This window comes from Polymorphospora sp. A560 (genome assembly GCF_045781765.1).
Taxonomy (GTDB): domain Bacteria; phylum Actinomycetota; class Actinomycetes; order Mycobacteriales; family Micromonosporaceae; genus Polymorphospora; species Polymorphospora lycopeni.
Genome location: NZ_CP122282.1, coordinates 4,187,179 through 5,109,924 on the forward strand (window position 1 = coordinate 4,187,179; position 922,746 = coordinate 5,109,924).

784 protein-coding genes, 1 tRNA gene, 12 pseudogenes, 1 CRISPR repeat array and 2 riboswitches (2 of these 800 cut by a window edge) are annotated in these 922,746 nt (G+C 72.7%); of the genes and pseudogenes, 357 read left to right on the top strand and 440 right to left on the bottom strand.

The features are described 5' to 3' along the window. From QCD66_RS18650 to QCD66_RS18680, 7 genes are all read right to left on the bottom strand, one after another. Positions 1-303 carry the start of a MerR family transcriptional regulator gene (locus QCD66_RS18650; protein ID WP_375736329.1) on the bottom strand. It extends 405 nt beyond the left edge of the window, so 303 of the gene's 708 nt are visible here — the first part of the coding sequence; it begins with the start codon at positions 301-303; its stop codon lies beyond the left edge, outside the window. A gap of 127 nt (positions 304-430) precedes the next feature. Beyond that, a complete protein-coding gene (locus tag QCD66_RS18655; RefSeq protein ID WP_212818098.1) occupies positions 431-880 on the bottom strand; it encodes an FHA domain-containing protein in 450 nt (149 codons plus the stop codon). A gap of 203 nt (positions 881-1,083) precedes the next feature. After that, entirely contained in the window at positions 1,084-1,461 is a 378-nt protein-coding gene (gcvH, locus tag QCD66_RS18660; protein WP_364223105.1) for a glycine cleavage system protein GcvH, read from the bottom strand. A gap of 68 nt (positions 1,462-1,529) precedes the next feature. After that, entirely contained in the window at positions 1,530-2,684 is a 1,155-nt protein-coding gene (locus QCD66_RS18665) for a DUF881 domain-containing protein (RefSeq protein ID WP_407566694.1), read from the bottom strand. Positions 2,685-2,694: 10 nt separating this feature from the next. Continuing rightward, positions 2,695-3,027: a small basic family protein gene (locus tag QCD66_RS18670; RefSeq protein WP_357542122.1), complete on the bottom strand. Its 333-nt coding sequence runs from the start codon at positions 3,025-3,027 to the stop codon at positions 2,695-2,697. Continuing rightward, positions 3,027-4,019, bottom strand: coding sequence for a DUF881 domain-containing protein (locus QCD66_RS18675; protein ID WP_364223101.1), 993 nt, complete (start codon positions 4,017-4,019; stop codon positions 3,027-3,029). Before QCD66_RS18675 ends, QCD66_RS18670 begins: the two co-directional genes overlap by 1 nt. Continuing rightward, positions 4,016-4,615: a CDP-alcohol phosphatidyltransferase family protein gene (locus QCD66_RS18680; protein WP_364223098.1), complete on the bottom strand. Its 600-nt coding sequence runs from the start codon at positions 4,613-4,615 to the stop codon at positions 4,016-4,018. The genes QCD66_RS18675 and QCD66_RS18680 overlap by 4 nt, the downstream gene beginning before the upstream one ends. 384 nt (positions 4,616-4,999) lie before the next feature. Between QCD66_RS18680 and QCD66_RS18685 the strand changes: the two genes are divergently transcribed. Next, a complete protein-coding gene (locus tag QCD66_RS18685; protein WP_364223095.1) occupies positions 5,000-5,392 on the top strand; it encodes an SCO5389 family protein in 393 nt (130 codons plus the stop codon). Positions 5,393-5,513: 121 nt separating this feature from the next. Here the strand turns inward: QCD66_RS18685 and QCD66_RS18690 are convergent, their stop codons facing one another. Further along, positions 5,514-6,290, bottom strand: coding sequence for an SAM-dependent methyltransferase (locus QCD66_RS18690; RefSeq protein WP_375737014.1), 777 nt, complete (start codon positions 6,288-6,290; stop codon positions 5,514-5,516). 390 nt (positions 6,291-6,680) lie between these two features. On the opposite strand from QCD66_RS18690, the gene QCD66_RS18695 reads away from it, so the two are divergent. The 7 genes from QCD66_RS18695 to QCD66_RS18725 all read left to right on the top strand — a co-directional run bounded on the left by QCD66_RS18695 (position 6,681) and on the right by QCD66_RS18725 (position 12,979). Then, positions 6,681-7,397: a response regulator transcription factor gene (locus QCD66_RS18695; RefSeq protein WP_357542132.1), complete on the top strand. Its 717-nt coding sequence runs from the start codon at positions 6,681-6,683 to the stop codon at positions 7,395-7,397. A 71-nt stretch (positions 7,398-7,468) separates the two neighbouring features. After that, on the top strand, positions 7,469-8,491 hold the full coding sequence (locus tag QCD66_RS18700; RefSeq protein WP_407566695.1) for a hypothetical protein: 1,023 nt from the start codon (positions 7,469-7,471) through the stop codon (positions 8,489-8,491). Next, positions 8,488-9,702 carry a glycosyltransferase gene (locus tag QCD66_RS18705; RefSeq protein WP_364223085.1) on the top strand — a complete coding sequence of 405 codons (1,215 nt, stop codon included), beginning with the start codon at positions 8,488-8,490 and terminating at the stop codon, positions 9,700-9,702. The genes QCD66_RS18700 and QCD66_RS18705 overlap by 4 nt, the downstream gene beginning before the upstream one ends. Before the next feature lie 109 nt (positions 9,703-9,811). Beyond that, complete coding sequence (locus tag QCD66_RS18710) at positions 9,812-10,351, top strand: hypothetical protein (protein WP_375737011.1); 540 nt, start codon at positions 9,812-9,814, stop codon at positions 10,349-10,351. Beyond that, positions 10,344-11,471 carry a phosphotransferase family protein gene (locus QCD66_RS18715; protein ID WP_407566696.1) on the top strand — a complete coding sequence of 376 codons (1,128 nt, stop codon included), beginning with the start codon at positions 10,344-10,346 and terminating at the stop codon, positions 11,469-11,471. The genes QCD66_RS18710 and QCD66_RS18715 overlap by 8 nt, the downstream gene beginning before the upstream one ends. Positions 11,472-11,885: 414 nt before the next feature. Then, a complete protein-coding gene (locus tag QCD66_RS18720; protein ID WP_407566697.1) occupies positions 11,886-12,308 on the top strand; it encodes an ATP-binding protein in 423 nt (140 codons plus the stop codon). Next, on the top strand, positions 12,305-12,979 hold the full coding sequence (locus QCD66_RS18725) for a response regulator transcription factor (protein WP_364223073.1): 675 nt from the start codon (positions 12,305-12,307) through the stop codon (positions 12,977-12,979). The genes QCD66_RS18720 and QCD66_RS18725 overlap by 4 nt, the downstream gene beginning before the upstream one ends. An 87-nt stretch (positions 12,980-13,066) precedes the next feature. Here the strand turns inward: QCD66_RS18725 and QCD66_RS18730 are convergent, their stop codons facing one another. The 6 genes from QCD66_RS18730 to QCD66_RS18755 form a co-directional block, all read right to left on the bottom strand. Further along, the gene (locus QCD66_RS18730) at positions 13,067-14,641 is read right to left on the bottom strand and encodes a hypothetical protein (protein WP_375737223.1); all 1,575 of its coding nucleotides are present in this window, start codon (positions 14,639-14,641) and stop codon (positions 13,067-13,069) included. 2 nt (positions 14,642-14,643) lie between these two features. After that, the gene (locus QCD66_RS18735) at positions 14,644-14,940 is read right to left on the bottom strand and encodes a YciI family protein (protein WP_364223067.1); all 297 of its coding nucleotides are present in this window, start codon (positions 14,938-14,940) and stop codon (positions 14,644-14,646) included. Then, positions 14,937-16,262, bottom strand: coding sequence for a hypothetical protein (locus QCD66_RS18740; protein WP_357542152.1), 1,326 nt, complete (start codon positions 16,260-16,262; stop codon positions 14,937-14,939). The genes QCD66_RS18735 and QCD66_RS18740 overlap by 4 nt, the downstream gene beginning before the upstream one ends. Positions 16,263-16,321: 59 nt before the next feature. After that, a complete protein-coding gene (locus QCD66_RS18745) occupies positions 16,322-17,029 on the bottom strand; it encodes an SDR family NAD(P)-dependent oxidoreductase (protein ID WP_407566698.1) in 708 nt (235 codons plus the stop codon). Between the two features lie 109 nt (positions 17,030-17,138). After that, positions 17,139-18,116: a transketolase C-terminal domain-containing protein gene (locus tag QCD66_RS18750; RefSeq protein WP_364223058.1), complete on the bottom strand. Its 978-nt coding sequence runs from the start codon at positions 18,114-18,116 to the stop codon at positions 17,139-17,141. Continuing rightward, positions 18,109-19,044 carry a thiamine pyrophosphate-dependent dehydrogenase E1 component subunit alpha gene (locus tag QCD66_RS18755; RefSeq protein WP_375737117.1) on the bottom strand — a complete coding sequence of 312 codons (936 nt, stop codon included), beginning with the start codon at positions 19,042-19,044 and terminating at the stop codon, positions 18,109-18,111. The genes QCD66_RS18750 and QCD66_RS18755 overlap by 8 nt, the downstream gene beginning before the upstream one ends. Before the next feature lie 181 nt (positions 19,045-19,225). Between QCD66_RS18755 and QCD66_RS18760 the strand changes: the two genes are divergently transcribed. Next, entirely contained in the window at positions 19,226-20,356 is a 1,131-nt protein-coding gene (locus QCD66_RS18760) for a mandelate racemase/muconate lactonizing enzyme family protein (RefSeq protein ID WP_375737116.1), read from the top strand. 44 nt (positions 20,357-20,400) lie between these two features. Here the strand turns inward: QCD66_RS18760 and QCD66_RS18765 are convergent, their stop codons facing one another. The 12 genes from QCD66_RS18765 to QCD66_RS18820 all read right to left on the bottom strand — a co-directional run bounded on the left by QCD66_RS18765 (position 20,401) and on the right by QCD66_RS18820 (position 32,046). After that, the gene (locus tag QCD66_RS18765) at positions 20,401-20,814 is read right to left on the bottom strand and encodes a hypothetical protein (RefSeq protein WP_375737115.1); all 414 of its coding nucleotides are present in this window, start codon (positions 20,812-20,814) and stop codon (positions 20,401-20,403) included. A gap of 434 nt (positions 20,815-21,248) precedes the next feature. Next, positions 21,249-22,256 carry an amidohydrolase family protein gene (locus QCD66_RS18770; protein ID WP_375737114.1) on the bottom strand — a complete coding sequence of 336 codons (1,008 nt, stop codon included), beginning with the start codon at positions 22,254-22,256 and terminating at the stop codon, positions 21,249-21,251. Beyond that, the gene (locus QCD66_RS18775) at positions 22,256-22,780 is read right to left on the bottom strand and encodes a 3-hydroxyanthranilate 3,4-dioxygenase (RefSeq protein WP_375737113.1); all 525 of its coding nucleotides are present in this window, start codon (positions 22,778-22,780) and stop codon (positions 22,256-22,258) included. Before QCD66_RS18775 ends, QCD66_RS18770 begins: the two co-directional genes overlap by 1 nt. Then, positions 22,777-23,232: a RidA family protein gene (locus QCD66_RS18780; RefSeq protein ID WP_407566699.1), complete on the bottom strand. Its 456-nt coding sequence runs from the start codon at positions 23,230-23,232 to the stop codon at positions 22,777-22,779. Before QCD66_RS18780 ends, QCD66_RS18775 begins: the two co-directional genes overlap by 4 nt. Positions 23,233-23,302: 70 nt before the next feature. Next, positions 23,303-24,070, bottom strand: coding sequence for a 2-keto-4-pentenoate hydratase (locus QCD66_RS18785; RefSeq protein WP_375737111.1), 768 nt, complete (start codon positions 24,068-24,070; stop codon positions 23,303-23,305). Then, complete coding sequence (gene dmpG / locus QCD66_RS18790) at positions 24,067-25,086, bottom strand: 4-hydroxy-2-oxovalerate aldolase (protein ID WP_407566700.1); 1,020 nt, start codon at positions 25,084-25,086, stop codon at positions 24,067-24,069. Before dmpG (QCD66_RS18790) ends, QCD66_RS18785 begins: the two co-directional genes overlap by 4 nt. Then, positions 25,083-26,018, bottom strand: coding sequence for an acetaldehyde dehydrogenase (acetylating) (locus tag QCD66_RS18795; protein WP_375736185.1), 936 nt, complete (start codon positions 26,016-26,018; stop codon positions 25,083-25,085). Before QCD66_RS18795 ends, dmpG (QCD66_RS18790) begins: the two co-directional genes overlap by 4 nt. 73 nt (positions 26,019-26,091) lie before the next feature. Beyond that, a complete protein-coding gene (locus tag QCD66_RS18800; protein WP_375736186.1) occupies positions 26,092-26,880 on the bottom strand; it encodes a 2-keto-4-pentenoate hydratase in 789 nt (262 codons plus the stop codon). Then, positions 26,877-28,382, bottom strand: a complete 1,506-nt coding sequence (locus QCD66_RS18805) for a 2-hydroxymuconic semialdehyde dehydrogenase (RefSeq protein WP_375736187.1) — start codon at positions 28,380-28,382, stop codon at positions 26,877-26,879. The genes QCD66_RS18800 and QCD66_RS18805 overlap by 4 nt, the downstream gene beginning before the upstream one ends. Further along, complete coding sequence (locus QCD66_RS18810; RefSeq protein WP_375736188.1) at positions 28,379-29,761, bottom strand: FAD-dependent oxidoreductase; 1,383 nt, start codon at positions 29,759-29,761, stop codon at positions 28,379-28,381. The genes QCD66_RS18805 and QCD66_RS18810 overlap by 4 nt, the downstream gene beginning before the upstream one ends. Further along, positions 29,754-31,037, bottom strand: coding sequence for a kynureninase (gene kynU / locus QCD66_RS18815; RefSeq protein ID WP_375736189.1), 1,284 nt, complete (start codon positions 31,035-31,037; stop codon positions 29,754-29,756). The genes QCD66_RS18810 and kynU overlap by 8 nt, the downstream gene beginning before the upstream one ends. 88 nt (positions 31,038-31,125) lie before the next feature. After that, positions 31,126-32,046 (bottom strand): tryptophan 2,3-dioxygenase, encoded by a 921-nt coding sequence (locus QCD66_RS18820; RefSeq protein WP_375736190.1) that lies wholly within the window; start codon positions 32,044-32,046, stop codon positions 31,126-31,128. Positions 32,047-32,192: 146 nt separating this feature from the next. On the opposite strand from QCD66_RS18820, the gene QCD66_RS18825 reads away from it, so the two are divergent. From QCD66_RS18825 to QCD66_RS18835, 3 genes are all read left to right on the top strand, one after another. Beyond that, positions 32,193-32,642, top strand: a complete 450-nt coding sequence (locus QCD66_RS18825) for an Lrp/AsnC family transcriptional regulator (protein ID WP_364206096.1) — start codon at positions 32,193-32,195, stop codon at positions 32,640-32,642. A 271-nt stretch (positions 32,643-32,913) separates the two neighbouring features. Next, entirely contained in the window at positions 32,914-34,233 is a 1,320-nt protein-coding gene (locus QCD66_RS18830) for a condensation domain-containing protein (protein ID WP_375736191.1), read from the top strand. A gap of 239 nt (positions 34,234-34,472) precedes the next feature. Next, complete coding sequence (locus tag QCD66_RS18835) at positions 34,473-35,090, top strand: cupin domain-containing protein (protein WP_357537179.1); 618 nt, start codon at positions 34,473-34,475, stop codon at positions 35,088-35,090. Positions 35,091-35,129: 39 nt separating this feature from the next. Here the strand turns inward: QCD66_RS18835 and QCD66_RS18840 are convergent, their stop codons facing one another. The 19 genes from QCD66_RS18840 to QCD66_RS18930 form a co-directional block, all read right to left on the bottom strand. Continuing rightward, a complete protein-coding gene (locus QCD66_RS18840; protein ID WP_375736192.1) occupies positions 35,130-36,368 on the bottom strand; it encodes an alpha/beta hydrolase in 1,239 nt (412 codons plus the stop codon). Then, positions 36,365-37,414, bottom strand: coding sequence for an LLM class flavin-dependent oxidoreductase (locus QCD66_RS18845; protein WP_375736193.1), 1,050 nt, complete (start codon positions 37,412-37,414; stop codon positions 36,365-36,367). The genes QCD66_RS18840 and QCD66_RS18845 overlap by 4 nt, the downstream gene beginning before the upstream one ends. A 135-nt stretch (positions 37,415-37,549) precedes the next feature. Further along, a complete protein-coding gene (locus tag QCD66_RS18850) occupies positions 37,550-37,888 on the bottom strand; it encodes a TIGR04076 family protein (RefSeq protein ID WP_357537184.1) in 339 nt (112 codons plus the stop codon). Positions 37,889-37,890: 2 nt separating this feature from the next. Further along, complete coding sequence (locus QCD66_RS18855) at positions 37,891-38,886, bottom strand: NADPH:quinone oxidoreductase family protein (RefSeq protein ID WP_375736194.1); 996 nt, start codon at positions 38,884-38,886, stop codon at positions 37,891-37,893. After that, on the bottom strand, positions 38,883-39,302 hold the full coding sequence (locus QCD66_RS18860) for a nuclear transport factor 2 family protein (protein WP_375736195.1): 420 nt from the start codon (positions 39,300-39,302) through the stop codon (positions 38,883-38,885). Before QCD66_RS18860 ends, QCD66_RS18855 begins: the two co-directional genes overlap by 4 nt. Next, positions 39,299-40,561 (bottom strand): amidohydrolase family protein, encoded by a 1,263-nt coding sequence (locus QCD66_RS18865; protein WP_375736196.1) that lies wholly within the window; start codon positions 40,559-40,561, stop codon positions 39,299-39,301. The genes QCD66_RS18860 and QCD66_RS18865 overlap by 4 nt, the downstream gene beginning before the upstream one ends. Beyond that, on the bottom strand, positions 40,558-42,267 hold the full coding sequence (locus QCD66_RS18870) for a hydantoinase B/oxoprolinase family protein (RefSeq protein ID WP_375736197.1): 1,710 nt from the start codon (positions 42,265-42,267) through the stop codon (positions 40,558-40,560). The genes QCD66_RS18865 and QCD66_RS18870 overlap by 4 nt, the downstream gene beginning before the upstream one ends. Then, positions 42,260-43,945 carry a hydantoinase B/oxoprolinase family protein gene (locus QCD66_RS18875; RefSeq protein ID WP_407566701.1) on the bottom strand — a complete coding sequence of 562 codons (1,686 nt, stop codon included), beginning with the start codon at positions 43,943-43,945 and terminating at the stop codon, positions 42,260-42,262. The genes QCD66_RS18870 and QCD66_RS18875 overlap by 8 nt, the downstream gene beginning before the upstream one ends. After that, the gene (locus QCD66_RS18880) at positions 43,942-45,996 is read right to left on the bottom strand and encodes a hydantoinase/oxoprolinase family protein (protein WP_364206122.1); all 2,055 of its coding nucleotides are present in this window, start codon (positions 45,994-45,996) and stop codon (positions 43,942-43,944) included. Before QCD66_RS18880 ends, QCD66_RS18875 begins: the two co-directional genes overlap by 4 nt. Beyond that, a complete protein-coding gene (locus tag QCD66_RS18885; RefSeq protein ID WP_407566702.1) occupies positions 45,989-48,181 on the bottom strand; it encodes a dipeptide ABC transporter ATP-binding protein in 2,193 nt (730 codons plus the stop codon). Before QCD66_RS18885 ends, QCD66_RS18880 begins: the two co-directional genes overlap by 8 nt. Positions 48,182-48,183: 2 nt before the next feature. Then, complete coding sequence (locus QCD66_RS18890) at positions 48,184-49,077, bottom strand: ABC transporter permease (protein WP_357537199.1); 894 nt, start codon at positions 49,075-49,077, stop codon at positions 48,184-48,186. Further along, positions 49,077-50,087 carry an ABC transporter permease gene (locus tag QCD66_RS18895; RefSeq protein ID WP_357537200.1) on the bottom strand — a complete coding sequence of 337 codons (1,011 nt, stop codon included), beginning with the start codon at positions 50,085-50,087 and terminating at the stop codon, positions 49,077-49,079. The genes QCD66_RS18890 and QCD66_RS18895 overlap by 1 nt, the downstream gene beginning before the upstream one ends. Before the next feature lie 11 nt (positions 50,088-50,098). Next, on the bottom strand, positions 50,099-51,697 hold the full coding sequence (locus QCD66_RS18900) for an ABC transporter substrate-binding protein (RefSeq protein ID WP_364206129.1): 1,599 nt from the start codon (positions 51,695-51,697) through the stop codon (positions 50,099-50,101). A gap of 325 nt (positions 51,698-52,022) precedes the next feature. Beyond that, positions 52,023-52,433: an L-rhamnose mutarotase gene (locus QCD66_RS18905; RefSeq protein ID WP_375736300.1), complete on the bottom strand. Its 411-nt coding sequence runs from the start codon at positions 52,431-52,433 to the stop codon at positions 52,023-52,025. 4 nt (positions 52,434-52,437) lie between these two features. Continuing rightward, a complete protein-coding gene (locus QCD66_RS18910; protein ID WP_364206135.1) occupies positions 52,438-53,271 on the bottom strand; it encodes a carbohydrate ABC transporter permease in 834 nt (277 codons plus the stop codon). A 70-nt stretch (positions 53,272-53,341) separates the two neighbouring features. Further along, positions 53,342-54,301, bottom strand: coding sequence for a carbohydrate ABC transporter permease (locus tag QCD66_RS18915; RefSeq protein ID WP_375736301.1), 960 nt, complete (start codon positions 54,299-54,301; stop codon positions 53,342-53,344). A gap of 56 nt (positions 54,302-54,357) precedes the next feature. Then, positions 54,358-55,653 carry an extracellular solute-binding protein gene (locus QCD66_RS18920; RefSeq protein ID WP_364206141.1) on the bottom strand — a complete coding sequence of 432 codons (1,296 nt, stop codon included), beginning with the start codon at positions 55,651-55,653 and terminating at the stop codon, positions 54,358-54,360. A gap of 26 nt (positions 55,654-55,679) precedes the next feature. After that, positions 55,680-56,663: a Gfo/Idh/MocA family protein gene (locus QCD66_RS18925; RefSeq protein ID WP_375736302.1), complete on the bottom strand. Its 984-nt coding sequence runs from the start codon at positions 56,661-56,663 to the stop codon at positions 55,680-55,682. Then, complete coding sequence (locus tag QCD66_RS18930; RefSeq protein ID WP_375736303.1) at positions 56,660-57,922, bottom strand: M20 family metallopeptidase; 1,263 nt, start codon at positions 57,920-57,922, stop codon at positions 56,660-56,662. Before QCD66_RS18930 ends, QCD66_RS18925 begins: the two co-directional genes overlap by 4 nt. A gap of 111 nt (positions 57,923-58,033) precedes the next feature. Here QCD66_RS18930 and QCD66_RS18935 point away from each other — a divergent pair, with 111 nt between their 5' ends. Beyond that, positions 58,034-58,888: an amidohydrolase family protein gene (locus QCD66_RS18935; RefSeq protein ID WP_375736304.1), complete on the top strand. Its 855-nt coding sequence runs from the start codon at positions 58,034-58,036 to the stop codon at positions 58,886-58,888. On the opposite strand, the gene QCD66_RS18940 is transcribed toward QCD66_RS18935, so the two are convergent. Then, the gene (locus QCD66_RS18940) at positions 58,874-59,998 is read right to left on the bottom strand and encodes an acetate kinase (RefSeq protein WP_375736305.1); all 1,125 of its coding nucleotides are present in this window, start codon (positions 59,996-59,998) and stop codon (positions 58,874-58,876) included. The two genes, QCD66_RS18935 and QCD66_RS18940, sit on opposite strands and share 15 nt — an antisense overlap. 133 nt (positions 59,999-60,131) lie before the next feature. Between QCD66_RS18940 and QCD66_RS18945 the strand changes: the two genes are divergently transcribed. The 4 genes from QCD66_RS18945 (at position 60,132) to cydB (ending at position 64,636) form a co-directional block, all read left to right on the top strand. Further along, entirely contained in the window at positions 60,132-60,761 is a 630-nt protein-coding gene (locus tag QCD66_RS18945) for an NADPH-dependent F420 reductase (RefSeq protein WP_375736306.1), read from the top strand. A 353-nt stretch (positions 60,762-61,114) separates the two neighbouring features. After that, the gene (locus tag QCD66_RS18950) at positions 61,115-62,089 is read left to right on the top strand and encodes a pirin family protein (RefSeq protein WP_364207579.1); all 975 of its coding nucleotides are present in this window, start codon (positions 61,115-61,117) and stop codon (positions 62,087-62,089) included. A gap of 109 nt (positions 62,090-62,198) precedes the next feature. Next, a complete protein-coding gene (locus QCD66_RS18955; RefSeq protein WP_407566703.1) occupies positions 62,199-63,623 on the top strand; it encodes a cytochrome ubiquinol oxidase subunit I in 1,425 nt (474 codons plus the stop codon). 14 nt (positions 63,624-63,637) lie between these two features. After that, positions 63,638-64,636, top strand: a complete 999-nt coding sequence (gene cydB, locus QCD66_RS18960; RefSeq protein ID WP_375736307.1) for a cytochrome d ubiquinol oxidase subunit II — start codon at positions 63,638-63,640, stop codon at positions 64,634-64,636. Between the two features lie 142 nt (positions 64,637-64,778). On the opposite strand, the gene QCD66_RS18965 is transcribed toward cydB, so the two are convergent. Both QCD66_RS18965 and QCD66_RS18970 read right to left on the bottom strand, forming a co-directional pair. Then, positions 64,779-66,167: a PQQ-binding-like beta-propeller repeat protein gene (locus tag QCD66_RS18965; protein ID WP_375736308.1), complete on the bottom strand. Its 1,389-nt coding sequence runs from the start codon at positions 66,165-66,167 to the stop codon at positions 64,779-64,781. Between the two features lie 67 nt (positions 66,168-66,234). After that, on the bottom strand, positions 66,235-67,659 hold the full coding sequence (locus QCD66_RS18970) for a PQQ-binding-like beta-propeller repeat protein (protein WP_375736309.1): 1,425 nt from the start codon (positions 67,657-67,659) through the stop codon (positions 66,235-66,237). Positions 67,660-68,112: 453 nt separating this feature from the next. On the opposite strand from QCD66_RS18970, the gene QCD66_RS18975 reads away from it, so the two are divergent. Next, complete coding sequence (locus tag QCD66_RS18975) at positions 68,113-68,847, top strand: lytic polysaccharide monooxygenase (RefSeq protein WP_375737362.1); 735 nt, start codon at positions 68,113-68,115, stop codon at positions 68,845-68,847. Between the two features lie 59 nt (positions 68,848-68,906). Next, positions 68,907-69,521: a DUF305 domain-containing protein gene (locus tag QCD66_RS18980; RefSeq protein ID WP_407566704.1), complete on the top strand. Its 615-nt coding sequence runs from the start codon at positions 68,907-68,909 to the stop codon at positions 69,519-69,521. A gap of 56 nt (positions 69,522-69,577) precedes the next feature. Here the strand turns inward: QCD66_RS18980 and QCD66_RS18985 are convergent, their stop codons facing one another. Then, positions 69,578-70,114, bottom strand: coding sequence for a hypothetical protein (locus QCD66_RS18985; RefSeq protein ID WP_375736679.1), 537 nt, complete (start codon positions 70,112-70,114; stop codon positions 69,578-69,580). A gap of 263 nt (positions 70,115-70,377) precedes the next feature. On the opposite strand from QCD66_RS18985, the gene QCD66_RS18990 reads away from it, so the two are divergent. The 3 genes from QCD66_RS18990 to QCD66_RS19000 all read left to right on the top strand — a co-directional run bounded on the left by QCD66_RS18990 (position 70,378) and on the right by QCD66_RS19000 (position 74,324). Next, positions 70,378-72,411: a family 10 glycosylhydrolase gene (locus QCD66_RS18990; RefSeq protein WP_375736680.1), complete on the top strand. Its 2,034-nt coding sequence runs from the start codon at positions 70,378-70,380 to the stop codon at positions 72,409-72,411. Positions 72,412-72,457: 46 nt separating this feature from the next. Continuing rightward, complete coding sequence (locus QCD66_RS18995; protein WP_364206179.1) at positions 72,458-73,540, top strand: N-acetylmuramoyl-L-alanine amidase; 1,083 nt, start codon at positions 72,458-72,460, stop codon at positions 73,538-73,540. A 178-nt stretch (positions 73,541-73,718) separates the two neighbouring features. Beyond that, complete coding sequence (locus QCD66_RS19000; protein ID WP_375736681.1) at positions 73,719-74,324, top strand: DUF4328 domain-containing protein; 606 nt, start codon at positions 73,719-73,721, stop codon at positions 74,322-74,324. Positions 74,325-74,418: 94 nt separating this feature from the next. Here QCD66_RS19000 and QCD66_RS19005 read toward each other — a convergent pair whose 3' ends face one another. Next, positions 74,419-74,775, bottom strand: a complete 357-nt coding sequence (locus QCD66_RS19005) for a metalloregulator ArsR/SmtB family transcription factor (protein WP_364206185.1) — start codon at positions 74,773-74,775, stop codon at positions 74,419-74,421. A 53-nt stretch (positions 74,776-74,828) separates the two neighbouring features. Between QCD66_RS19005 and QCD66_RS19010 the strand changes: the two genes are divergently transcribed. The 8 genes from QCD66_RS19010 (at position 74,829) to QCD66_RS19045 (ending at position 82,172) form a co-directional block, all read left to right on the top strand. Then, positions 74,829-75,950 (top strand): cation diffusion facilitator family transporter, encoded by a 1,122-nt coding sequence (locus QCD66_RS19010; RefSeq protein ID WP_375736682.1) that lies wholly within the window; start codon positions 74,829-74,831, stop codon positions 75,948-75,950. Positions 75,951-76,048: 98 nt separating this feature from the next. Next, on the top strand, positions 76,049-77,050 hold the full coding sequence (locus QCD66_RS19015) for an Acg family FMN-binding oxidoreductase (RefSeq protein ID WP_375736683.1): 1,002 nt from the start codon (positions 76,049-76,051) through the stop codon (positions 77,048-77,050). Positions 77,051-77,056: 6 nt separating this feature from the next. Next, the gene (locus QCD66_RS19020) at positions 77,057-78,025 is read left to right on the top strand and encodes an Acg family FMN-binding oxidoreductase (protein WP_364206194.1); all 969 of its coding nucleotides are present in this window, start codon (positions 77,057-77,059) and stop codon (positions 78,023-78,025) included. 174 nt (positions 78,026-78,199) lie between these two features. Further along, positions 78,200-78,664, top strand: coding sequence for an Rrf2 family transcriptional regulator (locus tag QCD66_RS19025; RefSeq protein ID WP_364206196.1), 465 nt, complete (start codon positions 78,200-78,202; stop codon positions 78,662-78,664). Then, a complete protein-coding gene (locus QCD66_RS19030) occupies positions 78,661-79,719 on the top strand; it encodes an ABC transporter substrate-binding protein (RefSeq protein ID WP_364206199.1) in 1,059 nt (352 codons plus the stop codon). The genes QCD66_RS19025 and QCD66_RS19030 overlap by 4 nt, the downstream gene beginning before the upstream one ends. Next, positions 79,716-80,507 carry an ABC transporter ATP-binding protein gene (locus QCD66_RS19035; protein ID WP_375736684.1) on the top strand — a complete coding sequence of 264 codons (792 nt, stop codon included), beginning with the start codon at positions 79,716-79,718 and terminating at the stop codon, positions 80,505-80,507. The genes QCD66_RS19030 and QCD66_RS19035 overlap by 4 nt, the downstream gene beginning before the upstream one ends. Then, positions 80,497-81,402: an ABC transporter permease gene (locus QCD66_RS19040; RefSeq protein WP_375736685.1), complete on the top strand. Its 906-nt coding sequence runs from the start codon at positions 80,497-80,499 to the stop codon at positions 81,400-81,402. The genes QCD66_RS19035 and QCD66_RS19040 overlap by 11 nt, the downstream gene beginning before the upstream one ends. Next, a complete protein-coding gene (locus QCD66_RS19045; protein WP_364206205.1) occupies positions 81,399-82,172 on the top strand; it encodes a TSUP family transporter in 774 nt (257 codons plus the stop codon). The genes QCD66_RS19040 and QCD66_RS19045 overlap by 4 nt, the downstream gene beginning before the upstream one ends. 143 nt (positions 82,173-82,315) lie before the next feature. Here QCD66_RS19045 and QCD66_RS19050 read toward each other — a convergent pair. The 11 genes and pseudogenes from QCD66_RS19050 to QCD66_RS19100 form a co-directional block, all read right to left on the bottom strand. Next, a pseudogene (locus QCD66_RS19050) lies at positions 82,316-82,738 on the bottom strand (TetR/AcrR family transcriptional regulator); the annotation flags it as partial. Between the two features lie 80 nt (positions 82,739-82,818). Continuing rightward, positions 82,819-82,888, bottom strand: a tRNA-Pro gene (locus QCD66_RS19055). 272 nt (positions 82,889-83,160) lie between these two features. Next, entirely contained in the window at positions 83,161-83,919 is a 759-nt protein-coding gene (locus QCD66_RS19060; RefSeq protein WP_375736686.1) for an SDR family oxidoreductase, read from the bottom strand. Beyond that, positions 83,916-84,779, bottom strand: a complete 864-nt coding sequence (locus QCD66_RS19065) for an enoyl-CoA hydratase/isomerase family protein (protein ID WP_407566705.1) — start codon at positions 84,777-84,779, stop codon at positions 83,916-83,918. Before QCD66_RS19065 ends, QCD66_RS19060 begins: the two co-directional genes overlap by 4 nt. Then, positions 84,776-86,581 carry an AMP-binding protein gene (locus tag QCD66_RS19070; RefSeq protein ID WP_407566706.1) on the bottom strand — a complete coding sequence of 602 codons (1,806 nt, stop codon included), beginning with the start codon at positions 86,579-86,581 and terminating at the stop codon, positions 84,776-84,778. The genes QCD66_RS19065 and QCD66_RS19070 overlap by 4 nt, the downstream gene beginning before the upstream one ends. Positions 86,582-86,616: 35 nt before the next feature. After that, on the bottom strand, positions 86,617-88,617 hold the full coding sequence (locus QCD66_RS19075) for a CocE/NonD family hydrolase (protein WP_375737204.1): 2,001 nt from the start codon (positions 88,615-88,617) through the stop codon (positions 86,617-86,619). Between the two features lie 2 nt (positions 88,618-88,619). Continuing rightward, positions 88,620-89,474 carry an ABC transporter ATP-binding protein gene (locus QCD66_RS19080; protein WP_364206223.1) on the bottom strand — a complete coding sequence of 285 codons (855 nt, stop codon included), beginning with the start codon at positions 89,472-89,474 and terminating at the stop codon, positions 88,620-88,622. Beyond that, the gene (locus QCD66_RS19085; RefSeq protein WP_407566707.1) at positions 89,471-90,391 is read right to left on the bottom strand and encodes an ABC transporter ATP-binding protein; all 921 of its coding nucleotides are present in this window, start codon (positions 90,389-90,391) and stop codon (positions 89,471-89,473) included. The genes QCD66_RS19080 and QCD66_RS19085 overlap by 4 nt, the downstream gene beginning before the upstream one ends. Next, positions 90,310-91,476 (bottom strand): ABC transporter permease, encoded by a 1,167-nt coding sequence (locus QCD66_RS19090; RefSeq protein ID WP_407566708.1) that lies wholly within the window; start codon positions 91,474-91,476, stop codon positions 90,310-90,312. Before QCD66_RS19090 ends, QCD66_RS19085 begins: the two co-directional genes overlap by 82 nt. After that, positions 91,473-92,441, bottom strand: coding sequence for an ABC transporter permease (locus QCD66_RS19095; protein ID WP_375736919.1), 969 nt, complete (start codon positions 92,439-92,441; stop codon positions 91,473-91,475). Before QCD66_RS19095 ends, QCD66_RS19090 begins: the two co-directional genes overlap by 4 nt. Next, positions 92,438-94,066, bottom strand: a complete 1,629-nt coding sequence (locus tag QCD66_RS19100) for an ABC transporter substrate-binding protein (RefSeq protein WP_375736920.1) — start codon at positions 94,064-94,066, stop codon at positions 92,438-92,440. Before QCD66_RS19100 ends, QCD66_RS19095 begins: the two co-directional genes overlap by 4 nt. A 359-nt stretch (positions 94,067-94,425) precedes the next feature. On the opposite strand from QCD66_RS19100, the gene QCD66_RS19105 reads away from it, so the two are divergent. Beyond that, entirely contained in the window at positions 94,426-95,421 is a 996-nt protein-coding gene (locus QCD66_RS19105) for a LacI family DNA-binding transcriptional regulator (protein ID WP_364206235.1), read from the top strand. A gap of 123 nt (positions 95,422-95,544) precedes the next feature. Here QCD66_RS19105 and QCD66_RS19110 read toward each other — a convergent pair whose 3' ends face one another. The 8 genes from QCD66_RS19110 to QCD66_RS19145 all read right to left on the bottom strand — a co-directional run bounded on the left by QCD66_RS19110 (position 95,545) and on the right by QCD66_RS19145 (position 104,473). Then, on the bottom strand, positions 95,545-96,339 hold the full coding sequence (locus QCD66_RS19110; protein ID WP_375736921.1) for an SDR family NAD(P)-dependent oxidoreductase: 795 nt from the start codon (positions 96,337-96,339) through the stop codon (positions 95,545-95,547). Then, positions 96,336-97,121, bottom strand: coding sequence for a CatB-related O-acetyltransferase (locus QCD66_RS19115; protein ID WP_364206240.1), 786 nt, complete (start codon positions 97,119-97,121; stop codon positions 96,336-96,338). The genes QCD66_RS19110 and QCD66_RS19115 overlap by 4 nt, the downstream gene beginning before the upstream one ends. A gap of 4 nt (positions 97,122-97,125) precedes the next feature. Continuing rightward, positions 97,126-98,151, bottom strand: a complete 1,026-nt coding sequence (locus tag QCD66_RS19120) for a ketoacyl-ACP synthase III (protein ID WP_364206243.1) — start codon at positions 98,149-98,151, stop codon at positions 97,126-97,128. A gap of 46 nt (positions 98,152-98,197) precedes the next feature. Then, positions 98,198-99,073 carry an enoyl-CoA hydratase/isomerase family protein gene (locus tag QCD66_RS19125; protein ID WP_375736922.1) on the bottom strand — a complete coding sequence of 292 codons (876 nt, stop codon included), beginning with the start codon at positions 99,071-99,073 and terminating at the stop codon, positions 98,198-98,200. Positions 99,074-99,293: 220 nt separating this feature from the next. After that, positions 99,294-100,001, bottom strand: a complete 708-nt coding sequence (locus QCD66_RS19130; RefSeq protein WP_375736923.1) for a LuxR C-terminal-related transcriptional regulator — start codon at positions 99,999-100,001, stop codon at positions 99,294-99,296. A 202-nt stretch (positions 100,002-100,203) separates the two neighbouring features. Continuing rightward, a complete protein-coding gene (locus QCD66_RS19135; RefSeq protein WP_407566709.1) occupies positions 100,204-101,445 on the bottom strand; it encodes an MFS transporter in 1,242 nt (413 codons plus the stop codon). A 214-nt stretch (positions 101,446-101,659) separates the two neighbouring features. Next, positions 101,660-102,505, bottom strand: coding sequence for a mechanosensitive ion channel family protein (locus QCD66_RS19140; RefSeq protein WP_375737075.1), 846 nt, complete (start codon positions 102,503-102,505; stop codon positions 101,660-101,662). 180 nt (positions 102,506-102,685) lie between these two features. After that, on the bottom strand, positions 102,686-104,473 hold the full coding sequence (locus tag QCD66_RS19145; RefSeq protein WP_375737076.1) for a carbohydrate-binding module family 20 domain-containing protein: 1,788 nt from the start codon (positions 104,471-104,473) through the stop codon (positions 102,686-102,688). A 371-nt stretch (positions 104,474-104,844) separates the two neighbouring features. Here QCD66_RS19145 and QCD66_RS19150 point away from each other — a divergent pair, with 371 nt between their 5' ends. Continuing rightward, a complete protein-coding gene (locus QCD66_RS19150) occupies positions 104,845-105,135 on the top strand; it encodes a hypothetical protein (RefSeq protein ID WP_375737077.1) in 291 nt (96 codons plus the stop codon). Positions 105,136-105,225: 90 nt separating this feature from the next. Here the strand turns inward: QCD66_RS19150 and QCD66_RS19155 are convergent, their stop codons facing one another. Next, a complete protein-coding gene (locus tag QCD66_RS19155; RefSeq protein ID WP_375737078.1) occupies positions 105,226-107,373 on the bottom strand; it encodes a hypothetical protein in 2,148 nt (715 codons plus the stop codon). Positions 107,374-107,661: 288 nt separating this feature from the next. Beyond that, positions 107,662-108,606 carry a serine/threonine-protein kinase gene (locus QCD66_RS19160; protein ID WP_375737079.1) on the bottom strand — a complete coding sequence of 315 codons (945 nt, stop codon included), beginning with the start codon at positions 108,604-108,606 and terminating at the stop codon, positions 107,662-107,664. A 378-nt stretch (positions 108,607-108,984) separates the two neighbouring features. On the opposite strand from QCD66_RS19160, the gene QCD66_RS19165 reads away from it, so the two are divergent. Then, positions 108,985-109,182 (top strand): ferredoxin, encoded by a 198-nt coding sequence (locus QCD66_RS19165; protein ID WP_357537293.1) that lies wholly within the window; start codon positions 108,985-108,987, stop codon positions 109,180-109,182. Positions 109,183-109,383: 201 nt separating this feature from the next. Beyond that, a complete protein-coding gene (locus QCD66_RS19170; protein WP_375737354.1) occupies positions 109,384-110,265 on the top strand; it encodes a universal stress protein in 882 nt (293 codons plus the stop codon). Between the two features lie 168 nt (positions 110,266-110,433). Here the strand turns inward: QCD66_RS19170 and QCD66_RS19175 are convergent, their stop codons facing one another. Next, entirely contained in the window at positions 110,434-111,087 is a 654-nt protein-coding gene (locus QCD66_RS19175) for a CBS domain-containing protein (protein WP_375736833.1), read from the bottom strand. 207 nt (positions 111,088-111,294) lie between these two features. Between QCD66_RS19175 and QCD66_RS19180 the strand changes: the two genes are divergently transcribed. Continuing rightward, positions 111,295-112,182 carry a universal stress protein gene (locus QCD66_RS19180; protein WP_375736834.1) on the top strand — a complete coding sequence of 296 codons (888 nt, stop codon included), beginning with the start codon at positions 111,295-111,297 and terminating at the stop codon, positions 112,180-112,182. Between the two features lie 264 nt (positions 112,183-112,446). Here QCD66_RS19180 and QCD66_RS19185 read toward each other — a convergent pair whose 3' ends face one another. The 3 genes from QCD66_RS19185 to QCD66_RS19195 are packed head-to-tail and all read right to left on the bottom strand — an operon-like array spanning position 112,447 to position 115,411. Then, positions 112,447-113,199 carry a hypothetical protein gene (locus tag QCD66_RS19185; protein ID WP_364206278.1) on the bottom strand — a complete coding sequence of 251 codons (753 nt, stop codon included), beginning with the start codon at positions 113,197-113,199 and terminating at the stop codon, positions 112,447-112,449. After that, positions 113,196-114,179 (bottom strand): aldo/keto reductase, encoded by a 984-nt coding sequence (locus QCD66_RS19190; protein WP_364206281.1) that lies wholly within the window; start codon positions 114,177-114,179, stop codon positions 113,196-113,198. Before QCD66_RS19190 ends, QCD66_RS19185 begins: the two co-directional genes overlap by 4 nt. Positions 114,180-114,232: 53 nt before the next feature. After that, the gene (locus QCD66_RS19195; protein WP_375736835.1) at positions 114,233-115,411 is read right to left on the bottom strand and encodes an argininosuccinate synthase domain-containing protein; all 1,179 of its coding nucleotides are present in this window, start codon (positions 115,409-115,411) and stop codon (positions 114,233-114,235) included. A gap of 211 nt (positions 115,412-115,622) precedes the next feature. Between QCD66_RS19195 and QCD66_RS19200 the strand changes: the two genes are divergently transcribed. Both QCD66_RS19200 and QCD66_RS19205 read left to right on the top strand, forming a co-directional pair. After that, on the top strand, positions 115,623-118,745 hold the full coding sequence (locus QCD66_RS19200; protein ID WP_407566710.1) for a non-ribosomal peptide synthetase: 3,123 nt from the start codon (positions 115,623-115,625) through the stop codon (positions 118,743-118,745). A 70-nt stretch (positions 118,746-118,815) separates the two neighbouring features. Next, the gene (locus QCD66_RS19205) at positions 118,816-119,439 is read left to right on the top strand and encodes a LysE family translocator (protein ID WP_364206290.1); all 624 of its coding nucleotides are present in this window, start codon (positions 118,816-118,818) and stop codon (positions 119,437-119,439) included. Between the two features lie 9 nt (positions 119,440-119,448). Here the strand turns inward: QCD66_RS19205 and QCD66_RS19210 are convergent, their stop codons facing one another. Further along, positions 119,449-120,219 carry an enoyl-CoA hydratase/isomerase family protein gene (locus tag QCD66_RS19210; RefSeq protein WP_357537308.1) on the bottom strand — a complete coding sequence of 257 codons (771 nt, stop codon included), beginning with the start codon at positions 120,217-120,219 and terminating at the stop codon, positions 119,449-119,451. 173 nt (positions 120,220-120,392) lie between these two features. On the opposite strand from QCD66_RS19210, the gene QCD66_RS19215 reads away from it, so the two are divergent. Both QCD66_RS19215 and QCD66_RS19220 read left to right on the top strand, forming a co-directional pair. After that, positions 120,393-121,565 carry a glycosyltransferase family 4 protein gene (locus QCD66_RS19215; RefSeq protein WP_375736836.1) on the top strand — a complete coding sequence of 391 codons (1,173 nt, stop codon included), beginning with the start codon at positions 120,393-120,395 and terminating at the stop codon, positions 121,563-121,565. Then, a complete protein-coding gene (locus QCD66_RS19220) occupies positions 121,558-122,733 on the top strand; it encodes a glycosyltransferase family 9 protein (protein WP_407566711.1) in 1,176 nt (391 codons plus the stop codon). The genes QCD66_RS19215 and QCD66_RS19220 overlap by 8 nt, the downstream gene beginning before the upstream one ends. On the opposite strand, the gene QCD66_RS19225 is transcribed toward QCD66_RS19220, so the two are convergent. Further along, the gene (locus QCD66_RS19225; RefSeq protein WP_375735388.1) at positions 122,643-123,290 is read right to left on the bottom strand and encodes a hypothetical protein; all 648 of its coding nucleotides are present in this window, start codon (positions 123,288-123,290) and stop codon (positions 122,643-122,645) included. The genes QCD66_RS19220 and QCD66_RS19225 overlap by 91 nt on opposite strands. A 50-nt stretch (positions 123,291-123,340) precedes the next feature. After that, positions 123,341-124,111, bottom strand: coding sequence for a TetR/AcrR family transcriptional regulator (locus QCD66_RS19230; RefSeq protein WP_364206303.1), 771 nt, complete (start codon positions 124,109-124,111; stop codon positions 123,341-123,343). 105 nt (positions 124,112-124,216) lie between these two features. Here QCD66_RS19230 and QCD66_RS19235 point away from each other — a divergent pair, with 105 nt between their 5' ends. Together QCD66_RS19235 and QCD66_RS19240 are read left to right on the top strand one after the other, a co-directional pair. Further along, positions 124,217-125,224 (top strand): ATP-binding cassette domain-containing protein, encoded by a 1,008-nt coding sequence (locus QCD66_RS19235; protein ID WP_375735387.1) that lies wholly within the window; start codon positions 124,217-124,219, stop codon positions 125,222-125,224. Beyond that, complete coding sequence (locus tag QCD66_RS19240) at positions 125,221-125,997, top strand: ABC transporter permease (RefSeq protein ID WP_375735386.1); 777 nt, start codon at positions 125,221-125,223, stop codon at positions 125,995-125,997. The genes QCD66_RS19235 and QCD66_RS19240 overlap by 4 nt, the downstream gene beginning before the upstream one ends. Before the next feature lie 22 nt (positions 125,998-126,019). Here the strand turns inward: QCD66_RS19240 and QCD66_RS19245 are convergent, their stop codons facing one another. Then, the gene (locus tag QCD66_RS19245) at positions 126,020-126,625 is read right to left on the bottom strand and encodes a hypothetical protein (RefSeq protein WP_375735385.1); all 606 of its coding nucleotides are present in this window, start codon (positions 126,623-126,625) and stop codon (positions 126,020-126,022) included. A 35-nt stretch (positions 126,626-126,660) separates the two neighbouring features. On the opposite strand from QCD66_RS19245, the gene QCD66_RS19250 reads away from it, so the two are divergent. Both QCD66_RS19250 and QCD66_RS19255 read left to right on the top strand, forming a co-directional pair. Next, a complete protein-coding gene (locus QCD66_RS19250) occupies positions 126,661-127,353 on the top strand; it encodes a response regulator transcription factor (RefSeq protein ID WP_364206315.1) in 693 nt (230 codons plus the stop codon). Further along, the gene (locus QCD66_RS19255; protein ID WP_375735384.1) at positions 127,350-128,699 is read left to right on the top strand and encodes an ATP-binding protein; all 1,350 of its coding nucleotides are present in this window, start codon (positions 127,350-127,352) and stop codon (positions 128,697-128,699) included. Before QCD66_RS19250 ends, QCD66_RS19255 begins: the two co-directional genes overlap by 4 nt. On the opposite strand, the gene QCD66_RS19260 is transcribed toward QCD66_RS19255, so the two are convergent. From QCD66_RS19260 to QCD66_RS19270, 3 genes are all read right to left on the bottom strand, one after another. Continuing rightward, complete coding sequence (locus QCD66_RS19260; protein ID WP_357537327.1) at positions 128,693-129,139, bottom strand: response regulator; 447 nt, start codon at positions 129,137-129,139, stop codon at positions 128,693-128,695. The two genes, QCD66_RS19255 and QCD66_RS19260, sit on opposite strands and share 7 nt — an antisense overlap. Positions 129,140-129,152: 13 nt before the next feature. Continuing rightward, the gene (locus QCD66_RS19265) at positions 129,153-129,464 is read right to left on the bottom strand and encodes an STAS domain-containing protein (protein WP_357537329.1); all 312 of its coding nucleotides are present in this window, start codon (positions 129,462-129,464) and stop codon (positions 129,153-129,155) included. Positions 129,465-129,584: 120 nt separating this feature from the next. Continuing rightward, positions 129,585-130,451, bottom strand: coding sequence for an ATP-grasp domain-containing protein (locus tag QCD66_RS19270; protein ID WP_375735383.1), 867 nt, complete (start codon positions 130,449-130,451; stop codon positions 129,585-129,587). A 462-nt stretch (positions 130,452-130,913) separates the two neighbouring features. Here QCD66_RS19270 and QCD66_RS19275 point away from each other — a divergent pair, with 462 nt between their 5' ends. Further along, on the top strand, positions 130,914-135,212 hold the full coding sequence (locus QCD66_RS19275; RefSeq protein ID WP_375735382.1) for a discoidin domain-containing protein: 4,299 nt from the start codon (positions 130,914-130,916) through the stop codon (positions 135,210-135,212). A gap of 66 nt (positions 135,213-135,278) precedes the next feature. Here the strand turns inward: QCD66_RS19275 and QCD66_RS19280 are convergent, their stop codons facing one another. From QCD66_RS19280 to QCD66_RS19290, 3 genes are all read right to left on the bottom strand, one after another. Further along, the gene (locus QCD66_RS19280; RefSeq protein WP_375735381.1) at positions 135,279-136,241 is read right to left on the bottom strand and encodes a quinone oxidoreductase; all 963 of its coding nucleotides are present in this window, start codon (positions 136,239-136,241) and stop codon (positions 135,279-135,281) included. A gap of 47 nt (positions 136,242-136,288) precedes the next feature. Continuing rightward, positions 136,289-137,032, bottom strand: coding sequence for a GNAT family N-acetyltransferase (locus QCD66_RS19285; protein ID WP_364206331.1), 744 nt, complete (start codon positions 137,030-137,032; stop codon positions 136,289-136,291). Positions 137,033-137,125: 93 nt separating this feature from the next. Further along, positions 137,126-138,349, bottom strand: coding sequence for a biotin carboxylase (locus tag QCD66_RS19290; protein WP_375735380.1), 1,224 nt, complete (start codon positions 138,347-138,349; stop codon positions 137,126-137,128). A 490-nt stretch (positions 138,350-138,839) separates the two neighbouring features. On the opposite strand from QCD66_RS19290, the gene QCD66_RS19295 reads away from it, so the two are divergent. The 4 genes from QCD66_RS19295 (at position 138,840) to QCD66_RS19310 (ending at position 143,082) form a co-directional block, all read left to right on the top strand. After that, positions 138,840-139,586 carry a VWA domain-containing protein gene (locus QCD66_RS19295; RefSeq protein ID WP_375735379.1) on the top strand — a complete coding sequence of 249 codons (747 nt, stop codon included), beginning with the start codon at positions 138,840-138,842 and terminating at the stop codon, positions 139,584-139,586. 153 nt (positions 139,587-139,739) lie between these two features. Continuing rightward, positions 139,740-140,582 carry a peptidoglycan DD-metalloendopeptidase family protein gene (locus tag QCD66_RS19300; protein ID WP_364206339.1) on the top strand — a complete coding sequence of 281 codons (843 nt, stop codon included), beginning with the start codon at positions 139,740-139,742 and terminating at the stop codon, positions 140,580-140,582. 96 nt (positions 140,583-140,678) lie between these two features. Beyond that, positions 140,679-141,494 (top strand): SGNH/GDSL hydrolase family protein, encoded by an 816-nt coding sequence (locus QCD66_RS19305; protein ID WP_364206341.1) that lies wholly within the window; start codon positions 140,679-140,681, stop codon positions 141,492-141,494. A 175-nt stretch (positions 141,495-141,669) separates the two neighbouring features. After that, a complete protein-coding gene (locus QCD66_RS19310) occupies positions 141,670-143,082 on the top strand; it encodes a glycosyl hydrolase family 18 protein (protein WP_364206343.1) in 1,413 nt (470 codons plus the stop codon). Between the two features lie 1,042 nt (positions 143,083-144,124). Here QCD66_RS19310 and QCD66_RS19315 read toward each other — a convergent pair. Continuing rightward, entirely contained in the window at positions 144,125-146,002 is a 1,878-nt protein-coding gene (locus tag QCD66_RS19315; RefSeq protein WP_375735378.1) for an ABC transporter ATP-binding protein, read from the bottom strand. A gap of 72 nt (positions 146,003-146,074) precedes the next feature. Between QCD66_RS19315 and QCD66_RS19320 the strand changes: the two genes are divergently transcribed. After that, on the top strand, positions 146,075-146,683 hold the full coding sequence (locus QCD66_RS19320; RefSeq protein WP_375735377.1) for a TetR/AcrR family transcriptional regulator: 609 nt from the start codon (positions 146,075-146,077) through the stop codon (positions 146,681-146,683). Between the two features lie 12 nt (positions 146,684-146,695). Here the strand turns inward: QCD66_RS19320 and QCD66_RS19325 are convergent, their stop codons facing one another. From QCD66_RS19325 to QCD66_RS19335, 3 genes are all read right to left on the bottom strand, one after another. Continuing rightward, on the bottom strand, positions 146,696-147,610 hold the full coding sequence (locus QCD66_RS19325) for a class I SAM-dependent methyltransferase (RefSeq protein WP_375735376.1): 915 nt from the start codon (positions 147,608-147,610) through the stop codon (positions 146,696-146,698). A gap of 35 nt (positions 147,611-147,645) precedes the next feature. Next, entirely contained in the window at positions 147,646-148,707 is a 1,062-nt protein-coding gene (locus QCD66_RS19330; RefSeq protein ID WP_375735375.1) for a LacI family DNA-binding transcriptional regulator, read from the bottom strand. A gap of 124 nt (positions 148,708-148,831) precedes the next feature. After that, positions 148,832-152,305: a discoidin domain-containing protein gene (locus tag QCD66_RS19335; RefSeq protein ID WP_407566712.1), complete on the bottom strand. Its 3,474-nt coding sequence runs from the start codon at positions 152,303-152,305 to the stop codon at positions 148,832-148,834. A gap of 272 nt (positions 152,306-152,577) precedes the next feature. Here QCD66_RS19335 and QCD66_RS19340 point away from each other — a divergent pair, with 272 nt between their 5' ends. Then, positions 152,578-153,981: a GH1 family beta-glucosidase gene (locus QCD66_RS19340; protein ID WP_375735373.1), complete on the top strand. Its 1,404-nt coding sequence runs from the start codon at positions 152,578-152,580 to the stop codon at positions 153,979-153,981. Between the two features lie 89 nt (positions 153,982-154,070). Here the strand turns inward: QCD66_RS19340 and QCD66_RS19345 are convergent, their stop codons facing one another. The 6 genes from QCD66_RS19345 to QCD66_RS19370 form a co-directional block, all read right to left on the bottom strand. Further along, a complete protein-coding gene (locus QCD66_RS19345) occupies positions 154,071-155,003 on the bottom strand; it encodes a VOC family protein (protein WP_375735372.1) in 933 nt (310 codons plus the stop codon). 388 nt (positions 155,004-155,391) lie between these two features. Further along, positions 155,392-156,246 (bottom strand): S1 family peptidase, encoded by an 855-nt coding sequence (locus QCD66_RS19350; protein WP_375735371.1) that lies wholly within the window; start codon positions 156,244-156,246, stop codon positions 155,392-155,394. An 83-nt stretch (positions 156,247-156,329) separates the two neighbouring features. Further along, positions 156,330-156,866, bottom strand: coding sequence for a hypothetical protein (locus QCD66_RS19355; protein WP_375735370.1), 537 nt, complete (start codon positions 156,864-156,866; stop codon positions 156,330-156,332). 25 nt (positions 156,867-156,891) lie between these two features. Further along, entirely contained in the window at positions 156,892-157,599 is a 708-nt protein-coding gene (locus QCD66_RS19360; RefSeq protein ID WP_375735369.1) for an RraA family protein, read from the bottom strand. A 14-nt stretch (positions 157,600-157,613) separates the two neighbouring features. Beyond that, entirely contained in the window at positions 157,614-158,525 is a 912-nt protein-coding gene (locus QCD66_RS19365; protein ID WP_375735368.1) for a GNAT family N-acetyltransferase, read from the bottom strand. Between the two features lie 87 nt (positions 158,526-158,612). Further along, positions 158,613-161,255 carry a discoidin domain-containing protein gene (locus QCD66_RS19370; protein ID WP_407566713.1) on the bottom strand — a complete coding sequence of 881 codons (2,643 nt, stop codon included), beginning with the start codon at positions 161,253-161,255 and terminating at the stop codon, positions 158,613-158,615. 256 nt (positions 161,256-161,511) lie between these two features. Between QCD66_RS19370 and QCD66_RS19375 the strand changes: the two genes are divergently transcribed. Further along, positions 161,512-162,096 (top strand): DUF305 domain-containing protein, encoded by a 585-nt coding sequence (locus QCD66_RS19375; protein WP_364206367.1) that lies wholly within the window; start codon positions 161,512-161,514, stop codon positions 162,094-162,096. Positions 162,097-162,225: 129 nt separating this feature from the next. Here the strand turns inward: QCD66_RS19375 and QCD66_RS19380 are convergent, their stop codons facing one another. The 6 genes from QCD66_RS19380 to QCD66_RS19405 form a co-directional block, all read right to left on the bottom strand. Continuing rightward, positions 162,226-163,641: a DUF1996 domain-containing protein gene (locus QCD66_RS19380; RefSeq protein ID WP_375736605.1), complete on the bottom strand. Its 1,416-nt coding sequence runs from the start codon at positions 163,639-163,641 to the stop codon at positions 162,226-162,228. 259 nt (positions 163,642-163,900) lie between these two features. Further along, on the bottom strand, positions 163,901-165,403 hold the full coding sequence (locus QCD66_RS19385; protein WP_364206371.1) for an FtsX-like permease family protein: 1,503 nt from the start codon (positions 165,401-165,403) through the stop codon (positions 163,901-163,903). After that, positions 165,400-166,098, bottom strand: a complete 699-nt coding sequence (locus tag QCD66_RS19390) for an ABC transporter ATP-binding protein (RefSeq protein WP_364206373.1) — start codon at positions 166,096-166,098, stop codon at positions 165,400-165,402. Before QCD66_RS19390 ends, QCD66_RS19385 begins: the two co-directional genes overlap by 4 nt. Continuing rightward, entirely contained in the window at positions 166,095-166,631 is a 537-nt protein-coding gene (locus QCD66_RS19395) for a PadR family transcriptional regulator (protein WP_375736606.1), read from the bottom strand. The genes QCD66_RS19390 and QCD66_RS19395 overlap by 4 nt, the downstream gene beginning before the upstream one ends. Before the next feature lie 72 nt (positions 166,632-166,703). Then, positions 166,704-167,852, bottom strand: coding sequence for an acyl-CoA dehydrogenase family protein (locus QCD66_RS19400; protein WP_375736607.1), 1,149 nt, complete (start codon positions 167,850-167,852; stop codon positions 166,704-166,706). Continuing rightward, complete coding sequence (locus QCD66_RS19405; RefSeq protein ID WP_364206377.1) at positions 167,849-169,537, bottom strand: AMP-binding protein; 1,689 nt, start codon at positions 169,535-169,537, stop codon at positions 167,849-167,851. The genes QCD66_RS19400 and QCD66_RS19405 overlap by 4 nt, the downstream gene beginning before the upstream one ends. A 290-nt stretch (positions 169,538-169,827) precedes the next feature. Here QCD66_RS19405 and QCD66_RS19410 point away from each other — a divergent pair, with 290 nt between their 5' ends. Genes QCD66_RS19410 through QCD66_RS19440 form a run of 7 tightly spaced genes read left to right on the top strand, consistent with a single transcriptional unit; the run spans position 169,828 to position 176,781 of the window. After that, positions 169,828-171,117, top strand: a complete 1,290-nt coding sequence (locus QCD66_RS19410; protein ID WP_364206379.1) for an aminotransferase class I/II-fold pyridoxal phosphate-dependent enzyme — start codon at positions 169,828-169,830, stop codon at positions 171,115-171,117. A gap of 12 nt (positions 171,118-171,129) precedes the next feature. After that, the gene (locus tag QCD66_RS19415; protein ID WP_375736608.1) at positions 171,130-171,984 is read left to right on the top strand and encodes a family 3 encapsulin nanocompartment shell protein; all 855 of its coding nucleotides are present in this window, start codon (positions 171,130-171,132) and stop codon (positions 171,982-171,984) included. Next, entirely contained in the window at positions 171,981-172,946 is a 966-nt protein-coding gene (locus tag QCD66_RS19420) for a sulfotransferase (protein ID WP_364206383.1), read from the top strand. Before QCD66_RS19415 ends, QCD66_RS19420 begins: the two co-directional genes overlap by 4 nt. Further along, entirely contained in the window at positions 172,931-173,701 is a 771-nt protein-coding gene (locus QCD66_RS19425) for an SDR family oxidoreductase (RefSeq protein WP_364206385.1), read from the top strand. Before QCD66_RS19420 ends, QCD66_RS19425 begins: the two co-directional genes overlap by 16 nt. Next, the gene (locus tag QCD66_RS19430) at positions 173,698-174,858 is read left to right on the top strand and encodes an MFS transporter (protein WP_364206387.1); all 1,161 of its coding nucleotides are present in this window, start codon (positions 173,698-173,700) and stop codon (positions 174,856-174,858) included. Before QCD66_RS19425 ends, QCD66_RS19430 begins: the two co-directional genes overlap by 4 nt. Before the next feature lie 9 nt (positions 174,859-174,867). Continuing rightward, positions 174,868-176,049, top strand: coding sequence for an MFS transporter (locus QCD66_RS19435; protein ID WP_364206389.1), 1,182 nt, complete (start codon positions 174,868-174,870; stop codon positions 176,047-176,049). A 45-nt stretch (positions 176,050-176,094) separates the two neighbouring features. Next, positions 176,095-176,781: a S1 family peptidase gene (locus QCD66_RS19440; RefSeq protein WP_375736609.1), complete on the top strand. Its 687-nt coding sequence runs from the start codon at positions 176,095-176,097 to the stop codon at positions 176,779-176,781. A gap of 13 nt (positions 176,782-176,794) precedes the next feature. Here QCD66_RS19440 and QCD66_RS19445 read toward each other — a convergent pair whose 3' ends face one another. The 3 genes from QCD66_RS19445 to QCD66_RS19455 all read right to left on the bottom strand — a co-directional run bounded on the left by QCD66_RS19445 (position 176,795) and on the right by QCD66_RS19455 (position 179,684). After that, positions 176,795-177,418 carry an ArsR/SmtB family transcription factor gene (locus QCD66_RS19445; RefSeq protein ID WP_375736610.1) on the bottom strand — a complete coding sequence of 208 codons (624 nt, stop codon included), beginning with the start codon at positions 177,416-177,418 and terminating at the stop codon, positions 176,795-176,797. Between the two features lie 572 nt (positions 177,419-177,990). Then, positions 177,991-178,773, bottom strand: coding sequence for a helix-turn-helix domain-containing protein (locus QCD66_RS19450; protein ID WP_375736945.1), 783 nt, complete (start codon positions 178,771-178,773; stop codon positions 177,991-177,993). Next, positions 178,770-179,684 (bottom strand): helix-turn-helix domain-containing protein, encoded by a 915-nt coding sequence (locus QCD66_RS19455; protein WP_375736944.1) that lies wholly within the window; start codon positions 179,682-179,684, stop codon positions 178,770-178,772. Before QCD66_RS19455 ends, QCD66_RS19450 begins: the two co-directional genes overlap by 4 nt. Positions 179,685-179,888: 204 nt before the next feature. Here QCD66_RS19455 and QCD66_RS19460 point away from each other — a divergent pair, with 204 nt between their 5' ends. The 3 genes from QCD66_RS19460 to QCD66_RS19470 all read left to right on the top strand — a co-directional run bounded on the left by QCD66_RS19460 (position 179,889) and on the right by QCD66_RS19470 (position 184,489). Beyond that, on the top strand, positions 179,889-180,326 hold the full coding sequence (locus QCD66_RS19460) for a DoxX family protein (protein WP_364206400.1): 438 nt from the start codon (positions 179,889-179,891) through the stop codon (positions 180,324-180,326). 139 nt (positions 180,327-180,465) lie between these two features. After that, positions 180,466-180,558, top strand: a riboswitch (ZMP/ZTP riboswitch). Positions 180,559-180,574: 16 nt separating this feature from the next. Continuing rightward, the gene (locus QCD66_RS19465; protein ID WP_375736943.1) at positions 180,575-182,014 is read left to right on the top strand and encodes a glycine hydroxymethyltransferase; all 1,440 of its coding nucleotides are present in this window, start codon (positions 180,575-180,577) and stop codon (positions 182,012-182,014) included. 504 nt (positions 182,015-182,518) lie between these two features. After that, on the top strand, positions 182,519-184,489 hold the full coding sequence (locus QCD66_RS19470) for a glycosyl hydrolase family 28-related protein (protein WP_375736942.1): 1,971 nt from the start codon (positions 182,519-182,521) through the stop codon (positions 184,487-184,489). Between the two features lie 58 nt (positions 184,490-184,547). Here the strand turns inward: QCD66_RS19470 and QCD66_RS19475 are convergent, their stop codons facing one another. Beyond that, the gene (locus QCD66_RS19475; RefSeq protein ID WP_375736941.1) at positions 184,548-185,891 is read right to left on the bottom strand and encodes an FAD-dependent oxidoreductase; all 1,344 of its coding nucleotides are present in this window, start codon (positions 185,889-185,891) and stop codon (positions 184,548-184,550) included. Positions 185,892-186,097: 206 nt separating this feature from the next. On the opposite strand from QCD66_RS19475, the gene QCD66_RS19480 reads away from it, so the two are divergent. Beyond that, positions 186,098-186,742 (top strand): hypothetical protein, encoded by a 645-nt coding sequence (locus tag QCD66_RS19480; protein WP_375736940.1) that lies wholly within the window; start codon positions 186,098-186,100, stop codon positions 186,740-186,742. 57 nt (positions 186,743-186,799) lie between these two features. Here QCD66_RS19480 and QCD66_RS19485 read toward each other — a convergent pair whose 3' ends face one another. Beyond that, positions 186,800-187,249 (bottom strand): hypothetical protein, encoded by a 450-nt coding sequence (locus QCD66_RS19485; protein WP_407566714.1) that lies wholly within the window; start codon positions 187,247-187,249, stop codon positions 186,800-186,802. A gap of 15 nt (positions 187,250-187,264) precedes the next feature. On the opposite strand from QCD66_RS19485, the gene QCD66_RS19490 reads away from it, so the two are divergent. Beyond that, positions 187,265-188,065, top strand: coding sequence for a hypothetical protein (locus QCD66_RS19490; protein WP_407566715.1), 801 nt, complete (start codon positions 187,265-187,267; stop codon positions 188,063-188,065). A 160-nt stretch (positions 188,066-188,225) separates the two neighbouring features. Here the strand turns inward: QCD66_RS19490 and QCD66_RS19495 are convergent, their stop codons facing one another. Further along, a complete protein-coding gene (locus tag QCD66_RS19495) occupies positions 188,226-189,452 on the bottom strand; it encodes a HEAT repeat domain-containing protein (protein ID WP_375735266.1) in 1,227 nt (408 codons plus the stop codon). A 271-nt stretch (positions 189,453-189,723) separates the two neighbouring features. Between QCD66_RS19495 and QCD66_RS19500 the strand changes: the two genes are divergently transcribed. The 3 genes from QCD66_RS19500 (at position 189,724) to QCD66_RS19510 (ending at position 192,875) form a co-directional block, all read left to right on the top strand. After that, complete coding sequence (locus QCD66_RS19500) at positions 189,724-190,179, top strand: PRC-barrel domain containing protein (protein ID WP_364206414.1); 456 nt, start codon at positions 189,724-189,726, stop codon at positions 190,177-190,179. 59 nt (positions 190,180-190,238) lie between these two features. Then, complete coding sequence (locus QCD66_RS19505) at positions 190,239-191,168, top strand: LLM class F420-dependent oxidoreductase (RefSeq protein WP_375735265.1); 930 nt, start codon at positions 190,239-190,241, stop codon at positions 191,166-191,168. Between the two features lie 93 nt (positions 191,169-191,261). Then, the gene (locus QCD66_RS19510; RefSeq protein WP_407566716.1) at positions 191,262-192,875 is read left to right on the top strand and encodes a right-handed parallel beta-helix repeat-containing protein; all 1,614 of its coding nucleotides are present in this window, start codon (positions 191,262-191,264) and stop codon (positions 192,873-192,875) included. A gap of 51 nt (positions 192,876-192,926) precedes the next feature. On the opposite strand, the gene QCD66_RS19515 is transcribed toward QCD66_RS19510, so the two are convergent. Then, positions 192,927-193,913 carry a permease prefix domain 1-containing protein gene (locus tag QCD66_RS19515; protein WP_375735263.1) on the bottom strand — a complete coding sequence of 329 codons (987 nt, stop codon included), beginning with the start codon at positions 193,911-193,913 and terminating at the stop codon, positions 192,927-192,929. Positions 193,914-193,984: 71 nt separating this feature from the next. Then, positions 193,985-194,314, bottom strand: coding sequence for a PadR family transcriptional regulator (locus QCD66_RS19520; RefSeq protein WP_364206420.1), 330 nt, complete (start codon positions 194,312-194,314; stop codon positions 193,985-193,987). Between the two features lie 166 nt (positions 194,315-194,480). On the opposite strand from QCD66_RS19520, the gene QCD66_RS19525 reads away from it, so the two are divergent. Beyond that, entirely contained in the window at positions 194,481-197,636 is a 3,156-nt protein-coding gene (locus tag QCD66_RS19525) for a hypothetical protein (protein ID WP_375735262.1), read from the top strand. A 206-nt stretch (positions 197,637-197,842) separates the two neighbouring features. Here QCD66_RS19525 and QCD66_RS19530 read toward each other — a convergent pair whose 3' ends face one another. The 20 genes from QCD66_RS19530 to QCD66_RS19625 form a co-directional block, all read right to left on the bottom strand. Continuing rightward, the gene (locus QCD66_RS19530) at positions 197,843-198,655 is read right to left on the bottom strand and encodes an FCD domain-containing protein (protein ID WP_364206424.1); all 813 of its coding nucleotides are present in this window, start codon (positions 198,653-198,655) and stop codon (positions 197,843-197,845) included. 13 nt (positions 198,656-198,668) lie between these two features. Continuing rightward, positions 198,669-199,646 (bottom strand): hypothetical protein, encoded by a 978-nt coding sequence (locus QCD66_RS19535; RefSeq protein WP_357537425.1) that lies wholly within the window; start codon positions 199,644-199,646, stop codon positions 198,669-198,671. Beyond that, positions 199,643-200,803 (bottom strand): acyl-CoA dehydrogenase family protein, encoded by a 1,161-nt coding sequence (locus QCD66_RS19540; RefSeq protein ID WP_375735261.1) that lies wholly within the window; start codon positions 200,801-200,803, stop codon positions 199,643-199,645. The genes QCD66_RS19535 and QCD66_RS19540 overlap by 4 nt, the downstream gene beginning before the upstream one ends. Next, positions 200,803-201,660, bottom strand: a complete 858-nt coding sequence (locus QCD66_RS19545; RefSeq protein ID WP_364206429.1) for a MaoC family dehydratase N-terminal domain-containing protein — start codon at positions 201,658-201,660, stop codon at positions 200,803-200,805. The genes QCD66_RS19540 and QCD66_RS19545 overlap by 1 nt, the downstream gene beginning before the upstream one ends. Continuing rightward, positions 201,653-202,168 (bottom strand): Zn-ribbon domain-containing OB-fold protein, encoded by a 516-nt coding sequence (locus QCD66_RS19550; RefSeq protein ID WP_375735260.1) that lies wholly within the window; start codon positions 202,166-202,168, stop codon positions 201,653-201,655. The genes QCD66_RS19545 and QCD66_RS19550 overlap by 8 nt, the downstream gene beginning before the upstream one ends. Further along, positions 202,165-203,355 carry a thiolase C-terminal domain-containing protein gene (locus tag QCD66_RS19555; RefSeq protein ID WP_364206433.1) on the bottom strand — a complete coding sequence of 397 codons (1,191 nt, stop codon included), beginning with the start codon at positions 203,353-203,355 and terminating at the stop codon, positions 202,165-202,167. The genes QCD66_RS19550 and QCD66_RS19555 overlap by 4 nt, the downstream gene beginning before the upstream one ends. Then, positions 203,355-204,254, bottom strand: coding sequence for an SDR family NAD(P)-dependent oxidoreductase (locus tag QCD66_RS19560; RefSeq protein ID WP_357537435.1), 900 nt, complete (start codon positions 204,252-204,254; stop codon positions 203,355-203,357). The genes QCD66_RS19555 and QCD66_RS19560 overlap by 1 nt, the downstream gene beginning before the upstream one ends. Continuing rightward, positions 204,251-205,435, bottom strand: a complete 1,185-nt coding sequence (locus QCD66_RS19565; RefSeq protein ID WP_364206435.1) for an acetyl-CoA acetyltransferase — start codon at positions 205,433-205,435, stop codon at positions 204,251-204,253. Before QCD66_RS19565 ends, QCD66_RS19560 begins: the two co-directional genes overlap by 4 nt. Beyond that, entirely contained in the window at positions 205,428-206,801 is a 1,374-nt protein-coding gene (locus QCD66_RS19570) for an OB-fold domain-containing protein (protein ID WP_375735259.1), read from the bottom strand. Before QCD66_RS19570 ends, QCD66_RS19565 begins: the two co-directional genes overlap by 8 nt. Continuing rightward, positions 206,798-207,994, bottom strand: coding sequence for a CaiB/BaiF CoA transferase family protein (locus QCD66_RS19575; RefSeq protein WP_375735258.1), 1,197 nt, complete (start codon positions 207,992-207,994; stop codon positions 206,798-206,800). Before QCD66_RS19575 ends, QCD66_RS19570 begins: the two co-directional genes overlap by 4 nt. Beyond that, positions 207,991-208,782, bottom strand: a complete 792-nt coding sequence (locus QCD66_RS19580) for an enoyl-CoA hydratase-related protein (RefSeq protein ID WP_375735257.1) — start codon at positions 208,780-208,782, stop codon at positions 207,991-207,993. The genes QCD66_RS19575 and QCD66_RS19580 overlap by 4 nt, the downstream gene beginning before the upstream one ends. After that, positions 208,783-209,574 carry an enoyl-CoA hydratase/isomerase family protein gene (locus QCD66_RS19585; RefSeq protein WP_375735256.1) on the bottom strand — a complete coding sequence of 264 codons (792 nt, stop codon included), beginning with the start codon at positions 209,572-209,574 and terminating at the stop codon, positions 208,783-208,785. Continuing rightward, positions 209,571-210,464 (bottom strand): MaoC/PaaZ C-terminal domain-containing protein, encoded by an 894-nt coding sequence (locus QCD66_RS19590; RefSeq protein WP_375735255.1) that lies wholly within the window; start codon positions 210,462-210,464, stop codon positions 209,571-209,573. The genes QCD66_RS19585 and QCD66_RS19590 overlap by 4 nt, the downstream gene beginning before the upstream one ends. Positions 210,465-210,470: 6 nt before the next feature. Then, entirely contained in the window at positions 210,471-211,373 is a 903-nt protein-coding gene (locus tag QCD66_RS19595; RefSeq protein ID WP_375735254.1) for an SDR family NAD(P)-dependent oxidoreductase, read from the bottom strand. Then, positions 211,370-212,569, bottom strand: a complete 1,200-nt coding sequence (locus QCD66_RS19600; RefSeq protein WP_375735253.1) for an acyl-CoA dehydrogenase family protein — start codon at positions 212,567-212,569, stop codon at positions 211,370-211,372. The genes QCD66_RS19595 and QCD66_RS19600 overlap by 4 nt, the downstream gene beginning before the upstream one ends. 87 nt (positions 212,570-212,656) lie before the next feature. Further along, positions 212,657-213,754: an ABC transporter substrate-binding protein gene (locus tag QCD66_RS19605; protein WP_375735252.1), complete on the bottom strand. Its 1,098-nt coding sequence runs from the start codon at positions 213,752-213,754 to the stop codon at positions 212,657-212,659. Positions 213,755-213,845: 91 nt separating this feature from the next. Then, on the bottom strand, positions 213,846-214,688 hold the full coding sequence (locus QCD66_RS19610; protein WP_375735251.1) for an ABC transporter permease: 843 nt from the start codon (positions 214,686-214,688) through the stop codon (positions 213,846-213,848). After that, positions 214,685-215,509, bottom strand: coding sequence for an ABC transporter ATP-binding protein (locus tag QCD66_RS19615; RefSeq protein WP_357537456.1), 825 nt, complete (start codon positions 215,507-215,509; stop codon positions 214,685-214,687). The genes QCD66_RS19610 and QCD66_RS19615 overlap by 4 nt, the downstream gene beginning before the upstream one ends. 23 nt (positions 215,510-215,532) lie before the next feature. Continuing rightward, positions 215,533-216,435, bottom strand: a complete 903-nt coding sequence (locus tag QCD66_RS19620) for a CoA-binding protein (protein ID WP_364206456.1) — start codon at positions 216,433-216,435, stop codon at positions 215,533-215,535. Continuing rightward, positions 216,419-217,561, bottom strand: coding sequence for an ATP-grasp domain-containing protein (locus tag QCD66_RS19625; protein ID WP_375735250.1), 1,143 nt, complete (start codon positions 217,559-217,561; stop codon positions 216,419-216,421). The genes QCD66_RS19620 and QCD66_RS19625 overlap by 17 nt, the downstream gene beginning before the upstream one ends. A 151-nt stretch (positions 217,562-217,712) precedes the next feature. Here QCD66_RS19625 and QCD66_RS19630 point away from each other — a divergent pair, with 151 nt between their 5' ends. The 4 genes from QCD66_RS19630 to QCD66_RS19645 are packed head-to-tail and all read left to right on the top strand — an operon-like array spanning position 217,713 to position 221,461. Further along, on the top strand, positions 217,713-218,471 hold the full coding sequence (locus tag QCD66_RS19630; RefSeq protein WP_375735249.1) for an SDR family NAD(P)-dependent oxidoreductase: 759 nt from the start codon (positions 217,713-217,715) through the stop codon (positions 218,469-218,471). A 59-nt stretch (positions 218,472-218,530) separates the two neighbouring features. Then, positions 218,531-219,277, top strand: a complete 747-nt coding sequence (locus tag QCD66_RS19635; protein WP_375735248.1) for an enoyl-CoA hydratase — start codon at positions 218,531-218,533, stop codon at positions 219,275-219,277. Beyond that, entirely contained in the window at positions 219,274-220,449 is a 1,176-nt protein-coding gene (locus QCD66_RS19640) for an acyl-CoA dehydrogenase family protein (RefSeq protein ID WP_375735247.1), read from the top strand. Before QCD66_RS19635 ends, QCD66_RS19640 begins: the two co-directional genes overlap by 4 nt. 10 nt (positions 220,450-220,459) lie before the next feature. Continuing rightward, complete coding sequence (locus QCD66_RS19645; RefSeq protein WP_375735246.1) at positions 220,460-221,461, top strand: acyl-CoA dehydrogenase family protein; 1,002 nt, start codon at positions 220,460-220,462, stop codon at positions 221,459-221,461. A gap of 43 nt (positions 221,462-221,504) precedes the next feature. Here the strand turns inward: QCD66_RS19645 and QCD66_RS19650 are convergent, their stop codons facing one another. Continuing rightward, positions 221,505-222,650 carry a glutathione-independent formaldehyde dehydrogenase gene (locus tag QCD66_RS19650; protein WP_375735245.1) on the bottom strand — a complete coding sequence of 382 codons (1,146 nt, stop codon included), beginning with the start codon at positions 222,648-222,650 and terminating at the stop codon, positions 221,505-221,507. A 142-nt stretch (positions 222,651-222,792) separates the two neighbouring features. Here QCD66_RS19650 and QCD66_RS19655 point away from each other — a divergent pair, with 142 nt between their 5' ends. The 3 genes from QCD66_RS19655 to QCD66_RS19665 all read left to right on the top strand — a co-directional run bounded on the left by QCD66_RS19655 (position 222,793) and on the right by QCD66_RS19665 (position 225,224). Continuing rightward, positions 222,793-223,317, top strand: a complete 525-nt coding sequence (locus QCD66_RS19655) for a DinB family protein (RefSeq protein ID WP_375735244.1) — start codon at positions 222,793-222,795, stop codon at positions 223,315-223,317. 66 nt (positions 223,318-223,383) lie between these two features. Then, the gene (locus tag QCD66_RS19660) at positions 223,384-223,821 is read left to right on the top strand and encodes an NUDIX hydrolase (protein WP_375735243.1); all 438 of its coding nucleotides are present in this window, start codon (positions 223,384-223,386) and stop codon (positions 223,819-223,821) included. A gap of 203 nt (positions 223,822-224,024) precedes the next feature. Beyond that, positions 224,025-225,224: a glycoside hydrolase family 64 protein gene (locus QCD66_RS19665; RefSeq protein WP_364206474.1), complete on the top strand. Its 1,200-nt coding sequence runs from the start codon at positions 224,025-224,027 to the stop codon at positions 225,222-225,224. Between the two features lie 111 nt (positions 225,225-225,335). Here the strand turns inward: QCD66_RS19665 and QCD66_RS19670 are convergent, their stop codons facing one another. After that, positions 225,336-226,355 (bottom strand): LacI family DNA-binding transcriptional regulator, encoded by a 1,020-nt coding sequence (locus QCD66_RS19670; protein WP_364206476.1) that lies wholly within the window; start codon positions 226,353-226,355, stop codon positions 225,336-225,338. Between the two features lie 249 nt (positions 226,356-226,604). Between QCD66_RS19670 and QCD66_RS19675 the strand changes: the two genes are divergently transcribed. From QCD66_RS19675 to QCD66_RS19685, 3 genes are read left to right on the top strand one after another with little or no spacing between them, the layout of a single operon-like run. Next, complete coding sequence (locus QCD66_RS19675; protein ID WP_357537477.1) at positions 226,605-227,624, top strand: ABC transporter substrate-binding protein; 1,020 nt, start codon at positions 226,605-226,607, stop codon at positions 227,622-227,624. Next, entirely contained in the window at positions 227,621-228,442 is an 822-nt protein-coding gene (locus QCD66_RS19680; protein ID WP_364206478.1) for an ABC transporter permease subunit, read from the top strand. Before QCD66_RS19675 ends, QCD66_RS19680 begins: the two co-directional genes overlap by 4 nt. Next, a complete protein-coding gene (locus QCD66_RS19685; RefSeq protein WP_375735242.1) occupies positions 228,439-229,239 on the top strand; it encodes an ABC transporter ATP-binding protein in 801 nt (266 codons plus the stop codon). The genes QCD66_RS19680 and QCD66_RS19685 overlap by 4 nt, the downstream gene beginning before the upstream one ends. Before the next feature lie 11 nt (positions 229,240-229,250). Here QCD66_RS19685 and QCD66_RS19690 read toward each other — a convergent pair whose 3' ends face one another. Next, the gene (locus QCD66_RS19690) at positions 229,251-230,495 is read right to left on the bottom strand and encodes an IS110 family transposase (RefSeq protein ID WP_407566717.1); all 1,245 of its coding nucleotides are present in this window, start codon (positions 230,493-230,495) and stop codon (positions 229,251-229,253) included. 470 nt (positions 230,496-230,965) lie between these two features. Here QCD66_RS19690 and QCD66_RS19695 point away from each other — a divergent pair, with 470 nt between their 5' ends. Both QCD66_RS19695 and QCD66_RS19700 read left to right on the top strand, forming a co-directional pair. Then, a complete protein-coding gene (locus tag QCD66_RS19695; RefSeq protein WP_375736709.1) occupies positions 230,966-231,835 on the top strand; it encodes an ABC transporter permease in 870 nt (289 codons plus the stop codon). Continuing rightward, positions 231,832-232,860, top strand: coding sequence for an amidohydrolase family protein (locus QCD66_RS19700; RefSeq protein ID WP_375736703.1), 1,029 nt, complete (start codon positions 231,832-231,834; stop codon positions 232,858-232,860). The genes QCD66_RS19695 and QCD66_RS19700 overlap by 4 nt, the downstream gene beginning before the upstream one ends. Before the next feature lie 97 nt (positions 232,861-232,957). Here the strand turns inward: QCD66_RS19700 and QCD66_RS19705 are convergent, their stop codons facing one another. Continuing rightward, complete coding sequence (locus QCD66_RS19705) at positions 232,958-233,476, bottom strand: GNAT family N-acetyltransferase (protein ID WP_375736704.1); 519 nt, start codon at positions 233,474-233,476, stop codon at positions 232,958-232,960. A 112-nt stretch (positions 233,477-233,588) separates the two neighbouring features. Here QCD66_RS19705 and QCD66_RS19710 point away from each other — a divergent pair, with 112 nt between their 5' ends. Both QCD66_RS19710 and QCD66_RS19715 read left to right on the top strand, forming a co-directional pair. Continuing rightward, complete coding sequence (locus tag QCD66_RS19710) at positions 233,589-234,062, top strand: hypothetical protein (RefSeq protein WP_364206484.1); 474 nt, start codon at positions 233,589-233,591, stop codon at positions 234,060-234,062. Then, entirely contained in the window at positions 234,059-234,634 is a 576-nt protein-coding gene (locus QCD66_RS19715) for a hypothetical protein (protein WP_364206486.1), read from the top strand. The genes QCD66_RS19710 and QCD66_RS19715 overlap by 4 nt, the downstream gene beginning before the upstream one ends. A gap of 115 nt (positions 234,635-234,749) precedes the next feature. Here the strand turns inward: QCD66_RS19715 and QCD66_RS19720 are convergent, their stop codons facing one another. Both QCD66_RS19720 and QCD66_RS19725 read right to left on the bottom strand, forming a co-directional pair. Continuing rightward, the gene (locus tag QCD66_RS19720; protein WP_375736705.1) at positions 234,750-236,972 is read right to left on the bottom strand and encodes a choice-of-anchor J domain-containing protein; all 2,223 of its coding nucleotides are present in this window, start codon (positions 236,970-236,972) and stop codon (positions 234,750-234,752) included. Between the two features lie 129 nt (positions 236,973-237,101). Next, on the bottom strand, positions 237,102-237,827 hold the full coding sequence (locus QCD66_RS19725) for a DUF998 domain-containing protein (protein ID WP_364206490.1): 726 nt from the start codon (positions 237,825-237,827) through the stop codon (positions 237,102-237,104). A gap of 134 nt (positions 237,828-237,961) precedes the next feature. Between QCD66_RS19725 and QCD66_RS19730 the strand changes: the two genes are divergently transcribed. Then, the gene (locus QCD66_RS19730; protein ID WP_375736706.1) at positions 237,962-239,677 is read left to right on the top strand and encodes an Hsp70 family protein; all 1,716 of its coding nucleotides are present in this window, start codon (positions 237,962-237,964) and stop codon (positions 239,675-239,677) included. Between the two features lie 79 nt (positions 239,678-239,756). Here QCD66_RS19730 and QCD66_RS19735 read toward each other — a convergent pair whose 3' ends face one another. After that, positions 239,757-240,725: an aldo/keto reductase gene (locus tag QCD66_RS19735; RefSeq protein WP_364206494.1), complete on the bottom strand. Its 969-nt coding sequence runs from the start codon at positions 240,723-240,725 to the stop codon at positions 239,757-239,759. Positions 240,726-240,821: 96 nt separating this feature from the next. On the opposite strand from QCD66_RS19735, the gene QCD66_RS19740 reads away from it, so the two are divergent. From QCD66_RS19740 to QCD66_RS19760, 5 genes are all read left to right on the top strand, one after another. Then, positions 240,822-241,379: a helix-turn-helix domain-containing protein gene (locus tag QCD66_RS19740; RefSeq protein WP_357537493.1), complete on the top strand. Its 558-nt coding sequence runs from the start codon at positions 240,822-240,824 to the stop codon at positions 241,377-241,379. Further along, positions 241,372-242,211, top strand: coding sequence for an SRPBCC family protein (locus tag QCD66_RS19745; protein WP_364206496.1), 840 nt, complete (start codon positions 241,372-241,374; stop codon positions 242,209-242,211). Before QCD66_RS19740 ends, QCD66_RS19745 begins: the two co-directional genes overlap by 8 nt. Before the next feature lie 147 nt (positions 242,212-242,358). Beyond that, complete coding sequence (locus QCD66_RS19750) at positions 242,359-243,714, top strand: DEAD/DEAH box helicase (protein ID WP_375736707.1); 1,356 nt, start codon at positions 242,359-242,361, stop codon at positions 243,712-243,714. 120 nt (positions 243,715-243,834) lie between these two features. Continuing rightward, positions 243,835-244,587, top strand: a complete 753-nt coding sequence (locus QCD66_RS19755) for a GNAT family N-acyltransferase (protein WP_364206500.1) — start codon at positions 243,835-243,837, stop codon at positions 244,585-244,587. Continuing rightward, positions 244,584-245,396, top strand: coding sequence for a lysophospholipid acyltransferase family protein (locus tag QCD66_RS19760; protein WP_407566718.1), 813 nt, complete (start codon positions 244,584-244,586; stop codon positions 245,394-245,396). Before QCD66_RS19755 ends, QCD66_RS19760 begins: the two co-directional genes overlap by 4 nt. Positions 245,397-245,563: 167 nt before the next feature. Here QCD66_RS19760 and QCD66_RS19765 read toward each other — a convergent pair whose 3' ends face one another. The 6 genes from QCD66_RS19765 to QCD66_RS19790 all read right to left on the bottom strand — a co-directional run bounded on the left by QCD66_RS19765 (position 245,564) and on the right by QCD66_RS19790 (position 252,940). After that, a complete protein-coding gene (locus QCD66_RS19765) occupies positions 245,564-246,268 on the bottom strand; it encodes a carbonic anhydrase (RefSeq protein ID WP_375736728.1) in 705 nt (234 codons plus the stop codon). A gap of 320 nt (positions 246,269-246,588) precedes the next feature. Next, positions 246,589-247,140, bottom strand: coding sequence for an RNA 2'-phosphotransferase (locus tag QCD66_RS19770; RefSeq protein WP_375736727.1), 552 nt, complete (start codon positions 247,138-247,140; stop codon positions 246,589-246,591). Between the two features lie 86 nt (positions 247,141-247,226). Beyond that, entirely contained in the window at positions 247,227-248,369 is a 1,143-nt protein-coding gene (locus QCD66_RS19775) for a DUF5925 domain-containing protein (RefSeq protein WP_375736726.1), read from the bottom strand. 62 nt (positions 248,370-248,431) lie between these two features. Further along, entirely contained in the window at positions 248,432-249,745 is a 1,314-nt protein-coding gene (locus QCD66_RS19780) for a low temperature requirement protein A (RefSeq protein WP_364206510.1), read from the bottom strand. Between the two features lie 136 nt (positions 249,746-249,881). Then, positions 249,882-251,681: a glycoside hydrolase family 15 protein gene (locus tag QCD66_RS19785; protein WP_375736729.1), complete on the bottom strand. Its 1,800-nt coding sequence runs from the start codon at positions 251,679-251,681 to the stop codon at positions 249,882-249,884. Next, positions 251,678-252,940 carry a glycosyltransferase gene (locus tag QCD66_RS19790; RefSeq protein WP_375736725.1) on the bottom strand — a complete coding sequence of 421 codons (1,263 nt, stop codon included), beginning with the start codon at positions 252,938-252,940 and terminating at the stop codon, positions 251,678-251,680. Before QCD66_RS19790 ends, QCD66_RS19785 begins: the two co-directional genes overlap by 4 nt. A 96-nt stretch (positions 252,941-253,036) precedes the next feature. Here QCD66_RS19790 and QCD66_RS19795 point away from each other — a divergent pair, with 96 nt between their 5' ends. The 3 genes from QCD66_RS19795 to QCD66_RS19805 are packed head-to-tail and all read left to right on the top strand — an operon-like array spanning position 253,037 to position 256,784. After that, positions 253,037-254,806, top strand: a complete 1,770-nt coding sequence (locus tag QCD66_RS19795) for a glycoside hydrolase family 3 protein (protein WP_407566719.1) — start codon at positions 253,037-253,039, stop codon at positions 254,804-254,806. Positions 254,807-254,865: 59 nt separating this feature from the next. Continuing rightward, positions 254,866-255,471 (top strand): helix-turn-helix domain-containing protein, encoded by a 606-nt coding sequence (locus tag QCD66_RS19800; RefSeq protein ID WP_364206518.1) that lies wholly within the window; start codon positions 254,866-254,868, stop codon positions 255,469-255,471. Then, entirely contained in the window at positions 255,468-256,784 is a 1,317-nt protein-coding gene (locus QCD66_RS19805; RefSeq protein WP_407566720.1) for an MFS transporter, read from the top strand. The genes QCD66_RS19800 and QCD66_RS19805 overlap by 4 nt, the downstream gene beginning before the upstream one ends. 129 nt (positions 256,785-256,913) lie before the next feature. On the opposite strand, the gene QCD66_RS19810 is transcribed toward QCD66_RS19805, so the two are convergent. After that, entirely contained in the window at positions 256,914-257,411 is a 498-nt protein-coding gene (locus QCD66_RS19810) for a winged helix-turn-helix transcriptional regulator (protein WP_375736721.1), read from the bottom strand. Between the two features lie 90 nt (positions 257,412-257,501). Between QCD66_RS19810 and QCD66_RS19815 the strand changes: the two genes are divergently transcribed. The 9 genes from QCD66_RS19815 (at position 257,502) to QCD66_RS19855 (ending at position 265,262) form a co-directional block, all read left to right on the top strand. Next, positions 257,502-257,753, top strand: coding sequence for a hypothetical protein (locus QCD66_RS19815; protein ID WP_375736720.1), 252 nt, complete (start codon positions 257,502-257,504; stop codon positions 257,751-257,753). Then, complete coding sequence (locus tag QCD66_RS19820) at positions 257,717-258,043, top strand: dihydrofolate reductase family protein (RefSeq protein WP_375736719.1); 327 nt, start codon at positions 257,717-257,719, stop codon at positions 258,041-258,043. The genes QCD66_RS19815 and QCD66_RS19820 overlap by 37 nt, the downstream gene beginning before the upstream one ends. Before the next feature lie 104 nt (positions 258,044-258,147). Then, positions 258,148-259,059, top strand: a complete 912-nt coding sequence (locus QCD66_RS19825) for a MurR/RpiR family transcriptional regulator (protein WP_364206526.1) — start codon at positions 258,148-258,150, stop codon at positions 259,057-259,059. Continuing rightward, positions 259,059-259,811 carry a sugar isomerase domain-containing protein gene (locus QCD66_RS19830; protein ID WP_375736718.1) on the top strand — a complete coding sequence of 251 codons (753 nt, stop codon included), beginning with the start codon at positions 259,059-259,061 and terminating at the stop codon, positions 259,809-259,811. Before QCD66_RS19825 ends, QCD66_RS19830 begins: the two co-directional genes overlap by 1 nt. Positions 259,812-260,075: 264 nt before the next feature. Further along, a complete protein-coding gene (ngcE, locus tag QCD66_RS19835) occupies positions 260,076-261,497 on the top strand; it encodes an N-acetylglucosamine/diacetylchitobiose ABC transporter substrate-binding protein (protein ID WP_375736663.1) in 1,422 nt (473 codons plus the stop codon). A gap of 6 nt (positions 261,498-261,503) precedes the next feature. After that, positions 261,504-262,430 carry a sugar ABC transporter permease gene (locus QCD66_RS19840; RefSeq protein ID WP_364206532.1) on the top strand — a complete coding sequence of 309 codons (927 nt, stop codon included), beginning with the start codon at positions 261,504-261,506 and terminating at the stop codon, positions 262,428-262,430. Continuing rightward, positions 262,427-263,323: a carbohydrate ABC transporter permease gene (locus tag QCD66_RS19845; protein WP_364206534.1), complete on the top strand. Its 897-nt coding sequence runs from the start codon at positions 262,427-262,429 to the stop codon at positions 263,321-263,323. The genes QCD66_RS19840 and QCD66_RS19845 overlap by 4 nt, the downstream gene beginning before the upstream one ends. Before the next feature lie 78 nt (positions 263,324-263,401). Then, positions 263,402-264,583: a carbohydrate-binding protein gene (locus QCD66_RS19850; protein ID WP_375736664.1), complete on the top strand. Its 1,182-nt coding sequence runs from the start codon at positions 263,402-263,404 to the stop codon at positions 264,581-264,583. Between the two features lie 151 nt (positions 264,584-264,734). Beyond that, entirely contained in the window at positions 264,735-265,262 is a 528-nt protein-coding gene (locus QCD66_RS19855; protein ID WP_357540203.1) for an NAD(P)H-dependent oxidoreductase, read from the top strand. A 137-nt stretch (positions 265,263-265,399) separates the two neighbouring features. Here QCD66_RS19855 and QCD66_RS19860 read toward each other — a convergent pair whose 3' ends face one another. The 6 genes from QCD66_RS19860 to QCD66_RS19885 form a co-directional block, all read right to left on the bottom strand. Further along, a complete protein-coding gene (locus QCD66_RS19860) occupies positions 265,400-265,987 on the bottom strand; it encodes a GNAT family N-acetyltransferase (RefSeq protein WP_375736665.1) in 588 nt (195 codons plus the stop codon). A gap of 36 nt (positions 265,988-266,023) precedes the next feature. Beyond that, complete coding sequence (locus tag QCD66_RS19865; protein WP_375736666.1) at positions 266,024-266,602, bottom strand: helix-turn-helix domain-containing protein; 579 nt, start codon at positions 266,600-266,602, stop codon at positions 266,024-266,026. Then, a complete protein-coding gene (locus QCD66_RS19870; protein WP_357540197.1) occupies positions 266,599-267,210 on the bottom strand; it encodes a GNAT family N-acetyltransferase in 612 nt (203 codons plus the stop codon). Before QCD66_RS19870 ends, QCD66_RS19865 begins: the two co-directional genes overlap by 4 nt. 40 nt (positions 267,211-267,250) lie before the next feature. Continuing rightward, the gene (locus QCD66_RS19875) at positions 267,251-268,759 is read right to left on the bottom strand and encodes an APC family permease (protein WP_375736667.1); all 1,509 of its coding nucleotides are present in this window, start codon (positions 268,757-268,759) and stop codon (positions 267,251-267,253) included. A 22-nt stretch (positions 268,760-268,781) separates the two neighbouring features. Further along, positions 268,782-269,480: a GPP34 family phosphoprotein gene (locus tag QCD66_RS19880; RefSeq protein ID WP_357540193.1), complete on the bottom strand. Its 699-nt coding sequence runs from the start codon at positions 269,478-269,480 to the stop codon at positions 268,782-268,784. A 215-nt stretch (positions 269,481-269,695) separates the two neighbouring features. Beyond that, complete coding sequence (locus tag QCD66_RS19885; RefSeq protein ID WP_375736668.1) at positions 269,696-269,821, bottom strand: hypothetical protein; 126 nt, start codon at positions 269,819-269,821, stop codon at positions 269,696-269,698. A gap of 269 nt (positions 269,822-270,090) precedes the next feature. Between QCD66_RS19885 and QCD66_RS19890 the strand changes: the two genes are divergently transcribed. Further along, the gene (locus QCD66_RS19890) at positions 270,091-270,738 is read left to right on the top strand and encodes a hypothetical protein (RefSeq protein ID WP_375736669.1); all 648 of its coding nucleotides are present in this window, start codon (positions 270,091-270,093) and stop codon (positions 270,736-270,738) included. A 42-nt stretch (positions 270,739-270,780) separates the two neighbouring features. On the opposite strand, the gene QCD66_RS19895 is transcribed toward QCD66_RS19890, so the two are convergent. The 5 genes from QCD66_RS19895 to QCD66_RS19915 form a co-directional block, all read right to left on the bottom strand. Beyond that, the gene (locus tag QCD66_RS19895) at positions 270,781-271,092 is read right to left on the bottom strand and encodes a hypothetical protein (protein ID WP_364206548.1); all 312 of its coding nucleotides are present in this window, start codon (positions 271,090-271,092) and stop codon (positions 270,781-270,783) included. Between the two features lie 73 nt (positions 271,093-271,165). Continuing rightward, positions 271,166-272,191: a TerC/Alx family metal homeostasis membrane protein gene (locus QCD66_RS19900; protein WP_364206550.1), complete on the bottom strand. Its 1,026-nt coding sequence runs from the start codon at positions 272,189-272,191 to the stop codon at positions 271,166-271,168. Between the two features lie 268 nt (positions 272,192-272,459). Beyond that, positions 272,460-273,986: an N-acetylmuramoyl-L-alanine amidase gene (locus QCD66_RS19905; protein ID WP_364206552.1), complete on the bottom strand. Its 1,527-nt coding sequence runs from the start codon at positions 273,984-273,986 to the stop codon at positions 272,460-272,462. Beyond that, positions 273,986-274,144 (bottom strand): hypothetical protein, encoded by a 159-nt coding sequence (locus tag QCD66_RS19910; protein ID WP_375736671.1) that lies wholly within the window; start codon positions 274,142-274,144, stop codon positions 273,986-273,988. Before QCD66_RS19910 ends, QCD66_RS19905 begins: the two co-directional genes overlap by 1 nt. Before the next feature lie 188 nt (positions 274,145-274,332). Next, the gene (locus tag QCD66_RS19915; RefSeq protein WP_357540178.1) at positions 274,333-274,875 is read right to left on the bottom strand and encodes a carboxymuconolactone decarboxylase family protein; all 543 of its coding nucleotides are present in this window, start codon (positions 274,873-274,875) and stop codon (positions 274,333-274,335) included. 190 nt (positions 274,876-275,065) lie between these two features. Between QCD66_RS19915 and QCD66_RS19920 the strand changes: the two genes are divergently transcribed. Genes QCD66_RS19920 through QCD66_RS19935 form a run of 4 tightly spaced genes read left to right on the top strand, consistent with a single transcriptional unit; the run spans position 275,066 to position 279,529 of the window. Continuing rightward, a complete protein-coding gene (locus QCD66_RS19920) occupies positions 275,066-275,641 on the top strand; it encodes a copper chaperone PCu(A)C (protein ID WP_375736672.1) in 576 nt (191 codons plus the stop codon). Further along, positions 275,642-276,859 carry a Dyp-type peroxidase gene (locus QCD66_RS19925; RefSeq protein ID WP_407566721.1) on the top strand — a complete coding sequence of 406 codons (1,218 nt, stop codon included), beginning with the start codon at positions 275,642-275,644 and terminating at the stop codon, positions 276,857-276,859. It abuts the gene before it with no gap. A gap of 19 nt (positions 276,860-276,878) precedes the next feature. Further along, positions 276,879-277,478 carry a copper resistance CopC family protein gene (locus QCD66_RS19930; protein WP_364206560.1) on the top strand — a complete coding sequence of 200 codons (600 nt, stop codon included), beginning with the start codon at positions 276,879-276,881 and terminating at the stop codon, positions 277,476-277,478. Next, entirely contained in the window at positions 277,475-279,529 is a 2,055-nt protein-coding gene (locus QCD66_RS19935) for a cytochrome c oxidase assembly protein (protein WP_407566722.1), read from the top strand. Before QCD66_RS19930 ends, QCD66_RS19935 begins: the two co-directional genes overlap by 4 nt. 204 nt (positions 279,530-279,733) lie before the next feature. Here QCD66_RS19935 and QCD66_RS19940 read toward each other — a convergent pair whose 3' ends face one another. Further along, positions 279,734-280,525 carry a zf-HC2 domain-containing protein gene (locus QCD66_RS19940; protein WP_375735808.1) on the bottom strand — a complete coding sequence of 264 codons (792 nt, stop codon included), beginning with the start codon at positions 280,523-280,525 and terminating at the stop codon, positions 279,734-279,736. Positions 280,526-280,610: 85 nt separating this feature from the next. Here QCD66_RS19940 and QCD66_RS19945 point away from each other — a divergent pair, with 85 nt between their 5' ends. Then, positions 280,611-281,195 carry a sigma-70 family RNA polymerase sigma factor gene (locus QCD66_RS19945; RefSeq protein ID WP_364206562.1) on the top strand — a complete coding sequence of 195 codons (585 nt, stop codon included), beginning with the start codon at positions 280,611-280,613 and terminating at the stop codon, positions 281,193-281,195. Between the two features lie 42 nt (positions 281,196-281,237). Here the strand turns inward: QCD66_RS19945 and QCD66_RS19950 are convergent, their stop codons facing one another. Together QCD66_RS19950 and QCD66_RS19955 are read right to left on the bottom strand one after the other, a co-directional pair. Next, positions 281,238-282,233 (bottom strand): ribonucleotide-diphosphate reductase subunit beta, encoded by a 996-nt coding sequence (locus QCD66_RS19950; protein WP_375735807.1) that lies wholly within the window; start codon positions 282,231-282,233, stop codon positions 281,238-281,240. 20 nt (positions 282,234-282,253) lie between these two features. Continuing rightward, positions 282,254-284,668: a ribonucleoside-diphosphate reductase subunit alpha gene (locus tag QCD66_RS19955; RefSeq protein ID WP_375735806.1), complete on the bottom strand. Its 2,415-nt coding sequence runs from the start codon at positions 284,666-284,668 to the stop codon at positions 282,254-282,256. Positions 284,669-284,796: 128 nt separating this feature from the next. After that, positions 284,797-285,030: riboswitch (cobalamin riboswitch) on the bottom strand. A gap of 117 nt (positions 285,031-285,147) precedes the next feature. Between QCD66_RS19955 and QCD66_RS19960 the strand changes: the two genes are divergently transcribed. The 3 genes from QCD66_RS19960 (at position 285,148) to QCD66_RS19970 (ending at position 290,027) form a co-directional block, all read left to right on the top strand. Further along, positions 285,148-286,266, top strand: a complete 1,119-nt coding sequence (locus tag QCD66_RS19960) for a hypothetical protein (protein ID WP_375735805.1) — start codon at positions 285,148-285,150, stop codon at positions 286,264-286,266. Positions 286,267-286,462: 196 nt separating this feature from the next. Continuing rightward, a complete protein-coding gene (locus tag QCD66_RS19965; protein WP_375735804.1) occupies positions 286,463-288,640 on the top strand; it encodes a discoidin domain-containing protein in 2,178 nt (725 codons plus the stop codon). An 88-nt stretch (positions 288,641-288,728) separates the two neighbouring features. Continuing rightward, a complete protein-coding gene (locus tag QCD66_RS19970; RefSeq protein ID WP_407566723.1) occupies positions 288,729-290,027 on the top strand; it encodes a DUF1996 domain-containing protein in 1,299 nt (432 codons plus the stop codon). A 271-nt stretch (positions 290,028-290,298) separates the two neighbouring features. Here the strand turns inward: QCD66_RS19970 and QCD66_RS19975 are convergent, their stop codons facing one another. Next, positions 290,299-291,345: a LacI family DNA-binding transcriptional regulator gene (locus QCD66_RS19975; RefSeq protein WP_364206572.1), complete on the bottom strand. Its 1,047-nt coding sequence runs from the start codon at positions 291,343-291,345 to the stop codon at positions 290,299-290,301. Between the two features lie 323 nt (positions 291,346-291,668). On the opposite strand from QCD66_RS19975, the gene QCD66_RS19980 reads away from it, so the two are divergent. Next, a complete protein-coding gene (locus QCD66_RS19980; protein ID WP_375735802.1) occupies positions 291,669-292,532 on the top strand; it encodes a hypothetical protein in 864 nt (287 codons plus the stop codon). A 47-nt stretch (positions 292,533-292,579) separates the two neighbouring features. On the opposite strand, the gene QCD66_RS19985 is transcribed toward QCD66_RS19980, so the two are convergent. Continuing rightward, a complete protein-coding gene (locus QCD66_RS19985) occupies positions 292,580-294,469 on the bottom strand; it encodes a hypothetical protein (protein WP_364206576.1) in 1,890 nt (629 codons plus the stop codon). A gap of 375 nt (positions 294,470-294,844) precedes the next feature. Here QCD66_RS19985 and QCD66_RS19990 point away from each other — a divergent pair, with 375 nt between their 5' ends. The 3 genes from QCD66_RS19990 (at position 294,845) to QCD66_RS20000 (ending at position 297,698) form a co-directional block, all read left to right on the top strand. After that, positions 294,845-295,948, top strand: coding sequence for a sensor histidine kinase (locus QCD66_RS19990; protein WP_375735801.1), 1,104 nt, complete (start codon positions 294,845-294,847; stop codon positions 295,946-295,948). Beyond that, the gene (locus QCD66_RS19995; RefSeq protein WP_357544412.1) at positions 295,945-296,652 is read left to right on the top strand and encodes a response regulator transcription factor; all 708 of its coding nucleotides are present in this window, start codon (positions 295,945-295,947) and stop codon (positions 296,650-296,652) included. Before QCD66_RS19990 ends, QCD66_RS19995 begins: the two co-directional genes overlap by 4 nt. Before the next feature lie 77 nt (positions 296,653-296,729). After that, a complete protein-coding gene (locus QCD66_RS20000) occupies positions 296,730-297,698 on the top strand; it encodes an aldo/keto reductase (protein WP_375735800.1) in 969 nt (322 codons plus the stop codon). Positions 297,699-297,851: 153 nt separating this feature from the next. On the opposite strand, the gene QCD66_RS20005 is transcribed toward QCD66_RS20000, so the two are convergent. The 7 genes from QCD66_RS20005 to QCD66_RS20035 are packed head-to-tail and all read right to left on the bottom strand — an operon-like array spanning position 297,852 to position 305,012. Next, complete coding sequence (locus QCD66_RS20005) at positions 297,852-299,009, bottom strand: glycosyltransferase family 4 protein (RefSeq protein ID WP_375735799.1); 1,158 nt, start codon at positions 299,007-299,009, stop codon at positions 297,852-297,854. A gap of 20 nt (positions 299,010-299,029) precedes the next feature. Beyond that, positions 299,030-300,238, bottom strand: coding sequence for an endonuclease/exonuclease/phosphatase family protein (locus QCD66_RS20010; protein WP_375735798.1), 1,209 nt, complete (start codon positions 300,236-300,238; stop codon positions 299,030-299,032). Further along, positions 300,235-300,882 carry a class I SAM-dependent methyltransferase gene (locus QCD66_RS20015; protein WP_364206588.1) on the bottom strand — a complete coding sequence of 216 codons (648 nt, stop codon included), beginning with the start codon at positions 300,880-300,882 and terminating at the stop codon, positions 300,235-300,237. The genes QCD66_RS20010 and QCD66_RS20015 overlap by 4 nt, the downstream gene beginning before the upstream one ends. After that, positions 300,882-301,547, bottom strand: a complete 666-nt coding sequence (locus QCD66_RS20020; protein WP_364206590.1) for a class I SAM-dependent methyltransferase — start codon at positions 301,545-301,547, stop codon at positions 300,882-300,884. The genes QCD66_RS20015 and QCD66_RS20020 overlap by 1 nt, the downstream gene beginning before the upstream one ends. Continuing rightward, on the bottom strand, positions 301,544-302,557 hold the full coding sequence (locus QCD66_RS20025) for a UbiA prenyltransferase family protein (protein WP_364206592.1): 1,014 nt from the start codon (positions 302,555-302,557) through the stop codon (positions 301,544-301,546). Before QCD66_RS20025 ends, QCD66_RS20020 begins: the two co-directional genes overlap by 4 nt. Positions 302,558-302,592: 35 nt before the next feature. Further along, positions 302,593-303,651, bottom strand: coding sequence for an NAD-dependent epimerase/dehydratase family protein (locus QCD66_RS20030; protein WP_364206594.1), 1,059 nt, complete (start codon positions 303,649-303,651; stop codon positions 302,593-302,595). Then, positions 303,645-305,012, bottom strand: a complete 1,368-nt coding sequence (locus tag QCD66_RS20035; RefSeq protein ID WP_375735797.1) for an aspartate aminotransferase family protein — start codon at positions 305,010-305,012, stop codon at positions 303,645-303,647. The genes QCD66_RS20030 and QCD66_RS20035 overlap by 7 nt, the downstream gene beginning before the upstream one ends. Before the next feature lie 314 nt (positions 305,013-305,326). Here QCD66_RS20035 and QCD66_RS20040 point away from each other — a divergent pair, with 314 nt between their 5' ends. Next, the gene (locus QCD66_RS20040) at positions 305,327-306,673 is read left to right on the top strand and encodes a glycosyltransferase family 4 protein (RefSeq protein WP_375735796.1); all 1,347 of its coding nucleotides are present in this window, start codon (positions 305,327-305,329) and stop codon (positions 306,671-306,673) included. Next, positions 306,670-307,674 carry a lysylphosphatidylglycerol synthase domain-containing protein gene (locus QCD66_RS20045; protein ID WP_407566724.1) on the top strand — a complete coding sequence of 335 codons (1,005 nt, stop codon included), beginning with the start codon at positions 306,670-306,672 and terminating at the stop codon, positions 307,672-307,674. The genes QCD66_RS20040 and QCD66_RS20045 overlap by 4 nt, the downstream gene beginning before the upstream one ends. A gap of 12 nt (positions 307,675-307,686) precedes the next feature. Here QCD66_RS20045 and QCD66_RS20050 read toward each other — a convergent pair whose 3' ends face one another. After that, the gene (locus QCD66_RS20050) at positions 307,687-308,445 is read right to left on the bottom strand and encodes an alpha/beta fold hydrolase (protein WP_364206600.1); all 759 of its coding nucleotides are present in this window, start codon (positions 308,443-308,445) and stop codon (positions 307,687-307,689) included. A gap of 219 nt (positions 308,446-308,664) precedes the next feature. Then, on the bottom strand, positions 308,665-309,087 hold the full coding sequence (locus QCD66_RS20055; protein ID WP_407566725.1) for a hypothetical protein: 423 nt from the start codon (positions 309,085-309,087) through the stop codon (positions 308,665-308,667). 435 nt (positions 309,088-309,522) lie between these two features. On the opposite strand from QCD66_RS20055, the gene QCD66_RS20060 reads away from it, so the two are divergent. The 9 genes and pseudogenes from QCD66_RS20060 to QCD66_RS20100 all read left to right on the top strand — a co-directional run bounded on the left by QCD66_RS20060 (position 309,523) and on the right by QCD66_RS20100 (position 320,311). Continuing rightward, entirely contained in the window at positions 309,523-310,170 is a 648-nt protein-coding gene (locus QCD66_RS20060) for a hypothetical protein (protein ID WP_407566726.1), read from the top strand. Positions 310,171-310,251: 81 nt separating this feature from the next. Continuing rightward, on the top strand, positions 310,252-311,931 hold the full coding sequence (locus QCD66_RS20065) for a right-handed parallel beta-helix repeat-containing protein (RefSeq protein ID WP_375737145.1): 1,680 nt from the start codon (positions 310,252-310,254) through the stop codon (positions 311,929-311,931). 119 nt (positions 311,932-312,050) lie between these two features. Beyond that, positions 312,051-313,598, top strand: a complete 1,548-nt coding sequence (locus tag QCD66_RS20070) for a glycosyltransferase family 39 protein (RefSeq protein WP_375737144.1) — start codon at positions 312,051-312,053, stop codon at positions 313,596-313,598. Next, positions 313,595-315,220: a glycosyltransferase family 2 protein gene (locus tag QCD66_RS20075; RefSeq protein WP_407566727.1), complete on the top strand. Its 1,626-nt coding sequence runs from the start codon at positions 313,595-313,597 to the stop codon at positions 315,218-315,220. Before QCD66_RS20070 ends, QCD66_RS20075 begins: the two co-directional genes overlap by 4 nt. Beyond that, positions 315,217-316,212 carry a glycoside hydrolase family 26 protein gene (locus QCD66_RS20080; protein ID WP_375737142.1) on the top strand — a complete coding sequence of 332 codons (996 nt, stop codon included), beginning with the start codon at positions 315,217-315,219 and terminating at the stop codon, positions 316,210-316,212. The genes QCD66_RS20075 and QCD66_RS20080 overlap by 4 nt, the downstream gene beginning before the upstream one ends. A gap of 181 nt (positions 316,213-316,393) precedes the next feature. Next, positions 316,394-317,647 carry a type VII secretion protein EccE gene (locus QCD66_RS20085; RefSeq protein WP_407566728.1) on the top strand — a complete coding sequence of 418 codons (1,254 nt, stop codon included), beginning with the start codon at positions 316,394-316,396 and terminating at the stop codon, positions 317,645-317,647. After that, positions 317,644-318,663 (top strand): hypothetical protein, encoded by a 1,020-nt coding sequence (locus QCD66_RS20090; RefSeq protein WP_407566729.1) that lies wholly within the window; start codon positions 317,644-317,646, stop codon positions 318,661-318,663. The genes QCD66_RS20085 and QCD66_RS20090 overlap by 4 nt, the downstream gene beginning before the upstream one ends. A 195-nt stretch (positions 318,664-318,858) precedes the next feature. Beyond that, positions 318,859-319,821: pseudogene (locus QCD66_RS20095) on the top strand (DUF6244 family protein); the annotation flags it as partial. Between the two features lie 88 nt (positions 319,822-319,909). Next, positions 319,910-320,311, top strand: coding sequence for a hypothetical protein (locus QCD66_RS20100; RefSeq protein WP_375737152.1), 402 nt, complete (start codon positions 319,910-319,912; stop codon positions 320,309-320,311). A gap of 18 nt (positions 320,312-320,329) precedes the next feature. On the opposite strand, the gene eccCa is transcribed toward QCD66_RS20100, so the two are convergent. Beyond that, a complete protein-coding gene (eccCa, locus tag QCD66_RS20105) occupies positions 320,330-324,280 on the bottom strand; it encodes a type VII secretion protein EccCa (protein ID WP_375737150.1) in 3,951 nt (1,316 codons plus the stop codon). Between the two features lie 278 nt (positions 324,281-324,558). On the opposite strand from eccCa, the pseudogene QCD66_RS20110 reads away from it, so the two are divergent. The 3 genes and pseudogenes from QCD66_RS20110 to eccB form a co-directional block, all read left to right on the top strand. Beyond that, positions 324,559-324,669 (top strand): annotated as a pseudogene (locus tag QCD66_RS20110) (EsaB/YukD family protein); the annotation flags it as partial. Positions 324,670-324,928: 259 nt separating this feature from the next. Beyond that, a complete protein-coding gene (eccD, locus tag QCD66_RS20115; protein ID WP_407566730.1) occupies positions 324,929-325,885 on the top strand; it encodes a type VII secretion integral membrane protein EccD in 957 nt (318 codons plus the stop codon). A gap of 7 nt (positions 325,886-325,892) precedes the next feature. After that, positions 325,893-327,278 (top strand): type VII secretion protein EccB, encoded by a 1,386-nt coding sequence (gene eccB, locus QCD66_RS20120; protein ID WP_407566731.1) that lies wholly within the window; start codon positions 325,893-325,895, stop codon positions 327,276-327,278. A 39-nt stretch (positions 327,279-327,317) separates the two neighbouring features. Here eccB and aroA read toward each other — a convergent pair whose 3' ends face one another. The 4 genes from aroA to QCD66_RS20140 form a co-directional block, all read right to left on the bottom strand. After that, on the bottom strand, positions 327,318-328,595 hold the full coding sequence (gene aroA / locus QCD66_RS20125) for a 3-phosphoshikimate 1-carboxyvinyltransferase (RefSeq protein WP_375736847.1): 1,278 nt from the start codon (positions 328,593-328,595) through the stop codon (positions 327,318-327,320). 80 nt (positions 328,596-328,675) lie between these two features. Further along, positions 328,676-329,971 (bottom strand): S8 family serine peptidase, encoded by a 1,296-nt coding sequence (locus QCD66_RS20130; RefSeq protein ID WP_407566732.1) that lies wholly within the window; start codon positions 329,969-329,971, stop codon positions 328,676-328,678. Positions 329,972-329,983: 12 nt separating this feature from the next. Further along, the gene (locus QCD66_RS20135; protein ID WP_375736845.1) at positions 329,984-330,910 is read right to left on the bottom strand and encodes an SseB family protein; all 927 of its coding nucleotides are present in this window, start codon (positions 330,908-330,910) and stop codon (positions 329,984-329,986) included. Continuing rightward, positions 330,907-331,890 (bottom strand): SMI1/KNR4 family protein, encoded by a 984-nt coding sequence (locus QCD66_RS20140; RefSeq protein ID WP_375736844.1) that lies wholly within the window; start codon positions 331,888-331,890, stop codon positions 330,907-330,909. Before QCD66_RS20140 ends, QCD66_RS20135 begins: the two co-directional genes overlap by 4 nt. 113 nt (positions 331,891-332,003) lie before the next feature. On the opposite strand from QCD66_RS20140, the gene QCD66_RS20145 reads away from it, so the two are divergent. Then, entirely contained in the window at positions 332,004-332,393 is a 390-nt protein-coding gene (locus tag QCD66_RS20145; RefSeq protein WP_375736843.1) for a hypothetical protein, read from the top strand. On the opposite strand, the gene QCD66_RS20150 is transcribed toward QCD66_RS20145, so the two are convergent. From QCD66_RS20150 to QCD66_RS20160, 3 genes are read right to left on the bottom strand one after another with little or no spacing between them, the layout of a single operon-like run. After that, positions 332,387-332,944: a hypothetical protein gene (locus QCD66_RS20150; protein WP_375736842.1), complete on the bottom strand. Its 558-nt coding sequence runs from the start codon at positions 332,942-332,944 to the stop codon at positions 332,387-332,389. The two genes, QCD66_RS20145 and QCD66_RS20150, sit on opposite strands and share 7 nt — an antisense overlap. Continuing rightward, complete coding sequence (locus QCD66_RS20155; protein WP_375736841.1) at positions 332,941-333,480, bottom strand: hypothetical protein; 540 nt, start codon at positions 333,478-333,480, stop codon at positions 332,941-332,943. Before QCD66_RS20155 ends, QCD66_RS20150 begins: the two co-directional genes overlap by 4 nt. 5 nt (positions 333,481-333,485) lie before the next feature. Beyond that, complete coding sequence (locus QCD66_RS20160) at positions 333,486-333,710, bottom strand: hypothetical protein (RefSeq protein ID WP_364206636.1); 225 nt, start codon at positions 333,708-333,710, stop codon at positions 333,486-333,488. 206 nt (positions 333,711-333,916) lie between these two features. On the opposite strand from QCD66_RS20160, the gene QCD66_RS20165 reads away from it, so the two are divergent. After that, positions 333,917-334,279 (top strand): hypothetical protein, encoded by a 363-nt coding sequence (locus QCD66_RS20165; protein ID WP_375736840.1) that lies wholly within the window; start codon positions 333,917-333,919, stop codon positions 334,277-334,279. 34 nt (positions 334,280-334,313) lie between these two features. Here QCD66_RS20165 and QCD66_RS20170 read toward each other — a convergent pair whose 3' ends face one another. From QCD66_RS20170 to QCD66_RS20205, 8 genes are all read right to left on the bottom strand, one after another. Then, entirely contained in the window at positions 334,314-335,045 is a 732-nt protein-coding gene (locus tag QCD66_RS20170; protein WP_375736839.1) for a hypothetical protein, read from the bottom strand. A 61-nt stretch (positions 335,046-335,106) separates the two neighbouring features. Beyond that, positions 335,107-335,544 (bottom strand): hypothetical protein, encoded by a 438-nt coding sequence (locus tag QCD66_RS20175; protein ID WP_364206642.1) that lies wholly within the window; start codon positions 335,542-335,544, stop codon positions 335,107-335,109. Beyond that, a complete protein-coding gene (locus QCD66_RS20180) occupies positions 335,541-342,182 on the bottom strand; it encodes a glycosyltransferase (protein WP_407567253.1) in 6,642 nt (2,213 codons plus the stop codon). Before QCD66_RS20180 ends, QCD66_RS20175 begins: the two co-directional genes overlap by 4 nt. 1,084 nt (positions 342,183-343,266) lie before the next feature. Then, positions 343,267-345,867 carry a hypothetical protein gene (locus tag QCD66_RS20185; protein WP_407566733.1) on the bottom strand — a complete coding sequence of 867 codons (2,601 nt, stop codon included), beginning with the start codon at positions 345,865-345,867 and terminating at the stop codon, positions 343,267-343,269. 37 nt (positions 345,868-345,904) lie between these two features. Continuing rightward, positions 345,905-346,273: a hypothetical protein gene (locus QCD66_RS20190; protein WP_364206646.1), complete on the bottom strand. Its 369-nt coding sequence runs from the start codon at positions 346,271-346,273 to the stop codon at positions 345,905-345,907. Further along, positions 346,266-346,670, bottom strand: coding sequence for a YbaB/EbfC family nucleoid-associated protein (locus QCD66_RS20195; RefSeq protein WP_364206648.1), 405 nt, complete (start codon positions 346,668-346,670; stop codon positions 346,266-346,268). The genes QCD66_RS20190 and QCD66_RS20195 overlap by 8 nt, the downstream gene beginning before the upstream one ends. 89 nt (positions 346,671-346,759) lie before the next feature. Further along, positions 346,760-347,071: a WXG100 family type VII secretion target gene (locus QCD66_RS20200; RefSeq protein WP_357541734.1), complete on the bottom strand. Its 312-nt coding sequence runs from the start codon at positions 347,069-347,071 to the stop codon at positions 346,760-346,762. A 46-nt stretch (positions 347,072-347,117) separates the two neighbouring features. Next, positions 347,118-347,477 (bottom strand): WXG100 family type VII secretion target, encoded by a 360-nt coding sequence (locus QCD66_RS20205; protein WP_246567731.1) that lies wholly within the window; start codon positions 347,475-347,477, stop codon positions 347,118-347,120. Positions 347,478-347,774: 297 nt separating this feature from the next. Between QCD66_RS20205 and QCD66_RS20210 the strand changes: the two genes are divergently transcribed. Then, entirely contained in the window at positions 347,775-348,824 is a 1,050-nt protein-coding gene (locus QCD66_RS20210; RefSeq protein ID WP_375734941.1) for a hypothetical protein, read from the top strand. A gap of 30 nt (positions 348,825-348,854) precedes the next feature. Next, the gene (locus QCD66_RS20215; RefSeq protein WP_375734942.1) at positions 348,855-350,825 is read left to right on the top strand and encodes a hypothetical protein; all 1,971 of its coding nucleotides are present in this window, start codon (positions 348,855-348,857) and stop codon (positions 350,823-350,825) included. 81 nt (positions 350,826-350,906) lie between these two features. On the opposite strand, the gene htpG is transcribed toward QCD66_RS20215, so the two are convergent. Continuing rightward, entirely contained in the window at positions 350,907-352,844 is a 1,938-nt protein-coding gene (gene htpG / locus QCD66_RS20220; protein WP_364206655.1) for a molecular chaperone HtpG, read from the bottom strand. A 249-nt stretch (positions 352,845-353,093) separates the two neighbouring features. Between htpG and QCD66_RS20225 the strand changes: the two genes are divergently transcribed. Beyond that, positions 353,094-353,846, top strand: a complete 753-nt coding sequence (locus QCD66_RS20225; protein WP_375734943.1) for a helix-turn-helix domain-containing protein — start codon at positions 353,094-353,096, stop codon at positions 353,844-353,846. 46 nt (positions 353,847-353,892) lie between these two features. Continuing rightward, the gene (locus QCD66_RS20230) at positions 353,893-354,267 is read left to right on the top strand and encodes a hypothetical protein (RefSeq protein ID WP_375734944.1); all 375 of its coding nucleotides are present in this window, start codon (positions 353,893-353,895) and stop codon (positions 354,265-354,267) included. A 311-nt stretch (positions 354,268-354,578) separates the two neighbouring features. Here the strand turns inward: QCD66_RS20230 and QCD66_RS20235 are convergent, their stop codons facing one another. The 4 genes from QCD66_RS20235 to QCD66_RS20250 form a co-directional block, all read right to left on the bottom strand. Further along, positions 354,579-360,101, bottom strand: coding sequence for an amino acid adenylation domain-containing protein (locus tag QCD66_RS20235; RefSeq protein ID WP_375734945.1), 5,523 nt, complete (start codon positions 360,099-360,101; stop codon positions 354,579-354,581). Further along, entirely contained in the window at positions 360,098-363,253 is a 3,156-nt protein-coding gene (locus QCD66_RS20240) for an amino acid adenylation domain-containing protein (protein WP_375734946.1), read from the bottom strand. The genes QCD66_RS20235 and QCD66_RS20240 overlap by 4 nt, the downstream gene beginning before the upstream one ends. A 106-nt stretch (positions 363,254-363,359) precedes the next feature. Next, positions 363,360-364,805 carry a condensation domain-containing protein gene (locus tag QCD66_RS20245; protein ID WP_375734947.1) on the bottom strand — a complete coding sequence of 482 codons (1,446 nt, stop codon included), beginning with the start codon at positions 364,803-364,805 and terminating at the stop codon, positions 363,360-363,362. A gap of 162 nt (positions 364,806-364,967) precedes the next feature. Then, on the bottom strand, positions 364,968-365,909 hold the full coding sequence (locus QCD66_RS20250) for an EamA family transporter (protein ID WP_375734948.1): 942 nt from the start codon (positions 365,907-365,909) through the stop codon (positions 364,968-364,970). Positions 365,910-365,947: 38 nt separating this feature from the next. Between QCD66_RS20250 and QCD66_RS20255 the strand changes: the two genes are divergently transcribed. The 5 genes from QCD66_RS20255 (at position 365,948) to QCD66_RS20275 (ending at position 370,208) form a co-directional block, all read left to right on the top strand. Then, positions 365,948-366,448 carry a MarR family transcriptional regulator gene (locus QCD66_RS20255; protein WP_364206671.1) on the top strand — a complete coding sequence of 167 codons (501 nt, stop codon included), beginning with the start codon at positions 365,948-365,950 and terminating at the stop codon, positions 366,446-366,448. A 470-nt stretch (positions 366,449-366,918) separates the two neighbouring features. After that, entirely contained in the window at positions 366,919-367,920 is a 1,002-nt protein-coding gene (locus QCD66_RS20260; RefSeq protein WP_375734949.1) for an amino acid ABC transporter permease, read from the top strand. Between the two features lie 17 nt (positions 367,921-367,937). Then, entirely contained in the window at positions 367,938-368,690 is a 753-nt protein-coding gene (locus tag QCD66_RS20265) for an amino acid ABC transporter ATP-binding protein (protein ID WP_364207592.1), read from the top strand. A 29-nt stretch (positions 368,691-368,719) separates the two neighbouring features. Next, entirely contained in the window at positions 368,720-369,694 is a 975-nt protein-coding gene (locus tag QCD66_RS20270; RefSeq protein WP_364206675.1) for an ABC transporter substrate-binding protein, read from the top strand. Position 369,695: 1 nt separating this feature from the next. Further along, positions 369,696-370,208: a GNAT family N-acetyltransferase gene (locus QCD66_RS20275; protein ID WP_364206677.1), complete on the top strand. Its 513-nt coding sequence runs from the start codon at positions 369,696-369,698 to the stop codon at positions 370,206-370,208. Between the two features lie 39 nt (positions 370,209-370,247). On the opposite strand, the gene QCD66_RS20280 is transcribed toward QCD66_RS20275, so the two are convergent. Then, positions 370,248-370,829: a hypothetical protein gene (locus QCD66_RS20280; protein WP_375734950.1), complete on the bottom strand. Its 582-nt coding sequence runs from the start codon at positions 370,827-370,829 to the stop codon at positions 370,248-370,250. 52 nt (positions 370,830-370,881) lie between these two features. Here QCD66_RS20280 and QCD66_RS20285 point away from each other — a divergent pair, with 52 nt between their 5' ends. Beyond that, positions 370,882-371,790 (top strand): SDR family oxidoreductase, encoded by a 909-nt coding sequence (locus tag QCD66_RS20285; protein WP_375734951.1) that lies wholly within the window; start codon positions 370,882-370,884, stop codon positions 371,788-371,790. 12 nt (positions 371,791-371,802) lie between these two features. Here QCD66_RS20285 and QCD66_RS20290 read toward each other — a convergent pair whose 3' ends face one another. Together QCD66_RS20290 and QCD66_RS20295 are read right to left on the bottom strand one after the other, a co-directional pair. Further along, positions 371,803-372,405, bottom strand: a complete 603-nt coding sequence (locus QCD66_RS20290) for a sugar O-acetyltransferase (protein WP_375734952.1) — start codon at positions 372,403-372,405, stop codon at positions 371,803-371,805. 28 nt (positions 372,406-372,433) lie between these two features. Continuing rightward, positions 372,434-373,597, bottom strand: coding sequence for a maltose acetyltransferase domain-containing protein (locus tag QCD66_RS20295; protein WP_375734953.1), 1,164 nt, complete (start codon positions 373,595-373,597; stop codon positions 372,434-372,436). 154 nt (positions 373,598-373,751) lie between these two features. Here QCD66_RS20295 and QCD66_RS20300 point away from each other — a divergent pair. Both QCD66_RS20300 and QCD66_RS20305 read left to right on the top strand, forming a co-directional pair. Continuing rightward, a pseudogene (locus tag QCD66_RS20300) lies at positions 373,752-373,919 on the top strand (MerR family DNA-binding transcriptional regulator); the annotation flags it as partial. 231 nt (positions 373,920-374,150) lie between these two features. Further along, on the top strand, positions 374,151-374,735 hold the full coding sequence (locus QCD66_RS20305) for a cob(I)yrinic acid a,c-diamide adenosyltransferase (protein WP_364207594.1): 585 nt from the start codon (positions 374,151-374,153) through the stop codon (positions 374,733-374,735). Positions 374,736-374,749: 14 nt separating this feature from the next. Here the strand turns inward: QCD66_RS20305 and QCD66_RS20310 are convergent, their stop codons facing one another. The 8 genes from QCD66_RS20310 to QCD66_RS20345 form a co-directional block, all read right to left on the bottom strand. Then, positions 374,750-376,219 (bottom strand): FGGY-family carbohydrate kinase, encoded by a 1,470-nt coding sequence (locus QCD66_RS20310; protein WP_375734954.1) that lies wholly within the window; start codon positions 376,217-376,219, stop codon positions 374,750-374,752. Beyond that, positions 376,209-376,730 (bottom strand): PPC domain-containing DNA-binding protein, encoded by a 522-nt coding sequence (locus QCD66_RS20315; RefSeq protein WP_357541693.1) that lies wholly within the window; start codon positions 376,728-376,730, stop codon positions 376,209-376,211. The genes QCD66_RS20310 and QCD66_RS20315 overlap by 11 nt, the downstream gene beginning before the upstream one ends. Before the next feature lie 20 nt (positions 376,731-376,750). Further along, positions 376,751-377,623: a carbohydrate ABC transporter permease gene (locus QCD66_RS20320; RefSeq protein WP_375734955.1), complete on the bottom strand. Its 873-nt coding sequence runs from the start codon at positions 377,621-377,623 to the stop codon at positions 376,751-376,753. 4 nt (positions 377,624-377,627) lie between these two features. After that, entirely contained in the window at positions 377,628-378,575 is a 948-nt protein-coding gene (locus tag QCD66_RS20325; protein ID WP_364206690.1) for a sugar ABC transporter permease, read from the bottom strand. A gap of 65 nt (positions 378,576-378,640) precedes the next feature. Then, on the bottom strand, positions 378,641-379,981 hold the full coding sequence (locus QCD66_RS20330) for an extracellular solute-binding protein (RefSeq protein WP_375734956.1): 1,341 nt from the start codon (positions 379,979-379,981) through the stop codon (positions 378,641-378,643). After that, positions 379,978-380,817: a cyclase family protein gene (locus tag QCD66_RS20335; RefSeq protein WP_375734957.1), complete on the bottom strand. Its 840-nt coding sequence runs from the start codon at positions 380,815-380,817 to the stop codon at positions 379,978-379,980. The genes QCD66_RS20330 and QCD66_RS20335 overlap by 4 nt, the downstream gene beginning before the upstream one ends. Next, positions 380,814-381,635: a cyclase family protein gene (locus QCD66_RS20340; RefSeq protein WP_357541684.1), complete on the bottom strand. Its 822-nt coding sequence runs from the start codon at positions 381,633-381,635 to the stop codon at positions 380,814-380,816. Before QCD66_RS20340 ends, QCD66_RS20335 begins: the two co-directional genes overlap by 4 nt. Before the next feature lie 208 nt (positions 381,636-381,843). Beyond that, the gene (locus tag QCD66_RS20345; protein ID WP_375734958.1) at positions 381,844-382,581 is read right to left on the bottom strand and encodes a GntR family transcriptional regulator; all 738 of its coding nucleotides are present in this window, start codon (positions 382,579-382,581) and stop codon (positions 381,844-381,846) included. A gap of 328 nt (positions 382,582-382,909) precedes the next feature. Here QCD66_RS20345 and QCD66_RS20350 point away from each other — a divergent pair, with 328 nt between their 5' ends. From QCD66_RS20350 to QCD66_RS20365, 4 genes are all read left to right on the top strand, one after another. Beyond that, positions 382,910-385,672 carry a poly(A) polymerase gene (locus tag QCD66_RS20350; RefSeq protein WP_375734959.1) on the top strand — a complete coding sequence of 921 codons (2,763 nt, stop codon included), beginning with the start codon at positions 382,910-382,912 and terminating at the stop codon, positions 385,670-385,672. A 70-nt stretch (positions 385,673-385,742) separates the two neighbouring features. Continuing rightward, the gene (locus QCD66_RS20355) at positions 385,743-386,747 is read left to right on the top strand and encodes a DUF6244 family protein (RefSeq protein ID WP_375734960.1); all 1,005 of its coding nucleotides are present in this window, start codon (positions 385,743-385,745) and stop codon (positions 386,745-386,747) included. 11 nt (positions 386,748-386,758) lie between these two features. Then, on the top strand, positions 386,759-386,983 hold the full coding sequence (locus tag QCD66_RS20360) for a hypothetical protein (RefSeq protein ID WP_375734961.1): 225 nt from the start codon (positions 386,759-386,761) through the stop codon (positions 386,981-386,983). A 175-nt stretch (positions 386,984-387,158) separates the two neighbouring features. Further along, positions 387,159-387,854, top strand: a complete 696-nt coding sequence (locus QCD66_RS20365) for a vancomycin high temperature exclusion protein (RefSeq protein ID WP_375734962.1) — start codon at positions 387,159-387,161, stop codon at positions 387,852-387,854. A gap of 9 nt (positions 387,855-387,863) precedes the next feature. Here the strand turns inward: QCD66_RS20365 and meaB are convergent, their stop codons facing one another. The 7 genes from meaB to QCD66_RS20400 all read right to left on the bottom strand — a co-directional run bounded on the left by meaB (position 387,864) and on the right by QCD66_RS20400 (position 396,749). Then, complete coding sequence (gene meaB, locus QCD66_RS20370; protein ID WP_375734963.1) at positions 387,864-388,856, bottom strand: methylmalonyl Co-A mutase-associated GTPase MeaB; 993 nt, start codon at positions 388,854-388,856, stop codon at positions 387,864-387,866. Beyond that, the gene (gene scpA / locus QCD66_RS20375) at positions 388,853-391,054 is read right to left on the bottom strand and encodes a methylmalonyl-CoA mutase (protein WP_364206706.1); all 2,202 of its coding nucleotides are present in this window, start codon (positions 391,052-391,054) and stop codon (positions 388,853-388,855) included. Before scpA ends, meaB begins: the two co-directional genes overlap by 4 nt. Then, on the bottom strand, positions 391,051-392,913 hold the full coding sequence (locus QCD66_RS20380; RefSeq protein WP_375734964.1) for a methylmalonyl-CoA mutase family protein: 1,863 nt from the start codon (positions 392,911-392,913) through the stop codon (positions 391,051-391,053). The genes scpA and QCD66_RS20380 overlap by 4 nt, the downstream gene beginning before the upstream one ends. 141 nt (positions 392,914-393,054) lie before the next feature. Continuing rightward, positions 393,055-393,468, bottom strand: coding sequence for a DUF2809 domain-containing protein (locus QCD66_RS20385; RefSeq protein ID WP_407566734.1), 414 nt, complete (start codon positions 393,466-393,468; stop codon positions 393,055-393,057). A 59-nt stretch (positions 393,469-393,527) separates the two neighbouring features. Beyond that, positions 393,528-394,565 carry an SDR family oxidoreductase gene (locus QCD66_RS20390; protein ID WP_375734966.1) on the bottom strand — a complete coding sequence of 346 codons (1,038 nt, stop codon included), beginning with the start codon at positions 394,563-394,565 and terminating at the stop codon, positions 393,528-393,530. Between the two features lie 7 nt (positions 394,566-394,572). Continuing rightward, positions 394,573-394,947: a hypothetical protein gene (locus QCD66_RS20395; protein WP_407567254.1), complete on the bottom strand. Its 375-nt coding sequence runs from the start codon at positions 394,945-394,947 to the stop codon at positions 394,573-394,575. A gap of 35 nt (positions 394,948-394,982) precedes the next feature. Then, complete coding sequence (locus QCD66_RS20400) at positions 394,983-396,749, bottom strand: thiamine pyrophosphate-dependent enzyme (RefSeq protein WP_364206716.1); 1,767 nt, start codon at positions 396,747-396,749, stop codon at positions 394,983-394,985. A 130-nt stretch (positions 396,750-396,879) separates the two neighbouring features. On the opposite strand from QCD66_RS20400, the gene QCD66_RS20405 reads away from it, so the two are divergent. Genes QCD66_RS20405 through QCD66_RS20415 form a run of 3 tightly spaced genes read left to right on the top strand, consistent with a single transcriptional unit; the run spans position 396,880 to position 399,656 of the window. After that, positions 396,880-398,094: a D-arabinono-1,4-lactone oxidase gene (locus QCD66_RS20405; RefSeq protein WP_375735929.1), complete on the top strand. Its 1,215-nt coding sequence runs from the start codon at positions 396,880-396,882 to the stop codon at positions 398,092-398,094. Further along, positions 398,094-398,468 (top strand): sensory rhodopsin transducer, encoded by a 375-nt coding sequence (locus tag QCD66_RS20410; protein ID WP_357541654.1) that lies wholly within the window; start codon positions 398,094-398,096, stop codon positions 398,466-398,468. The genes QCD66_RS20405 and QCD66_RS20410 overlap by 1 nt, the downstream gene beginning before the upstream one ends. A gap of 42 nt (positions 398,469-398,510) precedes the next feature. Next, entirely contained in the window at positions 398,511-399,656 is a 1,146-nt protein-coding gene (locus QCD66_RS20415; protein WP_375735928.1) for an FUSC family protein, read from the top strand. A 12-nt stretch (positions 399,657-399,668) separates the two neighbouring features. On the opposite strand, the gene QCD66_RS20420 is transcribed toward QCD66_RS20415, so the two are convergent. Together QCD66_RS20420 and QCD66_RS20425 are read right to left on the bottom strand one after the other, a co-directional pair. Next, the gene (locus QCD66_RS20420; protein WP_407566735.1) at positions 399,669-400,901 is read right to left on the bottom strand and encodes a low temperature requirement protein A; all 1,233 of its coding nucleotides are present in this window, start codon (positions 400,899-400,901) and stop codon (positions 399,669-399,671) included. A 128-nt stretch (positions 400,902-401,029) separates the two neighbouring features. Beyond that, entirely contained in the window at positions 401,030-401,674 is a 645-nt protein-coding gene (locus QCD66_RS20425; protein ID WP_375735927.1) for a LysE family translocator, read from the bottom strand. A 132-nt stretch (positions 401,675-401,806) separates the two neighbouring features. Between QCD66_RS20425 and QCD66_RS20430 the strand changes: the two genes are divergently transcribed. Beyond that, a complete protein-coding gene (locus tag QCD66_RS20430; RefSeq protein ID WP_364206728.1) occupies positions 401,807-402,475 on the top strand; it encodes a TetR/AcrR family transcriptional regulator in 669 nt (222 codons plus the stop codon). A gap of 13 nt (positions 402,476-402,488) precedes the next feature. On the opposite strand, the gene QCD66_RS20435 is transcribed toward QCD66_RS20430, so the two are convergent. Then, on the bottom strand, positions 402,489-404,456 hold the full coding sequence (locus QCD66_RS20435) for a beta-galactosidase (protein ID WP_375735926.1): 1,968 nt from the start codon (positions 404,454-404,456) through the stop codon (positions 402,489-402,491). A gap of 51 nt (positions 404,457-404,507) precedes the next feature. On the opposite strand from QCD66_RS20435, the gene QCD66_RS20440 reads away from it, so the two are divergent. Continuing rightward, positions 404,508-406,802 (top strand): glycosyl hydrolase family 95 catalytic domain-containing protein, encoded by a 2,295-nt coding sequence (locus tag QCD66_RS20440; RefSeq protein WP_375735925.1) that lies wholly within the window; start codon positions 404,508-404,510, stop codon positions 406,800-406,802. 58 nt (positions 406,803-406,860) lie between these two features. Continuing rightward, on the top strand, positions 406,861-409,209 hold the full coding sequence (locus QCD66_RS20445) for a TIM-barrel domain-containing protein (RefSeq protein WP_375735924.1): 2,349 nt from the start codon (positions 406,861-406,863) through the stop codon (positions 409,207-409,209). 72 nt (positions 409,210-409,281) lie between these two features. Here the strand turns inward: QCD66_RS20445 and QCD66_RS20450 are convergent, their stop codons facing one another. The 3 genes from QCD66_RS20450 to QCD66_RS20460 are packed head-to-tail and all read right to left on the bottom strand — an operon-like array spanning position 409,282 to position 412,954. After that, entirely contained in the window at positions 409,282-410,223 is a 942-nt protein-coding gene (locus QCD66_RS20450) for a carbohydrate ABC transporter permease (RefSeq protein ID WP_364206736.1), read from the bottom strand. After that, positions 410,220-411,284: an ABC transporter permease subunit gene (locus tag QCD66_RS20455; protein WP_364206738.1), complete on the bottom strand. Its 1,065-nt coding sequence runs from the start codon at positions 411,282-411,284 to the stop codon at positions 410,220-410,222. The genes QCD66_RS20450 and QCD66_RS20455 overlap by 4 nt, the downstream gene beginning before the upstream one ends. Then, entirely contained in the window at positions 411,281-412,954 is a 1,674-nt protein-coding gene (locus QCD66_RS20460; RefSeq protein ID WP_364206740.1) for an extracellular solute-binding protein, read from the bottom strand. Before QCD66_RS20460 ends, QCD66_RS20455 begins: the two co-directional genes overlap by 4 nt. A 208-nt stretch (positions 412,955-413,162) precedes the next feature. Here QCD66_RS20460 and QCD66_RS20465 point away from each other — a divergent pair, with 208 nt between their 5' ends. The 3 genes from QCD66_RS20465 (at position 413,163) to QCD66_RS20475 (ending at position 418,487) form a co-directional block, all read left to right on the top strand. Next, complete coding sequence (locus QCD66_RS20465; protein WP_364206742.1) at positions 413,163-414,377, top strand: ROK family transcriptional regulator; 1,215 nt, start codon at positions 413,163-413,165, stop codon at positions 414,375-414,377. A gap of 166 nt (positions 414,378-414,543) precedes the next feature. Continuing rightward, complete coding sequence (locus QCD66_RS20470; RefSeq protein ID WP_375735922.1) at positions 414,544-417,429, top strand: glycoside hydrolase family 3 C-terminal domain-containing protein; 2,886 nt, start codon at positions 414,544-414,546, stop codon at positions 417,427-417,429. Beyond that, the gene (locus tag QCD66_RS20475; protein ID WP_375735921.1) at positions 417,426-418,487 is read left to right on the top strand and encodes a LacI family DNA-binding transcriptional regulator; all 1,062 of its coding nucleotides are present in this window, start codon (positions 417,426-417,428) and stop codon (positions 418,485-418,487) included. The genes QCD66_RS20470 and QCD66_RS20475 overlap by 4 nt, the downstream gene beginning before the upstream one ends. 76 nt (positions 418,488-418,563) lie before the next feature. On the opposite strand, the gene QCD66_RS20480 is transcribed toward QCD66_RS20475, so the two are convergent. Next, the gene (locus QCD66_RS20480) at positions 418,564-419,946 is read right to left on the bottom strand and encodes a M23 family metallopeptidase (RefSeq protein ID WP_407566736.1); all 1,383 of its coding nucleotides are present in this window, start codon (positions 419,944-419,946) and stop codon (positions 418,564-418,566) included. Positions 419,947-420,276: 330 nt separating this feature from the next. Here QCD66_RS20480 and QCD66_RS20485 point away from each other — a divergent pair, with 330 nt between their 5' ends. After that, on the top strand, positions 420,277-421,524 hold the full coding sequence (locus QCD66_RS20485; protein WP_407566737.1) for an MFS transporter: 1,248 nt from the start codon (positions 420,277-420,279) through the stop codon (positions 421,522-421,524). A 15-nt stretch (positions 421,525-421,539) separates the two neighbouring features. Here QCD66_RS20485 and QCD66_RS20490 read toward each other — a convergent pair whose 3' ends face one another. Genes QCD66_RS20490 through coxB form a run of 9 tightly spaced genes read right to left on the bottom strand, consistent with a single transcriptional unit; the run spans position 421,540 to position 430,109 of the window. Beyond that, the gene (locus QCD66_RS20490) at positions 421,540-423,255 is read right to left on the bottom strand and encodes a cytochrome bc complex cytochrome b subunit (protein WP_407566738.1); all 1,716 of its coding nucleotides are present in this window, start codon (positions 423,253-423,255) and stop codon (positions 421,540-421,542) included. Continuing rightward, on the bottom strand, positions 423,252-424,082 hold the full coding sequence (locus tag QCD66_RS20495; protein WP_375737279.1) for a ubiquinol-cytochrome c reductase iron-sulfur subunit: 831 nt from the start codon (positions 424,080-424,082) through the stop codon (positions 423,252-423,254). The genes QCD66_RS20490 and QCD66_RS20495 overlap by 4 nt, the downstream gene beginning before the upstream one ends. Beyond that, positions 424,079-424,963 carry a c-type cytochrome gene (locus tag QCD66_RS20500; protein WP_375737278.1) on the bottom strand — a complete coding sequence of 295 codons (885 nt, stop codon included), beginning with the start codon at positions 424,961-424,963 and terminating at the stop codon, positions 424,079-424,081. The genes QCD66_RS20495 and QCD66_RS20500 overlap by 4 nt, the downstream gene beginning before the upstream one ends. Before the next feature lie 3 nt (positions 424,964-424,966). Continuing rightward, a complete protein-coding gene (locus QCD66_RS20505) occupies positions 424,967-425,350 on the bottom strand; it encodes a c-type cytochrome (protein WP_357544013.1) in 384 nt (127 codons plus the stop codon). Continuing rightward, positions 425,347-426,228, bottom strand: coding sequence for a cytochrome c oxidase assembly protein (locus QCD66_RS20510; RefSeq protein WP_407566739.1), 882 nt, complete (start codon positions 426,226-426,228; stop codon positions 425,347-425,349). The genes QCD66_RS20505 and QCD66_RS20510 overlap by 4 nt, the downstream gene beginning before the upstream one ends. Continuing rightward, the gene (locus QCD66_RS20515) at positions 426,219-426,614 is read right to left on the bottom strand and encodes a hypothetical protein (protein ID WP_357544011.1); all 396 of its coding nucleotides are present in this window, start codon (positions 426,612-426,614) and stop codon (positions 426,219-426,221) included. Before QCD66_RS20515 ends, QCD66_RS20510 begins: the two co-directional genes overlap by 10 nt. Continuing rightward, a complete protein-coding gene (locus QCD66_RS20520; protein ID WP_375737154.1) occupies positions 426,614-427,234 on the bottom strand; it encodes a heme-copper oxidase subunit III in 621 nt (206 codons plus the stop codon). Before QCD66_RS20520 ends, QCD66_RS20515 begins: the two co-directional genes overlap by 1 nt. Then, positions 427,231-429,138 carry a cytochrome c oxidase subunit I gene (gene ctaD / locus QCD66_RS20525; RefSeq protein WP_375737155.1) on the bottom strand — a complete coding sequence of 636 codons (1,908 nt, stop codon included), beginning with the start codon at positions 429,136-429,138 and terminating at the stop codon, positions 427,231-427,233. Before ctaD ends, QCD66_RS20520 begins: the two co-directional genes overlap by 4 nt. Before the next feature lie 11 nt (positions 429,139-429,149). Beyond that, positions 429,150-430,109: a cytochrome c oxidase subunit II gene (gene coxB / locus QCD66_RS20530; protein ID WP_407566740.1), complete on the bottom strand. Its 960-nt coding sequence runs from the start codon at positions 430,107-430,109 to the stop codon at positions 429,150-429,152. 231 nt (positions 430,110-430,340) lie between these two features. On the opposite strand from coxB, the gene ccsA reads away from it, so the two are divergent. The 5 genes from ccsA to QCD66_RS20555 are packed head-to-tail and all read left to right on the top strand — an operon-like array spanning position 430,341 to position 434,862. Continuing rightward, a complete protein-coding gene (gene ccsA / locus QCD66_RS20535) occupies positions 430,341-431,072 on the top strand; it encodes a cytochrome c biogenesis protein CcsA (RefSeq protein WP_375737157.1) in 732 nt (243 codons plus the stop codon). Continuing rightward, positions 431,069-431,491 carry a cytochrome c maturation protein CcmE gene (locus QCD66_RS20540; RefSeq protein WP_364206767.1) on the top strand — a complete coding sequence of 141 codons (423 nt, stop codon included), beginning with the start codon at positions 431,069-431,071 and terminating at the stop codon, positions 431,489-431,491. The genes ccsA and QCD66_RS20540 overlap by 4 nt, the downstream gene beginning before the upstream one ends. After that, positions 431,481-433,424: a heme lyase CcmF/NrfE family subunit gene (locus tag QCD66_RS20545; RefSeq protein ID WP_407566741.1), complete on the top strand. Its 1,944-nt coding sequence runs from the start codon at positions 431,481-431,483 to the stop codon at positions 433,422-433,424. Before QCD66_RS20540 ends, QCD66_RS20545 begins: the two co-directional genes overlap by 11 nt. Further along, on the top strand, positions 433,421-433,984 hold the full coding sequence (locus QCD66_RS20550) for a TlpA family protein disulfide reductase (protein WP_375732786.1): 564 nt from the start codon (positions 433,421-433,423) through the stop codon (positions 433,982-433,984). The genes QCD66_RS20545 and QCD66_RS20550 overlap by 4 nt, the downstream gene beginning before the upstream one ends. Beyond that, on the top strand, positions 433,981-434,862 hold the full coding sequence (locus QCD66_RS20555) for a cytochrome c-type biogenesis protein CcmH (RefSeq protein WP_375732787.1): 882 nt from the start codon (positions 433,981-433,983) through the stop codon (positions 434,860-434,862). The genes QCD66_RS20550 and QCD66_RS20555 overlap by 4 nt, the downstream gene beginning before the upstream one ends. A 6-nt stretch (positions 434,863-434,868) precedes the next feature. On the opposite strand, the gene map is transcribed toward QCD66_RS20555, so the two are convergent. Beyond that, positions 434,869-435,690 carry a type I methionyl aminopeptidase gene (gene map, locus QCD66_RS20560; protein ID WP_375732788.1) on the bottom strand — a complete coding sequence of 274 codons (822 nt, stop codon included), beginning with the start codon at positions 435,688-435,690 and terminating at the stop codon, positions 434,869-434,871. A 100-nt stretch (positions 435,691-435,790) separates the two neighbouring features. Here map and QCD66_RS20565 point away from each other — a divergent pair, with 100 nt between their 5' ends. The 8 genes from QCD66_RS20565 to QCD66_RS20600 all read left to right on the top strand — a co-directional run bounded on the left by QCD66_RS20565 (position 435,791) and on the right by QCD66_RS20600 (position 442,400). Continuing rightward, positions 435,791-436,057, top strand: a complete 267-nt coding sequence (locus tag QCD66_RS20565; RefSeq protein ID WP_357544000.1) for a helix-turn-helix transcriptional regulator — start codon at positions 435,791-435,793, stop codon at positions 436,055-436,057. 152 nt (positions 436,058-436,209) lie between these two features. After that, positions 436,210-436,590, top strand: a complete 381-nt coding sequence (locus QCD66_RS20570) for a VOC family protein (RefSeq protein WP_375732789.1) — start codon at positions 436,210-436,212, stop codon at positions 436,588-436,590. Positions 436,591-437,270: 680 nt separating this feature from the next. Beyond that, a complete protein-coding gene (locus tag QCD66_RS20575; protein ID WP_375732790.1) occupies positions 437,271-438,437 on the top strand; it encodes a glycosyltransferase in 1,167 nt (388 codons plus the stop codon). Then, the gene (locus QCD66_RS20580; RefSeq protein ID WP_364206782.1) at positions 438,434-439,753 is read left to right on the top strand and encodes an aromatic ring-hydroxylating dioxygenase subunit alpha; all 1,320 of its coding nucleotides are present in this window, start codon (positions 438,434-438,436) and stop codon (positions 439,751-439,753) included. The genes QCD66_RS20575 and QCD66_RS20580 overlap by 4 nt, the downstream gene beginning before the upstream one ends. Beyond that, positions 439,750-440,262, top strand: a complete 513-nt coding sequence (locus QCD66_RS20585; RefSeq protein WP_375732791.1) for an aromatic-ring-hydroxylating dioxygenase subunit beta — start codon at positions 439,750-439,752, stop codon at positions 440,260-440,262. Before QCD66_RS20580 ends, QCD66_RS20585 begins: the two co-directional genes overlap by 4 nt. A 7-nt stretch (positions 440,263-440,269) precedes the next feature. Further along, positions 440,270-441,478: an MFS transporter gene (locus QCD66_RS20590; protein ID WP_375732792.1), complete on the top strand. Its 1,209-nt coding sequence runs from the start codon at positions 440,270-440,272 to the stop codon at positions 441,476-441,478. Positions 441,479-441,481: 3 nt separating this feature from the next. Continuing rightward, a complete protein-coding gene (locus QCD66_RS20595; protein ID WP_357543994.1) occupies positions 441,482-441,874 on the top strand; it encodes a carboxymuconolactone decarboxylase family protein in 393 nt (130 codons plus the stop codon). Then, complete coding sequence (locus QCD66_RS20600; protein WP_375732793.1) at positions 441,864-442,400, top strand: hypothetical protein; 537 nt, start codon at positions 441,864-441,866, stop codon at positions 442,398-442,400. The genes QCD66_RS20595 and QCD66_RS20600 overlap by 11 nt, the downstream gene beginning before the upstream one ends. Here the strand turns inward: QCD66_RS20600 and QCD66_RS20605 are convergent. The 8 genes from QCD66_RS20605 to QCD66_RS20640 all read right to left on the bottom strand — a co-directional run bounded on the left by QCD66_RS20605 (position 442,343) and on the right by QCD66_RS20640 (position 451,778). Continuing rightward, the gene (locus QCD66_RS20605; RefSeq protein WP_364206790.1) at positions 442,343-442,999 is read right to left on the bottom strand and encodes an NAD(P)H-dependent oxidoreductase; all 657 of its coding nucleotides are present in this window, start codon (positions 442,997-442,999) and stop codon (positions 442,343-442,345) included. The two genes, QCD66_RS20600 and QCD66_RS20605, sit on opposite strands and share 58 nt — an antisense overlap. 310 nt (positions 443,000-443,309) lie before the next feature. After that, the gene (locus QCD66_RS20610; RefSeq protein WP_375732794.1) at positions 443,310-445,025 is read right to left on the bottom strand and encodes an ABC transporter ATP-binding protein; all 1,716 of its coding nucleotides are present in this window, start codon (positions 445,023-445,025) and stop codon (positions 443,310-443,312) included. Next, on the bottom strand, positions 445,022-446,755 hold the full coding sequence (locus tag QCD66_RS20615) for an ABC transporter transmembrane domain-containing protein (RefSeq protein WP_375732795.1): 1,734 nt from the start codon (positions 446,753-446,755) through the stop codon (positions 445,022-445,024). Before QCD66_RS20615 ends, QCD66_RS20610 begins: the two co-directional genes overlap by 4 nt. A 120-nt stretch (positions 446,756-446,875) precedes the next feature. Continuing rightward, a complete protein-coding gene (locus QCD66_RS20620; RefSeq protein ID WP_375732796.1) occupies positions 446,876-447,892 on the bottom strand; it encodes an ABC transporter substrate-binding protein in 1,017 nt (338 codons plus the stop codon). 34 nt (positions 447,893-447,926) lie between these two features. Beyond that, positions 447,927-448,700, bottom strand: a complete 774-nt coding sequence (locus tag QCD66_RS20625; RefSeq protein ID WP_375732867.1) for an ABC transporter ATP-binding protein — start codon at positions 448,698-448,700, stop codon at positions 447,927-447,929. Between the two features lie 88 nt (positions 448,701-448,788). Then, on the bottom strand, positions 448,789-449,859 hold the full coding sequence (locus QCD66_RS20630) for a FecCD family ABC transporter permease (RefSeq protein ID WP_375732797.1): 1,071 nt from the start codon (positions 449,857-449,859) through the stop codon (positions 448,789-448,791). A 20-nt stretch (positions 449,860-449,879) separates the two neighbouring features. After that, on the bottom strand, positions 449,880-450,917 hold the full coding sequence (locus tag QCD66_RS20635; protein ID WP_375732798.1) for a FecCD family ABC transporter permease: 1,038 nt from the start codon (positions 450,915-450,917) through the stop codon (positions 449,880-449,882). Positions 450,918-451,001: 84 nt separating this feature from the next. Then, on the bottom strand, positions 451,002-451,778 hold the full coding sequence (locus QCD66_RS20640) for a helix-turn-helix domain-containing protein (RefSeq protein WP_375732799.1): 777 nt from the start codon (positions 451,776-451,778) through the stop codon (positions 451,002-451,004). 171 nt (positions 451,779-451,949) lie between these two features. On the opposite strand from QCD66_RS20640, the gene QCD66_RS20645 reads away from it, so the two are divergent. Then, a complete protein-coding gene (locus tag QCD66_RS20645; protein ID WP_375732800.1) occupies positions 451,950-453,665 on the top strand; it encodes a cation:proton antiporter in 1,716 nt (571 codons plus the stop codon). A gap of 9 nt (positions 453,666-453,674) precedes the next feature. Here QCD66_RS20645 and QCD66_RS20650 read toward each other — a convergent pair whose 3' ends face one another. Both QCD66_RS20650 and QCD66_RS20655 read right to left on the bottom strand, forming a co-directional pair. Further along, the gene (locus QCD66_RS20650; protein ID WP_357538944.1) at positions 453,675-454,793 is read right to left on the bottom strand and encodes a DUF4185 domain-containing protein; all 1,119 of its coding nucleotides are present in this window, start codon (positions 454,791-454,793) and stop codon (positions 453,675-453,677) included. 67 nt (positions 454,794-454,860) lie between these two features. Next, the gene (locus tag QCD66_RS20655; RefSeq protein ID WP_364206810.1) at positions 454,861-455,934 is read right to left on the bottom strand and encodes an alkene reductase; all 1,074 of its coding nucleotides are present in this window, start codon (positions 455,932-455,934) and stop codon (positions 454,861-454,863) included. A gap of 122 nt (positions 455,935-456,056) precedes the next feature. Here QCD66_RS20655 and QCD66_RS20660 point away from each other — a divergent pair, with 122 nt between their 5' ends. Beyond that, positions 456,057-456,464: a MerR family transcriptional regulator gene (locus QCD66_RS20660; RefSeq protein WP_375732801.1), complete on the top strand. Its 408-nt coding sequence runs from the start codon at positions 456,057-456,059 to the stop codon at positions 456,462-456,464. A gap of 113 nt (positions 456,465-456,577) precedes the next feature. Here QCD66_RS20660 and QCD66_RS20665 read toward each other — a convergent pair whose 3' ends face one another. After that, a complete protein-coding gene (locus QCD66_RS20665) occupies positions 456,578-456,784 on the bottom strand; it encodes a hypothetical protein (protein WP_375732802.1) in 207 nt (68 codons plus the stop codon). A 77-nt stretch (positions 456,785-456,861) separates the two neighbouring features. Between QCD66_RS20665 and QCD66_RS20670 the strand changes: the two genes are divergently transcribed. From QCD66_RS20670 to QCD66_RS20690, 5 genes are all read left to right on the top strand, one after another. Beyond that, positions 456,862-457,263 carry a hypothetical protein gene (locus tag QCD66_RS20670; protein WP_375732803.1) on the top strand — a complete coding sequence of 134 codons (402 nt, stop codon included), beginning with the start codon at positions 456,862-456,864 and terminating at the stop codon, positions 457,261-457,263. Between the two features lie 126 nt (positions 457,264-457,389). Next, positions 457,390-459,018 carry an ABC-F family ATP-binding cassette domain-containing protein gene (locus QCD66_RS20675; RefSeq protein ID WP_375732804.1) on the top strand — a complete coding sequence of 543 codons (1,629 nt, stop codon included), beginning with the start codon at positions 457,390-457,392 and terminating at the stop codon, positions 459,016-459,018. 48 nt (positions 459,019-459,066) lie between these two features. After that, positions 459,067-460,041, top strand: coding sequence for a bile acid:sodium symporter (locus tag QCD66_RS20680; RefSeq protein WP_375732805.1), 975 nt, complete (start codon positions 459,067-459,069; stop codon positions 460,039-460,041). A gap of 116 nt (positions 460,042-460,157) precedes the next feature. Then, positions 460,158-461,177, top strand: coding sequence for a hypothetical protein (locus QCD66_RS20685; RefSeq protein WP_375732806.1), 1,020 nt, complete (start codon positions 460,158-460,160; stop codon positions 461,175-461,177). Positions 461,178-461,194: 17 nt separating this feature from the next. Beyond that, positions 461,195-462,835: a substrate-binding domain-containing protein gene (locus QCD66_RS20690; RefSeq protein ID WP_375732807.1), complete on the top strand. Its 1,641-nt coding sequence runs from the start codon at positions 461,195-461,197 to the stop codon at positions 462,833-462,835. Between the two features lie 222 nt (positions 462,836-463,057). Here the strand turns inward: QCD66_RS20690 and yidD are convergent, their stop codons facing one another. After that, positions 463,058-463,453 (bottom strand): membrane protein insertion efficiency factor YidD, encoded by a 396-nt coding sequence (gene yidD / locus QCD66_RS20695; RefSeq protein WP_375732808.1) that lies wholly within the window; start codon positions 463,451-463,453, stop codon positions 463,058-463,060. A gap of 133 nt (positions 463,454-463,586) precedes the next feature. Here yidD and QCD66_RS20700 point away from each other — a divergent pair, with 133 nt between their 5' ends. The 4 genes and pseudogenes from QCD66_RS20700 to QCD66_RS20715 form a co-directional block, all read left to right on the top strand. After that, positions 463,587-464,855 (top strand): sensor histidine kinase, encoded by a 1,269-nt coding sequence (locus QCD66_RS20700; protein WP_375732809.1) that lies wholly within the window; start codon positions 463,587-463,589, stop codon positions 464,853-464,855. Beyond that, complete coding sequence (locus tag QCD66_RS20705; RefSeq protein WP_364206829.1) at positions 464,852-465,517, top strand: response regulator transcription factor; 666 nt, start codon at positions 464,852-464,854, stop codon at positions 465,515-465,517. Before QCD66_RS20700 ends, QCD66_RS20705 begins: the two co-directional genes overlap by 4 nt. A 108-nt stretch (positions 465,518-465,625) precedes the next feature. Next, positions 465,626-466,573 carry an alpha/beta hydrolase gene (locus QCD66_RS20710; RefSeq protein ID WP_375732810.1) on the top strand — a complete coding sequence of 316 codons (948 nt, stop codon included), beginning with the start codon at positions 465,626-465,628 and terminating at the stop codon, positions 466,571-466,573. Beyond that, a pseudogene (locus QCD66_RS20715) lies at positions 466,570-467,577 on the top strand (acyltransferase family protein); the annotation flags it as partial. The gene QCD66_RS20710 and the pseudogene QCD66_RS20715, both read left to right, overlap by 4 nt. Before the next feature lie 201 nt (positions 467,578-467,778). Here QCD66_RS20715 and QCD66_RS20720 read toward each other — a convergent pair. Both QCD66_RS20720 and QCD66_RS20725 read right to left on the bottom strand, forming a co-directional pair. Next, on the bottom strand, positions 467,779-469,413 hold the full coding sequence (locus QCD66_RS20720; RefSeq protein ID WP_375732811.1) for an ABC transporter permease: 1,635 nt from the start codon (positions 469,411-469,413) through the stop codon (positions 467,779-467,781). Further along, positions 469,410-470,324 (bottom strand): ATP-binding cassette domain-containing protein, encoded by a 915-nt coding sequence (locus tag QCD66_RS20725; protein WP_375732812.1) that lies wholly within the window; start codon positions 470,322-470,324, stop codon positions 469,410-469,412. Before QCD66_RS20725 ends, QCD66_RS20720 begins: the two co-directional genes overlap by 4 nt. A gap of 83 nt (positions 470,325-470,407) precedes the next feature. Here QCD66_RS20725 and QCD66_RS20730 point away from each other — a divergent pair, with 83 nt between their 5' ends. The 3 genes from QCD66_RS20730 (at position 470,408) to QCD66_RS20740 (ending at position 472,062) form a co-directional block, all read left to right on the top strand. Next, a complete protein-coding gene (locus tag QCD66_RS20730; RefSeq protein WP_375732813.1) occupies positions 470,408-471,133 on the top strand; it encodes a TetR family transcriptional regulator in 726 nt (241 codons plus the stop codon). Positions 471,134-471,223: 90 nt separating this feature from the next. Further along, positions 471,224-471,574, top strand: a complete 351-nt coding sequence (locus QCD66_RS20735) for a helix-turn-helix domain-containing protein (RefSeq protein ID WP_357538958.1) — start codon at positions 471,224-471,226, stop codon at positions 471,572-471,574. Beyond that, positions 471,571-472,062, top strand: a complete 492-nt coding sequence (locus tag QCD66_RS20740) for an SRPBCC domain-containing protein (RefSeq protein ID WP_375732814.1) — start codon at positions 471,571-471,573, stop codon at positions 472,060-472,062. The genes QCD66_RS20735 and QCD66_RS20740 overlap by 4 nt, the downstream gene beginning before the upstream one ends. 14 nt (positions 472,063-472,076) lie before the next feature. On the opposite strand, the gene QCD66_RS20745 is transcribed toward QCD66_RS20740, so the two are convergent. Then, entirely contained in the window at positions 472,077-474,035 is a 1,959-nt protein-coding gene (locus tag QCD66_RS20745) for a BTAD domain-containing putative transcriptional regulator (protein WP_375732815.1), read from the bottom strand. Positions 474,036-474,142: 107 nt separating this feature from the next. Here QCD66_RS20745 and QCD66_RS20750 point away from each other — a divergent pair, with 107 nt between their 5' ends. After that, positions 474,143-475,021, top strand: coding sequence for an alpha/beta fold hydrolase (locus QCD66_RS20750; protein ID WP_375732816.1), 879 nt, complete (start codon positions 474,143-474,145; stop codon positions 475,019-475,021). A gap of 47 nt (positions 475,022-475,068) precedes the next feature. On the opposite strand, the gene QCD66_RS20755 is transcribed toward QCD66_RS20750, so the two are convergent. Next, the gene (locus QCD66_RS20755) at positions 475,069-476,895 is read right to left on the bottom strand and encodes a right-handed parallel beta-helix repeat-containing protein (protein ID WP_375732817.1); all 1,827 of its coding nucleotides are present in this window, start codon (positions 476,893-476,895) and stop codon (positions 475,069-475,071) included. Between the two features lie 353 nt (positions 476,896-477,248). On the opposite strand from QCD66_RS20755, the gene QCD66_RS20760 reads away from it, so the two are divergent. The 4 genes from QCD66_RS20760 (at position 477,249) to QCD66_RS20775 (ending at position 479,516) form a co-directional block, all read left to right on the top strand. Continuing rightward, positions 477,249-478,610 (top strand): pectate lyase, encoded by a 1,362-nt coding sequence (locus QCD66_RS20760; protein WP_375732818.1) that lies wholly within the window; start codon positions 477,249-477,251, stop codon positions 478,608-478,610. Positions 478,611-478,715: 105 nt separating this feature from the next. After that, complete coding sequence (locus tag QCD66_RS20765) at positions 478,716-479,039, top strand: nucleoside deaminase (protein ID WP_375732819.1); 324 nt, start codon at positions 478,716-478,718, stop codon at positions 479,037-479,039. A gap of 39 nt (positions 479,040-479,078) precedes the next feature. Then, on the top strand, positions 479,079-479,243 hold the full coding sequence (locus QCD66_RS20770) for a hypothetical protein (RefSeq protein ID WP_375732820.1): 165 nt from the start codon (positions 479,079-479,081) through the stop codon (positions 479,241-479,243). Between the two features lie 54 nt (positions 479,244-479,297). Then, positions 479,298-479,516, top strand: a complete 219-nt coding sequence (locus QCD66_RS20775) for a hypothetical protein (RefSeq protein ID WP_357538965.1) — start codon at positions 479,298-479,300, stop codon at positions 479,514-479,516. Between the two features lie 84 nt (positions 479,517-479,600). Here the strand turns inward: QCD66_RS20775 and QCD66_RS20780 are convergent, their stop codons facing one another. The 5 genes from QCD66_RS20780 to QCD66_RS20800 all read right to left on the bottom strand — a co-directional run bounded on the left by QCD66_RS20780 (position 479,601) and on the right by QCD66_RS20800 (position 484,383). Then, positions 479,601-479,900, bottom strand: coding sequence for a hypothetical protein (locus QCD66_RS20780; RefSeq protein ID WP_375732821.1), 300 nt, complete (start codon positions 479,898-479,900; stop codon positions 479,601-479,603). A 150-nt stretch (positions 479,901-480,050) separates the two neighbouring features. Next, entirely contained in the window at positions 480,051-481,118 is a 1,068-nt protein-coding gene (locus QCD66_RS20785) for a LacI family DNA-binding transcriptional regulator (protein ID WP_375732822.1), read from the bottom strand. 101 nt (positions 481,119-481,219) lie between these two features. Continuing rightward, positions 481,220-482,050 carry a carbohydrate ABC transporter permease gene (locus QCD66_RS20790; RefSeq protein WP_364206853.1) on the bottom strand — a complete coding sequence of 277 codons (831 nt, stop codon included), beginning with the start codon at positions 482,048-482,050 and terminating at the stop codon, positions 481,220-481,222. Beyond that, on the bottom strand, positions 482,047-483,042 hold the full coding sequence (locus QCD66_RS20795; protein ID WP_375732823.1) for a carbohydrate ABC transporter permease: 996 nt from the start codon (positions 483,040-483,042) through the stop codon (positions 482,047-482,049). Before QCD66_RS20795 ends, QCD66_RS20790 begins: the two co-directional genes overlap by 4 nt. Before the next feature lie 57 nt (positions 483,043-483,099). Then, positions 483,100-484,383 (bottom strand): extracellular solute-binding protein, encoded by a 1,284-nt coding sequence (locus QCD66_RS20800; protein ID WP_375732824.1) that lies wholly within the window; start codon positions 484,381-484,383, stop codon positions 483,100-483,102. 260 nt (positions 484,384-484,643) lie between these two features. Between QCD66_RS20800 and QCD66_RS20805 the strand changes: the two genes are divergently transcribed. Then, positions 484,644-486,269: a glycoside hydrolase family 43 protein gene (locus tag QCD66_RS20805; RefSeq protein ID WP_364206859.1), complete on the top strand. Its 1,626-nt coding sequence runs from the start codon at positions 484,644-484,646 to the stop codon at positions 486,267-486,269. Positions 486,270-486,320: 51 nt separating this feature from the next. On the opposite strand, the gene QCD66_RS20810 is transcribed toward QCD66_RS20805, so the two are convergent. The 3 genes from QCD66_RS20810 to QCD66_RS20820 all read right to left on the bottom strand — a co-directional run bounded on the left by QCD66_RS20810 (position 486,321) and on the right by QCD66_RS20820 (position 488,976). After that, positions 486,321-487,496: a zinc-dependent alcohol dehydrogenase gene (locus QCD66_RS20810; protein WP_364206861.1), complete on the bottom strand. Its 1,176-nt coding sequence runs from the start codon at positions 487,494-487,496 to the stop codon at positions 486,321-486,323. Between the two features lie 17 nt (positions 487,497-487,513). Next, positions 487,514-488,467 carry an SRPBCC family protein gene (locus QCD66_RS20815; protein ID WP_407566742.1) on the bottom strand — a complete coding sequence of 318 codons (954 nt, stop codon included), beginning with the start codon at positions 488,465-488,467 and terminating at the stop codon, positions 487,514-487,516. Positions 488,468-488,574: 107 nt separating this feature from the next. Beyond that, entirely contained in the window at positions 488,575-488,976 is a 402-nt protein-coding gene (locus QCD66_RS20820) for a S8 family serine peptidase (RefSeq protein WP_375732826.1), read from the bottom strand. Between the two features lie 448 nt (positions 488,977-489,424). Here QCD66_RS20820 and QCD66_RS20825 point away from each other — a divergent pair, with 448 nt between their 5' ends. From QCD66_RS20825 to QCD66_RS20910, 18 genes are all read left to right on the top strand, one after another. Next, the gene (locus tag QCD66_RS20825; RefSeq protein WP_375732827.1) at positions 489,425-491,449 is read left to right on the top strand and encodes an FAD-dependent oxidoreductase; all 2,025 of its coding nucleotides are present in this window, start codon (positions 489,425-489,427) and stop codon (positions 491,447-491,449) included. Positions 491,450-491,537: 88 nt separating this feature from the next. Next, positions 491,538-492,611: a class I SAM-dependent methyltransferase gene (locus QCD66_RS20830; RefSeq protein ID WP_375732828.1), complete on the top strand. Its 1,074-nt coding sequence runs from the start codon at positions 491,538-491,540 to the stop codon at positions 492,609-492,611. Then, on the top strand, positions 492,611-492,922 hold the full coding sequence (locus QCD66_RS20835) for a hypothetical protein (protein WP_364206869.1): 312 nt from the start codon (positions 492,611-492,613) through the stop codon (positions 492,920-492,922). Before QCD66_RS20830 ends, QCD66_RS20835 begins: the two co-directional genes overlap by 1 nt. Next, positions 492,922-493,317, top strand: a complete 396-nt coding sequence (locus QCD66_RS20840) for a nuclear transport factor 2 family protein (RefSeq protein WP_357516219.1) — start codon at positions 492,922-492,924, stop codon at positions 493,315-493,317. Before QCD66_RS20835 ends, QCD66_RS20840 begins: the two co-directional genes overlap by 1 nt. Positions 493,318-493,331: 14 nt before the next feature. Then, on the top strand, positions 493,332-494,444 hold the full coding sequence (locus tag QCD66_RS20845; protein ID WP_375732829.1) for an ABC transporter substrate-binding protein: 1,113 nt from the start codon (positions 493,332-493,334) through the stop codon (positions 494,442-494,444). Between the two features lie 26 nt (positions 494,445-494,470). Beyond that, positions 494,471-495,295: an ABC transporter ATP-binding protein gene (locus tag QCD66_RS20850; protein ID WP_357538979.1), complete on the top strand. Its 825-nt coding sequence runs from the start codon at positions 494,471-494,473 to the stop codon at positions 495,293-495,295. A gap of 30 nt (positions 495,296-495,325) precedes the next feature. Further along, positions 495,326-496,174, top strand: coding sequence for an ABC transporter permease (locus QCD66_RS20855; protein WP_375732830.1), 849 nt, complete (start codon positions 495,326-495,328; stop codon positions 496,172-496,174). Continuing rightward, on the top strand, positions 496,171-496,929 hold the full coding sequence (locus QCD66_RS20860; protein ID WP_364206876.1) for an SDR family NAD(P)-dependent oxidoreductase: 759 nt from the start codon (positions 496,171-496,173) through the stop codon (positions 496,927-496,929). The genes QCD66_RS20855 and QCD66_RS20860 overlap by 4 nt, the downstream gene beginning before the upstream one ends. Before the next feature lie 24 nt (positions 496,930-496,953). Next, positions 496,954-498,315 carry a M20/M25/M40 family metallo-hydrolase gene (locus tag QCD66_RS20865; RefSeq protein ID WP_375732831.1) on the top strand — a complete coding sequence of 454 codons (1,362 nt, stop codon included), beginning with the start codon at positions 496,954-496,956 and terminating at the stop codon, positions 498,313-498,315. A 70-nt stretch (positions 498,316-498,385) separates the two neighbouring features. Then, positions 498,386-499,201 carry an alpha/beta fold hydrolase gene (locus tag QCD66_RS20870; protein ID WP_375732832.1) on the top strand — a complete coding sequence of 272 codons (816 nt, stop codon included), beginning with the start codon at positions 498,386-498,388 and terminating at the stop codon, positions 499,199-499,201. A gap of 144 nt (positions 499,202-499,345) precedes the next feature. Then, a complete protein-coding gene (locus tag QCD66_RS20875; protein WP_375732833.1) occupies positions 499,346-499,786 on the top strand; it encodes an Ohr family peroxiredoxin in 441 nt (146 codons plus the stop codon). Positions 499,787-499,846: 60 nt separating this feature from the next. Continuing rightward, complete coding sequence (locus QCD66_RS20880) at positions 499,847-500,752, top strand: EamA family transporter (RefSeq protein ID WP_407566743.1); 906 nt, start codon at positions 499,847-499,849, stop codon at positions 500,750-500,752. A gap of 49 nt (positions 500,753-500,801) precedes the next feature. Beyond that, positions 500,802-501,662 carry an IclR family transcriptional regulator gene (locus tag QCD66_RS20885; protein WP_364206886.1) on the top strand — a complete coding sequence of 287 codons (861 nt, stop codon included), beginning with the start codon at positions 500,802-500,804 and terminating at the stop codon, positions 501,660-501,662. An 81-nt stretch (positions 501,663-501,743) separates the two neighbouring features. Continuing rightward, positions 501,744-502,958, top strand: a complete 1,215-nt coding sequence (locus QCD66_RS20890) for a CaiB/BaiF CoA transferase family protein (RefSeq protein WP_375732835.1) — start codon at positions 501,744-501,746, stop codon at positions 502,956-502,958. 106 nt (positions 502,959-503,064) lie between these two features. Beyond that, positions 503,065-503,910, top strand: a complete 846-nt coding sequence (locus tag QCD66_RS20895; RefSeq protein WP_364206890.1) for a cyclase family protein — start codon at positions 503,065-503,067, stop codon at positions 503,908-503,910. Further along, positions 503,903-505,333 carry an MmgE/PrpD family protein gene (locus tag QCD66_RS20900; protein ID WP_375732836.1) on the top strand — a complete coding sequence of 477 codons (1,431 nt, stop codon included), beginning with the start codon at positions 503,903-503,905 and terminating at the stop codon, positions 505,331-505,333. The genes QCD66_RS20895 and QCD66_RS20900 overlap by 8 nt, the downstream gene beginning before the upstream one ends. Beyond that, positions 505,330-506,790: a dihydroorotase family protein gene (locus tag QCD66_RS20905; protein WP_364206894.1), complete on the top strand. Its 1,461-nt coding sequence runs from the start codon at positions 505,330-505,332 to the stop codon at positions 506,788-506,790. The genes QCD66_RS20900 and QCD66_RS20905 overlap by 4 nt, the downstream gene beginning before the upstream one ends. 5 nt (positions 506,791-506,795) lie before the next feature. After that, complete coding sequence (locus QCD66_RS20910; RefSeq protein WP_375732837.1) at positions 506,796-507,662, top strand: HpcH/HpaI aldolase/citrate lyase family protein; 867 nt, start codon at positions 506,796-506,798, stop codon at positions 507,660-507,662. Positions 507,663-507,786: 124 nt separating this feature from the next. On the opposite strand, the gene QCD66_RS20915 is transcribed toward QCD66_RS20910, so the two are convergent. Both QCD66_RS20915 and QCD66_RS20920 read right to left on the bottom strand, forming a co-directional pair. Continuing rightward, the gene (locus QCD66_RS20915) at positions 507,787-508,848 is read right to left on the bottom strand and encodes a LacI family DNA-binding transcriptional regulator (protein WP_375732838.1); all 1,062 of its coding nucleotides are present in this window, start codon (positions 508,846-508,848) and stop codon (positions 507,787-507,789) included. Positions 508,849-508,865: 17 nt separating this feature from the next. Continuing rightward, positions 508,866-510,422 carry an FAD-dependent oxidoreductase gene (locus QCD66_RS20920; RefSeq protein ID WP_375732839.1) on the bottom strand — a complete coding sequence of 519 codons (1,557 nt, stop codon included), beginning with the start codon at positions 510,420-510,422 and terminating at the stop codon, positions 508,866-508,868. Positions 510,423-510,678: 256 nt separating this feature from the next. Here QCD66_RS20920 and QCD66_RS20925 point away from each other — a divergent pair, with 256 nt between their 5' ends. The 8 genes from QCD66_RS20925 (at position 510,679) to QCD66_RS20960 (ending at position 523,798) form a co-directional block, all read left to right on the top strand. Then, the gene (locus tag QCD66_RS20925; protein ID WP_364206902.1) at positions 510,679-512,367 is read left to right on the top strand and encodes an FAD-dependent oxidoreductase; all 1,689 of its coding nucleotides are present in this window, start codon (positions 510,679-510,681) and stop codon (positions 512,365-512,367) included. A gap of 34 nt (positions 512,368-512,401) precedes the next feature. Continuing rightward, entirely contained in the window at positions 512,402-513,931 is a 1,530-nt protein-coding gene (locus QCD66_RS20930) for an FAD-dependent oxidoreductase (RefSeq protein ID WP_375732840.1), read from the top strand. A 6-nt stretch (positions 513,932-513,937) separates the two neighbouring features. Continuing rightward, positions 513,938-517,414, top strand: a complete 3,477-nt coding sequence (locus tag QCD66_RS20935) for a hypothetical protein (protein ID WP_375732841.1) — start codon at positions 513,938-513,940, stop codon at positions 517,412-517,414. Further along, complete coding sequence (locus QCD66_RS20940) at positions 517,407-519,017, top strand: extracellular solute-binding protein (protein ID WP_375732842.1); 1,611 nt, start codon at positions 517,407-517,409, stop codon at positions 519,015-519,017. Before QCD66_RS20935 ends, QCD66_RS20940 begins: the two co-directional genes overlap by 8 nt. Before the next feature lie 8 nt (positions 519,018-519,025). Further along, positions 519,026-519,967: an ABC transporter permease subunit gene (locus tag QCD66_RS20945; protein WP_364206910.1), complete on the top strand. Its 942-nt coding sequence runs from the start codon at positions 519,026-519,028 to the stop codon at positions 519,965-519,967. Beyond that, on the top strand, positions 519,964-520,911 hold the full coding sequence (locus tag QCD66_RS20950; protein ID WP_375732843.1) for a carbohydrate ABC transporter permease: 948 nt from the start codon (positions 519,964-519,966) through the stop codon (positions 520,909-520,911). Before QCD66_RS20945 ends, QCD66_RS20950 begins: the two co-directional genes overlap by 4 nt. A gap of 94 nt (positions 520,912-521,005) precedes the next feature. Beyond that, entirely contained in the window at positions 521,006-523,090 is a 2,085-nt protein-coding gene (locus tag QCD66_RS20955; RefSeq protein WP_375732844.1) for a hypothetical protein, read from the top strand. Between the two features lie 378 nt (positions 523,091-523,468). Further along, entirely contained in the window at positions 523,469-523,798 is a 330-nt protein-coding gene (locus tag QCD66_RS20960; protein ID WP_375732845.1) for a TraR/DksA family transcriptional regulator, read from the top strand. Between the two features lie 79 nt (positions 523,799-523,877). Here the strand turns inward: QCD66_RS20960 and QCD66_RS20965 are convergent, their stop codons facing one another. The 4 genes from QCD66_RS20965 to QCD66_RS20980 form a co-directional block, all read right to left on the bottom strand. Beyond that, a complete protein-coding gene (locus tag QCD66_RS20965) occupies positions 523,878-524,570 on the bottom strand; it encodes an ABC transporter permease (protein WP_375732846.1) in 693 nt (230 codons plus the stop codon). Then, positions 524,567-525,472 (bottom strand): ABC transporter ATP-binding protein, encoded by a 906-nt coding sequence (locus tag QCD66_RS20970; protein WP_364206920.1) that lies wholly within the window; start codon positions 525,470-525,472, stop codon positions 524,567-524,569. Before QCD66_RS20970 ends, QCD66_RS20965 begins: the two co-directional genes overlap by 4 nt. Next, positions 525,469-525,828 carry a GntR family transcriptional regulator gene (locus tag QCD66_RS20975; protein ID WP_375732847.1) on the bottom strand — a complete coding sequence of 120 codons (360 nt, stop codon included), beginning with the start codon at positions 525,826-525,828 and terminating at the stop codon, positions 525,469-525,471. The genes QCD66_RS20970 and QCD66_RS20975 overlap by 4 nt, the downstream gene beginning before the upstream one ends. 107 nt (positions 525,829-525,935) lie before the next feature. After that, entirely contained in the window at positions 525,936-526,928 is a 993-nt protein-coding gene (locus tag QCD66_RS20980; protein ID WP_375732848.1) for an ArsR/SmtB family transcription factor, read from the bottom strand. Positions 526,929-526,988: 60 nt separating this feature from the next. Between QCD66_RS20980 and QCD66_RS20985 the strand changes: the two genes are divergently transcribed. The 3 genes from QCD66_RS20985 to QCD66_RS20995 all read left to right on the top strand — a co-directional run bounded on the left by QCD66_RS20985 (position 526,989) and on the right by QCD66_RS20995 (position 529,442). Further along, positions 526,989-528,191 carry an MFS transporter gene (locus tag QCD66_RS20985; protein ID WP_375732849.1) on the top strand — a complete coding sequence of 401 codons (1,203 nt, stop codon included), beginning with the start codon at positions 526,989-526,991 and terminating at the stop codon, positions 528,189-528,191. 76 nt (positions 528,192-528,267) lie between these two features. Then, on the top strand, positions 528,268-528,678 hold the full coding sequence (locus QCD66_RS20990) for a hypothetical protein (RefSeq protein WP_364206928.1): 411 nt from the start codon (positions 528,268-528,270) through the stop codon (positions 528,676-528,678). Positions 528,679-528,905: 227 nt separating this feature from the next. Next, complete coding sequence (locus QCD66_RS20995) at positions 528,906-529,442, top strand: hypothetical protein (RefSeq protein ID WP_375732868.1); 537 nt, start codon at positions 528,906-528,908, stop codon at positions 529,440-529,442. A 227-nt stretch (positions 529,443-529,669) separates the two neighbouring features. Here the strand turns inward: QCD66_RS20995 and QCD66_RS21000 are convergent, their stop codons facing one another. Then, a complete protein-coding gene (locus tag QCD66_RS21000) occupies positions 529,670-530,347 on the bottom strand; it encodes an HAD family hydrolase (protein ID WP_375732850.1) in 678 nt (225 codons plus the stop codon). 118 nt (positions 530,348-530,465) lie between these two features. Continuing rightward, the gene (locus tag QCD66_RS21005; RefSeq protein WP_375732851.1) at positions 530,466-530,810 is read right to left on the bottom strand and encodes a YybH family protein; all 345 of its coding nucleotides are present in this window, start codon (positions 530,808-530,810) and stop codon (positions 530,466-530,468) included. 122 nt (positions 530,811-530,932) lie between these two features. On the opposite strand from QCD66_RS21005, the gene QCD66_RS21010 reads away from it, so the two are divergent. After that, complete coding sequence (locus tag QCD66_RS21010) at positions 530,933-531,817, top strand: LysR family transcriptional regulator (RefSeq protein ID WP_375732852.1); 885 nt, start codon at positions 530,933-530,935, stop codon at positions 531,815-531,817. 101 nt (positions 531,818-531,918) lie between these two features. Here QCD66_RS21010 and QCD66_RS21015 read toward each other — a convergent pair whose 3' ends face one another. Together QCD66_RS21015 and QCD66_RS21020 are read right to left on the bottom strand one after the other, a co-directional pair. Beyond that, positions 531,919-532,593, bottom strand: coding sequence for a cytidylate kinase family protein (locus QCD66_RS21015; protein WP_375732853.1), 675 nt, complete (start codon positions 532,591-532,593; stop codon positions 531,919-531,921). A 443-nt stretch (positions 532,594-533,036) separates the two neighbouring features. Next, positions 533,037-534,008, bottom strand: a complete 972-nt coding sequence (locus QCD66_RS21020) for an EamA family transporter (protein ID WP_357539015.1) — start codon at positions 534,006-534,008, stop codon at positions 533,037-533,039. Between the two features lie 79 nt (positions 534,009-534,087). On the opposite strand from QCD66_RS21020, the gene QCD66_RS21025 reads away from it, so the two are divergent. Next, positions 534,088-534,636 (top strand): CGNR zinc finger domain-containing protein, encoded by a 549-nt coding sequence (locus tag QCD66_RS21025; RefSeq protein WP_364206942.1) that lies wholly within the window; start codon positions 534,088-534,090, stop codon positions 534,634-534,636. Positions 534,637-534,729: 93 nt separating this feature from the next. Here the strand turns inward: QCD66_RS21025 and QCD66_RS21030 are convergent, their stop codons facing one another. After that, positions 534,730-535,161 carry a hypothetical protein gene (locus QCD66_RS21030; RefSeq protein WP_364206944.1) on the bottom strand — a complete coding sequence of 144 codons (432 nt, stop codon included), beginning with the start codon at positions 535,159-535,161 and terminating at the stop codon, positions 534,730-534,732. A gap of 188 nt (positions 535,162-535,349) precedes the next feature. Here QCD66_RS21030 and QCD66_RS21035 point away from each other — a divergent pair, with 188 nt between their 5' ends. Beyond that, positions 535,350-536,567, top strand: a complete 1,218-nt coding sequence (locus QCD66_RS21035; RefSeq protein WP_375732854.1) for an MFS transporter — start codon at positions 535,350-535,352, stop codon at positions 536,565-536,567. Positions 536,568-536,587: 20 nt separating this feature from the next. Here QCD66_RS21035 and QCD66_RS21040 read toward each other — a convergent pair whose 3' ends face one another. Then, positions 536,588-537,313, bottom strand: coding sequence for a TetR/AcrR family transcriptional regulator C-terminal domain-containing protein (locus QCD66_RS21040; RefSeq protein WP_407566744.1), 726 nt, complete (start codon positions 537,311-537,313; stop codon positions 536,588-536,590). Positions 537,314-537,391: 78 nt separating this feature from the next. Here QCD66_RS21040 and QCD66_RS21045 point away from each other — a divergent pair, with 78 nt between their 5' ends. Then, positions 537,392-537,619, top strand: coding sequence for a hypothetical protein (locus QCD66_RS21045; RefSeq protein ID WP_364206950.1), 228 nt, complete (start codon positions 537,392-537,394; stop codon positions 537,617-537,619). Between the two features lie 54 nt (positions 537,620-537,673). Here the strand turns inward: QCD66_RS21045 and QCD66_RS21050 are convergent, their stop codons facing one another. The 9 genes from QCD66_RS21050 to QCD66_RS21090 all read right to left on the bottom strand — a co-directional run bounded on the left by QCD66_RS21050 (position 537,674) and on the right by QCD66_RS21090 (position 547,163). Next, the gene (locus QCD66_RS21050) at positions 537,674-538,369 is read right to left on the bottom strand and encodes a response regulator (protein WP_375732856.1); all 696 of its coding nucleotides are present in this window, start codon (positions 538,367-538,369) and stop codon (positions 537,674-537,676) included. Then, the gene (locus tag QCD66_RS21055; protein ID WP_375732857.1) at positions 538,366-540,921 is read right to left on the bottom strand and encodes a DUF4118 domain-containing protein; all 2,556 of its coding nucleotides are present in this window, start codon (positions 540,919-540,921) and stop codon (positions 538,366-538,368) included. Before QCD66_RS21055 ends, QCD66_RS21050 begins: the two co-directional genes overlap by 4 nt. 89 nt (positions 540,922-541,010) lie before the next feature. Further along, on the bottom strand, positions 541,011-541,892 hold the full coding sequence (locus tag QCD66_RS21060; protein WP_375732858.1) for a potassium-transporting ATPase subunit C: 882 nt from the start codon (positions 541,890-541,892) through the stop codon (positions 541,011-541,013). After that, positions 541,892-544,114 (bottom strand): potassium-transporting ATPase subunit KdpB, encoded by a 2,223-nt coding sequence (gene kdpB / locus QCD66_RS21065; protein ID WP_375732859.1) that lies wholly within the window; start codon positions 544,112-544,114, stop codon positions 541,892-541,894. Before kdpB ends, QCD66_RS21060 begins: the two co-directional genes overlap by 1 nt. 20 nt (positions 544,115-544,134) lie before the next feature. Beyond that, positions 544,135-545,790, bottom strand: coding sequence for a potassium-transporting ATPase subunit KdpA (kdpA, locus tag QCD66_RS21070; protein WP_375732860.1), 1,656 nt, complete (start codon positions 545,788-545,790; stop codon positions 544,135-544,137). Continuing rightward, the gene (gene kdpF, locus QCD66_RS21075) at positions 545,790-545,879 is read right to left on the bottom strand and encodes a K(+)-transporting ATPase subunit F (protein ID WP_212817665.1); all 90 of its coding nucleotides are present in this window, start codon (positions 545,877-545,879) and stop codon (positions 545,790-545,792) included. The genes kdpA and kdpF overlap by 1 nt, the downstream gene beginning before the upstream one ends. Next, positions 545,876-546,037: a hypothetical protein gene (locus QCD66_RS21080; RefSeq protein WP_375732861.1), complete on the bottom strand. Its 162-nt coding sequence runs from the start codon at positions 546,035-546,037 to the stop codon at positions 545,876-545,878. Before QCD66_RS21080 ends, kdpF begins: the two co-directional genes overlap by 4 nt. Positions 546,038-546,132: 95 nt before the next feature. Beyond that, positions 546,133-546,948, bottom strand: coding sequence for a CPBP family intramembrane glutamic endopeptidase (locus tag QCD66_RS21085; protein ID WP_375732862.1), 816 nt, complete (start codon positions 546,946-546,948; stop codon positions 546,133-546,135). Between the two features lie 89 nt (positions 546,949-547,037). Further along, on the bottom strand, positions 547,038-547,163 hold the full coding sequence (locus QCD66_RS21090; protein WP_375732863.1) for a hypothetical protein: 126 nt from the start codon (positions 547,161-547,163) through the stop codon (positions 547,038-547,040). 27 nt (positions 547,164-547,190) lie between these two features. Here QCD66_RS21090 and QCD66_RS21095 point away from each other — a divergent pair, with 27 nt between their 5' ends. Beyond that, complete coding sequence (locus tag QCD66_RS21095) at positions 547,191-550,283, top strand: FAD-binding and (Fe-S)-binding domain-containing protein (protein ID WP_375732864.1); 3,093 nt, start codon at positions 547,191-547,193, stop codon at positions 550,281-550,283. Between the two features lie 26 nt (positions 550,284-550,309). Continuing rightward, positions 550,310-551,362: an enolase C-terminal domain-like protein gene (locus QCD66_RS21100; protein WP_375732865.1), complete on the top strand. Its 1,053-nt coding sequence runs from the start codon at positions 550,310-550,312 to the stop codon at positions 551,360-551,362. A gap of 10 nt (positions 551,363-551,372) precedes the next feature. Here QCD66_RS21100 and QCD66_RS21105 read toward each other — a convergent pair whose 3' ends face one another. Continuing rightward, entirely contained in the window at positions 551,373-553,142 is a 1,770-nt protein-coding gene (locus tag QCD66_RS21105) for a glycoside hydrolase family 15 protein (RefSeq protein WP_375732866.1), read from the bottom strand. A gap of 435 nt (positions 553,143-553,577) precedes the next feature. Between QCD66_RS21105 and QCD66_RS21110 the strand changes: the two genes are divergently transcribed. Beyond that, positions 553,578-554,759 carry a divalent metal cation transporter gene (locus QCD66_RS21110; RefSeq protein WP_364206971.1) on the top strand — a complete coding sequence of 394 codons (1,182 nt, stop codon included), beginning with the start codon at positions 553,578-553,580 and terminating at the stop codon, positions 554,757-554,759. Positions 554,760-554,774: 15 nt separating this feature from the next. Here the strand turns inward: QCD66_RS21110 and QCD66_RS21115 are convergent, their stop codons facing one another. From QCD66_RS21115 to QCD66_RS21125, 3 genes and pseudogenes are all read right to left on the bottom strand, one after another. Then, positions 554,775-555,974: an MGDG synthase family glycosyltransferase gene (locus tag QCD66_RS21115; RefSeq protein WP_375732869.1), complete on the bottom strand. Its 1,200-nt coding sequence runs from the start codon at positions 555,972-555,974 to the stop codon at positions 554,775-554,777. Between the two features lie 45 nt (positions 555,975-556,019). After that, positions 556,020-556,783, bottom strand: a pseudogene (locus tag QCD66_RS21120) (polysaccharide deacetylase family protein). A 49-nt stretch (positions 556,784-556,832) separates the two neighbouring features. After that, positions 556,833-557,438, bottom strand: coding sequence for a DedA family protein (locus QCD66_RS21125; RefSeq protein WP_375736658.1), 606 nt, complete (start codon positions 557,436-557,438; stop codon positions 556,833-556,835). A 280-nt stretch (positions 557,439-557,718) separates the two neighbouring features. Between QCD66_RS21125 and QCD66_RS21130 the strand changes: the two genes are divergently transcribed. Genes QCD66_RS21130 through QCD66_RS21145 form a run of 4 tightly spaced genes read left to right on the top strand, consistent with a single transcriptional unit; the run spans position 557,719 to position 561,284 of the window. Then, the gene (locus tag QCD66_RS21130) at positions 557,719-558,627 is read left to right on the top strand and encodes an ABC transporter ATP-binding protein (protein WP_375736657.1); all 909 of its coding nucleotides are present in this window, start codon (positions 557,719-557,721) and stop codon (positions 558,625-558,627) included. Positions 558,628-558,636: 9 nt separating this feature from the next. After that, on the top strand, positions 558,637-559,377 hold the full coding sequence (locus tag QCD66_RS21135; RefSeq protein WP_375736656.1) for an ABC transporter permease: 741 nt from the start codon (positions 558,637-558,639) through the stop codon (positions 559,375-559,377). A gap of 3 nt (positions 559,378-559,380) precedes the next feature. Then, positions 559,381-560,658 (top strand): sensor histidine kinase, encoded by a 1,278-nt coding sequence (locus QCD66_RS21140; RefSeq protein WP_375736655.1) that lies wholly within the window; start codon positions 559,381-559,383, stop codon positions 560,656-560,658. Continuing rightward, positions 560,655-561,284 (top strand): response regulator, encoded by a 630-nt coding sequence (locus QCD66_RS21145; RefSeq protein WP_375736654.1) that lies wholly within the window; start codon positions 560,655-560,657, stop codon positions 561,282-561,284. The genes QCD66_RS21140 and QCD66_RS21145 overlap by 4 nt, the downstream gene beginning before the upstream one ends. A 34-nt stretch (positions 561,285-561,318) precedes the next feature. On the opposite strand, the gene QCD66_RS21150 is transcribed toward QCD66_RS21145, so the two are convergent. Together QCD66_RS21150 and QCD66_RS21155 are read right to left on the bottom strand one after the other, a co-directional pair. Continuing rightward, positions 561,319-562,935: a glycosyltransferase 87 family protein gene (locus QCD66_RS21150; protein ID WP_407566745.1), complete on the bottom strand. Its 1,617-nt coding sequence runs from the start codon at positions 562,933-562,935 to the stop codon at positions 561,319-561,321. Positions 562,936-563,440: 505 nt separating this feature from the next. After that, positions 563,441-563,958: direct repeats of the CRISPR family, unit length 29 nt; unit sequence CTGTTCCCCGCGCACGCGGGGGTGATCCC. 294 nt (positions 563,959-564,252) lie between these two features. Next, the gene (locus tag QCD66_RS21155) at positions 564,253-565,197 is read right to left on the bottom strand and encodes an NAD(P)H-binding protein (protein WP_375736652.1); all 945 of its coding nucleotides are present in this window, start codon (positions 565,195-565,197) and stop codon (positions 564,253-564,255) included. A gap of 106 nt (positions 565,198-565,303) precedes the next feature. On the opposite strand from QCD66_RS21155, the gene QCD66_RS21160 reads away from it, so the two are divergent. Next, complete coding sequence (locus QCD66_RS21160) at positions 565,304-566,092, top strand: alpha/beta fold hydrolase (RefSeq protein WP_407566746.1); 789 nt, start codon at positions 565,304-565,306, stop codon at positions 566,090-566,092. Positions 566,093-566,173: 81 nt separating this feature from the next. Then, positions 566,174-566,962 carry a phosphotransferase enzyme family protein gene (locus QCD66_RS21165; RefSeq protein WP_375736651.1) on the top strand — a complete coding sequence of 263 codons (789 nt, stop codon included), beginning with the start codon at positions 566,174-566,176 and terminating at the stop codon, positions 566,960-566,962. Here the strand turns inward: QCD66_RS21165 and QCD66_RS21170 are convergent. Next, on the bottom strand, positions 566,935-567,744 hold the full coding sequence (locus tag QCD66_RS21170; RefSeq protein ID WP_375736650.1) for an inositol monophosphatase family protein: 810 nt from the start codon (positions 567,742-567,744) through the stop codon (positions 566,935-566,937). The genes QCD66_RS21165 and QCD66_RS21170 overlap by 28 nt on opposite strands. A gap of 126 nt (positions 567,745-567,870) precedes the next feature. Between QCD66_RS21170 and QCD66_RS21175 the strand changes: the two genes are divergently transcribed. After that, on the top strand, positions 567,871-568,338 hold the full coding sequence (locus QCD66_RS21175; RefSeq protein WP_375736649.1) for a hypothetical protein: 468 nt from the start codon (positions 567,871-567,873) through the stop codon (positions 568,336-568,338). Then, the gene (locus QCD66_RS21180) at positions 568,331-569,248 is read left to right on the top strand and encodes an alpha/beta fold hydrolase (RefSeq protein ID WP_375736648.1); all 918 of its coding nucleotides are present in this window, start codon (positions 568,331-568,333) and stop codon (positions 569,246-569,248) included. The genes QCD66_RS21175 and QCD66_RS21180 overlap by 8 nt, the downstream gene beginning before the upstream one ends. 43 nt (positions 569,249-569,291) lie before the next feature. Here QCD66_RS21180 and QCD66_RS21185 read toward each other — a convergent pair whose 3' ends face one another. Beyond that, positions 569,292-570,125, bottom strand: a complete 834-nt coding sequence (locus QCD66_RS21185) for a phosphate ABC transporter ATP-binding protein (protein WP_375736647.1) — start codon at positions 570,123-570,125, stop codon at positions 569,292-569,294. A 257-nt stretch (positions 570,126-570,382) separates the two neighbouring features. Here QCD66_RS21185 and QCD66_RS21190 point away from each other — a divergent pair, with 257 nt between their 5' ends. Next, entirely contained in the window at positions 570,383-571,423 is a 1,041-nt protein-coding gene (locus QCD66_RS21190; protein ID WP_364207003.1) for a substrate-binding domain-containing protein, read from the top strand. Between the two features lie 58 nt (positions 571,424-571,481). Here QCD66_RS21190 and QCD66_RS21195 read toward each other — a convergent pair whose 3' ends face one another. The 12 genes from QCD66_RS21195 to QCD66_RS21250 form a co-directional block, all read right to left on the bottom strand. Then, the gene (locus QCD66_RS21195; protein WP_364207005.1) at positions 571,482-572,345 is read right to left on the bottom strand and encodes a sortase domain-bontaining protein; all 864 of its coding nucleotides are present in this window, start codon (positions 572,343-572,345) and stop codon (positions 571,482-571,484) included. A 71-nt stretch (positions 572,346-572,416) separates the two neighbouring features. Then, on the bottom strand, positions 572,417-574,909 hold the full coding sequence (locus QCD66_RS21200; protein ID WP_407566747.1) for a hypothetical protein: 2,493 nt from the start codon (positions 574,907-574,909) through the stop codon (positions 572,417-572,419). Next, on the bottom strand, positions 574,906-576,513 hold the full coding sequence (locus QCD66_RS21205) for a phosphate ABC transporter substrate-binding protein PstS (RefSeq protein ID WP_407566748.1): 1,608 nt from the start codon (positions 576,511-576,513) through the stop codon (positions 574,906-574,908). Before QCD66_RS21205 ends, QCD66_RS21200 begins: the two co-directional genes overlap by 4 nt. A gap of 25 nt (positions 576,514-576,538) precedes the next feature. Continuing rightward, the gene (gene pstA, locus QCD66_RS21210) at positions 576,539-577,702 is read right to left on the bottom strand and encodes a phosphate ABC transporter permease PstA (RefSeq protein ID WP_375736628.1); all 1,164 of its coding nucleotides are present in this window, start codon (positions 577,700-577,702) and stop codon (positions 576,539-576,541) included. 21 nt (positions 577,703-577,723) lie between these two features. Beyond that, a complete protein-coding gene (gene pstC / locus QCD66_RS21215; protein WP_364207013.1) occupies positions 577,724-578,734 on the bottom strand; it encodes a phosphate ABC transporter permease subunit PstC in 1,011 nt (336 codons plus the stop codon). Between the two features lie 20 nt (positions 578,735-578,754). Next, the gene (locus QCD66_RS21220) at positions 578,755-579,558 is read right to left on the bottom strand and encodes an LPXTG cell wall anchor domain-containing protein (RefSeq protein WP_375736627.1); all 804 of its coding nucleotides are present in this window, start codon (positions 579,556-579,558) and stop codon (positions 578,755-578,757) included. A gap of 160 nt (positions 579,559-579,718) precedes the next feature. Next, positions 579,719-580,078: a DUF1508 domain-containing protein gene (locus QCD66_RS21225; RefSeq protein ID WP_364207017.1), complete on the bottom strand. Its 360-nt coding sequence runs from the start codon at positions 580,076-580,078 to the stop codon at positions 579,719-579,721. Positions 580,079-580,557: 479 nt separating this feature from the next. Further along, the gene (locus tag QCD66_RS21230; protein ID WP_407566749.1) at positions 580,558-581,349 is read right to left on the bottom strand and encodes an MBL fold metallo-hydrolase; all 792 of its coding nucleotides are present in this window, start codon (positions 581,347-581,349) and stop codon (positions 580,558-580,560) included. A gap of 77 nt (positions 581,350-581,426) precedes the next feature. Beyond that, the gene (locus QCD66_RS21235) at positions 581,427-582,251 is read right to left on the bottom strand and encodes an alpha/beta hydrolase (protein WP_375736625.1); all 825 of its coding nucleotides are present in this window, start codon (positions 582,249-582,251) and stop codon (positions 581,427-581,429) included. Positions 582,252-582,279: 28 nt separating this feature from the next. Then, positions 582,280-583,182 carry an alpha/beta fold hydrolase gene (locus tag QCD66_RS21240; RefSeq protein ID WP_375736630.1) on the bottom strand — a complete coding sequence of 301 codons (903 nt, stop codon included), beginning with the start codon at positions 583,180-583,182 and terminating at the stop codon, positions 582,280-582,282. After that, positions 583,179-584,006, bottom strand: a complete 828-nt coding sequence (locus tag QCD66_RS21245) for an alpha/beta fold hydrolase (RefSeq protein WP_375736624.1) — start codon at positions 584,004-584,006, stop codon at positions 583,179-583,181. The genes QCD66_RS21240 and QCD66_RS21245 overlap by 4 nt, the downstream gene beginning before the upstream one ends. 263 nt (positions 584,007-584,269) lie before the next feature. Continuing rightward, positions 584,270-586,513 carry a helix-turn-helix domain-containing protein gene (locus QCD66_RS21250; protein ID WP_375736623.1) on the bottom strand — a complete coding sequence of 748 codons (2,244 nt, stop codon included), beginning with the start codon at positions 586,511-586,513 and terminating at the stop codon, positions 584,270-584,272. Positions 586,514-586,750: 237 nt separating this feature from the next. On the opposite strand from QCD66_RS21250, the gene QCD66_RS21255 reads away from it, so the two are divergent. From QCD66_RS21255 to QCD66_RS21275, 5 genes are all read left to right on the top strand, one after another. Continuing rightward, a complete protein-coding gene (locus QCD66_RS21255; protein WP_375736622.1) occupies positions 586,751-587,503 on the top strand; it encodes a cellulose binding domain-containing protein in 753 nt (250 codons plus the stop codon). Positions 587,504-587,612: 109 nt separating this feature from the next. Continuing rightward, positions 587,613-587,795, top strand: a complete 183-nt coding sequence (locus QCD66_RS21260) for a hypothetical protein (RefSeq protein ID WP_375736621.1) — start codon at positions 587,613-587,615, stop codon at positions 587,793-587,795. After that, positions 587,792-588,016: a cupin domain-containing protein gene (locus tag QCD66_RS21265; RefSeq protein WP_375736620.1), complete on the top strand. Its 225-nt coding sequence runs from the start codon at positions 587,792-587,794 to the stop codon at positions 588,014-588,016. Before QCD66_RS21260 ends, QCD66_RS21265 begins: the two co-directional genes overlap by 4 nt. Positions 588,017-588,122: 106 nt before the next feature. Then, positions 588,123-588,719 (top strand): TetR/AcrR family transcriptional regulator, encoded by a 597-nt coding sequence (locus QCD66_RS21270; RefSeq protein WP_375736619.1) that lies wholly within the window; start codon positions 588,123-588,125, stop codon positions 588,717-588,719. 6 nt (positions 588,720-588,725) lie between these two features. Beyond that, a complete protein-coding gene (locus tag QCD66_RS21275) occupies positions 588,726-590,900 on the top strand; it encodes an MMPL family transporter (RefSeq protein ID WP_375736618.1) in 2,175 nt (724 codons plus the stop codon). 62 nt (positions 590,901-590,962) lie between these two features. Here QCD66_RS21275 and QCD66_RS21280 read toward each other — a convergent pair whose 3' ends face one another. The 7 genes from QCD66_RS21280 to QCD66_RS21310 all read right to left on the bottom strand — a co-directional run bounded on the left by QCD66_RS21280 (position 590,963) and on the right by QCD66_RS21310 (position 597,931). Then, positions 590,963-591,586: a class I SAM-dependent methyltransferase gene (locus QCD66_RS21280; protein WP_407566750.1), complete on the bottom strand. Its 624-nt coding sequence runs from the start codon at positions 591,584-591,586 to the stop codon at positions 590,963-590,965. Positions 591,587-591,659: 73 nt separating this feature from the next. After that, the gene (locus QCD66_RS21285; RefSeq protein ID WP_375737001.1) at positions 591,660-592,649 is read right to left on the bottom strand and encodes an NAD(P)/FAD-dependent oxidoreductase; all 990 of its coding nucleotides are present in this window, start codon (positions 592,647-592,649) and stop codon (positions 591,660-591,662) included. A 110-nt stretch (positions 592,650-592,759) separates the two neighbouring features. After that, the gene (locus QCD66_RS21290; RefSeq protein WP_375737002.1) at positions 592,760-594,235 is read right to left on the bottom strand and encodes an RICIN domain-containing protein; all 1,476 of its coding nucleotides are present in this window, start codon (positions 594,233-594,235) and stop codon (positions 592,760-592,762) included. A 35-nt stretch (positions 594,236-594,270) separates the two neighbouring features. Then, positions 594,271-595,734: a pectinesterase family protein gene (locus QCD66_RS21295; RefSeq protein WP_407566751.1), complete on the bottom strand. Its 1,464-nt coding sequence runs from the start codon at positions 595,732-595,734 to the stop codon at positions 594,271-594,273. 241 nt (positions 595,735-595,975) lie between these two features. After that, a complete protein-coding gene (locus QCD66_RS21300; protein WP_375737004.1) occupies positions 595,976-596,677 on the bottom strand; it encodes a GH12 family glycosyl hydrolase domain-containing protein in 702 nt (233 codons plus the stop codon). A 67-nt stretch (positions 596,678-596,744) separates the two neighbouring features. Then, positions 596,745-597,362 (bottom strand): GNAT family N-acetyltransferase, encoded by a 618-nt coding sequence (locus QCD66_RS21305; RefSeq protein WP_375737005.1) that lies wholly within the window; start codon positions 597,360-597,362, stop codon positions 596,745-596,747. An 8-nt stretch (positions 597,363-597,370) separates the two neighbouring features. Continuing rightward, positions 597,371-597,931: a DUF664 domain-containing protein gene (locus QCD66_RS21310; protein ID WP_375737006.1), complete on the bottom strand. Its 561-nt coding sequence runs from the start codon at positions 597,929-597,931 to the stop codon at positions 597,371-597,373. A 55-nt stretch (positions 597,932-597,986) separates the two neighbouring features. On the opposite strand from QCD66_RS21310, the gene QCD66_RS21315 reads away from it, so the two are divergent. Next, positions 597,987-598,952 (top strand): helix-turn-helix transcriptional regulator, encoded by a 966-nt coding sequence (locus tag QCD66_RS21315; protein WP_375737007.1) that lies wholly within the window; start codon positions 597,987-597,989, stop codon positions 598,950-598,952. Positions 598,953-599,021: 69 nt separating this feature from the next. Here QCD66_RS21315 and QCD66_RS21320 read toward each other — a convergent pair whose 3' ends face one another. Continuing rightward, positions 599,022-599,546 carry a hypothetical protein gene (locus QCD66_RS21320; RefSeq protein WP_375737008.1) on the bottom strand — a complete coding sequence of 175 codons (525 nt, stop codon included), beginning with the start codon at positions 599,544-599,546 and terminating at the stop codon, positions 599,022-599,024. Next, positions 599,546-599,953, bottom strand: a complete 408-nt coding sequence (locus QCD66_RS21325) for a hypothetical protein (RefSeq protein WP_407566752.1) — start codon at positions 599,951-599,953, stop codon at positions 599,546-599,548. Before QCD66_RS21325 ends, QCD66_RS21320 begins: the two co-directional genes overlap by 1 nt. 105 nt (positions 599,954-600,058) lie before the next feature. Here QCD66_RS21325 and QCD66_RS21330 point away from each other — a divergent pair, with 105 nt between their 5' ends. Then, a complete protein-coding gene (locus QCD66_RS21330; protein WP_407566753.1) occupies positions 600,059-601,759 on the top strand; it encodes an IS1634 family transposase in 1,701 nt (566 codons plus the stop codon). A gap of 278 nt (positions 601,760-602,037) precedes the next feature. Continuing rightward, a complete protein-coding gene (locus QCD66_RS21335) occupies positions 602,038-603,570 on the top strand; it encodes an ISL3 family transposase (protein ID WP_407566754.1) in 1,533 nt (510 codons plus the stop codon). Between the two features lie 89 nt (positions 603,571-603,659). Here the strand turns inward: QCD66_RS21335 and QCD66_RS21340 are convergent. The 6 genes and pseudogenes from QCD66_RS21340 to QCD66_RS21365 form a co-directional block, all read right to left on the bottom strand. After that, positions 603,660-603,812, bottom strand: a pseudogene (locus QCD66_RS21340) (IS256 family transposase); the annotation flags it as partial. Between the two features lie 944 nt (positions 603,813-604,756). After that, positions 604,757-611,623, bottom strand: coding sequence for a polymorphic toxin-type HINT domain-containing protein (locus QCD66_RS21345; RefSeq protein ID WP_375737019.1), 6,867 nt, complete (start codon positions 611,621-611,623; stop codon positions 604,757-604,759). 90 nt (positions 611,624-611,713) lie between these two features. After that, the gene (locus QCD66_RS21350; RefSeq protein WP_407566755.1) at positions 611,714-615,010 is read right to left on the bottom strand and encodes a DNRLRE domain-containing protein; all 3,297 of its coding nucleotides are present in this window, start codon (positions 615,008-615,010) and stop codon (positions 611,714-611,716) included. 1,015 nt (positions 615,011-616,025) lie between these two features. Then, a complete protein-coding gene (locus tag QCD66_RS21355; RefSeq protein WP_375736992.1) occupies positions 616,026-616,313 on the bottom strand; it encodes a hypothetical protein in 288 nt (95 codons plus the stop codon). A 35-nt stretch (positions 616,314-616,348) separates the two neighbouring features. Continuing rightward, a complete protein-coding gene (locus QCD66_RS21360; RefSeq protein WP_375736993.1) occupies positions 616,349-617,023 on the bottom strand; it encodes a response regulator in 675 nt (224 codons plus the stop codon). Between the two features lie 7 nt (positions 617,024-617,030). Next, a complete protein-coding gene (locus QCD66_RS21365) occupies positions 617,031-618,167 on the bottom strand; it encodes a sensor histidine kinase (protein ID WP_375736994.1) in 1,137 nt (378 codons plus the stop codon). Positions 618,168-618,341: 174 nt separating this feature from the next. Between QCD66_RS21365 and QCD66_RS21370 the strand changes: the two genes are divergently transcribed. After that, a complete protein-coding gene (locus QCD66_RS21370) occupies positions 618,342-619,019 on the top strand; it encodes a DUF2306 domain-containing protein (protein WP_375736995.1) in 678 nt (225 codons plus the stop codon). Between the two features lie 810 nt (positions 619,020-619,829). Here QCD66_RS21370 and QCD66_RS21375 read toward each other — a convergent pair. Then, positions 619,830-620,225, bottom strand: coding sequence for a hypothetical protein (locus tag QCD66_RS21375; RefSeq protein ID WP_117672512.1), 396 nt, complete (start codon positions 620,223-620,225; stop codon positions 619,830-619,832). 31 nt (positions 620,226-620,256) lie between these two features. Then, entirely contained in the window at positions 620,257-622,266 is a 2,010-nt protein-coding gene (locus QCD66_RS21380) for a hypothetical protein (RefSeq protein ID WP_407566756.1), read from the bottom strand. A 690-nt stretch (positions 622,267-622,956) separates the two neighbouring features. On the opposite strand from QCD66_RS21380, the gene QCD66_RS21385 reads away from it, so the two are divergent. The 4 genes from QCD66_RS21385 to QCD66_RS21400 all read left to right on the top strand — a co-directional run bounded on the left by QCD66_RS21385 (position 622,957) and on the right by QCD66_RS21400 (position 627,214). Beyond that, positions 622,957-623,475: a hypothetical protein gene (locus QCD66_RS21385; protein WP_375736996.1), complete on the top strand. Its 519-nt coding sequence runs from the start codon at positions 622,957-622,959 to the stop codon at positions 623,473-623,475. A 411-nt stretch (positions 623,476-623,886) separates the two neighbouring features. Next, the gene (locus tag QCD66_RS21390; protein ID WP_407566753.1) at positions 623,887-625,587 is read left to right on the top strand and encodes an IS1634 family transposase; all 1,701 of its coding nucleotides are present in this window, start codon (positions 623,887-623,889) and stop codon (positions 625,585-625,587) included. Positions 625,588-625,784: 197 nt separating this feature from the next. After that, positions 625,785-626,003: a hypothetical protein gene (locus QCD66_RS21395; RefSeq protein ID WP_364207083.1), complete on the top strand. Its 219-nt coding sequence runs from the start codon at positions 625,785-625,787 to the stop codon at positions 626,001-626,003. 644 nt (positions 626,004-626,647) lie between these two features. Next, positions 626,648-627,214: an SUKH-4 family immunity protein gene (locus QCD66_RS21400; protein ID WP_375735655.1), complete on the top strand. Its 567-nt coding sequence runs from the start codon at positions 626,648-626,650 to the stop codon at positions 627,212-627,214. Positions 627,215-627,269: 55 nt separating this feature from the next. On the opposite strand, the gene QCD66_RS21405 is transcribed toward QCD66_RS21400, so the two are convergent. After that, positions 627,270-627,455, bottom strand: a complete 186-nt coding sequence (locus QCD66_RS21405; RefSeq protein ID WP_364207087.1) for a hypothetical protein — start codon at positions 627,453-627,455, stop codon at positions 627,270-627,272. Positions 627,456-627,820: 365 nt separating this feature from the next. Here QCD66_RS21405 and QCD66_RS21410 point away from each other — a divergent pair, with 365 nt between their 5' ends. From QCD66_RS21410 to QCD66_RS21425, 4 genes are all read left to right on the top strand, one after another. After that, on the top strand, positions 627,821-628,417 hold the full coding sequence (locus tag QCD66_RS21410; RefSeq protein WP_375735656.1) for a TetR/AcrR family transcriptional regulator: 597 nt from the start codon (positions 627,821-627,823) through the stop codon (positions 628,415-628,417). After that, the gene (locus QCD66_RS21415) at positions 628,414-629,964 is read left to right on the top strand and encodes an MFS transporter (protein WP_375735657.1); all 1,551 of its coding nucleotides are present in this window, start codon (positions 628,414-628,416) and stop codon (positions 629,962-629,964) included. Before QCD66_RS21410 ends, QCD66_RS21415 begins: the two co-directional genes overlap by 4 nt. A gap of 83 nt (positions 629,965-630,047) precedes the next feature. Beyond that, positions 630,048-630,800: a MerR family transcriptional regulator gene (locus QCD66_RS21420; protein ID WP_375735680.1), complete on the top strand. Its 753-nt coding sequence runs from the start codon at positions 630,048-630,050 to the stop codon at positions 630,798-630,800. Beyond that, positions 630,797-633,274, top strand: coding sequence for a PEP/pyruvate-binding domain-containing protein (locus tag QCD66_RS21425; RefSeq protein WP_375735658.1), 2,478 nt, complete (start codon positions 630,797-630,799; stop codon positions 633,272-633,274). Before QCD66_RS21420 ends, QCD66_RS21425 begins: the two co-directional genes overlap by 4 nt. A gap of 21 nt (positions 633,275-633,295) precedes the next feature. Here QCD66_RS21425 and QCD66_RS21430 read toward each other — a convergent pair whose 3' ends face one another. Next, positions 633,296-634,546 (bottom strand): citrate synthase, encoded by a 1,251-nt coding sequence (locus tag QCD66_RS21430; protein WP_375735659.1) that lies wholly within the window; start codon positions 634,544-634,546, stop codon positions 633,296-633,298. Positions 634,547-634,614: 68 nt separating this feature from the next. On the opposite strand from QCD66_RS21430, the gene QCD66_RS21435 reads away from it, so the two are divergent. Beyond that, positions 634,615-635,721, top strand: coding sequence for a citrate synthase 2 (locus tag QCD66_RS21435; protein WP_364207099.1), 1,107 nt, complete (start codon positions 634,615-634,617; stop codon positions 635,719-635,721). Positions 635,722-635,860: 139 nt separating this feature from the next. On the opposite strand, the gene QCD66_RS21440 is transcribed toward QCD66_RS21435, so the two are convergent. Next, positions 635,861-636,784 (bottom strand): NmrA family NAD(P)-binding protein, encoded by a 924-nt coding sequence (locus tag QCD66_RS21440; protein ID WP_375735660.1) that lies wholly within the window; start codon positions 636,782-636,784, stop codon positions 635,861-635,863. Positions 636,785-636,877: 93 nt separating this feature from the next. Here QCD66_RS21440 and QCD66_RS21445 point away from each other — a divergent pair, with 93 nt between their 5' ends. Continuing rightward, positions 636,878-637,465, top strand: a complete 588-nt coding sequence (locus tag QCD66_RS21445) for a TetR/AcrR family transcriptional regulator (RefSeq protein ID WP_375735661.1) — start codon at positions 636,878-636,880, stop codon at positions 637,463-637,465. A 92-nt stretch (positions 637,466-637,557) separates the two neighbouring features. On the opposite strand, the gene QCD66_RS21450 is transcribed toward QCD66_RS21445, so the two are convergent. Then, positions 637,558-638,451, bottom strand: a complete 894-nt coding sequence (locus QCD66_RS21450) for a LysR family transcriptional regulator ArgP (protein WP_375735662.1) — start codon at positions 638,449-638,451, stop codon at positions 637,558-637,560. A gap of 72 nt (positions 638,452-638,523) precedes the next feature. On the opposite strand from QCD66_RS21450, the gene QCD66_RS21455 reads away from it, so the two are divergent. Further along, a complete protein-coding gene (locus QCD66_RS21455) occupies positions 638,524-639,120 on the top strand; it encodes a LysE family transporter (protein ID WP_357537106.1) in 597 nt (198 codons plus the stop codon). A 15-nt stretch (positions 639,121-639,135) separates the two neighbouring features. On the opposite strand, the gene soxR is transcribed toward QCD66_RS21455, so the two are convergent. Further along, positions 639,136-639,585 (bottom strand): redox-sensitive transcriptional activator SoxR, encoded by a 450-nt coding sequence (gene soxR, locus QCD66_RS21460; RefSeq protein WP_375735663.1) that lies wholly within the window; start codon positions 639,583-639,585, stop codon positions 639,136-639,138. 177 nt (positions 639,586-639,762) lie between these two features. Here soxR and QCD66_RS21465 point away from each other — a divergent pair, with 177 nt between their 5' ends. Both QCD66_RS21465 and QCD66_RS21470 read left to right on the top strand, forming a co-directional pair. Next, positions 639,763-640,701, top strand: coding sequence for an NADP-dependent oxidoreductase (locus QCD66_RS21465; protein ID WP_375735664.1), 939 nt, complete (start codon positions 639,763-639,765; stop codon positions 640,699-640,701). Positions 640,702-640,782: 81 nt separating this feature from the next. Continuing rightward, positions 640,783-641,121 carry an Imm51 family immunity protein gene (locus tag QCD66_RS21470; RefSeq protein WP_375735665.1) on the top strand — a complete coding sequence of 113 codons (339 nt, stop codon included), beginning with the start codon at positions 640,783-640,785 and terminating at the stop codon, positions 641,119-641,121. A gap of 53 nt (positions 641,122-641,174) precedes the next feature. Here QCD66_RS21470 and QCD66_RS21475 read toward each other — a convergent pair whose 3' ends face one another. The 6 genes from QCD66_RS21475 to QCD66_RS21500 all read right to left on the bottom strand — a co-directional run bounded on the left by QCD66_RS21475 (position 641,175) and on the right by QCD66_RS21500 (position 648,011). Continuing rightward, positions 641,175-642,233: a cobalamin-independent methionine synthase II family protein gene (locus tag QCD66_RS21475; RefSeq protein ID WP_375735666.1), complete on the bottom strand. Its 1,059-nt coding sequence runs from the start codon at positions 642,231-642,233 to the stop codon at positions 641,175-641,177. Between the two features lie 140 nt (positions 642,234-642,373). Further along, positions 642,374-643,306 carry a proline dehydrogenase family protein gene (locus QCD66_RS21480; RefSeq protein WP_375735667.1) on the bottom strand — a complete coding sequence of 311 codons (933 nt, stop codon included), beginning with the start codon at positions 643,304-643,306 and terminating at the stop codon, positions 642,374-642,376. Between the two features lie 16 nt (positions 643,307-643,322). After that, positions 643,323-644,687 carry an amidohydrolase family protein gene (locus QCD66_RS21485; RefSeq protein WP_375735668.1) on the bottom strand — a complete coding sequence of 455 codons (1,365 nt, stop codon included), beginning with the start codon at positions 644,685-644,687 and terminating at the stop codon, positions 643,323-643,325. Next, positions 644,684-645,373, bottom strand: a complete 690-nt coding sequence (locus tag QCD66_RS21490) for a cytidylyltransferase domain-containing protein (RefSeq protein WP_364207121.1) — start codon at positions 645,371-645,373, stop codon at positions 644,684-644,686. The genes QCD66_RS21485 and QCD66_RS21490 overlap by 4 nt, the downstream gene beginning before the upstream one ends. Continuing rightward, on the bottom strand, positions 645,370-646,101 hold the full coding sequence (locus tag QCD66_RS21495; protein ID WP_375735669.1) for a PIG-L deacetylase family protein: 732 nt from the start codon (positions 646,099-646,101) through the stop codon (positions 645,370-645,372). Before QCD66_RS21495 ends, QCD66_RS21490 begins: the two co-directional genes overlap by 4 nt. A gap of 101 nt (positions 646,102-646,202) precedes the next feature. Beyond that, entirely contained in the window at positions 646,203-648,011 is a 1,809-nt protein-coding gene (locus QCD66_RS21500; RefSeq protein WP_375735670.1) for a class I adenylate-forming enzyme family protein, read from the bottom strand. 369 nt (positions 648,012-648,380) lie between these two features. Between QCD66_RS21500 and QCD66_RS21505 the strand changes: the two genes are divergently transcribed. Both QCD66_RS21505 and QCD66_RS21510 read left to right on the top strand, forming a co-directional pair. Beyond that, positions 648,381-649,982, top strand: coding sequence for a thiamine pyrophosphate-dependent enzyme (locus QCD66_RS21505; RefSeq protein ID WP_375735671.1), 1,602 nt, complete (start codon positions 648,381-648,383; stop codon positions 649,980-649,982). Between the two features lie 59 nt (positions 649,983-650,041). Beyond that, entirely contained in the window at positions 650,042-651,214 is a 1,173-nt protein-coding gene (locus QCD66_RS21510) for a pyridoxal phosphate-dependent aminotransferase (protein WP_375735672.1), read from the top strand. A gap of 58 nt (positions 651,215-651,272) precedes the next feature. Here QCD66_RS21510 and dapA read toward each other — a convergent pair whose 3' ends face one another. From dapA to QCD66_RS21540, 6 genes are read right to left on the bottom strand one after another with little or no spacing between them, the layout of a single operon-like run. Further along, entirely contained in the window at positions 651,273-652,157 is an 885-nt protein-coding gene (gene dapA / locus QCD66_RS21515) for a 4-hydroxy-tetrahydrodipicolinate synthase (protein ID WP_375735673.1), read from the bottom strand. A gap of 33 nt (positions 652,158-652,190) precedes the next feature. Further along, the gene (locus tag QCD66_RS21520; protein WP_375735674.1) at positions 652,191-653,099 is read right to left on the bottom strand and encodes a hypothetical protein; all 909 of its coding nucleotides are present in this window, start codon (positions 653,097-653,099) and stop codon (positions 652,191-652,193) included. A 48-nt stretch (positions 653,100-653,147) separates the two neighbouring features. Then, the gene (locus QCD66_RS21525) at positions 653,148-654,458 is read right to left on the bottom strand and encodes a type III PLP-dependent enzyme (protein ID WP_375735675.1); all 1,311 of its coding nucleotides are present in this window, start codon (positions 654,456-654,458) and stop codon (positions 653,148-653,150) included. Continuing rightward, positions 654,455-655,993 (bottom strand): class I adenylate-forming enzyme family protein, encoded by a 1,539-nt coding sequence (locus QCD66_RS21530; protein WP_375735676.1) that lies wholly within the window; start codon positions 655,991-655,993, stop codon positions 654,455-654,457. Before QCD66_RS21530 ends, QCD66_RS21525 begins: the two co-directional genes overlap by 4 nt. Then, positions 655,986-656,780, bottom strand: a complete 795-nt coding sequence (locus tag QCD66_RS21535) for an alpha/beta fold hydrolase (protein ID WP_375735677.1) — start codon at positions 656,778-656,780, stop codon at positions 655,986-655,988. The genes QCD66_RS21530 and QCD66_RS21535 overlap by 8 nt, the downstream gene beginning before the upstream one ends. Continuing rightward, complete coding sequence (locus tag QCD66_RS21540; RefSeq protein WP_357537071.1) at positions 656,780-657,037, bottom strand: phosphopantetheine-binding protein; 258 nt, start codon at positions 657,035-657,037, stop codon at positions 656,780-656,782. The genes QCD66_RS21535 and QCD66_RS21540 overlap by 1 nt, the downstream gene beginning before the upstream one ends. 286 nt (positions 657,038-657,323) lie before the next feature. On the opposite strand from QCD66_RS21540, the gene QCD66_RS21545 reads away from it, so the two are divergent. The 3 genes from QCD66_RS21545 to QCD66_RS21555 are packed head-to-tail and all read left to right on the top strand — an operon-like array spanning position 657,324 to position 659,738. Next, entirely contained in the window at positions 657,324-657,641 is a 318-nt protein-coding gene (locus QCD66_RS21545) for a phosphopantetheine-binding protein (RefSeq protein ID WP_375735678.1), read from the top strand. A gap of 4 nt (positions 657,642-657,645) precedes the next feature. Next, positions 657,646-658,581 carry a hypothetical protein gene (locus QCD66_RS21550; RefSeq protein ID WP_407566757.1) on the top strand — a complete coding sequence of 312 codons (936 nt, stop codon included), beginning with the start codon at positions 657,646-657,648 and terminating at the stop codon, positions 658,579-658,581. Continuing rightward, positions 658,578-659,738, top strand: a complete 1,161-nt coding sequence (locus tag QCD66_RS21555) for an acyl-CoA dehydrogenase family protein (RefSeq protein ID WP_407566758.1) — start codon at positions 658,578-658,580, stop codon at positions 659,736-659,738. The genes QCD66_RS21550 and QCD66_RS21555 overlap by 4 nt, the downstream gene beginning before the upstream one ends. Before the next feature lie 9 nt (positions 659,739-659,747). Here QCD66_RS21555 and QCD66_RS21560 read toward each other — a convergent pair whose 3' ends face one another. The 4 genes from QCD66_RS21560 to QCD66_RS21575 all read right to left on the bottom strand — a co-directional run bounded on the left by QCD66_RS21560 (position 659,748) and on the right by QCD66_RS21575 (position 665,651). Further along, positions 659,748-661,517, bottom strand: a complete 1,770-nt coding sequence (locus tag QCD66_RS21560; RefSeq protein ID WP_375734900.1) for a flavin-containing monooxygenase — start codon at positions 661,515-661,517, stop codon at positions 659,748-659,750. A gap of 72 nt (positions 661,518-661,589) precedes the next feature. After that, positions 661,590-662,894: a serine hydroxymethyltransferase gene (glyA, locus tag QCD66_RS21565; RefSeq protein ID WP_375734901.1), complete on the bottom strand. Its 1,305-nt coding sequence runs from the start codon at positions 662,892-662,894 to the stop codon at positions 661,590-661,592. 300 nt (positions 662,895-663,194) lie between these two features. Next, entirely contained in the window at positions 663,195-663,704 is a 510-nt protein-coding gene (locus QCD66_RS21570) for a DinB family protein (protein ID WP_375734902.1), read from the bottom strand. 207 nt (positions 663,705-663,911) lie between these two features. Next, a complete protein-coding gene (locus QCD66_RS21575) occupies positions 663,912-665,651 on the bottom strand; it encodes a condensation domain-containing protein (protein WP_375734903.1) in 1,740 nt (579 codons plus the stop codon). Between the two features lie 346 nt (positions 665,652-665,997). Here QCD66_RS21575 and QCD66_RS21580 point away from each other — a divergent pair, with 346 nt between their 5' ends. After that, complete coding sequence (locus QCD66_RS21580) at positions 665,998-667,899, top strand: ABC transporter ATP-binding protein (protein ID WP_375734904.1); 1,902 nt, start codon at positions 665,998-666,000, stop codon at positions 667,897-667,899. Continuing rightward, positions 667,899-669,683 (top strand): ABC transporter ATP-binding protein, encoded by a 1,785-nt coding sequence (locus QCD66_RS21585; RefSeq protein ID WP_375734905.1) that lies wholly within the window; start codon positions 667,899-667,901, stop codon positions 669,681-669,683. Before QCD66_RS21580 ends, QCD66_RS21585 begins: the two co-directional genes overlap by 1 nt. A 15-nt stretch (positions 669,684-669,698) precedes the next feature. Here the strand turns inward: QCD66_RS21585 and QCD66_RS21590 are convergent, their stop codons facing one another. From QCD66_RS21590 to QCD66_RS21635, 10 genes are read right to left on the bottom strand one after another with little or no spacing between them, the layout of a single operon-like run. After that, the gene (locus tag QCD66_RS21590) at positions 669,699-671,330 is read right to left on the bottom strand and encodes an FAD-dependent oxidoreductase (protein ID WP_375734906.1); all 1,632 of its coding nucleotides are present in this window, start codon (positions 671,328-671,330) and stop codon (positions 669,699-669,701) included. Further along, positions 671,330-672,037, bottom strand: a complete 708-nt coding sequence (locus QCD66_RS21595) for a GntR family transcriptional regulator (RefSeq protein ID WP_375734907.1) — start codon at positions 672,035-672,037, stop codon at positions 671,330-671,332. The genes QCD66_RS21590 and QCD66_RS21595 overlap by 1 nt, the downstream gene beginning before the upstream one ends. Beyond that, positions 672,037-672,723, bottom strand: coding sequence for an N-acetylmannosamine-6-phosphate 2-epimerase (locus QCD66_RS21600; RefSeq protein ID WP_375734908.1), 687 nt, complete (start codon positions 672,721-672,723; stop codon positions 672,037-672,039). The genes QCD66_RS21595 and QCD66_RS21600 overlap by 1 nt, the downstream gene beginning before the upstream one ends. Next, positions 672,720-673,724, bottom strand: coding sequence for an N-acetylglucosamine kinase (locus QCD66_RS21605; protein ID WP_407566759.1), 1,005 nt, complete (start codon positions 673,722-673,724; stop codon positions 672,720-672,722). Before QCD66_RS21605 ends, QCD66_RS21600 begins: the two co-directional genes overlap by 4 nt. Further along, complete coding sequence (locus tag QCD66_RS21610; protein WP_375734910.1) at positions 673,724-674,746, bottom strand: ABC transporter ATP-binding protein; 1,023 nt, start codon at positions 674,744-674,746, stop codon at positions 673,724-673,726. The genes QCD66_RS21605 and QCD66_RS21610 overlap by 1 nt, the downstream gene beginning before the upstream one ends. Then, entirely contained in the window at positions 674,718-675,743 is a 1,026-nt protein-coding gene (locus QCD66_RS21615) for an ABC transporter ATP-binding protein (protein ID WP_375734911.1), read from the bottom strand. Before QCD66_RS21615 ends, QCD66_RS21610 begins: the two co-directional genes overlap by 29 nt. A gap of 46 nt (positions 675,744-675,789) precedes the next feature. Further along, positions 675,790-677,304, bottom strand: coding sequence for an ABC transporter substrate-binding protein (locus QCD66_RS21620; RefSeq protein ID WP_375734912.1), 1,515 nt, complete (start codon positions 677,302-677,304; stop codon positions 675,790-675,792). 21 nt (positions 677,305-677,325) lie between these two features. Then, positions 677,326-678,258, bottom strand: a complete 933-nt coding sequence (locus QCD66_RS21625; protein ID WP_375734913.1) for an ABC transporter permease — start codon at positions 678,256-678,258, stop codon at positions 677,326-677,328. A 13-nt stretch (positions 678,259-678,271) separates the two neighbouring features. After that, positions 678,272-679,195, bottom strand: a complete 924-nt coding sequence (locus QCD66_RS21630) for an ABC transporter permease (RefSeq protein WP_375734914.1) — start codon at positions 679,193-679,195, stop codon at positions 678,272-678,274. Between the two features lie 10 nt (positions 679,196-679,205). Continuing rightward, positions 679,206-680,195 carry a Gfo/Idh/MocA family oxidoreductase gene (locus QCD66_RS21635; protein ID WP_364207174.1) on the bottom strand — a complete coding sequence of 330 codons (990 nt, stop codon included), beginning with the start codon at positions 680,193-680,195 and terminating at the stop codon, positions 679,206-679,208. Between the two features lie 188 nt (positions 680,196-680,383). Between QCD66_RS21635 and QCD66_RS21640 the strand changes: the two genes are divergently transcribed. Continuing rightward, positions 680,384-680,737 (top strand): hypothetical protein, encoded by a 354-nt coding sequence (locus QCD66_RS21640; RefSeq protein ID WP_375734915.1) that lies wholly within the window; start codon positions 680,384-680,386, stop codon positions 680,735-680,737. Positions 680,738-680,774: 37 nt separating this feature from the next. Here the strand turns inward: QCD66_RS21640 and QCD66_RS21645 are convergent, their stop codons facing one another. The 3 genes from QCD66_RS21645 to QCD66_RS21655 form a co-directional block, all read right to left on the bottom strand. Further along, positions 680,775-681,269 carry a hypothetical protein gene (locus QCD66_RS21645; RefSeq protein WP_375734916.1) on the bottom strand — a complete coding sequence of 165 codons (495 nt, stop codon included), beginning with the start codon at positions 681,267-681,269 and terminating at the stop codon, positions 680,775-680,777. A gap of 93 nt (positions 681,270-681,362) precedes the next feature. Further along, positions 681,363-682,127, bottom strand: a complete 765-nt coding sequence (locus QCD66_RS21650; RefSeq protein ID WP_375734917.1) for a TIGR03089 family protein — start codon at positions 682,125-682,127, stop codon at positions 681,363-681,365. Between the two features lie 59 nt (positions 682,128-682,186). Then, the gene (locus QCD66_RS21655) at positions 682,187-683,269 is read right to left on the bottom strand and encodes a hypothetical protein (RefSeq protein WP_375734918.1); all 1,083 of its coding nucleotides are present in this window, start codon (positions 683,267-683,269) and stop codon (positions 682,187-682,189) included. Positions 683,270-683,409: 140 nt separating this feature from the next. Between QCD66_RS21655 and QCD66_RS21660 the strand changes: the two genes are divergently transcribed. From QCD66_RS21660 to QCD66_RS21670, 3 genes are all read left to right on the top strand, one after another. After that, positions 683,410-684,435, top strand: coding sequence for a suppressor of fused domain protein (locus tag QCD66_RS21660; RefSeq protein ID WP_375734919.1), 1,026 nt, complete (start codon positions 683,410-683,412; stop codon positions 684,433-684,435). Between the two features lie 110 nt (positions 684,436-684,545). Next, a complete protein-coding gene (locus QCD66_RS21665) occupies positions 684,546-685,832 on the top strand; it encodes a VWA domain-containing protein (RefSeq protein WP_375734920.1) in 1,287 nt (428 codons plus the stop codon). Then, on the top strand, positions 685,829-686,605 hold the full coding sequence (locus QCD66_RS21670; RefSeq protein WP_375734921.1) for a peptidase: 777 nt from the start codon (positions 685,829-685,831) through the stop codon (positions 686,603-686,605). The genes QCD66_RS21665 and QCD66_RS21670 overlap by 4 nt, the downstream gene beginning before the upstream one ends. A gap of 50 nt (positions 686,606-686,655) precedes the next feature. On the opposite strand, the gene QCD66_RS21675 is transcribed toward QCD66_RS21670, so the two are convergent. The 3 genes from QCD66_RS21675 to QCD66_RS21685 form a co-directional block, all read right to left on the bottom strand. Beyond that, positions 686,656-687,750 carry a hypothetical protein gene (locus QCD66_RS21675; RefSeq protein WP_375734922.1) on the bottom strand — a complete coding sequence of 365 codons (1,095 nt, stop codon included), beginning with the start codon at positions 687,748-687,750 and terminating at the stop codon, positions 686,656-686,658. 102 nt (positions 687,751-687,852) lie between these two features. Further along, on the bottom strand, positions 687,853-688,515 hold the full coding sequence (prfH, locus tag QCD66_RS21680) for a peptide chain release factor H (protein WP_375734923.1): 663 nt from the start codon (positions 688,513-688,515) through the stop codon (positions 687,853-687,855). Further along, positions 688,512-689,687 carry an RNA ligase RtcB family protein gene (locus QCD66_RS21685; protein WP_375734924.1) on the bottom strand — a complete coding sequence of 392 codons (1,176 nt, stop codon included), beginning with the start codon at positions 689,685-689,687 and terminating at the stop codon, positions 688,512-688,514. Before QCD66_RS21685 ends, prfH begins: the two co-directional genes overlap by 4 nt. 567 nt (positions 689,688-690,254) lie before the next feature. Between QCD66_RS21685 and QCD66_RS21690 the strand changes: the two genes are divergently transcribed. The 10 genes and pseudogenes from QCD66_RS21690 (at position 690,255) to QCD66_RS21735 (ending at position 695,808) form a co-directional block, all read left to right on the top strand. After that, positions 690,255-690,896 carry a hypothetical protein gene (locus QCD66_RS21690; protein ID WP_364207193.1) on the top strand — a complete coding sequence of 214 codons (642 nt, stop codon included), beginning with the start codon at positions 690,255-690,257 and terminating at the stop codon, positions 690,894-690,896. Positions 690,897-690,901: 5 nt separating this feature from the next. Next, on the top strand, positions 690,902-691,969 hold the full coding sequence (locus QCD66_RS21695) for an SRPBCC family protein (RefSeq protein ID WP_375734925.1): 1,068 nt from the start codon (positions 690,902-690,904) through the stop codon (positions 691,967-691,969). Between the two features lie 12 nt (positions 691,970-691,981). Continuing rightward, positions 691,982-692,182, top strand: a pseudogene (gene gvpJ, locus QCD66_RS21700) (gas vesicle protein GvpJ); the annotation flags it as partial. 182 nt (positions 692,183-692,364) lie between these two features. Beyond that, entirely contained in the window at positions 692,365-693,144 is a 780-nt protein-coding gene (locus QCD66_RS21705; protein WP_375734939.1) for a GvpL/GvpF family gas vesicle protein, read from the top strand. Positions 693,145-693,148: 4 nt separating this feature from the next. Next, entirely contained in the window at positions 693,149-693,364 is a 216-nt protein-coding gene (locus tag QCD66_RS21710) for a gas vesicle protein GvpG (protein WP_364207197.1), read from the top strand. Between the two features lie 25 nt (positions 693,365-693,389). After that, positions 693,390-693,854, top strand: a complete 465-nt coding sequence (gene gvpO, locus QCD66_RS21715; RefSeq protein ID WP_364207199.1) for a gas vesicle protein GvpO — start codon at positions 693,390-693,392, stop codon at positions 693,852-693,854. Between the two features lie 7 nt (positions 693,855-693,861). Continuing rightward, the gene (locus tag QCD66_RS21720) at positions 693,862-694,212 is read left to right on the top strand and encodes a gas vesicle protein (protein WP_357537000.1); all 351 of its coding nucleotides are present in this window, start codon (positions 693,862-693,864) and stop codon (positions 694,210-694,212) included. After that, positions 694,209-694,988, top strand: coding sequence for a GvpL/GvpF family gas vesicle protein (locus QCD66_RS21725; protein WP_375734926.1), 780 nt, complete (start codon positions 694,209-694,211; stop codon positions 694,986-694,988). Before QCD66_RS21720 ends, QCD66_RS21725 begins: the two co-directional genes overlap by 4 nt. Next, positions 694,985-695,296 (top strand): gas vesicle protein, encoded by a 312-nt coding sequence (locus QCD66_RS21730; RefSeq protein ID WP_375734927.1) that lies wholly within the window; start codon positions 694,985-694,987, stop codon positions 695,294-695,296. Before QCD66_RS21725 ends, QCD66_RS21730 begins: the two co-directional genes overlap by 4 nt. A gap of 248 nt (positions 695,297-695,544) precedes the next feature. Continuing rightward, positions 695,545-695,808: a gas vesicle protein K gene (locus QCD66_RS21735; protein WP_375734928.1), complete on the top strand. Its 264-nt coding sequence runs from the start codon at positions 695,545-695,547 to the stop codon at positions 695,806-695,808. Positions 695,809-695,827: 19 nt separating this feature from the next. Here QCD66_RS21735 and QCD66_RS21740 read toward each other — a convergent pair whose 3' ends face one another. Then, a complete protein-coding gene (locus QCD66_RS21740) occupies positions 695,828-696,391 on the bottom strand; it encodes a dihydrofolate reductase family protein (protein ID WP_375734929.1) in 564 nt (187 codons plus the stop codon). Between the two features lie 23 nt (positions 696,392-696,414). After that, entirely contained in the window at positions 696,415-696,981 is a 567-nt protein-coding gene (locus QCD66_RS21745; RefSeq protein WP_375734930.1) for a pyridoxamine 5'-phosphate oxidase family protein, read from the bottom strand. Positions 696,982-697,085: 104 nt separating this feature from the next. On the opposite strand from QCD66_RS21745, the pseudogene QCD66_RS21750 reads away from it, so the two are divergent. From QCD66_RS21750 to QCD66_RS21760, 3 genes and pseudogenes are all read left to right on the top strand, one after another. Further along, positions 697,086-697,925: pseudogene (locus QCD66_RS21750) on the top strand (LysR family transcriptional regulator); the annotation flags it as partial. 180 nt (positions 697,926-698,105) lie between these two features. Then, the gene (locus QCD66_RS21755; protein ID WP_375734940.1) at positions 698,106-699,107 is read left to right on the top strand and encodes an RNA polymerase subunit sigma-70; all 1,002 of its coding nucleotides are present in this window, start codon (positions 698,106-698,108) and stop codon (positions 699,105-699,107) included. A gap of 135 nt (positions 699,108-699,242) precedes the next feature. Then, on the top strand, positions 699,243-699,710 hold the full coding sequence (locus tag QCD66_RS21760) for a DUF6069 family protein (RefSeq protein WP_375734931.1): 468 nt from the start codon (positions 699,243-699,245) through the stop codon (positions 699,708-699,710). A gap of 2 nt (positions 699,711-699,712) precedes the next feature. On the opposite strand, the gene QCD66_RS21765 is transcribed toward QCD66_RS21760, so the two are convergent. The 5 genes from QCD66_RS21765 to QCD66_RS21785 are packed head-to-tail and all read right to left on the bottom strand — an operon-like array spanning position 699,713 to position 704,876. Further along, positions 699,713-701,278 (bottom strand): long-chain fatty acid--CoA ligase, encoded by a 1,566-nt coding sequence (locus tag QCD66_RS21765; RefSeq protein ID WP_375734932.1) that lies wholly within the window; start codon positions 701,276-701,278, stop codon positions 699,713-699,715. Continuing rightward, complete coding sequence (locus tag QCD66_RS21770) at positions 701,275-701,742, bottom strand: MaoC family dehydratase (RefSeq protein WP_357536986.1); 468 nt, start codon at positions 701,740-701,742, stop codon at positions 701,275-701,277. Before QCD66_RS21770 ends, QCD66_RS21765 begins: the two co-directional genes overlap by 4 nt. Then, positions 701,739-702,911, bottom strand: coding sequence for an acyl-CoA dehydrogenase family protein (locus QCD66_RS21775; protein ID WP_375734933.1), 1,173 nt, complete (start codon positions 702,909-702,911; stop codon positions 701,739-701,741). Before QCD66_RS21775 ends, QCD66_RS21770 begins: the two co-directional genes overlap by 4 nt. A 34-nt stretch (positions 702,912-702,945) precedes the next feature. Further along, on the bottom strand, positions 702,946-703,704 hold the full coding sequence (gene fabG / locus QCD66_RS21780; protein ID WP_375734934.1) for a 3-oxoacyl-ACP reductase FabG: 759 nt from the start codon (positions 703,702-703,704) through the stop codon (positions 702,946-702,948). Between the two features lie 20 nt (positions 703,705-703,724). Continuing rightward, on the bottom strand, positions 703,725-704,876 hold the full coding sequence (locus tag QCD66_RS21785) for an acyl-CoA dehydrogenase family protein (RefSeq protein ID WP_375734935.1): 1,152 nt from the start codon (positions 704,874-704,876) through the stop codon (positions 703,725-703,727). 89 nt (positions 704,877-704,965) lie between these two features. Here QCD66_RS21785 and QCD66_RS21790 point away from each other — a divergent pair, with 89 nt between their 5' ends. The 3 genes from QCD66_RS21790 (at position 704,966) to QCD66_RS21800 (ending at position 708,187) form a co-directional block, all read left to right on the top strand. Continuing rightward, a complete protein-coding gene (locus QCD66_RS21790) occupies positions 704,966-705,604 on the top strand; it encodes a TetR family transcriptional regulator (RefSeq protein ID WP_364207221.1) in 639 nt (212 codons plus the stop codon). A 91-nt stretch (positions 705,605-705,695) separates the two neighbouring features. Then, on the top strand, positions 705,696-707,114 hold the full coding sequence (locus QCD66_RS21795; protein WP_375734936.1) for an aldehyde dehydrogenase family protein: 1,419 nt from the start codon (positions 705,696-705,698) through the stop codon (positions 707,112-707,114). Beyond that, entirely contained in the window at positions 707,111-708,187 is a 1,077-nt protein-coding gene (locus QCD66_RS21800; RefSeq protein WP_375734937.1) for an alcohol dehydrogenase catalytic domain-containing protein, read from the top strand. The genes QCD66_RS21795 and QCD66_RS21800 overlap by 4 nt, the downstream gene beginning before the upstream one ends. Positions 708,188-708,195: 8 nt before the next feature. Here QCD66_RS21800 and QCD66_RS21805 read toward each other — a convergent pair whose 3' ends face one another. Both QCD66_RS21805 and QCD66_RS21810 read right to left on the bottom strand, forming a co-directional pair. Next, the gene (locus tag QCD66_RS21805; protein ID WP_407566760.1) at positions 708,196-711,102 is read right to left on the bottom strand and encodes an AAA family ATPase; all 2,907 of its coding nucleotides are present in this window, start codon (positions 711,100-711,102) and stop codon (positions 708,196-708,198) included. A 135-nt stretch (positions 711,103-711,237) separates the two neighbouring features. After that, entirely contained in the window at positions 711,238-711,822 is a 585-nt protein-coding gene (locus QCD66_RS21810) for a TetR/AcrR family transcriptional regulator (RefSeq protein WP_375732782.1), read from the bottom strand. Positions 711,823-711,883: 61 nt separating this feature from the next. On the opposite strand from QCD66_RS21810, the gene QCD66_RS21815 reads away from it, so the two are divergent. Next, the gene (locus QCD66_RS21815; RefSeq protein WP_375732781.1) at positions 711,884-712,606 is read left to right on the top strand and encodes a lysostaphin resistance A-like protein; all 723 of its coding nucleotides are present in this window, start codon (positions 711,884-711,886) and stop codon (positions 712,604-712,606) included. 88 nt (positions 712,607-712,694) lie between these two features. Then, positions 712,695-713,729, top strand: coding sequence for a hypothetical protein (locus QCD66_RS21820; protein WP_375732780.1), 1,035 nt, complete (start codon positions 712,695-712,697; stop codon positions 713,727-713,729). Positions 713,730-713,742: 13 nt separating this feature from the next. Here the strand turns inward: QCD66_RS21820 and QCD66_RS21825 are convergent, their stop codons facing one another. From QCD66_RS21825 to QCD66_RS21845, 5 genes are all read right to left on the bottom strand, one after another. Then, entirely contained in the window at positions 713,743-714,348 is a 606-nt protein-coding gene (locus QCD66_RS21825) for a TetR/AcrR family transcriptional regulator (protein WP_375732779.1), read from the bottom strand. A 52-nt stretch (positions 714,349-714,400) separates the two neighbouring features. Continuing rightward, positions 714,401-715,615 (bottom strand): acyl-CoA dehydrogenase family protein, encoded by a 1,215-nt coding sequence (locus QCD66_RS21830; RefSeq protein ID WP_375732778.1) that lies wholly within the window; start codon positions 715,613-715,615, stop codon positions 714,401-714,403. A 70-nt stretch (positions 715,616-715,685) separates the two neighbouring features. Further along, complete coding sequence (locus tag QCD66_RS21835) at positions 715,686-716,708, bottom strand: phosphotransferase family protein (protein WP_375732777.1); 1,023 nt, start codon at positions 716,706-716,708, stop codon at positions 715,686-715,688. 47 nt (positions 716,709-716,755) lie between these two features. Beyond that, positions 716,756-717,604 carry an SDR family NAD(P)-dependent oxidoreductase gene (locus QCD66_RS21840; RefSeq protein WP_375732776.1) on the bottom strand — a complete coding sequence of 283 codons (849 nt, stop codon included), beginning with the start codon at positions 717,602-717,604 and terminating at the stop codon, positions 716,756-716,758. Next, on the bottom strand, positions 717,601-718,386 hold the full coding sequence (locus QCD66_RS21845; protein ID WP_357536961.1) for an SDR family oxidoreductase: 786 nt from the start codon (positions 718,384-718,386) through the stop codon (positions 717,601-717,603). The genes QCD66_RS21840 and QCD66_RS21845 overlap by 4 nt, the downstream gene beginning before the upstream one ends. 134 nt (positions 718,387-718,520) lie before the next feature. On the opposite strand from QCD66_RS21845, the gene QCD66_RS21850 reads away from it, so the two are divergent. After that, on the top strand, positions 718,521-719,744 hold the full coding sequence (locus QCD66_RS21850; protein WP_407566761.1) for an acetyl-CoA C-acetyltransferase: 1,224 nt from the start codon (positions 718,521-718,523) through the stop codon (positions 719,742-719,744). 58 nt (positions 719,745-719,802) lie between these two features. Here the strand turns inward: QCD66_RS21850 and QCD66_RS21855 are convergent, their stop codons facing one another. The 8 genes from QCD66_RS21855 to QCD66_RS21890 form a co-directional block, all read right to left on the bottom strand. Then, the gene (locus QCD66_RS21855; RefSeq protein ID WP_375732775.1) at positions 719,803-721,083 is read right to left on the bottom strand and encodes an ABC transporter substrate-binding protein; all 1,281 of its coding nucleotides are present in this window, start codon (positions 721,081-721,083) and stop codon (positions 719,803-719,805) included. Positions 721,084-721,175: 92 nt separating this feature from the next. Then, positions 721,176-722,270 carry a branched-chain amino acid ABC transporter permease gene (locus QCD66_RS21860; RefSeq protein ID WP_375732774.1) on the bottom strand — a complete coding sequence of 365 codons (1,095 nt, stop codon included), beginning with the start codon at positions 722,268-722,270 and terminating at the stop codon, positions 721,176-721,178. After that, complete coding sequence (locus QCD66_RS21865; protein ID WP_364207242.1) at positions 722,267-723,145, bottom strand: branched-chain amino acid ABC transporter permease; 879 nt, start codon at positions 723,143-723,145, stop codon at positions 722,267-722,269. Before QCD66_RS21865 ends, QCD66_RS21860 begins: the two co-directional genes overlap by 4 nt. A 12-nt stretch (positions 723,146-723,157) precedes the next feature. Continuing rightward, positions 723,158-723,889 carry an ABC transporter ATP-binding protein gene (locus tag QCD66_RS21870; RefSeq protein ID WP_375732773.1) on the bottom strand — a complete coding sequence of 244 codons (732 nt, stop codon included), beginning with the start codon at positions 723,887-723,889 and terminating at the stop codon, positions 723,158-723,160. Further along, entirely contained in the window at positions 723,886-724,794 is a 909-nt protein-coding gene (locus QCD66_RS21875; RefSeq protein ID WP_375732772.1) for an ABC transporter ATP-binding protein, read from the bottom strand. Before QCD66_RS21875 ends, QCD66_RS21870 begins: the two co-directional genes overlap by 4 nt. A gap of 128 nt (positions 724,795-724,922) precedes the next feature. After that, a complete protein-coding gene (locus tag QCD66_RS21880; RefSeq protein WP_375732771.1) occupies positions 724,923-726,029 on the bottom strand; it encodes an acyl-CoA dehydrogenase family protein in 1,107 nt (368 codons plus the stop codon). After that, positions 726,026-727,225: an acyl-CoA dehydrogenase family protein gene (locus QCD66_RS21885; protein WP_364207250.1), complete on the bottom strand. Its 1,200-nt coding sequence runs from the start codon at positions 727,223-727,225 to the stop codon at positions 726,026-726,028. Before QCD66_RS21885 ends, QCD66_RS21880 begins: the two co-directional genes overlap by 4 nt. 161 nt (positions 727,226-727,386) lie before the next feature. Further along, the gene (locus tag QCD66_RS21890) at positions 727,387-728,283 is read right to left on the bottom strand and encodes an alpha/beta hydrolase family protein (protein WP_375732770.1); all 897 of its coding nucleotides are present in this window, start codon (positions 728,281-728,283) and stop codon (positions 727,387-727,389) included. A gap of 265 nt (positions 728,284-728,548) precedes the next feature. On the opposite strand from QCD66_RS21890, the gene QCD66_RS21895 reads away from it, so the two are divergent. Continuing rightward, positions 728,549-729,481, top strand: a complete 933-nt coding sequence (locus QCD66_RS21895; protein ID WP_364207254.1) for an ion transporter — start codon at positions 728,549-728,551, stop codon at positions 729,479-729,481. A 65-nt stretch (positions 729,482-729,546) separates the two neighbouring features. On the opposite strand, the gene QCD66_RS21900 is transcribed toward QCD66_RS21895, so the two are convergent. Continuing rightward, on the bottom strand, positions 729,547-730,752 hold the full coding sequence (locus tag QCD66_RS21900; protein WP_375732769.1) for a hypothetical protein: 1,206 nt from the start codon (positions 730,750-730,752) through the stop codon (positions 729,547-729,549). A gap of 360 nt (positions 730,753-731,112) precedes the next feature. Here QCD66_RS21900 and QCD66_RS21905 point away from each other — a divergent pair, with 360 nt between their 5' ends. Beyond that, complete coding sequence (locus QCD66_RS21905) at positions 731,113-734,049, top strand: helix-turn-helix transcriptional regulator (RefSeq protein WP_375732768.1); 2,937 nt, start codon at positions 731,113-731,115, stop codon at positions 734,047-734,049. 35 nt (positions 734,050-734,084) lie between these two features. Here QCD66_RS21905 and QCD66_RS21910 read toward each other — a convergent pair whose 3' ends face one another. The 8 genes from QCD66_RS21910 to araB all read right to left on the bottom strand — a co-directional run bounded on the left by QCD66_RS21910 (position 734,085) and on the right by araB (position 744,093). Then, the gene (locus tag QCD66_RS21910) at positions 734,085-735,071 is read right to left on the bottom strand and encodes a LacI family DNA-binding transcriptional regulator (protein ID WP_364207260.1); all 987 of its coding nucleotides are present in this window, start codon (positions 735,069-735,071) and stop codon (positions 734,085-734,087) included. Between the two features lie 280 nt (positions 735,072-735,351). Then, positions 735,352-736,854: an L-arabinose isomerase gene (araA, locus tag QCD66_RS21915; RefSeq protein ID WP_375732767.1), complete on the bottom strand. Its 1,503-nt coding sequence runs from the start codon at positions 736,852-736,854 to the stop codon at positions 735,352-735,354. A gap of 26 nt (positions 736,855-736,880) precedes the next feature. Continuing rightward, on the bottom strand, positions 736,881-737,870 hold the full coding sequence (gene yjfF / locus QCD66_RS21920; protein WP_357536936.1) for a galactofuranose ABC transporter, permease protein YjfF: 990 nt from the start codon (positions 737,868-737,870) through the stop codon (positions 736,881-736,883). Further along, on the bottom strand, positions 737,867-738,934 hold the full coding sequence (locus QCD66_RS21925; protein WP_375732766.1) for an ABC transporter permease: 1,068 nt from the start codon (positions 738,932-738,934) through the stop codon (positions 737,867-737,869). The genes yjfF and QCD66_RS21925 overlap by 4 nt, the downstream gene beginning before the upstream one ends. Beyond that, entirely contained in the window at positions 738,931-740,472 is a 1,542-nt protein-coding gene (locus QCD66_RS21930) for a sugar ABC transporter ATP-binding protein (RefSeq protein WP_375732765.1), read from the bottom strand. Before QCD66_RS21930 ends, QCD66_RS21925 begins: the two co-directional genes overlap by 4 nt. Positions 740,473-740,584: 112 nt before the next feature. Next, positions 740,585-741,586 (bottom strand): ABC transporter substrate-binding protein, encoded by a 1,002-nt coding sequence (locus QCD66_RS21935; protein WP_407566762.1) that lies wholly within the window; start codon positions 741,584-741,586, stop codon positions 740,585-740,587. A 135-nt stretch (positions 741,587-741,721) separates the two neighbouring features. Continuing rightward, positions 741,722-742,414 carry an L-ribulose-5-phosphate 4-epimerase gene (locus QCD66_RS21940; RefSeq protein WP_357536927.1) on the bottom strand — a complete coding sequence of 231 codons (693 nt, stop codon included), beginning with the start codon at positions 742,412-742,414 and terminating at the stop codon, positions 741,722-741,724. Further along, a complete protein-coding gene (gene araB, locus QCD66_RS21945; protein ID WP_375732763.1) occupies positions 742,411-744,093 on the bottom strand; it encodes a ribulokinase in 1,683 nt (560 codons plus the stop codon). The genes QCD66_RS21940 and araB overlap by 4 nt, the downstream gene beginning before the upstream one ends. Positions 744,094-744,436: 343 nt before the next feature. Between araB and QCD66_RS21950 the strand changes: the two genes are divergently transcribed. Further along, on the top strand, positions 744,437-745,108 hold the full coding sequence (locus tag QCD66_RS21950; RefSeq protein WP_364207274.1) for an NADPH-dependent F420 reductase: 672 nt from the start codon (positions 744,437-744,439) through the stop codon (positions 745,106-745,108). Positions 745,109-745,148: 40 nt separating this feature from the next. On the opposite strand, the gene QCD66_RS21955 is transcribed toward QCD66_RS21950, so the two are convergent. Then, positions 745,149-745,760: a M23 family metallopeptidase gene (locus QCD66_RS21955; protein ID WP_375732762.1), complete on the bottom strand. Its 612-nt coding sequence runs from the start codon at positions 745,758-745,760 to the stop codon at positions 745,149-745,151. A gap of 163 nt (positions 745,761-745,923) precedes the next feature. Between QCD66_RS21955 and mltG the strand changes: the two genes are divergently transcribed. The 7 genes from mltG (at position 745,924) to QCD66_RS21990 (ending at position 753,058) form a co-directional block, all read left to right on the top strand. Beyond that, positions 745,924-747,069: an endolytic transglycosylase MltG gene (gene mltG, locus QCD66_RS21960; protein ID WP_375732761.1), complete on the top strand. Its 1,146-nt coding sequence runs from the start codon at positions 745,924-745,926 to the stop codon at positions 747,067-747,069. Positions 747,070-747,440: 371 nt separating this feature from the next. After that, entirely contained in the window at positions 747,441-748,211 is a 771-nt protein-coding gene (locus QCD66_RS21965) for a cutinase family protein (protein WP_364207280.1), read from the top strand. A 211-nt stretch (positions 748,212-748,422) separates the two neighbouring features. Beyond that, on the top strand, positions 748,423-748,710 hold the full coding sequence (locus tag QCD66_RS21970) for a hypothetical protein (protein WP_375732760.1): 288 nt from the start codon (positions 748,423-748,425) through the stop codon (positions 748,708-748,710). A 561-nt stretch (positions 748,711-749,271) separates the two neighbouring features. Continuing rightward, complete coding sequence (locus QCD66_RS21975) at positions 749,272-750,219, top strand: helix-turn-helix domain-containing protein (RefSeq protein WP_375732759.1); 948 nt, start codon at positions 749,272-749,274, stop codon at positions 750,217-750,219. A gap of 46 nt (positions 750,220-750,265) precedes the next feature. Then, positions 750,266-751,450: a HEAT repeat domain-containing protein gene (locus QCD66_RS21980; RefSeq protein WP_375732758.1), complete on the top strand. Its 1,185-nt coding sequence runs from the start codon at positions 750,266-750,268 to the stop codon at positions 751,448-751,450. A 127-nt stretch (positions 751,451-751,577) separates the two neighbouring features. Then, on the top strand, positions 751,578-752,117 hold the full coding sequence (locus QCD66_RS21985; RefSeq protein WP_364207288.1) for a DUF1349 domain-containing protein: 540 nt from the start codon (positions 751,578-751,580) through the stop codon (positions 752,115-752,117). A 182-nt stretch (positions 752,118-752,299) separates the two neighbouring features. Further along, on the top strand, positions 752,300-753,058 hold the full coding sequence (locus tag QCD66_RS21990) for a DUF4184 family protein (RefSeq protein WP_375732757.1): 759 nt from the start codon (positions 752,300-752,302) through the stop codon (positions 753,056-753,058). Between the two features lie 10 nt (positions 753,059-753,068). Here the strand turns inward: QCD66_RS21990 and QCD66_RS21995 are convergent, their stop codons facing one another. Next, the gene (locus QCD66_RS21995) at positions 753,069-754,430 is read right to left on the bottom strand and encodes a hypothetical protein (RefSeq protein ID WP_375732756.1); all 1,362 of its coding nucleotides are present in this window, start codon (positions 754,428-754,430) and stop codon (positions 753,069-753,071) included. Positions 754,431-754,580: 150 nt separating this feature from the next. Between QCD66_RS21995 and QCD66_RS22000 the strand changes: the two genes are divergently transcribed. Further along, positions 754,581-755,072 carry a MaoC family dehydratase gene (locus QCD66_RS22000; RefSeq protein WP_364207294.1) on the top strand — a complete coding sequence of 164 codons (492 nt, stop codon included), beginning with the start codon at positions 754,581-754,583 and terminating at the stop codon, positions 755,070-755,072. Between the two features lie 3 nt (positions 755,073-755,075). Here QCD66_RS22000 and QCD66_RS22005 read toward each other — a convergent pair whose 3' ends face one another. The 6 genes from QCD66_RS22005 to QCD66_RS22030 all read right to left on the bottom strand — a co-directional run bounded on the left by QCD66_RS22005 (position 755,076) and on the right by QCD66_RS22030 (position 761,021). Further along, positions 755,076-756,032, bottom strand: coding sequence for an ornithine cyclodeaminase family protein (locus tag QCD66_RS22005; protein WP_375732755.1), 957 nt, complete (start codon positions 756,030-756,032; stop codon positions 755,076-755,078). Continuing rightward, positions 756,029-756,889: an aldolase/citrate lyase family protein gene (locus QCD66_RS22010; protein WP_364207298.1), complete on the bottom strand. Its 861-nt coding sequence runs from the start codon at positions 756,887-756,889 to the stop codon at positions 756,029-756,031. Before QCD66_RS22010 ends, QCD66_RS22005 begins: the two co-directional genes overlap by 4 nt. A 58-nt stretch (positions 756,890-756,947) precedes the next feature. Continuing rightward, positions 756,948-758,201, bottom strand: coding sequence for an aminotransferase class I/II-fold pyridoxal phosphate-dependent enzyme (locus tag QCD66_RS22015; RefSeq protein ID WP_364207300.1), 1,254 nt, complete (start codon positions 758,199-758,201; stop codon positions 756,948-756,950). After that, positions 758,198-759,007, bottom strand: a complete 810-nt coding sequence (locus tag QCD66_RS22020; protein WP_364207611.1) for a cupin-like domain-containing protein — start codon at positions 759,005-759,007, stop codon at positions 758,198-758,200. The genes QCD66_RS22015 and QCD66_RS22020 overlap by 4 nt, the downstream gene beginning before the upstream one ends. Positions 759,008-759,069: 62 nt before the next feature. Then, entirely contained in the window at positions 759,070-760,095 is a 1,026-nt protein-coding gene (dmpG, locus tag QCD66_RS22025) for a 4-hydroxy-2-oxovalerate aldolase (RefSeq protein WP_407566763.1), read from the bottom strand. Next, positions 760,092-761,021, bottom strand: a complete 930-nt coding sequence (locus tag QCD66_RS22030; protein ID WP_375732754.1) for an acetaldehyde dehydrogenase (acetylating) — start codon at positions 761,019-761,021, stop codon at positions 760,092-760,094. The genes dmpG (QCD66_RS22025) and QCD66_RS22030 overlap by 4 nt, the downstream gene beginning before the upstream one ends. Positions 761,022-762,051: 1,030 nt before the next feature. On the opposite strand from QCD66_RS22030, the gene QCD66_RS22035 reads away from it, so the two are divergent. Both QCD66_RS22035 and QCD66_RS22040 read left to right on the top strand, forming a co-directional pair. Further along, positions 762,052-763,395 carry an MFS transporter gene (locus tag QCD66_RS22035; protein ID WP_375732753.1) on the top strand — a complete coding sequence of 448 codons (1,344 nt, stop codon included), beginning with the start codon at positions 762,052-762,054 and terminating at the stop codon, positions 763,393-763,395. Between the two features lie 4 nt (positions 763,396-763,399). Then, the gene (locus tag QCD66_RS22040) at positions 763,400-764,785 is read left to right on the top strand and encodes a hypothetical protein (RefSeq protein WP_364207308.1); all 1,386 of its coding nucleotides are present in this window, start codon (positions 763,400-763,402) and stop codon (positions 764,783-764,785) included. A gap of 63 nt (positions 764,786-764,848) precedes the next feature. On the opposite strand, the gene QCD66_RS22045 is transcribed toward QCD66_RS22040, so the two are convergent. Both QCD66_RS22045 and QCD66_RS22050 read right to left on the bottom strand, forming a co-directional pair. Beyond that, a complete protein-coding gene (locus tag QCD66_RS22045; protein WP_375732752.1) occupies positions 764,849-766,354 on the bottom strand; it encodes an aminopeptidase P family protein in 1,506 nt (501 codons plus the stop codon). A 97-nt stretch (positions 766,355-766,451) separates the two neighbouring features. Further along, positions 766,452-767,654, bottom strand: coding sequence for a cytochrome P450 (locus tag QCD66_RS22050; RefSeq protein ID WP_375732751.1), 1,203 nt, complete (start codon positions 767,652-767,654; stop codon positions 766,452-766,454). 692 nt (positions 767,655-768,346) lie between these two features. Between QCD66_RS22050 and QCD66_RS22055 the strand changes: the two genes are divergently transcribed. From QCD66_RS22055 to QCD66_RS22065, 3 genes are all read left to right on the top strand, one after another. Then, positions 768,347-771,445 (top strand): beta-L-arabinofuranosidase domain-containing protein, encoded by a 3,099-nt coding sequence (locus QCD66_RS22055; protein ID WP_375732750.1) that lies wholly within the window; start codon positions 768,347-768,349, stop codon positions 771,443-771,445. A 105-nt stretch (positions 771,446-771,550) separates the two neighbouring features. Continuing rightward, entirely contained in the window at positions 771,551-772,057 is a 507-nt protein-coding gene (locus tag QCD66_RS22060; RefSeq protein WP_364207316.1) for a hypothetical protein, read from the top strand. 40 nt (positions 772,058-772,097) lie between these two features. Beyond that, the gene (locus tag QCD66_RS22065; protein WP_375732749.1) at positions 772,098-772,916 is read left to right on the top strand and encodes a MerR family transcriptional regulator; all 819 of its coding nucleotides are present in this window, start codon (positions 772,098-772,100) and stop codon (positions 772,914-772,916) included. A 27-nt stretch (positions 772,917-772,943) separates the two neighbouring features. On the opposite strand, the gene QCD66_RS22070 is transcribed toward QCD66_RS22065, so the two are convergent. Beyond that, positions 772,944-773,345, bottom strand: coding sequence for a peptidase inhibitor family I36 protein (locus tag QCD66_RS22070; protein ID WP_364207320.1), 402 nt, complete (start codon positions 773,343-773,345; stop codon positions 772,944-772,946). A 326-nt stretch (positions 773,346-773,671) separates the two neighbouring features. Here QCD66_RS22070 and QCD66_RS22075 point away from each other — a divergent pair, with 326 nt between their 5' ends. After that, positions 773,672-774,751 carry a M14 family zinc carboxypeptidase gene (locus QCD66_RS22075; protein WP_375732748.1) on the top strand — a complete coding sequence of 360 codons (1,080 nt, stop codon included), beginning with the start codon at positions 773,672-773,674 and terminating at the stop codon, positions 774,749-774,751. A 99-nt stretch (positions 774,752-774,850) separates the two neighbouring features. Here QCD66_RS22075 and QCD66_RS22080 read toward each other — a convergent pair whose 3' ends face one another. Both QCD66_RS22080 and QCD66_RS22085 read right to left on the bottom strand, forming a co-directional pair. Next, positions 774,851-775,831, bottom strand: a complete 981-nt coding sequence (locus QCD66_RS22080; protein WP_375732747.1) for a hypothetical protein — start codon at positions 775,829-775,831, stop codon at positions 774,851-774,853. A 770-nt stretch (positions 775,832-776,601) separates the two neighbouring features. Further along, complete coding sequence (locus QCD66_RS22085) at positions 776,602-778,050, bottom strand: hypothetical protein (RefSeq protein ID WP_375732746.1); 1,449 nt, start codon at positions 778,048-778,050, stop codon at positions 776,602-776,604. A 244-nt stretch (positions 778,051-778,294) separates the two neighbouring features. Here QCD66_RS22085 and QCD66_RS22090 point away from each other — a divergent pair, with 244 nt between their 5' ends. The 5 genes from QCD66_RS22090 (at position 778,295) to QCD66_RS22110 (ending at position 782,009) form a co-directional block, all read left to right on the top strand. Further along, entirely contained in the window at positions 778,295-778,945 is a 651-nt protein-coding gene (locus QCD66_RS22090; RefSeq protein WP_357536875.1) for a glycosyltransferase family 2 protein, read from the top strand. A 65-nt stretch (positions 778,946-779,010) separates the two neighbouring features. Then, a complete protein-coding gene (locus QCD66_RS22095; RefSeq protein ID WP_375732784.1) occupies positions 779,011-779,751 on the top strand; it encodes a DUF2064 domain-containing protein in 741 nt (246 codons plus the stop codon). Continuing rightward, positions 779,748-780,389: a class I SAM-dependent methyltransferase gene (locus QCD66_RS22100; protein WP_375732745.1), complete on the top strand. Its 642-nt coding sequence runs from the start codon at positions 779,748-779,750 to the stop codon at positions 780,387-780,389. Before QCD66_RS22095 ends, QCD66_RS22100 begins: the two co-directional genes overlap by 4 nt. Positions 780,390-780,402: 13 nt before the next feature. Further along, positions 780,403-781,545, top strand: a complete 1,143-nt coding sequence (locus tag QCD66_RS22105; RefSeq protein WP_375732744.1) for a molybdopterin-dependent oxidoreductase — start codon at positions 780,403-780,405, stop codon at positions 781,543-781,545. Beyond that, complete coding sequence (locus QCD66_RS22110) at positions 781,542-782,009, top strand: hypothetical protein (RefSeq protein WP_375732743.1); 468 nt, start codon at positions 781,542-781,544, stop codon at positions 782,007-782,009. The genes QCD66_RS22105 and QCD66_RS22110 overlap by 4 nt, the downstream gene beginning before the upstream one ends. Here QCD66_RS22110 and QCD66_RS22115 read toward each other — a convergent pair. Together QCD66_RS22115 and QCD66_RS22120 are read right to left on the bottom strand one after the other, a co-directional pair. After that, positions 781,994-782,302 (bottom strand): AzlD domain-containing protein, encoded by a 309-nt coding sequence (locus QCD66_RS22115; RefSeq protein WP_357536869.1) that lies wholly within the window; start codon positions 782,300-782,302, stop codon positions 781,994-781,996. The two genes, QCD66_RS22110 and QCD66_RS22115, sit on opposite strands and share 16 nt — an antisense overlap. Next, positions 782,299-783,027, bottom strand: coding sequence for an AzlC family ABC transporter permease (locus tag QCD66_RS22120; RefSeq protein ID WP_357536867.1), 729 nt, complete (start codon positions 783,025-783,027; stop codon positions 782,299-782,301). Before QCD66_RS22120 ends, QCD66_RS22115 begins: the two co-directional genes overlap by 4 nt. 712 nt (positions 783,028-783,739) lie before the next feature. On the opposite strand from QCD66_RS22120, the gene QCD66_RS22125 reads away from it, so the two are divergent. From QCD66_RS22125 to QCD66_RS22170, 10 genes are all read left to right on the top strand, one after another. Next, positions 783,740-783,943 (top strand): MbtH family protein, encoded by a 204-nt coding sequence (locus QCD66_RS22125; protein WP_357536865.1) that lies wholly within the window; start codon positions 783,740-783,742, stop codon positions 783,941-783,943. Positions 783,944-783,967: 24 nt separating this feature from the next. Continuing rightward, a complete protein-coding gene (locus QCD66_RS22130) occupies positions 783,968-787,267 on the top strand; it encodes an amino acid adenylation domain-containing protein (RefSeq protein ID WP_375732742.1) in 3,300 nt (1,099 codons plus the stop codon). Positions 787,268-787,286: 19 nt separating this feature from the next. Next, positions 787,287-789,875 (top strand): amino acid adenylation domain-containing protein, encoded by a 2,589-nt coding sequence (locus tag QCD66_RS22135; RefSeq protein WP_375732741.1) that lies wholly within the window; start codon positions 787,287-787,289, stop codon positions 789,873-789,875. 16 nt (positions 789,876-789,891) lie between these two features. Then, on the top strand, positions 789,892-797,082 hold the full coding sequence (locus QCD66_RS22140) for an amino acid adenylation domain-containing protein (RefSeq protein WP_375732740.1): 7,191 nt from the start codon (positions 789,892-789,894) through the stop codon (positions 797,080-797,082). Then, positions 797,082-798,239: an acyl-CoA dehydrogenase family protein gene (locus QCD66_RS22145; RefSeq protein ID WP_375732739.1), complete on the top strand. Its 1,158-nt coding sequence runs from the start codon at positions 797,082-797,084 to the stop codon at positions 798,237-798,239. The genes QCD66_RS22140 and QCD66_RS22145 overlap by 1 nt, the downstream gene beginning before the upstream one ends. Beyond that, on the top strand, positions 798,236-799,342 hold the full coding sequence (locus QCD66_RS22150) for an acyl-CoA dehydrogenase family protein (RefSeq protein ID WP_375732738.1): 1,107 nt from the start codon (positions 798,236-798,238) through the stop codon (positions 799,340-799,342). The genes QCD66_RS22145 and QCD66_RS22150 overlap by 4 nt, the downstream gene beginning before the upstream one ends. Before the next feature lie 14 nt (positions 799,343-799,356). Next, positions 799,357-800,676, top strand: coding sequence for an MFS transporter (locus QCD66_RS22155; protein WP_375732737.1), 1,320 nt, complete (start codon positions 799,357-799,359; stop codon positions 800,674-800,676). Between the two features lie 50 nt (positions 800,677-800,726). Further along, entirely contained in the window at positions 800,727-801,788 is a 1,062-nt protein-coding gene (locus QCD66_RS22160; RefSeq protein ID WP_364212033.1) for a winged helix DNA-binding domain-containing protein, read from the top strand. Positions 801,789-801,838: 50 nt separating this feature from the next. Then, entirely contained in the window at positions 801,839-802,351 is a 513-nt protein-coding gene (locus QCD66_RS22165) for an NUDIX domain-containing protein (RefSeq protein WP_364212036.1), read from the top strand. A 299-nt stretch (positions 802,352-802,650) separates the two neighbouring features. After that, complete coding sequence (locus tag QCD66_RS22170) at positions 802,651-805,551, top strand: BTAD domain-containing putative transcriptional regulator (protein WP_375732736.1); 2,901 nt, start codon at positions 802,651-802,653, stop codon at positions 805,549-805,551. Here the strand turns inward: QCD66_RS22170 and surE are convergent. From surE to QCD66_RS22220, 10 genes are all read right to left on the bottom strand, one after another. Next, positions 805,529-806,356 carry a 5'/3'-nucleotidase SurE gene (gene surE, locus QCD66_RS22175; RefSeq protein WP_375732735.1) on the bottom strand — a complete coding sequence of 276 codons (828 nt, stop codon included), beginning with the start codon at positions 806,354-806,356 and terminating at the stop codon, positions 805,529-805,531. The genes QCD66_RS22170 and surE overlap by 23 nt on opposite strands. Positions 806,357-806,365: 9 nt before the next feature. Then, entirely contained in the window at positions 806,366-807,292 is a 927-nt protein-coding gene (locus tag QCD66_RS22180) for a 1-phosphofructokinase family hexose kinase (protein WP_375732734.1), read from the bottom strand. A gap of 49 nt (positions 807,293-807,341) precedes the next feature. Further along, entirely contained in the window at positions 807,342-808,262 is a 921-nt protein-coding gene (locus QCD66_RS22185) for a PfkB family carbohydrate kinase (protein ID WP_375732733.1), read from the bottom strand. 84 nt (positions 808,263-808,346) lie between these two features. Beyond that, the gene (locus QCD66_RS22190; RefSeq protein WP_364212051.1) at positions 808,347-808,928 is read right to left on the bottom strand and encodes a DNA starvation/stationary phase protection protein; all 582 of its coding nucleotides are present in this window, start codon (positions 808,926-808,928) and stop codon (positions 808,347-808,349) included. Positions 808,929-809,263: 335 nt separating this feature from the next. Then, a complete protein-coding gene (locus QCD66_RS22195) occupies positions 809,264-811,306 on the bottom strand; it encodes a glycogen debranching N-terminal domain-containing protein (protein WP_375732732.1) in 2,043 nt (680 codons plus the stop codon). Continuing rightward, positions 811,303-811,692 (bottom strand): SCP2 sterol-binding domain-containing protein, encoded by a 390-nt coding sequence (locus tag QCD66_RS22200; RefSeq protein ID WP_375732731.1) that lies wholly within the window; start codon positions 811,690-811,692, stop codon positions 811,303-811,305. Before QCD66_RS22200 ends, QCD66_RS22195 begins: the two co-directional genes overlap by 4 nt. Before the next feature lie 109 nt (positions 811,693-811,801). Beyond that, a complete protein-coding gene (locus QCD66_RS22205; RefSeq protein ID WP_364212059.1) occupies positions 811,802-812,914 on the bottom strand; it encodes an LLM class flavin-dependent oxidoreductase in 1,113 nt (370 codons plus the stop codon). A 64-nt stretch (positions 812,915-812,978) separates the two neighbouring features. Beyond that, on the bottom strand, positions 812,979-814,346 hold the full coding sequence (locus QCD66_RS22210; RefSeq protein WP_375732730.1) for an NtaA/DmoA family FMN-dependent monooxygenase: 1,368 nt from the start codon (positions 814,344-814,346) through the stop codon (positions 812,979-812,981). A gap of 38 nt (positions 814,347-814,384) precedes the next feature. Beyond that, positions 814,385-815,557 carry an LLM class flavin-dependent oxidoreductase gene (locus QCD66_RS22215; RefSeq protein WP_375732729.1) on the bottom strand — a complete coding sequence of 391 codons (1,173 nt, stop codon included), beginning with the start codon at positions 815,555-815,557 and terminating at the stop codon, positions 814,385-814,387. A gap of 168 nt (positions 815,558-815,725) precedes the next feature. Continuing rightward, positions 815,726-816,262 carry an adenylate kinase gene (locus QCD66_RS22220; protein WP_375732728.1) on the bottom strand — a complete coding sequence of 179 codons (537 nt, stop codon included), beginning with the start codon at positions 816,260-816,262 and terminating at the stop codon, positions 815,726-815,728. A gap of 97 nt (positions 816,263-816,359) precedes the next feature. Between QCD66_RS22220 and QCD66_RS22225 the strand changes: the two genes are divergently transcribed. Then, positions 816,360-817,796, top strand: a complete 1,437-nt coding sequence (locus tag QCD66_RS22225) for an MFS transporter (RefSeq protein WP_375732727.1) — start codon at positions 816,360-816,362, stop codon at positions 817,794-817,796. A 41-nt stretch (positions 817,797-817,837) separates the two neighbouring features. Next, the gene (locus QCD66_RS22230; protein WP_364212073.1) at positions 817,838-818,251 is read left to right on the top strand and encodes a VOC family protein; all 414 of its coding nucleotides are present in this window, start codon (positions 817,838-817,840) and stop codon (positions 818,249-818,251) included. A gap of 15 nt (positions 818,252-818,266) precedes the next feature. Here the strand turns inward: QCD66_RS22230 and QCD66_RS22235 are convergent, their stop codons facing one another. The 3 genes from QCD66_RS22235 to QCD66_RS22245 all read right to left on the bottom strand — a co-directional run bounded on the left by QCD66_RS22235 (position 818,267) and on the right by QCD66_RS22245 (position 829,306). Beyond that, positions 818,267-818,926 (bottom strand): response regulator transcription factor, encoded by a 660-nt coding sequence (locus QCD66_RS22235; RefSeq protein ID WP_375732726.1) that lies wholly within the window; start codon positions 818,924-818,926, stop codon positions 818,267-818,269. After that, the gene (locus tag QCD66_RS22240) at positions 818,911-820,260 is read right to left on the bottom strand and encodes a sensor histidine kinase (RefSeq protein ID WP_407566764.1); all 1,350 of its coding nucleotides are present in this window, start codon (positions 820,258-820,260) and stop codon (positions 818,911-818,913) included. Before QCD66_RS22240 ends, QCD66_RS22235 begins: the two co-directional genes overlap by 16 nt. A gap of 409 nt (positions 820,261-820,669) precedes the next feature. After that, entirely contained in the window at positions 820,670-829,306 is an 8,637-nt protein-coding gene (locus tag QCD66_RS22245) for a right-handed parallel beta-helix repeat-containing protein (RefSeq protein ID WP_375732724.1), read from the bottom strand. A 196-nt stretch (positions 829,307-829,502) separates the two neighbouring features. On the opposite strand from QCD66_RS22245, the gene QCD66_RS22250 reads away from it, so the two are divergent. Continuing rightward, a complete protein-coding gene (locus QCD66_RS22250; RefSeq protein ID WP_364212084.1) occupies positions 829,503-830,150 on the top strand; it encodes a response regulator transcription factor in 648 nt (215 codons plus the stop codon). Between the two features lie 30 nt (positions 830,151-830,180). Here QCD66_RS22250 and QCD66_RS22255 read toward each other — a convergent pair whose 3' ends face one another. Beyond that, positions 830,181-830,831, bottom strand: a complete 651-nt coding sequence (locus tag QCD66_RS22255) for a response regulator transcription factor (RefSeq protein ID WP_364212087.1) — start codon at positions 830,829-830,831, stop codon at positions 830,181-830,183. Beyond that, positions 830,828-831,961 (bottom strand): sensor histidine kinase, encoded by a 1,134-nt coding sequence (locus QCD66_RS22260; RefSeq protein ID WP_375732723.1) that lies wholly within the window; start codon positions 831,959-831,961, stop codon positions 830,828-830,830. Before QCD66_RS22260 ends, QCD66_RS22255 begins: the two co-directional genes overlap by 4 nt. Before the next feature lie 145 nt (positions 831,962-832,106). On the opposite strand from QCD66_RS22260, the gene QCD66_RS22265 reads away from it, so the two are divergent. Beyond that, positions 832,107-833,156, top strand: a complete 1,050-nt coding sequence (locus tag QCD66_RS22265; RefSeq protein ID WP_364212093.1) for a DUF418 domain-containing protein — start codon at positions 832,107-832,109, stop codon at positions 833,154-833,156. A 24-nt stretch (positions 833,157-833,180) separates the two neighbouring features. Here QCD66_RS22265 and QCD66_RS22270 read toward each other — a convergent pair whose 3' ends face one another. Together QCD66_RS22270 and QCD66_RS22275 are read right to left on the bottom strand one after the other, a co-directional pair. Beyond that, positions 833,181-834,194, bottom strand: a complete 1,014-nt coding sequence (locus QCD66_RS22270; protein WP_375732722.1) for a hypothetical protein — start codon at positions 834,192-834,194, stop codon at positions 833,181-833,183. Then, positions 834,191-834,538 carry a PadR family transcriptional regulator gene (locus tag QCD66_RS22275; RefSeq protein WP_375732721.1) on the bottom strand — a complete coding sequence of 116 codons (348 nt, stop codon included), beginning with the start codon at positions 834,536-834,538 and terminating at the stop codon, positions 834,191-834,193. Before QCD66_RS22275 ends, QCD66_RS22270 begins: the two co-directional genes overlap by 4 nt. Positions 834,539-834,757: 219 nt before the next feature. On the opposite strand from QCD66_RS22275, the gene QCD66_RS22280 reads away from it, so the two are divergent. From QCD66_RS22280 to QCD66_RS22315, 8 genes are all read left to right on the top strand, one after another. Then, positions 834,758-834,886: a hypothetical protein gene (locus tag QCD66_RS22280; protein WP_375732720.1), complete on the top strand. Its 129-nt coding sequence runs from the start codon at positions 834,758-834,760 to the stop codon at positions 834,884-834,886. Between the two features lie 92 nt (positions 834,887-834,978). After that, complete coding sequence (locus QCD66_RS22285; RefSeq protein WP_375732719.1) at positions 834,979-835,209, top strand: DUF6229 family protein; 231 nt, start codon at positions 834,979-834,981, stop codon at positions 835,207-835,209. Positions 835,210-835,301: 92 nt separating this feature from the next. Continuing rightward, entirely contained in the window at positions 835,302-835,490 is a 189-nt protein-coding gene (locus tag QCD66_RS22290; RefSeq protein WP_375732718.1) for a DUF6229 family protein, read from the top strand. A 228-nt stretch (positions 835,491-835,718) separates the two neighbouring features. Then, complete coding sequence (locus QCD66_RS22295) at positions 835,719-835,943, top strand: DUF6229 family protein (RefSeq protein WP_375732717.1); 225 nt, start codon at positions 835,719-835,721, stop codon at positions 835,941-835,943. 257 nt (positions 835,944-836,200) lie between these two features. Next, positions 836,201-836,416 carry a DUF6229 family protein gene (locus QCD66_RS22300; protein WP_212819812.1) on the top strand — a complete coding sequence of 72 codons (216 nt, stop codon included), beginning with the start codon at positions 836,201-836,203 and terminating at the stop codon, positions 836,414-836,416. Between the two features lie 4 nt (positions 836,417-836,420). Then, entirely contained in the window at positions 836,421-839,300 is a 2,880-nt protein-coding gene (locus QCD66_RS22305) for a type 2 lanthipeptide synthetase LanM family protein (RefSeq protein WP_375732716.1), read from the top strand. Continuing rightward, entirely contained in the window at positions 839,297-840,757 is a 1,461-nt protein-coding gene (locus QCD66_RS22310) for an FAD-binding oxidoreductase (protein ID WP_375732715.1), read from the top strand. The genes QCD66_RS22305 and QCD66_RS22310 overlap by 4 nt, the downstream gene beginning before the upstream one ends. Further along, positions 840,745-842,727 carry an ABC transporter ATP-binding protein gene (locus QCD66_RS22315; RefSeq protein ID WP_375732714.1) on the top strand — a complete coding sequence of 661 codons (1,983 nt, stop codon included), beginning with the start codon at positions 840,745-840,747 and terminating at the stop codon, positions 842,725-842,727. Before QCD66_RS22310 ends, QCD66_RS22315 begins: the two co-directional genes overlap by 13 nt. Before the next feature lie 19 nt (positions 842,728-842,746). Here QCD66_RS22315 and QCD66_RS22320 read toward each other — a convergent pair whose 3' ends face one another. From QCD66_RS22320 to QCD66_RS22340, 5 genes and pseudogenes are all read right to left on the bottom strand, one after another. After that, positions 842,747-843,931 carry an AI-2E family transporter gene (locus QCD66_RS22320; protein ID WP_357539721.1) on the bottom strand — a complete coding sequence of 395 codons (1,185 nt, stop codon included), beginning with the start codon at positions 843,929-843,931 and terminating at the stop codon, positions 842,747-842,749. A gap of 49 nt (positions 843,932-843,980) precedes the next feature. Continuing rightward, positions 843,981-844,715, bottom strand: a complete 735-nt coding sequence (locus QCD66_RS22325; RefSeq protein ID WP_375732713.1) for a LuxR C-terminal-related transcriptional regulator — start codon at positions 844,713-844,715, stop codon at positions 843,981-843,983. A gap of 29 nt (positions 844,716-844,744) precedes the next feature. Beyond that, on the bottom strand, positions 844,745-846,124 hold the full coding sequence (tnpB, locus tag QCD66_RS22330; RefSeq protein ID WP_407566765.1) for an IS607 family element RNA-guided endonuclease TnpB: 1,380 nt from the start codon (positions 846,122-846,124) through the stop codon (positions 844,745-844,747). Next, a complete protein-coding gene (locus QCD66_RS22335) occupies positions 846,121-846,687 on the bottom strand; it encodes an IS607 family transposase (protein ID WP_375735692.1) in 567 nt (188 codons plus the stop codon). Before QCD66_RS22335 ends, tnpB begins: the two co-directional genes overlap by 4 nt. 681 nt (positions 846,688-847,368) lie before the next feature. Further along, positions 847,369-847,830, bottom strand: a pseudogene (locus QCD66_RS22340) (ATP-binding protein); the annotation flags it as partial. 240 nt (positions 847,831-848,070) lie between these two features. On the opposite strand from QCD66_RS22340, the gene QCD66_RS22345 reads away from it, so the two are divergent. The 3 genes from QCD66_RS22345 to QCD66_RS22355 all read left to right on the top strand — a co-directional run bounded on the left by QCD66_RS22345 (position 848,071) and on the right by QCD66_RS22355 (position 851,856). Further along, on the top strand, positions 848,071-849,399 hold the full coding sequence (locus tag QCD66_RS22345) for an NAD(P)/FAD-dependent oxidoreductase (protein WP_375735693.1): 1,329 nt from the start codon (positions 848,071-848,073) through the stop codon (positions 849,397-849,399). A 16-nt stretch (positions 849,400-849,415) separates the two neighbouring features. Next, positions 849,416-850,969 (top strand): aminotransferase class I/II-fold pyridoxal phosphate-dependent enzyme, encoded by a 1,554-nt coding sequence (locus QCD66_RS22350; protein ID WP_364212130.1) that lies wholly within the window; start codon positions 849,416-849,418, stop codon positions 850,967-850,969. 167 nt (positions 850,970-851,136) lie between these two features. Next, positions 851,137-851,856, top strand: coding sequence for an aspartate/glutamate racemase family protein (locus QCD66_RS22355; RefSeq protein ID WP_364212133.1), 720 nt, complete (start codon positions 851,137-851,139; stop codon positions 851,854-851,856). A gap of 10 nt (positions 851,857-851,866) precedes the next feature. On the opposite strand, the gene QCD66_RS22360 is transcribed toward QCD66_RS22355, so the two are convergent. From QCD66_RS22360 to QCD66_RS22375, 4 genes are all read right to left on the bottom strand, one after another. After that, entirely contained in the window at positions 851,867-852,883 is a 1,017-nt protein-coding gene (locus tag QCD66_RS22360; RefSeq protein ID WP_364212136.1) for a LacI family DNA-binding transcriptional regulator, read from the bottom strand. A 73-nt stretch (positions 852,884-852,956) separates the two neighbouring features. Beyond that, complete coding sequence (locus QCD66_RS22365; RefSeq protein WP_407566766.1) at positions 852,957-856,256, bottom strand: discoidin domain-containing protein; 3,300 nt, start codon at positions 856,254-856,256, stop codon at positions 852,957-852,959. Positions 856,257-856,340: 84 nt separating this feature from the next. After that, the gene (locus tag QCD66_RS22370; protein WP_375735683.1) at positions 856,341-857,807 is read right to left on the bottom strand and encodes a glycoside hydrolase family 43 protein; all 1,467 of its coding nucleotides are present in this window, start codon (positions 857,805-857,807) and stop codon (positions 856,341-856,343) included. Between the two features lie 89 nt (positions 857,808-857,896). Beyond that, positions 857,897-859,213: a cellulose-binding protein gene (locus QCD66_RS22375; RefSeq protein ID WP_357539733.1), complete on the bottom strand. Its 1,317-nt coding sequence runs from the start codon at positions 859,211-859,213 to the stop codon at positions 857,897-857,899. Positions 859,214-859,603: 390 nt separating this feature from the next. Here QCD66_RS22375 and QCD66_RS22380 point away from each other — a divergent pair, with 390 nt between their 5' ends. Next, positions 859,604-860,629 (top strand): LacI family DNA-binding transcriptional regulator, encoded by a 1,026-nt coding sequence (locus QCD66_RS22380; protein WP_375735684.1) that lies wholly within the window; start codon positions 859,604-859,606, stop codon positions 860,627-860,629. A 50-nt stretch (positions 860,630-860,679) separates the two neighbouring features. Then, positions 860,680-860,865, top strand: coding sequence for a DUF6767 domain-containing protein (locus QCD66_RS22385; protein ID WP_364212149.1), 186 nt, complete (start codon positions 860,680-860,682; stop codon positions 860,863-860,865). 105 nt (positions 860,866-860,970) lie between these two features. Here QCD66_RS22385 and QCD66_RS22390 read toward each other — a convergent pair whose 3' ends face one another. After that, positions 860,971-862,239: a hypothetical protein gene (locus QCD66_RS22390; RefSeq protein WP_375735685.1), complete on the bottom strand. Its 1,269-nt coding sequence runs from the start codon at positions 862,237-862,239 to the stop codon at positions 860,971-860,973. Positions 862,240-862,362: 123 nt separating this feature from the next. On the opposite strand from QCD66_RS22390, the gene QCD66_RS22395 reads away from it, so the two are divergent. From QCD66_RS22395 to QCD66_RS22410, 4 genes are read left to right on the top strand one after another with little or no spacing between them, the layout of a single operon-like run. Further along, on the top strand, positions 862,363-863,493 hold the full coding sequence (locus tag QCD66_RS22395; RefSeq protein WP_375735686.1) for a FecCD family ABC transporter permease: 1,131 nt from the start codon (positions 862,363-862,365) through the stop codon (positions 863,491-863,493). Between the two features lies 1 nt (position 863,494). Continuing rightward, a complete protein-coding gene (locus tag QCD66_RS22400) occupies positions 863,495-864,280 on the top strand; it encodes an ABC transporter ATP-binding protein (RefSeq protein ID WP_375735687.1) in 786 nt (261 codons plus the stop codon). Then, positions 864,277-865,266 carry an ABC transporter substrate-binding protein gene (locus tag QCD66_RS22405; RefSeq protein WP_364212161.1) on the top strand — a complete coding sequence of 330 codons (990 nt, stop codon included), beginning with the start codon at positions 864,277-864,279 and terminating at the stop codon, positions 865,264-865,266. Before QCD66_RS22400 ends, QCD66_RS22405 begins: the two co-directional genes overlap by 4 nt. 6 nt (positions 865,267-865,272) lie before the next feature. Continuing rightward, a complete protein-coding gene (locus QCD66_RS22410) occupies positions 865,273-866,466 on the top strand; it encodes an MFS transporter (protein ID WP_375735688.1) in 1,194 nt (397 codons plus the stop codon). Between the two features lie 73 nt (positions 866,467-866,539). Here the strand turns inward: QCD66_RS22410 and QCD66_RS22415 are convergent, their stop codons facing one another. Together QCD66_RS22415 and QCD66_RS22420 are read right to left on the bottom strand one after the other, a co-directional pair. Beyond that, positions 866,540-868,999, bottom strand: coding sequence for a M14 family zinc carboxypeptidase (locus QCD66_RS22415; RefSeq protein ID WP_375735689.1), 2,460 nt, complete (start codon positions 868,997-868,999; stop codon positions 866,540-866,542). Between the two features lie 122 nt (positions 869,000-869,121). After that, the gene (locus QCD66_RS22420; protein ID WP_357518584.1) at positions 869,122-869,196 is read right to left on the bottom strand and encodes a putative leader peptide; all 75 of its coding nucleotides are present in this window, start codon (positions 869,194-869,196) and stop codon (positions 869,122-869,124) included. A 314-nt stretch (positions 869,197-869,510) separates the two neighbouring features. Between QCD66_RS22420 and QCD66_RS22425 the strand changes: the two genes are divergently transcribed. Then, a complete protein-coding gene (locus QCD66_RS22425; protein ID WP_375735690.1) occupies positions 869,511-872,492 on the top strand; it encodes a BTAD domain-containing putative transcriptional regulator in 2,982 nt (993 codons plus the stop codon). Between the two features lie 57 nt (positions 872,493-872,549). Here QCD66_RS22425 and QCD66_RS22430 read toward each other — a convergent pair whose 3' ends face one another. From QCD66_RS22430 to QCD66_RS22440, 3 genes are all read right to left on the bottom strand, one after another. Continuing rightward, positions 872,550-878,147 carry an RHS repeat-associated core domain-containing protein gene (locus QCD66_RS22430; RefSeq protein ID WP_407566767.1) on the bottom strand — a complete coding sequence of 1,866 codons (5,598 nt, stop codon included), beginning with the start codon at positions 878,145-878,147 and terminating at the stop codon, positions 872,550-872,552. 32 nt (positions 878,148-878,179) lie between these two features. Then, positions 878,180-881,668 carry a LamG-like jellyroll fold domain-containing protein gene (locus tag QCD66_RS22435; RefSeq protein ID WP_375737160.1) on the bottom strand — a complete coding sequence of 1,163 codons (3,489 nt, stop codon included), beginning with the start codon at positions 881,666-881,668 and terminating at the stop codon, positions 878,180-878,182. A 191-nt stretch (positions 881,669-881,859) separates the two neighbouring features. Further along, entirely contained in the window at positions 881,860-882,201 is a 342-nt protein-coding gene (locus QCD66_RS22440) for a MerR family transcriptional regulator (protein ID WP_357539760.1), read from the bottom strand. 54 nt (positions 882,202-882,255) lie between these two features. On the opposite strand from QCD66_RS22440, the gene QCD66_RS22445 reads away from it, so the two are divergent. Both QCD66_RS22445 and QCD66_RS22450 read left to right on the top strand, forming a co-directional pair. Then, on the top strand, positions 882,256-883,359 hold the full coding sequence (locus QCD66_RS22445; protein ID WP_407566768.1) for a 12-oxophytodienoate reductase: 1,104 nt from the start codon (positions 882,256-882,258) through the stop codon (positions 883,357-883,359). 188 nt (positions 883,360-883,547) lie between these two features. Then, complete coding sequence (locus tag QCD66_RS22450) at positions 883,548-883,841, top strand: DUF2795 domain-containing protein (RefSeq protein ID WP_364212182.1); 294 nt, start codon at positions 883,548-883,550, stop codon at positions 883,839-883,841. A gap of 198 nt (positions 883,842-884,039) precedes the next feature. On the opposite strand, the gene QCD66_RS22455 is transcribed toward QCD66_RS22450, so the two are convergent. After that, positions 884,040-884,486, bottom strand: a complete 447-nt coding sequence (locus tag QCD66_RS22455; protein WP_364212184.1) for a GNAT family N-acetyltransferase — start codon at positions 884,484-884,486, stop codon at positions 884,040-884,042. A 655-nt stretch (positions 884,487-885,141) separates the two neighbouring features. Here QCD66_RS22455 and QCD66_RS22460 point away from each other — a divergent pair. Continuing rightward, on the top strand, positions 885,142-885,930 hold the full coding sequence (locus QCD66_RS22460) for an NAD-dependent epimerase/dehydratase family protein (RefSeq protein WP_375733151.1): 789 nt from the start codon (positions 885,142-885,144) through the stop codon (positions 885,928-885,930). Positions 885,931-886,718: 788 nt separating this feature from the next. Further along, a pseudogene (locus tag QCD66_RS22465) lies at positions 886,719-887,051 on the top strand (response regulator transcription factor); the annotation flags it as partial. A gap of 52 nt (positions 887,052-887,103) precedes the next feature. Here QCD66_RS22465 and QCD66_RS22470 read toward each other — a convergent pair. The 8 genes and pseudogenes from QCD66_RS22470 to QCD66_RS22505 all read right to left on the bottom strand — a co-directional run. Then, positions 887,104-888,270 carry an alkaline phosphatase PhoX gene (locus QCD66_RS22470; protein WP_407566769.1) on the bottom strand — a complete coding sequence of 389 codons (1,167 nt, stop codon included), beginning with the start codon at positions 888,268-888,270 and terminating at the stop codon, positions 887,104-887,106. A 217-nt stretch (positions 888,271-888,487) separates the two neighbouring features. Then, positions 888,488-891,076, bottom strand: a complete 2,589-nt coding sequence (locus QCD66_RS22475) for a M64 family metallopeptidase (RefSeq protein ID WP_375733150.1) — start codon at positions 891,074-891,076, stop codon at positions 888,488-888,490. A 127-nt stretch (positions 891,077-891,203) separates the two neighbouring features. Beyond that, on the bottom strand, positions 891,204-893,324 hold the full coding sequence (locus QCD66_RS22480) for a Xaa-Pro dipeptidyl-peptidase (protein WP_375733149.1): 2,121 nt from the start codon (positions 893,322-893,324) through the stop codon (positions 891,204-891,206). A gap of 451 nt (positions 893,325-893,775) precedes the next feature. Beyond that, entirely contained in the window at positions 893,776-895,299 is a 1,524-nt protein-coding gene (locus tag QCD66_RS22485; RefSeq protein WP_375733148.1) for a PQQ-dependent sugar dehydrogenase, read from the bottom strand. 162 nt (positions 895,300-895,461) lie between these two features. Further along, positions 895,462-895,740 carry a DUF3817 domain-containing protein gene (locus QCD66_RS22490; RefSeq protein WP_375733147.1) on the bottom strand — a complete coding sequence of 93 codons (279 nt, stop codon included), beginning with the start codon at positions 895,738-895,740 and terminating at the stop codon, positions 895,462-895,464. After that, the gene (locus tag QCD66_RS22495) at positions 895,737-896,207 is read right to left on the bottom strand and encodes a hypothetical protein (protein ID WP_375733146.1); all 471 of its coding nucleotides are present in this window, start codon (positions 896,205-896,207) and stop codon (positions 895,737-895,739) included. The genes QCD66_RS22490 and QCD66_RS22495 overlap by 4 nt, the downstream gene beginning before the upstream one ends. A gap of 20 nt (positions 896,208-896,227) precedes the next feature. After that, positions 896,228-896,656: a MarR family winged helix-turn-helix transcriptional regulator gene (locus QCD66_RS22500; protein ID WP_375733145.1), complete on the bottom strand. Its 429-nt coding sequence runs from the start codon at positions 896,654-896,656 to the stop codon at positions 896,228-896,230. A 138-nt stretch (positions 896,657-896,794) separates the two neighbouring features. Beyond that, positions 896,795-897,514, bottom strand: a pseudogene (locus tag QCD66_RS22505) (MerR family transcriptional regulator); the annotation flags it as partial. A gap of 230 nt (positions 897,515-897,744) precedes the next feature. Between QCD66_RS22505 and QCD66_RS22510 the strand changes: the two are divergent. Genes QCD66_RS22510 through QCD66_RS22520 form a run of 3 tightly spaced genes read left to right on the top strand, consistent with a single transcriptional unit; the run spans position 897,745 to position 899,914 of the window. After that, entirely contained in the window at positions 897,745-898,437 is a 693-nt protein-coding gene (locus QCD66_RS22510; protein WP_375733144.1) for a CBS domain-containing protein, read from the top strand. Between the two features lie 41 nt (positions 898,438-898,478). Beyond that, a complete protein-coding gene (locus tag QCD66_RS22515; RefSeq protein ID WP_375733143.1) occupies positions 898,479-899,057 on the top strand; it encodes a dienelactone hydrolase family protein in 579 nt (192 codons plus the stop codon). 44 nt (positions 899,058-899,101) lie between these two features. Beyond that, positions 899,102-899,914: a hypothetical protein gene (locus QCD66_RS22520; protein WP_375733142.1), complete on the top strand. Its 813-nt coding sequence runs from the start codon at positions 899,102-899,104 to the stop codon at positions 899,912-899,914. 25 nt (positions 899,915-899,939) lie between these two features. Here QCD66_RS22520 and QCD66_RS22525 read toward each other — a convergent pair whose 3' ends face one another. Beyond that, positions 899,940-900,695: a TetR/AcrR family transcriptional regulator C-terminal domain-containing protein gene (locus tag QCD66_RS22525; RefSeq protein ID WP_375733141.1), complete on the bottom strand. Its 756-nt coding sequence runs from the start codon at positions 900,693-900,695 to the stop codon at positions 899,940-899,942. Between the two features lie 62 nt (positions 900,696-900,757). Between QCD66_RS22525 and QCD66_RS22530 the strand changes: the two genes are divergently transcribed. Both QCD66_RS22530 and QCD66_RS22535 read left to right on the top strand, forming a co-directional pair. Further along, complete coding sequence (locus QCD66_RS22530; RefSeq protein ID WP_375733140.1) at positions 900,758-901,690, top strand: ATP-binding cassette domain-containing protein; 933 nt, start codon at positions 900,758-900,760, stop codon at positions 901,688-901,690. Then, the gene (locus QCD66_RS22535; RefSeq protein ID WP_364212228.1) at positions 901,687-902,454 is read left to right on the top strand and encodes an ABC transporter permease; all 768 of its coding nucleotides are present in this window, start codon (positions 901,687-901,689) and stop codon (positions 902,452-902,454) included. The genes QCD66_RS22530 and QCD66_RS22535 overlap by 4 nt, the downstream gene beginning before the upstream one ends. Positions 902,455-902,464: 10 nt before the next feature. On the opposite strand, the gene QCD66_RS22540 is transcribed toward QCD66_RS22535, so the two are convergent. Continuing rightward, positions 902,465-903,415, bottom strand: coding sequence for a DMT family transporter (locus QCD66_RS22540; RefSeq protein ID WP_375733139.1), 951 nt, complete (start codon positions 903,413-903,415; stop codon positions 902,465-902,467). Positions 903,416-903,481: 66 nt separating this feature from the next. Here QCD66_RS22540 and QCD66_RS22545 point away from each other — a divergent pair, with 66 nt between their 5' ends. The 9 genes from QCD66_RS22545 to QCD66_RS22585 all read left to right on the top strand — a co-directional run bounded on the left by QCD66_RS22545 (position 903,482) and on the right by QCD66_RS22585 (position 913,090). Next, positions 903,482-904,366, top strand: coding sequence for a LysR substrate-binding domain-containing protein (locus QCD66_RS22545; RefSeq protein ID WP_375733138.1), 885 nt, complete (start codon positions 903,482-903,484; stop codon positions 904,364-904,366). A gap of 121 nt (positions 904,367-904,487) precedes the next feature. Further along, entirely contained in the window at positions 904,488-904,817 is a 330-nt protein-coding gene (locus QCD66_RS22550; RefSeq protein WP_364212237.1) for a hypothetical protein, read from the top strand. Between the two features lie 174 nt (positions 904,818-904,991). Then, positions 904,992-905,498: a hypothetical protein gene (locus tag QCD66_RS22555; protein ID WP_375733137.1), complete on the top strand. Its 507-nt coding sequence runs from the start codon at positions 904,992-904,994 to the stop codon at positions 905,496-905,498. Then, positions 905,498-906,895: a hypothetical protein gene (locus QCD66_RS22560; protein ID WP_375733136.1), complete on the top strand. Its 1,398-nt coding sequence runs from the start codon at positions 905,498-905,500 to the stop codon at positions 906,893-906,895. The genes QCD66_RS22555 and QCD66_RS22560 overlap by 1 nt, the downstream gene beginning before the upstream one ends. Further along, on the top strand, positions 906,892-908,280 hold the full coding sequence (locus QCD66_RS22565; protein ID WP_375733135.1) for a VWA domain-containing protein: 1,389 nt from the start codon (positions 906,892-906,894) through the stop codon (positions 908,278-908,280). Before QCD66_RS22560 ends, QCD66_RS22565 begins: the two co-directional genes overlap by 4 nt. Before the next feature lie 13 nt (positions 908,281-908,293). Beyond that, positions 908,294-909,406 carry an AAA family ATPase gene (locus QCD66_RS22570; protein WP_357539815.1) on the top strand — a complete coding sequence of 371 codons (1,113 nt, stop codon included), beginning with the start codon at positions 908,294-908,296 and terminating at the stop codon, positions 909,404-909,406. Beyond that, positions 909,403-912,213: a DUF5682 family protein gene (locus QCD66_RS22575; protein ID WP_375733134.1), complete on the top strand. Its 2,811-nt coding sequence runs from the start codon at positions 909,403-909,405 to the stop codon at positions 912,211-912,213. The genes QCD66_RS22570 and QCD66_RS22575 overlap by 4 nt, the downstream gene beginning before the upstream one ends. A 59-nt stretch (positions 912,214-912,272) precedes the next feature. Further along, positions 912,273-912,482: a hypothetical protein gene (locus tag QCD66_RS22580; RefSeq protein WP_375733133.1), complete on the top strand. Its 210-nt coding sequence runs from the start codon at positions 912,273-912,275 to the stop codon at positions 912,480-912,482. Between the two features lie 11 nt (positions 912,483-912,493). Further along, positions 912,494-913,090: a hypothetical protein gene (locus QCD66_RS22585; RefSeq protein WP_375733132.1), complete on the top strand. Its 597-nt coding sequence runs from the start codon at positions 912,494-912,496 to the stop codon at positions 913,088-913,090. Between the two features lie 8 nt (positions 913,091-913,098). Here QCD66_RS22585 and QCD66_RS22590 read toward each other — a convergent pair whose 3' ends face one another. From QCD66_RS22590 to QCD66_RS22625, 8 genes are all read right to left on the bottom strand, one after another. Continuing rightward, positions 913,099-913,650: a GNAT family N-acetyltransferase gene (locus QCD66_RS22590; RefSeq protein WP_375733131.1), complete on the bottom strand. Its 552-nt coding sequence runs from the start codon at positions 913,648-913,650 to the stop codon at positions 913,099-913,101. 65 nt (positions 913,651-913,715) lie between these two features. Continuing rightward, a complete protein-coding gene (locus tag QCD66_RS22595) occupies positions 913,716-914,480 on the bottom strand; it encodes an SDR family oxidoreductase (RefSeq protein WP_364212261.1) in 765 nt (254 codons plus the stop codon). 18 nt (positions 914,481-914,498) lie between these two features. Next, on the bottom strand, positions 914,499-915,341 hold the full coding sequence (locus QCD66_RS22600) for a fumarylacetoacetate hydrolase family protein (RefSeq protein WP_375733130.1): 843 nt from the start codon (positions 915,339-915,341) through the stop codon (positions 914,499-914,501). 25 nt (positions 915,342-915,366) lie between these two features. Next, the gene (locus tag QCD66_RS22605; RefSeq protein WP_375733129.1) at positions 915,367-916,344 is read right to left on the bottom strand and encodes an aldo/keto reductase; all 978 of its coding nucleotides are present in this window, start codon (positions 916,342-916,344) and stop codon (positions 915,367-915,369) included. 208 nt (positions 916,345-916,552) lie between these two features. Beyond that, the gene (locus QCD66_RS22610) at positions 916,553-917,956 is read right to left on the bottom strand and encodes an endo-1,4-beta-xylanase (protein ID WP_375733128.1); all 1,404 of its coding nucleotides are present in this window, start codon (positions 917,954-917,956) and stop codon (positions 916,553-916,555) included. Positions 917,957-918,467: 511 nt separating this feature from the next. Next, positions 918,468-919,925, bottom strand: coding sequence for a PepSY-associated TM helix domain-containing protein (locus QCD66_RS22615; RefSeq protein WP_375733127.1), 1,458 nt, complete (start codon positions 919,923-919,925; stop codon positions 918,468-918,470). Between the two features lie 161 nt (positions 919,926-920,086). Next, positions 920,087-921,217, bottom strand: coding sequence for a Gfo/Idh/MocA family protein (locus QCD66_RS22620; protein WP_375733126.1), 1,131 nt, complete (start codon positions 921,215-921,217; stop codon positions 920,087-920,089). Then, entirely contained in the window at positions 921,214-921,957 is a 744-nt protein-coding gene (locus QCD66_RS22625; protein WP_357539833.1) for a sugar phosphate isomerase/epimerase, read from the bottom strand. The genes QCD66_RS22620 and QCD66_RS22625 overlap by 4 nt, the downstream gene beginning before the upstream one ends. Positions 921,958-922,228: 271 nt before the next feature. Here QCD66_RS22625 and QCD66_RS22630 point away from each other — a divergent pair, with 271 nt between their 5' ends. Further along, on the top strand, positions 922,229-922,746 hold the beginning of the coding sequence (locus QCD66_RS22630; protein ID WP_375733125.1) for a serine hydrolase domain-containing protein. Its footprint extends 1,033 nt past the window's final position; the window shows 518 of its 1,551 coding nt (coding positions 1-518); its start codon is at positions 922,229-922,231; its stop codon lies off the right edge, out of view.

The window sequence follows — 922,746 nt, forward strand, 5'->3', positions numbered from 1 at the left end:
CCCCGGCACCTCACCGGTCGGGCCGACCGCCACCAGCGCCGGCCGGGGCCGCTCCGTCGGCTCGGCGTCCTCACGCTCCCGCTGCGCCAACTGCTCCCGGATCACCCGCAGCGGGAGATACTGGTCACGCTGGGCGGTCAGCACGAACCGCAGCCGCGCGACATCGTCCCAGCTGTACTTGCGGTAGCCGGCCGGGGTGCGCTGCGGCTCCACCAGCCCCTCGGCCTCCAGGAACCGCAACTTCGAGATCGTCGTGTCGGGAAACTCCACCCGTAGCTGCGCCAGGACCTCGCCGATGCTCATCAGCGGCTGCGCCCGCGGCGCAGGGTGAGATGCCGCCACCGCACGTTCGTTCACGCCATCACCTCACTCCCCGGACCGGTGACCGGCACCCGCCCGGACCACCGGAAAGCACGCTCGCTGCGCCGCGTCACCCCCGGCCGGCCTCCTCCGGGCGCGGACCCGCGATGAACACCAGACGGAACTTGCCGACCTGCACCTCGTCACCGTTGCTGAGCGTCGCCGCCTCGACCCGCTCCCGGTTGACGTACGTCCCGTTGAGGCTGCCCACGTCCCGGACGGTGAACGTGCCACCGTCACGGTGGAACTCGGCGTGGCGCCGCGACACGGTGACGTCGTCGAGGAAGATGTCACTGTCGGGATGCCGGCCACTGGTCGTCACGTCGTGGTCGAGCAGGAACCGGGCACCCGCGTTCGGACCGCGGCGGACCACCAGCAGCGCCATGCCCGGCGGCAACGACCCGGACATCCGGCTCGGAACCACGTCGGCGTCAGGCCCCTCGAGCACTTCGTCGAGGGAACCAAGGTTCAGCGTCGACGTGACGTCGAGCGGCGGAAACTCGTCGTCTGGGCGCGTCATGCGGACCACCTCACGGATCTGTCTCGGTCGGCGTCTGGTGTGCCGGGAGCACCCGCTGGGGGATGCCACCGACCCAGCGGACAGCTATCCCGTGCCCGGGAATGCGTTCCGCAACGCGCAACTATCGGTTCTCGGTCGACTGAGCGAGCGTAGCCAGCCCGGAAATGCAGGGCAACCAGACGCGCGGGGAGCGCGAACCCGGCTCAGCTCTCGGTCAGCTCCCGGTAGGCGGCCGCGGTCAGCAGCCCGTCGACCGCCGACGGGTCGTCGAGCGCGATCTCGACCAGCCACCCGTCGCCGTACGGATCCGTGTTGATCGCCTCGGGGTTCTCGGCGAGCCGCTCGTTGCGGGCCACCACCCGCCCCGACAGCGGGGCGTAGATCTCCGACACGCTCTTGGTCGACTCGACCTCGCCGAACGACTCGCCGGCCGCCACCGTCGCACCCTCCTCCGGCAGCTGGACGAAGACGATGTCGCCGAGCGCCTCCTGCGCGAAGTGGGTGATGCCCACCCGGACGGTGCCGTCCGCACCGGCCACCCACTCGTGCTCGGCGGTGTAACGCAACTCGTCAGGGATCACGGATCGTCCTTCGTGGTCGAACGGGCAGGTCTGCCGCGCCGGGGCCGGCACGGGTCGCGCCCGGCCGCTCAGGTGCCGGGGCGCGCGTACTGCAGGTCGGTCTGTTCAGACAAGGCGGCCACGTCGACCACCTCGTGTTCCTGGACGGTCACGTTACCGCCGTCGCCGGTGACCGACGCGACCACCCCGCCGGGAATGTTGAGTGCCGTCAGCATCGTCTGCGGGTCACCGATCACGGTGATCGTGTGGGGTCCGGGCAACCGCCGGCCGTCGACGTCGATCCGCCCGTCGGCCTCCACGAAGTACGTCGACGCCACGATCCGCACCGACGCCCCGTCGCCGCCGGTGATCTGCATCGCCTCGGCGCCGGCACCGCGCAGTTCCTGCACCGCGTCGAGGATCGCCGACGCCTTGACCGGCCGGCCGCCGGCGGAGAACTGGATCGACAGGCCGGGGCCGCGCGCGGGCAGGGTACCGGCGAGGATGCCGAGGTCGTCGCCGCGCCGGGTGGCCTCCTCGAGCGCGGCCTCGCGGCCGGCCGCGCCGGAACTCAGCTGCCGCTGGCTCTCCTCCAGCGCGGCGATCTCCTGCCGCAGCCGCTCCTCGCTGTTCTCCAGGTCCGACAGGATGCGGACCAGGTCCTCCTGCCGGGCGGCGGTCAGGCCCGAGTCGGTCGAGTTGTTCTTGAGCTGGACGGCCATCGTGAAGCCCAGCAGCAGCAGCAGCACGGCGATCGTGGCCCCGGCCGAACTGATCCCGCGCTTCGGCGCCCCGTCGCCGGACGGTCCGGCAACGGCGCCCGGACCGCCGGCCGGCGGCTCCCCGCCCACCGGCCGGTCACCGCCCGGCGCGTCGCCGGCACCGGCCGGGCCGGAACCGGGCGGTTCCGAACCGGGCGCGGCCGAACCTGTGGCGCCGGTTTCGGCCGGATCGGCGGCCGGTGCCGCCGGGGGCCGCTCGTCCGGGTCGCCCGCGCCGCCGCCGGCCGGCGCACCCGTGGCCAGGATGGGCGTACCCGCCGCCGGCCGCAGCGGGACGGTCGGCTCGTCGGCCGCCGGGTCGCCGGCATCGCTCGCCCGGGCGGCCGGGGGCCGCGCCCCGGACGGTCCGGTGCCGGGCGGCGGGGTGGCCGCGCCGGTACGCAACGGCACGGTGGGCTCGTCGGACGGCCCCGAACCGCGCGGGGACAGCCAGCCGGATCCGGTGTAGGGATGGTCGGTCATCGCTTCCAACCTACGCCCGGAAGAGGTGTCGCCGGATCGCCGCCACGTTGCCGAAGATCCGTACGCCGAGCACGACCACGACCCCGGTCGACAACTGGCCGCCGACGCCCAACTGGTCCCCGAGGTAGACGATCACGCCGGCGACCAGCACGTTGGAGATGAACGAGATCACGAACTGCTTGTCGTCGAAGATCCCGTCGAGCCGGGCCCGGATGCCGCCGAACACCGCGTCGAGCGCCGCGACCACCGCGATCGGCAGGTACGGCTGCAGCGCGGGGGGCACCGTCGGGTCGAGTATCAGGCCGAGCAGCACCCCGGCGATCAGGGCGAGTACAGCGATCATCAACCGCCTCCGGGGGCGCTGGTGGACGGCCCCGCCCCGGACGGCGACGGGGTGCCGGCGGGCTGCCCGGTGCTGCCGGACGGCCCGGGTGAGACCGGTGTCGGACTCACCGACGGAGAGGGTACGGCGTGCCGCAGCCGGGGCTCACCGGCCGCCGGCAGGTCCAGGTCGTCGACCCGGCGTACCTCGAACGACATGCCGTGGTCGGCGGCGACGGCACGCAGCAGGCGGGCCGCGCCGCTGGCGTTGAACCTGCGGTCCATGTCCCGTGGCCCGATCGCGGAGACCTCGTACGGGCCGGTGACCGGGCGGAAGTCGACCAGGATGGCGCTGCCGGCCGCCCGGATCGTCGACGTCGCCGTCAGCCGCTGCCCGTTGATCGACACCGCCTCGGCACCGGCCCCCCACAGGGCGTTGGCGATGTCCTGGAGGTCCCGGTCGAGCACCCGGCCGAGGTTGGCCCCACCGGCACCGGTCACCGCGTCGACCGCGGCGGGGCCGTCGGCGACCCGTACGACGACGCCGTCCCCGCGCACCCGGGCCAGGCCGGTCACCGCCTCGAGTTCGCGCAGGCGGGCCGCGTCCCGGTCGTCGAGGGCGGCGGCGCGCTGCCGGGCCACCTCGGCGCGCAGCGACTCGGCCCGCCGCTGGAGTTCGGCGGTGTCCGCCTCGCTCTGCCTGATCTGTCCGACCAGGCCGGCGCGGGCCTGGCTGCGGCTGGGCTCCTCGTGCATCGTCTGCCGGTAGGCGACGCTGAGCAGCACCCCGACGACGAGCATGGTGGCGACCATCGCCGCCCGGCGGGTGTTGCGCCGCCAGCCGGTCACCGGCCCGACCTCGGCGCGGCGGGCCGCCGCGTCGGCGTACCCGGGATCGAGCGGGGTGCGGAACAACTGGGTCAGGAAGTCGGGGGCGTAGGTCCGCGGCTGCTCGGCCCCGCCGCCGTCGGGCTCACGACCGTCGGGTTCCTTGCCCGGTTCCCGGTCGGTCATCGCCCGCCGCCGTCCGCGCGGGCGGCGCGGACCAGGCCGGCGGCCTGGACGACGTAGAGCGCGCCGGCGATCCAGTAGAGGACCAGGCCCCACCAGGCCAGCCCCCAGCCGATCGCGTACGCGGCCGTCGCGGCGGCCGGCACGGTGGCCGCGAGGAGCAGCACCGGGAAGGCGGCGAGGAGCAGGAACGTGGCGGTCTTGCCGACGTAGTGCACCGGCGGCGGGCCGTAGCCGTACCGGCGCAGCACCAGCAGGCAGCCGCCGAGCAGGACCTCGCGGGCCAGCAGCGCGGCGGCGAACTGCCAGGGCACCACCTCGCGCACGGTGAAGGCGACGAGGACGGCCAGGATGTAGAGCCGGTCGGCGAACGGGTCGAGCACCTCGCCGAGCCGGCTGACCTGCCGCAGCCGGCGGGCGACGAAGCCGTCGACCCAGTCGGTGGTGCCGCCGATCGCGAGCACCACGAGCGCGGCCACGTCGGCGCGGGGCACCAGGAACAGGTAGAGGAAGAGCGGTACGCCGAGCAGGCGGACGAAGCTGATCAGGTTGGGGACGGTCAGCACGCGGTGGGTGGTGACGGCCGGCGGACGCGGCACCGTGGCTCCTCCCCCGTCCCGCCCGCACGCCGCGGTCGGGTGTACGCACCGAACCCGCCGGCACCGGGCCCGCCTCCGGGCGCCCTCTGGACTTGGGTGGTGACGGGCCTGGATGACGGCTGCCTCTGGACGGCGGTGGCGGTGATGCCGTCAGCGTCGCCGTCCGTCCTGATCAGTTGCGCAGCCACTATAACCGACCCCTCTCCGGCTGCCGGGTACGCCGCGACGCGGCGGTGCCGGGGTGCGGTACGTCACTCCCCGTAGGGCATCCTAGGACAATAGGCCACTCACTATCGAGCGAAGGAATTGACGTGAGTGACAGTCACGTGATGTTCTCGATCGGCTACCCAAAGCCAGCAGGATGCGCGTCACCCGAGGAGGACCATGTCGCTCACCGTTCCCACCACACTGCTGGAGGCCGCCGAGTACGGCGAGGTCGACGACGAGGCGTTCATCGAGTGCGTCCGCACCTCCCTCCCGTATGCCTGGGAGACCGTCAGCCGGGTGGTCGCCGAACTGCGCGCCGACGACGCGGACTACGCCGACAACGTCGTCCCGCCGCCCGGCGAGGCCGAGCGCGGCCAACTGCTGCGCGCCCTGGCCAGCGACGCCATCCGCACCGGCCTCGAACGGCACTTCCAGGTCAAGCTGGCCTTCCAGAACTGCCACCGGGTCGCCGCGTTCCGGCCGTCGGCCGCCTACGGCCCCACCTACCAGCGGTTCGTCTCGCCCCGCGGGCAACTGCTCAACCAGACGCCCGAGCTGCGCGACTGCTGACCGCCCGGCGGGCCTCCACCCGCCGGGCGCCACCTCCAGGCGGGTCGAACCCACCCGCGGCGCTCTCCAGGCCGGATCGAACCCGCCTGACGGCGCCCCTGCGGGCCGGTCGAACCCGCCCCTACTTCACCGCGACGCCGCCGTGGAAGGCGTCCGGGACGTCCTCCGGCGGGCCGTCCGGGCGCCAGAGGGCGACCGGGGCGATCCCGTCGGCGGTCGGCCGCCACCGGCCGAGCAGGTCGGGGAACGCGGCCGGATCACGCATGTGGAACCCCTCCCCCATCAGCGCCAGCGCCTGCGGATGGCCGGCCAGTTCCATGCCGTCGAAGTCGAACGCGAGCCGGCTGCCGGCCGGGACGGCGGCGTACAGGTCGTCGAGGGTCCGGGCCAGCGTGGCGTCGTCGAGGAACGCGGCGAGCCCGAGGAACACCACTCCCACCGGCGCCCGGCCCCACGCGGGCACGTACCGGCCCAGCAGCGCCGGGTCGATCGTCGACAGGTCCGTCGCGTCGCCGTACGTGTAGGCCGCCCGGTCGCTGCCGGCCAGGATCCGCTGCCCGAGCGCGATCGTGACCGGGTCGATGTCGGTGTAGAGGACCGATGCGGCCGGGGCGACCTCGTGCACGTTGCCCCGGGTCGGCACGCCGGCCCCGAAGACGAGGAAGCTGTCGACGCCGGCGGCGCCCAGGTGCCGGACGGTACGACCGAGAAAGCCGCGCAGCGACCGGAAGATCTCGGCGCAGGGCCCGTACGCCCCCTCGAAGGCACGGGCGGCCGCCACGTCGACCGGGAAGTGGTCGGTGCCGCCGAGCCAGTGGTCGATCATCCGGGCGGTGCTGGGCACCTGCGGCGCGGCCGCGGGATCGGCGCCCGCTCCCGCCGTGGTCAGGTCGGACATTGCCACGCCTCCGTCCACGGCGACGCGGGCGACCGGCCGGCGGTCGACGGTGGACCGCGCCGCCACGCCCGACAGGTTAGCCGCCCGGCGGAGCGCCGTGGGACCCGCGCCGGTCGAAGTGGACGGTCGCCGGGGCCGGGCCGGCGTGGCCGACGACGCGCCGCCGGCCACGCCCTCCGCACCGGACTGCGGAACACCGCCGTACGACGGCGGTCGTGGTGCCGGCCGCGGGATGCCAGGGACGACCGCACGGTCCACGCGGTCAATGTAACGACGTGGACCGAACTGGATGACACGGTTCATGCGTTTTGCGTAGGCCCGTTCTCGTACATCGATGTCGCTTCGGCGCATTCGCCAGCGGAACGCGCACGAAAGGAGTACGCCATTGACATGGGCGTCATTCCTGTGCACGTCTCCACCGACCTGCCGCGGATGCGGCGGGCGGCCCCGGATGTCGGCGACATCTCCGTCCTGCTCGCCGACGACCACGCGCTGTTCGCCGAGGCGCTGCAGACCCGGCTGTCCCGCGAGCCGGACCTGCGTCCGGTCCGGGTCGCGTACAACGCGGAGCAGGTGCGGGCCCGGATCTCCCGGGACCACCCGGCCGTACTCGTGCTCGACATGGCCTTCAGCAACGACAGCGCGGTCGCGCTGGCCGGCTTCGCCCGGGAAGCCTCCCCGACCACCCGGGTCGTGATGCTGACCGGCGTCGACGCGCCGAACTCGGTGGTGTCGGCGCTGCAGGGCGGCGTACGCGCCTGGCTGCCCAAGACCGTCAAGCCCGAGCAACTCGTCCGGGCCATCCGGGGGGTCACCCGCGGCGAGGCGTGGGTGCCGCCGGACGTGCTCGGCCAGGTGCTCAACACCCTGGTCGGTCTCGAACCGCAGCAGGCCGACCCGCTGGCCGTGCTGACCCCGCGCGAGCGCGAGGTGCTGCAGGCCATGGTCGACGGGTTCAGCCGCGTGCAGATCGCCGCCCGGCTGCACCTGTCCACCAACACCGTGCGTACCCACACCCAGAACATGCTCTCCAAGCTCGGCGTGCACTCGACGCTGGAGTCGGTCGCCCTGGCGCTGCGCAGCGGCATGCGGGCCACCGACCACTGAATCCCGCCAGCACCGCCCGCCGACCGGACCGCGCCGGCCGGCCGTCCTCCCCACCGGAAGGGAATCCATCGATGCTGTTCAGATCGGGTGGCGAGATCGTCGGGGTCGAACCCGGGCCGGCGTGGGTACGCCGGCTCGTCGGCCGTACCGTCGGCCTGGTGGCCCCGCCCGGCCCGGCCGCGCCCACGGTACGGCTGCGGGTGCAGCCGAACCGGTCGGCCTTCGACGTCCGCGGCCTGCGCCGGGTCGGCGACGACGCGTGGTCCGACGGCGAGCGGACCGTCCTGCGCGACGCCGCCGGCTCCGGCTTCGACCTGACCGTGGTGGCCGGCGACGAACTCGAGGTCGTCGCCCGCTACCGGCCCCGGCCGGCGGCCCGGCTGGCCAACCGGCTGTACGGCGACGCCGCGCGCCGGCTCGCCGCCGCCGTCCTGCTCGACTACCCCGTGCTGTGGCGGGCCGGCTGGCGCGGGCGGGTGCCGCTGCTCGCCACCGTCGTACGCGGTCCGGCCGGCACGCCGATGCTGGTCGGCGCCGGCGAGCTGGGCCGGTCCCGGATCGTCGCGACCGCGCTGACCACCGGACCGGTCACCTCCCCCGAACTGTGCGTCGCCGACGACGAGCGCTGCTTCGGCCTGGCCGAAGCGCACCCGGCCGCCGGGGCCGGCGCCGGCCTGGACGACGGATCCGCCGGTCGGTGGCTGCCGGACCGGCGGCCGGCGACCGCGCTGCGGGTCGCCGAACTGGCCCCCGACCGGGTCGTGGTGGTCGAGGAGGCGCTGTGGACCACGATCGAGGAGGCCAAGGCCGACGAGGCGGCCCGGGCGCTGGTCGCCACCACCTACGCCGCCCCGCGCCTCGCCGGCTACTGGGGATTCGCCGCCACGCTGGCGTCGGCGACCGGACGTGGGCCGGCCCAGCCGGCCGTCGCCGACATCGCGCAGGCGCACGCCCAGCGGCTGCCCTGCCTGCGGATCGGCCTGCGCCGCGGCGGCCGGATGTCGATGTCGGAACTGTGTGCCGCCGGCACCGCCGCCCGGTCCGGGCTGCCCCGGGCCGCCGGAGCCGGTGTGCCGGCCGGGGCGGGCCGGTGACGCGGTGCCGGCTGCGGGTCGCCCTGATGATCACCCGGCTGGCCGACGGGGCCGGCGGGGTCACCCTGCGCGGTGCGCTCGCGCTCGACCCCGCCCGCTACGAGATCACCCTCGTCGCCGGCGGTCGCACGCCCGGTGACGACCCGGGCGGTGACGACGTCCTGTTCGGAGCCGAGGCGGTCAAGGAGGTGCCGCCCGGCGACCTGCTGGGGCAGGCGTACACGGCGGGTTTCGACGTGGCCCGGGTGCCGGCCCTGGTGCCCGGGGTCGCGCCGCGCGCCGACCGGACGGCGCTGGCGGCGCTGACCCGGATCATCACCGACGGCGGCTACGACGTCGTACACACGCACACCGCGAAGGCGGGCGCGCTCGGCCGGGCCGCCGCCGACCGGGCCGGCACGCCCCGTGTCGTGCACACCTTCCACGGCCTGCCGTTCCACCCGTTCCAGGCCGGCTGGCGCCGACGGGCGCACCTGGCCGCCGAACGCTGGCTGGCCCGGCGTACGCACGCGTTCCTCGCGGTCGGCCCGGCGGTCGCCGCCTCGGCGATCCGGCACGGGGTGGCCGCCCCGGACCGGATCCGCACCATCATGCCCGCCGTGGAACCGGTGTGGCGGGCGCCCGGCAGCACCGCCCGGGGGCTGGCCCGGCTCGCGCTCGGCGTACCGCCCGGCGTCCGGGTCGTCGGCACCGTCGGGCGGGTCGGCAGGCAGAAGGCACCCGACGACTGGATCGACGCGCTGGCCGCGCTCGGCGGCGACGACGTGTGGGGGGTGTGGGTCGGCGACGGGCCGGGCCGCGGGCGGCTGCTCGACCGGGCGCGGGCCCGCGGGGTCGCCGCGCGCTTCCGCCTGCTCGGGCACCGCGACGACGTCGCCGACCTGCTGCCCGCCTTCGACGTCTTCGCCCTCGCCAGCCGGCACGAGGGGCTGCCGTGCACGGTCATCGAGGCGATCGGGGCCGGGCTGCCGGTCGCGGCGACCGCCGTGGACGCCGTACCCGACGTGGTCGTGCCGGGCGAGACCGGCCTGCTGGTGCCGCCGGGGCGGCCCCGGGAACTGGCCCGCGCGGTCCGGCACCTGCTCGACCGGCCGGCGGAGGCGGCGCGGATGGCGATCCGGGCCCGGGAGCGGATCGGCGACCGGTTCACGCCGCGGGCGCTGGGGCGGGTGCTGGACCACACGTACCGGGACGGGCGGCCGTGGCGGTGACCGGCGGGTGGGCCGGGTGACGGGATGGGGATTCGAGTGACGGTGACGGGCTCGGTGGGCTCCGAGTGACGGCGATGGGCTCCGACTGATGGCGATGGGAGATGTCCGGGTGAGGTACTGCGACCAGCGGTGGCGGCTGTTGCTGCCGCCGGGGACCGTGGTGGTCGACGCCGGCCGGCGCGACCTTGCACTGCGCGAACTGCGGGAACTGCCGCCCGGTACGCCGGTGGCGTTGCTGGGCCGGCGGCTACGGCCGCTCGCCCGGCGGGCCGGGGTACGGCCACAGGTCGAGTACGTGGCGCTGCCGTCGCTGGCCGCCCCGCTGGCGGTGACACAGGTGACGGTGCCGGCGCTGCGCTGGACGGCGCGGATGCTGACCGTGCCGAGCGGGGTGACGCTGTGGCACGCCCCGATGTGGGCGGCCGTACGGCTGGTCCGCGCCGCACCCGGCCTGCTGCGGTTCGCCCCGACCGGTGACCGCCTCCTGGTAGGCGCAACCCATACCCCCACGCGTCCCGCGCGTCCCGCCGGCCTCGTTGATCAAGGGGATGTACCGGACAAACCAGGTCGTGATCATGACAACAACTCCTTGATCAACGAGAAGGGCGGCAGGAAGAGCGGCGAGAAGGGGGGTGGGCGTCGTGACTGAACTGGCGCGGCATCCGGAGCCGCGGTTACTGGGCGGGATGGAGCTGTCGCGGCTGCTGGACCGGCCCGGGGTGTCGGTGGTGCTGACCGGCGGCCGGTCGGCGGACTCCGACGCGGTGTTCGTGATCCACGACAGGATCGGCCCGGACCTGGTGCTGCGGGCGCCGACCACGGCGGCGGCCCAGGACGGCATCCAGCGGGAGGGCCGGCTGCTCGCCGCGCTGCGCGACCGCCCGCTGGGCCGGGTCGCCGGCAGCGTGCCGGAGGCGGTGGGTTTCCTGCCGGTGGACGGGCGGCCGGCGCTGCTGACGACGGCGGTGCCGGGTACGCCGATGGCCGCCGGCTTCCACGGCTGGCGGCACACGGCCCGACCCAGGGCGGTACGCGCCGACTTCGCCGCCGCCAAGGAGTGGCTGGCCGACCTGCGGGAGGCGACGGCGGGGCGGCCGGCTCCGGTGACCCTGCTGTGGGACGCGCTGGACGAGTGCGAGGACCGGTTCCCGGCGCTGGGCCGGCGACTGCGTGACCGGCTCGGCCCGACGGCCGACCGGCTGGCCGGGCACCGTACGCCACGCACCGTGGTGCACGGCGAGTTCTGGTTCGGCAACCTGCTGCTGACCGACGGGCGGGTCACCGGCGTGGTCGAGTGGAAGGCGGCGGAACTCTCCGGCGAGCCGCTGCGGGACGTGGCCCGGTTCGCGGTCAGCTACGCACTGTGCCTGGACCGACACGTCCGGCCGGGCCGGCGGGTGCCGGGCCATCCGGGGCTGGTCGCCGACCGGTGGGGGGCCGGGCTGGCGTACGCCTTCGCCGGCGGCGGCTGGTTCGCGGACCTGGTGCGCGACTACCTCGGCGACGCCCTGCACCGGCTGCGCCTGCCGCCGGAGCTGTGGCGTGACGTGCTGGTCGCGGGGGTGGCGGACGTGGCGGCGACGACGGCCGACTTCGACTCGGCCCGTGACCACTGGACCCTGCTGTCGCGGATCACCCGCGACAGCGGGCCGGCCGCGCCCGCGCCCCGGGGACCGGAGCGCGCCGCGGGGCGCGCCCGGCGGCGCCGGGCGCCGGCCGTACGTAGCCGGGATACGACGAATGACGGACAAGGTCGCCGCTTTGGGTAGTCGCAGCATCACCGCTTGTAGCGTTACGTCTGGTAACGAACCCACACGGAGAGGGTCAACCGTGGACCAGGAGAGGACGCCGGCGGGTGGCGGCCGACCGGACGGCGAGGTGACCGGCGGCACGACGGGCCGGCCGGAGGCGGTGGGACCGGCCGCCGGCCGGGTGCCGGCACCGCGCGCGGCCGCGGCACGACGGCGGGCCGCGGCGGCGGACGCCGGGCGCCGGCAGCTCAGCCACGACATCCACCACCAGATCGGCACGATCTCGCTGCTCGCCACGCTGCTCGGCGAGGCCGCCGACGTCGGCCCGCACAGCCGCGCCCGGGCCGGGCTGATCCTGCGCGAGGTCGAGCGCCTCGACCGGCTGCAACGCGCCTACGACGACTGCCCGCCGGCCGAGGGCCGGCCGCACCGGTGCGGCTGGACCTCGTCGCCGCCGAGGTGGTCGAGGCGATCGCCCCGGCCACCACGACCCGGGTACGGGTGCGGGCGCGGGAGCTGTCGGCGTACGCCGACCGGCTGGCGTACTGGCGGGTGCTGCGCAACGTGGTGCAGAACGCCGTACGGGCCGCCGGGCCGCGCGGCCTGGTCGAGGTGACCCTGGCGGTCGAGGACGGCTGGGCGGTGACCCGGGTCGACGACGACGGCCCCGGCCTGAACGCGGCGGCCGCCCGCACCGGCGGGCTGGGCCTGTCGATCGTGCGGGACCTGACCGCCGGCTGGGGCGGCGGCGTACGGATCGAATCCGGCCCGCTCGGCGGCGGCCGGGTCGTGCTGCTCACCCCGGTCCACGCGGCGGCCACCCGGGAGAACAACCGGGAAGGGGCGGTCCGATGATCCGGGTACTGGTCTGCGACGACCACACCGTGTTCGCCGAGTCGCTCGCCGAACTGCTGACCGCCGCCCGGATGCGGATCACGGCGGTCACCGGGCACCCCGACCGCGCGTTGGCCGTGCTGCGCCGGGAGGCGGTCGACATCTGCCTGCTCGACGTGACGTTCGGCCGCGAGTCGGTGCTGCCCCGGCTGGCCGAGTTCCGCCGGGTCGCCCCCGGCGCCCGGATCGTGCTGCTGACCGGGCGGGTCGACGCCGACCTGCTCGCCGCCGCCCGGGAGGCGCAGGTGCGCGGCGTCGCCGACAAGCGCCAGCCGGCCCGGGAGATCACCGCCCTGCTGCACCGGGTGTACAACGGCGAGACGGTCTTTCCCGCGGAGCCGACGCCGGTGCCGGTGCCCCGGGCGGCCAACCACGACCGGGCGCAGGAGGCCCGGCGGATGGCGGCGTTCCTGACCCCGCGCGAGCGGCAGACGCTGCGGGCGCTGGTCGGCGGGCACGACACCCGCAAGCTGGCCCGCACGCTCGGGGTGGCGCCGGCGACGGCCCGCTGCCACATCCAGCAGGTGCTGACCAAGATGGGCGCGCACTCGCGCCTGGAGGCGGCGACGACGGCGGTCCGGTTCGGCCTGGTCAGCCCGGAGACCGGCGACTGGCTCCTCCCCCGCTGCTGAGCCCGCCCCGTCCCCGCGATCTTGCGGTTGTCTCCTCCATTCGTCCCTTCTGGGAGGCGACAAGTGCAAGATCGCGGGGAGAGACCGTCAGTGGTACGGGGTCAGGGCGTGGGCGAAGCGGGCGGTGCGTTCGGCGAGCCAGAGCCAGCGGCGCTGCACCTCGCCGGTCGTCGACGCCACCACGTCCAGCGCCTCGCCGCGTACCCGGGAAAGGTCCCCGGCCGTGGCGGTCGGGTCGTCGAGCAGGGCCGCCCCGGCCCGGAACGCCTCGGCCTGGTCGGCGCCGCCGAGCCGGGGCACGACCTCGGCCCGCCAGAAGTCGTCCCAGGCCAGGTCGGGGTTCCAGGTGAACCGGGCGTACGCCAGGTAGCTGATCTCGTTCGTCGGGTGGTAGGCGGACGGCTCGGCGAAGATGGTCAGCCCGCGCATCCCGGCCGCGCCGCCGCGGGCGGCCATGTCGGCGTACATGTCGGCGACCAGCGAGTGCCGCTGCCGGTTCCACTGCGAGCCGCCGTGGGTGCGCAGCACGTTGGTGGTGTGCGGCAGCGCGGCGACGTGCCCGGCGGTAAGCCGGTCGCGGTGGTCGTACCAGAAGCCGCGGTTGACGCAGTACTGGTAGGCGACGTCGTCGGGCAGGTCGGCCAGCGGCTTCTGGGCGTCGAGGTCGAAGATGTTGTCCCAGTAGACCTCGACCAGGTGCCGCAGCGGCACCCCGGCCGGGCCGGTCCGCCGGGCGGTCTCCAGCAGCGTCGGGTAGACCGCCCGCATCGCCTCGTACGACCACGAGGTGCGCTCGCCGCCGGTGCGGGCGGCGCACCGCTCGCAGGCGCAGCTGCCGTAGTCGCCGGTCTCGAAGTTGATCCCGCCGACCGGCAGCGTGTCGAGCAGCCAGTCGATGGCGTCGCGGTGCCAGGCCAGGTTGTCCGGGTGCGACGGGCAGGCGGCCATCATGTATTCGCTGGCCGGGAAGTGCAGGTCGCCGAACTCGTCGATGTCGAAGCCGACCTTCTGCGGCAGGACGGCCGACAGTTCGGGACGCCGCCGCAGGTGGGTGGCGAGGTTGAACCGGTGCCGGCCGTCGAAGTAGATGCCGCCGTACGCGTTGACGCCGATCCCAGCGATGATCCGCACCCCGCGCGCGTTGGCGTATTCGCACAGGTCGCGGGCGGCGTCGACGCCGCCGTGCGCGTCGCGCAGCAGCCCGTAGACGACGATGCCGCCGATCCGTTCCCGGCTGCAGAAGTCGACCAGCCGGCGGTAGTCCTCGCCGAACGCGTCGGCGCCCTTGCCGTACGGGTTCAGCGCCCCGATCTCCTGCTGGCCGAGCTGCCGCTCGTCCCAGTTGGTCGAGTGGTCCCAGGTCCACAGGGTGCGCAGCGGCAGCCCCGGCTCGTCGGCGTGGACGCCGACCGGCAGCCCGGCCGGGGTGATCCGGGCGGCGAGTTCGCGGGCGGCGTGGACCAGGCCGGCGAACGGGTCACCGGTCAGCACCACGTCGCCGGTCTCCGGTACGTCGATCCGGAAGGCCCCCTCGGCCAGCGCCGGGTCGGCGACGAGCCGTACCGTCAGCGGGTCGGGCCCCGCCGCGCGCAGCAGCTCGGCCGCGTACGGGGCGTGTTCGGCACCCACGACCTGGATGCCGTTGACGGGCCGGACTGTCACTGCTACCTCCCGATGGTGTCCACGGTCGCCGCCAGGTACGGCACGACCTCGATCGACGTCCACACGCCGTGCGCCCGGTAGGGGTCGCGGGAAAGGACCGCGCGGGCCGCCGCCTCGTCGGGTGCGCGCAGCACCAGCACCGAGGCGGACAGGTCGGCCAGCGCCCCGGCGACGAGCGCGGTGCCGTCGGCGAGCAGTTCCCGCACGTACGCCAGGTGGGCCGCCCGGTGCGGCTCGCGCCGGGTCGCCGCGTCGGCGGCGAACGTCGCGGTGGCCAGGAAGCACGGGTCGAACCTCACGACGCGTCGCCGTCCAGGGCGCTGACCAGCCGCTGCAGCTGCACCTTGTAGACGGTCTGCGGGCGGCCGGCGCCGGTGCTGACGTGCACGCCGGCCTCCTCGGCGAAGCCGGCGGCGCGCAGCGCGTTGAGCAGCCGGCGGGCGGAGCGGGCCTCCACCCCGTACGCGTCGGCGAGGCCGCGGGCGGTCACCTGGGCGGGGTCCATCTGGTGCAGGGCGTCGAGCAGCCGCCGCGTCGACAGTGGACCGAGGCCGAGCTGTTCGGAGACGCGCAGCACGCCGGGCGCGGTCTCCCGCAGCCGGCGCGGTACGGCGGCGTCACCGGACGAGTACACCTCGCCGTCGGGGAAGACGACCTGGACGTGCCCGTCCTGGCGGCCGAGGGCGAGGGCCTTGCGGGCGTTGTCCTCGGCGGCGGCGATGGTGGTGCCGGCGCCGAAGCCGACGGTGTGCGGCAGGTCGACGTTGCGCAGGGCGAGCAGCGAGGCGTGCCCGGCCCGCTGGCGGGCGATGGCGCCCTCGATGGTGCCGCGGGTGGTGGTGATGACGAAGGTGCTGTCGTCGACGGTGGTGAGCCGGCCGCGCATCCGCTGGGCGTGTTCGAGCAGTGCCTCGCGCAGCCGCAGCCGCTGCCGCTCGACCTGGTAGGGGTCGCGCTGCCGGCCGGGCGGCGCGGACACCTCGATCATCATGACGGCGATCTGGGTGGCCCGGGACTGGCGTACCTCGGCGGCCAGCCAGGCCCGGCGCAGCGCGTCGCGGACCGCGGCCCGGGTGTGCTCGACGCGCCAGACCGGCACCCCGGCGGCGGCCAGTTCCCGGTGCACGGCGCCGAGGCAGGTCAGGCACGCCTGCACGGCGCCGGACTCGTAGCGTTCCCGGTGGTAGGCGGTGATCTCGTCGAGGCCGGAGAAGAGCAGCCCGTTGGCGTCGGCGATCGGCCGGATCTCGGTCGGCGGCTCGACGTCGATGTCGTGGAACGTCTCCCGTACGGTCGCCGCCTCGATCGTGTCGACGCTGACCCGGGGCAGCCGGCCGGCCCCGGCGATGAGCATCCGGGACAGGGTGCGGTAGAGGTCGATGCCGCCGTGCGGGACGAAGTCGATCTCGGCGCGCAGGTTCCCGTTGGCGGCCGCGAACGCGTACGGGATCCGGCCGGTGAACAGCAGCACCTGGCACAGGTCGTCGAGTTCGCGGGCCAGCTCCGGGGCCTGCTCGGGGTCGGTGTAGGCGCGGGCGGTCACCTCGCCGGCGCGCCCCTCCGCCTCGGCGACCGCCAGCACGAGTCGAATCGAGTCCTCCGGACCGATTATCCCGATCAAGGTCCCTGCCCTTCCGTCGTACGCCTGCTCCGGGGCCGCCGCGACACGGCCGCCCCGGCTCAGCTCGTGTAGACCGTGCCGTCGAGCGCGTCGGCCGCCGGCGCGGCGAGCAGCGTGAGCACCGCGGCGACGTCCTCGGGACGGCCCAGCCCGGCCCGGACCCGCGCCACCCCCGCCGCGTCGGCGCCGTTGCGCGCCGCCTCGTCGAGTGACCGGCGCATCAGCGGGGTGTCGATGTCGCCCGGACACAGGGTGTGCACCCGGATGCCGCGTGGCCGCAACTGCCGGGCGAGGGTCAGGGCCAGGCCGTGCAGCCCTCCCTTGCTCGCGCCGTAGGGTACCGACCCGGATCCGGTCACGATGCCCGCCTTCGATGCCACGAAGACCAGTACGCCGCCGCCGGCCGCCTCGAGGTGCCCGGTGGCGTGCTTGGCGACCAGGAACGGGCCGGTGAGGTTGGCGGCGATGACCCGCGCCCACAGGTCGGCGGTCACCTCGCGTACGTCGAGCCCCTGGCCGCGCATGATCCCGGCGACGTGCAGCACGGTGTCGATTCCGCGCAGGTCGGCGGCGGCCCGGTCCAGGGTGGCCGCGACCGCCGCCTCGTCGGTGATGTCGAGTTGGTACCCGTACGCCCCCGGGCCGGCCTGCGCGGCGGCGGCGCGGGCGCCGTCGCCGTCGAGGTCGAGGACCGCGACGGCGGCGCCGGCGGCCGCGGCCGCGCGGGTGGTGGCGAGACCGATCCCGGACGCGCCGCCGACGACCACGACCCGCCGCCCGGCGAGCAGCCCGGCGCCGTTCCCGGCCGTCCCCGGCCGGGTCCGGCGTCGGCGGCGTTCGGGTCGCCGCCGGCCGGGCCGGGTCCGGTCGCGGTGGTCACGCCAGGGTCCGGCGGACCGCGTCGACCACGGCCGCCGCCTCCGGCACCACCGCGGCCTGCAACGACGGCGCGGCCGGCATCGGTACGTCCGGAGCCGCGACCCGGCGCACCGGGGCCCGCAGGTCGGCGAAGCACTCGTCGGCGGCGCGGGCGGCGATCTCGGCGCCGAAGCCGCCGGTCAGGTTCGCCTCGTGCGCCACGACGAGCCGGCCGGTGCGGCCGACCGACGCGGCGACGGTGTCGAAGTCGAGCGGGTTGAGCCAGCGCAGGTCGACGACCTCGACCTCGATCCCCTCGGCGGCGAGCTGGTTCGCCGCCTCGACGGCGACCGGGACCAGCCGCGACCAGGCGACCACGGTCGCGTCGGTGCCGGGGCGGACCACCCTCGCGCCGCCGACCGGCTCGACCGGCGCGTCGAGGCGGACCTCGCCCCGGGTCGGGTAGAGCATCCGGGCCTCGGCGACCACCACCGGGTCGTCGCTGGTCACGGCGGTACGCAACATCTGGTACGCGTCGTCGGCCGTCGCCGGCAGCGCGACCCGCAGTCCCGGGGTGTGCGCGAGGTACGCCTCGATCGACTGCGAGTGCTGGGCGCAGGCGCCCGGCGAGTAGCCCTGCTGCATCCGGATCACCAGCGGCGCGGTCCACCGGCCGCCACTGGAGTAGCGGGTGTTGGCGATCTGGTTGACGATCTGGTCCATCGCGACGAACGCGAAGTCGGCGTACATGATCTCGGCGATCGGCCGCAGGCCGGTCATGGCGCTGCCGAGCGCCATGCCGAGGAACCCGGTCTCGGAGATCGGGGTGTCGAAGATGCGGCGGTCGCCGAACCGCTTGTGCAGCCCCTTGGTGGCGCCGAACGGCCCGCCGGGCAGGGCGACGTCCTCACCGAAGTAGACGGTGTCGTCGCGGCTGTCGAGCGCCCAGGCCAGGGCGTGGTTGACGGCCTGGATGTAGCGCAGCGACTCAGGCATAGAGGTGCTCCTTCACGGTCGCCGGGTCGGGGAAGGCGATGGCGCGGGCGGCGGCGACGGCGGCCTCGACCTCGGCGGCCACCTCGGCGTCGATGGCGTCGAGCGTGGCGGTCAGCGCGGCGTCGGCGGCGTTGCGGATCCGGACCAACGGCTCCCGGGTACGGGCGTCGGCGATCTCGCCGGCCGGCCGGTAGTGCTGGGCGTCGCCGCTGTAGTGGCCGACCAGCCGCTCGGTCATCGCCTCCACGATGGAGGGTCCGTCGCCGACGCGGGCCCGCTCGACGGCGGTCGCCACGGCGGCGGCCACCGCGTCCGGGTCGTTGCCGTCGACGACGGTGCCCGGGATGCCGTAGCCGGCGGCCCGCTCGGCGAGCTGCTTGACCCGGACCATGTCGTCGATGCGGGACATCTCCGAGTAGACGTTGTTCTCCACGACCAGGATCAGCGGCAGGTCGAGTACGGCGGCGAGGTTGAGCGCCTCGTGCACGTTGCCCTGGTTCATCGCACCGTCGCCGATGGACGCCACCGACACGTCACCGGTGCCCTGGTGGCGGGCGGTCAGCGCGGCCCCGGCCGCGACCGGCACACCGGCGCCGACGATCGAGTTCTCGCCGACGAAGCGCCGGGAGACGTCCGACAGGTACGGCGACGCGGCACGGCCGCCGCACAGCGCGGAGTCGCGTCCCATGATCTCGGCGAACAGGGCGGCCATGTCGACGCCGCGGGCCAGCGCCCAGCCGTGGCCGCGGTAGGTGGCCGACACGTAGTCGCCGTCGCGCAGGACCCGGGCGGCCCCGACCGGGATCGCCTCCTGGCCGTTGCACAGGTGGATCGAGCCCGGAACCTCGCCCTCGTCCTTGAGCGTCATCAGCCGCTCCTCGAACCGGCGGATCCGCGCCATCGACCGGTAGTCGTCCGCCAGACCCATCACACCCCCTGGGATCGTATGAGCCGTAATGCGGCTCGTTCGTTGGGGAGCCTAGACCACGCCGCGAAGCTATGGAAGAGTGCAGGTGCAAGGTTGTGGCCGTTATTGGACTTAAATTGCCGGCCACGGTGCGGGCGCTCTCCCGGGCGCCGCGCCGGCCCCGGCGGCACAGGGAGCGATGATGCGGATCACCGAGGTCGAGTCGGTCGTACTGGGCGACGCCCACTTCGTCACCGTGCACACCGACACCGGACTCGTCGGCGTCGGCCAGTCCGCCTGCTGGGGCTACCCGACCGCCGTACACGCCGTCGTCGAGACGTTCCGGCCACACCTGGTCGGCGCCGACCCGGCCCGCATCGAACACCACTGGCAGCACCTCTACCGGATGGGCCCGTTCCGCGGCGCGGTCCTCGGCGGCGCCGTCTCCGCCATCGACATCGCCCTGTGGGACATCAAGGGCAAAGCCCTCGGCGTACCCGTCTTCGACCTGCTCGGCGGCCGCTACCGCGACAAGGTACGGCTGCACCTGCTGCTGCCCGGCACCGGCGCCGAAACCCTCGCCGCCCAGGCCGCCGCCGCCGTCGCCGACGGCTTCGCCGCCGTCAAGTTCGACCCGCTGCCGGCCAACTACGGCGACCTGTCACAGGCCCGGCTCGTCGCCGAAACGGCGAAGACCACCGCCGCCGTACGCGACACCGTCGGCCCGGACGTCGACATCCTCATCGAACTCCACCGCAAGCTCACCCCGCTCCAGGCGGCGGCGGTCATCCCCGCCCTGGCCCCGCACCACCCGCTGATGGTCGAGGACGCCATCCAGATCGACAGCGTCAGCAGCCAGGCCGAGGTGGCCCGGCGCGCCCTCGGGGTGCCGAGCGCGAACGGGGAGCGGCTGCACACCATCTGGGAGTTCAAGGAACTGCTCGCCCAGGGCGGCGCCCAGTACGTACGCCCCGACGTCGGGCTCGCCGGCGGGCTCAGCCACGGCCGGAAGATCGCCGCGCTGGCCGAGGCGCATCATGCGGCGGTGGTGACGCACAACTGCCTCGGGCCGCTGCTGACCATGGCGTCGGTGCACCTCGACGTGGCGATCCCGAACTTCGTCACCCAGGAGTACTCGCCGCTCGACGACGAGCTTGCCGAGGGGCCGGCGCGAGCCTGCGTACGCCGCGAGGGTGGTTACCTGCCGGTGCCAGAGGAACCGGGGCTCGGGGTCACCCTGGATCTGGCCGGCGCGCAGCCGCAGGACCTGACCGGACGGCCGCTGACCCGCATCCCGCTACGCTCTGATGGCTCCATCGCGTACGCCGTCTGACGCTGTCCCGCCATCTCGGCAGCCCGAACGGGCGGCCGCCCCGGTCAACGCAGGATTCTGGAGACGACCTCGTCCACCGACTGGACCTTGGGGAACGACCCCACACCGGGCTCGCCGGTCTCCTCGACGTCGATCATCCATTCCTCGTGTTCGACCTTTTTCCAGGTGGACCCGCGCTCGATCCGGAACCCGAGCTGCTTGATCGCCCAGGTGACACGCCTGTCGGTCGGCTCGGTGACCTCGCGGTTGGTGAACCGGTAGCCGTACTCCGAGACCCACTCGTCGCCCACGTAGCAGTCGATACGGACCTGTGGCCGTTTGTCCCTGCCGATGAACGCGAATCCCGCCGTATAGGTGTACGGCTCCTTGGCCCCACCGAGGTCCCAGTCCTCGTCGTCGTCCCGGGGCGGGGCCGTCGGGGCCGGCTGGACCGGCGGCTTCGCTCGCTGCACGGGCACGGCCGTCCGTGGTTGCGGCGCACCGACCGGGGCTCCCAGCAGGTGCCCGTGCGGACCGAGCCGCTGACGGATGGCCGAGGTCAAGCCGTCCGGTCCCGTTTCGTCGTTCCTGATCCACCAGTTCGCGTCGGTGAGTCCGAGGAGGACCAGTCTGAGCTCGCGGGGCATGGCCGCCGCCCGCTGGTGCCGCCGGAGCCACGCCGATCGGAGATCGTTCGCCCGCCGGATCTGATCGGGGGTCCCACGGGCTATCGCCGGCAGGTCGGCCATCTCGTCGCTCCTCGCGCCGGACATGTGCCTCGTCGTCGATCACCCTACTACGCGGTGAGTCCGCATAGGACAGTTCCACTGGCGCCGGGCCGGGTCCAGGCCCCCTCTCGGACCCGGCCCGCGGGTTCGGCTCCGGACAGCAGGACCGGCCGGGGCGCGGACGACTAGGGGCGGTGGCCGAGGAAGCGCAACGCGTTGCCGGAGAGGATGGCGTCGCGCTGGTCGTCGGTCAGGAAGTCGGACCTGCGGACCACGTCACCGACCGGGCGCTCCCCCAGCGGGTACGGGTAGTCGCTGCCGAGCACCACCTGGCTGGCGCCGAGCGTGTCGACGAGCAGCCGCAGGGCGGCCGGCTCGAACACCACGCTGTCGACCAGGAAGCGGTTCACGTAGTGGCTCGGCGGGTGTTCGGACTTTCCGCGTACGAGGTCGCCGCGGCGGTGCCAGGCGTTGTCGGCGCGACCGAGCCAGAACGGGAAGCTGCCGCCGCCGTGGGCGAAGCACAGTTTCAGGGTGTCCGGCACCCGGTCGAAGACGCCGCCGAGGATGAGCGCGAGGATCGACAGGTGGGTTTCGGCGGGCATGCCGGTCAGCCAGCGGGCCATCCACCGGTCGAGGCGGGGACCGCCGGGCATGTCCCAGGGGTGCACGAACACCGGGGCGCCGACCGAGGCGCAGTGCTGGAGGAAGGTGACGACGCCCTCGTCGTCGAGGTCGCGGTCACCGACGTGGTTGCCGATCTCGACACCGGCGTGGCCGGCGGCGAGGCAGCGGTCGACCTCCGCGCAGGCGGCGTCCGGATCCTGGAGCGGCACCTGGCAGAACGGCACCAGCCGGCCGCCGCCGGCCGAGGTGAGTTCGAGGGTCAGGTCGTTGAAGATCCGGGCGACCTTGGCGGCCTGGCCGGCCGGGCGCTCGTACGAGAAGAAGACCGGTGTCGGCGATACCACCTGCACGTCGACCCCGTCGGTGTCCATGTCGGACAGTCGGGTCGGGGCGTCCCATGCCTGCGGGCCGACCGGCCGGAACTCCGTCTCCCCCACCATGATCATGGCGGCGCGTTCGGAGTCGATCCGCAGCCAGGGCCAGCCGGAGCCGCCGCACGCGGCGGACAGGTCCGGCCAGCCCTTCGGCACCAGGTGGGAGTGCAGGTCGACGACGGGGCCGGCCATCAGCCCTTACCCGGGTGCAGCGCGCCGCACCGGTCGCAGGTCCGGGCCTTCTCGTCGGCGTAGAACGCCTGGAAGACCGGCGGCAGGTCGGCGACGATGTCACGTACCTGGAGTTCCACGTCGTGGACCTTGTTGCCGCAGTCGAGGCAGTACCACTGGAAGCGCTCCAGCGTGCCCTCCTCGCGGACCCGCTCGATGACGACGCCGATCGAGCCGGCCTCGGGCCGCTGCGGCGAGTGCGGGACGTTGCTCGGCAGCACCCACATCTGCCCTTCGCGGATGTGCACCGTACGCGGCCCGTCCTCGGTCATCAGATTCACGTGCATGTTGCCCTTGACCTGGTAGAAGAACTCCTCGTACGGGTCGACGTGGAAGTCGGTGCGCTGGTTGGGTCCGCCGACGACCTGCACGATGAAGTCGGCGCCGGTGGGGAACATCTGCTTGTTGTTGACCGGCGGCTTCAGCAGGTGCTGGTTCTCGTCGATCCAGCCGGGAAAGCTCACCGGCTCGGCGATCTCGGTCATGCGCGGGCTCCTTCCGGAAGTACGGCCACTGCCTGGATCTCGATGAGCAGGTGCGGGTGCGGGAGTTGGTGTACGGCGACGGTGGTGCGGGTGGGTCCGGTCTCGTCGAAGTGTTCGGCGTAGATCTCGTTGTAGCCGCCGAAGTCGTTCATGTTGACCAGGTAGGTGGTGATCTGGACGAGGTCGGTCAGGTCGGCGCCGACGGAGTGCAGGATGTCGCGGATGTTCTCGATGACGGCCCGGGTCTGGACGCGGATGTCGAGGTCGGTGGTGCCCATCGGGTCGACGGAGGCGCCGGCGATGGTGTTGTCCGGCCGCCGGCTGGACGTGCCGGAGACGAAGACCGTGTCGCCGGCGACCCGGACGTGCGGGAACCGGCCGCGCGGTGTGGCCTTGCCGGCCACGACCCCGCCGGCCTTGGCGCCGTTGTCCGGTGCGCTCCCGGCGGTCACGGCGTCACCTCGCTGCGCTCGGCACCGCCGTGTCGAAAACTGAGCCTCATGGTTCCCTCACTCCGCTCGGTCACGGCGTCACCTTCAGCGACGCGGTGCCGAGCGATTCCACAACGGCGCGGACGTGGGCACCGGGCTTGAGCGGCACGGCGGCCGTCGCCGCGCCGGCCAGGAACACCCATCCGGTACGCAGCTGCACGCCGTACCGGCCGGCGAGCCGGACGCCTTCGGTCAGGGCGCGGCGGGGGTCGCCGAGGATGGCGGCGGTGGAACCGGTCTGGACCACCCGGCCGTCGACCTCGAGGAGTACGCCGAGGTTGTCGATGCCGGCCGGGACCGGCTGCCACGGGCCGATGGTGTACGCGGCGGCGGAGGTGTTGTCGGCGATGACGTCGGGCAGGGAGAACGTGAAGTCACGGTAGCGGGAGTCGATGACCTCCAGCGCGGGCGCGACCGCGCGGACCGCCGAGGCGAAGTCGGCGAGGGGTTCGCCGGGTTCGGGGAGGCGGTCGAGCAGGAACGCGACCTCGGGTTCGACCCGCGGGTGGATGAGGCCACCCACGGTTACGGTGCCGCCGTCGTCGACGCGCATGGCGTCGGTGAGCCGGCCCCAGATGACCTCGTCGACGCCGACCTGTGCCATCTTGGCCCGGCTGGTCAGGCCCATCTTCAGCCCGACCAGGGTCTCGCCCCGGGCGAGGCGGTGGCCGACCAGGGCTTCCTGGACGGCGTACGCGGTGTCGACGTCGATGCCGGCATCGGCGGCGAGCTGCGGGATCGCGGTCGCGGTCCGCGCGGCGTTGTCGAGTCGTTCGGCGATGGTGGCGAGGTCGGTCACGGCTTGCCCTCCCCGCCGCCACCGACCAGGTCGAGGGCGACGTCCACGATCATGTCCTCCTGCCCACCGACCATGCGACGGCGGCCGAGCTCGACCAGGATCGACCGCACGTCGACCCCGTACCGGTCCGACGCCCGCTCCGCATGCCGCAGGAAACTCGAATACACCCCGGCATAGCCCAGCGTCAGGGTTTCCCGGTCCACGCGCACCGGCCGGTCCTGCAACGGCCGGACCAGGTCCTCGGCGGCATCCATCAACGCGAACACGTCACAACCGTGCTCCCAACCGTGCAACTCCGCGACCGCGACGAACACCTCCAGCGGCGCGTTCCCGGCCCCGGCACCGTGCCCGGCAAGGGACGCGTCGACGCGGGTGGTGCCGTGCTCGACCGCGACGACACTGTTCGCCACCCCCAACGACAGGTTGTGGTGAGCGTGGATCCCGACCTGCGTACCCGGGTCGAGGACCTGCCGATACGCGTCCACCCGCTCCGCGACGTCACGCATCAGCAGCCGACCACCCGAATCCGTGACATACACACAGTGCGCCCCGTACGACTCCATCAGCTTCGCCTGCTGCGCGAGACCCTTCGGGTCGTTCATGTGCGACATCATCAGGAACCCGGACACGTCCATACCGTTCTCACGCGCCCACCCGATGTGCTGCGCGGAGATGTCCGCCTCCGTACAGTGCGTCGCGATCCGCACACTGGTCACCCCGAGATCGCGGGCGGCCTTCAAATCGGCGATCGTGCCGATCCCGGGCAGCAGCAACGTCGTCAGCTTCGCGTTCGTCACCGCCTCGGCGGCAGCGGCGATCCAGTCCGCGTCCGACGCCGCACCATGCCCGTAATTGACGCTGGAGCCGGCCAGACCGTCACCGTGCGCGACCTCGATCGCCGCCACACCCGCACTGTCGAGGGCGGCCGCGATCGACCGGACCTGGTCCACGGTGAACTGATGCCGGACCGCGTGCATCCCGTCCCGCAACGTCACATCCTGGATATACAGGTTCACGCCGCCACTCCCCGCTCGGCCCGCAACGCCACCATCCGCTCCGCCGTCCGCAACGCCGCCGACGTCATGATGTCCAGATTCCCGGCATACGCCGGCAGATAGTGCCCCGCCCCGGACACCTCCAGGAACACCGACACCTGCACCCCGGCGAACGACGTTCCAAGAGCCGGCACGTAGGCGTCGACCTCATCGAACTGCACGGTCTGCTTCAACCGGTAACCCGGCACGTATTCCGCGACCGTGGCGACCATCGCCTCGACGGAGGCCGCGATCGCATCCCGGTCCACATTCCGGTCGGGGCACAGGCAGTAGACCGTGTCGCGCATCAACAGCGGCGGATCAGCCGGATTCAACACGATGATCGCCTTACCCGCCCGCGCCCCACCGACGACCTCGATCGCCCGCGCCGTCGTCTCGGTGAACTCGTCGATATTCGCCCGCGTCCCCGGACCCGCCGACCTCGACGCGATCGACGCCACGATCTCCGCATACGCCACCGGCGTCACCCGACCGACCGCCGCCACGACAGGCACGGTCGCCTGACCACCACACGTCACCATGTTCACGTTCGGCTCGCCCAGATGCTCATCCAGATTCACCGGCGGCACCACATACGGCCCGACCGCCGCCGGCGTCAGATCCACCACCAGACGACCGCGCTCCCGCAACAACTCCGCGTGCCGCTTGTGCGCACCCGCCGACGTCGCGTCAAACACCACCTCCACATCGGCGAACTCCGGCATCGCCAACAAGCCGTCGATGCCCTCGGCCGTGGTCGCCACACCAAGCCGCCGCGCCCGCGCCAGACCGTCGGAGTCCGGGTCGATACCGACCATCGCCACCATCCGCAACGACTCCGACAACCGCAACACCTTGATCATCAGATCGGTACCGATGTTCCCCGACCCGATCACCGCCACACCCGTGGTCATGACGTCTCCTCGCTTAGTCCACGGCCGGCACAGCCCACAACGGGCCAGCCGATCCGGTCACCCCGTCCGCCCATCACGACCCTCCCGAGAAGCAGACCCGCACCGAACCCACGCCGGATATCCGCGCCTCGTACGCGGCGCCTGCGGTGACCGACACCATCGGGCCGAGCGCCCCGGACAACACCACATCGCCAGCACTCAGAGGGCTACCCGCGACGGCGAGCGTCTGCGCCAACCAGGCGACCGCGTGCACGGGGTTACCGAGGCAGGCGGCGCCAGCGCCGACCGAGACCGGCTCACCAGCGTGTTCGAGCACCATGCCCGCCACCCGAAGGTCGACGTCCGACAGACGGCAGGGCTGGTTACCCAGCACGAACAGACCCGAGGATGCGTTGTCCGCGACCGTGTCCACGATCGAGATGTCCCAACCCGCGATCCGCGAATCCACGATCTCGACCGCCGGAAGAATGTGATCCGTCGCCCGAACCACATCCGCGACCGTCACCCGCTCGAACGGCAGATCCGCACCGAGGACGAACGCGACCTCCGCCTCCACCCTCGGTTGGATCAACCCGCCGAGGTCGACCTCGGCGCCGTCCGGGACCGCCATGTCAGCGAACAACACCCCGAAATCCGGCTGGAACACCCCGAACGCCTGCTGCACCGCCGGCGACGTCAAACCGATCTTCGCCCCGACCCGACGCCGACCAGCCGCCAACCAGTCGGCGACCTGCGCCTGCTGAACGGCATACGCGGCATCGACATCGCCGAGCGGCAGAACCGCCTCCCGCAACGGAGGCACGGGAGTCCCGGTCTCGTAAGCGCCCCGCAGCAGCGCCGCAGCATCATCCACAAAGGTCATGACAGATCCACACACACGTTCGTCAGCTCCGAGTAGAAGTCCAGGGAATGCGTCCCACCCTCACGACCCACACCAGACGCCTTCACCCCACCGAACGGCGTCCGCAGATCCCGCAGGAACCACGTGTTCACCCACACGATCCCCGCCTCCAAACGCGCACCAGCCCGATGCGCCCGACCCACATCCCGCGTCCACACCGTCCCCGCAAGCCCGTACTCACTGTCATTGGCCAGAGCGAACGCCTCGTCCTCGTCATCGAACGGCGCCACATGACACACCGGCCCGAACACCTCCTCACGGTTCACCCGCGCATCCGGGCCGAGACCGGTCAACACCGTCGGCCGCACATACGCGCCACCATCACGGCCATCCCCGAACTCCGGCACCCCACCACCAGCCAGGACCGTCGCACCCTCAGTACGGGCCAGGTCGTAGTAACCGAGGACCTTCTCCCGATGCTTGTGCGAAATCAACGGCATGTTCACCGTCACCTCGTCCGCCGGCCAGCCGAAGCTCAACTCATCCGCCCGCTTCGCCAACCGGGCCACGAACTCCTCGAACACCGGCCGCTGCACATACAACCGCTCCGTACACAGACACACCTGACCACCGTTGGTGAACGACGACCGCACCGAACCCTCCACCGCCGCATCCAGGTCAGCGTCCGCGAAGACAAGGCCGGCGTTCTTACCGCCCAACTCGAACGACACCGCCTTCACCCCATCAGCAGCCGCCCGCATGATCGCCCCACCAGTAGCCGACTCACCCGTGAACGTGATCGCATCCACCCCCGGATGCCGGGTCAAAAACTCCCCCGCCGACCCCGGCCCGAACCCATGCACCACATTGAAAACACCATCAGGCACCCCCGCCGCCGCCATCACCTCGGCCAACAACGTCGCCGACGACGGCGTCTCCTCCGACGGCTTCACCACCACCGCATTCCCACACGCCAGAGCCGGCGCCACCTTCCACGTCAGCAACAACAGCGGCAGATTCCACGGCACGATCACCGCCACCACACCCACCGGCTTACGCACCGCGTAATTCAGTGCCCGACCACCGGACGGGGTCACCGTCGTAAAAGACTCCGTCGGCGTGGTGGAAACGATCTCCGCGAACGCCCGGAAGTTCGCCGCACCACGGGGAATGTCCAGACTCCGCGCCTGCGAAATCGACTTACCCGTATCACCAACCTCCGCCGCCACCAGATCATCGAACCGACGCTCCAACTCGTCGGCGACCCGATACAACACCGCTGCCCGCTCCCGCTCACCCATCCGACCCCACGACCCCCGCAACGCCGACCGCGCCGCACCCACCGCCGCATCCACCGTGGACTGATCAGCCTCGGCGACCTCGAAGATGGTCTGGCCGGTGACCGGGGAGATCTTCGGGAACCGGTTGCCGGTGTCGACGAACTCGCCGCCGACGTAGTTGCGCAGCAGGCCGGGCGAGCCGGACGGCCGTCCCGACATCAGTTCGGGATGCCAGAGGTTCATGCCTCCCCCTCTCCGGTGCCGGGCCGCCGGCGCCGGCTGGTGCCGCCGTTGCCGGTGGCCCGCTTGGTGGCGATGCCCAGAGCTCCGATCAGGAGCGCCGCCGCACCGGCCACCGCCGCGCCGAGCACCCGGTGCTGGGTGCGGACCCGTCGCCGCACCTGGGCGTACGGCGTGGTGGAGAACGAGACCATCTCGTAGCGGGAGACGTAGCGGCCGGGCAGGGCCTTCTCCAGGGCGTGTTCGACCTTGCGCCCGTACTGGAAGACCGGTGAGGCGACCTTGTCCCGCATCTCGACGAAGTTGGCGAGTGCCATCTGGGCGATCGCCTCGGTGTCGTCGCGCCGGCGCTCGTCGAACAGCGGCAGTGCGCGGGCCCAGTCGTCGCCGGTGTCGTCGAGGCAGCGGTCGAGCACGACGACGTCCTCGAAGGCGCAGTTGGCGCCCTGGCCGTAGAACGGGACGATGGCGTGCGCCGCGTCGCCGAGCAGTGCGACCCGGCCGTTGGCGTGCCAGGGGCCGCACCGTACGGTGCCGAGCAGGCCGACCGGGTTGTGCTGGTAGTCGTCGACCAGGTTCGGGGCGATCGGCGGCAGGTCCGGGTAGTGGGTGGCGAAGTGCCGTTCGATGGCTGCCGGGCTGGACAGCGACGCGAAGCTGCCGGTGCCGCCGGTGGGCCAGAACAGGGTGCAGGTGAACGACCGGTCCGGGTTGGGCAGGGCGATCATCATCGAGGTGCCGCGCGGCCAGATGTGCAGCGCGCCCGGGTCGAGGGCGAAGTCGCCGTCGACCGGCGGGATGGTGAGTTCCTTGTAGCCGTAGTCGAGGAAGTCGAGGCTCTCGGTGAGCAGGTCGTGGGCGAGCAGTTGGCCACGTACGGCGGAACCGGCGCCGTCGGTGCCGATCACGACGTCGGCGTCGGCGTGGGCTTCGCCGTCCGGGGTCTGGTAGGTCATCGCGCCGGTCGCCGGGTCGAGGCCGACGAGCCGGTGCGAGAAGACGATCTCGACGCCGTCGGCGGCCTGCGCGGCGTCGAGGAGGGCGTTGTTGAGCGCGCCACGGCTGATCGAGTTGATGGCGCGGTCGCCGCCGGCGCTGTAGAGCTGGAGGTCGAGCGGCCCGGCGATCGGGTGGATCATGCGGCCGCGCATCGGGAGCGCGTCGGCCATCACCTGCTTGTCGAGGTCGATGCGGCGCAGCGCGTCGAGTCCGCGCTCGGAGAGCGCCAGGTTGATCGAGCGCCCGCGTTCGGCGGTGCCGCTGCGCGGGTCGGGGCGCCGCTCGTAGACGGTGACCCGGTGGCCGCGCCGGGCCAGGTAGCAGGCGAGCAGGCAGCCGGCCAGTCCCGCGCCGACGACCGCGACCCGCGATCGACTAGTCACGTCCCAACTCCTTCACCGTCGCGGCGAGAGCCTGCGCGGCCCGCCAACAGTCGTGGTACGTCGAGTAGAGCGGCACCGGCGCGAACCGTACGACGTCGGGTTCGCGGGCGTCGGCGATCACGCCGTGTTCGTGCCGGAGCCGCCGGGTCAGGTCGGAGGCGCTGCCGTCGCCGATGCGTACCGACAGTTGGCAGCCGCGCCGGGCCGGGTCGCGCGGGGTGATCACGGTGAGCGGCCGGTTCGCGGTGACCTCGTCGAGCAGTTCCTCGAGGTAGCCGGTGAGGCGCAGGCTGCGTTCGCGCAGGGCGGGCATGCCGACCCGGTCGAAGATCTCCAGCGAGGTGCGTACCGGACCCATCGCGTAGATCGGCGGGTTGGAGATCTGCCAGGCGTCGGCGGTCGCCGGCGGGCGGGACACCGGGGTCATCTCGAACCGGGTCGCCGGCTCGGTGCTCCACCAGCCCTCGAACCGGGGCAGGTCGGCGCCGTGGTGGCGTTCGTGGACGAACGCGCCGGCGAGCGCGCCCGGGCCGGAGTTCAGGTATTTGTAGGAGCACCAGGCGGCGAAGTCGACGCCCCAGTCGTGCAGCTTCAGCGGCACGTTGCCGGCGGCGTGCGCGAGGTCCCAGCCGACGACGGCACCGGCGGCCCGGCCGGCGGCCGTGATCGTCTCGATGTCCATCAAATCGCCGGTGAGGTAGTTGACGCCGCCGAGCAGCACCAGTGCCACCCGGTCGCCCTCGTCGCGCAGGTAGGCCAGCACGTCCTCGGTGCGCAGGTTCTCCTCGCCGGGGCGCGGACGCAGCCGTACGACGGTCTTGTCGGGGTCGAGGCCGTGGAACACGGCCTGGCTGCGCACGGCGTAGCTGTCGGACGGGAAGGCGGTGTCCTCGATGACGATCCGGGTGCGGATGCCCGAGGGGCGGTAGAACGAGACCATCAGCAGGTGCAGGTTGACGGTCAGCGAGTTCATCACGACCGCCTCGGACGGCAGGGCGCCGACCAGCCGGGCCGCGGTCCCGGTCAGGAACTCGTGGTACGGCAGCCACGGCCGGCCGGCCTCGAGGTGCCCCTCCACGCCGAGCCGGGCCCAGTCGCCGAGATCGTCGAGCAGATCGGGGACGGTCGCGCGCGGTTGCAGGCCGAGCGAGTTGCCGGCGAAGTAGGCGACCTCGGCGTAGCGGCCGCCGTCGGCGGGTGGGACGTGGAACAGTTCGCGGTGGCCGGGGTCGGCGGCGTCACGCCGGTAGGCGTCTTCCTCACTACGCTGTCTCATGACGTCCACTCGCTACGCTCGCGGCCGCCATGAGACCGCCTGAGCCGACTGATTCGCTCACTGCGCTCGCTCATGTTTCTGTCTCCGGTCACATGGAGGTCCGGGCGGACCAGATCTCGGGGAAGACCACGCGGGCCATGCTGCGCTGCAACCATGTCACGCCGGCCGAGCCGCCGCTGCCGACCTTGGCGCCCATGGTGCGCTGGACGGCCTTGAGGTGCCGGTAGCGCCAGTCACCGAACTGTTCGGCGACCTCGGTCAGCGCTTCGCCGAGCATCCGCAGGTGGTTGTCGGGGGTGTTCTGCTCGTAGACGCGTACCCAGGCCTGTTCGACGGCCGGGTGCGCCTCGTGCTCCTGCGCGGTGTCCCGATCAAGGAGTGCCTGCGGGATCGCGTGCCCGCGGCGGGCGAGTACGGCGATGACGTCGTCCCAGAGGCTCGGGGCCTCGAGGGTCTCGACGAGTTCGGCGTACACCTCGGCCTGCCGGCGGAACGGGCGGACCAGTGACGGGGTCTTCAGGCCGAGCAGGAACTCCAGGTGCCGGTACATCGCCGACTGGAAGCCGGAGCCCTCGCCGAGCAGGTCGCGGAAGCGGTTGAAGTCGGCGGGCGTCATCCAGCGCAGCGTCTGCCAGGAGGCGTTGAGTCCCTCGAGGTGCAGGGCGGCGCGGCGCAGCGGGGCGAGCGCGCCCCAGACGTCGTCGGCGCGCAGCAGCCGCTGGGTCTCGAGCAGCTCGAAGCGGGTGAGGCCGAAGTAGAGCTCCATGATCTGGCTGACCATGAGGAAGGACATCTCGCCCGGGTCCTTGCTCAACGTCTGCTGGAGGCTGTGCAGGGTGCTGGCATGCACGTACGCGTCGTACGGCACGCGGTCGGTGAACTCGACCGTCGGCTCGCCGGCGTTGGCCGCGGCGCGCCGCTCGCGTTCGTCGGCAGTCGCCGGCCGTACGGCCGGGGCGGACGGGTCGGTCGGGCGTACGTCCGGCTCGGCCAGTTCGGTGCTCTTCATGCGCTGCGTCCCTCCCTCGCGCTGAGTTACCCCATGATCTCCTTGATCGGGGTGAATCTTGAAGACCGGATGAACGGTGTTCACGCTGCTAGACCTCTGGATCAGGAGCTAGATTGAGGTACTGACTTAACGAAGGAAAAGTGAACGTGGACGAGATGGATTGGGCGCTCCTCGGGGAGCTGCAGCGCGATGCCCGGCTCTCCTTCAGCGAGCTGTCACGCAGGGTGCACCTGTCGCCGCCGGCGGTGGCCGAGCGGATCCGCCGGCTGGAGGAGTCCGGGGTGATCGGCGGCTACCACGCGCACGTCGACCTGCCCCGGGCCGGCTGGTCGGTGGTGGCCATGATCCGGATGTCCTGCTACGGGGCGCACTGCATCCTGCGCGACCCGGAGGTGGCGACGTGGCCGGAGATCCTGGAGATCCACCGGATCACCGGCGACGCGTGCAGCCTGTTGAAGGTGGCGGCCGGTTCGATGGAGCACTTCGAGCGGGTGATCGACCGGTTGGCCCCGTACGGCCAGCCGTCGAGCACGATGGTGCTGTCGACGCCGCTCGGCTGGCGCCCGGTGACCCGGGCCGACCGGCCGGAGTCCTGAGACGTACGACGACGGCGGCCCACGTCGCGCCCGGTGCCCCTTTCCGGGGCGCCCGCTACGGCTGTGGCTCGCCGCTGACGGTCACCTCGACGGCGACGACGCCGCCCGCCGCGTCGAGCACCTTTCGGAGCGTTGCCACAGTTCCGCGAGGAGGCCGGCCCTGTTGTCTACATTGTTCGGCAGCCGGGCAGCCACCCGGTGGTCCCTTGCGCAGCGAACCGGACCGGCATCCGCTGACCAGCCTTTCCCGAGACCGGCGAGGTGAGTGCACATGTCCGTTACCGACGTCGACCGGTACGTCGACGCGAACCCGTTCGGCGACGCCGCGTTCCCGGTCACCCCCGCCCAGGCCGTCTTCCTCGACGAGATCACGCCGCCGTCCGGTCCCGACCACGCCGACCACGTCCTCCACGTGGAGCTGACCCGGCGGATCGCGCCGGCGCGGGTGGCCACGGCGGTCCGGCGGACGATGCTGCGGCACGACGGTCTCCGGCTGCGCCTGGCCCACGACGGCTCGCGGTGGTGGCAGACCTGCGCCGATCCGGGCGACCCCCCGTTCGAGAGCCACGACCTGTCCGGTGTCGGCGACGACGAGGTGGAGTCGGCCGTGGCGGCGGTCGCGGCCGGCGCCCGGACCTCCCACACCGCCCCGGTACGCGTCGAGCACCTGCGGCTGGGCGGCGGTCGCCGGGACCGGATGCTCGTCATCTGCAATCCGCTGGTCGTCGACGAACTGTCCCTGGCGCTGGTGTTGGACGACCTCCAGGGGTGGCTGGACGGCAACGGGCCGGCGGCACCCACCACGCCGTACCAGATCTGGGCGGCGGCCCTGGACCGGTACGCGTCGGAGGCGGCACTGGCCGAGCAGGTCCCGTTCTGGCTGGCCCAGCGGCGGCGCGAGTCGGTACCGGTCGACCGGTCGGAGGGGGCCGGCTCGACCGGACCACGGGCGGTGCTCACCACGACACTGTCCGGGGCGGCGACCGGCGCCGCGGCACGGGCCGCCGGCTCGGCCGGGCTCGATCTCGCCGATCTGCTGCTGGCCGCCGTGGCCGCGACGGTGGCGCGCTGGCAGGGCGGTGCACACTGCACGCTCGCGGTGGCGTCGCCGGGCCGGCGGTCTCCGGCACCGGGGATCGACGTCAGCCGGACGATCGGCCGGTTCGAGTTCCGCTACCCGCTGCGCCTGCACGTCGACCCGGGCCTGACCGGCCTGTCGGCGGCGGCCGAGGTGCGCCGCCAGGTGGCGGCCGTACCGCTCGACGGTCTCGGGCACGGCCTGCTGCTGCGTACCCGGGGCGACGAACGGCTGGCCGACGTCGCCGCGCCGCAGGTCAGCTTCAGCTATCTGGCGGGATCCGACGCGACCCGCCCGGCGGGCCTGCTGGTGCCGGTCGCCGGGTCGGCCGGACCGGAGCCCGCGCCGGCCGGTGGTCGGCCGTACCTGCTGGATGTCACGGCGGGATTCGCCGACGGCGCCGTCCGGTTCGCGATCCACCACGACCCGGCCGTCCACGACGCGTCGACGGTCGGGCGGCTGCTCGACGAGATCGGGGCACGGCTGCGCGGCGAGGCCGTCGAGGCGGGCTGACGCCACGGGGGTGGTCGGCCACCGGGGACGCTCCACCGCCGACCGGCGGGCCGGTGGCGCCGGGTGTCGCCACGACCCGGCCGGCAGGGGTGTCCCGTGCCGGCCGCCGGCCGGATCCGGATGACCGGAGGGTCGGTTGTGACCGACTCGGCCATACCCTCACGCAGGTCAAGTTCGATAGGATCGAACAAGACTAGCCCGGGCTGCCCCCGCCCGCGCCGGCCTTTCCAGGAGGACCCGTGCACACATCGGAACGCCACACCCGGCAGGACGACGCCCGACCGGATCTGGTCGGCGCACGGATGCGGCGGTTCCGCACCGAACGGGGCCTGACCCTGCGCGGCCTGGCCGCCCGGTCCGGCCTGTCGATCGGCTTCCTGTCGCAGGTCGAGCGGGGTGTCTCATCGATCGGGCTGACCGCGCTGAACAGTGTGGCGGCCGCCCTCGACCGGCCGGTCGCGGAGTTCTTCGACGACGGTCCGGCCCCCGCCGAGGAGGTGCCGTCGGCCCGGCTGCCCACCCATTTCACGCTGACCCGGGCGGCGAGCGGCGCCACCGAATACGTCTCCGGCCAGCAGACCTACCGGATGCTGTCGGACCGGGGCCCCAACCTGGTGCTGGAGCCGATGCTGGTGCACATAGCGCCCGGTGGCCGGCGGGACGAGGCGTACGGGCACGGTGGTGAGGAGTTCGCCTACGTGGTCAGCGGCGAGCTGCTCTACGAGGTCGACGGGGTGGAGCACCGGCTGCACCCGGGGGACAGCCTGCATCTGCGGTCGAACGCGCCGCACCGGCTCTACAACGACACCGACAAGGTGACAACGGTCGTCTCGGTGGTCACGCCGCGGCTGTTCTGATCGCCGTGTTCACTCACACGTAACAGGGCGGGAGCGCTCCTACGGGTTCAGGCGGCGGTCGAGTTCGGCCGCCGCGGCCCGCCACACGTAGGCACCCGGGTCGATGACCGAGAAGTGGTCGCCGGGGTGTTCGAGGTGGACCACCTCGTCGCCGGCGGCCCGCGCGGAGGCGACGTACCGGCGGTTGAAGTCGCGCAGGTCGAGGTCGTCGGCGTGGCCCTGGACGACGAGTTGCGGCACGCCGATCGGCAGCCGGGCCATCGGGTCGGCGGCGGCGTAGACCGCCGGCAGGTCGTCGTGCCGGCCGCCGAGCGCGCCGGCGACGGCGCCCGAGCCGATGTCGCGGCGGTCGCCCTCGGCGAGGTCGAGCACCCCGGCCAGCGAGACGACCAGCGCGGGGCGCCGGGTGTCGGCGGCGACCCGCAGCGCGAGTTGGGCGCCGGCCGAGTGTCCGATGACCGCGATCCGGTCGAGGTCGACCCTAAAGTTCAAGTCGAGGTTTAGGTTGAGGTCGAGGTTGAGGGTTGGCTCCCCGGCGTGGCCGGTCGCGGCCAGCCGGTCGAGGTCGGCCAGCGCGTCGAGGCCGGCGGCGACGTCGGCGGCGGTGGTGTCCCAGCCGTGCCGGTCCGGGCGGCGGTACTCCAGGTTCCACACCGCGTAGCCACGGCCGGCGAGGGCGATGGCGAGCGCGTCCATCAGGTCGGCGCCCCAGACGGACCGCCAGAAGCCGCCGTGCAGCAGCACCGCGACCGGTGCCGGCCCGGCACCCGTCGCCGACGGACCGCCCGAACCGGAGGCCGGCCCGGCGCCCGCCGGCAGTCGCAGGTCGCCCCACTGCTCGGGGTGCGGACCGTACGCGATCCGGATCGCCGGGTCGCGCCGCCGGTACACCGCGTGCCGGACCGCCCAGCCCAGGCCCCAGACGCCCCGGCCCCACAGGTGCGCCGAGCCGGCGGCGACCGGTGCCGGCCCGGTCACGGCCAGGTCGAACCAGACCGTACGGGCCGCGTGCGGTCCCTCGACGGCCATGAGCGCCCGTACGGCGGGATCGGGGCCGGGCAGTACGACGAGGACCGTCGACGGGTCGCGGCCGACGCTGCCGAGCGCGCGGCGCAGCCCGGCGGCGTCCGGGACGGTCAGGAAGCGGCCGGCGACGCCCAGCGTGGTGAACTCGCCCTCGGCGACCTCGGTGAGCAGGTCCCGGTCGGCGACCAGGCCGGCCACCGCGACGACCAGCACGTACGGCGGGGCCGGCTGGTTGGCCGACGGCCCGGTCACGACCCGCTCCCCGGCCCGGTCGCGGCCGGGCGGACCGGCGCCGGTTCGCGGCGCAGCAGCGGCAGCACGGCCGAGCCGAGCAGGGCCACGCCCCGGTCGTCGGTCAGACCGTGCGGGGTGCCGAACTCGACCCGCCGCACCCCGGCGTCGATCAGGGTCTGCGCCTGCGCGGCGACCTGCTCCGGGGTGCCGGAGAAGGCGAAGAGGTCGAGCAGGTCGTCGGGGATCAGCCGGCCGGCCTCGGTGTCGGCGCCGGCGTCGACCAGCTCCTTGACCCGGGCCAGCAGGTCGGCGGGGATCTCCACGGTCGGGTCGAGGTCGGCGACGACGGCCAGGTACATCGCGACCTCGGTGCGCGCCTTCGCCCGGGCGGCGGCGCCGTCGGTGTCGACGACGGTGACCGCGCCGAGCACGATGCCGACGTCGTCGACGGAGCGGCCGGCCGCCTCGGCGCCGGTGCGTACCCGGTCGCGGATGACCGACACCATCGCCGGGTTGGCGCTGCCGCCGACCTTGATCTCGCCGGCGATCCGGCCGGCGAGGGCGGCGCCGCGCGGGCCCCAGGCGCCGAGCAGCAGCGGCGGGTCGGGGCGGTGCACCGCGTACCGCAGGGCGGTGCCGGGGGCGAGCCGGAAGACCCGGCCCTCGAAGCCGGTGGTGTCGCCGCCGAGCAGCCGGTAGACGACCTGCGCGGCCTCCTCCAGGGCGGCCAGCGGGCGGGGCTGGTCGATGCCGACGGCGCCGAGCCAGGTGCCGCGGGCCAGGCCCAGGTAGGCCCGCCCGTGCGAGGCCAGGTCGAGCGCGGCGGCCTGGCCGGCGATCTCGTACGGCGCCATCGAGTACGGGTTGAGGCAGGCGGTGCCGAGCCGGACCCGGGTGGTGGCCGCCGCCATCTCCAGCAGCGGGAAGATCGGTGGCTGGTACATCAGGTCACCGAAGACGGTGAGTACGTCGAAGCCGTCCTCCTCGGCGCGGCGGGCCAGCCGGGCGTAGTCGCCGGCCCGCTTGTCGCTCTGCAGGCCGAGCCCGATCTCGACGGGTGCCACGGGGTTCCTCCTTGGTGGACGGCGGCCGGACGGCGGTCCGCCGGGACGCTGCGGGTGGCCGGACGGCCGGCGGGACGTTGCGGCGCGGCCGGACGGCCGGCGGGGTTCAGGCCGGTGGGGTCCGGCCGGCGGGGATCAGGTCAGGTCGGCGGAGTTCATCCGGCGCCGGCAGGTCCGCTCGACCCGCATGATCAGCCGCTCTTCCGGGTCGGGGCAGGCGAAGAGCGAGTCCTGGGCGAGCCAGTCGCCGGGCGGCACGTCGCGCTGCTTGGCGGCCAGGAACGGCAGCACCGACGCGAGGGCGTACACGCAGAAGTGCTTGCCCTCGGGCAGCTTGAGGTGTGCGCTGTCGGTCAGGTCGAAGTGGTCGCCGACGTCCATGCCGCACACCGAGCGGCCCTCGATCCGGTCGACGGTGACCCGCAGGTCGTAGATGTCCATGTCGCCCTCGGTGGGCGTCCCGTCCTCGGTCATGGTCAGCTCCCTCCTACCTGGACAATGATTTTGCCGACGGTACGCCCGGCGGCAAGGTCGGACAGCGCCCGCGGCGCCTCGTGCAGTGGCACGACCCGGGTCACCGGTGGCCGGACCGCGCCGGCCGCGTGCAGGTCGAAGAGCTGGGCGTACGCGTCGCGGACCGCGTCGGGGCGCCGCCACGGGTACGTCGACCCCCACGACAGGCCGATGACGGTGGTGTTCGCGGCGGTCAGCCGCATCGGGTCGACCGGCGGCGGTGGCCCGCCGGCGGCGCCGATCACCACGATCCGCCCCTCGAACGCCAGGCAGTCGAGCGACCGGGTGAAGACGTCGCCGCCGACCGGGTCGAGTACGACGTCGACCCCGGTCCCCCGGGTCGCCTCCCGGACCTGTTCGACGAAGTCGGTGGCGTGGTAGTCGATGGCGAGGCTGGCACCGTTCTCCCGGCAGCGGGCGACCTTCTCCGGGCCGCCGGCGGTGCAGATCACCCGGGCCCGCCGGGCGACGGCGAGCTGGGTGGCGGCGATGCCGACCCCGCCGGCACCGGCGTGCACCAGCACCAGGTCGCCGGCGCGTACCCCGGCGCGTTCGAGGGCGAACCACGCCGTCTGGTACGTCACCGGCAGGGCGGCGGCCTCGACCGGGCCGATCCCGGCCGGCCGGGGCACGGTCAGGCCGGCCTCGACGGTGACCCGGTCGCCGAGCGCGCCGTGCGGCAGGGCCGGGCAGGCGAGCACGTCCTGGCCGAGCAGGTGGTCGGCGCCGGGGCCGGCGGCGACGACCCGGCCGGCGACCTCGACGCCCGGGGTGACGGGCGGGTCGGGGCGGACCGGATAGGTGCCCCGGCACAGCATCACGTCGAGGAAGTTGAGGCCGACGGTGTCCACGGCCAGGGTCACCTCGCCGGGGCCGGGCGGCGGGTCGTCGGGCACCTCCGCGACGGTGAGCACGTCGGCGGGCTCACCGTCACGGTGGGCGACCAGTCGTCGGATCATGCCGTGGCCGGCACGAGCAGTTCGGAGTGGTGGTGCACGATGCGCCAGCCGTCGGCGGTGCGCCGCAGCACGTCGGTGACCCGGCTGTGCTGGGCGGAGCCGTCCTTCGGTTCGGCGACCAGCACGTAGCGGGCGACGGCGGTGTCGTCCCAGACGTCGACACGCAGGTCGGTGGCGGCCAGGACGGCGAGGTTCGGGCGGGCGCCGGCGGCGTCGCGCCGGTCGCGGTACGAGTCGAGTTCGGCGCGGGTCCGCAGCGGCCCGGGCAGGTGGGTCTCCCAGGTGGTCACGTCGGCGTGCAGGTGGCTGTCGAAGCGCCGCCGGTCGCCGGCGAGGAACGCGTCGTACAGGTCGTCGATGCCGGCCCGGATCAGGTCGGCGTCGGCCCCGCCGCGGTCTTCGGTTTCGGTGCTCACTGTGCGCTCCATCCCGACCGGTCGTCGCGGACGACGCGGCCACCCTTCATGACCCAGCGGATGCCGCGGAACGCCGACGTCTCGGCGGTCGGGTCGGCGTCCATCGCGACCAGGTCGGCGTACTTGCCGGTCTCCACTGTGCCGAGGTCGGCCTCGGCGCCGAGCCAGCGGATCGGGCCGAGGGTGCCGGCGTACAGCGCGTGGGCCGGGCCGATGCCGCCCTCGGACATGTATTCGAGTTCGCGTACCGAGGCGTTGGTTCCCTCGAAGTGCCAGAACGGCGGCATGTCGCTGCCGAGCAGCACCTCGACGCCGGCTTCCAGCGCCATCGCGTAGCTCTCCAGGTGTCGTGGTCCGGCGCCGAGCGACCGGCACTGCATCCACTCCGGTACGCCGAGTTCGTCGAAGAACTCCTTGCAGCGGGTGACCAGCAGGGTCGGCACCAGGGCGGTGCCGCGCTCGGCCATCCGGGCGACGACCTCGGGGGTGAGCTGGTAGCCGTGCTCGACGCAGTCGAGGCCCAGTTCGACGGCCTCGGCGATGACCGGCGCCGGCCCGGCGTGGGCGGTGACCCGCCGGCCCCAGGCGTGCGCGGTGTCGATGACGGCGCGCAGCTCGTCGGTGAACAGCTGCCGGGTGTGGATCGACTCGTGCTCGCCGGCGATGCCGCCGGAGATCATCACCTTGATCAGGTCGGCGCCGGCCTTGACCTGGCTGCGTACGCCGCGCCGGAAGCCGTCCGCGCCGTCGCACTCCATGGTGTCGCCGCTCTCGTGGCCGTGGCCGCCGGTGCAGACCAGGGCCCGGCCGGCGGTGAAGATCCGGGGGCCGACGACCCGGCCGGCGGCGATCGCGCGGCGCAGGGCGAAGTCGGCGTGGTCCTTCTCGGCCACGCAACGGACCGTCGTCACTCCGCACAGGAGGGTGCGGCGGGCGCCGTCGGCCATGTAGAACGCCAGCTCGTGCGGGCTCATCCCCTTGACCCCGTCGCCGCCGCTGCCGGGCAGCGACAGCGACAGGTGGGTATGCATGTTGGTCAGGCCCGGCGTGACGTACGCGCCGTCGAGGTCGACGCGCGCGAACCCGCCCTGCTCGCCGGCCTGGGCGAGCACCTCGTCGCGCGGGCCGACGGCGGCGATCCGGTCGTCGCGTACCCAGACGGCCGCGTCGGGCAGCGGGCCGACGCCGTCGACGATCCGGCCGTCGACGACGGTGCAGTTGACCAGTACGGTCGACGCCGCACCACTACTTTCGCTCATGGGTAGTCCTCGAATCCGTAGATCTGGCGGGCGGCGGCGGGGGTGACGTAGCCCTCGGCGATGTCGGCGCGGATGGCGGCCGGGTCGCGGTCGCGGGGGTCGCCGTGGCCGCCCCCACCGGCGGTGAGCAGCGTGATCCGGTCCCCCACCTCGACCCGGGTCCGCTTCGTCGACACCCGCGCCTCCCGGTCCGTACCGGGAAAGACGACCACCTGGTTCGGGTCCGGCTCGTGGCCGCCGGCAAGCGCCCACGGCCGGCTGCGGGTCTTCTTGATCACCGACAGGAACTCGCCCGGCGTCACGAACCGGATGTCACGCCGCAGGCCCGCGCCACCGCGGAACCGGCCCGCCCCGCCGGAGTCGGCGCGGATCTCGACCCGTTCGAAGAACATCCCGGTCTTGGCTTCGAGGACCTCGACCGGGGTGTTGCGGGCCTGGGTCTGGCACAGGTGGTTGACCGGGCCGATGCCGTCATGGTCGGGGCTGGCGCCCCAGCCGACCGCGTCGTTGTTGCTGACCGCGAACATCTGCCCGGTGTCGGGGTGGATACCGACCATCATGAACCCGGGCACGTCACCGCCGGACGACGCCGGCAGCCGGTCCGGCATGCCCTGGGCGAGGGCCTTGTAGATGAGTTCGAGGGCGACGGTGCCGGTCCACTGGGTGAACGTCGCCGCCGGGTAGACGGCGTGGAACAGGGTGCCGGGCTCGGCGCGTACCGAAAGGGCGGCGAAGTGGCCGGCGTTGGTCTGCTCGGTCGGGGTGGTCACCGCCTTGAACGCGACCCGGGCGGTCGCGATCGTCGCGCCGAGCGGCAGGTTCACCGGGCCGGGTACGGCCGGCGACGAGCCGGCGAAGTCGACGGTGAACCGGCCGTCGGCGACGGTCACGGTGACCTGCATCCGGATCGGCTCGTCGCTGATGCCGTCGTCGTCGAGCCAGTCGACGGCGGTCCACGAGCCCTGCGGCAGGGCGGCGACCGCCTCGGCGGTGGACGCCTCGGCGGCCGCGACGACGGTGTCGACGACCGCGTCGACGGTCTCGCGCCCGTAGCGGGTGTAGACGTCGATCAGCCGGCGCTCGCCGGTGCGCAGCGCCGCGACCTGGGCGTGCAGGTCGCCGATGACCAGGTCCGGCATCCGGGAGTTGAACCGGATCAGTTCCACGATCTCGTGGGCCGGCTCGCCGCGGCGGAAGACCTTGGTGCCCGGGAAGATGATGCCTTCCTGGTGCATGTCGGTGGAGTCCAGCACGTAGCCGGGGTCCTTGGCGCCGAGGTCCATCCAGTGCGCGCGTACGCAGAGGAAGCCGATCAGCGTGCCGTCGCCGTCCGGGTCGGGCAGGAACACCGGCGAGAACAGGGTCGCGTCGTACGAGTGCGCCGCGTTCCAGTACGGGTAGTTGAGCAGCACCACGTCGCCGGGTTCGAGGTTGTCGACCCCGACGTACTCGACGCCCTTGCCGATCGAGTAGTCGTTGGCGCCGAGGAACCGGCTCAGGCCGGTCGACTCGGCGACCAGGCGCAGGTCGGCGTCGTAGATGGAGATGCCGAAGTCGTAGACCTCGTAGATGACCGGGTTGAAGGCGGTGCGGACCAGGGCGGCCCGCATCTCCTCGGCGGCCGACACGAGATAGCTGCGGACCACCTCGACGGTGGCGCCGTCCGGCGGTGTCGTCGCGGTCCGACCGGCCCCGGGTTCACCCATCGGTCACCCCGTAGACGTCACGGGCGGCGGCCGGGCTGACGTAGCCCTCGGCGACGTCGAGGCGTACGGCGTCGGGGTCGCGGTCGCGGGGGTCGCCGTGCCCGCCCCCGCCGGCGGTGAGCAGCGTGATCCGGTCCCCCACCTCGACCCGGGTCCGCTTCGTCGAAACCCGCGCCTCCCGGTCCGTACCCGGGAAGACGACCACCTGGTTCGGGTCCGGCTCGTGGCCACCGGAAAGCGCCCACGGCCGGCTGCGGGTCTTCTTGATCACCGACAGGAACTCGCCCGGCGTCACGAACCGGATGTCACGCCGCAGGCCCGCGCCACCGCGGAACCGGCCCGCCCCGCCGGAGTCGGCGCGGAACTCCATCCGTTCGAAGAACATCCCGGTACGGGCCTCGAGGACCTCGATCGGGGTGATCCGGCCGGTGCTGCCGGAGACGTGGGTGGCGGCGTTCATGCCGTCGTGGTCGGTGGTGGCGCCCCAGCCGACCGGGTCGTTGTTGCTGACCGCGAACATCTGCCCGGTGTCGGGATGGATGCCGACCATCATGAACCCGGGTACGTCACCGCCGGACGACGCCGGCAGCAGTTCCGGCATGCCCTGGGCGAGCGCCTTGAGGATCAGCTCGACCGCGACGATGCCGGTCCACAGGGTGAACGTCGGCTGCGGGTAGACGGCGTGGAAGAGGGTGCCGGGCTCGGCGAGCACCTTCAGCGGGGCGACCGTGCCGGCGTTCGACGGCTGGTCCGGCGAGGTCAGCGACTTCAGGATCACCTTGCAGATCGCCTCGGTGGCGCCGTACGGCATGTTGATCGGGCCGGCGGTCGCCGGCGCGGAGCCGGCGAAGTCGACGGTGAACTCGCCGTCGGCGATGGTGACGGTGACCCGCATCTTCACCGGGTCCTCGGTGATGCCGTCGTCGTCGACCCAGTCCTCGGCGGTCCAGGTGCCCTGCGGCAGCGCGGCCAGGGCGGCCCGGCTGCGGGCCTCGCCGTCGGCGATCATCGCGTCGATGGCGGCGTCGACGGTGGGCCGGCCGAACTTGGCCAGGATCTCCAGGTAGCGGCGTTCGCCGGTACGCAGCGCGGCGATCTGGGCGTGCAGGTCGCCGAGGACCTCGGCCGGCATCCGGGAGTTGAACCGGATCAGCTCGTGGATCTCGTGGACCGGCACCCCCTTCGACACCACCTTGGTGCCCGGGAAGATCAGGCCCTCCTGGTGCATGTCGGTGGAGTCCAGGACGTAGCCGGGGTCCTTGGCGCCGAGGTCCATCCAGTGCGCGCGTACGCAGAGGAAGCCGACGAGGGTGCCGTCGGCGTCCGGGTCGGCCGGGTCGGGCTGGAACACCGGCGAGAACAGGGTCGCGTCGGAGGCGTGCGCCGCGTTCCAGTACGGGAAGTTGAGCAGCACCACGTCACCGCGGTGCAGGTTGTCGAGGCCGACGTACTCGACGCCCTTGCGCAGCGAGAAGTCGTTGGCGCCGAGGAAGAAGGTGAGCCCGGTCGCCTCGGCGACCAGCCGCAGGCCGGCGTCGTACATCGACATGCCGAAGTCGTGGACCTCGTAGATGACCGGGTTGAACGAGGTGCGGATCAGGGTGGCCCGCATCTCCTCGGCCGCCGACAGCAGGTAGCTGCGGACGACCTCGACCGTGGCTCCGTCCAGGGTGGTCATGCGCCAGCCTCCTCGAGGGTCACCAGCAGGTAGCCGTGCGGGTCGACCTCGACGCGCTGTCCACTGGGGACGACGGTGGTCGAGGTGCCCTCGTCGACCAGCGCCGGCCCGGAGAAGACGTCGCCGGGCTGGAGCAGCGAGCGGTCGTAGACGGCGAACGGAACGACCTCGCGGGTGCCGAAGTCGTACGCGTCGCGCGGGGCGAGCAGCGCCCGGGTCGGGTCGCCGTCGCCGGCCGGCGCGGTCGCCAGCTCCGGGCGACGGGTCCGGCCGATGCCGCGTACCCGCAGGTTGAGGATCTGGAGCCGGTTGTCCATCGCGTGGCCGTAGCGGGCCCGGTGCAGTTCCTCGAACGAGGCGCGGACCGCGTCGGGGTCGAGGTCGTGGCCGACGGTCACCATCAGGCTGTGCTCCTGGCCGAGGTAGCGCAGCTCGAACTGCCGCTCCAGGAGCGCGTCGTTCTCGCCCACCCCCTGGGTGCGCAGCGAGGCGAGGGCCTCGGCCTCCACGCTCTTGAACAGCGCCTCGATCTGGTCCAGGTCGGCGTCGTCGAGGGTGGCCATGACCGTACGGGCGAAGTCGTCGACGATGTCGGCGGACAGCATGCCCCAGGCGGAGAAGCCGGACGGGGCGAACGGCACGACCACCTCGCGGATGCCCATCTCGCGGGCCAGCAGCGGGGCGAGCAGCGGGCCGGCGCCGCCGAAGGCGAGCAGTGAGAAGACCCTCGGGTCGTGGCCGCGCTCGACGGTGATCTGCCGGACCGCGCCGACGGTCTTGGCCAGCAGCACGTCGTAGATGCCGGCGGCGGCCGCCTCGACGGACAGGCCGAGCGGTTCGGCGACCTGCTCGCGGACCGCGTCGCGGGCGGCGTCGTCGGCCAGGCCCATGGTGCCGGCGAGGAAGCGCGCCGGGTCGACGAAGCCGAGGACGACCGAGGCGTCGGTGACGGTCGGCTTCGTGCCGCCGCGGCCGTAGCAGACCGGGCCGGGGTCGGCGCCGGCGCTGTGCGGGCCGACCTTGAGCAGGCCACGGTCGAGCCAGGCGATGGAGCCGCCGCCGGCGCCGATGGTCCGGATGTCGTACGTCGGGATCAGCAGCGGGAAGTGTTCGAGCTGCGCCTCGTACGCGGCGACGGCCGAGCCGCGCTCGATGACGCAGGCGTCCAGCGACGTGCCGCCGATGTCGAAGGTGAGCAGGTTGTCGCGGCCGAGTTCGTTCGCCAGGTAGGCGGCGCCGACGATGCCGCCGGCCGGGCCGGACAGCACGGTGTGCGTCGGCGAGGTCTTGGCGACGGTCGACGTCATCGAGCCGCCGCCGGAGCGCATGATGAGGAACCGGCCGGCGAAGCCACGGGCGGCCAGGCCGCTCTCCAGCTCGTCGACGTACCGCTCGAAGATCGGCCGGATGTACGCCTCGAGCACGGTGGTGCTGGTCCGCTCGTACTCGCGGTACTCGCGGACGATGTCGGTCGACAGCGACAGGCTGACGTCCGGGTACTCGCGCCGGATGATCTCGGCGGCGGCGCGCTCGTGGGTCGGGTCGAGGAACGAGTGCAGGAAGCAGATCGCGATCGACTTCACGCCCTGCGCCTCGACCAGCTCGCGGGCGGCGGCGCGCACGCTGTCCGGGTCGAGTTCGGTGACGACCCGGCCCTTGTGGTCCAGCCGGCCGGTGACCCCGGCGGTGTAGCGGCGCTGGACCAGGCTCTCCGGGCGCTGGTACTTGAAGTCGTACATGTGGTCCGACGGCACGTTGCCGCGGCCGATGAGGAAGATGTCGCGGAAGCCGTCGTTGGTGATGATGCCGGTGGCGCCGCCGCGGCGTTCGAGGACGGCGTTGAGGCCGAGCGTGGTGCCGTGGATGAACAGCTCCACCTGGGACAGGTCGGTGCCCAGCGCGGTGACCGCGTCGAGCACACCCTCCCACGGCCGCGCGGGCGTGGTCGACGCCTTGCGGAAGCGCACCCGGTTGGTGCGGGTGTCCAACTCCATCGCGTCGACGAAGGTGCCGCCGATGTCGACGGCGAGCCGGATGTGCGGTTCAGACACGGATGTCACTACCTTTCAGCAGGGCGGGGATCTCCGGTACCCGCCAGCAGGCGGCCCGGCTCGCGCCGTACGGCTGGAGTTCCTGGTCGTCGGAGCGGCACCGGTCGGTGACGAACGGGCAGCGGGCGGCCAACGGGCACCCGGTGGCGGCGTCGGCCTCCTCCAGGTCGCGGGTCAGCTCGACCCGCGGCCCGCCGAAGCCGGTGCCCAGGCTGGGGGCACTTGCCAGCAGCGCCCGGGTGTACGGGTGTTTCGGGTTGTCGAAGACCTCGTCGACCGGCCCCTCCTCGACCACCCGGCCGAGGTAGAGCACGACGACGCGGTCGGAGAAGCCGCGTACGGTGGCCAGGTCGTGCGAGATGAAGACCGAGCCGCGCGACGAGTCGGCGGCGACGTCGGCGATCACCTTGAGGATCTGGGCCTGCACGGTCACGTCGAGCGCCGAGGTGGGCTCGTCGAAGACGATCAGTTCGGGGCGGCCGACCAGCGCCCGGGCGATGCCGATCCGCTGGGCCTGCCCGCCGGAGAGTTCGTGCGGCTGCCGCTGGAGGATGGACCGGTCGAGTTCCATCCGGTCGAGCACGGCCCCGACCCGCTGCGCGCGTTCGGCCGCCGGTACGCCGAGGGCCCGCAGCGGTTCGGCGATCGAGTCGCCGACGGTGCGGCGCGGGCTGAGCGAACCGATCGGGTCCTGGAACACCATCTGGGCCCGGGTCCGCAGCTGCCGCAGCTTACGGCCGCGCAGGCCGGCGTAGCGCTGGCCGGCGACCTCGACGCTGCCGCTGGCCGGGTCGACCAGGCCGAGCATGAGCTTGGCCAGGGTGCTCTTGCCGCAGCCGCTCTCGCCGACGACGCCGAGGGTCTCGCCGGCGGCGACGGTCAGGCTGACGCCGCGCAGCGCGTGGTGGCCGCCGCGGCCGAAGCGGCTGCGGTAGACCACGTGCGCGTCGTCGATCGCCAGGACGGGCGTGCCGGCCGCCGGCGTCGCGGCACCGGCGGCCCGGTCCTTGGTGAGAGCGCCCGCCGGCCCGACCGGGCCGGTGCCTGGCACGGTCGGGCCGGCCGGCGCGGCTTCGGCGGTGGTGCTGGTCGGGTCGGCCGCCGCGGTCTTGGCGGTGGCGGGCAGGGTCGGGTCGGCCGCCGCGGTCTTGGCGGTGGCGGGCAGGGTCGGGTCGGCCGCCGCGGTCTTGGCGGTGGCGCGCAGGGTCGAAGCGGCAGCGGTCATCGGGCCGCTCTGCGGGTGGAAGCAGGCCAGCGTCCAGTCGCCCGAGCCGTGCGGGACCGGCATGGTCGGCGGGCGGCGCTGCCCGCAGGTGTCGGAGGCGTGCGCGCAGCGGGGCGCGAACGGGCAGTCGTCCGGCGCGGCCCGCATCAGCGGCATCGCCCCGGCGGTCGCGACGACCGGCCGGCCGTCGATGTCGGGCACCGAGGCGAGCAGGGCGCGGGTGTAGGGGTGGGACGGTTCGCGCAGCACCTGGTCGGCGGGGCCGCTCTCGACGACGGTGCCGGCGTAGAGCACCACCACCCGGTCGCAGACCGCGGCGATGGAGGCCAGGTCGTGCGAGATGAGCAGTACGCCGCGCCGGTCGGCGTCGGCGGCCAGCCGGAACTGGCGCAGGATCTCCCGGGTCAGGGTCACGTCGAGGCCGGTGGTCGGCTCGTCGGCGATCAGCAGGCCGGGCGCGCAGCCGGTGGCCAGGCTGATCATCACCCGCTGGGCCATGCCGCCGGACAGTTCGTGCGGGTACGCGTCGAGCCGCCGGGCCGGGTTGCGGATCCCGACCTGTTCGAAGAGTTCGCGGGCGGCCTCCCGGGCCCGTTTCGGGTCCATCGCCTGGTGGGTGGTGAGCCGGTCGGTGAGCTGCCGGCCGACGGTGCGGGTGGCGATGAGCGCCCCGCGCGGGTTCTGGAAGCACAGCGCCGCGCCGTGGCCGCGGTGGGTGCGCAGTGCCTCGTCGTCCATCCGCAGCACGTCGGCGCCGTCGAAGTGGACCGCGCCGGTGGCGTCCGCGCCGCCGGGCAGCAGGCCGACGACGGAGCGGGCGACCATGCTCTTGCCACCGCCGCTCTCGCCGACCAGGCCGACCACCTCGCCGGCGTCGACGCGCAGGTTGACGTTGCTCAGGGCGGCGACCTCGCGGCCGCGCCGGCGGATCACCACCGACAGGTTCTCGATCGAGAGCATGGCTATCTCCGCTTCGCGTCGGCGCGTTCCTGCAGCCCCTCGCCGAGGAGGCTGAAGCCGAGCACGCAGATGAGCAGGAAGAGTCCGGGCGGCACCGAGGTCCACCAGCGTCCGGCGACGACGTCGGGGTTGCCGAGGCTGATCATGGCGCCCCACTCGGCGGTGGGGATGCTGACGCCGAGGCCGAGGAAGGACAGGCCGGCCAGGGTCAGCATGGCCCAGCCGCAGTTCAGCGGTGCGATGACGCGTACCGGGGTGAGGCTGTTGGGCAGGACGTGCCGCCACAGCACGCCGAACGTCGACGAGCCGGAGGTCACCGAGGCGTCGATGAACGGCAGCTCGCGTACGGAGCGGGCCTCGGCGCGGACCAGGCGGGCGTACGCGGGCGCGTTCACCAGGGCGATGGTGATGATCAGGTTGACCGTGCCGTTGCCGAGCAGGGCGGCCACGGCCAGGGCCAGGATGAAGGTCGGGAACGCCTGGAAGATGTCGACCAGCCGCATCAGCACGTCGTCGACCCAGCCGCCGAGATAGCCGGCGACCAGGCCGACGATCGTGCCGACCACGACCGCGAGGGCGACGGCCGCCACCGCGATGCCGAGGTCGAGGCGGCCGGCGTAGAGCAGCCGGCTCCAGATGTCCATGCCGTTGCTGTCGGTGCCGAGCAGGTGGCTGCCGCCCGGCGCGGCGAGGTTGGCGGCCGGATCGATCTCCTCCGGGCCCCAGTTGGCGAGCAGCGGGGCGAAGATCGCGGCGAGCGTGACCACGGTCAGGATGGTCGCGCCGACCACGATCAGCACGTTGGCGAACCGGCCGCCCCGGACCCCGCGGCCCTTGACCGGGGCCGCGGTGTCCGCGGATTCGCCGGGACCGCCGGCGGCGCGCAGATCAACCATCAGATCTTCACTCTCGGGTCGAGGATCGCGTGCACCACGTCGGCGATGAGGAACACCAGCACGTAGGCCAGGGCGATGATCACCACGGACGCCTGGACGACCGGGTAGTCGCGGTAGAGCAGGCCGCGCAGCGCCCACTGGCCGAAGCCCTGCCAGGAGTAGACGTATTCGACGAGCACGGTCGAGCCGATCGCGGTGCCGAAGACCAGGGCGGCCAGCGACGGCACCCGGACCATCGTCGCCCGGGTCAGGTAGCCGCGCAGCAGCGTTCGGGGACGCAGCCCGTGGGCGCCGGCGGCGACGTACGCCTCGGAGTGCAGCACCTCCAGCGCCGACGCCCGTACGCTGCGCAGCAGCGGCGCGACGATGACGATGGCCAGCGTGGCGACCGGCAGGGCCAGGTGCGCCGCGGCCGAGCCGAACGCCGGCCAGTTCGCCGTCAGCACCGCGTCGACCAGGTCGGCTCCGGTGATCGGGGTCAGGTTGGTGTCCGGGTCGACCCGGCCGCTGGGGGCCGGGAACCAGCCGAGCACGCTGTAGCCGACCAGGATCAGCACCAGGCCGAGCCAGAACTCCGGCATCGAGTTGCCGATCAGGGCGAAGATCCGGATGCTGTGGTCGCCGACCCGGTCGGCGCGGCGGGCCGACCAGATCCCGAGTACGACGGCGACGACCAGCGCCAGCGACACCGAGAAGACGACGAGTTCGAGCGTCGGCCCGATCCGCACCGCGACCTCGGCGGTGACCGACCCGCCGCTCTGGATCGAGGTGCCGAAGTCACCGGTCACCAGCCCGCCGAGGTAGTCCAGGAACTGCTTCCACATCGGCTGGTCGAGCCCGAACCGTTCCCGGGCCGCCGCGGCGTCCTCCTCGGTGGCGTTCGGGCCGAGGATGGTCCGGATCGGGTCGCCGGGCAGCACCCGCACCAGGAGGAAGGTCAGGACGACCACCCCGAGCAGCACCGGGATGAGCTGGAGCAGCCGCCTGCCGACGAAACGAAGGATCCGCATGGGTACCGGGATCAGGCCGAGGTGCTGAGGTAGCGCAGGCGGGCGAGGCCGTCCATCGGCTGGACCCAGCCGGCCACCTCCTCGCGTACCGGCAGGTTGAAGTTGGGCTGGCAGACGATCACCCACGGCACGTCGGCGGCGAGGATCTGCTGGACCCGGGTCCACAGCGCCCGGCGGCCGTTCTCGTCGACGGTGGTGTGCGACTGCTCGTAGATCTGCTCGATCTCCGGGTTGGTGTAGTTGGAGTAGTTGAGGTTGGCGCCGGAGACGAAGCTGGTGGCCAGCATGTACTCGACGTCGTTGACCCAGAGCTGGCCCGAGGTGATCTGCAGCGGGATGTTCTTCTGCTGCCGCCGCTCGGCGAGCGTGGCCGGGTCGAGCGGGGTGAGCTTCAGTTCGATGCCGGCCTTGCGTGCCTCGGACTGCACCAGTACGGCGAGCTGCTGCTGGGTGTCGTTGTCGGTCTGGAAGACCAGCTCCGAGCTGATCGAGGTCTGGCCGGCGGCGGCCAGCGCGGCCTTGGCCGCCTCGATGTCGTACTTGTAGGGGTAGCCGCTCGGGTCGTAGCCGGGCATGTCCAGCGGCACCAGGCTGCTGGTCGGCCGGGCGTCGCCGCCGTAGACGTTGGCGATGATCTGCTCGTACGGCACCGCCTGGGCCAGCGCCTTGCGGACGTTGACGTCGTTGAACGGCGCGGTGGTGACCGACATCTGGATCGCGACCTGCTCGTTGCTGGGCGCGGAGAGGACCTTGATGCCGTCGGCGTTCTTCAGGTCGGCGATGTCGCGGCGGCTGATGCCGAGCGCGATGTCGATGTCACCGTTCTGGAGCTGCAGCCGCTGGTTGGCGGCGGCCGGGACGACCGAGATCCGGATGGTGCCGGTCTGCGCCGGGTCCGGGCCCGGGTAGCCCTTGTTGGCCTCCAGCACGATCTCCTGGCCCTGGGTGGCCTTGGTGACGTTGAAGTAGCCGCCGGTCGGGGCGTTCTTGGCAAACCACTCCTGGGCCCACGGGTCGGCGTCGGTGGCGTGCTTCTTGGCCTCGACCGAGTCGAAGACGTACAGCGAGATCGCCTGGATCTGCGGGGTGAGCGCGCTCGGGAACGCCTGGGCGAACTCGACGGTGTGGTCGTCGACGACCCGGACCTGGTCGGGCTCGGTGAGACCGATGGTCCGGTAGACGCCGGCGACGTTGGCCTTGGCGGCGAACGCCCGGTCCTTGGACCACTTGACGTCGGCGGCGGTCATCTCGTTGCCGCTGGCGAACTTGACGCCCTTGCGCAGCTTCAGGGTCCAGGTCTTCTGGTCGGCGCTGGGCTCGAACGACTCGGCGAAGGTCGGCATCACGTTGGTGGTGTCGAGGATCTTCGAGCCGCTGACCTCGGTCACGCCGTAGTCGACCAGGTAGGGGTAGACGTTCTTGTAGAGCATGAGCGCGGTCGGGTCGAACCCGACGAAGTCCTGGTCCCAGCTGCTGAGGTAGCTGGAGACCGCGATCCGCAGGGTGGACGCGGCCGGGTCGGCGGACCGGCCGGACGAGCCGGACTGGGAGCCTGCGGCGCAGGCGCCGGTGGTCAGCAGGAGGGCGACGCTACCCCCGAGCTGCAGCACCGACCGACGGGAGAGTGCGGGCGATCCGGGTCCGAACGGACGCGCTGATCCGGCCATGGGAAGTCCTCCAAGAACCACGACGAGGCGGACCGCGGACGACGCGCCCACCTGCTGGTGTTCTATCAGGCTGCAAGAATGTGAACAAGGGTGAAACCACTGTTCACCCCGAGAATCGTCCCCCTGGCCAGGAACAGAGCTAAACAGGGGATGGTCAGATGCGCAGGTTGTTCACCAGATTTCACACGCGAGATACAAGAGGCTGTTCACAGCGAGGCGACCACGCCCGGGCGGCGGGTCGCGGTCGGGCCGACGGGCGGGCGGCCGGTCAGGCCGGGTGGCCGGCGTGCCGGAACACCCGGGGCGCCCACAGCGGCTCCCCCTCGGCGTCGGCGATCTCGGCGAACAGGCCGGCCAGCGACGCGGTCCAGCGCGCCTGCACGGCGGAGCCGGCGGTGAGGGTACGCGCCCGGTCGAACCCGTCCCGGGTACGCAGCACGCAGATCACCAGGGTGTCGCGGCGGAAGATGGAGTAGTCGTACATGCCGGCCTCGTCGAGCAGCCGGGACAGCTCCGGCCAGACTTCGGCGTGCCGGCGGTCGTACTCGGGGCCGGCGCCGTCGCGCAGCCGGTAGAGGTAGCAGAACTGCTCGCCCGGGGCCGGGTCCGGTCGTCCGACGCCGGGACGCGCCCGGCCGGCCCCGGACTCCGGGGCCGGCCGCGTAGGCTCGCTGGTCACGGGTTCACTTGCCGGAGCCGGCGAGTGCCCCGGAGACGAGCTGCCGCTGGAACACCAGGTAGATGATCAGCACCGGCAGCAGCGCGACGATGAGGCCGGCGCTGACCAGCGGCACCGACACGTCGTACTGGCCCGTGAGCAGCGAGACCCCGACCATCAGGGTCTTCCGGTCCGACCCGCCCATGATGACCAGGGGCAGCAGCAGGTCGTTCCACATCCAGACGAAGTTGAAGATGCCAAGCGCCGACAGCGCCGGTGCCGCGATCGGCGTCAGCAGCCGGAACAGGATCGTGAAGTGGCCGGCCCCGTCGACCCGGGCCGCCTCGATCAGCTCGTCGGGCACCTGCTGGAAGTAGCCGGCGAGTTGGTACGTCCCCAGCGGCAGGCCGAACGCGGCGAACGCCAGGATCAGCCCCTGGTACTGGCCGGACATCCCGAGGTCGAGCACGGTCTGGTAGAGCGGGTAGATGATCGCCTGGCTCGGGATGGTCAGCGTGACGATGATCAGCAGGAAGACCAGCTTGCCGCCCCGGAACCGCAGCTTGGTGACCGCGTACGCGGCCAGCAGGGCGGCCAGCACCGACAGCACCAGCCCGCCCAGCGTCGCGATCAGCGAGTTGAGCAGCAGCCGGGGCATGTTCATCCGGTTGAACGCCTCGACGTAGTTGCCGAACGTGACCGACGTCGGCAGGCCGAGCGGGTCCTGCGCGAACCCGCCCTGGGTCTTCAGCGAGCTGACGATGGTGAACAGCAGCGGATAGATCGCCGCCACCGCCACCACGACGAGCACGAAGGTGAGCAGGTAGCGCCCCGCCCGTACGGCCGAACGCCTGGTCATGGTCCGACCTCGCTCCGCTCGGCCGGCCATGACCCTGACCCGCGCCGACTGATTCCCTCGCTGCGCTCGGTCATGCTTTGCGCGTCCCTTCCTTGAACATGTGCCGCACGCTGAACACCGAGATCAGGGCGACGAAGACGAACAGCGCCACGCCGATCGCCGAGCCGTAGCCACGGTCGAGGAACTGGAACGTGGTCAGGAAGACCAGATACTCCGGCAGCATGGTGGCGTCGCCGGGCCCGCCCTGGGTCAGCGCGTAGATCAGCGGGAACAGCCAGATCAGCACGCCGGACGCGCACAGCACGGTCCAGTACGCCACGGTCGGGCGCAGCATCGGCACGACCACCGAGACCAGCCGCCGCCAGAAGCCGGCCCCGTCGAGGTACGCGGCCTCCAGCACCTCGCCGGGGATGGTGGCCAGCCCGGCCAGGTACGTCATCACGCCGAGCCCGAAGAAGCTCCACAGGGCGACCGCCACCAGCGAGAACAGCGCGCTGTAGCGGCCGTTGAGCCACTCGGTCGCCAGCGGGTCGAGCCCGACCGCGCGCAGCCCGGCGTTGAGCGGGCCGTCCGGGGCCAGGATCTGCCGGAACATGATGCCGACGACGATCGGCGCGATCGTGTACGGGATGAAGTAGACCGCCCGGAACAGCTTCCAGCCCGGGGTGCGCTGGTGGATCAGCAGGGCCAGCACCAGCGGCAGCACCACCCACACCGGCAGGGTCGCCACCACCATCAGCGCGTTGCGGAAGCTGGTGAGGACCATCGGATCGTCGAGCATCCGCGTGTAGTTGTCGGCACCGGCGAACGAGGTGCCGTCGAATCCGCTGGACGACTCCAGGCTGGTCGCCACGCCCCGGCCGAGCGGCACGAACTTGAACGTGACGGCGAGCGCCACCGCCGGGAAGACCAGGGCGGCGGCGAGCCACCACTGGCGTACCCGGGCGGTCCGGATCGCGGCCCGGCCGGACGGGCCGGGCGTCGCGGTGGTCGGGTCGGTCTTCGCCACCGGTGCGGTGGAGATCGACATCTTCTTCCCTCCGATCGGCGCCGGGCGGGGCGGCGGGACCGCCCCGCCCGGCGGGATCACCTGCCCTGCCGCTTGGTCGGGCTGCGTTCGAGGGCCTGCTGCATCTGCTCGGCCCACTTGTCGACGGTCAACTGGCCGAGCGTGACCTGCTGCCAGCCGCGGGCCAGCGCGTCGGTCTCCGGGCCGGAGAGCATCACGCCGGCGTGCAGCGTGGGCTGGGCGACGAACTCCTGGATCTTCAGGAAGGACGGGGAGGTCGGCAGCAGCGCCTTGTCGACGGTGCTGTTCAGCGGCTGGCCCTTGCCGTAGCGGACCCACAGCTCGCCGTTCTCCTTGCCGGCGAGCCAGCTGATGAACTCCAGGCCGGCCTGCTTCTTCTCGCTCCACTTGGTGACGCCGTAGACGGCGCCCTCGATGCCGGAGAACTTCTGCGCCAGCGGCGCGTCGGGGTTGATCACCGGCCAGCGGGTGACGCCGAGGTTGTCGTCGCCGAGGGCCTTGCCGAACGCCTCCCAGTTGACGGCGTCGGAGATGATCGTGCCGGCGAAGGCGGCGTCGCCGCGCTGGAAGATGTCGGCGCCGTCGGGCAGCATCGTGATCGACGGGGCGTTGCTGTTCGTCCAGCCGCTGGTGGTGATCTCGGCGAGCTTCTCCAGGCTGGAGACCAGCTTCGGGTCGGTCCACGACAGCGTGCCGGCGAGCAGGCCGCGGATGTCGTCCTCGGTCAGGTAGTTGCGGGCGATCTCCGGGAAGTCCCAGTACGCCGGGAACGTGCCGGACAGGCCGAGGGCGAGGCAGGTCTTGCCGGACTTCTTGACCGCGTCGCAGGCGGCGGCGAAGTCGGCCCACGTCGCCGGCGGGTTCTCCGGGTCGAGGCCGGCGGCGGTCAGCACCGACTTGTTGTAGTAGAGGACGTTGCCCTGGTAGGAGAACGGCACCCCGTAGCAGGGCTTGCTGGTGTCGAAGCCCTCGCAGGCGCCGCTGTAGGTGACGAGGTCCTTGTTGATCTCGGCGGCCCGCTCGCCGAGCGGCTCGTACGCCCCGCGCCGGTCGAACAGTTCGAGGCCGGCGTTGTTGGCCATCACGTCCGGGCCGGACTGCGAGGTGATGTACGGACCCTGCACCTCGGGGTAGCGGTCGAACGGCACCGCCTCCATGTCCAGCCTGATGTCCGGGTGGCCGGCCTCGAACGCGGTCTTGACCTGTGCCCAGTACTCGGTGCCGCCCGGCTCCCAGGTCAGCACCTTGAGGGTGACCGGACCGTCGGCGGCGTCGTCGCCACCGCACGCGGTCAGCAGCGTGGCGGCTGCCAGACCGGCGGCGAGCGCGCCCGCTATCTTGCGTCGCAACATCGGTTGAAGCTCCTGTCGAGGGTGGTTCAGGAAGTGATCCGGCGGGTCTCGCCGCCGGCGGTGGCGCTGTCGACCATGGCGGCGGCCACCCGCACCACGTGCAGCCCGTCGGCCAGCGGAACCACCGCCGTCGGGTGCGCGCCGGTGACCCGGGCCAGGAAGTGCCGCAGTTCGGCAGCGAGCGCCCCACCGCCTCCGGACGGGGAGAGCAGCCAGTCGGGCGCCTGCGCCTGCTCGGCCTGGACGAGCAGGGTGGGTTGGGCGAGGTCGACGTGACCGACCCCGCCGGTGCCGTACACCTCGACCAGGTCCGAGGTGTGGTTGGAAGCGTCTTCGGGGAGCAGGTAGCTGTTGCGGATCGACGACACGACGCCGTTGGCGTGCCGCAGTTCCGCGAAGACCAGGACCGGTGCTTCGGCCCCGGTACGGGTACGGGCGGTGGCCCGCACCTCGACCACGGGCGCGCCGGCGTACCAGAGCGCGAGGTCGACGTCGTGGACGGCGGTGAGCAGGGCGGGGTGTTCGCCCGGGAAGAGCCGGCTCAGGGTGCGGGGCCGGTCGCGGCGCGACGAGACCGCGAGGACGTCGCCGAGCCGCCCGGCGCGTACGGCGTCGTGCAGCGCCCGGTGCGGGGCGCTGAAGCGCAGGATGTGGCCGGGCTGGCAGAGGACGCCGGTCGACCCGGCGACGGCGACGATCGCCTCGGCGTCGGCGACGGTGGTGGCCAGCGGCTTCTCGACCAGCACCGGTACGCCGGCGGTCAGCAGCGCGGTCGCCACGGCCCGGTGGGTCGGGCCGGGGGTGCAGACCGAGGCGGCGGCGACCGGACCGGCGGCGAGCAGCTCGTCGACGGTGGCGTGGGTGTGCGGTACGCCGTGCTCGGCGGCGAGCCGTTCCCGGGCGGCGCGGTCCGGATCGACCAGGGCGGCGACCGGCACGTCCAGCGAGCGGTACGCCGCCACGTGCCGGGCGCCGAAGGCGCCGGCGCCGACGACCGCGACCGGGTTCACGCGCCCACCGCCGGGACCGGGCCGGTGGCACCGGCGTCGGCGGCACCGCCGCCCCGGCCGTCCTCTGCCGGCGGGCCGGCCTGCGAGTCGGCGGCGCTCAGGGCGCCGGCGAGCACGGCGCGGGTGAGCCGGTCCAGGGCGGTGACCCCGGTGTGGAGGCACCGTTCGTCGACGTCGAACTCGGCGGAGTGCAGCGGGGCGCCGCCGGCCGCGCCGCGCACCCCGAGCTTGACGTAGAGGCTCGGGCCGAGCGCGCCGAGCAGCGCGAAGTCGTCGGTGGTCAGTGGCGGTTCGGCGAGGTCGGCGACCTCGACGTGGCCGGGCAGTTCGCGGTGCGCGAGGGCCACCAGTTCGGGGGTGTTGCGGATCGCCGGCATCTCGTTGGCCCAGGTGAACTCGATGCCGAGGTCGAAGGCGGCGGCCTGCTGGCGGGCCACCCGCTCGACGACCTCCTTGAGGCGGGCCCGGACGGCCGGGTCGTGGGTGCGCAGCGTCCCGGTCGCCTCGGCCCGGTCGGCGACCAGGCTCTGGGTCCGGCCGCCGGCGATCGTGCCGACGTTGAAGGCGACCAGGTCGTGCGGGTCGCGGGACCGGGCGACGGCGGCGTGCAGGCTGCTGACCAGGGTGGTCAGGCCGAGGATGGCGTCGCGTCCGCGGGCCGGGGTGGCGGCGTGCGCCGGCCGGCCGCGCAGCAGCACCCGGAAGGCGTCCTTGGCGGCCATCGCCGTCTCGCGGTCGACGCCGACCGTGCCGGCCGGCAGCTCCGGCCAGCAGTGCAGTCCGAGTACGGCGTCGAACCGGGGGCGGCCGAACGGCTCCTCCGCCAGCACCAGGGCGGCGCCGGACTCCTCGCCGAACGGGATCTCCTCGGCCGGCTGGAACAGCACGGTCAGCGAGCCGCGCGGCGGCGGGTCGGCGGCGAAGCGGCGGGCGACGCCGACCGCCACGGTCATGTGCACGTCGTGTCCGCAGGCGTGGCAGACGCCGGGGTGGACCGAGGCGTACGGGACGTCCTTGGCGTCCTGGACGGGATAGGCATCCATATCGGCCCGAAGCAAGACTGCCGGCCCCGGAGCGATGCCCGGAAGGTGCACGACGAGACCCGTACGCGCCACCTCGGTCCGGATCTCGCCCAGACCGGCCATCCGGTCGGCCAGCACCTTGGCCGTCCCGTGCTCGGTAAACCGCAGCTCGGGGTACTGGTGCAGATGCCGGCGCAGCTCGACAAGCCGGTCAATCCCGTCGCCAACCAACTCCACGTGTCGCGCCCCTCGCTCTCGCCGGTAATCCGGCCCTAATTAAGACAGAACTTAGGTGAGTGGGTGTGTGGCGTCAATAACCAGTTCAGGATTCGGCTAGGGTTGCCGGCCATGACCGCCAGCGACGCGCACATCCACCTCTTCGCCGGGGGCTATCCCGGCCGTTACGGACACTCCCCCGCCGGGGGCGACGAACTCGCCGCGTACCTGCGGCTGCGGGAGGCCCACGACATCGACCGGGCGCTCGTGGTCGGCTACGAGGGTGGGCCACGGTTCGTCGGCAACAACGACCACCTCGCCGCGCTGGCCGCCCGGCAGCCGTGGATCGCGCCGGTCGCCTACGTACCACCCGCCGGACCGTCCACTGTCGACGAGCTACGGGCCCGGCTCGGGCAGGGCTTCGTGGGGCTGTCGGCCTACCTGCCAGGCCCCGCCGAGGCGGCCGCCCTCGCCGGCTGGCCCGCCGGGACCGCCGCCACGCTCAACGCCGCCGCGGCGGTGGTCAGCCTCAACGCCACCCCCGCCGCGGCCACCGGCCTCGCCGACGCCGTGGCCCGGCTCGACGGCTGCACCGTGCTGTTCAGCCACCTCGGCCTGCCCGGCCCGCATCCCGAACCGCCGTCCGTCGACCGGGCCGCCGAAATCCTCGCCCCGCTGCGCGCGCTGGCCGGCCTCCCGCACGTCGGGGTCAAGATCTCCGGCCTGTACGCGGTCAGCGACCCGTCGCACGCCTGGCCACACGCCGCGGCGGCACCGTTCGTCCGGGTACTGCTCGACACGTTCGGCCCCGGGCGGCTCTACTGGGGGTCCGACTTCGCGCCCAGCCTCGACGCGGTGTCGTTCCCGCAGACCCTCGACCTGCCCGCCCTGGCCGGCCTCTCCCCCGCCAAGCGCGACGCCGTGTACGGCGGCAACCTCGTCCGCGCCCTGGACCGGGTGATTCTCCCGGACTCACACCCGCGCTAGCGTGCCGGCGGCCTCGCGGGCCAGCTCGAACTCCTCGCGCGGCCGCACCACCAGCACCGGCACCGCCGCCCCGGGCACGCTGACCGGCCCGTCGTCGTCGCGGTTCCCGCCGGTCGGCGGCACCACACCGAGCAGGCGCAGGCCGGCACAGACGTCGTGGCGCACCTCCGGCTGGTCCCAGCCGATCTCGCCGGTGAAGACCACCGCGTCCAGCCGGTCCAGGCTGGTCGCGGCGGCCGCCATCTCGCGGCGTACCCGATGGTCGAAGGTGTCCATCGCCAGCGCGGCGGCCGGGTCGCCGGGCGCCGCCGCGACCAGGTCGCGGGTGTCGCCGGACCGGCCGCCGGACAGGCCGAGCAGCCCGGACCGGTGGTAAAGGCCGTCGAACACCTCGTCGTACGTCAGCCGCCCGTCGAGCAGCCACAACAGCATGCCGGGGTCGACGGCGCCGCTGCGCTTGCTCATCGGCACCCCGTCGAGCGGGGTGAAGCCCATCGACGTGTCGACGCTGCGCCCGCCGCGTACGGCGCACACCGACGCCCCGCCGCCCAGGTGCGCCAGGAGCAGGTGCAGGTCGGCGACCGGCCGGCCGAGCAGTTCGCCGGCCCGCCGGGTCGCGTACGCGTACGACAGGCCGTGGAAGCCGTACCGGCGCAACCCGAACCGCTCCCGCCAGCGGGCCGGCACCGGGTACGTCCGCGCCGGCTCCGGCAGCCCGGCGTGGAACGCCGAGTCCGGGCAGACCAGGTGCGGCACGTCCGGCAGTAGCCGCCGCAACTGGTCGAGCAGGGCCAGCGCCGGCGGCAGGTGCAGCGGCGCGAGCGCGGCCACGTCGTCCAGCGCACGGCGCAGCCCGTCGTCGACGACGGTGGGCCGGAAGACGAGTTCCCCGCCGTGCACGAGCCGGTGCGCGACCATGTCCGGGGCGGGCCGGCCGGCGACGAAGTCCCGCACCGCCGCCTCGGCGTCGGCCGGCGGGGTGGACCGGTCCAGCCGGGCGCCGACACCGTCGCCGCCGGGGCCGCCTGTTCCGCCGTCGCCAGCGGTGACGTCGACGTATGCCAGGTGCAGGCTGGACGATCCGGCGTTCACGGTGAGCACGACGGTCATTGACCGCGCGTACCCGGTCGGCCCCGGCCCATGCCCGGCCGTCCGCTGCCCGGGGCGGACGGCCGGCGAGCGGCCGGGTTTGGTGCGGGGTGGCACGGGAAGTCGACCGTTCCGCGGACGGAGGGAGCGGATCGTGCAGATCAGCGTCATCGGCACCGGCCACATCGGCGGCACCCTGGCCCGGCATTTCGCGTCGGCCGAACACCACGTCGCGGTCGCCCACTCCGGCGACCCGGCCGAACTCGACCCGCTCCTCGCCGACCTGCGCGGGTGCGGCGAGGCGGTCAGCCCGGCCGAGGCGGCCCGGATCGGCGAGGTCGTCGTCGTCTCGGTGCCGTTCCGCGCGTACGCCGACCTGCCGACCGGCGGACTGGCCGGCAAGACGGTCATCGACACCACGAACTACATGCCGGACCGCGACGGCCACATCGCGGAACTGGACGAGGACCGCATCACCTCCAGCGAGATGGTGCAGGCACACCTACGGGACGCGCACGTGGTCAAGGCGTTCAACACGATGCGCTGGGACCACCTGCGCGACTACCACCACGAGGCCGGGGCGCAGGTGCGCTACGGGATCCCGTTGGCCGGCGACGACGTCCAGGCCAAACGCTGCGTACAGCAGCTGATCGAGGAGATCGGCTTCGCGCCGGTCGACTCCGGCGACCTGGCCACCGGCGGCCGCAAGCAGCAACCCGGCTCCCCGGCCTTCCTCGCCGACCAGACGGCGGACCAACTCCAGGCCACCCTCTCCGCCCTCTGACCCGCCCGCCCCGCCCCAAGATCCGCGTGATCAGGGATCTCGACGGGCGTGTCGCCGGCGTGGCGAGGTGCGAACTCCCTGATCACGGCGATCTAGGACGACGCCGGCGCTCCCCTCCGGGCGGGTACCGTTGTCGAGGGATACCGCGAATTCGGCGTAAGAACAGTGAATTCGCTGTGGGGCCGAACAGTTACTGGCCCGCCGGCGGGCTGCCGGCGCGACGGGTGACGGTCGCGGTGGTGCGACACGGACGGGCGGGCCAGCGACACGGACGGGCGGGGTGCGGTCGTACAGTCGGGGTCGTGACCGAACCACGCGAGCCGGAACGCACCGTCCTCACCGGGGCCACGACGGTGGCCGCACAACCCACCGGCCCGGCGGACACCGCCGAGCCGACCAGCGTGCTGCTGCCCGGGCACGACGTGCCGCTGGGCCGCTACACGACGGTGCGCCGGCTGCTCCCGCAGCGGCAGCGGAGGATGATCGGCGCCTGGTGCTTCGTCGACCACTTCGGGCCGGACGACGTCGCCGGCCGGCCGGGGATGCAGGTGCCACCGCATCCGCACACCGGGCTACAGACGGTGAGCTGGCTCGTCGAGGGCGAGATCCTGCACCGGGACAGCCTCGGCAGCCTCCAGACGATCCTGCCGGGGCAACTGAACCTGATGACGGCCGGTCACGGCATCGCGCACTCCGAGGAGTCGCCGGCCGCCCATCCGCCGTCGATGCACGGCCTGCAACTGTGGGTGGCGCTGCCGGACAGCGCCCGGCACGGCGCGGCCGACTTCGCCCACCACCCGTCGGTACCGGGGTGGCGGGAGGACGGCGTGGAGATGTCGGTGGTGGTGGGGACGCTGGCCGGGGTGTCGTCGCCCGCGGTGACATACACGCCGCTGGTCGGCGCGCAGATCACCTTCGACGCCGGGTCAGGCGGCCGGGTCGGCCTGCCGTTGGAGCCGGATTTCGAGTACGCGGCCGTGGTGATGTCCGGCACCGCGCGCGTCGCCGGCGCCGAGTTGACGCCCGGTGACCTGCTTCACCTGGGCCGGGGTCGCCGCGACCTGACCGTGACCGCCGACGCGCCGGGCGCCGACGGCCCGACGCGGTTGTTCCTGCTCGGCGGCGAGCCGTTCGACGAGCCGCTGGTCATGTGGTGGAACTTCGTCGGCCGCTCGCACGAGGAGATCGTGGCGGCCCGCGACGACTGGGCCGCCGGGCGGCGCTTCGGCACCGTCCACGGATACGCCGGCGACCCGCTGCCCGCGCCGGAGATGCCGACCACCCGGCTCAAGGCCCGTGACCGGCACGGGCGCACACCGGGGGCCTGAGTCCCCTGGGTGGGTGACCTTCGGCCCTGCCGGGTGACCGCCCGCCGCGCGGACGATCGCTGAGGATCGCCGGCAGGTGGCCGGTCGCGCGACGAGGGGTTTCGAAGGCATGGACGCGTTGGACGTGGCCCGCTGGCAGTTCGGGGTCACCACGGTCTACCACTTCCTGTTCGTGCCGCTGACCATCGGACTCGGTCCGCTGGTCGCGGTGCTCCAGACGATGTGGCTGCGCACCGGCAACGAGCGCTACCTCAAGCTCACCAAGTTCTACGGCAAGCTCTTCCTGATCAACTTCGCGATGGGGATCGTCACCGGCATCGTGCAGGAGTTCCAGTTCGGGATGAACTGGAGCGACTACTCCCGCTTCGTCGGCGACATCTTCGGCGCCCCCCTCGCGATCGAGGCACTACTCGCGTTCTTCCTCGAATCCACCTTCCTCGGCCTGTGGATCTTCGGCTGGGACCGGCTGCCGAAACGCGTACACCTGGCCACGATCTGGGCGGCGGCGATCGGGAGTGTGCTGAGCGCGTACTTCATCCTGGCCGCGAACTCGTTCATGCAGAACCCGGTCGGCTACCGGATCGACCCGGAGAGCGGGCGGGCCGAACTCACCGACTTCGTGGCGGTGCTGACCAACAAGGTCGCGCTGATCACCTTCCCGCACACGATCGCCGGGGCGTTCCTGGTCGCCGGGTCGCTGATCGTCAGCGTGTCGCTGTGGCACGTGATGCGCCGGGGGGTGACCGACGAGACGCCGGCGCACCGGTTCGCGACGAGGTTCGGCGCGGTCGTCACGCTGGTCGCCACCGCGGCCGTACTGGTCACCGGCGACATCCAAAGCAAGATCATGACGCAGGTGCAGCCGATGAAGATGGCCGCCGCCGAAGGTCTCTACGACACCGAGTCGCCGGCCGCCTTCTCGGTGCTCACCGTCGGCAGCCTGGACGGTGGGCGCGAGGTGTTCGCGCTGAAGATCCCGTACCTGCTCTCCTGGCTGTCCACCGGCGACGTCGACGGCGAGGTCCACGGCATCAACGACCTCCAGGCGCAGTACGCCGCGCAGTACGGGCCCGGCGACTACGCGCCGATGATCCCGGTCGCGTACTGGAGCTTCCGCCTCATGATCGGCTTCGGGCTCGCGGCGGCACTGGTCGCGCTGCTGGTGCTCTGGGCGCAGCGGCGCGGGCGTACCCCGTCGTCGAAGTGGCTGCTGCGGGCCGGCCTGGTCCTGCCGCTGCTGCCGCTGGCCGCCAACGCCTTCGGCTGGATCTTCACCGAGATGGGCCGCCAGCCGTGGATCGTGTTCGGCGAGATGCTGACCCGGGACGGGGTGTCCCGCAGCGTGTCGCTGACCGAGGTGCTGACCTCGTTCACCGCGTTCACCCTGATCTACGCGATCCTCGCCGTCGTCGAGGTCCGGCTGCTGCTGACGTACGCCAGGCGCGGGCTGCCGGCGGTCGCGCCGCCGCCCGACGACGACCACGACGGCGACCGTGACGCCGACGAGGACCGCCCGCTCGCCTTCGCCTACTGACCCCGGAGCATCCCGTGGAACTGTCCACCTTCTGGTTCCTGCTGATCGCCGTCCTGTTCACCGGCTACTTCGTCCTGGAGGGCTTCGACTTCGGGGTCGGCGTGCTGCTGCGCGTGCTCGGCCGCGACGACCGGGAGCGCCGCGTCCTGATCAACACGATCGGCCCGGTCTGGGACGGCAACGAGGTGTGGCTGATCACCGCCGGCGGCGCCATGTTCGCCGCGTTCCCGGAGTGGTACGCGACCCTGTTCTCCGGCTTCTACCTGCCGCTGCTGCTGATCCTGCTCGCGCTGATCGTGCGCGGGGTCGCGTTCGAATACCGGCACGGCCGCGACCACGCCGGCTGGAAGGACCGCTGGGACTGGGCGATCACGATCGGCTCGGTGGCGCCGGCGGTGCTGTGGGGCGTCGCGTTCGCGAACATCTTCCGGGGCGTGCCGCTGACCGCCGACCACGAGTACGCCGGCGGGCTGCTCACCCTGCTCAACCCGTACGGGCTGCTCGGCGGGGCGACGTTCCTCGCGGTCTTCGTCACGCACGGTGCGCTGTTCCTGGCGCTGAAGACCGCCGGCGACATCCGCGAGCGGGCGAACCGGCTGGCCGGACGGGCCGGCCTGGTGGCGGTGCTGCTCGCCGGCACGTTCCTGGTCTGGTCGCTGGTGCTGCGGGCCAACCCGGCCGCCGTCGTGCTCGCGGTGCTCGCCGCCGTCGCCCTGGTCGCCGGCCTGGCCGCCAACCGGGTACGCCGGGAGGGCTGGGCCTTCGCCGGTACGGCGACCGCGATCGCGCTGACCGTGGCGACCCTGTTCACCGCCCTGTTCCCGGAGGTGATGCCGTCCACACTGGACCCGGCCGGGACGCTGACCACGGCGAACGCGTCGTCGACGCCGTACACGCTGACCATCATGACCTGGGTGGCGGCGGTCTTCACCCCGATCGTGCTCCTCTACCAGGGCTGGACGTACTGGGTCTTCCGCAAGCGCCTGGACACCACCCACATCCCCACCCACTGACGGCAAGGCCGCTTGAGCCGCCCCAAGATCCGCGTGATCAGGGAGTACGTCGGGCGTGTCGTCGGCGAGTCGCCCGCGAAACCCCCTGCTCACGCGGATCTTGGCGAGGCGAAGCCGCCCGTCGACCAAGGAACGGGGCGGGTCAGCGGTAGGTCCAGACGCGGAGCCCGTTCTCGGTCCGGCAGGCGATGTGGGTGGCCGACGACTGGCAGCCGGTGGCCGGGTGCGGCACCGTCCCGAGCACCCGGATCCGCGTCGCCCCCGGTTCGAGGACGGCGAACCAGGCCCGGTCCAGCCGCCGGTCGAGCCGGGTCAGGACGAGCCGCGACTCGTCGCCGGGGACGACCGGCTCCGGCCAGTCCGACAGGTCGACCAGCGGCCGGCCGGAGTACGGATCCACCGTGTGGTCGAGTTCTCCCTCGCGTGGACCGAGCCGGAGCAGGTGCCCGCCCCGGCTGTCGAGATGGCCGTTGGCGACGACCTCGCCGAGCGGGCGGCCACTGCCGGCGTCGATCAGCAGGCTCCGGCCCGCCATCGCGACACAGACCACGGCACCGCAGCCGTACGCCGCTCCGCGCCCGGGCAGCGTTGCGCGCCAGACCGTTTCCAGCGTGCCGGCGGCATACGCGGTCACCTCCGACGACTCGGTCTGTGCCAGGACCAGGTCGCCGGCGACCCCCAGCCAGCCCGTCGCCCCGTCCACGGCGCCGGCGCGGGAGTGCCGTACCGCGCCGGTCCGCGCGTCGCGTACCTCGAGGACGCCGTCGCGTGTCAGCACCGCCACCGACGGCGGCTCACCCGGCAGCAACTCCCCGGCGGTGACCGGTCCGGTGGCCCACAGCTCGGTGCCGGTGTCCAGATCGAACGCCCGCACCGACACCCCGTCGACCTGCACGCTGAACCGCGGGGCTTCGCCGGGCCGGACGGCGGTCACGTGCAGGATCTCTCCGGTGGCGCCGCTGACGACCCGGACGGTGGCGTCCGAGGCCGGGTCACCGGAAGCGAAACTCCAGACCGGCTCGCGGACCAGGCCGACGTTTCCAGCCTCGCCACCGGTGACGTGGTGCGGCACCGACGCCCGGAGCCGACCGCTGGCGGTGTCGAGGACGAACGTCCGGTCCTCGGTGTGGACCAGCAGACGCTCTCCGGCGATCGAAAGCGCCGCCTCACCCTCGGGGCCGAGGGCACGGATCTCGACGCCGATCGGGGTGGTCCAGAGATCGGCGCCACGGGTCAGGTCGTACGCGGTGACGGTGCGCCGCGACGACCGCGCCGTCGGCGGGTGGACGACGTAGAGCCGGTCACCGACGAGCAGTTCCTGTTGCCAGATCGAGGTCGGTGGTGCCGCGACCTCGACCAGGGCCGGCCCGGGCGGTGGTGCCGACCCACCGACCGCGAGCACGAGCGCGACGACGAGCGCGGTGACCGCCGTACGCAGGTGTCTGGCCAGCGCCGGGCGGGACGGTGCGGGCTCGGCCGGCGGTTCGTGGGTGCGTACCCCGAGGTCGATCACTACCGGTCCGGCGCTCATCCGCTCCCCCTCCGCCGACGACGTGGGCAGCCTAGAACGCGGGCCGGGCGCGCGGTGCCCCGGCGGGTCAGCGGTAGCGCCAGGCGCGTAGTTCGTCGGTGCGGGTCCGGCAGACGATGTGGGTACGCGACGACTGGCAGCCGTACGACCGGTGCGCGACCACCCCGAGCGGGCGGACGGCGGTCGCGCCGGGATCGAGTACGGCGAACCACAGCCGCCGCGGCCCGCCGGCGAACCTGGTCAGCACGGCCGGCGAGTCGTCGAGGGCCACGGCCATCTTCGGCCAGGCCGACAGGCTGACCAGGCGCTCTCCGGTGGCCGGGTCGACGGTGTGGTCCACGAAGCCCTCGCCGAGCGAGGCGAGCGCGATCAGGTGCCCGCCCCGGCTGGTCAGGTGCCCGTCGAGCGCCACCCGGCCGAGCAGCACCCCGGTCATCGGGTCGAGCAGCGACGTCTGGACCTCGCTGCGGACGCAGATCCGGGTGCCGCAGACCAGGGCCCATTCCTCGTCCGGCCGCACCGGCGTACGCCAGACGGGTTCCAGGGTGTCGGCGTCGTACGCGTCGACGGCCGGCGAGGTGTCGCGGACCAGGACCAGACCGCCGGCGCCGACGGCGCTGGTCGCCGGGCGGCCGGGCTCGGCGGGTCGCCGGTGCCGTGCCGCCCCGGTACGCGCGTCGCGCAGCTCGATCCCGCCGTCCATCGTCACCACGGCGACGGTCGGCGTGGCCGCCCCGGCCAGGAGCACCCCGGACCGGACGAGGTCGGCGGTCCACAGCTCGGCGCCGTCGGCGAGGTCGAAGGCGCGCACGGACATGCCGGCCGGCGGTACCGCGATCACCATGCCGGTGGCCGGGTCGAGCTGGAACCGTCGGGGTTCGTCGGGCGATGGCACCGAACCGGTCACCGGGTCGGTCGCCGGGTCGACCCGGGCGACGACGGCCCGCCGGTCGGCGGGAGCCCGGGTGGACGACCAGACCGGCTGGCTGCTCAGCCCCACCCCGCCGCCCCTGACGTCGGTGATCTGGTGCGGCACCGACCACCGGGTACGGCCATTGGCGGCGTCGACCGCGGACGTGCCGTCGTTGATGTGGACGAGCAGTTGATCGCCGACCGGCTGGAGCTGTGCCGCCGGCCGCGGATAGTCGGTGACGCGGACCTCCGGCCCGACCGGGGCGCTCCACAGTGGCGTGTCGCGGTCGAGGTCGTGCGCGCTCAGGACCAGCCGCGCACCGCCGGGCTCGGGGGCGAGGGTGTAGAGCCGGTCGCCGAACAGGAAGTGCTGGTGCGCGCCCGCGGTCGGCAGCACGGCCACCTCCGCGAGGACGGGGGCGGGCGGTGGGCCCGATCCACCGGTGGCGAGCACGAGCGCGACGGCGAGCGCCGTCACGACCGTACGCAGATGTCGGAGCAGCACCGGGCGGGGCGGCTCGGGCTCGGCCGGGAGTTCGTGGTCACGCGTCCCGAGGTCGATCACAGTTCCGCTGCTCATCCCGCCCTCCGCCTTCCGATCCGCAGCCTAGCCGCGCCGTACCCACCCGCGCCGCCCCTCCGTCCGTCCGCCCCGCCCTCCCCGGGCGGTCCGCCCGTCCCGCCCTCCCCGGCCCGCCCGGGCGGGGCGGGCGGGGCGGGCGGGGCGTCCACGGCCGCCCCGGCGCGGGCGTCGATCCAGGGGAAACCGTGCCCGTTCTGACCGCTTTGCCGCACGACAACTCCTTGATCAACGAGAAGAGCCCCGCGACCCACGGAGCAGCGCAGCGGCGGCAAACAGAAATGGGTATTTACTGTTAAGATTGTTTACTTTATGTTGTGATGCATGGCGATCGATAGCCGGTTGGGTGACGCATTCCGGCCGAACGGCTCTCGACACCCCTTGGAAGCCCTCCCGGCGCGTCGGCCACCGCGCCGAGGAGGGTCCGTACCCCCGCGGAGAAGGAGTTCGTCCATGCGAAGACTGATCGCACTACCGATCCTGGTGGTGGGCACCGTGCTCACCTCACTGGCGATCGCCGCGCCGGCCCAGGCGCACGGCTACATCTCCTCGCCACCGAGCCGTCAGGCCCAGTGCGCGCAGGGGATCGTCACGAACTGCGGCGACATCCAGTGGGAGCCGCAGAGCGTCGAGGGCCCGAAGGGCCTGCGGAGTTGCAGCGGCGGCAACGCCCGCTTCTCCGTACTCGACAACGACAGCAAGGGCTGGCGGGTCACCAACGTCAGCGGTACGACCACGTTCAACTGGGTCATCACCGCCCGGCACGCCACCAGCACCTGGGAGTACTACATCGGCAACACCCGGGTGGCCCAGTTCAACGACGGCGGCCGGCAGCCCGGTCCGACCGTGACGCACCAGGTCAACCTGAGCGGCTTCTCCGGCCGGCAGAAGCTGCTCGCCGTCTGGAACGTCGCGGACACCCCGATGGCGTTCTACGTCTGCGTCGACCTCCAGATCGGTGGCGGCACCGGCAACCCGCCGCCGACCACGCCGCCGCCGACCAACCCGCCGCCGACCACCGGCCCCACCAACCCGCCGCAGACCGGCGGCACCTGGCGGGCCGGCACCGCCTACCGCGTCGGCGACCAGGTGACCTACAACGGCGTCACCTACCGCTGCCGGCAGGCGCACACCGCCATCGCCGGCTGGGAGCCGCCGCACGTGGCCGCCCTCTGGCAGCAGGTCTGACACCGACCGGGTGGGTCCCCGCGGACCCACCCGGTTCGCCGGTCCGGAAGGAGACACCGATGTACGCGCTGGCGCGAGGAACCGCCGCCCTCGCGGCGCTGCTGCTGCTCGCCGGCTGCGCGGGCACCGCGGCCCCGGCCGGCCGGCCCGCCGCCCCGCCACCGCCGGCCGCGCCGGCCACGGAGTCAGCCACGCACGCGCCGAACACCGGGCCGCACAACGCGGCCGACGTCATGTTCCTGCAGATGCTTGTCACCCACCACGAGCAGGGCCTGACCGTGGTACGGCTCGCCGCCGACCGGGCGACCCGGGACGAGGTACGCACCCTCGCCGCGGCCATCGAGGTGACCCAGGCCGCCGAGGTGGAGACGATGCGGTCGTGGCTGCGCGGCTGGGGCGAGGCGACGGAGGCGGATCCGGCCGAGCATCTGCACGCCGACCACGGCGGCCTGCCGCTGACCAGCGAGGACCTAATCGGAGCGCTGGACACCGTCTCCGGCGCGGAGTTCGAGAAGCGGTTCCTCAACCTGCTGATCGGTCACCAGCACAACGCGGTCGAGATGGCCCGCAACCAGACCAAGTACGGGACCAACCCGGAGGCCCGCCAGTTGGCCGAGCGGGTCGACCTGTCGCGTACGGCACAGATCCAGCAGATGCTGGCGTACCTGGACTGAACCGTCGCGGGTGCCTCCCCGGCCGGGGAGGCACCCGCGGGCGATCGTGAACCGGGTCAGGCCACGACGGCGGCCGGCGGCGGGGCCGGGAAGCCGTAGCGGGCGGCGAGGTCCGGGTCGTCCGGGTCGATCTGCCGTACGCCCTCGTCGGCGAGCCGCTTGTTGACCTCGTCCAGGTGCTCGCGGACCAGCCGGGCCTCCTCGTCGGTGACCTTGCCCCGATGCGGCTTGCCGGCGTGTTCGAGGGTGCCGTAGTCGATCCGCTCGGTCCGGCGGGTCGTCTTCGCCGGCCGGACCCGCTCGGCGGTCCGCAGCAGTTGCGCCATCTGGGTGTCGGTCGCCAGCTCGTCGAACTCGCTCGCGGTCAGTACGACCCGGCGCGGCTCGCTGCCATCGGGACCGTCGTGGATCTCGACGACGGCGACGTCGAGGGCCGCGTCGTCGATGCTCTCGATCTCGACCGGTCGGGCGTCCAACCGCACGGGTCCGGCGACCAGGTCGGGATGCTCCAGGACGACGAGTGACACCACCCGGTCGCCGGGCGGGATGACCTCGCCACTGAAGTCGGAGACATGAACCGTCTTCTTACCCATGCGAAAGAACTTCTCCTGTCGAACGCTGCGGTCAGGACCGGAGACGAAGCTACCCGACAGGTGTGCGAACGCGTCGGCAGGTCCGGCCGGGCCGGTGTGTCGCACCGGCATCCCGCGATCTTGCACTTGTCGCCCGACAAATCCGATGAAGGGAGGAGATATCTGCAAGATCGGGGGGCGGTGGTGCGGCGGCGGGCAGGCGCCGAAACTTTGTCATGGAAAAGTCTTGCCAACAACAGGGGCGATGATGAAGATTTCCTCCCATGCGGACGAATCGAGAATCATCGTTCCGACTCGCGGCCGCCGTACTGGCCGCCGTCATGCTCCCGACCGTGCTCGGCCCGGCGGCACCGGCCGGCGCGGGCCAGGGTGCCACCACCGCGGGGACCGTCGTCGCGGCCGCCTGCGCCACCGACCCCGCCACCCCCAAGCGGCAGTTCCGCGCGATGTGGATCTCCAGCGTCGCCAACATCGACTGGCCCAGCCGCACCGGGCTGTCGGTCGCCGCCCAGCAGGCCGAGTTCCGGTCCTGGCTCGACCTGGCCCAGCAGCGGAAGATGAACGCCGTCGTCGTGCAGGTCCGACCCACCGCCGACGCCTTCTGGCCGTCGACCCTCGAACCCTGGTCGCAGTACCTGACCGGCACCCAGGGCGGCAACCCCGGCTACGACCCGCTGGCCTTCATGGTCGCCGAGGCACACGCCCGCAACATCGAGTTCCACGCCTGGTTCAACCCGTACCGGGTCGCCACCCACGCCGACCCGTCCCGGCTGGTCGCCAGCCACCCGGCCCGCCGCAACCCGAGCTGGGTCTTCGCCTACAACGGCCAGCTCTACTACAACCCCGGCATCCCCGCCGTCCGCGCGTTCGTCCAGGACGCCATGATGGACGCCGTCAACCGGTACGACATCGACGCGGTGCACTGGGACGACTACTTCTACCCGTACCCGTCGGGCAGCACCCAGATCCCCGACCAGGCCACCTACGCCCAGCACGGGTCCGGCTTCGCCAACATCGGCGACTGGCGGCGCAACAACGTCGACCGGCTGGTGCAGGAGATGAGCCAGAAGATCCGGGCCGCCAAGCCGTGGGTCAAGTTCGGCATCAGCCCGTTCGGCATCTGGCGCAACGCCTCGACCGACCCGCTCGGCTCACCCACCTCCGGCCTCCAGTCGTACGACGCCATCTACGCCGACACCCGGCGCTGGGTGAAGCAGAACTGGATCGACTACGTCGCGCCGCAGGTCTACTGGCACATCGGGTTCGCCACCGCCGACTACGCCAGACTCGTGCCCTGGTGGTCGAACGTCGTCGCCGGCACCAACGTGCAGCTGGTCATCGGGCAGGCCACCTACCGGGTCGGCGCGTCCGGGCAGGACGCGGCCTGGCAGAACGCCGCCGAACTCACCAACCACCTCACCCTCAACCGCGCCCACCCGCAGGTCGTCGGCGACATCCACTTCAGCGCCAAGGACGTCCGCGCCAACCGGCTCGGCGGCATGGACCGGGTCGCGAACGACCACTACCGGCGGCCCGCGCTGGTGCCGGTCGCCGCCGGTCGCGGCGGCGCCGCCCCGCCCGCGCCGACCATCACCGCCGCCACCCGGGTGAGCAACGGTGTCTCGCTGACCTTCCAGCGCGGCGGCACCACCACCCCGGCCGCGTACGCGGTCTACCGGGTCGACGGCAGCACGACCGACCCGTGCGACCTGGCCGACGGCGGCAACCTGCTGGCCACCGTACGCGCCGGCGGCACCACCGGTACGTACACCGACACCACCGCGGCGGCCGGCGGCACGTACACGTACGTCGTGACCGCGCTCGACCGGCGCCACCACGAGAGCGCGGCCAGCGCCGGCCGGGTGGTGAACCCGGGCAGCGGCGGCGCGTTCACCGTCACCGTCGACAACGCCACCGCCGGCCGGTTCACCGCCAGCGGCAACTGGGGCACGTCGAGCTTCTCGGCCCAGCGGCACGGCGCCAACTACCGGTTCGCGAACCCGGTCGCGGCCAGCGACCCGGCCTGGTTCTCGGCCAACCTGCCCAGCGCCGGCAGCTACCGGGTCGAGGTCTGGTACCCGGCCGACCCCGGCTACAACAGCGCCACCCCGTACCTGGTCGCCACCACGACCGGCAACCAGTCGGTGACCGTCGACCAGCGCACCGGCGGCGGCCAGTGGCGCAGCCTCGGCACGTTCAGCCTCGCCGCCGGTGACCGCAACGTCGTCGGGGTCAGCCGCTGGACCACCGGCACCGGCTACGTCGTCGCCGACGCCGTACGCATCACCAAGGTCTGATCCCCCACCCCCACCCCCACCCCCACCCCCACGGCAAGGAGAATCGATGTCCCTTCCCCCGCTGTCCCGGCGTGCCATGATGCGCGGCGCGGTGCTGGTCGGTGTCGGTGCCGCCACCGGCGGCCTGCACACCCTGACCTCGAGCCCGGCCCACGCCGCCGTCGCCCGCCCGACGATGCACGGCACCGCCTCCTGGGGCGCCCGGGCGCCGCGTACGCCGGTCAGTCTCATCAGCGGCCGGCCGAACAAGGTGATCATCCACCACACCGCGACCGCCAACCAGACCGACTACTCGCTGGCCCGCGCCCAGTCGCTGGCCCGCGCGGTGCAGAACTTCCACATGGACAGCAACGGCTGGATCGACAGCGGGCAGCAGTTCACCGTCAGCCGGGGCGGGCACATCATGGAGGGCCGGCACCGCAGCATCGAGACACTCAACGGTGGTAGCAGCTTCGTCTTCGGCACCCACGCCGGGGCGCAGAACAACCAGTCGATCGGCATCGAGAACGAGGGGACGTACATGACGGTCGGCCCGACGACCGCCCTGTACAACTCGCTGGTCAACCTGGTCGCCTACACCTGCCAGCAGTACTCGATCCCGGCCAGCCAGATCTACGGCCACCGCGACTTCATGGCGACCGCCTGCCCCGGCGACGTGCTCTACGCCCGGCTGCCGCAGCTGCGCGCCGACGTGGCGGCGCGGCTGTCCGGTGGGAGCGGCGGGTTCACCGCGATCGTCGACAACACCACCGCCGGCCGGTTCACCGCCAGCGGCAACTGGGGCACGTCGAGCTTCTCCACCCAGCGGCACGGCACCGACTACCGCTTCGCCGACCCGGTGCTGGCCAGCGACACCGCCTGGTTCAAGGTCAACATCCCCAGCGCCGGGACGTACCAGGTCGACGCCTGGTGGGCGGCGAACGCCGGCTACAACAGCTCCACGCCGTACATCGTGGCCACCAGCGGCGGCAACCAGACGATCCGGATGAACCAGCAGATCAACGGCGGCCAGTGGCGCAACCTGGGCAGCTTCCACCTGAACGCCGGCGACTACAACGTGGTCGGGGTCAGCCGCTGGACGTCGGCGGCCGGCTACGTCATCGCCGACGCCGTCCGCATCCGCAACTGACCCGCTTCATCCCGCGATCTTGCACTCGTCTCCTCCATTCGCCGGTTTTGCCCGGCGACAAGTGCAAGGTCGCGGGAGGGTCGGCGGGGTGTCCGGTATCCGATCCACCCGGGCGACGGCGGGTGGGCGTGCCTAGCGTGCGGTACGCACGACCACGCCGTCCGAAGTGGAGCACCCGATGACCGCCGCCGTCCCGAACGTCGGACCCGCCGCCCCGCGCGCCCGCCCGCCACGGATCCTCGGCCGGTTCGCCCTGGCGTCCGGGGTGGCGTTCACGGTGTCGATGGTCGCGGGAGCCGCGTTCACGCTGTTGCCCGAGCCGCACCTGCACGGGAATCTCGTAAACGACTTCCTCGACAACCCGCCCCCGCGGCGGCTCGCGATGGCGCTCCTGGCCGTGGCGACGGTCGGTGTCGTGTCCGCTGGGCCCGCCGCGGTCGTGCTGCACCTGGTCTGGGCGTACCGGCTGCACCGGTACGTCGACGCGGTGCGCGGCGCGGATCCCCGCCTGCCGGCCTGGACCACACCGCTCGGCTGGCTCGTCCCGGTGGCGAACCTGGTGCTGGGTCCGTCGGCCCTGGCCCGGGTCGCCGCGCGGGCGTCGGGAACCCGTCTTCCGGCGGTGCTGGTCTGGGCCTGGTGGGCCGGTTTCGGGGCCGCGGCACTGTTGTTCGCCTTCGGCCGGGGCGCCGCCGCCGGCCCGCTGATCCTGCTCCACCTCGTCGCCGGCGGCCTTTTCGTCGCCATGCACCTCGCCCTGTCCCGGCACACCGCCGGCCGGTGACGTCAGGCTTCACCATCCTCGTGATCAGGGACGGCGTACCTCGACACACCGGCGACACACCGGAACAGGTCCCTGATCACGGGGATCTTGGTGGTCAGTCGTGTTCGGGGTGGTTGGCCAGCTGGTGGTCGGCCTGGAAGAGGGCTTCGGCGATCACCGCCCGTACGTGGCCGCCCCGGGTCCGGTAGAGCACCCGGCGGCCGTCACGGCGGGACGCCACCAGGCCGGCCAGGCGCAGTTTCGCCAGATGCTGCGAAACCGCCGGCCGGGCGACCCCCAGCGCCGCGGTGAGCGTGGCGACGTCGTGTTCGCCCTGGCGTAGCCGCCACATCAGGCGCAGCCGGGTCGGGTCGGCGAGCATCCGGAAGGCGGTGGCCGCCGCCTCGAACTGGGCATCCGTGGGGTCCTGATGCCCATCGTTGGCAGTTGCCGCGTTGTCGCGTGCGTACATGAGCACATATGGTGTCACGGTCGCCAGACGGGTACGACGCCGGGAGGCACCCGATGCACCACGACCACACCCACGCACCGGACCACCGGACCGGCCCGGACCACCACGGCGACCCCGCCCCACACGGCGACCACAAGCACGACCACGACCGGCACGGCGAGCACCACCGGCACGGCGACCACGGCCACGAGCACGATCACGGCGGGTGGTGGGCGCGGGTCCGGCACGCGGCGACCCCGCACAGCCACGACTCCGGCGACGTCGTCGACCCGGCGCTCGCCGCCAGCCGGCGCGGGATGCGGGTGCTCTGGTGGTCGTTCGCGGCCCTGATGGTGACCGCGCTGGCCCAGGTCGCCGTCGTGATCCCGACCGCCTCGGTGGCCCTGCTCGGCGACACCGTGCACAACTTCGCCGACGCGCTGACCGCCGTACCGCTGGCGATCGCGTTCCTGCTCGGCCGCCGGGTGGCGACCCGGCGGTTCACGTACGGGCTGGGCCGGGCCGAGGACCTGGCCGGCCTGTTCGTGGTGCTGGTCATCGCCGGGTCGGCGGTCTACGCCGGCTGGGAGGCGGTCGACCGCCTGCTCGACCCGCGACCGGTGCGCTATCCCGGCTGGGTGGCCCTCGCCGGCCTCGTCGGCTTCGTCGGCAACGAGCTGGTGGCCCGGTGGCGGATCCGGGTCGGCCGGGAGATCGGGTCGGCGGCGCTGGTCGCGGACGGGTTGCACGCGCGTACCGACGGGTTCACGTCGCTGGCCGTACTCCTCGGGGCCGGCGGCGTCGCGGTCGGCTGGTGGTGGGCCGACCCGGTCGTCGGGCTGGGGATCACCGCGGCGATCGTGGCGGTGCTCTGGTCCGCGGTCCGCGAGGTCGCCGGCCGGCTGCTCGACGGCGTCGACCCGGCGGTGACGGCGGCCGCGGAACGGGCCGTCACCGCCACCCCCGGCGTGGTACGCCTCGACGGGCTGCGGCTGCGCTGGATCGGCCACACGCTGCGGGCCGAGGTGGAGGTCGCCGTCGACGGCGGCCTGCGGGTCGCGGCGGCACACCGGATCGCGCACGACGTCGAGCACGCGCTGACGCACGCCGTACCGCGGTTGACGGCCGCGACCGTGCACCCGCACCCGGCCGGCGCCGATCACCCGGACCGGCTCGCCCTCACCGGGAGTAACTGAACGGGGCCGGGAGGTACGACGAGGAAAGGTCTTCCGGCCCTGCCGGGAAGCGGCCGCCGGCGCGATGGTGGAGGCACGTCCACCCGCAGGAGGCCACGATGTTCGAGCCTGTCGACCTTCCCGGCAGCGCCACCGCACAGGTGCTCGCCACCGCGGCGTGGCACGCCCTGCGCGCCCCGTCGGCGCTGAACACCCAGCCCTGGCGGTGGCGGGCGGCGGCCCGGACGCTGGAACTGCGCGCCGACCCCGGCCGGCGGCTCGGCACGACCGACCGGGACGGCCGGCTGCTGCACCTGGCGTGCGGTGCCGCCCTGCACCACGCGTACGTCGCGCTGCTCGCCGACGGCTGGCAGGTGCGGATCGCGCTGCGGCCGGACCCGGCCGGCGACCCGGAGCTGCTGGCCCGGATCACCCTGATCGGCCGGGGTATGCCGGGCGCGACCGCGACCGCGCTGCGGGACGCGATCGGCCGCCGGCGCACCGACCGCCGGGCGTTCGCCGACACCCCGGTCCCGGCCGTCCTGCTCGACCGGCTGCGCCGGACGGTCGAACTGCACGGGACCTACCTGCACCTGGTCCGGCCCGACCAGTTGCCGATGCTGGCCATCGCGACCGCCAGCGCGGCCGCCGACGAGCTGGCCGACCCGGACTACCGCGCCGAGCTGATCCGGTGGACCACCCGGCCGGCGGGCAGCGGCGACGGTGTGCCGGCGGCGTCGGCGGTCCGGCAGGCGCCGCGCCGGGTCCCGGTACGCGACCACACGATCGGCCATCACCCGGCCGGGCTCGACGTCGGCGCGGGCACCGACCGGGGCGCGTCGTACGGGATCCTCTTCGGCAGCACCGACGAGCCGGAGGCGTGGCTGCGGGCCGGCGAGGCGCTGTCGGCGCTGCTGCTGACCGCCACCGACGCGGGTCTGGCCGCGGCGGTCCTCAGCGACCCGGTCGAGCGGGAGTGGCCCCGGCACCTGCTGGGCGAACTGCTTTCCGCGGTCGGTACGCCGTACCTGGCGGTCCGGATCGGGCTGCCGGTCGAGGCGGCACCGCTGCCGGCCACGCCGCGCCGCGATCCGGCCGACGTCATCGAGATCAGCGGGTAGGCGGCCGTGCCGGATACGACCTACACCGGTGCGGACCTGCGGGCGGCGGCGGCCGCCGCGATCCGGGCGCCGTCGATGCACAACACCCAGCCGTGGCGGTTCCGGCTGTGCGACGGGGCGATCGAACTGCTCCTCGATCCGGCGCGGCGGCTGCCGGTCGGTGACCCGACCGGTTGGGCGGCCCGGATCGGGTGCGGGGCCGCGCTGTTCAACCTGCGGCTCGCGCTGGCGGTGGCGGGTCGTCCCGGCACGGTGCGGCTGCGGCCGTACCCGGCGCAGCCACTGGTCGTGGCCCGGGTGGTGGCCGGCCCGCCACGCCCGCCGACCGTCGCCGAACAGGCGCTGTTCGCCGCTGTCCCGCGCCGGCACAGCAACCGGGCCCCGTTCTGGCCGGTGCCGGTCTCGCCCCGGCAGCGCTGGAAGCTGGTCGAGGCGGCCCGGGCCGAGAACGCCCAGCTGGAACTGCTCGTCGGGGCCGCGCCGGTCGGCGCGCTGGCCGAGATCGCGCACACCGCCAACCGGGTGCTCACGGCCGCGCCCGGCTACACGGCCGAGGTGCGGAACTGGACCCGGTACGCCGACGCCGACGACGGGGTTCCGGTCGGTTCCGGCGGGCCGGCCACCGAGCCGCAGGACCTGCTGCCCGGCCGCCCGTTCGGGGTGCGGACCCGCGCGCCGGGCCGCGACTTCGAGCCCGAGCCGGTGGTGGCGGTGCTCGGCTCGCCCCGGGACACCGCGACCGACCAGATCGCCGCCGGCGCGGCGCTGCAACGGGTGCTGCTGACCGCCACCGACGCCGGGCTGGCCGTGTCGATGCTGTCCCAGCCGATCGAGGTGCCCGGTGCCCGCGAGCAGCTACGGCTGGCGCTCGGCGGGCGGGTCGGCGTACCGCAGATGGTGCTGCGGGTCGGGTACGGCCAGCCGGGCTGGCCGACCCCGCGGCGCGGCGTCGACGAGGTCGTCGACGAGCGGTAGCGGTCACCCTCGGCCGGGCCGGCCGTCCCACCATTTGAACGCCTTCTTGACCCGATCACCCACCCAGTCCACTGTTCCTATCAATCAAGTAGGGAAAACAGGGATTGGACCGGCGATGCGATGTCAGCGCTAGCCATGGCGGTGCGGGCATCGCGCAAGAAGGAGCCCAGCGCCGTGCATGTCTCGGCCCGCAGCGACTACGCCCTACGGGCGATGCTCTCCGTGGCCGCCGCCCCGGAACACCTGGCCAAGGCCGCGGACCTCGCGGCCGACCAGGCCATCCCGCTGAGCTTCCTGCAGGGCATCCTGCTCGACCTGCGTCGGGCCGGACTCCTGCACAGCCAGCGCGGGGTCGACGGCGGCTACACACTGGCCCGGCCGTCCACGGCGATCTCGGTCGGCGACGTGCTGCGCGCCGTCGGCGGCACGCTCACCACCGTGCGCGGTCTGCCGGCCGAGAGCGCCACGTACCACGGGGTCGCGGCCCGCCTCGGCGGTGTCTGGCTCGCGGTCAACGGCGCGATCGAGGCGATCGTCGACCGCACCAGCCTCGCCGACCTGCTCACCGGACGTTCCGTACCCGCTCCCCCGGCGGGCACGACACCCCCCGTACCAATGACGAAACAGGAGATGGAATGACTCCGCGCAGCATTCGCCTGCTCGCCGCGACCGCGGCCGCGATACTGGCGACCACCGCCCTCGCGGCCTGCGGCGGCGACTCGGAGGGGTCCGGTGCCGCCGCCACCAAGCTGCGGCTGGGCTACTTCCCCAACATCACCCACGCGCCGGCGCTGGTGGGGGTACAGAACGGGATCTTCGCCGAGAAGCTCGGCGACACCACATTGGAGACGACCACCTTCAACGCCGGCCCGTCGGCGATCGAGGCGCTCTTCTCCGGCGCCATCGACGCCACCTACATCGGCCCGAACCCGGCCATCAACGGCTGGGCCCAGTCCAAGGGCAGCGCGCTGCACGTCATCGCCGGCACCACCTCCGGCGGCGCGGCCCTGGTCGTCAAGCCCGAGATCACCAGCGTGCAGGACCTGCGCGGCAAGAAGATCGCCACGCCGCAGCTCGGCAACACCCAGGACGTGGCGCTGCGCTACTGGCTCAAGCAGCAGGGGCTCAACGCCGACACCCAGGGCGGCGGCGACGTCTCGATCCTGCCGACCCCCAACTCGGAGATCATCACCGGGTACGGCAGCGGCGCGCTCGACGGCGCCTGGGTGCCCGAACCGCACCTGAGCCGGCTGATCATCGAACACGGGGCGAAGGTGCTCAAGGACGAGAAGGAGGAGTGGCCCGGCGGCGAGTTCGTCACCACCCACCTGATCGTCAGCAAGAAGTTCCTCGACGCCAACCCCGAGACGGTCAAGAAGCTCCTCGAGGGCCACATCGCCGCGGTCGACTACGTCAACACCAACCGCGACGCCGCCGCGACCGCCGCCAACGAGCACCTCAAGGCCCTGTCCGGCAGCGCGCTCAAGGACGACATCCTGGCCGCGTCGTTCGCCAACCTGACGTTCACCGTCGACCCGATCGCCCCCTCGCTGTACGGCAGCGCCAAGCACGCCGAGGAGGTCGGGCTGCTCGACCCGGTCGACCTGGCCGGGATCTACCACCTCGGCCCGCTCAACGAACTGCTCAAGGCGGGCGGCAAGCCCGAGGTCAGCGGAGAGGGAACAGCTTCGTGAGTCTGGTCGACCAGACCGCCGTGGGGACGGACGGCCGCCACACCGACGTGGCCGTCCGTCTCGACGGTGTGTCCAAGGCATACGGTCGGGGCCGCTCCGCGCTGCTCGCGCTGGACCGGGTCTCCCTCGACGTACGGCGTGGCGAGTTCGTCTGCCTGCTCGGCGCCTCCGGATGTGGCAAGAGCACGCTGCTGTCACTGGTCGCCGGGCTCGACGCGGCCTCCGGCGGAAGCATCGACACCGGCGGCCACCGGGTGTCGCTGATGTTCCAGGAACCGGCCCTGTTCCCCTGGCTGACCGTGGCGAAGAACGTCGAGATCGCCATGCGGCTGCGCGGCGTCGGCCGCGACGAGCGCCGCCGCCGGGCCGAGGAACTGCTGGAGACGGTGCGGCTGTCCGGCTTCGCCCGCAAGCGGCCGCACGAACTCTCCGGCGGCATGCGGCAGCGGGTCGCGCTCGCCCGGGCCCTGGCCCAGGACGCCGACGTCCTGCTGATGGACGAGCCGTTCGGCGCGCTGGACGCGATGACCCGCGACATCCTGCACGACGAACTGGAACGGATCTGGCGGGAACGGTCGCTGACCGTCCTGTTCGTCACCCACAACGTCCGCGAGGCCGTACGGCTCGGCGACCGAGTCATCCTGCTCAGCAGCCGGCCCGGCCGGATCATCGAGGACTTCCCGGTCGACCAGCCCCGACCGCGCCGCATCGACTCCGCCGAGGTGGCCGAACTCGCGGCGACGATCACCGACCGGCTGCGTACGGAGGTGTCCCGCCATGCCCACTGAGTCCCGTACGGAACTGGCGAAGCCGCCGGCCGCCCGGACCGCCACCACCGACGAGGTCGCCGGGCTCGACGCCCTCGAACTCGGACCGGCCAGCAAGGAGGGCCGGGCGGCCCGGCTCGGCCGCCGGGTCTGGGACTCGCTGTGGCCCAAGCTCCTGGCCGTCGCGCTGGTCATCGCCGGCTGGCAGATCGTCTACCTCACCGAGTGGAAGCCGCCGTTCGCGCTGCCCGACCCGCTGACCGTCTTCGCGGAGATGGGGGAGCTGATCCCGACCGCCGAGTTCGCCCGGGCCATCGGCATCACCATGCAGCGGGCCGTGATCGGCTTCCTGATCGCGGTCGTGATCGGCACCCTGATCGGCGCGGCGGTGGCCCGGTTCCGGCCGCTGCGGGCCGCGATCGGCTCGCTGATCACCGGCCTGCAGACCATGCCGTCGATCATCTGGTTCCCGTTCGCGATCCTGCTCTTCCAGATCAGCGAGACGACGATCATGTTCGTGGTCATCATCGGCGCCACCCCGTCGATCGCCAACGGCCTGATCAGCGGCATCGACTACGTGCCGCGGGTCTGGTTGCGGGTCGGCAAGGTGCTCGGCATGCGCGGGCTCAACCTCTACCGGTTCCTGATCCTGCCGGCGTCGCTGCCGTCGTTCGTCAGCGGGCTCAAGCAGGGCTGGGCGTTCGCCTGGCGCAGCCTGATGGCCGGTGAGCTGCTGGTCATCGTCGCCGGGCAGGGGTCGATCGGCGTACTCATGCAGGGCGCCCGGGAGTTCAACAACGCGCCCCGGCTGCTCTCCTGGATCATCGTGGTGCTGGTCATCGGCATCCTGGTCGACATCGCGTTCAACGCGTTCGACAACGCGCTGCGCCGGCGCTGGGGCCTGACCCAGAGTTGAGCCCCTACGAGTTGGTCGCGGCGGTGGGGCTGGGTGCCCTCGCCGCCGCGGTCGGCACCCCGACCGGGGTCTCCGGAGGACTGCTCCTGCTGCCGGTGCTGCTGACCGTTTTCGGGCTCGGCGGCACCGTCGCCAGCGCCACCAACCTGCTGTTCAACGTCGTCTCGACCCCCGTCGGCATCCTCCGGCAACCCCGGATCGACCGGACGCTGACGCGACTCCTCGTCGGCGCCGCGACACCCGCCGCGGTCGCCGGGGCGCTGGTCAACGTCTTCCTGCTCGGCGACTCCCCCGCCTTCCGGGTGCTGGTCGCCGTGCTGCTCGTCGCCGTCGGCGGCAGCCTGCTCGCGCGCCGCCGTCCGGCCCGGCCGTCCGATGTGGAGCTGTCGCCGGTGGTACGGCGGGCACTGCTGCTCACCGGCGTGGCCAGCGGGCTCCTCGGCGGCTTCTACGGGCTCGGCGGCGCGGTGCTGGCCGCGCCCGCCGCACTGCTGCTCACCGGCTGGCCGGTCGCCCGCGTCGCCGGCGCCGCCCTGGTCACCACGCTGACCGTGTCGGTGACCGGGCTGGTCACGTACGCCACGCTCGACATCGCCGGGCAGACCACGGTCGACACCCCGCACTGGCCGCTCGGCCTGGCGCTGGGCACCGGCGGCCTGGTCGGCGGCTGGCTCGCCGCCCGGTACGGCGGACGGCTGCCCGACCGGCTGCTGCGCCGTACGCTCGCCGTCCTGGTCACGCTCGGCGCCCTGCGCCTGGTCTTCGGCTGACGGCGGTCGGCTCGGGTCGGATCGGGTCGAGGGGCGTGGGGCCGACCGGCAGGTTTTCGCGGCGGGCGAGGAGCCCGGAGATGGTCACTGCCACGGTTTGGCGGAGCAGGTCGGTGAAGTCGGCGCGCATGGCCGCCACGGCGGGGTCCGCGGCGTAGGGCGGCGGGCATGGCTTGGGGTGGCTGGCTGTAGGGCCAGGCCGCGCCGGCAACGAGGGTGGTCGTCGCGACGAGTCGGATGGCGTCTTGCGTGCCGAATTCTGGCAGGTAGCGCAGGGCGAGCCGGGCCTGTGCCTCGACCGTGCGTCGTGAAGCCCGTTTGTGGCGCAGGGCGACCTCGGCGGAGACGTTGTGATCGAGCACACTGGCGTGCGCACTGGTCAGATCGCAGAGCACAGGCCGCTGCGCGAGAGACTCGGCCAGGACAACGGCGAGCCGATCGCCACGCTCACGCGGGGTCCCGCCACCGGACTCCAGCGTGCGATCAAGGTAGGCCAGCCAGTCCTGCTGCTCGGCGTCAAGCAGCTCGAGCAGCACCTCCTCGCGGGACTCGAAGTAGCGCAGCACGTTGGACTTGGCCAGCCCGACACGACGGCTCAGCTTGTAGCAGGCTCGCAAGCCTCTGACCTGCGAGAACCCTCACGCTGTCGGGACGGCCGGATTCGAACCGACGACCCCTGGACCCCGGGTCGCAGCCCGTGACCGGCGTCGGCCCCGGCGGCAAGGACCTCCTTGCCGCCAGGCGGTCCAGGCGGCCGGCCGGGGGCGGGTACCGCTGTCGCGGTTCACAGCGAATTCGGCGTATCCACAGCGAATTCGCTGTGGACCGAAACAGCAACACCGCCCGGACGGCCCCGCGCCCGGGTTCGCCGGCCGTCGCGCCCTCGCCCACGGCCGTCGTGATCGTCTGCGGTTCAGGCGCTCCCGGAGCGGCGTGTCGGGCGCCTGAACCGCAGACGATCGAGAACGGACCGGTAGACCCGCGCGCGTCAGCGCAGGCTGGAGCCGATGCTGATGCCGCCGTCGACATCGAGGACCACGCCGGTGACGAACGCCGCCTCCTCCGCGCACAGGTACGCGGCCGCCGCCGCGATCTCCGCCGGTCGGCCGATCCGCCGGGCCGGCACCCGGCCGGCGAGTTTGTCGCGGGCGCGGGCGTCCATCGCGGCGAGCATCGGCGTGTCGATCAGCCCGGGGGCGATGACGTTGGAGGTGACGCCGTGACCGGCGCCCTCCAGCGCGATCGTACGGGCCAGGCCGACCACGCCGGCCTTGGCGGCGGCGTAGTTCACCTGGCCGAAGTTGCCGCGCCAGGACATCGACGACAGGGACAGTATGCGGCCGTACCCGCGCTGTTTCATGTGGCCGAAGACGGCCCGGCCGCAGTGGAAGGCGCCGCGCAGGTTGACGTCGACCACGGTCGTCCAGTCGTCGTCGGTCATGAACTCCAGTCGGCTGTCGCGGAACACCCCGGCGTTGTTGACCAGGACGTCGACCTGACCGAAGTCGTCCAGCGTGGACCCGAACCAGGTCCGGACCGCGGCGGCGTCGGTGACGTCGACCGCCGACGGCACGACGGTGGCGCCGGTGGAGTCGGCGATGGCGGCGGCGGCCTCCTTGACCGTGCCGGCGTTGCGGTCGCCGAGGGCGAGGTCCGCGCCCTCGGCGGCCAGCCGTTCGGCGATCGCCCGGCCCAGGCCCTGGCCGGCGCCGGTCACCATGGCCACCCGGCCGGTGTAGCGGTTCATCGGCGTCCCTCTCCCGTTGCCGCGCCCAGGAACCGGTCCAGCGCGGCCGTCATGTCGGTGGCCGCCCAGTGCGCGCCGAACGCGTCCAGCTCGGCGGCCAGCGCCGGACCGGCCGGCAGGTCGCGTACGTCGTACAGCAGGTTCTTGAACCCGGTCTGGGCCGGGCCGGCGGCGCGGGCCAGCCGCCCGGCGGTGGCCGCGACCAGTTCGTCGAAGCGGTCCGCCGGTGCCACCGCGTGCACGAACCCGGAGGCGGTGAACGCCTCGGCCGGCAGCAGCCCGCCGGTGAGCGCCAGCCACCGGGCCAGCGGCTCGCCTACCCGGCGCGGCAGCCGGACGCTGGAACCGGCGGCCGGCAGCAGCCCGTTTCGGACGTGGCCGTCGCCGATCAGGGTGCCCTCACGGGCGACCACGACGTCGCAGACGAGCGCGAGTTCGAGGCCGCCGGCGACGACGTGCCCGTGTACGGCGGCGACGACCGGCTTGCCGACGCGTTCGATCCGGTCGAGGCAGGCGGACACCCGCCCGAGGAAGTCGAGCGGGTCGGCGCCGGTGGCCGCGACCGACCGCAGGTGGCGCAGGTCGGCACCGGCACAGAAGCTGGTGCCGGTGCCGGCCAGCACGACGACGGCGGTGTCCGGGTCGGTGGCCGCGGCGGCGACCGCGGCGTCCAGCGCGGACAGCAGGGCGGGGTCGATGGCGTTGCGCCGCCGCGGCCGGTTGAGCCGCAGCCAGCGGACCTCGCCCCGCTGCTCGACCAGCACCGGCGCCCCCGGGTCGCCGGTGCCGCCCACCGGACCCGGGTCGCCGGTGCCGGCCGCCGGCCGGTCCGCGGTGGTGAGGGTACGGTCGGCGGTCATCCGGCGTCCCCGGCGGCGGGCGCGGCGGCGGCGATGGCGGACGCGGCGGTGGGAGGCACGGCGGGCCGGGGTACGGCGCCGTCCGTGACCGGCGGGCCACCGGCGGGTCCCGCCGCGACGGCGTCGAGTTCGGCGCGGCGGCGGGCGCGCAGGACGAACCGCTGGATCTTGCCGCTCGGTGTCTTCGGCAGCGCGTCGACGAAGTGGACGGTGCGCGGGTAGGCGTGCGCGGCGAACCGGGTCTTGACCCACCGCTGGAGTTCCCCGGCCAGGTCGGCCGACGCCCGCGCCGGGTCGCGCAGCACGACGTACGACTCCAGCACCTCGCCACGGACCTGGTCGGGTACGGCGACGACGGCGCACTCGACCACCGCCGGGTGGGTGCACAGCACCGACTCGACGTCGAACGGGCCGATCCGGTAGCCGGCCATGATGATGACGTCGTCGTCGCGGGCCGAGAAGTGGAAGTAGCCGTCGTCGTCGACGCTGCCGGTGTCGCCGGTCAGGTACCAGCGGCCGTCGGCGGTGAACTTCTCCCCCGTCGCCGCGGCGAACCGCGGGTCGGTCCCGGCCGTCCCGGCGGTGCCGTCGGCCGGTACGCCGTACCCGGTGAACCAGGCCAGCGGGCTCGCGGCCCGGTCGATCGCGATCCGGCCAAGCACGCCCGGCGGGGCCACGTCGTCGCGGTCCGGCCACAGTACGGCGGCCGACCAGCCCGGCATCGGGTGTCCCATCGAGCCCGGTCGTGGCGGCCGGCGCAGCAGCGGATGGTGGTGGTTGTTGATCAGCATCCCGGCCTCGGTCTGGCCGTAGTGGTCGTACACCAGCACGCCGAGGGCGTCGCGCGCCCAGGTGTTGACGTCCGGGGTCAGCGGCTCGCCGGCGCTGGACGCGCAGCGCAGCCGCAGCCCGTCCGGGACCGGCAGGTCCGCCGCCCGCAGCGCCCGGTAGACCGTCGGCGCGGCGGTCAGGTTGGTGACCCCGAACCGGTCCAGCACCTGCCAGGTCGCCGCCGGCGAGAACCCGCCGCGCAGCAGCACGCTGGGCACGCCGAGGGTGAACGAGCCGAGGATGCCGAAGTACAGGCCGTACGCCCAGCCGGGGTCGGCCGCGCACCAGTAGACGTCGCCGGGGCGGACGTCGAGCCCGAACTCGGCGTACGCCCGGAAGCCGGCCAGGGCCACCGTCGGCACCACGACGCTCTTCGGCCGGCCGGTGGTGCCCGAGGTGTAGATGTGGATGATCGGCGCGGCGCCGCCGAGCGCGGCGGCCGGCCGGGCGGGGCGCTTCGCGGCGAGCAGGTCGGCGAAGTCGAGGTCGGGTGCGGCGGCCCCGCCGACGACGACGGTGCGCCACGGCGGGTCGGCCGGTACGCCGTCGCCGGGAGCGAGCTTGGTCCGCTGGTCGGCGTCGCAGACCAGCACCTTCGCCCGGCTGTCGGCGAGCCGGTCGAGGATCGCCGGGGCGGCGAAGGCGGTGAACAGCGGCACGTGGACCGCGCCGAGCCGCCAGATGCCGAGCAGCGTCACCAGGTATTCGACGCTCTTGCCGAGCAGGGTGGCGACCCGGTCGCCGGGGCCGACGCCGAGGCCGGCCAGGGCGGCGGCGCACCGCTCGGAGCGCTCGCGCAACTCGCCGTAGGTGAGCACGGTGTGGGACAGGTCGGGCTCGACGACGGTGTACGCGACCGCGTCGGCGGGATGGTCGTCGCAGAGCAGCGCGGCGACGCTGGCGCCCGGGTCGCCGTACCGGGCCAGCAGGTCGTGGACGTGGGCGGTCAACCGGTCCGGGGTGGCTGTCATCGGACTTCCTCTCGGTCGCAGTTCCAGGGTTCGGGTCAGGCGGTCCAGCGGCGGGCGAACGTCTCGACGCCGTCGACGGTGACCCGGCCGGTCGCGTCGGCCGAGTCGGCGGTGACGTGCACCCCGACCTCGACGACGACGGTCTCGCCGGTGCTCATCCGGGCGGTCGCGGTCGATGTCGCCCGGACCTGGGCCGCCGCCGGGTGGTCCCGCTGGGCGCTGGCGGCGATCGTGCTGCACACCTCCAGGACGTGCTGGCGCTGCGGGGCGTACGCGGCGACGTCCTCGCCGACGGTGACGGTGACGCCGTCGCGGATGAGGTCGCGGGTGACGTCCCAGCGCGGGGTGCCGCGCAGGTGCAGGGACGCGGTGCCGGCCGGCGGCGGTCCCGGTACCGGCGGGGTCACCGGCGTGCCCTCGGTCTCCGACACCACCGGCAGCGCCAGCGTGAGCCGGGTGAGCCGGGTCCGCGTCGGGGCGCCCGGCCAGTGCCGGGGGAAGTCGGTCCCGCCGACCACGACCCGCAGCCGGTGCCCGGCCGGCAGCCGGTACGCGGTCGGCACCAGGACGACCCGGACCGGTCCGCCGGCCGGTGCCGGGCCGGCGTCACCGGCCGGACCGGGCGGGGTACCGGCGCGGCCGGCGGTGATCAGCGTGGACCGGCCGTCGGGGTCGACGTCGGTCAGCTTCACCACCAGGTCGCCGGCGGCGCCGGCGACCTCGACGGTGACCACCGGCCGGCCGGCGACCAGCACCGGGGCGGTGAGCGGGTCACCGGTGAAGGCGAGGGCGCGCAGGTCGTCGTCGTGCTGGTCCAGCGGCAGGCCGAAGCCGGTGGTCGGGACGCCCCACAGCCCGCTGAGCGCCCCGACGGTCGGATCGGGCCGGACCGTGCCGAGGACCGGGGCGCCGGGGTCGTGGCCGGTGTCGGTGGCCGGGCCGAGGCCGCCGCCGGGGGTGCCGGCCAGGGCCAGTTCCTTCGCCGGCGGCGGCCACGACTCGTACGCCCGCCACGCCGACCGCCCGGCGGGGCCGTCGGTGACAGAGCTGTCGGTGGCAGGGTCGTGGGCCGCCGGATCCGGCCGGCCCTGCACGAAGACGGTCGCCGCCGGTTCGTCACCGGTCCCCGCGTCGACGCCGCGCAGCCACCGGTCCCACCAGCGCAGCGCCAGCGTGTGGAAGTCGACCGGTTCGAACGGCGACTCGTGCGGCGGGGTGTGCATCCACGGGCCGGCCAGCAGCTTCTTCGGGCCCGGCAACTGTTCGAAGGCGCGGATCGAGCCGTCGCAGAACAGGTCGCGCCAGCCGGCGACGCAGAACGCCGGCACCTCGACCGCCGCCGGGTCGACCGCCCGCTCCCGCCACACCGGGTCGCCGGGTCCGTGCCGGTGCAGGTCCAGCAGGTAGGGCTCGGCGTGTTCCAGCCGGCGCCGCCAGCGCCGCTGCTCGTCGACGGTGTCGTGGCCGTGCAGCGGCGGCAGCAACTGGCTGAGCAGGGTGCTCAGGCCCCACATGCCGAGCGAGCCGAGGCAGCCGCGGGCGCCGTGCGGGTGGACGAAGTCGTACTCGGGGTCGATCATCCCGAGCACCGGGATGATCGCCTTCAGCGCCGGGGGGCGGCGGGCCGCCGTACGCAGCGACATCACCGCGCCGTACGAGACGCCCCACATGCCGACCGTGCCGTCGCACCAGGGCTGGGCGGCGGCCCACCCGACGGCGCGTACACCGTCGTCGGCCTCGGCCGGGTCGAAGGGTGGGCGGGGCTCGCCGTCGGAGGAGCCGGTGCCGCGGAAGTCGACGAGCAGGCTGGCGTAGCCGCGCTCGGCGAACCAGTGGTAGGAGGCCCAGCCGCCGATGCCGCCGAGCCCGTCCTTGCGGTACGGCAGCACCGAGACCAGGGCGGGGACCGGACCGGCGCCGTCGGGCAGGAACAGGTCTCCGGCGAGGGTCACCGCCGGGTCGTCGGTCGGGATGCGTACGTCGCGTACGACCCGTACGCCGTAGCGGGCGGACGGCTCACGGTCGCTGTCGGTCATGGTCATTCGCTCCGTCCGGTGCCTGGCTTGTCGAGGGAGGTGCCGTCCGCCGGGCCGGTCCGGGCGCCGGTGAGGGTGGGTACGGCGGCGAACAGCCGCCCGGCGTACGGGTGGGTGGGCCGGTCGATGACGGCGGCGGCCGGCCCGGACTCGACGACCCGGCCGAGATACATCACGGCGACCCGGTCGGCCAGGTAGCGCACCGCCTGGATGTCGTGCGAGACGAGCAGGATGCCGAGCCCGTGGTCGCGTCGCAGGTCGGCGAGGAGGTCGAGGAGTTGGGCGCGCAGCGACACGTCGAGCGCGGAGGTGGGTTCGTCGGCGAGCAGGAACGCCGGTCCGAGGGCGAGCGCGCGGGCGACCGCGACCCGCTGCCGCTGCCCACCGGAGATCTCGGCGGGCCGCCGGTCGAGGACGGTACGGGGCAGTTGCACGGTGTCGAGCAGTTCGCCGACCCGTCGCCGCCGGTCGGTGTGGTCGCCGCGGCGCTGGATCCGCAGCGGGTCCTCGATGATCGCGCCGACGGTCAGTCGCGGGTTCATCGACGACGCCGGGTCCTGGAAGACCAGCCCGACGGTCCGGGCGAGCAGCGCGCGGCGCTGCCGGGCCGGCATGGTCCACAGCCGCTGCCCGGCGAGGGTGACGTCGCCGGTGGTGGGCCGGTGCAGCCCGGCGAGCACCTTCGTCAGGGTGGTCTTGCCGGAGCCGGACTCGCCGACGACGCCGAGCACCTCGCCGGGGCGTACCCGCAGGTGGACGTCGCGCAGGGCGGTGACCCGGCCGCCCCGGCCGCGGAACTCGACACCGACCCCGTCGACGCCGAGCGGGCCGGCGACCGGGGTCCCGGTGGCGTTCACCGGGCCTCACCTCCGCTGGTCACGGCGACCGGTCGCGGGCCGGCCGGCAGCCCGGCCGGGTGGTGGCAGGCGAAGCCCCGCTCGCCGTCGCCGGCCCATCCCGGTGCGGTGTCCCGGCAGCGGGCGGTCGCGTACGGGCACCGGCCGCTGAACCGGCAACCGGCCGGCCAGCGCCCGGGCTGCGGTACGGCGCCGCCGAGCGGCCGGTCGGCGCGGATGCCGCGTTCCAGGCTGGTGATGGCGGTGGTGAGCGCCGCGAGGTAGCGGTGCCGGGGGTCGGCGAGCACCGGGGCGACCGGGCCGACCTCGACGACCTCGCCGGCGTACATGACGTTGACCCGGCTGGTGAGCTGGGCGACGAACGCCAGGTCGTGCGAGACGAGCAGCATCGACAGGCCACGGCCGGCGGTCAGTTCCCGCAGCAGGCCGGCGATCTCGGCCTGGAGGGTGACGTCGAGGGCGGTGGTCGGTTCGTCGGCGAGCAGCAGGGCCGGGTCGCCGGCGAGGGCCATGGCGATCAGCACCCGTTGCCGCTGGCCGCCGGAGAGCTGGTGCGGGTAGGCCGGCAGCGTCCGGGCCGGGTCGAGGTGGACTCTCCTCAGCAGGTCGGCCGGGCGGTGCCGGCCGCTGCGCCGGCAGACCTGGCGGAGCTGGGTGCCGACCCGCATGGCGGGGTTGAGCGCCGACAGCGCGTCCTGGTAGACCATCGCGAGGCCGGTGCCGAGCAGCCTGCGGCGTTCCCGGGCCGGCATCGTGGTCAGTTCCCGGCCGGCGAAGCGGATCGAGCCGGTGACCGTCGCGCCGGGCGGGAGCAGCCCCATGACGGCGAGCGTGGTCAGCGACTTGCCGGAGCCGGACTCGCCGACCAGGCCGACGCTCTCGCCCTCGTGGACGTCGAAGGAGACGCCGGACAGCACCTCGGCGCCACCGTTCGCGGCCGGGAAGCGGATGCCGAGGTCGCGTACGGCCAGTAGCGGCTCGCCGCGGCGGGCCGGTACGGCGGCCCGCGGTCCGGCCGGGGCCGCCGGCCCGGCACCCCCGGGTGTGGACGGACGGCGGGACCGGGCCGGTGCGCCGCCCGGTCCGGCGGCGACCGCGCCGCCGGCGCGGGCCGCCTCCCCGGCGCGGCGGTGCCGAGCGCGGCGGCCAGGCCGTCGGCCAGCACCGACAGGGCGAGTACGGCGACCAGGGTGGCCAGGCCGGCGAAGGTGGTCACCCACCAACCGCCGGAGGCCATCAGGTCACGGCCGTCGTTGACGACGTTGCCCCAGGACGGGGTCGGTGGCTGCACGCTGAGGCCGAGGAACGACAGCGACGCCTCGGTGAGCACGGCGGTGCCGGCCAGCGAGCTGGTGAAGACCAGGACCGGGCCGGCGACGTTGCGGGCGACGTGGTGGGCGAGCAGCCAGGCCGGGCCGGCGCCCATGAAGCGCCCGACGAGGACGTAGTCCTTGCCGTACTCGGCGACGACGGCGGCCCGGACGACCCGGGCGACGGCCGGGGCGAACAGCAGGCCGAGTACGACGACGGTGGTGGGCAGGCCCGGGCTGAGCAGGGCGGCCAGTGCCACGGCGAGCACGATGCCGGGGAAGGTGACCAGCAGGTCGAGCAGCCATTCCAGGACCCGGCGCAGCGGTCCGGGGGCGAGCGCGGCGGCGGCGCCGACGAGCGTGCCGGCGGCGAGCGCGAGCAGCGGGGTGACCAGGCCGGCGACGACCGAGACCCGGGTGCCGTGGATGATCCGGGAGAGCACGTCGCGGCCGTACACGTCGGTGCCGAACCAGTGCGCGGCGTCCGGCGGGGCGGCCAGCGGGCCGACCAGGTTGCGGGTCGCCGGGTACGGGGCGACCGCCGGTCCGAGGACCGCGAGCAGCACCAGGCCGGCGACGACGAACGCGGCGACCCGGGCACCGGTCGGCAGCCGCCGCCAGAGGCCGGTGGTCGGGGCGGCGAGCAGCCGCCGCATGCGGCCGGACAGCTTGCGGGCGGAGAGTGGCGTCATGTCCGGGTCCTCGGGTCGATGAGCATCGCGACGACGTCGGTGCACAGGTTGACGGCCAGGAAGACGGCGATGGTGACCAGCGCGACGATCCGGGTGACCGCGAAGTCGCCGTCGATCGCGGCGTTGACCAGGAGCTGGCCCATGCCGGGCAGGGCGTAGACGACCTCGACCAGCACGGCGCCGGCGAGCAGGTAGCCGACGTAGAGGCCGAAGACGGTCAGCGGGGTGACCAGCGCGTTGGGCAGCAGGTTGCGCCACAGCACCCGGGTGCGGGACAGGCCGGCGCCCAGCGCGGTGCGTACGTAGTCCTGGTCGAGCTGGTCGGCGACGGAGGCGCGGACCACCCGGACCAGGATGCCGGCGACGCCGAGGGCGAGGGTGACGGCCGGCAGCAGCAGGGTCGACAGCCACGGCCACAGGCCGGCGCTGACCGGCTGGTAGCCACCGGCGGGCAGCCAGCGCAGGTCGATCGCGAACGTGTCGATGGCGAGCAGGCCGACCCAGAACACCGGGGCGGCGAGCCCGACGGCGGACGCGGCGGTGATCAGCCGGTCCGGCCAGCGGCCCCGGTACACCGCGGCGGTGATCCCGAGCCCGAGGGCGAGTACGGCGGTGACGGCGGCGGCCACCAGGGTCAGCGACGCGGTCACCGGGAACGCCTGGGCGACCAGGTCGCCGATCGGCTGGCCGCTGCGGGCGGAGGTGCCGAGGTCGCCGGCGGACAGGTCGCGGACGAAGTCGACGTACCGCTGCGGCAGCGACCGGTCGAGCCCGTACTCGTGGCGCAGCCGGGCCAGGTCCTCGTCGGACAGGCCGGCGGCCTGGAAGCCGAACCGGGCCAGGACGGGGTCGCCGGGGGCCAGGTCGACCAGGGCGAAGAGCAGGACGGATGCGCCGACCAGCAGCAGGGCGCCGGAGGCGGCCCGCCGGGCGACGGCGGTCAGCGCGCGTGCCGTGCCGCTCATGCCCGCCATGCCCGGCGCAGGTCGAGGTGTTCCCAGCGCTGGGCGCCCAGGCCGGCGACCGCCCCGGTGTCGACCACGTTGGGCACCGACAGGAAGTGCATCGGGTACGTCGGCACCTCGTCGGCGAGCAGTTGCTGGAGTTGGGCGTAGCGGGCCGGGGCCTGGTCGGCGGGCAGGGCCGGGGCGGTGTCGAGCAGTTCGGCGAAGCGGTCGGCGGCCGGGCCGGACCAGCGCAGGAACTTGTCGCGGAAGGCGCCGGGGGCGTAGAAGGAACTGAGCGCGCCGGGTACGTCGAAGGACTGGCCGACCGGGTTGCCACTGCTGATCACCGCGTCGAAGTCGCCGCCGCCGAGGATCTTGCCGGCGAGCGTGGTGCCGGCCTCGATGCGCAGGTCGACGTCGAGGCCGAGGTCCTGCCAGTTCTGCCGGATGACGGTGGCGGTCTGCTGCATGTAGCCGGTCTGCTGCGCCTGCAACACGACCTTCAGCCCGGCGGGTACGCCGGCGGCGGCCAGCAGCGAGCGGGCGGTGTCGGGGTCGCGGTCGAAGACGGCGGTGGGGCGGGCGTGGTCGGGGTGCCAGTCGGGCAGCACCGAGGTGGCGAAGGCGGCGTTGCCGGCGTACGCGATCCGCGTGATCGAGTCGTGGTCGATCGCGTAGTGCAGGGCCTGCCGGACCCGGGGGTCGGTGAACGGGGCCTTGGCGCAGTTGAAGGTGAGGAAGACCGCGGCCGGGGTGGGGGCCATGACCACCTCGAAGCCGCTGCCGCGCAGCAGTTCGAGGTCCCGGAACGGCGGGCTCTGCGCGACGTCGACCTGCCGGGCCCGCAGCGCGGAGGCGCGGGCGGTGTCGTCGACCAGGACCCGCCAGCTGATCGTGTCGAACCAGCCGCCGCTGGGGCCGGTGTAGCCGGCGAAGCGGCGCAGTTCGACGCTCTGGTTCTCGCGGTAGCTGACGAACTCGTACGGCCCGCTGCCGACCGGCCGGGTGCCGAACTCGGCCCCCTGGGCCTCGACCAGCGCCTTCGGCACGATGCCGAGGGCGGGCAGGGCGAGCCGGCGGGCGAAGACGTCGGCGTTGACCGGGTGGGCGGTGGTGATCTCGATGGTGTCGGCGGCGACGACGCGGACGCCGGTGACGAAGCCGAGCAGTTGGCTGTAGAAGGAGACCTGGCCGTCGGGCGGGGCCGCCACCCGCTGGACGGAGAAGGCGACGTCGTCGGCGGTCATCGCGGTGCCGTCGTGGAATCCGGTGGTCCGGAAGGTGACCTGCCAGGTCGTCGGCGTGGTCCGGGTGGGTGGGCCGGTGGCGAGGACCGGCCGGACGGCCAGTTCGGGCGAGGTCTCGTCGACCTCGTAGAGCGAGTCGAAGAGGTGCCGGGTGACGCCGATGGCGTCGGAGGCGTTCTGCGGGTCGAAGGTGGTGAAGGGGGCGAGCCCGCCGACGACGGCGGCGCCGCCGGTGCGGGGGGTGCCGGTCGCCGGACCGCCGGTGCCGCCGGCACCGGATCCGGTGCAGCCGGTGAGCAGGGCGCCGGACGCGGCGGCGCCCAGATATAGCAGGCGCCGCCGGGACAGGCCCGGAAGGTACGGCGCGGGGGTTATGTGAAGACGCTGTTGGGTCATGGCGACCTCCATCCCGAGAGGTAGTTCGCGGGATCGACCTCGACGGAACTACTACGATCGAAGGACTTCGAGCGTGTCGTGGAGGTTACGCCGGAGTTACTCAGACCGTCAAGAGTCCGGGCCGACGCCGGATGATCAGGGCAATTCACCTGAAAATCGGGCGGTTAGCTGCGAAGACCGCTCCCGCACGTCCGTCCGGAGACGTACGCCGGGCGGGCTAACGCCGCCGGCCGGGATCGTCGAAGCGTCGAGTAGAGTGACTGTCGAAGAACTTCGACGGGCGAGGGCTTCGACAGACGGCGGCCTCGTGACCCGACAGCTTCGACGGACGACGGCTTCGAAGAGACGAGGAGACCGGCTTGGCGGCGAGCACGATCTACGACGTGGCCCGGCGGGCGGGCGTGAGCATCTCCACCGTCTCGCTCGCCTTCAACAACCCGGTACGGGTCACCCAGTCCACATTGGACCGAGTGCTCGCCGCCGCCGACGAGTTGTCGTACCTGCCCAAGACGGAGGCGGTCACCCGGGCCCGGCGCGGGGTCGGCCGGATCGGGGTGATGGCCCCGTTCACGTCGTACCCGTCGTTCGCCCGGCGGCTCAACGGCGTCCTGCGCGCCACCCGCGACCTGCCCTGGGAGATCGTCGTCTACGACCAGGGCTCGGCGGCGGCCACCTCACCGACGCTGTCCACCATCCCGCTGACCCGCCGCCTCGACGGGCTGGTCATCATGTCGCTGCCGGTCGACCCCAAGGTCGCGCACCGGCTGGTCGAGCAGAAGCTGCCCACGGTGCTGGTCGACCTCGAACATCCCAGCTTCAGCAGCGTCGCCATCGCCGACGCCGAGGGCGGCCGGATCGTCGCCGAGCACCTGCACGCCCGCGGCCACACCCGGCTCGGCTGCGTCACCGAACGCAAGAAGGGCCAACGGGCCACCCTGCCGCAGGAGGCCCGGCTCGACACGTTCCGCAGCACCCTCGCCGGGTTCGGCACCCCACTGCCGGACAGTCTGGTCCGCCGGGTCGACTACGGCGTGGAGCCGGCCCGCCGGGCCGCGCACGAACTCCTCGACCTGCCGGAGCCGCCGACGGCGATCTTCGCCCACGACGACCTGATCGCCGTCGGGGTGCTCAAGGCGGCCCGGGAACGTGACCTCCGGGTGCCCGGCGACCTCGCCGTCGTCGGCTTCGACGACAGCGACGTCGCCGAGCCGCTCGGCCTGACCACGGTCCGGCAGCCGCTGGAGGAGAGCGGAACGATCGCCGTCCAGACGCTGCTCGACCAACTGTCCGATCCCGACCGCAGCATGCGGCACATCGTGCTGCGCCTCACGCTCGTCGAGCGCGACACGACGTGAGCCGGCGGCCGGCGGTCGCGGGCGGGCAGTTCCGCACGTTCGCGGGCGGCTGCCCGCGCGGTCGCGGGACCGGCGGCCCCGCGCGGGAACGTACCGCTCCCGCGCGGGGGGTGCCCGGGCCGGTCAGCCCAGTCCGTAGCCGCCGTCGACCGCGAGCACCTGGCCGGTCAGGTAGCCGCAGGCGTCGCCGGCGAGGAAGAGGAACGCCGCCGCCAGTTCGTCGGCCCGGCCGAACCGGGCCACCGGCGTGCGGCCCACGACCTGCTCGCGCAGGCGCTGCGAGGTGTGGAACGCGGCACCGAGCCCGGTGTCGAAGAAGCCCGGCGCGACCGCGTTGACCAGGATGCCGTCACCGGCCCAGTCGGCGGCCAACGCCCGGGTCAGCCCCTCCAGGCCGGCCTTCGACGCCGCGTACGCGCTCAGCCCGCGCCGCGGGGTGGCCGCCATGACCGAGGTGGTGAACACCAGCCGGCCGTGGCCGGAGCGGGCCAGGTGCGGGTACGCCGCCCGCGCCGTGACGAACCCGCCGGTCAGGTTGACCGCCAGCACGTCGTGCCACGCCTCGATCGGCAGGTGGTGCGCCCGGCGGGCGACCGGCGAGATGCCGGCGTTGACGACGACCGAGTCGATCCGTCCGAAGTGGCCGGCCACGGCGTCGACCGCCCCGGCCAGCGAGTCCGGTTCGCCGACGTCGCACGCGGCGGCGAAGACGTCGGCGCCGTCGGCGGTGAGCGTGCCGGTCAGGTCGTCGAGCGCGTCGCGGCTGCGGGCCAGCAGGCCGACCCGGGCCCCGTGGTCGGCGAAGACCCGGGCGAGGTCGCGGCCGACGCCCCGGCTGGCGCCGGTCACCACCACCACCCGGTCGGCGACCGCCCCGGCGGGCGGGGCGACGACCGGCTGGCCGGTGCCGGCGGTCACCGCGCGCCGCCGTCGGTCGCACGGCCGGGCAGGGACCGGGCCCGTTCCTCCAGCGCGGTCAGGGTGTCGGCCGTCAGCGGCCGCTGGAACAGGTCGATGTTGGCCTTCAGGAACGGCGGTGGCCAGTCCCACCAGCGCAGCGCGACCAGCCGTCCGGCCAGGTCGTCGGGGAACCGGGCGCGCAGCCGGCGGGCCGGCACCCCGGCCACGATCTCGTAGTCGGCGACGTCGCGGGTGACGACCGCGCCGGCCGCGACGATCGCGCCGTGCCCGATGCGTACGCCGGCGCGTACCACCGCGCCCGCGCCGATCCAGGCGTCGGCGCCGACCTCGGTGCCCGGAACCTCGGGCCACTCCCCGGTGCAGAAGCCGAACTCGGCGTTGACCGGGAAGACGTGGCTGGTCGGCAGCTCCGGCCAGTGCGGCAGGGCGCCGACGGTCACCTTCTCGGCGATGCCGGCGTACGGGCCGACCCGGACCTTGAACAGCGAGGTGAACGGGCCGACGATCGCGTACCGGGCGACGTGGCTGTGCCGTAGCAGGGCGTGCTCCATCACCAGGCCGTTGCGCTCCACGGTGGACTCGTCGAGCTTGACCTGGTTGAGGCTGATGGTGGCGCCCCGGGCGCGGGCGCGCAGCACGCCGAGGATGTTGCGCGGCGCGAACGGGCGCGGCCACCGGTTGATCGTGCGGGGCATCCGGCCGGACAGGTCGTGGGCGACCGGCGGGGCGGGCGGCGGCTGGGTGGCGCCCTGTTCGGCGCCGAGGGCGGACGTGGTCACTGGCTCACCTCACACAGTTCGAACGGAGGACCGCCGGGTCGGCGGCCCAGTCGAGGGCGACGCCGCCCCAGGTCATCCCGCCGCCGAAGGCGACCATGAGCAGCTTGGCGGCGGCGCCGAGCCGTCCGGCGCGTACCGCGTCGTCGAGGGTGACCGGGACGGAGGCGGCGCCGGTGTTGCCGTACCGCTCGACGGTGCGGTGCAGCACCCCGGGCCGCAGTCCGAGTTCGCGCGACCAGTCGGTGAGCATCATGCCGTTGGCCTGGTGGGCGGCGATCAGGTCGACCTGGTCGAGTTCGAGCGAGGCCGCCTTGAGCAGCTGGCCGACCAGGGCCGGGAAGACCTGGTTGGCCAGTCGCCGGACGTCGCCGCCGCGCATCGCGAAGTAGTGGTCGCCGGCCTCGACCGTCTGCGCGCTCGCCGGCCGGCGGCTGCCCCCGGCCGGGATCTGGACCAGGTCGGCCAGGGTGCCGTCGGTGCCCAGCGTGGTCGCCCGGATCCCGCTCCCGCCGCTGGTGTCCCGGCCGAGGACGACCGCGCCGGCCCCGTCGCCGAAGAGCACCGCGGTACGCCGGTCGGTGTAGTCCAGCACCCGCGAGTAGGTGTCGGCGCCGACCACCAGCGCGGTCCGGGCCCAGCCCTCGCTGTTCAGCATCGAGTGGGCGACGACGAGGGCGTACACGAAGCCGCTGCACACCGCGTCGACGTCGAACGCCACCGCCTGGCGGGCGCCGAGGTTGGCCTGCACGGTGCTGGCGGTGGCCGGCATCGGCCGGTCCGGTGTGGAGGTGGCCAGCACGATCAGGTCGAGGTCGGCCGGGTCGAGCCGGGCGGTCCGCAGCGCCCGCCGGGCCGCCCGGGTGGCCAGGTCGGAGGTGGCCTCGTCGTCGGCGGCCACCCGGCGTTCCCGGATGCCGGTCTTGTCCACTATCCAGTTCTCCGGTACGCCGACCCGGCGGGCCAGTTCCTCGCTGCCGAGGACGCGCCGGGGCAGGTACGATCCGGTTCCGATCACGGTCGAGGTCGACATGGGGTCTCCTTGCGGTCGGGCCGTCGGGCCGGGCGGACGCGCGGGGTCAGTCATCGGCGCGGAACGCCGGTCGGCGCCGCTCACGGAAGGCGCGCAGTCCCTCGGACACGTCGTCGGAGCCGAGGTGGCGCAGGAAGAGGCGGCGTTCCCAGGACATCGCGTCCGGCCGGGGCTCGTGGTCGGCGGTCCAGACCATCTTCTTGACCACGGCGAGCGCGTCCGCGCTGTGGCCGGCCAGCCGGTCGACCAGGGCGTCCACCCGCGACTCCAGGTCGGCCGGTGGCACCGCGACGCTGACCAGCCCCCAGTCGGCCGCCTCCCGCCCGGTGAGCAGGTCGGCGGTGAGCAGCAGGTAGTTGCCGCGGGCCTTGGGCAGGGTCCGGGCCAGCCGTACCGAGCCGCCGGCGGCGGGGGCCAGCCCGTATTCCAGGTGGCGGTCGCCGATCCGGGCGTCGGTGGCGGCGACGGAGATGTCGCAGGCGAGCAGGATCTCGCAGCCGCCGGCGACGGCGTGCCCCTCGACGACCGCGACCGAGACGAACCGGGCGGTCTCCAGCCGGCGCAGCACGAGGGCGAGCCGCACCATGAAGGTCTCGACCCGGTGCGGGTCGACGCTCATCTCCTCCAGGACGCGCAGGTCGGCGCCGGCGCAGAACGTGCCGGCGGCGCCGCGCAGCACCAGGGCCCGGGCGCCGGTCGCGTCGGCGAGGTCGATGGCGCGTTCGAGTCCTTCGATCACGGCGAGGTCGATGGCGTTGCGGCGGGCCGGACGGTTGATCGTCGCCCGGACCACGTACGGCTCGACGGCCGTCAGGACCGCCGGCGCCGGGTCCGCGCCGGGGGCCGGGGTGGGTGGGGGCGGGGCGTCCGGTCCGGCTACGGTACGGGTCGCGACCGACCCGGCTACGCGGGAAACTGACATGCAACAGCCCCTTCCAATTGATCGAGGAATTCCATCGATCGTGGATTCGATCGACCGGACTCAACCTATGACCGTTGCCCCGGGTCGGGAAGGAGCCGTGCGACGAATTGTCATTCCATCGGCAGACGGAATGCCGGCTACCGCATTCCGACCATCGGAGAAAAACGACCGGCCGCGAACATTCCAGAAACGCTCAGGCCACCGCGCCGAAACGAACTGTTCACACCAGCCCGTTGCGGTGGGCGAACGCCGCCAATTGGGTGCGGTCGCGCAGCTTGAGCTTGGTCAGCACCCGCGAGACGTGGGTCTTGACCGTGGCCCGGCCGAGCAGCAGCTCGGTGGCGATCTCGGCGTTGGAGCGGCCGAGCGCGATCAGCCGGATCACGCCGCGCTCGCGCGGGGTCAGGCCGGCCACCTGCGGGTCGCGGCGGGGCGTGTCGGCCGCGGCGACCCGCCGGTAGGCGGCCAGCAGGTGGCGGGCGGCCCGCGGCGACCACCAGGCGTCCCCCGCCGCCACGGCCTTGACCCCGGCCATCAGCAGTGCGGTCTCGTCGTCCTCCAGCAGGTAGCCGCGGACCCCGGCGCGGGCGGCCCGGTCGACGTCGGCGTCGTCGGCCGTGTCGGCGAGCATCACCACGCCGGGACCGTCGCCGCGCACGAGGTCGGCGGCGACGGCGATGCCGTCGCGGTCGCGCAGTTGCAGGTCGACCAGGATGACGTCGACGCCGGCCGGGACCGGCCGGCCGGCGTCGTGACCGGCCGTCAGCACGAAGTCGGGAGCCGCCTCGAACAGCGCACGGATGGCGTCCCGGATGATCGGCCGGTCGACCAGCAGCAGCAGCCGGATCGTGCCGGTCGCACCCGGGGGCCCCGTCGGATTCGAGCCGGGATCCACGCGGATGCCGCAGGTTTCCTCGACCACTTTCACATTCCACAACCTTTTCGGGGTGTCGCGATCTCCGGAAGATCGCCCTTTTCGGAGTGTCGTGGTGTGCCCGTAGTGTCCTGGTAGAAGCGCTTCCACCATAGCCCTTCGATTGGGGCCACGCCACCTCGCCCCAGTTCCAGAGCGGAGCCCCGGAACCTCATGTTCACAATTTGCTATCGGCGCTGATCGAAACAGCGAACTGCTACCGTATCCGGCCGGCCCGGCGCCGCAGCACCGTGTACCCGAGCGCGACGAGCCCGAGCAGGAGGGTCCCCACCGCCGTCAGCAACAGGGTCGACCGCGCGCCGACGAGCGCGGTCAGCGGCCCACCGGCCAGCACCCCGAGCGGCACCGCGACGACGGTCACCGCGCCGTTCGCGGCGAGCACGGGCGACAGCGACTCCGGTGGCGTGACGCGCTGGAAGAGTGCCATCGAGGTCGACAGGTACGGCCCCCAGGACAGCCCGGCCAGCGCGAAGCCGGCCAGTGCCACCGGTGGCGGGGCGCCGAGCCCGAGCGGGAGCAGGGTCAGCCCGAAGCAGACCACGATACCGACCGTCAGCGGCCACAGCGGCCACCGGCGCAGGTAGCCGGTGACCAGCCCGCCGGCCACCGCGCCGGCGCCGAACGCGGTGTAGTGGGCGGCGAGGTCGCCGGCCGAGCCGCCCAGGTCCTGGCTGACGTGCAACGGCAGGGCGACCTGGATCGGGCCGTACAGCGCGAAGAAGCCGAACGACAGCAGCAGCAGCCCGAGCAGCCGGGGATCCGACCGGATGGTCCGCCAGCCGGACGCCCCGGCGGGGGCCGGCTCGGGGCGCGGCACCGCCGGCGCGTCCGGCACGCCGGCACCGACCGGCGCCGGGCTCGCCCGTCCGGCGGCGATCGCCCAGCGGTACGTCAGCGCGAGCACCGCGAAGGTGAGCGCGTCGACGGCGAGTACGCCGACCGCGCCGATCCCGCCGATGAGCGCGGCGCCGACCGGCGGCCCGAGCACGATGGCGAGTTCGGCGAGCGTGGTGAGCACGGCGTTCGCGGCCAGGTGGTGCCGTGCCGGCAGCACCTGCGCGAGCAGCGTGTAGCGGCCGGCCGTACCCCACGAGTGCAGCAGCGCGGAGAGCGCGAGCAGCGCGACGAACACCCCGATGCTCAGCGCGCCGAGCAGGTGGGCGACCGGGATGGCGCCGAGCGCCCCGGCCCGCAGGACGGCGTCCCAGCCGGCGAGGCGCGCTCCCCCGTGCCGGCGCAGCCACCGGCCGAAGAGCACCGCCCCGGCGGCGGCCGGCAGTGTGTACGCGGCCACCGCGACCGCGACCCAGGTGCCCCGGCGGTCGGCGGGGGCCAGTTCGAGGGCCAGCCAGGGCACCGCGACGACGGCCATCCCGTCGCCGAGCGACGAGAGCGCGAAACCCGGCAGGATCCGGCGCAGGACGGGATGGGTGAACACCGGCCGGTAGGGGGAGCCGGAAGGGGACAATAAGATCGATAATCGTCTATTCATTGCTTTACTGGACAGGCCCGGGACCGGGCCTGTCAACACCACCGCCCCGCCGAGTCTCGCAGCGGTACGTGTCCACCCGGTTACACAGACCGGTCGGGTGGCGCGGGATCGCGCCACCCGACCGGGTTACCGCCCCGACCCCACTGGGCCGGGGTGCGGCTCACTGCCGCCCGGCCGGCTGGGAATGCGGCCGCCGCACCCCGTCGCCGGAACGGTGACCGTCGCCCCCGCCGGCGGACGCGCCGGCCGGCTCGGGCTGCCGCATGTCGCCACGGCCCTGCTGGGCGCCGCCCTGTTGCGCACCACCCTGCTGTGCGCCGCCGCGGCCGGCCTCCTGCTCGGTCTTCTGCAGCGCCCGCTCCAGGCGGGTCTGCATGGGCCGGATCAGTCCGCCGCCGACGCCGACCACGATCACACCGCCGACGGTGGCCAGCACCGCGACCAGCACCGGGGTCGTGACGGTGGTCGCCACCCCGATCTGGTTGAGCGCGGCGATCACACCGAGCGCGACGATGAACCAGCCGGCCACGTCCGACAGGACGCGGCCGTACGACAGCCCGCCCAGCGCGCTGGACAGCAGGTCGCGTACGGCGCTGGCGATGGCCGACGCCACGACGATGATGATCACGGCGACGGCCGCGCGTGGCAGCCAGCCGACGATGTTGTTGATCAGGCTGCTGACCGGGTTCGGGCCCCAGACCCCGAACGCCAGTTGCAGCGTGAACAGCACACCGGCGTAGAAGACGAGCTTGGCCACGATGTCCGAGGCGTCGTACTTGCTGCGTTCCAGCGCCCGCTTGATGCCGCCACGCTCGACGGCCCGGTCGAAGCCGACCCGCTCCAGGATGCCGTTCACGGCCCTGGCCAGCAGCCGGGCGATGATCCACCCGATGACCAGGATGGCGATGAAGGCGATCGCCCGCGGGACGAATCGCACGATGTCGCCGACCGCGTTGTTCACGTCGGTGCGGATGTCCACCTGGGGTATGGCTAGTTGATCACGCATAGGTCCTCCCTGCGGCCGATCCGCCGGCACGCCCGAGGACCGCCGGCTCCGGTGCCGCGCCGGGCGGTACGCCGCCCCGTGTCACGCGGCCGATCCCGCGTCGAGTCCCCGGCGCCTCACCCGGTAAACGCGGTCGCCGGCCGGGTCCGCACCCGACCGGCGACCAGAGTGACGTGGGGGTCAGTTGCGCCAGGTGTCGTTCAGGTTCACCCGGCCCGACGCCGGGACGGTGGCGGTACGGTTGCCGCCGCTCTCCCAGGTGACCCCGCCGCCCTGTTTGCGGATGTACTTGTACTGGAAGTTGGTGCCGGCGGGCAGGTCGACGTCGCGCCGCCACACCGGGTAGGTCGCCGACGACAGCGGCAGCGCCGCAGCCGGGTTCCAGTTGCCCAGGCCGGGCACGTTGCCGACGACGAAGATGTCCTGCCCCCAGGAGGTGGTCGCGTTCACCGCGAACGACGCGCCGCTGCCGCCCGCCGGCGGCGGGGTGGTCGGGTTCGGGTTCGGCTGTCCGGTCGCGCCGACGTACAGCGCCACCGCGTCGTTGGCCGGGACGCTGGCGGTGAACTGGCCGGACGAGTTGACCGTGTACGTCGTGCCCGTGCAGCCGCCGCCCGGGGTCGGGTCGCCGTGCTGGACGTCGCAGTAGGTGCCGGCCGGCAGCGAGGTCTGGAACGTACGGGTCAGCGTGCCGCCCTCGGCGTTGATCGCGACGTACGCCCGGTTGCCGCGCCCGAACGCGATCTGGTCGTTTCCGTTGTCCCACCAGTTGGTGACGGCCGCGTCGCCGGCGGCGTTGCGGAAGCCGACCATGTTGGCGAGCTGCCGCCACTTGTGCTGGCACTTCCAGCCGTCGGCGTAGCAGGCGTTGACCGTGCCGCCGTTCGGCGGGCCGGCGTCGCGGTCGGTGAACTCGTAGCCGGAGTGCACGTGCGGCGACCCGTACGGCCAGGCGAGCATGAAGACGCCGGCCAGCGTGTACTGCGCGCCGTTCTTGTAGCTCAGCGTGTCGCCGCCGCGCTCGGTGTCGTGGTTGTCGACGAAGACCCCGGCCTGGTTGCCCGGCAGGTAGCCCCAGCCCTCGCCGAAGTTGTCGAGGTGGGCGAGCCGTTCGTTCTGGAACACCCGCTTGAGGTCACGGGCGTACCGGAACTCCTGTACGTCACCGTTGCCCAGGTATTCGCTGGGGCTGACCGCCTCGCCGGCGCCGTGGATCGCCTCCTGCACCCAGTAGGCGTTCGGGTTGGACATCCGGGACCTGATCGCGGCGAGGTCGCCGGCCGCCATGTGCTTGGCGGCGTCGATCCGGAACCCGTCGACGCCGAGCGACAGCAGGTCGTTGAGGTAGCCGGCGATCCGGCCGCGGACGTAGTCGCTGCCGGTGTCCAGGTCGGACAACCCGACCAGCTCGCAGTTCTGCACGTCGTACCGGTCGCGGTAGTTGTTGATCGCGGTCCGGCAGGAGTGGAAGTCCTGGACCTGGTAGACGCCGGGGTAGTTGTACTTGGTGTAGGCGGTGCCGCCGGTGCCGGTGCCCGAGCCGGCGCTCATGTGGTTGACGACCGCGTCGACGATGACCTTGACGCCGGCGTCCCGGCAGGCGGCGACCATGTTGGCGAAGGCGGCCCGGTCGCCGAGCCGGCCGGCGATGCGGTAACTGACCGGCTGGTACGACGTCCACCACTGGTGGCCCTGGATGTGCTCCTGGGGCGGGGACACCTGGACGTAGCCGTAGCCCTTGGGGCCGAGGGTCTCCCGGCACTCGCGGGCGATCGAGTCGAACCGCCATTCGAAGAGGACGGCGGTGACCTTCTTGTCGCCGGGGGCGGCCGCCCGGGCGGGCGGCCCGGTGACCGCGCCGGTGACGGCGAGGCCGGTGGTGAGGGCGAGGGCGGCCACGGCGAGGGCGGCGCCGAGCCGGGAGGTGCGGGGGCGGGCCCGGTCGCGGACACGCGGGGCTGCGATCACGGCGGTTCTCCTCGGGGACGGGAGTTCGAGGGATACGCGGGCCACATTTCAGCAAGGAGACTGAAACTTGCTGGAAATGCTTGCCGGGAAAGGTAGACATCGACCGCCACCTAAGTCAAGAGGAGCCCTCCCCACAGGCCGCACAGCAGGGCGAACACCAGCAGATCGACCTCGCCCGGATATGGGAGCGCGCCCGCAAGATGCGACATCACGGCACTATCACCCACCGCGCTACTGCAAACTCCGCAAGTACTTGCAGAGCTTGATCACATGCGGTCGCCAGCCGATCCCAAGGAGTGAGCGCTTATCGACAGGTTTGTTAACTGATATTTGGATGAGTGCACCGCACCCGCACGACACCGGAGGACCGCATGTTCCGACGTACCCTCGCCCTTGCCGCCGCCACCGTCCTCGGCACGGCCGGCGCGCTCGCCGCCGCCGCCCCGGCCCAGGCCTACATCCCCAGCAACTGCTCCGCGGTGGTCATCGGGTGGCACGCCCACGCCCACTGCACCTGGTCCGGCAACATCCCGTGGAAGCTCCAGGGCCAGTGCGCCGACGGGACCTGGGTGACCAGCCCGACGACCTTCGGCACCGGCTACGCCGACGTCTTCTGCTGGTCGGCGCAGAGCGGCGACGTCCGCAACCTCACCCTGGTCTGACCCGGGCCGACCGGCCGCGGCGACGGCGGCCGGACACGACGAGACCGGCGGGCCGCGACACGCGCGACCCGCCGGAGCGTACGGTTCAGGTCAGCCGGCGGCGACCTGGCTGGTGCCGCCCTCGTTGTGGCCGAGGACGATCTGCGGGTTGGTCATGAAGGCGACCCGCCCGGTGTTCGGGTCGATCACCTTGATCCGCCGCAACTGGCAGTGACCCGGAGTGATGTTGATCTTTCCGCCCGACGCCACGTCGCCGATCTTCTGGAGCCGGTTGTCGTAGAGGTCGTAGTACCAGGCCTCCAGCTTGTACCAACCGGTGTTGTTGAACTCGATGCTCTTGACCAGCGGGTACGCGGTGGAGCGGTACACGGTGACGTTCGCCGTCGCGGTGCGGCCGTCGGCGGCGTACGCGGTCAGGGTGTAGAGCACGTTGCCGTCGTGGCTGCCGCCGGAGACCGAGCCCTCCCAGATCCCCGGCCCGGACTGGGTCCGGTCGGCCAGCGTGGTGGCGCCCCGCTTGACCACGACCCGGGTCGCCCCGGTGGTCTTCCAGTTCAGGGTGACCTCGGTGGGGGCACACGCCTGCACCGCCCCGACCGACGAGGTGAAGCCGTTGACGACAGGCCCCCCGGTGGTCCAGGCGACCGTCTCGAGGGCGCGCGTCCCGTCGTGCCCCGCCTTCCGCGGCGCCATCGCGATCCGGTAGTCGGTCGACGACGCCAGGTTCGTGATCGTGTACGTCATCTCGCCGGTGCCCGGGTTCGCCGGAAGCGTGATGATCTGCGGCAGGATCTGGTCGCTCGGCCGGCCCCAGCCGAAGACGTAGTGGTCCTCCCCCTCGGCGTTGTCGGTCCACCGCACCGTGATCGTGGTGTCGGTGCGGCCGACCACGGTCAGCCCGGTCGCTTCGGGCAGGGCCGGGTGCTTGGTGGTGGCGCAGACCTCCGCCGCCGCCTCGGTCAGCTCGTTGAACGCGATGACCCGGTAGCAGTAACGGGTGTTCGGGGTCAGGCCGGTGTCGGTCAGCGAGCGGGCCGCGTCGGTACGCCGCCAGATCTCCACCCACGGCCCGCCGGCCACCGAGCGCTCCACCCGGTACCCGTCCTCGCTGGTCGAGTTGTCGGTCCAGCCCACCCGGATGGAGTCGGAGTAGACGTCCCACTCGTCGAAGGGCTCGATCGTCGGGGCGGCGACCGGCGCCGGCACCGAGTAGTTCCGGCAGCCGAGCTGCGTGTTGGTGGTGCCGTGCGAGCGGTTGAGCGCGTACGCGCAGACGGTGTGCGGCCCGGGCGTCATGTTCGCCGGCAGGTCGGTCACGTCGTACCCGTGGGTCGGGCCGTACTCGCCCGGCAGGTCGGGCCGGTGGCCGTTCGCGGTCACCGACCGGACGAAGACCCCGCTGTCGTAGATGTGCACCTCGGTCGGCGTCTGCGGCTCGTCGGGATCGGCCGACCAGCCGCGCACCCGCAGGGTGTTCCCGGTCCGGGTCACCTCGTCGAGCGCACCGGTCGGGTCGTGCCGCACAGTGTACGTACGGCAGCCGAGCTCGGTGTTCACCGTGCCCGCGCCGACGTTGATGGCGTAGACGCAGACGTTGTGCTCGCCGTCGCCCGGCCGTTCCGGGACGGTGACCGCGAATCCGTGGCCGGTGCCGTAGCCGGGGTAGCCGGCGGGCGGCGCCGACAGCGGCTGGTCGGCCCGGCCGGTGGTGGCGAAGACACCGTCCTGGTAGACGTGCAGGTCGACCGCGCCGACGGTGTCCCCGTCGATCGCCCAGCCGTGCAGGACCAGGTTGGTGCCGGACCGCTCGATCCGGTCGAAGGAGCCGACCGGATCGACGGCGACGGCCAGGTTGACGCAGCCGATCAGCTTGCTGGTCCCCGCGCCGTTGTTGATCGCCTTGGCGCAGACGGTGCCGCCGGCGCGTGCCGGCACGGTGCCGGAGAAGTTGCCGCCGCTCGTGGTCAGGGTGGCGACCTTGGTGCCGCCGATGGTGATGTCCACCCGGACGGCGCCCCCGTCGGGGTCGGTCGCCCAGCCGGTGACCGACACGCCGGCCGGTACCCGGGTCGCCCCGGTCAGGTTGCCCTCCGGGTCGTGCGAGCCGGGCCCGTCGCAGATCGGCGGCGGATCCGGCACGTCACAGTCGGGGCGGGCGTACGCAGGGTTCGCCTGCGCCACCAGCCCCACGCTCGCGACCAGTACCGCCAGGATGGCGGCATGGATACGTCGTTTCAACGCTGTTCCTCTCTCGTGGAGAGGGCGGCACCCCCCAGCGCCGCCCGGGCACCCGCAATGTCCACTTAGGACGTTCGGCGGGTCCGGAAAGAAGGTCGCACGGCCGGTGGACGGTCCGCGACTGAAATCGGCTCCTCGACAGTTCGCGCGCCGCAACCCGACTGTCGGGTCGGTGACGGCACCGCCGGCCCACCCGGGCCGGCTCGACCGGGTAAGCCGAGATGGCGGGGCCTCCGGACACCCGGACCGGGCGCCGCCGACCACCCGGAAAACGCCTTGCGCCCCGCGTCAGGCGCGGTGGCGACCCACGTGCCCCGGTACCGTCACGGCGTCGGTCGGCTCGGCCGCGGCCCGACTGTTCCACGGCGAGACCCGCCCCGGCAGGGCCGTCGGCTCCACCGTCGGCACGTACACACGGGCGTCGACCACGTCACCGAGCAGCAGCGCGGCGACGAAACTGCTCGGCCGTGCCACCGGGTCTGCGGCCAGGCACTCGAAGCACAGGTCGGCGACCTCCGGCGGCAGGCCGTCGATATGCGGCAGCGGCTCGGGCTCGCGGTACCGCTCCAGCCGCCACATCTCGGGATCGACCGGCCACGGCAGCCGGCCGGCCAGGCAGAGGTAGAGCAGGACGCCGATGGCGTACATGTCGCTCGACGGCGCCGGCGGGGCCCCGCCGAACCGCTCCGGCGGCAGGAAGGCCGGGGTGCCGAGCAGCATGCCGTCGAGTCGCGGATCGGACTCGCCGGCCGACGCCGCGATGCCGAAGTCGAGGACCTTCACACCGGTCGGGGTGAGCATCACGTTGGACGGTTTCACGTCCTGATGCACGATGCCGTGCAGGTGCGCGGCGGCCAGCGCCGCACTCACCTGTGCGCAGACCCGCACCGCGAAGCGCCACGGCAGCGACCCACCGGCGAGCCGGTCGGCCAGCGTCTCCCCCTCGACCAGTTCCATCACGATGTACGGCGCCCGCGCGCCCGGGTACGGCGTCGACAGGCCGAAGTCGTGGACGCCGGTCACGTTGGGATGGGCCAGCCGCGCCGCCGACCGGGCCTCCGCCCGGACCCGCTCGACGGGATCCACACCGGTGCCGTCGTCGCGGTCGCCGGGCGCGATGAGCTTGACCGCGACCGGCCGGTCGAGCACCTCGTCGTGTCCGCGCCAGACCTCCGACATCCCGCCGACACCGATGCGCTGCCGTAACTGGTACCGCCCGCCCAACGTCCGCATCCGGTCCCACCCCGCCTTCCTGCCCGGCGACACGGCCGCCGTCGAAGCCCCTACCCTGGGCGCACGCAGGGCAAACCGGTTCGACTCGATCTTGCGGCGGGCGGCCGGACCGGCGCGGGGGCCCGGTCCAACGTGTACCCGCGCCCCGGCCGTCGGCGGCCGGACGGGCTGCGGCCGGACGGGCTGCGGCCGGACGGGCTGCGGCCGGACGGGCTGCGGCCGGACGGGCTGCGGCCGGACGCGCGGCCACCGGCACTCGCGGCCCCTGGCACTCGCGGCCCCTGGCGCCGGGCCGCCACTGAAGTACGATGCGTGTTGTTCGGCGTGCACCCGGTCACGGCCCGCCGGTCGGAGTGGGCCCCGCTGGTAGGAGTGGGCATGGCAAAGGTCACTGTGGACGTTGACGGTTGCATCGGCGCCGGCCAGTGCGCGTTCCTGGCGCCGGAGGTGTTCGACCAGGACCAGATGGGCATCGTTCGCCTGCTGCGGGAGGAACCCGACGGGTCGCAGCTCGACGACGCCCGCGAGGCGGCCACGACCTGCCCCTCCGGATCGATCTCCATCTCCGACGACTGACCCGCTCCCCCCTCCCCTCCCCCTCTCCCCTTTCCCGGCGATCTTGCGGTTGTCTCCCCCTTTCGTTGTGATTTGTCGGGCGGCAAGTGCAAGATCGCGGAGCGTGGGACCGCGGGCGGACGGAGGAGTGGCGGGGAAAGCCGCACGTCGGGGGCGTAGGCCACGCAGGATGGGGGTATCCGGGCGGCGGAGGAGGTAACCGTGGCGGAACGTCCGATCCTGGTCGGATACGACCATTCCCCCGGCAGCGAGGCGGCGCTCGGCTGGGCGCTCGACGAGGCCGCACGGACCGGCCGGTCCGTGCTGGTCGCCCACGCCTCGGAGTGGCTCACGATCAGCCCGCCGGTGATCATCGGGGCCCAGCCGTGGCCCGACGAACGGGCCCGCGAAGCCGCCCAGCAGGCGCTCGACGCGGCCGTGGCCGCGGCCAGCGAACGCCGCGACGGCGTGGTCGTCCGCGGCGTACTGGCCGACGGGCCGCCGAACCAACGGCTGACCGAGCTGACCCGCGACGCCGCGCTGGCCGTCCTCGGCAACCGGGGACACGGCGGTTTCAGCGGGCTGCTCCTCGGCTCGACCTCGGTCTCGGTGACCGCCCACGCCCACTGCCCGGTGATCGTCGTACGCCCCGACGAGCCGGGGGTCGCCACCGGTGACGTCGTCGTCGGGGTCGACGGGTCCGCGTGCTCGGTGACGGCGCTGGACTTCGCCTTCGACACCGCCGCCGAACGGGACGCCCCGCTGCTCGTGGTCGGTGCCTGGAACATCCCGTCGGTGCCGTGGCGGCCGCCGGGTGTCGACGTCGAACAAATGGCCGCCACCGAGCGGCGGTCCCTCGAACAACTGGTCGAGGAGCGCCGGCACCGGCACCCGGCGGTGGCCGTACGCACCGAGGTCGTCGCCGACTCCCCCGCGCACGCGCTGATGCAGGCCAGTGCCGGGGCGCGACTGCTGGTGGTCGGGTCACGGGGGCGCGGCGGGCTGCGCGGGCTGCTGCTCGGCTCGGTGAGCCAGCAGATGCTGCACCACGCCCGGTGCCCGGTCGCGGTCGTACACGAGCGGCAGCCCGAGCCGGCCGCCTGAGCCGCCGGCCCGGCGACCGGGCAGAGCGGCCGCCGGGCCGGCCCGGCCGGTTCGGCTGAGGGTGGGGGCCGGCCCGGCCGGTTCGGCTGAGGGCTGCGGGCGGCCGGAACGGCTCGACCGGCGGGTACGTCGGCGTGACCAGCGCGGCCGGCGGACAGGCCGGCCGGCTCAGCCGGTGGCCGGTGTCGCCGCCGTGCCGGGCGCGGGCGCCGGGGCGGCGTGCAGCCGGTCGACGACGCGTACGACGCCACCGACCTGGCCGGCCAGCCGCACGGCATGCACCGCGCTGGCCCGCCTCGGCACCGGGCCGGCCAGCGTCACCACCCCGTCGCGCACCTCGACCCGTACGTCGGGCAGGGCGAGGATGCGGTGCAGCACCTCGCGCACCACGTCGACGCGGATGTCCTCGTCGGGGCGCAGGTGCACCCGCAGCAGGTCGCCGCGGGTCACGATGCCGACCAGCCGGCCGAGGTCGTCGACCACCGGCAGCCGGCGGACCCGCTCGCGGTCCATCCGGCGGGCGGCGTCGACCAGCGTGGTGTCGCCGTACGTGGTGACCGCGGGGGCGGTCATGAGGTCGCGGGCGGTGAGCGCGCCGGCGGGCTTGCGGCGGCCCCGCCAGGGCCGGCGCAGGCCGGCACCGGCCCGGTGCAGCAGATCACTTTCGGACACCACGCCGACGACCCGCCGATCCAGGTCGACCACTGGCACGCCGCTGACCCGGCGACCCGCCACCGCGTCGACGATCCGCCGGTAGCCGGCCTCCTCCGCCACCGCGACCACGTCGGTGGTCATCACGTCCCGCACCTGCCAGGTTCGCATCCCGATCTCCCCGGTCCCGTGGCCCGGCCCCTTTGCCGGCCACCGCCCGACTTTACGCAGGTGACGGGCCGGTGCCCCAGGGCCGGCGGTCCGCGGGAGGTCGGGACCTGCGCCCGGACCGGCCGGGCCGTACGCCTCTGCCCCGCCGGCCGGCCCGGGGCGTCTGATGGAGGTGACCACGGAAGGCCCGCCGGGTAGGAGGCAGTGATGGAGATCCGACCGATCGTCGTCGGCTACGACGGCTCCCCCGGTGCGGGGGTAGCGCTGCGGTGGGCGCTGGACGAGGCGGCCCGGACCGGCGCGCCGGTCCACCCCACGTACGCGTTCGAGCCGTTCGGCGCCTCCGCGCCGCTGGCACCGGCGCCGCTGCTGTGGCCCGACGACACCGCGCGCAAGGAGATCGCGTCGATGCTGGACGAGGCGGTCGCGGCCGCCGCGGCCAGCCATCCGACGGTCACCGTACGGGCCGGCACCGTCGACGGGCCGCCGAGCGTACGGCTGCAGGAGCTGTCCCGGCGGGCCGGGCTGGTGGTGCTGGGCAGCCGTGGGCACGGCGGCTTCGGCGGCCTGCTGGTCGGCTCGACCACGGTCTCGGTGACCGCCCACGCGCACTGCCCGGTGGTGGTCGTCCGCGGCACCGCCCCCCGCGCCGGCGGGCACGTGGTGACCGGCGTCGACGGCTCACCGTGCTCGGTGCTGGCGCTCGGCTACGCGTTCGCGCAGGCGGCCGGACGGGACGTACCGCTGCACGTGGTGCGGGCCTGGAAGCCGCCGGCGGCGGAGGCGCCCCCGGTCGCCTTCGACCCCGAGGCGGTCGGCGCCCTGGAGCGGGCCGAGTTGCGCGACCTGCTGGTCGGCTGGCAGGACCGCTGGCCCGAGGTGCGGGTGACCAGCGAGGTGGTCGCCGACGCCCCCGGCCGGACGCTGATCGACGCGACCCGGCACGCCCAGCTGGTCGTGGTCGGCTCGCGCGGCCGGGGCGGCTTCCGCGGGCTGCTGATGGGTTCGGTCAGCCAGCAGCTCCTGCACCACAGCCACTGCCCGGTGGCGGTCGTACGCGAACTGCCCGGCGGGCGGGCGATGGACGACCTGTGACGGGTGGGCGGCGCCGGGTTGCCGACCGGCGCCCCGCCCCGGCCCGACCGCACGGCCAGGTCGGGCCCTGGTGATCGTTGGCCGCCGCGCGGTCCGACTCCCCCGGCGACCCCGGCGGCCAGCGATCACCCCGCGACGGGGCCGGACGGATCGGCGGGTCGGGCGGATCCTCCGGCACCCGCGAGGCACCCCACGGACCGGTGACCGGTCGGTGGGGTGCCTCGTGCGACGCCGGCCCGCGGGGAGACGGGCCGGCGGTACGGGTCAGGAGCCGGCGGGCTGCCCGGCGGCGGCACGCGGCGGCAGCCGGTGCTCGTGGAGCCGCTCGTAGAACGGCCGGTGGTGGGCGGCGAGCGCGGCCAGCCGGGGGTCGTTGTCGACGCGTACGGCGTGCGCGGTGCTCTGGCTGGTGAAGCCGGTGCTGCGTTCGACGTCCTGGTGCCAGTCGCGGGTGCGGTCCCACTCCTTGCGTGGGGCCGGCTCCCACCGCAGGGCGGCCGGGTCGAACGGCAGGCCGGTGCGGGCGCAGAACGCGGCGACGACGCCCTCCGGGTCGGCGACGAGGTCGTCGCCGTCGATGACGACCGGGGCCTCGCCCAGCGGCAGGCGCACCGCCTCGAAGATCTCGTGCAGCCGCTCGAAGCCGATCTCGTCGAGGTCGACCGACTTGTTCATCGCGTAGTGCGAGGCGACGACGGCGGCCGGGTCACGGATCATGAACGTGTTGACGAGGTGGGTGTGCAGCCGGGGGTCGGCGAGCACGGCCGGGTAGCGGTAGTCGGTGGTCTCCTTGACGAAGACCCGCTTGCCGGAGGTGGCGGCGAGGTCGAGCAGCAGGTCGAGCACCTCGGTCTCGGAGGTGGCCGGGGTGCCGCCGATGTCGACCGTGCCGAGGGCGGCCAGGTTGGACAGCGGCTCGTGCACGACGACGAGGTCACCGCGTTCGATGATCATGCGCAGGAAGGCGGTCGACCTGGTGCGGGGTGCCGCCCAGAGGGCGATGACGGGGTCGGTCACTGCGACCACTCCGTCGGTTCGCGGTCCCAGCGGTGCTGGCGCATGGTGGCCATGAGCTGGTCGTCGAGCGGCGCCGCGCCGCTGGTGGCAAGGTTGGCGCGGACGTGACGCAGGCTGCGCATGCCCGGGATGACGGTGCTCACCGTCGGGTGCTGGAGGATGAAGCGCAGCGCGAGTTCGGGCATGGTCCAGCCGTCGGGTACGTCCTTGGCGAGCGCCTCGGCGCGGGCCACGCTGGCGGCCAGGTTCTCCGGTACGAAGTAGCTGTTGCGCCAGTCGCCCTCGGGCCAGGTGCTGTCGAGAGTCAGGGTGCCGGTGAGCGTGCCCTCGTCGAAGGGCACCCGGGCGATCACCGCGATGTCGAGTTCGTCGCAGACGCCGAAGAGCTCGTCCTCGGGCGCCTGATCGAAGATGTTGTAGATGACCTGGACGGCGTCGATCAGCCCGGTGCGCAGGGCCTTGACCACGTTGGTCGGCTCCCACCGGTTGATGCTGATCCCGATCCCTTCCACCAGGCCCTGGTCGCGCAGGTCGGCGACGGCCTTCTGCCAACTGGGGTCGTCGGCCCAGGCGTCCTCCCAGACGTGGAACTGGAGCAGGTCGATCCGCTCGACGCCGAGGTTGGCGAGGCTCTTGTGGACGTATTCGTGGATGTGGTCGGACGGGAAGACGTCCTCGAGGCGGGACTCGCGGGTGGACGGCCAGCGCCGGTCCTTCGGCGGGATCTTGGTGGCGACGTAGAGCCGGCGGTCGGGTTCCGCCCGCAGGAGGTCGCCGAGAAGTTCCTCGCTGTGGCCCCGCCCGTAGATCCAGGCGGTGTCGAAGAAGTTGCAGCCGAGTTCGACGGCCGCGCGCAGGGCGGCGTTGCCGGTCTCGTCGTCGGCGCCGCTCCAGCCGCCCTCGCCGCCGGCGATCCCCCACATCCCGTAGCCGACCTCGCCGACCGACCAGCCGAGCCGCCCGAACCTGCGGTAACGCATGCATCGCCTCCGTGCCGTGGAAGTGTTTCCGGGGGTCGCCCGGTGAGAGGTTGTCAGGCGGCGGCCGGGGCGAGGTTCCGCCACTGGTGGCCGCCGGTGCCGAACCGGGTCTGCCGGTCGGCGTCGCCGCCGGGGGTGTGCACCCCGGCCGCGGTGACGGCACCGCCGCGCAGGGTCAGCTCGACGGTGGCGCTGACCGATCCGGTCAGCGCGTCGAGGGCGGCCCGGGCCGCGGCGGCGACCGGGTCGCGGTAGCGGGCCTCGTAGACCGCGGCGCCGAGGGCGCCGGCGAGCTGCTCGTAGAGGGTGCGGGAGTAGGGGTCGAGGGTGACCTCGAGCGCCTTGTGCCAGGCGACGTCGAGCACCTCCAGGCCGGGAGCCTCGTAGACGCCGCGGCAGCGGGTGCCGATGATGCGGCGCTCGACGACGTCGCGCAGCCAGCTCCCGTGCGTCGCGCCGAGGGTGTTGGCGGCGGTCAGCACGGCGACCGGGTCGGGCCCCTGGCCGTCGACGTCGGTGACCCGGCCGGCCTCGATGGTGACCGTGACGGATCCGCCGTCGGCCGGCGCGTCGGCGGGCCAGGCGCTCCAGCGCGGGGCGAGGGTCTTCGGGGCGACCGGGGTGGCGAGGTCTTCGAGCTCGGTCGACTCGTGCGAGGCGCCGGCCAGGTTGGCGTCGGTGGAGCGGTCGGCGTCGCTGCCGGGGTCGAGCCACAGGCCGGCGCCGGTGACGGCGGCGTACATGGCGGCGCGGTTCGGGAACCGGGCCAGCGCGGCCGGGTCGATCCAGGGCGCGTAGACGCCGAGGTCGGGGGCGAGCCGGGCGCCGTAGCGGGCGAAGCGGCGCTGGTCGTTGCCGCCGCCGACGCAGCCGTGGGCGAGCACGGTGCGGCCGTCGGCCCGCAGCACGGGTGCGAGCCGCTCGACCAGGACCAGCCGGGACGCGCCGGTGGTGTTCCAGTAGCCGCCGTCGTGGCGGGCCTGGTAGCGCAGCAGGTCGAGGCCGAGTTCGGCCATCGCCGGGCGCAGGTCGACGAGGGTGGCCGGAAGGCCGGCGCCGCGCAGCGAGTCGACGAGGGCGGCGAGGTCGTCCGGACCGCCCTGGCCGATGTCGGCGACGTAGTGATGGGCGTCGACGCCCCGCTCGCGCAGCCAGAGCCCGAGCGCGAGGCTGGACAGCCCTCCGCCCTGGACGACGCCCACCCGCTGGGCGGCGAGATCCTCGATGATCACAGCCGGACGCCTCCGCACTTCGAGCTGACAAATAGGACACGCGTCAGGGCGTGCCGGAATCACTGCTGCGCCACGCTAACAGCGCCATAGCCGGATGTCAATATTGCAATCAACATAGATACATATCTACTGTTCGAAGGTCCGCGCCGCCCATCATCAGCGATAGCACGTGCCACCTAGAGGACATTTAACAATAGCCGAGGTATGAGGCATGGATGTTCATTTGCCCGATACGCCTTACGAGGGCGTACTGCGCTCGGGAATTGGCACAAAACGCGACTTCCCCGGCCACCTGACCGTCCTTGACCTGTTCGAACAGCAGGTCACCACGAATCCCGACCGGATCGCGGTCCGCTACCGGGACCTACAACTGACCTTCCGTGAAATTAACAACATTGCCAACCTATATTCACAACGACTGGACCGAATCAGCGTTCGCCACGGCGACCTCGTCCCACTGTTCATCGCCGACGGACCCGACTTCGTCGCCGGTCTACTCGCGACAGTCAAACTCGGCGCAGCATTCGTTCCAATCGATCCAGGTTGGCCGATAGAACGGCTCGAGGTCATCTTTTCGCAGTTGGCCCCCCGGGCCGTACTGGCGGTCCCGCCGACCCTCGACCCGCTGCGCGCGCTCGACCTCGGCGACCGGACCGTCCTGCTCGACCACGAGGGCGTCACCCCGGCCGGCGAGCCGCTGCGCACCCTCGACGCCGAGCGGCCGGACGTGCCCCGCCCCGCCCCGCACGACCTGATCTACGGCTATTTCACCTCAGGTTCCACCGGCACCCCGAAATGCGCGCTGAACCGGCACCGCGGTCTGGTCAACCGGCTCACCGCGATGTCCGGCCACTTCGGCGACGGCCGGGAACAGATCGTCCTGCAGAACAGCCGGCCCACCTTCGACTCCTCGATGTGGCAGATCCTGTGGCCGATGGTCACCGGCGGCACCGTCGTCCTGCCCGACCGCGACGGCATCCTCGACCTCGAGGGCACCTGCCGCACCATCGGCCGCTACGGCGTCACCATCACCGACTTCGTACCGTCGGTGCTCAGCGCGCTGGTCACGCTGATCGAGGTCCGCCCCGACCTGCGGGCCGAACTCGCCCCGCTGCGCCGGATGCTGGTCGGCGGCGAGGCGGCCACCCTGCCCGTACTGAGCCGCCTCCAGCAGCTCGTGCCGCACCTGCGGATCACCAACACGTACGGTCCGACCGAGTGCTCGATCGGGTCGGTCTTCCACGACATCGGACCGGACCACGATCCGGTCCCGCTCGGCCGGCCGATCCCCAACACCGCCGCCGTCGTCCTCGACGACCAGCTCCGCCCGGTCGCCCCCGGCGTCAGCGGCGAGATCTGGATCGGCGGCGAGTGCGTCGGCGCCGGCTACCTGCGCGACCCGGCCCGTACCGACCAGGTCTTCGTGCCCAACCCGTTCCCCCAGATCACCGGGCCGCTGATCTACCGCACCGGCGACCTCGGCCACGTCACCGCGGACGGCCTGCTGATGTTCGGCGGCCGGCGCGACGACCAGGTCAAGATCGGCGGGGTACGGGTCGAGCTGGCCGAGATCGAGCGGGCGCTACGCGAGCACGAGACGGTCCGCGACGCGGTCGTGGTGGCCCGTGGCGACCAGGACAGCCGGGCCCTGGTCGCGTACGTGACCCTGCGCGCCGGCGAGCCCCCGGTCGACACCGCCGAACTGCTGCTCAGCGCCGGCAAGCACCTGCCTGCCGAGACCGTCCCGAAACGACTCACCATCCTCGACCGGATGCCGCTGACCCCCAACGGCAAGGTGGACCGGCGCGCGCTGTCGCTACGGGCCGACGCGGACACCGAGGCGCCCGACCTGCCGTACACCCCGCCCGGGTCGCCCGAGGAGGAACTGGTCGCCGCGGTCTGGCGCGAGGTGCTGGGCCGCGACCGGGTGTCGGTCACCGAACGGTTCGCCGACCAGGGCGGCACCTCCCTGCTCACGCACCGGCTCGGCGCGCTGCTGGGCGTACGGCTCGGCCGGCCCGTCGCGATCGCCGACCTGCTCGCCGCCGACACCGTCCGGGCCCAGGCCGAACTCGTCGCCGGCGGGGCACCGGTCCGCGCGCAACTGGACCCGGCCGCGCTGGCCCGCGACGCGCTGCCCGACCCGCCGCCGGCCACCGGCCTGCCCAGGCCGCCGGACCGGTCGCGGCGGCTGCTGGTCACCGGGGTGACCGGGTTCGTCGGCGCGCACCTGCTCGCCGACCTGCTCGGCCGGCCCGACGTCGACCTGACCTGCCTGGTCCGCGCCCGCGACGACGAGGCGGCCCGGCACCGGCTGACCGCCGCGCTGCGTGACTACGGGCTGTTCGACGCGCTCGCCCACGCCGAGAAGGCGTTCGCCGAGGACCGGCTGCGGGTGCTCGCCGGCGACCTGGCCACGCCCGGGCTCGGCCTGGCGCCGGAGGCGTTCGACCGGATCGCCGAGCGGACCGACGGCATCGTCCACGCCGGCGCGCTGGTCAACTTCCTGCACGACTACGCCGACCACCGGGCCCCCAACGTGCTCGGCACGCGGGAGCTGCTGCGGCTGGCGGCCCGCGGGCGGGGCTGCCGGGTGCACGCGGTGTCGACGTTCTCCGCGCTCGCCGCCGGGCACGTTCCGGACGCCGCCGGCCGGTTCGACGAGGACCAGGCACCGGTGCCGGAACTGCTGCCGTCCGACGGCTACAGCCAGTCCAAGTACGTGATGGAGCAACTGCTGGACAACGCCCGGGCGCAGGGGCTGGACTCGGTCGTCTACCGGCTGGGCGAGGTCTGGCCGTCGCGGCGCACCGGGGTGGCCAACCCGGCGTCACTGGCCCAGTCGCTGGTCTACGCGTGTGCCCGTACCGGGATCGTCTTCCCGACCTCGGCGGTGATCGACCACCTGCCGGCCGACCTGATCGGCCGCTTCCTGGCCGAGGCCGCCTGCGGCCGGCGGCCCGGCGGCGACCGGGTCCACCTGCTGCGGCCGGTGTCGCTGCGCTTCGGCGACCTCTTCGACCGGCTGGTCGAACGCACCGGCGCCCGGTGGGGCGGCTACGCGCTGTTCCACGAGCGGCTGACCGATCTGGTCGAGCGGCACGGCGCCGACCAGCGGCTGGTCCGGGTGGCCATGCTGCTGCCCGCGCCGGACGGCGACGGCGACGAGACGCCGGCCGCCGTGGACACACTTTTCACCGACAGTTCGGGTAGGTTCACGGTGCGCCGGGCCGACGACCACGCCGCCACCGGCGTCACGCTGCTCACCGGTTCGCCGCTGGACGATCTCACCGCGTTCGTCGAGGGGCTGGCCGACGAGGTGATACATCGATAACATCACCCGCCGGCCGCCGGCACAGCGCCGCGCGTCCGCCCGACCCGCCCAGTGAAACGGTGTTCAACTCATGCCCATCGACCCCGGGGTCCTGGCAATCTTCGTCGTCGCCATCGTCGTCATCTGCCTGACCCCGGGGCCGGACATGATCTACGTGCTGGCGCACGCGATCAGTCAGGGGCCGATGGCCGGGGTCGTCGCGTCGGCGGGCATGGCGGTCGGCATGCTCGTGCACACCCTCGCCGTCACCCTGGGGCTGGCCACCCTGATGGCGGCGGCACCCGTGCTCTTCGACATCATCAAATGGGCCGGCGCGGCCTACCTGGTCTACATCGGAATCAGGTCCTGGATCGACAGCGGCAAGCCCCCGGTGGTGGGTGACCGCCCCCGGGTCCCGCTGCGTACGGTGCTCTGGCGGGCCACCGTCACCAACCTGCTCAACCCCAAGATCGTGCTGTTCTACCTGGCGTTCCTGCCCCAGTTCGTCGACCGCGAGCGGGGCGGCACCGGCGTGCAGCTGCTGGTGCTCGGCCTGCTGTTCGTCATCGTCGGCTTCGTCATCGACGCGCTGATCGCGCTGGTCGCCGGCAAGGCGAGCGCGTTCCTGCTGCGCCGCAGGCAGGTCGACAAGCTGCTCAACCGCATCGCCGGCACGGTCTTCCTCGCGCTGGCCGCCCGGCTGGTCATCACCTGAGGCCGGCCGTCACCCGGCCGCCCGCCGGTGGGTCACCACCTCGTGGCCGTTCTCACCGGCGGGCAGCAGCGCCAGGCTGAGCGCGCCCAGGTAGGAGTCGGCCGCCGACGCCTCGAAGCGCGGACCGGCCAGCCGCGCCGCCCGCTTGATCATGGAACGGCCCACCGGCGACACCCCGAGCAGCCGGTCGGTCAGCACCGCCGCCGTCACCGCCAGCCGCTCGGCCGGCACCACCTCGGTCACCAGGTCGTAGCGCAGCATCCCGGCCGGCTCGATCCGGTCGCCGAGCAGCAGCCAGCGCTTGGCCCGGTCGGCACCGACCAGGTCGGCGAGGATCGCCATCCCGCTCCACGTGAGCGGGGCGCCGAAGGTCACCTCCGGGAAGGTGAAGAAGCAGGTGTCGGCGGCGACCCGCAGGTCGCTGGCCAGCCCGAGCACCGCCCCCGCCCCGCTCGCCGGCCCGTTGAAGGCCGTCACCGTCGTCTGCTCCAGGCGGAACCACCGCTCCACCAGCTCGGCGGTGCGCCGCTGCACGTGCATCGTGGTGGCCACGTCCAGCGTCGCCAGCGCGTCGAGGTCGGTGCCGCCGCAGAACTCGGTGCCGGCGCCGGTGAGCACCACCACCTCCACCCGGGAGTCCCGGCCCAGTTCGTGCAACACCTCCTCGAAGCGACCGAGCATCGCCAGATCGAAGCTGTTGCGGCGCGCGGGACGGTTGAGGATGACGCTGGCCAGCCTCCCGTCACGTCGCAGTGTCACCGAGTCGTCCGGTCCGTTCACGTGGTCTCCGAGGTCCGTTGGTGCGCGGCCCACCCAGGCTGCCGCGTCGCCAACGTACGCCAGTACATCGAGTAGCGCGACCACCGAGGCGGCCCTGTCGGAGGTTCGGCGCGTCCCCGGGGTGGTTTGCCGGGCCCCGGTACGGGAAGCCGGCGCCGGTGGACGGGGGTGGCGTGCGACCGGTCCGGGTGGCGATGGTGTGCGGGGCGGGCGACCCGACCCTCGACGGGGTCGCCGACTACACCCGCCGGCTCGAGGTGGCCCTGCGCGAGGTCGACGTGCACGTGTCGCGGGTGTCCGTCGCACCGGGCCGGGCCGGGGGCTGGCTCGGCGCCGTACGGGGGGCCGCGAGGAGTGTCCGCCGGCTGGCCCCGGATCTGGTGCACGTGCAGTTCGCCCCGTCGGCGTTCCGGTTCTCCGGCCGCCCCGGCCTGCTGCTGCCGCCGCTGCTCCCCCGTTCGGTCCCGCTGGTGACGACCCTGCACGAGTACGGCTCGTGGGCGGCGCCGTCGTGGCTGCCCGACCGGGTGTGGCGGCGGCTGGAGCGCGCCGCCCGGGTCGACCGGGAGAGCGGGCGGCTGGTGCCCGGCAGCGAGCTGGTGCTGGTCACCAACGACGCGCACGCGGCGGTGGTGACCGAGCGGACCGGCCGCCGCCCGCTGCGGGTGCCGGTGCCGGCGAACGTCGACGACCACGGTGCGGCGACCGGTGCCCGGCGCCGGTTCCGCCGCCGGCTGGGGCTTCCCGCCGACACCGTACTGCTGGTGTTCTTCGGGTTCGTGCATCCGGTCAAGGGGGTGCGCTACCTGCTGGAGGCGCTGCCCCGGCTGCGGGCCCGGCATCCGGCGCTGCACCTGGCGGTGGTCGGCGGCTTCACGTCGCGGGCGTTGCCGGAGCCGCAGGCCGACGCCTTCCGGGCCGAGTTGGCCGGGATCGCGGCCGCGCACGGCGTCGGCGACGCGGTCACGTTCACCGGCTACCTGCCGGCGCCGGAGGTGTCGGAGGCGCTGCACGCGGCGGACGGCGCCGTACTGCCGTTCTGCGAGGGGGTGACGACCAAGAGCGGGGCGCTGGTGGCGGCGCTGGCGCACGGGCTGCCGACGGCGGTCACCACGGCGCCGGCGGGTGACCCGGACCTGGTCGACGGCGTGACGGTGGCGGTTATCGACCGGCGGCGGGACGCGGCCGCGGTGGCCCGCGCCACCGACCGGCTGCTGTCCGATCCGGCGCTGCGCGGGCGGCTGGCCCGCGCCGGGCGGCTGGTGGCGACCCGCCGTTCCTGGCCGGGCATCGCCGCGGCGCACCGGGCCGCGTACGAGCGTCTGCTGGGGGTCGGCGATGACTGAGCCGTACCGGGAGATCCTGGTCGTCGACCTGCTCGGCGGGCTCGGCGACCTGGTGATGCTGCTCCCGGCGGTGCACGCCCTGGCCCGGCGGCATCCGGCGGCGGCGCTGCGGGTGCTGACCCACGAACCGGGCGGCGACCTGCTGCGCGGCGACCCGGCGGTCACCGAAGTGATCACTATCGGTCAGGGGCACTCCGGGGCCGAGCGGGCCGCGGTGGTCGACGCGCTGGCGCTGCACCGGCCCGACCTGGCGGTGACGACCACCCGGTACGACGCCATCCCCGCCCTGCTCGAGGACGGTGCCGGGCGGGCGGTGACCGACCTGTGGCGCCGGCCGCCGCCGGACCAGCCGGTCGGCGAGCGCTACCTGCGGATCCTGTACGCCGAGGGGCTGATCGACGCCGCCGACGTCGGTGCCCGCCCCCGCCTGCGGCTACGCCCCGAGGAACTCGACGCCGGCGAGCTGATGATGGCGTCGTGGCTGCCCCGGGAGAACCGCCGGCCGCCGGTGCTGCTCGTGGTCGACGCCGGGATGGGGGTCAAGCGCTGGCCGCGGCGGCACTGGCAGGCACTGGTGCGGCTGCTGCGCCACGACGGTTACCCGGTGCTCGCGGTCGGCGGCCCGGACGGCCGGCCGCCGCCGTGCCCGCTGCTGCCCCGGACCGGCCTGCGCCGGCTGGCCGCGCTGTTCGCCGCCGCCGGCCGGCGCGGCGGGGTGGTCGTCGGCGCCGACACCGGACCGGTGCGGGTGGCGGCAGCGGCCGGGGCCGGCACGGTGGCCCTGTTCGGCCCGACCGACGCCCGCCGGTACGGCCTGGCCGCCGCCGCCCCGGTGGCGGCCGGCACGGGGGCGCCGGCCAACCCCGCGCGAACCGGCCCGGCGTCGCCCGGCGGCCTGTCGGTCGACCTGCAGGGCCGGCCGGACTGCCCGCACCGGCAGCCGACCACGATCAGCGAGCAGAGCTGCTGGTGGACCGCGGACTGCCCGCTGTCGCCGGCCGGGCCGGCGTGCATGGCCGACATCGACCCCGGCACGGTCGCCGCCGCGGTCCGCCGGGCGGCCGGGCCGGACCGGGGTCAGGCCCGGCCCGGCCGTCCGGCGGACTCGGTCTCCCAGGGCACCGGGCGCAGGTGGCTCGCCCCGATCAGCCGGCAGTGGTTCCAGTAGTCGTCGTCGGTCGCGTCCATGTCGTCGAGCAGGAGGCGGGCCGGCGGGAACGGCCGGGCCGGGCCGAGCTGGGCCAGATCGGCCAGCCGGTCCCGGTCGGCGGTGGCGTCGCCCGACCCGTCGAGGCTGGCCAGTGCCAGCCGGAGCTTGTCGTAGTAGCCCTCCTCGTCGCCCTCGAGGACGGCGATCTCCTCCAGCTCGATGGTGACGTGGTCGCCCTCGCCGGCCCGTACGCCGGCACCGAGCAGCGCGGCGTATGCCGCCAGCGGCTCGCCGAACAGCCGTTCCAACACCGGCACCGCCGCGTCGAGCTGGGTCAGGGCCCGCTCGACCGGGGCGACCGGCGCGGTGGCCACCACCTTCTCGGTGTGCCTGCCCTCGGTCACCTCGAAGGTCTCGGTCCGCAGGTCGGCGGCGCGGAACATGGCCAGCCACAGCAACGGTACGCAGTTGACGTCGGCGGCCACGGTGTTCAGCTTCGGGTCGTAGTCGGACTTGGCGAAGGCGGGATAGATGCTCGGGTAGGTGCTCACGCACAGGTATGACCGGTTCGACACGCCGGCCAGGCTAGCGGTGCGGGTGCGACACGGCGGCCGCAGCGCCGCCCTCAGCCGGCGGCCGGCTCGCGCTCGCGGGCGTCGACCAGGGCGGCGATGCCGTCGAGGATGCGCTGGAGGCCGAACTCCGACTCCTCGTCGGAGTATCCCCCGGCGTCGTCGAAGCTTCCGGCGGTGGTGATCCGGGACAGTTCCGGATACCGCCGCGCGTCGACGAGCAGGCGCAGCATCTGCCCGTACGACGGGGGCGGGCCGCCCTCCTGCGCGGCGGCGGCGGTCGCCGCCCGGACGAGGTCGATCCGCAGTTGCGCCTCGTTACGTACGAAGCCGCTGAGCAGTTGCATGACGGCGACCCGTTCGTAGTCCTCCAGTCGGGTCGGGGCGAGGATCTGCAGGCCGCTCTCCAGCCAGGACAGTTGGACCGGGCCGAGCGGCGGGCCGCTGATCGGGACCTGCAGGAACCACGGGTGCTGCTCGTATCCGGCCATGAGCGCCCGCGCCCAGCCGGCGAGGCCGGCCCGCCAGCCCTGTTCGGCCGGTGGCGGTGCGGGCGGCGATCCCATCGCGGTCTCGGCCATCAGGGCGAGCAGTTCGTCCTTGCTGGCGACGTACCGGTAGAGCGACATCGTGGTGAACCCGACCTCTTCGGCGACCCGGCTCATCGACACCGCCGCGAGTCCCTCGCGGTCGGCGATCTCGACGGCGGCGGCCACGATGCGCTCCAGGCTGAGCCCGGGTTTGGGACCGCGGCGGGGCCGCTCGCGCCGCCCCCAGAGCAGTTCGAGGGTCGGCGGCAGCTCGGTCATGGCGTTGTCGTCCATCGTCACCCGCGTCGGTCGGTCGGCACTTGACCCCCATCCTAAAACTGCGTATAACCTACACAGATACGTGTACGACATACACAGTTTCGCTCCTGAGAGGTTGCCATGACCGACGACCCGATCATCCGGGCCAGCGGGATCACGAAGTCCTTCGGAAAGTTCACCGCGCTTCGCGGCGTCGACCTCGCCGTCGCCCGGGGCAGCATCCACGCCCTGCTCGGCCCCAACGGGGCGGGCAAGACGACGATGGTCCGGATCCTGAGCACCCTGCTGCGCCCCGACGGCGGCGACGCGACCGTCGCCGGCCACGACCTGCTGCGCCACCCCGACCGGGTACGCGCCTCGATCAGCCTCACCGGCCAGTACGCCGCCGTCGACGAACTGCTCACCGGCGAGGAGAACCTGGTGATGATGGGCCGGCTCGGGCGCCTCGGCGGCCGGGCCGCCCGGCGGCGCGCCGTCGAACTGCTGGAACGCTTCGACCTCACCGACGCCCGGCGGCGGATCGTCCGCACCTACTCCGGCGGGATGCGCCGCCGGCTCGACCTCGCCGCGAGCCTGGTCACCGAACCGCCGCTGATCTTCCTCGACGAGCCGACCACCGGCCTCGACCCGCGCAGCCGCCAGGCGATGTGGGACATGGTCCGCGAACTCGCCGCCACCGCCGTCACCGTGCTGCTGACCACCCAGTACCTGGAGGAGGCCGACCGGCTCGCCGACCGGATCACTCTGGTCGACGGCGGCCGGGTGATCGCCGAGGGCACCGCCGAACAGCTCAAGGCGCAGGTCGGTGACGAGCGGGTGGAGCTGCGGCTGGCCGGCCTGGACGACTTCGACCGGGCCGTACGCGACCTCGGCGACCGGGCCGTACGCCCCGACCGCGACAGCCGCACCGTGAGCGTGCCCACCGACGGCACCGCCGCCCAACTCCGCGCCCTGCTCGACACGATGGCGGCCCGGGACGTCGCCGTCACCCGGGTGGAACTGCACCGCCCGACCCTCGACGACGCGTTCCTGGCCCTGACCGGCACCGCCACCGCCGGGCCGACCCCCGCCACCGCCCCGGCCCGGACCGGCGGCGGCGCATCCACCGCCGTGAAGGAGAACCGATGAGCACCCACGCCCGCCTCTACTGGGCGGCCAGCGACTCGCTGGTCATGATCGGGCGCAGCCTGCGGCACACCGTACGCAGTGTCGACACGCTGCTGCTCGGCGCGTTCCTGCCGACCATGCTGATGCTGATGTTCGTGCACATCTTCGGCGGCGCGATCGACACCGGCACCGCCTACGTCACGTACGTGGTGCCCGGGGTGATCCTGCTCTGCGCCGGCTACGGGTCGGCCAACACCGCGGTCGCCGTCGCGGCCGACATGGTCAACGGCATCGTCGACCGGTTCCGGTCGCTGCCCATCCTCAGCTCCTCGGTGCTGACCGGCCACGTCGTCGCCAGCGTCACCCGCAACCTGTTCGCCACCGTGCTGGTGCTGGCGGTGGCGTTCGCGTCCGGCTTCCGGCCCACCGCCGGGCCGCTGGAATGGCTGGCCGCGATCGGGCTGCTGGTGCTGTTCATGCTCGCGATGTCCTGGGTGTCGGTCTTCCTCGGCATGCTCGCCGGCTCGGTCGAGTCGGCCAGCGCGTTCACCTTCGTGGTGCTCTTCCTGCCGTACCTGAGCAGCGGCTTCGTGCCGACCGACACGATGCCGGGGTTCCTGCGCGGGTTCGCCGAGCACCAGCCGATCACGCCGATGATCGAGGCGATCCGGGGGCTGCTGACCGACGTACCGGTCGACAACCCGGTCCCGGCGGCGGTCGCCTGGTTCGGCGGCCTCCTGGTGGTCGGCTACGCCGCGTCCAGCGTCCTCTTCCGACACCGCCGGCCCCGGTAGCCGGCCCGGTAGCCGGACCGGCTCAGGCGTTGTCGGAGACCTCGGCGTACGGTCGGTCGTTCCACCAGATGGCGTCGACGGTGTGGATGCGGTCGCTGGTCCAGAACCGGACGACCAGCCGGTCCGGCTGCCCCTGGAGGGTGTCCATCGTGTACCCCGGACGCGGCGTGGCCGAGACCAGGTGCACCCGCCTGGGCGTCATCCGGATCGTGGTCGTGCCGCCGGGCACGTCGAACTGGCGCAGGTAGGACGTGCTCCCGTCGCGCTCGGTGATCACCGTCCAGCCGTCCACGGTGGCCGCGGGCGCGGTGGTACGCACCACCGTCGGCTCCGGCGACCGGGAGCCGGACGGGCGCGGCGTCGGGGTGCCCGGACCGGTCGCGGTGGGGGTGGCCGGTCCGGGCGACGCGGTGCCGGTCGGCGGCGTGACCGGCACCGGCGGCGTCGGGGTGGGCGGCGCGGTCACCCCGTCGCCGGCACCGCGCAGCGCGGCGCCGGTCTCGACCTCGACCCGGTCGGGTACGGCGGTCCGCAGCACCGGTTGGAGGCCGAGCCAGACCAGCCCGGCGCTGAGCGCGGTGGCCGTCGCCCACGCCGCGAACCGGCCCACCGCCCGCCATCCACCCATGCCGCCCATCTTGTCAACGTCGGTACGGTGCCACCATGCCCCTCGTGCTCCTGGTCGAAGACGACCCGGCGATCCGGCGCGCGCTGACCCACGCGCTGTCCGAGGCCGGTTACGCGGTCTGCCCGGTGGACAGTGCCCTCGCGGCGCTGCGTGAGGTGACCGCCCGGCCACCGGCGGTCGTCATCCTCGACCTGGGACTGCCCGACATGGACGGTGCCGACGCCCTCGTCATGATCCGGGCGGTCAGCGACGTGCCGATCATCGTGGCGACGGCCCGGCGCGGCGAGAACGACGTGATCAGGCTGCTCAACGCCGGCGCCGACGACTACGTGACCAAGCCGTTCTCGGCCGCGCACGTGCAGGCCCGGATCGCGGCGGTGCTGCGCCGGGGCCGGCCGGTGCCGGCCGGGTCGGAGCTGCCGCCGCCGGTCGAGGTGGGGCCGCTGCGGCTGGACCCGAACACCCGCACCGCGACCCTGCACGGGCAGCCGCTGCCGCTGGCCCGCAAGGAGTTCGACCTGCTGACGTACCTCGGCGAGCGGGCCGGCCGGGTGGTGCCGCGCGACGAGTTGTTCGTCAACGTGTGGCGGCAGCCGTTCGTCGGCGGCGACCAGACCCTCGACGCGCACATCTCGCTGCTGCGCCGCAAGCTGGGCGAGACGGCGGCGCAGCCCCGGCTGCTGCGCACCGTACGTGGCGTGGGGATCATGCTCGTCGGTCCGTCGTGAGGTCGGCGCTGGTCCGCGGCGCGCTCGCGGCGACGTCGATGGTGGCGCTGGCGTTCCTGCTGCCGCTGGCCCTGCTGGCGCAGCAGATCGCACACGACCGGGCGCTGGCCGACGCCCGGCAGCAGGCCACCGCGATCGTCGCCGCGATCGCGGTCACCGACGACCGGGCGGTGCTGGCCCGCGCCGCCGCCACGACCGCCGCCGGCGCCGACGACCGGCTGGTCCTGCACCTGCCGGACCAGCAACCGGTCGGCACGCCCCGGGCCGCGACCGCCGACGTGGCCCTGGTCCGCGACCGCCGCCACCCGGTGACCGCGCACGTCCCGGGCGGGCTCGCCTACCTGCAGCCGACGGCGCTCGACGGCGGCCGGACCGCGGTCGTCGAGGTGTTCGTGCCGACGGCCGACCTGCGGCGCGGGGTCGGCACGGCGTGGCTGGCGATGGCCGGGCTGGCCGCGGTCCTGGTGGCCGGATCGGTGGCGCTCGCCGACCGGCTCGGCGCCCGGGTCGTGACCGCGGCCCGCGAACTGTCCGGCGCCGCCCGCCGGTTCGGCGCCGAGGACCTGACCACCCGGGTACGCCCCGCGGGCCCGGTCGAGCTGGCCGAGGCGGGTACGGCGTTCAACACGATGGCGGACCGGATCGTGTCGCTGGTCGACGCCGAACGGGAGCGGGCGGCCGACCTGTCGCACCGGCTGCGTACACCGTTGACCGCGTTGCGGCTGGACGCCGACGCGCTACCGCCCGGCGGGGCGGCCGACCGGGTACGCGAGTCGGTCGACGCGCTCGACGCGGAGATCGACGCGATCATCCTCAGCGCCCGCCGGCCGCCGCCCGGCGCGGAACCGGAGGTGACCGACCTGACCGAGGTGCTGGCCGACCGGCTGGCGTTCTGGACGGTGCCGGCGACCCACCAGCGCCGGCGGTGGGAGGTGCGGGGCGGGTCCGAGCCGGTGTGGCTGGCGGCCGGCCGGGCCGACGTCATCGGCGCGGTCGACGCCCTGCTCGGCAACGTCTTCCGGCACACCGCCGCCGGCACGCCGTTCCGGATCACGCTGACCCGCGACGCGCTCACCGTCGAGGACGGCGGGCCGGGGATCGCCGACTCGGCGTCGGCCGTACGGCGCGGGGTCAGCGGGGCCCGGTCGACCGGGCTGGGGCTGGACATCGTGCGCCGGGTCGCCGCCGAGGCGGGCGGGCGGCTGGTCATCGACCGTGGTGACGTGCTGGGTGGGGCGCGGGTGGAGATGTCGTACCGCCCGGTTGCCGCGCCCCCGGCGGACGGCCGGGGGCGGCGGTTCCGCCGGGGTCGGCCGGAGCCGGCGCGCGGCGCGCCGGGTCACTGACGCCGGGGCAGCACCACGATCCGGCCGAAGAACTGGTCGATGTGCCGTACGACCTCGTTGAACTCGTCGAGGTCGATCGGCTTGGTGACGTAGGCGTTGGCCTGGAGCGTGTAGCTGCCGAGGATGTCGTTGTCGGCGCTGGACGTGGTGAGCACGACGATCGGGATGGTCCGAAGGCTCTCGTCGCTCTTGACCTGGGTCAGCACCTGACGGCCGTCCATCCGGGGCATGTTGAGGTCCAGCAGGATCATGTCCGGCCGCTGGGCGTCGTGGTGGCGGCCCTCGCGGCGCAGGAACTCCATGGCCTCCTCGCCGTCGCCGACGATGTCGATGGTCTTGTCGATACCGGAGTCCGCCAGCGCCTCCTCGATCATCAGCACGTCGCCGGCGTCGTCGTCGACGACGAGAATCCGGACGGGGGTGGCGGGGGCTTCGACCATCGTTGCTACCTGCCTAGTGTTCGTAGTTGAGGACCTCGACCAGCCCGGTGACCCGCAGGACCCGCTCGACCGGACCGGTGAAGCCGGTCAGCCGCAGCCAGCCGCCACGTGCGGCGCACTCGTTGTCGCCCCGGACGAAGCTGGCCATGCCGGCGGAGTCGCAGAACGCCAACCCCTCCAGATCGAGAAGGATGTGGTGCCGACCGTCGCCCAGCAGTTCGTCGACACCGGAGTTGAGCACGGGCACGGTGGCCATGTCCAGTTCGCCGGACAGGCGCAGTACGGCCGTGCCGTCGGACTCACCGCGCGTGATGGCCAGCGTCAAGACCGCTCTCCCTCGTCCCGATAGTTGCTGTGGGGCAAGCGTACGCGCCGCCGACCACCGCATCGACGGGCGGTCGGCCTGCCGTACGCCCGGGTGGCCGGTGGCCCGGTTCGACGCCGGCTAGCGGGCGGCGGGCCGCAGGGCGGCGAGCAGGTCGGCCGGGTCGGTGCCGGCCGGGCGGTCGCTGACCTGGCCGTCGCCGAGTTCGACGACCCGCCACCGGCCGTCGTCGCGCAGGACCAGGTCGGCTGTGACGAACGGCAGCCGGAGGGCGGCGACCAGCGGCGCGACCTCGGACAGGTCGACGTCCGCCGGCACCGGCCGGCCCGGGGTGTCCGGGTGGGCGGTGACCAGCGCCGGCCGCCCGTCGACCCACCAGGTGCGCACCTCGGCCGAGACGAACCGCTCGAAGCGGCGCAGCACCAGCCCGCCGACGAACTCGTCGTCGCGCAGTTCCAGGAACCGGGACGCGACCCGCCACGCGGCGTCGGCGTCGGCGACGTCGGCGATGTAGGCCGCCTCGTCGAAGTGGTGCTTCATCGACTTGGTGTAGTCGCGCAGCACCGCCGGACCGGACCCGAACGCGGCGCGGGCCCGGTCGAAGCCGGCCCGGTCGGCGCCGGTGGTCCAGACCGAGTACGGCGTGACGTCGGCCAGGTCGGCGTACCAGCCGGGCAACTCGTGTGCCCGGCGGTACTGCTCCGGCGTGGTGCGCAGGGCGATGTCCCGCTCGCGCAGCACGGCGGCGAGGGCGGCGTACCGTCCGGCGCGCAGCATCCAGCCCCGGTAGAAGGCGGCGCCGGTCGCGGTGGTGCGGGCCACGGTACGGACGGGCGCCGGCCCTTCGGGGTCGGCGGGCCGGGCCAGCGCGTCGTGGTCGACGAGGACGACGTCGAAGCCCAGGTCGCGGGCTGCCGCCGCCTCGGCGGCGAAGTGTTCGTCGGGTCGGCGCGGGCGCATCGGGTCGGCGGGCAGCAGCAGGATCACCGGCACATCGTGCCGCAGGAAGGCCACCGGGCCGGGCCGGCGGGACTTCGATCGTGACGTATCACCATGAATCGCCGCCACGGTCCGGCCAGGACTACATCCATCGACTTCAACCGTTGACGCGACCGTCGCGCGTCTGAAACATTTGGCCGACCCTCCGCAAAATTGCGGCAAGGACATGTTTGACATCGAACTTCTGTCCGCAACTTCTGGACAGGCTCACCATCCATGTTCACGTCCGTTCAGGACCGTCACCGGGAGGCCCGCGATGACGAACCCGCCGCGCGACCGGGGCCCACCGTGGGCACCGCCCCCGACACCACGTGGCACTCCCCCGGCCGCCACGATCCGCGCCACGGCGAACCGCATCAGACGGTCGGCCCGACCGGCGACGCCCGGCCACCACCCGACCAGGTCCCGGCTCCTCGCACACCCCCGAGACCATGAGAGCTTGAGGAACGAATGAGAAGGAAACATGCAGCGTGGCGGCTGATCGCGGCGGCGCTCGCGACCGGGCTCGCCGTGTCGGCGGCACCGGCCCTGCCGGCCGCGGCGGCCGGCGGCCCCAACCTGGCGGCGGGAAAGGCGGCCACGGCCAGCAGTTCCAACGCCGAGCACACCGCCAACCGGATCAACGACGGTAACCCGGGCACCTACTGGGAGAGCGCCAACAACGCCTTCCCGCAGTGGGCCCAGATCGACCTGGGCACCAGCACCGGCATCGACCAGGTGGTGCTCAAGCTCCCGGCGGGGTGGGAGAGCCGGACGCAGACCCTGGCCGTGCAGGGCAGCCCGGACGGGACCAGCTTCGCCACCATCGTCGGCTCGACCGGGTACGCCTTCACCCCCGCCAACGGCAACACGGTGACGATCGACTTCCCGGCGACCAGCACCCGCTTCGTACGGCTGCACGTCACCGCCAACACCGGGTGGCCGGCCGCGCAGATCGCCGAACTGGAGGTCTACGGCGCCACCACCGGCGGCAGCGGCAACCTGGCCCAGGGCCGGCCGCTGACATCGAGCAGCAGCAACGCGCCGTACGGGCCGGGCAACGCCGGTGACGGCAACCAGGCCAGCTACTGGGAGAGCGCGAACAACGCCTTCCCGCAGTGGCTCCGCGTCGACCTCGGCGCCGCCGTCGCCGTCAACCGGGCCGTGCTCAAGCTGCCGGCCGGCTGGGAGACCCGCACCCAGACGCTGAGCGTGCAGGGCAGCACCGACGGCAGCACCTTCAGCACCGTGTCCGCGTCGGCCGGGCGGGTCTTCAACCCGGCGGCCAACAACACCGTGACAATCGACTTCAACACCACCACGGTGCGCTACCTGCGGGTGCACGTGACGGCCAACAACGTGTGGCCGGCCGCGCAACTGTCGGAGTTCGAGGTCTACGGCCCGACGACCGGGGACACCCAGCCGCCGTCCGCCCCGACGAACCTCGCCTTCACCCAGCCGGCCACCGGCCAGATCCGGCTGGCCTGGAACGCCGCCACCGACAACGTCGGCGTCACCGGCTACGACATCTACGCCAACGGCACCCTGCGCACCAGCGTCGCCGGCAACGTACTGACCTACACCGACAACCAGCCGGCCAGCGCGACGGTCTCGTACTATGTACGGGCCAAGGACGCCGCCGGCAACCAGTCGACGAACAGCAACACCGTCACCCGTACCGGGTCGACCGGGGACACGCAGGCGCCGACCGCGCCGACGAACCTCGCCTACACCCAGCCCGCCACCGGACAGATCCGGCTCACCTGGAACGCCGCCACCGACAACGTCGGCGTCACCGGCTACGACATCTACGCCAACGGCAGCCTGCGTGGCAGTGTGGCCGGCAACGTGCTGGCGTACACCGACAACCAGCCCGCCAGCGCCACCGTCTCCTACCACGTACGGGCCAAGGACGCCGCCGGCAACCAGTCGGCCAACAGCAACACCGTCACCCGCACCGGCAGCAACCCGCCCGGGTCGAACCTGGCGGTCGGCAAGCCGATCACCGCGTCGTCCACCGTGCACGTGTTCAACGCCGCCAACGCCAACGACGACGACGTGAACACCTACTGGGAGGGTGCCCCCGGCGCCTACCCGAGCACGCTGACCGTCTCGCTCGGCGCCAACGCCAGCATCACCGCGGTCGTGCTCAAGCTCAGCCCGTCCACGGCGTGGGGCACCCGGACCCAGACGTTGCAGGTGCTGGGCCGGGAGCAGAGCTCCTCGTCGTTCACCAGCCTGGTCGCGTCGGCGCCGTACACCTTCAACCCGGCGTCGAGCAACATCGTGACGATCCCGGTCTCGGCCACCGCCGCCGACGTCCGGCTCCAGTTCACCGCGAACAGCGGGTCGTCGAACGGTCAGGTCGCCGAGTTGCAGGTGATCGGCACACCGGCGCCGAACCCGGACCTGACGATCACCGGCATCACGGCCTCGCCGGCGTCGCCGGTCGAGACCGACGCGGTGACGCTGTCCGCCACCGTCCGCAACGCGGGCACCGCGGCGGCCGGCGCCACGAACGTCAACTTCTACCTGGGTACGACCCGGGTCGGCACCGCCGCGGTCGGCGGGCTCGCCGCCGGGGCACAGACCACCGTGACGGCCAACATCGGCGCCCGCAACGCCGGCACGTACCAGGTCGTCGGCCGGGTCGACGAGGCCAACACGATCGTCGAGCAGAACGACGCGAACAACGAGTTCACCAGCCCGACGCCGCTGACGGTCCGGCCGGTCGACAGCTCCGACCTGGTCGCCGGCGCGGTGACCTGGTCACCGGGCACCCCGTCGGCCGGCAACACGGTCAACTTCTCGGTGACGATCAGGAACCAGGGCACGGTCGCCTCGACCGGCGGCGCGCACGGCATCACGCTGACCGTGCTCAACGACGCCGGCACCGCCGTACGCACCCTCACCGGCTCGTACACCGGCACGATCGCCGCCGGTGCCACCACCGCGCCGGTGAACCTGGGCACCTGGACGGCGGCCAACGGCCGGCACACCGTCCGGGTGGTGCTCGCCGCCGACGGCAACGAACTGCCGGTCAAGCGGGAGAACAACACCAGCGAGCAGGCCCTGTTCGTCGGCCGCGGCGCCAACCTCCCGTACGACATGTACGAGGCGGAGGACGGCACGGTCGGCGGCGGCGCGCAGATCGTCGGCCCGAACCGGACCATCGGCGACATCGCCGGCGAGGCGTCCGGCCGGCGCGCGGTGACGCTGAACAGCACCGGCTCCTACGTGCAGTGGACCACCAGGGCGGCGACGAACACCCTGGTCGCCCGGGTCTCGATCCCGGACGCGCCCGGCGGCGGCGGGATCAACTCGACGCTGAACATCTACGTCAACGGCACCTTCCACAAGGCGCTCAACGTGACCTCGAAGTACTCGTGGCTCTACGGCAACGAGGCGGCCCCGGGCAACTCCCCCGGTGCCGGCGGCCCGCGCCACATCTACGACGAGGCCAACGTGATGCTGAACTCGACGATCCCGGCCGGCAGCACCATCCGCCTGCAGAAGGACCCGGCGAACAGCACCACGTACGCCGTCGACTTCGTCAACACCGAGCTGGTGTCGCCGCGGGCCAACCCGAACCCGGCCCGGTACGCGGTGCCGACCGGCTTCACCCACTCCGACGTGCAGAACGCCCTGGACCGGGTGCGGATGGACACCACCGGCAACCTCGAGGGCGTCTACCTGCCGGCGGGCACGTACGAGACCGCGCAGAAGTTCCAGATCTACGGCAAGCCGGTCAAGGTCGTCGGCGCGGGCATCTGGTACACGAGGTTCCAGACGCCGACCAGCCAGGAGAACACCGACGCCGGCTTCGGGGTGCAGTCCTCGGCCAGCGGGTCGTCCTTCTCGCACCTGGCGTTCTTCGGCAACTACGTGTCGCGTATCGACGGGCCCGGCAAGGTCTGGGGCGAGTTGAAGGACGTCGACAACATGACGATCGACAACGTCTGGGTCGAGCACACCGTGTGCGCGTACTGGGGCGTGAGCGTCAGCGGCCTGACCATCAAGGACAGCCGGTTCCGCAACACGTTCGCCGACGCGGTCAACCTGACCAACGGCAGCACCAACAACACCATCACCAACTCCGAGGGCCGGGGCAACGGCGACGACGCGTTCGCGCTGTTCTCCGCCGTCGACCAGGGCGGTGGGGGCGCCAACAACGGCAACGTGTTCGAGAACCTGAACGCCACCCTGACCTGGCGGGCCGCCGGCGTCGCGGTGTACGGCGGTTACAACAACACGTTCCGCAACCTCTACATCGCGGACATGCTGACGTACTCCGGGCTGACCATCAGCTCGCTGGACTTCGGGTACGCGTTCGTCGGGTTCGGGCCTGGTCTGACCCACTTCCAGAACATCTCGCTGATCCGGGCGGGTGGCCATTTCTGGGGTCAGCAGACCTTCGGCGCGATCTGGATGTTCTCCGCTTCGAAGGAGTTCCGCGGCATCCGGGTCTCCGATGTGGACATCGTCGATCCGACGTACTCCGGCATCATGTTCCAGACCAAGTACAACGGCAGCCAGCCGGAGAACCCGATCACCGACACCGTGCTGACCAACATCTCCATCTCCGGGGCGCAGAAGAGCGGTGACGCGTTCGACGCCAAGTCCGGGTTCGGCCTGTGGGCCAACGAGATGCCCGAACCGGGTCAGGGGCCGGCGGTCGGCTCGGTGACCTTCAACAACCTGCGGTTCAGCAACAACCACACCAACATCAGGAACACCACGAGCACGTTCACCATCAACATCAACCCGTAACCGCGCGGTCGATGGGTGCCGCCGGGAGGACGCCCCTCCCGGCGGCACCGTCGTGTCCGGGCCCGGCTACGGGATCAGCAGGAGCTTGCCGGTGGTCCGGCGGGACTCGAGGTCGGTGTGGGCGCGGGCCGCCTCGGTCAGCGGGTAGCGGCCGCCGATCGTGATCCGCAGCGACCCGTCCGCGATCCGCCGGAACAGGTCGTCGGTCCGGGTGACGAGTTCGTCGCGGGTCGCCACGAAACTGCCCAGCGTCGGGCGGGTCACGTAGAGCGATCCGCCGGCGGCGAGGCGGGACAGGTCGAACGGCGGCACCGGGCCGCTGGACTGGCCGTACAGGACCAGCGTGCCGCGCCGGCGCAGGCTGGCCAGGCTCGCGTCGAAGGTGGCCTGCCCGACGCTGTCGTAGACGGCCGGGACGCCCGCTCCCCCGGTCAGCTCCCGAACCCGGTCGGGGAACTCGTCGTACCCGACGGTCCACTCGGCGCCCGCGTCGGCGGCCAGCCGGCGCTTGTCCTCGGTGGACGCCGTGGCGACGACCCGGCCGCCGAGCGCGGTGGCGAGCTGGGTGAGCAGCAGCCCGACGCCACCGGCGGCGGCGTGCACCAGCACGATGTCGCCGGGCCGCGGCGGGTAGGCGTCGAAGACCAGGTAGTGGGCGGTCAGCCCCTGCAGCAGGGCGGCGGCGGCGACCTCGTCGTCGACACCGTCCGGGACCGGTACGACCCGGTCGGCCGGGGCGAGCGCGTACCCGGCGTAGGCGCCGGCGAAGTCGGCTCCGGCGACCCGGTCACCGACCGCGGGTGTGGTCACGCCGGCACCGACCGCGACGACCGTACCGGCGCCCTCGCTGCCCGGGGTGAACGGAAGCGGCATCGGGTAGAGCCCGGTGCGGTGGTAGACCTCGATGTAGTTGACGCCGACGGCGGCGAGCCGGACAAGCACCTCACCAGGGCCCGGCTCGGGCGGGTCGAGGCGCTGCGGGGTCAGCACCCCGGCGTCACCGGTCCGCGAGACCCGGATCACGTCCATCGTCACTCCCTCCGCCACGACCGCCCGCAATCGTAGGCCGGGCCGGCTCAGCCGGGCGGTGCGGGACCGTCGTCCGGCCGGGTCAACAGGTGGAAGGTCATCGTGCCGCGCAGCCGGAAGCCGAGGTGCTCGTAGAGCCGGACCGCGCCCGTGTTGCTGGCGGCGGCGTGCAGGAACGGCACCTCGCCACGGGCGCGGATGCCGGCCGCGACCGCCCGCACCAGCCGGGTCGCCAACCCCGCGCCACGGTGGTCCGGGTCGGTGCAGACGGCGCTGATCTCCGTCCAGCCGGGCAGCCGCATCCGTTCGCCGGCCATCGCCACCAGCCTGCCGCCGCGGCGGATGCCGAGGTAGCGGCCGGTCTCGACGGTCCGGGCCAGGAACGGGCCGGGCTTGGTCCGGGCCACCAGCGCCAGCATCTCCGGTACGTCGTCGACGCCGAGTGCCACCGCTTCCGGCTCCTCGGCGGTGGCCAGGGCCACGTCGACCAGTTGCACGCCGAGTTCGCGGGCGATCTCCCAGCCGGCCGGTACGACCGCGTCGACACTGGGCAGCAGGACGCGCACGCCGGGGGCGAGCAGGGCCGCCAGGTCGGCCCAGGCGGCGGGGTCGCGGGCGTCGGCGAGGCCGACGAACGGCGTGATCTCGGCCGGGTAGGCCGCCGCCCGGCCGTGCGCCGTGGCCAGCGGGGCGTGCGGGCCGGTCAGCGCCGACCACACCGGGTTGTCCAGCGGATGGACACCGTCGGCGCCGGACGCCGCCCCGTCGACCAGGACGCCGGGACCGCTCACCGGACACCCGCCGGCCGGTCGGTGCGGGTGACGCCGTTCGCTCGCATCAGTGGTGCTCCTGTCGCGGTGCCGCCGGTCGGCTCCGGCCGTCGATCACCGTACCGCGATCTTCACCAGCCCGGCGGCCTGACCCGCGAGGTCCCAGGCGTCGTCGGCACCGGGACCGGTGGTGACGACGTATCCGACCCGGTTCCCGGCCGGCCGGGCCGGGCCGATCCGCCGGCCGTACGTGGCGTCGACGACCAGCCCGTGTACGCCGGCCAGCCCGCCGGCGTCGGTGGCGCCGATCACCTCGCGGACGGTGCCCGGATCGGCGGTCAGGTAGCGGATGGCGGCGCCGCGCGTGGCGTCGCGGGGCGGCGTCGGGCGGTTGCCCGCCATGAGTTCGAGGTAGTGGGCGGTCAGCGGGCTCTCGTAGGCGAGTTCGAGCAGTTCCATGATCCGGTCGCCGGGGATGCGGGCGGCGCAGCCGAGCAGGGCCGGCCCCTGGTCGGTGAGGATCCAGTCGCCGTGCAGGATCCCGTACCCCAGCCCGGCCGCCTCGACCAGGCGCCGCATCGACGTCGTCAGCCGGTCCCGCTGGGCCGAGCCGCGCGGGCCGGGCACCTGGTGGCCGATCTCGGCCGGATGCCCACCCGGCTGGCGGTGCCGGTCGGTGACGGCGGTGAAGACGATCTCGCCGTCGTGGACCAGGCACTGGACGCCGACCCCGGCGCCGGTCAGCCGCTGCTCGACCAGGTAGCGGGTCCGGCGCCGGCCGTTCCCCGGCGGCACGGCGGTGGTCGTCTCGTGCCAGGCGGCGGCCGGGTCGGCGGCCGGGTCGAAGTACGTGACGCCGACCCGGTCGGCCGCCGCGGCGGGCTTGAGCACGAACCCGTCGCCGCCGAGTTCGGCGCAGACCGCGCGGAGGTCGGTGGCGGGGGTGACCTCGGCCCACGCCGGCTGGCACAGTCCCGCCTCGACGGCCGTCTCGCGCAACGCGATCTTGTCGCGGAACACGGTGGCGGCCCGCAGGCCGGCCCCGGGCAGGCTCAGGAACCGGGCCACCCCGGCGGCGGCGAGCACCCCGGCCTCGGTGCCGGGCACCACCCGGTCGACGGCGGCATCGGGCGCGAAGGCGGTCAGCGCGGACAGGACGGTCTCGGTCTCCAGCCGGCGCACCGGCACCACGGCCGCGACGGCGGCGTGGTCGGCGGGCGCCCGGTAGAGGCCGCGGCGGGCGATGGTCTGCGGCGTCTCCACCAGCAGCACAGAGCGGGGCGGATGGTGATGGTCGCGCAGCAGTTGCGGGGCGTGCCCGATGAGGAGGGTGGTCATCCGGCGACCCCGGTGCCTGCAGCCGGCCGGCGTTTCGGATCGGGCCGCCGGGCCGCTGCGGCGTGCTGGATGCGAGCAGGCATGACGAAACCTCCACAGCTCGCCCGGGGAGGGCGATGGTCGGCGGATACCGCTTGGTCGGTGACCGGTCGGACGCATTCGCGGCAAGCATTCGGCGTCGCAGATGGTACCGAGCCGATAACCGCTCTGGGAAGCGCTCAGACCAGACTCCGATGCAATTTCACGACCCTCATGCCAGATACATACACATTGACAGGACATAATGTAAACATTGTTAGGTGGGAATCTCTGCGGTTAACGACAGACGAATCCACGATCACTCGCAGACATTCACCGTCGGCAATTGACCAGATTGGACGGACATGCGCCGGGCGGACCCGGGCGACCGACACGCCGGACGGCCGGGTGGCCGCGGTCGCACCGGCCCTCGCGCATGATGGGCGGACCGCAGCCGCCCCCGGAGGACAGCATGCCGATCGACCACGACAAGACCACGAGCGGACCGGCGATCAGCCTCGACAAGTTCCAGGCCGCCGCCCCGGCCCTGGTCGACCTCTACAAGAGCGCGCGGGTGAGCCTGGACAAGTTCCGGCTCACCGGCCAGCGGGCCGCCGTCTACCTGGTCATCGACCACTCGGGGTCGATGCGCCCGTACTTCCGCGACGGCTCGGTGCAGGGGCTCGCCGAACAGGTCCTCGCCCTCGCCGCCCACTTCGACGACGACGGCTCGGTGCCGGTCGTCTTCTTCGACACCGTGGCGCACCGGCCGGTCGAGGTGTCGGTGGGCGACCACGCCGGCGCCGTCGACCGGATCCGGGCCGGCATCGGCCCGATGGGCCGGACCGACTATGCCGCCGCGATGCAGGCGGTGATCGCGCACTACCAGGCGTCGGGCAGCCGGGCACCGGCGTTCGTGGTCTTCCAGACCGACGGATCGCCGACGTCGCGCACGGCCGCCACCCGTACGCTGTGCGACGCCGCCCGGCTCCCGATCTTCTGGCAGTTCATCGGCTTCGGTGACGACGAGTTCACGTTCCTGCGCCGGCTCGACGACCTGCCGGTGCCGGGGAAGCGGATCGTCGACAACGCCGGGTTCTTCGCCGCCGGCACCGAGCCGCGGTCGATCCCCGCCGGCTCACTCTACGACCAGCTGATGGGCGAGTTCCCGCAGTGGCTGGTGTCGGCCCGCGCCGCGGGCGTACTCCCCACGACCTGACCGCCCGGAGCGCTCCCACCGGATATCCAGCCGATCGGGGGCGACCAAAGGGTTGATCCACACTCATACATATCGATAGGGTTAGCGCTCGTTCAGGGCTGGCGCAGCCCTGGTTGGCCGTGACGGGGAGGCCACGACCGACAGGAGCGCAGCATGGCCGGACCGACCCCCGGATTCAGCCGACGCACCCTCTTCCGGGGCACGGCCGCGGGCATCGCCGTCGTCGGCGGTGGCCTGGCCGTCGCCACCCCGGCGCACGCCTCGAACTTCTACAACCCGTTCGCCGGCCGGCCGATCTCCGATGGCTGGCAGGCGCACCTCAACCGCGGGTCGCTGGGCGGCATCGACTACCCGATGCCGGTCGGCACCAACCTGCCCGCCTGCGGTGGTGGCTCGATACAGAACATCCCGAACAACGGCACCGGCGGGCACACCGTCACGATCCACCATCCCAACGGCTACCGCAGCCAGTACATGCACCTGTCGGCCTTCGTCCTCGGCAACGGCGCGGTGGTGGGTGCCGGCGTGGTCGTCGGACGCTCCGGCGGCGCCGCCGGGGCGCCCGGGTCGGGGTCATCGACCGGACCGCACGTGCACTGGCACATGATCAACCCGAGCGGCCAGCGGATCAACCCGCTCGACTATCTGGCCGGGCTCGGCGGCGGTGGCCGGCTGCCGAAGACGTCGACCGCCCAGGACGGCATCCCCGGCACCATCTTCTGGAAGCGGGCGCAGAACTGGCTGCGGATCGAGGCCGGCTACACCGGGCCGATCGACGGCGTACCGGGCGTCAACACGTACGCCGCCATGCAGCGCGAACTGCGTGACCATCACGGCTACACCGGACCGATCGACGGCGTACCCGGGCCCAACACCTGGGCGGCACTGCAGCGCCTGGCCGCGCGCTACGGCTACACCGGCCCGATCGACGGGGTGATGGGACCGAACTCCTGGCGCGGCGTGGCGCGGTTCCTCAACGAGGACCGCTGGGACTGACCTCAATGGAATATCCCAAATGGGATGCTTCCCAATCCATCGGTCAAATGCTATGAAATAACCACCGCCGTCCCCCACCCAGACCAGGAGAAACACATGGCCCGTACCCGCACCGCCACACTGCTCGCCGGTCTCGTGGCCGGCGCCGTCGTCGCGCTCGGACTGGCGACCCCCGCCCAGGCCGCCGGCGAGCACTACGTCTCCCTCGGCGACTCGTACGCCTCCGGCGTCGGTGCCGGCAGCTACACCGCCGAGAGCGGCGGCTGCAAGCGCAGCCTCAACGCGTTCCCCCAACTCTGGGCCAACACGAACGCCCCCGCCTCGTACCGCTCGGTCGCCTGCTCCGGCGCCAAGACCGGCGACGTCGTCAACAACCAACTCTCCGCGCTCAGCGCGACCACCACGCTGGTCAGCGTGGTCATCGGCGGCAACGACGTCGGGTTCGCCAACATCATGACGACCTGCGCGCTGGCCGGCACCAACGCCTGCCTCGCCGCGGTGACCAACGCGGAGAACCTGGCCCGCACCTCACTGCCGGGCTGGCTCGACAACGTCTACAACGGAATCAAGAACCGGGCCCCGAACGCCGACGTGGTGGTGCTCGGCTACCCGACCTTCTACCAGCTCGGCACCCCGATCTGCCTCGGCCTGAGCGAGCAGTCCCGCGCGAAGATCAACTCGGGCATCAACCTGGCCAACGACATCATCTCGGCGGCGGCCGCCCGGCACGGCTTCACCTTCGGCGACGTACGGCCGCGCTTCATCGGCCACCAGCTGTGCAGTGGCGACAAGTGGCTGCACGCGGTCAACTTCGCCGACATCGGCGTCTCCTACCACCCGACCGCCAACGGGCAGTCCGGCGGCTACCTGCCGGTCTTCCGGAGCGCCGCGACCCTCGCCGCGAAGAGCTGACGATCCACCACCGCAGGGGCGCCGGCCACCGGTCGGCGCCCCTTTCGCGCGCCCGGCACACATTGACTTCAATAGTTAACTTTCCTAATATTTCTGGCATCAATCGAGTACGACCGATGCGGCGATCGGCGTACGCCCAGCCAGTTCCCTCTTCCCGTCCCTGAAGGGATCGCCGATGTCCGGATCCACGCACCCAGGCGGCGCCGCCCCACACCGGCCGCGCCCGTCCCGTACCCGACTCCTGGCCGGCGCGGTCGCGCTGCTGACGGCCGCCACCGGCGCACTCACCGCGCTGGCCCCGGCCGCCCCCGCCGAAGCCGTCGTCCTCCCCAACGGCTTCAAGAGCGTCGGCTACATGCCGTCCTGGGCCGGCAACGTCAACAGCGTGCAGTACGGCAAACTCACCCACATCAACTACGCGTTCGTCCTCCCCAACGCCAACGGCACCCTGCGGCCGGTGGAGAACCCGTCGAAGCTGACCCAACTGGTGTCGCTCGGCCGCGCCAACAACGTCAAGGTGTCGATCGCCATCGGCGGCTGGAACAACGGCGACGACTCCGCCTTCGAAGCCCTCGCCAGCAGCGCCGGCACCCGCACCACCTTCGTCAACAGCGTCGTGAGCTTCGTCAACCAGTACGGCCTCGACGGCGTCGACATGGACTGGGAGTATCCCGACCCCGGCACCTCGGCCAACAACTTCACACTGCTCATGCAGCAGCTCAGCAACGCGCTGCGCCCCCAGGGCAAACTCCTGACCGCCGCCGTCGTCTCCGAGGGCGGCACCGCCAACGGCGTACAGCCCGCCGTCTTCGGCTACGTCGACTGGCTCAACATCATGGCGTACGACGGCGGCAGCCCACACGCCAACTACGACTGGTCGATCAACAGCGTCAACTTCTGGAAGTCCCGCGGCCTCCCGGCCGGCAAGGCCGTCCTCGGCGTGCCGTTCTACAGCCGCCCCGGCTACCACACCTACGCCAGCCTCGTCGCGATGGACCCGGCCAACGCCAACCGCGACTGCACCACCGTCAACGGCGCCCAGCAGTGCTACAACGGCCTGCCGACGATCCGCCGCAAGACCCAGTGGGCCCTGGCCAACGCCGGCGGCATGATGAACTGGGAACTGTCCCAGGACACCAACAACTCGACGTCGCTGGTCAGCGCCATCTACGAAACCATCATGGGCGGCAACCCGCCCGGCGGCCGGACCGGCCAGATCACCGGCATCGCCGGCAAGTGCGTCGACGTCGCCTCCGCCGCCACCGCCAACGGCACCGCCATCCAGCTCTGGACCTGCAACGGCACCAACGCGCAACGCTGGACCGTCGGCACCGACGGCACCCTGCGGGCGCTGAGCAAGTGCGCCGACGTCGCCAGCGGCTCCACCGCCAACGGCGCGCTCGTCCAACTCTGGGACTGCAACGGCACCGGTGCGCAGGTCTGGCAGGCCCAGTCCAACGGCACCCTGCGCAACCCGCAGTCCAACAAGTGCCTGGACGCCTCCAACAACAGCTCCGCCGACGGCACCCGCCTGCAGATCTGGGACTGCTTCGCCGGCGCCAACCAACGCTGGGTGTTGCCAAGCTGACCTTGCTGGCCCCCTCGGCTGAGCCTGCTGGCCCGGCTGAGCTGGCTGACCCCGGCTGAGCTGGCCGGCCCCGCCCCCCGGCGGGGCCGGCTCGCTCCAAGTTGGCTGGTCCCGCCTCCGACAGGGCTGCATCGCTCCGAGTTGGCTGGTCCCCGCCCGGAGTTGGCCGACCCGCCCCCGGCGGGGCCGGCTCGCTCCGCCTGATGCACCTTCGCTCTGCGGGCATGACGGCTTCGCCGCGTGTTCCCGGGCTCCAGACGGTGCGGCGGCGCTCGGTCGACTCGCGACTGTGGCGCGGTCTACCGCGGTCCGCCGCTTGCTCCGCCGATCGTGGCCGTTGGTAGCGCCCTGGCCTGATCGTCAGGTGTCAGGCTGGTCGGGATCGTCGTGCCATCTGTTGATCTGGGCGGGAGAGACCTTATCTCGGACGGGTAAGGTCCCTGCTGCTCAGATCAGCATTCTTCCTGCCGTGCGGTCCCTCGGCCGGGCCGTCGAACGAGGGCCGATGTGGGTGCGCGCTGCGTCGTTCGTTGTGATCTGGGCGCCAGCCACCTAATCGGCGACGGATAAGGTGGCTGGCGCCCAGATCAATCTGTCGACGGCGCCGGGTCGCGCCCTCCACACCCCACCCGAACCGGAGACGGCCACCGCGCTGCGCCGGGCCAGATCGGCGCGCGGGTGGTGGCGTGCGCGCACCAGGGCCGCAGGGCGCGGTGGTGGTGGCGCGGGCGGGGAGCCGCGGGTGCAGCACCAGGACCGCCCGGCGCAGCAAGCGGCGGACGGCCCTGGACCGCGCCGGCGCCCCAGGTCGCGAGTCGACCGAGCGCCGCCGCACCGTCTGGAACCCGAGGACCGCGCCGCGAAGCCGTCATGCCCGCAGCGAGCGCGAAGACAGCGCGTTCAGGCGGAGCGACCCGGCCGAACGGAGCGAAGACCAGCCAACTCCGAACGAGGCACAGCCAACTCCGAGCGAGCGGGCCCAGCTGGACGCAGGACCAGCCAACTTGGAGCGAACCAACCCCGCCGGAGGCGGGGCCGGCCATCAAGCCAGGGCGGGGTCGGGATGAATGACGGGGTCGGCGACGGGTGTGATGCGTTCCGCGGGGACGTGGGCCGGTGGCTTGCCGCCGTCGGCGGCGATCCGCAGGGCCTCGATGAGCTGGCGGTAGAGGTCGTCGGTGGCGTACAGCTCGGCGTGGGTGCCCCGGGCCCGGATCTGCCCGCCCTCCATGACCGCGATCTGGTCGGCGTCGAGCACGGTGGACAGCCGGTGGGCGATGGTGACGACGGCGCCGGTCGCGGCCCGTTCCTGGATGCACCGGTGCAGTGCCGCCTCGGTCAGGCCGTCGACCTGGGCGGTCGCCTCGTCGAGCAGGAGCACGTCCGGGGTGCGCAGGATGGCCCGGGCCAGGGCGATGCGTTGCCGCTGGCCGCCGGAGACCTGGCTGGTGGTCAGGTCGGTGTCGAGGCCGTCGTCGAGCGCGGCGACCTTCTCGTCGAGTTGCACGGCGGCCAGTACGGCGCGCAGTTCGTCGTCGCTGGCGTCGGGGTGGGTGAAGAGCAGGTTGTCGCGGATGGTGCCGGGCACGACCGGGGTTTCCTGTTCGACGTACGCGAGCCGGGCCCGGATCTCGTCGTTGGTGTAGCTGGCGTACGGCCGGCCGTCGAGCTGGATTTCGCCGTGCTCCGGTTCGAGGAAGCGCAGCAGGAGGGAGAACAGGGTGGTCTTGCCGGCGCCGGAGGGGCCGACGATCGCGATGTGGCCGCGTCGTGGCACCTCGAGCGTGACGTCGCGGACGACGTGCGGGCTGTCGGGGCCGTACCGGGCGGAGACGCCCCGGAGGGCGAGCACGGGCCCGTCGGGGCGGGCGGGTTCGGCGGCGGCCGGGCCGGCGGGCCGGACCGGGTCGCGGTGTTCGAGTTCGATCGCCTCGATCTCGCGGATGCGGGCGGCGGCGGCGATGCCGGCCTGGAGCGCGGTGACGTTCTGGGTCAGTTCGGTGATCGGGCCCATGAGCTGGAAGGCGTAGAGGAGGAACGCGATCAGGCTGGAGATCTCCAGCAGGCCGAGTTCGGCGCGCCAGGCTCCGATGCCGAGGATCACGATGATCGACAGTTGGATGCCGGTCCAGGCGATGGTCCAGACCTGGGCCGTACGCCGGGCGGCGCGGACGGCGTGGCTGGCGGACTCCCGGGCGGTGGTGATGATCTTGTCGCCCTGGCGGGCCTCGGCGCGGCTGGCCTTGACCGTACGGATGGCGCGCAGGGCTCCCTCGAGCGCGCCGCCGAGCTTGCCGACCGACTCCTGCGCCTGCTCCTGGGCCTTGGCGATCGAGGGCATGAGGGTGGCCATGATGATGCCGACGACGATGACGGCGGCGATGGTGCAGCCGAGCAGGACCAGGTCGAGCACGCCCATCAGGACGAGGGTGCCGACCAGGGCCAGGGCGCCGTTGACCAGGCCGACGATGCTGCTGGACGCCTCGTGCAGCAGCCCGGTGTCGGAGGTGACCCGGGTGACGAGTTCACCGGTCGGGCGCCGGGTGAGGGCACCGATCCGGGCGGCGAAGTAGCGCCGGACGATCGAGGTGCGGGCGTCGAGCACGACCCGTTCGGCGAGCGTGCCGAGCAGGATCCACTGCCAGAGCGAGATGGCGGCGCCGACCACGACGAGGACCAGCAGCACGCTGATCGGGCCGGTCATCGACGCGGAGGCGCCGAGGGAGTCGAGGACCCACTTGGTGACCATCGGGGTGGCCAGGCCGGCGGCGTTGGCGATCAGGCCGAGCACCAGGCCGAGCAGCAGCACCCGCCAGTGCGGGGCGACGAACGAGGCGAGCAGCCGCAGCCGGGGGAACCGGCCGCCGGCGTCGGGTGGTGCGGTCGGAGCTGACGGTACGGGAGGCGCGGTATCAGTCACTGCCCAACTGGAACACAGATGTTCCACTACGGTCAAGTGGATTACCGGATAGGAACGTTATACGCTCATCACGTGAGTGATCAGCAGCAGTCCGCCACCCGCGCCCGCACCCGGCAGGCGATCATCGACGCCGCGATCGGGCTGCTCGCGCAGGACCGCGCGGCAACCCTCGGTGAGATCGCCACCGCCGCCGGCGTGGGCCGGACGACGCTGCACCGCTACTTCGCCGACCGCGCCGAACTGATCGCGGCGATCGACGCCGAGGGCGAACTCCGGCTCGAACAGGCGATCACCCGGGCCCGTCTCGACCAGGGCACCGGCGCCGAGGCGCTGCTCCGGCTCTGCCAGGAGTACTTCGAACTCGGCGACCTGCTCTCGCTGGTGTTCGACGAACTGCAGGGGACGGCAGAGGTGCCCTGCCCCGGGCCTGACGAGCCGGCTACGGGCGCCGGCGGGTCCGAGCCGGCCGGTCAGTGCACCCCGGCGCTCGAGGCCGCCGTACGGCGGGGCCAGCACGACGGATCGATCGATCCCGGCCTGCCGGCGTACTGGCTGGAGAGCATCCTGTGGGCGCATCTCTACACCGCGTGGAGCGTGACGACGCAGGGCAACCTGGCGCGGTACGAGGTGCTGCGGCTGACCCTGCGCACCTTCGAGGGAGCACTCGCCGGCCCGCGCTGACCGGTGGCGCCCCTACCCCGGCCGGTCGGCGGCCGCCACCCAGTACGTCTGCTTGTGCCCACGCGCCTCCATCGCGGCGGCCAGGTCGTCGGCGTCGGCGCGCAGTTCCCGGCGGGCGACCTCGTAGCGGTTGCCGTTGTCGTCCTGGCGCCACACGATCCACCGGCCGCGCCGGTCACCGTCGCGCGACCCGGCGGACCGGCGGGCGACGACGATGAACTCCCCGTCGCCGGCGCCCACCGGCTGCCGCTCCCAGCCGCCGTGGACGCGTTCTACCACCAGCCCGGCCGCCTCCAGTGTGGACCGCAGCTCGTCCTCGGTCCGGAACCGCAGCGTCGCGGTGCTCCGCAGCACGGCGTCCGGCAGGGTGTAGTGCCGGGTGAAGCTGACCACCCCGTCTCGTACGGCGGTGACCTCGGTCCAGATCCCGACCCGGGAACCGTCGGGCAGCGACACCCGGCGGCGGGAGTCGACCGGGTTCCACCGCTCCCACTCCCGGGCCGCCGGGTCGCGCGAGTCGAAGAGCAGCCGCCCGCCCGGGACCAGCGCCCCGGCCACGGCCCCGATGGTGTCCCGCCACTGCGCGTCGGTGACGAGGAACTGCGCGACGTGGCTGGTCATGACCGCGACGTCGAACGCCCGCCGGGGCAGGACGGCGGCCGTACCCTCGATCCAGGTCACCCGGTCGGCGCCCGGCTTGGCCCGGGCGGCGGCCAGGGACGCGTGGGCCGGGTCGACCCCGGTGACGCGGTGGCCGGCGGCGGCGAGGCGGAGTGCCAGCCGGCCGGTCCCGCAGCCGAGGTCGAGCACCCGCAGCGGTGCCGGGCCGCCGACCTCGGCGAGGAAGAAGTCGTCGTCGCGCCCCCACGGGCACTCCGCGTCGTAGACCACGACCAGCCGCGGATCGGTGAACTCCGCGTGCCGCATCCCCGGATGCTAGCCGCCGGAGCGGGCGGCGGACGCTAGGCGGAGCCGCGGACGACCAGGGTCGGCTCGAAGATGGCCGAGGTGACCCGCAGGTCGGGGTCGTCGACGCGGGCCAGCAGCAGCCGGGCGCCCTGCGCGGCCATGTCCTCCAGCGGGTGCCGGATGGTGGTCAGCGGCGGCCGGGCGGCCAGCGCGGCGCTGCTGTCGTCGAAGCCGACCACGGCGATGTCGTCGGGCACCCGCAGGTCGGCCTCGCGCAGCGCGGCGAGCGCCCCGGTGGCCATCAGGTCGTTGGCGACGAAGACGCCGTCGAGGCCGGGGTTCCCGGCGAGGAGTTGGCGCATTGCCTGCTCGCCGCTGTCGTGGGTGAAGTTGCCGGCGACCGACGGGATGTAGGCGTGGCCGTGGCGGGCGAGGGCCTGCCGGAAGCCGGTGCTGCGGTCGTGGCTGGCGGGTACGTCGACCGGGCCGGAGATCATGCCGATCCGCTGGCAGCCGCGGGCGACCAGGTGGCCGGCGGCGAGCGCGCCGCCGGCGTCGTTGGCGAGGTCGACGTAGCTGAGCGGCATCGGCCGGGCCGGACGGCCGATCATGACGGCGGCGACACCGGCGTCGGCGAGCAACCGTGGCAGGGTGTCCTCGGCGTACATGGACAGCAGCACGGCGCCGTCTAGCTGGCCCTGGCGCAGGTCGCCGACGAGCCGGGCGTGGGCGTCGGGGGTGCCGACCATCAGCAGGGCGAGCTGGATCCCCTTAGGACGCAGCACGCTCATCAGGCCGCCGACGACCCGGCCGAAGTAGGGGTCGGCGAAGAACCGGCTCATGAACGGGTCGTCGTCGTGGGTCTCGGAGTCGGAGACGACCAGTGCGACGGTGCCGGTGCGCCGGGTGACCAGGGACCGGGCGGCGCGGTTGGGTACGTACCCGGTCTGGGCGACGGCGTTCCAGACGACCTCGTGCAGTTGCGGGTCGACGTTGCGGATGCCGTTGATGACCCGGGAGACGGTGGCCCGCGAGACGCCGGCGACGGCGGCGACGTCCTCGAGGGTGGGCAGGCGCTGTCCGGGCGTGGCGTTACTCGTCCCCCCACTGCTCATGGCGGCATTTATAGCACGCGGTAAGGAGAGCGCTCTCCTACGTCATCGCCCGGCCGGTTGAACCGCCGCGCCGCACGTCTCCGGCCCGCCCGGCGCGGGCGGACCGGAGACGGAGACGTGGACCTCAGCGGTAGACGCCGAACTCCCACAGCGAGTAGCCGTACGTCGTGGCGCGTTCGGTGCCGTTGACCCGCACGTACCGGCCGGAGCCGGTGACGTTCAGGCTGTCGAACCCGCCGTTGCCGGACGTCGTGCCGTAGACGGTGGTCCAGGTGCTGCCGTCGTTCGACGTCTGGACCTGGTACGCCCTGGCGTACGCGCCCTCCCACGCGAGCTGCACGTGGTTGAAGCTGGTGACCGCGCCGAGGTCGACCTGCAACCACGCGGTCGGCACCCACTCGCTGGCCCACCGGGTGTTGTGGTCGCCGTCGACGGCGTACGCCGGCAGTTGCGGGCCGTTGGTCCCGGTCGGCTGGTACGACGACGCGGTGACCGGCCGGCCGCGGGCCACGTTGGTGCCCGGCGGGGTCGGCGGCACCACCCGGAACGACCGTTGCTCGATGCCGACGTTGCCGTGGCCGTCGTACGCGTAGACGTAGACCTTCCACACGCCGAGCTGCTCGGGTGCGCGGACCCGGAACTGGCCGTCGCCGGTCTGGGTGAACGTGACGTTGGAGAAGCCGCGGTTGCCGGTCACGTGCTTGTCGCTGAACATCAGGTTGTAGCGGATCAGGTCGGCCTGCGGGTCGGTGGCGTTCACCGAGACGGTGAACTCTCCCCCGGCCGGCACCGCGGTCTGCGAGCCGACCGTCATGCTCGTGATCTCCGGTGGCGTGTTGGCCGAGGTCTGTCCACTGTAGGCGCGCTTGAGCGAGTGGTAGCCGTGCCGGCGCCAGCCGCCGGTCGTCACGTTGAGCCAGACGCCGCCGAAGTCGTTCTCCAGTCCGTAGTGGAACTCGGTGGCACCGAGCGCCACGCCGGGGTGCGACTTCACGGCGTTCCAGCTCGCCGTGTACATGTCCCGCTTCTGCAGGTCGGTCGGCTCGGTCGGCACGCCGTTGACGTCGTTCGGCACCTCCCACTCGCCGTCCGGCCCGGCCTCGGTCACGATGTACGGCTTGGTGTGGCCGCCGGCGATCCAGTCCGGCTTCACGGTCCCGATCGCCCCGTACGAGTTGACCGCCAGCAGGTTCAGCGCCGGCGAGTGCGCCTTGTAGTACGTCCACGCGTGGGTGTAGGCGTCGGTGGAGGTGACCGGGTGGTTCGGGTCGGCCGCCTGGATGGCCAGCGTGACCTCGTTGACGAACCGCGCGTACGCGACCCGGCGCGCCTCGACCTCGGCGGCCGACAGCCCGTGGTCCTGCATGGTGAGGATGACCTCGTTGCCGACGTCCCACATCAGCACGCCCTGGCGGCCCTTGAGCGCGTTGACCCGGGCCACGATCTCGTTCTTCACCGACGTCTTGTACGCGGTGTCGTTGACGTAGTCGGCCCCCTGGTTGAGCCAGTGCCCGACGATGACCTTGATGCCGTGCCGGGCGGCGGTGTCGAGCAGCGCCGGGGTCTGCGCGTCGTCGACGCCCCAGGTGCGGATCGTGTTGACGCCCATGTTCGCCAGGTCGCGCAGGTAGCCGTCGCCGGCGTTCTGCGGCGGCCCCCAGGTCAACCCCTTGACCTCGTACGGCGCGCCGTTGACCTGGAGCTGCCAGTTGCCCTGGCCGCCGGTGACCCGTACGACGCTCGGTCCGGCCGGCACCGGCGGGTCGGTCATCGCCGGCGCGGTGGTGCCGGTGGCGCGGGCGACCGAGACGGAGTCGATGCTCAGGATGCCGCCGGAGGTGGTGTCCGGGGTGGGCACCGTGAACCCGGCGACGCCGCTCGGGTAGAGGCCGCCGATCGCCAGGTCGAACCGCAGGTAGAAGCCATGGTGTACGGCCGCCTGCCAGGCGGCGACGCCGACCTGGCTCTGCCGGACGACCCAGGTCTGCCGGCCGTCGAGGTAGAAGCGGATCTCCTCGTCGGTCTTGGTCCGGTCGATCACCTGGCTGTACTCGCGGTATCCGGTCTGGCAGCCGGAGCAGGTGGCCAGGCCGCTGGTCCGTCCGTCGTACTCGTTGCAGACCCCGCCGGGGGCGGTGCCGCAGTGCAGGGTCTGGGAGAGTTGGTTGCGGCCGTTGACGCCGCTGAGGATGTCGGTCTCGCCGATCGTCGGCCAGTTGTTGAAGTTGCCCCGGAACGCCGCGCCGGTGGCCCGGAACGCCGGCCAGTAGCCGAGTTGGTTGGCGACGTCCGGCTGCTTCACGACGGCGCTGAACTTCAGCATTTCGCCGCGTTGCGGGGTGAAGTCGGCGCGTTGCGTCTCGATCCGGCCGGAGGTCCAGTTGCCGGCGCCGTCGCGGATGGCGCGGATGTTGAGCCGGCCGCCGCCGTCGAGGTAGACGTTGTTCGTCGACGCGGTCGCGGTCTCGACCGAGCCGGTGCCCCAGTTGGCGGCCCCGCCGGGGTACTGGGTGCCGGTGCGCAGCAGCCAGTTGGCGGCCGACGGCGAGGTGCCGGCGGCGCCGGTGAAGTCGTCGCTCCAGACGGTCTGCCAGTTGCCGGGCGGGTCGGTCGGGCCGGGGCCGGTGCCGCCGGTGGCGAAGACCCGGAACTCCCACAGTGAATAGCCGTATCCGGTGCCCCGCGCGGTGCCGTACATGCGGATGTAGCGGCCGCTCCCTGACACGTTCAGGGTCTGGGTGCCGCCGGTGCCGGTGGTGGTGGAGTAGATGCTCGTCCAGGTGTTGCCGTCGTTCGAGGTCTGGATCTGGAAGGCGCGGCCGTACGCCCCCTCCCACGCGAGAACGACCTGGCAGATGGTGCGGGTCTGGCCGAGGTCGACGCGCAGCCACTGCGGGTCGGCGTACTGGCTCGACCAGCGGGTGCCGGTGTTGCCGTCGACCGCGGCACCGGCCTGGGTGTCACCGGCCTCCGCCGAGGAGGCCGTGGCCGGCCGCCCCTGCGCGACGTTGGTGGTCCCGCACGCGCCCGGGGTCGGCGTCGGGGTCGGGGTCGGGCCGCCGCCGAGCGTGCCGTACACCTCGAACTCGTAAAGCGAGTAGCCGTACCCCGACGACCGCACCGTGCCGTACATCCGCACATACCGACCCGTGCCGCTGACATCAAGCGACTGCACACCACCCACACCCGACGTCGTCGAGTAGATCGACGTCCAGGTGGTGCCGTCATCCGACGTCTGAACCTGGAACGACCGCGCGAACGCACCCTCCCACCGCAACACCACCCGCGACACCGACGCCACACCACCCAGATCAACCCGAACCCACTGCGGATCAGCCCACACCGAACCCCACCGCGAACCCGGATCACCATCGAACGCATTCGACGCCGCCAGATCCACACCCTGCACCGACGACGCCAACGCCGGCCGATCCAACGACAACAACGTATCCGCGGCGACCGCGCGCGGCGGCGCGACCAGCGCGTAGACGGCCGCGACCGCGAGGGCGACGACCGGGATCAGGGCCCGCCACCCGCGGGGCAGGGACGGTGACCGGGCCTGGCGTGGCCAGGTGGTATGCGGGGATGCCGGTTTCACGGGGGTACTCCTGCCTGTGCGACGACGCGGGCGGGGAGGCGGCGACCGGAGTCGGAGAGCGCTCTCCATAGTTGCAGGAAGTGTTACGCCCACTTTTCAGGCATGTCAAGAGCATCGATGTACGCGACCGCCCGCCCTCGCGGGCGCCGGCCGGCCCGGAACGCCTCCTTGACACGGGTTCCGTCCGCCCGGCAATCTGGAGGCTGGCTGGAGAGCGCTCTCCCACCCGGCCCGCCCAAGGCTCCGTCGGACAAGGAAAGTGGTGTGATCGGATGAGCACGCTGGCGGTGCCGGCGGCACAGGCTGCCGAGCTGCGGTTCCCGCCCGGGTTCTGGTGGGGTGCGGCGACCGCCGCCTACCAGATCGAGGGCGCGGTGGCCGCCGACGGCCGTACCCCGTCCATCTGGGACACGTTCGCCGCCACCCCCGGCCGCACCGACCGCGGCGACACCGGGGAACGCGCCGCCGACCACTACCACCGATACCCCGAGGACATCGGCCTGATGACCCGAATCGGGCTGGCGGCCTACCGGTTCTCCATCGCCTGGCCCCGGGTCCGGGCGGCCGGCGGCGGGATCAACCCGGCCGGCCTCGACTTCTACGAACGCCTGGTCGACGCCCTGCTCGCCGCCGGCATCCGCCCGGTCGCCACGCTCTACCACTGGGACCTGCCGCAGGAACTCGAGGACACCGGCGGCTGGACCAACCGCGACACCGCCGGCCGGTTCGCCGACTACGCCGCCGCCGTCGCCGGCCGGCTCGGCGACCGGGTGTCGATGTGGAACACGCTCAACGAGCCCTGGTGCTCGGCGTTCCTCGGCTACGGCTCCGGTGGCCACGCCCCCGGCCGGCGGGGTCACCGGCAGGCGCTGACCGCCGCGCACCACCTGCTGCTCGCCCACGGACGCGCCGTCCAGGCCCTGCGGGCCGCCGCCCCCGGGTCCCAGGTCTCGATCGCGCTCAACGCCGGTGCCGTCCGCCCGGTCAGCGACGCGCCCGCCGACCTCGACGCCGCCCGGCGGATCGACGGCCTGCTCAACCGGCTCTTCCTCGACCCGATCTTCCGGGGCGGCTATCCCGCCGACATCCAGGCCGACACCGCGACACTCACCGACTGGTCGTACGTCCACGACGGCGATCTCGCCGTCATCGCCGCCCCGGTCGACGCGCTGGGCGTCAACTACTACCAGCCCGACCTGGTCGGGGCCGCCCCCGCCGGCCGGGTCGACGCCGGCACGCCGTACCCGACCGGCGAGGACGTCGCGTTCCACCCCACGCCCGGGCCGACCACCGGCATGGGCTGGTCGATCGACCCGACCGGGCTGCGCGACCTGCTGCTGCGGTTCCGGCGCGACTACGGCGACCTGCCGGTGTACGTCACCGAGAACGGCGCCTCGTTCCCCGACGAGGTCGGCCCGGACGGCCGGGTCGCCGACCCGGACCGCGTCGCCTACCTGCGCGCACACCTGGCCGCCGCGCACGAGGCGATCGCCGCCGGCGTCGACCTGCGCGGCTACTTCGTCTGGTCGCTGCTGGACAACTTCGAATGGGCGTACGGCTACAGCAAGCGGTTCGGCATCGTCCACGTCGACTACGACACCCAGGTACGGACGCTGAAGGACAGCGCCCACTGGTACCGGGACGTGATCGCGGCCGGCGGTCTCCCCCACCGGTAGGCGGGCGGCTTCGCAGGGTGCCGTGAAAGGGCGAGCGGCACCCGCCCGGTGGCCCGGCCGCTTCCCACGGCGGCCGGGCCACCCACCGGTCAGCCGGCCACGCTGACCGTCACCCGGGTGCCCCACGGATCGTGGACGACGACGGACCCGTCGCCGCGCTCGTACGCGAGCCCGGCGCCGGTCAGCCGCCGCTCCAGCGCGTCGAGTTCGCCGCTCCCGGCGACGTGGACGGCCACCGACCCGAGCCCGAGCGAGTCCGGCCGGGTGCCGGCCCCGGCCGACGACCAGGTGTTGACCGCCAGATGGTGGTGGTATCCGTCGGCGGCGAGGAACAGCGCGCCGTCGCTGCGGGCGGTGACGGCGAAGCCGAGGGTGTCGGCGTAGAAGGATTCGGCCTGTGCCAGGTCGCCGCCGCGCAGGTGGACGTGCCCCATCGTCACGGCGCCCGCGTCCGGCCCGGTGGCGGCCCGGCCCCGGTGCTCGGCGACGAACGCGTTCGGGTCGATGGCGGCACTGCCCATGACCACGAGCCCGTCCTGCCAGCGCCACTGCTCGCGCGGCCGGTCGACGTAGAGTTCGACGCCGTTGCCCTCCGGGTCGGCGAAGTAGAACGCCTGGCTGACGCGGTGGTCGGAGGCGCCCTGGAAGGCGGTGGGCGCCACCCGGGCGGTACGCAGGAGGGCCTCGGCGAGGGCCGCCTCGTCCGCGAAGAGGAACGCCGAGTGGTAGAGGCCGGCCTGCCCGGGGTCGTCGGCGGGCGCCTCCGCGGCGACGAGCCGCAGCAGCCGGCTCCCGTCGACGCCGAGGATCACCTCCCGGTCGTCCTGGCTGACCACGCTGAGCCCGACGCCCTCGGTGTAGAACCCGCGCAGCGCGTCGAGGTCGGCGGTACGCAGTTCCACCGGCCCCATCCGGGTGCCGGCGCCGAGCGCGCTCACCGGTGGCCGCGTGCCCTCGTCGGCGGCGCCGGGGCGGGTGAGGTGCCACCCGAGCGCGGCCACGACGCCGATCACCACGAGCACGGCGGCACCGGAGATCCAGGACCGTTTCCGGTCGCGTCGGCGGGGTCGGCGGGCGGCGGAGGTTCTGGCCGGCGGACGGCGGGTGGCTTTGGGCACGGGGTGTGATCCCTTCGTCGCGGCAGGGCGTCGGGCGGCGGCGCGCGACCCGCGCCTGTAGTTGAGCGTACAACTAAGTCGCGGGAACACGATCACGACGAGGGGCGTCCGCCCGGCTACGCGGCCAGCGCCTCACCCTTGAAGACCCAGCGGCGATGCCAGCGCAGGTGGTCGGCGGCCGGCATCCGGATCCCCGGCCGGGCGCCGAGCGGGACGCCGTGCAGGTCGCACACGGCCTTGCGCCGCCCCGGTCCGGGCGGACCGGGGCGGCGGGACCGGGGCGGCGGTGCGGTCAGGGGACGGTCACGCCGTACGCGGCGAGGACCTCCAGGATCGGCTGGTAGTAGGTGGTGCCACCGGAGATGCAGTTCCCGCTGCCGCCGGAGAGGATGCCGAGCAGCTTGCCGGTGGCCGGGTCGTAGAGCGGCCCGCCGCTGTCGCCCGGCTCGGCGCAGATGTTGGTGCGGATCAGTCCGTACACCGAGCCCTGGGCGTAGTGCACGGTCACGTTCAGGCCGGTGACCGTCCCGCACCGGACCCCGGTCGTGGAGCCGCTGCGGCACACGCGCTGGCCGACGTAGGCGCCGCCGGCCCCGGTGAGGGTGAGCTGCCCCGGGTAGGTGTGGACGGCGCTCGGATGCGGCACGGCGGTGTTGGTGTAGCGGACCAGACCGTAGTCGTCGACCGGGAAGCTGCTCCCGACACGGGTGCCGAGTTGGGGCATCGGATCGCCGGCCGCGTACCAGGTGCTGCCGGCCGCGGTGCAGTGTCCGGCGGTCACGAAGTAGGCCACGCCGCCGCGGCTGACGTTCGCGCCGAGCGAGCACCGCCCGGCCGGGGGTGTGTAGATGGCTTCCCCGCCGGCGATGAGGGTGGTGAGGCGGCCGGGCTCGTGGCGTACGACGGCGCCGGCCCGGCCGGCGGCCGCCCGCAGCACGGCGAGCCGCGCGGCACCGACCGTGTCGTCGACGGTGAGGGTCATCCGCCCGGTGGCGGGATCGAGGAGCCAGGCCGTGCCGGCGGTGCGCACCTCGGCGAGGATCGCCGTGGCGCGGGCCGGATCGGGTGCGGTCGGTCTGGCGTGGGCCGCGGTCGGGACGGCGAGCAGCACCACCGTGAGAAGGGCGAGGATCGGGAGACGGCGCATACGGACCTCCGACTGATCGATGCAGGTGGATGCAATACAGCATCCACCTCCATCGATCAGCTTTCAAACACCCGCCGCACCGGTCAGAGCATCGATTCGTAACGATCACCGCGGTCGCTGACCGGCCGGTATGCCTCGTCGGCCGCGGCGGCGTGCAGCGCCTCGAGCAGGCCGTCGGCCTCCGGAAGATCGAGCGCGGCACGCAACCGGGCCCGGTCGGCGTCGAGGTCGGGCAGGTCCTCGCGGATCTCGTCGTCGGCCTCCGCCAGCCAGGCCCGCAGCTTCCGGCCGCCGTCCTCGCCGACGGGGACGCCGAGCGCGTCGTGGATGCTGGGAAGCCCGACGACCAGGGCGAGCGCGTCGCGCAGGCCGGCCGCGACGAGGCCACCCTGCCCCTCGGAGCCGGCGTAGACCACCGGCCGCCGATCGCCGGTGCCGGCGAGCAGGAGCGCCCCGCCCGAGGCGTCACCGGCGACCATCTCGAGCGGGGCGCCGTTCGGCAGGCGCACCGGCTCGGGTGGACCGTTCTCCACCCGGCCGGTGTCGAAGTCGAAGCGGGCCAGCAGTTCGGCGATCCAGGGGGTGTCGCGGATCACGCCGAGCAGTTCGTCGTCGCGCACCCCGGCACCATAGCGGCCGGGTGCGTCATTCCTCGATGGCGCCGCCGACGGCGCGCAGGTGGTCGCGGAACGTCCGGGTCGGCGTCTCCCGGCGGTCGGCGAGGTAGTCGGCGAACCGTACCTGCTCGCGCAGCGACACCCCGGCCCGGATCCGGTCGGCCTGGCGGCGTTCGGTGTCCCGGATCTTCTCGGCCAGGGCAAGGACGTCGCCGGCACTGCTGGCCGGCACGAACAGCACCCCGTCGTCGTCGCCGAGGACGAGGTCGGCACCGTCGACCGTCCACTCGCCGACCGTCGCGGACTTCAGGGCGTCGTACGGCCGGTCGTCGAGCCGTTGCGGGCCGGTCGGGGTCGTGCCGACGCTGAAGACGGGCAGCCCGATCGCCCGGATGTCGACGGTGTCGCGGTGCAGCCCCCAGATGACGACGCCGGACAGGCCGGCGCTCGCGGCCTCCAGCACCACCAGGTCGCCGACGCAGCTCTCGTCGAGCCGGCCGCCGTTGTCGACCACGAGGACGTCACCGGTCGCGGCGCTCTCGAACGCCTCGAGGAAGATGTCGACGCTGCCGGCGTGCCGGGTCGGCAGCACCCGTCCGGCCACCCGGCTGCCGGGGTCGACGGCCCGCACGGCGGCCGGCGCGCACCGTACCGGGACCTGGGCCCGGATGCAGGCGTCGGCGACGTGCGCGGTGGTCAGGGTCGCGAACCGGCGCTGGAGTTCCTGGTGGTCCATGCCACCCGCTCCTTTCAGAGGGTCTTCTCGAACCAGTGGTCGGCGTACGGCTCGTCGTTGTACGCGTCGATCTCGCGGTATCCAGCCGCCTTGTAGAGGCCGACCGCCTCCACCAGGGCACGGTGGGTGTCGAGCCGGACCGTACGCACCCCGGCCGCGGCGGCGTGGGCCTCCAGTTCGGCGATGAGGCGACGACCGAGTCCCAGCCCCCGTACGGCGGGTGACACCCACATGTGCTTCAGTTCGGCGTACCCGTCGGGCCCGGGCGGCACGGTGCCGGGCGGCCCCAGGCGCAGCCGGAACGCGCCGCAGCCGACCGGCTCGTCGTGCAGGGTGGCGACGAGCAGCAGCCCGGCCGGTGGGGTGATCTGGGTGTGGTCGGCGGTGCGGCTGACGCCGGGGTCGAAGCCCTCCTCGAAGCGGCCGGCGAGTTCGGCGAAGAACGCCTGGAGGCAGTGCCGCACGGCCGGGTGGCCGGGGTCGACGGGGTCGATGCGGACCATGGAGGCGGTGAGCAGGCGCTCGACATCGGCCATGGCGGTGACGAGGCGGTCGCGCTGGTGCTCGTTGAGCGGCTGGAGTATCGAGGCGGCGAGTTCGTCGGAGCGCCGGTCCAGTTCGGCCAGTTCGGTCCGGCCGTCGGCGGTGAGCCGGACCTCGCGTACGCGGCCGTCGGCGTCGGCCGCCTCGACGACGACCAGCCCGTCGGCCTGTAGTGCGCGCAGCAGCCGGCTGAGGTAGCCGGAATCGAGGTCGAGGCGGGCGCGCAGGTCGCGTACCTCGCTGGCGCCGGTGCCGATCTCCCAGAGCAGCCGGGCCTGGCCGAGCGGCCGGTCGCGGGAGAGAAAGGCGTCGTCGAGGGCGCCGACGCGTTGGGTGACGGTCCGGTTGAAGCGCCGGACCTGTTCGATCCACTCAGCGTGCATTCTCTGACTCTAGTCAGAGAATGTCGGCCGGATCAACGGTGTCCGCCCGGGACCGCGTCACGGTCCCGGGCGGACGATCGGGTACGGCTACGGATAGTTGGTCAGGTAGACCGTGGGTGTCGTCGAGTTCGCCGTCGGGCCGGTGTCGTTGATGATCCGGTTGATGGTGCCCACGCCACCCAGCGACACGGTCACCATGTTGGTGAAGCGGACGCCGGGCCGGTTGGGCACCTCGAAGGCACGGTCGGCCACGATGGACGCGTCGGAGGTGAAGACGCAGTAGCTGCCGAGGCCCCACGCCTGGTGGGTGTCGACGGTGTCGGCCACCTTGTACGCGGCGTAGCCGCGCGACGAACCGTTCATCCAGGCCGCCTGGTTCGGCGGGTCGTACGGCATCTCGTTCTGGTAGAAGTAGGTCCGGCCACGGTTGCCGTTCCAGATGGTCTGGTACTTCTGGTAGTGCTCGACGAAGAGGCCGTACATGGTGACGTCGTCACCGTTGACGATCAGTCCGGTGTCGGCGGTGTTGACGGTCCAGCCGACGCCCGCGCCGTGGTCGGCCCGCCACAGCCACAGGTGGTCGCCGATCACGTCGTCGCTGTTGATGGTCAGCGTGGTCGTGGCCCGGCCGACGCCCGGGCCGCCGATCCGGAAGAAGACGTCGTGCAGCGAGATCGGGTTCGCCGAGTTGTCGGCGGACGAGCCGGGCGGCCCGACCTCCATCAGCATCGGCGAGTTGACCTGGTCGGCCTCGAACATGATGCCGGCCACCTTGACCCCGCCGACGTCGGCGACCTTCATCGGCACGACGCCGCCCTGCGGCTGCAGGGTGGCCAGGCCGAGTCCGAGTACGACGGTGTCGGCGCGGTTGATCTGGATGGTCTGGTCGACCCGGTGCACGCCGGGGGTGAAGAGCAGGTTCTTCCCCTGGGCCAGGGCCGCGTTCACGGTCGCCGCGGCGGTGCCGGGCCGGACGATGAAGAACTGGCTCAGCGAGATGGACGTACCGACCGGGGTCTTGCCGTACCAGCTCGTGCCCTGCGAGTTGGTACGCAGCCCCGGCACGAAGACCCGGTACTCACCGGTGCCGTCGACGTAGAGGAACGGCTTCTCCCGTACGACCGGGGTCTGGTTGATCACGGTGTGCGAGGGGTTCGGGAAGTGCGGCGGCGGGGCGCCGGTGACCCCGGTGAAGACCATGTTCCAGACCGATCCGGTCCAGGCGCCGAACTCGCTGTTGCGGGAGAACCACTGCTGCTGCGAGCCGGAGACCACCAGGCCGTCGATCTTGGTGTCGGCCATCAGGCCACCGCTCGACCAGCCGTCGCCGCCGTTCCAGAGCTGGATCTGGTTCTGGCTGCCGCGCAGGTGCATCCGCCGGTACGGCGCCGCCTGCGACACCGCCCACCGCTCGACCTGCACATTGGACGGCAGGGTCACCGACAGGTTCTCGGCGGCCCGCCAGAAGTTCTGGGTCGCGTTGCCGCCGAACCAGTCCGCCTCGACGCGTACGTGGCCGTTGAGGTTGACATCGTCGGGTGAGAAGCCGAGGCCGGCGACCTGGGTGAAGAAGCCGAGGTTGACGTCGGCGGTGTAGTTGCCGGGCTTGAACAGCACCGCGTAGCGCTGCGGCCCGAACTGGTTGGTCTCCTGGCCGGTGAAGATCGTGTCGAGCCGGCTCTGGATGGTCGACGTCGGCGTCGACGGGTCGAACACGAACGTGTTGGGGCCGAAGTTGGGGTTGCGCGGGTCGGTCGGCTCGACCGGATCACCGCCACCGCCTGTCGTGAACACCCTGAACTCCCACAGTGAATAGCCGTATCCGGTGCCCCGCGCGGTGCCGTACATCCGAACGTAACGCCCGGAACCGGTCACGTTCAACGTCTGCGTACCGCCGGCACCGGTCGTCGTGGAATAGATGCTCGTCCAGGTGTTGCCGTCATTCGACGTCTGGATCTGGAAGGCCCGGCCGTACGCCCCCTCCCACGCGAGAACGACCTGGCAGATGGTGCGGGTCTGGCCGAGGTCGACGCGCAGCCACTGCGGGTCGGTGAACTGGCTCGACCAGCGGGTGCCGGTGTTGCCGTCCACCGCCGCCGACGCGGCCATGCCGGCGCTCTCGGCGGACGAGGCGGTGGCGGGGCGGCCCTGGGCGGCGTTCGTCGTGCCGCACGCGCCGGGAGTCGGGGTCGGGGTCGGGCCGCCGCCGAGCGTGCCGTACACCTCGAACTCGTACAACGAATACCCGTACCCCGACGACCGCACCGTGCCATACATCCGCACATACCGACCCGTGCCGCTGACATCAAGCGACTGCACACCACCCACACCCGACGTCGTCGAGTAGATCGACGTCCAGGTGGTGCCGTCATCCGACGTCTGAACCTGGAACGACCGCGCGAACGCACCCTCCCACCGCAACACCACCCGCGACACCGACGCCACACCACCCAGATCAACCCGAACCCACTGCGGATCAGCCCACACCGAACCCCACCGCGAACCCGGATCACCATCGAACGCATTCGACGCCGCCAGATCCACACCCTGCACCGACGACGCCAACGCCGGCCGATCCAACGACAACAACGTATCCGCGGCACTGGCCGCGGTGACCGAGCCGACGACGCCGACCGCGGCCAGCACGGCGGCAAGGGCCGCCGCCAGCACGGCACCGGAGCGTCGGCGGCGGCGTCGGGCATTGGGTACGGGGAGTGCTCCTGTTCTCATGTCTTCCTACCTGTCGTGACGAGGGGCATCCGGTCGGGATCCGCCGGACGGGGACGGGAACAAGATTGGAGAGCGCTCTCCAACAGAACCCGAGTGTTGCGCCGGACCACGGCCCACGTCAATACGTGTCCGACCTTCCGGCCGCGCTCTCCCAGGTCGGCGCCGGCCGCGCCCCGGACATTGACACCCGTCGCCAAGACTCGGAGACTGGCGGGCGAGAGCGCTCTCCCATCAGCGCACCGAGAAGGTGATCGTGATGCACCGGTCGACCACTCCCCCCGTCGTCGCGGTCGCCTGCCTGGCCGCGCTGCTCGCCGGCGGCTGCGCCACGACGAACGGCGGCGCACCCGGCGCGGACCCCGGACCGCCCGCCGCGGCCACGCCCTCGACCAGCTTCAACGGCACCGACCTCGCCTGGGTGCAACTGATGATCCCGATGAACGAGCGGACCCTGCCGCTGCTCGAACTGGCCGTCGCCCGGGGCACCGATCCGGACCTGCGCCGGCTCGCCGGTGAGATCCACGCCGCCCACCTGGCCGAGCTGACCCGGCTGCGGCACCTGCGTACCCTCGCCGGGCTGGACGGGACCAACCCGCACGAGGGTCATGACATGCCGGGCATGGTGACCGCCGTGCAGCTCGACGCCCTACGGGCCGCCACCGGCGCCGAGTTCGACCGGCTGTTCCACGACCGCCTGCGCGAACACGTCGACCAGTCGGCCCGGGTCTCGCGCGGCGAGCAGGAGTCCGGCGCCGACGCCGCGACCGTCGCGCTGGCCGGGGAGATGACCCGGGCCCGCACCACCTACCTCACCCGCCTGGACCAGCTCACCGCTCCCTGACCCACCCCGCAGCGCGCCGCGCGCGCCCGGCGCGCCCCCGCGCAAGATCCGCGTGATCAGGGAGTTTGCGGCCCGGCACGCCGGCGACACGCCGGACCTACTCCCTGATCACGCGGATCATCGAGAGAGTTACGGGAGTTCGTAGTCCTCGTTCAGGGCGGCGCCGGCCTGCGGGTTGTACAGGTCGAAACCACGGGCGTCGCACTGGAGGCCGCCGCGGATGCAGTGGTTGACCAGGGCGGCCAGGGTCGGGGGCTCCCAGGCGTTGAAGAAGTCGTAGTGGAACGAGTAGCCGCGTCCACTCGACAGCCGCACCTGGGACATGTCCCCGCTGACCGGGAACGCCATCTTGAACTCGATCATCGGCACGGCAACCGGGTGGCTGGTCGGGCAGATCCCGTTGACCGGGTAGGCCATGTGGCTCTTGTGGTCAGGGGTGTCCAGCCAGCGCCCGTCCCAGCAGCTCGGCGACTGGTAGCGCACGTTGAGCTGGGTGCCGGGCGGGCACCACGCCGGGAAGTCCGCGTTGTCGTAGCTGTCCCCGCACTCCCAGCCCTCGACCGAGCCGGCGATGAAGTCGGCGGCGGTGGCGGTCGGGCTGCCGACGACGTACCGCAGGCCGGGCGGGAACGGCCGGACGCTGGTGTAGTCGATGACCCCGGACTTGTAGTAGATGACCTGGTGGCCGGCGGGTGAGATGAGCTGGTTGCCGTTGTACATGGTCGGCATCCAGTAGCCGGACCGGTCCGCCGGCACCCGGCACGAGGTGCCGCCGGCCTGGAGCGACGCCAGCGTGCTGTAGGCGTTGGTCGTCGGGCTGCCCATGAAGGTGTGGTAGTGCGAGGCACCCGCCAGGTTGGGGAAGACGATCGGGTCGTCCGGCAGGTGATGGGTCGGGGCGCAGTTCGCCTGGAACTCGCGGTGCTCCTTGTTCGGCGGGCGGTGCGTCGACGGCACCACGCCGGTCACCGGCGGGTTGGCCGGCACGTACCCGTTGCCGGGCGGTGGGGTGGTCGGCGGGGCGCCACCCGTCGTACCGAAGACCCGGAACTCCCACAGGGAGTAGCCGTGCATGGTGCCCCGGGCGGTGCCGAGCAGCCGTACGTAGCGGCCGGTGCCGGTGACGTCCAGGGTCTGGTTGCCGCCGGTACCGGTCGTGGTCGAGTAGATCGTGCTCCAGGTGAACGTGTCGTCGGAGGTCTGGATCTGGTACGCCGTCGCGTACGCGGCCTCCCACTGCAACTCGACCCGGGTGATCGTGGACCGGGTGCCGAGGTCGACGCGGATCCACTGCGGATCGGCGGCGGCGCTGGACCAGCGGGTGTGGACGTCGGCGTCGAACGCCGCCGAGGCGGGGGTTCCGGCGCCCTGGTTGGACGAGGATGCGGCCGGGCGCCCGTGGGAGAGCAGGGCGGCCGCGGCGTCGGCGGAGTTGAGCGGGCCGGCGACGAGTGCCGAGGCGACGAGCGCGGTGACGGCCAGCGGCGCGACGAGCCGCCTGAGCCCTGGATACCGCGGGCGTGCCGCGATGGGGGTGGATGACATCAGATCTCCTGCGGGGTGTGATGGGAGGCGATGTGTTTGGAGAGCGCTCTCCAAAGAAGGTTACGCCCATGTTGCGAGACGTCAATACATCGATCTCTGCCGTATCCGCACCGATTCGCGGCGATGGGCCAGGGGTGCGTGGTGATCGTTAGTCGTTCCGCCGGCACAGGTACGGCGTGTCGAGCTGCCGGACAGCTGATGATCACGGGTTCCCTGGCGGTTTGCCGAGGAAGGACCCCCGAGCGAGAACCGGGGCGGGTCAGCCGACGCGCAACTCCTCGACAGCCGTACTCGCCCGCAGGAAGAGCAGCCCGACCGCGGTCATGAACAGCACCGTCGCCACCCCGCCGGCACCGAACACGAGCAGGTGGTCCCACAGCACCGGAATCGCGCGCACGGACTCCTCGGACCGGGCGCACACGCCGTCGACACAGCCCTCCATCCGGACGACGCCGACCTCGGTCGCGATCCCGCGGGGCAGCAGCGCGCCGACGACCAGCGCGAGCCCGACCGCCGGTACGGCCGGGGCCGCCACCTGCCAGACGATCGAGGCGGCCAGGGTCCGGCGGGGCACACCGGTGGCGACGAGCATGGCGTAGGCGCGGCGCCGGGCCACGATGCTCTCGGCGAGCGCGACGAGCAGGCCACCGGCCGCGATCACCACCCCCACCCCGACAGCCAGGTCGACCAGGTCGAGGGTTCGGGAGTAGAAGTCCGAGCCGCTCGGGTCGTACGGGTAGCCCTGCGCGGCGGCGTCCGCCCGGCTGGCCTCCTCCTGCACGTCGCGGCCGGTGGTGATCCAGGCCCGCACGCCGGCCGCGCCGCCGGCGAAGAGCATGCAGGCCAGTAGCGCGGCCAGGGTACGGCTGCCGGTCCACGGGTCGGCGACGAGCCGCCGCGCGGCGAGCAGCGTCGCCGGTCCCCGGCCGATCCGGAGCAGCAGCCGCCCGGCGGTGTACGAGAGCCATCCGGTCCCGAGAATCACGCCGGCGGCGGCGAAGAGTGCGCCGAGGAAGAGCGCCAGGGGTGCCAGCCAGTTCGGCACGTCCTGCTCGGCGAGCCAGCGGCTCAGCGGCATCAGGGTGACGAACGGGGCGGCGCCGACCGCGATGAGGATGCCGGGCCAGGGCGCGGGTGCGCCGGTACGCCCCGACCGCCGGACGACCCCGAGCGGGCCGACCACGACCCGGCGCATCAGCAGTGCGGTGACCAGGGCGGCGAGCAACGGCAGCCCCACCACGGTGGCGACGACCCCGGGCCCGGCGGGCAGCACGTCGGTCGGCAGCGGCAGCTGCCCCCGCCTGTCCGGTCGGTGCAGCAGTTCGTGGCCGGCGAGGAACACGCCGAGCCCGGCGAGGGTGCCGAGCAGGGCTGCGATCCCGGTCTCGGCGACCGCGACCAGCACCGCCTGCCGGGGCGAGGCACCGGCCAGCCGGAAGCCGGCCAGCCGCCGCTCACGGGCCGGCGCACCCACCCGGAAGCACTGCCCGGCAAGGGCCAGGATCGGGATGGTCAGCAGCACCAGGGCCAGCGCGGTGCCGCCCCGTAGCCCGGGCTCGCGCAGCAACGCGTTGGAATACTGCGTCGACAGCCGCGCACCGGTCTCGTCGGCCACCGCGAGGGGCGTCGAGATCGCCAGGACGTTCAGCGCGGCAAGTACGGCGAGCGTCGCGAGCAGCATGCTGACGGCGGTGAGCACGACCCGCATGAGGTCCGTACGGGTGCCGGCCAGGGAGAGCCGGAGCAGGACCGACGGCCTCATCGCGGGTACCGGACGGACGTGGCCAGGCCGAGGCCGGTCGGGTCGATGCCGCCGTCGCGCATGGTCACCTCCCGGGTGGCGTAGCCGGCCACCTGGACGTCGTGGGTGACCAGGACGACCGTCGTGCGCTGCTCGCGGGCGAGCCGGACCAGTTGGATGAGCACCTGCTCGCCGGTGAGCGAGTCGAGGGCACCGGTGGGTTCGTCGGCGAAGAGCACCCGTGGCTCGGTGACCAGGGCACGGGCGACCGCGCACCGTTGCTGCTGGCCGCCGGACATCTCGCCGGGCCGGGTGTCGGCCAGGTCGGCGACGCCGAGCCGGTCGAGCCAGGTGAGCGCGGCGACGCGGGCCTCGCGCCGGCCGGTGCCGGCGAACAGCAGTGGCAGGGCCACGTTCTCGGCGGCGGTCAGTTCGGCGACGAGCTGACCGAACTGGAAGAGCACGCCGAACTCGGTACGGCGCAGCCGGGAGCGGGTCGCCTCGGGCAGGGCGTCGACGCGCTGGTCGCGGTAGCGGATCTCGCCGGCGTCGGGGCGCAGGATTCCGGCCAGACAGTGCAGCAGCGTGGACTTGCCACACCCGCTCGGCCCGGTCACCGCCACGATCTCACCCTCGTCGACGTCGACGCTCACGCCGCGCAGAGCGGGTGTGTGCCCGTACGACTTGACCACTCCTCGTGCCCGCAGGAAAGTCATCCCCGTATCTCCCGGTGCAGTTCGGTGACGCGGTCGAGGGTGTTCTGCACCCAGCGCAGGTCCGCGTCGAGATGGACGATCGCGTAGTCGGCGGCGACGACCTCGCCGAGGCTCGCCCCGGGATCGGTCTTGAGCGCGGTGAGTTCGCGCAGCCGGTCGACGTGCGCCTGGCGCTGGGCGACCAGGTAGGCCCGCGCCCGGTCGGCGCCGGAGACCAGGATCGCGACGACGACCTTGACGAACAGGGCGCCGGTGACGAACGGCGCCGGCCGCTCGACGGTGGCGAGCCAGTCGGACAGCGCGACCTCGCCGCCCTCGGTCAGCCGGTACGACGTGCGGTCGGGTCCACCGTCGCGGTCCTGGCCGGCCGGTTCGACGAGGCCGTCACGTTCGAGCCGGCCGAGGGTGGCGTAGACCTGGCCGTAGGCCACCGGTTTGACCCGGGGCAGCCGTTCGTCGTGGGACCGCTTCAGCTCGTATCCGTGCTGCGGGCCCCCGGCGAGCAGGCCCAGCAGCACGTGTGCCGTCGACATGCGGGCCACTATTCACTGAATGAATAGCGGACGTCAAGCGCGGGCCAGCGGCCGGCGGGTGTGGTCGGCGGGTCAGGGCGCGCTGTCGCGGCCGAGCAGCAGGCGGGCGACCACGAGCTTGGTGACCTGGGCCGTGCCGTCGCCGATCTCCAGCCCCATCACGTCGCGCATCCGCTGGCCGAGCGGGCTCTCGTCGCCCCAGCCGTGCTGGCCGAAGGTGAGCAGCGCCTGGTGGGCCGCCTCGAACGCGGCACGGGGCGCCCACCACTTGGCCATGTTGGCGGCCAGCCGGTGGTCCTGCCCGGCGTCCTTGCGCCACAGTGCCTCGTACGCCAGCAGCCGGGCGGCGTGCAGGTAGGTGGCGTGTTCGACCAGCGGGAACGACAGGCCCTGGAACCGGCCGATCGGCTGGCCGAAGGCGTGCCGCTCGCGGGCGTGGTCGAACGCCTCGTCGAGGGAGGCGGAGGCGGCGCCGACGCAGATCAGGCTGATCAGGGCGCGGGAGTAGTCGAAGCCGCGCATCACCTGCACGAAGCCGAGGCCGGGGCCGGCCACGACGTCGTCGGCGTCGACCGGCAGGGCGTCGAAGGTGAGTTCGGCCCGGCCGGCCGAGCGGTTGCCGACGTCGGTTGTCGTACGCCGGGCGACGTGGGCGTCGTCGAGCCTGGCGTAGAAGGCGGTGATGCCGTGCGGGCCGGCCGCGCCGGTGCGGGCGAAGACCAGGCCGTGGGTGGCGTAGCCGCCGAGCATGATGGAGCTCTTGACGCCGGACAGCCGCCAGCCCTTGTCGCCGTCGGGTTCGGCGCGCATCTCGACGGCGGCGGCGTCGGTGCCGTGGTCGGGTTCGGTCAGGCACAGGGCGACGATCGCCGAGCCGTCGGCGATCGGGGACAGCCAGCGGTCGCGCTGGGCCTGGTCGCCGTTGGCGGCCAGCACGTCGGCGATGAGGGCGGCGTTCAGCGCCGGGTAGCAGGCGTTGAAGTCGGCGCGGGCCAACTCCTCCAGGGCGACGCCGGTGCTGACCGCGTCGCGGCCGAGCCCGCCGTACCCGGTGGCGATCCGCAGCCCGAGCAGGCCGGCGCCGGCCAGGTCGGCGTAGAGGCCGGGGCGGGGGGCGCCGCGGGCGTCGGCGGCCTGGTAGTCGGGTGCGACGTGGGTGGCGGCGAAGGCCCGGATCCGGGCGCGCAACTCTTCCTGCTCGGGGGTGAGGTCGAAGTTCACGCGGCCACCGCCGGTCCGTCCGGGGCGCCGTCGGCCCGGGCCGGGCCGGCCGCGTACCGTCCACTGAGGATGAACTTCTGGATTTTGCCGGACGGGGTGCGCGGCAGGGCGTCGACGACCTCGACCCGTTCCGGCCAGTACTGCCGGGCCATGTCCAGCGCGCCGAGGTGTGCCTGGAGGTCGGCCACGGTCAGCGGCGCGTCGGCGACCAGGACCGCGCAGGCGCGTTCGCCGAGCCGCTCGTCGGGATAGCCGATCAGGGCCACGTCGCGTACGGCCGGGTGGCGCAGCAGGGCCGCCTCGACCTCGACCACCGGGATCTTCTCGCCGCCGCGGGAGATGACGTCCTTGACCCGGCCGGCGATGCGGATGCCGCCGTGGCCGTCGTCGCGGGCCAGGTCGCCGGTGTCGAACCACCCGTCGGCGTCCACACACGACTCGTACAGTTCGGGGCGCCGGTAGTAGCCCAGGCACTGGTTGGCGCCGCGGACGAGCAACCGGCCGGTCTGCCCGGCGGGCACCGGGTCGCCGGCGTCGTCGGCGATGCGGACCTCCATCCACGGCGGCGGCGAGCCGTCGCTGCGGGTGGCCAGGTCGGGCGGGTCGGCGGGCCGGGTGATGGTGACCGTGCCGTTCTCGGTCATCCCCCACAGCGCGTAGACCCGGGTGCCGAGCACCTCCGCGGCCCGTTCGGCGACGACCGGGGCGATCGGGGCGCTGCCGCAGGCGAAACTGCGCAGCGACGAAAGGTCGCGCGGCGCGCGGCGCTGGGCGTCGATCAGGTCGACCAGGAAGGTCGGCGCGCCCATCGAGAAGGTGACCCGCCGCTCCTCGATCACCCGCAGCATCAGGTCTGGCCGCCAGGCGTCGAGTTGCACGGCGGTGGCGCCAAGGGTGAGCGGCATGAGGAAGCAGTAGGCGAATCCGGCCTGGTGGGTCAGGGGCGAGCCCATCGCGATCACGTCGTCGCCGGTCAGGCCGAGTGCCTCGTATTCGGTGCGGACCAGGGCGTGCAGCGTGTTGTGGGTGTGCATCACGCCCTTGGGCTCGCCGGTGGTGCCGGAGGTGAACATGATCTGGGCGAGGTCGTCCGGGAGAGCCTCCGGGTGGTCGGCGTCGGCCGGCAGGTCGGCGCGCAGGAAGGCGGCGGCGAAGTCGACCACCGCGGGGTCGCCGCCGGTCCCGGGCGGGGTGGCGGGGGCGTCGAGCAGCACCCGGTGGCGCAGGCCCGGTACGGCCCGGGCCACCTCGGCGGCCAGGTCGGCGTACGAGAAGTCGCGCAGCCGGGCGGGAGCGACGTAGACGGGGCTGCCGGTGAGGCCGACCATGTGCTCGACCTCGCGGCGCCGCATGATCGGGATGACCGGGTTGACGACCGCGCCGAGCCGGAAGGTGGCCAGGCACAGGGCGACGAACTGCCAGGAGTTGGGCATCTGGAGGGTGACGACGTCGCCGGGGCCGACGCCGAGGTCGCGCAGTGCGGCGGCGAACCGGCCGGTGTGGGCGAGCAGTTCGGCGTAGGTGACGGTCTCGGTGGGTGCCCCGTCGGCGTGGTAGCAGACGACGGCCGGCTTGTCGGGGTGGCGGCGGGCGCCGTCGCGCAGGTCGTCGAGGATGGTCCGGTCGCGCCACCAGCCGGCCGCCCGGTAGGCCGGCGGGCTGTGGTCGGGCAGGGGGGTCGTCATCGGGGGTCGCCTCCTGACGTGGAGCGTCGGCGGTGCCACCTCGCGGCGGTGGGGGTGTCGCCAGTGGACCGCCCGCCCATCCTGACCAACACAGCGTGATCAAGCAAGAGCTGACCGCGATCAAGGACTTTCGCAAAAAAGATTGCCTGCAACGACCAGCATCAATGCAAGATCTGCAATCAACAGGAAACTTGCGGACTGGCAATTGTTAACGACCCCGCGTAACGTCGCCGAGCGTATCCCGCCCACCACGCGGAGCAGGGCCCGACTCTGACCAGGAGAAGGTTCCGATGTTGACCCACGGCGACAGCGCCACCAGTCCCCCGACCATCGGTCCGCCCGGCCCACCGGCCGTCCTCGGCGGCACCCCCATCCGGACCCGCCCCTGGCCGACGTACGACAAGGGCGACGTCTGGATCAGCGAGGCCGACGAGCAGGCGGCCATCGGCGCCATCCGCGAGCGGCGCTACTTCCGCTACGACACCCGCCCGCACGCCGAGACCCACACCGGACGGTTCGAACAGGGCCTGTGCGACTACTTCGGCGTACGGCACGCACTGGCCTGCGCCAGCGGCACCACGGCGATCGCGCTGGGCCTGCTCGGCCTGGGCCTGCCGGCCGGCTCCCCCGTCGCCTGCCCGGCGTTCACCTTCGCCGCCACGCCCAGCGCGATCCTGCTCGCCGGCCACCGGCCGGTCGTCGTGGAGTGCGACGAGGACCTGCACCTCGACCTCGATGACCTGCGCCGGGCGCTCGCCGAGGGGGTCGCCGCCATCGTCGTGGTGCACATGCGCGGCTTCGCCGGCGACATGCCCGCCATCTGCGCCCTGGCCGCCGAATACGGCGTACCCGTGATCGAGGACGCGGTGCCCGCGCTCGGCGCCGCGCTCGACGGCCGTCCACTGGGGACGTTCGGCCGGGCCGGTGCCTTCTCCACCCAGTCCGACAAGGCCCTCAACACCGGCGAGGGCGGCTTCCTGCTCACCGACGACCCGGAACTCTACGCCCGCGCGGTGGTGTTCAGCGGGGCGTACGAGGGGCGGCTGGCCCGGCACTTCGGCGGCGACCGCCCGCCCGTCGACGACCTGGCCCACCCCATCTTCGGCGTACGGATGGACGAGATCCGGGCCGCCCTGGCCGGCGCGCTGCTCACCGGGCTGCCCGCCAAGCTCACCGCCCACCACCGCAACTACGCCCACGTGGCCGCCGGCCTGGCCGACCTGCCCGGGGTGGCGCTGCGCCGGCCGGTGGCCCCGGGCGCCTACCTCGGCGAGGCGCTGGTCTTCCGGCTGCCGGGCGCCACCGCGGCCCAGTCCGCGTGGTTCGCCGCCGCGATCCGCGCCGAGGGGATCGACGCCCGCGCCCTGGCCGACCCGGGCGACACCAACGTACGGGTCTTCTGGAACTGGCGGTTCCTGGTCGGCCCCGACCCGGCCGCCGCCCGGGCCCGCTGGCCCAGGACCGCCCGGCACCTCGACGAGGCCATCGACATCCCGCTGTCGGCCAACCTCACCGCCGACGACTGCGACCAGCTCGTCGCGGCGGTGACCCGGGTGCTGCCCGCCCTCCCGCCCGGCTGAACGGGGACCACGATGCGCTATCTGCTCGCCGACCCGAACCTGACCCACCGCGGCCCCGGTGAGGAGCTCGCCCGCGCCGTCGCCGCCGACCGGGGCGGGCCGGTCACCGTCCGGCTCGCGGTGTCGCTGCCGACCACGTTCCCGCTGGCCGCGCACCGGCCGCGCTACACCGTACGGCACCTGCTGAAGACCGCGACCGTCGTCGACGAGACCGTACGGTTCGTCGCCGAACCCCCGGCCCCGGACGGCCCGCAGTCGTCCGGGGACCGCTACGGCGCCACCCCGGAGGCCCGGTTCCGCCCGCGGCTGGCGCAGACGAAGCTGACCGAACTCGCCGCCGCTGTGCCGCTGCCGGCCGGCCTGACCGACGATCCCGCCCTGCTCGCCGCCTTCGTCGACCACCGGGTCGTGGTGCGGTTGTGCACGGTGGAGAACGAGGTCTTCCTGCACGGCAGCGCCGACGGCGCGATCACCGGCCTGCTCCACCTGCCGGGGCTGCGCCGCCGGGCGGCGCCCGGACCGCTGGGTGCCGAGGTGGTCCGGGCCGCCGCGCGGGTGGAGGAGATGGGCGGCTCCTGCGACGGGATCGTGGTGCACCCCGACCGCTACTGGGAGCTGGTCCACGACGGGCTGCTCGGCCGCCTCGCCGAGGCCGGCGTACGGGTCAGCCGCACCCGGATGATCGCGCCCGACCTGATGCTGTTCGGCGACTTCCGGGCCGCCGTGACCCTGGTCGAGCCGGGCGTGTCGACGCTGTCGCTGCGGCCCGGCGCCGGGCCGGACGGCGCCGACCTGGTGACCGCCGCGCTGCCGGTCGGGCTGGCCGTGCACCTGCCACAGCACTTCCTGCTGCTGGAGCGGCAGTGACGGCGGCCGGGCCGCCCCGGGTCCTGTACGTCACCGGCTGGTGCCGCAGCGGTTCGACCGTGCTCGGCAACCTGCTCGGCGAGCTCACCGGTGTGGTGCACGTCGGCGAGCTGCACTACCTGTGGCGCAACGGCGTGCTGCGGCAGGGCACCAACACCTCCTGCGGCTGCGGGGAACAGGTCGCCGACTGCCCACTGTGGAGCAAGGTGCTGGCCACCGTCGCCACCCCCGATCCGGCGCGGGTCGCCCGCCGGATGCTCGACGTCCAGCGCGGCTACCTGCGTACCCGGCACACCGGCGCCCGGCTGCGCGAGTCGGTCGCGCACCGGACCGCGCCGGCCGACGGCGCGCCGGCGGTGACCGCCGCCCTCGACCGGATGGTGGGCTGCTACCGGGCGATCACCGCCCAGACCGGCGCCCGGCTCGTCGTCGACGGCTCGAAATACCCGGCCGAGGCCGCCGCCCTGCTCCGCCGCGAGGACCTCGACCTGCGGATCCTGCACCTGATCCGCGACCCGCGGGCCAGCGCACACTCCTGGCGGCGGCCCAAGGCGTACATTCCGGCGATGGGCGTCACCCGCAGCACCGGCTACTGGACCGCCGCGAACGTCGCCTCCGACCGGATCGGCCGGGCCGCCCCCGACCGCTACCTGCGGCTGCGCTACGAGGACTTCACCCGCGACCCGCGGGCCGCGCTGGCCCGGGTGCTGGCCCTGGCCGGGCTGCCCGACCCGCCGCCGGTGACCGCCGACGGCGAGGCGGTGCTCGGCGTCAACCACACCGTCACCGGCAACCCCGACCGGCTGGTGCACGGGCCGGTGCGGATCCGGCCCGACGACGGCTGGAAGGCGCGGCTGCCGGCCGGGCCGGGGCTGCTCGCCACCCTGATCGCCAGTCCGGTGCTGAGCCGGTACGGCTACCCCTTCCGCCGCCAGGGAGGCCACCCATGGATCTCGGAATAGCCGGCCGGGTCGCGCTGGTCGCCGGCGCCACCAGCGGGCTCGGCCGGGCCGCCGCCCACGCCCTGGCCGCCGAGGGCTGCGCCCTGTCGATCTGCGCCCGCGACCCCGACCGGCTGGCCGCCACCGCGGCGGAACTGACCGCCGCCGGGGCCGGCAAGGTCGGCGCGTACGCCGTCGACATCGGCGACGAGGCCGCCGTCGCCGGCTGGGTTGCGGCCACCGCCCGCGACTTCGGCGCGGTGCACATCGTGGTCAGCAACGGCGGCGGCCCACCGCCCGGCCCCGTCGACGCGTTCGGTCTCGACGGCTACCGCACCGCGGTGGAGACGGCGCTGCTGCCGCACATCGGGCTCGCCCTGGCCGCCCTGCCGCACCTGCGGGCCGCCGGCTGGGGCCGGATCCTGCTGGTCGCCTCGGAGACCGTCCGCCAGCCGATCCCGCACTACGGCCTGTCCAGCACCGTACGGCCCGGCCTGCTCGGCTTCGCCCGCTCGCTGGTCACCTCGCTCGGCCCCGGCGGGATCACCGTCAACGTGCTGGCGCCGGGCTACCACGACACACCGGGGCTACGGCGCCAGTTCGGCGCCGACGCCGACGCCCGGCTCGCCGACATCGGCGCCGGCATCCCGCTCGGCCGGGTCGGCGACGCCGCCGACTTCGGCGCCGTCGTCGCCTTCCTCGCCGGGCGGCCGGCCGCTTTCGTCACCGGCACCTGCCTGCTGGTCGACGGCGGCGCGACCCGGGGAATCGGGTGACCGCCGTACCGACCACCGGGCCGCGCTGGGGCGTCGTCGTCGGCGGGCTGCTGGTCACCCTGCTGATCGTCTTCGTCGCGTTCGGCGCCGTGGTGCCGGTGCTCCCGCCGCTGGTGCTCGACCGGCTCGCCGGCTCGCAGTTCACCGTCGGGCTGGCGTTCGCGCTGTCCGGCATCGCCGCGCTGCTCGGCCGCCCGTACGCCGGCCGGCTGGCCCAGCGCCACGGCAGCCGTCCGGTGATGGTCGCCGGCTGCGTCCTCGCCGCCCTGGTCGGCGCCGCCTACGCGGTGCCGGCCGGACTGCCCGGGCTGCTGGCCACCCGGGTGCTGATGGGGCTGGCCGAGGCGGTCGTCTTCACCGCCGGCTCGGTGTGGGTGGTAGCGCTCGCCCCGGCGCACCGCCGCGCCGAGATCGTCGGCTACTACGGGCTGGCGATGTGGGGCGGCTGGACCCTCGGCCCGATGGTCGGGCACCTGCTGCGTACCGGGGTCGGCTACCCGGCGGTGTGGACCCTGGCCGCGCTGGCGCCGCTGGCCGCCGTCGCGGTCGTCGCCGCCCTGCCCGGTACGGTGCCCGGCGAGGCCGGGCCGGCCCGGCTGCTCCCCCGGCCGGTCGTCCTGCCCGGGACCGCACTGGCCCTGTCGGCGTTCGGGTACGCCGCGCTCACCGGCTTCGTCGCCCTGCACCTGGCCGACCGGGGCATCGGCCACGGCGCGGTGCTGCTCAGCCTCTTCGGCGCCGCGTACGTGCTGGTCCGGCTGGTCTTCGGCCGGCTGCCGGACCGGGTCGGGCCGCGCCCCGTCGTCGTCTTCTGCGGGCTCGCCGAGGCGGCCGGCCTGCTGCTGATCGCCCTCGCCCCGACGTTCTGGGTCGCCGCGGTCGGCGCGCTGGTCATGGGCGGCGGGTTCACGCTGCTCTATCCGGCGCTCGCGCTGCTGGTGATCCGCCGGTCGGCGGAGCGGGACCGGGGTACGGCGCTCGGCGCGTACACCTCGTTCTGGGACCTGGGGCTCGGGGTCGCCGGCCTCGTCACCGGCGCGGTCGCGCTGATCGGGTACGGCTGGGTGTTCGTGCTGGCCGCCGGGCTGGCCGCGACCGCGGCGGCGATCGGGGCGTTCGCCACAGCGATGCGCGCGCCCGCGCCGCAGCGGGTATAACCGGGAGCCGTGTCGTCAGAGATCAGCTCCATCCTGCGCACGATCGCGCTGCCGGTCCTGCTGCCCACCGCGCTGTACGGGGTCGGGGTCGGCGCGATCACCCCGGTGATCGTGTTCAGCGCCCGCGACCTGGGCGCGTCGATCGGTGTCGCCGGGCTGGTCGCCGCGCTGCTCGGGGTCAGCCAGGTGGTCGGCAACCTGCCGTCCGGGCGGATCATCACCCGGATCGGTGAGCGGTCGGCGATGATCTGGGCCGCGGTGGTGTCGGTGGCCGGTGCGCTGGCCTGCGCGCTGGCGCCGGCGCTGTGGGTGTTGACCGCCGGGGTCGTCGTGATCGGCGTGGCGGGTTCGGTGTGGGGGCTGGCCCGGCAGACCTACCTGTCCGAGACGGTGCCGTACGTGGCGCGGGCCCGGGCCATGTCGACCCTCGGCGGGGCCAACCGGATCGGCTACTTCCTCGGCCCGTTCGTCGGGGCCGCGGTGATGGGGTGGACCGGCACCGACGGGGCGTACTGGGTGTTCGTCGTCGCGGTCGCCGCCGCCGGCGCGGCGGTGCTGACGCTGCCCGACGTCGGCACCGGGCGGGTGCCCGGCGGCCCGCCGGACGCCGGACTGCTGGCGATCCTGCGCACCAGCCTGCCGCTGCTGCGCACCCTGGGCGTGGCGGCGGTCCTGGTCGGCGCGGTCCGTGGGGCCCGCCAGGTGGCGTTGCCGCTGTGGGCCGACCACCTCGGTCTGGATCCGACGACGGCGAGCCTGATCTACGGCGCGGCCGCGGCGATGGACATGCTGCTGTTCTACCCGGCCGGCAAGGTGATGGACACGTACGGGCGGCGCTGGATCGGCGTGCCGTCGATGCTCGTCCTCGGCGTCACCCATCTGGCGTTGCCGCTGACCTCGACGGTGCCGACGCTGACCGTGGTGGCGTTGCTGATGGGTCTCGGCAACGGCATCGGCAGCGGGGTGATGATGACGATCGGCGCCGACATCGCACCGGCGGAGCACCGCGCCACCTTCCTCGGCGCATGGCGGCTCTGCAACGACCTCGGCGGCAGCGCCGGGCCGCTGCTGGTCGGCGTGCTCGGTACGCTCGGCGCGCTCGGCGCGGGGATCGCCGGGATGGGCCTGGTCGGCTTCGCCGGTGCCGCGGCCCTCCACCGCTGGACGCCACGGCACCGGCCCCGAACCTGACCCGCCGGGTGGAGACATCGAGGATCGTCGCTTAGCCTGGTTGGCATGGCCCGCCGACTCCCGCGCATCCTCGCCGCCGCCCTGCTCGCCGCCGGCCTGTCGGCCGCCGTTCCGCCGGCGACCGCCGCGTCGGCGGCCACCGCCGGGGCGGCACCACCGACCACGCTGAGCGGCCAGATCCGCGGCGGCGACACGCTGATCGGCGCGGGCGGCCGCTGCGTCGTCGGCTTCACCGTGCCCGACGGTTTCCTGGCCAGCAGCGTCTGCGGGCCGGCCGGCACGACCATCACCACCACCGGCGGGGTGGCCGTCGGCCAGATCGTCGCCTCAGCCTACCCGCAGGTCGGCTACGTCCTCGTCGACCTGAACCCGGGCTGGGTGCCGGTCGGCCAGGTACGGGTGGCCGGCGGGGCCGTCGCGGTGAAGGGCGCGAACCCCGCACCGGTCGGCGCGCTCGTCTGCCGCTCCGGGCCGACCTCCGGCTGGCGGTGCGGCCCGGTCACCGGACTCAACCAGACGGTCAACTTCCCCGGCGGCGCCGTCCCCGGGCTGACCCGGGCGAACATCTGCGCCGAGGCGGGCGAGGTCGGCACGCCCTACCTGACGGCGAGCGGGCAGGCGCAGGGCGTCCACGTCGGCGGGTCGGGCACCTGCCCGGCCGCCGGGACCAGCTACTTCCTGCCGGTCCGGCCGGCCCTGGCCGCGTACGGCGTCGCGCTGCTGACCTCCTGACCGCGCGCCTTTCCTAGCTCTCCTCGCCGGCGCGGGTGTCGACGCCGTCCGGCACGGCCGGCCGGAGGCTGGGGTGCAGGGCGAGGACGAGGCGGTGCTCGCGCCCGCCCTCGGCGTCGCGCGCGTGGTATTTGGCGAGCAGGTGGGTGACGGCCCCGGTCAACTCCTCGGCGAAGGCGGCCCGGTCGGCGGCCGAGGCGAACCGGACCTCGCTGTCGATGGCGAAGGTCGCCAGCCGCTTCTTCGCCGCGGCGGCTCCGGTGATCAGTTCGCCGACCTCGCGCACCAGCCGGGCGGCGAGGGCGAGCATCCACTGCGCGGAGAGCCGGTCGGGGGCCCGGCCGGGATCGGGCGCGACGGCCGCCAGCGCGGTCGGCGAGATCACGTAGGACGCGGCGGTCGCCCGCATCACCCGCTCGGTGCAGTTGCCCTTGCGGCGTTCCTCGACCAGCTCGATCAGGCCGTGCCGCTCCAGCGCCCGCAGATGGTAGTTGACCTTCTGCCGGGTAAGCCCGACGTGCGGCGCCAGGCTGCTGGCCGAGCCGGGCTCGGCCAGCGCGGCCAGCAGGCGGGCCCGGACCGGGTCCAACGACACCTCGGCGGCGGCCGGGTCGGCGATCACTGCGACGTCGAACATGGCACCACCGTCCCACCGACAAATCTTGTCGTCAAGAACACGAACCGGTTCGGCAAAGCCTGACGTACGGATCAGCGGGAAGATCGGATCGTACGGCCGACGACGCCCCGCCCACGCTGGGCGCCCCGTGCGTCGGGCGCCCAGCGCGAGCGTCGTGCTCCCACGGCCGCGCGGGCGGGCGGCCGGCGTCCGCCACGGCGTGCCGGCCACCCCGCTCGCCCGCCGGTACGCGCCCGCCGCCCCCCGTCACGCCCCCTGCGGGGCGTGCTGCGGCGTGCGCTCTCGCGGGACCCCGCCGGACGCCGAACCGGCGCCGACCTCGGCGGGTCTGCACGGGGCGTCCCACCGCGTGACGAGACACCCGGGGGACGCAAACGGGCGGCCGGTCGCCTGACGTACGACCGTCGCCCGCAGCAAAGGGGTTTTGCACCACAGGACACCGCAAGACGAACGTCTCACTGCAAGTGCTCCCACGGCGACCCAAAGTGTCCGATGCGACGATCCATTGGAGCCAGCACCAACCACTGGTAGAAACAGCATTTCGCGTACGGCGCCGTCGGCGTGGTCGCGGTTCAGGCCGGGCCGGACACCGGCAGGCAGAACGCGAGCCGCAGCCCCGGGGCGTACGACGCCAACTGCGCCACGGTCACCTCGTAGGTCCGCAACTGCCCCGAGGGCGTACGCACCTGCCACCGCTTGCCGACCGGGTCGGCGGCGACGCCGGCGCCGGCCCACAGCAGCCGGGCCCGCTCGCTGACCCGGCACAGCCGCTCCATCACCGGGTCGGTCAGCCCGGCGGCCGGATACGCCGCCTGCGCCAGCCGGTAGCGGGCGACGAACTCCTCGGTCTCCCGCTCCCAGCCGACGATCGACCGGCCCACCCGGCTGAACAGCCACGCGCCCAGGTTGGCCCCGGGTACGACGTAGGGCGACACCGGCGCCATCGCCGCGTTGACGACCACCACCGTCCAGTACCGGTCGAAGACCATGGCGGGCGCCGCGCTCGCGTCGACCAGCCGTTGCAGCACCGCCCGGTCGAGCAGCGTCGGCGGATCGGTGACCGGGTTGAGCAGGCTGTTGAGGTAGGCCTGCTGCTGGGGATCGAGTCGCAGCGCCCGTACGATCCCCTCGGCCAGCCGCGGCCCGGGCACCCGTACGCCCTGTTCGACGAGCTGGTAGGCGCGCGGGGTGCAGCCGGCGAGCCGGGCCACCTCCACCTGGGTCAGCCAGTTTCCCCTCGACCGTGGACCGGGCGGCAGGCCCAGCCCGGCCCGGTCGGTGGTCCGGCGGAGCCGGCGCAGCCAGTGCCCCAGCCGGGGATCGACGGCCGGCGGCCCGACCTCGGAAAGCGTCATCGCCCACCCCCGGACGGCCCGCACGCGGAGCAGGCGTCGCGGGAGAGCGGGCCGGCGGGCTCCTCACCCTCGGGCAGCAGGAACACGAGCAGCCGCCGCTCGTCGTCCGGGCGGCCGGGGGCGAGCGTCGTCATCTCGACCCGTACGTGGTGTCCGGCGTCGCCGGCCCGGGCCGGATCGGTGTGCCCGGGGCGGCGCAGGGCGCGGGTACGGCCCGGCCGCCGGGGGTGGATCCCGGCCCCGTCCCGCCAGGCCCGGTCGACGAGCGGGCTCTGCGCGCGCAGGCCGGAGACCAGCGACCGCAGCGCCGGATCGTCCGGCCAGCGGGCCCACGCGGCCCGCAGGTCGTCGAGAAGGTCGGCGGCGAAGTCGCACTCCCAGTCGACCATCGCGTGCCGGGCGTGCGGGTCGCAGAACAACCACCGGGCGAAGTTGCGCCGGTCCGGCTCGAGGCGGTCGAAGTCGACGAGCCACCGCGCGACCGCGCGGTTCGCGGCGAGCACCCGCCACGCCACGTCGGTCACCAGCGCCGGATGGGGATTGAGCTGGTCGGCGAGCCGGGTCAGCACGGGATCGGCGGCGGTGGCGTAGCGCTGGGCGGGCGGGGCCGAGCGGGTCGCCAGCATCCACAGGACGTGCCGCTCGTCCGGGTCGAGCCGCAGCGCGGTGGCGACGGCCTGGAGAAGCTGCGCCGACGGCGAGCGCAGCCGGCCCTGCTCGAGCTGGCTGATGATGCGGGCGGAGTAGCCGGTCGCCTCGGCGAGGTCGTCCTGGCTCAGCCCCGGCCGGCCGCCGACCCGGGGCAGCAGGCCGGCGTCGGGCCGGTCGAGCCGCAGCCGGCGGGCCCGGAGAAATGATCTGAGCAGTTCGACCCGGTCCTGGTCGGCCCCGCTGACCGGCGCACTCGCCACCTCATTCACCACCACAGGCCGGGGCCGGCGTCAGCCCATGAACACGTGCTCGCGTCGCCACGCAAAGTGTGCCCGATGGGACGGTCGTGCGGGGGGCGGTGCCGGCCGGGCAATATATCGATAGATATTTACGTCCCGGACACGGAGGAGGCAGGTGGACAGGCCATCCTGCTCTTCACGGTCCGCCTCACGAAAGGGTCACGAATGACGTCAAACCGCATCGCAGCGCCCGTGTGGTCGCTGTTCCGCGCCGTGGTCGGCCTGCTCTTCGCCTGCCACGGGGCCGCCACCGTGCTCGGCCTCTTCGGCGGGGCCCGGGGCACCGGGCAGGCCGTCGAGGTGGGCGCCTGGCCCGCCTGGTGGGCCGGCCTGATCCAGCTCGTCTGCGGGCTGCTGGTGCTCGTCGGGTTCGCCACCCGGCCGGCCGCCGTGCTCAGCTCGGGTTCGATGGCGTACGCCTACTTCGTCGTACACCAGCCGACCAACCTGTTCCCCATCGAGAACGGCGGCGTCACCTCCGCCCTCTACGCGTGGGCGTTCCTGGTCATCGCCGTACTCGGTGCCGGGCCGTGGTCCCTGGACGCGCTGCTGAGCCGGCGCGGCAACCGGGCCGGGGCACAACCCGTACCGGCCAACGGCTGACCACCCCACACCGGCCGGGCCTGACCAACCCGGCCGTACCCCCCGGCCCCCGACAGCCACCGGACCCCCGCCCACGGGCGGCGGCCCCGACACCCCGCCGGACACCGCGACGGCCCCCGACCACGATTCGGTAAGGTCTTCCCTGGGCCGTGACTGGCGCGCTGGGATGGGCACAAACCATCGGGGAGCGGCCCCGTCACCACGACGAATGCCGAGCGCCTGGGCCCTCAACCGCAACCGGAGGTGCCATGTCGTCGCTCAACGCCGAGTCCACCGCCTACCGCAGCGCCCTGGACGTCGTCCGCACGGTCGAGCCCCGGGTCGCCGACGCGATCGCCGCCGAACTCGCCGACCAGCGGGCGTCCCTCAAACTCATCGCCAGCGAGAACTACGCCTCCCCCGCCGTCCTGCTCGCCATGGGCAACTGGTTCAGCGACAAGTACGCCGAGGGCACCATCGGCCGCCGCTTCTACGCCGGCTGCCGCAACGTCGACACCGTCGAGGCGATCGCCGCCGAACACGCCCGTGAACTGTTCGGCGCCCCGCACGCGTACGTGCAGCCGCACTCCGGCATCGACGCCAACCTGGTCGCGTTCTGGGCGATCCTCGCCGACCGGGTCGAGGCACCGGCCCTGCGCAAGGCCCAGGTCCGGCAGGTCAACGACCTGACCGAGGAGGACTGGTTCGCGCTGCGCCGCGAGCTGGGCAACCAGCGCATGCTCGGCATGTCGCTCGACGCCGGCGGCCACCTCACCCACGGCTTCCGCCCGAACATCTCCGGCAAGATGTTCGACCAGCGCAGCTACGGCACCGACCCGGCCACCGGGCTCATCGACTACGCCGCCCTGCGGCAGACCGCCAAGGAGTTCAAGCCGCTGGTCCTCGTCGGCGGCTACTCGGCCTACCCGCGCAAGGTCAACTTCCGCATCCTGCGGGAGATCGCCGACGAGGTCGGCGCCACCTTCATGGTTGACATGGCCCACTTCGCCGGACTGGTCGCCGGCAAGGTCTTCACCGGCGACTTCGACCCGGTGCCGCAGGCCCACATCGTCACCACCACCACCCACAAGTCGCTGCGCGGCCCGCGCGGCGGCCTGGTGCTCTGCCAGCCCGAACTCGCCGACCAGGTCGACCGCGGCTGCCCGATGGTGCTCGGCGGCCCGCTGCCGCACGTCATGGCGGCGAAGGCGGTCGCGCTCGCCGAGGCCCGCCAGCCCGCCTTCGCCGACTACGCCCAGCGGATCGTCGACAACGCCCAGGCCCTCGCCGAGGGCCTGCTGCGCCGGGGCGTACGGCTGGTCACCGGCGGCACCGACAACCACCTCGTGCTCATCGACACGACCGGCTTCGGGCTCACCGGCCGGCAGGCCGAGCAGGCGCTGCTCGACGCCGGCATCGTCACCAACCGCAACTCGATCCCGCAGGACCCGAACGGCGCCTGGTACACCTCCGGCATCCGGATCGGCACCCCGGCCCTGACCACGCGTGGGCTCGGCACCGCCCAGATGGACGAGACCGCCGACCTGATCAACACCGTGCTCGGCCAGACCAAGCCGGGCGTCGGCCCGGACGGCGCGCCCTCCAAGGCGAAGTACGTCCTCGACCCCGCCGTCGCCGACCGGATCGCCAAGCAGGCCGACGAACTGCTCGCCGGGTTCCCGCTCTACCCCTCGGTCGACCTCGGCTGAGCCCGACCCCGACCTGATCCGCCCGGTTCGGCCCGCCCGAGCCGGGCGGAGCTCTTTCCGCCGGCTGTCCCTGCCCGGCGGCTGTCTGCTGCCCGGCGGCCGCCTCTGGCCCGGCGGCACTCTCTGGCCCGGCGGCCGCTGCCGGGTGGGCCGCGCCGCCCCGGGTATCGCTGTCGCGGCCCACAGCGAATTCGCTGTTTCCACACCGACTTCGCTGTGGGCCGGCGCACCTACACCGCCCACACCCGCGCGCCCACCGCCCACATCCGCGCGCCGGCCGGCCGACCGGCCCGCCCCGCCCGGCGGCCCTTCGACCGGACAGGTCAGCGGGTCGAGCTGCGAGCGTCCCGTTCTTGCACGGCGAAGCCAGGAACTTTCACTGTCCGATCGGGTCTTGTCTGACGTTGCGTCGAGATTTAACGTCATCGCAACCACCGCCGCCGATCGGCGCCGCCCGTCCCCCAGTGCGCGCCGGCCGGCCCCGCGAGAATCGAGTCGCCATCGATGTCTGACCAGCATTCGCAACACCCCCGCCGGCCCGCCCGGCGGCGCCGGATCCGGGCCGTCGTGGCCGGATCGTTCGTGGTCGCGCTCGGCGCCGGCACGCTGGGCGCGCACCCCGCGCTGGCCACCGCCGACCCGCCCGGCCCGGCCGGCGTCGAGACCGTCGCCGGGCTGCCACCGCACCTGACCGCCGGCCGCGGCGCCACCGTGCCGTTCGTCGAGCAGGAGGCGGAGAACGCCGCCACCACCGGGGAGATCATCGGCCCGGACCGCAACGCCTACACGCTGCCGTCGGAGGCGTCCGGGCGCCGGGCGGTCAAGCTCGACGCCCCCGGTGAGTGGGTGGAGTTCACCCTGACCCGCGACACCAACTCGCTCAACGTCCGGTACGCCGTCCCGGACGCCGAACAGGGCGGCGGCATCACCGGCCCGCTGGACGTCTACCTCAACAACCAGCGCCGGCACACGATCACGCTGACGTCGGAGTTCTCCTGGCTCTACAGCACGTACCCGTTCTCGAACGACCCGAGGGCGGTCCCGCCGGACGACTGGTGGATTCCGGAGCCGCGCCCGGTCAAGACCCCGTTCCGGCCGCACCACTTCTACGCCGAGCAGCGGCTCCTGCTCGGCAAGACCCTGCACGCCGGGCAGAAGATCAAGCTGAAGCTGCCGCACGACTCGACGCTGCCGTGGGCGGTGATCGACCTGGTCGACTTCGAGATGGTCGCCAAGCCGAAGAAGATGCCGCGCGGGGCGCTGTCGGTGGTCGACTTCGGCGCCGACCCGACCGGCGTACGGGAATCCGCCGACGCGTTCGACGCCGCGGTGGCCGCCGGCCGGGCGAGCGGCCGTACGGTGTTCATCCCGCAGGGGACGTACCAGGTGAACCGGCACGTCGTCGTCGACGACGTGACCGTCACCGGGGCCGGCAACTGGCACAGCGTCGTACGCGGCGACGGCGTCGGGTTCTACGGGAAGTGGGCCGCCGACGGCGGCAGCCACGACGTGCACCTGTCCGACTTCGCGATCATCGGCAACATCCGGGAACGCCGCGACGACCTCCAGGTCAACGGGATCGGCGGGGCGCTCGGCGGCGGGTCCACCGTGGAGCGGCTCTACATCCAGCGGACCAAGGTCGGGATGTGGTTCGACGGCCCGTTCCACGGGCTCACCGTGCGGGACAACATGATCGTCGACCAGATGGCCGACGGGCTGAACCTGCGGCGCGGCATCTCCGGCGTGCGGGTCACCAACAACTTCCTGCGCAACCTCGGCGACGACGGGCTGGCCATGTGGTCGCACTTCGTCAAGAACCCGGACGGGACCCCGGAGACGTCGGAGGAGGCCGACCAGGACCACGACAACGTCTACGACCACAACACCGTCATCGCCCCGGTGCTGGCCAACGGAATCGCGATCTACGGCGGCCGGGACAACGTGGTGTCCGACAACGTCGTCGCCGAGACCGTGCGCGAGGGCGGCGGCCTGCACGCCGGCTACCGGCACGGGTCGACCCGGTTCTCCGGCACGCTCACGTTCGCCCGCAATACCACCGTACGGGCCGGCGTGCTCGACCTGAACTGGAACTTCGGCGTGGGGGCGCTGTGGTTCTACTCGCTGGACGGTCCGATGGACGCCCGGATCGACGTTGTCGACAACTCGTTCCTGGACAGCACCTACTCGGCGATCATGGCGGTGAAGGGGCATCCGGAGGCGCACTCGGTCAGCAACATCCACGTCGACGGGGCCTGCATCGACGGCGCCGGCACGTACGCGCTGCAACTCCAGGTAGCCGGCGCGGGCAGCTTCACCGGCGTGGAGGCCCGCAACCTCGGCGTCGGGGGCACCTGGCGCGGCGACCCGTTCGAGATCACCGACGGCGGCGGCAACTCCGGCTGGCAGAACGACATCCGCTGGAACTGGCCGATGGACACCGCGCGACCGGTCGCCCCGCCGACCAACTGCGCGTGACAGCACCGGCCGGTCCGTCCCCGGGGACGGACCGGCCGGTCCGGGCCGGCGGTGGCGTTCAGGCGACCGGCACGGTCGGGCGGCGCCGGCCGGCCCGTAGCACCCGCCAGACCGTACGCGGCGCGAGCAGCCGGGTCGGCGGGTCGATCAGGTTCAGCACCCGCAGGAACGCCGCCCCCAGCTCCGGGTCGGCGACCGCCCCGGCGTGCACCCGTTCCACGTACGCGTTGACGAACCGCACCTTCGGCGTACGCCGACCGGGCACCGCCGGGAAGCGCAGGTCGGTGCCGACCGAGATCGCCCACGGGCCGTCGACGACCCTGGCGGCGCCCTGGAAGAACCGTCGGGCGAGCCGGGTGCCGCCGGCGGCGAGCAGGTCGCGCAGCAACAGCGCCTCGAGCGCGGCGACCGTCATCCCCTGCCCGTAGATCGGGTTGAAGCTGCACAGCGCGTCGCCGATGACCAGGTAGCCGTCGGGAAACCGGCGCAGCCGTTCGTAGCGGCGGCGCAGGCTGGCCGGGAAGCGCATCCGGACCGGCGGGGACGCCGGAACCGCCGACCGGAGCAGGGCGCCGATCTGCGGGGCGGCGAGGGTCTCGGCGTAGCGGACCAGGTCCTCGTCGTCGTGCGGCGGTTCCTCGCCGAGCATGCCGCAGATGGCGACGGCGAACCTGTCCCCCTCCTGCACGGCGACGATACCGCCGCGCGGCAGCGCGGGGGTGGCGTTGGTCAGCGCGCCGAGCAGCCCCTCCAACTGGTCGGGTTCGCGGCGGTAGGTGCGGGTGACGTAGGTGACGTCGACCCGTACCCGCTCCTCGGGAGCGGGCGCGTAGCCCAGCCGGTCGAGCCAGACCGGGCTGCGGGAGCCGCGCCCGCCGGCGTCGACGACCAGGTCGGCGTCGATCGTGGACTCCGGCGCGTCGGCGGTACGTGCCCGTACCCGCACCCCGGTGACCCGGCGGGCGTCCGGCGTCGCGGTGGGGCCGATCACCTCGGTGTCCGGCAGCAGGGTCACGTTGGACAGTGCGCGGACCCGGGTCCGGACGACGTGTTCGAGCAGCGGACGGCTCACCCCGAACGCGGTCATCTGCGACGGAGCGCGGCGCATCCGGAACCCGTCGTTGTACCAGTGGACGTCGTCCTGGAGGTCGACCATGGCACCGCCGAGCGCGGCGACCTCTTCGGACAGTCCGGGGAAGAGTTCCTCGAGCACTTCCCGGCCCCGGGCGAGCAGGACGTGCAGTTGCCGGCCCTGCGGTACGCCCCGGCGGGCGGCCGAGGCGTCGGGCAGCGGGTCACGGTCGACGACGGTGACGTGGGCGTACGTCTCACTGAGAGCGCGGGCGGCCAGCAGGCCCGCGATGCTGGCGCCGACCACGACGGCCCGCTCCGCGTGTGTCATGGCGGGAGCCTACGGGCGCCGGGGCCGCGGATCGACCGAACATGTTCCCCGGCCGCCAGACCCCGTAGCAAAATACACCTATTGCCGGGAATGTCGCCCTGCTACGTCGACCGCTGTATGTCCCGCGCGAGTCAATTCCTTCTCCGAAATCCAGGCCCTTCCGGAAGTAATGTCCGAAACGAAGCGGCCCGGCCAAGGAGGCACCGATGAATGGTTCTCGATCAACCCTGCGGATCACAATAGGCGCTGCCATCGCCACCGGCGCGATCGCCTTTTCCGGCCCCGCCTGGGCGGAAATCAACTATCCGCCCTCGGGCTCCACACGCGCCGTCGAGCACCCGGAGGTCAGCGGCCACGCCACGCCCGGAAGCACCGTCACCGTCTACGCCAAGCAGGCCAGCGACCAGGTCTTCGGCTGCTCGGTGCTGGTGCCCGCCAGCAGCGAGTGGGCCTGCACCTTCATGAACCCGATCCCGCCCGGCACCTGGCGCTTCGACGCCCTCGAGGTGCACCCCGACCACTCCGCGACCAGCTCGTCGGTCGCCGGCATCGTCATCACGCCACCCGATCCCAACCAGCCCGACCAGCCGACGCCGGCCGTCGAGGAGGACCGGCCGACCCCCGGGGAGGCGGACCCATGGGCGGAGGAGTCGCAGTGGGAGGGCGACCCCTGGGCCGACGAGGCGACCGAGGCACCGCAGGACCAGACCCCGAGCGCGTCGACCAAGAGCCTGCCGGCCACCGGCACCGGAATGGGGGTCACGCCCTTCCTGCTGGCCGGTACGGCACTGCTCGGAACCGGGGTGGCGACGCTGATCTGGGTCGGGCGACGGCGTACGGAACAGGGCTGACCAATCCGCCCGTACCGTCCATTCGCGATGCCGCCGGATGGAATTGACTTGGCCTGACTAAAATCGATCCGACCAGGTGGAAATCGACTCGGCCGGGAAATCGATCCGGCCAGGCGAAAATTGAAATGCGTGCGTGACCGCGGATTCCGATTGCGGAAACTGTTTCCCCACCCGTCCGGAACGGTCCACCGGCACCACCCGCCGGGATCCGGTGATGCGGCCGGCCCCCGCTCCGGGGATAATCCCGGCAGCCGGAAGAGGGGTGGGACGGGTGGACGTCATCGAGAACGGCCCGCCGGAGCCGAGATGGACACCGCCGGGCTGGCTCGCCACGATCGCCGTGACGCTGGTGGCGGCGGTGATCGTGGCCGGCTTCCTCGGCCTGCGCGGCTCCGGCCCGGACACACCGGCCGCTTCCGGCCCGGACACGCCGGGCGCCGCCGGGCCCGCCGCCGCGAGCCCCGGCCCGGCCACGGCATCAGCCGGGACCACCGCCCCGGCGGCCACACCCCGGGCCGTGCCGTGCCCCGTCGACCTCGCCGGGCCGGCCACCACCGCCGGCCCCCGGTCGCCGCGCTCGCCATCGGTGCCCCCGGCACCCCGCCGGGGCACGGCCTCGAACGCTGCGTCCTGGACGCGCAGGACGGCCCGTGGACCGCGGTCGTCCGTCGTACCTCCGGCGTGCTCGGCCGGGGCGGCGCGGTCGTGACGTACCCGGTCGACCGCGCCCCGACCCCGGCCCGGACCGTGCCGGTCGGCGGGGTCGACGCCGACGCCGGCCCCGGCTGGCTGGTGTGGCCGCTCGGCGACCGGCACGCGCGGATCCGCGGCGACCTGCCCGAGGCGGACCTCGCCCGGATCGCGGCGGCCACCACGGCCACCGGCGGCCGGCCGGTGGTGACCGCGCCGGCCGGGTTCCGGGTCGTCCACACCGGACCGTACGCGTCGCCGACCATCCGGCAGGTCCGCTACGGCGCGGCCACCCTGGACGAGCAGGCGGCGCTCGGCAGCGGCCTGGTCGTCGTCGGCCTGCGCACCGGCGGCGGGCTCGAGGACCAGATGTACGTGACGAACACGGTGGACGCCGGCCTGGTCGCGGGCCGGCCGGCGCGGGTGTTCACCGGACTGCTCGGCGGCAACGCGGCCATCGCCTGGGAACCGGCTCCGGGCCTGGTCGGCTACGTCCTCTACAGCGGCGCCAACTGGGACGACGCCGCCACGGCCGCGCTGCGCCGGCTGGCGGAGCGCACCGTCCCGCTCGACCGCGACGCATGGCGGTCCACCGAGCAGTCCGCCATCGACGGCCACGACCTCACCCCCTGACCGCCCCCACATCCACCCGCGCGATCCCCACCCCGCGCGACCGCCACCCGCGCTGATCAAGGGGATGTCCCGGGCATTCCACCCCGGGACGGCCACGACTAGCCCTTGATCAGCGCGGCGGCCCAGCGCGGGCGCGGCGGCCCAGGGCGGACGGGGTGGGTCAGGATGCGGTGTAGGTCTTCAGGGCCTCGAGTTGGTCGGGGAGGCCGTAGGCGCGGACCACCTCGTTCAGGTTGACGTAGGTGGTGCCAGGCTGGCCGCCGTGCCAGGCGAAGTCGGCCGCGGCCAGACCGGCGACCGCCCGCCGCTGCCGGTCGGTCAACCCGCCGAACGGGGTGCCGGGCGCCACCCGCCCGTCCGGGAACACGGCGCCGAGCAGCGCCGACACCAGCGGTACGGCCGGGTAGGGCGCGGTGGTCGGCAGCACGGTCAGCACCGCGTCGACGGCCCGGTCGACGTGCTGCGTGGGTTGGGCGAGGGCGAGCGCGGCGTAGCCCGGCAGGTTGCCGTCGAGGAACGGCAGCCGGTTGCGACGGGTCGTCGCCTCGGCGGTCATCGTCTCGACCAGCACCGCCACCACCCGGTCGCTGTCGGCCGCGCCGAGCCGGGCGGCGGCGATCGCGGCGGCGGCGCGTACGACCGGGGCCGGGTCGTCCAGGGCCGCCACCACGTCGGCGGCGGCGGGGCCGGCCAGCAGCCCGTACGCGATCAGGGCGGTGCCCCGGACCACCGGTGAGGTGTCCTCGCGGATCCGGTCCAGCAGCGCCGGGCCCAGCGTCGCGGAGTCCTCGGGGAACCAGCCGAGCAGGTAGGCGCAGGCGGTGCGGACGTCGGCGTCGGCGTCGCCGAGCAGCGGCAGCAGGTGGGGCAGGTCGGCGCGGACGGCGTCGTAGGCGTCGACCGCCCACTGCTGGTTGGCGGTGACGAGTTGCGGGTCGAACAGCGACGCCTCGAACTCGCGGGAGGTGCGTTCGCTCTCGTCGGCGGCGGCCTCGACCCAGGCGGCGACCCTGGCCCGTTCGGTCTCCGGGTCGGTGGCGCGCAGCCGGTCGAGTTCGGCCCGGTGTTCGAGGATCGGCAGGCCGTCGGGCAGCCACGACTCGTCGTAGCCGATCGCGATGCTCGCCAGCAGGCTGAGGATCTCGTCCCGGCCGGTGGTGGCCGGGTCGGCGGCGAGTCCGGTGAGGAACGGCACCGCGTACGCCGTCGCCTGGTAGCGCGATCCCTGGTGGAAGATGTTGCCGTACAGGGCGTGCAGGGACTTGTCCACTTCGGATGGATCGGTGGCCGCCAGCGCCCGCAGCTGGTCGGGGACGTCACCGGCGGGGCCGTAGGCGTGTTCGAGCCCGGTCCAGTCGATCTCGTCGAGTGCCTTCAGGTCCTTCATGCGCGCCTCCCCCGTCGGGCCGATCCGCCGACGAGAGCGTAGTGCCCGATGCCCCGCCGACGGGTCAGGGGTCACGGCGTGGCGGCGGGTTCCCGGCGAAGCGGCGTGGCGGCGGGTCCGGTCGGGTGTCGCGGCGCCGGACCAGGTCGAGATCACGGCGCCGGACCGGGCCGGTGGGCGGTGCCGGACCGGTCCGGACCCACCCGGCCGGCATGATCGGGGCGGCGGGCGGGTAGGACGCGGGGAACGACGAGCCGATCCGGAGGCGACCATGCAGCCGTTCATCTTCGATCCGTGGCTGTGGCGCGACCAGGCCATCCTCGCCGGCGGCTACCGCGGCGCGGCGGCGGACGAGGGGCCGACCGAGCAGCGCCGTGAGGCGGAGACCGACGAGGGCGGGCCGGGGACCGAGGTCGACCTGGTCGGCTACGAGGTGGAGGCGACCGACGGCGGCATCGGCTCGGTCGAGGAGGCACCGCCGGACGCCGGGCACCTGATCGTCGACACCGGGCCGTGGATCTTCGGCCGGCGGGTGATGCTGCCGGTCGGCACCGTGAACCACGTCGACCACCTGAACCGGACCGTGTATCTAGACCGGACCAGGGACCAGGTGAAGGAGGCCCCCCAGTTCGACCCCGACACCGGTAAGGCCGTCGACTTCCGCAAGCAGGTCGGCGACTACTACACGGCCAGCTACCGCGACGGTGGGCCGGTCGGCGGAGGATGACCGGTCACCGTCGCGGCGCGTGCGGGGCGGCGTCCCGGCCCGGTTCGTATGCTCGCCGTATGGAACTGCGGATCTTCACCGAACCTCAGCAGGGTGCCTCCTACGACCAGCTGCTCGCCGTCGCCCGGCTCGCCGAGGACGCCGGGTACGGCGCCTTCTTCCGCTCCGACCACTACATGATGATGGGCGACGCCGACGGCCTGCCCGGCCCGACCGACGCCTGGGTGACGCTCGCCGGGCTGGCCCGCGACACCAGCCGGATCCGGCTCGGGACGCTGATGACCGCGGCGACGTTCCGGCTGCCGGGGCCGCTGGCGATCGCGGTCGCGCAGGTCGACCGGATGAGCGGTGGCCGGGTCGAGTTCGGGATCGGCAGCGGGTGGTTCGAGACCGAGCACACCGCGTACGGCATCCCGTTCCCGCCCCTTCGGGAGCGGTTCGACCGGTTGGAGGAGCAGCTCGCGATCATCACCGGGCTGTGGGACACGCCGGTCGGGCACACGTTCGACTTCAGCGGTAAGTACTACCAGTTGTCGGACTCCCCCGCCCTGCCGAAGCCGGCGCAGTCGCCGCGCCCGCCGGTGCTGCTCGGCGGCCACGGCGCGAAGCGCACCCCGCAGTTGACCGCCCGGTACGCCGACGAGTTCAACGTGCCGTTCGCCGGTGTCGACGACACCCGGACGCGGTTCGAGCGGGTCCGGGCCGCCTGCGCCGAGGGCAGCCGAGATCCGGGCAGCCTGCGGCTGTCGAACGCGCTGGTGCTGTGCTGCGGGCGTACGGACGAGGAGGTGAACCGGCGCGCGGCGGCGATCGGCCGGGAACCGGACGAGTTGCGCGCCAACGGGCTGGCCGGCTCGCCGGCCGAGATCGTGGAGAAGATCGGCCGGTACGCCGAGGTCGGCACCGAGCGGGTCTACCTGCAGGTGCTGGACCTCGACGACCTGGCCCACATCGAGCTGGTCGCCGCCGAGGTGGCGCCGCAGTTGTGACGGCGCCCGGGGTGCCGGCGCGGGTCGCCGGCACCCCGCAGGTGTGCGTTCCGGGTCGCCGGGAACTCCCCGGGTCGCCCCCGGCGGCGACGGGTGACGGGAGGGCGCACGATCGACGTTCCGCTGACGTACGACGCCCACGAGCGGGGGCTGACCGGTGACGGGGTCACCAACGACCAGCCCGCGTTCGCGCGCGCCGTGGACGAGTTGGGCGCCGGGTACGCCGCCGACGGGCGGCCGCGGGTGCTGCGCTGCCCGCCGGGGGTCTATTCGATCCGCGACGCCGGCACGGTGTGGCGAAGTGGCGTGTCGCTGATCGGCGCCGGGATCGGGCTGACCCGGTTCGTGCTGGCCAATCCCGGCAACCGCGCCGACCCGACGCCGCTGGCGTTCTTCACCACGCTGTGGCACGGCGCCGGGCGCGGCAACCCGATCGTCGACTGCACGTTCGCCGGTTTCGAGATCGACGGCACCGGCGTGGAGCTGTCCGAGTACGACGTACAGGCCAAGGGCCTGGGGTTGCAGTACGTGCTGCGCGGCCGCTTCCGTGACCTGTACATCCACGGCACGGCGGCGACCGGGCTCGGCTGCGATTTTCTCCAGGACTGCGTGATCGACGGGGTGATCGCGATCGACTGCGGCCGGCTCGACATCCACCACGAGAAGGGTGGCGCGGGCATCGGTGTCGGGATCGGCGGGTGGGGTGACGTCGAGCGGTTGACGATCACCAACTGCACCACCGTCGGCAACGGCCAGAGCGGCATCTTCTTCGAGCTCCAGGACGCGGCCTGGGACCGGCCGCGCGGCATCCACGTGTCGGGCTGCCACGCCGAGGGCAACCGGTTCGGCATCTCCGACTGGGGCGCCGACGGGCTGCTGCTCTCCGGCTGCACCCTGGTCGGCAACGCGGAGGCCGGATTCGACGTCTCCGGGGAGGGCACCGTCGGCGTCGGCGGCCGGGGCGGGATCGTCAGCGACTGTCTCATCGACGGCAACACCCTCGACGGGGTCAGCATCGGCAACACGCCCGGCCCGTACACGGTGCGCGGCAACCGGATCAGCGGCAACGGCCGGCACGGCTACCGCGAACACAACCTGTCCCGCTCGATCGGGCCGGCGGGCGGCATCGTCATCGACGGCAACGACATCTGGGCCAACGGCCTGGACGGGATCCGGTTCGACTGCGCGCTCACCGACGCGGTGGTGACGAACAACCGGATACGTCACAACGGGATGCAGACCGCGCCGGCCGGTGCCGGCTCGGGGGCCACGGTGACGTACGGGCCGGCGTCGCTGACCGACACGGCGGCCCACTGGCCGGTCGACGGCCACCGGGGCAAGACGGTGACCGCCGGTTCGGTGACCGCGTTCGTCGCCGCCAACTCGGCGACGACGCTCGTCCTGGCCCGGCCGCACGGGGCCCGCCACGGGTGGCACGGCCCCGTGCCGGCGGCCGGTACCGCGTACCGGCTGCCCGACCCGCCGACGGTCCGGGCCGGCATCGCCGTCGCCGCGCCGCTGGTGCGGTCGACGGTCAGCCGGAACCGGATCTGGGACGACCCGGCGCACGCCACCCAGACGCACGGCCTGTGGGTGACCGGGGCCGGCACCCGGTCGGCCGGCCGGATGTGGGACAACGACCTCACCGGCAACTCCGTCGCGCCGACGCGCGCGGACGACCCGCCCGGGGACGGGCACCACGGCTGAACGCGCCGGCGGCCGGCCGCGTGGTGCGGCCGGCCGCCGCGGGTGTCCGGGTCAGCCGGCGTCGCGCGCCGCGCGGCGCCACTTGACCACGTCGTCGACGATCGACCAGAGCACCGTGGCCGCGATGATGACGGCGGTGACCTGGTAGACCACGTTCCAGTCGCCGGTCGCCGCGGTGACGTCGAGCCGGTCGAAGAACCGGGTGTCGACGAGTTCGCCGCGCAGCAGCAGGACCAGGGCGGCCGTCCAGCCGACCACGTTGAGCGCGGCGCCGGCGAGCACGAGCGTCCCGGTCGGGCGCCCGGCCCGGTAGCGGGCGACGGCGAGGGCGACGGACACGGCCAGCAGGACGAACAGCGCCGGGATCCAGAAGCCCCACAGCTCCGGCCGCAGGAACGGCACCGGGTCACCGGCGTCGTCCCGGACGAAGCCGACCTGCTGCTGCCAGATGACGACGAAGGCGAACAGGACGGTGCCGACGATCATGACGACGAGTTCGGCGACGCCGGTCGTACGCCGGGCGACGTCCGGCAGCATGTCCAGCGACCAGGACGGGACGCCCTTGGCACCGGCCGGCCGGGCGTTCTTCGCCCCGCTGCGTTCGAGGACGACGAAGACGAGCGTGGTCCAGAAGGTCAGGTGCACGCCGATGGCGAGCACCGACGTGACGACCGTGCCGACGATCCGCTGCGGTGGCATCCCGTCGAGCAGGTCGACGGCGACGGCCGCGATCGCGCCGATCGGCAGCACGATCAGCAGGAGCGTCTTGAGCAGGCGCAGCCAGGTGAAGTAGTAGGCGGGCCCGAGCAGGAAGGTGGGCCGGTCGAGGTAGCGGGCGGCGAGGTGGGCGGGATCGCCGAGGTCCTCGAGGGTCGCGCGCTCGGCGGTCGGCGGGGTCTCGCCGGCCTCGACGCGTCCGTCGACGGCGTCGGCGATGGACGCGCGCAGCTCGCGCTCGAGGTCGTCGCGCTCGGCGGTCGGCACGGAGTGCAGCGCGGCCGCGATGTATCGGTCGGTGAGGGTGTTGGTGTCGGTCATGACGATCCTCTTCGGCGGGGTGTGGTCGCGGGTCGCGCGGCCGCGCGGCGGTCGGGTCGGGTGTTGTGGCGTCATACCTGCAGGGCGTCGATCGAGGCGCGCAGGGCGTCCCAGTCGGCGCGCAGCGTCTCGGCGACGCGGCGGCCGTCGTCGCTGACCCGGTAGTACTTGCGGGGACGGGGTTCGTCGGTGTTCCACAGGCTGGTGAGCAGGCCCTGCTTCTCGAGCCGGCGCAGCAACGGATAAAGGGTGTTGGCGTCGACGGCGAACCCGGCCTCGTTGAGGCGTTCGAGCAGGCCGTAGCCGTAGCCGGGGGTTTCCAGGAGCACCAGGCAGGCGAGCACGACGGTGCCGCGTCGCAGCTCTTGCAGGTGTCCGGCCGTTACTTCGTCCATGCCCAACACGATACTGTGCGACACACACCATTGCAACAGGCTGACGTATTGGTCGCTGGAAGGACATCGTGATCATCCGTACCAGTGACTTTTAACCGGGTTTCCAGTGCCGGACGGCACCCTGAGCCGATCCGGATCCAGCGTGATCCGTCGAAAGATTGGGGGAATCCGCGTGTCAACATCCTTGTCCGCCGGCACCGCCGCACACGATCCGCCGGACCTGCGGCCACCGACCAGAGCCTCAAGGCGCCGGTGGTGGCAGCGGGCCGTCACCACCGGCGCCGTCGTCACCGCCCTCGTCACCGGCAGCGCCTCCGTCGCCCACGGCTCCACCGTCGCCTGGGACGAGGCCGACCTGCGCGACAAGCTCTTCGCGGTCCAGCTCAGCAACCACGGTGGTGACCCGGCCAGCATCCGGCACATGGTGGTGTCGGCGGCGGTGCTCGACTGGCGGGCGGCGAACCCGGACGCCACCACCGAGCAGATCACGGCGCTGATCGACCAGCTCGACGCCGCGGTCACCGCACGGCACGACCGCATCGCCACCATCGGGTCGAGCTACGGCCTCATGGTCAACGGCGTCGACGCGGTGCTCGCCGTAGCGGCCATGTCGAAGATCGCCACCCCGCAGGTCTCGAAGGTGGTGGCCAGCACCTGGGGCGCCGGCCTCGACGCCCAGGCCCTCCAGCGGCACCAGGTGAGCGGCTCCTACCAGAACTACGCCTACCTGAACCACCTCTACGAGGAGCAGAACCGGGTCTTCATCGAGACCGCCCGGACCGGCCGGACCGACAGCGCCCTCGGGGACGCCTGGGACGCGCGGATCGGCGCGGCCGCCGGAGTGGCCGTCGACGACGACGTCGAGACGCTGGCCGCCAAGGTGCCCGGCCTCGACCTCGCCGAACTCGAGTCGGCCCGCAACAACCCGGTGGAGTACGAGGCCCGGGCCAACGCCCAGCTCAAGAACCAGCTCGACGCCCTGGCGGCCGCGACCGACGACGCCACCAAGAAGGCGGCCGCGGAGGCGGCGAAGAACCCGCCGACCGCCCCCACCGACGATGAGCGGGCCAAGCGGGAACTCGCCCTCGCCGAGGCCGCGGCCAAGGAACGCAAAGCGGTCATCGACGACCTCGGCAAGGGCATCGAGGCCCTGGCCCATCTGATCGGCTTCAAGGACAAGGCCATCGCCCAGAAGGTCGCCGCGGTCGGCAAGGCCGGCGTGACGATCGCCACCGCGATCAGCGAGTACATTCCCAAGATCGTGGGCAAGGGCGTCGTCGGGGCGCTGACGTCACTGAGCACCATGGCCCTGACCGGCAACATCCTCGGCGCGGTGGTGTCGCTGACCGGGGTGTTCCTTCCCGGGCCGGACCCGACCACGCTCATCCTCGAGGAGGTCGCCCGGGTCCGGCAGGACATCACCGAGCTGCGTGACCAGATGAACACGCGGTTCGACCGCATCGAGAAGGCGCTGGTCGCCATCCACGAGGACATCGTGACGCAGCTCGGCCGGATGCAGGGCGACATCGAGGAGATCCGCCGGCAGCTCACCGACATCCAGAACACCCTGCTGTCGCTGGACGCGAAGATGGACGCGGCCGCCAACTCGACCCACCTCGCGCTGAGCCAGGTCATCCTGCAGGACTTCGGTGTCACGGGCGTGCAGAATCTGCGCTACGAACAGCGGACCGGGCGGGAGCTGCAATACGAGAAGTACTGGGACGCCCTGACGACGTTCTACTACTACGGCGAGAACAACGCCCGCATGTCCCCGCTCACCCTGACCCAGCTCGAGTCGGGGCCGGCCGCCGCGAACCTGCGCAACACGCTGCTGAACTACTCCACCCACGGATCTCTCTACCTGCTGGCGGATCTGGCCCGCAACAAGGGGTGGGCACCGGGGCTCCCCCTCCCCCGGGTGGACACCGTCCACCAGGGCGTACCGAACGCCGGAATGTGGCTGTCCGCGGCCCGGGCCTTCAACGGCATGGCACACCAGAGCGAGGAGTTCAGCCGGACCACCCCCGACGTCAGGAACCTCCTCGCGGCGCTCAGCGGCCGGGGCACCGAGATCACGGGTGTGGTCCGGTCGTTCAGCAATCCGCAGGACGGCAAGACCAACGAGCTCTACACCAACCTCATCAAGGAGTACCGGACCGCGCTCGACGGGGTCAGCCGCGAGCTGGCCGCGCTGCGGGCCACCGCCGGCGACAACAAGGTCGACCCGTTCGGCCCGGGCGACCAGGCGCCGCCGGACCGGATCACCACCGTGGCCGTGCCGAGGGTGCTGCCCTGCTCGGGGACCGGCCCCAGCGTGCCGACCCCGGAGGGCGCCCTGCTCCAGGGGCTGCCGCACGCCTACCACACCGCGTACAGCATGCTGCCGGAGGAGGACCGCCCGATCCTGACTGCCTGCTACGACGCCTCGTACGTCAACCACGAGTGGTACGAGACGCAGATGGAGACGGGTTTCACCGCCGACATCGACCTGACGATCCGGGTACGGACCAAGGAGCGGTGGCCGGGAGCGGCCTGGCAGGACGTCCGGACCGTGCAGTACACCGGCCCCGCCGGCAAGGTCGAGTTCACCAACAACCGGACCGGCCACCACAGCAAGGTCGAACCGAACCAGATGGTCTACAACAAGTGGTCGACCATGAAGTCGCAGGTGGAGCGGAGCACCCGGCTCGCCACCGTGTCCGGCGCCCAGGACGCGACCTGGCTCTCGGTCGTCGGCCTGCTGCACGGCAAGCAGAAGGTCTACTACCAGAACGTGGTGACCGCCCTCGCCGACCCGACCAGCGACCTGGCCAAGGCGGCCGACAAGCTCAACGAGCGGCTGATGCTCCTCCAGGCGTACACCGAGGCCGGGTTCCCGAAGGCGCTGCGCACCAACGACCGGCTCAACGGGCTGCTCTTCGGTGAGGAGCACCTCCCGGGCAAGTTCCTGCTCGGAAGCACCGGGTCGGACCACCTGATGTCGACGTTCCTGGGCGCGCTCAAGAAGTACGACCGGTGCCCCGACGGCGGGGTGCCGTGCACGCCCTGGATCGACCCGCGGCCGGACACCATCCCCCAGTACGGCGCGAACTGCCCCACCGGGCCGCTGCCCGCGACCCTCGCCGGTGACCCGGTCGGCAACTGCATCGCGACGCAGGGCTACCTGCGGACCGACGCGCTCGCCCAGGAATACCAGCGGCAGTCGACGTACCTCGCCACCGGCGTGTACGTCGAGGGCCTTCCGGAGATCGAGGAAGGTCTCGTCCACCTGAACGTGGTCGGACGGCTCACCGGACACGTGACCAGCGACAAGCCCACCCGCCGATAGGCAACCCCACAGGTGCGGCCCCCGCCGGTCCGGGCGGGGGCCGTACGGACCGGCCACCGTGGATCCTCCTCCCGCGGTGGCCGGTCCCTCTTTCCGTGACCGACCCGCCCGACCGGCGCCACGACGGACCGGTCGGCCAGGCACCGACACGGACGGGCCGGCGGGCGGTGGTCCGCTCGCCGGCCCGGTGGTCGTGGGCGCCGGTGTCAGTCGCCCAGGTCACCGCCGTCACCGAGGCCGCCGTTGGCCGTCCGCCACTCCCGCAGCCAGCGCTCCCGGGGCACGATCGGCTGGTCCAGCCGGTTGTGCCGCTGCATCATCTCCTCGAAGCTCTCCACGTGCTTGAGCATCGCCCGGCCGGCCCGCTGCTGGTCGCCGTCGGCGATGAAGGTGGCGATCGCCTTGTGCGCCGCGTTGGCCTCCCCGACGTCGTCGGCCGTGATGTCCTCGACGTCCAGGTGCAGCCGCAGCAGGTCGTACGGCACCAGCAGCAGCACCCGCATCAGCTCGTTACCGGCCGACTCGGCGACCAGTTCGTGGAACGCGATCTCGTTGGAGTAGCCGGAGTGCGGATCGTGGTCGGCCAGCCGCAGCAACCGGTCCCGCTGCTCGTCGGTGGCGTGGACCGCCGCGAGCGACGCCGCCGTCGGCTCCACCGCCTTGCGGAAGACGAACAGGTCCCGCAGCGGCGCCTCGGAGAGAGTGAGGAACGGTGCCAGCGACCGGCTGAGCCGGGACAGGTCGGGCCGTTGGACCGTCACCCCGCCCTGCGGCCCGCGCTTGATCGCGATCAGGCCCTCGGCCTCCAGCAGCCGCAGCGCCTCGCGCACCGTCGCCCGCCCCAGCCCGCTGTCGCTGACCAGCTGTGCCTCGGACGGCAGGACACTGCCCGCCGGCAGCGCGTGCCCGAGGATGTGCGCCCGAATGTCGGCCGCGAGCATGACCGACGCCTTGGGCGGGCGCCGGTCACGCTTGAGGCGTACGCCGGCGTCCGGCCCGCGGTGCGGGCCGGGCGCCACCGATGCGCGCCGCTCAGGAGGCACTGCGGCGGGTGAAGAAGAGAGCACTTCCGAAGCTCCTGCTCTGGACCGCGTATTTTTCGCCCGCGTACTCGATCGTCCCGCGGGTCTCGCCCGGACCATAGAACCCGGTGAACTTGGCGTCGCGGTCGGGGTCGACGAAATAGTCTCGCATCATAAGCCGGTGCGGCGACCGGATCACCTCCAGCTCGGCCCGGCCGCCGTCGCCCTCGGCCCGCAGCCGGAACCGCATCGGGTGGTCGATGTCCTCGAAGCCGGGCAGCTTCGCGGTCTCCAGGATGTCCACTTCGACGTCTCCAAAATCGACCAGGTCCTTACCGTCCACCGTGAAGGTCAGCGTCTCCAGCTGGACCGTGCCGTCGTCGCGCCACACCTTGTAGAACAGCGGAACGCTGAGACCTCCGGTGGAGGCCGCCGGGATGCTCTCCCAGATGCCCCGGGCCACCCCCGGCGCCCAGAACCGGCCGCGCCGGCGCTCCAGGTAGCCCGAGCCGGTCACCTCGCGGGCCCGGTCGCCCCGGGTCACCGTGCCGGTGGTGCTGAACTGGGGCACGTAGTGCCAGGTGATGCCGCGCAGGTTCGGCAGCGCCTCGAACGCCGGCATCCGGGCCGACATCCGCAGGGTCAACGATACCCGCTCACCATTGTGGACGCCTTCGACATGGATTTCGTAGTCCGGATACGTACCCCGGATGTACTGGTCGCCGAAGGCGACGTCGACGCCGTCGCGGGACGCCTTCAGGGTGCCGACCGGCAGGTGCAGCGACGTGAGGTCGACCACCTCGTCGCCGACGTACAGGGTGGCGATCCACGCCTCGTCGAGGGAACCCAGCGCCGGCCAGAAGTAGAACGACCAGGACACGCCGTCGGAGTCGACGAGGTCGGCGTGGGCGCACCACCACTGCATCTTCGGGCTGTAGTACTGGCCCTCGAGTTCGGCGGTGAGCTGGGTCGGGGTGAGGATGCTCATGGCGTTCCTTTCGTCACGGGAGCGGGGACAGGGTCGGGACCGAAGCCGGCGTGCCGGAGGAACCGCTCGCGGTGGTGGCCGGCGTCGCCGAACAGCAGGCTGGCCGCCCGCGCCCGGCGCAGGTAGAGGTGCGAGTCGTGTTCCCAGGTGAAGCCCATGCCGCCGTGGATGTGCAGGGCGGCATCGGCGATGAACAGGTAGGCGTCGCCGGCCAGGGCCTTGGCCGTGCTGGCGGCCGACGCCGCCCGGGGATCGCCGGTCCGGACGGCCCAGACGGCGAACAGCACCGCCGAACGGGCCAGTTCGAGTTCGGCGAGCATGTCGGCGCAGAGGTGCTTGACCGCCTGGAACGAGCCGATCGGCCGGCCGAACTGGTGCCGCTGCCCGGCGTACTCCACCGCGTTCTCCAGGCAGGCCCGGGCACCGCCGACCATCTCGGCGGCGAGCAGCGCGTACGCGTGGTCGGCCAGGGTGTCCAGGGCGGCCCGGACCGCCTCCCCCTCGGCGAGCAGGACGCCGTGGGTGTCGGTGAAGGTCACCGTGGCGTACCGGGTGGTCAGGTCCAGCCCCTTGACGGTCCGCCGGTCCAGCCCGGCGGCGGCACCGGTCACGGCGACCAGCGCCGGGCGGTCGTCGTGCCGGGCCGTGACCAGGAGCAGGTCCGCGTCCGCGCCGTACGGCACGAGCGTCCTGGTTCCGGTCAGGGTGACCGTTCCGGCGCCGGCCGGGGCGGCGCGGACGCCGGGGCCGTCGTCGACCCATCCGGTGCCCGGCCCCCACAGCGCGACGGTGCCGGTCAGGTCCCCGGTGGCGACCCGGGCGAGCAGGTCGGCCGCCGCCGGCTCGGCGTCGGCGAGCGCGGCGAGCAGGGTGGCGGCCAGCACGGTGGAGGCGACGTAGGGGGTGCCGACCAGCCGGGCGCCCATCTCCTCCTGCACGATCGCCAGTTCCTCCACGCCGAAGCCCTGGCCGCCGTGGTGTTCCGGTACGTGGAGGCCGTGCAGCCCGAGGTCGGCCATCCGGCGCCACAGGTCGGTGTCGGGGCCGTCGCCCCGCTCGGCGCGTACCCGGGTCTTCGCCAGCGGGGCGCGGTCGTCGAGGAAGGCGGCGACCACGTCCCGCCACGCCTCCTGGTCGGTCGAGTAGGCGAAGTCCATCACGCACCGCCCTGTGGTCCGGGGTACGCGCGTACCCGTACGGTCTGTTCGCCGGCCGGTCCGGTCAGGCCCAGCTCGATTCCCCCGCCCCGGTCGTCGGTCGCCGGCAGCGGGTCACGGTGCCGCCGGTACGTCACGTCGGGCCAGGTCTGCCCGGTGAACCGGATCGCCACGGCGGAAAGCGGCCGGGGACGCAGGACCCGGGCCGCCTCGGCGGCGAGGATCCCGCCGGGCAGCAGGCCCATCGCGAAGACCCCCGGAAACCCGAGCCGGACGGCGTGGCCCTCGTCGTGGTGTACGGGGTTGAAGTCGCCGGCGGCACCGGCGTAGCGCACGATGTCGGTCCGGGACAGCCGGAGCGTGTCCGGGTCGGCGGCGGCCGGGTCGGCGGGCGCCGGCGGCCCGTCGGCGGCCGCCCGGGTGACGGTGCTGCTGCCACCGGTCGCCGGCGCCTCCGGCTGGATCAGGACCACCCGGCCGCGCTGCACCTCGGCCCCGGCCTCGTCGCACCAGATCGTGGTGCCGGTGGCCAGCACCATCTCCCCGCCCCGCCGGCCCCGTCGGACGGTGCGGTCGTCCAGCCGTACCGTCCCGGTCAGGGTCTCCCCGGTCCGGAGCGGGCGCCGGTAGGTCCAGGACAGCTCGCCGAGCAGCACCCGCGGCTGGTCCAGGCCCGCCGCCGCGATGATCAGCTCGTTCGGCGAGCCGCCGGCCGGCGTGTGGTGCGCGGCGACGACGGTGAACGTCGGCGGGACGGTCCCGGGGTCGGCGCGCAGCGCCCGGGCCAGCTCGCGGACCTTGATCCGGTCGACCGGCAGGGTGAGGGTGCCCAGGGGCCGGGTCGTGGGGTCAGTCATCGCCGGACCCAACCGCCGGTGCACCGTCCGCCGGCTCCGCGGGGACGGCCGGGTCCGCCGGGAGAGCGGGGTCCGCCGGGACGAAGACCGGGAGCAGCCAGTCGCCGGAGGCCCGCCAGTCGACCCTGACCCGCAGCCCGACGGTGATCGCGTCCGGGTCGACCTCGACCACATTGGACATCATCCGGAAGCCCTCGTCGAGGTCGATCCAGGCGACGCAGTACGGCACCCGGTCGGCGAAGCGCGGATCGCGGCTGTTGCGGACCACCGAGTAGGTGTAGACCTCGCCCAGCCCGGCGGAGTCGTGCCAGGTCAGCGCCGCCGACAGGCAGCCGGGGCAGTGCCGGCGCGGGAAGAAGACCACGGCGGCGCACGCGTCGCAGGTCTGGTACGTCAGCCGCCGCTGCCGGGCGGCCGCCCAGAACGGCGCGGTGTCCCGGTCGAGGACCGCCGGCAGCAGCCCGGCGGCGAAGGACGGTGGATCGGTGGGGGTCGTCCGGTCACTCATGGCCGCTCACTTCCGAGGATCACGGTGCCGCCGGCGTGCCGGCTGCCGAGCATGCCGCCGTTGCCGTGGGCGACGGCGAGCCGGGCGCCGGGAACCTGGGCGGTGGATTCGCCGCGCAGTTGCCGGGTCGCCTCGATCAGCAGGAACAGCCCGCGCATGCCGGGGTGGTTGGAGTAGAGGCCGCCCCCGTCGGTGTTCAGTGCCGGGCCGCCGGGCCGGTCGAACCGCAGCCGGCCGCCCTCGACGTAGGCACCGCCCTCGCCCTTGGCGCAGAAGCCGAGGTCCTCCAGGACCGTCAGCACGGTGACGGTGAACGAGTCGTAGATCATCGCCACGTCGATGTCGGCGGGGGTCACCCCCGCCTCGGCGAACGCGATCGGCCCGGACCGGGCGGCGGCGGTTCGGCAGATGTCGCCGCCGTTGGTGGTGTACTTGACCGCCTCGCCGCTGCCGAGCACCCAGACCGGGGGTTTGCGGGTCGCCGCCGCCACCCGGTCGGAGGCGAGCACGACCGCTCCCGCGCCGTCGGAGACCATGCAGCACTCCAGCTTGCGCAGCGGGTCGGCGACCACCGGAGAGGCGAGCACGTCGTCGACGGTCAGCGGGCCGGTGTGCCGGAAGCCGAGCGCCTTCATCGCGGCGACCGCGTCCGGGTTGCGTACGGCGTGGTGCCGGGTGGCGACGGCGATCTCGGCGAGCTGGGCCGGCGTGGTGCCGTACTCGTGCATGTGCCGGGTGGCGACCATGGCGTAGTTGGCGATGAGGGTGGCCCCCCACGGCGCCTCCATGTTCTCGCCGGGGTTGTCGTCGCCGTAGCTCGGCGGGGCGCCGGTGCCGATCCGTACGGCCGCGCTGCGGTTGGTCGCACCGTACGTGATCAGCGCGACCTCGCACTTGCCGGCCAGGATGGCGCTGCGGGCGTGTGCGACGTGGAACTCGAACGAGGCGCCGCCGACCATGGTGGTGTCGACGACCGTCGGTGCCAGCCCGAGGTATTCGGCCATGGCCAGCCGGCTGGTCAGGCCGCCGTCCAGGGCGCTGAACAGCCCGTCCACATCGGATGGTTTCAGGCCGGCGTCGCGCAGCGCCGCGGCCGCCGCGATCGCCTGCAACTGCATGGCGCTGGTCGACGGGCTGAGCCGGTCGGGGTGCTCGTGGATCCCGACGACGGCGGCTCCGCGGGCCATCAGGCGACCTGCGTGTCGAAGATGCCCCGGCGTTCCAGGGCGGGCCGGAAGACGCGTTCCATCGCCTCGCCGGCCTCGGCGACGCTCCACGGGCGGGTGCCGACGATCTCGCGGCTCACCTCGTGGCCGGTGTAGAGGATCAGCCGGTAGCCGCGGATGCCGACGGTCTGCCCGTTGAGCCAGGCCCGGTCCGGCTGCGCCAGGTAGACCACGCCGGGCGCCACGTTGGCCGGTGCCATCTCGTCGTCGTGCCGGATGCCGACCTGCGCGGCCCGGTCGCCGGGCACCGCCTCGGTCATCCGGGTCGCCGCGCCCGGCGACACCGCGATCGAGGTGACGCCGTAGCGCTTGAGCGCGTTGCCGCACGACAGGGTGAGGCCGAGGATGCCCATCTTGGCCGCCGCGTAGTTGGGCTGGCCGGGGGCGCCGAAGAGGCCGGCCCCGGAGATGAGGTTGAGCAGCCGGTAGTCCCCGCCGCGGTGCTGCCGCCACCAGCGGGAGGCGTGGTGGGTGGTGTTGAAGGTGCCCTTCAGGTGGACCCGGATCACCGCGTCCCACTCGTCCTCGGCCAGGTTGAAGATCATCCGGTCCCGGACGATGCCGGCCGCGTTGATCAGGACGTCGATCCGGCCGAACTCGTCGACGGCGGTGTCGATGATGCCCGCCGCCTGGTCGAAGTCACCGACGTCGGCGAAGCTCGCCACCGCCGTGCCGCCGGCCGCGGTGATCTCGTCGATCACCGTGTTCGCCGGGGCCGCGTCCGAGGTGGTGCCGGCCAGGTCGGCACCGATGTCGTTGACCACGACCGCGAAGCCGGCCGCCGCCAGTGCCTTGGCGATCTCGGCGCCGATGCCACCGCCGGCCCCGGTCACCACCGCCACCCGTCGGGTCTCGCTCACGACAGTTCACTCCCTACGATGCCGATGAAGGACACACACTTTCCGGGCCGCCCGCCGAGGTTGTGGGTCAGGCCGAGGGTCGGGTTGTCGAGTTGCCGCCGGCCCGCCTCGCCGCGCATCTGCAGCCAGCACTCCAGCAGCATCCGCAGCCCGCTGGCCCCGACCGGGTGCCCGAACGCCTTGAGCCCGCCGTCGACGTTGACCGGCAGCCGGCCGGTGCGGTCGAACGCGCCGTCCAGCACGTCCCGCCACGCCTGCCCGCGTTCGGAGAAGCCCAGGTCCTCCATCAGGACCAGTTCGGTCGGGGTGAAGCAGTCGTGCACCTCGGCCAGCGAGATCTGGTTACGCGGGTCGGTGACACCGGCCTGCCGGTACGCGTCCTGCGCGCAGCGCACCACCTCGGGAAAGCTGGTGAAGGAGACCCGGTCGTCGAGCGCCCCGTCGCCCCGGCCGCTGGCCACGGCGAGCGCTTTGACGTACAGCGGCCGGTCGGTGTAGCGGTGGGCGTCCTCGGCGCGGACGATCAGCGCGGCGGCGGCGCCGTCGGCGACCCCGGAGCAGTCGTAGACGCCGAGGGCTCCGGCGACCAGCGGGGCCCGGTTCACCGTCTCGGCCGACACCGGCGTCCGGAACTGGGCCCTGGGGTTCAGCGCCCCGTTGGCGTGGTTCTTCACCGCGATGTGGGTGAGCACCTCGCGCATGGTGGCGTCGTCGACGCCGTACGCGGCGGCGTAGGCCGGAACCAGGTAGGAGAAGGCGGCCGGCGCCGAACTCTCCACCGCCGAACCGTCGTCGGGCGGATCCCGGCGGACCAGGCCGGAGAAGCCGGAGTCCTTCAGCTTCTCCACGCCGACGGCCATCACCACGTCGTACGCCCCGGACGCGACGGCGTAGCAGGCGTTGCGGAACGCCTCCGAGCCGGTGGCGCACAGGTTCTCCACCCGGGTCACCGGCCGGTAGTCGGTCTTGAGCGCGGTCGACAGGGTGAGCCCGGCGTAGCCGGAGTCCATCGTGCCGAGCCAGTACGCGTCGACGTCGGGGCCGGTGACCCCGGCCGAGGCCAGGCACTCGGTTGCCGCGTCGACCAGCAGGTCACCGGCGGACGACTCCCACCGCTCGCCGAAGCGGGTGCAGCCCATGCCGACGATCGCGACCCGGTCCCGCAAACCTCTGCTAGTCACCGGTCTCCTCCTCCAGGCTCGCCTTCCACGCGTAGTTGTGCACCCCACCGCTCGCGTGCCGGCGCCGGAACACCATCCGCACCCGGCCCCCCACCCGCAGCCGGTCGGGGTCCGGGTCGGCCAGTTCCATCTCCAGCCGGCCGCCGTCGTCGAAGTCGACGACCGTGGCGACCACCGGCGGGTTCAGGCTGAACGCGAGCCGGTCGACGCTGAAGGTGCGGATCGACGCGCCGGCCTCGCTGAGCGGCACCGGGGTGGCGCCGTCCACCGCGCCGCAGCGCACGCAGACCCGCTGCGGCGGGGCCTGGACCGCGTCGCAGGAGCCGCACCGCGAAGCGGCCAGGCCGAACTTCCAGCGGCTGTTGCGGGCGCTCGCCGGGCCGCTGGCGACGGCCGGGTCGGGCCGGCGCGGACCGGCCCGGTCCAGCAGCCCTCGCCAGGCCAGGTAGTCGAGGTAGCGGACGGGGCGGGCCGCCGCGAGCTGCCGGTCGACCGTCGGGGTGGCCCGGGCGGCGGGAAGCCGGTCGGTGCAGCGCAGCACGAGGGCGTCGCAGCCGTCGGCCAGGACGAGCAGCAGGATCGTCTGCCCCGGTTCGGCCCGGTCGAGGGTGGCGGCCAGGCGGACCAGCGGGTCGGCGGCGCCGGCGTGCCCGACCCCGGCCAGGTCGCGGACCGGGCCGTACGGGGCGAGCCGCTTCGCCGCCGTACGGGCCGTCCGGGGCCCGGGCGAGGAGATCACCACGTGGTCGACCGAGGCGGTGGTGAGCCGGGCCAGGACCCGGTCCAGCAGCGGCAGGTAGCGCTCGACGGCGAACCGCTCCTCCCACTGGTTGGCGAACGGCGTGCCCGGTGCCCGCCAGTGGTCCAGGAACTCCTCGGTGACCGTGGCCCGCTCGACCACCCGTACCGCGGCCTGTTCGGCCGGGCCGAGGAGCACCGCCGCGGCGGCGTCGCCACGGTCCAGTTCGTCGGTGCCGCCGGGGCGGCCGACGGTGACGTCGGCGGCCAGCAGCAGGGTGCCGGGCGCGGCCGTGCCGAGCAGCCCGGGGACCGACCGGTAGGAGCCGCCGAGGTCGTACGCGGGTACGTCGTCGGGCAGGGCGAGCGCGGCGTGCGCGGCGCTGGCGTTGTTCTTGCCCGCGTACGGCGGGTTGGTGGTGCTGACGACGACCGTGGCGGGTGTGCCGCCGAGCCGGCGCACCAGGCGGCCCGCCTCGACGGCCATGGTCAGCGCGTCCTCGTCGAAGGCCGCCACCCGCCGCTCGCCCCGGCCGCCGGGGGTGCCGGTGCGGGCCGCCGCGACGTCGGACGCGGTCAGCCGGTGCCGGGGCAGGTAGGCCGCGTAGGCCACGATCCCGGCGTTCACGCCGTCGTCTCCGCCGCCGGGGCCAGCCAGTCCCGCAGCACCGCGTCGGTGTCCTGGCCGGGGCGTTCGGCCGGCAACCGGTCGGCGACCGGAGCGACCGGCGGGCCGCCCCCGGCTTCGGCGACGGCCCGCCACGGGGCGCCGGGCGCCACCATCTGTCGTCCGGCCAGCTCCCAGGAGGAGAAGAAGTTCCGGTGCGCGAGTTGCGGATGTTCCACCAGCGCCGGTACGTCGTTGACCCGCGCGCAGGCCAGCCCGTGCCGGGCCAGGGTGTCGACCAGTTCGCCCTGGTCCCGGTCGGCGAGGAGCGGCCGGAGCTGTTCGTTGAGCCGGTCGCGGTTCTCCACCCGCATCGGCGCGGTGGCGAACTCGGGCCGGTCGCGCAGGTCCGGCCGGCCGAGCAGGGTGCAGAACACGGCCCAGTGCGCCTCGGTGAGGATCGCGATCGCGACCGGCCCGGTCCGGGTCGGGTAGATCTCGTACGGGGCGAGCAGCGGGTGCGCGGTGCCCAGCGGCTGCGGCACCACACCGGATATGCCGTGGCTGAACACGTTGAACGCCATCACCGAGGCGGCGACGTCGAGCATGGCGACGTCGATGTGCCGGCCCCGGCCGTGCCGTTCGCGGTCGCGGACGGCGCAGACCACGGAGAACGCGGCCACCATCGCGGCCATGATGTCGACCACCGGTACGCCGACCTTGGCGAGCTGGTCGGGCCCCTCCCCGGTGACCGACATCAGCCCGCCCTCGGCCTGGATCAGCAGGTCGTACGCCCGTCGGTCGCGGTACGGCCCCGACGTGCCGAAGCCGCTGACCGAGCAGTAGACCAGGGCCGGGTCGGCCTCGCTCAGCGTCGCGTAGTCCAGCCCGAGCCGGTCCAGGCTGCCCGGGGAGAAGTTCTCCACGACCACGTCGGCCCGGGCGGCCAGGCCGCGGGCGGTGGCCAGCCCGTCGGGGGTCTTCAGGTCCAGCACGACCGACCGCTTGTTGCGGTTGACGGCGAGGAAGTGCGGGCTCAGCCCCTGCAGGTCGTTGCGGGTCCAGGCGCGGACGTGGTCGCCGACGCCGGGCGGTTCGACCTTGACCACGTCGGCGCCCATGTCGGCGAGCATCATGGTGCCGTAGGGCGCGGCCCAGGCGTGCTCGAAGGAAAGTACCCGGACCCCTTCGAGCGGGCGATCTGTCGTCGTCACGGTGCACTCCGGTAGGGCGAGAAGTCGGGTTGCCGTTTCTGGGCGTACGCGGTGGTCGCCTCGCGCTGCTCCGGCGAGCCGAAGAACCCGGCGAGGGAGTCGACCATCAGCGGCAGGTACGCGTCGGAGAGGACGTCGTCGACGTTGACGCCGAGTTTCAGCGCCCGCAGCACGGTCGGGCTCTTGGCGAGCAGGTCCCGGCACATCGCGTCGACGGCGGCGTCCAACTGGTCGTCCGGCACCACCTTGTTGACCAGGCCGATCTCCCGGGCCTGGTCGGCGGTGTAGGTGTCGCAGAGGAACAGGATCTCCCGGGCCCGCTTCTCCCCCACCAGCCGCGGCAGCAGCCTCGTGTTGAAGATCGGTGCGCCGCCGACCCGGGCCCCGACCTGCCCGAACCGGGCCGACGCGGAGGCGATCGTCAGGTCGCAGAAGCAGTGCAGTTCGTGGCCGCCGCCGATGCACCAGCCCTGCACCGCGGCGATGACCGGCTTGCCGCAGCGGCGGACCGCGGCGAACAGGTCCCGCAGGCTGCCGGCCAGCCGCAGCCAGCCGGCCCGGTCCAGGGCCGACACCATCACCTTCTGGTCGCCGCCGACGCAGAAGGCCCGCTCGCCGGCGCCGCGCAGCACCACCACGCCCACGGTCGGGTCGGCGTCGGCGCGGGTGAACGCGTCGGTCAGTTCCTCGATGGTCTCCGTCCGCAGGGCGTTGAGCACCTCGGGACGGTTGATCGTGATCGTGGTCGTACCGCCGTCGTGGCCGACCAGGATGTCGGTGTACGTCATTCAGTGCCCCTCGAAGACGGGTGTGCGGTGTTCGGCGAACGCGGCCCGGCCTTCGGCGAAGTCCCGCGAGCCGAGGCAGACCCGCTGCCCCCAGCTCTCGAACTCCAGCGCCCCGGCCAGGTCGCCGCCGTCGGCCCGTTGCACGGCGCGTTTGGTGAACGACAGCGCCAGCGCGGGTCCGGCGGCGAGCCGGCCGGCGAACTCCGTCACCGATTCGTCGAGCCGGTCGTCGGGGACCACCCGGTCGGCCAGCCCGATCTCCACCGCCCGCGCCGCGTCGACCCGGGTGCCGAACATCAGGATCTCCAGCGCCCGGGACCGGCCGACGAGCGCCGGCAGCGTGTACGTCAAACCGCCGTCGGGCATCAGTCCCCGCCGTACGAACGCGGGCTCGAACCGGGCCGACTCGGCGACGACGCGGAAGTCGGCGGCGGTCGCCAGGGACATGCCGCCGCCGGCGGCGACCCCGTTCACCGCGGCGACGACCGGCTTGGGGATGTCCCACACCGCCCGGACGAAGCTGCCCAGCGGCTGCTGGAGCCGGGTCGGGTCGGCGCCGGTGGTGACCGCGTCGATGCGTTCGCCGAGGTCGGCGCCGGAGCAGAAGCCGCGGCCCGTACCGGTGAGCACCACCACCCGCACCGCCGGGTCGGCGCTGGCCCGCCGGCACAGCTCGGGCAGTTCGACGTCGGCCATCACCGAGGTGAGCGCGTTGAGCCGGTCCGGCCGGTCGAGGCGGATCCGGGCGATCCCGTCGGCGACGGTGTAGTGCATATGCCGGTAGCCGGTCATGCCGTCGCCCCGACGGTCTCGGCGGCGCCGGCCAGGACGGCCAGGCCGCCGTCGATGACGGTCAGGTCCCGGTCCAGGCTGACGCACCGGAAGGCGACGTTCCCGTCCTCCAGCCACAGGTGGGTGCGGACCGTCTCACCGGGCAGCATCGGCGCGGAGAACCGCCCGGAGAGCCCGACCAGCCGCCCGGCCTCGTAGTCGAGGACGCTGCGCAGGATCGCGTGGGCGGCCACGCCGAGCGTGCACAGCCCGTGCAGGATCGGCCGTTCGAAGCCGGCCTCCCGGGCCACCCTGGGGTCGACGTGCAGCGGGTTGCGGTCGCCGCTGAGCCGGTAGATCAACCCGGCGCGCGGCGAGGTCGGCAGGTCGCACCAGGTGGTGGCCGGCCGGTCGGGTACGGCGGCACGGGGCCGGGCCGGTCCGGGCGGGCCACCGAACCCGCCGTCGTTGCGGCAGACCAGGGTGGAGGAGAGCGTGCACAGCGGCTCGCCGGTGTCCCGCCGGCTCACCCGGCGTTCCCAGTAGACCAGGGCGGGCCGCCCGGGGCCCTTGTCGATCACGTCGGTGACCCGGGTGTGGCAGACGATGTCGTCACGGGGCCGCAGCGGCTGGTGGATGCGCAGGTCCTGTTCGCCGTGCACCACCCGGATCCAGTCGATGCCGGTGGCCGGGTCGCTGTACCAGGGACCGGGGTGGCCGAGCACCAGGGCCAGGGTCGGGAAGGCGACCATGCCCTCCTCGTAGAGGAAGCGGAGTTGCTGTTCGTCGGTCGGGTCCGTGCCGAGCCCGACGCCGAGCGCGTAGAGGATCGCGTCACGTTCGTCGTACGACTGCTCGATGACCGGGAACTGCCAGCCCAGGAGCGTGTCGAGGTCGATGGTCATGGTCATCCCGTCCTAGATCGGATCCCAGGAGAAGACGTCGCCCGAGCGCTCCAGTGGGGTGAAGCCGGTGCGGAACGACGGCACCAGGCGCTCGCGGAGCGATTCGACGTCCCACCCGTCGCCGTGGTGGATGGACCGGATCGGGCGGGGCTGGCTCATCAGGAAGATCTCGTTGCGCCGTACCACGAAGACCTGGCCGGTCACGTCGGCGGCGTCGGCGCTGAGCAGGAAGTGCACCAGCGGGGCGACCATCTCGGCGCGCATCTCGCGGAACTTCGCCACCCGGGCCCGCTGCTCCGGCGTCTCCTCGGGCAGGGTGCCGATGAGCCGGCTCCAGGCGAACGGCGCGATGGCGTTGGAGCGTACGCCGAAGCGGGCCATGTCCAGCGCGATCGACCGGGACAGCCCGACGATGCCCAACTTCGCCGCCGAGTAGTTGGCCTGGCCGAAGTTGCCGATCAGCCCGGCGGTGGACGTCATGTGCACGAACGCGCCCGAGCCCTGTTCGCGGAACCGTTCGGCGGCGGCCCGGCTGATGTTGAACGAGCCCTTGAGGTGGACCCGGATGACGTCGTCCCACTCCTGTTCGCTCATCCGGTGGAAGATCCGGTCGCGCAGGAAGCCGGCGCAGTTGACCACCGCGTCCAGCCGCCCGTACGTGCTGATCGCCTGGTCGACGGCGGCCCGGGCGGCCGCCCAGTCGCCCACGTCGGCGCCGTTGAGGACCGCCTCGCCGCCGGCGGCGACTATCTCGTCCACTGTGGAGGACGCTGGTGTGTCGTCGTTGCCGCCGCCGGCCGCGTCGGTGCCGAGGTCGTTGACCACGACCCGGGCCCCGGCGGCGGCCAGTTCGACCGCGACGCCCCGGCCGATGCCCCGGCCGGCTCCGGTCACGAGTACCACGGAGTCCTTCATGACGTCCTCGCATCCTTGGTCACACGCGGCTCCCGGGGCAGGCCGAGCACACGTTCGCTGATGATGTCCCGCTGGATCTCGTCGCTCCCGCCGGCGATCCGGCGGGCGGTGGCGTCCAGGAAGGCGTGCTGCCACCTGCCGCCGTCGAGGGCCTCCGGGCCGTCGAGCAGACCGTCGGCGCCCTGCAACGACAGGGAGAGGCGGCCGACCCGGTTGACGAGCGCGGCGCCGAGCAGCTTGCCCACCGAGCCCTCGGCCCCCGGTGCACGACCCCGGGCAATGGAGGTCGTGACCCGGTTGCTGAGCAGTTCCAGGGCCTGGGCCCGCATCCAGATCTCGGCGACCTGCTGTCGGACGTCGGCGCGGCCGGCGGCCGGCTCGCCGTCGATCCGGGCCGCGCGGACGAGTTCCAGGAAGGCGTCGACGTCGACCCGGCGCCGCACGACCAGCCCCTCGCGTTCGTGGGCGAGGGTCAGCCGGGCGATCCGCCAGCCGTCCCCGGGCGCGCCGAGCAGTTCCGAGTCCGGCACGTACACCTCGTCGAGGAACACCTCGTTGAAGTGCTCGGCGCCGGTGATCTGCCGGATCGGCCGGACGGTGATGCCGGGGCTGCGCATGTCCAGCAGCAGGTAGCTCATGCCGGCGTGCTTGGGGGCGGCCGGATCGGTGCGGACCAGCAGCAGTCCCCAGTCGGCGTAGTGCGCGCCGGAGTTCCACACCTTCTGCCCGGTGACCACCCAGCCGTCGCCGGCACGGACCGCCCGGGTGGTCACCCCGGCCAGGTCGGAGCCGGCCGCCGGCTCGCTGAACAGCTGGCACCACACGGCGCGGCCGTCGAGCATCGGCGGGAGGTGCCGGGCCCGCTGTTCGTCGGTGCCGGCGTCGATGATGGTGGGGCCGGCCAGCATGGTGGAGACGATGAACGTCTCCTCGGGCACGTCGAACCGGGCCGCCTCCTGGTCCCAGACGATCTGGTCGATCAGCGGCCGACCCGCCCCGCCGAAGGGCCGGGGCCAGGTCAGGCCGGCCCAGCCGGCCTCGAACTTGGTCCGTTGCCAGGCCCGGCCGCGGGCCACCGCCGCGTCGTCGTCGGCCCGGTCGACGCTGGCCGGGGTACGGGGTGCCGCGTGCGCGGCGAGCCAGGCGCGGGCCCGGGCCCGCAGCTCGGCCTGGGCGGGCGCGTCATCGAGATTCATGGTTCCCCTGTGGTGTCGGGCGGGTCGGTGGTCGTCGGGGCGTCCGGCCGCAGCGGTGGCGCGGGTCCGCTCCGGCCGGACGACGACCTAGAAGCCGACCTCGCTGACCAGCGCCTTGGCGTCGGTGAGCAGGTCCGCCGGCACGATCTGCGCCGCCGGGTCGAGACTCTGTGCCTCCGGTACGCCCGCGGCGTCGTGCTCGATCATGAAAGTGATGTCCTCGGCCGAGATCGGGTGCTCCAGCGGGCCGATGATCACCTTGTACGCGTCCGGCCACATGACGTCGAAGATCGACGCATCGATGGTGTTGAGCCGTTCCTTGGCCAGTTGCTTGGCCCTGTCCGGGTCGGCCTTCATCGCCTCGGCGGTGGCCTGCAACGCCGCCATGACCCGCACGACGCTCTCCCGGTCGGAGTCGAGGAAGCTCTTGCTGACCACGGTGGCGCCCTGCACGATCGTCTCGCCACCGGAGGCCGGCAGGTCGGTGCCCTTGATGAACATGACACCCTCACCCCGCTGCACCGAGGTCTCCTGGAACGGCGACGGGGCCATGTAGGCGTCGACCGAGCCGCGGGTCAGCGCGGTCGGCATGGTGTTGACGGCGATGTAGGTGTTGGTGACCTTGCCGCCGACGGACGACATGGCGTCGTCGAAGACCCGGGTCAGTACGCCGTTCGCCGAGGCCTGTGCCATCGTCGCGCCGTTGAGCAGGCGCAGCCGGTCCTCGACCGACTTCGACTCCCAGCCCGGGTTACGGTCGGCGAACGCCTTGGAGACGGTGACGTTGGTGAGGAAGCCGGTGGACTGCTTGTAGGCGTACACCATCTGCTTGCCCTGAGCGGTGGTGAGCAGGGCGTCGGTACGCCCGACGAACGCGACCTGCGCGGAGTTCGAGGCCAGCGCGGCGATCGCCACCGACGACGACTCGGCGGTCACGAACCGGGCGTCGATCCCGTACTTCTCCAGGTAACCGCCGTCGCGCGCGGCGAAGACGAGCTGGTGGGCGAGACTGGTCGACGAGATCGTGAAGGTCATGTCGAGCTTCTTGAGGCTGCCGTCCGGGCCGGCCGCCTCGTCGGAGCCGCAGGCGGCGAGGCCGCCGGCGCCGAGCAGTACGGCCGCGGCCAGGGCGACGGCCCGGAGTCGACGGGATCTGGCGGGAACGGTGGTTGTCGTGTGTGTCATGGAGCGGCCTCCCGGGCGACGCTTCGGTCGCCTGAGTGATGGTGAGACAGATCGGTGCCCCCGTGCGCCGCCCGCGGATCGCGGGTGGCGCTCAGCTCCCCTCGTTCCAGTGCAGGAGCTTGTGTTCGGCGAGACGGAGCGCCTGGGTCAGCGCCGTCGCGACGACCATGAGGATCACCAGTCCGGCGAAGACGCCGGCGGTGTTGAACTCGTTCGTCGCGTTTTTGATCATGAATCCGATGCCCTCGGTGGCCGCGATGAACTCACCCACCACGGCCCCGATGAGCGCGTACGGCAGGGAGATCTTGAAGCCGGAGAAGACCCAGACCGCGGAGGTCGGGATGACGATCTTGCGGAAGACGGCGAGCTTGCCGCCGCCCATCAGGTAGCCCATCTCCAGCAGCGACCGGTCGACGCTCTTGGCGCCCTGGAAGGTGGTGAAGAAGACCAGGAAGAACACCAGCACCGCGGCCAGGACGACCTTCGGCAGCAGGTCGATGCCGAACCACAGGACGAACAGCGGCGCCAGCGCGATCTTCGGCAGCGTGTACAGCGCCAGCACGAACGGCTCGCAGATCCGGCCGAGCGTCCGGAACCAACCGAACAGGAAGCCGGTCAGCGCCCCGATCAACGCCCCCGGAACGAAGCCGAGCACCGTGACCAGCAGCGTGGCCCGCAGGCCGCTCCACAGTTCGTCGGTGCGCGCCCAGGTGGTCAGCTGCTCCCAGACCGCCGACGGGCTGGAGACCCAGAACTCCCACCCGAAGGCACGGGACAGCACCTCCCACAGGGTCAGACCGGTCGCCACGATCACGACCTGGATCAGCAGGATCAGCCGGGAGCGCCGCCGGGCGTTGCGCTTGACCCGGGTCTCCACCGCCGCGATCTCGGCCTCCAGGCCGCCGGTACGCCGGGCCTCGGTGACGGTCGTCATGAACGGACCTCCTCGCTCGGCTGGTCGAGCGCCTTCCACAGCCGCGACAGCAGGCCGGCGAACTCGGGAGACTCGTGCGCGGTGATCGCGCTGCGCGGCCGGCCGAGGTGGACCTCCGCCGTCATCTTGACCACGCCGGGCCGGGCACTGATCACCACGACCCGGTCCGCCAGGCTGATCGCCTCGGCCAGGTCGTGGGTGACGAAGACGAAGGTGCTCTTCGTCTCCCGCCAGATCCGCAACAGCTCGTCCTGCATCACCATGCGCAGCTGCGCGTCCAGGCTCGCGAACGGCTCGTCCATCAGGTAGGTGTCCGGCGCGTAGACCATCGTGCGGGCCAGCGACGCCCGCTTGAGCATTCCGCCGGAGAGCTGGCCGGGATAGCTGTTCTCGAACCCGCGCAGGCCCACCTGCTCGATGACCGCACCGGCCCGACGCTTCGCCTCGGCCGCCGTCACCCCCCGGAACTCCAGCGGCAGCATCACGTTCTTCTCGACGGTCCGCCAGGGCAGCAACTGGTCCTTCTGGGTGACGTAGCCGACCTGCCGGTTCGGGCCGCGGACCTGCCGGCCCCGGTACTCGACCCGGCCCACCGTCGGCGTCATCAGGCCGGCGGCCATGTTGAGCAGGGTGGACTTGCCGCAGCCGCTGGGCCCGACGATGGCCAGGAACTCGCCCTCGTACACGTCGAGGGTGACGCCGGCCAGCGCCCGGGTCCCGGTCGGGAAGACGATGCCGATGTCCTGGAACGAGATGTGCACGTCATCGCCGCTCCGCGCGGAGCCGCGCGCAGCCGCGTCGGACGCGGTCGTTGTATGCATGGGAATGTCGTCACCTCCGGTCGTCACTGCTGGTTCCTCGGAACTCCGGCTGCCCGCAGCAGGCCGGGGATGTCGTCGACGGACGTGGCCACGTACGCCCCGGCGGCGCGCAGCACGTCGCGTTTCGCGGCGGCGCGGGTGTCCGGTCCCTCCAGGAAGGCGCCGGCGTGGCCGAAGACGCTGCCCCGCTCGTGGTCGTCGAGGAAGTCGCCGGCGATCAGCGCGACGACGGGTTTGCCGAACCGGCCGGCGGCGATCGCGTCGGCCACCTGGTGCTCCAGTGCGGGGCCGGCCTCGCCGTACATCACCACGGCGTCGGTGCCGGGATCGGCCTCGCACAGCTCGATCAGGTCGGCGAAGGACTGTCCGACGACCGCGTCACCGCCGATCGCGACCGCGGTCGACACCCCGTAGCCCGCCTGGCTGACCAGGTAGGCCAGGTCGTGGGTGAAGCCGCCGGAGCGGGACAGCACGGCGACCCGACCGGGGCTCATCAGCCAGGTGGCGTGGCCGAGGAAGCCGACCTTGGCCTGGCCCGGGGTGATGATGCCGCTGGTGTTGGGCCCGATCAGCCGGACCCCGGCCGCGCGGGCCGCGGCCAGCCCGGCCACGTTGTCGTGCAGCGGGATGCCCTCGGTGACCACGTGCACCCACGCCGGACCGACGGCCAGGATGTCGTCGAGCGCAGACCGGTAGACCCGGGGCGGCAGGTAGGCGATCACCGCGTCGATCCGGTGGTCGGCGGCGGCCTCGGCGCAACTGTCGTAGACCGGCACCCCGGCGACCCGCTGGCCGCGCCGGCCCGGCGCGACCCCGCACACGATCCGGGTGCCGTACGCGAGGTTCCGCTCGGTGTCCGCGCGGGCCCGTCCCCCGGTGATGCCGACGACACAGACCCTGGTTTCGGCGTCAAGCAGGATTCCCATCGCCCCTCCTCGCCACGATCCGGTCGGCCAGCAGCGCGACCGCACTGTCCACGGCGGTGTCCCGGCCGACGGCGACGCAGTGCGGGAGGGCGCTCATGATCCGCGCCGCGTCCGCCTCGTCCGGGCCGGCCATCCGGGCGACGATCACCGGTCGCTCGTCGTCGGGGCGGTCCCGCAGCGGCGCCAGCGCCGCCACCATCGCCTCGGCGAACCCGGTCACCGAGATGCTGGAGGTGATCCCGGTGACGATGAGGATGCCCTCCGGCCGCAGCGCGAGCACTTCACCGGCGACGGCGCCCAGCAGTTCGGTGGTGGCGCTGCCGCCGGAGACGTCGGAGAAGTTGGCCGGGCGCAGGCCGTGCCGGCGCAGCGCGTCGTGCACGATGGCGAGCACCCCGCCGCCGGCGCTGATCAGCCCGACGGTGCCGTCCAGCCGCCCGAACCGGACCTCGGTGCCGCCGGGCAGGCTGCGCGCCAGCTCCCGCAGGCGCCGGTCGGCCTCGTCGGGTACGCCGACCTCGACCGCCCCGGCCGGGGCCGGCACGTCCGGATCGAGGGCGGCCTTCGCGTCGAGCACGATGGCGCCGGCCGGGCCGACGCGTACCGGGTTGAGTTCGACCAGCTTCGCCCGCAGGTCCAGGAACTCCTCGACGAGCGCCCGGGCGACCGGGCGCAGCGGTTCGGGCAGCGCCGCCAGGCCGCCGGGGTCGGCCATGGCGAACGGGATCCGCCGGGGCGCGGCCCGCCCCTCGACACCCGAGCCGCCCGGGCCGAACAGCAGCACCGGCACCCCGTGCGCGTAGTCGAAGCCGGCCGCGAGGTAGTACTCGGTGCCGTCCGGGGCGAGCTCTTCGACCAGGACCCGGTCGACCCGGTGACCGGCCACGGTGGAGCCGAGCATCGCCCTGGCGGCGGTCGCCGCCTCCCCCGGGTCCGCGGCCCGGACGACGAGCCCGCGGCGGGCCCGGTCGGTCAGCGGCACCAGGGCCTTGACCATGGTCGGGCCGGGAAGGCGGCCGGCGAGAGCCTCGACGTCGTCCGTCGCACCGATGACCGTGTGCTCGGGGACCCGTACCCGGCGCGTCGAGAGCCGGGCCTTGAGGGCTTCCTCGGTCAGCGCATGCACCACGCCTCCATCGGGTCGGGGTCGAGTCCGGGCAGCTCAGGGGGCTTCTGGAGCGGCTTGGGCCGTACGGACTAGTGATGTGACGGCAATCATGCGCCTAATATGCCTAAGACGCAAGATGCACCTAACAAAGACTTCAAGGCGGTGTGACGTGGACGCAACAAACGCACGGGTGGTGGTGACCGGGGGCTCCTCCGGCATCGGTAGGGCCGTCGCGCGGCGGCTGCACGACGCGGGAAGTCGGGTGGCCGTCCTCGACCTGCCGTCGAGCGCGCCGCCACCGGCAGCCGGCGGGCCCACCTTCGTACCGGTCGACGTCACCGACCCGGATTCGGTACGGGCCGCGACCGGCGCCGCCCGGCAGGCACTCGGCGGCATCGACGCCCTGGTGAGCTGCGCGGGCGTCGCCACACCCACCCCGGTCCGGCGATCCGACGGGCAACTCCATCCGCTGGACCGCTTCCGCTCGGTCGTCGCCGTCAACCTGGTCGGGCTCTACGACGTGCTGCGCCACTGCGTCGACGCGATGGCCGACAACGAGCCCGGCCCCGACGGCGAACGCGGCGTCATCGTCAACATCAGTTCCATCGCCGCGTTCGACGGCCAGATCGGACAGTCCGCGTACGCGGCGACCAAGGGCGCCATCGCCTCGATGACCCTGCCCCTGGCCCGGGAACTGGGCGCCCTCGGCATCCGGGTACTCAGCCTCTGTCCGGGCATAGTGGACACCCCGATGCTCGCCGGGATGCCGGAACCGTTGCGGGAACGGCTGACCGCCCTGCCGGTCTTTCCCCGCCGGCTGGCCGACCCGGCCGAGATCGCCGAGTTCGTGCTGACCTGCCTGGAGATCCGGCTGCTCAACGGCGAGGTGGTACGCCTCGACGCGGCGACCCGGATGCCGCCCCGCTGACCCCGGCCGGCGCCCCCGCCGACCCCCCGCCCCCCATCCGCCGACCGCAGGAGACCGCCATGCCCGAGGTCCAGACCTCCGTCACCGACGGGGTCGCCACGATCACCCTCAACCGACCGGACCGCCGCAACGCGCTGACCCACGAACTGGTCGACGAGTTCGTCGCGGCGATCGACACCGTCGAGGCCGACCCCGCCACCCGCGCCATCGTCGTCACCGGCGCCGGCAGCGCCTTCTGCGCCGGCGCCGACCTCGGCGCGCTGCACGGGGCGGACGAGGCGACCCTGCGCGGCATCTACGCCAGCTTCCTGCGGGTCAGCCGGATCACGCTACCCACCATCGCCGCCGTCAACGGGCCGGCCGTCGGCGCCGGCATGAACCTGGCGCTGGCCTGCGACGTACGGGTCGCCGCCGGGTCGGCGCGCTTCGACGCCCGGTTCCTGCGGGTCGGGCTGCACCCCGGTGGCGGTCACGGCTGGCTGCTGCGGCGCGCCGTCGGCCCCTCGGCCGCCGCCGCCATCGTGCTGTTCGGCGAGGTCCTCGACGGCGCCCGCGCCGAAGCGGTCGGCCTGGCCTGGCGCTGCGTCGCCGATGCGGAGGTGGTCGCGTACTCGACCGCCCTGGCGGCCCGGCTGGCCGGCACCCACCGGGAACTGCTGACCCGGACGAAGGCCACGCTCGCCGGCACGGCCGCCGTACGGGACCACGCCGAGGCCGTGGAACTCGAACTCGGCCAGCAGCTGTGGTCCCTCGGGCAGAGCCGGTTCGCCACCGGAAGCGCCGGAAGCGCCGGGAGCGCCGCGTGACCACGCCCCTCGACGAACTGTGGCGGCCCGTCGCACCACCCGACGAGCACGAGGCCGCGGCGATCCGCGCGGAACGCGTCCGGGTCCGCGAGTTCCTCGCCGGCTCCCTCGACCGGGGACTCTTCGCGCCGCGATGTGACAGCTGGCTCGGCGGCTTCTCCCCCGAGTTCTCGAAGGCCCTGGCCGTACGCGGCTGGATCGGGATGACCTGGCCCCGCCGGTACGGCGGGCGGGCGGCGTCGAACCTGCTGCGCCAGGCGGTCGTCGAGGAACTGCTCGCCGCCGGGGCGCCGGTGGCCGCCCACTGGTTCGCCGACCGGCAGGTCGGCCCCGGGCTGCTGCGCTACGGCTCCGAGGAGCAACGGGACCAGCTGCTGCCCGCCATGGCCCGGGGCGAGCTGTACGTCGCCATCGGGATGAGCGAACCGGACAGCGGCTCGGACCTCGCCTCGGTACGGACCCGGGCCCGGCAGGTGGCCGGCGGCTGGCGGGTCACCGGCACGAAGGTCTGGACGAGCCACGCCCACCGGTCGCACCTGATGCTCACGCTGGTCCGCACCGCCGCCCCGGACCCGGGGTCCCGGCACGCCGGGTTCAGCCAGCTCCTGGTCGACCTGTCCGCGCCCGGCGTCACCGTCAACCCGATCCCGTACCTCGACGGGGGCCACCACTTCAACGAGGTCGTCCTCGACGACGTCTTCGTCTCCGACGGCATGGTGGTCGGCACCCCCGGGCAGGGCTGGACGCAGGTGACCGCCGAGCTGGCCCACGAACGCAGCGGACCCGAGCGCTACCTGTCCACGTTCCCGCTGCTGGAACGGATGAGCGCGGCGCTGGCCGGCGGCGGCGACGAGGTGGGCGGCGTGCTCGGGCGCGCGTACGCCCGGCTGTGGGTACTGCGCCAGATGTCGACCGGGGTGGCCCGCTCGATCGACGCCGGGACGGCGTCGTCGCTGGTCACCGCGCTGGTCAAGGACATGGGGACCCGGTTGGAGAACGAGATCGTCGACGAGGCCCGGCGGTGGCGCCCGAGCGCTCCGGCGCCCGACGCCCCGGACGGGTACGACCGGCTACTCGCGCAGGCCCAGTTGCACGCTCCGGGCTTCACCCTGCGCGGCGGGACCAGCGAGATCCTGCGTGGGCTGGTGGCCCGCGCGATCGGCATGCGATAGCGAGGAAACCATGGAAGAGCTGCACCAGCTGATCGGGCGGATCTGCCTCGACCACGACAACGACGAGGACGGTCTCTGGCGGACGCTGACCGAAACCGGACTCGACCGGGCGGGCATCCCGGAGCGGTTCGGCGGCACCGGCGGCGATCCCGCCGACGCCCTCGCGGTGGCCGCCGCGCTGGCCGAACACGGCGCGGCCACGCCCGTGGCCGACCAGTCCGTCCTCGCCGGCTGGCTGGCCGCCCGCGCCGGCATCCGGCTGCCGGCGGGGCTGGTCGTCGTCGCCGGTGACGCGGACCTACGGTCCGAGAACGGTCGGATCCACGGCACGGCGCGGCGGGTGCCGTGGGCGTCGCGGGCCGGGCATCTGCTCGTCCCGATGGCCACCGCGCCGGACCGGACCGCGGTGGCCCTCGTCCGCGTCGAGCAGGTCCGGGTGCGTCCCGGCCGGAACCTCGCCGACGAGCCCCGCGACGACGTCGAGTTCGTCGCGGTCGTACCGGACGAGAGCCGGACCGTCGCGGTGCCGGCGCACGACATCCTCCTGCACCGGGCGGCGCTCGTCCGCGCCGTGCAGATCGCCGGCTCGCTGCGGGCGGTGCTGCGGATGACCCTGCGCTACAGCACCGACCGGGTCCAGTTCGGCCGGCGGCTGTCCCAGCTGGACGTGGTCCGGCAGCAGGTCGCGCTGATGGCCGGTGAGGTCGCCGCGACCTCGGCCGCCGTCGGGGCGGCCATCGACCAGCTGCTGCTCGCCGACGACACCGGCGCGACGCGGTTCGCCGTGGCCGCGGCGAAGGTGCAGGCCGGGACGGCGGCGACCGCGGTGGCCCGCGCGGCACACCAGGTGCACGGCGCGATCGGCGTCACCCGCGAGTACCCGCTGCACCGGCACACCCGCCGGCTGTGGGCCTGGCGGGACGAGTCCGGCGGCGAGGAGTTCTGGGCCCGCCGGCTGTCGGCCCTGGTGCACGGCGCCGACCGGCCCCTGTGGGAGACCCTGGTCGGCTAGCGGAGCTGGCCGCCGGACGGCGGCCAGCTCCGTGCCGTACGGGTCAGCCGGTCATCTCGGGCTTGAGGACGACCTTGGTGTAGCCGTCGACGCGCCGGTCGAACTTGTCGTACGCGTCCGGTGCCTCGGTCAGCGGCAGCTCGTGCGACACCACGATCGACGGGGTCGCCCGGCCACTGATGATCATGTCCCGCAGGTGCCGGTTGTAGCGCATCACCGGGCACTGCCCGGTCCCGATCCGCTGGCCCTTCGAGAACATCTTCCCGAAGTTGAAGCCGATCCGGCCGTGCTTGGCACCCTCGTCCACGGCCCCCGGGTCCTCGGGCACGTAGACGCCGATCACGCCGATGCCGCCGGTGCTGCGTACGACGTCGACCAGGTTGTCGAGCACCCGTGCCGGCTGCTCGCCCTCCTTGCCGTGGGCCTGGTAGCCGACGGCGTCCACGCCCCGGTCGACACCCCGCCCATGGGTGGCGTCGACGATCTGCTCGACCGGGTCGGCGACGGTGAAGTCGATCCGGGTCGCGCCGAGCTTCTCGGCCAGCGCGAGCCGGTCGTTCTCCTTGTCGACCACGAAGACCTGGGTGGCACCGCGCAGCATCGCGCTGTGCGCGGCGAGCAGCCCGACCGGGCCGCCGCCGAAGACCGCGACGGTGTCGCCGGGTTCCATGCCGGCCAGTTCGGTGCCGTGGTAGCCGGTCGGGAAGATGTCGGAGAGCATGGTGAAGTCGTTCTCCTGCTCGTCGCCCTGCGGCAGTTCGAGCAGGTTGAAGTCGGCGTGCGGGACCCGCAGGTACTCGGCCTGGCCACCGTCGTACGGGCCCATGTCGGCGTAGCCGTAGGCGGCGCCGTCCCGCCCCGGTATGGGATTCATCCGCAGGCAGTACGACGTCCAGCCGGTCAGGCAGTTGCGGCAGTACCCGCACGCGATGTTGAACGGTACGGAGACCCGGTCGCCGACCCTGACCCGGTCGATGCCGCTGCCGACCTCGGTGACGATGCCCATGTTCTCGTGCCCGAGGATCTTGCCCTGCTCGACGTTCGTCCGCCCCTCGTACATGTGCAGGTCGGATCCGCAGATGTTGGTCGAGGTGACCTTGATGATCGCGTCGGTGTCCTTCTTGATCTTCGGATCGGGTACGTCCTGCACCGCCACCGAACGCGGTCCCTCGTAAACCACTGCCTTCACGTCGTTCACCCCCTGCGTCGCTTCCTCTTCACATAAGGTGTGCCCGCTGAAACCGCGTTGAACCGTCCCCGGCCGGCGTCCCCCGGGCGGCGGCACGGAAATGCGATCGAGCGCGAACCTGCCCGGGTGCGAGGATCGGCGGATGCCGGCATCCCGCACCGACCTGCTCCGTTGGCAGTTCGACCTGACCTGGTCGCTGCTCGAATACCACCTGGAGCGGCTGGAGCCGGACGACCACCTCTGGGTGCCGGCCGGCATCCACTGGACCGTACGTCCGGACGCCGACGGGCGGTGGGTGCCGGACTGGGCGGAGTCCGAGCCGGAGCCGGTCCCGGTGCCCACGATCGCCTGGACCACCTGGCATCTCGGCTGGTGGTGGACGGTGACGATCGACCACGCCCGGGGTCGTACGCCAAAGGACCGCACCGAGGTCCGGTGGCCCGGCGACGGCGCCGCGGCGGTGGCGTGGCTGCGCGACCTGCGCACCGAGTGGCTGGCGGTGCTCGACCGGCTCACCGACGCCGACCTCGACCGGCCCGCCCCGTTCCCGTGGCCGGCCGGCTCCGGGCTCACCGTCGCCCACATGGTGGGCTGGGCCAACGCGGAACTGATGAAGAACGTCGCCGAGATCGGCCAGCTCCGCCTGCTGCGCGCCGCCCGCGGCTGACGGGTGCCCGGTGTGCAGATCTGACGCCCGGATCACCGAGGCGGTTCGCGAGAAATGGAGTTGGCGATGCGACGTACCCCGTCGGTTTCCTGTGCGTTCGTGTGTCACGACGGCGCCGGGCGGCTGCTGCTGGCCCGGCGCGGGCCGGGCGCCCGCGACGAGCCCGGCACCTGGGACACCGGCGCCGGGGCGCTGGAGTTCGGCGAGAGCTTCGAGGACGCGGTCACCCGCGAGGTGCGCGAGGAGTACGCCGCCGACCCGCTGGAGATCACCCTGCTCGGCGTACGCAACGTGCTGCGCGACGACCCGCCGTCGCACTGGGTCGCGGTGGTCTTCGCGGTACGCGTCGACCCGGCACGGGTCGAGATCGGCGAGCCGCACAAGTTCGACCGGCTCGACTGGTTCGCCCCCGACGACCTGCCGCGGCCGGCCCACTCCCAGCTCATGGCCACCCTGGCGCTGCTGCCCGACCGGCTGCCGCCGGCACCCCCACCGGCCGGGTGACGCCGCGTCGCCATGCGACGCCGTAACGCGAGGGTAATTTTTAGGACCCCTATCTATTGACATGGGTCGCTTGCCGGGTAAGGGTGGATTCGAGCGAGAGAGCGCTCTCAGGCAGGCCATATCAGGCCAGGAAGGAGCATTTCGTTCGGGGCATGAGTGTGCCCAGAGCGCGGCCGGAGGCCGCAAGCGTAAGGAGTTGATACATGCGTACAGGACGGAAACTGCTCCACCGACTGGCCGTGGTCGCGGCCGCCGCGTCCACCGCCGTCGCGCTCGGCGGGGCGGCACCGGCGTCCGCCCTACCGCCGGACCACCTGCCGCTCCACGTCACCAACAACTCGGGCCGCGGCGAGCAGATCCACCTCTACGTCCTCGGGGTCAACCTGGCCACCGGCCGGCTCGGATACGTCGACGCCGGCGGCACCTTCACCGCCTGGTCGGGCGGGTCGCTGCCGCCGAGCCCGGCACCCGACGTCGCGATCGCCGGCCCGGCCGGCGGCGGCACCACCATCCTGCAGATCCCGCGCGGCCTGTCCGGCCGGGTCTACATGTCGTTCGGCGAGAAGCTGAAGTTCTTCCTCAGCCCGGACGGGCTCGTGCAGCCGGCGCCATGGGCGTCCGGCGACCCCAACCACGGCATCCTGTTCGACTGGAGCGAGTTCACCTACAACGACGACGGGCTGTGGCTCAACAGCTCGCAGGTCGACATGTTCAGCGTGCCGCACTCGGTCGGGGTCACCGGCGCCGACGGCGGCAGCAGCACCGCCGGCGATCTGGTCGCGGGCGGCCGCGACGGCATCTTCGACGCGCTGGCCGGCCAGCCCGGCGACTGGGGCCGGCTGATCCACACCCGCGCCGACGGCACCCGGCTGCGTGTGCTGTCACCGCACAAGGGCATCGACACCGCCGTCTTCAGCGACACCTACCTCGACGGCTACATCGCGCAGGCGTGGGACACCTACCGGGACACCACGCTGACCGTGGTGCCGTTCCAGCACGAGCCGGACAAGAGGTTCCACGGCCGCACCGACGGCGCGGGGGTACTGCGGTTCACCGACGGCGGCGGCGCCGAGGTGGCCTCGTTCCAGCGACCGACCACAAAGGACGTGTTCGGCTGTGACGGCCGGCTGCACGCCCCGAACGACCACGTGGTGGGGCCGATCGCGCGTACGCTGTGCGCCGCGCTGCACCGCTCCACGCTCGGGTTCGCGCACACCCAGCCGACGTACGACCCGACCGGCTTCTACACCCGGGACGTCACCGACCACTACTCGCGGGTCGTCCACGAGCACATGGTCGACGGCCGGGCGTACGGCTTCGCCTTCGACGACGTCGGCGGCTTCGAGTCCCTGGTCCACAACGGCTCCCCGGTCGCGGCCCGCATCACCCTGACCGCCTTCTGATCCCTCCCCGCCCGCCCCGCCCCACCCTCCCCGCGATCTTGCACTTGTCTCCCTTTTTGCTCGGGTTTGTCGGGCGACAAGTGCAAGATCGCGGGGGCAGGGGCGGCGGGGTCAGGGGCGGCGGGCCGTTGTTTCGCGGGGGACCAGGCGGTGTGGGAGGACCACGGGCGGTCCCGGCTCGGGGGCGGGGCCGGCGGTGCCGGCGTCGATCACCCGCCGGGCGGCCATCGCGCCCAACTCGTACAGCGGCAGGCTGACCGTGGTCAGGCCGACGAACCGGGCCACCGGCAGGTCGTCGATGCCGGCGACGGAGACCTGCCCGGGTACGTCGATCCGGGCCTGCCGCAGGGCGTTGAGCGCGCCGACGGCGGCCTCGTCGTTGGCGGCGACGATCGCGTCGGGCAGGTCCCGGCTGGCCAGCACCCGCAGCGCCGCCGCGTGGCCGGCCTCGAAGTCGAAACCGCCCTCGACGCATTCCGCGAGGTCGCGCAGACCGGCCTCGGTCATCCGGTCGAGGAACCCGGCGCGCCGCTGCTCGGTGGCGACCATGCCGGCCGGCCCCTCGACGAAGACGATCCGCCGGTGCCCCTGGGACACCAGGTGGTCGGTGAGGTCGTACGCGGCGGCACGGTTGTCGGCGGTGATGACCGGGCAGTCGATGTCGCGCTCGGTCAGCGAGATCGACAGCACGCCCCGCTCGCGCGCCGCCGCGACCGCCTTCGCCAGCTCCGGCGTCCGCGGGTCGTCGACGTAGCCGCTACCGGCGAAGATCACCCCGGCCGCCCGGTAGTCACGCATGGTCTGCAGCCGGGTTATCTCCGAACTCGTCCGCCGGTCGGCGTTGGACAGCATCGTGACGTATCCGGCCCGGGTCGACATGTCGTCGACGCCGCGCGCGATCACCGAGAAGTACGGGTTGACGATGTCGCTGACGATCACCCCGATGAGCCGGCTGGTGCGGGTGACCAGCGCCTGGGCCAGGGCACTCGGTGAGTAGCCGAGGCGCTCGGCGGCGGCCAGGACCCGCGAGCGGGTGTCGGCGGAGACCGGGTGGGTGGCGCCGTTGAGCACCCGGGAGGCGGTGGCGACGGAGACGCCGGCCTCCCGGCTCACGTCGGCGAGCGAGGCCATCGCACCCTCACTTCGGTTCGGAGAACGTTTGCCGTTACTTTGCCACACCCGACCACACCGAAGCCACCCCGACACCGGCCGCCCTTGCCCACACTCCCGATCGGTCCGGAAAACCGCAGGTGGCGGCCCGGCTCAGGTAACGGGCTGATGTCAGACTCTTGACGGCGGTGTTAGGTGGGCCACTAGCATGCGGAAACGGCAAACGCTTTCCACTCACGTTGAGTGACCAGAGGAAGAGCAGGCACCCCCATGAGCCACCGAAGCCTCTCGACACGAACCGCCCGGGCCACCCGCCGCACCCTGGCCGCGGTCACCGCCGCCCTGCTGACCGCCGCCGTCGCCGCCTGCGGTGGTGGCGGTGGCGCCACCACCAACGCCGACGGCACGCTGACCTTCTCGGTCGCCCTGATCGAGCCCGACATCACCACCGTCCCGATCCTGGCCGCGCTCGACGCCGTACGGCAGGAGGGGCACCAGGTCAAGGTCGTCGAACTCGCCGAACCGGAGCTGGCCATCGAGGGCCTGGCCAAGGGCGACTACGCGTTCTCCGCCGAGGCGACCAGCCCGGCCCTGATCGCCATCCAGCAGGGGGCCCCGATCCGGATCATCGCCGACGTGGTCGGCAACCAGTGGGCCGTCTACGGCACGACCGGCGTCAACACCTGCGACGACCTGGCCGGCCGGCCGTTCGGCATCTTCAGCGAGGGCGCGGTCGCCACCGCCATGGCGAAGGACTGGGTACGCGGCACCTGCGCCGCCGGCAAGGAACCGCGCTACCTGACCATCGGCGGTTCCGACGTACGCGCACAGGCGCTGCTCGCCGGCGAGATCGACGCGACACCGCTGGAGATCACCGACGCGGTGACCCTGGAGGCATCGGGCAAGACCGGCTTCACCCGGATCGCCGACTTCGCCACCAGCCTGCCCGACCTGCACCCGCAGACCGTCTACGCCAACGCGGACTTCATCGGCGACCACCGCGAGGTGACCCAGCTCTTCGTCGACGCCCTGGTCGCCGAACACCGCAAGATCAACGAGAACCCGCAGTACCTGGTCGACCTGGTCACCAAACACCTTCCGGACACCAAGGACCCGAACGTCGCCCAGATCGCGCAGCGCTACGTCGACGGCGGGCTCTTCGACGCGGCGGCGCTGACCGACACCAACGTGCAGGGCACCATCGACTTCTTCGTCCGGGCCGGCGTACTCAAGGACGGCATGACCGCCGCCGACGCCGCCGACCTGTCGTTCGTCAAGGCGACCTCGTGAGCACCCTCGCCGGCCCGCTGCCGCCACGCCGGCGGGGGCTCCTGCGCCGGATCGCCGACTCCGACCGGCCGTACCAGATCCTGACCTTCGTCGTGTTCGCCGTCGTCTGGGAGGTCTACGCGCGACAGTGGGGCGGACTGCTGATCCCCACCTTCGGCGAGACCGTCGCCGCCACCTTCGAACTGCTCGGCGACCCCGAACTGTGGCACGCGCTGTACGTCAGCAACCAGGCGCTGGCGATCGGCTTCGGGATCGCGGTCGTGGTCGGCGTACCGGTCGGGATCGTGCTCGGCCGGTTCCCGACCCTGGAGCGGTTCAGCGACGTCTACCTCAACATCCTGCTGGTCACCCCGATGGCGGCGATCATCCCGCTGCTGGTGATGTCGGTCGGCTTCGGGCTGACCTCGCGGGTCATCCTGGTCACCGTCTTCTCGATCGTGATGGTGATCGTCAACAGCCGGACCGGGGTGCGCGGCGTCGACCCCGGGCTGATCGAGATGGCCCGCTCGTTCGGCGCCTCCGAGCGCCAGATCTGGCGGGAGATCCTGCTCCCCGGCGCCCTGCCCGCCATCATGACCGGAATCCGGCTCGGCCTCGGCCGCGCCGTCACCGGCATGGTCATCGTCGAACTGCTCATGGTCTCGGTCGCCCTCGGCGGCCTGATCCTCGAATACCGCGGGCTGTTCATGGCCCCGCTGCTCTACGGCACGATCGTGATCATCCTGGCCGAGGCGCTGCTGCTCATCTCCGTCGCCCGGTGGTGCGAGCGCAAGCTCACCCCGTGGGCCAGGACCAACTCCGCGAAGGACCCCCGATGATCGAAATCAGCGGCCTGCACAAGAGTTTCGTCGGCCAGGACGGCAGCACGGTCAACGCCCTGGACGACGTCAACCTCACCGTCAACGAGAACGAGTTCCTCACCGTGCTCGGTCCGAGCGGGTGCGGCAAGACCACCCTGCTCAAGGCGATCGCCGGGCTGATCGGTTGGGACAGCGGCGACATCGTCATCGACGGGCAGCCGGTGCGCGGCCCCGGCCCGGACCGCAGCATGGTGTTCCAGAACTTCGCGCTGATGCCCTGGGCCACGGTTCTCGACAACGTCGCGTTCGGGATGCGGATGCGCGGCGTCGGCAAGGCCGAACGCGAGGAGCGGGCCCGTACGCTGATCAAGACTGTCGGGCTGTCCGGCTTCGAGACCAAGCGGCCCGGCGAACTGTCCGGCGGCATGCAGCAGCGGGTCGGCATCGCCCGGGCCCTCGCCGTATGCCCCAAGGTCCTGCTGATGGACGAGCCGTTCGGTGCCGTCGACGAGCAGACCCGGCGGCTGTTGCAGGAGGAACTGCTCGGCATCTGGGAGGGCCAGCAGCTCACCGTCGTCTTCATCACGCACAGCATGGAGGAGGCGGTGCTGCTCGGCGACCGGGTGGTGTTGATGAGTGCCCGGCCGGGCCGGATCGCCGAGATCGTGCCGGTGCCGATGGCCCGCCCCCGCTCGCACGACATCGGCGCGGTCGGCCGCTCCCCCGAGTACGTGCAGATCACCGCGTACCTGTGGGACCGGCTGCGGGACATGCACGAGGAGCACCGCGACGTCCGCGCCGGGGTGACGGCGTGAGTTGCCCTGTGTCAAGCCGCCACTTGATGATCTTGTGTGAGCAGGTGTTGGAGGGCTCGGTGGCGGTCCGGGTCGTAGGGGGTGTTGGTGGTCCAGCACTTCCAGATGATGTCCAGCCAGGCGCGGGCCAGGATGCGGACCGCGTGGGGGTGGTCGTGGCCGCGGGCGCGGGCTTGGGTGTAGAGGTTGGCTGCCCAGGGGTTGGCGTGGCGGCTGTCGCCGGCGAAGTCGCAGACGGCGTCGCGCAGTTGTTTGTCCACGGCCCAGCGGAAGGCCACGATGCGGACTTTGCCGGATTCGCGGGTCGAGGGTGCGACGCCGGCGAGGCAGGCCAGGGACGCTGGGGTGGGGAACCGGCCGCGGGCGTCGCCGATCTCGGCGAGCAGCCGGGCGGCGCGGACGGTGCCGGAGCGGGGCAGGCTGGTGAAGATGTCCCGGTCGGGGTGCAGGTCGAGGGCAGCGGTGATCTGCTGGTTGAGGGTGTCGATCTGGGGCACGATGGCGGCCAGGGTGGCGAGGTAGGCGCGGGTGATGCCGGCCAGGGTCTGTCCGTGGTCACCGGTGGCGCCGCGAGGCGCGGCGTTGGTGCGGGCGTGCAGCACGGCTGGGTGGGCGCGGCCGCAGTAGCTCACGCTCTTCAGCCAGGCGGCCAGGCGCTTGGGCGACAGCCAGTCCAGGGCGTCCTGGGTGGTGAACCGGGTCAGGAACTGCCGGCTGATCGACGAGTCGATCTCGTTGAACAGCTGGACGGTGGCCGGCAGCGCTGTGGTCAGGTGAGCGCGCAGCTGGTTGGCGACCGCGATGCGGTGGGCGACCAGGTCTTTGCGAGCGCGGCACAGCTTACGCAGCCCGGTGGTTGTCTCGCTGTCCAGCACGAGCGGGGTCAGCCGGCGTCGGTCGGTGCGTACCGTGTCGGCCAGGACATGGGCGTCGAACCGGTCGTCCTTGTTCCCGGCCGAGCCGTAACGTCGGCGCAGTGCTTTGACCTGCGAGGGTGGGATCACGTACACGGTCGTGTCTGCGGCCAGCAACGCATCTACGATCGGCCCGTCCGGGCGTTCGATGCCGACCGCGTCCACCCGATGCCGGTCGAGCAGGTCGATCAGCCGTCTCAGGCCAGTCTTGGTGTATTTCAGCGTCAGCCGCTCCAACGGCTCACCGTCGGCGTCGACCACGCAGACCGCGTAGTCGTCCTTGGCCCAGTCCACCCCGGCCGAGTTCCCTCGCGCCGGCGCGGCGGTGTCGGTCACACTCATGGTTGCCTCTCCGCTGCGCTACCAGTGGGGAAGCACCTGGTGGTTTCGGGACACCACTGCCGGTCGCTCATTGAGCGGCGCTCGATGGCGCATAGCCCTGTTGCCAGTCGGGGTGTCCCGGGCCGCCGGGCCTCGCAGAACTCACGCTGGACCTCGAAGGTCGAGCGAGCTGGGCGATGGCCCGACGGTCACCGGTGCACTCGAACCAACATCAGCTCGAGTGAGACAAGGGTGCACCAATGAGCGAGCGCAGCGAGCGAACCATCAGGTTCAGTACCGGACACGACGGCGCCGAGCGAAGCGAGGTGACAGCGTGAGCGAGCGCAGCGAGCGAACCATCAGGCTCAGTGCCGGACACGACGGCGCCGAGCGAAGCGAGGTGACAGCGTGAGCGAGCGCAGCGAGCGAACCATCAGGCTCAGTGCCGGACACGACGGCGCCGAGCGAAGCGAGGTGACGGCGTGAGCACGATGGTGGGTGGGCGGCAACTGACCTCGGCCGGGGCGCCCGGGCTGCTGTCGCCGCGGCGGCTGCCGGCCGGGGTGATCAGCCTGGCCGTCGGTGCGGTCGTCTGGGAGATCGCCGGGCGGATCGTCGACCAGCCGTTCCTGCCGCCGCTGAGCGCCGTGGTCGCCCGGCTGGCGGACATGGTCGGCAGCGGGATGATCGTCAGCAGTCTCGGGGCCAGCCTGACCAACCTCGCCCTCGGCTTCGGGATCTCGCTGGCGCTGGGGCTGGTCGTCGGGGTGGCGATGGGCCGCTACCGCAAGGTCGAGGCGGCGCTCGGCGTCTACGTCTACGCGCTGCTGACCGCGCCGTCGCTGGTCTTCGCGCCGATCTTCTTCTCGCTGCTGGGTGACGGCCGCGGGTCGATCGTCGGGGTCGTGGTGATGTACTCCGCGTTCATCATGATCATCAACACCGCGTCGGCGATCCAGACGGTTCCCGGCCACCTGGTCGAGATGGCCCGCTCCTACGGAGCGAGCGAGCGCCAGGTGCTGTTGCAGATCATGCTGCCCGCCGCCGCCCCGCTGATCATGGCCGGGGTCCGGCTCGGCGTCGGCCGGGCCGTCGTCGGCATGATCAACGGCGAGATGTTCATCTCCGTCATCGGCCTCGGCCGGATCGTCACCCAGGCCGGCGGCCGCTTCGACGGCGCCGGGGTGCTCGCCATCCTGCTGGTCATCATCGCCGTCGCGCTCGGCGCGGTCGCCCTGGTGCAGGCCGTCGACCGCCGGCTCACCCGCTGGCTGCCGACCACGTCGCGGCCTGCCACCACGTCCCGCCGGCCGGCACCGGCCGGGGGGCGGCCCCGCAAGACCTCCGGAGGAACCCCGTGAAACTCGACGCCTACAGCCACATCCTGCCGGCCCGCTACTTCGAGCGGATGCGCGAACTCGTCGTCGACGCCGGCGCGCTGCGCCGCTGGCTGGAACTGCCGGCCCTGCACGACGTCGAGGCCCGGCTGCGGATGATGGACGAGTTCGGCGCCGACTACCAGCAGATCCTCACCCTCTCGTCGCCGCCGATCGAACTGCTCGCCGGGCCGGCCGACTCCCCCGCGCTGGCCCGACTGGCCAACGAGTCGATGCGGGAGCTGTGCGACCGCTATCCGGACCGGTTCCCCGCGTTCGTCGCCTCGCTGCCGATGAACAACCCGGACGCCGCGCTGGACGAACTCGCCTTCGCCATCGATCAGCTCGGCGCCCGGGGCGTACAGGTCTTCACCAACGTCAACGGCCGGCCGCTGGACGATCCGCCGCTGCGGCCGATCTTCACCGAGATGGCCCGCCGCGACCTGCCGATCTGGATGCACCCGACCCGCGGCGCCGGCACCGCCGACTACGCCAGCGAGGACTCGTCGCGGTTCGAGATCTGGTGGGCGCTGGGCTGGCCGTACGAGACGAGTGCGGCGATGGCCCGGCTGGTCTTCTCCGGCATCATGGTCGAGAACCCCGACCTGAAGATCATCACGCACCACATGGGGGCGATGATCCCGTTCCTGGAGGGGCGGGTCGGGCTCGGCTGGAGCGACCAGCTCGGCAGCCGTACACCCGGGGGTTACGCCGCGCTCCGGGAGCGGATGCCGCTGCGGCCGGTCGACTACTTCCGCCGGTTCTACGCCGACACGGCGTTGTCCGGGTCGTTGATCGGCACCCGGTGCGGGCTGGACTTCTTCGGCGCCGAACGGGTCCTCTTCGGCACCGACTGCCCCTTCGACCCGGAGGGCGGCCCGATGTACATCCGGGAGACGATCAAGGTCATCGACGCGCTGGGGCTGACCGAGGAGGACCGGGACCGGATCTACCACGGGAACGTGCTGCGGCTGATGCGGCTGCCGCTGCCGGCCCCCGCCGCGGGCTGACCCACCGACCCCTCGCGATCTTGCGCTTGTCCACCCCGTCCGCCTTCAACGGGCCGCAAGTGCAAGATCGCGAGGCCATTTCCGGCGGCCGCCCCGGTCAGCGGTGGTTCACCAGCTCCCGGCGCATGCACACCCGCGGCCACCGGTCCAGCCCGTGGCCGGCCTCCCGCCGCCGGATCTCCCGCAGTCCCGGCGTCCACCGCTCCTCGTCCAGCACCCGGAACCCGCACCGCAGGTAGTACGGCGCGTTCCAGGGCACCTCGGCGAACGTGGTCAGGGTCAGCGCCGGCACCCCGTCGGCCGCCGCCCGCCGCGCCACGTCCTCCAGCAGCGCGCGGCCGATCCCGCGCCGCGCGTGGTCGGGACGCACCGACACCTGCTCGACATGGACGTTGTCGTCGAGCGGATCGGTGAGCAGGTATGCCACCGGCCGGTCGGCCGGGTCGACCGCCACCCGGGCCCGGCCGGCCCGCCGGTAGGCCGCCAGGACCGCCACCGGCGGTGGCTCGTCGTCGGCGATCTCCGGCATCCCGACCTCGCGGAAGCAGGCGCCGGCCACCCGCTCGATGTCCCGCAGGATCTCCAACTCGTCCACGCCGACCGTCCGGATACGCACCGCGCCATTCTCGGCGCACCGGCCCGGACCGGCCCACCGGTTTTCGGCCCGTCGGCGACCCGCCCGTACCCGGTGGTCGTTTGCCCCGGTCACGCCGGGGAAGCCAGAGAGCATGTGGTCAGGACTCCTCTCCGGCGCGGCCGCCGGTGCCGCCGGCACCACGGCCCTCGACGCCGTCACCTACCTCGACATGGCCCAACGCGGCCGCCCCGCGAGCAGCACCCCGCAGCGGACGGTCGAAGCCATCACCGGACGGCTGAAGGTCGACGTCCCCGGCGACGGCGACACCCGGCAGAACCGGCTCACCGGCCTCGGCGCCCTGTCCGGCATCGGGACCGGCGTCGCGGTCGGTGCCGCCTTCGGTGCCCTGCGCGCCGTCGGGTTCCGCCCGCACCCGCTGCTCGCGTCGGTGGTCATCGGGCTGGCCGCGATGGCCGCCAGCGACGTACCGATGGCCGGGCTCAAGGTCAGTGACCCGCGCACCTGGTCGGCCGGCTCGTGGCTGAGCGACATCATCCCGCACCTGGCGTACGGCGCCGTCACCAGCGCCGTGCTCGCCGCCACGGACCGGCGGAGCCGGCGGTGAGACGCACCCGACCGGTGGCCGGACCGGCCCGCCGGATCCGCACCCACGGCCGGCACATTTCCGGCGGCCATCTCCGCCGCGACGGCCACCGGCGCCGCAACGGCCACCGGGCCGGGGCGGGGACGGCGTGGCGGGCGGTGGTGCTGGGCGCGGCGACCGGCGGGCGCAGCATGACCGGGCTGGCCGGCATCACGCTCAGCGCCCGACCCCCGGTCGCCAGACCGCTGCGGATCCTGGCCACCCTCGCCGCCGCCGGTGAACTCGCCGCCGACAAGAGTCCCCGGACGCCGAGTCGACTCGCCCCGGCCCCGCTGGCCGGGCGGCTCGCCACCGGTGCCGTGGCCGCCACCGCGCTCGCCCGGCGTGACGGCACCCGGCCGCTACTGCCGGTCCTGCTCGCCTGTGCCGGGGTCGTCGCCGCCAGCATGGTGGGGGTCCGCTTTCGGGCGTACGCGAGCCGGCGCGGTCATCCGACCCTGGCCGCGCTCGCCGAGGACCTGGTGACGGTCGGCCTGGCCACGACAGCGGTCCGGCACACCGGGCCGGCGCGGTTCGCCGCACTCCGTCGCTAGCGGGCCGGCGGGCGCGCCGCTGACGGGTATCGCGGGTCCGTCCTCCGGAAAGGACTACGGGCACCCGCCGCCGCAAGCGACGACGGGTGCCCGCAACCTTGTCAGCGGGTCAGGCTCAGAAAGCCTGGCCCCCCGGCTGCACGACGCCGTTCACCGTGAGCTGGTACGGCGCGTACTGGGTGACCTGCTCGGTCGGCTCGTCGTACGCGACGATCGCGACGACCTTCGGGAACGCGCTGAGCAGCAGCAGCTGGGCCCAGCCGACGGAGAAGTTGTCCTTGCCGTCGAACTCGAACTGCCAGGTGAGGTTGAGCTGCTCGTTGATGCCGATCAGCCGCACGTTCCAGTTGTGGACGTCGGTCGGCCGGATCTCGCTCGGCGAGTCGAACGCGGCGAGGCTGGAGCCGTCGCTGACCGTCGTGCCACCGACCGTGACGTCGTCGACGAGCAGACCGCCCTCGTTGACGCCGCCGTCGCTGACGTAGCGGAACCCGACCAGGATCGTCTGACCGGCGTACGCGGACAGGTCGAACGAGTGCGGTTCGAACCCGTTCGTGGTGCCGTTCAGCGACGGGCCGAGCGGGCCGTCGATGGTCTTGTCACCGGCGATGGCCGTGTAGGTGGCGCCACCGTCGGTGGACACGACCACGTAACCGTAGTCGTAGCCCGCCTCCGCGCCGTACTTGGCGAGGAAGCGCAGCGTCGGGTCGGTCGTCGGGACGGCCACCGAGGCGATCGCGCCGACGTCGAGGCTGTTGCCGTTGCCGGACCACAGCACCGAGTTGCCCGGCCGGTCCGGGTCGTTGTCGACCAGGGTCCAGGCCAGCGGGACCGCCGGCAGCGACGGCGAGCCGTTGAACTTCACCGACCGCAGGTCACGGCCGCGCAGGACCTGACCGTTGGCCTTCTGGAGCGGCACGAAGTCCGCGCCGTTCGGAGCCGCGCCCGGGGTGATGTTCGCCGCCGGGTTGGCCAGGTTGACCGTCGAGCGCAGGCTGGGCGAGGTGACCCGGCCCTTCGGCACACCGAGCGACAGCCCGAAGCGCGAGTCGCCGATGATCTTGTCGACCAGGGTCATCGTCTGGTAGTCGTGGATGACCTTGTAGAGGTCGTTCTCGCCCTCGGCGGCCAGGGCCGCCTCGACGCTGGCCAGGCCCTGCAGGTCGCCGTCCTGGTGCAGCCGCGAGATGAACTCCGTGCCGTACCGGTCGTACAGGAACAGCATGAACTGGTAGACGTTGCCGTAGTCGGCGAGCACGGCGCTCGGGTTGCTGCCCTCGTTCCACAGGTTGAGGGAGTTCTCCGGGCCGCCGCAGTCGCGCGGGTTGGTGTTGTTCGGCGTCTGGACCGTGCCGAAGCCCTGGTAGCAGTAGAGGTGACCGTCACCACCCAGGTCGAACACGGTCTTGGTGGCGTCGGTGTAGCCGGTGAGGGTCTGCGCGAAGTCCGACAGCCCCTCGTTGATCATGATGCCCTCGAAGGGGTCCGTGTAGTAGTGGAGCAGGTGCTGCCACTCGTGCGCGAACGTGCCCTCGTAGAGGTTCGGACGGGCCGGCCGGCTGGTGCACACGTCGTCGGTCGGCTCGTTCGGCGGGTTGTCACCGGTGCGGTGCGCCCAGTCGTACGCGTCGATGGTCATGACGTTGCGGTCGAGCAGCTCGTTGAAGTACGACCAGTGGAAGCCGGCGATGTAGGACGACGCGGCCGGGAAGTCGTAGAAGTTGTCGTCCCGGACGTTGTCGATCAGCGCGACGGTCTTGTCGCCGTCACCGGTGTAGTCGCCGCCGTTGCCGTTCGCGTCGGGGCCGAGAACGGCGTTGCTGCCGTCCCGGTCCGGCGGGGTGCTGAAGGCGGCGGTCTCCTTCGGGTACATGTTGTTGTCGAACTCGTCGATCAGCCGCGCGACCTGCGCGTCGGTGACCTCGGTGGACGACGGGATCTGCAGACGGCAGTCGCCGGGCAGGAACGCGAGGTCGTTGGCGACCCAGACCTCGATCTTGTCGCCGACACCGCGCAGGGTGTAGTCCTTGCGGTAGGCGCCACCCTGGACGTCGTCGAGGGCGACCCACTGCCGGACCGTACCGACCGCCGGGGTGCCAGCGGCCTGGGTCTGCGCCCGGTTGCGCGCGCTGGACTTCGGCTGGTATTCCCGCGGCACCTCGATCGCCTTGCCGTCGACCGTCTCGGCCTTGGGGACGAACGAGCGGGTGTCGCTCGGCAGGTTCGTCTTCGGCGCGGCGGGGGGTGCCGCCGCGGCCGGCGCCGTCGCGGCCACGACGGTCAGGAACGGCAGAACCATTACTGTGGCGGCTGCCCCAGCAATACGGCTACGTGCCATGAAACCTCCTTTTTGGGGGTGTGCCATCGCCCATCGACGGGCGCGCGGAGCCCAGCTCACCGGCGTCGATCGACGGGACCGGAGTCACCGTACCGTGTGCGCGCGCCAGGTGTACCTACTGCAATCGGGTTAGCCTCGATCTGTTTTGGACCCCTCGCGCCCCTGGTCCGCCGCCCGCAACACGTCCGGGTCCGCGTCCCGCGCGCGGCGCGCGTCGGCCACCAGCCACGACGCCAGGAGCACGAGCCAGAGCCAATCGACCACGATCATCACCCGCTGCACGACGCCGGTGAGCGCGTCGTCGGTCTCCCACGCCGTGCCGAAGAAACCCATGAGCACCAGACCGGCCACCCCGGACAGCACGCTGTATCCGGCCCGGCCCCGACGGCCCGGCCGCGCGGCGAACCGGCGCGCCGCGACGAAGCAGGCGAGCGGCAGGCTGAGGAACACCACCATGCCGAAGAGGTCGTGCAGGGTGTGGTGCCAACTGAACGTGGCCGGGTCACCGGTCACGGCACCCGGCGGATAGCCGCGCATCGGGTCCATCACGAAGACCCCGGACAGCACCAGGCCGATCCCGAACGTGCCCACGAGGGCCGGCCCCCACCGGGCGCCGGGGCCGGGCCGCCAGTGGCGCCGGAGACCTACCGCGAAGGCCGTCACGAGCAGGCCGGACACGATGAAGTTGGTGATCTGCAGCCAGCCCCGGTCGCCGAGGCTCAGGGCGCTGATCGGGTGGTAGGCGGGGTCGTAGCCGGTCCGGGTCGCTCCGTCGACGGTGGACACCACGACGAACAGCACCGGGCCCGCGATTCCCGCCACCAGCAGCAGTTCCGTCGGACTGTAGCGGCGCATTCGGGCTCCTCGTCACGGGCCGGCGTTTCCGGCGTACGGCCCAGCCTGCGCCGGGCGCGAGCCGGCCGGAAGTGCCGATGGTCATGGCCGGCGTACCGGGACGCGGTGGCGGGGCTGCCGTAGGCTCGGCGGCCGTGGGGGCGTACCGGCTGGCGATCGACCTCGGCTCGTCGAACACCGTCGCCGTGCTCGACGGTGCCGGTGCCGCGCCCCGGCCCCTGCTCTTCGACGGGTCGGAACTGCTGCCGTCGGCGGTTTTCGCCCGCACCGGCACCGACCTGCTGACCGGCCGCGACGCCGAGCGGTTCGGCCGGGTCGACCCGGCGGGGTTCGAGCCGCACCCGAAACGGCGGATCGACGACGGGATGCTCCTGCTCGGCGCGCACCAGGTCGACGTCCGCGACGCGCTCGCGGCGGTCCTGGCCCGGGTACGCGCCGAGGCGGGCCTGCCCAACCGCCGGATCGACACCGTGCTGACCTGCCCGGACGGGTGGGGAGCGGCCCGCCGCCGGGTGCTCGCCGAGGCGGCCGACCGGGCCGGGCTCGGCCCGGTGCGCCTGGTCGGCGAGGCGGTCGCCGCCGCGGCGTACTTCGCCGCCCGGCTGGGACCGCACCCGGCCGGCACGGCGCTCGCGATCGTCGACATCGGCGGCGGCACCACCGATGTCGCGGTGGTGCGGCGCGGCGACGACCTCGAGGTCGTCGCCCGGGCCGGGGCCGACCTCGGCGGCGCAGACATCGACGCCGCCCTCGTCACACACCTGGTCGGCGGGCCGGTCCCGGCCGACGCCGGCGACCGGGTACCGCTGTGGCAGGAGGTCCGGGCGGCCAAGGAGAGCCTGTCGCGCACCAGCCACACCCCGCTGCGGCTGCCCGGCCGGCCGGCGGCGACCCACCTGACCCGCGACGAACTGGAAACGGTCGCCGCCCCGGTCCTGGCCGGGGTCGGCGCGCTCACCGAACGGGTGGTGACGGCGTCGGGGGTGGCGCCGGAGCGGCTCGCCGGGGTGTTCCTCGTCGGTGGCGGCAGCCGGATCCCGCTGGCGGCCCACGTGCTGCACAGCCGGCTCGGCATCGCCCCGACCACCGTCGAACGGCCGGAGACCGCGGTCGTCGAGGGCGCGCTGGTCGCCGTACCGCCCCGGCCCGCGGACCGGATGCCTGCGCCGCCCACGGGCGAGCCGCCGACCGCACCCCCGACGGACCGGGTTCCCGCACCACCAGCGCCGGCACCGCCACCGCCGGCACCACCGGCGCCGGCGGTACGCGCGCGGCACGGGTGGGCCCGCCCGGTGCTGCTGGCCGCCGTCGTGCTCTGCTTCGGGCTGCCGTTCGCCACCGTCTCGTGCGGGCTGCCGGGCGGCTACGGTCGCGCCGAGGCCGGCGGGACCACCACCTACCGGGGCGGCACCCTGGTCACCGGCACGGCTCCGGAGGTGTCGGACGGCCATCTCGCCGCACCGGCGGACCGGCGGCCGGACCGGCTTCCGCCGCAGCTACCACTGCTCGCCGCCGCGCTGGCGGTGATCGGGGCGCTCGTCGTCACGCTCCGCCTCCGGGCCCGGCCGGCGGGGCAGCCCGGCCCGTCACCGGGCCGCCGGCCACGGCCCGACCTGCCGGGCCGGCTCTGCGTCGCCGCCGCCGTCCTGCTCGTCGCCGGCGAGTTGCTGGTGCTGCGCCAGCTCACCGCGCGGGTCGACGCCCTGGGTACGGTGCCGGCCAACCGCGACGCGTCCGACTACGTCGGTGTCGGGATCGGATTCTGGCTGGCCCTGCTCCTGCTCCTGGTGCTGATCGCGGCCGACCTGCGGACGCTGCTGCGCGGGCTCCCGCTCCCCCGCCGCCGCTGACTCCGGCCGGCGGCGGCCAACGGCCCAGCGGCCGCTGGCTCCGGCAGGGACAGCCAGCGGCTGACTCCGGCAGAGGCGGTCAGCGGCGCAGCCGGGCGCGGACCAGGTCCGGTACGGCGGCGAGCCCGGTCACCGGACGGAACGCGCGGGCGGCGGTGGCGAGGGCGGCGTACTCGTCGTCGCGCAGTTCGATGTCGGCGGCGGCGGCGTTGGCCTCCACCTGTTCCACAGAGGACGCGCCGGGGATGGCCACCACGTTGGGGTGCCGGATCAGGTAGGCCAGCGCGATCTGGCTCGGAGTGGCGTCGTGCGCGTCGGCGACCGCCCGCAGCGTGTCGAGCAGCCCCCGGCCACGCTCCAGGTTCTCCGGCAGGAACAGCGGGTTGGCCCGGCGGATCGCGCCCGGCGGCGGGTTGGCGCTGTCGTACCGACCGGAGACGAAGCCCTGCGCCAGCGGGCTGTAGGCGATCACGATCCGGCCGGCCTTCTCCGCGTACGGGATCAGGTCGTCCTCGGCGGCGCGGGCGACGATGCTGTACTGGACCTGGTTCGACAGCACCCGGCCACCCAGCGCCGCCTCGGCGATCCGCCAGCGGCGCAGGTCGTAGTTGCTGACGCCGACCTCGCCGACGAGCCCGACGCCCTGCAGCGTCCGCATCCCCCGCATGATGGTCCGGTCGCTGACCAGCGGGTTCGGCTGGTGCACCTGGTAGAGGTCGATGGTCCGCACGCCGAGCCGGGCCGCGGAGGCGACGGCCCGCTGCTGCACGATCGGCGGTAGCGGCAGCACCGGGAGGAGCTTGGTGGCGACCACGGCCCGGGGCCGCTCGTCGCCCAGGGCGGCGCCGAGGATGCGTTCGCTGCGCCCGAAGCCGTAGACCTCGGCGGTGTCGAAGAGGGTGATGCCGAGGTCGAGCGCCCGGCGGACGATCACCCGCGCGATCTGCTCGTATTCGGGGCCGTAGCCCCACTCCCGGGAACCGAACTGCCAGGTCCCGAGACCGATCTTGGACATGGGTCGGGCGGTGTCGAGTTCAGCGAAGCGCATGTCCGGACGGTACCCGGCTCCGGGCCGCGACGCCCCCGGTCCGGCCGCGACGAACCGATTGACAAAATTTGGTTTTACATACAAACTGATTTTGCCATGAGAGACGTCCTGTACCTGGAGCAGATCGAGCAGGCCGAGACCCTGCTCAAGCCGCAGCGCATCGAGGTGCTGCGGGAACTGGCCGAACCCGGCACCTGCGGCGAAGTCGCGGCCCGGCTGGGCCAGACCCCGCAGCGGGTCTACTACCACGTCAAACGCCTGGTCGACGCCGGACTGGTCGACCAGGTCGCCGAACGCAAGGTCCGGGGCATCCACGAGGGGATCTACCAGGCAAGCGCGCGGACCTACTGGCTGTCCCCGCGCCTGGTCGGCCGGCTCGGCCTGCGCCGCGTGCAGGACGAGTTCAGCCTCGGCTACCTGCTGGACCTGATGGAGGAGGTCCAGGCCGACATCGCCGGCCTCGACCGCACGGCGCCCGAACTGCCGTCGGTCGGGTTGTCCGGCGAGATCCGGGTGCCACCCGAACAGCGCCAACAGTTCCTCAACGACCTGCAGTCCGCGCTGCAGGACCTGTTCACCCGCTACGGCGGAGCCGAAGGCGACGCGTTCAAACTCGCCGTCGCCTGCTATCCCAAGGGAGAAGACCGTGACTGAGCCGATGACCCTGCGCGCCCGGGTCGCCGCCCCGCTCGCCGCCGTCCACACCGCACTGACCGACGCCGGGGCGCTGCGCACCTGGTTCGCCGAGCACGCCGAGGTCGAACTGCCGCACCGCTACGAGTTCTGGGGCCGCCACACCCCCGAGGGCGACGCACCGCACCAGCGGCTGCTGCACGTCGACGACCACAGCCTGCGGCTGGCCTGGGTGCTCGACGGCGAGGAGACCACCCTCGCGATCGACCTGACCGCGGAGTCCGCCGACTCGACCCTGATCACCCTCTCGCAGACCCACTTCGACTTCTCCGACGTGATCACCGGCAAGAGCATCCGCGGCGTCCTGAACACCTTCTGGGCGCTGTCCGTCGCCAACCTGATCGACCACCTCGAGGGCCGGCCGCTCACCCCGCGGGTCGACTTCACCTCCGCCGAACTCCGCGCCGAGGTCGAGATCGACGCGCCGGCAGAGAAGATCTTCGAGTCGTTGACCGACTCGGCGGCGGCCAGCAGCTGGTTCGGCTACCCGATCGAGATCGAGCCGCACGTCGGCGGCCGGTACGCCATGGGCGGCTTCGACGACAACCCCAACCCGGCGAAGATCGTCGACCTCACGCCCGGCCGCCGGCTGACCGTCGACTGGGGCCCGGCCGGGGTGAACACCTGGGAACTGGAGGGCTCCGCCGGCCGGACCCGGCTGACCCTGGTGCAGAGCGGGTTCGACACCGGGCGGCCGCCGTACGCGGGTTGGGCCGGCACCCTGTCCGGCCTGGCCGAACTGCGCCGCTACCACGAGCTGCCGAACTGGCAGCCGGTCTGGCTGGCGGCCTGACCTCCCGCGGCGTATGACGGGGCGGCCGGGCAGGCCGTGTACCGTCGGCGGTGGCGGGCCGACCCGCCACCGCCGACGGTTCGTTCCTGTGACCCCCGAGCAGACCGGGGCCTTCCGGTGGCGTTCCAACAACGGAAGGTTCTGGTATTGACCACGCCTACGCGTGCCCGTAATAACCGTCGGCGTTCACCCGCCGCTGATCGACAGCCGCCGGAGGCCAACCGGCAGACACCGGGTGCCACCCCGCCCTCCCCGGCCCCGACCGCCCCACCGGCCACCTCGTTCGGCGACCTGCCGCTGCACCCGGCGTTGCTGGCCACACTGGCCGGACAGGGGCTGGGCGTGCCGTCGCCGATCCAGGCCGCGGCGCTGCCCGACGCCGTCGCCGGACACGACGTCCTCGGCCGGGCCCGCACCGGCTCCGGCAAGACCCTGGCCTTCGGGCTGGCGCTGCTGACCCGGCTGGCCGGGCAGCGGTCCCAGCCACGCCAGCCGATCGCGCTGGTGCTGGTGCCCACCCGCGAACTCGCCGCGCAGGTCACCACCGCGCTGGAACCGTACGCCCGGGCCGTCAAGCTGCGCACCTGCACCGTCGTGGGCGGACTGTCACTCAACCGGCAGGCCGAGGCGCTGCGGCGGGGCGCGGAGGTCGTCATCGCCACCCCGGGTCGACTGAACGATCTCGTCGAACGCGGTGACTGTCTCCTCGACAAGATCACGGTCAGCGTCCTGGACGAGGCCGACCAGATGGCCGACATGGGGTTCCTGCCACAGGTCAGCAAACTGCTCGCCCGCACCGACCGGGCCGGGCAACGGATGCTCTTCTCGGCCACCCTCGACGGCGACGTCGACAAGCTCGTCCGCCGTTTCCTGACCACCCCGGCCCGGCACTCCGTCGACCTGCCGGCCGCTGTGGTGCCCCGGATGGACCACCACCTGCTGCACATCGAGGCCGCCGACAAGACCTCGACGACCGCGCAGATCGGCGCCCGCGAGGGGCGAGTGATCATGTTCGTCGGGACCAAGCACCGGGCCGACCGGCTGGCCCGGCAACTGCTCGCGAGCGGCGTACCCGCCGCGGCGTTGCACGGCGGCAAGTCACAGCCACAGCGCGCCCGTGCCCTCGAGCAGTTCCGCACCGGGACGATCAACGCCCTGATCGCCACCGACCTGGCAGCCCGCGGCATCCACATCGACGACCTGGACCTGGTCGTCAACGTCGACCCGCCCGGCGACGCCAAGGACTACCTGCACCGGGGAGGCCGGACCGCCCGGGCGGGACGGTCCGGCACCGTCGTCACCCTGGTCCTGCCCGACCAGCACCGGGACACCACCCGGCTGCTCGCCGCCGCCGGGATCGCCGCCCAGTCCTTGCGGGTACGCCCCGGCGACGCCGAACTCGCCCGGATAACCGGTGCCCGCACCCCCTCGGGCGTACCGGTCGTCCCGAAGCCGCAACCCACCGCCGGATCGGCTCCCGGCCGGCGTCGCCGCGGGCGCTGACCTGCTGCGATCCGCTCCACCGGGCGGTGCGCGCGTCCGGCGTGCGCCGTTCACTGAATCGACACCCATGCAGCTCCCCGGCGACACACGGTCGCCGGGGAGCGGCCGTACACATCTTGCATGGAACTGCTCCTGACCAGCCCGGCAACCGCCGGGACCGGCGGGTACACGCTGCTGATCGCCGACGACTCGGCGCAGGTGGCCGCCGCGCAGCGGCTACGCCACGAGGTCTTCGCCGGCGAACTCGGCGCCACCCTGCGGTCCCCCGTCGCCGGGCTCGACGTCGATGAGTTCGACGAGCACTGCGACCACCTCCTGGTCCGCGACGACACCACCGGCGCCGTCGTCGGCACCTACCGGATGCTGCCGCCCGGCCGAACCACCCGCCGGTACGGCGACACCGAGTTCGACCTGTCGTCGCTGGCACCGCTCGCCGACGTACTGGTGGAGACCGGGCGCTCGTGCGTGCACCCGGACCACCGGTCCGGTGCGGTGATCAACCTGATGTGGGCCGGAATCGCCCGCTACCTGCACCTGAGCGGGCGACGCTGGCTCGGCGGCTGCGCCTCGGTGCCGCTCGCCGACGGTGGGGCGACCGCCGCGGCGGTCTGGACCCGGGTCGCCGCGAAACACCTGTCCCCGCCCCTGCTGCGGGTACGCCCCCGCCGGCCGTTGCCGGCCGGCGTCGCGACCTCGGACGGGGACCGGGCCGCGATCCCGCCGCTGCTGCGCGGCTACCTGCGCCTCGGGGCGTGGGTGTGCGGCCCGCCCGCCCACGACCCGGACTTCGACGTCGCCGACTTCTACGTGCTGCTGTCGACCGACCGGATGCACCCGCGTTACCTGCGGCACTTCCTCGGCGGGCAGGGGTGAACCCGCTCTGGCGGCCGTCGTCGCCCTGCGGTCCGGAGTGCCTGCCGCCCGCCGGCGCGCCCCGGGTCGGGACGGTACGGCTCGCCGCGCGCCTCGCGGCGCTGGTCGCCGTGCTGCTCGCCGGCCTTCCGCTGCCACTGCTGCTGCCCATGCTGCCGGGACACCGCCGACACGCGGTCGCCCGGGGCTGGGCCCGCGCGCTGCTGCGGGCGGCCGGCGTACGCCTCGTCGTGCGGGGCCGGCTGCCGCAGCGCCGCGCCCTGCTGGTCGCCAACCACGTGTCGTGGCTGGACGCGCTGGTGGTGCTGGCCGTCGCGCCGGCCCGGATGACGGCCAAGCGGGAGGTACGCGACTGGCCGGTCATCGGTGCCCTGGTCGACGCCGGCGGCACGATCTTCGTCGACCGGGAACGGCCGCGGACGCTGCCGGCGACCGTCGCCGCCGTGCGCTCGGCGCTGGCCGGCGACGCCGTCGTGGCCGTCTTCCCCGAGGGGACCACCTGGTGCGGTCGGAAGGCCGGACGGTTCCGGCCGGCGATGTTCCAGGCCGCGGTCGACACCGGCGCGCCGGTCGTCCCGGTCACCCTCGCCTACCGGCGGTCGTCGGGTACGGCGACGACGGTGGCCGCGTTCCTCGGCGACGACACGCTGTGGGCCTCGGTACGGCGGGTGCTGGCCGCGCCGGACCTGACCGTCACCGCCACCGCGCGGGCCGCCCTGCACCCGGGTGACGCCGCCACCCGGCGCCGGCTGGCCCGGATCGCCGAGGCCGCCGTACGCGCCGACGACCACTGGGTGCTGGCCGCCTGACCCGGGCGGCGGCGGCCGGCCGTGCGGGGCGGCCGGTGGTGCCGCGCGTGGCCCGGCCGGGTCGGGTCGGCTCCGGCCGGGCCTGGTCCTGCCGGCGGAGTGCCGGCAGCCTGCCGGCGGGATGCCGGCCGGCATGGTGGCGCCGCCCGGGCGGCGCCACCGGCCGTTCAGACGAGAGTGACGTGACCGTTGTCGAGGTCGTAGCGGGCGCCGACGACGGCCAGCTGGCCGTGCCGCACCTTCTCCCGGATGATCTCGCTGCGGTCGAGCAGCGCCCGGACCTGGGCGCGCACGTTGGCCTTGACCGCCCGGTCGACGACGTCGCCGGGGCCGCCGACCAGCGGCTCGACGATCGGCCGCAGCGCGTCGACGATGGTGCCGATGTGGCCGGGTGCGTGACCGCCGTGCTCGATGGCCTCGATCGTGGCGGTGATGGCGCCGCACCGCTCGTGGCCGAGCACCATGATCAGCGGCGGCGCGAACTCCTCGACCGCGAACTCGATGCTGCCCAGCAGCAGGTCGTCGACGATGTTGCCGGCCACCCGGTTGTCGAACAGGTCGCCGAGCCCCTGGTCGAACAGGATCTCCGGGGAGACCCGCGAGTCGGCGCAGCCGAGCGTGATCGCGAACGGGTCCTGGCCGTTGGCGAGCTGGCGCAGGTAGGCGACGGACTGGTGCGGGTGCCGGGCGTGGCCGCGGGTGAAGCGCCGGTTGCCGGCCAGCAGGTGGGCGACAGCGGCGGCCGGGGTCGACGGTGCCGGGCCGCCGGCGGACGCGGCGGTCGGGGCGCCGACACCGGCGACGGCGATCGCGCCGGCGGTGAGGCCGCCGGCGGTCAGCAACGTCCTGCGGCGGAGGGTCTCTCGTGACAAGGCGTGTCCTCTCGGCAAAGCGATGGCGAGCCGGCGTCCGGCTCGGTGGGGCTGTGGGTGGAGCCGGCAGGTTTCCGGTCCGCTCCGGGCGACGGTCGCCGGCTGTGTGCGGGGCGTCGCCTTCGGTCGGATCGATCGTGCCCACCGCCGGTCGACGGCGGAACCCCGTTTCACCCCACACGGCCGGCCATCACCGGGCTGACCTCGACCAAGGCGACTCTGTCAGAAGTTTTACAGCAGGCTCACAGTTGACATCCAGCAGACCGGCTCATCCGGATCATCGGCGTGGCGCCACCACACCGCCCGAGGAGGTCGCGACGTCAGCCCGCGCCAAGCACGTCCAGATAGGATGGTGGTACGGCGTCGGTCAGCCAGACGCCGTTCGCGCTGCGAAAGAACTCATGGCCGGCCCGGTGCATCGCCGCCGAATCGACGGTGAGGACCACGACGGCGCCGCGCCGGCGGGCGCCGACCCGGTGGGCGGTGGCCCGGTCGGCGGAAAGGTGCACGTGGTGCCGGCCACCCCGGTCCAGGCCGGTCGCCCGGATCGACTCCAGCGCGGCGGCGCCGGTGCCGTGGAAGAGCCGCTCCGGTGGCACCACCGGGGCGAGGCCCAGTTGCACCGGGACCGAATGCCCCTGGTTGGCCCGGATCCGCTCCACCCCGTCGGGGCCACGCTCCACCGCGAACCGGCGCTTGTCGTTGCCGGCCACCACCAGGTCGAGTTCGTCGCGCCCGATCCGGGTCGCGGCCAGGAACTCGGCGACCGGCACCCAGCCGGCCGCGTCGAGGGTCAGCCCGACCCGCTCCGGGGCGTGCCGCAACAACCGCGACATCCGCTTGCTCAGACTGACGATCCGTTCGTGATCCACGCCGATGAGTGTGGGCGCCGGGGTCGCCGGGTTCCAGGGGTTTTCCGGGCCGGATGCCGGGTCCGGGGCAGGCGCCCCGGACCCGGTCACAGGTACTGGCCGCTGGGCAGCGGCTCCGGCTCCACCGCCACCTGGTAGCCGTCCCGCAGCGCGTACAGCTCGGCCAGCGTCGCGCCGGCCGCCGGCACGCCGGCCGACGTACCCAGCCAGGTCTGCGCCTCGGCGGGCGACAGCGCCGGCACCTCGATCCGGGCCAGGCAGCGCCCCGGTCGTACGACGGCCGGGTGCAGCCGGGCCAGATCCTCGTTGGTGGTGATCGCCACCAGCACCTTGCGGCCCTGGCCGAGCAGGCCGTCGGTGAGGTTGAGCAGCCGGGACAGCGCCTGCCCGGTGGTCTGCTTCGCCTCGCCGCGGATCAGCTCGTCGCAGTCCTCGAGCAGCAGCAGCCGCCACTTGTCGTGCTTGCGGTCGGGGCACGAGCACTCGCGGCCCCCGTTGAGCGCGACCTCCATCAGGTAGGCCGGGCTGTTGAACAGCGCCTCCGGGTCGAGCACGCAGTCGAACTGGCACCAGTCCCGCCACTCGCGGGCCAACGCCCGCAGGACCGTGGTCTTGCCGGTGCCCGGCGGGCCGTGCAGCAGCACCAGCCGGCCGTGTACCGAGTCACGGTCGACCTTGACGAGCCGGTCGAACTCGGCCCGGGCCGGGGCGGCGTAGTTGCCCCGGATGTCCGCCCACGAGCCCACGCTGATCGAGCGCGGGTTGCGCTGCGGGCCGTTCGACGACGCGTACCAGAAGCCCATCGTCACGGCCTCCTCGACCGGTGGCGGCGGCTCCGTCATGCCGTCGGTCGCCCGGGCGAGGATCTCGTCGCCCAGCTCGGCGGTGGTCGCGGTGACCGCGACGTGGGCGGTCCTGCCACGCGGCCAGTGCACCGCGCGCAGCGTCCAGCCGTCCCCGGCGGCGAGCCGGGCGTGCTCGGTGTCGCTGCGGCTGTCCCGTAGCACCCGTACGTCGGGCGGCAGCAGCGTCGCGTCGTCGCGGACGTTGTTCAGGCTCTTCGACGTCGCGTACGGCTGGTGGCCGGCGACGAACGCGGTCAGCCCGAGCGCGTCGATGACGTCGCGCGGGGAATCGGAGTCGTCCACGGTGAGGACGACGGGCAGCAGCGACTCCGGCGCGGGGCCGGGAGCGCCGACTTCGAGCGGGATCTGCCGTGGGATACGCACCCGGACATGATCGCGGCCGGAAGGTGTTGCGGGATACCGCTTTTCCCGCCGGCGCGGGCCGGTCACAGGTGCTTGCGGCGCCACTCGCTCTGGTCGGCCTCGCTGGCCAGTTGTTCGTTCAGCGCGGTTTCCCGGATTCTGGACCGGTGCCGCTCCCGGTGCCGGATCTGGGTCACCGCGACCGTGACGCTGCCCGCCGCCAGGATGCCGAGCGCGATCAGCGCCGGGGGACGCAGCACCACCGTGATGAGCAGCAGGATCCCCACGAACGGCAGGATCAGGCTCGGCCGGAACCCGGGCAGCACCCGCCACGCCATCGCGACCAGGGCCGTCAGATACAGCAGGACGCCGCCGTACAGGACGTCGAGTTCGATGCCGCCGATCCGGTGCTGCCAGCCGGTCGAGGTGTCCGCCGTGATGTCGGTCAGGTACTTCTTGAGGCCGAGGGCGAACAGGATGATCCCGATGATCATCGGCAGGTGCAGGAACGTGTACGCGTCGCGGACCAGCCTCATCCGGGCGCGGCGTTCTCGGGTGCCGTGCAGCACCTGCTCGATGGCGAGCGCCGGTTCGTCGAAGTACGCCCACCACAGCGCCGCGATCACGGCGATGCCGAACACCGCCGCCGCGACCGCCTGCCACGAGACCGGCGCGCTGCCGATGAGGTTGGCGCCGACGCCCAGCGAGATGATCGACTCGCCCAGCGCCACCAACACGATCAGCGCGTGCCGCTCGGCCCAGTGCCCGGCCGAGGTGAGCGTCCACCGGCTGGTGTAGATCTTCGTTCCGAAGCCGTACTCGACGGCGAGCGCGGCCAGCCACAGGCTGAGGCGCACGGCGTACTCGGCATCGCCCGCGAAGAGCCGGGCCGGCACGAACCCGGCGATCCCGATCAGCGTCGCGCTGATCAGGATCGGCGCGGCGAACAGCAGTACTCCGTGCCGTGGCCCGGGCGTCACCCGGTTCACGCCCCACACGATGGCGACCTGCATGGCCCGGACGATGAAGTAGCAGGCGGCGAAGAGCAGCGGCCCGTGCAGCCCGCCCGGCTGGTCGACGAACGCCTCCGAGATGGTGAGCGCCAGCACGAACACGGCGGCCATGTTGATGAACACGATCACCGGGACGATCCCCTGGTCGGCCCGGATCAGGTTGCCCAGTGCCGCCATGCTCGTCCAACACCACCACAGCAGCGCGAGCACCAGCAGGGCGCGCAGCAACCCGAGCAGGCCCAGTTCCTCGCCGGTCAGCTGGGTCACGTTGAGGAACGCGAACACGTAGACCAGGTCGAAGAACAGTTCGAGGCGGGTGACCCGCGATCCCGGCGCGCCGAGCCGGATCCACCGCGACCAGCGGAACTCGCCTTCGGTGCTCACCAGGTCGAGTCTTGCAGCCGGCCAACCTCGCCGGGCGGCAACCGCCAACCCGGGAACGCGGGCCGAGCCGACCGCGTGATCGTCTGCGGTTCAGGCGCGGCACTCACGGCGTGTCGGGTGTCTGAGCCGCAGACGATCAAGCCGGCCGGGGTGCGCCGCCGGCAGCCGACGCCCCGGTCAGGCGCCAGGCGGCATTGATCAGGCCGACGTGCGAGAACGCCTGCGGATGGTTGCCGAGCTGCCGTCCGGTGGCCGGATCGATCTCCTCGGCGAACAGGCCGAGGTCGTTGCCGTGGCCCAGCAGGTCGTCGAAGAGCACGCCGGCCTCGTCCACCCGACCGGCCAGGGCCAGGCACTCGACGAGCCAGAAGCCACAGGCGACGAACGCGGCGGAGTCGCCGTACCAGCGGCGCACCAACGGGCCGTCGGCGAGCCGGTCGCGGACCGCCTCGATGGTGGCGAGCATCCGCGGATCGTCGGCGGGCAGGAACCCGACCAGCGGCAGCAGCAGCACCGAGGCGTCGAGGCGGTCGGAGTCGAAGGCGCCGGCGTACGCCCCGATCCGCTCGCACCAGGCGCGTCGCAGCACGGCCGCGCGGATCTCGTCGCGGGCGGTGGCCCAGCCGGCGGCCCGGCCGGGTACGCCGAGCGCGCCGGCGAGCCGTACGGCCCGGTCGAGGGCCACCCAGCACATCACCTTCGACGAGGTGTAGTGCCGGGGGTGCTCGCGGGACTCCCACATCCCCGAGTCGGGCAGCCGCCAGCTGTCCGCCGCCTGGTCGGCGAGGGAGACGAGCAGTTCGCGGGTGGCGTCGCTCAGCTCGCCGATCCGCTCGCGCAGCAGTTCGGCGGCGAACAGGACCTCGCCGAGGACGTCGAGCTGGCGTTGCTTCCACGCGTCGTTGCCGACCCGGACCGGGCGGCTGGCCCGGTGGCCGGCGAGGTGGTCGAGTTCGTGTTCGGTCAGGTCGCGTTCGCCGGTGACGCCGAACATGATCTGCAGTGGTGCGCCGCCGAGCGGGCCGAACGCGTCGGCGATCCAGTCGAAGAAGCGGCCGGCCTCGTCCGGGCAGGCGGCGACCCACAGCGCCTGCATGGTCAGGCTGACGTCGCGCAGCCAGGCGAAGCGGTAGTCCCAGTTGAGGTCGGCGCCGATCTGCTCGGGCAACGACGTGGTGGCGGCGGCGACCACCGCGCCGCTGCGCTGGAAGGTCAGGCCCTGCAGCACCAGGGCGCTACGGCGTACCTGGGGCAGGTAGCGGCCCTGGTAGCCGCGGTGCAGGGCGGCCCAGGAGTACCACGCCTCCAGGGTGTCGTGCACCGACGGCTCCGGACCGCCGCGGTCGACCGGCTCGTACGTCGGCTCGTAGGCCAGCCGGAACCTGACCCGCTGGCCGGCGGCGACCGGGTAGCGGCCGGCGAGGGTGCCGCCGGTGGCCGTCAGCTCGGAGTCGTCGGTCAGCCGCAGCCCGACCGGTCCGGCCCGCGCCATCCAGGTCCGGCCGTCGCGGTACCACCGGGGCTCGGTCAGGCCGTACTCGAGGCGGGGGGCGACTTCGACGGCGACCGTGACGGTGCCGTCGAGGCCCGCGACGGTGCGCAGCAGGGTGTGCGGGGCGTCGAAGCCGATCTCGTGGCCCCGGCTGCCGGGGTGCAGCGCGAGCGCGTCGGTGACCGCGACCGCGCCGGTGGCGGTCCGCAGCACGGTCCGCAGCACCAGGGAGTCGCCGACGTAGTCCCGGGTCACGGTGTGCGCGTCGACCGGGGCGATCGACCAGTGCCCGGCGTCCGGGTCGAGCAGGCGGCCGAAGACGGCGGGCGAGTCGAAGCGGGGCGGGCCCCACCAGTCGACGGAGCCGTGCGAGCTGACCAGGGCGGCACTGTGGCAGTCGGACAGCAGGCCGTAGTCGCTGATCTCCGGCGGGCCGGCGGTCACCACGTACCGCCGGGTCCGGCCGGGACCGGGGACGCGGCACCCGGCGGCACCGTGCCCCGGACCGGTCCGGTGGGGTGCAGCCGGTCGACGCCGGCCAGCGCGGGCGTGACCGACGTGCACAGGTCGCGCAGGTTGCGGCGGTACGTGCCGTCGGCGCGGATCCGGTCGACGGCGGCGGCGATCAGCACCGGCAGGTCGGGGTGCAGGAACCGGGCGGCGGCGCCGCGTTCGACGGTGGCGCCGCCGTCGAGGGCGATGCCGACGCCGAGTTCGGCGGCGCGCCGGGCGACCAGCGGCTGGTCGCCGAAGAACGGTACGACGACGACCGGCACCCGGGCGAGCAGCGCCTCGTGGAAGCTGTTGCTGCCGCCGTGGGTGACGAAGACGTCGGCCCGGCTGAGGATCCGCTGCTGGTCGACCCGGTCGTGCACGGCCCAGTTCGCCGGATACGTGGGCAGCACCGGCCGGCCGCGGGTGACGAAGACGACGTCGACGTCGCGGGTCCAGCGGGCGGCGAGGCCGGCGACGCAGCGGCGTACACCGTCGCGGGTGGTCGGATCGGCGTGCCACAGGTTGTCCATCACCTCGGTGCCGAACGACAGGTAGACCAGCGGCCGCCCGGCGGGCCGGGCCGGGCGCCGGTGGCCGTCGGAGAGGTAGCCGGCGAACCGGTAGTGGGCCGGCCGGCGGTGGTGGCGGAAGTCGGCGGGCGTCACCGCCGGGTACGACCACAGCAGGTTCGTCGGTGCCGGGATGTGCAGGCTGTTGGAGACGAGTTCGACGTCGCCGGGGGCGACGGTGAGGCCGTACCTCTGCCGCAGGGTGTCCAGCGCGGCGCGGTTGGTGCCCGACGACAGGCATTCGGTGAGGTACCGGCGGTCGGTCATCGGCCCGATCAGCCCGGGTACGGAGGCCCAGTACGGCACCCCGGCCAGCCGGGCGGCGAAGTGGCCCTCCAGCGCGCAGAAGTCGTGCACGACCAGGTCGGGATCGAAGTCGCGGGTGATCGCGAGGCTCTCGTCGAGCAGTTCACAGACCCGGTGCAGGACGTCCGGCGCGGGCGTGTTGAGGAAGTGGCGGGAGCCGTCGAGGGTGTCGGTGAGCCCGGCCAGGTCGCCGAGGTCGGGTGCGGTGGTCTGCCGGTCGACCAGCACCAGCCGGAAGGTGTGCTCGGCCCGGTAGGCGCGGATCATCCGCTTGAGGATGTTGAGATGCCCGTCGTTCGGGATCGTGAAGACCATGATCCGCTTACCCGCCATCGCGCCCCCTAGGCCAGTCGGCGTCGGCGGCGAATGCCCGGTCGGGCGTGCTCCAAACGGGGGACCGCGGCCGGGTGCGCCGGTACGGTGGCGGTGGTGGACGGGCCGCCGTACCGGGACGCGCGGCTGCCGGTGGCGGTGCGCGTCGAGGACCTGCTGCGCCGGATGACGCTGCCGGACAAGGCCGGGCTGCTCTTCCACACCATGGTCGGGATCGGGCCGGGTGGCTCGCTGGCCCCGGCCGACCCGGACGCCGGGCTGCTGTCGGCCGCCGAGATGGTGCGCGACCGGCGGATGAACCATTTCAACCTGCTCGGTACGGCCGCGCCCGCCGACCTGGCCCGCTGGCACAACGGGCTGCAGGACCTGGCCGCCGCGACCCCGTTCGGCATACCGGTCACGGTGTCGTCCGACCCCCGGCACGCGTACTCGGCGAACCCGAACACCGCCGCGCTGGCCGGTGCGTTCTCGGTGTGGCCGGAGCCGCTGGGGATGGCCGCGACCCGGGACGCGGCACTGGTACGCGGGTGGGCGGACGTGGTCCGGCAGGAGTACGCCGCGGTCGGCATCCGGGTCGCCCTGCACCCGCAGGCGGACCTGGCGACCGAACCGCGCTGGCCGCGTACGCTCGGCACCTTCGGCGAGGACGCGGGGCTCGCCGCCGAGCTGGTGCGGGCGTACGTCGGCGGGTTGCAGGGGCCGACGCTCGGGCCGGACGGGGTCGCCGCGATGGTGAAGCACTTCCCCGGCGGCGGTGCCGCCCACGACGGCGAGGACCCGCACTTCCGGTACGGCCGCGAGCAGGTCTATCCCGGCGGTCGGTTCGCCGACCACCTGCGGCCGTTCGTGGCGGCGCTGGACGCCGGCTGCTCGCAGGTGATGCTCGGCTACGGGATGCCGCGCGGGACCGGCTACGCAGAGGTCGGGTTCAGCTTCAACCGGGACGTGGTCGGTGGGCTGCTGCGGCGGCGGATGGGTTTCGGCGGCATCGTCTGCACCGACTGGGGGGTGCTGACCGGGGCGGTGTTCCGGGGGCAGGTCCGGCCGGCGCGGGCCTGGGGGCTTGAGCACCTCTCCCCCGCGCGGCGGGCGCACCGGGTTCTCGACGCCGGCGCCGACCAGATCGGTGGCGAGGCCGTACCGGGGCTGGTCGTCGACCTGGTGCGGGCGGGGCGGGTCGGGGTGGCCCGGCTGGACGCGTCGGTGCGGCGGGTGTTGCGGGAGAAGTTCACCCTCGGGCTTTTCGACCGGCCGTACGTGGACCCGGACCGGGCGGCTGCCGTCGTCGGGTGCGCGCGGTTCCGGGCGGCGGGGCTGGCCGCCCAGCGGGCCTGCGTGACGCTGTTGTCGAACGCGGCCCCGGACCGGGCGGCGCGTCTGCCGTTGCGGCGCGGGCTGCGGGTCTGGTGCGACGGGGTGGCCCCCGAGGTCGTCGCCCGCGACTGGCGGGTGGTGGACCGGCTGGCCGACGCCGACGTGGCGCTCCTTCGCCTGCAGGCACCGTACGACCACCGGCCCGGGCAGTTCGAGGCGTTCTTCCACGCCGGGTCGCTGGAGTTCGCCGCCGGGGAGATGGCGCGGGTGCTGACGATCGCCGAGACCGTACCGACGGTCGTCGACGTCTACCTGGACCGGCCGGCGGTGCTGTCCCGGCTGGCGGCGCGGGTGGCGGCGCTGACGGTGTCGTTCGGGGTGTGCGACGAGGCGCTGACGGACGTGCTGGCCGGGCGGGCGGCGCCGGGTGGGCGGCTGCCGTTCGACCTGCCCCGCTCGTCGGCGGCGGTCCGGGCCGGCCGGCCCGACGTCGCCTTCGACACCGCCGATCCGGTCTTCCGCTTCGGCCACGGCCTGACCTACCAAGATTGACAAGACTTCTTGTACGTCATCTCTTGTACATCATTTCTTGTGGGTCTACGGTGAACCGCATGACCGAACGCAGCGAGGAGGCCGGCGGGCCGTCCGACGACGGCCGGACCGTGCACCTGACCGATCCGCGGGCCATGCGTGCCCTGGCCCACCCGACCCGCCTGCGGCTCCTCGGCGAACTGCGCGGCCGGGGCCCGCAGACCGTCGGCATGCTCAGCGAGATCGTCGACGAGGCGGTCGGCTCGGTCAGCTACCACCTCGGCAAGCTGGCGTCGTTCGGGTTCGTCGAGGAGGTTCCGGAACTCGCCCGCGACCGGCGGGAACGGTGGTGGCGGGCAACCCACGAGCGGACCGCGTGGAAGCCGGTGGAGGTCCTCGACGACCCGGAGCGCCGGGCCGCCCTGGACTCGTTGCGCCGCACCGTCCTGCGCCGCTATGTCGAGGTCCTGGAGCGCTACCTCGAATCCGAGGCGACCCTCGCCCCGGCCTGGGTCGCCGGCGCCACCAGCGGCGACACCCAGCTGCACCTGACCAGCGACGAGCTGACGGAACTCCAGGCCGACCTGAAGGCGCTCGTCGACCGGTGGGAGGCCCGGGGCGCCGCCGGTCGGGCCGGCACCGAAGCGGTCACCCTGATGTTCCACGCGTTCCGGCGGCCGGAATGAAGACCGCCGCGCGCGTCCCGGCGCAACGGACCCCCGACCGGCGGTACGGCCCACTGCTCGGCCTGGTCATCGGCCACGCGGTGTCACTGACCGGCAACATGCTCACCATCATCGCCCTGCCGCTCTACGTGCTCGCCGAGACCGGGTCGGCGGCGGCGACCGGCCTCGTCGGCGCCTTCGCCACCGCACCGATGGTGATCGGCGGCGCCTTCGGCGGGGTGCTGGTCGACCGGATCGGCTACCGCCGGGCCAGCGTCGCCGCCGACCTCGTCTCGGGCGTGACGATCGCCGCCGTACCGCTGCTCGACCGTACGGTCGGCCTGCCGTTCTGGGCACTGCTCGCGCTGGTCTTCGCCACCGGCCTGCTGGACACCCCCGGGCACACCGCCCGGATCGCGCTGCTGCCCGAGGCCGCCGCCGCGGCCGGCATGCCGGTCGAGCGGGCCGTCGCCATGCTCGAGGCGACCAGCCGCGGTGCCCGGCTCGTCGGCGCCCCGGTCGCCGGGCTGCTGGTGGCGGCGTTCGGCGCGCTGACCGTGCTCGCCATCGACGCGGTCACGTTCGCGGTCTCCGCCGCCGTGGTCGCCGTGCTCGTACCGCGCGGGCTGCGGCCGGCCACGGAACCGGCGGCCGACGCCGGGCCGGGTGCCGACGCCCGCCCGGCGGGTTACTGGCGGGAGTTCACCGACGGGGTCCGGTTCCTGCTCCGCGAGCCGCTGCTGCGCCTCATCGTGCTGATGGTGCTGTTCACCAACCTTCTCGACGCCGCGAAGAGCACCGTCCTGCTGCCCGTCGTCGCCGACCGCGAACTCGGTGGGGCGACCGCGTTCGGCCTGCTGGTCGGCGCGATGGGCGGTGGCGCGCTGGCCGGCTCACTGGTCTTCGGCGCGATCGGCCACCGGCTGCCGCGCCGGCCCACGTACGTGGTCGCCTTCCTGATCGCCGGCGCCCCGCCGTTCCTGGCCCTGGCCGCCGGGCTCCCGCTGCCCGCGCTGGTCACGGTCACCGTCGTCGCCGGCTTCGCCGCCGGCGCGATCAACCCGATGATCGGGACGATCGAGCTCGAGCGGGTGCCGGCCGGGATGCGCGCCCGGGTGTACGGCGTCATCGGCGCCGGCTGCTGGGCGGCGATGCCGGTCGGCTCGGTCGGCGCCGGCCTGGCCGTCAACGCCTTCGGTACGACCGCCACCCTGGTCGTCGCCGGCTGCTGTTACCTGCTGCTCTCACTGACGCCGCTGCTCGGCGGCCCGTGGCGGGACATGTCCCGCCCGGCCCCGGCCCGACCGGCTCCCGTCCCGGAACACGTCTCGTGAAACGGTGGCGCTCGTGCCGGTCGCCAGGCGGGGTACTGCTGTTTCGCTCCACAGCGAATTCGGCGTAGCAACAGCGAATTCGCTGTGGAGCGGAACAGCGACCATCCCCGGCCGCCAACCGAGCTGGAGTCAGTTGCCGGCGCGGGCCAGCTCGGCCTGGTAGGCGGCGGTGAGCCGGTCGAACACCGGCTCCACCCCCGCCGGCCGTGGGATGCCCAGGTGGAGTTCGCGCAGCTCGTCCATGAAGTCGTCCCACAGCGACGGTCCGCCGTCGGCGAGCAGCCGGGCGCGTACGGCCAGTTCGGGGCTGACCGGCAGGTGCCGGACGCCCCACGCGCCGAGCTGGGCGAGCACCGGGACGAGCTGGATCGACGGCTCGGTGAGCCGGTAGACGATCTTCTGTTTGTGGCCCGGGTCGGGCGCGCGCGACACCATCCCGAGACCGACGAGCCGGTGCAGCCGGTCGGCGAGGATGTTCGACGCGATGCCCTCGCTGTTGTTCGTCAGCAGCTCGCGGAAGTGCCGGCGGTTGCCGAACATGATGTCGCGGATGACGATCAGCGACCACCGGTCGCCGAAGACCTCCAGCGACAGGTTGATCGGGCAGCCCGACCGGTGCTCCTCCACGGCGCCTCCTTCCCGCAAACCGCTTGCATCCTACAACCGGCACGTCTAGCGTAACCGGTTGTAATCTGCAATCAGTTTGGAAGGTGGATCATGTCTCCTGTCACGACCGACATCGCGATCTCCCTCGACGGTTTCTCGTCCCGCCCCGACCAGTCCCGCGAACACCCGTTCGGCACCGGCGTCGACCTGCACACCTGGATGTTCGAGACCCCGGACGAGAACGCGACCGAGATCGCCGCCGTCACCGGGGCCGGCGCCTACATCATGGGCCGCAACATGTTCGGCCCCCGCCGTACCACGCGCCGGTGTTCGTGCTCGGCCACCAGCCACGCGAGCCGCTGACGATGAAGGGCGGCACCACCTTCACGTTCGTCACCGACGGCATCCACGCCGCGTTCGAACAGGCCAGGGCGGCGGCCGGCGACCGGCGGATCTCCATCGCCGGCGGCGCGGCGACCGTCAACCAGTACCTGACCGCCGGCCTGATCGACGAGCTGCGGCTGCACGTCGTACCCGTCACGCTCGGGCACGGCGACCGGCTCTTCGACGGGGTGCCGCCACTGCGGCTCGAGCAGGTGTCCGCCCGCCAGGCGTCGCTGGTCACCCACCTGACGTACCGCGTCCACCACTGAGCACGGCACCCCCGGCCACCCCCGCCAATCGTTAACAGTATTGACAGAACACCGTCGATGGTCATACTTTTCATCACCAACGAGGTTTGGTGAAAGGAATGCTGATGACCGACAGTGGCCTGCTCGGCCGGATCCGCACCGAGCTACCGACCCTGCCGGTCGCCCTGCAACGGGTCGCCGAGCAGATCCTGATCGCCCCCGAGGAGACGGCCCGCGCCACGATCATCGACCTGGCGGAACGGGCCGGTACCTCCACCGCCACGGTCACCCGGTTCTGCCGGCTCTTCGGCCACCGCGGCTACGCCGAACTGCGGGTCGCGGTGGCCACCGAGACCGGCCGGGCGGCGCAGGCCCGCTGGGACACCGACATCGACCGGGAGATCGGCCCCGACGACCCGCTCGACCACCTGCTCGGCGTCGTCGCCAGCGCCGACGCCCGGGCCATTCAGGAAACCGCCGGCCAGGTCGACCTCGCGGCCGTCGACCGGGTCGCGTCGGCGGTCGCCACCGCCACCCGGGTCGAACTCTTCGGCCTCGGCAGCTCCGGCAACGCCGCCCGGGAGATGGCGTTCCGGCTGGAACGGATCCGGGTGCCGTGCTGGCACCGGCCCGACCCGCACACCGCGCTGACCAACGCGGCCCTGCTCGGCCCCGGCGACGTGGCGATCGGCCTGTCGCACAGTGGCCGTACCCGCGAGGTGATCGAAGTGCTCGCCGAGGCCGCCGACCACGGCGCGCTCACCGTCGCGGTCACCTCGTTCCCCCGCTCGCCGCTGGCCGAGACCGCCGACGTGGTGATGACCACCGCCGTGCAGGAGACCACGTTCCGGTTCGCCGCGCTCTCCGCCCTGCACTCCCAACTGCTGGTCCTCGACCTCATCTACGTCGCGGTGGCCCAGCGGACCTACCAGCGCACCACCGAGGCGTTCGAGGTGACCGCCCGCGCGGTCGACGCCCACCGCCTGCCCGACGAAGCCAATCGCGCCGGCCGCCGGCGCCCCCGATCGGAGGTCTGATGAGCATCAGCGCGCACGGTTACCTCGACGCGGTCACCGCGGCGATCGGCCGGGTCGCCGCCGGCCAGACCGAGGGCGTACGGCGGGCGGCCGACCTGGTCACCGCGGGCCTGCGGGCCGGCGGGGTGCTCCAGGCGTTCGGCTGCGGGCACTCCGAGGCACTGTCGATGGAGATCGCCGGCCGGGCCGGCGGACTGGTGCCGACCAACCGGATCGCCCTTCGCGACCTGGTGCTGTACGGCGGCGCCGACCGGGCCGTACTCGACGACCCGCTGCTCGAACGCGACCCGGCCGTGGCCCGCCGGCTCTACGAACTGTCCCCGGTCAAGCCCGACGACGTCTTCGTCGTCACCTCCAACTCCGGCGTCAACGGCGTCATCGTCGAGTTCGCCCTGCTGCTCAAGGAGCAGGGCCACCGGGTCATCGGGATCACCTCGCTTTCCCACAGCGCCAGGGTCGCCTCCCGGCACCCGTCCGGCCGCCGGCTGGCCGACATCGCCGACGTGGTGCTCGACAACGGCGCCCCGTACGGCGACGCGGCCCTGCCGCTACCCGGTGGCGGCGCCGTCGGCGCGATCTCGTCGATCACCGGGGCGCTGCTGGCCCAGCAGATCGTCTGCGAGGTGGTCGCCCGGCTGCTCGCCGCCGGCGAGACGCCACCGGTCTACCTGTCGGCGAACGTGCCCGGCGGGGACACGCACAACCACGAACTGGAAGCCCGGTACGCCGGACGCATCCGGCGTACCGCCTGACCGGCGCCGCCCGCGCCGCACCTCCACCGGCGCCTACGCGCCGTACCAGAAACGGCGCCCCCGCGCCGTACACAAGGCGGCGCCCGCGCCGCACCCGAACCGGCGCCCGCGCGCCGCGACCCGATCGGCGTCCCGCGCCGGGCCGGAGTCGGCGCCGGCGTGCCGCACCCCGGCGCGCCCGCGCGCCGTACCCAGACCGGCGTCCCCGCGCCGGCTCGCCCCGGCGCCCCGCGCCGCCCGACCGAAGAAAGTCGAGGCACCCCCATGACCGCCTCCCCGTCCCCCGGCCGCCGGCTGACCCGGCGGACCCTGGTCCGCACCGCGGGTGCCGCCGCCCTGGCCACCCCCGCCCTCGCCGGCTGCGTCACGAACAGCGGCGGCGGACCCGCCGCCCCGGCACCGACCGGTGCCCGCGACGCCGGCAACCCGCTCGGCGTACCCGACTCGACCCCGCTGGAGGTGGTGATCTTCAAGGGCGGGTACGGCGACCAGTACGCCATCGACGCCGGCACCGTCTACAAGGAACGGCACCCCGGCGCGACCATCGACCACAAGGGAATCCAGAAGGTCGGCGAGGCGCTGCAGCCCCGGTTCGTCGCCGACACCCCGCCGGACGTGGTCGACAACACCGGCGCCGGCCGCCTCGACCTGGCCACCCTGGTCGCCGCCGGCAAGCTCACCGACCTCGCCGAACTGCTCGACGCCCCGACGCTGGACGACCCGGCCCGCACCGTACGGGACACGCTGCTGCCCGGCGTGACCGGGGACGGCACCTTCGACGGCAAGGTCTACGCGCTCAACTTCACCTACACCGTCTGGGGCCTGTGGTACTCGAAGCCGTTGTTCGAGCGGCACGGCTGGACCTGGCCGGCGACGTGGGACGCGATGCTGGCACTGTGCGGGCAGATCAAGGCCGCCGGCCTCGCCCCCTGGACCTACCAGGGCAAGTACCCGGAGTACATCAACGACCCGCTGCTGTCGATGGCGGCCAAGGCCGGCGGCCCCGACCTGCTGAAGGCGGTCGACAACCTCGAACCGGGCGCGTGGAAGCGGCCGGAGCTGGTCGACGCCGCCACCGCCCTGCACGAGCTGGCCGCCAGGGGCTACCTGCTGTCCGGTTCGGAGGCGCTGTCGCACACCGAGGCGCAGGCCGCCTGGTCGCAGTCCAAGGCCGCGATCATCCCCTGCGGGTCGTGGCTGGAGGCCGAACAGAAGGGCGTCACCCCGGACGGCTTCGACATGGTGATGGGCGCGGTGCCCGCGCTCGGCACCGGTGACCGGGTGCCGGCCGCCGGTCTCCAGGCGGCCAGCAGCGAGTCGTTCGTGGTGCCGAGCCGGGCGAAGAACCCGCGTGGCGGGCTGGAATACCTGCGGATCCTGTTCTCGCAACGGTCGGCGCGCCGGTTCGCCGAACTCAACAGCACCCTGCCGACCGTCGCCGGCGCCACCGACGGGTTGACCGTCAGCAGCGGCCTCGCATCGGTGCGGGAGGCGGTCGCCGCCGCCGGCACGCACACCTTCACCTTCCGGTTCCGGACCTGGTACGCGCCGCTGGCCAAGGCGGTCGACGACGCCACCGGCGAACTCGTGACGGGTCGGGCCACCCCGGCGCAGTGGTCGGACCGGATCCAGCGGGCCGCCGACACGCTCGCCCGGGACACCACCGTCACCAAATACACCCGGTAGCCGGCGATGACGGCCATCCGGCACGGTCGCCACCGGTTCCTCGCCGCGGCCATCCTGCCCGGCCTGGCGCTGTACGCGGTCTTCGTGCTGTCGCCGTACGCGCAGGCGTTCTACCTCGCCCTCACCGACTGGTCCGGGGTCTCCGGTCAGGTCGACTACGTGGGGCTGGCCAACTTCCGGCAACTGCTGTCCGACCCGCTCTTCCTGGCCGCGTTGCGCAACAACGCCCTGATGCTGCTGGTGGTGCCGGCGGCGACGATCGCGCTCGGCCTGCTGCTGGCCACCCTGGTCAACTTCGGCGGCCGGGGCGGCAGCACGATGCTGTCGGCGGTGCGCGGCGGCGAGTTCTACAAGACGGCGTACTTCTTCCCGCAACTGCTGTCGTTGCCGATCATCGCCGTGCTCTGGCAGTTCGTATACCACCCCAACGAGGGGCTGCTCAACGGCGTGCTGCGGGCGGTCGGGCTGGACGCGCTGGCGCGTACCTGGCTCGGTGATCCCCGGCTGGCGCTGTGGGCGGTGATGGCGGTGCTCGTCTGGTCGTCGGTCGGGTTCTACATGGTGCTGTTCTCGGCGGCCATGGAGTCGATCCCCCGCGACGTGCTGGAGGCCGCCGTGCTCGACGGCGCCGGACGGCTCGACACCCTGCGCCGGGTGATCCTGCCGCTGGTCCGCGACAACGTACAGGTCGCCTTCGTCTATCTCGGGGTGCTCGCGCTCGACGGCTTCGCCGTCGTACAGATCATGACGGTCGGGCCGGGCGGGCCGGACGGCTCGACCGAGGTGATCGGGCTCGGCCTCTACCGCAACGCGTTCACCTACGGCAAGTTCGGCTACGCCGCCGCGATGGGCGTCGCGCTGTTCCTCCTCACCCTGGCACTGGCCGTGGTCACCATGCGGGCCGGCCGGCGAGAACCCGTGGAGTTGTCATGACGACCACCGTCGACAGGGTGCGGCCGGACCGGTGGACCGGGCCGGCGCCACAGGGGCGGCGGGCCACGCGCGGCGGTGGCGGCGGGCGCGGGGCGCACCTGTTCCTGCTCGCCTGGGCGGCGGTGGTCACCCTGCCGCTGCTGTGGGCGGTGGTCAGCTCGCTGAAGACCGACCGGGAGATCCTGACCAGTCCGTGGAGCCTGCCGGCCACGCCCCGGCTCGACAACTGGTCGCGGGCCTGGAACCAGGCGTCGATCGGCGACTACCTGCTCAACAGCGCGATCGTCGTCGGCGGTGCGCTGGTCCTGACCATGCTGCTCGGCGCCACCATCTCGTACGCCCTGGCCCGCTACCCGTTCCCGGGCAACCGGATCGTCCACCTGGTCTTCGTCGCCGGGCTGCTCTTCCCGGTGTTCCTGGCCCTGGTTCCGCTGTTCTTCGTGGTCAGGCAGCTCGGGCTGCTCGGCACCTACCACGGGCTGATCCTGGTCTACACCGCGTACGCCCTGCCGTTCACGGTCTTCTTCCTGCACTCGTTCTTCCGTACACTGCCGTCCGCCGTCGCCGAGGCCGCCTTCCTCGACGGCTGCTCGCACTGGGGTGTGTTCTTCCGGGTGATGCTGCCGCTGGCCCGCCCAGGGCTGGTCAGCATCGCGATCTTCAACTTCCTGGGGCTGTGGAACCAGTACCTGCTGCCGCTGGTGCTCAACCCCGACCCCGACCGGTACGTGCTCGCGCAGGGCCTGGCCGCGCTGTCGGTCAGCCAGGGCTACCGCAGTGACTGGAGCGGCCTGTTCGCCGGGCTGACCATCGCGATGGTCCCGGTCCTGGCCGCGTACGTGCTCTTCCAGCGCCAGATCCGCACCGGCCTGACCGCCGGCGCGGTCCGCTGATCCCCGGCGCCACCCGGGTGACCGGCCGGAGCCGTCCGGCCACCCGTACCCCTTTTGTCCCACCGTGAGGAGATTCCGATGTCACGGAGACCCACCGTCCGCACGGTCGCCGCCGCGGCCGCCACCCTGCTGACCGCCGGCACGCTCGCCGGGGTCGCGGCCACCGCGACCGCCGGCACCACCCCGGCCGCCGCCCCGGGCACCGCCGCCACCTGCGGCATCCTGTTCGACGACTTCAACTACTCGTCGGCGTCCGACCCGGCGATCGCCGCCCGCAACTGGACCGTCCGCACCAACGCCGGCGGTCCCGGCGTACCCGGCGCCGCCTGGCCCGCGTCGAACATCTCGTTCCCGACCGACGCCGGCCAGAAGGTCCTGCAACTGACCGCGAAGACCGACGGCACCGCCGCCGGCACCAGCCACGCCGAGTTCTTCCACCAGCGCAAGTTCTACGAGGGCACGTACGCCTCGCGGGTGAAGTTCACCGACGCCCCGGTGTCCGGCCCGGACGGCGACCGGCTGGTCGAGACGTTCTTCACCATCACCCCGCTGGACCGGCCGATGGACCCGAACTACGGGGAGATCGACTTCGAGTACCTGCCGAACGGCGGCTGGGGTGAGCAGGGCCCGATCCTCTACCAGACGACGTGGGAGACGTACCAGAACGAGCCGTGGGTGGCCGACAACACGCACACCGCCCAGCGGACCAGCCACGCCGGCTGGCACGACCTGGTCTTCACGGTCAAGGACGGCCGGGTCAAATACTATGTGGACGGTCAACTGGTGGCCGACCACGGCGACCGCTACTACCCCGAGACCCCGATGTCGATCAACTTCAACCTGTGGTTCATCGACCTGAACGGCCGCAGCACCCCGGGCCTGGCCACCTACGTCCAGCAGGTCGACTACCTCTACTTCATCGCCGACCAGGCCATCACCACGGTTGAGGCGAAGAACCGGGTCAACGCCTACCGCACGGCCGGCACCAGCCACGTCGACACGGTCGGCACCGGCGGGCCGTGCCCGACCTCCTCCCCCACCCCGTCGCCCACCGTCTCCCCGACGGTCTCGCCGACGCCGACCCGGACACCGACGAACCCCCCGGTCGGCTGCGCCGGCGTACCGGCCTGGAACTGGGGCACCGTCTACCTCGAGGGCCAGCGGGTACGCCACAACGGCAGGCTGTGGCAGGCGAACTGGTGGACGCAGGGTTCCGAGCCCGGACTGACCGCCCAGTGGCGTGAGATCGGCCGCTGCTGACCCGTACCGCACGACCGGGGCCCTCCGCACCGGCCCGGGCCCTCCGCGCACCGGCGCGGAGGGCCGTCGCCGAAGAGCACCTTGACCTCAAGCTTGGTTTCAGTTTTAGCCTCGAAGCACCTGCTCACGGCGAATCTGAAGGGCCTCCGGAATGACCATGCCTCCCCTGCGCATCTCGGTGATCGTCGGCAGCACCCGCAACGGCCGCTTCGGGCCGATCGTGGCGAACTGGTTCACCGGTCACGCCGCCCGACGTCCCGACCTGCACGTCGAGATCGTGGACCTGGCCGATCCCCAACCGGTGAGCGCGACCCTCGCCGCCGCCGACGGCTTCGTGGTCGTCACCCCCGAGTACAACCACAGCTACCCGGGGCCGCTGAAGGAGGCCATCGACGCGCACTACAAGGAGTGGCACGCCAAGCCGGTCGCGTTCGTGTCGTACGGCGGGATCTCCGGGGGCCTGCGCGCCGTCGAACACCTGCGCGGCGTCTTCGCCGAACTGCACGCGATGACGGTGCGCGACACGGTCAGCTTCCACCGGATCCAGCAGTGCTTCGACCCACAGGGGCAGCCGGTCGACCGGGCCTCGGTCGACGCCGCCGACGTGCTCCTGAACCGGCTCACCTGGTGGGCCAACGCCCTACGCGAAGCCCGCACCCACACCCCGTACCTGGCCTGACCCCGCCCCGGGCCGGGGCCGGCCCTTGGGGCGCGATCAAGGGGAAGTCGTCCCCTCGGGTGCCCGATTTGCGTGACACATCCCCTTGATCGCGGAGGTGGTGCCGGCGGCTGCGGTCGGTGCGACTACGGGTGGGTTCAGGGTAGGTCCAGGCGGACCACCCAGCGGGTACGGCCGCTGGCGCGGGACGCGGTCGGCCGGACCCGCCGGAAGCCGGCCGCCTCGAACAGGCCGAGGGTGCCGAAGTAGGCGAACGTGTTGTCCAGCCGGCCGCCGTCCGGATCGGCCGGATACCCCTCCAACCCGCAGGCCCCCTCGGCACGGGCCCGGTCGACGGCCGCCGCCAGCAGGGTGTGGGCGATCCCCCGACGGCGGTGACCGGGACGGACGAGGAAACACACCACCGACCACACCGGACGATCGTCGATCTTCGGGATCGTCCGCGAGCGGTTGAGCCGTTCCAGGTCGGCGCGGGGTCCGAGCCCGATCCAGCCGACCGGCTCGCCGCCCGCGTACGCGATCAGCCCGGGCGCCGGCCGCCGGCCGGTCAGGTCGCGCAGCAACCGCTCCCGTTCCTCGTCCGAGCCGCGGGAATAGGCGCCCGAGGACATCCGGAAATAGGTGCACCAGCAGTGCTGCTTCGTCTGCCCCGCGCCGAGCAGGGTCGCCACGTCGTCCCACCGATCGGCGGTCGCCGGGTGGACCTCGACCTTCTCGTCCGGCATCAGCCGATGCTACGTCCGGCGGGCGCCCTTCGCAGGTCAGCCGCCCGGCACCCGGGCCGCCGGGCGCTGCGGCGACCGGTGGTCACCGTCGGGTGCGGGAATCAGGTAGCCGCCCCAGACCAGCTCGACGGGCCCTGCCTCGACCGGCCCGGTCCCGCCCGTACCGCGCCATCCGGACTCGTCCGGGGCGCCACCACGGACGGCGGGCCGGTGCACACCGTCCGACCGGACCGGCTCCGGTGGGGCCGCCACCGGAGGCGACCCCGGCGGGACGGCCGGCCGGGGGCGGGCCGGCGAAACGGCCGGGGGTGCCGGGGCGGGAGCCGGTGGCGGGTCGGGGCACGACTGCCGGAGCTGGGCGAGCACCAGTTCCCGGTGGGCGTCGTAGGCGCGTACGAACTCGTCGCCGGTGCCGAGCACCCGGTCGGCGTACCCCCAGAAGGTCCGCTCCGGCAACGCCCGGCCGATCTCGGCGTTCGCCACCGAACTGCGGCTGTAGGCGAGCCGCCGGGCCAGCTCGACCTGGGTGATCCCGATCCACCGGCGGGCGGCGGCGAGCCGCCGGCCCAGCGCCCGGCGGGTGTCGGCGACCGCGTCGTCGGTCGACACGGTCATCGCAGCCCGCCGGGGTTGCGCCACATCGGCCACATCGGTGGCCCGCCGTCGGGCAGGTGGAACGGGGCGGCACAGGGCCGGTAGCCGTGGCGCAGGTAGAGGTCACGGGCGCCGGGGCTGGTCGCGACCAGGTAGGCGGCGACCCCGGCCCGGTCGAGCAGCGTGTTGCGCCAGGCCAGCAGGGCACCGCCGAGGCCGGCCCGTTGCCGGGTGGGCGCCACGCCGAGATAGGCGAGGTAGTGGTGCGGGGTGGTGGGGTGGTGGTCGGCGAACACCGCGTCGAGCCGCCGGAACCGGTCGGCGTACGGGCCGCAGGCGGTGGTGACGACGCGGTCGTAGCCGCTCAGGTCGGGTGGTCCGCCGACGTACGACTGCCAGATCGCGATCGCGCTGTGGTCGTCGGTGGTCAGCACCGCGCCGTGCCGCAGCACCTCGCCGATCAGGCCGGCGCAGAAGCGTTCGTAGACGGCCCGCCGCTCGACGGGGTCGGGGATCAGCCAGACGCCGTCCGGGCCGTCGAGGAAGGCGTCGACGAGGGTGACGGCGAGCGGACCGATGTCCGCGGTGGTGGCGGTCCGCACGGTCACGGCCGTGGGTGGGTGTCGCATCGGTACGGCTCCTCGCTGGGTCGGTCGGGCTCGGGGCGGTTCAGGCGTGGACAGGGCTGGACCGGGACACGCCGGACGGGGTGGCCGGCACGGCGGTGACGCTGTCCGGGCCGAGCCCGATCGCGGCGTACACCCGTGGTCGGGTGGCCCGCAAGATCAGCGCCCAGCCGGCACCGGCCACGGCCGCCACCGCGTATCCGGCGGGGAGTAGCCACCGCAGCGGCGAGTCCCCCGGCAGATCGAGCAACGCGCCGAAGCCGGCCACGGTGACGACCAGGACGGCGGTGAGTGTCACGGCGGCGACCGCCGGTGCGGTGACGCGGCGCCAGGCGGGCTCGCCGCGCCGGTCGCGGGCGAAGTAGCCGAGCACCGCGAAACTGGTGGCGGCCATCAGGACGAGCACGCCGAGCCCGCCGGTGACGCCGCCGGTGAAGAACACGTGGCGGATCGGGTCGAGGCCGGCGCCGGCGAAGGTCCCGAGGGCGGTCGGGGCCAGGCCGCTCTGCAGCAGCGAGCCGTAGACCGGCGCCCCGGTGAGCCGCCCGGTGCGGCCCAGTACGGCGGGCAGCAGGCCCTCACGGGCGAGCGAGAACGCGTACCGGGCGACCATGTTGTGGAAGGCGAGCAGGGCCGCGAACAGACTGGTCAACAGCAGCAGCCGGCCGAGGTCGACGAGGGCCGCCGGCAGGTGCGGTGCGGCGAGGACGAAGAACAGGTCGGCGTCGTGGGCGCGGGCCGCGGCGACGACGTCCGCCGGGCCGGCGGCGACCGTCATCGCCCAGGTGGACAGGGCGTACAGGCCGGCGATGAGGCCGAGCGCGAGGTAGGTGGCCAGGGCCACGGTGCGGCGCGGGTCGCGGACCTCCTCGGCGAAGACGACGGTGGCCTCGTATCCGACGAATCCGGCGAGGCCACCGACCAGGATCGCGACCGCGGCGGGGTCGGCGAGCCGGGCCGGGGACAGCGCGGTGAGGGTGACGCCGCCGGCGGCCGGGTGGGCGAGCATGACGATGTCGAAGACCACCACCACGGCGAGTTCGAGCAGCAGCAGCGTGGCGAGGACGCGGCCGTTGACCCGGACGGACCGCAGCCCGAGTACGGCGACGAGGATCCAGCCGGCGGCGGCGCACAGCCACCACGGCAGGTACCAGCCCCGGGTGGCGGCGAGATCGGCGGCGACGGCACCGAACGCGCCGTACAGGCTGATCTGCAGGCAGTTGTAGCCGAGCTGGGTGACCAGTGCGGCGCCGACGCCGGGGACCCGGCCGAGGCCGAGGGTGACGTAGGCGTAGAAGCCACCGGCCTGCCGGACGTGCCGGGCCATGGCGACGTAGCCGGCGGAGAAGACGGCGAGCAGCACGCCGACGGTCAGGTAGACGACCGGCACCCCGACGAAGCCGGTGACCGCGAACCCGGTGCCGGCCGAGCCGGCGACCACGGTCAGTGGGGCGGCGGCGGCCAGTACGAACGCGGTCACGGCCGGTACGCCGAGCCGGTTGCGGGCCAGGGCCTGGGTGACCGGGCTGTGCGGGGCTGCCCTCGTCGGCATGTGTGCTCCAGGGGTGGAAGGGTCAGATGCGGTACGCGGCCACCGAGCGGCCGATCGCCGCGTGGGTGAGGCGGGCCAGTTCGGCCATCGGCGGCCAGCCGTGGTCGAGCAGTGCGCGCAGGTTGTCGCGGGCCCGGGCGGGGGCGCCGTCGAGGACCTGGCGGTCGAGGCCGGTGGCCCAGGCCAGCGCGGCCAGGCCCTGGTCGGCGGGGGCGAGCGGGCGGGCGCCGCGCAGCGCCATCGCGAGCCGGGCGGACGGCCAGCCGGCGGTGGTCGGTTCGACCGGCACCCACATGACGGTCCGGGACATGCGGAACCGGGACGTCTCCCGCCGGAGGTGGCCGGCCCGGTGCAGCCGGCCGGCGACCCGGTCCACGACGGCGACCGACAGGTATGCCAGCCAGTTGCCGACCGGGTGGGCGCCGCGTTCGGCGGCGAGCTGGTCGAGGACGGTGTGGGTGAGGCCGTCGGCGGGTGGTTCGGTGCTGACGACGTACACGTCGCCGTGGTGGACGGTGATCCGGCCGGTGTAGAGCAGTTCGGCCAGCAGGGCCGAGGCCAGTCCGTAGGTGGTGGCCCGGGGGTGCAGCAGGGGCCGGCCGAGCAGGTGATGGTGGGCCAGCCGGAAGAGGTCGTCGGCGAGCGGGTGGCGTACGTCGTCGGTTTCCCGGCCGGCCGGGTGCCGGGCAGCCCGGGGCGGCCGGGCGTCGGAGCTTCCCATCGTTCCCCCGTCGAGGTCGCCGGTCGCGCACGGTGCGTCCACCCTGTCCGTTGGCGGGCGTGGGCGGCAGACCGAAGAAGTAGGCGATCCAGGGGGTGTTTCGTTGGTGCCCGGGCGCCACGGCACGGCGCCGGGGTCGCGCTGCTGGCCGGACTGCTCGGCCTGACCGGCGGTGCCTGGTGGATGCTGCACACGTTCTACGAGCAGGACCGGACCTACCTGGCCGGCGTCCAGGTGGTCGACGGCGCGCTGCCGGCGGTGACGGCACGGGCGCCGTACCAGGTGGGGGTGGCGCAGGCCCGGCCGAACCTCGGTGACACCACCGGCGAGATCGCCGGCACCAGCTACCTGCCGGGCGAGGACCGGTTCGCGACCCTGGTGAACCGGCGCGGCTGGCTCGCCGGCTACGAGGTGGCGTTCACCCAGCAGATCCCGTTGCAGGGGCGGGGCGCGACCGACCAGAAGTGCCAGTTCGACCGGGACCGGGCCGCGCGCCGGGTCGCGGGATGGTTCGGTCACAACCTCGGCCGGCAGATCTCCTCGGAGCGCCGGTGGGTGCCCGTCCTATCCGCTGAGCATCGCCGGTTGGCAACGCGAGTCGACCGGGGCGATGGGTTCGTTCGCCGACTGGTTCTTCGGGCGGGTCGGTTGGCAGGTCCCCGACGACCAGGCCAATGCCGGCAACGACTCCGAGTTCACCCTGGCGACGGTGGCCGACCGGCGGCCGGTCTACGTGACCCCGATGACCGGGCGGGGTTCGGCGACCGCGATCTCGGTGGTGTCGGTGGTGCCGGCGCGGCACTCCGGGCTGGGGCTGGCACCGGTCACGGTGCACCGGCTCGATCCGGTGTGGGTGTCGCCGGGCGCGATCGTCGACCGGATCAAGGCCGACTACCAGGACATTCCGAACTGGGTGAACATCAACGTCTACGAGGTGGTGCCGACCGGCGGCGACGGTTGGGCGGCCACCCTGGGCACCGGGCAGAACATCCTCTACCGGGCGTCCGGCACCGGTGACCTCTCCGGGGAGCGGGCGACGTGCCTGCAGCGGGCGGACGGTTCGGAGATCCGCTGCGGCAGTGCCGCCGACCGGGACGGCCGCGGGCCCGGTGGCGCGTACGGCGACGCCGGTGCCCCGGGTGGCGGGGCGCCGTCGGGTGATCTCGGCGGGCTGACCGACGCCGAACTCGCCGACCTGCACCGGCGGGTCGCCGACGAGGTCGCCTGCCGGCTGGCGGCGACCTGCCCGCGGAACTGAGGTCCGGGCCCGCGCCGGTGGCGGGGGCCCGGACCGGAGGCGTCAGCCCCGGGTGACGTACCAGGGGTCGGGTTGCAGGGACCAGGTCGACGACGGGCAGGACACGGACGAGGTCTGGCCCACCGGGACGAAGGGTCCGCTGCGTACGGTCTCGTCGCCCCAGACGCTGACGCAGTGGATCACCACGCGGACCTCGCCGGTCCCGCCGGTGCAGGACGCGTAGCCGGTCCCCAGGTTGGCGTACGTGCTGCAGCCGGTGGGCGCCGCCTGGGCCGCCGCGGCGGGTAGCACCGCGGCGGCGGCCGACAGCAGTGCGACGGTGGCGATTCTGGTCAGTACCGTGCTTGCTCTCATCGTGGCACCTTTCTTCAGAAGGATATTCACCTTAGGAAGAAAATGACCATGAGACAAGCACGAACTTCGATGGCTACCGTGGCGGTCGCGGCTCCTCCTCCGCCCCCTCCTGCGGCGGCGTCTTCGTCACGCGCAGCGCGCCCGGATGGGCCTTGGCCGACGGGTCACGCCGGGTCTTGACCAGGCTGGCGATGGTCGTGACGGCGAGGACCACCACGATGACGCCGAGCGAGAACACGGTCTCGATCTGCGGCACCCAGTCCCAGACGGTGTGCCCCCAGTGCAGCACCAGCTTCACGCCGATGAAGGCCAGCACCACCGACAGCCCGGTGGAGAGGTAGACCAGCCGGTCGAGCAGGCCCTTGACCAGGAAGAACAGCGCCCGCAGGCCGAGCAGCGCGAAGGCGTTGGCGGTGAAGACGATGTACGCCTGCTCGGTCACCCCGAAGACCGCCGGGATGGAGTCGAGGGCGAAGAGCAGGTCGGAGCTGCCGATGGCGATCAGCACGATGAACAGCGGGGTGACCATCCGCCGGCCCTGGTGCCGTACGGTCAGCCGGCCGCCGACGTAGTCGGTGGTCACCGGCAGCACCCGGCGGGTCAGCTTGACCAGGCCATTCTCCTGCACGTCGGGGTCCTCGTCCCGGTGCCGGAAGAGCTGGATCGCGGTCCAGATCAACAGCAGCCCGAAGAGCAGGAACATGAACGTGAAGAGGTTCAGCAGGGTGGCGCCGACCACGATGAAGATCGCCCGCAGGATCAGCGCCATGATGATGCCGAAGGTCAGCACCTTGTGCTGGTGCTCGGCCGGCACGGCGAACGTGGTCATGATGATGACGAAGACGAAGAGGTTGTCGACCGACAGGCTCTTCTCGACCAGGTAACCGGCGAAGTACTCGACGCCGAAGTCGGTGCCGGCCTGGCTCATGAACACCAGGCCGAAGACGATCGCGACGGCGATGTAGAACACCGACCAGGCGGTCGCCTCGCGGAACCCGACCGCGTGCGGTTTCGCCGCGGCGACCGCCAGGTCGAGGGCGAGCAGCCCCACGATCACGCCGATCGTGAGCAGCCACACCCCGGTACTGATCTCAAGCATCTGGCCTACCTCCCGCGACGCGCACTACCCCGGTTGGGCGGACGCCATGCCGAAAGGCGACATCACTCGCAAAGTTGATCACCAAACCCACGGTACGTGCTCAAGCTGGGAATTCCTCGTGGCACGACGGTGGGCACCATATCCGGACAAGCAGGCTTGAGTCCGGTTATCTCTCGTGAAACCCCTCGCACCGTCAGAAGAGGCACGCCGGCCGATCCGGCCCGGCGCCCGGCTCGGCGGGCGCCGGACCCGACGGGTGTACGGGGGTTCAGGCGGCGAGCGAGCCGCCCCAGTTGTCGGTGGCGAGGTGGCCCGCGGCGTCGTGGAAGACCCGGTGTTCGAGGGTGCCGTTGTTGGTCCGGTAGAACACGTGGTGGCCGCCGCCGGTGGTCAGGCCGGCCGGGTCGCCGGCGACCACGCCCCGGGCGCCCCAGTCGTCGCTGCTCGGGTTGATGCCCGGCCACCAGAACCAGTGCGCCAGGTCGCCGTTGGCCCGCCGGCCGAAGATGTGCTGCTGGTCGCGGTGGACGAACGCGTGCGGGTTGCCGGCGAAGGTGCCACCGGCCCACACCCCGCCGTTGAGGGTGCCGGACGGGTCGTCGAAGAAGCGGTGCTGCAGCGCACCGCCGGTGTTGCGGTAGAAGATGTGGTGCTGGGTCGGGGTGGAGAACCCGGTGACGTCGGAGGCGATGCCCGAGGTGATGCCCCAGTTGTCGCTGCTCGGGTTGATGCCGGGCCACCAGAACCAGTGGACGAGGCCGCCGGCGGCGTTGCGGGCGAAGATGTGCTGCTGGTCCTTGTGCACGAACGCGTACGGGTTGCCGACGAACGGTCCCCCGGCCCACACCCCGCCGCTGACCTGGCCGCTGACCAGGTCGAAGAACTTGTGCTCCAGCAGCCCGTCGGGGTTGCGGTAGAAGACGTGCTGCTGGTTGCCGTACGCGAAGCCGGTGGGGTTGGACATCACCCGGCCGACGGCGCCCCAGTTGTCGCGTCCCGGCGCCCCGCCGCCGCTCTGCCACCAGTGTCGCAGCGTGTTGTCGGTGCCGCGGGCGAAGACGTGCTGCTGCCCGTTGTGTACGTAGCCGACCGGCTTGCCGGTCAGTGCGGCGCCGCCCCACTCCGGCCGGATGATGCCGGTCGACGGCGACCAGGAGAGGTTGACCAGCGCCCCGCCGGTGCCGACCGCGACGAAGTGCTGCTGGTCGCCGTAGAGGTAGGCCTGGCCGGCGACCGGGGCGGCGCCACCGCCGGCCATCCGCGCGGCGACGTCGGCGCGCATCGTGTCGAGGTTGATGAACGAAGGGTCGATCTTCCCGGTGGTGCTCGTCTCCCGGTGGCCGCGGGCGTGGCTGGCGTCGCGCCCGAGCCGGCGCAGTACGGCGGCGGTGGCCGCGACCGAGGCGTTGTACTGCGCGGGGGTCATCTGCTGGTTGACCCCGTTGTAGTCGATCTCCCAGCCGATCATGAGGGTGTTGCCGTCGCCGGCCGGGATGGGGCCGCTGCCCCGGCTCGCACCGGCGTGGTTGGCCCGGCCGGCGGAGATCAGGTGGAAGACGCCGTGGTGGTCGACCAGCGCGTGGCACAGCGGGCCGGCGAGGTCGGGCCGGCCGTTGATGCAGATGTTGAGCGCCGGGTGCGGGTTGGTGGGGCTGGAGGTGGCGGCGGTGTGGTGCCACAGCACCCCGATCGGGTCGAAGGCGCCGGGGCGCATCCGGGCCCGCCAGTCGCCGTGTTCGACGACCTGGACGCCGGCCCCGCGCAGCACGTCGGCGAGCCAGGGGACGGTGGCCATCAGGCTGTCTCGATCAGGTCGGCGACGCACTCCACGGCGCGGGGGCGGGCCTGCGCCGGCCGGCCGGTCAGGCCGACGGCGGCGGCGGTCGCGGCGATCAGGGCCGACGCGCCGAGCAGGATGCGGCGCGGCAGCCGGATGGTGCGGGCAGTGTCCATGGTGCTCCTTCAGGTGGGCACGCTGCCGCCCGCACGGCCGGCTGTCCGGCACACCGGCGGGATCCCCGCACGCCGCCGACCACCGCCGCGTCGTCGCGGCACCCGGAGCCGGGTTGGCCGGGCGAAAATATCCTCCAATGATGTTGGTCAATTAGACAAGTACCTGCATGGGTGTACTTCGATCGAGGTCAGGAGCTGTAGCCGAACTCGGCGATCCGCTCCGCGGTCCGCAGGTAGGCGGCCGGATCGGCGGCCGGCTCCGTGCCCAGGCCGTCGACGTAGCGGTTGAACATGCAGAACGCCGCCGCGATCAGCACCGTGTCGTGGATCTCCAGGTCGGTCGCGCCCTCCGCGCGAGCCGCCGCCACCAGGTCGGCGGTCACCTTCCGGCCGCTCTCCTGCACCGCGCCGGCGATGCGCAGCAGCGCCCGCAGCTTCTCGCTGACCGGCGCCGAGTCCAGGTCGGCGCGGACCTGGTCGACCAGGGCCATCCCCTCGTCGAGTTGCACCGCGGCGAACGCCGAGTGCGAGGAGCAGCAGAACTCGCACTCGTTGAGCCCGGAGACGTACGCCGCGATCAGCTCCCGCTCCCCCGGGGTCAACGGGTGCTCGCCGCGCAGCAGCACGTTCACGAGATCGTTGAGGGGCTTCGCGGTCTCCGGGCGGTATCGCATCGGTCCGCTGATCCCGGGGTAGCTCCGCTCGTCCACGCCAAGGTCGATGTGTGCCACACGCACCCTCCCGGTCCGGCCCCCGCGAACGGGCGTGACCGACACGCCCGGGCCGATCCGGTACGGCCACGAGGAGCCACCATCGATCATCCACGATGGAGTCTCGCGCGTCACGCCTTGACTTTCCGGCCCGCCGGAACCAGCCGCCGCCGCCGGCCGACCACCAGTGCACACACAGTTTGGAGAAACGATGGCGCGCATCCCCGTACCCACCCGGCGGCCGGGACCGGCGAGCCGGCTGGGCACCGGTATCGCCGTACTCGCCCTGCTGGCCGTCGCCGCCTGCGGCACCGACGACGCGACGGCCGGCGACCCCGAACCGTCGGCCACGCCCACGGCGGCGGCCGCGCTGACCGTGCGCGATCCCTGGGTCAAGGTCGCCGACAGCGGCATGACCTCGGCCTTCGCCACACTGGTCAACGAGTCGGCCACGCCGGTGACCGTGACCGGCGCCACCTCGCCGGTCTCGCCGATGGAACTGCACGAGATGGCGATGCGGGACGGCGAGATGGTCATGCGGGCCAAGCCGGACGGGTTCACCGTGCCGGCCGGCGGCAGTCACGTCCTCGAACCCGGCGGCGACCACCTGATGCTGATGGCGCTCGGCCGGCCGGTCCGCGCCGGCGACGAGGTCGACATCACCCTCACCCTGGCCGACGGCCGGACGGTCGCGTTCACCGCCCTGGCCAAGCCGTTCGCCGGGGCGCAGGAGAGTTACGACCCCGGCCACGGCGGCACCCCGAGCCCCAGCGGGCACGCCGGCTAGATGGGCACCTTCTCCGCGCCGGTCAGCCGGCGGCACCTGCTCGCCGGCGGCGCCTCGCCGCCGGCTGGCGCGGTGGCCGGCGCCACCGTCACCGCCGCCGCCCGCGGCGCACCGGCACCCGCCCCGCCGCTTCCCGCCGACCCCGGTACGGCCGTCGAGCCGTTCCACGGCCCGCACCAGGCGGGGGTCGCCACCAGCCCGCAGGCACACGCCAGCTTCCTCGCGTTCGACCTGCACCCGGGCACCGACCGGGCGGCGCTCGGCCGGCTCATGCGGCTGCTGACCGACGACGCCGTACGGCTCACCCAGGGCCGGCCGGCGCTGGCCGACACCGAGCCCGAACTCGCCGTCCTCCCGGCCCGGCTGACCGTCACCTTCGGGTTCGGGCCGGGGCTGTTCCGGGCGGCCGGGCTCGACGGGCTGCGGCCGCCGTCGGTCGCCCCGCTGCCGGCGTACCCGATCGACCGGCTGGAGGACCGCTGGTCCGGCGGCGACCTGCTGATCCAGCTCTGCGCCGACGACCCGGTCACGGTCGCGCACGCCCAGCGGATGCTGGTCAAGGACACCCGCGCCTTCGGCACGCCGCGCTGGACCCAGCTCGGCTTCCGCCGCGGGCACGGCGTCGAACCGGCCGGCCGTACCCAACGCAACCTGCTCGGCCAGCTCGACGGCACCACCAACCCGGCGCCCGGCGACGCCGGGTTCGACCGGGCGGTCTGGGCGACCGACGGGCCGGACTGGTTCCGTGGCGGCACCACCGTGGTGATCCGCCGGATCCGGCTGGAGCTGGAGACCTGGGACCTGCTCGGGCGCGCCGACAAGGAGTTCGCGGTCGGGCGCCGGCTCGACACCGGTGCCCCGCTGACCGGTACGGCCGAGCACGACGCACCCGACTTCACCGCCACCGACCCGACCGGCTTCACCGTCATCCCGGAGTTCTCGCACGTCGCACGGGCACACGTGGCCGACGAGGGGACGCGGATGCTGCGCCGGCCGTACAACTACGACGGGCAACCCGACGCCGCTGGCCAGGCCGACAGCGGTATGATATTTGCCGCATACCAGGCGGATGTCGCGCGGCAGTTTCTTCCCGTGCAGCAGCGGCTCGCCGAGTCGGACCTGCTCAACGAGTGGACCACCCCGATCGGGTCGGCGGTCTTCGCGATCCCGCCGGGCTGCGACGAAGGCGGCTGGATCGGCCGGCAACTGCTCGGCTGAAGCCGTGAATGGAGTTCCGATGACCACCCACCCGTACCGCGGGCCGCGCCGCACCGTGCTGGCGCGCGTCCTCGCCGCGCTGGCCGCGACCGCCCTGGCCGTGATCGCCACCGCCGCGCTGCCGGCCGCGCCCGCGTGGGCGCACAACCAGCTCACGACGGCCGAGCCGGCGCCGCAGAGCACGCTCGACACCTCGCCGGAACAGGTCGTGCTGGAGTTCGTCGAGCCGCTCAACCCGCGGTACACCGCGATCGTGGTGACCGACGCCGCCGGTATGACCGTGTCCGACGGCCAGCCGGAGATCACCGGCAACCGGGGCGCGGTCACGTTCGCCGCGCCGCTGGCCGGCGGCGCCTACACGGTCGCGTACCGGGTCGTCTCGCTCGACGGACACCCCGTGCAGGGGTCGTACCCGTTCACCGTCGCCGGCCCGGAACCGGCCGCCGACGCGACCGACGCCGTCTCGGCGCCGGCGACGGACGCCCCGGTCGACGCGGCGTCGGTCGTCGACGACGGCGGCGGTTCCGGCACCCTCCTCGCGCTGGCCGGCGCCGGGCTGGCCCTCGTCGTCGCCGTGGTGGCGGCGGGCGTCTGGCGGGCGCGGCGGGCCCGTCCGTGACCACCGAGCTCGCCCCGCCCCGACCGGAGGTCGCCGCGCCACCGGCCGGCGGGCGGCGCTGGCCGACCGTGCTGGCCGGCGGGGCGGCGGCCCTGGCCGCGCTGCTGATCCTGCTGCGGTACGGCGGTGCGGTCGTCGACGAGGCACTGCCGGGGCTGCCGTACCCCGGCCCGCTGACCGCCTGGGGACTGCCGGTCGCCCGGCTCGGCACACAGGTCTCGGCCGTCGCCACGATCGGCCTGCTGCTCGCCGCCGTCGTGCTGTCCCCCCGCTCCGACGGCGGGCTGTCCGCGATCGGCTACCGGCGGCTGCGGCTGGCCGGCTGGACCGCGCTGGCCTGGTGCCTGTGCACGGTCGCCGGTCTCTGCTTCACCCTGTCCGACCTGCTCGGGCAGCCCGTGTCCCGGGCGGTGTCGACGACCTCGCTGTTCAACTTCGCCACCTCGGTCGACCTCGGCAAGGCGCTCGCCGTCTCGGCCGCGCTGGCCGGCACCGTCTTCGTGCTCGGCCGGACCAGCCTGCGACCGGCCGGCGCCGCCGTCGCGCTGGCCGTCGCAGTACTCGCCGTGGTGCCGCCGGTCTTCACCGGGCACGCCGCCGCGGCCAGCGATCACCAGCTCGCGGTCTCCGCCCTGCTGCTGCACGTGGTGCCGGTCACCCTGTGGGCCGGCGGGCTGCTCGCCCTCGCCCTGTCCGGCCGGTCCCGGTCGGCGGACCTGCCGGTCGCCGTACGCCGCTTCTCGCCGCTGGCCGCCTGGTGCGTCACCGCCGTCGCACTGTCCGGCCTGCTCTCCGCCGGGGTACGCCTCGCCGGACCCGGTGACCTCTTCGGCACCCGGTACGGGCAGATCGTCGTGCTCAAGACGCTGCTGCTGCTCGGCCTCGTCGCCGCCGGCTGGTGGCAGCGCCGGGCGGCGCTGCCCGCGCTGCGGCGCGGCGACCGGCGGACCTTCGCCCGGGTCGCGCTCGTCGAGGTGCTGCTCTTCGGCGCGGCGATGGGCGCCGCGGTCGCGCTCGGCCGCACCCCCGCCCCGACCGGCGACGTGCCGGAGGAGGACCTCGCCACCGCCCTGCTCGGCTTCCCGATGCCGCCCGAGATGACCGCCGGCCGGCTGGTCGGCCAGTGGCTGCCCGACCCGCTCTTCATCACCTTCGCCGCTGCCGCCGCCGGCCTCTACGTCGCCGGGGTGTGGCGGCTGCACCGCCGCGGCGACGCCTGGCCGGCGGCCCGCACGGCCGCGTTCCTCGCCGGCTGCGCGGTGATCGTCGCGGCCACCTCCAGCGGGCTCGCCCGCTACGCCCCGGTGCTGTTCTCCATGCACATGACCCAGCACCTGCTGCTGACCATGGTCGCCCCGATCCTGCTGGTGCTGGCCGGCCCGGTCACCCTCGCGCTGCGGGCCCTGCCCCCGTCGGCCGACCCGGCGTGGCCCGGCCCCCGCGAGTGGCTGGTGTCGGTGATGCACTCCCGGTGGGCGGTGACCGTGTCACATCCGCTGGTCGCCCTGCCGATCTACGTCTTCAGCATGTACGTCATGTACTTCACCGGCCTGTTCGACCTGGCGCTGCGCTCGCACGCCATGCACCTGTTCATGGTCGGGCACTTCCTCGCGGCCGGCTATCTCTTCTTCTGGATCGCGATCGGCGTCGACCCCACTCCCCGGCCCCGCCCGACCCCTCCCCTGCGGATGCTGCTGGTGCTGATCAGCATGGTGCTGCACGCCTTCCTCGGCGTCGCGATCATGCAGTCGACCACGCTGCTGGCCCCGGAGTGGTTCACCGCACTGCCCCGGCCGTGGGGGCCGTCACCGCTCGACGACCAGCACACCGCCGGCGGCATCGCGTGGTCGTTCGGCGAGGTGCCGGCGCTGCTGGTCATCCTGGCCCTGCTGCGGCAGTGGATCCGCGCCGACGAACGGGAACAGCGCCGCGTCGACCGGGCCGCCGACCGGGCCGAGGCCGAAGGGGTCGACGACGCGCACGCCGCCTACAACCGGATGCTGGCCGAACTGGCCCGCCGGTCCGGGCGCGACCCCGACCGCCCGGCCTGACGTACGACCGTCAGGCCTGCGGTGCCGCCGTCCAGAAGGTGACGGCCGGGCCGTCCGCGATCTCGACCTGGATCGCACGGCCGGGGTAGCGCTGGGCCAGGACCGCCCGCCAGCAGGCCGCGATGTCCCGGGCGAGGGTCGGCAGCGCATCCTCGTACGACGTCAGGTCGCAGTCGGCGAGTGGCGCCTCGGGCGGGCGTCCGGTCAGGCGGCGCGGCGGGTGTCGGCGGTGACCTGGGCGGACGAGACCGAACGTACGATCCGCAGGCCGGGTGCCGGTTCGGCCGGCTCGGCGACGTCGTCGAAGGTGGCCCGCCAGCGGCCACGGTCCGGGCGGCGCACCGGTGGCGTGGCCGGGTCCGGCAGCACCCGCGACAGGGCCAGCACGACGAGGAAGCCGAGCACGATCAGGCTGTGGCTGAGCACCCGGGTGAACTCGACCCGGCCGCCGATCAGGTCGTCGGTGGTGAGCAGGGTCAGTACGACCACGAACGCGGTCAGGGTGGGCAGGATGCCGGTGGGCCGTACCCGGCGCAGGGCGATCCACGCGAACCCGGCGCCCAGGGCGACGTTCCAGGCCGCCGACTCGTGCCACAGGTGGTTGGCCCCTTCGACGCCGGTTACGCCGTGCAGGTGGCCGGTCGCGGTGAGCCCGCCGATCTGGGCGGCCCCGAGCAGGAACTGGGCCAGCCCGAGCACGCCGAGCACGACCCGCAGCGGCACCGCCGCCGGCCGGCCCGCCCGGGCCAGCAGGTGTCCGAGGGCGGCGCGCGCCGTACGGCGCGCCGGCAGGGCGGCCAGCACCGCGTCGTCGACCTGGAACGTGACCGGCACCGTGCTGGTACGGGTCAGCCGTGTCACCAATGCCGCATTGTCGTACCATTCCCGACACTGCGGACAAATGTCCAAATGTGCGTCAGCTGCCCCCCGCTCGACCGGACCGTCCTCGCCATCCAGGCCGGCTGACAGCGCCTCGCGACACTCATCGCACCCCATCACCCCATAGTCGGACGGCACCGCACGCCGGTTCCATCCGGGGTACACCTGTCCGGAGCGCGGATCAGGGGGCTAGCCTTTCCCCATGCAGACGCCGGACAGCGACGACGAGATCACCCGATGGGCGCTGGCCGCCGGCCGCGGTGACCGGGCCGCCGCGTCGTCGTTCATCCAGGCCACCCAGCAACAGGTGATCCGTTTCCTGGGCCACCTCACCGACGCCTCCGAGGCCGAGGACCTGGCGCAGGAGACCTATCTGCGGGCCATGAGGTCGCTGCCCCGTTTCGCCGGCCGGTCGTCGGCGAAGACCTGGCTGCTGGCGATCGCCCGCCGGGTCGCCGTCGACCACGTCCGGGCGGTCACCGTACGGCCGCGCGTCGCCGCCCTGGAGAACTGGGAGCACGCCGCCGAGGCGACCCTGGCCCGCAGCGCCCCGCACCGGTTCGAGGACGAGATCGTGCTGCGTGACCTGCTCGACGCGCTGCCCGCCGACCGGCGCGAGGCGTTCGTCGCCACCCAGGTCGCCGGGCTGAGCTACGCCGAGGCGGCCGAGGTCTGCGGCTGCCCGGTCGGGACGATCAGGTCGCGGGTCGCCCGGGCCCGGGAAGACCTCGTCACCCTGGTCCAGGAGCGCCGCCGCGACGGCCGCCACCTGCGCGCCTCCGGCTAGCCGTCGCCGGCCGCACCCGGGGGCGCGACCGGCGACGGCTGGCTAGAAGTCGTCGTCGAAGGTGACGGCGCCGGTCACCCCGACCTGATACGCCGACACCCGCCGCTCGAAGAAGTTCGACAGCTCCTGCACGTCCTGCAACTCCATGAACGCGAACGGGTTCGACGAGCCGTAGAGCGGGGCGATGTCGAGCTGGGCCAGCCGCCGGTCGGCGACGTGCTGGAGATACTCGCGCATGTCCGGCAGCGACAGCCCGGACACCCCGCCGTCGAGGAGATCCTCGGCGAACTGCACCTCGCACTCGACCGCCTCGGCGAGCATCCGCCGGACCTGTTCGGCGAGGTCGTCGTCGAACAGATCGGGTTCCTCGCGGCGTACGGTCTCGACCACGTCGAACGCGAACGCCATGTGCATCGACTCGTCGCGGAACACCCAGTTGGTGCCGGAGGCCAGGCCGTTGAGCAGGCCGCGCGAGCGCAGGAAGTAGACGTACGCGAAGGCGCCGTAGAAGAACAGGCCCTCGATGCAGGCGGCGAAGCAGATCAGGTTGAGCAGGAACGCCCGCCGGTCCTCCCGGGTCCGCAGCTCACGCAGCTCGAAGATCGAGTCGATCCAGCGGAAGCAGAACTCGGCCTTGCGCCGGATCGACGGGATGTTCTCGATGGCGGCGAACGCGGCGAACCGCTCCTCGTCGTCGGGCACGTACGTGTCGAGCAGGTTCAGGTAGAACTGGACGTGCACCGCCTCCTCGAATAGCTGCCGGGACAGGTAGAGCCGGCCCTCCGGGGAGTTGACGTGCTGGTAGAGGTTGATCACCAGGTTGTTGGCGACGATCGTGTCGCCGGTGGCGAAGAACGCGACGAGCCGGCTCACCAGGTGCCGTTCGGCCGGCGACAGCTTGGCCAGGTCGGCGAGGTCGGAGTGCAGGTCGACCTCCTCGACGGTCCAGGTGTTCTTGATCGCGTCGCGGTACCGGTCGAAGAAGTGCGGGTAGCGCATCGGTCGCAGGGTCAGGTCCATGCCCGGGTCGAGCAGCATCGGGGTACGGGTTTCGGTGGTCACTGGCAGGCCTCGCAGGACTCGGGGTTCTCCAGGGAGCAGGCGAGCGCCTCGTCGACGGGCGGCACGATCACGGCCGGCGCCGGGATGGCGGCGTCCGGGCGGGTGACCGCGACGGTCGCCTGCTGGATCCGGGTCGCCGGTCGCGACCGCAGGTAGTACGTCGTCTTCAGCCCGGACTTCCAGGCGTAGAGGTACATCGAGCTGAGCTTGCCGATGCTGGGTGCGCTCATGAACAGGTTCAGTGACTGACTCTGGTCGATGTACGGCGACCGCTCGGCGGCGAGGTCGATCAGCGCCCGCTGCGGCAGCTCCCAGGCGGTGCGGAAGAGTTCGCGGACGTCCCCGGGCAGTTCGGCGATGCCCTGCACGGAGCCCTCGGCGCGGCGGATCGCCGCCCGGACCGGCTCGGTCCACAGCCCCCGGGCCTTCAGCTCACCGACGAGCGCGGTGTTGATCTGGAGGAACTCGCCGGACAGCGTCTCGCGCTTGAACAGGTTGGAGACCTGCGGCTCGACGCACTCGTAGCAGCCGGCGATCGAGGCGATGGTGGCCGTCGGGGCGATCGCGACGAGCAGCGAGTTGCGCAGGCCGTAGCGGGAGACGCGCTCGCGAAGCGCGGCCCAGCGGTCGGTCTGGGTCGGGGTGACCCCCCACAGGTCGGGCTGGAGGTCGCCGCGGGCGGCGCGGGTCTGGCCGTACGCCGGGTGCGGGCCGGCGCGCTCGGCGAGGTCGGCGGAGGTCTCCAGGGCGGTCAGGTAGATCTCCTCGGCGATCCGGGTGGACAGTTCCCGGGCGGCGGGCGCGTCGAACGGCAGCCGGAGCGCGAAGAAGACGTCCTGCAGGCCCATGACGCCGAGGCCGACCGGGCGCCAGCGGGGGTTGCTCGCCGCCGCCGCCGGGCTCGGGTAGTAGTTGATGTCGATGACCCGGTCGAGGAAGGTGACCGCGGTGCGTACGGTGGCGCGCAGCTTCGGCCAGTCCATGTCGTCGCCGGCGACGTGGGCGGCCAGGTTGACCGAGCCGAGGTTGCACACGGCGGTCTCGGTGTCGCTGGAGACCTCGATGATCTCGGTGCACAGGTTGGACAGGTGCACCACGTTGCCGGGTTCGGCGGTCTGGTTGCACAGCCGGTTGGCGGCGTCCTTGAAGGTCATCCAGCCGTTGCCGGTCTGGGCGAGGGTGCGCATCATCCGGCCGTACAGGTCGCGGGCCTTGACCTGGCGCACGTGGCGGCCGTCGGCCTCGGCGGCGCGGTAGGCGGCGTCGAACTCCTCGCCCCACAGGTCGGGCAGTTCCGGTACCTCGTCGGGGTCGAAGAGCGACCAGACCCCGTCGGCCTCGACCCGGCGCATGAACTCGTCGGGGATCCAGTTGGCGAGGTTCAGGTTGTGGGTACGGCGGGCGTCCTCGCCGGTGTTGTCGCGCAGCTCGAGGAACTCCTCGATGTCGGGGTGCCACGGTTCGAGGTAGACGCAGGCGGCGCCCTTGCGTCGGCCACCCTGGTTGACCGCGGCGACCGAGGCGTCCAGGGTACGCAGGAACGGGACGATGCCGTTGGACTTGCCGTTGGTGCCCCGGATCAGCGCTCCCCGCGAGCGGACCCGGGACCACGAGATGCCGATCCCGCCGGCGAACTTCGACAGGTGCGCGACCTGGGCGTAGCGCTCGTAGATGGAGCCGAGTTCGTCGCGCGGCGAGTCGACGAGATAGCACGACGACATCTGGGTGTGCCGGGTGCCGGAGTTGAACAGCGTCGGCGAGCTGGGCAGGTAGGCCAGCGACGACATCAGCCGGTAGAAGGCGATCGCCTCGGCCGGGTTGGTGGACAGTCCGCAGGCGACCCGCAGCAGCCAGTACTGCGGGGTCTCCACGACCAGCCGGCTGGTCGGGTGCCGCAGCAGGTAGCGGTCGTAGACGGTGCGCAGTCCGAAGTACTCGAACCGCAGGTGCCCGTCGGGGTCGATGGCGTCGTCGAGCTTGCGGGCGTTGATCCGGACGAACTCGGCGGTCTCGTCGCCGATCAGCCCCTCGGCGTGGCCGAGCCGGATCGCCTGGCTGAACGAGGCGATGCCCTGGCCGCGTACCTCCTTGTCGACGTAGGCGCCGAGCAGCCGGGCGGCGAGACGCGAGTACTGCGGTTCCTCGCCGATCATCTCGGCGGCGATCTGGATCGACAGCCGGTCGAGTTCGGCGGTGGTGGCGCCGTCGTACAGGCCGCTGATCGTCCTGGTCGCGACCCGCAGCGGGTCGACGTCGGCGAGGTCGTCGGCCCACCGGTCGACGGCCCGGACGATCTTGTTGACGTCGACCGGCTCGGTCGAGCCGTTACGTTTGCGCACCTGCATCTGGGTCCGCCTGGCAGCGGGCGCTCCGGCGTCCGCCGGTGCCGGGGCGACCTCGGTGACCGTCACAACACTCTCCTCGCGACTTCGGTCCAGGGGTCCGGATGGCGGCGCGCGGACGACACCGACGGCCCCGCCGGGCCGGCGAGGATCACGATGGCGTCGGCCGTCCCGCGCGGCCTCGGACCACCGCGCACGGGCGTGCGCGGTGTGCTGGCAGGTCTTCGGACTCGTGGGCCGGCGCGGAGTCTCCGCGTTCGCCTACCGGCCGTCGCTTCCCAGGCGGCCCGGCTCGTGGCCGGGTGGCGCCCAGTGCTTCTGACGGCTGTCGTTCCCACTCACCGCTGCGGGGCAGTCCCGGACTCGCACCGGGTTCCCTCTTGCCTCGACCGCCCCGGACGGGCGGCCGAACCAGCTACGGGGGACACCATATATAGGGGACCCGCAAAAGTCACACCCAACATCTAGGCGCGGCGTGTCGCGTGAGACACGAAACGACCGAGCCGGGGGGCGCCCCGGAACCGACCGCGGTGCGGTACGGTCCACGCGTGCGCGCAGGATGGCGACGCGGGTCCGAACCCCCGCCCCCGACCGAGGCCCCACGCCGGTCCGGCATCGTGTCGCCGGCGGGCGCCGTGTCGCTGGCCGGCATCGTGGCCGCCGCCGCGGCAGCGGTCGGCTGGGCGGTCGGGCTGGCGGTGTTGCAGCCGCTCACCGAGCCGAGCGGCCCGGACGCGTACGCGGAGAACAACACCTACTGGGTGCGCGACCTGCGCTTCATGGCCATCGTCGCGGTCATACTCGGGCTGGTCCTGGCCGCTCGTGGGGATCGGCGGGCCACCCGGACCGGTGTCACCGCCGGCCTGCTCTGGATCGGCGCCGACGTGGCGCTGGACCGCTCCGACCTGGCCGGCTGGCCGGCGGCCACCGCGCTGGCGGTGCTCGGTTGCCTGGCCGTGGGCACGGTCGCGGCGACCGGGCGACGGTCCCGCCGTCCCGACCGCCGGGCGCTGGTCGTCGCCGCCGCGGTCGGCGTGGCCCTGACACCGCTGGCGGCGCTCATCGAATCCCCGACCGACACCGAGCCGGCGCTCACGCCGGCCGCGCTCACGGTCAGCGGGACACTGCTCGTGCTGACGGTCGGTTCGGCGCTCGCCGCCGGTGTCCTGACGGCACCGGCCGGTGTCGGCACCGTGGCGGCCGACCGGGCCATCCCGAACCACCTGCTCCGCCGGCTGGCGCCGGCCACGGCCGTGCTGGCGCTCGGCGCGGCCGGTGCGGCCTGGATCCGGCTGGTCGAGCCGTACGAGCGGCTGGGTCCGTCGCTGCTGCTCGGGGTGGTGCTGCTGGCCGGGCTCTCGCTGCTGTCCGCGCGCTGGCCCGCCGGCCGGCCCGCGTGGGACGCGCAGGGCGCGACGATCATCCTCCTGGCCATCGGCTATCCGGTGCTGACGATGTTCTGGCTGTTCCTGCTGATGTTCGGTACGCCGATCGCGACCCTGCCGACCGCGCTCGCCGGCAGTGTCCCGGTCAACTCGGCCGACACCGACTCGCTGTACGCGGCCGTCGGGTCGGCGACCGGGCTGACGATCGGGGTGCTGCTGGTGGCGGCCGACCGTGCCCCGTACGCCACCCGCGACGCGGCCGCGCTGCCCGACGGCTCCTGAAACCACCCCGCCCGGCGCCGGGAACCGGCCGTCAGCATAGTTGATCTTGTCGGGGAGCGCTCCCCGAGCGTTGACTAGGCATTGACATACCTCGAAACACGGTTCAGAGTGTCCGATTAAGAGAGCGCTCTCTCATGCGGTCGTCATCGGTTGGTAACCGGGTCGACACACCACGCCCTGTCGAAGAGGAGCTGCCATGCGTCCCACCCCGCCCCCGACCGGCCGATGGCCCGCCCGCCCCACCTGGCTACGCCTCGGCGCCCTGGGCGCCGCCCTCGTCGCCCTGCTCGGCGGATACGTCGTGGCCACCACAGTGACCGCCAGCGCGGCGGAGATCCTGCTCTCGCAGGGCCGGCCGGTCACCGCGTCGTCGACCGAGTCGATCGCGTTCCCGGCCTCCGCCGCCGTCGACGGCGACAACGGCACCCGCTGGTCCAGCGCCGCCGCCGACCCGCAGTGGCTACGCGTCGACCTCGGCTCACCGGTCGCGGTCAGCCGGGTCGCGCTGCGCTGGGAGACCGCGTACGCCAGCGACTTCACCATCCAACTGTCGACCGACGGCTCCTCCTGGACCACGGCACACACCACCGTCGGCGGCACCGGCGGCGACCAGAGCCTGACCGTGGCCGGCACCGCCCGCTACGTACGGCTGCACACCACGAGGCGGGCCACCGCCTGGGGCGTGTCGCTGTTCGAGTTCCAGGTGTACGGCGGCAGCGCACCCGGCGGCTGCGGCACCACCAACGCCGCCCAGGGCCGCCCGGCACTCGCCTCCTCGGTCGAGTCCGGCGCCTACCCGGCCAGCGCGGCCGTCGACGGCAACACCGGCACCCGCTGGTCCAGCGCCGCCGCCGACCCGCAGTGGCTGCGCGTCGACCTCGGCAGCACCCAGGCGATCTGCGGCGTGACCCTGAACTGGGAGGCGGCGTACGGCGTCGCCTTCACGATCCAGACCTCCGCCGACGGCAACACCTGGACCACCGTCCACACCACGACGAACGGCACCGGCGGCGTGCAGAACCTCACCGTCACCGGGTCGGGGCGGTTCGTCCGGGTGCACGGCACCACCCGGGCCACCCCGTACGGCTACTCGCTGTGGGAGTTCCAGATCCGCACCGGCACCACCGGCACCCCGCCGCCGACCACCCCGCCACCCACGACGCCGCCGCCGACCACTCCCCCGCCGGGCGGCAGCCGGCTGTTGTCGTACCAGAAGCCCGCCGTCGCCTCCTCCGACCAGAGCGACGTCAACTGCTACGAGTGTGTGCCGGCCCGGGCCTTCGACAACGACCCGGCGACCCGCTGGGCGACCAGTTCCACCACCGGCTGGGTCGACCCCGGCTGGATCTACGTCGACCTCGGCGCGACCGCCACCATCACCCAGGTCGTGCTCCAGTGGGACCCGGCCTACGCGACGTCGTACCAGATCCAGGTCTCGCCGAACGCGACCACCTGGACCACGATCTACTCGACGACCAGCGGCCGGGGCTTCAAGGAGACCATCAACACCACCGGCACCGGCCGCTACGTGCGGATGTACGGCACCGCGCGGGCCACCCCGTACGGCTACTCGCTCTACGAGTTCCGGGTGTACGGCACCGGCGGCAACCCGGTCGCCCCGCCACCGATGCCGCCGGACCCGGTCTTCCCGGCGACGCGTCTGGTGTGGAGCGACGAGTTCAACGGTCCGGCCGGCAGCAAGCCCGACCCGACGAAGTGGACGATCGACCCGGGCACCGGCCAGAACAACGAGTTGCAGTACTACACCAACAACGACAACGTGTCGATGGACGGCACCGGCTCGCTGGTGCTGGAGGCCCGGCGGCAGAGCGCCGGCGGGCGCGAGTACACCTCGCACCGGATGAACACCGGCAACAAGTTCCACGTCCAGTACGGCCGCATCGAGGCCCGGGTCAAGGTGCCCAAGGGCAACGGCCTGTGGCCGGCGTTCTGGATGATGGGCGCCGACTTCCTCACCGGCCGGCCGTGGCCGTACAACGGCGAGATCGACATCATGGAGGTGCTCGGCCGCAACACCCTGGAGGGCTACTCGACGCTGCACGCCCCGCAGTACAACGGCGCCGGCGGCTACGGCCTGAAGTATCCGGCACCCGGCGGCGTCGACTTCGCCAACGACTACCACGTGTGGTCGGCCGAGTGGGACAGCCGCGGCATCACCTTCAAGGTCGACGGCCAGACCGTCTTCTACGCCAGCAAGGACACCGTCGAGTCGACCCGCGGCCCGTGGGTCTACGACCACCCCTTCTACATCATCCTCAACCTGGCCGTGGGCGGTGACTTCCCCGGACCGGTCGACGGCACGACGCCGTTCCCGTCCCGGATGTACGTCGACTACGTCCGCGTCTACCAGTGACGGCGGTGGCCGGTGGCCGGACGCGTCCGGCCACCGGCCACCGGATGCACAAGCCCCCTCGTATGCCATCGACGCCAAGGAGGCAACCATGCGACGGGCACCCCGCAAGATCCGGACCAGGAGGGCGGCCGCCACCGGCGCGCTGTTCGTCCTGCTGGCCGGCTACCTGACCGGCACCGCCCTACCGGCCGGCGCCGCCGACACCCTGCTCTCGCAGGGGCGGTCGGCCACCGCGTCGTCGACGGAGAACGGCGGCACGCCCGCCGCCGCGGCCGTCGACGGCGACAACGGCACCCGCTGGTCCAGCGGGTTCGCCGATCCACAGTGGATACGCGTCGACCTCGGCGGGACCGCCACCGTCAACCGGGTGGTCCTGCGCTGGGAGAGCGCGTACGCCCGCGCCTTCACCGTCCAGACCTCCACCGACGCGACCAACTGGACCACCGTCCACACCACCACCAACGGCAACGGCGGGGTCCAGGACCTCGCCGTCTCCGGCACCGGCCGGTACGTCCGCGTCCACACCACCGCCCGCGCCACCCCGTACGGCGTCTCGCTGTGGGAATTCCAGGTGTACGGCACCGGCGGCGGCACCCCACCGCCGAGCACCCCGCCGCCCGGCGGCCCGATCGTCCGCGTCGCCGAGTTCCTCGCCGAGTGCCCGTACAGCCACCGGCTGCCCGACGACCCGATCATCTTCCCCGGACTGCCCGGCGCCTCGCACATGCACAGCTTCTTCGGCAGCCGGGTCACCAACGCCCACACCGACCTCGACGACCTGCTCGGCAGTACCAGCACCTGCTCGCCCAGCATCGACGTGTCGTCGTACTGGGTACCGACCCTGTACGTGGACAACGTGCCGGTGGAACCGACCGGCACCACCTTCTACTACCTCGGTGAGGGCGTACGCGACGACATCATCGCCCGCACCCAGCCGCTGCCGCTGGGCCTGCGGATCGTCGCCGGCAACGCCCGGGCCACCGGTCCCGGCGACAACACCATCGCCCGCTGGTCGTGCCTGCACGCCGGTCACGTCGGGGCGTCGACGAACTTCGTCAACTGCCCGACCGGCACCATGCTGGAGTCCTATCTGGACTTCCCACAGTGCTGGAACGGCCGCGACCTCGACTCGCCCGACCACAAGAGCCACATGGCCTATCCGGTCGCCGGCGCCTGCCCGGCCAGCCACCCGGTCCCGGTGCCGAAACTGCGCCAGGTACTGCGCTATCCGGTCAACGGCGACCCGGCCCGGTTCCGGCTGGCGTCCGGACCCGGCTACACCATGCACGGCGACTTCTTCAACGCCTGGCCGGAGGCGGAGATGGCCCGCCGGGTCAACGACTGCATCCGCCCGATCATCAAGTGCGGGGTGAACGGCCGCCCCTGACCCCGGTCGCCCCAAGCCGCCGCGCCCGTGCCCACGCCGAGGGCACGGGCGCGGCCCTGCCCTGCCCCCGGGACTGCCCGGGGCGGGGGGTGGCCGCCGGCCGCGTTGATCAAGGAGTTGTTGCCAAGATCGCGCCCCAATTTGCGGCATTGATCCCATGATCGCGGGGCGCGGGCGGCTGCGCGGGGGGCAGCGCGCGACGGGGGCGCGGCGCGCAGGGCGGGCGGCGCGCGGGCGGACGACGCGCGGGCGGGACGCGGGTGAGGGCGGGTCAGGTGGAGGCGCGGATCACCAGGGTGGGGTGGAACAGGATCGCGCGGGACAGGCGGCGCGGGTCACGGATCCGGGCCAGCAACAGGCGGGCCATCTCGGCGGCCATCTCCTCCACCGGCTGCCGGATCGTGGTCAGCGCCGGGTGCGCCTCCGCCGCCGCCGAACTGTCGTCGAAGCCGACGACCGCGACGTCGTCGGGCACCCGCCGGCCGAGTTCCCGTAGCACCCGTACCGCGCCCTCGGCCATCAGGTCGTTGGCGACGAACAGGCCGTCGACGTCCGCGTGGGTCGCCAGCAGCCGTCGGGCCGCCGCCTCGCCACCGGCCCGGGTGAAGTCGGCCTCGACGACCGGCGGGTCCGGCTGCCCGTACCCGAGCAGGGCCGCGCGGAAGCCGGCGAGCCGTTCCTGGCCGGCGGTCATGTCCAGCGGCCCGCAGATCGTCGCCAGCCGCCGGCGGCCGCGGCCGACCAGGTGCTCGACGGCCAGGTGGGCGCCGGCCCGCTGGTCGACGTCGACGTAGCTGGCGCGTACCGGCGGACCGGGCCGGGCGGACAGCACGGTCGGGATGTCCAGGTCGTCGAGCAGGCCGGGCATCGGGTCGTCGATGTGACTGCTGACCAGCAGTACGCCGTCGACGTGCCCCTGTCGCAGGTAGCGCAGCACCAGGTGCCGGGCCGGTGGGTCGACCGGGATGACGACGAGGTGGATGTTCTGCGGCAGCAGCACCTCCTGGGCGCCGGCGGTGACCCGGCCGACGTAGGGGTCGGTGAACATCCGGTTGAGGAACGGGGTGCCGCTGGTGCGGTCGGGCTCGGAGATGACGATCGCGACCGAGTCGGTGCGCCGGGTCACCAGCGAGCGGGCGGCGAGGTTGGGGACGTACCCGGTGGCGGCGATGGCCCGCTCGACGGTCTCCCGGATCTCCGGGGCGACGGTCGGCACCGCGTTGATGACCCGGGACACGGTGGACCGGGACACGCCGGCGTAGCGGGCGACCTGCTCCAGGGTGGGCGGGCGGCCGCCGTCCGCGGACACGGTCGACATGTGATCGAGCCTATAGCACCCCGCTCCCCCGAAGATCCGCGTGATCAGGGAGTTCGTGGCACGACACGCCGACGAAACGCGAGACGGAGTCCCTGATCACCGTGATCAAGGGGATGTCGACAGTGCGACAGTCGGGTTGGCGATTCAGATAGATCGATTGGCGTCTTGGCTGCTCGGGTGGCATGGCGGGGGGCGTCGGCACCTGCGGGGGTCTTCTACGTTGGGTCGTGCCCGGGGCTGACCGGGTCGCACCCCACCACCGCCCGGCGTTCGACCGTCTACTTCGGAGCAGCCGGCGACCACGAAGGGAAACCAGGACCAAGATGCAGCACGAGACGACCCAGGGACGCCGCCGGATCATCGCCGGCGCGGTCCTGTCGACCGCCGTACTGATCACGCCGCTGCTCGGCGCGGCACCGGCGGCGGCCGTACCCGGCCTGGACCGGGTCAACTCGGTCGGCCCCCGCAACAGCGACGCCAAGAGCCGGACCGCCTTCTGCGCTCCGGGCGACACCGTGCTCGGCGGCGGTGGCCGGATCGGCGGCGCGGTGCCCGAGCAGGTGGGCATGGACTTCATGCTGCCGCTGGTCGACGGCACCGGATTCTCGGTCACCGGCCGGGAGGACGAGACCGGCACCAACGAAACCTGGTCGGTCACCGCGACGGCGCTGTGCGCCCCCGCACCGGCCGGCTTCGAGGTGGTCTCCGGCACCTCCAGCCCGACGTCGGTCGACGAGGACTGGCTCACCATCCCCTGCCCGCTCGGCAAGGTGGCGCTCGGCGTCGGCGGCGCGGTGATCGGGGCCAGCAACAGCGAGGTGCTGCTGGAGGATCTGCGCATCGACACCGGCAGTGTCACGGTCGCCGGTGCCGAGGACGGCACCGGGTTCGCCGGCAACTGGCAGATCCACGCCCGGGCGATGTGCGCCAACCAGCCGGCCGGCTACGAGCGGCTGCTCGACGACAGCGACTACGACTCCGTCTCCAGCAAGTCGGTGACCGTCACCTGCTCGCCGGGTCGGCAGGTGCACGGGATCGGCGCCGAGATCCTCGGCGGGAACGGACAGGTCCGGTTGACCGCCGCACACGCCCCGGACACCACCTCGGTGACCGCGAGCGCGGTCGAGGACGAGGACGGCTTCAGCGGCAGTTGGAAGGTCCGCGCGTTCGCGATCTGCGCAAGCTGACCGTCGCACGGGGCCGGCGCGGTGTCCACCGCGCCGGCCCCGTCGGGTCAGGCCAGCGGGAACTCGTCGAAGAGCACGACGGCCGAGCCCGGGTCACGGGTGTCGAACCGGTACGACCGCACCACGCCCGCCCCCGAGTCGAGGACCGAGAAGACGGTGATGTCGTTGCTGGCGACGTACGGCAGGGGCTTGCCGGCGGCGTCGGTCAGCGGGGCGACCGTCGGCACGATCGGGGCCAGGCCACCCGGGTCGCCCTGCCGGATGTGGTCGGGGTCCTCGGGCAGGTTGCGGCTGGCGCCGGACGAGACGTCGTACGCGCCGTAGCTGTTGCCGACGTTGGAGGTCTCCAGCCAGTTGACGCCGGCGGCGTTGCGGAACCGGTTCCACAGGTGGGAGTGTCCGTTGTGGACCAGGTGCACGCCGTTGGCGGAGAAGAGCGGCTCCAGGTCGCGCAGGATGTGGTCGTCGGCCAGCGGGTAGTCGTACGTGACGGCGGTGACCTTGCCGGTCAGCGGGTCGCGGGTGACGGTCTGCACCGGGTCGGTGAACGGCGGCGCGGAGTTGTCGCCGAGGCCGTGCCCCGGGTGGTGGTACATGACGACCCGGTACCGGGCCCGCTGCGCCGCCGGCGAGGCGAGCTCGCGCTCCAGCCACTTGTACTGCCGCGAGCCGCGCTTGACCGGCTCGAAGATGAACTGTCCGTAGCCCCACTTCTCCGCGTTCTCCAGGTCGGCCGGCGCCTCCTGGAACTTGCCCCGGGCGGTCGGCGACGCCGAGCGCCAGATCTGGGTGGCGAAGAGGGTGACCAGGTGCACGTCGCCGATCGTCCGGGCCCACCAGCGCTGGCCGCCGTTGGGGCTGCTCGGGTACGGGAACATCTCCTCGTACGTGGTGACGTCCCAGGACTGCTCGGCCAGCCAGGTCGCCTCGTCCACACCGGACGGCCGGCTGTCGCGCCACTTCCGGCGGGCCACCTCGAGCGGCTGCGGGTCGTTGAACTGGCTGTCCAGGCCGGCGGTGTCCGACCAGCGGCCCATCACCTCGTGGTTGCCGATCGCCGGGTAGATCGGGGTGTGCTGGAGCAGCGGCGCGCCGCGCCAGGTGCGACCGTGCAGCGTCTTGCTGGCCCGTCCGGTCAGGCCGGCGAAGAACGCGAGCCCGGTGGTGCTGTCGAACCACTCGCTGGCCCGGTCCGGCACGTTGACCAGGTCACCGGCGACGAGCACGCCGTCGAGGCGTACGCCGACGGTCTCGGCGACCTTCTCCAGGTTGGCCGGGGTCATGTTCTTGAGCTGGTGGTCGCTGGTCAGCAGCAGCTTCACCGCCTGCTTGCGGGGTGCCACCGGGGCCAGCGTGTAGACGGCGGTGACCGTCGCCCGGCCGGCGTGGTCGACCGACACCACCCGGTACGGCGTACGGCCGGCGGGCAGCTTGTCGACCAACGCCAGCTGCCGGTGCACCGGCCGGTCGACGACCGCCGAGAAGCTGCGGCCGGGCACCGCCGAGGCGCTGTCCTCCCGGGTCCGGGTCAGCCGCTTCGTGGTGGCGGTGATCCGCCGCCAGCCGGGGCCGTTGCGGCGGCTGCCGGTGGCGGCGTCCAGGGCCTGCTGGTCGTCGAGGGTGGTCACGCCGGCGCCGACGAGCACCACCTGTGCGGTGCCGGCCTCCTCGGTGTGCCATACGACGTACACGGTGGACGCCTGCGGGTCGAGCAGGTAGGGCTCGCACAGCAGCGGCCGGCCGCCCAGCCGGGGCGCCGGTACGTCGTCGGGGTCCGTGCCGGGGGCCGCCGCCACGGCCGGCGCGGCAGGTACGGCCACCCCGGTCGCCACCGCGGCGCCGCCGGCGAGCGCGCCGAGCACCGTACGGCGGGACAGGCTGCCCGGCGCGGGGTTTTCCGTCGTCGGAAGGGTTTCGTTCGCGGTTGGATCGGTCATGAGGCCGGACCCAACCGGAGCCGGCTGTCCAGGTCCTCCCGGCCAGGTGAACGTGATCCTCCCGTCGGGTGAATCCCCTGGTCACCCCGGCACCGCAGCCGCACGGTCCGGCACCGGGGACGGCCGCGGCGACCGGCGGCGGCAACCCCTGATATCCACCCGTTTCACTGCTTATGCAGCTTCATCAACCACTATTGCGACCCGGCGGGCGTACGTCCGGAAACGCACCCCGCCGACGCGCCGGAAAGCGCTTCACCACAGATACATCGGACCATGCCACCAATGGGACATTCATCGACGCTCGTCAGCACGACTGCTACCGTGTCCCAGAGTGTCAGGCGACGCCGTTCGGCGCCGCCCAAGGAGGTCCGTTTCGTGGTGAAACAATCGGACGCAATCACCCATGTGGACGGGACGGCGATCGCCGTGCACGTTGTCCGGGAATTCCTCCGACGCCTGCCGGCCGGTGACATTTCCGGCCCGATCGCGGGCGGGGCGGCACGGGTGGTGCACGAGGTGCTCCGCGAACTCGGCACCCCGCCGGGCGTCGACGGCGCCGCGGCACCGGCCGGGACGACCGGCGGCGGGACCGTCCCACCCGCCGCCGGCCCCACCAGGAACAGCGCCCGGACCGGCGACGCCCCACCCGACGAGACCGACTATCCCGGCCACCCGGTCGACTACCTGCGGGCCGGCACGCTGCTCTTCGAGGTGGCCCTGCCGATCCTGGCCGCCCGCTGGGCCGGCGGCGACCAGAAACTGCTGGTCAGGGCCAGCACCACCCTGCACCGGGCGGTGACCGAGTGGGCCGCGCTCGCCTCGACCGCCCACGACAGCCTGCTGACCGCGCGCCTGCGCACCTCGCGCCAGGAGGAACGGCGCCGGATCGCCTGCGAGTTGCACGACCGGGTCGGCCACGGCATGGCGCTGGCGCTACAGAACCTGGACCTGCACCGGCGCTATCTCGCCACCGACGCGGACCGGGCGGCGGCCAGGCTGACCAGGGCGATCACCACCATCGGCGAGACCACCCGGACCATCCAGCAACTCTCCTCGGAACTGCGCCGGTCGGTGAGCGACCGCGGAATCGAACACGCCCTGCGGACCTATCTGGACCACCATGTCCCACCACCGGTACGGGTCGACCTGACCGTTTCGGACCGGGTGGACACACTACCGCCCGAAGTCGCCGAGGAACTGTATCTGATTCTCTGCGAAGCCATCCGGAATGCCGTCCGCCACGCGCATCCGGCGACACTTCGAATCCAGCTCGGAATCAACGGAAACCGCGTCGACGCCTCGGTCGCCGACGACGGAAGCGGGTTCGATCAAAAAGCCGCGATCGCCACCTCGTACGGCGGATTACTGTCGATGCGGGACCGGGCCGAATTGCTGCGCGGCCGGTTGCGCCTGTCGAGCATGACCGGCCACGGCACCACCGTCGCCGTCACCGTACCCATGCCCGGGGCGCGGCCGTGAGCGCGCCCGTCGTCGCGGACCCCATCCGCGTCGCGCTCGCCGACGACCACGCCCTGTTCCGGGAGGGAATCCGCGAACTGCTGTCCACCGACGACGGGTTCGTCGTCGTCGGGGAAGCCGCCACCGGTGACCAGGCCGTCGCCGTCGCCGTCGAGCATCGCCCGGACGTCCTGCTGCTCGACGTCGAGATGCCCGGGCCGGGCGCCGCCGCCGTCATCCGGCAGGTGCACCGGACCCGGCCGCAGACCAGAGTCATCGTGCTCACCATGCACGACGACGACGGCCTGATGCGCGAAGTGTTCGAGAGCGGCGCGGCGGCCTACCTGACCAAGGCGATCCTGCTCGACGAACTGCTGGCCGCCGCGCGGTCGGTCTGCCGCGACGCGCAGACGGTGCTGCTGTCGGTCTCCCGGCGGACCCTGGGCCGGTTCGGCGGTCACCCGGCGGGCCCGCCACCGGATCCCGGTGCCGGCGGGCCGGCCGCCGACCGGGCGCCGACCGCCCGCGAACGCGAGATCCTCCGGCTGGTCGCGGCCCGGATGAACAACGCACAGATCGCCGCGCGGCTGGGGGTCACCCAGGCGACCGTGAAACGGCATCTGACGAACATCTACGCCAAACTCGACGCGCGGTCGCGAATGGACGCGGTCCACCGCGCGGCGGCGGCCGGAATCATCACCGCCGATGGCGAGTCAGGTCACTGAAAGTGGTGCCACCGTTGCTATCGTCGGCGCCCGGCGGGGTCAGTTTCCCAGCCTTCCCAATCCCCTGGAGGTTCCACGTGCAGTACCGTCCACTGGGCCGGACCGGCCTGCGGGTTTCCGAGATCGGCTACGGCGCCTGGGGTATCGGCGGCCTCTACTGGGTCGGCGCGCAGGAGCAGGAGTCGTTACGCGCCCTGCACACCGCGATCGAACAGGGCGTCAACTTCATCGACACGGCCCGCGGATACGGCGAGAGCGAGCGCCTGGTCGGTCAGGTCGTGCGCGAGCACCGGGGCGACCCGGTCTACGTGGCGACCAAGGTCCCGCCGGCGAACATGATCTGGCCGGCACCCACCGGGGTCCACCCCGACGAGGCGTTCCCGGGCGCGCACATCCGCGAGAGCCTGGAGACCAGCCTGCGCGCGTCGGGCCTGGAAGCCTTCGACCTGCTTCAGTTCCACGTCTGGCAGGACGAGTGGATCGGGCGCGGCGACTGGCTGGAGACGATCGCGACACTCAAGGAGGAGGGGAAGATCCGCTTCTTCGGAGTGTCCATCAACGACTACCAGCCGGAGAGCGTCCTCGACCTGGTCCGAAGTGGACACGTCGACGCCGTGCAGCTCATCTACAACGTGTTCCACCAGACCCCGGAGGAGAGCTTCCTGCCGGCGTGCGCCGAGCACGGCGTCGGTGTCGTCGTCCGGGTGCCGCTCGACGAGGGCGGCCTCACCGGGCAGATCACCGCGTCGACGACGTTCCCCGCGGACGACTTCCGCAACAACTACTTCGCCGGCGACCGGCCGGCCCAGGTGGAACAGCGGGTCGACGCGCTCGTCGCCGACCTCGGGGTGCCCCGCGACCGGCTCGCCGAACTCGCGCTGCGGTTCGTCCTCGACGCGCCCGAGGTGTCGACGATCATCCCGGGCATGCGCTCGGTCCGCAACGTGCAGCGCAACGTCGCGGTCAGCGACGGCCAGCCGCTGCCGGCGGAGCAGCGGGCGACGCTGGCCAAGCACCGCTGGGAGCGGAACTTCTACCAGCCCTAGCCGGCCGCCTGCCGGCGCGTACCACGCCCTAGCCGGCCGCCTGCCGGCGCGTACCACGCCCTAGCCGGCCGCCTGCCGGCGCATACCACGCCCCAGCCGGCCGCCTGCCGGCGCATACCACGCCCTGACCGCTCCCGCCGGCCGGCGGCCGGGTCAGCCCTGGCCGGTCGCGCCGGCCGGGGTGCGGCCGGCGATGACCGCGCGCAGCGCCGTCTCGTAGGCGTCGACGCAGGATTCCAGGCCGAACAGCTCGTTGGCCTTCTTGCGGCCGAGTTCGCGCGCCTCGGCCGGCAACGCGGCGAGTTCGAGTACGGCCCGGCGCAGCGCGGCCGGATCACGCGGCGGCACCACCCGCCCGAATCCGGTCGCCTGCACCGGGAACCGGCCGCCGGGCAGGTCGGTGGTGACCGACGGGATGCCGGCCATCATCGCCTCGACCTGGACGATGCCGAACGACTCGGCGATCGACGGCAGCGCGAAGACGTCGATGGAGGCGTAGAAGTCGCGGATCCGGTCGCCCTGCAGCAGGCCGAGGAACCGGACCCGTGGGTCGCCGGCCGCCTCGGCGCGCAGCAGCCCGATGTTGCTGCCGCCGGCGACGCCCTCGTAGTCGCCGCCGACCAGCAGCCGGGCGGCCGGGTCGTCGATCGTACGGAAGGCGCGGATCAGGTATTCGATCCCCTTCTCGTCGGCGATCCGGCCCAGGAAGCCGATGTGCGTTCCCGAGCCGTCCCGCAGCGCCGGCCGGCCGCCACCCCGGTCGGCGCAGGGTGCCGGGACGGCCAGCGTCGGCCGGCGGCGCAGCAGCGGCCACAGCCGCGAGCCGCGGGCCTGGTCGTCGCTGTTGACCACGACGAGGGCGGCCCGCCGGATCGCCGCGCCGGCCGAGGCGTCGGCGAGCCGCATGCCGATGTCGTTGACCGGCCCGGCCGGCAGGAACGCGTCGATGTGGTGGGTCGCCACCAGCGGGACCCGGCGGGTCAGCGCCGCGACGGCGACCGCCTCCGGCATCGGCAGGTGGATGTGCAGGACCGCGGACCGGGCGGCCAGCCGGGCCACCAGCGCGGGCAGGCCGGGGCTGAGCACACCCTTGCGGATCCGGGCGAGCACCGGTGCCCGGAACACGTGCACGCCGGCGATGACCTCGTACGGCGGCAGGGACCGGTCGTGCCGGGAGCAGGCGACCGCGATCCGCAGGCCGCGCGCGGCGAGCCCTTCGGCGATCATCCGCGCGGTCTCGGTCAGGCCGCTGACGTACGGCGCGTAGTAGTCGAGCGCGACGGTCACGTCGAACCGGTCGTCCGGCCGCATCACGGGTTTCCTCTCAGGTCTCAGGACTGCGAGACGACGAAGTGCTGGGCGAGGTGGTCGGAGAAGCCCGGGTTGGGCGCGAAGCGGTAGCCGGCGACGTCGAGGTCGTCGGTGGTCAGCAGCCAGTCCAGCCGCCACAGCCGGGGCAGGTTGTAGCTCGCCGTCGGCCAGCTCGACGCCAGCACCGATCCCCCGGCCGGGTCGTGCCGGCGCAGGCCCGGCCCGACGTCGACGAGGCTGCCGACCCAGGGGGTGTTGAAGTCACCGGCGACCACGACCGGGTTCGGGTTGGCGGCGACGTCGGCGCGCAGCGTCGCCAGTTCGGCCTGCCGCAGGTGGTACTGGTCGCGGACGAAGTCGTAGAACTCGCGGCCGAGCGGGCTCAGCTCGCGCCGCAGCGGCACGAACAGGTGCACGTTGTAGATGGACAGCACCCCGTCTCCGAACCGTACGTCGACCCGCTGGGCCTTGTTGCCCCGCCAGTACCAGTCGGTGCCCTCGCCGGGCACCGGCCGGGGGTGGGTGGCGACCACCGGCAGCCTCGAGATGGTGACCAGTTCGCCCTCGACGACGACCTCGTGTCCGGGGAAGGCGGCCCGGATCCGGGCCAGGTCGTCGACCCGGACCGCGTCGTCCTCCCATCGCAGGTATTCCTGGAGCAGGTAGACGTCGGCCCGCTGCTCGCGCAGGTAGGCGAAGAAGGCGTCCGGGTCGTCGTCCATGGTCCAGATGTCGGTGTTCCAGGCCATCACCTTGACCGACGGGGCCGGCGGGGTGGTCCCGGTCGGCTCGCCGCCCAGCACCCGCACGTGCAGGCCGCCGAGCGACAGGCCGGCCACGACGAGGGCGGCCAGCAGCGGCGACAGCCACCGCCGGACCGGCCGGGCCAGCGGCGACACGGCGAGCAACAGCAGGGGTACGACGACCAGCGCGACCGGCGGCGTCGACTCGACGATCAGCCACGGCCACCAGCGACCGGTGAGCAGGACGTGGGCGGCCAGGAAGAGGGTCCACAGTGCGGTGCCGGCGACCACCAGCCGGGTGCCGAGGCACCACCGCCGTCGTACCGGCGAGGCGGCGTCCACCGCCTGGCCGGGCCCGCCGGCGGGGGTGGCGCTGTCAGCCGGGGCGGAATCCGGGCCGGCCCCGGTCGGACCACCGGGCGGGGCCGGGTCCGCGAGGGTGTCCGGCTCCCCCGCCGTCAGCGCACCGGCCCGGTCGTCGTTCACAGTGCCTCCAGTCGCAGACCGGTGTAGAGGCGCACCGGCCGGCCGCCGACCCTCGGCACCGCGATCTCCCGGGCCGGCCGGAAGTGCCGGTCGAGGGCGGGCCGCAACCGCTGCCGACCGTCACCGTACAGGCTGGCATCGACGCGGGTCGTCATCCGCAGGGCCAGGTCCCACAACGGGCTGACGCCGGGCGTCACCATCACCAGCGTGCCGCCGGGGGCGAGCACCCGCCGGATCTCGCGGCAGGCGTCGTCGATGCGTGGCACGCACTCCAGCGTGCTCACCGCCACCACGCAGTCGAAGTGGCCGTCGGCGTACGGCAGGTCCTCGGCGCCGGCCTGGGCCAGGGTCGCGGCGACGCCGTACGCGGCGAGCCGGGTGGTGACCTCGCCGGCGTGCGGGTGGATGTCGACCCCGTGGATCTCGTCGCACCGGCGGGCGAGTTCGGGCAGGAAGACACCGCTGCCGTAGCCGATCTCCAGGATCCGCCGGTGGTGGGTGTCGCCGAGCAGGTCGAGGATCATCCGGAAGCGCAGCCGCTGGACCCGGCCGAGCAGCGGCCGGTAGTTCCAGTCCGGGTGGTCGACCGGACCGGTGAGCAGCAGCGCGGACCGGGGCAGCAGGTGCAGCGGGCGGGTCGCCATCACGCGGCCGTCCCGCCGGCCCGCAACCGCAGGCCGGTGTAGAGCCGCAGCACGCTGCCGCCGAACCGGGGCACCCGGACCTCGCGTTCCGGCCGGAAGTGCCGGTACAGGGCCGGCTGCAGCCGCTGCCGGCGGTCGCCGTACTGGCTGGCTCCCTGGCGGGTGGCGACGGCCAGCACCGGGCTCCACAGGGCGCTGGCTCCGGGCGTGACGACGATCAGCGACCCGCCGGGGGCGAGCACCCGGTCGATCTCGCGGCAGGCGGTGTCGATCGACTCGACGTACTCCAGGGTGCTGACCGCGACGACGCAGTCGAAGAACCGGTCGTCGTACGGCAGTGCCTCCGCGCTGCCCCGGGTCAGCGTGGTCGTGACGCCGTGCTGGGCGAGGCGTCCGGCCACCTCCCCGGTCAGCGGGTGCGCGTCGATGCCGTGCAGTTCCCGGCACCAGCGGGCGAGTTCCGGCTGGAACACGCCGCTGCCGTAGCCGATCTCCAGGATCCGGTCGAACCGGTCGCCGCCGAGCAGGTCGACGACCATCCGGAAGCGCAGCCGCTGGACCCGGCCGAGCACCGGCCGGTAGTTCCAGTCCGGGTGGTCGACCGGACCGGTCGGCTGCACCGCGGAGGCCGGCAGCAGCCGCGGGGTGTGCGGGGGGTGGCTCATCGGCCCTCCAGGAGTTGTCCGGCGAATTCGACCAGCACCGGGAACCGGGCCGCCACCAGGATGACGGCGAGCCCGCCCGCCCAGATCAGCGTGTTGACGACCATGGCGCGGTCGCGCAGCAGCAGGCGTACCGGGTCGCCGCCGCCCTTGCCGACCACCACGACGTGCAGGTGCCGGGCGACCGCGAAGATCGCGCAGGGCAGCGAGACGAGCAGGGAGGCGTCGGTGTAGGGAGCGGCGAACCGGCCGTTCACCAGGTAGAGCAGGAACACGGTCACGGTCAGCGTGGCGTACAGGATGATCAGGTAGTCCAGGTACTGGGTGGTGTAGCCGGCCAGCGACGGCCGGTGGGCGGTGCCGCCGACGGACATCTCGTGCCGTCGCTTGCCGGCGGCGAGCAGCAGGCAGAGGGTGAAGACGCAGGCGAGCAGCCAGACCGAGGCGCGGGCCGGCACCGCCAGATAGCCCTGGACGACCCGGAGCACGAAGCCCGCCGCGACGGCGAAGACGTCGAGCAGTGGCAGGTGCTTGAGCCAGCGGACGTAGGACAGGTTGAGCGCCAAATAGCCGAACAGCGGCCACCAGGACATCGCCGGGCCGACCGCGAGCAGGACCGCGACCAGCACGATCAGGCCGAGCGCGTACGCCCGGGCCGGGCCGACGCCGATGCGTCCGGCGGCGATCGGCCGGTGCCGCTTCACCGGGTGCAGCCGGTCACGGTGCCGGTCGGCGATGTCGTTCCACACGTACACGAACGCCGACAGCAGGGTGAACAGCACGACGGCGAGCCCCATCCGGGCGAGCGCGCCGAGGCCGAGGTGGGGCGCGTCGATCAGGGCCAGCGGGACGACCAGCAGGTTCTTCGGCCACTGGGCGGGGCGGGCCAGGGCGACGAGGTCGCGCAGCAGCCCGGTCCGCACGCCGGTGGTCACGGCGGCGGTCGCGCCGACCGCCGCGGCCGGCACGTCGGGCACCGGCGGCACGGGTTGGCCGAGGTTCGTCGAATACACCGTGACCTCCTCCTGGACGCGGCTCGAAGCGGTGGTCAGAAGAAGACCTTGGCCAGCGAGAGCACACCCTGCCGCCACGGTTCGCGGCTGGTGCGGCCGGCGGGCGCGGCCGGGCCGGTGCCGTCGGCGGTGTCGGCGGCGGCCCGGTCCCGCCACCACCGGTAGGTGGCCAGGATCGCGTCGCGGTTGGAGCGCCGGGACCGGAAGTCGAGCCGCTCGTGGGCCTTGCTGACGCTGACGTACGAGTCGGCGCGCAGCTTGTGCACCAGCCGTCCGTACACAGGGGACAGTCTGGCGCGGCGCAGCAGGTCGAGTACGGCGACCGCGGCGCCGGCCGGGACGGGGACGATCCGCCGGCCGTGCCCGGCCGCGTCGAGCACGGCCTGGAAGTCCTCCCGCAGCGTGCCGAAGTCGGCGGCGGCGATGTTGAAGGTGTCGTTGGCGACCTCGGCGGGCGCGGTCAGCGCGCGGGTCACCGCGTCGACCAGGTCCTCGATCGCGAGCATCTGGATGCGTACGTCGCCCCGGCCGATGACGGGGAAGTTGCGGCCCTCGTCGGCCCACTCGAACAGCATGGCGAACAGTCCGAGCCGGCCGGGTCCGAGGAACGTCTTCGGGCGCAGGATCGGCACGCAGAGCCCGCCGGCCCGGAACTCCTCGGCGACCTCCTCGGCGCCGGCCTTCGCCCGGCTGTAGGCGTCGACCGGGGCCCGGGGGTGCTCCTCGGTGGTCGGTACGACGTCGGGCAGCCCGTACACGGCGGTGGAGGAGATGTGCACGACCCGTTCGAGCCCGGCCGCCACGGCGGCGCCGAGCACCGTACGGGTGCCATCGACGATCACCGACCGGATCTCCGGCTCCGGATAGCTCGGCAGCGCGGCGGCGGTGTGGACGGCGACGTCGACCTCGGCCACCGCCCGGCCCACCGCCCCGGCGTCACGGACGTCGGCGACCGTGTAGCGGACCCCGGGCAGCGGTTCCGCCGGTTCGCGCAGGTCGAGGCTGTGTACGGCGTACCCGTCGGCGTGCAGCCGCTGGACCAGGTTCAGTCCGAGCATGCCGCAGCCGCCGGTCACCAGCACCCGGGTCACCACAGTGTCGACAACCTTTCGCGTACGAACCGGCTCAGCAGCCGGGGCAGCCCGATCGCCAGGGTGGCGTCGAAGCAGTCGAGGAAGTGCTTGACGTCGGCCTCGGTGGCGACCAGCGGCGGTCCGACCACCAGCGGGTTGCGGCCGTTGAGGGTGTAGTAGGCGTAGATGTCGTGGTCGCGGTAGAGGGTGTCGATGACCGCGCCGGTGATGACCTTGGTGGCGAACTGCGGGTCCTTGGCGAATCCCACCGGCAGCAGCCGGGTGACGAGGTCGAGCACCTTGACGTTGTTCTGGAGGAAGACGCCCCACAGCGCGCCGGCACCCTGCACGTCGGCGATCAGGTCGGGATAGTCGGCCCGCAGCCGGCGCAGTCCGGGGGCGAGGATCGCCTCGATCTCGCGGGCCCGGCCCGGGAAGTCCTCCTCCACGGCGACGTTGATCGCCTCGATGGCGGTCGCGGTCTCCTCGCCGAAGCCGTAGTAGGTGGTGCTGGTGCTCTGCAGCAGGGCGTCGTTGAGGTTCTCGTACGCCTTGTGGAAGATCGGGTCGCGGGCCACGTACGCCGAGATCGACGACTTGCCGCCGCCGAACGACTTCGAGGTGGTCAGCACGTCCGGCAGCAGGCCGGGATAGCGCATGAAGTAGAACAGAGTGCCGGTCTTGCCCCAGCCGGTGTAGATCTCGTCGAAGATGAGCACGATGTTGCGCTCGGTGCACAGCTCGCGCAGCCCGCGCAGGAACTCCTCGCTGCACGAGCGCATCGTGGAGGCGCTGAAGGGCTCGACCAGGATCGCGTACACGTCGCACCGGCCGGCGGCGTCGCGGGCGGCGTCCACTTCGGCGCGCAGGGCGGCCAGGTCGCCGTACGGGTAGCTGACCACGCCCGGGATGCCGGGGAACCGGAACGTGTTGCGGGCGGCGGTCAGGCTGCCCGAACCGAGCAGCTTGCCGTGGAAGCTGATGTCGGAGTGCAGCACGGTGTTGCGCCGCCCGCCGTGGTATTTGTACGCGAGCTTCACCGCGCCCTCGACCGCCTCGGCGCCGGAGTTGGGCAGGAACGACTTGTTGAGGTCGCCGGGCAGCACGGCCGCCAGGTTGTGGCCGAGCACCGCCAGGTACGGCGAGAAGATCGTCTTGTGCACCTCCATCCGGCGTTCCTGCTGGAAACGCTGGCGGGCGGCGATGATGCGCGGGTGGTTGTGGCCGTGGTTGAGCACGCCCACTCCCCCGGTGAAGTCGAGGATCCGCCGGCCGTCCCGGGTGTAGATGTAGCTGCCCTCGGCATGGTCGATCAGCTCGCGCCCGAAACCGAACGACGTCATCAGATTGACCTGGCTCGAATTGATGTATTTGCGGTACATGTCCTGCACCTGATCGACGGAGAGCCGATCAGCGGAGTCGAGCCCAATCAAGGACGAGCCCTGTTCACTAGCCATCGACCCTCCACAAAGCGGGTTCCGAATAGCGCGGCATTCGCATCCTAGGTACGCCCGACCGGCCCGCCCAGGTAGCAGTTACCGGCCTACGACCGTCGTACGACCACCGCCCACGAGGCGCGTACGACCTCGACCGAGACAATTCGGCGCGGGGGTTGACATTGTCGACAGTCAACCCCTCAATCAATGGGGCACCGTCGCCACACCCGTCGCGCCCGCATCGTGACCGAGGAGCCACCGTGCCGGTACTGCACCAGGTAACGGTCGTCTGCCACCAGTTCCCGCCGTGGCGGATGGGTGGGCTGGCCGAATACGCCGAACGCTGCCTGCACCACCTGCACCGGCGGCGCGGCGACCTGCGGCTGCGGCTCTACACCATGAACCACCCCGGCGACCAGCCGCGGCACGGCGTCAGCGGCGGGGTGCCGGTGGTCCGGCCCCGGATGCCGCGCTGGCTGGGCCGGCGGCTCTTCGACCCGCACCGGGCGCTGTCCGCCCGCGGGCAGGGCCTGTTCGCCATCGCCCTGATCGCCTTCAACCTCGGGGTGTTCCTCGGGCTGTGCCGGGGCCGCCGGCGCGGTTCGGTGGTCGCGGTCCACGACTGGCAGAGCACCCCCGCCGGCATCCTCGCCGCGACCCTGCTGCGGCTGCCGGTCGTCTACCACGTGCACAACACCGAACAGACGATGGCACCGCAGCCCGACGTCGCCGACCCGCTGCGGATCATCGGGGCCTGCCAGCGGCTGATGGCCGGCCTCGCCGCCCTCGTCGTGGTGCCGACCCCGGAGATGGGCGACCTGCTGGTCCGGCACGGGTTCGCGGCTCACAAGATCCGGGTGGTGCCGCACGGCTACGAGGACCCGCCCGGCACCGACCGGGACGCGCCGGCCGACCGGGCGGCGACCCGGGCCGAACTGCTGGCCGAGGCCGGATTTCCCGCCGACTCGCTGGTCCTCGTCTTCGCCGGCCGGCTCAGCCCGGTCAAGGGCGTACACACCCTGCTGCGGGCACTGCCCGACATCGCCCGCTGGCACCCGGCGGCCCGCCTGTTCCTGCTCGGCACCGGCCTGCCCGGCACCGACCAGGACGCCGTCGTGGACCGGCTGGTCGCCCAGCTCGGCATCGCCGACCGGACCCGGGTCTACCACCGGCACCTGTCCCGCGAGCAGGTCCGCCGGCACTACCTGGCCGCCGACCTGTGCCTGTTCCCGTCCACGTACGAGCCGTTCGGGCTGGTCTCGGTCGAGGCGATGGCGCTGGGCACGCCGGTGCTGCTCGGGTCCGGGTTCTCCGCCACGATCGGCACCGACGGCGTACGTCCCACCGCGCTGCGCCTGACCACCGACCGCCCCGACGAGCTGGCCCGGCTCGCCGGCAACCTGCTCGCCGACGCGGAGTACGCCGCCGAACTCGGCGCGCGGGGCCGCCGGCACGTCGAGCGCTCGTTCGGCTGGTCGGCGTCGGTGGACGCGACGGTCGCCGTCTACGAGGAGGCGGTCACCGCCCGCCGGGCCGGCCGGCCGGTGCCCGCCCCGGGGAAGGCGGGCCGGCCGGCGGTCGCCGACCCGGCCGGGGAGCACCGGTGACCCGCCGCCTCGCCCGGCTCCGGCCGCTGCTCACCGCCGTCCTCGTGGTCGCGATCCTGGCCGGGGTCTGGTGGACCGTACGCGGACAGGACTGGTCGGTCGCCCGCCCGCTGGTGACCGGGCACGCGGTGCCGTACCTGCTCGCCGCCGCCGGGTGCAACATCGTGGCGCTGCTGTGCGCGATGCGGTCGTGGGCGAGCACCCTGGCCGACCTGGGGCACCGGCTGCCCAACCTGGCCGCCGCCCGGATCTACTTCGTCGGGGTGCTGGCCAAGTACGTACCCGGGCGGGTCTGGGTGGTGGTCACCCAGGCCCGGCTGGCCGCGGACGCCGGGGTGCCCGGCACCGCGACGGTGGCCGCCTTCCTGCTCAACGTCGTCGTCATGCTGCTCACCGGACTGGTCGTCGGCGCCCTGGCCGGCCCGGCGGTGCTCGGCGACCGGGGCTGGTGGCTGCTCGCCCCGGCCGCCCTCGTCGTCGCCCTCCTGGCCTGGCCGGGCGTCGTGGGCCGGCTCGCCGCGGTCGGCGCCCGGCTGGTCCGCCGGGACCTGCCGGCCGTCGGCACCGGCACCGCCACCCGGGCCGCCGTCGGCTGGCAACTGGCCTGCTGGCTGGTCTCCGGCCTGCACCTGTGGCTGCTGCTGATGGCGCTCGGCGCGCCGCCGGGTCCGGCGCTGGTCGCCGGCGTCGGCGGGTTCGCCCTGGCCACCGTGCTCAGCACGCTGGTCGTGGTGGTGCCCGACGGGGCGGTGGTCCGCGAGGTGCTCATCGCGGTCGCGCTGGTCGGCCTCCTGCCGGCGACCGGGGCGGGCGCGGCGGCGATCGCGAGCCGGGCGGTCTGCCTGCTCACCGAACTCGCCGTCGCCGGCGCGGTCCTGCTCGGCGCCCGGCTCGCCCGGCGGCGGCACCCCGACCGGCCACCGACGCCACTGCCGGCCACCCCGGTGCCGGTCACGCCGGCCCCGGCCACCGGCGGCCCCGGCACCGCGGCGGGGCGCTGACCCGGGCCGGACTCAGCCGGCGGGCCGGGTCAGCTCGGCGGCGAGCAGGTCGTTGATCTGCGCCGGATGGTCGTTGAGGAAGAAGTGGCCGCCGGTGAAGACCTTCACGTCGCAGTCCGCGGTGGTGTGCCCGGCCCAGTCGCGCGCCTCGTCGATGCTGACCCGGGGGTCCCGGTCGCCGGTCAGCACCGTGACCGGACAGCTCAGGCGCGCCCCGCCGCCGTGCCGGTACGTCTCCACCGCCCGGTAGTCGGCGCGCAGCGCGGGCAGCACGATGCTCAGCACCACCGGGTCGGTCAGCAGCGACTCCTCGGTGCCGCTGAGCCGCTGCACCTCGGCGACGAGTTCGTCGTCGGTGCCGAGGTGGATCGACTCGTCACGGACCCGCGACGGCGCCCGCCGGCCGGACGCGAAGAGCCGGCGCAGGACCACCCCCTGCCGTTCGAGCCGGACCGCGACCTCGAAGGCGATCACGGCGCCCATGCTGTGCCCGAGGAACACCAGCGGCCGGTCGAGGGTGCGCGACAGCACGGCGACGATCGCGTCGGCGAGGTCCCCGATGCTGTCCAGGCACGGTTCGCCGAGGCGGTCCTGCCGGCCCGGATACTGCAACGACAGCACCTCGGCGACCGGCGACAGGGCCTTGGACGTCTGGTGGAACGCGACCGCCGAGCCGCCGGCGTGCGGAAAACAGACCAGCCGGGGTCCCCACGCCGGCCCCGGGTGGAACCGTCGAATCCAGAGCTTCGTGTCCATCGATGGTGCCGTCATCCGCCCGTACTGTCCCTTCGTACCCACGCATCCGCCGCGGCGATTATCCCCGGCCGGTGCCGGGGCCGCCCGGGCACGTCCCGTGGCCGTGCAGCCCGCACCCCGGTGCGGCGGATGCCGGCGGAAGGGTCGGGCGGGACGGATCGGAACGGCGTCGGACCGGGTCGATAGCATCCGACCGGTACAGCGGGGAGGAAAACGAATGCACCACATCGGTCCCTACCGGCTGCTCGGCGCGCTGGCGACCTGCCCGGTCGGCACCGTCTGGGCCGCCTCGGACTCGGCCGGCCGCCGGGTGACACTGGCCGTGCTCGACCCGGCGGTGGCCGGCGACCCACGCTGGCGGGCGGCCTTCGCCGCGACCGCCAACACCCTGTCCCAGGCCGACGACCTGCCGGTGGTCGGCGCCAACCATGTCGCGGCCACGCCCTGGGTCGCCTGCGCGGCCGAGGCCGGCCAGGGCGCGGGAAACATATTCACCGCCCTGGGGCAGCACCTCGTCGCCGCCCCACCGCCCGACCCGGGTCCGGCCGACCAGCCGACCGTGTCGCTGGCCGGCCAGCTTCCCGCGCTACCGGAGCCGCCGGACAGCGGCCCGGAGCCGCCGACCGTCGCACTGGCCGCGCCGGACGCGACCACCACCCGGCCGACCGGACCGGCCGCCCCGGTGAGCGGCCAACCGGCCCAGGTCTCGGCTCCACCCGCTCCCGTGTCGGGCGGTCCCGTCTCCGGAGGTCCCGCGCTGGGAGGTCCCGTCTCCGGGGGTCCCGTGGCGGGCGGCCCGGTCTCCGGGGGTCCGGCGTCGCCGGCCGCCGAACCGCCGAGCTGGCCGCCGGCCGCCGCTCCCCGGCGCAGGCCGCACCGAGCGGGCCGTTCCCGCCGCGCCCGGCCGGCCCGCCTCCGCAGCCGCTCGCCGGCCCGTTCCCGGCGCCGCGCGGCGCTCCCCGGGCCGCCGCCCGTGGCCGGACCACCCCAGCCGGCGCCGGCCGGGTACCCGGCGCCGTACCCGCCGCTCTTCCCACCCGCACCGGCCCGGCCGCGCCGGGGCGCGGCATCCTGGTCACCGTTCTCGTCGCGGTGCTCGCGCTGGCGCTGGGCGCGGCCGGCGGTGCCGCCGCCATGTCGGCCCTCGGCGGCGACGCCGCGCCCGCGCCCGGCGCCAGCCCGACGCCGTCGGTCGACATCGCACTGCCCGGCACGGCGCCGGCCGCGCCCGGCATCGAGCCGCCGGTCGGCGGCGGCTGGCCGGCGGACTTCCCGAGGTTCGGTCCCGCGGACCGCACGCAGCAGGTCACCGACCTGCCCGGGCTCGGCTTCTCGTTCCGGATGCCGGACACCTGGCGGTGCGAACCCGTGGCGTCGACGTCGGGCTTCGCGCACTACTCCTGCGGCACCCCGGCCGGACAGGGGCCGAAGGCCGGCGGCGACCTGATCGTGCGGCACTGCCCGGTCCCCTGCGACGAGGGGCGGCGGACCGAACTGCGTACGGCCGAGGAGGCGTTCGGCCTCCAGTGGATCCGAAGTGGACCGTTCACGACCTGGGCGCAGACCGACCGGGTCGACGACGCACCGCAGTACGGCATGGTCTACCTGAGCTACTGGCGCAGCGTCCCCGAAGGGGTGCTGGACCGGCAACTGGTGCTGCGGATGACCGCCCCGCCGGAGCGGGCCGACGAACTGCGGAAGCTGACCTATTCGATCCGGGATGTAACGTTCACGATCTGACCGGCTCCGCCGCGGCCGTACGGCGGTCCGCGGTGGGCCGGGCGACCCAGACCGACCGTCTCTCACCGAACGAGCGGGGCCATGGCACGCACACTGACCGTCTCTGCCCAACAGCCGGGAGCCTTCCCGTCGATCGCCGACGCGCTGGAGGTGGCCGAGGACAGCGCCGTCATCTCGATCGAGCCCGGCGTCTACGCCGAGTCGCTGCGGATATCGGGCCGGCGGCTTACCCTGGCGGCCCGCGAGCCGGGCACGGTGACCGTCGACGCCACCGGCCACGGCGCCCCCGGGGTGAGCTGCACCGGCGGTGAGGTCACCCTGAGCGGGCTGGTGGTCGCCGCCGGCGACTACCCCGCCGTGCACGCGGCCCGCTGCGAGCTGCGGATCGACGGCTGCGAACTGCGGGCCGGCTACGCGGCCGGCGCCAGCGTCACCGACGGTTCGCGGCTGCGGGCCACCGGGCTGAAGGTCACCAAGGGCCAGTACGGCATCGTCGTCGACGACTCCGGCGGCACCCTGGACCAGTGCGAGGTACGGGGGGTCAGCGACGACGGCATCATCGTCCGGCTCGGCGCCGACCCGACCATCCGTAACAGCACGGTCGCCGACTGCGGCTACCGTGGCGTGTACGTCTACCAGGCCGCCCGGCCGGTGCTCGAACGGTGCGACATCTCCGGCACCGGCGACGCCGGCATCTCGGTGGCGTTGCAGAGCGCGCCGACGATCGCCGAGTGCTGGGTGCACGACACCCGCGGGGTCGGGATCGCGTTCGGCCGTGGCTGCACGGGGCTGGTCGACGGCTGCCGGATCGAGCAGACCGCCGCGCCCGCGATCCGGCTCGACGAGGGGGCGGCCCCGGTGGTCCGCGAACCGGCCGAGCCGGGCGGTGCCGCCCCGATGGCCGGGGCAAAGGCCGGCGACGGCGCGGTCCGGCAGGACGCCGAGAAGATGGACACGCTGCTCGCCGAACTCGACTCGATGATCGGCCTGCCCGGGGTGAAGGCCGAGGTGCGGGCGCTCATCGACGAGTTGCAGGTCAACGAGTGGCGGCGGGACGCCGGGCTGGCGGTCGGCGCGGCCAGCCACCATCTGATCTTCACCGGGGCCCCGGGCACCGGCAAGACGACGGTGGCCCGCGTCTACGGCCAGCTGCTCAAGGCGCTCGGTGTGCTGCCGAACGGGCAGTTCCGCGAGGTGTCCCGGCGGGACCTGGTCGGGCAGTACATCGGCCACACGGCGGAGAAGACGACGTCGGTGTTCGAGGAGGCGCTCGGCGGGGTGCTGTTCATCGACGAGGCGTACACCCTGTCGCGGGCCGGTGGCGCGAACGCCGACTTCGGCCAGGAGGCGATCGACACGCTGGTGAAGCTGATGGAGGACCACCGCGACCGGGTGGCCGTCATCGTGGCCGGTTACACCCACGAGATGAGTGACTTCCTGGACGCGAACTCCGGCCTGGCGTCCCGGTTCGCCAAGACGCTGGAGTTCGAGAACTACACCGCCGACCAGCTCGTCATGATCGTCGACCGGATCGCGCGCAACGACGACTACCTGCTCGCCGACGGCCTGGACGACGGGCTGCTGGAATGGTTCGGGCAGGTCGAGCGGGACCGCAACTTCGGTAACGCCCGCGAGGCGCGCAAGCTGCTCGAGGGCATGCGCAAGGCGCAGTCCGGCCGGCTGCGGGCGCTGGGCCGCCGACCCACCCGCGACGACCTGCGCACCCTCACCCTGGACGACCTGCTCGCCGCGACGAGTTGATCACATTTCACGGGCTCGGCGCCGGTTTGGCGGCATTCGCCTACTAGCCTGTCGAAGATTCGACAGTCCGCCCGTCAACCACGGCGTCGTCCTCCGCGGCCACGTCATCGCTCGAGAAGATGCCTGTCAAAAGCAATGATCTGACCGCGTTCATCCCCCGCCAGACCGCTCCCGTACGCTCCGAACCGCCCGCACAGCCGTGGCGCCCCGGCCCCGACGACGGCCCGCCACCACCCGAGCCGCTCGACGCGCCGTGGCTGAGGGTCGTCGCGTGGGCCGCGCCGATGGTGGTCGTGGCCATACTCTCCCTGATCGGGATCGGCACGCCCGGGCTGTGGGAGGACGAACTCCAGACGTGGGGCATGGTGACCGCGTCGTGGCCCGACTTCCGGTCGGTGCTCGCCGGCACCGACGCCGGGGCGGCGCCCTACTACCTTCTGCTGCGCGTCTGGACCGACCTGGCGGGCACCTCCGACGCCATGCTGCGGCTGCCGTCGGCGCTGGCGATGGTGGGCGCGACCGGACTGGTGGCGGCACTCGGGGTCCGGCTGGGCGGGCTGCGGGTCGGGCTGGCCGCCGGGCTGCTCTTCGCGGTCCTGCCGACCACCTCCCGCTACGCCCAGGAGGCCCGCCCCGACGCGTTCACCGTCCTCGCCGCGGCACTGGCGACGCTGCTGCTGGTCCGCCTGCTCGACCGGCCCCGGATCGGCCGCTACCTCGGCTACCTCGCCGCGCTGGTGCTGCTCGGCCTCGGGCACGTGCTCGGTCTGCTCCTGCTGCTCGCACACGCGGTGATCGCCTGGCGGCTGCGGCCGGACGGCCGTACGGTGGCCGGCTGGGCGCTGACCGCGGTGCTCGCCGTCGTCCTCGTCGGACCGGTCGTCCACTTCGCGAGGCGACAGGCCGGCGGCGACGGCGACTGGATTCCGCCGGTGAGCCTGGCCCGGGTCGCCGAGGCCCCGGCCGTGCTCTTCGGCGACCTCCTCATCGGCGGGGCACTGCTGGCGTGCGCGTTCCTGGCGATGTCGATGCGGGGCCGGGCGGCGGTGGCGACCGCCTGGGCCCTGCTGCCGACCGCCGGCCTGCTCGCCGTCAGCCTGGTCGTCCCGACCTGGCTGCCCCGCTACCTGCTCTTCACCCTGCCGGCCTGGGTGCTGCTGGCCTCGCTGGCGGTACGGCGCACCACGATCGCCCGTGGCGTCGGCGTGGTGCTCGCGATCGGCCTCCTCGGGCTGCCCGGCCACCTCGACATCCGCACCCCGACCGGGCACGGGCAGGGCACCCGGGACATCGCCGCGGTGATGCGGGCGCACGCCGCCCCCGGCGACACCGTCGTCTACGGCCCGACCGAGGGAGGCGACCAGCGACTCGCCCGCGACGCCGTGCTGCGGTACGTACCACCGGGGATCGCGCCGCAGGACCGGCTGGCCCGCACCCGGCCGCGTACCGGCGGCAGCGTCGGCGCGCGGGAGTGCGCGGCGGGCGAGGTGGCCGACTGTCTCGGCCAGCCGGACCGGATCTGGCTGGTCCGCAAGGGCAACCGGGACGACCCGCTGGCCGGGCTCGGTGCCGGGAAGACGGGCGTGCTGGAGTCCGGCTACGTGGTGATGCAGACCTGGCGGGTGCGCGCGTTCACCATCGTCCTGTACGTGAGCAAACCGCGGTGACGGCTCTGCACGACCGGCTGGCGACGCCGGCCCCGGCCACCCCGCCGCCGGCCCGGCGGCGACGGACCACACCGCCGGTGGTGCCGGTCGACCCGGCGCTGCCGCAGCCGCCCTCCCGACGGGAGAAGGCCGCCTACCGCCACCGGCGGCTGCCGTACCTCATGGTCGCCTCGGCGGTCAGCTTCACCGCGCTGACCGTGAGCCAGGTGCTGTTCGTACGGATGTCGCCGTGGCTGCTGCTGCTCCTGCCGCTGATGGCGTTCACCATCGCGTACTACCTCGTCTCGCTGTGCGTCAACCTGTTCACCCCCGACTTCGACCTGGACCGGCACCGCCGGCTGGTGGCGTCGTGGGCGCCGGACGAGCATCCGCCGGTCGACGTGTTCCTGCCGGTGTGCGGCGAGGCGATCGACGTACTGCGCAACACGTGGGAGCACGTGGCCGCGATGGCCCGGCACTATCCCGGGCCGGTCCACGTCTACGTGCTCGACGACTCGGCCACCGCCGAACGCGAGGCGATGGCGCTCGGCTTCGGCTTCGTCTACCAGCGCCGGCCCAACCGGGGGTGGTACAAGAAGGCCGGCAACATGCGGTACGCGTACCAGCGCACCATGGGTGACTTCATCCTCGTGCTCGACGCCGACTTCACCCCGCGTCACGACCTGCTCGACGAACTGATGCCGTACTTCGACGCGTACCCGGACGTGGGCATCGTGCAGTCGCCGCAGTATTTCCGGGTGCACCAGGACCAGGGCTGGCTGGAGCGCGGCGCCGGCGCGGTGCAGGAACTGTTCTACCGGTCGGTGCAGGTGTCTAGGCAGCACCACGAGGCGGCGATCTGCGTCGGCAGTTGCGCGGTGTACCGGCGTACGGCGCTGGACGCGATCGGCGGGTCGACGCTGATCGAGCACTCCGAGGACGTGCACACCGGGTTCGACATGCGCCGCCGGGGCTGGCGGCTGCGGTACGTGCCGGTGCCGCTGGCGACCGGGCTGTGCCCGGCCGACGTCAACTCGTTCTTCACCCAGCAGTACCGGTGGTGCGCCGGGTCGATGAGCCTGCTCGGGTCGACGAAGTTCTGGAACACCCGGATGCCGGTACGCCAGCGCCTGTCGTACCTGTCCGGCTTCTTCTACTACCTGCACACGGCGCTGTTCACCTTCGTCGGCCCGCTGATCCCGATCCTGATGCTGCTGGTGTTCCCGCAGTACGTGAAGCTTTCGAACTACCTGCTGATCGCACCCAGCCTGGTCTACAACGTCGTCGTCTTCCCGTCCTGGCACCGCTGCGCGTACGGCTTCGAGGCCTGGACCACCAAGATGATCTACGGCTGGTCGCACGCAGTCGCGGTCTGGGACCTGCTGCGCGGGCAGAGCATGGGCTGGCAGCCGACCGGTGGTACGGCACGCAAGAACAGGACGGGACGGCTGTGGACCGGTATGGCGGTGTGGACGGCGGGCAGCGGAATCGTGTGGACGCTGGCCGCGGCGTACCAGATGGTCCACACGGACCTGGCGGCGTTCGCACCGGCCTTCCTGGGCGGGGTGTTCTTCCTGACGATCGCGATGCAGGCGCTGCTGGTCGACCCGGCGAAGGACCTGCCGGCGGGCGGTTCGCGGTGAGGTCGCGCCACCTGTTCGTCACCATGGTCCTCTTCGTGGCCCTGGTCTTCGGCTACGCCGCGGTCGCCCCCGACACCCCCGGGCCGCCGCCGGCCGCGTCCACCGGGGCGGCACCGACCGCCGCGGTCGGGCCGGCACCGGCGTACGACGTCAGCCACCTGCGCGAACCACCCGGTCAGTACCTCGGCGTCGCCCTCGCCGGCGCGCCCCGGGACATGGGCAAGGTGGACGGGTTCGCCGACCTCACCGGCCACCGACCCAACATGATCACGATCTACGAGAGCTTCGACGACGAGTTCGCCGCCGCCGAGATCCGCAAGATCTTCCAGTACGGGGCGCTGCCGATCCTGCGCTGGGAGCCGTACAAGGCGAAACTCGCCGACATCGCCGCCGGCCGGCACGACCCGTACATCCGGCGGTTCGCCGCCGAGGTGCGCCGGGTGAATCTCCCGATCGCGCTCACCATCGCCCACGAGATGAACGGGCACTGGTACCCGTGGGGCGCCGACACCAACGACCCCGCCGACTTCGTCGCCGCCTGGCGGCACATCCACGCCCTCTACGCCGAGGCCGGCGCCACGAACGTCATCTGGACCTGGACCCCGAACGTCGTCAACCCGGTGCCGACGGTGCCGCTGGAACCCCTCTACCCCGGCGACGCCTACGTCGACTGGATCGGCATCGACGGCTACTTCACGCACTCCGGCGCCAAGACCTTCGAGGGCCTGTTCGGACCGACGATGCGCGAGGTCGAGGAGTTCACCGACCGGCCGTTCCTCGTCGTCGAGACCGGCTCCGAGCCCGGCGCGATGCGGGAACGGTCCGTACGCGAACTGTTCGAGGCCGTACGCACCGAACCCAAGCTGCTCGGGTTCGTCTACTTCAACCAGAAGGGTTCGGGCGACTGGGTGATCGACCGGGATCAGCGGGCGCTGGCGACGTACCGGCGGGAGGCGGCACGCGGGGACCGGCTGGGCTTCCGGGTACGGTGACCGCGGCGGGCGGCGGGTGATCGTCAGGTGGCGGCCGGTCGACGTGCGGCCCGGCGCCCCGGCGCCCGCCCGACGATCATGGCGCGAAGGGTCCGGAATGCACGGGTGGACCGGTTCCTATGATGGGGGCCGCGCCCTCCGCCCCCGGGGCGGACCGACGACGTGGAGGTTGCAGCCGGACATGACCGCACCGTCACAGTCCGTCCGCGCCGTCGCCCGGGTCGCCCCGGGCGAACCGGCGCCGAGCGGCCCGGCCGAGGTGCCCCGCCCGCGCCGACGCCCCAGCCACCTCGGCCGCGTCCACCTGCTGCAACTGCTGCTCATCGAGGCGGCCGTCGTCGGCACGCTCGCCGCCGCCACCCAGGGCGCGGTGCCGGCCGTGGCGACCGGCGTCGCCGGCGCCGCCGTCGTCGCGGCGACCCTGGCCCGGCGGGGCGGCCGCTGGTGGCTCGAACGCTGGATGATGTCCGTGGCCCAGCGGCGCCGGCGGCGCGGCCGGCCGATCCCGCACGGCGACCCGAGGGTCACCGCGCTACGCCACCTCGCTCCCGGCCTGACCGTGCAGAACGCCTCCGTCGGCGACAGCGCCGACATCGGCGTGGCCCGCGACGACGCCGGCTGGTACGCCTGCGCGGCGGTGTCCACCGGCCGGCGGCGCAAGGACGGCGCGCTGCCGCTCGACCAGCTCGTGGCGGCACTGGCCGAGACCGGGCAGCCGGGTGCCGTCCTCCAGGTCGTCACCCTCACCGTGCCGGCACCGGGCATGGACACCCCGCCCGCCTCGCACGCCGGCCAGTCCTACCGGCAGCTGCTGACCGGTTTCGGGTCGGCCGTCGTGCCGGCGCACCGCGCGGTCTGGATCACCGTACGGCTCGACGCGTGGGCGCTCGCCGAGGCGGTCGTCGACGAGCACGGTACGGCGCTCGACGACGTACCCGAACTGGTCGCCGCGCTGCTGCACCGGGTGACCAAGACGTTGCGCCGGGCCGGGTTCACCGTCCAGCCGCTCGACGACGCCGGCCTGCTCGACGCGCTGGTGCAGTCGTGCGACCTCGAGGGGGCGGCCGCCCCCGGCAACGGCCGCGGCGAACCGCGTGAGGAATGGTCGCGCTGGCACTCCGGCCGGCTGGCGCACCGCACGTTCTGGGTCCGCCGGTGGCCGGCGACCGACCAGATCGGGGCGCTGCTCGACGCGGTGGGCGCCACGCCGTCGGCGCTGACCAGTGCCGCGCTGACGCTGGCCGCCGAGGGCGACGGAGACGGCGTCGACCTGCGCGGCCTGGTCCGGCTGGCCGCGCCGCCCCCCGAACTCGGCCCGGTGTGCCTGGCCGCCGCCCGGGCGGCGGAACTGGCCGGCGCCGACCTGTTCCCGCTCGACGGCGAACACGGCCCGGCGGTGTACGCGTCGGCCCCGACCGGTGGAGGTGCCCGGTGACCGGCCCCCGCGAAGAACGGCATCCGTACCCGGCCGCCGTGCAGGCGGCCCCGGAGCCGGCGATACGGCAGCCGGCGGAGCCCGACGCCGCGGCGGCGTACCCGGTACCCGTGGGGCCGGCGGACCGGCAGGTGGCCGCACCGGCCGGGGCGGACGCCGGAACCGCCGCCGTCGCCGCGCCGGCCGCCGCCGCCCAGGCGGCCGTCGCGGCCGCCACCGTGACCCGGGCCACCGGCCGGGCCGCCGCGGTCGCCGCCGCCGCGCCACCGGCCCCGGCGACGACCGGCACCGTCTACGGCCAGCCGCCGCCCGGCGACCCCCGACGTGGGCCGGCCGGACGCCTGGCCCGGCTGCGGATCGGCTCGCACACGGTGTCCCGGGCCGCCCTGTCCCGGCTGAAGGTCCCGACCGCGACGGCCGGCCTGGTGCTCGGCGTCGACCGCAACCGGATCCCGGTGCCGGTCCGGTTCTTCCGCCCGGAGCCGACCCGGACCGCCCTGGTCGGCGGCACCTGGGCGGCCCAGCTCGTGGTGCTGCGCGCGCTCGCGCTCAGCGCCCGCGTCGTCGTGGTGACCACGGACCCGGCGGCCTGGTACGGCTTCGGCGAGCGGGTCACCGGCCACGACGACCGGTTGCAGGTGCATCCCGGCGGCCAGCCGGAGCTGCCGGCGGGCAATCCGCAGCAGCCGGCCCTGCTGGTCCAGGATCTCGGCCTGGCGGCCACTGCCGCCGCCCCACCTCTCGGCGCCTGGCAGACCCGGCTGACGGTGCTGCGCCGCCTCGACCAGTCCGCGGTCTCCACGGTCCAGGACAGCCAGCTGGTGCTGATGCAGCGCCTCGACGGCCTGGAGGCGCCGCTGGCCGCGTCGACGTTGCGGCTGGCGGCGCACAGCGAGCAGTTCCTCCAGGTGATGGCGCACGACATGGTGGCGGTCATGGGCGACGGCACGAGCCGCTACCTGTGGCTGGCGCAGACCGAGATCGAGCGTCACTTCACCGGCCCGCCGGGCCGCTGACGGCCGCGGGCGACCTCGCGGCCGCCAGACCGGCGCCCCGGCGCCCGCGAGGTCGTTGACGGCGGGCGAGCCACGCTGGGACGATCCGGCGGCGGGTACGCGGCCGGCCCGTGCTGTGCGGCGGCGGCTCACCCGGTTGGAGGCGGTGCCGTGTCGTTCGCCGACGCCGTCGGTGGTCACCTCCACACGCTGTCGATGGGCGTGCGGGCGGCCCGGCGGGAGGCGACGGCGGTCGACCGCCTCGTCGCGCGGATCGTCGTCCGGGCGGACGGGGCCGGTTTCGCGGGCATCGCGGTACGACTGACCTCCGTACGCGAGGCGATCGGGCGCGTGCGCGCCCGGCTGGCCGCCGTCGAAGACGTGCTCGGCCAAGCGTCCCGCTCGGTTGCCGACGTCCCGCGGCAATCCTCCGTCCAGGAGATCGACAGGATGCTCACATCCGTCGTCGTGGCCCTCACGACCGCCGCCGACGGCATCAGCGCGGCCGAAGCAGGGGTCGAAGAATCCGGACGGCTCGTCGTGGCGGCACTGCGGGGTGGTGAACCTGGCCCCGCCCTCTTCCACCTGCGACGGTTGGGGCGAAATCTCGCATCGGCGGGCGGCCTCGCCGACGGGGTCCGAGGTCAGGTCGAGGCGGCACTGGCGCGGGCCCGCCAGGTCGGCGCCGCCGGGCCGCCCGGCGGTGGGGTCGTCCCCGTACCGGCCACCGGGGCAGACTCCGACACGGCCGGACGACAGGTCACCGCCTCCCGTGCCCCGCCGGCCGATCCACTGTCGACGGACGCCCCGAGACCGGTCGGACCCGCCTGGGTGCGGGCCGCCCCTTCGACACTGCCCGACACGGTCCGGGCGGCGGCCGGCCGCCTGGCTCCACGGCCGGCCGGCAGTACCCGACCCACGCAGGGATTGCTCAACGGAGCGCCCGTCACCTCGGGCTCGGGAGACCGGTCGCTCGCTGCGGATCTCGACCACGACCCGCTGCGTGGTCCCCCGGTCACCTTCTACGACCACGCGGAGTCGAAGGCCGCCGCGCACCTGCGCCGGAGCGGCGGCACCGGGGCCGACCTCGCCATCGACAACACCGTCTGCGGTACGAACGAGCGCGACCAGGGCTATCCATGGACCTGTGACAAGATCCTGCCTGCCATCCTTCCGGCGGGAAGCCGACTAGTGTCTGGGTCACCCGCGACGGCGGCGAGACCTGGTGGCACCGTATCTACACCGGCACGGGAGAGAGGATCGTCCGATGACTCTGCTATTGCGCGACTACCACGGCCACTCCTACGAGCTGACCAGCGCGGACGAGGCCGGACGCCGATTCGACGAGCAGATCGAGACGATCATGCCGCACGGCGGGTGCGGACAGACGATCACCATCGGACCGGCCGGAAGCCCGGTCCTGCGTGTCGACATCGACATCGACGCCGACCGGGCGGCGGTGCGCTGGCTGCCGGACGGCAGCCACGCCGTCGCCCTCGACCCCGACCGCCCCATCACCGTCTACGAATCCCCCGACGCCGGTCTGTGCGACATCCCCGCCGACCTCGTACGGCTGGACACCACCGCGGCACGGCAGGTCGTCGTCGACTACGCCGCCACGGGTGACCGCCCCGCGAGCGTGCTCTGGAGGACCACGGACGGCGCCTGACGCCCTGGTCGCTCCGTTTCAGTTCGGGGGGTCGGTCCAGGCGAGCTGGACCAGGCGGGCGCCCTCACGCCGCGTGAAGAGCCAGGACCGGCCGGGCGGGAGCAGTTGCGGCTTCATGTTGCCGAGCAGCGGCCCCTCCTCCTTCGGGCCGGACATCATCAGGCCCGGTGAGGCGAGTTCGCGGATGCGGGCGATGAACGGGTCGAACATGGCCCGGCTGGCGCCACCGATGCGCCTTGTCAGCACGACGTGCAGGCCGACGTCGCGGGCCTGCGGCAGGAACTCCATCAGCGGGGCGAGCGGGTTGACCGCGGCGCCGGCGACCAGGTCGTAGTCGTCGACGAGGACGTAGAGTTCCGGCCCCTTCCACCAGCTCCGGTCGCGCAGCTGTTCGGCGGTGACGTCGGGGCCGGGCAGCCGCTCCTTCATCACCGTCGCCACCTGTTTGATCAGGTCGGCGGTGACCTGCTGCGAGGTGCCGTACCCGAGCATGTTCTCCTCGGGTAGGGCGCCGAGCAGGCTGCGCCGGAAGTCGACCAGCATGATCCGTGCCTCGTGCGGCTGATAGCTGGCGGCGATGCCGCGGCCGAGGCTGCGCAGGAAGGAGCTCTTGCCGGCCTCGATGTCGCCGAACAGGATCGCGTGCGGCTCGGCGTCGAAGTCGAGGAAGACCGGCTGGAGGTCGATCTCGGCGATGCCGATCGGGATCCGGCCGCGCTGCGGTGCGGGCAGGGTGTCGAGGCGCAGCTCGTCGGGGAGCAGCCGCACCGGTGGCGCGCCGGCCCTGGTCCAGCCGGCCCGGACCCGCTTGACCAGGTCGGCGACGGCGTCGGCGAGGTCGTCGACGCGCTGCTGGCCGTCGATGCGGGGCAGGCCGGTGAGGAAGTGCAGCGCGTCCGGGGTGAGGCCGTGGCCGTGGCCCTCGGGGACGTTGACGGCGGCCCGTCGGTTGATCAGGGAGTCGTTGGTGTCGCCGAGCCGCAGTTCGATCTTGGTGCCGAACATGTCGCGGACGGCGGCGCGTACGTCCATCCAGCGGTTGCTGGAGGCGAGGATGTGGACCCCGTACCCGAGGCCCCGGTTGGCCAGTTCGGTGACCAGCGGTTCGAGGTCCTCGTATTCGCCGCGCAGGGTGGGCCAGCCGTCGACGATCAGGAAGAGGTCACCGAACGGGTCCTCGGTGAAGTGGCCGTCGCGCTTGGCCCGCCGGTAGGCGGCGATGCCCTCGACGCCCCGGCTGGCGAACAGCGACTCGCGGGCCTGCATCAGGCCGTAGAGTTCGGCGATCGTACGGCGGACCTTGTTGACGTCGCGGCGGGTGGCGAGGCCGCCGGCGTGCGGCAGGTCGGCCAGCGCGCTGAACGTGCCGCCGCCGAAGTCGAGGAAGTAGAACTGCGCCTCGCGCGGCGTGTGCGTCAGGGCCAGGCTGAGCACGAGCGTACGCAGCAGGTTGCTCTTGCCGCTCTGCTGGGCGCCGACCACCATGACGTTGCCGGCGGCACCGGCCAGGTCGAGCCACATCGGGTCGCGGCGCTGCTCGAACGGCTTGTCGATGAGGCCGGCCATGCCCCGCAGGGCGCCGTGCAGGGCCTGGTCGTCGACGCTCAGACCGCGTTCCGGCGTCGGCCAGATCTGCGGCAGCAACTGGTCGAGGGTCGGCGAGTCGTCGAGCGGCGGCAGCCACACCTGGTGCGCCGGTGGGCCCTGCCCCTCCATCCGGCGCACGAGTACGTCGAGCAGGGTGTCGCCGACGACGGTCTCCTCGACCTCGGCGGGGGCGTCGGCGGGCCGGTCGTCGTGCGGCAGCGGGAGGAACCGGGTGCTGTATTCGCGTACCGGGTCGATGGTGCGCCCGCCGACGACGGGAAGCTGCCCGTCGCGGCGGACGACGCCGGAGACGTACGCGGCCTTGAACCGCACCAGGCCCTCGGTGCCGGCCTTGAGGTAGCCGTGACCGGGCGAGCGCGGCAGTTCGTACGCGTCGGCGACGCCGAGCACGGCCCGGCTCTCCATGGAGGAGAAGGTACGCAGGCTGAGCCGGTAGGACAGGTGGGTCTCCAGGCCGCGTAGCCGGCCCTCCTCCAGCCGCTGCGAGGCGAGCAGCAGGTGGACGCCGAGCGACCGGCCGACCCGGCCGATCTGGACGAACATGTCGATGAAGTCGGGGCGCGCGGTCAGCAGCTCGCTGAACTCGTCGACGATCATCAGCAGGCTGGGCAGCGGCGCCAGCGGGACCCCGGCGGCGCGGGCGCGTTCGTAGTCGCGCTGCGAGGCGTAGTTGCCGGCGCGGCGCAGCAGTTCCTGGCGGCGGGTCAGCTCGCCCTGGATCGCGCCGAGCATCCGGTCGACCAGCGACAGCTCGTCGGCGAGGTTGGTGATGACGGCACTGGTGTGCGGCAGCCGGTCCAGGGCGGTGAAGGTGGCGCCGCCCTTGAAGTCGACCAGCACCAGGTTGAGGATCTCCGAGCTGTGCGTCGCGGCGAGGGCCAGGACCAGGGTGCGCAGCAGTTCGCTCTTGCCGGAGCCGGTGGCGCCGACCAGCAGCCCGTGCGGCCCCATCCCGTCCTGCGCGGACTCCTTGAGGTCGAGTTCGATCGGCCGGCCGTCGGCGCCGACGCCGATCGGGACCCGCAGCCGGTCGCGGTTGGGCCGGCTGGCCCAGAGCTGGGCCAGGTCGAACTCCTGCGGGTCGTCGATGCCGAGCAGGTCGGCGAGGCCGAGATCGGCGACGGCGGACGGCTGGTCGGCGTACGACGACACCGACAGCCGCAGCGGGGCGAGTTCGCGGGCCAGCACCTCGGCCTGGGCCGGGCCGAGCGCGTCGGCGCGGCCGACCTGGGTGCTGCCGTCCATGGTGGTGCCGCTGACGGTGCCGTCGTCGGCGATGTCGAGGACCACCGACGACTCGTCGAGCAGCCGGGGTGGCGGCGTGGACAGGTCGAGGATGGTGACGCCCTGGACCCCGCCCTCGGTCATCAGGTGGTCGGAGCCGGCGGTCGGTACGCCGTCGATGAGCACGACGACGTGCGGCCCCGGCGACTGCCGGGCGGTGGAGGGGTCGAACCGGGGCCGGTTGGCCAGCACGTCGTCGAGCATCGCCTCCAGCGCGGTGACCGCGGTGGCGAAGAGACGTACCGGGCCGACGGCGTCGAGCTTGCTCGGGTGCTGGGCGTGCGGCAGCCACTTCGCCCACTCCCACTGGGCCCGGTTGGCGTCCGGCACGCACAGGCCGATCAGCAGGTCGTCGGGGGCGTGGAAGGCCGCCATCTGGGCCAGCAGCGACCGCACCAGGTCCCGGGTGGCGGCGTCGGATCCGCGCAGGTAGACGTGGGAGAAGTCGCGTACGGCGATGGCGACCGGCAGGTCGGGCACCACCGAGTAGGTGGAGACGAACTTGCGCAGCGCCATCGCGCACAGCGGTTCGAGTTCGTCGACCGGGCGGGTCTGCGGCGGGACGAGCGGGGTGGCGACCTCCTGCGGCCCGAGGCCGATCCGGACGACGCCGAAGTCCGCGTCGCCGCGCCGGCGCTCCCACAACCGGCCGCTGCCGACCGTCGACCACAGCTTGTCCGGGTCGGGGTGCCGGTAGTGGATGGCCTCCCGCTGGGCCCGGATCGTGGCCCGGACCTGGGCCCGCAACTGCGACAGCCGGCGCATGTACTGCCGGCGGGCCTCGACCATCTCCTTCTTGCCCGGCCCGCTCTGCTGGGTGGCCATCATCGCGATCATGCCGAGGATGGAGACGCCGTAAAGGGCACCGACGACGTAGGTGATCGGGCCGCCGCGCTGCATGCCCATCATCAGGCCCATGGCCGCGGCGCCCGCCGCCATCGGCAGGACCATCAGGAGCCGGCCCCACGCCTTGCCACCGGGTGGCGGGATCTCCGGTGGTGGATCGAGGAGCACCTCGCCGCTGGGCAGGGCCGGCGCCGGCCGGCGGGGTGGACGCTTGACGATCGTCGATGCCACCTGCCCTGCCCCCCCAGTCAACCGCGAACCAGCCGCGCCATCCTAACCAGCACCGGCACCCGCACCGTCGGCAGCGGGCGGGTGCTAGGTTGACCGTCCGCGGGTCCGGTCCGCGATCCCGCGCGGGACCGCCCGCCCGGCCGGCGACGACCGGGCGACGGGCAAAGACGCAGGGTGACGGGGAGGTGACCAGCGTGACGGCCCCCGGCGGCCTCAGTCTGGCCAGGGTGACGGTCGCGGCGCCGAAACGGCGCATGGATGTGGCCCTGCCCGACAACATGCTCCTCGCCGAACTCATGCCGCACCTGCTGCGGCATGCCGGCGACGATCTCGGTGACACCGGCGAGCAGCAGGGTGGCTGGGTGCTGCGGCGGGCCACCGGCGCACTCCTGGAGCCGGGCCGCAGCCTGTCCGTGCAGGGCGTACGCGACGGCGAGGTGCTGCACCTGGCCCCCGGCCGCGACGACTGGCCGGAGATGGCGTACGACGACGTCGTCGAGATCATCGCCGGCGGCGCGCGGCGGTCGGGGCGGTCCTGGGGCGGCCTCGCCACCCGCCGCTGCGGCCTGGCGGTCGCCGCCGCGGCGCTCGGCGCCGGCCTGGTCGGGCTGCTCACCGCCGGCCCGGCCGGACAGCTCAGCCGGCGGCGTGGCGCTCGGTGTCGCGGCCCTGCTCGCGGTCGTCGGCGTCCTGCTCTCGCGGGCGTTCTCCGACGCCTCCGCCGGGGCGGTCGTCGCGGCGGCCGGCCTGCCGTACGCGTTCGCCGGCGGCGCGCTGCTGGCCGCCCCGTCCGGTGCCGCGCTGGCCGCCCTCGGTGCGCCGAGCGTGCTGCTCGGCAGTGCCGCGCTCCTGGTCACCGCCGTCGTCGGCTACACCGCGGTCGCCGCCGTACAGCGGCTCTTCATGGCCGGCATCGTGACCGGTCTGGTCGGCGGCCTCGCCGGGCTGCTCTGCCTCGTCGGGCTGTCCGCCGCCGGGGCGGCGGCGGTCGCGCTGACCGTGGCGATCGGGCTGCTGCCGAGCTATCCGCTGATGGCGAGCTGGATGGGCCGGATGCCGATGCCGGAGCTGCCGGGGCGGCCCGAGGAGATCCTCGCCGACCGGCCGGTCCCCCGCCGCTCCGACGTCTTCGCGACGGTGGCCCGGTCGACCGAGTTGCTGACCGGGATGCTGCTGGGCGCGGCCGTCTCCAGCGCGTGCGCGGTGGCGCTCGTGGTCGCCCGCGACGGGACGGTGTCCGGCGTCCTGCTCGCCGTCTGCGCCGGTGGTGCGTTGCTGCTACGGGCCCGGCTCTTCCCGCTGCCGCAGCAGCGGGTGCCGCTCATCGTCGGCGGCCTGACCGCCCTCGCCGCGCTGGTGTTCGGCGGCCTGCTCGGTGCCGGGTCGGCCGGCACCCGGATCGTGCTGCTGGGTGTGGTGATCGCCGCCGCGGCCGTCGCGCTGACCGCCGGCCTGGTCTACAGCCGACGGTCGCCGACCCCGTACGTGGGACGGGCCGCCGACATCGCCGACGTGCTGGCAATCATGGCGCTGATCCCGCTGACCTGCGCGGTCACCGGCCTGTTCGGCGCCATCCGGGCCCTGTTCGCCTCGATCGGCGGGTGACGCCGCGATGCCGTCCCGCCGCGACCAGCTGCACTCCTACCAGTTCATGACCCAGCGGGTCATCTCCGCCTTCGTGATGCGCGAGACCGACCCGGCCCAGTCGCCGCTGCGGCGCGGCATCGGCGCCGTCTTCGGCGGGGTCATGGTCGCGGTGCTGATCGCCGCCGGGGTCGGCATCTACGGGCTGATCACGAAGGTCGGCGGCGACCGGTGGAAGACCGACGGTTCGGTCGTCATCGAGCGCGAGACCGGCGCCACGTTCGTCTTCCTCGACGGGCAACTGCACCCCACCGTCAACTACGCCTCCGCGCTGCTCGCCGCCGGCCGGCCCGGCCAGGCCGCCGCCCGGGTCGCCGCCGCGTCGCTGGCCGGGGTGCCGCGCGGGATCACCGTCGGGATCGTCGGCGCACCCCAGTCGCTGCCGGTGGCCAAGCAGCGGATCGGCCTGCCGTGGACGGTGTGCGCCGTACCGGGCACCAACGACGCCGGCCGGCCGGTCAGCACCGTCGTGCTCGGGGTCGGTGTCGCGCCGACCGGCGGCCGCGGCACCGGCGAGCAGGGGCTGCTCGTCCGCGACGCCGAACTCGGCATGAACTACCTCGTCTGGCAGGGGCACCGGCACCTGATCCAGTCGTCCCGGGTGGTCATCCCGGCCCTGTTCGGGTCGGTCACCGCGACCCCGGTCGGCACCGCCTGGATCAACGCGCTGCCGGCGGGCGCGGACATCGCGCCGGTGCAGGTCCGCGACCGGGGCCGGGCGTCGGCCGCGCTGCCCGGTCGTACGGTCGGTGACATCCTGGTCGCGCAGACCGGTGCCGGGCCGCAGTACTACCTCGTCCTCGGCGACGGCCTCGCCCCGATCACCGCGTTGCAGCGGGCCATCCTCAACGCCGAGTCGGCCGGCGAGCCGGCGCCGATCGCCGTCTCCGAGGCCACCTCCGCGCCGCAGAGCGACCAGCTGCGGCGCCCGTCGGGTGGTGTGCAGCCGCCGCCGGCACCGCCGCAACTGTCGGCGCCGGGGGCCGACCAGTTGTGCGCGGTGACCGGCGAGCCGGACGGCGTACCGGCACTGACCACGGGTGGGGAACTCCCCGGCGTGCGGGCCTCGATCCCGACCGTCGGCGCGGCGCCGGACGGGTCCCGGCTGGCCGACCGGATCCTGGTGCCGTCCGGTCGGGTCGCCGTCGTACGGGTGCTCGGTTCGCCGGCGAGCTACCAGGTGATCACCGACCTCGGCATCCGCTACCCGGTGGTCAGCGACGCCGCGCTACAGATGCTGGGCTATCCGGCGGCCGAGGCGGTCGCGGTACCGGCGGCCCTGGTCAGCCGCATCCCGCAGGGCCCGACCCTGGACCCGCAGGCGGCGATCCGGCCCGCGCTCACCGGCGGCTGACGGCCGGACCACCCGTGCGGTCAGAAACAGCCGGTCCGGTCAGGACAGGCGGCTCAGGTCCGTGAAGAAGCCGGGGTACGTCTTGCCGACGCACGCCGGGTCGGCAATCTCGATCCCGGGCACCCGCAGGCCGACCAGCGACAGGCTCATCGCCATCCGGTGGTCGTCGTACGTGGCGAAGCGGGTCGGCCGGGGCGTCCCGGGCCGGATCGTGAAGCCGTCGTCGTCCTCGACGGCGTCGATGCCGGCACGGCGCAGCTCGGTGACGACCGCGCCGATCCGGTCGGTCTCCTTGCCCCGGATGAAGCCGATCCCGCGCACCCGGGTGGGGGCGTCGGCGAAGACCGCGACCGCGGCCAGGGTCTGCGCGGTATCCGAGATGTCGGCCATGTCCACGTCGATGCCGTGCAGCGGGCCACCACCGGTGACGGTCAACTCGTCCGCGCCACGGTCCACCCGGGCCCCCATCCGCTCCAGCACGTCGGCGAACCCGACGTCGCCCTGCAGGCTCGCGGACCCGAGCCCCCGCACGGTCACCCGGCCACCGGTGATCGCCGCGGCGGCGAGGAAGTAGGAGGCGGCGCTCGCGTCCGGCTCCACGACGTATTCGGTCGGACGGTAGGTGCCCGGCGGCACGGTGAGGTCGCGCACCTCGACGCCGAACGCCGCCATCACCGCGATCGTCATGTCGACGTACGGCACCGACACCAGCGGTGAGGTCAGTTCCACGGTCAGCCCGTCGGCCATCAGCGGTGCGGCCATCAGCAGGCCCGACAGGAACTGGCTCGACAGGTGGCCGGGCACCCGGACCGGTCCGCCCCGGGCCGGCCCGCGCACCGCCGCGGGCAGGAACCCGGGGTGGTCGAGTTCCTCGACGGCGGCGCCGATGTCGCGCAGCGCCTGGAGCACCGGCCCGAACGGCCTGGCCCGCAACTGGGCGGTGCCGTCGACGACGGTGCGGCCGGGGCGCAGGGCCGCCGCCGGCAGGACGAACCTGGAGGTGGTGCCGGACTGGCGGGCGTCGACCGTGGCGGCTCCGGTCGACCCGCGCGGGTCGGTGCCGGTGACGGTGACCGTGTTCGAGTCCTGGTCGGGCACGACCGTGGCGCCGAGCGCGGTGACGGCGTCCATCATGGCCCGGGTGTCGTCGGCGAAGAGCGCACCGTGCAGGGTGCTCGTGCCGGACGCGAGGGCGGCGCACAGCAACGCCCGGTTGGTGATGCTCTTCGAGCCGGGCGGCCGCATGGTGGCAACCGGTGGCGCCGTCAGCGGGGTGATGGGCAGAACGTCCGGAAGACGCTCGGCGGTGGTGGTCATGCGGACAGTATCCCCGGTGGCGGGATGCTCCGGTGATCGTCCGTCGGGGTGCCGGGCGGGAGGGTCCGGCCGGTGGACGGTCACCGCCGGCCGCCGGACGCCCCGTCGAACAGTTGCAGCGGCGGGCCGGGCTCGACCGGCTCGCCGCCGCGCGGGGTCGGTGGGGCCACCGCCGCCCGCCAGGACCGGCGCCGGGCTCGCGGCAGCGCCACCGCCCCGGCCCACACGGCCCCGACGAGCAGCACCGCGACCAGCGCACCGAGCACGGCGACGTTTCGGCTGCGCAGCCACGCGGCGTCGACCACCGGCTCCGACGGGGTCAGGCCGGGCAGTGCGGCGGGGCCGCCGCCGGCCAACTGGTCGTTGACGGCGGCGTACGGGTTGACGATGCCGTGGCCGAACCCGGGGCCGCCGGGGGCCGGTACGGCGGTGCCGAGGATCAGCCGCTCGATCTGCCCGGGGTCGAGCGCGCCGCGCTTGTTGCGGACCAGCGCCGCCGTCGCCGCCACGAAGCCGGTGCCGAGTCCGGTGCCGCTGGCGCCGGTCAGCCCACTGCCCCGCTGCAGGGTCAGGATCTGGTCACCGGGAGCGACGAGGTCGACGTACGGGCCGTGCTGGGAGTTGTCCCAGCGGGCGCCGGTGGGGCCGATCGCGCCGACGCCGAGCACGCCCTCGTAGCCGGCCGGGTACGGGGTCGGGTTCGCCGCGTTGGTGCCGCCCTCGTCACCGGCGGCGGCGACGACCACGATTCCGGCCGCTACGGCCCGGGCCACCGCGGCCCGGACCGCAGGGTCGTCGTCGTACACCGGGATCGGGACCGCGATCACCGCGACGCGCTGGTCGACGGCCCAGGTGATGGCGCGGGCCAGCACCGCGGCCCGGACCTGGGGGCGGCCGAAGCCGGCGTCGTCGACGACGCGTACGGGCAGGATCCGGGCGCCCGGGGCGAGCCCGGCGAAGCCCTGCGAGTCGGTCTGCCGGGCGGCGATCAGCCCGGCGACCTGGGTGCCGAGGCCGAGGCAGTCGTCGTCGGCGCGGCCGCTGCCGGCGACCGCGTCCAGGCCGGCGGCGACCCGGCCGCGCAGTTGCGGGTGGTCGGCGTCGACCCCGGACGACAGTACGGCGACCGTCGTGCCGGCCCCGGTCGTGAACGGCCAGACCCGTTCCGGGGTGAGCGTCAACTGTGCCCAGGGCACCTCGGTGACGGCCTGTCCGGGGTCGGCGCAGTTCTGCGGCGCCCGCGCGGGCGGCGGAACAGCGGCCGGCGCCGGGACAGCGGCCGGCGGCGCGGCCAGGGCCGGTCCGGCGAGGACCGCGCCGGCCAGCACGCCGACCAGACCGGCTCGGCCGGCCCGGTCACCGGGTACGCGAAACACGCGGATCCTCCGTCAACTCGTCGGGTCCTGGTCGGGGAAGAGCAGCATCGCCGGCACCTGGTCGGCCGGCACCGTGACCGACAGGTCGGTGCCGGGGTTGACCAGCAGCAGGTGCTCCTCCGGCCAGACGGTGAGCAGCGACACCAGCGTCACCGTGAGGTAGGGGGGCCGGGCCGGGTGGGCCGCGGTCATCAGCCGCTCGGAGGTGAAGACCTCGACCGCCGGCTCGCCGTCGTGACCGACCACCCGCCACGGGAAGTCGGCGTCGACGACGCGGGCCGGATCGTCGACCGGGCCGGTGGTCGGCAGGTGCACCATCGCGTCGAGCAGCGCCGCGATGAAGGCGACGGCGTCGCCGCGCCCGGCGGCCGCCCGCAGCAGCGCGTCGGTGTCCGGGGTCGGGCCGGGGGTGCCGGCCGTCGCCGCCCCGAAGTCGGCGAGCAGGCCGTCCGGGGTGTCCAGGTGCCGTTCGGCGGAAACGCGGTCGGCGTCGTCCATCTCGGCGAGCGCGTCCTCCTCGGCCACCCCCTGGAGCGCCTCGGCGGCGTCGGGAACGGTCGCCCGGCCGGCCGCGGCCTCCTCGACCGTCTCGACGGCGACGTACGCGTCGAGTGGGGTGCCCGGGTTGACGGCGAGCCGCCACGCCGGCGACGGCCACTTCTCGCGCAGTTCGGTGTAGTCGGTGACGGTGTAGGCGTCGGCGATGCCGGTCACCTGCGGCAGCATCGCCTCCATCGAGGTGAAGACGGGCAGGAAGGTCTGCCCGAAGAGGTCGGCGGTGACGAACGTCTGCGCGCCGGGTTCGTCGCGGGCGGTGGCGCTCTGCGGCAGGTAGAGCGTGGTCTCGGCGACGATCCGGAAGAAGCCGGCCCGGTCGTCGGCGGCGAGGGCCCGCGCCATCTCCCGTTCGCTGTCGTTCGCGGGCTGCCATCCGGTCACGCGGCCGGCCCCCCGGTCAGCGGGCCGCGGCGGGCGGGCGGCAACGCCGTCCCGGTGCCGGGCAGCCGGTGCGGGGCGGCCGCACCGGCACGTATGTCGGATTCGGCGCGACCGGTCAGTGTCGCCGGCGGTTCCCGCAGCGCCTGCCAGAAGGTGGTGAAGTCGTCGGCGCAGCGCCGCAGCAGCCGGGCCGGAGGGTCGCCGTCGGTGTCCCGGTGGTCGTCGTCGTCGAGATACCACACCGAGCCGTCCGCCACCCGGAGCGTGATCAGTCCACCCTGGACGTAGCCGATGGCGAGGTGACCGGGGAGGAGTTCGGCGTCGAGCGAGTTGACGTAGACCAGGTCGTGCAGCCAGTCCGCCCGGGCCACACCCAACATCGGCTGGTCGACGACGAACCCGAACCCCGGGTGTACGGCGGGCCGCACCGGCCAGCCGCCGTTGGTGCCGGCGAGGAACTCGCGGTAGTCGGCGGGCAGCGGGTGCCCGAGGCGCTCCTGCACGACGGCGAGCGCGTCGTCGGCGAGCCGGGCCGACCGGCCGATCCGCGGCGGGCCGCCGGTGGTGCCGGGCACGCCCAGGCCGCGGCGTGGGGCGGTCAGCGTGCTGATCCCGCCCAGGTGCCGGAACGACGCGTGCAGTTCGACCGGCACCAGCGCGACCAGCCGGGTCCGGGCCAGGAAGGCCCAGGTCCAGCCGGCCGGCGTGGCCACCGGTCCGTCCGGTGTCGGCCCGACCGGGCAGAGCGGGTCGCCGGTGCCGGCCAGCACGAGGTTCGCCGTCAGCACCCCGAGCACGCGTGCCTCGTCGAGGCCCACCCCGTCCGGTACGTCGGGCAGCCGCACCACGGCGCGGGCGTACGGCACCCAGTCGGGGAAGCCGTACGGGTCGACCGGCACCCCGGCCCGGTAGCGCACCCGCAGCATCGACGAACCGGGGCGGCGGACCTGGAACGCGTGCCGCGCGCCGGCGATGACCATGCCGCCCCTCCCCTGTCGACCCACCTCGACGGCCGCCGCCGTCCGGACCGCGATCCGGGTGCCGGGCGGCCAGGCCATAGGCTACCGGGCAGGTGGATCAGGGGAGGTCGCCGATGCGCCGTGCCGCAGCGCTTGTCACCGTCGTCCTGCTACTCGGCGGTTGTGGGCTGGTCCGGGAGGAGAAGGTGACGCACACCATCGACTACTCGCTCACGCTGGAGGGCGACGGCGCGCTCTGGGGCATCGAGTTCCACTACCGCGACAACGGCAACCGGATCGAAGAACGGGTCTCGCTGCCGGCCTGGGAGCACCGGGTCGTCGTGGAGAGCCCGCCGGCGCGGGTGGCCGAGGTGATGGGCCAGCCGGAGCTGCGCGAGTTCATGCGCAACCGGCCGGGGCGGCCGGCCACGCCGCGGACGACCTGCACGATCCACGTCGACGGGCGCAAGGTCGCCGAGAACACCGGCACGATCGCGCACTGCCAGGCACTCGTCGGTCAGTGACCGCCGGCGCCGTCCATCTGCCGCAGCACGCGGGCGTAGGCGTCGTGTACGGCGCGTAGCCGGGCGACCGTGAACCGGCCCGGCTCCCGGTCCCGGACCGCCCGGCCCCGCCCGGTCCAGAACGCGTCCGGCGGCACCGCCGGGTCCGTACCGGCGAACTTCAGCACCTCGTCGACGGCGGCCAGCGCCTGGGCGAGCCGGGCCCGGGCCGTCGCCCGGGCGGAGGCCGGCAGGGTGTGCGGGTCGGCGGGTACGGCTTGCGCGTAACGGTCGGCGACCCACAGCCACTCGCCGGCGTCGAGCAGTTGCGACGGGCCGGCGTCGCCGTAGCGCGCCCCGGCCGTCGGCAGCTCGACCTGCGCGGGCAGCCGGAACAGGAACTCGCGTTCGCGGCCGCAGGCGCAGGTGCCGGCGTAGCGGCTGCCGAGGTCGCCGTCGGGCAGCAGGACGACGCTGCTGGCCCGGTCGAACGCGGTCGCCCCGCAGGCACACGGCCGCAGGTCCATGTAGAGGTGCGCCTCGTGGTTGGTGCGCGCCAGCATCGGCGTCATCGGGGCCCGATCCGGTCCAGCGCGTCCCGGTAGGCGTCCCGGACGATCTCCAGCCGGCGCCGCCGGAACCGGCCCGGCTCCTGACGGTAGACGGTGCGGCCACGCTCGGTACGGAACAGGTCGGCGGGTACGGCGTCGGCGCCCGCCGGCACGAACTTGAGGATCTCGACCATGGCGGCCAGTGCGATACCGGTCGACTCGGCGGCCTCGGCCGGGTCGGTCGCCGCCGCGGCGGCCTCGGCGGTCAGGTCGGCGACCAGCAGCCACTCTCCGGGGTCGAGCAGTTCCGACGGCTTCGACCCACCGAAGTGGACGGTGCCGGACCGGGTGCCGGCGGCGTGCTCCGGCAGCGCGAAGAGGTATTCGCGCCCGGTGCCGCAGTCGTCGCAGACCCCGGCGTAGCGCCGGGCAGGGATCCCGTCCACGCTGGTCAGGGTGCTGTCCCAGGTGGTGGAGACGCTCAGGCACCGGTCGCACGGGTGCAGGTCGAGGTAGAGGTGCGCCTCGTCGCGGGTGCGGGCCGCCGGCAGGACCACGGCACTCAGTCCCGGTAGTGGCCGGTCTCGGGGTCGAGCCCCATGACCGCGCGGGACCGGGCCATCAGTTCCCGCTCCGCCTCGGGAGACGGGGTACGGCGGCGGGTCGAATCGGCCCCGTCGGGCGTGAAGTCGGCGTCGTCGACCCCGTGCGCGGCCTGCCACCGGTCGTGGATCCGGGCCAGTTCCTGGAGCCGGCGCCGCCGGGCGGGGTCCATCCGCAACGCCATCGGACCTCCCTGTCGACCGCCTCCGCCGGCCCCGAATTCTAGCCGGTCGGGCCGACACCGGGCCGACCGCACCGGGCCGACCGGACCGGCCACACCGAGACGCCCGGCACTCCTGCCACTCCTGCGGCCGTCGACGTGAGCGGGACACTTATTGTCTCAGTTGGGACGTTACGCCGGTCGTGAGCCCGGCGGCAGGAGGGAACCACATGGTCGCCGACGAATCCACCATCACCCTGCTCGACCACCCGATGGACGCCGAAGGCTGGTCGTCCGAGCGGGTGACGTTGCGGCTGACCGGTGACGGTGCGCTGGCGCTGCGCGTGGACACCGGTGGCCGCGCGGTGCAGCTGCAGTTCGGCGACGACGTCTCGCTCTACCGCCGGGAGTACGCGGTCACCGACGTCGACGCGGTGACCCGGGCGCTGCCCCCGGGCGACCCGCTCGACCGGCTACGCCAGGTCCTCGACGTACGGGACGGTGACGAGGGAACCACGATCATCGACCGCTTCGTGGCCTGGCTGGACCGGCACGGCATCGGCTACGCCGAGACCGAACGCACCGACCTGTGACGGCCGGGACGCCGGTCACCGCGACAGCCCGGCACTAGCCGGCCGGTTCCGGGTCGGGCCGCTCGTGCAGCCAGGGGCGGACCGCCAGGTCGGACTCGACCACCTGGCGGTCCCAGTGGGCGGGGGCATCCGCCGGCAACCGCACCGTCCACCGGTAGATGTCGATGCCCGACACCGCGTGGTGGATCACGTAGTTGTGGCTGTGGAACTCGACCGACGGCGGATCCGGACGCACGACGGGCGGCGCGACCAGCCCGGGGTCCACCTCCGGGTAACGCCGGCGGAACCCGTCCACGTCCCGGATCAGCCAGCCGGCCCGGTAGGCCGTCGTGGCGGCCATCGGCGTCAGGCGCGGCCCGGTGATGTCCGCCGTCGAGCCGAGTTCGGCCAGCAGTTCCGCGTACGCCAGCGGGTCGACCGGCCCGCCGAGCCGCCGTTGCAGGTCACGCAGCACGGCCACGTCGTTGAGCAGGAGCGCCTCCTCGCCGGGCGGCACCAGCAGACCGTAGGTGATGACGAAGTTGTCCATCATCCGGTCGACGACGACCCGGAAGACCGCCTCGACACCCGGGTGAGCGGCGACGGACCAGTCGGCCCGCCGGGCGTAGTAGGTCCACCCCGTGGTCTGCACGGTGACCAGCTCCGGATGCTCGATGTGCCGCACGACCGTCTCGTCCCGCCGCGCGACGTGTCGCTGGACCGCCGCCGCGATCCGCTCCCCCAGCATCCCTGTGGCCTCCAGCCCGTCGGTCGTGTGGGCGGTCATTGTCGCACCGGCCGGCGTTCCCGCCGCGAACCGCACCGGGTCCGGGCCGCCGGGAAGCCGGTCAGTCCCGGCCGAGCGAGGGGTCGGCGGCGGGGCTGCCCGCCCGCCGCAGCTCCTCCTCGAACATCACGTACGTCTCGCGTGACAGTCCGGCGAGCAGTGCCCGTTCCGGCAGCGTGTACGGGCGGTTCTCCCGCTCGACGGTATCGGTGATCGCCCGCCGCGTCTCGTACAGCGCGTAGACCGGTCCCGTCCCCTGCAGGTATCGGGCCCGGGTCTCCTCGCACAGTTCGATGAACTCCTGCTTCGACAATCTGTCGACCTCGCCACCCCGGGCGAAGAGGACCTTGTCGATCAGGTGGTTGGCCGGCTCCCAATCGCCGGTCTCGATCGACATACGCCACGCCGCCATACCGCCGTCCAGCGTGGAGACCATCTTCAACGGCGCCGCGTAGTACTCGTAGTATCCGGGCAACCGCAGCCCAGGCTGGTACGTCACTCTCCGCCCTCTCCCCGTAGCGCCGTTCGCAGCGCCTCCCAGAATAGGCGCTGCTCCTCGCGGAGGATTCCGTCCCTGATCGCGGTCTCAGCCACGCTCAGCACCCGGCCCAGTTCCTCGGCCAGGGCGTCCAGGTCACGCCTGACCTCGTACAACGCGTGCTCCCAGGCTGCCACCTCGTCGAGCGAGGTCAGGTGCAGCCGCAACTCCGCCACGTGGCCGTTGGAGGCCCGGACCGACATCTGCACGTCCCGGTACCCGCTGTCCTGAGGATTCTCGAACCGGTCCTTGAACTTGACGATCCTGACCCCCGGCTCGTCGATCAGCCGGGCCAACGCCTGGTAGAGGTCGTCCAACGACCTGAACTCGATCTTCGCGCCGGCCAGGTCGGTCAGCTTCGACACGTCACCGCGATACTCGCGGATCTTGTCCTCGGCCCGTACCCGGTCCTTGGGGCCGGGTCGCCAGCCCGGCTCACCGCCGGTCTCTGCCGCGATCCGAACGACCATCCCGCGCAGCTCGTCCTGGGCGACCGCCGCCTGCTCGTACATCCGGTCGAGGAACGCGGAGCGGTACTCGGCGTCGCCGATCCGCCGGTGGTCGAATCCGGTCTGGTAGCGGCTGCCGAGCACCTCGACGGCCGCGCTGATCGCCCGCTGCTCGGGGGTGAGCGGCGTCGATTCCGGGACCGGGGTGCCGTCCGCGACGACGGCTTCGGCCCCCCGGGTCCGGATGTCGTCCAGGACCCTTTGCAGCACCTCGATCGCCTGCGGATAGCTCGCCAGGTGCTGCCGGGTCGCCGGTCGGGCGGCCAGGGAGTGGGCCAGTTCCGGCGACGCCCGCAGGATCCGCGCCAGGTCGGAGTGCTCGTCCAGCGCCGGGGCCACCTCGGGCGTGGCGTCGGCCGGCGGTCCGGCATCGGATCGCGGACCCGGCTGGGCCGGCACGGCGGTCTCCCGTACCGGCACCCGGCCGGGTGACACCGGCCGGGACTCGGCCGTGCCCGGCCGGGTGGCGGCCGTCTCGGGTCCGGCCACGGCCGGCGGCCGGTCGACGGTACCGTCGGCCTTGGTTTGCCGGTCGGCGGTCGGCGCCGACCGGTCCGGGGCCGGCCCGGCACCGTCCGCGACATGCCCGCCGCGCTGGTTGGCGCCGGTCGGCGCCGACCGCTCCGCGGCCGGCCCGGCACCGTCCGCGACATGCCCGCCGCGCTGGTTGGCGCCGGTCGGCGCCGACCGCTCCGCGGCCGGCCCGGCACCGTCCGCGACATGCGCCCCACGCGGGCCGGCGCCGTTCGCCGCCCGTTGCTGGGGCGGAGCACCGTCGGCGGCGGGCTCGCCGCGCATCGCCGCGATGAGCCGTTGCGCGGCATTGCCCGGCGGGAACGTCTCGGCCAGGTAGTCGCGCAGGTCCAGGGCCCGGGCCCGGTGCTCGGCCAGGTTCCGCAGCGCCGTGCCGACGTGATCGACCCAGGCCGGCGTCCGCCGCTGGTCGATCTCGTCGAGCACCCGTCGCATCGCGGGCCCGTCCACCACACCGTCCGGGTCCGCGGCGTCGAGCAGAAGTTGCCGCAGCACGTCGACGGTGATGCCGTCGCGTACGGTGGCCGGCTCGCCGAGCCCGGCCGGCACCTGCCCAGGGTCGCCGAAGAAGAGTCCGGCACCGGTGCCCTCGCCGACGACGACCGGTACGCCGGCCCGGGCCGCCTCGCTGGCGACCAGCCCGAAACCCTCGTGGATCGACGGCATCATCACCAGGTCGGCGTCGTAGAGGTCCTGGAGCAGGGCCGCCTGGTCGCGGGTGAACGGCTTGACGACCACCTCGGCACCGGCGAGTTCGGACAGTTGGGCGGCCTGCTCGTCCGCCGCCTTCTGGGTCGGCGCGCCGCGTACGGTCAACCGGACCGGCACGCCCTCCTCGGCCAGCAGCGGCACCAGCCTGGCGGCGAACTCGATGCCCTTGATCGGATCACCGGCCCGCCCCTGCACCGCGATCTCGAAGTGCGTCCGGTCCGCCGGACGCGGCGGCGGATCGCCCTCGATGCGCGGCATGTCGGAGATGATCCGGTGCACGGTCGGCGGCGGCACCTGCGCCTCCGAGCCGAGCCGGCCCGCCTCCAGCCCGAGCAGCGGGCCGACCCCGGCGGCCACGTCCGCGCCGGACATCAGGATCCGCTCGGTGGCCGCGTGGCCGAGCCCTTCGGCGGGGTTGCCGCGCAGTGCGTCGAGCACCTCCGGCGAGGTGTGCAGCACGTGCACGTAACGGGCGCCGGGATACACCTGCTCGACGAGTAGCCGGGCCACCCCGCCGCCGAACCGGGAGTGCCCGACGACGACGTCGACGTGTGCCGGCAGGTTCTGCGGCAGCAGGGTCATCGCGCGGGTGTCCGGCTCACCCTTGGCGTCGAGCACGCCCCAGACGTGGTCGACGCCGACGACGCGTACGCCGGCGGGTTCGGCCGAGGTGACCGAAAGGTCGCCGGAGTCCACGGTGGACACCCGGGCGAAGGTGACGGTGCCGGCGGAGCCGAACGCCTCGGTCAGCTCACGGTTGGCGGTCGGGATGCCGCCACGGCTCGACCACCACTCGGTACAGACGGTCATCACCCGGGTCGCGCCGTCGGACGGCTCGGCGGCGGCGCTGCGCAGCACCACGTCGCGTAGCGAGATCTCCTGCCGCCAGGTGGCCTCGTCGACCCGGGCGACGCCGTCGCCGAGACCGTGGATCGCGTCGTGCAGGCCGGCGGCCCCGTCCGGGCCGAGTACGTGCACCGGCGGGACCCGGTCGGCGCCGAGGCCGGCGAGCTGGGACCGGATCTCCGTGGCGAGTCGCGGGTCGGCGGTCACGATCAGGTCGGCCCGGGCGAGCACCGCCAGGTGCGCGGCGTCCGGCACGGTGTCGACCACCTGCACGATCCGGGCGTGCGGGTACGCGTCCCGGCGCACGTCGGCGATGCCGGCCGTCTCACCGAAGCCGATCACCACGTCGGCGTCGGCGGGCTGCCCGTCCAGCCGCAGCAGCGGGCTGATCGGCCCGGTGACGCCCGGGATCGGGTCGGCGCCGGACACCCGCGCGCCCGGGCCGAGGTCGCGCGACCCCACCCCCGGCGTACGGACGACGACCCGGTCGCCACCGGCGCCGAGTTCGGTCGCCAGCCGGGCCGGCAGATCGCCGCCCCGCCCGCCGTCGTAGGCGATGATCCGCAGGGTACGGGTCGGCGGCGGCCCGCCGTCGGCGCGCAGGGCGGCCCGGCCCGCGTCGCCGAGGTGCGGGCCGATCAGCGCGAAGCGGTCGGCGGCGCCGGGATCGTCGGGGCGCAGCCCGAGGTGGTCGCGCAGCCGGTCCAGTTCGGAGCGGGCGTGCGCCGCCGTCGCGGGGTCGTCGAGCAGGTCGGCGAGCACCTCGACCTCGGCCAGCCGGCCCAGGTCGTGCGGGCTGAGGGTGGCGCCGTCGACGTGTTCGCCAGGGCGCAGGACGTCCGGCACCGACAGGTCGAGACCGGCGTCGGCCCGCTGCCGGATCGCCGCGAGTTCGGCGACCTCATGGGCCACGGCGCGGGCGATCGCATGCTCACCGGCCCGGTCGGACAGCTCGACGCGGTATCCGCCGTCCTCGGGCGGGACCCGGCCGGCGGGCAGGTCCACCCCGTCGGCGTCGACCGGCACGCTGCGGGCGACCGCCCGGTCGGGCAGCCGCTCGGCCGGCACGGTGGTCACCTCGATCGGCGTCGTCCGCAGCGGGTGGCCGACCGGCAGCCGGTGCCGGATCTGGTCGAGGGCGTCGCGGCCGGCCCGGCCGACGGTTTCCGGCTCGGGGGTGTCGCGCAGGTGGCCGTGGAACTGCGAGTCGGGCACCTGCGCGGCGGTGATCGGTCGGACCGGGAGATCGGAGTGCGGTCGTACGGCGGCCGGGTCGCGGGTGAATCGCGGACCCTCGTCGGCGATCGGCTTGACGCCCTTCCAGTCGGCGCCGAGCAACGCCCGCTTGCCGATCCAGGTGGCGTCCCGGCCGTGCTGGTCGTGCCAACCGGCCTGGCTGATGTCGAACGGGGTCGGGTAGCCGTCGCTGCCGAACCGGTGCCCGGCGGCCCGGTCGAGGATCTGCTGCCCCGCGGCCCGCTGCCGGTGGGCGTCGGCCGTCATCTCCTCCGGGCTTGGGCCGGGATAGCGCTGCCGGAGCCGGTCGGCGTCGACGGTGTCGTCGCCGGCCGTCCAGCGGGCGAGCTGGTCCAGGTCGGCGTCGACGTCACGCAGCTCGGACCGCAGCCGGTCCAGTACGGCGTCGGCCCGGTGCTCGGTGTTCGGCGCCCAGTCGTAGCCGGCCCGGGCCCACGCGTAGCCGCCGACGGTGGAGGCGGCGTGGATCTCGATCCGGTCGACACCGGAGTAGTGGTACCACTGCTCCAGGTATCGGTTGAACGCACTCGCGAAGCCCCGGCCCTGCGCGCTCTCGTAGAGCTTGAGCGAGACGTGCTCGGCGTAGAGGCTGCCGTCGTGGTCACGGTGGAACGCGCGTACGACCCGGCCGACGACCCCGCGCTCCGGGTCGACGACGTCGGCCCGGATGGTGACGTCGTTGCGGTAGACGCTGACGCTGTGCTCGTCGGTCAGGTCGAACCGCAGCCGCATGCCGGCGAACTCCCGGCCCTCGAACAGGTCGGCGACGGTCTGCCGGATCGTGTCCGCCCACTTCGTCGCCTCGGCGTCGGTCGTCGGCAGGAGTTCGTCGAGCGACGGCGGCCGGTCGTCGCGCCGCCAGGCCGGGTCGATCCAGACGCCGTCGTTGGTCGCTTCGGTCGACGGCCGCGGATCGGCGCCGAACGGGTCCGGCACCGCTCCGGTTTCGGGTAGCGGGTCCAGCTCAGCCAGCGGATGGCCGAGCCGGGCCACCTCCCGGTCGACGGCGGCGATCTCCTGGCGCAGCCGGGCCTGCTCGTCCGGGTGCCACGACTCGTTCAGCTCGCGCAGCAGGAAACGGCGCTCGCCGAGCCGGGCCCGCGTGTGCGGATCGCCGGCCGGCCGGGTGGCCGGGTCGGTTCCCGGCCCGGTCCGGTACGGGTCGGCGGACGGCCGGGTCAGCGGCTCGGGATGCGGTTCGGTACGGCCGAAGAACCCGCCGATCCGGTTGATGGCCCGGCGCAGCACACCCTGCGGCTGGGCCCGCTCGGCCGTCGCCGTACGTTCCTGCAGCGTCTCGGTGATGCTCTGCACCCAGACCCGGGGCAGGTTCTCGGCCGCCACCCGGTTGTTGACCACGGTCCGGTGCGGGTCGTCGGGCGTACCGGCACGCACCGACGTCTCGGCGACGTTCGGCAGGTCCCGCCCGATCTCGGGACGGAAGTAGTGCGGCCGGCCGTCGGTGCCCTGCACCCGGACCAGCGGCCCCTCCGGCTGGATCCAGGCGACCGAGCCGGCGAAGTCGTCCGGCGACAGCCGTTGGGTGGCGCCCTGGAGCTCGAACACGGAGACGTCCGGTACGTAGCCGGGACGGCCGTCGGGCACGAAACCGGTGCCCTCGATCGGCGCCGCGGCGTGCGTCGGACCGGGCGAGGACCGCTCCTCCTGCACCGGCGGGCCGACCCGATCGCCTCGATCCGGTGGCTCGACCCGGCCGGCGTCGGGTGTGCGGGGCGCGGACCCGTCGGACCGGGACGCGGTGCCGTCGTCGCGCATCGGCGGCCAGCCCTGGTCGGTCTGCTGGCGCTGGATCGCGGCCAGGTCGATGCCGAACTGCTCGACGACCCGGGTGGTGAGCGGTCCGTGGAAGGTTCCCTGGAGCCGTTCCCCCGCGAGCGGATGGGTGCTGTTGGCGATCGCGGTGTCGGCCCGCGCCACCGTCGCCGCCGCGGTCATCTCGGGATAGCGGTCGACGAGGGCACGGCCGGGGGTGTCGCTCTCGCCGGTCCGGTAGTCGGACCGTACCCGCGCCTCGAGTTCCTCCGGCCGGCTCGCCGCCAGGTTCCGGTAGTCGTCGCTGCGGGGCACCCGGGGATCCGCGGACAGGTCGGCCCCGGCGTGGTGACCGGCGAGGCCGCGCAGGAACGCCTGCTGGACGGTGAAGGCGGCCAGCTCACCGTCGAGCCGGATGTCGGCCAGTGCCCGGGTGGTGACGACGTCGGCGTCCGGCAGCGCGCCGGCCGCCGCCTGCACCGCCGGACCGAGCAGCGCCGAGTTCGGCTGCAGCAGATGCATGCCCTCGTGGACCAGTGTGGCGGCGACCGCGCTGATCGGCCGGGGGCCGTCGGCGGAGTGCGGCGCCACGAAGATCAGCCCGGTCTCGGACATGAAGCCGCCCCGGGCCGACCCGGCGATCCAGCCGCGCAGGTCCTCGTCGAGCAGGTGCTCGGGAACGAGGGCCCGGGCCGATTCGGGGTCCTTGGGTACGAGCCGGTCCAGGCTCACGATCGCGTGCTGCTCGAAGCCCGCGCCGAGCACATCACCGATCTTGGCGACCATGATTGCCTGGTCGATGGCGTGGAACCGGTGGGTGGTCGGGTCGACGCTGACCGCCCGGTTCGCCATCTCGACCGAGTTGAGCGGGTCGACGCCGTGCAGGTCGCGCCAGCCGGGATCGGCCAGTTCGCCGTTCCGGTCGAAGTTGCGCCAGTTCGAGTAGCGGTCGCCGTACTCGTCGACCATCCGGCTGAGGTCGCGTACCTCGGTGACCAGGGCCGGCAGGTCGGCCACGCCACGGGTCCGGTCGGCGACCGCCTGCAGGCGGTCGGCCTGGTCGGCGACCGCCTGCAGGTCGGCGATCCGCGCGGCGACGACGGATTCGGGGTAGTTCGCGCGCAGCCGCTCGGTGGCCTGGTCGACGAGTTGGTGGACCTGCGCCGGCAGGTCCGCGCCGTAGCGGGTGAGGTGCTCCGGGAAGTTCACGCTCGGCGTGAGCTCCTCCAGCCGCGTGACCGACGGATCCGGGCCGTCGCGGTCGACGGGAGGCGGCACCGGCTCCTGGTCGGGCCGGCCGGCCGGGCCGACCGCCTCGTCGGCATCCGTACGGACCGGCTCCGGGGTGGTCAGGCGGGTGGCCTCCTCCTGGAGCCGGCTCAGCGTCTCGGCGATCTCGGCGGCGGACTTCGGCTGGACCGCCCCGTCGGGTGTGGTGACCGTGAGCTGCTCGGTGGCCCATCGGACCACCGGCTCCGGCAGCGTGTTGTCGGCCAGGATGGCCCGTACCCGGTCGGGGGTCAGCGGCGGCGGCAGGTCCCGGCCGGCGGGGCCGGCGTCGCGGAAGGTGACCTGGTCCAGCCCGAGCACCGGTACGTCGCCCGGCTGCACGAGGTCGGGAAGCGGCAGCCCGGTGCCGGCCGGGTCGGGGGTGGGTGCCGGCGGCTGGTGCGGCTGAGCCGGCTCCGGCGGCGGCACGTGGTCCGGCGGCGTGCGGTCCGGGGGCGGGGCCTGGTCGGTGGCCTCGTCCGGACGGTGGTCCGGCCCGGGTTCGGGGCGTGCGGACGGCGCGGTCGCGTCCGGCGCTGCGGTCGGGTCGGGCGTCGCCGTGGGGTCGGGCGCCACGGCCGAATCCGGCGCCACGGCCGAATCCGGCGCCGCCGTCGGGTCGGGCGCCACGGTCGAGTCCGGCACCACGGTGGGATCGGGTGACCCGGTCGGGTCCGCCGGCGGGCGTTCCAGGATGCCGTGCAGCTCCTGGTGCAGGGTCCGCCAGCCGGCGGCGAGCTGCCGGTCGACGGCGGCGGCCCGGCCGGCCGGGTCGACCGGCAGGTCACCGGGCAGGACGATGCCGGCCGGACCGGCCTGCGCCCAACGGCCGTCGACGACCGCCAGGTTGGGCCGGACGACGACCGGCTGCCCCGCCGGCAGCGCCGTGTTGACCTGTATCGCCACCTGGACCGCGAGCCCGTCGGGATAGTGCACGGTCAGGGTGCGGCTGTCCGGGTGCCAGGTGGCCCGGTGCGGCTGGTCGGGTGTGTCCGGTCCACGCCCGTCGAGCAGGCCGCCGATGTGCCCGTCGATGCGGTCGGCGACCACGTCCGGCGCGGGGGTGCCGGGCCCGAACGCCACCGGTTCGGCGGGTACGACCTGGAACGGGTCCCGTTGCGCGTCGGCCGGGATCGCCTCCGGCGCGACGATGGGTCCGGCCGGGCCGTGGTCGGGCGCGTCGCCCGGACTGGACGGCCGGTCGCCGGGTCCGTCGGGGGTGGCCGGTGCCGGCGGGGCGGTGTCCACGTGCGACTCGGGCCCGCGCGGCCCGGGTATCGCCGCGGCGTCGCCCCGGTCGGCGGTCGGTTGCGGGGCACCGCGGTCGGTGCCCGGGTCGGCGTCGGACCGGTCCGGCCGGTCGGCGCCCGGGTCGGGGCGGTCCGGGGTCGGGGCGGGACCGGAGCGGTCGGCAACCGGGTCGGGGCCGGGTCGGTGAGGGGCGGGTCGGCGGGTGTCCCGTCGGGGGTCGGGGCGGGGTCGAGGGCGGGCGTCTTCGCGGCCGGCGGCGGACGCTCGATGACGCCGGGGTCCCCGTCGGCGGGCCGGGTCGGTTCCGGCACCCGTGGGCCGCCCCGGTGGCCGGCTGGCGCGGGCCGCCGTCGGGGCCGGGCGGGCGTGGGCCACCGTCGGCGGGGCCGGTCGGGCGCGGTGCGGCGTCACCCGCTCCACGCGGCGCGTCGGCCGGCGGCAACTGCGGCACCCCGGCCGGTACGGATCCATCGGCCGGTTCCGGCGGCGCCGGGGTGAACGTCTCCCGGTCGAGCACGTTGCCCTGCCGGTCGATCGCGCCGGACTCGACCCGTACGCCGTCGGCGTCGACGCGGGCGAACTGCACACCCTTGTCGTTGAACCGTAGTTGGACGCCGGAGTTGCGGTCGACGATGCCGACTTCGCGGGGCAGGGCGAGGGTTTCCTGGCCGATACGCAGGCCGCCGCTGGGGTGGGCGAGTTCGAGGTGGGTCTGCATGCCGTTGAAGACGCCCTCGATGGCGCCGTCGCGGGCGCCGAGCAGCGCCTGGTCGCGTACCTCGGACCAGCTTCCGCCGGCCAGCAGCGTGGTGCCGCCGCCGATGAGGCCGCCCGCGGTGGTGCCGCCGACGACCTGGCCGGGCAGTCCGCCGAACATGGCCGCGCCGAAGAGGCCGCCCTGGACGGTGCCGGTGACGATCTGGCCGACGTCGAGGTCGGTACGGGTGCCCTGCGCGATCTGCATCAGCTGGCCGACCATGTTGCCGCCGCCCATGAAGCCGGCGCCGATCGCGACCCGGGCGCCGACGTACTTGGCGAGTTCGCGGGTGAACGAGACCTCGGCGATCTCGCGGGCGACGTACTGGTTCAGGCTCTGCCGGGAGATCTGTTCGAACGTCTCGTTGACGGCGAGCCGCGCCCCGGTCTGACCGGCGACCGTCTGGGCGCCGAACCTGGTCAGGAGCTGCTGCTCGAACTCCTTGACCAGCTGGGCACGGGTGGCGAGCAGGCCCCGGCCGGCCAGGATCCGGGCCTGGGTGCCGAGCTGGCGCTGGAGTTCGCGTTGTACGGCCCGGTTGGTCGCCTGGCGCAGCCACTGGCCGGCCATCCGGTCGGCGACGGTACGGGCGATGACGTGGCGCGGCAGCATGTTGCGGGCCAGGGTGTTGCTGGTCTGCCGGGCGACGGTGGTCAGCGCGGTCCGCAGCGGGGGCAGCGTGGCGGCCGCCCGGGGGATCGCGGTGACGACCCGGGGCAGCGTCGTACGCGCGAACGTCGGCACGGTCACCCGCAGCACGCTCGGCGAGACGGCCCGTACGACGGTCGGCACGGCGCGGGCGACGGCGAGGTTGACGGCCCGGATCGCGGCCCGGATCGTGATCGCGCTGATCGCGGAGCGGACCAGGGCGGCGGCCGCGGCGAGCGCGCCGCGGAAGGTGGCGATCGCGCCGGCGGCGCCGCCCAGCGACAGCCCGCCGGTGGGGATCGCCGCGACGATGAGCATGATCAGCGAGACGATCAGCATGATCAGGCCGAGCAGCGCCATGAACTTCATCAGCTCGATCTGGAGGCCGAAGCTCTGCACGCCCTGCTGCATCGAGCCGAGGGTGCCGACCATCTGTCCCAGCGACTGGAGGTAGTCGGCCCAGGCCCGGTGGAACTCCATGGCGGCGCCGTCGCCGGCCCAGTTCTGCAGGATGCCGTCGGCGGCGTGCAGCGCCGTCTCGTACGACTCGGCCAGCGACTCGGCGGCGGCCCCCCAGGCGTCGGCGAGTTCGTAGACGTCGACCGCGCTGGACTTGGGGATCTTGCCGATCAGGACCTCGCCGACCGTCGAGTCGATCCCGGGAATCCACTCGATGAGGTCGGCGATCATGTCCATCGCCTCGGCGAAGAACCGGTCGTTATCCGACACCCGGTCCCCCGCGGTGCCCGCCTGGCCGTCCCACCCGTCAGACGCTGGTCGATCCGGCGATGTCGCCGGCGTTGCCGTCGTCGCCCGCGCTGTAGCTCCACATCGCGTTGGTCACGAAGTCACCGAGCGCGACCATCGCCTTGCCGAGTTCGGGGGCGGACGCCTTGATCGCGTCGTTCGCGGGCAGGCTGGTGCCGTCGGACGCCTCGACGGACTTGTGGTAGTGCTCGAGGAACGCGTCGGTGAACTCGTCGCGCGGGAAGGTCTCCGGGCCGCCCTCGAGGTTGGTGATGGTCGACATCGCGGTGGTCATCGTGCTGTCCAGCTGCTCGCCGGAGACCTTGATGTTGTTGGCCAGGCCGATGATGTCGGCGATGCTCGACCGGATGTCGACGTAGTTACTCATCGTCGTCCTTCGTCAGGCGCACGTCGGCGTCATGGCTGCCGATGATCCGGGTCAGGTCGGTGCCGTCGGCGCCCGCGACGTCGCGCAGGTCGCGGGGTACGACGTCGTCGAGGATCGCCCGGCTCTGCGCGGCGGCGTCCTCGACGGCGAGCCTGGTGGTGGCGAGGATCGCCGTGGACAGGGCCTTGGAGTCGGGCCGGCGCAGCACCCGCGGGTCGATGTCGAGTTCGAGCAGGTGGCCGCGGGGTCCGACGACGACCCTGATCATGCCGTCGTCGGACCACGCCGTGCCGGTGACCCGCAGCATCCGCTTCTGGGTTTCGTCCATGCCGGACATCGTGCGCCGGAGGTCCTTGAGCATCCCCTCCAGCGCGCCCCAGTTGGGCCTGTCGGTCACCGCCCCTCCCCAGGGTCAGTAGCGTGCGGCCAGCGGTGACCGGCGGGTGCCCACTGTCGGTACCGTGGGCCGACGCCGGTCACCGACGGTCACATTCCGGCGGCGATCTGCCGGTCGATCGCCTGCATCCGGTCGGCCGAGGCGCCGAGCTTGACGCCGACCCGCGACAGCGCCTCCTTGACCTCGGACGCGCCCTGGTTCCACTGCCGCCGCGCCTCGTCGCAGGCCTCGCCCGCGGGGCCCTGCCAGTCGGCGGCGAAGAGCTGGGTGAACTGCGTGTAGAGATCCTGCAGCGATCCGTCCATCGCACCCTGGTAGGTGCCGATCGCGGTCGCCACGTCGGTGATCTGGCCGAAGTTGTAGGTGATGGTGCCGTCGGCACCGTAGCTCGGACCACTCATCGTGTCGTGCCTTCCCCAGTCGAATAGCCGAAGTATGGAGCGGGTCTCAGCCCCGCAGGACGCTCATCACGGTGCTGCTGCCGGTCTCGGCCGCGGCGGCGCGGATGTCGGCGGCCGCCTCCTCGTCGTTGACGCCGTAGAGCGTCGAGGCGTTGCTCATCTTCCCGGAGAGCTCGTCGAGTGCGTTCAGGATCTTCTTCAGACCCTCGTTGAGCTGGACCGACACGTCCTGCAGGGCGGCGTTCGCCGAACCGCGCATGCCGGCCCCGCCGAGCCCTTCGATCCGCCCGACGAGCTGCGCCATACCGGTCGCCAAGCTCTCCCGGGTCTCCTGGCACTTCTGCGCCATCGCGTCGAGCTGCGCCTGGGTGGCCTGGACCTGGCCCATTCCCGGAGTCGCCGTCATCGTGGTGTCACCCCGCTCCTTTTCACCCGGCTCCCCTGGCGGAGCCAGCCTGTATCGACATATCGGTGCGTCTGGCAGAGATCCGAACGTAGCGTCCTTCGTCCGATCGATCCACCCTGGGTAGCGTACGAGAGGCGGCCAACACGCCGGGTAGGGTGGCTTGCCGGCCGGCACTAGACTCGTTCCGGATCATGGATACCGGTCGGGGACGACCCGGCCGAGGCGCCGGACACCATCGGGCGCGCCGGACGATCGGGCGCCGGACCATCGGGCGCGCCGGACCATTGGGGAGGGTCGGTGGCAGAGGACGGGGGCGGCGGCGTCCACAATCCGTACGGGGAGCAGACCCGGGCCAACACCTCGCGGACCTGGCTCGACGGCCAGGAACCGCTCGACGTCGACATCGACGGCCTGGTCGACTACGGCAAGGACATGAAGACCATCGAGGAGAACCTCAACGGTCTCACCCCCCGGCTGAACCTTCTCGGCTCGCTGCCGGCGAGCGCGTGGACCGGCAACGTCCTGCCCGAGGGCGCGTACGCGATGTCGCAGATGACCGCCAACTACGGCGAGCTGCAGCAGTACCTGCTGTTCCTCGGCACCGCGCTGAACAACATCGGGATGGCCGCCCAGACCGTGGCCGACGCCTACTCCTCGACCGACGGCTGGTCGGCCGCCTCGCTCGACTCGGTGCTGTTCGCGTTCGGCGACTCGCGCGCCGAACGCCCGGCGGGCCTGCCGCCGTGGGTCACCGGCGAGACCTGGTTCGACGCCTACAGCAAGGCCATCCAGGAGGGCACCGGCGAATACACCGCCGGTGAGTCGTTCAACGGCCCGACCGAGATCACCCACAACCCGGACGGCAGCACCACGACCAGCACGGTCGGTTCGGCGGGCACCACCCGCTCGATCACCGAGTTCAACATCCCCGGTGGCGGCACGATGACCACGATCGTCGTCACCGGCGCCAACGGCGAGGTGATCAGCCGCAGTTCGAGCCGGACGAACGGCTACGCGACCGCCGACGGCTACGTCACCACCCAGACGTCGTACGACGGGAACGGCAACGTGACCGGCAGCGAGACCACCACCAGCCGCTACGGGAGCGACGGCAGCCAGTCGACCACGGTCACCCGGAGCAACGCCGACGGGGCGGTGACCTCGACGAACACCGACTCCACCAACGCCGCCGGGGTGCAGACCATCACCAGCGCCGACGGCCAGGGCAACGAGACCCAGCGGGTCGTCATCGGCGAGCAGACCGAGGGTGTCGAGGGCACTCCGGAGTCGCCGGGCGCCGAGGCGCTGGAGGAGATCCAGGACCGCAACTACCTGCCGAGCTGGTAGCGGCACCACCGCGATCCGAGGGGAGACGTCATGGCCGAATACTGGGGCGCCCGGGCCATCTACAGCTCCGGCGGACCCAACGGTGAGGGCACCCGCTACCACCAGCCGGAATCCAACCCCAACCTGTCCTTCACCCCGCCGGCGGGCGACGGCGGCGCCACCATCGAGGTCGTCTACCAGCAGCTCATGGGGCAGCATCCGGAGGACATCTCAGCCCTGGCCGACCAGTGGCACAACGCGTACGCCCTGCTCGCCAGCATCCGTGAGCAGTTGTACAGCCAGAGCCGGACGCTGTACGACGAGACGTGGAAGTCGGCCGAGGCCCGCGACGCGTTCATGAAGATGGGGCCGGGCACCACCCTGGCCTACCTCGACGAGTGGATGGACGCGGCGCTCAACAACGAGACCGCGCTGCGCGCCCAGGTCGGCATCGCCCGCCAGTCCCGGACCGACGTGCAGAATCTCTGGAACGAGTACGAGGCGGCGATCGACGACGCGAAGACCGCCAGCGGCGGCACCGCCTTCATGGAGGGCTTCAAGACCGGCATCACCCTCGGCATCTACGACGGGGACGCCGGGCTGAAGGCCGCCGAGTCCGAGGCCGTCAACGAGACCCAGCAGGAATACAACCGCAAGGCGCAGCAGCTCGCCTACCGGGTCGCCGGCGAGTACTTCGACACGTTCAGCAAGATGAGCGGCGGGCACGGTCCACCCTTCATGCCGCCGAACGCGGTGATGAACGTCGTCGGGCACCCGCCCTGGCGTACTCCCGGGGGTGGCCCGAACCTGGGCGCTCCGCCGCCGCCCGGGGTGCCGCGCATCACCGCCACCCCGCCGGTCGCGCCACCCGCACCGGTGGTGCCGACCGCACTTACCAACAATCCGACGCGGCCGACACCGCCCCGGGCGCCCGACCCCAGCCGGGTCACCGATCCACGGGCCGTGCCGACCCGGCCCGACCAGGCCCGGCCGGTCGCACCGGTCATGCCGGCCGGGTCACCACCGGTCGCCCCGAACCGCACCCCGCCGGCCATGCCGGCACTGCGGCCGCCGGTCGCACCGGGGCTGCCGGGCGGCAACCCCGGCGGGAACCCCGGTGCGAACCCGGGGCAGCTTCCGGCCGGCAGCCCGCCGCCCGGCACCGCCCCGGCGAGCGCTCCACGGCCGGGCGCCGCGCCACCCGCGCTGCCGCCCAATCCGGCCAGCATGCGCAACGGAGTCCTCCAGGGCCGCGGCCCGGGCGGCATCCCGCAACCGCCGGCGCAGCCGGCACTCACGTCGCCGGCCGCCCGCACGCCGGGGGCGGTCCCGCCCGGTGGCCGGCTACCCGGTCGCGACGGCGGCGCCCAGGACGGCACGCAGCTGCGACAGCAGCCGGGCCGGGACAGCCCGTTCGGCCGCCCGCCGGCCGGGCTCGCGCCACCGGTCCTACGCCAGACGCCGACGGCGCAGCCGACGCGCGGCGACCGGATCGGCGGTCCGAACACCCCGGCCCGGCCCGGCACCACCCCGCCGGTTCTCGGGCGTCCGGCGGCGGGTGCCACCCCGCCGCCCGCCACCGGTGACCGGCGCAAGGCGACCGCGCGGGACCGGCGCCGGTCGAACCCGGACGCACAGTGGGTCGGCACCGAGGAGGCCCGGGCCGACACGTCCGAGCCGGTCCTCGACGCGCCCGCGCTGCCGCCGTCCGGCTCGGCGGTGTCCCGGCTCGAAGAGGTACCGACCTCGCTGCGTCGTGCCCCGACCGGTTCGGCCTTCCCGGCCGGCGGCAACCGCGGCGGCACCGTACCGCCGGAGCTGGCCACCCGGCGGACCAGCGCCGACGGGCAGCCGGTCGACGCCGCCCGCGCCCCGGCCGCCGGTGCCGACGGGGAGCGCCGGATCCTGACCGACGAGGACGTGTTCGTGGTCGAGACGCCCGGTGGCGGCGTGCTCGGCAAGGGCCGGGAGGACACGACGACGTACCGGGCGGAACCGAAGACCGCGCTCGGCGGCGGCTGACCGGCCGGTCAGCCACACGCCGGGCGCGGCCGTGTTGCCCGGGCCGGGCCCGGCGCCGTCGCGCCGGGCCCGGGCGACGGGTCAGAGCGCCGTGGTCAGGCGCTCGGAGAGTACGCGGATGAAGCGGGCCGGGTCGCTCAGCTCGCCACCCTCGGCGAGCAGTGCCATGCCGTAGAGCAGTTCGGCGGTCTGCGCCAGGGTGGCCTCGTCCTTGCCCTCGGCGCGGGCCGTACGCAGGCCGGTCACCAGCGGGTGGCTGGGGTTGAGTTCGAGGATCCGCTTGATCCGCGGCACCTCCTGCCCCATCGCCCGGTACATCTTCTCCAGGGTCGGCGTGACGTCGTGCTCGTCACTGACCACACAGGACGGCGAGGTGGTGAGGCGGGACGAGAGCCGAACCTCCTTGACGTCGTCCTGCAGCGTCGTGGTCATCCACGACAGCAGGTCGGCGAACTCCTCCTTGCGCTGCTCCCGCTCGGCCTCGGCGGCCTTCTTCTCCTCGTCGGTGTCGAGGTCGACCTGCCCCTTGGCGATCGACTGGAACCGCTTGCCGTCGAACTCCGGCACCGACTCCACCCACAGCTCGTCGATCGGGTCGGTGAGCAGCAGCACCTCGTAGCCCTTGGCCCGGAACGCCTCCATGTGCGGAGAGTTCTCGATGACCGACCGCGACTCCCCCGTCACGTAGTAGATGTGCTCCTGGCCGTCCTTCATCCGCTCGACGTACTGCCGCAGCGTCGTCGGCTTGTCGGCGTCGTGGGTCGAGGCGACCGAGGTGATCTCCAGGATCGCGTCCCGGTTGTCGACGTCGCTGAGCAGGCCCTCCTTGACGGCCCGGCCGAACTCGCGCCAGAACGTGTCGTAGCGCTCGGCGTCGGAGGTCAGCAGGTCCTTGATCGACGACAGCACCTTCTTGACCAGGCGGCGCCGCATGAGCTGCACCTGGCGGTCCTGCTGCAGGGTTTCCCGCGACACGTTCAGCGACAGGTCCTGGGCGTCGACGACACCCTTGACGAACCGCAGATATTCGGGGACGAGCGGCTCGCAGTCGTCCATGATGAACACCCGCTTGACGTAGAGCTGGACGCCGCGCTTCGCCTCGCGGGTGAAGAGGTCGAGCGGCGCGTGCGACGGGATGAACAGCAGCGCCTGGTATTCGAAGGTGCCCTCGGCCCGCAGGTGGATGATGTCGAGCGGGTCGGTCCAGTCGTGGCTGACGTGCTTGTAGAACTCGTGGTATTCGGACTTCTCGACCTCGTCCTTCGGACGGGCCCAGAGCGCCTTCATCGAGTTGACCGTCTCGGTCGCCGGGGCGGTGATCTCGCCCTCGGCCCCGGTGTCGGTCTCGCCGGCCGGCGGCTGGTCGACCGGCATCCGGATCGGCCAGGCGATGAAGTCCGAGTGCTGCTTGACCAACTGCCGGATCTTCCAGGGCTTCGTGTAGTCGAAGAGCTGGTCCTCCTCGTCGGCCGGCTTGAGGTGCAGGGTGACCGTCGTACCCTGCGGCGCGTCGTCGACCTGCTCGATCGTGTACGTCCCCTCGCCGGTCGACTCCCAGCGGGTCGCCTGCTGCTCGCCGGCCTTGCGGGTCAGCAGGGTGACCTTGTCGGCGACCATGAAGCTGGAGTAGAAGCCGACCCCGAACTGCCCGATCAGGTCCTTCGACGCGGCGGCGTCCTTGGTGTCCTTGAGCTTGCGCAGGAACTCGGCGGTGCCGGACTTGGCGATCGTGCCGACCAGGCTGACCACGTCGTCGCGCGACATGCCGATCCCGTTGTCACGGATGGCGAGCGTACGCCGCTCGGCGTCGATCTCGATGTCGATGTGCAGGTCGGAGGTGTCGACCTGGAGTTCCTTGTCGAGCAGGGCCTGTAGCCGCAGCTTGTCCAGCGCGTCGGACGCGTTGGAGATCAGTTCCCGCAGGAAGGTGTCCTTGTTCGAATAGATCGAATGGACCATCAGGTGCAGGAGCTGGCGCGCCTCAGCTTGAAACTCAAGAGTCTCGGTCTGGGTACTCATCGAATCCTTCTCCGGCGGCGATTTTCGACAGGAGATGCTACCCCAGCGGCCCTCTTCCCCCGCCGTCGTGCGTACCGGTGGAGGAACTTCCCGCGCCGACGGCGGACGCCGGCCCGGTCGGGATCGCGACAGCCGCCGGTTCCGGCTGCCGGAACCGGCGTTTTGGCAGGTGAACGGCGTCTCGGGCAGAGTTGGACCGGCTTCGCGACCAGCCACCCGACGTACCCGACCGATAGGTCTGGAGCGGTCATGTCCAGCCTGCCCACCCCACCCGCCGACGCCCGCACCGAGGTCGCCGAACGCCTCGTCACCCTGATGGAACTCGTCGCCACCGGCGGCACGCCGCACACGCTGGCGAACCTGGTCCACCGGGCGGGTCTGCCGAAGACCACCACCTACCGGCTCCTGCGTACGCTCCAGCGCCTCGACGTCGTCCAGCGGCACGGCACCCGCTACCTGGCCGGGCCCCGGCTGCTCCGCCTGGTCACCACCGTCACCGCCGACGAGCAGGAGCTGCGTCGGGTCCTGATGCCGTACCTGATCGAACTGGCCTACGACACCGACCAGGTCGTCCGGCTGCTCGTCCTGCGCGGCGACGAGGCGGTCGCCGTCGAACGGCTGTTCACCCGGAGGTATGCCGCCGTCATGCGCGGCTACCCCGACCGGTCCCCCGCCCCGGACAGCGTCGGTGGCCAACTCCTGCTGGCCGGTGCGCCGGACCCGGTGGGGTCGGAGGGTCGCGGCCCGGCCGCCGACCCTGGCCCGGACGCGGGTGGCGGGCCGGCCGGGCTGGAGGTGGTCGCCGTGCCGGTGCTCGGTCCGGCCGGCCGGCCGGTCGCCGTCATCGAGATCGCCGGCTTCCCGGACCACTTCCTGCGGCCGCGACTGACCACGGCCGCCCGCCGGGCCGCGAACAACGCCGCCCAGATCCTGCGCCGGCGCCCGCCCCGGCAGTTGCCGGCTACGTCCAGCGCCGCCGTTCCTTCTCGACGTCGTCCATGAACCCGGCCGCCGGGTGCCATGGTTGCGCGGCGGCTAGATTCGGGTGGTGACGATGCCGACCGTACGCGCGATCGATGCGTCGGAGCAGGTCTTCGACGACCCGTCGGAGGTCGCTCTGCACGACCTGCTGGCCGACATGAACCTGAGACAGCGGTTCGTCATCGTCGAGCGGCTCGACCGGGAGCCGGCCGGACACCACTACATGCAGGTCTATCTCAACGACGACCTCAGCTACCAGGTGGAGTACCGGGAGGGCGGCGCGGACCGGCACTTCCAGGCGCAGGTACCCAGGCGGCCCGACGTCATCGGCGTGGAGTCGGTCGCGCGGATCCTCGCCGACTGGGCTTCCGACCGGCCAGGGTGGCGGGACGCGTTGCCGTGGGTTCCGTGGCCGTCAGCAGCGCCCGGGCCGCAGGCGTGACGCCATCAGCTTGGTGACGGGCACCGGTCGGTGTTGGTCTCCACAGCGAATTCGCTGTGGATACGCCGAATTCGCTGTGGAGACCAACAGTGGTACCCCCGCCGCCGCGGGAGTCTCCACCCCGGCCCGCCCGTGACGAGCCGGATGAGCCACGAATTCGATGCCGCGCTGGCCGCGGTCGGACCACGGCTGTGCGAGCTACGCCGCCGCCGCGGGGTCACCCTCACCGCACTGTCGGAGACCACCGACTTCGACACCCACCTCCCGCGAACGCTGCAACGTCAGGGCCCGCTACCGGCCCGGGAGTCCGGTCATACCTTGACCGGCTGGCGCGACTCGGCCGCCGTCACCGCCTCGCCGCCCGCGTCGGCGGCGGTCCGCTCGGCGAAGGTCTGCAGGCCGACCAGGTCGTCCGGTGTCGCGTCGGCGACCTCGTCGTCGAAGCGGGCCAGGCTGCGGATCCGCAACGACACCGCGACGACGACGGCGACGCAGATCCCGAGTACGACGTACAGCAGGCCGGTGCCCCGCCCCTCCCCGACGCCGAGGACCAGGCCGGCGGTGCCGGCGAGCGGACCGCCGTCGGCGAGCAGCGGCTCGAAGATCGGGACGAGGCCCGGGGCGAGCACGGCCTGGCCGAGCGGCATCGTGGACAGCGCGATGACCATGTTGAGGGCGATGACCCGGGCGTGCAGGCGCTGCGGCACCTTGGTCTGGATGATGGTCAGCCAGATGCCGTTGATCACCGACAGCGACAGTGACATGCCCAGTGCGCCGGCGGCGACCATGGCGATGCTGGGTCGCAGGCCGGTGAGCAGGCCGGCTCCGGCGAAGACGAACGTCATCAGGAGCATGCCGCGCATCCGGCGGTGACTCGGGCCGCCCCAGATCGCCATGATGCCGCCGCCGAGCAGGGCGCCGGCGCCACCGGCGAGCGAGACGCGGGCCACCGACTCCAGCGGGGCGAAGGCGAGCACGAGCGGCGACAGCAGCAGGAACATCGGGGCGAGGAAGAGGTTGAAGGCGGCGAAGAAGAGCACCATGGCGCGGAAGTTGCGGTGCCGTACGGTGTAGCGCAGCCCGCCGGTGATCTCGGCGAGCAGGCTCTCCCGGCGCCGTCGGGCCATCGTGCTCGGGAACCGGACGATGAGCAGGACGGTCGTCACGAACGCGTAGCTGACCAGGTCGATCAGCAGGATGCCGCCGAGCCCGATGCTGGCGATGAGGCCGACGGCGACCAGCGGCACGAGGAACTGCGCGACGCCGCCGGCGAGTTGCACCATGCCGTTGGCGTGGCCGAGGTATCGCTTGGGGACGAGCTGCGGTACGGCCGACAGGTAGGCCAGGCGCTGGAAGGTCAATGCGACCGACAGCCAGCCGACGAAGGCGTAGATGTGCCAGGGCACCAGGTTGTCGGTCCAGTAGAGGGCGGCGAAGGTGGCGATGGCCGCGAGCGCGGCGATGTCGCCGGCGAGCATGGCCAGCCGGCGGTCGCTGCGGTCGATGATCGCGCCGGCGATCGGGGCGACGAGGATGCCGGGCACCTGACCGAGTACGGCGAACAGCGCGAACCGGATCAGCGAGCCGGTCTCCAGGTATGTCCACAGTGGTACGGCGAAGCCGGTGAGCGCCGAGCCGGTGGCCGAGACGATCTGGCCGGTGGCGACGGTGAGGAAGCGGCGCATTCCGGGCTGCCGTCCGGTGTCGGCCGGTGCGGCGGCGGTGCGGGAGACGTCGGCCAGTTCCCAGGAGGCGGCCGGCGCGGGTCCGGCCGGCGCGGGCCGCTCGACGGTGCCGGCCGGACCGGCGGTCAGCTCCCGGTCGACGCCGGTGAGGATGCGGGCGAGTTCGCCGGCCCGGAACTTGGCGAAGTAGTGCCCGGCCTCGGCGAGCACGACCAGGGCGGTCGTGCCGGAGAGGAAGTGCCACTCGCGGAAGCGTTCCTCGTGGTATTCGGTGCCGGGGTCGCGGTCGCCGACCACCGAGATGATCGGTGCCCGCAGCGGGGTCACCCGCTTGTGCAGCAGGTCGGTGAAGTAGTCCTCGGCGGCCTCGGCGTCGTGCCGCATAGCCCGGATCAGGAACCGGCGCTGTTCCTCGTCGAGGGCGCCGAGGTCGGCGCCCATGCCCTGCAACCAGTTGGCGTAGACCCGGTCGCCGCGGAACCGTTCCCGCAGCCGTAGCCTGGACAGCCAGCCGGTGAGGCCGCCGACCGGCCGGGCGAACGGGAAGATGCCACCGAGGTAGACGGCGTCGAGTTCGCGGCCGGCCTCCTCCAGCCGGCGGGCGATCTCGACGGCGAGGGCGCCGCCGGGGCCGCAGTGGCCGTAGACGACGAGTGGTCCGGTGACGGTGGCCAGGATCTCGTCGACGCACTTCTGCGCGGTGACGGTGACCGGTTCGATCTCCTCGGCGAGCCCGATGTCGTGGCCGGGTACGGCGACGGCGTAGAGGCTGTGCCCGTCGGGCAGCGCGTCGGCGAGCGGCTGGTAGACGACGGCGTTGGCGCCGCCGTACGGGACGCAGACGTAGGAGCGCAGCCGGGGGCCGGTGGGGCGGCGGGTCAGTTCGTGCAGCAGCCGGCCGGTCGTCGAGGTGTCCTCGCCGGTGGCGAGGGCGGCGAGGGCGCGTACGGTGCGGCAGCGGAAGACGTCCATGACGCTGATCGGCCGGTCGGTGGTCAGTGTGCGGCGCAGCCGGGCGACGACCTGGGTGGCGAGCAGGGAGTGGCCGCCGAGGTCGAAGAAGTCGTCGAGGGCGCCGACCCGTTCGACGCGCAGGACCTCGGCCCAGATCTCGGCGATCGCGGTCTCGACCGGCCCGTCCGGCTCGACGTGTTCGACGGTGGAGACGGCGGCGGCCGGCTCGGGCAGGGCCTTCCGGTCGACCTTGCCGTGTTCCTGCAGCGGCAACCGGTCCAGCCAGACGAACAGGTTGGGGATCATGTATTCCGGCAGGGTCTCGGCGAGCAGCCGGCGCAGGGTGGCGGGGTCGGTGTCGGGCCGGTCGGGTTCGCGCTGGAGGTAGCCGACGAGCCGGTCGTCGCGCAGCGTCGCGACGGCGGCGCCGACGCCGGGGCAGCCGGTCAGGGCGGCTTCGACGTCGCCGAGTTCGACCCGGTAGCCGCGCACCTTGACCTGCCCGTCGCGGCGGCCGAGGAATTCGAGCTGGCCGTCGGGGCGCCAGCGGCCGAGGTCGCCGGTGGCGTACATGCGGGCGCCGGGCTCGGCGGCGTACGGGTCGGCGACGAACCGGGTGGCGGTCAGCCCGGGCTGGTTGAGGTAGCCGCGGGCGAGCCGGTCACCGCCGAGGTGGATCTCGCCGGTGGCGCCGACCGGGACGGGGCGCAGGCGGTCGTCGAGGACGTAGACCCGGGCGTGTGGCAGCGGGGTGCCGATCGGGGTGGCACCGGTCCCGTCGGCGCCGGCGGGAACGGGGTAGGTGGTGACGCCGACGGTGGCCTCGGTCGGGCCGTAGTGGTTGACGACCCGGGCGCCGCCGGTGGCGAGGGAGGCGGCCCAGTCGAGCCGGGACGCCTCGCCGCCGAGGATCAGCGCGCGGGCCGGGACCAGGTCGGCCGGCGGCACCTCGACGGCGAGGGCGGCGAGGTGCGACGGGGTCATCTTCAGGTAGTCGACGCGGTGTTCCCGCAGGTAGGTGGCGAGTTCGTCGCCGGTGCAGCGGCGCGGCACGAGGTGGACGGCGCCGCCGGTCGCCAGGCCGAGGTAGAAGACGGTGACGGCGAAGTCGAACGACAGCGACTGTGGCAGGGCCCAGTTGGCGCCGGGTACGGCTGCGAAGCGTTCGGCGACGTCGGCGAGGTAGTTGCGGACCTGCCGGTGGGCGACGCCGACGCCCTTGGGCCGGCCGGTGGAGCCGGAGGTATAGATGACGTATGCGAGGTCGTCCGGTCCGGCGACCGGTCCGGGGTGGGTCGCCGGCCGGGCGGTGATCTCGTCGCGTACCCGGTCGAGGGCGACGGTGGGTGCGGCGCCGAACAGGTCGGTGAGTTCGGCGGTGGTGAGGACCAGGGCGGGCCGGGCGTCGTCGACCATGGCGGCGAGGCGGGCCGGCGGCAGTTCGGCGTCGAGCGGTACGTAGGCGGCACCGGCACGCAGCACGCCGAGCAGCGCCGAGGCCAGTTCGGCGGACTGTTCGAGGCAGACGCCGACGAGCGCGCCGCGCCCGACGCCCCGGCCGCGCAGCCAGTTGGCGAGCCGGTTGGCGGCGGCGTCGAGGTCGCGGTAGCTGGTGGTCGTGCCGGCGGCGACGATCGCCGGGGCGTCGGGGGTCGCGGTGACGTGCGGGCTGACGACGTCGGCGAGGGTGCCGGCGGCGGCGGGTACGGGCGGCGGGGTGCCGAGGGCGAGCACGGCCGACCGCCGCTCGGCGCTCATCAGGTCCAGTTCGGACAGTAGCGCCTCGGGGTCGCGGGTGGCGTGGGTGAGCAGCCGTACGTACTGGGCGGCGAGCCGGGCGATCGTGGATTCGTCGAACAGGTCGGTGCGGTAGCCGAAGACGGCCCACATGCCGTCGTAGCGTTCGTCGACGTAGAGCGAGAGGTCGTGCTTGGTGCTGGTGATCTGCAGGCCGTAGCGCAGCGCGGTGAGGCCGTCCGGCCAGGTGCCGGCCGGCCCCTCGGAGTTGTGCATGCCGAAGAGGACCTGGAAGATCGGGGACCGGCTGGTGTCGCGTTCGACGTTGAGGTCCTGGACCAGCCGTTCGAACGGCAGTTCCTGGTGGCTGAGGGCCTCCAGGACCCGGTCGCGGGTCTGGTCGAGCAGGTCGGCGAAGGTCGTCGTGGCGCCGATGCCGGCCCGCAGCGACAGCATGTTGACGAAGAGCCCGACCAGGTTCTCCAACTCGGGGCGGATCCGGCCGGCGACCGGTGAGCCGACCGCGAAGTCGCGCTGCCCGGTGGCCCGGTGCAGGAGGGTGTGCAGGCCGGCGAGCAGGGTCATGAACAGGGTCGCCTGGTGTTCGCGGCCGAGGTGGCGCAGCGCCTCGATCAACTCGTCCGGGAAGCGGACCTTGAGGCCGGCGCCGTCGATGCCCATCTCCGGCGGGCGGGGCCGGTCGGTCGGCAGGTCCAGCGGCGGTACGCCGGACAGCGTCCGCCGCCAGTAGGCGAGGTCCGCCTCGCCGGCCGGGCCGTCCAGGCGTTCGCGCTGCCAGGCGGCGTAGTCGGCGTAGCCGATGGGTAGCGGTGGTGGCGCCGGGGACCGGCCGAGCCGGGCGGCGTAGAGGGCGGCCCAGTCGCCGAGCAGGACCGGACGCGACCAGCCGTCGCTGATCGCGTGGTGCATGGCGATGTGCAGCACGTGGTCGTCGGGGCCGATCTCAACGACCATGGCCCGCAGCAGCGGGGCCCGGGTGAGGTCGAACGGGCCGGCGTCCCGGGTGGTCAGGATCCGGGCCCAGCCGAGCACGTCGGGTCCGGCGGCCGGGTCGTGCGGCACGAACCGGAACGGGATCTCCACGGTCGGTGCGATGTGGACGGTCGGCAGGCCGGTGTCCGAGATTGGGAAGCTGGTACGCAGGCTCTCGTGGCGGTCGGCGAGGTCGCCGAGGGCGGCCCGCAGGGCGTCGAGGTGCAGCCGGCCCTGGAGCCGGACGGCGGCCCGCATCACGTACGCGGTCGTGTCCGGGTTGAGCTGCTCCATGAACCAGAGCCGCTCCTGCCCGAACGAGACCGCCGGCGGCTCGCCGTCCGGCCGGCGCGGGATCGCCGCCGGCGCCGTGGCGGTGGCCGCCGCCGCCCGGCGCAGCCGCTGGGCGATCAGGGCCCGGCGTTGCTCGGACAGGCCGCCCGGCCGGGGTGCGGTGACGGTCACCGGGCCACCCCGCCGTCGAGCAGGCTTTCGACCTCGTCGTCGGAGAGCTGTTCGACGTCGGCGACGAGCAGTTCCTCGACGGCGGCGGCGAACGTCTCGGCGGTGGAGTGCAGGAACAGCACCCGGATCGGCACCTCCAGGCCGAGGGCGGCGCCGAGCCGGGCGACGACCCGGGTCGCCAGCAGCGAGTGGCCGCCGATGTCGAAGAAGTCGTCGAGGACGCCGACCTGCTCGCGGCCGAGCACCTCGCCCCAGGTGGCGGTGACCATCTCCTCCAGTTCGGTACGGGGTGCGACGTACTCGCGTACCTCGAGGTCGCCGGCCTCGGCGGCGGGCAGGTTGCGGCGGTCGATCTTGCCGGCGGTGTTCAGCGGCATGGCGTCGAGCACGACGACCTGGCCGGGAACCATGTAGGCGGGCAGCTCCTCGGCCAGGTGGGCGCGCAGCTGCCGGCTGGACGGCTCGGCGCCGGGGGCGGCGGTGACATAGCCGACCAGTCGGGCGTCGTGTCCCTCCCCCGCGGTGACGACGGCGGCCAGGTGCACGTCGGGGTGTCCGCCGAGCCGGGTCTCGACCTCGCCGAGTTCGATGCGGTGGCCGCGGATCTTCACCTGGTGGTCGACCCGGCCGAGGAACTCCAGCTTGCCGCCGCGCAGCCAGCGGACCCGGTCACCGGTGCGGTAGAGGCGGGCGCCGGGTGGCCCGTACGGGTCCGGGACGAACCGTTGCGCGGTCAGTTCCGGCCGGCCCCGGTAGCCGAGCGCGACACCGGCGCCGCCGATCAGCAGTTCGCCGGGTACGCCGACCGGCACCGGCCGCAGTGCCGCGTCGACGACGTAGAGCTGGGTGTTGGCGAGCGGGCCACCGAGGGTGATCTCCGAGGCGGCGTCGGCGATCTCGCCGGCCGTGGACCAGATCGTCGTCTCGGTCGGGCCGTACACGTTGACCAGGCGGCGCACCCGGGGCCGCAGCTCGCGGGCGAGCCGGGGCGGCAGCGCCTCGCCGCCGGTCAGCGCGGTCACCGTCGGCGTGTTGAAGCCGGCGTCGAGCAGCATCCGCCAGCCGGACGGGGTGGCCTGCACGTGGGTGACCGCGTTGTCGTGGGCGATCCGGACGACGGCGACGCCGTCCCGGAGGCTGTCCTCGGGCACGAGGACCAGCCGGGCACCGGTGACCAGCGGCAGGTAGAGCTCCAGGCCGCTGATGTCGAACGACAGCGAGGTGATCCCGAGCCACACGTCGGACGGGCCGCTGCCGAGCGTGTCGCGCATCGACAGCAGCAGGTTGGTCAGCGCGGCGTGCGACACCTCGACGCCCTTGGGCCGGCCGGTGGAGCCGGAGGTGTGCAGGACGTAGGCCAGCGCCTGCGGGTCGTACCGGGGTTCGACGGCGTCGGCCGGCTCGCCCGCGGCCGGGTCGTCGGCGAGGTCGACGACGTGGGCGTACCCGGCGGGGTCGAGGTCGGGAGCCACGCCGCGCCTGGTGACCAGGTGGGTGGCGCCGGCGTCGGCACGCAGCCAGGACAGCCGGGCGGCCGGCAGGTTCGGGTCGAGCGGCAGGTAGGCGGCGCCACAGCGCCAGACGGCCAGCAGGGTGGCGACCAGGTCGGGGCCGCGGTCCAGGCAGATGCCGACGACGGTGCCCGGCCCGGCGCCGAGCCCGGCCAGGTGCCGGGCGGTCCGGTTGGCCCGGGCGTCGAGGTCGCCGTACGTCTGGTCGTCGACGGCCGGCGCGTCCGGGTGCGCGGCCGCCCGGGCGGCGAACAGGCCCGGTACGGTGCCGCTGTAGCGGCGGCGTGGCCCCTGGCCCCAGGCGAGGACCTGGCGTTGCCCGGCGACGTCGTCCATCGGCAGTTCGGACAGCCGCGCGTCCGGGGTGGCGATCATGGCCCGGAGCAGCACCTCGTAGCGTTGCAGGTAGGCGCGCACGGTGTCCGGGGTGAACAGGCCGGTGTCGTAGCGCAGCGACAGGGCCAGCATCTCCGGGCCGATCCAGGCGTCGAGCACCAGGTCGAACAGGACCTGGGTGATGCCGATCGAGAACGGCGCGCCCTTGATCCCGGGCAGGATGTCCATCTCCGGACTGTCCTGGGTGTGCAGGATGAACATCGTCTCGAACAGCGGCGTGCGGCTGACGTCGCGGGCCACGTCGAGTTCGCCGACCAGCCGTTCGAAGAGGATCTGCTGGTGCGCGTACGCCTCCAGGGCGGTGGTGCGGGTGCGGCGCAGCAGTTCGGCGACGGTGGGGTCGCCGGACAGGTCGCCGCGCATGACCAGGGTGTGCACGAAGCAGCCGACGAGCGGTTCGAGTTCGGTGCGGGACCGGCCGGCGCTGGCCGAGCCGACGCTGACGTCGGTCTGTCCGGCGTGCCGGCCGAGCAGCAGCTGCCAGGCGGTGAGCAGCACCATGTACGGGGTGCAGCGCTGGCTGCGGGCCAGCCGCTGCACCTGACCGGCCAGGTCGCCGGCGATCCGGTGGTGCACCCGTTCGGTGCGCGGGGTCTTGAACAGCGGCCGGGGCAGGTCGGTCGGCAGGGTCAGGGCGGGTGCGTCGGCGAGCCGCTCGCGCCAGTAGGCGAGGTCCTGTTCGGTCTTGCCGGGCGGCTGGTCGGCCTGCTCGCGTACGTAGTCGCCCCAGCCGACCGGCAGCGGGGTGAACACCGGCTCGGTGCCGGTGAGCAGGGCGCCGTAGGCGATGCCTAGGTCGGCGATCAGGATCGCCTGGGAGGCGCCGTCGAAGACGACGTGGTGGACGACGATGACCAGCAGGTGGTCGTCGGCGGCGAACCTGAGCAGCGCGGCCCGGATCAGCGGCCCGGCGGCCAGGTCGAACCGGGTGTCGAAGTAGTCCCAGCCGATCTCGCGGGCCCGGTCCTCGCGCAGTTGCTCGGGCTCGGCGGACAGGTCGACGCGTTCGAGGTCGAACTCGCCGGGGTCGGCGATCAGCTGCACCGGGGCGCCGTCGCGTTCGACGAACGTGGCCCGCAGCGCCTCGTGCCGGGTGGTGACCACGGCCAGGGCCCGGGCGAGCAGGTCCGGGTCGAGCGGGCCGTGCAGGCGGCGGGCGAAGGCGACGTTGTTGGGCTGGCCCGGATCGAACCGGTCGAGGAACCACAGTCGTTCCTGCGCTGGCGACAGCGGCAGCTCGATCATCGTTCGCCACACTCCTCGGGTGACTTCTGGCCGGTGGGTGTCCGGCCGGGACGGGCCGGGGTGACCGCCGCGGTGGGTGCCGGTCGCGGTCGGGTGGTGGCCGGCGCTAGAGCCATGGCCACGGCACGTCGTGGAAGGCAGCCTCGACCAGCAGCCGGTCCAGGTCGCGCAGGAAGCGCTCGGCCCGGTCGGGCGGCAGGTGGGCGGTGTCGGCGGTCAGCGCGAGGCCGAGGCCGCCCGGCCGGTCGACGATCTCGATCCGGGTCCGCCAGGTGAACGCGTCGAACGACTCGGTCCAGTCGAACGACGACCCGGCCAGCGCGGCGCGGACCCGGGCCGGGGTGGTGTCGTGGCCGAAGAGGTCGGCGTCGGTGGTGAGCCGGATGTCGTTGAGGTAGCAGTGCGCGTTGATGCCGGTGGCGTACGGGTAGCCGGCCGCCTCGAACGCGGTGCGCATGTCGGCCGGGTCGTAGTACGCCGACCGGTAGGCGTTCATCGCGGCGGACCAGACCCGGGGCAGCAGTTCGGCGAAGGCGGGCCGGTCGGTCAGGTCGACGACGACCATGCCGAGCTGGTTGAGTTTGGCGATCGCCTCGTCGTAGCCGGGCAGCGAACGGTTGCTGACCATGGTGTAGACGCCCACGACGTCGTTGCCGGACCACTTCGCCAGGACCAGCGAGGTGGCGGCGAGGATGACCGTCGAGCTGGTGACCTGGTGCCGGTTGGCGATCATCCGTACGGCGGTGTCGGCGGCCGCCGAGACCAGCACGCCGCGCCGGAACCGGGGCGAGTGCGGCGGGCCGACCGGGGGCAGGGTCTCCTGCGGCAGGCGGCCGTAGCCGGCCACCCAGTGCGTGACCGCCCGCTCGCCGCGCCGGCGGTGTGCGGTGTCGTGCTCGCGGTGGGCGACGTCGACCGACTGCATCCCGGCCGGGGTGTCGATCGATCCGCGTAGCAGCAGCAGCCGCAGGTCGCGCAGGACCAGTTCGGCGGCCCGGAAGTCCACCGTGGTGTGACTGAAGACGATCACGACCTGGCGGACCCGCCCGGCGACCAGGATCAGCGCGATCCGCTGCGGCAGCTCCTCGGCATGGTCGAACGCGGTCGACGCCAGTGTGGCGGCGGTCTCGTCGGCGACCCGGGTGACGTCGGCGGCGCGAGTGTCGGCCCGGACGCCGTCGGCGGCGCGGATGTCGGTCGGGACGCCGTCGGCGGTGGTGTCGGCGGGCACCAGCAGCACCGGTTGGCTGCCCCGGTCGGCGACGACCTGGCGCAGCTCGCCGTCGACCGTACGCAGCCGGGTGCGCAGCGAGCTGTGCCGGGTGAGCAGGGCGCCGACGGCCCGCAGCACGTCCGCCGGGGCACGGCGGGGCACGGCCACCACCCGACGCAGGTTGATCTTCGGCTGGTAGTCGGGCTTGCGCAGGATGGCCATCCAGAGCGCCCGCTGTCCCCAGGTGATCGGCGCGGAGGCGGTCGGGGTGGCGGCGAAGTCGACAGCGGTCCACCCGTGCGTGGTCGGGCCGGTCGGCAGAACCGTACCCTCGATCATCGATACCGCCGATCTTGAATGGACCGTCGACTGTGGTCGGTGCACCGCGACGCACGGCCCGGATGTTTCGACAAGTATCTGTTTGCCGGGACCGGTCTTGACCATCCACAAGAAAGCGCATTCCAATGTCCGTTCGGCCGATCCGATCGACCTTGCGAAGGGTCACGCTGTCGGTGCCGACCGGCGGCGCCGCCCGCCGGGCGCCGGGGTCCCGGGACCGACCCGCCGGCCACGTCCCGGCCGGCCGGTCAGCCGGGCCGCCACCGCCGGCTGCCCGAGGACGATCCCGACCAGCACGAGCGCGATGCCGCCGGCCTGCCGCACGGTGAGCGTCTCGGCGGCGAGCAGGGTGCCGAGCAGCACCCCGGTCACCGGGTTCAGCAGGCCGATCAGCCCCACCGCGGCGGCGCTGAGGTGCCGCAGGCCGGCGAACCAGGCGACGAAGGCGAGCGCGGTGGCGACCACCGTCACGTATCCGAAGGCGAGGACCGCCGCGACGTCGAGGTCCGGCGGCGCCCCCTCCACGGCGACCGCGACCGGCAGCAGGACGGCGCCGCCGGCCACGAGTTGCCACGAGGTCGACGCCAGCACGTCGACCTGACCGCCCCACCGCTTGGCCAGGACGTAGCCGAACGACGACATCACCATCGCCGCCACCGAGGCCAGTACGCCGACGGGGTCGACGGTCGACGTACCGGCGAACAGCATGAGACCGACGCCCGCGATCCCCATTCCGGCGCCGGCCAGGGCGAGCAGGTGCGGGCGTTCGGCGAGCAACGCCCAGGCGATCATCATCATGGCGACCGGCGAGGTGGCCATGACGGTCGACGCGACGCTGGTCGGCAACACCTGTGCGGCCAGGTACACCAGGGCGAAGAAGGCACCCATGTTCAGCGTGCCGAGCACCGCGGACCGCCACCACCACGAGCCGCTCGGCAGCTTCCGGCGTACGGCGAGCAGCAGCAGGCCGGCCGGCAGGGCCCGGATCACCGCCCCGTAGAGCGGCTGGTCGGCGGGCAGGAACTGGTGGGTGACGTAGTAGGTCGTGCCCCAGGCCACCGGCGCGATCGCGGTCACCAGGCTCCACCGGAAATTACCTTCCATGGAAGCAATGTAGCTTCCATGGAAGGTACACTGCGACCATGAGTGAGCAGCGCCTCGACCACGTCGCCCGGATCCAGCGGGAGTGGGCCCGGGAGCGGCCCGACGTCGACGTGGCGCCGCAGGGTGTCATCGGACGCCTGCACCGGCTCGCCGCCCACCTGACCGAGGAACTCTGCGTCGTCTACCACCGGCACGGCCTCGGCGAGGGCGAGTTCGACGTGCTCGCCGCCCTGCGCCGGGCCGGCGAACCGTACGAGCGGGCCCCCGGCGAACTCGCCCGGTTCACGATGGTCACCACCGGGGCGATGACCAAGCGCATCGACCGGCTCGAACGCGACGGCCTGGTCACCCGGCGCCGCAGCGGCAGTGACGGCCGTGGCCGGGTGGTCGCACTGACCCCGGCCGGCCGGCGGCTGATCGACCAGGCGTTCACCGAGCACATGCGCAACGAGCGCCGCCTGCTCGACGCCCTCACCCCGCAGGAGGCGGCCCACCTGGAGGCGCTGCTGACCACCTGGCTCGGACGCGTCGAGCGGTAGCCCGGGCGCCCCGGACAGCGCATTTCCGCGCCGACAATCACCCCGACCTGCGCATTTAACGATGTTCCCATTCCAGCAATCGCCGTAACAGTTCCATCTCCCACTCACCCCATGGAATATAGGGCGACATTCATCCTGGCCAGCACTGTCATCGACCTTGATGACCAGTCCGGATACCAAATCTGAGACACCCATTGACACGGCCCACGTAATTGACAAACATCGAGCCCATGAAGCGCGCGGCAGAGTTTCTCGTCGCCCGGCTCGTCATCGACCTCGTGCGATACGCCGGCGGGCGGTGTCCGCACTGACCGTCGGCGACAGGGCAGTCCGCCGACGCCGCGCCTGAGCCACCGGCGCAAGCGCCGCCCACCCACCACCTCTCCCCTGCCCCGACGGGTCCGGCGCCGCATCGCGCCGTCTCGTGCCGCCCGACCACCGGCCGGCCCGGGGCCTTCCTGGAGGCCACGATGACCGCCCCCGCACCCGCGATCGACCGGCCAGGGCCACCCGAGGCACAGCCCGGGGAGAAGCCGCTGAAGGTGGTGCCGGCCCGCCACCCGTGGCGCTGGGCGGCGACCGCCGTGACGCTGGTGCTGGTCGCCATGGCCGGCAACGCACTCGTCACGAATCCGGCCTGGGACTGGCACTTCGTCGGCCAGTACCTCTTCTACGAGACGGTCCTGCGGTCGGTGGGGGTGACCCTGCGACTGACCGTGCTCGGCATCGTGCTCGGATTCCTGCTCGGCACCGTGATCGCCCTGATGCGGCTGTCCGCGAGCCCGCTGCTGACCACCGTCGCCTGGGGCTACGTGTGGCTGTTCCGCTCCGTACCGCTGATCCTGCAACTCCTCTTCTGGTTCAACCTGGCACTGCTGTACGACCAGATCTCGTTCGGGATCCCGTTCGGCCCGTCGTTCTTCGCCGTCGGCACCATGGACCTGATCGGGCCGATGACCGCCGCGACCCTGGGGCTGGCCCTGCACCAGGCGGCCTACGCGGCCGAGATCGTCCGGTCCGGGTTCCTCTCGGTCGACCAGGGGCAACTGGAGGCTGCCGCCGCGCTCGGCATCCCCCGCGGCCGTCAGGTCCGGCGGATCCTGCTGCCACAGGCGATGCGGAGCATCGTGCCCAACGCCGGCAACGAGATCATCGGCATGGTCAAGGGGACCTCGGTCGTCTACATCATGGCCATCCCGGAACTCTTCTACCAGGTGCAGGTGATCTACGCCCGCAACGGCCGGGTCATCGCGCTGCTGCTGGTCGCGGCGATCTGGTATCTCCTGCTGACCACCGTCCTGTCGATCGTGCAGTACCACGTCGAGCGGCACTACGCCCGCGGCGCGGTACGGACGCTCCCACCCACGCCGCTGCAACGGGTCCGCCGGTTCGCCGGCAACGTCGCGGCGGCCCGGCGGCAACGCCGCGCCGGCCGTGAGCAGTTCGCGGCAGACCTGGCGGGTGAGCGGTGAGCGCCCCGCCACGGCCGATGGTCGAACTGCGCGGCATCCACAAGAGCTTCGGCCCGCTGGAGGTGCTGCGCGGAATCGACCTACGGGTCCGGGCCGGCGAGGTCGTCGTCGTCCTCGGCCCGTCCGGATCCGGCAAGTCCACGCTGCTTCGCTGCGTGAATCACCTCGAGAAGGTCAACCGCGGCTCGGTACGCATCGACGGCGAGCTGATCGGATACCGCCGTACCGGCAACCGGCTGCGGGAACTGAAGGAACGGGAGATCCTGCGCCAGCGCACCCACATCGGGTTCGTCTTCCAGAACTTCAACCTCTTCCCGCACCTGACCGCGTTGGAGAACGTCGCCGAGGCACCGGTGGCGGCGCAGGGCCGGCCCCGGCGGGAGGTGCGCGAACTCGCCGCCGAACTGCTCGACCGGGTCGGCCTGGCCGACCGGGCCGACGCCTACCCGCGCCGGCTGTCCGGCGGGCAGCAGCAGCGGGTCGCGATCGCCCGCGCCCTCGCCCTGCGCCCGAAGGTGCTGCTCTTCGACGAGCCGACCTCGGCCCTGGACCCGGAACTGGTCGGCGAGGTCCTGGAAGTGATGAAGGACCTGGCCCGGGCCGGCACCACGATGGTCGTCGTCACGCACGAGATCGGCTTCGCCCGTGAGGTCGCCGACACCGTCGTCTTCATGGACGGCGGCGTGATCGTCGAACAGGGCCCGCCCGACGAGGTGCTCGACCGACCGAAGCACGAACGGACCCGCTCGTTCCTGGCGAAGGTCCTGTGACCCACCGATCCCCCCTCCAAGGAGTCCGCATGCCCCGCACCCGACCACGCCGGTCCCTGGCCGGCACGCTGGCCCTGGCCACCCTGCTGGCGCTCGCCGCCTGCGGCACCCCGGACGACGAGCCGGTGGCCACCGCCGGGGACCGGCCCGGCTCGACCGTGATCAACACCAGTCCCGAACAGAACCGGGTACGCGGCACGAAGGTCGACGCCGTCGCGGCCAAGGTGCCCGCGGCCATCGCGGCGGACGGCAAACTCAGCGTCGGGATCAGCGCCGGGCAGACCCCGCCGCTGTTCTTCCGGGCCGACGACGACCGCACCCTGATCGGGGTCGAGCCGGACATCGCCCAACTCGTCGCCGACGTACTGGGGCTGGAACTGGACCTTCGCCCCACCTCCTGGGACAACATCTTCCTGGCGGTGCGCTCCGGGCAGAACGAGGTCGGCTTCTCCAACATCACGGTCACCGAGGAACGCAAGGACCTCTACGACTTCGCCACCTACCGGGTCGACTCGCTGGGCTGGGAGGTCCGTGTCGACGGCGGCATCGACCGGATCGAGAAGCCGGCCGACATCGCCGGGCTGAACGTCTCGGTCGGCTCCGGCACCAACCAGGAGGAGGTCCTGTTGCGCTGGGACGAGCAGAACAGGGCCGCCGGCCTCGCCCCGGTGAAGATCACCTACTACCAGAACTCGGCCGACTACCAGCTCGCCCTGCTGTCCGGCCGGATCGACGCGTTCTTCGGGCCGAACCCGTCGGTCGCCTACCACGCGGCCGTCAGCGGAAGGACCAAGGTCGTGGGCATCGTTCCCGGCGGCGGCGAGGTGCCGGCCCAGATCGCGGCGATGACGCAGAAGGGCAACGGGTTCGTCGAGGCGCTGGACGCCGCCCTCGACGCGGTCATCCAGGACGGCACGTACGCGCGGGTGCTGGCCCGGTGGGGGCTCGGCGGCGAGGCGATCCCGGCCGCCGAGATCAATCCGCCCGGGCTGCCGCGGAGCTGACGTGCCGGCCCGGGGACTGACCATCCGCTACACCAGCCCGAACGACCCGGCGGCCCGGCCGCTGCTCGACGAGCTGACCCACGAATACCGCAGCCGGTACGGCCCCAACGAGGAGATGACGCGGTACCCGGCCGGCGACTTCGCCCCGCCGCACGGCGCGTTCCTGCTGCTGGTCACGGCGGACGGCACGGCCGTGGCCGGTGGCGCCTTCCGCCGGCACGACCGCGAGACCGCCGAGATCAAGCGGGTGTGGACCGACTCGGGACACCGCCGCCAGGGCCTGGCCCGCCAGGTGATGCGCGAGCTGGAGGCGGAGGCGGTCCGTCGCGGCTACCGCCGGATCTGGCTCACCACCGGCCCCCGCCAGCCGGAGGCCGAGGCGCTCTACCTGCGCCTGGGCTACCAACCGCGGTACGACGTCGACGCCGACCGGGCGACCCTGCCGTACCTGCCGTTCGAAACCCACCTGCCGCTGTCCACATCGGAGCTGTTCGGGCCGGAGCTGGGCCGGTGACCCCGCGCCGCCGGTGGCCCGCCGAACGTGCGCGACGGGCTACCGGCGGTCCACCCCGGGCTCCGGCGGTGACAGGACGGATCGCAGGAGCTGTTCGAGCCGGGGCCGTACGTGTTCGCCGGCCCGCCCCTGCCCGGCAAATCCCCACCAGGCGAGTTCGCCCTGCCACAACGACACCAGCAGCCGCCCGACCCCCTGGTCCGCACCGGTGTGGCCGGCGACGGCCGCGTCGACGACGGCCGCCAGGCGGTGCAGCCAGGCGAGCCCGCGGGCCCTGGTCTCCGGCCGGCGGAGGTCTTCGCGCAGCAGCACGAGGCCGTCCACGTAGCGATCGGTGTCGTAGTCCTCGCTGAGTTCGACCAGCAGGTCGACGGCCCCGGCCGGGCCGGGTGCCATGGCGGCGACGGCCCCCTCGGTCCGCGCCTCCAGGCGGTCCCAGGCCCGGCCGAGCGCGGCCGTGACCATGGCCTCCTTCGTCCCGAAGCGCTGGACGAGGGTGGCGGGGGAAAGCCCGGACGTGGCCGCGACGGTCGCGAACGACGGTGCCCCGCCATCGCGTTCGATGAGGCCGAGGACGTCGTCCAGGACCCGCTCGTCGGGGACTGATTTGCGGCGTGGCATGACGCCAGCATATAAACGAACGGTCGTTTACAAAAAAGCGGGGAGGCACCACATGACCGACTCTCAGATCGTCGCCCTGGTGGCGGGCGGCACCCGCGGGGCCGGGCGCGGCATCGCCGTCGAACTGGGCGCGGTCGGCGCGCGGGTGTACGTGACCGGGCGCACCACCGCCGCCCAACGGTCGGAGTACGGCCGCGCGGAGACGATCGAGGAGACCGCCGCCCTGGTCGACGAGGCGGGCGGGGTCGGCATCCCGGTCCGGGTCGACCACCTCGTCCCGGCCGAGGTCGCCGCGCTGGTCGACCGGATCCGCACCGAGTCCGGCCGGCTCGACGTCCTGGTCAACGACATCTGGGGCGGCGAATACCTGACGGAGTGGAACACCCCGGTCTGGAAGCACGATCTCGACAAGGGGCTGCGCCAGCTACGGCTCGCGATCGACACCCACCTGATCACCGCGCACCACGCGCTGCCGCTGCTCATCGAGCGGCCCGGCGGCCTGCTCGTCGAGATGACCGACGGCACCGCCGAGTACAACGCCGCCAACTACCGGCTGTCGCCGTTCTACGACCTCGCCAAGACCGCCGTCGGCCGGCTCGGCTGGGCACACGCCAAGGACCTCGCCCCGTACGGCGCCACCGCCGTCGCGCTGACCCCCGGCTGGATGCGGTCGGAGATCATGCTCGACATGTTCGGCGTCGCCGAGGAGAACTGGCGGGACGCCCTCGACCGGGAACCGCACTTCGCCATCTCGGAGACGCCCCGGTTCGTCGGCCGCGCCGTCGCCGCCCTCGCCACCGACCCCGACCGGGCCCGGTGGAACGGGCGGTCGCTGTCCAGCGGTGGGCTCGCCGCCACGTACGGCTTCACCGACCTCGACGGCTCCCGGCCGGACTGCTGGCGGTACATCGTCGAGGTCCAGGACGCCGGGAAACCCGCCGACGTCACCGGCTACCGCTGACCGCCGCCCGCGTCAGCTTGGCCGCGTCGGGTCGGCGACCGGGGCGCCCGGGTCGATCTCGCGTACGACCCGGGCCGGGTTGCCGACCGCGACGACGTTGGCCGGCAGGTCCCGGGTGACGACCGCGCCCGCGCCGACCACGGTGTTCGCGCCGATCGTCACCCCGGGCAGCACGATGGCCCCGCTGCCGAGCCAGGCGTTGTCGCCGATGGTGATCGGCTTGGCGGCCTCCCACTTCTCCCGGCGCGGCGTCGGCTCGACCGGATGGGTGGGCGTCAGAAGCTGGACGTTCGCCCCGATCTGGACGTCGTCACCGATGGTGATCGCGGCGACGTCGAGCGCGACCAGTCCGAAGTTGGCGAAGCAGCGGGCCCCGATGCGGATGTGCCGCCCGTAGTCGACCCGCAGCGGTGGCCGGATCACGGTCTCCTCGCCGATCTCGCCCAGCAGCTCGGTCAGCAGCCGGCGCTGTTCGTCGGACCGCCGCGCCGGGGTCGCGTTGTACGCCTCCGTCAGCTCGGCCGCGCGGTGGAGGAGTTCCGCCAGCTCGGGGTCGTCGGCGAGGTAGAGATCGCCGGCGAGCATCCGCTCCCGCATGGACCGACCGTCAGTCATGCGTACGATCGTACACACCGCCGGCTGTTCACGCCCGGAAACCGGTCCGGTCCGCGTCGGTGATCTCGCGGAGCACCCGGGCCGGGTTGCCGGCGGCGACCACACCGGCCGGGACGGACTTCGTGACCACGCTGCCGGAGCCGACGATCGAGCCGGCCCCGATGGTCACGCCCTGGTTGACCGTGACGTCGCCGCCGATCCACACCCGGTCGCCGATCACGACCGGCTTGGCGTAGCAGGCGCCGGCGGCGCGTTCGGCCGCGTCGATCGCGTGGTTCGAGGTGTAGACGCCGACCCGTGGCCCGAACAGCACGTCGTCGCCGATGGTGATGCCGCCGCCATCCAGCAGGACGCAGTCGAAGTTGGCGTAGAAGTTGTCGCCGATACGGATGTTGAACCCGAACTCGCAGCGGAACGTCGGCTCGAAGTGGCAGTCGCGGCCGACGGCGGCCAGCAGCCGGCGCAGGATCCGTTCGCGGTCGGCCGGCGGCCGGCCGAAGCTGGCGTTGTACTCGTCGGTCAGCAGCACCGTCCGCCGCCGGGCCTCGACCAGTTCCCGCGCGGTGTCGTCGTACATCCGGCCGGAGAGCATCCGGGTCCGGAGCGCCTCCAGCCCCGCCGGCTCCGGCCCGTCCGGCCGCCGCGCCACGGGTGCGGCCGTGATCCGCGCGATGGCGTCGACGGTCAGCGCGCGGTCGGCCGGGGTGGTGTCCAGCGCCCGGTGGATCGTCAGCCCCTCGACGAGCGCGTCCAACTGCCGGGCCGTCGCCGGGTCGAAGTGGCGTTCCAGGATCTCGCGGCTGCGTCCCATCCAGGCCCGGGTCAGCTCCCGGTAGGCGGGCTCGCGGGCGGCGAGGGTGTACAGCTCGTGGGTCAGCACCAGTTCGCGGGGGTTGCCCGGGTCGTCGTGGTGGACGAAGTCGGCGACGGCCGCCCGCGCCTCGTCGGCGTCGCGGGCCGTGGCCAGCCGTTCCTCGAAGCGGGCGCTGACCGTGCCGGCGAACCGGGTGAACGCCTCGCGGAGCAGTTCGCCCATCCCCTCGAAGTGGTAGGTCATCGAGCCGAGCGGGACGTCGGCCCGCCGGGCGACCTTGCGGTGCGAGATGCCGGCGACCCCCTCCTCGGCGATCAGGGCGAGCGCGGCGTCGATGATGCGGTCCCGGCGTTCCGGATCCACCCGTCGTGTCCCCATGCCGGTCAGCCTAGGCGGCCCGGTCCGCGCCGCCCGGACCGTCGATGCGTACGAACGTACGTGTCGGCGGCCGTACCGCCGTCGAACCTGACGTAGCGGCATGTCCGATTCCACCGTTGAACCTGACGTTGCGTCATGTCGTAACTTTCGGCGCATGAGCCGACCGGAACGCCTGTGGTCGGTCGGTGCGCTCGCCCGCGCCGCCGGCGTCACCGTCCGTACCCTGCACCACTACGACCGGACCGGGCTGGTGCCGTGCTCGGGACGCACCGGCAGCGGGCACCGGCGCTACACGGGGGACGACGTCACCCGCCTCTACCGGGTGCTGGCGCTACGCGGGCTCGGCCTGCCGCTGCCCGAGATCGAGGCGGTGCTCGCCGCCGACGACCCGGACTCGCTGCTCACCACCGCCCGGCTGCACCGGGAGCGGATCAGGGAGCAGCTCGCGCACACCCGGCGGCTGCACGGCCGGCTCGACGACGTGATCGACCAGCTCGAACACGACCGGGCCCCGACCACCGACGACCTGCTCGACACCCTGGAGACGATGGCCATGTCCGTACATCTCACCCGCATCTACACCCGCACCGGCGACGACGGCCGGACCCACCTCGCCGACCTGACCCGGGTGCCGAAGACCGACCCACGGGTCGAGGCCGGCGGGGCCGTCGACGAACTGACCGCCGCCGTCGGCGTCGCCGTCGCCACGCCCGGTGACCTCCCCGACGGGTACGCCGGCTGGCTGCGCCAGGTCCAGAACGACCTGTTCGACATCGGCGCCGACGTCAGCCGCCCCGGCGGCGGGCCGGCGGCCGGGCCGGCGCCGGACGACGGACCCCGGGTCGACGGGTCGTACGTCGCATGGCTGGAGGAGATCTGCGACCGGGTCAACGCCGATCTGCCCGCGCTGCGGTCGTTCGTGCTGCCCGGCGGCACGCCGCTGTCGGCGCGGCTGCACGTGTGCCGGACCGTCTGCCGGCGCGCGGAGCGCCGGGCGCTGGCCGTGCCCGACGTGAACCCGGAGGTGACCCGGTATCTCAACCGCCTCTCCGACCTGCTGTTCATCCTCGCCCGGGCCGCCGCCGAGGGGGCGCCGGAAGTGCTCTGGCAGCCCGGCCGCCGGCCCGGCGCCGCCTGACGCCGGCCGGCCGTTCACCCCAGCGCGTGGACGATGTCCCGGGTCGCCGGATACAGGTCGCGGTAGGCCGTGTAGCCGCGCCGGTAGGTGTCGGCGGTGGCCGGATCGGGTTCGACCCGGCCGGCCCACCGGGTCCAGTCCTCGTCGCGGCCGACCAGCCCGACCGCGAGCCCGGCGAGGTACGCGTCGCCGTAGCTGGCCCCGATCGTCTGCTCGGGGACGAGCTGCGGCCGGCCGGTGACGTCGGAGACGATCCGGGTCCACAGCGACCGGGCGCCGCCGCCGACCGCGATGACCCGGTCCGGCGGCGCCAGCGAGCCGGCCATCTCGTCCAGATGGTGCCGCACCGCGTACGCGGTCCCCTCCAACACCGCCCGGTAGAGGTGCCCGCGCCCGTGGTCGAGGGTCAGCCCGGCGACGACACCGCGCGCCCGCTCGTCGAACAGCGGAGTGCGTTCCCCGGCGAAGTACGGCAGCACCACCAGCCCGTCGGCGCCGGCGGGCACGGCGGCGGCCTCGGCGGTCAGCCGTTCGTAGTCGGTGCCGCCGGTCAGCCCGCGCAGCCACTCGACCACCGCGCCGGAGGTGGCCATCCCGCCGGCGACGCAGAAGCTGCCAGGGAAGACCCCGGTCGTCGCCCACATCCTCGGGTGGACCACCGGCGCGGGCACCACCCGGGTGAGGAACATCGTGGTGCCGTACATCAGCATCAGGTCGCCGGGCCGGGTGGCGCCGACGCTGACCGACTCGGCCCAGGCGTCGACGGTGCCGGCGGTGACCGGGATGCCTGCGGGCAGGCCGGTGGCGGCGGCCGCGGCGGCGGTCACCGTGCCGGCGGTCTCGGCCGGCCACAGCAGCCGGGGCAGTTCCAGCCCGGGCGCGATCTCCGTGGCCAGGTCGTCGAGCCACGCCTGCGCGTGCAGGTCGTAGAGCGGGTCGCTCTGGCTCGCCGAGTGGTGGTCGAGGACGTACTCGCCGGTGAGCCGGTGGACCAGGAACGAGCTGGCCATGAAGAACCGGCGGGTACGCGACCAGACGTCGGGCTCGTGCCGCCGGATCCAGGCCAGTTTGGGGCCGACGGCCTGGCTGGTCAGCCGGTTGCCGCCGCGCCGGACGATCTCGTCGGCGCCGATCAGGTCGGTCAGCTCGGCGATCTCGGCGGTGGCCCGGGTGTCGACGCCGTACAGGATCGCCGGGCGCAGCGGCCGCCCGCCGGCGGTCGCCGGCAGGACGCACGGGCCGATGCCGCTGACCGCCACGGCGGCGACCGGTCCGGGCGCCGCCGCGAGCAGGTCCGCCACGACGGCGACGAAGTCGGCCCACCAGACCGCCTCCGGATCGTGCTCGACCCGGCCCGGCCGGGGCCGCGACACGCCGTGCGGGCGGGTCGCGGTGGCCAGCACCGTGCCGGCCGGGTCGGTGAGCACGCCCTTGCTGCTCGACGTGCCGATGTCGACGCCGAGCAGGCAGGGGTCACCGGCCATCGGCGGGTCCGGCGTCGCAGCCGTGCAGGCGGATCTGCGGCAGGCCGGTGACCTCCCGGTCGTACTCGCGGTCGATGCGGATGTCGGTCAGTTCCTGGAGGAAGACCTCGCCCTGGCTCCAGATGGTGGCCCGGAAGACGTGCCCGCCGCGTACGTTGCCGCCGGCCTCGGAGAACAGGGCGTGGCAGTGCGCCCAGAGCTTGCCGTCGAGGGTGGTGACGTTGCCCTGGATGGACAGGATCTCCATCGGGCGCTGGAGCACGACGGTGTCGATCTCGTCGGCGAACTCGTGCTCGCGGTGGATCGGCAGGGTGGTGATGTCGCGCGGGTTGCGCAGGTAGACCTCCTGGATGGTGCCGATCACCGAGAGGATGACGGCGGTGTGCACGCCATGGTCGCGGCAGACCTGCTCGATCGAGTCGGTCAGCTGGGCGCCCGGCTTGATGCTCGCGGCGATCACCCGGCCGTTGCCGGCGGCGCGACTGACGACGCTGGGTACGGTGCTGGTCATGGTGCCTCCCGAGGTGTTGGTCACTTGACGCTGCCCATCGTCATTCCGGTGACGATGTGCCGCTGCGCGGCGAGGGTGAGGACGAAGACGGGCAGCATGATGATCGAGGCGTAGGCCATCATCGGCCCCCAGTCCAGGGACGCCTCGTGGACGAAGTTGAAGACGGCGACCGGCAGGGTGCGGCTGTCGCCGTCGGAGAGGATGAGCGCCATCTTGAAGTCGTTCCAGGAGAAGATGAACGCGAGGATTCCGGCGGTGAGCATGCCGGGCCGGGTCAGCGGCACGGCGATCCGCCAGAACGTCTCCAGCTTCCCGCACCCGTCGACCTGCGCCGCGTCGTAGACCTCCTCGGGCAGGGCGGCGAAGAAGTTCACCATGATGAAGACGGTGAGCGGGAACGTGATGATGACGTGCGACAGGATCAGCGCCGGGTAGGTGCCGACCATCCGCAGCGCGGTGAACGCGACGAAGAACGGCACCAGGTAGGCGACGCCGGGCAGCAGCCGGGCGGTCAGCAGCGACAGCGACAGCTTCGTCTGCCGGTAGCGGGCGATGCTGTACGCCGCCGGCACCCCGATCGCCAGCCCGAGCAGGCTGGAGCAGGCGGCGACGACCAGGCTGTTCGTCATGTAGCGGCCGAACGGGGTGCGGGTCAGTGCCTCCCGGTAGTTGTCCAGGGTGGGCGTGAAGTCGAACCACTTCGGCGGGATCGTGTAGATGTCGACCTGCTGCTTGAACGACGAGGTCAGCATCCAGAAGAACACGAACAGGGCCGGGGCGAGCGCGACGGTGACGGCGACGGCGAGCCCGATCCGGCCGAGGATCGAGCCCCGGCGCCGGGGTTTGGCCGCCGGCTTCGCGGCCGGTCGGTGCGGGGTCAGGGTCTGGGACATCGGTTCACCCCTGGTCGGTACGGGCCCGGAGGCGGGTGAAGACGATCGCGACGACGAAGACCAGCAGGGTCAGCCAGACCAGCAGCATCGACCCGTACCCGAAGTGCAGGTACGACAGGCCCTGCTTGAAGGCGTACAGGTTGAGGGTCTCCGACGCGGTGCCGGGACCGCCGTCGGTAATGACTTTGATGATGTCGAACGTCTTGATGGCGTCGATGAGCCGGAAGAGGGCGGCGACGAGAATGACCGGGCTCAGCAGCGGCAGCGTGACGCTGACGAAGGTGCGGATCGGCCCGGCGCCGTCGACCTTGGCCGCCTCGAACGGTTCCTGCGGCAGGGCGGCCAGCCCGGCCAGCACGATCAGCATCACCAGCGGCGTCCACATCCACGTGTCCACGATGGCCAGTGCCGGGATGACGAGGTTGGCGTCGCTGATCCACAGCAGGGTCGGCCCACCGACGGACTGCACGATGTAGTTGAGGATGCCGATGGTCGGGTCGAACATCATCTTCCAGACGAGGGCGACGGCGGCCGGCGTCGCGATCATCGGGAACATGAAGAAGGTACGGGCCATCCCCCGGCCGGGGAACCGCTGGTGGAACAGCAGCGCCGCCCCGACACCGAGAATGACCTGCAGGCCGACCGAGAGCGTGACGAAGTAGACGGTCCGCCAGATGCTTCCCCAGAACTGGCCGTCGGTCAGCGACCGGGTCAGGTTGTCCAGGCCGACGAACTCCGGTGGGCGCAGCCCGCCGGACCACTCGTGGAAGCTGAGATAGATGGTGTAGCCGATCGGGAACGCCAGCATCGCCACGACGACGATCAGGGCCGGCGCCGGCAGGATGTAGCGGTCGTAGCGGTCCAGGACGTCGAGCAGCCTGCGGCGTGGAGGCGGCTGCGGCGCCTGGGCCTTGCGCGGGGGCCGCGGTGGGCTTTCGGTGAGCTGGGCCATCGGGACCAGGTCCTCCCTTGCGGGGTCCGCGGCCGGAGGCTCGCGCCTCCGGCCGCGGCGGGTGACTAACGCATCGCGTCGAGCAGGCCCTGCAGCTTGTCGTTCTGCTGGTCCGCCGTCCGCTTCAGTTCGCCGCCGGTCTGGCCCTCCAGGCCCTTGTTGGCGACCAGGCCGGCGATCTCACGGGCCTCGACACCGGGGGTCACCGGCGGGTTCATCCGGGCCCGGGCCGTCTCGGTGCTGGTGAGTACGACCTGGGTGAACTCGGGCGTCTTGTCCGCCTGCTTGAACTCCGGCGACTCCCACGCCGAACCGCGCGGGCTGGGCCAGCCGGTGAGCTTCAGGTCGAGGTTCATCTGCTTGCTGGTGGCCCACTGGATGAAGTACCAGGCGGCGTCCCCCTTCTCGGAGAAGGGGTTGATGCCGTAGCCCCAGCCGCCGATGAACGGTGCCGCGTCGCAGTCGGCGCGCGGGACGGTGGTGTAGCCGACGTTGCCGGCCACCCGGGACTTGGTCGGGTCCTCCAGGTCCTTGACGAACAGGTTCACGTCCAGGAACGCGAAGACGTTGCCCTGCGCGAACTGCTGCGACGGTACGGGCCAGTCGAAGCCGGAGATGCCGGGCGGGCCGTACTTGCTGCCGAGTTGGCCGTAGACCTCGTACGCCTTGAGCGCCTCGGGGGTGTTGATCGCCGCCTTGCCGTCGGTGACCCACTCGCCGCAGTGCGCGTACAGGAAGGACGAGAACGGGGTGGTGGTCTGGTACGGGATGCCGCGCAGCGCGAAGCCGTACGTCCGGTTGCCCGGGTCGTGCACCGCCGCGGCGGCCGCCTCCCACTCGGCGAACGTGGTCGGCACCGGCAGCCCGGCCTTCGCCAGCAGGTCCTTGCGGTAGTAGACCAGGTCGGTCTGCATCTCCCACAGGACGGTGACGGTCTGCTCCTCCACCGTCATCGCCTCGCGGATGCCGGCGCCGAAGTCCTCGAAGTCGTACTCCGGGTCGGTGACGCCCGGATTCGTGAGGTACGGGCCGAGGTCGGTGTACCAGCCGTTCTTGGCGAACTGGAGGCCGTCGACCTCGGGGAAGGTCGCCATGACGTCGAAGTCCGAGGCCCGCGAGGTGAGCCGGACCGGCAGGTTCTGCCGGTAGCTGGTGACGTCGGAACCCTCGATCTCGACGGTGATGCCGGTGAGTTCGGTGAACTCGGCGAGTCCGGCGCGCAGGCTCTCCACCTGGCCGGTGTCGGCCACGTAGACCTTGATCGACTGACCGTCGTAGCGCTTCCAGTCGAAGGTGTCACCGGTGTATTCCGGGCCCTGGTTTCCGCCGCCGCCCCCGCCGCAGGCGGTGAGGGCCAGGGTCGCGGCCAGGGCTATCGCCACGTTCCTTGCTATCGAGCGTTTCATGTCTGATCTCCTGACGAGAAGACCGGTTCTGCGGGGGCACCGGTGTCGGCCGAGACCTGGGCGACCACGGTGCAGGGGACCTCGCCGACGCCCTGGACGGGCAGCGGGGCGAGGGTGAGCCGGACCCGGCGCCCGGTGAGGGCACCGCATCCGACGAGGCCGGCGACGGTCCAGGTGGACGCGGTCAGGGCCAGCGTGGCGGCCCAGTCCTGCCGTACCTTCTCCGGCCGGTAGTGGGCGATGTAGGTCTTCGCGGCGTCCGACGGGAACGCGGGCCGCAGCCAGGGCCGCAGCTCGGTCCACTCGGTGCGGGCGTGCTCGCCGCCGGGCCGGTCGAGGTAGACGCAGTCGGTCAGCAGCAGGTCCGAGGAGTTGCGGTCGAGCGCCTCGGCGAGCGCCCGCGCCGCCTCGACGCTCAGGTACGGGCTGTCGAGGTAGAACTCCTCGGTGGTGAACCGGGCCGGGTCGTCGCCCCAGCCGGTGACGAGGACGACCGCGTCACCGGTGCGCAGGTCGGCGCCGGCCAGGGCCGTGGTGACCTGGTCGGCGGAGATCTCGCCGCCCGGCCCGGCCGGGCAGTCGACGACGACCGCCGCCCGGTTGACCAGCCGCTCCGGCGGCAACCGGTCGGTGGTGGCACCCGTCGGCGAGCCGAGCGCCGGCCCGAGCAGCCGGGTGGCGGAGCCGCTGCCCATCGTGATGTGGAAGAGGTTCGCGCCGTTGTACGTCAGCGTCGCGATCTCCTCGGTCCGGTACGGCGCCTCCCACGGAAAGAGGCTGCCGGCCGGCGACTCGGTGGTGATCGGGCGGGTCAGGTTGATGGTTCGCAGGGTCATCGGGCGTCTCCCGCCTCGTCGCCGTCGACGGCCAGTACGGTGCACGGAGCCCCTTCGGCTCCGGCGAGGAAGAGGGGCAGGACGGTGACCCGTACCCGCTTGCCGCGCAGCGCGCCGCAGTTGGCGACGGCCGCGACCGGGGACATCGCGAGGTGCAGGACCACCGACGACCCCCAGTCCGGTGCGCCACCACCGGCGCCGCGCGCCGGCGTGTAGTGCCGCATGTAGATGCGCGCCTGCTGGGAGGGGAACGGTGGGCGGTCCCACGGCTTGCGCGACGCCCACTCGGGGAACATGAAGCCCTCGCCGAGGTTGCCGATGTAGGCGCAGTCGGTGAGCATCAGGTCGCTGCCGCGCTCGGTCATCACCTCGGCGAGCCGCTTGGCGCCGGCCAGCGAGAAGTGTGGACTGGTGGTGGCGTACTCGTCGCCGATGGCGCGGTAGCGCTCGTCGTCGCCCCACCCGGTGCGCAGCAGCACGGCGTCGCCGTCGCGGTAGTCGGGGTCCTTGGCCACGGCGCGGTCGATGTCGTCGGGCTCGATCTCCTCGCCCGCCTGCTTCGGGATGTCGATGACGACGGTCTCGCGGTTGACCAGCGTGCCGTAGTCGAGTTCGTGGATGCGGGGCGCGTCGTCGTCGTAGCAGGCGCCGAGCATGAGCCGGGTGCCGGCCTCGCTGTGGAAGCTCATCTGGTGGGTCGCCACGCCCTGCCGCTCGTGGGTGGTCACCGGCGTGAGCTGGAACGGGGAGTCCCAGGCCCACACGTTGCCGACCGGCATGAACGGGTAGAGCGGCAGCGTCAGGTTGACTGTTCTCATCGGGCCTCGCATCTTTTTCGGGTACGGTCCGACGCCCGGCACGGTCCGGGTCGCCGGCCTGGGGCCGTACGCGGTGGGTCCGGTGTCGGGTCTGTCGGGTCCGTTGTCGGGTCTGTCGGCGCCGGTGTCGGGCGGCGCGGTGTCGAGTCCGGGCCGGCAGTGGGTCCGGGCCGGCAGTGGGTCCGGGCCGGTGTCGGGTCTGGTCCGGTCAGGCGTCGCCGGCGGACTGCGGGAAGCAGAGCCGGGGCTGTTGGGCCGCCCAGCGGCGGCGCTGGTCGGACATCACGCCGCCGACCAGGTAGACGTGGTCGATGACCTGCTCGGAGATGGCCTCGGCGTCGCCGGCGAGGACCACGTCGAGCAGGACCCGGTGCGGTTCCGCGATGTCCTGCACGCCGAGCGTCGGGCCGACCATGTTCAGCCACATCCGGAAGAGCACGTGCTGCTCGTCCCAGGCCTTCATGACCCGGGGCAGCCCGCACGGTTCGCACAGGGCGCGGTGGAAGCGGTAGTCGAGTTCGGCGATGCGGCGGGCGTCGCCGGCCACCGACGCGTCGTGCATCTGGTCGATCAGGTCCTCGAGGCCGGCCACGTCGGACGGCCGCAGGCGTGGGGACGCCTGCTGGTAGGCCAGCGTCTCCAGGACCGTGCGGATCATGTGCAGTTCGTGTACGTCGTCCTCGGTCAACTGGACGACGCGGGTGGTGCGCGCCGACTCCTCGACGAGCAGGCCGTCCCGCTTGAGCAGCCAGATCGCCTCGCGTAGCGGGGCCCGGCTGACGCCGAGTTGCCGGGCCAGCGCCTCCTCCACGATCCGGGTGCCGGGTGGCAGTGTGCCGTCGAGGATCGCCGCCCGCAGGACGTCGTACGTCGACTCGCTCAGCACGACCTTCTGCGGCACCCGGAGCGCGGCGACGGACGAGGCGGGTTCGGCTGACTTGACCATGCGACAACCTTCCGGAGGGTCGTCCGGACTCGGTGAAGTCCGGCGATTTATCGTCGACGGTGTACGGTAGACGGAAACGTAGCCGTAACAAGAATGGCCGTCAAGGGGTCCCGCGAGGACACCTTCGAAGACAAAGCCCCTGGTAGACGCAGCGTGAGCGGGTCCGCGACAGCCAGCCATCCTCCGAGGGGCGACACACGGTCGTAACACGGAAGTGACGGCCGCATCGCTATTCGGTGGCTCCGGACCACGGCCACCCCTACCCTCGGGCGGTGTCCCGGGCCCGGCGACGGACCGCCACGGACGCCCTGCGGGTCGAGGAGGGTCGATGCGTACGAGCGAGGAGATCTACCACCGCGCGCGGTGGGATCCCCGGTTCGACCCGGCCCGGTTCGTCATCGGCGTCAACGCGCGCGGCCGGGAGCCCAAGCGGATCCCCCTGCCGGCCTTCGTGCCCGGCGGTGACATCCCATGGCACCGCGTGCTCTTCGTCGAGGCCGACGGCGAGGTCGTCTGGGACCGCGCGACCGGCCTGGACCGGATCGACGCCTCGGCGGCCGGCCGGGTCCGGGCGCCGCGCCGGCTCCGCGCGCCGCACTTCGTCGCGACCACCCCGCACGCGTGGCACCCGGTCGACGGCTGGGCGCCGGCACCGGAGCAGCCCGCGGCGCCGGCCGCCCGGCTGCGGGTCCTGACCTGGAACACGCTGTGGGACCGCTACGACAGCGACCGGATCGACACAGCGCGCCGGCGCCCGCTGCTGATCGCCGCGCTGGAGCGCGCCGACGCCGACGTCATCGCGCTGCAGGAGGTGGAGCGCGACCTGCTGACCCGGCTTCTCGGCGCCGACTGGGTACGCGCCGGCTACACCCTCGGCACCGACCCGGCCGGCGGCGACATCGACGACGGCGGCGTGCTGCTGCTCAGCCGGCTGCCGGTGCGCGAGGCCGGCCGGCACCTGCTCGGTCCACACAAGACGGTGAGCGCGATCACCGTCGACTGTGGTGACGGGCCGGTCGTCGTGGCCGCCGCGCACCTGAGCAGCGACCGGGCGCAGGACGGTCCGGGGCGCCGCGACGTCGAACTCGCCAGCCTCGCCGAAGCGCTGTCCGCTGTAGAGGGTCAGGTGATCCTGGCCGGCGACTTCAACGACGGGGGCGACACGCCGCAGCGTACGCTCCGGCTGCGCGACACCTGGACCGATGTGCACGGACCCGCCGACCGTACGGTGACCTTCGACCCGGCGGTGAACCCGCTGGCCGCCGTGTCGTCGCTGAGCGGACGGGCGTCGAGACTGGACCGCGTCCTGCTGGGCGCCGGCAACCTCCGGGCGGTCGCCGCCACCCTCGTCGGCGACACCCCGACCGACGGGCTCTTCGCGTCCGACCACTTCGGAGTGTCGGTCGACCTGGCCGCGGAGTGCACGCCGGTCGACGGTGACGTGCTGGACCTGCCGCCGACCGCCCGTACGGCGCTGGCCTGGCTCCCACCCGACGAGCTGTGGCCGGCGATCCAACCGATCCGGGCCGACCACGATCCGCAGGTCGACCGCTGGCCGCCGCACGTCAACCTGCTCTTCGGATTCGTGCCGGAGCCGGCCTTCGAGCAGGCCGCACCGCTGCTGTCGGCCGTCGCCGCGGCGACGCCACCGTTCCCGGTACGGCTGGCCGGGGTGCGGACCTTCGCGCACCGCGACGACGCCACCGTATGGCTGAACCCGGCCGCCGCCGATCCGGCGCCGTGGGCCGCCCTCCACGAGGCGCTGGTGCGACGGTTCCCGCGCTGCCGGGGCCGGGCCGACGGATACACCCCGCACCTCACGCTCGGTCGCGGCCGCGATCCGAACCGGGTCGCGGCCGCCTGCACCGCCCGCCTCGGACCGATGCCGGCACAGGTCGGCGAACTGGTGCTGCTCTCCCGGCGCGGCGACGAGCCGATGCGCCCACGGGCCGTCGTCACGCTCGGCACCGGTGCGGTCCGCTGGCTGCCGGAGCCCACCGCGCCGTCGCCCGCCACGGGCAGCGGGCACCGTCTGGTCACCGCGATCCGGGAGGCGCTGCGCGACGGTGCCGTGCATGTCGCCGGATCACGCCGCCTCGGATGCGCGCTGCCCGGCGCGGACCTGGATCTCGTCGCCGCGCTGCCGGGCAGTCCCGACCTCACGGACCTGCGGGCCCGGCTGGCAGCCGCCCTCCCGCACGCGTCGTCGGTGCGCCCCGTCGTCGGGGCCCGGGTGCCCGGCCTGCGGGCCCACGTCGACGGGCTCGACGTGGACCTCGTCGTGGTCGGCACCGGTCGGGTACCGCCCGCCGAAGCGGTCGACCGCCGGGCCGAACTGGGCGAGGCAGCGGCCACCGCACTCAGCGCGGTGTCCGACGCCGAGGCGGTCCGGCGGGCCGTCGGCACCGACGCGCGCTTCCCGGACCTCGCCCGGGCGGTCAAGGCGTGGGCGAGGGCGGGCGGGCTCGACTCCGCCCCGTTCGGCGGGCTGCCCGGCCTCGCCTGGACGGTGCTCGCCGCCCGGACCGTACTCGACGCCTGTGACCTGCGGGGCGACGAACTCCTCCAGCACTTCTTCGGCACCTGGGCCGCGTGGGACTGGCGCCGGCCGGTCACCCTCGACGGCGGCACCGTGCCGCCGGCGGACGCCGCCGTGACGGTCCTGACCCCGTCCTCCCCGGCCCGTAGCTGCACCGACCAAGTCGGCCCCGGCCTGCGCGACCTGCTGACCGAGGAGCTGTACCGGGCCTGGGAAGGGCACCCGCCGACCCCGTCACACCGGCGGCACGCGAGCTGGGCGGTCGTCACCGTGTCGGCGGTGGCCGGCGAGGCGTTCGAGGTGACGGTCGGCCGGTTCCGGGGCCGGGTACGCGCCCTGCTGACCGCGATCGAGCGGGACGGAACCGTGGACGTCCACGCCTGGCCACGACCGTACGAGGCCGGCCCGGCCCGGCGCCGCTACGCGATCGGGCTGGGCCGCGAGCCGTACGACCCGATCCGGCTGGCCGGGATCACCGCCGGCTGGCTCGACGGCGTGCCCGGCGTACGCGTCGACCCGACCGACGACGGCACCGTCCCGACCCTGCTCTGAGACTCCACAGAGCGGAGGTACGTGCTATCGATAACAGGCCGTGAGTCTCTAACCACACGGGGAGGCCAACGTGTCGCCTGTCGAAGGTATCGGCGACAAACTGCGATCAATGACCGAAGGCATCACCAGGACACTGGAGGCGATCACCGCAGCCGACAACATCGCCGGGCAGATGGTCGAGGATGTGGCACGGTCGGGCTTCACCCACATCGGCCATGGCATTGTCCAGTTGCGGGCGGCGGTACGGGAACTCCAGGCACGGGTCGCCGCCCTCGGCGAGTCGATCAACACGACACGGACGAGGGTCGCTCAGATACCCGATCAGCCATCACCACAAGAGATCATCTCGGTGCTGACCCCGGTACTCGACGCGCTCACTGCAATGCGGAACGGCATCGGTGCGACGATCACCAAGGCCACGGAAGTTCAGTACCTGGCAATCGACCTACTACGCGGCGGCCAGCCCGGTCCGATTCTGGCCTGCCTGGACGCGGTCAAGCAACTCCTGGCGCGAACCGGACAGCGTGGCGATGCGACCAAAGTGCATGCCGAAGCCCTGCTGAGCGAAGCCCGCAAGACCGGTGGCGCGGGACCGACGCAGAGCGACGACACAGGCACAGAGCGACCGCTTCCGGCCCCTGGCCACCGGTCAGCGAACGCACCCCTGCCGTCTCGCTACGACCCCGCCAAAGCCGACGAAATCAGACCGTACGTCGGGCGGGACAAGGCCGTGGGCCGGCTCTACGGATCTGACGGGGAGCCGGTTGGTGACCTGCTCTTCAGCGGCCAGTCCGGGCCGGGCAAAGGCGGTCCCGGCCTGGCCGGCCGGTGGAGACACCTGGAGTCCCTGACCGAACACACCGAAGGGCACGCAGCCGCACTCGTACGTGAGCATGGTATCGAGGATGCTGCGCCCTACTTGAACATGCACCCCTGCCGCAAGCCCGAGGGCTGTCACCGAAACATCGACAAGGCACTCCGACCGGGCTCCCGACTTACGGTGTGGGTGGTCAACGCGGACGGCAGTACCCTGCGACGCAGATATGAAGGCAATGGAGAGGCGCTCGAAAAGTGACAACTCAAGACGTGCAACAGGTACCGGTAGTCGTCGACGATCCTGACACTCTTCAGCGGCTCCGCCGGGCGGCCGACGGGATGAGCACCGCCCGTGCAACCCAGTACGCGATCTCTCTCGGTGTCACTCCCCCGTCCGCCGACCCGGACTGGGAGCTGATGACGCGGTTCGAGGCGGACGGATCGGAAGGGCCGCTCATGTGGGTGCTGGTCTCCGAACCGCTCGGCGACAAGTAGGACGGAACCCTCCCGGCCAGCGCACCCGATGCCCCTGCCCGGCCCGTTGGCCGTACCTGCGCGGAATAGGTCGGTGCGACGGGCCGTGGCGATTCCCGGCGGCCGCTAGCATCATCGGGAAGTCGGGGGCGGAGGTCGTTCTGATGCGTTACGCGGTTCTTGTCGGGCGTCGTCGGTGACCGGGTCGGCCGGTCGGTCGCGCCGCCCGGTCCGCTGGCGTCGCCTCCTCCTACGGCTGGCCCTCGTCGCCGTCGTCGCGGCGATCCTCGCCAGCATCCCCTGGCTGTGGACCACCGTCTCCGCCAACGGGCACGTGTACGACGAGGCGGACGCGCCGGCCGCGGACGTCGTCATCGTCCTGGGCACCGAGGTGGCGACCGACGGCCAGCCGTCGCCACGGCTCGCCGGCCGCCTGCAGACCGCCGCCGCCCTGGTGCATGCCGGCCGGGCCCGCGTCGTCCTCGTGTCCGGCGACGGTGGCGGGGTGTCCGGCGACGAGCCGGCGGCGATGACGTCGTACCTGAGCGGGACGCTCGGGGTCGCGCCGGAGCGGATCGTGGCCGACCCGTCCGGTCTGGACACCTACGACAGTTGTGCCCGGGCCCGCGACGTGTACGGCATCACCCGGGCCCTGATCGTGACCCAGTCGTGGCACCTGCCGCGGGCGGTCACCCTGTGCCGGCACCTCGGCGTCGACGCCGACGGGGTGACCGCACGCTGCGCCGACTGCCCGACCAGCCTGATCGCCGGGAAGACGGTACGCGACTACCTCGCCAGCGGGAAGGCGGCGTGGGACGCGGTACGGCGTCGGCCGCCGGCGGTCGACTCGCCCCCGGACCCGGCGGTCAGCGACGCGCTGCGGGGCGGTTGAGCGGCGGTCTCAGGACCGGCCGGTGAAGGCGGCCAGCAGTCGCTCGGCGGCCAGGGCCGGGGTGAGGGTGCCGTCGAGCACCTCGCGTTCGAGCGCCGGGGCGAGGGCGACGACCTCGGGGTGGCCGCGCAGCCGGTCCATCAGCGCGCCCCGGGCCATCGCCCACATCCAGTCGACCTGCTGGCGGCGGCGGCGCCGGGCGAGTTCCCCGGATTCGGCCAGGGTGTCCTGGTGGCGGACCAGGTGCTCCCACACGCCGGTGAGTCCGGTGCCCTCGCGGGCGCTGCACGTCACCACGGGCGGCCGCCAGGTGCCCTCGGCGACCTGGAGGAGGCGGAGCGCGCCGGACAGTTCGCGGGCGGCCTTGCGGGCGTCGTCGGCGTGTGGGCCGTCGGCCTTGTTGACCGCGACGACGTCGGCCAGTTCCAGGACGCCCTTCTTGATGCCCTGGAGTTGGTCGCCGGTGCGGGCGAGGGTGAGCAGCAGGAACGAGTCGACCATGTCGGCGACCGTGGTCTCGGACTGGCCGACGCCGACGGTCTCGACGAGTACGACGTCGTAGCCGGCCGCCTCGACGACCACCATCGCCTCGCGGGTCGCCTTGGCCACCCCGCCGAGGGTGCCGGCGGTCGGTGACGGCCGGACGAAGGCGTTCGGGTCGACGGCGAGGCGGGCCATCCGGGTCTTGTCGCCGAGGATGCTGCCGCCGGTGCGGGTCGAGGACGGGTCGACGGCGAGCACCGCAACCCGGTGTCCGGCGGCGGTCAGTTCGCTGCCGAGCGCGTCGATGAACGTGGACTTGCCGACGCCGGGCACCCCGGTCACGCCGACCCGGCGGGCCTTGCCGGCGTGCGGGGTCAGCGCGATCAGCAGCCGCTGGGCCAGCGGCTGGTGGTCGGCGCGGCGGGACTCGACCAGGGTGATCGCGCGGGCGATCCAGGCGGTCGATCCGGCGAGGACCCCGTCGGCGTATGCCTGGACGTCGATCGGGCGGGACGTCATGCGGCGGGTTCGGGGTGGCCGAGCCGGCGGCCGAGTTCGGTGAGCAGGTCGAGCGCGGCGTCGGCGATGACGGTCCCCGGCGGAAAGATCGCCGCGGCGCCGGCCGCCCGGAGCGCGTCGAAGTCCTGGGGCGGGACCACCCCGCCGACGATGATCATGATGTCGTCGCGGCCGAGGGCGGCGAGTTCGTCGCGCAGCGCCGGCACCAGGGTCAGGTGGCCGGCGGCCAGCGAGTTGACGCCGACGACGTGGACGTCGGCCTCGACGGCCTGCCGGGCGACCTCGGCCGGGGTGGAGAACAGCGGCCCGACGTCGACGTCGAAGCCGAGGTCGGCGAAGGCGGTGGCGACGACCTTCTGGCCGCGGTCGTGGCCGTCCTGGCCCATCTTGGCGACCAGGATCCGGGGCTGGCGCCCTTCGGCGTCGCCGAACGCGGCGGTGGCCGCCCGGGCCGCCTCGATGTTCCCGGCCCCGCCGGCCTCGTTGCGGTACACCCCGGAAATGGTACGGATCTGGGCGGCGTGCCGGCCGTACACCTTCTCCAGCGCGTCGGAGATCTCGCCGACGGTGGCCTTGGCGCGGGCGGCGTCGATCGCCAGGGCGAGCAGGTTCTGGTCCAGTCCCGGCCCGCGCGTGCCGGCGATCGCGGCGCCCGCGCCCCTGGTCAGCGCGTCCAGGGCGGCGAGGCAGGTATCCTCGTCGCGCTCGGCGCGCAGCCGGCGCAGCTTGTCGAGCTGCCGGGCGCGTACGGCGCTGTTGTCGACCTTGAGCACGTCGATCGCGTCGTCGCCGTCGGGCCGGTAGCGGTTGACCCCGATCACCGGCTGCCGGCCCGAGTCGATGCGGGCCTGGGTGCGGGCGGCGGCCTCCTCGACGCGCAGCTTCGGGATGCCCTCGTCGATGGCGCGGGCCATGCCGCCGGCCGCCTCCACCTCGCTGATGTGTTCCCAGGCCCGGCGGGCGAGGTCGTGGGTGAGCCGTTCGACGTACGCGCTGCCGCCCCACGGGTCGATGACACCGGTGGTGCCGGACTCCTGCTGCAGCAGGAGCTGGGTGTTGCGGGCGATCCGGGCGGAGAAGTCGGTCGGCAGGGCGAGCGCCTCGTCGAGGGCGTTGGTGTGCAGCGACTGGGTGTGGCCCTGGGTGGCGGCCATCGCCTCGACGCAGGTGCGGCCGACGTTGTTGAAGACGTCCTGGGCGGTCAGCGACCAGCCCGAGGTCTGGCAGTGCGTACGCAGGCTCAGCGACTTGGGGTTCTTCGGCCCGAACTCGCGGACCAGCCGGGCCCACAGCAGCCGGGCGGCGCGCAGCTTGGCGACCTCCATGAAGAAGTTCATGCCGATCGCCCAGAAGAACGACAGCCGGGGGGCGAACGCGTCGATGTCGAGGCCGGCCTCGCGGCCGGCCCGCAGGTACTCCACCCCGTCGGCGAGCGTGTACGCCAGCTCCAGGTCGGCGGTCGCGCCGGCCTCCTGGATGTGGTATCCGGAGATGGAGATCGAGTTGTAGCGCGGCATCCGCTGCGAGGTGTACGCGAAGATGTCGGAGATGATCCGCATCGACGGTGCCGGCGGGTAGATGTAGGTGTTGCGGACCATGAACTCCTTGAGGATGTCGTTCTGGATCGTGCCGGACAACCGTTCCGGCGCGACCCCCTGCTCCTCGGCGGCGACGACGTAGAGCGCCAGGACGGGCAGCACGGCGCCGTTCATCGTCATCGACACGCTCATCCGGTCCAGCGGGATGCCGTCGAAGAGCTGGCGCATGTCGTAGATGGAGTCGATGGCGACACCGGCCATGCCGACGTCGCCGGCGACCCGCGGGTGGTCGGAGTCGTAGCCGCGGTGGGTGGGCAGGTCGAAGGCGACCGACAGGCCCTTCTGCCCGCCGGCGAGGTTGCGCCGGTAGAAGGCGTTGGACTCCTCGGCGGTGGAGAAGCCGGCGTACTGGCGGATCGTCCACGGCTGGGTGGCGTACATCGTCGGGTAGGGCCCGCGCAGGTAGGGCGTGATGCCGGGGTAGGTGCGCAGGAAGTCGAGGCCGGCGAGGTCGTCGGCGGTGTAGAGCGGCCGGACGTCGATCCCTTCCGGGGTGTGCCAGACGAGCTGGTCGGCGCCGGCCGCGGCCCGCCAGGCGTCGAGGTCGCCGTCGGTGGTGGGCGGCCCGCCGAGTTCCACCGTCGAGAAGTCGGGGATCATCCGGCCACCTCCAGGTCGCGCAGCAGTTCGGTCAGGACCTCGACGGCGTCGCAGCCGGCGTACAGGTGGCCGGTGACGCCGGGGTAGTCCTTGGGACGGCCGGCGAGCCACACCCGTACGGCGCCGGCGGCGGTGAGCGCGGCGGCGACCGGTCCGGCCGACTCGGCGTAGAGCTTGTCGCTGGAGCAGAGGCAGGCCACGGTGGCGCCGCTCGCGGTGAACTCGGCGGCGAGCGTGGCGGGATCGTCGCCGGTGCCGGTCACCGTGGCGATGCCACCGGCGGCGAGCAGGTTGGCGGCGAAGCCGGTCCGGGCGCTGTGGACGGCCGGTGGCCCGAGCGCGGCGAGGAAGACGGTGGGCCGGTCGCCGGTGGCCGTACGGTGGGCGTCGGCCCGGTCGCGCAGCCGCTCGAACTGTTCGGCGTAGCGGTGCCGGGGCAGCCCGCCGGACGGTGGTGACGGTGCCGGCTCGCGCACCGGGAGCTGTTCGTCCAGGTTGGGGAACTCGCTGACGCCGGTGATCGGGTCGCGCCGGTGGGCGAGGTTGTCGGCGCGTCGCCGCCAGGTCGCGGCCAGCCGGTCGGCGACCAGGCCGCTGTCGAGCGCGGCCGCCATGCCGCCGGCCCGCTCGATCTCGGTGAACCAGTCCCAGGCGGCGCGGGCAAGTTCCTCGGTACGCCGTTCGACGTACCAGGAGCCGCCGGCGGGGTCGACGACCCGGCCGACGTTGGCCTCGTCGAGCAGCAGCGACTGGATGTTGCGGGCGACCCGCCGGGCCAGCGCGTCCGGCAGGCCGAGGGAGAGGTCGAACGGCTGGACGGTCACCGCGCCGGCGCCGCCGACCCCGGCGGCGAAGCAGGCGACGGTGGTGCGCAGCATGTTCACCCACGGGTCGCGGGCGGTCATCATCGCCGCCGAGGTGACGGCGTGCTGCCGCTGCCCGCCGGCGGCCGGCAGGCCGCACACCTGGGCGACCCGGGCCCACAGCCGCCGCGCGGCGCGCAGCTTGGCGATGGTGCCGAACTGGTCGGCGGTGGCGGCGTAGCGGAACTCGAGCTGGTCGAAGGCTTCGGCGAGGCCGAGCCCGCCGTCGGTGAGGGTGCGCAGGTAGGCCAGCCCGGTCGCCACCGCGCAGCCGAGTTCCTCGGCGTCGCTGCCGCCGGCGTCGTGGTAGCCGGTGGCGTCGACGGTGACGGCCCGCAGCCGCGGGAAGTCGGCGGCGCACCGCGCGGCGGCTCCGGCCACCGAGGTCAGCGGCAGCTCGGTGGGCGTACCGGTCGCGGCGCGCAGCCCGAGCGGGTCGAGGCCGAGGTTGCCGGCGACCTCCCCGGCCGGGACACCGCGGGCGTCGAGCAGGTCGAACCAGGCCTCGGTGGCGGCGAGGGACTGCCCTCCCGCGTCGAGGACCACGCCGGCCAGGTCCAGGTGTACGCCGTCGAGCGCGGCCGGGAGCCCGTCGAGCGGGATGCCGCTGTCGCCGAGCACCAGCCAGAGCGAGGTGGCCCCGTTCTCCAGGTCGGCGAGGACGGCGGCGTTCGTCGCCTTCGGATCGGGGTCGGCGTGCCGCTGGCGGACGTCCCAGCCGGTGGCGGCGGCGCCTGCGGTGCGACTGTCGCGGGTGTACGGGAACATCCCGGGCAGGCCGGTCGGCACCGTCTCGGTGTCGGCGGTGTAGAGCGGGGCGATCCGGAGGCCGTCGTACGTGGTGGTCGACAGCAGGTCCTCGACCGTCCCGGGTTCGCTGTCCTCGTCGGCCAGTCCGGCCTTGCGCGCCACCGAGTGGGCCAGCAGTCGCCACTCTTCCAGGGTGGCGGCCGGGAAGTCGGCAGCGAGGCGCATGTCCTCGGGCGGCACCGTCATGCCCGGATGCTACTGGCGACACCGTTCCGGCACCCTGGAGCGGAGCTGAATGTAACGAGCTTCATTCAGGGCCGTCTGGCTGAACGGCCCTTCAGGAGCGCTCCGTGGACGGCTTCCTGGCAAGGAGTGACGACGGACCGGCTAGCCGGCCCGGCCGGCGGTCGCCCCGCGCGCGGCCCGGGACCGGGCCCGCAGCAACCAGTGCAGCGCGACCAGGGGCACCACCCCGACCGGATACCACGCCAGGTCGGTCGGATCGAACTGCACGCCCAGCGCCAGCCGGGCCAGCAGGCTGCGGGCCGACAGGGCGGCCGGGATCCCGGTCAACTGGAAGAACTCGACGAGCCAGCAGAAGCCGACCGCGACCGCGCCGGCCGGCAGCGGACCCAGGCGCGGCCACAGGAACAGCACGCCGGCGTAGACCATCGACGCGTAGAGGGCGGTGCCCGAGTGCTGCTCCAGGGCACCGTCGCTCAGGGCGCGGATGCCGAGGGCGACGACCAGGACGAGGGCGGCGGCGGCGAGCATGAGCAGCCGGACGGATCGCGCGGGCATCGACATCCCGGCGATGCTAGCCGCGGCCGGCCGGCCGGCGGCCGGCACCGGGCCGTGGCTCAGCGGCGGCGCCAGGCGTACGCGCCCAGGACGGCCCCCACCCCGCCGAGCGCGAGGGCCAGCCGCCGGTGCCGGGAGAGCCAGGCCTGCGGGCTGTGCGGGTGGGAACGGTCGTCGAAGGCACCGTGGGCGCCCTGGTCGGGCTGGCCGGGACCGTCCGCCGGCCGCCACAGGTTCGTCGGCCGGTCCGGGTCGGAGGGGCGGTCGGTCTGCTGTGCCCGGTAGCCGGTGCGGGCCAGGTAGTGGTCGAGCAGTCCGGGTACGAGGCGGTTGGCGAGGATGGTGAGCACGGTCGGGGCGCCGACCCAGTACTCGCGGCGGTTCGGCCGGGCGGCGGCGGCGACGATCGCCCGGGCCGCGACCTCGGGCTGGTAGATCGGCGGCACCGGCTGGGCGGGCCGGGGCAGCCGCGACAGCAGCCAGTCGAACTGTGGGGTGTTCACCGCCGGCAGGTGCACCATCGTCACCTTGACGTTGCTGCGGCCGTGCAGCAGTTCGCAGCGCAGCGACTCGGTGAAGCCGGCGACGGCGTGCTTGGCCCCGCAGTACGCCGACTGGAGCGGGATCGACCGGTAGGCCAGCGCCGAGCCGACCTGGACGATCGCGCCCCGGTCGAGCGGGACCATGTGGTCGAGCGCGACCCGGGTGCCGTGTACGTACCCGAGATAGGTGACCTCGGTGGCGCGGCGGAACTCGTCCGGGCTGATCTGGAGGAACGGGGCGAAGACGGCGCTGAACGCGTTGTTGATCCACACGTCGATCGGGCCGAGTTCGGCGGCGATGCGCCGGCCGGCCGCCTCGACCTGCGCGAAGTCGGCCATGTCGGTCTCGATGGGCAGCGCCCGCCCGCCGGCCGCCGCCACCTCGTCGGCGACGGCCCGCAGCCCGCTCTCGCCGCGGGCCAGCAGGGCGATCGCCGTACCCGGTCCGGCGAGCATCCGGGCCGTGGCCCGCCCGACTCCCCCGCTGGCCCCGGTGACCACCACCACCCGCCCGGGGCCGCGTCCCGTGCCGTCGCTTCCGGCCGCTGCGTTCATGCCGGGCTCACCTACCCTCTTTCGCCACCGGCCCGCCGGCGGTCCACAGGTCCAGCATCATCAGGACGACGGCGACCGCGCCGTCGTTGAGCGCGATCCGGCGCTGCGGCCGGTCGACGGCCGCGAGCGCGACCGTGGTCAGGGCGTGCAGCCCGTCGACGCCGGCGCCGACCCCGAACGCGGCGGGCGCCGGGCGCCGGGCGAGCAGCGCCGCCTGGACCAGGTGCCGGGCGCCGAGCACCCGCAGGGTGGCCACGGCCAGCGGGCTCGGCCGGCCGAGCCGGCGCAGGACCGGACGGGGCGCGAGCAGCAGGGTGCCACCCCAGCACATCCGGGTGAGCAGGCTGAGCCGGGGGACGACTCCCCCGCCGACGCGGGCCATGGGACCGCCGGTCGCGGCGGGCCACCGCCGGCCGGTCACGACCGCAGCTCGTTGATCTTGTCGCGGACGACCGTCGCCACGGTGGCGGCCTTGTGCGGCTGGCCGCGCAGGAACGCCTGGGTGAAGTGCTTGGCCTGGTCGTAGCGGACCTTGCCGGGCATCGGCGGCTCGTTGGGGTTGACGTCGCAGTCGACCAGTGCCGGCCCCGGATGCGCCAGCGCGGCCCGGATCGCGTCGGGCAGCGCCCCGGCCTCGGTCACCTTGGCGCCGTACCCGCCGCAGGCGCGGGCCCAGGCGCCGAAGTCGGCCTCCGGCTGCCGGTGCCGTACGGCGTACTCCGGGTAGCCGAGGATGATCTGCTCCCAGAGGATCTGCCCGTACGAGTTGTTGTTGTTGATCACGACCTTGATCGGCAGCTCGTGCCGTACGGCGGTCAGGAACTCCGCCATCAGCATCGCGAAACCGCCGTCGCCGACGAAGGCGATCACCTGCCGCCCCGGGTGGGCGTGCTGGATGGCCACCGCGTACGGCAGCCCCGGCGCCATCGTCGCGAGGTTGCCCGACAGGTAGAACTCCCGGCCGCCGCGGATCGTCCAGTGCCGGGCCGCCCAGGTGGCGATCGTGCCGGAGTCGCAGGTGAGGACCGCGTCGTCGGCGGCGGCCGCGTCGAGGCAGCCGATCAGGTACTGCGGGGCGATCGGGTGCCGGTCCGGGTTCTCCAGCGACTCCATGTCCGACCGCCAGGCGTCCCGTTCCGCCTGGTAGCGGCTGAGGAACGAGCGGTCGGGGCGGTCGCGCAGCTTCGGCAGCAACTGCTTCAGGGCGAGCCGGGCGTCGGCGTTGACGGGTGCCTCCACCGGCACCCGCATGCCGATCAGGCTGGCGTCGACGTCGATCTGCACCGTCCGGGCCTGGCCGGGGGCGGGCAGGTACTTCGCGTACGGGAAGGAGGTGCCGACCATCAGCAGGGTGTCGCACTCCTCCATCAGTTCCTCGCTGGGCCGGGTGCCGAGCAGGCCGAGACCACCGGTGGTCAGCGGGTGGTCGTCGGGCACCACCTGCTTGCCGGACAGCGTCTTCACGATCGGGCTGGCCAGCGCCTCGGCGACGGCGAGCACCTCGTCGCGGGCGTCGCGGGCGCCGATGCCGACCAGCATCGCGACCTTGCGGCCGGCGTTGAGCACCTCGGCGGCGCGGGCCAGGTCGGGCTCGGCGGCCGGCATCGGCGGCCGGGACAGGGTCGACTGGCTCATCGCCGGCTTGCCCGGGCTGACGTGCCGGTACGGGTCCTCGACCGCCGGGGCGACCTGGACGTCGTTGGGAAACGTCAGGTGCGCGACGGTGCGCTTGGCCAGCGCGTTGCGGATCGCGAGGTCGACGACGCCCGGCATCTGCTGCGGGTTGGTGACCATCAGGTTGTACACCGCCACGTCCTGGTACAGCAGTTCGGTGTGCACCTCCTGCTGGTAGCGCGAGCCGAGCACCGACGACTCCTGCATGCCGGTGATCGCCAGCACCGGGACGTGGTCGAGCTTGGCGTCGTACAGGCCGTTGAGCAGGTGGATGGCGCCCGGCCCGGAGGTGGCGACACAGACGCCGAGGCGGCCGGTCGCCTTCGCGTAACCGGTCGCCATGAACGCCGCCGCCTCCTCGTGGTGCACCAGGACGAACCGCAGCTTGTCCTGCTGCCGGCGGAACCCCTCCATCAGGCCGTTGATGCCGTCGCCCGGCAGGCCGAACACGGTGTCGACACCCCAGTCGACCAGCCGCCGGGCCAGGCTCTCGCCAACGATCTCCTGCACGTCGCCTCCCGCCGGCCGAAGTCAGGTCCGGCACCCGGCCGGACGCGCGGCGACTTCCCGCCAGCGCCGCCGGCAAACCCGTCCACCCGACGCCGGGACTAGCCACCGGCACCGTGGGTAGACGCCGACGGTGACACGTCAGTTCGTCAACTGGTCCGGCAGCCTGGCCTTCACGCCGGGCGGGTACGCCGAGCCGGCCGACGAGGAGGCGGTGCGGGATCTGGTCCGGCGCGCCCGCGAGGACCGGACGAAGATCCGCCCGGTCGGCTCGGGGCACTCGTCGAGCCCGCTGGTACGTACCGACGGGACCCTGGTCGGCCTGGACCGGATGGCGGGCGTGATCGGGAACGACCCGGCGGCCGGCCGGGCGACGGTGTGGGCGGGCACCAAGCTGAAGGCGCTCGGCGAGGGGCTGTACGACGCCGGCCTGGCGATGGACAACCTCGGCGACGTCGACTACCAGTCGATCGCCGGGGCGACCGCCACCGGCACGCACGGCACCGGGCTCGGCTTCGGCAACCTGTCCACCCAGGTGGCCGGCGTACGGCTGGTCAGCGGCGGCGGCGAGATCCTGGACATCTCGGCCCGGGACAACCCGGAACTGTTCGCCGCCGCGCGGCTGTCGCTGGGCGCGCTGGGGGTGGTCACCCGGATCACCCTGCACGTGCAGCCGCGCTACGAGCTGCGCCGGCGGGCGTGGTGCGCCCACGTCGACTGGACGCTCGACCACCTGGCCGAACTCCAGCACACCAACCGCAACATGGACTTCTACTGGTATCCGCGCAGCGACCAGACCCAGATCCGGACGATGAACCGGCGGGACCGGGAGCCGGACATCCAACCGTGGGCGGGCCGCGAGCCGGGTCCGGGCGGGTATCCCGCCGAGGGCCAGGTCGGGCCGACCCATCGCACCATCCCCCGGCACCGGGAGCTGCGCTTCGAGGAGATCGAGTACATGCTGCCGTCGGAGGCGTTCCCCGCCTGCTTCGCCGAGGTCCGGCGGCGGATCCGGGACCACCACCGCCGGGTGGCGGCGTGGCGGGTCCTGGTACGCACCATCGCCGCCGACGACATCGCGCTGAGCAACGCCCACGGCCGGGCGACCACCACCATCGCCTGCCTGCAGAACAGCTCGCTGCCCTACGAGGAGTACTTCCGGGACATGGAGGCGGTGTTCCGGCAGTACGGCGGGCGCCCGCACTGGGGCAAGAAGCACTGGCTGGCCGCCGGTGAGCTGCGACCGCTCTACCCGCGCTGGGACGACTTCCAGGCGGCCCGCCGCCGGCTCGACCCGGACGGGGTGTTCCTCACGCCCGACCTGGCCCGGCTGCTGGGAGAGGCGTGATGCCGGACATCGGACGGCGGGTCTGGGTGATCCCGGGCGGACGCATCCCGTTCCCCGCGCACGGGGCCGAGCCGGAGTTTGCCGGCTTCGACCAGCTCTGCGTCCTCAACGCCACCGACGAGACGGCCGAGGTGCGCGTGGACGTCTACTACGAGGACGCCGAGCCGGTCGGGCCGTACCTGATCCCGGTGGGCGCCCGGCGGATCCGGCAGGTCCGGCTCAACGACCTGATCGACCCGGAGGCGATCCGCCTCGACCGGCCGTACGGTTGCCTGGTGCGGTCACCGGTCCCGGTGGTCGTCCAGTTCCTGCGCCAGGACACCCGGCTGCCGGGTGCGCTGGGGCTGGCCACCACCCTGGCCTATCCGGCCTGAGCGTCGACGTTCGGCGTACGGCGGCAGCGGGTAACCGCGCTCATGCCGACTTCCGACTCGTCCGGCCGCCGGACCGGCGGCGTGCGGGCCCGGCTCCGGGCCCGGGCAAAGGGTACGGGCCGCGACAGCTACCGGCGCCTGCAGACGTATCTGATCGTGGCGGTCCAGGCCGGGGTGGCCGCCGCGCTGTCCTGGGTGGTGGCCGCGCAGGTGCTCGGCAACCCGGAACCGACGTTCGCGCCGGCCGCCGCCGTCGGTACGATCGCCGCCGCGCTCGGCAACCGGACCCGCCGCACGGTCGAGCTGATCGCCGGCGTGGTGCTCGGCATCGCCGTCTGTGACCTGCTCATCCTCCTGATCGGCACGGGGGCGTGGCAGACCGGGAGCATCGTCTTCCTGGCCATCACGGCGGCGGCGGTGGTCCGGGGCACGGGGGCGTTGATGACCCAGGCCGGTGGTACGGCGGTGTTGATCGCGACGCTCACCCCGACGGTGGCCGACCTGGAGGTCCCCCGGACCATCAACGCGCTGGTCGGTGGCGCGGTCGGGCTGCTGGTGGTGCTCCTGATCGTCCCGCTCAACCCGCTGCGGACCGTACGGCGCGTCGCCAGCCCGGCACTGGACCTGTTCGCCCGGGAGATGACCCACTCGGCGGAGGCGCTCGCCCTCGGCGACGCGAAACGGGCCGAACGGGTCCTGGAGCGGATGCGGGACGCCGAGCAGGAACTCGGCCGGCTCGGCGAGGTCGTCGCCGCGGCGGACGAGGTGGTCCGGTACTCCCCGGTGCGCTGGCGCCGCCGCCGGACGCTGGCCGCGTACCGGCGGGGTGTCGAGCACATGGACCGGGCGTTCCGGAACAGTCGCGGCCTGGTCCGCCGGATCGGCACCGCGCTGCGGGACAACGAACCGGTGCCACCCGACCTGCCGGCGGCGATCGAGCACTTCGGCGAGGCGGTCCGGCTGCTGCACCGGGAGTTCCTCGACGAGCGGGAACCGCACCGGGCCCGCGAGCGGGTGCTGCGGGCGGCGCGGGAGGCGGGGCGGGCCTGCCGGGAGGAGATCGGCTTCTCGGGTACGGTCGCGGTCTCGCAGCTTCGGACCGCCTGCAACGACCTGCTCCGGGCCACCGGGGTGGGCCGCAACGAGGCCCGGGTGATGATCCGCGAGGCGGCCGCCGGGCAGCGGTAGGCGGGATCGGTCCTAGAGGTGGCCGCCGCGCCACCGGCTGATCTCGGCCTCCGACGCCTCCTCCTCGTGCAGCGCCAACTCCCGGATCCGGTTCCGCTCGGTCACCCCGGTCAGCCGCTGCACCAGCGCCAGGGCCAGGCACGCCGCGACGAGCAGCCCGAGCGCGACGAGGACCGGCATCCGTACGGCCACCACCGCGAGCCCGGCGATCAGCGCCACCGCGACGAGCGTCGAGCGCCGCACCCGGTGGAACGTGCGCAGCGTGGCGGCGACGCCGGCCAGCAGGAAGAGGACCACCCCGCCGTAGAGGGTGGTGACCGCACCGCTGGACCGGTGGTCGCCCGGCGCGGCGACCACCTCGAGGACGACCTTGAGCCCGAGTGCCGTGAACATGATCCCGATGATGATCGCCAGGTGCAGGTAGGTGTAGACGTCGCGGGCGAGCGGGATCCGGACCCGGTCCCGGGTGCCGTGCATGGCCTGCTCGATCGCGAGCGCGAGGGTGTCGAAGTGCAGCCACCACAGGGCGGAGATCAGGCCGATGCCCAGCACACCGGCGATGATCACCGGCACGTTCAGGGTGAGATCGGCGAACCGGCCCGGTCCGAGCCCCAGCCCCAGCACCGATTCACCGAGCGCGATGAGCACGATCAACCCGTGCCGCTCCGCGAAGTGCCCGGCGGAGACGACCGACCACGCGGTGTACGGCAGCAGGATGCCGGCGCCGTACTCCACGACCAGGGCGGTCAGCCACAGCCCGAGCCGGACCCGGGCCGCGAGTTGGCCGTCGTCGAGCCACAGCGGGGTGAACGCGGCGAGCCCGATCAGCCCGGCCGCCACGACCGCCGGCAGGGTCAGCAGCCACAGCCGCCGGCGCGGCTGGTCGGTCGCGCTGAAGACGTACCAGAGCGACCCGACCGTCAGCGCCCGTACGACCAGGTAGCAGGCGGCGAACACCACCGGGCCGGACAGGTCACCGGGGCGGTCGACGAACGCCTGCGGCATGGACAGCGCCAGCACGAAGACGGCGGCCATGGTAGCGAACCCGATCAGCGGCAGGATGCCGTGGTCGGCGCGTACGGCGTTGCCGAGCGCCACGAAGCCGGTCCAGCACCACCACAGCAGCGCGAGCACGACGGCCCCGGCCAGCAGGCCGAACGGGTCGAGGTGCCGCGAGACCAGGCCCGTCACGTTCAGAAAGGCGAAGACGAAGATGAGATCGTAGAAGAGTTCGAGCCTGGTCACCCGTGAGCCCGGAGCCACCGGCAGGAGCCACCGTGACCGGCGGAGGGTCGGCGCTGCGCTCACCGCCCGAGTCTGGCAGGGGGCCGGACCGCGCGCAGCGTTTCCGGGGGCGGGGGCGGGGACGGTGGCTAGGCGCTCGCGCGGGCCGGCGCGTCGATGGCGAGTTTCACGCCGATCGCACCGAGCAGGGTGCCGGTCACCCACCGCTGGAACTTGTTCCAGGAGGGGCGGGTGGCGAGGAAGGCCGCGATGCTCCCGGCGACGATCACGAACATGGCGTTGACGACCAGGCTGACCGTGATCTGCACACTCCCGAGCAGGAACCCCTGCAGCATCACGTTGCCCGCGGCCGGGTCGATGAACTGCGGGATGAGCGCCATGTACATGATGGCGGCCTTGGGGTTGAGCAGGTTGGTCAGCAGCCCCATCCGGAACAGCTTCGCGGGCGGGTCACCGGCCAGCTCCCGGGTCTCGAAAATGGAGGCCCCGCCCGGCCGCAGTGCCTTCCAGGCCAGGTAGAGCAGGTAGGCCGCGCCGGCCACCTTGAGGCCGGTGTAGAGCCAGGGCACGAGGACGAAGACCGCGGCGAGGCCGAGGTTGGCCATCGTCATGTAGACGACGAAGCCGACGATGGTGCCGCCCAGCGAGATCAGTCCGGCCCGGCGGCCCTGGCTGATGCTCCGCGAGACGAGATAGATCATGTTCGGCCCCGGGGTGAGCACCATCCCCAGGGCGACCAGCGCCATTCCCAGCACGGCGGCCCACGACACCACGGCCCGTCCCCCCTCCCGGACCCGCGCGGAGCGCGGCCGTCCAGGCAGACAGTACCGCCGGCGCCGTCCGCCCGCGGCCCCGCACCCACTGCATTACGGGCCGCAATGTAATGGCGCTGGTAAGGTTCGGCCATGGCCGACCGATCCGGTGCCCGGGCCCGCACCGGGCGCCCCCGCGACACCCACATCGACGCCGCCATCCTCGACTCGACCACGGCCCTGCTCGGCGAGGTCGGCTACAAGCACCTGACCATGGGCGAGGTCGCCGCCCGGGCCGGCACGACGAAACCCGCGCTCTACCGGCGCTGGTCGTCGCAGCAGGAGCTGGTCCTCGCCGCGCTCGCCCGCCAGCTCGGCGGGATCGAGCCGGTCGACACCGAGTGCACGCTATGCGACCTGCACGAGTCGATCAGCCTCTTCGTCGACGCGTTCCAGCGGCTGCGCCCCAACGTCCTCGCGCCGCTGCTGGCCGACTGCGCCGGGCACGACGATCTGCGGGACGCCTTCATGGCCACCCTGTTCGAACCGCCGCGGCAGGCCGTACGGCAGACGCTGCGCGCCGCCGTCGCCCGCGGCGACCTGCGCCCCGACCTCAGCCTCGACCTGGCCGTCGACCTGCTGGCGTCGCTGGTGCACTACCGGACCCTCTTCGGCCACGCACCGTTGACGGGCACCGACATCGAGGACGCCGTCGAGACGCTGTTGCGCGGGATCGCCGTCGACTACGACGCCCTGCTCGCCCAAAGCCTCGGGCAGGCCAGCCCGTCGTCCGCGCACGGGCTGCACGAGGCGCACGCCTGAGCCCGCCGCCGGGTCAGCCGGCACGCACCACGACCGCGCCGCCGGCCGGCACCCGTACGGTGCCGTCGACGGTGCCGCCGGTCAGCAGGTCGACGCCGGTCGCGGCCACCTCGTGCGCGGTCGCGGTGTGGTTGAGCACGAAAAGCCACGAGCGGTCACCGGCGCGGCGGGTCACCGCCTCCACCCCGGGCGGCAGGTCGGGCCGTACGGGTTCGACGCCGGCCTCGGCCGCCACCGCGCCCAGCAGGTCGGCGTACGCGTCCGCGGCGAGGCGGGTGGAGACGTACCAGGCCACGCCCGCGCCGACGGGGTGCCGGGTGACGGCCGGACGACCGGCCAGGACTCCGCCGGTGTAGGAGGCGACGACCCGCGCCCCGGTGGCGTGCACGGTCTCGCTCCACAGGTCGCCGGTCGTGCCGTCGGACAGCCGCACCGAGGTGTCCGGGGCCAGCGGGTGGAACTCCTCGACCCGTACGCCGAGCAGGTCGCGCAGCGCACCCGGGTAGCCGCCGGTGCGGACCCGGGCGTGCTCGTCGGCGACCCCGCTGAGGTACGTCACGACGAGGTGCCCGCCCGCCTCGACGAAGGACCGCAGCGCGGCGGCCTGCCGGTCGGCCATCAGGTAGTGGCCGGGCAGCACCACGACGGCGTAGCCGGAGAGGTCGTCGAGTGCCCCCACGACGTCGGCGGTGATGCCCCGGTGCCACAGGGCCCGGTGTGCCCGCCGCGCGTCGTCGAGGTGGTCGAGCCGGGTCGACGGCAGCCCCTGGGCCTGTAGCGCCCAGGCGGACGGCTCGTCGAACACCACGGCCACGCGGGCCTCGACGGCGCCGGCCGCGACCTCGGCGATCCGGTCGAGCTGCCCGCCGAGCCCGACCGCCTCGCGGTAGACCCGGCTGTCCGGGCCGGCGTGCGGGACCAGCGCGGAGTGGAAGAGTTCGGCGCCGCCGCGCGGGGCCCGCCACTGGAAGAACATCGCGCCACGCGAGCCGCGGGCGATGGCGGCGAGGCTGTGGCGGGCCATCCGGCCGGGCTCCTTGGTGTGCATCCGGTCACCGGTGTAGATGAGGTTCGGCGCCGTCTCCATCAGCAGCCAGTCCGGCCGGCCCGGGCTCCGGCGGGCCCAGCCGCGGGCCAGGTCGGCGGCGAACGCCGCCTCCTCCTCCGCGGCGGGGCCGGCGTCGGCCGGATAGTGGTCGATGGCGACCAGGTCGACCTCGGCCGCCCACCGGGCGTGGTCGACCGGCACCCACCCGCCGAGCACGTAGTTGGTGGTGACCGGCACGCCGGGGGTCGCGGCACGCAGCAGGTCGCGCTGTTCGACGTACGCGGCGAGCAACTCGTCGGAGGTGAACCGGCGGAAGTCGAGCACCTGGGTGGGGTTCGGCAGGTACTGGGTGGCGCGGGGTGGCCGGATCTGGGCCCAGTCGGTGTAGTGCTGGCTCCAGAAGGCGGTGGTCCACGCGTCGTTGAGCGTGTCGAGGTCGCCGTAGCGGTGCCGCAGCCAGCGGCGGAACGCCTCGGCGGTGAGGTCGCAGTGGCAGGTGGTGGCGTATTCGTTGTGCACGTGCCACAGGGCGAGCGCGGGGTGGTCGCGGTAGCGGCCGGCGAGGGCGGCGGCGATGCCGCGGGCGGCGGTCCGGTACGCCGGCGCGCTGGCGCAGTAGGTGTCGCGGCTGCCGTGGCTGAGCCGGGTGCCGGCGGCGTCGACCGGCAGCGCCTCGGGGTGGGCGAGGCTGAACCAGGGTGGCGGCGAGGCGGTCGGGGTGGCCAGGGCGACCCGGATCCCGCCGTCGGCGAGCCGGTCGAGGACCCGGTCGAGCCAGCCGAAGTCGTAGCGGCCGGGTGCCGGCTCCAGCCGGGACCAGGAGAAGACCCCGACGGTGACCATGGTGACGCGGGCCCGGCGCATCAGCTCGACGTCCTGTGCCCACACGTCTTCCGGCCACTGCTCGGGGTTGTAGTCGCCCCCGAAGAACATCGCGCTCCCGCACCGTTGTGGTTTGTTTGGAATCCAGCCAAAGTAGAGCCGGTGCGGGCACCTGTCAACGGATCGGCGTCGCGGGCGCCGGCCGACACCTGGGAACACGCGACGGCCACCGGCAACGGCCGGCAGGGCGCCCTGTGCTGGGGCCGGCCGGAGAGCGGCCTGCGGCTGACCGTCTCCCACGAGCGGCTGTTCCTGCCGCTGCACCCGCCGCTCGACCCGCCGGACACCGCCCGGATCCTGCCCCGGCTGCGCGACCTGCTCGACACCGGCCACTACGCCGAGGCCGCCGCGCGGGTGTGCCGGCTCGCCGCCGACGACGAGCCGGCGTACGCCGAGACGGTCTGGATCGACCCGCTGGTCGGTGCCGCGACGCTGACCGTGACGACGCACCGCCCCGGCCCGGTGCGCGACCACCGGCGTACGGTCGACACCGCGACCGGCCTGGTCACCCAGGAGTGGCGCGACGCCGCCGGCGACGTACGGGTGGAGGTTTTCGTGTCCCGGCCGGCGGACGCGGTCGTGGTGCGGCTGTCGGCGACCGGCGGCTTCGCCGGCCAGGTGACGCTGGCCCCGGTCGACGGCGTACCGCCGCGCCCGGTCGAGACCACCGTCGACGGGCTGGAGCTGGCCGCCCGCTTCCCGCACGCCACCTGGCCCGGCGCGCTGACCGGCTACCGGGTCCGCTGCCGGGTGTCCGGGGCCGACGTCGACGGGCCGGTGCTGCGGTCCGACGCCGTGCTCGTCGTCCGTACGCTGCTGCCCGGCGACCCCGACCCGGACCCCGACCCGGCGGTGGACTTCGACGCGCTGCTGGCCGCGCACACCGCCGAGCACGGCGAGTTGATGGGCCGGGTGTGCCTGGACCTGGCCGCCGACCCGGCCGACCGGGCCGCGCCGACCGAGGACCTGCTCGCCGCCCCGGTCGGGCCGGCCCTGGTCGAGCGGCTGTTCGACGCCGGCCGCTACCTGATCGTCAGCAGCAGCGGCACGCTGCCGCCCACCCTCCAGGGGGTCTGGAGCGGCACCTGGACACCGGCGTGGTCCAGCGGCTACACCCTCGACGGGAACCTGCCGGCGGCGGTCGCCGCGCTGCTGCCCACCGGCACCCCGGAACTGATGCTGCCGCTGTTCGACCTGCTCGACGCGGTCCGCGACGACCTGCGCCGCAACGCCCGGCGACTGTACGGCGCCGATGGCCTGCTCACCCCGGTGCACCTGTCGACGCACGGCCGGCAGAACCACTTCGGGCCGGTGTGGTGCCAGACGTTCTGGACCGCCGGGGCGGCCTGGCTGGCCCGGCTGTACGTCGACCACTGGCGCTACACCGGCGACCGGGACTTCCTGGCCCGCCGGGCGTGGCCGTTCCTGCGCGAGACGGCCGCCTTCTACCTGGACTTCGTGCCGGTACGCGACGGCACGGCGCGGTTCACGCCGTCGTACTCGCCGGAGAACGCCCCGGCCAGCACCGGCGCGCAGGCGTGCGTCGACGCGACGATGGATGTGGCGGTGACCCGCGACCTGCTCACCAACCTGCTCGCGGTCGCCGCCGAGTTGGGCGTCGACGACCCGGACGCGTCACGCTGGCGGGAACTGCTCACCGCGCTGCCGCCGTACCGGGTCGCCGACGGCGCGCTCGCCGAGTGGTGCCATCCGGATCTCACCGACCGGCCGGCGCACCGGCACGCCTCGCACCTCTGGCCACTGTGGTACGAACCCGACCCGGCGATCACCGGCGATCCGGTGCTACGGGCCGGCGCGGTGGAGGCCGTCCGCCGCCGGCTGGCCTGGTGGGCGGGCGCGGACTCCGACGAGATGGCGTACGGGCTCACCCAGCTCGGCCTGGCCGCCGCCGCCCTCGGCCTGGCCGACGAGGCGTACGCGTGCGTGGAGCGGATGGCCCGGCTCTACTGGCGGCCGAGCCTGGTGCCGACCCACAACCGGGACGCGCTGTTCAACGTGGACATCGCCGGTGGGCTGCCGGCGGTCGTCGCGGCGATGCTGGTGCGCGGCGCGCACGGGCGGCTCGACCTGCTGCCGGCGCTGCCCGCCGCCTGGCCGCGCGGGCGGGTGACCGGGCTGGCCGTGCGGGGCGCGGTGACCGTACGGGAGTTGCGCTGGGCGCCCGGCACGGTCGAGGCGGTGCTGTGGTCGGCGGGCGGGGCGCGCCTGGTCGTCGGCGCCCCGCCGGGATTGAGATTCGAGGGCGCGCCAGCGCCGCCTGGAAGGGGATTCGAGGGCGCGCCAGCGCCGCCTGGAAGGGGATTCGAGGGCGCGCCAGCGATGGACCTCACGTTGCCGGCGGGAGTATCGGTGCCCTTACGCGCCGTTGACACTTAGTTGCGCTTCAAGAAAAACTATGTGCAGCTAGAGCCGCTGCAACAACTGAGGAGCACGCATGCCGTACCGCCCGCCCCTGGTCCCCCACGAGGTCTTCGTGGCCGACCCGCCCGAGTTGCCGGTACGGCCGCCCGGCGAGCAGGGACTCTCCGCCGTGACCCGCGCGGAGGTGGTGTCGCTCGACGCCACCGGAGCGGTGGTCAAGGCCACCACCTCCGACGGCGGCACCCTGCTGGTCCGGCTCGACGCCGCCGGCGAGGGCGTCGTCCGGGTCCGCCTCAGCGACGACCCGCAGGCCCGCTCCCGCTCCGCCCGCGTCGCGACCCTGGTCACCCCGGGCAGCTACGCCGCCGACGTACGCGGTGTCGACGGCCGCGTCCTGATCGACGCCGGCGGGGTCGTCGCCGAGGTGACCCTCGACCCGTGGCGGCTGCGGTTCCTCGACCGGACCGGCCGGCCGCTCGTCGAGCAGAACGGCGGCGAGCGCGACATCAGCGGACGGCTGCGTACCCTGCCGTTCGGCCGGTCGCTGTCCGGCGGGGCCGTCGTGGCGTACCACGAGAGCTTCACCGCCCAGGCCGACGAACGGTTCGTCGGGCTCGGCGAGAAGTTCACCCCGCTGGACAAGCGTGGCCAGCGCGCGCTGATGTGGAACTTCGACGCCTTCGGCACCGAGTCGGACCGGGCCTACAAGAACGTCCCGCTCTATCTGTCCAATCGCGGCTACGGCATCCTGGTCGACAGCGGGATGCCGGTGGAGTTCGACATCTGCCAGTCGACGCACAGTTGCGTGCAGATCCTCGTACCGGACGACCTGCTCGACTACTACGTCATCGCCGGCCCGACCCCGGCGGAGGTCCTGGACCGCTACGACGGGCTGACCAGCCGGCCGCTGCTGCCGCCGAAGTGGGCGTTCGGCACCTGGATGTCGTCGGGGTTCTTCGCCGACAGCCAGCAGGCGGCGCTGGAGCGGGCCCGGCGGCTGCGCGCCGACGGCATCCCGTGCGACGTGCTGCACCTGGACTGCTACTGGCAGACCGACGGCCACTGGTCCGACCTGGCCTGGGACCGGCAGGCGTTCCCGGACCCGGACGCCATGCTCGCCGAACTGGCCGGGATGGGCTTCCGGGTCTGCCTGTGGATCAACTCGTACCTGAGCCACCTCAGCCCGCTGTTCGCCACCGCCGAGGCGGCCGGCTACCTGTTGCGGCGGCCCGACGGTTCGACGTACGTCGCCGACGTGTGGCACGGGTCGTACCCGGCCTGCGGCATCGTCGACTTCACCAACCCCGAGGCGACCGCCTGGTACCAGGGGCTGCTGCGGCCGCTGCTCGAGCAGGGCGTCGCGGTCTTCAAGACCGACTTCGCCGAGGGGGTGCCGGCCGACGCGGTCGCCGCCAACGGGATGACCGGCACCGAACTGCACAACGTCTACACCCTGCTGTTCAACGACGCCGCCGCGCAGGTCACCCGCGAGGTCGCCGGGCACGGCATGGTCTGGGCCCGCTCGTCGTATCTGGGCGGGCAGCGGCACTCCGCCCAGTGGGGCGGCGACACCAGCGCCACGTACCCGGCGATGGCGAGCACGCTGCGCGGCGGGCTGTCGCACGGCCTGTCCGGGGTGCCGTTCTGGTCGCACGACGCGGGCGGTTTCACCGGTACGCCGACCGACGACCTCTACGTGCGCTGGGCACAGTTCGCGGCGCTGTCGCCGCTGGTCCGCTTCCACGGCACCACCAGCCGGCTGCCGTGGAACTTCCCCGCCCACGCCGCCGCGCTGGCCGTCGAGGCGCTGAAGCTGCGCTACCGGCTGCTGCCGTACCTGTACTCGGCGGCGGTCACCTCGGCCCGCACCGGGGCGCCGATGATGCGGGCGCTGCTGGTCGACGCGCCGGACGACCCGGCGGCCTGGACCGCCGAGCTGGAATACCTGCTCGGCCCGGACCTGCTGGTCGCCCCGATCGTCACCCCGGAGCCCGAGCGGTTCGCCTACCTGCCGGCCGGCGACTGGATCGACTTCGACACCGGCGAGGTGGTCACCGGCGGCCGGCACCACCGGATCCGCGCCGAACTCGACCGCGTCCCGCTCTTCGTCCGGTACGGCGCCCTGGTGCCGACCGTCGCCGTCGCCGAGACGATCCCGGACGGCCCGTTCACCGACATCACCGTGGTGAGCTGGGGCGGTGTGGACAGCCGTACGGTGATCAGCGATGTCGACGGCGACACGACGGTGACCGCGATCCGCGACGGCGACACCCTGACGGTGACGGTCGAGGGCCCGGCGCGGGTACGCCGGATCGCGCTGCCGGCGGTGAGCGGCGCGACGGCGCCCGGGCGGGTGGTGGTCGACGGCGCCGCGGCGCGGCTCTCCGTCACCGACGGCACCCTGGTGGCGGAGCGGCACTGAGCAGAGCCGCGTGGCCCGCGATCACCGATTCGCGGGCCACGCGGCCGGTCCGGCGCCGCCGTCCGTACCCGCTCAGCCCTTGATCGCGCCGATGATGACGCCGCGGGTGAAGTGCCGCTGCACGAACGGGTAGACCAGGGCGATCGGCGCGACCGTCACCACCACCACGGCCATCTTGATGGCCAGGGTCGGCGGCATGCTGACGCCGACCGTGGCGCCGGAGGTCTGCGGTGTCTGCCCGGCCAGGATGAAGCTCTGCAGCACCCGCTGGATCGGGAACTTCTCGTTGTCGTCGATGTAGAGCAGCGCGTTGAACCAGACGTTCCAGTACCCGACGGCGTAGAACAGGCCGACGACCGCGATCACCGCCTTCGACAGCGGCAGCACGATCCGCCACAGGATGCGGAACTCCCCCGCCCCGTCGACCCGGGCGCTGTCGAGCAGTTCACCGGGGATGTTCTGGAAGAACGCCCGCATGACGACGAAGTTGAAGACGTTCAGGGCGGTCGGCAGGATCAGCGCCCAGAGGCTGTCCTTGAGCCCGATGCCGGTGACGACGAGGTAGCTCGGCACCAGCCCCGGGTAGACCAGGAACGTCAGCAGGAAGTAGAAGAGCAGCCCGCGGTGCCCGACCGTGCCGGGCCGGGCCAACCCGTACGCGGCGAGCACGGTCACCACCAGGCTGACCGCGGTGCCGGCGCCGGTGACCAGCGTGCTGATCCACAGCGCCTGGCTGATCTGCCCGCCGGAGAAGATCGTCCGGTAGGCCGACAGGTCGATCTCGCGGGGCACCACGACCAGGCCGCCGGCGGCGTTGATGGTCTCCTGCGAGGAGACGCTGGTGACCAGGACGACCCACATCGGGACGAGGACGGCGAGGACCACGACGGCGAGGACGCCGCCCTTGGCGGTCTGCCCGACGACGCCGGGCTTCTCCTCCCAGGCGGGGCGGGCGTTGCGGCGGCGGCGTGGCGGCCGGGTGGCCGGGGGCACGGTCGGCAGCGTGGCGGTCATTGTTTCGAGTACACCCCCCGTTCGCCGAGCGCGTGGGCGAACTTGTTGGCGGCCAGGATCAGGATCAGCCCGACCACGGCCTTGAAGAGGCCGGCGGCGGCGCCGAAGCCGTAGTCACCGGTGATGATCGAGTGGTGGTAGACGAACGTGTCGAGGACCTCGGCCGCCTGCCGGCCGACCGCGTCGCGTTGCAGCATGAACTGCTCGAAGCCGACCGAGAGCGCGTCGCCGAGCCGCAGGATCAGCAGCAGGACGATGACCGGCCGCAGGCCGGGCAGGGTGATGTGCCAGAGCCGGCGCCAGCGCCCGGCGCCGTCGACCGCGGACGCCTCGTAGAGGTTGGGGTCGATGGTGGACAGCGCGGCGAGGAACACGATGGTGCCCCAGCCGACGTCCTTCCAGACCACCTCGGCGGTGACCAGCACGATGAACGTGTCCGGGTTGGTCATGATCTCCGGCGGGGTGAGCCCGGCCTCGCGCAGTTCCTGCGCGAGCAGGCCGGCGCCGCCGAGCATCTGGACGAAGAACGTCACGACCAGCACCCAGCTGAAGAAGTGCGGCAGGTAGACCACGGTCTGCACGAACATGCGCAGCCGGGTGGACAGGATGCTGTGCAGCACGATCGCCAGCGCGATCGGCAGCGGGAAGAAGAACACCAGCTGGAACGCGGTGATGGTCAGGGTGTTCCAGAGCGCGTCCCAGAACGCCGGGTCGGAGAAGAGCGCGTCGAAGTTCTCCAGCCCGATGAACGGGCTTTGGAACAGCGCCTCCAGGGAGCTGTCACCGAGGTAGGGGTTGTAGTCCTGGAAGGCGACGACGTTGCCGAGGACCGGCAGGTAGTGGAAGACCAGCAGCAGCAGCGCGCCGGGGGCGACCATGACCAGCAGCGGCCAGTCGCGCCGCAGCCGGGCCCGCAGCGGCAGGCGGGGCTGGCGGCGGGACGACCGCTTACGGCCGGCCGGCGCGACGTCGGCCGGCGGGGTGCCGGGTTCGGCGGCCGGCCGGGTGGCCGGCGGCGGTGGCACCGCCGCCGGCGTCCGGCTGACCTGGTCGTTGCTCACTTGCCGTCGGACAGCGCCGTACCGAGCATCTCGCGGGCCTCGTCACCGCCGCCGGCCCGCCATTCGCTGACGACCGCGTCGAGGTCGCTGATCGGCCGGCGGCCCCGGACGATGTCGGTGATCTTGTCCTCGGTGGGTACGGCCGCGGCCTTGTACTTCGCCGGCATCTCGAACTTCAGGCCTTCCCAGGGGTCCTTCTCCAGGTGGCGCACCGTGGTGTTCGAGTAGGTGAGCAGGTCCTGTACGAAGTTCGGGGTCTGCGGGGTCGGCTGGATGACCGGGCTGCGGCCGCTGACGAAGAAGTACTGGTTCTGGATCTCCTTGAAGCCGAGTTCGGTCTTGGCCGGCCCGTCGGCGCTGCGGGTGTGGTGGACGCCCTCGACGCCGTACTCGCGCAGGTCGAACTCCTTGGTGCCGAACGGCGCGGAGCACCAGTTGACCACCCGCAGCAACTCCTCGACGCGGTCCTTGCCGAGTCCCTTCTTGATGAAGGTGTAGGAGATCGGCTCGTCGTTGCCCCAGGCGAGCGGGTCGCCGCCGGTGGCGGAGAACAGCGGCACCGGCTGGATGTCGAAGCCGGGGGTGACCTTCTGCTGCTCGGCCTGCATCGGCTGCCACATGCCGGTGCCGTCCTGCTTGAACAGGATCTTGCCGCTCTGCAGCAGCTGCTTGGCGTCGGCACCCTTGCTGGCGACGATGTCGGGGTGGACCAGGCCGGCCTGGTAGACCTTGGCCATGAACTCGACGGCCTGCCTGTACTCGGCGGTCTCGTACTTGAACTCCGGGGTGCCGTCGGACTTCAGCCGCCAGCCCTCCTTGCTGCCGGGCACCTTGTGGAACATCTGCACCATCGGGAAGATGTCGTCGAACGCCCACACGCCCTTGGCGGGATCGGTGACCTGCCTGCCGATCTCGAAGAGTTCGTCGATGGTCTTCGGCGCCGCCAGGCCGAGCTGGGTGAGCAGGTCGCGGCGGTGGAAGAGCATCCAGGGGAACGGCCCGTCGGTCGGGTTGGGGATCGCCATCAGCCGCTCGTTCCAGCACGCGTGGCGCCAGGCGCCGGTGGGGAACGTGGCCAGCATCGGGTACGCCCCGACCGCGCCGCCCTGCAGGTAGGGGGTCAGGTCCTCGAACAGCGCGCCGACGGCGTCGGCGAACCGGGGCAGCTTGTTGATCTCCCAGCCGGGCACGCAGAGCAGGTCGGGTACGTCCCGGGCGCCGAGGAGGGCGCCGAGCTTCTCGGCGTACGTGTTGCCGTCCTGCACGCTGAAGTCGATCGGCGTGCCGAGTTCGGCGTTGACGGCGGTGAGGTAGGCGTTGTTGGCCCCGCTGGGCGGTGCCGGGCCCCAGGCCGGCATCATCGCGCTGATCTGCTGTCCGCTGGTGCCGGGCTTGTCGGTGATGGCGTCGAAGAGGTTGGCCGGGAACCGGGAGTAGCCGTCCGGCACCGGCCGGGTGCCGACGATGTCGGGTTTGGGGATGTCGAGGGTGAGTGCCCGCTGCTCGGGCAGCAGGCCGGCGAGCCGGTCGAGGTTCTGGGTGGCGCCACCGCCGGCGGACTTCTCACTGCAACCGGTGAGCAGTCCCCCGCCCGCGACGGCCGCGGCGCCCAGGCCGAGCAGGCTCAGGAAGGTCCGGCGGTTGGTTGCGGCGCCCGTGGGTGTCGTCACGGCGCGCTCCTCTCGAAACGGGTCGACGGGGCAGGAACTCCCGCTAGACTTTGTTTGGCTGGTAGCCAAACAAAATAGTCGACGGTCAAGAGGCTCACAAGTGAGCGTGTCGTGGCCCGGACGTCCGCGGGAGAGGTTTCCTGCCGGAGGTGCGGGTGCGGCATAGTGGACGTGCCCCGACCGGGCCGGGGCGGAAGGCGGAGCTGACGTGATCGGGACGCGGGGCGCCGCACAGGCGGCCGACTTGACCGACGTACGGACGACGAACCTCACCGTCGTCCTGCGTTATGTACGTGCACACGCACCCTGTTCCCGCGCGGACATCGCCGCGTCGACCGGGCTGAACAAGGCGACGGTGTCCAGCCTCGTCACCGACCTGCTCGACCGCCGGCTGCTGCGCGAGACCGGCCTGGTGGCCAACCGCATCGGCCGGCCCGCGACGATGCTGACCCTGGAGAGCCGGCCGTACGCCGCCGTCGGCATCGAGGTCGCCGCCGACCACATGACCGCGGTCGCCATCGACCTGGCCGGCGAGCGGCTGCTGTCCTGGCGGCGCGCCTCTCCCCTGACCGGACCGCCCGGCAAGGCGGTGGCCGCGGTCGCGGCGCTGGCCGGTCGGGTCGTCGGGAAGGTGACCGGGCAGGGGCGGCAGATCCTCGGTCTCACCGTCGCCGTACCCGGGCTGGTGGCCGCCGACGACACGGTCCGTTTCGCGCCCCACGTCGGCTGGCCCGAGCTGGACCTGCGGGCCCAGCTCGTCAAGGCACTGCGCCGCCCCGCGTACGACGTGGCGGTGGACAACGACGCCAACCTGGCCGCCCTGGCCGAGCAGCGCGACGGCGGCTACGCCGATATCCCCGACCTGATCCACCTGCTCGGCGGCGTCGGCGTCGGCGCCGGGATCATCGTCGACGGCCGGCCGCTGCGCGGCGGGCACGGCCGGGCCGGGCAGATCGGCCACCTGCAACTCGACCCGGCCGGCCCGGAGTGTGGCTGCGGCCGGCGTGGCTGCCTGGACGCGTACGTCGGGCTGCCGGCCCTGGTCCGCCGGGCGCTGCCGGACACCGGGGCGGACGGCCCGGTCGTCGACTACGCCCCGGAGATCGAGCGGATCGTCGCGCTGGCCGGGGCCGGCGACGCGACCGTGAACGCGGCGCTCGCCGAGGCGGGCCGCCGGCTCGGCCACGCCGTCGCCACCCTGGCCGACCTCCTCGACCCGCGGGTGGTGCTGCTCGGCGGGTCGTTCGTGCCGCTCGCGCCGTGGCTGCTGCCCGCCGCCGAGGCCGAGGTGCGGGCCCGGGTGTCCACCCCGGACGCGTGCCGGGTCGCGGTGTCCACCCTGGGCGCGGGCGCCGCCGCGGTGGGTGGCGCGGCCCGGGCGCTCGACCGGGTGGAGGCCGGGCACCTGCCCGCCGTTCCCTGACATCGGGGATTCGTCCCGGTTCTCTTGACTGGGCCGACGCCCGGTGTCAGCCTCAGAGTGCTCCGTTCGAAACACGGGTGTAACCGCGTGTTCGGCGGAGCACTTTCCGGATCATTGTCGAAGCGCTTCGAATGTTCGACGTTCGCAGGCCGAGGAGAGCACCACCATGGACGACACGGCACCCGGCACCTTCCGAGACCCCGACCTGCCGACGCCGGACCGGGTGGCCGACCTGCTCTCCCGGCTGAGCGGTGCCGAGAAGATCGCCCTGCTGCACCAGAACCAGGCCCCCGTCCCCCGGCTCGGTGTCGGCGGGTTCCGCACCGGCACCGAGGCCCTGCACGGCGTCGCCTGGCTCGGCCCGGCCACCGCCTTCCCGCAGGCCGTCGGCCTGGGCGCCAGCTGGGACCCCGACCTCGTACGCCGGGTCGGCGCGGCGGTCGGCGAGGAGGTGCGCGCCTTCCACCACAAGGACCCCGACGCCGTCGGCCTCAACGTCTGGGCCCCGGTCGTGAACCCGCTACGCGACCCGCGCTGGGGCCGCAACGAGGAGGGATACGCCGAGGACCCGTGGCTGACCGGCCTGCTCGGGACCGCCTACGCGGCCGGGCTGCGCGGCGACCACCCCGTCTACCTGCGTACCGCCCCGACCCTGAAGCACTTCCTCGGCTACAACAACGAGACCGACCGCGAACGCACCTCCAGCGACCTGCCGCCGCGGGTGCTGCACGAGTACGAACTGCCCGCGTTCCGGGCCCCGATCGCGGCCGGGGCGGCGGTCGCCGTGATGGCCTCCTACAACCTGGTCAACGGCCGGCCCGCCCACCTCAGCCCGCTGATCGCCGGTGAACTGCGCACCTGGACGGCCGACGACATCCTCGTCGTCGGCGACGCCGGCGCCGTCACCAACATCGCCGCCAGCCAGAAATACCACCCCGACCATGTCACCGGCTTCGGCGCCGCCCTGCGCGCCGGCATCGACTGCTTCACCGAGGACGACGACCGCAGCGGTCCGACCGTCGAGCGGATCACCGAGGCGCTGGAGCGCGGGCTGATCGACGAGGCCGACGTCGACACCGCCGTCCGGCACATCCTGGCGGTCCGGATGCGGCTCGGCGAGTTCGACCCGCCGGCCGGCAACCCGTACGCCGCCACCACCGCCGACGTCGTCAACTGCACCGACCACCAGCGGCTCGCCCGCGAGTCGGCCCGCCGGGGCACCGTACTGCTGAAGAACCCCGACGGGCTGCTCCCACTGCGTCCACAGCAGGCGGTCGCGGTACTGGGACCGCTCGGCGACACCGTCCTGGCCGACTGGTACAGCGGCACCCTGCCGTACGCGGTCACCGCCCGCGCCGGGCTCGCCGACCGCCTCGGCGCCGACGCCGTACGGTTCGCCGAGGGCGTCGACCGGATCACGCTGTCGACGACCGCCGGACCGGTGCAGGCCGGGCCGGCCGGTGAGCCGCTGCGGGTCGGCGACGGCACCACCGGCACCGAGTTCGACGTGGTCGACTGGGGTGCCGGCACGGTGACGCTGCGGGCCGTCGACAGCGGCCGTTACGTACGCGCCGACGAGACCGGTGCGCTGGTCGACGACCGGCCCGGCCCCGGTGAGTGGATCGTGCGCGAGACGTTCGAACCGGTCCGGTGCGGCACCGGCACGCTGCTGCGCCACGTGGCCGGCGACCGTTACGTGCGCGCCGGTGACGACGGTGCGCTGCGGGCCGACGCGGCGACGCCGGAAGAGGCCACCGCGTTCGTCGTCGACCTGGTCACCGACGGGATCGAGGCGGCCGTCGCGGCCGCCCGCGCCGCCGACGTGGCCGTGGTCGTGCTCGGCAACCATCCGATGGTCGGCGGCCGGGAGACCGAGGACCGCGCCGACCTCGCCCTCCCGCCGACGCAGGAGGCGCTGCTGCGCGCGGTCCACGCCGCCAACCCACGCACCGTGCTCGTGTTGACCAGCAGCTACCCGTACGCGGTCGGCTGGGCGCACGACCACCTGCCGGCCGTGCTGTGGACCGCGCACGGCGGCCAGGAGTACGGGTCGGCGCTGGCCGACGTACTGCTCGGCGGCACCCCGGACGGGGAGCCGGTCGAGCCGACCGGTCGCCTCCCGCAGACCTGGTACCGCTCCGACGCCGACCTGCCCGACCTGCTCGACTACGACATCATCGGCTCGGACGCGACCTACCTCTACTTCCGCGGCACCCCGCTCTACCCGTTCGGGCACGGCCTCGGCTACACCCGGTTCGCGCACCGCGACCTGCGGCTCAGCGCCGACACGGTCGACGCCGACGGGCAGGTCGAGATCAGCGTCGACGTCGTCAACGTCGGCGACCGCCCCGGCGAGGAGGTCGTGCAGTTCTACACCCGGCAGCGGCGGTCCCGGGTGAAGCAGCCGCTGCGTCAACTGCGCGGCTTCCGCCGGGTCCGGCTCGCCCCCGGCGAGCGGGTGACCGTCAGCCTGCCACTGCGCGCCGCCGACCTCGCCTTCTTCGACGTGTCGTCGGGCCGGCCGGTCGTCGAGTCGGCCCGGCACACGGTGGCCGTCGGCCGCTCCTGCGTCGACCTCACCGCGACGGCCACGCTGACCGTGCACGGCGACGTCGTCGCGCCCCGCGACCCGGCGGCGGCGCCGGTACGGGCGGCCGGCCGGGACGGCGAGTACGCGACGGTGCTCACCGACGAGGGGCCGGAGCACGGCGACGCGGCCACCGCCGTACGCGCCGGTGCCTGGCTGGCCTTCGAAGACGTCGAGATCGGGGCCGGGGTCCGGTCCGCCACCCTGCGGGCCGCCGCCCCCGCCGGCGGCGCCCGCGTCGAACTGCGCCTGCGTGACCCGCTGTCCGGTCCCGTCGCCGCGGTGTTCGAGGTGCCCGCCACCGCCACCCGGCACAGCTGGACCGAGGTCACCGCCGCGCTGACCGGGGCGGCCGGTGTCCACGACCTCTACCTCACCCTCGGCGCGCCGGGCGCTACGGTGAGCACGTTGGCGTTCGCCGGGGGCGCCCCGGATCCGGTCGGAAAGGGTACGGGCGCACAGTGACCTCGTCAGATCCCGCCGCCACGGCACCCAAACCCGCCGACCTGGTCACCATCACCGACGTGGCCCGGCACGCCGGGGTCGCCGTCAGCACCGTCTCCTACGTCCTGTCCGGCAAGCGGGCCATCTCCGCCACCACCCGGGAACGGGTGCTGAGCAGCATCAGCGCGCTCGGCTACCACCCGAACGCCGGGGCCCGGGCGCTGGCCAGCCGGCGGGCCAACGTGATCGCGCTGGTGCTGCCGCTGCGCACCGGCATGCACCTGCCGGTGCTGATGCAACTGGTGACGGCGGTGGTCACCGGCGCCCGCGAATTCGATCACGACGTGCTGCTGATGACCGCCGACGAGGGGCCGGCCGGGCTGCGCCGCATCGCCGCCAGCGCGATGGTCGACGGCGTCATCGTGATGGACGTGGAGATGACCGACCCCCGGGTCCCGGTGCTGCGCGAACTGGGCCGGCCCAGCGTCCTGATCGGCTTCCCCGCCGACGCGCGCGGCCTCACCTGCGTCGACCTCGACTTCCACCGGGCCGGCGCGCTGTGCGTCGAGCACCTGGTGCGGCTGGGCCACCGCCGGCTCGCCCTGCTCGGCGCCCCCGGCGTCGTCTACGAACGCGACACCGGCTTCGCCCACCGCACCCGGGCCGGCTTCCTGGAGACCGCCGCCGCCCACGGCGTCGCCGCCGTTGCCCGACCGTGCGAGGAGCACTACCCCGCCGTACGGGAGGCGCTCGTCGACCTGTTCGCCGGCGACCCGGCACTGACCGGGATCGTGGTGCACAACGAGGCGGCGGTCGACCACGTGATGGCGGTCCTGCCGATGCTCGACCGGCGGGTCCCCCGCGACGTGTCGGTGGTCGCGATCTGCCCCGACCAGGTCGCCGAACGCACCCGCCCGGCCCTGGCGTCGGTGCCGATCCCGGCCGAGGAGGTGGGCCGCAACGCGGTGTCGCTGCTCATGCGCAAGCTCGCGGGCACGGCCGTGCCGGACGCGACGCTGCTCGCCCCGGCGCTGACCGCCCGGTCCAGCACCACCGCCGCCGCCGAGCCTCCCGCGTAGCCGGTCCCGCCGGCCGTGGCCGGCCCCGGAGCCGTGCCACGGCCGGCCCGGTGCCGGGCCGGCCGGGCGGGCACGGTCAGATCGTGTAGAGGATCCTCACCCCGTCGAGGGTGGTCGCGGAGACGGCCGAGCCGCCGACGCCGGAGTTGAGGTTGCGCCAGCCGTTGTTGCTCGCCGCCTCGTGCACCATGCCGCCGACGACCGTGTAGACGTGCTTCACCCCACCCACGTTCAACGCCGCCAGCGCGCTCCCGCTCACCCCGCCGATCCCGGAGTTGAGGTTGCGCCAGCCGTTGTTGCTCGCCGCCTCGTGCACCATGCCGCCGACGACCGTGTAGACGTGCTTGACCCCACCCACGTTCAACGCCGCCAGCGCGCTCGCGCTCACGCCGGAGATCCCGGAGTTCAGGTTGCGCCAGCCGTTCGCGCTGGACGCCTCGTGCACCGTCCCGCCGGCGACCGTGTAGACGTACTTGACGCCGTTCACGTTGATCGCGGCGAGCGCGTTGTCGCTGACGCCGGAGATCCCGGTCCACAGGTTGCGCCAGCCGTTGGCGCTGGACGCCTCGTAGACGTTTCCGCCGGCGACGGTGTAGACGTACTTGACGCCGTCGACCGTGATCGCGGCCAGGGCGTTGCCGCTGACGCCGGAGATGCCGGTCCACAGGTTGCGCCAGCCGGTGTTGCTGGCCGCCTCGTAGACGTTGCCGTTGTTGACGGTGTAGATCAGCTTCGTGCCGCCGAGGGTGATGGCGGCGGTCGCCGACCCGGTGACCGAGCCGGCGCTGCCGCTGACCGGCAGGGGCCGCCAGCCGGCGTTGCTGGCCGCCTCCCAGACCTGGCGGGCCGTGCTGCCGCAGTTGTTGCTCGTGACGTTGCGGGGCGCCGAGACGGGGCCGGAGACGTACAGCGGTCCGGTGTGCGGGCTGCCGTCGGAGGTGATGCCGGAGGGGACCCCGTTGAACCACGCCTCGCTGCGGACCCCGTCGCGGATCTGCTCGTAGTGCAGGTGCGGGCCGGTCGAGTTGCCGGTGCTGCCGACCCGGCCGATCCCCTGGCCGGTCGCCACCCACTGGCCGGCGGCGACCGGCGGCCGCTCGATCATGTGCATGTAGCGGGTCTGCCAGCCGCCGCCGTGGTCGATCACGACGTGCCAGCCGGCGCTGCTGCCCCAGCCTGCGAAGGTGACCGTGCCGCCGTACGAGGCGAGGATCGGCCGGCCGCTGCTGCCGCCTCCGGTGAAGGTCATGTCGATGTCGTAGTCGTCGTGGCCGTAGTAGGTGGCGAGCCGCCAGGTCTCACCGCAGGGGAACGGGAGCTGGAAGTGGGGTTGCGGGCCGGCGGCGTGGGCCGGGGTGGCGACGACCGCGGTGGCGGCCACGGCGGCGAGCGCCGACGTGGCGGCGGTGGCGAGGGCCAGGAACGCGGCGGCGAGGGTACGCGCGGGCTTGCTCGTCATGGAGGGGGTCCTTCGGACGGAGCGACAGGGCCAGAGATGGATGTTGATGTTACTGTCGCTCGTCCGGTCTCCGGGACGTCCGGCGTGCCGGGTCGGGCGGGCCACCCGCCGGCCGCCGTAGGGACGGGGTATCGCTGTTTTGCCCCACAGCGAATTCGCTGTGGTTACGCCGAATTCGCTGTGGACCCCGACACCAACCTGCCCCGGGATCCGCGCCCGACGGCGACGTCCGCGCGGAACACCCCGGGCTCAGGTCGGCTCGTCCGGCGTGGACGGTGTCGTGCACACCGCGCTTGACCTCAACCCGGGTTCAGGTACGAAGGTGCACCGGTGACCGCACCCGGCAGGCTCCTCCCCGAGGGCTACCGCACCGTGTTGAGCGACCCCGGATTCCGGCGGCTCGCCACGGCCGCCCTCGTCTCCTTCCTCGGTGACGGCCTGTCCGTCGTGGCGCTGGTCTGGGTGGCACTCACCCTCGCCCCGCCCGGCACCGAGGGGCTGGTCGTCGGAGCGGCCGTCGCGGCGTACGCGCTGCCGGCCGCGGTCGGCGCGGTCCTGCTCGCCCCCTGGCTCAGTCGGCTGGACGCCCGGCGGCTGGTCAGCCTCAGCGCGAGCCTGCGCGCGGTGGCCCTGGGCACCGTCGCGGTCCTGCACCTCGCCGGCGGTCTCGGGGTGGCCGGCTACATCGGGCTGCTCGCCGTCTCGTCCGTACTCGGAGCCTGGGGGAACGCCGGGCTCTACACCATCGTCAGCCGGCTGTTCGACGCCGGCCGCCGGCTGCCCGCCAACTCGCTGGTGAGCACCGCCCAGCAGGTCAGCATCGTCGTCGGCCCGGCGCTGGCGGGCGTACTCGTCGGATTCGTGGACGCCGCCGTCGTACTCGGCCTGGACGCTCTCACGTGGGCTTTCCTCGGCGTCCAGGTCCTGCGGATCAACCTTCCCGACACGGCGGCGGCATCCGGGCGGCCACGGCTTTCCACCGGTTTCCGGCTCCTCGCCCGGCGCCCGCACCTCGCCGGCCTGCTGGCGGTCACCGCGGGGTTCGTCTTCCTCTACGGTCCGGTCGAGGTCGCGCTCCCGCTCTACGTCACCCACGACCTGCACGGGTCCGCCGGCCTGCTCGGCGCGTACTGGGCGGTCTTCGGGGTCGGGGCCATCGTCGGCGGGCTGCTGGGCGGGATGCTGCGTACGACGCGACAGTGGCCGCTGGTCGTCGCCGTCATCGCGGGGTGGGGCCTCACGCTGATCCCGTTCGGCTTCCTCGACGCGGCGGCGCCGACCCTGGCGCTGTTCGCCCTCGGCGGGCTCGCCTACGGCCCGTTCCCCGCCTTCACCCTGGCCCTGTTCCAGAACGCCACCGACCCGGCCGACCTGCCCGCGCTGCTGGCCGCCCGCGGCGCGATCACGATGACCGTCATGCCGGCCGGTGCCGCGGTGGGCGGTCCGCTCGCCGCCGTGCTGGGTGCCGCCGGCACGCTGCTCGTCTCGGGGGTCGCCACGCTGGCGCTCGCCGTGGTCACCGCCGCCGTGCTGGTCGCGGCGGCCCGGCCGGCGAGGCGCCGGGTGGTCCGGGCCTAGCGTCGTGCCGGGCGCTCAGCCGCGCCGGTCGCGGCCCCGCCCGCCGCGCCCGCGGCGTAGCGCCGCCGCCAGCAGGGCGCCCCACGCCACGCGTCTCCCCCACCGGCGCAGCCCGGACCGTACCGGGGCGGGCCGACCGACCGGCCCCGGTCCGGGTACCCGTACCGTCCGCACGCCGGGGTAGGCGGTCCGGGCGGCCGTCGTGGCCGCCGCCTCGGACGTGGCGGCGCGGTTGCCGGTCAGGACGACGCCGCCGTCCGCCGCGTGGTACCGCCACCTCCAGACACCCCGCTCCGGCCACACCTCGACCCGCTCCCCCGGCTCCCGCCCGGTGGCCTTCTCGGCAGGCGCTGACGCGGGCGGTGGCGCGGCCGCCGTACGGCGGCGGGTGGCCGCCCGCCGCAGTTCGGCCCGGGTCAGGTCGCCGAACCCGGCCGCGTCGCCACCGCGCAGCGCCCGCGTGACCAGGTAGGCGACCAGTCCCGCGACCACCGGCAGGACGAGGACCGACACCCGCAGCACCGTCACCACGTCGGCCAGCGGCACCCGCAGCAGCCGGGCGATGATCTCGTCGGCGCCGGCGAGCACCAGCAGCGTGAAGAAGACGATCGCGCCGACGCCGACGCCGAGCCGTACCGGGTGCCGGCGGGGCGGGTCGAGCAACTGGTGCGGCAGTTCGTCGCGGCTGAACCGCCGTTCCAGGAACGGCCAGGCGTACAGGACGGCGAAGGTCAGGCCGCCGAGCACGACGCCGGGGAAGAACGGCGCCGGTACGAGGTGGCCGAAGATCCGGAACTCCACCGGCGGGAAGAGGCGCAGGGCGCCGTCGGCCCAGGCGACGTACCAGTCGGGCTGGGCGGGCGAGGTGGCCTGGGACGGTTCGAAGGGGCCGTACAGCCAGACCGGGTTGATCTGGGCGAGCCCGCCCAGCGCGAACAGCACCGCCAGCACCCAGGCGAAGAGCGCGAGCGTACGCAGGGTGTAGCCGGGCCAGAAGCGGGAGCCGACGACGTTGTGCTCGGTGCGGCCCGGGCCGGGGAACTGGCTGTGCTTCTGCCGCACCAGGATCGCCAGGTGGATCGAGACGAGGGCGACGAGGATGCCGGGGACCAGCAGGACGTGGCTGACGAACATCCGCGGGATCATCTCGTCGGACGGGAACTCGCCGCCGAAGGCGAGGAACGCCGCCCAGGCGCCGACGACCGGGATCGACTCGACCACCGAGTAGATGATCCGCAGTCCGGTGCCGGAGAGCAGGTCGTCCGGCAGCGAGTAGCCGGTGAAGCCGTTGAGCAGGGCGAGCGCGAGCATGGTGACGCCGACCAGCCAGTTGATCTCGCGGGGCCGGCGGAACGCGCCGGTGAAGAAGATGCGCAGCAGGTGCAGCACGATCGCGCCGACGAAGACCAGCGCCGCCCAGTGGTGGGTCTGCCGGACCAGCAGCCCGGCCCGTACGTCGAAGCTCAGCCGCACGGTCGACGCGTACGCGGCCGAGGTGGTGGTGCCGTCGAGCGGGGCGTAGCCGCCCTCGTAGACCCGGTCGGCGGTGCTCGCCTCGAAGAAGAACGTCAGGTAGACGCCGGTGAGGATCAGCGCGACGAACGCGTAGAGGGCGATCTCGCCGAGCATGAACGACCAGTGGTCCGGAAAGACCTTGGCCAGGGCCCGCCGGGCGACCGGTGAGACCCGCAGCCGGTCGTCGAGCCCGCGCACGAACCGGCCGACGATCACGGCCGGCCCCAGTAGCCGGCGCCGGGCGGGGACGTGAAGTCGCCGGTGGCGCGCAGGAAGCCGTCCGGGTCGACCTCGACGGGCAGGCCGGGTAGCGCGCGGGCGGCCGGCCCACTGACCGGGCGGGCGGCGGCGAGCAGGTCGAACGACGACTGGTGGCAGGGGCACAGCACCCGGCCGGTGCCGTTGAGGTAGAGGCGGACCGGGCAGCCGGCGTGGGTGCACAGCATCGAGTAGACGACCAGGCCGTCGAGGTCGCCGGCGGGCGGCGGCCGGGAGAAGCGGCGCGGGTCGAGGCGTACGGCGAACGCCGGCCCGTCACCGGTGTCGACGTGCCCCTCGGGGAAGACGCCGACGATGGTGCCGGCCGGTACGTCGGCGGGGCGCAGCGGCCGCCCGTCGGTGTCGACGAGCCGGACGCCGGCCGCCCACGGGGTGTCGCGCAGCGCCTGCTGCGGCCGGGTCCGGTCGTACGGCAGCAGTGAGCGCAGCGGGAAGAGCGCGGCCGCGCCGATCGCGGTGACCGCGAGGCCGAGCAGGGCGAGCAGCCCGCGCCGGCGGGGCGGACTGTCCGGGGTGGTCAGTGCGGCGGCGGCGAGGACCCGCTCCTGCGGCGGCGGACTGAACGACTCGTGCTCCTCGACGTGGCCGCCGGTCGGGATCAGCCGGCGGGCCCAGATCGCCAGCCCCAGGGCCAGTCCGGTGAAGGCGACGGCGAGGCTGACGCCTTCCCAGCGGGTGTTCCCGCCGAGCGCGTACGTCGTCGCGAAGCCGACCGCGCCCAGGGTGCTGACCAGGAACGCGGCGCCGATCCGGCGGGCGGTCACCGGTCGGCCCTCGTGCCGAGCCAGCGGACGGCGAGCACCAGCAGGCTCAGCCCGATCAGCCAGGCGACCAGGCCCTCGGCGGCCGGCCCGAGCCGGCCCAGCGGGTTGCCGCCGACGTCGAGCCGCTCGCTCTGGAGCAGGCGTACGTAGCTGGTCAGGTCGTCGACCTGCCGGTCGGTGAGCACCTCGGCGGGGAAGGCGGGCATCGGTCCGGGACCGACCCGGACCGCCTCGGCGATCTGCACCGCCGTCGCCTCGTACAGCGGTGGTGCCACCAGCCCGTTGGTCAGGTCGGTGCCGGAGCCGGTGGCGGAGTGGCACGGCGCGCAGTTGGCGGCGAAGATCTGCCGGCCGGCGGCGACGTCGCCCGGTGCGGGGTCCGGGATCCGCGGCCCGCCGCCGCCGAAGCTGGCGACGTGGTCGACCAGGGCGGCGATCTCGGCGGCGGAGAAGACCGGCTCGTGCCGGGTCGGCTGCTGTCGCTCGTCTTTCAGCGGCATCCGGCCGGTGCCCAGCTGGAAGTCGACCGAGGCCGGGCCGACGCCGACCAGCGACGGCCCGCGCTGGGTGCCCTGCCCCTGCACCCCGTGGCAGCTGGCGCAGGTGCGCAGGTACAGGTCGGCGCCGTCGGGTGCCGGGGCACCGGTCGGTGCCGGCGCTCTGGCGCCCGGCGGGACCGCCGCCGGGGCCATCGTGGCCGGCCGGACCGCCGCGGGAGCCGGCGTGATCGCGGCGGGAGCCGGCGTGATCGCGGCGGGAGCCGGCGTGATCGCGGCGGGAGCCGGCGTGCTGGGCGTGATCGCGGCCGGGCCGAGGGCGAGCAGGGCCACCGCCGCCACGGCCAGGGCCCGGCGCCGGTTCCCGCGCTGCGGCATCTCCATCGCTCAGTCCAGGGTGTGCAGGTAGGCGGCGATGTCCTCGGCGTCGATCGGGTCGACGCCGAGGTTCGGCATGGCCGTGCCCGGCTCGACCGACTGCGGGTCGGTGATCCAGCGTTTCAGGTTCTCGGCGCTGTTCGGCAGTTCGCCGGCGATGTACGAGCGGGCGCCGAACCGGGTCAGCGGCGGTCCGACGAGACCGTCCGCCCCGTCGATGCCGGGGATGGTGTGGCAGGAGCCGCAGCCGTACCGGGCGATGAGTTCGGCGCCCCGTTCGGGGTGGCCGCTGTCCGGCCGGGACACCGGTGGCGGCGTCGTACGGCCGCAGCCGGGCACGGCGGCGACGATCGGCAGCACGGCCAGCAGCGGCCACAGGATCCGGTTGTTCAACGGACTGCCCCTTCGGTCGGTGCCCCGGGCACGGCGACCCGGTCGTCGGCCGGCACCGGTGGGTCGCCGTCCGGGCGGGCGAGCCAGCGCAGCAGTCCGGCCAGCGCCGCGACCAGCAGGACGACGTCCATCGGCACCCACATCAGCAGGCCGGCGAGTTGCTGGTCGGCCAGCGGGTCGGCGCCGTACACGGTCGCCGGGTAGACCGGCCGGGTGGCGAAGGTGAGCACGGCGCCGAGTGCGGTGGCCGGCAGCATGGTGGTGACGAGCAGCAGCGTCCCGACCGGGGCCGGCGGCCGGTGCCGGGGCGGGCCGACCACCGGTGTCCAGAGCAGCCACGCCGCGAAGACGAAGCACAGGTGCTCGACGCCGTGCAGGACGGGGTGTTCGAGGGCGGCGACGTACGGGACCGGCAGGTGCCAGACCCACAGCACCAGCAGTTGCCCGGCGCCGGCCAGCGACGCGTACACCACCGGGCGGCGCAGCGACCGGACGGCGGGGGCCGCCCGCCACCGGGCGAGCCGGCGGCGCAGCCGCAGCGGGGTGGCGAGGCTCAGCGGCAGGCCGGCGCCGCCGGCGGCGAGCAGCGGGCCGGCCACCAGCAGCAGCACCATGTGCTGGGTCATGTGCCCGGCGAGCGAGCCGTGGGCGAGGTCGTCGAGCAGCCCGCCCTCGATCGCGAGCACGATCAGGGCGCCGCCGGCGAAGGCCGCGGCCCGCCGGACCGGCACGATCCGGCCGGTGCCGTGCCGGGACCACAGTTCGTGTACGCCGCGGCCGTAGCCGGCGACGGCGAGGCAGACGAGGCTGACGACCAGGGTCGACAGCAGGCCGCCGGCCACGGCGGCGGGCGCGGGGTCCGCGGCGGTCAGTGGCATGACGGCAGCACCAGCACGGCGATCCCGCCGAGCACGATGATGGCGAGGAAGAGCAGGTTGCCCCAGATCCCGAGCAGGGCGAGCATCCGGGCGCGGGCGAACCGCGGGTCGCCGCCGGCCCGGGCCGGCCGGCCGGTGCGGCGCCAGGTCAGTACGGCGGCCAGCAACGCGCCGACGGTGACCAGGGCCGGCACGACCACGGCCAGTCCGATGACGGCCCGCGGTGGGAGGCCGGCGACGCGGTGGATGCCGGCGGCGCAGGTGAGTTCGTCGACGCCCCAGCCGACGAACAGGTGGACCGCCCAGGCGACCGCGCCGCCGAGGACGCCGTACCAGGCGAGCAGTCCGCCGGCGAGGCGGGCGCGGTGACCGGGTGCCGCGCTCATCACAGCCGGGGCGAGAGGTAGATGGTGAACAGGATGCCGAGCCAGACGATGTCGACGAAGTGCCAGTAGATGGCGACGTTGCGGACCCGGTCGTCGCGTCGGGCGTCGAGGCCGCCGCGGGTGGTGGTGAGCGCCCAGGCGATCATCGTCGCGCCGATCAGGACGTGCAGGCCGTGGAAGCCGGTGATCACGTAGAACAGCGACCCGTAGGCGTTGGTGGTGAGGGTGAACTCGGTGAGCAGCTCGGCGTATTCGGTGGCCTGCAACGCCAGGAACGTCAGGCCGAGCAGCATGCTGGCGGTCAGTCCGGCGCGTACCCGCCAGAGCTGGCCGCGGCGCAGGCCGCGTTCGGCCCAGAGCATCGGCAGGCTGCTGGGGACCAGTACGGCGGTCATCACCAGCGGGCGCAGCAGGGCCGGGTCGGGGATGTCCCCCGGCGGCCATTGTGGACCGTATTGGAAGCGCAGGTAGAAGTAGCTGCCGAGCAGGCAGGCGAACAGGGTCGCCTCGGTGGTGACGAACAGCACCATGCCCCACCAGCCGGTGGAGCGGCCGACCGGCAGCTCGGCGCTGAGCGCTTCCGGGCTGGTCGTCGTCGCGATCCCGCCGGGCGGGGTCATGTGCGGGCCTCCGGGCGGCGGCCGGGCCAGAGCCAGGCGGCGACGGTGCCGGCGACGACGGCCACCGCGGCGGCGGCGACCGGATACCAGGCGAAGAGCAGCGAGACGAAGAGGGCGAGCAGGGCGAGGGCGAGGACGAGCGGCTTCACGCTCGCCTCCGGCATCTCCACCGGGCGCTCGTACCGGCCGTCCAGTTCGCTGGTGAGCGGGGTGCGGCGGCCCTCGCTGAGGACGCGGTCCGCGGTCGCGCCCGGCCCGGTCGACTCCGCGGTGCGCGCGTCCCAGGTCGGGTGCAGGCTGTGCACCCGGGGGACCACCGGGAAGTTGTATGCCGGCGGCGGCGAGTCGGTCGACCACTCCAGGGTGTCGCCGCCCCACGGGTCGGGCGGCGCCGGCCGGCCGCGCCGTATCGCGTGCACCACCCCGACCACGACGACCAGGAACCCGACCGCCAGCAGGTACGCCCCGACGGTGCTGACCAGGTTCCAGCCGTCCCAGTCCAGGCCGGCCGGGTACGTGTAGACGCGGCGCGGCATGCCGAAGAGCCCGTACAGGTGCATGGGGAAGAAGGTGATGTGCATGCCGGCGAAGACGAGCCAGAACGCCCAGCGGCCGAGCCGTTCGGCGTACATCCGGCCGGTGATCTTCGGTAGCCAGTGGTAGATGCCGGCGAGGATCGGGAAGACCGCGCCGCCGACGAGGACGTAGTGGAAGTGCGCCACGACGAAGTAGGAGTCGGTGACCTGCTGGTCGAAGGCGGTCAGCGCGAACATGGCGCCGGTGACGCCGCCGAGTACGAAGGTGATGATGAAGCCGATCACGAACAGCAGCGGGGTCCGCAGCACCAGCCGGCCGAGCAGCATGGTGGCCAGCCAGGCGAAGATCTGGATGCCGGACGGGATGGTGATGATGCTGCTGGCGGCGCTGAAGAAGCCGTACGACACCTGGGGCAGTCCGACGGCGAACATGTGGTGCGCCCAGACGCCGAACGAGATGATCGCGATCGCAACGATGGCGAGGACGACCAGCGGGTAGCCGACCACGCCACGGCGGGTGAAGGCGGGCAGGACGGCGGAGACGATGCCCAGGCCGGGCATGACGATGATGTAGACGTCCGGGTGGCCGAAGATCCAGAACAGGTGCTGCCAGAGCAGCACGTTGCCGCCGGCGGCCGGGTCGAAGAAGCCGGCGCCGAAGCGGCGGTCGAGGAAGAGCATGGCGTTGTCGAGGTTCAGCGCCGGCAGCGCGAAGATGACCATGAAGGCGGTGGCCACGATCGCCCAGACGAACAGCGGCAGCCGGTTGAGCGACATGCCGGGGGCGCGCATCTTCAGCGCGGTGACGATGAAGTTGATCGCGCCGGCGGTGGTCGAGACGCCGAGGAAGAGCAGGCCGAGGGCGTAGACGTCGAGGTGCAGGCCGGGGGTCGCCTGCCCGCCGGTCAGCGGCACGTACGCGAACCAGCCGCCGTTGGGGGCGGCGCCGAACGGCAGGCTCGCCCACATGAAGATGCCGGCGAAGAGGAAGACCCAGTAGCCGAAGGCGTTCAGCCTGGGGAAGGCCATGTCCCGCGAGCCGATCATCAGCGGGACGAGGAAGTTGCCGAAGCCGAACAGCATCGGGGTGGCGAACAGGAAGATCATCGCCGTGCCGTGCATGGTGAAGAGCTGGTTGTACTGCTCCGGCGACAGCAGGTCGCCGCCGGGGTTGGCGAGTTGCGTTCGCATCAGCAGGGCGCTGATGCCGGCCAGCGCGAAGAACACGGCGGCGGTCACCAGGTAGCGGCGGCCGATCCGCTTGTGGTCGACGGTGGTGAGGAAGGACCGCAGCGACGGCCGCTCGGCCCAGTTCGCATCGAGGCGGTCGAGGTCCGCCCGGTCGGCGCCCGGCGCCGGTGTGTCCACTATCGACATGGTCAGCCCAGGGACCGCAGGTAGGCGATGAGGTCGGGCAGCCGTGCGGCGTCGACCGGTTGCGGCGGCATCTGGTTGCCGGGCTTGACCGTCTGCGGGTTGGCGATCCAGCCGCCGAGGTGGCCGGCGTCGTTCGGGACGGCGCCGGCGCCGATGCTCCAGCGGGAGCCGACGTCGGACAGGTCGGGACCGACCCGGCCCTGCGCGCCGGTGCCGCGTACGGTGTGGCAGGCCGCGCAGGTGCCCTGGACGAAGGCCTGCTGCCCGCGCCGTTCGGCGTCGGTGCTCGGCGCCCGGGCGGGTGCCGCCAACCGGGCCAGCCGGGCGTCGAACTCGGGCCGGGGCACCGCGATGACCATGAGGGCCATGTGGGCGTGCTGCAACCCGCAGTACTCGGCGCACTGCCCCCGGTACTGCCCGACCCGGTCGGCGTGCAGCCAGGTCTCGCGGGTCTCGCCGGCGATCAGGTCGGTCTTCGGCATCAACTGCGGGACCCAGAAGCTGTGCAGTACGTCGGCGGTGCGCAGCCGGACCCGGACCCGCTCGCCGACCGGGATGTGGATCTCGTTGGCGGTGGCGCCGGCGACGCCCTCGTAGCGCACCTCCCACCACCACTGGTGCCCGGTCACCTCGACCGTCGGGGCGTCGCGGCCGGGGTCGGTGCCGAGTGCGGCGAGGTCGCGCAGGCTGACGCCGTACACGGCGACCAGGATCACCAGCGGCAGTCCGGCACCGGCGATCGTGACGAACCGCAGCGGCTGGCTGTGCCGGACCCGGGTCCGGCCGCCCCGGCGGAAGATCAGCGCCCAGGCGAGCAGCGCCATGACCTCGACGAAGACGACCACGGAGATCCAGAACAGCAGCCACCACAGGCCCTCGACGCGCTGCGCCCCGGCGCCCGCCGGATCGAGTGCCGAGGGCGCCTGCCCCGCACAGCCGGCGAGCGGGACGAGGGTCACCACCGTTGCCGCCCGCCCCGTCCGGCGCCGGCGGTCCGGCCCGGTTCGGGGTCTGCGTGCTGCCTCGGTCGTGTCCACCAGCACGGACAGTAGCCAGTACCGCCACTTTGCGTCCTGATATGGCGGATAAACGGTTTGGCCTAATGAATCGCCCTAAGGTACGAGGCGACGGATCCATCGGGTACCAGTGCCGGGGCGGCGGCGCGGACAGGGAAGATCATGGGAAGGCCCGGCATGAACCTCCTGTCGGACACCGGCCGGGCCGGCCGCCGTACGGCGGTGTGGCTCGCTTGTGGACTCTCCGCCGCCGCGGCGGTGACCGGGATCGTGGTGGCGCCCGTCGACGGGTTGCAGGGACCGGCACAGCGGCTGATGTACCTGCACGTGCCGGCCGCCTGGGTGGCGTACGCCGCGTTCACCGTCGTCCTGCTGGCCGGCGGGGCGTACCTGGTCGGCGGTGACCTGCGGTGGGACCGGTTCGCGCGGTCCGCCGCCGAGATCGGCGTGGTGCTGACGGCCGCCGCGATCGGCACCGGCGCGCTCTGGGGCCAACTGGTGTGGGGCACCTGGTGGGCGTGGGACCCCCGGCTGGTCACCACCGCACTGCTGCTGCTGGCGTACGCCGGCTACCTCGCCCTGCGGCGCCTGCTCGCGGAGCGGGTCGGTGGGCCGGACGGCGCCGACCACCGGGTCGCCCGGCCCGCGGCGTACGCCGGCATCGCCGGCTTCCTGCTGGTGCCGGTCGTGCACTTCTCCGTGGTCTGGTGGCGTTCGCTGCACCAGCCGGCGACGGTGCTCGCCCCGGAACGCCCGCCGATCGACCCGCGGATGGGCGCGGCGCTGCTGCTGGCGGTCGCCGCCGCCACGGCCTGGGCGTTCTGCGTCCTGGTCCACCGGGTGGTCGTGCTGGAACGCCGGCTCGCCGCGCGGCCGGCGGCCGACCGCACGCCGGTCGGCGCCGGATGAACCGGCCGCGGGTCGGCCGGATCGCCGTCGTGGCGGTGCTCCTCGCCGCCGGCGGGCTGCTGGTCACCAGCGCGTTGCAGGACACCCTCACCTACTACCGCACCCCGGGCGAGGTGCTCGACGACCCGGCGGCGGGGCGGCGGCCGACCCGGCTGGGCGGCGAGGTCGTGCCCGGGTCGGTGCGGCACGACGGCGACCTGGTCACGTTCCGGCTCGGCGGCGACGGGCACGAGATCACGGTGACGCAGCGCGGCATGCCTCCGGAGACGTTCCGCGAGGGGCAGGGGGCGATCGTCGAGGGCCGGCTCTCGGCCGGCGGGGTGTTCGAGTCCGACCGGGTGGTCGTGCAGCACGGCAACGAGTACGGCCCCTCCCCCGCGCCGCCGTCCGGGCCGGAGAGGGCCGGCGGTGCTCGCTGAGGCCGGCACCGCAGTCCTCGCCGGCGGGATGCTCGCCGCCACCCTGTCCACCCTGCTCTGGCTGCGCACCGCGCTGTTCGGCGGGTCGAGCCGCCCGGCCCGGTTCGCGACCACGGCGACGCTGGCCGCCGCGGTGGCCGGCTGCGCGCTGCTGGAGTGGGCGCTGCTGCGGCACGACTTCAGCGTGCGGTTCGTCGCCGAGAACGGCGGCTGGGGCGTGCCGCTCTACTACACCGTCACCGGCCTGTGGGCCGGCCTGGAGGGGTCGCTGCTGCTGTGGCTGCTCATCCACTGTGGATACACGTGGTGGCTGTCCCGGTACGCCCACCGCCACCCGCCCCGGCTGCACGCGTACGCGATGGTGGTGGTCAGCGCGGCCGGCACGTTCTTCTTCGCGTTGACGCACTTCGCGGCGAACCCCTTCGGCGAGGTGTTCCCGGTCCCGCCCGACGGTCCCGGCCCGAACCCGCTGCTGCAACAACACCCGGCGATGGGCCTGCACCCGCCGCTGCTCTACGCCGGCTACATCGGCCTGGTGGTGCCGTTCGGGTTCGCGGTCGCGGCGCTGATCACCGGCCGTACGGCGCACGACTGGGCGCGGATCGTCCGGCCGTGGACGCTGTTCGCCTGGGCGGCGCTGACCGCCGGCATCGGGCTCGGCGCCTGGTGGTCGTACACCGTGCTGGGCTGGGGCGGCTACTGGGTGTGGGACCCGGTCGAGAACGCCTCGCTGCTGCCGTGGCTGACCGCGACCGCGTTCCTGCACACCTCGTTCGGGCGGTCCGCCGCCCGCCCCACCTGGAACGTGCTGCTTGCCTGCGCCAGCTTCGCGCTCGTCCTGCTCGGCACGTTCCTGACCCGGTCGGGCGCGGTCGCCAGCGTCCACGCGTTCACCGACTCCCCGCTCGGGCCGATGCTGCTCGGCGCCGTCCTGCTCGCGGTCGTCGTACCGACCGTCCTCTTCGGACTGCGCGGCGGCACCCGGCCGGCGCGCGGCCGCACCGCCGCGCTGTCGACGGGCACGGCGCTGCTGGCGAACGCCGTCATCCTGCTCACCGTCACCGCGATGGTGCTGATCGGCACCGTCTTCCCGCTGCTCTCCGACGCGCTCGGCGGGCCATGGACGGCGGTCGGGCCGGCCTACTACCACCGCACCGCCGTACCGCTGGCCGTCGTGCTGCTGCTGGTGATGGGGGTGGCGCCGGTGCTGCGGTCGGCCGGCCGCGGGACGTACCGGCGGCTGGCGGTGCCGGCCGGGGCGGCGCTGGCCACCGTCGCCGCCGCCGGCACGCTCAGCCGGCCCGGCCTGCCCGCGCTGGCCGCCTTCGCCGCCGCCGCGTTCGTCCTCACCGGGCTCGCCGGCCAGTTTGCGCGACGGGTGCGCCGCCGGCCCCGGGCCGCCGGCCTCGGCGGGCTGCTCGCGCACGCCGGCATCGCCGTCGTCGCGCTCGGGGTGGCCGGCTCGGCCGCCTACAGCGACAGCGTCGAACGCGAGCTGCGGGTCGGCGAGACGCTGCGGCTCGGCGCCACGTCGGTGCGGCTCGTCGAGATCCGGCGCGACGCCGACCCCGGGGTCATGTCGGTCGACGCCCGCCTGCGGCTCGTCACGGCCGCCGGCCACGAGCGCACGGCCAGCCCGACCCTGCGCTACTACCCGGGCCGGGACACCGCCGTCACCGTCCCCGAGGTGGTGTCCGACCCGCTGCGGGACAGCTACGTCACGCTCATCGCGGTCGCCGCCGACAGCACGAGCGCGACCGTGCGGCTCGCCGTCAACCCGCTCGTCGGCCTGCTCTGGGCCGGCGGGCTGCTGACCACGGCCGGGGGCGTGGTGGCGATGGCCGGTGCCGTACGCCGCCGGCCCGGCGTCCGGCGGCCACCGGATCGCCGTACGGCGGTCGACGCCGCCCCCGCCGAACGGACCCCGGTGTGACCGGGCGGGCCCTGGTGTCCCTGCTCCGGCGGCCGGCGCCGGTGCTGGCACTGCTGCTGACCGCCGTACTCGGCATCGTTCTCGCGGTCGGGCTGCACCGGGCGGCGGGCTCGGCACCGGACGCGGCGGCCGGCGCGGCCCCGGGCGCACCCGCCCCCGCGCTGGCCGGCCCGACCCTCGACGGCGGCCATTTCGACCTGGCCGACGCCCGGGGCCGGGTGGTGCTGGTCAACGTCTTCGCCTCGTGGTGCGGGCCGTGCCGGCGCGAGCTGCCGCTGCTGGTCGACGTCTCGCGGCGCTGGTCGGCGCAGGGCGTGCAACTGGTCGGGATCAACGTGAAGGACGGCACCGCGGCCGTACGGGCGCTGCTGGCGGAGACCGGCGCCGAGTCGATGACGGTGCTCCGGGACCCCGACGGCACGCTCGCCGTCGGCTGGGGTGCCCGGGGCGTACCGGAGACGTTCGTGGTGGACCGCGACGGCCGGATCGTCGACCGGCGCCGGGGCGAGGTGACCCGGCAGTGGCTGGAGCAGCGGGTCGGGCCGCTGCTGACCGGATGAACCGGCGCCGCGCCCTCGGCGCCGCGGTCCTGGTGCTGCTGACCGTCGCGGCCGGCGTGGCACTGTTCCGGTCGGCTGCCGCCGGCGACGACCCAGCCCGGTCGATCGCGGCCGGCCTACGGTGCCCGTCGTGCCAGGGCGAGTCCGTCGCCGACTCCAGTTCGCCGGTCGCCGCCGCGATGCGGCAGGTGGTCGCCGACCAGCTCGCGCAGGGACGGAGCCCGGACGAGATCCGGCACTGGTTCACCGAACGTTACGGCGACGACGTGCTCGCCGACCCGCCGCTGAGCGGGCCGGGAGTGCTGCTGTGGGGCGTACCGGCGCTGGTGCTGCTGGGCAGCGGCTACGCGGCCGTACGCACCCTGCGACCGGCCGGGCGCCGGACCGGCGTACCAGTGGGGCCGGCCGGCGGGCCGGGTCGCCGGACCGCCTGGCGGCTCGGTGCCGTCGGCCTGGTCGCCATGGTCGGCGCGGTCGCGTTCGGCGCGGCCCAGGTCGGCCGGCCGGCCGGCGACGGCGGTCCACCGGACCCGGCCGCCGTCGCCGTGCTGCTGGCCCGTGACCTGGAGCAGCAGGGCCGGTACGCCGACGCCGCGCGGATGTACCGGCAGGCGCTGGAGACGCGGCCGGACGTGGACGTCCGGCTGCGGCTGGCCTTCACCCTGGTACGCGCCGGCGCCCCGGCCGACGCCGAGCAGGAGGCCCGGCGGGTGCTGGCCGGCACACCCGACCTGCCCGACGCGCTGCTCGTGCTCGGCCTGGCCCAGCGGGAGACCAGCCCGGACCGGGCACCGGAAACCCTGCGGCGGTTTCTCGACGTCGCGCCCGGCCACCCGGCGGCGGGCGAGGTCCGGCGGCTGCTCGCCCCGGACGGCTGACGGCGGCTATCCCCGGGCCGCCGCCTCGGATGCCGCCGCCTCGGGTGCCGGCACTGCCGCGTCGGCGAGCCGGGTCAGGACGACCGGCCCGTCCTCGGTGATCGCGATGGTGTGTTCGGAGTGGGCCGTACGCGACCCGTCCGCCGACCGGATGGTCCAGCCGTCCGGGTCGTACACGACGCGGTCGGTGGTACGGGCGAACCACGGCTCGATCGAGAAGACCAGCCCGGGCCGGATCCGGTAGCCGCGACCGGCCCGGCCGGTGTTGGAGACGTGCGGTCCCTCGTGCATGGTCCGGCCGACGCCGTGGCCGCCGAACTCGTTGTTGACCGGATAGCCGTAGCGGGCCGCGACCGCGGCGACGGCGGCGGAGACGTCGCCGATGCGGTTGTCCGGCCGCGCGGCGGCGATGCCGGCCTCGAGGGCCTCCTCGGTGGCCCGGATGAGCCGTAGATCCTCGTCGGCCGGGGTGCCGACGACGAGGCTGACGGCGGCGTCGCCGACCCACCCGTCGACCGAGACGGCGAAGTCGATGCTGAGCAGGTCACCGTCGCGCAGCGTGTACTTCTTGGGCAGCCCGTGCAGTACGGCGTCGTTCACCGACAGGCAGACGACGTTCCGGAACGGGCCGTTGCCGAAGGACGGGGCGTAGTCCCAGTAGCAGGAGGTCGCGCCCCGCTCGCGGATCAGCTTGCGGGCGTGGTGTTCGAGGTCCATCAGGTTGACCCCGACGGCGGCCCGGTCACGGAGGTCGGCCAGGGTCTGCGCGACGAACTGTCCCGCCGGACGCATCTGCTCGATCTCCTGCGGGCTCTTTACATGGATCATGAAGCTCTCCTCTGGCGACCTGTCGGTATTATAATACCGAACCATGGTCCGCCCGTGGCACGCAACCGCCCCCTTCGACCCTCAGAGGTACAGTGACGTCGTGGTTCGCAACCCGCTGACACCCGAGCAGATCGAAGCCGGCCGACGGCTCGGCTCACTGCTGCGCCGGGCGCGCGGCGCGGCCGGACTCAACGAGGTCGCCCTCGCCGCCGGGATCTCACCGGAAACCCTGCGCAAGATCGAGACGGGACGGCTGCCGTCGCCGGCGTTCGGCACGATCGCGGCCCTGAGCGAGGTGCTCGGCCTCTCGCTCGACGAGGTCGCGGCCGTGTGGCGCGACCGCTCGCCACTGCGCCTGACCAGCTGACAAGCGTTGGCAATCTCCCCGGACGTCCGGCGGATCGCCCTGATCCACGCTCCGGGCGCGGACATCCACCGGCACAAGAACCCCTGACCTACGGGCAATCGGCACCGCTCCACCGCCTACCGCTCCGGCAGGAAGCAGAGGAAGGAGACCTGGTGATCAACGAGGTGGCGGTCCGTATCGCCCGCCCGTGCACCGACCTCGCGGCCGCGGAGCGCTTCTACGTACACGGCCTCGGCCTTGACCTGCCGCACCGGATCGCCGCGAACGGTCCGGAGGAGCACGACCTCGTCATCCTCGGGTGGCGTCACGCGGCGTGGCATCTGGAGCTGGTCGGTGGCCCCAACCTCACGACGAGGCCGGCACCCACCAGCGAGGATCTGCTCGTGCTCTACCTGGGCGCCCCCGTCGACGAGGCCCTGGTGGCCCGGCTGGAGCAGGCCGGTGGCAGTGTCGTCCCGCAGGGAGCGTACCGGGACCGCTTTGGCGTCACGGTCCGGGATCCGGACGTCGGGCATTGTCTCCCACCACTTTGAAGCCGGCACCCAAACGCCCTTTTCCGCCCACACATACCTTTCGGAAGAAGCGGCCCGGTCGACACTTGGTGTTGCATCAGCCAAGGAGAGGGCATAGTCGATTAACACGGACAAGATGCCGCCAAAGCTGACAGCTCATTGATCATCGGTGATCGACGCTCGTTGCTCTTGACCCATCCCTGGCGGCCTGGATACGGCCTGACCTTGCGACTCTCGGCGTACGCCCTGTCGACCGCTCGGCCTCGAGCCTCGGGCGAGCGTCCACATTGCTTCCTCGCCGGCGCTTGCCCGGTTCGGCCGTAGATCTCTTTGCTGCCAAGGTCTTGACACAGAGAAGTGCTGTTCGCGAGGCGGTCCCGAGCCTGGTCGAAGTTGTGTCGAGCGGAGTGGTGGTAGCTGGCAGGCGCGAGACATTGACAACGATTGCACATCCCGGCAGGCTTTACGAAACTGCCTGGGGGCAGGCGGTGAACCCGACCTGCTCGACGGTGAGTCGATTATTTCGAGCTTGTTTCTAGCAGCCTCGACCGATGTGTCCATCAGCGATGGTGGGGAATACGTAAAGCCTCGTAGCAGTACCCGGACGTCGACGGTCCCCTTTCGCCTACCGGGCGTTTTCGCCTGTCCGGGGGCGAAGTTCTTCGGCCGGGTCGGCTTCTTTTCGATGGATCGGAGATCTGATGCGCGTCGCCCTCCTCACCACGACTCAGCATGGTCACCTGAACCCGTATGTTCCGGTGGTCAATGCGCTCCAAACCGCCGGCAGCGAGGTCGCACTGCTGCTGTTGTCCGCGGACGGTGGCGCGCTCGACGAGCAGCGTCGCCAGGTCCTGGGCAAGGCGCAGGTCCATGCGGTCGGGCAGGTCGAGATGGCGCCGTGGAGCGGCGACCCGGCGAAGATCGGCCCGATGCTCCAGTCGTCGCCGGTGGCGGACCAGACAGCCGCCGCGATCCGTGCGACGGAGCCGGACTTCGTGCTCGTCGATTCGCTGCCGGTCACGGCGTCGGCGATGGTCGGCGCACAGGCGTCCGGCGTGCCGTACGGGATGATCTGGGCCAACCTGGGTGGCGTATGCCCGAGCGAGCATCGACGAGGCCGCTGGCCGTACGACGAGCAGGTCGGCGACTATCTGACCAGGCACGGGGTGTTGTGGTCGACCCGGACCCACTCGGCACGTTCACCGATTCTCAATCTGATGCCGACGATTCCCGCTCTCGTCGGGGACGACGGGGTCACCGACGACGGTGTGCAACTGGTCGGATTGCCGGGTGCGGCGGGGACCCGCGGCGACGAGGTCGCCTTCTCGGGCCTGGATCGGATCGACCCCGACCGCCCGGTGGTGTACGTCTCCTTCGGCACGATCTTCTACCGGCGACCGGACCTGCTGCGCACGGTGATCGCCGGGGCGGCGGCGACCGGTGCGCAGGTGATCGCCGCGGTAGGAGACCTCGCCGAAGAGCTCGCGCTGCCCGACGAAGTGCTCACCGCCCCGTACCTGCCGCAACGTGAGGTGCTCGAGCGCGCCGACGTGTTCGTCACCCATGGCGGATACAACTCCGTGGCGGAGTCGATCCGGGCGGCGACACCGATGCTGGTGATCCCGCTGGCTGTGGATCAGCCCGTCCAGGCCCACTTCGTGGCCAGCGCGGGCTTCGGAACGGCGTTGGAGCCGGCCGGCGTCACCGAGCAGGCGGTCGCTGACGCTGTCACCGATCTGCTCGATCCCGCCCGGGACTACCGGGCCCGGCTGCGCGCCGCGCAGCCGGAGTGCGGCGATTCCGCGGCGCGCACGGCCGAGCTGGTCATCGGCACGGTCGAGACGCTACAGCGAAAGGGAGAGCAGTGACGATCGAACTGCAGCGGCCGGTGGGCGACCCGATCGTGATCGATGATCTCGAGCGTCTCTCGTTCCGGGTGGACCGCCGCGCCTACACCGACGACGACCTGGCCGCACAGGAGATGACCCGGATCTTCGATCGCTGCTGGTTGTACGTCGGGCACGATTCGGAGGTGCCCGGGCCGGGCTCCTACGTGGCACGCGACGTCGGCGGGCGTCCGGTGGTCATGGCACGCGGGTCCGACGGGGTGATCCGGGTGTTCGCGAACAGCTGCACCCACCGCGGCGCCCTGATCTGCTCGCAGCCGGCCGGGCAGGCCAGATCGTTCCGGTGCCCGTACCACGACTGGACGTTCTCCAACCAGGGCGACCTGGTCGGGGTCCCGATCCCCGACGGGTACGGGCCGGGCTTCCGCAAGGCGGACTTCGGCCTGGCGCAGCACCGTAGTGACAGTTACCGGGGTTTCGTGTTCGCCACCTTCGACCCGGAGCAGCCGCGCACCCTGACCGAATACCTGGCGGGCGCGACGGAATACCTCGACCTGATCGACGACCAGTCCGAGGTCGGGATGGAGGTGATCCAAGGCGCGCAACTCCACGGGGCTCGGGCCAACTGGAAGCTCATGATGGAGAACAGCGTCGACATCTACCACTTCCGGGCCCTGCACAAGCGTTACGTCAGCTACATGGAGTCGCTGGGGTCGGTGCCGCCACGACGACGAGGTGGCTTCGGCCGTGCCCTCGGACTGGGCCATGGCGCCAACGAGCTGCCACCGGCGGCAGCCCGCCCGCTCGCCTACTGGACGCCGATGTTCGGCGCCGAGGTCCGGCCGCGGATCGAGGCGACGGCCGCCCGGTTCGTCGACCGGTTCGGCGCCGAACGCGCCGAACGGATCACCGGCACCAATCGTGCGCTGCTGATCTTCCCCAACTTGATGATCATCGACGCGATCGCGATCACGATCCGCAAGATCGACCCGGTCGGCGCGGGCCAGATGGCCATCACCTCGGTCGCCCTGGCCCCCAAGGACGAGGATCCGGACATCCGGGAACTCCGCAAGAGTCACTACCTGACGTTCCTCGGCCCCGCCGGCTTCGCCACCCCCGACGACATCGAGATCGTCGAGTCGTGCCAGCGGGGTTATCTCAACCGCACGGTCCGCTACTCGGATCTGTCACGCGGTATGGACAAGGAGGTCCCGGAGACGACCGACGAGCTTCCCGCCCGCGAGTTCTGGCGGCAGTGGGACCGGTTGATGCACGGCGACGACGGTCACCTCGAGGTCGCCCACCGGGCCGAGATGCAAGGGGCAGAACCCCGATGACCACCGAGCTGACGGTCGACGAAGCGGCCCAGGTGCGGTTGTGGCACCGGGTGAGCCAGTTCCTTTTCCGTGAGGCGCGGCTGCTCGACGAGTGGCGCCTGCGCGAGTGGTACGACGAGATGCTGACCGACGACATCCGCTACTCGGTGCCGGCCACCGACGTCCGTGGCGAGACGGCCGATGCGCTCGGGCTCATCGACGATGATGCCGCCCGGCTACGCCAGCGGATCGAACAGATCCTCAACGGTGAGGTGTGGTGCGAGAACCCCCGGTCGCGGACCAATCGGATGATCAGCAACGTGGAGATCCTGACCGATCGGGGCACGCACCTCGACGTGGCGGCGAATGTCATCGTGTACCGGTTCGGGCACGGGCGCACTGACGCCTACGTCGGAAAATACCGGTTCGAGCTCGTCGTCGAGGGCGGGTCGTTCCGGGTCCGGAGACGGGTCGTGGTGCTCGACCACGAGACGTTGTACGAGCACGCGAAGCTCAGCATCATCCTGTGACCGGACAGTGACGAGGGCCGGCACTGGCAGCGTCCCATCCGTTGCCGCCGCCCAGCCGGGTCTCCCCCGCGAGGTCTACGTCCTCAGTGTCGTCGGTGGCTGCGTCATGCTGGGCCTGGGGCTGGTGCTCCCGGTGCTTCCGGTCTACGCGGCGACGTTCGGGGCCGGGCCCACCCAGATCGGAGTGCTCGTCGCCCTGTTCGCGTTGATGCGGCTGGTCACCAGTCCGTTCTGCGGCCGGCTCGGAGTTCGTTTCGGGGAGCGGCGGGTCCTGGTCGCCGGCCTGCTGCTCTGTGCGGTCTCCTCGGCCCTGACGGCGTTCGCCGCGTCCTACGGGCAACTGCTCGTGTTCCGCGGCCTCGGCGGCGTCGGCTCGGTGCTGTTCTCGGTGTCCGCGCTGGCGACACTCCTGGCGATCGCGCCGGCCGACCAGCGGGGCCGGGCCAGCGCCGTGTTCGAAGCGGGCTTCCTGCTCGGCGGGATCTGCGGACCAGCACTGGGCGGACTCCTCGCGCTGATCGCCCTGTCCGCGCCGTTCCTGGCGTACGCCGTGCTGTTGCTGGCCGCCGCGGGGCTGACACTGGCGGTGCTCCGCACCGGCCGAACCGCCGGCGCGGAGCCCGGCCGTGACGTGGTCCGGCTACCGGTCCTGCTGCGGGACCGACGCTACGTGGTGGCCTGCCTCGCGGCGTTGGCGCAGGGATGGGTCTTGTTCGGGCTGCGCTCCGCACTGGTTCCCACGGTGGTCGTGGCATGGCGATACGACGTGGCGTGGGTCGGGTGGGCGTTCACGATATCCGCCGTCGTTCAGGCACTGCTGATCATGCCCGCCGGCCGGGTCGTCGATCGGGCCGGCCGCCGGTTCGCCATGATCGCCGGCACCGGTGTGGCAGCGGCGGCGATCGCAGCCCTGATGTTCGTGGACAGCTACGCCTGGCTCGTCGTCCTGCTCAGTGTGTACGCGGCGGGATCAGCGCTGCTCAACGCCGCACCGGCCGCGCTGATCGGTGACGTCGTCGCCGGCCGGACCGGCAGTGGCGTCGCCGTCTTCTCGATGTGCACCGATGTCGGCGCCGTGGTCGGACCGGTCGCCGTCGGGCTCATCGCCGAGCGGGTGAGTGTTCCGGCCGCCTTCGGCAGCGGCGCCGTGCTGCTGGTCGTCGCCTTCGTGGCGTCGCGGACGTTGACAACTGTTCGGCCAACACGAAGGAGTTGATCAATGAATCAGCCGTCTGCCCGGCGGGAGCGGGGTGAGGCCATGTTCCAGCAGGTCTTCGGCCGCGAACCGCGCCCGGGTTCCTACCCGGAGTTCCTGCAGATCACCGTCGACCACCTGTTCGGCGAGATCTGGACCCGGCCGCACCTGAGCGTCGAGGAGCGCGAACTGGTCGCGCTGACCGCGGTCGCGCTGGCACGGACCGATTGGGAGTTGCGCGGCCACATCGGTGCCGCCCTGCACCTCGGGATGTCGCGAGAGAAGATCGTCGAAGTCATCATTCAGCTCGCCTACTACGGTGGCTGGCCGGTCACCAACAACGGGCTGCGCGTCGCCCAGGAGGTCTTCGCCGAGTTGGACGGAGCCACCGGGAAGGAGGCGGACCATGACCGGTGACCCGCCTTCCCTCGCCCCCGCCGAAAAGGTCGACCTGTGGCGCCAACGGTTCTTCGAGGCCCAGGCGGCCGCGGAGGAGTTCATCCTCGGAGAGCACGGCGAAGAAGGCCTGGCCGCGTGGATCCAGGCAAACTCCCGCATCACCGCGGAGTTGCTGCAAGCACAACGGCCCGCCGGGGTGTCCGCCACCGATCACTTCATGACCCGGCTGCAGCGTCAGCTGTTGCTGTACGACTCGGCGGTGACCAGTGAGCCCCAGCCCTCGGGCACCGTCCTGCGCAACGCCGACTGTGGGATCCTCCGATACCGCAAACAGGCCGCCCGCGCCGGCGTCGTACTCACCTTCTCGTCACCGTGCCCGTACTGCCAGGAACTCAACACCGCCATCGCCGCCCGCTACGTGGAAACGGACGTCACGGTGTCCTGCGAACAGGCGGGCGACGGGTGCACCTGGCGCGCGGAATCCCCTCACGCGGAAGGAGAGGACACCGCCGGATCACCGCACCGCGGGCGATCCGGCGATTGAAGCACCGGCAGTGCCGTGCGGTCGACGGCCGGCGACCGGCTGACGTCGAGCGTCATGCCGAGTTGCCGGCCCACGGCCACACACAGGTCGAGCGCCGCGGTGCGGGTCAGGTCCTGGTGATCGTTCTGGCTGAAGCACGCCGACGCCACGTTCCTGTTCCGTAGGCGCAGGTACCACGGGAACAACGATGCCAGTGCGGGCTCGGTCAGCATCGTGCGCGAGTGAACGATCGTCCCCACCAGCAGGTTGCCGAACGGGCGTTGCCTGGCGTTCATGAAGCTCTTCAGGCGTTCCTGGAAGATCTTCAACACCGCGGGTACGTTCCCCGCGTAGACCGGCATGGCGAGCAGCATCGCCTGTGCGCCCTCGGCCAGATCGACGACATGCGCGAAGTCGTCGTCGAGCGTGCACCGGCCCACCTCCGGATCAAGGCAGGTGTCCTCGCCTTCGCACATCTCGATGCGATGGTCGATCAACCGAATCCGCTGGATCTCCGCGTCACCGACTTCCCGGACGACGCCGGTGATCGCCGCCTCGAGCAGCGCGTCGGTCAGCGACGGGAGCCGCCTCTGTGTGCAGGACAACGCAATGATCTTCATGCGAAGGGCCTCCCCGGTCCGCTCAGCGTCACCCAAGACCGGCCACCTGACGAAGCCCTCGTGGCCGCAACCGAAGTCAACCTACCCACAATTGAGCATCACCGATACGGGTATCGGTCGCCGGTCATCGTCCCGGCTTCGGCGACGTACATCAGGGACAGTCCGGGGTGCTACGGTGCCGTGTTGGTCTCGGGTAGGGAAGCTTTCAGCGCGGCGTGCAGGACCCGTCGCTGATAGCCCGCATCTATCCGAGTTTGGGGTCCTAGCAACGGGCGAAGACGCAAACCACCGATGGCCCGCCGGCAGCCGGTCAGGGTTTCCAGGCTGCCCAGAGGTGGGCGTACGGGCCACCACGGGCGAGCAGGTCGTCGTGGGTGCCCTCCTCGACGACCCGCCCGTGCTCCATCACCACGACCCGGTCGGCGCGGGCCGCCTGTCCCAACCGGTGTGCGATGACCAATGCGGTCCGGCCGGCGCAGACCCGTTCCGCCGCCCGTTCCAGCACGTCGGCGTGGTGGCTGCCGGACTCGGCGGTGGCCTCGTCGAGGATGACCAGGGACGGCGCGGCGAGGTGGGCCCGGGCCAGGGCGACCTGGGCGCGCTGCTCGTCGTCGAGTTGGGTGTGGCCGGGTCCGATGCGGGTGTCGACGCCGTCGGGAAGTTGCCGCACCCAGCCGTCGGCGCCGACCAGCGCCAGCGCGTCGGTGATCTCCTGGTCGGTGGCCTCGGGCCGGGCGAGGCGGAGGTCTGTCGAGAGTGGACCGGCGAAGACGTGCGGTTCCTGGGCGACCAGGATCACCCGGGGCCGCTGCCCGGCGGGGTCGCGTACGTCGACGGTGCCGGCGGTGGGGGTCAGGGTGCCGGCGACGATGCCGGCGAGGGTGGTCTTCCCGGCTCCGCTGGCGCCGACGAGGGCGACCCGCTCCCCCGCCGCGATCCGCAGGTCGATGCCGTGCAGCACCGGGTTCGCGTCGTACGTGTGGTGCAGGCCGCTGATCTCGACGGTGGCGGGGCCGGCGGGCGGCGGTGCCGGGGTCTGCCGTGCCCGGCCCGGCACGGTGCCCAGGCCGAGGATGCGGGCCAGGCTGGCGATGGCGGACTGGACGTCGTCGACGCTCATGACGACGACGCCGAGCGGTCCGAAGAGGCGGTGGAAGTAGAGGGCGGCGGTGGTGACGGCACCGGCGGTCGTGGTGCCGGCGTCGACGAGGAGGAATCCGGTGGCGATGATCGCGGACAGACCGACGAGTTCGGCGATGTTGAGCCACTTCACCCAGCCGGTGACGAACCACAGTGCGCGCCGGGAGATGTCGCGGGCCCGTTCCGAGGACGCGTCGATCGAGGCGACGAAGCGGGGTTCGGCGCGGTAGGTGCCGATCGTGGCGAGGCCGCTGAGGGTCGACAGGATCGTCTCGGCCCGGTCGGCGAACGCGACGCGTTGTTCGGCGTAGAGCGGGACGGCGCGGGGCAGGTAGCGGCGCAGGGCGAAGACGTACACCGGGATCGTGGCGCAGCCGGCGAGGGCGAGCCACGGGTCGAGGGTGGCGAGTCCGGCGACGGTCAGCAGGATCACGACCGCCGACGACACCCAGACCGCGAGCAGGTTGGTGACGGTTTCGGCGACGATGCCGACGTCGTCGCTGATCCGGCTGAGCAGGTCGCCGCGGCCGGCTTCCTCGATCGTGTCGGTGGGCAGGTGCAGGGCGGCGTCGAGGGCGTCCTCACGTACGGCGGCGAGCAGGAGCTGTCCGGCGCGTACGGTGAGCGCGGCCGCTAGTCCGGTCAGCAGCGCGCCGGCGGCGAGGGCGACCGCGGTCCAGATCAGGAGGCGGACGAGTTCGTCGTACGTGGTTCCGGCCAGGACCCGGTCGACGAGGATGCCGATGATCCGGGCGGGGGCGAGGCCGGCGAGCGCGGCGGCGGCGGTGACGGCCAGGGCGGCGAGCGTGGGGCCGGGGCGGCGCCGGATCTGGCGGAGCAGTCCGGTGCGTACGGTCTTCGCGTCGGCGATGGGCAGCCGGGTCATCGGAGCACCCGTTCACGGTAGTCGGGGTTGGTGCGCAGCAGGTCGTGGTGCCGGCCGGTGGCGGCGACCTGCCCGGCGACGACGAGGACGACCCGGTCGGTGCGGTCCAGCAGGGTGGGGCTGCTGGTGAGCACGACGGTGGTCGTGGGTGAGCCGTTCGCGTGCCGGTGCCGGCGGATGCCGTCGGCGATGCGCTGTTCGGTGACGGAGTCGACGGCGGTGGTGGGCCGGTCGAGGACGAGCAGGTCGGGGGCGGTGTGCAGGGCTCGGGCCAGGGCGAGGCGCTGGCGCTGGCCGCCGGAGAGGTTGGTGCCCCGGTCGCGCAGCGGGGTGTCGGCGGTGGCGGTGACGAACTCGTCGGCGTCCGCGGCCCGCAGGGCGTCACCGAGCCCGTCCAGGCCGGGGCCGGCGCCGAGCCCGTCCAGGCCGGAGCCGGCGGCGAGCCCGTCGGTGTCGGCTCCGGCGCCGAGGGTGAGGTTGTCGTGCAGGGTGCCGGTGAACAGGTCGACCCGGTGGGGTTCGACGTGGACCAGGCGGCGCCGGTCGTCGCGGTCGAGCTTGTCGAGTCGTACGCCGGACAGCTCGGCGGTGAACGGGGTCGGGCCGGTGCCGGGGGTGAGTGCGGCGAGGATGGCGGTGGCGTCGGCGGGGTCGGCGACGACGCCGACGAACTCGCCGGGGGCGGCGGTGAAGGTGCCGGCCGCGGTGAGGGTGAGCGGGCCGGGCCGGGGCGGGGCGGCCGTCGACGTACCGGGTCCGTCTGTTGTGGACTTTTCGGCCAGGACGGCGGCGACGCGTTCGGCGCTGGCCCGGGTGCCGGCCCGGAACTGCAGGTGGGTGCCGAGCATGGCCAGCGGTTCGCTGAGGAACTGGGCGGCGCCGACGGCGGCGACGAGTGCCCCGACGGTGATCTGGCCGTCGACGGCGAGCGCGCCGGCGGCCAGGAGTGCGACGAGCAGGACGAGGCCGCCGGCGAGCAGGGTCGCGGCGCGTTGCAGGGCGAGGGTGTTCCCGGCCCGGATCGCGGCGTGGGCGGCGGTGGTGCTGGCGGCGCGGTAGCGGGTCATGGCGTGGTCGCGGGCGGACAGGCCGTGCAGGACCCGCAGGCCGGCGACGAGGTCGGCGGCGAGCGCCGACGCCTGTGCGGCGGTGTGCTGCTGGTCGTGGCTGCGCCGGGTCATCGTCGGGGAGAGCAGGTTCAGCGCGACGGTGGTGGCGACGGCGACGGTGAGGACGAGTGCGCCCAGGCGTACGTCGATGCCGAACAGGATCGCGCACGACACGATGATCGCGGCCGAGGCGGCGATCAGGCCGCTGGTGTATTCGACGGGTCGGGCGGCGCGGTCGGCATCGGAGGAGGCGATCGAGTGCAGTTCGCCGTCGGGGCGGGTGCGGGCGGGGTCGGACAGGTCGAGCATGCCGCGGCCGAGCCGGCGGCGCAGCCGGTGGGCGCGGTCGAGTACGGCGCCCAGCCCGAGCCGGGCCGCCCAGCGCCAGCAGAGGATGAGGGCGGTGAAGAGTACGGCGAGACCGGCGAGGCTGGCGGCGAGCAGGTCGTGGCGGCCGGTGACGACGGCGGAGTCGATGGCGACACCGATCGCGACCGGGACGAGTGCTTCGCAGGTCTGGTGTCCGCTGAACAGGGCGGCCGAGGCGACGAGGCGGCCACGGTTCTCGCGCCGGGCGTCGGTGACGAGCCGGCGGCCACCGGCACTGGTCTTTCCGCTCACCTGCCCGGCCGACCCGTTCGGCGGTGTCCGGTGGAGGTGAAGGTGGCGATCGTCATCAGTTGTCCCTTGTGTGCGGCGGTCGCGGGCACGCGCCGGGGCGCGCGCCCGCGACCGGGCGGTTCAGCGGTCGAGCTTGGCGACGGCGGCCCGCAACTGCGGTACGACGGCGGCGAGCGCGACCTTCAGGCCGGCGACGGTTCCGGCGGTGGCGCCCTGCATCGCCTCGCCCTCCGGGTCGAGGAACACGGTCCGACCGTCCTTGACGACGTCGAGGGAGGAGATCAGCGGGTCCTGCTGGATGGCGCTGATCGGGTAGCCGATCGTGGTCAGCACGGCGACCTGGGCGTCCATCGCCGGCACCTGCTCGACGGAGACCGGGGCGAAGAAGCCGGAGGCGGGCAGCGCGGCCACCGGCTGGTTGAGGGTGAAGCCGAGGTTGCCGTACATGTCGAAGCGGGCGTCGCCGGGCAGGTTGGCGCCGTACGCGTCGCCGAACTTGGAGCCGGAGACAATGGTGACACCCTGGAAGGTCGGGTTCTCGCCGACGTACTTCGCGAAGGTGGCGTCGAGGTCGGCGATCAGCGCCTGGCCCTGTTCGACCCGGCCGAGGGCCTGGGCGATGAGCGTGGTGTGGGTACGCCAGTCGAGCGCGAAGTCGGGGGTGCCCTTGGGCGCGAACACGGTCGGGGCGATCTGGCTCAGCCGGGCGTACGCCTGGTCGTCGAACGCGCTGCGGGCGTTGAGGATGACGTCGGGTTCGAAGGACTGGATCTGCTCGTAGTTGAGCGTCTCGCCGCCGCGCTCGATGAGGGCCGGGGTCGAGTCGCCGAAGGCGGCGGTGGCCCAGGGGCCGACGCCCTTGTTGGCCTCGCCGTGGTCCTGCCAGTCGTAGATGGCGACCGGCTTGACGCCGAGCGACAGGGCGACCTCGCCGTCGGACCAGCCGAGGGCGACGACCTTGAGGTCGCCGTCGGCCGGCTTCGGGATCTCGACGAGGCCGTAGTTGGTCTCGACCGAGCCGAGCAGTTCGCCGCCGGACGGTCCGCCGTCGTCGCCGGTGGAGCAGGCGCCGGTGGCCAGCAGGACGGCCACCGCGGCGGCGGCCGACCAGCGCGGGAACAGGCGGGAGATGCGCATGGGTTTTCCTTAGTCGTAGTGGTGCGGGTGGGTCTCAGGACTCGGCGATGACGGCGCCGGTGGCCAGCGGGACGACGATCGGGGTGCCGGTCTCCGGGTCGGTGAGGATCCGGGCGCGTACGCCGAAGACCTCCTCGACCAGGCCGGCGGTGACCACCTCGCCCGGTGGTCCCTGGGCGACGACGGCGCCGCCCCTCATGGCGATGAGGTGGCTGGCGTAGCGGGCGGCCTGGTTGAGGTCGTGCAGGACGGCGACCAGGGTGCGGCCCTGCTGGTGCAGGGTCCGGCACAGGTCGAGTACGTCGATCTGGTGGGCGATGTCGAGGAACGTGGTCGGCTCGTCGAGCAGCACGATCGGGGTCTGCTGGGCGAGCACCATGGCGATCCAGACGCGCTGGCGCTGGCCGCCGGAGAGTTCGTCGACCGGCCGGGGGGCGAGCGCGGTCAGCCGGGTCGCCTCCAGCGCGGCCCGGACGGCGGCGTCGTCCTGTGCCGACCAGGAACGGAAGAGGCGCTGGTGCGGGTAGCGGCCGCGGGCCACCAGGTCGACGACGGTGATCGCCTCCGGGGCGGTGGTGCTCTGCGGCAGCAGGCCGACCTTGCGGGCGAGTTCCTTGGTGCCCATGGAGCGTACGTCGGCGCCGTCGAGGAGCACGGTTCCGCGCTGCGGGGCGAGCAGCCGGGCCAGGCTGCGCAGCAGGGTCGACTTGCCGCAGGCGTTGGGGCCGACGATGACCGAGAACGAGTTGGGCGGTACGGCCAGGTCGAGGTCGTCGACGACGACGCGGGCGTCGTAGCCGATCCGCAGGCCGGTGACCTCCAGCCGGCGGGCCTGGTCGGCGGCGCCGGCGGGGGCGGGAGCGGCGGGGGCGGTCCCGGCTTCGGTGGTGACCATGTCAGGCCTTTCGGGTCCGGGCGGCGAGCAGCCAGACGAGGTAGACGCCGCCGAGCACGACGGTGACCACGCCGACGGGAAGCTGGGTGGGCGCGATCACGGTCCGGGCGACGAGGTCGCTGACGGTCAGCAGTACCGCGCCCATCAGGGCCGAGCAGGCCAGCGGGATGTGCGGGGTACGGGTCAGCCGGACCGCGAGTTGCGGGGCGAGCAGGGCGACGAAGGAGATCGGGCCGGCGACGGCGGTCACCACGGCGGTGAAGGTGACCCCGACGAGCAGGAGCCACACCCGCAGCCGGCCGGCGTCGAGGCCACGGCCGATCGCGGCGTCGTCGCCGAGGGGCAGCAGTCCCATCCCGCGTCCGAGCAGGGCGGTCACCGGGGCCAGGAGGAGCAGGGCGAGCGCGACCGGCACCAGTTGCGACCAGGTCGTCGTGTCCAGCGAGCCGGCGCCCCACATCGCCGCCGCGGCGGCCTGTTCGAGACTGAGGGTGATCAGCAGGTACGCGTTGACGGCGGCGAGCAGGGCGCTGACCCCGATGCCGACGACGATCAGGCGGTAGCCCTGCAGGCCCCGACGCATCGCGAGCGCCCACACCAGCAGCCCGGTGCCGAGCCCGCCGAGGAGCGCGCCGACGATGGTGCCGAGGTACGAGCCACCGACCAGGACGCCGCTCAGCAGCGCCCCGGTGTACGCGCCGGTGTTGAAGCCGATGATGTCGGGGCTGCCGAGCGGGTTGCGGGTCAGGGTCTGGAACAGGGCGCCGCTGAGCGCGAGGGCGGCCCCGCCGAGCACCGCCATCAGGACGCGGGGCAACCGCCATTCGACGACGGTGCGCCGTACGGTGGTCTCGCCCTGGCCGGTCAGCGCGGCCCAGATCTGGGCCGGTGACAGTTCGGTCTGCCCGACGGTCAGCGACCAGGCGGCGACGCCGACGGCCACGGCGGCGAGGACCGCGCCGACGGTGAGGACCCGGGTGTCGATCCGCAGCCAGTACGAGTCGCCGAGGGACAGCACCCGGACGCGGCGCGGCCACAGCGGGGGCGGGCCGACGGTGGCCGGCGCGCTCACAGCGCCCTCGCCCGGCCTGCTCACAGTGCCCTTGCCTGCGGGCGCCGGACGAGCCAGATGAGCAGCGGGGCGCCGAGGAAGGCGACGACGATGCCGACCGGTACCTCGTTGGCGAGCAGTACCCGGCCGGCGATGTCGGCGGTGAGCATCAGCACCGGGGCGGTCAGGACGCAGAGCGGGACGACGCGCCGCTGGTCGGGGCCGGCGATCATCCGGACGGCGTGCGGCACCATCAGGCCGACGAACGACAGCGGCCCGACGGCGGCCGTCGCGGCGCCGCAGAGCAGGGCGATCGCGGCGAAGCCGGTGGCGCGTACGACGGCGGTCCGGGCGCCGAGGGACCGGGCGACGTCGTCGCCGAGGGCCAGCGCGTTCAGGCCGGCGGTGAGCATGAGCGCGAGCACGACGCCGATCACCAGGAACGGGGCGACGCCGACGACGACGTCGATCTGGCGGCCCTGCAGCGAGCCGGCCTGCCAGAACCGGATCCGGTCGAAGACGTCGGGGTGGGTGAGCGTGATGCCGTAGCTGAGGCCGGTGAAGACCGCGCCGACGGCGACGCCGGTCAGCACGATCTTGACCGGGTTCGTCCCCTGCCGGCCGGTCGAGCCGACCAGGTACACCAGGACGGAGGTGAGCATCGCGCCGAGCAGGGCGAACCACACGTACCCGGCGATGGAGGTCACGCCGAGGAAGCCGGCCGCGACGGCGACGAAGAAGAAGGCGCCGGAGTTGACGCCGAGGATGCCGGGGTCGGCCAGCGGGTTGCGGGTCAGCGCCTGGGTGACCGCGCCGGCGACGCCGAGTCCGGCGCCGACGAGGACGGCCAGGATCGTGCGGGGTACGCGGTAGTCGCGGACGATGATCCCGGCCGGGGAGTCCGGGTCGACGCCGCGCAGCGCCTGCCAGCTCTGGGCGGCGGTGATGTCGCCGGAGCCGACGAAGAGGCTCAGCGTGACCAGGGCGAGCAGTGCCACGGCGATGCCGGCGAGCACGACGGCGCGACCGCCGCCGCTTCGTACGCGCGGCACGTCGCCCACGACGGCACCAATCGTCACCGGACCTCCAAGCCAGGTTTGCCTTGCCTAACTTAGGATGTCCTGGGGTGCGTCGCAATCCCGGCCCGGTGCCAGCGAATACGGCTAATCAGACAGCATGGCGCGGTACGCCCCCGGGCTACGCCCGACCACGGCGCGGAACGCCTCGATGAAGGAACTCGTCGTGTCGTACCCCACAGCCCCGGCGACGTCCGCCACGGACAACCCCTCGGCCAGCAACTGCTGCGCCCGGTAGACCCGCAGCATCGACCGCCAGCGGGTGAAGGAGACACCGGCCGAGGCGGTGAACGCGCGGGCCAGCGTACGGCTGCTCAGGCCGGCCGACTCGGCCCACTCGCGCAGCGAACGGCGGTCGCCCGGGTCGTCGACCAGCGCCCGGACCAGGTCGCCGATGCGCGGGTCGTCGGGGATCGCCCACCCCCACGACCGGCTCGACGGACGCAGCAGGTCGAACACGACCGCCTCCGCGCGCTGCCGGGCGCCGGTCGTCAGGTCGTCGGCGAGCAGGTGCTCCAACAACCCCTCGAGCAGCGGGGTGACCTCCAGCGCCACCGGCTCCGGCGAGCACACCACCGGCCCCGGCCGGGCGGTGTGCGGGGTGAAGAAGCTGGCGTGGAAGTCCGAGCCGGCCGCCGCCGTACCGGCGTGGACCACACCGGCCGGCATCCACACCCCGATCCCGGCCGGCAGCATCCACACCCGGTGACCGGCCGTCACCGACATCGACCCGCGCCGCACCCACAACAGCTCGTGTACGGGATGGCTGTGCGCCGCCCACTCCATGCTCCGGGACAGCAGGCCACGCTCACCGGCGATGACGAACTCGGCGTGCCGGTCCACGGGCACCGTCGCAGCACTCATCGGGCCATCCTGCACCGGCGGCGCGACCACTCCCCCCACGCCCTCCCCGGGACACACCCGCTGATCAGGGAGTTCCCCACGGATGGTCACATATAGTGCACACGGCGTCCGCCCGGGAGCACGAGCCGTCGCGGGCCGGACGGGCGAGGGAAGGCCGGTGACACCGTGGAGATGGAACTCGCCGTTCTCGGCGTGGCCGCGATCCTGATCATCGTGACGGTGGCGTACTTCGCTCCCCGGATCGGGGTCGCCGCCCCCATCGCCCTGGTCGTCGTCGGCATCGTCTGCAGCTACCTGCCCGGCACGCCCGAGTTCGCCGTCGACCCCGACCTGATCCTGATGGTCGTCCTGCCACCGATCCTCTACTCGGCGGCCGTCAACCTCCCGGCCAGCGACTTCCGGCGCAACTTCAAGGCCATCAGCAGCCTGGCCGTCCTGCTGGTGCTCGTCTCCGCCTTCGCCATCGGGTTCCTGCTGCACCTGCTGCTGCCCGACCTCGGCCTGGCCGCGGCCGTCGCGCTCGGGGCCGTCGTCAGCCCGCCGGACGCGGTGGCGGCCACCTCGATCGGCAAGCGGCTCGGACTGCCGCCCCGCCTGGTCACCGTCCTCGAGGGCGAGGGGCTGGTCAACGACGCGACCGCCCTGGTGATGCTGCGCTCGGCCGTCGCCGCGACCGCCGGGGTGGTGTCGTTCTGGGGCGTACTCGGCGACTTCGTCATCGCCGTCGCCGTCGGCCTGGTCGTCGGCCTGCTCGTCGGGCTGGTCACCGTGCAGGTCCGGGCCCGCGTCGACGAGCCGGTGCTGAACACCGCGATCTCGTTCGCGGTGCCGTTCCTGGCCTTCATCCCGGCCGAGGAACTGCACGCCTCCGGCGTCCTCGCCGTCGTCGTGGCCGGCCTGGTCACCGGGCACCAGAGCGCCCGGCACTTCAGCGCCCAGGCCAGGATCAGCGACCGCACCAACTGGCGCACCATCCAGCTGCTGCTGGAGAACGGCGTCTTCCTGCTGATGGGCTTCGAGATCACCACGATCGTCCACGACGTCGAGGACCAGCACCTGAGCGTCGCCGGGGCCGTCGCCGTCGGCCTCGCCGTGACCGCCGTACTGGTCGTCGTCCGGATCGCGTACGTCGTACCGCTGATCGCCTCGCTGCGCCACGACCAACGGCGGGCCGCCCGCCTCGCGCCGTACCTGAAGAACGCCCTGGCCCGGGTCGACGAACTTCAGCAGCGGACCACCGACGACGACCGGCGGCTACGCCGGCTCACCCGGCGGCTGCGCCGCAAGCAGGCCGACGCCAGCTTCCTGGCCGCCGAGGGACTCGGCTGGCGCGGCGGCGTCGTCATCGGCTGGTCCGGCATGCGCGGCGTGGTCACGCTGGCCGCCGCCCAGTCGCTGCCCGCTGACCTGCCCTACCGGCCGCAGCTCATCCTGATCGCGTTCACCGTCGCCATCGTCACCCTGCTCGGCCAGGGCGGCACCCTGCCCCTGGTGATCCGAAAGCTACGGATCAGAGGCTCGGACGCCGACGCCGACCGGCGCGAACTCGCCAGCCTGATCGACGAGATCACCACCGTCGGCGGCGCCACGCTCGACAACCCCGACCTGCGTCAGGCCAACGGGCAACCCTTCGACCCGAAGGTGGTGGAACGGGTCCGGCACGACAACGCCGCGATCGCCAAGGCCCTCGCCGAACCCCACGACCCGGCCGAACCCGGCCGGCTGCACCAGCGCCGCGAGCTGCGCCGGCTGCTGCTCCAGGCGGCGCAGACGGCGCTGCTCGACGCCCGCGCCTCGGGCGTCTACAGCTCCCGGGCGCTGGAACACGCGCAGATCATCCTCGACAACGAGACGTCCCGCCTCGACACGGCCGGCCCCCGCCACTGACCGCCGGCGTCAGGCCGTGCCGACGAACTGGCTCACGTGGTAGGCGGTGCTGCGCCCGTCCGGGGTCCGGGTCCACTTCGAGACCATCAGGTGCAGGTTGTTGGTGCCGGTCGCCGACCACGGGTGGATGAAGCCGCCGTACAGGGCCGGCTCCTGCCAGTGCGTGACCTGGATCTTCTCCGCGGTCCAGACCCGGTCCGGGCCGGGCGCCGTACGGGTGACGATGTTGCCGGTGGCGCAGTTCAGGTAGGCCATCACCCAGGTGCCGTCGGCGAGCCGGCGCACCGACGGCTCCCCGAACCGGCCGGTCAGGATCGGCGTGCACGGCCGGCCCCAGCCCCAGTCACTGCCGTTCCAGCCCCAGCCCTCGTACGACTCGGGGAAGAACAGCCGGTCCCAGCGCACCCGGCGCAGCATCATCGGGCCGTCCTGGCGCCCCGACCGCACCGAGAAGACGTAGACCCAGTCGCCGTGCCGCTGCATCGTCCACATCTGGAACGGGTCGGTGTTGTTGCCGTTGTTCCACCACTTCAGCGGCGTACGGATGAAGTCGTTGCCGTTGTCGGAGTAGGCCAGTCCGGCGTAGCGGGACTTCCACTGCGGGCCGGCCGGCCCGGCCGAGTGCCAGTTCTCGATGCTCATGTACGAGATCAGCTGCCGGCCGGTCTCGGGGAAGCTGATCCCGTCGTTGGGGATGACGGTCACCTCCCAGAGGCCGTCGATGCCGATCCCGTTGTGGCCGTTGTGCATCAGCTCCGGGGCCCGGCCGTTGCCGGCGACCCGGGCGGCGCTGTCGAAGACGACCCCGCCCGGGGCTCCCGGGTGGATGTTGGAGCGCAGCATGACCGGGGAACGCCAGTCGTTGGGCAGCGGCGGCCCCTCCGGCCACGGGGTGTCGAACGTGTCGCCGAGCAGGTAGCCGATCGAGCCGTTCTCCAGCACGTACGGGATGCCGAGGTCGGTGCCGGCGACCCGCCACCGGCTGTTGGTGTCGAGGTCGGCGCCGGTCAGGCGCTTCTTCCAGGTGGCGGCCTGCGCCCGGCCGGGCAGGGCCAGGGTCGGCACGACGGCCGCGGCCGCTCCGGTCGCGGCGACCTTACCCAGGAACGAACGACGATCGAGCGCCATGACCCCTCCTCGTTGAGATGGATCAATCTATCTCGCTCGATGTATTTTGTCATCGGCGCCGTACGGGTCAGACCGCGTGCCGGTACGCGGGGTAGGTGAGGTATCCGGCGTCGCCGCCGGCGTACCAGGTCGCCGGGTCGTCCGGGGCGATCGGCAGTCCCTGGCGCAGCCGCTCGACGAGGTCGGGGTTGGCGATGAAGGCGCGGCCGAAGCTGATCAGGTCCGCCCCGAGGCCCAGCCAGCGGTCGGCGGCCGCCCGGTCCGTCGGACGCGGCCCCATCGGGAAGGCCGGATTCACCACCAGGGTGCCCGGCCAGGCGGCGCGGAGCCCGAGCAGCACCTCCTCGTCGGTGGTCGCCTCGAGGTGGACGTACGCCAGCCCGAGCGGCGCGAGTTCGGCGAGCAGTGCTCCGTACAGCTCGGGTACGTCGGTTTCCGTCGCGCCCCAGATGCCGGCACCGGGCGACAGCCGGATGCCGGTCCGGTGGCCGCCGACCGCCTCGACGGTCGCGGACACCGCCTCCACCGCGAACCGGATCCGGTTGCCGATCGACCCGCCGTAGCGGTCGGTGCGCAGGTTCGCGTCGGTGGAGAGGAACTGGCCGATGAGGTAGCCGTTCGCGCCGTGCAGTTCCACCCCGTCGAAGCCGGCGTCGACGGCCCGCCGGGCGGCGTCGGCGTAGGAGTGGGCGTGCTCGGACACCTCCGCGGTGGGAAGCGCCCGCGGGACCGGTGCCGGCTTCGGTCCGGTCGGGGTGAACACCTCGCCGACGGCCGGGACCTCGGACGGCCCGACCGGCCGCAGCCCCGTCGTCTCCGGGTGCGACACCCGGCCGCCGTGCATGATCTGGGCGAAGACGCGCCCGCCGTTGGCGTGCACCGCACCGGTGACCTGCCGCCAGGCCGTCACCTGCCCGTCGGTGTGCAGCCCCGGCGTTCCCGGGTTGGACTGCCCGACCAGGCTCGGCTGCACCCCCTCGGTCACGATGAGCCCGGCGGTGGCGCGCTGGGCGTAGTACGTCGCCATCGACGGCGTCGCCAGGCCGCCCGCGGCCGCGCGGACCCGGGTCATCGGGGCCATCACCACCCGGTTGGGCAGGTCCAGTTCGCCGAGTCGGTAGCGGTCGAAAAGAGTCGTCACAGTCCGCACTGCCTTCCAGACGTCTCACGGGAGCACGCCCGCCGACCGGGCGCCCGGCTACGCTAAAACCTGACACTGACGTCAGATGCAAGCGTTGAGACACGGGTTACCGCGGAGGCGGCATGCGGATCGGAGACCTCGCGGCACGGACGGGCGTGAGCGTGCGCTCCCTGCGCTACTACGAGGAGCAGGGCCTGCTCGTCAGCACCCGCAGTCCCAGCGGCCAGCGGCACTACACCGGCGACGAGATCGGGCGGGTGGCCTTCATCCAGCGCCTGTACGCCGCCGGACTCTCCAGCCGGACCATCGCCGAACTGCTGCCCTGCGTCGACTCACCCAGCGAGCAGAACTCCGACGAGGCGTTCGAACGGATGGTGCGGGAACGGGACCGCATCACCGGCCACATCGGGGAACTCACCGAGGCCCGGGACGCCCTCGACCGGCTCATCGAAGCCAACCGCGACCACCGCGCCCGCCTCCCCACCCTCACCCGCCTCCCGCCCCCGCCCCCCGCCCCCACCTCCCGTTGATCAAGGACTAGTTGCGCGACAAGCCCGACAGAGCGGGCACAGTTTGTCCATGATCGACGCCACCCCGCTACCCCCGCCGCCCCTGACGGGCAGGGCGCCAGGGCGGGCGGGGCTCAGAAGGCGAAGGTGGCTACGACGGGTGCGTGGTCGGACTCCGGATACTTCCGGTCGGTGCCGAAGGCGGCGGACTCGTCGTGCAGGATCTCATTGTGGATCTCCGAGCCCCGGTAGTGGGCCAGGAGGTTGCGGGTGACGAGCATGTGGTCGAGCATGTCGCCGCGCCCCTGGTGGAACAGGGTGTAACGGGATGAGGCAGGCACCGTGTGCTCGACCGGGACGAGCACCCGGTTGGTGAGTCCGGGTTGACCTCTACCTCGACTCGATCAGCCAGATCCGGATGGACACCTGGTCACGCGGCCGGGTCACCCTCGTCGGCGACGCCGGCTACTCCCCCGGCCCGGCCGTCGGCGGCGGCACCGCCCTGGCCGTCCTCGGCGGATACGTCCTCGCCAACGAACTCGCGCTCGCCGGCGGCGACCACCACGCCGCCTTCCGCGGCTACGAACAGGTGATGCGGGAGCCGGTCGAGCGCGGCCGTCGGGTCGGGCCGAGCACGCTACGCCAACTCGTGCCCGGCACCCGGTTCGCCGCCCGGACCACACCCCAGCTGATGCGCCTGTTCACCCGCCTCCCGCGCCGGGCGGCCCGCACCCTCTCCGCGCTCCAGGGCGCCGACCGCCGGACCCTGGACGACCACTCGTCGACGAGACAGCCGACCCGATCCGGTGGCCCCGCGTAATTCGGGTTGCGGAACCGGACGGCGGCGACGTACGTTTGCCGCGATGTGAGCCGCTGACACCTTCCCGCGCCCGCGCCCGAGGCACTGCCCGGCGGGCGGAAGATCTCTTCCAGTCGGTGGTGTCCCATGCCTCGAGCAGCCCTGCTCGCCCATGACCTCGTCCGCACCCTCGGCACGCGCCGGGTGCTCGACGGCGTCTCACTGACCGCCGCGCCCGGCCACCGGATCGGGCTGATCGGAGAGAACGGCACCGGCAAGTCGACCCTGTTGCGGCTGCTCGCCGGCACCGACGAGCCCGACACCGGCACCGTCGTACGCCCCGCCGACCTCGGGTTCCTGCACCAGGAGATGCCGTTCCGGGCCGACGCGACGATCGCCGACGTGCTCGACGACGCCCTGCGCGAGGCCCGCGCGGATCTCGCCGAACTCGACCGGCTCACCGCCGCGCTCGCCGACCTCCCGCCGGACTCGCCCGGCTACGCCGACCTGCTCGCCGCGTACGGCGAACGGCTCGACCGGGCGCAGGAACACGACGCCTGGGACGCCGACCGGCGGGCCGAGATCGTCCTCGCCGGGCTCGGCCTCGGCGCGATGGCGCACGACCGTACCCTCGGGTCGCTGTCCGGCGGGCAGCGCGGCCGGCTCGCCCTGGCGGCGCTGCTCGTCCGCCGGCCCGTGGCGCTGCTGCTCGACGAACCCACCAACCATCTCGACGACGACGCCGCGGCGTTCCTCGAGGAGCAGTTGCGCGGCCTGCCCGGGGTGGTCGTGGTGGCCAGCCACGACCGGGCCTTCCTCGACGCCGTCTGCACCGACCTGGTCGACCTCGACCCGGCGCTGGACGGCCCCACCCGGTTCGGCGGCAACTACACCGACTACCAGGCGCACAAGCGGGCCGAACGGGAACGCTGGCAGCGGCGCTTCGCCGAGGAGCAGGAGGAACTCGCCGAGCTGCGGCGCTCCGCCAGTGTGACCGCGCACCAGGTGGCGCCGGGCCGGGCCCGGCGCGACAACGAGAAGATGGGGTTCGGCCACACCACCGGCCGGGTCCAGAACCAGATCTCGCGCCGGGTCCGCAACGCCACCCGCCGCCTCGACGAACTCGAACGCGACCAGGTCCGCAAGCCGCCGGAGCCACTGCGGTTCCGGGCCACCTCGCTCGCCACCGGGTCGGCCGCCGGGCTGCTGGTGTCGCTGCGCGACGTGGAGGTGCCCGGCCGGCTGCGCCTCGACCGCCTGGACGTGTCGGACACCGACCGGGTGCTGGTCACCGGGGCGAACGGGGCGGGCAAGTCGACGCTGCTCGCGGTGCTGGCCGGACACCTGCCGGCCGCCGGCGGGATCCAGCGGCGGTCCGGGCTGAAGGTCGGCCTGCTGGCGCAGGACACCGTCTTCGAGCGGCCGGACCGTTCCGTGCGGGAGACGTACGAGATGACGCTCGGCCCCGCCCGCGCCGAGGCCGTACCGCTGCGGTCGCTCGGTCTGATCCGGCCCCGGGACATCGCCCGCCCGGTCGGTGACCTGTCGGTGGGCCAGCGCCGCCGGCTCGCGCTGGCACTGCTCGTGGCCGACCCGCCCGAACTGCTGCTGCTCGACGAACCCACCAACCACCTGTCGCCCCGGCTCGCCGACGAACTGGAGGAGGCGCTCGGCACCGGTCCCGGCGCCGTCGTGGTCGCCAGCCACGACCGGTGGCTGCGCGCCCGCTGGCCGGGGCGTGAGGTCCGGCTCACCGGACCGGTCACCACCGCCTGACCCGCCGGTCGTCTCCTACAATTGCGGGCCGATCCGAAGGAGACCCGGGTGTCGCGAGCAGCGCAGGGGCTGGTGGCCGGCCTGGAACGGCACCAGGTCGCGGTCTACGTCGGGGCGATCGTGGCCGGTGCCGTGGCGGGCCGGGTCCTGCCCGGAGCCGGACCGGGACTCGAACACGCGATCAACCCGGTGCTGGCGGCCCTGCTGTACGTGACGTTCCTGCAGGTGCCGGTCGCCGACCTGGCCCGGTCGCTGCGGGCCGGCCGGTTCCTGGCGGCCGCGCTGGCCGTCAACTTCGTGGTGGTGCCGCTGGTGGTCGCCGCGATGTTCGCGTTCCTCCCCGCCGACCGGGCCGTACGGCTGGGGGTGCTCCTGGTCCTGCTGACCCCGTGCGTCGACTACGTCATCGTGTTCAGTGGCCTGGCCGGCGGCAGCCGGCAGCGGCTGCTGGCGGCGACGCCGCTGCTGCTGCTCGCCCAGTTGCTGCTGCTGCCCGGCTACCTCTACCTGTTCATGGGGCCGGACCTGGCCGGGATCGTCGAGACGGGGCCGTTCGTCGAGGCGTTCGTCGTGCTGATCGTCGTACCGCTGGCGCTGGCCTGGCTGACCCAGGCATGGGCCGCCCGGCGGCCGGCCGGGCGGCGGTTCGCCGGTGCCGCCGGCACGGCGATGGTGCCGCTGATGGCGGCGACCCTGCTGACCGTGGTCGCCTCGCAGGTCCCCAAGCTCGACGACCGCGTCGCCGACGTCGCCCGGGTCGTGCCGTTCTACGTGGCGTTCCTGGTCGTGATGGCGTTCGCCGGCCTCACCGTCGCCCGGCTGTTCCGGCTGGACGTCCCCGACGGCCGGGCGATCGTGTTCAGCGGCGCGACCCGCAACTCGCTGGTCGTGCTGCCGCTGGCCCTGGCCCTGCCGGACCAGTTCGCGGTCGCGGCCCAGGTGGTCGTCACCCAGACCCTGGTCGAGGTGGTCGGCATGGTGGTCTACGTCCGTACGGTCCCACGCCTGCTGCCGCACCGCTGACCGGGGCGTACCCGCGGTAGCCGCAGGGTTCACCGGTTGTTCGCCGGCCGTCCACCGTGGAGCGGTTGGAGGGCGGCCACCATTCGGCCGTGATGCGGCCTCGGAACATAGTGATCGTGGTTACCGTCCTGGCGGTGCTCGGAGCCGCCGTCGGTTACCTGCTCGCGGGATCCGACCCGGCGACGGTACGCGGTGTCGTCGGCACCGAGAAGGCGACGTTCTTCGCCGACCCACGGGTACGGGAGGCGTTCGAGAAACACGGGCTCCGGCTGGAGATCGACGCGCGCGGTTCCCGGGAGATGGCCACCGCCGACGCGCTGGCCGGCTACGACTTCGGCTTCCCGGCCAGCGCGCAGGCCGCCGACTCCGTCTCCCGGGCCCGGCCGGCCAGCGGCACGTACGAGCCGTTCGGGTCGCCGCTGGCGGTGGCCACGTTCACCTCCATCGTCGACCTGCTCGCGCAGGAGGGCGTCGCCCGGCGCGGCGGGGCCGGGCACTGGGTGCTGGACCTGGCCGCGTACCTCGACCTGGCCGGCCGTGACCTGCGCTGGGACCAGATCGCCGGCAACGTCGCCTACCCGGCCCGGCGGGACGTGCTGGTGACCACGACGCACCCCGGCTATTCCGGTTCGGCGGCCGGATACGCCTGGCTCGCCGCCACCCACCTCGGCCCCGACGGGCTCGACCAGGTGGCGAAGCTCTTCACCGACCAGGGCGGGCTCGAGCGGTCCACCGGAGACCCGTTCGAGAGGTACCTGACCCAGGGCCTGAACTTCGCCCCGCTGGTGCTCGCCTACGAGGCCCAGTACATCGAGGCGGCGACCGCCGGGACGCTGCCGTCGGGCGCCACCCTCATGTACCTCTCCCCCACCCTGCTCAGCACGCACACCGTGGTCGCGTTCACCGAACAGGGCGACGAGGTCGGCCGGCTGCTGGCCACCGACCCGACGCTGCGGTCACTCGCGGCCGAGCACGGCTACCGCACCGGCGACGAGGGCGCCTTCGCCGGCGTGCTCGACCGGCTGGCCGGCGCCGGGACACCGCTGCCCGCGCAGCTTCCCGAAGCCGCCCCCGCACCCGACCCGGCCGCGTTCGAGGCCATGCTCACCACCCTCGACCAGCACCTACGACAGTGACGACAAGGAGGACTCCCGTGCGCCGTACGCCCCGACTGGTGCTGGCCGCCGTGCTGCTCGCACTCGCGACCGCCTGCACCGCCGACCCGGCACCGACCACGCCGGCCAGTGGATCCGAAGACCCGTACCTGCGCGGTTCGGGCACCCTGCGGGTGCTCGCCGGCAGCGAACTGGCCGACCTGCGCCCGATCCTCGACGAGGCGCGGGAGGCGACCGGCGTCACCGTGCAACTCACCGAGATCGGCACCCTCGACGGGATCGAACGGGTCGCCAGCGGCGCGGCCGCGCGCGACCACGACGCGATCTGGTTCTCCAGCAACCGCTACCTCGAACTGCACCCGGACGCCGGCGACAAGATCGGCGTCGACGCCAAGGTGGCGAACTCGCCGGTGGTGCTGGGGCTGCGGACCTCGACGGCGCAACGGCTCGGCTGGGACAAGAACCGTCCGACGTGGAGCGAGATCGCCGCCGCGGCCGGCGAGGGCGAGTTCACGTACGGGATGACCAGCCCGGCGACCTCCAACTCCGGTTACTCGGCCCTGGTCGGGGTGGCCGCCGCCCTGGCCGGCACCGGCCGGGCGCTGACCACCGACGAGATCACCGCGCTGACGCCCCGGTTGCAGTCGTTCTTCACCGGGCACGCCCTGACGTCCGGGTCGTCCGGCTGGCTCGCGGACGCGTACGTGCACCGGCAGACCGCCGGCGTCCCGCTGGGCGGCCTCATCAACTACGAGTCGGTGCTGCTGTCACTCAACGCCGGCGGCCGGCTGGCCGAGCCGCTCACCGTGATCTACCCCGCCGACGGGGTGGTCACCGCCGACTACCCGCTGACCCTGCTCGCCGGCGCTGGCGAGCAGGCCCGGGCCAACCACGCCGCGATCGCCGACTTCCTGCGCCGGCCGTCGACCCAGGCCAAGATCATGGAGCGGACGCACCGCCGGCCGGCCGTCACCGGGATCAGCCTGGCCAGCGACTTCGGCCCCACCGACGGCGGCCTGGTCGAGCTGCCGTTCCCGACCCGCTACGAGGTCGCGAACAAGCTCGTGTCGAGCTTCGGTGACACGCTGCGCAAACCGGCCCGCACCATCTACCTGCTCGACCTGTCCGGGTCGATGCGCGGCAACCGCCTGGAGGGACTGCAGTCCGCCCTGCTCGGGCTCTCCGGCGCGGACACCTCGCTGTCCGGCGAACTGACCCGGTTCAACGGTCGCGAGCAGGTGATCCTCGTGCCGTTCAGCACCACGGTCCAGGAGCCGCGCCGGTTCGACGTACCGTCCGACGACCCGCGGCCGACCCTCGACCGGATCCGCGCCGACGTACAGGGGTTCTCCGCCAACGGCGACACCGCGATCTACGACGCGCTCGCCCGGGGCCTGGAACTGGCCCGCGACCTCGACACGGCCGATCCGGGCCGGTTCACCAGCGTCGTGCTGCTGACCGACGGGGAGCGTACGGTGGGCCGGAGCCTGGACGCGTTCCGGAGCCTGCACGCCGGGCTGCCGGCCACGATCCGGTCGGTGCCGGTCTTCACCCTGCTGTTCGGCGAGGGGAACGTCGGCGAGATGACCGAGATCGCCACGCTGACCGGGGGACGTACGTTCGACGCGCGGACCGGCTCGCTCGGCGCGGTGTTCAAGGAGATCCGCGGCTACCAGTGACCGGTTCCGGCGGACTTCGGCGGGCGGTGTCCGTACGGGGAGGGGCAGGGTCGCTGTCGCCGTCCACAGCGAATTCGGCGTAGGAACAGCGAATTCGCTGTGGACCCCGGCAGTGATACCCGGCCGCCGGACGCTCGGCTTCCGCGCGAGTGCCAGCGCCGCACGCTTTCCCTGATCGACGGGAGTCCCAAACCGGGTTCCCCCGCGCACCCCGCCCGACTGTCAGCGCACCGGGTCGTGGGTGCCGTGCGGTACGCCGGGACGGCAGCGGCGCACCCGTTCGGCGGCCATCCGGCCACCGGCCGCCAGCCCGTACCGCTCCACCGCTGTCAGGCCGTACGCGCCGCAGGTCGGGGTGAAGTGGCACCGCCCCGGCCAGTGCGGCGACAGCCACCGCCGGTAGCCCCGGATCGCCGCCACCCCCGCCCGGTCCACCGCCGGCGCCCGGGTCACCGCCGCCGTCGTCGAACCGAGCATCAGCAGGGTCGAGAACAGCCCGAACCCGCAGCAGTCACAGCAGCCGTCCGGATTCTTGGACTTGTGCTGCCGGTTGAACCTGTCCTGCTGCCGGCGGTTCTCCCTGGCCTGCTCCCAGAAACGCCGGAACCCGCTACTCATGATCCATCAGTACCACAGCCGCGCTCCCTGCCCGCGGGTGACCGGCCGGCGCGGCACCCCCTACCCGGGTATGACCGCCGGTTGGTCCCGTGGTGGCACGACGGCCCGCCACCAGGGCCGTACGCTGCGGATGATGGACGATCCGATCGACGCGCTCCGGGCCGCGCCGCGGGACCTGCGGCGGCTGCTCGTCGGTCCGGACTACCCGCCGTATCGCGCCGAGCCGGCCGGGCGGTGGCGGCGCTTCCGGCCCTACCTGGTGCAGGCCGGGCTGCTCGGCCTGATCGGGCTGACCGTCGCGGCGGCGCAGTACCTTCAGGACGCCAGGGGGCTGCCCGAACCGGCCGCGATCGCGCTCGGCATCGGCGCCACCCTGCCGGCCGGGATCGCCCTGCGGGCGCCGCTCTGGGCCTGGCGGCTCGGCTATCCGATGCTCTTCCTGGGCGCGCTGCACGCCCGCCCGGAAGAGTCCTGGCCGTGGAACCCGGTGCAGATCTTCGGGTTCCTGTTCGTGCTCGTCCTGCTCGCCGTCCGTGCCGACGCCGGCGTCGCCGCCTGGGCCGGACTGCTCACCCTGCTGCCGGTCTACCTGTCGGTCCCGGCGCTGGCCAACGCGCACGGCGTCACGGTTCTCGTCGTCGTGACCCTGGTCGTCGGCGACCAGGTCCGCCGGCGCCGGCAGAGCCAGCGGGCGCTGGTCGAGCAGGCCGAGGTGAGCGAGCTGGAGAAGGCCCGTCGCGCGGTGCTCGAGGAACGGACCCGGATAGCGCGCGAGCTGCACGACGTGGTGGCCCACCACATGTCGATGATCGCGGTGCAGGCGGAGACGGCACCGTACCGGCTGGAGTCGGTGCCCGATCCGGCGCGCGCCGAGTTCGCGGCGATCGCCGGATCGGCCCGCGACGCCCTCACCGACATGCGCCGGCTGCTCGGGGTGCTGCGCAGTGACGCCACCGATCCGCAGACGGCGCCGCAGCCCGGCCTGGTCGACGTACCCGAACTGGTCGAGGCGGCCCGGCGGGCCGGCATGACGGTCACCCTGGAGGGTGATCCGGTGGGTGCCCCGGCGCCACCGGAGGCGGTCGGGTTGACCGCGTACCGGATCGTGCAGGAGGCACTGGCCAACGCCGCCCGGCACGCACCGGGCGCGGCGGTCCGGGTCGCCCTGCTCCCCGGTGTCGGGGAGCTGGCGCTACGGGTCGAGAACGGCCCGTACTCCGGTGTCACCGGGCCGGCCGGGCACGGGCTGACCGGCATGCGCGAGCGGGCCCGGCTGCTCGACGGCAGCTTCCACGCCGGCCCGGTGGACAGCGGCGGCTTCGCGGTCGTCGCGCGGCTGCCGTACGCCGCCGGCCCACGTCCGGGGAGTATCGAGGTGGAAAAGCGGGGGCGGGATCGATGATCCGGGTATTGATCGCGGACGACCAGGCGATGGTCCGGCAGGGCTTCGGCGCCCTGCTCGCCGCCCAGCCCGACCTGCTGGTCGTGGGCGACGCGGCCAACGGCGCCGAGGCGGTCGCCGCCGCCCGCCGGCTGAACCCGGACGTGGTGCTGATGGACGTCCGGATGCCCGTGCTGGACGGCCTCGCCGCGACCCGGCAACTGCTCGGCGACCGGCCCGCCGTGGACCACCCCCGGGTGCTCATCCTGACCACCTTCGACCTGGACGACTACGTCTACGCGGCGCTGCGGGCGGGGGCCAGCGGCTTCCTGCTCAAGGACGCGCCGGCCGCCGAACTGGTGCACGCCGTCCGGGTGGTCGCGGCGGGCGACGCGCTCCTGGCCCCGGCGGTGACCCGGCGGCTGATCGCCGAGTTCGCCGCCCGGCCGGGCCGGGACCGGCCGCGTCCGGTGTCGCTGGCCGGGCTCACCGCCCGGGAGACCGAGGTGCTGCGGCTGATCGCCCGGGGCCGCTCGAACTCGGAGATCGCCGCCGACCTCGTGGTCGCCGAACAGACCGTCAAGACCCATGTCGGGCGGATCCTGGCCAAGCTGAACCTGCGCGACCGCGCCCAGGCGGTGGTGACCGCGTACGAGTCGGGTCTGGTCACCGCCGGCGAGTAGCTCCACGGGTCTACGCCGGGAACGGCCCCGTGGGGTGACGACCGGAGCCGGCCCCGCCCCGCAGTCTTCCGGTCGACGCGGTAGTTCGCGGACCGGAGGGACGGGGCGATGGGTCGAGGACCGACGAGGCGGCGGCTGGCCGCGCACGCGACGACGGTGCTGCTCGGGCTGGGGCTGCTCGGGCCGGCCGCGCAGCCGGTGCGGGCCGGCCCGACGGCGGATCCGTACGCTGCCCCGAGCCCGGCGGCGGCGATGCTGGCCGCGGGCGGCCCGTACGCGGAATGGGCCGCGAGCGGCCGACGGCTTCTCGTCTTCGACCGGCGGGGCGGCGGCCGGGCGGTCGAGGTGGTCGGCGACCTCGCCGGCGCGGACCGGATCGCGGTGCTGGTCCCCGGGGTGTCCAGCACCCTGCGGGACTTCGACCGGGGGCTCGGCGGCGTCGCCCACCGCGCGCCTTCGGTACAGGCCCGGGCGCTGTACGGGCAACTGCGCGCCGCCGATCCCCGGGTCGCGGTGGTCGCCTGGCTCGGCTACGACCCGCCGGACGGCATCGGCTGGGCGGCGGCCCGCCCGGACAGCGCCCGGGACGGTGCCGTCCTGCTCGCCGCCTTCGCCCGGGACCTGGCCGCCCGCCGGCCGGGCGTGGCGATCACCCTGGTCGGCCACAGCTACGGTGCGCTCGTCGTCGGGATGGCCGCCGCCGACCTGCCCTGCCAGGTGACCGACCTGGTCGCGCTCGGCGGTGTCGGGATGGGGGCCGACGACGTGTCCGGCCTGGGCGGCACGGCCCGGATCTGGGCCGCCGAGGCAGCCGGCGACTGGATCCGCCGGCTGCCACCGGTGCGGCTGCTCGGCCTCGGCCACGGTACGCGACCGGCCACGCCCTCGTTCGGCGCCCGTCCGCTGCCGGTCGACGACGGTGCCGGCCACGACGACTACCTCGTCCCGGGCGGTACGACGCTGCGCGCCCTGGCCGATGTCGTCCTGGCCGCACGGGCCACGGACGCACCGGCCACGAACGCGCCGGTCCGGCCCGCGCCGGCCGTCGGCCGATGACGGCTCAACCGGACGGCGGCCGGGACCGGGCGGTCGACGGGGTGCGGGCGTACGCGATCCTCGGGGTGATCGTCGGGCACTGGCTCGTCACCGCGCTGGTGGTGGCCCCCGACGGCACGCTGGGGCACGCCAGCCCACTGGCCGCGATGCCGTGGCTGGCCCCGGCGACCTGGGTGTCGCAGACCCTCGGCCTCTTCTTCTTCACCGGTGGCTACGCCTCGGCCCGGTCGCTGGGCCGGGCCGACGAGCGGGGTGTCGGCCGGCGACGCTGGCTGCTGCTGCGGCTGCGCCGGCTGGCCGTGCCCGCCGCGGTGCTGCTCGCGGCCGGGTGCGGGGCGCTGGTGGCGGCGGCCGCCCTCGGCATGCCGGCGGGCACGCTGCGGACCGTCGCGACACTCGTGGTCAGTCCACTGTGGTTTCTGCTGCCGTTCGCGGTGCTGATCGGCCTGACCGGTCCGCTGCTGGACGCGGTCCGCCGGTTCGGGCCGGCCGCGGTGGCGCTGCCGGCCGTCGCCGTCGTCGCCGCAAGCGACGGGTTCGGGCGGCTCGCCGGTGGTCCACCCGTCGCTGCCGGCCCGGGGATCGTGGCGCTCGCCGCCGACCTCCGGATCCCGCTCGCGGTGCTCGCCGGCTGGCTGGTGCCGTACCTGCTCGGTCTGCTGCTGGCGCGGGGCCGGCTCGCCGGGCGGCGCACGGCCCGAACCCTGACCCTCGGCGGTGCCGCCGCCATGGCCGGTCTGGTGCTGCTGGCCGGCTACCCGGCGAGCGCGGTGGGAGTGCCCGGAGCGGGAGTGTCCAACCTCGCCCCGCCGTCGCTCGTCGCGGTCGCGCTGGCGGTCACCCAGGTGGGGGTGGCCCTGCTGCTGCGCCGCCGGCTAGCCCGGCTGCTGCACCGGCCGCGCTGGTGGCGGCCGGTGCGGCGGCTCAACGTCGCGGCAACCGGAATCTACCTGTGTCACCAGCCGGTGCTGGTCGCGGTTGCCGGGACGGCCGCGCTGCTGGGCAGCGGCGCGACCGTCCCGGGCCTGCTCGGCGATCCGACCGGCCCGGCCTGGATCGGTGCCCGGCTCGGCTGGCTCCCGCTGCTCGCCGCCATCCTGGCCATCCTGGTCCGGCCGGCGGCCCGGAATCACCGCGCGATCCCGGCCGGCACAGCACGGGCGACCGGCGCGTCACCGGGCCGGGTCGCGGCGCCGGAAGGCGCCTCAAAGGGCCAGGTCGCGGCGCCGGAAGGCGACCATCCCGACGGCGAGCAGGCCGGCGGCCACCGCGAGCAGGGCCAGCAGCGGACCGGCGGTCACCTCGTCGACCGGTACGGCGGGCACGTGGCTGAACGGCGAGGCGTTCACGACGGCGGTGGGCAGGTCGAGGACGGCCCCGAACTGTCCGGCCAGCGCGCACAGCGCCAGCGCGGTCCAGGCGATCGCGGCCGACCAGCGGGGCAGCAGCCCGAACCCGGCGACGACGACACCGGCGAGCACGAACACCGCCGGGGCGTGGGCCAGTGCCGCGCCGGTCATCCGGGCCGTCTCGGCCATGACACCGGCAGTGCCGTCGACGGTCGCCGCGTAGGCCAGGCCGATGGTCGCGCCGGTCAGCGCCAACAGCACGAGCACGCCGCCGGCCGCGCACGCGAGGTGGCCGCCGAGCCAGCGGGAGCGGGACACCGCGCCGGCCGCGACCGCCTCCAGCCGGCCGGCGCCCTCCTCGACGTACGCCCGCAGGACGGCCTGTACGGCGTACCCGGCGACCATCAGGGCCACGAACGACATGATCGTGGCGAGGAAGGCGTCGACGAGTCCGCCGGTGCCGCCGAGTTGGGCGATCGCGTCGGCGAGCCCGGCGTTGTCGCCGACCAGGGCGTCGACCTCGTCGGTGACGGCCCCCATCGCCACGCCGAGCACGGCCAGCCCGATCGCCCAGCCCAGCAGCCCGCCCCGGTGCAGGCGCCAGGCGAGGCCGGTGGCCGTACGCAGCCCGGCGCCGGCACGGGCCGGGCCGGGGCGCGGGGCGACGAGTCCGGTACCGGCGTCGCGGCGCTCGACGAGCACGGCGGCGACGGTGCCGGCGAGGAGCCCGAAGACGGCCGGCAACGCCAGCAGGCCGAAGTGGTCGGCGTCGAACGGGCGTACCTGGTTGGCCCAGCCGAGCGGGGAGAGCCACGACGGCCAGGCGCTGGTGACCCCCAGCCCGTCGGCGTCGACGGTGCCGAGGGCGTCGCCGACGGCGCGCAGTCCGAAGGCGACGCCGACCGCCATCGCGGCCGCCGAGTTGGCGGCCCGCGACGTCGAGAAGACCTGGGCGGTCACCGCGGCGACGGCGGCGAAGGCGACGCCGACACCGGCGAGCGCCGCCCCGTAGGCCAGCGCCCCGGAGAGCGGCAGGCCGAGGCCGACCAGGGCCGCCGCGACGCAGGCCCCGATCAGCAGGTCGGCGCCGACGGCGACGGCGAGCGCGGCGGCGAGCGGGGCGTGCCGGCCGACCATCGCCGAACCGGTCAGCTCGAACCGGCCGGTCTCCTCGTTCTGCCGGGTGTGCCGTACGACGGTGAACGTCGTCATCAGGGCGACGAGGACGGCCAGCGAGGTGAACGTCTCGGCGACGACGATCGAGCCGAGGCTGGCGCCGGAAACGGGGCTGTTGAAGGCGCGGGCGACGACGCTGACCGCGGTGGTGCCGGCGTACGCCAGGCGGTCGGACTCGGCCCCGTAGAGGTCGGCGACGCTGGCGGCGACGGCGAACCCGACCGCGGTCACGCCGGCGATCCAGACCGAAAGCGTGATCCGGTCGCGGAGCAGCGCCAGCCGGGCGAGGCGGCCGGTGCCGGCGAGCGCGTTCACCGGGCACCGGCAGGGCTGGTGGCCGGCGCCGGCCGGTCGCCGTAGTGCCGCATGAACAGTTCGTCGAGGCTCGGCGGCGCACTGTTCAGCGAGCGGATGTCGTGGTCGGCGAGGAGCCGTAGGACCGCGCCGAGGTGTTCGGAGTCGACCTCGAGGTGCATGGTGTCGCCGTCGGCGCGCAGGTCGTGCACGCCGGGTACGGCGTCGAGCCGGTCGACCGGGTGGGCGGTGCGTACGGCCACCGACACCCGGGTCAGGTGCCGCAGTTCGGCGAGGGTGCCGGACTCCACGACGCGGCCGGCGCGCACGATGGTCACCCGGTCGCAGAGCGCCTCCACCTCGGCCAGCACGTGGCTGGAGAGCAGGACGGTGGTGCCGCCCGTCCGGACCTGGCGTACGCAGTCCTGGAACACCGCCTCCATCAGCGGGTCGAGGCCGGAGGTCGGTTCGTCGAGCACGAGGAGTTCGACGTCGGACGCGAGGGCGGCGACGATGGCGGTCTTCTGCCGGTTGCCCTTGGAGTAGGTCCGGCACTTCCTGGTCGGGTCGAGTTCGAACCGTTCCAGCAGGTCGTCGCGGCGCCGGTGGTCGAGGCCGCCGCGCAGCGAGCCGAGCAGGTCGATGACCTCGCCGCCGGTGAGGTTGGGCCACAGGTTGACGTCGCCGGGGACGTATGCCAGGCGGCGGTGCAGGGCGACGGCGTCGCGCCACGGGTCGCCGCCGAGGACGGTGACGTCGCCCGAGTCCCGGCGCAGCAGGCCGAGCAGGATGCGGATCGTGGTCGACTTGCCCGCCCCGTTGGGACCGAGGAAGCCGTGCACCTCGCCGGGCTCGACCCGCAGGTCGAAGCCGTCGAGGGCGCGGGTCGATCCGTAGGTCTTCACCAGTTGCGACACCGCGATGGCCGGCATGGCACCTCCGTAATCGTCTGACCGATGGTCAGATAATACTCGGCCTGGATGACCATCGGTCAGGGCGGGACTACGATCGACCGATGGACACCACGGCGCCGGCGACGGACACCCGGTCGCGCATCCTGCGCGCGGCCGCCGCCCTCTTCGTGCGCAAGGGCTACCAGCGCACGTCGCTGCGCGAGATCGCCGACAGCCTGCGGCTGACCAAGGCGGCGATCCTCTACCACTTCCCCACCAAGGAGCACCTCGCCGGCGAACTGGTCGAACCGTTCGTCGCCGACCTGGAGGCGGTGGCCGCGCACGCCGCCAGGCAACCCCCCGGACCGCGCCGGTGGGCGATGATCGAGGGCTGGCTCGACACCCTGCTGAAGCACCGCGAGCCGTTGGGCATGCTCGTCAACGACATCGCGATCCTGAACCGCAACTCGGTCTACCGGCGGATCCTCGCGGTGGCGACGCAGGCCAACGAACTGGTGGCCGGGCCGGACGCCGACCAGCGGGAACGGGTGCGGGCCACCCAGGCGATCGCGATGGTCAGCGACCCGATCGTGTTCTACACCGACGCCGACACGGCGACGCTGCGCGAGGACATGCTCGACGGCGTACACCGGCTGCTGGAGGGCGAGCCCCGGCCGGCGGCGCGGGCGGGGGACCGGACGCGGCGCGGCCGCCCGCCGGCACTGTCGGCGGCCGACATCGCGAGCGCCCGGGCGATGCACGCGACGGGCACGCACACCGTGGACGAGATCGCCGCCAAGTTCGGGGTGGGTCGGGCGACCCTCTACCGGCACCTCAATCGAGACTAATTACGGGACCATTTTCGGGATTTTGAGACGGCAACCCGAGTTCTCGAACCCGCTTGCGCCGCGCACCCGCCGCCACTAACGTACAACCACATGGTTGTAGGTGAGCTGGACGAGGCGGAAGTGGACCGCATCTTCCACGCCCTGGCCGACGCCACCCGCCGCGACATCCTCACCCGGGTGATCCGCGAGGAGCAGTCGGTGTCCGCCCTCGCGCGGAACTACCCGATGAGCTTCGCGGCGGTGCAGAAACACGTGGCGGTACTGGAACGGGCCGCACTCGTCGTCAAGCAGAGACGCGGAAGGGAGCAGGTCGTGCACATCGACGTCACCGCGCTGCGGCGGGCGGCCGAGCTGCTCGACGCGTACGAACGGCTCTGGCGGCACCGCGCCCGGGCAATGGAACAGATCCTGGCCGAAGACCGAGAAGGGGAACAGCCGTGAGCGTGATAAGCATCGACAAGGACGTCCAGGCGTTGACGCTGACGTTCGTCGCCGAGTTCGACGCCGGTGTCGAACGGGTCTGGCGGCTCTGGGAGGACCCGCGCCAGCTCGAGCGGTGGTGGGGCCCACCGACCTGGCCGGCCACCTTCGAGCAGCACGACTTCGTGGTCGGCGGCTGGTCCCGCTACCACATGACCGGCCCCGAGGGTGAGAAGTCCCGCGGCTGGTGGACCATCACCGCCATCGACGCGCCGCACCGGCTCGAGTTCGACGACGGCTTCGCCGGTGAGGACGGCGAACCGGTGGACGACATCGCCCCCACCCACGGCACCGTGACGCTCGAGGCCGTCGGCGACCGGACCCGGATGACCGTCGTCTCGAAGTTCGTCGACGCCGACCAACTGGAGCAGATGGCGGCGATGGGCATGGAAGAGGGCATGCGTCTGGCGATGGGCCAGATCGACGCCATCCTGGCCGAGACCCGCTGAGCGGTCGGCCCGGGTCAGGCCGACGCGACCCGGGCCAACCGGCCCAGCCAGCGGGCCGTGGGGCCGAGGGTCAGCAGCCCGCTTCCCGCGCCCGCGAGCTCGCCGGCGGCCGGTTCGAGGGCGGCGTGGGCGCGGCCGGCGAGTTCCCGGTCGCCGGTGGCGACGGCGGCCTCACCCACGAGGCACCACCGCACCTCGAGCAGGTGGTCCGGCGGCGGCCGCGGCACCGTACGCAACAGCGCCCGGGCCCGGGGCCGGTCGCCCTCGGCCAGCAGCACCAGCGGGCGGACCCACGGCTCGTACGGCCCGTAGTCGAGGCCGGGACCGGTCGGTGCCGGCCGGCCGTGCAGGAGCCGGAGCGAGAGCAGCGCGAGTGGGAGCAGCCCCTGTTCGAGCCCGGGCATGCCCGCCTCGGACAGGAGCCGCGCCGCCTCCCGGTAGGCGGCCGCGACGGTTCCCGGCTCCGCGCCGGTCGCGGCGGCCCGCATGGCGCGGTACCACCGCGTGAAGACGGCCACGAGCGGCGACTCGTGCCGCTCGGCCAGGTGTTCGGCGGCGGCGGCGTGGGTGTCCGCGCCGGCCGGGTCGGCGACCGCCGCCCGGGCCTGGAGCCGTACGAGGTGCCCGAGGATCTCGTACGTGGTCAGGCCGTGGCGGGACGCGACGTCGACGATCTCGGCTCCGATCCCGTCCCGGCGCGCGGCACCGCCCGCCTCGGTGAACGTGTGCAGGAAGACGCCGTTGAGGGCGAACACCAGCAGCGCGGGGTCGCCGAGCTCACGGGCGATCCGCTCGGCCTCCCCGGCGGCCCGGCGGGCGTCCGGGTCGTCCGTACCGCGACTCTCGATAGCGATCGTGGTCAGCAGCCGGGCCCGGACCGGATCGGGGCCGGCCGGACCGAGCGCGGCGAGGGTACGGCGCGCGGCGTCGACCACCTGACGCGCCTGTGCCGCGTCGTCGGACCGGCTCCAGATGGCGGGTACGTCGTACGCCCCGATGATGCGCGCGGTCAGCTCGGGGTCGCCGGCCCGTTCGGCCGCCAGGATCGCGGCCAACCGCTGCTCGCGGGCGGCGACGAGGTTCTCGCCCCCAGTGACCGCGAGGGTCCGCAGCAGGTCGACCGTCGACCGCAGCCCGGTCCGCGACCCGGCCGCGACGGTGCGCTCGTACTGGGCGGTGGCGCGGGCCCAGGGCTGGTCGTGGTCGTGCACCGGCGCCGTGAGCCGGCGGGACCGGTTGAGGACGTCGACCTCGAGGCGCCGCAGGTCGTCGCCCGGGTCGAGGCCGAGCCGGTCGACCAGCGTCTCCCGGGCCCGGCGCAACACCGCCAGCGACTCCCCCTGGCGGCCGTCGCGGTACAGCGCCAGGGCGAGCAGCCACCACGCCCGTTCCCGCCACGGATGCTCGGCGACCAGGGCGTCGAGGTCGGGTACGGCCCCGGCGGCGCGGCCGAGGTCGAGCCACGCCGCCGCCCGCGACTCGACGGCGTGCAGCCGCAGTTCGTCCAGCCGCCCGCGCGCGGCCCGGGCCCAGTGCGGGTCGGGGAACTCCGCGTAGGCGGTCCCCTGCCACCAGCCCAACGCCCGGTCGAGATCGTCGGCCGCCCGCCGCGCGGGTGCCTGCCGGGCCGCCCCGACGGCGTCCTCGAACCGCCAGGCGTCGACGGCGTCGCGAGACGGACACAACGCGTAGCCGTTGCCCCGTGAGACGAGCAGGCGGGACGGCGTACGCGGGGCGCGTTCCGGTTCGAGGGCCCGGCGCAGGGTCGCCACGAAGGTGCGTACGGCCCCCACGGCGCCCGCCGGCGGCTCCGCCCACAGGTCGTCGACCAGCCGGTCGACGGTCACGACCCGCCCCTCGGCGGCGACCAGGCGGCCGAGCACCTCGCGGTGCCGTGGCCCCTTCAGATCCAGCGGGTCGCCGGCCGGGCCGACCGCCCGGACCGGCCCGAGCACCTCGAAGACGACCGTCACCGCGCCATTGTCCGCCTCCCAACGCCCGGTGGTCGTGCTGATCCGTTGCTGATCGGGGCGCGCGACGGTGGTCGGGTCACCTGACCACGGACATCGGAAGGAACACCGTGACCATCACGATCCCAGGCTTCGAGTACCGGCGGGTCCCGGTCGCCCCCGGGGTGTCGCTGAACACCGCCGTCGGCGGCAGCGGCAGCCCCGTCGTCCTGCTGCACGGCTTCCCGCAGACCCACCTCATGTGGCGGCACGTCGCCGCCGCGCTCGCCGCCGACCACACCGTCATCTGCCCGGACCTGCGCGGCTACGGCGACAGCGACAAGCCGGCCGGGGACGACCCGGCGGCGTACGCCAAACGGACCATGGCCGCCGACGTCGTAGCCCTCGCCACCGCGTTGGGGTACGACCGGTTCGCGCTGGCCGGCCACGACCGGGGCGCCCTCGTCGCGTTCCGGGCCGGGCTCGACCACCCGGCGGCGGTGAGCCACCTCGCCTGCCTCGACGTCGTACCCACCCTCGACACGTGGCAGGTGCTGCACGGCGTGTCGGCCTCGGTCGCGTTCCACCTCTACCTGATGGCGCAGCCGGCGGGACTGCCCGAGACGATGATCGCCAACAGCGCCGACGCGTTCTTCGGCCACTTCCTCGACGCGTGGGGCACCGGCTCGGATGCCGTTCCCGCCGACGTCCGCGCGGAGTACCTGCGGGCCAGCGCGGCGGCCGTACCGTCGATCGTGGCCGACTACCGGGCGTCGGCGACCGTCGACATCGACGACGACCGGGCCGACCTCGACGCCGGCAACCGGCTGCGGATGCCGGTCACCGTCGTCCAGCAGGACTGGGGCGCGCAGCTCGGCTACGACGCGGGCGCGGTCTGGCGGGCGTGGGCTCCCGACCTGGAGCACCGGACGACCACCGCCGGTCACTTCATGGCCGAGGAGGCGCCGGACGAGATCGTGAAGGCGATCTCCGACCTGCTCGCCCGCTGAGCCGCACGGTGCCCGGCCGGCGACCACGGTCGCCGGCCGGGCCGAGGTCAGATCCGGGCGCCGACCGCCGCCCCGGAGACCGGGTGCAGGAAGTTCGACGACGGGATCGCGCCGGCCGCCGTACGCGGGCCGGTGATCACCGCCGGGTTGGTGCTGACCAGGCTGGCGTCGTTCCAGGTGCCGCCGATGTTCCACGAGTTGCCGCTGCCGGTCGAGGTCCCCATCGACACCGCCGTCCGGTTGCTCACCGACAGGTTGCCGGTCAGCGTCGACCGCGAGCGCGAGACGTTGAACCCGGTGCCGCCGTTGTCCCAGGCGGTGTTACGCGAGAACGTCATCGACCCGGGGTTGCCGTTGTCGACGAAGCCGCCCTGGGCGTTGTCGAAGGCGATGCTGTTGCGGACGGTGTGCGCGACCGCCGGGTCGTCGGGGTCACCGCCGCCCATCTTGAAGCCGTTGCCGTCGCCGGCGAAGTTCGGGAAGCCCCAGCGGTTGACGCCGTTGCCCCACGCCACCGAGTTCTCGATCAGGATCGGGGACAGGAACTCCCAGGCGTCGAAGCCGTCGTCGACGTTGTTCCACAACCGGGCTCCGCGGACGACGTTGCCGCAGCCGGAGCCTTCCTTGATCGCCAGCCCGTCGGCGCTCTCCCCGTTCTTGCGGGGATCCCGGTTGCCGTAGGCGTCCAGGTTCAGCACCTGGTTGTTGCTGGAGGCGCCCTGGATGTGCAGGCCGGTCTCGTAGTTGTCGCGGGTGACCAGCCGGTCGAAGACGTTGTTGCCGCAGTCCCGGCAGAGGATGCCGTACGGCCCGTTGGCGATCTCCAGGCCGACGAACCGCCAGTACGACGCCTCGATGTGGAACACGCCCCGCTCGGCGTTGGGGATGCTGCCGTTCAGCGGTGCGGGGGTGTGCGGCAACTGCTCGCCGTCGATCAGGACCCGTTCGGTGCCGTACCGGGTGATGGTGATCGGCGCGGACGCGGTGCCGCTCTTGAGGACCTGGATGTTGCTGGTCGGGGCGTAGGTGCCGGCCCGCAGGGCGATCGTCCCGCCCGGGCGGACCAGGTCGACGGCGCGCTGGATGGTGCGCAGCGGCTGCGCGACGGTGCCGGGCGCGGCGTCGTCGCCGTTCGGGGCGACGACGAGCTGGTCACCGGCCGGCGGCGGGGTCGTGGGTGGCGGCGTCGTGGGTGGCGGGGTGGTCGGCGGCGGAGTGGTGGGGGGCGGGGTGGTCGGCGGGGTCGAGCCGCCGGAGTCGACCGTGACGTCGTCGAAGCTGGCGCTGGCGTACGCGGTGACCAGTCCGATGCGGCCGGCGGTGACCAGGCTGTTCGTGGCGCTGCCGACCTGGGTGCCGTCGACGAAGCCGCGGATCGTACTGCCGCTGACCTCGATCCGCAGCGTGTGCCAGGTGCCGGCGGCACCGAAGCCGGTGGCCGAGCCGAGCGACGTGATGGCGCTGCCGTTCACGGCCTGGAGTTCGGCGCGTCCGCTGCCGAGCAGGGCCAGCCGGTACATCCTGGTGGCGCTGCTGGAGCGGGCGGCCAGGGCGGCCAGGCCGCCGGAGCCGTACGAGACCGGTTTGACCCGGGCCTGGACGGTGTAGTCCGTCCAGCCGGTCTGGCCGGCGAACTGCCGGGCGAGCTGGCTGCTGGCGCTGGACTGGTGGAACACCGGGGAGCCGTCGGTGACGACCGCCCAGGTGCCGCCGGATTTCGACCAGCCGCCGCTGTCGCCGTCGTCGAAGTTGTCGGAGTAGACGGTCGCGGCGTGGGCCGTCGAGACCATGGTGACGGCCAGGGCGGTGGCGGTCGCCGCGGCGCCGACGGTGGCGAGTACGCCCCGGCGGCCGGTGGTGCGCTTGTCGGGCACAGGTTCCTCCTGGTCAGGGGATGTCCCTCGATCGGCGCCGTACGCGGAGGCCCGGACTCCGGTGGTGCCAGACGGATCGAGGATGCCAAGAAAGGGCTTTCCCGTCGGTCAGGGTAGGGCGGCGGCGAATGGTCGTCAATGCTTCGACAGCCGCCCCCGACCCCTGCCATGATCCGCAGGGGACATCGATCCACTTGTCTTGACGGAATATGTCGGCGGCGTTACGTTCATCCGGCGGAATGCGCTTTCCCGCAGGTGGTGCGCTCGTGTCGGGGCAACGGCCAATGCACGCCATCCCCCATCACGAGCCTGTCAGGGTTGGTTGACAGGCGCCCGTTTCCCGGAGGTTCACCATGGGTGGTTCCCCCACCTTCCGCCGGCGATTGCGGACAACCGCCCTCGCTGTCGGCAGCGCGGCCGTCGTCACGGTCGCGTCCATCGGATTCACCAACCTGGCCAACGCGGCCACCGTCTTCGACGCCACCTTCGAAAGCGGCAGCACGAGCGAATGGTCGAAGTCCGGCGGCACCTGGAGCGTGGTCAGCGACGGCTCCAGCGTCCTGCGGCAGACCAACGCGGGCAGCGAGAACGCCCGCCAGTTCGCCGGCGACACCGGCTGGACCAACTACACCGTCCAGGCCCGGGTCAAGCCGCTCAGCTTCGGATCGAACGGCCACGTCGGACTGCTGGCCCGCGCGTCGGGCTCGACGAAGTTCTACCGGCTGGCCCTCGTACCCGGTAACCAGGTCCAGTTGCAGGCGGTCAGCGGCAGCTCGGTGACCGTACTCGGCAGCACGACCCAGTCGGTCTCCACCGGCTCCTGGTACACCCTGGCCATCGAGGTGTCCGGCAGCACCATCCGCGGCCGGGTCAACGGCACCCAGTTCGCGTCGGCGTCCAACAGCGCCATCTCGGCCGGCCGGATCGGCCTGCAGACCGTGTACGCCAGCGCGTCGTTCGACGACGTGTCGGTCAACACCGGCGGCGGTACCAACCCGACGCCGACCACGCCCGGCCCGAACCCGACGACCCCGCCGCCGACCACCCCGCCGCCGGGCGCCTGGCCGTCGCCGACCAGCCAGGTCAAGGTCAACGACACCATCCAGGTGCCGAGCAGCGGCCTCGACGGCGGTCTCAAGCGCTACTACGGCATCGGCGACGGCGGCCAGGGCGAGAGCCAGGACCCGATGTTCGTGCTGGCTCCCGGCGCGACCCTGCGCAACGTCATCATCGGCGCGCCCGCCGGTGACGGCGTGCACTGCGAGGGCAACTGCACCCTGATCAACGTCTGGTGGGAGGACGTGGGCGAGGACGCCGCCACCTTCCGCGGCGGCAGCACCTACCTCGTCGACGGCGGTGGCGCCCGCTCCGCCAGCGACAAGGTCTTCCAGCACAACGGCGGCGGTACGCTCACCATCCGCAACTTCCAGGTCGAGAACGCCGGCAAGCTCTACCGGGCGTGCGGTAACTGCAGCACGTCGTACCAGCGGCACGTGGTGATGCAGAACATCACGGCGCGCAGCACGAAGGCGCTCGCCGGTATCAACACCAACTGGGGTGACACGGCCCGCTTCTCCAACATCACTGTCTACGGCAACACCGTCATCTGCGAGAAGTACCGGGGTGTGCCGAAGGGCAGCGAGCCGACCAAGATCGGTGAGGGCGCGGACGGCGTCAACTGCATCTACAACGAATCCGACATCACCCGCCGGTAGACACGGCGACACCAGGCGGCGCGGTCGGTCCCGACCGCGCCGCCGCACCGTGCGCGACGACCTCGGGTACCGTCCCGGCAGGACTGTCCGATCTAGACTCACCCGATGACGCCGGACGAGATGGTCAGGGCCGCGCTGGAGGTCGCCGAGGCGGGTCTGGCCGCCGGCGAACAACCGATCGGGGCCGTGGTCGTCATGGGAGACGAGATCATCGGCCGGGCCTACACGCAGGAGAAGGCCCGTGGGCGCCGGCTCGTGCACGCCGACCTGCTGGCGATGATCGAGGCGGACGAGGCGCTGGGCTGGCGCCGACGGCCGCACCCCCTACGCCTGGCGGTCAATCTCGAACCGTGCGTGATGTGCCTGGGGACGGCCATGGCGCTGCGGGTCGACGAGGTCTACTTCGCGCTGGAGTCCCCGGACGACTAAGGAGTCGCGGTCGCCGCGAACTGGCGCCCGGACCGCGAGTTGGCCTGGTTCTCGGCCCCGAGCATCGTGGGCGGCATCCTCCGCGAGGAGAGCCGGGACCTGTTCCGCCGCTACTGCGCGACCGTGCCGGACAGCGCGCTGCGCCGGTGGATACAGACGCTGGTGGACCCGCCGGGACGAGTTGCCCCGGCACCGGTGGAATGACGCCGGGACTGTGGGGAAGGCGGTGACTGACCGGCACCTCGAGAGGAGCCCGCGATGAGCAGTCACACCGGCAGGAACGCGAACCGTACGGAGTCGGCCCGCGCCCGGCGCCACCCGGGCAGCGGCGCCCGCGGCCGGCAGGGCGCGACCGTGGAGCAGTCCGAGAAGGGCCGCCACCAGCGGACCGCCACCGGCACCGCCTCGACCGAGCGCGACCAGGGGCGGTCCAAGCTCGGGCGGGACGGCCGCGTCCACGGCCAGGGCACCGGGTGACCGGGCGGCCGTCCCGCGCCTCCTGACGCGGGACGGCGTTCCCGTGATCCGGCGCCTCAGGCCGGGCTGACCCGCTTGCGGCCCTCAGACCGGGCTGACCCGCTTGCGGCCGAGCCCGAGCTTGCGGCCGTTGCGCCGGCTCATCCTCGTCCCCTTCACCCCGCGGGTGACCGCGCCGGCGCTGCGCGTCGCGTGCTGGCCGCCACGCTCGGTCCGCAACGGCCGCTTACGGCCGGCCTTGGCCGCCTTGCGCCCCACCAGGACGCCGAGTTGCGCCGCCAGTTCCTCGGCCCGCATCGCGAACGCAACCCGTCGCCGTTTCGTTCCGTTGCGTATCGCGTCGAGCCGTGCGCTGCCGCCGCCCGACTTCGGTCCTCGTCCCATCGAACACCCACCTTTCCCCGGTTGACCGGCAGTCCTGCGACTTCCCACCAGGGCCGCCGGCATTCCCGCCGACCAGCCGGTAGCCCGACCCTGCCGTGATCCGCGATGTCGGGCACGGCGAGGAAGGTCATCCGGCGGCGGGTGCCGTCATCAGACGTGCCCACCGGAGGTCGTCCCGGCAACCGGTCCGGTGGTGGAGCGCGCCTTGCCCGGCGGGGGTGCGGTGCTGTCGCGGATGACAAGTTCGGTGGCGAGTTCGACCCGCGGGCTCTCGATCTTCTCGCGCCGGGCCAGGCGGAGCACCGTACGGGCGGCCAGCAGGCCCATCTCGGCCAGCGGCTGGCGGACCGTGGTGAGCGGGGGCGACGACCAGCGCACCTCGGGCAGGTCGTCGAAGCCGACCACGCTGACGTCGTCGGCGACCCGCAGGCCGCGGCGGCGGATGGCCTCGTAGACGCCGAGGGCCATCTGGTCGCTGGAGGCGAAGATCGCGGTGGGCGGGTCGGGCTGGTCGAGCAGTTCGTTGCCGCTGGTGAAGCCGGCCTCGTGGTAGAAGTTGCCGGGACGGATGAGGTCGTCGTCGATGGGCAGCCCGGCGGCTTCCAGGGCGGCGCGGTAGCCGTCGAGGCGGGCGCGGCTGCACAGCAGTTGCGCGGGGCCGGCGATGAACCCGATCCGGCGGTGGCCGAGCCCGATCAGGTATTCGGTGGCGCGCAGACTGCCGGTCCAGTTGGCGGCGCCGATGGTCGGGGCGCCCTGGGTGGGCAGGCCGGCCGGGTCGACGATGACGACGGGGATGTTGAGCCGGCGCAGTTCGGCCTGGAGCGGTGGCTCCAGCACCGAGGTCACGAAGATGACGCCCTCGGTCGTACGGGCCCGCATGTTGTTCAGCCACTGCTTGGCCGACGAGGTCTTGCGGTGGATGGCGGAGACGACGGTGCCGACGTCGGCGGCGTGCGCCACGTCCTCGACGCCCCGGATGATCTCCACCGCCCACGGGCTGTCGAGGTCGTTGAAGACGAGGTCGATCAGGCCGGAGGTGCTGCGTACGGCGGTGGGCCGGCGCTGGTAGCCGTGGCGGTTGAGCACCTCCTCGACGCGTTCGCGGGTCTGCGGGGAGACGTCGGACCGGCCGTTGATGACCCGGGACACCGTGGGTACCGAGACGCCGGCCTCGCGGGCGATCACGGCGATGGTGACCCTGCGGTTGTCGTCCACTGCGGCTTGCTCCTTCTCGCTGCGCAGGCACGGGTGGGGGCCTGGGGGGCGGTGGCCCCTACCGCACCGTAGGTGAGGTCGGGGCCACCGGTGGTCGGGGGTCAGCCCTTAACGCTACCGGCGAGCCCGGCGACCAGTTGCCGCTCGGCGACCGCGTAGAAGGCCAGGGCGGGCACCATGGACAGGACGACGTACGCCAGCACGCGGGCGGTGTCGTCGGCGTACTGGCCCTGGAACGCCTGCACGCCGACGGGCAGGGTCCACCAGCTCTGGTCGGTGAAGACGACCAGCGGGAGCATGAAGTTGTTCCAGCTCGCCACGATCGCCAGGACCGAGACGGTGGCCAGGGCCGGACGGGCCATCGGCAGCAGGATGCGCCAGAAGAACGCGAACGCGCCGCAGCCGTCGAGGGTCGCCGCCTCCTCCACCTCGCCGGGGATGCCGCGGAAGAACGACCGCAGGATGATGATCGTGACCGGTAGCCCGAACGCGGCCTGGGGCAGGATGACCCCGAGCGGATTGTCGAGCAGCCCCAGGCTGCGCAGCAGGATGAACAGCGGCAGGATCGCGACCGTGAAGGGGAACATCAACCCGGCCGCGAAGAGGGTGAACAGGGCTTCCCGGCCACGGAAGGTGAACCGGGCGAACACGAACGCGGCCATCGCCGAGGCCCCCACGACGACGACCACCGTGGCCAGTGCGATCAGCGTGCTGTTGGCGAGTTGCCGCCAGAAGACCTCGGAGGTGAGGATGCCGAGGTAGTTCTCCGGCACCCACGGGTCGGGCAGGCCGAGGGGGTTGGTGGAGAGCTGCCCGTTGTCCTTGAACCCGCCGAGCACCCCGAACCCTATCGGTACGACGATGAGCGCGCCGATGGCGATCGAGACGACGTGCAGGACGGTTCTCCGCAGGTGAGCCTGGGTCCCGGTCACCGCTGGACCCCCCTCGTGGTGAGTGCGCCCTCAAGGTCGCGGCGCAGGACGAAGCGTTGGTAGAGCAGGGCGAAGACGAGGCTGAGCAGGAACATGACGATGCTGATGGCGCTGGCGTAGCCGACCTCGAAGCGGCGGAAGCCGTACTGGAACATCGTCACGGCGAGGGTTTCGGAGGCGTGGGTCGGGCCGCCGCCGGTGAGGACCCACACCATGTCGAAGAGCTGGATGGTGCCGATGATCGACAGGAAGAGACTGATCCGGATCGTCGGTCCGAGCAGTGGCAGCGTGACGTGCCGGAACACCTGCCATCCGCTGGCCCCGTCGGTGGTGGCGGCCTCGGTCAGTTCCCGGGGTATCCCCTGCCGGCCGGCCAGGTAGAGGATCATGTGGAAGCCGAAGTACTTCCAGGAGATCACGAAGAACACCGCGTAGAGGACGGTGCCGGGGTCGGCGAAGATCGAGCCGCCGAGTTCGGCGGCGCCGAACCAGCCCAGCACGGTGCTGCCCAGGCCCCGGCTGGGTGAGAAGACGAGCGTGAACAGGACCGCCGTGGTCACCTCGGACAGCACGTACGGAGCGAAGAACACCAGCCGGTAGACGGCCCGGCCCCGTAGCGGCTGGTTGAGCAGCAGGGCCAGGGCGAGCGACACCGGCAACTGGATGACGACCGACAGGACGATGAGGACGAGTGCGCGCCGCAGGTCGCCCTGGAAGATCGGGTCGCCGAGGGCGCGGCTGAAGTTGTCCAGGCCGACGAAGTCCTCGGGCAGGTTGAAGCCGTTCCACTTGAACAGGCTGGTGTAGCCGGCGACCAGGATCGGCACGATCACCAGGAGCAGGAACAGCACCAGGGCCGGGGCGAGGAAGAAGAGGATCGTGCCCAGGCGGCGTAGGCCGGGCCGGCGGTCGGGCCGTGGGGCGGCCGTCGGCTTCGGCCGGGCGGGCGTGGCCGCGGTGTCGGGGCGCGGACCGGTCACGGATCGGGTCACCGTGACCGCTCCGCTCGCCGGTCGCCGGGGGTGGCGGGATCGGGAAGGCGGGTCACGTCACTGGTTCTTCGCCACCGTGGTGATGTCCTTGACGACCTGCTCAGGTGTCTTGGACCCGGCGACCAGTTCGGCGACGCTGTCGTTGACCTGCTGGCCGAGCGCGGGCGGGTATGCCTGGTCGAGGTAGAGCTGGAAGCCGGTCGCCGCGGCCAGGCTCGCCGCGACCGCCTTGCCGTTGGGGTCGGCGATCGCGTCCACCGCGTCGCGTACGGTCGGCAGCACCGCGCCGGTGGCCGCGGACTTGCGCTGGTTGCCCGCTTCGAGCAGGGCGCGCAGGAAGTCGACGGTGGCGGACGGGGCGTCGCGTCCCACGGCGAAGCCGTTGCCCCCGCCGAACACGTCGGACACCGTGCCCTTGCCGCCGTCGACGGCCGGGAACGGGAAGAAGCCGAGCTTGTCGCCCAGGCCCTTCTTGTCGGCGGACAGCGATGCCTGCACCGACGGCGCCCACTGGCCCATCAGTTCCATCGCGGCACCACCGTTGACCATGGTGGCCGCCTGGCCGTCCGGTGAGCTGTAGTCGGCGCCGAGGAAGTCCTTCTGGAACGGGGCGAGGTCGACCAGTTCCTTCAAGCGGGTGCCGGCGGCGACGAGGTCGGGGGTGTCGAAGTTGGCGTCGGTGCCGGCCTGCTGCAGGGCGGTCGGGCCGCCGATCCGCATGGCCAGGTAGGACCAGTAGAAGTGGGCCGGCCACTTCTCCTTGCCGGCGAGCGCGATCGGGGTGATCCCGGCGGCCTTGATCCGGCTGACGGCGGCGAGGAATTCGGTCCAGGTGGTCGGTACGGCCGCGACGCCGGCCCGGGTGAAGAGGTCCTTGTTGTACCAGAAGCCGACCATGCCGACGTCGAACGGAATGCCGTAGATCTTGCCGTCGATGGTGAACGGCTCGACCGACACCGGCAGCAGGTTGCCGATCCACGGCTGTACGTCGGCGGTGAGGTCCTTGACCAGGCCGGCCTCGACCTGCTGCCGCAGCACTCCCCCGCCCCACGACTGGAACAGGTCGGGTGGGGATCCGGCCTGCGTGGCGGTGGTGAGCTTGGCCTTGAACGCCTCGTTCTCCAGCGGCTGGATCTCGACCTTCAGGTTGCCCCGGGCCGCCTCGTACTCCCTGGCCATCGCCGCCCAGACGGAGAGCATCGGCTCGGTGTTCTGGATGTGCCACCAGTTGACGGTCTGGGCACCGTCGGGGTCGGTGGCGTCGTCGCTGCAGGCGCCGAGCAGGAGCGCGCCGGCGCTGGCACCGGCGAGGCCCATGAGGGATCTACGGGAGAGGCGCATTGTCTTGATCCGTCCCTTCGGGGGTGGTTGCAGGGCACTCGGATGCCGGCTCAGCACCGGAACATACGGGGAGAATGGCCGAAACTTTCAGGCTGGAGTCAGCAGCTTCCATCGATGACCGGCACGTTACGACGCCGATACAGCACGGGTCAAGGGCTGTCCTGCATAGAACAAGACGGATACCGTGTGCCAAGACCTGAGCGCGACTGATCAAAACTTTCGGAAAGTCGCCGGAAGCGGCACACCTGGAGGGCCGAAACATGTCGACCGACATCGCGGGGGTGGCGACGGCCGCCACGTCGATCCGCAATCCGATCCTGAGCGGCTTCCATCCCGACCCGTCCATCCTGCGGGTGGGCGACGACTACTACCTGGCCACCTCGACCTTCGAGTGGTATCCCGGGGTGCGGGTGCACCACTCGCGCGACCTGGTGCACTGGCGGGCACTGGGCGGCATCATCACCGAGCGGCGCCTGCTCGACCTGCGCGGCGCCGGCGACTCCAACGGCGTATGGGCACCTGATCTGTCCTATGTGGATGGCTTGTTCCACCTGGTGTACAGCGACGTGGCCAGCTTCGCCAGCGGCTACTGGGACCCGCAGAACTACCTCATCACCGCGCCCGACATCGGCGGCCCCTGGTCGGACCCGGTCCGGCTGCACGCCCACGGGTTCGACGCCTCGCTCTTCCACGACGACGACGGCACGAGCTGGCTGCTGGCCCTGAGCGCCGACTGGCGCCCCGGCCGCGACCGCTTCGGCGGCATCGAGATCCAGCGCTACGACCGGGCCGCGCGCCGCCTCGTCGGCCAGGCCCGGCTCATCTTCGCCGGCACCGAGGCCGGTGTCACCGAGGGGCCGCGCCTCTACCGGCACGACGGCTGGTACTACCTGGTCACCGCCGAGGGCGGCACGAGCTGGGAACACCAGGTGACCGTCGCCCGGTCCCGGAACCTGCTCGGGCCGTACCTGACCGACCCGGCCGGCCCGCTGCTGACCTCCGCCGGCCGCCCCCACCTGCGGTTGCAGAAGGCCGGCCACGGCAGCCTGGTGCGCACCCAGAGCGGGCAGTGGTATCTGGCCCACCTCGTCGGGCGGCCGTACAGCCCGCTGGGCAACTGCGTGCTCGGGCGGGAGACCGCGCTCCAGCCCGTCGACTGGCCGGCCGGCGACTGGCCCGCCGTCGCGGGCGGGGTTCCCGCCGACGAGATCGCCGCCCCCGACCTGCCCGCACACCCCTGGCCGGCGGAGCCGGCGAGCGACGACTTCGACGAGCCACGCCTACGCACCGCCTGGTCCACGCTGCGCCGGCCGGCCACCCCGGACTGGGTCGACCTGACCAGCCGCCCCTCCCACCTGCGGATACACGGCGGGCAGTCGCCTGTCGGCCGGCAGGCACCGAGCCTGGTCGCCCGCCGGGTCGGCGCCACGCACTGCTCACTGGAGACGGTGCTGGAGTTCGACCCCGCCGACCACCGGAAACTCGCCGGCGTGACCGGCTACTACAACACCGCCAACTGGTACTACGCCTACCTCACCCGGGCCGACGACGGCCGGCGGGTGCTCGAGGTGCTCAGTTGTGACAGCGGCCGGCTGACCGCCCACCCCGGGCTGCGCGTCGACGCCGACACCGCCGGCCCGGTGGGGCTGCGGGTGACCTTCGACGGTCCGGTGCTGCACTTCGCGTACGACCTCGGTGACGGCTGGGACGAGTTGCCGGCCCGGTTCGACGCCACCACCCTGTCCGACGAGCACGCCGCGATCATGGTCGACGGCGAGCCGGCCGCCTGGGGCTTCACCGGCGCCTTCCTCGGCCTGTGGGTGCAGGACCTGGGCGCCGACGGCGCGTACGCCGACTTCGACCACGCCACCTACCGGGAACACTGAGGCCGGACAGACCCGCCGGGGCCGGTGCGCCCGGCCCCGCGCCACCCTCGGTCACGGCTTCAGGACGACCTTGACGCAGTCCTCCCGCTTGTTCTTGAAGATGTCGTAGCCGTGCGGCGCGTCGTCCAGGCGCATGGTGTGGGTGATGATGGCGCTCGGGTCGATCTCGCCCTTGCGGATGCGGTCCAGCAGCGGGCGCATGTAGCGCTGCACGTGCGCCTGCCCCGACCGCATGGTCAGGGACCGGTTCATGAACGACCCCATCGGGAACTTGTCGATGAAGCCGGTGTACGCGCCGATCGCCGAGATCGTGCCACCGTTGCGGCAGCTCAGCACCGCCTCGCGCAACGCGTGCGGCCGGTCGGTCTCCGCCTTCACCGTCTGTTTGGCCTTGTCGTACGCGTGCAGCGCCGCCGACGCGTGATGGCCCTCCATCCCGACGGCGTCGATGCAGGCGTCCGGCCCCCGGCCGGCGGTCATCTCCCGCAGCGCGTCCATGACGTCGGTGTCCTCGTAGTTGATGGTCTCGGCGCCCGCCCGCTCCCGGGCCAGCCGCAGGCGGTACGGGAACCGGTCGATGACGATGACCCGGCCCGCGCCCAGTAGGAACGCGCTCACGGCGGAGAAGTAGCCGACCGGTCCCGCGCCCCAGACGGCGACGACGTCGCCGCGGCTGATGTCGCACATCTCGGCGGCCATGTAGCCGGTGGGTAGCACGTCGGACAGGAACAGCACCTTCTCGTCCGGCAGGTCGTCCTCGATCTTCAGCGCGCCGACGTCGGCGAAGGGCACCCGCGCGTACTGCGCCTGCCCACCGGCGTAGCCGCCCAGCAGGTGCGAGTAGCCGAAGATGCCGGCGGGTGAGTGCCCCATCGCCAGCTCGGCGACCGCCGCGTTGGGGTTGGAGTTCTCGCACAGCGAGTAGAGGCCGCGTTCGCAGGAGGTGCAGTTCCCGCAGGCGATCGGGAACGCGACGACGACGCGGTCGCCGACGCGCAGTCCGTCGCGTACGCCGTTGCCCAACTCGACGATCTCGCCCATGAACTCGTGGCCGAGTACGTCGCCCTTCCTCATCGCCGGAAGGTAGCCCTGCAACAGGTGCAGGTCGGATCCGCAGATCGCCGTCGAGGTGACGCGTACGACGGCGTCGCGCGGGTTGATGATCCGCGGATCGGGCACGTCCTCGACCGCCACGTTGTTCGGGGCGACCCAGCAGTTCGCTCTCATGTTCCCTCACCTTCCGGTCAACGCGTCGCGAGCGGCTGCGCCGGGCGCTGCATCATCTGTTGTCGCAGGCTGGTCCCCTCCGGGCTGCCGTCGGACCGGGTGATCTCGCCCGTCTCGATGACCTGCTTGAACCGCCGCAGGTCGTCGCAGATCTGCTGGTGCGGGTTCTCACCGAAGAGCTTGGCGATCCGCGCGCCGAACCTGCCACCCGGCGCGGTGAACCCGAGTTCGACCCGTACCTCGGTGCCGCGCCCGCCGCCGGCCGGGACGAAACGTACGCAGCCGGAGTTCGGCAGCCCGCCGCCGGCGACCGAACGCCACATGATCAGCTCGTTGGGGCGGTCGTCGACGACCTCCGCCTCCCAGTCCACGGTCTGCCCGGCCGGCGCCTTCGCCGTCCAGTGCGACCGCCGGTCACCGGTCGTCCGCACCGACTCGAGGTGGTACATGAAGCGCGGCAGGTTCTCGAAGTCGTGCCAGAAGCGGTACGTGTCCTCGACGCCGCGGTTCACCGTCACCGAGGCACGGACGCGGTCACCGGTCGTGCGCCGGGCACCCCGGGTGGTGCGTACGGCCGTGTAGAGGTCGACGGCGGCGATGCCGGCGACCGCCAGCGTCGCGTACGTCAGGCGCTGCCGCCGGTCCCCCTGCCGGTCCCGCATCGCCATGGCGCACGCGGCCAGGTCGACGGCGTCGCCGGCGACCCGCGCCCACATCCCCCACCGGGCCCGGCGCGGGATCAGCAGCGCCGCCGCGGTGCCGAGTTCCCGGGCGCCGGCGATTCGCAGCACGGTCCGCGCCGTCGGGGAGTCGTCGACACCGCAGAGCCGGCTGACCGCCGGCTGCGCGGCGAGGGCGGCGACGCCCAGGCCGAGGCTGAACCAGCCCAGGATGCGTGCCATCGACTGCGGTTCGCGGTCCTCGGATTCCCGCTGGATGCCGAGGGCGTCCGTCACCGAGCGGACGTCCATCGAGTCTCTACCGCCCATTGTTCCTACCGCCCATTCGCCTCTCCTCGGTCCGATGGTGGTGCCGCCGGTCACCGGCGGCGCGGCGCGCATTCCCGCAAATGCGCGGTTCACGCCTGCCGACGCGGGCGGGGTGGCAACCGACGGTCGGGACGGCCGAGTTGACCGTGGCCGGGGTGGCCGTCGGGTTGCCGCTGGGATAGATCACGGCGGCACCGGCGACGTACGGTGCGGCGAACGAGGTGCCGCCCGGTGTACGTCGCGGTGTCGCTGGTCCGCCAGACCGAGGTGATGTCGACGCCGGGGGCGAACAGGTCGAGCGCCGTGCCGTAGTTGGACCAGGTGGGGCGGGTGTCGGTGCGGTTGGTCGCGCCGACGGTGAGAGCCTGGGTAAACCGGGCCGGGGAGGTGTTGGCCGCCGGGACGCCGGAGTTGCCGCAAGGGCGCCGTTTCCGGCCCGGAAAGAACGCCAGAAGCCATCGACAAGTTGGCCGTCGCCGATCAATTGCCATTTCTTACACAGCCCGCTCCATTCGCAATTCCGATGACAAAGAAAATTGAGACAAGGCGATGTGAATTCGAGACCGAAGCCACCCCGCCGACCGGGCCGCGCCCGGAGCGCAGCAACCCGGCACGCCGACACCGTGGACCTCCAGGCCGAACGCCGGTCAGCGGGAGCCGCCACCCCCCTCCGAGATCACCTCCGGCACCGCGGCATCCCGGCCGGCACCCCCGGAACCTGCCGGCATCACGCCCTTGACCAGGGCGAAACATCACGCACGGCAACAACGGTGACAGGCGCCCGCCACCGGGCCGCTACACAAAGTTAAAAATCGACGAACTGTTGACTGGCGATCGGAGCCCGTTCTAGCGTTCCCCTCAATCGAACGGCGTACGGCAGATCGGAACAGGGCCAGCGCCGCTCGGTCAAGCGGGACAGCCTCGAGAGGGGGTCCGGACATGGCCGTCGATGATCTGCACCGGCTCTTCACGCCGGTCCAACTTGGCCGGGTGGCGTTACGCAACCGGGTCTTCGTACCAGGACACACAACCAACTTCGGGCGCGCCAACGAACCCACCCGACGGCACGCCGCCTACCACGCCGAACGGGCCGCCGGCGGGGTCGGCCTGATCGTCACCGAGGCGATCCGCGTCCACCCGACCAGCGCCGGGCGGCACATCAGCCTCGGCAGCTTCGACGACGCGTCGATCCCCGCGTACGCCGCCGTCGCCGACGCCGTACACCAGCACGGGGCGGCGCTGTTCGCCCAGATCATGCACGCCGGGCGGCAGGCCAACGGCGACGCGACCCGCACCGCGGCCTGGTCCGCCTCGCCGCTGCCGTGGGCCACCGGCGCCCACGTGCCGCACGCGATGGGCCGCGCCGACATCGCGGTGGTCGTCGCCGCGTTCGCGGCCGCCGCCCGCCGGATGCGCGAAGCCGGGTACGACGGGCTGGAGGTCCACGCCGGACACGGCCACCTGCTGCAACAGTTCCTCTCCCCGAAGACCAACCTGCGCGACGACGCGTACGGCGGCAGCCCGGCCAACCGGCTGCGGCTGACCCGCGAGGTGCTGACCGCGGTGTTCGCGGCCGCCGGCGACCTGCCCGTCGGCCTGCGGGTCAGCGCCGACGAGTTCCTGCCCGGCGGCCTCGACCCGCACGCCGTGGTGGAGATCGTCGCGACGCTGCGCGCCGAGTTCCCGCTGGCGTTCGTCCACGTCAGCCACTCCGCCTACCACGGCAGCTACTCGCTGGCGACGCAGATGGCCGACATGAGCTTCGGACACGCTCCGTTCCGCCACCACGCGGCACTGTTCAAACGCGAGTTCCCGGACCTGCCGGTGCTCGCCGTCTGCCGGCTCGACAGCCTGCCCGAGGCGGCCGAACTGGTCGCGGACGGCGACGCCGACCTGGTCGGCCTGGCCCGCCCGCACATCGCCGACCCGCACCTGGTGCGCAAGGCGATGGCCGGCCGGCACCACGAGGTCCGCTCCTGCCTGGCCTGCAACCAGGGCTGCATCGGACGGCTGGAGAGCAGCCTGCCGATCTCCTGCGTGGTCAACCCGGAGGTCGGCGCCGAACGCGAATGGGCGGACGCCTGGTCGGACCGGTCCGCCGGCACCGCCCGCCGGGTACTCGTCGTCGGCGGCGGGCCGGCCGGACTGGAGGCGGCGCTGAGCGCCGCCCGCGCCGGCCACCGGGTGACCCTGGCCGAGGCCGGCGACCGGCTCGGCGGCCAGGTCACCCTGGCCGCCCGCGTCCCCGGCCGGGAACGGCTCGGCCTGCTCACCGACGACCTGGCCCGCGCCGTGACGGCCGCCGGCGTCGAGGTACGCCTCGGCGAGCGGATCGACACGGCCGACGTGCTCGCCGGCGATTTCCAGGACGTGATCGTGGCGACCGGCGCCCGCCCGGCGCGCCGCGAGCTGCCCGGCGGCCCGCCGGTGCTCGACCTCGCCACCGCCGTCGCCGACCTGGTCGAGCCGGCCGCGCCGCTCACCGGCGACGTGGTGGTGCTCGACGACGAGGGCACCTGGGCGGCGGCCTCGGTCGCCGAGCAGCTCGCCCGGCTCGGCGCCCGGGTACACCTGGTCTCGCCGACCGCCGGCGTCAGCGCCCGGATCACCACCTACTCCAAACTCGCCCTGCTCGACCGGTTCCGCCAGCTGGGCGTACGACTCCACCTGATGCGTACGGCGCACGCCGCCGGACCGTCCACCGTGGAGCTGATCGACCCGCTCACCGGGGACGCGGAGCCGCTGGCCGGAATCACCGCCGTCGTCGACGCCGGCGCCGCGACCGCCGACGACGACCTCTACCGGGCGCTGGAGTCCCGGCCGGACGGACCACGGGTCCACCTGGTCGGCGACGCCAACGCGCCCCGCACCGCCTTCGAAGCCGTCTACGAGGGACGCCTGGCCGGCGCGTTCCTCGGCCGCCACGACACCGGCCCGGCCCGCCGGGTGCTGCTCGCCCACTGACCGGGGGCGTACCCGCCGGCGGCGCCCGGGCCCGACCCGACTCCGACCGCCGCCATGACCAGACCGACCGACCGACAGGAGACCCGACATGTTCGATGTCGAGGAACGGCTCACCCTGGACGAGCGTTCCGCCGTCGACTTCGTACTGAACCTGCGCAAGCGCTGGGCCGACACCGTCTACCCGGCACTCGCGCAGGAGTACCGTGCCACCGGCGAGCCGGCGGCCACCATCGACGACGCCGGGACCCGGCTGCGTGACCTGCCGCTCTATCCGTGGTTCAGCCACCTGGAGCGGGTGCAGCAGAAGATGCTGTGGAAGCTGGCCGGCGACGCGGTCCTGCGCCGCGCCGACGAGTTGATCGACCAGCTCGACCGGCCGGAGCGGCCGAAGGGCAACCTGGCGCTCGACGCCGGCCTGGACCTGCCGTCCTGGTACACCGACTACGACATCCACATCCAGCCCGGCGGGTTCTTCTCCGACGACCTGTCGGCGTACGTGTACGAGTTCGGCGCCCGGATCGTGATGCTGCGCGACAACGACGGCTACAAGTTCCACACGCTGTTCACCGACACCGCGCTGCCGGACGTACCCGGTGCGACCCGGGTCGTCGACATCGGCTGCGGATTCGGCAAGAGCACCCGTCCGCTGGTCGGCAGGTACCCGGGCGCGGAGGTGATCGGCGTCGACTTCGCCGCCCCCGGGCTGCGGCTGGCGCACGCCGAGGCCGAGGCCGCCGGCCTGGCGATCGACTTCCGGCAGGCCGACGGCCGCGCCACCGGCATCGAGGCGGACAGCTGCGACGTGGTCACCGGGACGATGGTCCTGCACGAGATGCCGGCCGAGGCGATCCGGGAAACCATCGTCGAGGCGGCCCGCCTGCTCAAGCCCGGCGGCGCCCTGCGGTTCCTGGAGTTCCAGCTCACCGGCGACCCGCTGCGCGACGCCACGGTGTACGAGCACGCCGAGCGCAACAACGAACCCTTCTTCCACGCGCTGTTCGGCAGCGACCTGCTGGAGATCTGCGCGCAGGCCGGTCTCACCGACGCCTCCTGGACCCCCTTCGACGAGCGCACCCACGGCGTACGGCCGGAGGGCTGGGGCGACCGGGTCGAGTGGCACTTCCCCTGGGCGGTCCTTTCCGCCACGAAGCCGGAGGCATGATGAGCAGCGAATTCGACTATCTGGGCGACCCGAAGACCAGCAAGCTGTTCGACCTGGTCCTCCAGCTCGCCACCGACCTGCACGTCACCCGCCAGCGGGTGCGGGCGCTGGAGACGCTGCTGGTGCGCGGCGGCCAGCTCGACGCCGACGCCGTCGACGGGTTCGAGCCGACCGGCGCCGAGCGGGTGGCGTTCGACGCCGACCGCGACGGGTTGCAGGCCCGGCTGATCCGCATCCTCACCGAGGACGGGCCGGCCGAGCACCCGCTGCGCAACCAGTGGGAAGCCGCGATCGAGACCCGCGGCCGCTGATGGGCACCGAGGACCCGGCCGGCCTGATCGACCGCTATCTACAGCTCTGCGAGGACCGCGAGCTGACCGAGGCCGGGCGGCTGCTCGCCCCCGGTGCGCTGATCGTCTTTCCGGGCGGCCGGGTCTTCGGTTCGCTGACCGAGATGGCCGCCGCCGCGACCGGACGGTACCGCTGGGTGCGCAAGCACCGCGACCGGTACCTGGTCGGGACCGAGGGCGACCGGATCTGTGTCACCTCGCTCGGGACGCTCTACGGGGAGGGCAACGACGGGGAGCCCTTCGACCGCATCCGCTACGCGGACGTGTTCCTCCTCCAGGACGGGCTGATCACCGAACAGCACGTCTACAACGACCTGGCCGTCGAACGACCGGCCATCGCCGATCCCGACTCGTGACGAGGTATTTCGAGATGAGACATGGAATACGGGTGTTCGTGGGGGCCCTCGCCGCCACCCTCGTACTGACCGGCTGCAACAGCGGCGACTCCGGCAGCGGCGGCGCCGACGGCGCCCCGGCCAAGCTGACCTTCGCCATCGCCTCCGCGGTGATCGGACCGAAGGAGGAGGTGGCCGCGTACGCGGTCGCGCAGGAACTCGGCTACTACGCCGAGGAGAACCTGACGGTGGAGACCATCAACACCGACGGCTCGGTGGCCGCGTTGCAGGCGGTCGCGTCCGGCAGCGCCAGCGTCACCGCCGCCGACAGCGGCTCGGTCCTCGGCGCGGTCGAGAAGAACGTGCCGGTCAAGGCGGTCGGCGGGCTGGTGCAGAACTGGCCCTGGGTGATGGCGGTCAAGCCGGACAGCCCGATCGCCAGCGGCGCCGACCTGCGCGGCAAGAAGATCGGCGTGATCAGCCTGGCGTCCGGCTCCGCACCGTACGCGCGGGCGTACGTCCGGGCCGCCGGCCTCGACCCCGAGAAGGACGTCGAACTGCTCCCGGTCGGGGTCGGCGCGCCGGCCGCGACGGCGCTCAACGGCGGCCAGGTCGACGCGCTGGCGCTCTACACCCAGGCGTACGCGGTCATGGAGAGCACCGGGACCCAACTGAAGTACCTGACCAACCCCGACTCGCTGACCGGCATCCGGTCGCTGTCGTGGGCGGTCAACGCGCGCTCGTTCGACGAGAACAGCGACGCCAACACCCGGTTCCTGCGGGCCTCGTACAAGGCGATGCTCTTCTCGGCGAAGAACCCCGAGGCGGCGATGCGGATCGGCTACAAGGTGTTCCCGCAGATCCTCGGCGGGCAGTCGGTCGAGTCGCGGATCGAGGCCGACACCAAGAGCCTCGTTGCGTGGCTGAAGACGGCCACCCCGGCGACCGGTACGCCGGAGGAGTTCCCGGACTGGGGCGCGATCAGCGACCAGGAATGGAACAAGACCATGGCCTACACCAAGGAGGCCGGTCAGATCACCGGTGACGTCGACCTGGGCGAGGTGTGGGATCCGAGCCTGCTCAGCGGCGCCAACGAGTTCGACAAGGCCGCGGTGCTGCAGCAGGCCGGCAGCTACACCGCGAACTAGCCGACCGACACCCGGAGGGAAACCCGATGGCCTACCGAACCGCGACCCGCCAGTTGCCGACGCCCGCCACGGTCGACGAAAGCTCCTGGATCGAGGTCGACGGCCTGCACAAGCTGTACCAGCCCCGCAAGTCCGAACCGACTCTCGCACTGAGCGACGTCAGTTTCACCGTACGGCGCGGCGAGTTCATCTCGGTCGTCGGGCCCTCCGGGTGCGGCAAGACCACCCTGCTGAAGATCCTGGCCGGGCTGAGCCCGAAGTCCCAGGGCACGGTCCGGATCGCCGGGCAGGAGGTGACCAAACCGCTGCCCCAGGTCGGGATGGTCTTCCAGGCGCCGACCCTGCTGCCCTGGCGGACCATCTTCGACAACGTGATGGTGCCGGCCGAGGTGCAGAAGCTCGACCCGGCCCGGCACCGCAAGCGGGCCCAGGAACTGCTGGAGATGGTGGGCCTGGACGGGTTCGAGCGGAAGTACCCGCACGAACTGAGCGGCGGCATGCAGCAGCGGGCCGGGATCTGCCGGGCCCTGGTGCACGACCCCGCCGTACTGCTGATGGACGAGCCGTTCGGCGCCCTGGACGCGATGACCCGCGAGTACATGAACGTGGAGCTGTTGCGGATCTGGCGGGAGAGCGGGCAGACAGCGGTGCTGGTCACCCACTCGATCCCGGAGGCGGTCTTCCTCTCCGACCGGGTCGTCGTGCTCAGCCCGCGTCCCGGCCGGATCGCCGAGATCATCTCCATCGACCTGGAGCGGCCCCGGGAACTCGGCGTGATGTCCTCGGACCGCGCCGGGGTCTACGTGGAACGCATCCGCCGCCACTTCAACGCCGCCGGCGTTATCGACTGACGGGGTGTCGTCATGGCAACAACGAATCCTGTGAAGGCACCGGACCGCCCGCGTACCGGACCCGTGCCGCCCGCGCCGGAGCCGGCCAAGACCCGGCGGCTCGACCTGCGGGAACGCCCGCAACTCTGGCTCGTCCCGACGGTCTTCGTCGTGGTCGTCCTGCTCTGGGAGTACGGCGTCCAGGTGCTCGGCGTCGACGAGTACGTGCTGCCGCGCCCGACGCAGATCGTCGACGCGCTGTGGCTGCAGCTCACCAACGACCTGTTCTGGGGACACCTGTGGGTGACCACCCAGGAGGCGCTGGTCGGTTTCGCCATCGGGGTGGGTGCCGCGGTCCTGCTGGGCACGTTCATCTCCCAGATCAAGATCGTCGAGGCCACCCTGATGCCGTACATCGTGGCCTTCCAGACGGTGCCGAAGGTCGCGCTGGCGCCGCTGTTCGTGGTCTGGTTCGGCTTCGGCCTGACCAGCAAGATCGTGATGGCCGCGGTGATCTCGTTCTTCCCGATGCTGGTCAACGTGATCGAGGGGCTGCGGGCCGCCGACGCCGACAAGATCCAGATGCTGACCGTGTTCGGCGCCAACAAGATGCAGATCTTCCGGATGGTCCGGCTGCCCAGCGCCCTGCCGTTCATCTTCGCCGGGCTCGACATCGGCATCGTCTTCGCGATCCTCGGCGCGGTCGTCGGTGAGTTCATCGGCGCCAAGGAGGGGCTGGGCTATCTGCTCCTGCAGACCAACTACAACTTCGACATCGCCGGGATGTTCGCGGTGCTGGTCGTGCTGTCGGTGATGGGTCTGCTGGCGCACTTCGTGATCCGGCTGGTTCAGCGCAAGGTCGCGTTCTGGGCCGAGGACACGAAGGTGATCGGGGCGTGAGCGAGCGAACCGGTGACCCGAATCGGTTCGACGGGCGGGTCGCGCTGGTCACCGGCGCGGCCCGGGGCATCGGGGCGCGGATCGCGGCGACCCTGGCCGCACGCGGCGCGGCAGTCGCCCAGGCCGACGTGCTCGACCCGACCGGGTGGCCCGCCGACGAGTTGCCCGGCCCGCACAGCCGGCACGTGGTCGACGTCCGGTCGGCCGCGTCGTGCGCCGACCTGGTGGCCGCCGTACTCGACCGGCACGGGCGGCTCGACCTGCTGGTCAACAATGCCGGCGTGGTCCGCCGTGGGCCGGCCGCCACGATGTCGGAGCAGGACTTCACCGACGTCCTCGACGTCAACCTGACCGGCACGTTCCGGATGTGCCGGGCCGCGTACCCGGCCCTGCGTGCCGGCGGCGGGTCGGTGGTCAACATCGGCTCCACCAACGGACACATCGCGGTACTCGACACGCTCGGCTACTGCGTCAGCAAGGCCGGGGTCATGCACATGGCCCGGGTGCTGGCGCTGGAGTGGGCTCCCGACCGGATCCGGGTCAACGCGGTCGGCCCCACCATCGTCCCCACCGACATGACCAGCGACCTGCGCGACGATCCGGACTATCTGACGGCCAAGCTGGCCACCATCCCGCTCGGCCGGATGGCCGGCGAGCAGGACGTCGCGAACGCCGTCGCGTTCCTGCTCAGTGACGCCGCGGCCATGACGACCGGCCAGACGGTCTTCGTCGACGGCGGCGTCACCATCCACTGACCACACCCCTGCGAAGGAGCAACCATGTCATCGCCGGACACCAGGGCGGTCCTCGACGCGGTCGACGCGCACTTCGACACCTTCGTCGACGAACTGCAACAGTTGTGCCGGATCCGCAGCCGGCGGCAGGAGCCGGAGCAGATGGCGGCCGCCGCCGAGTTCATCGCCGGATCGGTGCGCCGCTGGGGCGGCACCGCCGACATCGTGCCGTGGTCCGACTCGCACCCGTACGTCCTCGGCGAGATCGCCGGTGGACAGCGGGCGCTGCTGCACTTCAACCACTACGACGTGGAGGTCGAGCCGGCCGGCGACGACGCCGACTGGATCAGCCCGCCGTACGCGGCGGAGATCCACGACGGGAAGCTCTACGCCCGCGGCGTCGCTGACGACAAGGGCGCGCTGATGTCCCGGATCCACGCCGCCGCGGCGTGGCGGCTGGCCGGACTGACCCCGCCGGTGACCAGTCGCTACCTGATCGAGGGCAAGCAGTGGCTGCACTCCCCCGGCCTCGGCTCGTTCGTCGAGGCGCACGCCGACCGGCTGACCAGCGACGGCACCCTGTGGGAGAACTCCTGGATCGACGCCAACGGACGGCCGCTGCTGAAGCTCAGCGAGAAGGGCGTGCTCTACCTGCGGCTGTCGGTGCGTACCCTGCCGCGCGACCTGACCAGCCAGAACACGATCCTGCTGGCGTCGGCCACGACCCGGCTGGCGGCCGCGCTGGCCGCGTTGCAGCGCCCCGACGGCACGGTGCTCGTACCCGGGTTCGCCGACGGGGCGCGGCCGGTGACCGACGCCGAACGTGACCTGCTGGCGGAGGTCGCGTTCGACGGCGACTTCCTGCGGGGCCGGGCCGGGGTCACCGGGTTCCTCGGCGGGCTCGACGACCGGCAGGCGGCGGTGGCGATCCGCACCGTGCCGACGCTGACGGTGGCCGGCTTCGAGGGCGGCGACATGCGCGACGACGTGACGCTGGGCATCCCGTCCCTGGCCCGGGCCAAGGTCGAGATCCGGCTGATCGCCGGCCAGGACCCGCAGCGGGTGCTGGACGCGGTGCGCAAGCACCTGGCCGATAGCGGCTTCTCCGACGTCGACGTCGAGGTGATGGCGACCAGCCGGCCGAACCTGACCGACCACCGCGACCCGTTCGTCACCCTGGTAGCCGACGCGGCCCGCCGGGTGTACGGCACCGAGCCGGTGGTCGAGCCGTACACGCAGTGGATCGGCAACCAGGGGGTGCTGGCCGGCCGGCCGATCGTCGGTGTGGGGGTGTCCCGCGCGGACTCCGGTGTGGACGGTCCGAACGAGCAGATCCGGCTCGACGACTACCGGGACGGCATCAGACACGTGGTCGAGGTCATGGCGGCGATGGGAGGGACGGCGTGAGCGAGCGCAGCGAGCGAACCATCAGGCTCGGTTTCGGACACGACGGCGCCGAGCGCAGCGAGGTGACGGCGTGACCAGGTTCAGGGGGAACGGCCGGCGGGGATACGTGGACCTGCCGTGGGGGCAGGTGCACTACCGGCACGGCGGCAAGCCGGACCAGCCGGTGCTGCTGGTGCTGCACCAGTCGCCGCTGTCGTCGGCGACGTACGACGCGGTGCTGGAACCGCTGGCCGAGCGCGGGGTGCGGACGGTCGCCGTCGACACCCCCGGGTTCGGGATGTCGGATCCGCCGCCGCGACCGTGGTCCATTCCGGAGTACGCCGACGCGGTGTGGCAGATCGCCGACGCGCTGGGCCTGACCGCGGTGCATCTGCTCGGCCAGCACACCGGGGCGGTCATCGGGGCGCAGGCGGCGCTGCTGGCGCCCGGCCGGGTGCACCGGCTGATCCTGCAGGGCCTGCCGCTGTACGACGAGGCCGAGCGGAAGTCCAAGGTGGAGTCGTACGCGCCGGGGTACGTGCCGGACCGCGACGGCAGCCACCTGCGGGTGATCTGGGACCGGGTCTACGGGCTGTACCCGCGGCTGACCCCGGCGGAGGCGGACCGGCAGGTGGCGGAGTACCTGATGACCGGGCCGGACTACGCGACCGCGTACCGGGCGGTCTTCGCGCACCGGATGGACACGGACGCGTTGGCGGCGATCCCGACGGTGCTGCTGCACGGCGGCGACGACCTGGTGGACCGGATGACGCCGGTGGTGACGGCGGCGCTGCCGCACGCGCCGCTGGTCACGATCCCCGGCGGTACGGACTTCGTCGCCGACGAGCAGCCGGAGGCGTTCGCCGACGCGGTCGCCGCCCAGGTGCTCGGCGAGGTGGCACCGTGAGCGAGCGCAGCGAGCGAACCATCAGGCACAGGCTCGAACACGGCGACGCCGAGCGCAGCGAGGTGGCACCGTGAGCGAGCGCAGCGAGCGAACCATCAGGCACAGGCTCGAACACGGCGACGCCGAGCGCAGCGAGGTGGCACCGTGAGCGAGCATGCGATCCGGGACACGGTCTACACCGCGTCGGTGCGGGTCTCCGGTGGTCGGGGCGGGAGGGCGGAGTCGCTCACCGGCTCGTTCCGGGCGACGCTGACCCGGCCGGCGGAGCGTGGCCCGGACGCCCCGGGCACCGATCCGGAGGAGTTGTTCGCCGCCGGCTACGCGGCCTGCTTCGACAGCGCGCTCGCGGCGGTCGGCCGGCGGGAGCGGATCACGTTGGGGGCGACCGAGGTCACCGCCTCGGTGTCGCTGGGCACCACCGACGGCGGCGGGTACGCGATCGCCGTACTGCTGGAGGTGAGTGCTCCGTCGTGCCCCCGGGCGGACCTGGAGCGGGCGGTGGCCGCGGCGCACCTGCTGTGCCCGTACTCGAACGCCGTTCGCGGCAACACTCCGGTGACGATCCGGATCGATGGTCAGGACTGAGTACCTTCCGGGCCGGCCACCGCCGTCGGCGGTGGCCGGGACGGGGGACGCGCGGCGTTGGTGACGGGGCTCGCCCTGATCTACACGCTGTGGGGTTCGACCTACCTGGGCAACCGGGTGGCGCTGGAGAGTCTGCCGCCGATGGTGATGACCGCGGGCCGGTTCCTGCTCGCCGCGGTGGTCCTGCTCCTGCTCTCCCGGCTGCGGCGGAACCCGGCGCGGCTCGTGCCGGGCCGGGCCGAGTTCGCGGGTGTGGCGGTGACCGGGATCCTGCTGATCGGGGCCGGCAGCACGCTGCTGGCGGTCGGCCAGCAGTACATCGACTCCGGGCTGGCATCGCTGGTGGTGGCCGCCGTGCCGCTGTGGGTGCTGGGGCTGCGGATCGGTTCGGGTGAGCGGCCGGCGGCGCTGGTGCTGGTCGGGGTGCTGGGCGGGGTGGCCGGGCTGGCCGTGCTGCTGGTCGCGCCGGGCACCGGGATCCACCTGGCCGGCACGTTGACGGTGCTGCTGGGCAGCGGGATCTGGGCGGTCGGCTCGTGGCTGTCGCAGCGGCTGGCGCAGCCGGCGGATCCGATGGTCGGCATCGCCTGGCAGATGCTGGTCGGCGGGCTGGCGGTGGCGCTGGTCGCCGTGCTCTCCGGTGAGCTGGGCCGGCTGCGGCCGGCCGAGGTGACCGGGCGGTCGTGGCTGGCGTGGGGCTATCTGCTGGTGGTCGGCACGGTCGTCGGGTACAGCGTCTACGCCTGGCTGCTGCGCAACGCGCCGTTGCAGCTCGTCGCGACGTACGCGTACGTCAATCCGGTCGTCGCGGTCGGGTTGGGGATGATGGTGCTCGATGAGCGGTTGACCAGCCGACAGGCGCTCGCCGGGGTGTTCGTACTCGCCTCGGTGGCCCTGGTCGTGGCGGTGGAACGTCCCCGGCCTCGGTCGCCCTCGTCGCCCCCTCCACCGGCGGCACCCACCTAGGCTCCGGTTTGCCGGCCTGGCACACATCGGACAGACAGCGAGGATCTCGATGACCATCTCAACTGCCATCGACAGCGAGGACAGCCGTACCCGTTCCGGTCTGGGCCGGGCGCTCGCGGTGATCAACATGATCGCCGAGCGCTCGCCGCAGACGCTGGGCGTGTCGACGATCGCGCGTGAGCTGGAGCTGCCCAAGGCGGTGGCGCACCGGATCCTCAAGGAGCTGGTCGGCGACGGTTTCCTCGGCTTCGACGAGGAGACCAAGCAGTACCGGCTCGGCCCGGGGGCGCTGGCGGTGGGGTTGGCCGCGTTGCGGGCGTTGAACGTGCCGGACATCGCCCGGCGTTACATGGTGCGGCTGGTCCGGGCGACCGGGGAGACGGCGACGCTGTCGATGCGGCAGGGCTGGTCGCGGGTGTACGTCGACCAGGTGCTGTCGCCGCACGAGGTGCGGATGTCGGTGTCGCTGGGGACGAGTCATCCGCTGCACTCGGGTTCGTCGTCGAAGGCGATCCTGGCGGCCCTGCCGGACGCGGAGATCGAGGACTACCTCGACAACCACGGACTGGAGCGGGTGACACCGGCGACGATCACCTCGGTCACCCGGCTGCGCGAGGAGATCGTCCGGATCCGGGAGCAGGGTTTCGCGGTCAGTCTCGGTGAGCGGCAGTCCGGGGCGGGCAGTGTGGCGGCGGCGGTGCGGTATTCGACCGGCCAGGTGTTCGGTTCGTTGTCGCTGTGCGGGCCGCAGGACCGGTTCGATCCGCGGACGTGCGCGGCGCACGGGGCGCTGGTCGCGGAGGCCGCCGCCGAGATCTCGGCCGAGATCGGCTTCCGTACGGCGCCGCGGCAGGCCGGGGCCCGTGACGGGGCGGTTTCGGACCCGCAACCCCTGGTCCTTCGAACGTGAGCGTGTTTAGGATGACGACGATTCTGTTCAGCGGAATGGCGTTTCGCTCAGCCGAACAGACTGACCGTGTGGGAGGTACCCGTGGGTGACGGACCGCTCGAAGGACTCCGGGTTCTCGACATCTCGACGATCCTCGCCGGACCGCTCTGCTGCCAGATCCTCGGCGACTTCGGCGCCGACGTGGTCAAGGTCGAGCACCCGGTGGCCGGCGACAGCATGCGTGGGCACGGCAGCGCCAAGGACGGCCATCCACTGTGGTGGAAGGAGATCTCCCGCAACAAGCGGACGATCGGCCTCAACCTCTCGGCACCCGACGGCGCGGCGCTGCTGCTACGCCTGGCCGAGCGGACCGACGTACTGGTGGAGAACTTCCGGCCGGGCACGCTGGAGCGCTGGGGCATCGGCCCGGCCGAGCTGCACCGGGTCAACCCGCGCCTGGTGATCGTGCGGATCACCGGATTCGGGCAGACCGGGCCGTACGCCGCCCGGGCCGGGTTCGGCACCCTGGCCGAGGCGATGAGCGGCTTCGCCCACCTGACCGGCGCGCCGGACGGGCCGCCGACCCTGCCGGCGTTCGGGCTGGCCGACAGCATCTGCGGGATCGCCGCCTCGTCGGCGGTGATGATGGCGCTGTGGCACCGCGACCGCCCCGGCGCCGGCGACACGACCGGCACCGGGCAGGTCATCGACATGAACCTGCTCGAACCGATCATGACCGCCGTCGGACCCGGCCCGACCGTCTACGACCAGCTCGGCGTCGTCGGCACCCGCAACGGCAACCGGTCGGTCAACAACGCGCCGCGCAACACCTACCGGACCAAGGACGGTGCCTGGGTCGCCATCTCGACCAGCGCGCAGACCATCGCCGAACGGGTGCTGCACCTGGTCGGCCACCCCGAGGTGATCGACGAACCGTGGTTCCGCACCGGCGCCGGGCGGGCCGCGCACGCCGACGAACTCGACGGGTACGTCGGCGCCTGGATCGGCGAGCGGACCCGCGACGAGGTCGCCGACGCCTTCGCCACCGCGGGCGCGGCCGTCGCGCCGGTCTACACCGCCAAGGACATCGTCGAGGACCCGCACGTCCAGGCCACCGAGATGATCACCACGGTGGACGATCCCGACCTCGGCCCGATGCGGATGCACAACGTCATGTGGCGGATGGCGCGGACGCCGGGCCGGATCAGGTTCACCGGCCGGGCGCCCGGCGCCGACACCGAAGCCCTGCTGGTCGACGAGCTCGGGTGTGACCCGTCCGAGATCGCCGACCTCCGCAGCCGTCAGATCGTCGCCTAGCGACGCGGACCCCCTGTCGCGACGCGGCGACAGCCGACCCACCGGTCGCGTGGCGACGGCGGCGATCCAGCCGTCGGCGACGCGACGTACAGAAACGCGAGGAACCGTGACCGCGACCAGCCACACCACCACGACCGACCGCCTGCTCGCCGCCGTCCAGGCCGGGGTCGAGGTCTACGACCTCGGCCGGCGGCTCTTCTTCGGCATGCCGCAGTCGCCGAACCATCCGGCGTTCCTGCTGACCCTGCCCCGCCGGCACGGCGACATGGTGCGCGCCGACGGCGGTTCCGCGGCCAACGACCTGCTCGTGATGGGCACCCACGTCGGCACGCACGTCGACGCGCTGGCCCACGTCTCGCAGGACGGCCGGCTGCACGGCGGCGCCGACGCGTCGGCGGCCGGGGCCGGCGGCCGGTACGTCGAACTCGGCGTACACACGATCGCGCCGATGGTCCGCCGGGGCGTGCTGCTGGACGTACCGGCCGCGCTCGGGCAGGAGTTCAGCCCGGCCGGGTACGAGGTCACCCCGGACGACCTCGACGCGACGGTGGCCCGCCAGGGCACGCCCGTCGGGGCCGGTGACGTGGTGCTGATCCGCACCGGGTGGGGCCGGCACTTCGACGATCCGGACCGGACCAGGTACGTCGGGCACGACTCCGGCGTACCCGGGGTCGGTGCGGACGGCGCCCGGTGGCTCGCCGACCGGCGGGTGCACGCCGCCGGCGCCGACACGATCGCCTTCGAGCGGCTCGCCCCCGGCGCCGGACACAGCGCGCTGCCGGCGCACCGGATCCTGCTGGTCGAGCACGGCATCTACCTGATCGAGGCGATGGACCTCGACGGGATCGCCGCCGCCGGGGTGCACGAGTTCACCTTCGTCATGGCGCCGCTGCCACTGTTCGGCGCCACCGGCTCGCCGGTCCGGCCGCTGGCGGTGGTCTCCCGTGGCTGAGACCCTGGCCCGAAGGCTCGCGGACTTCGCCGCCGGCACCGGCTACGACGCGCTGCCCGAGCCGGTCGTCGACAGCGTCCGCAAGCGGATCCTGGACATCCTCGGCCTGTGCGTCGCGGCCGGCCCGCTGCCGACCAGCCGGGCCGCGCTGGCGTACGTCGCCGAACAGGGCGGGCGCGGGCAGGCCCGGGTGATCGGGCTGGCCGAAGCGGTGCCGGCGCCGCTGGCCGCGTTCGGCAACGGGGTGCTGGCACACTCGCTCGACTACGACGACACCCATCTGCCGTCGGTGCTGCACCCGAGCGCGGCGGTGGTACCGGCCGCGCTGGCCGCCGCCGAACTGGCCGGGGCGTCCGGCCGGGACACCGTCGCGGCGGTCGCGGTCGGCCTGGAGGTCTGCGTACGCCTCGGCATGGCCGGCTACGACCTCAAGGCCGGCAACTCGGTCTTCTTCGAGCACGGGCAGCACGCCACCTCGATCTGCGGGGCGCTCGGCGGCGCGGTCGCCGCGGGCCGGCTGCTCGGGCTCTCCGCCGACGGCATCCTGGACTCGCTCGGCGTCGCCGCGTCGATGGCGTCCGGGCTGATCGAGGCGAACCGCACCGGCGGCACCGTCAAGCGCATCCACTGTGGATGGTCGGCGCACTCGGCGGTGAGCGCCGCGCTGCTGGCCCGGCACGGGATCACCGGCCCACCGACGGTGCTGGAGGGACGGTTCGGCTTCTTCGAGGCGTTCCTGCGCGGCGAGTACGACCCGGCGGCGGTCACCGACGGGCTCGGCACCGACTGGTCGGTGCCCGGGATCTTCTTCAAGCCGTACCCGGCGAACCACTTCACGCACGCGGCGATCGACGCCGCGACGGCGCTGCGCGCCCGGGGACTGGACGTCGACGACATCGAGTCGATCACGCTCGGCGCGCCGACCGCGGTGATCCGCACGATCGGACAGCCGATCGAGGTCAAGCGGGCGCCGGAGACCGGTTACCAGGCGCAGTTCAGCGGCCCGTACGCGGTCGTCGCCGGGCTGCTCGGCGGTGGCGGGCTGGGTGTGGGGCTCGGCGACTTCACCGACGAGCTGGCCCGGGATCCGCGCCGCCGGGCGTTGATGGCCCGGGTCGAGGTGGTACCCGACGAGCGGTGCGACGCCATCTTCCCGAGCCAGTTCCCGGCCGTGCTGCGGGTCCGCACCCGCGACGGCGGGGAATGGGTCGAGGAGGTGCTGACCAACCGTGGCGGCCCGGACCGGCCGCTGTCCGACGCGGAACTGGCGACGAAGTTCCGGGACAACGTCGCGGGCCGGCTGCCCGCCGCGACCGTGGAACTGATCGAAGCGGAGGTCGCCCGGCTCGACCGGGCGGCCGGAATCGACGTACTGATGGCCCTGGCCGCGGGTCCGGTCATCGACCTTGAGGAGACACCATGACGGCGTTCGATCTGTTGCTGCGCAACGTACGGGTGGTCCGGCACGACAGCGCCGAACCCGAGCTGACCGACATCGGCGTGGTCGACGGCCGGATCGCGCGGATCGCGCCCGGGATCGATCCCGCCACCGCGACGTCGGTGGTGGACGGCGGCGGCAAACTCGCCTTCCCCGGCGTCGTCGACGCCCACCAGCACTGGGGGATCTACAACCCGCTGCCGGAGGACACCGCGTCGGAGAGCCGCGCCAGTGCGCAGGGCGGCGTGACGACCGCGCTGAACTACATGCGGACCGGCCAGTACTACCTCAACCGCGGCGGTGCGTACGCCGACTTCTTCCCCGAGGTGCTGGCGGCGGCGGAGGGCCGGTCGTACGTCGACTACGCCTTCCACCTCGCGCCGATGTCGCGCGAACACATCACCGAACTCCCCCACCTGGTCGAGTCCGGGGTCACCTCGTTCAAGATCTTCATGTTCTACGGCAGCCACGGCCTGCACGGCCGCTCCGCCGACCAGAACTCGTTCCTGATGATCCCCGACGGCGAGCGTTACGACTACGCCCACTTCGAGTTCGTCATGCGGGGCGTGCAGGCGGTCCGGGAACGGTTCCCCGACCTCGCCGACCAGATCTCGCTGTCGCTGCACTGCGAGACCGCCGAGATCATGAGCGCGTACACGAAGATGGTCGAGGAGGAGGGCACGCTGTCCGGGTTGGCCGCCTACCACGCCTCCCGGCCGCCGCACTCCGAAGGGCTGGCGGTGTCGATCGCCGCCTACCTGGCGCACGAGACCGGCCTGCCGAACATCAACCTGCTGCACCTGTCGTCGGCGAAGGCGGTCGACGCGGCGCTGCGGATGGCGAAGGCGTTCCCGCACATCGACTTCCGGCGGGAGGTCACCATCGGGCACCTGGTCGCCGACATCACCACCGCACACGGGCTCGGCGGCAAGGTCAACCCGCCGCTGCGGCCACGCGAGGACGTCGAGGCACTGTGGACACACGTACTCGACGGCGAGATCGACTGGGTGGTCAGCGACCACGCCTGCTGCCGCGACGAGCAGAAGTTCGGCGAGCCCCGGGACGACATCTTCGTGGCCAAGTCCGGCTTCGGCGGTGCCGAATACCTGCTGCCCGGCCTGCTCACCGAGGCGGCCCGGCGCGGCCTGTCGCACCAGCGGGTCGCGCAGTTGACGTCGTGGAACCCGGCGCGACGGTTCGGCCTGACCGCCAAGGGCGCGCTCGCCGAGGGCTACGACGCCGACCTCTGCCTGGTCGAGGAGGGCACCCCGTGGGTCGTCCGGGCCCAGGACTCCGAGTCGACGCAGGAGTACACCCCGTTCGAGGGCTTCAAGATGACCGCCCGGGTCACCGACACGTTCCTGCGCGGCCGGCAGGTGCTCGCCGCCGGCCGGGTGGTCGGTGAACCCACCGGCCGGTACGTCTCCCGGTCGGGCCGGTAGCCGCGGTGGACCCGGTCGCCCGCAGCTATCTCTACGTCCCGGCCGACCGGGAGAGGCTGCTCGCCAAGGCGCACGGCCGGGGGGCCGACGCCCTCATCCTCGACCTCGAGGACGCGGTCACCCCGGCGAACAAGGACACGGCCCGGGCTGCCGCCGCCGCGTACCTGGCGGCACCGCCCGACGGCCGGTTCTGGGTACGGATCAACAGCGACCGCGTCGAGCAGGACGTGGCCGCGGTGGCCGGCCCGGCGCTGACCGGGGTCTGGGTGCCGAAGGCGGAACCGGAACTGCTCGCCACCGTCGACGCGGCGCTGTCCGCGGCGGAGCGGCGGCTCGGCCTGGCCGACCGTACGTTCGGTGTGGTCGCCCTGATCGAGACCGCCCGGGGCGTGCTCCGGCTGGAGCAGATCACGTCGGCGCCCCGGGTGCTCCGGCTCGGGCTCGGCGAGGCGGACCTGGCCGGCGAGATCGGCGTCCAGCCGGGACCGGACGGGGCGGAGCTGGCCCCGATCCGGTCCCAGGTGGTCGTCGCGTCGGCCGCGGCCGGGATCACCGCCCCGGTCGGGCCGGTCGAGACGGTGCTGCGTGATCCGGACCGGCTGGCCGGCACCACCCGGGCGCTGCTGCGGCAGGGCTTCCGGGCCCGGACGGCCGTGCATCCCGATCAGCTCGCCACGATCAACGAGGTCTTCACCCCGTCGGCGGCCGAGGTCGCCGCGGCCCGCGAGGTGCTGGACGCGCTGGCCGCCGCGGAGCGGCAGGGAACCGGGATCGCCACCCAGGCCAGTGGCCAGATGCTGGACCGGGCCGTGGTCCGCGCGGCCAGTGAGGTGCTCCGCCGGGCCGTTCCGGACGGACCGGACCGGGGCTGACCGGCGCTGCCGGACGGCGTGGTCCTGCCGCACCATGATCCGCGTGATCAGGGAAATTCCGGCCCGACCCGCCGACGACACGCGCGGCGTACTCCCTGATCACGCGGATCTTGGCTCGCCGCGGTCAGGTCTTCGGCCGGGGTGGGGCGGCGGTGGGCGCCAGGTGGTGCGCGCACGGCAGCAGGACCTGCCGCTCGTGTTCCCCGGTCGGGTCGGCGAGCAGGCCGGCCAGCATGCGCACCGCGCGCCGGCCCATCGCGTTGCGCGGGACCCTGAGCGACGCCCACTGCCCGGGGCTGAACTCGCCGCCCTGGTCGTCGACGAGCAGCACGACGGAGACGTCGGCCGGGATGGTCAGCCCGCGCAGGCCGGCCATCGCGGCGAGCACCCGCAGCAGGCCGACCGACTCGACCAGGATCGCGGTCGCCCCGCCGGCCAGGGCCGCGTCCAGCCACTGGGCGGTCAACTGGTCGGGTTGGACGAAGGCGGGGACGGGCACCGGCAGCCCGAAGCGGTCGAGCGTCGCCGAGAACCCGTCCCACCGGTCGACCTGCGGTTCGTGGCGGATTGCCTCGCCGAGGTAGGCGAAGCCGCGGTGGCCCATCGCCACCAGGTCGTCGACGATCCGGCCGGTCGCCGACCGGTAGTCGCCGCCGACGTAGCACAGGTCGACCTCGGGCACCTCGCGTCGTCCTATGTAGACGTAGGGGTGGCCGTCCTGGGCGAGCTGCACCAGGTCGTCACGGTTGGCGTGGTGGCCGAGCAGTACGCTGCCGGCGGCCTGGCGCAGCGTGCTGACCCCGTCGCGATAGATCCGGCGTACGCCGTCCTCGTCGCGGGACGCGGTGAACAGCACGAGGTTGCAGCCCTCCAGGCCGGCCTGTTCCTCGATGCCCTGCAGGAACTCGAAGTAGTAGTCCCAGGCGCTGGTCGGGAAGATCGGTTCGAAGGTGTGCACGCCGAGCAGGTGGGGTGTGGCCCGACGTTCGGCGCCGTCACGCTGCTGCGGTGCGTTCGTCGGGTAGCGCAGCCGGCGGGCGGCGTTGATGACCCGGCGCTGGGTCTCCGGCGAGATCCGGCTCAGGTCGCCGGAGCCGCGCAGCACCATGGACACAGTGGACTGCGACACGCCCGCCTCGCGGGCGATGTCGGCCTGACGCGAACCGTTCCCCCGTCGCTTCGTCACGCCCTTTTCCCCTCCGGTCATGCCGACGGTGGCCATGTCAACACCGCCCCGCCGCGCAGCAGAGCCTTGCGCAGGGTCTCATAGTCGACGTCCTGCACCGCGACCGATCCGGCCGCCGCCTGCGCCGCCGCGCAGCCGGCCGCCTCCCCCACCATCATGAACACCGGTTCCATCCGTACCGAGGCGAACGCGACGTGCGACGCCGACACCGCCCACGTGACGAGCAGATTGGCACACTCGCCCCGGCGCGGCACGATCGCCCGGTACGGCACCCCGAACGGGACGGTGACCGGGTGCTGCACGTTGCCCTCGTTGCGCGGCTGCCCGTCGACCAGGACCCGCTTGGCGTTGTGCGAGTCCATCACGTACGAGGCGAGGGCGAGCGGGTCGTGCGCGGCCGCCCGGCCGGCGGCGTCGTGCTGGGTGACGACGTAGTCGGCAACCATCCGGCGGGCCTCGCGCACGTAGAGCTGGTGCGGCCAGTGCGAGGTGCCCCGGAACTCGGCCGGTGCGAGCCCGTACTCCCGGGTGGCGGCGCGGATCTTGTCGGGCAGCCGGGGGTCGTTGGCCAGGAAGAACAGCAGACCGGCCTGGTAGCGGACGTGGTCCTGGAAGATCTCCTCGCGGCGGGCGTGGTCGGCCTCCGGCCAGTCGTGGTTGGCGCCGATGTGGTCGGAGGAGAAGGCGCCGTGGTTGTTCATGTCGAACACGCCGGGGCGGACCTCGGTGGTACGGCCGAACAGTTCGTAGCCGCCGGCCTCGACGTAGCGGCGGAGCAGTTCGTAGCGGTCCGGGTCGTAGCCGTCGGGTTCGGGGAACGGCAGCCGCCGCGCCGACGTGGTGACGTGCAGCCGGAAGTTGTACGCCTGCACCCGCCGGTCGCCGTCGCCGACCGCGCCGTACGGGTCGGGGCTGATGCCGGGCAGCAGGCCGCTGGCGGGCCGGCCGGGCTCGACCCAGGGGTCGACGGTGAACTCGAACTGGTGGTTGACGCTGTGCTGGACACCGGCCAGCGGCTCACCGTAGGTGTCGCGGGACTCCCGCCCGACCGTGTGCGACACCCCGGCCGCCGCCATCAGGTCGCCCTCGTACGACGCGTCGACGTAGACCGGTGCCCGGTAGCGGTTGCCGTCGTCGGTGCGCAGTTCGACGATCCGGCCGGCCGCCAGGGTGACGTCGCTCAGGTGCTGGTGGTGGCGGACGGCGACACCGGCCTCGTCGAGCCAGCGGGCGAAGATCTCCTCGGCGACGTGCGCCTCGACACTCCAGTGTGGATCGGCGGCGTGGTAGGCGGCGGCGACGTCGGCGTAGAAGCGGCGGGCGAGGCCGCCGACGGTGTCGGGGCGGCCGACGTCGGTGGTGCCGAGCCCGGCGGCGCTCATCCCGCCGAGGTGGTCGTCGAAGGCGAGCAGCACCACGGAAAGGCCCTCGTGGGCGGCGCGGACGGCGGCGGTGACGCCGCCGGACGTCGCGCCGTAGACGACCAGGTCGGCGCGGACCGGCTCGGCGTGGTCGGCCACGACGGGCGGCGGGAGATGGTGGTGCAGCCCGGGCAGCGCTGGTGCTCGTCTCATGGATTCGGTTTCTAGCACGCCACGACGAAGTTGTGAATTGCTAATAGTTAGTAATACGTCGTTACCGCATCGTCACCAGAATTCCTGGCCAGACATGTCTTGACACCGGAATGACGATCAGATGTAACGTAGCCGCAATCGATCGCCGGCAAATCGACCGGCAAATATTAGCAACCGCCGTACGACCCGGCGCCCGGCCCACCCGGAGCAGCGGACGCGGCGGGCATCCCCGAAGTCGAGCCGAGGAGCGCAGACGATGGGCAGCACACACGAACGACAGACCGACCTTCTGGTGGTCGGCGGCGGACTCGGCGGCGTCGCCGCCGCGCTGACCGCCGCCAGGTTGGGTCTGCGGGTCGTGCTGACCGAGGAGACCGACTGGCTGGGCGGACAACTCACCGCCCAGGCCGTACCGTCCGACGAACACCCCTGGATCGAGTCCGGGCACACCTCGCCCGGATACCACGAACTGCGCACCCGGATCCGGGACTACTACCGGCGCAACTACCCGCTGCGGCCGGAAGCCCTCGACATCGCCACCCTCAACCCGGGCCTCGGCAACGTCAGCCGGCTCTGCCACGAGCCCCGGGTCGGCGTCGCCGTCATCGACGAGCTGCTGGCCGGCTACCGCTCCGCCGGCCGGATCACCGTCCTGCTCGAACACGTCCCGGTCGCCGCCGACACCGACGGCGACCGGATCACCGCGGTCACCCTGGAAAACCGCCGGGCCGGCACCCGGACCACGGTCACCGCGCCGTTCGTCGCCGACGCCACCGAACTCGGCGACCTGCTGGAACTCGCCGGCGTCGAGCACGTCGTCGGCGCCGAGTCGCAGGCCGAGACCGGCGAGCCGTACGCGTCCCCGGTCGCCGACCCGACCGACCAGCAGGCGATCACCTGGTGCTTCCCGCTGGAGTACCGGCCCGGTGAGGAACACGTCGTGGACCGGCCGGCGTCGTACGACCACTGGAAGACCCACGTCGACCCGTTCTGGCCCGGCCCGCAGCTGTCCTGGGAGAAGATCGACATCCACACCATGAAGGGCCGGACCAACCGCATCTTCGAGACCGACCTGGACGCGGTGCACGTACCCGACCTGTGGCACTTCCGGCGGATCCGGGCCCGCAGCCAGTTCGACCCGGCCCTGGTCGACACCGACATCACCCTGGTCAACTGGCCCAACGTCGACTACTGGGAGGCGCCGCTGGTCGGCGCCGGCATCGACGACGAAGCCCGGCGGACCGCGCTGCGCCGCTGCCGCGAACTGTCCCTGTCGTACCTGCACTGGATGCAGACCGAGGCGCCCCGGCCGGACGGCGGACACGGCTATCCCGGCCTGCGGCTACGGCCCGACCTCACCGGCACCGACGACGGCCTGGCCAAGTCCGCCTACATCCGGGAGTCCCGCCGGATCCGGGCCCGGTTCACGGTGCTGGAACAGCACGTGGCCGTCGTCGACCGCCCCGACGGCGAAGGCGCCGTGCAGTTCGCCGACTCGGTCGGCATCGGCCACTACAACATCGACCTGCACCCGAGCACCGCCGGCGTCAACTACGTCAACCTGGAGTGCTACCCGTTCCAGATCCCGCTCGGCGCGCTCGTGCCGGTCCGGGCCCGCAACCTGCTGCCCGCCAACAAGAACATCGGCACCACCCACATCACCAACGGCTGCTACCGGCTGCACCCGGTCGAGTGGAGCATCGGCGAGGCGATCGGCGCGCTGGCCGCGTACTGCGTCAGCGAACGGACCGAACCGCACGCCGTCGCCGACTCGGCGGAGCGTACGGCCGACGTGCAGCGGCTGCTGACCGGCAAGCTCGGCATCCCGGTCGCCTGGCCCGACGACATCCGCCGCACCCGGCCGTCGCAGGCCGTGTCCGGCGCCACCCCGGTCCTCGCCAAGCCGCGCCAGCGCAGCGTCCCGACCATGACCCCGACCTCCTGACCCGCCGCATCGCCCCCGAAAGGACCTCGCGGACATGGCATCCCCCGAACCGACCGTCGACGACGGCTACGACGTCATCATCTACGGCGCCAGCCTCGCCGGGATCATGGCGGCGCTGCGCCTGCGGCTACGCGGCCTGAGCAGCCTGATCCTGGAGCCGACCGGCCACGTCGGCGGCATCGTCGCCGGCGGCCTGGTCAAGTCCGACACCCCCAACGTGCCCGAGGCGCTCGCCGGCCTCACCAAGACCCGGTTCTTCGACGGCATCGGAGCCGAGTACGGCCTCGACGGCCCCGAGTACCGGTTCGAGCCGAAGGTGGCCGAGAAGGTCGCCCGGCACCTGCTCGACGAGGCCAAGGCGACGGTGCTGCTGCACCAGCGGATCCACGGCCCCGACGACGTCGACGTCCAGGGCCGGCGGATCCGGGGCGTACGGACCACGCAGGGCTGGCGCCGGGCCCGGTTCTTCGTCGACGCCTCGTACGAGGGCGACCTGATGGCCGCCGCCGGGGTGCCGTACACGTTCGGCCGCGAACCCCGCGCGAAGTACGACGAGCCGTTCGCCGGCTTCCAGCCGGTGCAGGCTTACCGCAAGCACGGCTTCACCCCGAACACCCTCTACCCGGTCCGGGACGTGCCGGCGATGGCGGCCGGCGAGGGCGACGACAAGACGCAGGCGTACAACTTCCGGGGCGTGCTGTCGACCAACGCCGACCGGATCCCGTTCCCGAAGCCGGACGACTACGACCCGGCCCGCTACACCTACCTGGGTCAACTGCTGCGGCAGCGGAACATCCCCGGCCTGTCGTCGATCGTCACCCACACCGCGCTGCTGCCGAACGGCAAGTATCAGACCAACCAGGCGCTCTACTTCGGCTTCGACCTGCCCGGCGTCAACTGGGACTACCCGGACGGCAGCTGGCGGCGCCGCGAGGAGATCATCGCCGAGCAGGTGGCCTGGCACCAGGGGCAGCTCTACTGGCTGGCCAACGACCCGTCGCTGCCGGAGTCGTTCCGGGCCGACGCGCGGACCTTCGGGCTGCCGCCGGACGAGTTCGTCGACAGCCCGTACGGGCAGGGCTTCCCGCACGCCCTCTACATCCGCGAGGCCCGCCGGATGGTCGGCGCGCACGTGCTCACCCAGCACGACCTGCTCAAGCCCGACAACACCAAGACGCACCCGGTCTGCTGCTGGAAGTACGGCATGGACAGCCACCTCGTCCAGTACTACCCCGAAGGCGACGACACGGTCGTCGGCGAGGGCACGCTCAGCGGCGACGAGACCAACCCACCGGTCGACCTCTACCAGATGCCGGCCGAGGTTCTCTTCCCCGCCCGCGGCGGGATCGAGAACATCACCGTCTCGATCTGCTTCTCGGCCAGCCACGTCGGCTACACCTCGCCCCGGATGGAACCGAACTACGGCATGCTCGGCGAGGCGTGCGGCGAACTCGCCGCCCAGTCGCTGTCGACCAACCGGCCGGTCCAGGAGTACGACTACCCGCAGCTGGCCGCCGCCCTGGTCGAGCACGGCGCCGTGCTGTCCCTGCCGGGGCTGGACTGACCGGCCATGCGCCCGCTGACCCTCGCCGTACCCGGCGAAGACCTGCCGGCGTTCCAGCCGGGACCGCTCAACGCGTCCACCGGCTGGCAGCCGCACCGGATCGAGCTGCCGTTCCGGGTCGGCGACCCGCCCGCCGCCGGCTACCTGCTGCGGCTGGAGTTCGCCGCCGGCCACGGACCCTGCCCCGACCTCGTGATCGAGGTCGACGGCGTGCACCGGGGGTTCTTCCACCCGGCGGTGCGCCGCGACGACCGGTCGGAGACGTACCGGCACGGACCGATCGCCGGCGACGTGCTGCTGGAGGTGCCGCTGCCGGCCGACTGGCTGCCGGCGGGCGAGCACGTGATCGCGGTGACCACGACGGTCGACGCGGCGGCGGCGCTCGGCCCGGTCGAGCCGCCGGCCGGCGAGCGGCGCCGGCACCGGGAGCAGTTCGGCAACCACTTCGGCAGCGGCATCACCTGGCACCGGCTCACCCTCGACGAGGGTGCCGGGCCGGCGACAGCCGGCGTCGACCTCGTCCCGACCCCGCTCTACCTGGACCGTGACGGGAGCCTGCACGAACTGGTCGAGCTGACCGTGTCCGTGCCGGCCGGCACGCCGGCCTGGCCGCGGGCCGCCCGGGTCACCGTCGGCGACCACACGTACGACCTCGACCTGTGCCGCCCCGGCCGGGAGTTCGGGCAGGTACGGGTCAGGTTCGCGGTGCCCGCCTTCGACACCGCGACCGCGACGGTGGCCGTCGACGAAGGCCCGGAGCGGAGCTTCGAACTCCTCGCGGCCCGGCGGTGGACACTGCACCTGGTCCCGCACGTGCACCTCGACGTCGGCTACACCGACGTGCAGGGCAAGGTCCTCGAACTGCACAGCCGCAACCTGGACCGGGCGCTGGACGCGCTCGACCGCGACGGGGGCTTCGCGTTCTCGGTCGACGGGTCACTCGTCGTCGACCAGTACCTGGCGACCCGCTCGCCGGAACGGGCCGAACGGGTGCTGGCCGCGCTGCGTTCCGGCCGGCTGGCGATGAACGCGTTCCACAGCCTGTTCCTGTCCGGGGTCGCCTCGCTGGAGGAGGTCTACCGGGCGGCATACCTGGCCGGCCGGCTGCGGGACCGGCACGGCGTGCCGGTGACGTACGCGAACCTGACCGACGTGCCGTCGTACAGCGCGGCGGTGCCGTCGATGCTGCGGGCGCTGGGCATCGACTCGTTCGTCGGCATCGAGAACCACCACCGGGGCGGCAACGCCGACAGCGACCGGCAGCACCTGGCCAGCCCGGTGCTGTGGGAGGGGGTCGACGGGTCGCGGGTGCTGACCCACTTCTCCGACACGTACTCGCAGCTGCGGTTCATGGTCGGCGACCCGCAGACGGTCGTCGGCGGCGCGCACTCCTTCGGCCGGCTGCTGGCCCGCTACGACCGGCCCGACTACCTGCCGGCGGACCTGGCGGTGATCGGCACGCACGCCGACAACGAGGACCTGGCCGACGGCGACGCCGGCTTCGCCGCCCGCTGGAACGCGGTGTACGCGTACCCGCGGCTACGGGTGTCCACGATGGAGGAATACCTCGCCGCCGTCCGTCCGCTCGCCGACCGGCTGCCGGTGTGGCGCGGCGACGGCGGCAGCTACTGGGAGGACGGCGTCGGCACCGGCGCCACCGTCACCACCGAGCACCGCCGGGTGCAGGCCGAGCTGCCGGCCGCCGAGGCGCTGGCCGCCCTCGTCGGCCTGGTCGACCCGGCCTACCGGCCCAACCGGGCCGCGCTCGACGCCGCCTGGGAGGGGGCACTGTTCGGCTGCGAGCACACCTGGACGTGGGCGCACGGCACCGCGCACCCGCACGGCCACCAGGTCGACGACCAGCTCGACTGGAAGCGGCACCAGGTGCACTCCGCGCACCGGGGCGCGCTGGACGAGGTCCGACGGGCCATGAGCCAGCTCGGTGAACTCGTCACCACGACCGGGCCGACCCTGCTGGTACACAACCCGCTGGCCTGGGCCCGGGACATCGAGGTCGAGGTGGAGACGGTCCGGGCCGATCCGGTCGGACCGGACGGGAATCCGCTGCCGGCCGAGGTGCTGGCCGAGTGCAACGGGCTGCGGACGCTGCGGGTCACCGTGCCGGACGTACCCGGCTTCGGCTACCGGGCCCTGCCGATGGACGCGGCCCGCACGCTGACCCCGGGCGAGGAGGACGGCGCCCCGGCGACCGGCGCCGGACCGGCCGGCGCCGACGACTGGCGACCGGTCCCGCCGGCCCTGGTCACCGACCGGTGGGAGGTCACCCTCGACCCGGCCACCGGCGCGGTCCGCGGGCTGCGGCACCGGGCGACCGGCCGGGACCTGCTCGACCCGGCACACGGCACGCTCGGCCAGGTGCTGTACGTCGTCGACGGCCCGGTGGCGCTGACCCGGGGGGACGGTCACGGTAACGAACATTCGCACCACAGCGGTCAGCCGCACCACCACGACCCGTACCCGCGCAGCACGCTGCTCGGCCGCCGCCCGGACCAGAACCGTCCACAGTTGACCGTCGTACCGGCGGCGATGCGACCGGTCGGGCTGCGCCGCACGTACGACGGCTGGCGGCTGCGGACCGTCGGCGACGCGCCGACCCTGCCCCGGATCGAGGTCGACATCCTGCTGCGCGACACCGACGACCGGGTCGACGTGCTCGTCGACGTCGACAAGGAGCCGGTGCTGGCCAAGGAGTCGGTGTACGTCGCCTTCCCGTTCGCGGCCGCCGAGCCGGTCTTCCGCTACGACCGCCAGCAGGGCTGGATCGACCCGGCGACCGACCACGCCCCGGGCGCCTGCCACGACTGGTTCACCACCGCGTACGGCGTCGTCGTGCAGGACCGGCCGGACGGTCCCGCCGTCGCCTGGACCTCGGCGGACGCCCCGCTGTTCACCGCCGGCGACATCTGGCGCGGCGACTGGCACGAGGAGTTCACCCCGGCCGGCGGCGCCGTCTTCTCCTGGGTGCTCAACAACTACTGGCCGACGAACACGCCGCCGGAACAGGCCGGCCGGCTGACCCTGCGCTACGCGTTCACCCCACTGCCGACCTTCGACCCGGTGGCGGCGGGCCGCTTCGGTCGGGAGGTGCGGGCCGCCGCCACCGTCTCCGAGGTGACCCGGCTCGACAAGTTCGACGTCGGACCGCGCCCGCTCGACCGGCCCGCCGCCCCCCTGCTCGACCTCGGGCTGCCGGAGTCGGTGCACGTCACCGTCGCCCCGGCCCGGTCCGGCGCCGGAATCCTCGTCCGGCTCCAGGACCTGTCCGGCCGGGACAGCCACTTCCCCCTGCGGCATCCGGCCGGACCCGGCGGCCGGGCCGAGCCCTGCCACGCCGACGAGCGCCCCGTCGCGGAACAGACCGCCGACGCCGCCGGCACCGTCCCGGTCACCCTCGGCGCCTGGCAGGTCGTGTCCCTGATCCTGCACCCCCACCACACACCGGAGAGTGACCACGATGCATAACAGTCTGAGCCGGCGCCGGTTCCTGACGATCGCCGGTGGTACGGCGGTCGCGGCGGCCGGGGCCGGCCTGCTTTCCGCCTGCGGCAGTTCGTCCACCCCGAGCACCCCGGACGGCGCCGGTAGCGCGGCGCTGCCCGACTACGTCCCGTCCGAACTGGTCCGCCCGGATCTGCCGCCGACCGCCGAGGGGGTGATGGCCGGCTACTACCAGTTCCCGAGGCAACTGGTCGACGCGTTCGACAGCAAGCCCGGCGAAGGGCTCGGCGACGTCAGCATCCTCACCAACATGTTCAACCCGGTGCCGCCGGCCCTGGGAAGCAACCAGTTCTGGCAGGAGCTGAACAACCGGGTCGGGGCCAACCTCGGCATCACCATGACCCCGTCGGCCGACTACCTCAACAAGCTCTCCACCACCGTCGCCAGCGGCGACCTGCCCGACATCATGCTCATCTCGGCCCGGCTGGCCCGGCGTGCCGACGTACTCACCCGGCTCTGCGCCGACCTGTCGGAGCTGATCGGCGACTCAAACGCCGCGAACTTCCCGTTCCTGGCCAACATCCCCCGCGACTCGTGGCTGTCGACCGCGTACGGCGGCGGCATCTACGCCATCCCGATCTCCCGGGCGATCGTCGGCACGATCATGTTCGCCCGGACCGACCTGATCGCCCAGCGCGGCCTGAACCCCGCCCCGGGCAGCTACGCCGAATTCGTCGCGCTGGCCCAGGGGCTGACCGACGCGCGAAACAACCGGTGGGCGTTCGGCAGCGCCAAGCAGGTCATCGCCTACGTCGGCAACATGCTGCGGGTGCCGAACGTCTGGCGGGAGGAGGGCGGCAAGTTCACCTCCGAGATGGAGACCCCGGAGCGCAGGGAGGCCGTCGCCCGGGTCGCCGAGATGTACAAGGCCGGGCTGTTCCACCCGGACGCGATCGGCGGCCGGCTACAACTGCGGGACCTGCTCGGCAACGGCACCATCGCGCTGAACGCCGAGGGGTACGCCGCCTGGGACATCCTGGCCGACACCCACAAGGTCCAGTTCGGCGGCATCCCCGCCCCCGGCTACGACGGCGGCACCCCCGTACACCGCTCCGGCACCCCGTCGTTCGCGCTGACCGCCTTCCGGAAGACCGACAAGGCGCGGCTGGAGAAGCTGCTGCGGATCTGCGACTGGCTGGCCGCCCCGCTCGGCACCAGCGAGTACATGTTCCGCAAGTTCGGCGTCGAGGGCCGGCACTGGAACTGGCAGGACGGCGTACCGGTCCGCACCGACGCCGGCAACGTCGAGGTCAAGCTGCCGCTGGAGTACGTCAGCGACTCCCCACACATCCTCGGCCCCACCGACCGGGCCCGGGTCGACGCGCAGCGGGCGTACCAGGAGAAGGTCATTCCGAACCTGCTCCGCAACCCGTCCGAGGGCCTCGTCTCGGAGACGTCGGTCGCGAAGTCCGGCGAACTCACGAAGATCATCGACACGGTCGAGCTGGACATCGTCTCCGGCCGCAAGCCGATCAGCGCCTGGGACGAGGCGGTCGCGCAGTGGAAGACGGCCGGCGGGGACCAGATCCGCGCCGAGTACGAGGCGGCCCTGGCCGAGCAGAAGTAGGGGGAGGCATGGCGTCACCCGCATCGGCCGGGAAACGCGCGTCCGGCTGGCAGCGCTTCAAGCGGGACCGTTTCCTGCTGCTGCTCGCGCTGCCCGGCGTCGCCCTGGTGCTGCTGTTCCAGTACGTGCCGATGCTCGGCAACGTCATCGCGTTCAAGGACTACCAGCCGTACCTGACGATCGCGGAGTCGCCGTGGGTCGGGTTCGCCAACTTCGAGGTCATCTTCAACGGTGACCCGGCGTTCCTCAACGCGCTCAAGAACACCCTGATCATCTCGTTCCTCCAGATCGCCGTGGTGTTCCCGATCCCGATCGCGCTCGCCCTGCTGCTCAACAGCCTGCTCAGCGAAAAGATCAAACGGGTCGTCCAGTCGATCCTCTACCTGCCGCACTTCATGTCCTGGGTCATCGTCGTCGCGCTGTTCCAGCACATGCTGGGCAACGCCGGCATCTACAACAACTGGGCCCGCCAGCACGACTTCCCGCAGTTGAACATCATCGGCGACCCCGACCTGTTCTTCGCCCTGATCACCTCGCAGGCGGTCTGGAAGGACGCCGGCTGGGGCACGATCATCTTCCTGGCCGCGATCTCCCGGGTGGACCTGGAACTGTTCGAGGCGGTCGCGGTCGACGGCGGCGGCCGGCTGCGCCAACTCTGGCACGTCACCCTGCCCGCGATCCGCTCGGTCGTCGTGCTGCTGCTCATCCTCAAGCTCGGCGACGTGCTCACCGTCGGCTTCGAACAGATCGTGCTGCAACAGAACCAAGTCGGCCTGGAGACCTCCGAAGTGCTCGACACGTACGTCTACAACTACGGCATCGTCGGCGGCAACTGGGGCGTGTCGGCCGCGGTGGGGCTGGTCAAGGGACTCGTCGGAGCGATCCTCGTGCTGGGCGCGAACAAGGTGGCGCACCTGTTCGGGGAGAGAGGGATCTACTCGAAATGGTGACCGACACCAAACCCCGCCCGAAGCGCTCCTCGCCGCTGCTGCCCGGGGTGGCCCGGCAGCGGCGCCGACGTACGGTCAACGGCGCCCCGGTCCCGAACGTCGCCGTCCGGGGCATCAAGGGCGTCGTGCTCTTCCTGTGCTGCGCGGTGGTGCTGCTCCCCTTCGTCGCCGTCGTCTCGACGTCGCTCGCCGACCAGGAGCAGATCACCGCCGCCGGCGGGTACGTGCTGTGGCCGACCGACCCGTCGTTCGACGCGTACGCGGCGATCTTCCGTGGTGGCGTGGTGACCCGGGCGACGCTGGTCTCGATCGGCATCACCCTGGTCGGCTCGGCACTGTCGGTCGCGGTCGTGGCGCTGCTGGCGTACTCGCTGTCGCGGCCCGGCACCTGGGGACACCGGCCGATCCTGATCATGGTGCTGCTGACCATGCTGTTCAACGCCGGGATGATCCCGAACTACCTGCTGATCAAGGAACTCGGGCTGATCGACTCGTACTGGGCGCTGATCCTGCCCGGTCTCACCTCCGCGTTCCAGGTCATCATCATGCGGGCCTTCTTCATGGAGGTCCCCAAGGAGATCGTCGACGCCGCCCGGATCGACGGCGCCAGCGAACTGCAGATCCTCACCCGCATCATGCTGCCGCTCTCCAAGGCGGTGATCGCGGTCATCGGCCTGTTCAACGCGGTCGCCTACTGGAGCGCGTTCTTCAACGCCGTGCTCTACATCAACTCCACCGAGAAGTGGCCGCTGCAACTGGTGCTGCGCACGTACGTCGTCGACAACACCCAGATCGGCACCGACCTGCCCGGCGAGGTCGTGCCACCGCAGCAGTCGCTGCAGATGGCGATCCTGGTCGTCTCGCTGATCCCGATCTGCATGGTCTACCCGTTCCTCCAACGGCACTTCGCCAAGGGCGTCGTCATCGGCGCCGTCAAGGGCTGACTCCCCCGTTCCGTCCGCCATCCCCCGCACCGTCCCCCATCCCCCGCACCGGCCGGCGCGGCGTCGCCGGCTGCCGTCGAACAGGAGCACCCCCATGGACGAGAGGACCACCGGCAACGCGCGCCGCCGTGCCCTGACCGCCATCGGCCTGGCCGGGCTGGCGGTGGCCGGCTCGCAGGCCGTCGCCACCGCCGCGCAGGCCCGCCCCGGCCGCCGACTCACCCTCACCGGCACCACCGAGAGCGTCGCCGACCTGCGCGGCACCGTCGGCACCGCCGACGGCGACCAGATCCACCTGCTCGGCTACCACGCCAGCACACCCGGCGTCGGCGGCGGCGTCCTCTACTGGGACGCCGACGCGACCGAGGCCGACAACGGCGGCACCGTCTTCGCCGTCACCGGTGTGGCCACCGGCCGCTGGAAGCGCCCGTACGCGACCCGGATCGACCTGGCCTGGTTCGGGTGGACCGGCACCGGAACCGGAAACGACTCGCCGAAGGTGCAGGCCGCGGTCGGCGCGCTGCCGGCCGGCGGCACCATCGAGGCCGGCCCCGGCAAGGTACGCCTGGAGGACACCGTCCAGGTCGTCGGTGTGCCGATCGTCTTCGCCGGTGCCGGGGTCACCGACAACGACGAGTACTCCACCCAGTACGTCGTCGCGACCGGCGCCGACGACGGCTTCCACCTGTCCGGCGTACGCGGCGGCGGCCTGCGCGACCTCCAGGTGCGCGGCGCCGGCCTGACCGGCGGCAGCATCATCATGACCAGCCGCAACGGCACCGACGGCAACTACATGCTGACCTTCGCCAACGTCCGGTTCAAAGACGGGTACAACGGCATCACCCTGCGCGGCGCCAACACCGTACGGTTCGTCAACTGCGTCTGGAACGGCTTCAACGGCCAGCAGGTGATCCTGCTCAACGGCGTCAACAACGACTCCCGCGCCGACCCGGTCGAGTTCGTCCAATGTGGTATCGCCGCCGGCAGCGCCAACCGGAACACCGACAACCTCGTCATCGACGGCCTCGGCGGCTCCATCAAGTTCATCGCGACCGCGATCCTCTTCGGCCGGCACGGCATCTGGATGAAGAACACCCCGGGCGCCTCGATCCCCAAGTTCCTCTACTTCGAGGGCGGCGGCTTCGAGAACGGCCACGGCGTACCCGTCCTGCTGGAGGCCGGCGCCCAGGCCCAGTTCACCAACACCTACATCTCCGCCGACAACGAGGACGACAACGTCCGCATCGGCCCCGGCTTCACCGGCACCGCCACCTTCACCAACAGCGTCATCCGCGGCTGCGGCCGCAACGGCATCGACATCGCCTCGACCCGGATCACGGTCACCGGCTGCCTCATCGGCAACAACGGCCGGACCGCGCACCCGGCCTTCGCCCGTACGGTCACCGGCGCGGCCGCCAACGGCGCCGGCCGGGTACGGATCACCACCGGCGCCGCCCACGGCTGGGAGACCGGCGACCGGATCTCCATCCAGGGCGTCACCGGCACCACCGAGGCGAACGGGAAGTGGGTGATCGAGGTCGTCGACGAGGACACCTTCGACCTGCCCGCCGTCGCGTTCGCGAACGGCTACGCCGGCGGCGGCACCGGCTACCGCCACGGCGCCGGCATCAACATCCGGGACACCGCCAGCCGGGTCGTCATCGTCGGCAACGCCATCGGCGGTCTCGCCGACGGGATCAACCGCCAGGACCACGGCATCGTCAACGCGGCCGCCGACGTGCTGATCAGCGGCAACGACCTGAACGGCAACACCGTCGGCCCGTACCAACTGACCGGCACCCCGACCGCGCAGACCCGGATCACCGGCAACAAGGGCGTCGAGCAGATCGACGGCTGGTTGACCGCCCGGGTGTCCGGTCCGGTGGCCGACGGCCTGTTCGACTTCGGCAATCTGCTCTACCTCGACTCGCAGCGGATCCGGGTGGTCCGGGTGACCCGCGTCGTGGGTTCCGGCACCTGCGACGTCCGGCTGGACGCCGACGGCGCGAGCGCCGGTGGCACCGCCGTCACGGCCACCACCGCCGTGCTGACCACCAGCCTCGTCACCCCGTTCACAGTGGACGGGGTCGGCGGTCCGCGCCGGCTCCGGGCCAGGGTGCTCGGCGCGTCGGGCGTGACCGACCTCGAGGTCCAGTTCGGCTACCAGTTGGTGAGCTGACCGTCGCCCCGCTGGTCGATCAGCGCCGCTCGACCAGCGGGTGCGCCCGCGCCCGGCCCGACTCGCCGAAGAGGACTGAGCCGCGCCACCACCCGAAGCCTGGTTGCTTCCGGTAGCGGGGCCGCCTACGGTGGCCTGATGCATCCGGCCGGGCGTCAGGTGGGCGGTGCCGTCAGCCTCTCGACGGCACGGCCAAACCCCGCGTGCCCGGCTGCCGCGCCCCGGCCGGTCGGGGCGCACGTCCGCACCCCGCGCGGCAACCGGGCCGTGATCCCCGCGCCAACCGGTCGTAGCCCTCCGGTGCCGCTCCTCACCCGACGAACGGCCACCAGGGCGAAGCTATCCAGCTTCGGCCCTTTTCTTTTTGAGGAGCGACCAATGAGTACCGACCTGCACGACGTCTCGGGCCGGGACTGGCTCGGCGACCTGCGAACCAACCTGACCGGCGAGTTCGAGGCACAGACGACCAGGCTCACCCAACTCACCGCCGACACCGGAGATCCGGCGCAGGAACTCACCCGGGCCGCGCTCATCGCCGCCACCCGGCAGAGCCTGGAGCAGATCAGCGCCGCGCTCGGCCGGATCGACGCCGGCACCTACGGCCGCTGTGTCCACTGTGGCAAGCAGATCCCGGCCGAGCGGTTGCAGATCCTGCCGCACGCCCGGTTCTGCGTGCCGTGCCAGGAGAAGCACGGCAGCGCCGGCTGACCCCGGTCCGGGCCGTCGCGTCGCGCGCCGCGGCACGACGGCCCGGATCAGCCCGCTCCACATCAGACCGGACGACGACTCACGGGGTGGCCCGGCGAATGACCGGATAGACGGCGACGGCGAGCAGCAGGGCCAGCAGGGCCGGCCAGCCGAGGATCAGCGCGGTCGCGCCCTGTGCGGCGAACCAGGAGCCGATCGCGTTCCACCAGCCCTGCCAGGTGATCAGGGTCGCCAGCGCGCCGCCGACCAGGATGCCGACCAGGCCCAGGACGAGCAGGCCGCTGGTCCCCCAGCGCTTGAAGACGACCCCGACGGCCGTGCCGAGCATGCCCAGCAGCAGGAACGGGACCGCGTAGCCGAGAAGCTGGAGCACCGGGTTGTCCAGGAACAGGGCCGGGATGCCGAAGAAGCGCAGCTTGACCCCCCAGCCGTCGGTCGCCGCCTCGACGACGCCGAGCAGATAGAGCACCACCGCGTAGAGCAGTGCCTGGGCCGCCAGGAGCAGCAGGTGCGACAGGTAGAAGGCCCGCCGGGTCACGCCGAGCCCGAGCGCGAACGGGAACCACTGGGTCACCGACTGGACCAGGGCGACCAGCACCACCGCGTAGATGCAGATCAGGCCGCCGGTGACCGTCGTCCGCCCCAGGTCACCCATGCTTCCGTAGAAGAAGACGTTGACAGCGAAGGAGGCCGCGAGCATGCCCCACGGCCAGCCGACCATGCTGCGCCAGGTGACGAGTTGGAGTCGGGCGGCCGGCAGGACACGGTTCACAGGGCGTACTCCTTCGCGGTCGGCTCGGTCTTCCCGGCGCCGGTGGTCAGCCGTACGACGAGTTCCTGGAGCGAGACGGTCTCCACGGTGAGACCGAGGGCACGGGCCTGGACCCGCTCCGCCTCGGTCAGCCGCCCCCGTACGGTCACCCGGGCGGTGCCACCGAGCAGGTTGCCGTGCAGCTCGGTACGGCCGACGGTGATCTCGTGCACCGCGGCGACGGGCCCGGAGACGGTGACGACGTCACCGCGCAGGTCGTCGGTGTCCTGGTCGAGCAGGAGCCGGCCGTGGTCGATCAGCAGGACGTGCTCGATCAGGTCGCTGACCTCGTCGATCAGGTGGGTGGACAGGATCACGGTGCGGGGATGCTCGGCGAAGTCGGCCAGCAGGTGGTCGTAGAAGAGTTGGCGGGCGACCGCGTCGAGCCCCAGGTAGGGCTCGTCGAAGAACGTCAGCGGGGCCCGCGAGGCGAGCCCGATGATGACGCCGAGGGCCGAGAGCATGCCCCGGGAGAGCTTCTTGACCATCCGCTGCGGCGGAAGCTGGAACTCCTCCAGCAGGGAGTCGGCGAACCGCTGGTCCCAGTTGGGATGGAGCAGCCGGGCCGCCCGCAGCGCGTGCCCGACCCGCATGCTCTGCGGGTAGGTCTGGCTCTCCTTGACGAAGCAGGTGCGGGCGAGGACCCGGTCGTTCTCGTACGGGTGCTCGCCGAACACGGCGATGTCGCCGGAGGTGGCCATGTTCTGCGCGGTGAGCAACTGCATCAGGGTCGTCTTGCCCGCCCCGTTGCGGCCGAGCAGGCCGTAGATCCGGTTCTCGGTCAGGCTGAAGCTGACCCCGTCCAGCGCGGTCACGCCCCGGTAGCGTTTGGCGAGGTCGGTGACCGTGACGATGGTGTTCACCGCCGCTCCTCCCAGGTGTCGATCATCTTCTTCAGTTCGGTCGGGTCGATGCCGAGCTTGCGGGCCTCGGCGAGCAGCGGCTGGACGTACTGACGGGCGAACTCCTCACGGCGTCGGCCCCGTAGCCGTTCGCGGGCGCCCGGGGCGACGAACATCCCGATCCCTCGTTTCTTGTAGAGCGTTCCGTCGTCGACCAGTTGGTTGACGCCCTTGGCCGCGGTCGCCGGGTTGATCCGGTGGAAGGCGGCCAGTTCGTTCGTCGACGGCACCTGGGTGTCCTCGACCAGCGAGCCGTCGAGTATCGAGTTCTCCAGCAGCTCGGCGATCTGGAGAAAGATCGGCCGACCGTCGTCCATCACCGGCACCGGCCCCCGGGGCCCGACCGGTCCAGGTTCGCTGGTTCATTACTCATGTAACTAACCATGGAGGCAATGAGGCTCCCCTGTCAAGCCGGCGGCACCGGCTACGGCGACGCGGACGGGGTGCGATCGAGAAGGTCGAGCAGCCCCTCACCCCGTCCGGTGAGGCGGTAGACGACCGAGCGGCCGATCCTGACACCGGTGACCACGCCGGCGTCCCGCAGCACCGCCAGATGGCCGCTGACCGTCCCCAGCGAGACACCGAGGGCGTACGCGAGCTGGGTGCTGGTCGCCGCCCGGACCAGCTCGCGCACCACCCGGGCCCGACCGGCGCCGAGCAGCGCCGCGAGCGCGTCGTCCGCCGGCACGTCGACCGGCGCCGCCGGACCGTACGCCGGATAGACCAGCGCGTCGCGGCGCGGCCGCTCGCAGGTCCACCAACCGACGCCGGCGGTCTTCGGCACGAAGAGCAGCCCCTCGTCGCCGATCCACCGGTCCGGGTGCTCCCGGTCGCTGAACCGCAGCCCGTCGGCGCCGACCCAGGTCGACCGCCGGGTCATCGAGCCGACCGCGTGCCGCCACCCGTACGCGGCCAGCAGGCCGGACCGGTGCATGATGTCGCGTTCGAGCAACGCCCGCCGGCGCGGCCAGTCCGGGGCCACGAACCGCCGCCACCCCTCCTCCAGCACCGCGGCGATCCGTTCGGCGAGTCGGTCGCCGGCGAGCCAGGACGTGTCCTGGGGCAGCCAGCTCGCCGCCACGGCGTCGGCCACGGTCGCCCGGGTCTGCGCGTCGGAGAAGGCGGCCACCTCGGCGAGTTCGTCGGCCAGACCCGTACCCGTGCCACCGGGCGGCGGTACCACGACCAGGTCCGGCAGCCACTTGGTCGCCGACACCAGCGACATCAGGCCGGCGGCCACCGGGTCTGCCGCCAGCCAGGCGTGGTAGCCGGGCCGGTGCCGGGTGTGCCAGGCGGCCAGCCACGGGTCCGGGTCGGTGCGGTGCAACATGATCAGGGAGCCGAGCGTTTCGGCGAGCGGCGAGAGGGCGAACCGGGACCGCGACAACGCGGCCGGGGTGAAGCGGAGGAGGGTCATTCGTTGCGCCTTTCGCCGCAGGATTGGTGAGGACGGCCGCCGCCCGGAACGCTGCCGGTCGTGCTCCTCCACTCCCCGTTCCGATCGTTCTACCTCGGCCGTCTCGTGTCGATGCTCGGCAGCGCGATGACCCCGGTCGCCCTCGCGTTCGCGGTCCTCGACGCCTCCGGCGACGCCGGCCATCTCGGCATCGTGCTGGCCTGCCAGATGGTGCCGCACCTCGCCCTGCTGCTCGTCGGCGGTGCGGTCGGCGACCGGTTGCCCCGCCGTACGGTGCTCGTGGTCGCCCACCTCGGCGCCGGCCTCACCCAGGGCCTGGTGGCGCTCGTCCTGTTGACCGGCAACTACCGGCTCTGGCTCGTCGGCGCGCTGGCCTTCGCCGGCGGCGCGCTCAACGCCTTCACCTCGCCCGCCCAGCGCAGCGTCGTGGCGGAACTGGTCGCGCCCGCCGACCTCCAGCGGGCCAACGCGCTGCTGGCCACGACCCGCAGCGCCGTACTGGTGCTCGGCCCGGCGGTCGCCGGCCTGCTCGTGGTCGTCGCCGGCGGTGGCTGGGCCATCGCCGGTGACGCGGCGGGTTTCCTCGCTGCGGCCGCCTTCCTCGCCCGGCTCCCGGCCGCTCCCGCACCCGCCGCTCCCGCACCGGATCGGCGGCCGGGCCTGTGGCGCGACATCCGGGACGGGTGGACGGTCTTCGTCACGATCCCGTGGCTGTGGCCGGTGGCGCTCGCCTACTTTGTGATCAACCTGGTCAACACCGGCCCCTGGCAGATCCTCGGGCCGGCGCTGACCGGGCAGCGCGACGGCGAGGCCGCCTGGGGTGTCGTGCTGAGCCTGCGTGCCGTCGGGCTGTTGCTGATGAGCGCGATCATGTACCGGCTCGTCGTCCGCCACCCCCTGCGCTTCGGCCGGCTCGCCGGCGCCCTCGGCGCCAGTTCGCTGATCGCGCTCGGGCTGGGGCTCGACACGTACTGGCTCGCGGCGTTCGCGTTCCTCGGTGGTGTCGGCTTCGCGGCCTCCGGGATCACCTGGGACACCGCGCTGCAACGGCATGTCGACAAGGCCGCGCTCGCCCGCGTCTCGTCGATCGACGACCTGTTGTCGTTCGCGGCGATCCCGGTCGGCCAGGTGCTGGTCGGTCCGCTGGCGGCACGGTGGGGTGGCACGACCGTGGCGCTGTGGTGCGGAATCGCGTTCGCCGTGGCGGCTCTCGCGCCGCTGGCCGCCCGGCCGGTCCGGAGGCTGGAGAGCGCGACGGTTTAGGCAGCCGTTGCTCTACTACGTTTCCCGCTGCCGGGGCCGGAGCGGCGCGGGTGACACGGCGAGCGACCATGGGAGGGTGACCGACGCCGTATCGGCTTCCTTGACTGCCGTGATCGACCTCATCGATGGATACATGCATCGGGTGCTGAAGGGCGGAGAGGATCCGGTGGGGGTCGTCGAGGAGCTGAAGTCCGCGCTGGTCGAACTGCTCCTCAGGGACGACGTGGGCAATGCCGGCGGGCTGTACGGCATCTACGCGGACCTGTCGGACATCGTCGACGGCTACCCGTTCCACTACGGCGACGGCACCGAGATGATCGCCCAACGGGAGATTCGCGACGCTGCCTGGGACTGGTTGAGCATTCCGCGCAATGCCGACGGCGTGAAGACGTACGTCGACCACTGGGCTGCGAGAATCGCAGCCCTGCCGACGACCGACGGAGGACGGCCGTACCGCGGCAACTCTGGTCGGCTGGAAGGCGAATAGCACCTGGCCGAGCACGCGTCAGACGGCGACGGTGGTGACAAGGCTGCCCCGTCGCGGGCACGGGCAACTGGGATGATGGGCCGATGCTGCATTCGTTCCATCTCGCACTGCTTCCGCCGGCCATGACCATGCGTACACTGCGTCGCCGGCCCCGGGCGGCTGGGCTACGGCACGCCGAATGTCTCGCGCTCATGCGACTCGGCTCCCCGGCGCTGTCGGTGGAACGGATGCAGTTGCGACGCCTCGCGATGTTCGCCGAATGGGACGACGAATCGGCGCTGGAACGGTTCCTCGCAGACGACGATCTAGGGCGACGGCTCAACGACGGCTGGCATGTGCGACTGCAGTACCTGCGACGTTACGGCGAGGTGGCCGCACTCGCCGGCCTGCCGGTGCAGGCGGGCAAGTGGGATCCGGACGAGCCGATCGTGGCCGTCACCCTCGCCCGGCTCAAACTCCCCGAACTCCCCCGCTTTCTGAAATGGGGACGGCCGGTCGAACGCCTGGTCGCCCACCACCCGGGCACCACCTTCGCCACTGCGGCGATACGCCCGCCCCGCACATTCTCCACCTTCACGATCTGGCACAGCGTCCGCGCGATGACCGACATGGTCCACGGCCGCAGCGCCGTCCCACAGGCCCATACACACGCCGTCGCCATGACTGAACAGCATCGCCGGGACTTCCACCACGAATCCGCGTTCATGCGGTTCCGCCCCCTGTCCGAACACGGAACCTGGGAGGGACGCCGCCTTCTCCCCTGACCGATTCGACGACCGCGCTCGATCAGGTGCACGCCCATGCCGCCGACGCGCGCCGTGGGCTGGCGTACACCATCGTCAGCCAGGTGGCACGGGCTGTCCGGTCAGGGTGCGGCTCGGTCACTCCCGCCTTCAGCAGGTACCGCGCGGAATCGTCGCATGGGGACGAGCCCTGGCCTACCGGCTGCGGGCTGCCCACGGAAAACACGGCCGGCCGCCGCCGCATCCGCTCAACGGCGTTGGCCCGCGTGCCCGGCCAGTGCGGCCATGACCGCGTCCAGGGACAGGTCCGCGGCACTGGTAAGTAGCAGGTCCGCAGCCGTGAAGCGGGCGTCGTCCGCATGCGGGTTCGGCACCGCCACGCAGCGCAGCCCGGCCCTGTGCGCCGCCGCCACGCCGTGTGCGGTGTCCTCGAACGCGACCGCCTCCCCCGCCGCCAGCCCGAGCCGCCGCAACGTCAGCAGATACACGGCCGGATCCGGCTTGTGCGCGTCCACCTCCTCGCCGGTCGCCAACACCTCGAACCGCCCCCGCAGCCCGGCCTGATCGAGCATCGCCCCCACATGGGTGACCGGGGAACTGCTCGCCACCGCCAACCGCAGCCCCAACTCCGCGGCCCGGTCCAACCAGCCGACGATGCCCGGCGCCGGCTCCAGCGCCGCGTTCAACTCCGCCCGGTACGCCATCCGCAACGCGTGACTGGACTCGCGGTCGTACGCCGATCCGACCGTCGCGGCAAGCGCGGCATACCGCGGCTCGTTCGCGTCACCGCCATGGTCGGCGAAGAACCCGACCGGATCGAACTCCAGGCCGTGCCGCCGCCACTCCCAACGCCAACTCTCCAGCAGCGTCGTCTCCGTGTCCATCAACAGGCCGTCGAAGTCGAAGATGAGAGCCTTGACCGTCATCGCGGCAGTATCCCAACCCGGTCTCCGCAGCCGGCGGCTGGCGATCGAATCGGTCAACGCCCGGATCCGTCGGACGGTCCGGCACGTGGCCACTTTCCGAACGAGGCAGCCGGGCCGGTCAGCGCTTCGGTGTGATGAACTCGGGCTGGTCGAGCAGGCGTAGCCAACTGCCGTCGGCCTGTCGGCGAACCACCTGCGCTCGGGCTCCGGCGCCGTCCTTGGGCGGGGTGGAGGTGAGCGCGATGTCGCCGCTGATCAGGGTCGGCAGTGGCGGCTCCGGTTCGAAGCGCGGCGCGCTCGCCAAAATCTTCTCCCATAGCGCCCGGATGGCTTCCCGGCCGACCGTCTGTTGGCCCGGCGGGTAGGCCATGACCGCCTTCTCCTCGTAGAGCGCGGCAATGCCGGCCGCGTCCCCGGCGTTGGCGCGCTCTACGAAGAGGCGAGTCAGGTCTTCAGGCTTCATTGCTTTCTCAATAGCTGACATAAGTATCCTTTTTGCATCAAGTCGGGCAACCCTCCTAAGCCTGCACGGTGACGAACTAGAAGTCCAACAGCTTCTACTACTCGTAGCTAGAATTTCTGCTTATGGAACTGAGGCAGCTCGAGTACTTCGTGGCGGTGGCCGAGGAAGCCAACTTCACCCGCGCCGCCGAACGAGTACGGATCAGCCAGTCGGGCGTCAGTGCCCAGATCCGTCAACTCGAGCACGACCTTGGCGCCACTCTTATCGACCGGTCGGGACGCCGCGCGACCCTAACCGCTGCCGGTGCGGTCGTGCTCGAACACGCCAGAGCCGTCCTCTCCTCCGCGCAGGCGCTGCGACGGGCGGTCGACGACGTAAACGGGCTGATCCGCGGCCGGCTCGTGGTGGGCATGGTCACCGCGTGCACGGTCACGCCGTTCTTCGACGCCCTCGCGGCGTTCCACCTCGCGCACCCAGGTGTCGAACTGGTCCTGTTCGAGGACAACTCCGACCGGCTCATCGAGGGGGTACGTACCGGGAGCGCCGATCTGGCCCTCGTGGGCACGGCCGTCGCCACGCCGGACGGTGTCCGGGCCATGCCGATCATCAGCGAGCGGCTCGTCGCGATCGTGGCCGACGGCCATCCGCTGGCGGGGCGCCGCGGGGCCTCCCTGGCCGAGATCGCCGAGTTCCCCATCGTATGCCTGCCACCGGGGACCGGCATCCGGACGGTGTTCGACCAGGCCTGCGCCGACGGTGGGGTGAAGCCCGACATCGCCCTGCAGGCCAGCGCGCCGGGCGCCATCATGGACCTCGCCATGCGTGGCCTCGGGGTCGCGATCCTCAGCGAGTCCATGGCCGTACCGCACCAGGAGCGCCTGTCCGTACTGATGATCGACGACGTCGAGACGCACGCCGTACTGGCCCTGATCTGGCCGACCACGACGAATCCGGCACTGCAGGAACTCGTCCGCTACGGACGCACGGCCTTCGGCGGGGGCACCTGAGCCGACGTCTGGCCACCCGCCGACTGACTCCTCTGTGCCCGCGGCTGACGCGGGTTGGATCGGCCCACAGCGGCTGTAGCGACGCTCCCGGGCCGGTGCGGTCAGTGTGTTTGGGTCGCCCAGACCGGCTGCTGGGGCTCGTCGTTGTGCACGATGATGTCGGCGTGATCGGTCGGGCGGACCGTAGCGAAGTAGAACTGTTGGGAGGGGATGTAACGCTCGCGCCAGCGCCGTTCGACTTCGGCCCGGGATGACACCCGGCGCTCTCGGATCACGGCACGATCCACGGTCTTCTCGAGCGCGGTCGACACGAAGATGCGCAGGTCCCACCGGTCAATCAGTTCCGGACGCATGAGGAAGACGCCGTCGAAGACCAGCACGGCGTCGGCGGGGGCAGTCGTGACCGGCGGGGACAGCGCGGTATCCGCCGTGCGGTCGTAGACCGCGTGCTGGAAGCGTCGATCTCCGCCTGGGCCGAGCGGATCGAGCAGGACCCGGTTCAGCTCGTCGTGGTCGTGAGTGTCGAAGTAGCAGCCCTCGGCCGAGTACTCGCCGCGCGGGTAGCGCTGTGCCCGGGGGAAGAGGAAATCGTCGATCGTGGCGCGGATGACGTCGCGGCCCTGTGTGCGCAAGACGACGGCCAGCTCGTCGGCGAGCGTGGTCTTGCCTGCGGCGGGCGCTCCGTCGACGGCAACCCGCGTCGGGTGTGTGACCATGACGGACCCGACCGCCTCAGCCAGGCGGCCGAGCATCTCGTCGCGGGTGCCCTGGTCCATGTTCTGCTCCGTCCTACCCGCTCGGCCGACACCCGCGGGAAACCCGATGACCGCTTCCGCGCCCCGCGTTCCCTCTGAAAGTCTGTGCCGAACCACGCTCGGTTGATCCTCAGCCCTGACCGAAGAATTATCAGCCGTCTCGCGTCGACCGGCATACACGGATCAAAGGGCGGGCATGGAGCGACCTGGACCTGCCCGGGGCCATTTGATCCGGAATGATGTCCTCATGAGTGGTCCCGTCATCGCCGCTGGACGACGACTCACCTGCGCCGTCATCGCCGCGACAACCGCGGCCATCGCGCTCACCACTCTGCGCGGAAACCGTGGTGCCGTCCTGCCCGGCGAGGGTTCAGCGCGATCGGGGAAGGCGTCCGCGGCGGGCGAGCCTCGCTCTCCGCCAGCTAGCCCACGTTCCGGGCCGACGCCGCCCGGACCCGGTCCGGCTAGCCGGCGGTCATCGCCGGTGCCGGCGTACCGTCGGGGTCCTTCGGGTCTGGGCGCGGCTTCGGCTCGTCGAGGCGGACCAGCGTGACGCCGGTGAGGATCAGTGCCCCGCCGACCAGTTGCACGACCGTCGGCAGTTCGTCGAGCAGGAGCCAGGCGACCAGTACGGCGAAGAGCACCTCGGTCAGCCCGACGAACGACGCCAGCCGGGCGCCGAGCAGCCGCGCCCCGCCGATCCCGGTCGCGTACGCGACGACACCGGCGACCACGGCGAGGCCGAGGATCGGCACGAGCCAACTGGTCGACTGGCCGGCGAACGTGACCGTGCCGAAGTGGGCGTGCATCGGCAGCAGGCCGACGGCGCCGAGCAGCAGCAGGGTGGCCGAGCCGACGGCCATGCCGCCGCTGGCCATCGCCGTCGCGGGCAGGGCGCTGTCGACGCGGGCGCCGAGGACGAAGTAGCCGGCGAGACCGACCGCGGCGAACAGTCCCCACAGCACACCGACCGGGTCGAGGCCGTCGCCGCCACCGGCCAGGTCGAGGACCAGGGCGAGGCCGAGTACGGCCGCGACCGAGCCGCCGACGGTCAGCAGGCGGGGCCGTTGCCCGTGTACGGCCCACATCCAGACGACGACGAGGATGACGCCGAGGTATTCGATCAGCAGTGCGATGCCGACCGGCAGGTAGCGGATCGAGTTGAAGAAGCCGACCTGGGCGGCGGCGACGCCGAGGAGTCCGAAGACGGCGACCATGCCGAGGTTGCGTCGGAGGACACGCCACCTGCCCCGCAGCGCGACGGCGGCCGGCACGGCGAGGATGAGGCCGGCGATACCGACCCGGGTGGCGACGGCGGCCTCGGCGGACCAGCCGGCGTCGATCAATGACCGGGCGAAGGGACCGGAGGTGCTGAACGCGAGCGCGGACAGCAGCGCCAGGCCGAGTCCGAGGCCGGCGGTGCGGCGGGTGTGCATGGCTCACCTTCAGCTCGATGTAATGTGCGAAGCCCCGTTACGCGGATGACGCTAGAGGCGCGACCTGACAGGAGTCAAGGTGTTCTTCACTCATGACACAGAGGTGACCCTGACGGCGACCGCGGCCCTGGTGAACACCGCCGGAGGCGACGGTGAACTGTTGCCCGACCTCGCTGCCCTCGAGGCGTTCTACGCCACCTACCAGTGGACCGGCCGCCCGCCCCGCACCGACGCCGACCTGCGCGCGGTACGGGACCTGCGTCCCCGGCTGCGCCGGCTCTGGGAGGCCGACGAGGACGAGGTGGTGACGATCGTCAACGCCCTGCTCCGCGAGGAGAACGCCCTGCCGCGACTCGTCCGGCACGACGACTGGCCCTACCACCTGCACGCCACGCCGGACGACGCGCCGCTGGCGTCGCGGATGGCGGTCGAGGCCGCCATGGCCCTGGTCGACGTCGTACGCGCCGGCGAACTGGGCCGGCTGCGGATCTGCGCCTTCCCCGACTGCGGCAACGTCCTGGTCGACCTGTCGAAGAACCGGTCCCGCCGCTTCTGCGAGGCCGGTTGCGGAAACCGGGCCGCGGTCAGTGCCTACCGGGCCCGTAAGGCGGCCCGGCGCCGGACCTGAGACAGCGCCGGCCTGCGGCAGCGCCGGCCTGCGGCAGCGCCGGCCTGCGGCAGCGCCGGCCTGAAGCGGCGCGGGCCGGCAACGGTGCGGAACTCAGCCCGCCAGCAACCGCCGGAACTGGGCGTCGTCCGGGTCGACCGGCCGGTCCCCGGCGTCAGCGACGAAGATCGCGACGAAGGTGCTGTCCGGCGCCGCCCCGGCGAGCAGTTCGCGCCACGACCACAGGTTGGGGTGCGGCAGGTGGGTGGCCGCCTCGGCCGGGGCGAGCCGCCCGACCGCCTCGGCCAGCCGTTCCCGGTCGAGCGGGAAGACGCCGGTCGTGGCCACGTAGTCGCAGACCGAGGCGAGCACGACGGCCGACAGGGGTCGTACCTCGCCGACTCCGTTCAGGTGCCCGAACGTCAGCCCGGTGGCGTCCCGGCGGGCCACGGTGAAGGCGGCCGGCAGCACGAACCCCGGTATCCGCTCGGTGAACCGCAGCCGCGCCGCGCGCAGATCGTCGTCGGTGACCCAGGCGTCGGACATCCTCGGGCTCCTCCTGTCGTGTCGACCTCTCCCCCGCGCGACGCGCGCCGGGCGCCTGATCCTGACACGCCGATCGGCCCTCCCGGCGGTGGGCCGCCCGAAGTCGGGGACCGTACGCCCGGGGGGCGGGGGCCGGGCGGGAGCCGTGCGACGATGATCACCGTTCGACGAGGTGGGACGGGGGCACGATGGAGTCGAAATCACTGGGACGTCCGTTCTGGACGTTCTGGGGTGCCGCGTCGCTGGCCAACGTCGGCGACGGCATCCGGCTGGCGGCGTTCCCGCTGCTGGCCGCGTCGCTGACCGACAGCCCGCTGGGGGTGGCGGCGGTGACCGCGTCACAGGCACTGCCGTGGCTGGTCACCGGCCTGCTCGCGGGGTCGCTCGCCGACCGGCGCGGGGCGAAGGCGCTGTTCGTCTGGGCCGACCTGGGGCGGGTACTCGTCCTGGCCACCCTCGTGGTCGCGGTCGCGACGGGTTGGGCGTCGCTGCCGCTCGTCCTGGCCACCGGCTTCCTGCTCGGGGTCGGTGAGACGCTGCGCGACACCGCCGCCCAGACCGCCATCCCCGGCCTGGTGGCCAAGCCGTTGCTGGAGCGGGCCAACGGGCGCTTCGTCGCCGGGGAGATCGTGGGCAACGAGTTCGTCGGACCGCCGGTGGGCGCGGCGCTGTTCGTCGCCGGTGCCGCGCTGCCGTTCGCGGTCAACGGGGCGTCGCTGGCGCTGGCGGTCATGCTCGTGCTGTCCCTGCCGTTGAGCCTGGCCGCCCGTACGGCGGGGACGACGGCGCCGGTGGTGAAGGACGGTGTCCGGGCGGGTCTGCGGTGGCTGGTGCGCCACCGCATGCTGCGTACGCTGACCGCCGTCTGCGCCGCGGTCGCCGCCGCCGACAGTGCCTGGTTCGCGATCCTGGTGCTCTACGCCCGGGAGAACCTCCAGGCCGGTGCGGTCGGTTACGGCGTCCTGCTCGCCACCGGTGCGTTCGGTGGCCTGCTCGGGGCGTTCGTCGCGGAGCGGCTGGTGGGCGGCCGCCGCCATCGTGTCGTGCTGACCTGGTCGCTGCTGGTGACCGCCGGGGTGCCCGCCCTGCTGCTGTTCGTCTCCGATCTCTGGGCCGCCGTGCTCGTCGTCGTGGTCACCAGCGGGTCGTTCGCCGTCCTCAACGTGACCGCCGTCTCCCTGCGCCAGCGTTCCGTTCCCGGCGAACTGCTGGGGCGGGTCACCGCGGCCGGCCGTACGTTGTCGTTCAGCGCCGCCGCGGTGGGGGCGCTTCTCGGCGGTGGCCTGGCCTCGGTGGCCGGTGTCGAGGCGCCGTTCCTGTTCAGCGGTGTCGTCGCGGTCCTCGCCACCGTCGCGTGGTACGTCGTCTCCCGCCCCACCGGCCGTCCGGGCGTAGCGGGAACCTAGCCTGTTGTCGTAGCGGGAACCTAGCCCGCCGGCGGGATCGCGAGAATGGCGTCGACGCCGCGTTCGAACAGCTCGTCGTCGTTCCACCGGCCGTCGTCGAGATGGCCGGAGGCGACGAGGGTGGGATAGGCGGCCGGATCGGTGGCGATGTGTCGCCGGGCCGCGGCCCGCGCGTCGGGGTCGTCGGTCCGGTGCCAGGTGGCCTCGGTCAGTGCCGCGCCGATCACGTAGTTGGCCAGCAGCCGGGTGACGACGGCCAGCCGGGCCCCGGTGAAGCCACCACGGGCCAGCCCGGCCTGCAGGAACTCGGTGCGGGCGAGGACGTTGGGTCCGAGCATCGGCCGCCCGACGAGGCTGGGTGCCCAGGGATGGCGCAGCATGGCCGCCCGCCACCCGGACGTCAGCGCGCGTACGTCTGCCCGCCAGTCGTCGCCGGCGTCGGGGAGCCGTACCTCGCCGAAGATCTGGTCGACGGCCAGGTCGAGGACGTCGTCCCTGGTCTTCACGTGCCAGTAGAGCGCGGTGGAGGTGACCGCGAGGCACTGCGCGAGATGGCGCATCGTCAGCCCGTCGGTGCCCTTCTCGTCGAGGAGGGTCACGGCGGCCTCCACGATGCGCTCCCGGGTCAGCGGTCGGGCGCGGCGGGGGCGGGCCGGCTCGTCGCGGAGCCAGACCGTGCCGGCGTCCGGGGGCCGTCGCCCCTCCCGCCCGCCGTCGGGTGGCCCACCCAATTCGGTCGCGTTCATCCGGGCCACTCTAGTACGTTCCTCAGGTAACTTAACGATGATAAGTCAACTGTTCGCCGTTCAGGAGGGTGCCGGCCGATGCCTCTGATGCGGATACAGATCGACAGCGACAGGTACACGGCGCGTCGGGTGCTGGAGCTGCACCGGGCCGGAAGGATCCACCACGAGTCCAGGAACGCGGCCCGCGACGAGGTCTGGCGGCGTGGCCGTACCCCCGCCGCGGAGCCGGTCTTCATCGGGATCACGAACGGGCGGCCGGTCCGGCTCGTCTACGACGTCGAGGTCCACTCGGACACGACCGCGTGACCGGCCGCGACCCGCGGCCGGCGCCGGAGGTGGCCGCGACGACCTGCCCGGCGGTCAGGGACGGTAGCGGTAGCCCATGCCCGGTTCGGTGATCAGGTGCCGGGGGCGGGCCGGGTCGTCCTCCAGCTTGCGCCGCAGCTGGGCCATGTACTGCCGCAGGTAGTTGGTCTCGTTGTGGTACGCCGGTCCCCACACCTCGTGCAGGAGCTGGCGCTGGCTGACCAGCTTGCCGGGATGGCGCAGGAGCATCTCGAGCATCGCCCACTGGATGGGGGTGAGCCGGACCTCGGTGCCGTCGTCGTGCCGGACCAGGTGGTCGGCGAGGTGGACGGTGTGCGATCCGATCCGGTGGGTCGCGGTGGCCGGCGCGCCCGGATCACCCGGGGGCGGGGCGATCCGGCGGGTGACCGCACGGATCCGGGCGAGGAGTTCGTCGACGCCGAACGGCTTGGTGACGTAGTCGTCGGCACCGGCGTCGAGCGCGGCGACCTTGTCCTGGCTGCCGACCCGGCCGGACAGGACGATGATCGGCACCGCGGTCCAGCCACGCAGCCCCCGGATGACCTCGACGCCGTCGAGATCGGGCAGGCCGAGGTCGAGGACCACCAGGTCGGGCGGGTGACCGGCGGCGGCCCGCAGCGCCCCCGTCCCGCTGTCGGCGACCTCGACGTCGTAGCCGTGGGCCCGCAGGTTGATCCGCAGGGCGCGCAGGATCTGCGGTTCGTCGTCGACGACCAGGACGCGGGTCATCGCGGTGCCCCCGGCGGCTCGCCCGGTACGGGTGCGGCGGGTAGGCGGATCACCATGGTCAGGCCGCCGCCCGGGGTGGTTTCCGGGGTGATGCCGCCCCCCATCGCCATGATCATTCCTCTGGACAGGGCGAGGCCGAGGCCGACCCCGGTGGTGTTGTCACGGTCGCCGAGCCGCTGGAATGGCAGGAAGACATGTTCCCACTCGTCCTCCGGAATGCCCGGGCCGGTGTCGATCACCCGGAGTTCCACCTGACCGGCGTGGGCGCTGGCGGTGACCGCCGGTGGCTGGCCGGGTGGGCTGAACCGAAGGGCGTTGGCGAGGACGTTGACCAGGACCCGTTCCAGGAGGCCGGGGTCGGCCAGGGCCGCGGGCAGGTCGGCGGGGATGTCGGTGGTGACGTCGGCGGCGCCGGGACCGAGTTCGTCCAGCGCCCGGGGTACGGCGTCCTCCAGCCCGATGGCGGTCGCGGTGACACCGAGCACGCCGGCCTGCAGGCGGCTCATGTCGAGCAGGTTGGCGACCAGCCGGTGCAGCCGGTCCAGGGACTCGTCGGCGGTGGCGAGCAGTTCCTCGCGGTCGTCGTCGTCGAACTCGACCTCGTGGCTACGCAGGCTGGACACCGCCGCCTTGGCCGAGGCCAACGGCGTACGCAGATCGTGGCTGACGGCGGCGAGCAGCGCCGTACGCATCCGGTCGGCCTCGGCCAGCGGTCGTGCCGTGGCCGCCTCCTCGGCGAGGCGTTCCTGCCGTAGCGCGACGGCCGCCTGGGCGGCGAACGCCTCGACGACCCGCCGGTCGGCGGCCGCCAGCCGGCGCCCGGAGAGCACGACGGTGAGCCGCTCGTCGACCGGTACCACCGTCTCCCCCGCGTCCGGGGTGCCGGCCGGGGTGTCGCCGACGCTCGCCACGATCCGCCACGCCTGTTCCTCCCGCGCCCGCCCCGGGCGCCCCCCGGCGTCGGCGGCGAGTTCGAGCACGCTGACGGCGCGCAGGGCGAACGTCTCGCGGAGCCGGTCGAGCAGGGCGGGCAGGGGGCGTTCGCCGCGCAGGACGCTGCCGGCGACGGTGGCCAGGGTCTGGGCCTCGGCGGCGGCCCGGGCGGCCTCCCGGGTACGCCGGGCGGCGATGTCGACCACGCCGCTGACCGCGAGGGCGACCCCGACGAAGACGGCCAGGGCGAGCAGGTTGTCGGCCTCGGCGATGGTCAGGGTGTGGTACGGCGAGGTGAAGAAGAAGTTGAGCAGCAGGGATCCGCCGAACGCGGCGACGAGGGCCGGCCACAGCCCGCCGACCAGCGCGACCCCGACGACGGCCGCGAGGAAGATCAGGATGTCGTTGGTCAGGGTGAGGTCGGGCAGCACCGTCAGGATCAGGGTGAGCAGCGGCATCCCGGCACCGGTGAGGGCGAAGCCGAGCAGTTGGCGGCGCCTCGACAGGGCCGCCGGCATCCGGGCCGCCCGCCGGCCCCGGCCCGCCTCGGGGTGGGTCACCAGGTGTACGTCGATCGGCCCGGACAGCGCGGTGGTGGTGACCCCGACCCCCGGGGACAGGAGCTGGGCGAAGCGGCCCCGCCGGCTGGCCCCGAGCACGAGTTGGGTGGCGTTGACGCCACGGGCGAAGTCGAGCAGGGCCGCCGGGATGTCGGTGCCGAGAACCTGGTGGTAGGTGCCGCCGAGGCTTTCGGCCAGGACCCGCTGCCGGGCGAGCTGGGCCGGGTCGGCGCCGGCGAGGCCGTCGTTGCGGGCCACGTGTACGGCCAGCAGGTCGGCGCCCTTGCTCCGGGCGGCGACGCGGGCGGCCCGCCGGATCAGGGTCTCGCCCTCGGGTCCGCCGGTCAGGGCGACGACGACCCGTTCCCGGGCCTCCCAGGTGTCGGAGATCCCGTGCTGGGCGCGGTAGGCGTCGAGTTGGTCGTCGACCTTGTCGGCGAGCCAGAGCAGGGCGAGTTCGCGCAGCGCGGTGAGGTTGCCGACCCGGAAGTAGTTGCCCAGCGCCGCGTCGATCCGGTCCGGGCGGTAGATGTTGCCGTGCGCCATCCGCTGCCGCAACGCCTGCGGGGTCATGTCGACCAGTTCGACCTGCTCGGCCGCGCGCACGATCTCGTCGGGGACGGTTTCGCGCTGGGTCGTACCGGTGATCTGGGCGACGACGTCGTTGACCGACTCCAGGTGCTGGATGTTGACCGTGGACAGGACGGTGATGCCGGCGTCGCACAGCCGCTGGATGTCCTGCCAGCGCTTCTCGTTGGCGGAGCCGGGCACGTTGGTGTGCGCGAGTTCGTCGACGACCGCGACCTCGGGGCGGCGGGCCAGGACGGCGTCGAGGTCCATCTCGGTGAACTCGACCCCGCGGTAGGTGACCGTGCGGCGCGGTACGACCTCCAGGTCGCCGATCATCGCCGCGGTGTGGCGGCGGCCGTGCGTCTCCACCAGGCCGACCACCACGTCGGTGCCGCGCCCGGCCCGCCGCCGCGCCTCCTCGAGCATGGCGTAGGTCTTGCCGACGCCGGGGGCGGCTCCGAGGTAGATGCGCAGTTCTCCCCTGGGCACGTGGCCCATCCTCTCTGTTCGCGCGGCCGTCCCACCGGACCCACGCCGCCAGGCTGTACACGGGCCGGCGGCCCACCCGGCGGTGCCGGTCAGGGGGCGGGATACCGCCGGTCGAGGGCGAGGTTGAGGCGCAGCACGTCGACCACCGGCTCGCCCAGGAAGCCGAGTCCCCGCCCCCGCGTGTGCTCGTCGACCAGGCGTTGGATCCGCGCCGGGTCGACGCCGCGTTCCCGCGCGACCCGGGCCACCTGGATCTCGGCGTACGCGGGCGAGATGTGCGGGTCGAGGCCACTGCCGCTGGCGGTGACGGCGTCGGCGGGTACGGCCGGCTCGTCGGGTGCGTCGCCGCGGACCGGGGTGACGACGCCGCCTTCGGCGACGTAGTCGTGGCCCGGCCGGGCCAGCTCGACCGGCACCCCTTCGTAGCTGGCCAGGAACGGGGTGGCGGGCGCGACCTGGTTGACGCTGACGACCCGGACGACCGGTCCGGTGAACCCGTCGGCGCGGAAGACGGCCAGCACTGCGCCGACGCCGTCGGTGGTGCAGTACGGCCGCCGCCCGTCGACGCCGTCGAGTTCCGCGACGGCCAGGCTGCGGGCGCAGACCTGGGTGAGCAGGCTGGGACCGGAGTCCGCGGGGTCGGTGGCGATGGTGTCGACCACGCTTTCCGGGCCGAGGTTGCTGGCGGCGGTGGCGGTCGGGTCGTAGCCGTCGCCGGCCGCCGAGGGACGGGACTGGAAGTAGCGCGGGACGGGGTCGCCGTCGGCGTCGGTGAACGACTGCCCGATCAGCGCGCTGCCGACGGTCCGCCCGCCCGCGCTGATCAGCGACCCGTCGGCGCGGTCGGCGAGGCCGGGGAGCCGGCCGACGGCGACCAGGGCCAGCGGGTAGGCCAGGCCGAGTAGGACGGTGAGGACCAGGACAGCCCGGAGGGCGGCCAGGTGCCGGGCGAGCCAGTTGGGAAGGCGCATCACGAGATCCCTGGGATGGACTGGACGATCAGGTCGATGAGTTTGATGCCGGCGAACGGCGCGACGAGTCCGCCGAGGCCGTACCGCCAGAGGTTGCGGCGCAGCAGTTCGGATGCGCTGGCCGGCCGGTACCGTACGCCGCGCAGGGCGAGCGGGACCAGGGCGACGATCACGACCGCGTTGAAGATCACCGCGGACAGGATCGCCGACTCGGGGCCGGCCAGTCGCATGATGTTGAGCGCGTCCAGGCTCGGGTAGATGCCGGCGAACATCGCCGGGATGATCGCGAAGTACTTCGCGACGTCGTTGGCGATCGAGAAGGTGGTCAACGCACCTCGGGTTATCAGCAGTTGCTTGCCGATCTCGACGATCTCGATGAGCTTGGTCGGGTCGGAGTCGAGGTCGACCATGTTGCCGGCCTCCTTCGCGGCCGACGTACCGGTGTTCATCGCCACGCCGACATCGGCGCGGGCCAGGGCGGGGGCGTCGTTGGTGCCGTCGCCGGTCATCGCGACCAGCCGCCCGCCCTCCTGTTCCCGGCGGATCAGGGCGAGCTTGTCCTCCGGGGTCGCCTCGGCGAGGAAGTCGTCGACGCCGGCCTCATCGGCGATCGCCTTCGCCGTACGGGGGTTGTCGCCGGTGACCATGACGGTGCGGATGCCCATCCGGCGCATCTCGGCGAACCGGTCCCGCATGCCGGCCTTGACCACGTCCTTGAGGTGGATCACGCCGAGCACCCGGGCCGGCTCGCCATCGACGTGTTCGGCGACGACCAGCGGGGTGCCGCCGGTAGCGCTGATGGCCTCGACGAGGTCGCCGACCTCGCCGGTCGGGTGGCCGCCGTTGTCGCGTACCCACTTCATCACCGCGGCGGCGGCGCCCTTGCGGATCCGGCGGCTCTTGCCGCCGCCGATGTCGAGGCCGCCGCCGGTGTCGACACCGCCGCCAGCGGCGAGGTCGACGCCGCTCATCCGGGTCTGGGCGGTGAACGGTACGAAGGTGGCCCGCGGCACGAGGCCGGGTTCCCGGGCGCGCACCCCGAAGGCGGTCCCGGCCAGCAGCACCACCGACCGGCCCTCCGGGGTCTCGTCGGCCAGGCTGGACAACTGTGCCGCGTCGGCGACGGTCGCCGCGTCGACGCCGCCGACCGGCAGAAACTCGGCGGCCTGCCGGTTGCCGAGGGTGATCGTGCCGGTCTTGTCCAGCAGCAGGGTGTCGACGTCGCCGGCGGCCTCGACGGCACGGCCGCTCATCGCCAGCACGTTGCGCTGGACGAGGCGGTCCATGCCGGCGATGCCGATCGCCGACAGCAGCGCCCCGATGGTGGTCGGGATGAGGCAGACCAGCAGCGCGACCAGCACGATGCCGGTGACGCCGTCGTCGGTGATCGCCGGGGTGTCGGGGGCGGCGGCCTGGTGGCCCTTGGCGAAAATCGCCAGTGGCTGGAGGGTGACCACGGCCAGCAGGAAGATGACGGTGAGCGCGGCCAGCAGGATGTTCAGCGCGATCTCGTTCGGGGTCTTCTGCCGGTCGGCGCCCTCGACCAGGGCGATCATCCGGTCGATGAAGCTCTCCCCGGTCTTCTGGGTGATCTTGACGACGATCCGGTCGGACAGCACCCGGGTGCCTCCGGTCACCGCGCTGCGATCACCGCCGGACTCGCGGATCACGGGTGCGGACTCGCCGGTGATGGCGGACTCGTCGACGCTGGCGATGCCCTCCACCACGTCGCCGTCGCCGGGGATGATCTCCCCCGCCTCGACCAGGACGATGTCGCCCCGCTGGAGCTCGGGTGCGGGCACCGTCTCCTCGCGGTGGCGGCTCGCCGGCTGGCCCGGCCGCCAGCCGACCAGGCGGGTGGCGACGGTGTCCTTCTTCGCCCGCCGCAGGGTCGCCGCCTGGGCCTTGCCGCGCCCCTCGGCGACGGCCTCGGCGAGGTTGGCGAAGACGACGGTCAGCCACAGCCAGCCGGTGACCGCCCAGGCGAACACCGACGGGTCGGTGACGGCGAGGACGGTGGTGAACAGCGCGCCGACCTCGACGACGAGCATCACCGGGTTGCGCCACAGGGTGCGCGGGTCGAGCTTGCGCAGCGCGTCGGGAAGCGACCGGATCAACTGCCCGGGGTCGAGCAGGCCACCGCCGGCCCGGCCCCGGGCGACCGGTGCGCCGGCGGTAGCGGTGGTACCGGCGCCGGGCGGCGCCGGCGTGGTCGTGGTCATGGCCTTTCCTCTCACGATGGTCACAGCCCTTCGGCCAGCGGGCCGAGCGCGAGGGCGGGCAGGAAGGTCAGCGCCACGAGGATCACCGTGACCCCGGCGACCATCCCGACGAACAGCGGCCGGTGGGTCGGCAGGGTGCCCGCGGAGGCCGGGACCGGCCGCTGGCCGGCCAGCGAGCCGGCCAGCGCCAGCACGAGGATGATCGGCAGGAACCGGCCGAGAAGCATGCACAGGCCGAGGGCGGTGTTCCACCACGGCGTGTTCACGGTGATGCCGGCGAACGCGGAGCCGTTGTTGTTGCTCGCCGAGGTGAAGGCGTAGAGCACCTCGGACAGCGCGTGCGGGCCGACGTTGAGTGCCGTCGAGGCGTTGCCGGTGGCGAAGGCGGCGGCGGTGCCGGCGAGGACCAGGGCCGGGGTGACGAGGAAGTAGAGCGAGGCGAGCTTGACCTCCCGCGCGCCGATCTTCTTGCCGACGTACTCCGGGGTGCGGCCGACCATCAGGCCGGCGACGAACACGGTGATCACCGCGAGGACGAGGATGCCGTACAGGCCGGCACCTACGCCGCCGGGCGCGACCTCGCCGAGCATCATGTTGACCAGCGGGACCATGCCGCCCAGTGCGGTGTACGAGTCGTGGAACGAGTTCACCGCGCCGGTCGACGTCAGAGTGGTCGCGGCGGCGAAGGTCGCCGAGTTCGAGATCCCGAACCGGGTCTCCTTGCCCTCCAGCGCCGCCCCGACCGCCTGCGGCACCGTGCCGTGCCCGGTCAGTTCGAAGACGTTGGTCAGCGTGACGCTGGCCAACGCGAGGATCGCCATGACGGCCGCGATCGCGTAGCCCTGCCGGTGCTGGCCGACCATGCGGCCGAAGACCCGGGGCAGGCTGAACGGGATCAGCAGGATCAGGAAGATCTGCAGCCAGTTGGTCCAGGTGGTCGGGTTCTCGAACGGGTGGGCGCTGTTCGCGTTGTAGAAGCCGCCGCCGTTGGTGCCCAGTTCCTTGATGACCTCCTGGCCGGCGACCGGGCCGCCGGGGACGAGCTGGGTGCCGCCGGTCAGGGTGGTCACCTCGGTGCCGGCGGACAGGTTCTGCACCACGCCGCCGAGCATCAGCGCCAGCGCGCCGACGACCGAGACCGGCAGCAGGACGCGCAGGGTGATCCGGGTCAGGTCGACCCAGAAGTTGCCGAGTTCGCCGGTACGGCCGCCGGCGAAACCGCGCAGCAGGGCGACCGCGACCGCCATCCCGACGGCGGCGGAGAGGAAGTTCTGCACCGCCAGGCCGGCCATCTGCACCAGATGGCCCATCGTCGACTCGCCCGAGTACCACTGCCAGTTGGTGTTGGTCACGAACGACACCGCGGTGTTCCACGCCCCGTGGGGTACGACGGGGTCGAAGCCCAGCGACAGCCACAGGTGGTCCTGCAGGCGCTGGAACGCGTACAGGAACAGGATCGACACGGCCGAGAACGCCAGCAGGCCACGGGCGTAGACGCCCCACGTCTGTCCGGCCGTCGCATCGACCCCGACCAGGCGGTAGATGCCCCGCTCGACGCGAGAGTGCCGGGTGCCGGACACCGCGCGGTGGAGGTGGTCGCCGACCGGGCGGTAGGCGAGGACCAGGGCCACCGCCAACGACACCACGAAAATGACGCCGGCCGTTGTCGTGGTCATCAGAAACGCTCCGGAAAGAGCAGTGCGGCGACCAGGAACACCGCCAGTCCGATCGCCAGCACCAGGCCGACGGAGTTGACGACGCTCACAGTTTCTCCACGCCCCGCACCACGAGGGCCAGGGCCGCGAACAGCCCCACCGTCAACAGCACGAACACCACGTCGGACACGCTGACTCCTTTGACCGAACCCTTTTCGCGCCCGTTGCGGGCCGCGCGCGGCCGCCTGTTGCGGGCCGCGCGTGACAACGAATACGCCGCCCGCGATCGGGTGGACAGGGGCCATAACGCGACGATGACGCCAGGGAGACGTTTCTTGACGCCGTTTTCACGGCGCCGTCCGATTACCGGGTCCGGCCGGGCCCCGGAGCCGGGGCCGGTTCGATGTGGTGCCGACGTACGAGCACGACGATCGCCAGGACCACCATGGTGACGATGGCCAGGAGCGAGAGCGGGTAGGGCCGGTCCGGATTCACCTGGCCCGAGATGAGGGAGAAGTCCCACATGGCGTGGATGACGGCCGGCACGGCGATGCCTCCCGACCGGCGCCGGATCAGGTAGAGGAAGTAGCCGGCGACCATGGTCGTCAGGACCTGGACGAAGGCTCCGGCGCCCTCGGTGAGCAGGTTGGCGGCATGGGCCACGGCGAAGATGACCGTGGACCACAGGGCGACCATTCCCTCCCGGAAGCCGTTGGCGCGAAAGACGGTCACGCCCAGCCCGCGAAACATCAGTTCCTCGCCGACGCCGATCAGCGCCGCGGAGAGCAGGAGCGTCAGGGTGAAGGCGGCGCCCTTGCCTGCGAGGGCGGCGTAGTCGGTCACGACGACGGCGCAGGCCGCCATGCCGATGGGCACGACCACGACCCAGCGCTGGACCGGACGGTCGTCCCGCAGGACCGGCGGCCACCAGCGCAGCCACGAGACGACCGCCACCACCAGGACGACCGAGACCGCCTCCGGCAGCGTGATGCCGCGCCACATCTCGTTCAGCGTCCCGGGCGCCGCGTACCTGGTCACCAGGCCACTGGTCAGGGTCAGCGCCAGCCCGTGCAACACGATGAGGTAGGCGACGACCAGGCCGACGAAGGCGAGGACGGACAGGCGTCGCCCCCCGGCCGGCCGGACGGGTTCGCGCCGCGCGGGCCCGCGGGTAGCCATAACCGCAGGGTATTAGCGTTTGGCGCCCTTGACCGCGAGCTTCACGGATCGCCGGGCCGACCGCACGTTCCGGCCGAGAGCAGGCCGTTTCACCGGCCGGTGGGCGGGTACGACGCGGCACCGGTGACGGAGAGGGCGGTCGGCGTGGTGGACCTGGACAGGCTCGGTGACGCGACGGTGGGCAGCACTCCCCCGGACCGGTGGACGACCGCCATCGGCGACACGACCAGCGGGTGCCGACCGTGAGCCCGCAGCCGCTGCCCAGCCCGGTCCTGCGCCCGCCCGGCCCGGGCCGGGACGTCGACCTGACCGCGCTCGCGGCCGACCTGCGCGCCGAGGTCGACGGCGAGGTGCGCTTCGACGCCGGATCGCGCGCCGCGTACTCGACCGACGCCTCCAACTACCGGCAGGTGCCGCTCGGGGTCGTCGTACCCCGCACCGTCGAGGCGGCGGTGGCGGCGGTCGCCGTCTGCCGCCGGCACCACGCGCCGCTGGTCTCCCGGGGCGGCGGCACCGGCCTGGCCGGACAGTCCACCAACACGGCCGTGGTGCTGGACTGGTCGAAGTACTGCCACCGGGTGCTCGAGGTCGACACCGACGCCCGGACCTGCCTGGTGGAGCCGGGCATCGTGCTCGACCAGCTCAACGCCCGGCTGCGGCCGACCGGCCTGGAGTACGGGCCGCGCCCGGCGACGCACGACCACTGCACCATCGGCGGCATGATCGGCAACAACTCGTGCGGCTCGACCGCGCAGCGTACGGGGAAGGTGGTCGACAACGTCGTCGAACTGGAGGTGCTGCTCTACGACGGCACCCGGATGTGGGTCGGCGCGACCGGTGACGCGGAGTACGACCGCATCCAGCGCGACGGCGGCCGGAAGGCGGAGATCTACCGGCAACTGCGCGCACTGTGCGACGAGTACGGGGCCGACATCCGGGCCCGCTATCCGCACATCCCCCGCCGGGTCTCCGGTTACAACCTCGACAGCCTCCTGCCGGAGAAGGACTTCCACGTCGCCCAGGCTCTCGTGGGCTCGGAGAGCACCCTGGTCACCGTCCTGCGGGCCCGGCTGAGACTGGTCCCGGTGGTCAAGGCCAACGCCATCGTGTTCCTCAGCTATCCCGACATCGCCACCGCCGCCGACGACGTACCCCAGGTCCTGGAACACCGGCCGATCGCCCTGGAGGGGATCGACGACAAGCTCGTCGACCTCGAACGACGCAAACACCTGCACCCGCGCGCCCTGCACGACCTGCCCGAGGGCGGTGCCTGGCTGATGGTGCAGCTCGGCGCCGACACGCCGCAGGAGGCGAGGACGGCCGCCGACCGGCTGATCGACGCGATGCGCCGCGACGGCGGGCCGCGGGTGCACGAGTTCGCCGATCCCGTCGACGAGAAGCGGATGTGGGCCGTCCGGGAATCGGCGCTGGGCGCCACCGCGCGGATGCCGGACTCGGACCACACCTGGCCCGGCTGGGAGGACTCCGCGGTCGCCCCGGACCGGCTCGGCGCCTACCTGCGGGGCCTCCAGCGGCTTTTCGAGGAGTACGGCTACCAGGGTGCTTCCCTGTACGGGCACTTCGGGCAGGGGTGTGTGCACACCAGCATCCCGTTCCGGCTGCGCTCCGCCGACGGCGTACGGCGGTTCCGGTCCTTCCTGGAACGCGCCGCCGACCTCGTCGCCTCGCACGGCGGGTCGTTCTCCGGCGAGCACGGCGACGGCCAGGCCCGTGGCGAACTGCTGCCCAGGATGTACGGCGAACGACTGACCCGGGCGTTCGGCCAGCTCAAGGCGATCTTCGACCCGGACGACCGGATGAACCCGGGCAAGATCATGCCCCCGTACCCGCTCGACAGCAACCTGCGGCTCGGCGTCGACTACGACCACGGCGAGGTCGAGACGATGTTCGCCTACCCCGACGACGACGGGAAGTTCGGCGACGCGGTCCTGCGGTGCGTCGGCGTGGGCAAGTGCCGGCGCCACGAGGGCGGGGTGATGTGTCCGTCCTACATGGTCACCCGGGAGGAGGAACACTCCACCCGGGGCCGGGCCCGGCTTCTGTTCGAGATGCTCGACGGCACGGGCCGCGGCGGCACGATCGGTGACGGCTGGCGCTCGACGGCCGTCCGCGACGCCCTCGACCTCTGCCTGGCCTGCAAGGGCTGCCGGGCCGACTGCCCGGTCAACGTCGACATGGCCACCTACAAGGCGGAGTTCCTGTCCCACCACTACGCCGGCCGGTTGCGGCCCCGCTCGCACTACTCGATGGGCTGGCTGCCGGTGGTGGCGGCCGCCGCCGGTCTCGCACCGCGCGCGGTCAACGCCGCCGCGCACGCGCCCGGGCTCGGCCGGCTCGCCAAGCTGGCCGGCGGGATCGACCCGCGCCGGGACATCCCGGTCTTCGCCGCCGAGTCGTTCCAGCGCTGGTTCGCCCGCCGTACGCCGGCCGGGGACGGCTCGCGCGGCGAGGTGGTGCTGTGGCCGGACACCTTCAACAACCGCTTCCACCCCGCCGTCGGCCGGGCGGCGGTCGAGGTGCTGGAGGCGGCCGGCTGGCGGGTGCGGGTGCCCGGCCGTACGGTGTGCTGCGGACTGACCTGGATCTCCACCGGGCAACTCGGGGTCGCCCGGCGGGTGCTGCGGCGCACCGTGGACACGCTGCGCCCGTACCTGCGGGCCGGCACCCGGGTCGTCGGCCTGGAGCCGAGCTGCACCGCGGTGTTCCGCAGCGACGCCCACGAACTCTTCCCGGGCGACGACGACTTCACCCGGCTGCGCGAGCAGACCGTCACCCTCGCCGAGCTGCTGCACGACCACAGCCCGGGCTGGCGGCCGCCGCGGGTGCCGGCCCGCGCCCTGGTGCAGACCCACTGCCATCATCACGCGATCCTCGGCACCGCCGCCGACCGGGCGGTGCTGGCCGCGGTCGGCGTCGACGCCGACCTCCTGGACTCCGGCTGCTGCGGGCTGGCCGGCAACTTCGGCTTCGAGCGCGGGCACTACGAGGTGTCCCAGGCGTGCGCGGAGCGGGTGCTGCTGCCCGCCGTCCGGGGCGCCGCCGCCACCGACGTCATCCTGGCCGACGGATTCAGCTGCCGTACCCAGGTCGAGCAGGGCGCGGCCGGTGGCCGGTCGCCGATCCACCTGGCCGAGCTGCTGCGCGCGGGGCTGCACGACGGGTCCGTACCGGATCCGCCGGAGTCCGGCTGGGGCGACCGGCCCGGGCCGCCGTCCCGGCGGGCCGGGTGGATGGCCGCCGGGCTCGCCGGGCTCGCCGCCGTCGGGCCGGCCGCCGCGCTCGCCGTACGGGCCGCCGCCCGGCGGCGACGGTGATCCGGCTGTCCGCGACGGCGTACCGGGTGCCGACGGACCTCCCGGGCGGGGACGGCACCCTGGCCTGGACCGACACCACCCTCGTCCTGGTCCGGGCCGAGGCCGACGGGCACACCGGCACCGGGTGGACGTACGGGCCGTCCGCCGTCGCGGCCGCGGTGCCGGAGTTGCTCGACCCGGCGCTGACCGACCTGGAGCCGGACGACGTGCCGGCGGTCTGGTCGGCGATGCGCCGGAACCTGCGCAACGCCGGCCGGCCCGGGATCGCGGGGCTCGCCCTGTCCGCCGCCGACTGCGCCGTCTGGGACCTCAAGGCGCGCCGGCACGACCTGCCGCTGGCCCGGCTGCTCGGCACCGCCCGCCGGCGGGTGCCGGTCTACGGCAGCGGCGGTTTCACCACGTACGACGACGAGCAGCAGCAGCGGCAGCTCGCCGGTTGGGTGCACGGGGACGGGATTCCCCGGGTGAAGATCAAGATCGGTGGATCGTGCGGCACCGAGGTGCCCCGGGACCTGGCCCGGATGGCCGCCGCGCGGCGGACCATCGGCGACGACGCCGAGTTGTACGTCGACGCCAACGGCGCGTACCAGCGCAAGCAGGCGATCCGGGTGGCGAGCGCCGCCGCCGACCTGGACGTGCGCTGGTTCGAGGAGCCGGTCAGCTCCGACGACCTGGCCGGTCTCGGGCTGGTCCGCGACCGGGTCGGGCCGGACGTGGCCGCCGGCGAGTACGGCTTCGACCTGGTCTACTTCCACCGGATGGCGCCGTTCGTCGACTGCCTCCAGATCGACGTCACCCGCTGCGGCGGGATCACCGGCTTCCTGCGGGCGGCCGCGGTCGCCGAGGCGGCCGGCCTGGAGGTCTCCGCGCACTGCGCACCGCACCAGCACCTGGCGGTCGCGGCGGCCACCCCGAACCTGCGGCACCTGGAGTGGTTCCACGACCACGTACGCGTCGAGTCGATGCTCTTCGACGGGGCGGGGCCGGCGACCGGCGGCAGCGTCGACGTCGTCCTGGACCGGCCCGGCACCGGGCTGGAGTTCCGCACCGGGCGGGCCGAGGGATACCGGGTGGCCTGAGCGCCGGCCGCTAGCCGCACGGGTCCACCTGGCCAAGCGTCACCGCGGTCTCCAGCATCAGCGCGTGCACGAACCCCTGCGGCAGGTTGCCGCGCAACTGCCGCTGCCGCACGTCGTACTCCTCGGTGTAGAGACCCGGTGGCCCGCACGCGGCCCGGCTGCGCTCGAACCACCGGTTGGCGTCCACCACCTCCCCCGCCTGCCACGCCGCCAGTGCCGCGGTGAACCCGCAGAGCAGGAAGGCCCCCTCGGCGTCACCCAGCGGCCGGCGGTCGGGCCGGAACCGGTAGAGGTAGCCGTCCGACGTCAGCTCCCCCAGCACCGCCTGGCGGGTCCGCTCGGTGCGCGGGTCCCCCGCCGGCAGCGCGCCCCGGATGCCCGGCAGCAGCAGTGCCGCGTCGACCCGCCCGTCGTCGTACGCCCGCTGCCAGTGCCCCTGCGGGGACAGCCCGTGCACCGCGGTGTCGGCGAGGACCCGGTCGGCCAGCGTCGACCACCGGCCCGCCAGCTCCGCCGTCGCCGACCGGGCCGCCGCGCGCAGTCCCGCCACGCAGGTGAGCTTGGAGTGCGTCCACTGGCGTGGCGGCAGTTCCCAGATGCCGGAGTCGGGATCGGTCCAGCGGCCGGCGATGACGTCCACGGCCACCTGCATGGCCCGGTAGGCGTCGGTGTCCAGCCGGTCGTGGCGGTGCGCCGCGGCGAGCACCATGAGCACCTCGCCGAAGACGTCGAGCTGGAACTGCTCGCGGACCCAGTTCCCGGTACGGCCATCGGCGCCCGGATAGCCGGGCAGCTCCGGCAACGACCGCTCGTTCGGCACCGGCCCACCGCACACCGTGTACGCCGGTGCCAACCGGTCCCCGTCGGCGAGGATCCGGTCGGTGACGAAGGCGACGGCGTCGTCGAGCACGTCGTACCGGCCGACCAGGGCGGCGGCCTGTCCGGCGAAGGACTGGTCCCGGATCCAGGCGTACCGGTAGTCGTAGTTGCGGCCGGCCAGCGCCCGCTCGGGCAGCGCGGTGGTGGCGGCGGCGACCATGCCACCGCCGGGGCGCGTCATCCCGCGCAACACGGTGTACGCCAGGGTGGCGTCCCGTTGCGCGGCGCCGGCCAGGGACGGAACCACCGACCGCCAGTGGTGTTCGGTCGTACGCCACAGTTCGCCCGGCTCGGGGCTGGTCCCGGTGAGCGGGGTGGTGGACAGTTCCAGCACGAGGTCGTGCCGGCCGCCGCCCGGCACGACCAGGTCACCGGCGAGGAAGCCCTCGGGCCCCTGGTGGAGATCGCCGCCGCCGGTGAACCGCAGGTGCAGCCCGCCGGTGCGGGCCGTCCACAGGTCGCCGTGCCGGGCCACGTCACGGACCGGTTCCCGGCCGAAGTCGGCACGCGGGTCCAGTGCCACCCGCACCCGCGTCGGCCGGTCCAGCGGGCGGACCTGGCGTAGCAGCACCAGCCGGTCCGCCTCGCCGGGAAAGACGAGTGCCTCCCGGGACTCGACGATGCCGTCCGTGGTGACCCAACGGCTCACCCAGATCAGGGAGTCCGGCTCGTAGTACCCGCCCCACACGAAAGGGTCCGCCGCCGGGGTCACCACGTATCGTCCCGCCCCGCCGAGCAGCGCGCTGAAGACCGCCGGGTCGGACCATCCGGGCGCGCAGAGCCAGCCCACCTCACCCGCCGGCCCCACCAGGGCACCCCGGTGGCCGTCGGCGAGCAGCGCGTAGTCGCGCAGGACGGCCGGCGCCGTCGCGCCCTTCGCGGCACCGTCAACGTGCGACATCCCGGAGCCTCCACCGCGCCCGGGCCCTCCCCGGCCGCCCACGCCACCGTCTGACTGGCCGGAGTTCCCCGGCACGGACCACCGAAACGGGGACGCGGGCCGGAGTCCCCCGGCACCGGTGGCCGGATGGGCCGGAGCGCCGGTGGAAGCGGCGGGGTGGCCCCCGCCCGGTGGCTGTTCCGCCAGACGCCGACCGCTTTTGGCCTGTTCGGTGCTGGTTCGCGGACCGGGTGCTCCGGCCGTCGGCAGACTACGGCCGTACCTCGTACTCCGCGTCCGTACGCCGCCCGGAGGTCATGGGCGGTGGCGGGCCGTGGTTCTCGGCGGCGGCGTCGGGCGGACGTCGGATGGAGCCGAAGGGCGCGGGCCGTGTGGGCAGGTGGTGGCCGGAGACGGCGGCGAGGGCCCGGGTTCCGGGCCCTGGGGCCCGGGCTGGTGTCGGGCGCGGCGGACACCGACCCGACGACGGTGGCGACCCTGGTCGTGGTCGGGGCGGCTTCCGGTTACGGGCTGGCGTGGCTGACGCTGTTGGCGATTCCGGCCCTGGCGGTGGTCCAGGTGCTGGCGACCCGGGTCGGCGCGCTGACCGGGCGCAACCTCCAGCGGGCGGTCCAGGACGGCTACGGCCGGCTGGTGAGTTCGTTGCTGCTGGTGTCCGTGCTGGTGGTCAACGTGGTGACCGTGGGCGCCGACATCGCGGCGGGAGCGGCCGCGATCGGCCTGCTGGTCGGGCTGGAGTCGCGGTGGCTGGTTCCGGTGTTCGCGGTCGCGGTGCTGACATTGTTGTTCCTGGGCGGGTACGACGAGGTCGAGCGGGTCCTGAAGTGGATCATGATCGGCCTGCTCGCCTACGGCGGTGCCGTGGTGCTGGCCCGGCCGGAGTGGTCGGCGGTGGCCCGGGGCAGCCTGCTGCCGCCGATGTCCGTCACCGCGACACACGTCACCGGCGCGCTGGCGATCCTGGGGACCCTGCTGACGACGTACACGTACCTGTGGCAGACGGTCGAACAGGTGGAGGAGAAGGCCGCCGGCAAGTCCCTGCGGATCCGTGAGTTCGACGCCGTGGTCGGCGCGACGCTGGCGTGCGTGATCGGCTGGTCCATCCTGGTGGCCAGCGGGGCCACCCTCGGCGTCCACCACGAGAAGGTCGACACCGCGCAGCAGGCGGCCCAGGCGCTGCGGCCGCTGGCCGGTTCCCTGGCCAGTGAGTTGTTCGCGGTGGGGCTGCTCGCCGCCGCGGTGATCGCGGCCCCGGTCATCATGGCCGCCGGCGGCTACGCGGCGGCGTCCGCGTTCGGCTGGCGGCGCGGCCTGAGCTGCAGCCCACGGCAGGCACCCGGCTTCTACGCGCTGATCGCGGTACAGGCCGTCGTCGGTTCCGTACTGGCGATGGGTGTGGTGAGCCCGATCCGGCTGCTGTTCCTCGCCAGCCTGGTGGCCGGCGTCGTCACGCCGTTCGGATTGGTGCTGCTGGTGCTCTGCGCGGGAAACCCGAGGCTGGTCGGTGAGCGGCCGATCAGCCGGGGGTTGCGCGCCGCCGGCTGGGTCGTCGCCGCCGGCACTGCCGCCGTCTCGCTGCTGTTCCTGGCCCAGCAGTTCCACCTCGTGCGGCTCTGAGTGTCCGACCGGTGTTCAGCCCGGCCGGCCATGACCCGGCGGACCGCCGGGCAGCCGCGTTGCCGCCTCCGACACCACGTCCGCCATCTCGGCTCCCGCCGCCAGGTTCGCGGCCGTCCCCCCGCCGTCGAGCAGCAGGGTCAGGGCCGGCCCGAGGCGCTTCACCGAGTCGACGTACGCGGTCAGTCCGGTCCCCCGCAGCACCGCCGCGCTCGCCCGGCCGTGGCCGGGCAGCGGCCGGTAGGTGACGGTGGGCAGGCCGGACGCGATCGACTCCAGGCAGGTCAGCCCGCCGGCGTTCTCGACGACGACGTCCACCGCCCGCATCAGGGTGGGCATGTCGTCGACCCAGCCCAGGACGTGCCCGGGAAAGCCGAGCATGCGGCGGTAGAGCGATTCGTTGCGGCCGCACAGCACCACCGGCAGCGCGCGGCCGGTCGCCAGCACGTCCGCGGCGGTACGCCGTACGTCGCCGACGCCCCACGCCCCGGCGGCGACCAGCGCGAGCCGGCCGTGTTCCGGTAGCCCGAACCGTTGCCGTGCCTTCACCTGGCTGATCCCCGGTCCCACGCCGAACCGGTCGGAGATGAGCGGGCGTACGACCCGCACGTCGCCGGCCCCGGCCGCCGGGTCCCGGCCGAGCACCCGCTCGTGGACCACGCAGTAGACATCCACGCCGGGGCAGCGCCAGATCGGGTGCGCCACGAAGTCCGTCACGTAGGTGACCACCGGCGCGGCGAGTCCACCCCGCCGGCGCAGCGGGCCGAAGAGCTGGTTGGCGAACGGGAAGGTCGTCACCACCACCCCCGTGTCGGAGGGCAGCCGGCGCCGTACCCGGCTCCACGCCGGCCGAAGCGCACCGCGGATCAGCCTGACCGACGAGGCCGACTCGCCGGTCGCGGCGAACAACGCCTGGTAGCTCCACGGCGCCCAGCGCAGCATGGTGCGGTAGGACTCCCGCACCAGAGCGTGGACGGGGCGGGAGAGCATCGACAGGAAGTTCAGCCGGTCGACCGGAACGCCCCGGGCCGCGAGACGCGCCGCCAGTTCGTCGGCGGCGGCGTCGTGCCCGCCGCCGATGTCGCCGGAGACGATCACGACCCGGCGCCCGGCGCCGCCGGGGCCGACCCCCGCGCCGGCGCGGGCCGGGGTCCACGGACGCGGAGCGAGCCGGGGCGGCGCGGGTCGAGCCAGGTACGCACCCCGCTCCCGCATCACGTCGGCGCGGTTACCCGGCTTCGCCCGGATCATTCCCGCCGGTCACGGAGGGTTTCGGCCCGGCGTCGAGCCGGTCACGGAGGGTTTGGGCCCGTGGTCGAGCCGGTGGTGCCGACGAAGGGGCCCGACGTCGAGCCCGCGTAGCCGGGCCCACTCGACGAGACCGGGCACCGCCCGCAGCGTCGCCCGCCACGATCCCGGCGCCGAGGTGCAGTCCGAGTCGTGCAGCAGCACGGTGCCGCCGGCGCCGAGCGTCCGGATCACGGTTCGCTGGATCGCCGTCGCGTTCCGGCCCGCCTCCCAGTCCCGCCCCCAGGCGGTCCACAGACGTGGCTGGAGCGCCAGGCGACGGCAGGCGGAAAGGGCACCCGCCGTCAGCACCCCGTACGGCGGCCGGTACCACCGCGGCACCGCACCGGTCACCTCGACGATCCGGTCCCTGGTCCGGGCGATCTCCCGGTACGTCGACCACGGGTCCGCCACAGCAGGCAGCGGTGGTCCCACCCGTGGACCGCGACCTCGTGGCCCTGCGCGACGATCTCGCGCCCCAGCCCGGGGTCGGCGTCCAGCATCCGGCCGAGCAGGAAGAACGTCGCCCGTACGTCCATCTCGGCGAGCAGGTGGAGGAACGCGGGGGTGGATTCGCGGTCGGGGCCGTCGTCGAAGGTCAGCGCGATGCCGGTGGGCGCACCGACGCCGGCCAGGTCGGGGAACGCCCGACGGCGCAGCGCGGAGATCGCGGCCAGCGACGGCGCGGCGTGCGCCAGCAGGCCGGCGGCCAGGACGGCGGCCGCGCCGGCCGCCACCCGTGCCGGGCGACCGTCGGCCGGCGCGCACCGGGCGGCGCCGGCCGGATCAGTCGGGGGCACGCCGCGTCGCCACCCGCTGCCGCCAGATCCACAGCGCCACGACCACGGCGACGACGCCGAACAGCACCTCGCCACCGATGCTGAGCCTGCGCTCCAGATAGTGGTAGGAGGCGGCACCGAGGTAGCCCAGGACGCTCACGGCCGCCGCCCAAAGCAGCCCGCCGGTCACGTTGGCGACGGTGAACGGCATCCGCGCCATGCCACCGGCTCCGGCGACCGCCGGCACCACGGTCCGGAGCACCGCCGTCCAGCGGCCCAGCACCACCGCCACCGCGCCCCGGGTACGGATCAGGGCCCGCGCCCGGTCCAGCACCGGCGAGCGGCGTATCCGCTCCGGGGCCCGGGCCAGCAGCCCCGGCCCGTAGCGGCGCCCGAGCAGGTAGCCGACCTGGTCGCCGACGGCGGCGCCGGCCGCCGCGACGACCAGCACCGCCCACAGCGGCAGCCGGCCACCGTGGGCCACCACGCCGCCGAGGAGCACGGCGATCTCGCCGGGCACGACGACGCCCAGCAACGTCGAGGACTCCAGTGCGGGCAGGACGAACACCACCACCAGCACCAGTACGGGTGGCAGCCCGGTGATCGCCGCCATGACCCGGTCCACAGCTCTGTCGCAACCGCCCATCTTCCGCACCCGGCTCCGCGTCGAGTGGTCGCCGGCCGACGGCCGGTCTCCCGCCCCCGAACGTACGCGCCGCACGTCACGCCGGGGACCGGATTCGGCCGCCTCGGGGTCGCCCCGTCCGGCCCGGTACGCCGCCCCACCGATCCGCGCATCAACCAACCGGTTGACCGCGGCACCCATCGCGTTCCCGGCCGGTGCCGGCCACGCGGTCGATTCGGCGCGCGGTGCCGGACGGCACGCTTCGGTCATGGCAATCATCGAGGTAGACAACCTCGTCAAACGCTACGGCGACCACACCGCGGTGAACGGGGTCGGCTTCGCCGCCGAGCAGGGCGAGATCTTCGGCATCCTGGGCCCGAACGGGGCCGGCAAGACCACCACCGTCGAGTGCATCGAGGGACTGCGTACGCCGGACGGCGGCACCATCCGGGTCTGCGGAATCGATCCGCGACAGGACTCCGACGAACTGCGGCAGGTGCTCGGCGCGCAACTGCAGCGCAGCGAACTGCCCGAGAAGCTCAAGGTCGGCGAGGCGATGGAACTGCACAGCTCCTTCTACCGCGCCCCCGCCGACTGGCGGGAGCTGATCGACATCCTGCGCCTCACCGACAAGCTGGGCACCCAGTTCCGCCGGCTGTCCGGCGGGCAGAAGCAGCGGCTGTCGATCGCGCTCGCGCTGGTCGGCAACCCGAGGGTGGCGGTCCTCGACGAACTCACCACCGGCCTCGACCCGCAGGCCCGCCGGGACGCGTGGGATCTCATCGAGAACATCCGCGACCGCGGCGTCACGATCCTGATGGTCACGCACTTCATGGAGGAGGCGGAGCGGCTCTGCGACCGGCTCGCCGTGATCGACTCCGGCCGGCTCGTCGCCCTCGACACCCCGGCCGGGCTGGTGTCGAAGATCGACGACCGGCAGCGGATCCGGTTCCGGCCGTCCGCGCCGCTGGACCACGCGCTGCTGACCGCGTTGCCCGAGGTCACCTCGGTCGAGCGGGCCGGCGGCCAACTCGTCGTGACCGGCACCGGGAACCTGCTGCTCGCCGTCACCACCGTGCTCGCCCGGCACCAGATCGTCGCCGCCGACCTGCGCGTCGAGCAGACCTCGCTCGACGACGCGTTCGTCGCGCTCACCGGCCGCCCCGCAGACCACTGAGGAGACGTCGTGTCCGCCCTGCTCCGCCTCACCGCCACCGAGACCAGGCTGTTCTTCCGCGAGCCGATGAGTGTGGGCTTCGCGCTCGCGTTCCCGCCGCTCCTGCTCGTCATCTTCGGCGCGATCCCGTCGTTCCGGGAGCCCGACCCCGACCTCGGCGGGCTGCGGATCCTCGACCTGTACGCGCCGATCGTCGTCGCGATGGGCATCACCATGTTCGCGATGACCGGCCTGCCCCAGCAGTTCGCCACCTACCGCGAGAAGGGCATCCTGCGGCGGATGCGGACCACCCCGGTCCGGCCGGCGATGATGCTCGGCGCGCAGCTTCTGATGTCCACGCTCCTGTCCGTGGTCACGATGCTGGTCGTGCTGGCCCTCGGCCGGCTGGCGTTCGGCGTGGACCTGCCCCGCCAGATACCCGCCTACCTGGTGGCGTACCTGCTGAGTGTGCTGGCGATGTTCGCCATCGGACTGCTCGTGGCCGCGCTGGCGCCCAGCGGCAGGAGCGCCGGCGCGGCCGGGACGGTGCTGCTCTTCCCGATCATGTTCTTCGCCGGCCTGTGGCTGCCACGGGAGGCGATGAACGACGTGCTGCGCACCATCAGCGATTTCACTCCGCTCGGCGCCGGCGTGCAATCATTGCAGGACGCCACGGCCGGTCACTGGCCGTCACTGCCGCACGTGGCCGTCATGCTGGGATGGGCGATCGTGGCCGGCGGGCTGGCCGCCCGGTACTTCCGCTGGGAGTAGGTCGTGAGCATCGAGGCCGAGCTGCGCGAGGAATTCGACCGGTGGGAACGCCGCGAGTACGCGGTCATCAACGTCCTCCCCTACCTCCTCCTGGCGGCGAGCACCGTCGTCACGCTGCTCCAGCGGATCTGGGGCGCGCAGATGCACCTTCCGGCGGTGCTCGGGCTCACGCTCGCGACCACGATCTGGGTGGTCTGGTTCCACACCCGCCCGCAGTGGCATCAGGACGGCCCGCTGATGGGCCTGTACTACGCGGGCCTGATGGTGCTCGGCGGAAGCCTGGTGGCGCTGGCGCCCTGGTACGGCATCTTCACCTTCGTCGGCTACGTCCACGCCTTCCTGCTGCTGCGGGGCCGCTGGCGATACGTCGGCGTCGCCGCCACGTCGATGGTCCAGGCCGTGTCGTACGTCGGCGGCCTGGACCGCATCCGCGCCGACGGGTGGTGGGAGTGGGTGGTCGTCGCGCTGGTCACCATGGTGCTGGCCGGGGCGTTCTTCCACTTCGCCGACATGGGTCACCAGCGCAACCATCAGCAGCAACGCGCCCTCGTCGAGTTGCACGAGGCCAACGTCAAGCTCGAGGAGGCGATGGCCGAGAACGCGGGCCTGCACGCCCAACTGCTGGTCCAGGCGCGCGAGGCCGGGGTGCTGGACGAGCGGCAGCGGATGGCACGGGAAATCCACGACACCCTGGCCCAAGGGCTCGCCGGCATCATCACCCAACTCCAGGCAGCCGAACAGTCACCGGACGAGCCCGCGGTGTCGCGCCGACACGTCACGAACGCGATCAACCTGGCCCGGGAGAGCCTCACCGAGGCCCGCCGGACCGTCCACGCGGTCGGACCGGCGATGCTCGCCGAGGCCCGGCTACCGGACGCGATCGGCGACGTGACCCGGCGCTGGTCGGAGGCGCACCACATCGACGCGATGCTGACGACCACCGGCGACCCCCGGCCGATGCACGCCGACGTCGAGGTGACGCTGCTGCGGGCCGCGCAGGAGGCACTGACCAACGTGGCCAAGCACGCCAAGGCCAGCCGGGTCGGACTGACCCTGTCGTACATGGAGGACCTGGTGACGCTGGACGTACGCGACGACGGGGTGGGTTTCGAGCCGGACGCCAGGCGGGTCAACGGTTCCACGACCGGAGGTTTCGGGCTCGCCGGTATGCGGCAGCGGGTGCAGCGGCTCGCCGGCCGGCTGGACATCGAGTCGGAGCCGGGCGGCGGCACCGCGATCTCGGCGACCGTACCCGCCATCCCGGCGGGAGCCCGGTCGTGATCTCGCTGTTGATCGTCGACGACCACCCGGTGGTGCGGGACGGGCTGCGGAGCATGTTCAGCGCCGACCCGCGCTTCGAGGTGCTCGGCGAGGCCGGTGACGGCGCGGAGGCCATCGCGGCCGGGGAGCGGCTGCGACCCGACGTGATCCTGATGGACCTGCGGATGCCGAGGACCGACGGCGTCGTCGCCATCAGGGAACTGGCGAAACGCGGCGTCCCGGCGCGGGTGCTGGTGCTCACCACGTACGACACCGACAGCGACGTCCTGCCGGCCATCGAAGCCGGTGCCACCGGCTACCTGCTGAAGGACGCGCCGCGCGAAGAACTGTTCCGCGCGGTGGAGGCGGCGGCGCGGGGGCAGGCGGCGCTCTCCCCCGCCGTCGCGACCCGGCTGATGGGACAGATCCGCCAGCCCGCGTCCGAGCCGCTGTCCCAGCGCGAACTGGAGGTCCTGGAGCTGATCGCCCGGGGCTCGACGAACCGCGAGGCGGCGAAACGGCTGTTCATCAGCGAGGCGACGGTCAAGACACACCTGCTGCACGTGTACGCCAAACTCGGCGTCAACGACCGGGCGGCGGCCGTGGCCGAGGCGTTCTCGCGCGGCTACCTGACGCCGCGGGCCTGACGGGCCGGCGGCCGCCCCACCCGTCGCGGTCCGGTCACCGGCGGGCGAACGCGGCGGCCAACTCGTCGTCGTACGTGGCGAGGGGCCGGCCGTCGGCCGCGTACGCCACGAGCCGGCCGTGGGCCATCGTCGCGGCCCGGAAGGAGAACGTGCGGGATCCGGGGTAGGCGGCGAGCAGCGGGATGACCCGGGGCGCCCCGCCGGGCGCCGAGTAGTACTCCAGGCGGTCCACCTGCCCGGACACCACCCCGTTGACGCGTACCTTCGTCGGCTCGACGGCGGTGCCGAAGGTGACCGGCTCCGGGCCGCCGTACGCGGCGCACTCGGCGGCGCCACGGCAGACGAAGAAGTAGCGGGGATTGGCCACCTCGGCCAGGGAGTAGGCCTTGAAGGTCGGATCGGCTCCGGCCGGCAGCGGCTGTACGGCGAAGAACGCCAGCGTGGCGGTGGCCGCGACGCCGACCCGAAGCCACGCCCGGCCGGCGGTCCCGTGACGGCGTACCCGGGAGGCGGCGACCGCGACGCCACCGAAGCCGGCCAGGCAGAGCACGCAGGCGCCGATCGTACGGGCGTTCTCCAGCAGGAACTGGACCCCCGGTCGGGTCGAGACCGGGCCGAACGCCACGCCGAGCGAGACCACCATCGTCAGCAGCAGGGCGGCCCCGGCGACCCGCCGGGCCACACCGGTCGATCCGATCAAAAGCATCCCGGCCAGTACGGGCCAGATCTGGTGGTGGGTCCAGGAGACCGGCGAGGCGGCCACCGTGGCGCAGCCGACCAGCACCGCGGCGTGCCCGGGGCGCCCGTCGACGGTGAGCTGCCGGGCCCGCCAGAGCGCGACCAGGCAGATGGCGGCGACCAGGGCGGCCCACACGAACGGCAGGGTGGCCGGGGGCAGTCCGATCCGCATCAGCATCCCGTGCACCGACTGGTTGCCCAGCGAGGCCAGGTCGCCGATCCGGGAGGTCTGCGCCACCGTACCGGCCCAGTAGGTCCAACTCTCCCCCGGCAGCACCACGGCGGCGACCGCCGCGCAGGCCAGGAAGGCCGCCGTCGCGCGGGCGGCGTCACGGTAGCGGCGGGCGGCGAGGAAGTACGCCACGAACAGCAGCGGGGTCAGTTTCACCGCGGCGGCCACCCCGACCAGCACCCCGCGCCACCGGGAGGGGACGATCCTCATGCCGTCCATCAGGGCCGCCAGCACGATGAAGATGCTCACCTGCCCGAAACGCAGGTTGCTCTGCACCGGCGCGGAGAGCATCAGCACCGTCGCGGTCGCCGCGACGACCAGCGGCCCGCTGAACCGCCCCGTCGAGGCGCCGGGCGGGGCGGTGGCCAGGACCCGGCCGACCGGCACCGCGACGGCGATCACGGCGGCGACCGTCAGCAGCAGCCAGGTCACCTCCAGCACCGGCGCGGAAAGCACCGCGACCGGCCAGAGCACCAGGGCCGCGAACGGCGGATAGGTGAACGGGCCGCCGTTGGCCGCCTCGTATTCGTAGAGTGGCCGGCCGGCGAGCAGGTCGGCGAGCGCGCCCCGGTAGATGTAGAGGTCGGAGAGATGGTCCGGGCGGCGCAGCACCAGGCCGATGGAAACCGCCGCAACGAGTGCGAACACGGTCCACAGCAGAATCACCCGACGGTCTCGCATCCGCTGAGGATAGAAAGAGCGCTCAAGCCCACAGTCCAGGCTTGGTGCCGCCACCGCGAGCGGGTTGGGTTTTGGCGGTGGGTGGTGTCAGGATGCGTCCGCCCGGCCGAACCGGGCGAGTTCGGCGCGGACGTATCCGACCCGGTCGGGCGCCCGCCCGCCCGCCGGACACGGCGATCTCGTGGGCCAGGTCGTGTGCGGCTTCGAGGCGATGCCCGTTCCAGGAAGACATCAACGTCGCCAACACGCTTTTGAGACGGACCAGAGACCATTTCGCACACGGAAGCCGGCATCACCGGTTCCTCTACAATGCCTCAGCGAAACGCAAACTTCCGACCACCAAGAAGATCACTGCGACGAGCCGGCCCGGTTGAAACGAACCCGTTGACCGGGGCGGTGCACGCTGAGATCGGTCGCCCAGAGCCATGGACTCCAGATGGCAGCGTTGCCAACCAAAAGGAAGAAAAACCGCATAGTTGATCTCTGGAGCACCAGGTCAGGAAGCCTGTTCCCCGCGCACGCGGGGGTGATCCGTGCTCGTCGACATGCCTACTCAGCTCCCCGACCTGTTCCCCGCGCACGCGGGGGTGATCCCAGGGTGTCGAGCTGCCACCGCTCCACCAAACTCTGTTCCCCGCGCACGCGGGGGTGATCCCCCCTCGACCCCCGACATCAAACCGATCGAGACCTGTTCCCCGCGCACGCGGGGGTGATCCCGCCCGGACCAGCCGGGCCGCGTGGCGGGCGGCCCTGTTCCCCGCGTACGCGGGGGTGATCCCCGTGGGACGCGGCGACCGTGATTCACGATGAGCTGTTCCCCGCGCACGCGGGGGTGATCCGTACCAGGGGAAGCCGCCGAACGGGTTGCGAGCCTGTTCCCCGCGCACGCGGGGGTGATCCGAAGTTTGAGGGGCCGCTGGAGCACCCAACGATCTGTTCCCCGCGCACACGGGGGTGATCCCTCACCGAGCGTGTCATGCGGCATACCGAGGGCCTGTTCCCCACACACGCGGGGATGATCTCGGAGAAGGTGCGGACGGTATCGGCTTAGGGCTCGTCCCAGATGGTGAGGGCTGAGCTGGCCTGCTCTTCTTCTCCGCGATGTCGATATGGTGCGGAGCTGGGCTCCGAACGACGCCGACAGCAGAAGGCGGCACCCACCAGATGATCGGGTAGCCGCGGAAAGCCGAGCCGAGGAGGGTGTTTCCGGGACAGCACGCGGCGGCGCACCGGCCCAGGTAGCCGCCGACATGCGAATGCGCCTGTCGGGAACAGGCGCCCCGCTGCCGGCTTCGCGGCCACGGTCACCAACAGCGGTCAACCTCGCGGCGATTCGTGCCCTGCGGCTGCCGTTGGTTCGATGAAGGTTGCGCGCAGCGCCGGGTCAAGTGACCGGCCGGTCGTCGGCTCGATGAACAGTTCGGCGAGCAGGAGGTCGGCGAGGTGGGCCGGGTTGATGCCGGACTGTTTCCGGCCGAGGGCCTGGAACGCACCACCAAGTCGTGCAACGGTCCGGACGGCGGCTGCAGGTAGGCGACCGACCCGGCGGCGTCGGTCGACGGCCCCGGCGATACGGGTGATCATCTCGGACCAGGTGAGGTTCTCGTCACCGACCGGGATGTCCTCACCTCGGCGCTGCTCGAGTGCGTCGACCGCGACATCGGCGACGCTGCGTGCCGAGGCTGCGGCGGTCCCGCCGGCCGGGACGAGCAGGGGTGCGCGAGACCTCGCCCAACGGTCCAGCGGACCGACCCAGTTCGATACCCGGTCGCCGGCCCGCCCGAAGATGAACGGCAGTTCGAGTACGGCGACCGGTAGGCCCGGGCCGGCGGCCGCTCGTCCTTCCCGGGCCTGCTCCAGCCGGCACCGGATGTACGCGTGGTGGGCCGGGAGGCGCCATTGGGGATGCAGCCGATCGTGGTAGGTGTAGTACGAGCCCATGACGACGCCGCAGGTGAGGCCTTGCTCGCGGGCGGCGGTGAACAGACGTACCACCGGGTCGACGATGTCTCGGCGAAGTTTGGGATAGATCGGCTTGCGCAGCAGGCGCTGCTCGTCCGCGCGGGTGGCGTACACGACACCGTCGTGGCCGGCGAGCAACGGTCGCAGCTCGTCTGTCGAGGCAGATCCGAGATCGAGTGGATGATCGACGGTCGGGCCGGCGGTGCGTGCCAGGGTGGTCGCGGCGTGGCCGCGCTCGCGCAGCACGTCCACGACGTGGGAGCCGATCAGGCCGGTTCCACCGACCACAAGAATCCGCATGCCTGGATCGTCCATGCTGGACCTGGTCGCTTGTCAAGCGGCGACTGTCTTCAGGCGTGCTTTGCCAGCCTTGCGGATGCCGGCGGGCCTCGGCTGGAATACCCCGATGGAACGGGTGGAGGTCCGCAACGGAAGTGTGACGCTGTCCTGTCTCGACAGCGGATCGGGCGGCGACCCGGTCGTCTTTCTACACGGCCTGGCCGGCAGTGCCCGGGAGTTGTGGCCGTCGGCGGCCGAGCTGGCGCCGCACCACCGCGTCGTCGCCGTCGACCAGCGCGGGCACGGCCACTCCACCCGCCGCCCCGACGACCTGTCCCGCCGGGCGTACGTCGGCGACGTGGTCCACGTGATCGAGGCGCTGGGCGTCAACCGGCCGGTGGCGCTCGTCGGCCAGTCGATGGGCGGACACACCGCCATGCTGGTCGCAGCGTGGCATCCCGATCTGGTGCGCCGTCTGGTGATGGTCGAGGCCGGTGTCGGGGGCGGCGGCGGGGACCTGCCGGCAAGACTCGGTGCCTGGTTCGCCTCCTGGCCGGTGCCGTTCCGCGACGCGCGGGCGGCGGCGGACTTCCTGGGCACGACCCCGATGTCGCGGTCGTGGATCAGGGATCTGGAGGAGCGTCCCGACGGTCTGTGGCCCCGGTTCGAACCGGATGTCATGCGGGACGCCATCGCGGCGGTCGTCGAGACGGCCCGCTGGCCGGAGTGGGGCAAGGTGACAGCCCCCACCTTGCTGGTGTCCGGCCAGCGGGGCACCGTCCAGCCGGAGGAACTGGCGCGCATGCGCGCTACACGTGCCGACGTCACGCACGTCGTCGTCGCGGATGCCGGTCACGACGTGCACCTCGACCAGCACCGGGCCTGGATCGACGTGCTGCGGGCGTTCGTGGGCTGACCGCGCCCGGACCGGCGGAATCCCGGTCCCGGCGCCGATAACGGATCGCCGCCCGCCGCCCGCGTGGGCCATCATGCCGGGATGTATGCCGACGAGGAGCCGTTGCCGGGAAACGCCACGAGCGGCGTCGTACGCGTCGGTGACACCGTACGGCGTCCGGCCGGGCCGTGGACCGACGCGGTCGACGCCCTGCTGGAACATCTGGCCGCGGTGGGCTTCACCGGGGCGCCCCGGCCGCTTGGACGCGACGAGCGGGGCCGGCAGGTGCTGGAGTACGTCCCCGGTGAGATCGGCGACGCGGCCGGCACCTATCCGACGGCGGAGTTGTCCGCGATCGGCCGGATGCTGGCCGGGTTGCACGAGGCGCTGGCGGGTTTCGTGCCGCCGGCCGGTGCGGTGTGGAACCGGCTGATCCCGCCGGACCGGGAGGAGATGGTCTGCCACAACGACGTGGCGCCGTGGAACCTGGTCCGGTCCGACCGGGGCTGGGTGCTGATCGACTGGGACGCCGCGGCGCCGGGTTCCCGGTCCTGGGACCTCGCGTACGCGGCGCAGAGCATGGCCGGCCTGCGCGCCGACCGGCCGGTGCCGGAGTCCGCGGCCCGGCTGCGGGCGTTCGTCGACGGCTACGGCGCCGACGACGCCGTACGCGCGGGGTTGGCGGATCTGCTGGGGCGCCGTGCCCGGGCCATGTACGACCTGCTGCGGGACGGCGCGGAGCGGCAGGTGCAGCCGTGGGCCAGGATCTGGATTGAGAACGGCCCCTACTGGCTGGCGACCGCGGATCATCTCGACGCGCACCGCGAGGCGTGGCGCTGCGCTGAGCGGTGGTCGCGGTCGCCTCACCGACCGGGTGCTGCCAGGGGCTGACCGTCGAGGAGGGCCAGCAGGGCGGTGTGCGTCTCCTCGTCGGCGGCCACGACGAGCCCGCCCGCGCCGGTGTGGAGCGGCTGTCCGTCGATGCCGGTCACCACGCAGCCGGCGGCCTCACACAGGGCGATGCCGCTGGTGAAGTGCACACTGTCGCGCAGGTCGCCGTCGGTGACGTAGGCGGCCCGCCGGCCGGCCGCGACCCAGGCCACCGCCAGGGTGGTGGAGACCACGCGCGGCCGGAACCGTTCGAGGAACCGCGGGTCGGCGATCAGCCGGCGCGCCCGGAAGGCCGGGTCGTACGGGTCCGGCGAGTCGAGGTTGACGTCCACGAGTCGCGTGCCGGCCGACGGGGTGAGCGGCTCGTCCACGCCGCTGTGGCGTACGCACACGCGGGTGCCGTCGGTCCAGAACACCTCGTCGGCGAACGGGTCGGCGCAGGCCGCCGCCACGGTTCGCGTACCCGCGCGCAGGGCGACGTTCACCGCGACCAGCATGCCGCGCGCCGCGTAGTTCGCGGTTCCGCACAGCGGGTCCACCAGCCACACCCGGCCGGTCGTGCCGGCACCGCCGCGTCCACTCTCCTCGCCCACCACGGTGTCGTCGGGCCGGGCGGCCCGTAGGACGTCGAGGATGGCCTGCTCCGCTTCGAGGTCGGCGGCGGTGGCGAAGTCGCCGCCACCCTTCTCGACGCGCGCCAGCGATGTTCCGTACCTGGAACGCACGACGGCGGCCCCGGCGCGCGCGGCGGTGATGGCCAGGTCCCGGTCGGTCATCGGCATGCGCGCAGGATATGGGCCGGCCGCGGCTGCCGTCCGCCCCGGTCGCGGCGGGTGACCGGGTTGACTACTTGACAGCAACCATCAAGTACTTGACGATGAGCGTCAAGCAATAAAGGAGGTGCCACCTTGCCACCGAGCCAGCAAGAGCTGGTCGAGCAACTCGTCAGGTTGATCGACATCCGCCTGCTCGACCCGCTCGAGATCCTGCTCGACGGCGACGACGCGGTCGCCGCACTGCGGGAAATCGTCCGCTCCCGCGCCAGGTCCTGGGCCACCCAGATGCTCGGCGACGATCACCGGGTCGCCGTCGGGGCGATCGTGCGGGCGATCTCGACGCTCTACCCGGGCGACAGCCCGTTCGACCCGCCCCTGGACTGGTGGCGCAGCCCGCTCGGCCAGGTCGTCGCCGGACGGATGGGCCACCCCACCGCCCAGTCGGTGTCGTACGCGGTGGCCGGCGCCATGCTCGGCATCACCCGGCAGGGCGTCCACGACCTGGTCTCCCGTGGCAAGCTCGCCCGTCACCCGGAGGGCGGCGTGCTTCCCGCCTCCGTCCGCGACCGGCTACTACAGCAGGGAAGCAAGAATGCCTGACACGCTCGTCGGCTCCGGACCCGTACCCATCGCGGCCCGCGACCTCGGTGGACCCGGACGCCCGCTGCTGCTCCTGCACGGCGCGGGCGGCAACCTCGCCCAGATGACGGCCCTCGCCGAGGCGTTGCGGCCGGGACACCGGGTGGTCACCGTCGACCTGCGCGGCCACGGACGGTCCGGGGACGGGCCGTGGCACTGGGACGAGGTCCTGGCCGCCCTGGCCGGCGTCGCCGACAGCCTCGGCCTGGTCCGGCCGGCGGTGGTCGGCCACTCGCTCGGCGGGATGCTGGCCACCCTCTGGACACAGCGCCACCCGGAGTGCCCCGGCGCGGTCAGCCTCGACGGAAACCCCACCCTGGACCGCCTCGACCAACTGTCCGGAATGGATCCGGAGCAGGCGGCGGGCAACCTCGCCAAGCTGCGGGCGGTCTTCGACGCGATGGGCGCGATGCTCGCCGAGCCGCTCGGCGCCGACCAGGTGGCCGCGGCACTGGCCGGGCAGCGCGCGATGGCGCGGCGGTACGGCGCGGACCCGCAAGAGTGGGCGGCGGCGTTCGAACGCAACCTGGTGCCGTGCGACGACGGCCTCAGCCGGCTACGTCCCGGGCCGGAGCTGACCGCCCGGCTGCGCGAGGCGATGTCCTCGCTCGACCTGCTCCCGGCCTACCGGGAGACCCGGTCCCCGCTGCTGCTCGTGCTCGCCACCGAGGATCTGCCCGAACAGCAACCGTTCCACGAGCTGTACGCGGCGTACCGTCGCGGCACCGCCGAACGGCTGGCCACCGTGGACAACCCGGCCCTGCGGGTGGTGCGTCTTTCCGGCGCGAGCCACGCGATGGTCGCCGAGGACCCCGCGCGGATCGCCGCGCTGGTCACCGACTTCCTCGCCACGGCGGCCGCCGTCCGCTGAGCGCGGGGTCGCTCCGACCGGCGGCGCGGCCCGGGATGGCGGGTCAGCCGAAGCGGCCGTTGACGTAGTCGGCGGTGCGGCGGTCCTGCGGGTCGCCGAACATCCGCCCGGTGTCGCCGTGCTCCACGACGTAGCCGGGCCGGCCCTCCTCGGCGAGGAAGAACGCGCACTGCTGGGAGACCCGGGCGGCCTGCTGCATGTTGTGGGTGACGATGACGATCGTGACCTCGGAACGCAGTTCGCCGATGGTCTCCTCGATGCGCCGGGTCGAGGTCGGGTCGAGCGCCGAGCAGGGTTCGTCCATCAGGAGCACGTCGGGGCGTACGGCGAGGGAGCGGGCGATGCACAGCCGCTGCTGCTGCCCACCGGACAGGGCCCCGCCGGGCTGCCGGAGCCGGTCCTTGACCTCGCGCCACAGTCCGGCCCGGGTGAGGCACTCCTCGACGAGCTGGGCCTTCTCGGCCCGTCCGGCACGGATGCCGGTGAGCTTGAGGCCGGCGGTGACGTTGTCGGCGATGGACATGGTGGGAAACGGGTTCGGCTTCTGGAAGACCATCCCGATACGTCGGCGGGTCTCGGTGAGCCGCGGCCCGGGCGCGTAGATGTCCTGCTCGTCGAGAAGGACCTCACCGGCGAGCGAGGCGGACGGCACCAGTTCGTGCATCCGGTTGAGGATGCGCAGGAACGTCGACTTGCCGCAGCCCGAGGGTCCGATCAGGGCGGTGACCACGCCGGCGGGCATGGTCAGCGACACCCGGTCGAGGACCTTGTGGGTGCCGAACCAGGCCGACAGGTCCCGCGTACGCAGGGTCGAGCCGGTGGCGGGGGCGGGGGCGTGGATCCCGTCCAGTTCGAATTCCGTGGTGGCGGCAGTCATCGGCGACTCCTTCGAATCCGAGCGCGGCCGCCGGGGACGTTAACCGTTCCTGGCGACCGGAGGGTGAACGTGGACACTCCTGGAAATGGCCGGGCATCCGGAGCCCTTTTGCCCGATTGGCTGCGCGTTAACGCGGAGGCCGTGTCGCGCGAATTCAGCCGTTGAGTGACGTTGGTGGCACGAAGAGTCACCGACTGGTGGGCTGGGACCCGGCCTCAGATCGAGGCTGATCGAAATCCAGCGGAGGTATCCCGCAGATGCGCAAGACCACCCTGAAGGGTGCCGCGGTGGCGTTCACCGCCGTGGCCCTGTCGCTGGCGCTCGGTGCCGGCAACGCCGCGTACGCCGACCCGCCGTTCACCCCGGACGCCGACGACATCGTCGGCGTGGGCTCGGACACCAGCCAGTTCGTCTTGAACGCCCTGGCCACCTCCTACAACGGGCAGAGCCCCGCCCCGACCAGCCGGCTGGCCTCGTGGGACGCGACCGGTACGCCGAACCCGCTCCAGCCGCAGGCCGGCGCGCCGTCCATCGCCCGCCCGAACGGTTCGACCGCGGGCATCAACGCGCTGACCGCCGCCGCCAACAGCCCCACCAGCAACCCGGAGGACGACTACATCGACTTCGCCCGCTCGTCCAGCCCGCCGGAGAACTACCCGTCGCCGCCGGTTCCGCTGAAGTTCTACCCCTTCGCGCTCGACTCGCTGGCGATCGCGGTCGCCCGGAGCAACGCCGACGGCTCCCCGAACACCAACGCCCCGGCGACCCTCGTCTTCACCGTCGCCCGGCTGGCCGCGATCTACCAGTGCACCGCGACCGCCAACCAGTGGAGCGACTTCGTCCCCGGCGCCTCCACCGCCACCATCCGGCCGCTGCTGCCCCAGCCCGGCTCCGGCACCCGCTCCTACTTCCTCTCCCAGATCGGCCTGACCGAGGCGCAGATCGTGACCAAGAGCGAGAGCCCGGGCAGCTTCTGCGTCAACGACGACCCGCAGGAGCACGACCCGGCCCCGATCAACTCGAACGCCAACGCGATCGCGCCGTTCTCGGTCGGTCGCTACAACACCGACGTCCCGGTGGTCAACGGGCAGAAGATCATCGCCCTGCGCACCAGCACCGGCAACTTCAACCCCAGCCGCCGGCTCTACAACGTGGTCAAGGTCAGCCGGATCGCCACGGTCGGCGCCTTCTTCTCCCCGACCGGCTTCGTCTGCAGCGCCGCCGCTGACGCCATCATCACGGCGAACGGCTTCACGCCGCTGCCGAAGGGCACGTCCGCCGGCAACTGCGGCGTGTGACGAGCACCTGTTCCCGGGGCCGGACGGCGTTGCCGTCCGGCCCCGCTCCATACCCCGCTCAGAGCAGGTTGGGCAGCAGCCGGACGGCGGCCTCGTACACCTGCCAGCCGCAGGCCAGCACGACCGGGGTGCCGACCACCCACGCCTCGACCCGGCCCCAGCGGTGCCGGGCCCAGGTGAGCCCCCCGGCGGCCAGGGCGAGTGCCTGCAACCACAGCACCAGCGGGAACGCGGCCGTCGGGTCCGGCTGGAGCGCCCGCTCGTACGCCGGCACGAGCCGGGGCCGGCCGGCCGGTGCCGGCCAGGGTTCGCCGACGAGTACGGCGTCGACGAAGACGGTGTCGGCGGCGGTCAGCATCCGGGTGGCGTCGGTCGTCACCAGGGTCAGCCGGCCACCGCCGGCCGGCAGCGGGGCCGGCAGCGGATCGCCGTCGCGCCGGACACCCTCGACCCGGTAGGTGACCTCGCCCTGGCCGGTGACGAGATTGACGGCCGCGCCGGGGACGAGGTCCGGCACCCGCCGGAACGGCGCCCCGAAGGTGCCGGCCCGGCCGTAGAGCAGCGACACCCCGGCCTGGCCGGGCAGCGGGGTGTCGCGGCGGTGTCCCGGCCCGGCGAGCAGGTCGGCCGCTGACGTGCCCTCGACCACCACCGCCTCCAGCCCGATCGACGGGGCGGTGAGGACGGCGACCGGCGTGCCGGGCGCGATGGCGCCGCCGATCGGTGCGGTGGCCTGCGCCAGGTCGCCCCGGATCTGGTCGAACAGGTTGTTCTGCGTCCGCTGCTGCTGCAACGGGCTGACCACCAGCAGATAGCCGACGAAGCCGAACACGAGCAGCGCCACCAGCGTCAGCGCGCCCGCCACCGACAACGCGCCCCGACCGGTCCGGACCGGGCCGGCGTCGACCTGCGTACCAGCCATTTCCTGGCTCCTTCGTGACGAGGCCGGCGGCGGCGCGTGGGCCGCCCCCGGCCGGGGAGAAACGGGATCCGCTACCGGACCAGCAGCCGCCGGGCGGTCTGGCCGAGCCGGCGCAGCGGATGGTCCGGCTGGGCGGCCAGCAGCACGAACGGCAGGACGAGCAGGACGAGCAGGCCGGTGCCGAGCACCGCCGGCAGCGCCCACCGGCCGAGCACCGACGTCTCGCCGCGGGTCAGCGCCCGTGGCACGACGGCCGGTGGTCCGGCCGGTGCCGGTGCCGCCGACGTCGGTGCCGGCGTGCCGGACGCCGGCGCCGACGGGGTGCCGGTCGGACCGGGGTCCGTCGACCCGCCGCCGGCACCGGCCGGCGACGACGGCCCAGAGGTGGGTGCCGGCGGCGCCCCCTGCTGCCGGGCGACCGCCTCGGCCAGGGTGCGGGTCTGCCGGCGCAACTCCGGCGGCAGCGGCGCGTAGCCGTCGGGCAGCTGCCCCGGTCCGGTGCCGAGCGTCTGCCGCCGGTCGTCGACCGCCCGGCGCAGGAACTCGGCGTAGTCGGCGGCGACGTCGGCGGCCAGCCCGGCGGCCGGTACCGCCGCGTAGACGGGCAGCGTGCCCGGGTAGGCGCCGGCGGGCAGGTTGGCGTGGTCGACACGCAGCGTGCCGCTCGCCTCGTCACGCACCGTATGCCGCAGCGCTTCCGTCATCGACTCCGGGGTCGGGCCGGCGAACGTACGCCCGCCGTCGGCCGTCCGGCCGGTCTGAAGCTGTGCCGTCGGCAGCCCGTACGCCCGCGCGTACGCGACCGAGGTGACGGCGAGGTAGACCCGGCTCGGGTGGTAGAGGCGGTTCGGCTTGCTCCACACCCAGTTCGGCGCCTCGATCGTGCCCGTGTTGCTGCACTCCTGGTTGAGGCCCTGCGAGTCGGCGATCATGTAGGCGGCGGCCTCCAGGCTGGGCGCGACGTGCTGGCTGGCGGTCAGCGCCGGCAGCGGCCCGCACGGCACGCCCTCCTGCCGCCAGTCGTCGCGCAGCTCGAAGCGGGCCATCGGGAACGGCGTGCCCCGGTAGGCCGGGTTGACGACGGTGCCGTACTCGTCGGGCTGGCCGCCGAGCCACCGCGCCGCCTCCCCGTCGGCGGCGATGTAGCGGGTCAGTTCGTGGTAGGCGTCCGAGTCGTTGGTGATCACCGCGATGCTCTGCGCCACGACCGCGTTGTTGCGGTTGGCCGGCTCCCCGTCGGCGACCGGATAGTCGGGGTTCAGGGCGTGGAACTCCGGGTCGTGGAACAGCGTCTGCGGGTTCTCCCCGACCGCCGGGTGGTCGTGGTTGCCCCAGCCGACGTTCTTGTACGACTGGGTCAGCAGCTTGGCCAGCAGCCGTGGGTTGAGCCGCAGGCCGGCCAGTTCGTACGGGTCTGCGCCCGGCACCTGTACGTCGACCGCGAACGTCACCGCGACCCCGGTGGCCAGCACCGGTGCGTGCACCAGCGGCCGGGGCGAGTTCGTCACCGGCCGGGTGACCAGGGCGGCGTCGGCGGCGTACTCGGTGCCGCTCGGGGTGACGAGCAGGTTGCGGGCCACCTCCTCGCTCTGCCGCACGTGCGCGATCTTCGGGGCGGACGTGTCGACGCACATGTCCTGCCCGAGGCGGCGCATCGCCAGGTCGGCGGTCTCGGCGCCGACGAGGGCGCGTTGGGGTCGTGGGTCGGTGGCGTCGCAGGTCGCGTCCGGCGGCGCGATCGTGATCGGCACGACGAACCGGTTGCGCCAGTTCGACTCCAGCGACCACGCCTGTGCGGTCAGGCTCTCGTTGAAGGTGACGCCCTGGTTCGGGGCGCCGAGCGGGGCGAGGGGCCCGGCCCGGCAGGGTGCGTCGGCGTCGGCGGTGCAGACCAGGTCCATGACCGGCACGACCACGATGGAACACTCGCGGGTCGACGAGCAGCCGAGGCTCGGGGTCGTCACCTCGTCGCGGATCTCGAACCGGACGTCGGACCGGCTGCCGGCGAGGCCGGTCGGCTCGACCAGGGTGGTGCCGGCGAAGGAAGCCGTGCCGAAGTCCGGCGGCACGTCGCCGACCTGCATCCGGTACGGCTCGCCGCGGGTGACCGCCTTGAACGGGTGCACGTATCCGACGGCCTGCCGGGGCGCCGGCTGGAGCGCGTCCCAGTACGACATCCGCGACGCCATGTGGACGATCGGGCGCTGGAAGTAGCAGTCCTCCTGCGCGGGGTCGGCGCCGGCGCACTGCATCACGACGACCGGGTATTCCATCTCGTGGGGCACGCTGGCGTTCTGCGGGACGGTCCAGATCGGCAGGCCGTGGCTGGGCACGAAACCGGACCAGCTCAACCGGATCACCTGCCGGTTGATCAGGTTCTGGTGTGCGGAGACCGAGACGGTCGCGGTCCGGGTCTCCCGGTCGCCGCGCTCGATCTCCCTGGTCAGGGTCCAGGCGGCCGGGGCCGCCGGCTCCGCCGTCGCCGGCCGGCCGAGCAGGCCGGGGGCGACGGCGGCGGCGGCGAGCAGCGCGACCGCGAACGCGGCGCGTCGGGCGGCGCTCACCGCCGGGGCTCCGGCCGGCGGGCCAGCGACCGGGTGACCAGCGCGGGCAGCAGCACCACGAGCAGGACGAGTCCGGCGGCGAGCAGTGGCAGCCACCGGCTGGTGCCGTCCTGCCGGAAGGCGGCCACCTCGGTCGCCGAGCCGACCAGGTCGGTCTCGGACCCGCCGGCCAGGATCGGCTGGCCGGTCTCCGGGTCGACGTCGGCGATGCCGTCGCCGTCGAGGTCGACCGGGGGCGCGCCCGCCGACGGGGACGCCCCGGCGGACGGCACCCCGCCCGACGGCGTGCCGCCGCCGGGCGGCGGGGTCGCCGTACCGGTCGGGCGGGGGCCGCCGCCCGCCGCGCCGCACGGGCCCTGACCCTGCCGGTCGCACTCCGGCGGGTTCGGCGCTTCGCGGGCGAGCTTGTTGACACCGGGGTTACGCGGGTCGAAGGTCGGGTTCGGACAGTTGGCGAAGTCCTTGTCGGTCCGGTCCTCGGCCGAAAGCTTCGCGATCCGGCCGATCTGGTCGAAGCCGGCCTGCACGAGGTTGCGGGGCAGCGGCGAGTAGCCGAGCTGGCCGGCGTTGCGCTGCCCCTCGCAGATCGAGTAATAGGCGTAGTCGGCCAGTGCCCGGGCCCGGCCGGGCGTCATCCGCCGGTCGTTCACGTCGACCGGCAGGATCATGTACGAGTACGACGACAGCGGGTACGCCCGCCGGTCGGAACTGGCGTACACCCCGTCGAGGACCTGGGTGAGGTATTCGCGCGGGTTGCTGCGGTCGGTGTTGATCCGGGCCTCCTGCAACGCGACGGCGACGTTGTGGTCGGTCGGCGCGACGTAGTAGCCGGCCCGGTTGAGCATCTTGGCCACCGGATAGTTCTTGTTGCGGGCGTACGAGAACTCGACGTAGCCGATGGTGCCGTTGCCGGAGCCGGCGGCCACGTAGTTGGCGACGTTGTCGGACCCGCTCTGCGCCACCTGCCGGCCCTTGCGCGGGTAGTACGACGTCAGGCCCTGGCAGCCGCAGTAGTCGCGCCACTGCCGCTGGTGCTGCTTGTCCATCCAGAGCGAGAACTGGGCGGTCGTACCCGAGCCGTCGGAGCGCACCACCGGGACGATGTCGATCGCCGGCAGCGCCCGGCCGTTGTTGTCCCGGGTGATCGCCGGGTCGTTCCACTTGGTGATCCGGTTGGTGAAGATGCCGACGATCGTCTCGCCGGACAGCCGCAGGTCGCGGTAGAGCCGGCCGCCGACCTCGATGTGGTACATGAACGAGGTACCGCCGGCGACGATCGGCATGTAGGCGAACTCCCGCCGGGCCTCCTCGACCACGCCCGTGACCGGGTCCGGCCGGGTCTGGTACGGGATCTCCGAGACGCCGAAGTCGCTCTGGAAGTTGCTGAAGTCGCGGCGCCCCGCCGACGACCCGTTCGCGGTGTAGACGACCCGGTTGCCGGTCGTCTGCACCCCGGTGACCCACTGTTGCAGCGCGTTCGCGCTCCACGTCGAGCCGGTCCCCTCGACCTGCTCGTACGGCACCGCGAAGGCCGGTGCCGCCGGTGTCGTCACCGCGACCAGTATCGCCAGCACCGCGCCGGCCAGCCTGCCGCGCCGCTTCATCGTTGCTCCTCCAGACGGTCGGTGGTCATCGCGTGCCGTCCCGCCGGGCCGCGACCAGGCGGGCCACGACGAAGAGCACGAGCACGAGTACGAGCAGCAGGGCCGCGCCGCCGAACGCCCGGGCGATGTACGTCGGCTCGCCGCTGCGGACCAGCGAGTAGACGAACAGCGGCAGCGAGTTCATCGAGTTGTTCAGCGGGTCGGCGTTGAGGAAGTTGGACGCGCCCGAGGTCAGCAGCACCGGCGAGGTCTCGCCGACGCCGCGGGCGGTGCCCAGGATCAGGGCGGTGGCCAGGCCCGGCCGGGCGGTCGGCAGCACCACGTGCCACACCGTCTGCCACTGCGACGCGCCCAGGGCCAGGCTCGCCTCGCGCAGCCCGCCGGGCACCACGCGGAGTACGACGTCGGCGGCGCGGGCGATGATCGGCAGCATCATCACCGACAGGGCCAGCGCGGCGGCCAGCCCGGAACGCGGGAAGCCGAGGGTCACCTGCAGCACCGTGTAGATGAACAGGCCCGCCACGATCGACGGCAGCGCGGTCATCGCCTCGACGATGGTGCGGACCAGGCGGCTGAACCGGCCGCCGACCTCGGTGATGAACACGGCGGTGGCCACGCCGAGCGGCAGCGTCACGGCGATCGCGATGCTGATCTCGATGAGGGTGCCGACGATCGCGTGCAGCGCGCCGCCGGTGTCGAGCGGGGTCAGCGGGCCGGCGGCCGACAGGTCCTGGGTGTAGAAGTTCAGCTGGACCAGCGCGTCCAGGCCGCGCCAGACGGTGTAGCCGATCACGGTGAGCAGGGCGGCGCCGACGAGGGCCGCCCCGGCGTGCACGACCGCGGCGGCGATCCGGTCGGCGACCACCGGGGCCGGGTGCCGGACCATCGTGACGGCGGCGTACAGCAGCAGGAAGCAGCCGAGCCACAGCAGCAGGAAGCCGATGGTGCCGTCGGTGGGCAGCAGCCCGCGAAACAGCAGCCAGGCCAGGGACAGCCCGCCGACGGCCGAGCCGACCAGGGCCAGTACGTCGTCGAGGGTGCGCGGGCGCAGTTCGCGGCGCGGCTCGGCGGCCGGCGGCTCCGCGGCGGCCGGCGGTGGTTCGGCGCGGACGCTGGTGGTGCCACGCGCCACGGTGCCGTTGCCGGCCGGCGGGGCGGCGGGTGGTGGTGTGGTCGTCTCGGTCGGCACCGGTCGGGCTCGCTCTCTCGGTCAGATCTCGGTCGCGGCGCCGCTGCGGCCACGGCCCACGACGACGGCGGCGACCGTGTTGACGGCCAGCGTGATGAGGAAGAGCACCAGGCCCGCCGCGAGCAGCGCGGACAGTTGACCGGCGTCGGCGTCGCCGAACCGGACCGCGATCAGCGACGAGGTGGTGATGGTGCCGTTCTCCAGGATCCGGATCTTCACGTCGAACGCGGTCGAGATGATGAAGACCACGGCGATCGTCTCGCCCAGCGCCCGGCCCAGGCCGAGCATGGCGCCGCCGATGATCCCGCCCCGGCCGAACGGCAGGACCACCGAGCGGATCACGCCCCACCGGGTGGCGCCCAGTGCCCAGGCCGCTTCCCGTTCGCTCTGCGGGGCCTGCGCGAAGACCTCCCGCATCACCGAGCAGGCGATCGGAAGCACCATCATGGCGACGACGACGCCGGCGACGAACGCCGAGGAGGTGTAACGGCTCTCGGGCCAGATCGCGGCGTGCGGGTCGACCGGGTCGGCGTCCGTTCCGACGGCGAAGAACGGCAGCCAGCTTCCGTACGCGTGCAGCCAGCGGGCGATCCTGATCAGTTCGGGCTGGAGGAACGCCAGTCCGACGAGTCCGTAGACCACACTGGGTACGGCCGCCATCAGGTCCACGGTGGACACCAGCGGCCGGCGCAGCCGGGTCGGGGCGTACTCGGTGATGTAGAGCGCGGTCACCAGCGCCAGCGGGAAGGCGACGGCGATGGCCACCGCGGCGACGAGCCCCGTACCGACCACGACGGCGGCGATACCGAGCACGTTGCGTTCGGGGTTCCAGTCGCTCTCGACGAAGAACCGCCACCCGTAGTTGCGCAGCGTGGGCACCGCCTGCACGGCCAGGAAGACCCCGATCCCGCCCATGATCAACAGCATGAGGACGCCGGCGGCGCGGGCCCCGGCCCGGAAGAGCCGGTCGACCGGTGCGGCACCGGTGCCCGTCGACCGGCGCCGCTCGTCGTCCACCTTCGTGGCGCGCACCACCGCTCCCCCCGTCCCGGTCAGGGCCGTGGCGGGGCGGCGGCGAGTTGCTGCCGGCGGGCCCAGAGCACGGCCGCCGCACCGCCGGCGACGAGCAGCGCCGCGACGTAGAGGAAGCCGCCGAGCCCGATCCCGGTCTTCGGCAGCGAGCCCGGCGGCGGGGTGCCGGTGGGGGTCGGCGTCGGGTCCTCGGTCGACGTCGGGGTCGGCGTCGGGTCGTCCGTCGGCGTCGGGGTGGGCGATCCGGTCGGCGTCGGGGTCGGCGAGGGCGATCCGGTCGGCGACTGCGACGGCGTCGGCGAGGCGGAGTCCGACGGGGTGGCGGTCGGTTCGCCGGTGACGACCTCCCATCCGTCCCCGGTGACACGGATCCGGGCCTCGAGGGTGTCCGGCGAGAAGTTGAACTCGTCGTCGTAGCAGATCAGCTCGAGGACGTAGGCACCGTCGGGCAGGTCGAGGACGCCGCCGGCCTGCGCGAGGTCGGTGAGCGAGCCGTCGACCGTGCCACTCACCGGAGCCTGGTCCAGGCCGGGCCCCGGAACGGAGACCAGGCTGAACGGCGTCACCTCGTCGTTGCGCAGGAAGAGGTCCGCGGCGGTGCCGTAGCCGGTCGGGCAGGGTCCGCTGGCGGTGAAGTCGGCGAACGGTGCCGTCGCGACCTGGCCGGCGGTCGGGTCGAGCGTGATCGTCCCGACCGGCGCCGCCACGGCGGGGCCGACCAGCACCGGTACGGCGACCGCCACCGCCACCCCGACGGCGATCGCGGTGGCACCGAACAGCCGGGCGGTCCGTACGCGCGACGGCGTTGACGCATTGCGAGGCACGATGAGAACTCCTGTCGGAAACCGGCGACCGGTTGCGCGGGATCCCGCGCCGGGAATCGAGCCCAGGAAACTCAGGGCCGGTTACCGGGGTGTCGACGCCCGGTTAACGGACCACAAAGGAAGCGTCACCGCGAAACGGCGGCCACAATTCAAGATCGCATTAGCCGGTGGGTGGGTCCGCCGACCAGAATCGTCCGCGCCGGCCGACGGCCGGGTCGACCTCCGCGTACGGTGCGGCCGCGAGAAAGCGTTCGGTTGCCCGGTGGCAGTCGATTCTGCGTTTGTAGCTGCGGTAGGAGACGGCGGTCACGTCGTCCCCGTTCCCGTACATCCGCCACGTCCAGTCCCGGTCCGGCACGTGGACCACCTCGATCGATGCGGCCGACACCCCGTCGCGTACCGCCCGGATCGCCGTCATCGCGTCCTGAAGTGCGGGGAAGCCGCTCGACGACACCCCGAGGACGCGGTTGTTCGAGGCGACCAGCCGCCAGACGATCACCCCCCGCGAAGTGCGGTACACGCGGAACTGCGCGACCGGCCGGTGACCAGCATCCATACGCGAGCGCTCCGTCCCGCCACGCCGGATCTTCGGGCATGGCCTGATCGCCCACGCCATAGGTCATATTGCGCGGGTCGCCGAAATGCCGGATACACAGGGCGCTTCGCCCCCGGAGACGCATGCTCCAAGTAGGCACTAACCATGAGTGGAGGCACGTGTGAACGGCCGGCGTGCTACGCATGAACGGGAGCATTCGCCGACGTTCACCAGGCGTTGGACGGGGTGGCCGCGCAGCGGTTTCCGGGGCGGCACAATGATCGGCGAAATGGTCGCCCGACGGACGTATTCAATCCTCGGCCAATAACGTCAGACATGGTGCGTCGAGGCAGCTTTCCCGGGCTGGGAAAGCAGCTGGCGGACGCCGGCCTGATATCGCCAGATGGTCGGGACGCGGACCCGTACGGTCACCGCCGCCGGGGTCCGGGCGGCGGTGACCGGGTTCAGACGGTGACGGTGGCCGGGGTGCCGACCGGCAGCCGGCGCAGGCTGCGCCGAATCCCGTCGGGCGCCGTCGCGAAGGCGCCGTCGACGGCGTCACCGTCCTGCCGGAAATGTGCCCAGCCCTCATAGTGGACCGGAACGACGGTCCGCGCCCGGACGAGGCGGCACAGTTCGACACCCTCACGCGCCGTCATCGTGTAGCGCAACGGGCCGGTGACCGGGAACCGTACGGCGCCCAGATGCAGCAGCACGACGCTGACCGCGAAGCGGTCGGCGACCCGCCTCAGGCCGGAGTGGAGCACGGTGTCGCCGGTGATCCACAGGACTCCGTGCCGCTGGCCGGCCCAGCGCAAGGCGAATCCGACCACGCCGCCGACGATCGGGCGGCTCAGCGGCGGGCCGTGCCGGGCCGGGGTGGCGGTTACCTCGATCGTGGGCCGGCCCGGCGCCTCGAGCCGGGTCGCCGCCCAGGGCGCGAGGCCACGGGCGGTGCCGCCGAGCCGGCGGGCGCCGGACGTCGTGGTGACCACGGTGCCGGCCGACGGCAGCAGGGCGCGGCCGGCCCGGTCCAGGTTGTCGCCGTGGTGGTCGTGGGTGAGCAGGACCGCGTCGATCGGCGGCAGTTCGCCGGGCGTGATCGCGGGGTCGGTGAGCTTGCGCGACGACGTGCCCCAGCCGAACCCGTACCGCTCGCCGGCCGGGTCGAAGGTCGGGTCGGTGAGCAGGCGCCACCCGCCGAACTCGATCAGCGCGGTCGGTCCGCCGATGTGGGTGATGCGTACGTCGGTCATGACCTCTGGCTACCTCTCCTGGTGGTCCTGTCGGGACGGGTACGCCGGTGGCCCCCGGAACGACCACCGGCGGGGGTTCAGCGGGCGGTGGTCGGGCTGGCCGGGCGGGCGTGTTCGAGGGCCCAGTTCAGGGCGTAGTCGGCGATCTCCTCCCAGCCGTCCTCGGCGGGCAGCAGGTGGGCCCGGCCGGGGAACTCGACGACCTCGGTGGTGGTGTGGGACTTGTAGTGCCTGGCGTTGGAGCGCTGGATGACCGGCGGCATGATGTGGTCGTTCTCGCCGGCGATGAACAGCAGTGGCGCCCGGTCGTTGTTGTGGTAGTCGACCCAGGTGTCCTGGTGGCCGGGCTGGAAGTTCGCCAGCGCGCTGCCCCAGACGATCGAGCCGGGGGCCGGGATGTGGTAGCGCTCGTACGTGGCCCGTGCCCGCTCCTCGGGGAACGTGTTGGTGAAGGCGTAGCGCCACTGCTTGAAGGTGAGGCCGACGGCCCGGTGCCGGTTGGCCGGGTTCTTCAGCACCGGCAGCAGCGACCTGATCTGGCTCGGCGGCACGACCGCCACGCCCTCGGTGGGGGCGGAGTTGATGGCGACGCCGGCGGCGCCGTACCCGTGGTCGAGCAGGATCTGGGTGAACGCGCCGCCGGCGGAGTGTCCCATCAGGATCGGCGGGGTCGGCAGTTCCTTGATCAGTGCTTCGAGGCGGTCGATGATCTGCGGCACGGTCACCGTCTCGATCGGGGTCGGGTCGGCGTTGAGCGCCTCGACCTCGACGTCGAAGCCGGGGTAGGTGGGGGTGAGGACCCGGTAGCCCTGGCTCTCGTAGCGGGTCTTCCAGTTCTCCCAGGAGCGCGGGGTGACCCAGAAACCGTGGATGAGAAGGATGGTGTCGGGTTTGCCGGTCATGGCGGATCGTCCTTTCGAGGAGGGTGGGTCAGGCGCCGTAGGTGTCGAGGAAGGCGAGCAGGTCGGAGCCGAGCTGCTCCTTGTGGGTGTCGGTGATGCCGTGCGGGGCGCCCGGATAGACCCTGAGTTCGGCGTTGCTGATCCGGGCGGCGGCGGCCTTGCCACCGACCTCGAACGGGACGACCTGGTCGTCGTCGCCGTGGATGACCAGGGTCGGGATGTCGAAGGCGTCGAGGTCGGGGCGGAAGTCGGTGGCGGAGAAGGCGGCGACGCACTCATAGGCGTTGCGGTGGCCGGCCTGCATGCTCTGCAGCCAGAAGGCGTCGCGGATGCCCTGCGAGACGTTCGCGCCGGGCCGGTTGTTGCCGAAGAAGGGGCCGTCGGCGAGGTCCCGGTAGAGCTGGGAGCGGTCGGTGCGGGAGCCGGCACGGATGCCGTCGAAGACCTCGACCGGTACGCCGCCGGGGTTGTCGTCGGTGCGCAGCATGAGCGGCGGTACGGCGGACACGAGGACGGCCTGCGCGACGCGGGCGGTGCCGTGCCGGCCGATGTAGCGGGCGACCTCGCCACCGCCGGTGGAGAAGCCGATCAGGGTGACCTCGCGCAGGTCGAGGGTGTCGATCAGGGTGGCCAGGTCGTCGGCGTAGGTGTCCATCTCGTTGCCGTGCCAGGTCTGGGTGGAGCGGCCGTGGCCGCGCCGGTCGTGGGCGACGACCCGGTAGCCGTTGCCGGCCAGGAAGAGCGCCTGCGCCTCCCAACTGTCGGAGTTCAGCGGCCAGCCGTGGGACAGCACGACCGGGCGGCCGGCGCCCCAGTCCTTGTAGAAGATCTGGGCGCCGTCGGCGGCGGTCACGTAGCTCATCGGGGATTCCCTTCGTTCCGCGCTGGCGGGCCGCCGGTCGACGGCCCGCCGTCCCGTCGAGGCGGTCAGCGGGTCGCGGCGCGGGCGGCCGCCTTGATCAGGTCGGTGGTCGCCTCGGGCTGCGAGATCATCGCGACGTGCGAGGCCCTGACCTCGACCGTGCGGGCACCGGCCCGCCGGGCCATGAACCGCTGGGTCGCCGCCGGGATGAGGTTGTCGTCGCGGGCGACCAGGTACCACGACGGGATGCCGCGCCAGGCGGGCGCGCCGGCCGGCTGCTGGAGGGTGTGGGCGTCACCGGGCCGCTGGGCGGTGGCCATGACAGCGACGGTGGCGGCCGGCAGGTCGCCGGCGAAGATGTCACGGAACAGGGCCGGCTTGACGTACCCGTCGTAGCTGGTGGTGCCGTCGGGCAGCGGGTACGGCCGCAGGTCCAGCGCCTCCTCGGTGAGTTTGGTGCCGGGGAACCTGCCCTGGAGCGCGTAGACCGTCTCGCCCTCGTCCGGGGCGAACGCGGCGACGTACACCAGGGCCTTGACGTTGGGGTTGCCGGTCGCGGCGTTGGTGATGACGACGCCGCCGTAGGAGTGGCCGACCAGGACGACCGGGCCGGGGATGGTCCGCAGGATGCTGGCCAGGTAGGCGGAGTCGGAGTCGACGCCGCGCAGCGGGTTCGCCGGGGCGAGCACGGGGTAGCCGCCGCGTTGCAGCCTGCGGGTCACCTCGGCCCAGCCGGACGCGTCGGCGAACGCGCCGTGCACCAGTACGACGGTCGGCTTCGGATCGGGTCGGTGCCGCGGGCCGGCGGACGCGGCCGGGGCGGCGGCGAGCGCGGTGGCGGCGACGAGCGCCGTGCCGGCGAGCAGCGAGCGGCGGCTGGCGGAGACGGGCATGGCGGTTCTTCCCTTCGGCGGGCACGGCTCCGCCGGGCGGCGGAGGGCGTACGGGGTCGGTCCACGGGGCGACGTGGAAGGAAGGAGCGCTGGTGGTCTGGCGGACACGCGCCGGGGGTCACCCGGCGGTCCACCGCCTGCGGTGTCCGGCCGATCCTCGCGTCGTCGGGCGGATCGGCTCGTACAGACATGCAACCAGCGACGGAAGGCGGGAACCATGCAGAACAATACGCAGAACCGGGGTCTCCACCCCGGGACGGCGTTCAGGCGTCGAGGGCCGCCAGCGCGGATCTCGCCAGCTCGGGCGCACCCTCGCGGGCGCCGCCCTCGTCGAACAGTTCGACCGCGCGGGTGAGGTGCCCGCGCGCCTCGTCGGTCGAGCCGAGTGCGGCGTACGCCCGGCCCAGCGCCAGATGGAGGTGGCCGAGCGGCGTCAGGGCGCCGAACCCGGTGGCGGCGGGCAGCACCGCCGTCGCCTCCTCGATGGCCTCCGGCCAGCGCCGCAGCTCGGCCAGGGCCCTGGCCGTGAACACCCGGGCCACCACCTGGGCCGCGTTCTTCGGTGACGGCGCCACCGGGCGCGTGTCGACCTCGCGCAGAACCGTCCGCAGTTCCGCCAACGCCTCGTCGAACCTGCCGAGCCCGATGAGCGCGAGACCGACCCCGAGGCCCATCTGGACGAACTCGTCATGGTTGCCGGCCGAGTCGGCCAACTCCTGCGCCCGGCGGTACGCCCACAGCGCGCGCCCGTACTCGCCGGCGAACCGCCAGGCGTCGCCCGCGTAGGACAGCGCGTTCGCCTGCTCACCGACGTCGCCGAGCGCTTCCGCGAGTTGGTAGGCGTCCATCGCCAGGGCGGCGCTCTCGTCGTAGCGCCGGCCGCAGACCGCCTGTGCCCAGGCGTGGTAGTTGATGTGGGTGATCTCCTGCCGGCGGTCCGGCAGGCGGGCGGCGGCGGCGGACGACAGCTGGTAGACCTCGGACCAGTGCCCCCAGTGGGTCATGCGGTCCGAATACCAGTGCATCGCCTCGGCCACGTCGACCAACCGCTGGTGCTGCCCGGCCGCCGCCGCGCCGCGCAGTGCGGCCAGCCAGTTGTCCGCCTCGGCCTGCAACCAGCTCTGCGCCTGCTCCGCCGTGCCGAGTGGAACCAGACCGCGCCAGTCGGCCGGTGGGGCGCCGAACCCGGGCTCGAACCACCGCCCGGCCACGATCGCCGTCTCCAGCAACCAGTCGATCATCCGGCGCTCGGTCGCCGCCCGGGTGTCGGCCGGCTCCTCGTTCCGCAGCCGCTTCTCGGCGAACAGCCGGATCAGATCGTGGAACCGGTACCGGTCGAACCCGACGGGCTGCAACAGCCCCAGCTCGACCAGTTCCTCGAGTTGTTCCTCCGCGTCGTGCGGACCGGTCCCGGTGAGCACCGCGCCCAGCGGGGCGGCGAAATCGACGCCGGGCACATGCGCCAGCCGCCGGAACATCGCCCGCGCGGGGCCGGGTAGCTGGGCGTACGACAGCGCGAAGGCCGGCTCCACCCCGAGGTCGCCCACCGAGAGGCTGGCCAGCCTCCGGTCCGCGTCCGACAGCCGCGCCGCCAGGTGCGCCATCGTCCATTCCGGACGACTGACCAGCCGGGTTCCCGCGATCCGCAACGCCAGTGGCAGGTGGCCGCACAACCGGGCCACCACCTCGACGTCCTGCGCCACGGCCCGGTCGGCGAGGTCGCGGACGAGCGTCCGCAGCAGGCCGGCCGATTCCGCCGGCGCCAGCGGCGGCAGCCCGATGCGCAGCACCCCCTCCAGGCCCCCCAGCGCGCGGCGGCTGGTCACCAGCACCAGCCCCGCCCCCGCCCCCGGCATCAACGGGCGCACCTGGGCCTCGTGCGCGGCGTTGTCGAGCACCAGCAGGCAGCGCCGCTGCCGCAGGATGGCCCGTAGTTGGCCGGCCCGTTCCGGCTCGTCGTCGGCGATGGCGCGCGGGTTCACGTCCAACGCCCGCAACAGTCGGGTCAGTGCCTCGCCCGCCGCCATCGGCGCCGCGTCGGTGCCGCGCAGGTCGACGTAGAACTGCCCGTCGGGAAACCGGTCCCGCAACTGCCCGGCGGCGTGGACGGCGAACGCCGTCTTGCCGAGTCCGGGCGGGCCGTGCACGACCGCCACCGGTGTCGGGCCGTCCACGGCTCCGGCCGTCCCGTGCCGGTGCAACAGCCGCAGTTCCGGTGCCCGGCCGACGAACTCGCTCACCCCGCGCGGCAGCTCCCCGCCCCGGGGTCGCCCGACCGTGCTCTCCGACCGCCTCGAACGCGCCAACTCGACCAGATCGGCGCGGTCGCTGTCGTCGAGTCCCAGCGCGTCGGCCAACGCCGACAACGTGCGCGCCTGCGGTGCCCGGCTGCGCCCACGCTCCATGTCGCTGATCGCCCGCCCGCTGACCCCGGAGGTCTCGGACAGCTCCTCGATCGTCATGCCCGCCGACCGCCGCAACTGCCGCAACCGCTGCCCGAACGACAAGACGACCACCATCCTTCGTACAAGCGGAAACGGACATCCACGAATTAGCAGGTGACTTTCTAACAGACCCTTGTGAACGGGCTTTTGCGGTGCTGGACGGCGCTTGTACCAGACATCGACGGATGTCAGAATTCGACTCGGTCGCACCGGGAGCCTGTGCGAGTCGATCCGGCCCGAGGGGGCGAGCGGGGGTCGTCCATCACCCCCTGCCCGGCGCCTCCGATCAGGGAGGTACAGATGATTCACAAGTTCGGCGTGCTCCTGGCCGCCGCCACGGTGGCCGTGACCGGTTGGGCCACGATCGCCGGCGCCACCGTCCCCGCCGGCGCCGCCGTCCCGGCCGCCGCCCCGGCTCCGGCGCAGACCAGCCCGCCGGCCTGTCCGCCGGTGCTCCCGGTCAGCGCAATGGTGACCGCGTCGACCGCGACCAGCCTCACCGTCACCTACTCGATCATGCTCAGCCCGCCGTGCGGATACGACCCGCCGATCACGGTCAGCCTGTTCGCCAGCCGCACCGACGCCGAGCAGTGGCGTGACCCGGTCGCCACGGCGACCTCGGGGCCACAGCGGTACGGCACGGTGACGGTCGGCGGGCTGACCCCCGACACCGAGTACTGGTTCCGGCTCAGCGACGTCGCCGGCCGCCAGGACCGTTACATCGTCGGCGGGCCGGCCCGCACCGCCGCCCAGCCGGCATGCACCGCCACGGCGGCCATTACGTCCGCCTGGGACGGCGGCTTCGTCGCCTCGGTCACCGTACGCAACACCGGCGCCGAACCGATCGACGGCTGGCGGGTCTGGTGGCAGTGGTCCGGCGACGAACGGATCCAGACGGCGTGGAACGCGGTGCCGGACGGTACGGGCACCGGTCCTGCGGTCCGCGACGCCGGCTACAACGCCGCCCTGCCGCCGGGCGGGTCGGCGACGTTCGGCCTGCTCGTGGCGACCAGCGCCGCACCGCCCACCATCGCGCTGTCCTGCGCCCGCTGAACGCACTGCCCCGGGGTCGGGCCGCCTGGGACGCGGCCCGACCCCGGCGGTGTGCGCCCCCGCGGACCGGGTAACCGGGGGCGCCCGCACCGCACCCACGAGGAGGATCATGCAGATCCTGACGAAGCAGCCGACCGTCAAGGGGCCGGCCGAGATGTTCACCGGCGACGTCTGGTTCGACGTGATCGTCAAGGGCGAGGAGCCCTCCCGGGTCCGGGTCAACACGGTCCGGTTCGCCCCGGGCGCGCGTACGCCTGGCACCGGCACGCCGTCGGGCAGACCCTGCACGTGACGGACGGGGTCGGCCTGGTGCAGGCCCGCGGTGGCGCGGTGATCGCCGTACGGCCGGGAGACACCATCCACACCCCGCCCGGCGAATGGCACTGGCACGGTGCCGCACCGGACGCTTTCATGATCCACCTTGCGATCTGGGAAGGTCCGCAGGCCGGTACCGAAACCGAGTGGGGCGCGCCCGTCACCGATGAGGAGTACGGCCAGCCGCGCGAACACTAGCCCGACGACCCGGCAGCGCGATCTAGCCGGATTGCGACATAGGTCACCGACCGATCCGGATGGTTTACCGACCGAATCGGTCGGTAGCCCATGTAGGGTCGCCGGCATGGCACACGTTCACCGCCAGCAGGTCGACGAGGGCATCCTCGACCGCGCGGCGGCGCTGTTCGCCCAGCACGGATACGACCACACGTCGCTGAAGACCGTCGCCGACTCGGTCGGCCTGTCCAAGGCCGGCCTGCTGCACCACTATCCGACCAAGGAAGCGCTCTACGTCGCCACCCAGCAGTCGGTCCGCGCCCAGGGCCAACGGGTGTTCGACCAGGTCGCGGACCTGCCACCCGGCCCGGCCCGCGACCGGCGGGCGCTGGAACTGCTGACCGACGTCGCGCTCGACCGGCCCGGCCTGGTGGCCCAGGCGTTCAGTTCGCTGACCACGCCCCCGTCGGACGGCGAGCCCGACCATCTCGACGACATCGCGACGCTCGTCTTCGCCACGTTCGCCGTCGACGCCGCCCAGCCGTCCGAACGGCTGGTCCGGGTCATAGGCGCGCTGAGCGCGCTGGCCGTACTCAGCCTGTCCGTCAACCGGGCGGCGGGCGAGAAGACCATGTGGCGGCCACACATCCTCGCCACCTGCCTAGACGCGCTCGGTCATCACCGGCGCACCCTTTCGTCCGACCCAACTCAGGTGGAGGCCTGATCCCCGATGGCTCGTCTGTTGTACCGACTCGGCTTCGGCGCGCACCGGCACCGGCTACCCGTGGTCCTGCTGTGGCTGGTGGTCCTGGCCGGCTCGGCCGTGGGCGCGGTGGCGCTGTCCGGAGGCACCTCCAACAGCTTCTCCATTCCCGGTCAGGAGTCCACCACCGCCCTGGACAAGATCCAGGAGGAGTTCGGCGCGCAGGGCGGCGCGTCCGCGCGCGTGGTGGTCAAGGCCCCCGACGGCCAGACCCTCACCACCCCGGACAACGCCCAGGCCCTCGGTGAACTGGTGGCCCAACTGGGCACGCTGCCCGGCGTCGGCTCGGCGACCAACCCGCTCGACCCCGCCGCGCCGACGATCAACGCCCAACAGGACACCGCCTACAGCACGGTGACGTACACCGCCGGGGTCGGCGACGTCACCGAGGAGCAGCGGGACGCGCTGTTCGACGCCGCCGACAACGCCCGGGGCGGCGGACTCACCGTCGAGGTCACCGGTGAGGCCATCCAGACGCCGCCGCACATCGGCGGTGTGGTCGAGGTGATCGGCGTCGTCGTCGCCCTGCTGATCCTCGCGGTGACGTACGGGTCACTCGTCATGGCCGGCATGAACCTGCTGACCGCGGCCGTCGGTGTCGGCATCGGCGCGCTCGGCGTCACCATCGCCACCGGCTTCATGGACCTGCAGTCCACGACCCCGATCCTGGCCACGATGCTCGGCCTGGCCGTCGGCATCGACTACGCCCTGTTCATCATCAACCGCCACCGGCAGGAACTGCGGCGCGGTGCCGACGTCGGCACCGCGATCGGCACCGCCGTCGGCACCGCCGGGTCGGCCGTCGTCACCGCCGGCCTCACCGTGGTCATCGCGCTGACCGGCCTGGCCGTCGCCGGAATCCCGTTCCTGACCCAGATGGGCATCGCCGCCGCCGCGACCATCGTGGTCGCCGTACTCATCGCCATCACCCTCGTCCCGGCGGTGCTGAGCTACCTCGGCCACCGCGCCCTGCCCCGCAAGCAGCGCGAAGCAATCGGGCAGAGCGCCGACGCCCACGAGCGCGGCTTCTACCGCGGCTGGATCGACGGGCTCACCAGGCACCGGGTGCTGGCGTTGCTGCTGACCGTCGCCGCCCTGGGCGTCGTCTCCATCCCGGTGGCGTCGATGCAGACCACGCTCGTGCAGATCCAACCCGAGGGAAGCACCCAGGCCCGCGGCGAACAACTGCTCGCCGACGGGTTCGGCGCCGGCTTCAACGGCCCCCTCGTGGTCCTGTTCGAGGGCGACCAGGCGGTCCAGGCGGCCACCGCGGCCGCCGGCACGATCCCCGGCCTCGACGACGTCGCCGTCGTCACCCCGGCCGTCCCGAACGCCGACGGCACCGCCGCCATGCTCACCGTGATCCCGCAGTCCGGGCCGACCGACGAGGCCACCGAACAGCTCGTCACCGACCTGCGCGACCAACTCGCCGACGTCGACGGTGCCACGGCGTACGTCACCGGCTCCACCGCCGTCAGCCTCGACGTCGCCACCACCCTCGACCGGGCCCTGCCGGTCTACCTGGCCGTCGTCGTCGGCCTGGCGATGATCCTGCTGGTGCTGGTGTTCCGCTCCATCCTGGTGCCGCTCGTCGGGGTGCTCGGCTTCCTGCTGACGATCGGCTCCTCGCTCGGCGCGACCGTCGCGGTGTTCCAGTGGGGCTGGCTGGCCGACGCGGTCAACCTCGACACCACCGGGCCGCTGATCAGCCTCACCCCGATCGTGGTGATCGGCATCCTGTTCGGCCTCGCCATGGACTACCAGGTCTTCCTGGTCTCCCGTATGCACGAGGCGCACAGCCACGGCGCGCTCCCCCGGGCCGCCATCGCCACCGGGTTCCGGCAGGCCGCGCCCGTCGTCGTCGCCGCGGCACTGATCATGTTCTCGGTCTTCGCCGGGTTCGTACCCAGTGGCGACCCGACGATCAAGTCCATCGCCTTCGCGCTGGCGATCGGCATCTTCGTGGACGCCTTCGTCGTCCGCATGGTGCTGGTCCCCGCGGCGCTGGCCCTGCTCGGCAGGAGCGCCTGGTGGCTTCCGGGCTGGCTGCGCTGGCTGCCGACCCTCGACGTCGAGGGTGCGGGCCTGGAGCGCGACCGGCCCCGGGTCGAGGAGAAGGTGGCCGTCGAGGTCGGCCGGTAGTACGGCCGCGAACCGGTCCCCGGGTGCCGCCGGCACCCGGGGACCGGTCGTCTCAGCGCCGTTTACGGGCCCGCAGGACCGCGTCGTGGAGGGTCATCTCGTGGCCGCCGGGGCCGGTCACGGTACGGGTCCTGGCCTCGGCGACGACGACGTCCCACCGCGTCGGGTCGAGGCTCGCCGCGACCTGCCCGGCGGTGACGTGCGACCCCGGGGCCGGGGCGTGCGGGTCGTCGGGCCGCGCCGGCGCTCGGCGCGTGACCGACGACGAGCAGCGTGCCGCCCGGCGCGACCGCCGCCGCCAGCCGGGTGAACAGCGTCTCGCCGGGGGTCGCCGGGTGTACGTAGTGGGCGCAGACCAGATCGAAGTGCTCCTCGGCGGGCACCCATCCGGTCAGGTCGGCGCGTACCCACTCGACCCGGTCGGCGACGTCGGCGCCGAGGTTCCGGGCGTGTTCCCGGGCCCGGTCGAGGGCGGCGGCGGCGATGTCCACCGCGGTGACCCGCCAGCCGCGCGAGGCGAGCCAGATCGCCTCGGCGCCCTCGCCGCAGCCGGCCTCCAGCGCCGTACCGGGTGCGAGGTCGGTGGTCTCGGCCACCAGGTACGGGTTGGGCTCCCGGTGGGGGTGGGACGGGTGGTGGCCGCGGTAGCGGTCTTCCCAGTACGCCCGGTCGAATTGTTCGGACACGACGGATTCCCTTCGATGGTTCGGGGCGGTGGCGACGACCGCCCACGGCGATTCGCCGGACGTGTGCTCCGGATCAGGCCGGGACGGGGTTGCGGTGGGCCTCCACCGCACGCCTGGTCTCCTCGTTGACCAGGTCGGCGTTGACGTGCGCGGCGGCGGTGGCGCCGGCGGCCGCGGCCACGCCGACCTGCGCGGCCAGGTCGGTGACGTTCCCCGCGGCCCACACCCCGGGTACGTCGGTGACGCCGTACTGGTCGGCGGGGACGTACTCGCCCACGCCCGCGGGATGCGCGACGGGCACCAGACCGAGGGCCGTCAGGAAACCGGCGCGGGCCACCATCCGGGTCGCGACCGCCACCACCTCGCGGGCGACGACCGTGCCGTCGGCAAGGCGTACGCCCGCCAGCCGGTCGTCGACGATCTCCAGTCCCGCCACCTCGCCGTCGACCACCCGGATGCCACGGGCCGCCAACTGCTCGGCCTGCTCGTCGGTGAGCGGCGGCATCGTGTGGGTGAAGTACGTGACGTCGGCGCTCCACTGCCGGATCAGCAGCGCCTGGTGCACCGACATCGGGCCGCTGGCCAGCACGCCGATCGCCCGGTCCCGGACCTCCCAGCCGTGGCAGTACGGGCAGTGCATGACGTCGCTCCCCCACCGCTCCCGCAGCCCGGGGACGTCGGGCAGTTCGTCGACGAGGCCGGTCGTCACCAGCAGCCGGCGGGCGCGGGTCGTCCGGCCGTCGGCCAGGGTCACCGTGAACCCGTCGCCGTCGCGGGTCGCGGTGGCGACCTCGCCGGTCACCACGTGGCCACCGTATCCGCGTACCTCCGCCCGGCCGCGTTCCAGCAGTTCGGCCGGTGGCATACCGTCACGGGCCAGCAGCCCGTGTACGCCCTGTGCCGGGGCGTTGCGGGGAGCGCCGGCGTCGATCACCGCCACCGACCGCCGGGCCCGGGCCAGTGTCAGCGCACCGCTCAGTCCCGCGGCGCCCCCGCCGACCACCACCACGTCGTAGCTGTCTGTCAGCTTCTCGGTCACCACGACCACCTCCGCGGCAACCATGACCCGCTACCCACCGTGGCCGCAAGCTTTGTTGCCGCATCGGCAAGCCAGCACGGGTGCGGCCGTGCCGGGTCGGGACCCGGCACGGCCGCGTGGTGTGGTTCCGTCCGTCAGAGGCCGATGTTGGCCTGTGGTCCGGCGTGGGTGCGGAGCAGGTTCGGTACGTCGGCGGCGGGGTGGAGTTGGTAGGAGTAGAAGCTGGACGGGTTGAACGCCGAGCCGCTGCTCTCCCGGCGGCCGCTGCTGTTGACCACGACGTTGCCGCTTTGTCGTAGTTCGGCGCCGGAGTCGCGGTAGTAGGGGTTGGTGACGCGGTCGTAGTAGCTGTTCTCCAGGACCATCTTGGTGCGGCCGCGGGAGTGGTTTCCGGAGCCGCTGTTTTGCAGGTAGTTGTTGTACAGGTGGGCGTAGGCGACGTTGTCGGTGCTGGGGACGCGGACGCGGGTGTCGCGGAACCAGTTGTGGTGGATGGTCATGCGGGCGGTGACGTTTTCGGTCCAGCCGATGCCGAAGGTCTTGTTCGCCTCGGCGATGATGTTCCAGGAGACGGTCAGGTTCGTGGTGTCCTTGCGGCTGTCGATGGCGCCGTCGTTCATCCGGGTGATGTGGTTGTGGTCGATCCAGATCCGGTTGGCGGTGTCCATCTGGATGCCGTCGTAGTCGTAGTCCTTGTCGTCGGGGTCGTCCTCGGCCATGCGGGTGTCGCGGATGGTGAGGTTGCGGATGATGACGTTGCTGGTGCCGGCGCCGATGAAGAAGCCGCCGTTGACGATCTGGCCGTTGCGGGCGACGCCGACGACGGTCTTGTTCGACCGGATCGCGATCTCCTTGCCGTAGGGCTTGACGGTGATCGCGGCGTTGACCCGGATGACGTACGGCTCGCTGGCCGAGGCGTACCGTTCCAGGTCGGCCTGGTTGGTCACGGTGACGGTCGTGCCACCGGCACCGCCGGTGGTGCCGGCCGCGCCGGCGAACCCGTCCGGGGTGTTCGAGTACGGAACACCCGGCGGCGGCGTGGTCGGCGGCGGCGTGCCGCCGGCCGGGTTGAACCGCCACTGCATCCGGGCGATGTCCGCACACGGCTCCTGCACGATCGGGTTGTTCCCCGCCGTCGAGCCATCCCGGTTACTCACACACAGACCACTGGACGCACTACGGATCAGATACCGGTCGGTGGTCGCCGTGGACGCCGTGAACGTCCACGTCTGGTTCGCGCTCGCACCACACGTCCACTGCCACAGTTGCTCACCAGACGTGTTGGACGAGTACGGCACGTCCATACAGCGGCCACTGTTGACATTGATCAGACCGAAGGCACCGTTCTGCGCGCTCACCCGGAACCGCTGGTGCCCGGCAGCGCCGTCACAGGCCACCTGGGTCAGCAACGCCGCGTTACCGGTCCCCGCACCGGCGACCTGCACACACTTACCACTCGACGCACTGGCCAACGTGTAGACACCACTGTTGACCGGGACGGCGGCCGCGGACGGCGACGCCGACAGGACGACGCCGACGACGGCGGCGGGCACGACCGTCAGCACCGCGCCGAGCGCGGCCAGCCTGGACCGCAGAGGGAGCTGCTTCATCATCGCTTTCCTGACTGCTGGGGGGTTGTCGAGGGTCACAGCGGGTTCCACCCGTCGGAGCCGGCGAGGTAGCGCTGCGGCGTGTGGTTGGCCGCCTGCGAGTCGCTCAACTGTGGACGGTTGCTGTTCGTGCCGGCGCCCGGGCCGGTGTTCCGGTACTCGAAGAACCGGGCGTTACGCCAGGAGTTGCCGGACATGTCGGTCCACGGCTGCGCCGTCTTGATGGTCGCGCCCAGCGTCGACTCCCGGTACACGACCTGGCCGTCCGGCCGCCAGGGCCGGCCCAGCGTGGTCACGTTGTTCGCCGTACCGGTGATGGTGGAGCGGTAGAACAGGAAGCCGTACGCCTTGCCGGCCGCCGTGCTCGCGGCGGTGATCGGTCCACCCGTCGACCGCTTCTCGTGGACGGTCGACCGGTCGATGACGATCGTGCCGCCGCCGAAGATGAAGTCGACGGTGCCCTCGACGTACGAGTCGACCATGTACGCCCGCGCACTGTCGTTGACCAGGAAGGTGTCCTGGTCGCCGAGAAGCCGTACCCTGCGCAGCACCGCCCGGTCGGCACCGAGGTTGAGGGCGACGGCCTGGTGGCCGCTGCTGGTCGAGCTCTCGTCGAAGTCGTTGGAGATGGTCAGGTTCTCGGCGACGAAGTTGGCGCCGTCGACGAACATGCTCGCGCTGCCCGAGGTGCCGTGGCTGTTGGCGGAGTTGTGGTAGACCAGCACGACGTTCGACGGCGACGAGCCCAGCCCCTGCAGGGTGATGTGGGGTTTGTTCCTGGGCACCCGGACGACCTCGCGGTAGGTGCCCGGCTTGATGGTGATGGTGACCCGCTGGGTGTTGTTCGTCGGAACCGCGTCGATGGCGGCCTGGACGGTGCGGTACGTGCCGGTGCCGTCCGCGGCCACCGTCGGCCGGCCGGCCGGTGGTGGGGTGGTCGGTGGCGGGGTGCCGCCGGCCGGGTTGAACCGCCACTGCATCCGGGCGATGTCCGCACACGGCTCCTGCACGATCGGGTTGTTCCCCGCCGTCGAACCATCCCGGTTACTCACACACAGACCACTGGACGCACTACGGATCAGAAACCGGTCCGTGGTCGCGGTCGAAGCCGTGAACGTCCACGTCTGGTTGGGCTCAGCGTGGCACCCCCACTGCCAGAGCTGCTCACCCGACGTGCTGGACGAATACGGCACATCCACACAACGACCACTGTTGACATTCTCCATACCAAACGCACCGTTCTGCGCGCTCACCCGGAACCGCTGGTGCCCGGCACCGCCGTCACACGCCACCTGGGTCAACAACGCCCCGTTACCGGTCCCCGCACCGGCGACCTGCACACACTTACCACTCGACGCACTGGCCAACGTGTAGACACCACTGTCCGCCGGGGTGGCGGCGTGGGCGGACACGGCGGCGATCACGCCGCCAACGAGGGTGGTGACGACGGTCGCGGCGAGGATCGCCGCTGTTCGTCGTCTGGGATCGACTGTTCTCACGTGACTGGTTCTCCTTGTCCTGGAGCCGCTGTGGAGTACGTACGACGGGCGGTCGCGCCATCGTCCGGGCAGGCCGGACGGGGCGCGGCGCGACGCCCCTCGAGTTACAGACGGGTTACCGGGTCACGCATAACAAAATCTTCAAGAAATTCTCGGGGCCGTTCGGCGGGGTTCCGGCGGGCCGTGGACAGGCGACGGTGCCGGCGGGCCGCGACGGCCCCGCCGGCACCGGATCGTCCGGTCAGCCGGTGACCGAGAACGCGTTGGTCACGAAGTCCCGGCCCCCGGCCGCCGAGGTTATCTCGTAGCCGAGTTGGACGTCGCCGATGGTCACGTCGCCGAACCAGCCCCGGGTCCGGATCCACTGCGCGACCGCGGTGACGTCGACCGTGCCGGCACTGGTGTTGGCGGTCCGGACGAACGAGTAGACCTGGTTGTGGCCGTTGGAGCCGCGGTAGATGTCCCAGGTGTGCCCGCCGACGGTGGCGGTGGTCTCGAAGGCGCCGAGCGGTCCCACCGGGCCGTACCTGTTCATCCACAGCATGATCTCGTGGGCGTGGTCGGCGGTCCAGATGTCGTACGCGGTGGTGAAGGCGACCCCGCTGGTCGGTACGGTGACGTCGAAGCTGCTGGTGACCGGCCCCAGCTCGCTGACCTTCCGTCCGATGTGGCGGGTGGCGTTCGGGTAGGACTTGATGCCGCCGGTGTTCGGGTGGTCGGCGCGCACCCACCAGTTGGCGGGCGAGTTCGCCGAGATGGTCTGGGTGCCGTGGCCCGATCCCCAGATGTTGTTGTAGAGCGTGTAGCCGCCGCTACTCCAGGTGCCCCAGCGGTCGCTGGACGACCAGACGGCGGCCTGCGCGGGGGTGCCGGTCGGCACGGTCGTCGCGGCGGTCAGCAGCAGCGCGGCGACGCCGGCCGTGACGAGGCGGATGAGACGCATGGACGTACCTCCTCTGCGGTCAGTGTCTCCATCCGCTACCCTATTTAGTTGGGGTTCAAAACTAAATTTAGCGAGGAAAGTCGATGCGCATCACGACCCGCCGTACGGTCGGGTAGCTGACCTGGGCGAACCCGGCATCCTCGAAGACCTGCCGGGCACCCACGTGCAACTCCCCCCAGGTGATCTCCCGCCCCGGCTCGGTGATCATCGGGTACGCCTCCAGGGCCCGGGCACCACGGTCCCGGGCGAAGCCGACCGTCGCCCGGGCCAGGAGATAGGTGAGCCCACGCCCCCGCCACCCCTTGCGGACCACGAAGCAGGTCACCGCCCAGACGTCGGGGTCGTCGCGGTCCTCCGCCCGGCCGCTCCACGGGATACGGGACGTACGCAGCTTCGGGTACGCCGTACGGGGCTCGACGGCGACCCAGCCGACCGGCTCGCCGTCGACGTAGCCGACCAGGCCACTGGTGGTCGTCGCGGCCGGGTCGCCGCAGCCGGTCTGCGCCCGCAGCATCGCGGTCCGCTGCTCCAGCGTCGAGTCCCGCCAGATCCAGCCGGCGACCTTGAACCGCTGGCACTGGCACCGGCCGGCATCCGCGGTGCCGAAGATCGCGACGAGGTCGTCCCACAACGCCTCGTTGGCGGGTACGACGGTCAGCCGGTCGGCCGGTACGGGATCCTGCACAGCCGCCATCATGACTGCGGTGGGTCCTCCCCCACCAGGCCGTCGACGGCTTCACGCAGCAGGTCCGCGTGGCCGACGTGGCGGGCGTACTCGTCGTGCAGGTCGACCAGGAGTCGCCGCAGGTTCGGCGACTCGCCGGAGGCGGTGACGAACCTCGTCGACCGGTCGGGTCCGCCGTCGGCCAGCGCCTTGGCGAGCGCGGCATCCGTCCGCTGCGCGGCACCCTGCCAGAGCGCGTACAACTCCTCGGACGGGTCGTCGGCCGCCGACCGCCACACCCAGTCGGGATCGGCGTCCCAGTCGACCGCGTTCCATGGCGCCCCCATCGGCTCCCCGGTCAGATCCCGGGCGGTGTAGTAGTCCTCGACGAGGGCGAGGTGCTTGATCAGACCGGCCAGGGTCAGCGCGCTCGGCGGGTGCCGGCGGTTCAGTCCGGCCGCGTCCAGACCACCGACCTTCCAGGCGAACTGCGCCCGGGACCGCTCCAGCGCGAACAGGAGCATCTCGGCCTCGCCGGCGGTCATCGACGGCTCGTGGATCCTGGTGTTCAGGACGATCTTCTCGGTCATACCCGGCATGCTAGGGTCGGTTCCGGACGTTCTGCTTCCGGATTGCCGAGGTGTCGTGAAATCCGACGCGAGTCCCACCGCCCGCGCACTGCTCGCCCTCGAACTGCTCCAGAGCAGCCCGGGCATCACCGCGGACCGGCTCGCCGACAAGCTCGGTGTCTCCGAACGGGCCGCCCGGCGCTACGTCGGAATCCTGCGCGAGGCCGGCATCCCGGTCGAGTCCGTGCGCGGCCCGTACGGCGGCTACCGGGTGGGCCGTGGCCTGCGGCTCCCGCCCCTGATGTTCAGCGCCGCCGAAGCGGTCGGCCTGGTCATGGCCGTACTCGACGGGCACCACCACGCCAGCGATCCCGACAATCCGGCCGGCAGCGCCCTCGGCAAGATCGTGCGGGCCCTTCCGGAACCGGTGGCCGCCCAGGTCGAGACCGTCCGTCGCACCGCCGCCCCCGCCCCCGACCGGGCCGCCGCCCGACCCGACCCCGGCGCCACGACCGCGCTGGTGCAGGCCTGCTCGAACCGCCGTCGGGTCCGCCTCGACTACCGGTCGCAGGCCGGCTCGGAATGGGTCGTCGAGGTCGACCCGTGGGCGGTCGTCGTACGCCACGGCCGCTGGTACCTGCTGTGCCGCACCCACCCCGCACACGCCGTACGGACGTACCGGATCGACCGGGTCCGGGCGGTCGAACCGCTCGACGACACCTTCACCCCGCCCGCCGACCTCGACCCGGTCGCCCTTCTCGAGGAGAACCTCGCCGCCGGCTGGGAGTACGAGGTCGAGGTCGTCGTCGACGCACCTGTCGACGACGTGGCACGGTGGCTCCCCCGTTCCATCGGGCTACTCGAGCCGGTCGACGCCGGGACCACCCGCCTGGTCGCCAGCACCAGCAACCCCACCTGGTACGCCGGACAGCTCGCGTCGATCCCGGTGCCGTACCGGATCCTGAACGGCCCCGAACTCCGGCAGGCGTCGCGGACCCTCGGGCAGCGGCTGCTGGCGGCGGCCGGAGAGCCACCGCCCTGACCGCGCCGGAGGGTCGCCACGGTCCGACCGAGGACGGCCGCCGACTCCGAAGGGCGGATTCCTATCGGATCATGGTGCGGGTCGCACCATGATCCGATGGGTCCATTCCAGGTGCCGCGTGACCAGATAGGTGGCTACGGTGCCGATCGTGGGTGGCACCTCGTCGTATTCCACGAACGAACCACCGCCGGCGAACCGGACGGCATACTCCCGGTCTCCCGGGAAGACGTCAGTCACGGTGCCCGTGACCATCGAACCAATCGGGTAGCGCTCCGTCATCGCAGCCCACTCCTCACCAGACCAGTTCGATGCGCGATAGTGCCGCGCGCGCATCCCGGCATCCAGTGGGAAGAGACGGACCTGCCCCGGCCGATGCGAGAGGACCTCGAAGAAGCCCTCCCGGCCGACCGGAGGCCACCCGCGCGGATCCTCGGGCAGGTGCAGGACATCGACGAATCCCTCGGGATGGGCGCCCAGGTCCACGAAGAGCCCGGTGCGACCCGGCCCGAAGGGAACGGCAGCGACCCGGCCACGAACGCGGTCACCACACGGAAATCGACGCCGCGCCGTGGCCAACTCGTCAAGCTTGGACATCACTGCGGAGCCCTCGTCGTTCGGCCGAGTGGTGCCCAGTAGTCCCGTGCCGGGTCGTGCGCGGTCAGCCAGCGTTCCATCGCCTCGACCGACGACCGGTGCGACTCCGAGGCGACCTCGTACCACCTGTGCAGCAGCAGCTCGTGGATCCGGACGGCCCGGACGGCGAAGTCGAGCAGCCACGCGTCCACGGCCCGCACGGCGGCGACCTCCTCGGCCCGCGCGCGCAGCAGTGCGGTGCAGTCGATGTCCGTGGCGATCTGGTACCCGTCGCCGACCGCCACGACGGCGAACTCGATGGTCCGGTCCCCCGGGTCGACGTCGAGCGTCTGGGCGAACCCGAGAATCCCGAGTTCCGCAGTTCGTAGGAACACAAGCATGATCGGGTCGGGGTCGATGCTGGTCACGGGCTCGCAGATGCCTCGGACTGGGCCGGCGGATCCGAAAGTGTAGTAACACGACCTGAGATTCACATCTTGTTCTGCCAGTGGTGATGTGGTTTCTTCGTAGTCATGTATCTGCGGTTCACCTCGCGGACCAACGCCGACGGCAGCGTGGTGCGCTACGTCGCGTTGGCACACAACCGGCGCGTGGACGGCAAGATCAAGCCTGATGTGCTTATGAATCTGGGCCGCGTCGACCGGGTCGACGTCGAAGGGCTGCGCCGGCTCGCCGCGTCGATCGACAAGCACTTCGGCGAAGACGGCGCGGGTGCGGAAGCGGGCCTGGCGGCCGGAGCGGGACCTCTCGACGTCGTCGACGCACGGTCGATCGGGTCGACATGGCTGCTCGACGGGTTGTGGCGGCGCCTCGACGTCGGCGCGGCGGTGCGGGCGGCTGCGGACGCGCGTAGGTTCACCACGAACATGGAACGGGTGCTGTTCGCGCTGGTCGCCAACCGAGCTGTGGCGCCGATGAGCAAGCTGTCGGCCGCCGAGTGGGCCGGGCAGGACACGGTCATCCCGGGCCTGACCGGTATGGACGACGACCACGCGTACCGGGCGATGGACCTGCTCATCGACGCCGATACCTGCGGCCGGGTGCAGGAGGCGGTGTTCTTCGCCGTGGCCAACCTGTTCAACCTTGAAGTCGACCTGTTGTTCTTCGACACCACCAGCACCTACTTCGAACGCGACACCGAAGACGACGGCGACGATGCGTTTCGCCGGTTCGGGCACTCCAAGGACCACCGCTCGGATCTGCCGCAGATCGTCATCGGCCTGGCCGTGACCAAGGAAGGCATCCCGGTGCGGTGCTGGTGCTGGCCCGGCAACAGCAATGACCAGGCCGTGCTGGCCGAGGTTCGCGACGACATGCGCGACTGGAAGCTCGGACGCGTGATCACCGTGGTCGACCGCGGGTTCTCCAGCGCGGACAACCTGGCCTACCTGCGCCGCGCCGGCGGGCACTACATCGCCGGGATGCGCATGCGTGACGGCAACCCCCTCGTCGAGCGGGTCCTGGCCCGCCAGGGCCGCTACCAGCAGGTCAAGGACAACCTGCGCGTCAAGGAAGTACGCATCGACGGATCCGACGTGCGGTTCGTCATCTGCCACAACCCCGACCAGGCGATGCGTGACAAGCAGCACCGCGACGACGCGATCGCCCGCGTCGAAGCCGAACTCGAACGCATCCGTGACCAGCGCGAACGCGACGCCAGACGACCCGTCGCAGACAAGGCCCGTAAGAAGAACGAGGCGGCGCACGCCCGCGCCGAGTGCGCCCTGCGCGACCACCCGACCCTGGGCCGGTGGCTCGTCCAGCAGCCCAACGGACGACTGAAGGTCAACAAGGCCAAGGTCAAGGCCGAGGAACGCCTCGATGGCAAGTACCTCATCGCCACCTCCGACCCGCACATCAGCGCCGAGGACGTCGCGCTGGGCTACAAGAACCTCCTCGAGGCCGAGCGCGGGTTCCGCGACCTGAAGTCGCAACTGCTGCTGCGGCCGGTGTTCCACCGCCTCGAGCACCGCATCCGCGCCCACGTCCTCATCTGCTGGCTGGCCCTGCTGCTGATCCGCGTCGCCGAACGCGCCACCGGCCAGACCTGGCGAAACATCAACCGGCAACTCGGACGAATCAGCCAGGTCACCCTCGCCGGGCCCGCCGGCACCGTCGTGCAGACCACCCCGCTGAGACCCGAACACAAGGCCATCTACCAGGCACTTTCCGTCCAGCCGCCGGCCCGGGTCACCGCCTTCGACCCCCAGTAGCCAAGATCAGATCCTGGCAAGAGGGCGTAGACACACGCCTCTTGTTCGACGCACGTCAATCTTCGCTGCTCCACATCCAGATTCCGATGATCGTTGAACTACAAACTGCGGAACCCGGGAGAATCTCGTCCCCCCTCGGCACCGGCAATCCGTCGCCGGCCGCGTCACTCGGAACGACGTAGTGGACCCAGAACGTCATGTTAGGGAGTGTCAAGTTAACGGCCCTGTCTCACATTCGGTGGTGACGGAGAGTTGTGGGGGTTGTTGACACTCGCGTGATGGATGTCGACGTGCTTGTGCGGACGGTGTTTTCGGGTCTGTCTCCGCTGGTCATAGAGGATGTGGCCGACGAGGGCGAGCGGATCGTGGTGCGGGCACGGACTCCACAAGGGACCGCGGTCTGTCCGGTGTGCGGGGCGTCGTCGGGGCGGGTGCACGGATTTCACCTGCGGACGGTGGCCGACGTGCCGGTCGACGGACGGCGGGTGGTGGTCCGTGTGCGGGTTCGGCGCCTGGTGTGCCCCACGCGGGGCTGCCGGCAGACGTTCCGCGAGCAGATGCCCGGAGTGCTGGAGCGTTACCAGCGGCGCACGATCCGCCTGTCCAGGCACGTCGCGGCGGTGGTCAAGGAGTTGGCGGGCCGGGCGGGGGCACGTCTGCTGGCGGTACTCGCGGTCGGCCTGTCCCGCCACACGGCCCTGCGCGCCCTGCTGCGTATCCCGTTGCCCGCCGGGCGGACGTCCCGGGTGATCGGCGTCGACGACTTCGCTCTGCGCCGGCGGCACCGCTACGCCACCGTGGTGATCGACGCCGAGACACATGAACGGATCGACGTGCTGCCCGACCGCACCGCCGACACCCTCGAAGCCTGGCTACGCGGGCATCCGGGCGTCGAGGTCGTGTGCCGTGACGGCTCCGCTACCTACGCTGAGGCCATCCGTCGCGCCCTGCCCGACGCGGTGCAGGTCGCGGACAGGTGGCACCTGTGGCACAACCTGTGCGAAGCCGCACTGAACGAGGTGAAGGCACACAGCACCTGCTGGGCCGCCGTACTGGACGCACCCATCTACGACGGACCCCGCGCTCGAACCACCCTGGAACGCTGGCACCAGGTCCACCGCCTCCTCGACCAGGGCGTGGGCCTGCTCGAATGCGCCCGCCGCCTGCAACTGGCCCTGAACACCGTCAAACGCTACGCGCGAGCCGACCGGCCCGAACGGATGCTCCGCGTTCCCAAATACCGCGCCAGCCTCGTCGACCCCTACCGCGAACACCTACGCAAACGCCGGACCGAGGACCCCGCCGTCCCCATCGCGCACCTGTTCGAACAGATCAAGGTCCTCGGCTACACCGGCTGCCTGAACCTCCTGCACAAGTACATCAACCAAGGCAGGGCGGACGCCGACCGCAGCCACATCTCCCCACGCCGGCTCGCCCGGATGATCCTCACCCGACCCGACAACCTCAAACCCGAACATCGAAGTCTCCTGGCACGGCTCACCGCCGCCTGCCCCGAGATGACCAAACTGGCCGCCGTTGTCGCAGGCTTCGCCGAACTCCTGACGCCTCACGCAGGAAACGACGACCGGCTCTCGCACTGGATCAACGGCGTCCGTGCGGTCGAACTGCCTCATCTGCATGCCTTCACCCGAGGCCTCGAGCGGGACCGCGACGCGGTGAACGCCGCGCTCACGCTTCCGTACAGCAACGGCCCCACCGAAGGCGTCAACACCAAGACCAAACGGATCGCACGCCAAATGCACGGACGAGCAGGCTTCACCCTGCTCCGCCACCGCATCCTCCTCGGATAGCAGCACGCTCCGTCACCACCGAATGTGAGACAGGGCCGAGGAAACGGCTGATCTTGATTGTTGAGGTGGTCAGTGGTGGGCCGGGTGAGCCGGCCCTCGAAGGCGATCTGGAAGGCGTTCAACGGCGCTTTCCACCGCATGGCCCACCTGCGGCGGCCGGCGCCGGTGGGGTCGAGGCTCATTAACGCCATGTACACGCACTTGAGCGCGGCCTGCTCGGTCGGGAAGTGGCCACGGGCCCTACCAGCAGGTCCTGCACATCCTCGGCACCCCGCCCACCGGCATGCAGGCAAAGGCCATCTGCCTCGCACTCGGCATCGAGCCTTCGCCGAAACACGTGAAAGCACCCGCGCGAAGCTGAAACGCATGGTCAACCGCCAAGCCCTGACCGAAGACGAACCCGGAGTATTCACACTCGCCCAGAAAACGGACCTAATCCTCCGAATCATCCTCTCAGGGACCCTCGCCAGACACCACGAAGGATCTGTGACGGAGGTCTGGCCACGCACCCCTCTCCGGTGCACATCGAGGCGCGATCACTACTTTCCGTCACGAGTTCGACTGAAAGCCGTCCGTCACAACTGCCCCTCAATCGCGAGCCAAGCCTGGACTTCCCGACGAATTTCTGGATTCGTCAAGCGATCGGCAATCCATGGCAGTGCGGACAAAATTCTCTCAACCCCCCTTAGTGCCAACGCTTGAGCATCAGGCTCCTGACTTACAGAGTCGTAGGGAGACCCGACAGGAGCGAAGAAAGATTCATCGGCGGCTAAGTACTGCCCTCTCCTGGATTGAGCTGCTGCCACTGCCTCGTCTCGCGGCAACGGAACATGATCCAGTGCCCAAGCGGCAGACCCGTCAGGTGTCAGCACGACCGGCAACTCACTAACCGGCAAGTCGAGACGGACCGCTGCTGCCGCGAGCCTAAGCAACCAGTACGCCCCCAACGATGCATCAATATCGCGGCGTTCGACAGCAAGAATTGCAGCCACAGCACTGATCTTTAGGTCGGATATCCGTTGAGAGCGATCAACGTTCCTCAGCGGGCTAACGGCCGATTCTACCGACTCGAACAGCGCCTGCCACCACTGAGGTGACGCCCGTCGGGGGAACCGAGCACGCAGCCACTCACCGAGCGAGTCGAGCGGGATCACCCGAAGTTCCTGCAACTCTGATCGCGTTTCCACTATGGAGCCCTTCCGCCGTAATCTCTAATAGCTCTTAGTGGAATCCTCACACCTGCCGCACCAAAGGCGTCCACGCCTCGCTGAATGAACGTGCCAGCACAGCTAGGACACGGGGTATAGTGGCCCGTCATGTTGTCGAACGATGTCACCGCACCGTTCCGGAACGAGATCTGCCCTGCCGCCATAACAGGAGCACCACCCGAAGCTACCGTGTGATGGATACCGCGCCCCGCAGCAACCATATTCAGGTTTCCTCCCTCCCCCACTGTCCAGAGAAAATCCCCGCTTCCCGAGGCTGCGCGCGAGAAGCCAGAAGTACCCGCTGCAACAGGCGAAATGCCCGCAAAATCTGCTTCCATCAGCTCTAGCGACAGATCCCCAGGTCGATTGTTTGGAACTGGCCCGCAGTTGTGGACCAGCACCGGCTGGTCACCGGCGATCACATAGTACGTGTGGATGTCGGCAACGGTGAGGTTGTGTACGGTGGCGATCTTGTCGTAGGCGACGATGTCTATGACGCGAACCCGTGCGCCGTCGGGTGTCAGTAGTTCGTCGCCGGCTCGCAGGTCGATTGCGTCGCGCCAGGCGTCTTGGCTCGCTACCCAGAAGGGGTGGTCTCCGGTCGCGGTGAGGATCTCGTCTCGATCCTGCGTCCCTACGGAGTCAGTGATCACCTTAACGAGGGTCTTGGCACCATCGCCGATGATGAGCGCGGTGACCGGCTTGGTGGCCGTAACGCCGGTTTCGGGGTCCGTGGCGAGAACCTCGTCTCCGATGGCCAAGGCGGCGATCGGCTTCGTTGTTCCGTCGGCCATCAGGACGAGTGTGGTGGGGAGGAAGCTGTTATTGCAGCCGGGGGACTTGATTCCGACTCGGCCTCCTGCGGCGAGTGAGGCGCCGGCAATTGCGCCCTTGGTCCAGCTTTCGGCTGCGCCTTCCCAGTCGCCGTTGGCTACGTGTCCCCAAGTGCCGAGCAGTCCGGCGTATGCGTCGTACACCGCCACGACTGGGCTGATCAGTGCCGTGACGTAGTTGGTTCCGAGGGTGACGGCGGCTTCGGTGGCGAAGTCGGTTATGGACATCCGGCCGTCGAGCACGGCTTTTCCGTTGTTGATGGTTGATGTCCAGCCGTCGACGACGGTGTTGACCGCCGCTACGAAGGGGTCGTAGGTGGATTGTTTGACGCCGGAGTAGATCCCGCTTCCGACCTTCTGCCACCATGTTTTGTTGTTCTTGTTGTTTTTGTTGGTGTCGCCGATGTTCGGCCAGACGGTGACTTCGGTCGGTGGTTCTTTCGGTGCTGGTGTCGGTCCGCCGCCGTCGCGTGACGCGGAGAGGTGCTTCAGTCCGGTGGGGTCGCTGTAGGTTGCCGGGTTGTTGTTGCTGTAGGCGTAGCCGTGCCATTGCTGGGGGTCGGCGTGGTCGATGATGGGGTCGACTGAGATGAAGCGGCCGATGGCGGGGTCGTAGTGGCGGGCGCCGATGTGGGTGAGGCCGGTGTCGTCTTTGGTGCCGCCGACGAAGCCCTTGTCCATGACGGTGGGCCAGGTGCCGCTGGTGGTGCCGCGTTCTTCGCCGAAGGGCAGGGTTCGGCGGCGGCTGGCGTTGAGGGTGTTCTTGTCGACGGTGGCTTCGGCGGTGCCGTGGTGGTCGGCGGCGAGCCAGTTCAGGTTTCCGCTGTTGTCGCGGACCGCGATGGTGCCGGCGGCGCCGCTGTAGTAGCGGGTGGCGGTTGCCGCTGCGGAGTTGTCTTTGCGGACTTCGGTCCCGCCGGGTAGGTAGAGGGTGGCGCCGGTGGGGTCGCGGCGGATGAGTCGGTTGCCGTCGGCGTCGTAGAGGTAGGTGGTGTCGTCGGTGCCTTCGGTGACGGTGTCGAGTTTGCCTTCGTTGTTCCAGGTGAGGGTTTGGGTGCCGGTGGGGCCGGGTCGGCTGGTGGTGTTGCCGGCGGCGTCGTAGGTGTAGGTCTTTGTTGCCGGGTTGGGGCCGGTGGTGGTGATGCTGGTGACGGTGTGTGGTTTCGATCCGGCGGGTCCGCCCGGGGTGGGGTGTTGGTAGGTGTGGACGGTGTTGGTGGTGGCGTGGCGGGTTTCGGTGAGTCGGTTGCCGGTGTCGTCGTAGGTGTAGGAGTGCCAGTAGGGTGCCGGTCCGCCGAGTCCGGCGACGGTGCGGGTGGCGTCGCAGTCGTTGCTGGACGGGGTCCAGGCGTTGGTGAGTCGGCGTAGGTGGTCGTAGGTGTAGCACTGGGTGTCGGCGGCGCCACCAAGCGGCGTGTCGGCGATTTCGGTGAGGTTGCCGGCGTGGTCGTAGGTGTAGGCGAAGTCGAAGACCGGCGGCTTGGCGTGGGGTGTAGCGGTGGAGGTGGTGCGGCGACCGGTTCGCTCGTCGAAGCCGTTGCTGATTACGAGGGGTGTGCTGCTGCCGCCGAGTTGTTGCTCGATGACCTGGCCGAGCTTGTTGTAGGTGACGCCGGTGTAGACGAGGCTATGAGTCGTCGACATCAGGCTGTTCTCCAGGCCGATGTCGTTGTAGAGGTGGGCGAGGTTCTCGCTGGGCAGGCCTGCGGCTGCGGGTAGGCGGCTGGTGGCGAGGGATCCGTTGGGCCGGTAGGTGACGCTGGTCGTGTAGGTGCAGGGGGTGAGGGTGCCGGCGGCGCACAGGCCTGTTTCGGAGGCGGGGATGGTGACGCTGCTGCCGGTGGGTCGGCCGGCTGTGTCGTAGCCGTTGACGCGGGTGGTGTAGGCGTTGGTCGAGCCGGCGGGTTCGTAGCGGATGGATTCGGTGAGCTTGCCGATGCCGTTGGTGAGGGTGTCGTAGACCCATTCGGCGCGTTTGGGGCCGGTGGTGGAGCCGTCTCGTAGGCTGGTAGGCCGGCCGAGGGTGTCGTAGGTGTAGGCGAGGGTGATGTTGCGGGCGTCGGTGCGGGTGACGGGTTGTCCGGCCGCGTCGTAGGTGGTGGTGTTGACGCCCTGGTCGGGGTCTTCCTCGCTGATCTGCCGGCCGAGCTGGTCGTAGGTGTAGCGCCAGGTGTTGCCGGCGGCGTCGGTCATGGCGACCAGTTCGTCGCGGCGGCTGTAGGTGTAGCTGATCGAGGTGTAGGTGCTGGGGTTGGTGCTGCCGGCGTCAGCGCGGTTCTTGTACTGGCGCAGTTCGGTGGTGCGGCCGAGTGCGTCGACGATCGTGGTGGTGGCGGTGCCGCCGTCGGGTGGGGTGACGGTTGCGCGGTCGCCGTGGTGGGCGGTGACGGTGCGCCACTTCTCGGTGAGGGCGATCTTGAAGATGGCATTGGTGAGCCGGCCTGCGCCGTCGTAGACGTTCTCGGTATGCGCGGGTACGACGGAGGCGCCGACGCCGCCGACGAGGATGGGTTCTGGTGCCGTGCCGCTGCTGTCGTAATAGGGGACGGAGGCCCACTCGACCAGGCCGCGGGAGTCGTAGACGGTGTCGGTGATGATTCGCCCGCCGCCGGGTGCCTGGGTCTGGGTCTGCCGCTCGCGGAGCAGTCCGTCGTAGAGGGTGATGGAGGTGGAGTAGGTGGGGCTGACTGACGGGGTGAGCTGTTTGCTGATGACGGCGGTCGGCCGTGTGGTGTGAGGTAGGTAGGTGAACTCGGCGTTCGGGGCGTTGGGGTAGGTGGCCTTCGCCCGGCCGGGGCCCCAGACCTTCAGTAGCCGGCCGAGGCCGTCGTAGGTCATGTCGGTGCGGGACCCGTTTTCGCCGACGATCGTCGCGGGCAGTTTCCAGGCCGGGACCATGGTCGTGGTGGCGGTGTGGCCGGCCGCGTTGGTGACCTTGACGGTCGTGACCGGGCCGCTGGTCGACGGGGTGAACTCGGTGGATGTGACCCGGCCGAGGGCGTCGTAGGCGTCGGTGGCGCGGCCGTTGGCGTCGTACTCGGTGCGGGCGCTGGTCGTCCACAGCGGAATGGTGCCGGACCAGGACGAGATGTTCTCGACCTTGGCGACGATTCCTCGCTCGGGCAGGTCGGTGTCCCAGTCGTTGTTGACGTCGTCGTAGGTGTTTCGCGTCGAGGCGAGCATGTCGCCGGGCAGTGTCGGGGTGGCGGCGCAGTTGACACCGAGGCGCTCGGTGCGCTTGACCCTGTCGAGCATCCAGTTGTTGGCGTTGCGGGCGTACCAGGTCCGGGTGCAGACGTCGTCGCTGGTTGTTGCTTCGTCGCCGAACTCGTCGGTCTGGGTGGGCAGGTTGTCGCTGTTGAAGGTCGTGACGCTTTTTGTCCAGCGGGTGCTGCCGTCGGCGAGCTTGGTGCGGGTACGGGTGGTGCCGGTGTTGACCATCCAGGCGTTCAGCGGCCCGGCGGTCGCGTTCGGGCCCTGCTTCACCGGGGTGTAGATGGTGCCGCTGATCCAGGGGCCGTCGTCTCCGAGCAGGGTCGTCTGCTCGCGCAGCATGCCGGAGTAGGCGTTGTGGTCCTCGATGCCGGTGCCCTGCGAGTCGGTGATCCACACGTCGCGGGTGCCGGAGGGTTGTTTGTCGCCGTCCATTCCGCGCAGGTAGAGGTATTCGGTGGCGGACTGGACTCCGGATTCCAGGCCGGTGCGGACCTGGACTCGGCTGTAGCCGCGGTAGTCGCCCCAGGTGCGTTTCTCCGGTTCGACGAGTTCGGAGTCGTCGTAGCGCCAGGCTGGGGTGTCGAGGTAGTCGTAGTTGGTCTGTTCGTGGGTGAAGCCGCCGGTGTTGTCGTAGACGTCGATTCGGTTCACGACGTATTTGTGGAACCAGTCCAGCGTCGGTTCCTCGCCGGGCGGTCCGTAGTACTGCGGGAAGCACCGTTTGGTGTTGTTGTGCTCGGTGGGCCGGTTGCTGCGGGTGCATTCGGTGGACGAGTAGCTGACGGCGATTTGGGCGCCGCCTTCGGTGGTGATGGTGTTGATCCGGTAGCGGAACAGGTTGGAGCGGCCGTCGTGGGGGCCGTCGACCCGGTTGGCGAGCGGCTCGGAGCCGGGGTCGAACACAGTCTCCGGGTCGGATACCTCGGATCCGCCGGCGGTGGTGACCTTGCCGGTGCGGGTGATGCCGGCAAGCCACATCGGCTCGCCCTCGTTTCCACCGGACTGCAGGTAGGTGTGGCGCAGGCGCCACGACTCGACGTCGTTGTAGGTGTCGCCGCTGCCGGAGTAGACCTGGCTGCGGATCGTGTCGAGTCGCTGGCTGGTCCAGAATGTGGGTGCGGTCTGGGTGGTGCAGGGGGCGGCGGCGCAGTACTGGTCCCAGGGGGTGTCGACCCACGACGCGGCGACCGGGTTCGAGCCTGACCAGCAGTTGGTGACGCAGCGGTCTTCGGTCTCGAAGAGGACCTGGGCGGCGGCACGGGTGGTTGACGGCGCGTCGGTCCGGTTGCCGTACTCGACGCGGGTCAGGTGGCCGCCGCGGTCGTAGGTGGTGCGTTTGTTGACGTCGTCCTCGCGGGCATAGGCGCCGGTTTCCCGCTCGTAGAAGTAGGTCATGGTGTTGCCGTGCGGGTCCACGACGTGGTCGAGGTTCCACCGCCAGGCCTGCGTGCGGCGCGATCCGGGGAAGTTGCCGGCGGTGTAGCCGGGCTCGTTCGGGTGGTTGCCGTACACCGGCACCGTCCACACCGATTTGGTGGCTGTTGAGCCGCTGGAGCCTCCGGGGCCGGTGTTGCGGCCGAAGAAGTACTGGGTGCCGTCGGTCGTGGTGATCTTCCAGTACTCGCCGTCGTCGTCGGTGTTGGCGAAAGAGGTGTTCTTGAGCAGTTCGACCTTCGACCCGTCGTCGCTGACGCCCTTCCACGTGTTGCCCGTCGACTTGACCAGTTCGGTGGCCCGGCCGTTGAGCGACATGGTGGCGTTGCCGTCAGGCTTGCCCCAGCACAGGTCGCCGCCGTGGTAGGAGGTGTTGTTCGGGGTGACGCCGCCGACTGCGGTCTTGTCCGTGTCGCACGGCTTGTACTTGCGTTCGATGTAGCCGGGCCACATCTCCCAGCCGTCACCGATCCACGACCCTTGGGTGTTGGTGCCACCGGTACGGCCGTCGACCGAGCCCGAGGAGTACGACATCTGCAGCGTCGGTTCCGGCCCGCCGACACCGGGCACGACCCGGATCGTGTTGGACCAGGAGAAGTCGCCGGTCTGCTGCGACACCTGCCACTTGCCCGCCGCGGACAGGCTGGTGGCGCTGTAGTCGCCGTTGTCACCCGAGGCGCTCGAGGCCAGCGCCACCGCGGACGCCCCGGTCGCCGACAGCGGCACCACAGCGGACACGGTCGACGACGCCAGGTCGTTGGTGCTGTCCAGCGGCGTACCGTCGGGAAGGGTGACCAGCCGCAACCGGCTGGCCCAAGCGCCGCCGTACGCTCTGGCGAACTTGCTGTAGTCCACCCGCACCGTCACCGCACCGCCGGCGCGCACGTTGTCGGCCCGGCCGATCCGCAGCACGACCCCGGGCACCCCGGCGCGGGCCGCGCTCGCCCGATCCGCGACCTGGACCGTGACCCTGCCGACCGACGCGGACGCCGTGCCGTCGAGGGCGCGCTGGCCGGCCTGGTCCGACACCCCAGAGACCCACACCGGCAGGTCGCCTGCTTTCGCGCCGACGGCATCCGCACCACGGGCGCGGGCAGGCTCGGCAACATCGACGGTCGCGGTGCCGGGTGCGGGCCAGTCGACCCGCGGTGCCTTGCGGACCTCCCGGTCGCCAGCCGTCCACACCGGTCGGACCTTGTGCTTGACAGGGGCCACGGCCACACCTGTGACGTCCTTGCCCTCCGGCGCCCGCCACTGCGAGCCCGGCTCCGCCGAGCTGGGTGTGCCGACCAGCAGGGTGGCGGCCACCCCCACCGCGACGGCGCCACCGAAACGGCGGCTGGCCCGTCCCACGCGCCGCATCACCGCCGCGGTAAACAGCGGCTTACTGCCCACAACGTCCACGAGAATCCTTCCCACTGGTCGAGCCGCAGCGAAGATCAAGGCAGGCGGTCACATGGCCGCGTGAAGCGCAATATCCCAGTCCGCCCACACCAACTGGACGGCGTAGACGTGGTCGAGGTCGCCAACCCACCCGTGCGTGGGGATGCCGTTCCAGGCCCGGCCGATGGCGAAGTCGCCGGTGGCCGACCAGGCGCCGCTGTAGGAGGCCTGTGCGACGGCACCGCCGAAGTCGGGTGGGCCGTTGACATAGATCTTGACCAGGCCGGCGACGGGGTCGTAGACGCCGACGAGGCTGACCCAGTCGCCGGCGACGACGTAGTCCGTGGTGCAGGCGGCGGTTTCGGTGGCGGTGGCCGAGTCGGATCCGGTGAGGGTGAAGCACCAGGCGGTGTCCGGCTCGTTGTCGCCGTTGAGGTCGAGGTCGTTGCGGAAGCCGAGCCGGAACATCGACGTGTTGACGCCGTCCTGGGAGACAGCGGTACGGGACTGTTCGGTGTCGGTGAGCCGGACCCAGGCCGCGACCGTGAAGCCGGCGGGCGCGGTGGTGTTCAGCACCGGCGATGCGGTGGCCAACTCGCCGGTGCCGTCGAGGGTGACAGCGCCCGCGCCGACCCGGCCCGGGCTGGTCCAGGACACGCCGGTGCCACTTAGCGTTGCCGGGCGGGTGTCGGGAACCGAGGCCGCGACACTTCCGGTGTTGTCGTCCAGGTGCCAGTGCCAGGCACCGCTGCTCGGAGCGACCAGGAACCGGTAGATCTTCGGGTCCGAACTCACTCCGACGGAGTTGCGGGACTGTACGGACAGCACGTTGAGGCCGTCACGGGTGGGGGTGACCGACTCGACCGTGGTGGTGCCGACAACCTCACGGACCGACAGGTCGTCCCAGTACACGGTCTTGCCGGAGCCAATGTTGAACCCGTTGTACAGGCGGATGAACGCGTCGGTCGCCGACGACGGGACGGTCATCGCGACCGAGAGCCGCTGCCATCCGTTGGTGATGGAGGCTTTCGGGGAGGCGATCTCGGTGAACGTCGTACCAACGCCGTAGAAGGCGACCAGACGTAGGCCGCGGCTGGCGCCGGTCGCTCCGGACGGGTTCAGGCCCGTCGCGGCGGGAACGTAGACCCAGCCGGAGATTAGGTACCGTTTCCCGGCCTGCATGCCGACGCGCATGCCGCCGTAGTCGCCGCCGACCGTGGCGTAGGTGTCACCGACCGCACCGCCGGGGTTCCCGCCCGACGCCAGTGGGGTGAGCGACAACGAGTCGGTGGAGCCGTGGCCCAGGCTCGTGTTGCGTGCCAGGGCCACGTTGACCGGGTCGAAGCCGGTCACGCCGGTGGAGACCTGCTGCTGGTTGGCCGAAAGCTGTTCGGCCTGCGGGGTACCCGCCGCGACGGTGACGGCGTTGCCGCCGTTGAGTTGGTAGACGTACTCCGTCACGTTGGAAGCGCCGTTCGGCCCGAACGTGAACGTGCCCGCCTGCCCAGGCCCGCCGTTCCAGGTGCCGGCCGACATCTCCGCGTACGGGTTGCCCGAAACGGTCGGCAGGGTCAGGTCGTCGGGAACCACCTCGAACACGAACCAGCCCGAGTAGGCGCCACAGGTCCAACTGTCGCAGGCCCTCACCCGCCACTGGTACGTCCCCGTCGGTAACGCCCCACCCGCCGACGGCACGATCCGCCACCAACGCGCCGACCCGGACGACACACCGGTCACCGTGCTACCGGACGCCGCCAGACGCGTGGTCCCGGCGCTGTTGAACACCTCGTACTCAGCGCGCAGCACCCCGCCGTCAGGGTCGGAGACCGTCGCCCTGATCTGGGGCGTACCCGACCGCACCGCGGCCGGCGAGGCACACGACGTGTAACACGAATCGATCGCCAACCCGGTCGGCGCGTTCGGGGTCCGGTTGTACACCAACTCCACGTACGGAGTGTTCGACGACGCCTCCGAGGAATTGAACTTCTTCCACCCGTCGTGATGGTTCTCGTTCGTAGCCCTCAGACCGACGTTCGCGGTGTGCGACTGGGTGTTGAAGCTGTGCTGGAACGTCTTCTTCACCGATATCTCGACATATCGAGAGGCACAGGTCGACGAGTAGCCCCTGGTCTCATCCGAGGTGCCGTCCAACTCCCGCCACGCCGGCCAACTGTTCCACCGCACCGTGTGGTTCACGAAATCCGTACGCCACGCCTCCCAGCCCGCCTTCGTGCACGACCACGAATGCGTGGGCCACAGGTGCAGGCTTGCCGACACCACCGTCGCCCCCCAGTAGCCGCCAAGATTGTGGAAGCTGAGAAACGACCTGGCCCGGCATGGGCTGGCGCAACCCCGGAGGGCGTCGTTGCTGTAACCCAGCCTCAACTCCTTGGCCTTGGACTCGTCGCTGGAGTACGTGTTCTGCACGAACGCGTCGAATGCCGGGTTCAGGTTGACCGATGGATCGATCGTGACCGGATACTCCACCAGTGGATCGTCGAAGAACGACTCGTCCGGCGTCAGCACCAGATCTGTATCCGACCCGTTCGGCACCATCGACACATCCACGTCCGCCGCATACACGTGGTCCGACAGTTCCGGCGCCACCCGCGCATCCCACATCCGCGCCTGCGACACCACCACCGACGACTGCGACGCCGTCCGCAACCGCAACCCCGCCCCCGAAGCCGACTCCGGCACCGCCCCGTCCCCGGTACGCCACGGCATCGCGATCGACGACATGCTCGCCGCCGCGGCCGCGTTCTTCACCAGGAAGTAGTACTCGTAACCACTCCTACCAACCTCGACCACCAGATCCACACCAGGCTTCACCTCGGCATAGGTCGCCTTCTGCCCATCGAGGACCGGCGCCGGCAACACACCCCGCCACCCCAACTCACTCGCATCGCCCCCGGTGCCCAACTCCACCAGCGAATCCGACTCCACCCCACGCGCACCCGACAACCGCAGATGATGGGCATGCGCCTTTGGCCCCACGCTGCCGTCCGGCTTGACCTCCAACGTCAGATCCACATCGACCCAGTCACCAGACGCGTCACGCGCCCGCACCGGCGCCAGATGCTGCTCCGCCCTAAACGTCCCGTCCGGCAACGCCCACACCCGCGAAATCCCCGACGTCACCGCCGTCACCTCGACCGGCTGACGAGTCCGGTACGCCAACTCCATTGCCGACGCCTCGTCCAGCTCGTCGAGCGGAGTCTGCGACTGGCCCGACGTCTCGGGCGCCGGGACCGGCGGCGCCGCGACCGCAGCAGCCGACGGCAACGACAAACCAGCAACAACAAGGGCCAGGACCACCATCCCGAACGGCCACTTCGGACAACATGACGACAGCCGACCCAGCACCGAGAACCCCCGTGATCGCGGTCAAGACATTCCGCAGCGACGATAGAGATCGACACGAAGTGTGTAAATAGCGATCACAATTCGTGATCACAAATCAGACATCGCCCACCATGACAGCCATCATGATCACTCTCAGACACCTGCACAAATGCCATCAGAAGAACTATTGCCCGATATCCGATTTCGACAGATCACGCGCCGCCGCAGAGCACCGAGTTGCCCCTGCCGGAGCAGGGCAATCAACCTTGACTAGCAACGATCGCAAAAGGTGCGGCCCACCCCGCCACACATTCATCAACTCTCATCGATACTGCGAGTCGGACGGCCGAACTATCCCCAGTCATCGGGTCTGCGATAGCCGACACGTCCGAGCCCCCGGATGGAGCACGAGGCCGACCTCCCACCACAGCCAACGACACAGCGATGCAACCCTGCTAGACAATGCTGGCGACAAGCCCTTCCAACCGCCCCCGAGAGAGTCCTCGAGACGGGGTTCCGTATTCCGCCGAACCCGGAGCACGCTTCCGGCTTCGACAAGAGGTCACAACCTCCATCGCCCCCCGATCAGCACCCCCTTCCCACGGCCAGCGCGAAGACCTCTTCCAAACCGCTCGCCGCCAGCACTGATTCGCCACTCCTGCACCCATCCTGCCCCCAAGGAAACGTTCAGTAGCTCTCCTGCCCCTTACTGACCACTCCCCCACACCTGCCCCTGCCAGGCAGGATAGAGAGCCGTTGAAGTCCTTTCGGAGCCGTTGAGCGCAGTTGTGTCAAGGAACGGTCCGCAACGCTCTGACCAGGAGAAACGCAAACAGCCGCAGGTCGGGCGGAGACGATCCACGCAGGTCAGGCCGGTTGGACGCCGTTCAGCGCCGTTGGAAGCGACCCGCTGCTCCCAATCTGCTCCCTGGTTCCGCTCAGACGGTAGGGATGGCAGGATTCGAACCGGCGACCCCTTGATCCGGATGCTACCGATCCCACGCCCGGCGCTCCGGGCGATGGCCCGGGCCGGCTTTCAGCGGCTTCGAGCGCGGTGTTCGCCGGCGGCGACCCGGACGTCGCGGTGGTCGCGGACCGCCGCGCGTGCCATCCGTGCCAGCGCCGCGAGATCGCCGTCGGCAAGCACGAGTACGTCGTCGAGCACGTCCGGCGGGAGGCACAACTCCTGCGGCCCGTAGCAGTCGTGCCATGCCAGGTCGGCCAGCTCCAGCAGGTCCAGCGCCGCCTCGACCTCCGGCTGACGGAACGACGCGGCGATCCGGGGCAGGCGTTCCCCACGTCGCTGTGCGCTGCCGACCGCCACGTGGCGCCCTCCGATACCTGATCGAGAGTGTCACCCTACTTCGGCGATCCGAGCCCCTTCCTGACCCGGTCGGTCTCGTACGCCCAGATGGCGATCTCGACCCGGTTACGGACGCCGAGCTTGGCCATCAGGCTCGCGATGTGGGACTTGACGGTGCTGAGGCTGATGTGCAGCTCGTCGGCGATCTCGCCGTTGGTGCGACCGCGTGCGACGGCGACGAGGACCTGCTCCTCCCGGTCGGTGAGGGCGTCGACCGGCTGCCTCGGCGGCGCGGCCGGTCCCGCGTCGACGAAGGCCGTGAGCAGTCGGGTCGTGATGCTCGGGGCGATGAGCGCGTCGCCCTCGGCGGCGGCGTGCACGGCCTGGGTGAGCAGGGCCGTACCGGAGTCCTTGAGCAGGAACCCACGCGCACCGGCGCGCAGCGCGGCGTAGACGTACTCGTCGAGGTCGAAGGTGGTGATGACGACCACGGCGAGGGGATCGGCGACCGCGGGCCCGGCGAGGCGGCGGGTCGCCTCGATTCCGTCCACATTGGGCATTCGGATGTCGAAGAGGCACACGTCCGGGCGCAGGTGCCGGGCCAGCTCGACGGCCCGGCCGCCGTCGGCGGCCTCGCCCACGACCTCGATGCCGGGCTGGGCGTCGAGGATCATCGTCAAGCCGGTACGGACGATCTCCTGGTCGTCGGCGACGACCACGCGGATGGCCATGAGGCGATTATGCGGCCGTCGCGCTCCAGGGCAGCACCACGGCCACCGTCCAGCCCCGGTCGAGGTTGGGACCGGCCTCGCAGGTGCCACCGAGGAGGCTCGCGCGCTCCGTCATGCCGACGATGCCGAACCCGCCCGGTCCGGCGGGGCGGGCCGAACCGGTGTCGCCGTCGTCGGTCACGCGCAGGCGTACGGATCCGGCGTCGGCGGCGACCAGGACCTCGATGCGGGTCGCGTGTCGGGCATGTCGTCGCGCGTTGGTCACCGACTCCTGCGCGAGGCGGTAGATGGCGGTGCCGACGGTCGCCGGGATGCCGTCGAGGTCGCCGGCCAGTTCCACGTCGACGATCGGACCGGGCTGGGAACCGTTCGCCAGCCGTACGAGGTCGGGGATGCCCGGGTTGGGTGCCAGGTCCGCCGGTCCGGTCCGGCGCAGCGTGTGCACCATCGTCCGCATCTCGGCGAGGGCGCGGGCCGCCTCGGCCTCGATGACGCGCAGCGCGTCGACGGCGGCGTCCGGCCGGGTCGCCGCCACCGCGATGCCGGCCTGGGCCCGGATCGCCATCGCCGAGACGTGATGGGCCACGGTGTCGTGCAGGTCGCGGGCCAGCCGCTCGCGTTCGAGCAGTTTGGCCTGGTCGAGACCACGGGCCCAGAGCATCGCCCGGTACCGGAACGCGATGGCCAGGGCGAAGGTCGCGAACAGCACGACGAACCCGATGACCATCTCGGTGAGGTCGACGTAACCCAGCGCCGCCGACAGGAAGTTCTTGGCGACGATGAGCGCCGCACCGGCCACCGCCTCCCGACCGGAACCCCACCGGAACAACGCGTACGGCAGGGCCAGCAGGTAGACCATGGTGACCAGGTCGGGCTCGCGGCCGATGAACAGCGGGGTCACGCCGGTGGCGGCGAAGGCGATCGCGACCATCGGCAGCGGCCGGGCGCGGCGCCACAACAACGTCGGCACCAGCGCCAACGTGATGATCACCGCGGCGGCGCGCGCCGGGATGTCCGGCCGCAGGATTCCCTCGAGGACCGTGAGCGATGCGACCACGCCCACGAGCGCCCAGTCCCGCCAGCCCAGCTCGGGCGGGTCGAGGGCTCGGGGCGCGCCCCACACGGAGCGGAGAAGCTCACGCACGTACCCGATCGTACGCAGCGCCCGCCGGCACCGGATTGGCCCAAAGTACGGCTGGTGTCCCGTTCCATCGGCCGGGTCGGATCCGGCCCGCGCTCCGATGAGTTCCTGCGCACCGGCCGGGAGGATCGACGCACGACGACGGGCAACAAGAATCAGGCAACGGGAAGGGCAGCCGTGAACTCCTCCGCCAGATCGAACTGGCTCATCCCCACCGGCCTGCTCGTGCTCGCCGCCGTACCGGTGGTCGCGGGCGGGCTACGACTGACCGAGTTGGCCGGCGGCGGGCAGGTGCTGCCGGACGGCGAACGGATCGGCTCCGCGCCGGTGCCCGTGATACTGCACATCGTCGGTGTCACCGTGTACGGCATCCTCGGCGCCTTCCAGTTCGCGCCCGGCTTCCGGCGCCGGCGCCGGGGCTGGCACCGGGCCGCGGGACGGCTGCTGGTGCCCTGTGGACTGCTCGCCGCGCTGAGTGGACTGTGGCTGACCCTGTTCATGCCGCGCGCGGCCATCGACGGTGACGTGTTGGCGGTCATCCGGGTGGTGGTGAGCGTCGCCATGGCCGGTTGCCTCGTCCTCGGCTTCGTCGCGGTCCGGCGGCGGGACTTCGCCCGGCACCGGGCGTGGATGATCCGCGGCTACGCGATCGGCATGGGCGCGGGCACGCAGGCCTTCACCGCGGCGGCCTGGGTCGCGGTGGCCGGCCCGCTCACGATGTCGGGCAAGACCGGCACCATGACCGCGGCCTGGCTGATCAACGTGGTCGTCGCGGAATGGATCATCCGCCGCCGTCCGGTCACGGCCCTCGGCCGGCCGGCGCCGGCGCCGGCCGGGATCGCCCCGTCGATGTGATCGTCTGCGGTTCAGCACTGCCGGTACGGCGTGTCGAATGCCTGGGCAGCAGACGATCAAGGCGGCACGGACGCCGCACGCGGAAACCGTTGCTCTATCCCCTGAGCTACGGGGGCGCGATGATCCAGACTAGCTAGCAGCGGCTGTCGGCGTACCGCAGGGAGCCGCAGGCGCGATCGACGCCGGCACCGCCACCAGCGGATCACACGACGACCACACGCGCGCGGCCCGAACAGGCGGTCTTCAGCGACGGACACGATCGGTCGAGATCGGTCACGACCGGTCACCGTTGCCGGAGCAGACACCGGGCACACACACAAAGGCCATCGATACCTGTTCACGCCGGCCGGTCTCGTCGAGGTGATGCCCTCCAGATGCGGGGTTGCCCCAAGCCGGCGCCTGGCCGCCCGCCGCTCAACTCCCCCGCGGTCCGCGGGTGGCGCGAGTTGGAGCGGCTTCGGTGAGCGGGCAGCGACGCTTCGGACGGCGCGATATCGGCGGCATCCGCACACGCCCAGCTCGCCCCATCCCGCGAGCAGGTACACCAGCTGGCGGGGGCCACGACCAGAACGCCGCCCACGACAGACGCGCCGCCGCCGATCCAGACCACACGGTCCGTTACCTCCCCGACGCTCTTCGCAAACCGATACGCCCTCTTCTGTCGATGGGAGGGCGTCGCGCTCGCTGTCGTACCGATGTGAGTTCGCCGAGAAGTGGCCGTGGGCGCCGGCCTGGTCGCGCAAGTCTTGCATGGCGACCGTACTTCTCGGCGATGTGCGGGCCTGCTGGCAGACGCTGATTGTCAGCGGGCTACAGGTTGTTGATTCGGGCCAGCAGCTCTGCCTCGGTCAGATTCTCCAGGACCGCGTCCTGCTTGCGGCCCAGGACTGCCAGCAGCTTTTCCTTCTCCAGTTTCTTGGCTGCCGCCGCCTTCGCCGACTGGTCCTCCGCGAGGCGGATGGCGATGACGTGCTTGACGACCTCCAACTTGGTCTCCAAGGTTGCCTTGGCCGGATTGGTCTCGGTGGCCACGAACGACTCGGTGTCGATGGCCTTGAGTTCGGCGTTGACCGCCTTGGCCACGTCATCGAGGCTGAAGCCGGACTTGGCGGTCAGCGGAAGCTCCCACAGCTGTTCCGTGGTCAGCAGTCCCTTGGCCGACGGGTAGCGGAATTTCTCCCGCGTGGCCTTTTCAAAAATGGTCACGATGCCTCTCTCAGATTTTCTGGGTAGGAAATCAGAACTGGATACTGATGAGGTGGCGCCGGCCGTCGGTCATGGTCACCTTGGCGACCACAGAGCTGCGGACCGTGGAGCTGAAGCCGAGGCCAGACAGCTGATCCGGGGACGGCTCGCACTTGGTGCGATCGCCGAGAACCTCGAACACCTTGCGGTGCGGTTGCAGGTCGCCGCGGAGGAACTCGTTGTAGATTCCCCGGGTCGGCTGGTCGTTCACGCACCCTTTCAGGATGAAGAAGTAGTGGCGGTTGCCGACCTCGCCGTCGTCGAAGTAGTTCGGCGAGTACATGATGGTGGACACCGGCACGAACTGTTCGGTGGTGATTCCCCACAGGTTCTTGCCTGCGCTGCCCGGCTGCATGTCCTTACCCGGCCGGAACGCGGTGATCACCTCGTCGGCGACCGTCATCCGGCCCACCTCGACGGTCTCCTTGTGGCCGACCGCCCGCTCGTGGCTGTAATGCTCGATTTTCCCGTTGCTCTCGGTCTCGATCACAAAGCCGACCTCGGTGCTTTCCCGCTTGTTGAACTGGTGCACCTCGATCCGGTACTCGCCGTCGGGGACGTTGTCGGTCCAGGTAACGTTCTCCACCGGCTCGCGCGAGAACGCCCCGCCCGCGTTCATGTCGACGTCCAGCTTGTTGCGTTTCTCCTTGTACCAGATGTGGTCGCCGTTGGGTTCGAACACGTGCAGGTCGAGGTCGTCGTGGTTGAACCAGGACAGGCTCACCCGCAGCTTGCCGGTGACGTTGCCGCCGGCCCGCTTGACCTTCTCCTTGATCGAGTCGGTGACGTTGCCGTTGTAGGACCAGCCGAAATCGTTGTCCCAGGTGAACAGCCGCGGAGCGGCCGGGTGCCGGCCGGTGGTGAGACTGACGAAGTGCGGTTCGTGGCTGTTGGCGACCCACAGGTCGATGGTCGCGGCGCCAGGCAGGATGTCTTTCATGAAGGTGACCACGGGAGTCTCCTCCGGCTTCGCGTCACGAAGGCGCGCACCTGCCGACCTCATGGTGGCCGCCTGCATGAGCAGCCCTTCGATGCCGTCCTTCATTCGCGACTGTGTGTCGTTGTCGACCCATAGCACGTTGGTGACCGACACGTCGGACAGCCGGGCGAACCGTCGCTGCAACGACTCCTCGATGCCCAACTCGTCGATGGTCTTCATGGCAGCCTTGACCATGGCCGGGGTGATCAACGCCGTGGGGCGCTGGTAATTCTGCGGTGCCACCTTCGTCTCGAACGACCGGACCGCCTGCTCCAGGTCGACGCCCGCGGACAGATCCTGGACAAGGGTGCCGATCACCGTGTTGCGGAACCGGGCCGCCGGGTTCATGGCGTTGGCGAAAATGAAGGCCTGTCCGTCGGTCGCCTTCGTCCACCGGTTCTGCAGTGACCGGAACTCGGTCACCGCCCGACGATGCTCCGTGCCGCGGTAGAGGGCGTTGTCGTCGATGAGGTCGACGACGGTGTCCAGAGCGTGCGGGGTCAGCTCGGCCAGGCCACGCCGGAACACCTGTACCGCGGCGTCGAAGGTGCCCCGTGCCGCGCCGACGTCTTTGATGCGATGCCGCTTCTCCACCCGGCCGTGCAGGTGGTGCCACACCTCGACCTGGCCGTCGCGCAGCGTCCGGGTCGTCCTCGTCCCGTACTCCGCCTCAGTGGACCGGAAAATGGTGGACAACGGCAGCGTGCTGACGAATTCGTCCATTGCGGCGGCGACGATGGAGAAGACCGGGTCGGATGCAGACACCCCGGACCAGACGGAGCGAACCTGTCCGTTGTGGATCTCGACGATGTTACCGAAATTCTTGATGAACCCGCGGCAGGTCGAGCAGTCGTACTCGGACCGCTCACGGAACCGGAGATTGGTGCCGGCGGGGAAGGAATCGAGAAAGGTGAGCCAGAGTGAGTCCCGGTCGAGACCGTCACCGACGACGTACAACTCGTCCTTGGACATCGCGGACAGACGTATAGTCACATCCGTCACGAACTGCTGGAAATCACCCACTGTGTCATCCTCCTTGATCACCGGAGATCCTATGGAGTGCCTGCAATCGGAGAAACGCATTTCCGGCTGTCCGCACGGTCACGGACGGGCGCCAGTGGCCGGCGGTCAGTCGACCGGATTCGCGTACGGCGGTAGGGTGCCGAGCCGGCGATCAGCGGTTCCGCCAGTTGGCCGGTGGCTCAGTTGCGCAGATCCCGACTCACGCCGTGGTTGCCTTCCCGGGCACCGGCGGGCCTGGGTGATCGGGGCATGCTCCGCATGATGATTTTCCTCGCCACCAACAACTCCGCCGACTACTGCGAGGAGACCGGCGTCCTCGCGCTCGAACTACGTGCCGAGATCGCGAGGGTCACCTGAGACCTGACCCGAGTAGCGGATCTCGAACATCCTCTCAAGCACGCCAGGCTCACACCGAGGGACCGTGTGAACGCGCGCTTGATCAGGTGCTCGCTCATGCCGCCGATAGTGCGCGTCGGCGCCGAAGCACCCCATCACTCGGCAGCCGTCAGCGGGGTACGTCCAGGTGCGAGGCCGTCCGGTCGCGCCGCTGACCGTACGCGCTGACGACCCTGAGCCGTCACGGTCCGTACCGGTCGGCAAGGCTGGCAGGCATCCTGGACAAGCCGAGAGCAGTAGCGGACTTCCGTGGCGCGTTGGTGGCATAGAATCGCTTGGATATTGGGGGTCTCCTTGCGTCTGTTGCTGGCTTGCCTCGTGGCCATCGTTTCGGTCGGGCTCGTCGCGTTCGGTGGCGTGAGCGCGCTTGCTGGGTTCCTGGACCAGCGCGCGGCGGATCGCGTGTACGTGGTCCAGTTCAAACGCCCCGGCGACGAATGCGGCGGCGCGCGGCAGTTGCACCTCGACGTGACCGACGGAAAGCCGCTGAGCTGCCGACCAGGGTATGCGGGAGTCGTCGGGGGATACGCCAGAAACGACCTGCCCGGCTTCGCCGACGCACAGAACGAGCAGGTGCTGGCCTTGGCCGAAGGGCTCGGCGGCGATGGGCTGTCGGGCGCTGAACAACGCCGGATCCAGGACCGGGTGGATCAGATCCTGGCCACGGTGCCAGCCGCCGAGCGGCCGGACCGCAAGCCGGGCTTGTGGGGCGCGCGCCAGGCCTGGCTAGGGGGTGGGCTGGCAATGGCCGGCGTGGTCGGGTTGGTTGCCCTCTTGCTGCTCGCCATCCGCGCTACCAAGCGGGCACGCTGAGGTGGAGCGGCCTGGGTGGGGCACCAGACCGCGCGGAGCGGCTTCGCCGCGAAGACTGGCAGCTCATGCTGCCCAAGACAGAGATCAGCGTCATGATCACGTATACGGACATGCCGCGATCCGGGCACACGGAGCGTGCCATCGGCAGGTCGGTAACCGTCCGGAACTGCCGAGTTGAGGACGTTGTGGCGAACGAACCAATTAGGAGCAGGCGACAACGGGCGAGCGACCGAAGGTACGGATTCACCCGAGTTCCGCAGTTCGTAGGAACACAAGCATGATCGGGTCGGGGTCGATGCTGGTCACGGGCTCGCAGATGCCTCGGACTGGGCCGGCGGATCCGAAAGTGTAGTAACACGACCTGAGATTCACATCTTGTTCTGCCAGTGGTGATGTGGTTTCTTCGTAGTCATGTATCTGCGGTTCACCTCGCGGACCAACGCCGACGGCAGCGTGGTGCGCTACGTCGCGTTGGCACACAACCGGCGCGTGGACGGCAAGATCAAGCCTGATGTGCTTATGAATCTGGGCCGCGTCGACCGGGTCGACGTCGAAGGGCTGCGCCGGCTCGCCGCGTCGATCGACAAGCACTTCGGCGAAGACGGCGCGGGTGCGGAAGCGGGCCTGGCGGCCGGAGCGGGACCTCTCGACGTCGTCGACGCACGGTCGATCGGGTCGACATGGCTGCTCGACGGGTTGTGGCGGCGCCTCGACGTCGGCGCGGCGGTGCGGGCGGCTGCGGACGCGCGTAGGTTCACCACGAACATGGAACGGGTGCTGTTCGCGCTGGTCGCCAACCGAGCTGTGGCGCCGATGAGCAAGCTGTCGGCCGCCGAGTGGGCCGGGCAGGACACGGTCATCCCGGGCCTGACCGGTATGGACGACGACCACGCGTACCGGGCGATGGACCTGCTCATCGACGCCGATACCTGCGGCCGGGTGCAGGAGGCGGTGTTCTTCGCCGTGGCCAACCTGTTCAACCTTGAAGTCGACCTGTTGTTCTTCGACACCACCAGCACCTACTTCGAACGCGACACCGAAGACGACGGCGACGATGCGTTTCGCCGGTTCGGGCACTCCAAGGACCACCGCTCGGATCTGCCGCAGATCGTCATCGGCCTGGCCGTGACCAAGGAAGGCATCCCGGTGCGGTGCTGGTGCTGGCCCGGCAACAGCAATGACCAGGCCGTGCTGGCCGAGGTTCGCGACGACATGCGCGACTGGAAGCTCGGACGCGTGATCACCGTGGTCGACCGCGGGTTCTCCAGCGCGGACAACCTGGCCTACCTGCGCCGCGCCGGCGGGCACTACATCGCCGGGATGCGCATGCGTGACGGCAACCCCCTCGTCGAGCGGGTCCTGGCCCGCCAGGGCCGCTACCAGCAGGTCAAGGACAACCTGCGCGTCAAGGAAGTACGCATCGACGGATCCGACGTGCGGTTCGTCATCTGCCACAACCCCGACCAGGCGATGCGTGACAAGCAGCACCGCGACGACGCGATCGCCCGCGTCGAAGCCGAACTCGAACGCATCCGTGACCAGCGCGAACGCGACGCCAGACGACCCGTCGCAGACAAGGCCCGTAAGAAGAACGAGGCGGCGCACGCCCGCGCCGAGTGCGCCCTGCGCGACCACCCGACCCTGGGCCGGTGGCTCGTCCAGCAGCCCAACGGACGACTGAAGGTCAACAAGGCCAAGGTCAAGGCCGAGGAACGCCTCGATGGCAAGTACCTCATCGCCACCTCCGACCCGCACATCAGCGCCGAGGACGTCGCGCTGGGCTACAAGAACCTCCTCGAGGCCGAGCGCGGGTTCCGCGACCTGAAGTCGCAACTGCTGCTGCGGCCGGTGTTCCACCGCCTCGAGCACCGCATCCGCGCCCACGTCCTCATCTGCTGGCTGGCCCTGCTGCTGATCCGCGTCGCCGAACGCGCCACCGGCCAGACCTGGCGAAACATCAACCGGCAACTCGGACGAATCAGCCAGGTCACCCTCGCCGGGCCCGCCGGCACCGTCGTGCAGACCACCCCGCTGAGACCCGAACACAAGGCCATCTACCAGGCACTTTCCGTCCAGCCGCCGGCCCGGGTCACCGCCTTCGACCCCCAGTAGCCAAGATCAGATCCTGGCAAGAGGGCGTAGACACACGCCTCTTGTTCGACGCACGTCAATCTTCGCTGCTCCACATCCAGATTCCGATGATCGTTGAACTACAAACTGCGGAACCCGGGATTCAGCGTCTCGTCTGAGCCGGACGGCTTTGCGGCTACGCTGCCGGCCGTCCGGGCTCCTGCTGGTACGGTCGGCGGGTGATCGTCGAGGAGCACTGGTGGAACGGGGAGGCGGCGACACGAGGGCGTCGCGACATCTACATTCGTACCGATGGTCGTCGCTGGGAAGTGCAGGCGCAGATCGGTGGTGCGCACGGCCGTTCAGAGGTGCTGGAGTGCTTCAGCCGTAGCTCGGCGAGCATCCTCGCGAGGGCTTGGCGCGGGGGCAACCCGGCCTGGCGCATGCTGCCTCACTGAGGGTAGTGCCGTCGGGCGTCAGACTGACGGCAGGCACAAGGTCCCTCGACCGAAGGGCCTCGACTGGCGGAGAGCGGGAACCCAACCGCGTTTCAACTTCTGATCCACGATCCTCACCCTCCACTGGGCGTCCGGCATCTCCGAACTCCGCCGTGCCGGAATGTCCGCTCATGCCGCGAGGCGCGCGCAACGCAGCGTGACGAGCCGGGCCAGCGCTCGATATCTGCGACTATCAATGAAAGAGTGCTGCGGCCAAGGCGTTCTGAATCGCTACGGCAGACCTCGCGACTGCATCTCGTCCTCAACCGCTTCCCTGCGGCGCCGCCAGTCCCGCCGAGCCTTGGGGTTACGGCCGGGTGATCTGCTCGATGACTGCTCAAACTCCCGGGCCAGGCTGAACCGACCGATCAACTGCTCGTCGGTAAGGCCCGGCAGCTCACGGTCCCAGGTCTCCAACATCTTCCATCGCGACATGCCGTATGCCCTCCGTCCCTGCCGACGCCATTATTTCAGCGAACGGGATGCAAAGCTGGCATCCGCTTCTGCCGCAAAGCGCTCGTCACCGACGGTGACACCGGGGCCGATCGCTGATGGTTCGAACGTGTTGATCATCGGATGCCTGGCCGCTACACGAACCTGGGTGCATGGAAACCTTGCCCGGACTACGCCTCATCGGCGTGCCTGTTGATGATCTTCCGTTGCCTCCCGCGTTCGACGCGGTCACGGCCTGGGCTGGTGCTGGCCGGGTGGTGCGTGCCACCGAGCTGGACGTGGCGACGTGGCGGCTTCCCGAGCCGCAAAGGGCAGCGCTGGTCTCCTGTGGCGTACCGCTGATCGACGACCTCGTGAGTGCGGTGTCATTCCACGCAGCGCCGACGATCTACCGGTTGGCGAACTCCGACGACCTGGACTGGGTGTACGGTGCCGCACCGGGGACAGGCGAGGTGCGGGCATGGTCGTCGGACGGCAGCACTCAGTTCATCAACTCGACGATCACCCACTGGCTGTGTTCGCTGCACATGGTTGGTAACTGGCTGAACAGCTCGCCCGTCATCAACCGCTGGGACGAAGACGGACAGGCCGAAGAGGAAGCACTCGCGGAGATCGCCGACCTGTTGGACCGGATCAGAGCTCTCGACCCGCCCGCGATCGCGGACGGCGACCATGCAACCCACTTCTGGCCCGCAGTGCTCGACCGGTGGCTCTACTGATCGATGCAGACGTCCTCTTCTGCCGCCGACCGAGCAACGCTGCGCGCCGAGGTCCTCACTGTTCTTCGAAGTTGAACGCGAAGTCGCCGGTCTCGATGCGATCGATGAGTTGACCGACGTCGTTGGCCTGCCTGATCCCGCTGCCCCACCCATTGCTGGTGATGTCGACTAGCAGTACCGGGTCGGGGATGTCGGCCTCATGGGCGTCTCGGTGGTCACCGCGGTCGTAGGCCCAGGTCACCTTCAAACGATCGCCTCCCCGCCTTCAGAGTAGGCACACCAGTGCCCCACCTGCCCGCCACGGCCGCGGGGCCGTGGCGGATCGCGTACGGGTGCGCGTGGGTTGCCCGAACCAATACAGCTCGATGACCTCAATGGCGCGACCGCGTTTCATCGGAGCGGGCACGGAGCGTGCTGGTACAGGAATGCGTGCCATCCGTGGCCAGTGTGCAGCTTGTCGGGCTGCCGCAATGTCGAACATCGGCACACGGAAACCACCGTGCGGTTCTGTCGCGTGACGGCACCAACGCCGACTCACCCTTGACAGTCAGGTACAGATGTACTGGTACGCTCGTACTAGTACATCCGTACCTGACGGGGTGGGAGATGCCTGACGTGGATGTGGGGGCTGGCAGCGCGCCGATCGAGCGGTCGCGGCGCGACCCGGAGGGCCGCCGGCGGGCGATCGTGGAAGCGGCGGCGGCGCTGATCGTGGAGGACGGACTGACCGACCTGACCCACCGGCGGGTGGCCGCCCGGGCCGGGGTCTCACTGAGCGCGACGACGTACTACTTCTCCTCGCTGGAGGAGTTGAGCGAGGAAGCGCTGCGCCTGCTCGCCGACCGGATCGACACCGAGCTGGCGGCCGTCGCCGAGACGCTGGCGGCCCACGGCGGCGACCCGGCCGTGCTGGCCGGGATCCTGCACGGCTACCTGCTGGAGCCGACGCGGGTGCAGGCCGACACCGCGCTCTACCTGGCCGCGACCCAGCGGCCGGCGCTGCGCCCACTGGCGCTGCGCTGGTTCGACGGCCTGGTCGAGGTGCTGTCGAACCACGTCGACGCGGGCACCGCGACGGCGCTGGCGGTCTACGCCGACGGCGTGACCGTGCACGCGATGCTGCACGACGAGATCCTCGACCTCGCCGCGATCACCAGGGCGGTGACGGCGCTGATGCGTCCCGACGACGGGAGCCGGCGATGAGCGCGCCGCAGGACGTCCAGCCGGCCCCGGGCCTGTCGAGGGCGCGCCGGTGGGCCTGCCTGGCCGTGCTGTCGGCCAGCCTGCTGGTGGTCGTCATGGACATGACCGTGCTCAACGTGGCACTGCCCGACCTCGCGGCCGACCTGTCGCCGACGTCCGACCAGCAGTTGTGGATCGTCGACACGTACTCGCTGATCCTCGCCGGTCTGCTGGTGCCGATGAGCGCGCTGGCCGACCGGTGGGGCCGCCGGCTGCTCCTGCTGGGCGGCTTCGCGGTCTTCGGTGCCGCGTCGCTGCTGGTCCTGGCCGCCGACACCCCGAACGCGGTGATCGCGGTACGCGCCCTGCTGGGCGTCGGCGGAGCGATGATCATGCCGACCACGCTGTCGATGATCCGTACGGTGTTCACCGATCCGGGCGAGCGGGCGACCGCGCTCGGGGTGTGGGCGGCGGTGTCGTCGCTGGGCGCCGCGGTGGGGCCGATCGTCGGCGGACTGCTGCTGGAGCACTTCTCGTGGCAGGCGGCGTTCCTGGTCAACGTGCCGCTCATGGTCGCGGCGCTGGTCGCCGGGCGGCTGCTGCTGCCGGAAGCGCGTGACCCGTCCCCGCCCCGCTGGGACGTGGTGGCGACCGTGCTGGCGATCGTGGGCATGGTGTCGCTGGTGTGGGCGATCAAGCAGTTCGCCAAGTACTTCGCCGACGACGGGCTGGCCCAGCCGGCCGCCTGGGCGGCGCTGACCCTGGCGGTGGTGCTGCTCGGCTGGTTCGTGCTGCGCTGCCTGCGCCGGCCGGACCCGCTGCTCGACGTACGGCTGTTCACCCGCGCCCCGTTCACGGCCGGCACGGTCGCGGCGCTGGTGTCGATGTTCGCGATGGCGGCGCTGCTGCTCCTCGTCGCGCAGTGGCTGCAACTGGTCGAGGGCCAGTCGCCGCTGCAGGCCGGGGTGCACCTGCTGCCGATGGCGGCCGGGGCGGTGGTCGCCGCGCCGCTGGCACCCGCCCTGGCCGGGCGCGTCGGCGCCCGTGCCGTCCTCGCCGGCGGGCTGGCCGTGGCCGGCGTCGGTTTCCTCGTGCTCTACGCCGCCGCCGGGCCGCTCAGCTATCCGGCGGTACTCGTCGCCCTGGCGCTGCTCGGCGCCGGCTCGGGGTCGCTGGCGATCGCGTCGGCGATCATCATGTCCGGCACCCCGCAGAGCAAGGCCGGCAACGCCGCCGCGATCGAGGAGACGGCGTACGACCTCGGCAACGTGCTCGGCGTGGCGATCCTGGGCAGCGTCGCCGCCGCGCTCTACCGCGACCGGCTCGCCGGCCTGACCGGGGAGGGCGTCGACGGCTCGCTCGTCGCCGCAGCCCAGGAGTCGCTCGGCGCCGCCCTGCACGTCGCCGCGGAAGCCGGCGTACCGGAACTCGCCGCCCGCGCCCGGGACGCCTTCACCGATTCGCTGGTGCAGATCGGTCTGGTCGGCGGCCTGGCGATGCTCGCCGCCGCGGCCGTCGTCTACATCCTCGTGCCCCGCAGCCTCGACCTGACCAAGCAGCAGCACTGAGCCGGTCACGACACCGACCGCCGGTTCGCCGGTTCGCCGGTTCGCTTGACCTTGCCGCAGCGTCAACGTTTCTACTGGTGGTCATGCGGATCGGCGAACTGGCGGCGCTGGTCGGGGTGTCCACCCGGACCGTGCGGCACTACCACCACCAGGGGCTGCTGCCCGAACCGGGCCGGCGGCTGAACGGATACCGCGAGTACGAACTGCGGGACGCGGTCGTGCTCGCCCGGATCCGCCGGCTGACCGAGCTGGGCCTGTCGCTGGACGAGATCCGCGACGTGCTCGCCGACGACGAGGGCCGCGAGCTGCGGGACGTACTGCTGGAACTGGACGCCGACCTGGCCCGGCAGCAGGCGGAGATCACGACCCGGCGGGACCGGCTGGCGGCGCTGCTGGCCGCGACCGACCTCGGTCCGGACTCGGCGATGTCGCCCGCCCTGGCCGAGGTCCTGGGTGGGCTGCCGGCCGGCGGGTCGCGGTTCGCGGCGTTCGACCGGCAGGTGCTCGGCCTGATCGAGGCCGCCGCCGAACCGGCCCACCGCGACGGGTTCGCCGCGCTGTTCCGGCCGCTCACCGAGCCGGACGCGGTGCGGCGGGGGCACGCGCTCAACACCCGGATGGACGAACTCGCCGACGCCACCCCGGACGACCCGCGGGTCGCCGCGCTCGCCGCCGACCTCGCCGCGCACCTGCCGGACGAGATGGTGACGGCGCTGGTGGACAGTCTCGACGATCCCGACTCCAGCCACTGGCTGGAGGTGACGTCGCGCGAACTGCCGCCCGCACAGCAGGCGGTGATCCGGTCGATGGTCGAGTTGTTGAAGGAGCGGGGATGAACATCGCGGTAGTGGACCTGGCCGGAATCGACACCGGCATGGCGGACCTGGTCGGTGGCAAGGCGGCCGGCCTGGCCCGGATGATCCGCGCCGGTGAGCGGGTGCCCGGCGGGTTCTGCGTCACCACCACGGCGTTGGTCGGCGGGACGCTCCCGGTCGAAGAGATCGAGCGGGCGTACGAGCGGATGGGCGGCGGCGTTGTCGCCGTACGGTCCAGCGCCACCGCCGAGGACCTGCCCGACGCCAGCTTCGCCGGACAGCACGTCACGGTCCTCTCCGTGACCGGGCTGCCGGACCTGCTCGACGCGGTCCGCGCTTGCCTGGACTCGCTGGACTCCGAACGGGTCGCGGCCTACCGCGCGGCGAACGGAGTCGGTGCCGCGCGGATGGCGGTCGTCGTGCAGCGGATGGTCGACGCCGCGGTGGCCGGGGTGCTGTTCACCGCCAACCCGGTCACCGGGAGCCGGTCCGAGATGGTCGTCGACGCGGCGCCGGGGCCGGGTGCCGCCCTGGTCGACGGGGCGGTGGACGCCGATCACTACGTACTGGCGGCCGACGGCCGCCCCGACCGGGCCGACGGCTGCCTCGCCCCGCAGCGGTTGGCCGAACTGTACGCGGCCGGCCGGCGGCTGCGGGACCGGGCCGGGACACCGCAGGACGTCGAGTGGGCCGTGGACCACGACGGGGTGCTCTGGCTGCTCCAGTCCCGGCCGGTCACCACCCTTTTCCCCGTGCCGCCGCAGACCGGCCGGCCCGGTCCCCGCGTCTATCTGGAGCTGGGCGGGCAGTTCCAGGGGGTGCTGCAGCCGTTCACACCGATGGGGGTCGCCGCGCTGCGGGCCGTCGCCGCGGGCATCGGCGGCGGGTCCGGCAAGGAGGGCGGGTCGGGCAAGGAGGGCCGTCCCGGCAAGGACGGCGGGTCGGGGAAGGATGGCGGGTCGGTCGTCGAGATCGGGGGCCGCCTCTACTTCGACCTCACCGACACCGTCCGCCGCCCCGGCGCCGACCGCTGGCTGCCGAAGTTCGTGGAGGCGGACTTCGGCCCCCGGGTGCGGACCGTGGTCGAGCAGGTGCTGGCCGATCCGCGGTTCGCCCCCGACCCGAAGCCGGCCCGCCGGGGCGGCGGAGTCGGGCCGCTGCTGCGCGTCGCCCCGCGTGCCGTCGCCGGCGTCGTACGGGCACTGGCCCGCCCCGCCCCGGCCCGCGACCGGGCGTTGCGCGCGGTCGACGAGTTCCGGCGGGAGTCCGTCGCTCCGCCCGGGCTGGACACGGCCGCGCGGCGGCTGCGTTTCGTCGCGGACGTCGGGCTGCCGACCCGGAAGCTGGAGCGGATGATCTGGCCACTGATGGCCGGCATCCTGGCCGGCGCCGCACCGGCGGCGCTGCTGAAGGGCGTCGCGACCGAGGCCGAGGTCCGCACGGTGCTGGGCGGCATGCCGCACAACATCACCATCGAGATGGACCTGGCGCTGTGGGAGATCGCCGAACGGGCCGGCGGACACCGCGAACTGCTGCTCGGCGTCCCGGCGGCCGAACTGGCCGCCCGCTATCTCGCCGGGGAACTTCCCGACATCGGGCTGGCCGGGTTCCTGGACCGGTTCGGGCACCGCGCCGCCGTCGAGATCGACATCGGGGTGCCGCGCTGGGCCGAGGATCCGGCGCCGGTGTTCGCCGCGATCGCGAACTACCTGCGGATCACCGACCCGGACCAGGCCCCCGACCGCAGGTTCGCGCGGGCGGCGCGCACGGCCACGGCGACGCTCGACGACCTGGCCCGCCGGGTCCGCCGGCGCCGGCCGGTACGCGGCCGGATCGCGGTCTTCCTCCTGCGCCGGGCCCGGCAACTCGGCGGCCTGCGCGAGCTGGGCAAGTTCGCCGGCCTCTACCCGCTGGGCGAGATGCGCCGGCAGGTGCTCCTCGTCGGCGCCGAACTGGCCGGCCAGGGGCTGCTGAAGGAGGCGCAGGACATCATGTTCCTCGACCTCGCCGAGGCGGACGCCGCCGTACACCGGCAGGTCGACCACCGGGAGCTGGTCGCCGCCCGCCGGCTGGCGTACGACCGGGAGCGGCGCCGTACCCACGTCCCGGTCGCCCTGCTCTCCGACGGCACCGACGTCGAGGCGCTGCGTACGGCGAAGCCGGCCGGCGAGGGGACGCTGGCCGGGCTGGCGGCGGCACCGGGCACGGTCACCGGACCGGCCCGGGTGGTGCGGGACCCGGCCGACGCGTACCTCGAACCCGGCGAGATCCTGGTGGCCCCGACCACCGATCCCGGCTGGACCCCGCTGTTCCTGACCGCCGGCGGCCTGGTGACCGAGATCGGTGCGCCGCTGGCGCACGGCCCGACGGTGGCCCGGGAGTACGGCATCCCGGCCGTGATCTGCGTACGGGATGCCACCCGGCTGATCCGTACCGGTCAGGTGATCACGGTCGACGGCGCCACCGGCACGGTCGTCCTGTCCGACGGCGCCTGACGGCGGCCCGCACGGTCCCGGTCAGGCCCGGACGGAGCCGGCTCGGCCGCGGGCCGGTACGTCCTTCGGCAGCCGGCCCGCGTAGCGGCCGCTGGGTCGGAACCGGCTGGGCCGGTCGCCGTACTCCTCCAGGGCGTGGGCGATCCAGCCGGCGGTGCGGGCGACGGCGAAGATCGCCTCCCCGGCGTCGGCGGCCATCCCGTTGAGCAGCGTGAAGGCGGCGAGGGCGAAGTCGACGTTGGGTGCGGTGCCGGAGCGGCGGGTCACCGCGTCGGCCACCCCGGCGACCAGGTCGCGGGTACGCGCGGCCGGGGCCGGGCTCGCCCACAGCAGTTCCAGCAGGGCGGCCGCGCGGGGGTCACCGGCCGGGTAGAGCGGATGCCCGAAGCCGGGGACGCCGCCGCCGGCGCGCAGCCGGTCGGAGACGGTGCCGACCGGGTCGCCGGAGCGTACGGCGTCGGACAGCAACTCGTACGCGAGTCCGCTGGCCGCGCCGTGCAGCGGCCCGTCGAGCGCGGCCAAGCCGGCCCCGACGACCGCGTACGGGTGGGCGCGGGCCGAGGCGGCCACCCGGGCGGCGAGGGTCGACGCGGCGATGTCGTGGTCGGCGAGCAGGACGAGCGCGGTGTTGAGCGTGTCGATCGCGGCGGGGGTGGGCGGGGCGGCGGTGAGCCGGGGCCAGAGCGCGTCGGCGACCGGGAAGCCCACCGGCGGGCCGGTCTCCCTGGCCTGTACCGGTAGTGCCGCCACCATGGTGTCCAGCATCGTGCGGGCGGTCGCGACCACCGCGGCGGGCGTGGTGTCGAAGCGCAGCCGGTCCGCCGCCGCGGCCGCCGCCACGATGATCCGCAGCCGGTCGGTCGGCCGGGCGGCCGGCGGCAGCGGCGCGGTGACCGCCCGGGCGAGGGCTCGCAGTTCGTCGTCGGGCACCAGCGGGACGTGGCGCGGTTCGCCGGTCCACAGCAGGGTGGCCACCGACTCGTACGACTCGGTGCGGGCCAGGACGCGTACGTCGTGACCCCGGTAGTACAGCGCGTCGCCGGTGATCAGGGTGATGCCGGTGTGGATCGCCGGGGCGTCGGGGGCGGGTCCGGGCCGGCGCCGTCCGGCGGCGAAGGTGACGACGTCGGACTCGGCGAACAGACTCTCCTTGCCGTCGCCGTTGCGCCGACTGGCCAGCAGGCCACGGCTGACGTAGGCGTAGACCGTCTCCTTCTTGACGCCCAGCCGGCGAGCGACCTCCTCGGTGGTCAGCAGGCGGTCCGGGCTCATGTGGTCATGCTCCCATATTGACTGAATCAATATTGACAGAGTCGACAGGGCGCCCCGACATTGAAGCGATGCTGACCGTGAAACCTGGACTTGCCGACGTCGTCGCCTTCGACACCGAGATCGCCGAGCCGGACCGTGCGGGCGGATCCCTGCGCTACCGCGGCATCGACATCGAGAAGCTGGTCGGCCACGCCACCTTCGCCGACGTGTGGGGGCTGCTGGTCGACGGCGACTTCGGGCGCGGGCTACCGCCCGCCGAACCGTTCCCGATCCCGGTGCACTCCGGTGACATCCGGGTCGACGTGCAGGCGGCGACCGCCATGGTGGCACCGTACTGGGGGCTGCGGCCGCTGATCGACATCGACGGGGAGCAGGCCCGCGAGGACCTTGCCCGTACCTCGGTGATGATGCTGTCGTTCGTCGCGCAGGCCGCCCGCGGCGCGCGGCTGCCCGCCGTACCGCAGCGGCTGGTCAACGGGGCCCGGACGGTCACCGAACGGTTCATGATCCGATGGCAGGGTGAGCCGGACCCGCGCCAGGTCGAGGCGATCGACCGGTACTGGGTCTGCGCCGCCGAACACGGCATGAACGCCTCGACGTTCACCGCCCGGGTGGTCGCCAGCACCGGCGCGGACGTCGCCGCCTGCCTGTCCGCCGCGGTCGCCTCGATGTCCGGTCCGCTGCACGGCGGCGCCCCGGCCCGGGTGCTCGGGATGATCGAGGACGTGGAGCGGGGCGGCGACGCCCGGGCGTACGTCAAGGGGGTGCTGGACGGTGGCCGCCGCCTGATGGGCTTCGGGCACGCGATCTACCGGGCCGAGGACCCCCGGGCGCGGATCCTGCGGGCGGCGGCGAAGGAACTGGCCGCCCCACGGTTCGAGGTGGCCCTCGCGCTGGAGAACGCCGCCCTCGCCGAGCTGCGGGAACGCAAGCCGGACCGGGTGCTGGAGACCAACGTCGAGTTCTGGGCGGCGGTCGTCCTGGACTTCGCGGGGGTCCCGGCGGATCTGTTCACCCCGCTGTTCACCTGTGCCCGTACGGCCGGGTGGAGCGCGCACATCCTGGAGCAGAAGCGACTCGGCAAGCTGATCCGCCCGTCCGCCGACTACGTCGGCCGGCCCGACCGCGACCCGGCGGACCTGCCCGGCTGGGACGGCGTCCTGTCCCGCCGTTAGGCGCAGTCTGCGACCGCCCCGTGTCCCACCGTTAGGCGCAGTCTGCGACCGCCCCGTGTCCCGCCGTTAGGTTCCGCTGCGTGGCCGCCCCATGCCCGCGGGCATGGGGCGGCGGTCAGCCGGCTCGCCCACCTGAGGGTCAGGCGTCGGCCCGCATGTGTTCCCGCGCCCACGCGTCGAAGCTGGTGAGCGGGATGCCGAGGTCCCTGGCGTAGCGGGGGCGGCCCGGCTGGGGGGCGGCGTTCAGCCACTCGTGCCCGGCGCCCATCGCCGGCATCCCGGCGGCGAACGCCTCCTCCTCGGTCATGTCCGGCGCGGACAGCCGCGTGCCCAGGACACCGGAGAGCACCTCGGCGATCTCCGTCATCGACAGGTGGTCGCTGGCGAACTCCAGCTCGACCCGGTCGAACCGCTCCGGCGCGGCGATCGCCGCGGCGGCCGCCCGGCCGATGTCGTCCACCGCGACCAGGGACAGCCGGGTGTCGGGCTTCAGGACGCTCACCAGGCCGCCCTCGATGCCGCGCGGGAACAGGAACGCCATGGACGGCAGGAAGTTCACCATGAAGAAGCCCGGCTTGAGGATCGTCCAGTGCCGGAAGCCGGCCGCCCGGACCCGGTCCTGGATCGCGCTCTTGGCAGTCATGGTGGGTTCCACCGCGGCCCAGCGGCCTTCGGCCCAGCCCGGGGTCTCGGTGTGCTGACCGGCGCCGGTGACGGACGTGTGCACGAACTGCGGTACGCCGGCCGCCTTGGCGCCCTCGACGAGGTTGACGCCCTGGGCCACCTCCCCGTCGAAGTCGAAGCCCGCCGCGGTGACCGCGGGCGCCTGCACGGAGAAGACGGCGCGGACTGCCTCGGCGGCCCGGATCACCGAATCGCGGTCGTGGAGATCGCCGGTGACCAGTTCGGCGCCGAGCGCCTCGACGGCCCTGGCCCGCTCGGTGGCCGGGTCGCGCACCAGGGCGCGTACGGGAACGCCTGTCGCGCGCAGGGCGCGGACGGTGGCACCGCCCTGTCTGCCGGTGGCGCCGGTGACCAGGACGGGCGCGGAGGCTGTGGACATGATGCTCCTCGACTGCTCGGCAGCTAAGTGGCGGGGTCCGCCGTTTATGTTTCGATACGATATGGCGGACCCCGCCACTTAGCAAGCTCGGAGATGAACGCCATGCCCGACGGCCAGCGCGCCGACGCCCGGCGCAACTACGCGCGCATCCTCGCGGTGGCCGAGAAGGAAGTCGCCGCCCATGGCGCCGCCGCCTCCCTGGAGCAGATCGCCCGCACCGCGGGGGTCGGCTCGGCGACCGTACGTCGGCACTTCCCCACCCGCCGCGCACTGCTGGAGGCGGTATCCCGGAAAAGGATCGAGGCACTGTGCGTCCGCGCCCACGAACTGACCGGCAGGGGCGACAGCCGGGACGCGCTCCTGGGGTGGCTGGACAACGTCCTCACCTACTCCGTCTCGGTCCGCGGACTGGCGGCCGCGCTGGCCTACGACGACCCCGGATCCGACCCGGTGCAGGAGAACGCCTGTTCGGCGGCGCTGGAAGAGGCGGCGGGTCCCCTGCTGCACCGCGCCGCGCAGGACGGCGCGGTGGCGACGGGTGTCACCGTCGCGGACCTGATCACACTGATAGTCGGCATCGTCCTGGCCACGGAGCACCACCCCGACCCCGCCGCCCGGGCGGATCGGCTGTTCCGGCTCGCCGTGACGGGACTGAGCCCAGCCCCGCACCGCCCGCGTTGATCAAGGACTTGTCGCCAAGATCCTGACCTGTTTCGCCCGACACATCCCCTTGATCAACAAGGCGCCGGACGGGGCAACGGCGGGCGGGGCGGTCAGCGTAGGGCGGTCGCCGCGCCGGCCCGTACGGCGGTGGTCAGCGTGGTGAGCACCGTCGACTCCAGCCGCCAGTACTGCCAGTAGAGCGGCACGTCCAGGTGGCGACCGGGGGTGAGGTCGACACACCGACCGGCGGCGATGTCCTCGACGGCGATCCGCTCCGGCACCAGTCCCCAGCCCAGCCCGAGCCGGACCGCCTCCACAAACGCGGCGGCCGCCGGGACGTAGTGGATCGGCGGGTCGAGCGTGCGCTTGGTCAGCGTGCCGAGGAACCGGTGCTGGAGCCGGTCCTTGCGGTTCAGCACGATCATCGGCGCGGTCGCGAAGCCGGCGACCACGTCCGTACCGGCGAAGTGCGCCCGCCGCAACGCGGGCGCGGCCATCGCCAGGTAGCGCATCGCGCCCAGCCGCTCGACCCGGCAGCCCTGCACCGGCACCTGCTGGGCGGTCACGGCCGCCATCGCCGTCCCGGCGCGCAGGATGTCGGCGGTGTGGTCCTGGTCGTCCTGGTGGATGTCGAAGGCGAGCCCGCCCTCGGCCGTCAGCCCGGCCAGGGCCGGCAGGAACCAGGTCGCCAGCGAGTCGGCGTTCACCACGACGGCGACCCGGGTGCGGGTGTGGCCACCGGCGACCGGTCCGCGCGCGGCGTCGAGGGCTTCCCGTTCGAGCAGGGCGGTCTGGCCGGCGAGCCGGACCAGTGCGGTGCCCGCCTCGGTCGGCTCGCACGGCTTGCCGCGCCGGACCAGGACCTGCCCGACCGCCTGCTCCAACGCCTTGATCCGCTGGCTGACCGCGGACGGGGTGACGTGCAACGAGCGGGCGGCGGCCTCGAAGCTGCCCTCGTTGATCACCGCCTGGAAGGTGACGAGTTGGACCGGGTCGAGCGCCATGATTAGCGATTCTAATGCAGGTTGAAAATCTTTAGCTGGAGCAAAGTGACGCCGGCTCCTAGCGTCGTCGGGGTGATCGCCTCGACCATCGCCGGATTCTCCGTAGCCGTCGCACTCATCATGGCCATCGGCGCGCAGAACGCGTTCGTGCTGCGGCAGGGGCTGCGCCGCGAATACGTACTACCGGTGGTGTTCACCTGCGCCGTTTCGGACGCGGCCCTGATCGCCGCCGGCATCGCCGGCCTCGGCGCCGCGATCGCCGACCGGCCCGCCGTCCTCGCGGCCGTCCGCTACGGCGGTGTCGCGTTCCTGCTCGGCTACGCGGTGCTCGCGGCCCGCCGGGCGATCCGGCCCGGCGCGCTGACGCCGGCCGGGCGGCCGGCCGGCACGCTGCGCGCCACGCTGCTGACCTGCCTCGCCTTCACGTACCTCAACCCGCACGTGTACCTGGACACGGTGCTGCTGATCGGCTCGATCTCCCGGCAGCACGCGTATCCGTGGTGGTTCGGCGGCGGTGCGATGCTGGCCAGCGTGGTCTGGTTCGCCGCCCTCGGCTTCGGGGCCGGCCGGCTCGCCGGGGTGCTGGCCCGACCGGCGGCGTGGCGCGTCGTCGACGGCGGCGTCGCCGTGCTGATGGTCGTGCTGGCGGTCACGCTGCTGCTCGGCTGAGCCCGCGACGCCGGCTCAGGGGAACCTGCGGGGGCCGGGGCCCTCGCGGCCGAGCACGTCGCCGGGGTTGGACAGCGGGCAGGACCGCAGCGTCAGGCACCCGCAACCGATGCAGTCGGAGAACTGGTCACGCAACGCGGTCAGTTCGTCGATGCGACGGGTCAGGTCGTCGTGCCACTGCCGGGAGATGGCCGCCCAGTCCCGCTTCGTCGGCAGGCCCTGGTCGGGCAACCGGTCGAGGGCCTCCTTGATGCGCTCCAGCGACACCCCCACCCGCTGGGCGGCCCGAATGAAGGCGATGACGCGCAGCGTGTCGCGACGGTATTCGCGACGGTTACCCGCCGTCCGGCGGCTGCGGATGAGGCCGAGACTCTCGTAGTAGTGCAGCGCCGAGACGGCGACGCCGGCCCGGGCGGCGACCTGGCCGGGCCGCAGCCACACGAGGTCGGCGTCGAGCTGCGGCATCCTCTTCCCCGATCGGTCACCCCGACCCGTCGGCCCTTGCTCTGTCCCGCCCGGTCGGCCCTTGACGTCAAGTGCACTTGACGAAGTTGACTCTACATCAAGTGAACTTGACCAGGAGGGAAGCGTTATGACCAGGTCGAATCCGGTAGGTACGCCAACGTCGGCGGACGGTCCCCGATGAACGCACCGACGATGCGGGCGGCGGCGTTCGACGAGTTCGGGGACGCGGACGTGCTGCGGACGCGCGAGCTGCCCCGCCCGCCGTACGGGCCGACGGAGGTGCTGGTGCGGGTCGCCGTCGCCGGGGTACAGCCGGTCGACGTGGCCGTACGCTCCGGCGCGCTTCCGCCCTGGGCGGACATCACGTTCCCGCAGGTCGTCGGCAACGAGTTCGCCGGCACGGTCGAGGCCGTCGGCGCCGACGTCCACGACTTCGCGGTCGGCGACGAGGTCGCCGGATTCCGGGTGCTCGGCTGCTACGCGGAGTTCGTCGCCGTCCCGGCCACCCAGGTCGTACGCAAGCCGGCCGGGGTCGACTGGCGCGCCGCGGGCACCCTGTCGGCGTCCGGCCAGACGGCGCACACCGCACTGGAGGCGCTGGCCGCGACGGCCGGCGAGACCCTGCTCGTGCATGGTGCCGCCGGCGGGGTCGGCACCATGCTCGTCCAGCTCGCCCGGGCCCGCGGGCTGGCCGTCGTGGGCACGGCCGGCGCGGCCAACCAGGAGTACGTCCGCTCGCTCGGCGCGACCCCGGTCCGCTACGGCGACGGCCAGCTCGACCGTATCCGGGCGGCCGCCCCCGGCGGCATCGACCTCGCGCTCGACGCGGCCGGGCACGGCAACCTGCGTACGACGGTCGAACTCGTCGCCGACCGCGGCCGGATCGGCACCATCGCCGACTTCGACCTCGCCGGGGAACTCGGCTGCCGGCAGCTGCGCAGCGACCGGTCGGCCGCGCGGCTGACGGAACTGCTGGCCAGGTGCGCGGACGGCACGCTGCGGGTCACGATCCGCGCGGCGTACGAACTGGAGCGGGCCGCCGACGCGCACCGCGACGTCGAGACCGGACACGGGTACGGGAAGGTGGCCCTGCTCGTGGGGAACCAGGTGCCGTGACCGCCGGCCGGTCCCCCGGCTGCCGGGATGCCTGACGGGTCACGGTTGCCGGCGCCGGCCGGCACCTGCGAGGCTGCCCGCATGGAACCGATGCGGCTGATCGAGCCGTCCCCCGGCAAGTACTCCCTGCTGCTCGACGCGGGAACCACCGCCGTCGACGACGTGATCGCCGAACTCGGCCACGAACCCAACGGATACTTCTGGGAGGGCGTCGCCCAGCTTCTCGTCAGCACCGAGGCCCCGACGCTGGAAGGGCGTTTCTCGTACGACCCGGAGGGCGGCATGTTCTGCGCCTACGGCACGGACCGGGAGGCTCTGGAGGACCTGGCGAACCGGATGGCGGCGGTCGCCTCGGACGCCGGACGGATCCGGGAGCTGGTCGAGCTGGCGAAGGCGAACGGGTTCGAGTTCGACGACTGAGCCGGCCGGTGCCGGGGTCGACGGATGCCGTTCCGCCGACCCCGGGCCCGGGCTCAGAGTTGCCGCGCCGCCAGCGCCGTCCCCTCGATCCGGGCCCTGATCTTCGCCCAGGCCGTGTCCCGGGACGTCGACACGTCGTCGCCGAACGGCGCGAACCCGCAGTCGTCGCAGGTGCCAAGCCGGTCCGGCGGGATGTGTTCGGCGGCCCGCAGCACCCGGTCGCGGACCAGTTCGGCGGCTTCCACCACCGGGTCGACCGGATCGGTCACCCCGACGAAGATCCGCTGGTCCGGTCGCGAGTGGGCGGCGATCGCCGCCAGCACCCGGTCGGGGTCCGGCTCGCTGGCGAGCTGCACGTAGAACGCGCCGGCGTGCAGCGCGAACAGGTGCGGCAGCAGCTCGGTGTAGTCGACGTCGAGGCTGTGCGTGGAGTCCTGGTCGCCACCGGGGCAGGTGTGCACCCCGATCCGGGCCCGTTCCTCGTCGCTGAAGCGGTCCAGGACCCGGTTGTTCAGCGCGACGAACGCGTCGAGCACCCCCTTGGAGGGGTCGAGCTTGATCGACAGCCGGCCTTCGGTGAAGTCCAGCTGGACCGAGTACGCCCCGGCGTCGAACGCCGACCTGATGTCCGCCTCCGCCTCGTCGACGAGGTCGTCGAGGAACGCCTCCCGGTCGTATCCGTCGATGCCGCCGCCGGGGTACAACAGGCTCAGCGCCGACGGCGCGATCACCGCCTGCTTGACCGGCACCGTGGCGTGCTTGCGCGCGGCCCGCAGGTATTGGCCGGAGCGGACGGCGTAGCGGAACGGGCCGGCGGTGAGCCGGGGCAGCTGGCGGGTGTGTCCGTCGGCGAACGGGATGACCGCCCCGTCGGGCGCCAGGTTGGGCAGGCCCTGCAACGGGTAGGTGGCGAAACTGGGTTTGGACTGTTCGCCGTCGGTGACCACGGGCGAGCCGAGGGCCTCGAGGCGGGCGATGGTGTCGCGTACGGCGTCGTCGTAGAGGGCGTCGAGGGCGGCCGTGTCGATCCGGCCGGCGGCGTGGTCGGCGATGCCGGCGATCAGCCGCTGCGGTCGTGGGATGCTTCCGATGGATTCCGTCGGGAGAATCATGCATGAACGCTAATGCGAGGCTGAACATTCCACAATAGGCAGTCGTGACGCGCACCCGTTCGGCGGCAACCGATTCCGGATCCGCCGACGGCGCCTGACCAGGGTCGGCGACCGGCGCCTACCCGCGCGGACCGGGCCGGCTACCGCCGGGAGGCCAGGGCCCGCAACAGGAACAGGGTGTTCGCCGGCCGCTCGGCGAGCCGGCGGGTGAAGTAGCCGTACCACTGCGGCCCGAAGGGCAGGTAGACGCGTACGCCGTGGCCGGCGGCGGCCAGCCGGCGCTGCTCGCCGTCGCGCACGCCACGCAGCATCTGGTACTCGAAGTCGCCGGCTCCCCGACCGGTCCGTCGGGCCAACTCGGCGGCGATCGCTACCAGCCGTGGATCGTGGGTCGCCACCAGCGGATGTCCGGCGCCGGCGAAGAGGATCCGCAGGCACCGTACGTAGGCCAGGTCGACGTCGGTCCGCCGGTGCAGCGCCACCGCGGCCGGCTCCCGGTAGGCGCCCTTCACCAGCCGGACCCGCGAGCCGGCGTACGCCAGGTCGGCGCAGTCGGCGGGGCTGCGCCGCAGCGCGGCCTGGATCGCGACACCGACCCACGGGAAGTCCCGCCGCAACGCCCGCGTGATCTCCAGCGTGCTGTCGGTGGTGGTGTGGTCCTCCATGTCGAGTGTCACCAGCACGCCCGCCCGGTCGGCGGCGGCGCAGATCAGCCGGGCGTGGTCCAGGGCGCGGGCCGGGCCGTCCGCGCCGTCGAGCAGCCCGAGGGCCGACAGCTTGACCGACAGTTCGCTGCCGGGGCCGGCCAGCCCGCTGTCGGCCAGCCGCCCGGCGAGCGCGACGAAGTCGTCGCGGGTCTGCCCGGCCCGGCCCGGATCGGTGACGTATTCGCCGAGCTGGTTGAACGTCACCCGGAGCCCCGCGGCGACCAGCGTCGCGGCGGCCGCGAGCGCGTCCGCCGTCGTCTCGCCGGCGACGAACCGGGCCACGACGGCGCGGGTCGCCGGCACGGCCTGGACGGCCGCCTTGACCCGGTCCTGGTTGGCGGCGGCGATCAGGGTACGGCGCAGCACGGTGTTCCCTTCCCGGTCAGTGCACCGAGGTCCGCAGGTGGTGCGGGCTACAGACCTCCTCGTCGATCTCGGCGGGTGGGGCCTCGTGCGGCGCGGTGATGTCGGCGCGCAGCGCGTCGAGGTCGAGGAGCCGACCGCGCAGCACCACGGCGTCGATCGCGCGGACGGCGGCGATGTCCGCCAGCGGATCGGCGCCGAGCAGGACGAGGTTCGCGTCCTTGCCCTCGGTGACGGTGCCGAACCGGTCGGCCAGGTCGAAGGCACGGGCGGCGTCGATGGTCGCCATCCGCAGCACCCGGGCCGGTGCGAGGCCCTGTTCGGCGTAGATCGCCAGCTCGCGGTGCAGCGCGTCGCCGGGGAACGTGTACCAGGTGCCCGCGTCGGAGCCGGCGACGACGGTGACGCCCGCGTCGAGCAGCGGCCCCAGGTTGGCGCACGCCTCTTCGTAGGCGCGCGCGTAGTCGTCGATCTGGTCCTTGATCTCGTAGATCGACCGGTGCTGGCGCTGGTACTGCGCGACGCTGTCCGGCGGGGCGGCGGGTGGCAGCGAGATCCGCCAGCGGGGCAGCGACCGCGACTCGTACGAGGCGAGGGTGGGGATCAGGATGGTGCCGGCGTCCGCCATCCGGGCCAGCAGCTCGGGCGGCATCGGGTCGATGACGCCGTGCCCGATGATGTCCGCCCCGCAGCCGACGGCCACCGAGGCGTCGTCGACCGTCGCGATGTGCACCGCCGCCCGGTATCCGCGCCGGTGTGCCTCGTCGATGAGCGCGGCCAGCAGGTCCGGGCTGAGGTTCGGCAGCGTGCCGAAGACGTCGTCGTAGACGATCTTCACGAAATCGGGGTTGGCCGCCGTGATCCGGTCGATCTGCTCGCGTACGTCGTCCATGGTGACCACGACGCTCGCCGCGTCGCCGACCGAGCAGCTGCAGAAGCCACCGGGGGCGTTCAGGCAGCCGTACGAGGTGAGCAGCCACGGCCCGAGGAAGCGGCCCTCGTTCACGTCGTCGCGTACCCGGTCGGCGGCCGAGCCCGGGAAGTGGCCGCCGGCGGTGAAGAAGTCGACGGCCTGGGTCACGCCGTGCACGAGCATCTGCTTGAGGGTGCGGCGGAAGTCGGACTCGACGCCGAGGAAGCCGTTGAAGGCGATGTGCACGTGGCAGTCGAACAGGCCGGGGATCAGGTAGCGGCCGGCGCCGTCGACGACCCGCGCCGACGCCGGTGGCGGGTCGTCCGCGGCGGTCGGCTCGATCCGGGTGATCCGCCCGCCGGCCACCCACACGTCGCGGGCCGGCCGGTGGGCGCCGGCCTCGACGTCGACCACGGTGACGTCGCGTACGACCAGGTCGGGGGCGTCGTCGTACGCCGGGGTGCCGGTCATCGGGCCGCCGCCCGCGCCGGGTCCTGCTCGTGCAGGTAGGCGTAGATCGCCTGGGCCATCCGGAAGTCGTCCTCGGTGTCGATGTCCACCGGCTGGTTGGCCGCGTGGAACCAGTACGGGTTCGCGCCGATCGGGCCGAGCGTGGTGGCGGTGGAGCGGCGCAGGATCGAGAGGGTGAATCCGAGCTGGTAGTGCATCGGCAGGGTCTGCGACGGCCGGTGCCAGGGGCCGAAGCCGAAGCCCATCGGCCGGTGGTCGTGGTCGAGCAGGTACATCTGGCGGGGGTAGACCACGACCAGGGCGTCGTTGTGGTCGCGGGCCTCCCGCCACCGGGCGAGGCATTCGGCGTACTGGTCGAAGAGCGGATCGGTGACGTGACACCACATGATGTCGTCGTCGCCGGGGGTGTCCCGGCAGATCTGGCTCACCACGGACGCGTACGGCGTCTCGTTGCGGGCCAGCTCCGGTGCCCGGGACAGGAAGTTGATGCCGAGCCGCTCGGCGTGCGCGGCGCAGGCGGGCTCCTCGCTGCTGACGTAGATCTGTTCGGCCGGCAGCACGGTCAGCAGTTGGCCGACCTTGATGTCGAGCAGGGAACGGGTGCCGTGGAAGGGACGGAAGTTCTTGTCCGGCACCCGGGTCGAGGACGCCTTGGCCGGGATCACGGCCTTGATCGTGGGGGTCACGGGGCCGCCTCCGCCGTCACGGCTTCGGCACCGGCCGCCGCCTCGGTGATGATCCGCCGGTACGACTCGGCGTAGCGGCAGCCGGCCACCTGCCCGTTGCCGCTGAGCCGGTTGACCACCCAGGCCAGCGCCGCCGTCGGGTCGACGTCGTCGGCGAACTGGCTCTTGTGCCGCTGGATGGCCTCGATTCTGCGGGTCAGGTACGGCGACACGTCGACGTAGAAGTCGGTGTGTTCGTGCCCCGGTATCCACACCTCCTGGACCCGGTGCGGGGTCAGCCCCTCGCTCAGCAGCTCCGGGTATGCGCGCGGGTTGCGGGCGTCCGGGTAGACGGCCGCGAGGGCGGCCTCGCCGGTGGCCAGGTGGTCGGGGTGCGACGCGCCGATCGGGAAGACCAGGGAACGCAGCGGCTGGTGGGTCAGCACCAGTTCGGGCCGGTGGCGGCGGATCTCGCGGGTGAGCGCGCGGCGCAGCGGGACGTCCGGGGTGAGCGATCCGTCCCGCAGCCCCAGGAAGACGACCTCGGTGGCGCCGAGCAGGTCGGCGGCGTCCTGCTGCTCGGCGTAGCGGCGCCGGGTCAGGTCGGCGTCGGACACCGACGGGTCCTCCCCGCCCTGCGAGCCGTCCGTGCAGACGACGTAGACCACCTCGGTGCCCGCGTCGGCGAGCCGGGCGACGGTGCCGCCGAAGCTGTATTCGGCGTCGTCCGGATGCGCGGTGATGACCATGGCGCGACCGAAGTCGCGGGGCAGTGGTAGCAGGATCGTCTCCTTTCGCCGCGGGTGGCTGCCGCGACCCGCTTCCCTTGCGCGTACGACGGCCGGACCGCTCAGCCGACCCGGGTGTCGGACCGGCCCGCCCGGGCCAGCCGGACGAGGTCGTCGATGCTGCCGTCGGTGAGCAGGTCGCCGAGTTCGACGGTGAGGTCGACGTCGCTGAGGCGGGTGGTGAGCGCCAGCGCGAGCGCCGACGTGCCGCCCGCGTCGAGGAACGACAGCCCGGGATCGGGGTCGGCCACCTGCATCACCTCGCCCCAGATCCGCGCGATCCGCTCGTGCAGCGGGTCGCCGGCCACGGTGGCGACCGGGGCGGTGGCGACCGGCGCCGGGGCGGCGTCGGTCAGGTCGTTGCGGACCTGCCGCCGGTCGACCTTGCCGGGCCCGAGGGTGGGAATCCTGGGTACGACCACGACGCGCCGCGGCACGAGGTGGACCGGCGCGTTGTCCCGTACGTGGCGCACCAGGTCCGCCGGCCGCGCCGTGGCACCGGGTCGGAGCACCACCGCGGCGGCCGGCACGGCGCCGAGGATCTCGTCGGGCAGCCCGGTGGCGCAGACGTCGCTCACGTCCGGGTGGCTGGCCAGGATCTTCTCGACGTCGCCGGGGAAGACGTTCTCGCCGCCGCAGACGAACATGTCGTCCATCCGGCCGACGAAGTGGTACCAGCCCTCGTCGTCCACCCGGAAGATGTCGCGGGTGCGCAGCCAGCCGTCGACGTAACGCTCACGCGTGGTGACCTCGTCGAGGATGGTGCCCGCGGAGATGAGATCGCTTTTGATCCACAGTTCGCCTTCCGTGGTCTGCCGGCCCGACTCGTCGAGCAGGCGGGCCTCCACGCCGGCCCATGGCCGGCCGCAACTGTCCGGCGCCTGCTTCTCGCCGGGGGGCTGGCCGAGGCAGGGCGCGCATTCGGTGAGGGCGTAGATGTTCAGGATCTCGGCGGTCGGCACGGCCGCCCGGAGCCGGTCCAGCATGCCGGGCGTGGAGGGGCCGCTGCCCACCCGGATCGAGCGCAGCGCGCTGAGGTCCAGGGCCCGCAGCAGGTCCCGCTCGCGCAGCAGGGCGGCGGCCTGCGACGGGGTGAAGACGACCGTGGCGCAGCGGTGCAGGGCGAGCTTGACGAGGATCTTCGCCGGGTGGAAGGAGTCGGCGACCACGCCCGTCCAGCCGCGCAGCAGTCCCAGCATGACACCGGCGTTCAGGCCGGAGGTGTGGTAGAGCGACGTGGCGACCAGGTAGCGGCCCTCGGCCTCGGTGGCCGCCCCCGCCGACGCGGTGTATCCGCCGCTGCGGTAGCGGGTCAGCAGCCGGAAGTGCTCGTGCGTCTTGAAGATCATCTTGGGCCGGCCGGTGCTGCCCGAGGTCAGGAACGCGACCGCCGGAAACCGGTCCGGGACCTCCACCGGCAGGTCGGCCACGGGGGCGGCGAGCAGTTCGGCGAAACCGCGCGGCCCGGGACCGCCGATGGTGAAGGTGCGCGCCGGCAGCCGGCGCACCGCCGCCGTGGTGACACCGCCGTCGCCGCCGTCGACCACCGCGGCCAGACAGCCGGCGTCGGCCAGGATCGCCTCCGCGGCCGGCGCGGGCAGCCCGGGATCGCACAGCACGGCGGTGAGTCCGGCCCGGACGGTCCCGTAGATCGCCTGCAACAGTTCGGGCCCGGGCCGGGCCGAGATCAGCACCCGGTCCCCCGGAGCCAGCCCGTCCGCCAGGAGCCCGGACGCCACCCGGTGCACGTCGGCGTCGAACTCGGCGTAGGTCACCACCCTGTCGTCGCCGTCGCCGACGAAGACGAACGCGGCCCGGTCGGGCACCGCCTCGACATGGTCACGGAAGAGGAGCACACCGTTCGTCTGCAATCTCACTCCCCTGGTGACGCCGTCGGGCGCCGGTGATCCTATCGCAATCTTCGATACCTTCGGGCCGCCGCCAAACTGCCGGCCGCAAGCCTTACCGGTCAACCCGTTCGGCCGCCTGTCAATCGACAGCGATTGAATTTCAATGACGATTCGGAACCCCGAGCTGACCGATTGACCATTGACATCCATCGTGCGCTGGCGGCCCGCTCATCCACCATGGACCGCGTCGATGCGATGTGCAACACTGCACGCCATGCCAGCCTCTCCGGATCGGACGGACAGTGCCGGGTCCGCCGGATCGCACCACGGATCAGCGGCGGTCGTCGTGACGACCGTGCCGTCTCCGGCGGCGACCACCACGGGCGTCCGGTGCGGGTAGCCGAGCACATCGTCCGCAAGCTGGTCGAGGAGGGCGTGGAAGTCCTCTTCACGGTGCCCGGCGAGCAGATGGACGCCCTCTTCGGCGCCCTGGCGGACACCGACATCCGGGTCATCCACACGCGACACGAGCAGGGCGCCGCCTTCATGGCATACGGCTACGCCCGCTCCACCCGCAAGATCGGCGTCTACACCGTCATCTCCGGCCCCGGCGTGCTCAACTCCACGGCCGCGCTCGCCACCGCATACGCCGGCGACGCCCGCATCCTCTGCCTCGCCAGCGAGATCCCCTCGCCGCTGCTCGGCCGTGGCTACGGCGTACCGCACGAGGTCCCCGACCAGCTCGGGATCCTGCGCCGGCTGACCGGCTGGGCCGAACGCGTCGGCACACCGGCTCAGATCGACGCCGTACTCGGCGAGGCGTTCCACCGGCTGCGGTGGACCCGGCCGCGCCCGGTGGCGGTCGAGGTGCCGACCGACGTGTGGGGGGCCGAGGCCGGCGACCCGCACCGCTGGACCGGGCCGGCCGTCGACCAGCATCCGGACGCCGCCGCCGTCGAGGCCGCCGCCGCGCTGCTCGCCTCCGCGAAGGCCCCACTCATCATGGTCGGCAGCGGGGCGCGTGGGGCCGCCGCCGAGATCCAGCGGCTGGCCGAGCGGCTGCGGTGCCCGGTGACGGCGGACATGGGCGGCCGGGGCATCGTCGGCGACCGCCACGAACTGTCGGTGACGCTTCCGGTGGCCCACCGGCTCTGGGCCGAGACCGACGTCGTCCTGGGCATCGGCACACGGCTGATGCGCCCGCAGGTCGAGTGGGGGTTGGACGACAACCTGCAGATCATCCGGGTCGACCTCGACCCGACCGAGATCGACCGGGTACGCCCGCCCGCGGTCCCGCTCGTCGCCGACGCGACCCTCGCGGTGCGGGCCCTGCTCGACCGGGTCGACGACGCGCCGCAGCGGGAGGACTGGCTGGCCCGGGTGAAGCGGGCCCGTGACGACGTCGAGGCCGAGGCCGCCCGGCTGGTGCCCCAGGTCGACTTCCTGCGGGCGATGCGGGCCGTGCTGCCGGACGACGGCTTCTTCGTCGACGAGCTCACCCAGGTCGGCTACGTCTCCCGGTTCGCCTTCCCGATCTACGCGCACTCGACGTACGTGCCGGTCACCTACCAGGGCGCGCTGGGGTCCGGCTTCGCCACCGCGCTCGGGGTCCAGGCCGCGAATCCGGGGCGGCCGGTCCTGTCGATCTCCGGCGACGGCGGCTTCCTCTACACCGCCGTCGAACTGTCGACCGCCGTGCAGCAGCGGCTGCCGGTCGTCGCGGTCGTCTTCAACGACCGCTCGTACGCCAACGTGAGCCGCTCACAGCTGCGCAGTCTCGGCGCGACGGTCGGCACCGACCTGCACAACCCCGACTTTCCCGCGTTCGCGAAGGCGTTCGGCGCGTACGGCGTCCGGGCGACCACGCCCGACGAGCTGGCGGCCGAGATCTCCGCGGCGTTCGGCCGGCCGGACGCGCCGACGGTGATCGAGGTGCCGGTCGGCGAGATGCCGAGCCCGTGGCCGCTGATCCGCCTGCCGCGGGTCAGGTGAACGCCGATCCCGCACCGGCCGGGAGGCCGTCCGTCCCACGCCGCTTCCGAGGAGTCGACATGGCCCAGGCCACGCCACACACGTTGCCGTTCCGCCCGGCGTTGGCGCACATGCGCAGCCAGCGGATCGTCGAGGTCGCCAAGGTCACCAGCAGCCACCCGGGCGCGATCAGCCTCTGCTTCGGTGAGACGGACCTGCCGACCGCGACGGTCGTACGGGAGGCGGCCGAGCAGGCCATGCGGGAGGGCAAGACCACCTACGCCGACCGGCGCGGCATCGCGCCGCTGCGGGCGGCGATCCAGGAATACCACCACCGCACCCACGGCCTCGACATCGACCTGGACCGGATCTCGGCGACCTCGTCGGGCATGACCTCGATCATGATCGCTCTGCAGTGCCTCGTGGAGCCGGGCGACAACGTCGTGGTGGTCGCGCCGATCTGGCCCAACATCGTGATCGCGATCGAGGCGATGGGGGCCGAGGTCCGCTTCGTCCAGCTCGACGCCGAGCAGGACCGGTGGTCGCTCGACCTGTCCGCGGTCGACGCCTCCTGCGACGAGCGGACCCGGGCGATCTTCGTCGCCTCGCCGGGCAACCCGACCGGCTGGACGATGACCTCCGACGAGCAGCGGGAACTGCTCGACCTGGCCCGGCAGCGCAACACGTGGATCATCTCGGACGAGGTCTACAACCGCCTGGTGTACGACGGCTCGTTCGCCGCGCCCTCCTTCCTCGAGGTGGCCCGCGACGACGACGCCGTATTCGTGGTGCAGAGCTTCTCGAAGACGTGGGCGATGACCGGCTGGCGGCTGGGCTGGCTGGTGCATCCGGCGGCACTCGCCCACCAGGTCGGCAACCTGAGCGCGATCAACAGCACCGGGTCGGCCACGTTCGTGCAGCACGCCGGCGTCGCCGCGATCCGGCAGGGCGAACCGTTCGTCGGCGAGCTGATGGCCCGCTGCCTGGACGGCCGGAACATGGTCGACGACGCCCTCGGCCGGATCGCGCGGGTCTCGGCGCCGCCGGTGCCCGCGTCCTTCTACGCCTTCTTCCGGATCGACGGGGTCGAGGACGATCTCGCGTACGCCAAGGACCTGGTGGCCCGGGCCGGCGTCGGCCTGGCGCCGGGCTCGGCGTTCGGTCCCGGCAACGAGGGCTGGTTCCGGATCTGCTTCGCGCAGGATCCGCAACGGCTGGCCACGGCACTCGACCGGCTCGTCGCCGCCATCTGACACCGGCGCGGACCGCGCCCGGGCGCCACCACCCGGTGGCGCCCGGTGCGAGGGATCGCTAGGCCGCGGCGAGCTGGGCGGTCAGCTCGTCCAGCGTCGCGGCCAACCCGGCCGACACGCGGGTCAGCGGCAGCCGGCACTCCGGGGAACGCAGCAGGCCCTGCCGCCACAGGCAGTACTTCAGCGGCATCGGGTTGGACTCGCCGAACAACGACGGGATCATCGGGCTGATGGTGCCCCAGGCGGTCCGGGCCCGGACCAGCTCCTGCTTCGCGATGGCGTCGGCGACCTCGACGAACGTCCGGGTCGCCAGGTGCGAGGAGGCGAGGATGCCGCCGGCGGCACCGTTGGCGAGGCTGGTGAAGAACATCGGGTCCTCACCGGTGAGGACCGACAGTTCCGACGGCGCCCGGTGCAGCAGGTCGAGGCTCTGCATGAGGTTGCCGGTGGAGTCCTTGACCGCGCGTACGTTGGGCGCGGCCGCCACGATCTCGAACAGCGCGTCGTTGGAGAGGTTGACCCCGGTCCGGTACGGGACGTTGTAGACGATGACCGGCCGTTCGGTCTCACCGGCGACCGCCCGGTAGTGCGCCACCAGGCCGTCCGCCGGCGGACGGTTGTAGTACGGCGTGACGACCAGGTATCCGGCGACGTCCAGCGACTCGTACGAGGCGATGCCGGCGGCGACGTGCCGGGTCGAGTTCCCGCCGACACCGACGTACACCGGGAGGGCGCCCGCCACCGCCTGGATGGTCTCGACCACCACCGCCCGCTGCTCGTCGGGCTCGACGGTCGGGCTCTCGCCGGTGGTGCCCATCATGATCAGACCGGCCAGCCCGAAGCCCGAGTAGTGATCGACCAGCCGCCGCAGCGACTCCAGGTCGACGGCACCGTCGTAGAACGGTGTCACCAGGGGCAGGTACACGCCTTCCAACTTGGTCATCAATCAACCTTCGCTCTTGATCCCGGTCGCCGGTCAGCCGACGACCTCAACGTCTATCAATGCCCACGAATTGGGTCCCGTTGCCGAGAGAGCGAGCCTGGCACCCGGCTCGAACGTGCCGGCCCTGGCGAACAGGGCGCAGTTTACCAACAGGTCGGCCGCGAAGCTGTGTCCGTGATCGGCCACCGGTCCCGGCACCAGTTGGGCCGCCGCGAACCCCGCGGCCCCGGCCAGGAACCGCTGCGACGAGAGCCGGTAGTTGTTGAACAGCGCGTGGGTGTAGTCGCGCGGGCCGAGGCCGGTCACCTCCTTCAGGCCGGCGGCGGCCGAGCGGCCGAGCAGGACCGTCCGGCGCTGCCCGGCGGGGCTGACGTCCGCGGTGCCGCCCTGCGCGTCGGTGCGTACGGCGACGCCGTGCACCCGCAGCGCCGGCCGGGCGGCGGGAGCCTCCCGGGTGGCGAGCACCGCGGCGGCGCCGTCGCTGAGCACCGACAGCGGGCCGGTCATCATCCGGCCCCGGCCGCTGGCCACCCGGTCGGCGGTGACGATCAGGGCCGAGCCCGCCGGGTGGCGGCTCAGCAGCGCGTCGGCGACCTGGACCAGCAGCCCGAGGTTGCCACAGCCGTGCCCGGCCAGGTTGAGCACGACCGTGCCGGGTATGCCCAGCGCGACGGCCAACCGGGCGTTGGTGGACAGCGCGTCCTCGCCCTCCTGCGGCGTCTCGGTGGCGTAGAGGACGAAGTCGGGGCTGGCCCCGGCCGCCGCCAGGGTCTTCGCGCCGACGTCACACGCCATCTCCAGGGACGACGCGGTCGTCTCCCGGTAGTCGCGCAGGCCGTCCTGGCTCAGCCGCTCGTCGTCGCAGCCGGGTTCGCCGAGCCCCGCGACGGGGCGCGGGTCGCCGTGGACGTACGAGATGGACGACAGATGGATGTCCGCCACGGACACCTCCTCTCCGGTTCCGGGCCACGCCCGGGCGGGCCAGCGGTCTCAGTCCCCCGCCGGGACGGGCTCGCGCCGCAGTTCGATACGCGACGCGGAGACGACCCGGCCGCCGGCCACCACGACCTCGGTCGGCACCGGGTGGCTGAGGAAGCCGAGCAGGCTGGCGCTCAGCCCGTACGCGCCCACGTTCGGGATGGCCAGGACGTCGCCCGGGGCGAGCCCCGGCAGGCCGAGCCCGTGGCCGAGCATGTCGAGCGGGGTGCACAGCGGCCCGGCCAGGTCGACCCCGGCGTCGTCGGCCTCCTTCGCCACGGCCTGGATCGGCTGGGCGGAGGTAGGCAGCAGCCGGCGCAGGCCGGACAGGCCGCCGAGGTGGTTGATGCCGGCATCGAGGACGGCGAACCGGCGCCCGTGGCTGTCCTTGACGTCGAGCACCGTGGTCAGCAGGGTGCCGGACGTCCCGACCAGGTGCCGCCCGGTCTCGACGGCGATCCGCGGGTCGCCGTCGCGCCACCCGGCGACCCGGTCGTCGAGTTCGGCGGTGAGGGCGGCGGCCAGCCCGGGGTAGCCGACCCGCTCCCCCGGCCGGGCGTACGGTGCGGCGAAGCCGCCGCCGATGTCCAGGACCTCCAGCGGCAGGCCCTTCTCCCGCAGCCAGGCGGCGGTGCGGATGCTGCCGCACAGCTCGGCGACGAGGGCCTCCTCGGTGGCCGCGTTGGTGATCGAGTAGAAGTGCGCGCCCCGGACGGTCACGGCGGGGCAGCGCGCCGCCGTGTCCAGCAGTGCCGGTACGTCGGCGAGGTCGACGCCGAACTGGCTGGCCGTACCGGTCATCCGCAGTCCGGAGCCGCCGGCCGCGGCCCCGTTGACCCGGACCAGGCAGTCGACCCGGACACCGTGCCCGGTGGCGGCGGTGTCGAGGCGGAGCAGGTCGGTGCGGGACTCGACGGAGAAGACCCGGACCCCCCGGTCGAGCGCGTACGCGAGGGCCCCGGGCGTCTTGCCCGGCCCGGTGTAGAGGCAGTCCGCCGGGTCGGCGCCGGCGGTGAGGGCGACGTCGACCTCGCCGGACGAGGTGATCTCGGGGTGGCAGCCCGCCGACACCAGGGCCGCCACCAGCGCCGGATGCGGGTTCGCCTTCAGCGAGTAGTAGACGCGGGTGCCGGTGGGCAGGCTGGCCGAGAGGTCCCCGAGCGCGCGGGTCACCTCGTCCAGGTCGTAGACGTAGGCCGGGGTGCCGAACCGGCGGGCGAGCGCCGCGTGGTCGGGTGCGGCGACCGTGGTCGGGGCCGCCGGGTGGCCGGCCCGGTCGCCGGCTCCGGTGGCGTCGGCCGGTCGTACGCCGTTCGGGGTCATGCCGGTAGCTCCTCGGTACGCCGCCGCAGGGCGGCCCGGTCGATCTTGCCGTTGCCGGTGACCGGCAGCCGGTCCACCAGGTGGCAGGAGTCGGGGCGGCGGGCCGGGTCGAGCCACTGCCCGAGCTGGCGCAGGACGTCGTCGGCGGTGACCGTGCCGGTGACGTAGACGTCGAGCCGGTCGCCGTCGGCGTCGTGCACCGCCGCGCACTGGCTGACGCCGGGGACCCGGCTGACCGCCGACTCGATCTCGATGAGGCTTACCCGCAGGCCGCGCCGCTTCACGATGTCGTCGCGCCGGCCGGTGAAGTAGAGGTGGCCGTCCGCGTCGAGGTAGCCGTAGTCGCCGGTGTGCAGCCGGCGTTCGCCGGTGCGGGGATCGGCCCGGAACCGGGCGGCGGTCAGTTCGGGCGCCCGCCAGTAGCCGGTCATCACGTGCGGGCCACGGACCACGATCTCGCCGACCTCGCCGGCCGGGGCCGGGGTTCCGGCCTCGGTCAGGATCTGCACCTGGGTGCCGGGCAGCGGCCGACCGACGGAGTTCGGGCGGGTCAGGTCGCCGTCGGGTTCGCCGATGGTGACCCGCTTGCACTCGGTGATGCCGAACATCAGGCAGATCCGCGCGTCCGGGTAGGCCCGCCGCAGCCGGTCGATGGTCTGCGCGGACATCGCCGCGCCGGTGTTGGTGAACAGCCGGACCGGGCTCGGCGCGGGTTGGGGTGCGCCGGGGCGTACGCGTTCGGCGAGCGCGGTGAGGGTGGCCGCGATCGAGGGCACCAGTGGCACCACCGTGGCTCCGGCGGCGCGGATCTGGCGGTCCAGGGTCAGGTCCGGCCCCGAGTCGCTGAAGACGACCGACGCGGTGCTGAGCGCCGCGAGGAACACCTGGTAGAGGCCGTAGTCGAAGGACAGCGGCAGCCGGACGAAGACGACGTCGTCGGCGCGGTAGGCGAGGCGTTCGGCGATGGCCAGCGTCGCGAAGTGGACCTGCGCGTGGCTCGACGTCACCGCCTTCGGCCGCGACGTGCTGCCCGAGGTGTAGATCATGAGGCAGAGGTCGGCGGGAATGGTGTCCGTTTCCGGCTCATCGGCGACGGTGCCGGTGCCGTCCAGGCGCGTCCACAGTTCGGTGACGCCGACGGCGGCCCGGCCGCCGACGCTCGCCCAGCCGTCGGTGTCGCCGTCCTCCAGCACCACCACCGCCGGGTCGGCGTCAGCGACCAGGTCGGCGAGCAGGAACGGCTTGAGGTCGCGGTGCACCGGTACGGCGATCGCCCCGGCCCGCGCCGCGCCGAAGACCATGGCCACCTGCTCGCGGCGGTTCGCCGTACGCAGCAGCACCCGGTCGCCGGGCCGTACGCCCCGCTCGCGCAGCCAGTGGGCGAACCGCCGGCTGTGGTCGGCCAGTTCGGCGTACGACCAGCCGCCCCGCTCGTCGCGTACGGCGGGGGCGTCCGGGCGCCGCCGGGCGGCATCGTCCAGGATGGAGTGCAGCCGTACACCCCAGGGCGCCCCGTCCCGCGTCGGCTCACCCATACTGCGCCATCAGTTCGGTCATCAGGTCGACGAAGTCCTGGTGGTGCTCGACCCGGGTCTGGTGCCCGCCGCGCAGGCAGTGGGTGCTCACGCTGCCGATCTCCTTGGCGTATTCCTCGACGTACTGCCACGGGGTCAGCAGGTCGGCGGAGGACCCCACCAGGTGGACCGGGCAGCGGTAGGTGTCCGGCCCGTCGCGGCCGAGCCGGAAGAAGTCCTCCAGCGCGCCGATCAGCGCGAGCACGGCTTCCGGGCGCCGGCCGTACTGGCCGGCGAACGCCTTCATGGTGACGTCGAAGTGCCGGGTGTGCCGGCAGACGAAGTCCGGGGAGAAGATCTGCAGCAGCACCGTCCGGACGAACAGGTCGGTCTCGCCCTTGGCGATCAGTTCGCTCCAGGTGGCCAGGCGGCGGAGCTGGTATTCGGCCAGCCGGTGCGAACCCACCCCGCCGAGGATGATCGCCCGGAAGTCGACGCCCATCTCCAGGTGCAGGTAGCGGCAGACGTTGCCGCCGAAGGAGTAGCCGTGCACCACGCAGTCGGCGGGATCGACGCCGATGCTGTCGAGGTAGGCGGCGGTGTATCTCGCGTAGTGCGCGATCGTGTTCATGTCCGGGTCGGTCGGCGACGAGCCCTGGTTGGGAAACTCGAAGGTCAGCGTCCGGCAGTGCCGGCCGAGCTGGGCGACCGTGGGGTCCCAGCTGTCCCGGGACTGGAAGTGCCCGTTGATCAACAGCAGCGGGGTGCCCTGGCCGCGTTCCTGATGACGAAGGGTCGTCAGGTCCATCAGCCCGCCGCCCGCAGCCGGGCCACGACCGCCCACAGCCGCTCGGCGCTGGCGAACGTCTCGAAGTTCATCTCGCTGTCCGGGAACGAGATCCCGTAGACGGACTCCAGGTCGATCAGCAACCCCACCATCTCCAGCGAGTCGAGGCCCAGCTCGACCAGGCTCGCGTCCGGCGCCAGCGGGTCATCCGCGGCAAGCAGCTTCAGATGCTTGCGAAGCACCGTGATGAAGGTGTCGTCCCACGCCCGCTCCACCATCGATCTCCCTGCTCGCCCTGTCCCGCCCGGCCACCGACCGGGCGGTCGACCCTACGGCCCCGGTCCACCGGACGGCCCGCGCTTCACCCTACGGTCTGCGGTGATTGACATCGATCGGCTGGTTGACCAGGATCGTGATGCCACCCGGACCATTGCGGACCGCGACAAGCATGCCACAGTGGAATCGACGGGCGTGAACGGAATCGACGGGCGTTGACCGGCTCGACGGGGCGTCGACCCACGACGCCGGTCCGGCCCGGTCCAGCCAGCGAAGGAAGGCCCGCACGTGCAGACAACTGGGGATCCGGCGGCCCCGTCGACCACCGGCGCCGACCAGGGGACCGAGCGGCCCGGCGACTGGCCGTCCGCGTTCGAGGAGGCGGTCGTCGCGATGCTGCCGGAGGTCCCGGGCGGCCACCGGATAGCGCCGGACACCGACCTCGCCGCGCTCGGCCTGGACAGCCTCGGCCGGACCGGGCTGGTGCTGCTCCTGCAGGACGAGTGGGACGTGGAGTTTCCCGACGAGGTCCTGATCGGCAAGAACTTCGAGACCCCGGCGACGCTGTGGGCGGCCGTCTCCCCGTTCCTTCCCGAGGGCCGCTGACCCGGTGCGCCAGCGGCTTCGGCAGGCGCTGTGCCGGGACGGCTACCTGTTCCCCACCGCCGTCGCCGGCCTGTACGGCCGGGACGGGCGTTTCGAGAGCCTGGTGGATGCGGTCGGCTCGGCCGTCTCGGCGATGGCCGCCGAGGTCGGCGCGGCGGTGGTCCGGTATCCGCCGGCGGTCGCCGCCGACGAACTGCACCGGGTCGGCTACCTGCGCTCGTTCCCACACCTGGCCGGCACGATCAGCGTCTGCGCCGACACCACGGGCCGCGAGACGGCGGTCGCCGCCCGGCTGCACCGCGACGGTGCGTGGGAGGAACTGCTGCGGCCGTCGGAGCTGGCACCGTGCCCGGCCGCCTGCTACCCGGTCTACCCCCACCTCGCCGGCCGTGACGTCGGCGGCGGCGAGTGGTACGACACGATGGGCTACTGCTTCCGGCGGGAGCCGAGCGACGACCCCTTCCGGATGCAGCTGTTCCGGATGCACGAGATCGTCTGCGTCGGCGACCGGGCCACGGTCGACCGGTTCCTGGCCCGGGCCCACGACTTCGCCGGGCGGCTGTTCACCGGCTTCGGGCTGACCGTCACGCGGGCGGTCGCCACCGACCCGTTCTTCGGCTCCGGCGGCCGGATGCTCGCCCGCGAGCAGCTCGAACGCGATCTCAAGCAGGAGTACGTCTGCCCGACCGACGACGGCGGCGTCGCGCTGGCCTCGGTCAACGACCACGAGACGCACTTCACCCGCCCGTACGGTGTCACCGGCGGCGACGGGCAGCCGGCGGTCTCGGCGTGCGTGGGGTTCGGGCTGGAACGGGTCGTCCTGGCCGCGTTCCTCCAGCACGGCCCGAGTCCGCGGGACTGGCCGGAGGTCACCCGCCGGGCGTTCGGTGCCGGCCGGCCGGACCGGGCGGCCGACGACGGTGCCGCGGCGGACCGGTGACCGGCGGGCCGCCCGCCGGAGAGGCCGCCCGGCGGGCGGCGGTGGCCCTGCGCCGGCACGCCGACGACGTCGACCGGCAGGGCCGCTTCCCGCGCGAGTCGGTGGCGGCGTTGCGGGCCGAGGGGCTGCTCGCCGCGCTGATCCCCGGCGACCTCGGCGGCGGCGGGCTGACCGTCGCCGAGGTCGCCGACGTCTGCACGATCCTGGGAAAGTCCTGCGCGTCGACGGCGATGATCTTCGCGATGCACCAGATCCAGGTCGCGTGCCTCGTCGCGCACGGCGGGGCGCCCGGCCGCGACTTCCTGCGCCTCGCCGCCGCCGGGCAGTTGCTCGTCGCGTCCGGGACCTCCGAGGACGGGCACGGCGGCGACATCCGCTCCAGCACCGCCGCCGTCGAAGCCGACGGCGACCACGTCCGGCTGCGCAAGCACGTCGGCACCATGTCGTACGGGGAGCAGGCCGACGCCCTGCTGGTCACCGCCCGCCGCGGCCCCGACGCGGCCGGAACCGACCAGGTCCTCGTCCTGTTGCGCCGTACGGACCCACCGGCCGGCGAGTGGACGAAGGTCGAGGCGACCCGGCCGTGGAACGCCCTCGGCCTGCGCGGAACCGCCAGCGTCGGCGCCACCGTCGACGCCCGGGCGGCGGCCGGCGGCGTCCTGCCGGCCGCGTTCGCGGAGATCCTCGCCGCGACCATGTTCCCGGTCAGCCACGTGCTGTGGTCGGCGGTGTGGCTGGGCATCGCCGCCGACGCGCTGGAGACCGCCGGCCGGCACCTGCGCCGGCCGGGCCGTGGGCAACGCGCGCTGCCGCCGGGCTACACCGAGCAGGTCGCGGCCTTCTACGAGTTGGACGGGTTCTGCCGGCGGCAGGCGGCGGCGGTGTCGGTCCGGCCGGGTGGTGGTACGGCCGGACCGTCCGCCGGGCTCCGCGGCGCCGTCGAGCTGAACAGCCTGAAGGTACGCGTGTCCCGTGGGGTGGTGGACATCGTCGTCGGCGCGATGGCCGCGGTCGGGTTGGACGCCTACCTGCTGGACACCGACGTCGCCCTCGGCCGTCAGCTACGGGACGCGATGAGCGCGCCGTTGATGATCCGCAACGACCGCCTGCTGGACAACGTCGGCGACTCGCTGCGGATCCTCAAAACGCTGTTCTGACCCGGTCGGTCAATCCCGGCGGCGGAACTCCAGGCCGTCGAACGTCCCCGCCGCGCGCCACTGCCCGATGAAGCGGAAGAACGCCTGGGCGCCCTGCGGATATCCGACGAAGAACGCCCGCCGGGGGCCGGAGTCCTGGCCCTCGTTGTTGTAGGAGCCGGGCGTGCAGTCGGCCGATCCGACGTTGCTGGTCGAGCCCAGCAGCAGCTCCATCCAGGCGTCCTCGGCCTCGCGGGTCACCTCGACCTCGTCGTGGCCGTGCTCGAGGGCGTGCCGGACGATGCCGGTGATGGTCGTCCCCGACTCGGTCAGGTTGTGCGGGATGTTGGCGATCAGGCGGGCGCCGTGCGAGGGCTGCACGAAGAACGCGTTGGGGAACCCGTGCACGTGGATGCCGTGCAGGGTACGCATCCCCTCGCCCCAGTAGTCCGACAGCCGCCCGTCGCGACCCGTCATATCGAAGCCGCCACGTTCGGTGAACGGGGTGCTGACCTCGAACCCGGTCGCGTAGACGATGCAGTCCACCGGGTGCTCGACACCCCCGGCGACGATCCCGGTCGCGGTGATGCGCTCGACGCCGCGCCCGTCGGTGTCGACCAGGTGGGTGTTGGGCCGGTTGAACGACTGGAGGTATTCGTCGGAGAAGCACGGCCGCTTGCAGAGCTGCCGGTACCACGCCTTGAGCCGCCGCGCCGTCTCCGGGTCGTCGACGACGGTGTCGACCCGGGCGCGGATCTCCTCCATCTTCTCGAAGTCCGCGTCCTCGTACGCGGCGTTGATGCCGTCGCGGGTCAGCTGGGTGCGGGGCAGCTTGCGGATCCGGTCGCGGGCCCGGCGGGCGAGATCGGTCCACGCGTCCATCACCAGGTCCTCGCGCGCGGAACCGGTCTGGTTCGCGGTGAAGTTCTCCAGCCAGCGTTGCTGCCAGCCGGGGGTGGCGATCTCGGCGAACCAGGCCGGGTCGGTGGGCCGGTTGCCGCGTTCGTCCACTGAGGACGGCGTCCGCTGGAAGACGAGGAGTTCGGCGGCGTCGCGGGCCAGGGGCGGCACGCACTGCACGGCGGTGGCGCCGGTGCCGATGACGGCGACGCGCTTGTCCCGCAGCCGGTCCATGGGTGCGCCGAGCGGGTCGCCGCCGGTGTATTCGTAGTCCCAGCGGCTGGTGTGGAAGCTGTGCCCGCCGAACGTCTCCAGCCCCGGGATGCGGGGGATCTTCGGTACGTGCAGCGGCCCGGTCCCGAGTGCGACGAACCGGGCGGTGAACTCGTCGCCCCGGTCCGTACGCACGATCCACCGTGAGTGGTCGCCGTCCCACCGCAGGTCCGTCACCTGGGTGTGGAAGAGCGCGTCGGCGTAGAGGTCGAAGTGCTTGCCGATGCGCCGGCAGTGCTCCAGGATCTCCGGCCCGTGCGCGTACTTCTCCGACGGCATGTAGCCGGTCTCTTCGAGCAGTGGCATGTAGACGAACGAGGCGGTGTCGCACTGCACGCCCGGGTACCGGTTCCAGTACCAGGCGCCGCCGAAGTCGCCGCCCTTCTCGACGATCCGGACCGAATCGACGCCGGCCTGCTTGAGCTGGGCACACGTGGCCAGGCCGGCGAAGCCGCCACCGACGAAGGCGACGGTGACGTGGTCGCGTTTCGGCGGACGTGGCGTGACCGGGGTGAACGGATCCGGGCGGCCGTCTTCCCACCGGCGGTACTGCAGCGGCCCGTCCGGCCGTAGCCGCTTGTCACGCTCCAGCGCGTACCGGCGCTTCAGCGCTTCCTTGTCGGTCATCGGTGGTTCCCCTGTCGACATGAGACATCCGGCCGGTGTCGTGGCGGCGTGGTCGGTCCGGGCTTACCGGTATCAGACCAGTTCCTCGACATCAAGCCCCCACCAGGCGTCGTTCCAGGCGTGGTAGCCGTAGCGGATCTCCGCGGCCCTGGCCCGTACCTGTTCCTCGACAGCGTTCTGCCGGCCGCCGTTGCGCAGCACCCGGGCCACCAGCCCGGCCACCTCCGCGATCACCGGTGGGTCCATGCCGAGGGTGGTGACCGCCGCCGTGCCCAGGCGCAGCCCGCTGGGTCGGCGGGGGCCGCTCGGGTCGTTGGGGATCTGGTTGCCGTTGCTGAGGATGCCGGCCGCCGAGAGCCACTGCGCCGCCACGTCGCCGGTCACCCCGAGAGGGCGTACGTCGGCCAGGCAGGCGTGGTTCTCGGTCCCGTCGGTGACCAGGTCGAAGCCCCACAGCACGAGGTTGTCGGCGAGGCAGCGGCTGTTCTCCACGACCTGCCTGGTGTAGGCCCGGAACGAGTCGGTCAGCGCCTCGCCGAGCGCGGCGGCGATGCCGGCCACGATCCGCACGTTCGTCCCGCCCTGGCAGATGGGGTAGACGGCCCGGTCGACCTTGTCGGCCAGTGCGGCCGTGCTCAGGATGAGTCCGGCGCGGGGACCGCGCAGGGTCTTGTAGGTGGCGGCGGTCATGATGTCGACGTGCGGTGCCGGGCTGGGAATCGCGCCGCCGGCGATGAGCCCGGCCGACTGGGAGATGTCGGCGATGAGGACGGCACCGACCTCGTCGGCGATGTCACGCAGCGCGCGGAAGTCCCACAGCCGGGGATACGAGGTGTCGCCGCAGAAGATGGCGCGGGGCCGCTCCCGGTGGGCGAGGGCGCGGATCACGTCGTGGTCGAGCCGGCCGGTGTCGGGCCGCAGGCCGTACGGGACCACCCGGAACATCCGGCCGATGAGGTGCAGCGAGCCGCCGGTGGAGTAGTGGCCGCCCGCGGCGGTCTGCAGGCCCAGGACCGGGTCGCCGGGCTGGAGTACGGCCAGCGCCGCCGCGAGGTTGGCCATGGTGCCCCGGTAGGGCTGGACGTTGGCGTGCTCGCTGCCGAAGAGGCGGCAGGCGCGCTCGACGGCGAGCCGCTCGATGGCGTCGGACACCGCCTGCCCCTGGTGGTAGCGGCGGCCCGGGTATCCCTCGCAGTGCACCGCTTCGAGCGCGGGGTGCATGGCGGCCCGCACCGCCGGGGTCAGGTAGTTCGCCGCGGCGATCAGGTTGATGGTGGTGGACTGCCGGGTCAGCTCCTCTTCGATCATCCGGGCGATGGTCGCGTCCGCGCCTCGCAGCGCCGAGACGTCGTCGACTCCTGACACAGGCTCACCCACTCAGCCACCGTCCCACTCAATGATGATCTTCATTGCGCATTAACCAATGTAACTCATGTGGACGGCCATCAAATGAGCCGAGGGAGAAGCCGCCGACGGCGAGGTAGACAGCGTCGGCCATCCATATCGGGCAAAACTGGTGACAGTCGGCGGGATCGCTCCCACGCCGGCCAGCGGTCGCATTAACGCGAGCCCGGACACGTCGACAAAGGCGGGCTGTCCGTCCACACAAATTGGATCGGAGATGCCTGGAATCTTGACCGTTCAGCCGATTCCGGGATGAATTGCGGACGGCCGGCGCTACGCCGTCGCCGGTTCCGCCGTGGTCACCCGACCGGTCGACCGCCAGAACATCCAGCCACACAGGAACGGCACGGTCAGGCCGTGCGCGCCGAGGACCGAGCAGACGTGCGTCCGGTGGTCGTTGCCGTGCTGGAGGGCCTCCAGGAGCACCAGCGGCCGCGCCCCGGTGACCTCGGGCCACGGGCCGCGCGGCGGCAACGTGACCTCCATCTCCTCCCGGCGCCGCAGCACGTCGTGCCACCGCTCGCTCTGCCCGGCCCACACCGCGTGCAACTCGGCGAGCGTGAAGGACTCCTCCTCGACCACCGGCACCTCGGCCGCCTCGCCGGTGAGCCGCCGCAGGAGCCGCTGGTCCTCGGCGATGATGTGGGTGATCGTCGGGACGATGGCGCCGTACGTGCCCGGCGTCGAGAGAGCGAGCTGTTCGGGCGTCAACGTCTGGCAATGCTCGATGAGCGCCCGGGTGGCCCAGATGTGATGCTCGAAAAGGATCTCGAAGTCTCCCACCCGGCCATGCTATTCACGGCGCGACGGACGGTGCAAGCACGGCCCTCGATCAGACGGCGCCCGAACCCGGCCCTTTCCGCTCACACCCGGTGCGCAAAACTTGTTTCCGGCCCGAGACCTGGACGAGGAAACCGCCGGCAAACCCGGTTATCGGCAATGGAGCCGTCCGTCGAAATGATTTCGACACGACTAGTGGCGCCTTTCGTCTCATCGGGACACCGGCACCTGGCGCCCGGTGCCGTGGTCGATGACCGGCAGCGCCTCCCACCGCCCCAGGTCCGCGTCCGGGCCCACCGACCCCCGGCACAGGGTGTAGCGGTCGGGCGCGACGACGCCGGGCTCGTCCGGCAGCGCCGCGACCACCCGGCGGTGCAGGTCCGGCAGCGGTTCGGGAGGCGTCGCCCCGTCGACGGCGACGTAGACCTCCAGGTCGACGACCTGCTCCGGGCCGGCCGCCGGTCGGCACGCGACCGTCACCGCGGTGCCGGGCAGCAGGCCGGCGACCAGCCGCCGCACCGCCTCCGGCCGGGTCCAGCCAGCCCGGGTACGGACCCAGTCCGGGCCCCGTACGACCGGCGCGACCCCGCACAGCCTGGTTACGTCGGCGACCGACAACTCCTCGTGCACGGCGGTGCAGACGACCAGCTCCAGGCCACGCAGGAACCGCTCCCCGACCGGCGGGGGCAGGTAGCGCCCGTCGGCCAGCAGGACCAGCCCGCACCGGTCCGGCTCGGGCCGGTTGAAGCTCAGCATGAACTTCATGTCGTGCCGGGGCAGCGATTCGAACCGGCTAACGGTGCTCGCGGCCCGCAGCTCAGCCAGCTCGGCCGGGTCCGGAACCGTGGCCGGCGGCGCCCAGTCGCGGTCGCGGCGCGCGTCGTTGAAGTACGCCGACAGGTCGAAGCGCAGCCCACGGGCGAGCCCGACCTCCGCCTGCCGCGCGACCAGGTCGTCGAGGTGGTACTGGCCGTTGCGGTAGCCGCGTACGGCCGCCGGGAACGCCTGGCGGAAGGCCGCCGACAGCGCGACGTCCTGTCGCGGCAGCACGAACAGGCCGTCCTGCGCGGTGGGCGCCCGCAGGGCACGCAGCCGGGCGTCGAAGCGGTTACCGGTGATCAACTGGAGCACCGCGGCGTCATGACCGGAGTAGGCGGCCAGCCACAGCGCGGTGACCGTCAGCAGCACCGTCGAGATGGAGGTGTTGGAGCGGGCGGCGAGGATCGGCGTCGCGACCGCGACCGCCGGGGACACCATGCGGTAGCGGTGGATCGGCGGGCCGTCGGCCGGCACCGGCGCGAAGTCGAACATGGTCGCGGGCGCGGCGTGCAGCCGGTCCCCCCAGTGCCGAAGGGCGCCCGCGGCCAGTTGCCGGCCGGCCTCCGACCGCTCGAACTCGAACTGTTCCAGCGGCGACCAGGCGGTGTCGGGCTCGGCGGCCGGCGCGGGTTCGGCGCCGAGCAGCACCCGCAGGTCCTCGGCCAGGCTCTCCACCGCCCAGTTGTCGACCGCCACGTGCGAGGCGACCAGGACGACCGCCACGACCTGTTCCGCCGGGGAGAGCACGGCGGCGAACCGGACCGGCCACACCGAGGTCAGGTCGAAGCTGTCGGCGGTCAGCGTCCCGGCGATGTCGGCGGCGTGGGCGGCGGCGTCGGCGCCGTCCGGCAGCGGGTGGAAGGCGACCGCCATCTCACCGGTGCCGGCGATCCGCTGCTCGCCGTCGACGAAGTGCGTACGCAGCGACGAGTGCCGTTCGACGAGGGCGCGTACGGCGTCGAGGAACCGCTCGCCGGTCACCGGGCGGGCCAGCTCGAACGACCGGCTGAGGTTGAACGACGCGGTGGCGTCGCCGAACCACTGCAACGGCTTCCAGATGGCGTACTGGCCCCAGGTCAGCGGGGCGGTGACGGACTCACCGGCGTCGAACGTCAGGTGACGGATCGGCATGGCGCACATGATGTCCCCGGTCGTCGCATCGGCGGGCGTCGTTGATGATCCAGCGGGCCCTGGAGCGTACCGTCGCGCCCGGACCGGGGTCAACGAGTCGCGTCGCCGGCCGTTCCGGCGAGGCGGCACGACGTCCCGGTGATGCGGTATCGTCCGTCCGATAGCCACGCGTCGATCGCGCCGGCCGCCGGCGTGGCACCACGTTCCGGCGAGCGACATCAGAGTGACGTCCCGCAGAAGTGACGTTCCCGAGCGGCGACGCTCCGAAGAGGACGGTGCGCACCGCACGGTGTCGCCGTTCCGGCCGGCGACGGCCACCGCCACCGATCACGTTCTGGAGACGGAATTGCGAAACGACGCCCCAGCCCATCCCCGGCGGCGTGACCGGATCAGGCAGGGGATCGTCCATGCCGGCGCGATCGCCCGGCCCCGGTGGGAGATCGCGAAACTGATCCCGACGGCCGGCTGGCCGCTGACCGTCGCCCTCACCCTGTTCAACGTCGTGTTCGGGCTGCTGCCGGTGGCGTTCGTGGTCGCGACGAGCGTCCTGCTCGGCCAGGTGCCCGCCGCGGTGACCGGCGGCGCCGACTCGGCGGCGTGGGCCGACATGATGCTCGCCTTCTGGATCGCCGCCGCGGCGTTCGTCGGCCAGCAGGTGCTCGCCCCGTTGCAGAGCGCCCTCGGCGAGCTCGTGGCCCGGCGGGTCGACGGCAAGGTGACCCGGATGCTGATGGCGGCCTCGCTGCGCAGCCCGACCGTCGCACCGCTGGAGAACCAGCGGCTGCTCAACGAGCTCGGCGACGCCGGCCGCGAACTCGAACACGGCTTCACCAGCCCCGGCAAGGCGTGCGCCGGACTGCTCGCCCTCGTCGCCCGGTACGTGCAACTCGCCGGCCACGTCGTACTGATCGGGTTGTTCTTCTCGTGGCTGATGGGCGTCGCGGTCGCCGCCGTGGTCATGTTCCTGCGCCACGGACAGCGCGGCGGGCTACGCAGATACTCGCAGGTGGGGCGCGTCATCGCGGCCGACCGCCGGCGCAGCGACTACCTTCGCGACGTGGCCGCCGGCGCACCGGGCGGCAAGGAGATCCGAGTCTTCGGGCTGGCCGGCTGGCTGGCCGACCGCTACCGCGACGGATACATGAAGTGGATCGTGCTGGTCTGGGCCGCCCGGCGCCGGGTCTTCCTCAAACCGCACCTGTGGATGGCCGCCGCCGCCCTTCTGGTCACCGCGGCGCTGCTCGGATCGGTCGGCGCGGAGGCGGCCGGAGCGCTGCCGCTGACGAACCTGGTCGTCACCCTTCAGGCCGTCCTGGCGGCGCTGCGCCTCGGCGAGCAGTACCCGGAGTCCGACGTACCGACCCAGTTCGGGATGAACGCCTACGACGCGGTCCGGACCTTCGACAGCAGCGTCCGGGCGATGACCCCGGCGACCGGCCCGGACGACGGGGACGAGGTCCGGGCCCCGGCCAGCGGCATCCGGTTCGACGGCGTGGGATTCGGCTACCCGGGCGAGAACCGGGCCGTCTTCGACGGGCTGGAGCTGGCCATCCCGGCCGGCCGGTCGACCGCCATCGTCGGTGTCAACGGAGCCGGCAAGACCACCCTCGTCAAGCTCCTCGCCCGGCTGCAGGAACCGACCAAGGGCAGCGTACGCGTCGACGGGGTGGACGTACGCGAGCTGCCGGTCGACGGGTGGCGGCGGCACATCGCCGTCATCTTCCAGGACTACCTGCGCCACGACCTGTCGGCGGCGGAGAACATCGGGTTCGGTGCGGTGGAGCACCTGTCCGACCGGGACGGCATCCGCGCCGCCGCCGACGCGGCCGGCATCCTCGACGCCCTCGACCGCCTGCCCAAGGGGCTGGACAGCCCGCTGGCCCGGCACCTCGACGGCGGCGTGGACCTGTCGGGCGGGCAGTGGCAGCGAGTGGCGATCGCCCGGGCGCTGTTCGCGCTGCGCCACGGCGCCTCGATCCTCGTCCTCGACGAGCCCACCGCCAACCTCGACGTGCGCGCGGAAGCCCAGTTCTACGACGAGTTCGTCCGGCTCACCGAGGGGATGACCACGATCCTCGTGTCACACCGGTTCTCCACCGTCCGGCACGCCGACAACATCGTCGTACTCGAACACGGGCGGGTCGCCGAGCAGGGCTCGCACGACGAGCTCGTACGCCTCGGCGGCCGCTACGCCGAACTGTTCCGGTTGCAGGCGAGCCGGTTCACCGACGACGCGAAGGCGGCCTGATGCGGGACCTGTTCTCCACCGCCCGGCAACTGCTGTCGATCTGCTGGCACCAGAACCGGCGCAAGACGATCGTCGCGGTCACGCTGATGATCGCCGGTGCGGTGGCCGCGCCGCTGACCGCGCTCGGCCTGCGCTGGCTGATCGACGCCGCCCTCGACGGCCGGGTGGCCGACGCCGTGTCCGCCGGTGTCACGGTCGCCGCGCTGGCCGTCGCCGCGCTCACCCTGGGCCACTTCGCCCACATCGCACACTTCGAGCTGTCCGAACTGAACGTGGTCCACATGGACCGGGAGATCATCGCCCTGGCGAACGGGTCGCCCGGGCTGGCCCACCACGAGCGGGCCGACTACGCCGACAAGCTCACCGTGCTCCGCCGCGAGATGCAGCAACTGCGCAGCAGCCTGGAGGCGCTGCTCGCCCTCGCCGGGCTGGCCGTAGCGATGGTGCTCACCGCGGTGCTGCTGGCGATGGTCAACCCGTTCCTGCTCCTGCTTCCGCTGGCCGCCGTACCGCCCCTGGTCACCGGGCGGATCGCCGAGCGGATGGTCGACCGGGCCAAGCTGGCCACGGCCCAGGACGACCGGGTGGCCCAGCGCCTGTTCCAGATCACCACCGACGCCGGACCGGCCAAGGAGCTGCGCGTCTTCCGGCTCCAGCGGGAGGTGCTGGCCCGGCACCGGTCGTTGTGGGACGGCGTCACCCGCCGGCTGTGGCGCTCGCACCAGGCGGCGACCCTGGTGCGGACCGCCGGTCAGCTCTGCTTCGCCGCCGGATACGTCGTCTGCATCCTGCTCGTGGTCCGCGACGCGGCCGCCGGCCGGCGCACGGTCGGCGAGGTTGTGCTGTCGATCGCCCTCGCCGCCCAGGTCAACCAGCAGGTGGCCGCGGCCGTGGCCCAGCTGCAGCAGTTCCAGCAGATCACCAACGCCTTCGTACGCCTGAACGAGATGCGCGAACTGATCGACACGGCCGAACCGGTGGCCGCCGACAGCGAGCCCCCGACCCGGCTCAGCGAGGGCATCCGGCTGCGTGGTGTCGAGTTCGGCTATCCCGGCGCCGCCGCCCCGGTCCTACGGGACGTCGACGTGACCCTGCCGGCCGGCACCTCCGTGGCCATCGTCGGCGAGAACGGGGCCGGCAAGAGCACCCTGGTCAAGCTGCTCTGCGGCTTCTACCAGCCGGTCCGGGGCGAGATCCTCGTCGACGGCGTCGAGCTGCGCCGGATCCCGCTCGAACAGTGGCGGTCCCGGATCGCGGCCGGCTTCCAGGACTTCGTCCGCTTCGAGTTCCTGGCCCGGGAGGCCGTCGGCGTCGGCGACCTGCCCCGGATCACCTCCGGGCCGGCGGTGTCGGCCGCGCTCGGGCGGGCACAGGCGACCGACGTCGTGGACCGGCTCGACCACGGGCTGGAGACACCGCTCGGCAAGACCCTCCCCCAGGGCACCGAACTGTCCGGCGGGCAGTGGCAGAAGCTCGCGCTCGGCCGGGCGCTGATGCGCGAGGAGCCGCTCCTGCTCGTCCTCGACGAGCCCACGTCGGCGCTGGACGCCGCCGCCGAACACGCGCTGTTCGAGCGGTACGCCGCCCAGTCGCGCGAGCTGGCGGCGAAGACCGGGGCCGTCACCGTCTTCGTCTCGCACCGGTTCTCCACCGTCCGGATGGCCGACCTGATCATCGTGGTCGCCGACGGGCGGATCGTGGAGGCCGGCGACCACGCCGCGCTGGTCCGGGCCGGCGGCCTCTACGCGGAGCTGTACGAGCTGCAGGCGGAGGCCTACCGGTGAATCCGGGCGCCCGGCTCAGGTCACCGGGGCGGGAGCGGGCGCACCGGTGACGGTGGCCGGCCAGTGCAGGTCGACGCCGCGCCGGTCCAGTTCGGCCCGGAAGTCCTCGAGCAGCTTCGCGTCGTCGCGTACGGCGTGCGGCGACGTCTGCCGGTCCAGGCAGTAGGCGGCGAGCGCGCCGGCCGCCTCGCCGATCGACCATTCGGCCGGGTGCACCCGGTAGCAGCCGTTGGTGATGTGCGTCGTCCCGATCGCCTTGCCGGCCGCCACCACGTTCGTGACCCGGCTGGGCAGCAGCGCCCCGAGCGGGATCTCGAACGGGTGCGCGGCCACGTCGAGGTAGCCGTCGCCGCCGGTCGTCGGGTGCAGGTCGATCCGGTAGTGGCCGGTGCCGACCGAGTCGTGGTAGTGCACCGCCCCGGCGGCGCCGCGTACCGCGACGGACAGGTCCTGCTCGGTCGGTGTCGTCACCGCCTCGAGCCGGCGGGCCTCGCGGATGTACGGCGCCTGCGCGAAGCCGTCGGCGGTGCCGGTCACGTCGGGCCGCGGCCGCAGCCCGGGGAAGCCGGTGCCGCCGTCCGGCCGGGGCGCCTCGGTCTGCATCCAGTAGAGGAACGCCTGGCTGAACTCCTTCGCCCGCCGGACGTGCCGCTCGGCGTCCGGCACGTCGAACAGCGGCCCGTCCAGGTAGTCGGTCATCGGCCAGTTGACGATCGTGACGTCGCTGCGCAGCAGGCCGGGCCGGAACGCCTGCCGGTCCAGGATCCGCCGGTAGGTCCACAGTTCCGGGGCGAGCAGCGCCTCCTCCATCGACGTCGTCGCCGTCGCCGGTGGGTTCGGGACGAACCGGCCGGTGACCGGCTCGCCGGTGCGCGGATCGGGGTAGGTCCAGCTGAAGAGCCGGCCGGGCCAGCCCGGCGCCGACTGGTCACGCCAGTGGGCGTAGTCGGCCGGCCGGTCCACGGTGTGGTCGCCGTCGACGTGTTCGAGCGCGAAGCAGACGGTGGCCGCCTGCATGTTCAGCGGCGCCGCCTCGCGGGGCGCGCTCGGCTCGCCGGTCTGCGCCTGCGACTCGGTGCCGGTGCGGTGTTCGATGCCGGCCAGGGCCAGCAGCTCGCCGGTCTCGCTCGCCTCCAGCACCAGCCGGGCGCCGATGTGACGTACGGTGCCGTCGGCCAGCCGTACGGCGACGCCGGTCACCGTGTCCCGGTCGGTGTACGCACGCTGGAGCTCTGCCCGGGTGTGGACGGTCAACCGGCCGGCCGCGCACCACGGGGCGGTCATCGCCTGGAGCACGGCCAACGCCGCACGGGGTTCGTGGCACAGCGGGCTCACCCACCCGTTGCCGGGGTTGAGCAGGCCGCCGGCGGGCGGCGAGGCCAGTGGATACCAGTCCCGGTAGTGGCCTCGCACGCCCTGCCGGAAGCGCCGGTAGGTGCGCGTCGAGCCGTGCGTCTCGATCCACCGGTGCTCGTCCGGCGGCACCGCCTGCGAGGTGAGCTGCCCGCCGATCCACTCGTACGGCTCCACGACGACGACCCGGGCGCCGCCCTCGCAGGCGGCGAGCGCCGCGGCGATCCCGCCCACTCCCCCGCCGACGACGAGTACGTCGGTGAACTCCTCGACCGTCGTCGTGCCCGTGCCCATCAGCCGCCCTCGCCTCGTCGTGCCGTCAGTGAGAAGTGGTACCGGTCGCCCCGGTAGAACGAGACCGCGCGTTCGATCGCCCGGCCGCGCCCGTCGTAGCCGATGCGGCGTACCTCGAGCAGGGCCGCCGTCGCCGGGATCTCCAGCAGGTCGCACTGCCGCTGTGTCGGTACGACGGCGGCGATCATCTGCTGGGCGACGGTGACCTGGACGCTGTAGCGGTCCTTCATGGTCTCGTAGAGCCCGCCGCCGAGGTCCTCGACCAGCAGTCCCGGGAACAGGTCGGCGGGCAGGTGCACCTCTTCCAGGCACATCGGCGCCCCGTCGGCCAGCCGCAGCCGCTCGATCCGGTAGAGCAGCGACCCTTCGGGCAGGCCGAGTTCGGTGGCCACGGCGTCGCGGGCGACGACCGCGTCGGCGTCGATCATCTTGCTGCTCGGGATGAGGCCACGGGCCCGCATGTCCTCGCTGAACCCGCTGAGGCTGGTGTCCTTGGCGATACGGGTGTCGGAGACGAAGGTGCCCTGGCCCCGGATGGTGTAGATCAGGCCGGCGTCGAGCAGTTCACGCAGCGCCTGGCGCAGGGTGGTCCGGCTGACGCTGAGTTCCTCGGCGAGGTCCCGCTCGCGGGGCAGCGCCGCGTGCGGCGCCAGGGCCGAGACGCGGTGCCGCAGTTCGGCGCGGATCTGGCTCAGTTTGGTGGTCATCACGGCTCCGCTGTGGGGTGTGGGCAGGCCTGCGCGAACCAGCGCGTGGTGCGGACCGGGTCGGAGATGGCGGTGCCGACGACGACGGCCCACGCGCCCTCGGCGAACGCCGCCGATACCTGGGCACGGGTACGGTACCGCCCCTCCGCGATCACCGGAACGGGACAGTGTCGGGCCAGGGCGCCCACCAGGGCGATGTCCGGCCACTCCGGAACCGGGCCGGTGGTGTAGCCGGACAGCGTCGTGCCGACCAGGTCGGCTCCGGCGTCGACGGCGGCCAGGGCGGCGTCGAGGCTGTCCACGTCGGCCATGAACAGGGCGCCGCCGTTGTGCGCGGCGGCGACGAGGTCGACGAGCTTCTCCCCACCGGGCCGGGGGCGGGCGGTGCCGTCGGCCGCGACGATCTGCGCGCCGGCCGAGGTCAGCGCGGTCACGTCGGCCACGTTCGGGGTGATGTAGACGGAGCTGCCGGGGGTGCTGCGCTTGACCAGGCCGATGACCGGCACACCGAGGTCGACCATGCCGCGTACGTGCGCGATCCCCTGGCCGCGCAGGCCGGCGGCGCCGCCGAGCACGGCCGCGGACGCCATCGCCATCATGTGCGCGGTGTCCACGAACGGGCTGTCGCTGTCCTGGGCCTGGCACGAGACGACCAGCCGTCCACGGATGGCATCGGCCACGTTCATCGGGTTTCAACCTCTTCTACGATGTCGACCTTCTCCAGGTCGACATGGACGGTGAGTGCGGCGAGCGGGGCCGGTACGGCCGACCCGTCGGACAGGGCCAGGGCGCCGGCGAGCGGGTCGCCGGCCGCCGGTACCGGCCGGGCCTGCGGCAGGCCGGCCCGCAGCGCGGCGGTGAACGGCGCGACCAGCAGGTCGCCGGCTCCGAAGAGGCCGCCGGTGCCGGCGACCGGCACCTCGAATTCGACCGGCCCGGTACGGCGTACCGCGCCGATCACCGACTCGGCGAGCAGCCGGCCGGCCCGGTCCCAGATCTGGTGGGCGCCGTCGTGGCCGGCGCGGGCCAGGTCTGCGACGGTGGTGGCGAAGGCGGCGACCTGTTCCGGGGTCGGCGGGCGGTCGCGCCAGCGGGCCGGCAGCTCGCCGACCGGCCCGAAGGCGGCGGTGACGGCCGCCAGCAGCGGGCCGGACCGGCCACGGTCGCGGTCGCGCAGGGCCAGCCGGATGCCGGCCCGGCCGATCCAGTGCCCGGAGCCGCGGTCGCCGAGGTCGGCGCCCCAGCCGTCGGCGCGGGCGACGGTGGCGCCGACGGCGAGCACCACCACGCCGGTGCCGGCGGCGACGACCGCGCCGGGGACCGGCCCGAGCGCACCGAGGTAGGCGGTGACGCTGTCGTCGGCCACCCGCAGTGTCCCGCGCAGGCCCAGCTCGCGCAGCCCGGCCCGGATCGCGTCCACCCGTGGCGGCTGTCCGTTGAGGCCGGTCATCCCGACCCCGACGCTGACCGGTACGTCCGCGACCGGTCCGAGGTCGGCGAGCGCGTCACGTACCGCCGTGACGATGCTGGCGTCGGGGTCGGCGCCCCAGAAGCCGCCGGTGTCGGCGCGGCCGGTACGGGTGCCGTAGCGGGCCAGCGCACGGCAGCCGCCCTGGCCGAGGTCGACCCCGACCCGTACGGCGCCGGACCGGGCCGGTGCGGGGCCGCCCGCGCCGGTGGCGTCCACTACCGCACCGCCTTGTCGAGGGCGGTGTCGCCGGACAGGCTCAGCTCGGCGTAGTGGCAGGCGACCTCGCGGCCGGCGACCATCCGCAGTTCCGGTTCGGTCTCCGCGCACCGGGGCTGGGCGAGCGGGCACCGGGTCCGGAACCGGCAGCCGGACGGCGGCGAGGCGGGCGAGGGGACCTCGCCGGTGAGCACGATCCGTTCGCGGGGCGGTGCCGCCCAGGGCCGGGGCACCGGGGCCGCCGAGATCAGCGCCCGGGTGTACGGGTGTGCGGGCTGGTCGTACACCGCCGCGGCGGGGCCGGTCTCCACGATCCGGCCGAGGTACATCACGGCGAGGTCGTCGCTGATGTGCCGCACCACGGACAGGTCGTGGGCGATGAACAGGTAGCCGAGGCCGAGGTCCTCGCGCAGGTCGGCGAGGAGATTGAGGGTCTGCGCCTGTACGGACACGTCGAGGGCGCTGACCGGCTCGTCGCAGACGACGATGCGGGGTGACAGCGCCAGTGCCCGGGCGATGCCGACCCGCTGGCGCTGTCCGCCGGAGAGCTGGTGCGGGTAGCGGTCGGCGACCTCGGCGGCCAGGCCGACCCGGGCGAGCAGGTCGACGGTCCGGTCCGCCCACTCGTGACGCGGCACGAGGTCGCGGTGCGCCCGCCAGCCCTCGGTGACGATGAACGACACCTTCTTGCGCGGGTTCAGCGACGAGTACGGGTCCTGGTACACCATCTGGATCTCGGCGGTCAGCCGGCGCCGCAGGGCCGCGTCGGCGTGGTCGACGCGCTGGCCGTCGTACCAGATCTCGCCGCCGGCCGGGCGGCGCAGGCCGACGATGGTGCGGGCCAGGGTCGACTTGCCGCAGCCTGACTCGCCGACCAGGCCGAGGGTGCGGCCGGCGGTCACGGTGAGGCTGAGCCGGTCGACGGCGGTGACGTCCGGCCCCCGGTTGAACAGGCCGCCGCCGGCGGGATAGGTGATCCGGAGCTGCCTGACCTCAAGCCGCGCCCTTGACGGTGTCGACACCGGTCATCACCTCCTGCGCGTAGTGGCACGCCGCTTCGTGGCCGGTGGCGACGATCCGCAGTGCCGGCCGGTCGGTGCGGCAGTTCGCCCGGGCGACGGGACAGCGGGGATGGAACGGGCAGCCGGTCGGTGGGTGCAGTGGTGACGGCGGCATGCCCTCGATCGGGGTGAGCCGGGTGCCGGGCCGGTCCGGGGCCGGGACCGAGTTCATCAACCCCCGGGTGTACGGGTGGGCCGGTGCGTCGTACACCTCGCGCAGCGGGCCGGACTCGACGACGGTGCCGGCGTACATGACCGCGACCCGGTCGGCGACGTCGGCGACCACGCCGAGGTCGTGGGTGATCAGGATCATCGCCATGCCGTCGGCCTCGCGCAGTTCCCGCAGCAGGTCCATGATCTGCGCCTGCACGGTCACGTCCAGGGCGGTGGTCGGCTCGTCGGCGATGAGCAGCCTGGGCCGCAGCGCGAGCGCCATCGCGATCACGACCCGTTGCCGCATGCCGCCGGAGAACTGGTGCGGGTAGTCGTGCGCCCGTTTCGCGGCGTTGGGGATGCCGACCCGGTCCAGGCCGGCGACGGCCCGTTGCCACGCCTCCCGGCGGGAGAGGCGCTGCCGGACCCGGAAGAGTTCGGCGATCTGCTGGCCGACCCGGACCACCGGGTTGAGCGCGGTCAGCGAGTCCTGGAAGACCATGGCGATCTCGGTCGCGGACAGTTCCCGGGTACGGCGCACCGGCTTGGCGGAGATCTCCTCACCGGCGTACCGGATGGTGCCGCGTTCGACCCGGGCGCTGTGCCGGGGCAGCAGCGCCATGACGGCGCGTACGGTCACCGACTTGCCGGACCCGGACTCCCCGAGGATCGCCAGTGTCTCGCCCGCGTCGACGTGGAACGAGACGCCGTTGAGCGCCCGGTAGGTGCCCAGCGGGCCGTCGAACGAGACGACGAGGTCGTCGACGGCCAGCAGTGGCTGGCGGGCGGGTGGTGGTGCGACCATCGGGTCCTCCGGGTCCGGGTCGGCGGGATGTGGCGCGGGTGCCGGCTCAGCGCAGCGAGACGCCGGCGAAGTCGGGCAGGTCGTTCGGGGTCGGTGTGAACCCTTCGACGCCCTTGCGCAGCACCACGTTGCCGCTGAGGTCGAGCGGGAAGATGCCGACCGCGTCGTCCCAGACGATCTTGCCGGCCTGGGCGTACAGGTCGGCCCGCTTGTCCTGGTCGAGTTCGGCGCGGGCGGCCAGCAGGATGCGGTCGAGTTCCGGGTTGGCGTAGCCGTTGCGGTTGGCCGTCGACAGGTAGAGCCGGGCCAGGGTGAAGTCGGCGTCACCGGTGATGGTGCTGCCGGTGGTCATCGTGCTGTCCCAGTCGAGCTTGAGCAGCTTGTCCAGCCAGGTGGCCCGCTCGAGCTCCTCGGGCTTGACGACGATGCCGACCTTGGCCCAGTCGCTGATCATCGCGTCGGCGAAGGAGTTGCCGTTGGTGCAGCAGCCGGTGCTCCACATCATCGAGGTGCTGAACCCGTTCGGGTAGCCGGCCTCGGTGAGCAGTTGCTTCGCCTTGGCGGGGTCGTAGGCGTACGGGTTCTGTCCGGCGGCGCCGAAGATGGCCTCCGGCAGCGGTCCGGTGGCGGCGGTGCCTGCCTGGTCGAACAGCGAGTCGTTGATCCGGCCGAAGTCGACGGCGTGCCACATCGCCTGCCGGACCCGGGCGTCGGTGAACGGCTCACGGGAGCTGTTGAACCAGATGTAGTAGTTGGCGTACGTGGGGAACGACTCGACGGTCAGCGCGTCGTTGTCGCGCAGGCCGGTCAGCTGGTCCGGCGGCAGCCCCCAGGTCACATCGATCTCGTTGTTCGAAAGCGCGGTGACGCGGCCGGAGACCTCGGGGATGTAGCGGTACGAGATGGTTTCGAGCTTCGGCTGGTCGCCCCGGTAGTTGTCGTTGCGGGTCAGTTCGACGCTCTGCCCGGCGGTGAACGACGAGACCTTGAACGGTCCGGTGCCGTACGGGGCGTTGAAGAACGCGCTGTCGGCGAGCTTGGCGGCCGGGGCGATCCAGAGCAGGGTGAGGTTACTCAGCACGGTGCCCAGCGCGCTGCTGGTGTGGATGGTCAGGGTGTGCTCGTCGGGGGTGCCGATCTCGTCGACGGTGGCCCACAGCCCGGCCAGCGGCCCCTTGCCGTCGATCAGCGCCTGCAGCGACGCCTTGGCGTCGGCGCTGGTCATCGGGGTGCCGTCGGCGAACGTGACGTCCTTGCGCAACACGAACTGCCAGGTCAGCGGGTCGGGGTTGGTCCAGCTCTCGGCGAGCTTCGGGGCGATCTCGCCGTTCTCGCGTACGACCAGGGTCTCGAAGACCTCCTGGACGACGGTGAGGGTGGGCTGGTCGGCCGAGTTCGCCGCGAACGGGTTCAGCGACACCACCGGGGTCGGGTTCGCCACCCGCAGCGTGGTGGCGCCGGTGCCGTCACCGGTGGAGCTGCCGGAGTCGAAGGAGCAGGCGGTCAGTCCGAGCACGCCGGCGAGGGCCAGCGCGCCGAGGCGGGTGGTCAGAGATCTCATGTCATCCCTTTTCACTGACGGTTACCGGGTGGATAGGTTCGGGTCGGAGCGGTCCCGCAGTTCGTCGCCGAGCACGCCGACGCAGACGACGAAGACGGCCAGGACCAGTCCGGGAATGGTGGCGATCCACCAGGCGCTCGCCAGGTAGTCGCGGCCGTTGGCGATGGTGGTGCCCCAGCTCGGCGTGCCGGGCGGGATGCCCAGCGACAGGAAGCTCAGCGACGCCTCGGCGACGATGACGAATCCGAGTTGGACGGTGGCGATGACCAGCAGCGGGCTGGCGACCGCCGGGAGCACGCAGTGGCGTACGACGTGCCAGGCGCCGGCGCCGAGGGTGCGGGCCGCGTTGGCGAAGTCGCGCGACTTGGTGGCCATGGTCTGTGCCCGGGCGACCCGGGCGAAGATCGGCCAGGTGGTGATGGACAGGGTCAGTACGACGTTGGTGACGCTGGAGCCGAGGACGGCCGCGACGAAGACGGCGAGCAGGATCGACGGGAAGGCGAGCTGGATGTCGGCCAGCCGCATGAGGATCGCGTCGACGATCCCGCCGAGATAGCCGCAGAGGATGCCGATCGCCGCGCCGACGATGCCGGCCAGCAGCAGCGTCGCCGCGCCGACCATGATCGAGACCCGGGCGCCCTGCATGATCTGGGGCAGCAGGTCACGGCCGACCTGGTCGGTGCCGAGCAGCGCCAGGCTGCCGTCGGCGAGCCGGCTGCCCGGTGGCAGCAGCCGGTCGGTGACGGAGGTGGCGATCGGGTCGTACCGGGCGATGACCGGACCGATCACCCCGGCCACCGCGTAGGCCACGATCACCCCGATCGGGATCCACAGGCGCAGCCGGCGGCGGCGCCGGCGCGGGGTGCCGGCCGGCGGCCCGTCGTCGCCGGACTTGTCGACGTCGACGGGTTGGCCCGGTGTCCCGAGCGCCACGGACGCGGGTACGTCGGTCACGTCGGCCACCTCCTCAGACGCTCTCGCGCACGCGCGGGTCCAGCCGCACGTACAGCAGGTCGACGACCAGGTTGATGACGATGAAGATGGCGGCGACGGTGATCACGCACGCCTGCACGACCGAGTAGTCGCGGGCGGCGATGGCGTCGGTCATCAGCCGTCCGACGCCGGGCCAGGCGAAGACCGTCTCGACGATCACGGCACCGCCCAGCAGGCTGCCGAACTCCAGTCCGGCCACGGTGACGACCGGGATCAGCATGTTGCGCATCGCGTGCCAGCCGACGACGCGCGTCTCGGACAGCCCCTTGGCGCGGGCGGTGACGACGTAGTCCTCGTGCAGCACGTCGAGCAGGCCCGACCGGACCAGCCGCAGTACGACGCTGAGCAGCGGCAGCGCCAGCGTGACCGCCGGCATGATCATCGCCGCCGGTGATCCCGCACCGGAGCTGGGCAGCAGGTGCAGGAACCGGGAGAAGATCAGGATCAGCATGATGCCGACCCAGAACGACGGCAGCGACTGGGTGAGCATCGACAGCACCGACACCACCCGGTCGAAGAACCCGTTCGGGCGGGTCGCGGCCAGCGTGCCCAGCGCGAACCCGATGACGATGGCGATGGCGAAGGCGGCCGCCGCGAGTGCGGCCGTCGCCGTCAGGTGGGTGAAGACCAGGTTCGTCGCGCTGTCGTTGAGGCGGAACGACTCGCCGAAGTCGAAGGTGACGGCCCGTTGCAGGAAGCGGACGTACTGCACCACCGGTGACGCGTCCAGGCCGTACTCCCGGCGCAGCGCCTCGACCGCCGCCGGGTCCGCGTCGGGCCCGAGCTGGTTGATCGCCGGGTCGCCGTCGACCTCCCGCATCGCGAAGAACACCACCGTCGCCGCCCCGAAGAGGACGAGCGCCGAGATCGCGAGTCGGCGGATCGCAAACCGCAGCATCGCCGGAACCTCAGCGTCCGGGCGGCGACGCCGGGTCGCCGAGCAGGGCCGCCTCGATGTCCTCGACGACGGCGACCGCGGCCCGGCCCTCCGCGCCGCTGACCGGGGTGGGTCCGCCGGCCAGGGCCGCGTCGACGAAGGCTTCCAGTTCGGTACGCAGGTTGTAGGCGCCGCCGCCGTCACGGCTGGGCCAGAAGTAGGTGTCCTGGAAACTCGCCACGCCGTCGCGGCGGGCGTACATCAGGTCGTTGTGCGAGAGGTTCATCTCGAGGATGCCGTGCTCGCCGACGATCCGCAGGCCGGCGTCGGCCCGCGACGGCCGGGAGTGCGGCAGCGTCCAGTTGTTCTCCATCGTGCCGATCGCGCCGTCGTCGAAGCGGATCGTCGCGTGCACGACGTCGTGGCTGGGCGACAGCACCTTGCGGCCGACGGCACCGGTGACCTCGACGTCCCGGCCGGTCACGAACCGGACCAGGTCGGCGTCGTGGATGCCGAGGAACCAGGCGACCGAGGTACGGTCCCAGATTCCCTGGCCGACGGCCTGCGAGGTGCAGCGCCAGACCTTGACGTGCCAGATGTCGCCGAGTTCGCCGGAGCGTACGACCTCGCGCAGCCGGATCACGCGCGGGTCGAAGCGCAGCACGTGGCCGATCATCAGCGCGTCGGGGTCGGGGCAGCCGGCGATGATCCGGTCGCAGCTCGCCGTGGACAGCGCCATCGGCTTCTCCAGCAGCACCCGCTTGCCGGCGGCGAGGGCAGCGAGGGTCGCGTCCTCGTGCAGGTGGTCGGGGGTGCAGATGCTGACCGCGTCGACGTCGGCGAGCAGGTCGCCGATGTCCTCGACGGCCCGGACCCCGAGGTTGCTCTGTGCCCAGTCGCGGTTACGGGGCGACACGTCGGCGACGGCGACCAGTTCCGCCTGCCGTACGTCGCGCAGCGCGCGGGCGTGCAGCTGTCCCTGGACCCCGATACCGACGACGCCGATCCTGAGGCGGTCCACGCCAGACCTCCAACTGTTGCAAACCAGATGAACGCTAGGTGTGTACCTAGCTGGGGATAGTTCTACACCCAGCTCGGAGTGCAGGGCAAGGGTCCGCGCGCCACAAAATCGCCGGTGACCTGCGGATTCGTCGCAGGCCATCGATGTCCCGCGCGCGCGGCCGCGTCTTCTCGCTTAACGTCCATGCCATGAGCGAAAACCCGATCGCCCGGGACTTCTTCGAGACCTACACGCGGGCCCTGCTGGACCGGGACGCCCGGGCGATCGCGGAGCACTACGCGGTACCCGCGCTGATCGAATTTCCCGACCATCCGGTCGCGGTCTCCGATGCCGCCCAGACCGAGGCGTTCTTCGCCGGCGCGTTCGGCCAGTACGAGGGCGTCACCGATGCCCGGGCCGACGTCCACGTGGTCGCGGCGACCGGGCACAGCCTGTGGGCCGATGTGAGCTGGTCCTACGACGGCGCCCCCGGCGAGCGGAACATGTACCAGCTCGTCGGCACCGGCCAGACCTGGAAGATCGCGGTCCTGACACCCCTGTGACGCGCGATGAGCGCACGCCCGACGACCCCGTTCCGCTTCAGACGACCTCCAGGCTCGTCACCGCCCAGACAGGAAGGTCGAGGTCGCAGGCCGCGGGAACCCGGAGGTTCTCCGGGAGCGACTCCAGATCGAAGATTCCGCCACCCCCGGTATCGACGGTGTCCCCGATCCGGGCCTGCCCGCCTTCCGGGATGCTGATGGTCTCCCCATCCATCGTTGTCCCTTCGGACAACGCGAGCCGGTACTTCAGCGACACCTCGGGCGCGGCCGGCGGCTGAATCACGCAGACGCAGCCGTCCGTCACCACCAGGGTGGCGTCCTTCATGAGGGCTTGCATGTAGGCGCGCTCACCGACGATCGTGACGAAGGCCGCCGCGGGCGGCGCGGCCGGCGCCGTGGTCGGTGACGAGGTCTGCCCCTCAGGCGCCGCGCAGGCGACCGAACCCAGCATCGCCAACACTCCGGACAATCCGAGAAGCCGCCGCACGTAGCTCATAAAACGATCGCCCCCGCCGAGAAAACCGCCATCCATCGAAGACGCCCCGTACGTTGCGTTGCGGCCACGATACGAAACGGCGCGGGACACCCACCACATACGTTCGGTCGCAGGTAGGCGGTCTGCCGACTAGAGCACCTGGGTGATGCCCTCGGCAGCGACGCGGGCGTCGAGGTTCGCGCGGTCGAGGTTGGCGCACAGCACGATCGACGCCCCGGCCGACAGCGGCGCGAGCAGCCACTTGACCGGCTCCTCGTGCCGCGCGATGTCCACCAGAACCCGATCCCCCCGGCGTAGGCCCCACATGGCGGCGAGTTCGCCGGCCAACCGGGCCCACTCCGCATAGCTCGTGCCGTCCGGGCTGGCCGGGTCGTCGCCCCGGATCTCCTGGTACGCCGGCGGGAGGTCCGGGTAGCGACGTACCTCGGCGGCGTAGTCCCGGTAACCGTCGGGCACCTCGGCCAGCGCGGCACCGTCGGCCGCGAGACCGAGCACGAACCGGTGCCGCGCCTCCGGCACCGTCTCCAGCCAGCTGTCCAGCCGACGCCGCGCCACGAACACCGCGTCCAGCGGCTCTTCCGGGCTCGCGTCGAGGAGTGCCAGCCCGGCCGACGCCCAGGGCCGGAACGACACGGTGATGCCGGCGGACCAGGCGCCCAGCAGCACGGCCGCGGTCTGCCAGTGCGCAGGCAGCAGAATGGCAACCCGGTCACCGGCGGTCAGCCGGCAGCCGTCACGCAACATGCTCGCGGTCCGGGCGGCCCAGCCGCCGAGCGCCGCCGCGCTGAGGTCGATCCGCTCGCCGGTCGCACCGTCGAGATAGGTCAGCAGCGGGCGGCCGGCCTCCGGGTCGTCGGCGATCAGCGGGGCGTGGGCGGCGCTCGTCGAGTGCATCCGGCAACTCCCGCGTCGGCGGCCAGTGGTCCCGCCGACCCTACCCCGGGTCGGCTGCCTCAGGCCCGCGAGGTGAAGGCCGCCAGGATGCGGCTGCCGACCGGGTTGCCGGCGTTGTCGAAGCAGATGACGTCGAGTTCGGCGTCGGTGCCGGAGTGCGACCAGGGCTGGGCCAGGTTGCAGTAGTTCGGGCCGGGTCCTTCGGCGACCACCTGCGCGTGGGTCTGTTCGACGCCGAGCTGCGGATAGCGCACGGTGAGGCGGCCGGGCGCGACGGTGCTGATCGTGTTGCCGCCGACGCCGGTGACGCTGTTGTGGTTCGCGTCGTACCGCCAGTGGTGGAAGTAGCCGAACTTCTGCGGCGTGCCGAGCGAGGCGGTCAGGGACCGGCCACGGTGGTAGGAAAGGGTGAAGTCGCTCCAGGTCAACCTGCCCTGGTGGTCGAAACAGCTGACTTCCGCCAGGATGTCGGTTCCCTCGAACATCCAGTTCGTCACCTTGCACCGACGCGGGACCGCCTGGCGTTGCACGGCGGTCACCTGCACGTTCCCGGCGGGGATCGCGGCGGCTCCGACCCGATACAGCCGGACCTGATAGGTGCCGGTCGACGAACGCCCCGCCAGAACCGTGCCCTGGAGCGAGCTGTGCGAGTGCACGACGCGGTTCTCCTGGTCACGGTAGTGCAGGTAGGCGTAAGTGGTGGCGGTGGGCGCGTAGCTGACCCGGTAGGTCCACATGACGGAGAAGGCGGTGTCGGTGAGGACGCCGCCGGGAGCGCGGCACTGCACGAGGACGATCTGGTCCGGCGTCACCTCGTGCCACTGGATGACGGCGCAGTAGTGGCCGGCACTGTTCACCGGGGTCACGTGCGCGATCCCCAGGCTGCTCGACCCGATGCGCGGAAACCTGACCTGGAACACCCCCGCGCTGATCTTGCCGCCCTCGGCCCAGAGATCGGGTGCCGTGGTCTTCCAACTGCCCCACTGGCGGGTGGTGTCCAGCGTGGTCCACGGCGCGACGGTGGGATCGGTGACGAGGGCGAAGCCCCAACTGTTGGCGACGGCGGCCTGTGCCGGGCCGGCAACGCCCGGCACGAGTGCCGCGACCAGCGCTACGACGAGGACGAACGGACGCAACCGCATGACGCCTCCAATCGAGATAGATCGATTGGACGCTAACACCGCGACCAGTGGCGGTCGACACCCGCGATCCTCAGATGGAGAACAGGGCGCCGCCACGCACGGCACGGGGGCGTCGTCCACCGGCGCTACAGTCGGTGATCATGACCGAACCGACCTCCCCCGGCTGGGACGCCATCGACGCCGCTCTCGCCCGCCGCTACCCCGGCGTACGGCCGCTGCACCACGCCTCCGCGCTGCCGTACGCGGCGGGTGGCCGGGACCCGCTCGACGGCATCAGCCTCTACCCGCGCGACGACCACTGGCACCTGGTCAGCTACGGCATGTCCGACCTGCACGAGAAGAGGTCGCCGGACGAGGAGGAGTCCGGGTGGGGCTTCGAGTTCACCATCCGGGTGGCCCGTACCGCCGGTGACGACGAGCCGCCGACCTGGGCGCTGAGCTTCCTGCAGAACCTGGCCCGCAACATGTACGCCCGGGAGGCGGCGTTCGTCCCCGGCAGCCACCTGCAGGTGAACGGGCCGATCTCGACGGCGCGGCCGGACACCGCGATCCGCGCGGTGGCGTTCGCCGAGGACCCCGAACTCGGCACCATCGACACGCCGCACGGAACGGTGCGGTTCCTCCAGGTCGTCGGCCTGACGCCCGAGGAGTACGCGGTCATCGACCGGTGGGACGCACGACGGCTGCTCGACGCGCTGCGCCCGGCGCTGCCGCTGCTGGTCACCGACCTCGACCGGGCCGACCTCACCGCCGACCCCGCCGTCGCCGCCGTCATCGAGGAGGGCGTACGGCGGGACGGCTCCTCCAGGGCGCTCATCCCGGCGAAGAAGGCGAACTGGCGTGTCGAGGACGGCGTCACGACGGTGACCCTCGACGTGGCCGCCGCGGAGCATGCCGGCCGCCTGCTGCCGCTCCGGTTGCCGTACGGCCGCGACCTGACCGTGAACCCCTTCGACAAGGGGGTGAAGTTCGGGCCGGGCGAGGAGTTCACGGCCGCCCCCGGACGCTTCGACCTTCTGGAGATTCGGCTGCCCGCCGAAGCGGCGACCGAGGTCGCCACGGCGCTGCGGTCCGGCGCGGGCACCTACCGGCCGGCCGGAACGACCGGCCTGCAACTCCGCGTCGCCCCGGCCACCCGCCGGTTCACGTTCCCGCCCCCGGCCTGACCGGGCCGCCCGGGAAGGCTGTCGGGGCGGTTCAGCGTACGGCCCGGCGCCACCGGTGGGCGAACCCACCCCGGGATCGCTCTGAAGTGGACACAACCTACACTTCGCCGGTGATCAACAAGAAACGATCAACAATCGTCCTTATCGGACTGTTGGCGGTGACCCTGTTGGGCGGTTCCGCGCCGGCGTTCGCGGAGGAGGAACCACCGGCCGAACCGCCGAAGGTCGAGCTGGTGCTCGACGTCAGCGGATCGATGCGCGCCGCGGACATCGACGGCCGCAGCCGGATCTCCGTGGCCCAGCAGGCGTTCAACGAGGTCGTCGACGCGCTGCCCGACGAGACGCAGCTCGGCATCCGGGTACTCGGCGCCACGTACCCGGGCAACGACAAGGCGAAGGGCTGCCAGGACACCCAGCAGATCGTGCCGGTCGGCCCGGTCGACCGGGCCCAGGCCAAGGCCGCGGTGGCGACGCTGCGACCGACCGGGTTCACCCCGGTCGGGCTGGCCCTGCGCGAGGCCGCCAAGGACCTCGGCACCGGCACGACCGCCCGCCGGATCGTGCTGATCACCGACGGCGAGGACACCTGCGCCCCGCCGGACCCGTGCGAGGTCGCCCGGGAACTGGCCGCCCAGGGGACGAAGCTGGTCGTCGACACGCTCGGCCTGGCCCCGGACGAGAAGGTACGCCGGCAGCTGCTCTGCATCGCCGAGGCGACCGGCGGCACGTACACCGCGGTGCAGCGCGCCGACGAGCTGACCAGCCGGATCAAACAACTCGTCGACCGTGCCAAGGACACCCACACGGCGGCGCCGGCCGTCGTCGCCGGCAAGTCGGCGTGCGACGACGCGCCGCTGCTCGCCCCCGGCGTCTACAGCGACCGGGCGGCGTTCTCGGAGCACCGCTGGTACCGGGTGCCGGTCCTGCCCGACCAGGAACTGCGGGTGTCGGTCAGCATGGCGCTGGACCGGCCGGTCAACCCCGACTACGCGGTGCTGCTGCGGGCCACCGCCACCGACGGGCGGGAACTGGTGCGCGGGGTGGACGCGGGCAGTGGCCGTACCGACGTGGTCTCCGCCGGCCTGCGCTGGTCGGCGGGTGAGGAGCCCACGGACGGGGCGTCCCCGACCCCGGAGGCCGAGAGCACGGTCGCGGCCACCACGGTCTGCCTGGTGGTCAGCAACGCGTTCGCACCACGTCAGGGCACGCAGGCGACGCCGGGTATGCCGGTCGAACTGACCGTCGACGTGGTCGCCTCCTCCCCCGCACCGACCGCACCCGACCTGGGACGCGGCTGGGTGCTGCTGGTGCTGCTGACGCTGGCGGGCCTGCTCACCGGACTGGTCACCGGCCTGCTCACCCGCTGGTGGGTCGCCACCTGGAGGGAGAACCGATGAGCACCCCGACGCTCCGCGCCGCGGCGGCACTGACTGCCGCCGGCCTCGTCCTGCTGGCCGTACCCGTGCCGGCGCAGGCCGCGCCGACGCCGTCGCCCGGCGCCACCCCGGTCACCCGCGCCGGTACGTCGTTCCTGACCGCGACCGGCATCGCCGCCGGGCAGCCGGTCCGGGTGGACGCCGCCACCGGCGACTACCTGTACTGGTCGTTCCCGGCCACCGCCGGCGAACGGCACGAGATCACCGCGACCGTGTCGTTCCCGGAGTCGCGCAGCGGCCCGTCGACCTGGACCGTCGAGGTCTTCGACGGGCTGCGGCGACGGCAGTCCTGCACGGCCGGCGCGCAGACGCCCACCGCCGCCGCGTCCGCCGCCAGCGTGTCGCTCGGCTGCGCGCTGCGTCAGGTACGGTCCTGGGCCGAGCCGTGGTCGGCCGACCCGCTGCCCGGCACGTACTACGTCCGGCTGTCGGTGACCGAGCTGCCGGAGGCCGACCTGGGCCTGCCGGTCGACGTGGAACTGCTGGTCAGCTCCGACGCCAGCGGCTCGCGGGACGACGGCGAGCTGAAGGCCCCGCTGGTGCCGAACACGAAGGCCGGCGCGGTGCTGAACGCCGAACCGGTGGCGCAGCAGGACGAGGAGGACGGCACCGGATACTTCGACTGGCTGCCGGACCTCGGCTCGCGCTGGGTCTGGAGCGCGATCGGCGGCGTGCTGGCCGCCGTCGCGGGCGTGGTCGGCTTCGCCCTGACCCGCCGTCCCCGCCGGCCGTGACCGGCGCCGGTGGCCGCCGTACGGGACGGCGGCCACCGGCCGGTCGCGGGTCAGTCCTTCGAGGTGAAGGTGGACAGGAAGCGCTGGTCGGTCGGCAGGCCCGCGTTGTCGTAGCAGGCCACCCCGACCTCGGCGGTGGGGCCGAAGTGGCTCCACGGCTCGCCGAGATGGCAGTACTCGGACCCGACACCCATGGCCACGACCTGGGCGTGGGTCTGGTTGAGGGCGAGGAGCGGGTAGCGGACCCGGTAGTAGCCGGTCGCGATGGTGTTGATGGTGTTGACGCCCATTCCGCCGCCCGGGTTGTTGTAGTTGGCCTGGCTGACGAACGGGAAGTAGTAGCCGAAGAACCTCGGCGGGGTGAACGAACCGAAGACGGCGCGCTGCCGGTGGTAGGACAGGCTGAAGGCGGTGTCCACCGGCTTCCCGGCCGAGTCGTGGCAGGCGACGTCGGCGGCGATGTCCAGCACGTTGAACGCGTACCAGTCACTGATCTTGCAGCGTCGCGGGGCGCCGCCCTCATCGACGGCGGTCACCTGCACGTTGCCGGCGAGCCCGAGCGCCGAACCGACGCCGGCGAGCTTGACCCGGTATCCCCCGTTCCCCATCGGTCCGATGTCCACCGGCAGACCGGTGGAGTTGTATCCCTGTACGACGGTGGCCGCGGCCGTGCTCCGCAGGTAGGCGTACGTGCCGGTGTTGGGTGGTGCGATCCCGGAGCTGGCGGTCCACAGCACGGCGAAGGGGGTGTCGGCGTGGCCGCCGCCCGGGGCGAAGCACTGCACCTCGACGATCTCGTCGAGGCCGACCTGGAACCATCGCAGCACCGTGCAGTAGTTCCCGTTGGAGTTGATCGGGGTGACGTGCACGACCCCGTCCGAGTTGGAGCCGACCTGCGGGAACCTGACCTGGAACCGGCCGGCGCCGAGCTTGCCGCCCTGGGCCCACCCGGGGAAGCCCGCCTTCCAGGAGCCCCACTGGCGGTTGGTGTCCAGCGTGGTCCAGGCCGGGACGTTCGGGTTGTCGACCAGGGCGAAGCCCCACCGGTCGGCGGTGGCGGCCCGGGCCGGCTCGGCGGTGCCGGGTACGACCGCCGCCAGCGCGGCGACCAGGGCGACGGCGAGGGCGAGTGGACGCAGACGCATTGTCCCTCCTATCGAGCGACATCGATTGGAGTGCCATGCTCGCACCTCGCGGCGCCGGGACGCCCCGAATCCCGCCCCCGGTCAGCATGGTGCCGATTGTGGCTAGTCGCCGCCCGTCCGCCGCACCGCCTTCCGGCGCGGCTGGTCCCGCCCGGACGGCTCCGGCCGCTCGGTCCGGACGGGATCCCCGCGTACCAGCTCGTCGTGGATGCGCCAGCGGGCCACGTCGACGGCCCGCCCCGCCGCCTCGTCGCGCTGCTCCAGACGCTGCCGCAGCAACCGCATGGCGATACCGCGGTTGAGGCCGAACTCCCGCTCGGTGTCGACCACGACGACGATCCCCGACGGCCGGTGGGTCGCCCGTACCGCCGTGCTGGCCTTGTTGCGGTGCTGACCGCCGGGACCGCCGGTGCGGCAGGCGACGACGTCGACGTCCGCCTCGACGAACGTCGTACGTGGCACGTCGACCTCACAGGGCCGCGCGGTGACGTACCAGTTCTTGCGGCCGACGGCCCGGTAGGGGCTGACCGCCTGCCAGCACAGGGTGCCGGTCCACGACGCGGCGAACGCCTCGGCGCCGGCCCCGGAGATCTCGACCAGGACCGACCGGTAGGTGCCGGGCCGCTCACCGGGAACGACCTCGGCCCGTCGCGTGACCAGCCCGTGCCGGACGGCGTCGCCCTCCAGCCGCCGCAGCAGCTCCGCCAGGGCCCAGGCGCACTCGCGCGGGCCGCGTCCGGCCGACATGAGCAGATGGACGCTCACGACCGGCCCCGTCCGCGCCGGTGGTCGCGACGGTCCCGCCGACCGGCGGTGCCGGGCTCGGGCGTCTTGTAGGTGACCAGTGGCACCGTGGTGGCCACCGGCGTGGCCATACCGTGGTCGACGAGGTCGCCGATCACCTGCTCGATGCGCTTGTACGCCGTCGGCGCCTCCTCGAAGAGCAACTGCCGGTCGCCGCAGACCACCAGCGACCCCACCGGCGTACGGCGCAGTTCCTCGACGGTGTGCTTGGCCCGGCCCCGGCGCAGGGCGTCGGCGCGCGACATCTTGCGGCCCGCACCGTGCGCCACCGAATGGTTGGCGTCCGGGCCGGCGTGGGCGGCCACCAGGTAGGAGGGTGTCCCCCGCGTGCCGGCGACGAGCACGTCGCGGCCGTCGCCCGGGGCCGCCCCCTTGCGGTGCAGGTAGCCGCCGTCGCGGACCTCGACCAGGTTGTGGCACTGGTCGACGACCGGCTCGGTCGGTTCGGCGCCCAGGGCGTGGGCGACCCGGGCGGCCAGCAGCCGCCGGTTGAGCGACCCCCACCGTACGGCGGCGTCGTGCATCGCCAGGTAGCCGGCCGGATCGGGGGTCGGGCCGGCGCCGTGGACCTCGGTGTGTGCCCGCAGGATCCGCTCCCCCAGGCCACGGGAACCACTGTGGACGACGAGGACGACGTCGCCCTCGGCGAGCCCGAGCCGGCGCGCGTGCTCCGGCTCGAAGACGGTGCCGACCCGGGCCAGCTCGACGAAGTGGTTGCCCCGGCCGACCGTGCCGAGCCCTTCGACGTGACCCGCGGGCATGTCACCCGCCACGACGGCCCAGGCCGGGTCGTCGGCGTCCCGCTCGGGGTCCAGCGCACGGTCGAGGTCGGGGAAGCGGGCGGCGAGCTTCTCGGGTACGACCCGCTTGAGCCGGAGCGGGAACACGGCGATGCCGCACCCGATGTCGGACCCCACCAGGAACGGGTACAGCACGGTCGACGTCATGGCGGCCCCGATCGGGGCGCCCTTGCCGGGATGCAGGTCCGGCATGCCGGCGACGTGGACCATGCCGTCGAGCGCGGCGACCTGGTGACACTGCGCGACGGCGTCGGACTCGATCCAGCTCGTGGGCGAGGCGAAGACGGTGACGGTGGCCGGGACGGACTCCGGCCGGGGGTGGTGCTGGGACAAGGACGCTCTCTTTTCGGGGAGGCACGGACGGACGGCGGCCCGGCACACGGTGGTGTCGTGGGGCCTCGGAGTGAACGTGGGTGCGGTCCGTCAGAACGTCATGGGCACCACCCTCGCCGAGCCGGTCCGGCCGGGCAACCGGTTTTCGCCGTACGGCGGCGCTCGATGCGGGGACCCGGCAGAGGTCGTCAGACGATGTCGGGTGGCGTCGGTGGGCGGGTGCTGTCGCGGGCGGGTGTGTTCCGCTGGGAATCGATGTCGACGCGGCCGTTCGAATCGCTTTTCCGGAGACCCGTCACACAATTCTTCGACCAGTGTTCGCAATGACTGCTTGATGCATTTCTCACACTCCGTGTTCCGTCTCGATCCGCCTGACTGATTTGTCCGAACAGCCTGCGTGTCAGCTGGCACATACATGGCGTGACCAGCGAAAACCCATGTTTCCGGGGCTCTTCCACGTGGGTAGCAGTGGCCCCGTCGGCACGGTTGCCATCCGGCAACAGCACCACACCGACAGCACGACACCGCAATTCATGGCAGGACATGCGATCGGGAAGAGGTCCGATAGTGATTCAGCAGGGAGCGCGTTTTGCGCTCATTCTCGGGACGGGATATCTCCTCGGCCGGCGCAAGCGACTCGGCGCGGCACTCGTGCTCGGCGCCGCGGCGGCGGCCGGCCGGCTCAGCGCGAACTCCGGCGGCCTGCTCCGGTCGCTCGGCGGTTCCGTCGACGTCGCCAAACTCCTCGACCTGCGCGGGCCGCTGGTGGCCGCCGGCAAGGCGGCGGCGGTCAGTGCGGTGAGCAGCCGGATCGACTCGGTGAGCGACCGGCTGCACGGCCGGGCCGAGGTCCTGCGCGGCGCGGACCGCGTCCTGCGGGACGACCGCGACGAGCCCGACGACGAGCGGGACGACCAGCGCGACGAGGACCTGCGCGCGGACGAGCCCGACGACGAGTCGTACCCGGACGACGAGCCTGACGAGGACGACCGCGACGACGAGCCGGCGCCCCGGTCCGGCAGCGGGTCGCGGGCGGGCCGGCAGGGCGGCGGGCGGGCCCGTCGGCCGGCCGGACCCGACGCCGACGGTGACGGTGAGGACGACGGGGAGGACGACGGCGGGGAGGACGACGCTCCCCGGACCCGGCAGGCCCCACGGTCCTCCCGGTCGAAGACCACCGACGCGCCGGTACGCCGGCGAGGAAGGTGAGCACGATGACCACCCGGAACCCGGGCCTCGGCCAGGGCATCGGCGAAAAGATCTCCGGACGCCTCGCCGACGAGGTGCAGAACCTGGTCAGCGCCGCCGTCGAGCGGCTGGTGTCGGCGGCCGCCGACCGCATGGGCGCGGCCACCGAACGGCTCGTCGACTACGCGGCCAACGGCGGCGGCCCGGGCGTGGTGGCGGCGGCCACCGGCGCGCGGAAGCTGGCCGACGGATCGTCCCCGTTGAAGGCCGGGCTCAGCGCCGGCCTGGCCGGCGCCAAGGAGAAGCTCAAGGAAGCCGTGGGCAAGGCCGGCGCCGGCAAGGGCAAGATCAAGGTGACCAACATCGTCGAGTCGATCGACGTCGGCGTGCCGGTCCGGGTCGCGTACGACCAGTGGACCCGCTACGAGGACTTCTCCAGCTTCATGAAGAAGGTCGAGAACGTCGACCGGGCCAGCGACGAGAAGACCACGTGGAAGGCGCAGGTCTTCTGGTCGCACCGCACCTGGGAGGCCACCGTGGTCGAACAGGTGCCCGACGAGCGCATCGTGTGGCGGTCCACGGGCAAGAAGGGGCACGTCGACGGCGCCGTCAGCTTCCACGAGCTGGCCCCTGACCTGACCCGCATCCTGGTCGTACTCGAATACCACCCGCAGGGCCTGTTCGAGCGCACCGGCAACCTGTGGCGCGCCCAGGGCCGCCGCGCCCGGCTCGAACTGAAGCACTTCGTCCGGCACGTGATGACGCGCACCGTGCTCGACCCCGACGGGGTCGACGGGTGGCGGGGCGAGATCCGCGACGGTCAGGTGGTCCGCGACCACCAGACGGCGCTCGCCGACGAACGGGCCGACGACGAGCACGACGGGCGGGCCGACAAACGCGCCGAGCAGGCCGCCGACGAGCACGACGACCCCGGGGACGAGCCGGACGACCGGGACGACGACCGGGAACCCGACGCCGAGCCGGCACGCGGCCGGTCGCGCGCGGGTGCCGCGACACGCAAGGACCGGGACGACGACACCGGGCGGTCCCGACCGCCCCGGCAGCGCGGCAACCGTGACCGCGCCTGGAGGTGACCGGCGATGACCATGGCCGTACAGGAATCCGGCGGCGGCGGAGTCCAGCGCGGATCCGCCTCGGACCTCGCCGAGGTGGTCGGCACGATCCTGGACAAGGGCGTGGTGATCGACGCACACGTGTCGGTCGGCATCGTCGGGATCAAGCTACTGACCATCGACGCGCGGATCGTGGTCGCCAGCGTCGACACGTACCTCCGCTTCGCGGAGGCGACCAACCGGCTCACCCTCGACGGCTCGCAGGCCGGTCGGGGCCTGCCGGAGGTCGTCCAGGGCCCGAAGGGCAACTTCCTGGACAAGGCCGGCGACGCCCTCGGCGAACTGGTCGGCGGCGGCCGCGACGACAACGACCGCGAGCGCGCTCCGCGCCGCCAGCGACGGGAGGACCGGTGACCATGTCCGTCGACACCCGCGAGGCGGGTCCCGACACGAACGGCTTCTTCATCTACGGCCTGGTGCCCGCCGACGTGGAGCCGACCGGTGACGCCCGGGGCGTGGGCGATCCGGCGGCACCGGTCTCCGTCGTCGTGCACGGCGACGTCGCCGCCCTGGTCAGCGACGTTCCGCTGGACCGGCCGCTGGGTCGTCCCGACGACCTGCGGGCGTACCAGACCCTGCTGGACGGGGTGACGCTGGCCGCGCCGGTGCTGCCCGTACGGTTCGGGACGGTGGCCCGCGACGAGGAAGCCGTAACCGACCTTCTCGCCGACCGGCACGACGACTACCGGCGGGCGCTCGACCGGCTGGAGGGCGTGGCCCAGTACGTCGTCCGGCTGCGGTACGTGGAGCGGGCCGTACTGTCCGAGGTCCTCGCCGGCAACGCGGAGGCGGCGGACCTGCGCGACCGGCTCCAGGGGCAGCCCGCCGAGGCGCTGCGCGACGTCCGGATCCGGCTCGGCGAGGTCATCAACGCCGAGGTCGAGGCCCGGCGGGCCGCCGACACCGAGCAGTTGCTGGCGGAGTTGTCGCCGGTGGCGGTCACCGCCGGCACCCGGCCGCCGACGTCGGAGTTCGACGCCGCGCACCTGGTCTTCCTGGTGGAGACCGAGCGGCAGGCCGAGTTCGAGGACGGGGTGGAGCGGATCGCCGCCGAGCAGGAACAGCGGGCCACGGTCCGGCTGATCGGCCCGCAGGCGCCGTACGACTTCGTCGACCGGTTGCTGGACCGGGGGTGAGCCGGTGTTGGGCCCCATCCTGAGCCTGCCCCTGGCCCCCGTGCACGGTCTCGTCGGACTGGCCAGGGTGCTGCGGGACCAGGCCGAGCAGGAGCTGTACGACCCGGCCACCGTCCAGCGGCAACTCGAGGAACTGTCGGCGGCGGCCGCCGCCGGCGAACTTTCCGACGAGGAACTGGCCACGGCCGAACAGCAGATCATCGACCGGCTGGTCGGCTGACCAACCGGCAACAACGGAGGTAACCATGCCCACCTCGAAAGCGGACCGGTCGGCGACCCGGCGGTCGCGCGGCGAACGCTATCGGGACGAGGCCGACGACGACCGGCTGCGGCACGAGCAGGACGGGGACGGGCCGGCGTACGACGATGACGACGCCGACCCGGACGACACCGATCTCGACGACACCGACCGCGACGACACCGGCCGGCGGGAGTCCCGGTCGGGGCTGCCGGCCAGCCGGGCCGCCCGCGCCGGCCTGGAGTACGTCGCCGAACTGACCGGCAAGGCGCCGATCGGGATCACGTCGCTGGAACGCGGCGAGTCCGGCTGGACGGTCGGCGTCGAGGTGGTCGAGGACCGCCGGGTCCCGTCGTCCGGCGACATCCTCGCGGTGTACGTGGCGGATCTGGACGACGACGGCGAACTGCTCGGCTACCGGCGGGTCCGCCGTTACGCCCGGGGGCGCGGCGATACCGGCGGGGACCGGTGAGCGGACGATGAGCACCCTGCAACCCCGAGGGCAGGATCCGACCAACCTCGCCGACATCCTCGAACGGGTGCTCGACCGTGGTGTGGTGATCGCCGGCGACATCCGGATCAACCTGCTCGACATCGAACTGCTCACCATCAAGCTGCGCCTCGTGGTGGCCTCGGTGGACACCGCCCGGGAGATGGGCATCGACTGGTGGGAACGCGATCCGTTCCTGTCCAGCCGCCCGCGCGGGCCGGAGGTCGGGGCCGCGCCGACCGGGAACGAGATCGAGTCCGACGGTGACCGGCGGGCGGTGGAGGCGGAACCGGTACGCGACGAGGGGCGCCTGGACGCCCGGCGGGAGGAGACCCGATGAGCGAACACGGAACCTGGGTGCACGCGGTCAGCCGGGGCCTGTCCGCCGACCGGCTGGCCGGCATCACCGGGGTCGGTGGGGCGCCGGTACGCGCCGTCGCGACGGCCGGTCTGGTCGCCGTGGTCGCCACCGTGGACCTGGCCGAGTACGGCGAGGAGGCGTTGCGGCGCAACCTCGAGAACCTGGACTGGCTCACCAGCGTCGCCCGCACGCACCACGAGGTCGCCGACGCGGTGGCCCGCCTCGGTCCGGTCGTACCGGCCCGGCTGGCCACCGTCCAGCTCGACGACGCGCGGGTGGCGGCCATGCTGACCGAGCACCACGACGACCTGACCGCCGCCCTCGACCGGGTCGAGGGCCGCATCGAGTGGGGCGTCAAGGCGTACGCCGTGCCGGCTCCGACGGCTCCGGCCGAGCCGGCGGGCGCCGGCGGCGGCGCCGGACGGGCGTACCTGATGCGCAAGCGGGCGCGGATGACGGCGACCGAGACCGCCGAGCGGACGGCCGCGGCCGACGCCGACCGGCTGCACGCCGCGCTCGCCGGGCGGTCCATCGAGGCCGGTCACCACCCGCCGCAGGACGGCCGGCTCAGCGGCCGTCCGGAGTGGATGGTGCTGAACGGCGCCTACCTGGTCGACGCGGACCGGGCGGGCGACTTCGCCGACCTGGTCCGGGAGCTGGCCCCGCGGCATCCCGGGGTCACGGTCGAGCTGACCGGTCCCTGGCCGCCGTACTCGTTCACCGCGACCGACGAGCGGGAGGCGGCGACCCGATGACCGAGATGGTGCCCGGTGGCCCCGGTGGGGCCGCCGACTACCGACCCATCGCGCTGGTGGACCTGCTCGACCGGGTGCTCGGCAAGGGCGTCGTGGTCAGCGGTGAGCTGGCGTTGTCCATCGCCGATGTCGACCTGGTGCACGTGTCGCTGCGGGCGTTGCTCGCGTCGGTACGGGCCAGCGCCGGTGCCGCCGAGGCAACGTCCGGGGCGGCGTCCGGCGGGGACGGCGCCGGGGCGGTCGTCGACGGCGAGGTGGCGGACCCCGTGGACCACGCCACCCGCCCCGACGGGGGGCCGGCATGGTAGACCCGCACCTGGGGGCCGACAGGGTGGACACGCCCCACCCGGGGGCCGACAGGGTAGACACGCCCCACCCGGGGGCCGACAGGGTAGACACGCCCCACCCGGGGGCCGACAGGGTAGACACGCCCCACCCGGGGGCCGACAGGGTAGACACGCCCCACCCGGGGGCCGACAGGGTAGACACGCCCCACCCGGGGGCCGACAGGGTAGAAGAGCCGGACGTTCCGACGGTTCGGCCGCTCGGGCCACGGGTGGACGTCGACCGGGACGGGATCGAGCGTGGCCTCGGCGGCCTGGTGCTGACCATCATCGAGCTGCTGCGGCAGCTCATGGAGCGTCAGGCCCTGCGCCGGATCGACCAGGGCGACCTCACCGAGGAGCAGGTCGAGCGGGTCGGCGCGACGCTGATGGCGCTGGAGGAACAGATGACCGAGCTGCGGGAGCACTTCGGGCTGTCCCCCGAGGACCTCAACCTGGACCTCGGCCCGCTCGGGCCGCTGCTCCCCCGCCAGTGACGGCCGGGCTGCCGCCCGGCTAGGCGTCGTGCCGTACGCCGTACCGCAGGTGGACGACACCGTTGCCGAAGCGGCGCTCGTCGAGCAGTTCGAGGTCGACGCGCACCGGGGGAAAGACCGGATTGCCGCCACCGACGATGACCGGCGCGACGTAGAGCTGGAACTCGTCGACCAGTCCGGCGCGAACCGCCTGCGCCGCGAGGTTGGGCCCGTCGACGGTGATGTCGAGATCGGACTCCGCTTTCAGGGCGCGCACCGCGTCCGGGTCGAACGTCCGCTCGATCCGCGTCCGCGTGCTGGCGACCTCGTTCAGCGTCGTGGAGTAGACGACCTTGTCGGCGGCCTGCCAGGCCCGGGCGTACTCCAGGATGAACGGGGGCGGATCGGCCAGGGTGTGCGCGGTCTCCCAGTAGACCATCGTCTCGTACATCCGGCGGCCGTAGAGGTACGTTCCGAACGAGCGCGACAACTCGTTGACGAACTCGTGCAACTCCTGCTCGGGGAAGCCCCAGTCGAACTTGCCGTCCGGGTCACTCACGTAGCCGTCGAGGGACGTGATCATCGAGTAGATCAGCTTGCCCATGCCGGTTCTCCTTCCGTCGGGGCTCACCTGCCATGCAAGCAGACCGGCCGGTCGGGGGACATCGGTGTGCCGGGATCAGGTGGGGTGACCGCGAGCCGGGCGTCGGTGACGTTGTCGAACCGGGTGTCACCGCCCCGGATGAGTATGAAATGGCTGGCGATGGCGGCCTGGTAGACCCGCAACGGTCCCGCTGGTTCAAGGTCGTCCGGGCCCATCCGGTGACCGGTTGGCAGCCGGGTGTTGAGTACGGCGAGGGCCGCGGCACGGGCATCGTCGGGGACCGGTTCGGCGGTCGCCTCCAGGTAGATCGCCTCCGCTCCGCCGATGGGCGCGTGCGTGTCGAAGACGGTGATCGCCACTTCGGGACGCGCGGCGATGTTGCGGGAGTGCCGGCTGTCGGGTGCGGACACCCACAGGATCCGGTGCTCGCCGTCGGCCGCGTAGAACACCGGGGTGGCCCACGGGCGGCCCTCGCTGTCCGCGGTACCGAGGACGAGGTAGTGGTGCTGCGCGAGCAGGCGCGGCACGGTGGCCCACATCGACGCTCCCCCCACCCGTCGGCTGTTCAGGTCGACCGGTTCGCCTGCCATCACGCCTCCCGTTCGTGCTGTCAGGGTCATCCTGGTCGGCCGGAGGCGGCGCGATCAACAGCGAGAATTTGCATGATTGTTCAGCCGGGCTGAACAATCAGGAGATGGAACGGCAGGACATCGAGGTGTTCCTCGCGCTGGCCCAGGAACTGCATTTCGCTCGCACCGCCCAGCGTCTGCGCGTGGCCCCGGCCTCGATCAGCCAAACGATCAAGAAGATCGAGCGCCGGTTCGGGGCGCCGCTGTTCACCCGAACCACCCGCCGGGTGGACCTCACCCCCCTCGGCCGACAGCTCCTCGACGAACTCGGCCCGGCCTACGCCCAGGTCCAGGCGGCGATCGCGCGGGCGATCGCCGCCGGCCACGGCACCACCGGCGAACTCCACCTCGGCTACATGTCCGCCGCCGTCGCGCGCCACGTCCTGACCCTGGTCGACACCTTCCACACCCGCACGCCCGACTGCCGGGTCACCATCCGCGAGACCGTCCTGGCCGACCTGTGCGGGCCGCTGCGCCACGCCGAAGTCGACCTGTCGGTCCTGCCGCTGCCGGTCACCGAACCGGACCTCACCGTCGGGCCGGTGCTGCTCTCCGAAGCGGCACTGCTCGCCGTCCCCACCGACCACCACCTGGCCCGGCGCGCCCACGTCACACCCGCCGATCTGACCGGACAGAACTTCCTCTTCGCACACGGCCTTCCCGACTACTGGATCGCGCACCATCTCCCCATCGCCTGGCCGACGGCCAGAATCACGTTCCTGCCCGGCTTCCAGGAAATGCTCGCCTACGTCACCTCCGGCCACGGCGTCGCCGTCGTCGGCGCCCAGACCGGGCAGCTCTATCCACGCCCCGGTCTCACCTGCGTACCCATCGCCGGACGCCCCACCTTCGACTACGCGCTGGTCTGGCGCACCGACGACCTCGGCCCCCTCGCGTCGGCCTTCCTCCACCACGCCGCCGGGCCGGCCGTCCACCCACCCACCGCCACCAGTGCCGATCCCGCCGGCGCCGACCCGGCCCCGGCCGGCAGCCCCTGCCCAGCCATGCCGACCGACCCTGGTGATGAGTTGTCGCGCCCGCACCCGTCATACGTACGACGGGACACGACAAGGCGGAGGGATGACGTGATGAGTGCGGACACGCGGCTGGAGGAGCTGGGCGTGAGTGGTCTGGGCGAGGTCGACGAGCCGGCGTTCTCGGGGCTGGCGGAGCGGCACCGGCGGGAGCTGCACGTGCACTGCTACCGGATGCTCGGGTCGTTCGAGGACGCCGAGGACACCGTGCAGGAGACGTTCCTGCGTGCCTGGCGGCGGCGGGAGACCTTCGAGGGGCGGTCGACGTTCCGGGCCTGGCTGTACCGGATCGCCACCAACGCCTGCCTGGACCTGCTCGCCAGGTGCCGCCCGGAGCCCGCGACCGGCGGCGAGGTGCGGTGGCTGCAGCCCTACCCGGACCGGCTGCTCGACGAGCTGCCCGCGGGCGACGCGGACGAGCCGGAGACCGTCGCCGTCGCGCGGGAGACGATCGAGCTGGCCTACCTGGTCGCGGTCCAGCACCTCGCGCCGCGCCCGCGGGCCGTACTGATCCTGCGGGACGTGCTCGGCTGGCCGGCGAAGGACGTCGCGGAACTCCTCGGGGACTCCGTCAACTCCGTGAACAGCGCGCTGCAGCGGGCCCGCGCCGGCATGCGGGAGCACCTGCCCGCCGAGCGGCAGGACTGGACCGACGGCGAGGAGGACGCCGGGACGCGCGAACTGGTGCGCCGCTACACCGACGCCAGCGTGGCCACGGACATCGGCGGGCTCGCCGCACTGCTGCGGGACGACGTCCGTTGCTCGATGCCGCCCACGCCCGGCCTGTACGTCGGCCGCGAAGCGGTGGTAAAGGACTGGGTCGAGAGCGGCTTCGAGGGCATGAAGCACCTGCGCGCCGTCCCTACCTCCGTGAACCGGCAGCCGGCCGTCGCCTTCTACCACTGGCGGAAGCCGGAGGGCGCGTACCTGCCGCTGACGATCGACGTCCTGCGCGTCACGGACGGGGCGATCACCGAGATCGTCACGTTCCACGACGACCAGTTCGCGCGGCTCGGGCTGCCGGAGCGCCTGCCGGCGGACGGCACGGAGTAGTCCCGGTCCGGCGTCCGCGCCCCGCGCGACCCGGCCGTCGCCGGGCGAGGGTGCGCGTCGTCATCCCGGGACCAGGACCGGCACCTGCCGGTCGACACACCCCGTACGCCGGTTACCGAATGGTGGAGGAACAACATGAACAGCATGAATGACACCGGGGTCGTCGCGAGCCCGGCATCGGGCCGGACCAGCCACCCCGGCCGACTCGGCGGGCTCGCCGTCACCGGCTTCATCGCCGCGCTCGTGGCGACAGTGGCCACCACCCTCGCCGCCGCGCTGGCCCGGGCCGTTGGCGTCGACTTCGCAGTCTCCGACAGCGGCGAGACGATCCCGTTGGCCGGGTTCGCCGTCGTGACCGGCTTCTTCTCGGTCGTGGGCATCGTCATCGCCGTCGCTCTTCTTCGTTGGAGCGCCCACCCCGCCCAGCGATTCGTGTGGACGGCGGTGTCGCTGACCGCGATCTCGATGGTCCCGCCCTTCCTCGCCGGGGCGAACACCGCCACCATCGCCGCCCTCCTCGGGCTGCATCTCGTCCCCGCGGCGGTGATGATCCCCACCCTGGCGCGGAGCCTGCGCCCCCGGGGCGGCGAGCGCGGTTCGTGACGTCACCGGTGTTCCGCCGCGAAGGTGCGGCGCAGCTCCCGTTTCAGCACCTTGTGGCTCGGCCCGAGCGGCAGCCGTTCGAGGAACCGGATCCGGCGCGGATACTTGTGCCGGCCGAGCCGCTCGCGGGCCCAGGCGATCAGTTCCTCCGCGTCCGGTGGCGGGTCGGCCGCCGGGTCGGGCACGACCACCGCGCAGATCTCCTCACCGTGCACCGGGTCCGGTACGCCGATCACGGCGACCTGGGCGACCGCCGGGTGCCGGGCGAGCACCTCCTCGACCTCGCGGGGGTAGACGTTGAACCCGCCCCGGATCACCACGTCCTTGGTCCGGTCGACGATGGTGACGAACCCGTCGGCGTCGCGGGTGCCGAGGTCACCGGTGCGGAACCAGCCGTCGACGACCGCTTCCGCGGTCGCCTCCGGACGGCCGAGGTATCCGGCGAAGACGTTGTGCCCGCGGATGACGATCTCGCCCAGCTCACCGACGCCCAGCAGCTCGACGCGATCCGGAACCTCCGGGCGGGCGATCTCGACCTCGACGCCCCAGATCGGATGCCCGACGGTGCCGGCGCGGGTGCCGAAGTGCGGCTGGTTGGTGGTCGCGGTCGGTGCGGTCTCCGACAGGCCGTACCCCTCGAAGATCGTGGTGCCGAAGGCGGTGTTGAAGCGTTCGAGTACGGCGACCGGCAGTGACGCGCCGCCGGAGACGCACAGCCGCGGCCGGGGCAGTTCGTCGCGGCCGGCGGCGGCTTCCAGCAGTGCGATGTACATCGTCGGCACGCCGTGGAAGACGTCCACCCGTTCGCGGACCATCAGGTCCAGCGCGGCGGGGCCGGTGAACCGGGCGAGCAGTACCAGGGTGCCGCCGATGCGGAAGGTGCCGTTCATCGCCACCGTCTGCCCGAAGGTGTGGAACAGCGGCAGGCAGCCGAGCACCACGTCGGTCGGTCGGGCGTCGTTGGCGTCGAAGACGTTCACCATGGCGTTCATCACCAGGTTGAGATGGGTCAGCACGGCGCCCTTCGGCTCGCCGGTGGTGCCGCTGGTGTAGAGGATCACCGCCGGGTCCTCGGCGCCACGGGAGACGTACGACGGCACCGGTTCGAGTCCGGCGCACAGGTCCTCCAGGCGCCGGACCGCCGTCGCGGGACGCTGGGCGGGCACCGGCGCCACCGCGCCGACGGTGACCAGCGGGATGCCGGCCCGTTCGGCGGCCGCCGCGCCCATCGCGAGCTGGCTGCCGTGGCAGACCAGCAGGTCGGCCCGGCTGTCGCGGAGCACGTACGCGGCCTCGTCGGCGGTGAGCAGCAGGTGCACCGGGACCACGACCGCGCCGGCCGCGAGCGCCCCGTAGTAGGCGCGCGGGAAGTCGACCACGTTCGGCGCGAGCAGGGCGACGGTGTCGCCGGGCCGTACGCCCAGTTCGCGCAGGCCGGCCGCGTAGGTGCGGGCCTCGTGCCACAGTCGCGCGTACGTGACCCGGGTGTCGCCGTCGACGACGGCGACCTTCGCGGGGTGCCGCCGGGCGGATTCGGCGAGCACGGTGGCGAGCGAGAGGCTGGTCACGACTCCTCCCCGGCGAGGTAGAGGCGGCTGACCGTCTCGGCCACGCAGACCGGTCTGCCGCCGCCGTCGCTGTCCACGGTGACGGTCTTGACCACCTGGAGCCCACCGGCCGCCTCGGTCACCGCGTCGATCCGGACGCTGGCCCGGATCCGGCCACCGGTGCGCAGCGGGGCCGGGAACCGTACCCGGTTCAGCCCGTAGTTGACCCCCATCCGCACCCCGTCGACCCGGTAGACGTCGCGGACCAGGGCCGGCAGCAGCGAGAGGGTGAGATAGCCGTGGGCGACGGTGCCACGGAACGGTCCGGCGGCGGCCCGTCGCGGGTCGACGTGGATCCACTGGTGGTCGTCGGTGGCGTCGGCGAAGAGGTCGACCCGGTCCTGACCGACCGGGTGCCACCGCCCGGGGCCGAGGATGTCGCCGACCGCGGCGGCGAGTTCGGCGGGCGATCCGAAGGTTCTCACGCGAGGTGCCCTCCGAGCTTGGTGTAGCCGCGCAGCAGGTCGCGGGAGATGATGAGTCGTTGCATCTCGTCGGTGCCCTCGAAGATGCGCAGCAGCCGGGCCTGCCGGTACCAGCGTTCGATCGGCAGTTCCCGGGTGTAGCCCATGCCGCCGTGGATCTGCATCACCCGGTCGACCACCCGGTTGACCATGCCGGCGCCGTAGAGTTTCGCCATCGACGAGGCGTGCCTCGGGTCGAGTCCGGCGTCGACGGTCCAGGCGGCGCGCAGCACCAGCCAGCGGGCCGCCTCCAGTTCGGTCTCGGAGTCGGCGAGCATCCAGGCGATGGCCTGGTTGTCGCCGATGGGCCGGCCGAAGGTGTGCCGGGTGTTCGCGTGGTCGATCGCCATGGCCAGCGCGCGTTCGGCGATGCCGAGCGCGTGCGACGGGATGACGTACCGGCCCTTGCCGATCCACTGCATGGCCAGCGCGAAGCCCTGGCCGACCTCGCCGAGGACGTTGCGGGCCGGTACCCGGACGTCCTCGAAGACCAGCGCGGCCGGGCCGCCCTCCCCCATCGTCTGGATGAACTCCGAGCGCCAGCCCATGTCGCGGTCGACGAGGAAGGCGGTGCTGCCGCCCCGGCGGACGTCGCGGTCGCGGTCGGTGACCGCGATGACGATGGCGAAGTCGGCCTCGTTGCCGCCGGTGATAAAGGTCTTCTCGCCGTCGAGGACCCAGTCGTCGCCGCCGCGGCGGGCGGTGAGGCGGATGTTGGCCGCGTCGGAGCCGGCGCCGGGTTCGGTGATGGCGAAGCAGGAGCGGCGTTCGCCCTCGATGGTCGGCAGCAGGTATTCGCGCTTCTGCTCCTCGTTGGCGTGGAAGAGGATGTTGTCGGCCTCGCCGCCGAACCGGAACGGGACGAAGGTGCGCCCCACCTCGGTCCAGACCAGTGACTGGGTGACGGCCGGCAGGCCCATCCCGCCGTACTCGTCGGGGGTGTCCAGGCCCCAGAAGCCGAACTTGCGGGCCCGCAGCTGCAACTCGCGTAGCTGGCCGGGTTCCAGGCCGGGCAGGTGGGCACGTTCGCGGCGGAGCACCTCCGGCTCCAGCGGCATGATCTCCCGGTTGATGAACTCCCGGGCGGTGTCCCGGATCGCCCGCTCCTCGTCGCTCGGTGCGAAGTCCACGGTCTCCTCCTGGCGTGTTCGTCGGTGCCGGCGGTCAGCGGGCGCCGCCGTTGACGTAGAGGGTCTGGCCGCTGACGTACGACGCGTCGTCGCTGGCCAGGAAGGCGACCACGGCGGCGATCTCCTCCGGTTGGCCAACCCGGCGCAGCGGGGTCAGGTCGGCCACCGTCCGCTGGTGGTCCTCGGGGGTGGCGCCGACCCGGACGGCGGTGGCGGCGGTCATCGCGGTCGCGACGTAGCCGGGAGCGACGGCGTTGACGGTGACGTTGTACGGCCCGAGTTCGATGGCGAGGGTGGCGGTGAGCCCCTGCACCCCGGCCTTGGCCGCGGCGTAGTTGACCTGCCCGCGGTTGCCGAGCGCGGAGCGGCTGCTCAGGTTGACGATCCGGCCGTAGCGCGCGGCGACCATGTGTTTCTGAGCCGCCTGGCAGCAGTGGAACATGCTGGTCAGGTTGGTGTTCAGCACCGCGTTCCACTCGGCGGCCGACATCTTGAACAGCAGGTTGTCGCGGGTGATGCCGGCGTTGTTGACCAGGATGTGCGGGCCGCCGAGTTCGGTGACCACCCGTTGGGTCATCGCCTCGACCGCGTCGGCGTCGGTGACGTCGCAGCCGACGCCAATCGCCCGGCCGCCGGCGGCGGTCAACTCCTCGGCGACGACCTTGCTCCGCCCGGGGTCGAGGTCGACGACCGCGACGGCGGCTCCCTCGGCGGCGAGCCGGCGGGCGGTGGCGGCACCGATCCCCTGGGCGGCGCCGGTGACGATGGCGACCCGGTCGGCGAATCTGTTCACGGGGCTCTCCCTGGTGGTTGTCACTTGAAGGCACTGACGCCGGTGAGCGCCCGCCCGATGAGGAGTTGCTGGATCTGGCTGGTGCCCTCGTAGAGGGTGGCGACGCGGGCGTCGCGCAGGTACTTGCCGACCGGGTACTCGTCGACGTAGCCGTAGCCGCCGAAGACCTGGAGTGCGTTGTTGGCGGCGCGGACGGCGGCCTCGGTGGCGAAGAGTTTGGCCACCGACGACTCGGTGGCGAAGGGCTGTCCACGGTCGATCAGGTCGGCGACCTGCCAGACGAGCAGCCGGGCGGCGGCGGTGTCGACGGCGATCTCGGCGATCAGTTGCTGCACGAGTTGGTGCCCGGCGATCGGTTTGCCGAACTGTTCCCGTTGGGCCGCGTAGCGCAGTGCGGCGTCCAGGCTGCCCTGGGCGATGCCCACGCAGCCGGCGGCGACCGACATCCGGCCCTTGGCCAGGGCGCGCAGCGCCAGGTCGAAGCCGGCGCCGGCGGCGCCGAGCCGGGCGCTGTCGGGCACCCGGACCCGGTCTAGGGCGAGTTCGGCGGTGTCCTGGCCGCGCAGCCCGAGTTTGCCGTGGATCGGGCGGCGGGTCAGGCCGGCGCTGTCGGCGGGGATCAGGAAGGCGGTGATGCCGCGCGGGCCGGGGCCGCCGGTACGGACGAAGAGCAGGATGACGTCGGCGCGGGTGCCGTTGGTGATGAACACCTTGGCCCCGCTGATCAGCCAGTCGTCACCGGCGCGTTCGGCCCGGGTACGCAGTGCGGCGGCGTCGGATCCGACATCGGGTTCGGTGAGCGCGAAGGCGCCGAGCAGGTCGCCGGCGCAGAGTCCGGGCAGCCAGCGGGCCTTCTGCCCGGGTGTGCCGTGGGCGGCGATCGACTTGGCGACCAGGCCGAGGGAGACCGAGACGATGCCGCGTACGGACGGGTCGCCCCGGCCGAGTTCCTCCAGCACCAGGCAGTAGGTCAGGTGGTCGCCGCCGGAGCCGCCGTCCGCCTCGTCGATGGTCAGCCCGAGGAAGCCGAGGTCGCCGAGCTTCCCGACGACGGCCGGGTCGACCTGTTCGGCGCGGTCGGCCGCGGCGGCGTACGGCGCCACCTCACGATCGACGAACTCGGCCGCGAGCTGACGCGCGGCGGCCTGTTCGGGCGAGAGGCTCAGATCCATGGACATTAAACTAGCGCTGCAAGTTTTATCTCGTCCAGACCCGGATGTGGAAGAGTTCCTTGCGCACCCGTTCCGGAGGAGACCGACCGATGCCGCGTCCCAGCAAGGCCCTGCTCAGCCGGGAACGAATCGTGGCCACCGCCGCCCGGCTCATCGACACCGAGGGGCTGACCGGGTTCTCCACCCGCCGGCTCGCCACCGAACTCGGGGTCCGCGGCCCCTCGCTCTACAACCACTTCGCGACCAAGGACGAGATCCTGGACGCGGTCGCCGACGCGATCATCGCCGAGGTGGACGTCTCGTTCTTCCGTACGCACGAATGGCGGACGGCGCTGCGACTCTGGGCGATGTCGTACCGCGAGGCGCTGCTCGCGCACCCGAACATCGTCCCGTACCTCGCCCAGGGGCCGGGCCGGCGGCCGGCGGCGCTACGGATGGCCGACGCCGTCTACGGAGGACTGGTCGACGCGGGCTGGCCGCCGGCGAAGGCCACCCACATCGGCGCGCTGATGCGCTACCTGGTCACCGGCTCCACCCTCGGCTCGTTCGCGAAGGGCTTCATCGAGGATCCGGCGCTCTACGACGGACACCCCCACCTCGGCCAGGCGCACCGGCTCGCCGAACACCAGCGCAGCGTCGACGACGGGGCGTTCGCCCTCGGCCTGGACGCGCTCATCGACGGTCTCTCCAGCGACTACGAGAAACTCGCCCGGCCTATGGATCGGTGAGGCGGCGGGCGCTACAGTCGGAAAACTTGCGGCGCTAGTTATTGCCGCCAGACGGCACCGCTGCCCACTCACCCGAGTGAGAGGTCCACCGATGCAGCTCACCCGTACCGAAATCCACCTCGGCGGTCGTTGGGTGCGGCCGGACGGCACCGGGACGATCCCGGTGGAGAACCCGGCCACCGAGGAGACCATCGCCGAGATCCCGGCGTGCACCGCCACCGACGTCGACCGGGCCGTCGCCGCGGCCCGCGCCGCCTTCGACGGCTGGGCAGACACCGGCCCGGCCGACCGGGCCGCGGCGCTCGACCGGCTGCACGACGCACTCGCCTCCCGCGCCGACGCCCTCGCCGAGACCATCGGCCGCGAACTCGGCAGCCCGCGCAAGTTCGCCGCCCGGGTCCAGGTCGGACTCCCGCTGCGGGTGCTGCGCGGCTACGCCGACCTGGCCCGGCAGCCCGCCCCCGCCGAGACCATCGGCAACTCCCTGGTGCTGCGCGAGCCGGTCGGCGTCGTCGGCGCCATCACCCCGTGGAACTACCCGCTGCACCAGGTGGTCGCCAAGCTCGCCGCCGCCCTCGCCGCCGGCTGCACCGTCGTACTCAAGCCCAGCGAACTGACCCCGCTGGTCGCCTACCAGTTCTTCGACGCGATCGACGAGGCCGGGCTGCCGCCGGGGGTGGTCAACCTGGTCACCGGGACCGGTCCGGTGGTCGGCGCGGCCCTCGCCGGGCACCCGGACGTGGACATGGTCTCCTTCACCGGCTCCACCGCCGTCGGCCGGCAGATCGCCCACCTGGCGGCCGACCGGATCGCCCGGGTCGCGCTCGAACTCGGCGGCAAGTCGGCGAACATCGTCCTCGACGACGCCGACCTCACCACCGCCGTGAAGGCCGGCATCGGCAACTGCCTCGTCAACTCCGGCCAGACCTGCACCGCCTGGACCCGGATGCTCGTGCACCGCACCCGCTACGCGCAAGCCCTCGAACTCGCCGCCGACATCGCCGCCGGATACCGGCTCGGCGATCCCTTCGACCCGGACACCCGGCTCGGACCGCTGGTCTCCGCCACCCAACGCGACCGCGTACGGGCACACATCGCGCACGGCCTCGCCGACGGCGGCCGGCTCGTCACCGGCGGTCCGGACGCACCGGTCCCCGACCGGGGCCACTTCGTCGCGCCGACCGTCATCGCCGACGTCGACCCCGACAGCGCGCTGGCCCAGGAGGAGGTCTTCGGACCGGTCCTGGCGGTCATCCCCTTCGACGACACCGACCAGGCCGTCGCCATCGCGAACAACTCCCGGTACGGGCTCGCCGGCGCGGTCTTCGCCGGCGACGAGGAACGGGCGCTCGCCGTCGCGCGCCGGATCCGCACCGGCTCGGTGGACGTCAACGGCGGCTCCTTCAACCCGCTCGCCCCGTTCGGCGGCTACAAGCAGTCCGGGATCGGCCGCGAACTGGGCGTGTACGGGCTCGCCGAGTTCACCCAGCTCAAGTCGATCCAGAGATGAGGGCGCTGGTCGTCGCCGGGGTCGGCGCGCCGCCCACGGTCACCGACGTCGAACTGCCCGCCCCCGGGCCGGGCGAGGTCCGGGTCCGGGTCCGCGCCGCCGGGGTCTGCCACTCCGACCTGTCGATGACGAACGGGACGGTCACCCCGGCGTACCCGCTCGTGCTCGGGCACGAGGCCGCCGGGCTGGTGACCGAGGTCGGCGCCGGCGTACGCCGGGTCGGTGTCGGCGACCACGTGGTGCTGAACTGGGCACCGCCGTGCCGCGGGTGCTGGCCCTGCCGGCACGACGAACCGTGGCTCTGTGTCGAGGCGGGCACCCCGTCGGTGGCCCGGGGCCGGACCGCCGGGGGCGATCCGTTGCACGTCACCCTCGGCCTCGGCGCGCTCGCCGAGGAGGTGGTGGTCGGCGAACGGGCGGTGATCGCCGTGCCGGCCGGGCTGCCGTTCGAGTCGGCCGCCCTGCTCGGCTGCGCCGTCCTGACCGGGGTCGGTGCCGTCACCCGGACCGCCGCCGTCGCGCCGGGTGAGTCCGTACTGGTTCTCGGGCTCGGCGGGGTGGGCCTGGCCACGGTGATCGCCGCCGCGTCGGCCGGTGCGGGGCCCGTCGTCGCCGCCGACCTCGCCGGGGCCAAGCGTGAGCTGGCGACGGCCGCGGGGGCCACGGACTTCCTGGTCGCCGACGACACCCTCACCAGGCGGGTCCGGACGCTGACCGGTGGGCGCGGGGTCGACCACGCCTTCGAATGCGTCGGCCGGGCCACCACGATCCGCACCGCCTGGCGGGCCGCCCGGCGCGGCGGCCAGGTGACCGTGGTCGGGATGGGCGGCAAGGACGACCTGGTCGAGCTGAGCGCGCTGGAGATCTTCCACTCGGCGCGTACCCTGCGCTCCTCGGTCTACGGTTCGTCGGACCCGGACCGGCACGTGCCGGAGTTGGCCGCCGCAGTGCTCGACGGGTCGCTCGACCTCGGTCCGTTGATCACCGACCGGTGTGGACTGGACGACGCGCCGGCCGCCTTCGCCCGGATGGCCCGGGGCGAGGGCGCCCGCACGGTGGTGCTGTTCGACTGACCACCGGCTCAGCGCAGGGCACGGGCCAGCTCGATCCGGGACCGCAGGCCGAGCCGGTGGAAGATGTTGCGCAGGTGGTGGTCGACGGTCCGGGGGCTCAGGTGCAGGCAGGCGGCCACCTCCCGGTTCGTCGCCCCCTCCCCCACCAGCCGGGCGATCCGCAACTGTTGGGGGGTCAGCGTCCGCACGTCGACCGACGGGCGGACGGCACCACCCGGCGGCCGCAGGTCGCCGACCGGCCGGCGCGCGGTGGCGGTGCGGGCCGGGACCGCCGCGCCCGCCGCCCGCAGTTCCGCCGTCGCCTGCTGTGCCCAGCCGGCGACACCGAGCCGCTGGAACGTCTCCATCGCCCGGCGCAGGTGCTCCCGGGCGTCCCGGGGTCGGCGCGAGCGACGCAACTCCCGGCCGAAGAGCAGTTCCGTACGCGCCCGCTCGAACTCCGCCCCGCCCGCCGCGTGCAGCCGCAGCGCCTGCCGGAACCAGTCCTCGGCCGCCCCGCTGCCCCGGGGGGCCAGCAGTGCGCGGCAGCGGGCCGAGACGGCCCGGCGGGCCGGATTCCCGGTGCCGTCGGCCCAACGGTCGAAGACGGCCGACGCGTGGAGCGCCCGCGCCCGCCGTGCCGCCGTCGCGGGTCCCGCCGGGTCGGCGTGGGCGACCGCTTCGACCAGGTACGGCGTGGCCATCACCTGCACGACGAGTTGGCCCCGGCCGGTGCCGGGTCGGGCCAGGGCGTGCAGCCGGGCGGCGGCGGCCGTCGCCCGGCCCTCGGTCAGGTCGAGCACCGCCAGCGCCCACTGGCTCAGCGCCCAGGGCCGCTGCCCGCCGGCATGAGCGCCCGCGCCGGGCTGGCCGTGCCGCAGTGCCACGGCCCGGTCGCCGCGGATCGCGGCCAGCACCGCGAGCATGCCCCGGTGGATGGCGGCGCAGTTGTCCTGCCCGCTCTCCCCGGCCACCGCCAGCCCTTCCCGGGCCGCCGCCACCGCCGCCGGACCGGTCGGGTCGAGCCAGTAGTGGGCGTAGCTCAGCAGCTCCAACGCCCGGGGCAGGGCCGAGACGTCGCCGGTGGCCCGGGCCCGGGCCACGGCCCGGGAGGCGAGCCGGCCGGCGGCGGCGTCGTCGGCGGCGAGCAGGCCGGCGGCGCTGGCGGCGGTGAGCCCGACGGGGTCGTCCAGCGACGCGGCGAGGTCGACCGCCCGGCGGAGGGCGGCGACCGCGTCGCGGTGGCGGCCCTCGAAGGTCGCGGCGGAGCCGGTGATGTGTTCGTGGGCGACCAGGGCGGCGGCGGTGGCGTCCGGCCGGCACAGCACGGCCGCGCGGCGGGCGATCTCGGCGTACCGGCGGTAGTCGCCGGAGAGGCAGACCGCCTCGCCGGCCTGTAGCAGCGCGCCGAGGGCCGCCCGGGGATCGGTCGGGGCCAGCACCTCGGCCGCGGCCAGCAGCGGTTCCGGTGCGTCACCGGCGACGCCCGTGCGGAGGGCCATCTCGCCGCTCAGCAGCCGGACCCGGGCCCGCACCACCGGGTCCGCGCCGGTGTCGCCGATCCGGAAGAGCAGCCGGCGGGCACGCTGCGGGTCGCCGGCCAGCCAGGCGTACCGGGCCGCGGCGACGAGCCGGAGATCGGCCGCGGCGCCGCGCCCGTCGCCGGTCCGGGCGTCGGTGAGCTGGGCGGCGCGTTCCAGGGCCGCCGAGGCGGTCGCGTAGCCCCCGGCCGGATCGGGTCGGCCGGCGGCCGTACGGAACGGGCCGGCGCCGGGGTCGGGGGCACTGGCGCGGACGTGTGCGGCGGCCCGTTCCAGTTCGGCGGCGAGCGGTTCGTCCGGGCCGTCGGCGGCGGTGGCCAGGTGTACGGCCCGACGCAGTCGCTGGTCGGGTCCGGTGCTGATGGTCCGGGCCAGGAGCAGGTGCGCGGCGCGGCGCCGGGCCAGCGGTGCCTGTTGGTAGGCCAGGGTCCGGAGCAGTCGCTGCGGAAAGCCGACCCGGTGGGCGTCGACGCGGATCAGGCCGGCGAGTTCCGCCGGGGCGAGAGCGGTCAGCCGGGTACCGGAGGCTTCGGCGGCCCGGACCAGGCCGAACTGGTCGAGTGCCTCGTCGGCGGCGGCGAGCAGGAGCAGCCAGCGGGTTTCGGCGGGAAGCCGGCGCAACCGGTCCCGGTAGGACCGGCCGAGCACGCCGTCGGGCGGCAGTGCCGTGGGCGGCGGCTCGTCGCCGTACCGCTGGGCGGGGGTGAGGGTGGTGGCGAGGTCGGTGAGCGCCTGCGGGTTGCCCCGCGCGAGCCGGGCCAGTGCGGCGGCCGTGTCGGCCGGCAGGCCGTCGGGGACCAGGTCGCCGAGCAGGCCCAGACTGTCCGTCTCGTCGAGCGGGGTCAGCCCGAGCGCCGGTACGTCGCAGACCGCCTCCGCCGCGTCGCCGGCGAGCACCATGGCGACCCGGTACGGGCGCAGCCGCCGGGCGGCGAAGGCGAGCACGTCGAGCGACGGTGGGTCGGCGGCGTGCGTGTCGTCGAGGCGGCAGAACAGGGGACGTCCGGTGCCGGCCGTACCGAGCAGGCCGAGGACGGCCCGGCAGAGGACCAGCCGGTCCGGCTCGGGGCAGCCCTCCCCGCCCAGGGCGCGGGTGAGCACGTCGCCCTGCCGGCCGGGCAGCGGCGGGATCCGTCCGGCGAGGGGTTCGAGGAGCCGGTGCAGTACGGCGTACGGCAGGTCGGCCTCGTCGGGCAGCCCTTTGGCGGCGAGGACGGTGAACCCGGCGGGGTGGGCGGCCGCGGTCACGCTGCCGTCGTCGAGCAGTGCGGTCTTGCCCAGGCCGAGTTCGCCGTGCAGCAGCAGGGCGCCGCCGGTGCCGGTGGCCGCCGCGTCGATCAGGTCGGTGATCGTCCGGCGTGCCGCGCTCCGGCCCCGCAGCACAGATTTTTGCACTAGCGATGCATCAATCATATAGTGAGTGTTACCTATTGGTAACGAGATCGGAAGAGGGCGACATTTCGCTCACCTGAGGCACGACGACGGGCCCCTCCGCCTCGACCCTCACACCCCGGACCGGCCCGCCCGCGATCAGGGCGCGAGCCGGGCGAGGTAGCCGTCGACCTGATCGCGGGCGTCGTCCGGCGCGAGAGCGGTGGTGAGCACACGCACGGTGATGCCGTCCATCAACGTGGTCAAGGCGGTGGCCTCGGCCCGCGCGTCCACATGGGAGCCGACGGTGCCGTTCACCTTGCCGGCGGAGAGCAGACGCTCGAGGTTGGCGCGCAACCCGGTCTCACTTTCCGCCAGGATCGCCGCGACCTGCTCGTCGACCAGCGCCTCCGCCGTCAACGCCAGCCAGACGCGCGCCTCGAGGACGCGCTCCTCGTCCAGCGGGAGGAGTTGCCACATCGCCTGCCGGATGACGTCCAGGGTGATCGGGTCGGCCGGGATCGTCCGCGCCCGCCGCACCACCCGGTCCACCAGGTGGTCGATCGCGGCCCGAACCATGCGCTCCCGGGTCGGGAGATAGTGCTGGGCGGTCGCGAGAGCCATCCCGGCCTCCTGCGCGACGGCCCGGACGGTCATCCCCACCGACCCGACCCGCCCCAGCACGACGCAGGCGGCGGCACCGAGATGACGTCGCCGCTCCTCGTGATCCACGACCTTCGGCATGCTGCGATCATAGATGATCGGTCATTTGACCGATATAGGTCAACCACCTAGTCTCGATGTCATGAACAGCTTGTCCCCTGGTCACACCGCTCCGGTACACAACGCCCCGCGCTTCGGCTACGCCGACATGGCCGTGGTGCTCATCGTCGGGATCGGCCTGGCCAACTCGACGGTGGCGGAATTCCTGGCCCGGGGACCGGCCCGGCTGGGCATGTCGGAGATGGCCTCGTCGAGCATCGCGTGGACCCTGATCAACGGCACGCAGCTGGCCGTCGGGCTGGCGGTCGTCCGGCACCGGTTCGGCGCGATCAGAAAGCCCCTCATGCTGGACCGCCCGAAGGGCGGTCAGGTCGGCGCCGCGATCAGCTGGGGGCTGGCCAAGGCGGCCCTGACCCTCGGCCTGCTCCTGGCACTTCCGGCGGCGATCGTCGAAGGTGGCGGAGGTGAGGGCGGCTACCCCGCCGGGAGCCTGCTGGCACAGTTCGTCTTCGCGCTCACCTTCGGCGCGGTCGCCTCCCCCCTGTACGAAGAGGTCCTGTACCGAGGCGTCTTCTACCGTGGGCTGGCCGCACGACTTCCCGCCGTCGCCGCCATCACCCTGTCGGCGGGCTTCTTCGCCGTGGTCCACCTGCCCCGCGTCTTCAACACCATCAGCGCACTGCTGGCCGGACTCCTCTTCGCCTGGCTCCTGCACCGCCACCGCAACCTCTGGGTACCGATCATCGCCCACGCCGTGAGCAACGGGTTCCTGGTCGTGCTGGCCTTCGCCGCCCAGGCCGGCTGAAACCCGGGTCGCCCTGGATCAAGCTCGATACCGTGTACGGATCGACGGGCCCCAAGGAGCCCGGGCCCGAGAGGGATGGATGGAGCGGATGGGGCGGAGAGCGGGAGGGCCGGTCAGCGCCCTGATCACGGTGGCCGTGACGGCGGTGCTGGCGTTGTCCGGGTGTTCGGCCGATCCCACCCCTGTCGAGGCCGTGACCGCGCTCGCCGAGCAGACCCACTCCGGTCAGTTGCGGCTCGTCACCGTACGGCAGGCAACGGCCGACGGGGCCGCCGAGGTCGTCTTCGCACTCGGCGACGACCCCGACGCCGCGGTCGTGGTGAACGTCGGCGCCGCGCCCGACAGCACCGTGGACGAGGAGGATCTGCGGACCGCCGTACGGGCGGCCCGGGAACGGGCGGACCGCTACCGCACCCTGGTGGCGGCCTTTCGACGCTGCGGGTACGCACTGGTCGCCGTCCACGAGATCGGGCAGCCGTCGCACGAGGTGGTCTGGATCGCCGCCGACGACGCCGGCCCGGTGGACCGTACGCCGCTCCGTCTCCAACCGTGCCGGGAGGACTGGCGGTTTCCCCACCAGGACGCCGCCCCCGGCGTCAACCTCGTCGACGCATCCGTGCTCGCCGGCCTGGCGACTCCCGACCCGGAGCTGCCGCCCGTCCTGCGGGTCACCGAGCGGCACCTGGACGCGGCCCTGAAGGAGACGTTCCACCACACCGTCGAGGTCTGGCCGGCGGCGGCCACCACCCCGCCCGCCCACGCCGGCCGCGTCCGCCCCGTCTGGCCGGCGAAGGAGTGGCAGACGATCGCACAGACCCTGCGCGCGTGGATCGACGAATGGCTCGACGAGAGCGGGGTCGCCCACGTCAGCGGCCTTGAGGTCTACGAGCAACGGTGGTTGATTCCCGGTACGTCCCGCGAGATGCGCTACTACGAGGCGGTCTGCACCGAACGGGAGACGTCCTGGCGGTGCGTCGGTCCGATGGTCGGCGTCGCCGCCGTCACCGTCGACCTCGACGACCTCTCGGTATCCGCGCCGCGTCTGATCACCGGCATCAGGCAGTGGCGGGACATCCCCGCCAACCGACCGCTCGAACCCGAACTCGCCGCCGCGGTCGAGTGACGGTCGCGGGCGGTCAGTCGCGGGCGGTCAGCAGGGCGGTGACGGTACGGGCCATCGTCCGGCGGGCCTCGTCGACGCCGAGCCCCAGCCCGTCGCGGAGCATCGACCAGGCCGGCCACATCGTCGCCGCGACCACCGCGTTGAGCAGTTGCCCGCGGCCCCGCCCGGCCGCGGCGAGTTCGACGGCGAACACCTCGCTCACCTCGTCCCGGAGCCGTTCGATGTGCTTGGCCCGGTTACGGCGCAACTGCTCCGAGGTCGGTTCGCGCAACTGCGCGGCCCGCGCCGAGGGGGTGATCAGCTGGAGCAGCCGGGCACGTTGCCGGCAGAAGGCGTCCACCCGCTTGGCCAGCGACAACTCCGCCGGGATCGGCCGGTGGGCGGCCTGCTGCTCGGCGAGCACCCGCTCACCGCTGGCCTCGAACAGGGTCTCCATGTCCTTGAAATTGGTCCAGAGCGCCCGCAGGGAGACCCCGGCCCGCTCGGCGATCCGCTCACCGGTCGGCCGCAGGTCGCCCTCACCGATCAGCGCCAGATGCGCGTCGACGATCGCCGCCCGGGTGCGTTCCGCGCGGGCGGTACGTCCATCCACCCGCACCGGTGCCTCGGTGTCAGTCATCGCCTCGTGCTCCTGCCGACCGTCGAAACCTGCACCCGCAGTGTAGTGGCGGTCAGTCGCCCGCCGGCTGGTGGCGGCGCAGCTCACGCCGGGCCAGCGACCGCCGGTGCACCTCGTCGGGGCCGTCGGCGAGCCGGATGGTCCGGGCCGACGCCCACAGCCGCGCCAGCGGGGTGTCCTGGCTCACCCCGGCCGCGCCGTGTGCCTGGATGGCCCGGTCCACCACCCACTGGGCCGTCTCCGGCACGACGATCTTGATCGCCTGGATCTCGGTGCGGGCGGCCCTGTTGCCCGCGGTGTCCATCAACCAGGCGGTCTTGAGCACCAGCAGCCGGGCCTGCTCGATCCGGACCCGGGCCTCGGCGATCCAGTCCTGGACCACTCCCTGGTCGGCCAGCGGCCCACCGAACGCGTACCGGCCGCTGACCCGGCGGCACATCAGCTCGAGGGCACGTTCGGCCATGCCGATCAGCCGCATGCAGTGGTGCACCCGGCCCGGGCCGAGCCGCGCCTGGGCGATCGCGAACCCGGAGCCCTCCGTGGAGATCAGGTTCCCCACCGGCACCCGTACGTCGACGAAGTCGATCTCGGCATGCCCGCCGTGGTCGGCGTCGTCCCAGCCGAAGGTGTGCATGCCCCGGCGGATGGTGACTCCCGGGGTGTCCCGGGGCACCAGGATCTGACTCTGCTGCCGGTGCCGGGGCGCGTCCGGGTCGGTCTTGCCCATCACGATGAAGACCTGGCAGAGCGGGTTCATCGCCCCGGTGATGAACCACTTGCGGCCGTTGACGACGTACTCGTCGCCGTCGCGTTCGATCCGGGTGGCGATGTTGGTCGCGTCGGACGAGGCGACATCCGGCTCGGTCATCGCGAACGCCGACCGGATCCGCGCGTCGAGCAGCGGCTCCAGCCACCGCTCGCGCTGCGCCGCGGTGCCGAACTCCGCCAGCACCTCCATGTTCCCGGTGTCCGGGGCGGCACAGTTCAGCGCGGCCGGGGCCAGGCCGGGACTGCGTCCGGTGATCTCGGCGAGCGGGGCGTACTGCTGGTTGGTCAGGCCGGCGCCGTACGCGCCGGGAAGGAAGAGGTTCCAGAGCCCGCGCCGGCGGGCCTCGGCGCGCAGTTCGTCGAGGACCGGCGGGTGCGACCAGCCGGAGTGCCGGGCCTGCTCGGCGAAGACCTGTTCGGCCGGATAGATCCGCTCGGCCATGAACTCGAGCAGCCGGGCCCGCAGTTCCTCCGTACGGTCATCGAAATCGAAGTTCATGCCGCCTGCTCGCTTCGCTCGCAGTCGTCATGAACCCACCTGAGCCAACCCATTCGCTCGCCACGCTCGCTCATACCGAACCATCCAAAGTCTCGTGTGCCTGCCGGACCAGCGGCGCGACCTGCGCGCCGATCCCCTCGAAGCCGGGGCCGACCGTCTGCCCCCGTACGTACCGGTAGTGCACGCCCTCGAGGATCACCGCGAGCTTGAAGGCGGCGAAGGCGAGATACCAGCGCAGGCCGCTGGTGTCGCGGCCGGATCGGCGCGCGTAGTGCGCGGCGATCTCGGCCGGGTCGGGGTGACCGGGTACGGCGAGCGCGGGGCGGGTCGGGCCGTCGGCGGCGGGCATCGGCCGGTCGGCGTAGATCAGCATCAGTGCCAGGTCGCTCAGCGGGTCACCGAGGGTCGACATCTCCCAGTCGAGCACCGCGCGGATCCCGCCCTCCGGGCCGATCAGCACGTTGTCCAGCCGGAAGTCGCCGTGCACGATCGTGCCGGCGCCGCCGGCGGGTACGGCCGCGGCCAGCCGCTCGTGCAGGTGGTCGATGCCCGGCACGTCGCGGCCGCGCGAGGCGTCGAGCTGCCGTTTCCAGCGCCGGACCTGCCGGTCGTTGTAGCCCTCCGGGCGGCCGAAGTCGGCCAGCCCCACCTCGGCCGGCGGTAAGGCGTGCAGGTCGGCGAGCACCTCCACCAGGGCGAGCACGAGGGCGCGTACCCGGTCCGGACCGAGCCGTTCCAGCTCGGCGGGGTCCCGGTGGATGACGCCGTCGACGTATGCCATCAGGTAGAAGGGGGCGCCGAGGACCGCCGGGTCCGGGCAGAGGAGCACCGTCGGCGGTACGGGGAAGCCGGGCGGCCCGAGCGCGCTGAGCACCCGGTACTCCCGGGTCATGTCGTGTGCGGTGGCCAGGACGTGCCCGAGTGGTGGGCGGCGCAGCACCCACCGCGACGTCCCGTCGGTCACCGCGTACGTCAGGTTGGACCGGCCACCGACCAGCAGTTCGGCCCGCAGTTGCCCGGCGACCAGGCCCGGGGCATGCTGGGCGAGGTGTTCGCGGAGCCGGTCGAGGTCCAGACCGGGCGGCCCGCTCATGCTGTCGACCCGCTCATGCTGCCCGTCCGCTCATGCTGCCGGCCCGCTCATGACGCCGGCTTGCCGCGCTCGCCCATGACGGCTCCCTCCGCGCCGGGCCGGACGGGGGTGGGCGCCGACTCGTGGCGCTGTTGCAGGCGGTTCATCGCACTCAGCCACCGGTCCGGGTCGCTGGCCCGGTGGAGATAGAAGTCTGCCACCTCGGGGTGCGGCAGCACCAGGAAGCGGTCGTCGGCCATCGCCGCCAGCACCGAGTCGGCGACCTGGTCGGGGGTGAGCGCGCCGTCGTCGAGCAGCGCGCCGCCCATCGGCCCGGAGCGGGCCAGCATCGGGGTGCGTACGCCCTGCGGGCAGAGCGCCTGGACGACGATCCCCCGGTGCTCGTAGCTGGCCCGCAGCCATTCGGCGAAGCCGAGCGCGGCGTGTTTGGTGACCGAGTACGGCGCGTTGCCGAGCATGGTCAGCAGCCCGGCGGCGGAGGCGGTGACCAGGAGCCGGCCCTGCCCGTCGGCGAGCCAGCGGGGCAGCAGCGCGCGGGCGGCGTGGACCTGGGACATGACGTTGACCCGCCAGGCCGTCGTCCAGACCTCGACCGGGGCGTCGGCTCCCCCTTCGGGAGCGATGCCGACGTTGGCGCAGAAGAGGTCCAGGCCGCCGAATTCGGTCCAGACCCGGTCGACGAGCCGGTCGACGAAGTCGGGGTCGGCGGCGTCGCCCGCGACGGCGAGGGCGCCGATCCGGGCGGCGACGGCTTCGGCGGCGGCCGGGTCCAGGTCGTTGACGACGACCCGGGCACCGGCGGCGACGAAGCGTTCGGCGAGGGCGGCCCCGATGCCCGACCCGCCGCCGGTGACCACCACCACCGCGTCGGTGAGGTCGAGGCCGACCGGGGTCATCCGGCGGCCCGGTCGGCGACGGTGAGTCCACCGTCGACGATCAGGGTCTGGCCGGTGATCCAGGCGGCGTCGGGGCCGGCGAGGAAGGCGACGGCGGCGGCGACGTCGGCCGGTTCGCCGAGCCGGCCGAGCGGGTATCCGGCGGCGACCTCGGCCTCGCGCCCCTCGTAGAGGGCGGCGGCGAAGCGGGTCTTCACCACCGCCGGGGCGACCGCGTTGACCCTGATCCGGGGCGCCAGTTCGACGGCGAGCGCGGCGGTGAGCTGGTTGAGCGCGGCCTTGCTGATGCCGTAGAAGGCGATGCCGGCGGCGGGTTTGAACGCGGAGACCGAGGAGAGGTTGACCACGGCACCGCCGTGTTCGCCGAAGCCGGCCGCGCGGGCCTGCTGGACCCAACCGAGCGCGGCGAGCACGTTGACCTCCATGATCTTCCGCGCCGCGCCGAGGTCGAGTTCGGTGAGCGGCCCGTACACCGGGTTGGTGCCGGCGTTGTTGACCAGGATGTCGAGCGGGCCGAAGGTGTCGGTCGTCTCGGCGACGGCCCGCGCCCGGTGTTCGGGGTCGTCGGCCGCACCGGGGACGCCGTGGGCCACCGCCGGGCCGCCGAGGGCGGTCACCGCCTCGGCGAGCGGCGCCGCCTTGCGACCGGTGATCACGACCCGGGCGCCCTCGGCGACGAGGCGTCGGGCGACGGCCAGCCCGATGCCGCGACTGGCGCCGGTCACCAGGGCCACCCGACCGGCGAGGCGACCGTCGACCGGATGCTCAGATTTTGCAGTCACAGTGCTGATTTTAGGAATGCCCGCCCGACCCGTCAATCACCGTGACGATTCCCACCCGGGATTCGATGGACAGCACACTCAAAGTAAGCGCACTCTTGGTGCACATTGATGCTCCGGAGAGGACGCCTGAAGCCATGCCCGAAGCCGTCATCGTCGCCGCCGCCCGCTCCCCGATCGGCCGTGCCAACAAGGGCTCCCTGACCGACGTACGCCCCGACGACCTGGCCGCGACGATCGTGCGGGCCGCCCTGGACGCCGTACCGCAGCTCGATCCACGCCAGATCGACGACCTCATGCTCGGCACCGGGCAACCCGCCGGCGAGCAGGGCTACAACCTGGGCCGGGTCGTCGCCGTCCTGCTCGACCTCGACCACCTGCCCGGCACCACGGTCAACCGCTACTGCTCCTCCTCGCTGCAGACCACCCGCATGGCGTTCCACGCGATCCGGGCCGGCGAGGGGGACGTCTTCGTCTCGGCCGGGGTCGAGGCGGTGTCCCGCTACGCCCGCGGCCGCGGCGACGGGCTGCCGGAGACCACCAACCCGCGCTTCGCCCGGGCGATGGAACGGACCGCGGAGCGGGCCGGGATGCCGGGCGCCGCGCCATGGTGTGACCCCCGCGCGGACGGCGGACTGCCCGACGTCTACGTCGCGATGGGGCAGACCGCGGAGAACGTCGCCCAGCTCCACGGGGTGAGCCGGGCCCGGCAGGACGAGTTCGCGGTCCGCTCGCAGAACCGCGCCGAACAGGCGATCGCCGCCGGCTTCTGGGCCCGCGAGATCACTCCGGTCACCCGCCCGGACGGCACCGTGGTCACCGCCGACGACGGCCCGCGCAAGGGGGTCACCCGGGAGGCGGTCGCCGCGCTGAAGCCGGTCTTCCGCCCCGACGGCACGGTGACCGCCGGCAACTCCTGCCCGCTGAACGACGGCGCGGCGGCGCTGGTGGTCATGTCCGACGTTCGCGCCCGGGAACTGGGCATCGCGCCGCTGGCCCGGATCGTCGCCACCGGGCTGTCCGCGCTGTCCCCGGAAATCATGGGGCTCGGCCCGGTCGAGGCGTCCCGGCAGGCTTTGGCCCGGGCCGGGATGTCCATCTCGGACGTCGACCTGGTGGAGATCAACGAGGCGTTCGCGGTGCAGGTGGTGGCCAGCGCCGACCAACTCGGCATCGACGAGGACCGGCTGAACGTCAACGGCGGGGCGATCGCCGTCGGCCACCCGTTCGGGATGACCGGTGCCCGCATCACCACCACCCTGCTGAACTCGCTGAGCTGGCACGACAGGACCATCGGCCTGGAGACCATGTGCGTCGGCGGCGGCCAGGGCATGGCAATGATCGTCGAGCGGCTGCGCTGAGGCCACGACGCCCGCCGGCCGCCCCGGGTGCGCGGCACCCGGGGGCGGCACCGACGGGTCAGACGGACGGGATCCCGTTCGCGGGCGGGGCCGGCGGCGCCTCCGGGTACTCGTTGACCGGGCCGCCGCCCGAGTCGGTCTCGTAGGTGGGGCCGAAGTAGTCCTGCTTCCCCTGCTCCACCTTGATCATCCGCATGCCGCCGTACCCGGAGTGGTTGTCCTTGGCGAACCGCAGCGGCGCCAGGCCGGGCCCTTTGAAACCGCCCCGCTCGATCGCGTCGATCAGGCCCTGCCGGGTCAGGTCCTCGCCGGCGGCGAGCAGCGCCTGTACGAAGAGGTAGCCGACCGACATGCCGTAGACGATGTTGCCGTCGAACGCCGCGCCGCCGTTGCGCTCATCGTTGATCTTGCGGAAGAGCGTGGTCCACGGGTCGTCGGTGGCGGCGGCCGAGGGCAGGTAGTTCACCCCGAGCATCCCCTCCAGCAGCCCCTTGGCGTCACCGAGCTGGGCGGCGAGCGTGGTGTAGTCACCGCCCACGCCGGAGACCAGCCATGTCGGCGCGAACCCGATCCGGGCCGCGGTGCCGATCGACAGCGCGGTGAACCCCGGCACGGTGGCCAGGACGACGACCTGGCAGCCGCCGGCCTTCAGCTCACCGATCTGCGGCGCGACGTTGGTGTTGCTGGTGACGTACGTCTGCTTGACCGCCACCGCGGTCGCGCCGAGCACCTGTTCCACGCCGGCCAGACTGTCCTGGCCGAAGTCGTCGTCCTGGCCGAAGAAGCAGACCTTCTGCCCGGCGAGGTTGTTCCTGACGTACGTGGCGAGGATCTTGCCCTCGACGGTGTAGTCGGTGTTGAAACCGAAGGTGTACGGGTAGCGGTCCGGCGCGTTCCAGGCCCGGCTGCCGGAGGCGACGAAGAGGTCCGGCACCCGGCTGGTGTTGAGGAAGTCCAGCACGCCGCTGTGCGGCGGGGTGCCGAGCCCGTTGAGGATGGCGAACACCTTGTCCTGCAGCACCAGCTCGCGGACCACCTGCTGGGTGGTCGCCGGGTTGTAGCCGTCGTCCATGATCTTGTAGTTGATCTTCCGGCCGTACACCCCGCCGTTGGCGTTGACGTGGTCGAAGTACGCCTTGGTGGCCGGCGCGATCTTCGAGTAGCCGGCCGAGGCCGGCCCGGTCAGCGGCATGTGCGTGCCGACCAGGATCTCGGTGTCGGTGACACCGGGGACCGCCGCCCGATCCGGGCCGGCCCCGTCACCGCCACAGGCGGCCAGTGCGGTGACCAGTACGGCGCAGGCGGCGATCGCGAATGCGCGGTGCGCGATGCGGTGCATCGTCCGACCTTTCTCGATCCGACGGTGGTCCGCTGGACCGTTGACGAGGGGTGGGTGGTGATGGTGGTGGAACGGGCGCGTGCGCTGTCGGCTCACCGCCCGGTCGGCACCCGCCACCGGGCACCGACGAACCGGCCGGCGCGGCGCAGCAGACCCTGCACACCACCCGGCGCGGCGATCATCACGACGACCAACGTGACTCCGAAGATCGCCAGGGAGAGGTTTCCGTCCAGCCGCTGCGCGACGGCCGGCGGCGGGTCCACCAGATCCGTGATCATGTGGGTCGCCGCCGGAAGCGCCACCAGGAGCAGGGCACCCCACAGCGCGCCGGCCAGGCTGCCGAGCCCACCGATCACGATGGCCATCAGCAGATACAGCGACAGGGTCAGCGAAAAGGCGCCGGGCGAGACGCTCTGCGCCAGCACCGCCAGCAGGCCGCCGCCGAGGCCGGCGCAGCCCGCGCTGACCACGAAGGCCAGCACCTGGGTACGGCCGACGTGGATGCCGGCGAGCCGGGCCGCCACCTCGTCGTCGCGGACCGCCCGCAGGTTGCGGCCGAACCGGCTGCGGGTCAGGTTCGCCAGCAGCACCAGCGTCAGCAGCGCCCCGGTGACGGCGATCCAGGCCTGCCAGCGCTCGTACGGGAAGTAGGGTCCGAGCGCCTCCGGCGCGGGCGCCAGGTGGACCGGCAGCCCCTGCTCGCTGTTGAGGACGCCCCGGAAGGTGGTGGTCAGCGCCGGCACGACGACCGCGACGGCGAGCGTGACCCCGGCCAGGTACGGTCCGCGCAGCCGGGCGGCGGCCGCACCGATCACCGCACCGGCGGCGACCGTCACCACCACCCCGAGAGCGAGTGAGAGGAGCAGGTATCCGCCGCCGGGCCGGCCGGCGTCGGCGAGCGCGTTCTGGGTCAGGGCCACGGTGTAGGCGCCGGTGGCCATCAGTGCCCCGTGGCCGAGGGAGAGCTGACCGTTGAGTCCGGTGAGGACGGTGAGCCCGGCGGTCGCGCACAGGTACGCGGCGACCGTCGCCAGCTGGTAGTTGCGGAACGGCTCCAGTGCCCCGGTGAGGACGAAGAGCCCGACTCCGGCGACGACGGCCAGCAGCAGGTGCCGCAGCAGGGTGGAGCGCGGCAGCGGACCCGCCCGCCGGGTGGTGGGCGTGGTGAGTGGTCGGAGAATGGTCACACCTGCCTCGCTCTGCCGGTGGTGAACAGGCCCGCCGGGCGCAGCAGCAGCACGGTGAGCAGCAGGACCAGGACCGCCAGCGGGGTGGTGTCGCTGCCGACGTACCCGCTGACGTAGGACAGGATCAGCCCGACCACCAGCCCGCCGACGACCGCACCCGGTGGGGAGTCCAGGCCGCCGACCACGGCCGCGGTGAAGGCCGAGACGAAGACCAGGTCCATCGCGTGCGGATGCAGGCCCAGCTCGGTCGGGATGACCAGCAGCCCGGCCAGGGCGCCGACCGCGGCGGCGAGCGCCCAGCCGAGGGTCAGCATCCCGGCCACGTTGACCCCGAGCAGCCGGGAGACCTCGGGGGCGAAGGCCGAGGCGCGCATCCGCAGGCCGACCGGGGTGTAGGTGAACAGCAGGGCGAGACCGGTCACCACCACGGCGACCGCGCCGAAGACGAAGAGGTCGTACCGCGAGAGCAGGGCCAGGTCGCCCAGCGTGAGCGGGTCGCGGGAGAACGGGGTGCCGACCGGCCGGAACTCGTTGCCGTAGAGCATCCCGAGGACCGCGTGCACGAGCAGGATCAGGCCGAGCGCGACGATGACCGCGTTCAGCGGCGCCCGGTGGTCGACGAACCGCATCACGCCGCGTTCGACGGCGGCGCCCAGCAACAGCCCGCCGCCGAGCGCGGCGACGAACCCGAGCCAGTACGAGCCGGTCGCCGCGGTGACGCTGTAGGCGACGTAGCCGGTGGCGACGGCCATCGCCCCCTGGGCGAAGTTGACCACCCGGGCGGCCCGCCAGATCAGCACCAGGGCGAGGGCGAACGCGGCGTAGACCGCGCCCCGGCTGAGGCCGTCGACGGTGAGGAAGACGAAGCGTTCCATCGGCTGGCCCTCCTAGAAGCCCAGGTAGGCGTGCCGGAGGTCGTCGTCCGCACGCAGCCGGGCGGCGTCGGCGGTCACCACCACCTGCCCGAGCGCGAGAACGACGCCGTCGTCGGCGACGGACAGCGCGCCGCGTACGTTCTGCTCGACCAGGAGCACGGTCAGACCGGTCCGGTCACGCAGGTCGCGGAGCAGCGCCATGATCTGGGCGGTGACCTTCGGGGCGAGGCCGAGTGACGGTTCGTCGAGCAGCAACAGCCTGGGGCGGGCGACCAGGGCCCGGCCGAGGGCGAGCATCTGCCGCTCGCCGCCGGAGAGCTGGTGCCCGCTGGCCCGCCGCCGCCGGGCCAACGGCTCGAAGAGTTCGTACACCTCGTCGAGGGCGCGTTTCGCGTCGGCCCGGTCCCGGCGCCAGAGCCCGCCGAGGCGCAGGTTCTCCTCGACGGTCAGCTCGGTGACCACGCCCCGGCCTTCGGGGACGTGGGCCATCCCCCGGCGGACCAGCCGCTCGACCGGGGTCGCGCCGATCTCCTCACCGGACAGGACGATCCGGCCGCCGGTGGGACGGACCAGCCCGGACAGCGTACGCAGCAGCGTGGTCTTTCCGGCCCCGTTGGCACCGAGCACCGCGGTGATGGTGCCGGCGCGGATGGTCAGGTCGATGCCACGCAGGACCGAGGCGGCGCCGTACCCGGCGGTGAGCCCCCGCACCTCGAGCAGCGGAACAGCACCACGCTCGCTCATGCCGCCGCCTCGCTCCGCGCGCCGTCCTTGTCGGACCGGTCCGCGCCGTCCGAACCGGACGGTCCGGACGGTCCGGACGGGTCGGACGGGTCGTCGACGCCCAGGTACGCCTCGGTCACGGCCGGGTCGGCGCGGATCTGGTCCGGGGTGCCGGTGGCGACCACCCGGCCGAAGTCGAGCACCATGATCTGGTCGCAGACCGACATCACCAGGTCCATGTGGTGCTCGACCAGCAGCACGGAGCAGGGTTCGTCGGCGTCACGGTGGCGGCCGGCGCGCCGGGGCAGGCCGCTGACGAGTTCCCCGAGTTCGGCGATCTCCTCGACACCGAGGCCGCCGGCCGGCTCGTCGAGCAGCAGCAGCCGGGGCCGGGCGGCCAGGGCGCGGGCCAGCGCGACCCGTTTGCGTAGCCCGTAGGGCAGGGTCGCCGGTAGCGCGTCGGCGTGGCCGGCGACGCCGAGTTCGTCGAGCAGTTCGAGGGCGTCGGCCCGCAGCCGGCGCTCCTCCCGGTCGCTGCGCCGCAGTCCGAGCAGCGCGGACAGGAATCCGGCCCGGGCGGAGCCGGTGGCGCCGGCCATCACGTTCTCGGCGACGGTGAGGCCGGCGAAGAGCCCGACCCCCTGCAGGGTACGGGCGATGCCGAGCCGGGTGAGCCGGTCGGGGCGCGGGTGCAGCGGCCGCCCGCGCAGGGTCAGTGACCCGGCGGCCGGGCGGACGAAGCCGCAGATCACGTTGAACAGGGTGGTCTTGCCGGCGCCGTTCGGACCGATGACGCCGACGACCTGGCCGGGTGGCACCCGCAGGGAGACGTCGTCGAGGGCGACGAGGCCGCCGAACCGTACGCCGATGCCGTGCAGGGCCAGGCCCTCGCCGGGCACCGGCCGCGCGATCGTGGTGTCGGCCATCGGCCCTCCTCCCCCGCTCACGCCCGTACCGGTCCGGAAACTTTTTGCACTGCCACTGCTTTTTACACTGGCAGTGTACTTTTCATACGGGGCTCGTCAATACCTCGTTACGAAGGGGTGACCCGGGATCACGCCGGCGGCAGGTCGACCAGGCCGGCCAGCGCGGCCCGGTGCCGGTCGGCCGCGCCGAACGCGACGGCGGCCGTCCGGGCCCGCTTCAGGTACAGGTGGGCCGGGTGCTCCCAGCTGAACCCGAGCCCGCCGTGGAGCTGCACGCACTCCTCGGCCAGGCGGACCGCGACCGGTCCGCAGTGCGCCTGGGCCAGCGCCGCCGCCACCCGCGCCTCGGGGTCCGGCCCCGCACCCGGATCGGCCTCGGCGAGCACGCCGACGGCGTACCGGGAGACCGCCCCGGCCTGGGTGACCTCGACCCAGGCGTCGGCGAGCCGGTGCCTGAGCGCCTGGAACTGCCCGATCGGGCGGCCGAACTGGTACCGGGTCCGGAGATGGTCGACCGCCGCCGAGAGGCACCACCGGGCGATCCCGTGCTGCTCGGCGGCGAGCAGGACCGCCCCGGCGGTCAGCCCCCAGTGCACCGCACGGGCCGCCCGGCGTCCGGTCGCGACCCGGTACGCCGGCACCGCGTCGAGGGTGATGTCGGTCAACGCCCGGGTCTGGTCCAGCGACACCACCGGTGACCGGTCGACCCCGGCGCCGGCCGCCTCGACGATCCACAGCGCGTCCACGGTCGGGACCAGCAGCAGGTCGGCACCGCCGGCATCGGCGACGCCGGGTACCGCGCCGGTGAGCCGGCGCCCGTCGGCCGCGACGGCGGGCCCGAGGGCGGGACCGGGCGGGGTGTCGACGGGCAGCACCAGCACCGCCCGGCGGGTGCCGTCCGCGAGCCGGGCGAGCCAGTCCTCCGCGGCACAGGCCAGCAGCGTCTGGGTGGCGACCACCGCGCTCGCCAGGTAGGGCACCGGCGCCACCGCCCGCCCCAGTTCCTCGCAGACGACCGCGTTCTCCCGCAGCCCGCCGCCACCGCCGCCGAGCCGTTCGGGGATCGCCAGCCCGGCCAGCCCCATCTCGACGGCGAGCAGCGACCACAGCGCCGGGTCGTCGGGTCGGCCCTGGTTGGCCAGCACGACCTGCCACGGGCCGCGCTCGGCGAGCATCGCCCGTACGCTGTCCCGCAGGTGCGTCTCCACCTCGTCGTACCGCGGGTCGACGCTCATCGGGGAACGTCCCGCCAGGCGGTGTCCCGGTCGGCACGGGGTCCGGCGGGCAGCCCCAGGACGCGCTCGGCGATGATGTCGCGCAGGATCTCGGAGGTGCCGCCCTCGATGGAGTTGCCCCGGGCACGCAGGTAGCGGTAACCGGGGGTGCGGCCGAGCATGTCGACCCGGTCCGGCCGCCGCATCTCCCATCCGTCGTAGCGCAGCCCGTCCGCGCCGAGCAGGTCGAGTTCCAGGCCGGAGACCGCCTGGGTGAGGGCGGCGTAGGAGAGCTTGACCGCCGACCCCTCCGGGCCCGGGTCCCCGGCGGCGGCCTGTCGCCGCACGAGCATCCCGGTCAGCCGGACCGCCTCGGCCCGGACCCAGAGCCGGACCAACTCGTCGTGCAGCCCGGGAGTACGCCGGTCGGGGCGCTCCCGCCAGGCCCGCGCGAGTACGCCGATCATGCCGTCCTCGCGCGGGGCCGGCCGGCCGCCGATGGCGACCCGTTCGTTCATCAGGGTGGTACGCGCCACCCGCCAGCCCTGACCGACCTCGCCGAGGCGCAGTTCGTCGGGGAGCCGTACGTCGGTCAGGAAGACCTCGTTGAACTCGGCCTCGCCGGTGAGCTGCCGGAGCGGGCGGACCTCCACACCGGGGGCGGTCATGTCGCAGACGAAGTAGGTCAGGCCCTGGTGTTTGGGCAGGTCCGGGTCGGTCCGGGCGAGCAGCAGCCCCCAGCGGGCGCGGTGGGCCATGGAGGTCCAGACCTTCTGCCCGTTGACGATCCAGCCGTCGGTGCCGGTCACGCGGGCCGCGCGGGTGGCCACCGAGGCGAGGTCGGAGCCGGCGCCGGGCTCGCTGAAGAGCTGGCACCAGATCTCCTCGCCGGTCCACAGCGGCCGCAGCAGCCGCTCACGGAGGGCGGGGCCGCCGTGCCGGAGGATGGTCGGCGCGGCCATGCCGAGGCCGATCCCGTTGCGGTGGGGTGCGTTGTCGGGGGCGCCGGCCGCGGCGAACGCCGCGTCGACCAGCGGTTGCAGTTCGCGGGGCGCGTCGAGGCCGCCGAGGCCGGCCGGGTGGTGGATCAGGGCCAGCCCGGCGTCGAACCGGGCCCGGAGAAACCTCGTACGGCCCAGCGTGCCGGGGTCGTGCCCGGCCAGGAACTCGGCCACCAGGCCGGGCAACCGTTCCTTCCACACGCCTACCTCCCGCATGACTAGTTGCACTGAGGGTGCAATATATGACCGACGACCGACCGACGTCCAGCGCCCGGCGCGACCGGCCGGCGGAGGTCGCTCCCCCGCCGGCCGGTCGTCACCGGGCGGTCGCCGGCGGCCGGATCGTGGCCGGCGGCCGGATCGTGGGCCGGCGTCCGCTAGATCGGACAGGTGTTCCGGTACTCCTCGATCGCCAGCCCGCCCGGGCCCGGGCAGAGGAACTGCGTGTACCGCGTGTCGTTGTCCACGAACCGCTTCAGCCACGAGATCATCTGCTTGGCCATCGGGGTGTTGGAGACCTGCGGGAAGAAGTGGCTGGCATTGTTGAGCTCCAGGTACGCCTTCTCCGGCGCCGCCGAGATGCTGGCGTAGAACGGCTCGGAGTGGGTCGCGACCGGGGCCACGCTGTCCGACTCGCCGCCGATGATCAGCGTCGGCACCCGCAGCGTCGACCAGCTCTTCGTGGTGTGCCACGGAGCCAGCGGAATGGCCGCCTTCAGATCCGGACGGCTGCGCGCCGCCGCCAGCGAGCCGCCGCCACCCATCGAGTGACCGGCGACCGCCAGCCGGGAGGCGTCGACCCGGCTGCGCACCGAACTCCGGTTGACCAGGTAGTCGAGGGCGGCGAGCAGTTGCCGGCCCCGGCTGTCCGGCTGGTCGAGCGTGGTGTTGGTCTCGATACCGAAGACCACGAAGCCCTGCGAGGCCAGCCGGGGACCGAGCCAGTCCAGGCTGGACCAGTAGGCGGTGAAGCCGGGCGAGATCGCGACGGCGCCGAACGTGCCGTCGGCGGTCGTGGTCGGGTAGTAGATCACGCCGCCGCCGAAGCCGGTCGCGACCAGTGAGGAGACGTTGACCGACGAGGTCGCGTACGGGCCCCGGGCGGCCTCGACGCTGGCGTTGGTCGGGGCGGGGCCGCGCTCGTACGGGTTGTCGGCGGCCTGCGCCGCCGGGGCGGCGGCGATCGTACCGGCGACCAGGCCGGCGACCATGGTCAGGCCGAGGAGGACGCGGGCCGGTCGGCGGGTCGGGGTGGGACGGGTGGTGGCTGACATGTCACTGCACTCCCTGCCGTGCGGGGATATATCGACATCGGCCAGTTTCTTGCCGGAGGCCGGTCGCCCGCATCGGCGAAACCACCGGTCTCCGCCACCCCGGCCCGCGCACGGCCGGACGCCGGTGCCCGGACCGCCGGTCCGGGCACCGGGCACACCCGCCCCCGGCGGCCCCGACGGCGGTCCTTTGTGGTCGCTCCGGTCGCCGGCCGGCGACCGGTCATGCCCTAAGCTCCACTGCGGTTCAGAGCCGCCGAGGAGATCCATGTCGAGCAGTCCCCGTCCCCCGTCGCATCCGATCTCCGCGGCGTGCGGGGCCCTGGTCGGCGCCTCCTGGTTCAACATCGCCAGCTTCGTGGTGGTCGGCGTCAACGCGGTGGCGCTCGGCCTGGAGACGTACGACGCGGTGGTCGCGGTGGCCGGCTCCGCGCTGCGCTGGATCGAGTACGCCTGCCTGGCCTACTTCGTCCTCGAACTGCTCATCCGGTTCGGGGCACACCTGCCGGCACCCGCCGGCTTCTTCCGGGACGGGTGGAACGTCTTCGACCTGGTGATCGTGACCGCACCCCTGCTTCCGGGCGTACGGGAGAACGTGACGGTGCTGCGGCTGCTGCGCCTGGCGCGGATCGCGCGGGCGTTCCGGCTCTTCCCCAGCCTGCGCGTGATCTTCGTCGGGATCCGGCGCAGCCTGCCCGGCCTGGGCAGCTTCCTGCTGGTCACCGCCCTGCTGCTGTACGGCTACGCGGTGCTCGGCTGGATGCTCTTCGGCACCGCCTATCCCGAGCGGTACGGCACGGTCGGGCAGGCGATGCTGACGCTCTTCCTCCTGCTGTCGCTGGACGGCATCACCGACACTTTGCAGGCCGGCCGCCAGGTGACCGACTGGGCGGTCCTCTACTACGTCTCCTACATGGTCGCCGCCTGCTACCTGCTCACGAACCTGCTCGTCGGCCTGGTGCTGACCGCCCTGCAGGAGGCGCACCAGGACGAACGCGCCGCGGCGCTGCAGAGCCGCCGACCGCCGGCCGGCGACGACCGGCGCGAGCCGTCCGTACAGGAGCAGTTGGCCCAACTGCACGCGATCATCAGCGACCTGGAACGGCGGATGCCGGACCGGTCGCCCGCCCCGGATGCCCCCGCCCCAGCCTGCGATGGAACCTGCGACCAGCCGGTGGCCGACCGCGGCGTTCCGGCGTAGCGCCGCCGGGCGAAACGGTGCCGGGTGGCGACCCTCGCGGGCCGCCACCCGGCGGGGAGGAGGAGCTATCTGCGCCAGGTCCAGGAGTAGTGGACGTCGTAGACGCCGTCGTGGTCGGAGAACCGGAACACACCCGAGGGCAGCGCGTCGTTGATGGTGTTCAGCGTGAACTGCGAGCTGCCGGCCTGCATGAAGACGTCGTCGTTGAACGAGTTGATGATCCAGTTGACCAACTCGACGGCGAAGTAGCCGGCGAGCGCGCCGAGCGCCTGCGCGATCAGCTTGCTGCGCAGGACCGGTTCGAGCACCTGGCCGACCCGCCGTGCGACCTCGGTCTGGACGGTGCCCTTCACCTGCTGCCACACGGTGTTGAGGACGCTGGCGAACCCGCCCGCGTCGACCTCGGTGAGCAGGACCGACGCGGTGTAGACGCCGGGGTAGGTGGTCGGCAGGTCGAACGAGCCGAACGTGAACCCGTTGTTGTAGAAGGTCCAGATGGTGCCGTCGTCGAAGCCCTGCGGGATCTCGTAGGCACCGACCTGGAGCGTGTCACCGCCCGGGGTGACGACCAGGCCGCCGAGGGCGATCTCGTCCGAGCCCCACTCGCCGACGCCGCTACCGGTCTCGTCGACACAGACGACCTTGTTGATCATGAACTTGAGGCCGGTCTTGGGCTTGGGCGCCGGCGGCGGCTCACAGATGCCCAGGTCACGGCAGGGGTCGGGCTCCGGGTCCGGACAGTCCTGGCAGCGGGCGTCCTGCGCGCCGCCGGGCGCCCTGAGGGCCGCCTCGGCGTCGTGGCGGGCCTTGAGCGCCGAGCCGAACCGGGCCGGGTCCACCGGCAGCGGGCTCCGGGCGTAGACGTCGGCGAACCCGCGCCCCGCGTACTCGGCGGGAGCGACCTTGCCGTACCGCCCGAACTGGGTGTCGGCCTTGGTCAGCATCGCCTTCGCGCCGTCGGTGTACGCCTGGCGCCGCTGCGCCGGCATGTCCTGGAACGCGTCCGCGAGCTGCGCCTCGATGCTGCCCGCCGGCCACGAGCGATCGGGATCGGCGGCGGCCACGGCGATCGAGTAACGCATCGCGTCGCTGGCGTCGACGAAGAGCGCGTTCACCATCTCGGTGACGTCGGCCGCGGACGCCGGCGGCGTCGCGGGCTTGGCGACCGCGTGGGTGGCCCCCAGACCGACGGTCATGACGGCGGCGCAGGTGACCGCGGCGGCTCTGCCGAGCCAACCCACGCGCCGCTGTGAGGTGTGAAGAATTGACATGCGACTGATGCTCATCGCTGGCTGCCGCCCTTACATGGGTGCACACCACCCACATTTCTGCGGCCGGATCCGGCCGATCGGCTGGCAACCGGAACGGCTTGCAAGGGCGTCTACGATCGCGAGGACCACAGTCTCACCAACGAGGGGGACCCATGGCACCCAAGCGCCGGTTCCTGGCCGCACTCCTTGCCACGGCCCTGGTCACAGTAGGTTTGGTCGGCAGCGCGGCCACCCGCGGCAGCGCATCGTCCAACCCGGACACGGCGGTCGTCACGGCCGCCGGATACCACCCGCACGGCTGCGGGGGTTGCGGCAACGGGGGAAGCTGACGGGTTCGATCCGGCACCACGCGGAAGTGACGTGAACCCGACTCCACTGACCTCGCCCGTCCTGATCGGACGGGATGCCGAGCTCACCACGATCGCCGAGGCGGCCGGACAGGTCCGCCTCGGTCACGGCCGGGCGCTGTTCGTCACCGGAGAGGCCGGGATCGGCAAGTCCCGGCTCATCCGGGACGCCGGCCGGGCCGTGACCGGGATGACGGTCCTGTCGGGCCGGGCCACCGTGGCCGGCACGTCGATGCCGTTCCGGCCACTGGTCGAGGCACTCAACACCCGCCTGCGGGTCGGCCCGACGCCCACCGGCCCGGAACTCGAACCGTTCCGGCCGGCGCTGTCGCGGCTCTTTCCCGAGTGGCGGGCCGACGGCGCGGCCGGATCCGGCGCGGGCGAGTCCACGCTGGTGCTGGCCGAGGGGGTGCTGCGGCTGCTGGCGGTGCTGGGCCGTGAGCAGCCGCTGCTGCTGCTGCTCGAAGACCTGCACGACGCCGACCCGGAAACCCTCGAGGTGCTCGGCTATCTCACCGCCAACCTGGCGGGGCTGCCCGTACTCGTGCTCGCCTCACTGCGCACCGGGCCGTCACCGGCGCTCGACCTGGCGTACCGGCTCCGGCGCGACCACGACGTGCCGCTGCTGGCACTGTCCGCGCTGACGCCCGCGCAGGTGACCCAGCTGGCGGCACAGTGCCTGCGCACCGATCCCGCCGACCTGCCCGAACGGCTGGCGGACCGGCTGGCCCGCAACTCCGACGGGGTGCCGTTCGTCGTCGAGGAGCTGCTCGCCGGCATGATGGCCAGCGGCGCCCTGCGCCAGCACGACGCCCGCTGGCACAGCGATGACGACCTGGCCGGCCCGGTGCCGGTGACGGTCGTACGCGCCGTCGCCGACCGCGCCGACCGGCTCGGGCCACCGGGGCGCCGCCTGCTCGAGGCCGCCGCGGTGATCGGTGCCCGGTTCCCGCTCCCCGTACTGCACTCGATGCTGGAACAGACCGCCGAGGCGACCGACGAACTGCTGCGCGCCGCGACCGCCGCGCACCTGCTGCGCCCCGACCCGACCGACCCCGACTGGTACGCCTTCCGGCACGCCCTGATCGCCACCGCGCTGCTCGGCGAACTGCCGCACCGCGAACGGTCCCGGCTCGCCGCCACCGCCGCCCGCGCGCTGGCGGCCCGCTATCCGGACCTGCCGGGTGAGCTGTGCCCGCTGGCCGCCGAATTGCGGCTCGCCGCCGGGGACAGCGCCGGTGCGGCGGACCTGCTGGCCCAGGCCGGCGACCGGGCGCTCGCCCAGGGCGCGGCGAACTCGGCGGCGACGCTGCTCGAACGCGCGCACCACCTGTTGCGCAGCTGCGGCGACCGGCCGGGCTCGGTCGCGGTGCTGGAACGCCTGCTCACCGCCCTGGAGGAGATCGGTGAATTCGACCGCGCGCAGGGGCTGGTCAACGCGGTCCTGGCCCTGCCCGACCTGACCACCGCCGAGGCGATCGCGCTGCACTCCCGGCTGGGGTGGATGGCTTTCCACGGTGGCCGCACCGCCGACGCGGAGAGCCGTATCGCGGCGGCCCGCATGCTGCTCGGGCCGGACGCCGGTGCCGCACAGCTCGCCGCCGTCGACGTGGTGCACGCCCACGTGCTCAGCCTCCAGGAGGGGCGTGCCGACGAGGCCGAACGGGTCGCGTTGCGGGCGGCGACCGAGGCCGAGCGGGTCCCCCTGCCCGAGGTCGTCTGCCGGGCCCGGCAGCTACTGGCGCTGATGGCCCGGCGCCGGGGGTTCGCCGAGGCGGACCGGCACCTGCTGGAGGTCCTGCGGGTGGCCGAGGAACACCGGCTGCCGCTGTGGCGGATCAGGGCGTCGATCCGGCTCGCCTCCAACCGCATGATCCAGACCGGCCACAGCGAGCAGCTCCGGCAGGCCCGCGCGGCCGCCTGGGCGATGGGCGCGGTACACACCGGCTACGAGGCCGACGCCAGCCTGGCCATGCACGACGTCTTCTACGGCCGGTACGACGAGGCGCTGCGGGGCGCGGGCGAATGCGCGGCGGCGATGGTCCGCTTCGGCAAGGCCGGCGACCTGCGGTACGCGCTCGCGGTCCAGGCGGCCGCCCACGCGCACCGCGCCGACCGGGCCGGCATGGAGGCGGCGCTGGCCGAGTTCGCCCGCCGCGGCGGCCTGGACTCCTACCACATGCCGATCGTGCACGGGCTCTCCCGCGCCTTCTGCGCCCTGCTGGAGGAGGACCGGCCGGCGGCACGCTCCGAACTGGACGCGGCGCGGGCCTTCGACGAACGACGCGACACCATCTACTACCAATACGGCAGATACGGGCTGGCGCTGCTGCTGGACGTGCTGGCGGGCAGCGCCGGCCGGCGCGAGTACGAGGAGGTCGCCGCGCACCCGGCCGCCGCGCTGCGCTGGAACCGGCAGTTCGTCCACTTCGCGGACGCGGTGCTGCTCGGTGCCACGGGTGCGGCCGGCCCCGCCGCGACGGCGCTGGCCAGGGCGCGCGAGGCGGCGGCGGTCTTCCCGACGGCGCACCGCCTGGGCCTGCGGCTGGTGGCGGAGGCCGCGCTGGAGCACGGCTGGGGTGACCCGGCCAGGTGGCTGCGGGAGGCCGAACTCCATTTCCAGACCATCGGTACGCCCTGGGTCGCCGCCGCCTGCCGGACCCTGATCCGCCGGGCCGGGCAGCGGGCCCCGCAGCGCCGTACCGGGCACGACCTGCTGCCGCCCCGGTTACGGGAGCGGGGGGTGACCGTACGGGAGCACGAGGTGCTGCTCCTGCTCGCCGAACGGCACGGCAACAAGGAGATCGCCCGCCGCCTCTACCTGTCGCACCGCACCGTCGAGAAGCACGTCGCGAGCCTGCTGCGCAAGTTGGATCAACCGCACCGGTCCGCGCTCTGCGACTACGCCGCCGCCATGCCCGCGCCCGGCCATGGAGAGCCAGCCGGGTAGCGCCGACGGCGGGAAGCGATCCGGCGGGCGGCGGCTCAGCCGGGTGGCGGGGCGACGCTGTCGCGGGCGACCAGGGTCGGCGCGATGGTCTGGCGCAGCGCCCCACCGTTGTCGGACTCGATCTGGGTCAGCAGCAACCCGATGCTCGCCCGGGCCACCGCGCCGAAGTCCGGCCGGACGGTGGTCAGCGGTGGGATGAAGTATGCGGCCTCCGGCACGTCGTCGAAGCCGACCACGCTGATCTCGTGCGGCACGCGGCGGCCGTGCTCGTGCAGCGCCCGCAGTACGCCGAGGGCCAGGTGGTCGTTGGCGGTGAAGACCGCGGTGACCTCCGGCATCCGCGCCAGCATCTGCCCGCACCGGTAACCGGCCGCCGCGGACCAGTCCGCCGCGATCAGCGGTGGCACCTCGGCCCCGGCGGCGTGCAGGGCATCCCGCCAGCCCTCGATGCGCCCGACGCTGTCGAACCAGTCGGACGGCCCGGACACGTGCCAGACGGTGCGGTGCCCGGCGTCGAGCAGATGCCGGGTGGCCTGCCGGGCACCGGCCACCTGGTCGACCGTCACCAGCGGCACCGGCCGGTTGGGGTCCCCGTCGATGGTGACCAGCGGAATGTCCTTGGGCAGCCGTTCGAGTGCCTCACCGGCCGACTCCACCGGGGCGATCAGGACGATGCCGGCGACCCGGTGGGCGAGGTGCCGCTCGACCACGGCGGAGATCGACCGGTGGTCGAGATTGCGTACGCTGCCCACGCTGACGGCGAAGCCGGCCTCGGCGGCCTCCTGTTCGAGTGCGGCGAGCAGCGAGGCCGGGCCGTAGAGGGTGGTGTTCTGGGCGACCACGCCGATCACCTGGGAGCGGCCGGTGACGAGCGCGCGGGCCGCCGGGTTGGGCCGGTAGCCGATCTCGGCGATCGCGGCCTGGACGCGCAGCCGGGTCTGCTCGCGGACGTTGGGGTGGCCGTTGAGCACCCGGGACACCGTCTGGTGGGAGACTCCGGCGAGGCGAGCCACGTCCGTCATCGCAGGATCACGCACGGCCATCCACTCCCCGCCTGCCCGTCGGTCGTCGTGGCTCCGTCCACGATGTCCGGAGCGACCCGAGAACCGAAACCCCTCTCGCGGTGTCCACTTCAGCGCTCATCGTCCGGGTGGATAGCGATCACCGTAGTCTACGGCAACCGCCTCCGCCGCAACGGAAAGCACGTCGTCCGTTCGGCGCGTCCGGGCCCGGGACGGCCGGGCCCGGAGACGCGACGGAGGCGCCTCGGGCATGGACGAGGACACCTCCGTCACAGCCCGGTCAGAAGCCCCGGGCGAGCCGGTAGTAGGCCTGGTTCCAGCGGATCTCGTCGGCGAACCGGCGGGGGTCGGTGTTCGCGTCGATGACGACCAGTTCGGTGCGGCTCATCTCGGCGAGGTCCGTCAGTTCTTCGACCCCCACCGCCTGGGACAGCACGGTGTGGTGCGGGGCGCCGGCGGTGATCCACGCCTCGGCCGAGCCGGGCAGGTGCGGGCGGGGCCGCCAGACGGCGCGGGCCACCGGCAGGCGGCGCAGCGGCTGTGGCGGCGCGACGACGTCGACCTCGTTGGCCACCAGTCGGAACCGCTCCCCCATGTCGGCCAGGCCGAGCACCACCGCCGGGCCGGGTGCCGCGTCGAAGACGAGCCGGACCGGGTCCTCCCGGCCGCCGATGCTGAGCGGGTGGATCTCCACGTCCGGTACGCCCGCCGCGATGGTGGGGCACACCTCGAGCATGTGGGCGCCGAGGATCAACTCTTCGCCGGGGGTGAGGTCGTAGGTGTAGTCCTCCATGAACGAGGTGCCGCCCTGGACGCCGGCCGACATCGCCTTGAGGGTGTGGACCAGGACGGAGGTCTTCCAGTCCCCCTCGCCGCCGAAGCCGTAGCCGTCGGCCATCAGCCGTTGCACGGCGATGCCGGGCAGTTGGCGCAGTCCGCCGAGGTCTTCGAAGTTGGTGGTGAACGCCTTGAACCCGCCGGCGTCGAGGAAGGTCCGCAGGCCGATCTCGAGCCGGGCGGCGTAGCGCAGGGAGTCGTGGCGGTCGCCGCCGGGGCGCAGCGCGGCGACCACGCGGTAGGTGTCGTCGTACTCCTTGACGAGGTCGTCGACCTGCGCCTCGGTGACCTCGCCGACGACCTGGACCAGGTCGTTGACGCCGTACGTGTTGACGGAGACGCCGAAGCGCAGTTCGGCCTCGACCTTGTCGCCCTCGGTCACGGCGACGTCGCGCATGTTGTCGCCGAACCGGGCCAGCCGCAGGCTGCGCATCGCCGACCAGCCGAGTGCCGCCCGCGTCCAGGCGCCGACGCGGGTGGCGACGCGCGGGTCGGTGACGTGTCCGGCGACGGTCTTGCGGGCGACGCCGAGTCGGGTCTGGATGAATCCGAACTCGCGGTCGCCGTGGGCGGCCTGGTTCAGGTTCATGAAGTCCATGTCGATCTCGTCCCACGGCAGCAGGACGTTGGCCTGGGTGTGCAGGTGCAGCAGTGGTGTCTGCAACGCGTCGAGGCCGCCGATCCACATCTTGGCCGGCGAGAAGGTGTGCATCCAGGCGATGACCCCGACCGCCCCCTGTACGGCGGCGTCCCGGCAGACCCGCAGGATGTCGGCGCTGGTCGTCAGGACCGGCTTCCAGACCACGCGGGCGGGGATGTCCGGCGAGTCGTCGAGCAGCGCGGCGATCTGCCGGGACTGGTCGGCGACCTGGCGCAGGGTGTCCTCGCCGTACATGGCCTGGCTGCCGGTGAGAAACCAGACCTCGGGTTCAGGGTGGGGTGCCATGGGGTTGCCTTCCGCGAGTGGGGCGATCATTTGAAGCGGATGCCGATGAGGCGTTGCAGGAGGATGAAGGCGAAGAGCAGACCGCCGATCACGATCTTGGTCCACCAGGAGTTGAGGCTGCCGTCGAAGGTGATCAGGGTCTGGATCACGCCCAGGACCAGCACCCCGAGCACGGTGCCGAAGACGTAACCCGACCCACCGGTCAGGACGGTGCCGCCGATGACGACAGCCGCGATCACGTCGAGTTCCATGCCGACGGCGATCAGCGGCGCGCCGGACAGGGTGTAGAACGACAGCAGGATGCCGCCGATCGCCGAGCACAGGCCGCTGATGGTGTAGACGGCGATCCGGGTACGGCCGACCGGCAGCCCCATCAGCAGGGCCGACTGCGGGTTGCCGCCGATCGCGTGGACGTTGCGGCCGAAGCGGGTGTAGGCCAGGACCCAGGCCGCGACGAGCACGACGACGAACGCGATGAGCACGCTGATCGACACGAAGTTGCCACGCGGGTCGCCGATACGCTGCTGGGACATCGTGGTCCAGAAGCCGTCGGTGATCGGGATCGACCGGTCGCTGATGAAGGTGCACATGCCCCGGGCGAAGAACATCCCGGCGAGGGTGACGATGAACGGCTGGATCTCGAAGTAGTGGATGGCGCAGCCCATCAGGAAGCCCAGCGTCGGTCCGATGAGGAGCGCGATCAGCAGCACCGGCAGCGCGGGCAGGCCACCCTCGAGCAGCCACGCCGAGACCATCGCCGTCATCGCCACGACCGAGCCGACCGACAGGTCGATGCCGCCGGTGAGGATCACGAAGGTCATCCCGACCGCGACGACGAGCAGGAACCCGTTGTCGATGAAGATGTTGAAGACGACCTGGACGTTGGAGAAGGCCCGGTACTGGGACACGCCGATGCCGTACATGACCAGGAGCAGGGCCAGGGTGGCCAGGACCGGGATGTGCCGGCGGGGCAGCCGGGGCCGCGGGCGGCCGGTGGTCAGGGTCGAACTGGTCATGCCGGCACCTGCTCCTTCTGCCGCTGCGGGGCCGTCGGCCGGGGCGGGGTGTTGCGACGGCGGGTGAACTTCGCGCGGAACGCCGGGGCCTGGACGAGGCAGACGGCGATGACGACGACCGCCTTGAACAGCAGGGCGGTCTGCGGCGAGATGTTCATGGCGTACACCGACGTGGTCAGGGTCTGGATGATCAGCGCGCCGAGGATCGTCCCGCTGAGGAAGAACCGGCCGCCGGCCAGCGCGGTGCCGCCGATGACGACGGCCAGGATCGCGTCGAGTTCGACCCAGAGGCCGGCGGCGTTGCCGTCGGCGCTGGAGACGTTGGCCGTCATCATGAACCCGGCCACCGCCGCGCAGCCGGCGCTGATCACGTACACCAGGAAGATGATCCGGCCGGAGCGGATGCCGGCGAGGCGGCTGGCCTCGGCGTTGCCGCCGACCGACTCGATGATCATGCCCAGTGCGGTACGGCGGGTGATCACCGCCACCAGCAGGGCCGCCGCCAGCGCGATGAAGATCGCCAGCGGCAGGGTGAGGAGGTGACCGAGCCCGATCGCCCGGTAGTGCCCGGAGTTGACCGTGACGATCTGGCCCTCGGTGATCAGCTGCGCGAGGCCCCGGCCGGCCACCATCAGGATCAGGGTGGCGATGATCGGTTGGATGCCGATGACGGCGACCAGGACTCCGTTCCACGCACCGAGCGCCAGCGCGACCCCGAACGCCAGGGCCAGCGCGGTCAGGACGGTGGCGAGACTGTTCTGGTCGGGCTGGCCGCTGATGTAGACGCAGGCGACGGCGCCGCTGATGGCACAGAGCGAACCGACGGACAGGTCGATGCCGCCGGTCGAGATGACCAGGGTCATGCCCAGCGCGACGAGGATCAGGGGCGCGCTCAACCGCAGGATGTCGATCGGGGTCCCGTAGAGGTGGCCGTCCTTGACCTCGATCGCGAGGAACCCGGGACGGTAGATCGTGTTGGCGGCCAGCATGAGCACGAGTACGGCGGCCGGCCAGAAGAGCCGGTGACCGATCAGCGCCCGGTAGCGGCTGCGTACGTCGTTCATCGGGTCGCCTCCTCCCGCTCGGATCCGCTGGCGATGGTCTGCATGACGCGGTCGGCGTCGACGGTGTCGTCGTTGGTGAGCTGGGCGACCATCTCCCGGTCGCGCATGACCACGACCTTGTGGCTCAGCCGCAGCACCTCCTCCAGTTCGGCGGAGATGAACAGCACGGCCATGCCGCCGTCGGAGAGCTGCACCACCAGCTTCTGGATCTCGGCCTTCGCGCCGATGTCGATGCCCCGGGTGGGTTCGTCGAGGATCAGCAGCCGGGGCTCGGTGATCAGCCACCGGGCCAAAAGCACCTTCTGCTGGTTGCCGCCGGACAGGTTGCGTACCGGCATGTCCGGATCGGCCGGCCGGATGCTCAACGCCCGGACGTACTTGTCGACCAGCTCGTCCTGGCGACGGCGCGGGATCGGCCGGAGCCAGCCGCGCGCGGCCTGCATCGCGAGGATCATGTTCTCGCGGACCGACAGGTCGGCGATGATGCCCTCCGCGCGGCGGTTCTCCGAGCAGAATCCGATGCCGTGGCCGATGGCCTGGACGGGGTTGCGCAGCGCCGCCCGCCGGCCGCTGACGGAGGCGTGGCCGTGGTCGGCGCGGTCGGCGCCGAACAGCAGCCGCGCCGCCTCGGTGCGACCGGAGCCGAGCAGGCCGGCCAGGCCGACCACCTCGCCGGCGTGGATGGTGAGGCTGAACGGCTCGACCGCGCCCTTGCGGCCGAGGTCGACCACCTCCACGAACGGAGTCCCGCTCTCCAGCGCGGCCACGTCGGGGCGCGGCTGTTCCTCCAGCCGTTCGAGGACGTCGAGCTCCTTGCCGATCATCTTCTCGACCAGGGTGAGCTGCGGCAGTTCCGCGGTCGGATACTCGCCGACCAGCCGGCCGTTGCGCAGCACGGTGATGCGGTCGGCGATGCCGTAGACCTGGTCGAGGAAGTGGGTCACGAACAGCAGGGCGATGCCCTCGTCCCGCAACTGGCGCATGATGCGGAACAGTTGCGCGACCTCGCCGGCGTCCAGGCTGGACGTCGGTTCGTCCAGGATCAGCACCCGCGCCTGTACGTCGATCGCCCGGGCGATCGCGACCATCTGCTGCACGGCCAGCGAGTACGTCCCCAGCGGCGCGGTGACGTCGATGTCGATCTCCAGGCGGGCGAGCAGGGCCCGGGCGCGACGGCGGACCTCAGCCCAGCGGACGGCGCCGAAGCGGCGGGGTTCCCGGCCGATGAAGATGTTCTCCGCGACCGACAGGTTGGTGCAGAGGTTGACCTCCTGGTAGACGGTGCTGACCCCGGCCGCGGTCGCCCGCATCGGACCGCTGAAGGCCACCTGCTCCCCGTCGAGGGTGATGGTGCCCTCGTCGATGCCGTAGACGCCGGTCAACACCTTGATCAGGGTCGACTTGCCGGCGCCGTTCTCGCCCATCAGGGCGTGTACCTCGCCCGGGAAGAGCCGGAAGTCGACGTCTTGGAGTGCGCGTACCCCGGGGAAGGTCTTGCTGATCCCGGTCATCGTCAGGACCGGACGGCTATCCGTCATCCCATCAGATCCTCTTCTGGTTGTGCCGGTGCGGAGGGGCCGTACGCCCGGCCGGTCGGGGCCGGGCGGCGCCGGGACCGCCGCCGAAGCGGGCGGCGGTCCCGGACCCCGGTCAGTACTTGCGGTTGGGCAGGGCTTCCTTGGCCTGCTCCTGCGTGAAGGTGGTCTCCTCGGTCTCGATCCGAGGCGGCACCGTCTCACCGGCGTGGACCTTCTTGGCCAGGTCCATCAGCTGTGGGCCGAGCAGCGGGCTGCACTCGGCGATGAAGTTGAACTTGCCGTCCGCCAGGGCCTGCATGCCGTCGCGTACGGCGTCGATGGTGATGATGGTGATGTCCTTGCCGGGCACCTTGCCGGCGGCGGTGATCGCCTCCAGCGCACCCAGGCCCATGTCGTCGTTGTGCGCGAACAGCACGTCGATCTTCGGGTTGGCCTTGAGGAACTGCTCCATGACCTGCTTGCCGCCGGCCCGGGTGAAGTCACCCGACTGCGACGCGACGATCTTCAGCTTGGGGTCGGCCGCGATCGCCTCGGCGAAACCCTTCTTGCGGTCGTTGGCCGGCGCCGACCCGGTCGTGCCCTGCAACTCGACGATGTTGACGTCGCCGGTCGCGTCCTTCTTGTCCTCGATCAGCCACTCGCCGGAAAGCCGGCCTTCCTTGACGAAGTCCGAACCGAGGAAGGTCTTGTACAGCGTCTTGTCGGCCGAGTCGACGGCGCGGTCGGTCAGGATGACCGGGATGTCGGCGTCCCTCGCCTCCTTGAGCACGGTGTCCCAGCCGGACTCCACCACCGGCGAGAAGGCGATCACGTCGACCTTCTGCTGGATGAAGTTGCGGATGGCCTTGATCTGGTTCTCCTGCTTCTGCTGGGCGTCGTCGAACTTCAGCTCGATGCCCGCGGCGGCGGCCGCCTCCTTGACCGAGGTGGTGTTCGCCGTACGCCAGCCGCTCTCCGCGCCGACCTGGGAGAAGCCCAGGACGAGCTTGCCGTCGTCACCGCCGTCGCCGCCGGTGTCGCTGTTGCCGCAGGCGGCCAGGCCGCCGACGAGCAGTACGGCGCCGAGCGCCGCGGCGATGGGGCGGGCCAGTCGGAACCTCTTCGTGCCTCTCATCGGATCTCCTTCCGGGGGTGGTGGATACACCTGTCCGTGCGTGGACCCGGGGGGATGCACGGGCTGGTGCGGTTCAGGTGTGGTCGCAGCCGCACCGCGAGACGGTGCGCCGGCCGAGCCGTGGGTGTCGCCCGGCTAGGTGTTCGTCGGCGACACCGGGCGTTGGCCGTAGACGTTCTGGTAGCGGTCGTAGAGGGCGTCGACGTCGGCCGGATCGATCGGCACCGGCTGCCCGAGCGCGCGGGCCAGGTGCGCCGTACGGGCGACGTCCTCGCACATCACCGCGGCCTTGACGGCCGCGCGGGCGTCCCGGCCGATGGTGAAGACGCCGTGGTTGCGCATGAGCACGGCCGGCGAACGGTGTCCGGTGAGGGTCGAGACGATGCCCTTGCCGATGTCGTCGCCGCCGATCAGCGCGAACGGCCCGATCGGTATCTCCCCGCCGAACTCGTCGGCCTGCGCGGTCAGGTGACAGGGAATCGCCTCGCCACGGGCGGCCCACGCGGTGGCGTACGTGCTGTGGGTGTGGACGACCCCGCCGACCTCCGGCATGGCCCGGTAGACGTAGGCGTGGGCGGCGGTGTCGCTGGACGGGGAGTGGTCGCCTTCGACGACGGCGCCGTCGAGGTCGCAGACGACCATGTTGTCGGCGGAGAGGTCGTCGTAGTCGACGCCGCTCGGTTTGATGACCATGAGGTCCCGGCCCGGTACCCGGGCGGAGACGTTGCCGGCGGTCCAGGCGACCAGCCCGTACCGGGTGAGCTCGGCGTGCAGCCTGGCGACCGTCTCCCGCAGCCGCGCGATCTGCTGTCCTGACTGGACGCTCATACCGCCACCTCCTGGGGGGTCGTGGCCGGTGCCGCCCCGTCGGCGGCGGCGTTACGGATCGCCCTCAGCCGGGACATGACGTCGTTGGCGCCGCGACCGAAGTGGTCGTGCAGCAGCCGGTACTCGGCGTAGAGGGCGTCGTACGCCCGCACGTGGTCGGCCTGCGGCCGGTAGACGTTGCGGTGCACCCGGCCCATCGCCTTCGACGCGGCGTAGACGTCCGGGTAGGCGCCGGCGGCCACCGCGGCGTGGATCGCCGAGCCGAGCGCGGGGCCCTGGGCCGAGCCGATGATGCTCAGCGGCCGGTCGGTGACGTCGGCGTAGATCTGCATCAGCAGCGGGTTGGCGGTCAGGCCGCCGGCCATCACCAGTTCCCGTACCGGCACTCCGGCGTCGGCGAACGCTTCGATGATCATGCGGGTCCCGTACGCCGTCGACTCCAGCAGCGCCCGGTAGACGTCCTGCGGGCGGGTGGCCAGCGTCATCCCGACGATGAGGCCGCTGAGATCGTGGTTGACCAACAGGGAACGGTTGCCGTTCCACCAGTCGAGGGCGACCAGGCCGTGGGCCCCGACCGGCTGGGCCGCCGCGAGTTCCGACAGCCGCTCGTGCGAGGCCACCCCGGCGGGGGCGGCGTGCTCGACGAACCAGCCGAAGATGTCCCCGACACCGCTCTGCCCGGCCTCGTAGCCCCACATGCCGGGGCTCAGCCCGCCCTCGACCACGCCGCACATGCCGGGGACCTCGCCGAGGCCGGTGCCGTTGACGACGTGACAGGTCGAGGTGCCCATGATGGCGACCAGGTGCCCCGGCTCCAGGGCCTGGGCGGAGGCCGCGGTGACGTGGGCGTCGACGTTGCCGACGGCGACCGCGATCCCCTCCGGCAGCCCGGTCCACGCCGCGGCCCGCGCGGTGAGCGAGCCGGCCCGCTCGCCCATCGCCATCAGCGGGCCGTCCAGCTTGCCCACGAAGTCGACGAAGCCGGGGTCGAGCGCCGCCAGGTATTCGGCCGACGGGTACCGGCCGTCCTGCCGGATGCCCTTGTAGCCGGCGGTGCAGATGTTGCGGGTCTCGGTGCCGCAGAGCTGCCAGATGATCCAGTCGGCGGCCTCGACGAAGCGCTCGGCGCGCCGGTAGACCTCCGGGTCCTCGTCGAGGATCTGGAGTCCCTTGGCGAACTGCCACTCGGCCGAGATCTTGCCGCCGTACCGGTTGATCCAGGGCTCGCCCCGCTCGTGGGCCAGCGCGTTGATCCGGTCGGCGTGCGGTTGGGCGGCGTGGTGCTTCCAGAGCTTGACCCAGGAGTGCGGGCGGTCGCGCAGCTCGGGGACCTCGCACAGCGGGGTGCCGTCGGCGAGTGTCGGCAGCACCGTGCAGGCGGTGAAGTCGGTGCCGATGCCGATCACACGGGCCGGATCCACCCCGGCGTCGGCCAGGGCCGCCGGTACGGCGTGCCGCAGTACGCCGACGTAGTCCGCCGGGTCCTGTAGTGCCCAGTCCGGTGGCAGGGGCCGTCCGCCGTCCGGAAGGGCGGCCTCCATGACGCCTCGGGGGTACTCGTAAACGGCGGTGCCCATCTCGGCGCCGTCGCCGACCCGGACCACCAGCGCGCGTCCCGACAGGGTGCCGTAGTCGACACCGACGACATACCGGTCGCCCGGCGCGTCCACATCGCTCATGTCCATCTCCAACCCGTAGACGAAGCTCAGTGTTAGCGCTCACAACGATGGGGTCAAGACACCTTCCGGCAACATCTCCGTAACGGAGACCGGAAGATGCTTGCGCCACCGCGTCGGACACCGAGACCAAACGGCTGCCAACTGGCCGGTAGGAAATGGGAGCCCAGCCGCGCGACCGCCGACGGACGAATCCGAGGGCTTGCCCGACCGCCCGGTAGCCGCTATGTTAGCGATCACAGACCCGGGCAACGCCCGGATACGGCGACAGCCGACCCCCTGTGCCATCGGTCACAGCCGATGCCGCCCCGGAATCCCGGCGCCCGACGGCGGGGTTCGCACGGGCATGACGACAATCGGACTCATCGGCAGTGGACACATCGGCGGCACGCTCGCCCGGCTGGCGGTCGCCGCCGGCCACGACGTGGTGCTCAGCAACTCGCGCGGCCCCGAGACGCTCGCGGAACTCGTCGACGAACTCGGCCCGAAGGCCCGTGCCGGCACTCCTGCCGAGGCGGCCGAGGCCGGCGACATCGTGGTCGTCACCGTGCCCCTGAAGGCATACCGGGACGTCCCGGCCGGACCGCTGGCCGGCAAGGTGGTCGTCGACACCAACAACTACTACCCCGAGCGGGACGGCCGGATCGCCGAACTCGAGGACGGCTCCACCACCACCGGCGAACTGCTTGCGCGGCACCTCACCGACGCCCTGGTGGTCAAGGGCTTCAACAACATCTTCTTCGCGCACCTGGCGTCGCTGGCCCGCCCGGCGGGCGCGGCCGACCGCACGGCGCTGCCAGTCGCCGGTGACGACCCGGCCGCGAAGCGGGCGGTTGCCGAGTTCCTCGACAGCATCGGCTTCGACACCGTCGACATCGGGCCGCTCGCCGAGAACTGGCGCACCCAGCGGGACACCCCGGTCTACGTCACCCCGTACGGCGCCTTCGACGACCCGTCGGGCACCCCCGCCGACGCCCGGACGATCCGCGACGCGGTGGCGGCGGCCACCCGGGCCTGACCCGCGGCGGCGGCCGCCCAAACCCGGGCGGCCGCCGCCGTCAGCAGTTGTTGCTCGTCCGGGTGACCGTGTATTCGCTGTCGTCGTGGGTGATGCCGGACGGCGCCCCGTCGAAGTACGTCTCGACCTTCTGCCAGCCCCGGCGCTGCTCGTAGTGCAGGTGCGGCGCGCCCGAGTTGCCGGTGCTGCCGACCAGCCCGATCTGCTCACCCCGGGCGACCCGCTGACCGACCTCGACCAGCGGCGGTTCGAGCAGGTGGAGATACTGCGTCTCCCACCGGCCACCGTGGTCGATCTTCACCCAGTAACCGCCGCCACGGCCCCGCGGCCCCTGCGGATCCTGCGGCGTACGGCCGCCCAGCGTCCCGTTGACGCCCGCCGCGGTGACCCGGCCGGCGTACGACGCGAGCACCGGTCGCCCCCACGCCTCCCCCTCCATGGGGAACAGGTCGACGTCGTAGTCGTCGTGGCCGGGGTAGGTACCGAGCTGCCACAGCTCTCCACACGCCACCGGAAGCTGGAAGTGCGGTCGCGGCCCCGGCCGTAGCAGCGGCACGGCGACGGCGACGGCGAGGACGGCGCCGAGCGCGAGAAGTAGGAGAAGAAGGCGGCCCCGGCGGGGGCGAAATCTGCCTGGGCGACCGGTCGTCACCGCTCCGAGCATGGCAGACACCGGCAAGGTGCGGTGGTGGATGGGGCGGTATTTTCCTCTCGTACGCTGTCCCGGCGGAATGTCCGGGGTGGGCGCCATCGGGCGTTCACCGGCCGGGGATACCCTGCCGCGCTGGTTCACCGCGAAGCGGAGGCGGACGTACATGATCGATGACCTGGACCTCGCGTACGACGAACGGACCGGGAAGGGCCGGCATCGCCGTCCCGGCGGTCCGGGCAAGATGATCGTCGCCCTGGTGGTCGCCGTGGTCCTCGTCGGCGGGGTCGGCTGGTTCGGCTTCAACATGTTCTTCGCCGCCCCGGACCACAGCGGCGACGGCACCGGCGAGGTGACCGTCGAGGTACGTGCCGGCGAGAGCGCCGCCCAGATCGCCGGCACCCTGGTCGACGCCGGCGTGGTCAAGAGCGCCAAGGCGTTCGTGAACGCCGCCCGCGACGACCCGCGCAGCCAGGGCATCCAGCCCGGCCGCTACACGCTGCGCAGGGAGATGAGGGCCGAGGCGGCGCTGGCGATGCTGCTGGACCTCGACAACAAGATCCTCAACGGGGTGACCGTCCCCGACGGCCGCAGTACCAAACAGACCCTGGACCTGCTCGCCAAGGAAACCGGACTGCCGGTGGAGGACTTCCGGAAGGCGGCGGAGGACCCGGTCGCCCTGGGCGTACCGGACTCGTGGTTCACCCGCAACGACGGCAAGAAGGTGACCCGCTCGGTGGAGGGGTTCCTCTACCCGGACACCTACGAACTCGGCGAGGACGTGACCGCCGAGGGCATCCTGAAGATGATGGTGCAGAACTTCCTCACCGTCACCGGCGAGATGCGGTTCGCCGAACGGGTCGAGGCCGAACGCGGCGGCATCTCCCCGTACGAGGCACTGATCGTCGCCTCGCTCGCCCAGGCCGAGGCGGGGACCACCGAGGACCTCGGCAAGGTCGCCCGGGTCGCCTACAACCGGGCCTACGGCGACTTCCCCTGCGGCTGCCTGGAGATGGACGTCACGGTCAACTACTGGCTGGAGGTCACCGGCAAACCGACCAAGACCTCCGCCGAGATGACCCGGGACGAACTGCTCGGCGTCGACAACCCGTACAGCCGCAAGCTGCGTGGCCTGGTCCCGACCCCGATCAACAACCCGGGCAAGCTGGCACTGGAAGGCGCGATGGACCCGCCACCGGGCGACTGGACCTTCTTCGTCGCGATCGACAAGAGCGGCCGCTCGGCCTTCGCCGACAACTACTCCGACCATCTGAAGAACGAGGCCATCGCCCGCGAGAACGGCGTCCTGTGACCCGGTCCGGCAACCCGATGTGATCCCTTGTGGAGGGTCGTCCCGGCGCCGGTCGCCCCCGGGTGTGGTAGAAGTTGGCGCGGGGACCACCGGGTGGCGAGGAGGGTCGCCCCGACGACCGCGCCAGCATCGTCGCGCTGATCCACCGCGACCACCGGTTCCACCAGGGCCGGCGACGCGGGCGCTGACACCGGAACGAGTCCCGGTGCGAGCCGGGCCGGCCCCGCACCGTCACGCCGGACCGGCCGCCCGGTCGGGCGGCTGACGAGTCCACTGTGCCGGCACCCTTTCATCGACCGAAAGTCAAGTCTGGCGACACCTGAATTGCCGTGTCATCCTGGCGGCCCCACTCCGTCCATAGGAGGCTGCCGATGCGGCAATCACGTCAAGCGGGCCGCCGACCGTCCACCACCGGGCTGCGCCGGGTCGCGACCGCGGCCGGGATGGCGCTGGCCAGCGTGGCAGCCGGCACCGCCGTCGCGGTGCCGGCCCAGGCGGTCAGTTCGTCGGCGACCTGCCCCCGGGTCATCGTCATCGGCGTCCGGGGCACCGACGAGGCCGCGGGCTCCGGCGGAGGGTCGTACGACTACGCCACCGGCGGCTTCGGCAGCCGGCTCAACCTGACCTCCAGCGTGGTCACCGGGACCTCGCTGACGGCGCGCCGCACCGGACTGAAGTATCCGGCGAAGGCCATCGCACCGATCTACCCGATCAGCCAGGGGCAGGGCACGACGAACCTGAAGAACCTGGTCACCTCGCTGGGCACCACCTGCTCGTCGAGCACCCGGTTCGTCCTGGTCGGATACTCGCAGGGCGCGCACGTCATCGGTGACGCGCTCGCCAGCGACTCGGGCAACCGGATCGCCGCGACGTACCGGAACCGCATCGCGGCGGTCGTCTTCTTCGGCGACCCCACCTACCGCGCGGGCGAGCCCTTCAACGCCGGCACCGGCACGAGAAACGGCACCTGGCCGCGAGCCGTGGGTGTGCTGAGCGAGTTCAACAGCCGCCTCCGCTCCTACTGCTACGCCGGCGACAGGTGGTGCCAGAACATCAGCGACCCCAACGACGTCCACGGCACCAGGTACCAGACGTCGGCCGTCCAGACCGCGGCGCAGAGCTTCGTCCTCTCCAAGCTCTGAGCACACTCCTCGCGCTCGTCGAACAGATCCGGACCTGAGGGCCGTCAGACCGTCTCCCGCCGGTCCGAAAGTCAGGGCGTGCGAATCGAGCGAGCCGAGGAAGTCGTCCGGGTCGAACCGCGCACCGGCCGACGCCACCCCGGGCGCGGCACCCTCCCCCGCCAGGATCCGTACGGCCGCCTCGACCACCAGTGGCGCGGTCACCGCGTAGATGTCACGGCCCACCGCGGTCGCCCGCCGCGCCACCCCACCGGTACGCGCGACGACCTCGACGTGGAACGTCTGCGCCGACCGGCCACTCGCGTCGACGGCCACCGGCCCCGACGGGTCGTCGGCACGCAGGTCGTCGACCGCGTTCGACGTCATGTACGTCTCGATGCGCGCCACGTCGACGTGGGTGGGGATCGTGGCGCTGTCGGCCATCGTGAACTCGCCGACCACCGGCCGTACCCCGGTCGTGAACTCGTACGTGGTCCGGGGCGCGGCGCCGTCGCGGTAGTCCAGCCGGCCGCCCTCGTACACGACGCGGCGGCCACCACGGCGCTGCGCCGACACCACCCCGGTCGCCCGCGTTCCGGCGGTGGGGCGCCAACTGCTCAACGCGTACGCGACGACGATCTCCTCGGCGGCGCGGGCGTCGCCGATCGCGGCGGTGGCCAGGAGGTCGCCGAGACCGCCGTAGAACGCGACCGCGGGCACGATCGGGACGGCGGCCCCGGCGTGGCGGGCGAACGTGTCGGTGACGACCTCGATCTCGGCGGTGACGTCGAGGTACGGGATGCCGGCCCGGACCGCGGCCGCGATGACGGGTTCGGCGGTGGCCGCGAACGGCCCGGCACAGTTGATCACCGCGTCGGCGCGTCGCAGCGCCACGTCGAGATCTGTGGTTCGGTCACAGGGAATCGGTGTCAGTCCCCGCCGGCGAAGCTCGGCGAGAACGAACCGCCCGGTACGGCCGGTAGCGCCCGGCACCGCGATGTGTCTGCTCACCCACCGAGCCTCGCGTCGACCGGGCCCGGGCACGAGTGTCCGTAACGCCACGCCCCGTACAGTTTCGGACATGCACCGGGTGGCACTGGCCGTTACCGACGGAACACCGCTGTTCGAACTCGCCGCGGCCTGCGAGGTCTTCGGCATCGACCGTGGGCTCGCCGACCCCTGGTACGACCTCCTGATCTGCGGCGACGACGGCGCCCGGGTCGGCGGCTGGCTGAACGCAGGCATCCGGCGCGGCCTGGACGCCCTGGTCGAGGCCGACACCGTGATCGTCCCGTCGTGCCGCGACGCCGCCGAACCGCCGCCGCCGACCCTCGTCGCCGCCGTCCGCGCCGCGCACGAGGCCGGCGCGCGGATCGCGTCGCTGTGCACCGGCGCCTTCGTCCTCGCCGAGGCCGGCCTGCTCGACGGCCGGCCGGCGACCACCCACTGGGCCCACACCACCCTGATGCGCGACCGGTACCCGGTCGTACGGGTCGATCCGGACGTCCTCTACATCGACGACGGCGACGTGCTCACCTCGGCGGGCAAGGCCGCCGGCATGGACCTGTGCCTGCACCTGGTCCGGCGCGACCACGGCACGGCGGTCGCCAACGCCCTGGCCCGCACCCTGGTCGTGCCCCCGCACCGGCCCGGCGGACAGGCGCAGTACATTCCCGCGGCGGTCGCCCACGGCCGCGACCACGTCCTCGCCGACCTGATGACCTGGGCCCTGGCCCGCCTGGACCGGCCGACGACCGTACGCGAACTCGCCCGGCAGGCCGGGATGAGCCCCCGCAACCTGACCCGGCACTTCACCGCCGTCACCGGGACGAGCCCGCTGCGCTGGCTGCACACACAACGGATCCGCCGCGCCCAGGAACTGCTGGAAACCTCCGACCTCAGCGTCGAGCAGATCGCCGCCCGCACCGAGATGGGCACCGCCACCACGCTGCGCCGCCACTTCAGCGATCAGCTCGGCGTACCGCCGGCCGCCTACCGCCAGACCTTCACCCGCGCGCGCACCGACTGACCGGATCGGGCGAGACACCGACGGTCGGCTGTGGCAGGCTGCCCGGATGATCGACAGGCGTGCGTCGTTGGCAGCCGTGGTCCGGCATGCGGTCGACCTGGAGGCCGACTACGACGACATCGAGCCGACCGTCACCGCGCTGACCGAGTCCGGGGACACCACTCTCGTACCCCTGTTGCACGAAGCCCTCGACCGGTTCCTCGACGAAAGGAACTTCTACGGCCGTGACCTGGTCGCCGGCATCCTCGCCGGCATCCAGGGCGGCGCCGCGCTCCCGGTCCTCCTGCGCGCCGCCGGCCGCGACCTCGGCGACGACCAGGACGGCCTGCGCACCGAGATCATCGACCTTCTGCACGGCGATCCGGACACCGCCCGCCGGACGGGGCTCGAGTTCGCCGGGGCGGACACCGCCGAGCTGCGTCGCGAGGGGCTGTGGGCGCTCGGCTTCCTGACCGACGCGCGGGACACCGAACTGCTGGCCGCCGCCGCGACCGACCCCGACCCGCGGGTCAGGTCCATGGCGATCGGCTCGATCCACGATCCCGCCGGCGACGACCGGGCGTTCCGCACTCTCGTGCTCGCGCTCCGGGACGCTGACGAGCAGGTCCGGACATCGGCGATCAGCCGGCTCGGCGGCACCGGCCGGGTCGACGCCGTCGCCCCGCTGGCCGCGCTCGCCACCGCCGGGGAACCACGGGTACGGTCCCTGGTCGCGTACGCCCTCGGGCAGATCGGCAGCGCCGAGGCGACGCCCGCGCTGCTTCGGCTGCACCGCGACCCCGACCGGCACGTCCGCGACACCGCCCGGAACGCCCTCGGCTCGGTCGGCGGGCCGGCCGCGGTCGACCCGCTGTTGGCGCTCGCCGCCCACCTCGACCCGGAGGTACGGGCCCGGGCCGCCGTCGCGCTCGCGAAGGCCGTCGACTCCGATCCGCGCGTCATCCCCGCGCTGACGACCCTGGCGGAGGACGGCGAGCCGGCGGTGCGGGCGGCCACCGTCGGCGGGCTCGCCGGTGCCGGCAAGCGATCGCCACACCTGGCCACGCTCGTGGTCGGGCTGGCGAACGACCCGGACCCGGCGGTCCGGCAGCGGGTCGCGCTCGCCGTCCGGCACCTCGCGCCCGACGCCGCCGCGGACATCCTCCACCGCTACACCGACGACCCGGACCAGACCGTACGCCGGATCGCCGGTAACCAACTGGAGCACCTGGCCGGCCCCGCCGACCGATGAGCCGCCGCCCACTTCGTCCACTCTGGACGCTGGAGCGTCAGCCGTCGATACTCGATCCTGCCGTGCAGCCCCTCGGATCCCGGCGGTCCGGGAACTCCGCCAGCACGGCCATACCGAGGAGATGGACGTGGACATCGAAAGCCTGACCGGACCGCTCAGCGCGGACGCCGGCACCGACTGGTTCATCGATCCCGCCACCGGGGCCGCGACCGCCAGCGCACCGCTGCGCCTGGTCGCGCCGGACGGGGACTTCCAACTGAGGGCACGCGTACGAGCGCAGCTTCGGGCCACCTTCGACGCCGGGGCGCTCTTCGTGCACGGTGGCCCGGACACGTGGGCGAAGCTGGCCCTGGAACGCTCCCCGGAGGGCGCGGACACCATCGTCACCGTAGTCACCCGTGGTGTCTCCGACGACGCGAACGGCGTCGCCGTCCCGGTGCCGGGCGAGACCTGGCTGCGGGTCTCCCGCGTCGGCGAGGTCTACACCTTCCACCACTCCGCGGACGGGGTCCGCTGGTCGCTGGCCCGCCTCTTCACGCTCGGCCCGGTCGACGGTCACCGGGTCGGGGTGAGCAGCCAGTCCCCGACCGGTGACGGGCTGACCACCTCCTTCACCGACGTCGCGGTGACCTCGTCGACCCTCACCGACCCCCGCGACGGCTCCTGACCACCCGGTACGCGGGCTGGCCGGCACGCCCGTCGCGTTGCTAGGGTCCGCGCGTGGGAGCGATCAGGCCGGTGCACGTACTCGCGCTGTTGTGTCTTGTCGTCGTGGTCGCCGTCGCGGCGGGTCTGATCGCCTTCGCGAGGTCCCGGCGCTAGACCGTCGTCGACGAACGGGAAGATGGCGTGCCGTTCACGGGTAGTCACATCGCGGCCGTGCTGCCGCTGGCGCGGGTGGCGTGGCTGGTGCCGTCCGCCCTGGTGGTCGGGAGCATGGTTCCCGACCTGCCCTACTACCTGCCGCTGCCGGTGTCGGCGACGCTGACCCACTCGGTCGCCGGCGTCCTCGGCGTCGACGTGCTGCTGGGTCTGCTGGCATTCGCCCTGTGGCACGGCCTGCTCGCTCGCTTCCTGACCGCGATCTCACCGGCCCGGTTGCGCGAGCGCCTGGTCCGGCCCGCGACGCCCCGGCCCCGGCCGGTCCGCCTCGCGCCGATGCTTGTCGTCTCGCTGGCGGCCGGCGCGGCGACCCACGTGCTGTGGGACTCGTTCACCCACGACGGGATGTGGGGGGCCACCCACATCGGCTGGCTGGCCGAGCCGCACCTCGGGATGGCCGGCTACCGCTGGGCGCAGTACGCCAGCACGGTGGCCGGTGCCGTCGCCGTGGCGATCTGGCTGTTCCGGTGGTGGCGTACGGCACCGCCCCGGAACGCGACCGGGCAGCGGCCGCCGGCCGGCCGGATGCTCGTGGCGGCGGCCTGGACGGCCATCGGGCTCACCACTGTCATCGGAGCCGCCCTGGCCCTCACCGAGGACGCGACACCGCGGCGAATGGTGTTCCTGGCCGTCACCAACGGCGGCGGCGCCGGACTGGCGGCCGTCATCGTCCTGGCCGCCGGCTACGCCGTGCTGGCCCGACGCGACGGCCCGGCCCCGCGCTGACCCGACCGGGTCAGACCGCCACCACGCAGTTGTCGGAACTGCTGGTGCCCGCCCGGACACTGACGATCCCGGCCGAGCCGTCGCCGTAGAACCGGCAGAACAGGCCGGCGGGGCGGCCGCCGAACAGCAGCGGCCCGAGCACCGGGGCGACCTCGGCGTCGTACGGCTCGTCCGCGTCGTCGGCGATCAGCGTGACCCGGCACGTCTGCGGCACCACGAACTCCTGCACGATGCTGGTGCCGTCGGCCGCCGCGTCGACGGCGGCCTCCCACGCCGCCTGGTCGACGTCGCGCCCGAGGACGACCTGCTTGCCGCTCTCCCCCAGGCCGGCCTTGAGCACCAACTCCTCCCGGTGCTTCACCACGTACGGGAGCAGGTCGACGTCGCGGCCGTCGCGGGTGGTGCCGCGGTCGGTGAGAACCCGGGTCCACGGCAGGTATCTGTCGACGAGGGTCCGCTCGGCCGTGGTCATCCAGGGCCGGCCCTCCGACAGCAGGCCGAGGGTCAGCTTGCTGTGCAGGAACGTCGACGTCTGGGTGCCGACCAGCAGGCAGCCGTGGTCGAGCGCGTCCTGGACCGGGGAGGTGTCGAGGCCGGCGTCGAGCCAGTCCGGGATGGTGAGGTTACGCAGCCCGACGGGATAGCGCAGATGCGGCGCACAGTCCCACGCCTCGACCAGCTCCTCTGGCTCGAAGAACCGCGCGGTCAGCCCGTGGCTGTTGAAGTGTTCGGCCTCGACCTGGAAATAGCGGCTCTCGACGCCGTGCACGCGGGCACTGCCGGCGACGGCGACCCGCGGCGCGACCCCCAGTTCGGCGCACAGCGACCGGAACATGTCGGCGCGTACGGCGAACGGGTCCGGGGAGCCGTAGGGGACGCGCCCCTGTTCGTCGGCGTGCAGGCGGCGCCACACCTCGATGCGGGAGTGCGTCTCGAGTACGCCGCCGAGCGCGCCGCTGACGTTGAACTCCAGGATCCGTGGCCCGTCGGGGCCGACGACGAGGTCCGGCCGTACGACGCTGTCGGCGTACCGTTCCTCGACGAACGGGTCGGACATCCACAGCCGGTCCTCGGTGGGCGGCATCCGGTAGGCGGCGAGCCTGCCTTCGGTGGTGGGCGCGGTTTCCAGGGCGGTACGGCGCAGCAGGTCGAGCAGCGCGGTGGACGCCCGGAACACCTCGGCGTACGAGGCGCGCGGGATGGCCATCGGCGCGGCGGGCAGGACCCGCTGGTAGGGCCAGCCGGTGTCGCGCAGTTCGTGGCGCAGCATCCGGCGGATCGTGTCGGCCGGCGCGGCCGGGGTCAGCCGGTGGCTGCCGAACCACGGGTGCCCGGCCGGCCGGGTAGCGCGCGCGTCGTCGAACGTGGCCATGTGACGCTCCCCGGAGGCTGTGTGCGGGGCCGGTCGGCCCGGCGAGCGGATCCGTTCAGAACGAGCCTGATCCATCCAGGACGATAAGATCAATAGACTAGCATTCATGTGGCGTGGGCCGCGTCGACGCGGGAACCCGGAGGTGTGTGCATGACGCTGCGTCATGTGGGAGGCAACGAATACCGCGAGGAACACGGCGGCGACTACGAGGACTTCGAGCCCGGCATGGTGATCCGGCACTGGCCGGGCCGCACCATCTCCGAGACCGACAACACCTGGCTGACCCTGCTGACCATGAACCAGCATCCGCTGCACTTCGACGAGCACTACGGCAGCGGCACCGACTACGGCCGCGTCCTGGTCAACAGCGGGATCACGCTGTGTCTGGTCGGCGGGATGACGGTGCAGGCGCTGTCGGCGCGGGCGGTGGCGAACCTCGGCTGGGACAAGGTCCGGCTGCGCGACCCGGTGTTCGTCGGCGACACCCTTTACGCGACCAGCCGGATCCTGCACAAGCGGCTGAGCGGGTCGCGGCCCGGTCTGGGCATCGTCACGGTCGAGACGACCGGCGAGAAATCCACCGGTGAGACCGTCATCGTCTTCGAACGGTCGTTCATGGTCCGCCGCCGCGACCACTCCTGAGCCCTATCCGCCGGCCGCCTCGTGCAGCGCCACCGCGGCGGCGGTGTCCTCGATCGCCATCCCGACGGTGCGCAGGACCGAGGTCCGGCCACCGGCCCGGACCTCGCCGGTCACCAGCGCACCCAACTCGCACAGGTCGTCGGGACGGATCAGCCCGGCGGCCAGGGCCGCCCGCACCTCACCGGCGCCGTCACGGGCCGCGGTCCGGTCCTCGACGACGACGACCGCGTCGGCGAGGAGGGCGGGTTCGACCTCGATCGCGTCCGGATGCGTGCCGCCGATGACGTTCACGTGCGCCCCGGACGCCACCCAGTCCGCCGCCAGCACGGGTCTGTCGGCACTGGTCGACGTCGCCGTACAGATGATCGGCGCGTCCCGGACGGCGGCCCGGGCCGTGTCGCAGACCTCGACCCGGACCGGATGGGGTGCGGTGTCGCGGACCTCGTCGGCGAACTCCTCGGCCCGGGACCGGGTCCGGGAAAAGATCCGCACGGCACGGATGCGACGCACCGCCGCGACCGCGCGGACCAGCGAGCGGGCCTGCACCCCGGCACCGATGACGGCGAGATCGTCGGCGTCGTCGGCGGTGCACCAGCGGGTCGCCAGGGCGGCGACCGCGCCGGTGCGGATCGCGGTCAACTCGGCACCGTCCAGCAGTGCGGTGATCTGCCCGGTGGTCAGGTCGGTCAACGCGACGACGCCGTGGATCAGCGGCAGCCCGCGCTCCGGGTTGTCCGGGGTCAGCGTTGTGATCTTGACGCTGCCGACACCGCGCTGCTCCCAGATCGCGGGGCTGACCAGGAGCACCCGCTGCGGACCGTGCTCGAGCACCGTCCGGGCCGGGGACCGGGTCCGGCCGGCGGCCAGGTCGACGAACATCTCCCCCAGTGTGTCGATCACCCGGATCAGGCGGCGGCTGCCCGCCATGCCGGCCGCGGTGACCGTCACCGGGCCGGTCATCCGGCACCGAACCGGGCGGTCCACGCGTCGCCACGGGCCACGGTGTCGCGGGCCATACGGGCGAACGGCGGGCCGACCATGTTCCCGTCGAGTACGGCGATCCCGCCGCCCGCCGCCCCGACGGCCTGGGTCACCCGGCGGGCCAGGCGCAGGTCGTCGGGATTCGGCCGCAGCGCCTGGTTGATGACGGCGAGTTCGCTGGGATGCACCGTCGCCTTGCCGTGGAAGCCGAGGGTCCGGATCCGGGCGGTCTCCTCGGCCAGGACCGCCGGCTCGGTGAGCCGGAAGTTGGCGGTGTCGATGCACGCGATGCCGTAGCGGGCACAGGCCAGCGCCATCGCCTGCCGGGCGGCGAGCATCGCCTCCCAGGTGATCCCGACGCCGAGGGTGGCGGCCAGGTCGGCCGAGCCGAGAACCAGGCCGTCCGCCGCCCGCGCGATCGGGTCGATGTCGACGACCGCCTCCACGGTCTCGACCGTCACGTAGATCTCCGGGTGCGCGTCCGCCGACGCCAGGATCCGGCGGACCACCTCGATCTCGGCCGCGTCGGTCACCATCGTCATCATGACGATCCCGGGCCGTACCCGGGACTCGGTGAGCATGACCAGGTCCTGCACCGCCGCGACACCGCGCAGTTCGTTCATCCGAACCGCGATGTTCGCCGGCTTGGGCGCCTTCTCCAGCGCGTCCCGGCACACGGTGCGCGCGGCCGGCTTCTCCGCCGGCGGCACCGAGTCCTCCAGGTCGATCAGATGGACGTCGGCGTCGTAGTTCCACGCCTTGACGACCCGGTCCAGCGACAGCGCCGGGGTGTAGAGGATGCTCCGCGGAATCCCCACCTCACTGCGCTCGGTCATGCGCCCACCTCGCTCCGCTCGGCGGACCCATGACCAACACTGGATCTGTTGCGCTCGGTCATGGCGCCACCGGCTCGGGCCGGGCGGCGGCCGGCCGGGCGCCGGCCTCGACGAGCACCGCGCACAGCTGCCGGATCTGCTCCTCGGTCTGGCCGGCCCGCAGCATCGCCCTCAGCCCTGCCGTGCCACGGGCGACGATCGGGAAGAAGACCGGCGAGACGTAGAAGCCGGCCGCGAAGACCCGCTGCGCCGCCTCGATCACCGTCTCGTCGCTCATCGGCACCACCCGGATCGGGTATGTGCTGCCGGCCTGTTCGGTCGCCAGCAACGAGTCGAACAGCGCGATGTTGGCGTACAGCCGCTCCTGCAACTCGGTCAGTTCCTCGGTGCGGTGGATCTCCGCGGACGCCATCGCCGCCCCGACCGCGGCGGCGTTCATCTTCTGCGAGTAGCCCAGCGGCCCGGCGAAGCGTTCGATGATCCGCCGCGTCTCCTTCGGATAACCGTCGATCAGGATCGCGGTGCCGCCGGCCCCGAAGCCCTTGCTCAGCGTCGCGACGGTGACGGTGCGCTGGTCCAGCGCCGGCGAGTGCGAGCGGACGTAGCCGATGCCCCGCTCCCCGTACGCCGACAGCGAGTGCGAGTCGTCGTAGAAGACCATCATGTTGTATTTGTCCTGCAGCTCGGCCAGTTCCCGGACCGGGGCGTAGCCGCCGAGGCTGTCCGACCCGTCGACGACGTAGCAGACGCGTTCGTAGGTGCGGCACATGTCCTCGAGGAAGTCGAGGTCGTGGTGGCGGCTGGTGACGACCTCGGTCTCGTCGGCGCAGGCCGGCTTGGCGTTGGCCAGCGACACGTGGGCGTTCTTGTCGAAGACCATCAGGGGCCGCACACCGTTGCCGAGGTGCCCCGACGAGATCAGCGGCAGCAGACCGGTGCTGGCCGCCGCCGTCGAGATCGCGGTGACGACCTCGGCGCCGAACAGTTCGCCCAGCGAGTCCTCCAGTTCGAGCAGCACCGGTGTCTGGACCCGGGTACGCGGGATGCAGTGGTCCAGCACGCCGAAGCGCCGCAGGGAGGCGACCGCCCCGTCGATGACCTTCGGATGGGTGTCCAGGTCCAGGTAGGAGCAGACGGTGAAGTTGACGAACTCGTGCCCGTCGGCGGTACGCAGCACACCGTCGTTCAGGTCGCCGACGATCCCGGCGACCCCGTGCTCCTCGCTCATGTTCCAGAACATGTTCCCGATCCCGACGAGCTTGTCGTTGTTGCGGTACCGGTGGGCGGGCGTGATGGTCTTGCGCTCGCTCATGACGACTGCACCTCGGTGGGCTTGTAGTGGTAGACGCGCGTGAGCTTGCGGTACGCGTAGGTGTAGAGCGCCACGCCGAGCACGTGCGGCCGGCGGAAGATCTTCGCCGACTTCAGCCAGAAGTTGACGTTGACGTTGACCTCGTCCAGCGACTCGGCCTGGTGCCACCAGCCCAGCGGCAGGTAGAGCATCTCGCCGGCCTCCAGGATCAGGTCGCGGCGCTGCGCGAGCTTGGGCACCAGCCTCGGGTAGCGCTGCGTGTCGACGTTGTCCATGTCGAACACCTGCGACTTGTCGCCGAAGCCGCGCAGCACCGACCGCGGGTAGTACTCCCGGGAGCCGGGCGGGGCGATGATGAACCGCTTGCGGCCCTCAAGCGCGATGTTGAAGTTCTCGAACTCGTCGAAGTGACTTTTGGTGAACACGCCGCGGTGGCTGATCCACAGGTTGGCCGCGTACAGCGAGCGGCCGTACCCGAAGAACTTCTCGGCGTCGAACCCGATGACGGCGTTGACGTCGGCGGGGCTGTTGCGGATGTTCGACACGATCCGGTGCCAGGTGTCCGGGCTGGTCATGTACGTCTCGTCGGCGAAGAACTCGCGCAGCCGGATGTCGCGGGTCTCCCAGCGTCCGGGGTGGTTCTTGTCGCTCGGCTCGGTGAAGAGGGTGACCAGCATGTTGCCCAGCCGCTGCGCCACCCCCTCGCGGCCCAGCCCCTGGACGCTGTCCGGCAGCTTGATCACCACCGGGACATCGGCCCGGAACAGGCCGCCGGGGCCGGCGGCGTTGAACTCGTCGAACGACATCCGGGTGACCGGCACTCCCGCCGTCCCGGCTACCGCATCCGATTTCTCCATGTTGCCTGTCCTTACTTCTGAAGGGCCGCCACGCGCCCGGTACGGGCGCTCAGCTCTGCCACCACGTCCACGATCAGGTCCTCCTGGCCGGCGATGGCCTGCCGTCTGCCGAGTTCGAAGAACACGTCGCGCGGGTCGACACCGGCGCGGGCGGACAGCTCGACGACCCGGTGCTTGAACCCGGAGAACACCCCGGCCAGGCCACTGACGATGGTCATCGACGCGGTCACCGGCGGGGCCGGCATGAGTTCACGCTCGGCCAGGTCGGCGGCGTCGAGCAGCGCGTAGAGGTCGATGCCGGTCGAAAAGCCGCTGCGTTCCAGGACCGGCACCAGCACCTCGAGCTGGGTGTTGCCCGCCCCGGCACCGAAGCCGCGGGCGCAGCCGTCGATGATCGAGGCACCGGCCTGGGCGGCGGCGACGGAATTGGCGACCGCCATGCCGAGGTTGTCGTGCCCGTGGAAGATCACCGGCGTGTCGACCGCCGACCCGATCGCCGCGATCCGCACGGTGACGTCCGGGGGCAGGAACCAGCCGGCCGAGTCCATGATCCCCACCGCCTGTGCCCCGTATCCGACGGCCCGCGCGGCGTGCTCGGCCAGTTCCCCGGGGGTGGCCATGTGGCTCATCATCAGCACGCAGTGCGCCTCGGCGCCGGCGTCGCGCAGAACGCCGAGGTGCCGTTCGGCGAGCGACGTCTCGGTGGCGTGCACGCCGATCCGGACGACGTCGGCGCCGCGGGCGATGGCCCGCCGCAGGTCGGTGGAGGTGCCCCAGCCGGGCAGCATGAAGACACCCATCCGGCTGTGCCGCAGGGCCTCGCGGACCGTGGAGAGCATTTCGTCGTCGCCGACCGCGGCGAGTCCGACCTGTAGCGACGAGGCTCCCAGCCCGTTGCCGTGGCCGACCTCGACCACCGGGATGCCGGCCGCGTCGGCGGCCTCGGCGTACCGGCGTATGGCGTCGACCCCGAGCTGGTGACGGACCGCGTGCTGACCGTCGCGCAGGGTCGGGTCGTAGATGAGTACGTCGTTCACCGGTGCGCCTCCGCCCGGACGGTCCGGCCCGTCGCCGCCGCATGCTGCTCGGCGACCATGACGGCGGCGGAGTTGATGATGTCGAGATTGCCGGCGTAGTGGGGCAGGACGTCGCTGTGGGCCAGCACCTGCACGGCGACCGTGACCCGGTCGTCGACGACGGTGCAGGCGGTGACCGCGTAGCCGGGGGCGAAGGAACGCACCCGGGCGGCGGCCTCGTCGACCGTGGCCCGGACCGCCGCCGGATCGGCGCCGGGTATCCGGGCGTGCACGGCCGTACGGAACGTCGCCGGCGGCACGGCCGGGCTGATGTTCAGGATCGCCTTGACGGCCGAGACCCCGGAGTACGTGGTGACGGCGTGCTCGGTGGTCGCCACGTACTCGTCGAGGTTCAGTCTGGTCGCGCGGCCGGCGATGGTGCTGGCCACGGTCGAGACGACCTCGATGTACGTCGCGGGGAACCTGGTCGCCAGCGCGTGCACGATCGGGACGGACGCCTGACCGCCGCAACTGATCAGGTTGACGTTGCGCCCGGTCGCCACCCCGACCCCGGTCACGGTCGGCACCACCATGTGCCCGACCCCGCTGGGCGTCAGGTCGACCACCAGCGTGCCCAGCGGCTCCAGCAGTCGCCAGTGGTGCCGGTGGGAGGCGGCGTTGGTGGCGTCGAAGACGATGTCGAACGGGCGTTCCGCCGCCAGGATGGCGTCGATCCCGGCCGCGCTGGCCGGATAGCCGAACCGCTCGGCGTGCCGCAGCCCCGCCGAGTCCGGGTTGCGGCCGGCGACCAGGCGGCAGTCCAGCGCCCGGGACCGGTCGATCTTGCTGATCAGGTCCTGGCCGATGGCGCCGGTGCCGATGACGGCGACGGTGGCGGGCGCGACGAGGTCCGGTCCGGGGGTGGTCACGTCCGGGGTGAGGCTCACGGCGTGCCTCCGTGGGGCCGGGGTCGGCAGGTCCGCGGATGCCGGGCGAGGGATCGCTGGACACCGGCCGGGTGACGCCCGGCGTCCGGTTCACGGGTTCTCATGTACGTCGTCCTCACCATTCGATCCGCGCCGGCCACTCCTGACCGGCGGCATTCCGGCGGTGGTGGCGCCTGGAGGGGGTCCGGTACCCGTCCATCGGGTGGCCGCCGGGGCCGCCCGTCCAGGTCGGACCGGCAGCGGCGGGCGGCACGGTGATGCGGCGGCTCTCAGACCGCCGACGGGTCGCCGAGAAACGAAAGGTCCGCCGGCTGACGGATCGCGTTGCGACCGGAAACCACCATTCGACAGGGTCCATTCGGCCGCGCGTGCCGCACCGTCAAGCAACAAACGGACATATGACTGATCTCAGAGATTCCCAAGCAGCAATCGAAAGCACTCCCGGATGCATTCATCTCCAGCAATGCTGGACCTCACTGTGACGAAGCGACCGACCGCGAGAACCAACCGCGACCACTATCCGTGACAACCATCCGTGACAATCAACCTCAACAGCCGGCCATCATCGACGGTACCAGATATTTACGGGTATCGGACCTGCGTGTTGGGTCACCCTCGGGACAGTCGAGAGCGGGACACCCGACACCCGGGACTACGCCGGCACTCAGCCGCAAAGCGGCGCCAACCAGCATCGACCAGACTCCCCCCCCCCCCCAGCATTTTGTCGACCGTCACACACCGTCCCGGACGATGCCTATACAAAACCAAAACCCGATCCGTCAACCCGAAGATCTGTTGCCGCACCGCCGGCCGGCGACACTGCGTGACCGATGCCGCCACGATCCTTTCGACTATCCTCATCACACTCGTGCGTACGTGCATTCCGGACGGTGGTCCGGGCAAAGCCGCGACGTACGCACCGCTCGAAAGGGGACACGATGGATCGTCGGCCGTGCCGCGACAGGGCTGGTCAGGGACACCACCCGCCAGGCAGCACCGGACCGGACGGGTCCCGCCCCAGCACCACGCCATGACCAAACTGGCCACCCCCACCGCCGCCGGACGACGCCAGCGGCTGGGCGCCGACTTCTCCAAGCTGTGGTCCGCCGCCGCCGTCTCCGCGATCGGCGACGGCGTCACGATCGCCGCCGGTCCCCTGCTGGCCGCCCAACTCACCGACGACCCCCGCCTCATCGGCGGCGTCTCGGTCGCGTTCACCGCCCCGTTCGTGCTGTTCGGCATCCCCGCCGGCCTGCTCGTCGACCGCGTCGACCTCCGCAAGGCGCTGGTCCGGGTCGACCTCGCCCGGGCCGTCCTGCTCGTCGTGCTCACCGCCGGGATCATCGGAGGTTGGGGCGGGCTGCCGCTGCTCTACGTGTGCATGTTCCTGCTCGGCGTCGGGGAGGTCTTCTGCCGCAACGCCGCACAGGTCCTCGTCCCGTTCGTCGCCCCCGAGTCCGGACTGTCCACCGCCAACGCCCGCATCATGGCCGCCCAGGAGGCCGGAACCGGCTTCGTCGGCCCGCTCTTCGGCGCCCTGCTCTTCGGCGTCGCCGTCGCCCTGCCGTTCGGCGTCGACGCGGCCACGTTCCTGTGCTCGGCCCTGCTCCTCGCCCGGATGCGCCGCACCCGACCGCCCGCCGAACGGCGCGACACCACCGGCGTGCTGGCGCAGATGCTCGCCGGCGCGAAGTGGCTGTGGCGCCACCACCTGCTCCGCAACCTCGCCCTGCTCTCCTGCACGATCAACCTCGCCGGCAGCGCCATGCTCGCCGTACTCGTGGTGCACAGCAGCCAGGTGCTCGAACTGAGCCCGTTCGGGTACGGCGTCATGCTCTCCTGTCAGGCCGTCGGAGCCGTCCTCGCCTCCCGGATCGCCCCCCTGCTGACCAACCGGCTCGGCCGCGAGGGAGCACTCGTCGCCACCGCCACCCTGATCGCCTCCAGCGAAGCCGTGCTGGCCCTCGTGCCCTCGCCGTACGCGGCCGGCATCGCCCTCGCCCTCTTCGCCTGCGGGACGGTGACCTGGAACGTCGTCGTGGTGGTCCTGCGCCAGACCCTGGTCCCCCGGCACCTGCTCGGCCGCGCCAACAGCGTCTACCGGCTGATCGCCTGGGGCGGGCTGCCCGTCGGCGCGGCGGCCGGCGGCATCGTCGCCGCCGAGGCCGGCACCCCCGCCGTCTTCGGCGCCGGCGCGATCGTCATGACGGTCATCGCGGTGATCCTGGTCCGCGGCGCCCGCCGGCGGTGGATCACCACCGTCGTGGAGGCCCGGCAGGACGACGGCCCCGCCCACACCGCCGACGACCGGACACCCGCCGGGCCGGACAGCACCGACACCGGGCCGAACGCGCGCACCACGCCGGAAAGGTAACCCCATGACCGTCACCCGCCCGCCCCACCTGCACCGGTCACCGCTGGGGCACGCCTACGTGGAACACCTCGCCGGAGCCGCGGGCGCGGGCGACCCGACGGCCGCCGCCCGCGAATCCGCCGCCCTCACGCTGGCATACCGGGACCGGTTCCTGGCCGGCCCCGCCTTCCTCGGCGACGCCGAGCGCCGCACCGTCGCCGGTGACCTGCGCACCATCTACGACCTGCTGCGCTCGCTACCGGACCGGATCTTCGGGGGAAGCCTCGCCGCGCTGGCCGAGGCCGTCGGCATGAGCGGCCAGCAGACCGCGCTGATCACCCGCAGTGCCCGCACCGGGTCGCTCGTCCCGCTCGGCCGCGCCGACCTCTACCACGACGGTACGGCGTTCAGCCTGCTCGAATTCAACATCACGAGCGCGCTCGGCGGCTTCGAGAACGCCGACCTCAACCGGGCCATGCTGACCTTCGCCCCACTGCGGGAGTTCGTGACCCGGCACCGGCTGGGCTACCGCGACACGCTGGCCTGCATGGCGCGGACGATGCTCGCCGAATGCGCCACGGCGGTCCCCGCCGGCCGGCCGCCGGTCGTCGCCGTACTGGACACCGTGGACAACTTCGCCGTCATCGGGCCCCGGCTACGGGTGTTCGCCGCGAAGCTCGCCGAACACGGCATCGAGGGAATCGCCTGCCACCCCGGCCAGCTGACCTATCCGAACGGCCGCCCCACCGTCGCGGGCCGGACCGTCGACATCGTCTACCGGTATTTCCTCGCCGAGGACCTCGCCGATCCGGCGTCCGTGGCCGAGCTGGAACCGCTCCTGGCAGCCGCCGACCAGGGGAAGGTCGGCCTGTTCAGCCGGCTGGACGCCGAGATCTACGGCAACAAGGCAACGCTGGCCATGCTCTCCGACGACCGGCACCGTGCCCTGTTCGACGCCGCGGAACTCGCCTGCGTCGACCGCCTCCTGCCCTGGACGCGGTACGTACGTCCACGGACCACCGACCCCGGCGGCAGCGACGTCGACCTGCTCCGCTACGCCGTGGCGCACCGCGACGACCTGGTCCTGAAGCCGACCCTGCTGCACGGCGGCAGCGGGATCGTCGCCGGCTGGCAGGTCGACCCGGCCCGGTGGCAGGCCGACCTCACCGCGGCGATGGACGGCCCGTACGTGCTGCAACGCCGCATCCGCCCGGCGGCCGAACCCTTCCCGGACGGCGCCGGTGGCGCCCAGGACCTCTACCTCAACTGGGGGATCTACCTCGGCGACGTCGACGTCGTCGGCGAGGACGGATACGCCGGATGCTTCGTACGCGGCAGCACCGACCCGGCGGTCGGCGTGGTCAGCCTCGGTGCCGGCGCGGCCGTCGGGTCCGCCTTCCACGAGAGCTGACCGGATCGGGCACCGGCGGCGCGGCCGCGCCGCCGGTGCCCGGCGAATCAGTTCAGGACGTGGTCACTCGTCCGCGCCGGACTGCACCCGGGCGATCCACGCCTCGACGTCGTCGGCCGTGCGCGGCATCGCCGACGACAGGTTTTCGTGGCCGTCCTGCGTGACGAGCACGTTGTCCTCGATCCGGACCCCGATGCCGCGGAACTCCTCCGGCGCCACCAGGTCGTCCGCCTTGAAGTAGAGACCCGGCTCGACGGTGAGGATCATGCCCGGCTTCAGTTCGCCGTCCATGTAGTCCTTACGCAGCAGCATCTGGCAGTCGTGCACGTCCATGCCCAGGTGGTGGGAGGTGCCGTGGACCATCCAGCGCCGATGCCAGCCGCCGTTCTCGGGGTCCAGCGTCTGCTCCAGCGTCACGCCGTCGGGCAGCAGGCCCCACTCGTGCAGCTTGCGGGCGATGACCCGGTTGGCTGCGGCGTGGATGTCGCTGAACTTGTTGCCCGGCTTCACCGCCGCCATCCCGGCTTCCTGCGCCTCCAGGACCGCCTCGTAGATCTTGCGCTGGACCTCGGTGAAGCGGCCGTTGACCGGCAGGGTCCGGGTGATGTCGGCGGTGTAGAGCGAGTCCAGCTCCACCCCGGCGTCGATCAGCATCAGGTCGCCCTCGCGCACCTGCCCCGTGTTCTTCGTCCAGTGGATCGTGTTGGCGTGGTCCCCGGACGCGCAGATCGACTCGTATCCGACACCGTTGCCCTCGTGCCGCGCGTACAGGCCGAAGAGTCCCTCGACCCAACGCTCGCCGCGGCCCTTGCGGACCGCCTCCGGCAGCCCGACGATGATCGACTCGAAGCCCTGGTGGGTGGCGGCGATGGCCCGGCGCATCTCGCCGATCTCCCACTCGTCCTTGCAGATCCGCATTCCGGACAGGAACCGGGCCAGTTCCTCGTCCGCGTCGGTCGGCCCGGAGGCGGACGTCGCCGCCTCGGCACGGACCTCGTCGACCCGGCGGGCCACCTGGTCGTCGGCCGCCCGCACCACCCGTATCTGGACCGCACCGGCGTCCTTGGCCAGCGTGTCCGGCAGCGAGTCGATGTGCCGGGCGCCGACCCCCAACCGGGACTCGATGTCCTGGATCGTCGGACGCGGCCCCACCCAGAACTCGCCGAACCGGGCGTCGGCGAAGAACTCCTCGGTGTCGCGCGCGGCGAGGGGCCGGAAGAACAGGATCGCCTCGTGGCCGCCGCCCTCCGGCTTCGGGTCGAGCACCAGGACACTGTCCGGCTCGCTGTCCGCGCCGAGACCGGTCAGGTAGGCGAACGCGGTGTGTGCCCGGAACGTGTAGTCCGTGTCGTTGCTGCGTACTTTCAGGCCGCCGGCCGGGATGACGAGACGCTCGCCCGGGAACCGCTCGGACACGGCCGCCCGGCGCCGGGCGGCGTGGTCCGCGACCTCGGCGCGCGGTACGGGTTCGGTACTCCGGCTGGCCCACCCGGAAGCGATGAACGCGCGGAACGCGTCGCTGCCCGGGGTGTTCCGGTGGCTGGCCTTCACCTGCTTGTCGCTCGTCATGGTCGATATTCTGCCACGTGGTCGGGTGTTTCCCGATCCGCGACCAGGCCACCCGCACCGACGGTGACGACGCGGACACGGCACCGCCGGGCCGGCGTCAGCCGGGTGGTCCCACCCGGAGCGGCAACACGTTCCGGTGCAGCCGGAAGCCGTGGAGGTCGGCGGGGTCGACCGCGAGACGCAGATCGGGGAGGTGCCGGGCGATCCGCTCGAACATGATCCGGCTCTCCAGCCGGGCCAGGTGGGCGCCGAGGCAGAAGTGGATGCCGTACCCGAAGGCGATGTGCCGCCGGACGTCGGTGCGGTGGATGTCGAACTCGTGCGGCCGGTCGAACACCGCGGGGTCCCGGTTGGCGCCCCACAGCGAGAGCCCCACCCGGTCGAACGCCGGGATCCGCCCGCCGGCCATCTCCACGTCGGCGAAGGCGAACCGTGGCGGCACGATCTCGACCGGCCCGCGGAACCGCAGCGTCTCCTCGACCACCGCCTCCGCCAGCGCCGGATCGTCTCGTACCGCCCGCCACTGGTCGGGGTGGGTCAGCAGCAGACGAAGCCCGTTGACGATGAGGTCGACGGTCGTCTCCTGACCGGCGACGAGCAGCAACTGCACCAGTGCCACCAGTTCGTCGCGGTCGAGCCGGTCTCCCCGGTCCTCGATCGCCACAAGTTGCGAGATCAGGTCGTCGGCGGGGTCGGCCCGGCGCCGGGCCGCCAGCTCGTCGAGGTACGCCCCGAACTCCAGGGTGGCCGCCGGGCCTTCGGCGCTGGCCGACACGATCGCCGCGGACCAGGCGCGGAACCGCGGCCGGTCGACGTCGGGAATGCCGACCAGTTCGGCGATGACGTTGACCGGCACCGGGTCGGCGAGGTCGGCGACCCCGTCGACGTCTCCCCGCTCGCGGGCCCGTGCGACCAGCCGATCGGCGAGGTCACCGATCCACGGCTCCAGCCGGGCCACCATCCGTGCCGTGAAGCCACCGCTGACCAGCCCCCGCAGGCGGGTGTGGTCGGGTGGGTCGAGGTTGATGAGCTGACGGGCCTCGAGTCGCGCCACTTCCGTCAGTTCGTGCGGCGCGGGCCGCCGGCTGCCGGGAAAGTGCCGGTGCACCTCGTGCCCGATCGCCGGATGACGGAGTCCTTCCAGGACATCGGCGTGGCCGGCGATCACCCAGAAGCGGGCGCCGCTGGGGTCGATCTGGAGCACCGGCCCGCCACTGTCCCGTACCCGGTCGTAGAAGGCGTGCGGATCGCGGCGAACCACCGGATCCCACAACTCCGAGATGCCGAACTCGGCGGCCACGTCGCCCCCTCCTGGCAGGACAGTCCACTGTGCACCTCGACGGCCGCGCGCGATGCCGTCGGACGGCACGCCTCCGACGGCCGCGCCGCAGGCCCCGCGGGCCGCGTACGACTTACCGAGCGACAGCATGTGAGCGTTAACATAGTTGGGTTACCGGAATGTGTCAACCGTGAACTCTTACTCGATCGTAGGGATTGACCTGGGTGAAGTTAGCGTTCACACTCTCTGAACACCACAGTTGCCGACGCCGATGAGACGACCCCCGTCACGGCCGCCGCAGGTCTCCTACCGCCACGAATCAGCGCTTGACAGAGAGGCTGGGATGCAATTGCAATAGTATACGCGCAACATCCTCGTCCCGCCCGACGGCGGGAGGCACAAGAACACTCCGGCAGGCCACCGAGTCGCGCCGCACGCGGTACGTCCGACGCCGCACCGGGCCCACCCACCTGAGGAACGGGCGGACCGGCGCCGGAGCAGCGGCACGACAGACCCGCCGACTCACCAAGCCACCGTCCCGACCTGCCCAGCGACACCCGCCCCGCCGTCCGCCGTGGTCACCACCGCCGCCGTCAGGGATGGCCGCCAGCCCCCGGGCCGGACCCACGACAGCCAGTGGATCCGACCGGGCCCGGCGATCGGGCGGCAGGCCGAGCCGTCACACATACCCACCCCTGGAAGGACGATCCTCAGTGGTTCAACCCGAGAAGCTCCCCATCAGTCGTCGTCAGGTTCTACAGGCCTCCGCCATCGGCGCGGCCGCGGTCGCCGCCGCCGGTGCGCTCCCGGCCGCCGCCGCGCAGGCGGCACCGGCGACCGAGGCGGTGACCGGCCCGAACCCGTTGCCCGGGACCCCGCCCGACCTCGGCCCCGGCGGCACCGCCCCGGTCCGGCCGTTCCAGCTGCGTGACGTCTCGCTCGGCGACGGCCTGTTCCAGGAAAAGCGCGACCGCATGAAGAACTACCTCCGGCAGTTCGACGAGCGGCGGTTCCTCGTGCTGTTCAACAACCAGGCCGGCCGGCCGAACCCGCCGGGGGTGTCCACCCCCGGGGGCTGGGAGAACGGCGGGCTGCTCAGCGGTCACTGGGCCGGCCACTTCATGACGGCGCTCGCGCAGAGCTACGCCGACCAGCGTGAGCCGATCTTCAAGAGCAAGCTCGACTGGATGGTCGACGAGCTGGCCGCGTGCCAGGCCGCGATCACCGCCCGGATGGGCACCGGGGGGCCCGGCGGCGAGAACCCGCAGGAGCCGGAGATCGGCCGGGTACCGGGCCGCTTCGGCAGCGCCCTGCGCCTCAACGGCCCCAGCCAGGCCCAGTACGTGACGCTGCCGCAGGAGACGATCAGCCAGCTCACCAACTTCACCATCGCCACCTGGGTGAACCTCGCCTCGGCCCAGGACTGGAGCCGGCTGTTCGACTTCGGCCAGAACAGCACGGTCAACATGTTCCTGACCCCCCGCTCCGGCGCCGCGGGCAACGCCCCGCGGTTCGCCATCACGGTCGGCGGAACCGCCCAGGAACAGCAGATCAACGGTAACGCCGCGCTGCCGACGGGCCAGTGGGTCCACCTGGCCGTCACCCTGTCGCAGAACACCGGCACGCTGTACGTCAACGGCCAGGTCGCCGGCACCAACACCAACATGACGCTGAACCCGGCCAACCTCAGCAACCCGGCCAACCGCTGGATCGGCCGCTCGCAGTACGGCGACCCGTTCCTCGACGCCACCGTCGACGAGTTCCACATCTTCGACCGGGCGCTCAGCCAGCAGGAGGTCCAGTCGCTGCAGGACTCGGCCGCCGGGAGCACCGGGGGCGGGAGCATCGCCTGGTACCGGTTCGAGGAGGAGGGCGGCACCACCCTGCGGGACTCCTCGCCGAACGGTCGCGACGCCGGCGTCGTGGCCGCCGACAGCGGCGGGGCCGACCTGTGGATCCCGACCCACCCCGGTTACCTGGGTGCGATCCCGGAGGACGCGGTGCTGCGGCTCGGGCCGCCCCGCTGGGCCATCTACGGCGGCAACGCCGACACCAACACCTGGGCGCCCTGGTACACCCAGCACAAGATCATGCGCGGCCTGCTCGACGCCTACTACCACACCGACAACGCCAAGGCGCTCGAGGTCGTCGTCAAGATGGCCGACTGGGCCCACCTCGCACTGACCCTCGGGGACAAGAACCACCCCGACTACGAGGGCCCGCTGACCCGGGACAACCTGAACTACATGTGGGACCTCTACATCGCCGGTGAGTTCGGCGGGGCGAACGAGGTGTTCCCCGAGATCGCCCGGATCACCGGCGACCCGAAGCACCTGGCGACCGCCAAGACCTTCGACAACCGGGAGTCGCTGTTCGGCGCCACCGTCGAGAACCGCGACATCCTGGTCACCACGCCGGAGACCCGGCCCGGCCGGCGCCGCCCGGAACGGCTGCACGCCAACACGCACGTGCCGCAGTTCATCGGCTACCTGAGCGTCTACGAGCAGAGCGGCGACCAGGAGTACTTCCAGGCCGCGAAGAACTTCTTCGGCATGGTCATCCCGGACCGCATGTTCGCCCACGGCGGTACGGGTGGCAACTACCCCGGTTCCAACAACAACATCGAGATGTTCCAGAACCGGGGCAACATCGCCAACGCGATCGCCCAGGGTGGCGCGGAGACCTGCACCACGTACAACATGATCAAGCTGGCCCGGAACCTGTTCTTCCACGAGCACGACGCGGCCTACATGGACTACTACGAGCGCGGCCTGCTCAACATGATCCTCGGCTCCCGTTCCGACAGCTCGAGCGTCAGCAACCCGCAGGTCACCTACTTCCAGCCGCTGACACCCGGCACCTCCCGGGGTTACGGCAACACCGGCACCTGCTGCGGCGGTACGGGCATCGAGAACCACACGAAGTACCAGGAGACGATCTACTTCAAGTCCGCCAAGGGCAACACGCTCTGGGTGAACCTCTACGTGCCCTCGACCCTGACCTGGGCGCAGAAGGGCTTCACCATCACGCAGGAGACGAGCTACCCCCGGGACGACCGGGTCAAGCTGACCGTCACCGGCAGCGGCCGGCTCAACCTCAAGCTGCGGGTGCCGGGCTGGACGCGGCGGGGCTTCTTCGTCAACCTCAACGGCGAGCCGGTGAACATCAACCAGAAGTCCGGCCGGTACGTGACCCTGAGCCGGACCTGGACGTCCGGTGACGTCGTCGAGATCCGGATGCCCTTCAGCATCCGGATCGAGCGGGCCCTGGACCGTCCGGACACCCAGGCGATCTTCTGGGGTCCCCTCGTCCTGCAGGTCCTGGGCAACCCGGGCGGCGGGAGCTACCGCGAGCTGTCCCTCTACCGCTACCTCAAGCGGGACGGCGACTACGGCCGCTCGGCCATCACCCACGCGAGCACCACGGCGGCGGGCGACAAGCTCTTCACCACGCACGACTTCACCCTGCGGCCCTACTACATCAGTGACACCCAGGCCGCCTCGACCTACTTCCGGCGGGTCGAGCCGACGATCGTGTTCGGGTCGATCGACACCGGGGTGCCGAACTACAAGCGCAACGACGGCCTCCCGAACTACGACGTCCCGGTGACGGGCATCCCGTCACCGGGCACCGACGGACCGACCTTCCTCGACCTGCTGTGGGACCAGGCACCCTTCCGCAACCACGGCCAGTTCGTATCGAAGGTCACCGAGCTTGCCGAGGCGTTCGTCGCGGCCGGCATCCTCACCGAGGCGCAGAAGACCCTCGTCGTCTCGCACGCGGGTCGCGCCAACAGGGAGCTCGCCCCGTAGACCGTAGGCCCCGCCCCGGAGGGCCGCGGTCGACCGCGGCCCTCCGGGGCACCTCGATCGGCGGCGACTTGACCCTCACGTCACGTGAGGCTCGATGCTGGCGTCATGACCGACACCTTTCCCGCCTTCGACCTCAGCCCCGTCCCGACGCCGGCACTCGACGCGGTGCCGCCGGAGTTGTTCCGCGGCATCTACGGGATGCCGATGTTCGTGACGGTACCGACCGACGACCTGGCGGCGTCGGCCGACTTCTGGGTCCGTGGCCTGGGCTTCTTCGACCTGTTCTCCATTCCCGGCCGGCTCACGCACCTGCGGCGCTGGGCGTTCCAGGACGTCCTGCTGATGGCGGCCGAAAGCGCCGCCGAACCTCCGGCGCTGACCGTGAGCTTCTCGTGCGTGCTGAGCCAGATCGACGAGATCGCGGCCGCGGGCGAGAAGCTTCTGCCCGGTTCGACGACGGGGCCGCGGCACATGCCGTGGAACTCGGTGGAGTTGGAGGTCGTCACGCCGGAGAACACCCGGGTGATCATGACCGCCGCGCGCCCGTACGACCCGGACAGTCCCGAGGCCCAGTTCCTGCGGGACATCGGGATCGAAGCCCCTGCGGCGTGACGCGGCGGGCCCGACCGGACCCGGCTGCCACACTGGTGACGTGACACCTCGACCTGCCGACGGGACCGCGGCGACCGACGGGCTGACCGTCGGCGCCGTGGCCTCCCTCGCGGGCGTCACCGTCCGGACGCTCCACCACTGGGACGCGATCGGGCTCGTCCGCCCGTCCGCACGCACCACCGCCGGCTACCGGCTCTACACGGCCGCCGACGTGGCCCGCATCCACCGGGTGCTCGTCTACCGCGAACTGGACGTACCTCTCGACCGCATCGCGGACCTGCTGGACGCGCCGAGCGGCGACGCCACCGAATCCCTGCGCCGACAGCGCGACCAGCTCCGCGAACGCATCCTGCGGATGGAGCGGATGGTCGCCGCGCTCGACCGCATCGTCGAGGCCCGGAACACCGGCATCCTGCTGAACGCCGAGGAACAGGTCGCCATCTTCGGCGCGCAATGGCGACCCGCCTGGGTAGCGGAGGCGCGCGAGCGCTGGGGCGAGACCGGCCAGTGGGCGCAGTACGCCGAACGCGCCGCCGGGAGGACCGCCGACGACTGGCGGTCGATCACCACGGACGTCGAGGCGCTCAACGCCGACCTGGCCGCCGCCCGGCGCGCCGGGGTCCGGCCCGGAAGCGACGAGGCGAACGTGCTCGCCGAGCGGCACCGGGCGTCGATCGGCGTGTACTTCGACTGCACGCACTCCATGCACGTCTGCCTGGGCCGCAGGTACACGACCGAGCCGGGTTTCGCCGCCTACTACGACGGCTTCGAGCCCGGCCTGGCCGGGTGGCTGCGCGACGTCATCGACGCCAACGCCCGCGCGCACGGCGTCGACCCGGAGTCCGCGACCTGGAGGTGACGGCGGCGGGGCGCGCTTCGGGGGCCGCTACGGGACCCACACGCTTTCCGCCTGGAACGAGCTGAGGTCGGCGATGCCGCTGTTGCCCGCCACCTGGTAAGGGCCGCCGACGCAGTCGTCGCCCGCGAACAGTGCGGCGGCCCCGGAACCGGAGTTGAGCACCGAACGGATCCGGCCGCCGCCGAAGCCGTGGTCCACCAGGCTGACGCAGGCGCCGCCCGGACCGGTCGCGGCCACGGTGAACCGGACACCGGCGTAGCCGGTCTGGTCGAACAGACACACGGTCTTCGGGAACGGGCAGTCACCCGCGGTCACGCCGGCCCGCTCGGTAGGCACCGCGGCCGCGCCGGGGGTGGCGGCGGTGAGCACGGTCGTGGCGGCGAGCACCACGACGGCCAGGACGGACTTCACGCCACTGTGCACTGACACGGGAACCTCCAGGGGGCTGGCGAACAGGCCGGCACGATATTAACAGACTTCGATGCGCCAACCTGGTCACCAGGGGCCCAGACAGCACAGATCCCCTGAAGATCGACAAAGCACCGCGGCCGATGTTGGCCGTTGACGATCATGATCGTCCATTGTTAGATGATCTCCAACGTCCGGGATGCCTGGTCAGCGGGCTCCGGTCGGTCCTGGGTGCCAGTACGGCGACGCCATCACCCCGGCGTTCGCAGACCTGTCATCCGCGACAACCCTCAGAAGGGAACGTCACCGTGTTCAGAACGCGCCGCAATCTCCTCCTGGTAGCCCCGATGTTGCTCGCCACGGCACTCGTGCCCGGCGTCGCCAACGCCGACGGGCCGTTCGTCCCCCCGAACCAGAACACCGTCAACCGCGCGTCGATGCTCAGCGCCGCCGAGGTCGAGAGCACCCTCCACTCACTCGCCGCCCGCAGCAAGGGCGCCCTGCGGGTGGAGGAGATCGGTCGCAGCGGCCAGGGCCGGCCGCTCCAGGTCGCCTACATCGGCACCGGCGAGACCCGGATCTGGATCCAGGGCCGCATCCACGGCAACGAGCCGTACGGCGCGGAAGCCTCCCTGGACTTCCTGAAGACCCTGGTCTCGGGCGGTAAGCACGCCCGCGAGGTCCTTGAGGAGATCACCTTCGCCGTCATCCCGCTGTACAACCCCGACGGCTTCGAGGCGTACCAGCGGCAGGAGCAGGTGCACCGCGTCGACCTCAACCGCGACTGGGGCGTCGACCGGCCGATCTTCGACCAGCTCAACTCGGTCCGCACCTCGCTCGGCCAGCCGCCGCTGTCGGAGAACACCTACAACAACTACACCCGGCACCGCGCCGTCGAGTCGCAGGCGTTCTGGTACGCGTGGGCCGACTTCCTGCCGCACTACATGATCGACCTGCACCACCAGGGCACCTACTACGTCGGTGACACCGACGAGATGACCACCTTCTCGGTCGGCATCTCGCTCGACCCCGGCATGCTCCAGCCGGCCCAGTGGGACGCGGTCCGCCGGATGGGCGTGGTGGCCGCCGACGCCGCCGGCAAGAGCGGCGTGGTCAACGTGACCCGCTACCCGTACATCAACATCCCCGAGGGCGTCACCTCGGCGTCGATGCTCAACGGCCCCGGCCCGCGCGGCGAGTACGCCAACTGGCGGACCAGCGCGATGTTCTTCGAGTCGCGCGGCGGGATCGGCCACAAGAGCAGCGGCTACATCATCAAGCAGAACGTCAACGGCCTGTGGGCGATCACCGACGCGATCGCCGACGGATCGCTGGCCACGGTCGACGCCAACCGTTGGGCCGACATCCCCGCCCGGGGCGCCACGATCCAGACCTGCGACAAGTTCCCGCAGCAGTGTGAGTTCTGATCCACGCGTACCGCGCCGGGACCATCGGCGGCGGTGACCGTCTCCGGACGGCCGCCGCCGGTGGTCCCGGCTTCTCGTTGCGGGAAAGCCGGCCGGGGGTCAGCTCACGGCGGGCGGGTCGGCCAGGACGACCAGCGTCGGCTGGTGCGTACGGATCACGACCGGGGTCGCGCTGGCGAAGTCGGTGCCACCGTGCCAGCGGACCGTGTCACCGCACAGGCACTGGATCTTGACCTGCTGGCCACCGAGGATCTCCATCACCGGGGCGAACACCCACGGGCTGACCCGGTCGGCCACACCGATCGGGTCCTGGGTCACCGCGTTGCGGACCACCAGCCGGCCACCGACCGGGGGCGGCTCCGGAACACTGACCGTGACCAGGGCACCCTGGTCGAGGTGGTGGTAGCCGGGAACCGGCTCGCCGACCGTCGCCGGCACCAGGTCGGCCAGCAGCCGGTTGCCGACGTTACCGCTCCACTGGTACGGACGATGATCCGTACGGAACAGCAGCGGCCACCCGTACGGGCCGAGCCAGTCGATCCGGAACGTACCGTCGGCGGCGATCGGCGCGTAACGCGGATCGACCCGGCCGTACGGGTCGGGGCCGACGATGCCGACGGTGCCCTCCCCCGCCGCCGGGCCCACCCGGCCACTGATGACCGCCCGCCGGTCCAGCCGGATCATCGGTACGGACTTGGCATCGCCGGCGGCGAGCGTGATCCGGCGGGCGCCCTGCTGCGCTCCGGTGCCGCCGGCCGGTCCCACCCACTGCGCGCCGTACCGGCTCCCGGAATCCGGCAGCACGAAGAGGTTGTACGAGCCGGGTTCCGGCACCGTGACGGTCACCTGTCCGGCGACGTCGCTGCGCTGCGGGCAGGTGTCCGGAAGACGGAAGGTCAGCACCGGGACGGCGAAGACGCAGATGTCGCGTACCGGTGCGGTCGTGGCGCCGTCGACGACCTTCGTCCGGATACTCAGGCCGGGCGGGTCGGCGGCGTACGCCGGTGGTCCGACCGCCACGACGGCGACCAGCAGCGGTACGACCAGCGTCGCGAGCCCGCGCAGCTTTGCTCGATCCATCCCGGCTCCTCGATGTCGCGGAGAAGATCCGGGCATCCCACCGTCGCCCGGATCGGTGATCAGGACGCTAGCCGAGCGGCGGCGCCGCGCACAGTGGACGACCGACCGACGGCTCCTCGCCGAACATGTCGACGAGCCGACCGTGCCACCGCTACCCGGCGGGCCGGGTTTCCTGTCGGTGGCCGGCCCTGGTGTTCGGGCACGGCACGGACAGTAGGCGGGACGGCGGCGCAGAAGATGGGCGTCCGCCCCGGGTGCCGGGCGCGCCTGCCGGTGCGCCGGCGGAGGCGCTCGCCGCGCCCGAGTTGCCAAACCTTGATCGGGTCGACGGGCTGGACGGGGAGTTCGACTACCTCCACCTGTTCGTGGGCCGTTTCGCCACTCCGGAGGCCGGCCGCTCCCCGGCCCGATGCGCGCCTGGTCGGCCGCTCCTCACGTGGTACCCGCTCAGCCGGCGGTGCCCGCCCGACGCCCGCCCAGCCGGCCGGTCCCCGCCCGACGCCCGCCCGGCCGGGCGGTGCCCCGCGCGATGCCCGCCCGGCCGGACGTCGCGACAGGTGCGGCCCGGCCATGGCCCGACGGTCACCCAAGCGGAGTGTGCAGCGGGTGGGCAGCGGCCACCTATTGCTGTCGCGCTCCACAGCGAATTCGCTGTTTGTACGCCGAATTCGCTGTGGGCCGCAACAGCAGTACCGCCCCGCCAGCCGCCACATCCCCCGCCAGCCGTGCCCGGGCCGGGGTTCGTTGATCAAGGACCGCGGGCGGCACGGTCACCAGACGGTCAGGACGAGATGGTTGACCGCGAGCGCGGTGACCGCCTGCGCGACCAGCCACCAGCGCCGGTGGCGTGCCGGGAGCAGGGCGGCGCCGGCCATCAGCCAGACGCCGAACGGCAGCCAGATTCGCTCCACCTCGGCCTTGCTCAGCCCGGACAGGTCCGCCGCGACGATCGCGACCACCGCCGCCAGCGGCAGCGCGACCGGGCCGGTCGACAGCCGTCCGAGAAACCGGCGGACGGCACCGGGCGGAGCCGGCCGCGCGTGCCGCGGTGCCCCGGAACCGCCGCCCCGGCCATCCCACCCCGCACCGCCGGGCTCCCCGGGGGCGGCCGGGCCGAGGGCGACGACGGCGCGGCGCAGGATCGGGGCGGTGGCCGGACCGGCCGCCAGTACGAGGGTGGCCAGGTTCGCCCAGACCCAGTAGGCGTACGGCCGTTCCCGGCCGATGCCCTGGTAGTAGCGCTCGACGACGAGCCGGTAGCCGTCGTACCACCAGAAGCCGGCGGCGGCGAAGACGGCGACGACCGCGACCGCGCCGGCCAGGGCGAACAGGGTGGCCCGCAGCCGGCGCGACACCAGGGCCGGGACGAGCGCGATCGGGGCCATCAGGACCAGCCCGTAGGAGAGGAAGACGCCGTAGCCGAGAAGCGCGCCGGCGGCGAGGACGGGGCCGCGTCGCCGACCGGCGACGGCGAGCGCGGCGATGCCGGTGGCGGTCACCCCGGCGAAGATCGCGTCGGCGGACGCGCCGAGCCAGACCGCGCCGGGGAAGAGAACCACGAACGGGAGTACGGCCCGGGCGGCGGGCTCGTCGCCCAGCGCCCGCAGGGTCACCGGTACGGCGACGGCGGTGAGCGCGCCGACCAGGACGCAGAGCAGGGCCGCGGCCGTGCCGCCACCGAGGCCGATCCGGTCGAGGACGACGAAGACGAGCAGCGCGCCGGGCGGGTGCCCGGAGACGTGGGTGTGCCAGGAGTCCGGCTGGAAATCCAGGATGCGGTCGGTGAAGGTGCGCAGCATGACGGGGATGTCGGTGACCCCGGGTACGTCGATGAGATATTCGGCGTCGCCGGTCAGGCGGCTGGTCAGGCCGTCCCGCCACCCGTCGATCATGGCGAGGGAGAGGATCCAGGCGAGCGCGGCGACGTACGCGGTGAGCAGCAGGCGGCGCCAGCCGAGCCGGTCGGCGAGCCGGGGCAGCCAGCCGACGACCGCGGCGGCGACCAGGGGTGCCAGCACGGTACCGATGCCGACGTGCGGGCCGGGGGTGGCGAAGAGCGGGGCGCTGCCGGCGTAGATCGGCACGTGGCGGCGGTTCAGCCACCAGCCGACCGCGATGGCGGCCGCGACCAGGAGCAGCGCGGCGCCGGCCGCGGCGACGTCGGCGCGGAGGCCGTTCCGGGCCGCCCCACCGGTACGGTCCGTCGGCGCCTGGCGCACCCGGTCACGGTAACGGTGCGCCGGGTACGACCGGGCCGGAACCTCCGAAGCGCCGCCCCGGCGTTTAGCCGGCACGGAAACGGCTAACTCGCGCCCATGACCGAGCGGAGCGAGGGAGCCGGCCGGCCCAGCCGATCGTCAGGGCGGCCCGAGCGGAGCGAGGGTCTGCCATGACCGAGCGGAGCGAGGGAATCAACCGGCCCAGCCGATCGTCAGGGCGGCCCGAGCGGAGCGAGGGTCCGCCATGACCGTGGACGTGGTGCTGCCCTGCCTGGACGAGGCGGCGGCCCTGCCGGACGTGCTGCGCCGGATTCCCCGGGGCTACCGGGCGATCGTGGTCGACAACGGTTCCCGGGACGGGTCGCCGGAGGTCGCCGCCCGGGCCGGCGCGACGGTGCTGGTCGAGCCGAGGCGCGGTTACGGCGCCGCGGTGGACGCGGGGCTGCGGGCCGCCGACGCCGATGTCGTCTGCGTGCTCGACGCGGACGGCTCGATCGATCCGGAGGGGTTGTCGATGCTGGTGGACCTGGTGACCGGTGGTGCCGCGGATCTGGCCGTCGGCCGGCGGGTGCCGGTCGGGCGGGGCGCCTGGCCGTGGCACGCCCGGGTCGGGAACGCGATGCTCGCGGCGTTGATGCGGCGGCGGGGGCTGCCGGTGCGTGACATCGGTCCGGTGCGGGCGGCGCGGCGTGGTGACCTGCTGCTGCTGGACGTACGTGACCGGGCGTTCGGCTATCCGCTGGAGCTGCTGGCGCGGGCGGGACGGGCCGGCTGGCGGATCGTGGAGCGGCCGGTGGCGTACCGTCCCCGGGCGGCGGGCACGACCTCGAAGGTTTCCGGTTCGGTGCGGGGCAGCCTGCGGGCGGCCCGCGACATGGCGCGGGTGCTGTGGTGAGCCGGTCGGATCCGCCACCGGCTTCGGGGCACCGGGAGCCGCCGGCCGGGACCGGCGGCCCGGCGGTGCTGCTGGTGGTCGCGAAGGCGCCGGTGCCGGGACGGGTCAAGACGCGGTTGTCCCCGCCGGCGAGCCCGGAGCAGGCGGCGTGGATCGCCGCGGCGGCGCTGCTCGACACCATCGAGGTGGTTTCGGCGCTGCCGGACGTGGTGCCGGTGCTGGCGCTGGAGGGCGAACTGTCCGACGGGGTCGGGTCGGGGCCGATCGTCGGGGCGCTGGACGGCTGGACGGTGCTCGCCCAGCGGGGCAGGGAGCTGTCGGAGCGGCTGGCCGCCGCGCACGCCGACGCCGCGGACCGGTATCCGGGGTCGGCGGTGTTGCAGATCGGCATGGACACCCCGCAGGTGACGGTGGCGATGCTGACCGAGGCGTTGGACCGGCTGTCCGGTGGTGTCCCGGCGGTGCTCGGTCCGGCCCACGACGGCGGCTGGTGGGCGCTCGGCCTGTGCGATCCGGAGCACGCCGAGGTGCTGCGCGGGGTTGCGATGTCGCGGCCGGACACCGCCGACCGGACGCTGGCCGCGCTGCACGGACGGGAGCTGCCGGTCGGCATCCTGCCGAGCCTGTCTGATGTGGACACGATGACGGACGCGGTGGCGGTGGCGGCCGCCGTACCCGACGGCCGGTTCGCGGCGGCGGTGCGCGCGGTCACCGCACCGGAGGTGTCGGCGGCCCCGGTCGGGGCGGTGCCGACCGTACCGGTGGCGGACCGTCCGGCGGCGGCGCCGCGCCTGGCGGCCTGGTGACCGCACGCACCGCCGGCACGGTCGCCGACGGGTACGCGGCCGTGCTCACCGGGCTGCGCTGCGACCGGGTCGACGGCGACGGCCGGCAGACCGTGCTGCCGGTACACCGGTGGCACGGCGCCGCCGAGCCGGTGATGCGCCGGCTCATCGACCGGTGCGCGGGGCCGGTTCTCGACGTCGGCTGCGGGCCGGGTCGGCTCAGTGCCGAGGTGGTGGCCCGGGGCCTGCCGGCGCTGGGTATCGACACGTCGCCGCGGGCGGTCCGGTTGACCCGGGAGCGTGGTGCGGCGGCGCTGTGCCGCAGCGTCTTCGACCGGTTGCCGCACGAGGGGCGCTGGCGGCATGTCCTGCTCGCCGACGGCAACCTCGGTATCGGTGGCGACCCGGTGGCGCTGCTGCGCCGCTGCGCGGGCCTGCTGCGCCGGGGGGGCACGGTGGTGGTCGAGGTCGACGAGCCCGGCAGCGGCCTGTGGCGGGGCTGGTCGCGGCTGCACCACCAGCGCGGTGAGGGCGTGCCGTTCGAGTGGGCGCGGGTCGGCCTGGACGCGCTGCCGGCGCTGGTGGTGGACACGCCGCTGGTGATCGGGGTGGTGCTGTGCGACGAGGACCGCTGGTTCGCCGAGCTGGCCCCGGCGTGACCGGGGTGGGCGCGTGACCGAGCGCGGCGAGGTCACCGGCAGACCTCACCTCCGGCTGCCGCGGGAGGAGGACTTCCGCGCCGAGGGTCACGACGTACGGGTGGCCGCCCGGCTCGGTGTGCTGCTCGGGGTGGCGTTCGGGTTGTGTTTCGTCACCGGTGTGCTCTCGCACGTCGCCCAGCACGGTTCGTGGTGGCCGACCCGGCCGGTGAACCTCTACCGGGTCACACAGGGTGTGCACGTGCTGAGCGGGATCGCGGCCGTGCCACTGCTGCTGGCCAAGCTGTGGAGCGTCTACCCGAGGCTGTTCGTCCGGCCGGTGCTCCGGTCGGTCGGGCACGCGCTGGAGCGGGCGTCGCTGTTCGTGCTGATCGGCGCGGCGTTCTTCCAGCTCGCCACCGGGATGTTCAACAGCGCGCAGTCGTACCCGTGGTTGTTCCGGTTCGTGCCGACGCACTACGCGGTGGCCTGGGTGGCGGTCGGGGCGCTGCTGGTCCATGTCGCGGTGAAGCTGCCGAAGATCCGCGACGGGTTGCGCCGGCAGGTGGGGCGGCCGGCGCCGGGGGTGTCCGGGCTGAGCCGGCGCGGGCTGCTTTCGGCCAGCGGGTTCGCCGCGCTGGCGGCGGTGGTGGCGACGGCCGGGGCGACGGTGCCGTGGCTGTACCGGGTGTCGCCGCTGAGCTGGCGGGCGTCGCGGGGACCGCAGGGGTTGCCGATCAACCGGAGTGCGACCGCGGCCGGGGTGGCGCGGGTCGGCGCCGACTGGCGGTTGGCCGTCGAGTGGCCCGGTGGCCGCCAGGAGCTTTCCCGGGACCAGTTGGCGGCGCTGCCGCAGCACACCGTACGGCTGCCGATCGCGTGTGTGGAGGGGTGGAGCGCGTCGGCGGTGTGGACCGGGGTGGTCGTCGCCGATCTGCTCGCCGCGGTCGGTGCCCCGACCGGCCGGGTGCGGGTGGAGTCGCTGGAGGCCGTGGGGACGTACCGGGAGAGCCTGTTGCTGCCGGACCACGTCCGGGACCGGCTGACCCTGCTCGCGTTGGGGCTCAACGGGGAGGAGCTGAGCCTGGACCACGGCTATCCGTGCCGGATCATCGCCGCGACCCGGCCGGGGGTGTTGCAGACCAAGTGGGTCGCCGTGCTGCGGGTGTTGCCGTGACCGCCGGCCGGGGGCGGCCGGGCGGGGTACGGGTGGCGCTGGCCGCGGTCGGGGCGGCCGTGATGGGGTACGGCGGCTGGCTGCTGGCGCGGGAGATCGAGTGGACGCCGGCGGTGCTGTTGTCCGTGGCGGCGTGGCTGGTGACCGGTCCGCCGGCGCACGACCTGCTGCTGGCGCCGCTGGTGGCGGTCACCGGTGTGCTGGTCGCCCGGCTGCTGCCCCGGCCGTGGCGCACGATGGTGGTGGTCGGCCTGTTCGCCACGGGGACGCTGCTGCTGGTCGGTACGCCGTTGCTGACCCGCCCGTCGGCGGCGCCGCCGAATCCGGGGCTGGACGACCGGGACTACCTCCCGGGTCTGCTGGCGTACCTGGGGGCGGTGTGGGCGCTGCTGTTCGCGGTGACGGCCGGTGTGGCGCTGCGTCGCCGCCGCCGGGCCCGGCGGTCGGCTCAGAACGGCAGTTGACGGGCGAGCGCGGTGGCGATCACCCCGACGAGTACGGCGAGCAGCATCGGTGCCCGCCACGCCCAGGCGGCGGCGGTGGCGGCGAGGCCGACCAGCAGGGTCCAGTCGACGCCGGTCCACTTCGGGCCGAGGACCTCCACGACGATCAGCCCGGCGAGCAGGGCGGGTGCCAGCAGTGCGATGACGTTGCGGGCGGCGGGCGGCAGTTCCCGGTCGCCGAGCAGGGCGGGACCGATCGCCTTGAAGGTGAAGCTCACCGCGGCGACGGCGATGATGGCCAGCCACAGGTTCATGACTGCTTCCCCTTTCCGCGCAGGCCGAGCAGTGCCCCGGCGGTGGATCCGAGCAGTGCGAGGCCGGTCGGAACCACAAGGACCAGGCCGGCGGCGACGACACCGCCGATGGCGGCGGCGAAGCGGCTGGGGCGTGCTCCGCGTAGTTCGTCGAGCAGGAGCAGCAGGAAGAAGGCCGGGAAGATGACGTCGAGGCCGAGGGTTTCCACCAGGCTTTCCGGCGGGGCGAGGGCGACGCCCAGGGCGGTGCCGGCGACCCACGCCGGCCACTGGACGATGGTGGCGCCGATCAGCCGGTAGCGGTCGAAGCGGCCGCCGCCGAGGTGCGCGGCGACCCAGGAGGCGTCGACGACGGCCTGGCCTTCGATGGCCCGGCGCAGCCGGCCGCCGCGCAGGTCACCGGCGACCGCGACCCCCATCGGGATGAACCGCGCGTTGATCAGGGCGGCGGCGGTGACGGCCGCCGGGATGCCGCCGCCGCCGGCTAGGGCGGCGGCGAGCGCGAACTGCGCGGAGCCGGAGAAGACGACCAGTGAGCAGACGATCGGGGCGATCACTCCCCAGCCCTCGGACCGGGCCAGGGCGCCGAAGGTGACGGCGAGCATGAACGCGGCCAGGGCCAGCCCGACGCCGACCCGGAGTCCGGCGACCAGGCGCTGGCGGGGGGTTTCGGATAGTGCCGCCGGACGGGTTCCGCCGGTGTCCGATGCCGGCTCGGATTCCATGAGGCTGGAGACTAACAGTCAGCGGTGGATCACTTGGTCCCTGCCGCGCAACATCTGACCAATGGCGACACATCAATCGATGTCCGTCATCATCGATTGATGTGTCGACGGCTCGCCAAACCCCATCGGACAACGACGCCCGGACCGGGAAAGCGGGCCGGACTTCCGGACCGGAGGATCGCGACAATACCGACCGATCGGCGCCGAAAACGATCATCAATCGTACCGAACTTACAAACCGGTCAACAGGATGTGGCGACGTCACGACATGCGATTCATCGAGGAACATCGACACTCTAAAAATGCTACCGGTCACCCGGAAACCGACACGGTCACCATGAGCAGCGCAGACGTCACCCCACACCGCAACGGCAACAGACAGCCAAGTCGATCAATATTGACAGTGGTCCGAATACCGAGATAGCTTCGCCCGGCAGGGGATTCGACCGGCTGCGCCACGTCACGCAGCAGGTCCCGGTAGAACCGAACACACCACACGGAGGCTCGCCGCCGTCCGGCGTACCGCCGTGCCCGTGATCCGACAGCCAGGTCCCGGCCGCGTCCGCGCCCGCGACCGGCACGGCCGTGGGCGCCCCCGGCCACCGGCCGGGCGGTGCGCACGCCCCACGGTGACCGGCGCGTACGTGGTGGTCGCCGGGACCGCCACGGCCGCGGAGCACGGTCGAGCGGCACCACGTAAGGGAGATCCGAGATGACCGATTCCGACGAGCGGGACGACACCCGGTACGCGGTCGTGGTGAACCACGAGGAGCAGTACTCGATCTGGCCGGAGGGCCGGGAGATCCCCGCCGGTTGGCGGACGGTCGGCGTCACGGGCCCGAAGGACGAATGCCTGGCCCACATCGCGCGGGTGTGGACCGACCTGCGTCCGTTGAGCGCCCGGCGCAACAGCTGAGCACAGGCACGGAAGGGGCACGAGATGACGGCGGGTGTGCGGGACCCGGGCGAGATCAAGCGCGCGTTGCTGGAGATGAAGATCCGGCAGCGGCTGGCGGAGAAGGCGCAGCGGCAACGCATCGTGCCGGTACCGCGCGAGGAGAAGATGGCCGTCTCGGAGCAGCAGCGCTACCTGTGGTTCGTGCAGCAGCTCACGCCGAAGTCCCCGGCCTACAACCAGCCGTTCGCGCTGCGCCTGCGCGGCGCGCTCGACCTGGCCGCGCTGGGCGAGGCGCTACGCGGGCTGGTCGTACGGCACGAGGGGCTGCGCACCCGGTTCGGCAACGACCACGGGGTGCCGTACCAGGTGATCGACCCGGCACCGGACGACTGGCCGCTGACGGTCGTCGACGCCGGGGACCGGTCGGTCCACGAGTGGGTCCAGGAGCAGGCCCGGGTGCCGTTCGACCTGGAGACCGGCCCGATGTTCCGGACGCCGCTGCTGCGGGTCGCGCCCGACGACCACGTGCTGCTCCTGCTGATGCACCACATCGTCATCGACGGCTGGTCGGTCGGCCTGATCACCACCGAACTGGCCGACCGCTACGACGCCGCCGTCACCGGCCGGACCCTCGACCTGCCGGAGCTGGCGATCCAGCCGGCGGACCACGCGGCCTGGCAGCGGCGCTGGCTGGCCGAGGAGGTGGGCGAGAAGCAGCTCGCCTACTGGCGTGAGCAGCTCGAGGGCGCGGAGGATCTCGACTTCCCGCTCGACCGGCCGCCGCCTGCGACACCGACCGGCGCCGGTGCCGACTTCAACACCACGCTGCCGTCCGACGTCGCCAAGGCGACCCGGGCGTTCGCCCGCGACCATGGCGTCGGCCTGCTCGCCGTGCTGTACGCGGCCTACCTGGCGGTGCTGCGGCGCTACAGCGGGCAGGACGACATCGCCATCGGTGGCGTGCTGCACGGCCACACCCGCTCGGAGATCGAGCCGCTGGTCGGCTACTTCGCGAACATGGTGGTGCTGCGCTCCGCCGTCGGCGACAACCCGACCTTCGGCGACCTCGTACGCCGTTGCAACGAGACGGTGCTGGACAGCATCTCCAACCAGGACGTGCCGTTCGGGGCGGTGGTCGACACGCTCAAGCCGGAGCGGGTGGCCGGCCGCAACCCGCTCTTCCAGGTCTGCATCGCGCTCACCGGTGCCACCATGGCGACCCAGTTCCGCCTCGGCGACCTGGCGGTGGAGCGGGTGCCGGTGCACGTCGGCACGTCCCGGTTCGACCTGACGTTCATGCTGTTCGACGGCGCGGACGGCGAACTGCGGCTGTGGGTGGAGCACTCGACCGAGACGATCGACGCCGAGCGGGCGCACCGGCTGGTCGACCACTTCACGACGGTGCTCGCCGAGGCGCTGGCCGACCCGACCGTCCGGGTCGACGACCTGACGCTGCTGCCACGGGCGGAGTTGTCGTCGGTGCTGGCCGACTGGAATCCGGAGCCGCTGGAACGGTCCGCCGCACTGCTGCACGACCTGGTCACCGAGCGCGTCACCGCCCAGCCCGATCACACCGCCATGCGCTTCGAGGGCACCGAACTCACCTACCGCGACCTCGACCACCAAGCCAACCAACTCGCCCACCAACTCGCACACACCGGCGCCCGACCCGGCACCGTCACCGCCCTCCTACTCGACCGCGGACTCCACCTACCCGTCGCCGAACTCGGCATCCTCAAAACCGGCTCCGCCTGGCTCGCCCTCGACCCCCAATACCCCGACGACCGACTCGCCTACCAACTCACCGACGCACACGTCACCACCGTCGTCACCACCACCGACCTCGCCCACCGACTCCCCCACCACATCCACACCATCACCCTCGACACCGACACCCTCGACACCCAACCCACCACACCCCCCACAGTGGACATCCACCCCGAAGACACCGCCTACGTCATCTACACCAGCGGCTCCACCGGACGCCCCAAAGGCGTCATGGTCCCCCACCGCGCCATCGTCAACTTCTGCCGCAACATGCGCGAACTCTTCAAGCTCGGACCCGGCGACCGGGTGCTGCAGTTCTCCAACCCGTCGTTCGACGTCAGCGTCTCGGACTTCTTCACCACCTTCACGACCGGGGCGACCCTGGTCGGTGCGCCCCGGGCCACGCTGCTCGACCCGGACCGGCTGCAGGAACTGATGCGCGACGAGCGGATCACCTTCATCGACATCCCGCCGGCCGTACTGCGGCTGCTCGACCCCGAGCCGCTGGTCGACCTGCGGGCGCTGTTCATCGGCATGGAGCCGTTCCCCGCCGCGCTGGTCAACCGGTGGCGCCGGCCCGGCCGCGAGTTCCACAACGGCTACGGCCCGACCGAGGTCACCGTCACCTGCACCGACTACCTGTGCCCGAGCGACAACCTGGACGCCGCCCCGCCGATCGGCCGGGCGATGGACAACCAGCGCGCCTACGTCCTCGACCGCAACCTGCGCCCGGCACCCATCGGCATACCCGGCGAGCTGTACATGGCCGGTGACGGGCTCGCCCACGGCTACCTCGGCCGCACCGACCTCACCGCCGAAAAATTCCTCCCCGACCCCTTCACCACCCAACCCGGCCAACGCATGTACGCCACCGGCGACGTCGTACGCTGGCGCACCGACGGCAACATCGAATTCGTCGGCCGCGTCGACCGACAAGTCAAGATCCGCGGCCTACGCATCGAACTCGGCGAGATCGAGCACGTGCTCGCCGACCACCCCGGCGTACGGCAGGGCGTGGTGGCCGTGCGCGACCCCGGCACCCCGGACGCCTACCTCGCCGGATACGTCGTACCCGAGACCGGACAGGACGTCGACCTCGACGAGGTACGCCGGTTCCTCTCCGACCGGCTGCCGCTGCACATGGTGCCGTCGGCGCTGCTGACCCTGACCGAGCTGCCGCTCAGCCCGACCGGGAAGGTCGACCACCGGCGGCTGCCCGACCCCACCCCGGATCGCACCGGGTTCGCCGAGCCGGCGACCGACACCCAGCGCCGGCTCGCCGACGTGTGGCGGACCCTGCTCGGCGTGGAGCGGATCGGGGCCGTGGACAGCTTCTTCGGACTGGGCGGCAACTCGCTGCAGGCCACCCAGCTCATCTCCCGCATCCGGGACCGGTTCGAGGTGACGCTGGAGGCCCGGCAGATCTTCACCCATCCGACCCTCGAACAGCTCGCCGCCCAGATCGACGAGGCGGCCCAGCCGCGCCTCGACGCGGCCGAACTCGACGCGCTCGAGGCGGAGATCGCCGGCCTGTCCGAAGAGGAAATCGACAAGTTGCTCGGCGAAGCCGGCTGATCGGCGGATGGAGCGCGACATGACCGACTCGCACGGCCGGCAGCTCGCCTACTGGCGGCAGCGGCTGGCCGACGCGCCCGAGCTGGAGTTCCCGACCGACCGGCCACGGCCGAACCGTCCCACCGGCGCCCGGTCGTGGGCGGCCCGGGAGATCCCGGCCGTCCTCGTCGGTGAGCTGCGGGCCCTGGCCGGTACGCGGCCGTCGTCGTTCGACGCGGCACTGCTGGCCGGCTTCCTGGTCGTGCTCAACCGGCACACCGGGCAGGAGGACCTCGTGGTCGGCTCGACCGGCCCCGGCCCGGTGGTGCTGCGTACCAACCTGGCCGGCGACCTGACCTTCCGGGCGCTGGTGGACCGCTGCCGGGGCACCGTGCTCGACGCCGCCGCGCACCGGGACGTGCCGTTCGGCACCCTGGTCGACGCGCTCGCGCCGGAACACGTGCCCGGCCGTCACCCGCTCTTCCAGGTCGCCTTCGGGGTGGCCGCCGCCCCGCCCGGGACGGCGGCGGGCGACACCGGGCCGGACGGGGCCGCGCCGGACCTCGAGGTCGTGGTCGTCGACGCCGGGGACGGCGGCCTCGGGCTGCACGCCGGATACTCCACCGACCTGTTCGACGGCGACCGGATCACCCGGCTGCTCGACCACGTCATCACCGTCTACGCGCGGGCCGTCGACGCACCCGACGAGCCGGTCGGCGGACTCGACCCGCTGGGCGCCGACGAACGCGCCACCCTGGCGGCGTGGGGCGCCGGACGCGCCGGCTTCCCCGCCGACGAATCCCTCTACCGGCTCTTCGCCGACCAGGTGCGGCGCACCCCGGACAACATCGCCGTCACCGCCGGCGACACCCACCTCACCTACGCCGAACTCGATGCCGCCGCCGGCCGGGTCGCCGCCCGCCTCGCCCGGCTGCGCGTCGGAGCCGGTGACCTGGTCGCGGTCTGCCTGCCGCGGACGGCCGACCTCGTCACCGGCATCCTCGGCATCCTGCGCACCGGGGCGGCGTACGTGCCGGTCGACCCGGACCAGCCGGCCGACCGGATGGCCCACATCCTCGCCGACTCCGGGGTGAAGGCGGTGCTGGCACCGGCCGACTTCGCGCTGCCGGCCGGCGGGCACGTACGGGTGTCCATGGCGGACCTGCCGGACGAGCAGGGACCGGTCGCCGCGGTCGGTGGCACCGACCTCGCCTACCTGATCTACACCTCCGGTTCCACCGGCCGGCCGAAGGCGGTGATGATCCCGCACGGCAACGTCGTACGGCTGATGCGCGCCACCGACGACTGGTACCACTTCGACGACACCGACGTGCACACGCTCTTCCACTCCGCGGCCTTCGACGCCTCCGTCTGGGAACTGTGGGGAGCCCTGCTCTACGGCGGCCGGCTGGTCGTCGTGCCGTACTGGGAGACCCGCTCGCCGGAACGCTTCCACGAGCTGTTGCGCCACGAACGGGTCACCGTGCTCGAGCAGACCCCGGCGGCGTTCCGGCAGCTCGTGGCGGTCGACGAACGGCGCCCGGACGCCGGCGAGCTGGCACTGCGGGTCGTGGTGCTGGTCGGCGAGGCCCTCGACCCGGACTCGGTCCGACGCTGGTTCGACCGGCACGGCGAGGAGCGGCCCCGGGTGGTCAACATGTACGGCATCACCGAGACCACCGTCCACGTCACCTACCAGGTGCTGTCCCGGGAGCTGCTGGCCCGGTGCGCCAGCCCGATCGGGGTCGCCCTCCCCGACATGCCGGTCCGCGTCGTCGACGCCGCCGGCCGGCCGGCGCCGATCGGGGTGTGGGGCGAACTGCTCGTCGGCGGCCCCGCCGTCAGCTACGGCTATCTCGGCCGGCCCGAACTCACCGCGCGGCGGTTCGTACCCGCCGACGGCGACCGGCTCTACCGCAGCGGCGACCTCGTCCGCTGGCTGTCCGACGGCACGCTGGAATACCTCGGCCGGGCCGACCAGCAGGTGAAGATCCGCGGCTTCCGCATCGAGCTCGGCGAGATCGAGACCGCCCTGACCGACCACGCGGGAGTCACCGACGCCGTCGTCGTCGTACGCGGCGAGGCCGACAATCCGCTGCTGGTCGGCTACGTCGTCGGCACCGGATACGACGAGGTGGCGCTACGGGCGCACCTGGCCGCCCGGCTGCCGGCGTACATGGTGCCCGCCCATCTGGTCCGGCTGGACGCCATCCCGCTGACCGGCAACGGCAAGACCGACCGCAAGGCGCTGCCCGAACCCCGGCACGAGATCGGTGCCGGTTTCACGCCGCCGGCCACCGCGACCGAGAAGACGCTGGCCGCGGTCTGGGCCGGCATCCTCGGCACCGACCGGATCACCGCCGACCGGATCGGCGCGCGGGACAACTTCTTCGAGCTGGGCGGCAACTCGCTCCAGGCCACCCAGATCATCTCCCGGGTCCGGGACGCGTTCCAGATCAGCCTCGAAGCCCGGCAGATCTTCACCCATCCGACCCTCGAACGTCTCGCCGGCCAGATCGACGAGGCGGTACGACAGCAGCTCGACGCGGCCGAACTCGACGCGCTCGAGGCGGAGATCGCCGGCCTGTCCGACGCGGAGATCCACAAGTTGCTCGGCGGAGCCGGCTGACCCTCTGGAGCGCGACATGACCACCTCGATCGACCAGAAGCGGCGGGCGCTGCTCGAACTGCGGCTCAAGCAGCGGCGGGCGCTGGAGGCGGAGCAGGAGCGGATCACTCCGGTGCCGCGCGACGGTGGACCGCTTCCGGTCTCGCACCTCCAGGAAGGGCTCTGGTTCCTGCACCAGCTCGACCCGTCCTCGCCGGTCTACCACGTGATCTTCGCGTTGCGGCTACGTGGCGACCTCGACGTCGGCGCGCTGCGCAGGGCGCTGGCCGCCCTGGCCGGGCGGCACGAGGGGCTACGGACCCGGTTCGGCAGTCGCGACGGTGTGCCGTACCAGGTGGTCGACCCGGCGCCGGACGACTGGCCGGTGCCGGTCACCGACCTCGACGAGGCCCGGCTCGGCGGCTGGGTCAACGACCTGGTCCAGGAACCCAGCGACCTGGAGCGCGGCCCGATGCTGCGCACCTGGCTGGCCCGGCTCGCCGACGACGAGCACGTACTGCTGCTGGTGGTGCACCACATCGTCGCCGACGGCTGGTCGGTCGGGCTGCTCACCGCCGAACTGGCCGAACTCTACGACGCCGCGCGCGCCGGACGGGCCGCCGCGCTGCCACCGCTGGCGATCCAGCCCGCCGACCACGCCGCCTGGCAGCGCCGGTGGCTGACCGGTGAACGGCTGGACCGGCAGCTCGACTTCTGGCGGGACAACCTGCGGGACCTGCCGGCGCTGGACTTCCCGACCGACCGGCCGCATCCGGCACAGCCGAAGGGTGCCGGCGCGCTGATGCGCCGGGAACTGCCCGACCGGGTCGCCGCCGCGTCGCGGGAGCTGGCGCTCGGCGAGCAGGCGTCGCTGCTGGCCGTGCTGCTCGCCGGGTTCCTGGTGGTGCTGGAGCGCTACACCGGGCAGGACGACCTGGCGGTCGGCTCGGTCTTCTCCGGGCGTATCCGGTCGCAGACCGAGCCGCTGGTCGGCTACTTCGCGAACGCGCTGGTGCTGCGTACGGACGTCGCCGGCGACCCGACGTTCCGCGAGCTGGTCGGGCGCTGCAACGCCACGGTGCTGGGTGCGACCGCGCACCAGGAGGTGCCGTTCGGGCTGGTCGTCGACGCGTTGAACCCGGATCGCTCGCCGGGCCGCAACCCGCTCTTCCAGATCAGTTTCACGTTGCAGGCGGCCGGGGTCAGCGGCGACTTCCGGCTCGGCGACGTCGCGGTCAGCCCGGTCGACATCGACTGGAACCGGGCCCGGTTCGACATCGCGTTCGCCGTCGTGGAGAAGCCGGGCGGTGGGATCGACGCGCTGGTGGAGTATTCCACCGAACTGTTCGACGCCGACCGGATCGACCGGCTGGTGGAGCACTTCGAGGTGGTCCTGCGCCGGGCGCTGGCCGAGCCGGACACCCGGATCGGCGACCTGCCGGTGACCGGCCACGACGAGCGGCGGCGGATGGTCGAGGAGTGGAATCCGGCGCCGGTGGAGCGGCCCGCCGCGCTGCTGCACGACCTGGTCGCCGAGCGCGTCGCCGAAACACCCGACCGCACCGCCATGCGGTTCGAGGGCACCGAACTCACCTACCGCGACCTCGACCACCAAGCCAACCAACTCGCCCACCAACTCGCACACACCGGCGCCCGCCCCGGCACCGTCACCGCACTACTACTCGACCGCGGACTCCACCTACCCGTCGCCGAACTCGGCATCCTCAAAACCGGCTCCGCCTGGCTCGCCCTCGACCCCCAATACCCCGACGACCGACTCGCCTACCAACTCCACGACGCACACGTCACCACCGTCGTCACCACCACCGACCTCGCCCACCGACTCCCCCACCACATCCACACCATCACCCTCGACACCGACCACACCACCAGCCAACCCACCACACCACCCACAGTGGACATCCACCCCGAAGACACCGCCTACGTCATCTACACCAGCGGCTCCACCGGACGCCCCAAAGGCGTCATGGTCCCCCACCGCGCCATCGTCAACTTCTGCCGCAACATGCGCGAACTCTTCCGACTCGGACCCGACGACCGGGTGCTGCAACTGGCGAACCCCACCTTCGACGTCAGCGTCTCCGACTTCTTCGCCACCCTGTCGGCCGGCGCGACGGTCGTCGGTGCCCCGCGCGGCACGCTGCTCGACCCGGACCGGTTGCAGGAACTGATGCGCGACGAGCGGATCACGTTCGGGGACATCCCGCCGGCCGTACTGCGGCTGCTCGACCCCGGGCCGCTGGTCGACCTGCGGGTGCTGTTCATCGGCATGGAGGCGTACGGGCCGGAACTGGTCAACCGGTGGCAGCGGCCGGGCCTGGAGTTCCACAACGGGTACGGCCCGACCGAGGTCACGGTCACCTGCACCGACTACCGGTGCCCGGACGAGCCGCTGACCGGGCAGCCGCCGATCGGCCGGGCGATGGGCAACCAGCGGGCCTACGTGCTGGACCGGCGCCTGCGGCCGGTGCCGGTCGGGGTGCCCGGCGAGCTGTACATGGCCGGCGACGGGCTCGCCCACGGATACCTCGGCCGCACCGACCTCACCGCAGAAAAATTCCTCCCCGACCCCTTCACCACCCAACCCGGCCAACGCATGTACGCCACCGGCGACGTCGTACGCTGGCGCACCGACGGCAACATCGAATTCGTCGGCCGCGTCGACCGACAAGTCAAGATCCGCGGCCTACGCATCGAGCTGAGCGAGATCGAGCACGCCGTCAACGGGCATCCGGCGATCCGGCAGTGCACGGTCGTGGTCCGTGAACCGGGCACCCCGCAGGCGTTCCTCGCCGCCTACGTCGTACCGGAGGCGGGTCAGGAGCCGCGCGACGAGGAACTGCGCGGCTACCTCGCCGACCGGCTGCCGCTGCACATGGTGCCGGCCACGGTGGTGACACTGGCCGAGCTGCCGCTCACCGCCTCCGGCAAGGTCGACGAGGCCCGGCTGCCGGTGCCCGAACCGGTCCGTGGCGGCCACGACGCCCCGCCGGAGACCGACACCGAGCGGCGGCTCGCCGACATCTGGCAGGGGCTGCTCGACGTCGACGCCGGCGCGGTCGGGGTGCACGACAGCTTCTTCAACCTCGGCGGCAACTCGCTCCAGGCGACCCAGCTCATCTCCCGCATCCGGGACGGGTTCGGGGTCACCGTCGACCCGCGCCAGCTCTTCGTCCACCCGACCCTGGAACAGCTCGGCAAGCTGGTCGACGGCGGCGAGGCCACGGCCCGCGACCGGATCGCCCCGGTGGACCGCGCCGGCCCGCTGCCGGTGTCGCACCAGCAGGAAGGGCTGTGGTTCCTGCACCAGCTCGACCCGGCGTCACCGGTCTACCACATCCCGATCGCGTTGCGGCTGCGCGGCGACCTCGACGTGACCGCGCTACGCGGGGCACTGGCCGGCCTGGTCGGCCGGCACGAGGCGCTGCGGACCCGGTTCGTCGCGCGCGACGGCGTACCACGCCAGGTGATCGACCCGGCGCCGGCCGACTGGCCGTTGCCGGTCACCGGCACCGACCCGGCCGGGCTCGCCGGCTGGGTCGCCGACCAGACCCGGCTCCCCTTCGACCTCGGTACGGGCTCCGGCCTGCGGACCTGCCTGGCCCGGCTGGCCGACGACGACCACGTGCTGCTGGTCGTGCTGCACCACATCATCGCCGACGGCTGGTCGGTCGGGGTCGTCACCGCCGAACTGCCCGCCCTCTACGACGCGGCCCGCACCGGCGGCACCGCCACGCTGGCCACGCTCGCGGTCCAGCCCGCCGACCACGCCGCCTGGCAGCGGCGCACCCTCGACGGGGACCTCCTCGACCAGCAGCTCGGCTACTGGCGGCAGCGCCTCGCCGACCTGCCCGAGCTGGAGTTCCCGACCGACCGGGCCCGGCCGGCCCAGCCGACCGGGGCCGGCGCGCTGGCCGACCGGAGGGTGCCATCGGACCTCGCCGACCGGTTGCGGGACCTGGCCCGCACCGAGCAGACGTCGTTCCTGGCCGTACTACTGGCCGGCTTCCTGGTCGTGCTCAACCGGCACACCGGCCAGGACGACCTCGTGGTCGGCTCGGTGTTCTCCGGGCGGACCCGGTCGGAGATCGAACCCCTCGTCGGCTACTTCGCCAACACCCTGGTGCTGCGCACCGACGTCGCCGGCGACCCGACCTTCCGGGAGCTGGTGCACCGCTGCCGGGACACCGTGCTCGGCGCGACCGCGCACCAGGACGTGCCGTTCGGCACCCTCGTCGACACGCTGCGGCCGGAACGCGTACCGGGCCGCAACCCGCTCTTCCAGGTGTCGTTCACGTTGCAGACCAGCGGTGTCACCGGCGGCGAACTGCGGCTCGGCGACACCGTCGTCGAACCGGTCGGTTTCGACTGGGACCGGGCCCGGTTCGACCTGGCGATCTCCGCCGTCGACCCCGGCGCCGGTCCCGTCGACCTCAACGTCGAATACTCGACCGAGCTGTTCGACGCCGACCGGATCGGCCGCCTACTCGACCACCTCGCCGCCGTCTACGCGCAGGCGGTCGACGCACCCGACGGTCCGGTCGGCGGGCTCGACCCGCTGTCCGCCGCCGAGCACGCGGCGCTGGAGGGCTGGGGGGCGAAGCGGGCCGACTTCCCCGCCGACGAATCCCTCTACCAGCTCTTCGCCGAGCAGGTACGGCGCACGCCCGACAACGTCGCCGTGGTCGCCGGTGACATCCGGCTGACCTACCGGGAGGTCGACCGGCAGGCCGGCCGGGTGGCGGCGAAGCTGGTGGAACTCGGCACCGGGCCGGGCGACCTGGTCGCGGTCTGCCTGCCGCGGACAGCCGACCTCGTCACCGGCATCCTCGGCATCCTGCGCACCGGGGCGGCGTACGTACCGGTCGACCCCGACCAGCCGGCCGAGCGGATGGCCCACATCCTCGCCGACTCCGGCGTCCGGGCGGTGCTGACCCTGCCCGGCACGCAGCTGCCCGCCGGCGACCACCAGCGGGTGTCCGTCGAGGACCTGCCGGACGCGCAGGCGCCGGTCACCCCGGTCACCGGCGCCGACCTCGCCTACCTGATCTACACCTCCGGCTCCACCGGCCGGCCGAAGGCGGTGATGATCCCGCACCGCAACGTCGTACGGCTGCTGCGCGGCACCGAGCACTGGTACCACTTCGGCCCGGACGACGTCTGGACCCTGTTCCACTCGGCGGCGTTCGACGTCTCGGTGTGGGAGCTGTGGGGCTCGCTGCTGCACGGCGGCCGGCTGGTCGTGGTGCCGTACTGGGAGACACGTTCACCGGAGCGGTTCCACGAGTTGCTGCGCCGCGAGCGGGTCACCGTGCTCGGTCAGACCCCGGCCGCGTTCCGGCAACTGGTCGCCGCCGACGAGGAGTGGGGCGGGCCGTCCGACGAGCTGGCGCTGCGTACGGTGATCTTCGCGGGTGAGGCGTTGGACGTCGACTCGGTGCTGCGCTGGTTCGACCGGCACGGCGAGGAGCGACCCCGGCTGGTCAACATGTACGGCATCACCGAGACCACCGTGCACACCACCTACCAGGTGCTGTCCCGGGAACTGCTGGCCCGTTCCGCCAGCCCGATCGGGGTCGCCATCCCCGACCTGCCGCTGCGGGTCGTCGACGCCGCCGGCCGGCCGGCGCCGATCGGGGTGTGGGGCGAACTGCTCGTCGGCGGCCCCGGTGTCGCGTACGGCTATCTCGGCCGGCCCGAGCTGACCGCGCAACGGTTCGTGCCGACCGGGAACGGGCGGTTCTACCGCAGCGGCGACCTGGCGCGCTGGCGGTCCGACGGGACGCTGGAATACCTCGGCCGGGCCGACCAGCAGGTGAAGATCCGTGGCTTCCGGGTCGAGCTCGGCGAGATCGAGACCGTGCTGGCCGGCCACAGGGGAGTCACCGACGCCGTCGTCGTCGTACGCGGCGACGCCCGCAACCCCCGGCTGGTCGCGTACGTCGTCGGGACCGGGTACGACGAGGCGGCGCTGCGGGCCCACCTGGCGGCCCGGCTGCCGGCGTACATGGTGCCGGCGATCCTGGTCCGGCTGGACGCGATCCCGCTGACCGGCAACGGCAAGACCAACCGGAAGGCGCTGCCCGAGCCACGGCACGAGATCGGCGGGGAACACGTCGCGCCGCGCAACCCGGCCGAGCGGGACCTGGCCGGGATCTGGGCCGGGGTGCTGGGCACCGACCGGATCGCCGCCGACCGGATCGGCGTCCGCGACAACTTCTTCGACCTCGGCGGAAACTCGCTGGACCTGGTGCGGCTGGCCGCCGAGGTACGGCGGGTCTTCGACGTCGCCCTCGACCCGCGCAGTCTCTACGCGGCGCCGACGCTGGAGGCGATGGCCGGGACCCTCGGCCCGGCCGGTGCCGGAGCCATCCGCCCGGCCGGTGCGGGGAGCACCGGCCCGGCCAGCCCGCTGGTGCCGATCGTGGCCACCGGCGACCGGCCGCCACTGTTCTTCGTCCACCCGGTCGGCGGCTCGGTCGCCCCGTACGTCCGGCTGGCCGGGCTGCTCGGACCGGACCAGCCGTTCTACGGTCTGGAGGACCCGGCCCTGCACGGCGGCACCCCCGGCACCTCGATCGCCGCGACGGCGGCGGCCTACGTGGCGGCGGTCCAGCGGCAGCAGCCGGCGGGGCCGTACCACCTGGGCGGCTGGTCGCTGGGTGGCGCGGTGGCGCTGGAGATGGCCCACCAGTTGCGGGAGCGGGGGCAGCGGGTGGCGCTGGTCGCCGCCCTGGACACCGGGCTGCCGGACGGGTCGGACGAGCCGGACCACGCCGACCTGCTGGCCTGGTTCGTCCGCGACCTGGCCGGCATCGCCCGCGCGCGGCCGCCGACGGTCGATCCCGGGCAGCTTCGCGGCCGGCCGGAGGCCGAACAGGTCGCGGCGGTGCTCGCCGCCGTCGCCGACCTGGTGCCGGGCGGGCTTGCCGACGAACTCGCCACCCGGGTACGGGTCTTCACCGCCAACTACCGGGCGCTGCTGCGGCACCGGCCGCGGCCGTACCCGGGGCGGGTGCTGCTGCTCAGCGCGGCCGACGAGCCCGCCGACGACCTCGACCGGTGGCGGGCGGTGGCGACCGGCGGCCTGGACCGGCGGACGGTGCCCGGCGACCACTACACGATGTTGCAGCCGCCGAACCTGCCGGAGCTGGCGCGCGTCCTGCGCGCGGGCCTCGACCAGGCCGACCCCGGAGGTGCCGAATGATGCCGTTGTTCACCCCGGAGCAGGACAAGTTCCGGGCCGAGGTCTGCGCGCTGCTGTGCGAGGAGGACGTGGTCGAGGCGGTGGCCCGGTGCCGCCGGCTGCCGGGGGGCGAGGAGCCGGAACTGCTCGACGTCTACCGCCGGCTCGGCGAACGCGGCTGGCTGGCCCCCAACTGGCCGGTGGAGTACGGCGGGCTCGGCGCCACCATGGTCGAGAAGGCGATCGTCACCGAGGAGCTGATCCGGCACGGGGTGCCGGACGTGACGCACGGGCTGAGCGTCGACATCGTCGGGCTCGCGATCGCGCTCTTCGGCACCGACGCGCAGCGCGCCCGGCTGCTGCCCGGGCTGGCCCGCGGCGAGACGTCGGCCGCGGTGCTGTTCAGCGAGCCCGGGGTGGGTTCGGACCTCAGCTCGCTGCGGACCCGGGCCGAGCCGGACGGCGACGGCGGCTGGCGGCTGTTCGGCCGCAAGATCTTCAGCATGAAGACGCAGTTCGCGGACTTCGCGGTAGCCGCCGTCCGGACCACCGACACGGGCGTGAAATACCACGGCATCACGCTGTTCCTGGTGCCGCTGCGGAATCTCGCGGTCAAGATGCGTCCGATGTGGAACCTCACCGAGGACCGGATGGTCGACGTCACCCTCGACGGCGTACGGGTGGGCGCCGACGACGTGCTCGGCGAGGTCGACGAGGGCTGGCAGACCGTCAACCGTTTCCTGGGCCTGGAGCGCACCGGCGTCGACACGGCGGCCAAGGCGCAGCGGCTGCTCGACACGGTGCTGCGGCAGGCGGCGGCCACCGGCCGGCTCGACGACCCGGCGTACGCGCACCGCCTGCTCGACCTGACCGCGCGGGTCCGGGCGGCGCGGCTGCTCGCCTGGCGGTGTGTGACCAACCTGGTCGAGGGCCGCCCCGACGACGTGCAGTCGTCGGCCGCCAAGTGGCACGTCACCGAGGTGTTCAAGGAGTTGGCGGTCCTGGCGCCGGAGTTCACCGGCCTCGACGGGGTGCTCGACGCCCGCGACGCCGACGCCCCGGCCGACGGCATCGTCGACGCCGCCTACCGCGAGGCGCCCGGACTCACCCTGGCGGCCGGCACCTCCCAGATCATGCTGTACGTCGTCGCCACCCAGGGATTGGAGCTGCTGACGTGACCACGACCCGGGTGCACGCGCTCGCGGAGTTCCTCGACCCCGACCTGACCGCGATGGTACGGCGGATGGCCTACCGGCCCCGGCCGGACAACGGGTCGGCCGACGACAACCCGGCGATCCGCGCGATGATCTGGCAGGGCCTGGTCGGGCTCGGGCTGACCGGGCCGCCGCCGGACACCGCCGGGCCGGCGGCCGACGGGGCCGGCCCGGCACCGGTCGCGGACTCGCCGGTCGGCGGCCACGAGGAGCTGGCCGCGATCACCGAGCGGCTCGGCGCCGCCCTCTACCAGGGGCCGCTGCTCGACACCGTGACCGCCGCCGACCTGCTGGCCCGGGGCGGGCGGGACCTGCCCGGCGACGGCGGCGTCGCGCTGGCCGTACGCGCCGACGGGGCGGCGAGCCCCGCCGACCCCGGCGCCATGACCGTCGACCCGACGACCGGCGGCATCCACGCCGAGCGCCGGTTCGTCGGCTTCGCCACCGAGGTCGACCATCTGCTCGTGGTCGGCACGACCGACGACGGGCCCCGGCTCGCGCTGGTGCCCCGCGACCATCCGACGGTCACCGTCCGCCGCCACGAGGAACTCGGTCAGGGCGAACTGCACCACGTGCGGCTCGCCGGCACACCGGCCGTCTGGAGCGCCGACGGGTCGGGCTGGTCCCGCGCGCTCGCGACGGCCCGGATCCGCCAGGCCGGCTACCTCGTCGGGCTGGCCCGGGGCGCGTTCGACCTCGCCGTGGCGTACGCCCGCGAGCGGCAGCAGTTCGGGCAGCCGATCGGCCGGTTCCAGGCGATCGCGTTCCGGCTCGCCGAACTGTCCATCCACCTCGACGCCGCCCGGCTGCTCACCCTCGACGCGGCCCGCGATGCCGACCAGGGCCGCGACACGCGCCTCGCCGCCGCGCGCTGTCTGGCCGCGGCCGCCGATCTGGCCCGTACGATGACCACCGAAGCGTTGCAGGTGCACGGCGCGTCCGGCCTGGTCAACGACCACGACGCACATCTGTTCCATCGCCGGGCGGCGATCGAGTCGCTGTGGCTCGGCTCGCCGACGCAGCTTCGCGCCGAGGTGCTGCCGCTGCTGCGCGAACAACTCAGGTGACGAGGAGACCGACGATGGACGCTCCGGAGCCGGAGAAGCGACCCGGGCGGCTGTCCCGGGACGCCGACTTCATGAAGTTCTGGTCGGCGGAGTCGCTGTCCATGATGGGCACCCAGATCTCCATCGTGGCCATTCCCCTGCTGGCGGCGGAGACCCTGGACGCCACCGCCTTCCAGATGGGTGCGCTCAACGCGGCCCAGTTCGCGCCGTACCTGCTGCTGACCCTCTTCGTCGGGGTGTGGGTCGACCGGACCCGGCGGCTGCCGCTGCTCATCGGCACCAACCTGGGCCGGGCGGTCCTGATCGGTCTGATCCCGGTCATCGCGCTGCTCGGCGGACTCAACGTCTGGCTGCTGATGGTCCTGGTCCTGCTGTCCGCCTCCCTGACGGTGGTGTTCGACCTGGCATACCAGTCCTACCTGCCGTCCATAGTCGAGCGTGACCAGCTCGTCGACGCGAACGGGCGGCTGGAGGGCAGCCGCTCCTTCGCCCAGCTCACCGGGCCGGGCGCGGCCGGTCTGCTGGTCGGCACGCTGACCGCGCCGGTGGCGGTCGCGGTCAACGCGGCCACGTTCCTGGTCTCCGGGGTCACCCAGTTGTTCATCCGGCGGGTCGAGCCGGCCCCGGCCGGACACGACGGGCCGCGACCGTCGGTGTTCGCCCAGATCGGGCACGGCCTCGGGCTGCTGCTGCGCAACGTCTACCTGCGGGCGCTCGGCATCGAGGCGGCGGTCTACAACCTGTTCAACCAGATGCTGTGGGCGGTGCTGATCCTGCACCTGACCCGCGGCCTCGACCTGCCGCCGACGGTGATCGGCGTCGTGCTCACCATGTCCGGGGTCGGTGCCCTGCTCGGCAGCACCCTCTCCGCCCGGCTCGGCCGGCGGTGGGGCCTCGGCCCGACCCTGATCGTCTCGATCATGATCGCCAACGTGGCGCCGCTGGCGATCCCCGCCGCCGGCGGACACTGGCTGCTCGCCGCCGTCGTCATCGGCGCCGCGCTGCTGGTCAACGCCGCCGGCCTGGTCATCTACAACATCCAGGCGATCAGCCTGCGGCAGGCGTCGGTCACCTCCGACGTGCTCGGCCGCACCAACGCCGGCTACCGGTTCGCGGTCACCGGCACCGCCGCCATCGGCGCGGTCATCGGCGGTGCGCTCGGTGACCTGATCGGGCTACGCGCGACGATGGTCGTCGCCGCGCTGGGCACCATCTTCGCGGTGGTGTTCGTGATCCGATCGCCGATCCCGAAGCTGCGGGACCTGTCCGAGGTCGTCCCCAAGGAGCCGTCGCCGCCGGTCACGCCACTGCCGGCCGCCCCGAAGGCCGGCTGACCGCCGTACCCACCGGGGACCCGCGGACCGGCGGGGGCGACAATCGGCCGATGACGACACCGCACGACATCGGCCTGCTCCGGCTCACCGCGCAGCGGCTCGCCGGCCCCGGCCCGGCTGGCCCGGCCGAGGTGGTCGGCTGGCTGACCGCCGTACAGGCCCAGGATCTGCGGGGTGCGCTCACGTCGGTGGCGCTGCGTACCACCGCCCGGAGCCTGGCGGTGGTGGAGGCCGCGCTCGACGCGGGCGACGTCGTCCGGTCCTGGCCCATGCGCGGCACCCTGCACCTGGTCGCGGCCGGCGACCTGCGCTGGATCCTGGACCTGACCTCGGCCCGGATGGTCGCCCAGGCGAAGCGCCGGCGGGCCGAACTCGAACTCACCGAGGCCGTCGTCGAGCAGGCCCGTGCGCTGGCGGTCGACGCGCTGACCGGTGGCCGCCGGCTGGGCCGGCGCGACCTGCTCGCCGTCTGGGACGGTGCCGGCGTCGCCACCACCGGACAACGCGGCTACCACCTGCTGGCGCAGCTGGCGCTGACCGGCACGCTGTGCTTCGGTCCGATGTCCGGCGGCGAGCAGGAGATCGTGCTCACCGACGAGTGGATCCCGCCGTCGCCGCGACCGGACCGCGACGAGGCGCTTGGCGAGCTGGCCCGGCGCTACTTCCGCGGCCACGGCCCGGCCACGGTCAAGGATCTGGTGCGCTGGTCCGGCCTGACCACCACCGACGTACGGACCGGGGTGGCGGTCGCCCGCCCGGAACTGGCCGCCGTCGAGGTCGACGGGACCGAACACCTGATGGCACCGGAGACCCCGGACCTGCTCGCCACCCTGCGGGCCGAGGCCGGCGACGTCTTCCTGCTGCCCGGCTTCGACGAGTTCATCCTCGGCTACGGCGACCGGACCGCCGTCGTACCCGCCGAACACGCCGAGCGGATCGTGCCCGGCCGCAACGGCGTGTTCCAGCCGACCGTGGTGAGTGCCGGCCGGGTCGTCGGCACCTGGAAGCACACCGGCCGGGCACCGGACCGGACGGTGCTGGCCACCCCGTTCACCGCCTTCACCGAGCGGGTCGAGGCCGCCATCCCGCAGCGGTACGCCGACCTCCCGTGACCCCGGGCGATCCCGGCGACCCGTTGCCGGGCCCGGTATCGTCGTGCGACGTGACCGGTCTTCTGCACTCGCACTGCTCGTACTGCGGAACCGTCTACGGGGCCGGGGCCGACTGGCCCAGGGTGTGCGCGGCCTGCGCCCAGACCACCTGGCGCAACCCGCTCCCGGTCGCGGTGGCGATCCTGCCGGTGCTGACCGCCGACGGCCTCGGCGTCGTCGTGCAGCGCCGCGACATCGAACCCGCCCGCGGCAGGCTCGCCCTGCCCGGGGGGTTCATCGAGCACGGCGAGGACTGGCGCGATGCCCTGGTCCGCGAACTGCGCGAGGAGACCGGCCTGACCGGTGACGCCGAGACCGTACGCCCGTTCGCGGTCCACAGCGCCCCCAGCGGCGGCACCCTGCTGATCTTCGGCGTGTTGCCGCCGCAGCCGGCCGACCGGTTGCCGGCGTCGGCGCCGACCGCCGAGGCGACCGAGTGGCTGGTCGTCACCGAACCGACCGAACTCGCCTTCTCCACCCACACCGAGGTTTTGGCCAGCTTCCTCGCCGCCCGGGGCGGGTGAACGCACCCCGGGCGGCCGTCCACAGCGGACCCGCTGATGCCCGGAGAGTCGGCAACCTGACGCATTCCAAGCGTGCGCCCGGTCGACCTCCAGTGGAATCCCGACCGGTGGCCGGACAAACGCGCTGGTCACACCGTTGCGGGCGACTCTGTTGGGGGCCACTGGGAGCACGCTGCAACCCGGGCTGAGAGCTGAGTGGATGCGACTTGCGTGGCTATGGTGAGGTTGGAGTGCCTGGGGGGGCCGACAACACCACCCGACCGGCGTGGGCGGCGCACGGTAACCGGGTGGGGATTTGCATGAGTATTCAGTTCCGGGTTCTGGGCCCTCTCACCGCCGAACTGGACGGGGAACCCGTCGACCTCGGCGGCCGCCGGCCGCGAATGGTCCTCGCCTCGCTGATCGCGGCGCAGGGCCGGGTCCTGTCCACCGAACGTCTCGTCGAGCAGGTGTGGAGCGACGGGCCGCCGCCGACGACGGCCACCCTCTTCAGCTACGTCGCGGCGCTGCGGCGCGCACTCGAACCGAACCGGGCCGCCCGGACGCCGGCCCGGCTGCTGGTGCGGGAGGGCACCGGGTACGCGATCCGGGTGCCACCGGAGACGATCGACGCCGAACGGTTCACCGCGCTGGTGACCGCCGGCGACCGGCAACTCGACCGCGGCGACCCGACCGGGGCGCTCGAGTCGCTGAACGAGGGCCTGGCGCTGTGGCGGGGCCAGGCGTACGGCGACTTCGTCGACGCGCCGTTCACCGTCTCCGAGGTGGCCCGGCTGGAGTCGCTGCGGGCGGTCGCCCGGGAGCAGCGCCTCGCCGCGATGCTCGCGGTCGGCGAGCACAGCACCGCGATCGGTGAACTCGAGGCGCTCGTCATCGACCATCCACTGCGGGAGCGCGGCTGGGAACTGCTCGCGGTGGCGCTCTACCGGGCCGGCCGGCAGGGGGACGCCCTGGCGGTGCTGCGGCAGGCCCGGGAACGCCTCGCCGCGGATCTCGGCTCCGATCCCGGTCCGGGCCTGCTGCGGGTGCAGGCGGCGATCCTCAACCAGGACGAGTCGCTCGACCAGCCGGTCGGCGACGGACCGGCGCCGGCCCGGCAGGTACGGGTGGCGCTGCCGGCGAGCCGCAACGTGTCGGTGGCGCACTCGTCGTTCGTGGGCCGCACCGCCGAACTGGCGACGCTGTCGGACCTGTTGGCCCGGCACCGGCTGGTCACCGTCACCGGGCCGGGCGGGATCGGCAAGACCAGGCTGGTCCTCGAACTCTGCCGGGGCCGCGAAGACGCGGACGGGCCGTGGGTGGTGGAGCTGGCCGGGCTGCGGGAGCCGACGCTGGTCGCCCGGACGGTCGCCGAGACGGTCGGGATACCGGGCAACCCCGGCGCCGACGAACTGGCGGCCGTGCTCGCCGAACGTGAGATGGTGCTGGTCCTCGACAACGCCGAGCATTTGCTGACGGCGGTGGCGGGGCTGGCGCGTACGCTGCTGGGCCGGTGCCCGGGGCTCCGGCTGCTCGTCACGACCCGGCAACCACTGGCGGTGGCCGGGGAGGCCGTCCTCGACGTGGCCCCGCTGCCGCCCGACGACGCGGTCGAGCTGCTGGTGCAGCGCATCGCGGCGGTCCTGCCCGGAGCCGGGCCGGCCGACGTCGACCGGCCGACCGCCGCCCAGGTGTGCCGGGACCTCGACGGCCTGCCGCTGGCGATCGAACTGGCGGCGGCGCAGTCCCGCGCCCTGTCCCTGCGGGAGATCGCGTTCCAGCTCGACGACCGGTTCACACTGCTCGACACCGGGCACGGCGACGACCACCGGCACGCCACGCTGGAGAACACGATCGGGTGGAGCTACCACCTGCTGACCGAACCGGAGCAGCGCCTGTTCCGGCAGCTCAGCGTCTTCGATGGCGGCTTCGACCTGGACGCCGTACGGCTGGTCGGCGGCGGCCTCCCGGTGTCGCAGGTGGTGCCGTCGCTGCTCGGCCTGGTCCGCAAGTCGCTGGTCGCCGCGGACGCCGGGACGACGCCGCGCCGCTACCGGATGCTGGAGTCGGTACGGCTCTACGCGGCGGCGCTGTTGCGCGACGACGAACTCCACGACGCCCGGGCCCGGCACCGGAGCTGGCTGCTGGGGCTCGTCGAGACCGGCGAGCAGCGCCTGCCGACCCCCGACGGCGACACCTGGCTGGCCCGGCTCGGCCTGGAACGCGACAACATCCGGGCCGCCCTCGCCTCGGCGCTCGCCGTCGGGGACCCGCTGTGCGCGGCCCGGATCTGCGGGGCGCTCGCCTGGTTCTGGTACCGGACCGGGCAGATCGCCGAGGGGCTGCGCTGGGGCCGGCGTACCCTGGCCGCGCTGGACGGCCGGCGGCCGGCGGCCGACGCCGTGCCCGACGGGTGGACGCTGGCCCGGGCCCGGCTGCTGATGACCATCGGCGGGGTCAGCTACCTGGCCGGCGAGCACGCCGCCGCCATCCGGGCGCTGCGGACGTCGGCCGACCTGTGCGAGCGGGTCGGGGCCCGGGACGCGCACACCACCGCCGTCATCTACCTGGCCTCGGTCACCGCGATCAGCGGCGACATCGCCAGCGCGCTCCCCCTGGCCGACCAGGCCGTCCGGCTCGCCGAGGTGGTCAACCGGCCGTGGGCGCTGGCCGAGGCGCTGACCGTACGCGCCCAGCTCAGCCGGGCCTGCACCGACCTGCCCCGGGCCCGGGCCGAACTCGCCCGCGCGAACGAACTCGCCCGCTCGTGCGGGCACCGGTGGGCGGTGATCTCGTCGGACTGGGTCGACAGCAAGGTCAGCGTGGATCTCGGCATGCCGGGGCGGGCCCGGAACACCCTGACCACGCTGCTGCTGGAGTCCGATCCGGCGACGGACCGGTCGAGCTGGCTGGCGACGGCCCACTCGCTGGCCGGCGCGCTGGGACGGACCGGGCGGGCCGGGGACGGGGCGGTCCTGCTCGGTGCGGTCGCGGCGCTCGGCACCCCGATCGGCTACTTCCCGGAGCGGATGGACCCGTTCGACTCCCCCGGCGACGCCGCCGCCGTGCGGGCCGCCCTGGACGACGGCGCCTTCGACGCGGGCTTCGCCCGGGGCCGGCAGCTCGGCTGGCCGGAGCTGATCGAGCTGATCGTCTCCCTCGCCGGCCCGGACAACCGGTGGACCGGACCGGCCGGCGTCACAGGGCCGGTGGCAAGGTGACGCCGGGGTCGGGGGCCGGTGGGCGTACGGCGGTGACGGCCGCGTAGCCCTCGGCCAGCCAGCCGAGGTCGGTGCCGGGTGCCGGGTGCGGCTCGGACGCCTCGACGGTGGTGCGGACGTACCCCTCGCCACGCTCGGCGACCGCCATCTGCACCTGCCCGAACGGGGCGAGGGTGGCCGGCCGCAGCCCGGCGATCCGGTCGGCGGGCAGGTCGGGCACGTTCAGGTTGAGCACCGTGCCGGCCGGGGCGTCGAGCAGCCAGGGCAGCAGGCCGATCGCGAAGTCGGCGGCGGCCGGCCAGTTGCGGGCCTCGTCGTCGGCGGTGTCGAGGGCGGCGACGGCGGCACCCCCGGTGGCGCTGGTCGCCGCGGCCGGGGTGAGCACGTCGAGGGAGACCGCCAGCGCGGACAGGCCCTGGTTGGCGGCGGTCAGGGCGGCGCCGACGGTGCCGGAGTGCAGGATCGCGTGGCCGGCGTTGGCGCCCCGGTTGATGCCGGAGAGCACCAGGCGCGGGGCCGGCCCGAAGACGCCGAGTCCGGCCAGCACGGCGATGTAGGCCGGCGAGGCGGCGACGCCGTACGCGACGACGTCCTCCAGGCCGGGCAGGGTGGGCCGGGTGATCACCACCCGGCCCTGGTCGGTGACGGCGCTCAGCGCCGCGCTCATGCCGCTGGCCTCCCGCTCGGGGGCGGCGACGACGACCTCGTGCCCCGCGCCACGGGCGGCGTGTGCCAGCCAGCGGATGCCGGGTGCGGCGACGCCGTCGTCGTTGGTGATCAGAATCCGTACCGGTCGGTCCGCCATGTCCAACGCCTACCCCTCGCCGAGCGGTGCCAGCCGCACCCGGCCGATCAGCTCCCCGATCGTCTCCGCCCGGCCGGTGCCCAGCCCGTGCCGGGTGACGTTCACGGCGCCGGCCGCGGCGCCGGTGCGTACCGCCTGTTCCAGGTCGCCGCCGCGGGCCAGGACGGCCGCGACCCCGGCGCTCATCGAGTCGCCGGCACCGCGGTGGTCGACGACCTGGAGCGGGGGTACGCGCACCTCGGTGACGTCGTCGTCGAGCAGCGCGAGCGCGGGCGCGTCGGCGCGGCTGACCAGGACGGCCCCGGCACCGTCGCGGCGGAGCTGGTGGGCGGCGGCCACGAGTTCGTCGACGCTGTCGTCCTTCGCCCGGCCGTCGTCGATGAGTTCCTCGTGGCTGACCTTGACGAACGTGACGCCGCCGTCGAGGACCGCGGCGAGGTACGGGCCGGACAGGTCGGCGACGACCTGGCCGCCGTTGGCGCGCAGGTCGGCCGCGAGGCACCGGTAGACGTCGGGGTCGACGACTTCCGGGGCCGCCGGTCCACTGAGTACGGACACCGGGGCGCGCAGCCCCTCGGCGAGCGTGATGCTGTAAAGCTCGTCGATGTCGTGGCGGACCATCGGCTCGCCCGGGTGTTCGGCGATCTCGGTCCGGCTGCCGTCGCGCCGGTCGTGGACGCTCCAGCCCGAGCCGGCCTGCCGGGCCACCGCCCGTACCTGGACGTTCTCGTCGGCGAGCAGGACCCGCAGGACATCGCCGACCTCGCCACCGACGGTGACGCACAGGGTGGCCGGCACCCCCAGTGCGGCGATCATGCGGGCCTGCCAGACGCCCTGCCCGCCCGCGTGCAGGTGCAACTCGACCGCGTCGGCCTGCTGTTCGATGGTCACGGTCAGCAACGGTGCCGGCGCGAACACCACCACGTGTCCAGTCATCCCCGCCTACTTCCCAGTGCGGGCCGGCGGCAATCCGGCGTCAGGCGGGTCACGCCGTGAGCGCGGCCCGGTCCAGCGCGGGCCGGCCGCCCGGATGCCCCACGGTGGCGCCGGCAGCGGCGACGGCGTAGCGGACGGCGGCCGGTGGCGGGTCGCCGCGCAGCAGCGCGACGGTCAGCGCGGCGACCAGCGCGTCGCCGGCGCCGGTGGTGTCGACGACGTGCTCGGCGGTCAACGGGACCAGCAGGTGTCCCTCGCCCCAGCGCGGGTCGCGCCACACGGCGAGGTTCCCGGCCCCGCCGAGCCCGAGGACGAGCAGTCCGGGGCCGGCGGCGAGCAGGTCGGTGGCAACGGCCCGGACCCGCTCCGGGTCACCGGCGGTCACCCCGGTCAGCAGTTCCGTCTCGTGGTCGTCGGCCCGCAGCACGTCGGCGGCGGCGAACAGCGCGGCCCGGTGCCCGTCGTCGGTGGGCACGCCGTCGAGCACGACCAGCCGGCCGGCTTCGCGGGCCAGCCGGGCCGCGGTCAGCGTCGCCGTCGGCGGTTGCTGCAACTGCACCAGTACGGCGTCGGCGGCGGTCAGTACGTCGGCGTGGGCGCGTACGTCGGCCTCGGTGAGCAGGACGGCGTCCGGCAGATGTTCGACGTACCGCCAGTGCCCCCGCCCGTCGAGCAGTTCGAGGATCAGCCCGGTGACCGTCTCGCGGCGCCGGACGACGGCCGACACGTCGATGCCGTCGCGGGCAGCCTGGGCGAGCAACTGGTCGGCGACGCTGTCGTCACCGGTCACGGCCAGCAAGGCCGGGTCGGCGCCGAGCTGGGCGAGCGAGACCGCCTGGTTGGCGCCCTTGCCGCCGAGCATCTCGCGGCGCAGCCGGGCGGCGACGGACCGGCCGCCGTCGGGCACCTCGTCGACGAGCAGCACCAGGTCGCGGGCGATCTGGCCGGCGACGGCCACCCGGGCGTTCACCGCCCGGCCTTCCGCGAGTTCGAATCGGTCATCCGCATATCCGGTGCGCTACCCGGTGCCGTACCGACCAAACCGGGGCGCCGGTTACGCGCGTACGACCGGGGTGTCGACGAGGTGTTCGGCGATGAACCAGGCCTGCAGCTCGCCGGTCCGGATGACGTTGGAGACCAGTATGTCGTTGGTGCCGTCGTCGCCCATGTCCGCGACCCGGGCCGCGGCGTCGTGCGCGTCGGTCAGGATCATCTCGTGTGCCTCGAGGAGGCGGGACAGCATCGCGGGCACCTCCTCGGCGCCGTCCGGCGGGCGGGGCACCTTGGTTATCTCCGCCACGTGCCGGGGGTCGCCGACGGCGACGCCGCCGAGCGTCTGGACCCGTTCGGCGAGCATGTCGATGAGGGCGAGTTGTTCGCCGGCGTGCTTGTCGAGCAGCAGGTGCAGTTGGTAGAAGGTGTGGCCGCGCATCAGCCAGTGGTGCTTCTTGTAGAGGGCGTACAGGATCTGGGTGTCGGAGAGGATGCGGTTGACCCGCTCGCAGGAGTACATCCGGGCGTCGTACGACAGCCCGACCGGCAACTGGCGTACGGAGCCGAACTCCTGGATCTGCCGGCCGTGCTGGTGCAACAGGGGTTGGCTGGTGCTCGTGGTGCGCTCCACATACCTCGTCATGCCTGTGGCCTCCTGGAGATGTCGGGCATCACATGCCGCTCCCGACCACGCGGGTGGGGTCGCCGGTACCGGCGTCGGCGTGGGTGCGGCCGTCACCCGAACGATATGCCGGAAAAGGAGGGGCTGAAGATGCTTCGACGGTATCCATCGGGCCGCTCCGCCGGGCCAGGGGCGGGCGGTTGTTTCCTGATCTGAGCGCCAGGGACCTTTCCGCCGACGGATAAGGTCCCTGACGCTCAGATCGACAACGCGGGACCGGCGGTGGCGCGGTCAGCGGCGGGCCACACGGGCCGCGGCGGTGAGGCGCCGGGCTACACGGGCCGGCGGTGGCACGGTCAGCGGCGGGCGATGCCGGGCTGGCCGCGGCCGAGGGCGTCGAGCCGGCCCCAGCGGCCGGGGATGTCGTGCAGCTCGATCTGTCCCATCTCCTCCGGCACGGCCGGGTCGACCACGAGGTGGTCGTCGTACGGTTCCAGGCCCAGCAGGGTACGCAGGAACAGCAGCGGGGCGCCGGCCGAGGTGGCGTGCGGGGCGCCGGCCGAGGCGTACAGGACCGGGTACTTCGTCAGGGTCGAGTCGTAGCCGGCAAGGGCCTCGGGCAGCCGCCCGCCGAAGTACCGGCCGGCGCCGAGGATCGCGGCGGCGACCCGGGCGGCCTCGGGGCGGAAGCCGTACCGGCGCAGCCCCCAGGCGATGATCGAGTTGTCGAACGGCCACACCGTGCCGGTGTGGTATCCGATCGGGTTGTAGCGCTGCTCGGTGGTCGCCAGGGTACGGATGCCCCAGCCGGAGAACAGGGTGGGGCCGAGCAGGTGCGAGACGACGGCCTCGGCCCGGTCCGGTTCGACGATGCCGCTCCACAGCAGGTGGCCGATGTTCGAGGTGAGCGAGTCGACCTGCTGCCCGTCGGCCTGCAGGGCGGCCGCGTAGTATCCCCTGTCCTCGATCCAGAAGTCGCGGTTGAAGCGTTCCCGCAGTGCCGCGGCCTCCCGCTCCAGCCGGTCGGCGTACTCCGGATCGCCCCAGACCCGGCGGGCCAGCCGGGCGGCCCGGCACTTGGCGTCGTAGACGTAGCCCTGGATCTCGCACGCCGCCTGCGGATAGCCGGCCAGCCGGCCGTCGCGGAAGGAGACACCCTCGTCGGAGCACTTCCAGCTCTGGCCGACCGTGCCGTCGGTGCTGCCGTGCGGGCCGTACCAGAGGTAGCCGTTGCCGACCAGGTCGGCGTACCGGTCGATCCAGTCGAGCGCCTGGGTGGCCTCGAACCGCAGCTCGTTGACGAGTTCGGTGTCGCCGGTCCAGCGTTCGTACTCGTCGAGCAGGATCACGAACAGCGGGGTGGTGTCCGCGGCGGCGTACAGGATGGCGTGCGGTCGCTCGTTGAACGCCGCGGACTCGTCGTACCGCAGTTCCTGAAGGATCTTGCCGGGCTCCTCGCCGCGGAACGGGTCGATCCGGGCGCCCTGCGCGAGCGACAGGATGCGCAGGGCGGGTACGCAGGTCTGCGGCAGGAACGGCAGGGCCTGCATCCGGCTGAAGATCGCGTCGCGGCCGAACAGGTTCATGAACCACGGCATCCCGGCCAGCGGCTGGTACTCCCGGTAGTTGAGACCCTTGTACCGCAGGGCGACCAGGTCGGAGAGACTGCGCTGGTACGTCTGCTGGAGCGGCTCGTAGTCGGTGCGCAGCCGGGGTGCCCCGCTCACCCAGTCGTCGAGTTCCTGCCGGATCTGCTCCGTGCTGCGCAGCCGGTGACCGGGCAGCGCCTCCCGCAGGTCGGCGGGCTTGGCCGGCCGTAGGAGCGCGGTGACCCGCAGGTCGGTGTGCCAGATGCCGTGCGGTTCGACCCGGGTGGTGAACGTCATGCCGTTGTCGTCGGTCGCGCAGGGCTGGCTCGACGCGACCAGCGTCTCCCGGACGAAGACGCCGCGCTCGTACCGGACGGTCAGCACGCCGTCCCGGATCGTCGTCGTGGTTTCGCGGTGCCGCTGGACGCCGTGCTTGATGTCGATCAGTTCGGCGAAGTCGGCGCCGATGTCGAGGCGGATGGTCAGGTCCATCGGCTCCTTCGAGTGGTTCTGCACCGACACCCGTTCCTCGAAGGCGTCGCCGGCCCACCGGTGCCGGAACACCGAGATGTCGGTGTCGACGTAGTGGGTCGGCTGGCCGGGGGTGAGGAAGAACCGGGACTCGAAGTACTGCAGGTCGTCGATCGACAGCGTCTGCAGGCGCTCCCCGTTGACGGTGAGCCGCCAGGTGGACAGGAACCGGGTGTCGAAGAAGAACAGGCCGAGCGGCATCTGCCGGGACGGTTCGACGTCGCCCTTGCGGTCACAGGTCATGAACAGGTTGCCGTAGTAGATGCTGACCGGATTCACTCGCCACCTCCGGGCCGGGGGGCGTGCGCGGCGACGGCCTCGGGCAGCGGACCGCGGGTGTCGGCCAGGGGCGGCAGCAGTCTGCGGAAGGTCAGGAAGAGGGTGAGGTCGCCCTCGACGGCGGCGCGGTCGCGCAACGTCATCGAGACGGTGTGGTCGCGGCCGGCGAGCAGGTTCTCGAACCATTCGCCGGACATGTTCACCACGCACCCGGCCGGGCGGTCGTCGGGCACCGCGGTGGCGCCGCCGCCGGCGAAGGTGACCAGCCAGTTGTCGACGGCCCCGTTCCGGTGCAACACGAACCTGATCGTCCCGTGCCTGCTCGGTGGGAGCCGCCCCACCGACGTCTCGCCCAGCGTGGCGAAGAACCGATCGATGTCGTCCACCACCGGTGACAGCTCCCTCCGCTCGGCGTACGGCGCCAACCCTGGCCGCAACCGGGGTGGCCGGGGATCACCCGGTCCGGGTGAACCGTCGCGGAGCCGGGTCCGGTGGTCACCGGGAACGGCGTCGCCACTCCCGGGCGAGGAGTTCGTACGAGCGCACCCGGTCGGCGTGGCGGTGGGTGATGGTGGTGACGGCCAGTTCGTCGGCGCCGGTCGCCTCCCGCAACTGTTCGAGCCGGTCGGCGACCTCGGTCGGGGTGCCGACGAACTGCGTGTCGACGCGGTCGGCGACCAGTTCCCGGTCGGCGTCGGTCCATTCGTGGGCGCGGGCCTCCTCGGGGGTCGGGAACGGCATCGCGCCCTCGCCGGTGCGGATGCCGCGTACCCACGGGCCGTAGCCGGCGGCGAGTTCGCGGGCGGTGTCGGTGTCCGGCGCCACGACGACGTCGGCGGAGACGCTGACGTAGGGCCGGTCCAGTTCCGCCGACGGACGGAACGCGGCCCGGTAGCCGTCGGCCGCCTCCAGGACGGTGGCCGGGCTGACGTGGTAGTTGGCGGCGAACCGGAGCCCGTGCGCGCCGGCGACCTGCGCGCTCTCGCCGCCGCTGCTGCCGAGGATCCAGACCTGCAACCGGGCGCCGGTGCCCGGTACCGGCCGCGCCGGTTCGCCGTCGGCGGACCGGTAGGTGCCGCGTAGCAGGCGCAGCAGGTCGTCGACCTGCTCGACGTAGTCCTGCGACCGGGCACCGGGTAGCTGGAGCAGCGTTCTCTGCAGGACAAAGCGGGGCGCGGCGAGCAGGTGTGCGGCGGAGAACCGGGGCGGGATCAGCAGCCCGTTCGGCGCCCGGCCGCCGACCGGGGCCGGGGCCGGCTCGGTGGGTCGGCCGCCGGAGCGGCCGAGGCCGAGGTCGAGCCGCCCGGGATGCAGGGCGTCGATCAGCCCGAACTCCTCCACGGTCGACAGCGCGGTGCGGTGGCCCATCAGCACCGCGCCGGAGCCCACCCGGATCGTCGAGGTGGCGGCCGCGGCCAGCGCGATCATGATCGCCGGAGAGGTGCCGGCGACGCCGGGGTTGAGGTGGTGCTCGGCGAACCAGTACCGGGCGTATCCGAACCGCTCGGCCCGCCGGGCGAGGTCGATGCTGTTGCCTATCGCCTCCGCGGCGGTCGCCCCGGACGGGATCGGGACCAGGTCGAGCACCGCGAGCGGGGTGGTGGGCATCGGATTCTCCTCGTTCACTCTGCCGGGTCGGGAGCACAGGCGATGGGCGCGACCAGGGGGAACCTCATCCGGCGGTCCGGACCGCCGGTTCGGGTACGGCGAGCCCGAGGTGGTCACGCAGCGTCGGCCCGGTGTATTCGGTGCGGAAGACCCCGCGTTCCTGCAGCAGCGGTACGACGGTGTCGGCGAACTCGTCGAGCCCGCCGGGGGTCAGGTGCGGTATGAGAATGAACCCGTCGCCGGCCTCGGCCCGGACGAACTCGTCCATCGCCCGTGCCACGGTCGCCGGTGAGCCGATGAAGGTCTGCCGGCCGGTGACCTCGATGACCAGTTCGCGGATCGACAGCCGCTTCGCCGCCGCGCGCTCGCGCCACTCCTTCGCCGTGGCCAGCGGGTCGCGGTACATCCGTACGCTGGCCCGGCCGCGGGCGACCAGGTTCTCGCCCGGCACGGGATCGATCTCGGGCAGCGGGCCGTCGGGGTCGTACCCGGACAGGTCCCGGTTCCACAGTTGTTCCAGGAACCGGATCGCGGTCTGTCCGCTGACCTGCCGCAGCCGGATCTCGTGGGCCCGTTCGTGCGCCTCCTCGTCGGTGTCGGCGAGGGCGAAGGTCGTCGCCGGCAGGACCAGCAACTGCTCGGGTGTACGGCCGTGGCGGTGCAGCCGTGCCTTGACGTCGGCGTAGAAGGCGCGCCCGGCCGCCAGGGTGCCGTGCTGGCTGAAGATCGCGTCGGCCGAGGAGGCGGCGAACTCCCGGCCGGCGTCGGAATCACCGGCCTGGAAGATCACCGGCCGGCCCTGCGGCCCGCGCGGTACGGTGAACCGCCCGGCGATGTCGAAGTGGGCGTCGCGGTGCGCGAACGTGCCCGCCCGGGCGTCGCCGAGGAACACCCCCGACCGCCGGTCGGCGACGATCTCGTCGCCCCGCCACGAGTCGAAGAGCTCCCACGTGGTGTGCAGGAAGCTGCGGGCCCGCTCGTACCGCTGCTCCTGCGGCAGGAAACCGCCGCGCCGGAAGTTCTCGCCGGTGAACGCGTCCCAGGAGGTGACCACGTTCCACGCGGCCCGGCCGCCGGAGAGGTGGTCGAGGCTGGCGAACTGCCGGGCGACCTCGTACGGCTCGTTGAACGTGGAGTTGATCGTGCCGGCCAGGCCGAGGTGGTCGGTGACCGCCGCGAGGGCGGCGAGGACGGTGAACGTGTCGGGGCGGCCGACGACGTCGAGGTCGTGGATGAGGCCGTTCTGCTCCCGCAGCCGCAGCCCTTCGGCCAGGAAGAGGAAGTCGAACCTGGCCCGTTCGGCGGTGCGGGCGAAGTGGGCGAAGGAGCTGAACTCGATGTGGCTGCCGGCCCGGGGGTCGCTCCACACCGTGGTGTTGTTGACGCCGGGGAAGTGCGCGGCGAGGTGGATCTGTCTGGGTGGTCTGTCCATGGTCGGCTGGCCCTCCTGGGTCTGGCGGTGCCGGCGGTTCAGGCGGCGGCGTACCGGTTGGCCGGGCGGGACAGGCCGAGCAGCCCGCGCAGGGTGCCGGCCGGGTACGTCCGGCGGAACGCGCCGCGCCGCGACAGTTCCGGCACCAGCCCTCGGGTGACCTGTTCGAGGTCGTACGGCAGGCAGGCGGGACGCAGCCGGAAGCCGGTGAGGCCGGCCTCCTGCCACTCCTGCAGCAGGTCCGCGAGTTCGGCCGGGGTGCCGGCGAAGACCGCCGCGTCGGCGGCGGGCGGACCGCCGGCGAGTTCGTCGAGCCGGGCCCGCCGGGCGCGGGCCCGCGCGGCGGTCGCGTCGAGGAACACGATCAGATCGCCGAAGACGTGCGGGGTCTCCCCCGCCCGGCCCGCGGCGGCCCGGATCTCGGCGACGACGGCCCGGGCCGGCCCCGGTCCGTCCGCAGTCACGAACCCGAGGTCGGCCGAGCGGCCGATCAGGCGGTACGACAGGCTGCCGTGGGCGAGCGCGGCGACAACCGGTTGCCCCTGCGGCGGGCGGGGGGTGATCGACGGCCCCTTCACGCTGAACCAGCGGCCGGTGAAGTCGATGTGGTGCAGCCGGTCGCGGTCGACGAAGCGGCCGGTGGCGACGTCCCGGATCTCGGCGTCGTCCTCCCAGCTGTCCCAGAGCCGGCGGAGGACCTCGACGTAGTCGGCCGCCTCGTCGAACAGGTCGCGGACCGCGCCGGCGTCGCCGGGGTCCGGTGGCCGACGGCGGCCGAAGTGGGCCGCCTCGTCGGGCCGGGCCGACACCCGTACCTGCACGCCGGCCCGGCCGCCGGACACGAAGTCGAGGGTGGCGATCGCCTTGGCGATGTGGAACGGCTCGGTGTGGGTGACCACGACGCTGGGTACGAGTCCGATGTGGCTGGTCAGTGGTGCGACGCGGGACGCGATCAGCACCGCGTCGAGCCGGCCGCGGACCCGGTCGGTGCGGTCGTCCGGCCCCGCCGGGTGGGTGGACTGCGGGCCGAGCGAGTCTTCGATGGTGACGAGGTCGAGCCGGCCGCGTTCGGCCTCGGTGACGAGGTCGGCCCAGTAGCGGGCGGTGAACAGGTCCGCCGGCCGGGCGGTCGGCTCGCGCCAGGCGGCGGGGTGCCAGCCGGCGCCGTCGAGCGTCACGGCGAGATGCATCGACGGGAGGGTGTCGGGCATGGCGCGGCTCCGCTTCCTGGGTGGGAGGTGGTGACGGGCCTGGCTCGGCGGCGGAGGAACACGCCCGGTAAGCCGGGTTTGTCGGCTATCGCCGGACCCTTCTGCGAGGCTACCCCGGATCGAACGTACCTGTCTATCCCTACAGGATTAGTGGGCTTTACGGCCGGTTCACGGCTGCCCGGGGCCGAGGCCGGCCAGCCACCGCTCGAGGTCCGCCGGCCGGCGGAACAGCAGGACCGGCGGCCCGCCCGGCTCGGCCTGCCAGCGCCGCATCCGCCGGCGCTTGCCGGCGAACGACCCGAAGTGCCACACGACGACCGACTCGGTGGAGAAGACGCTGCCCAGCGACTCGTGGTTGCCGTTGCAGATCGTCTCCCGGGTCACCACCCGGCGCGCGGTCCGGCGCAGCAGCCGCCACAACGACAGCCAGCGCGGATAGTCCAGGCCGATGACGAGGTCGGCGTGGGCCAGCGGAAGGTCCAGCCAGGGGCCGTACGCCCCGTCGAGGATCCACCGCCGCTGCCGGCAGATGGCCCCGATCCGTTGACGCTGCACCGCCGTGGGCACCTCGACCCAGCCGGGTTCCCAGGTCAGGTCGTCGACCGGATGCCACGGCAGGCCCAGCCGCCGGGCCAGTTCCTCGGCCAACGTGGACTTTCCGGAGCCGTACACCCCGTAGACGAGGATTCTCGACGGGCCGGCCACCCGGCGAGGGTATGTCGTCGTGTCCTCCTCGACGAACCCGCGGCCCCGGAGCCGGTCGGCGCGGGGTCACCTCAGGAGCCACGTCTAGCATTCGCTGATGCGAGCCAGCGTGGACGAGGACCCGGCAGCCGGAAACGACGGTGCCGGGCGGCGCCCGGGGCGTCCCGCCCTGGCCGGCGCCCGGGAGGTGCTGGCGATCCCGGCGTTCCGCCGGCTGTGGATGGTCACCGGGCTGTGCAGCAGCGCGGACTGGCTGGCGCTGGCCGCGTTCGCCGCGCTCGCCGGCACCCTCGCCACCAGCAGCGCCGGACTGAACTACGCGTTCAGCGGCGTCCTGTTCGCCAACCTCCTGCCCGGCCTGCTCTTCTCGCCGGTCGCGGGCCTGCTGGCGGACCGGTTCGACCGGCGTACCGTGATGGCCGTCGCCGACCTGGCCCGGTGCGCGCTGCTGCTGTCGATCGCGGTGGTGAACAGCTACTGGTGGATCCTCGTCGGCGGCTTCCTCGTCCAGGTGGCCACGACGATGTGGATTCCGGCGAAGGACGCCGCCGTACCCGGCCTGTTGCGGCGACCGGACCAGGTCGCGCCGGCGGCCCAACTGGGCCTGGCGATGACGTACGGTCTCACGATCGCCGTCGCCGGCGGCCTGTTCACGCTGATCACGGGAGCCGGTACGGTCTTCGGCCTGCCGTCGCACGTGCTCGACATGAACGGTCTGACCCGGCTCGCGGTCGTCGTCGCCGCGCTGTTCTACCTGGCCAGCGCGGTGTCGATCGCGACCGTCCTGCCCGAGCTCGCCGCCCGCCCGACCCCGGCCACACCGGCCGGTGCGGCCGACCGGGCGCCGGACGCGACGCCCGGCCCGGGTCTGGGCGCGATGCTGCGCGACAGCGTCTCCTACGTACGCACGAGCCCGCTGGTCCGGGGGCTGCTGATCGGCATGGCCGGTGCCCTCGCCGCCGGCGGCGCCGTCGTCGGCTCGGCCCAGACGTACGCGCTGAGCCTGCGCGGTGGTCAGGCCGCGTTCGGACTCCTGCTCCTCGCCGCGTTCGTCGGGCTGGTGGCCGGAATCCTCGGTACGCCCCGGCTGGCCCGTCGGGTGACGCACGAACGGCTGTTCGGGATCGCGGTCGTCGGTGCCGGGAGCGTACTGGTCGTGGTGGCGCTCTCCCCGCACCTGGCGGTGTCGCTGGCGGCCGTCGTGGCCGTGGGCGCCGGTGCCGGCACCGCCTTCCTGACCGGGGTGACGATCATCGGCTCCCGGGTCGAGGACGCGATGCGGGGCCGGGTCAACGCGCTCTACCAGTCGATGCTGAAGGTCGTCCTGGGGTGTTCGGTGGCCCTCGCGCCACTGTTGGTGACCCTGATCGGGCAACGTCGGCTGCACCTGTGGGGCGAGGACTTCCTCGTCGACGGCACCCGTCCGGTGATTCTCGGCGCCGGCCTGCTGGCCGCCCTGGCGGGCGGGCTGGCCTACCGCCGGATGCGGGCCGGGATTGCGCATTCCGGCGAAAGTGCCGGGCAACGTCGCTAGCCTGTCGGGGACCGCACTGGCGCGACCGGAGGGAGCACCCGATGGGTTCCCTGCTCAACCCCTACCTCAGCTTCGACGGCGACGCACGGCAGGCGATGGAGTTCTACGAGCGGGTCTTCGGCGGCACCCTGATGATGAACACCTACGGCGAGTTCGGCGCGCCGGACCCGGCGGCCGCCGACAAGGTCATGCACGCCAGGCTGGACACCTCCGGCGGGTTCACGCTCATGGGTGCCGACCACCCGCCGGGCGAGGACTACCGGCCGGGCAACAACCTGTCGGTCAGCCTGAGCGGTGACGACGCCGACGAGCTGCGCGGCTACTGGGCGAAGCTGTCCGAGGGCGGGAACGTGTCGGTGCCGCTGGAGAAGCAGATGTGGGGCGACGAGTTCGGCACCTGCCAGGACCGGTTCGGGGTGACCTGGATGGTCAACATCTCCCAGCCGCAGGGCTGACCGGTCGATGCCGGCTCAGGATCGGCGGAGCCGGTAGCCGAGGCCGCGCAACGTCTCGATCACGTCGACGCCGAGCTTCTTGCGCAGGGTGCTGACGTGGACGTTGACGAGGTTGGGGCTGGGCTCGAAGTCGTAGCCCCAGGCGTGGGCCAGGAGCTGTTCGCGGCTGAGTACCCGGCCGGGATGCCGGAAGAGCACTTCCAGAAGGGCGAACTCACGCCCGGTGAGGGCCACGTCCCGGCCGTGCACGGTGACTCGCCGGGCCCGCGGGTCGAGCCGGACCGGGCCGGACGCGAGGATGGGCGGCTCGTCGATGCCGGCGTCCCGCAGCCGCGCCCGGATCCTCGCGAGCAGTTCCTCGAAGCGGAACGGCTTGGTCACGTAGTCGTCGGCGCCGGCGTCGAGGCAGGCGGCCGCGTCCTGGCCCGGCCGGCCGGTCAGCACCAGCACCGGTAGCCCGCGGCGGTGTGTCCGCAGGGTCCGCAACACGTCGAGGCCGCTGCGGTCGGGCAGTCCCAGGTCGAGGATGACCAGGTCGAACTCATGGCCCACGCCGAACCGCTCGGCCTGTGCGGCGTCGGTGGCGTGGACCGTCGTCCACCCGTTCGCCCGCAGCCCCTTGACGAGGAACGACGCGATCTGGGCGTCGTCCTCGGCGATCAGGATCCTGGCCACGGCGGTGCCCCTTCCCCGGGCCGCTCCGGAATGACCAGGGTGAACGTCGCTCCGCCGCCCGGCCCGCTGACCAGTTCGACGCGGCCGCCGTGGGCCACCGCGATCGCCCTGACGATCGACAGCCCCAGCCCCGAGCCGGGATAGCGCAGGTGGGCCCGGGCGCCGCGACGCAGGCGGTCGAAGATGTACGGCTGGTCCTTGGGCGGGACACCACAGCCGGTGTCGCGGACCCAGAGCCGTAGCTCGCCGTCGACGAGAGTCGCGCCGAGGGCGATCGTGTCGGTTCCGGTGGTGTGCCGTACGGCATTGTCGGCCAGATTGACCATGGCCTCGGTGAGCCGGTGCCGGTCGGCGGTCCCCTGCCCCGGCCCGGCCTCGTCGAGTCGCCAGTCGCGTACGGCGAGCGCACTGACCTTGACCACGAGTTCGGCCATGAACGTCTCCAGGTCGATCCGCTCGCGCTGGATGAATCGTGGATGGTCGACATCGGCGAGCAGCTGCAGATCGTTGACTATCCGGCCCATCCGGACCAGTTCGTCGGAGACCAGGGCGATGGTGCCACGCCATTGCGGATTTCCGGAGACCTCGCGGTCGAGCAGGCCGAGATTTCCCAGGGAGATGGTCAGCGGCCCCCGCAGTTCGTGGCTGGCGTCGGCGACGAATTCGCGTTCCCGGCGGAAGACCGCCTCAAGGCGGTCGAGCATCGCGTTGAAGGTGTTGGCCATTTCCGCCGCCTCGCGCTGGCGGCCGACCGGGATACGGCGGGTCAGGTCGGATTGCGAGATCAGCCGGGCCGTCTCGGTGAGTTGCCGGACCGGACCGAGCACCCGGCCGGTCACCAGCCAGGCGCAGGCCGAGGCGAGCACCAGCACGCCGAGAATGACGCCGGCGCCGTACCGCTGGAGTTTGGCGATCTCCGCGCGTTCACCCACCGGGAGGATGGTGACCACGAACGCGCCGCTGCTGGTGCCGACCCGGATCGGCAGGGCCGCGTAGTAGGCCACCCCGCTGCCGGTGTCGTAGCTGGCCAGGCGGGGGCGGTCCGGCCCGGGCGCGGGCGCGCCGGCGGCATCGGCGAAGGCCCGCAGGGCCGGCTCGGGAAGCCTGTCGATCGGGAACCGGCTGAGCGCGGCGTGGTAGAGCTGACCGTCCGCGAAGGCCAGCATCGCCTCCTCGTTGCTGGGCACGTTGCGGCGGAAGTAGACGTCGAAGACGGCCTGGACGGTGGTGAACGCGGCCCCGGTGCGGGGATCGTGGCCGTCCGCGGTCAGCCGCCGCATCTCGAGGAACTCCTGCTGTACGGCCTCGGCCACCCGGCTTTCCAGGCGGATCACGAGCACCTCGTGAATGGCGATCGCGGAAACGCCGATCGATATGACGATCAATGCGATGTAGGACAGGAGTATTCGGGTGTGGATGCTCCGCATGGCCCGGGACCAACCGGAGCGACCCACCATCGAAACACTCCCCAGGGTCGCGCGAATGGTCGTCGCGCGGACCGGGCCGCCACCTCGTGCCGCGCGCCTCGGCATCGTACTTCCGAAGTGGATACGGCCGGAATCTTCGAACGGCCGGGGATCGGTCGGCCGCCTTCGTCGACATTCGACCGATCCGCCTAACGGCTCTTATATTTCCGCCCCTGAACTACACCTCCCGTTCACCTTTCATTCACCATTGGGGAATCGTGCTCCGGCGTACCGCCCCCGACGGCGGAACGGGGGCGGTACGCCGGGCGGCCGGGCGTCACCCGAAGGTGATCACCAGCCGGGGTGGGTTGTCGGACCCCTTCTCCCTGCTGTGGAAGCCCTGCTCGACACCGTTGCCGTTCTCGACCGCGTCGCGGATCAGGAAACCGAAGTTGCCGCCCGCGTACATGCCGCCGACCTGGCCGGTCACCGTCCACTCCCGGTAGCCGGAGCCGGAGGCGACGGTGGCCGGGGTGCCGGTCGTCGCCGGCTGGTTGTTCCACCGCACGTTCGCCTCCGACCAGGTCGCGGCCAGCGGGACCGCCTGCAACGTCCGGCCGGTCTTGTACGACGACGCGTACATCCGCAGCTTCGCGCCCACGACCTGGCAACCTGACGGGATGGCCGGCAGGTTGAACCGGACCAGTACCCGGGCGTTGCTGCCGGCCTTGGTGTCGACCTTGATCGCCGAGTCGGTGCCGTAGTTGCTCGACGCCGACGACTGCAGCACCCAACTGTCCGCGTTCGCGCCCAGCGTGACCGAGCCCGGCGTGGCACAGGTGACCGGCGGGGTGACCGTCCACGACCAGGTCGCCGGGGTGGCGTCCACGTTGCCGGCGGCGTCGGTGGCCCGGACCCGGAACTGGTGGCCGCCCGGCGCCAGCCCGGTGTAGGCGGCCGGCGACACGCAGGGGCCGAACGGGGCGGCGTCCAGCGAGCACTCGAAGGTCGAGCCCGCCTCGTCCGCGGTGAACGTGAACGTGGCGGCCGGGCTCGCCGTCGACTGCGCCGGACCGGTCGCGATCGACGTCTGCGGCGCGGTGGTGTCCGGTGGTGGCTGCACCGTCCACCCGAAGACGGCCGGGGTCGGGTCGGTCACTCCCCCGGCGGTCCGGGCCCGTACGGCGAACTCGTGGTCGCCGACCGCGAGCCCGGTGTAGCTGGCCGGTGAGACGCACGGGGCGAACGGTGCCCCGTCCAGCGCGCACTCGAAGGTGACGCCGGGCTGGCTGGCGCTGAACGCGAACGTCGCCGTCGTGCCGGCCGTGGACGGCGGCGGTGCCGCCCCGATGGTGGTGTGCGGCGCGGCCGGGGTGCCGGCCACCGTCCACTCGTGGCGGGCCGGGGTCGGGTCGACGTTGTCCTCCTGGTCGATGGCCCGTACCTCGAAGACGTGTGGGCCGGGAGCCAGGTCGTCGGGCAGGTCCACGTTCGGATAGCCGTGCGGGCTGGTGCACTCGACGAAATCGGCCTCGTTCTGGCTGTCGAGGCGGCATTCGAAGAGCAGACCGGCGGGTGCCGTCACGTCGTCGGTGCCGGAGAAGGTGAACGTGGCCGAGGTGGCGGTCGCCGGGTCGGCCGGGCCGCTGTCGACCGTCGTCTCCGGCGGCGTGGTGTCGGGGCCGGGCACGATCTCCCACTCGTGTTCGGCCATCTCCTCCTCGGTGGAGGTGACCCCGTCCAGGTCGACCGCGCGCACCCGCAGGTAGTGGTCGCCGATCGCGAGGCCGGTGAACTCCACCGGGGAGACGCAGGTGGTGAACGGGGCCAGGTCGAGCGAGCACTCGAACCGGGCGACCGGCTCGTTGGCGACGAACGCGAACGTGGCCGTCGTGCTCGTCTGCTCCGCCTCCGGCGCCAGCACCAGGGTCACCACCGGCGGACCGGTGACCGTCCAGGCGCGGGTCGCCGGGGTCGGCTCCAGGTTGCCCTCGGCGTCGCGGGCCCGGACCCGGAACTCGTGCGTACCGGGCAGCAGGTCCTCGTGGAAGACCGGCGAGACGCAGTCGGCGTACGGCGCCCCGTCGAGCGAGCACTCGAACGTCGCGTCCGGCTCGTTGGCGAAGAACGTGAAAAGGGCGCTGCGGGCCGCGGTCTGCGCCGGTGGGCCGGCGCTGATCGTGGTCACCGGTGGCACGCCGGGCGGCGACAGCGCCACCACCCAGGTGTACGTCGCCGGCGTCGGGTCCACCTTGTCGGACAGGTCGACCGCCCGTACCTCGAACGTGTGCGTCCCCGGGGCCAGGTTGCCGTACGTCCACGGGTTCTCGCACTCGACCCAGGCCGTCTCGCTGGTGCTGTCGAGCCGGCACTCGAAACCGAGTTCGGGCAGCGGGGTGTTGTCGTCGATGCCGGTGAAGGTGAAGCTCGCCGAGGTGCTGTTGCTCGGGTTCGGCGGCTCGTCGACGATGACCGTGTCCGGCGGGGCGACCTCCGGCGGGGTCGGCGCCGAGCCGTCGCACCGGATCTGGTGGCACTGCTCCGGTTCGCTGTTGCCGGTGGCCCGGTTGCCGCCGCCGTCGACGTTGCCGGTCTCGGCGTAGATGCCCCAGCCGTTGTTGTTGTCGGCGGTGTTCGCCGAGATGCGGTGGCCGGCCTTGCCGACGTAGACGCCGGCGCTGTCGTTGTTGTTCGTGATGTTGCGGTCGATGACGTTGCCCGGGTCGGTGCTCCCCGGCAGCACCTCCGCCTCGACCGAGATGCCCTCGGCGGAGTTGCCGCTGGCGGTGTTGAGCGTGACGACGTTGTCGAGCGAGCCGTCGCCGAGCCAGATGCCGCCGGAGGACGAGTCGCTGGCGTCGTTGGACTCGATCCGGTTGCCCGACGACCCGGCGAGGTCGATGCCGCTGCTGTTGAACCGTACGTCGTTGCCGCGCAGCACGTTGCCGCGGCTGTTCTCCAGGCTGATGCCGGTGTCGCTGTGGTTGGTGGCGACGTTGGCGATGATGTCGTTGTCACCGGAGTCGGCGACGACGATGCCGGCCTCGCTCCCGGTGAGGTCGTTGCCCTCGATCCGGTTGTCGTTGGCCGCCGCCTCCAGGGTCAGGGCCGCGTCGGAGTGGTCGAGGACGGTGTTGCCGGTCACCGTGTTTCCGGTCGCCCCGACCAGCCACACACCGGTCCCGCTGCCGCCGCTGATCCGGTTGGCCTCGATCCGGTTGCCGCTGCCGCCGTCGAGATGGATGCCGGTCAGGGTGCTGCCGCCGATCGTGTTGTCCCTGATCAGGGTGCCCCGGGTGCCGCCGGTGAGCGCGATGCCGTCGGCGTTGGCGGTGAGCTGGTTGGCCCGGATCAGGTTGCCGGCGGTGCCGTTGTCGGCGTCGACGAGCTGGATGCCGGCCTCCTGGTTCTCCTCCAGGGTCAGCCCGTCGACGATGTTGCCGGCGGTGCCGGCGTTGAGCTGCACGCCGTGGTCGAACTCCCGCACCGTGCCGTTGGTGATCGTCACCTGGTCGTGGCCGTTGTTGCGGATGCCGTTGCCCTGACCGACACCGTCGACGGCGAAGCCGTTGAGGTCGACGGTGATCCCGGCCGCGCCGACCACCAGCCCGTCGCCGGCGCAGTTGGTCAGGCCGTTGGTCAGCAGGACGCTGCGGGTGAGCGTCTGGCCGCAGGTGACCGCCGACGGCACGGGTGCCGGACGGACCGTCCAGGCGTGCGCCGCGGGCGTCGGGTCGGTGTTGCCGGACGGGTCGGTGGCCCGGACCCGGAACTCGTGGTCGGTCGCCCACAGTCCGGTGTAGACCTGGGGTGAGGTGCAGGCGGCGAAGGCGGCCCCGTCGAGCGAGCACTCGAAGGTCGAGCCGGGTTCGCCGGCGGAGAAGGTGAAGGTCGCCCCGGTCGCCACGGTGCTGGCGTCCGGCGCCGAGTCGATGGTGGTGTCCGGCGGCGTGGTGTCCGCCGGTGCCTGCGAGATCGTCCAGGTGTACGTGGCAGGCGTCGGGTCGGCGTTGCCGGCCAGGTCGACGGCGCGTACCTCGAACGTGTGCCCGCCGAGCGCCAGGCCGGCGTACGACTTCGGGCTCAGGCAGGGGTCGAACGTGCCGGTGTCGATCCGGCACTCGTAGCGCAGGTTCGGGCCGGGTGACGCGTTGTCGCTGCCCCGGAATCCGAACGTCGCCACCGGCGAGGTGCTGGCCAGGTCCGGCATCGAGAAGATCGTCGTGTTCGGCGGGGTGGTGTCCGGTCCCGGCGGCACCGCCGCGACCGTCCAGGTGTACGTCGCCGGGGTCAGGTCGACGTTGTCGGCCGGGTCGACGGCGCGTACCTCGAACCGGTGCACACCGGCGAACAGGAAGTGGTAGGTGGTGAGGCTGACGCACTCGACCCAGTTGTCGACGTCCGGCGGCTGCGGCGGCTCGCCCGGCTCCGGCTCGGGTGCCGGCGGGTCCGGCGGCGGGTCGAGCCGGCACTGGAAGCGCAGGGCCGTCGGCGGGCCGGTGTCGTCGGTGCCGCTGAATCCGAAGTGGACGCTGGCCAGGCTGCTGCTCGGGTTCGGCGGGGTGGTGGTGAGCACGGTGTCCGGTGCGGTCTGGTCCGCGGTCGGCGGCGCGCCCGGCGTACCCGGACCGCAGACGACCCCCTGGCACTGCTCGGGCTCGCCGTTGCCGCCGGCGGTGTTCCCCCCGCCGTCGACGGTGCCCTCGGCGGCGTCGATGCCGAAGGCGGCGTTGTGGTGTGCGGTGTTGCCGGCCAGCCGGTGACCGGCCTCGGCGACCGAGATGCCGTCGCCCTGGTTGCCGACGACACTGTTGCGCTCGACGGTGTTGCCGTCCAGCGGGTTGCCCTCCGGGTCGACCGCGGCGCCGTCGACCGAGATGCCGCCGCCGGCCGAGCCGTGCACGGTGTTGTCCAGGATCCGGTTGCGCAGTGACCCGGCCCCGACCGAGATGCCGGCGCCACCGGACCGGCTGGCGTCGTTGGACTGCACGAGGTTGTCGCTGGATTCCTCCAGCGCCACACCGCCGGGGTTGAACCGTACGTCGTTGCCGCGCACAACGGTGCCGGCCGCCCCGCTGAGCCCGACCCCGACGTCGGACGCCAGGTGGGCGACGTTGCCGGTCACCTGGTTGCCGTCGGAGTCCTCGACCGAGACGCCGGCGTCGCCGGTACGGATCATCGTGTTGCCCTCGACCCGGTTGCGGTGCGAGCCGTCGGACACGATGATGCCGCCGTCGCCGGTGTCGGCCAGCGTGTTGTCCAGCAGCCGGTTGTCGCGGGCGTCCTCCAGCAGGAAGCCGCCGTCGCTGCCGATGGTCGGGTCGGCGGTCACCCCGCTGACCGTGTTGCCCTCGACCAGGTGGCCGCTGGCGTCACGCATGTGCACGGCGACGCCGAGGTTGCCGGTGAAGGTGTTGTCCCGGACCACGCTGTTCTCCGCACCGGCGACCACGGCCAGGCCGATCTCGTTGGCGTCGAAGACGTTGTCGCTCACCTCGTTGGCGTTGCGGCCGTCGTCGGCGTCGGCCAGTTCGACGCCGGCCACCGCGTTCTCGCGTACGGTGAGCCCGCTGATCCGGTTGAACCGGGTGCCGGCCATCAGCACGACGCCGTACCCGAACTGCCGCACGGTGCCGCCGGTGACGACGACGTTCTCGAAGCCGACGTTGCGGATCCCGGCCGGCAGCCCCAGCTCGGGGAGTTCGACCGGCGAGCCCGGCTGGCCGAGGAAGTAGCCCGGCCCGTCGATGGTGTGCCCGTCGAGGTCGACGACGACGTTCGGGGCGCCGATCACCAGCCCGTCCAGCGGGCAGTCGGTCAGGTCGTTGCGGACCAGGATGCTGTGCGTGATCACCTGGCCGCAGGTGACGGTGGTCGGCACCGGCGCCGGCGGTGGTGGTGGCTGCGGCGCACCCGGCCCGTCGAACCGGAGCACGAGCTGCGGCACCTGCGGCGGTTCGGCGACTGTGTTGCGGGAGGCGAACGACGATTCGGCGCCGTCGCCCTCCTCGGCCGCGTCGCGGATCGCGAAGCCGTGGTTGGCGCCACCGGCCAGCATCGCCGCGACCTGGCCGGTCACGTCCCACTCGCGGAACCCGCCGCCGGACGTCGTGGTCGCGGCCGGGCCGACCGCCGGTGGCTGGTTGGCCCAGGTCACCTGCATCTCCGACCACGGCGCACCGGCCGCGGCCGCCTCCAGCGTCCGGCCACCGTCGCCGTCGCCGTACAGCCGCAGGGTCGCCCCGGTCAGTTCGCAGGCGGCCGGGACGTCGGTCGGCAGCGGGAACCGGACCAGGGTCCGGGCGTCCTCGCCGGGCGCCGACGAGCGGACCGTGAGCGCCTCGGCGATACCGAAGTTCTGGTTGGTGACCGACTCGTCGACGTAGGCGTCCGCGTCGGCGCCGAGGATCACGTTCGCGGTGTCGCAGTCGACCGGGGACGACACCGTCCAGGTGTACGTGGCCGGCGTCGGGTCGACGTTGTCACCCTCGTCGACGGCGCGGACCTGCACGGTGTGGGTGCCGGTGGTGAGGTTGGCGAAACTCCACGGGCTGGCGCACTCCAGCCAGGCCTGCTCGTCGGTGCTGTCGATCCGGCACTCGTACCCGATCAGGTTCGTCGGCGTGAGGTCGTCGGTGCCGAGGAAGCTGAACACCGCGGTCCGGCCGACGCTCGGGTCCGGCGGGGTGCTGGCGAAGACCGTCTCCGGCGGGGTGATGTCGTCGCCGCCGGTGAAGACGTGCACCGCCGGGGTCGGGTCGACGTTGCCGGCCCGGTCGATGGCGCGTACCTCCAGGGTGTTCTGCCCCATCTCGATGTCGAGCAGTTCGTACGGGTTCGGGCAACCGACGAAGATGTACTCGGGGTCCGGCGGCTCGGTCGGGTCCGGCGGGTCGGTCGGGTCGGTCGGGTCGTTGGTCAGCACCCGGCACTCGAAGAGCAGTTCCCCGGCCGGGGTCGTGTCGTCGGTGCCGGCGAACCGGAAGGTGGCCCGCTCGGCGGCGAACAGCGGCCCGGAGACGACCGAGGTGTCCGGCGGGGTGCTGTCGGCGGCCGGGAACGGCCCCTCGTGCTCCAGCGCGCCGATGTCGCAGCCGGAGTTCTTCGGCCGGGTGACGCCGCGCTGGTCGACGGTGCCGCAGGGGGCGACGCCGCCGTCCAGGGCGAAGCTGTCGACCTGGAGTGCGTGGGTCATCGTCGGGCCGCCGTTGTCGGCGATGGCGTCGATCCGCGGATCGCCGGCGTTGGTCCGGTCGCGGCTGCCGCGCAGGTGGCAGGAGTCGGTGCTGTCGAGGTTGCCACCCTCGGAACCGACCGCGAAGCTGCACTCGGGACTGTGCAGGTTGCCGGCCACGATCGTGTTGCGCAGGATGACCGAGGTGCTCGGCTCGACCGGGAAGTTGACCGAGCCGCCGGGCTCGTCGCCGATGCCGCTGCCGCGCGGGGCGACGTTGCGGTTGACGGTCACGTTGACCACCCGCAGGCCGGCGTCGGCGTCGGTGTAGAGGCCGCCGCCGGCGACCTGGGCCACGTTCCCCGACGACGTGGTGTTCTCGATCAGGGCGTCGGCGTCGCTGGCGTTGTAGATGCCGCCGCCGTGTTCGGTGGCCCGGTTGTCCCAGAACGTGGAGCCGGTGACGTGCAGGGTGCCGTCGGCGACGTTGGCGAAGCCGCCGCCGTTCGTCGCGGTGTTCTGGCTGACCGAGGTGTCGACGATCGAGAAGGCGCCGCTGCCCTGACTCTCGATGCCGCCGCCGTCGGTGCCGGCGCTGTTGCCGGTGACGGTCAGCCGCAGCAGGGTGACCCGCATGCCGCTGTTCTCGATCCCGCCGCCACCGGAGTCGGAGTGGTTGTCGCGTACGGTGCTGTCGCCGATCGTGACCGGGCCGCCGGAGTGGATCGCGACCCCGCCGCCCTCGGCGACCGCCTCGTTCTCCGCGAACGACGCGCCGGTGACCGTCGCCCCGCCGCTGCCGCCCAGGTAGAGCCCGGCCCCGCCGCCGTCGCCGGAGACCGGGTCGCCGGCCGTGTTGCCGGTGAAGACGGTGCCGCGTACGGTCGTCGCCCGCTCCGAGTCGGCGAGCACGCCGCCACCCTCGCCGCCGGCGACGTTGCCGGAGACGGTGCCGCGGGTGACGGTCAGCCGGGTCTTCGAGGTGCTGCTCACCCCGCCGCCGTCACCGCCGGCGGTGTTGCCGGCGACCGTGGTGTCGGTGAGGGTCAGTTCGACCTCGTGCTGGTTGTGGATGCCGCCGCCGTCGCCGCCGGTGGCGTTGCCCCGGACGACGGAGCCGCTGATCTCGACCCGGCCCTCGCCGTCGAGGTCGATGCCGCCACCGGTCACCCCGGCGTACGAGTCGAGCACGGCGACGTCCTGCAGGCGCAGCAGGCCCGGTGACCGGCTGAGGAGCGCGCCGCCCTGCTCCGGGTCGTACCCCTCGCGCAGGGTGAGGCCGGAGACGGTGACGTTGCCGGCGGTGTCGTGGATCTCCAGCAGCCGGTCCAGGCCGCGCCGCTCCGGCGGCGCCCCGGCCGGCGGCTGGCCGCCGTCGACGACCGTGTGTTCGTCCCCGGCGCCGACGATGGTCAGCGGGCTGACGATGTCGAGGTCCCCGGTCGCGTCGCCGTTGTCGCCGGCCGGCGGCCGGGTGAGCTGGTAGGTGCCGGCCGGGACCTGGATGGTGTCGCCGGGCAGCGTCGCGTTCGCCTCCTGGATCGCGGCCCGCAGCGTGCAGGTGTTGGCGCTGGTGCGGCAGACTCCGTCGCCGATGTTCGCGTCGACCCCGTCGGCGGTGCTGGTGACCGTGAACGTCACCGCCCAGACCGGCTGGACCGTCAGCAGGGTGGTCAGCAGCCCGGCGGCGGTGAGCCCGGCCAGGACGAGCGTCCGGCGCCGCCGGTGGCCGTGCCGCCGGCGGTCCGCTGTCGCACCACCGCGCCGCGCGTTCGTGATCGTGGTACCGATACCAGCCATACCTGTCCCCACCCCGGTCGTGCCGCCAGTACCGGCCAGTGTCGGGAGGGTGCGTCACCCGTTTCTCAGGCGCCGATGAGAGTCCTCTCATCCGGTCCCCGCCGACGGTTATCCGACAGACGACGCCGCCGTGGACGGGAATGACGGATGCTCGCTGACGGGTGGGTCGCGTGCCGTGTCCGGTGGGGGTGGTTCGGTGCATCGCATACTGGTCGCCGAGGACGAGCCGAGGATCGCCGCGTTGCTGGCCAGAGGGCTGCGCGCGGCCGGCTACCTGCCCACCGTGGCCACCACCGGCACCGACGCGGCCGCCCTCTGCCCGGGCCACGACCTGCTCGTGCTGGACCTCGGGCTGCCCGGTCAGGACGGGCTCACCACCCTCGGTCAGATCCGGACCAGCGGCGAACGGATCCCGGTGATCGTGCTGACCGGCCGCGCCGCGGTGTCGGACCGGGTCAACGGACTCGACCTCGGCGCCGACGACTACATGACCAAGCCGTTCGAGTTCGACGAACTGCTCGCCCGGATCCGCGCCCGGCTGCGGGGTCCGGCCACCGCCACCGTGCTGCGGGCCGGGCCGGTGCAGCTCGACCTCGTCCGGCGGACCGTCACGGTGCACGGCCGGCCGGTGGTGCTGACCGGCCGGGAGTTCCTGCTCGCCGAGACCCTGCTGCGTCGCCGTGGCGAGGCACTGAGCCGGGAGAGGCTGCTGGACCAGGTCTGGGGGCTGGCCCACGATCCCGGCTCGAACGTGGTCGACGTCTACATCGGCTACCTGCGCCGCAAGCTCGGCACCGACCTGATCCAGACCGTACGCGGCGTCGGTTACCGGCTGGCCGCCTGACGTCCCGCCGTACCGGGCCGCCGGTCCGGGTCAGCCGTCGGTGAGACCGGCCTCGTGGGCCAGCAGCCCGGCCTGGGTGCGGTTGGCGCACTCCAGCTTGACCAGCAGCCGCGACACGTAGCCCTTCACCGTCGCCTCCGACAGGTGGAGCCGGCGGGCGATCTGCTGGTTGGACCGGCCGGCGCCGAGCAGGGTGAGGACCTCCCGTTCCCGTTCGGTGAGCGCGGCGACGAGGCCGCGGGCCCGCTGCCGGGCCTGGGCGGGACCGTCCGCGATGCCGACCAGCCGGCGCGCCGCGACCGGCGACAGCACGGTGTGGCCGGCCGCCGCGACCCGGACCAAGCCGATCAGGTCGTCCGGTGGGGTCGACTTGAGCAGGAAGCCCGACGCGCCGGCCCGCAGTGCCCGCAGCACGTACGAGTCGACGTCGAAGGTCGTCAGCACGATCATCCGGGGCGGGTCGTCGAAGCCGGCGATGCGTTCGATGGCGGCGAGCCCGTCGACGCCGGGCATCCGCAGGTCGATCAGCACCACGTCGGGGCGCAGCCGCACCACGGCCTCGACGGCGTCGGCACCGTCGTACGCCTCGCCGACGACCTCGATGTCGGCGGCGACGCCGAGAATGGTGCGCAGGTGTGCGCAGACCAGTCGCTCGTCGTCGGCGACGAGGACCCGGATCACCGGGCCGCCCCCGCCGGCAGCGTGGCCGAGACCGCGAACCCGCCGTCCGGGGTCGGCTCGGCCGACAGCGTGCCGCCGACCATCTCCACCCGGTGCCGCAGCCCGAGCAGCCCCGAGCCGCCGCCGGTCGCGGCGACCGCCGGGTCGGGCGGCCGGCCCGGAGCGGTGTTGGCGATCACCGCCCGCGCCTCGCCGGGGCCGTAGCGGACGGTGACGGTGACCGTCGAGTCCGGCGCGTGCTTGTGGACGTTGGTCAGCGACTCCTGGACGACGCGGACCAGGGTGCGGCGCACCGCCGGGGCGGTCGTGGCCGGGTCGCCGGATTCGGCGAGGGTCACCGGCAGGCCGACCGCGCGGGACTGGTCGACCAGGTCGGCGACGACGCTGTCGGGCGCGGCGTCGGTCGTGCCGTCGTGGTCCGGGCCGCCGGCGGCGCCGTCGCGGGCCGGTGGCGTGCGCGTGCCGGAGCGCAGCACCCCGACGACGTCGCGCAGTTCGGCCAGCGCGCGGCAGCCGTTCGCGCGCAGTTCGGCGGCCGCCGCCCGGGTCGCCGGGTCGGTCGTGGTCACCCCGAGCGCGCCCGCCTGCAACACCATCAGGTTGATCCGGTGGGTGACGACGTCGTGCATCTCACGGGCCAGCCGCATCCGTTCGTCGGTGCGGGCCTGTTCGGCGAGTTCGTCGAGCAGGTGGCGGCGGGCACGGACGTACATGCCGAGCAGGGCGGAGACCAGGATCAGTGCCGGGCCGGAGAACGGATCGGCGATCGCCCAGGCGTGCGCGCCGACCATCCAGCACACCACCAGTACGCCGACGGCCGCCCAGCCGCGTCGCCGGTCCCGCCCGTACGCGGTCACGGCGTACGGGGCGAAGAGGGCGGCGGTGGCGGGGGCGAACAGGCTCAGCGCGCCGACCCCGGCGGCGACCGCCCCGGGCCGGGTGCGCCGGCGCAGCAGCAGCACCGCGGCGAGCACCTGCGCCGCCACGTACGTCCAGACGGGGGCGGCGACGTGCTTGGTGGCGAGGTTGGGGTCGGCGATCTCCCGGGCGGCGCCGACCACGGCGGCGGCCACCACGACCGCGATGTCGACCGCGTACCCGCCGCGGCCACGCCATGCGAGCGGACCCATGCCGTCACCGTATCCGGGACCGGCGGGACCGGCCCGGCACGCGTGCCGATCACCGACGTGGGGACCGGGGCATGCGACGAAAGTAGGGTCCGGCGGCGACCTTTCCCGCTGCCGCCGGACCCGGCCGCGCTGTTCGACTGGGGCCATGGACGCGAACCCGCCGAACGCGACGCCGGCCACCGGACGGCGAATCTCCGAACTCGACGCCCTGCGCGGGCTGGCGCTGGCCGCCATCGTGATGGTGAACATCGTGCAGATGACCGGGATGCCGAGGGCGTCCGGCACGGCCGCCGACCACCTCGACGCGTACGTCTTCGAACTGCTGTTCCTGCAACGACCGTTCCCGGTGTTCTCGCTGCTGTTCGGGGTCAGCTTCGCCATCTTCCTGCGGACGGCGGAGCGCCGGACCGACCGGCCCCGGCTGGTGCTGCTGCGCCGGCTGCTGTGGCTGGGGGTCTTCGGGGCGCTGCACAGCCTGCTGCAGCCCGGTGAGGCGCTGAAGTTCTACGCGCTGTTCGGGCTGCTGGTGCTGCTGCCGGCGACATACCTGTCCCGCCGGTGGGTGCTCGGGCTGGGTGTGGTGCTGCTGCTGGCGGCCGGGGTCACGTTCAACGGCCTCACCGTCATCCCCGGCCTGTTCCTGCTCGGCATGGCCGTCGCCGGCTACGGGATCGCGGACACGTTGCGGCGGCGCGGGCGGCAGCTCGCGGTCGCGTTCGCGGTCACCGTGCCGGTCGCGGTGCTCGCGGCGGTGCTGCAGTACCGGGCCGGCGTCGGCCCCACCGCCCACTACCGGTCGCTGCCGGCGGGCCTCGTCTTCGCCTTCCTGTTCGTGACCGGGTTCCTGCTGCTGTCGCGTACGCCGTTGGGCGGCCCGCTGGACCGGGTGCTCGCGCCGATGGGGCGGATGGCCCTGACCAACTACGTGCTCGCGTCGGTGCTGATCGTCGCCGGTGACGCGCTGCTCGACGTCGGCTCCGGTACCCGCTACGGCACGGTCGTCCTGCTCGGCGCGGCGATCGCGGTGGTGCAGGCGGTGATCAGTCCACTGTGGCTGCGCGGCTTCCGGTACGGCCCACTGGAATGGGTGTGGCGCTGCCTGACCTGGTGGCACCTCGTCCCGATCCGCCGCGAGCCGGCCGGCGACGAGCGGGTGCGGGAAGCGGCGCCGGCCGGCCCGGCGCCGCGGCGCTGACCTCCCGGGTGGCCGCGGCGGGTGTCAGACCGGTGCGAGCCGGCGCATGGCGCGGCGCGAGACCGCCAGGAGCGCCACCGCGACGACGAGCATCGCCGCCGCCTGGGCGACGTTCAAGGTCAGCAGCACCGGACGGTCCGCGGTGGCCACGGCGAACGTCAGGTGGTCGACGAGGGTCACCACGCGCAGCCCGAGTACGGCCACGGCGAGCATGCCGAGGGCGAGCGTCCAGTGTGGCGCGGCCGGCCGGCGGGCGGCGTGGACGACGGTGGCGACGAGCACCCCGGCGGCCCACAACCCGGGCCAGTCGGCGGTGACCTCCTGGCGGCCCGCCCACCATACGGCCAGCGACACGGCGAGGACGACCGCGGTGCCGGCGGGCAGCGCGACGAGCCACGGGCGGGACCGGACCGGTGGCGCGCCGCCGTGGAACGCGGCCAGTGCCAGCACCGGCAGCGCGTCGAAGAGCAGCCAGTACGACCGGGACAGGGCGAAGGCGCCGCCGTCGGCGGACACGTCCACCACCGTGCCGATCAGCACCGGGGCGAGTGCGACCAGCGCCAGCACCCGGGCGGTGCGGTGTTGCCCGTGCACCAGTGCCAGGTAGGCCGGGATCCACAGCAGGCCGGTGAGTCCCCACAGGGCCTGCCAGCGGTCGGTGAGCGCGGCCGGCAGGGCGTCGGCGGGAAGCCCGGGCAGCCGGTAGGCGGTCCACACGACGAGGGCGGCACCGACCAGCGCGCCGACGGCGTGCGCGAGCAGGCCGACGAGCGCCACCCGCCGGACGGCCTCGCCGAGGGTGAAGGAGCGGGGCGCGGCATCCGCCCCGCCGAGTCGCAGCCGCAGCGCGAGCGCCGCGACGCTGGCGATCTCGGCGCGGCCGGGCCGGCCCAGCTCGACGCCCTCGGGATCGTCGGGGTCGCTCGCGTACGCGCCTTCCATGAAGGTCGCGACCATGTCCTCCTCCCATTCCCGCCGGTAGGAGGCGGGCAGCAGGCGCAGCATCCGCCGGTAGCGCTCTTCGAGCAGGCTGGTCATGCCGCACCACCCGCGCCCGCCGGCCGGTGTGCCCGGAGCCGGCGGGTGGCGGCCCGCGCGTTCGCCGCCTGCCGGGCCGCCTCGGCGGCCAGCGCGTCGCCGCCCCGCTCGGTGATCCGGTAGTAGCGGCGCAGCCGCCCCTGGTGGGGCTCTTCGCGGTCCAGCTCGACGAGCCCGTCGTCGACGAGCCGCCCGAGTACGCCGTAGAGGGTGCCGACCCGCAGGTCGACCCGCCGGTCGGAGAGGTCGGCGACCTCGCTCACGATGCCGTAACCGTGTCGTGGTTCGCCGACCAGCGCCGTGAGGATGAAGAACGCCTGCTCCGTCATCGCCTTGTCTGCCACGGGCCACAATATAATGGCAGACAGGATATCTTGGGAAGCCGGATCAGGCCCGCGTCCGTCCGCCGTGCCCGCCCGGCCGGGCGCGCGGCGGATGCGGGAAGCCGGCCTCACCCCGGGAGCGACCGAATCGGGCGGCAATATCTCGTGTGGCGCGATACCTGAACCGACACCCTCAGGCGTTGACAGTTACGAATGTAATCCGCACGCTGCAATTCCTATGTGATTCAACCAAGGAAGGCGGCCGAAGCCGACATCACCGGCAGCGGCGGCGGTGCCACCGACGGCATCACCGGCTGCGGCTGGTGCACCGGCTCGATCTGCAACGGCTTCCAGGTCCACTGCCGCTGACCACCGCACCGCGCAGCCTGTCGCTCCCGACAGGACCACACGATCCGCACCCGCCGCAGTTCCCATCCGATCCGACCGAAGGGAGTCGACCAATGTCGACCTTGGCGCCGGAACGCGCAGACGAGATCATCAAAAGCTGGCTGACGGGAATCGATCCCGTCGACGGCTGGGACAACCCGGCCGGACCACTGTTTCTCGGTGGGAAGTACGCCGAAGCCGACATCACCGCCACCGGCAGCGGCGGCGGCGCCACCGACGGCATCACCGGCTGCGGCTGGTGCACCGGCTCGATCTGCAACGGCTTCCAGGTCCACTGCCGCTGACCACCGCACCGCGCAGCCTGTCGCTCCCGACAGGACCACACGATCCGCACCCACTGCAATTCCCATCTGATCCGACCGAAGGGAGTCGACCAATGTCGACCTTGGCGCCGGAACGCGCAGACGAGATCATCAAAAGCTGGCTGACCGGAACCGAACTGGTCGACGGCTGGGACAGCCCCGCCGGACCCTTGTTCCTCGGCGGCAGGTACGTCGAGTCCGACATCACCGCCACCACCACCGCCGGCACCGTCAGCGGCGTCATCGACGGCCTCACCTGGTGACCTGCTCGCTCCGCAACGGCATCCAGATCCACTGCCACTGACGGCCATTCCCGACGTCGGGCCCCGGTGGACCTGCGCCCTATCACCCGGGACCGACCGAACAGGTCTGCAATATCTCGTGTGGCGCAATGCCGAAACCGGCACCCGAAGATGTTGACATTGACGAATGCGATCTCCACGCTACAGCCGTAACAATTCCTCCATGACCCACCTGAAGGGAGTCGGCCAATGTCGACCTTGGCTCCAGAGCGCGCCGACGAGATCATCGAAAGCTGGCTGACGGGAACCGAACCGGTGGGCGGGTGGGAAAACCCCGCCGGACCGCTGTTCCTCGGCGGAAAGTACGCCGAAGCCGACATCACCGCCACCGGCAGCGGCGGCAGCAACTCGGTCACCGGTTGCGGCTGGTGCAGTGGATCGATCTGCAACGGCATGCCGATCCACTGCTACTGATCCCGAAGATCCGACCAACACCGCGGCCGGATCATTCGCCACCCCGAAGCGACCCGCGCCGCACCGGCGTCCGCCCCCGGCCGGCGACGGACGCCGCGTAACGGCACGTCGCCCGGCCGGGTCGACCGGATAGGCCGACAGTATGCCGTATGGCGCGATACCGAAACCAACACCCCAAGTCATTGACATCTACAAATGTCACCAAGAGGCCACATTTGCAACATTCATTTCCCGATCAATGCGAAGGGAGTCGCCGGATGTCCACCTTGGCACCGGAACGGGCAGACGAGATCATTGAAAGCTGGCTGACCGGAACCGCACCGGTCGACGGCTGGGAGAACCCGGCCGGACCACTGTTCAACAGCGGCAGGTACGCCGAATACGACATCACCGCCACCGGCGGTGGCGGCGGGATCACCACGCACACCGGATGCGGCCCGTGCACCGGGTCGTACCCGATCGAATGCTACTGACCCGGTGAAGGCAGCCCCGGCCCCTGGCCTCGACCGGGTCGTCGCCCGCCTCGTCGGTCCCGCACTGACCGGGCTCGCCGACGACCTGGCCGGCATCCGTGCGCTCGGAGCACACGAGCGCGACATCCTGCACCAGGTCGTCGCCAATGTGCTCCACGAGCGGGTGCTGGGCCGGGTCGGCCGGGCGCTGCTGCTCGAACTACACGCCGCCCGGCTCACCGGACGGCTCACCGCCCCGGACCCGGCCGGCCGGTGGGACGAGTGGATCGAACTGGCCTGCGAACCGTCCTTCCGCGACGTCCTGGCCGGCCGCTACCCCACGCTCCTGCCCCGGCTGGGCACCCTGGTCGACAACCAGTGCCGGGCCGGGTTGACGCTCGCCCGGCGGTTCGTCGCCGACCGGGCCGCCATCGGGCGGCTCACCGGCTCCGAGCCGGAACTGACCGACGCCGCCCTCGGCGCCGGCGACAGCCACAACGGCGGCCAGACGGTCGCCCTGATCGGGCTCCCGACCGCCCGGGTGGTCTACAAGCCCCGGTCGCTGGCGGTCGACGCGGTGCTGGCCGGCTTCCTGCGTGCGGTGCTGCCCGACGAACCCGACGGGACCCGGATCCGGGTGCCCGAGATCGTGCTCCGCGACGGTTACGGCTGGGCCGCCCACGTCGAACACCGGTACTGCGCCGACGACGGCGAGTTCCGAGCCTTCTACCGGGGCCTGGGCCACTGGCTGGCGGTGACCCGGCTGTTCGGCGCGAGCGACCTGCACGCGGAGAACCTGATCGCCGCCGGACCCGTGCCGGTCGTGGTGGACTGCGAGACCCTGTTCACGCCCCGGTCGCCGGCCCGACCCTCCGGACACGGGCAGGCGATGGACCAGGCCATAGAACTGTTGCGCACCTCCGTCCTGCGTACCGGGCTGCTGCCCGGCCGGGGCGTCGCGCTGGGCTTCCGGGGCGCCGACATGTCGGCGGCCGGCGCCCTGCCCGACGAACAGCCCGAGGTCGAGGTGCCGGTCATCGTGGACGCCGGCACGGACCGGGCCCGGATCGGCACCGCCCGGATCACCCGGCCGCCTGCGAAGAACCACCCCGGCCCGGAGCCGAGACTGCGCGAGCACTGGCGCGCCGTCGTCGACGGGTTCGACGAACTGAACCACCGCCTCACCGACCTGGACCACCATGGCCGGCTGGCCCCATTGCTCAGCGGTTTCGCCGACTGTCCGATCAGGATCGTGGTACGGGACACCGTCGTCTACGGCGAGTTGGGCGCCATGCTCTGGCACCCGTCGGCGCTGCACGACGAGCCGGCGGCCCGCCGGCGGGCCGCCGACCTGCTGGCCGGCCACGCCGCCAACAGCCCCGGCGCACCGGCCGCACCGGAGACGATCCAGGCGGAGATCGGCGACCTGCTCGTCGGCGACGTGCCGTTCTTCGGCGTGGTCGCCGGGGCGGGGCAGGTGACCGGGCCGGGCGGGACCGCCACCGACGAGGTCGGCGACCTCGTCGGATCGGCCCTGGTCCGATGGCGCGACCTGGACGCCGCCCTGGACCGGGAGGTGATCGAGTGCGCGGTCGTCAGCGCCTACCGCGACGAGGTCGACGCCCGAGACGTCGCCCACCTGCGCCCGTCCGCGCCGGTGGGCAACGCGCTCGACCGGCGCCGCCGTACCCTGGCCGCGGCGATCGTCCGGACGGTGATCGACCGGGCCATATCGGCACCGGACGGCACCGTGGCCTGGATATCGCCGACGCTCGGCCCGACCGGGATCGCGATCCAGCCGCTCGCCCTGGACATCTACGGCGGCCTGCCCGGAGTGGCCGTGTTGCTCGCCGCCCACCAGAGCGAGGTGGCCGGCGGCCGGGCCGAGCCGGTGGCCGGGAGCGCCGACCTGCTCGACCGGACCGTGCACACGCTGCGCACGATGGACGACCGGGTCGTCGCCGAGCGGCGGGAACACCCGACCGCCCGCCCCGACCCGGCCGGCGGCTACGTCGGCCACGGGTCGCGGATCTGGAGCTGGCTGCTGCTGGCCCGGTCCGGCGCCGTCGAGCCGGACGAGGCCCTGCGCCGAGCCGTCGACATCGCCGGTTACCTGCCCGAGTCGGTGGCCGCGGACGAGTTCGCCGACCTGCTGATCGGGATGGCCGGAGCCGTGGTGCCGCTGCTCCGGCTGGCCGAGGCGACCGGCGACGAACGGTGGCGCGGCGAGGCGATCGGGATCGGCGACCGGCTCGTGACGTCGGCCCGGACCGGGGAGAACGGGGCCCGCTGGGCCGGGCCGCGCTCCCCCGACGGCATCGGCGGCTTCGCGCACGGCTCGGCCGGCATCGGCTGGGCACTCGCCCGGCTCGGCACCGCCACCGACGACGCCCGGTTCGGCAAACTGGCCGAGGCCGCGTTCGCGTACCAGGAAGCGCTCTTCCTGCCCGGCGAGGGTGGCTGGCGCGACCCGCGCAAGCCGGTCGGTGTCGCCGCGAACTGGTGCTACGGCTGCGACGGTATGGGCGTGGTCGCCGCCGACCTCGGCACCGGCGACCCGTACTGGCACGGGATGCTCGAACGGGCGGCGGCGTCGGCCTGGTCCGCCGGCATGGGCGTCACGCACACCCTGTGCCACGGCGACCTCGGCAGCTGGGAGGTGCTGGATCTCGCCGTCGCCGCCGGGGTGGCGCCGGCCGGGGTGACCCGTCAGGTCGTGGACGGCTACGTGCTGAGCAGCCTGGAGCAGCACGGCCCGCGCTGGGCGATGAACAACGGCATGTTCCGGCCCGGGCTGCTGGCCGGTGCCGGCGGGATCGCCTACCAGTTGCTGCGGATGCACCCCGAGGCCACCCTGCCGTCGCTGCTGCTGCCCGATCCCCCGCTCCCCCGGCCGGTGCGTTGAGCCGGCCGATCGCCCTGGACCGGCTGGCCGCCGGCCTGGACGGCACGCTCCTGCTCCCCGGTACGCCCGGGCACGACGCCGCCCGCCGGCCGGCGATCCGTGGCCTGGTCGAGAAGGTGCCCCGGGCGGTGCTGCGCTGCGCGTCGCGCCGGGACGTCGTACGGGCCGTCGCCTTCGCCCGCGACCACGGCATGCCGTTCGCGCTGCGCGGCGGCGGGCACAGTTTCGCCGACCGCAGCAGCACCGACGGCCTGCTCGTCGACCTCGGCGGGATGGACACGGTCGAGGTGTCCGGCGACACCGTGACGGTCGGGCCGGGCACCCGGATCGGCGACCTCGCCGGCCGGCTCGCCGCCGCCGGACGGCTGGTGCCGGCCGGCTGGTGCCCGACCGTCGGGATCGTCGGCGCCGCTCTCGGCGGCGGCTTCGGCCCGTTCTCCCGCCGGTACGGCCTGACCTGCGACCACGTCGTCGCCGCCGACGTCGTCCTCGCCGACGGGCGTACGGTGCGCGCCGACGCCGACCGGCACCCGGACCTGTTCTGGGCGCTGCGCGGCGCCGGCGGCGGCCAGTTCGGTGCGGTGACCTCGCTGGTGCTGCGGACCCGGCCCGCCCCGGCCGCCACGATGTTCGCGCTGACCTGGACTTTCGAGCACGCGGCGACGCTGGTCGAGAACTGGCAGCGGTGGGCGCCGGTCGCGGACGACACGGTCAACGCCGAACTGGTCGTGGCCGCCGGCGGGCTGCCGGGGTTGGCGCCGCTCACGGTGCTGTTCGGCGTGGTGCTCGGTGGTCCGGAGCGGGCCGGAGCCGTACTGCGCCCGTTCGAGGACCGGATCGGGGCGGCCCCGCTCCGCCGTACGGTGACCGCCCTGACCGGCCGGGAGGCGACGGTCCACGACTGGTACGCCGGCATGCCGTACGCGGGGCCGCCACCGCTCGCGCCAGGCCGGCGGCCCGGCCGGCGGGTGGTGCGGTCGGAGTTCTTCGACACCCCGCTGCCCCGGACGGCGATCGAGCGCCTGCTCGACCGGCTCGCCGCCGACCGGGTGGCCGGCCAGTACCGGGAACTGGAGTTCGTGCCCTGGCGGGGCGCCTACCGGCGGGTGCCGGCGGACGCGACCGCGTTCCCGCACCGGGAGGCGCTGTTCCTGCTCGAACACAACGCCGACGTGGGTCCGGACGCCGACGACCCGGCCCGGCGGGCGGTGCACGACTGGGTCACCGGCTCGTGGTCCACGGTGCGGCCGTGGGGTTCCGGCGGGGTCTACCCCAACTACCCCGACCCCGACCTGGCCGGCTGGGCGACGGCCTACCACGGCGGCAACCTGGGCCGTCTCGCCGAGGTGAAGGCGAGATACGACCCGACGGACCTGTTCCGGTCCGCCCAGTCCGTACGGCCGGCCGGCGGGCCACCGCCGGTCGAGACACCCCGGGAGGCCACGTGGCCGCGGTAATCCACAAGACGGGCCGCGACGACGACCACGCGAAACCCGCGGCCGGGTCGTCGCCGGACGGTCCGGCCGACGGCACGCCGCTGCCCGAACTGGCGGACCTGGCCTGGCTGCGGCAGACGACCAAGGTCGCCCACACCAGCTTCTGGGCGGTGGCCCGGCGGCTGCCGCACCTGCTGCGCGAAGCGCTCGCCCTGGCCTGGGCGACCAGCCGGCGGGACACGGTGGCGTCGATCGGCCTGAACGTCACCGCCGGCGTGATGACCACGTTCGGGCTGCTGGCCACCAGCAACGTGCTGCGGGAACTCTTCGCGTCCGGCCCCACCCCGGACCGGGTACGGGCGGCGGCACCCGCGCTGGTCGTGGCGGCGCTGGCGGTGATGGCCCGCGGCGGCATGACGATCGCCGCCGGCTGGGCCCAGGGCCGACTGCGGCCGCAGATCAACTACGAGGTGGAGTCGCGGCTGTTCGCGGCCACCACCGCGGTCGAACTCGCGGCCTTCGACGACGCCGGATTCACCGAGGAGATGGACCGGGCCCGCGACCGGGGAATGGCCGAGGTCGCCGCCGTCGTCGACGACTCGGTCAACCTGGTCACCGGTGTCGTCGGGGTGCTGGCCACCGCCGCCGCGGTGACGGTCATCCACCCGGTGCTGCTGCCGTGCCTGCTGCTCGCCGCCGTCCCCGGGGCGGTCACCGCGGTCCGGATCGCCCGCCGGACCTACCTGAACATGTTGGCCCGGATCACCCGCCGCCGTCGCATGTGGATGCTCGCCACCCTGATGGCCAACCGGAACACCGCCGCCGAGGTCCGCGTCTACCAGATGCGCGACTTCCTGCTCGGCGAGTACCGGCGGATCATGGCGATCGAGAGCGCGGCGGAGATGCGCCTCGTACGGTCGCAGACCACCACCCGGCTGGGCGGCGCCGTCGTCTCCGGCGTCGCGCTGTTCGCCGTGTACGCCGTACTCGCCGGGCTCCTCCTCGGCGACGTGATCGCCCTCGCCGCCGCCGCGACCGCGCTGATCGCCCTGCAATCCGCGCTCGCCAGCCTGCGTACCGCCGTGGCCTCGACCAACTCGCTGTACGAGGACGCGCTCTACTACCAGGACTTCCGCGACTTCCTGGACCGGGCGCGGCGGCACACCCGCGCGACCGGCGGCCGGCCGGTCCCGCCCTTCGAGACCATCGAACTCGACGAGGTGAGCCTGAACTACCCGGCGACCGACACCCCCGCCGTCGACCGGGTCAGCCTGACCCTGCGCCGCGGCGAGGTGGTCGCGCTGGTCGGCGAGAACGGCTCCGGCAAGACCACCCTGGCGAAACTCGTCGCCGGGCTGTACCGGCCGACCGGCGGTGTCATCCGCTGGGACGGCACCGACACCGCCCTGCTCGACCGGCACGGCCTCGGCTCGCAGGTCGCCGTCCTGAGCCAGGACTGGTGGAAGTTCCCGTTCACCGTCACCCAGAACATCACCGTCGGCCGGCACGACCGCCGCCCGGACCAGCCCGGGCCGACGGTCGAGGCGGCCGCCCGGGCGACGGCGGCACACGACATGATCGTCGACCTGCCGTACGGCTACGACACCCTGCTCGACCGCGAGTTCAAGAACGGTCAGGACCTGTCCGGCGGGCAGTGGCAGCGGCTGGTCGCCGCCCGCGGCCTCTACCGCGACGCCCGGCTGCTGATCTGCGACGAGCCGTCGGCCGCCCTCGACGCGCGCGCCGAGCACGCGCTCTTCCAGCACCTGCGCCGGCATCCGGAGCGGACGATCGTGTTGATCACCCACCGGCTGGCCAACGTCCGGCACGCCGACCGCATCTACGTGATGCGCCGCGGCCGGATCGTGCAGCAGGGCAGCCACGACGAACTGGTCGGACGCGACGGGCTCTACCGCGAACTGTTCGAGCTGCAGGCCAGCGGATACCTGCCGCAGGACGGTCCGGCGGCACCCGCCGAGCGCCGGCCCTGACCGGGCCGGGTCGGGCCGGTCAGACCGTCTCCCCCGCCGGCAGGCCCTTCCCGGTCTCCGGTGCGGCCCGGCCGGTCTCCGGGGCGGTGTCGTCCGGGTCGGGCGGGGTGCTCTCCGGCGCGGTGTCGGCCGCCTCCGGCGACGGGTCGGCGAGCTGTTCCCGCACGTAGTTCCACAGCACCGCGATCAGCGCGGCGACCGGCACGGCGAGCAGGCTTCCGACGATGCCCGCCAGGCTGCCCCCGAGGGTCACCGCCAGCAGGACCACCGCCGCGTGCAGGCCGAGCCCACGGCTCTGCAGGATCGGCTGGAACACGTTCCCCTCGAGCTGCTGGACCACGATGATGATGGCCAGCACGATCAGCGCGTCCGTCGGACCGTTCGACACCAGCGTGACGAGCACCGCGACGAACCCGGCGAACAGGGCGCCGACGATCGGTACGAACGCCGAAACGAAGGTCAGCACCGCCAGCGGCAGCACCAGCGGCACGCCGAGGATCCACAGGCCGAGGCCGATGAACACGGCGTCCAGCAGCCCGACGATCGCCTGGGAGCGTACGAACGCGCCCAGGGTGTCCCAGCTCCGGGCGGCCACCACCGGAACGTCGAGGGCGAGCCGGCCGGGCAGCTGCCGGGTCAGCCACGGCAGGAACCGTGGGCCGTCCTTGAGGAAGAAGAACATGAGGAAGATCGCCAGCACGGTGGTGACCACGCCGTTGACGACGGTGCCGACGCCGGTGAGGGTGACGGTGATGATGCTGCCGACGCTGTCCTGGACACTGGCGATGGCGGTGTCGAAAGCCTGGGTGACCTGGTCGTCGCCGATGTTCAGCGGCGGGCCGGCGGCCCACTCACGCACCTGCTGGATGCCGGCGACCACCCCGTCGACCAGTTCGGCGGACTGCGACGCCACCGGCACCACGATCAGCACCACGGTCCCGGCCGCGACCAGGAGGAAGAGCACCGTCACGGCGGACGCGGCCAGGGCGGGGCGCCAGCCGTGCCGGCGCAGGAAGCGGGCCAGGGGCCAGGTCAGCGTCGTGAGGAGCAGGGCGACGACGACCGGCCAGATCACCGACCACGCCCGGGCCATGATCCACAGGGTCACTCCCGTCATCAGGAGGACCAGCAACATCTGCAGCGAGATCCGTGCGGACGCGCGCAGCGCGGCCTGGGTCTTCGCGGAACTCAGCGGGGCGGACATGGGAACACCCTAAACAGGTGCGGGTAGCGGTCCCACCGGCCGGCGGCCCTCAGCCGGGCGTCGCGTCGGCGGCCATCCGGCGGATCAGCTCGGTGCGCGAGCCGATGTCGAGTTTGCGGAACACCCGGCCGAGGTGGAACTCGATGGTCTTCGGGCTGAGGAACAGCGCGGCGGCGACCTCCTTGTTGGTGCGGCCCTCGGCCACCTGCTGGGCGATCTGGAGTTCCTGTGGGGTGAGCTGGTCGCCGGCCCCGGCCGTCGCCCGCCGGATCTTCTCGCCGGTGGCGCGCAGCTCGCGCCGGGCCCGTTCGGCCCACGGCCCGGCCTCCAGCCGGTCGAAGATCTCGTGGGCCCGCCGGAGCTGCTCCCGGGCCGCCAGCTTGCGGCCGCCGCGACGCAGCCGCTCGCCGAAGCTGAGTCGGGTCCGGGCCAGCGCGTACGCGTCCGGCAGCGTCTCGTGCAGCGCCAGCGCCCGCCGGAACTCCGCCTCGTAGCCGTCCTCGTCGGCGAGCAGGCCGGCGCAGCGGGCCGACAGTGCGGCGCCCCAACGCGGGCTGGGCCGGGCGCCGTACTCCAGCCAGCGGTCGTACGCCCGGCGGGCCCGGTCGAGGTCACCGCCCATGGCGTGGATTTCCACGAGTTCGGGCTCCGGGCTGACGTCGCGGTCGTACCAGCCGGCGGCGTGCAGGTCGGCGGCCACCGCCGTGAAGCGGTCGACGGCCGCCGGGATCCGGCCGAGGGCCAGGGCGAGCTGGCCGCGGGCGAACTCCGCCTCGGCCCGCATCGGCAGGTTGTTGTGGAAGCCGTTACCTCTCAGTGAGCTTTAGTGAGCTCACGATCGGTAGTCCTGCCTTGCGGCGGGACGGTCCCGGTCTGACCCGCTGACGCGGTGCCGGGTTCACGCTTCGACGCCACCCGCCCGCGTACGCGGGTCTTCTGGTCGGCTCCACGTGCTGCCACCGGGCCACTCCCGGCAGTGTCGAACTCAGCCGCCAGGGCGGCCAGATTCGCGGCGGCGTTGTGGTCGCGGTCGATGACCAAACCACACGCCTGACACACGTACTCACGCTCGGACAGAGCCAGCTTGGTTTTCACCGTGCCGCAGCCCGAGCAGGTCTTCGAGGATGGATACCAGCGGTCGGCGATCAGCAGCCGGCCACCGTTCCACAAGGTCTTGTACGCCAACTGGCGGCGGATCTCCGCGAAACCAGCGTCGGCGACATGCCTGGCCAGCTTGCGGTTGGCGAGCATGCCCGAGACGTTGAGGTCCTCGACCACGACCGTGCCGACAGTGGCGGCGACGCGGGTGGTGAGCTTGTGCAGCCCGTCGCGGCGCAGGTTCGCCACCCGGGCGTGTGCACGGCCGAGCCGGCCTGCCGCACGCTCCCACCGCTTCGACGCACGTCGGCCGGCGCGCCGGTCCGGGCCAATCTTGCGGGACAACGCCCGGCCGAGCTGCCGCAGCCGGGTCTGCACAGCGGCGAGATGGCGCGGGTTGTCGACCAGCTCCCCGGTGGACAGCACCGCGAGGTGCCTGATACCGACATCCACGCCGACCACGGTGCCCGGCCGGGCCGCAGTGCGGGCGGTGCGCTCGACCTCGACGGTGAACGACACGTGCCAGCGTCCGCCGTCACGACGCACGGTCGCGGACATGATCCGCGCCGTGCCCGCCTCGAGGCGGCGGGCCAGTTTGCGGGCAGACTCGTGCAGCTTCAACCGGCCCAGCCGGGGCAGCACCACATGCATCCGATCGGCCTCGACCCGGATCGCCCCCGTGGTGAACCGCACAGACGGTGTGGTACGCCGACGGGACGCGAACCGGGGAAAGCCCACCGGCCGCCCGGCTCGCTTGCCCGACCGGGAGCCGGCCCAGTTCTTCAACCCGCGGGCCAGGGCGTCGAGGCCGGTGTTGAACGCCTCCTTGGACACCTCCGCCCACCACGGCGCCACCTCGGGCTTGGCAGCGTTCCACGCCTTGCGCAGCCCGGCAAGCGACCACGACAGCGACGGCGTAAGCAACTCCTCCGACACGCCGTAGGTACGCTCCGCGGCGCGCTGGTCCATAACCGCCTTGACCCGCGCGAGCGCCCAGTTGTACGCCACCCGCGCCGCCCCGGCGTGCGCAAGCACGTCGCGCTCCTGCCCGGGATTAAGGTCAAGGGCATACCGGTACGCCTGAACCGTCCTCACGCCGGGTCGCCTCCGGTGGCTACTTCAACGGCCCGGCGGGCGCGGTCCGCCGCGGCACGGCGACCGTACAGGCGGGCGCACAACGATGTCAGGATCTCGGTGACGTCGCCGACCAGGTCGTCATCGACTCCGGCCGGATCGACCACCAGCAGCCGGCGCCCCTGCGCGGCCAGGGCAGCCTCCACGTACTCGGCACCGAACCGGGCAAACCGGTCCCGGTGCTCGACCACAACCGTCGTCACCCGCGGGTCACGCAACAGCGCCAGGAACTCCTTGCGCTGCCCGTCCAGTACGGAACCGACCTCGGTCACCACACGATCCACAGCGAGGCGCTGTCCCGTGGCCCAGACGACGACCCGCGCGACCTGCCGGTCCAGGTCGGCTTTCTGGCCAGCCGACGACACCCTGGCGTACACCACCGTCTGCCCGGCCCCCACGGCCGCGCCGGCCAACGGTTCACCAACCATGATCAGCCGACCCAGCCGGTATGCGGGAACGGGTACCCGGGTGGCCTCGTCGGGCGTGAGCCGGGCGGCCCGTTCGAGCGCGACGGCGGCGGCCACGTGGCCGGTACGGGCCTGGGCGCGTTCGGCGGTCTCGGCCAGGGCGGCGGCGACCGACTCGTCGGGGCCGAGGGCGGCCTGCGACAGGTGCCAGGTGCGCCGTTCCGGGTCGGTGTCGGCGGCCGTCGCCTGGGCGAGGCTGTGGTGGGCGGTACGCCGGTCGGCGGCGGCGGCCGACTCGTAGACGGCGGCGCGCATCAGCGGGTGACGGAACCGGACCCGGCCGTCGGTGACGCCGACCAGGCCGGCGCTCTCCGCCAGTTCGAGCACGTCGATCCCGAGCCCGGCGCAGGTGAGGGCCTTGCCGACCACCTCGATCCGGTCGTCGGTGGCGGCGGCGACCACCAGCGCGGCCCGGCGGACGTCCGGGTCCAGCGTGGCGACCCGGCTGGCGAACGCGGCGCGGATGCGTTCGCCGACCGGGACCGGGGCGCCCGGCGCGCCGGTGTCGAGCCGGTCCGGCGGGAGCAGGTCGACCAGCTCGACCAGGGCGAGCGGGTTGCCGCCGGTCTCCCAGTGCAGCCGGCGCGCGGTGCCGGCGGCGATGTCCCGGCCGGCGGCGCGGGTGAGCAGTTCGCGGGCGTCGGGCTCGTCGAGGCCACCGAGCCGCAGTTCCTCGAAGCCGGCGGTGTCGAAGGCGGCCCCGTCGCCGTCGCGTACGGCGACGACGAAGGCGACCCGGTCGGCGGCGAGCCGGCGGGCCGCGAACCGGACGGCCTGCGCGGACGCCTGGTCGAGCCACTGGAGGTCGTCGACGCGGACCAGCAGCGGCCGCTCCTCCGAGGCGGCGGCGAGCAGTTCCAGGGTGGCGGCGCCGACGACGAACCGGTCGTTGTCGGGGGCCGGGGCGAGGCCGAGCGCGCCCCGCAGGGCAGCCGCCTGGAAGTCGGTGAGGCCGGCCAGGTGCCGCAGCAGCGGGCGGCACAGCTCGAACAGGCCGGAGTATTCCAGCTCGGCCTCGGCCTCGATGCCGGCGGCCGAGACGACGGTCATGCCGTCGGCGCGGGTGGCGGCGTATCTCAGCAGTTCGGTCTTGCCGATGCCCGCCTCGCCGCGCAGCACCAGGGCCCGGCTCCGCCCGCCACGGGCCTGGTCCAGCAGCGCGGTGATCCGTTCCCGCTCGTCCCGCCGTCCGATCAGCACCCGGCCAGTATCCCCGGCGGGCCGGTGCCGGGGACTTCCCCGAACAGTCGGTGATGTGACCGTGGCCGCCGTCGCCGACCCGGACGAATGCGTCGGGACCGGCTTCGTCCGGGCACCGTGCCCACACCGTTATTGATCCACAACGGACGTTGACTGGCTCCACAGTGGATCTGGGCTATGCTCCTCGCGGCCGTCCCCCGGGCAGCACGACATGCCCGCACCCCCGCCGACGAAGGACCGATACGGATGTACGACGCGATAGTGATCGGTGCCCGCTGCTCGGGCGCCTCCACGGCGATGCTGCTCGCCCGGCAGGGACACCGAGTGCTGGTGGTCGACCGGTCGACGTTCCCCAGCGACGTCATCTCGACGCACTTCCTCTGGCCGCACGGGATGTCGTACCTGAACCGGTGGGGGGTCCTCGACCAGGTGCTCGCGGTCACCCCGGCGCAGACCACGATCAAGGTGGTCAACGACGGCATCCCGCTGACCGGCTCGGTGCCGGTGGACCTGCTGCGGGAATACTTCCGGGACCTGCACGGCGACGACACGGGCGTGGTGCAGAGCTACGCCTCGATCCGGCGCCGGGTGCTCGACCAGATCCTCGTCGAGGCGGCCGCCAAGGCCGGCGCCGAGGTACGCACCGGCTTCGCCGTACGCGAGCTGATCCGCGACGGCGACCGGGTCGTCGGCATCCGGGGCCGTACGGCCGACGGCCAGACGGTCGAGGAGCGGGCCCGGATCGTGATCGGCGCCGACGGGCGGAACTCGTTCGTCGCCCGCACCCTCGACCTGCCGAAGTACGACGAGCGTCCGAAGTGCACGTTCGCCTACTGGAGCTACTTCTCCGGTTTCGATCTCGGCCCCGCCCAGTTGCACCGGCGCGGCCGGCTCGCGAGCGCGGTGGTGCCGACGAACTTCGAGCAGAACATGGTCCTGGTGTGGGGGCCGAGCGAGTGGTCGCGGGAGTTCCGGCGCGACGTGGCCGGCAACTTCCAGCGGGCGCTGGACTTCGTCGCCCCCGAGGTCGGCGAGGTGGTCCGCACCGAGGGGACCCGGGAGGAGCGGATCTACGGCACGCTGGACCAGGCCGGCTTCCTGCGGCCGCTGCACGGGCCCGGCTGGGTGCTCGTCGGCGACGCCGAGTGCTTCAAGGACCAGTGCACCGCGATCGGGATGACGCACGCGTTCCGGGACGCGGAGCTGGTCGCCGCCGCCCTGGGCAGGTGGCTGCGGGGCGAGGTGCCGGTCGACGAGGCGATGGCGGGCTACGAGAGCCGCCGGCGCAGCCAGAACGCGGCCGCCTACTACGACTACGTGTGCACGCTGGCGGAGATGCGGCCGTACCGGCACGACGAGTTGCAACTGTTCGTCGCGCTGCGCGGCAACCAGCAGGAGACCGACCGGTTCATCGCCACGCACGGCGACGTCGCGCCGGTCTCGGAGTTCTTCCAGGCGTCGAACCTGTTCCTGCTCAACGACGCCGCCAAGGAGTCCTCGGCCGGCCACGCGATCTTCGACGACTTCGCCGCGACGTCGCGGTCGTACCAGCAGAACCTCTTCGCCTGACCCCGGGAGACGTACCGTGACCACGCAACTGCACCAACGAGAAGACGGCGAGCTGATCGAGATCATCCTCGGGGCGGCCCGGCGCGGCGATGTCGCGGCCATGGCCGACACCGCCGCCGAGGTGTCCGAGATGACCCGCAACTGGGCGGGCCACATCCCCTGGGACGAGTTCCCGCTCCTCGACGGCGCCGACGACGAGCTGGCCCGGGTCATCGCCGATCTGGAGGAGATGTGGGAGCCGGCGCACCTGCGCAACCCCGTCGACCCCGACGAGGAGTACGCGCTGGACAAGAACGCGTACGACTTCTACCGGCCGGCCGGGCGGAACCTGCTGACCCGTACCGAGGACTTCTACGGCTGGGTGGAGGCCCGCCGGCGGACCGAGACGTGGCAGTACTCGCGGGTGCTGGAGGCGGCCCCGAACAGCACCGCCCAGATCACCAACGACCTCGGCCGGCGCACCCGGGGGATCAACTTCAACTCGCAGGACTACCTGTCGTTCAACACCCACCCGGCCATCCGCGCCGCGGCGGAACGGGCACTGCACGACTACGGGCCGCACAGTGCCGGCTCGCCGATGGTGCTCGGCAACACGCACATCTCCAACGAACTGGAGGCCGCCCTCGGTGACCTCGTCGGGCTGGAGCACGTGACGCTGTTCCCGACCGGCTGGGCGGCGGGCTTCGGCGCGGTCGTCGGCCTGGTGCGCCAGGAGGACCACATCCTGATCGACCGGCTGGCCCACTCCTGCCTGCAGCAGGGGGCCCGCGCCGCGACCCGCAACGTGGTGCGTTACGAGCACCTCAACGTCGAGGCGGTGCGCCGGCACCTGGTCGAGATCCGCGCCCGGGACACCCGCAACGGCATCCTCGTCGTCACCGACGGCCTGTTCTCGGTCGACGCCGACTATCCGGACCTGGTCACGCTGCAGCGGGTCTGCCGGGAGTACGACGCGACCCTGCTGGTCGACGTGGCGCACGACCTCGGCGCGATGGGCCCCGGCGGCACCGGCGTGCTCGGGCTGCAGAACCTGCTCGGCGAGGTCGACATCGTCATGGGCGCCTTCTCGAAGACGTTCTGCTCCAACGGCGGGTTCGTGGCGTCGAGGTCACCGGCCCTGAAGCAGTACATCAAGATGTTCGGCGGCTCGCACTTCTTCTCCAACGCCCTGTCGCCGGTGCAGACCGCCGTCGTGCTCGAGGCGACGAGGATCGTCCGGTCGCCGGAGGGGGACGCGCTGCGGGCCCAGCTCTTCACCGCCATCGACGCGCTGCGCGACGAGCTGACCACCCGCGGGCTGACCTGCATGGGCGAGCCGTCGCCGATCGTGCCGCTGCTGATCGGCAACGAGAAGCTGGCCCGCACCGCCAACCGGCTGCTGTTCGACCGGGGCGTACTGGCGTTCATGGTGGAGTTCCCGGTCACGCCGACCGGGTCGTCGCGCTTCCGGCTGCAGGTGCAGGCCAGCCACCGCCCGGAGGAGGCCCGCGAGGCGGCCCGGATCATCGAGGGTGCGATCGCGGACTCCCGGGCCTACCTGTCGAGCGCGTTCGGCAGCGCGCCGAGCTAGGCCCGCCGGCGCCCGCGGTGGTCAGGCAACCCCCGCGGGCGCCGGAACGACCTCCGTCCGCGTTGGTGGCGGCTGCTCCGGCACGTAATGTCGTCTCCTCGGCACCACCGCGGTGCCCGGGACGATGGTGGGGCACCGGACCCACTCCTGGCGCGGGAGGGCCTGGAATGCAGCTGATCGGTCTGCTCGGCGGCATGAGCTGGCAATCGACCATGGAGTACTACCGGATCCTCAACGACCTGGTCCGGCAACGCCGCGACGGCCTGCACTCCGCCCGCTGCCTCGTCTACTCGGTCGACTTCGCGGCCATCGAGGCGATGCAGGCCGAGGGGCGGTGGGACGACGCCGGCACCGTCCTGGCGTCCGCCGCCCGGGCGCTGGAGGACGGCGGCGCCGACTTCATCGTCCTGTGCACCAACACGATGCACCGGGTCGCCGACCAGATCCAGCGGTCGGTCACGATTCCGCTGCTGCACCTCGGGGACACCACCGCGGCGGCGGTGAAGGGGCGGCACATCCAGACGGTCGGGCTGCTCGGCACCCGGTTCACCATGGAGCAGGCGTTCTACCGGGACCGGCTGGCCGCGCACGGGCTCCGCGTCGTCGTGCCCTCGGAATCCGACCAGAAGATCGTCAGCGACATCATCTACGACGAACTGTGCCTGGGCGTGGTCCGGCCCGAGTCCCGCGCCGCCTACCGGGAGATCATCGGAAAGCTCGTCGACGAGGGCGCCCAGGGTGTCATCTACGGATGCACCGAGATCGAACTGCTGGTCGACCAGAGCGACAGCGCCGTACCGGTGTTCCCGACCACGCGGCTGCACTGCGAGGCGGCGGTCGACCGCGCGACGGGACCGGGTCCGGTCCGGCGCCCCGAACTGCCGTAGGGCGGACCGGTCAGGGCGGGCCGGCGGTGCTGCGCCGGGTGACCAGGATCGGCGCCACCCGCGACCCGACGGCCGGTCCGGCCGCCGGCCCGGCCTCGATCAGGTCGAGCAGGGCGGCCAGGCAGCGCCGGCCGACCTCGTCGAAATCCTGCCGTACGGTCGTCAGGGGCGGGAACATGTACTCGGCCTCGGGGATGTCGTCGAAGCCGACGACGCTGACGTCCTCGGGGACGCGCACGCCGCGCTCGTGCAGGCCGCGCAGCAGGCCGAGCGCGGTCTGGTCGTTGGCGCAGAAGACCGCGGTGGCGCCGGTGCCGTCGACGAGTCGGGCGGCCCGGTAGCCGCTGCGGGCGCTCCAGTCCCCGGCGACGACCGGCGGGACCGGGCGCCCGGCCTCCTCCAGCGCCGACCGCCAGCCGTCGGCGCGGTCGCGGGCCTCCAGCCAGTCACCGGGCCCGCCGACGTGCCACACGGTCTCGTGCCCGAGGTCGAGCAGGTGCCGTACGGCCAGCCGGGCGCCGGCGACCTGGTCGACCGAGATCGCCTGGATCTCCGACCCGACCGCGGACTCGACGGCCACCGCCGGCACGCCCCTGGGCAGGCTGTGCAGGGCGGCCGCGGCGGCGACCTGCGGGGCGATGACGACGACCCCGGCGACCGACTGCTCGGCCAGCACGTCCAGGGCGGTCACCACGCCGGCGTGGTCGAGCTGTTCGAGGGTGACGATGTTGACGCCGTACCCGGCGGCGCGGGCGGCCCGCTCGATCCCGAGCAGGGTCGCCGCCGGGCCGTAGAGCAGCGTGTCGAAACTGACCACGCCGAGGGTGCGGGGCCGGCGGCCGGCCAGCCCGCGGGCCAGCGGGTTCGGCCGGTAGTTCAGTTGCTCGACCGCGCGCAGGACCCGCTCGCGGGTTTCGGCGCGCACGTGCGGGTGTTCGTTGAGCACCCGGGAGACGGTCTGGTGGGACACGCCCGCCAGGCGCGCGACGTCGTGTATGACGACGGCCCGGCCGGGTGTCGACACCATCTGTTCTCCTCGGTTCGTCGTGCGATGGGGATCGGCCGTGGGTGGGCACGGTTCGCCCACCCACGGCCGGCGGTCAGCCGTACGCCTTCACCTCCAGCAGGCCGACCGATCCGGCTCCGCTCTCCAGCAGCACCCGCAGCCGGGTGGTGGACAGCGCCGGGAACGTCACCACGTTGTAGGCGTTGGCTGCGGTCGGGTAGCCGCTGGCGCCGGGTACGTCGGCGTACCCGCTGCCGGTCCAGTACTGCAACCGCCACGAGGCCGGCAGCCGTACGCCGCCGTTGTCGTCGAAGAAGTAGACCTGCGCCGACCGGAGCGTCTGCGCCGATCCCCAGGTCAGGTCGGCCCACTGCTGGCCGGTGTTGGGCCAGGTGCCCCAGCGCGGGTTGACGGTGTCGTTGGAGTTCGGTGGGTCGATGCCGTCGTTGAGGGCGGCGACGCTCTCCCACGGCGAGGTGTACGACGCCGACGGGGTCGCGGTGCCGGCGAGGTTGGCCGGGCCGGGGTCCGGGCCGCCCCCGCCCCGGTTGAAGACCTTCACCTCGGTGAGTCCGGTCTTGTAGCCGGACGCGTGGGTGAACTGCACCCGCAGCCGGGTGGTGTTCACGGCGGTGAACCGTACCCGGTTGTGGTTGGCCTGCGGACTGCCGGGCGTCTTGACCTGGGCGGCGGCGTTGACGAAGGTGCTGCCGTTCCAGTACTGGACGTTGTACGACGCGGGCGCCCGGTAGCGGTTGGTGGCCCGGTCGTTGCGGAAGTGGAGCCACACGTCGTCGACGGTGCGGGACTGGCCGAACGACACCTCGTACCAGTCGGTGGTGTTCGGCGAGCCGTAGCTGCCCCAGATCGGCTCGTTGATCGGGAACCCGTCGACCGCCGCGCCGGTCGAGGTGCCCGAGGCGGTGTACGACGCGGAGACCGTGGCGCCCTGGGCCAGGTTCGGGGTCGTCGAGGTCAGGTCGGCGCCGGCCTTGGCGAACATGTCGACCATGCGGGCGCTGTTCTGGACCACGTTCTGCGGCGCCTGGAGGCCGGGTACGGCGGTGCTGTAGGTGGTGCTGCCGCCGGCCGGCAGGCTGACCGTGCCGGTCGCCGGGTTGTAGAGCACCCGGGTGATCCGGTCGACGGTGAAGGCGCGGGTGCCGTTGAGGTAGACCGAGTAGCCCTGCGGCACGCCGCTGTAGCGGGTGACGCCGTCGGCCGGGTCGTCCCAGACGATGCTCAGGTCCATGTTGCGGTAGCGCAGGTTGTTCACCGCGAAGTGCGACCAGTTGATGTTGATCGGGGACAGCTCGATCTGGGCGTCGGTGCGCGGCCGCAGGCCGGCGACGTCCTCGATGACGGTCCAGTTGCTGCTGCCCAGGATGTTGTGGTGAATCCAGGAGCGGTAGTCGATGTTGCGGGTGCCGGCGTTCCAGTTGGCCCAGAACTCGTTGGCGTCCGGCCACTGGGTGTTGCCGCCGACGTACTGCGCCCAGGCGTTCCAGTAGAGCAGCTTCTTGTAGTCCTCGGCCGACATCCACTGGTTGGGGTAGTTGCGCAGCACCGACGAGTAGAGCCGGAACTGCACGGTGGAGTTGATGGTGGAGAAGTTGTTGCTGCCCGGGAAGCCGGCCGCGGCGGCGGCCGCCTTGTCGCGCTGGTTGGCGGTGTAGAACGGGAACACCGGGTATTCGGCCGGGTCGGCGAACAGCCGCAGCGCCTCGCGGTACTGGGCGGTGTTCGGCATCAGCCCCACCGAGTACGGGTAGTAGTTGTTGATCTCCTTCCACGGCACGTGCGCGTTGGTGGCGACGTGCTTGTGCTCCAGCAGTTGCCGCGACGGGTTCCACAGCGTGTTGATGACGCCGTTGCGGATGCGGTCGGCCAGCGTCTGCATCTCGGCCGCCTTGGCGGTGTTGCCGAGCAGGGCGTACGCCTGCTGGGCGGCGACCGCCCCGCTCCAGACGTACGCGGTCTCGGCCCGGTCGAGCCGGCCGGCCCGCCAGTCGAAGGAGACCGCGTCGGCGTCGTTGCCGGTCAGGGCGCCCCAGTCGTACTCGATGACGCCGTTGTTGTTGGTGTCGTAGTAGGACAGTTGGCCCTTGGCGTCGCCCTCGGCGTAGCGGGCCAGGTTGCCGGCGATGACCGGCTGGCCGCCGTGGATCTGGTAGCTGCGCCAGGCCGCCTCGGAGATGTACTGGGTGTAGGAGTTCGACCAGTTCTCCGGGTCGCCGGGGTTGTCCATGAACCGGCCGCCGCGCGAGGTCTGCCCGACCGACAGCCAGGGGCCGTACGAGTAGACCGGGTTGCGCAGGTATTTCAGGTCGTCGATGTGCATCGGCTGGGTCAGCGCGATGGCGTTGTTGTAGCCGGTGACGCCCTCGATCGACACCGGGAACTGGAAGTCCTGCCCGGGGATGTCGACGTCGAGGTAGTTGTAGCGCATCAGCCACCAGCGGTAGTAGATGTTCTTCTTGATGGCCGCGTCGGGCACGTCGATGTACGGGACGTTCTCCGCCCACCAGCGGTTGTAGTCGCGGACGTGGGTGGCGAACGCGGCGTCCGGGGCGTAGCCGCGGTAGGCGTTGTACTCGGTCAGCGACTGCGGGATCTCGTCGGTGACGAAGCCCATGACGACCTTGGTGGTGACGGTCTGGCCCGCGCCGACGGTGACCGACCGGTTGAGCCCGCCGCCGCTGACCGTGAACCCGTCGCCGGACAGCCGGGGCCGGATGGTGGTCAGGTTGTTCTTCACCTGCCGGCTGCCGGTCAGCTCGCTGCCGCTGCCGGTGGTGGCGTACGGCGAGGTGGCGCGCAGTTGCAGGGTGGTCGATCCGGTGCCGTTGTTGCGGATCGACAGGTTGGTGACGGCGACGTTGTTGTGGGTGATGAACTTGGTCATGTCGACCCGGACCGAGCCGCTGGTGTAGACGCCCTTCCAGTGGCTCGGCGACTGCCACCGCCCGCTGACCTGCTCGGCGAAGGTGCCGGGGGTGACGGTGACGGCGTACGCGTTCTGGCTGCTGATGTTGTCCCAGTAGGCGGTGTTGCCGCCGAAGCCGATGACGCCGGGGTTGTGGGTGTACATGTACAGGCCGCGGCCGCGGGTCATCAGCCACGTGCCGGCGGGGTCGTTGCCGGGCCGGGCGAGCAGCCGGTCCATCCAGAAGTCGGTGCCGGCGCTCTCGGCGTCGTAGATCGCCTGCATGGTGTTGCCGGTGTTGTAGCCGACCGGCGGGGCGGGGATCGCCGGGCCGGAGAAGGTGGGATAGCCGATTGTCTGGGCCGCCTGGGCGGCGGTCGCGGTGGGGACGGTCAGGGCGCCGGTGGTGAGTACGGCGGCCAGCGCCAGTGCCAACGGCCTCCGTACGGAGTCCACTGTGGATGGCATGGCGGCACCTCCAGGGGTGGGGGTGGGACGGGGTGGCATGCGGGTCGGGGCCGGCGGACGGGTGCGCCCGCCGGCCCCGGGCGGTCAGCTCTGGAAGGCCATCCACTCCAGGACGCCGGTGGACAACCCCGGCCTGGACGTGATCGACAACCGGAGCCGGGTGGTCGAGACGGTGTTGAAGGTGGTGACGTTGTACGTGTCGCCGGCGACGCCGCACGCCGACTGGCCGGGCACCGCGACGTACGAGCTGCCGTTCCAGTACTGCACCTGGCAGGAGGCGGGCAGGTCGATGCCCTGGTTGTCGTCGAACCAGTAGGCGGCGACCCGGTTGATCGAGCGGGCCGACGGCCAGGTGTACTCGATCCACTGGGTGCCCTGCTGCGGCCAGTTGCCGTACGCGAGGTTGCCGCGGTCCTGCGAGTTGGCCGGCACTCCCCCGTTGTTGATCGCGGCGAGGCTCTCCCAGGCCGAGACGTGCGAGGTGCCAGCGGTGGCCGACGGGGCCAGGTTGGTGCCGGACGGCGGCTGGCCGGGGCCGCCGGGGCCGGGGTTCGGCGGCGGGCCGGTCGTGGTCTGGACGACCTTCTGCATGGTGCCGTCGGCGTTGAAGTAGAGCCGGTCGACGGCGACCGAGCGGCGGAAGTTACCGCCGCCGGGGGCGTTCGCGTTGTGGTAGACCATGTACCACTGGCCGTTGAACTCCACCACACCGGCGTGGTTGGTGGTCGACGAGACCTGGTCGAGCACGACGCCGCGGTGGGTCCACGGGCCGAGCGGGTTGGTCGCGGTGGCATACCGCTGGCAGGCGTAGTTGGAGTTGGTCACGCAGCCGTTGGTGTCGTTGGCGGCGTAGATCATGTAGTAGAGGCCGTTGCGCTTGAACATCCACGGCGCTTCCCAGAAGTTGGTCAGCCCGGTCGGGGTGACCACCGCCCCGTCCAGCTCGATCATGTTGGACTTCAGCTTCGCGGCCCGGGGACCCCAGTAGCCGCCCCAGTAGATGTACGCCTGACCGTCGTCGTCGGTGAAGACGGTCGGGTCGATGTTGAGTCCGGACGAGTTCGGGGTGCTGTCGCTGATCAGCGGGCCGCCCTTGGCGTCGGTGAACGGGCCGAGCGGGCTGTCGCCGACCGCGACGCCGATGTTCATCCAGCCGGGGCCGTTGCCGTTGATCGAGGTGTACCAGTAGTAGCGGCCGTTGCGCTCCTCGACCTCGCTGGCCCAGGCGTCGGCGCCGGCCCACGGGAACGTGCCGATGTTGGCGCGGGCGCCGCGGTCGGTCCAGTTGGCGGCGTCGGTCGAGGAGAAGACCCGCCACTCGCGCATCACGAAGTTGTTGACGCCGGTCGCCGCCTCGTCGCGGCCGGCGTAGATGTACATGGTGTTGCCGACGACCAGCGGCGCCGGGTCGGCGGTGTAGATGTTGGTGACGATCGGGTTGGCGGCGTGGGCCGGCAGGACCGGCGCGGCGAGGGCCGCGACCAGGGCGGCGGTCAGGGCCGTGGCACCGGCCCGCCGGCGGGTACGTCTGGCGGTGGGGGAAGTGGGCATGCGCGGCACCTCTCGTGGGGCACGGACGCGGGAGGGGTGGGGCACCCCACGGCCACCGGGCGTGGCCGTGGGGTGCCGGTCGGTGCGGGTCAGTAGCCGTAGCGGTTCTTCAGGTGCCGCCACCAGTCGCGCAGCATCCACCGGTCGAAGTCGGTGATCGAGCTGGCACTGCCGGCACGCATGAGGAACCCGCCTACTCCCGACGGGGTCCAGTCGTAGAAGTCGTCCAGACCGAAGGTGTGGCCGATCTCGTGGAGCAGGATCGTCATGTTCTCGGTGTTGAGGTTGTTCATGTAGTACTCGCGGCCCATCCGCTGGCCCCAGTCGCCGCCGGCCCCGCCGCCGAAGCCGTCGGTGAGCCACAGCGACTGGTCGTAGTGCCGGGAGGCGCCACCGGGGCAGTTCGGGTACTGGCCGTTCTGGTTGAAGAACCGGCCGCAGGGCTCCGAGCACTGCGGGGCGTTCTCCCGGATGTTGTTGACGTAGATGTCGACCGAGTTGTCGGACCACTGCAACTGGGCACGGTTACGCACGGCCCAGCCGACGACGCGGATCGGCACGTCGTTGTACGGCCAGGCGTTGTGGCCGACCATGACGTCCATCCACTTCTTGTACTGGCGGGCGAGGGTGGCGTGGATCTGGTCGCGTTGCGCGGCGGTCACCGACGCCGACGAGTCCCAGCGGACGCAGAAGTTCAGGTAGCCACCGTTGGCCATGACCTGGTCCCAGCCGTAGTTGCGGAACCCGTACAGGTTGCCGTTGTTGTAGGTCTCCTCCTGGTGCCGCCAGACCTGGTCGAGGGGGGTCACCAGGTTGGCCGGCGGGTTCCACCCGCTCGACGGCGGCGGGGTCGTGGGGCCGCCCGGCCCGTTGGCGTGCGCCTTGACCTCGAGCAGCCCGACCGATGCCGTACCGCTCTGCAGCACCACCCGCAGTTGCGTGGTGCTGACGGCGTTGAAGGTGACGAGGTTGTAGCGGTCCCGCAGGATCGGGTAGCCGCTGGCGCCGGCGACGTCGACGAAGCCGCTGCCGTTCCAGGACTGCACCCGCCAGGAGGCGGGGAGCCGGACCCCACCGTTGTCGTCGAAGAAGTAGACCTCGGCGGCGCGGATGGTCTGCGGACTGCTCCAGGTCAACTGGACCCACTGCTGGCCGGTGTTGGGCCAGGTGCCCCAGCGCGGGTTGACGGTGTCGTTGGAGTTCGGCGGGTCGATGCCGTCCCTGATCGCCGCAACGGACTCCCACGGCGAGGTGTAGGACGCCGTCGCGGTCGCGGTCCAGGCCAGGTTGTCACCGGGTACGGCGTGGGCGACGCCGGTCCCGACCACCCCCAGCCCCGCGGCCACGGTAGCGGCGAGCAGTCCGGCCAGGGCCGGTGCGAAAGTACTTCGCCATCGGCTTCTCACGGGATCCTCCTTCATGGATGAAGATCGATATATGGAACCCGGATCCGCCCTCTCATCCGTGGAGCCGCCTGGGAGGGTGAGCCGGGAGTGTTACCTCCTGAACGCGCCCGGAGACGACCCCCGGACGTGGCCGCCGCGACCGTCGGCCCGGGCCGACCCCGCTGGCGACGTCACGACCATGCGGCCACCTCACTTCGCTCGGTCACGGCACCCCCGCACACCTCTACGCAGTGAGCACCATCACTGCGGTTGACCGCCACAATGGCCTACGAAAACCTTTTCGGCAAGATGGCTCCTGTGTTACGTACAGGTCACGACAGGTTGATCTGCACGTTGACCACCAGGCATAGAATCTCTTCAGACTCCGAAAAGAAAACCGAAAGGATTTCGGTGGGCAGGAAACCTTCGCAGAACGTGACGCTGAGCGACGTGGCCCGGCTGGCCGGCGTCTCGGTCGCCACCGCGTCCAAGGCGCTGAACGCCCGGGCCCAGGTGGCGCCGGCCACCCGGCAGCGCGTCCTGCAAGCCGCCGCCGAACTGTCCTTCCAACCCAACGCCCTCGCCCGCGGCCTCATCTCCGGCCGCACCCGCACCATCGGCCTGCTCACCGACGAACTCGGCGGGCGCTTCTCCATCCCGATCCTGCTCGGCGCCGAGAACGCCCTGGGCAACGAACAGATGTCGGTGCTGCTCTGCGACGCCCGCGGCGACGCCATCCGGCGCCAGCACTACATCCGTACGCTGCTCGCCCGCCAGGTCGACGGGTTCATCGTCGTCGGCGACAGCAACGACCTGCGCCCGTCGCTCACCCCCGAGATCCCGGTCCCGGTCGTCTACGTCTACGGCGAGTCCACCGACCCGTCCGACCTGTCGTTGCTCGCCGACGACGAGGGCGGCGCCCGGCTCGCCATCGAACACCTCGTCACCCTGCGCCGCCGCCGCATCGGTCACATCACCGGCCCGCAGAGCTACCGGGCCGCCCGCGACCGGGTCGTCGGGATGCGCAAGGTCCTCGCCGAACACGGGCTGCCGCTGGCCGGCCGTGAACCGCTTTACGGCGAATGGTCCCAGCGCTGGGGCCGGCACGCCGCCCGTACCCTGCTCGCCACCGACCCCGACCTCGACGCGATCTTCTGCGGCAACGACCAGATCGCCGCCGGAGTCACCGAGACCCTGCACGACCTCGGCCGCCGGATTCCCGACGATGTCGCCGTCGTCGGCTACGACAACTGGGAGGTGCTCGCCGCCGACTGCCGGCCGCCGCTGACCACCGTCGACCTCAACCTCCAGCACCTCGGCGCCACCGCGGTCACCCACCTCTTCGCCGCCCTCGACGGCAGGCGCCCGTCCGGCGTGATCCGCCAGCCCTGCCGGCTGGTCGTCCGCGAGTCCACCGGGCCGGCCGCCCACCGCTGACAGGTCCTCCGGCCCTGGTCGCACCGGCCGGGAGCGGTCAGCGTGGACACATGGAGAGTCGCGCGAAGAGCCGGCCGGAGGCACGGTGCCCGATCCGGCCGGGCGAGCCGTGCACGCTGTGCCAGCTCGACGTCACCGGCCCGCAGGACTGCGGCCTGGTCTATCTGGTCATGCACGACGACGAACTGCGCGAGGGCCTGCACCGGATGTCCGTCCCCGACGCCGCCGACCGATGACCCGAACACCGACGGCCAACTTCGGTGATCGTCTGCTGTTCCGCCGTCAGCTCTCGGCGCGTCGAACGGCTTCACCGCAGACGATCATGGTCGGCGGGCACTGGCTCATGGACGGGCGGTAGCGGTGGCCCCGGCCAGGCGGGCCAGGGCGGCGGCGCGGACCTCGGTCGTTTCGATCGGGTCGTCGCGCAGGTGACACAGCCGTTCGCGGGTCGTGTCGGTGAGCGGCGCGTGCCGGGCTGCCAACAGCCGTACGCCGGCTTCGCAGTCCCACAGCCCTTCCACGAGGCAGCGTGACGCTCCGGCCGGATCCAGCGCCACCCACGCCCTGAGATAGTCGGATCGCTCGAACGAGTGCGGACTGAACCACAGCCGGCCCAGTCGGGGCAGGACGTCGACCGCCGCCGGGCCACCGATCCGGGCCAGACCTTCGACGAGAACGTCGTAGCCGCACAGATCATCGGGGCGGCCGTCCAGCCAGTCGAGGCCGGCGATGAGCGCCGCCGCGTCGGTGTCGTCGCCGTGTGCGGCCAGGATGCGCAGCGCGGTCCAGGTCAGCGGGTGCGCTGGGGTCGCCGCCCAGTCACGGGCGGCCGGGAGCGCCGCCGGGCCCAGCCGCCTGATCACGGCGGACAGGGCGGCTCTGGGGCCGCCGGCGAGGAGATCGTCGACGAGTTCGAGAAGTGCCGGCTCGGGTGGCCGTCGGCGCAGTTCGCGCAACACCGGATCGTGGTCGCGGGCGTGGGCCGGGTCGCGTAGTCGGGCCAGCAGGGTAGCGGTCGGCTGATCGGCGAACGGCCGGGGCGACACCGGTCGGCACGCGGCGGCGACTCGGTCGGCGATCCAGGCGTCCCGCGCTGCCCAGGTGGTCCACGGCGGTGATCGCCACCACGCTTGGTCGGCGGCCGACGCGAGGCGGCCCGCCACACTCGGATACAGGTCCTCCCACCGCTCGGAAGGCCAGGAGCCGGCGACCTTTTCCAGCACGTCCAGCCACCGATCACCCGCTCGGATGTAGCGGTGGACCCCGTCGACCGCGTCGCCGGCACCGGCCCGGCCCAGCGCCTCGAGCACCTCGAGCGTGTTCTCGAACTCGTTGTCGTGGTCGGACTGCTCGGCCGGGACGGTGAACAGCCGGTCGGCGATCGGTTCGACCGGCATCTCCAGGTCGCGGACCAGCCGGGCCAGGTACACCGCCCGATCGTCCACCTGCCAGTCCCAGCGGTGGTCGCGTCGCAGGCAGTGGGCGATCAGGTCGGGTGCCGCCGGATCGGTCATGGCCCGCAGGGCGCCACGGCCGAGGCCCCGTTGCAGGGCGCCGGCGAGTGTCGGCCGACCGTCGAACCACCACCTGTCGTCGGTGTCGTCGCTCATCGGCGGCAAGTGTGCGCCGGGTCGCACCTGGCGCGCACCGGGTTTCCGGTCGGACCGGCCGGCAGGTATAAAGATCCTCGAACACGGTTTCCGTTTTCATTTTCGGTTGGAGGTCACCCCGCCATGCCGCCGACACCCGCCGCGCCGACCGACGTCGGCGGCACCCCCCTGCCCACCCAGCGCCGCCGGGCGGGCACCGCACACGCCGGCCCGCCGGGCGGCCGTACGGCGCTCGGGGTGGCCGTCGCGGCGCTGGCCGTCGCCCTGCTGGTGTCCGTACTGCTGGCCATCGGGCTGGGACCGGCGAACGTCGCACCGGCCGACACCGCCCGCTACCTGTGGGCGGCGCTGACCGGCGGCCGGATCACCGCCGACGAGGTCGCCACCTACCAGATCGTGTGGCAGATCCGTACCCCACGGGTGCTGCTCGCGGCCCTGGTCGGGGCCGGCCTCGCCGCGGTCGGGGTGGCCGTGCAGGCGATGGTGCGCAACGCGCTGGCCGACCCGTTCGTGCTCGGCATCTCCTCCGGCGCGTCGGTCGGCGCCGTCGCGGTCACCGTCACCGGTGGGCTGGCGGTGTTCGGGATCTACGCGATGTCGGCCGGCGCGTTCCTCGGCGCGCTGCTCGCCTGCGTCCTGGTGTACGCCGCCGCGCGCGGGCCGGGCGGCATCGCGCCGCTGCGGCTGGTGCTGACCGGGGTGGCGATGTCGTTCGGACTCCAGGCGGTGATGAGCGTGATCATCTACCTGGCCCCGAACAGCGAGTCGACCAGCACCGTCCTCTACTGGACGATGGGCAGCTTCGGCGCCGCGACCTGGGGCGCGCTGCCGCTGCTGGCGGTCCTGGTGCTGGGCTGTGTCGCCGTCCTGCGCCGGCACGCCCGGTCGCTGGACGTGCTGGCGCTCGGCGACGAGACCGCGGCGAGCCTCGGCGTGCACCCCGACCGGCTGCGCAACGGCCTGCTGCTGCTCACCTCGGTGGTCACCGGGGCGATGGTCGCGGTCAGCGGGGCGATCGGTTTCGTCGGCCTGGTCATGCCGCACGTCGTACGCATCGTCGTCGGTGCCGGCCACGCCCGGGTGCTGGCGGTCGCGCCGCTGGCCGGCGCGGTCTTCATGGTCTGGGTCGACCTGGTGTCGCGGACCCTCGTCGCCCCGCGCGAACTGCCGCTCGGGGTCATCACCGCGCTGGTCGGCGTACCGGTGTTCGTCACGCTGCTACGTCGGCGCGGCTACCTGTTCGGGGGGCGTTGAGATGGACCTCGTCCTGTCCGGGCTGACGGTGACCGTCAACGGCCGGCACCTCGTCCACGACCTCTCCCTCGACGTCGCCGGGGGACGCGTCGTCGGCCTGGTCGGCCCGAACGGCAGCGGCAAGTCGACGGCGCTGCGCTGCGTCTACCGGGCGCTGCGGCCCAGCGGCGGCGTGGTCCGGGTCGGCGGCGAGGACCTGGCCGCGATGCCGATGCGGCGCAGCGCCCGCACCGTCGCCGCCCTGACCCAGGAGGGCGGCGCCGACCTCGACTTCACCGTCGAGGAGGTCGTCGCCCTCGGCCGGGCACCGTACCTAGGGGGCAACCAGGCGCTCGGCGCCGCCGACCGGGAGCTGTGCGCGGCGGCGATGGCGCGCCTCGACGTGGCGCACCTCGCCCGCCGCGGCGTGCTCACCCTGTCCGGCGGCGAGCGGCAGCGGGTGCTGGTCGCCCGCGCCCTGGTCCAGCAGCCGCGGGTCCTGGTCCTCGACGAACCGACCAACCACCTCGACGTACGGCACCAGATCGGGCTGCTGTCGCTGCTGCGCGGCTGCGGGCTGACCGTCCTCGTCGTCCTGCACGACCTGAACCTCGCCGCCGCGACCTGCGACCGGATCGGTGTGCTTTCGCAGGGCCGGCTGGTCGCCGCCGGCACCCCCGACGAGGTGCTGACCGTCGACCTGGTCCGCGACGTCTTCGGCGTGGACGCGACCGTCGTGCCACATCCGCGCACCGGCACCCCGCAACTGCTGTACTCGCTCACCCCGCAAGGAGGAACCACCCCGTGACATCCAGGACAACCCGCTCCGGGCTCGCGCTCGGCGTACTCGTGACCCTGCTCGCCACCGGCTGCGGCGCCGAGGTCGCCGACAGCGCCGGGACGGCCGCGACGGTCACCGTGCCGCGCTGCGGCGAGGAGGTCGAATACCGTACGCCGCAGCGTGCGGTCGCGTACGAGGGCGGCAGCGCCGACAAGCTGTTCGCGCTCGGGCTGACCGACCGGGTGCACGGCTACGTGATGCCGCCGGCGAACCCGCCGGTGACCGAATCGCCGTGGGCGGCCGAGTACGCCAGGGTCGAGATGCTCAGCGACGACCTCCTCAACAAGGAACTCGTCGTCGACGCGAGGGCCGACCTGGTGGTGGCCGGCTGGAACTCCGGCTTCAGCGACCAGCGCGGCATCACCCCGCAGATCCTCGACCAGCTCGGCATCCAGAGCTTCATGCACAGCGAGAGCTGCTTCAACTACCCGAACTTCCCGCAGCGGCTCACCCCGTTCGAGGGGCTCTACAGCGATCTCGAACGCCTCGGCGCGATCTTCGGCGTGCCGGAGCGGGCCGGCACCGTCGTCGCCGACCTGAAGGCGCGGGTCGCGGCGGTGCAGGCGCGGGCGCCGCAGGGCGACCCGGTGCCGGTGTTCCTCTACGACTCCGGCACCGACCAGCCGTTCACCGCCGGTGCCCAGGTCCCGCCGACCGACATCATCCGGATCGCCGGCGGTCGCAACATCTTCGCCGGCCTCGACGCCCGCTGGACCCAGGTCGGCTGGGAGGCGGTCACCAGCGCCCAGCCGGAGGTGATCATCATCCTGGACTATGGCGACCAGCCCGCCCAGGAGAAGATCGACTTCCTGCGGACGTCGCCGCTGACCCGTGAACTGCCGGCGGTACGCGACAACCGTTTCTTCGTCCTCGACTACAACGAGGGGATCAGCGGTCCACGCAATGTGGACGGTCTGGAGAAGTTCGCCGACTACCTGCGCACGCTGCCCTGACGTTCCGTGGTGGACACAGCGGCGAAGGGTGCGGTGCCCGGGGATCTGCGGATGGCCGGGCAGCTCTGGCCGGTGCTGCTCGCCTCGGCGGTCGGGCTGCTGCCGTACACGGTCTTCAGCACCTTCCTGGTGCCGATCGCCGACGCGACCGGCGGTGGCGAGGCGGCCGTCGGCGGCCTGCGCGGCCTGGGCGGCCTCGCCGCCCTGGCCGTCGGTACGGCGTTCGCGCCGCTGATCGGCAGGCTGCCGGTGCACCTGTCGGCGGCCGGTGCCCTGCTACTGCTCGCCGTCTCGTCGCTGCTCGGCGCGGCCGGCACGTACGCCACCATCGCCGCGTTCTGTGTCCTGGTCGGCGCCGCCACGGCGGTCCTCAACCCGGCGCTGGCGACGGCCGCCGCCGACCGGTACGGCGACGGGCCGGCGGCGGCGCGGGCCGCGACCCTGGTCACCGCCACCCAGTCGATGACCGCGATGCTGGCCGCCCCGGTCATCGCGGTCCCGGCCCTGTGGTGGGGTTGGCGCGGCGACCTGGTGGCGACGGCGGTCGTCGCGGCGGTGCTGGCGATGGCGTTCCTGCGGCGCGGCCGGGGCCGGGCGGCCCCCGCCGCCCGGCTCGGCTACGTCGCCACGTTCCGGGCGCTGGCCGCGGTGCCCGGTGCCCGCTCGCTGCTGCTGGTGGCGTTGCTGCGGACCGCCGCGTTCATGGGCTACCTCGCCTACCTGGCCGCGTTCTACGACAGCCGGTTCGACCTGTCGCCGGGCTGGTTCGCGTTCGTGTGGACCCTCAGCGGCACGTCGTTCTTCCTCGGCAACCTCGTCACCGGCCGGCTCGCGAACGCCGGCGACGACGGCCGGCCCCGGCGGCTGCTGCTGGCCGGGCTGGCCGTCGCCGTGGCCGCCATGTTCGGTGTCTTCCTCGCTCCGACGCTGCCGGTCGCCCTGGTCTGCACCGCCGCGCTCGGCGCCAGCCACGCCGTCGTCGCCGCCTGCGTGGTCAGCCTGCTGGTCCGCCGCTGCGGCGCGCAGCGCGGCCCGGCGCTGAGCCTGAACGCCGCCGGCATGAGTCTCGGCGTCTTCGTCGGGGCCACGGCCGGCGGAATCGGCCTGGGCGCGGGTGGCTATCCGGGCGCGGCGGTCGCGCTCGCCGCCCTCACCGCGGTTGCCCTGGTCATCGCCGCCGGCCTCGCAAGATCCGCGTGATCAGGGACTTTGACGTCCGACGCGCCGACGACACGCCGGATTTGGTCCCTGATCACACGGATCTAGGACGGGCTTACCGCTGGGCCGCCCAGAGGATGGCGCGGCCGAGCTGCGGGTGCAGGCCCTTGGCGTGCAGTCGCCAGGTCGGGTCCGTACCGAAGAGCACGACGCCGTTGCCGGCGGCGGTCTCGGTGCGGACGATGCTGGCCTGGCTGGCCGCAGCGGCCGGCCCGTTGGTGCCAGCGGCGTTCGTGCCCCACCAGCCGGCGACCAGCGGGTCGGCGCCGTACGCCTGGTCGACGACGGCGCCCGCGCCGAGGTTGGTGAACCAGACCGGCTGGGCGACGAACGAGTGCGGCAGGGCGCCGGAGGTGACCGGTCCCCCGTTGTTGACCACGTTGACGACGCCGCTGGCCAGGCTCTGGCCGGCGGTGGCGGTGACGGTCAGCAGCCCGGCGGCGTTGCTGAACGCCGCGCCGGCGGTGTCGATGCCGACCACGCCGCCGCCGCGGGCGAGGAACGCGTCGAGCGCCGCCCGGTTGTCCGCGGTCAGGGTCGCGACGTTGAGGGTGCCGCCGACGAACAGCACGTCGATGTCGGCGGTCAGCGTCGTGGCCAGGTTGGCCGCGGTCACCGGGCGGGCGTCGAAGCCGTTGTCGAGCAGCGTGTCCCGCACCTCGACCGAGCCGACGTAGCCGACGGCGACCTTGTCGAGCAGGGTTCCGCTCCAGCCGGCCGGGGCGGCCGCGAAGTTCACCCGGTGCCGGCGGATCTCGGCGTGGACGAGCCGGCGGTTGGTCGGGGTGTGCGGTACGACGACGGAGCCGTCGGCGAGCCGGTACACCGGTACGCCCTGGGCCAGCAGCGCGTTGACGGCGAGCAGGTCGGACGCGTCCTGGATGTCGAGGTGCAGGTCGGGGGTGCCGCCGGGCAGGGTGCCGGGGGCGCTGCCGTCGTACGTGCGCAGCAGCGGCACGTCGGGCAGTTCGTCCCACAGGGTGTCGACGGTGGCGCCCCAGGTCAGTCCCTGGCTCCAGGCGGCCGGGCCGGCGTAGAGGTCGGCGACCCGATCGGTGAGGTCGATGCCCGGTTCGAGCAGGGAGTTGACCAGGCCGCGCTTGGGCTGGTGCAGGTCGATGACGTACGTGCCGGCCGGGTAGGACCTGCCGCCGGCGGTGAAGTCGTCCTGGGCCCGCCAGACCCGGCCGCCGCTGCCGATGAGCAGGTCGACGAGGCGGGCGGCGGCCGGCTCGGAGCGCTGGCCGGCACCGGTCGGGATGACGTACGAGCGCGGGAACTCGGTGTTGTAGTTGTCCTCCGGGCCCCAGCCGGGCACGTAGCCGTCCGGGATGTCGCGCAGCGGTTCACCGGCCCAGCCGCGGCGGTAGACCTCGGCCTGGTCGTGGATGACCTGGGTGCGGTTCTCCTGGATGTAGCGCAGCGAGGTCTTGATCGCGACCTCGTGCACGTCGGTGTTGATGCCGGAGCGGCGGACCCGCTCGGCCGGGGTCAGGTTGGCGCCACGCGGGTTCAGCGGGGCCTCGATCGTGTACGGGATGCTGCTCTGCAGCAGCGCGAACGACGGCACGTAGATCGGCGGGAAGTCGTCCCAGACGCCGGGTGCGTCGTCGCGGAACGGGATGCGGGCCCGCTGCGTCTCGGCGTACCCGAGGTCGCGCAGGTCCTCCTCGATCGCCAGGGCGTTCGGCAGGGCGTGCTTGATGAACAGGTCGTACTCGTTGTTGACGTTGTGCGGCGGGGTGCTCGGGTGCAGCAGCGTCGGGGAGACGTAGCCGTGCAGGTCGAGCGTGATGATCGGCTTGGCGTCGACGGTCAGCTCGCGGATCAGGTTCGTCTCCGGCTGCGAGACGATCGTCAGGTCCCGGTTGAGGTCGTAGCCGGCGGCGTTGGCGCGGGTGCCGGCGATCCGGCCGTCCGGGTTGGCGGTGACGTTGAAGACCAGCCGGTTGCGCTTGAGCAGGTCGGCGACCGCCGGGTCGGTGCTGGTGGCGAACTCCTCGATGACCCGCAGCGCGGCGTCGGTGCCCTCCCACTCGTTGCCGTGGATGTTGGCGTTGACGAACAGCGGGGTCTTGTACTCGGCGAGCAGGCGGGCGTTGGTCCGCGCCTTGACCGGCTCGTCCTCCAGCCAGCGCTTCCACTGCTCCTGCTGCTGCGCCTGCGCCCTGGTCTCGGGCGCGGTGACGGTGACGACGTACAGGTCACGGCCGGCGACGGTCTTGCCGGCGACCCGGGCCGAGACCCGGTCGCTGTCGGCCTGGAGCGCGTTCAGCTTCGGCGCGATCTCGTCGTAGGGGACGACACCGATCGGGATGGAGGCGTCGTTGGGGTCGTCCGGCCAGACCGGCAGGACGTTCTGGCGCGGGTACGCCTCGACGTGGGCGAGCTGGACGGGCTGCGGCGGCACGGACGGCAACGCGGTCGCGTTCGCCGGGCCGGTCCAGACCGCGGTCCCGAGCAACGAGGCACCGACCGCGACCGCGGCCAGCCTCGTCAGATGTCTTGTGGACATGAAGGATTGGTCTCCTTGCGAAAGGGGTGTGCGCGCAGGCAGACGCCACCGCAGGGCCGGAAACCTGCGGGGTCGGGATACGCCTCTGGGCGTACGGGAAAAGGGGGAGCCGGCGTCGAACGCTAGGGTCGACAGGCCGCGCTGGCAACGCGCAGGAGGTCGATGTGACCCCGCTTGGTGAGGAGAGCGCTTCGCACGAAGTGGATCTTTGATCAACGACGGCGCGCTGTCAATGCCCCGCCACCGCACGGTGACGGCCACCACCCGCCGGACAAGCCGCCGGCACCTGCGAAAACGGCACGGAACCGCAGGTCAGGGGCGGTCGGCGGAAGCGGTACGGGTGGCCGGCTCTCGATCCCAGATGTTGGATCGACCGACATGACCTCCGGCACTGGGCAGGCCAGGTCGGGTGTGGAAGGCTCCAGCCGGTGACCCTGCCATCGATCGGCTCGACCACGACCTTCCCGGGACGGCGCCGGAACGCCGGCCACACCACCGCCGGGGGGCCCGGTTGAGGTTCCGCATCCTCGGCCAGCTCGAAGTCACCGTCGACGGGCAGGCGGTGCCGCTGGGGTCGCCGAAGCAGCGGACCCTGCTCGCCGCGCTGCTGGTCGACCACGGCCGGCTGGTCACCGTCGACCGGCTGGTCGACGCGCTGTGGGAGGACCGTCCACCCGCGACCTGCCGGGCCCAGATCCACGCCCACGTGTCGGCCCTGCGCCGCCTGCTCGCCGCCGGCGGGCAGCCGGACGTCGTCGACACGGTCGCGGACGGATACGTCCTGCGGATCCCGCCCGGCGGCAGCCTCGACCTGGACGCCTTCGACGAACACGCCGCGCAGGCCCGGCGGCTGGCCGGGCAGGGCCGGCACGCCGACGCGATCGTGGTGCTGCGGGCCGCGCTGGCGCTGTGGCGCGGTCCCGTCCTGGACGGGCTCACGGCGCGCTTCGCCCGGCAGGTGTCGGCCGGCCTGGACCGTCGCCGGCTGCACGCGGCGGAACTGCTCGCCGCCGCGCACCTCGCGACCGGCCGCGAGGCCGAGATCGTGCCGGAACTGACCGCGCTCTGCGCCGCGTACCCGCTGCACGAGGGGCTGCGGGCCCAGCTGATGACGGCGCTGCACGCCACCGGCCGCACCGCCGACGCGCTCGCCGTGTTCCGGGAAGGGCACCGGCTGGCAGCTACCGAGCTGGGCATCGAGCCCGGCGAGCGGCTACGGACGGTGCACGAGGCGATCCTGCGCGGGCTGCCCACGGCACCACGGAAGGTCCCGCCGGCCGAAACCCCGGCCCTGGCGGACGCGCAACCCACCCCGCCGGCCGAACCCCCGGCCCCGGCGGGCGACGCCCCGGTGCCGCGCTTCCAGCTCCCCGGTGACGTGGCCGCCTTCGTCGGCCGCGCCGACGAGCGGGAGGCGGCGCTGGCCCGGCTCGCCACCGCGGGGTCCCGGCCGGTCACGCTGCTCGTCACCGGCCCGGCCGGGGTCGGCAAGACCGCCTTCGCCACCCACCTCGCGCACCGGTCCCGGCCGTCCTACCCCGATGGTCAGCTGTACGTCAGCCTGCGGCACGCCGACGCGACCCCGGTGTCCGTACGCGACGCGCTCGGCACCCTGCTGCGCGGGCTCGGGGTCGCCAGCTCCGTGCTGCCGGCCGACGAGCCGGCCCGGCTCGACCTCTACCGCACCCTGCTCGCCGACCGGCGGGTGCTGGTGCTGCTCGACGACGCGGTCAGCGCCGCCCAGGTACGGCCGCTGCTGCCGCCGGTCGCCGGCAGCGCCCTGCTGGTCACCAGCCGCAGCGCCGTCGCCGGGCTGACCGCCTACCGGGTGGTGCTGGCACCGTTCACCGGCCCGGAGGCGCTGGAACTGCTCGCCGCGACGGTGGGCCGCGAGCGGGTCGCGGCCGAACGGGCGGCCGCCGAACGGATCGTCCGCCGCTGCGGTCACCTGCCGCTGGCGGTGCAGATCGCCGGGGCCCGGCTGGCCGCCGGCCCGCACCGGCGGCTGGCCGACCTCGCCGACGCGCTGCGCGACCAGCGCCGCCGCCTCGACGAACTGGCCGTCTCCGACGTGGCGGTGCGGGCCACCCTCGCCTCCACCGACCAGGGCCTGTCCGCGCCCGCCCGGCGGGCCTACCACCTGCTCAGCACGGCGATGCCGGGCGACGACACGGCGAGTTGGGCGGTCGCCGCGCTGCTCGACGTCACACCGCGGCGGGCCGAACTCGTCGTCGACGAACTGGTCGACGTGCACCTGCTGATCCCGGTGGCCGGCCCGGCCGGCCCGCGTTACCGGCTGCACGCCCTGGTCCGGCTGTACGGGCGCGAGCAGGCCCGCCGGCACCGCGAGGAGCTGTCCGCGGCGACCGCCCGGCTGCACGGCGGCTACCTCGACCTGGCCCAGCGGGCCGTCGCCCGCACCGGCGGGACGTTCTTCGCCCCGGTGCTGCGCGACGATCCGGTGTGGACGGTGCCGGAGCCGGTCGTCCGCCGGGTGCTGGCCGACCCGGTCGCCTGGTTCGACACCGAGCGCCAGGCGCTGGTGGCGGTGACCGGACGACTGGCCGGCGACGGCCTGCCGCGCCCGGCGGCGGCGCTGGCCACCTCGATCGCCGCGTTCTTCGAAAGCGGCAACCACTTCGACGAGTGGCGGGCCACCCACGACCGGGTGCTGGCCGCCGCGCGCCGGGCCGGCGACCGCACCGCCACCATGGCCATGCTGCGCGACCTCGGCGAACTGCACACCATCCAGGACCGCTACCGGCGGGCGCACGCCTGCTACCAGGAGGCGTTGACGTCCGCCCGCGAACTCGGCGACCGCGGGTACGAGGCCGCCGCCCTCGCCGGCCTGGGGCACCTGGACCGGCTGCTGGCCCGCTACGACACCGCCGTGGCGCACCTGGCCCGGGCCCGCCGGATCAGCCGCCGCGACGGCAACCGGGCCGGCGTCGCCTACGCCGAATACGGGCTCGGCCTGGTGCTGATGGAGCGGCGGCAGTGGCGGCGCGCGGACCGACGCTTCCGGGAGTGCCTGACGCAGAGCCGGGCCGCGAAGTGGCTCGGCGGCGAGGCCCGTGCCGCGCGCTGCCTCGGCCAGGCCCGCCGCCACCAGGGCCGGTACGCCGCCGCGGTGCCGTACTTCGAACGGGCCCGAAGGATCGGGGTACGCCTCGGCGACCGGCTCGCCGAAAGCTACGCCGAGCAGTGGCTCGGCGACCTGTCGATCCGGCTCGGCGAACCGGAGCGCGGGGCGGCGATGCTGCGCCGCTGCCTTTCGGTCTACCAGGCGCGCGGCCAGCGGTTCGGTGAGGCGGCGACGCTGCACAGCCTCGCCGCCGCCGCCCGCGCCCTGGGTGAACCCGGGCAGGCCAGCGGCTACCTGCACCAGGCGCTACGGATCTGGGAGCGGATCGACGCGCCGTACTGGTTGGCGGAGACCCGGCAGGCGCTGGCCGCGCTCACCGACGAGCCCGACCCCGACCCGGCCGGCTGACGGCGCGCACGGCGGTGCGCCTCCCCGGTGCGGAGGGGAGGCGCACCGCCGGCGGCGTCAGTGGCAGCCGTACCCGCTGCCCCGGCCGTAGATCCCGAACGTCGTCGGGATCCAGCACTGGTTCTCCTCGGCCGCCCGGCGCAACTGGTTCCTGGCGTTGAAGTAGACGCCGCCGACGACGATGGCGCAGCCGGCACCGATCCACGGTCCCGCGATGCCGCAGCCGGCACCGGCCAGGGCGCCCGCGGCCAGGTTGCCGATCTCCAGGTATTCGTTGTTCCGCTGCGCCCAGTCGTTGAAGGTCCTGGTGACGTGACGGTCGACCTTGAGCCGGCAGAACACGACGGCGACGCACTTGTGGCGGCCGTCCATCAGCTCCCAGGAGCCGGGGAGGCGAATCCTCGGCGGCTTCGCGGCGGGTCGTTTCGGGCTGTACTTCGTCCCCTTCGGACTGCCGACCTTCTTGCCGTTGTACCCCGTGGGCTTGCCGCCCTTGTACTTCGCGGGCTTCTTGCCGACGTACTTCGATTTCGGTTTCTTGGCGACGTACTTCTTCTTGGCGACCTTCTTGGTCGCCTTCTTCTTGTACACCTTCTTGACGGCCTTCTTGGCCACCTTCTTCTTCTTGGCCTTGACGACCTTCTTCTTCGGATAGAGGCCGTCGGCGTCCTCGAAGGTGATCGGGTTGTTGTTGGCGTACGAGTAGCCGTGGAACTGCTGCGGGTCGTCCTCGAGGATCACCGGGTCCACCGACAGGAAGCGGCCGGTCGACGGGTCGTACTCGCGGGCACCCAACCGCAGCAGGCCAACCGGATCGTCGTCGACCCCGCCGACGAACGACCGCTGCCCCGGCCACCCGGTCGGCGTGCCACCGCGCAGTTCCCCGAACGGCAGGAACCGGCGCGGGATCAGGCCGCCGGTGGCGGCGTCGACCGCCAACTGGTCGGTGCCGAGGTGGTCGGCGAGCTGCCAGTGCACCCCGCCGCCGCTACGGGTGGCGACCGTCTCGCCGTCCTGGCTGTAGTAGCGGGTGGCGGTCACCGCGCCGGCGGTCAGGCGCAACTCCGTGCCGGGCAGGAACAGGGTGGCGCCGCCGTCCGGGTCGTGGCGCAGCAGCCGGGTACCGTCGGCGCCGTACACGAACCGGGTCGACGCGCCGCCCTCGGCGATCGACCCGAGGTTGCCCTCGACGTCCCAGGTCAGCGTCTGGCCGCGCCCGGCGACGTTACGGCTGACGGTGTTGCCGGCCGCGTCGTAGCCGTACGAGTCGGTGCGGGCGCCCGGCCCCTGCACCGCCACCTCCCGCAGCGTGTGCGGCTGCGCCGCCCCCGCCGCCGGATAGCGGTAGGTGTGCGTGCCGGTGCCGGCGGCGGCATACCGGGTCTCGGTGAGCCGGTTGCCGACCTTGTCGTACGTGTACGCGTGCCAGTACGGCGCCGCCCCGCCCAGACCGGCCACCGACGGCGTCGCCGCACAGTCACCGGACCCCGGCGTCCACGCCCGGGTCAGCCGGCGCAACCGGTCGTATGTGAAGCACTGCACGTCGGCGGTCAGCCCGCCCGGCGGCGTGTCACCGATACGCAAAATGTTGCCGGACGGGTCGTGGTCGTAGCGGGTGTCGGCGACCCGGACCGGGTTCAGTTCCCGCTCGGTGACGACCCGGACCAGCCGCTCGGTGCCGGTCTCGTAGCCGTAGTCGCGCAGCACCCGCGGCCCCGAGCCGGTCGAGTAGACCCGGCGCAGCAGCCGGTCCAGCTTGGAGTACGTGCTCTCGGTGACGTAGCTGGTCGCGCCGGCCAGCGTCGTCGGCCGGCCGTGCGCGTCGTAGCCGTACCGGACCGTCTCGGCCGACAGCCCGCCACCGGCCGGCAACGTCGACCGGGACAGGGTCCCGTCCACGTTGAACACGCTGGAGAACTCGTAGCTGCCGGCCAGCGCCCCGGCCGCCGCCGGCACGACGTACCGGGTGGCGGTCGGCCGGTCCTGCTGGTCGTACGCGGTCGTCGCCACCGTGTACGCCTGCCCGCCGACGTACCGGGTGGCGGTGCTGACCTGGCCCTTGGCGACCGTGTCGTACGTGTATCCGGTCAGCTTCGCGCCGGTCGCCGACCCGGCGTGGGTGGCGGTCACCCGGTCCAGCGCGTCGTAGACGGTGACGACCGTCTGCCCACGCGAGTCGGTCTCGGTGACCGTCCGGTCCAGGTCGTCGTAGGTCGAGGTCGTCGTCCCCTGGTCCGGGTCCTCGACCCGCACCAGCCGGCCACGCAGGTCGTAGTGGCGCCGCCAGACGTTGCCGGCCGGATCGGTGATCGACGCGATCTCGTCGTCCCGGGTGTACGTGTACCGCGTCGCGTCGTAGCCGCCGGTCGCGGTCGCGCCGTGGTACTGGCGCAGCTCGACGACGTTGTCACGGGCGTCGACGATCTCGGTCGTCGGCGTGTCGCCGGCCGGCGGCGTCACGTGGGTGCGGTCACCGCCGTGGCCGGTCGTCGTACGCCACCGCTCGACCCCGTGGACCAGGAAGATCTCCGCCGTCGGCCGCTCCGCGCCGTCGTACACGGTCACGTTCAGCGCCGGTACGGCGGCGTCGGCGACCAGGTGCACGGACGTCGCCGGGGCGCCGTCGGCCGGGTACGGGTCGGACTCCCTGACCACCAGACCACGCGAGTCGTGGTGGGTGTCGGTGACGATCCGCCCACCACCGGGCGCCTGCTCCTGGACCTGCCGCTCGCGCAGCAACCCGTCGTACAGCGTGTACGTGGTCAGGTAGCCGGTGCCGGTGTTGTCGAGATGCCTCACCGTCACCACCGTCGGCCCGTCGGTACGCACCTGGTACGCGTACTCGGTGTGTGGGGTCTGGGCCGACCTCGACCGGCCCGGCAGCCACACCCGCAGCAGCCGGCCCAGCGGATCCCAGGCCAGCTCCGTACGACGGCCGTTGGCGTCGACCTCGGCCGTCACCGCACCCCACGCCGGGTCGTACTGCGTCGTCCCGGCGTGGCCGAGCGGATTCGTGACCGTCACCGACCGCACCGGCCCGCCCGTCGCCGGCGTGTACGCCGTCGTGGTCCGGTTGCCGAGCGCGTCGAACTCCTCGACAACCCGGCCGTTCGCGTCGTACGTCGCCCGCCGCACCGTCTGGTAGCTGTCCGCGGCGGCGAGCCGCTCCTCCCGGGTCACGTTCCCCCGCGTCGGCGCGGCACCGAACGCGAGCCCGTCGTAGTGGCTGCGCTCGTCGGAGACGACGTCGGCCGGGCGGGCCGGCGTCGACGCGCACGCCTTCGCCACCGTCTCCACCCGGCTCGGGAAGTCGAGCAGCCAGGCCGAGGTGTTCTGCGCGTACGTGGTCCGGGTGCACCGGTCGTCGGCGGTCGTGGTCACGTCGCCCCGGTCGTCGACCTGGGTCACCAGGCCACGGCTGTCGTACGTGTATCCGGTCTCGGTGCGCCGGTACCCGCCGCCCTCCAGCGCGGTCCGCCCCACGGTCCGGCCGACCTCGGTCACGTACGCGTGCACGGTGCCCCACGACCGGACCCGGGTCGCCGTCGGCCCGTGGCTCCACGGATCGTGGACGCTGCCCTCCACCTCCGCGCCGTCCGGCCCGTTGCGGACGATCTCCTCGCGCAGGAAGCCGGCCAGGTACGGATGGTCGGTGACGGTCCCGCCCTGCGAATCGGTGACGGTGACGCCGCGGGTGCCGCCGGCGGCGAGCCGGTCGCCGTGCATCCCCCGCAGGTACAGCCGCTCGGTCTCCGACCGCTGCCCGCCGGGCGCCCCCTCGATCGTGCGGACCCGGCCGTAACCGCGCCACTCCGACCAGGTCCGGTACTTCGCCGGCGACAGGCCGTCGTCGTCGGCGTAGTGCCACGCCGGGTCGCCGTCGTACTCGTAGTGGGTCTCCTGCGCCGGCACGCCCTCGACCCGCCCGTCGGCGACCACCGACGTGACGACGTACTTGTGGAACCAGTCCAGGGTCGGGTTCACCGAACCCTCCGGCGTCCAGTACGCCGGGAAGCAGCGCCGGGTGTTGCTGTCCGGGGTCGGCAGGCTGGCCCGGGTGCAGTCCGGTGCCGAGTAGTTGACCGTCGTGACGCCGCCGGACTCGGAGGTGATGGTCCGCAGCCGCCACTTCACCATCGGCGAGATGCCCTCGTTGGCGTCCACCCGGTTCGGCAGCCCGACCCCGAGGAACCGCACCTCCGGCACGGCGGCGGTGCCGCCGGCCCGCCCGGTGTGGGTGATCCCGGCCAGCCACAGCCCGGCCGGCGACGCGTCGGTGCGCGGGAACTCCTGCCGCAACGCCCAGTGGTCGACGTCGCGGTACGCGGTGCCGTCCAGGACCGCCGTCGTCACCTCCGTCAGCCGCTTACGGCTCCAGAAACTCGGACCGGTCACCAGGCACGACGTCCCGGTGGCGCAGTTGAGGTCGACCGGCACGTCCGGCCAGTGCGCGGCGTTCGCCTTGACGAACTGGGCGTCGGAGCAGGTGATGGTGCCGCTGGGCAGGCAACGTTCGGCGACGTTGAACCGCACCTGGGCCGGCGCCGCCGCGAACAGCGCGTCGGCGCGCAGCCCGTAGTCGATCCGGGCCAGGTGCCCGCCCCGGGTGTATTCGGTCAGCGCCGTCGTGCTGTTGTTGCGCCCGTACCGGTTGCTCTCCTTGACGTAGTGGTACGTCATCGCGTTGCCGTCCCGGTCGGTGACCAGGTCCAGGTTCCACCGCCACGCCTGCTGGCACCACGCGTTGGCGAACGTCGCGTTGTAGCACGGCTCGCCGCTGTTGTTGCCGTACACCGGCACCGTCCAGGCCGAGTTCGTCACCGGCCGCTGCGACGTCCAGCCGGTGAGCCGGTTCAGGCCGAACGTGTAGCGGGTCCCGTCGACCGTGGTGACCCGCCAGTACTCGCCGTCGTTGTCGCCGTTGTCCGCCCCGGTCAGCTTCTCGATCCGCGAGCCGTCGTCGTTGCGCGGCCGCCAGGTGCCGGTGGCGTCGTCGCGGACCAGTTCCGCCGCGGTGCCGTTCAGGACCAGGAACGCGTTGTCGTGGCCCCAGCACAGGTCGCCACGCTTCGGGGTGCCGGCCGACCCGTCGTCGGCGCACGCCTTGTAGCGCCGCTCGACGTACGACGTGCCGAGGTCGAACCCCTCACCGACCCACGACGGCTGGTTGTTGGTCGCCGCGGTCCGCCCGTCGACCGCGCCCGACGAGTAACCGAACCCGAGGTCCGGCTCCGGCCCGCCCGGGGCCGGCGGGACCCGCAGCGGATACTCCCAGGTGAAGCTGCCGGTCTGGTCACCGGCGTCCCAGTCGGCCGACGCGGTCAGCGGGGTCGCGCTCCAGTCCCCCGCCCCGGCGGCACCGCCCGCGGCGGTCGTACCCACCGCGGCCGGTGCGGCGGCCCGGGCGGCACCCGCCCGCGCCCCGTCGCCGGCCGGCGCGGGCAGCGGCGTCGTCGCGGCGACCCGGCCCGGCACCGGGGCGTCGTCGACCGGCGCCGGCACCGTCCACTCCGGACGGCTTTCGCTGGCCGGCGGGGCGGCCGCCACCGGCACCGCCAGCAGGCTGGCCGCGACCGCCGCCGCGGTCACCGAGGCGAGCAGGGTCGCCGCCCGGATCCGGAGCCGGCCCGGCCGGTCGGGGGTCGAACTGGACATCACGGCCTCCACGGTCTCTTCGACGGAACCGGTCACTGGTGGCGGAGCTGGTCGACGTCGGCCTGCGTCAGCACGCCGGTGAACACCCGTACGTCGGTGACGTCACCCGGGAAGTACTCGCTGTACGCCCCGCGCAACTTCGAGCGGCCGACGTGCAGCGGGCCGGAGGCGTGCCAGGCGGTGGGGTGGGCGGCGGAACCGGCCAGTTCCCCGTCGACGTAGAGCCGGACCTGCCCGGCCGCCGCGTCGTAGACCCCGACCAGGTGGAACCAGCGGTTCAGCACCTCCGCCGGCGGGGTCGCGGCCGGCGCCATCGCCCGCAGGTACGTCGGACCGTCCGAGTCCGCGCTGGTCATGTTGAACACCCAGCGCGACAGCGAACTCGACCAGTACAGCGTCATCGCGCAGGCCCGGCTCCCCTCCTGGCAGAGCACCACCGCCTGCCGGTCGGCGGTCAGCCGGACCCGCGCCGACAGCGAGAAGCTGCCGTCGGTGCGTACGACCGAGACGGCCGTCGAGGCGTAGCCGGTGGTCCCGTTCAGCGCCAGCGCCGTGCCCGGCTCGCCCGTGTGGTCGGCGGTCCAGGCGGCACCGCCGTACAGCGACAGCGTCTTGTTACGGCCGGAGATGTCCGCGACCGACGTGCCGGTGCCCTCGTCCATCGCCCAGTCGGCGGCTAGCGCCGCCGGCCCGTTGGCCAGCCCGGCCACCTCGTCGGCGTAGACCACCCGCTGCCAGACCCGCACGTCGTCGATCCCGCCCCGCCAGTGCTCCCGGTACGCGGCGTCGTACCAGAGCCGGCCGAACTGCAGCGGCCCGGTCGCCTGCCACGGCGTGGTGTACGCGGCCTGGCCGGCCAGCGCACCGTCGACGTACAACCGGATCTGCTGGGCGCTGCGGTCGTAGACCCCGACCAGATGCGTCCACCGGTTGACCCGCGCCGGCCGGTCGGAGACCGCCCGCACGATCGTCGGCGCGATCACGTCGCTTCCGTGCCGGTTGAAGACCCAGCCGTGCCCGGTCGAGTAGTAGAGCTGGAAGCCGCCCGCGTGTCCGCCCCGCTGGGTCAGCGCGGTGGCGTTCGCCGCCGTGCTGTCCAGCCGTACCCAGGCCGAGACGGTGAAGCTGGTGCCGGTGTCCAGGACCGGGCCGGACGTCGCCGCGAACCCGCCGCCGGGAAGCGACAGCGTCCGGTCCGCGACCGGGTCACCGTCCACCGTGTACGTGTTGGCGAGCCGGCCGGTCGTCCACCCGGCGGTCCCGCCCAGCGTGGCCGGGTGGTTGCCACCGGCCGCCGTGGTGCCACCGCCCTCGTCGAAGGACCAGGCGGCGACCGGCGCGGCGGCGGGAGCCACGTAGAAGTCGTACGCGGTGACCGCGCCCGGCACACCGGCCACGCTGACCGCCCGGACGTACAGGGTCCGCAGCCAGCTCTCCGCCGGCCCCGGGGTGACCAGGACGGTGGCGGTCGCACCGGCTCCGGTCACGGCGACACTGCCCTGCGGATCCGGGTCGTCGACCGCGTACCGGTACGAGCCGACGTTCGTCGCACCGTTGGGGGCGAACGTGAAGGTGCCGGGCCGGCCGACCCCGCCGGCGAGCACCGGGTTCGTCGGATCGGCGGGCGGATAGTCGGTCGACGTCACCGTCGGTACCGCGCTCGGCGCGGTCGCGTCGACGACGATGTGGCAGAACCCGGACCAGGCGCTGTCCGCCAGCCCGTCCTCGGTCCGCACCCGCCACCGGTACACCTTGCCGTCGGTCAGCGTCGGCGCGGTGGCCTGCACGGCGCCCGCCTGCCGGAACGTCGTGACGTGCTCCCACAGCAGCGTGTCGCCGTCGTACAGTTCGAACCGGCCCCGGACGTTCTGCAGCGCGCTGTCCAGGTCGCTCAGCGTCGCCAGGAACGTCGGGGCGAGACTCGCGACCCGCGGCGCGTCCGCGGCCGTGTTCACGCACGCGTACGCCGGGTGCGTCTTCAGCCCGGTCGGCACCGACGGCACGCTGTTGTACTCGACCTCCAGCACCGGGTTGTTCCGGAACCGCTTCCAGCCGTTGGTGTCGGACTCGCTCGCCGCCCGCAGGCCGAGCGTGACGGTGGCCGACTTCTTCTCCGCCGCCTCGCGGACCGCGCTGGTGGCGTCGAGGTCCACACCGCCGGCCGGGCAGCTCGAACTCCAGCCCTTGGCGGCGGTGACCGCGTCGAGCTTGCGGGTCCAGGCCGGCTGGTTCTTCCAGGTGGTGCCGGTGCCGATCGCGCCGGTCAGCCAGAGCTGCACCTCGCGCTTGGTGCACGAGTACGCGTGCGTCTGGAAGGCGTTGAACGTCGCCTTCTCGATCGTCTTGCCGGCCAGCGCGGCGGTGTTCATCCGGAAGAACGCCCGGTAGGTGTCGACGGTCGGGTGGGCGTACGGGTCGTTGTAGTAGCCGACCTTGGCGGTGCCGGAGTCGTTGAAGTACGACGTGGTCGAGAAGACCTTCGACACGTGGGTCCAGGCCGCCCGGGTGCCGGCGTACGACAGGTACGGGTCGATGTAGACCGGGTAGCGGGTGTCCGGGCCGGTGAGCAGGGCACGGTCGGGGGTGATGGCCAGGGCGCCGCCGGTGACGCGGGCGTCCATCGTGGCGACCCGGGCACCGGGGCCGGGCCGGGTGCCGCCCTCGGTGACGTCGGCGGCCGGTGTGGTGTCGGCCGGCACGGTCGCCGGACCGCCATGCTGTGCCGGGCCGCCGCGCTGTGCCGCACCGTCGGCCGCCCGCCCGGAGTCCCACATGGTCGGGGTCGGGCCGTGGAACACGACCGCGCCGCGCGCGTCGACGACCTGGACGTTGCCGCCCCGGTCGGTGCGTACGTCGAGGCCGTCGCCGCGTACGGCGAACCGCAGATCGGCCAGTTCGGGGGCGCGGGCCGCCTGCGGCGTACGGACCACCAACACCTCGGAGAACCCGGTCGCCGAGGCGGTGAGCCGCAGGTCGACGCCGGGCAGCACGTCGGGGTAGGTGGCGGTGGCGCCGTCGAGGACGGGCTCGGGCAGCACACCGGGCCACTCCAGGGCGACGGATCCGCCGTCGCGGCGCAGGGTGACCATCGGCGCCCGCCCGCCGCCGGAGAACGACACGTCGACCGGGACCGCGACCGGCGCGACGGTGCCGTCGGCGCGTCCGCGCAGGGTGGTGTCGACGGGGACCCAGCCGTCCGCCCGCTTCACCCGGACCGGCTGGGCGTACTGACGCATCAGCAGGGTGCCGGTCGGCAGGGCGAAGACCTCTTCGGTCTCGGTGCGCAGCCCGGTCACCTCGACCCGCTGCCCGGTCGCGGCGGCCGTACGCAGCGCCGCCCGCTCGGTCGCCGCGCCGCCGGGGGCGGCCGGCGTCCCCGTGCCGCCGGCTCCGCTCCCCCGGTCGGCCGGCGACGCGGCCGCCGGGGCCGGTGGCCCGAGCGTCACCGCCAGGGCCAGGACGAGTGTGCCGACGCCCACCCGACGCGGGAGCCGTCCCGCCACCCAGTCGAGACCTGCCACCGGGAACCTCCTTGATCGACCACCGCCGCAGACATCGTGGAGTGGGCATCCATGGATCGGCTATGGATCGACCATGGGCTGAGGATGGTGACTGCTGGTTCACCGCCGTCACACTCCGTAGGGCGTCCTAGGAACCTGGTTTGGTGAACTGGCCGACGGGCACCCTGCGGTGGTGCTTCCCGCCGCGCCGGTCAGACGCGGTAGTCGGCGATCACCTCGGCGAGGGTGTCCCGGGTACGGCGCAGTTCGCGGATCTGCCCGTCGATACGGGCCAGTTCCGCACGCAGCCGCGCCTCCAGCGCCGGCGTCCGGATGCTCTCGTCGGCGATGCAGGGCAGCACGTCGTGGATGGTCGCGCTGGACAGGCCGGCGGCCAGCAGGGACCGGATCAGCCGTACCCGTCCGACCGCGGCCTCGGGATAGTGCCGCTGCCCGCTGGCGCTGCGCCGGCTCGTGATCAGCCCCTGCTCCTCGTAGTAGCGCAGGGACCGGGCGCTGGCCCCGGTCGCCGTGGCGAGTTCGCCGATCCGCACCGCTCCCACCTCACACTTGCCCTTGACGTCAATGTCAGGTTCTAGTCTGCCGGCATGACGACCGTGACCGCGAAAGCACCCGCCCCGGACGACACCCTGCTCTTCGCCCCCACCACCGTCGCCGGACTGCGGCTACGCAGCCCGTTCGTGATGGCGCCGATGACCCGGCTACGCTCCCCCGACGGTGTCCCGACCGCCGAGGTGGCCGCCTACTACCGGCGCCGGGCGGCCGGCGGCGTCGGCCTCGTCGTCACCGAGGGGGTGTACGTCGGCCACCCCAGCGCCGGCCACGAGAGCGCCGTGCCCAGGCTGGTGCCGGAGTCGGCCACCGGCTGGCGGGCGGTCGTCGAGGCGGTCCACGCCGAACACGGCCTGATCTTCCCGCAGCTCTGGCACCTCGGCAGCGAACGGGAACCGGTGGACGGCCGGCCGGCGTGGACCCCGTCCGGCGTACGCGAGAACGGAGCACCACGCGGGCGGGCGATGACCCTGTCGGACATCGACACCATCGTCTCGGCGTTCGCCGCGTCGGCCCGGCTGGCCCACCGGCTCGGCTTCGACGGCGTCGAGATCCACGCCGCCCACGGCTACCTGCTCGACGAATTCCTGTGGCCGGCGACGAACCGCCGCACCGACCGGTACGGCGGCCCGGCCCGCGACCGGGCCCGGTTCGTCGCCGAGATCGTCGCCGCGGTACGCGCCGCCACCGCACCCGACTTCCCGATCTCCGTACGGTTCTCCCAGTTCAAGGAACGCGACTACGCGGCCCGCATCACCGACACCCCGACCGAACTCGGATCGATCCTCGCGCCGTTCGTGGCGGCCGGCGCCACGCTGCTGCACGCGTCCGGCCGCCGATTCTGGGAACCGGCGTTCGCCGGCTCACCGCTGAACCTCGCCGGCTGGGCCAAGCGCCTCACCGGCCTGCCGACGATCACCGTCGGCTCGGTCGGGCTGCGCCGGACCACCCTCGACCCCGCCGCCGACCACCCGGGCTCACTGGCCGCGCTCGCCGCACGGTACCGGTCCGGCGAGTTCGACCTCGTCGCGCTCGGCCGGGCCCTGCTGGCGAACCCGTCGTGGGTCCATGACGTCGCGCAGGGCCGGCACGAGCGGGTCGTCGACTACCGCAAGGAGCAGGAGGACGTCTTCTCCTGAGCGCCTTCTCCTGAGCGCCGCCGACCTGGGCGCGGAACCGCGGTCCTGACAGCCGCGTGCCGGTCCGGTGACAGGCCACCTGTCCGGTCCGCCCGGCGGCGGCGCGCCACCGGGTCCCGTGCCGAGGTTTCCTCGTGCCGCTTCCGGGTAGCCGGCGGACCAGACAGGGAAGGACGGTGAGCGAGCGGATGGCTGGCCAAGAGTTCGCCGACGTGCGGGCGATCCTGAACGACCTGGACTTCCCGGCGACCAAGGAGCAGATCGTCGCGCACGGCGAGGCCCGGGACAGGGGCAGCGGTGAAGTCGTACGGCTGCTGCGGGCGCTTCCGCTCGGCACGTACGACAACATCTCCCAGATCCGCAGCTCCGTACCGCTCGATCCGGCCGCCGACGACGGGCTGGGTACCGGCGACGAGATGCGGAAGGCGCGCTCCCCGCACGACCAGCGGGTCGCCCAGCACCTGCGCAGCCCGGACGCCTGACCGCCCGGCCGGCCCGCCCGGCCCTCGGGCGAGGCGCACGGGGTGTGACGCGCGCGCGGATGCGGGGTGGACGCGCGTGCGGGTGGGGAGCGTTGATCAAGGAGAAGGTGTGCCGGACTCGCAGCTTTTGTCGCTCAACTTCTCCTTGATCAACGGGGTGTCAAAGGGGCGCGGTGGGCACGGGAGACCGGGTGGGGCTTACAGGCGTTTGTGCATGCGGATGGCGGTTGTCTCGTAGCCCATCTGCTCGTAGAGTGCCCGCGCACCGAGGTTGAAGCCGAAGACGCTCAGGCCGATGGACCGCACTCCCAGGTCCCGGCAGATCTGCTCGACCGCCTCGATCATCGCGCGGCCGTAGCCCTTGCGGCGCAGGTCCTCGCGTACCTCGAAGTCGTATCCGAAGGCGTGCGGTCCGTCGGACCTCCGCTCCACGTGCAGCCACAGCATGCCGATCTCGTCTGGGCCGTCGTACCCGGCCCAGAGATGGTGGTCGGGGGTGCGTATACCGTCGGGCAGCAGCCGGTCGTAGTCGTCGCGCGCCTTCTTCCGGGCCTCGGGCTCCGGCATGGCACCGGACGTCACGATGTGCTCCGCGTAGGTCACCTCGGCCCGCTGCCGGTAACGCAGGTACTGGTCATCGGTCATGGGTTCCAGCCGCACCGTCACCACCCGCCGAACACTAGGCCACCCGGTTGCCGGCGGCCACCCCGTGATCGCGGCGAATCGGGCGGGAACGCATGGATGGTGTTCGGCTCCACAGCGAATTCGGCGTACGTACATCGAATTCGCTGTGGGCTCGAACAGTGACACCCCCGCGGCCTGACGACAGACGACATGCGACAGGCGGCGGGCGGCGGGCGAACCGCCGTCCGACCCGGGGCAGCGCGCCGGCGCGGCCGCCCGGCGGGCGCGGCCGGCCGGCGGGCGCCGCATCCGCCCGGCCCACCGTTCGACCCGGACGCCCGGGTGGCCGCCTGCACGGGGCGGTCGTCGCCGACGACGACCCGGCTGTCCTGATCGGACACCGCGCCGGCTGCCTCACCACTGTCTGGTGGGCGGCCCGCCGCACCGGGCCGGTCCGGCGCACCGGGCCGGTCCGGCGCACCGGGCCGGTCCGGCGCACCGGGCCGGTCCGTGGGGCGCTGCTCGTCGCGCCGCCGTACCTCGATCCGAAGTGGACGCCCGGCCCGGCGAGGTCAGGTGGGACGTCCCGCGCACCTCGCTGCCGTTCCGGAGCGGCGGGCGGCTGGTCGCAGCGCGCGGGACACCGCTCCCGCCGCACCCCCTTTAGGATCATGCCGTGAAGGTGGTCGTCGCGGGTGGGTCGGGTGCTCTGGGACGTCGGCTGTGCGCGGACCTGGCCGCCCGGGGGCACGAGGTCGTCGTCCTGACCCGCCGGCCGCGTGGGGGCCCGCACCGACAGGTCGCCTGGGACGGGGCCACCGTCGGCGACTGGGCCGGCGAACTGGCCGGCAGCGCGGTGGTCAACCTCGCCGGCGAACTCGTCGACCGGCGCCCCACCGCCGCCAACGTCGAACTGCTGACCCGGTCCCGGGTGGCCCCGACGCGGGCCCTGGCCGACGCCGCACGCCGGCTGGAGCAGCCGGTGCCGGTGTGGATCCAGGCCAGCACCCTGGCGATCTACGGCGACGCCGGGGAACAACTCCTGACCGAGGAGTCGCCCGAGGCCGACGGCCCGCCGCAGATGGCCGGTGTGGCGCGGGCCTGGGAGGCGGCCGCGGTCGACGTACCCGCACGGCGGCGGGTGGTGCTGCGGACCAGCATCGTGCTCGACCGGGACACCCCGGCGCTGGACCGGCTGACCGGTCTGGTGCGGTTCGGGCTCGGCGGCCGGGTCGGCACCGGCCGGCAGTGGTTCAGTTGGATCCACGTCGACGACAGCACCGCACACGCCGCCGTCACCGCCAGGACGGGCAGCGTGAACAGCCCGAACGGCAGCAGCAGCGCGACCGGGTCGACGTGGTTGGACTCGCCACGGGCGAACTGCACGACCAGCGCCGTGCCGGCGAGCACGCCGGCCATCGAGGCGAGGACCAGCAGGTTGCTGAGGAACTTGCCGAGCAGGTAGCCGACGGTCCGCAGCGGGGTGGTGGCGAGCACCTGACCGACGCCGGTGACACGATCGCGGCCGACCGCGACCCGTACGACGTAGAAGCCGCCGACACAGAGCCAGAGCGCTCCGGCGAGCGCGGTCACCGCCCCGAGGTAGGCGCTGTCGTGTACGCCCCGGTGGTCGCCGACGTTGACGATCACCCAGCGGGTGCCGTCCGACGGCGCGGCCAAGAAGGCCAGGCCGACCGCGGCCAGCAGGGTCAGCGCGTACGCCGGTCGGCGGGTCCGCTCCCGGTGCGCAGCCAGGAGACCACCCGGCGGGGTCGCCGGGCACTGGGACTGGTAGGCGTAACCGGGGTATGGCTGGACCTACCCGACACCTATCGCCAGCCGGCTGGGTACGGCCGGTGACCCGGGCTAGCGTGGTCGTCGTGCCCGACGCCGCGCCCCGGACCCCGCTGGAGGCGGTGACCCGCCGCCGGTTCCCGCTCGGCGGCTGGCCGTGGCGCTCCCTGGGCTATCTGCTGACGACGGTGCCCCCGGCGGTCGCCGCCGCCGTACCGCTGGGGCTGCTCGGCCTGCCCTGGCTGCTCCTCCTGCGGCGGGCCACCTCCCCGGGTGACCAGGCACCCGGTTCGCTGGCGCTCCTGGCCCTGCTCGGGGCCGTACTCGTCGGCGCGTTCGGGCCGCTGGTCGCCCTGCCGCTGGCCGACCTCGAACGCCGGCGGCTGCGCCTCGTCGACACCCGCCCCGTCACCTCCGGGCATCTGCGGCCGCCGGCCGACGGCACGTGGTCGTGGCTGCGTCAAGGATCGGGTCGTCGACGTCGAGGACTTCGTCACCGCACTGCGCCAGGTGGTCGACGGCGGCACCGTGGTCGACCCGCACGTCGTACGTCAACTCCTGCGCCGCAACGACCCGCTGACGCGGCTGTCCGCCCGGGAGCGTGAGGTGCTCGCCCTCGTCGCCGAGGGTCACTCCAACACCGCCATCGCCCGGCAACTCGTCATCTCCGAGGCTGCGGTCGGCAAGCACGTCGGCAACATCCTCGCCAAGCTCGACCTGCCGCCGACCGACGACACCAACCGCCGGGTCCTCGCCGTGCTGACCTATCTCCGGAGCGGCTCCGACCGGTGACGGTGGCCGGAGCCCGCTCCCGACGACGGGACCGCGCGAGAGGGCGGGTGGTTCAGGACCGGAACGGCCCCCGGACCTCGTACGTGATGCCGCCGCTGCCGGCGGACGCGCCGGACGTGCCGCGCTGCGACGAGAAGTAGAGCCGGGTGCCGTCCGGGGAGAAGGCCGGGCCGGTGATCTCCGACTCGGCCTGCCCGAGGATGCGCAGGAACGGGGCGACGACCCCGTCCGGCGTGATGATGTTGATCTCCATGTTGCCGCCGTCCTCGGCGACGTACAGGTCGCCCGACCCGGCGCCGGTGATGTTGTCGACGCCGGTCAGCGGCGCGGCCCCGCCGGGGATCCGGGCGGCGTCGTACGCGAGGTCGATCTCCTGGTTGACCGCGTCGTACGCCCACACCCGGTTGTCGCCCTTGGTGGTGAAGTAGCAGACGCCGTTGTCGTACCAGCAGCCCTCGCCGCCGTCGAAGTGCAGGGCGGCGCCGACCTGGCGGCGGGTCGGCGTCGGGAAGCCGTCCCGGTCCGGGATGTCCTGCCAGGTGACCGGGCCGCTCAGCGTGCCGGCCGGCCCGCACAGCACCTGTACCCGGCCGGTGCGCAGGTCGCCCCAGGTGTCGGGGACGAAGCGGTAGAAGCAGCCGTCGCCCTCGTCCTCGGTGAGGTAGACGACGCGGCGGTCGGGGTCGCAGGCGGCGGCCTCGTGCTTGAAGCGGCCCATCCGGGTGCGTTCCTCGGCCTGCCGGCCGCCGTCGGGCCAGGTCTCGAAGACCCGGCCGAGCGGCACCTCCTCGCAGGACAGCCAGGTCCCCCACGGGGTGGCGCCGCCGGCGCAGTTGACGTTGGTGCCGGACAGGATCCGGTACGCCGACGCGATCGTGCCGTCGGCGTTGAACCGTACTGCGCCGGCGCCGCCGGCAAGGGGGATCTCGGAGTTGGAGACGTAGATCCAGCCGTTGCCGGCCGGGAAGCAGGCGCCGCCGTCGGGTGCCCAGTGCCAGGTGTACGAGGTGCCGGCGACCCGTTGCCCGGAGCGGGCGATGACGCGGCTGGTGAACCCGGTCGGCAACTGGATTCCGTTGCCGTCGGCGGCGAGCAGGCCGCCGTACGGGCCGGGGCCGGGCTGGGCGGTCGCGGCGAACGCGTTCTGCCAGAGCGCGCCGGAGAAGGCGGCGGCGCCGGCGCCGACGACGGCGGTGCGCAGGATGGTGCGGCGTTCCATCGGGGCTCCTCGGGGTGAGTCGGTCCCCGACAACCTAGACCCGCGATCCATCGACTGATTCAAATGGAGAGTGAACGTTGTCCGCACTGCCGGCTGGGGCGCGGTAACGGGCGGAGTGCGGAAAGGCGTCGGGGTGCGGCCGGCTCCGGCCACACCCCCGACGGGGACCTCACCCCGCGACGCCGTCAGCTACGGACGGCGTACGCCGGGCATCGGTTCACAGCTTGGCGCAGTCACCCGACTTGGCACCGTTGATCTTGTTCGGTGCGCCGAAGTCCTTCGCCTGGGCGCTGTTGCCCGCGCAGGCGAGCGCGCCGTTGATCTGGTTGCCGACGAACACCGGGCCGTAGGCACCGGCCAGGCGGCTGAACCGCTCGTTGGCCGAGACCTGGGTGTTGTTCGCGAGCTGGATCGCGCCACGGAACGTGTTACCGGCGATGGTCACGTCCCGGGTGGTGCCGACGATCTGGGTCGAGCCGTTGACCGTGGTGCCGAACATCTGCACCGCCTGGGCGCCGGTCGACACCAGGGTGCCGTTGATCGTGCTGTCCTTGATCACGACCGAGGCGCCCGGACGAACCGTCACGCCGCCGTTGACCTGGGCGCCGGTCAGGCAGGTGACGCCCTGCTCGGCGGTCACCCGCACGTGGCGGCCGGTCAGCGTGGTCGTGCACGGAAGCGCGGAGCCGGGCAGGACGGTCGCCTTGTAGCTCTCGGCGTTGCCGACGTTGCCGGCCGGGTCGATGGCCCGGTGCTCGACGACGTGCGTGCCGAAGCCGGGGACGAAGCCGCCGATCGGGTGGTCGTCCGGCAGGTGCTGCTCGAACGCCGCCTTCGACAGGCCGCCGGTGCCGAGGTTGCCGTACGTCAGCGCCTTCACGTCCGTGCCGGAGTGCCGGAACTGGAACGGCGACTCGGGCATCGGCTGCTCCGGGAAGCCGAAGTAGTTGAACCAGCCGTCGTTGTTCAGCCGGAGCTGGCCGACGACGTAGCGCTCCTCGGCGTAGCCGGCCCGGTTGTCCTGCGGCTCCAGCCACATGTCCCAGCCGTTGAAGTACACCGGGTGCTCCAGGGCACCGCCGAGCTTGGTCAGCGGCTGCGACAGGGTGCGCGGCGCGGTCGGCAGCGCGTTGTCGACGGTCCACTCGACGCTGTCCGACAGGCCGGGGCCGGCCGGGTCGGTCACCGTCGCGACCAGCTTGTGCGTCCCCGCCGGCAGGTTCAGCTTGCCGAGGTCGAGGTTGCGGCTGTTGTGCGGGTTCGCCACCGGCGAGCCGTTGACCGACCAGGCCACGTTGACGATCCGGTCGGCCGGGTTGTTGGTCCGGACGAAGACGACCTCGTCACCGGCGATCGGCTGGGTGTTCGGCGTCGAGGAGGTGATCTCGGCGGCCGGCGCGGACGGCGTCACGGTGGTGTCGCCGACCGTCCACTGCCGGGTCTGGACGAACCGCGGCCCGTTGTAGCCGGAGTTCGACGCGGTGTTGTTGGTCGACGGGTTGCGGACCCAGTCGATGCCGTCGGGGCCCACCGGGTCGCGGACCTCGACGTGGACGACGGTGCCGGCCGGCAGGTTCAGCGCCTCGAGGTCGAGGCTGCGGCTGTTGTTGGTCTGGAGCACGGTGCCTTCCGGACCGCCGACCCGCCAGGTGACCTGGAGCTCGTGGTGGCGGGGCTGGCCCGTCTCGACCCACAGCACGCCGTCGCGGGCGACGGTGCCGGCCGGGGTGTGCCGGACGCTCATCTGGCCGGCGTTACGCATGCCGGTGATCCGGGCGACCATGTGCTCACGGCCGGGCTGGTCCCAGTCGAAACCGATCCAGCGCATGATCGAGTGCTCGCTCGGCCGGCGCTGGCCGCAGGGCCAGGTGCCGCCGCCCTCGTGCAGGCCGATCTTGCCGCCGCTGATGCTCTCCTCACCCAGCCAGCGGAACCACTTGTGCTCGTCCGCGATCATCTGCTCTTCGCTGGTGTACGTGGTGTGGTGGAAGCTGCCCGGCTCGTTGCCGGTGTAGCAGGGCCGGACCACGTCACGCGAGGAGTACGGGTACTCGTCGGCCTGGGTGCCCAGCGAGTGGCCCAGCTCGTGCAGCGAGATCAGCGGCCCCTGCGGCGAACCGCCGGACGTCGTCGCGTTCGTGCCACCGATGCCGCCGTACGTGAAGGTGTTGAAGATGGCGAGCGTCTGGATGTTCTGCGACGTACGCGGGATGCCCAGCACCGGCGCGACGTAGTTGTCGAGGATCCGGTTGTGGGCCTGGCTGCCGGTCTCGCAGGGGTTCACGCCCGGCGGGTAGTAGCCGGCGGCGTCCTGGCAGTTGACCGGCGCTCCACCGTAGACGGTGCCGCGCGACAGCGGGTCGGCGCAGCCGTTCTGGTAGATCATCCGCAGGGCGGTGTTCTTGGCGTTGATCGGGCCTTCGCGCTCGCCGGTGTCCCGGATGGTGCCGTCGGCGTGGCGGACCCGGCTGTCGGGGTCGCAGCGTACGCCGTAGTCGATCGAGGCGAGCTCGACGGCGTACACGTTGATGTAGTCGCGGTACGTCCGGAACGGCTCGGTCGCCCACAGGACGGCGAGGTTCCGGTCGACGTCGGCGTGGAAGATGCTCTGCTGGTCGGCCTGGTAGCCGTCACCCATGATGATCAGGTTGAGCCGCTCGGTGGCCGGGCCGGTGACCTGGACCGGATGGACCTTCGGCTCCGGCAACGGTGCCGGCGTCTCCGCCAGCGCGGCGGGGACGGGGCCGGCGACCAGCAGGCTGGCCGCCAGACCCACCACCGCGAGGACTGCGCTCCTCAGTTTCACTTGTTCCACCTCATCTTCGAAAGGTGCCGGTCGCACTCCCGGCACCCGATCACCACCGCCGACCCGCGACGGTGCTGGACCTGACGGCGGGTGCGGAGGCGGGACCGCCTCCGCACCCGCGGGTCTGCTAGCGGATCCGCGAGCGGGCGGCCGCGCTGACGATCGCCCCGCGTTCGCGAGGCTCGATCTTCCCGGCGGCCACCAGGTCGGAGGCCACCTCGGTCACGTGCCGGACGAACTGGCCGTGGTTCGGCCACTGTTCGCCGTCGAGGATGTGGTCGTTGATAGTGCAGGACCCGGCCAGCGGCCGGTTCGGTACGCCGCTGTCGACGCCGCCGATCACGACCGTCGCCCGGGTGTCGGGGCTGTCGCAGACCGGCATCGCCAGGGGGCCGCCGACGACCGGGAGTTCGAGGGACGCGCCGGCCAGGTCGACGCTGAGCTCGGTGCCCGGCGCCGGGTGCAGGGTGAACTCGTGGTCGGTGGAGAAGACCATCAGGCCGATCCGCTGTCCGGCGGGGATGACCTGGTCGTCGGGCTGCAGGTCGACGGTCACGTCGACGAACCTGCCCGGCACCAGCGGCTTGCTCCGGGTGAGCGAGTCACGGTTCTGCGGGTCGGCCCAGCCCCGGGTGATGACGCTGGTCGTCGAGCCGCGGGTGCTCGACTCGCAGCCGGCCGCACCGGTCCACGGCAGCCGGACCAGCGCCACCGACAGGTTGGCCGCCGCCTTGCTCGACGCGAGCTTCAGCGTCACCTTCGGCGACCCGGAGATGTGCACCGGGGCGGACAGTTCCGGGGTGACGTAGAGCAGGCGGTGCGGCGAGTCCGCGGTGGCGTACGTGCCGATGTTGCAGGCGGTGTTGCCCCCGTCGACGAACCGCTCGACGCCGGTGCCCGGCCGGGCCAGCGAGGTCAGCCCGCCGGTGGTGGCACCGCCGGCGCTCAGGTTCAGGGTGACCGGGGACGCCGCCGGGTTGGGATAGTCGGCGTACGGGGTGAGCTGGCTGGTCCCGGTCTCGTTGCGGATGATCCAGGCCTTCGGGTCGTTCTCGACGCCGTTGCGGACGCCGTACAGGTAGCGGCTGAACCACTTGTTGCGCATGTCCAGCGGCGGGGCGCCGCCGTGGCCGCCCTGGTGGAAGTACGCCTGCACGGGAACCTTGCGGGCCTTGAGCGCCTCGATGATCCGGACGCTGTGCTCGGGCATCACGTTCCAGTCGTTGAACGCGTGCGCCATCAGGGTGGCGGCCTTGACGTTCTTGACCTGCGGCAGGTAGTCGCGGCCGGCCCAGAAGTCGTTGAAGTCGCCGGTCGCCCGGTCCTGGTGCCGGTTCATCATGTCCCGGACCTGCTCGATGCAGTACTGGCGCCGTTCCGGGAATCCGCTGTGGATGTAGTCGAAGAGGAAGTCGATGTCCTCGCCGACCCAGCCGCCGGGGTTCCGGACCAGGCCCTGCGAGCGGTAGTAGTGGTAGTACGACGTGTTCGGGGCGATCGGGATGATCGCCTCCAGCCCCTTGACGCCGGTCGTCGCGGCGGCCAGCGGCAGGGTCCCGTTGTACGACGTACCGGTCATGCCGACCTTGCCGGTGGACCAGCTCGTCGCGGAGACCTGCTCGGTCCCGTCGACGCTGGTGAAGCCCTTGGCGCGGCCGTTCAGCCAGTCGACGACGGCCTTCGGGGCCAGCGACTCGTTGCTGCCGCCGACCGTCGGGCAGCCCTGGGACAGGCCGGTGCCGGGCGAGTCGGAGTGGACGACCGCGAAGCCGCGCGGCACCCAGGTGCTGACCTCGCTGCTGCTGACGGACGTACGGTCCGCGCGGTGGGTGATCGGCGGCGGGGAGAGCCGGGCCGGGGGCTGCTCGCCGAGTTCGTGGGAGACGTTCCACAGGTACTGGCGCTGGGTCGAGCCGGTCCCGGCGTAGTAGGGGCTGGTCTCGTAGACGACCGGCACCTTCAGCCCGTCGGCGGTCGGGCCGGGGCGGGTGACGTCGACGTGCATCCGGTCGCGCCGGCCGTCACCGTCGGAGTCGAACTCGGTCTCGACCCACAGCTGCTGGCGGATCCAGGTGGTGGAGTCGGCGAACTCGGGGACGATCTGCGCCTGGCCGTCGAGGAAGACCGGCCCGGCATTCGTCGGAGCGGCGGCCGCCGGCTGGGTGACCGCCGTACCGGCGGCCAGCGCGACCACGCACGAGACGGCCGTCGTGACGACCGCCCGCGCACCCAACTTTCTTCGTGTCATATGAGTCCTCCGTCAGCGGTCCTGGTCAGGGCGATCGACGGCCGCCGCCGCGGCGTGCCGGGGCGGTGGCGGGATATGGGGAACGGCCGCGCGGGTCCGGTTCGGTCCCGGCGGCGCTGGTTCAGGCAGGGTCGGCCGGACGTACGGGGGTGGTACGCCGGTGAAGAAGGTCGGATTGACGACGGGTGTTCTTGGTCACGAGACCGTAGCAACGGGTCCCGATCGACAGCACCCGACACCTGACGGAACTTCGCCCTGGCCTGGACCTTCCAACGTCGAACCGGAACCCCTGGTCGGCGGCCCGTCGGGCGGCCCACGGGCGGCGGAGAGCGCTCCCCTACGACCGGGCGCCGGAGGTCGCGGCGCTTCCCCACCGTCGGCCGGCCGGCACGGGCCGGCTACGTGAAAGGGCCGGCGGGGGTGCCCCGCCGGCCCTTTCACGACCTGCCGATCAGGTCCGGCAGGCGGAGCCGCCGAGGGTGAACGTGGTCGGGACCGGGTTGCCGCCGGAGTACGTGCCGAGGAATCCGAAGGTGACGGATGCGCCGGGCGCGACGGTCCGGTTCCAGGAGAGGTTGGTGGCCGTGACGGTGCTGCCCTGCTGGGTCAGCGCGGCGCTCCAGCCGCTGCCGATCCGCTGTCCGGCGCCGAAGGTCCAGGCGAGCGACCAGCCGTCGAGCGGGGCGGTGCCGGTGTTGGTGAGGGTCACTGTGCTGCGGAAGTTGGGGCCCCACTGGTCGTCGACGGTGTAGGTGACGGCACAGGCGGCGGGTGCCGGAACCGCCTCGAATCCGATCTTGTGCAGCTGCCCCGGCAGGTCGTTGACGAGGTACAGCTCGCCGTCGGCGTCCTCGCCGAAGCTGGTCGGCTGGGTCGGCAACTCGCCGATGACGCGGTTCTCGTACGGGGCGCCGGAGGCGCCGGGGCGGATCGCCCACGCGGTGGCGGAGCAGTAGTCGCTGGCGATGTAGGTGCCGCCGACCAGGTCGGCGTACTGCTGTCCGCGGTAGACGAATCCGCCGATCACCGCGCAGCCCTCGAACGAGGTGCGGTAGTGGAAGACCGGGTCGGTGTAGGTGGCGCCGGCGCGGCACCGGGTCAGGTCGAACACGGCCGGCCCCTCCCGGCACGACCAGCCGAAGTTCGCGCCGCCGCCGTTCGCCGGCAGGTGGTCGATCTCCTCGTAGGTGCCCTGGCCGACGTCGGCGATCCAGAGCGAGCCGTCCTGCGCGTCGAACGAGAACCGCCACGGGTTGCGCAGGCCGAAGGCCCAGATCTCGGCGCGGGCGCCGGCCACCCCGACGAACGGGTTGTCCGCCGGTACGCAGTACGGGCTGCCGCCGCAGGACCGGCTGACGTCGAGCCGGACGATCTTGCCGAGCAGGGTGTCGAGCCGCTGGCCGGCGTCGAACGGGTCGCCGGCGTTGCCGCCGTCGCCGAGGCTCCAGTAGAGGTGCCCGTCCGAGCCGAACTTGACCTCGCCGCCGTTGTGGTTGGCGAACTCGGCGTGCGGCTGGGTCAGGATCACCTGTTCGGTCGCGGTGCCGCCGGACAGGACGAACCTGGACAGGGTCAGCGTGCCGTCGGGCACGGCGGTGTACGCCAGGTAGAGCGCGCCGCTCGTGGCGAAGTCGGGTGCGGCCTCGATGCCGAGCAGGCCGCGCTCGTTGCCGGAGACGGCGACCCGGTCGGTGATGTCGAGCAGCGGCGTGGCGGCCAGTCCGGTGGTCGGGTGGTAGACCCGGATCCGACCGGCCTTCTCGGTGATGAGCAGCCGGTCGCTGCCGTCGTCGGGGGCCGCGATCGCCGTGGGGCGCTGGAGTCCGAAGGCGACCTGGGTGGTGGTGACGCGCACCTGGTCGAGCGGAAGGGCGGCGGCGGGCGGGGCGCTGTCCGGCGTGGCGTACGCCGGGCCGGGCAGCGCGGCGAGGGTGACCGCGAGGGCCAGGGCGGGGGTCCAACGCTTTCGGTTCACTGTCCACTCCAGTACGGCCGGCGTGCCGTGATCGGGGAACCTCGCCGCATCGTATCGGCAATCACCGATCGCTCGAAGATTTCCTGGGAGCGTTCCCACGTTTCGGGATCCATCGAGGCCACCCACCCCCGGCCGGCCGCCGGTCCGGCGCGCCGCCCCTCGTCAGCGGGCGGCGACGGGGCGCCGCGCTTCCCGCCGCACGTTCAGGATCGTGAAGACGCCGCCGGCGACCGGCACCAGCGCGAGCAGCCGGGTACGCGGCCGCAGGTCCCGACCGAGCAGGGCGGTCACCGCGACGGCGAGGTAGAGGGCACCGTGCACCGGACCGATGGCGGCGGTCACCGGCCGCAGGTGCACGGTGGCGAGATTGACCAGCAGCACCGCGACACTCACCAGTTCGAGGATCGACAGCACCTCGAGGGAGCGCAGCAGCGGCCTCACGAGTAGTCCGATCCGGGGCGGACGATCATCAGGATCACGACGACCGCCCACAACAGGTTGAAGATCCCGGCGAGCATGCCAAGCTGGCGCAACCGCCGGCCGTCGCCGGGAGCGGCGAGCGCGTCCCGCTGCCGCGGGGCGATCTGGAGGGCGAGGATGCCGCCGGCGACGGCCGTCAGCACCATCGCGATGGTGATCCACACCTCGCCCATCCGCCCCTGCACGAGGGCGAGCGCGATCCCGACGACCGGCACGACGAGCGCGGCGATCCCGTAGCCGCGGGTGATCCGGTGCAGCAGGCGGGCGACCCCGACGTTGCGCTCCCCGGCCGGGCGGGCGGCACCGTCGGCGCCACCGACACCCTCGGCGACCGGCGCGAACCTCGGGAACAGACTGACGGCGACGGCGGCCGGGCCGACGAAGAGGATGCCGGCGAGCACGTGCACGGAAAGAAGGAAGGCTTCCACACCTTCAGCATAACTGAAGGTTAGTCGGGTGCCGATCCCCCGAAACTGCGCCGCATCACCTCGCGCAGCGCGTCCGCCACCTCGGGCAGGTCGGCCGACAGGCGCGCGTCGAGCGCCGCGACCGCCTCGGCGGCACGGGCCAGCACCGCCTCACCCGAGGTGGTGACCCGCAGCGTGGACGCCGCGCCGGCCTGTGCGGTCGAGTCCTCGACCAGCCCGGCCGCGACCAGCGTCGCGACCGCGGTGTGCGCGCTCTGCACGGTGATCCGGGAGCGCCGGGCGAGTTCGCTGAACGAGATGCCGGGCCGGCCCCGGATATGCCCGAGCAGGCCGTACTTGCGCGTGGTGAGCCCGATCGGCTTGAGCGCGTCGGTCAACTCGGCGTCCCACACCCGGGCAGCCGTGAGCAGGGCGATCAACGGGCTGATGGGCGGTGGGGAGGCGGACATGGCCGCAGTCTAGGACGCGTCCCGGGGCCCGGCGGGCGGTGACCGCGCCGCCCGTCCGGCGCCCCCCGGGTAGTCCCGCCAGCGCTTCGTCGGCAGGCAGCCGAACTGGCCGTCAAGGTCGGCGCACCGGATAGCTGATCAGCGAGCCGGTAGGGCGGACGCGCGCAGTGCCGCGGCCAGCCACTCGAACGGGAACCGCTCCGGCGGCACGTCGTTCACGGCGGCGACCAGCGCCATGTACCGGTCGAACGGTCCTTCCGGCTGCGGCGGCGTGCGGTCCCACTCCGCGCCCGCCAGCATGTGGTCGGCGGTCCGCATCCGGAACTCGGGCGTGTCCGGCATCCCGGGGCTGTCCGGTGTCGCGAAGATGCCGGTCAGCCACCCGATCCACCGGTCGGCGATCTCCCGCCCCCGCGGCGAGTCCGGCGGCACCCGCTCCCGCGCCGCGCCCATCGCCGCCGGGCCGATCGGCGTGGCCGCCTCCAGGCTGTCCAGCATCGGCGACCGGGTCATCAGCGACCCGGCCCCGGTCGTGCACACCTCGTACAGCTCACGGCGCACGGCCTGCCGGACCTCGGTGTCCCGGACCAGCTCGGCCAGCTCGATCCACGCCTCCAACTGGGCCGCGGTGGGATGTTCGGGCAGCTGCGGCCGGGCCGCCCGCCACCACTGGACCATCCGCTCCGGCGGCTGCCAGCCGGTGGTGACCTCGGTCCAGAAGTCGTCGATCAGCCGGTCGCGCTCCTCGTCCGGCATGCCGGCCATCTTGTGCATCAGCGTGACCTGCCCGGCCGTGGAGTCCTGCCGCAGGATGGCCGACAGCACCGCGCGACGGCTGCGCAGCCGTGCCTCCCGCCGTGCCGACGCCCACTATGCGATCTCAAGCGGCTTGAGATACAAGCCCCTGTCGGCCGCCACCAACTCCCACATCCAGGAGGGCACCGCCTGACGCGCTGAAGGCCGTACTCGCTGACCGGCCCTGAGCCGCCGTCCAGGGACCAAGGTCCCCACCGGTCCCGGACCCGTTCCCCTGCCCCGGCCCGAACAGCACGAATACCCTCGTGGAAGGACGGCTGAGGAGGTACGTGATGAGGACGTGGACCGTCGACGACGTGATGACGACCGATGTGCTGACCGTCGGCGAGTCGGCGCCGTACCGGGAGATCGTCGACCTGATGACCGGGCGGCGGGTGAGTGCCGTGCCGGTCGTCGACGAGTTCCGGCGGGTGCTCGGCGTGATCTCCGAGGCCGACCTGCTCCACAAGGTGGAACTGACCGGCGAAAGTCCCGGCTGGCGGATCTTCGAGGGACGGCGCCGGCACGACGCCCGGGTCAAGGCCGCCGGCATGATCGCGTACGAGCTGATGACCACGCCGGCGGTGACGGTCCCGGCCGGTACGCCGCTCGCCGCCGCCGCGCGGCGGATGAGCCGGGAGAACGTCAAGCGGCTGCCGGTCACCGACGACCTCGGCCGGCTGGTCGGCATCGTCTCGCGGAGCGACCTGCTCAAGGTGCACCTGCGCCCCGACGGGGACATCCAGCGCGACATCGTGCGGGAGGTGGTCGAGCGGGTCCTGACCGCACAGGAGGGCACCCTGGAGGTGACAGTGACCGACGGGATGGTCGAACTCGCCGGGCGGCTCGACCGGCGCAGCTCGGCCGAGATCGCGAGCCGGCTGGCGGCGCGGGTGCCGGGCGTGGTCGACGTCGTCGCCGACGACCTGACGTACGACTTCGACGACGTGGACCCGGCGCCGTCCACGTCGGCCGCCGCCGGCTGAGCGGACACCGGCGCGGCCGGCGGTCTGGCATGATCGGCCGCATGGCCGAGGTACTGCTGTTCCACCACGCGCAGGGGCTGACGTCCGGCGTACGTGACTTCGCCGACGTGCTGCGGCAGGCGGGTCACACCGTCCACGTCCCCGACCTGTACGACGGCGAGGTCTTCGACACCCTCGAGGACGGGGTGGCCCACGCCGGAAAGGTCGGCTTCGGCGCGCTCGCCGAGCGCGGCCGGCTCGTCGCCGAGGGACTGCCCCGGGAACTCGTGTACGTCGGGCTCTCTCTCGGCGTGGTGCCCGCCCAGATGCTGGCCCAGACCCGGTCCGGGGCCCGTGGTGCGCAGCTGCTGCACGCCTGCATACCGACGTCGGAGTTCGGCGGCGGATGGCCGGCCGGCGTACCGGTCCAGGTGCACGGCATGGACGACGACCCGTACTTCGCCGGGGAGGGCGACATCGACGCCGCCCGCGCCCTCGTCGCCGAGGCCGACGCCGGGGAACTGTTCCTCTACCCCGGAGAACGGCACCTGTTCACCGACAACAGCCTCGACGCGTACGACGAAGAGGCCGCCGCACTGGTGACCCGACGGGTGCTCGGCTTCCTGGCCGGCGTCCGCTGACCGGTACCCCGCACGGCCGGACGACGGCGCGTCCGGACGACAGCATGGTCGACTGGTCGCAGGTCCGGGACATCGAGGGGCGCCCGGGCAGCGAGGTCGCGGCTCTGCTGCATCGACTGGAACGGACGCCGGACGCCGGGCTGTGGAACGAACTCGACAACCGGCTGATCGTGGAGAGTGAGTGCTGGTGCTCCGCCGGTTTCGCCGCGCTGCCCCGACTCGGCGCGCTGGCACGGATCGGCACCGGAGAGACCCGTGACCGCGCGTTGGTGGTCGCGTCGACGATCGTCGCGACCCTGCACCGAAACCACGCCTACGACGACCTGGTCCGGGCCGTACCCTCCACTCTCGCCGTTCTGCATCGTGCCACCCGGTCCCGGCTGCCGGGCACGACCGGGCCGGAGTTCCGCCAGTACTTCCGGGCCGCGCTGGCGTTCGCCGGCTACACGCTCTGGGCGACGATCAGCCTCGACTTCTCCGACGAGCACTACCAGGTCGGCTGCCCGCACTGCGCCGTCCGCCTGATGATCGTGATCGGCGACTACGGCTGCTACTCCGCGATTCGCGACGAATGGGAGGGCGACGTCCAACGCGTTCCGCTACGCCCGGCGGACGTCGCGGGACTCGACGGGATCCGCCGATGGATGCACGACAGCGCCGTCGCCGGGGGCGACCCGGTGCTCGCCGGAGGGCTGACCTACCTGTTCGGTGACGCGACCTGCGGCGACTGTGGCAGCGTCTTCACCGTCGCCGACTGGTACGAGGCCGAGAACGGCCCGTCGCAACCCATCGACCCGGTTGTACCTCGCGTCGACCGCTCAGGCTGGCGGCAGCCGGTTTCCCCCGGCGGACATTGACGCTGAACAAACCCTCGTCCGGCCGTCATCGGTGACGGCGGGCCTCGACGCCGTCGAGGATGACGTCGATCGCGAGCGCGAAGTCGGTGTCGTCGAAGGACTCCCCGCCGTCGGCGGGATTCTCGCTCTCCAGGATCGCCCGGAGCCGGGGGAACTCGTCGTGCCGGTCCGCGACGCGCAGGCGCTCCGCGAGGTAGGCGTTGACCTCGGGGGCGGTCCGGGCGCCCGCCGGTAGCGACTCGGCGAGGCCGGCGCCGAGTTCGGCGTCCGACCGGACGTAGGTCCACAGGAGGGTCAGCACGGTGACGGCCTCGCCGCCGGGCAGTTCTGATCCTTCGAGGCAGCCGAGGCCGGCCTCCATCCACCGCACGTAGGAGGGCATCAGCGCTTCGCCGGTGATCGGCAGCGACGAGAGCCAGGGGTGGGACCGGTAGGTGTCGCGCATCGCGGCGACCCAGGCGTGGGTGCGCCCCCGCCAGCTCTCCGCCGCCAGTCGCGGTGGGCGCCCGAGCGCGGCGTCGGCGGCGAGGACGAGCAGGTCCTCCCGGGACTGGACGTAGCGGTACATGGACATGGTGCCGCCGCCGAGCGTCTTGGCGACGCGGCTCATGGTGATCGCCTCGACCCCGTGTGCGTCGCCGAGCGCGACCGCGGTGTTCAGGATCTGGTCGAGGCTCCACCGGGGCTTGGGCCCCTTCGTGGTGTTCTGCGCGATGCCCCAGGCGGACAGGAGAGCGGGGGGCAGGCCGCGCAGTGGCCCCTCGGAAGCTGTCGACGACACGAGACCGATCTTACTGCGTAACCATTACGCATCCGTACTGCGTAGGGGTTACGCTGTCTGGCATGACAGTCGAACACTCCTCCTCCACCGCGCTCCGGCCACCGGCGACACCACCGGCACTGGCCGTGACCGGCATCCGCAAGAGCTACGGCGGCCACGACGTCCTGCGGGACGTGACCTTCAGCGTGCCGAGCGGACAGGTCTTCGCGATGCTCGGCCCGAACGGCGCCGGGAAGACGACCCTGATCCGCGTCCTGACGACCCTGATCCGGCCGGACGCCGGCACCGCCCACGTCCTGGGCCGGGACGTGGTGACCGAGGCTTCCGAGGTACGCCGGCTGATCAGCGTCACCGGGCAGTACGCCTCGGTCGACGAGGAACTCACCGGCCGGGAGAACCTCGTCATGATCGCCCGCCTGCTCGGCCGGAGCAGGCGGGACGCCGAGGCCCGGGCCCGGGAACTGCTCGACGGGTTCGACCTCACCGACGCCGCGGACCGCCGGGCCGGCCGGTACTCCGGCGGCATGCGCCGCCGGCTGGACCTCGCCGCCGGTCTCGTCGACGAGCCGCCGGTGATCTTCCTGGACGAACCGACCACCGGCATGGACACCCGTAGCCGCCAGGCGCTCTGGACGACCATCACCCGGCTCGCCGCGGCGGGCCGGACCGTCTTCCTCACCACGCAGTACCTGGAGGAGGCGGACACGCTCGCCGACCGGATCGCCGTGCTCGACGGCGGCCGGATCGTCGCCTCGGGAACCGCGGCGGACCTCAAGCGACGCGTCGGTCGGGAGTGGGTCGAACTCACCCTGCCGGACGGCGACGTCCGCCGCGAGAGCACCGACGGCAGCCCCGACCGCCTGCGCGAGATCCTCAACCGCTACCACGACGAGGGACAGGCCGTGGCCAGGGCGGCGATCCGCACACCCAGCCTCGACGACGTCTTCCTCACCCTCACCGGACACCCCGTCGACCGCGAGGACGGCCGAGCATGAGCACCCTGCCGCTGTACACCGAACTGGTCTTCACCCGGCGCAGCATCGTCCACTCGCTGCGCAATCTCGACAGCCTCGTCACCGCCGTCGTCGCGCCCGTCGCGATCATGATCCTGTTCGTCACCGTCTTCGGCTCCGCCCTCGAGGGCGCCGCCGGTGGCCCGTACACCGACTACGTCACCCCGGGCGTGATGCTGCTGTGCGCCGGCTTCGGAGCCGCGCTGACCGCGACCTCCGTCCACGCCGACGTCACCAAGGGGGTGATCGAGCGGTTGCGCACCATGCCCGTACGGGCCTCCGGGGTGATCTTCGGTCACGTCTTCGCCAGCGTCCTGCGCAACCTCGTCTCCACCACGGTCGTCGTCCTCGTCGCCCTCGCCCTCGGCTTCCGCCCGCGCGCGTCGTTCGTGGAATGGCTCGGCATCGTCGTCCTGCTCGCCGGGTACATCCTGGTGCTGACCCTCGTCGCCGCGGCCTGGGGACTGGCGGCCCGCTCGGTGGACTCGGCCGGGATGTTCAGCTTCGTCGCACTGTTCCTGCCCTACCTCTCCACCGCGTTCGTACCGGTGGAGAGCCTCCCGGCCTATCTTCGGGGGTTCGCCGAACACCAGCCGGTCACGGTCGCGATCGAGACGCTGCGCGGCTTCGCGGCCGGCAGCCCGGACGCCGGTGACGTGCTCGCCAGCACGATCTGGCTCGGGTCGATCGGCGCCGTCGCGACCGTCCTGACGGTACGGCTCTTCGCGCGCACCGGCCGGAGGTAGGCCGGGCACCTCACCGTGCCGGAGTCCGGCCGGGCCGGCTCCGGCTGGTGAGGATGCCGAGGATCACCAGGGCCGCGCCGACGGGTCCGTTCCAGTGCAACGGCTCGCCGAGCACGACGATGCCGAGGCTGACCCCCACGACCGGGGTGAGGTAGGTGACGGTGGAGGCGACGGTCGCACCCCACGCCTGGATGATCCGGGTGTTCCAGACGTAGGCGACGCCGGTACCGATCCCGCCGAGTACGACCATGCTGGCGACGACCGGGACGGACCACCGCACCGGCGTGGCGCCGGCGAACGGGACCAGGGCGGCGGTGACGACCGCCGCGACGGTGACCTGTGCGGCGGCGATCGTCGTCGGGTCGTACGGGGTGCCGCGCAGAAACCGTCGACTGTAGACGAAGGCGAGTCCGTAGCAGGTGGTCGCGGCCAGGCACGCCGCCTGGGCGAGCAGGGACCGGGTTCCGGCGCCGCCGGTGGGCGCGGTCCACGGCGACGCCACGAGCAGGACCCCGGCCGCCGCGACGACGAGCCCGGCCGTACGGGTCCGGGTGAGCCGTTCGTCGGGCAGGACGGCGAGCGAGACCAGGAGGGTGGTGATCGGGGTGGTGGCGTTGTAGATGCTCGACAGGCCGGACGGGATGTGCTGCCCGGCCCAGGCGAAGAGCAGGAACGGGGCGACGCACAGCAGCACGGCGATCACCGTCAGGTGTCCCCACACCCGCACCCCGCGCGGCCAGCGGCGCCGCGCGGCGAGCATCGGCACGGCCAGGACCGCGGCGCCGCACGCGAGGCGGCCGAACACGACCTGCACCGGCGACAGCCCGTCGAGGGCGACCCTGATGAACAGGAAGCTGGCGCCCCACACCAGCGCCAGCAGCGTGAACCGCACCGCCACGAGCCGGTTCCCGGCACCGTCCATCCGCTCCTCCTCCCCGTGCCCGGGTCCACGTTCGGGCACCGCCGTAGGATGAGGCAAACAGATCTGCTTCATGAGTCGATCTGTTCTCCTCATGGAGGTCGGGCAGTGCCGACGTTGCGTCAGCTACGGGTGTTCGTCGCCGTCGTCGACACCGGCGGGTTCGCCGCCGCCGGTGCCGCGCTCGGCACCAGCCAGTCGTCGGTGTCGCACAGCCTCGCCACCCTGGAGTCGCAGGTGGGCGCGGCGCTCGTGCACCGCGCCCCGGTCGCCGTGACGACGCACGGTGCCCGCCTTTTGCCGTACGCCCGCGCGACGCTGGCCGCCGCCGACGCGTTCGACGCCGCGACGCCGGCCCGTACCCCGACCACCGGCACGATCCGGCTCGCGGTGACCCCGACCGCCGGGCACCGCCTCGTCCCCGATCTCCTCACCCTCTGGCACACCCACGCGCCCGGCATCCGGGTACGGCTGCTGGAAGGTGACGACGTCGAGGTCGCCGAATGGCTGGCGACCGGGGCGGCCGACGCGGCCGTCCTCGTCGACGCGCCGGCCGGCACCGGGCCGGTGGTCGCCCGCGACGAGTTCCGCGCCGTCACCCGTACCGACCACCCGCTCGCCGGCACCGCCGCGATCCCGCTCGCCGACCTCGCCGAGGACCCGCTGCTGGTCTCCACCGCCGGCTGCGAACCCCAGATCCGGGAACTCCACCGGCGGGCCGGCCTGCCCTACCGGCCGACCCAGCGGGTACGCGAACTGACGACGCTGATGGCGATGGTCGACGCCGGCCTCGGCGTCACGCTCATGCCCACCCTCGCCGGGCCGATGCTCCCGGCCGGGCTGGCCATGACCCCGCTGACCGACACCCTGCGCCGTGTCCTCACCCTGGGAGCCCCGGCCACCCGTCCCCGCCACCCGCTGGTCGGAAGGCTCCTCGACCTCACCGCCGAGCACCGGTCGCCCGACGGACCGGCCGGGCCGGTGCCGGCCTGACGCGGGCGTCCGGCCGCCCGTGGATTCGGCGACGCGGTGACGTGAAAGTCGACAGAATTACTTGCGCACTCAACCAAACTGGGTCACGATTCGACGGTAGTCGATACCAAGGAGGAGTCGCATGAATCGGACGCGAGCGAGGATCGGCGCCGTACTGGCCACGGCCGCGGTCATGGCCGCCGGGCTCGGGACGGCGGCCGCACCCGCCTCGGCCCAGCCGTCCGGCCTCGCCTTCTACAGCAGTTACCCGTTCACCACCCCGGTCGTGCACCTGCCCACCCCGACCGGCGAATGCACGCCACTGCCCGCGACGGCCATCGGCCACGTCGGCTGGAGCGGCTTCACCAACGTCGTCATGTACCGGACCGCCGACTGCACCGGATATGAGACCAACACCGGAACGCTGCGCACCTACGACGCCGGACGCTTCCAGAGCTTCCGCGCCTACTGACCACCACGCCGGGACGGGTGCGGGCACTGCCTTCACCCGTCCCGGCGCGTTTCCGGGGCGGCGGCGCGCTGTCGTACCCGTGGTCCATGATCTCTCCCGTACGGCGGCGCCGGGGCGGCCCGGCGCCGGCATCGTCGTGGCCGGCGTCGGTTGCCGGCGGGGTGGGAGGTCGTAGTGGCGGACGTGGACCGGGCCGCGTGGCGGCGACGCAGCGCGCTACGGGTGGTGCCGCCCGCGCGGCCCCGGAAGCTGGCCAAGGTGCCCTTCGTCGAACTGGCCGACGGCCGGCTGCAGGGCGTGGTGTCCAGCGGCTCTGACATCGAGCGGGTCTACGTCTCGTCGGTGACCTCCGGCAGCCACGCCTACCACTGCAGCACCAACAACAACCGGCCGTGCGGCGGCCTGCGCGGCGCCCCCTGCAAGCACCTGCACGCACTCGCCGACGAGGCGGTTCTCCAGTACGGCATCGACCGGGTCGCCCGCTACCTGCGGGTGGAGGTCGAAGCCGGGGTGGACACCGGCACCGGGCTGCTGCGCGGGCTGGACGCGCGGCACGAGCCGACCCCGGCCGCCGTGGTGTTCAGCCGCTTCCTGCGCCACCTGGCCTACCTGGAACTGCCCGGCAGCACGGCACCCCTGCCCGAACTGCACTGGTTCCCGGCGACCGGGACGGCCCGCTGATGCTGGGCACCCAACTCGCCGTCCTCTGTGACGGCACCCCGGCCGGCCTGACCGACGCTCTCGACGTCGTCGCCGGATTCGACGAGGCCCTGACCGACGGCTTCGCCCGGGTGGGCGAGCCGGGCGCCGCCGCACTGGCCGCCGTGGCCGGCGCACTCTCGGCGACCCCGCTCGGCGACCGGGTGGCCGAGGCCGTGGACAAGATGACCGCCGGTTCGGTGGCACGTGAGCATCTCGTCACGCTCGCCGGAGCGCGTACGGCGCTGCTCGGCGCGGCCCACGACGCCCTGCTCGGGCGGTTCGACACCGCCGTGGCCCGGGACCGGGCGGCCTGGGCCTCCACGGCGAGCCGGCCACCGGAGGAGCACCCGCTCGACGGCGCCCGCGCCTGGCTGCACGAGGTGGCGGTCACCGGCTGGCGGGGCGTCGACCACGAACTGCTGGCGACCGCCGGGGCACAGGTCGAGACACTGTTGCCGGTGCCCGCGCTGCGCCGCCTCGCGGTCCTGCTCGACGGGCTGGCCGCCGAACTGCGGGCCAGCGTCCCGATCGGCACGATGCCGCGGGTGCCGACCCGCCGCTGGGCCGACCTGTGGACCCGCGGCACGCTGCTCGCCCACGTCCCGCCGGCCGACACCGGGTCGGCCGCCGCCGAACGGGTCACCGGGCGGCTGCTGCCGCTCGGTGCCGACGTACACGAGCACGACACGGCGGTGCAGGTCCAGGTGCACGGGATCCTCGAACCCGCCGACGGTTCGCCACCACGACTGGTCCGCACCGCGGTCGGCGCCGCGAAGGTCGACACGATCGTCGGACCGGCGGTGTGGCAACTGCTCCAGGCCCACCCCGTACTGCTGGCCGCCCTGGCGCACCGGCGCGGCCTCACCGTCACCGACCTGCCGGTCAGCGGCGGCGACCTGCTCTGGCAGGACGACCGGGTCGCGCTCGACGAGCCGGCCGACCCGTTCGCCACCGCCCGGGTGCTGCTGCCCACCGCCGTCGCGGCGGCCACCGCACCGCTGGACCGGCACCCGGTCGGCATCGCCGAGCCGGTGCTGCTGGAGGGCTACGCCGTACGCGACGACGACGGGTCGCTCAGCCTCGAACTCGACGGCCACCGGATCGCCGTCGCGGTCGACCGGCTGCCGTCGTGCGGCCCGCTCACCGCCGAACTGGTCGCCTCCTCGTCCGCCTGCCTCGGCCTGGTCAGGTGGGACGACGGGTGGCTCGTCCAGCCGCTGGCGGTGCAGGCCACGGTGAAGCGCCGTACGGTGGCCGCGCACAACGGCGACTGGGCCGAGGGCGTCACCGACCCCAAGGTGGCCAAGGCCGAGGCCAGGTCGGGCGATGTCGTGGCGGTGCTGCGCGAACGCGCGGGAAGGCTGCTGCGGAAGTGACCGGCCCCGACACCACCCACGACCACTCCGACGAGAACCGCCGCCAGGTGCTCTACTGGCGGCTGCTGGCCCGGCTCTTCGACCCCGACGAGCAGCCCGCCCTGGAAACGGCGAGCGTCGCCGTCGTCGACGACCTCGGCCTGCCGGCCGCGCTGCTCGACCCGGCGGTCTCGGTCGACAACGTCGTCCAGCGCTTCCCGGCACTCGCCGACGAACTGCGCGGCCTGCTGGCACCGGCCGAGGCCGACGCGCCGGCCGGAACCGGGGCCCCGACGGACCCCACGGACCCGGCGGCCGGAGCCGGCGAGCCGGACCCGGTCGGCCGCGACGAGGTACGCCGCGCCGCCCTGGTGTCGAAGCTGCTGCTCAACGTCTTCGCGACCGGTTCCGGCGCGGTCACCGCCGGCCAGCTCGCCGGCTGGCAGTCCGACGCCGGCTGGTTCGAGCAGGCGCTCGGCTTCGGGCCGGGCGAGCTACGCCGGCAGGGCGGCAGCGGGCTGGGCGGCACGCTGGCCGGCCTGGAGGGTGACCTCGTCCGGCGGATGCGCCTGCGCGAGGTGCTGGCCGACCCGGCGCTGGCCAGCCGGCTGACCCCCAGCATGTCGCTGATCGAGCAACTGCTGCGCGACAAGGCCAACCTGTCCGGGGTGGCCCTGGCCAACGCCAAGGCCCTGATCCGCCGTTTCGTCGACGAGGTCGCCGAGGTGCTGCGTACGCAGGTCGAGCAGACCAGCGTCGGCACCATCGACCGGTCGGTGCCACCGAAGCGGGTGTTCCGCAACCTCGACCTCGACCGGACCATCTGGCAGAACCTGACCAACTGGAGCCCGGACGACGAGCGCCTCTACGTCGGCCGGCTCTACTACCGGCAGACCGCCCGGCGCACCACACCGGCCCGGCTGATCGTGGTGGTCGACCAGTCCGGTTCGATGGTCGACTCGATGGTCAACTGCACCATCCTGGCGTCGATCTTCGCCGGACTGCCCAAGGTGGACGTACACCTGATCGCGTACGACACCCGGGCGCTGGACCTGACGCCGTGGGTGCACGACCCGTTCGAGGTGCTGCTGCGCACCAACCTCGGCGGCGGCAACGACGGCCCGGTGGCGATGGCGATGGCCCGCCCCAAGATCGTCGAGCCGCGCAACACGGTCATGGTGTGGATCTCGGACTTCTACGAGTTCGGCCGCTCCCAGCCGCTGTTCGACGGCATCGAGGCGGTGCACCGCTCCGGCGTCCGGTTCATCCCGGTCGGTTCGGTCAACAGCTCGGGCCAGCAGAGCGTCAACCCCTGGTTCCGCCAGCGTTTCAAGGACCTGGGCACCCCGGTCGTCTCCGGCCACATCCGCAAACTCGTCTTCGAGCTCAAGAGCTTCCTCACCTAGGAGAACCCCGCAAATGACCGAGATGCTGCGCGCCCCCGCCGAGGTCAAGTACGCCGACGAACTGGACTGGCTGGAGTCGGTCGACACCGACCCCAAGCCGTTCTCGTGGCGGCTGAGCCCGCGGATGGTCCGGCTGTTCGTCCTGGGCTCCGAACGCGCCGACGGCCTCGACCGGGAGATCCCGCAGAAGTGGTTCGGCGACCGCAGCTTCGTCGAGCGGAGCATCGTGACCCTGGCGTCCGACCGCGGCCTGCTGCTGATCGGCGATCCCGGCACCGGCAAGAGCTGGCTCGCCGAACTGCTCGCCGCCGCGATCTGCCGCAACTCGACCCTGGTCGTGCAGGGCACCGCCGGGACGACCGAGGACCACATCAAGTACTCATGGAACGTGTCGATGGTCATCGCCAAGGGACAGTCCCGGCAGTCGATGATCCCGTCGCCGATCATGACGGCGATGGAGCAGGGCGTCGTCGGCCGGTTCGAGGAGCTGACCCGGTCCACCAGCGACGTGCAGGACGCCCTCATCTCGATCCTGTCGGAGAAATACGTCTCGATCCCCGAACTCGACCACGACAACATCGTCTTCGCCAAGCCGGGCTTCTCGATCATCGCGACCGCGAACAGCCGCGACCGGGGCGTCAACGACCTCTCCTCGGCGCTCAAGCGGCGGTTCAACTTCGTCCGCGTCCCGGTGGTGACCAACAAGCGCAGCGAGGCGGAGATCGTCCGGTTCCGTACCGAGGAACTGCTGCGCCGGCACCGCATCGAGTTGGAGGTGCCGCCGACCCTGCTCGACATCCTGTTGCAGAGCTTCGCCGACCTGCGCGCCGCCGCGGCGTCGGCGACCAGCGACGACGAGAAGCTGGAGTCGGCGCTGTCGACCGCCGAGCAGATCGGGGTGCTGGAGGACGCCATCCTGCACAGCCAGTTCTTCGGCGACCGCACCCTGCGGGCGGCGACCCTGGCCGGGTCGCTGATGGGGTCGCTGGCCCGACGCAGCCCGGAAGACCTCGCCATCCTCAACAAATACCTGCACGGGGTCGTGGAGCCGCGCGCCAAGCAGGACGGTGACACCTGGGGCGACTTCCTCGACGGCGGCCGCCAGGCGATCGCCGCCCTGTCGTGACCGCGCCCGCCACGACCGGCCCGTTCGGTGCGCTGCGTGAGCAGCTCACCGACGCGGCCGCCACCTTCGCCGGCTCACCGGACGCGCTGAACGGCATCCTCGCCGGCATCGTCGACGACGTCGACCGGGCGCTGGGCGAGCCGCTGGAGATCTTCCCGGTCTGCCACCACTCCCCGGCCTCCGCGCTGGCGATGGTCCGCCGGCTGCGGGAGAAACGGCCCCGGGTGATCTACCTGGAACTCTGCGAAGACCTCCAGCCGCTGCTCGGGGAACTGCGCAACTGCCGGCTGCCGGTGGCGTTGCAGGCGTTCGCGTCCGAACTCGACGGCTTCCCGGCCGAGTGGGGTCCGCTCAGCGTGGTCGCGCCGGTCACCGAGGCGTCGGCGGAATACCAGGCGATCGCGTACGCGCTGGAGACCCCCGGGGTCGAACTGGTGCTGGTGGACCGCTCCACCGACCACGTCTTCCAGTGGCTGCCCCGGCCACCGGGATCGGCGCCGACCGACGCGCCGGCCGGGGCGGCCACGGAGGCGGAGGAGGACGCCGCCCTGCACGGCGACGCGGTCGGGGTGGAGATCGGCGACCTGCGCCCCGGCTTCGCCGACCTGGAGACCTACCTGCTGCACCACGGCAAGGTGCGGCACTGGTCGGAGTGGTGGGACCAGTACGTCGAACAGCCGCTCGTCGACGCCGACCACGACACCTACCGACAGGTGATGGTGCTGATCGGCAGCCTGTTCCGGCGGCTGCGGCCGGCCCGGTCCGACCGGCTGGACCGCGACGAGGACCGGGAGCGCTACATGTGGACCCGGATGCGGCAGCACCTGGCCGCGTCCGGTGCCGACCCGGCCGACTGCCTCTACGTCTGCGGCGCCTTCCACGCCGCCAGCCGGGTCGAGCAGTTCGGGCTCGCCGCCGACGCCCCGGCCTACGAGATCACCCCACGGACCGGCACCCGCTGGCGGTACGGGCTCATCCCGTCCAGCCACTCCGCGATCGAGACGCAGTTCGGGCTGGCCTCCGGGTCGGTGTCGGTCGCCTCGGCGACCTGGACCAAGGCGGTCGGCCGGTCCCGGCTCGTCCCGTTCCGCCTCGACGGGCAGCGCGGCGGCCGGCGGACGACCGCCCGGGGTGGCTCCGCCGCCGCACCGGCGCCGGCCGGGCCGGTCACCGACCGGCTCAGCGGCTTCCTGGCCGAGCCGCCGCCGCTCGGTGGCCTCGACGAGGCGGAACTGCGCGGCTGGTGCGTCGACATCGTCCGGCTGGCCCGCCGCAACGGCTATCTGGCCAGCACCGCCGACGCGATCGCGGTCTTCGAGACGTCGATCCTGCTCGCCAACCTGCGCGGCCGGCCCCGGCCGACCCCGTACGACTTCGCCGACGCCGCCGTCACCTGCATCGAGAAGGACGTCGTGCCGGGCCGGCGGGACGTCCGCCGGCTGTGCGAGATCCTGCTCGGCGGCGACCGGATCGGGCAGGTCGGCTACGACGCCCTGCCACCACTGGCCCGCGACGTCGTCGACCGGCTCCGACCGCTCGGCATCGACCCGGAGAAACGTACGGTCCAGCGGGTCCTGCTGGACCTGCGGGCCGATCCCCGGCTGGCCCCCTGTTCGGACCTGCTCTGGATGCTGCGGCACCTGCTGCCGCCCGACGCGGCCCGTCCGATCATGGGCGAGCGCCGGCTCGGGCACCGGTCGATCCAGGAGAGCTGGGACGTGGCACTCGGCCGCAACCAGCGGGCGCTGATCGAGCTGGGCTACGAGGGGGTGACCGTCGAGCAGGTGCTGGAGCAGCGGCTGCGCCGGGCCGTACGCGGTCCGGACGCGACCGCGGCGGTCGCGCTCGAGGCCGTCGAGAACGCCGTACGGCTGCTCGACAGCCCCCGCCTGGTCGACGACCTGGGGGCGCGGGCGGTCGACCTGCTCGCCGCCGAACGCACCGTCGACGACGCCCCCGACGTGCTGCGCCGCATCCGCCGGCTGCTGGGCCACTACCGCACCACCGGGTCGGCGCTGCCGGGCTGGTGCGAGTCGTTCGTGACCGTCGGCTACGCGCACTACTGCACGCTGCTGCCGACCGCGTTCGTCGACGAGCAGACCGGGGTCCGTCAGGTCGGCGCGATGCTGGGCTTCCTGTTCGGCATGGAGAGCCTGGCGCTGTCGCTGGGCTGCGACCGGTCACAGCTCGAACTCGCCGTCGCGCAGTCGCATCCCGAGACGCCGGCCAAGGTCGCCCTGCTGTGGGCGGCCCGGCACCAACTGGGCCTGCTGCCGCTGGCCGAGCTGCGCGAGCGGTGTGCCGGCCTGCTCGGCAACCCGCTGGTGGTGCCGGCCTTCCCGCAGTATCTCGCCGGGTTCGTGCAGGCGCTGGAGCCGGTTCCAGGGCTCACGCCGTTCGTGGTCGAGGTGCTGTCGTCGGCGTTCGCCCGGCTGCCCGACCCGGTGCTGCTGCCCTGGCTGCCGACGCTCATCACCACCCTGCGCGAGCAGGGCCCGGAGCTGGTGCCGCTGCTGGTACGGGAGGCGGGACGGACGTTCCCCGGCAGCCTGCCGGCGCTGGACGCCTGGCTGCCGCCGTGGCTGGCGCCGGCACCGGTCCTGGCCGGTGCCGGGGCGGCCGTCGCGGCGGGGCCGGTCACCGACCTGCTCGCCGGGCACCCCGAGACCGTCGACGCGGTCGCGGCGCTGCTCGGCTGCACCGGCGGGTGGCGGGACGCGGGACCGACCACCTCGGCCGGGCTGGCGACGCTGCTCGCCGCCCACCCGGAGACGGCCGTCGCGGTGGCCGACCTGCTCACTAGTTGATCCATTGTGGCCGAACGGGCGGGTCCGGGCACGTCGCCGGACCCGTACCGTCGCGCGGTATGACCGCCGACGAGGTACGCCCGGCCCGCCCCACGCAGGTGGCCGCCGCGTTCTGGCTCCTGCTCGCCACCGCGGTCCTGCTGCTCGGCATCGTCGGGATGACCGTCGCGCACGCCGTGTGGTTCGACGGGGAGATCTCCCGGGTCGCCGCGCTGGTGCCCGACGCCGATCCCGACGAGGTGAGTGGGGAGCGGTTCGGCAACGTCTGAGTGCGGTGGTCATGGGCCTGCCGACGCTGGTCCTGGCGGTCTGGCTGGCCGCGACCGCGGTGCCGGTGCTGCGGGGCAGCAACGTCGGACGGATCCTCGTCTTCGTCGCCGGTGGTGCGCAGTTGGCGGTCTGCGGGCTTCAGGGGTGTTCCGGTCTGCTGTTCCTGCCGCTGCTGGTCGCGATCGACGACGTCGGCTACGTCGAGGAGGGCGCCGTCGACGGTCCGGACGGGCTGTGGGAGGAGTCGGAGTTCCTCGCGACCCTGTATGCCGAACCGATCCCGTTCGGCGACCTCTCCTTCCTGGCCACCGGGGTCGGCACCGTGCTGGTGCTCACCCTCACGGGTGCGGTGGTGCTGCTGCTGGCACTGCCTCCCGCGCACCGCTACTTCGTGCCGCGCCCGGCGCGGCAACCGGCACCGCCGCCGGTACCGGCCTGGCCGGTCCACCCCGGCGGCTACGCGGTGCCGATGCCGTACCTGGTCTGCCCCGATCCCTCGGCCCACTTCCCGCCGACCACGGACAAACCGGCGTCCGCTCCCCCGCCCGGCGGTACGAACGCGCCGTCATCCACTTCGGACCCCGGAGGGTCCGCCACCGGTTCGTAGGCGACGTCTCACGTCGCCGCGTGTTCCCGCGACGGGAGAAGGGCGGCCGATTCCAGCCGGAGACAGATGTAGTTGGCGTCGTCCGGCCCGGGTCGGAACCCACCGTCGGGCCGCCAGCCGTTTCGGGCGTAGAACGCCCGCGCCCGCGTGTTCCGCTCCCAGACCTCGAGCAGACCTGCCGGCAGTGCGGCGTCTTCCAGACATCGCACGAAGCTGGCGTGCAGAATGCCGCCGACGCCCCTTCCCCAGCTGTCGGGGCGCACATGGATCTGGTAGAGCTGGCCCGCCGTGCCGGCGTCGACCTCGGGCGACAGCGGAGGCCCCATCGCGGCGATTCCGACAAAGTCGCCGTCGGCAACGGCACACACCGCCCTTTGGTCAGGCCCCCGTATGGCCGACGTCCATCCGGTCCGCCGATCCCGCTCCGTCTCGGGACTCGGGGCGGCCTCGAGGGCGAGTCCGCCGGCCCGGTAATAGGCCGTACGCGCTTTCGCGTGCACGTCGAGAATGCGATCCAGGTCGGCAAGTGTCGCCTCCCGTACCGAGATTGGTCCGTCCATGCCCGCACTCTCCTGTCGTACGTCGACCGCTGCCACGACCACGCGCCGCTCCGCGCGGCCGGGGTTCAGTCGGGGCGCGACGGAGGGGCCAGCCGCAGGCCGTACAGGCCGCAGTCGACCGCGAGCGAGGTGCCGGTCACCGCGCCGCTGTCCGGCGACGCCAGGTAGACGACGGCGGCGGCCACCTCCGGCGCGGTGACCAGCCGGCCGGTGGGCTGGCGGGCGGCGAGCCGGATCTTCTCGGCGACCGGGTCGTCGGCGTCGGCGAGCAGCCGGGCGACCCACGGGGTGTCGACGGTGCCGGGGGCGACGCAGTTGACCCGGATCCCCTCGCCGACCAGGTCGGCGGCGAGGGCGAGGGTCATGGCGTGGACGGCGCCCTTGGACGCCGAGTAGAGCACCCGTCGGGGCAGGCCGGCGCCGGCCGCGATCGACGACATGTTGACGATCGCCGCGGCCCGGGACCGGCGCAGGTGGGGCAGGGTGACGGCGGTGGTCCGGGCGATGCCGGTGACGTTGACGTCGAGCACCCGGGCCCACTGCGCGTCGTCGTTGTCCTCGACGGTGCCGACGGCGGAGATGCCGGCGTTGTTGACCAGGATGTCGATCCCGCCGTACGCGTCGGCGACCGACGCGACCGCGGCGGCGAGGGAGGCACGGTCGGCGACGTCGGCGCGTACGGGGTGGACGCGGGGGTCGGTGGGGGCGCCGGCGGGATCGAGGTCGAGCACGCCGACCCGGGCGCCGGCGGCCAGCAGCGCCTCGACGCAGGCCCGGCCGATTCCGGAGCCGCCACCGGTGACCACCGCGACCAGACCGTCACACCGCACCGGAACCTCCGGTGCCGTTCATCGGGCGCCATCCAGCGGAGAACGCTGCCGGCCGAGGCCGTCGATGGCGATCTCCATGACGTCGCCGGGCTTCAGGTACGGGAACCGGCCGGACAGCGCGACGCCCTCCGGCGTGCCGGTGTTGATCAGGTCGCCGGGGTCGAGGACGGTGAACTGGGACAGGTGCCAGATCAGGTACGCCACGTCGAAGATCATGTCTTTGGTCGTGGAGTCCTGCCGGGGTTCGCCGTTGACCCACGAGCGCAGCCACAGTGCCTGCGGGTCGGCGATCTCGTCGGGGGTGACCAGCCACGGTCCGAGCGGCTGGAAGGTCTCGCACGACTTGCCCTTCGACCACTGCCCGCCGGAGCGGGCGAGCTGGAAGTCGCGCTCCGACACGTCGTTGGACAGCACGAACCCGGCGACGTGGGCGAGCGCGTCGGCGGGCGAGTCGAGGTAGCGGGCCCGCCGGCCGATGACGACGCCCAGCTCGACCTCCCAGTCGGTCCTGGTCGAACCGGGCGGGACGAGCACCGTGTCGTACGGCCCGACCACGGTGTTCGGCGCCTTGTAGAAGACGATCGGTTCGGTGGGCGGCTCGGCGCCGGACTCGGCGGCGTGGGCCGCGTAGTTCTGGCCGACGCACAGGACGACGCCGGGGCGGGTGATCGGTGGGCCGATCCGTTGCCCGGTGACGTCGATCTCGGGCAGGCCGGTCGCCCCGGCGACCCGGCGGGGTCCGTCGGTGGCGAAGTACTCCGGGTCGATGTCGGCGGTCAGCGCCGACAGGTCGTAGTGCCGGTCACCGGCGTACAGCACGGGTTTCTCCGCGCCCGCCGGGCCGACCCGCATGAGCTTCACTGACCAACCTCCAGGGGGTTCCGGTTCACGGGGTGGGTACGTCGGCGGGCAGCAGGCCGGTCCGCTTCAGGTCGGCCCAGAACGCGCCGGGGATCTCCCACCCGAACATGGCGACGGCGTCGGCGACCTCGTCGGGGCTGCGGGCGCCGACGACGACGCTGGTCACCGCCGGGTGGCCGAGCGGGAACCGGATCGCCGCCGCCCGCAGCGGCACCCGGTGCCGCCGGCAGACGTCGCGCAGCGCGAGCGCCCGGTCGACCAGGTCCGGCGGGGCCGGCGCGTAGTCGTAGGGGGCGCCGGGCCGGGGGTCGGCGAGCAGGCCGGAGTTGTAGACGCCGGCGGCGAGGACCGCGACGCCCCGCTCGTGGCACAGCGGCAGCAGTTCGGCCAGCCCGGACTGGTCGAGCAGGGTGTAGCGGCCGGCGAGCAGGACGCAGTCGAGGTCGGTGGCCCGGACGAGGTCGGCCAGCATCGGGGCCTGGTTCATGCCGGCGCCGACCGCGCCGACGGCGCCGCGTTCGCGCAGCTCGGCCAGGGCCGGATAGGCACCGGCGACGGCTTCGGTGAAGTGCTGGTCGGGGTCGTGGATGTGGGCGATGTCGATCCGGTCCAGGCCGAGCCGGTCCAGGCTCTCGGCGTACGACCGCATCGTCCCGGCGTACGAGAAGTCGAAGACCGGGTCGAGGCCGGTCGGTTCGGCCCAGAACGGCTGTTCGGCGGTCCCGCCGGGCACGAGCCGGCGGCCGACCTTGGTCGAGATGGCGAACTCGGCGCGGGGCCGGCCGGACAGGGCCGCCCCGGCGCGGCGTTCGGAGCGGCCGGCGCCGTAGAGCGGCGCGGTGTCGAACAGGCGCAGGCCGTGCTCCCACGCCGTGTCGACGGTGGCCCGGGCGACGTCGTCGCCGACGGGGGTGAAGAGCCCGCCGATCGGGGCGAGCCCGAGTCCGAGCCGGGTCACCCGTACGTCGGTGTGCCCCAGCCTGACCCGGTCGGTCGCCCTCATCGGCCGCCCCGGTGCGGGGCCTCGTGTCGCACGGTGTTCGCTCCTGGTCGCCGGCTCGGGCAAGGGGATTCCCCACGGGAAACAGCTCGCTAGTGTCTACTTCGAACCGACGGCCCGGGTCAAGGGGCGACGTCGGCCGGACGGCCGCCGGGCACGGCGCGGGCCGGCGGGGAGCGGCTGGCCGCTCCACGCCGGCCCGGCCGGCCGGTCAGCCGGCGGTGCAGGTCGGGGTCATCCCCGTCCCGCTGCCGGTGCCCTGGAAGCCGAACTCGGTCGACTGTCCGGCGGCGACGCGGCCGTTGTAGGCCACGTTGGCGAACCGGACGGTGCCGCTGTTGCCGCTCGCCTGGGCGTTCCAGGTGTTGGTCACCGCCGCCCCGGCGGGCAGCGTGAGGGTCACCGTCCACGAGTTCGTGCCCGACGAGCCGGCCGTGACCCGTACGGTGGCCACGAAGCCGCCGGTCCAGGAGTTGAGCGAGACCGACGCGGTGCAGCCGGCGCCGCCCGGCGGGGGCGTGGTCGGCGGCGGGGTGGTGGTCGGCGGGGTCGTCGGCGGCGGGGTGCCGCCGTTGAGCGCGGCCAGCGTGGCGTCGTACGCGGGCTTCTTGTTGCCGTTGCCGTCGAAGAGCAGCGGGGTGCCGCTGGCCCGCCACGAGTCGGTGTCGCGGATGCCCCACACGGTGATGCCGGTGCAGCGGGCGACCGCCAGGCAGTCGTTTACCACGTTGCGGTAGGTGTTGGCCTGGGCGGTGCCGGAGCCCTCGATGTCGAGTTCGGTGATCTGTACGTCGACGCCGAGGGCGCCGAAGCTGGACAGCGTGGTCCGGTAGTTGCCCGGGTAGGGCGAGTTGGGGTTGAAATGCGACTGCAGGCCGACGCAGTCGATCGGCACGCCGCGGGTCTTGAAGTCGCGGACCAGGTTGTAGACCGCCTGGGTCTTGGCATGGGTCCAGTCGTCGGTGTTGTAGTCGTTGTAGCAGAGCTTGGCGCCCGGGTCGGCGGCGCGGGCGGCACGGAACGCGGCCTCGATCCAGTCGTTGCCGGTGCGCTGGAGGTTGGAGTCGCGGCGGGCGCCGCTGCCGCCGTCGGCGAACGCCTCGTTGACCACGTCCCAGGAGTGGATCTGTCCCCGGTAGTGGGTGGCGACCTGGGTGACGTGGTTGAGCATCGCCGCGCGCAGCGCGCTGCCCGACATGTTCTGCATCCAGCCGGGCTGCTGGGAGTGCCAGGCCAGGGTGTGGCCACGGACCTGCATGCCCCGGCCGCGGGCGTGGTTGACGATCCGGTCGGCGTTGGCGAAGGTGAACACCCCCTGTTGCGGCTCGGTCGCGTCGATCTTCATCTCGTTCTCGGGGGTGACCGAGTTGAACTCGCGGTTGAGGATCGTCACGTACGTGTTGTCGTTGAGCTTGTTGGCGGCCACGGCGGCGCCGAAGTAGCGGCCGCGTTCCGCGGCGGAGGCGCCCAGCGTCGTGGCGGCGTTGGCGGAGGTCGTGACGACCAGTGCCAGGCCGGCGGCGAGGGCGCCGACCGCGGCGACCGTGGTCACGACGCGCAGTCCGCGCCTGGTAGCCGGGCGGCGCGTGCCACCCCGGTCGGAGTTGCTGTGCATGAGATGTCACCTCTCTGGCAACGATGTGGACGGAACGTCGATCCCTCCTGCCGTGGGACGGGACCGCAGGAGGGCTGTGCCGGACGGGAAGCCACCGCATGGTGGGTCGCCGGCCGGGTGCCGGGCAGGCACCGGCCGGGTGTCACTCGCCGCGCGCGAACGGTTCGATCCGGACGGCCCGGGGTCACGGAATCGACGTGACTCAATCCAGATCGCCGAAAGACTAACCGAGAAATTCCGGTAGTTCAATGCACGGATGAACTGGATCAGTTTCGCCCGCGGAGCACAGGTCGCCAGGCAGGGCCGATGGTCTTCGAAGCACAGTCGACTGAAAACTTCCGGAAGTTTCGGAACGGGTTTTGGCAGCACGACACGAATTTCCGGAGCCCCGTCAGGAAACGTCACGGCGGCGTCCGGGGTGGCCCCGGCGATCGTCCGCCGGAAAACGACGTGCGGGCCCGCTGAGCGGGCCCGCACGTCCATCGCTGCGGGGCCTCCCGGCCCCGGTGACCTACGCCGACACGGCGGCACCCGCCCGGCGGCGCTGCCACGCGGCGACGACCAGGTCGACGACGATGAAGGCGAGCAGCGGGATGCCGAACAGCGGCAGCACCCAGCCGAGCAGGAACACCGCCGGCAGGCCGATCACGATCGCCCAGGTGGGAAGCTGCCACCAGGCGCCCCGGGCGACCGGTGGGGCACCGACGACCGCCCGGCGGTCGGCCCGGGTGGGCCGGCGCTGCCACCACATCCGGTAGCCCCAGAAGATCACGCAGAGCAGGCCGACGGCGAGCGCGGCGAGCAGGATCTGGTTGACCGGGCCGAACAGGAGGCCCATGTGCGCGCTGATGCCCAGGCTGCTCAGCTTCGCGAGCAGCGGCCAGTCGGCGAAGTCGCTGCGGTCCACCACGGTGCCGGCGGCGGGGTCGACGGCGACCCGGTCCAGGCGTACCGGCCACACGTTGTCGACCTGCTCCACCGTCCACGCCGACGACACGTCGGCGGGCGGGACCACCTCGACCGGGCCGGTCAGCCCGTCCGCGCGGGCGATCCGCAACACGTCGTCGATCGCGGCCGGGTCGACCGGCGGGGCGGCCGTCGGACCGCCGCCGCCGTGGTGTCCGCCGCCGGCGGCCGGCCCGTCCGCACCGCTCAGGGCGGTGGACAGCACCGGCGTACGGGCGTCGAGCGCGTCCAGCCCGGCGCCGAAGTTGGCGCCCGCGTAACGGGACCAGGTCAGTCCGGTCGCGGACAGGAACAGCAGCCCGACCACCAGCCACACACCGGTGCTGGCATGCCAGCCCCGGGTCCGGCGTACGCCCTTGCGGGCGGCCAGGTCGGGCAGCAGCAGCCGGCGTATCCGGCCCCGGGACCCGCGCTGGCGGCGCCACCACAGCGCCAGCCCGCCCAGCGCCACCACCCACAGCCAGCTCGCCGCCAGCTCCGAGTAGTGCCGCCCGACCGTCCCCAGGTGCAGGTTGCGGTGCAGGTCGTCGATCCAGGTACGCACCGGCGTGTATCCGAACCAGGTGGTGAGCTGGCCCTTCACCTGCGCGGTGTACGGGTCGACGTAGACGCTGTGCTGGTCCTCCCCCAGCTCCGGCGAGGTGAACACGACCTGCGTCGTCGTCCCGCCGGCACCTGGCGCCACATAGGACAGTGTCCCCTCGGGGTGGGCGGCCCGGGCGGCGGCGACCTGCTCCGACACCGGCAGCGCGGTCCGGCCCGCCGGGTCGGCCCGCAGTTCGGTGCCGTAGACGATCGGATCCAGTTGCGGGGTGACGGTGTAGGCCAGTCCGGTCACCGCCGCCAGGACCAGGAACGGGGCGACCAGCACCCCGGCGTAGAAGTGCAGCCGCAGCAGCAGCGGGCCCAGCCCGTACGCCCGGCGCCCGGCGCCGGAACCGGCCGGCGCGGCCGGCGGCGGGGCTTCGGCCGGCCCGGCCGACCTGGCAGAGGTCAGGGACATGTGTGCTCCGATCAGGCTCACGGCCGGCACGGAGACACCGGCGCCCGCTCAGTAGTCGCGGCGCGCCCCCAGGTAGTTCCGACCATTCTCGCGGATCGATGACCGGTCGCCCCACCCGTGGCCGCCGGGCCACGGCGGGTTGGCGGGCAGCGGCGGCACCGCTACGTGGGGCCGGCGGAGGTGGCGGCGGTCGTCGCCACCGTCGGGTCCCAGCCGGACGGCAGCGGAGCGGCCGGGGTGAAGCTGCTCTTCACGGTGACGAACCCGCCGGTGTCGGCGGCCTCGGCGATCGCCATCATCAGGTCGAGCACGTGCAGCGCCTGCTCTCCGGAGGCCCGGTGCGGGCGGTCGAGCCGGATGGCCCGGGCCATCTCCACCACGCCGATGCCCCGGCCGGACCGGTGGCCGGAGATCGGTACCGGCACCCAGTCGTCGTCCGTCGCCCGGCGCAGTCGGGGTTGCCCGTCGTAGCCGTTCGGGTCGGGCAGCGCCAGGGTGGCGGTGGTGCCGGTGATCTCCAGGAAGCCGGCGCGGGAGAGCGGCGAGTCGAAGCTGAACACCAGCGTCGCCACCTGGCCGGCGACGAACTCGACGAGCGCGGTGACGTGGGTGGGCACCTCGACCGGGAAACTGGTCCCGGCCCGCGGGCCGGCGCCGATGGTCCGGTGCGGGAACGCCCGCCGGCCGGCGGCCGCGACCCGGCCGGCCGGCCCGAACGCCGATGCGAGCGCGGTCAGGTAGTACGGGCCGAGGTCGAACAGCGGGCCGGCACCCCGCTGGTAGAGGAACTCCGGTGACTCGTGCCACGACTCCGGTCCGGGGCTCTGCAACAGCAGCAGCGCGGTCTGCGGGATGCCGATGGCCCCCTCGGCGAGCATGGCCAGCGCCGCCTGCGTGCCGGCGGTGAGGAACGTGTCGGGTGCGCCGCCGACCCGTACCCCGGCGTCGGCCGCCGCGGCGAGCAGCCGGCCGCCGGACTCGCGGTCCATGGACAGCGGCTTCTCGTTGTAGACGTGCCGGCCGGCGGCGATCGCCGCGCCGGCGACGGCGTCGTGCGCGGCCGGGATGGTGAGGTTGACGACGAGTTCGACGTCGGGGTGGTGCAGCGCGGTCGGCACGTCGGTGGCGTGCGGCACCCCGTACCGGGCGGCGACGGCGCCGGCCCGGTCGAGGTCGAGGTCGGCGCACGCGACGACCCGCAGGTCCGGGGACGTGATCAGGGTGGGCAGGTACTGGTGGCTGACGGTGCCGCAGCCGACGACGGCGACACCCACGGGTCCGTGTCCGGTCATCGCGGTGCTCCCTGCTCCAGGGCGGTCAGGTATCGGTGGCTCTCCTCGATCGCCTCGAGGACGTCGGTGGCGCAACGGTCGAGTTCGACGATCCGCCGGGCCGCCGGTGCGGCGGCGAGCGCGGCGACGACCGGGACGACCCCGGCGCCGACGGCGGTCATCGGTCCGGCCTCGGTCGCCGGGCCGTCCTTGACGTGCAGATAGCGGACCCGGTCGCCGAGCCGACCCAGGAGTTCCGGTACGTCGGCGCCGCCGGTCGCGGCCCAGTAGATGTCGACCTCGAGCAGCACCTCGGGGGCGAGCAGGTCGGCGAGGACCTCCAGGGCCGGCCGGCCGTCGATCCGGGAGGCCAGTTCCCAGTGGTGGTTGTGGTATCCGAGCCGCAGTCCGTGGTCGGCGGCGCGGACGGCGGCGGCGTTGAGGTCGCGGGCGGTCGCCTCGATCCCGGCGCGGTCGGCGAACCGCCGCGGCGGCGCCATGGGCTGGATGACGGTGTCGGTGCCGAGCACGACCGCGCCGGCGAGGACCGCGTCGCGGTCCGGTCCGAGTACGTCGCCGTGGGTGGCGCAGACGGCCAGCCCGAGCGGGTCGAGCGCGGCCCGTAGCCCGTGCGGGTCGACATGGGTGTCGAACGGCTCCACGGCCCGGTATCCGGCGTCGGCGAGCCGGCGCAGGGTGCCCGGCCGGTCGGCGGCGAGCGGTTCCCGCACGCTGTAGAGCTGGACGGCGAGGGAGGTCATGGTTTCCCTTCGGGAGGCCGGCCGGCCGACCGGCGGGCCGGTCCGGGTGGTCGTCTTCACCGGGGCGGTGCGGGTGGATGCGACGCCCGCCACCCACCGTCATCGACAGACAACGATATCCGGAGAGGTCGGCCGTGTCGTGCCACGGCTCGGGCCGCAGACCCTGACCACACACCACCCGCCGCTTAGGGGTGAGCGCCCGCGGATCTCCGGGTGGATCTCCGGAGCCTTCCCGATCCGTCCGGACGCCACGCTCCGTAGCGTCCCCGCCGTGGGTGAGGGACGAGAGGGTGGAACCACGATGCGGGTACGCGGCACCACGGAACGAACAGGGCGGCCCGGGCACTGGCGATGGTTGCTGACTCTGGCGTTGATGGTGCCGGTGGTGGCGCTCGTCACCCCGGCCGCGAGCGCGTGGGAACGGGCCGAGGTCGAGAGTGTCCTCGACGGCTACGTACGCGACGTCCGGCCGCCCGGCGCGGCGCTGGTGGTCCTGGCCGGCGGGACGCCGCGGACGCTGGTGCGCGGCGAGGACGGCGCCGGGCGGCCGGTCGACGCCGACACGCTGTTCCGGATCGGCTCGATGAGCAAGGCGTTCACCGCCCTGGCGGTGCTCCAGCAGGTCGACGCGGGCCGGTTCGGGCTGACCGACCCCGTCGTCGACGTGCTGCCGGACTTCCGCATGGGCGACCCCGGGCACCGGTCGATCACGGTCCGCGACCTGCTGACCCACCGCTCGGGGATCTCCGCCGTGGCGAGGGAGTACGCCGCCCGGCCGGCCGGGTCACC

Excerpts from the sequence above, each read along its gene's own strand:
- QCD66_RS18655 (WP_212818098.1), bottom strand. The coding sequence starts at position 880 with ATGACGCGCCCAGACGACGAGTTTCCGCCGCTCGACGTCACGTCGACG.
- QCD66_RS18665 (WP_407566694.1), bottom strand. The coding sequence starts at position 2,684 with ATGACCGACCATCCCTACACCGGATCCGGCTGGCTGTCCCCGCGCGGT.
- QCD66_RS18670 (WP_357542122.1), bottom strand. The coding sequence starts at position 3,027 with ATGATCGCTGTACTCGCCCTGATCGCCGGGGTGCTGCTCGGCCTGATA.
- QCD66_RS18675 (WP_364223101.1), bottom strand. The coding sequence starts at position 4,019 with ATGACCGACCGGGAACCGGGCAAGGAACCCGACGGTCGTGAGCCCGAC.
- QCD66_RS18685 (WP_364223095.1), top strand. The coding sequence starts at position 5,000 with ATGTCGCTCACCGTTCCCACCACACTGCTGGAGGCCGCCGAGTACGGC.
- QCD66_RS18690 (WP_375737014.1), bottom strand. The coding sequence starts at position 6,290 with ATGTCCGACCTGACCACGGCGGGAGCGGGCGCCGATCCCGCGGCCGCG.
- QCD66_RS18695 (WP_357542132.1), top strand. The coding sequence starts at position 6,681 with ATGGGCGTCATTCCTGTGCACGTCTCCACCGACCTGCCGCGGATGCGG.
- QCD66_RS18700 (WP_407566695.1), top strand. The coding sequence starts at position 7,469 with ATGCTGTTCAGATCGGGTGGCGAGATCGTCGGGGTCGAACCCGGGCCG.
- QCD66_RS18725 (WP_364223073.1), top strand. The coding sequence starts at position 12,305 with ATGATCCGGGTACTGGTCTGCGACGACCACACCGTGTTCGCCGAGTCG.
- QCD66_RS18750 (WP_364223058.1), bottom strand. The coding sequence starts at position 18,116 with ATGCCTGAGTCGCTGCGCTACATCCAGGCCGTCAACCACGCCCTGGCC.
- QCD66_RS18755 (WP_375737117.1), bottom strand. The coding sequence starts at position 19,044 with ATGGGTCTGGCGGACGACTACCGGTCGATGGCGCGGATCCGCCGGTTC.
- QCD66_RS18760 (WP_375737116.1), top strand. The coding sequence starts at position 19,226 with ATGCGGATCACCGAGGTCGAGTCGGTCGTACTGGGCGACGCCCACTTC.
- QCD66_RS18770 (WP_375737114.1), bottom strand. The coding sequence starts at position 22,256 with ATGGCCGGCCCCGTCGTCGACCTGCACTCCCACCTGGTGCCGAAGGGC.
- QCD66_RS18775 (WP_375737113.1), bottom strand. The coding sequence starts at position 22,780 with ATGACCGAGATCGCCGAGCCGGTGAGCTTTCCCGGCTGGATCGACGAG.
- QCD66_RS18795 (WP_375736185.1), bottom strand. The coding sequence starts at position 26,018 with ATGACCACGGGTGTGGCGGTGATCGGGTCGGGGAACATCGGTACCGAT.
- QCD66_RS18800 (WP_375736186.1), bottom strand. The coding sequence starts at position 26,880 with ATGACCTTTGTGGATGATGCTGCGGCGCTGCTGCGGGGCGCTTACGAG.
- QCD66_RS18805 (WP_375736187.1), bottom strand. The coding sequence starts at position 28,382 with ATGAACCTCTGGCATCCCGAACTGATGTCGGGACGGCCGTCCGGCTCG.
- kynU (WP_375736189.1), bottom strand. The coding sequence starts at position 31,037 with ATGAGACAGCGTAGTGAGGAAGACGCCTACCGGCGTGACGCCGCCGAC.
- QCD66_RS18820 (WP_375736190.1), bottom strand. The coding sequence starts at position 32,046 with ATGAAGAGCACCGAACTGGCCGAGCCGGACGTACGCCCGACCGACCCG.
- QCD66_RS18830 (WP_375736191.1), top strand. The coding sequence starts at position 32,914 with ATGTCCGTTACCGACGTCGACCGGTACGTCGACGCGAACCCGTTCGGC.
- QCD66_RS18850 (WP_357537184.1), bottom strand. The coding sequence starts at position 37,888 with ATGACCGAGGACGGGACGCCCACCGAGGGCGACATGGACATCTACGAC.
- QCD66_RS18855 (WP_375736194.1), bottom strand. The coding sequence starts at position 38,886 with ATGATCCGACGACTGGTCGCCCACCGTGACGGTGAGCCCGCCGACGTG.
- QCD66_RS18865 (WP_375736196.1), bottom strand. The coding sequence starts at position 40,561 with ATGAGCGAAAGTAGTGGTGCGGCGTCGACCGTACTGGTCAACTGCACC.
- QCD66_RS18870 (WP_375736197.1), bottom strand. The coding sequence starts at position 42,267 with ATGGGTGAACCCGGGGCCGGTCGGACCGCGACGACACCGCCGGACGGC.
- QCD66_RS18875 (WP_407566701.1), bottom strand. The coding sequence starts at position 43,945 with ATGACCACCCTGGACGGAGCCACGGTCGAGGTCGTCCGCAGCTACCTG.
- QCD66_RS18885 (WP_407566702.1), bottom strand. The coding sequence starts at position 48,181 with ATGCTCTCGATCGAGAACCTGTCGGTGGTGATCCGCCGGCGCGGCCGC.
- QCD66_RS18890 (WP_357537199.1), bottom strand. The coding sequence starts at position 49,077 with ATGGTTGATCTGCGCGCCGCCGGCGGTCCCGGCGAATCCGCGGACACC.
- QCD66_RS18895 (WP_357537200.1), bottom strand. The coding sequence starts at position 50,087 with ATGCGGATCCTTCGTTTCGTCGGCAGGCGGCTGCTCCAGCTCATCCCG.
- QCD66_RS18910 (WP_364206135.1), bottom strand. The coding sequence starts at position 53,271 with ATGACCAGGCGTTCGGCCGTACGGGCGGGGCGCTACCTGCTCACCTTC.
- QCD66_RS18915 (WP_375736301.1), bottom strand. The coding sequence starts at position 54,301 with ATGTCGATCTCCACCGCACCGGTGGCGAAGACCGACCCGACCACCGCG.
- QCD66_RS18920 (WP_364206141.1), bottom strand. The coding sequence starts at position 55,653 with ATGTTGCGACGCAAGATAGCGGGCGCGCTCGCCGCCGGTCTGGCAGCC.
- QCD66_RS18935 (WP_375736304.1), top strand. The coding sequence starts at position 58,034 with ATGACCGCCAGCGACGCGCACATCCACCTCTTCGCCGGGGGCTATCCC.
- QCD66_RS18940 (WP_375736305.1), bottom strand. The coding sequence starts at position 59,998 with ATGACCGTCGTGCTCACCGTGAACGCCGGATCGTCCAGCCTGCACCTG.
- QCD66_RS18955 (WP_407566703.1), top strand. The coding sequence starts at position 62,199 with ATGGACGCGTTGGACGTGGCCCGCTGGCAGTTCGGGGTCACCACGGTC.
- QCD66_RS18965 (WP_375736308.1), bottom strand. The coding sequence starts at position 66,167 with ATGAGCGCCGGACCGGTAGTGATCGACCTCGGGGTACGCACCCACGAA.
- QCD66_RS18970 (WP_375736309.1), bottom strand. The coding sequence starts at position 67,659 with ATGAGCAGCGGAACTGTGATCGACCTCGGGACGCGTGACCACGAACTC.
- QCD66_RS18975 (WP_375737362.1), top strand. The coding sequence starts at position 68,113 with ATGCGAAGACTGATCGCACTACCGATCCTGGTGGTGGGCACCGTGCTC.
- QCD66_RS18980 (WP_407566704.1), top strand. The coding sequence starts at position 68,907 with ATGTACGCGCTGGCGCGAGGAACCGCCGCCCTCGCGGCGCTGCTGCTG.
- QCD66_RS18985 (WP_375736679.1), bottom strand. The coding sequence starts at position 70,114 with ATGGGTAAGAAGACGGTTCATGTCTCCGACTTCAGTGGCGAGGTCATC.
- QCD66_RS18990 (WP_375736680.1), top strand. The coding sequence starts at position 70,378 with ATGCGGACGAATCGAGAATCATCGTTCCGACTCGCGGCCGCCGTACTG.
- QCD66_RS18995 (WP_364206179.1), top strand. The coding sequence starts at position 72,458 with ATGTCCCTTCCCCCGCTGTCCCGGCGTGCCATGATGCGCGGCGCGGTG.
- QCD66_RS19000 (WP_375736681.1), top strand. The coding sequence starts at position 73,719 with ATGACCGCCGCCGTCCCGAACGTCGGACCCGCCGCCCCGCGCGCCCGC.
- QCD66_RS19005 (WP_364206185.1), bottom strand. The coding sequence starts at position 74,775 with ATGTACGCACGCGACAACGCGGCAACTGCCAACGATGGGCATCAGGAC.
- QCD66_RS19010 (WP_375736682.1), top strand. The coding sequence starts at position 74,829 with ATGCACCACGACCACACCCACGCACCGGACCACCGGACCGGCCCGGAC.
- QCD66_RS19015 (WP_375736683.1), top strand. The coding sequence starts at position 76,049 with ATGTTCGAGCCTGTCGACCTTCCCGGCAGCGCCACCGCACAGGTGCTC.
- QCD66_RS19030 (WP_364206199.1), top strand. The coding sequence starts at position 78,661 with ATGACTCCGCGCAGCATTCGCCTGCTCGCCGCGACCGCGGCCGCGATA.
- QCD66_RS19040 (WP_375736685.1), top strand. The coding sequence starts at position 80,497 with ATGCCCACTGAGTCCCGTACGGAACTGGCGAAGCCGCCGGCCGCCCGG.
- QCD66_RS19060 (WP_375736686.1), bottom strand. The coding sequence starts at position 83,919 with ATGAACCGCTACACCGGCCGGGTGGCCATGGTGACCGGCGCCGGCCAG.
- QCD66_RS19065 (WP_407566705.1), bottom strand. The coding sequence starts at position 84,779 with ATGACCGCCGACCGTACCCTCACCACCGCGGACCGGCCGGCGGCCGGC.
- QCD66_RS19070 (WP_407566706.1), bottom strand. The coding sequence starts at position 86,581 with ATGACAGCCACCCCGGACCGGTTGACCGCCCACGTCCACGACCTGCTG.
- QCD66_RS19075 (WP_375737204.1), bottom strand. The coding sequence starts at position 88,617 with ATGACCGACAGCGACCGTGAGCCGTCCGCCCGCTACGGCGTACGGGTC.
- QCD66_RS19090 (WP_407566708.1), bottom strand. The coding sequence starts at position 91,476 with ATGACGCCACTCTCCGCCCGCAAGCTGTCCGGCCGCATGCGGCGGCTG.
- QCD66_RS19095 (WP_375736919.1), bottom strand. The coding sequence starts at position 92,441 with ATGAGCGGCACGGCACGCGCGCTGACCGCCGTCGCCCGGCGGGCCGCC.
- QCD66_RS19100 (WP_375736920.1), bottom strand. The coding sequence starts at position 94,066 with ATGACCCAACAGCGTCTTCACATAACCCCCGCGCCGTACCTTCCGGGC.
- QCD66_RS19120 (WP_364206243.1), bottom strand. The coding sequence starts at position 98,151 with ATGTCGACCTCGACCGTGATCGGAACCGGATCGTACCTGCCCCGGCGC.
- QCD66_RS19125 (WP_375736922.1), bottom strand. The coding sequence starts at position 99,073 with ATGTCAGTTTCCCGCGTAGCCGGGTCGGTCGCGACCCGTACCGTAGCC.
- QCD66_RS19140 (WP_375737075.1), bottom strand. The coding sequence starts at position 102,505 with ATGCGTGATCAACTAGCCATACCCCAGGTGGACATCCGCACCGACGTG.
- QCD66_RS19150 (WP_375737077.1), top strand. The coding sequence starts at position 104,845 with ATGTTCCGACGTACCCTCGCCCTTGCCGCCGCCACCGTCCTCGGCACG.
- QCD66_RS19160 (WP_375737079.1), bottom strand. The coding sequence starts at position 108,606 with ATGCGGACGTTGGGCGGGCGGTACCAGTTACGGCAGCGCATCGGTGTC.
- QCD66_RS19165 (WP_357537293.1), top strand. The coding sequence starts at position 108,985 with ATGGCAAAGGTCACTGTGGACGTTGACGGTTGCATCGGCGCCGGCCAG.
- QCD66_RS19175 (WP_375736833.1), bottom strand. The coding sequence starts at position 111,087 with ATGCGAACCTGGCAGGTGCGGGACGTGATGACCACCGACGTGGTCGCG.
- QCD66_RS19180 (WP_375736834.1), top strand. The coding sequence starts at position 111,295 with ATGGAGATCCGACCGATCGTCGTCGGCTACGACGGCTCCCCCGGTGCG.
- QCD66_RS19190 (WP_364206281.1), bottom strand. The coding sequence starts at position 114,179 with ATGCGTTACCGCAGGTTCGGGCGGCTCGGCTGGTCGGTCGGCGAGGTC.
- QCD66_RS19200 (WP_407566710.1), top strand. The coding sequence starts at position 115,623 with ATGGATGTTCATTTGCCCGATACGCCTTACGAGGGCGTACTGCGCTCG.
- QCD66_RS19205 (WP_364206290.1), top strand. The coding sequence starts at position 118,816 with ATGCCCATCGACCCCGGGGTCCTGGCAATCTTCGTCGTCGCCATCGTC.
- QCD66_RS19220 (WP_407566711.1), top strand. The coding sequence starts at position 121,558 with ATGACTGAGCCGTACCGGGAGATCCTGGTCGTCGACCTGCTCGGCGGG.
- QCD66_RS19230 (WP_364206303.1), bottom strand. The coding sequence starts at position 124,111 with ATGGACGACAACGCCATGACCGAGCTGCCGCCGACCCTCGAACTGCTC.
- QCD66_RS19235 (WP_375735387.1), top strand. The coding sequence starts at position 124,217 with ATGACCGACGACCCGATCATCCGGGCCAGCGGGATCACGAAGTCCTTC.
- QCD66_RS19240 (WP_375735386.1), top strand. The coding sequence starts at position 125,221 with ATGAGCACCCACGCCCGCCTCTACTGGGCGGCCAGCGACTCGCTGGTC.
- QCD66_RS19245 (WP_375735385.1), bottom strand. The coding sequence starts at position 126,625 with ATGGGTGGATGGCGGGCGGTGGGCCGGTTCGCGGCGTGGGCGACGGCC.
- QCD66_RS19250 (WP_364206315.1), top strand. The coding sequence starts at position 126,661 with ATGCCCCTCGTGCTCCTGGTCGAAGACGACCCGGCGATCCGGCGCGCG.
- QCD66_RS19260 (WP_357537327.1), bottom strand. The coding sequence starts at position 129,139 with ATGGTCGAAGCCCCCGCCACCCCCGTCCGGATTCTCGTCGTCGACGAC.
- QCD66_RS19275 (WP_375735382.1), top strand. The coding sequence starts at position 130,914 with ATGAGAAGGAAACATGCAGCGTGGCGGCTGATCGCGGCGGCGCTCGCG.
- QCD66_RS19280 (WP_375735381.1), bottom strand. The coding sequence starts at position 136,241 with ATGGACGTGATCCGGGTCTCGCGGACCGGTGACGCCGGGGTGCTGACC.
- QCD66_RS19290 (WP_375735380.1), bottom strand. The coding sequence starts at position 138,349 with ATGACCACCCTCCTCATCGGGCACGCCCCGCAACTGCTGCGCGACCAT.
- QCD66_RS19295 (WP_375735379.1), top strand. The coding sequence starts at position 138,840 with ATGCCGATCGACCACGACAAGACCACGAGCGGACCGGCGATCAGCCTC.
- QCD66_RS19300 (WP_364206339.1), top strand. The coding sequence starts at position 139,740 with ATGGCCGGACCGACCCCCGGATTCAGCCGACGCACCCTCTTCCGGGGC.
- QCD66_RS19305 (WP_364206341.1), top strand. The coding sequence starts at position 140,679 with ATGGCCCGTACCCGCACCGCCACACTGCTCGCCGGTCTCGTGGCCGGC.
- QCD66_RS19310 (WP_364206343.1), top strand. The coding sequence starts at position 141,670 with ATGTCCGGATCCACGCACCCAGGCGGCGCCGCCCCACACCGGCCGCGC.
- QCD66_RS19325 (WP_375735376.1), bottom strand. The coding sequence starts at position 147,610 with ATGCGGCACGCGGAGTTCACCGATCCGCGGCTGGTCGTGGTCTACGAC.
- QCD66_RS19330 (WP_375735375.1), bottom strand. The coding sequence starts at position 148,707 with ATGAGCAGTGGGGGGACGAGTAACGCCACGCCCGGACAGCGCCTGCCC.
- QCD66_RS19340 (WP_375735373.1), top strand. The coding sequence starts at position 152,578 with ATGAGCACGCTGGCGGTGCCGGCGGCACAGGCTGCCGAGCTGCGGTTC.
- QCD66_RS19350 (WP_375735371.1), bottom strand. The coding sequence starts at position 156,246 with ATGCGCCGTCTCCCGATCCTCGCCCTTCTCACGGTGGTGCTGCTCGCC.
- QCD66_RS19360 (WP_375735369.1), bottom strand. The coding sequence starts at position 157,599 with ATGGACCACCAGGAACTCCAGCGCCGGTTCGCGACCCTGACCACCGCG.
- QCD66_RS19365 (WP_375735368.1), bottom strand. The coding sequence starts at position 158,525 with ATGCACGCTGAGTGGATCGAACAGGTCCGGCGCTTCAACCGGACCGTC.
- QCD66_RS19370 (WP_407566713.1), bottom strand. The coding sequence starts at position 161,255 with ATGAGAACAGGAGCACTCCCCGTACCCAATGCCCGACGCCGCCGCCGA.
- QCD66_RS19375 (WP_364206367.1), top strand. The coding sequence starts at position 161,512 with ATGCACCGGTCGACCACTCCCCCCGTCGTCGCGGTCGCCTGCCTGGCC.
- QCD66_RS19380 (WP_375736605.1), bottom strand. The coding sequence starts at position 163,641 with ATGTCATCCACCCCCATCGCGGCACGCCCGCGGTATCCAGGGCTCAGG.
- QCD66_RS19385 (WP_364206371.1), bottom strand. The coding sequence starts at position 165,403 with ATGAGGCCGTCGGTCCTGCTCCGGCTCTCCCTGGCCGGCACCCGTACG.
- QCD66_RS19390 (WP_364206373.1), bottom strand. The coding sequence starts at position 166,098 with ATGACTTTCCTGCGGGCACGAGGAGTGGTCAAGTCGTACGGGCACACA.
- QCD66_RS19395 (WP_375736606.1), bottom strand. The coding sequence starts at position 166,631 with ATGTCGACGGCACACGTGCTGCTGGGCCTGCTCGCCGGGGGCCCGCAG.
- QCD66_RS19405 (WP_364206377.1), bottom strand. The coding sequence starts at position 169,537 with ATGACGACCCCCCTGCCCGACCACAGCCCGCCGGCCTACCGGGCGGCC.
- QCD66_RS19410 (WP_364206379.1), top strand. The coding sequence starts at position 169,828 with ATGTTGACCCACGGCGACAGCGCCACCAGTCCCCCGACCATCGGTCCG.
- QCD66_RS19415 (WP_375736608.1), top strand. The coding sequence starts at position 171,130 with ATGCGCTATCTGCTCGCCGACCCGAACCTGACCCACCGCGGCCCCGGT.
- QCD66_RS19425 (WP_364206385.1), top strand. The coding sequence starts at position 172,931 with ATGGATCTCGGAATAGCCGGCCGGGTCGCGCTGGTCGCCGGCGCCACC.
- QCD66_RS19440 (WP_375736609.1), top strand. The coding sequence starts at position 176,095 with ATGGCCCGCCGACTCCCGCGCATCCTCGCCGCCGCCCTGCTCGCCGCC.
- QCD66_RS19445 (WP_375736610.1), bottom strand. The coding sequence starts at position 177,418 with ATGTTCGACGTCGCAGTGATCGCCGACCCGGCCGCCGCCGAGGTGTCG.
- QCD66_RS19450 (WP_375736945.1), bottom strand. The coding sequence starts at position 178,773 with ATGACGCTTTCCGAGGTCGGGCCGCCGGCCGTCGATCCCCGGCTGGGG.
- QCD66_RS19460 (WP_364206400.1), top strand. The coding sequence starts at position 179,889 with ATGACGTCAAACCGCATCGCAGCGCCCGTGTGGTCGCTGTTCCGCGCC.
- QCD66_RS19465 (WP_375736943.1), top strand. The coding sequence starts at position 180,575 with ATGTCGTCGCTCAACGCCGAGTCCACCGCCTACCGCAGCGCCCTGGAC.
- QCD66_RS19470 (WP_375736942.1), top strand. The coding sequence starts at position 182,519 with ATGTCTGACCAGCATTCGCAACACCCCCGCCGGCCCGCCCGGCGGCGC.
- QCD66_RS19475 (WP_375736941.1), bottom strand. The coding sequence starts at position 185,891 with ATGACACACGCGGAGCGGGCCGTCGTGGTCGGCGCCAGCATCGCGGGC.
- QCD66_RS19480 (WP_375736940.1), top strand. The coding sequence starts at position 186,098 with ATGAATGGTTCTCGATCAACCCTGCGGATCACAATAGGCGCTGCCATC.
- QCD66_RS19495 (WP_375735266.1), bottom strand. The coding sequence starts at position 189,452 with ATGAAGGACCTGAAGGCACTCGACGAGATCGACTGGACCGGGCTCGAA.
- QCD66_RS19500 (WP_364206414.1), top strand. The coding sequence starts at position 189,724 with ATGCAGCCGTTCATCTTCGATCCGTGGCTGTGGCGCGACCAGGCCATC.
- QCD66_RS19505 (WP_375735265.1), top strand. The coding sequence starts at position 190,239 with ATGGAACTGCGGATCTTCACCGAACCTCAGCAGGGTGCCTCCTACGAC.
- QCD66_RS19515 (WP_375735263.1), bottom strand. The coding sequence starts at position 193,913 with ATGACCGACACCAACACCCTCACCGACCGATACATCGCGGCCGCGCTG.
- QCD66_RS19535 (WP_357537425.1), bottom strand. The coding sequence starts at position 199,646 with ATGAGCATCCTCACCCCGACCCAGCTCACCGCCGAACTCGAGGGCCAG.
- QCD66_RS19540 (WP_375735261.1), bottom strand. The coding sequence starts at position 200,803 with ATGGACTTCGCCTACTCGACCGACCAGGAGGCGTGGCGGGACGTGGTC.
- QCD66_RS19545 (WP_364206429.1), bottom strand. The coding sequence starts at position 201,660 with ATGACTGACCCCACGACCCGGCCCCTGGGCACCCTCACCCTGCCGGTC.
- QCD66_RS19550 (WP_375735260.1), bottom strand. The coding sequence starts at position 202,168 with ATGAGTGACCGGACGACCCCCACCGATCCACCGTCCTTCGCCGCCGGG.
- QCD66_RS19555 (WP_364206433.1), bottom strand. The coding sequence starts at position 203,355 with ATGGCCCGCGGAGCCGCCGTCGTCGGGATCCACGAGCACCCCGACCGG.
- QCD66_RS19580 (WP_375735257.1), bottom strand. The coding sequence starts at position 208,782 with ATGACGTACACCGACATCCTGGTCGGCCACGACGGCGGTACGACCACG.
- QCD66_RS19585 (WP_375735256.1), bottom strand. The coding sequence starts at position 209,574 with ATGACCGGCTACCGGCATATGCACTACACCGTCGCCGACGGGATCGCC.
- QCD66_RS19590 (WP_375735255.1), bottom strand. The coding sequence starts at position 210,464 with ATGACCATGACCATCGACCTCGACACGCTCCTGGGCTGGCAGTTCCCG.
- QCD66_RS19595 (WP_375735254.1), bottom strand. The coding sequence starts at position 211,373 with ATGAAGGACTCCGTGGTACTCGTGACCGGAGCCGGCCGGGGCATCGGC.
- QCD66_RS19600 (WP_375735253.1), bottom strand. The coding sequence starts at position 212,569 with ATGAATCTCGATGACGCGCCCGCCCAGGCCGAGCTGCGGGCCCGGGCC.
- QCD66_RS19605 (WP_375735252.1), bottom strand. The coding sequence starts at position 213,754 with ATGACACACACGACAACCACCGTTCCCGCCAGATCCCGTCGACTCCGG.
- QCD66_RS19610 (WP_375735251.1), bottom strand. The coding sequence starts at position 214,688 with ATGACGACCGTCACCGAGGCCCGGCGTACCGGCGGCCTGGAGGCCGAG.
- QCD66_RS19615 (WP_357537456.1), bottom strand. The coding sequence starts at position 215,509 with ATGCATACAACGACCGCGTCCGACGCGGCTGCGCGCGGCTCCGCGCGG.
- QCD66_RS19620 (WP_364206456.1), bottom strand. The coding sequence starts at position 216,435 with ATGGGAATCCTGCTTGACGCCGAAACCAGGGTCTGTGTCGTCGGCATC.
- QCD66_RS19635 (WP_375735248.1), top strand. The coding sequence starts at position 218,531 with ATGCCCGAGGTCCAGACCTCCGTCACCGACGGGGTCGCCACGATCACC.
- QCD66_RS19645 (WP_375735246.1), top strand. The coding sequence starts at position 220,460 with ATGGAAGAGCTGCACCAGCTGATCGGGCGGATCTGCCTCGACCACGAC.
- QCD66_RS19655 (WP_375735244.1), top strand. The coding sequence starts at position 222,793 with ATGCCGGCATCCCGCACCGACCTGCTCCGTTGGCAGTTCGACCTGACC.
- QCD66_RS19660 (WP_375735243.1), top strand. The coding sequence starts at position 223,384 with ATGCGACGTACCCCGTCGGTTTCCTGTGCGTTCGTGTGTCACGACGGC.
- QCD66_RS19665 (WP_364206474.1), top strand. The coding sequence starts at position 224,025 with ATGCGTACAGGACGGAAACTGCTCCACCGACTGGCCGTGGTCGCGGCC.
- QCD66_RS19670 (WP_364206476.1), bottom strand. The coding sequence starts at position 226,355 with ATGGCCTCGCTCGCCGACGTGAGCCGGGAGGCCGGCGTCTCCGTCGCC.
- QCD66_RS19675 (WP_357537477.1), top strand. The coding sequence starts at position 226,605 with ATGAGCCACCGAAGCCTCTCGACACGAACCGCCCGGGCCACCCGCCGC.
- QCD66_RS19685 (WP_375735242.1), top strand. The coding sequence starts at position 228,439 with ATGATCGAAATCAGCGGCCTGCACAAGAGTTTCGTCGGCCAGGACGGC.
- QCD66_RS19690 (WP_407566717.1), bottom strand. The coding sequence starts at position 230,495 with ATGAGTGTGACCGACACCGCCGCGCCGGCGCGAGGGAACTCGGCCGGG.
- QCD66_RS19695 (WP_375736709.1), top strand. The coding sequence starts at position 230,966 with ATGGTGGGTGGGCGGCAACTGACCTCGGCCGGGGCGCCCGGGCTGCTG.
- QCD66_RS19710 (WP_364206484.1), top strand. The coding sequence starts at position 233,589 with ATGTGGTCAGGACTCCTCTCCGGCGCGGCCGCCGGTGCCGCCGGCACC.
- QCD66_RS19720 (WP_375736705.1), bottom strand. The coding sequence starts at position 236,972 with ATGGCACGTAGCCGTATTGCTGGGGCAGCCGCCACAGTAATGGTTCTG.
- QCD66_RS19725 (WP_364206490.1), bottom strand. The coding sequence starts at position 237,827 with ATGCGCCGCTACAGTCCGACGGAACTGCTGCTGGTGGCGGGAATCGCG.
- QCD66_RS19735 (WP_364206494.1), bottom strand. The coding sequence starts at position 240,725 with ATGCGCTTCGCTGAACTCGACACCGCCCGACCCATGTCCAAGATCGGT.
- QCD66_RS19740 (WP_357537493.1), top strand. The coding sequence starts at position 240,822 with ATGAGAGACGTCCTGTACCTGGAGCAGATCGAGCAGGCCGAGACCCTG.
- QCD66_RS19755 (WP_364206500.1), top strand. The coding sequence starts at position 243,835 with ATGGAACTGCTCCTGACCAGCCCGGCAACCGCCGGGACCGGCGGGTAC.
- QCD66_RS19790 (WP_375736725.1), bottom strand. The coding sequence starts at position 252,940 with ATGGCGGGTAAGCGGATCATGGTCTTCACGATCCCGAACGACGGGCAT.
- QCD66_RS19800 (WP_364206518.1), top strand. The coding sequence starts at position 254,866 with ATGACCGAACGCAGCGAGGAGGCCGGCGGGCCGTCCGACGACGGCCGG.
- QCD66_RS19805 (WP_407566720.1), top strand. The coding sequence starts at position 255,468 with ATGAAGACCGCCGCGCGCGTCCCGGCGCAACGGACCCCCGACCGGCGG.
- QCD66_RS19815 (WP_375736720.1), top strand. The coding sequence starts at position 257,502 with ATGTCTCCTGTCACGACCGACATCGCGATCTCCCTCGACGGTTTCTCG.
- QCD66_RS19825 (WP_364206526.1), top strand. The coding sequence starts at position 258,148 with ATGACCGACAGTGGCCTGCTCGGCCGGATCCGCACCGAGCTACCGACC.
- QCD66_RS19830 (WP_375736718.1), top strand. The coding sequence starts at position 259,059 with ATGAGCATCAGCGCGCACGGTTACCTCGACGCGGTCACCGCGGCGATC.
- ngcE (WP_375736663.1), top strand. The coding sequence starts at position 260,076 with ATGACCGCCTCCCCGTCCCCCGGCCGCCGGCTGACCCGGCGGACCCTG.
- QCD66_RS19840 (WP_364206532.1), top strand. The coding sequence starts at position 261,504 with ATGACGGCCATCCGGCACGGTCGCCACCGGTTCCTCGCCGCGGCCATC.
- QCD66_RS19845 (WP_364206534.1), top strand. The coding sequence starts at position 262,427 with ATGACGACCACCGTCGACAGGGTGCGGCCGGACCGGTGGACCGGGCCG.
- QCD66_RS19850 (WP_375736664.1), top strand. The coding sequence starts at position 263,402 with ATGTCACGGAGACCCACCGTCCGCACGGTCGCCGCCGCGGCCGCCACC.
- QCD66_RS19855 (WP_357540203.1), top strand. The coding sequence starts at position 264,735 with ATGACCATGCCTCCCCTGCGCATCTCGGTGATCGTCGGCAGCACCCGC.
- QCD66_RS19860 (WP_375736665.1), bottom strand. The coding sequence starts at position 265,987 with ATGCCGGACGAGAAGGTCGAGGTCCACCCGGCGACCGCCGATCGGTGG.
- QCD66_RS19865 (WP_375736666.1), bottom strand. The coding sequence starts at position 266,602 with ATGACCGTGTCGACCGACGACGCGGTCGCCGACACCCGCCGGGCGCTG.
- QCD66_RS19870 (WP_357540197.1), bottom strand. The coding sequence starts at position 267,210 with ATGCGACACCCACCCACGGCCGTGACCGTGCGGACCGCCACCACCGCG.
- QCD66_RS19875 (WP_375736667.1), bottom strand. The coding sequence starts at position 268,759 with ATGCCGACGAGGGCAGCCCCGCACAGCCCGGTCACCCAGGCCCTGGCC.
- QCD66_RS19880 (WP_357540193.1), bottom strand. The coding sequence starts at position 269,480 with ATGGGAAGCTCCGACGCCCGGCCGCCCCGGGCTGCCCGGCACCCGGCC.
- QCD66_RS19890 (WP_375736669.1), top strand. The coding sequence starts at position 270,091 with ATGGGTTCGTTCGCCGACTGGTTCTTCGGGCGGGTCGGTTGGCAGGTC.
- QCD66_RS19895 (WP_364206548.1), bottom strand. The coding sequence starts at position 271,092 with ATGAGAGCAAGCACGGTACTGACCAGAATCGCCACCGTCGCACTGCTG.
- QCD66_RS19900 (WP_364206550.1), bottom strand. The coding sequence starts at position 272,191 with ATGCTTGAGATCAGTACCGGGGTGTGGCTGCTCACGATCGGCGTGATC.
- QCD66_RS19905 (WP_364206552.1), bottom strand. The coding sequence starts at position 273,986 with ATGGCCACCGTCCCCTGGCTCGCCGACGTGCTGCGCGGGGCCGGCGTC.
- QCD66_RS19910 (WP_375736671.1), bottom strand. The coding sequence starts at position 274,144 with ATGGACACTGCCCGCACCATCCGGCTGCCGCGCCGCATCCTGCTCGGC.
- QCD66_RS19920 (WP_375736672.1), top strand. The coding sequence starts at position 275,066 with ATGGCGCGCATCCCCGTACCCACCCGGCGGCCGGGACCGGCGAGCCGG.
- QCD66_RS19925 (WP_407566721.1), top strand. The coding sequence starts at position 275,642 with ATGGGCACCTTCTCCGCGCCGGTCAGCCGGCGGCACCTGCTCGCCGGC.
- QCD66_RS19930 (WP_364206560.1), top strand. The coding sequence starts at position 276,879 with ATGACCACCCACCCGTACCGCGGGCCGCGCCGCACCGTGCTGGCGCGC.
- QCD66_RS19940 (WP_375735808.1), bottom strand. The coding sequence starts at position 280,525 with ATGGGGTGCGATGAGTGTCGCGAGGCGCTGTCAGCCGGCCTGGATGGC.
- QCD66_RS19945 (WP_364206562.1), top strand. The coding sequence starts at position 280,611 with ATGCAGACGCCGGACAGCGACGACGAGATCACCCGATGGGCGCTGGCC.
- QCD66_RS19950 (WP_375735807.1), bottom strand. The coding sequence starts at position 282,233 with ATGCTGCTCGACCCGGGCATGGACCTGACCCTGCGACCGATGCGCTAC.
- QCD66_RS19965 (WP_375735804.1), top strand. The coding sequence starts at position 286,463 with ATGCGTCCCACCCCGCCCCCGACCGGCCGATGGCCCGCCCGCCCCACC.
- QCD66_RS19970 (WP_407566723.1), top strand. The coding sequence starts at position 288,729 with ATGCGACGGGCACCCCGCAAGATCCGGACCAGGAGGGCGGCCGCCACC.
- QCD66_RS19975 (WP_364206572.1), bottom strand. The coding sequence starts at position 291,345 with ATGTCGACCGTGTCCGCGGACGGCGGCCGCCCGCCCACCCTGGAGCAG.
- QCD66_RS19980 (WP_375735802.1), top strand. The coding sequence starts at position 291,669 with ATGCAGCACGAGACGACCCAGGGACGCCGCCGGATCATCGCCGGCGCG.
- QCD66_RS19985 (WP_364206576.1), bottom strand. The coding sequence starts at position 294,469 with ATGACCGATCCAACCGCGAACGAAACCCTTCCGACGACGGAAAACCCC.
- QCD66_RS20005 (WP_375735799.1), bottom strand. The coding sequence starts at position 299,009 with ATGCGGCCGGACGACCGGTTCGACGTGACCGTCGCGCTCGACTACTAC.
- QCD66_RS20015 (WP_364206588.1), bottom strand. The coding sequence starts at position 300,882 with ATGGCGACCCGCCCGCTGCACCTGCTGCCCCGGTCCGCGCTGCTGCTC.
- QCD66_RS20020 (WP_364206590.1), bottom strand. The coding sequence starts at position 301,547 with ATGAGCCACCCCCCGCACACCCCGCGGCTGCTGCCGGCCTCCGCGGTG.
- QCD66_RS20035 (WP_375735797.1), bottom strand. The coding sequence starts at position 305,012 with ATGTACCGCAAATACATCAATTCGAGCCAGGTCAATCTGATGACGTCG.
- QCD66_RS20050 (WP_364206600.1), bottom strand. The coding sequence starts at position 308,445 with ATGACGGCACCATCGATGGACACGAAGCTCTGGATTCGACGGTTCCAC.
- QCD66_RS20065 (WP_375737145.1), top strand. The coding sequence starts at position 310,252 with ATGGCACGCACACTGACCGTCTCTGCCCAACAGCCGGGAGCCTTCCCG.
- QCD66_RS20070 (WP_375737144.1), top strand. The coding sequence starts at position 312,051 with ATGCCTGTCAAAAGCAATGATCTGACCGCGTTCATCCCCCGCCAGACC.
- QCD66_RS20085 (WP_407566728.1), top strand. The coding sequence starts at position 316,394 with ATGACCGCACCGTCACAGTCCGTCCGCGCCGTCGCCCGGGTCGCCCCG.
- QCD66_RS20100 (WP_375737152.1), top strand. The coding sequence starts at position 319,910 with ATGACTCTGCTATTGCGCGACTACCACGGCCACTCCTACGAGCTGACC.
- eccB (WP_407566731.1), top strand. The coding sequence starts at position 325,893 with ATGCCGTCCCGCCGCGACCAGCTGCACTCCTACCAGTTCATGACCCAG.
- aroA (WP_375736847.1), bottom strand. The coding sequence starts at position 328,595 with ATGACCACCACCGCCGAGCGTCTTCCGGACGTTCTGCCCATCACCCCG.
- QCD66_RS20140 (WP_375736844.1), bottom strand. The coding sequence starts at position 331,890 with ATGGTCATCGCCGGCGCGCGGCACGCGTTCCAGGTCCGCCGCCCCGGT.
- QCD66_RS20145 (WP_375736843.1), top strand. The coding sequence starts at position 332,004 with ATGCGCCGTGCCGCAGCGCTTGTCACCGTCGTCCTGCTACTCGGCGGT.
- QCD66_RS20150 (WP_375736842.1), bottom strand. The coding sequence starts at position 332,944 with ATGACGCCGATGCTGGCGCGCACCAACCACGAGGCGCACCTCTACATG.
- QCD66_RS20160 (WP_364206636.1), bottom strand. The coding sequence starts at position 333,710 with ATGGCGTTGCGGATGGACCCCGCCCGGCGGCGCCGGCTCCAGGAACTG.
- QCD66_RS20165 (WP_375736840.1), top strand. The coding sequence starts at position 333,917 with ATGGTCGCCGACGAATCCACCATCACCCTGCTCGACCACCCGATGGAC.
- QCD66_RS20170 (WP_375736839.1), bottom strand. The coding sequence starts at position 335,045 with ATGACCGCCCACACGACCGACGGGCTGGAGGCCACAGGGATGCTGGGG.
- QCD66_RS20180 (WP_407567253.1), bottom strand. The coding sequence starts at position 342,182 with ATGGTCGACGAGTACGGCGACCGCTACTCGAACTGGCGCAACTTCGAC.
- QCD66_RS20190 (WP_364206646.1), bottom strand. The coding sequence starts at position 346,273 with ATGAGTAACTACGTCGACATCCGGTCGAGCATCGCCGACATCATCGGC.
- QCD66_RS20200 (WP_357541734.1), bottom strand. The coding sequence starts at position 347,071 with ATGAGTGGTCCGAGCTACGGTGCCGACGGCACCATCACCTACAACTTC.
- QCD66_RS20205 (WP_246567731.1), bottom strand. The coding sequence starts at position 347,477 with ATGACGGCGACTCCGGGAATGGGCCAGGTCCAGGCCACCCAGGCGCAG.
- QCD66_RS20215 (WP_375734942.1), top strand. The coding sequence starts at position 348,855 with ATGGCCGAATACTGGGGCGCCCGGGCCATCTACAGCTCCGGCGGACCC.
- htpG (WP_364206655.1), bottom strand. The coding sequence starts at position 352,844 with ATGAGTACCCAGACCGAGACTCTTGAGTTTCAAGCTGAGGCGCGCCAG.
- QCD66_RS20225 (WP_375734943.1), top strand. The coding sequence starts at position 353,094 with ATGTCCAGCCTGCCCACCCCACCCGCCGACGCCCGCACCGAGGTCGCC.
- QCD66_RS20240 (WP_375734946.1), bottom strand. The coding sequence starts at position 363,253 with ATGATCGAGCTGCCGCTGTCGCCAGCGCAGGAACGACTGTGGTTCCTC.
- QCD66_RS20245 (WP_375734947.1), bottom strand. The coding sequence starts at position 364,805 with ATGATCGAGGGTACGGTTCTGCCGACCGGCCCGACCACGCACGGGTGG.
- QCD66_RS20250 (WP_375734948.1), bottom strand. The coding sequence starts at position 365,909 with ATGGAAGGTAATTTCCGGTGGAGCCTGGTGACCGCGATCGCGCCGGTG.
- QCD66_RS20255 (WP_364206671.1), top strand. The coding sequence starts at position 365,948 with ATGAGTGAGCAGCGCCTCGACCACGTCGCCCGGATCCAGCGGGAGTGG.
- QCD66_RS20260 (WP_375734949.1), top strand. The coding sequence starts at position 366,919 with ATGACCGCCCCCGCACCCGCGATCGACCGGCCAGGGCCACCCGAGGCA.
- QCD66_RS20265 (WP_364207592.1), top strand. The coding sequence starts at position 367,938 with ATGGTCGAACTGCGCGGCATCCACAAGAGCTTCGGCCCGCTGGAGGTG.
- QCD66_RS20270 (WP_364206675.1), top strand. The coding sequence starts at position 368,720 with ATGCCCCGCACCCGACCACGCCGGTCCCTGGCCGGCACGCTGGCCCTG.
- QCD66_RS20280 (WP_375734950.1), bottom strand. The coding sequence starts at position 370,829 with ATGCCACGCCGCAAATCAGTCCCCGACGAGCGGGTCCTGGACGACGTC.
- QCD66_RS20285 (WP_375734951.1), top strand. The coding sequence starts at position 370,882 with ATGACCGACTCTCAGATCGTCGCCCTGGTGGCGGGCGGCACCCGCGGG.
- QCD66_RS20290 (WP_375734952.1), bottom strand. The coding sequence starts at position 372,405 with ATGACTGACGGTCGGTCCATGCGGGAGCGGATGCTCGCCGGCGATCTC.
- QCD66_RS20295 (WP_375734953.1), bottom strand. The coding sequence starts at position 373,597 with ATGGGGACACGACGGGTGGATCCGGAACGCCGGGACCGCATCATCGAC.
- QCD66_RS20305 (WP_364207594.1), top strand. The coding sequence starts at position 374,151 with ATGTCCGTACATCTCACCCGCATCTACACCCGCACCGGCGACGACGGC.
- QCD66_RS20310 (WP_375734954.1), bottom strand. The coding sequence starts at position 376,219 with ATGGCCGGTGACCCCTGCCTGCTCGGCGTCGACATCGGCACGTCGAGC.
- QCD66_RS20315 (WP_357541693.1), bottom strand. The coding sequence starts at position 376,730 with ATGACCAGCACCGTACCCAGCGTCGTCAGTCGCGCCGCCGGCAACGGC.
- QCD66_RS20320 (WP_375734955.1), bottom strand. The coding sequence starts at position 377,623 with ATGTCCCAGACCCTGACCCCGCACCGACCGGCCGCGAAGCCGGCGGCC.
- QCD66_RS20325 (WP_364206690.1), bottom strand. The coding sequence starts at position 378,575 with ATGGCCCAGCTCACCGAAAGCCCACCGCGGCCCCCGCGCAAGGCCCAG.
- QCD66_RS20330 (WP_375734956.1), bottom strand. The coding sequence starts at position 379,981 with ATGAAACGCTCGATAGCAAGGAACGTGGCGATAGCCCTGGCCGCGACC.
- QCD66_RS20335 (WP_375734957.1), bottom strand. The coding sequence starts at position 380,817 with ATGACCCTGCGAACCATCAACCTGACCCGCCCGATCACCACCGAGTCG.
- QCD66_RS20340 (WP_357541684.1), bottom strand. The coding sequence starts at position 381,635 with ATGAGAACAGTCAACCTGACGCTGCCGCTCTACCCGTTCATGCCGGTC.
- QCD66_RS20345 (WP_375734958.1), bottom strand. The coding sequence starts at position 382,581 with ATGGTCAAGTCAGCCGAACCCGCCTCGTCCGTCGCCGCGCTCCGGGTG.
- QCD66_RS20350 (WP_375734959.1), top strand. The coding sequence starts at position 382,910 with ATGCGTACGAGCGAGGAGATCTACCACCGCGCGCGGTGGGATCCCCGG.
- meaB (WP_375734963.1), bottom strand. The coding sequence starts at position 388,856 with ATGACGTCCCGCCCGATCGACGTCCAGGCATACGCCGACGGGGTCCTC.
- scpA (WP_364206706.1), bottom strand. The coding sequence starts at position 391,054 with ATGATCCCCGACTTCTCGACGGTGGAACTCGGCGGGCCGCCCACCACC.
- QCD66_RS20380 (WP_375734964.1), bottom strand. The coding sequence starts at position 392,913 with ATGACGGTGCCGCCCGAGGACATGCGCCTCGCTGCCGACTTCCCGGCC.
- QCD66_RS20385 (WP_407566734.1), bottom strand. The coding sequence starts at position 393,468 with ATGCCCGCGCGATCCGTCCGGCTGCTCATGCTCGCCGCCGCCGCCCTC.
- QCD66_RS20390 (WP_375734966.1), bottom strand. The coding sequence starts at position 394,565 with ATGAACGCAGCGGCCGGAAGCGACGGCACGGGACGCGGCCCCGGGCGG.
- QCD66_RS20395 (WP_407567254.1), bottom strand. The coding sequence starts at position 394,947 with ATGGCCCGCGTCGGCGGGGGAGTCGTCCCCCGGCTCAGCCTGCTCACC.
- QCD66_RS20410 (WP_357541654.1), top strand. The coding sequence starts at position 398,094 with ATGCCGGACATCGGACGGCGGGTCTGGGTGATCCCGGGCGGACGCATC.
- QCD66_RS20415 (WP_375735928.1), top strand. The coding sequence starts at position 398,511 with ATGCCGACTTCCGACTCGTCCGGCCGCCGGACCGGCGGCGTGCGGGCC.
- QCD66_RS20430 (WP_364206728.1), top strand. The coding sequence starts at position 401,807 with ATGGCCGACCGATCCGGTGCCCGGGCCCGCACCGGGCGCCCCCGCGAC.
- QCD66_RS20435 (WP_375735926.1), bottom strand. The coding sequence starts at position 404,456 with ATGTTCTTCGGGGGCGACTACAACCCCGAGCAGTGGCCGGAAGACGTG.
- QCD66_RS20445 (WP_375735924.1), top strand. The coding sequence starts at position 406,861 with ATGCCGTACCGCCCGCCCCTGGTCCCCCACGAGGTCTTCGTGGCCGAC.
- QCD66_RS20450 (WP_364206736.1), bottom strand. The coding sequence starts at position 410,223 with ATGACCGCCACGCTGCCGACCGTGCCCCCGGCCACCCGGCCGCCACGC.
- QCD66_RS20470 (WP_375735922.1), top strand. The coding sequence starts at position 414,544 with ATGGACGACACGGCACCCGGCACCTTCCGAGACCCCGACCTGCCGACG.
- QCD66_RS20480 (WP_407566736.1), bottom strand. The coding sequence starts at position 419,946 with ATGACGAGCAAGCCCGCGCGTACCCTCGCCGCCGCGTTCCTGGCCCTC.
- QCD66_RS20500 (WP_375737278.1), bottom strand. The coding sequence starts at position 424,963 with ATGGAGATGCCGCAGCGCGGGAACCGGCGCCGGGCCCTGGCCGTGGCG.
- QCD66_RS20510 (WP_407566739.1), bottom strand. The coding sequence starts at position 426,228 with ATGCCACTGACCGCCGCGGACCCCGCGCCCGCCGCCGTGGCCGGCGGC.
- QCD66_RS20515 (WP_357544011.1), bottom strand. The coding sequence starts at position 426,614 with ATGAGCGCGGCACCCGGTCACCGCGCCCGCCTCGCCGGCGGACTGCTC.
- QCD66_RS20520 (WP_375737154.1), bottom strand. The coding sequence starts at position 427,234 with ATGACCCCGCCCGGCGGGATCGCGACGACGACCAGCCCGGAAGCGCTC.
- ccsA (WP_375737157.1), top strand. The coding sequence starts at position 430,341 with ATGAACCTCCTGTCGGACACCGGCCGGGCCGGCCGCCGTACGGCGGTG.
- QCD66_RS20540 (WP_364206767.1), top strand. The coding sequence starts at position 431,069 with ATGAACCGGCCGCGGGTCGGCCGGATCGCCGTCGTGGCGGTGCTCCTC.
- QCD66_RS20555 (WP_375732787.1), top strand. The coding sequence starts at position 433,981 with ATGAACCGGCGCCGCGCCCTCGGCGCCGCGGTCCTGGTGCTGCTGACC.
- map (WP_375732788.1), bottom strand. The coding sequence starts at position 435,690 with ATGATCCATGTAAAGAGCCCGCAGGAGATCGAGCAGATGCGTCCGGCG.
- QCD66_RS20575 (WP_375732790.1), top strand. The coding sequence starts at position 437,271 with ATGCGCGTCGCCCTCCTCACCACGACTCAGCATGGTCACCTGAACCCG.
- QCD66_RS20585 (WP_375732791.1), top strand. The coding sequence starts at position 439,750 with ATGACCACCGAGCTGACGGTCGACGAAGCGGCCCAGGTGCGGTTGTGG.
- QCD66_RS20595 (WP_357543994.1), top strand. The coding sequence starts at position 441,482 with ATGAATCAGCCGTCTGCCCGGCGGGAGCGGGGTGAGGCCATGTTCCAG.
- QCD66_RS20600 (WP_375732793.1), top strand. The coding sequence starts at position 441,864 with ATGACCGGTGACCCGCCTTCCCTCGCCCCCGCCGAAAAGGTCGACCTG.
- QCD66_RS20605 (WP_364206790.1), bottom strand. The coding sequence starts at position 442,999 with ATGAAGATCATTGCGTTGTCCTGCACACAGAGGCGGCTCCCGTCGCTG.
- QCD66_RS20610 (WP_375732794.1), bottom strand. The coding sequence starts at position 445,025 with ATGACCCGGCTGCCCATCGCCGACGCGAAGACCGTACGCACCGGACTG.
- QCD66_RS20620 (WP_375732796.1), bottom strand. The coding sequence starts at position 447,892 with ATGCGCATCTCCCGCCTGTTCCCGCGCTGGTCGGCCGCCGCCGCGGTG.
- QCD66_RS20640 (WP_375732799.1), bottom strand. The coding sequence starts at position 451,778 with ATGAGTGCTGCGACGGTGCCCGTGGACCGGCACGCCGAGTTCGTCATC.
- QCD66_RS20645 (WP_375732800.1), top strand. The coding sequence starts at position 451,950 with ATGGAACTCGCCGTTCTCGGCGTGGCCGCGATCCTGATCATCGTGACG.
- QCD66_RS20650 (WP_357538944.1), bottom strand. The coding sequence starts at position 454,793 with ATGGCGCTCGATCGTCGTTCGTTCCTGGGTAAGGTCGCCGCGACCGGA.
- QCD66_RS20660 (WP_375732801.1), top strand. The coding sequence starts at position 456,057 with ATGCGGATCGGAGACCTCGCGGCACGGACGGGCGTGAGCGTGCGCTCC.
- QCD66_RS20670 (WP_375732803.1), top strand. The coding sequence starts at position 456,862 with ATGGACACCTGGTCACGCGGCCGGGTCACCCTCGTCGGCGACGCCGGC.
- QCD66_RS20675 (WP_375732804.1), top strand. The coding sequence starts at position 457,390 with ATGCCTCGAGCAGCCCTGCTCGCCCATGACCTCGTCCGCACCCTCGGC.
- yidD (WP_375732808.1), bottom strand. The coding sequence starts at position 463,453 with ATGAGTAGCGGGTTCCGGCGTTTCTGGGAGCAGGCCAGGGAGAACCGC.
- QCD66_RS20700 (WP_375732809.1), top strand. The coding sequence starts at position 463,587 with ATGGACGATCCGATCGACGCGCTCCGGGCCGCGCCGCGGGACCTGCGG.
- QCD66_RS20705 (WP_364206829.1), top strand. The coding sequence starts at position 464,852 with ATGATCCGGGTATTGATCGCGGACGACCAGGCGATGGTCCGGCAGGGC.
- QCD66_RS20710 (WP_375732810.1), top strand. The coding sequence starts at position 465,626 with ATGGGTCGAGGACCGACGAGGCGGCGGCTGGCCGCGCACGCGACGACG.
- QCD66_RS20725 (WP_375732812.1), bottom strand. The coding sequence starts at position 470,324 with ATGCCGGCCATCGCGGTGTCGCAACTGGTGAAGACCTACGGATCGACC.
- QCD66_RS20730 (WP_375732813.1), top strand. The coding sequence starts at position 470,408 with ATGGACACCACGGCGCCGGCGACGGACACCCGGTCGCGCATCCTGCGC.
- QCD66_RS20735 (WP_357538958.1), top strand. The coding sequence starts at position 471,224 with ATGGTTGTAGGTGAGCTGGACGAGGCGGAAGTGGACCGCATCTTCCAC.
- QCD66_RS20760 (WP_375732818.1), top strand. The coding sequence starts at position 477,249 with ATGGGTGGTTCCCCCACCTTCCGCCGGCGATTGCGGACAACCGCCCTC.
- QCD66_RS20765 (WP_375732819.1), top strand. The coding sequence starts at position 478,716 with ATGACGCCGGACGAGATGGTCAGGGCCGCGCTGGAGGTCGCCGAGGCG.
- QCD66_RS20775 (WP_357538965.1), top strand. The coding sequence starts at position 479,298 with ATGAGCAGTCACACCGGCAGGAACGCGAACCGTACGGAGTCGGCCCGC.
- QCD66_RS20780 (WP_375732821.1), bottom strand. The coding sequence starts at position 479,900 with ATGGGACGAGGACCGAAGTCGGGCGGCGGCAGCGCACGGCTCGACGCG.
- QCD66_RS20800 (WP_375732824.1), bottom strand. The coding sequence starts at position 484,383 with ATGCGCCTCTCCCGTAGATCCCTCATGGGCCTCGCCGGTGCCAGCGCC.
- QCD66_RS20805 (WP_364206859.1), top strand. The coding sequence starts at position 484,644 with ATGTCGACCGACATCGCGGGGGTGGCGACGGCCGCCACGTCGATCCGC.
- QCD66_RS20810 (WP_364206861.1), bottom strand. The coding sequence starts at position 487,496 with ATGAGAGCGAACTGCTGGGTCGCCCCGAACAACGTGGCGGTCGAGGAC.
- QCD66_RS20815 (WP_407566742.1), bottom strand. The coding sequence starts at position 488,467 with ATGGACGTCCGCTCGGTGACGGACGCCCTCGGCATCCAGCGGGAATCC.
- QCD66_RS20820 (WP_375732826.1), bottom strand. The coding sequence starts at position 488,976 with ATGGCAATTGATCGGCGACGGCCAACTTGTCGATGGCTTCTGGCGTTC.
- QCD66_RS20825 (WP_375732827.1), top strand. The coding sequence starts at position 489,425 with ATGGCCGTCGATGATCTGCACCGGCTCTTCACGCCGGTCCAACTTGGC.
- QCD66_RS20830 (WP_375732828.1), top strand. The coding sequence starts at position 491,538 with ATGTTCGATGTCGAGGAACGGCTCACCCTGGACGAGCGTTCCGCCGTC.
- QCD66_RS20835 (WP_364206869.1), top strand. The coding sequence starts at position 492,611 with ATGAGCAGCGAATTCGACTATCTGGGCGACCCGAAGACCAGCAAGCTG.
- QCD66_RS20840 (WP_357516219.1), top strand. The coding sequence starts at position 492,922 with ATGGGCACCGAGGACCCGGCCGGCCTGATCGACCGCTATCTACAGCTC.
- QCD66_RS20845 (WP_375732829.1), top strand. The coding sequence starts at position 493,332 with ATGAGACATGGAATACGGGTGTTCGTGGGGGCCCTCGCCGCCACCCTC.
- QCD66_RS20850 (WP_357538979.1), top strand. The coding sequence starts at position 494,471 with ATGGCCTACCGAACCGCGACCCGCCAGTTGCCGACGCCCGCCACGGTC.
- QCD66_RS20865 (WP_375732831.1), top strand. The coding sequence starts at position 496,954 with ATGTCATCGCCGGACACCAGGGCGGTCCTCGACGCGGTCGACGCGCAC.
- QCD66_RS20885 (WP_364206886.1), top strand. The coding sequence starts at position 500,802 with ATGACCATCTCAACTGCCATCGACAGCGAGGACAGCCGTACCCGTTCC.
- QCD66_RS20905 (WP_364206894.1), top strand. The coding sequence starts at position 505,330 with ATGACGGCGTTCGATCTGTTGCTGCGCAACGTACGGGTGGTCCGGCAC.
- QCD66_RS20920 (WP_375732839.1), bottom strand. The coding sequence starts at position 510,422 with ATGAGACGAGCACCAGCGCTGCCCGGGCTGCACCACCATCTCCCGCCG.
- QCD66_RS20925 (WP_364206902.1), top strand. The coding sequence starts at position 510,679 with ATGGGCAGCACACACGAACGACAGACCGACCTTCTGGTGGTCGGCGGC.
- QCD66_RS20930 (WP_375732840.1), top strand. The coding sequence starts at position 512,402 with ATGGCATCCCCCGAACCGACCGTCGACGACGGCTACGACGTCATCATC.
- QCD66_RS20935 (WP_375732841.1), top strand. The coding sequence starts at position 513,938 with ATGCGCCCGCTGACCCTCGCCGTACCCGGCGAAGACCTGCCGGCGTTC.
- QCD66_RS20940 (WP_375732842.1), top strand. The coding sequence starts at position 517,407 with ATGCATAACAGTCTGAGCCGGCGCCGGTTCCTGACGATCGCCGGTGGT.
- QCD66_RS20945 (WP_364206910.1), top strand. The coding sequence starts at position 519,026 with ATGGCGTCACCCGCATCGGCCGGGAAACGCGCGTCCGGCTGGCAGCGC.
- QCD66_RS20955 (WP_375732844.1), top strand. The coding sequence starts at position 521,006 with ATGGACGAGAGGACCACCGGCAACGCGCGCCGCCGTGCCCTGACCGCC.
- QCD66_RS20960 (WP_375732845.1), top strand. The coding sequence starts at position 523,469 with ATGAGTACCGACCTGCACGACGTCTCGGGCCGGGACTGGCTCGGCGAC.
- QCD66_RS20975 (WP_375732847.1), bottom strand. The coding sequence starts at position 525,828 with ATGGACGACGGTCGGCCGATCTTTCTCCAGATCGCCGAGCTGCTGGAG.
- QCD66_RS20980 (WP_375732848.1), bottom strand. The coding sequence starts at position 526,928 with ATGACCCTCCTCCGCTTCACCCCGGCCGCGTTGTCGCGGTCCCGGTTC.
- QCD66_RS20995 (WP_375732868.1), top strand. The coding sequence starts at position 528,906 with ATGCAGTTGCGACGCCTCGCGATGTTCGCCGAATGGGACGACGAATCG.
- QCD66_RS21000 (WP_375732850.1), bottom strand. The coding sequence starts at position 530,347 with ATGACGGTCAAGGCTCTCATCTTCGACTTCGACGGCCTGTTGATGGAC.
- QCD66_RS21005 (WP_375732851.1), bottom strand. The coding sequence starts at position 530,810 with ATGAAGCCTGAAGACCTGACTCGCCTCTTCGTAGAGCGCGCCAACGCC.
- QCD66_RS21010 (WP_375732852.1), top strand. The coding sequence starts at position 530,933 with ATGGAACTGAGGCAGCTCGAGTACTTCGTGGCGGTGGCCGAGGAAGCC.
- QCD66_RS21015 (WP_375732853.1), bottom strand. The coding sequence starts at position 532,593 with ATGGACCAGGGCACCCGCGACGAGATGCTCGGCCGCCTGGCTGAGGCG.
- QCD66_RS21020 (WP_357539015.1), bottom strand. The coding sequence starts at position 534,008 with ATGCACACCCGCCGCACCGCCGGCCTCGGACTCGGCCTGGCGCTGCTG.
- QCD66_RS21030 (WP_364206944.1), bottom strand. The coding sequence starts at position 535,161 with ATGTCCGACGCCTGGGTCACCGACGACGATCTGCGCGCGGCGCGGCTG.
- QCD66_RS21035 (WP_375732854.1), top strand. The coding sequence starts at position 535,350 with ATGGAGTCGAAATCACTGGGACGTCCGTTCTGGACGTTCTGGGGTGCC.
- QCD66_RS21040 (WP_407566744.1), bottom strand. The coding sequence starts at position 537,313 with ATGAACGCGACCGAATTGGGTGGGCCACCCGACGGCGGGCGGGAGGGG.
- QCD66_RS21045 (WP_364206950.1), top strand. The coding sequence starts at position 537,392 with ATGCCTCTGATGCGGATACAGATCGACAGCGACAGGTACACGGCGCGT.
- QCD66_RS21050 (WP_375732856.1), bottom strand. The coding sequence starts at position 538,369 with ATGACCCGCGTCCTGGTCGTCGACGACGAACCGCAGATCCTGCGCGCC.
- QCD66_RS21060 (WP_375732858.1), bottom strand. The coding sequence starts at position 541,892 with ATGCGCCTTCCCAACTGGCTCGCCCGGCACCTGGCCGCCCTCCGGGCT.
- kdpB (WP_375732859.1), bottom strand. The coding sequence starts at position 544,114 with ATGACCACGACCACGCCGGCGCCGCCCGGCGCCGGTACCACCGCTACC.
- kdpA (WP_375732860.1), bottom strand. The coding sequence starts at position 545,790 with ATGACCACGACAACGGCCGGCGTCATTTTCGTGGTGTCGTTGGCGGTG.
- QCD66_RS21085 (WP_375732862.1), bottom strand. The coding sequence starts at position 546,948 with ATGGCTACCCGCGGGCCCGCGCGGCGCGAACCCGTCCGGCCGGCCGGG.
- QCD66_RS21090 (WP_375732863.1), bottom strand. The coding sequence starts at position 547,163 with ATGGCGGTCGTCCACCGGTCCGGGGGAGTGCTGCCCACCGTCGCGTCA.
- QCD66_RS21105 (WP_375732866.1), bottom strand. The coding sequence starts at position 553,142 with ATGTCGCACGTTGACGGTGCCGCGAAGGGCGCGACGGCGCCGGCCGTC.
- QCD66_RS21115 (WP_375732869.1), bottom strand. The coding sequence starts at position 555,974 with ATGCGGGAGCGGGGTGCGTACCTGGCTCGACCCGCGCCGCCCCGGCTC.
- QCD66_RS21125 (WP_375736658.1), bottom strand. The coding sequence starts at position 557,438 with ATGGCGGCGATCACCGGGCTGCCACCCGTACTGGTGCTGGTGGTGGTG.
- QCD66_RS21130 (WP_375736657.1), top strand. The coding sequence starts at position 557,719 with ATGGCAATCATCGAGGTAGACAACCTCGTCAAACGCTACGGCGACCAC.
- QCD66_RS21150 (WP_407566745.1), bottom strand. The coding sequence starts at position 562,935 with ATGCGAGACCGTCGGGTGATTCTGCTGTGGACCGTGTTCGCACTCGTT.
- QCD66_RS21155 (WP_375736652.1), bottom strand. The coding sequence starts at position 565,197 with ATGCGGATTCTTGTGGTCGGTGGAACCGGCCTGATCGGCTCCCACGTC.
- QCD66_RS21160 (WP_407566746.1), top strand. The coding sequence starts at position 565,304 with ATGGAACGGGTGGAGGTCCGCAACGGAAGTGTGACGCTGTCCTGTCTC.
- QCD66_RS21165 (WP_375736651.1), top strand. The coding sequence starts at position 566,174 with ATGTATGCCGACGAGGAGCCGTTGCCGGGAAACGCCACGAGCGGCGTC.
- QCD66_RS21170 (WP_375736650.1), bottom strand. The coding sequence starts at position 567,744 with ATGCCGATGACCGACCGGGACCTGGCCATCACCGCCGCGCGCGCCGGG.
- QCD66_RS21180 (WP_375736648.1), top strand. The coding sequence starts at position 568,331 with ATGCCTGACACGCTCGTCGGCTCCGGACCCGTACCCATCGCGGCCCGC.
- QCD66_RS21185 (WP_375736647.1), bottom strand. The coding sequence starts at position 570,125 with ATGACTGCCGCCACCACGGAATTCGAACTGGACGGGATCCACGCCCCC.
- QCD66_RS21190 (WP_364207003.1), top strand. The coding sequence starts at position 570,383 with ATGCGCAAGACCACCCTGAAGGGTGCCGCGGTGGCGTTCACCGCCGTG.
- QCD66_RS21195 (WP_364207005.1), bottom strand. The coding sequence starts at position 572,345 with ATGGCTGGTACGCAGGTCGACGCCGGCCCGGTCCGGACCGGTCGGGGC.
- QCD66_RS21205 (WP_407566748.1), bottom strand. The coding sequence starts at position 576,513 with ATGAAGCGGCGCGGCAGGCTGGCCGGCGCGGTGCTGGCGATACTGGTC.
- QCD66_RS21230 (WP_407566749.1), bottom strand. The coding sequence starts at position 581,349 with ATGACCGACGTACGCATCACCCACATCGGCGGACCGACCGCGCTGATC.
- QCD66_RS21235 (WP_375736625.1), bottom strand. The coding sequence starts at position 582,251 with ATGACCGGCAAACCCGACACCATCCTTCTCATCCACGGTTTCTGGGTC.
- QCD66_RS21245 (WP_375736624.1), bottom strand. The coding sequence starts at position 584,006 with ATGCCCGTCTCCGCCAGCCGCCGCTCGCTGCTCGCCGGCACGGCGCTC.
- QCD66_RS21255 (WP_375736622.1), top strand. The coding sequence starts at position 586,751 with ATGATTCACAAGTTCGGCGTGCTCCTGGCCGCCGCCACGGTGGCCGTG.
- QCD66_RS21260 (WP_375736621.1), top strand. The coding sequence starts at position 587,613 with ATGCAGATCCTGACGAAGCAGCCGACCGTCAAGGGGCCGGCCGAGATG.
- QCD66_RS21270 (WP_375736619.1), top strand. The coding sequence starts at position 588,123 with ATGGCACACGTTCACCGCCAGCAGGTCGACGAGGGCATCCTCGACCGC.
- QCD66_RS21275 (WP_375736618.1), top strand. The coding sequence starts at position 588,726 with ATGGCTCGTCTGTTGTACCGACTCGGCTTCGGCGCGCACCGGCACCGG.
- QCD66_RS21285 (WP_375737001.1), bottom strand. The coding sequence starts at position 592,649 with ATGGTTGCCGCGGAGGTGGTCGTGGTGACCGAGAAGCTGACAGACAGC.
- QCD66_RS21290 (WP_375737002.1), bottom strand. The coding sequence starts at position 594,235 with ATGAAGCAGCTCCCTCTGCGGTCCAGGCTGGCCGCGCTCGGCGCGGTG.
- QCD66_RS21300 (WP_375737004.1), bottom strand. The coding sequence starts at position 596,677 with ATGCGTCTCATCCGCCTCGTCACGGCCGGCGTCGCCGCGCTGCTGCTG.
- QCD66_RS21310 (WP_375737006.1), bottom strand. The coding sequence starts at position 597,931 with ATGACCGAGAAGATCGTCCTGAACACCAGGATCCACGAGCCGTCGATG.
- QCD66_RS21320 (WP_375737008.1), bottom strand. The coding sequence starts at position 599,546 with ATGTCCAAGCTTGACGAGTTGGCCACGGCGCGGCGTCGATTTCCGTGT.
- QCD66_RS21330 (WP_407566753.1), top strand. The coding sequence starts at position 600,059 with ATGTATCTGCGGTTCACCTCGCGGACCAACGCCGACGGCAGCGTGGTG.
- QCD66_RS21335 (WP_407566754.1), top strand. The coding sequence starts at position 602,038 with ATGGATGTCGACGTGCTTGTGCGGACGGTGTTTTCGGGTCTGTCTCCG.
- QCD66_RS21345 (WP_375737019.1), bottom strand. The coding sequence starts at position 611,623 with ATGCGGCGCGTGGGACGGGCCAGCCGCCGTTTCGGTGGCGCCGTCGCG.
- QCD66_RS21360 (WP_375736993.1), bottom strand. The coding sequence starts at position 617,023 with ATGGCCATCCGCGTGGTCGTCGCCGACGACCAGGAGATCGTCCGTACC.
- QCD66_RS21390 (WP_407566753.1), top strand. The coding sequence starts at position 623,887 with ATGTATCTGCGGTTCACCTCGCGGACCAACGCCGACGGCAGCGTGGTG.
- QCD66_RS21400 (WP_375735655.1), top strand. The coding sequence starts at position 626,648 with ATGGAAACCTTGCCCGGACTACGCCTCATCGGCGTGCCTGTTGATGAT.
- QCD66_RS21410 (WP_375735656.1), top strand. The coding sequence starts at position 627,821 with ATGCCTGACGTGGATGTGGGGGCTGGCAGCGCGCCGATCGAGCGGTCG.
- QCD66_RS21415 (WP_375735657.1), top strand. The coding sequence starts at position 628,414 with ATGAGCGCGCCGCAGGACGTCCAGCCGGCCCCGGGCCTGTCGAGGGCG.
- QCD66_RS21420 (WP_375735680.1), top strand. The coding sequence starts at position 630,048 with ATGCGGATCGGCGAACTGGCGGCGCTGGTCGGGGTGTCCACCCGGACC.
- QCD66_RS21425 (WP_375735658.1), top strand. The coding sequence starts at position 630,797 with ATGAACATCGCGGTAGTGGACCTGGCCGGAATCGACACCGGCATGGCG.
- QCD66_RS21430 (WP_375735659.1), bottom strand. The coding sequence starts at position 634,546 with ATGAGCCCGGACCGCCTGCTGACCACCGAGGAGGTCGCTCGCCGGCTG.
- QCD66_RS21435 (WP_364207099.1), top strand. The coding sequence starts at position 634,615 with ATGCTGACCGTGAAACCTGGACTTGCCGACGTCGTCGCCTTCGACACC.
- QCD66_RS21440 (WP_375735660.1), bottom strand. The coding sequence starts at position 636,784 with ATGTCCACAGCCTCCGCGCCCGTCCTGGTCACCGGCGCCACCGGCAGA.
- QCD66_RS21445 (WP_375735661.1), top strand. The coding sequence starts at position 636,878 with ATGAACGCCATGCCCGACGGCCAGCGCGCCGACGCCCGGCGCAACTAC.
- QCD66_RS21450 (WP_375735662.1), bottom strand. The coding sequence starts at position 638,451 with ATGGCGCTCGACCCGGTCCAACTCGTCACCTTCCAGGCGGTGATCAAC.
- soxR (WP_375735663.1), bottom strand. The coding sequence starts at position 639,585 with ATGCCGCAGCTCGACGCCGACCTCGTGTGGCTGCGGCCCGGCCAGGTC.
- QCD66_RS21465 (WP_375735664.1), top strand. The coding sequence starts at position 639,763 with ATGAACGCACCGACGATGCGGGCGGCGGCGTTCGACGAGTTCGGGGAC.
- QCD66_RS21470 (WP_375735665.1), top strand. The coding sequence starts at position 640,783 with ATGGAACCGATGCGGCTGATCGAGCCGTCCCCCGGCAAGTACTCCCTG.
- QCD66_RS21475 (WP_375735666.1), bottom strand. The coding sequence starts at position 642,233 with ATGATTCTCCCGACGGAATCCATCGGAAGCATCCCACGACCGCAGCGG.
- QCD66_RS21485 (WP_375735668.1), bottom strand. The coding sequence starts at position 644,687 with ATGACCGGCACCCCGGCGTACGACGACGCCCCCGACCTGGTCGTACGC.
- QCD66_RS21495 (WP_375735669.1), bottom strand. The coding sequence starts at position 646,101 with ATGGTCATCACCGCGCATCCGGACGACGCCGAATACAGCTTCGGCGGC.
- QCD66_RS21510 (WP_375735672.1), top strand. The coding sequence starts at position 650,042 with ATGGCCCAGGCCACGCCACACACGTTGCCGTTCCGCCCGGCGTTGGCG.
- dapA (WP_375735673.1), bottom strand. The coding sequence starts at position 652,157 with ATGACCAAGTTGGAAGGCGTGTACCTGCCCCTGGTGACACCGTTCTAC.
- QCD66_RS21525 (WP_375735675.1), bottom strand. The coding sequence starts at position 654,458 with ATGACCCCGAACGGCGTACGACCGGCCGACGCCACCGGAGCCGGCGAC.
- QCD66_RS21530 (WP_375735676.1), bottom strand. The coding sequence starts at position 655,993 with ATGGGTGAGCCGACGCGGGACGGGGCGCCCTGGGGTGTACGGCTGCAC.
- QCD66_RS21535 (WP_375735677.1), bottom strand. The coding sequence starts at position 656,780 with ATGGACCTGACGACCCTTCGTCATCAGGAACGCGGCCAGGGCACCCCG.
- QCD66_RS21540 (WP_357537071.1), bottom strand. The coding sequence starts at position 657,037 with ATGGTGGAGCGGGCGTGGGACGACACCTTCATCACGGTGCTTCGCAAG.
- QCD66_RS21560 (WP_375734900.1), bottom strand. The coding sequence starts at position 661,517 with ATGACCGACAAGGAAGCGCTGAAGCGCCGGTACGCGCTGGAGCGTGAC.
- QCD66_RS21575 (WP_375734903.1), bottom strand. The coding sequence starts at position 665,651 with ATGCCGATCCGTCACCTGACGTTCGACGCCGGTGAGTCCGTCACCGCC.
- QCD66_RS21585 (WP_375734905.1), top strand. The coding sequence starts at position 667,899 with ATGCGGGACCTGTTCTCCACCGCCCGGCAACTGCTGTCGATCTGCTGG.
- QCD66_RS21590 (WP_375734906.1), bottom strand. The coding sequence starts at position 671,330 with ATGGGCACGGGCACGACGACGGTCGAGGAGTTCACCGACGTACTCGTC.
- QCD66_RS21595 (WP_375734907.1), bottom strand. The coding sequence starts at position 672,037 with ATGACCACCAAACTGAGCCAGATCCGCGCCGAACTGCGGCACCGCGTC.
- QCD66_RS21600 (WP_375734908.1), bottom strand. The coding sequence starts at position 672,723 with ATGAACGTGGCCGATGCCATCCGTGGACGGCTGGTCGTCTCGTGCCAG.
- QCD66_RS21615 (WP_375734911.1), bottom strand. The coding sequence starts at position 675,743 with ATGGTCGCACCACCACCCGCCCGCCAGCCACTGCTGGCCGTCGACGAC.
- QCD66_RS21620 (WP_375734912.1), bottom strand. The coding sequence starts at position 677,304 with ATGAGATCTCTGACCACCCGCCTCGGCGCGCTGGCCCTCGCCGGCGTG.
- QCD66_RS21630 (WP_375734914.1), bottom strand. The coding sequence starts at position 679,195 with ATGCTGCGGTTTGCGATCCGCCGACTCGCGATCTCGGCGCTCGTCCTC.
- QCD66_RS21640 (WP_375734915.1), top strand. The coding sequence starts at position 680,384 with ATGAGCGAAAACCCGATCGCCCGGGACTTCTTCGAGACCTACACGCGG.
- QCD66_RS21645 (WP_375734916.1), bottom strand. The coding sequence starts at position 681,269 with ATGGATGGCGGTTTTCTCGGCGGGGGCGATCGTTTTATGAGCTACGTG.
- QCD66_RS21650 (WP_375734917.1), bottom strand. The coding sequence starts at position 682,127 with ATGCACTCGACGAGCGCCGCCCACGCCCCGCTGATCGCCGACGACCCG.
- QCD66_RS21655 (WP_375734918.1), bottom strand. The coding sequence starts at position 683,269 with ATGCGGTTGCGTCCGTTCGTCCTCGTCGTAGCGCTGGTCGCGGCACTC.
- QCD66_RS21660 (WP_375734919.1), top strand. The coding sequence starts at position 683,410 with ATGACCGAACCGACCTCCCCCGGCTGGGACGCCATCGACGCCGCTCTC.
- QCD66_RS21670 (WP_375734921.1), top strand. The coding sequence starts at position 685,829 with ATGAGCACCCCGACGCTCCGCGCCGCGGCGGCACTGACTGCCGCCGGC.
- QCD66_RS21675 (WP_375734922.1), bottom strand. The coding sequence starts at position 687,750 with ATGCGTCTGCGTCCACTCGCCCTCGCCGTCGCCCTGGTCGCCGCGCTG.
- QCD66_RS21695 (WP_375734925.1), top strand. The coding sequence starts at position 690,902 with ATGACCACCCGGAACCCGGGCCTCGGCCAGGGCATCGGCGAAAAGATC.
- QCD66_RS21705 (WP_375734939.1), top strand. The coding sequence starts at position 692,365 with ATGTCCGTCGACACCCGCGAGGCGGGTCCCGACACGAACGGCTTCTTC.
- gvpO (WP_364207199.1), top strand. The coding sequence starts at position 693,390 with ATGCCCACCTCGAAAGCGGACCGGTCGGCGACCCGGCGGTCGCGCGGC.
- QCD66_RS21720 (WP_357537000.1), top strand. The coding sequence starts at position 693,862 with ATGAGCACCCTGCAACCCCGAGGGCAGGATCCGACCAACCTCGCCGAC.
- QCD66_RS21725 (WP_375734926.1), top strand. The coding sequence starts at position 694,209 with ATGAGCGAACACGGAACCTGGGTGCACGCGGTCAGCCGGGGCCTGTCC.
- QCD66_RS21730 (WP_375734927.1), top strand. The coding sequence starts at position 694,985 with ATGACCGAGATGGTGCCCGGTGGCCCCGGTGGGGCCGCCGACTACCGA.
- QCD66_RS21740 (WP_375734929.1), bottom strand. The coding sequence starts at position 696,391 with ATGGGCAAGCTGATCTACTCGATGATCACGTCCCTCGACGGCTACGTG.
- QCD66_RS21745 (WP_375734930.1), bottom strand. The coding sequence starts at position 696,981 with ATGGCAGGCGAACCGGTCGACCTGAACAGCCGACGGGTGGGGGGAGCG.
- QCD66_RS21760 (WP_375734931.1), top strand. The coding sequence starts at position 699,243 with ATGAACAGCATGAATGACACCGGGGTCGTCGCGAGCCCGGCATCGGGC.
- QCD66_RS21785 (WP_375734935.1), bottom strand. The coding sequence starts at position 704,876 with ATGGATCTGAGCCTCTCGCCCGAACAGGCCGCCGCGCGTCAGCTCGCG.
- QCD66_RS21790 (WP_364207221.1), top strand. The coding sequence starts at position 704,966 with ATGCCGCGTCCCAGCAAGGCCCTGCTCAGCCGGGAACGAATCGTGGCC.
- QCD66_RS21795 (WP_375734936.1), top strand. The coding sequence starts at position 705,696 with ATGCAGCTCACCCGTACCGAAATCCACCTCGGCGGTCGTTGGGTGCGG.
- QCD66_RS21800 (WP_375734937.1), top strand. The coding sequence starts at position 707,111 with ATGAGGGCGCTGGTCGTCGCCGGGGTCGGCGCGCCGCCCACGGTCACC.
- QCD66_RS21810 (WP_375732782.1), bottom strand. The coding sequence starts at position 711,822 with ATGCCGAAGGTCGTGGATCACGAGGAGCGGCGACGTCATCTCGGTGCC.
- QCD66_RS21815 (WP_375732781.1), top strand. The coding sequence starts at position 711,884 with ATGAACAGCTTGTCCCCTGGTCACACCGCTCCGGTACACAACGCCCCG.
- QCD66_RS21820 (WP_375732780.1), top strand. The coding sequence starts at position 712,695 with ATGGGGCGGAGAGCGGGAGGGCCGGTCAGCGCCCTGATCACGGTGGCC.
- QCD66_RS21825 (WP_375732779.1), bottom strand. The coding sequence starts at position 714,348 with ATGACTGACACCGAGGCACCGGTGCGGGTGGATGGACGTACCGCCCGC.
- QCD66_RS21830 (WP_375732778.1), bottom strand. The coding sequence starts at position 715,615 with ATGAACTTCGATTTCGATGACCGTACGGAGGAACTGCGGGCCCGGCTG.
- QCD66_RS21835 (WP_375732777.1), bottom strand. The coding sequence starts at position 716,708 with ATGAGCGGGCCGCCCGGTCTGGACCTCGACCGGCTCCGCGAACACCTC.
- QCD66_RS21840 (WP_375732776.1), bottom strand. The coding sequence starts at position 717,604 with ATGACCCCGGTCGGCCTCGACCTCACCGACGCGGTGGTGGTGGTCACC.
- QCD66_RS21850 (WP_407566761.1), top strand. The coding sequence starts at position 718,521 with ATGCCCGAAGCCGTCATCGTCGCCGCCGCCCGCTCCCCGATCGGCCGT.
- QCD66_RS21855 (WP_375732775.1), bottom strand. The coding sequence starts at position 721,083 with ATGCACCGCATCGCGCACCGCGCATTCGCGATCGCCGCCTGCGCCGTA.
- QCD66_RS21865 (WP_364207242.1), bottom strand. The coding sequence starts at position 723,145 with ATGGAACGCTTCGTCTTCCTCACCGTCGACGGCCTCAGCCGGGGCGCG.
- QCD66_RS21870 (WP_375732773.1), bottom strand. The coding sequence starts at position 723,889 with ATGAGCGAGCGTGGTGCTGTTCCGCTGCTCGAGGTGCGGGGGCTCACC.
- QCD66_RS21875 (WP_375732772.1), bottom strand. The coding sequence starts at position 724,794 with ATGGCCGACACCACGATCGCGCGGCCGGTGCCCGGCGAGGGCCTGGCC.
- QCD66_RS21880 (WP_375732771.1), bottom strand. The coding sequence starts at position 726,029 with ATGAGCGTCGACCCGCGGTACGACGAGGTGGAGACGCACCTGCGGGAC.
- QCD66_RS21885 (WP_364207250.1), bottom strand. The coding sequence starts at position 727,225 with ATGCGGGAGGTAGGCGTGTGGAAGGAACGGTTGCCCGGCCTGGTGGCC.
- QCD66_RS21890 (WP_375732770.1), bottom strand. The coding sequence starts at position 728,283 with ATGTCAGCCACCACCCGTCCCACCCCGACCCGCCGACCGGCCCGCGTC.
- QCD66_RS21895 (WP_364207254.1), top strand. The coding sequence starts at position 728,549 with ATGTCGAGCAGTCCCCGTCCCCCGTCGCATCCGATCTCCGCGGCGTGC.
- QCD66_RS21900 (WP_375732769.1), bottom strand. The coding sequence starts at position 730,752 with ATGTCAATTCTTCACACCTCACAGCGGCGCGTGGGTTGGCTCGGCAGA.
- QCD66_RS21910 (WP_364207260.1), bottom strand. The coding sequence starts at position 735,071 with ATGACGGACGTGGCTCGCCTCGCCGGAGTCTCCCACCAGACGGTGTCC.
- araA (WP_375732767.1), bottom strand. The coding sequence starts at position 736,854 with ATGGCACCCCACCCTGAACCCGAGGTCTGGTTTCTCACCGGCAGCCAG.
- yjfF (WP_357536936.1), bottom strand. The coding sequence starts at position 737,870 with ATGACCAGTTCGACCCTGACCACCGGCCGCCCGCGGCCCCGGCTGCCC.
- QCD66_RS21925 (WP_375732766.1), bottom strand. The coding sequence starts at position 738,934 with ATGAACGACGTACGCAGCCGCTACCGGGCGCTGATCGGTCACCGGCTC.
- QCD66_RS21930 (WP_375732765.1), bottom strand. The coding sequence starts at position 740,472 with ATGACGGATAGCCGTCCGGTCCTGACGATGACCGGGATCAGCAAGACC.
- QCD66_RS21935 (WP_407566762.1), bottom strand. The coding sequence starts at position 741,586 with ATGAGAGGCACGAAGAGGTTCCGACTGGCCCGCCCCATCGCCGCGGCG.
- QCD66_RS21940 (WP_357536927.1), bottom strand. The coding sequence starts at position 742,414 with ATGAGCGTCCAGTCAGGACAGCAGATCGCGCGGCTGCGGGAGACGGTC.
- araB (WP_375732763.1), bottom strand. The coding sequence starts at position 744,093 with ATGAGCGATGTGGACGCGCCGGGCGACCGGTATGTCGTCGGTGTCGAC.
- QCD66_RS21950 (WP_364207274.1), top strand. The coding sequence starts at position 744,437 with ATGACGACAATCGGACTCATCGGCAGTGGACACATCGGCGGCACGCTC.
- mltG (WP_375732761.1), top strand. The coding sequence starts at position 745,924 with ATGATCGATGACCTGGACCTCGCGTACGACGAACGGACCGGGAAGGGC.
- QCD66_RS21965 (WP_364207280.1), top strand. The coding sequence starts at position 747,441 with ATGCGGCAATCACGTCAAGCGGGCCGCCGACCGTCCACCACCGGGCTG.
- QCD66_RS21970 (WP_375732760.1), top strand. The coding sequence starts at position 748,423 with ATGTCACGGCCCACCGCGGTCGCCCGCCGCGCCACCCCACCGGTACGC.
- QCD66_RS21975 (WP_375732759.1), top strand. The coding sequence starts at position 749,272 with ATGCACCGGGTGGCACTGGCCGTTACCGACGGAACACCGCTGTTCGAA.
- QCD66_RS21980 (WP_375732758.1), top strand. The coding sequence starts at position 750,266 with ATGATCGACAGGCGTGCGTCGTTGGCAGCCGTGGTCCGGCATGCGGTC.
- QCD66_RS21995 (WP_375732756.1), bottom strand. The coding sequence starts at position 754,430 with ATGGCCACGTTCGACGACGCGCGCGCTACCCGGCCGGCCGGGCACCCG.
- QCD66_RS22000 (WP_364207294.1), top strand. The coding sequence starts at position 754,581 with ATGACGCTGCGTCATGTGGGAGGCAACGAATACCGCGAGGAACACGGC.
- QCD66_RS22005 (WP_375732755.1), bottom strand. The coding sequence starts at position 756,032 with ATGACCGGCCCGGTGACGGTCACCGCGGCCGGCATGGCGGGCAGCCGC.
- QCD66_RS22010 (WP_364207298.1), bottom strand. The coding sequence starts at position 756,889 with ATGACCGAGCGCAGTGAGGTGGGGATTCCGCGGAGCATCCTCTACACC.
- QCD66_RS22015 (WP_364207300.1), bottom strand. The coding sequence starts at position 758,201 with ATGAGCGAGCGCAAGACCATCACGCCCGCCCACCGGTACCGCAACAAC.
- QCD66_RS22020 (WP_364207611.1), bottom strand. The coding sequence starts at position 759,007 with ATGTCGTTCGACGAGTTCAACGCCGCCGGCCCCGGCGGCCTGTTCCGG.
- QCD66_RS22035 (WP_375732753.1), top strand. The coding sequence starts at position 762,052 with ATGACCAAACTGGCCACCCCCACCGCCGCCGGACGACGCCAGCGGCTG.
- QCD66_RS22040 (WP_364207308.1), top strand. The coding sequence starts at position 763,400 with ATGACCGTCACCCGCCCGCCCCACCTGCACCGGTCACCGCTGGGGCAC.
- QCD66_RS22045 (WP_375732752.1), bottom strand. The coding sequence starts at position 766,354 with ATGACGAGCGACAAGCAGGTGAAGGCCAGCCACCGGAACACCCCGGGC.
- QCD66_RS22060 (WP_364207316.1), top strand. The coding sequence starts at position 771,551 with ATGACCGACACCTTTCCCGCCTTCGACCTCAGCCCCGTCCCGACGCCG.
- QCD66_RS22075 (WP_375732748.1), top strand. The coding sequence starts at position 773,672 with ATGTTGCTCGCCACGGCACTCGTGCCCGGCGTCGCCAACGCCGACGGG.
- QCD66_RS22080 (WP_375732747.1), bottom strand. The coding sequence starts at position 775,831 with ATGGATCGAGCAAAGCTGCGCGGGCTCGCGACGCTGGTCGTACCGCTG.
- QCD66_RS22090 (WP_357536875.1), top strand. The coding sequence starts at position 778,295 with ATGACCGTGGACGTGGTGCTGCCCTGCCTGGACGAGGCGGCGGCCCTG.
- QCD66_RS22115 (WP_357536869.1), bottom strand. The coding sequence starts at position 782,302 with ATGAACCTGTGGCTGGCCATCATCGCCGTCGCCGCGGTGAGCTTCACC.
- QCD66_RS22120 (WP_357536867.1), bottom strand. The coding sequence starts at position 783,027 with ATGGAATCCGAGCCGGCATCGGACACCGGCGGAACCCGTCCGGCGGCA.
- QCD66_RS22125 (WP_357536865.1), top strand. The coding sequence starts at position 783,740 with ATGACCGATTCCGACGAGCGGGACGACACCCGGTACGCGGTCGTGGTG.
- QCD66_RS22130 (WP_375732742.1), top strand. The coding sequence starts at position 783,968 with ATGACGGCGGGTGTGCGGGACCCGGGCGAGATCAAGCGCGCGTTGCTG.
- QCD66_RS22135 (WP_375732741.1), top strand. The coding sequence starts at position 787,287 with ATGACCGACTCGCACGGCCGGCAGCTCGCCTACTGGCGGCAGCGGCTG.
- QCD66_RS22140 (WP_375732740.1), top strand. The coding sequence starts at position 789,892 with ATGACCACCTCGATCGACCAGAAGCGGCGGGCGCTGCTCGAACTGCGG.
- QCD66_RS22145 (WP_375732739.1), top strand. The coding sequence starts at position 797,082 with ATGCCGTTGTTCACCCCGGAGCAGGACAAGTTCCGGGCCGAGGTCTGC.
- QCD66_RS22155 (WP_375732737.1), top strand. The coding sequence starts at position 799,357 with ATGGACGCTCCGGAGCCGGAGAAGCGACCCGGGCGGCTGTCCCGGGAC.
- QCD66_RS22160 (WP_364212033.1), top strand. The coding sequence starts at position 800,727 with ATGACGACACCGCACGACATCGGCCTGCTCCGGCTCACCGCGCAGCGG.
- QCD66_RS22170 (WP_375732736.1), top strand. The coding sequence starts at position 802,651 with ATGAGTATTCAGTTCCGGGTTCTGGGCCCTCTCACCGCCGAACTGGAC.
- surE (WP_375732735.1), bottom strand. The coding sequence starts at position 806,356 with ATGGCGGACCGACCGGTACGGATTCTGATCACCAACGACGACGGCGTC.
- QCD66_RS22180 (WP_375732734.1), bottom strand. The coding sequence starts at position 807,292 with ATGACTGGACACGTGGTGGTGTTCGCGCCGGCACCGTTGCTGACCGTG.
- QCD66_RS22190 (WP_364212051.1), bottom strand. The coding sequence starts at position 808,928 with ATGACGAGGTATGTGGAGCGCACCACGAGCACCAGCCAACCCCTGTTG.
- QCD66_RS22205 (WP_364212059.1), bottom strand. The coding sequence starts at position 812,914 with ATGCCCACCACCCCGCTCGCGGTGCTCGACCTGGTCCCGATCCCGTCC.
- QCD66_RS22210 (WP_375732730.1), bottom strand. The coding sequence starts at position 814,346 with ATGGACAGACCACCCAGACAGATCCACCTCGCCGCGCACTTCCCCGGC.
- QCD66_RS22215 (WP_375732729.1), bottom strand. The coding sequence starts at position 815,557 with ATGCCCGACACCCTCCCGTCGATGCATCTCGCCGTGACGCTCGACGGC.
- QCD66_RS22225 (WP_375732727.1), top strand. The coding sequence starts at position 816,360 with ATGCGAGCCAGCGTGGACGAGGACCCGGCAGCCGGAAACGACGGTGCC.
- QCD66_RS22230 (WP_364212073.1), top strand. The coding sequence starts at position 817,838 with ATGGGTTCCCTGCTCAACCCCTACCTCAGCTTCGACGGCGACGCACGG.
- QCD66_RS22245 (WP_375732724.1), bottom strand. The coding sequence starts at position 829,306 with ATGGCTGGTATCGGTACCACGATCACGAACGCGCGGCGCGGTGGTGCG.
- QCD66_RS22260 (WP_375732723.1), bottom strand. The coding sequence starts at position 831,961 with ATGGGTCCGCTCGCATGGCGTGGCCGCGGCGGGTACGCGGTCGACATC.
- QCD66_RS22265 (WP_364212093.1), top strand. The coding sequence starts at position 832,107 with ATGGACGCGAACCCGCCGAACGCGACGCCGGCCACCGGACGGCGAATC.
- QCD66_RS22270 (WP_375732722.1), bottom strand. The coding sequence starts at position 834,194 with ATGACCAGCCTGCTCGAAGAGCGCTACCGGCGGATGCTGCGCCTGCTG.
- QCD66_RS22285 (WP_375732719.1), top strand. The coding sequence starts at position 834,979 with ATGTCGACCTTGGCGCCGGAACGCGCAGACGAGATCATCAAAAGCTGG.
- QCD66_RS22290 (WP_375732718.1), top strand. The coding sequence starts at position 835,302 with ATGTCGACCTTGGCGCCGGAACGCGCAGACGAGATCATCAAAAGCTGG.
- QCD66_RS22295 (WP_375732717.1), top strand. The coding sequence starts at position 835,719 with ATGTCGACCTTGGCTCCAGAGCGCGCCGACGAGATCATCGAAAGCTGG.
- QCD66_RS22300 (WP_212819812.1), top strand. The coding sequence starts at position 836,201 with ATGTCCACCTTGGCACCGGAACGGGCAGACGAGATCATTGAAAGCTGG.
- QCD66_RS22320 (WP_357539721.1), bottom strand. The coding sequence starts at position 843,931 with ATGTCCGCCCCGCTGAGTTCCGCGAAGACCCAGGCCGCGCTGCGCGCG.
- QCD66_RS22325 (WP_375732713.1), bottom strand. The coding sequence starts at position 844,715 with ATGCGGGCCGAGGCGGAGTTCGCCCGCGGCCAGCTCGCCCTGGCCCTC.
- QCD66_RS22355 (WP_364212133.1), top strand. The coding sequence starts at position 851,137 with ATGCAGCTGATCGGTCTGCTCGGCGGCATGAGCTGGCAATCGACCATG.
- QCD66_RS22360 (WP_364212136.1), bottom strand. The coding sequence starts at position 852,883 with ATGGTGTCGACACCCGGCCGGGCCGTCGTCATACACGACGTCGCGCGC.
- QCD66_RS22365 (WP_407566766.1), bottom strand. The coding sequence starts at position 856,256 with ATGCCATCCACAGTGGACTCCGTACGGAGGCCGTTGGCACTGGCGCTG.
- QCD66_RS22370 (WP_375735683.1), bottom strand. The coding sequence starts at position 857,807 with ATGCCCACTTCCCCCACCGCCAGACGTACCCGCCGGCGGGCCGGTGCC.
- QCD66_RS22385 (WP_364212149.1), top strand. The coding sequence starts at position 860,680 with ATGGAGAGTCGCGCGAAGAGCCGGCCGGAGGCACGGTGCCCGATCCGG.
- QCD66_RS22390 (WP_375735685.1), bottom strand. The coding sequence starts at position 862,239 with ATGAGCGACGACACCGACGACAGGTGGTGGTTCGACGGTCGGCCGACA.
- QCD66_RS22395 (WP_375735686.1), top strand. The coding sequence starts at position 862,363 with ATGCCGCCGACACCCGCCGCGCCGACCGACGTCGGCGGCACCCCCCTG.
- QCD66_RS22400 (WP_375735687.1), top strand. The coding sequence starts at position 863,495 with ATGGACCTCGTCCTGTCCGGGCTGACGGTGACCGTCAACGGCCGGCAC.
- QCD66_RS22415 (WP_375735689.1), bottom strand. The coding sequence starts at position 868,999 with ATGTCCACAAGACATCTGACGAGGCTGGCCGCGGTCGCGGTCGGTGCC.
- QCD66_RS22430 (WP_407566767.1), bottom strand. The coding sequence starts at position 878,147 with ATGTCCAGTTCGACCCCCGACCGGCCGGGCCGGCTCCGGATCCGGGCG.
- QCD66_RS22445 (WP_407566768.1), top strand. The coding sequence starts at position 882,256 with ATGACGACCGTGACCGCGAAAGCACCCGCCCCGGACGACACCCTGCTC.
- QCD66_RS22450 (WP_364212182.1), top strand. The coding sequence starts at position 883,548 with ATGGCTGGCCAAGAGTTCGCCGACGTGCGGGCGATCCTGAACGACCTG.
- QCD66_RS22455 (WP_364212184.1), bottom strand. The coding sequence starts at position 884,486 with ATGACCGATGACCAGTACCTGCGTTACCGGCAGCGGGCCGAGGTGACC.
- QCD66_RS22470 (WP_407566769.1), bottom strand. The coding sequence starts at position 888,270 with ATGGAACGCCGCACCATCCTGCGCACCGCCGTCGTCGGCGCCGGCGCC.
- QCD66_RS22480 (WP_375733149.1), bottom strand. The coding sequence starts at position 893,324 with ATGACACGAAGAAAGTTGGGTGCGCGGGCGGTCGTCACGACGGCCGTC.
- QCD66_RS22500 (WP_375733145.1), bottom strand. The coding sequence starts at position 896,656 with ATGTCCGCCTCCCCACCGCCCATCAGCCCGTTGATCGCCCTGCTCACG.
- QCD66_RS22510 (WP_375733144.1), top strand. The coding sequence starts at position 897,745 with ATGAGGACGTGGACCGTCGACGACGTGATGACGACCGATGTGCTGACC.
- QCD66_RS22515 (WP_375733143.1), top strand. The coding sequence starts at position 898,479 with ATGGCCGAGGTACTGCTGTTCCACCACGCGCAGGGGCTGACGTCCGGC.
- QCD66_RS22520 (WP_375733142.1), top strand. The coding sequence starts at position 899,102 with ATGGTCGACTGGTCGCAGGTCCGGGACATCGAGGGGCGCCCGGGCAGC.
- QCD66_RS22530 (WP_375733140.1), top strand. The coding sequence starts at position 900,758 with ATGACAGTCGAACACTCCTCCTCCACCGCGCTCCGGCCACCGGCGACA.
- QCD66_RS22535 (WP_364212228.1), top strand. The coding sequence starts at position 901,687 with ATGAGCACCCTGCCGCTGTACACCGAACTGGTCTTCACCCGGCGCAGC.
- QCD66_RS22550 (WP_364212237.1), top strand. The coding sequence starts at position 904,488 with ATGAATCGGACGCGAGCGAGGATCGGCGCCGTACTGGCCACGGCCGCG.
- QCD66_RS22560 (WP_375733136.1), top strand. The coding sequence starts at position 905,498 with ATGCTGGGCACCCAACTCGCCGTCCTCTGTGACGGCACCCCGGCCGGC.
- QCD66_RS22570 (WP_357539815.1), top strand. The coding sequence starts at position 908,294 with ATGACCGAGATGCTGCGCGCCCCCGCCGAGGTCAAGTACGCCGACGAA.
- QCD66_RS22580 (WP_375733133.1), top strand. The coding sequence starts at position 912,273 with ATGACCGCCGACGAGGTACGCCCGGCCCGCCCCACGCAGGTGGCCGCC.
- QCD66_RS22585 (WP_375733132.1), top strand. The coding sequence starts at position 912,494 with ATGGGCCTGCCGACGCTGGTCCTGGCGGTCTGGCTGGCCGCGACCGCG.
- QCD66_RS22590 (WP_375733131.1), bottom strand. The coding sequence starts at position 913,650 with ATGGACGGACCAATCTCGGTACGGGAGGCGACACTTGCCGACCTGGAT.
- QCD66_RS22605 (WP_375733129.1), bottom strand. The coding sequence starts at position 916,344 with ATGAGGGCGACCGACCGGGTCAGGCTGGGGCACACCGACGTACGGGTG.
- QCD66_RS22610 (WP_375733128.1), bottom strand. The coding sequence starts at position 917,956 with ATGCACAGCAACTCCGACCGGGGTGGCACGCGCCGCCCGGCTACCAGG.
- QCD66_RS22615 (WP_375733127.1), bottom strand. The coding sequence starts at position 919,925 with ATGTCCCTGACCTCTGCCAGGTCGGCCGGGCCGGCCGAAGCCCCGCCG.
- QCD66_RS22620 (WP_375733126.1), bottom strand. The coding sequence starts at position 921,217 with ATGACCGGACACGGACCCGTGGGTGTCGCCGTCGTCGGCTGCGGCACC.
- QCD66_RS22625 (WP_357539833.1), bottom strand. The coding sequence starts at position 921,957 with ATGACCTCCCTCGCCGTCCAGCTCTACAGCGTGCGGGAACCGCTCGCC.